A 922746-nucleotide genomic window follows, 5' to 3' on the forward strand; every position below is an offset into this window, starting at 1 on the left:
AGATAAGACTGGTAACCATATATCAACGGCAAGGTGAAGCTGACGTAGTTTGAGAGATTTTCGACGAGTATAAATTATACTTTTACAACTTGAACCTCGTCTTTACCGAGTAAAATCAAGTATTTTTCAATATTTTCAATCGAATAGGCTCGAGATAAAGCCTCTCCGTATAGGGATAATTGACCACGGTAGCGATCAATGAGTTGACTTGGTTCATCATAGCGGTCTGTCTTATAGTCGAACAGAACGATTTTATCCTCATAAAGTAAATAGCCGTCAAGGATACCACGGACAACAAAATCTTCCTGACTCTTTTGGTCTCGTTTGAGCATGGAGAAAGGTTGCTCACGATAAAGGTGGTCGGTATTGGCAAGAATTTCCTGACCGAGTGCTGTGTCAAAGAATGCAAGGATTTTAGCAAGATTGATCTTATCTCTGACACCTGGGCTGGTTTGAACTTGTTTGAGAGTTTTTGTCAGGCTAGCAAGCGTTGGTCGCTGGCTGAGGGCAATTCTCTGCATGAGTTCGTGGGTAGCACTACCAATCTCAGCTCCTGTTACCTTTTCTTTGCTTGAAAAATCTGGTAAATCAAAACTAATTTTCTTGTCTACTGACTGGCCTTGACCTGCAATCTCGACACCTTCCATATCCATAACAGGTTCGTAGAATTTCTTGATTTGGCTTGGGGTTTGAACACTAGGCAGTTCAATGGCTGCACGGTGAAGAGTATTATAAACTTCCACTTCTTTCAGCATTTCAAGAGCTTCTTTAATGGTTTCTGACTGGCGATTGTCTACTTGAGAGCTATCTTGTAGAGGACTCTTGGTTTCCAATTCTCCGATAGCTGCTCTAGTCAGCTGATCTTCACCAACAAAACGATAGCTAAAGTTGAGATGATCCTTGGCAAATACTTTACTGATAGCCCAAATCCAATCTTGGAAATTCTTGGCTTGAAGTCTAGTGTTGCTATTTAGTTTTCCATTTTTAGCTGCTGGGTATTCCTTGGCTTCTAGCTTTTCACGAGAACCCTTACCGACAAGATAGAGCTTTTTCTCAGCCCTCGTCATGGCAACATACAGCAGACGCATTTGCTCTGAATAGCTTGCCAGCTGTAATTCCTCTTCGTTCTGCCTATAGGTCAGGCTAGGAATAGAGAGCTTGATGATTTTAGGATAGTGGGCTTCCACTGCTCCTGTCTCTATTTTGGCAATATACTTAAGTCCTAGTCCATTTTTGCGGCTGAGAATGACTTCTGACATAGAGTCTTGCTTATTAAAGTCTTGATCCATATTGAGGATAAAGACATATGGAAACTCCAACCCTTTACTCTTGTGGATAGTCATGAGCTCTACTGCGTCCTTAGGTGGTGCAACTACAACGCTTGCCAAATCGTGCTGGGCTTCTAAAACTTGGTCAATCATACGTATAAAACGCGACAAGCCCTTGAAATTGCTCTTTTCAAATTGATCAGCTCGCAGTGCTAGGGCATAGAGATTAGCTTGTCTAGCAGGCCCATTTGGCAAAGCCCCCACATAATCATAATAAAAACGGTCGTTGTAAATCTTCCAAATCAAGTCATAGAGGGAGTGGGTTTTGGCATACAGACGCCAAGAAGCTAGGATATCCATGAATTGGTTCAGTTTCTCAGCTAAAGCTGAGTGAATCAATCCTTTTTGGCTGCTTGCCAGTTTTTGAGCATTTACTAGTTTCTCATAGAGATTTTCGTGTACTTTATCCTCTGCTTTCTGAAGGGACAAACGTGCTAACTCGTCCTCGTCAAAGCCAAACATAGGAGACTTCATAAGGGCAACCAAGGCATAATCTTGAAGAGGATTGTGAATGACACGAAGGGTGTCTAGCATGACTTGCACTTCTAGGGATTGGAGATAATTGTTTTGCTCTCCGTCAGTTTTGACAGGAATTCCGTAATCTGACAAAGCGAGAAGAATCTGGTCATTACGACTGCGACTGGAGGTCAGAAGGGCGATTTCTTTAAAGGCAACACCTTCTTCCTGATGAAGTTTAAGGATTTCCTTGATAACTAAGCGCATTTCGCCTGTTAGTTTCGTTTCTGCCTGACCCTCTTCTTCCTCATTTGTGTCGTCCTTATCGTAGAGGAGCAATTCTGCCTTGTTGTCTGGATTGGGAGTCAGTTTGGTATTGGCAAAAACCAGCTGGTGCATGTTATCATAGTTGATTTCGCCGACCTCTTGGTTCATGAGACGCTCAAATACATCGTTGGTTGCTGACAGCACTTCTGAATTACTACGGAAATTTTCCTTGAGGAGAATCAGCTTGCCCTCTTTTGGATTTTGCGCATAGCGTTGGAATTTCTCATTGAAAATCTGCGGGTCTGCCTGACGGAAACGATAGATAGACTGCTTGATATCTCCCACCATAAAGCGATTGTGGCCATTAGACAACAAGTCCAACATCCGTTCTTGAATGTGGTTGGTATCTTGATACTCGTCGACCATGACTTCATGGAAGCGATCCTGATAAGCCTGACGAACTTGCGGGAATTTCTCTAAAATCTCAATGGTGTAATGGCTAATATCAGCGAATTCAAAGGCATTTTCCTGGCGCTTACGCTGACGATAAGCCTCCACAAAATCGCTCATGAAAGATTGGAAGGTTTTAGCTAGTTTCCAAGTGTCTCCATGATAACGTTCTTGATAGTCGAGAATCACTATCTGGTCTGACAGTTGCCCTAGTTTAGCAAACTGGGTCTTTCTTTCTTTGTTGTAGGCATCCGCCAGTGGCTTCAAATCAGCCTTACGGCTGGCATTGGTCAGAGCTCGACCGTTTTTCTCTTTCGAAATGGCGATAACACGCGCAAGCACTGCTTGGTAAACCTGACTATCGGACTCCTGATTTAAGGAGCCAATTTCATCCAGAATCAGCTGGACATTTTCTAAATAGGCAGCCTTTGGAAACTCCTTGGCATCGTTATCCAGATGGTAACGGAAAAAGCTTTCCAAATCCCAAAGGGCTTGTTTGATTTGCTCAGTCAGTTTTTCTTTTTCACTCGTAAAATCAGCTTTTTCAAAGCCTTTGAGGAAAGATTCACTTAACCATTTCTGAGGATTGCTAGTGGATTGAAGGAAGTCATAGATTTTATAGACTTGCTGGCGCAGCCCCCGTTCATCTTTTCCACGTCCAGCAAAGTTTTTCAGCAAATGACTAAAGGTCTTTTTCTGTTTACCTTGGTAATTGGATTCAAAGACCTTATGAAAGACTTCATTTTTTAGAAGGAGTTGCTCGCTTTGGTTTTGTAAAATACGGAAATTAGGCGCAATATCAAGCAGATAACCATGTTTACCAAGGAATTTTTGTGTGAAGGAGTCCATGGTTCCGATGGCTGCGTTGGGTAGGTCTGCCAACTGGCGACCCAAGTGTTGTTTGAGGTCGACATCGCTGCTTTCTTGGATTTGTTGGCTGATTTTTTTCTCCAAACGTTCTTTAAGTTCAGTGGCAGCCTTAACGGTAAAGGTTGAGATAAAGAGTTGAGAAATTTCCACACCACGCGTCAATTGGTCCAGAATACGCTCGGCCATGACAAAGGTCTTACCAGAACCAGCCGACGCTGAGACGAGGATATTTTGACCAGAAGTGTAGATGGCTTCGATTTGTTCGGCAGTTTTCTTTTGTTCCTTGCTCGAATTTGCTTCTGCTTCTTGCAGTTTTTGAATTTCCTCCTCAGTTAAAAAGGGAATGGGCTTCATCGATTCAACTCCTCTCTTATTTTTTCAAACCAAGCTTGTTTTAGCTTTTCTCCGACCAGACGCTTGCCATCAGGTAAGTCTAACTTTTCTAGGAAACGGGCTTGCCCCAAATGGTAATTGGCTTCAAAGCCTGTGATGGCTTGGTGTTGCTGAACATATGGAGCAATACTTCTGCCATTTTCAGTATAAGGGTTAATGGCAAACTGGCCTGCTAAAATTTTCTCAGCTGCTTTCTTGTACAGATGGACATTGTAGTCCAGTAGGAGCTGGAATTCCTCATCCGTCAGCTGATTGGCCTTGTTTTTGTTATAAAATTCGCCCAAATGACTGCTTTCTTTTTCTAAAAAGAGGCCTTGGTATTTCATTGACTTGCTAGCTTCTACTACTGCACCTGCCAGACTTTTAACGGCCATCAGAGATTGGACAGGCTCAGCCATTTCCAAGTACATGGCTCCGAAAAAGTTCTGCTCCCCTTCTCTTTTTAAAGCAGCTAGATAAGTTGGCAACTGGGAATTGAGTCCATTAAAGAAGTGAGGAAACTGGAACTGGGTCAGACTAGATTTGTAGTCTACCACTCCTATCGCCCCATCAGCTTTCAATCGGTCAATGCGGTCAACCTTACCTCGTACAAAGACACTCCGTCCATTGTCCAATTGAATAAAGGCCTGCTCTTTTCCACCAAAATTCGCTTCCTCTTTGATGGTTTCGATGGCTGGATTGTGTCGGAGAATATGTCCAGTCGTGCGAGCTACATCAAGTAGAACTTCCTTGGTAAACTGGGCTTCCAAACTTTCCTGATAAATGGCTTCAAATTCACGTTCTTGACTGGTTTCTTGGATAGCTTGTTCTAGACGGTGGTCAAAGGAATCTTCATCAGGCAACTGCAAGGCGCGTTCAAAGATACGGTGCAAGAAATTCCCGTGACTGCGGGCATCAGGACGCAGGCGTAATTCTTCTTGCAAGCCTAAAACATAACGTAGGAAATAACTGTATTCATTGCGATAAAACTCCGTCAAACCAGAGGTAGACAGGTAAAATTCCTTGTCAGCTGGATAGAGAGCCTGCAAGGTGTCCTTAGCCAAGGGCTTACTGCTTGGACTGGTTGGGAGAGCCGGATTTTTCAGACCTTGCTGGTCTAGTTTTTTACCCATGACACGCGCCAGAACCTTAACAAAGGTCAAATCTTGCTCAGTCTCACTCATCTCGTCCTGCTGGTGATAGGCAACCAGACTAGACAAAAGACTGTGATAGGACCCCATATCTTCCTTAGACAGACCTTTGTGATTCATCCTTTTCTCTTTCCGCCTAAATCCAAAATGGACTAGCTCTTGAAGATAGGCTGACTCCTTGCTTTCACTTTCATTAAAAAGGCTTGGAGACGACAAGATTAACTCTTTACGAGCAGAATTAACCAAGGAAAGCATAGTATAGCGATTTTTCTTGAGATTTTCACTGCTAGCAATTAGTAATTGCGCCCCATCTTCGGTTGCTTGGTTTAAGCTTTGTCTTTCTTCATCAGTTAAAAGACTGGTATTTTGCGCGATTTTTGGTAAATTGTCCTGAGTTAGCCCAATGGCATAGACAAAGTCAGCTGTCAACGGTGCAATCAAATCATAACTCTGCACCAGAACGGTGTCCACTGTTGCTGGAATGGTGCGATACTGAGATAGTCTCATTCCAGAATGGAGCAAGGCTAGGAAGTCCTCTAGACTAACCTGTGAACCAGCAAAAACAGTCGCAAATTGTTCTAAAACGTGACAGAAAGTCTTCCAAACTTCAGCTTGTCTTTCCTGTTCAAGAGTTTCCATACTGGCTGTCAAATCTTGTAACTGCTTAGTTACTGCTCCTTCTTTTAGAAAAGAGTTCCACTTTTTCAAGAGATTTTCAGCCTTTTGTTTTCGACTGGCAAATAGGTTCTCAAGAGGTGTTAAAATACGCAGACGAAGGGCATTCAAATGCTCTAAATCAAATTTTCCATGGTGGGATTTTGTGAAGTCTTGTTGAAAGGCTGGCAAGCCATTGATACCAAGATAGCGGATATATTGTTCAAAAGCATCAATATCAGCCTGACTGAGGTCGGTATAGAGACCTGTTCTAAGAAGGTTTATCAAATCTTCCTGACGGAAACGATAGCGTTTTAAAGCTAAAATAGACTCGACAAACTGTGTCAAGGGATGATGAGCCATGGATTCGCTTCTACCAAGATAGAAAGGAATCTGATACTGGTCAAAAATGGTTTTCAGCGATAACTGATAAGAAGCTACATCCCCCAAGAGAATACGGAAATGCTTGTAACTCAGGTCTACATTTTCATGTAATTTCTGACGAATGCTACGCGCTACCAACTCCAACTCTTCTTTTTGCGTCAAACAAGACCAGATTTGCAGATTTTCACGGTCCTTCTCATCAATTTCCAAGGAAAGTTCTGAAAAGTCATAAGAAGACTCCAACAAACGAGATGCCTTGTCAAAACTATCTATCTGCTCATGAGTTTGAGAACGGTCTTGAGCAGGCGTTTGGTATTTAGCAGCTAAATGATGGAGAAACTCCACACTGGCTTGGTAGAGATTGCCTTCAGCGAAAGGGCTGGTATAGGCTTTCTTACTCGCATAAGCCCCGATAACAATCTCAACACCCTTGCCATGAAGTAGGTCCACAATCCGCCCTTCCTCAGCAGAAAAACGAGTAAAGCCATCAATAACCAAGGCGATTTGAGTAAAATCACTACTTACCTTGTCATTCTCAATAGCTTCAATCAAATGGGACAACTGACTTCCCTGAGCTAACGGTCCTTGATTGAGATAAGCCGTTACCTTCTCAAAAATCAAGAGTAAGTCTGCTCGCTTGTCCTCATCCGTCAAACTCTCCAAGTCCAAAAAACTCATCTGAGCAGTCATCATCTCGTGATAAAGATCAATCAACTGCTGGATAAATTGAGGGTCCTGCTTGATGGCACCGTATACTCGTAAGTCTTTGGGATCGAGTGCCGCAAGACACTTATAAAAGGCCATCCCAAGACCGATGTCATCTAGACTGGTCTTGGCAGGTAAGTCATTCAAGACCAGGTAACGCGCCATTTGAGCAAAGCGAGTAACAGTAATCGCAAAAGAAGCCTGCTGGGACAAGCATTCCAGCACGGCGCGTTCCTTTTCAAAAGAAAGAGAGTTGGGGGCGATGTAGAAGACCCGCTTGCCCGAAGCAACTAGCTCTTCCGCCTCTCTGGTTAGAATTTCAGTCAAAGAAGTCCGGATATCAGTATAAAGTAATTTCATCTCTGCCTCGTTGGAATTTTTCATTATCTTTTATTATACCATTTTTTGACTGCTAATCCTATAAATAGAGAGTTCTTAGAACTTCTGAAGAAAAGAATGAGGCTGGGACAAAAGTCCTAGCCTCTCAATTGTCTTTGGATTGTCGAGCAAGATGCAGTGGTTGAGTGGGCTGTGCGGAGGTAGGACGACGAAATCGAATTCTAACGAATTACCGATTTTTGTCCCACTCTCATTGATTGCTAAGCTCTAACTTGCTGAAAATAGATTGATCCATAATTCCCAAAATGCAGTAATGTTGATTATGATATGAAGTAAAGTAGGGTAATAGAGAGAATGAGTTTTTCGGTAGAGGAATGCTAAAAATGCTCCTCCGCTTGCATAGGTGAAAAAGGCAAGTGGTGTTATACCATCAGAAACATGCACATAGCCAAAGACACAGGCTGATAGTAAAACATCTCCATACCAAGGTGAATCTTTCAAAAATGTATTCATCAGAACTCCTCGATAAACCAATTCTTCTGTAATTGGTCCTAGCAGACAAGTAATAAGCAATAAATATAGTAACTCTTGTCGCCCTGTCATCTCAACTAATTCATTTAAAGCCATTTGATTGGACGTTGCTGGGGTTAAAAAGGAAAACACAATACCTGAAATATGATTGACTCCAAAAGCAAGAAGCAAATAAACTGGATATCTCCATTTCCACTTCAATTCAAGTATTTTCTTACCTTCGAATACTAGTAAATAAAGAATAGCTATAAAAGTAACAATGAGCTCTAAAAAAGCAAGAATCAAGAAATACTCTCGACTAGCAACTACAAATCTAGTTGAAAAGTGATTAAAAATCCACCAAAACCATGTCTTCCTATAAATGATTACCAATAAGGCTAGTAAAATCTGTACAGCTCTTTTTTTCATACTATGCCTCAGCTTTCTCCTCTTATTTCTTCATATTACTAATATATTTTACTTAAAATCTCGCAGGACTTCCTTTGCAAAGATGGTTGCCTCCTCCAATATATCCTAAATCATAGGTGCCGCTGGGACAAAATCCATGAACCGGCATAGTTAATACCGGCTCTATTTGCCAAGTGAAATAATTATTAGCCTCTTTACCATATGGATCTGCTCCACCTTGTATCATCTCTAATTCTTCTTTTGTTAAATTTACATTTTTTTCATTAAAACCATGATGTATTCCTCCGTTATGGTTCAGATTAGTTGAGTAAGCTACTACTCATACCTACTTAAAAAAAACTACTTTAAGTTAGTTTTTTTATATTTGTCTAGTTGCAACTTTGACAAGTTTAGTATAGCATATATTTGCCAATTATCTTCTTCAAATCTTAAATTGTCATCCAAACGTCCTAAATTGACATAGTAATCCTTATTTCCTCCAAAACATGCTATAATAATACCAAAAGATAAAGAAGGAAGACCTATGATTAAACTACTAGCCTTGGATATGGACGGAACCCTCCTCAATGAAGCCAAGGAAATCCCACAAGCTCACATCACTGCTATTCATCAAGCTATTGAAAAAGGCGTCAAACTGGTTCTCTGTACGGGTCGCCCGCTTTTCGGTGTCCTCCCTTACTATAAAAAATTAGGGCTTGACCTCCAGAATGAGTATGTGATTGTTAACAATGGTTGTTCAACTCACCAGACCAGTGACTGGAGTCTGGTTGATTGGCAAGAACTCAGTCCAGCAGACATTGAATACCTCTATGACCTTGCTGAAAAAAGTGATGTTCAGTTGACTCTTTTTGATGAGGAACATTATTTTGTCCTCGGTGGCAAGCCTACTGAAATCGTTCAAAATGATGCCAAACTAGTCTTTTCAGACCTGACTGAAATTTCTCTTGAGGAAGCGACTAGTGGCAAGTACCGCATGTTCCAAGGTATGTTTTTGGGCACGAAGGAGCAAACAGACGATTTTGAGAATCGTTTTGCTGAGGAGCTTTGCCAACGATTTAGTGGAGTTCGTTCGCAGCCTGTTATTTATGAAGCTATGCCACTTGGAATGACAAAAGCTACTGCTCTTTCAAGACTGGCAGAGATTTTGAAGATTGATTCCTCAGAAATCATGGCCATGGGCGATGCTAATAACGATATCGAAATGCTCCAGTTTGCAGGGCTTGGTGTTGCAATGGGAAATGCTAGCGACCATGTCAAATCCCTAGCTGATGCTGTTACAGTAAGTAACGAAGAAGACGGCGTTGCGCGTGCGATTGAGAAATATATTTTATAGTTAAGAAGCCCAGTTCATATCAACTGGGTTTTAATATTTAAGAATTCCTAAAACTTTAGAAACTCTTTAGAAATCCTTGAGCTTTCTTTGATTTCTATGCTTTATACTAAAGTTATCAAAATAAATCAAAAGGAGAGAATCATGAAAACAGTACTTGACATTCATGGATTGTCCAAAAACTTCGACAAACAAGCTATTCTTCAGGATCTTCATCTAACGATAAGAGAGGGAGATATTTATGGACTTATTGGGAAAAACGGAGCTGGGAAAACCACCTTAATAAAAATTATTACTCAACTACTGTTTGCGGATAAAGGGACCGTTTCCCTCTTCTCTAGCCAAACGGAAAATGAGTGGACCAAGGCTCTATCTCGAGTAGGTTCAGTGATAGAATCACCCGTAGCACATAATCACTTAACAGCCTATCAAAATCTGAAATATTATTGTATGATTCGCCATATTCCAAATGCTGATAGAGTCATTCGAGAAACCCTGGATTATGTAGGGTTGTCAGATACAGGTAAAAAAGTCTTTCGTGATTTCTCGCTAGGAATGAAACAAAGACTTGGTATCGCCATTGCCCTCCTGTCCAAACCAGACTTCCTGATTTTAGATGAACCTATCAATGGTCTCGACCCAATCGGTATCAAAGAATTTCGTCTGATGATTCAACGCCTCAATCAAGAGAAAGGGATCACCATTCTCATCTCTAGCCATATCTTGTCAGAACTCTATCTTCTTGCCAATCGCTTTGGTATTTTAGATCAAGGCAAGATTATCCGTGAAATCAGCAAAGCTGAATTTGAAACACTCAGTGAGGATTATATTGTCCTTAAGACAGCTGATAAAGAGAAAGCTTGTCAAGTATTGAAAGAACAAATCCAGCTCCAGTTCAAGGTTGTTAATCCGGAAAATGAAATCCATATCTTTGGTCAGGAACAAGATGTCAAACAGATTCTTAAAGAATTAACCTTGGCAGATGTTGCCATTGACGAGATTTACTATGCCCGTCAAAACCTAGAAGAATACTTCACTCAATTGGTCGAATAGGAGGAAAATCGTGATACATACCATTCAAGCAGACTTTTACCGTCTTTTCCGTTCCAAAGGATTCTGGATTACAGAGTTCATTCTCTTTGTACTCATGTTAATGGGGGCTATTTTTGGGGCTACGGGCCATCTAATGGCAATCCAGGCAGAAGAACCAGATATTCCAACCCAAGCTTGGAACGGTGTACAAGCCCTGATTAACGCATCTAGTCAAGGTTCAAATCTCGTTTTTCTCTGCATCGTCTTAGCCTGCCTCGTGCTTGGAGTTGATCTAATCGGCAAACTCTATAAAAATAATTTAACAGTGGGTGTTTCTCGTACCGAGTTTTTCCTTGCAAAAGCCTTTGTATTGACTTGTATTGCACTTTTGCAACTTATCATCAGTCTTGTGATTGCCTTTATTCCAGCAACTATCTTAAATGGATTTGGAACTATGCCTGATGGCTTTTTTGCCAATCTATTGATAACCATTTTCCTTCAATTTCTTTGCCTCCTTGCTTGGCTTTCCATTGTTTCCTTCATCCTCTATGTTAGTCATTCTTATCTTGCGGTATTTATTGGTTATTTGGTCAGCTCTATCATCCTTTCTATGCCGATGATCATTTTTCCAACTATCAAAATTTTGCCATATTTATCATTACAGTTTGCCTATGCTATGACTGCTAATAGTGAATCCATTTTCTACACACTTATAGTTACTTTAGCTGTTATTGTAATCTTTAATATAAGTGGACTGACAGTTTTCAGAAAGAAAAGTCTATAAAAAATGACCTCCTCTAGCCTACAGAGGAGGTTTCTTTTTGTTAAAAGTAAATGAAAACCGACAACCACTGCCCATCTGTGCTTAGTTTCATCTCTGCACCGAGAAGATGGCATAATTCCTCAGTGATATAAAGGCCTAAACCAGAGGATTCTTCCGTATCTGATAGATTTTCAGAATAAAAACGGTTGCTGAGATTTTCTATTTTGTTGATGGGCTGTTTGACAAGGTTTGCAATCTCTAAGACAAGCTGTTCCTTTTCCTTTCTCAAAGATAGACGTGCTTCTTCCTTGCCATGTTTGAGGACATTCCCAAGCAGATTTTGCAAAATTCGATCCAGCAAATCTTCATCAGTCCTCGTTGTTAAACCAGCTTCAACTTTAAAATCAAGAGTGATATTTGCCGCCTGAAAAACATCATAATAAGCCAGAGTCTTCTTGGTAATAAAAGCTGAAAGATCTACTTCTTCCAGTTTCGGTTTGACAGCTCCTTCCATCAAACGACGATATTCTAGGAGAGCCTCCAAACGTTTGGAAACTAAATCAAGATGCTGGGCTATTTTTTGTAGGGTTTCTGCTTTGTTTTCAGGAGTTTTTATCAATTGTTGGGTGTAGCCTGAAGCGATAGTCAAAGGTGTCCGAATATCATGGGCGATATTGCTGATGGCCATATCCAGAGTCTGCTTTTCCCTTTTCATCACTAACCGAGATTGTTCCACTTCTTGAAATAAATTTTCAATTTGCTGGTAGAGCTGTAAAAAATGTTTGGAAAAAACGCTGACTCCGACTCTTTTCATACTACCTGTGAGAATCTTGTCTTCAATCTGTTGACTCAAGTTTTTAAGTGCTAGATGGTAGCGAATTAATACAATCGATAAAATAATTAGGAGGACTAGTAGGATAAAGATTATCATGTAGGTCATTTCTTGTCTCCTTTTAATCTTACCCCAACGCCCCAGATGGTTTCAATATATTCTTGATTTGGGTCAAGCTGGCTTAATTTTTTACGAAGATTACTCAAATGCGTATTGAGAGTATTATCTCCAGGTAGGTAGCTATCCTCCCAGACCAATTCATAAAGTTCTTCCTTGGTGAAGATTTTCTTTGGATGTTTAAGGAGAGTTTGGAGAATCAAGCATTCTTTCTTAGCCAGGCGAATAGTTTCCTGACTATTTTTGATTTCAAAACTTTCTGCATCAAACTGGATATTTTTCAAGTTTTGTGGCAGATTTTCAGTTTTTTCTATTTCCATAGGCTGTTTTTCTACACTTTGGCGTAATTGAACAGTGACTCTGGCAAAGACTTCGTCCAAATCAAAAGGTTTGACTATGTAATCATTGGCACCTTCTAAGAGATATTGACTGATTAACTTCTTATCGCTCAAAGCCGTTAGCATAATGACTGGAGTTTGACTTTGTTCCCTGATGGCTTTTAAAACCTGATCCCCATTTTTCCCAGGAAGCATGATATCTAGCAAAACGAGGTCAATCCCACCTTGGTCAAAAAGCGTGATTCCTTCTGTACCAGAAAAGGCTTGAACCACCTTATGCTCCTCAGTAAGAAGTGTTCGCAAGATTTCTTGAATGTCACTATTGTCTTCAATAACCAATATCCTAGCCATAAATACCAACCTTTCTGCAACTATTATAGCATGTTTTATTGATAAAGCTTAAACAGAAAAGCTCCTCGCATAAAAGCGAGAGAAAGTCTTAGAGAGTTAAAATATAAAATCCACTTACTAGATGACCTAGCATCCCTATAATTGCTAGTGAAAACGAGTCTAGCAGAATAAATCTCTCATTTCTCTCCTACTAGTCCGTAATGCGTTGATACATTTCTGGTCTTCTATCTCGAAACAAGCCCCAGTTTAGGCGTTCGATTGCTCCCTTGTCTAGGTCATAAGTAGCTAACAGAACAGCTTCTTCTTGTCTTTCAGCTTGCTCTAGAATAGCACCTGTTTCATCCGTCATAAAGGAGGAACCGTAGAAGTCAAGACTGGAACTTTGTCCCCCATTTTCCTCACTTGGAATGACTTCCTCTAATCCATAACGATTGGCTGCAATAACTGGAACAATATTTGCTGCTGCGTGTCCTTGCATGGTACGTTGCCAATGACCACAACTATCCGTATCCAAAATTGGCTCTGAACCGATGGCTGTAGGATAAAAGAGCAATTCTGCCCCATTCAATGCAAGACAGCGCGCTGTTTCAGGGAACCACTGATCCCAACAGATGCCAATCCCAATCTTAGCGTAGCGAGTATCCCAGACCTTGAAACCAGTGTTGCCAGGTGTGAAATAAAATTTTTCTTGATAATAATGATCATCTGGTATGTGGGTCTTTCGATAAACACCCAACACCTCCCCATCTGCATCAATGACAGCAATAGAGTTATACAAGACATTGCCGTCTTTTTCATAGAAACTGATCGGTAAAACGACCTTTAGCTCCTTGGCAATGGTTTTAAAATGCTGAATAGCTGTATTGTCTGTTACCGACTGGGCCTGCTGGTAGTAGTCATACTGACGTTCCTGACAGAAATAGGGACGTTCAAATAATTCTGGCAAAAGAATGATCTGGGCTCCTTGCTCAGCAGCTTGTCGAACTAAACGTTCAGCTGTTTGGATATTGGTTGCCACATCCTTAGCGCATTGCATCTGAATGGCTGCAACTCTTACATTTCTCATCTTTTTCTCCTATTCTGGGATTTGTTGGGTGATACAGTGGATATTGCCACCACCTAAGAGAATATCTCTGGCTGGTATACCGACAACTTTACGGTCTGGGAAACACTTGCTGAGAATATCTAAAGCCACTTGGTCGTTTACATCCTCAAATTGTGGCACCAATACAGACTTATTAGCAATGTAAAAATTCACATAGGAAGCCGCAAGACGCTCTCCCTCATAACGCTCCTCTTCCCCTTCTTCATAGGTATAGCCTGGTAAATCCTCTTTAGTGACAACCTGACGAATAGCTGGGATAGGAAGCTTATGAACTGTGAAGGAACGGCCTTTTGCATCAGTTTCCTTCTCTAAAAGAGCTAGATCTGTTGCAGACAGGGCATACTGGGGATCATCTTGGTCTTCTGTCCAAGCTAAAACAAGCTCTGCAGGACCAACAAAGGCTGCAACATTGTCAACGTGTTCATTGGTTTCATCCTGATAAATACCATAAGGAAGCCAGATAATTTTTTCAGCTCCAAGGGATTCTAATAATATGTTTTCAATTTCCTCTTTAGTCAGGTGAGGATTGCGACCAGGACTAAGCAAGCAACTTTCAGTTACGAGAATCGTTCCTTGACCGTCACTATGAATAGCTCCACCTTCCAGTACAAATGGTTTGGCATCGTAAACAGGTATATTTAAGACTTCTGCAAAGCGACTGGCTACTTGATCATCTGCTGCATAGTCTTGGTAAAGACCGTCAACAGCACCACCCCAGGCATTGAAAGACCAATCTACCGCCAACTTTTCCCTTTGATCGTTGATGAGAATAGTTGGTCCTGTATCCCGAGCCCAAGCATCATTTGTTGGAATGTCTAAATAAATAACCTTATCTCCAAGGTAGTCTTGGGCTTCAGATAGATAATCTTGCTCCACCAAAAGATAGACTCTTTCCCCTTCTGCTATGGTCTTAATAATCTGGCTGAAAGCCTTTTTAGCTGCCTTACCTTGAAAGGGCCATGAACCTGGTCGAGTCGGCCATATCATGAGGGTACCATGATGGGGTTCGTACTCTGCTGGCATACGATAGCCTAATTTTTGTGGACTGTCCATCATGATAATCTCCCTTTAAAATCTTGATAGCCGAAGGCTTTGACTAAGCTACAGTCTCCCTGTTCGTCCATAAGATAGAGACTTGGCAATCCAATACCATTAAAGGTATTATTTTTGACAAAAGAATAAATGGCCATGTCTTCAAAATAGAGGCGATCACCGATTTCAATCGGTTTTTCAAAGCTGTAATCCCCAATGATATCCCCTGTCAGGCAAGTATTTGAAGAGAGTCTATAAGTATAAGGTTTTTCTTGCGCTTCAAATCCATCTCTCAATGGGGGGCGATAAGGCATCTCAAGGACATCTGGCATATGACAACTTGCTGAAGCATCTAACACCAAGGTCTCAATTCCGTTTTCAACAATATCCAAGACTTCTGTCGCTAGATAACCCGCATTAAGGGCAATCGCTTCTCCTGGCTCGATATAGACGTCAAGGTTATAAGTTTCTTGAATGCGTTTAATCTCAGAAATTAGTAAGTCCACATCATAGTCATCTCTCGTAATATGATGACCTCCACCCATATTGAGCCATTTAACTTGGTGCAAATAGGCACCAAACTGGTCTTCCACTGCTTTCAAAGTAGTTTGTAAATCATCTGCCCCTTGCTCACAGAGGGTATGAAAATGAAGTCCGTCAACCAACTCCAATAAATCACTTGGTATCTTGTCTGAAGTCACTCCAAAACGAGAGCCAGGAGCACAAGGATCATAAAGCGCGTGGTCACCCTGCGTTGAACATTGAGGATTGAGGCGCAAACCAACACTGATACCAGCCTCCCGACAACGAGAACCGTGCTCACGCAACTGTCTCTCGGAATTAAAAACGATATGGTCTGTTATCTCAAGCAATTCCTCCATGTCCTCATCCTTGAAAGCTGGTGCAAAAACATGGACTTCCCCTTGAAACTCCTCTCTAGCTAACTTCGCTTCATAGAGTCCACTAGCCGTTGTACCAGAGAGATACTGGCTAATTAGGGGATAGGTTTTATAGAGGGAATAAGCTTTTTGAGCTAGCAAAACCTTACAACCAGCCTTTTCTTGAACCTCTTGTAGAATGCTACAATTCTCTTCTAATTTTCCTAAGTCAATAATATAAGAAGGCGTTGGTACTTGTTCTAATTTCATTAGTCCACCATTTGTGGATTTTCAACCACAACCCAAGGCAATCCGTACTCATTCAAAGCTTCCATGAATGGATCTGGATCCAACTCTTCAAGGTTATAAACTCCTGGTTGTTTCCAAGTGCCATCAATCACTAATTTTGTCCCAATCATGGCAGGAACACCTGTTGTGTAAGAAATGGCTTGTGAACCAACTTCTGCGTAACATTCTTGATGGTCACAAACATTGTAGATGTAGATGGTCTTTTCAACGCCATCTTTGACACCTGTAAAGATACATCCGATATTTGTTTTACCAACAGTGCGTGGGCCAAGGCTGGCAGGATCTGGAAGCAAGGCTTTCAAGAATTGGATTGGTACGATTTCTTGTCCGTTAAAATTAATAGTATCCGTACGAAGGAGCCCAACGTTTTCCATGCATTTCATGTGCGTCAAGTAAGATTGACCAAAGGTCATAAAGAAGCGAATCCGTTTGACACCTGGAATGTTCTTAGCCAATGATTCGATTTCTTCATGGTGGAGGAGATACATATCTTTTTGACCAACTTGAGGAAAATCGTACTCGCGCTTGATAGACATGGCTTCCACTTCGACCCATTTTCCATCTTCCCAGTAAGAACCTGGCGCAGAAACCTCGCGTAGATTGATTTCTGGGTTGAAGTTTGTCGCAAATGGATAACCGTGGTCACCACCATTACAGTCTAAAATGTCGATATAGTGTATTTCATCAAAATAATGTTTAAGGGCGTAAGCAGAAAAGACGCTGGTCACACCTGGGTCAAACCCAGAACCAAGAAGAGCAGTCAAGCCTGCTTCTTTGAATTTATCTTGGTAAGCCCATTGCCATGAGTAGTCAAAGTAGGCTGTAAAACCAAGTTCCTTACAACGTTTCTCATAGATGGCACGCCATTCAGGGTCTTCTGTATCCTCAGCCTCGTAGTTGGCTGTATCGATATAGTGGACACCCGTTGCCAAACAAGCGTCCATAATGGTTAAATCTTGATATGGTAAAGCTACATTCAAAACAGCTTCTGGTTTGTAGTTTTCAATCAGGGCAATCACTTCTTCAACTTTGTCAGCATCAAGAGCAGCTGTCTCAATCTTAGTATTTGTTTTGCCTTCTAATTTAGCCTTCAAGTCATCACATTTTGACTTTGTACGGCTAGCAATCATAATTTCTTCAAAAGTTTCGCTATCTTGGCAAATCTTTGAAATAGCAACTTGGGCAACACCCCCACATCCAATAACTAATAAACGACTCATTTTTTTCCTTCCTCTTCTTCTAAAATGTCTTCAACATACTTGGGCAACATAAAGGCTCCCACGTGTAAGTTTGCAGTGTAGTATTCTGTGAAAAGCTGGCGTTTTTTCCAGCCTTCCTTGTCGAAATCTTTGACAGGGTGGTATTTTTTCGATGCAAATCCAAACAACCAATAACCAGCAGGGCTAGTTGGAATATGGGCCTGATAGACCCGACTGATTGGAAAGGCTTGATTGACCTTGCGGTGCATGCTTCGGCAAGCTGACTCATCCTCGTCAAAGAAAGGACTACCATGCTGGTAAATCATGATGCCGTCTTCTTTCAGAGCCCGATAACTATTACCGTAAAATTCCTTGGTAAAGAGCCCTTCCGTATGTCCAAATGGATCTGTCGCATCGTTGATGATAATATCGTAGTCATCCTCGCAGTTTCGCAAAAATCTCAGTCCATTTTGGTAGTAAATGGTGACACGAGGATCATCAAGACCCGCAGCAAAGTCGGGGAAATACTCTCGACAAACTTCTACCAGCATTTCATCAGGTTCCACGATATCGATTTGTTCCAGTTCTGGATAGAGTGTCAAAATCTGGGCAACACCACCGTCACCACCCCCAATAACCAAGACTTTCTTTGGATTGGGATGGACAGCCATAGGAACGTGGACGGTCATTTCGTTGTAGACAAAGTCATCTGCATCTGAAAACAAGACATGCCCATTTAAAATCAAAATCTTTCCAAAAGCTGGAGTATCTAATACTTCAATATCCTGCCATTCACTTTTTCCAGCGTAGAGCTGCTTGGCAGTTCTCAAGGATAATTTCACATCTGGAGTATGAACTTCAGAAAACCATAAATCCATTTAGTTCTCCTTTCTCTCAATGACGTTGATATGATTGACCTCTGGATCTTCCGTTCCTTGGAGGGAACAACCACGTTCTTTGGCGAATTTTATATAATCAACAATTTCTCGTGTAATGCGTTCACCTGGCGCTAGGATTGGAATTCCTGGAGGATAGCACATGACAAATTCTCCACAGACCTGGCCAATGGACTCGTCTAATGTTAAGCTTCTTCTATCTGCATAGAAGGCTTCCTGAGGAGATAGCACTAATTCGGGCTGGATATATTCTCCAGCAATCAAGTCCTTTCCATCTCTTGAGTAGAGTCTCTTGATATCAGCCAAAGCGCCAACTAAACGTTCAATGTCTTGGATGCGGTCACCGATTGAAATATAGGCCAAGATATTGCCAATATCACCAAATTCAATCTGAATGTCATATTCATCCCGTAAGAGGTCATAAACTTCAATCCCTGTTAGACCAATCCCCTGAGTGTAGACTGACAGCTTGGTTACATCAAAATCACAGACCGACACACCATCTATTAACTCTTTTGAGTAGGCATAGTAGCCACCGATGGCATTGATTTCACGACGAGCATACTCAGATAGCTCAATGACCTTCTCAAATGAGTCTTTACCACGAAGGGCAAGATTGCGGCGTGAAATATCCAAACTAGACATTAACAAATAGGATGCTGATGTTGATTGGGTCAGGTTAATGATTTGACGCACATACTCAGGATTCATCTGATCCCCAACTAAAAGAAGTGAACTTTGTGTCAAGCTACCACCAGACTTATGCATAGATACGGCTGACATATCTGCTCCTGCGTCCATAGCAGAGAGAGGAAGTTTATCTGTAAAATGCAGATGAGCACCGTGAGCTTCGTCTACTAAGACTTTCATTCCTGCAGCGTGAGCCATCTCTGTTAAACCCTTAAGATCTGAACAAATCCCATAATAGGTTGGATTGTTAATTAGGATAGCCTTGGCATCCGGATGGTCCTTAATAGCTTGCGCCACACGATTATTTTCAAGACCTAAAGCAATACCGATTTTGGGATCCACACTCATCTCGATATAGATGGGAATAGCACCACACAAAACAAGGGCGTTGATAGCTGATTTATGTACGTTACGAGGGAGGATGATTTTATCTCCAGCTTTACAAGTGGAGAGAATCATGGTCTGCACGGATGAGGTTGTCCCGCCAATCATTAGAAAAGCATGGCTAGCTCCAAAAGCATCCGCCGCCAGCTCTTCTGCATCTCGAATAATCGAAATAGGATGCCCTAAATTATCCAAAGGTTTCATCGAATTGACATCAATCCCAACGCATTTTTCCCCTAAAAGTTCCACTAATTCCGGATTCCCACGGCCACGTTTGTGACCAGGTACATCAAATGGTACAATTCTTTTCTTTCGTAATTTGACCAGCCCCTCATAGATGGGGGCTTGGTTTTGATTTAACATTATAAAGACATACTCCTTTATCATAGCTTTTTTCACCTTGTGTAAGGCTCTAAAGGATACTCATGAAAAAAGAGCAGGTTTTCACCTGCTCTGCAATCTTCTGACGCGTTTATTTTGGTTTCTGTTGAGTATGTCTGTTCCTGATGTTTCCTAACTCTCTAGTAGCAAATATTACGTACTTTATTGATCGTTTCACAAGATGACGTGTGCTTTCACCACACTAAAAATTTATGAATTAGGACAAGTGTCCTAACATCAACTTATAAAAGTAGGCTTTTAACCCTATCAATAATGTGGTTTTTCAACCACGCTTCGGCATTCAACCCTGCCTGTCCGTAGGCATTTTTTACTCGGGTTTATATTTGCTAGAAAACATCATCTCATTTTCTAAGCTTCATTACTATATCATGTTTTTAAGAACTTGTAAAGCCTTTTTTGATAAAAAACAAAAAGATGTTCGTAAATTCTTTAGTTTATGTAAAAAATGTCAAGAAATATTTTCTTGTAAACGATTATAAAATGAACAAAATACTTATTCTATGTTACTAAAAGTAATCGAAAACCATTCTATATTCCTTACCTTCTGTGTTTGTTCTACTAGAGACAATAACGATGATTTTACATTATTAAAATCGTGCAACTTTTTTCAGAAGCTTATTAATGTTTGCTTTCCCTATGTGTTTCATTTATACTAAATAAAAAGGAGATTAGTATGTCAGAAACAAATCACGAAATTGATTCAAATTTTGCAGGTCGTTTAAATATTCTACGTGCGGGTGTTCTTGGTGCCAATGATGGAATTATTTCCATTGCAGGTGTGGTTATCGGGGTTGCTAGTGCTACGAGCAATATTTGGATTATCTTTTTATCAGGATTTGCAGCTATTTTGGCCGGTGCCTTTTCAATGGCAGGTGGAGAATATGTATCCGTTTCAACTCAAAAAGATACCGAGGAAGCAGCCGTTGCGCGTGAGCAAGTCTTGCTAGAGCAAGATATGGAACTAGCCAAAAAGTCCCTCTATGCTGCCTATATTCGAAATGGCGAGTGTGAAACATCAGCCCAACTTCTCACCAACAAAGCCTTTTTAAATAATCCGCTCAAGGCTTTGGTAGAGGAAAAATATGGGATAGAGTATGAAGAGTTTACCAATCCTTGGCATGCTGCTATCTCTAGCTTTATTTCTTTTTTCCTTGGTAGCTTACCACCAATGCTGTCAGTAACTATTTTCCCGAGTGAATACCGCATCCCTGCTACTGTCCTTATCGTCGGTGTGGCCCTTCTTCTCACTGGTTACACTAGTGCCAAACTTGGAAAAGCCCCAACCAAAACAGCTATGATTCGGAACCTAGTTATTGGTCTCTTGACCATGGGAGTTACCTTCTTACTTGGACAACTTTTCAGCATTTAATACTCTTCGAAAATCTCCTCAAACCACGTCAGCTTCGCCTTGCCGTAGATATATGTTATTGACTTCGTCAGTTCTATCTACAACCTCAAAACAGTGTTTTGAGCTGACTTCGTCAGTTCTATCTACAACCTCAAAGCAGTGCTTTGAGCAACCTGCGGCTAGCTTCCTAGTTTGCTTTTTGATTTTTATTGAGTATAAAATACAAGAAATACCTCGATTTTGAAGTCGAGGTATTTTTTTTACATTTGCACAATCTTGCGATAGCTTCTTGAAGTAATCATAAAAATCAAGACATAGGCGATGAGGAAGATAGCGCAGATAGACAAGGTCACAGTCAACATCATAGTCGTATCTATTACACCAATCACTTTTAAAATCAGACTAAGCATATTGTAGGCAAAGGCTAGATGTATGAAGGCAAAAAGCAAAGGAAGGAAGAATACAGTTAAAACCTGTTTGTTGATGGTTTGCTTGATTTGCTTTTGATCTAAACCGACTTTCTGCAAGATAATAAAGCGTTCACGGTCTTCATAGCCTTCAGAAATTTGTTTGTAGTAGATGACCAGAACGGTTCCGACCATAAAGATAATGGATAGGAAAATACCGATAAAGAAGACACCACCAAAGAGGGCACTCATCTGAGCACTAGCATCTGCTAGATTGCTACCATACACATAGCTACCTTCAGTGTTTAATTGAGCATTAAACTTTTGTAAGTATTTTTCATATTCTTCAGCGACTTTGAGTTGTTCTTCTTCACTGATATTTACATTTATACCACCGTAAAGCTGATTATAGATAGCCGAATCTGGAAATTGGTCTAAAAATGCTTGTAAATCAGGTACAACAAGGTAATTGTAATCAGTAGTAAAAATATTAAACTGATTTGGGACATGGTTCACAATAAAATCTGTATTAAATTCTTCTTTTACAGAAAATTGATGGTTATTTAGAGTTAGAGCTTTCTGTCCTTTCAGTCCATCATTCTTAGCGAAGAGGCCGACCTCATTGCCTGATAGAGAAAGCTTCTGACCAGTCATATTTTCATAGTCTTTTTGGTCAAATACCATGAAGACTGTTTTAGGTTGGACACGATTTTGTCCCCTTTCAAAAATGGTTAACTTGGTTCCTTCTTGATTTGCAATACCAAAGTTACTGTAACGAAGCACTTCTTTCTCTTTGACACTATAACCTTTGTCACTTGCAAACTGGCTCAAGAGTTTGTCCAAGTCTTCTTTTTCAACATTTTGTCCAGTAATTCCAAAGTCATGCGGATTCATCACTTTTTTAAAGGATTCTGCGGAATTGAAAATGCTTGTCGCTGCTGACATGGTTACCAAAACCATTGTTGACAAGATAGCGATAGTTGCTAGTCCAACTGCATTTTTCTTCATACGAAAAATCAAATTAGACACTGAGATAAGGTTATTTGGTTGGTAATAGTATTTCTTGTTTTTCTTCAAGATTTGAAGGAAAACGGTAATCCCTGCATTGAACAAAAGATAAGTACCAAGGATAACCAGTAAAACAGCTAGGAAGAAAGTTGTTAAGGCTGTAAGAGGATCTTTTACCGTAAGGGCAAGATAGTAGCCAATCCCTAAACTTATGGAACCAAGAATAGTTTGGAGAGGAAGGAAGCGACCTTTTTTCTCTCCGCTAGCTTTCTCACGTGAGAGCTGGAGGGCATTCATACGAGCGATTCGAAGGGCATTCAGGAACATGAGGCCTAGGAAAATCAAACCAAAGACAACAAGTACTGCAATGACAACATTCATCTGGAAGGTAGCGACCAGTTCAACCTTCAATTTCATCAGTTTGAGCAAGAAAGCGAAAATCAACTTGTCAAACAAGGCTCCAATACCGATACCTGCTCCAACAGTTAGAATCCCAAATACCACTAACTCCTTAAAGGTCATACTGATCAGATGGCGTTTCTCCAAACCCAACATGCCATAAATCCCTAGTTCCTTGGAACGGTTCTTCATGACAAAACTATTGGCATAAAGGACGATAATGGCTGACGCAAGTGTGACGACAAACATACCAAATCCAAGTGTTGTTTGGATGGTTTCTCCTCCACGAATTTCTGCAATCTTGGGATTGAAGGTCAGGGAGTAAAAGAGATAGGTGACGGTGACTGCCAAGAGAACAGCCAGCGCAAAAGGATAGTAGAGTTTGCGGTTTTTAATCAAGTTCGATACCGCTAACTTATTGGTTAATCGAAACATACTAATTCACCTCGCTTGCCATAACAGTCAAGGTATCAGAGATTTCTTGGAACATCTGACGTTCTGTCTTCTCTCCACGGTAGATTTGGTTGTAAAGAATGCCGTCTTTGATAAAGAGTACACGTTTAGCTCTGCTAGCTGCTGCCGTTGAGTGGGTTACCATGAGAATGGTTTGGCCGCGCTCATTGATTTCATCAAAGACATCAAGAAGAGCTGCAGAGGACTTGGAGTCAAGAGCTCCTGTTGGCTCATCCGCAAGGAGAATTTCAGGTTCTGTGATGATGGCGCGGGCTACTGCTACACGCTGTTTCTGACCTCCTGAAATCTCGTAAGGGTACTTCTCTTGTAATTGGTTGATGCCTAGATTCTCAGCTGTCACCACCAATTTCTTCATCATTTCCGTAATAGGTCTTCTTGACAAGACAAGCGGAAGCAGGATATTGTCCTTTACAGATAGAGTATCTAGCAAGTTAAAATCTTGGAAGACAAAGCCTAATTTTTCACGACGGAAGCTAGAAGCCTGTGAATTTTTAATGGTTGCTGTGTCTGTTCCATTCAGGTAAACCTGACCACGAGTTGGTTTGTCCAGCATAGCTAGGATATTGAGAAGAGTTGATTTACCAGAACCAGACTCACCCATGATGGCAACGTAGTCACCTTTTTCCACGGTAAAGTGAATATCCTTAAGGGCCTCTACTTGGTTGCCCTGAAAACGAGTTTTATAAATTTTTTGAACGTGTTTTACATCTAAAAGTGTCATGAGAATCTCCTTTCTTAATATCCCATCAAATGAAATGTCGCTTGCATCATAGCGCATCCCAGTTGAACACGCTCGATATCTTTATGGCTTGGTTTTCTTGTTTTCTTCTGTAAGATTTGTTTCATGATGTTACTCCTTTGTTCTTTATGAGTCTAGTTTACATCAAAAAAAGACCGCTTGCCATAACCTAACCTTACAAAAGAGACTTTAATCTTACATTTTTGTAAGATTGGGAGAAATGTAGAAATTTTATCAAAAATATTTTACCATAAAAAGAAGGCAAGAATAAAACCCTTGCAGATACAAGGGTTCAAAAATTTTAAAATAGATTAGTAGAATTCATAGACTAACAGTAAAATAACTGTTTCTACCTCACCAAAACCAGCCTTCATTATCGTCAATGGCTTGGGCTTCTTTGCGTTTGCGTGGTCCTGTTCCATACATTTCAGCTTCGATATCTTCCTTTGTTGGTAGGATAGAAGCTAGGATGATATAGATAATCACGCCAAGGCCAAAGTTTGCGACTGTAAAAATAGCAAACAGAAAACGAACAAGGGTCACATCAAAGTTCCACTTGTCTGACAGACCTGCCAGCACTCCTGAAATCATACGATTTCGTCTCATTTTATAAAATTTATTGTTCATGGTATTTCCTCTTTCTGCTAGGTTAGACTTATACTCTTCGAAAATCTCTTCAAACCGCGTCAGCTTCACCTTGCCGTACTCAAGTACAGCCTGCGGCTAGCTTCCTAGTTTGCTCTTTGATTTTCATTGAGTAATAGTATATCACGGATAGGCTAGGCTTTCATCAGTCCTCAGGCTGATTTACTAGTAGCAACTTGCCTCGACAAAGTCCACATCGATAGCGTTTGGTATCAATCCTACGCTTGCGCTGATACCTTTGCTGGCAGGATTGGCAACGATAGAGCTTAATTGGTTTGGAGTTGCTATTGGGCAAGGTTGGTACAAAGCGTAATCCATCCACTGCTTTCAACAGTTCCTTAAAATCCCGATCCTTGTGTTGATAGCCCTTCCCTTGAAAATAGAGGTGATAATGACAGAGTTCATGACGGACAATTTTCCTAAAAACATCCAAACCCAGTTCCTGATAAAGTTTGGGATTAAAATCCAAATGCCCATCTTTGGGGAAAAATCGCCCACCTGTCGAACGTAGACGCCTATTCCACTGGACATGATGGATAAAAGGTCTCCCGAAGTCTTCTAGCGAAACTTGCTTGACGTAATCAGTCAGTTTCATTTGGAGCGAGGAGCGACAGATTAACTTTTTCACGTTCAGTATCAATTTTCTTGACCCAAACGGTCACCAAATCTCCAACTGACACCACTTGGCTAGGGTGTTTGATAAATTTGCGACTCATGTGGGAAATATGAATCAATCCGTCCTCGTGAATCCCGATATCAACGAAGGCACCGAAGTCAACGACGTTACGCACCACACCTTCTAGCTTCTGACCTACCACTAGGTCTTTGATATCTAGGACATCTTGGCGAAGCACAGGTGCGTCAAAGGAATCACGGAAATCTCGACCTGGTTTGAGAAGATCTGCAATGGTATCTTTAAGAGTTTCTGGACCAAGGTCTAGCTCTTGCGCCATTTCCTTGACAGAAAGCGACTTGAGTTTGCTTTGGGCCTCTTCATTCAGGTCCTTGATATCCAGGCGTTTGAAGAGCTCCTTAACAGCAGCATAGTTTTCTGGGTGAACTCCTGTATTATCGAGGATATTGCTACTTTCAGGGATACGAAGGAAACCAGCTGCCTGTTCAAAGGCCTTAGCCCCCAGACGAGGAACTTTCTTGATTTGGGCACGTGAAGTGATTTTTCCTTCTTCCTCACGGTATTTGACGATATTTTCAGAAATGGTTTTATTGAGTCCAGCCACATGAGAAAGAAGAGCTGGGCTGGCCGTATTGACATTGACACCGACTTGGTTTACCACTGTATCGACAACAAAGTCCAGACTTTCAGACAATTTCTTCTGGCTGACATCGTGCTGGTATTGGCCGACACCGATTGACTTAGGATCGATTTTGACCAATTCTGCAAGGGGATCTTGCAAACGACGGGCGATAGAAATAGCAGAGCGTTTTTCAACGGTCAAATCTGGAAATTCCTGACGAGCAAGTTTGCTGGCAGAATAGACCGAAGCACCACTTTCATTGACGATAACATAGCTGACTTCAGGGAAATCTTTCAGAACTTCCGCTACAAAAGCTTCACTTTCCCGACTGGCCGTTCCATTTCCGATGGCAATAATTTCCACGCTATATTGACCAATCAAATCTGCCAAATCTTTCTTGGCTTCTTCGATTTGACGAGCTGATGCTGGTTTGACAGGATAAATGACCTGAGTTGTCAGCATTTTTCCTGTTGCATCCACGACAGCTAACTTAGCACCTGTACGAAAGGCAGGGTCAAATCCAAGAACCACGCGCCCTTTCAGCGGAGCAACCAAGAGAAGATTGCGCAGATTATCAGAAAAGAGTTGGATAGCCCCTTCTTCTGCCTTCTCAGTCAATTCTGTCCGAATACGGCGCTCGATAGCAGACAAGACTTTTTTCTTAACAGATTGCTGAACTACTTCGTCTATATAGGCATTTTTCACTTTGAAACGAGCAGCAAAGAAGGCAAGAATGCGGTCTGTCTCATGTTCAAATCCGACCTTCAAGACACCTAGCTTCTCCCCACGATTGAGGGCCAAGGTACGATATCCTTGCATATTTCCAACCGTCTCTGAAAAATCGTAATAAATCTGAAAAACTTGCTTTTCATCAAGATTTTCATCCTTGACTTGAGAAGTGATTTTAGAGTGTCTCAGCACTTCCTGATAAGTCATAGCACGCAAGGTAACATCTTCCGATAAGGCTTCTACTAGGATATCAACTGCACCAGCCAAGGCTTCCTTTCCACTCGCAAATCCTTCACAGACGAACTTTTCAGCCTCTTTTTCTAAGTCAGATACATTCTGCAAAATCAAGCGAGCAAGTGGAAAGAGTCCTGCTTCACGGGCAATGGTTGCCTTGGTCCGACGCTTTTCCTTGTAAGGAAGGTAGAGTTCTTCTACGTCTGCTAGTTTTTCGGCTGCTAAAATAGCTTCTTCCAACTCCTTGGTTAGCTTGCCTTGTTCTTGAATCTTAGCCAAGACAGCCTCCTTACGGTCATTGAGATTGGTCAGGCTTTTATCCAAGTCGATAATGGCCTTAATCGCCACCTCATCTAAACTACCAGTCATGTCCTTGCGATAACGCGCAATAAAGGGAATAGTCGCCCCTTCAGCTGTCAAACTTAGAACGATATCAATTTGCTTTAAAGTCACTCCCAAATCCTGAGAGATTTTTTCATATTTTTTATCCATGAATCTATTATACCACAAGCAGGAAGGCTTGCTCCAATCCTTTTCATACTCAATGAAAATCAAAAAGCAAACTAGGAAGCTAGCCACAGGTTGCTCAAAACACCGTTTTGAGGTAGTAGATAAGACTGACGAAGTCAGCTCAAAACACTGTTTTGAGGTTGCAGATAGAACTGACGAAGTCAGCTCAAAGCACTGCTTTGAGGTTGTAGATAAGACTGACAAAGTCAGTTACATATATCTACGACAAGGCGAAGCAGACGTGGTTTGAAGAGATTTTCGAAGAGTATCAACTATCCAAAACAAATTAAAAAACTCCCTTTTCTTCAAAATAATAGTATAATAGAGGTAGCATTTAGAATCGAGGTACACCTATGGCTGTAAAATTTACAAAAACAGACGATTTGGACAAAATGTTTGAAGAGTTTGCTAAACTCCCTGATTTAAAACAAGTCACTTTCCCTGATGACAAAGAGAAAAATGCCAAAGCAGAAAAGAAAAACTAGATGACTACTTTTCAACAACTCCCATCTAGCGTGCTTCAGACTGGGGCTATTTTCCTCTCCATTATCATTGAAGCCCTCCCCTTCGTTCTGATAGGAAGTATTTTCTCAGGGCTGATTGAGGTTTATATCACACCTGACAAGGTTTATCATTTTCTTCCTCGAAATCGTTGGGGGAGAATCTTTTTTGGTACCTTCGTAGGGATACTTTTCCCTTCTTGTGAATGTGGAATCGTCCCCATTATCAATCGTTTTCTGGAAAAGAAGGTTCCTAGTTACACGGCTGTTCCCTTTCTCGTAACAGCGCCTGTTATCAATCCTATTGTTCTCTTTGCGACCTATTCTGCCTTTGGCAACTCCTTCCATATCGCCCTGTTACGAGCTCTGGGTTCCATTCTTGTAGCTGTGATACTTGGGATTTTTCTAGGATTTTTCTGGCAAGAACCGATTCAAAAAGAAAATCGTTTGGTCTGTCATGAGCACAATTTTTCTCACTTAAGCCCTGCAAAAAAAGTTTTTCAGGTCTTTGTGCAAGCAATTGATGAATTTTTTGATACAGGGCGTTATTTGGTATTTGGCTGTCTCTTCGCCTCAATAATACAGGTCTACGTTCCGACACGGATTCTGACCTCCATCAGTGCGACCCCTCTTTTTGCCATCCTGCTCTTGATGCTTTTGGCCTTTCTTCTTTCTCTCTGTAGTGAGGCGGATGCCTTTATCGGAGCTTCTCTTCTCTCGAGTTTCGGCTTAGCACCAGTTTTAGCTTTTCTCGTCATTGGCCCAATGCTGGATATCAAAAATATTCTTATGATGAAAAATTACTTGAAAGCACGATTTATCAGTCACTTCATTACGATTGTGACTCTTGTCGTCTTAGTGTATTCTCTCTTGATTGGAGTCATCCTATGATTCGATTTTTAATTTTAGCTGGCTATTTTGAACTGACAATCTACCTCCATCTGTCGGGCAAATTAAACCAGTACATCAACCTGCACTATTCTTATCTGGCCTATATTTCCATGATACTTTCCTTTATTTTGGCAATTGTTCAACTGTATATCTGGATGAAGCAAGTCAAAACCCACAGTCATCTGAACAGTCGATTAGCCAAGGTGACGAGTACTGCTCTTCTGGCCATTCCAATTGTTGTTGGCTTAACTTTCCCAACTGTTAGCTTGGATTCCCAAACCGTTTCAGCTAAAGGCTATCACTTTCCCCTATCGGAAGGCACGAATCTAGCCATTCAGACAAGTGAAGGAACTACAAGCCAATATTTGAAACCAGATACCAGTTCTTATTTTTCAAAATCAGCCTATGAGAAGGAAATGAGAACTGCGGCGGATAAATACTTGTCTCAGGATAACATTCAGATCACTAATGAAAACTATATAGAGGTCATGGAAGCCATCTACGACTATCCAGATGAATTTGAGGGTAAGACAGTCCAGTTCACAGGTTTTGTCTACAATGACCCCAGTCATGCCAATAGTCAATTTTTGTTCCGCTTTGGCATTCTTCACTGCATCGCAGATTCAGGTGTCTATGGTTTGCTGACCAAGGGAAATACCCGTCAGTACGAGAACAATACCTGGATAACAGCCAAAGGAAAACTGGTCAATCACTACCATAAAGAGCTCAAACAAAACCTCCCAACCTTGGAGATCGACAGCTTTACAAAAGTCGATAAACCAGAAAACTCTTATGTGTATCGAGCTTTTTAAGAAAATCAAGATAAAAACGAACAAGGTCTCTTCTGAATGACAGAAAAAGAGCCTGTTCGTTTTTTGTTATCTGAGATATAGGAAGATGCCGAAAATTCTCCCCTATCAATAAAAAAAGACAATATTCGTTTCTGCATTACAGATTTTTAATATAGTCTCTTTATTTATACTTACAAGAATTGAATAGTTGAGCTTAATTTTTTCCATTAATTCTAAACGAATGTTCAGAAACCCATTTGGCGTAAGTGCTTAAGCTTTCATCTGTTAAGGATTCTACTGCGATAGTTACACATATATTTATCGCTTCTTCAACTGTTACAGAAAAATGATAACAATTTAACTGTAGAAATTTCACCAAAACGAAGAAAGCAGTTCGTTTATTAGCATCGGCAAAAACATGCTTCTTTATCAATTGGACAAATAGTATCGTTGCTTTATCAAAAATTGTTGGATAAAGAGGCTTCCCAAAGACAAATTGTTCTGGTAAATTAACAATCATATTTAGAGCCGAAGGACTAACTGTTTGAATTTTCTCATTTGGAGAATACCGTTGAATTGCTAAAGCATTTATTTTTCTGGGTATTCGGATTTTATGGTGGAAAAGGGCTTATAAATCACCCTTCTCCAAATTCTTAATAAGTGTGGAAAAATCGACACCTAAGTTGTCTGTAATGTCGTGATCATTCACTTCATACCAATTGAAAGTATCGTATAACATAGCTTTATTGAAAGCACTTGAATTAAATCGTGGCTTACGCTTTTTATGGAGCTTCTCATTGAAAAGGATTTTGGCTCGCAAGGCATCAAACGAGTAACCTCTACCCATTCGCTCTACCTGCCTAATAATGCTGTTAATTGACTCCGTATAAGCATTAGTGAGCCTTTTATCAAAGTAGTTGAATATTTCAACATGCCAGTTGTCTACGGCTCTCACGAGGTCTTTATATGCGTCTTTAGAGTTGCTGGACATACAACGGTGTCTCCATTGACTATAACGAAGATGACCTTCATCTGGATCAGGAGTATCCCATATCCAGTAAAACTCTTCTTTGAGTTCATAGGCTTCTTTTAAAGCAGGAAGATTACCTAACCAAGTATCTAAGAGGAATGATTCACCTTCATTTAGATCGTGTTTACGCTTTAGAAGGATAAACCTTTCACGCATAAGGTACGTCTTTCTTTTTGGCTCATATGGGCTTTCAAAGACTTTCTGACGTTATCTAAGGCTTGATTAGCCATTCTAACTACATGAAACTTATCTACGACAACTTTAGCGTGTGGAAGGATAGTGTTCACTGCGTCTTTGTAGGGCTTCCACATATCCATTGTGACGTACTCAATGTAAGTCCTGTCACTGATTTCTGAAAGACGTTGGATGACTGTTTCCTTGTTACGGTTAGGCTTGATGTCATAAATAGTCCTGCGTTCAATATTAGTCAATACAAGCCGAGGTCTACGGATAATATGTATCTCGTCTATCCCAAGCCACTTAGGAGTTTCAAACTGGTATTCACGTTCTTTGAGTGCCACATAGTCCTTAAAAACGTTCCTAATGGTTTTTTCGTCAACACCAACGCTTTCTGCGACTTCTACAAAGGTCTTAGACATGGATTGCTCTTGAATGGACTTTAAAAGCCTTTTGGTCATACTACGCTTTTCATCTACAGATATTAGGCGTTCCCAGAAGGTAGATCCGCATTCACGACACTTGTATCGTCTACGGTTCATTGTAAGCCCACTCGCTTTAAACGAATGGGCAAATCCATAATTAGTTGATTTCTTGAACTGTGTTTGTACAACTTGTCAAAACCACATTCAGGACAACATTCAGGTGGTCCGACTGCTTCAACTTTAAACATCATATCGGTTTCATTTTCTTGTGGCGGTTCTATTATTTTAATGTCTGGTAAGGATAATAAGTCTGACATATTATTCATCCTTTATTACTCTGCGGTGTTAAGGTATCAATTATAGATTTGATGTCGAAATCATCAGTGTTAAATTATTTTTGTGACCACAAATGCACTTAGAAAATCCCTTAAAGCATTAGCTGGTTCACTTGAATAGGGAGTTGTAAAAAAGTTCCCTTAGCCTGCACAGCAAGATAATTTCGAAACATCTTTATCAAAAGTTAGGACAGCCAGCTTCAATCCTTCTGCCATTGTTAGATATGGAGCCATCGTTTCTCTCAGATCTCCAACAGTTAAACCGAATTTCACAGCTAATGTTGCTGCATAAATTACGTCTCCTGCGTTTTCTGCCACTACATGCGCCCCTAACACTTTCAATGTTTTCGCGTCTGCCACTAATTTGAAAACACCTGTTGTTTCCCGATTAACGAGCGCTCTTGGAACAGCATCCAACGGCAATACCGATGTTTTCACTTCATATCCTTTTTCTTTTGCCTGTTGCTCCGTTAAACCAACCGTTGCAATCGATGGAGAAGTAAACGTAACGCCTGGAACCACTTCTAAATTGACCTTTTGATTTAGTCCTCCGATTGCATTACGAGCAGCAAGTCCACCTTCATAAGCAGCTACATAAACAAATTGGGGACCGAGAGTGACATCTCCAGCTGAATAAATTCGGGAATTGGTCGTTTTAAGATAATCATCAATGACAATTTCACCACGGGAACCAACTTCAACACCTGCTGCATGTAAGTTTAATGATTCTGTATTTGGTTTTCTTCCAGTGGCAATTAGCAATTGTTCTGCTTCAATAATTCGCTTTTTACCATTTATCTCAACATGAACTTTTTTAATGTCTCCATCTTGCTCAACTCGTTCATAGGTTGCACCTGTTACTAAATTAATTCCCTGTTCTGTTAAGGCCTTAGTAATGGCTTCTGAAATTTCAGGATCGTATTCTTTTAATAGACGCTCGCTTCTTTGAATCAAAGTGACTTCTGACCCGAGGTTATGAAATAGTTGTCCTAATTCCATGCCGATATATCCTGAACCAATTACGGTAAGACGATTTGGAACCTTCTTTAATTCCAATAAGCTAGTGCTTGTTAAATAATCTACTTCATCTAATCCGGGAATATTAGGTGCAGTTGAAGAAGCACCTGTAGCTATTAAAAATCTTTTGGCTGTGATTTGATTGCCATTTACTTCAACTGTATTTTCATTTACGAATTTTGCTTCACTTTTTATTAATTCAAAACCATAATCATCAATTAAATTCACATATTTTTCATTTCGCATCTCGGTTACTAAATCATTCTTTTGTTTTACTAATGGCGCTAAATCAACATTTGAAGCCGAAGTGTGTAATCCCACAAATGGATTATTTTTTGCTAGATGATTGATTTCCCCTGCTCTTAATAAGGTCTTAGAAGGAACGCATCCGACATTAACGCAAGTTCCACCCACCGTTCCACGCTCAATCATAGCCACTTTTGCGTTCAAAGTAACGGCTTCAATGGCAGATGAAAAGGCAGCTCCACCAGAACCGATGATGATATAATCATAATCATAGTTACCTTCATCATTTAAACTTACATCTGTCCTTTTTTCCGATTGCACTTGTATTTCTTCTGCTTCGCCCGGTTGATATTGTGCGTCAGTAATCGCTGTTTTCGCGATATCAATGTCTACATCATACGGTAGTTCAAACAGTGCTTCTCCGCGACGAAAGTCTACTTCAATCCCTTTTGCACCTGCATTTTCAAGAGCAACCGCAATATGTTCTTCACAACCAGTGCAGGTCATTCCTTCAACGTTTAGCCGATATTTTTTCAATAAATTCGTCTTTTGTTCCGATTGAAATTCTTCTGCTTCGCCCGGGTGATAATTTGCGTCAGCAATCGCCTTTATTGCACTTTCAACCTCAATATCATCGGACAGTTCAAATACTGCTTCACCACGACGATAACTAGACTCAATATTTTTAGCACCTATCTTTTCAAGTGCTGATTCTACGTGTTTTTCACAACCCGTACAAGTCATTCCTGAAATGTTTACCTTAAATTTATTCATAAAAAAGCTCCTTTCGTTAATTAATCTCTCATGTTAATGTGTCTATTATTGGACACGAATGTAATTGCTTTTCATCTGGACATCGTTGTTTTAAGTCGTCTAACATAGTTTCAATTCGTTTTAAATCCTCTATTTGTTTTTGCACTTCCTTTTGTTTTTTAGAAACAAATTCGAACATATCTTGACAACGAACTTCATCTTTATCTACAACACCAAGTAATTTATAAATCTCGCTTAAAGAGAAACCAAGTTCCTGTATTCGTTTAATAAGCCCAACACGCTTAACGTCATCATATGAATATATCTGATAACCAGCTTCCGTTCGGTGAGGTTCTTGTAATAAATTTTTTCGCTCGTAATATCTGATCGTTTCTTTATTAACTCCACATTTATCTGCAAACTCACTAATGCGATAAATCATCTTATTTCACCCCCTGAATATTATAAACCATGTACCATAGTACACGGTCAAGTAAATTGGACTATTTTATTTTTTTTCCCAAAGTATCACTCGTATGTGATTGATACTTTTATATAATACTATTGATTATCCTAACATCCCACCAGAAAATCCAATTTAAACACCAGTTGTTTTTAAACTATTAAGAAAGTAATTCCACTATATATTCCGAAGACCCATTTTTCCAATTTGCTTTTCTGTTAGATAGATTGTTATTTTCCCACCAAAGCTTTGAAAACATCGTCGTATCTATCAAAGATTTTATCTACATTTAAGTCAAAGGCATCATCAGATACATAAGAAACCTGCTGACCCAATTCTTCCGATTTTACACCACTTGGAATAGTGATTGAATTTCCTTTTTTTCTTATTTTCACGACCATCTTATTTTTTCCTTTTCTGTATTAAAATAAATAATTGCGGTAATTACAATGGCAGGATAATTCGCTCTCGTAACAATCTCTATCAGAGCAAATAAATATTATGGTTCTGAAACGTTATGAATGCCACTATTTTAACAGGTTTTGGAACAAGGCTAAATTATAGCATACAAATTAATAATCTTAGTCATAGTTTCCATATAATTTACCAAAATTTCAAATAAAAAGAGAACAAATTTGCTCTCCTTTACTTTATACATTTTTCAACTATTAGGATTGATTAATTTTTACGCTGCTCAGTTGATACATTATGATTTAATTGATGTAAGTCTTACTTAATACTATGCTTATTCATCTTTTGTTCAAAGATATTCGTGATAATCTGACGTAATTCTTCGCGTTCTTTTTCTGGTATTTCACCACTTGTTTGAGCTGCAGCGTAGAGCTCAGGGTGTTCAATTGAAATGCGTTTAATCGTACGTGTCGTAGCATGCTTTCTGACAAAAAACGGGATTCGCTTAATCAAGTCTTGTGGTACTAGTGCAAGAATCTTCTCAGCAGTTTCCTTGTCACTAATCTTAGACGTAGTCAGTCCCTTCTTAATCATTTCCTGTTCTTTTTCTGTAAAATCTTTTAATTCCATTCGATTTGTCCTCCTGTTTTCTCTACCTTAAATTATATACCAAACTAGATAAAACTACAAATGGACTGTCTGGAAATAGGAGCAATATTGCAAAGAAGACTCTGATTTTTAATGATGAATCTTCCTCCTCAGTCACTTCCCATACTTCTGATTGATAGCCTTCCCCATCAATATCGTGTCTTTAGATATAACCAATAAATGTTTCTTTTTTTCGTAGTTTCTGGCTATTAACGATTGAAATAACCCACCAACTCATCAAAAATATAAATAAAAGTCCTAAGATTACTGTTAAAGTATACAAAAAGCCTTAAAAAAGGCTTTGTCTATATACTAATCCTCTTTCGGTTTTGAAAATACTTCTACTCGTTGAGCTAGGACTTTGATTTCTACAGGTAAGTTATCCGATTTATCGCCATCAACATCTGACTCCAATTCACTATCTGAAGAGATCTTAATAGTACGCGCTCTGATATACTCGATATTATCATTTGCGACAACATCCCCTTTTAGTAAATCAGGAATGACAGATAATTTGGAGAAGATAGAGGCATCTTTCAGAATCAAAATGTTGGCATAGCCATCTTTGTTTTCTTCAAAGATTTTCTTATCAGCGAAGTAATTTGTCAAGAGAATCAAAACATGACTAGCTTCACCAACATAATTTCCATTTTCTGTCTCTACCTTAATGTTAAAGACTTGATCCGTCATGACAGACTTCATGGTATTTACAGCATAGGCTAGAATACCGAATTTTGTCTTATCTTCAATTTCAACATTGTGAATCGCGTCAGGTAGAGAACCGATACTAAAGATATAACCGAAATAATTGTCATTCGCTTTACCGATATCGATCTTATTGGTTAAGTCAAAGTCGAGTTCATCTATCGCACTATCGATGTCTTGATTGATTTCCAACAGTTTTGTAATGAGGTTACCCGTACCGCCTGGGATAATTCCTAACTTAGGAATGTAGTCTCTCTCAGCAATACCAGAAATGACTTCATTAACTGTCCCGTCTCCACCAAACACAACCACTGCATCGTACTGCTCATGAGAAGCCTCTTGAGCAAAATGGGTTGCATCCAGTGCTTTTTCGGTAATTTTGGTTTCCACGTGCTCAAAGTATTCTTTGGCTTTATTCTCCAGCTTTTCTTTGTAATCCAAAGCCTTTTCCCCACCAGAAGTAGGATTAATAATAACCATTGCTTTTTTCATTAATTTCTCCTTAATTTTCATTAGAAATATTTATATTTCGTCAATTGCAACTAAATGTACTCCCATTATACAATGAAAATACAGAAAAGAAAAATCTCACGTATTGGAGATTAATCTGATTTTATTCTATTTTCCCATCATTTAACTACAGCCTTTAAGGGTTCATCCAAGTAAGAATAAGTCTTATTCTTTATCCAATCAGGAATTCCGTAAGCTGCCTCTACTATGCTACCAGTTATTGCAGCGAGAGTATCACTTTCGCCACCAAGTGAAATGGCATTTCTTATTGCATCTTCGAAATCTCTACTTTCAAGAAAAGCAATAATGGCTTGGGGGACAGTTTCTTGACATGTTTCGTTAAAACGATAGTTAGGGCGGATTTCATCTAAAGTTTGAGATAGATTGTAGCTGTGTTCTTCTCTATATAATCCTTAATCTGTCTTTTACACTCTGTATGATTGTCATTGATTGGTTGCTCATAATCTCCACAATAACCTCCAAAGTAATAACGACACAGAAAAATAGCATCAGCTGTAGCCATAGCACCTTTAATACTTTCTGGATGATTATGAGTTACCTCTGCAGAAAGACTCGCAAGTTATCTAGATGATGGCCACGTACCGGTTCTCTCATAGACATCACAGTCCATGACTCAAGCACATGGAGAAACACGCATAGCTGAACCATTCCCAAAGCTAGTAAAAGGCTCACGGTTATCGCTGTTTAGCCATGCATTAAACCGAACACCATAATCAGCATCTGGATACAGTCTGCCATATTTCTTCATCGTGCCAATGAAGTCGTCTTTTTGTCCCCCATTCATAATCGTTTCTGCAATAGCACAGGTCATCACCGTATCATCCGTAAAAAAGCAGTCCTTCCGAAATAAAGGAAAGTCCTTCGTTTTAATATTGTTTCATTCGTAAATAGAACCGACAATATCTCCAATAATTGCTTCTATCATGAGATTTCTCTTTTTATAGTATTCTTCAATTCCCTACATCAATCCTTCAAGTTCTTCCTTCACATATTCCTCTACATCTTCCATCTCTACAAACATTGAGTCTAAATGACATAAGAAGTGCCAATCTTCGCTCCCTTTTTTTCTGTAAAGAATCGCTTCGCCGTCTTCACTTCCGAAAAAGCTTCTGTCGATTTCATATCCGCGGCTTTCTAAGAAGTCTTTTACTTTACGATAGTTCGCTTCTCTTGTTTCAACATAAGCTTTAACCTCATGGTTGTTGACGACATATGCATCGATTTTTGAATGTCCTTCGATCACTCTATCGTTTTTGAGGGATAAATTTGAAATCTCTTTCCAAATAATGTCTACATTTTCCTCAGGATCGAACATAAATTTAGATAAAGGAACAATATTTCCGTTAAAAATAATTTCCATATAATCCGGTATGTTTTTAGGATTAAAATACTCCATTTCAAAACCATCTTCTGTTTCCAGAGCGTACCCCGGGATTTGAGCTACAAAGTCTTTCCCCTCTTCTAAAGAATCAAAAGCGACTAAATCTGTTGAATAACTATTTTGATATAACTCTAATATAACCATCTATAACCTCTTCTAAATTGTCCATAGATTAATTTTTCAAAACATAAAACCGATTAGTTAGTAACCGTTAGAATATAGAAAATTCTTTTTTCCATCTTCTTAAAACAGATTATTTTATTATTGACAGACTAAGCTTGCACCAGCAACACTACACACTAGACGATTCGGACTTACCGTATCATTTCGATGGTTTCCTTCCTCATTCTACGGGTCCTATCCCATGGGCGGCGCTTCTATTTCTACTTCGCTGATGCCTCAGCTCGCATAAGCAGTGAAACTGCCTCAACATGATACGTCTGCGGAACTCAAAAGGTTTGGGGAACCTTTTGAGGATTAACTACGTTTCTCCAACAAGCTTACACACTCAGCGGTTCGCTGTTACCGTATCGTTTCGTCGAAAACTCCTTACTCTACGACAGCTATCCCATGGGCGGAGCATCTACTTCTACTTCGCCGATGTCTCAGCTCGTACAAGCAGTGATACCGCCTCAACATGTGGAGTTAGTCAACATCTATATTATATAACGAAAGTGATAGAGTTGTTGTTTAAAATTAAACTTTAGAATGAAAATATTTAAAAAAAGTAGATCACTTTTAGAAGTGTCCTACTTGTATTATTTTTATTTAAAAAGGGATAAATCCTTAACAAAAGGGGTGTACTCCCGCGCCTTCGGGAAGGAAAAAAAGAAATGGCGCAAAATCAAGGTTTTATTTTTGAAATTTACCAGAAAATACCCTTAATGAAAGTAACGTAGTTCTTGTTGATGGTCATAGTGTGTTCTATTGATGCACGTTCAACGGTTACTAGATTTAGGTTAAAATCGTTAAAGCCCATATCATAGTTTAAAAAAGCGATTATACAAAAACTTGTATATCGCTCTGTTTGTTCACTTACTTTGACAAAGTGGAGGTATCTATCCTCAAGGTCCTCAATGCATTCCATACTGCCAGTAGCGTTACACCAACATCTGCAAAGATTGCCTCCCACATATTAGAAATTCCCAATCCACTTAGAACCAAGAAAATTAGTTTAACTACAATAGCCAAGGTCATGTTTTGCCGAGCTATTCTGACTGTCTTTTTAGCCAGTCGAATGACTTGAGGAAGTTTTCCAAGGTCATCATCCATCAGTACAACATCTGCTGATTCAATGGCTGCGTCCGAACCTAGCCCTCCCATAGCAATACCAACATCTGCCCTAGCAAGAACCGGTGCATCATTCACTCCATCTCCAACAAAGGCAACAGCCTGCTGAGACTGAGTCAGAATTTCCTCAAATGTACTCACCTTATCCTGAGGCAAGCAATCTCCAAATGCATCATTGAAGGCAAATTGCTGTGCAAATTCATCAACCACTGCCTGACGATCACCTGAAAGGAGAACCGTTTTTTTAATTCCGACCGCCTGTAAATCCTTCAAGGCCTCGATGCTCGTCTCCTTCACTTGGTCTGTGATAAGGAAATAGCCTAAAAAGTGACTGTCCTCTGCCAAATAGAGAACTGTTCCTGTGCTGTCAATAGCTGGATAAGCAATCCCTTGAACTTCCATTAATCTAGCATTCCCAAGATAGAGCTGTCTGCCATCTATCCTACCGGACATGCCCTGCCCTGGTAGCTCGGTAATCTGACTCACCCTATTCTCGTCCACTTCCTGTCCATAGGCTGTTCGAATCGAGTTTGCGATTGGATGATTGGAATAGCTTTCCAAATGGGCAGCGAGGTACAGAATATTATCCTCGATACCTTCTGCGTTGACAACGGTATCTACCGCAAAGATACCTTTTGTAATTGTCCCCGTCTTATCAAATACGACCGTATCCAACTTGGCAAGAGCCTCTAAATAATTTCCACCTTTCACTAAGACACCTAATTTAGATGCTCCCCCTAGCCCGCCAAAGAAACTCATTGGTACCGAAACCGCAAGAGCACAAGGGCAAGAAATGACTAAAAAGGTAAGTGCCCGATAAAGCCAAGTCGACCACTCCCCTAAACCAAGCAAGGGAGGCAGGCTTGCAAGCAGAAAAGCGATTCCGACAACCACTGGTGTATACACACGCGAAAAACGTGTGATCATCCGTTCCGTCTCCGCTTTTTTATTGCTTGCATTTTCAACTAATTCCAAAATTTTGTTGACCGTTGATTGCGAAAAAGTCTTTCTCACTTCAATTACCAATGGACTAGTCAAATTGATCACACCACTTGTAATGTCCTCACCAACGCCAATTTCCCTAGGCAGTGATTCTCCTGTCAAGGCTGACGTATCCAGAATAGAACGACCTTTTCTGACCAGACCATCTAGGGGCACCTTCTCCCCAGGCTTAACTAAAATATGGTCCGCAACCCTTACTGTTTCAGGGTCTACTTGAACGGCTTCTCCCCCCTCTAGTCTCCAAGCCTTATCCGACCGAATATCCATCAATTGTGCAATGGACTGACGAGATTGAGAGGTGGCCTTGTCTTGGAAATACTCCCCAATCTGATAAAAAAGCATGACGGCTACTGCCTCTGGAAATTCTCCCAAGAGAAAGGCTCCTAAGGTCGCGATACTCATCAAAAAGTTTTCATCAAAAATATTGCCACGTTGAATATTTTGAACCATCTTGATAAGAACCTTATGACCGATAATGATATATAGGGTCAGATAATAGACCAGACGAATCCAGAAATACTCCTCTGGCAGGAAAAAGCCGAAGGCAAATAGAATCGTAACAGCAAGTAGCAGCTCTTTCGCCCAATCTCGTTTTTCTGGAAGTGCCTCTTCCTTTTTATCACTGATCACTTCGATTCCAGGTTCAATAGCATCTACTAAGTCAATAATTTCCTTATCTATCCCATCTTCGCTTTTTGTTTCCAAAGTCAGCTTTTGAGCTATCAGATTGACAGTGGCAGATTCTACCTGCTCCAATTGATTGACAGCACGTTCAATCTTAGCAGCACAATTGCCACAGTCAATTCCCCGAAGTACATACTCTTTCTTCATGTTTTTCCTCCTTCAAATGCTTCAGTGTCAAAGACAAGACTGATGCGACATGATTATCCGCAAGTTCATAATAGGTCATCTTTCCTTTTTTCTCCCCCTTGACCAATTGGCAGTCCCGCAGATAGCGTAGTTGGTGAGAAATAGCAGACTTGGTCATCTGTAACGCAATCGCTAAGTCTCCGACACAAATTGGATTTTGCCGTACTGCTTGTAAAATCCGCAAACGAGTTGGATCAGAAATCGCCTTAAAAAAATTGGACATATTTAGCAATGTAACGGTATCAAACTCCGTCTCATGGACCCCTTGAATTAAATCTGGATTACAAGCTGTTAAACACTGTGACATATTTTGTATTCCTCCTATCCTAAAGTTGTATCAAGTAACATCATAATTAGAAATCCGTCCATAAACTCACCTGTTGCAATATCGGTATTCTTGTGTTCTTGAGCACCTGGCACAAGTTTTTCCACTACAACATAAATCATGGCTCCTGCCGCAAATGAGAGAGCATAAGGTAGTAGCTGGGGCATAGACATAACAGCATAGGCCCCTAAAACAACTGCAATCGGCTCAACAATCGCTGACATGGCGCCATAGTAGAAAGCTGATTTCCTACTTCGCCCTTCTGCCCGTAGCGGCAAGGACAAGGCAGAGCCTTCTGGAATATTTTGGATACCAATTCACAAGGCTAATCCAAGGGCACTCATCCACGTAAAGGAAAGTCCAGTTGTGGCATTTGCCACACCAACTGCTAAGCCCTCTGGTATATTATGAATCACTACCGCCAGATAAAGCAGCATGGTCTTTGATAAGGGTCTTTGGGGATTCAAAATCCCTTCCTTATCACTCATCTGTTGATTCAAATGCAGGTGGGGAACCAAATAATCAATAAAGCGGATAATTAAGCCCCCGACAATAAAAACCAACAGCCGTCGGCAACCAGTAAAATCTGTTTGCAGCCATTGACTGGCTATAGCCAAATGAAAGGACAAGCAAAGACCAGACTGCAGCTGCCGTCATAATACCCGCTGCCAAGCCCATCATCATATCCATGAATTTTTGATGAATGGTTTTGACAAAAAAGACCAAACTAGCACCGATAATGGTACAAAACAGGTGAATAAGCCAGCTAATAAAGCTTGCATTACTGGTGATAGAGATGAAAAAAATGACATCTTATACCTCAATAATCGATAATAGTTGAGCAACTGTTCAACTATTACCATTACCTCCTAGTCTATGGAAACAAACACATACCTATAGGGTATTCTACTCACTCTGATACCTATCCTACCATATAAGAAAAATAGTTCCCCAAACCATCATAGTGATATCTGAAAATAAAAAAGGGGGGCCAAAACTATTCCCACAGACACCTCACATGCAGGAACATTTTGAACCTCCACTGAGTATGTGGAAATAAATTTCAGACATTACTGCTATCAATAATACTATCTCAACTCAGACTGTTAGATTTATACTTCACTCAAAATTCAAAAAAGGCTTAATATCAAGCCTTTTGTAAACCCTGAAACGGTAGACTATATCTTTTTCTCTCCAGTAGTCCCAAAACCTCAACATGTTCTTATATCTAACTTTTCCTTCTATAAATTGACTCAAGTTAAATTTCGTGTATTAGAGAAATTGAAATATTCTCTTTCTAATCTATAACTATACCTATTCCGTTCGAGTTTCAGCTAAATATATTCCCCATTCAGCTAATTCTTCAGGCGAATCATAAACAGTTTTTTCATTACTTTCATAGATTTCAGAGATTCCTGGCGAGGTCTTAGAAAAAGTTTTCCAAGCAGTCACTAGTTCTTCTACAAATTGAATATTATGAGGTTCAAAAAAGTCATTAAATTTCGATAGTTCTTCACTATAAATTGTCACAACATTATAGCTATCAAGCATAATCTCATCATGACTTTTATGCCCACCAAATCCAAACTTACTTAATCCATCATTAATAAGCAAATCACCGTATCTAATCAACAGTACTAGGCATTCCTCTCTTGAACAACCATCAATATAATAAACATCCTTATGGGATTCCTTGATAATATTCTTTGCTATCACTTTTTCTCTATCAATACTAACAGGCAATTCCAAAATAAAAAACAAGGGCTCGTCATGAATCGCAATAAAGTGTTGAAAAACCTCTAATATTTTTTCTGCGTGTACATTCGCCATCAAATGATGTTCAGTTAACTTTGTAAATGATTCAAATAGGCTTTCTACCAAGCTAACTTGATGAACTTTTACTAAATTCAACATTACACATCCTACAGAAAATTAAAACGGTAACTTCTCAAAGTAACTTCCACTTTCCTGACCAAAGTGGAAATTAGTTTGGGAATTTACCTAAAAATTAAAACTCAAGCTTTGCTAAGAAATTCATCACAACAATTACAAATTTCCTCAAGACCAAATCTTGGCTAAGTTTCATATATAAGAGGTGATGCATTAATTCCCAGAAAGCCATGCTCATAGGTAATAAATGTACCTCCTACGTGTAACTGGAAATATAAACTCAATAACACCACCTATCGGACCAAAACACTCAACTTCTGCTCTCAGTCTGATACTTCCTCATATATCAAAAAAATCTTACAATCAAGGCTTTTGATTACCCCTTTCGTTACAAGGGTTCTAGGCTTTTACCAGCAAAGCTACACACTCGACGTGATGCGTTTGCGGAAATAAGTCCACCGGCTGGACTTTCTTCAATTCATAGCCCAATTCTTGGTAGAGTTTGATATCACGCGCCATGGTTGCGACATTACAAGAGATATAGGCAATGCGGTCTGCTCCTGTTTGGGCGCTTGCTTTGATAAAGCTTTCGGTCAAGCCTTTGCGTGGAGGATCAACCAAGATAACAGTTGGTTGAATACCTTCCTTGAGCCAGTTCTTCATGGCGTTTTCAGCTGTGTCACAGACGTAGTTGGCGTTTGAAATATTGTTCAGTTGAGCATTCTTCTTGCTATTCTCAACCGCTTCTGGAATCACTTCAACACCATAGACTTCTTTGACATGTTTCGAAACAGAAAGACCAATCGTCCCAATACCAGAATAAGCATCAATAACCACGTCATCTTCTTTTAAATCCGCAAAATCAATGGCTGTTTGATAAAGTTTTTCAGCCATTTCAGTATTAACTTGGTAAAATGCTGGTCCAGCGATTTGGTAGTCATTTCCCAGCATCTGGTCGGTAATATAGTCTTGTCCATAAAGGGTGCGCCATTCCTTACCAAAAATCGCATTGGTATTTTGGTCATTGATATTTTGCATAACAGACACAATATCTGGGAACTGCTTGATTAGTTTTTCAATCAATTGCTCCACACGGAAAACTTTGGGACGAGTTGTTACCAAAATAACCATGATTTGTCCAGAATAGTGACCACGACGCACCACAAGATTTCGAATCAAGCCAGCTTGTTCCTTTTCATCATAAGGTTTCAAATCATAGCGACGCAGCAAGTCGCGTAGGGCTACTACTACCTCATCAATCACAGGATCTTGGATAAAGAAATCTTCCAATGGCATGAGGTCATGAGAATTCTTACGGAAAAATCCAGTTTCCAAGACACCATTAACACGACGAACAGGGACCTGTGCCTTGTTACGGTACTTGACTGGATTTTCCATGCCAAGTGTTTCAACAACTTTTACATCTGTAATTCCAGCAATCTTGTAAAGACTGTCCTTGACCTGCTTGGTTTTAAACTTGAGCTGTTCTGAATAAGAAAGGTGTCCTAAATCAGCGATTCCTGAACGCAGGTAAGCCAGATCGAGATCTTGATTACGGTGTGGCGACTGGACAAGGTATTCTTCAACTTTCCCAAAACCAATCTTTTTGTTTACTTTGAGGACACGCATAAGGATTTTTTCATTCGGTAAAGTATTTTCTACAAAAAAGACCAAACCATCCACCTTGGCAACTCCTGCCCCTTCATGGGTCAAGTCAACAATTTCAACTTCTACAATATCATTTTTCTTTAACATTCTATTCTCTTTCTATTGGCCGACAAAAAAGACGGCAACGTTACGGTTACCATCTATTATACCATGAAATTTCTTAAGAACCAAAACTCTTGAAGAAGTTGACAATGGCTTGCCAGAGGGAGCTTAAGAAGTTCCCGCCGTCCTCTATCGCCTTATCCGCATCAAAGTTAAGGTTGATATTTTTAAAACTGTCGCCAGCTTGTGATACGATACTTTGTTTAAGGTCATTTAGGGTTTTAGTGAAATCTGCATTGCTGAGGATATCACTCTTTGAGAGATTTAAAGCAAAATTGATGATGATATTGATCTGGTTTCCTGTTATAACCTGATCAAGTTTGTAATTTTTTAAGGTATCTTCAACGATTTTACGGACGTCTTCCTCCGTCAGATTTTCCTTGTTTTCTTTAGCTTTGGCAAGTCCTGACTTGATATCGGCTAGGGCAACATTTAATTTGTTAGCATCATAGCCTGACTTGTCCTTGTTTTCAGCATTGATATCGGACAAAGCCTTCAACTCTTCTTGAGCCAAATCTTTGTTGGCTTGTGGCACCTTGGCTCCATTAGCTTCTAGCGAATAGTAAATCCCAGCTAAGGCACTTTCACCTGTAACTGGAATAGGTGCTGCTACAGTGATTTTGGCGTGTTCCACACCCAAAGTTACGGCCGCATTGCGGTACATATCCTGAGTTACCTTAGTGATATTCTCTGGTGTTTCAATCTTGACCTCAAGTGGCGATTTGTCACCTAGCTTTTGAATCTTGGCTGATGAATACAATTGTAAGCTGGAGTCATTGGCCACATTCATAATCTTAGAATAGACATCAGGTGTCATGGTCTTGAGTTCTTTGGTGTCTGATGAGGCATTGTAGCCTAGTTTTTTTAGGGTTTGATTTTTTTGGTCTTCAGACAATGAAGAACCTAGGACATATTCAGGTTGAACATAGGTTTCATCGATAACTTTTTGCACATCTGTTGCTGCATGGACGCTACTCATAGCTGTTACTGCCCATAAGACCGCAGCACTAGTCAGAAAGAGTTTCTTTCTCATTGGGAATTTCCTCCTTTACCTTTCTAGAGTAATATATCTATCTTAAAGAAAACTTATAACAAAAACACCTGGACTAGCCAGATGTCGAAAAGAGAGTGAAACATTTGATGATGTAAAGGTTGAGTTGAACCTGTCTAGAATAGTAATAGTTTCCTCCATTTACATAGAGTTCTGCTCCATGAAAAATGGAAATGGGATGAATATAACTGTAAGTCTTTCCAGTAGTATTGCCAAGCAAGGGAGCAACAGTCTCACGAGAGTACTGTTTGGCCAGTGCTAGGGTGTTTTCCTTACCATTTTGGACGATATAATCGATATAGGCAGGTCCAAAATTATAGGCTTGAACAGCCGTCCAGACATCTACATCCTTCTTCTGGGCCAGATAGAGATTATCTGTCAGAGTTTGAACGCCTTGCCGAATGCTAGAGGCATTATCATTGATGGTATTGGTTAAACCACTTGCAGACTCACTAGACTGCATAACATCGCCTTCTTTTCCTTTTGTTTCGGTATAAATCATAGCGAGCACAAGCTCTTCGTTTGCTGGGGTGTCTTTTTCACTCAAGATTTCTCGCACCATGGGTTGATAGGTCATGACTTGCTTGACATCTTGGTGAACGCGGTAGGCTTTATATCCAGCAAAAAGGAAGACTGCTAGTACAAGCACTCTTCGAATTCGTTTAAACATTATTTACTTTGGATATCCTCGATATTTTTGATTAAGATAGAGTAGGTTCCATTGTCATTTTGGATAAACTCAACAGACTCAGCGTCTTGATAGACGTTGTTAGGAACAATGAGCTCTATTCCATTTGACAAGGAGAGTTTTTGGTTTTCAAATTTCTTTAATTGGCGACTGGCATCAATTTCATCAAATTGAACTGGTTCTGGTACTGCATCTTTAACTTGGTCAATAAAGCTCAAACGAGCTGTCAAATTGTTGTCAAAAAGGTCGTTGGCCAATTTCTCGGGTGACAATTCATTACTTTCTTCCAGATTGTTAAAAATCGCTGATTTAACTTTAGATTGAAATTGAAAATCATCTGTGTTAAAAGTCTCAGCAATTCGCTGTGCCGTTTTTTCTAGTTCCTTGATCGATTTCTTAGGTGAAATCTTAGGGGCGACGGCAAGGAGATTGTCTGAAAAATAGTTCAAAAAAGTCCCGTTGTACTTGATTCGTTTCTCGATTAGGTGGTACTTGCGACTCTGAAGATTGACCACCAAGGCTTCATCAGCCCCCGTTCCAAATCCAGGCAGGTTATTCTGAGTCAGCTTGATTGGATTATCAACTTCTCCTCCGAGGTGGGTCAAGGTCTCCCTTAAGGCAATTCGCAAGAAAGCGAAATGTTCAATACCTTCTTTAGAAAATTGCACAAAAATCAAGTCATTGGTCTTGAGATTTTCGGAAATGCTGAACTCCTCTTTCCAGAGATTAGCCAGTGTTACTGAAGTCTCCAACAAATCGTCAGTGATATGATTGAAGAAGGGATTTTCTTCCTCGAAAATCCCAGTCTTAGCCTCATCTGAATACACACGTTCAATTTTTTTGCGTAGGTATTCTTCGATTTTTGGAGTAATATTGAGAAACTTATCCGCTAGGAACAGCTCGGTATCATCCGGACTGAACTGATGAATAATAGCTTTCTTAATATAAATGTCCATAAAAGTTTTAGTCCTCGTATAATGGGAAGGCATCTGTTAATTCTTTAACTGCACTTCTCACTTCTTCTAAGACAGCTTTATTTTCTGCACTCTTAAGGGTTTTAATAATCAATTCAGCCACTTTGCGACTTTCTTCTTCACCAAATCCACGTGCAGTAATGGCTGCTGCTCCGATACGAATACCACTTGTCTTGAATGGTGACAAAGTTTCGTAAGGGATTGAGTTTTTATTTAGGGTAATATTGACTTCATCTAGCAAGTTTTGAGCAACTTTGCCGTTTTCTACAACTTTAGTCACATCCACTAGGAAGAGGTGGTTTTCAGTCCCGCCAGAAATGATACGAAAATCAGGGTCTTGCAAGAAGACATCTGCCATAGCCTTGCTGTTCTTGATAACATTAGTAGCATATTCCTTGAAGGCTGGATCTAAAACTTCTTTGAAAGAAACGGCTTTAGCAGCAATAACATGCTCCAAAGGGCCACCCTGAATACCTGGGAAAATAGCTGAATTGATTTTCTTAGCAAGTTCTTCGTCATTGGTCAAAATCAAACCACCACGTGGTCCACGAAGGGTTTTGTGGGTCGTTGTTGTAGTGATATGAGCGTATGGTACTGGGCTAGGATGTAGACCAGCAGCAACCAAACCAGCAATATGTGCCATATCTACCATGAGTTTAGCTCCAACAGCATCAGCAATTTCACGGAATTTTGAAAAGTCAATAATTTGAGAATAGGCTGAAGCACCAGCTACGATGAGTTTTGGTTTTACTTCTTGGGCTTGTTTCAAGATAGCGTCAAAGTCCAAGAGCTCTGTTTCCGGGTCTACGCTATAAGAAACAAAGTTGTAGGTTTGACCAGAGAAGCTAACAGGAGCCCCATGAGTCAAGTGTCCACCAGCTGCCAAATCCATCCCCATAACCGTATCGCCAGGCTCAATCAAGGCCATGTAAGCCGCACAGTTGGCTTGGCTTCCTGAGTGTGGTTGGACATTGGCAAATTTTGCGCCAAAAATTTCCTTTGCACGTTCAATAGCTAGAGTTTCTATCACATCTATAACATCAGTCCCACCATAATAACGGCGTCCTGGGTAGCCTTCGGCGTATTTATTCGTCAAGATAGACCCTTGAGCTGCCATAACAGCCTTAGAAACCACGTTTTCCGAAGCGATCAACTCAATGTTGTTTTGTTGGCGTTCTTCTTCTTTGGCAATAGCATTCCAGAGATCAGCATCGTATGCTTTAAAATCGTCTTTGTCAAAAATCATAGGTCTTCTCCTTTATAGCGTGACTGGTCCTTTAGTTTGTTTTTCCAATAAGAAAATAAACTAAAGGATGCGAATAAACCGTTTCTGCACTTTATCACAAGTATAACCAACTTTTTCATAAAATGCATGAGCTCCCAGACGATGATCGGCAGAGTTTAAGCGAATAAACCCATAACCACGTCTTTTTGCTTCTTGCTCCAACCCTTGCAGTAAGCTTTTACCAATACCTTGCCCTTGTACTTGAGGTGAAACCGCTAAGCCTAAGATATTAAATCCTGCCTTGGAATAGAGAGATTCATAAACTTCAGCGTGGACATATCCAAGTAGGACATGACTAGCTGCATCCTCATAGCCAAGAAGGAAATGATGGGAATCCTGAGATAATCTAGCTAGTTGACTAGCTGTGTCTACTAGACTAAAAGAATAGCCCAAAGCCTCTTGGTTGATCTCACATATTGCTTTCACATCAGTTTCTCTTAAATTCCTTAGCATTTCATGCCTCCTCAAAAGAAATCTCTGGCAACCGAGCAAGAATATCTTCTCGCTTAATCGCACCTTGGCGTAAGATTTTCACCTTGTCTCCAGACAAATCCAAAATAGTTGAATCCTGTCCAGTTAGAAAAGCATCGTCTTCCAAACCCAAAACCTCTTGGTCAAAATCCTCTAGAATTTGCTTAAAGGTCACTCCACTTGCCCGACCTGAGATATTAGCAGACGGCCCAATCAAGGGACCTGTCTCTCGAATCAAATCAAGAGTAATGGGGTGACTAGGTATTCGAAATCCAACAGTTGCAAGACCAGAATTGACCCAATAGGGAACTCGGTCATTGGCTTCGAGGATAATGGTCAAGGGCCCTGGTAAAAAGGTCTCTACAAGTTTTTGCAGATAAGATGATTGATTCTTAGAAAAGTGCAAGATATCCTCTAGAGAGGCGATATTGAGATTGAGAGCCTTATCTCTAGGACGATGTTTGAGCTGGTAAACATGGTCAACAGCCTTTTCATCCAATGCTTTTGCAAAAAGTCCGTAAACTGTCTCTGTAGGAAGAACGACAGCTCCACCATTTTCCAACTCTTGTCTAATCCTGTCCATCATCAACCACGACCATCCTATCTTGACCAAATTGGTCCTTAAGTGTTCTTACACGTTTTTCAGGAAGATATTTCCTAAAAAGTTCAGGAACACTTTGACCTTGCTTGTACCCAATTTCAAGGTAAATCTTACCACTATCTTTGAGATAGTCTTTAGCTTCCTCCGCGATTCTACGGTAAATAGCTAGACCATCCTCGTCTGCAAAGAGAGCGAGATGAGGTTCCGAATGCAAAACATTCAAGCCGACCTCTGACGCATCTTCACGAGAGATATAGGGTGGATTGGAAACAATTATATCATATTTTTCAGAAATTTCTGTAAAACAGTCAGATTTTTTTAAAAATAGTTGAAGATTTTGATTTTTAGCATTTTCGCTGGTTACATCTAAAGCATCTTGGGAAATATCTGCTGCTGTTACTGACCAATCTGGTCTGTTTTTTGCTAAGGCAATAGCAATAGCTCCACTACCTGTTCCAATATCCAGAACTGAAAGATTCGTCTCAGGATTTTCTGTGAGGATGAGTTCCACCAACTCCTCTGTCTCTGGACGAGGAATCAAAACCCGCTCATCCACTTTTAGCTGCATTCCAAAGAAATCTGCATGACCGATGATGTACTGGGCAGGTTTGTGAGCTGCTAACTGCTGGTAAATCTCTTCTACAAATAATTCTTCCTCTTTTGTCACTTCCTGCTGAAGAGCAAAGACAAAGTCCGTAAAAGAAATATTTTTCAAGCTACGATAGACAAAAGAGAGGCTTTCTGCTTCCTCTCCTTGTCTTATCAACTCTTCTTCAAAATCTGAAAATAATTGAGCTAATTTCATTATTTGTTTAATTCTTCTAATTTTTGTGTTTGGTCATAGAGCACCAAGGCATCTACCACTTCGTCCAATTTACCTGACAAAATCGTATCTAGTTTTTGGAGAGTTAAGCCGATACGGTGGTCTGTGACACGGTTTTGTGGGAAATTGTAAGTACGGATCCGTTCTGAACGGTCACCAGTACCAATTGTCGACTTACGTTCAGCATCTTGTTCATCTTGTGCAATTTGCGCAAAGTGGTCTGCCACACGCGCACGGATAATCTTCATGGCCTTCTCACGGTTTTTCTGCTGGGTGCGTTCTTCCTGCATTTCTACCTTGATATTGGTTGGCAAGTGAACGATACGAACGGCAGTCGCAACCTTGTTGACGTTCTGTCCACCAGCACCAGATGCGTGGTAGATGTCAATACGAAGATCTTTTGGATCAATATCGTATTCAACTTCTTCCACTTCAGGCATGACAAGGACTGTCGCAGTCGAAGTATGTACACGACCTTGGCTTTCTGTCACAGGGACACGTTGCACACGATGGGCACCTGACTCATACTTGAGTTTAGAATAAACAGATTGACCCGAAACCATGGCAACCACTTCTTTGAAACCACCGACACCGTTCATAGAAGCTTCCATGACTTCAAAGCGCCAGCCTTGGGCTTCAGCGTACTTTTGGTACATGGTTAGCAAATCGCCAGCAAAGAGGGCAGCTTCATCACCACCAGCTGCTCCACGAATTTCAAGGATGATGTTCTTATCATCGTTTGGATCCTTTGGAAGGAGCAAGATTTTCAGCTTTTCTTCGTATTCTTCTTTTTCAGCCTTGGCATCTTTGAGCTCTTGCTTGGCCATTTCTTCCAAGTCCGCATCTCCACCTGATTCCTTAATCATTTCTTCAGCATCAACGATGTTTTGAAGAACTTGCTTATATTCACGGTAGGCCGTTACCGTGTCACGAGTTGAAGCTTCTTCTTTGGACAATTCCATGAAGCGATTGGTGTCTGAAACGACATCCGGGTCACTCAGCAATTCTCCCAACTCTTCATAACGGTCTTCTACAGCTTGTAGTTGATCATAGATGTTCATTTTTCTTCATTCTCCTTATTGATTTCAGGCGCAAAATAATGTTTACGGCAAACCGAGATATAGGTTTCATTACCACCTATCTGGATTTGCTCACCATCATAAACGGGCAGTCCATCTTGTGTACGCAAGACCATAGTCGCCTTTTTCTTGCAATACTGGCAAATAGTCTTGATTTCGTCAATCTTATCCGCTAAGAGCAGAAGATATTTTGAACCTTCGAACAATTCATTACGAAAATCATTTTTTAAACCAAATGCCATAACAGGTATGTCTAACTCATCCACAACACGAGCTAGGTCGTAAACATGATGACGCTTTAAAAACTGGGCTTCATCGACAAGTACACAGTAAGGCATTTCAGGTAAATCTCGAATAAATCCAAAGATATCCGTTGTTTCCTTAATAGCAACTGCTGGTCTTCTCATCCCAATTCGACTTGAAACATAGCCAACACCGTCACGCGTATCTAGAGCAGAGGTCATGATGACAACACCTTTTCCTTGCTCTTCATAGTTATAGGCTACCTTGAGAATCTCAATCGTTTTACCTGAGTTCATAGTCCCATAACGATAATACAACTGTGCCATGCTTCTATTTCACGTCCATTTCTAAATTTTTGCTACATTCTAGTATACCATATTTTCTCGAAGCTTTAAACGGCAAAATGTGGTAAAATAGAGGAAATCAAATAACTAGTGGAGGACGCAATTATGCCATTTGTACGCATCGATTTATTTGAAGGACGCACGCTCGAGCAAAAGAAAGCCCTAGCTAAGGAAGTTACGGAAGCTGTTGTTCGCAACACTGGTGCACCTCAATCAGCCGTTCATGTCATCATCAACGACATGCTAGAAGGAACTTACTTCCCACAAGGAGAAATGCGCACCAAATAAGCTAGCTTAAGCAATCTGCTTAGGCTTTTCTTTATAAGTAAGATTCATTGAAGAAAATACTAAAATTTGTTACAATTTGAAGAGATATTAGTCTATACAAACAAATAAACTATAAAGGAATTGAAATGATTACACGAGAATTTGATACCATCGCTGCTATCTCTACTCCACTAGGTGAAGGAGCAATTGGTATTGTCCGCTTGAGCGGAACAGACAGTTTTGCCATTGCGCAGAAAATCTTTAAAGGCAAGGACTTGAGCAAGGTTGATAGCCACACTCTCAACTACGGTCACATTGTTGATCCTCTGACTGGTAAAGTCATGGACGAAGTTATGATTGGGGCTATGAAATCTCCAAAAACCTTCACTCGTGAAGATATTATCGAGATTAACACCCATGGCGGAATCGCCATAACCAATGAAATCCTGCAATTAGCTATCCGTGAAGGTGCACGTATGGCAGAACCTGGAGAATTTACCAAGCGTGCCTTCCTCAACGGTCGAGTAGATTTGACACAGGCCGAGGCAGTGATGGATATCATCCGCGCCAAGACAGACAAGGCCATGAACATTGCGGTCAAACAACTTGATGGTTCCCTTTCTGATCTTATCAATAATACCCGTCAGGAAATTCTCAATACCTTGGCTCAGGTTGAGGTTAATATCGACTATCCTGAGTATGACGATGTTGAGGAAGCGACTACTGCTGTGGTCCGTGAGAAGACTATGGAGTTTGAACAATTGCTAACCAATCTCTTAAAAACGGCGCGTCGTGGGAAGATTCTCCGTGAAGGAATTTCAACAGCTATCATTGGTCGTCCAAACGTTGGGAAGTCTAGCCTTCTTAATAACCTCCTGCGCGAAGATAAAGCCATTGTAACTGATATTGCAGGAACTACTCGAGACGTCATCGAAGAATACGTCAACATCAATGGTGTACCACTTAAGTTGATTGATACTGCGGGTATCCGTGAAACAGATGATATTGTTGAACAAATCGGTGTCGAACGTTCGAGAAAAGCCCTCAAGGAAGCTGATCTGGTTTTACTTGTCTTAAACGCCAGTGAACCTCTAACTGCTCAAGACCGACAACTTCTTGAAATTAGTCAGGATACTAACCGTATCATCCTACTTAACAAAACTGACCTACCTGAGGCTATTGAAACTCAGGAACTTCCTGAAGATGTCATCCGTATCTCAGTTCTTAAAAACCAAAATATCGATAAGATTGAAGAGAGAATCAACAATCTCTTCTTTGAAAATGCTGGCTTAGTTGAGCAAGACGCTACTTACTTGTCTAATGCCCGTCACATTTCCCTGATTGAAAAGGCTGTTGAAAGCCTTCAAGCTGTTAACCAAGGTCTTGAACTGGGTATGCCAGTTGACTTGCTTCAAGTTGATTTGACTCGTACATGGGAAATCCTTGGAGAAATCACTGGGGATGCTGCTCCTGATGAACTCATCACCCAACTCTTTAGCCAATTCTGTTTAGGAAAATAAGAAAAATCCATGCTCGTTATTACGGTCATGGATTTTATTGTCATTATTAGTAATCTGGTCTTAAAACCCCTGTTACAGTTGCCTTGGTCGCTTCGTAGTCCCCATCTACAACAACCTTGATAATGCGTTTGGCATCTTCTTCTGGTGCTGGAACAAGAGGTAGACGAGTTGGGCCAGCTTCAAATCCCATATAGTTCAGAACGGCCTTAACAGGAGCAGGACTTGGATATGAGAAGAGGGCATTAACTTTAGGAATGAATTTACGCTGAATAGCTGCAGCTTTCTTCATATCGCTTTCTTCAATGGCAGTGAACATCTCGTGCATCTCATCCCCATTTGTATGAGAGGCAACAGAAATAACCCCATCTGCACCAAGATTCATGGCATGGAATGCATCTCCATCCTCACCAGTATAGACCAAGAACTTTTCAGGCTTGTGCTCAATCAAATAAGCCATATTGGCCAAGCTGGTACATTCTTTAACACCGATGATATTTGGATGGTCAGCCAAGCGAAGCATAGTTTCTGGAGTTAATTCTACCACAACACGCCCAGGAATGTTATAGATAATAATTGGTAGGTCAGAAGCATCTGCAATGGCTTTAAAGTGCTGATACATTCCTTCTTGAGAAGGTTTGTTGTAGTAAGGTACAATAGCAAGCCCAGCTGCGAAACCACCAAAGTCTGCGACTTCTTTGACAAACTCAATAGAGTCACGCGTATCATTTGTACCTACACCCGCAATCAGAGGAACACGTCCATTGACAACCTTCTGTACAGCTGCAAAGAGTTGCAACTCTTCATCGTGAGTCAAGGTCGGACTCTCAGCAGTCGTCCCTGCAAGAAGAATGCCGTCTGTATGATGGGCCAACAAATGCTCAATCAAGGCTGGGATAGCATCAAAGTTGATGGAACCATCCTCATGGAAGGGAGTAATAAAGGCTGTGATGATTTTACACTCTTTTAAATCTTGATAAGACATAAGAAACACCTCTCAATTTCAAAGAAGGAGTTCATCTGAACTCCTAAACAATATGACTATTTTAATTCAAATTTCAATTCGGCAATTGGACGAACCAAACCACGTTCGTGCAAAGTTTCTGCAATCTGAACTGAGTTCCAAGCAGCGCCTTTGAGCAGGTTATCAGAAACAACCCACATGTGGATTCCTTTTTCAGCATCCAAGTCTTTACGGATACGACCTACAAAGGTATCGCGTGAACCCACTGCATTGATGGCTTGAGGATAGATTTGATGAGCTACATCATCTTCAAGAACAGCACCTGGGAAGGCTGAGATAGCTGCTTTAACTTCTTCAATTGGAGCCACTTCTTTTGTTTCGATGTAAACAGACTCAGAGTGAGCTGACAAGACTGGAATACGCACACATGTTGCAGATACTGCAATGCTATCGTCATCCATGATTTTCTTAGTTTCCTTAGTCATCTTCATCTCTTCGTAAGTGTAATCATTGTCAGTGAAGACATCGATTTGTGGAAGAGCATTGAAGGCGATAGGATAGTGTTTCTTATCACCACCTGAAGGCAAGATTTCGGCATGCAAATCACGTGGATTCACACCGTCATTTAATACTTCACGAAGTTCACGTTGCGTTTCAAGGATAGCACCCATGCCCGCACCTGAAACAGCTTGATAAGTTGAAACGATGATACGGTCCAAGCCCCATTTTTGGCGGACCGGCTCAAGAGCTACCATCATTTGGATTGTTGAACAGTTAGGGCAGGCAATAATCCCGTTGTGAGCATCAAGTGCATGAGCATTGACCTCTGGAACAACCAAAGGAACATCTGGATTTTGACGGAAGTAAGATGTATTATCTACTACTACCGCGCCAGCTTTTACTGCGTATGGTGCATACTTAGCTGATGTAGAACCGCCTGCTGAAAAGAGAGCGATATCAACTCCTTCAAAAGCTGTCTCAGTCGTTTCTTCAATCGTAATATCTTGATCTTTAAATTTCAAAGTCTTGCCTGCTGAACGTGCAGAAGCAAGATAACGAATTTTATCGATTGGAAGTGTTGATTCTTCCAACATTTTTATCATCTGAGCTCCGACAGCACCTGTCGCGCCGACTACAGCAACTGTATATCCCATAAATAACCTCTTTCGGAATTTTCTAAAAATTTCTATAATAGATGTATTATACTACTTTTTCCATGAATTGCAAAGCTTTTTCATCAATTTTTGGAAAATAAAAATCCCCAGTCGCTAGACTAGGGACTGAGAGGCATCTTCATGTGATGAGCAGGTTCACACAACTCATCAAGGTCCGCTCCTGCGTTATGACCTCCTTATGCTCAATAGTAGTCCGAAGACTACCTATCGACTCATCGCATCTTCTATTCTACTAAAGAGAATGATTTTTGTCAACAGACAAAACACTTTAGCTTCATTTACACAGATGCATAAAAAATAACTTTGAAAAATTTGGGGCAGAGATAACAAAAACCCTTGTAAATCAAGGGCTTTTCTGTCTATTTAATGCTAATTGCCGGGATTGAACCGGCGACCTCATCCTTACCATGGATGCGCTCTGCCAACTGAGCTAAATCAGCTTACTTAAAAAGTATACTATAGTTAGAAAAACTTGTCAAGGTTCCTTAGATATTTTCCATAAGAAAAAGCCAGGTAAGAGCTACCTAGCTTGACTGGTTCTATTTAGTTAAATCAATTCGACGACCAATTTTACCAATAATAATCGCACCAATTATCAATGAGGCAAATTCACCAATCCCTGTTGTAAACCAAGTAAGGAAAAATGGTAATTGTGCTACGATATTCAACTCGGCAGCAATGGTAAACATGGAAAGTGAAAAGAGGATTGAAAAGAAGAAATGATCTTTTCGAATCAATCCGTTAAAGAGGTAGTCTTTGCTGTATTTTGCAAAAAGCCAAACACCTAGACTAAGGAATACTAGAGTTGATCCACCACCAACAAAGACATCTAGCAGTCCGAAGCTAAAGAAATTAGCAATCATACAACCGATAGTAACTCCGATGATGTACTTAGGATTGTAAAAAGCCATAAAGTTCATCATTTCTGAAATACGGAACTGATAAGCACCGTAGCTGATGGCATTTAGGGGTGGTGTGACAGTTAAAACGACATAGATAGCAGCAACGATTGCAATATCTGCTACATCACGAATAGTTAATTGTTTCATCTTTTCTCCTTTGGCGGTTGCCCGCGTATAATATGCTTGGTGAAAGAAGCTAAGCACCAAGGGTTGCTTGAATCAACCTTACTAGTATAGCACAATAGCCTGCTTTATGCTATACTGAAAGGATGAAAAAATGTATTCAAAGCTTCTTTAAGAACGAACTCTTGTCCTATCTCTTTTTTGGGATAGCGACGACTCTTGTTTCCATCCTATCCAGATTAATCATTTATCAGCTAACTCATCAGGAACTCCTTGCTACTGCCCTAGCAAATAGTATCGGTATCCTCTTTGCCTTTATCACAAATGATACAATTGTGTTTAAGCAAACAAGGAAGAATCGACTTATCCGTTTAGTGAAATTTTCTCTTGCTCGCCTTTTTACTTTTCTGTTAGATTTGCTCTTTACTTTTCTGTTTGTGACTCAATTTCCTCATATCATAGGGCAATTTGTAAATGATAATATTGACAAGATAAATGCAATTGAAACAATCATTGCACAATTTTTGATAATTATTCTGAATTATATTTTTAGTAAGGTATTTATTTTTAAAAAATAAGAAAAAATTTAATCATATAGCTTGCAAGCATTTCTTAATTAATATATAATAAAGAGAAAAATTTTGGAAAGGAAATTATGAAAATGTTAAAAGATCTTAAAGCCTTTTTGCTTCGTGGTAATGTTGTTGACCTTGCTGTCGGTGTGATTATTGCCTCTGCATTTGGTGCAATTGTTACATCACTTGTTAACGATATCATCACTCCACTTATTTTGAACCCAGCTTTGAAAGCTGCTAAAGTTGAGCGTATCGCTGAACTTTCATGGAATGGTGTTGGTTATGGTAGCTTCTTGAGCGCTGTTATCAACTTCTTAGTTATCGGTACTGTTCTCTTCTTCGTTATCAAAGGTATTGAAAAAGCTCAAAGCCTTACTAAGAAAGAAGAAGCTCCTACTGGTCCAACTGAGTTGGAAGTACTTCAAGAAATCAAAGCTCTTCTTGAGAAAAAATAATCAATTAAAAGGATCTAGCACAAAGCTAAATCCTTTTTTCTTTACTCTTTTGGTAATTTACCTGCTTTTCAAGCCTTTTCTTAATAAGATAAGGCATCTTATACTCAATGAAAATCAAAGAGCAAACTAGCTGCAGGCTGCTCAAAGCACCGCTTTGAGGTTGTAGATAGAACTGACGAAGTCAGTAACATATATACGGTAAGGCGACGTTAACGTGGTTGAAGAGATTTTCGAAGAGTTTTAACATTTTCACGACCTTTTTCTCAATCAATTTTTTAACAAATTCCGGCATTTGTAAATCTTGAGATTTGATCAAGATGTTTTTAGTCTCACCTGAAGGAACTAACTCATCAAAAGTCTCTTCTTCTTGGAGAAATTCCTTAAATTCTTGATGTTCATTAGCTCTGACTATACTAATCTAAGCACCAATCAAACGAGAATCCATATTTGGCATTGGTGGACGATGATAGTTCACCCTCAATTCCCGACACAATTCATAACATTCCATATCGTTAGCAAACAGGACTTCAATATGTTCACTGATAAAGCGAATAGCTACAAAAATATAGTGGTCTGGATGGTCTTCAAAATACTCCAAGACATCTGGCTTAACCCGTGGAATCCCGATATTACTTTCACTTTGCCAAGTGTTGGTATATTACTCGGATCTCAAACCTAGTTTTTCAACGACTAACTTGCTGTTTTCAAAAATTTGATCAATATAAGGATTACTAAAAATATAAGGTGAAAATGAGCACACTATGGACAGAAAAGATGACTTTTAAGCTATCCTACTTTATTTCTTCTTTTAAAATCTTAGCAATTTCATCTGTCCAATTGTTTAAGAGCGTTTCTTCTTGACAACTAAAAATTGAAATTGTTTGCTTTCTAAAAATTTCTCGTACCCCATGACAGAGTAAAAAGAATAATGAGGCTCCAAGATCAAGCAAATACACTGTTCAATGCCGTCTGCTTCCATCTGACCGATCACATCTGGGATAAAGAGGCTAGAAAACTTATTAACAAAATAAACACTGTATTCATTCTCCAGCCTAGCTTCTACCAAGGTAAGCTCTTCTGGCGGACCGAAGGTCATCATTAAAATTATTTTTTCACAACTGCTTTCTTGTGATATTTTTATCAAGTTTGTTTTATCATGAATCCACTAATAAGTAAACGCTAACATAATGAATTTCCTTAACTTCTGTCTTTTGTTTTTCTCTCCTTTCTATGATACAATGGAAAAAATGAATTCAAAAGGAGTTTTTTATGACTTACCCCAATCTCTTGGACCGCTTCTTGACCTATGTTAAGGTTAACACGCGCTCTGATGAACACTCTACTACTACTCCAAGTACGCAGAGTCAGGTTGACTTCGCAACCAATGTCCTAATTCCTGAAATGAAACGTGTTGGATTACAAAATGTTTATTATCTACAAAATGGTTTTGCCATTGGGACCTTGCCAGCCAATGATTCAGCCTTAACACGTAAGATTGGCTTTATCTCCCACATGGATACTGCTGACTTTAATGCTGAAAGAGTCAATCCACAGGTAATTGAACACTACGATGGTGGTGTGATTGAACTTGGAAATTCTGGTTTCAAACTCGATCCAGCTGACTTTAAGAGTCTAGAGAAATATCTAGGGCAAACGCTCATCACAACCGATGGAACAACCTTGCTAGGTGCTGATGACAAGTCAGGGATTGCTGAAATTATGACTTCTATTGAATATCTAACTGCTCACCCTGAAATCAAACACTGTGAGATTCGTGTTGGCTTTGGTCCAGATGAAGAAATCGGTGTTGGTGCTAATAAATTTGATGCAGAAGATTTTGATGTTGATTTTGCCTACACAGTTGATGGTGGGCCACTAGGTGAGCTTCAGTACGAGACCTTTTCAGCAGCTGGTGCTGAACTCCATTTCCAAGGACGCAATGTCCACCCTGGTACTGCCAAAGGTCAGATGGTTAATGCCCTTCAGTTAGCAATTGATTTTCATAATCAACTTCCAGAGAATGACCGACCTGAGTTAACAGAAGGTTACCAAGGCTTCTACCATCTAATGGATGTGACAGGTAGTGTCGAAGAGGCGCGTGCAAGCTACATCATTCGTGATTTTGAAAAAGATGCCTTTGAAGCGCGTAAAGCAGCTATGCAGTCAATCGCTGATAAGATGAATCAAGAACTTGGTAGCGACCGTGTCACCCTAAACTTGACAGACCAGTACTACAATATGAAAGAAGTCATTGAAAAAGATATGACTCCAATTACCATTGCTAAAGCCGTTATGGAAGATCTGGATATCACTCCTATTATCGAACCAATCCGTGGAGGGACAGACGGCTCTAAGATTTCCTTTATGGGAATCCCAACACCTAATATCTTTGCTGGTGGCGAGAATATGCACGGACGTTTTGAATACGTTAGCCTTCAGACCATGGAACGTGCAGTTGATACCATCATTGGTATCGTAGCTTATAAAGACTAAAAAGACGAGGTAGCTCAGCTACTTCGCCTTTCTTTTTATTCTACTGGGTTTTCTTGATTTCCAGTACTTGTTGTAGATTCTGTTATTTCCTTTTCTGAAGCTGGTTCAGCAGGTTTAGAATCGGTTGTGTTGCTTGGTTTATTTTCGTCGCTTGCAGTTTCACTGTTAGATTCTGCAGCTACTGATGTTTCCATTTCGGTACTGGTCGTATCACCATTTGCTTCAGCATTTGTTGCTGGAGTTGCTTCTTCACTTGCGCTAGCTTTTGACTTGATTTCTTGATTCAAGACTAGAATAGCTTTTGTCAATTCAAGTAAAGCAGCCTTATCCTTACTCTTGGCAGAAAGTTGGTCTAATAATGCATCCACCTTATCAAAGTCCTCATCAGAACCCTTATTATTTTCTAAATAAGTATGAAGCGACATGAGGATATCGTAGAGTTTTTGATAGAGTATAAGTGTCTCAGGATCTTGCTCAACATTTTCTTTTTCTTGTTGAAGGGCGCTAGCGATACGAGTCAAGACATCTTTTACCTGACTGTTTACTTCATCCAAGTCTGCATCAGCCTTGTTTGTGGCAGCTTTTAGATTTTCTACTTCTTCTGCCAAGGATTGTCTAATTCCTTCTTCTTGGATTTGTTCCATGAGTTGATTTGCCTTGCTCAAAAGACTTTCTACTTCTTCCTTGCTGACATGATTGACATGTTCTTCTGGCATAAAGTCTCCGTACAATTCTTTCAAGAAGCCATAAATAGCTGTCTTGGCAGTTTGGTTATCAACTTTCTCAGTATCTAGAACTGTTTGAGTCGATTTAGCAGTAGTTGGTTGAGCTTTCAAAGCTTCTTCCACTTCTTGTTTTGCTTGATAGATACTTGGGAATAATTTGTTCAATTCCGCTGCCTTTAGGAAGGATTGAGATTGATACAAGGTCCAAGTCAACTGAGCTACTTTGTTTCGAAGTTCATCATTTAAACGACCGTCATTTACGTGTTCGTAGAAATACTTGATGTACTCTACAGTTGTAACACCTGTTCGATCATTGAAGTCTTGAAGAGCTTGAAGTTGTGATTCAACTGCTTCTAAACCAGCCTCATCTTTTGCCAACTTAGCCTCTTGGAGTCGAACGAGAAGATCTTTCTTAGGAAGCCCATAAGAGTCTGTATCCAGTGTATTGATTTTATCAATCAAGGCTTGGTATTTCTTATCTAAAGCACTTGTTTCAACAGGTTTGACACTTTCATCAATATGGATATATTGCTTATCAAAGAGATCAAGGGTTGCAAGATAACCTGCTGTAGAGTTAGTTGCCAGTTTCTTCATGTTCTCAGTAAACTGACCTAAGGCTAACTCAATCTGTCTTTGTTCGATAGGCTTGTCTTTGTAGATACTTCTGCTATCAGCTAGAAGTTGATCTACTTTTTCCAAGACTGCCTTCTCATCAAAAGCTCCAGGTTGATAATTAGATTGTAGGGCTGGAATCTTGTTTTTCAAAGCTACTTCATAGCCCTTGGTTTGAACCTTGATGTAGTGATTGTGGTCGCCATGAGGAATCACAAAACTACCATTTTCTACCTGTAAGCTATACGGAGACACGCCATCTCTCAAAGCAGTGGTATAGAGTTCATTTAGGAAATCAAGTTCTGGATTTCCAGTTTGAAGAGGAATCCGAACATGTTCCTTACGAACAGCGTAGGGATGAATATGAGTTGGATCGTAGGCTTGGTCTGGATTTCCAAAGACAAAGAATCCGTTTGAAATTCTAATCGCTTCAAGTGGAACACCGTAGGTCTTAGAAATATAAGCAATCTTTTCTTCATCACTAGCGTCTCTTGAGAAAGACTCTACCGTTTTAGCAAGAGGTTTTACAGGCTCTGCATCAAGATGTGTTTTCAGATGATCCTGTGCTGCCTTAATTTGCTCTGCTGTCAAGTCCTTCTTGAAAAAGTAATGATTATGGTCTCCGTGACTCATGACAAAACCTTGATCATCCTCACTGATGACACGGTCGGCATCAAAACCGTGATCATGGTCTTCATCATGATGGTGTCCATGATGATCTTCATCGTGATCGTCATCATGAGCTGGATTTGGTGTTGCTGAACTTGCACCTTTCAAGTGGTCTTGCGCAGCCTTAATTTGCTCTGCCGTCAAGTCTTTCTTGAAGAAATAATGATTATGGTCACCGTGTGACATGATAAATCCTGCTTCATCTTCCGCAATAATCCTGTTGGCATCAAAGCCATGACCACCTTCTTCATGTTTCTCATGTGAAATTCCTGGATTGATTGGAAGAGATGGCGAAGGTGTTGTTAGACCATTATTTGGAAGAGTCGGTTGACCGATTTGATTCGACTTAGGAATGTAATGGAAATGATCACCATGTCTTACAATATAAGCTGTAGCAGTTTCTTCGACAATATCTTTAGGATTAAAGATATAACCATCAGATGTGGAAGGAAGTTCCTTACTTGTCGTTGAAGAAGAAGGATTGCTTGAAAGATTTCCAAGACTAGGCGCTACTTTATGAGGTTTTTCATTTGTAGAATCTGTAGAAGCAGTTCCACCGATAGGCACCATTCTAGCAATCTTTTCTTCTAAAGCAGAGAGCTTGCTGTAAGGAATAAAATGATAATGATCGCCATGCGGAATCGCAACTCCATTTGGTGTACGACTGACAATCTTAGCAGGGTCAAAGACCAGACCATCTGATTCACTGTAACGTTGGTCACTAGGTGAATCATAGAGTTCCTTCAATAGACTTTGGAGATTTTCAACTTTGCTTTCTGGCTTGCTAGTTGATTCTTTCTCTATAGCTTGATTAGTATGATCACTAACTGTTGAAGAATAACTTAGCTGACTTGGTTGCGTATTTTTGCCAGCCAGATGAGCTTTAGCTGCTGCTAATTCACTGGCAGATAAATCACTTTTTGGAATGTAGTGATAGTGACCTCCATGAGGAACGATATAAGCATCACCAGTATCTTCGATAATATCAGCTGGATTAAAGACATAACCATCATCTGTCGTATAGCGTCCCTGAGACCTTGCTACAGCAACATCTGAACTGACCTTCTCATTATCTTTGACATGCTCTTGTTTTTGACGATTGATTTCATCCTTGGTTCGAACATTATCAGCATGAGCTGCATCTTTCAGATAGACATAATATTTTCCATCGACCTTGATGATATAACCACCTTTGACCTCATTGACAATATCAGCGTCTTTAAGTTGATAGTTTGGATCCTTCATCAAGAGTTCTTCACTAAAGAGGGCATCATAAGGAACTTTCCCATTATAGTAATGATAGTGGTCACCATGTGACGTTACATATCCTTGATCTGTAATTTTGATGACAATTTGCTCAGCCTGAATTCCTTCTTTTTGACTGACCTGATCTGGTGTCAGGTTTTCAGTTTTCTGACTAGACTGGCTACCATCCACATAAGAGACACGATTATTGTCCTTATTTTCCTGCGAGCGATGCTGATTTAGCACATAAGCACAAAGACTCAAAGATACGATAACAGCTGATCCAGCTGCTATATATTTTTTACTGAATTTCATAAATCCCTCATTTCAATAAATGATGAAGCTTTTCTTAACTTCTTTTTCTCGGTTAAACAGTTTTTCTAAACTGGTTATTTAACCAATTAATTAACTAGTAAATAGTTTACCTTTTTTAAGTTTATCTGTCAAGATTTTTATTTCATTTTAAAAAATAAAAGCCAGTATTGCTACTGACTCTTACATCATTTTGATTTAATGGGATAAACTTATGCTTCTGGTTTTGTCGTAACTGACTCACTACCTTTTAACAAAGCAAGTAGTTTCTCTGCTTCTGCCATGATATCATTATTATCCATGGTTTGGAGACTTAAATTATTTCGTAAACCAGCTAGGGTTTCTGTCGCATTGGCTTTCAGACTAGCATCCGCTACTTTAGAACGTAAAGTTTCTACTTCTTTGATCTTAGCTTCTACTTTTTCAGTCTCAACTTGAGGGACTTCAGCTTCGTCTGTTTTATCTTTAGATACTTCTTCTGTCTCGTCTTCATCAGTGCTCGGTTTATAAAGATTATCTACTGAAGGGGTTAAACCTGTATGATTTTCTTTATCCTCATCAGCTTTACTGTCTTGGTCTTCCTTATTTTTACGAACATGGTCGCTGGCATTTCCCCAACCATTATCTGAGTGAGGACGTTCTTCAGGATGTTCAACATAATATTTTACAGTCGCAAAGAGATCCTCAAGACTATAACCCTTAGGTGCTTCATAGAGTCCTTCGTCAAACCAACCAAATTTAATGTTATGGTAATGGTCGTAATGAGGTATAATTAAGCTACCATTTTTAACTTCAACAGTATGTTGTAGATTGTAAGGAATATGATCAAGTGGGACCTTCTTAGCTGCTTTCACTTTATTATAGATTGATTCTACTCCTTTAACCTCAGTATTTTCTGAACTCTGATTCTCAGTTGAAGGAGGTGTCAAACCTTTCTCTTTAGCATAAGCCTGGGCTGCCACTCTTTCAGCTTCAGACAAGCTCTCTTTCTTAATCCAATGACTATGGGTCATATGTGGAGTTACATAAGCATCTCCCTCATCACTAGTAATATCACGAGTGTCAAAGATATAGCCATCTTCTGTTGTGTACTTTCCTGCTAATTTCGCTAATTTAATTTCCTCTTCCGTATACTCAATCTGAGAATTTGGTTTACCAAGTCGCTCTGGATGGGTAATTGGTGCTAGGAATGCCAATAAATCATCTACCAATTTTCCTTTATTAGTCGATTCATCATTCAAGCGTTCTGCTAATTTGTCCAAGGCTTGGAAATCAGAAGTACGCCCCTTATTTTCAGACAAGGCTTTATGAGCCTCGGCCAATAAATTATATGCTTTATCATAAAATTCTTGATCACGAGGAGCGACATTGTCTTTCTTCGCAACTAGATCGTGTGTTTCTTGGGTTTTCTTAGACAAGAGATTTTCAATAGCATCAATCTTATCCTTAGCCAAATCTTTAGCAAGAACATAACGACTAACGCCCTTATCCTCTATAATATATCCGTCGCCAACTTTTCTAACAACCTGGTTGACATCAAATTCAGTCGGTTTATTTTCTGCTGGTACTTGAGGTTTGGTAGTAGGGCCTGGTTTCAGTGGTGTAACGCTTGGTAAAACACTGCAATTTTGTCCCTTGACAGCTATCATACGAGCCAATTTTTCTTCCAAAGGTGACATCAGTGAATAAGGGATAAAGTGATAGTGGTCTCCGTGAGGCACTGCGACACCATTTGCAGTACGTTTGATAATTTGTGCCGGATCAAAGACTAGACCATCCGATTCCACATGGCGTTCTGACAAAGGTTTGGCATACAATTCACGTAAAAGTGTTGGAATATCTTCCCCTTGGTCTTGATGATAAGTTGGGGGGACAGTCAGGTTTGGAGTCTCTGTCAAACTTGGGCGGGTTGGATTAGCATTGTCACTACTTGGTTTACTTGAATTTGTAGCAGAATGAGAAGCCTGTTTACTATTCCAATAAGCTTGGGCTGCGGCTAATTCTCCTGCAGACAAATCACTCTTAGGTATATAGTGGAAATGATTGCCGTGCGGTACAACAAAAGCATCACCTGTATCTTCAATTACATCTGTCGGACTAAAGACATACCCATCATCCGTTGTATAGGCTCCTCCAGTTCCTCTATTCTGTGCCGGCGTATTGAGATTAAAGTTTGGTTTAATGGTTGAACTTGGTGTTGAACTTGTTTTCTCAGAACTGCTTGGTTTCGGATTATCAGCATGGCTTTGAATTGGCTGACCTCCAATTGGTAGATTTCGAGCCAATTTTTCTTCCAAAGCGGACATTTGTGAATAAGGAATGAAATGGAAATGATCCCCGTGAGGTACTGCCACACCATTTGCAGTACGTTTTGTAATCTGTGCTGGATCAAACACCAATCCATCAGACTCCACATGACGTTGGCTAAGTGGCAAAGCGTACAATTCTTCAAGAAGACTAGCTAAATCCTCATTTGGGCTCTCCGGAGCTGTTGCAGGATTTTGAGGTGTCTCAGATTGACTCGTTCTCACACTAGATCTTGTTTCAGCTCTGCTAGAACGATATTCAACCGTACTTAATTGACTACCTTTTCCAGATAAGAAGGCTTGGGCTGCAGCTAATTCACTGGCAGATAAATCACTCTTAGGAATATAGTGGAAGTGATTGCCATGAGGAACGATATAGGCATCACCTGTGTCCTCAATGATATCAGATGCATTAAAGATATAACCATCATCCGTTGTATAACGTCCTTGGGCCCTGGCTGCAACTACTGCCTGATCATTTGAACCGCCACCGTGATTACTACTGTGTTCCTGCTTCTGACGTTTAATCTCTTCTTTTGTCCGAATATTATCCGCGTGGGCAGCATCCTTGAGGTAAACATAGTATTTCCCGTCTACCTTAATGACATAGCCACCCTTGATTTCATTGACAATGTCTGAATCCTTCAACTGATAATTCGGATCTTTCATCAGCAGTTCTTCACTGATGATAGCATCATAAGGAACCTTACCATTATAGTAATGATAATGATCTCCATGAGAGGTCACATAACCTTGATCCGTAATCTTGATAACAATTTGTTCAGCGTTGATTCCCTCTCTCTTACTAACTTCATCTGGTGTCAAGTTCTCTGCCTTTTGACCAGCCTGATCACCGTCTATATAAGCAACTCGATTCGAATCTTTCTTAACTTGACCAGCTTGGTAACGACCAAGTTCATAGGAACAAACGCTTAGGGCAAGAACTGCCACGGAACCCGCTACATATTTTTTATTGATTTTCATTCTTTCCTCACTTTAATTCTTCTGCTAGAACACTCATATTTTCTTCAAGATTTTCTAAATAAGTCTTGTCATTTTGTGGGTCTGCCTCTAAAGGATTCAGAGTTTTAAGATCTACACCTGTTGATTTGACAAGAGTTTCAGCTACTTTTGAAGAAGCATTACTTTCTGTAAAAATCGTTTTAACCTTATAGGTCTTAACAAATTCCTGAATTTCTGTTAGTTGTCTTGGACTTGGTTCTTGTTCTGGAGAGATACCTGCAATTCCAAGTTGATTGAGTCCAAATCGCTTAGCTAGATAAGAAAAGGCTGTATGTTGTGTTACAAAAGTCTTCTGACTCACTTTTTCAAATTTAGGTTGGAATTTCTTAGTTAATTCTTGAGCTTTTTTGATAAAGGCTTGCGCATTTTTTTGATAAGTTTCTTTGTGCTCACTATCAACCTCTGAAAGTTTATCAGCGATAATTTGGGCTTCTTCTCCAGCTTTTTCAGGATCTAGCCATGTGTGAGGATCATAAAGCGTTTTTTCATCAACTCCATCACCTGCTTCCACATCTTCTAGCCCAGGAACACGATCTAAAGTCATTCCCTCAGAAGCCTCTAAAACCTTAACTTTAGATTTTTTAAGATTGGGATCCAGACTTCCTGCCCAAGATTCGAGCGTATGAGAATGGTAGACAAAGACATCTGCATCATAGATGGCTGCAATATCATTTGCTGAAGGTTCAAAGGAGTGAATTCCGCTACTTGACTGAATCATTCGAACATCATTCAAGTCACCAGATACTTCCTTGACCATAGCATAGATAGGGTAAAAACTGGTTACTATTTTCATCCCTTTCCCTGTTTGACTTTCCTTCTGTCCACAAGCAGCTAAACACAAAAGAAAGACACTTAACAATACCAAAAATAAATTTTGTTTCTTCATAGACAACTCCTTAACTATTTAATTAACTGGTAAATATTCTACTCCTAATCATTTAATCTGTCAAGATATTTTTAGAAAAAATTTGAAATTTCTTTCACATATAAAAATCTGCTGAGTTTCAATAACTCAACAGATTCTCACTTTATATACTCAATGAAAATCAAAGAGCAAATTAGGAAGCTAGCCGTAGGTTGCTCAAAACACTGTTTTGAGGTTGTAGATAGAACTGACGAAGTCAGTCACATATATACGGCAAGGCGAAGCTGACGTGGTTTGTAGAGATTTTCGAAGAGTATTATTCTTCTATAGTGGAATGTTTATAACCATAAGTAAAGTAAATAAGACTTCCTATTAACAAAGCAACTAGGAAAGCTATCCAAGTTTCCATATTATACTGCAACATAAAGGATAGACAAATGATGATTGATAGAATTGGTAATAAGGGTACCAATGGTGTTTTAAATTCTCCAGCTTTGGGCATTCCTTTTTCTTTCCGTAAGCGAATCAGACCATAAGCAAGCATAATCAAGTAGGCCAAGGTACAAATATTTAAGAAGGCTGCGATACTAGCAAGAGGGAACATTCCTGCTGCTACTGCAGAAGCTAGACCTGTCAAGATAGTAGCATTTTTTGGTACCTTACTTGTTTTGGTCAGTTCTTTAAGGGCAGCAGGCATCAATCCGTCACGCGCTAAACTGTAAATCATACGCGATAGGGCATAGGTCATCGAGATACAAACCGTAATCAAGGTCAAGATAGCCACTAATGACACATAATTAGCTGCCCAACTGATCCCAACGCTGCGAAGAGCAAAGGCAACGGCATCATCGACATTTAGATGACTATAGTGAACCACACCAGTCAAGACAAGCGTCACCAAGGCATAAAGAATGGTTACTATAGAAAGCGATAAGACAATCCCTCTCGGAATATTTTTTTGAGGAGTTTTGACTTCATCTACAGCCATAGAGATGGATTCAAAGCCCAAAAAACCAAAGAACATCAAGGACGCACCAGCCATAATACCCGTACTGGCGCCATAGATTTGGCCAAAACCATAAGGAGCAAAATTACTCCAATTATCAAGCTTGATATGCCAAATTCCTACTAAAACAAAGAGAGCTAAAGCAGAAAATTTCAAAATAACTAAAATAGAGTTAAAGCGTAAGGCTGCCTTAGCATTAAGTAAAACAAGTGAGGTAACTAGAACCAAGACAAGAATAGGCAATAAATCAACAAATGTCCCTGCTTGAGGATTAAAAGTACCATTTAAAGCCTGAGGAAGGGCTATCTCGTATTGAGAGAGCAACCCTTTAAAATAAGCTGCCCAGCCCGAAGCCACACCAGATATGGCTGTCATGAATTCCATCATGGTTAACCAACCAGCCAACCAGGCTGGGAATTCTCCTAAAATAGCATAAAGATAACTGTAGGCACCACCTGTAGCAGGTACTCGTGAAGCAAATTCTGCAAAAAAGAGAGCTGATAATCCCACACACAAGGCAGAAATGACAATTGAAATCACTAGGGCTGGACCCGCTAGAGTTGCGGCTGCAGTACCTGTTATTGTAAAGACACCTGTCCCTACCATGGCTCCAATACCTAACAAAATCAAATCCCATAACTTCAAATGCCTATGCATCTCTGTTTTATCTAAGCTAACATTCTTTGTTCTAAATATATTCATTTTTAACTCCAAAATAAAATGATGATTCTATTTTACCATAAATATAGGGTTTTTGTGAATATTTATAAAATATTTTTCTAAAAAAATCTGACTACTTTTATTGTAATCAGATTTTCTTTATCAATTCTAGTTCATTTCTTTAAAGGCTGCTTCTGCATCCGCATTACTGATAACACCAATTTGTATCTTTCCAATCTTTCCTTGACTATCAATCAGGTATTCTGTAGGAATGCTTCGAATTTGATAAGCTTGGAATGTAGTTGCTTTTGTGTCATAAAGAACTGGGATATCCTTATAACCTTGATCTTGGAACCATTGTGGGAATTGCTCAGCAGTTTTTTCACCTTGAATTCCTGGTGCAATGACACTAAGAATTTCGAAATCACGATCTTCTTTTGCAGCTAATTCCATCAATTCAGGCATACTTTTTTTACATGGACCACACCATGAAGCCCAAAACTTCAAGTAGACTTTTTTACCCTTATAATCAGATAACTTAACTTCTTTACCATCCATAGATTGCAAGGTGAAATCTGGAGCCTCTTTCCCAACAGCAATTTGTTGTACAGTCGTTTGTTGCTGTTGGTTTGGGGATTGTTCTGGTGCTTGAGTCTTTTTAGTCTCTTCCTCACCACAGGCCATCAATACAACTACTGACAAAAGGCTTAATCCAGCAAACATTACTTTTTTCATCTTTTTCTCCTTTATTCAAAAATTCCAGCTAGAACATTTACTTGTCCTAATAGTAACAAAATTCCCATTAAAATAATGAGGAAACCACCAATTTTCTTCAGTAGCATCATATGACGCTTCATTTTGCCAAAATAAGGCATTACTACACCTGAAGCTAGAGCCAAAACTAAGAAAGGAATGGCCATTCCTAGAGTGTAAATCAAGGTATAGATAGCTCCTTGCCAAGCGCCATTGCCTCCAGAAGCCGCAAGTGCTAAAACAGAACTTAAAACTGGACCGATACAAGGCGTCCAACCAAAGCTAAAAGTAATACCGAGTAAAAAGGCTGACCAATAACGATTGGCTTCTGATTTCTTAAAAGTAAAGCTTTTTTGAACCTCTAATTTCTTAAAATGAAAAATTTCCATCTGGTGTAAACCTAAAATGATAATAATTGTTCCCATGGTATAGCGAAACCAATTGGCATAGAAGATATTACCAAAGTAACCAGCACCAAATCCTAAGATAAAGAAAATGAGAGAGATACCTGCAATAAAGCACAATGTTCGAATCAAGCCCGACCAAAGAACCTTTCTCCCAAATAAAGAAAAGCTTTTTGCACTTTCCTGATCATCCAATAAAATTCCAGTATAAACAGGTATCAGAGGAAATATACAAGGTGAAAAGAAGGACAAGATCCCTGCTAAAAAAACGGAGATTGAAAATACTATCGTTTCCAATAAAGAACCAACTTTCTTAATAATTCTAATCCTATTTTACTATAATCAATTTCATTTGTATGATTTCTGCTACGCAATTTAAATCAGACTGTATTTGAAAGGTTTTCCGGTGCTAGTTCATTCAGATTCTGGCCTCAAAACCAAAAGAAAAGCCTGTCACACAAGCTCAAATGCTTGATATGATAGGCTTTTTAAAGGCTAATTATTTAACAGCGTCTTTAAGTGCAAATGATTTTAGATAAGAATCTGTAAGTAAAAACTATTGTAAAATAAGGGTTTATACGTCATAAACTACATATATTTTTTACCGTAAAAATACAAAAGTTTACACCTTATGCCCCTTTTTTGCCCCTTGTTTTTATTTTTAACAAAATACCGTTTTTGACAATAATCAAAAAATAAAAAGGATCTATTATTGACAAAATGGCATTTTTGACAATAATACACCACGATTTTCTCTTTCTATTCTTCAAGAAACCGCTTTTTTGAACAATAGGATTGTGATTTGGGTTTTTAAAGTTAAAAAATAAGCATTTTTGCAAAATAGAAAACCGTGATGTTTGTCACGGTTCCTGCTCGTACCCAAATTTTATTTCGGCTTCACGTCACATTTTTAAATGGTATTCAAGCGAAAAAGAACGCTCCTAACCTTCTATCTATAAAGGTTTTTCAAGACTTTCAAGCGATTATCAAGCGTATTTCAGACAAACAAAAAAACCGCAAGCCTGAGCCTGCGAAAAGTTTTTTATAACCATTTAATTTCTTTCACATCTGTTTTACGAACTTTAGCATATTTCTTAGCGCTTGTAAAATGTAGAGTAACCGGTTTAAACACTCCACTTTTATCTTTTCGTAAACCTAAAATTGCGGATCTTTTATTTCTATCTTCAAAAAATATGACATCCAATTTCATGGTGTTTTTAGATAAATCCTTGGCTACAATACAACAACTTGTTATCTTAGAATAGAAGATAACACCGATAAAACTATACAAAGATATCCTTTCTATAACATCGTTATACATGGGATTATCTTTATATTCTTCCAAAACAAAAACACCAGCTTGAATAGCAGGTATTGTTTGACTAGCATAATCTCGTGTGATTTTGTGCAAGCCAAATAAGTGATGTAAATCAGTCAAGCAAAAATCTACTTTGAAAGTTTCTAAATGCTTATAATTCGTTGATACTTGACATGTTTTTCCATCGAACTTTTCTTGATAATCTATAACACAATCAAGTAATTTCAACGACAAACTCCATATTTTCTCAAAATAAAAAGCACGGGGCAGTTCTCACTACTGCCCAAAGTGGATGATTAGAGTCGGCTTCTCTAACTCCCTATGTTGTGCTTATTAGGCTTATCGCAAGGGAACAGTTTTTAGCTCTGCCAAGCCACATAGCGTGCTTACTACTATGTGTCCATGTCACCATGGATTGCCGAGCGGTTTAACGACATTTTGGAAGTCGGGATAACGAGAAAAGCGGTACTTTTACGTTTTTTCCATCTCAATTATGACATCTTTTTTTAAAAAAGTCAATGTTTATTACTCTTTTTAACAAAAAAATCCCCACAAGAACGAGTCCTGTGGGGTAGATAAACATTTTAGAAAAGTTTTCCTTTCATTTTATTTTTAAGATTATTTAACTGTAATCAAGCCTTCTGGCTCTACTGTGAACTCTGGCTTATCTGCCATAGTTCCGTCTGGTTTGATGTAGTACCAACCTTGACCTGCTCTGACGAATTCATTAGATACCATGTTTCCACCTTTACTATCAAAGTAGTACCATGTATCCTTGTACTTGACCCATCCTGTCTTCATGACACCTTCTACGTCGAAATAGTACCACTTCTCAGCGATTTTCTTCCAACCTGTCGCCATTTCTCCTGAGTTATCAAACCAGTACCAGTTGCCGTCTGAGTGCTTCTTCCAACGGTCTGCAAGCATGTAGCCTGAACCGTCGAAGTAATACCAGGTTCCGTTGATTTTCTCAAACTTGTCTTTTGGATAAGAGCCGTCTGAGTGTACATACCAATAGCCTGTATCGTTCTTCTGCCAGCCTGTTTCGGTGCCTAAGCCGTTCTCAATATCTCGCCTAAACTGTTCACGGCTAACACCCCATTTAGCAAGATAAGGATACGGGTCAACGTGGTCGCTACTGTTATCCGGTTGGTTATTGGTACAGTATTCATGAGTTTTGATACCTGCCAAATCGTCTGTATCAAGAGTTTTCGGTAAACCTGCTTCATCTGCTAGATTGCGTAACAATTCGATATAAAGGCGATAGTCTGTCATGAACTCTTCTTTAGTTGAATGGCTTTCTATCAATTCAACTGCTGCATAAGTCTCAGCATTCCAACCGCCCCCAACATCCCACATTCCCTTGTTTACAGGACCTACCTGCATAACACGGCCATTTCCAACGACATGAGAAAAGAACCCAAGTCCAGGGTCCTTTCTATAGTGGTAGTCCGCCTCATTTTGAGCAGTTGAATTGCGGTTGCCTGTTGAGTGGGCATGTACTTGACGGAAAGGCTCAAACCCAACAATCGGCAAGTCTGTACGTAGTCTGCTTGTATCGATTTCCATACTTACTCCTCACTTGGTTTCTTGTATTCTAGCGCTCGTGTGCTGTCTGTGATTCCGCTTGTCGTCGGGTCGTTCACGACACCCATTAAAACAAGAATATAGACAAATGTATTCACACCGTCCTGGATATTTTTCGGAATCTCCAATCCAAGTTGTTGAAGCATTAAGAAGAATGCTCCAATAAGAGCAACGAGTGTTACTTTGTTCTTAAAACGTAATTTCCAATTAATCATTTGTTTTTTCCTTTCTATTATGGCAACGTTGCCGGCCATGATTCTTCTGTGAAGTAGCTGATTGTGCTAACGCGGATATCATCGATATCCTTATCGACTGGAATATCTTCGTTAAATGTGAAATGCATATAATTTGAATCCGATCTACCGCCAAGATACCAAATACCGTAAGCTAATCCTACATCATTAAAGATATTTCCTATTAACGAATTTCTGCTTCGAAACCCCTCAGGAATGCCTTTAGGCATGATAATCCTAACACCTTTATTTTCATTTTGACCGATGAAACCATCACCATTTCGTCTAATAATCCCAAAGCGGTCTCTCTCTAAGCCACCGAACGCAAAACTAACTAAATTGTTAACACGTCTGATTCTTACAGTCGAAGCTTTACGACCAACGTTCAAAGTAGATACCGTAGCTAAATTCCTCCAACCTGTATCTCCCCAGAACACCTGCCAGCCGGTACTTCCATTACCTTGCTTTTTTATCCAAACAAGAGCACCGTTAGTGGCATTGACATCTACATAAGTTGTTCCTACTTCAGCAGTTATTCGCCCTTCTGGCGAGCCTATACCACTAATTTCATGACTTACGTTTTCAGGTAGTGGAAGCGTGACATTATTCCCCCCGACAATACCAAGGGTATTGCCTGTCAAGGTCAGCCTTGGTTCAGGCCTTTGGTTCAGCACCTTCACATCACGGCCAACCGCCTGAGCAAATTCCTCTAAATTGCTCATAGCCATCACGCTTTCGCAGCGTTATAGGTTGCGACCAAGTCAAGGTTTGCAAACTCGTCAATACGATTGCCGAGATCAGCAATCTTCTGAACCACTGCTCCACCAGTGTCACCACTCAGATTAGCGATATAATCAGCGATTTCTTTGAGGGTATCAAATTGTTCAGATACACCTTCGCCCAAAATATCGTTCTTGACCGCTGTCTTAGCTTGCTCAATTAGTTGGTTGACAGTGGTATTGTCAACCTTGCCATTGAGCAGTTGTTTCAGTTCTTTGATATCAACTCCGACTGCGTGAGCGAATGCTGTTAATTTTGTTGTGTCCATGTTTTACACCTTTCCTAGATTGTAATGAAAAAGCAGGTCTGGAAATTCCGGACATGCTCCACCTTCACTAAGTTGTTTTTTTACTTCTTTTTCAATGTCTAACTCCTTCAAAGTGTAGACATCTTCCGTAACCAGCTCTTTATCTGAGTCTTCAATTTCAATATAAGTATCTCTGTCGCTTGGGAAGATATACCCTCCAACCGAGATTTCCACTCGGTATTTTCCGCTTGGTAGAATACTATCTAAATTAAAATTGACAGAATGGCTAGTGACGAGAGCAGTTGTCTTCCACCTACGTTGTCCCTTCGTTAGAGTAACAACCGCATCTTGACCCTCAAACGAGGTCATGACTTGGTAATTTTCATCTAACAATTCAAATCCAAAAGTAGAAGACAAATCCCCTTGTTTAATAAGGTCGCCACCATCAATTCGAGCCAAATTGGTTGTGTTAACTCTACGTTTGTTACAACCCATTCTGCGCTCCTTTCTCATCTTCAATTAAGATGTCATCTCTAATCTGCAACGCTTCAAAATTGTTGTACAAGTGGTCTATGTAGCCATTACCACCCAAAGCCTTGTAGCTATTGTGCATGTTCTCGACTACGTAGAACTCATCCTTGGTTGTAAAACCACGACGGATTGCCCTGCGAATATCACGATCGAGGCGCATCCTCATCGTGACAAGGTGCGCATCGTCGTGAAGTTTTAGCTTTGCTTGTACTTCATCAATTTTGAGATTGTTCTCGTCAGCGGTAATCTGGACATCTTTGATTTGTTTCTTGACATCATTCAATTCAGAAATGATTTGGTCTGTCAGTTCCTTTGATTTCTTCGGCATTTTATAGCCTAACCAAGCCACGACGATTGGTGTCGCTACTGGTAGCACGTTCATGAAGAAATGTTCTGTTGATTGTAAGACGTCCATAAACACCTCTATTATTGGTTAGGTGTAGCTGCTGTAGCAGAAGGTTCTGGAACTGCAGGGGTTACGGTAGTTGTCGTAGAAACTGCAGCTGCTGGTGCAACAGTCGTTTCTTGAGGTTCGTACTTCCATGCTGCCCCTGTTCCGTCCATTTCAAGACGTCCGTTACGATCAAAGTCACTGACAGGTTCGCCGTTATAAGTAAATTCCTTGTTCAACTGAACCAAGATGCGCTTGCCTTCGCCGTCCACTTCAACGTGCGTAGGATCTTCAAGAGTAATCAAATCATGTGCCATGTAGCGTTTCCCAACTTCGGCAAGTGGAATGAGTTCAACCAATTCCTTGTAGTTGGTTCCATAGGCGATTGTCTTGCCTGCTACGGCATTTAAAACGACCGCATGGATAATCTTTCCATAACGGTCTGTTTCTGCTTGATTGTACTTAACAGCTTGGTCTGTAGCCGTCTGTTTAGCTTCTGTCTCAGCCAGTTTATACTCTGCTTGCTCCAATTTAGCTTGAGTTTCTTGCAATTTAGCTTGCGCTTGTACAATTGCACTTGTTGGGTCTAGCTCAGTACGTAGAATCTCTTTGACTGCTTCGATGAGCGTTTCATCCGTGTCACCTAAATGATCACCCTCTAACTCACGAGTGAAAAAAGTAAACGGCTTGTCACATTGAATAGAGACTTCCGTCTTGCCAACTCTAAAAAATTTATTTACTAATACGAATTCCATATTTAATTACCTCTTTTTTCTATAAAATGACGTGCCCCCTGATTTTGAGAGAAAACTACCCGCGTCTGATGCTGTTTTGAAGATTATTTTAAAATAACCATCTTTTTCACCAAAAGTACCAACTCGCTCACTTATTTGAATTGAATTTATTATATAAGTAGCACCACCTCTTTTGACAGCATAACTTGGTCTGAATCTTTCTAAATCTCCTGTACTGTAGATTCCGTTTGCATTGCTAAGATTAAATACTACGGAATTTCCTCCTTCTGAAACAAATGGATAGGAAGCACTCCCAATCAATATAAGTCTATTTTTCTCCCAAACCAGCCTACTACCCACGTATCTTTGGACAATTTCATGTCCTCCAACATAAATTCCTTCTCTTGTAGCCATAGCATCACCTACTCATACACATCATAGATTGTGTTGGGGTCTCTGGTTGAGAGTGCATCGTATTGATATTTAGACCCATACCAATACTTCATATGCTGATTCCCGTTTTGGTTAATCAGCTTATTAGCGACTACTTCGGACGGTGTACTTGGAATCCCAAGCGCTGACCTGTTTACTCGCAAAACACCCGAACTATCGACTGTAATCGTTGAGTTATCCGGTCGCACCACACCAGCCTGTCCACTAGTTGCAGTCTTTGCTTTCATCACACCATTTGAAACCTCGGTCGTTTGATTATCCGGCCTGACAATCCCGTTTGAGTTTGATGTAGCCACTGATATAGCCGATTGCGGTGTTGTAAATGTTCGTTTTAAAGTGGATACAGGTACTTTTTTCAATCCTGCCCCACTGTGAACTAGCACCACATCTCCGTCTGAGACGTTGGATAACGTGGGCAAATCAGTAGCTTTCCTAACTTGGTTGCTCATAATTACCATTCATCTATTCCTCCCTTTCTACTATTTGGTATTTCCAATCAGCTACGACTAGATTGTTGTTTTCGTCACCTAGCAATACATTAGCATTATCTTCGGCCTTGATTGGTATATAGAATGCATTCTGCAATACCATTTCTTCTAGTAATGACAATCGTTGTTCTTGCTCATTAACTTCTCTTTTAGTCGCTTCATGGTCTGTATAACTGGCTTGCCTTACGTTGTCTACATTCCCTAGTCCCACTTGTTGCTTAGTGACACCGTGTGGGTTGTTGCGGTTGTTGATGTGACCAGTTAGGTCAACTTTCTCAGCCTTACTTCTGGTGAACTCGTCAATCTTTTCAGGCAGACCGTCGATGTCTGCAACCTTGTGCCTGTGACTTGCGTCGGCTTTGTTTTCCCAACGTTGCGCATCTTCAGCGCCAATGATATCTCTTGACCGCCAAATTTTAACCATCTGTTAGCACCTCCAGTCTATATTTGAATCGTGTTGTTGTTTCAATCGGAACGTATACATCAATGACAGACTGAGGCACATCTGAACTGTCTAACAATTCAATCTTATTGATTTCTTTGATTGAGTCTGGTATCAAGAATTCAATCAAGACAAAACGTTGTTCTCGTTGTTTCTGTATCGTAACGATTTGATTATTGTTCAACCTTGCTTTGTTGATTTTAGCTAGTACGGTTTCTGTAACTGTATTTAGTAACGTTTCTTTAATCATTGAATAAAACCTCCTCTTGTGGCCCTTCATACTCAAAAGGTGTCACTCCTACAACCGCATAGCCTGCTCTAGCAAAATCTACTGAAGTCTTGAATAACCGTTCTTTCAGTTTGACACGCTCTGTTACTGTTGGGATATGCGTATACCCCATATTTGCTGGTTTGATTGCATTGACAAAAATAACCGACTCTCTGAAAAGTCCGCTCGTCTCTGCACCAGACTCAATCAGCAAGACCTGATTAGCGAAATCTACTGAAGCCTTGTACTTTCCTTTGCCAAAAAGGTCGTCCAATTTGCGAATTAAAAACCACCATGAAAATGGTGGTCTCATATTGATACGCAACAAAACACGCTCTCTTCTCCAGTCCAACGTATCGTCGGCGTGAGCAACAATACCGTAGACTTCTTCAAATTTTGTTAACGTAGGAACATCGCAGAGCATAATAAACTGATTCTTGATGAACTGCTCTAACGAGACAGTCCCGTCTTTAAACAGAGTGTTTTCCACCCGAACCAGTTCTTTCATATCCTTGACGCCCTCGTAGTAGTCTGGAACGTATTCAGATAAGTTTACTTCTTTTACCATTAAACCATCCTCACTGTTCCTTTATACGGCAATTGTTGTAATTGTCCTGTGAAAACAAGCGACAAATCAGCTTCACGGTTGTTCAGTTTCATCTTATCAACGTTTGCAATACCAGTAATGGTCAGCAACTTGGCCATTAACTGCGAGCGATAGATTTTCATGCTATAAGTGTTGACATCTGAGTATTGCGCCCAGTTCTTTCTCAAGTCTAAAAAATACTGGTCTAGAGCCTTGTCTACCAGTTCTTTTACTTGATTTAGCTGATATCCTGTCATCAACTCAAGTTTAAACTCAATATCAATCGGGAAGCGTGTCGCGGTCGTAACCGTCACACGATGATTGATAGGAGCTAGTCCAACTCCTTTTCCAGTATATTCTAGTGGATCCAGAACATTTTGCACCTTCTTGATTGTCTCGGTAGATGCCAAGTTTAAGTCGTTGTCTAAAACAACCACTTTAACCGTTCCTGAGCCATTCCAAACTGGATAAACCTGAACTGCGCCAACACCGTCAATTTCACGAACACGCTGAACGTACTCAATGAAGTTACCGCCAAACGGTTTCTCATTGACGTAAATCAAGAAACGCTTCCGCAATTCATCGTCAGTTTCTTCATCTTGCCCAGATGTAACGATTTCCCCTAAGACTGCAGTGGCGAGGTTCCTGTAGTTCTCTAAGGGTAAGATATTGCCGTAGTAGCGATTTCCGACAACACCAGTTGTCTCACACTCTACTTCGTACTTGCCGGCTACATTAGTTGCACGAACTACCTTGAAGATGAGTGCAGCATCGTCAATCGTCGCAAAACGAGAACCCAAAGCGATTTGCACACCTTCTTTTTTCTCGTTTTTAAACTCCGCAAAGCGTACCGCTTTTTTTGACGGATAACGATGTAGACCGAACTCTTCCACCTTGTAGTCTAGGTATTGGCCAATAGCAGTCTGTGGAAATGTATCTAGCAGTAGATTTTTCAACTGTAAATAAAAACCAGCTAACTCATAACAAGCAGGCGCCAATGCGTCATAGATGATAGAACCTTCCCGTGTATCAATATTTTCATTGACACGAGAAAGAGCGTCATTCATCAGATAATCAAATGTGTATTTTTCTAAGAAATCACCTATCATTAATCAGCGTCACCTCCTTTTCAACTTTAAATAAACCAGATATGGTATGGACTTCAAAGACACAAAGCAAGCTGTCCTTGGTTTGTTGCTCGATGAAGAAATTTTGGACACTTTTAATTCTTGTATCAACTAACAAGGCTTGAGAAATTGTTCTCTCAAGGTCGGCTTTTACAAAATCATAAGGCTTTCCAATCAATCGCTCCAATTCCACTCCGTAGTTCGAAGAGTAAATAACCCACTCAAACCGTTCTGTGAGCAGAATCTTTTCAACTGCTTGCCTCATGGCTTCTAAGCCGTCAATATATCCGTGTATTCTGCCATTTTTCACTTGATAAGTGTAGGATGGCAAAACAACTTCTTCAATGTTTCGTATATCTACCATCTTCACTCCATCCTTTGTAAAACGTAGTATAATTGCCCGTTCTGGGCTTTAATCATTAAGACTTTGTCTCCTGCTTCAAGATCACGAAAAACAATCCACCTCTTGTTGTCCCCTTCAGTATCTCCAGTACGTAGTTCTTTAACCATCGGACTTAGAACTAAAAAGGACTCAGGGATTTCAAGTTTATTATTAACCTTGATTGTTAAAGGAGAAACAGATGTGACAGAACCAAAAACAATATCTGTTCTGTCTGTCCCATCATCTACTCCTTGCGCCAAAAGGCGTGCTAACAACTCTCCTGCCATTATTCCAACGTCCTCAATTCTAAATCCATTGTATGCACCTTGTCCCACTTGTGGGTACATTTAGAGATGATGCCAAGACTGTTCTTCTTAATCCCTTCAGACTCTAAATCAGCAAAATCCAGCACAACACTGTGGCCTGCACTGATCCCAAGATGTCCTAAACAAGGAACTTTAAAAGTCTTTTTAGGATGATTCTTAGCTTTTAATAAGAGCTCAGCCTTTTGTTGAATCTGACTCTCATTCATCTTTTCATCCACTTTTTCGTGGTACTGCAACTTGCCCCAAAGAGCAACATTTTTAGAGTCTTTCACGACGTAAACTTCACGCTTCTTACTCTCTTTGTTGTCTTTAGTCAGCTTTACATAGTTGAAACTATCATCGATAGAGCCTTCATAGTCAAAGTCTGTAGCTACACTATCATCACCAATCACTAAGTCAGTAATCAGCGAATTCAAGGCTATATGCTCGACTGTACCAAAGTTATCTCTGATAATGTACCACATGCCACCATGAATCAACGTTAAGTCTAAAGCGTTTTGGATCATAGCAAAATAGGTTTTCTTATCTTCGATTTTCTCAGGACACGTCCAGTTTCCTTCATCAACAACCTTGTACTCAAGTTCTGATATTTCGCAAATCTTACTAAAGATTTCATGACTCTTAGAGGCCTCAAACACGATTGTGTCAGTGTTTTTCAGATATCTCATTCTGTCATAAGCAGTAACTGACCATTTCTTGGCTGATTTCCGTTTTTTCTTGAAAACCTTGCCGTAAAAGATGCCCTTATCATCTACCTTGAAGCGAATAACATCCCCAAAGTTACAAGCAACCTGCGAGTCTATGATCATATCAAACTCAAGTTTTCCCGGCTGAAAATCAATACTGGTTTCCCATTTGACGCCACCTACCAACTCCGTGATATCAAAGACTTTACCGTCATTCACATCTTGAATTAGAAATTCCATCATAGGACTTGCACCGAATCAGCAGTAACCCAACCACGCCAACCGCCATCAAGCATAGTAACGTGATAAGGATGCGACCCTTTCATATTGATATAATTGACAAGCCTAGTTGCGTTTGACTCAGTTTGACCTGGCCCTTCTCCGTAACTATCCCTATGCAGTTGCCCATTAACAAGCACCTTTGCACCGATAGTCACTTCTTTTTTAGTTGAGGGAGCTTGTTCTTTCTGAGGCTGACTAGCTTTCTTCTCCTCTGATACCTTCTTTTCGATTTTTACAAACCGAGCCTTGGCCATCTTGTACTCTTTGAAAGTGATGTCGTAGTAAACATCCTCATGAATACCAGCTTTTCTTTGTTGCTCAAAACTCTCAACTGTCGCAAGCATATTGATACCCACGCCAGATATAATCAAGCGACAAGGTTCTTTCCCATCCATGATTTTCTTTAAGAGTCGAACATAGGTTTCAGGCGTTCCTGATTTATTCAGGACATAAGAGCGGAAAGTGTCTCTAGGGAAGAATGAAGTGAAAGTAACCTCAGAGAGTTTGGGGAAACTCATCTGGGTTATTTCTCCTAGCGCAATACTCGTTGTTGACTCATTATTGGCGCTATTCTTCGTTTTTAGTTCTTCTGGATTGACAGGAAGTTGTGTGACCTGACCTTTGTACTCTACGAAAATACCAATCGCCATTTCTTTCTACCTCCTACGCAATTCCTAAGTCACTATCGACCAAACCGACAATCTTTTCTTCAATTCTGTCAACCAAATCGTCGATATCCTGTTCAGTAGCGCTATTTTTAGACTCATATTTAACACTAACTTGAGGTGTTAAAACTTGGTAATCAATGATGTACTTACGTTCTGCAACATCACGCATCATCTTGATATCTTCGTCTTTCAGCTTGACTTCATCTTCAATCTTACCGACGTTACCAATGTTTTTGCCTTTGCCTAGCTTGTCACCAAGACCTTTGCCACCTCCACCACCACCTTCCGGAGCACCTGCTCCAGCTGGTGTTTGGTTCATTTGGTCAAATTTAGAAGCAAGTTCGTCTTGAGCTTTCATCTTATCAGCGAAACCTTGCATAGCATCACCAATACCTTGGCCAAAAGCCTTAGTACCACTAAAAGCATTGCCAGCAGTTGAGAAAGGATTTTTCATACCATCCCACAAATCACCTGGAGTTATCATGTTAGCACGCATGCCATCAAAAGATTCATAATCATCAGGAGCCTCTCCCGGATTAAACATCTCTCCCATAGCACGAATACCATTGGCAAAACTACCGTCATTGGACATGTAACCCATTTCGCCAACATTGCCTAACCCTAAACCTAGTGTATTCAAAGCGTCAATGATCCAGTTGATAGCTTTAATAGCTATATTGGCGCCTGCTATAAAAGCATTACCGATAGATTGCGCCACATTGACTACCCCATCAACAAACGTAGCAAAATAATCTAATACAGTTCGAACAAGATTATAAAATAACTTTCTGATGGAATATACCGGGTGCTTAAAGACATTTCTCAAAAATTCTGCAACTGCTAAACCAATGTTGTAAATACCTATGAAGAGATTCACAATCGGTGCAATCATATACACGACAAGATTAATAACAAACATAATGATGTCATAAACTACCGTTCCGACAAAGACAAATGCAGCTACTATAATCGCTGCTACTTCGATAAATGAAACACCAAGAGCATCCAATATAGAGGCTATTGCCAAGATAATGCTAATCATTAAAACTAATGGCCAATTGGCAACCATCCAAGCTATTGCCATTGCTATAGCTACTGCAGTTACAACTGCTGCTAACATTTCTAGCGCAGTAATTACAAAGTTAATGTTCTCAGTCACCCAGTTCCAGCCTGCAACAAAGAGATTAAAGAGCCATAAAGCTATCTGGCCAATCGCAAACATAGCAGTTTCTAAACCTGCCATGAAGTTTTGTCCAGCGGTACTATTAATAAACTCTTGCCATGCTTGAATTAAAGGCTGAAATGCGTATGAAGCTACGTTACCAATCTGAGTCATCATATCAGCAAAGGTCATCGGCATTTTCGCAAATTCAGCGTTTGTTTCAACTGCTGAACCGAGCAAGGCATTCTTAAGAGTATCTCCTGTTAGTTGGCCATCTTTAGCCATTGCCCTCAATTGACCAACGCTAACGCCAAGGTGCCTAGCTAGTTTTTGGGCAACAAGTGGAGCGTTCTCCATCATAGAGTTAAACTCATCGCCACGAAGAACCCCTGAAGCAAGCGCCTGTGTGATTTGAAGCGTCCCTGCTTTTTGTTGTTCTAAACTTGCACCACCGATTTTATACAGCTTGTTCAACTGTTCAGCGAATGCAATAGCTTCATCATTGCTTTTAAAGGCTTCTCCAGCTTGCGAGCGTAGTTTAGCCACTGAGTCTGCCATGATACCGAAGCCAGTCCTTGAGCGTTGTGCTGCTGCCATGATACTATCTTGAAGTTCTTGGCCTGTCTTTGATCCATCTTCTATCGTCTTAAGCCTTGCCATGGTCTGAATATAATCATCGCCTGACTTAATCAGACCACTCATTAAATTAGCCATTTGCCTCAAGGCTTGAATAGCAACCATGAAATTCAAAGCACGAGAAATAGAAGTCATACGTCCAAGCATGGATGTAGCAACACCTAAGCCACCAACAAGTGGCCCAGTTGAAGGAAGTTTAGGAGCGATAGGTGTCGCCATTTTAGACGCTACAGGGCTAGCAGCTTTAGGTGCAGTAAAATTCTTAGGCATATCTGCTTTGACTTTAATCGTCGCAGTTTGCGTCATCTTCTTGACACGTCTGTCCAACTCTCCGAACTTAGCAATAGTCCTGTTGATTGTGCTATTAATTCGATTTAAAGGGCTTGAAAAATTATCTCTAAGCGCCAGTGTTTGCATTAATGTAGTCATCTTCTACCGTCTCCTCCTTCCTCTGCTTTTTCTTTCCATTTCTTTGTGTTCCTTTTCTTCTGCTTCTACTCGGATATCGATAAAGGCAAAAATTAAGGCTTTTTCACGCTTGGATAAGCTATCCAAAAAGGACGGAGTCCAGTTGAATTGATGCAAACAGTAGTAAGCATAACTCAACTCTGCATCCCCGTCCTCTAGTCGTTTTTTGCTTCTTCGACAAGATCATTGATATCTTCATCAAATCCGTTCAGCGACTGGATTTCTTGCATCAGGGTAGCATATTCCCCAATCTTCAACATAGCTTTCAAGGTTGCTGCTTCATCCCCAACAGTACGATAAGACTCTTGTAGTTGAGCGTCTTTCAAGTCTGGCGTAATAACGCAGGCAGACATCAAAGAGTCAATGTACTTATCGTTGTTGAACTCAGGAATAGCAACACCTTGACGATTTTTCTTCTTGATTGTCGCACGTTTCTTCAACGTATCGTTTAGACTTTCGTCAATACTTCGAATGACAAAAGGAGATTTGAAACGTTTAAGGTGTACTTCCTTCGTTTCTTCCTGCTGAACGTTTTCTAGTAAAAAGTCTGAAATTGCCATTTATTTATCCTCTTTCTAACCTAATTTAGGCGCACCGAATTTTTCTAAAATATCCACATCTTCAAAAGTAAAGTTAACTTCTTCTTCCAAGAAATCTTCCTCAACTTTTAGTTGACCCATCACAACTTCATCAAGGTTACATTCACGCAAGATGGTTGTTTGACGACCGATTGAACTTGTCGCATCGTCATTGGTCACTTGGATATCAAAGAATGTATCACGACCATTCTTCATGTAGTCCAACATCATTTCCTTGAATGTTGAAGTGACACCGTAGATGGTCATCTTACCTTCACCTTTGAAACCAGTCGCTTTTACCTGCGTACCACGTTTGTTAAGGGTGCGGACTTCTTCTTTGTTTTTCTTAACTGTCGCTTCAAGTTCCTTGATATAGAACATGAACTCATTTCTTCCGTCGATGTGAATAAAAGCGGTACCTTCCTGACCGCTGATTACGTCACGACCTTTTAAAAAAGCCATACTATCTCCTTTCCTACTCTACTGTAACTGTCATGTACAGTTTTTCCATGCTGTCCACTGGTTTCACTTTGACATTAACCACTACAGACTCTTTCAACTCACCACGTAGTACCTCAATGTCTTCCACTTTGAAGTCTTCAATAGCACCACGAGCTTCAAGGTCTTTGAAGTAGCGAATACGGTTCGCTTTGAACGCTTGACGTCCATCTTCGTTGTTGCTCACCTTTCCAAGGAAATACTCAGAGAAAGCATAACGAGTATCATTCACGATATCGTCCAAGGTGCGCAAGATACGGTTCTTACGGAAGTCTTGGTTCTTCTCAATCGTGAAGCTGACGTGTGAGTTGATATCTTGTTCAACTACCGCACGGCCACGACGAGCAGTAAAGACAAACTGCCCTTTAAAAAGCGCATCTTCTGTCTCTGTATGGCTCAAGCGACCTACAACATCAACAGAGTCTTCGTATTTCTCATAAGTTAATGATTTCTCAACGCCAGCATTTGCACTTGCTGCTGCAACCCATACAGTCGCTTTCGTCTTATCAATAACTGTCTTGTCAGACAAGATAACACCGTTTTTAACATTGATTACCGCTTCACTGTCAGCGTCAGAGTCCGCAACAACCAATTGAGCACCAAGTCCTTCGTCTTCACGCATACGTTTGATGAAGTTGATAGCCGCCTTCTTGATAGAAGCATCTTCTACTGGCAAAGCCATATAGTTAAACTCAACTGTTTCAAGCGCCTTGAAGTATTCTGAGTAGTCTTGAGTTGATACTGTTCCGTCAGTACCGCCAGTCAATTTAGCACCAGCCACTGCCTGCAGTTCGCCTGTTCCTGAAAACTCAACTAGATCATTGTTTTTCAAATCAGCCAAGACTTTTACAGTTTGCGAGTCCATAACAACAGTATCAAGGAATGTGACAACATCAAATGAACTTGGGTCGTCTACGTTTGTTTTGACCGTTACTGTAATGTCATTCCCACGGACACCGCTATATTTAGCTTGAGCCGTTACGTTGTCTGAAAGGCTTACGTTTGCCTTTTCTCCCGTATTCAGACGATAAAGCAAGACTTCACTCACACGTTTGAATGCCTCGTTCAGCAACAAAAGCTGTGGGCTTTCTTGCTCATAACCTAGCTTCTTAAATAGGTCTTCACCACGTCGAATTTTCATCAATTTCTTTGATTGACCGAAACTGAGTGCCAATGGTACTGTTACGACTCCGTCACCGCCAAGGCGAGTCATTGCGATGTCTTTTGATTTGACGTTGATGTAAGCACCTGGTCTTACTTTATTTTGGCGTTTCCAAATTCCACCTGCCATTAGTTAATCTTCCTTCCTAGTTCGTATTCTAGTTTTGCTCGAGCTTCTTCCAAACTATAAGACTCTTCTGGATCTAAAATAGCTCCCAAGATGTCTTTTTCTCCGTTGGTAAAAGCGCTACTTTCCAAAATGTCCGCAGTAGGGAACACAATTCCGTCTACATTATCCATCTTTTACCTCTTCTTTCACTTTCAATTCACGTTGTTTGATATCTTCCTCTTCTAACTTCAAGCGTGTGCTTGCGTTAAAAATACAATGCAGAACGTTGTCAACCACTTGATACTGACGGTCAAATAAATGAATCGTCGGCAAGTGTAAGAGTTTATAACTCAATTCTTCCTGCATTGCTAAACACTCGCTACGCTTTTTCTTAGGAGGAAAATAAGACAAATCCACTTTAGAACGTACTTTCACATACTTATTGACCTCTGTAGTGTACTTAGTATCAACCACATGGATAAAAAAACAAGGCTCTTTAAAACCTTGCTCTACTTCATCCAGATAAATCCTGATGTCAGGATATAAACCCTTGATATGACTAACCAACTCCTCAACCAACCGAAAGCCTTTATTTGCCATTTCCTAATACTACCTTTCTCATAAAGCCATCATACTTATCACGGACACGCTTCTCCATATCGCTTTTAGTATCTTCAACCGTTTTATGAAGGAAAAATTGCCCTGGAACAAAGCCGCCATTGACTGTCTTATGTCCGTACTCAACGTGTGGGCCATAGTAGACCTTGTTATAAACTTTCTGCTTATAAGTCCGTCCAGATACTTTAATATGGCTTTTAGACCAGCCTTTTTGCAAGGTTCCGCCTTGTTTTCCATGAGCACTTGCCCAAAATTTGACATGTTTGCCATCTTTGGTAGTGAACTCAACCCAATGATCCGTATAAACACCGACAGGCGTTCTCTCCTTCACATTAGATTTTAGTTCTGTACCTTCGTAATTCAAGGTTTGTCTCATAAATCGGTCTACTTTCGCATGATTCGCATTCCTGTTGAAGTTGTCAGCAAACTTAGCGAAACTACGATAATCAAAACTGCCACTCATGACTTGCCCTCTAGCTTTATAGCAATTTCTTGATGTGACCAATACTGATCAATAGGCACATTAGACCGTGTAAACACTTTAACGTGCCCATTTCTATCAGTCACCTCAATCTTGCAACCTGCAGGGATATCATAGACAACAGAGCAAAAGAGTTTCATATCATAGCCGTTAGCTTGATAGTCGCTCCCGTTCGTTGAACTATTGCTCATTTGTGAAATCCTACAGGGAATGTCCTCTAATAGCACGCTTTCTGACATACTGGTCAAACCGTCTATCTCTTGCTCTGTATAACCTTTAACCGTCATTTTACAGTCATACAAGCAATCAAAGACTGTCTTAGCATATTCGGTCATAGTAACTTCCTAAAACGATTCAACTGACGCTTGTAGCGCTCAAGTGATGACGGCACTTGTTTCATTCGTTGAATCATTTCGTAAGGACTAACCTTTCCGATTGTCGTATCACCCATTTTGATACTCTTGACCGAAAAGTCGTCTGCGTCAGCTTTTTTAGCAAGAACGCTTTGCTCCTTGACCTTGTCCAGTAAGTCGTTGGTCATGTCTATCCATACGTTCTCTAAACGTCCAGGCACACTGTCTTGGTGAATATAATTCAAAATCTCGTTTTCTGCTTGGGTCAAAGCGTAGTGGAGAACTTCCATGTCATTGAAATAATTATCCTGACGCATTTTACGAACGCATGAGATCAAGTACATTGTGTTGTCTTGTTTCAATTCTTGAATCATATTCTGTCACCCAATCTATTTGCCAATTTTGTGTTTCAAAGCGATAATACCGATGTTCTTAGGCTCGTAAACACGTTGCCAGTTCTTGAATTTAGCCAAGTCAGCGTTTGATGGAGTGATGTTTCCAGCTTCCACTTCTGCGCCAGTCCATTTCACGCCGTACGGGTGCATCACAAGGGCACGACGAGTGTAAATCATGTCGTTACCTTTAGCAGCTTCACGAGAAGTCTCAAATGTAGTCAATCCTGATGGATTTCCTGTATTAAGACCGATTGAACCTGTGCGGAAAAGATATGAAGTATAGATATCTCCTGTTGGTGCAATACCATCATCGATAATGACACGGTAACCAAGGTAGGTTGGAATGTTGATGGTCGCAGTTGTTGGCTGGATGTATTGAATCAAGTTGTCTTTTTGTAGTTTAGTGTAAACCGCTGAGTGCATAGCAATCGCAGTAACTTGATCAGCAGAATCCCCAAGCAATTGTTTAGCGTCCAGTACCATAGCTGCATCGATACCAGTAGATGCTTTGGATTGGTCTGATACGTGAGTTTCTTCAAGAGCACCTTTCTCACCACCTGTTCCAGAAGCAAAGATACCATTCAAGGTAGCAATCAAGGCTTTTTGGTCTTCACGCAACCAATAAGCGCCAATACGATTCAAGATAGCACGGACTGGGTCAGAACCAGCTACAATACCAGTCAATTCGTTTGCAGCCCAACCACGTCCACGATAAAGAACGCAGGCAATGTCTGCTCCAGCAGTAATTTTACCAGTTTCTAGGGCTTTGTCGCCATTTCCGAGAACTTCAGAATCGCCAGTAAGGTCGTTCCAGAAAGGCATGTTGACCAACAGACCACCAGATGTAATATTTTCAGAGACACGTTCGTCTGATACTGCGATACCACTTTGAACGAAAGCAGATTTAGCAGCTGTGTACTGTTGCATGTAGGCATTGTACTGTTGAGGTGTAATTGTGTCTATAATTTTTGTAAGTTCATTAGCCATTAGTTATTTTCTCCTTGTTGTTGTAAAAATTGAGTTAGATTGAAGTCAGGATTGCTCATAGCAGTTTCCCAATTCCCTAAATTAGCACCTTGCCCATCGCCTTGATTTGGCGTGTATTGGGCTTGTTTCTCCCCGTTAAAGAGATATGGACTCTTAGCACGCTGAGCCTCGATTTGCTCAGTCAAGCCAATCAATTTGCCATCTTTTACAGAGATTTCGTCTTTGTTTAAGATTTTTCCAAAAATTTCTGCGTCTCGAACGCCAGCTTTTGTCAATTCAGCATCGATTAAGCGAGATTTGTTCTCATCTGCTAGTTTCGTCTCAAGCGCTTCTGTATCTTGTTTGTACTTAGCCTGTAAGTCCTCTAGCTTTTGCTGAATATCTTCAACATCTGCGCCTTTTTTCTTTAGATCATTCAAATCTTTGTCACGTTGTGTCAGCTGTCCACGCACGCTCTCCAATTCGCTTTCTTTACTTGCCACATCATCCTTAAATTTTTGGACAGAAGCACCATACAAAGCGAAGACTTGAGAAATTTGGTCTTCAGTTAAGCCGATGTTTGCCAGTTGTTCTTTTTTCATTTTGAAAATCCTTTCCTCTACGCTAGGCTTTTTAGGTGTTCTCCATCACCAGTCGCTCCGCTTTTGTTAGGACTACGGACTTGTCCAATAGTTGAACCTTTTAACGCCATGTTCAGGGCATAAGAAAACCGTACGGGATTCCATACGGTTAGAGCATAATTAGATAAATAGTAGTCTAAAGGTTTCACGGCCTTTAGGTGTGATGAGAGTCTGTGTGCCAGACCATTGTGTTTTTTCGTTGAGTGTTTCCTTGACCTCAAACAAACCATCGTTTTTATTGGCTGTTGGTTGGAGCTTACCTTTCTTATCTCGGTAGATGTATTTTTTCTCCATCAAGAAGTCAATAAACTTACGTTCTTTGATTTTTAATTGTTTTGCTGTTTCTCTGAAGCTGGTCAGTAAGTTTCTATCTACTAGTTCATCGAAATAGTCTGCTTTCGGTTTCATTATGGTATTTTCAACGGAAAGTACAGCTTTTTCAGCTTCCAAGTGTTTAATGACTGCTTCTTTTTCTTTCAGTTGATTACCAGCCATAAGGAGCAAGTCTGCTAAGGCTTGTTTGTTGTGCGTGATATTATAGGCCACTTGGTCGGTCATATAAGCGCCATGCTTACGAATAGAAGGCAACACTTCGCTAGTGACCCAATCAGCAAATTTCTCTGCTTCTGGTTTGCGAGATTGAAAAACAAGTTTATAGAAATTCGCTTCGTTGATGAAGTTGGCTTGTTGGACTCCTCCATTTGTAAGGATGTCACTACTAGTTACACCCTTTGGATTGAGTCTTTCTAGTGTTTTTCGTGGATTGCTTAAATCCAGAATTTGACAACAATCATTCAAATTAAAGAATGGCTCGCCTTTAACTTCTGCCGTTCTTACTTCTCCGAATTGTTCATTTTTAAAAATTTGTAGTTCCATTTTTTATGCTCCTAGTTAAAAATTTTACTTCCTAAGATTTCTGTTTTATCTGTTGAGTTCATCAAAATAAAAGCAATTTCATCTAGTGTTGAATGAAGTAAACCGAATTGTTCATTAAAAGTATCAAAAAATTTTTTAGACATCTCTTTAAAAGCTGTCTCATCCTTAAGTTGAACCCAAGCCAAGGTTTCTGTCATATTTGTTGCCATTTCAACCGTTCTTCGAATATCTGCAAGCTCGTAGCCTAGATGAGTCAATTGTTCTTCTGTTAATTCAATTTTTGCCATAATAAAAACACTCCTTCGTGTACCTTGAAAAGAGCGTCTCAGCATGATATAATATTTCATGCAGAAACACTTCTGTGGTGATAGCTTAGAACCGACTGTTTGGCGATAGGGGTTCTAGGCTATTTTTGTTTATTTAATTCTTGATATAACTTGTCAATACCCTTTCGGATAACACTAGATTTCGTGCTATCCGTTTTTTTTGCAATTTCTTCAAGTTTATCAACCGTTTCGTCGTCAACTCGAACTCGCAACATGGTATTTTTAGGCTTATCTTTGAATTGTTCTTTTCGTGCAAGCAACTTGCTCACCTCCTTTTTTGTTGCTACAATGTCATTATATAACTTCGTAGCAACAAAGTCAAGAGGTTTTTTGAAAAAAATTAAAAATAAGAAAAGCACCCTTACGAGTGCTACATTAATTCTATTGACTTGATTTCAGATTCATTAAATCCAACATATGGATGTTTATCTGTTCTTATTGTAATTTCATCATAGAGTTCATCTTCCGTATCTTGCTTTCCAGTAAAAGTATTACAATGACCTTCAAGAATTTGACCATCAACAAAAGTAACTCTAATATCTTTTCCTAAATATTGCTCTAAATTCATTACTGATCTCCTTTCTTAGGTACAATGTGAGTTCTCTTTTCAGAATGATGGATTTTAATAGATGTCACTTCTGAGCCATCTGAACCATTGATTCCGATTGGGTAGCCTAACTCTATTATTTCTTTGTTCGTTCTTCTTCCGTGTCTGTCAAGCTCAATACGACCAGTTCCGTGATGTTTATTAAACAATTCCTGAACATCAACTGAATCATAGATATAAGATTTCCCTGCTTTATGTGTTGATTCCATATGTGGCGACTGCTTATCAGGGTTTATTTTTTTACCCCATTCTCCAGTTTGGATTTTCTGATAAATAAATACTTTATCTTTTAGTCGCTCATATTCTTCACCTCCATTATACTTCAAATCATAGAAGCCTGCAAATGTTTTGGGCATATTTTGAGGGCCTAAAAGCTGCCTATAAGCTATGAACTGTTCCTTGGTTCTGCGGACTCTGTCCTTTTCCAAACGTTCAGCTTGTAGCTTGTCTTTGATAGCAGTCTGGCCATATTTATCAAGTTGCTGCTTTCGCCAATCCTTGAAGGTCTGACTGCTCTCTACCTCATAGCCTTTTCCTGTTTCGATATCTCTTGCATAGCGTTTCCCACCTTTTTCTAAGGCAGGAACCGTTGTGCATCGACAGTGAGGGTGCATAGTAGGGTAATTTACGCCTTTCTCTGCATCCTTAACAAGAAATACCTTCCCGTCCAACTCGCCACAAATAGGGCATGTGTGAACCTCTAAGGTCGCTAGATACCTATACTTCTTGATGTTGTCGTCTTGGTATTCATCTAACGTTGCCTGAGCCTGAATACCGTTCGTTTCCGTCTGCAAAACAGTCACTGCACGATTACGAGCACGGTCGAACTCAATTGCTAGAAGTTTACTGGACTGGTCTATCGGATAACCTCGGTTTAAATCATTGGTTACAAGCGATTCTACTCTACTAACCAATTCATCCATATTGCTGCCCCAAACACGCTCAGAGAACCGCTTACCTTTGAAGTTTTCGTTGATTGCCTTTTGAAGATACTCTTCTTCTAGACGCTCAGGCTTGAAATTCGGTTCTCTTTTGGTCTGTTTATGGTAGTTGTAAGCACGATTTAAGTAGGTTTCTTGGTAAGTTTGTTTGAGATGTGTTTCTATTCGCTTGTTGATTTTACCAGTCATTTCAGCGATATCCATCTCAACACCAGCAAACAAGGCATCTGCATTTGTTTTGACCTTTATTGACCTTGACCACTCTGTTAAATCAGGATGTTTCTTAACAAAACCAGCAATCTCTTGCTTGGTTTTTAATTGGTCAGCCTTAGTCAGGGATAACAAATAAAATGGTAATGAGTCACTACGATTTTTAGATACCCTCTCGAACGACTCTAAACGACCTGCAATGCGTTTTAGTGTTCTGCGGTATAAATTATCGATGTAGTCTATTATCTCGCTAAGGTCGTCAACCTGAGCCAGCTCATATAGTAATCTGTCTTTCTCTTCTCGGCTGAGGTCGTCAAGAGATTCGATAAAGGCTATTTTCTCTTCTTTATTCAGTTTCCGACTCATGCTCTAACTCTTCCATATCGTAGGCTTTTTCAGGGCGTTCCTCTTGTTCAGCTTTCTGCAAGCGTAGTTCATCCTGCCAATCTTCTACAATTGGATTTGATTTAGCTACGTTCTCTCTTGATGTGATAGTTGCAAGAGTAGAAACTACTTGAGCCATTTCTGTGTCGTTATTGATTGAGTTCCGTGTCCATGTTTGCTTGATTTTGAGTTTGTCGGACAGTCCTAGATGTCTCAAAATCATCTTAACAAGTGTGGCATATCCACTTCTAAACTGAGTTTCCATGTTGCCAGCTTTTAACTCTAAAAGAGAGTAAAGGAACTTCAAAGCAACGCCTGAACTGTTCCCTAGTTTATCTGTTTCAGGGTTGACACCTTGGCCACTGATAAAGATTTGTTTCTTAGTTCGCTCTAAAATCAGATTTCTAGCTTCGGTTGGGATGTCAATCGCAATAGTTGTAACTCCTGACTGGTCTCCCATACCGTCGTTGTCCATCTTAATCATCTTGTAGCGTTTCAAATCTTCAAGAAACTCTTGCTTGTCCTGCCCGCCGTAGTTTGTAAGAACAAAGATAACCTCTTGGACATCGTCTGTATCATTGACAAATCCACTAAAGACCTTGTCGTAAACATCAACTAGGTCTTTGATTGGTTTCAAGTCATTGGTCTCAATTTCATTGTTTTTAAACGGAATAAAAGGCACAAGACCAAAATCATGTTTGAAACTATTGTCGCTTGAGTGGTCGCCATTCATGGTATCAACCAAAGAGATTGCTTGGAATGTCTCCAATCCTTCCAGTGACTTTTCTTTTTCATGACGATAGAAAGAGCACTCTTTATCGTTCCAATATTCGTAAACAGTGTAATTTTTACCATCTGTTTCATCTATGCTAGAGTAAACTCGCAGTACCCCAATCAACTTTTTATCCAAGGACTTTGAGTAAATTGGAATCACTTCTTTTGAGTCCACGCAAGCATATCTAAACGAATTATCACTAGCATCTTTCCAAACATGAAGCCAAGCGATGCCAGCGTTTCCTGCATTCACACAAAGCTGCTTGCTGATACGTTCATAATCGTCTCCTAAGACATCCACGATCATATCATTTACCTTTTTATCGTCCACATCGAATGTAGGTGGATAGGTCAACGCATAAGCCTTTTTCTGGTCAAGTAATAACTGGTGCCAGTTATGACTAATACGGTTGTCAGCATTACGAAACGCATTATCTTCTGCTTTCGCTTCATTCTCTACGCCTTTCTTGTCTGCAGGCTTACGCTTCCGTTTAATATCATTCTCGTTGCGATAATATTTTTCAGCATCAGCTGCTTGTGAGACAAACTCTCTGTGCTTAACCATCTGCGACGAGATTATTTTTTTAATTACTTCTATTTCCAAACAGTCATACCTCCTGACTTGAATAATACTGTATAGCAGAAATAACGCAAAGCGTCCATTGCGTGGTCAAATTGCTTGATAGGTTTGTCCTCGCCGTTTGCTGAAGCTTTCTCGTCCCAAACATAAGCATGGAACTCTTTCAGCGTATTCACACAACTCTCATGTACTGCTATTTTCTCTTGGCCCAGCATAGAACCAACAAAACGAATGCCTTCAAGGACATTATTTCTAGCTTTTTTGATTTTATATCCTCGTTTCTTCAATTCAGCAATGAATGAAGCAGCAGACGGGTCAATAATAATACGTTCGATGTTCGTATCTCCTAACCAAGCAGTTAAATCATCAGCGTACTCGGCATTGGTCTTCTGTACGTTCTCGTCACGACCTGAGTAATAATATTCTCTTGTCAAGTAATACTTGCCATTGATATCTTTTTCCCACAAAAGAAAAACGGTCGCATTTTGCGTACCGTAGTCAACCGAAACATATTTGCCCAGCTTACTCATCTCTGGCAAAGTTGATACAACATGCTTATTCTTACTGAACATATCGTAGACAATACCTTCTGCAACCGTCCAAAGACCTTGGATATATCGCTGATAGAAAACACCTTGATATTGACTTCTATAACGCTTTTTGATGTTCTCTGAAAGAGAAAGGTTATCGTCCATGTCAAAATGCAGATAAAGCATGTTCTTTGTTTCTGCTTTGTCTATCCAGTTAACTTTAAACCAATGATAAGGCCCGTCTGGGTTGCAGTTGAACCACCACTTCGAACCTGTCACAGAGCAACGCCCTGTGCCCTGATTAACAAAGGACTCGGGCATAAGCGCTACTTCATCGAAAAAGATACCTGCCAACGTTAAACCTTGAATAAGATCCTGTGAACTTTCGTCCTTACCACCAAAGATATAAAAATCATTTGACACGTCGCCTTTTGTGATTTCTATCAAGTTATCCGTCCGGTGATAGACATAGCTAAAACCTCTTGACTGTATCATGACCAATAACAGTTTCAGGACGTTACGATTAAAAGAGCCGATTGTCTTTCCGCACATCGCAAAGTTCTGATGGTTGAATGATGTCATCGCCCAGATGACAAACGCTAGGCTCATAGAAACAGTCTTACCAGAACGGATAGCGCCATCAGCAATAATGCCTTCTGACTCATGAACTGGAGAGTTCCAAAGCCACCAAGTCAGCACTTTCTTCTGCTTTTTGCTAAAAGGTTGAAATTTGAATGTATTGGTCTTTATTTTTCTTCTCGCCACGTTTCTTCGACTATCCCTTCTAATGCTTTGATAAAACCATCATCATGAACGTTCTCAGGTTCATTGTCAGGTAGTTTAGATTTCAGAATTTCAATTCTCAATCTCTGCTCCTCTGTAGCAAGGCTTGAGCGAGTCAATTCATCATATGTTTTAATCATATTTCTAAGTTCTGACTGTATTCTTGCAATTGCAGCTAACGCCTTACCCTGCTTATCCCAAGCAGTGTGAACTTCATAGCTTTCTCCGCCTTTTGCTGTGCTTGCAATAAGCATAGTGGTTGTATCATCAACGTCCTGAACGTACAGAATGCGCTGGGCGTGCAAAAGATTAGCATAGGTCAACGTGATGTTTTCCCAAAGAATGTCGATAGGCTGTTTTCCTGAAAGCTCTTGCGCTATCTCATGCACTCCTTGAGGTAGATACTTAGCAAACAGGCCGTGTTTAAGGGCGTTTTGCGAGCCTTTAGGCGCTCCATGACCAACTGCGTTCTTATTCCCTTTGGGTGCACCTCTTGGATTTTTGGGCGCACCCTTTTTTATACGAGTCCAATTATGCCTACGTTGCCATGATTTGACTGTGTTGATTGAGACATCATGTTTAGTAGCAATGTCTTTGTACTTCATTCCTGCCTCATAGTCTTTGCGTGCTAGTTCGCTTTTTTCCATGCCCTCCTCCCTGATTTGTTTATTTTGTAAATCAAAAAAAGCCACTCAAAGAGTGACTGTATGCGGTAAGTGGGTGCCTCCCCCACCAGAGCCTTATATAGCGCTACTTTATCTCTGTCCTACAGGTTAATCAGCCTAAATCTAATTACCGCCCTGTACCCCTATTGTGATAGCTACTCACAGAGATACAATTGGAACGACAGGACTCGAACCTGCCTACGTTTCAGACCCTTTATAGTCATATCGCTCCACCAACTGAGCTACGTTCCAACTGCAAGTAGACTACAGACTTGCATGTTAATTAGTAATCAATTTGAAAGTTTTCCTTTTTTTATTTTTTTGTAGTCATTAACGGTGATGTCCGGAATCGAACCGAAGGAAACATAGGAGAGAAACCACTTACCTGTCACCGCCATGTGAAGCCGAAGCCTCGAAAATAAAATGAAAAAATAAAGGAGATGTCAATTGACCTATCACTTGACAATACTATTTTACCATGTGAAATAAGCCATTTCCTAGCAATTTACTTGCAAATATCTCCCAAAATTTTACGATAGACAATCAATTTACCTTTTCGATAGGCTTCCGCAAATTCCAACGCACCTCTACTAAGCATGCGGTAGAACTCACTCTCAGAATATCCTAAATCCATATAAATAGCCTTGTCTGATAATTGGATTTTCATATCCATGTACTTCTTTGCAATAACCTGCCGAACGTATGGATCCATGATACAATTGACTGCTCTCTCAATCTCCAAAACTTCTGCTTCTGCATCCACATGTTCCATAACCATATTCTCTGTTGCTGTGTTCTTACCAGTAAACGTCTTTGGTTCAAATGAGTAGGTCGTTGTGATTTTAGGCAAATACTCAGCACCTGCCATTCGGACATACGAGCGATAACTCTCTAGAACGTCATAGACATTTTTCTTGGTGAATTGCACGTCAACTTTTTTTAATAACCTCACAACATAGCTCCTTTATGATATAATATTTTTATCGGGTATATCACAAAGGAGTCAGCTGTGCTGGCTTTTTTCTTGCCTTACTCAGGTTTTAGGTGTATACTATATGTATACAAAATAAAGGAGAAACAAATGAACACTGTTAAAACTCGTAAGGTTGGGAACTCTGTCACTGTGACCATTCCCAAAACACTCAACGTTCCAGAAGGGCAGGAGATGTTTGTCTACAAGGGTGTAGATAATGTCATTGTCCTGGCTCCAAAAATTCCAGACCCATTTAGTGGTGACGCGGACCTACGCATGGAAGATGACTTCGAGGGGGTAAAATTCCTTGACAGCGAAATATGATTACATCCCAGAAAAACAGGACATCATCTGGATTGACTTTGACCCGTCTGTTGGACGTGAGATTCAGAAGCGCCGTCCTGCTATTGTCGTCTCTCGTAGAGAGTATTCGGAGCGGACAGGATTTGTTGCTGTATGCCCTATTACACACGGTCAAAGCAGACTTGAAGAACAAGGTCTGCTCGTCCCAGTGCGTTCCAATAAGATAGATGGCTCTGTCAATCCACTCCAACTCTATACTTTTGACTTTAGAGAGCGCAAGGCTCAAAAAATCACAACCATGGATACAACCAGCTTTCAGAAGGTTGTCCAACTCTACAACTTCATCTTCGAAGCCTAGTTCTTATGGATTGGGTTTTTTTATTTTATTCTTTATTCGTGATCACACTACCTGCACCGTTAACAGTGACCCAGCCATGCTTCTCTCTGGCTTCATTCCTTATCCTCCAAAAGCTCCGGATTTTCGTAGATATTACCGATGATTTCTTCATGCTCAGTCCACGCATATCCTTCTCCCAAGTCTTTTAGATATATAGCTGGCATTCCTCCAAAATACGTACCGCCATATTCTTTTTCTATATAGACTTCGTGCAGGCATCCTCTTGTGCATTTGATAATATCTCCGACAAAGACCTCCTTGCCGTTCTTATCTTTGAGTCCTGTTGATTGCATGAGGATAACGTCTTCCCCGTTTCGCTCATCTTCAAATTTTAACGGAACAGATGTAGAACCATTTCTGAACTTTCCTATGATTTCCTTTCTGACAAATGAAATCATCAGTATCTCGTCAATCATTTCTTCTGCTAACACATCCCACGCTCTATATTTCGGTATCATCCCAAATCCTCCTCTTTGACGAAAGTACCATCAATCCAACGACCTTTGCGGTCTTTGATTTCTTGGTAAGCCATTTCAAAACATTCATCGAAGTTATGACCGAGAGCATTGCTGATTGATTTTAGATAGCCGATTGAATGCGTTAAATTATATCGACACATTTTCTTGTTGGTTAAATCCTTATTCAATTGAAAATTACTAATGTTAGCACTTAACCATTTAAAGGGAAGCATCACATCTTTATTTTCGATGAAACTTACTTCCTCAAAAATCTCCTGCACATCCTCTTTTATCAGCAACGCCAGACCGACAATCACAACTGCACAGTCTCCGATGCTGTCCTTGGTTAGCTTCTCATTCTTCTTAAGATAGCCTGCGCATAACTCACCGAACTCTTCGCTTAGTTTCAAAGACTGCTTGTCTAGTCGTCCACCATTTTCTAAATCACGGTCTATAAACCATCGTTTTACATTTTCTAGTGTGTTCATAGTAAATCCTACAATCCTTCCAACTCAAAATAATCTGTTAGCTCATTTTTCAATTCTTCCAGAGTTTCACATCGTCCAATCAAATCCGACACATCTAGCATTGTGTCCTCTTTATTCAGCGTGTTCTCTGCTACTGCATCAGCTACCCATTTTGGATGTGTGCCAACGTAAGAGAATTGATCTTGAGGTAATAGCTCAAGCAATGCTTTATATCGCTCCTCAAGAGCAATTAGAGCGCCAAATACATCAATGTAGTCAGTATCTGCTTTCTTACTTTCAAAGACTTCTGGCTGATTTTGTTTCACGATTTCCGCATAAATAGCAGACCACTCTTTTTCTGAAAAACGTGATTTTTCAACCAATGCTCCGTATTCGATTTCCTTACCATCGACTGTTACTTTATAGTTCATATTTTTACCTCATCTCCAACTTTTACCTTGTCCCACTGCTCTTTCGTAACTACAAACACCCCGTAATCACGAATTGTGACAGTATACAACTTCCCATGTCGTCCTTTTTCAATTACTTTGCCATGGATTTCAGCGCCTGCGTTATCCGCCTTATAGACAACCATAGGGCGCTTTTCTTCTAGTTTTTTAATGTGGATGCTCTGCCAGATATTCAATCCAGCTGACAATAAAATCCAGATAGCTATGAATCGTTTCAATCTGTTACCTCCTTCTCAACTGTGATAGTAAAATCCCGACCATTTATATTTAAAGGCAAAACTGCCCCTGCTTTTGAGTCACTTTTTTAGCAGATCAAATACAATTTCTAAAACTTGCTTGCCTAAAATCAATTGTGTCTCTAAAATATTTTGCTCATCTATCATCACTCAATCTCCTTTGTTTTAAATGTAAGATTATTTAATAAGTACGGTTCTCTCTGACGGGTTTCATGGTTAAATTTATAAAGAACTCGCCACTGACTTCGTGTGTAAGGGTATCTGTTTGGTCGTTTCATGTTACCACCTCATATATAAATATTTCGTATCAATATCTTGTTCTAAAATACACTCTTTCAATGACTTTAAAACTTCTAAGGCATTGCTGACTGTTCCCCATTTATTTGCAGGTTCATATTGTACATATTTTTCAGGTTGCCTTTCCAATTCAGTTATGCCACGTTGAATATTTTCAAAAATATCAGCAACATTATAAATTATGCCTTGGTCAAAATCCCAATCCATAGCCACCCTAAACATCTTCCCTAGATTGTAGGTCGGAGAACTGTATTTAGGTTCATCAATACAGATATATTGTCCGTTTTCTATTTTCGCTAAGATTTCCAAATCATAACTCATCACTCCACCTCCTCAATCTCAATCCCTTCACAATTGAAAACCCATCCGAAACCAGCCTCTTCTAGTTGTTTGCGGGTGTGGTGCAAGCGAAATTCTTCGCACTCTTCGAAATTGCTTAGCATCCACGTATGGCCAAATCTAAATGTCAGATATGTATTCTCTTCGGACATACCTTTCATCTTCACCAAATACCGCTTCTCTTCCTCGACCTCGTAGCCGTCAAGCCAAGCTCGGGCGAAGAGGTCTCTGTTGGATTTCTTTTGATACCATTCTGTAAATTCCTGGCTTCCATTGCTACAAGCATAATGCAACGCATCCTCTAGTTCTGGGCTTTGTTCTCTTGCTCCTTCAATCACATCCGCCACACACTGCGGGACTTTGACTGGTTGCGGTTCGTCTAGTTGTTGCAAGTTTTCAATATATAGTTTAGGAAACTCAGTTTCACATCCGTTTGGTAAAGTTACTAAATAGTATGGAAATCCGTATTCCCCATAAGTTACACCTTTTATAGTTCCGCGTAAAACAACACTGTTACCTATTTTCATCTTCCAACTCCTTTTTTCTCTTCTTCCATCCTTTCACTTTCTTTTTAAGCAAGTCGCGTTCCTCAGACCTGCTAAAAGCAAGCGATTTGACACACGGCTCAGATAGTTCAACTATCCTTGCCTCCGTCTGATCGATTGTCCGTTGATAACCTTTTATCAATTCTTATTTGTCAAATCCCATCCACTATCCTTTGCAATATCTCGTGATACTCGTAAATCTCCAGTTCAATTCTATAATTCTTATTCCCAGACTTGCCACCGTGCATAAACTCAGTCGATATTATCACATTGTAGTTATCATCTGTCCAAATCTCAGCGTCTGTCAAACCATCAAACAAAGCCTTGCTTGTGGGTGACCAGTTCGGAGGATCATACTTCCGATTTGTCGGAGGATATATCCGAACCTTAGCCTTGCAAGGCTTATCCTCGCTGTAAGGCAAACCAAAGTAATCTCTCAGTACATTCTTGCCCTCATATTCGGCCAACTGCCGTAAAAACTTAGTGATTTTAGCCTTTTGATGAAAATGTGGTCTGTCATTTGCGTTAATCATCTGCTTCCTGCTCAACTCAAACTTCAAAATCAATCGTTCTTTCATCAATACCCCTCAAGCGTCGCTTCGATTAGTTCCATACATACTTCACGGATTGCCACACGGTCATCGTGATTAGGATTTTCAGATTTCACTCTAAGTAATGCTGAATGAACTTCTTCATAGATTGACCTCTTCAGCATACCTTTTGGTTCATATCCCAGTAGATAACCTACGTTTACTCCAAAATATTCAGCCAATTGTTGGGCTTTATCCGGTTTGATTTGGCTTTCTCCGTTTTCCCAACGTTGAATAGTTCTTAAATTTATATCAAGTTCTTGTGAGAATTTATCTCGAGTTAGCTTTTTTTCTCGTCTTAGCTCTTTCAATCTATTCATCTAAACACCTCATTCAGTTCCATAATCTCCTCGTTGTGAATAAATGGTTCATACGCCAATCGACCAAAACCACGCTCGTCAATTGCTTCTGGATCATCATCAATGTATTTTAGAAACAAAACCATATCACACACATAACACTTCAACCGACTTTGTGTAGGAAACACATATCTAGTAGCGCATTCTCCACAAAACGGGCATTGCATATCTGTTTTTATTTTGTTCATACTTTCCACCAAAATCCCACGCCTGCCAATTTGTGAGCGAGGCAAGCGTGAGTGAAATTCTTTGCGTCGTTCGTCCAAAAGTCACATGACCTTTACTGACGTTTTCTAGTTCGCAGTTTTACAAGAATGCCCGGCTTGTTTCTTTTTGAGTTGTTTCCAAAATGGAAATAGTTGTTTTTGGTTATTTTGATTCTTCAATAGCAAACATATCCTCGAATTCATCTGTCTGCTCTTTAAATTTCATCGGGCTGTCCCCTCTGAAATAAAATCCATTTTCATCCAATTCCCCTTTAACTCCTGTCGCCCAAGACAATAAAATTGAGCCTTGGCAGTCAGGACAGTTCATGAATTTAAAGTAAGGCGGGACTTTCCACCGCTTCGCACATCCGCAAAATGGGCATTGTAAATCGACATCTACCTTCTCACTTGGTTTCTGCGAAACCGCTGGACTTCCGCTAAATTTTGCTGAAAACCTGTCTGTGACTTCTTTGATATTGACATGATCGATTTCAGCATCATTTTTTAAAACGGTCTTTGTATTCCCAGGCTCTTTCTGACTTAAATCCTCAAGAATTTCATCAGACCCTGTAACCATTTGATAGGCTTTGAATAAGGTTTGATAGTCAAGTTCTTGTGCTCTCTCAAAACTCAATTTTACGTCATCTTGTTCAATATAGATTTTCATTCTTTCCTCGCTTTTTCAAATTTAACAATCACTTTCAATCACCTAGAACGGCAAATCATCATCACTGATATCCAATGGATTTGTGGGTCTGCCAAATGGATTATTGTCTCGGGTGAAATCAGGAACTGGATTTGTTGTGTTCCCCTCAAAGAAACTACCTTGTTGCCCGTAACTATTTCCATTTTGGAAATTGTTCCCTGTGTTATTTCCGTTTTGGAAAGAACTGCCCTGGTTGCTGTAACCTTGTTGCTGATAACCGCCATGATGATCTTGATGGCCTTGATTATTTTGCTGACTGTTACGGCTTTCCAACAGTTGAAAATTACTAGCAACAACCTCTGTAACATAAACACGTTGGCCTTGTTGATTATCATAGCTACGTGTTTGAATTACTCCTGTAATACCAATCAATGAGCCTTTTTTAGCCCAATTAGCAAGATTTTCAGCTGACTGTCTCCAGATAACGCAATTGATAAAATCAGCATCACGCTCTCCAGCCTCGTTCTTAAACGGACGATTTACAGCAAGAGTAAATGTAGCAACCGCAATATTAGATTGCGTGTATCTCAGTTCGGCATCTCTTGTAAGTCGCCCTACTAAAACAACGTTATTTATCATTGATTGTACCTCTCTTAGTTTTTAAGTCGGTTGATGCAATCAAAACAAGAAGCATCCACCATCCAGAATTAAAATGAATAGTAAGGTATAAGGAGGTAGCAAGTACCGATAGATTATAGATTAGCCATGCTAAAACTGTCATGCTGAAACCTCCTCTACTTCTGATACCTTAATTTCATTTGAACCAAACTTTAATAAGCCGGTGTATCGTTTCACAAACTCAATAGCGGCCATAAAAGAATTTTCTGCATTGATTTCTGACCCCAAATCAAGATCTGCAATTTTACCACTGACATAAAAACATCTCATGGATCTGACTCCTTGCTGTTGACCAACCTTTTACATTTTCAATCAGTTCATTAAATTTCATCGAGCATACCTCTCACTGAAATATTCACGTTCTAAGCTATCTAGCCCCGCTTTTAAATACTCGATAGAGTAAATAGCAAGGCTTTTCTTTTCAATTTGTGTGAGAGGCCTATTAGCCTCCTCAAACTCTAAAATAAGTTGATACTTTCTAAATTCCACCTAACCCTCCAAAGTTTCAAAGCTGATAAAGTTATCCTCAAGCCATTCTTTCAACTGATCAAACTGAGATTTCCCACCATGCAATGTCAAACGCAAGTCAATTGTTAAAGGCTCGCTAGGTTCAAATTTTGCCACCTCTCGCGCATTGTTTTGAGGTTCTGATGTAATTGTACCCTGCCCCAAAATCTCGCCTGTTTCAGCATCGTAAGCCTTGATATGCGCATTTGCATTTTCTTTGGCCAATTGTTCAATCTCTGCAAGTCGTTCAGCTTCTGCTTTTTCTTGAGCCTCTTTCTGCTCTTTGCGTGCAATCTCAGCATCACGATCAGTTTTCATCATCTTGAAAATATCAACAAGACTCTTACCATCTTCAAGATGTCTGATATAGCTATCAGCTGGCAAATTGTACTCTTGAGCTTGCTCTTGGATAGCATGCTTGTTAGCCTTATGTTCTTCCAGGGCATCAAATTCTGAAAGCACTAAAGCATCCATTTCATCAAGTGTTGTCTTTTTCAGCTCATACTTGCCTGTTTTAAAATGTTTCTTAAGGCTGTACTCATCGTATTTGTCAGCAAATGTGGATTTTTCAATCCCTGCGACCATACACTTATCCTCAAATGTGGCACGCACGACATCCACGCGCATCAATCGTTCATGCTCATCAATCGCATTAAGTCCTGCTGTGATGTTTGAGATAACATTATCCAATGGCTCAACTGTTTTCTTGTACCACTTCTCAAATTCCTTGTATGGATTATTGATGTTATTTTTGATTTCCTTACGCCGAGTTTCCAACGCCTCTTTTAATTTATTAAGGCGTGTACGCTCATCATAATCAATCTTATAAGTGGATGCTGTCACCTCATAATCTGTGTACTGTGCAACGATTGCTGCAAGTTGTTTCTCCACACTATCATAATCAACATTGATTACTGCAGGTTGGAAATCTACCTTAATTTCTGTCAAGCTATTAGTTACATCTTTTACCACGTCTTTGTTCTCCTAGTCTGTGAAAATTTTGATTTTACTACCTGATGATGAATGCCCAAAACATAAATTGCCATTATCACAAATTAAGGCAAGTTCTGTTTTTGATAAATTAGGGGTATTCTTATAAATTTCATAAAGTGAATTCCCGTAACTGCCACCAACCCGACCATATACAACATCAACAATTCCTTGTTCTTGTTCATTCATTTTGTCGTAATTCCACTTGTCCTTGATGATATATTTCTCTTTTAACTCTTTTAAAGCTGAAAGATTAGATTTCTGTTTTTGGCTTTCGTTTTCTGTGAAAGCCCATGGCGAATAAATTTTATTTTCTGTCATGTCTTATACTCCTTGTTTTTCGTATGCTTTTTGAATTTGTTTAGTGAGATAGTCCATCACTATGTTATAGCCATCAACTGGCACTTTGTGGAAATCGTCTATTTGATACTTGCTCAATACAAAATTTGCAACTGTATCAAATGGCGCTCCCTTAATCGTCGCAATTTCTTCAACGTTCTTGATGATTTCTTGATACTGAATATTGTCAATGTACCTTACTTGATTTTGTTCTTGAGCTTGCTGGTTGTTTGGTTTCTGTCGCTGATTATTCTGCCCTTGTTCTTGGCTTTCTTCTACTGGATACTCATCAATATCTTTTTCACCAATCGCAAACAACCCCTGTAAGGCATATTTTCGAGCGTATGAGCTGACTGCACCTGTCCATTGTGGTTCTTGCATTTGTTTAATCTGGCCTTTTTGAGTATTAAATACTTGAACTGGACTCATTTCAGCGTACGCTGTTGATTGGTACCTCTCGTCTCTCTTGTCATTAAAAGCTACGGCTGTTGCTTTTACAAAGATTTTTCCAACAAGCTCAACGAGTTCATCAGTTACGATTACAGACCAATCGCTTTTTAGCTCTTTGAAAGTTGTATAGATGTCCTCGGCATTTCTAAATGCGTACTTTACATCTTTTGATTTCTTTTTTTCTAATTGCATTTTTTGTTGCAACTCTGGGAAAGTTAAACTTGCCATTTTCCTCCTCCTTTAAAAATTCTGTAATTCCCTTGTTTTTTATAAGGATGATTTTGTTGTTTATTTAGTAGTTATTATTCTGCTATCGTGTCATCTTAACGGTTTTTGTCATTTCTTTCTACCTTTCGTCTTCTTCAAATTCCAATTTTCACGCTTTAAGCGTCTATTTTCGTTTTGCAATTTCAAAATAATATCCTGTTGGTCGTTGATGATTTCTCCGAGTTCTCTGCCAAGATGCATATACTCAGCTTGCCAGTTTTCGATTTCTTCGTGTAGCTCCTGAATCATACTTCATCACCCACGTATCGATACTGCCCACATCCAACATAGATGTACTGGATTGGGTCAAGTTCTTCTCGTTCCTCAGGCGGTTGCATTATATCTCTGTCGTAATCAAACATGCGCATACACCTTTCCAAGTTCAAGCACTCGTTTCACATATCTGGCCTTGGATGTTAGCCCAAGATCAAGCAATTCGTTTTTTTCTTCATGATTGGCCAAAAGCCATACACGGTTTTCAAGTTCAATTCTAGTCATTATCTGATCCTCAGCGTAGCACTTTCATAATCTTCTTCTTAGGTTCTGGCAAAGCCAACGGCTCAGGACGCAATCCTTCAGGCGGTTCGTTATCAAATGTGAAACCCGGAAACTCTCTGCGGACATTCTTGCGTATTTGCTCTCTCTCAATCTCTCGACCGATTTCAACTGCTTCATTTAAGGCTTGATTAATCTTCGTGTCAAGCTCTTCTAACTTGCGTTGTTTTTCAAGTTCGTGCAGTTCCATTTGTCGTGCTAAAATTCCTGCTCCAATAAATCCCAAAACCAAAAAAACTGTTCCTAGCAATTGGCTTATTAATGGTGGTTCGTACATTTCTTTTCTCTCCTATACTCCAAATTGTTTTTCTTTCTTGATATTCTCAAGCATTTCTGATAAAGTTTCTTTCTTCGTACGATAGCGATTACGACTTTTCCATTTGACGAACATGCGAAATCCTTCGTAATCGATAAATACAATCTTATGAGTTGGGTTATCGATGAACTGCTTAAAGTCTGGATGTTCTCGCATTTCACCTGCCCAGACTTTTGCAGTCCCTGGAGTCAACCCTTCCCACCTCTGACAAAGATGTTTGTAATCACCATGCGTAGCTTTTTCGTCCACATCAACTGGCTTATAAGTAATTTCTGTTTTCGGCATGCAATTTCCCCTCTTTCGTGTTATAATTCAATTAGTAATTTTTGATTAGCGCCTGATTGCCGTCAGGTGCTTTTTGTTTTATCTTAGTTCATCTGTGCTGATTTCTAATGCATCAGCGATTTTCTTAACTGTGTCAAAATATAAATCTTTTACCACTCCATCCCTTAAACGATAGATCCCAGCTGTACCAACACCAGCTTTTAAACAAAGTTTATAAACTGTCCAATTTTTCTCTGAAAGTTTTTCAGATATTTTTTCCCAGAGCATGGTTGTTTCCTCCTTATCTGAATTTATTTTTATAGTTTTTATTTCTTTGCATGTCTTTTTACAACATATTGTGCCTTTTGCGACCTTATCTTTCCAAAAAACACCATATATTGACAAACATTGTTTTTTATCATACAATGAAAGTGTGACTAGGACCTCTCACCGTTTTAGTCAAAATTCCAATAGAAAGGAGAATTAATCATGGGTAAAAATCAACATGTTGTCCCTGCCAAAAATGGTGGTTGGAACGTGAAAGGTGCTGGCAATTCAAGAGCAACTGTTCATACTACTACAAAGAGTGAAGCTACAAATATTGCTAGACAGATTTCACGAAATCAAGGTTCCGAACTAATCATTCATGGCAAAGATGGGAAAATTCAAAGCCGTGACAGCCACGGTAAAGACCCATTCCCTCCTAAAGGCTAGTCAGAATTTGGTCTTAGCCTTACAACATATCCTGTAGCAGAAGTTACATCATCTAGTGTGACTTCTGCTATTTTTTTCGCTCCATCCTCTGTTTCAACAATTAGCCGTGTATAGAAGCGACTATCTAAAATGTTCATCAGATTTGGTTTGAAACTATACGGATATCGTCTTGGTCTCATTTCTTTCTCCTTTGTATTTATTTTTTCTACCCTCTCTTTTATTTATTTAGAGAAGTAGGATTTGTTGTCTTTTAATATTTATTGTTAGTTAATACTTGTTGTTAGTTAATACTTATTAGTGCCTTATTTTACTGATTTGTAAAATACAGATTTGTAAAATACAGATTTGTAAAATACAGATTTGTAAAAGTCGGAAATGTAAATATCAAACTGTGGATAACTTTTGTAAGGAATCCTCCAATCCCTGCAACATAATCTCAAATTGAAAATCAGTTATCTTTGTATCTGAGAAAAATCTGAAAGTCTGAACTCCTCGACCTCTACCTAGAGATTTTTTTACAACCCTCATATAACCAGCCTTTTCTAGTTTCTTGAGGTGTCTATCAATCATATCCCGGCTCACGTTCATCCGCCGTGCTATCTCCTCTGGATAGACTAGCCAATCTTCTTTGTTTGAAAGTATAACCATTAAAATTCCGATTGTAGCCGGCTCAAGCTCTGGATCTCTCAGAAAATCATTTTTAACTGCCGTATAATCTTCAGTTGCATTTCTGAAAGATAAATTGACAATCTAAATTTTTAAAGTCTGTCATAACTCCTCCTTTTTAAATCTGTTATAATCGACTTATCCACAACGAAAGGAGGATAAGTGTATGGCTTTAATGACCACCGCTGAGTTGAAGTGCCTTCACTGTGGGAATACTTTCCCAATCAGTATGTACGACAAACCAAAGAGCATTAGTTGCATCTTCTGTCTCGCTAAAGTTGAAGATGATATGATTGACAAAATCTATAATGCTGCTTTAACGGTAGCTGACTTAAACTCTCATTTCATCAAGTATCATGATGAAAGAAATGAAGATTTGTTTCAGCTACACCTTACAACTCAGGAAGTAGCCTTACGGCACTGTGATACTCTGTAATACTAACTAGTAAACTAGGTAACAATTTCTGAGTATCTACAATCTCATCTAAGGCTTTCATTGTTTCAGATAAGCGCTCCTCGCCTATTTGAGAAATAATGAAAGCTCTTTTTTTGTTCAAAGAGTTCAGTTTTTCCTCCATGTTTCTCCTTCTCTAAATTGCTTAGCATTTACCCATTCATGGTCTTGATTTCCATCTTGGTATTATGTGATGGTTCCCATGACTTCCAGTAATCAAAAGCCCTCTCTTCGTCTTTTTTCTTCAGCAGGTCATACCGTGGAATCCTAAAGTATTCTTTAAAGTCTTTAGCAGCCTGACGAAAGACTTTGCTGGCAAAAGAGCGGTCTTTATAAGCTTGACTATCCTTACCGCCAAGAGCCTTTATGACTTTCACTTTTCTTAAATTTTCAAGTTCTAAACAAATTGATGGATTGACAGGTTGCTCATTTTTTAGATAATCAACATCCCCTGCTAAAACTTCCTGATTTTGCTTTAATTCTTTTTGAGTTTGTAGAACTTGAATCAAGATATCTTCTTGAGTCAGTTCGTTTGGTTGACTTTTAACTACTTCATGCGTCATAAAATTTCTCCTTCCAAAATTTGATTGTCTTTATTTCTGATTTTTTGTAAATCCGTAAAAAATCGGATACCTCGATTGACGAAACTATCGAACTCCTGACCAGCGACACCGTCCGTATGCAGGACTTTTTCTTCATCTGCGTAGATGAGACCGCCCATATTGGCAAGAAAATCATTCCCTTTCTGGATAAGGCTAAGGATATTCTTGTAGGAAGCAATTCTTTTCTGGTAGTCGTTCAACTGCCCTTGGGATTGCTGGATGGCTTTTGTCAATTCATCGTACTTGTTCGATTTTTCATCCACTTCTGCGCGTTGAGCGTAGAGGTCTTTTAATTGCGCTTCAAGAAAAGCATTCCTTTCCTCTGCCGACTTGGCACGCTCTTCTAGTTTTTGACGATTCTGGAGAGCTTCTTGGTAGTCTGCTGGCATAACAGGGACTTCTTTCACGATTTCCTTAGTCGATTCTTGCCCCTTTTGCAGTTCCATTATTTTTCTTTTAGCTGCAGAAAATTTTAACTTCAAATCTTGCAATTCTCTGACCGTTGGGTTATCTCCTTGCTCAATCCTGTTTAGTTGAGCTTGCTTCTCCTCTGCTGGAAGGGTTGCGATGAGATAAAGGGCTGTACTACCTAAATTACTCAACGTTGGGTAATTTGGTAATTCTTTAGCAACCTTCATCATGCGATTTGCTTCCGACCAACTCAAATCAACTTTTTTCAGCCACGCCATAAACTGCCCATGAGTCAAATTATGCTCCTTAACATGATTTAGTCGTCTTCCGATTTCCCAAATTGACTGACCTGCAATTTGTTTGTGATGATTGATTTCTAGTTCAATCTGATTGAGATTGTTTGATAAAGATATTTCATTCATTCGTTCTCCTCTCTTAATTCATCTGTGCTGATTCCTAATGCATCAGCGATTTTACATATATTAGGCCAAGAAAGGTACTTCACCTTTCCACTTTTCAAGTCAGAAAAGAAACTTCGATTAACTCCAGCCATCTTTGATAATTGATTACCGTTCAAATTTCTTTCCTGCATTATTCTGTTTAATTGTTCCCACATTTTACACCTCTAACCACTATATGTTGTTTAGCATATATATTCGAACAACAATATGTTGTGTTTTTCTGCTAACTATGTTATAATCATTATTGACTAAGACCTCTCACGTTTTAGTCAATAATTCAATAGAAAGGAGGTAATGTTATGACTCATTATTGGTATAACGATTGCGTTGATACTAACAATAATCACGAAGTACATAAACTTTCTTGTAAGTATCTACCTGATACAATTCATTCCACGTATCTAGGAAAATTCGACTACAATTTTCAAGCCATGGAATATGCTAGGCAAACCGAACCCTACAAGCAGTTTGACGGTTGCTACTTTTGCATGCCTAGCGAACATAACGGCTAATTTGACTGAATTGCTTTCTGCAATTCTTTTTTATGCTCTCGATTGCTAGCAATTGTTGAACGATACTCTTGAATAAAATGGTACTTCATTGTCTCAATAAAGAACTCCCGTTCATCAATCAACATTTTCCTCAAAAATTCGCATTCTTTTCTTAGTGCAATCAGTTCTTGCATTCCTTCTGCTGCTGTTTGAGTTACTTCTGCTAATTTTTCCATACCAGAAGTATCAACATTAACATGTGGCTGTTCCATTATCGTTCATTCTTCCTCCTTTCTATTTCTAATCTCATTATCTTAATTCATCTGCGCTGATTCCTAATGCTTCGTACTACTTCCTCCATGGCTATCTCCTTAATCCTAAGATGGTAATTTCAGAAAATCCGAAACGTTGTCTAAAAAAATATCGTCTACTGAAACATCTAGCGCACTAGCTAGTTTTTTTATATTTTCATAACTAGCTCTACGCAATTTTTTGACATCATTTTCATAACTCATTATAGTACGCGATGTTATGCCAGTTTCCTTCGCTAATTCTTCTTGAGTCATCCCACGAAAGCGTCGCAAAGTTTTTAATGTGTTTGCCATCGATTGCTCCTTTCTTGATTATGTCTTAATTATACACTTCGGTTTTTCCGAAGTCAAGCATTTTACTTCATTTTTTTCGAAATTTTTTTCTCTTTTTGTTTGTAACGTTTCGGATAAAGTGATATTATATAGTAAAAGAAAAATACGAAAGGTATTTCACGTCATGGAGAACCAAAACAATTATTTTGCTTCTAATCTTAAATTTCTACGTCAAAAATACCAAATGGAACAAATTGACTTAGCTAATAAATTAGGAAGAAAAAGTTCCTCTTCAGTAAGCGAATGGGAGAGAGGGAAGTATACTCCCAAAGCGGGCGTTTTAAATGATATTTCTAGAATATTCAATGTTTCGTTATCGGAACTGATGACCAAAGACTTATCTGACACTTCCTCTCCACGGACAGATAACCCAGCAGATGATATAGATAAAATCATAGACCATGCTATGTTCTTCGATGGAAAACCTCTAACAGATGATGATCGTCGAGCTCTCCGTGGAATAATCTCAGGGTATATGAATAGCAAAGGAGATTGAAATGTCTCACAAAAATCAAATTGAAATCTATCAATTTAACAGTCGTGCAAAATACTGGCTAGTTCGAGCAGAGGGCGGAAAGTATTACGATGATTTCAAATACAACCACTTCATCTCTATTCATCACAACCAGGTCACGCTTGCAGATTTGCAAACAACCGACTTACTCCTCACAACAGAAAAAACTATAGAGCACTACAAGCAACAAATAGCAAGAGTGTATCAAGACAAAAGTCTATCAAAACACCAAATTACATTTACTGCTAAACGACTCTATAGCTTTGTAGAAGATATGAGTGTAGGAGATTACGTCGTAGTTCCATCGTTTAAGTCGAACTATTTCTTGATTGGACAAATTACAAGTGAAGTCTATGAAAAAGATATACCAGACGGACAAGTCACCCTAAATCATGGTTATGAACAATCTGATGATATCAAACGTCGAAACGTCAAATGGATTAATGAAGTTCCACGTAGGAAAGTAAACCCAAAATTTCTGTATAGCACACTGACTGTCCATCACACTATCTTTAATATCACAGATTTATCTAAATATATCGATGGTTTAGTCTCGCCACTTTACTTTAAAGACGGAAAATTAAACCTTTGGTTGAGAGTTAATACTACACAATCCATTACCTCTAGTATGTGGAAATCTCTTTATTCTATTATCGATGAATATAAGAACCCAGAAATTGATGAAGAGATTACCGCGAGATCAAACGTAGAAAGCCCTGGCGGAATCAGCCTACAATCAATCGGTCAGTTCATATCAGAAAACCATTGGATGTTAGACTCGGGCTTGATTGGATTAGGTCTCTTGTTTGGAGATATTGATATAAAAGGTATCAAAGTTAAAGGAGTTTTTCCTTACTTGCAACAAAGAAAAACAGCCAGCTTGGAAGAACGCAAACTGACCGTCGAAGTTGAGACTATGGAAAAAGATGCCGAGCTGAAAGATGTACAGCGAGATGTTGAAATAGAAAAAGCTCGCCAAGAATTAGAATTACTAAGAGATGTAAGGGCTTTTGAAATAACCATTGACTCTCCTAATGTCTCTTACGAAAACGTAGCCCAAACGCAAATGGATTCCGATGAGAATTAGGGTGAGGGATGATTTTTACAACTAGAATAAAAATCACAAAAGTTATTAAAACAATACCCCTATCTAAAAAGAAAAGAGTGAGAGAAAAAATAGAATACAACAATAAATATCCCCAAAGGATTTGAATGTTTTTCATACCAACTCCTCCTCTTTGGTTTTTAACTTGATTTTAGCAAAAACAAACTGTTTAGTAAAGGAATTTTGCGAGAAAAAATGACAGAAAAAGAATTATTAGATCTCCATAAGGTTACTTTGCGCGAGTTTACCAGCCAACAATGGTCAAGAAATGGATTCTATGACGATATAAATAGAATCATCTACATCAATGCCGATTTAAGCTCAGACGAAAGGCGAAAAGTTCTTTTTCATGAACTCGGTCATCTAGACCACTTCCGCAGCCTATATCAAAACGCTCCTTTACTATGTGAGAATGAAGCGAATCGTTACATGATTCAAAATCTGGTAGCAGAAGAGATAGCTGAATATGGAGTCGAAAGTTTTAATAGCGTCCGATTTATGGAGCGCTATCAATTAAAAACAGTTACTGATGAAGTTATGATTCAAGACGAATTCTATAAACAAGTTAGTAACATGTAAAAAAATCCCCACACTCAAATTTTGATCGATGAGAGTGTGAGGTAATCTGTAGCTGACGAAACAATGGTCAAGGAAGAATACTTGGCAATAGTAAATTAAAAAAAGGAGAATATCCATGAAAAAAACACTTATAACATCAACTCTTTTGCTTGCTGCTACTTTTACTCTAGCGGCTTGCTCTAGTAACCAATCTGCTACAAAAGGTAGTTCTGAAGAACCAAAAACGGAGCAAACCAAAGCAACCGAAAAACCAGCCTCTAAAAAGGCTACTAGCTTAGATGATTTTAAAAAAGCACTAGAAAGCAACGGCTTCACAATCAAAGAAGAAATAAAAAAATCAGCTAGTCTCATTCAAGCTGAATCAGGAAAAGGATTTATCTTAGAGGATGATACTGCCGTAGAGGTTTACGAATATTACGATAAAAACCCAATGTTTGAAGAAGCTAAGAAAGAAAAAGAGTTAATCGGACACCCTGCTTATATCTACGGGAATTATGTTGTTTTAGTGCTTAATGCTACAGACTCAAAAGATAAGATTTTAGAAAGCTTCAAAGGTTTTGAATAATTTAAAAATCCCCACGCTCTCAAACTTTGGCGAGTCTGAGCGTGAGGATATCCTGAATAGTAAAAGGCATTAAAAAGCCCTCTTTACTATACCTATTTTATCAAGAAATGAGGTGAAAATCAATGTGGATGGAAGAACTTCCTAACGGAAAATACAAATTTTTTGAGCGATACAAAGATCCTTATACCGAGAAATGGAAAAGGGTGTCTGTAACCCTTGACTCTGGATCAAGCAGGGCAAAAAAAGAAGCTCAGAAGCTTCTGGACGAGCGATTGGAAGAAACACTAAAGAAGCTACAAACGACTGATATCGTCTATGAGCACGTTTTAAATGAGTGGTGGGCGTTTTATCAAAAGGAACTCAAGGGGAGCTCTATCAGCTCTCTTACCAGCAACGTGAATGATTTTAAAGAGACTTTTGATTTATCTGTGAAAGTGAGCAACATCGATACAAAATACATTCAGCGTTTTCTAAACAACCTTGACCTATCCCGTTCAAAAATGGAACGATATAAGTTAATCTTAAACCTGTCTCTTGATTACGCAGTCAATCTTGAGTACATTGAAGACAATCCTGCAAGACGTGCGAAACTTCCCAAACTCGTAAAGACTATCGAAGATTTAGAAAAGACAGAAAAGAAATTCCTTGAAGAAGATGAGTTAAAAAGATTGCTTTCTGAGCTATATAGAACAGATAAAACGTATAGACTAGGATTGCTTGCTGAATTTATGGCTTACAATGGTTGTCGTATAGGTGAAGCTATAGCGCTTAGAGAAGAGAACGTTGATTTTGATAGCAAGACTGTCAAAATACATGGAACGCTAGATAAGACTGTAGGCTATTCTAAAGGATTAAAAACAACAACAAAAACAGCTGCAAGCTTCAGGACAGTTTCCTTGTCAAAGAGAGAACTTGAAATATTAAAAGAATTCATCTCAATAAATGAACTTTCGAAAAATACAAGAGAAACCTTTAATGATCTCGGATTTATTTTTGTTACCAAGAACGGAATACCTATCCAAAATAACTCGTTTAATTTAGCGATTCAAAAAGCAAACAACCGACTTAAAAACCCCATTGATAAGCATCTGACTTCTCATATCTTTAGACATACCCTAGTAAGCCGACTATCAGAAAACAACGTGCCTCTAAAAGCAATTATGGCTAGAGTAGGGCATTCTGACTCTCGTACGACAAATAAAATCTATACACACGTTACAAAGAAGATGGATGACAATATCCTCGACCTACTAGATAATTTATAGTTTTGCCCCTTTTTTGCCCCCTATACACAAAAAAAGCCTACTGACCAAGCTAGGAAGCTTGATACAATAGGCTTTTTAAAGGCTAATTATTTAACAGCGTCTTTAAGTGCTTTACCAGCTTTGAATGCTGGAACTTTAGAAGCTGCAATTTTGATTTCTTTACCAGTTTGTGGGTTACGACCTTTACGTTCAGCACGCTCACGAACTTCAAAGTTACCAAAACCGATCAATTGAACTTTTTCACCAGCTGCAAGGTACTCAGTTACTGCTGCGAATACAGCTTCAACTGCTGCCGCTGAGTCTTTCTTAGTCAATTCTGTAGCTTCTGCTACTTTAGCGATCAAATCTTGTTTGTTTGCCATGTTAATGATTCCTCCAATTAATTTCTAATTAACAAATATAATCATATCCTAAAATCCCTTTTAGGTCAAGTTAAAAACGCTATTTCTTCCCATTTTATTTATTTTTTAAGAGTTGTAACGAACTAAAATAGCCCAAGCATTTTCACCCGTATGAGTTTGAATAATAGAACCCGTTTCCAAAACTGAAATTGGTTTTTCAACATATCCTTGTAAGGTCTCTTTCATCTCTTTTGCCCAATCAGCGCTACCAGAATATGAAATTCCAATCTCTGCTACAGAACGTTCAGAGAGCGATGTTATTAAGTCATCCAACCATTTTTTAAAGGTTTTAGCTCCACGACCTTTAACGATTGGCTGCAATTCATGGTCTTTCATTTGCATAACAACACGGATATTGAGAAGTGAGCTCAACAATCCAGTTACACGACCAATTCGTCCACCTTTAACAAGATTTTCCAAAGTCGAAACGCCAATATAGAGTTCTGTGTGGTTTTTAACATCTTCTACATGAGATAAAATTTCCTCCAACTCTTTGCCTTCTTGTGCCAACTTCGCAGCCTCAACAACTTGGAATTTCAGAGCTTGGTCAGTGAAGGAACTATCAAGAACCGTCACATCTGCAGTAGATAAACTAGCACCTTGACGTGCGGCTTCTACAGTACCTGAAAGGGCATGGGACATATGAATAGCAAGGATTTGGCTACCGTCTTTGCTTAGGTCTTCAAAGGTTTCAGCAAAGACACCTACAGGCGGCTGACTGGTTTTCGGAAGATTCTTACTTTCTTGCATCAACTGAAGAAATTTACCTTCTTCTTTTAAATCCGCATCAGAATAAACAACGTTATCAATCATTACAGATAATGGAACAACAGTGATATCTAATTGTTTTACTAGTTCTGGTTCAATAGTAACAGATGAGTCGGTTACAATCTTAATTTTTGTCATGGTATCAATCTTTCTATTTTAGGATTCAGATTGGCTTTCTTACTTTTAATTATATCAAAAAAAAATTAAAAATCCTAATGGAGTCAATCAAATTTTCCTTAAAAATTTGATATAATCTACTTATAAGAAAAGAGGTCCCTATGATAAAAAAAATTTATCCCATTTTAACCATTTTACTAGGTGCTGCTATTTATGCTTTTGGTCTTACTTATTTTGTAGTTCCCAATCATCTATTTGAAGGAGGGGCGACAGGTGTTACCCTTATCACCTTTTATCTTTTTAAAATCCCTATTTCTCTCATGAACCTGCTGATTAATATTCCCCTTTTCATACTAGCTTGGAAAATATTTGGAGCAAAGTCCCTCTATTCTAGTTTACTAGGAACCTTAGCTTTATCCGCCTGGTTGGCTTTTTTTGAGCGAATTCCTCTTCATATTAATCTGGAAGGTGATTTACTAATCACTGCTCTTATAGCTGGGATTCTATTGGGAATTGGGCTCGGAATTATCTTCAATGCTGGTGGAACAACTGGAGGTACGGATATTCTAGCTCGTATTCTCAATAAATACACTCATATATCCATGGGTAAGTTGCTCTTTATCTTAGATTTTTGTATTCTCATGCTTATTCTCGTAATCTTCAAGGATCTGAGATTGGTTACCTACACGCTCTTGTTTGATTTTATCGTTTCGCGTGTTATTGATGTGATTGGTGAAGGAGGCTATGCTGGCAAAGGCTTTATGATTATCACAAAATGTCCTGATCAACTTGCTAAGGCGATTAATGATGACCTAGGAAGAGGTGTTACTTTCATCTCAGGTCAAGGTTATTATAGTCGAGAAGATTTGAAAATCATCTACTGTATTGTCGGAAGAAATGAAATTGTTAAAATGAAGGAAATGATTCACCGAATCGATCCTCAAGCCTTTATCACTATTACAGAAGCTCACGAAATCCTTGGAGAAGGATTTACCTTTGAAAAAGAATAAAAAGAGGTCTTGTAGTGACCTCAAAAGTTAGAATAAATCATCTATCTTTTGGGGTACAGACAACCTCTTTTTTGTTTACCCAAGCTCTTAAGACCAATTTCGAGCTATTTCTTCATCAGTCTTTAACTGATCCACTAATTGGTCGACTGAGTCAAATTTGGTCATATCTCGAATACGATCAAGCCAATAAACCATGACGGTTTCCCCATAAATATCTTGATTAAAATCAAAAATATTGACTTCAAAACGTGCTTCTTCTCCATCAAAGGTCACATTTTTTCCAACACTAGCCATGGCACGATACTTCTGTCTTTGAATCTCAACCTCAACGACATAAACGCCATCTGCAGGCATATAAGTACGGTCTAAAAGCACCAAATTTGCAGTTGGATAACCAATTGTACGACCACGAGCATTACCATGAACCACCATCCCTCTTGATGGAAGCGGTGCCCCCAAAAGTTCTCCTGCTTCTTTCACATTTCCATCTAAGATAGCTTGACGGATACGTGTTGAACTAATCTTTCCTTTCTCATCCTCTACAGGTGGGACAATAATGACTTCTCCATCAAAGTAATCCTTTAAATCTTCTGCTGTTTTTTTGTCAGAACCAAATGTATAATCAAAACCTGCAACAATAATTTTGGCATTCATAGCCTTGATATACGTCGCAAAAAATTCTTCTGCAGTGAGACTAGCGAATTGACTACTAAAATCAAGGAGATATAATTCTTCTACACCTTCTCGTTTTAATTTTCTTTCACGTTCAGCAGGGTTTAAAATATGTAGAAACAAATCCGGATGATAAGGCTCTAAAGCGATTTTTGGTGATTCATTAAACGTCATAACGACGATAGGCAATAAATCCTTTCTCGCAGCCTTATTGGCAACACGAAACAATTCTTGATGCCCCTTATGTATACCATCAAAATAGCCAAGAACAACGACTGAATCAGATGGTGTGCCAATATCTTTATGGTTTTTTATAGGAATAGTAATAATCATAAAATAATTATATCATAGTGATAGTTATTTCTGAACCAGAAAATCTGAAATGCCATTTTTTTAACCTGAAGTGTACCATTTTAGAAGAATTTTGTTTTTGATACTCTTCGAAAATCTCTTCAAACCATGTCAGCGTAGCCTTACCGTAGATATAGGTAACTGACTTCGTCAGTCTTATCCACAACCTCAAAGCAGTGCTTTGAGCAACCTGCGGCTAGCTTCCTAGTTTGCTCATTGATTTTCATTGAGTATGAAATCATAATAAAGACCAAGAGATTGAATTAAGAATCTTAAAATCAAAAAAACGCATCATATCAGCTACCTAAAACTTGATACAATACGTTTATTTAATATTAAAAAGATCTACTGAATTTTTTATCAAAATAAACTTTCAGTAGCCTTTTCACTTTTTATTAATAAGTTCCTTCTTCACCTTGGCTAGTCAAGATAACAGGCCCATCTTTCGTAATCACGAATTGGTGTTCATATTGACAAGATAAGCCACCGTCAATAGTCTTATGAGCCCAGCCAGTTTTCATATCTGTATCGATTTCCCAGTCACCTGTGTTAATCATTGGTTCAATGGTCAACACCATTCCTTCACGGAGACGAAGTCCACGACCAGCAATACCATAGTTAGGAACCATTGGTTCTTCGTGCATAGTTGGGCCAACACCATGACCAACCAAATCACGCACTACACCGTAACCACGACTTTCAGCGTATTCTTGAATCGCCGCACCGATATCACCGATACGATTTCCAACAACAGCTTGCTCGATCCCCTTGTACATAGCTTCTTTGGTGACATCCATCAAGTTTTTTACTTCTTCAGACGGTGTACCAACAGCATAAGCCCAACATGAGTCTGCTAGACCACCAGAGTAGCTCTGAGTGTATTTTTTCATTTGCTCCACATTATTGAAGTTTAATTTTGAGACATTCAGGTCAGATTTAGCAATAGGACCTCCCAAAACCATATCAACTTTGAGCAAATCTCCATCTTTCAAGATATAGTGACGGGGGAAAGCATGAGCTACTTCATCATTAAGAGAGCAACAGGTAGCATAAGGATAGTCCATCATAGCACCGTCAACTCCAATCTGAAGCGGAAGGAAATTTTCTTCCTTACAACGACGGCGAACATATTCTTCAACTTCCCACATATCTACGCCAGGCTTAATCAAATCACGCAAGCCGATATGAATACTTGCTAGAAAATCACCTGCCTTATCCATAGCTTCAATTTCACGAGCTGATTTTAATGTTATCATTTTTTCTCCTAGTTTCTAATTAATTTTAACGGTCACATTTGCCTTTGAAACAATCTGATGACCATGATAAATATCGTAGTCAATAATAGCTGATCGTCTAGTATGGTGGATAATGCGTGCCTGAATGCGCAATATATCATCAATCTGAACAGCCTGCAAAAAGTAGATTAGCATCTGCTCGATAATGAGATTGCGACCACTATTAAGAACTAAATCTTGAGTCATATGGGTCAAGATTTCTGCCAATACACCATTAGCCAAAACACCGTTCTTCTCAAGCATAAAGGGTTCCACTGTAATGACTACTTCATCATGGTGATAAGAAAGTTTCTGACCAATTTGCTCAGAAAAAGTTGGTAGAGCCGAAACTTGAGAACGACTCATTTTCTCCATAACATCTCGTCTGGTTACAACCCCAAGCAAGGTTTGATTACTTCTAACAACCGGTACCATTTCAAAGTCTTCAGCAATCATTCGTTGACTCACATTGGCAATATTTGTCGATAATCCAACTAAAAATAGACTGCGAGACATGACCTTATCAATTGTCGTGCTTGGTGACTTATCACCAGCGTCTCTCATGGTTACAACACCTACAACAACTTGATGTTGATTGATAACAGGGAAACGGCTACTACGATTCTTACGTACCAAGTCCAAATAATCTTTGACTGTGTCAGTCTCTCTCAAAAAACCATATTCATGACTCGGACGGTAAAGTTTCTCAACTGTCAAAATATCTGTTTTTATTTGAACATTTGACAAGGCTTTATTGATCATGGTTGCAACGGTAAAGGTATCATGCTTACTTCTTAGAACAGGAATTCCTTTTTGATTGGCCAGTTTTAGTACATCATCATGGACATGAAATCCACCTGTAACCAGGACGGCATTTTCATTTTCCAAGGCTAACAACTGAATACGGGTTCGGTCTCCGACAATCAAGAGTCCCCCATCATGAAGATAAGATAAGATATTTTGCTCAGTCATAGCACCGATTGAGAACTTACTAAATTCTCTCTCTAAACCTTCTTGCCCAGCCAGAACCTCAGAAGAAGTCACTTCTGCAATTTCTGCAAATGTTAATCTTTCGATAGCAACTTTCTGAGATTTAACACGGATAGTACCACTTCTTGGACGAGTCTCTACAATTCCACGATTTTCAGCTTCCTTGATAGCGCGATAGGCCGTTCCATCACTGACTCCCAGATGGTTGGAAATACTACGAACACTAACCCTCTTTCCGACAGGCAATTCTTCCAAATAGCTTAGAATTTCCTGATGCTTACTCATTGAATTCTCCTTTTACATACCGAAATTCAAGATAATCCCGCATTTTTCTTGTGTAGCGATCACTTCCCTTAAACTGACGAATCAAACGGAATCCAGACTTAAGGGCAACCTTTTGACTTGCTTCATTTTCGAGGTGGGTAATAATGGTTAATTGTTTTAAAGCAAATTCCTCAAAAGAAAGCTGACAAATTTTTTTAACAACTTCTGTCATGAAACCTTGACACCATGCATCTTTTCTCAAAAAATAACCAAGTTCTGCTTCTTTTTTAATTTCATCTAGCTTCTCAAATTTAATTGAACCAATCATTTTTTCAGTTTTCTTGTCACAAATAGCCCATACACCTAAAGGAGCCTTCATAAAATAATTGGCCAATGCATATTGACTCTCTTCCGGACTAGCTTGACTTGGAAAAATGAATTGCAAATTTTCTGGATTTGAAGCTATCTCATGGAAATTCTGACTATCACTAAAAAAGAAAGGACGCAAATACAAGCGATCCGTTTCAAAAAAAGAAAACATTGCTAATTTGGTCCAAACATTCATAAACACCTCTACGGTTTATTCTTCAACAAGTGTAATATCCGCTCCTAGATTACGTAATTTTTCAATAATATCTGAATAACCACGTAAGATAAACTCAATATTTGTAATTTCAGTTTTACCTTCAGCCATCAAACCAGCAATGACAAGTGCAGCCCCGGCTCTAAGATCAGTAGCTTTTACATTTGCACCACGTAAACTACGTCCACCGGTATATAAGATATGGTCGTTTGTAGTCGTAATATCCGCATCCATCTTTGCTAGTTCAAAAACATGATTTATACGTTTTTCATAAATGGTATCAATAATGGTACCACGCCCTTCCGCTGTTAACAAGAGAGGAGTAATTGGTTGTTGCAAGTCAGTAGCAAAACCCGGATAAGGAGCTGTTTTGATATTGATTGCTTTTAAATTAGACTGTTCCTCGACAAAAATGCTGTCTTCAGATACAGTCATTCGAACTCCCATTTCTTCCAACTTGGCAATGAAACCTTCTAAGTGTTCGTAAAGTACATTATTGATACGAATTCCTTTACCAACTGCAGCAGCTAAGGAAATATATGTTCCCGCTTCAATACGGTCTGGAATCACCTGATGACGCGTTCCATGTAGTCTCTCAACACCATCAATAATGATAATATTAGTTCCTGCCCCACGGATATGGGCACCCATATTATTCAAGAGAGTAGCTACATCAATAATCTCAGGTTCACGGGCTGCATTTTCAATAATGGTACGCCCCTTTGCTTTAACCGCAGCAATCATCGTATTAATCGTCGCACCCACACTAACCGTATCCATGTAGATACTTGCACCGTGAAGTCCTGTATCTTTAGCAGATAACTTCATGTTATCACCCTCGTAGCTAACAGTGGCTCCCATAGCTTCAAAAGCCTTTAGATGTAAGTCGATAGGACGTGGTCCCAAATCACATCCACCAGGCAAACCAACAGTGGCTTCACCAAAGCGACCTAAAAGACTTCCGTAAAAATAATAAGATGCACGAAGACTATTGATTATCCCATAGGGCATTGGAATATTTTGAACACCTCGTGGATCAATCTCTAATACATCATCATAACGCTTAACGGTAGCCCCCATTAACTCTATGATTTCGACAAGACTAGAAACATCAGAAATATCTGGTACACAATCCAAAGTTACAATATCATCTGCTAAAATAATAGCCGGAATCAAAGCTACTACACTATTTTTTGCGCCACTAATGGTAATCTCACCTCGCAGAGGTAAGCCACCATTGATAACAATTTTTCTCATTTTAAATTTTTTATACTCTTTCAAAATTTCTAAAAAGGTCCTACGTTAAAGTATATCATAAATTCACCCTTTTTTCCATCATTTTCAATTATATTAGCTGAGTCGTATTTGTATTAACTGACATTTTTAAAAAGTTTTGTCCCCTTTTTGCCCCCTAAATACAAAAATAGCCCATCGGATAAAACCCGAGGGGCTAGAAACGTTGTTAAATCAACGGCCGAACTTTTGAGTTTCAAGGTTCGGGATAAAATAGTTCACTGAACTATTTTATTTCTTAAGGTTGTAGAATGATTTCAATCCACGGTATTCAGCTACTTCACCAAGTTGGTCTTCGATGCGAAGCAATTGGTTGTATTTAGCGATACGGTCTGTACGTGAAAGTGAACCAGTCTTGATTTGTCCTGCGTTAGTTGCAACTGCGATGTCAGCGATTGTTGAATCTTCAGTTTCACCTGAACGGTGTGATACAACGGCAGTATAACCAGCTTCTTTAGCCATTTCGATAGCTTCAAAAGTTTCAGTAAGAGTACCGATTTGGTTAACTTTGATAAGGATTGAGTTAGCAGCACCTTCTTTGATACCACGTGCAAGGTAGTCAGTGTTTGTTACGAAGAAGTCATCACCAACAAGTTGTACTTTCTTACCAAGACGTTCAGTAAGAGCTTTCCAACCATCCCAGTCGTTTTCATCCATACCATCTTCGATAGTGATGATTGGGTATTTGTTAACCAATTCTTCAAGATAGTCGATTTGTTCTGCAGATGTACGAATAGCAGCGCCTTGACCTTCAAATTTAGTGTAGTCGTAAACTTTACGTTCTTTATCGTAGAATTCTGATGAGGCACAGTCAAATCCGATAAATACGTCTTTACCTGGAACGTAACCAGCAGCTTCAATCGCAGCAAGGATAGTTTCAACACCGTCTTCAGTTCCTTCAAAACGAGGAGCAAATCCACCTTCGTCACCTACAGCTGTTTCAAGACCACGGCCTTTAAGGATTTTCTTAAGTGCGTGGAAGATTTCAGCACCCCAACGAAGAGCTTCTTTGAATGTTGGTGCACCAGCAGGTACGATCATGAATTCTTGGAAAGCGATTGGAGCGTCTGAGTGAGAACCACCGTTGATGATGTTCATCATTGGAGTTGGAAGAACTTTAGTGTTGAATCCACCAAGGTAGCTGTAAAGTGGGATTTCAAGATAGTCAGCAGCAGCACGAGCTACAGCGATAGACACACCAAGAATTGCGTTCGCACCCAATTTACCTTTGTTAGGAGTACCGTCAAGTGCGATCATAGCACGGTCGATAGCTTGTTGATCACGTACATCGTAGCCGATGATTGCTTCAGCAATGATGTTGTTTACGTTGTCAACAGCTTTTTGTGTACCAAGACCACCGTAACGAGATTTGTCACCGTCGCGAAGTTCAACTGCTTCGTGTTCACCAGTAGAAGCTCCTGATGGAACCATACCACGTCCGAAAGCACCTGATTCAGTGTAAACTTCTACTTCAAGTGTTGGGTTACCGCGTGAGTCTAGGACTTCGCGAGCGTAAACATCAGTAATAATTGACATTTTTTACTCTCCTTTGAGTTAAATTATTTTACACCTCTATGATACATCAAAAACCCTTCTTTTTCAAGAAAAAACGTTATCTTTGTGCAAATTTTCCTTAACTTTATAAAGTAATCGCTTTCTTTTACCTGTTTTATTCTAACTTTTATGATATACTGTTTTCATGACAGATTTATCAAAACAATTACTTGAAAAAGCTCATGGTGGGCCAAAATTAAATCCGGATGAGCAAAGACGCTATCTTGGTACCTTTGAGGAAAGAGTTCTTGGATATGCAGATATCGACACAGCAAATAGCCCTCAACTAGAAAAAGGATTTTTATCTATTTTAGAAAACCTTCAGGAAAAAGCAGAGCCACTATTTGTGAAGATTTCACCAACTATCGAATTCGATAAGCAAGTTTTCTACTTAAAAGAAGCTAAAGAAACTGATAGTCAAGCTACCATTGTATCTGAAGAGCATACTTCTTCTCCTTTTGGCCTGATTATCCACACTAATACACCAGTTCAAGTAGAAGAAAAGGATCTTCGACTTGCTTTTGCAAAACTTTGGGAAGGTAAAAAGGAAGAACCAGCCAAAACATCCTTGTGGAAGAAATGGTTTGGCTAAATCTTGCGCATATTTAATAAATGTCCAATATTGGCGGCTATGTGTTCCAAATAAAGACCGGCATTTTTTAAACTATCTTCTAAAGGTTCACTTTTCTCTAAAATAGAAAAGGCGGCTTGGATATTTTCAAATGGTAGGGGAGGTAAATCTTCAGCAAGACTACCACAGATAGCAATGACAGGAACTCCGACAGGGGTTCTTTTTGCAACACCGATAGGCGCTTTACCTGCTAAACTTTGACGATCTAGCCTTCCTTCTCCTACAACAACCAAGTCAGCATGTAAAACTTTCTTATCAAAGTTGATTAGGTCCAAGCAGGTATCTATTCCAGACACAATCTCAGCCGAAGCAAAGGCACACAAACCACCAGCAAGGCCTCCACCAGCTCCTGCTCCTTTAATTTTCAATGTTGCAGGTGAGATTTTTTCATAAAAGTCTTGGATTGCTTGATCGACATCTGCAAACATAGTCGGATCTAGGCCTTTTTGTTTGCCAAAAATATAAGTCGAACCTTGAGGACCGCATAAGAGACTATCGACATCTGCTAAAATATGAATTTGAACACCTTCAGGAATTTCATAACGATTTTCTGTTGAAACAGAAGCTAAATTTAGTAAGGACTGACCGCAAGCGGGCAAGACATTTCCATTCCTATCATGAAATTGATAACCTAAACCAGCAGCAATCCCCAGTCCTCCATCATTACTAGCCGTACCACCAACGCCAATATAGATTTCTTTAATCTCTTGACTAATGAGGTGGCGAATCAATTCTCCAATACCACAAGTTTGGATTTGAAGTAGCACTCGTTTCTCTAGCGGTATTTTTCCAAGGCCGACCAAATCAGCAACTTCAAATAGTGCCAGTTCCCTTTTTTGAAAATAGCGCATGGCTTCTTTTTGACCAAAAGGTCCTGTCACTTGAATCCATTTTTCTTCAAGATCAAGAGAGTGTCGGATAGCATCTACAGTGCCTTCTCCACCATCACCAACAGGGCAGAGGAGACATTCTACATCCGCTATCGATTGTTGGAAGCCTCTTTTAATAGCTTCAGCAACCTGCTCTGCGGTCAAGCTTTCTTTAAACGAATCTGGCGCAATTACAATCTTCATATTTTCCCTCGTTCTAAACAGTCAATCAAAGAAAGAACTTCAAAAAAATCCCTCTTGTCAACATGATGTGGTATTTCTTTTTTCAGCACTTCTTTGGCACAAAAAGCAATTCCTAGTCCTGCTGATTTTAACATTAATAGATCATTGGCTCCATCACCGATTGCAAGTGTTCTTTCTTTAGGGACTTTGAGTTCCTTTCTCCATTGTTCTAAAATATCTTTTTTGACCTCAGGATTTATAATTTGTCCAATCAATTTCCCTGTTATAAAGCCATCTTTGACTTCAAGTTGGTTAGCAGAAAAATAGGCAATGCCAAGAGATTTTGCTAATCTTTCAACTATTGGTGTAAAACCACCGGACACCAGACCAACTAGAATGCCATTCTTTTGGAGAATAGAGATAAATTTCTGTGCATTTGGCGTTAGATGAATAGACTTAAAAACTTTATCAAAGACCGAAACAGGAAGACCTTCCAACAAGGACACTCTTTTTCTTAAACTACTTTCAAAGTTCAACTCTCCTCTCATTGCCCGACTTGTAATCTGCGAAATTTCCTCCTCACGACCTACTTCTCTTCCCAACAAATCAATCACTTCTTCTAGGATTAAGGTCCCATCGACATCCATAACACACAAGCCTTTTACTTGAGACATCAGTTCTCCTCTCTAAACAGCCCAAAAATCGTATGAAGTCATCATACGATTTTATCTATTAATTAACCAAACTATAGTACAAGTCAAGGTATGACTTGCAGGCTGTATCCCATGAGAAATCACACTCCATAGCTTGTTTTTGTAGATTTCTCCAAACATCAGGATGGTTTCTATACAAGTCCAATGCTGTTTGGAAAGTCCAATTTAACCAGTAAGGAGATAGGTTGTCAAAGCTAAAGCCAGTACCGCTTCCTTCAATTGGATTGAAAGCGCGAACGGTATCTCGTAAGCCACCAACTTCATGAACCAATGGCAAAGTACCGTAACGCATAGCCATCATTTGAGACAAGCCACACGGTTCAAAACGACTTGGCATGAGGAAGAGATCACAAGCAGCGTAGATTTCTTGAGCTAGTTTGACATCAAAAGTGATATTTGCTGATAGCTTGTCTGGGTAAATCTGAGCAAACCATGAGAAAGTTCCTTCAAAGGCTGGATCGCCAGTTCCCAAAAGAACAATCTGAACATCTTCTTGCAAGATATGGTGGAGACTTTCGACCACCACATCAAAACCTTTTTGACGTGTCAAACGAGAAACAATTCCCACCAGAGGAACATCAGCTCGAATTGGCAAACCAACTCTCTCTTGTAATTTTGCCTTATTTTGGGCTTTGCCAGACAAATCTTCCTGATTAAAATGATAGTCTAGAAGAGCATCCGTCTGAGGATTATAAAGGTCAGCATCAATCCCATTCACGATACCAGAAACTTTACCAGACTCCATTCGAAGAATCTGATCTAAGTTACATCCGAACTGACTAGTCATAATTTCATGAGCATAGCTAGGCGAAACGGTTGACACACGGTCTGCGTAAAGAATTCCAGCCTTCATCCAGTTCAGACAGTTGTTCCAGCGAAGGGTCCCATCTGCATAACGTTCAAAGCCGACTCCAAACAAATCACCCAACATTCCTTCTGAGAATTGTCCTTGGAATTCCAAATTGTGAATGGTTAAAACTGTTTTAATGCCCTCATAGGCTTGAATCCAACGATATTTTTCCTTTAACAAGAAAGGAATCATTGCTGTATGATAGTCATGAACATGAAGAAGATCAGGAATAAAGTCAATCCTTTCCATAGCCTCAATGGCAGCCAGTTGGAAAAAGGCAAAGCGTTCTCCGTCATCAAAATCACCGTAAACATGCCCACGGAAGAAATAATATTGGTTGTCAATAAAGTAGAAGGTTACACCATTTAACACTGTTTTCTTAATTCCACAATACTGTCTGCGCCAACCAACACTCACCTCAAAATGAAGAACATCTTCAATCTGATTTCCAAATTTAGCCTCTACCATGTCATAGTAGGGTAAAATTACTGCAACTTCGTGCCCCGCTTTTACCAGTGATTTGGGAAGAGCGCCAATAACGTCTCCCAAACCACCTGTTTTTGAAAAGGGTGCACCCTCAGCTGCTACAAATAAAATTTTCATGAATGAATATCCTCTGTTACTTTAGCACCTTTCTTAACGACGACTGGTTGTTCTGCAGTTCCACGGATCACAACTCCATCCGCAACTTCAACACCCTTGTCCAAGATCGCATACTCTACCTGAGCACCTTCTCCAATAGCAACACGAGGGAACAAGATGCTATCTTTAACCAAGCTATCCTTATGGATATGAATATTACGAGATAGAACAGAATTAGCCACTTGACCTTCAATAATACTACCAGAGGCAAACTGAGAAGTGCTTACCTTAGATGTATTGGCATAATAAGTTGGCTCTTCGTTTTTGACCTTTGTATAAATCTTTTGATTTGGTGAGAAGAGAGAGTAGAATTTTTGTGATTCAAGCATATCAATATTCGCTTGATAATATGACTCTACAGAATGAATGTTGGCTAGGTATCCTGTGTACTCGTAGGCAAAAGCGCCTTCTTTTGCAGCCAAATCTCGTAAAACATAGCGCAATTTCTCTGGATGTTCTTTCTTAGCTTCTTCTTCTAAGCGTTCAATCAACCATGGCGTATCAACAACAAAAATATCTGTGGACATATTGTAAACTTCATCTGCAGATTTGCTATCAAAGAGTTTATGTGAACGGACATGGTCTGTTTCATCCACTTCTAAGATTGCATTTACTTCTGAAATATATTTTTTAGGTAGTTTTTTATAAACGACAGTGATAGGCCCTTTTGTTGTACTATGTAGATGGAAAACTTGGTTCAAATCAATATTAATCAAAACATCACAGTTGAGTGAAACTGTTTGGTTTGAGCCAGAACGTTTCAAATATGTAAGAAGCTGTTGGTAGTATTCTTTTCCAACTGTACTACTTTCCACACGGGTATTGTAAATACCTAGATAGTAGTGGCTAAGAAGAGTTGACAATCCCCACTCACGTCCAGAACGGATATGGTCAAAGACTGAACTGATATTGTCTTGTTGGAAAATACCAAAGATACTACGGACACCTGCATTAGCAAGACTTGAAAGTGGGAAGTCAATCAAGCGATATTTGCCACCAAATGGCAAACTAGCTACTGGACGGTGGTCTGTCAGTGTTGACATATCATGAAAACCAACTGTGTTTCCTAAAATGGCAGAATATTTATCAATCTTCATCTGTTGCTACCCCCACTACTTCATCATATCCTACAACTTGTACTTCTTCTGTTCCATCAATTTCGACACCATCTGCAATAATAGCACCTTCTCCGATAATCGCACGTTTAATTTTAGCTCCGTGTCCAATAATAGCACCACTCATGATAACTGAATCAACAACTTCTGCCCCTTCACGAACTTGCGCACCTGTTGAAAGGATTGAATGTTTAACAGTTCCATCAACGAAACATCCGTCTACAACTAATGAATCTTCCACATCAGCATTTGCCCCAAGGAAGTTTGGTGGTGAAATTAAGTTTCTTGAGTAAATCTTCCATTGACGGTTACGGCTATCCAAGGCATTTTCTGGTGAAATATATTCCATGTTAGCTTCCCAAAGCGATTCAATCGTACCGACGTCCTTCCAATAACCATTAAATTCGTATGCATAGACACTTTCACCTGACTCAAGGTAATTTGGAATGACATTTTTACCGAAGTCTGACATATCGACATTGCTCTTTTCAGCAGCAACCAACATATTGCGGAGACGTTGCCAATCAAAGATGTAAATCCCCATAGATGCTTTAGTAGATTTAGGTTGAGCTGGTTTCTCTTCAAATTCTACAATACGATTGTTTGCATCTGTATTCATGATCCCAAAACGACTAGCTTCTTTCAAAGGAACATCAAGAACTGCTACTGTCAAGCTGGCATTATTATCCTTGTGAGACTGGAGCATATCATCATAGTCCATTTTGTAGATATGGTCCCCAGACAGAATCAAGACATACTCAGGATTAACACTGTCGATATAGTCGATATTTTGGTAAATAGCGTGACTAGTCCCTTCAAACCAACGATTCCCTTCACTTGCAGAATAAGGTTGAAGAATAGAGACACCAGAATTGATACCGTCTAGTCCCCAGCTTGAACCATTCCCAATATGGTTGTTGAGAGCAAGTGGTTGGTACTGTGTAATGACTCCAACATTGCTGATGCCTGAGTTGGCACAGTTTGAAAGAGCAAAGTCAATGATACGATAGCGCCCACCAAATTGCACAGCTGGTTTTGCAATGCTTTGAGTGAGTTTACCGAGACGAGTTCCTTGCCCACCAGCAAGAATCAAAGCTAACATTTCATTCTTCATTTTCTACTCCTTTTTGGTTTTTACTTGTGACAGTTTTTGCAGATTTCAAGCGGCGTTTGATTTTCCATATACTTGCTCCCATAGCTGGTAGGGTAAAGGTTAAGGTCTGCCCATAATCTTTCCATAGTCCTTCTTGCGTTTGAACAGTTTGATTGTGTTCTTTCCAGACACCACCCCACTCTTCTAACTCAGTATTCCAGATTTCTTCGTAAATCCCTGCAACAGGAAGTCCGATTGTAAAATCTTTTCGTTCAACAGGTGCCATATTAAAAACACAGACTAACATATCGCCCTTTTTTCCCTTACGGATGAAGGACAGAACACTCTGGTCTCGATTATCCGCATCGATGATTTCAATACCATCATAGCTGTTATCAATTTCCCACAGACAGCGGTGATCTTTGTAAAACTGGTTTAGCTGAGAAGTGAAATACTTCATCTTAGCATTCATTGGATCTTCTAGGTTAGACCATTCCAACTGTTCTTCAGATTTCCATTCTAAAAATTGACCATATTCACTACCCATAAAGAGCAATTTTTTACCTGGGTGACAAATTTGATAGGTGTAGAGGTTTCTCAAACCAGCGAATTGATTATAACGGTCCCCCCACATCTTGTGCATCATACTCTTCTTGCCGTGAACTACTTCATCGTGTGAGAATGGTAAGAGATAATTCTCCTTGAAGACATACATAAAGCTGAAAGTTACTAGGTTAAAGTCGTGTTTACGATAAATCGGATCTTCTTCGTAGAATCGGAGGATATCATTCATCCAGCCCATATTCCATTTGTAGTCAAATCCTAGACCATCTGAATCCTTAGTGTCAGTAATCTGAGTAGCGGATGAACTTTCCTCAGCTATCATCATAACGTCTGGATGAGCTTGTTTAATGACATCATTCAAGCGTTGAAGGAAATGATATCCCTCGTAGTTGAGATTTCCGCCATCTTTATTAGGTGTCCATGGAGCATCATCGTAGTCAAGATAGAGCATGTTGCTCACTGCATCCACGCGAATACCATCAAGATGATAAAAGTCAATCCAAAACTTAATACTAGAAATCAAGAAGGACTGGACTTCATTCTTTCCAAGGTCAAAATTGAGTGCTCCCCAACCGTAGTTATGAGCTTTATTATGGTCTTGGTACTCAAAAGTCGGAGTTCCATCATAATAGGCCAAGGCATCATCATTAATGGTGAAATGACCAGGTACCCAGTCTACAATAACGCCGATATTGTTTAAGTGACATTCCTCAACAAAATCTTGAAACTCTTCAGGGCGACCATAGGCATGCTCTAGAGCAAAGTAACCCATAAGCTGATAACCCCAACTCAAACCTAGTGGGTGTGACATCAAAGGCATAAACTCAATGTGAGTATAGTTCATTTCAACCAAGTAAGGAATGAGTTCGTCTTTCAATTGAGAAAAACTAAAAGGGCTGCCATCAGGATTTCTCTTCCATGACCCAGCATGGACTTCATAAATATTGACAGGACGCTCTTCAAAGCTCAAGCGCTTTCTACGGGCTAGCCAGAGGCCATCCTTCCATTTTTTCTCTGGAATTTCTGTTAAAATAGCACCAGTCCCAGGTCTTGCCTCATACCGTAAAGCCAAAGGATCAATCTTCATCAGCTGATGACCATTTGCACGTGTGATATGGTATTTATAAATTTGGCCTTCTTGAGCAAGACTGGTAAAGACTTTCCAGACTCCAAATTCATTCCGTTCCATCGGAATTTGATTTTCAACCCAATTGGTGAAATCCCCTACTAAGTGAACAGCCTGAGCATTGGGTGCCCACACACGAAAAGTGTAGCCGTACTCACCATTTTTTTCATCCTTATGAGCCCCCAGATAGTGCTGGAGGTGAAAATTTTCACCTGTCATAAAGGTTTCCAAAGCTCTTTTCTTATCCATACACCCTCCTATTTCTGTAAGCGTTTTCTATAGATTTATTATACTACCTTTTTAGGGAAGATTCAAGTAAATTACAGAATTTGCAAAAAATTCTTTTGAAAGTCTTCAACAAATTCACTGACGTGTTCACTTGTAAATCAAGAAATTTTCAAACAGATTACGAAAACAAAATGTTTTTTTACAATACTACCATAAAGTTCGTCATTTTGCTAATAAAAATATAATTTAGAGCAAAAAATAAACCAGGAAATAAATTTCCTGATTTTATTGTTTTAAGAGATACAGTACTGCAAATGAATTTAAATTGTAAATCTTTTCTACAAAACTTTGAAGACGCTGGCACTAACACCACTAACCATGTCTGTATCAGCTAAATGGCTATTGGTCACCAACAGTTCTAGATTTCCAGCATTTTCAAACTGGAAGTCCTGCTCTTTTGCATTAAAAACAACCAATAGATGTTCTTCTCCATGAATTTCATAGACAAGCCAACCACTATGCTCGTGAGCTGAATGAACAAAGATATGATGGTAAATATCATCATAAGTAGTATAAGAAAAAGCACTGGTTTCGGTCTTCAATCGAATCATCTGACGGATAAAGTCAATACTGTCTTGCCGCTCATTCAGCAAGTCCCAGTTGACTTGATTCACACTATCTGGAGCATTATAGCTATTCATAGCACGTTCTCTATCATCATGGGTCAGCTCACCATTTTCACCAGTCGCAACCAGTTTGGTACGACCAAATTCTTGACCAATTTCCATAAAGGCCATCCCTTGCATGAGCAAATTCATGGCTGTGGCGGTTTCGACCTTGCGCATGATTTGCTCAGAACTTTGGTCTGGATGTAGGGTTGCCAACAAATCGTGAAGATTGTAATTGTCATGGGCCTCTACATAGTTTAGCACTTGATTTGGATGTGTATAGGTACCTAATTCACTACTTCCTAGGATTGCTTTGGCAAGAATTGGCTCTGTCGCAGCACCACTAACAAAACCTGACTTGATCGCACCGTAAACTTCTCCGCCTTTGACAGCATCACGCTGATTATCATTAAAGAAACCAATATTTGGCATCTGGTAGGCATTGTCCTTGTTAGCCTTATCATAAGGCGCAAGACCTGTTCCCATATCCCATCCTTCTCCATAAAGGATAATGTTGGCGTCAATTTCATCCAAACTTTGACGAATCATCTGCATGGTCTTGACATCATGAATCCCCATCAAGTCAAAACGGAAGCCGTCAATATTGTATTCCTGCACCCAGTATAGTAGGGAATCAATCATATACTTGCGGAACATTTCGTGTTCGCTGGCTGTTTCATTTCCAACACCCGTTCCATTTTGGAAGGTACCGTCTAGATTCATACGATAATAGTAATCAGGGACTGTTGTTTGGAAAGGTGCATCAACAACTGAGAAAGTATGATTATAAACCACATCCACAATGACACCAATACCTGCATCGTGATAAGCTTGAACCATGGTCTTCAAATCTCGAATGACCTGAGCTGGATCATCTGGATTTGTTGAGAGGCTCGTTTCTGGTGCATTATAGTTTTGTGGATCATAACCCCAATTGTAGGTTACATTGCCGTCCGCATCATATTCTTTATGACGATCTGCAATTGGTTGCAACTGAACATAATTGTAGCCCAGCTTCTTGATGTAATCGAAAGCAGTTGACTGACCGTACTGGTTAACTGTTCCAGTCTGAGCAGCACCTAAGAAAGTTCCTCTAAGATGTTCATCTACACCTGAGGTTGGTGATTTGGTCAAATCACGAATATGCATTTCACAAATAACTGCCTTACATGGATTTGCCAAACGCCAAGTAGCATCTGAACCGTGCTTGACCTCAAAGTTTTCAACTTGCTTTTCTTCAAAGCTCAGAATGGCAGAACGTTTGCCGTCAGGGCTGGTCGCAATTGTGTATGGGTCGCGTGTCAGTGTTTGGTGATGAGGGAATTGGACTTGATACTGATAAGCTTTGCCAGTCAAATCTTCCTCAACATCCAAACTCCAGACACCGATTGTATTGTCTTTATGATTATAAGAGTAGCTATTACCTCTCTCCATCTCAAAAGTCTTCCAAATAGGAGCATCGTTAGCAGCAGATTCATAAACGACAACCTGAACTTCTGTCGCTGTAGGAGCCCAAAGGGCAAAATGGGCCTCATTGTCCTCTACACGGCAACCTAGTTCCCCTTGGTAACCCCAATGATGGTCAAAACTAGCACTGTTAATGGCCTTATCAAAGGCAAAAGGATTTTGATTTTTGTAGAAAGGACTTGCAATAGCAGGATTTTCAGAGTAATAAATTCTGTCATCTCCTTCCAAAATCCAGACCTCCGTTAAAAGAGGATAGTGATTAAAACGAATAGTGTATTCTTTACTGGTTTGGCCTGTGTGAACCACAAAATTCAAGCTTTCTAAGGCATGAGAACTTGGGTGTTCAAAGCTAAATAAGGCGCCAAAATAATCTTCTTTATAAGTCAGAAAATCAATTCGCTGGTCCTGACTTTTTACAAAAGAGCAAGTGTCGTATTCTCCATTCTTACGATGGTAATGAACGCGCATGGGATAGTTATACATTTTTTTCCTTCTTACTTCTTGATTTGTTTCTATTTCATTAATAATTTTTGTCAATCTCGTCTCAATTAACAAACATAGTCATATTATCTAAACTCTATTTTTAAACGATGATTACAAACCTTCTAACCAAGCTTCATCTCGAACCTCGATACCAAGTTCTTGTGCTTTTTGAAGTTTACTTCCAGCATCTGCTCCTGCAACGACGAGGTCAGTCTTTTTAGAAACACTGCCTGTCACTTTAGCACCCAGACTTTCGAGTTTACTTTTAGCTTCTGAGCGTTTGAGCCGTTCCAATTTGCCAGTCAATACAACGGTCAAACCAGACAAGGCTGCATCTGCTACTACAGTCTGACCTTTATAGTCCAGATTGACCCTAGCTTCTTTCAATTCTCTGAGGAGAATTTCAGAGCCTTCTGTAGCAAAATAAGTCTGAAGACTCTTGGCAATCACACCACCCAGATTTTCAATACTAGCCACTTCCTCTGGATCTGCCTGAGCCAGATTTTCAATCGAGTGGAAATGTTGAAGTAAGAGCTGACTGGCCTTGCTTCCGACATGGCGAATGCCCAAACCAAACAAGAGTTTCTCGGCAGAATTTTCCTTTGATGCTTGGATGGCCTGATACAGTTTAGAAGCAGACTTTTCCTTAACACCTTCTAAAAGGAGGAAATCGTCTTCTTTCAAACGGTAAATATCTGCCACATCCTCGACTAGATTGGCAGCAAAAAGCTTCTCAACAATAGATGGACCAAGGCCTGTAATATTCATAGCATCACGAGAAGCAAAGTGAATCAAGCCTTCCATGATTTGGGCAGGACAACGCGGATTGATACAACGCAGAGCCACTTCATCTTCAAAGTGCAATAGGTCGGAATCACAACTTGGACAGTTTGTCGGGATATCTAGTTTCTCTTCAGAAATCCGTTTGGATTCTACCACTCGTAAAACAGCTGGTATGATGTCCCCAGCCTTATAGACGATAACCGTGTCGTCTTTGCGGATATCTTTTTCAGCAATATAATCCACATTGTGTAGGGTCGCACGGCTAACGGTTGTCCCAGCTAGCTGAACAGGGGTTAGATTTGCTGTTGGGGTTACAACACCCGTACGGCCAACTGTCCAATCAACTGATAAGAGTTGAGCTTCTTTTTCTTCAGCTGGGAACTTGTAAGCCACTGCCCACTTTGGTGCCTTAACGGTAAAACCAAGTGCTTCTTGGCTTGCTAGGTCATTGACCTTGATGACAACTCCATCAATATCGTAAGACAGATTTTCCCGTTCCTGTCCTACTTCTTGAATAAAATCCCAGATTTCATCAATGTTTTCGGCCAAGATTCGCTTTGGATTAACCACAAATCCTAGTTGTTCAAGGTGCGTCAAAACTTTTTCTTGACTATCTCGAGTTGAAGGGCTGGCTTCCTGATAGAGAAAGGTTGCAAGATTGCGCTTGGAAACTACTGCTGTATCCAACTGTCGCAGGGTGCCTGCCGCCGCATTACGAGGATTGGCAAATTCAGGCTCTCCATTTTCTTGGCGAGCTTGGTTAATCTGGTCAAAAGAAGCGCGTGGCATATAACATTCCCCACGAACTGTGATATCTAGTTCTTCTGGTAAAGTTAAAGGAATGTCCTTAACACGCTTGAGGTTTTCCGTGATATTCTCCCCAACAGAACCGTCTCCACGTGTTGCACCTGCAACTAGAATCCCCTTTTCATAAGTCAGCGAGATAGATAAGCCATCGATTTTCAGCTCACAAATATAGGTTGGATGAGCTACTTCCTTACGAACACGCGCATCAAAAGCTTCAAGCTCCTCACGTGAAAAAGCATCCTGCAAACTATAAAGAGGATACTGATGACTGTATTTTTCAAAACCATCTAAGACCTTGCCACCGACACGATGGGTCGGACTATCTGCTAGCACTTGATCTGGGTAGGCAGTTTCTAGCTCAACCAACTCTCGGTAAAGGCGATCGTACTCACTGTCTGAAACCGAGGGATTATCGCTGGTATAGTACTCAGTCGCATAGCGATTGAGTAAGGCGACCAACTCATTCATTCTTTTATTCATAAAACTATTTTACCATAAACTAAGCCCTCCTCACAAACGAGAAGGGCTGAAAAAACACTTTGCTTGGAATTATTTTTGAAGTCCAAGCAGACTCATGTCTCTTTTTCGAAATGAGTTCGAACATAGCCTAGAGCTAAGAAAGATAAGGCGACAACTCCAAGTCCTATAATCAAGAAAGAATAAAGATGAACACTTGGTAGAAAGGTCATCAAACCTTTTGCAATCGGCATAAAAAGAATTGCCAGTGTAAAAATAGTACTCAATACCCTTCCCAGATAGTCTCCATCAACCTTGGTTTGTACCTGAGTAAAGAAGTGAATATTAAAAATTGTCATAAATAATTCACAAACTAGGTTTCCTGAAAAAGTAAGAAAATTAGGCAGTGGTAAGCCCATCATGAAAACTCCTACTCCTGTGAGGATCAATAAGAACAAGAGTGTATTCATACTCGATTTAAATTTATTTGCAATCAATGCTCCTATGATTGAGCCAATTGCACCCATGGTTAAGACAGTCGCATAAGCTCCGTCTACCTCATAGAGTTTATTTGAAAAAGGGAGTAGAAATTCAAAGGCCGCAAAAAAGAAATTCACACTGGAAGCCACTAACAAGAGAAAGAAAATTTCTTTTTGATGCCTGATATAGTGCAAGCCATCTTTGATATCCGCAAAAATATCTTTCCCGGTGAAACTCTTCTGCTCTTGAATCTTTGGTTCTTCTTTTGGAAGTAAAGCAACTAGTGCAAAAGCAATGAAAAAAGTCAGAGCATCTAGTAAGAGCGTCATATGAAGACTTGCAAATTGTAAAACAAGGAAAGAAAGCACAGGAGAACTAACACCAACAACCTGCAAAACTAGCGCCAAACGAGAGTTATAGATCACTATCTCATCTTTCTCAACAACCTCAGTTATAATAGCTTTATTGGTAGTTCGAGAAAATGCAAAGGCAACTGCCTGAACAATATTGGCAAAAATCAAAGCGCCAATCATCCAGCTGTCATTCCTTATGAAAGAAATAGCCAGACAAAGAATCCCACAAACAAGGTCCGTCGTCATTAAAATCTTACGACGAGAAAAACGGTCTGAAATAACTCCACCAAAGGGATTGATCAGAATGGATGTGACGAGTTCAGAAATCTGATACATTCCTAAAACTGTCTGTCCGATAGTCCCCATGGAAGCCAACCAGACACTATTTCCATAATCATAGAGCATATTTCCTATCTTGTTTATAGCTCCACGACTAATTAACTGTACTGCGTATCGATTCATAAAAACTCCTCTCAAATTTTGAAACTATTGTATCAAAACTTGGAGGAGTTTCTCATTTTTCCCATATTTGGGAAAATTAATCTTTGACAAATTTCTCGTAGTGTTCCTGATAGTAGGCTACTTGCTCTGGAAGACCTAGTAGGTCAAAAATATGCATGGCCTCTTTCATCTGCTTACAGCCTTCTTTACACTGTCCTTTTTGGTACAAGGAAAAGCCTTTTAGATAATGGAAAATATTACGCTCATATAGTTTGATCCCTTTACCAATAATCTTCTCTGTATAAGTCTCAAAATAGCTTGCATTTTCAAAAGAAAGATGCTCTAAACAATGCTGGTAACAATTAAGGGCTAAAATCAAGACCAGTTTTCTATGGCGACCAATTTCTTGATAAAATTCTTCCCTCTCCATCACTTCTCTACCAAGTCGAGCAACATAGTCCACATCATAAAAGCTATAGAGATTGCCAAAGAGGATCAACTCATACATGGTCCATTCATCTGTTTGGAAAAGATAATCTGCCACCTTATCCAACGCACTTTGCTTCATACTAAAGCTAGCATCTCTTTGACAAATCAGACCTTGTAGCAAAATCCAGTTCAGCTCAAAATAGAGGGGATTAGTTGAACTCTTAGCCTTTTCAAGTTGTTCTATTTGAAGCTTTTGAAAACCTGCAATATCATTTGAGTAGTAAAGTGGAATAATCTGAGCCATCAAGCTGACATGCTCATGATGTTGAAAATTTCTGGCCTTATCCATAAAATTTTCAATCGTCACGTGAATATTATCTAATATTTCAAAGAAACGTGAAGCAGCCAGATCAGACTCTCCCAATTCAAAGCGAGATAATTGGGAGGTCGAACAGGCCTCTCCTGCAGCTTCTTTTAGAGAGTAATTTTTACTGATTCGAAATTCACGAAAAACTTTTCCAAGATGTTCCATCTTACACCTGCTCCGATAATTCTTCCCACTCTAGCATAGCTTCTTCTTGACGATGGCTGATTTTGTCCAGCTCAGCCTGTAATTCCATCAGTTCGACGGCATCGTTTGTTTCCAACATTTGTTCAGAAATGGCTTGACTTTGACTTTCTAGCTCTTCAATTTCAGCTTCTAGACTTTCGATTTGTCGCATGAGCTTACGAACTTCTTTTTGACTTTCTTTCTGAGCTTGATAGTCATTAACTAGAGAAGTTTCTTTTTCTTGGCTAACAGCTGCTGCTTCTTCCGCTTGACTAGCTACTAGCTCTGCTTTTTTATCAACATAATAGTCATAATCACCTAGATAAAGGGTTGACCCATTCTCAGATAATTCCAATACATGGGTGGCTACACGGTTGATGAAATAACGGTCGTGACTGACAAAAAGAAGAGTTCCATCAAAGTCAATCAGGGCATTTTCCAGAACTTCCTTACTATCGATGTCTAAGTGGTTGGTCGGTTCATCGAGGATCAAGATGTTGTTGTTTTCCATGGACAATTTAGCCAGAAGCAAACGAGCTTTTTCGCCCCCTGAAAGCATGCCAACTGACTTCTTAACATCATCACCAGAGAAAAGGAAGGCACCTAGACGATTACGGATTTCCAGTTCAGGAGTCAGCTTGAAATCATTCCAGAGTTCGTCTAAGACTGTATTACTTGGTGTCAGTTTGCTCTGAGTCTGTTCATAGTAACCAACCTCAACATTAGCGCCAAAGCGCTTCTCACCCTTGATAAAAGGAATCTGGTCCATAATAGACTTGATAAAGGTTGACTTGCCAATACCATTTGGACCAACAATAGCGACAGCATTCATCTTACGAAGGTCAAGGTTGATAGGTTCTGATAAGATTTCCCCATCATAGCCAATAGCAGCATTCTCCACTGTCAAAACAACATTACCAGATACCCTATCAGAATGGAAGGTCATATTAGCTGACTTTTTCCCAGCTTCAGGCTTGTCCAAACGTTCCATTTTTTCCAGTTGTTTTCGGCGAGATTGAGCACGTTTAGTTGTTGAAGCTCGGACTAGATTGCGGTTGACAAAGTCTTCCAGAGCTGCGATTTCCTTCTGCTGCTTTTCGTAGTTTTTGGCTTCAGTTGCGAGCTTCTGCTCCTTCTGCTCCACAAAACTTGAGTAATTTCCTACATATCTATCTAAAGAATGTTTGGTTAAGTCAAGTGTTATGGTCGCAACCTTATCGAGGAAATAACGGTCGTGGCTGACGATAATCAAGGCACCACTGTAGTTGACCAAGTAATTCTCTAGCCAGGCAATGGTTTCAATATCCAAGTGGTTGGTTGGCTCGTCCAAGACCAAGAGATTGGGCTTTTCAAGGAGCATTTTGGCTAGAGCTAAACGAGTATTTTGACCACCGGAAAGCTCAGCGATTCGCATCTGCCACATGGACTCGTCAAACTTGAATCCATTTAAGATAGAGCGAATATCGGCTTCATAGGTAAATCCTCCAGCCTGACGGAAATTTTCTGATAGGCGATCATAGTCAGACATCACTTTATCCAAATCCTCACCAGTTTTTTCCCCCATTTTCAACTCCATCTGTCGAAGTTGTCTCTCGATACGACGCAAGTCATCAAATACATGTAGCATTTCATCGTAAATAGTATTTTCAGACTCAAAACGGCTATCCTGTGCGAGATAAGAGAGGGAAATATCTTTTTTCTTATTGATTTCACCAGTGGTTGGCTCCTCTTCTCCAACCAATATCTTGAGCAAAGTAGACTTTCCTGCACCATTTTTTCCAACGAGGGCAATGCGGTCTCTTTCATCCACTTGTAGGTTGATATTATCAAAAAGAACCTCTCCAGCAAAAGAACGTTCAATTTTATTAGCTTGTAAAATAATCATACAAACAGTATAGCATGTTTCCCTAAGGCATTCAAGACTTGATAAACCAGCATATGACACCACTTTTCTGAAAATTATGCTACCGTTTTACTAAAAGGCTAAAAAGTGCTATAATGTGAACGGTTAAAACAATTTACAAAAAGGAGAATTTCAATGTCTTACCAAGAAAATTACCAGAAATGGGTTGATTTTGCGGAGCTTCCTGACTACCTTCGTCAAGATTTGGAAAATATGGACGAAAAAACAAAGGAAGATGCCTTCTATACAAATCTTGAATTTGGTACTGCAGGTATGCGTGGCTTGATTGGTGCTGGTACAAACCGTATTAACATCTACGTTGTTCGCCAAGCTACTGAAGGATTGGCTCGTTTGATTGAATCAAAAGGTGAAAACGAAAAAGAACGTGGTGTCGCAATCGCCTACGATAGCCGTCACTTCTCACCTGAGTTTGCCTTTGAATCTGCTGCAGTTCTTGCTAAACATGGTATCAAATCTTATGTATTTGAAAGCCTTCGTCCAACTCCAGAACTCTCATTTGCAGTTCGTCACCTCAACTGCTTCGCAGGTATCATGATTACTGCTAGCCACAACCCTGCTCCATTTAACGGATACAAAGTTTACGGTGAAGACGGTGGACAAATGCCTCCACACGACGCGGACGCTTTGACTACTTATATCCGTGCAATCGAAAACCCTTTTGCGGTGGAAGTTGCTGATGTCGAAGCTGAAAAAGCTTCTGGCTTGATTGAAGTTATCGGCGAAGCTGTCGATGTAGAATACCTCAAAGAAGTCAAAGATGTGAACATCAACCCAGCCTTGATTGAAGAATTCGGTAAAGACATGAAAATTGTCTATACACCACTTCATGGTACTGGTGAAATGTTAGCTCGTCGTGCTCTTGCCCAAGCAGGATTTGACTCTGTTCAAGTCGTTGAAGCGCAAGCTACTGCTGACCCAGACTTCTCAACTGTAAAATCTCCAAATCCAGAAAGCCAAGCAGCCTTTGCCCTTGCCGAAGAACTTGGTCGTCAAGTAGGCGCTGATGTGCTTGTCGCAACTGACCCTGATGCTGACCGTGTTGGTGTTGAAGTTCTTCAAAAAGATGGTAGCTACCTCAACCTTTCAGGTAACCAAATCGGTGCTATCATGGCTAAATACATCTTGGAAGCCCACAAAAACGCTGGAACTCTTCCAGAAAACGCAGCTCTTTGCAAATCTATCGTATCAACTGACTTGGTAACGAAGATTGCTGAAAGCTACGGCGCAACTATGTTCAACGTCTTGACTGGTTTCAAATTTATCGCTGAAAAAATCCAAGAATTCGAAGAAAAACACAATCACACTTACATGATGGGGTTTGAAGAAAGCTTTGGTTACTTGATTAAACCATTCGTACGTGATAAAGACGCTATCCAAGCCGTCCTTGTCGTTGCTGAACTTGCTGCCTACTACCGTTCACGTGGTTTAACACTTGCAGACGGTATCGAAGAAATCTACAAAGAGTACGGCTACTACGCTGAAAAGACTATCTCTGTCACCCTTTCTGGTGTGGATGGTGCTGAACAAATCAAATCGATTATGGCTAAATTCCGCAACGATGCTCCAAAAGAATGGAACACAACAGCTATCACTGTCGTAGAAGACTTCAAGGCTCAAACTGCTACTGCTGCTGACGGTACTGTTACAAACTTGACAACTCCTCCAAGTGATGTGTTGAAATATACACTTGCTGACGGTTCATGGATTGCTGTTCGCCCTTCAGGTACAGAACCAAAAATCAAGTTCTACATTGCAGTTGTAGGTAAAACTAACGAAGAATCACAAGCTAAGATTGCTAATATCGAAGCAGAAATCAATGCTTTTGTAAAATAAAGTCCTATAAAAGATGAGACCAACAAATCTCATCTTTTTTTCGTATCAAATCTAAGCAATTTTAGAAACTTTATGGCATACTAGACTTATCAATGAAAGCGAGGTAATCTCATGGAACAATTTTTAGATAATATCAAAGACCTTGAAGTCACTACAGTTGCGCGTGCGCAAGAAGCTCTTGATAATAAAGAAACTGCAACCTTCTTTATCGGTCGTAAAACTTGCCCTTACTGCCGTAAATTTGCTGGTACCTTGGCAGGTGTCGTAGCTGAAACTAAAGCTCACATCTACTTCATCAACAGTGAAGAACCAAGCCAACTCAATGAGTTGCAAGAATTCCGCTCACGCTACGGAATCCCAACTGTACCAGGCTTTGTTCATATTGCAGATGGACAAATCAATGTTCGTTGCGACTCTTCAATGTCAGCACAAGAAATCAAAGATTTCGCTGGATTGTAAAAGATATAAAAAAGAAGGCTCTCGCCTTCTTTTTTATATATCTGTCAATGGTGTTGCGGTATCTGGTGAGGTATCGTAAATCTTAAAGTCTACTCCGACTCCTAGATCAGCCTGAGCTAGCTGATTGACCATGGTCATATGAGCCAGTTCCTTGATATTGTTCTCCTTAGACAAGTGACCAAGATAGATTTTCTTAGTGCGATTTCCTAGCGTCCGAATCATTGCTTCAGCACCATCCTCGTTAGAAAGGTGACCAAGATCTGATAGGATTCGTTGTTTGAGTCGCCAAGCGTAAGAACCTGCTCGCAAAATCTCTACATCATGATTGGACTCGATAAGATAGCCATCTGCATTCTCGACAATCCCTGCCATACGGTCACTAACATAACCTGTATCAGTCAGCATAACAAAACTCTTATCATCCTTCATAAAGCGATAGAACTGCGGTGCAATCGCATCATGACTAACACCAAAACTCTCGATGTCGATATCTCCAAAGGTTTTGGTTTTACCCATTTCAAAGATATACTTTTGCGAAGAATCCACCTTGCCAAGATACTTGCTATTTTCCATAGCCTGCCAGGTCTTTTCATTGGCATACAAATCCATACCATACTTGCGAGCTAAAACACCTACTCCATGAATATGGTCAGAATGCTCATGGGTAATCAAGATGGCATCCAACTCTTCTGGCTTGCGATTTATTTCAGCAAGTAGGCTGGTAATTTTCTTACCAGACAAGCCCGCATCCACTAAAAGCTTCTTTTTTGGGGTTTCCAAATAAAAGGAATTTCCACTGGAACCCGACGCTAAAATACTGTATTTAAAACCTGTTTCACACATTCTACTCTTCTATTTCGTCCTCCCAAACTTCTTCTTTCACGGCATCCTTATCATAAGGGAGCACAATGGTAAAGGTAGATCCCTTACCATATTCACTCTTGGCCCAAATAAAACCATTGTGTTGTTTGATAATTTCTTTGGCTATAGCTAGACCTAGCCCAGTTCCACCTTGGGCACGACTTCTAGCACGATCGACTCGGTAGAAACGGTCAAAAATCTTCGGCAAATCTTGCTTTGGAATCCCTAGACCTTGGTCGGAGATAGACAAAATCATCTGATCATCAGTCGTCTTCATCCTCACTTTGATTTTCCCACCATCTGGTGAATACTTAATGGCATTATTAAGAATATTATCAATCACCTGTGTCATCTTGTCTGTATCAATTTCAATCCAGACGGAGGTAATCGGATAATCTCTAACCAATTCGTATTTCTTCTCTTCATCTGATCCCCTCATCTTATCAAAACGGTTGAGGATAAAGGTTATAAAGGCAGTAAAATTGATTAATTCCACATCTAGGTGACTGGTTGCATTATCAATACGTGAAAGATGAAGAAGGTCTGTCACCATTCTCATCATACGGTTGGTTTCGTTTAGAGACACCTTGATAAAATCTGGCGCGACAGGTTCTGACAAGGCACCCTCATCCAAGGCTTCAAGATAGGATTTTACGCTAGTTAGAGGAGTCCGTAATTCATGACTAACGTTGGATACAAAGAGTCTCCGTTCGCGCTCTTCCTTCTCCTGCTCCGTCGTATCATGCAAAACAGCTACCAAACCTGAGATAAATCCAGACTCACGACGAACCAAGGCAAAACGTACACGAAGGCTCAGATATTCACCATTAGCATCCTGAGAATCAATCATAAGCTCAGGAACTTGGGTAATCAAATCACGAAGTTCATACTCATCCTCAATCTTAAGTAATTCTAGAATACTTTTATTGAGAACCTCTTCTTTCTGAACGCCTAGCTGCTTCTTTGCCATGTCATTAATCATGGTAATCTTACCACGACGATTGGTCGCAAGGACTCCGTCTGTCATGTATGAGAGGATACTATGCAATCGTTTACTCTCTTGCTCCAGATTTTCTTGAGTCAAGCGAATTACTTCTGATAAATCATTGAGATTATTGGTAATATTAGTGATCTCAGAACTTCCCTGCATATCCAATACCTGAGAATAATCTCCTGCAATCAGGTCTTTAACCTTCTGATTTAATTGTCTAAGGCGAATATTATCGCGACGGCTCTCAAGTAGAAGAAAAGTCACTAGCAAAATAAAGCCAATTAGGATGAGGATAAAGATAAAGTCACTCGTCAAAATTGTTTGTCTAATTACTTCAATCATTATTTCTCATATAATATCCTACTCCACGACGAGTTAGGATGTATTCAGGTCTACTTGGTGTGTCTTCAATCTTCTCACGCAAACGTCTAATAGTTACGTCAACAGTCCGAACATCTCCAAAATAATCATAACCCCAGACAGTTTCAAGCAAGTGTTCACGCGTAATCACTTGACCAATATGAGAAGCCAAGTGGTACAAGAGCTCAAATTCACGGTGGGTTAAGTCTAGTTCTTTACCGTATTTTTTAGCTACATAGGCATCTGGCACAATCTCCAAGTCCCCAATTTTCAAGGGTTGGATTTTCTTTTCATCAGATTCTTGGTTATCTACAGAAACCAAGTCCGTGCGACGAAGAAGAGCTTTAACACGCGCCTGCAGTTCACGATTTGAGAAAGGTTTTGTCACATAGTCATCTGCTCCAAGTTCCAAACCGATAACCTTGTCAAATTCGCTATCTTTAGCCGACAGCATGATAATAGGCACACTACTTGACTTGCGAATAGTCTTAGCAACTTCTAAACCATCAATTTCTGGAAGCATCAAATCCAGAATAATAATATCTGGTTGCTCTGCTTCATATTTCTCTAACGCTTCACGACCATTAAAAGCAGTTACAACTTCGTAACCTTCCTTGGTCATATTAAACTTGATAATATCCGAGATTGGTTTTTCATCATCTACAATTAATATTTTTTTCATTTGTTCACCTTTTTCTCTACTATTATACCAAAAAAATAATAAGAAAACATAATAGCTAGTCTTTGCTACTATCTAAGTTGGCTTGTGCATAGGCCTGCCAGATTTTTTGTTGGGGTTTAGCAAGTGGGTAATTTTTAAACTCTTCTGGTGAAAGCCAGCGAACTTCCCTATCTGAAAAATCATGGAAGTCACTCACCTGGCCTGCTACAATTTGAATATGCCACATGCGATGACTAAAGACATGCTTGACAGTGTCAAAATGCAGATTAAGCCAATCAACTTCTAAATCATAGTCCTGCTGAAAACTCTCTTCTGGACTGGGTCCAAAGTTCACACTTTCTTCTGCAACCTGATGAAAGAGATCAAACTGCTCTTCTTGCGAAAAGTTATCAACTTCTATCAAGGGAAAATGCCAAAAGCCTGCCAACAACTTTTCACTTTCATTTTTTTCAAGTAAAAATTGTCCCTGAGTATTTTTGACTACCAAGGCTTTAAGATAAATTGAAACAGGCTTTTTCTTGGGAGCCTTGATTGGATAACGGTCCATTGTACCATTCAGATATGCCGCACTGAAGTCCCTAACTGGGCTTTCTTTTGGCCTAGGACTTACAGGAGCCTCAATATCAGACCCTAAGTCCATCAAGGCTTGATTAAAGTCACCTGGCCGTTCTGGGTCAATCAAGATTTCCATCATGGCTTGGAAAATCTTTCGATTGCTAGGAATCCCAATATCGTGGTTGACTTCAAACAGACGCGCCAAAACCCGCATAACATTACCATCTACAGCTGGCTCGGGCAAGTTAAAAGCAATACTGGAAATCGCTCCTGCTGTGTAAGGACCAATCCCTTTCAAGCTGGAAATTCCTTCATAGGTATTTGGAAATTGACCACCAAAGTCTGTCATAATCTGCTGGGCTGCAGCCTGCATATTGCGTACTCGAGAATAATAACCCAAACCTTCCCAAGCCTTCAACAAACGCTCTTCAGGCGCAGTAGCCAAACTTTCTACAGTTGGAAACCAGTCCAAGAATCGTTCGTAATAAGGAATAACCGTATCCACCCTAGTCTGCTGGAGCATGATTTCTGAGACCCAGATATGATAAGGATTTTTACTTCTCCTCCAAGGTAAATCTCTTTTATTTTCATCATACCAAGCGAGAAGTTTCTCACGGAAAGAAACAATCTTCTCCTCCGGCCACATGACGATACCGTATTCTTTCAAATCTAACATATCTCTAGTATAACACAGAAGATTCTAACTGTCCTTTTCCTAGTATTAATACTCTTCGAAAATCTCTTCAAACCACGTCAACGTCGCCTTGCCGTATATATGTTACTGACTTCGTCAGTTCTATCCACAACCTCAAAACAGTGTTTTGAGCTGACTTCGTCAGTCTTATCTGCAACCTCAAAGCAGTGCTTTGAGCAACCTGCGGCCAGTTTCCTAGTTTGCTCTTTGATTTTCATTGAGTATAAAAAGCCTCTTCCCAAGGGAAAGAGGACTAAATCTTATTGATGAACTGCTTGGGCTGCTGTGATGAGGGTCAACTTGTACACATCATCCGCATTACATCCACGAGAAAGGTCGTTAACTGGCTTATTCAAACCTTGTAGAACAGGTCCAACAGCCGCAAAACCACCAAGACGTTCTGCCATCTTGTAACCAATATTTCCTGCCTCGATACCTGGGAAGATGAAGACATTTGCTTGACCAGCAACTGTACTTCCAGGAGCTTTCAAAGCTGCAGTTTCTGGAACAAAAGCCGCATCAAATTGCAACTCACCATCGATTTCGAGGTCAGGACGCAAGTCGTGAGCAATTTTAGTTGCTTCAACTACTTTATCAACACTTTCACCAAAGCCTGAACCTTTAGTAGAATAGCTTAGCATGGCAATTTTAGGCTCGATGCCAAACATCTTAGCTGTGATTGCTGAGTTGATGGCAATTTCAGCCAAGGCTTCTGCATCTGGGTTGATGTTGATGGCACAATCTCCAAATAAGTAACGTTCCGTACCACGAACCATGAGGAAGGCACCTGAAGTACGAGTAACATTTGGACGAGTTTTGATGATTTGAAGAGCTGGACGTACTGTCGAAGCTGTTGAGTGAATCGCTCCTGACACCATACCATCAACCAAGCCCAAATAAACCAACATAACACCAAAGTAGTTGACATCTTCAACCAAAACCTTGCGTGCATCTTCTTCAGACATTTTTCCCTTGCGACGCTCCACTAAGGCAGCAACCATTTCTTCAAATTGATCGTAGTGTTGAGGGTCGATGACTTCATAACCATCCTCGATGCCTTCGATTTCAAGATAAATTTTAATTTTTTCAGGATTTCCAAGCAAAACAGGAATCACTTCTGTTTCTTTTACCAGGCGTTTAGTCGCTTGAAGAATACGAGGTTCTTCCCCTTCAGGGAGAACGATACGAGCATTTTTACCAACCAAGTTGGCTTTGAGACTTTCAAAAACTTCCATGAGTTTTTCTCCTTTTAGATAATAATTATACTCTGAAACAATTTTTATAGAGTATTAGTTGATAACTGGGTAATAAGGTTGCTAAAATCATCCGGCAAGGGACTTTCTAACTGCAAGTCTTGCTCTAGAAAAGGATGATAAAAAGATAGGTAATGGCAATGCAAAGCCTGACGTTGGATGCCGTCGTCCAGACTACCACCGTACAAGTCATCTCCCAACAAAGGAAAACCAATATGAGAAAAGTGGACTCGGATTTGGTGGGTTCGCCCAGTGTGCAGGCGAATATCGACCAAGTGAATATTCCCATAAGAAGCTACAATCTTGTATGAAGTATGAGCATACTTTCCACCTTTAGCTACACGTCTGGTAATAATGGAGTCTTCATCACGCGCAATCGGAGCAATAATTTCACCCTCTGACTCCAAGTGTCCATGACCTTTAACCAAAGCAAAGTAGCGTTTCTCAATGGACTTCTTCTGCAACTGCTTGTCTAATCGTGCATGAGCATAGCCGTGCTTGGCAAAGAGCATCAAGCCAGAAGTATCTCTATCAAGTCTGGTTACAATATGAACCTGCTGATTTTCGTAATTTTGCTTAACATAGTAACCCTTGATAAAATTGGCAATGGTATTGGAGTGATTGACACTAGGAATAGAAGCCACTCCATAGGGTTTGTTTAAGACTAGAAAATGATCATCCTCATAGAGAATGTCTAGTGGTCTCTCGATAGCTTCGAGAGTTTCAAAACCTTCCTCAGCAGGAATATCAATGGTAACACGGTCTCCAATATCCAAAAGATACGTTGCATTTTGCGGTTGGTCATTGACCAGAATAGCTCCGCCTCGAAACTTAATCTTGGCCAGCAGCCCCTTCGAAACCTCGTGCTTTTTTAAGAAGGTCTTAACCTTGACATGCTCATCTGCGATAAATTCAAACCTCATTCATCCACCTCGCCGATGAAAGCATCCTTAACACGATTCCAAAAACTGGTGTGGCTAGGTGAGGCGACAAAGTGAATCTTATGATGGTCGATTTGATACTCGATTCGCTCAATATTGCGGAAAGAATAAACACTATTGTCAACTGAAATGGTATGGTAATCGTTTCTCGTTGGGATCAGTTCAATCTTGTCCTTCTTTGGAACAATAATGGACGAACCCAGCGTTCGATAGACCCGATTATTAAGGCTGGCAATTTCTGTTAATTGAAGAGCTTCAATGGTAGGGTGTAAAACAGCTCCCCCAAGCGACTTGTTATAGGCTGTACTGCCAGTTGGAGTCGAAACTGTTAGCCCGTCTCCACGAAAACGTTCAAAGGGGACACCATTGATTACAATATCCGCCACCATGGTTCGATCGGACCTGCGGATGCTAGCTTCATTTAATGCTCTAAAAATCTTTACTTCACCATTTTCAAGGAAGACCTTCGCATTTAGAACAGGATAAGAGATTCTTGCACCAGTATCTAGCTGCAAATTAGTCACTAGCTTGTCCAACTCAAAATCACGATAATCTGTATAGAAGCCCAAATGTCCAGTATGAACACCGATAAAACGGACCTTATCAAGTTGGTTTTCGTACTTATGAAAGGCCGACAGGAGCATGCCATCTCCACCAATGGAAATGACAATGTCCGGGTTAGTATCATTGAGTATAAACTGATTTCTCTTCAAACGATCTCGCAATTCATACAAAACCCTTTGACTCTGCGGTTTTCTATTCGCTATCAGATTAATTCGTTTACCTGTATTCTTCATCTGTATCGTCACTGTTTCCTACACCATCATTTAATTTTCTACTCAAAGGATCAAAAAGCGCCTGGGCTTCCTGAATATCATCTCGAATTTTACCCATTTCTTCATCCAACTGATGAGCAATTTTTGCAGTAATTTCCAGTCGATTCTTAATTTCCTCTGGGAAATCCCCTTGGTACTTGTAGTTGAGAGAATGTTCTATCGTTGCCCAGAAATTCATGGCCAAGGTACGAATTTGAATTTCCGCCAAAATGGTTTTAGCACCATTAATAGTATCAACCGTATATTCTACTACCACATGGTAGGAACGGTAACCTGATGCTTTTCGATGAGTAATGTAATCGCGCTCCTGTATGATCCGCATATCCTGACGCTTGCGCAAAATCTCCACCACTTCTTGGACGTCATCTACAAACTGGACCATCACACGCAAACCGGCAATATCCTGCAAATCATGTTCCAAGGTCGCATAAGTGATACCACGACGGGCCATTTTTTCCTTAATACTCTCAATCGGCTTCACCCTACCCGTCACAAACTCAATCGGAGAATGCTTATTTTGCTTGCGGTATTGCTTACGAATACCACGTAGTTTAATCTTTAACTCACCAACAGCTTGAATGTAAGGATCTATAAATTCTTCCCATTCTATGGTCATATATTCTCCCTTATTCTCATATTATCCTTCAAAAATATCTTTGATTTTTTCTCCAGATTTATATACAATAAATACAAAGCTATTATATCATAAATCCGCTTTCAACGATAAAGAAAAGGTAAGAAAAATGAAACATTTAGAAATTGAATTGAAAACACTACTGAAAAAAGATGAATATGAACATCTAAAAGAGCAATTCACAGGTGTCACTCCTGTTCTTCAAAAAAATTACTACATTGACACGCCTAATTTTGAACTGCGAGAAAAGAAAGTTGCTATGCGCATTCGCACTTTTGAAGACTGGGCAGAATTGACACTCAAAGTTCCACAAAGTGTTGGAAACATGGAATACAACCAAAAATTGCAACTAAAAGATGCTGAAAACTATCTAAGTAAGGAAGAACTTCCTCAAGGGGCGGTACTGGATGAATTGGCGAAACATGGTATTCAAAGCAAGAAATGGCAGGTACTTGGTTGTCTAACAACGCTGCGCTATGAGATGCAAACAGCTATTGGTCTCATGGCGCTAGATGAAAGTCAGTACTTTGATATTACAGATTACGAATTGGAGCTAGAAGTTGAGAATCACGAACAAGGGAAACAAGATTTCCAGCAATTTTTAGAGGAAAATCAGATTGATTATCAAAAAGCTCCTTCAAAATTGGTTCGATTTGTCAAAAGCATGAAAAATAGCTGAAATAATCTCTATTTTTTGGTAAAATAGAAAAGATAAAAATACAAAAATCCCAGTTCGTATAGGCTAGGATTTAAAAAGTTTACAGAGGACGGTCTATAATGTCAGATAGAAAAAACATGAAACTTTTCGCACTCAACTCAAACCAAGAGATTGCACAGAAAATTGCACAGGCTGTTGGTGTCCCACTTGGAAAACTATCATCACGTCAATTTTCAGACGGAGAAATCCAAGTGAATATTGAAGAAAGTGTCCGTGGTTATGATGTTTACATCATCCAATCAACAAGTTTCCCTGTTAACAACCACCTAATGGAATTGCTTATCATGGTCGACGCTTGTGTTCGTGCAAGTGCCCACAGTATCAACGTAGTCCTTCCTTATTTTGGCTATGCACGCCAAGACCGTATCGCTTCGCCTCGTGAGCCACTTACAGCTAAACTAGTTGCCAATATGCTTGTTAAGGCCGGTGTTGACCGTGTCCTTACACTTGATTTGCATGCCGTTCAGGTTCAAGGATTCTTTGATATTCCTGTTGATAACCTCTTCACAGTGCCCCTATTTGCAAAACATTACTGCGATAAGGGCCTACTCGGTTCAGATGTTGTTGTCGTCAGCCCTAAAAATTCAGGTGTGAAACGTGCTCGTAGTCTGGCTGAATATCTTGATGCTCCTATTGCCATTATCGACTACCCTCAAGACGATGCAAGTCGCAACGAAGGCTATATCATCGGGGATGTTGAAGGTAAAAAAGCTATCTTGATTGATGACATTTTAAATACAGGACGTACCTTCTCTGAAGCTGCTAAAATTGTTGAACGTGAAGGGGCTACAGAAATTTATGCTGTTTCTAGCCACGGTCTCTTCGTCGAAGGAGCTGCTGAACTTCTTGACAATACGAATATTAAAGAAATTCTTGTGACTGATTCAGTAGCAACAAAAGAAAAAACTCCTAAAAACGTATGCTACATCACTGCTAGTGAGTTAATTGGTGATGCCATCGTCCGTATCCACGAAAGAAAACCAGTCAGCCCACTCTTTGCCTACAACAAAAAGAAATAAGGTGATTCTTTGATTTATTTGGACAATGCTGCAACGACTCCCATGTCAGCAGTTGCTATTTTAGCTATGACCGAGGTTATGCAAGAAACCTATGGCAATCCTTCTAGTATTCATAGTCATGGCCGTCAAGCTGGAAAACTCTTGCGAGAAGCTCGTCAGGAGCTAGCTCAGTTACTGGGGACAAAACCTCAACATATTTTCTTCACTTCTGGTGGAACTGAAGGCAACAATACTGCTATCATTGGTTACTGTCTTCGTCATCAAGAACAAGGAAAACATATTATCACAACTGCCATTGAGCACCATGCCGTCCTTGAAACCATTGATTACTTGGTTCAACACTTTGGTTTTGAAGCAACCATTATCCAACCAGAAAATCAAGAAATCACAGCCCAACAAATTCAAGAGGCTTTACGTGACGATACGATTTTGGTTTCTACCATGTTTGCCAATAATGAGACAGGAAACCTACTGCCCATTGCTGAAATTGGCCAAATACTCAAGCAACACCCTGCTGCCTATCATGTCGATGCAGTTCAAGCTATTGGTAAAATCCCTATTCATCCAGAAGAATTGGGCATTGATTTTCTCACTGCTTCAGCCCATAAATTTCATGGTCCTAAGGGAATCGGATTTCTCTACGCATCTAGCATGGACTTTGATTCCTATCTCCATGGTGGAGACCAAGAACAGAAAAAACGTGCAGGAACCGAAAATTTAGCTGCCATCGTAGGCATGGTTGCAGCCCTAAAAGAGGACCTAGAACAACAAGAAGAACATTTCAACCATGTACAAAATCTAGAAACTGCCTTTCTGGCAGAGCTAGAGGGAGTTCAGTATTACTTGAATAGAGGCGACCACCATCTCCCTTATGTTCTCAATATTGGATTTCCTGGTCAGAAAAACGACCTCTTACTCCTTCGTCTAGATTTGGCTGGAATTTCAATCTCCACTGGCTCAGCCTGCACTGCAGGCATTGTCCAGTCTAGCCATGTTCTTGAAGCTATGTACGGAGCAAATTCAGAACGCTTGAAGGAATCCGTTCGGATCAGTTTGTCGCCACAAAATACTGTTGAAGACCTACAAACTCTCGCAAAAACCTTAAAAGAAATTATCGGAGGTTAGCCATATGGCATTTGAAAAAACCATTCAGTTAAAAAATTGTCCTTACGACTACACTCTTAGCCCATCTGTTAAAAAATTCACCCTTAAGGACAACACCTTTTTTGAGACTAAGATTGGTAACTATGAATTGACTCGCCTTTTGGAAAAAGTTCCGAACAGCGGTGAGGGATTCCAACTCAAAATCATTATTAACAAGGAACTTACAGGTGCTAAAATTAATATAACCGACAAGTTTGGACTACGTCTAGTTGATATTTTCAAATCAGAAGACCACCACATTCATCAGGAAAAATTCTACTTCCTCATGGATAGCTTGGTAGAACGTGGTATCTTTATAAAATCTGAAAGATAGGGCCCATATGTTTGAACTGACCTATAAAGACAGCTATCATATAGAGCGCACTCTCAAGTATGAAGACTATGAAGCTCTCATGCTGGCTCTGTCAGGATGTGTGACTCTGCCAGATACACTTTATGTAACTTCTCTGACTTTTAAGGGGCAGGAAGTTTACCAAGGACTGGTCGGAGACCTCTACCGTTTTCTATCACATGCAGATTTTTTACATTAAAACTAAGATTTTTCTTAGTTTTTTCTTGTTTTTGTTGATTTTTTCACAATGTTTCTATAAAATAGAAGAATAGAAAGGTTGTGATTTTGTGAAAGATAAACAGTCTGCTATTCCAAAAGCTACAGCGAAAAGACTCTCTCTCTACTATCGAATATTTAAGAGATTCCATGCAGAAAAGATTGAACGTGCCAACTCTAAGCAAATTGCAGAAGCTATCGGTATTGATTCAGCGACCGTACGTCGTGATTTTTCCTATTTTGGTGAACTAGGTCGGCGTGGTTTCGGCTACGATGTCAAAAAACTGATGACATTTTTTGCCGATTTGCTCAATGATAACTCCATTACCAATGTCATGCTAGTGGGGATTGGTAATATAGGCCATGCCCTTCTCCACTACCGCTTCCACGAGCGTAACAAGATGAAGATTATTATGGCATTTGATCTAGATGACCACCCTGAAGTCGGTACCCAAACTCCTGATGGTATTCCCATTTACGGGATTTCTCAAATCAAGGAAAAAATCAAGAATGCCGATGTCAAGACTGCGATCTTAACGGTTCCCAGCGTCAAGTCACAAGAGGTTGCTAATCTCTTGGTGGATGCTGGCGTGAAAGGAATTCTCAGTTTTTCACCAGTCCATCTGCATTTACCAAAAGACGTGGTCGTTCAATATGTCGATTTGACAAGTGAACTCCAAACCCTCCTCTACTTCATGCGAAAAAAGGATTAGAAAGCGAACATCATTTTATGAAAAAACCAGTTATTGGGATTACAGGAAACGAAAAAACTCATCCAGTTGATGATATCATGTTGAGCTACGCAGCAAAAGGCTTTGTTGAAGGTGTGAAAGACGCTGGAGGGATTCCCATCATCCTACCGATTGGTGATCAAGAAATGGCTAGCCACTATATCAGTATAATTGACAAGCTCATCTTGACAGGTGGGCAAAATGTTGATCCAAAATTCTATGGTGAACCGAAAGCCATTGATAGTGATGACTACCACCTTCAAAGAGATATCTTCGAACTGGCCCTCATCAAAGAAGCTATTAACCAGAAAAAGCCTATTTTCTCCGTCTGCCGTGGCACACAACTCTTTAACGTTGCCATGGGTGGAACTTTGTACCAAGATATCGAAGACCACTGGCAGGATTGTTCGGCTGAGTACACAAGCCAGCGCTTGGTAACAGAACCTGATACAGTTCTTCGAGAAATCTATGGAGAAATTTCCCATATTAACTCTTTCCACCATCAGAGTATCAAGGACTTAGCACCAAATTTAAAAATTGCGGCTCATGATCCTCAAGATGGTATCATTGAAGCTGTCATGAGTACAGATGATACTGCCTTTCTCGGTGTCCAATGGCACCCAGAATTACTATTTGAAAATCGCCCCAAAGATAAAAACCTCTTTGACTATGTCGTTAATGAACTTTAGATTAAATCTGTCTTTTCACGATAACTAAAGTAACTGGAGTGAGAGACAATCAAATGGTCCAAGAGGACAATACCCATCAGTTCGCAGGCTTCTTTTACAAGTTTAGTCACATGATCATCATTTCGGCTAGGGGCTACTGCTCCTGAAGGGTGATTGTGGACCAAGATGAGTGAAGTCGCCATATGCTTGACGGCATAGTGAAGAATCTCTCGCGGTTCAGCAATACTGCGAGTGGCTGAACCGATAAAAATAGTCTGTTGATGAATGATTTGATTTTGAGTATTGAGATAGAGCGCCACTAGGTGCTCTTGTTTTTTATGGCCCAATTCCTGCTGCATCTTCTTGGCCAACTTTTGACTGCTGAGAATACTTTCCATCTCAAGAGTCTCGTGTTTATGAATACGATGCCCCAATTCAATCATGGCTTGTAACTCTATGGCCTTAACACGACCGATACCAGACAGACTCTGCAATTCCTGCAGGGTCATTTTTTTCAAATCCGTTAGGCTTGAAAGATTGCTTAAGACTTTCTGGGCAATTTCAAAAACGCTGGCTTGACGTGTTCCTGTCCTGAGTAAAATAGCTAGCAACTCTTGATTACTGAGCGCTTCTACTCCTTCTTTGGCCAGTCTTTCTCTTGGTAATAGTGAATCTTCTTGAAATGAAATACTGTACATAAAAATCCTCCTCACTTTATTATTCGTGAGAAGGATGGAAAATTAGATTTTTTTCTCAATTGGGGCTACACTAGCTAAAAGTTTTTTCAAACCTACTTCTGGGAAATTGATTTTTAATTCCTGAGTAGCTCCGTTACCTGAAACTTCCAGAACAGTTCCCTCTCCCCATTTCTTATGGAGAGCAATGTCACCAATGGACCAATTTGCTTCACTAGACGCTGATTTTGCGCCAGCTGTAAATTGTCCAAATGGGAGACCGCTTGACTGGATAGATTTTGGGGCAGCACCACGTTTACGGTCTTGGATAGCCTGTGCCAAACTCATACCTTGACCAAATGCAAGGCCACCACTGCTATAAGATGCTTTAAAGCTTGTATTTGCAGGACGAGCCAGACCTTGATACTCAAGTAGGTCTGAACTGATTTCATTAATAAAACGAGTCGGACGGTTATAATTGGTACGACCAAAAAGCAAGCGTGAGTTAGCATTGGTCAGATAGAGAATTTTCTCAGCACGTGTAATTCCTACATAGGCCAGACGGCGTTCTTCTTCTAATTCATCTGGATCTTCAGCTGTACGGCTAAGCGGAAAGACATTTTCTTCCATCCCAATCAAAAAGACAACTGGAAACTCGAGACCTTTGGCAGCATGCAGGGTCATCAGGGTCACTTCTGATGTCTCCTGACTACCTGAATCTGTGTCGGCAATCAAAGCCAGGTCATTTAAGAAGCGACTCAGTTTGTCTAGACCAGTTTCCTCTTCTGGCACATCAGAGGCGTCATCAAAATTTTTCGTCACAGAAAGGAACTCTTCAATATTTTCAACCCGAGCCTTGCTTTCTAAAGTCGCTTGGGCATTAAGAATATCGATGTAACCTGTTTTTTCTAGAACAGCCTCAACCAACTCAGTAATGCTTAACTGGTCCAGTTGCTCCCGTAAATCTAATATCATATTGGCAAAATCCCAGATCGACTGGGCTGCTTTACCTTTAATTCCTGATAGCATGATATTTGCTGAAGCATCTAGCATAGACATGTCTTGCATATTCGCAAAGTCTCGGATTTTCTCAACTGTACCTGGCCCAATTCCACGTTTAGGCTCGTTGATAATACGCTCAAAACTAATATTGTCACTCAAGTTAGCAATGAGGTTGAGGTAAGCAATAATATCGCGAATTTCCTTACGGCTGTAGAACTTGGTTCCACCAACCATGGTATAAGGAATGTTTGACTTGAGCAGAGCTTCCTCAATAGTACGGGACTGCGCATTAGTACGATAAAGAACTGCAAAATCCTTATGAAGGAAATTTTGACTGCGACCAAGTTCATCAATAGTTTTAGCTACAAATACAGCCTCATCCTGCTCATCATTGGCACGATAGTAAACGATTTGCTCCCCATCAGCGTTTTGAGTCCAGAGATTCTTAGGATGGCGATTTTTATTGTTTTTAATGACCTCGTTAGCCGCTTGGAGAATGGTTTTGGTTGAACGGTAATTCTCCTCCAACAAAACAACCTTGGCTTGGGGATAATCTTTCTCGAAATCCAAAATATTCTGCATATCAGCACCACGCCAACCGTAGATAGACTGGTCCGCATCCCCAACCACACAGATATTTTTAAAACGGGACGCCAAGAGTTTGACCAATTGGTACTGAGCGTGGTTGGTATCTTGGTACTCATCAACATGGATGTACTGAAACTTCTGCTGGTAGTAGGTCAAGACATCAGGATTTTGATCAAAGAGACGCAAGGTCAGCATGATTAAATCATCAAAGTCAACCGACTCCGACTGACGCAGTTCTTTTTGGTAGGCAGTGTAGCACTGAGCCACTATTTGCGTGTACATATCGCCAGCTTGGGCAGCATAAGCCACATCATCAATCAAATCATTCTTGGCATTGGAAATGGTCCCCAAAATAGTTCGTTCATTCCATTTTTTAGGATCCAGGTTCAACTGTTTGAGAATGCGTTTCATGAGCGTTCGCTGTTCACCAGGATCTACAATAGTGAAGTTGCGGTTGTAGCCAATATGGTCTGCATCGCGACGCAAAATACGAACACACATGGAGTGGAAGGTCGCAATCAGACAGTCCTGGGTGGCTGGATTGAGGCTATAAGCACGCTCCTTCATTTCACGCGCAGCCTGATTTGTAAAGGTAATGGCCAAGATATTCCACGGATTAACCAGCTTTTCATCAATCAAATAAGCGATACGGTGGGTCAAAACTCGGGTCTTTCCAGAACCAGCCCCTGCCATGATTAACAAGGGACCTTCTGTCGTTTGTACCGCCTCAGCCTGACGGTCATTCATTCCATTCAATAATGCGTTCATCTTCTCTTCCTTACTCTTGAAGTCAATATTTCTATTATATCAGAATTCAGGAAAAATATCTTTACCTAGACTGGTTACATGTAGAAGACGACTTCTTATATCTAGATAAAAAATGAGCTTGGATTACAATTTCCAAACTCATTTAAAGTCAATTTCAATATACTAGAACAAACCTAGGACTGTTCCGTCACTTTCAACATCCATGTTGAGGGCTGCTGGTCGTTTTGGAAGTCCTGGCATGGTCATGACATCGCCAGTTAGGGCAACGATGAAGCCTGCACCTAATTTTGGTACCAATTCACGAATGGTAATTTCAAAGTTTTCAGGTGCTCCAAGTGCATTCGGATTGTCTGAGAAACTATATTGAGTTTTAGCCATACAGATTGGCAATTTGTCCCAACCGTTTTGAACGATTTGAGCGATTTGTGTTTGAGCTTTCTTCTCAAAGTTTACTTTGCTACCACGGTAGATTTCAGTAACGATTTTTTCAATCTTTTCTTGGACAGAAAGGTCATTGTCATACAAACGTTTGTAGTTAGCTGGATTTTCAGAAATAGTCTTAACAACCGTTTCAGCAAGAGCTACTCCACCTTCCGCGCCATCAGCCCAGACACTAGCCAACTCAACTGGAACATCGATTGAGGCACAAAGTTCTTTCAAGGCTGCGATTTCAGCTTCTGTATCAGATACAAATTCGTTAATTGCTATAACTGCAGGTACTCCAAATTTACGGATATTTTCAACATGGCGTTTCAAGTTGGCAAAACCGGCACGAACCGCTTCTACATTTTCCTCTGTAAGAGCATCCTTAGCCACGCCACCATTCATCTTAAGGGCACGAAGGGTTGCGACAATGACAACTGCATCTGGGGAAGTTGGCAAGTTTGGTGTCTTGATATCAAGGAATTTCTCGGCACCAAGGTCTGCACCAAAACCAGCTTCTGTAACTGTGTAATCAGCCAAGTGAAGGGCTGTACTTGTTGCCAAGACTGAATTACATCCATGAGCGATATTGGCAAATGGACCACCGTGTACAAAGGCAGGTGTTCCATAGATTGTTTGAACCAAGTTCGGCTTAATCGCATCCTTCAAGATCAAAGCTAAGGCACCTTCAACCTGCAAATCACCTACAGAAACAGGGGTACGATCATAGCGATAACCGATAACGATATTAGCCAAACGGCGTTTCAAGTCCTCGATGTCCGTTGCCAAGCAAAGAATGGCCATGATTTCAGAAGCGACGGTAATGTCAAAACCATCCTCACGTGGAATACCGTTTAGAGGGCCACCAAGTCCAACAGTTACATGACGAAGGGCGCGATCATTCAAGTCCACTACACGTTTCCAGAGGATACGACGTTGGTCAATTCCCAACTCATTTCCTTGGTGTAAGTGGTTGTCAATCAAGGCAGAAAGCGCATTGTTGGCGGTTGTAATGGCATGCATGTCTCCAGTAAAGTGGAGATTGATGTCTTCCATTGGCAGAACTTGGGCATAACCACCACCAGCAGCACCACCCTTGATGCCCATAACTGGACCAAGAGATGGTTCGCGAATAGCAATCATGGTTTTCTTACCAATCTTGTTCAAGGCATCCGCAAGACCAATGGTAATAGTTGATTTTCCTTCACCTGCAGGTGTTGGGTTGATGGCAGTAACCAGGATCAATTTTCCAACTGGATTACTCTCAACTGCACGAATTTTATCAAAGCTAAGCTTAGCCTTGTACTTTCCATACAACTCCAAATCGTCGTAAGAAATACCCAGTTTTTCAACAACATCAACGATTGGCTTCAACTCAATACTCTGTGCAATTTCAATATCTGTTTTCATTCAAAACTCCTCTAACCTCTAATGTGATAATTCATTATAACACAAAACAAGATTTTTAACATCCTAAAACTCTCTAAACGTTCGTAAATACCCCTATTTTTAGGTTTTTTAGAGCCCTTTCTTAAATTTTATATGGCTTTATAGTTTGAAACTATAGTAAATCTTCGTTTTACCAAAAATTTATCGCTTTCATTTTACTTACCGTTTATTTTTGTGTACAATAGTGCTATGAAAATTTTAGTTACATCGGGCGGTACCAGTGAAGCTATCGATAGCGTCCGCTCTATCACTAACCATTCCACAGGTCGCTTGGGGAAAATCATCACAGAAACTTTGCTTGCTGCAGGGCATGAAGTTTGTTTGATAACAACAAAACGAGCTCTAAAGCCAGAAGAACATCCCAACCTAAGTATTATAGAAATTACTAATACCAAGGACCTTTTACTAGAAATGCAAGAACGTGTTCAGGATTATCAGGTCTTGATCCACTCAATGGCTGTTTCTGACTACACTCCTGTCTATATGACAGGGTTTGAGGAGGTTCAGGCTAGCTCCAATCTAGAAGTATTTTTAAGCAAGCAGAATCATCAAGCTAAGATTTCTTCAACTGACGAGATTCAGGTTTTATTCCTAAAAAAGACACCCAAAATCATATCCCTAGTCAAGGAATGGAATCCTGCTATTCATCTGATTGGTTTCAAACTGCTGGTTGATGTCTCTGAAAATCATCTAATCGACACTGCTAGAAACAGTCTTCTCAAGAATCAAGCGGACTTAATCATTGCAAATGACCTGACTCAAATCTCAGCAAATCAGCACCAAGCTATCTTTGTTGAGAAAGATCAGCTTCAAACAGTTCAGACTAAAGAAGAAATTGCAGAACTCCTCCTTGAAAAAATTCAAGCCTATCATTCTTAGAAAGGAAAGCTATGGCACATATTCTCTTGGCTGTAACGGGCTCAATCGCCTCTTACAAGTCGGCAGATTTAGTCAGTTCTCTAAAAAAACAAGGCCATCAAGTCACTGTCTTAATGACTCAGGCTGCTACAGAGTTTATCCAACCTTTGACACTACAAGTCTTATCACAGAATCCTGTCCACTTGGATGTCATGAAGGAACCTTATCCTGATCAAGTAAATCATATCGAGCTTGGAAAAAAAGTAGATTTATTTATCGTAGCCCCTGCAACTGCTAACACAATTGCAAAACTAGCCCACGGATTTGCAGACAATATGGTGACCAGTACAGCTCTAGCTCTACCAAGTCATATTCCCAAACTCATCGCACCAGCTATGAATACAAAAATGTATGACCATCCAGCAACTCAGGCTAATCTGAAAACATTAGAAACCTACGGCTATCAGCTGATTGCTCCTAGGGAATCCCTACTAGCTTGTGGTGACCACGGAAGAGGAGCTCTAGCCGACCTCACAATTATTTTAGAAAAAATAAAGGAAACTCTCGATGAAAAAACGCTCTAATATTGCACCCATTGCTATCTTTTTTGCAACCATGCTTGTGATTCATTTTCTAAGCTCACTTATCTTCAACCTTTTCCCATTCCCTATCAAACCGACCATTGTTCATATTCCTGTCATTATTGCCAGCATTATCTACGGTCCACGCGTTGGGATTACACTTGGATTTTTGATGGGGCTACTTAGCTTGACGGTTAACACGATTACCATTCTACCGACAAGCTACCTTTTCTCCCCATTTGTACCAAACGGTAACATTTACTCAGTTATCATTGCCATTGTCCCACGAATTTTGATTGGTTTAACTCCGTATCTAGTTTATAAACTGATGAAAAATAAAACTGGTCTTATTTTAGCTGGTGCCCTTGGTTCACTTACCAACACAGTCTTTGTACTTGGTGGAATTTTCTACCTTTTTGGAAATGTCTTTGATGGTAATATCCAAAAACTCCTAGCAACCGTTATCTCAACAAATTCGATTGCCGAATTAGTCATTTCCGCAATTCTTACTCTAGCTATTGTTCCAAGACTACAGACTTTGAAAAAATAAAAACATCTCCACTTTCAAGCTTGAAGGTGGAGATGTTGCTCTATACAGTTTTTTTTAGTGAAATCTTTACCAATATTTAATTTAAAATGGCCTATAAACTTAAGTAAATCCTTGCTTTATTGTCTTGTTTATTGTACTATACTAGTGTATATACAGAAAAAAGGAGATTCTTATGAATACACGGAAAAAGACACAATTTATGACAATGACTGCCCTCTTAACGGCTATTGCGATTTTGATTCCAATTGTTATGCCTTTTAAGATTGTCATTCCACCTGCTTCTTACACTTTGGGGAGCCACATAGCTATTTTTATCGCCATGTTCTTATCGCCCTTAATGGCTGTTTTTGTCATCCTAGCCTCTAGTTTTGGATTTTTGATGGCTGGCTATCCCATGGTTATCGTTTTTCGGGCTCTTTCCCATATCTTTTTTGGGACTTTGGGAGCTCTTTACCTGCAAAAATTCCCCGATACCCTAGATAAACCAAAAGCTTCCTGGATTTTCAACTTTGTATTAGCGCTTATCCATGCTCTTGCTGAAGTATTAGCTTGTGTCGTTTTTTATGCAACTTCTGGTACCAATGTAGAAAATATGTTTTATGTTCTCTTTGTGCTAGTTGGATTTGGTACAATTATCCATAGTATGGTAGACTATACATTAGCACTAGCTGTCTATAAAGTGCTTCGAAAACGTCGCTAAAAGGAAAAACTATGACAAAAGATCGCAAACAAGCCTTGCTTCAACTCTTAAAAGAAGCTCCTAAAGCCCTTAATGGCCAAAGTTTGGCGGAACATTTTCATGTCACACGTCAGGTCATTGTGCAGGACATTGCAATTTTGAGAGCCGATGGCGCTCCTATCCTATCCACTAATCGTGGCTACGTCTATAAGCAAATTGAAACCAATCCTTATGTTCACAAACTTTTCAAAGTGAAACATGAAGTTGAAGAAATCGGTCAAGAACTCCTTGCTATCGTTGATAATGGTGGACGTGTTCAAAATACCTTGATTGACCATCCCGTTTATGGAGAAATCGAAACCTTGCTGAAACTGTCTTGCCGCAGAGATGTGCAACATTTTCTAGAACAAGTCGAGCATTCTGATTTTAAACCTTTATCTGAATTGACAGATGGTATCCATTACCACCTAGTCGAAGCTGAAACACAACAAGACCTCCACTATATCGAGGAGGCCTTGGATCAACTAGGTTATTTAGTTAAAGATTAGAAGATTTTCTTTTCCCAGCCATCTTCTATACGATGGCGGTAGAAAAATTCAGATTTGTCCGGAGCTTCCATCATCTCCATCAAAGGTAGCATATCATAGGCCAGATCCAAGTTTGGAATCTGGTCTTTTTGCACCCAAGAGACCCAATAGTAACAATGATATTTAAAAACTACATTGAATGAAGATGAATAAGTACCTACTTATTAAAAATATATCACCAGTTATATTGATCAACATTATCCTTAGTCACAAGATAAATTGGAGAAACTGTTTCTGTTTCCAGTTTTTTCCCTTGATAATGATCGATTGCTGATTGAATAGCAATTTCACCCATCTTAGCTGGTTGCTGAGCAATAGTGGCAGTAATATCACCTCTTGAAATAGCATCATGTGCATCTGGTTGACCATCAATACCAACAATTAATACATTACTAAGACCAGCTGCTTTTACTGCTTGTGCAGCTCCTAACGCCATCTCATCATTCTGTGCAAAGATTGCTTGTACTTCTTTGTTTCCTTGAATCATATTTTGCGTTGTATTCAAAGCTTTTGCGCGATCAAAATTAGCGGATTGACTAGAAAGAACATCTAAATTTGTCTTTGAAATTTGTTCAAATCCTTTACCTCTATCTACTGTTGCAGAAGCGCCAGGGACTCCTGACAATTCAAAAGTTTTTGCTTTTTCTCCCAATTGCTTGGTAATGAATTCGGCAGCCATTTTACCCGCTTCTACGTTATCAGAAGCAACAGTTGTCAAGACTTCTCCACCATTACTACCGCGGTCAATTAAGATTACTGGAATATTTGCATTATTAGCAGCTTTAATAGATGTAACAATTGCATCAGAATCAACTGGATTAATCAATAAAGCATCTACATTTTGACTAATAAAATTTTGGATATCATCTGCTTGTCTTGCGGCATCATCTTGTGCATCTGCTATCTTCAAAGTCACTTCTTTTTCTCCTGCGGCTTTTTCAAGGCCATCTTTCATAGCCACAAAATAGGGATTGTTAGTAGTCGAAATAGAAACTCCCAACTTTAATTCTTTTGCTGACTTTTGAATCGTAGATTTATTATCATTTGATGAATTTCCTAAACCAGTTTTTCCACAAGCTACTAAAGCAAAAATAAATGTTACAAACAAAGCAAAAATGCTAATTTTTTTAATAATTTTCATGTTATTACTCCTCGTAATATATCTATAGGGATAGTTTCAATCCCAATTATTGTACGTCAGCTAATAAATTGTTACTATTTCCAAAAAATTGAAAATTATTCTACTGTTTTACAACTTTAAAACGATCAATCAGAACAGCAATTAAGATTACAACTCCTTTTACTACTTGTTGCCAAAATGCTGAAACACCGATAATATTAAGTCCATTATTCAAAACCCCAATAATTAAAGCACCTATTAAGGTCCCCAGTATACGACCTTTACCTCCTGATAATGAGGTTCCCCCAAGAACAACAGCTGCAATAGCATCCATTTCATAACTAGCACCTGCTGTTGGTTGAGCAGAACTTAAGCGTGATGTTATAATCAATCCAGAAATTGAAGCCATAATACCTGAAATTGAATAAATGATAATTTTCACTTTATTTAGTTTCACACCTGATATATATGCTGCTTTTTCATTCCCTCCTATAGCATACACAGATTTACCAAATGCTGTTTTATGAAGTAAAACATATAAAACAATAAATACAATAAACATAATAATTACAGGAAATGGAATTCCGACGATGTAACCTTGCCCCAAAAATTGAAATAAGAATGTATCACTTAATCCTTTTGTAATAGGATTCCCATTTGTATAAACAAGTGTTGCGCCTCTAAAAATAGTCATAGTTGCTAAAGTAACGATAAATGGAGCTAATTTCCCGTAGGAAATCAATAAACCATTCATCATTCCCAGAATGCAACCCAAAATTAAAGAGATGAGAATTGCTAATGTAACAGGCATTCCAGATCCTAATAGGCCAGCTGTTAGCGCACTGGATAAGGCTAAAATTGATCCAACTGATAAATCAATTCCACCTGTTAGAATAACAAAGGTCATTCCAAAAGCGATCAGTGCATTTGATGTTACTTGCAATAGTAAATTTAACAGATTATTTGCAGTTAAAAAATTTGAATTGATAATAGTGATGACAGCCATTAAAATTATCAATGCTATTACTGTTGTCAACTCTGACATATACTTCATAGTATTTTTCACACTATTGTCCTCCTGTAGCTAGTTGCATAACTTTTTCTTGTGTAGCTTCTTGACGTGTTAATTCTCCACTAATTCTTCCTTCATGCATGACCATAATGCGATCACTGACCCCAATAACTTCTGGTAAATCTGAAGAAACCATAATAATCGGCACACCTCGTTCAGCCAATTCATTCATTAATTGGTAAATTTCACGCTTAGCACCAACATCTACCCCACGAGTTGGCTCATCTAGAATCAGTACTTTTGGAGCAATACCTATCCATTTTGCTAAAACTACTTTCTGTTGATTACCACCAGAAAGTGTCCCAACTTCCTTATCTGGATAACCTGATTTAATTCGTAGCCTATCAATTAAACGTTGTACAAATACATCACTTGTTTTATTATCAAAAATGCCATTTTTAACAAAATCACGAGTACTAGGTAAAGTCATATTATCTTTAATAGAAAAATCTAAAATCAATCCCTCATCTTTACGATCTTCTGTTAAGAAACCAATTCCATGCTTAATTGCTTCAAAAGGATTTTTAATTGTTAGTTGTTCTTCGTTTATTATAATTTGACCAGATTTTAAAGAATCAATTCCAAAAATTGCTCGCATTATTTCAGTACGACCAGCACCCATTAAACCAGAAAAACCAAGAATTTCCCCTTGACGTACATAGAAAGAAATATCCGTAAAAGCATCACCAGAAAGATTCTTAGCTTGAAAGACAATATTCCCAATCTCAGCCTTTTTTTCTGGATAATAATCTTCTAATTCACGACCTACCATCTTCTGAACTAATTCATCCGCATTAGTCAACTTCGTTTTCTTAGTATCAATTACAAACCCATCCCTCATAACAGTTATAAGATCTGTAATCTTAAAAATTTCTTCCATCCGATGTGAAATATAGACAATACCTACACCATCAGATTTTAATCCTTCTATCACTTTGAAAAGTGTTTCAGTTTCACGATCGGTTAAGGCTGCTGTGGGTTCATCCATAATTAACAAGGAAACTTCTGATAATAAACATTTTGCTATTTCTATCATTTGTTGTTGTCCGACTGATAATTGACCAATGATTGCATCTAGAGGAATAGAGATATTAAGACGTTTAAATGCTTCTTTAGCTTTCCTTTCCATACTAACTTTATCTAGAAACCCAATCGAATTTTTAATTTCTCTTCCTAAAAAAAGATTATCAAGTACAGTCATATCTGGCCAAGTATTCATTTCTTGATGAATAAAACTCAGTCCAAACCGTTCTGCCTCTTGAGGATTAGAAAATATTTTTTCTTTTCCATCAATAAAAATAGTTCCTGAAGTAGCTGGAAAAAGTCCAGTTAAAATATTCATTAAGGTTGATTTACCTGCACCATTCTCTCCCATTAAAGCATGAACTTCTCCTGAATTAAGAACCAAATCAATACTTTCTAAAACACGATTATTCCCAAAAGATTTTGAAATGTTCTTCATTTCAATTTTCATAGGCAACTCCCTTCTATATAATAACTCCTGATTGCAAGATTATATTCGAATATGGTGTATCTTCCCCAGTGCGAATAACTGCCTTAACTTTAGTATTCATAGCTTTCAATTCTTCATGACTAATATATTCAATAATTATATTCGATCCTAAAAGATCTAGAACTGCTTGCCACTGTTCTTTGTTTTTTTCCTTAATTTCTTCTGCTAAGAAAATTTTTTCAATAAGTACATGATCTGAATATTCTTTTAAAACTTCTAAAAAACTTGGACTACCTTTTCTTAATGCTAAATCAATTTTATCAACACCTTTTGGAACTGGCAATCCTAAATCTCCGATACAAACCAAATCCATATGACCTAAATCATCAGCTAGTTTTGCTATATTACTATTTAAAATCCCATATTTCTTCATATCCTGAATGCTCCTTTATTTCTTTCAAACTCGGCATGCCTCCTTGCGCTCCAAATCTTTGAACAGAAAGATGTGAAGCAATCGTTGCAAAGGACAATGCAACATTCATCTCTTTTCCTTTTGAGATAGCATAAGCAAAAGCACCATTAAATGTATCCCCTGCTCCTGTAGTATCAACTACTTCTGCTTTTATAGCAGGAATCTTCTGAACTGCTGTCCCATCATAATAAATAGAACCTTCAACTCCTAATGTTACAATCATTTTATTAGGATAAATTTTAATAATTTCTTCTAATTTCTTATCTGGAAAAAGCTCTGAACATTCATGCTCATTAGGAGTAATAAAATCACAAAAAGGAATCATCTCTATATCTGTTTCTCTAACTGGTGCAGGATTGTAAAGCACCTTAACTTTATTTTCTTGACAAAATTTAGCTATAGATAGGTTGGCTTCATGTGGTATTTCATTCTGTAAAACAACAATACTTGCATCACTAATCAATTCCCACTCATTTTTCCAATCATTTGTTTTGACTAAATTATTCGCTCCAGGATAATAAACAATCCTATTATCACCTCCATATAAAGTAATTTGTGCAACTCCTGTAGATTGTGGTACCGTTCCCACATATTCTATAGAAATATTATTATTTTGCAGATTACTTAGTAAATCTGCTGAAAAAATATCTTCTCCGACGTTTCCAAATATGTAAATATTATCTTCTACATTGGATAATCTACCAATGGCTACAGCTTGATTTGCACCTTTACCACCTGGAACTATATTAAATGAATCCCCAAAAATCGTTTCACCTCCTTCTGGAATCCTTTTTGTTCTCATAACTAAGTCCATTGAAATACTTCCAATAACAACAATTTTACTCATTACTTTCTCCTCAATGTATTTCTTTCTACGTATCTAACCGGTAGTTTAACTTTAGCTTCATCTATAGAGAACTTATTTGCCATATTATAGATGAGCTTTGCAGCCTGTTCTCCCATTTTATATGATGATTGGTGGATAGTTGATAAAGAAGGATAAATAAATTGACTAAGTACAATATCATCATAACCAATGATTTGAATATCATCTGGAATTTTTTTCCCAATTGCTAAAATTTCATGAATATAAGCTATCGCATGAATATCAGAAGGTGCTATAATACTATCAATATCTGGATTTTTTTTGAGATTCTCTTTAGCTTCTTTTTGAATTTTTTCAAAGTCAAACGTTTCACTTTCTTCAATACGAATCTCTAAAGATTTATTCCTCAAATAGTTTAAACTTGCTTCAAACCGTTCCGCAATGTTTTCAGCTTTATCATCTAAAACTTTAATAATCATAACTTGCTTAGCACCAGCATTCCAAATTGCTTTAGCAGCCAAACGTCCACCCAACTGATTATCAGAAAAAACACCGTAACCTGTATCTTTACTAATCCGGTCAACCACAACAATAGGCAATGATAAATCTGGATATTCTTTTGTGAAATCATGTGTAGTAATAATTCCAGCAGCATTTGTTTTCAACAGCAAATTAACGTATTCATTTAAAGATTCTTGGTCTGAAATCGTGCCAACCATGATCCTATAACCTTTATCTTTCAAATATGATTCAGCTCCTCGAACCAATCTTGGGAAGAAAGGATTAGAAATATCTGGCAATAAGAGTCCTACCATTTGATTTTTTTTAGTTTTCAAAGATTGTGCTAGTACATTCGGCGTGTAATTTAATTTCTTGATAGCATTTTTTATTTTTTCTCTCGCATCATCTCCGACATAGCCTTTTTTCGAAATATATCTTGAAACTGTTGATTTTGATACTCCTGCTTCTTCAGCAACCTGTTTTATTGTAGTCATCACTCCTCCTTTTTATAGTATGGAACCGTTCCCTTATTTATATAGTAAGCGTTTTCTTTGTTTTTGTCAATACTTTTTTAGAAATATTTTAAATTTATTTTAGAGTTTATATGTTTTTTCCTAATCTTCTATTACTATTAGACTGGAAACACAATAAGACCTCCACTATATCGAGGAGGCCTTGGATCAACTGGGTTATTTAGTTAAAGACTAGAAGATTTTCTTTTCCCAGCCATCTTCTGTACGGTGACGGTAGAAAAATTCAGACTTGTCTGGAGCTTCCATCATCTCCATCAGAGGTAGCATATCATAGGCCAGATCCAAGTTTGGAATCTGGTCTTTTTGCACCCAAGAAACTTCTCCTTCATCTGAAGAGCGAAGGGTACCAGAGAACTCAGTTGCCTTATAACAAATGACAATATAGCGCCCACCTGTATCTAGTGGCCAATTTTTAATGCCGACAATTTGAGGATTTTGGATAGTCAACCCTGTTTCTTCGTAGATTTCACGAATGACAGACTCCGCAAAAGATTCGCCATTTTCTACATGGCCTCCTGGAAAGGCGTAACCAGACCAGCGATTCTCTTCAGAAGAGCGATATTGCATGACTACTCGCTTATTTTCTAGATCTTCGATTAGACAGATGTTGGTTAAAATGGTTGCTTGGGCACGGGACATAGATTTGCTCGCTTTCTAAGTTATTAAATTTTCAGACTTGCTACCAGAGATTCTAGCTTCTACTTTTTAAAATTATTTAGAATAAAATACCATTCGTTTTTCCTTTATAGGCTTTCCAAGTTCAAGTATCTTTTCTTGTCCATCAAAATTAAAACCCATTTTTTATAGAAAGCAATGGCTCGCTTATTATCTTTCAATACCCATAAGAAAATTTCAGAAAATTGATCAAGAGCAATCAAAGCTGCTTTCATTAACTTTTGTGCGATACCTTTTCCATAATAGTCTTTTAAAACATATAAGGCAATAATTTCACCAGCTTGAATCGTCTCATAACGAAAGTTGCCATAACTTATAAAACCAACTACCTTCATACCATCCATCGCAATCAATGTATTTTCTGGATACTTTTGACTAAAGAATCGACACCTTTCTAATGTCATCGTCTCCTGATATTCTGCAGGCAAAAGGTCGTCATAAGCTTCTCTCCACGTTTGCCAGTGAATGAAGGATTTACCTTCTATCTCTTCAGGAATTTCCATTGATTTGATAATAACCGCCATTTGTTTTCTTCCCCCTAATTCAACGCCTTGACTTCCAGCATCATATCGCGGATCTGAGCTGCTAGTTCAAAGTCAAGCACTTCGACGGCTTCTTGCATTTGTTTTTCTAGTTTCTTGACTAGTTCTTTGCGCTCTTGTTTATTAAGACTATTGATATCGACTTCTTTGTCTTCTTCCTTAGCAACTGCCTTGGTCACGGCAATCAGGTCACGGATTTCTTTCTTGATTGTCTGAGGTACGATACCATGTTCTTCATTATAGGCCATCTGGATTTTGCGACGGCGGGCCGTTTCATCGATGGCACGTTGCATAGATTGAGTCATCGTGTCCGCATACATGATAACATGACCTTCACTGTTACGAGCAGCACGTCCAATGGTCTGGATTAAACCACGTTCGTTACGAAGGAAACCTTCCTTGTCAGCATCGAGAATCGCTACGAGACTCACTTCGGGAACGTCAATCCCTTCACGGAGCAGGTTGATTCCGACCAAAACATCAAAGACACCCAAGCGCAGGTCACGAATAATCTCCGTCCGCTCCAAGGTCTTGATATCCGAGTGCATGTATTTGACCTTGATACCCATTTCTTTGAAGTAGTCAGTCAAGTCTTCAGCCATTTTCTTGGTCAAGGTGGTGATAAAGGTCCGTTCGTTCTTTTCTACACGGGCATTGATTTCACCTAGGAGGTCATCAATCTGTCCCATAGTCGGACGAACTTCCACCTCAGGATCCAAAAGACCTGTTGGTCGAATGATTTGCTCAATTACTGTTTCAGTCTGTTCATTTTCGTAATCGCCTGGTGTCGCTGAAACGTAAACAATCTGATGCACATGGCTTTCAAACTCCTCACGACGAAGAGGTCGATTGTCCAAAGCTGATGGCAAACGGAAACCATAATTTACCAGCATTTCCTTACGCGAACGGTCTCCATTGTACATGCCCTTGATTTGTCCCATAGTCATGTGACTCTCGTCAATCATAATTAAGAAATCATCTGGGAAGAAATCTAAGAGCGTATAAGGAGGCTCGCCCTCACTCCGTCCATCCATGTGACGTGAATAGTTCTCAACCCCGTTGGTATAACCCATCTCACGCAGCATTTCGATATCGTACTCTGTCCGCTGTTTCAAACGCTGGGCTTCAAGTAGTTTGCCATCCTTCTCAAAGATAGCTAGTTGCTCTTCCAACTCGGCCTGAATCTTGGCAATCGCAAATTCCATATGGTCGTCATTAGTCACAAAGTGAGTCGCTGGGAAAATCGCTAAATGATCCACTTCTCCCAATACCTGACCTGTCAATGCTTCAACCTCACGAATACGGTCAATTTCATCTCCAAAAAACTCCACGCGAAAAGCATGCTCATCACGGGAAGCTGGGAAAATTTCCACCACATCTCCCCGAACACGGAATCTTCCACGCTGAAAATCAATGTCATTGCGTTCGAACTGAATGTCCACCAAATCATTGAGCAGTTTATCTCGAGAAATCTCCAGACCTGGACGAAGACTAACAACACTATCAGAATATTCCTTTGGCGAACCCAAGCCATAGATACAAGAGACTGAAGCCACGACGATGACATCGTTACGCTCTAAAAGGGCTGAAGTCGCTGAGTGGCGGAGCTTGTCGATCTCATCATTGACAGAACTATCCTTCTCAATATAGGTATCACTAGAAGGGACATAGGCTTCTGGCTGGTAATAATCATAGTAGGAAACAAAATACTCAACAGCATTTTCAGGGAAAAATTCCTTAAACTCCCCATAGAGCTGACCAGCTAGAGTTTTGTTATGGGCAATGACCAAAGTTGGTTTATTGACTTTGGAAATGACCTGACTCATGGTATAGGTCTTCCCTGTCCCCGTCGCCCCCATCAGAATCTGAGCTTTTTCTCCACCCTCAATGTTATCTACCAACTGTTCGATAGCTTGGGGTTGGTCGCCTGATGGTTGGTATTTTGATACTAGTTTAAATTGATTGTCTGTGATGCGATTAATCATAAGGTTCCTCCCTCGATGTGCTATTCCTATTTTAGCATACTTGTAGCATTTTCACGAAGAAAAGGACGGACCGAAGTCACATCCTTTCATTTTCTTTCTTTAATTGATGATTGAGATAGACAATCAAAAGTAGTAAGACTAGACTTGTCATGATAGAACCTTCAATCCCAAACGACCCACCTGATAGCCAATCTTGATTGCCTTGTGGTAAAAAGGTCATCAGAGACGTTCCTGAATGCTGACCACTAACTAAAATCCCAAAGAGATTTCCCTGAGCAAAATTCCAGGCTCCATGAATACCTGCAACACCCCAAACTGTATCGGTTTTGAGAAGGTAAAGAGCCATGGCAACTCCGAATAAAAAGAGATTCACTAGAGATAGAGGAGTGAGGCCCGAATTCCCCATATGAAGTAGGGTAAAGAATAGGCTAGATATAAGAACAGCAAGTTTTAGATTGGTTCTTGAGGCCAATTGAGGAAGGAGCCAAGCACGGGCCACCACTTCTTCTGTTGTCCCCTGTAATATCCAAAATGGGATAGTAAAGACAACAAAGGTAAGAGAATAAGGATTCAAGTGAATAGACTCCAAACGATATTGCCCTAAAGCTACTAAACCTAACAAGGTCAGAAGAAAAAGTGTCAGACCTAGCCCAAAGCCCTTCAGAAGACTGCTGAGGAAATTCTCTCTATAGAATCCCAAGGTTCGAATAGGTCTTTTTTCTACTTTTTTTGTCCATCTGAACACAGTGGTGAGTATAAAACCAAAGGCCAGCAATTCTAAAATTAAATGAAAGTCACTTGATTTATCCGTCAAGCTCGCATACAAAGTTTGCAAGTAGGTTGCAAGATTTTGACCAGTCTCTCCAAAATTCCTAGCAAGTCCGATAAGAGCTAGCAAACTAATACCATACAGAGTAAAAGCCACAAACTCTCCTATGAAGACAAAAACAAGGGCTATCAAGGGGCTTGTGTAAATGTTTAAACTCATTTTTGAAGCTTGGAAGTCTTTAAATATTCTTTTGTTCTTCAAATCCCTGTCCTCTTTTCTTCTATTATATACTATTATTATAGCACTTTGTGGAAGCAGTTCAAGAAAGAAATAAAGAGCTTTAATGTTATATCTTCTAACATAAAAGTTCCTAGATTTGCATTTTTTAGTTTTTTCTGATATAATGGGAAAATATTCGGAAAAGGAGACTAAAAATGAAGAAAAAAATTCTAGCATTTTTGCTAATTTTATTCCCAATTTTCTCATTAGGTATTGCGAAAGCTGAGACGATTAAGATTGTTTCTGATACCGCCTATGCACCTTTTGAGTTTAAAGATTCAGATCAAACTTATAAAGGAATTGATGTTGACATTATCAACAAAGTCGCTGAGATTAAAGGATGGAACATTCAGATGTCCTATCCTGGATTTGACGCAGCGGTAAATGCAGTTCAAGCTGGTCAAGCAGACGCCATCATGGCAGGAATGACAAAAACTGCAGAACGTGAAAAAGTTTTCACCATGTCCGATACTTACTATGATACAAAAGTTGTCATTGCAACTACAAAGTCACACAAGATTAGTCAGTATGATCAATTAAAAGGTAAAACTGTTGGTGTTAAAAATGGAACAGCCGCTCAACGTTTTCTTGAAACAATCAAAGATAAATACGGCTTTAGCATTAAAACATTTGACACTGGTGATTTGATGAACAACAGCTTGAGTGCCGGTGCCATTGATGCCATGATGGATGACAAACCTGTTATCGAATATGCCATCAACCAAGGTCAAGACCTCCATATTGAAATGGATGGAGAATCTGTAGGGAGTTTTGCTTTCGGTGTGAAAAAAGGAAGCAAATACGAGCACCTGGTTACTGAGTTTAACCAAGCCTTGGCTGAAATGAAAAAAGATGGTAGTCTTGATAAAATCATCAAGAAATGGACCGCTTCATCATCTTCGGCAGTACCAACCACAACGACTACAGCTGGTCTAAAAGCAACTCCTGTTAAAGCAAAATACATCATTGCCAGTGATTCTTCTTTTGCACCTTTTGTTTTCCAAAATTCAAGTAATCAATTTACTGGTATTGATATGGACTTGATTAAGGCCATCGCTAAAGACCAAGGTTTTGAAATTGAAATTACCAATCCTGGTTTCGATGCCGCTATCAGTGCTGTCCAAGCTGGGCAAGCTGATGGTATCATTGCTGGTATGTCTGTCACAGATGCTCGTAAGGCAACTTTTGACTTCTCAGAATCCTACTACACTGCTAATACTATCCTTGGTGTCAAAGAATCAAGCACCATTGCTTCTTATGAAGATCTGAAAGGGAAGACAGTTGGTGTTAAAAACGGAACTGCTTCTCAAACCTTCCTAACAGAAAATCAAAGCAAATACGGTTACAAAATCAAAACCTTTGCTGATGGTTCTTCAATGTATGACAGTTTAAACACTGGAGCCATTGATGCCGTTATGGATGATGAGCCTGTTCTCAAATATTCTATCAGCCAAGGCCAAAAATTGAAAACTCCAATCGCTGGAACTCCAATCGGTGAAACAGCCTTTGCCGTTAAAAAAGGAGCAAATCCAGAATTGATTGAAATGTTCAACAACGGACTTGCAAACCTTAAAGCAAACGGAGAATTCCAAAAGATTCTTGATAAATACCTAGCTAGTGAATCATCATCTGCTTCAACAAGCACTGTTGATGAAACAACTATCTGGGGCTTGCTTCAAAACAACTACAAGCAACTCCTTAGCGGGCTTGGTATCACTCTTGCTCTAGCGCTTATCTCATTTGCTATTGCCACTGTTATCGGGATTATCTTTGGTATGTTTAGCGTTAGCCCCTACAAATCTCTTCGTGTGATCTCTGAGATTTTCGTTGACGTTATCCGTGGTATTCCTTTGATGATTCTTGCAGCCTTCATCTTCTGGGGAATTCCAAACTTCATCGAGTCTATCACAGGCCAACAAAGTCCAATTAACGACTTCGTAGCTGGTACTATTGCCCTCTCACTCAATGCAGCGGCTTATATCGCTGAAATCGTGCGTGGTGGTATTCAGGCCGTTCCAGTTGGTCAAATGGAAGCCAGCCGCAGTCTTGGTATCTCTTATGGAAAAACCATGCGTAAGATTATCTTGCCACAAGCGACTAAATTGATGTTGCCAAACTTTGTTAACCAATTCGTTATCGCACTTAAAGATACAACCATCGTATCTGCTATTGGTTTGGTTGAACTCTTCCAAACTGGTAAGATTATCATCGCGCGTAACTACCAAAGTTTCAAGATGTATGCAATCCTTGCAATCTTCTATCTTGTAATTATCACACTTTTGACTAGACTAGCGAAACGCTTAGAAAAGAGGATTCGTTAATGGCAAAATTAAAAATTGATGTAAATGATTTACATAAGTATTATGGAAAAAATGAGGTTTTAAAGGGAATTACAACTAAGTTCTATGAAGGAGATGTTGTTTGTATCATCGGTCCTTCAGGTTCTGGTAAGTCAACCTTCCTTCGTAGCCTCAATCTTCTCGAAGAAGTTACTAGCGGTCACATCACCGTGAACGGCTATGATTTAACTGAAAAAACAACCAACGTTGACCACGTCCGTGAAAATATCGGAATGGTGTTCCAACACTTCAACCTCTTCCCTCATATGTCTGTATTGGAAAATATTACCTTTGCTCCCATTGAGCACAAGTTAATGACTAAGGAAGAAGCTGAGAAATTGGGAATGGAGCTGCTTGACAAGGTTGGACTAGCAGATAAAGCTAATGCTAACCCAGATAGCCTATCAGGGGGACAAAAACAACGTGTGGCTATCGCACGTGGACTAGCAATGAATCCAGATATCATGCTCTTTGATGAACCAACTTCTGCCCTTGACCCTGAGATGGTCGGAGACGTACTAAATGTTATGAAGGAATTGGCCAAGCAAGGTATGACCATGATTATCGTAACCCATGAGATGGGATTTGCCCGTCAGGTTGCTAACCGGGTTATCTTTACTGCAGATGGTGAATTCCTTGAAGACGGAACACCTGACCAAATCTTTGACAACCCACAACACCCACGACTGAAAGAGTTCTTGGACAAGGTCCTAAACGTCTAATACTCTTCAAAAATCTCTTCAAACTGCGTCAACGTCGACTTGCCGTAGGTAGGTTACTGACTTCGTCAGTTCTATCCACAACCTCAAAGCAGTGCTTTGAGCAGCCTGCGGCTAGTTTCCTAGTTTGCTCTTGGATTTTCATTGAGTATAAACTCAAACTGTAAGGATTTCCTTGCAGTTTTTTCTATCTCGTATTGGATTTTTTGATTTTTCGGAAAATTATGTTAGAATTAAGTTTATGAAATGAGGTTTCCTCATACCTAGCAAGACTAGGAATAAAATAGAAATTAGGTAGCTAGATGTCATCTAAGGTTATTGTTACAATTTTCGGTGCGAGTGGAGACCTGGCTAAACGCAAGCTCTACCCTTCCCTTTTTAGACTATATAAATCCGGCAATCTTTCCAAGCACTTTGCAGTCATTGGAACTGCCCGTCGTCCTTGGAGCAAGGAATATTTTGAATCTGTTGTAGTCGAATCTATCCTTGATTTGGCAGATAGTACCGAACAGGCTCAAGAGTTCGCTAGCCACTTCTATTATCAAAGTCATGATGTCAATGATACAGAGCATTACATTGCTTTACATCAATTACAGGCTGAGCTGAATGACAAGTACCAAGCTGAACACAACAAGCTCTTCTTCTTGTCTATGGCACCCCAGTTCTTTGGAACTATTGCTAAACACCTTAAGTCTGAAAACATTGTGGACGGTAAAGGTTTTGAACGTTTAATCGTTGAGAAACCATTTGGTACAGATTACGAAAGCGCAAGCAAGTTGAATGACGATCTTCTAGCAACATTTGACGAAAAACAAATTTTCCGTATTGACCATTATCTTGGTAAGGAAATGATTCAAAGTATCTTTGCAGTACGCTTTGCAAACTTGATTTTTGAAAATGTTTGGAACAAGGACTTTATTGACAATATTCAAATTACCTTTGCAGAGAGCTTGGGTGTAGAAGAACGTGGTGGCTACTATGACCAATCTGGTGCCCTTCGCGATATGGTACAAAACCATACACTACAACTTCTTTCTCTCCTTGCTATGAACAAGCCAGCCAGCTTCACAAAAGACGAGATTCGTGCCGAGAAGATTAAGGTCTTTAAGAACCTCCATCATCCAACTGATGAAGAGCTTAAAGAACACTTTATCCGTGGTCAATACCGTTCTGGTAAGATTGATGGCATGAAATATATCTCTTATCGTAGCGAACCAAATGTGAATCCAGAATCTACAACTGAAACCTTTGCATCTGGTGCTTTCTTTGTAGATAGCGATCGATTCCGTGGTGTTCCTTTCTTCTTCCGTACTGGTAAACGTCTGACTAAAAAAGGGACTCATGTCAATATCGTCTTTAAACAAATGGACTCTATCTTTGGAGAACCTCTTGCTCCAAACATTTTGACCATCTATATCCAACCAACAGAAGGTTTCTCTCTCAGCCTAAATGGGAAGCAAGTAGGAGAAGAATTTAACTTAGCTCATAACTCACTGGATTACCGTACAGATGCGACCGCAACTGGTGCTTCTCCAGAACCATACGAGAAATTGATTTATGATGTCTTAAATAATAACTCAACTAACTTTAGCCACTGGGATGAAGTTAGTGCGTCATGGAAGTTGATTGATCGTATCGAAGAGATTTGGGCTGAAAATGGTTCCCCACTTCATGACTATAAAGCTGGAAGTATGGGACCTCAAGCTAGCTTTGATTTACTTGAAAAATTCGGTGCCAAATGGACCTGGCAACCAGATATAGCCTATCGTCAAGACGGTCGTTTAGAATAAAAAAAATCCTGCAAGGTTATGCCTTGCAGGATTTTTGTTTCTGATTAGATTAAGCCTTCTAAGAGACCTTTCATAAAGTTTTCTGAGTTAAACTCTCCAATATCATCGATTTTTTCACCAAATCCAATTAATTTTACAGGAATATTGAGTTCTTCACGGATGGCTAGAACCACACCACCTCGAGCTGTTCCATCAATCTTAGTCAAGACAATTCCTGTCAATGGGGTAATTTTTGAAAATTCTTTGGCCTGTACCAGGGCATTTTGACCTGTTGATGCATCAAGCGCCAAGAAGGTTTCATGAGGTGCTTCTGGTACGACACGTTTGATAATACGACCAATCTTTTCCAACTCGGCCATGAGGTTGTCCTTGTTTTGCAGACGACCAGCGGTATCAATCATGAGAATATCGATACCTTCAGCTACGGCACGTTCCATGCCATCAAAGACCACACTGGCTGGGTCAGCTTTCTCAGGTCCAGTCACTACTGGAACATCTACTCGTCGACCCCATTCAACTAGCTGGGCTACCGCCCCTGCACGGAAGGTATCTGCCGCAACCAACATGACCTTCTTACCAGCTTGTTTGTAGCGATGGGCTAATTTCCCGATAGAAGTTGTTTTCCCAACACCATTAACTCCAACAAAGAGCATAACTGTCAAGCCATCTTGGAAGTGGATGCTCTCATCGTAGTTGCCACCTTTTTCATAAAGCTCAACTAATTTCTCAATGATGACACGGCGAAGTGCATCAGGTTTCTTGGCGTTTTCAAGCTTGGCTTCGTAGCGTAACTCCTCTGTTAAGTTAGAAGCGACCTGCACTCCAACGTCACTCATGATCAGTAATTCTTCCAGTTCCTCGAAGAATTCTTCATCGATAGAGCGGAAATTGGCAAAGAAGGCATTCAAACGAGCACCAAATCCTGTGCGAGTTTTCTTGAGACTGCGGTCATATTTTTCCTGAACAGTTTCTTCTACTTGAGGTGTTTCTGCTTCAAGCACTTCAGAACTATTTTCTTCTTCAGTCTCTAGGAGCTCAGGATTCTCTTCTTCTGAGACTTCTTCTGAGTTTGGTAATTCTTCTATTTCTTCTTGAGGAACCTCTACAGCTGGATCTGAATCCTGACTTTCTTCAACTGTGCCTTGGATTTCCTCTTCTTGGAGCAAAGCTTCTTCAACAATTTCAACTTCTGCCTCTTCTTGAGAAACTTCCTCAGCTTCTGTAAGGGAAGGCTCCGTATCTTCAGACAAATCAAGATTTTCCAGAGCTTCTTTTATAACTTCTTCGATTTTAGGTTCTTCTTTTTTTCCGAATAGACGGTCAAATAATCCCATATCTTAGTTCTCCTTTAGCACATATTCTTCGATAGCCCAGGCTACAGCTTCTTCATCATTGGTCATTGGCGTCACTACATTTGCGACAGCCTTGACTTCAGGAACAGCATTTTGCATGGCAACACCGAGCCCTGCCCACTCAATCATAGACAAATCATTGGCCTCATCTCCACAGGCCATGACTTGGCTTTGGTCGATTCCTAGATGGCTGGTTAGTTTTGCCAAGCCTGTTGCTTTATGAACATTCTTTGGTGACCACTCTAGCAACATCTCACGTGATTTAAAGATTTCATATTGGTCAAACAATTCTGGAGAAATCTTCTGAATGGCTGCATCCAAGGGTTCTTGATCAAAGGCAGTCACACATTTATTATAGGTCATTTGACGAGACAAGTCTTCAAAGTCCACTGGAACAAAAGTCAAAGCTGGATTGAATTTGGCATAAAGACTTTCTTGGTCAGATTGAATTTGATAAACAGTTCCTTCTGAGATGGCATCAAGAGGCAGTGATAATTTCTCTGTTTCTTCATACAAGCGTGCCACATCATCATATGAAAAGACTGTCTTATCAAGGATTTCTCCTGTATTTTTCTGAACCAAACCACCATTAAATGTAATCGTATACTCATCTTCATGGCCGTCAGTCCCTAGCTCATGGAGAAAGAAATCCATAGCTTTTAAGGGACGACCAGTTGTCAATACAACCTTAATACCACGATCACGCGCAGCTTTCAAAGTTGCCTTGGTACGATCCGTCAACCTTTTATCAGTAGTCAGCAAGGTCCCGTCCAAGTCCAATGCAATCAATTTTATATCTGCCATTATAAGCCCTCCATATAAGCTATAACCGACTGGTCCTTATGGTGACCAATCACAGTCTCTGCTAATTCTAAAATTTCTGGTCGTGCATTTTCAGGAGCTACAGGATGTCCCACAACCTGCATCATATGCAAGTCATTTAGATTGTCTCCAAAAGCCAGAACCTGATCCATCGTGATACCAAGTTTTTTAGCTAATTCAACAATGGCCACTCCCTTATCGACATAGTCCAGCACGATATCAATGGATTCAAAGCCAGTTGTCATAGCTTTGACACCAGGGACATTTTCGTTTACCCAAGCTTCTCCAGCTTCTAGCGTTTCTTCTGTGAAGTTGGTCGTAAATTTAAAAATGTCATCTGTGATATCTTCCAAACTCGCTACTTTTTGGATATTTTCATTATAGTGCTGACTCACTTTCAAATAGGTCTCATCAACCGTGTCTAGCACATAAGAACCCTTCTTACCAGTCAAAAGAAGCTTATTTATATCTACATAAGGTGACGTTTTCAGCTTTTCAAAAGTTGATAGATAAAAGTCACGAGACATAGTCGCTTCATACAAGTCCTGATCTTGATATTCGACCAAACTGCCATTTTCCGCAATGAAAATAATATCATCACGAACATCTGCAAATAATTTTTCTAAGGATAGAAATCCGCGCCCCGAAGCCACCGCAAAGTAAATCCCTTTTTCCTTGTAAGAAGCTAAAAGAGACTTGAGGCGGTCCATATCAAAGCGTCCATTCTCATCTAGGAAGGTTCCATCCATATCTGTTGCTACTAGTTTAATTGTCATCCTTCAATACTTTCTAAATCTTTTAACTTAACTGAAACAATTTTTGAGACACCTGATTCTTGCATGGTCACTCCATAGATGGAATCAGCCGCTGCCATGGTTCCCTTACGGTGGGTTACGACGATAAACTGGCTGTCCTTGTCAAAGCGGTTGAGATAATCGCCAAAGCGTTTAACATTTGCTTCGTCTAGCGCAGCCTCTACCTCATCCAAGATAACAAAGGGAATAGTCTTGACACGGATAATGGAGAAGAGCAAGGCAAGAGCCGATAGGGCTTTTTCCCCACCACTCATGAGGTTAAGAGACTGGATTTTTTTACCTGGAGGTTGAACAGAAATCTCAACCCCAGCTGTCAATAAATCACCTTCTGTCAGAATTAGGTCTGCTTGGCCACCACCAAACATCTGCTTGAAAGTCACTTTAAAGGACTCACGAATAGCTTCAAAAGTGGATTTAAAGCGGTCCTTGACCTCATCATTCATCTCTGTAATGGTTTCAAGGAGCAAATTTTTCGCTGACAAAATGTCATCTCGCTGGCTATTTAGGAAATCAAGACGGTTGTGGACTTCTTCATACTGGTCAATAGCTTCTATATTGACAGGACCCAGTGAGCGAATAGCCTTCTCTAAGTCCTGCACCTCTTGCTCTGCCAGATTGAGATTTTCCAATTCATGTGCCTTTTCTAGTGCTTCAGTATAGCTAATCTGATACTGGTCTGTTAATTGACTTTGTAAATGACGCAAACGCTCACTGACCTTTTCTTTCTTGGCTTCAGCACGTGTTTGCTTGCGAATCCACTCCTCATTCTGTTGGCGCGCCTGATCCAAATGACTAGCAATATCATCCAGTTGCCCTTCCATATCATCCATCTCAAACTGCTTGCGAATCAAACCTTGTTGGAGGTTTGATTTCTGAGTTTTGGCTTCTTCTACCTGTTGACTGAGCAAATCTGTATCAACTTTCTCAAGATTGTCAACCTTTTCTTGAAGAAGGCGCTGAATTTCTTCTTGTTCAATATCAAGATTATCTAGTTCCTTACCTAAGCGCTCAATATCAGTCACTTCATAACGTTTTTGCCCTTGCAGTTCTGTCTTAAGCAGACGAGCTTGCGCTACCTCTTCCTGCAAGTTTTGATAACGTTCTTGGATGGCGTTTTTATTAGATTTAATCTCTTCAATCTCAGCTTCCAGATTATGCTTTTCACTGGTGATTGTAGTAAGACGCTCTTGGTATTTTTCCTTGTCTACTTGCCAATCTCCGTCAGAAAGACGATCTAATTCCTCTTCTTGAAGTTTCCAAAGAGTTTCTAGCTCTTCAACTTGCTGACTGGTCTGCTGATAAGCGAGCGACAAGCCTTGCTCCTGAATACGAGCCTGCTCTCCTTGAGATTTGATGGATTCTAATCTTTCTGTCAATGAAGCCATCTCATCTTGCAAGGTCTTCAAAGACGTTTCATCTGTATGCAAGCTAGCTTTTTCTTCAGCAATTTCTTTTTGCAATTGCTCCAGTTCTGGCTTAATGAAGATACTGTTGTTCTGGCGATTGGCACCACCCGCATAGGAACCACCTGTGCGTAACTCTGTCCCGTCCAATGTCACCATACGAACCTGATAACGAACTTTGCGCGCTGCTGCACGCGCATGTTCAACGGTATCAAAAATCGCTGTCGTAGCTAGCAAGTTCTTGAAAATAGCTTCCAGTCTCGTATCGAATGTCACCAACTCATCTGCCATGCCTAGAAATCCCGCACTTGCAGCGATAGCATCTTGGTTCTGACTAGAAATCGTACGCGCCTTGATAGTCGTCAACGGAAGAAAGGTTGCACGACCAGCTCTGTTGCGCTTTAGGAAATCAATCGCCTTGGTTGCCGACTCTTCATCTTCTACGATGATATGCTGACTGCTGGCTCCAAGCGCAATTTCTAGGGCAGTTTGATAATGCACATCAAAGGTCAGGTGCTCACTAACAGCACCAATAATTCCACCAAGGCGGGCTTTTTCTTGGAGAACACTCTTAACACCTGCATAAAAGTTACTGTGATTTCTCAGGATATTTTCCAAACTTTGGGCTCTCGCCTGCTTGTTTTTGAGATTATCCAGACGGTCAAAGAGTTGACTTTGTTGAGTTTGATAGGAAGCTTTCTGCTTCTCTTGCTCCTTGGAAATAGCTTGATAGTCGGCCAATAATTTCTGAACATGATCCTTGGCAGTTTCAAGCTCATTCCTTTGCTGACTTGCCTTTTCTTTAGCTGTAGCTAATTGCTCCTTCAGCTTTTCTAGTTGATCTGCTTGTTTTTGAGAAAGCTGACGACTATTTTCCAACTCATTCTCGATACGGGTCAGTTGGTTTGAGACATCCGCTTCTTCTTGTAAAAGCGCCACAAAGCGTTCACGCAAAAGCTCAATCATCTGATCAGGATCATCTGAAAAAGCTAGCAATTCAGCTTCTAAACGGTTGAGTTTTTGATTATTTTGAACTAGATTTTCCTCTAAAAGGGCTAAAGAGTTTTCTTTATCAGATTTTTCTTTGATAAGTGAATTTCTCTTATCCTCCAAAGTAGCCAAACGGGCTTGTGCTTCCTGTTGATTGAGGGCTACTTGCTCAGATTCCAGTTTCGATAGGGCTAATTTTCTCTCTAAATCACTGATCAGACTGGTCAAATCCATCAAACTACCCTGATCTTTGGCCATTTCAGCTTGTAAATCTTGGCGTTGCTTTTTAAGAGCTTGATTTTCTTCTTCTAATTTTTCACGCTTTTGGTAGTAGCTCGTCAAGAGTTCCTGAACCTGTGCCAACTCTTCTTCTGTCGAGTCTAGTTCAGCTTTATTTTCCTTGATTTGAGCAACAAGGACATCTAAATAAACAGCCTTGCGTTGACCTTCCAAGTCTAAAAACTTTCGGGCATTCTCAGCTTGCTTCTCAAGAGGCTTGATTTGATTATCCAACTCGTAGATAATGTCCTCTAAGCGATCTAAATTATCCTGAGTTTGTTGCAGTTTACTTTCAGTTTCTTTTCTGCGAGTCTTGTATTTCAAAACTCCTGCAGCTTCTTCAAAAATGGCACGGCGTTCTTCAGGCTTGGAATTAAAAATCTCCTCAACCTTCCCTTGGGAAATGATAGAAAAGGAATCTCGTCCCAAACCTGTATCCAAGAAGAGATCATGAACATCACGCAGACGGACTTTCTTGCCGTCAATCTTGTATTCGCTATCACCACTACGATAGATATGACGTTCTACTCTGATTTCTTGACCTGCGTCCTTGATAAATCCATCATTATTATTCAGAGTTACAACTACAGAAGCATAATTGAGCGGTTTACGACTTTCTGTTCCAGCAAAGATGACATCCGGCATCTTGCCACCACGGAGACTCCTAACACTTGACTCCCCCAAGGCCCAACGCAGACTTTCTATAATATTGGATTTCCCAGATCCATTGGGACCAACAACTGCCGTCACACCTTGATCAAAGACGACCTTGGTCTTGTCAGCAAAAGACTTGAATCCCTGAATTTCGATTTCCTTTAAATACATGAATCCAGCCCTTTCTCAACGGCATTTTTGGCAGCTTCTTGCTCTGCTAATTTCTTAGAACGCCCTTGACCTTGACCAATGCTCTTACCTTCGACAAGAACTTCTACATCAAAGATCTTATCGTGGGCAGGACCCGTTTCAGAAATCACCTGATACCGAATAGCCACATCGCCATTGACCTGTAGTAACTCTTGGAGATGGGTTTTGTAGTCTGTAATCATTTCAAACTCGCCTGCTTCCACCTTGGGAATCATGACTTGATAGATGAATTCCTTGACCTTGGCCACATCCTTGTCCAAAAGGAGGGCACCAAGAAAGGCTTCAAAGGCATCACCAAGAATGGTATCACGATTGCGACCACCAGATTTTTCTTCCCCCTTACCCAGCTTGATAAACTGATCAAACTGGCAATCACGTGCAAAACCAGCCAAACTCTCCTCGCGGACAATCATGGCACGGAGTTTAGACAAGTCACCCTCAGGCTTTTTAGGATATTTTTTATACAGATATTCTGAAATCAATAACTGTAGAACAGCGTCTCCTAAAAATTCCAAGCGCTCATTGTGTGAAATTTTTAAGAGGCGGTGCTCATTGGCATAACTCGTATGAGTAAAGGCAGTTTCCAGTAAATTTTTGTCTGCAAATTCGATTGCAAAATGGTTCTTTAGTACAGTTTGTAATTCTTTCATACCAACCTCTTTCTAACTGATAACAGTCCTTTTTATTATATCAAAAAAAGCCCCCTGAGTCACTCTAAAACGGGACTGGAAGGAATTTGGGCATTCTATAGAATGAGATTTCAGTTTTATACTCAATGAAAATCAAAGAGCAAACTAGGAAGCTAGACGCAGGCTGTACTTGAGTACGGTAAGACGACGCTGACGTGGTTTGAATTTGATTTTCGAAGAGTATTAGGGAAAAATTTGGGTCAGGATAAAGAAAAAAGCCCTATTAAAGGCTTTTTAAGATGTTTACATCCACCCTGAGGGAATCGAACCCCCATCTCAAGAACCGGAATCTTACGTGATATCCATTACACTAAGGGTGGAAACTTGTTTTATTATAACAAAAATTTGCCCTAATAACAAGTTTTTTCTAGTGAGATAGCCCGTCTTAGTGAGAAGCATCCCCATTCCAGATAGAGTTTTTCACGATCACATAATCAACGTGTTTAAGGTCAGCAACCTGACGTCCACCTGCATAAGAAATAGCACTTTGAAGGTCTTGTTCCATCTCAGTCAAAGTATCTTGCAAATGACCTTTGGCAGGAAGTAAGATGCGTTTGCCCTCCACATTTTTGTAAGCACCTTTTTGATATTGTGAAGCTGAACCATAGTACTCTTTGAACTTTTCGCCATCAACTTCAATCGTTTTCCCTGGACTTTCAATATGTCCTGCAAAGAGGGAACCAATCATGACCATGCTGGCACCAAAACGGATAGACTTGGCAATATCACCATGAGTACGAATTCCTCCATCAGCGATAATCGGTTTACGTGCAGCCTTGGCACACCAGCGTAGAGCAGCCAACTGCCAACCACCTGTACCAAAACCAGTCTTAACCTTGGTGATACAAACCTTACCTGGACCAATTCCGACCTTCGTAGCATCCGCACCAGCGTTTTCCAATTCACGCACAGCTTCTGGTGTTCCCACATTTCCAGCAATAACAAAAGTATCTGGCAATTCTTTTTTGATGTGCTGAATCATAGAAATCACGCTATCCGCATGACCATGTGCAATATCAATCGTGATATACTCAGGAGCATCATTCTTGAGCTGTCTTACGAAATCATACTCATAGTCCTTAACACCGACAGAGATAGAAGCAATAAGCCCTTGATCGTGCATGCGTTTAATAAAAGGAATGCGTCCTGCCTCATCAAAACGGTGCATAATGTAGAAGTAACCACCTTTAGCTAGTTGCTCTGCTACATTTTCATCCAAAATCGTCTGCATATTAGCTGGCACAACAGGTAGTTTAAAGGTGTGATTTCCTAAAGTGACACTTGTATCCGCTTCTGCACGGCTTTTAATCACACATTTATTTGGAATCAATTGAATATCTTCGTAATCAAAAATTGGAAATTCATTTAACATCTCGATGTCTCGTTTCTTTTGTAATGACCTACCTATGCTCTCGCATCACTACGCCTTTTCCGACGTTTCCTTAATTTATTATAAACTAAAGTACAGTTTTTGTCAAATAATTTTATAAATTAAATTATATCGTTCGGATTTTTCTCGAAAACAAAAAAGAGGAGAGATTATTTTCTCCCCACTTCCTACATTCTAATAATACTCTCCCTGACGGTAGTCCCATGAGTTAAAGATATCTGACAGGTGCATCATGATTTTATCAATGTCCAGTCCTTTGCGGATTACAACTGGTGCTGGTGAGATTGAACGTTCTCCTTCTTGTTCTGGGATTAGCTTGCCATCTTTATCAACCATAGATACCATCACTCCTTGCTCGTAGCGAGTTTCAATCGTTTTGTCAGGCTGGATAGATGCCACGTAGTCGTCTGCCTCTATAACAAGGTCCACTGCCCCTTCGATACGCTCCCCAATTCCTTCCACTTTACCACGGTTTCCTTTTCCAGATGGGTTTGCAGATGAGGCATAAACCATTTTACCTTCTTCCCAAAGCTTGGCAGCCAATTGTTCACCAGCTTTCCCAAACTTGATAACGAAACAGCTCGTTCCACGAACATCAGTCATCAGCTCTTCACGGCCATCACCGTAGGCTTTGAGTTTTTCAAAAGCTTCTGGTTTCCAAGGAAGGATACAACCAAGAAGAATGTCTTCATCCCAATGTTTTTGGTAGAAGGCTTCAATTTCTGGGTTGAGTTGCGCTAAAGCGCGAAGCTCATCCATACTACCACAAAGTACAACACCTGGTTTATTACGGTTACGTTCTTTGGCTTCAAACTTACGCTCAAGTCCTGCCTTGTCACTAGTCATGATAATGTAACCAACTTTTGTAGGACAAACGATACATCCGCCCTCACCTTTTAAAATGTCGTAGCCTTCTTGTGAAAGTGTTCCGTCCCATTGAATGTGTTTTGTCATAGTTCTGTTTCCTTTTCTATTTTTCTAATCCTGCCAATAGGCTGGTCGTTGTTTTTCGTAGGCAGCAATCAAATCTTCATACTGCAAGGTAATCCCGATATCATCCAAACCATTTAAGAGCTTGTGTTTCCACTCGCTATCGATTTCAAAAGTGAATTCTCCAACTGGAGAGATGATTTTTTGTTGTTCCAAGTCCACGGTTATCTGGTCGCTTGGTTGTAGCTGGGCTAGTTTGTCTCTAACGGCCTTAGGTTGAACAATGGGCAACATGCCATTATTGAGTTCATTATTGTAATGAATATCACCGAAAGACCCCGCAATCACGACTTTAAAACCATAGTCAGCTAGAGCCCAAGCTGCGTGTTCCCTCGAAGAACCTGCCCCAAAGTTATCCCCTGAAATGAGAATACTAGCTTTCCGATATTCAGGTCGGTTAAAGACAAAGTCTGGATCCTCAGTATAGAGATCATCCAGATAACGCCAAGCATACATGAGGTACTTACCAAAGCCTTTTTTATCAATCAACTTGAGAAACTGCTTGGGTAGGATTTGGTCGGTGTCGATGTTATCATTCATGAGAGGAACGGTCGTTCCCGTATAAACTGTGAATTTTTCCATATCCTCTCCTTACTGGGCTTCTGGCATTTGCCGAACATCTACGAAACGCCCTGCAATAGCTGCCGCAGCTGCCATGGCTGGACTGCAGAGGTGGGTCTTAGCACCAAATCCCTGCCTATCTTCAAAGTTTCGATTGCTGGTTGAGGCACAGTGAACACCATCAGGTACCTTGTCAGGATTCATCCCTAGGCACATAGAGCAACCTGGGTCTCTCCACTCAAAGCCAGCATCTAGGAATACCTTGTCCAAACCTAACTTCTCAGCAGCTCGCTTGACTGGTCGAGAACCAGGTACCACGATAGCTGTTAAGTTAGGGGCAATCTTCTTCCCTTCTACAAATCGAGCCGCCAGTTGCAAATCGCTAAGTCTAGCGTTGGTACAAGAACCAATAAAGACATAGCCTAGTTGGATATCTGCTGGTTTCTGACCTGGTTGTAAATCCATGTAATGATAGGCTCGTTCATCATTCATATCCTTTATTTCTGGGAAGCTAGAATCAAAGTCAACACCCATAGCAGGATTGGTTCCCCAGGTCACCATGGGAGCCAATCCTGAGACATCCATCTGGATAACCTTATCGTAAACAGCATCATCATCACTGATAATTGTTTTCCAATCAGCCACAGCCTCTTCGAAGTCCTCTGGAACACATTCTCGTCCCTTGAGATAATCATAGGTGGTTTGATCCGGATTCATGATTCCCATCTTGGATCCAAACTCGATGGACATATTGCAGATGGTCATTCGCTCTTCCATGCTCAGTGCATCAATAGCTTGTCCACGATATTCCACCACGTAGCCAACGCCGCAAGCAACGCCGTACTTAGCAATCAGGGCGAGAATGTAATCCTTGGAATAAACTCCTTTTTGAGGAACACCAGTGAATTCTACCAGCATTTTCTTGGGTTTAACCTGCCAGAGTGTCTGGGTAGCGAAGACATGCTCGACTTCACTGGTCCCAATTCCAAAGGCGATGGCTCCAAAAGCTCCGTGCGTTGCTGTGTGACTGTCTCCACAGACGATGAATTTTCCTGGTTGGGTCCGTCCTGTCTCTGGACCAACCATATGAACGATTCCTTGCTTTTCTGAACCGTGGGCAGCATGTTCAATCCCGAATTCCTCAACATTTTCTGCTAACTTATCAATTTGCGCCTTGGAAATAACATCTCGAATATCGTAGATATTGACCGTCGGGACATTATGGTCAAAGGTTCCAAATGTCAAGTCTGGTCGTCTCAATCTACGTCCTGCATCTCGCAATCCTTGAAAAGCTTGAGGACTGGTCACCTCGTGTATATAGTGCTGGTCTACATACATGAGTTGAGGCTGCCCTTCTTCTCCTGTGATGACATGGCGGTCCCATAATTTATCAAAAATCGATTTTCCTGCCATCCATTACCTCCAAATAAAATATAAGGCTACTAGCGTAGTCACCATCCCAAGAAACCAAACTGTTTTAAAATACCATTTTCGAGTCTTGTGGTGAAAGATGATTCCTGCTAGCCAGGCACCAAAACCACCACATAAGATTGCAAATGATAATAAATATTTTTCAGGTATTCGCCAAGCACCTCTTTTTGCTTTAGATTTATCAATACCATAAATCATAAATACCAATAGATTCCAAATCAAAATAGCAAACGTAATTCCTTGATTTATCTTCATAACCTTTCAATAATGGCTTCTGTCATTTCCTTGGTCGAAGCCTGTCCTCCTATATCTCTCGTTAATATACCAGCCGCCAAACTTGCCTCGACAGCACGTTCGATACGCTCCGCTTCCTCATAACGTCCAAAACTATCTCTCAACATCATGGCCACTGATAAAATCATGGAAATAGGATTGGCAATTCCTTGACCAGCAATATCAGGTGCTGAACCGTGAATAGGTTCATAGAGACTTGGTCCATTTTCAGAATGACTGGCTGATGGCATAACCCCAAGTGTGCCAGATAGAACGCTTGATTCATCAGAGAGAATATCTCCAAAAAGATTCTCCGTTACAATAACATCAAACTTAGCAGGATTGGTAATCATGAGCATGGCAGCTGAGTCCACTAACTGGTGTTCCAAGGTCACATCTGGGAAATCATGCGCGACCTTCTCAGCTACTTTCCGCCAGAGTTTTGATGTTGCCAACACATTTTGCTTATCGATACTAGTAACGATTTTTCTCCGACTTCTTGCAATTTCAAAGGCCTTGCGTATAATCCGCTCTACTTCCTCATAACTATAATCATTGATATCACGCGCTTTTCTTTCTTCAAGAATATGATCCCCAAAGTAAATCCCGCCTGTCAACTCCCGCACAACGACAAAGTCCACCCCAGCAATTCGTTCCGGTTTTAGAGGTGACAAATGCTTAAGACTATCAAAGATTTTTACAGGGCGAATATTAGCGTAAAGATTGAGTTCCTTACGGAGAGCCAACAAACCTTGTTCAGGCCGAACCACCGCCCCATCATACTGGGGACTACCGATCGCTGCTAGTAGGATAGCATCTGCCTCCCTACTTGCCTTGAGCGTTTTGTCCGGCAAGGGATGTCCTGCAGCATCAATACCTGCACCTCCAAAAGGTCGTCTGTCTATTTCATAGACAAAGCCTATTTTTTTAGCTAGAGCCTCCAGAACTTCTAAACCAGCCTCCATGATTTCTGGGCCGATCCCATCCCCTGCTAGAGCTACTATTTTTTTTGTCATAGCCTTCTCCTTTACACACTAGGCATGTCGCGATAGGAAACGCTACGTCCCATCTCACCAGCATTCTCTTTTTGAACAAAGGTATTAGCATTGATGTAAGCAATAGCAGATGCTTTCAGTACATCGAAATCAAGCCCTGCTGCATTAAAGATGGTTTCTGTATCTCTGTTTTCAACAGTGACCAAAACCCGAGCTTGGGCATCAATTCCATCTGTCACAGCATCAATGGTATAGGACACCAAACGGACAGATTGATTAAAGAACTTGTCGATAGCGTTAAAGATTGCTTCAACAGAACCTTGCCCTGTCGCATTAAATTCGACTTTCTCACCATCCATATTAGCCAGGATAACAGTTGCTTCAATTTCATTTTCCGCATGAGTTTGCAGTTGTAAATCATCAAAGTGGAAGCCTTCTGGATTTTCAACCATAGTTCCGGCTACCAGAGCACGAATATCTGCATCTGTGATTTCTTGTTTCTTGTCGGCCAGTGCCTTGAACTTAGCGAAGAGTGGTTTGATGTCCTCTTCTGTAAAGTCTAGGGCCAATTCTCTTAGTTTTTCAACAAAGGCATGGCGACCAGACAATTTTCCAAGTGGGAGGCTATTACTCTTGACACCGACCAATTCAGGGGTGATAATCTCATAAGTAAGAGGATTTTTAAGGACTCCGTCTTGGTGAATACCAGATTCGTGAGAGAAGGCATTGCCACCGACCACAGCCTTGTTTTTAGGAACTGGAATTCCAGAGAAGCGAGAAACCATTTCCGACGTATTGATGGTTTCATTTAAAACAATACTAGTTTCTGCTTGGTAGTAATCTTGACGAATATTGAGGGCTACTGCAATTTCTTCCAAAGCAGCATTTCCAGCTCGCTCACCAATACCGTTGATAGTCCCTTCAACACGGCCTGCTCCATTCTTGATAGCAGCAAGGCTATTAGCTACTGCCATTCCGAGATCATCATGACAGTGAGGCGAATAGATGATCTGACGGTCTGTCTTGACATTCTCAATCAAGTGTTTGAAGATAGCACCATACTCCTCTGGTGTAGTAAATCCTACCGTATCAGGGATATTGATATAAGTCGCACCTGCATCAACCGCTGTTTGAACAACTTGCAAGAGGAAATCCAACTCTGTTCTGGTCGCATCCTCTGGAGAGAATTCGACAACCTCAAACTTAGAACGGGCATAGGAAACATGCTCCTTAATAACTTCCAAAATCTCTTCCTTGCTCTTATTGAGCTTATACTTACGATGAATAGGACTGGTAGCGATAAAGACATGAACCTGTGGATATTTGGCATCCTTGAGGGCTTCATAACAAGCATCAATATCAGACTTGACCGAGCGTGCCAAACCAGTCACCGCTGTTTTCTTCAAGGCTTTAGCAATCTCCTGAACTGCCGTAAATGAGTCTGGACTAGCCGCTGGAAAACCAGCTTCAATTGCTGAAATGCCCCATTTCTCAAGCTGTCTTGCAATGGCAAGTTTTTCCTTGATTGAAAAATTAACGCCCGGTGTCTGCTCTCCATCCCGAAGGCTAGTATCTAGAAATTCAACTGTTCTCATAAGATTTCCCCTTTTCCAACTATGGTTTTAAAAAAACATCTCGCTCGGAGTTCCAAGCGAGATGTTGATTTACTCCCGCTTGGTAAGCCAAACAGGACTAATGCATTTTGCACTAGCCCGAGTACCTCAACAACAAAGCGAATTGATTAAACTTAGCTGTTTTCATGTTTGACTTTCTCCTTCGTTTGATATCTTGTTAAGTATTTTAGCATAGGCAAAAGTAGTTGTCAAGAAAAAATCCAATATTTTCTGAAAATTTCTTTAGTAGAGAATATTTTGCTAATTGAAAGTTATTGAAAACCCTTGAAATGTTTCATTTTTTAGAGGTTAAGTTCCAGCTTTTTTCGATCAATTCTAGTACTTCTTCATCTACCAAAGTATCATCAAGCGCCACACTAATCCAGTAGCGCTTATTCATATGAAAAGCTGGATAAATCCCTTTTTTTACCAACAAATCAGCTACTTGGTCATGTTTGAGATTGACTGCTTCCACTAATCCTTCTCTGCCCTTTTCAAGCTTATTCCAAGAAATTTTCATCAAGACGGCATACCACTTTTGATTTCCTTCATGCCGTAATACTGCCGTATCAGGCGATTTCTCCCATAGATATTCCAACTGATTGCCATATTTTTTCTGAATCTGAGTCATGATTCGCTTAGTCTGAGGGCAGATAAAATCCTGTACCTCAAAACAAGCTTTCCGAATCTGATAAAGAATCTCCAAACAAGCCTCACGGACACTTGCAACAAAACTTCCTTTAAAACTTTCCATATGGACTTGAGGATAGAGATCACCAGTCTCCTGGTCAAATACTTGAAAGCTCACATTATCAGCAGTAATGGACACAGTCATGACAAAGTCACCTTGCAAAATCTGGCAACTATAGGTCCACACTCCCGCATTTTCTACAAAACCATAATCATGAGCCTTTTCTTGATTTAATTGATAGGATTTAAAAATTTCAAACATAAGTGAAAACTGCTATCCAAAGCTAGCAGTTCCTTTCTATTTTTTAAAAGACAACCTTGGTTCCGTGCAATTGTGTCACGCCTAGCTGATCGATAAAGGTTTGACGGTTGTCAAGGTCAATCCCCCCACCTGGTAGAATTTCAATCTTACCTTTAGCGTGCTCCAAAATTCTGTGATAGTGAGCAAAACGTTTGTCTAGTGAATCGCCAGACACACCAGCACGAGTTAAGATACGAGTCACTCCAGCTTGGCTGAGCCAATCAATAGCTTCCAACTGATCCTGTTCGCTCAATTCATCAAATGCCATATGGAAAACAATTTCCATACCTTTAGATGCAGCAATCAATTTTTCAAGATTGGCCTTGTCCAACTTCTTATCAGCAGTCAATGCACCAAAGACAACGCCTTGGCTTCCTGCTTGAGCAGTTAGAGCAATATCCTCAAGCATAATAGAAATCTCGAGGTCATTATAGACAAAATCACCACCACGCGGGCGAATCATAGTCATAATGGTCGTATCGTAGTCGTCCGCCAGTTCCACAGCTGCCTTTGTTACTCCGTAGCTTGGTGTCGTTCCACCAACTGCTAGATTATCACAAAGCTCGATGCGGCGAGCTCCTGCCTGCATAGCCTTTTCAAGCAAGGTAACATTTTCAGCACAAAATTCGTAAATCATTTGATTCTCCTTGAGTATTACTTTAAATTTATTATATCATATTGTTGTGAATATGCTTTCAATTTTATCAAGGCAAATAACTACTATTTTAACTATTCTTTGTCTGGAATAACCTTAAAGAGATAATAGGTTATAAAGATGTTCAAAGCTCCCAGACCGATTTTGACTGGTAAGAGAGGAGCAAAAAAAATGGAAATTCCCATCAAGATGTAGATAGAAACGATGATTTTTTTCTTACGTTCACGCGCAATAGACTTGGTTTCACGAAAGTCCGCTACGTAAGTCTGATAGAGTTTGGTATGATAAAGCCAATCTTCAAAACGCTTGGAACTTCTGGAGAAACAAGCAATAGACAACAACAGAAAAGGAGTTGTAGGCAACAAGGGCAAAACAACCCCAACAATAGCCAAGGCAAGTGATAAAAAACCAATTATCAGATAAATAAGACGCATAACTTCTCCTAATTAATACTCTTCGAAAATCTCTTCAAACCGCATCAACGTCACCTTGACGTAGGTAGGGTTATTGACTTCGTCAGTTCTATCCACAACCTCAAAGCAGTGCTTTGAGCAACCTACGGCTAGTTTCCTAGTTTGCTCTTTGATTCTCATTGAGTATAAAATAATCTTCTTCTAGTTTCGCATACAAGGGGGAAATTTGTCAAGCATCAACAAAAAAGAGCCTGAAATTTATTTTCAGGACTCTGCATTTTATTTAATTTTTTCCTCTTCGTAGTCGCCATTACTACATACAACCTGTTTACCACCACCACGGACCTTTTTCTCCACAAGGAAATGTCCGCATTTTGGACAATCACGTCCAATTGGTTTGTCCCAGGAAGTAAATTCACATTCTGGATAGCGATTGCAACCATAGAAGAGGCGATTACGTTTGGTTTTACGCTCAATGATTTGTCCCTGATGACAACTTGGACACTCAACACCAATCTCTTTCACGATTGCTTGGGTATGACGGCAATCTGGGAAATTGCTACAAGCATAGAACTTACCAAATCGACCAAGTTTAATAACCATTGGACTGCCACACACTTCACAGTCAAATCCAGCTGGTTCATCCTTGATCTGGATTTTTTCCATTTCTTCTTCAGCCTTGGCGACTTCTTTAGAGAATGGTTTGTAAAAGTCATCAATGACACGTTGCCACTGCTCTTTTCCGACTTCGACGTCATCCAGCTTGCCTTCCATTTCAGCTGTAAAGGTCACGTTTACGATATCTGGGAAATATTCAACGATGAGCTTGTTAACAATTTCTCCCAACTCTGTTGGTTCAAAACGTTTGGCTGCAAGGCGAACATAATAACGTTTCTGAATAGTTTCAATGGTCGGTGCGTAGGTTGACGGACGTCCAACCCCATTTTCCTCCAAGGCCTTGATCAGTGTCGCTTCAGAATAGCGAGCAGGCGGTTGAGTGAAATGTTGCTCTGGTTTACTATTGACCTGTTTGACAACATCTCCAACAGCCATATCCGGTAACATCTTATTCTTGTCAGAATCATTATAAATAGCAAGATAACCATCAAACTTAACCTGACTACCATTAGCAGCAAATTGAACTCCATTTTGAGACAATTTAACAGCCATGGTATCAAAGACAGCAGCTGTCATCTGACTAGCCACAAAACGATTCCAAATAAGAGTATAAAGCTTGAGCTGATCCTTATCCAGATACTTAGCGATGCTTTCCGGTGTATTAAAGACACTTGACGGACGAATAGCCTCGTGGGCATCCTGAGCTCCTGATGCATTTTTGACCTTGCTACCATGCTTAGAATACTTGCTACCAAAACGATCCGTAATGAAACTTGCTGCTTCGTTCTGTGCCACTGGACTGATACGAGTAGAGTCAGTACGCATATAGGTAATCAAACCTTGAACACCAGAACCGATATTAATTCCTTCATAGAGCTGTTGGGCAACCATCATGGTCTTTCGAGTACGGAAATTGATTTTATTAGCCGCATCCATCTGCATAGATGAAGTGGTATATGGTAAAGGAGCATTGCGTTTGCGCTCTTTCTTATCTACCTGATCCACTGAAAAATCTTTGCTAGTCAGACGAGACAGAACTTCCTTGACCTCATCATTACTAGTCAGTTTTATCTTTTTACCATCTACTCCATAGAAAGCAGCCTGAAATTGCTTGGTTCCCTTTTTAAAGACAGCATCAATTGTCCAGTATTCTTCTGGTTGGAAGGCATTGATTTCATTCTCACGATCAATGATTAACTTAAGCGCAATAGACTGTACGCGACCTGCTGACAAGCCCTTCTTGACCTTCTTCCACAAAATAGGCGAAATCGAATAGCCTACCAAGCGGTCTAGGACACGACGAGCCTGTTGGGCGTCGACCAAGTCCATATCAATCTTGCGAGGTTCTTTAAAAGCATTTTTGACCGCATCCTTGGTGATTTCATTGAAGACCACACGGTTGGCATCATTTTCATCTAAATTGAGAATATGGGCCAAATGCCAAGAAATTGCTTCTCCTTCACGGTCCGGGTCACTCGCCAGAAAGACTTTATTAGCTTTTTTGGCTTCTTTTTTCAAGTCATTGATGAGAGGTCCTTTTCCTCGGATATTGATATATTGCGGTTCATAATTATTTTCAATATCGACTGACATACTGGATTTCTTCAAATCACGTATATGCCCGACACTGGCTAGAACCTTGTAGTTTCTGCCTAGATATTTTTCAATCGTCTTGGCCTTAGCAGGCGATTCCACGATTACTAGATTTTTTTTAACTGTTGATTTTTTCTTTTTTGTTGCCGTAGCCACACTATCACACCTTTTCAAAGTAATAAACTTTATAAAGTGTAAACCATTTTGCCATAACTGTCAAGACTTAGCTACTATATATAGAAGAAAAATTTGTCTAGTAAGCGTACTTTCTTCTTATACTCAATGAAAATCAAAGAGCAAACTAGGGAGCTAGCCGCAGGTTGCTCAAAGCACTGCTTTGAGGTTGCAGATGAAACTGACGAAGTCAGTAACCCTACCTACGGCAAGGTGAAGCTGACGTGGTTTGAAGAGATTTTCGAAGAGTCTTAAAATTCAAATTCCGCAAGCACATCTTGCCCACTGGTGACTAATTTTGCCCCTTCTTGAATCAAATAATGGCAACCGTCTGATAGTCCATCTAAAATACTTCCAGGAATAGCAAAAACATCGCGTCCTTCTTCCATTGCTCTCTCACAGGTAATGAGACTCCCCGAGCGCATCTTGGCCTCTGCTACAATCACACCACGACAAAGTCCAGCGATGATGCGATTACGGGCAGGAAAATGAAATTTCAGAGGTTGTTCGCCTGGTCCGTACTCACTGAGAATCAGATGATCATTGCCAATGTAGTCTTGCAAGCGTTTATTGGCTTTAGGATAAAACACGTCCAGACCTGTTCCAATCACTGCAATGGTTTTTCCGCCATTCTGAAGAGCTGCCATATGAGCTGATGTGTCAATCCCCTTGGCTAAGCCACTGACGATAACCAGTTCATTTTCCAAGCCTTGAATGACTTTTTCAACTGACTTAGCTCCCTGTTTACTACAAGCACGACTTCCCACTACCGCTACCTTAGGAAATTTCAAGAGATCCAAATTCCCCTTGTAAAATAACAGCACAGGTGCATCATATATTTCACTCAAATCCCAAGGGTAACAGTCGTCTAAAATAGAGAATGATGGAAATTTTTGAAACTCCTTCTCCAAATGCGCATCGTCTATCTGAAAATAACGTTCCATAAAAACAGCTGGATTTCGGCAACCTGATATATCTGCAATATCACCCAACAAAAGCTCCTGATCAACATTTTCACCGTATTCTAAAACTTTCAAAATTTGTTGATTGGTCAAACCTGATTTTTTTAACTTATAGATTTCATAGTTTGTGATTTTCATAAATATCTCCATTTCTTTTTCTGCTCATCTATTTATTCGTAAAAAATCAAAAAAACATCCGACTATTTTAGTCAGATGTTGGAATCTTTAATTTTCGTTTTTAAGAATTTCTTCTAATTTATGATAATCTTGGACACTATCGATTTCATAGATGCTATTGCCTTCTAATTCTTCAACATAGACATCCAGTTCTTTGATATTATCTTTGACCATATTGTCCCAATAGAGATCAACAAATTCACCACTTGCATAAGCCTTATCGATAAAGCTAACAATCTTTTCTGCAGTTGGAGCATCCCAGAATGATACACCACTAAGGATACGACCAGCCTTGCTATCAACAGTAATATCTTGAACCTTGTAGTCATCTCCATAGACCAAGAACCATTCATTGGTACAATCTTCACGATAAACACTAAAATAAGTCGAACGAGTCAAATCATTGCGGAACATATTTTTAAAGAGATAATTATCGGCATCAATAACATAGCTGTCAGCTAATTCTTCTTTTACAAGATAGAGAGAGTAAAAGTTATTGTAGTCAGCGTATTTATCATTGAAGACAAGGCGAACACCATATTTTTCTTTCAAATAATCGAATTGTTCTTTAAGGTAACCAACGATGATGATGATGTCATTGATCCCTTTTTCTTTTAAAAACTCAATTTGGTATTCAATCAAAGGTTTTTGATTAACCTGAACCAAGGCTTTAGGGGTATTTTCAGTCATAGGACGCAAGCGAGTTCCCAATCCCGCTGCTAAGATGATGGCTTTCACACGAATCTCCTTTATTCTTTAATAATAATATAAACTCCAGCAATGACAATAAGTGACGTAATAATGGTCAGCATATCTAGCGGTGCACCCAAGAAAATAACTGCAAATAAGACAGTCCATACTACATAACTCACGTTCAAGCCTGTAGCCTTGGCTGGTTGCAAGCGATTAATAGCGATATAATAAGCCAAGTAGGAAATCATATCAAAGGCTGCAAAGACAATCATAAGACCTAACAATTGTCCATTAGCCACTTCTGCAAATGACTGATGAGAGAAGAGCACAATCACAAGATAGGACAAGAATGAAGTCACTTGACGGATTAAGAGGGCTTCGATTTCACTCAAATCACTTTCCATGGCAAAGGAGCTAAGAACACTCTCGCTTCCCCATGCAATAGCACAAATCAAAGCACAGAGAATCCCAATGTAGAAGGAATTAACCTGTTCAACCTTATAGGTCTGAGCAATTATCCCTGCAATAATCAAGACAATCCCAAACACAGTATTTTTCGAAATCTTGTGCTTCAAAAAGAAGAAAGCCAATAAAACTGAAATCGCAGGGTAAATTGCCGATACAGATGAAGCTAAGGAACTTCCGATATACTTAACCGCATAAAGATTGGCCTGCATACCGATAGGGCCTGCTAGCAAGGCTCCGATGATGACACTCACATTGCGAATATTTAAGAAAATTGAGAGACGAACTTTTCCTTCTTTTACCAAGATAAAAGCTAGTAAGATAAAGATACTCAAGAAATCGTGAGCAGCTGCCACCACAAAGGGCGACAAATCTGTAAAAATCGAAAAGATATAAGCACTAATCGTTAGACCTAAACCCCAGAAAATACCTGAGAGTAGACCAAAAGAAACTCCATTTTTATTTTTCATCTGAACCTCCATAATATGACAAACCTTTAACAGCTCTTTGGTAACGATTCACACCATAGTCACCAAAATCTGCACCTTGCTCTTCCTTATAGACAGTCCATAGACTCCAAATCGTATCTTGTAAAATTTTATAAATGGCAATTTTTTCCCGAGAGACAGGTGTTTGCTCACTCTCATAGTGAGATAAGAAATCTTCTTCCTCTTGGGGAGTGAATTCGGACTCTAAAAAGAGGGAAGCCAAATCCCACATTGGATCATTCATTGATGAATATTCCCAGTCAATCAGATAAAGTCGTCCTTGTGGTGATTCGATAAAGTTTTCGGGCACCAAATCAATATGACAAGATTTTCTGTCAACACCTAAGTCAGCCAGTCTGTTCTCTAAGGAGAAAACTTCTTCTCGAACAGCTTCATAATTGGCATAAGGGATTTTCTCTTCAATCAAGGATTCATATTTCTTGATTTCTTCAAAAGGAGCAAACTCTCCTCTTAATTCCTTGCCAGAAGCATGAACCGTTTGTAATATGGGAGCAATTTTATCAAATTTGGTCTTGATTGACGTTGAATCAAGCGTAATCGCAGATTCAATATACTCATTTACTTTGATACCAGCTTCAATATCAAAAAGATAATTTTTTACATCTAGGTCTAAATCTTTGAGTAGTTCAAGATTGTACTTTTCATCTTGACGATTGATCAGTTTTTCTGTCCCTTTACCAAAGAACTTAACGATGTATTGCTTATTTGTTGTTTTGACCAAATAGTTTTGATTGGTCATTCCCCCCAGTTGTTCAACACTGAGGACTTCCTCTTCTTGACGAAGTAAGGAAGAAATGTTTTCTTTTATGATTTTTTCCACAATTAACCTCCAGCACCTATACTTCCCACTTAAACACGGTTTTAAAGGCTGTGTTTAAATCGGTAGCAAAGACACGGTGAATATCTTTAATTTCTCTTACAGGTTCTTCTAGATAAAGGATATTTTTAAGACGATTGGCAAATTTCTTGACTTCCATCATTTGGATGGCATTTTCAAAATCAATGCGACCAGAACGAGAGGACCCAACCAAGAGCAAGCCCTTTTCTAAGGCATCGCGAGTATTGAGATTGACTTTATATTCGCTAACGCCCATCATGAGAATCGTTCCCTGAGGACAAATGTAGCGAATCAGATCATTAATGGCTGGTCCAGTACCATCACCACCACAACACTCAAAAGCATGGTCAAAGGCCAAATCTTCAGGAATATTGTCAGTAATATAGCATTCTTTGGCGAATGAGAAAAGTTCCAATTTTTCCCAATGACGACCAATAACCACAATCTCTGCTTCTGGCAAAGTATAGTTGATAATATTAGCAACTACAAAAGCTAAACTTCCATCTCCGATAACGGCGATTCGATCCCGCTTGCTATGAGCAAGGGTCAATAGGCGATTCATAGCATGCATACCAACACTGACAAACTCTGTAATGGCTGCAACCGTATCTTCGATAGCATCGTAAGCCACCACACGGTCTTTAGGGAGAGAAACAAACTCTCTCATAAAGCCATCAAATCCACTAGACAAGAAATGGGTGCCTGTCATGTAGTTCTCATAGAATTCTTCATCGCTCTGCATAGGAGGCTGATTCGGAATCATAACAACCTTTTGACCAACCTCATAAGTTCCTGTCGGATCAGAAATAACAGTTCCACATGACTCGTGAATCATTGCCATTGGAAGCTTTTTATTCAAAATCTTTGGATCACGTTTTCCTTGATAATAACGCTGATCCGCATGACAGACAGCCATATAATTAGGACGGATGAGGATATGATTCTCTTGGTCAATAGCCTCTTCTTGATATTTGACATTGATAAACTTAGGCTTAGTTAGCTGATAAATTTGATTAATCATTTTACTAGTCTTTCTCAATCATACTTTTTGCAATCTTCAAATCTGTTACGGTTGTAATCTTCAGATTTGAGTATTCACCCTTGGCCAAGGCTACATCTTTTCCTTTAATCACAAAGATTTTACATGCATCTGTCAAGATTTCCTTCTCCTCAGCAGAGAGAGAACCGTAAAGATCCATGAAGTCCTTGCAACGGAATGTTTGAGGCGTTTGCCCTTGATAGAGGTGAGCACGATTTGGAATATCTGTAATAAATTGACCATTGGTACTTTCAACGATAGTATCAACCGCTTCTACCACTGTATCCACTGCGTCATGATTTTGGGCAAGTTGGATATTGTCCTGAATCATGCGAAGCGTAATAAATGGACGAACAGAATCGTGGGTAACAACGATATCCTCTGGAGTAAGCGGACGATAAGCATCAATGGCTTCAATGATTTTCTCAATACTTGTGTTGCGGTCAGCACCACCCTTTGTAATGATGATACGTTCCTTATGAAGAGGAAGATATTTATCTACAAGATCCTCTGCATGGGAAACCCAGTCTCCATGAACACCAACTACAATTTTTTCAATGCTTGGTTCCAAGACAAATTTTTCAATTGTATGAATCAAGATAGGTCGATCACCTAGCTCTAAAAATTGTTTTGGCAAGTTACTGATTCCCATGCGTGTGCCAGTTCCCCCAGCAAGAATTCCTGCATAAATCATCTATTTTCTCCTTTGTCTTACTAAAAAAACTTATTCTCTCTATTATACCACAATCTAGTCCTATCATAAAAGAAATACCGGTCCTCCCCTTCTAGAATAGGAGGATTAAGGAGGTCTATTATTTAAAGAAACTAGTCCATTTCTAGTAATGACTAGGAATTCTGTAGTCATTACTAATAAATGGCTGTGAAATTTTAGAGTTCTTCAGAATAATATACTTTCCTTAAAGAAAACTTAAAATTAAACTTTGAAACTTCAAAGTGATTGTTTGACTTACTGCCCCTCATTTCTTATTAGCCGACTTTATGATATAATGAAAAACGAGGTAAATTGAATGAAAAGTATAAAATTAAATGCTCTATCTTATATGGGAATTCGTGTCTTAAATATTATTTTTCCCATCCTAACCGGAACCTATGTCGCACGTGTCTTGGACCGAACTGACTATGGTTACTTCAACTCAGTTGACACTATTTTGTCTTTTTTCTTGCCCTTCGCAACTTATGGAGTCTATAACTACGGTTTAAGAGCCATCAGTAATGTCAAGGATAGTAAAAAAGATCTTAATAGAACCTTCTCTATTCTTTTTTATTTGTGCATAGCTTGTACAATTTTGACCACTGCTGTCTATATCCTAGCCTATCCTCTCTTCTTTACAGATAATCCAATCGTCAAAAAAGTCTACCTTGTTATGGGGATTCAACTCATTGCCCAGATTTTTTCAATCGAATGGGTCAATGAAGCTCTGGAAAATTACAGTTTTCTTTTTTACAAGACTGCCTTCATACGTATCCTGATGCTGGTCTCTATTTTCCTGTTTGTCAAAAATGAACACGATATTGTTGTCTATACACTTGTGATGAGTTTATCGACACTGATTAACTATCTGATTAGTTATTTTTGGATTAAAAGAGACATTAAGCTTGTGAAGATTCACATAAGTGATTTTAAACCGCTCTTTCTCCCGCTAACAGCTATGTTGGTCTTTGCCAATGCCAATATGCTCTTCACTTTTTTGGATCGTCTCTTCCTCGTTAAAACAGGGATTGATGTCAACGTTAGTTACTATACTATGGCTCAACGAATTGTGACCGTTATAGCTGGTGTTGTAACAGGAGCTATCGGAGTGAGTGTACCTCGTCTCAGCTATTATCTAGGAAAAGGCGATAAGGAAGCCTATGTCGCACTTGTTAACAGAGGAAGTCGAATCTTTAACTTCTTTATCATTCCACTGAGCTTTGGACTCATGGTTTTAGGACCAAATGCCATCCTACTTTACGGTAGTGAAAAATATATCGGAGGCGGTATCTTAACCTCTCTCTTCGCTTTTCGTACGATTATCCTGGCACTAGATACCATTCTTGGTTCCCAAATTCTCTTTACAAATGGCTATGAAAAACGTATCACAGTCTATACAGTCTTTGCAGGATTACTCAATTTAGGCTTAAATAGTCTCCTCTTTTTCAACCATATCGTGGCTCCTGAATACTACTTACTGACAACTATGCTATCAGAAGCCTCTCTACTCGTCTTCTATATCATTTTCATCCATAGAAAACAACTCATTCACTTGGGACATCTCTTTAGCTACACTGTCCGATACTCGCTCTTTTCACTTTCCTTTGTAGGAATCTATTTCCTGATTAATTTCTTGTATCCTGTGGATATGGTCATTAATTTGCCATTTTTGATTAATACTGGTTTGATTGTCTTGCTTTCAGCCATCTCTTATATTGGTCTACTTGTCTTCACCAAAGATAGCATTTTCTATGAATTTTTAAACCATGTCCTAGCCTTAAAAAATAAATTTAAAAGATCATAGGAGTTTAGAATGAAACAACTAACCATTGAAGATGCCAAACAAATTGAATTAGAAATTTTGGATTATATTGATACTCTCTGTAAAAAACACAATATCAACTATATGATTAACTACGGAACTCTGATTGGGGCAGTTCGACATCAGGGCTTTATCCCTTGGGACGACGATATTGATCTTTCCATGCCTCGAGAAGACTACCAACGATTTATTACCATTTTTCAAAATGAAAAAAGTAAATATAAACTTTTATCCTTAGAAACGGATAAGAGCTACTTTAACAACTTTATCAAAATAACAGACAGTACGACTAAAATTATTGATACTCGGAATACAAAAACCTATGAGTCAGGTGTTTTTATTGATATTTTCCCTATGGATCGCTTCGATGACCCTAAGGTCATTGATATTTGTTATAAGCTGGAAAGCTTCAAACTTCTGTCTTTCAGTAAACACAAAAATATTGTCTATAAAGATAGCCTTTTAAAAGATTGGATACGAACAGCCTTCTGGTTGCTCCTTCGACCTGTTTCTCCTCGTTATTTCGCACATAAAATCGAGAAAGAAATTCAAAAATATAGTCGTGAAAATGGGCAGTATATGGCTTTTATCCCTTCTAAATTTAAGGAAAAGGAAGTCTTCCCAAGTGGTACCTTCGATAAAACAATCGATTTACCCTTTGAGAATTTGACCCTTCCAGCACCTGAAAAATTTGATACTATTTTGACACAATTTTATGAAGATTATATGACCCTACCACCAGAAGAAAAACGCTTCTACAGTCATGAATTTCACGCTTACAAATTGGAGGATTAGGATGCAGTATTTAGAAAGAGAAGAAATTAAAGAAATTCAACTAGCTCTGCTAGACTATATTGATGAGACTTGTAAGAAACATGATATTCCTTATTTTCTCAGTTATGGAACCATGCTTGGAGCTATCCGCCACAAAGGTATGATTCCCTGGGACGATGATATTGATATTTCTCTCTATCGTGAAGATTATGAGCGTTTACTGAAGATTATTGAAAAAGAAAATCACCCTCGCTATAAGGTTCTTTCCTACGACACTTCTTCTTGGTACTTCCATAATTTCGCATCGATTTTGGACACTTCTACTGTTATCGAAGACCATGTTAAGTACAAGCGTCATGACACTAGTCTCTTTATCGATGTCTTCCCAATTGATCGCTTTACAGACTTGAGTATTGTCGATAAAAGTTATAAGTATGTAGCCCTTCGTCAACTAGCTTATATCAAAAAATCACGTGCAGTTCACGGTGATAGCAAGTTAAAAGATTTTCTAAGATTATGTAGCTGGTACGCCCTCCGATTGGTCAATCCCCGTTACTTTTACAAGAAAATTGATCAGCTAGTCAAAAATGCTGCAACCAACACTCCTCAATATGAAGGAGGAATTGGGATTGGTAAAGAAGGAATGAAAGAAGTCTTCCCAGTTGATACTTTTAAAGAACTGATTTTAACCGATTTTGAAGGCCGTATGTTACCCGTCCCTAAAAAATATGATCAATTTTTAACTCAGATGTATGGGGATTATATGACACCACCATCAAAGGAAATGCAAGAGTGGTATAGTCACAGTATTAAAGCTTATCGCAAGAACTGATTGATGGCAACAATATAAAGGCTCTTTGTCAACTGTAGTGGGTTGAAGTCAGCTAAGCTCGAGAAAGGACAAAATTCGTCCTTTCTTTTTTGATGTTCAGAGCTATAAAAATTCTTTTTTTGAAGTTTTCAAAGTTCCGAAATCCAAAGGCGTTTCGTTTGATAAGTTTGATGAGATTATTGGTCGCTTCCAATTTTGCGTTGGAATAAGGTAATTGAAGAGCGTTGATGATTTTCTCTTTGTTCTTTAGAAAGGTTTTAAAGACAGTCTGAAAAATAGGATGAACCTGCTTCAGATTGTCCTCAATGAGTCCGAAAAATTTCTCAGGGTCTTTGTTCTGAAAGTGAAAAAGCAAGAGCTGATAGATCTGATAGTGGTGTTTCAAGTCTTCTGAATAGCTCAAAAGCTTGTCTAGAATCTCTTTATTGGTCAAGTGAATACGAAAAGTAGGACGATAAAAACGTTTATCGCTGAGTTTTCGACTATCCTGTTGGATGAGCTTCCAGTAACGCTTGATAGCCTTGTATTCATGGGATTTTCGCTCAAACTGATTCATGATTTGGACACGCACACGACTCATAGCACGGCTGAGATGTTGGATAATATGGAAACGATCCAACACGATTTTAGCGTTTGGAAAAAGCTGTTTAGCCAAGTCATAGTAAGGACTAAACATATCCATCGTAATGATTTTCACTCGACATCGAACGACTCTATCATATTTAAGAAAGTGATTTCGAATGATAGCTTGTGTTCTGCCTTCAAGAACAGTGATGATATTGAGCTTATCAAAATCTTGAGCAATGAAACTCATCTTTCCCTTTGTAAAGGAGTACTCGTCCCATGACATAATTTCAGGAAGACGAGAAAAATCATGCTTAAAACGGAAGTCATTGAGCTTGCGAATGACAGTTGAAGTTGAAATGGACAGCTGATGAGCAATATCGGTCATAGAAGTTTTTTCAATCAGCTTCTGAGCAATTTTTTGGTTGATGATACGAGGGATTTGATGATTCTTCTTGACGAGAGAAGTCTCAGCAACCATCATTTTAGAGCACTGATAGCACTTAAAACGGCGTTTTCTAAGGAGAATTCTAGAAGGCATACCAGTTGTTTCGAGGTAAGGGATCTTAGACGGTTTTTGAAAGTCATATTTCTTCATTAGACTTCCACAATCAGGACAAGAAGGGGCCTCATAATCCAGCTTAGCGATAATTTCTTTGTGGGTATCCATATTGATGATATCTAGAATCTTGATGTTTGGGTCTTTAATATCGAGAAGTTTTGTGATAAAATGTAATTGTTCCATATGATTCTTTCTAATGATGGTTTGATCGCTTTTCATTATAGATGATATGGAACTTTTTTTCTACAACAAAATAGGCTCCATAATATCTATAGGGGATTTACCCACTACAAATATTATAGAGCCAATATAAACGACAAAAAAGAACAGTTTTGACTGTTCTTTTTACTTCTTTCCATGAATCAACCAATACTACTTTCTCTTTGTCGATCTTCGAACCGATACAAAATTGATTTTAACGAGTTTAAAAAATATCAAAAAGAAGCTTAATATTGAGAATGGTTAAGATGATTGAAACTACGTAGCCTAGGATTGTGTTCCACTTGGCATTGGTAAATTCTCCCATCAGTGACTTCTTAGAAGTCAGATAAATTAAGGGAAAAATCGAGAATGGAAGAGCGATTGACAGAAAGACCTGCGAATAGACCAATAACTGATCCAAGGTCTTTTCTTGATGCCCAAACAAGACAGCGACTATGATTACAGGAAGCAAGGCAAAAATCCTTGTACCAACACGGATAATCCACTGAGGTAATTTCATATGCAAGAAACCTTCCATGACAATCTGTCCTGTTAAAGTACCTGTAATAGTAGAATTTTGGCCACTTGCTAAAAGGGCTAAAGCAAATAAAGTTGACAGAGTTGAGCTAGCTATCGCTCCTGCTATTGTAGAATCCTGCAAAGCATTGTACATTTGGGAGAATGCTGAAATTTCAGATGCATGACCAAAAAAGAGCGATGCTCCTAAAATGAGAAGTAAGGAATTGACAATAAAAGCTAGGGACAACTGAAGATTTGAATCCCAGGTCATAAAACGCACGGCTTTTCGAACATCCTTCTTATCTTTGTGATTGATTTTCCTTGTTTGAGATAGCGATGAATGGAGATAGAGATTATGAGGCATGACTGTTGCTCCCACAATCCCTAAAGCCAAAGTCAGTTGACTCTCATGTCCTGGCAAAGGACTTTCAAATAAAGTCGAAGTCGGTAAATAGCCACCAAAAATCCCCTGCATACTTGGATTGGATAAAGCCACCAGATAAGAAAAGATTCCTAATATAGTTAAGATAAGGGTTGTAACAATGGCTTCAATCTTCTTGAACCCAAATTTCATCAACAAAAGCAAAAGAAATACATCTAAAACAGTTAGCAGTATAGCGACCATTATCGGTATTTTAAATAAAAGATTTAAGGCAATCGCTGAACCTAAAACCTCAGCCAAGTCTGTCGCCATTAAAGCTAATTCTAACATCACCCATAGACTATAACGGAGCCACTTGGGGGCATGCTGAGCTGTTGCCTGTGCTAGGTCCATCTTAGTCACGATACCGAGCTTTCCAGCCATCTGTTGTAGCTGCATAGCAATGATGGATGACATCAAAATAACGAATAAGAGACTATATTTGTAGGAAGCCCCACCAACCACACTAGTAATCCAGTTTCCAGGATCCATATATCCAACAGCCACAAGAGCGCCAGGCCCTAAAAATGCTTTTAGATTTTGCCAAAAATGATTGTTATTCGGAGTTTCAATGGATTGGTTGATCTCAGAAAGAGAGATCTTTTTGTAAGAAGACATAGGCATATTTCACTTTCTAATCTTGTCTTTACTTAGTTTATTCATGGAGTTTTGAAAATACAATAAAAATAGTTTCCTATTTACAATTTATTCATATTATATCACATTTTGAAATGATTCTTAAGGAAAGCATGATAGTTAAAGCAAGCAAGACCTGTATTGCAAAAGCCAGCGTTAGAAAAAGCTGGCTTTAAAAATGTGAAAATTTTTTCTCAACTAGATTGCTTCTGTAACAAAACTACGGCTTTCAAGTACTTTAAGCATAGCATTAGCTGTATCCAAGGCTGTGAAGAGAGGCACTCCGTGTTCAATGGCTGAACGGCGAATCTGCTCACCATCTTCATCAGCAGTTCGTTTTGTTCCAACTGTGTTAATGATAGCTTGAATTCTTCCTTGGCGAACAAAACTTGGGATATCTTTATCGTCATCACCAATCTTACCAACAGGTTGGGCTTGCAATCCATGACTAGCAAAGAAGGCTGCTGTTCCTTCTGTCGCGAGGATTCCATAGCCAATATCTTGGAAACGACGAGCCAAGTCCAAGGCCTCTTCTTTAGCATCATCAGCGATAGTAAAGACAACATTCCCAAAGGTTGGCAAATGAAGATAAGAAGCTTCAAAAGCCTTGTAGAGAGCTTTTTCCAAAGTCGTGTCAGAACCCATAACTTCACCTGTTGACTTCATTTCCGGACCCAGCAAGCTGTCTACTTTCGCTAGCTTGGTAAAAGAGAAGACAGGTGCCTTAATATGAACGCGAGTACTTTCTGGGTAAAGTCCATCTTGGTAACCAAGTTCTTCAAGACTTTGACCAAGAATGAGCTTGGTCGCCACCTGAGCCATCGGGATATTGGTTACTTTTGATAGGAACGGTACAGTACGACTGGCACGTGGATTGACCTCAATAACGTAGACTTTTTCATCCTTAATGACAAACTGAATGTTCATCATACCAAGGCAGTTAAGGCCGATTGCAAGGCGTTTTGTGTAGTCTGCGATGGTTTCTTGAACCTTTTGAGACAAGGTTTGTGGAGGGTAAACAGCCATGGAATCACCTGAGTGGACACCAGCACGTTCGATATGTTCCATGATACCTGGGATGAGGACACTTTGTCCATCTGAGATAGCATCTACTTCACACTCTTGACCGACGATATAAGAGTCAACAAGAACAGGGTGATCTGGACTTGCTTTAACGGCTGTACGCATGTAAGAACGAAGATCATCTTCATTCTCAACGATTTCCATGGCGCGTCCACCCAAGACATAAGAAGGACGAACAAGAACTGGGAAGCCAATCTTACGAGCTGCAAGTACAGCTTCTTCTTCATTGGTGGCTGTTTGTCCAGGTGGCTGTGGAATATCCAAGTCTTTAAGAGCTTGTTCGAAGAGGTCACGGTCTTCGGCACGGTCTAGGTCAGCAACCTGCGTACCAAGGATAGTCACACCTGCTTTTGCTAATGGCTCAGCAAGGTTGATAGCTGTTTGACCACCAAACTGAACGATAACACCTTTTGGTTGCTCCAAATTGATGACATTCATGACATCTTCGAATGTTAATGGTTCAAAGTAAAGTTTATCTGATACAGAGAAGTCGGTTGAAACGGTCTCTGGGTTCGAGTTCATGATAATAGCTTCGTAGCCAGCAGCTTGAATTGCCTTAACAGAGTGAACAGTTGCGTAGTCAAACTCAACCCCTTGACCGATACGGATTGGACCTGAACCTAGAACAAGTACAGATTCCTTATCAGACTTGATTGATTCATTTTCCCAACCATAAGTAGAATAGAAGTATGGAGTTTCTGATTCAAATTCTGCCGCACAAGTATCAACCATCTTGTAAACTGGAACAATCTTATTTTCCAAGCGAAGTTGACGAACTTGGTTAGCTGTAGTATTCCAGAGCTCAGCAATCTTACGATCTGAGAAGCCATTGAGTTTGGCTGTTTTCAAAACTTCTAGATCTTGTGGATGGGCACCTAATTCTTGCTCAATTTCAAAGATGTGCAAGAGTTTATCCAGATAGAAGATATCAATTTTTGTAAGCTCAGCAATTTCCTCTGGTGTGTAACCACGACGAATGGCTTCTGATACATAGAAGAGACGGTCATCTTGGGCTTTGACAACCTTTTCAATCAAGGCATCATCAGAAACATCTGCAAGCTCAGGCATTTCATTGTGATGAACCCCAATTTCAAGGGAGCGACAAGCTTTAAGAAGTGACTCCTCGATGTTACGACCGATAGCCATGACTTCACCAGTGGCCTTCATCTGTGTCCCAAGACGGCGCTCACCTTTTTCAAACTTGTCAAAAGGAAAACGTGGAATCTTAGCAACGACGTAGTCAAGGGCTGGTTCAAACATAGCGTAGGTTGAACCTGTAACTGGGTTGATAACCTCATCTAGAGTCAATCCGACGGCAATCTTAGCTGCCAATTTGGCAATTGGGTAACCAGTTGCCTTAGAAGCAAGCGCTGACGAACGCGATACACGAGGGTTTACTTCGATGACATAGTACTTAAAACTATGTGGGTCAAGGGCAAGCTGAACATTACATCCACCTTCAATCCTAAGGGCACGAATGATGCTCAAGCTAGCGTCGCGTAGCATTTGGTTTTCATAATCTGACATAGTTTGCGCTGGGGCAAATACGATGGAATCCCCTGTATGAATCCCGACTGGGTCAAAGTTTTCCATGTTACATACAACAAGGGCATTGTCAGCCGAGTCACGCATCACTTCGTATTCGATTTCCTTAAAACCAGCAATCGAACGTTCAATCAAACATTGAGTAACAGGTGACAGCTTCAACCCATTTTCAGCGATTTCACGCAATTCTTCCTCGTTGGCACACATACCACCACCAGTACCACCTAGGGTAAAGGCTGGACGGACAATCACTGGGTAGCCAATTGTCGCTGCAAAGGCAACGGCTTCTTCCACAGTGTTAACAATTTCAGATTCTGGAATCGGTTGGTTGAGCTCTTCCATCAATTGTTTAAAGAGGTCACGATCCTCTGCTTGGTCAATAGCAGATAATTTAGTTCCCAGAAGCTCAACTCCAAGCTCATCTAGGATACCATTTTTAGACAATTCCATGGCCATGTTGAGCCCTGTCTGACCACCAAGTGTTGGAAGCAAGGCATCTGGACGTTCTTTACGGAGAATACGCGTCACAAACTCAAGTGTAATCGGTTCGATATAGACCTCGTCAGCAATCTCCTTATCCGTCATGATGGTGGCAGGGTTTGAGTTAACCAAAACAACCTCATAGCCCTCCTCTTTCAAGGACAAGCAAGCCTGGGTGCCAGCATAGTCAAACTCAGCAGCCTGACCAATAATAATCGGACCAGAACCAATCACCATAATTTTTTGAATATCAGTACGTTTAGGCATAGTTTATGATACAAAGCCTGTAAAGAACACAGTGAAAATAGAAAACTCGGTGCAGACGCCTTTAGCATCAAGACGATGTTTATCTTTTTCACACAGTTCTTAGAGCGTGTTCACTTCCGCGAACAATGTATCTTCTCCTTTCTACTCGGCAACTCTCGGGTTGCCATTAAATAAATTCTCCGACGATTTTTTAGAGAAACGATATTTTCGATAAAAAATCTAGTGCAGGGAGTTTTTAGTTCGCCCAGTAGCGACTAAAAGAAACGACCTGCCTTTCTATTCGGCAACTCTCGGGTTGCCATTAAATAAGATACAAAGGACGAATAGAAAGTGATTGAATTTTAGGAAACCAAGGAAGAATTGACAATCCAAGTTGGTTTCTCTAAATTCCGAGCTTTCCGTCCGTGTTCAGTTACATAAATTCTCTGACGAGCTTTTACTCGTTCTTAGTTTGATTGTTTAAAAGCTTCCATCATCTCGATAAACTCGTCAAATAAGTAGCTTGCATCGTGTGGACCAGGGGCTGCATCTGGATGGTATTGAACAGAGAAACCTGGTTGATATCTGTGGCGCACACCTTCCACTGACTTGTCATTGATTTCTTCGTGAGTGATAATCAAGTGTTCTGGCAAATCCTCACGGCTAACTGCATAACCATGGTTCTGACTGGTGAAGTCTACACGTCCTGTAGCAATTTCGCGTACCGCATGGTTGAATCCACGGTGTCCAAATTTCATCTTATAGGTCTTAGCACCATTTGCCATTGCAAAGAGTTGATGCCCCATACAAATACCAAAGATTGGAATTTTCCCTTGCACACCACGAATCATATCCAGTGCCTGTGGAACATCTTCTGGGTTACCTGGACCGTTTGACAACATAACTCCGTCAGGATTGAGATGGAGAATTTCTTCAGCCGTTGTCGAATAAGGAACAACTGTAACGTTACAGTTACGCTTAGAAAGTTCACGTAGAATTGAGTGCTTGAGACCAAAGTCCACTAGCACCACGCTTAAACCAACTCCTGGAGCTGGATATGAAGTTTTAGTAGAAACCTGCTTGATATTGTCTGTCGGCAAGACTGTCGCTTGGAGCTGGTCCGTCACATGGTCCATGCTGTCCCCAACATGGGTCAAGGTTGCACGCATGGTACCATGCTTACGGATAATCTTGGTGAGTGCACGCGTATCAATCCCTGAAATACCAGGAATTTTCTTGGCTTTCAAAAATTCATCCAGCGTCATTTGATTTCGCCAGTTGCTAGCTCGACGCGCTTCTTCAAAAACAACGACTCCCTTACAAGTTGGAATAATGGATTCGTAATCATCACGGTTAATTCCATAATTTCCTACCAAAGGATAAGTAAAGGTCAAGATTTGTCCATTATAAGACTGGTCTGTAATGGATTCTTGGTAGCCAGACATCCCTGTATTAAAAACGATTTCGCCTGTTACATCAATATCTGCTCCGAAGGCCTTTCCTTCAAAAACTGTGCCATCTTCTAATACTAGAAGTCTTTTTGTCATATTTTAACCTCTCGTGGACGCTCACTGGCGTCTTTTAACGTCTTGTGTTTTAGTTGGCGTTTCTACTCGCCAGTACGGATTCTAAGATTGCCATTCGAACAAAGACACCATTGGTCATTTGTTGGACAATCCGTGATTTTGGTGCTTCAACTAAATGATCTGCGATTTCTACATCACGGTTCACTGGAGCCGGATGCATGAGGATTGCTGTTTCTTTTAAACGGTCATAACGTTCTTGAGTTAAACCATGTTGAGTGTGATAGCCTTCTTTTGAAAAGCCTGTTCCACTATTATGACGTTCATGTTGTACACGAAGAAACATCATGACATCTACCTGGTCAATGATTTCATCAATGGTTACAAACTGTCCATAGTCCGCAAACTCTTGACTTCTCCATTCTTCTGGACCAGCAAAGTAGAGTTCTGCTCCCAAACGTTTTAAGATTTGCATATTGGATTTAGCCACACGTGAATGGTCAAGGTCTCCAGCAATGGCCACTTTAAGTCCTTCAAAGTGTCCAAATTCTTCATAAATCGTCATTAAATCAAGCAAACTTTGGCTTGGGTGTTGACCCGAACCATCCCCACCATTGATAATGGAAGTCGTAATAGTAGGACTTGCGATCAACTCTCTATAGTAGTCTACCTCTGGATGTCGGATGACACAGGCATCCACTCCCAAGGCTGACAAGGTCAAAATTGTATCATAGAGTGTTTCACCCTTATTGACTGAACTTGTTTTCACGTCAAAGTCCAATAGGTGAAGTCCTAGTTTAATCTCTGCTACTTCAAAAGATTTGTGAGTACGAGTCGAACTCTCAAAGAAGAGATTAGAGACAATGTGTTGGTCTTCGTAAGAAGCTTTTGCTCCATTTTTAAATTCGATCCCGCGTTTGATCAATTTCATTACTTGTTCTACAGTAAGGTCTTCCATAGAAACTACGTGTTGAATGGCTTGTTGATTTTCTGACATGGCTAACTCCTTTTTGCTATCTAGGCTTCTTCAGTAATAAGAACACGATCTTGTCCATCAAGTTCAGTCATCTCTACGATGATTTCTTCTGAACGACTGGTTGGGATGTTTTTACCAACGTAGTCTGGACGAATTGGTAATTCTCTATGTCCTCGGTCTACTAGAACTGCTAAACTCACGCGCGCAGGACGACCATGGCCAACAATATTATCAATAGCAGCACGGATGGTACGGCCTGTATAGAGCACATCGTCCACCAAGATAACTTCACGGTCTGTCACATCAACAGAAACCAAAGAAGTATCTTCTCCACTTTTAACATCATCACGGAAAGGTTTTGTATCCAATTCCACAACAGGAACTGAAAGATTTTCTAGCTGTTCCAAACGTTCTTGGATTCGGTGGGCGATAAAGACTCCGCGAGTTTTAATACCAGCCAAGACGATTTTGTTCAAATCTTTGTTGCGTTCGATAATCTCATAAGTAATACGCGTAATCGCTCGTTTGACAGTCAATTCATCTACAACTTCTTTTGTCTTCATGACAAACCTCCAAAAAGAAAAGTCTCCTTAAACAAGGAGACTTGAAATGTATAGCTAAGCGAGCCCTACTACAAATAGTATAGACTTCACCCTTCTACTTTATCGCGCTCCTTGCCTGCCTCACGGGACAGGTTTAAAGGAATATTTAGTTATCAATTACTATAGCACAAAGCGAGCCTAAAATCAAGCAAAAACTTTCGATGTTTCATCTTACAAATTGCTAAAATCATATAACTGTGGGTACTGGTCACACTCTGGATTTTTAGGATGACAAATGGCTCTTCCAAAATAAATCATGGCCTGATGGGCAGCTAACCACTGCTCTGGTGGCAAGATATCCATGACACGTTTTTCCACCTCAAGTGGTGTCGCTGATTTTTTAACGATATCGTGGTGTTTGCAAATACGCTCCACATGAGTATCTACTGCAAAGGCTGGAATTCCAAAGCCCACACTCATGACAACATTGGCTGTCTTGCGACCAACACCTGCGAGACTCTCTAATTCCTCACGTGTCTGAGGAACTTGACCATTAAAATCGTTCAGTAACTGTTGGGCACATTTTTTAAGAAATTTAGCCTTATTGCGATACAGTCCCAGGCGAGAAATGTGTGAAGCAATCTCACTCTCTGTCGCCACAGACATGGCTTGTGGCGTTGGAAAGGCGGCAAAGAGACCTGGTGTGGCCTTATTTACCGCTGCATCCGTTGTCTGAGCTGATAACATGACCGCAACCAAGAGTTCAAAATGATTGGTAAAATCAAGACTGGGCTTGGCATCTGGAAACAGAGCAATGATTTCTTCTAGCACCTTTCGTGCGCGTTTTTTTGACAAGACCATTATTCGTCTCCGTCAAATAGTCCTTGTAAGCCAGCAAAAGGACTGTTTTCTTCTTTCTTAACTGCTTGTTGGGCTTGGTATTCTTCCTCAGTCATGATTTGCCAATCATTTCCTGACACAAATCCTTGACCAGCCTCTTCTTCAGCCGTCAAGACCTTGATAGGAATGTTTAGCAGGATATTGTCTGACACGCTCTCAGCAAGGTCCAGTTCTCCATTTTCGATAGGCAGGACCAAATCATCATCTAGAACTTCTTGATCTAACTGGTTGGTTGCCCCTTCCATGAAAACTTCTGTGACTGGATAAGATTCAACTAACTCAACTGGCTCCATACTACGACTTGAAGCAAGGATAATGGTGTAAGACAACTGGTAATCTAGGAAATACATACGGTCTTCGTACTGTACTTTCCCAACTGCAAGGATATCTTTTACATCTAAAATTTCTTGATTGCGTGCACGCAGGTCTGCGGCTAGGTCTAACGTTTGTTCAAAACGCAAGCCTTCAGACTGATTACGAATTTCTTGAATATTGAATTTCATACTTCCTCCATAAAGATTTACTCTTTTCATTATACCATGAAAAGTTTACAAATCAGCACACCAAGCTTTGTAATTAAAATTCGATTTTTGATTTTTAATATTTAGTATGATTCTTTTTGTTTTTTGATGCTATTCTATAAAAAATAATACATTAGAGTAAGTAGGAGGCTCATATGGAAGACAAAGAACTCATTACTAATGCAACCCAACTCCTATCCAAGTTAAATAAAAATTTCCAAAGTTGTAAACAAGGAACACTCGATGATCTTCAACTGCAAGAGCTGCTAAACACTACTATCAAGAGCTCACAAAAGCTGCAAAATTGAACAACAGTATCTTAATTGACCTTGAGAAATTTTACCAACGGACCAGCCTCTTGATTGGACTTGGCACACTTAAACTGAATGAGCAAACTCGTACTGCTTAGCGAAACTATGATGAATTCCATTACGAACATATTAAACACGTATTGACCTTCTATGGACCTATTTTTGGATTTTAGAGCTTGGAATTTCCAGTTTTCTATTGACAAAATATCCTGAAAGGTATAGGATAGAGGTACTAATACTCGGAGGTAAGGGAGACATGAACAACTAAGTCTATCAAATAAATAACCTTTATTTAGTAGATCTTGTTTTTGTCTCTTTTTGTGTACTCTTTTATGCTCTTTTTCTGGCATTTTATACTTAATGAAAATCAAAGAGCAAACTAGGAAGCTAGCCACAGGTTGCTCAAAGTACTGCTTTGAGGTTGTAGATAAGACTGACGAAGTCAGTTACATATATCTACGGTAAGGCGACGCTGACGTGGTTTGAAGAGATTTTCGAAGAGTATTAATAGAGTTTTTATGACATAGACTTTGGCTCTACTAGGTAAAGTAGAGTTTTTTGTTATGCACTATCGACATTCTAGAAAGGGCAATTATATGATAAAAATCAATCACCTGACCATCACACAAAACAAAGATTTGCGAGACCTTGTCTCTGACTTAAACATAACCATCCAGGATGGGGAAAAGGTAGCTATTATTGGAGAGGAAGGAAATGGCAAATCGACCTTGATTAAAACTTTAATGGGGGAAGCTTTGCCTGATTTCACTATAAAGGGAGACATCCAGTCTGACTATCAGTCACTGGCCTATATTCCTCAAAAACTCCCCGAGGACCTGAAAAAGAGAAGTCTACACGACTACTTCTTTTTAGATTCTCTTGATTTAGACTACAGTATCCTCTATCGTTTGGCTGAGGAATTGCATTTTGATAGCGATCGCTTCGCTAGCGACCAAAATATTGGCAGTCTATCAGGGGGCGAAGCTTTGAAAATTCAGCTCATCCATGAGTTAGCTAAACCCTTTGAGATTCTATTTTTAGATGAACCTTCAAATGACCTAGACCTTGAGACGGTTGATTGGCTAAAAGGTCAAATTCACAAGACTCGGCAAACTGTTCTTTTCATCTCCCATGATGAGGACTTTCTGTCTCAAACGGCCGATACTATTGTCCACTTGCGACTAGTCAAGCACCGTAAAGAAGCAGAAACGTTAGTAGAGCATTTAGACTATGATCGCTATAGTGAGCAGAGAAAGGCTAATTTTGCCAGACAAAGCCAGCAAGCTGCTAACGACCAGAGATCCTATGACAAAACCATGGAAAAACATCGGCGAGTCAAGCAAAATGTAGAAACTGCGCTTCGAGCTACCAAAGACAGTACTGCCGGTCGCCTATTGGCCAAAAAAATGAAAACTGTTCTCTCTCAAGAAAAACGCTTTGAAAAGGAAGCTCAGTCCATGACCCAAAAGCCACTTGAAGAGGAAGAAATTAGACTTTTTTTCTCAGATATACAACCATTACCAGCATCTAAAGTCTTAATCCAACTGGAAAAGGAAAGTTTGTCCATTGACGACCGTGTTTTGGCTCAAGAACTACAACTAACGGTCCGTGGGCAAGAAAAAATCGGTATCGTCGGCCCAAATGGTGTTGGAAAATCAACTCTATTAGCCAAGTTACAACAACTTCTGAATGATAAAAAAGAGATTTCCCTTGGTTATATGCCACAAGATTACCACAAAAAACTGCAATTGGATCTATCACCAATAGCCTACCTCAGCAAAACTGGAGAAAAAGAGGAACTTCAGAAAATCCAATCTCATCTAGCTAGTCTCAATTTCAGTTATCCAGAAATGCAGCATCAAATTCGCTCCTTATCTGGCGGACAACAAGGCAAACTCCTGCTTTTGGATTTAGTCTTGCGCAAACCAAACTTTCTCCTGCTGGATGAACCTACACGAAACTTTTCTCCCACTTCTCAACCCCAAATCAGAAAACTCTTTGCCACTTATCCAGGTGGTCTCATCACTGTTTCGCATGACCGTCGTTTCTTAAAAGAGGTCTGTTCAATCATCTATCGCTTAACAGAACATGGTTTGGAGCTAGTTAATTTAGAAGATGTATAAATTTGTGACATAGTAAAAATCCAGAGACAATCTCTGGATCTTTTTTACATCTGTTTTAATCGTTCAATCCGTTCTGAGATAGGTGGGTGGGTATAAAAGAGTTTTTGGAGCCCTCCCCCTTTCTTAGGATCATTGATATAAAGTGCACTGCTGGCATCATCGACAGGACGACTCATCGGTTTACTATTATCCAACTTACGTAGAGCATTAATCATCCCTTGAGGATTACGGGTCAACTCGACACTAGAAGCATCAGCTAGGAATTCCCTCTGACGAGAAATAGCTAGTTGCACCAAGGTTGCAGCGAGAGGTGCTAGCACAATAGCTAGTAGGGAAACCACTAGCATAATGATTTCTAAGCCATTTCCATCTCGGTCATCGTCACTTCGTCTACGACCTGCACCACCCCACCACATCATACGACCTGCCATACTAGAAAGCATGGTAATAGCACTAGCAAGGGCAACAGCAATAGTCGAAATACGGATATCGTAATTACGAATATGACTGACTTCATGTCCCATAACAGCTTCTAGCTCCTCGCGATTCATGATAGCTAATAGACCTGACGTCGCAGCAACTGCAGCATTTTGAGGGTTAGAACCTGTCGCAAAGGCATTTAAGGCTGGATCATCAATGATGAAAACACGAGGCATAGGAATCTGAGCGACCGTAGCCATATCTTCCACTACATGATAGAGGTCTGGTGCCATTTGTTCATCAACCTCACGTGCCCCATTCATGGACATGACAATCTCTGTCGATTGAAAAATCATGGACAAGGCATAGATAAAGCCGATAATCAGCGCGATAACCAAACCACCCAACCCAGACCGCATAAAGAGGTAACCAACCGCATAGCCAACAAGAGCTAAGAGTAGGAAAAATACCAGCAACAAAATCCAGGTTCTTCGCTTATTGCTTGCAATTTGATCAAACAACATCTTAGTCACCTAAACCGCTAAAATCAACTTTAGGAACTACCTTTTCCTCTTCTGGTGTTTGAAGGAAATCTGCTGCTTTAAATCCAAACATTCCAGCGATAATATTGCTTGGGAAAGTTTCTAATTTTACATTGTAGTTGCTGACAACACTGTTGTAGAGTTGACGAGAGTAAGAAATTTTATTTTCTGTGTTTGTCAACTCTTCTTGTAATTTGATAAAGTTAGCGCTAGCTTTCAAATCTGGATAATTTTCTGCCACTGCAAAGATACCAGAAATCTGGCGGGTAAGGGCATCACTGGCCTTCATAGCTTCAGCTGGTGACGTTGCTGCGGCTACTTGTCTACGAAGTTCTGTCACTTTTTCCAAGGTAGAACCTTCATATTTGGCGTAACCTTTTACAGTCTCAATCAAGTTTGGCAAGAGGTCATTTCGACGTTTCAACTGAACATCAATTTGACTCCAAGCCTCCTTTGTTTGCATACGATTCTTAACCAAACCGTTGTAGCTAGCAATCACAAAAATAACAATAAGAGCGATAACTCCAAGAATAATCCAAGTCATTATATAAGTCCTTTCTACTTTTAGATTAGTACCAGTATATCAAATTTTTAATGATTGTGGTAAAATAAGATGATACTAAAGAAGGAAAAAATTATGAAACCAGAAACATTTTACAACTTGCTTGCCGAGCAAAATCTTCCACTTTCGGACCAGCAAAAAGAACAATTTGAACGTTATTTTGAACTCTTGGTCGAGTGGAATGAAAGGATTAATTTAACAGCCATTACGGACAAGGAAGAAGTTTATCTCAAACATTTTTACGATTCGATTGCACCCATTCTGCAAGGCTTGATTCCCAATGAAACTATCAAACTTCTTGATATCGGGGCTGGAGCTGGATTTCCTAGTCTACCGATGAAAATTCTCTATCCTCAGTTAGAGGTGACCATCATTGATTCGCTCAATAAGCGCATCAACTTCCTTCAACTATTGGCTCAAGAACTGGATTTGGACGGTGTTCATTTCTACCATGGGCGTGCTGAAGATTTTGCCCAAGACAAGAACTTCCGTGCTCACTATGATTTTGTAACGGCTCGTGCTGTTGCCCGTATGCAGGTCTTATCTGAATTAACTATTCCCTACCTTAAAGTTGGCGGGAAACTATTGGCACTCAAGGCCAGCAATGCGCCTGAGGAATTATTGGAAGCTAAGAATGCCCTCAATCTTCTCTTTAGTAAGGTTGAAGATAATCTCAGTTACACACTTCCTAATGGAGACCCTCGCTACATTACTATTGTTGAGAAGAAAAAGGAAACTCCAAACAAATATCCACGTAAGGCTGGCATGCCTAACAAACGCCCACTATAGAAAGATTAAATAATCTGCAAATTCACACCTCGCTCTCGCATTTCTGGGCTCGGGAAAAAATGATTTACAAAATCATACCTCGCTCTCCTATTTCAAGGCTCGGGAAAAAATGATTTACAAAATCATACCTCGCTCTCCTATTTCAAGGCTCGGGAAAAAATGATTTACAAAATCATACCTCGCTCTCCTATTTCAAGGCTCGGGAAAAAATGATTTACAAAATCATTTTTTTCTGCTATACTATCACAAGCAAAGGTTTTTAATGTCATCCCGTGAGGTGACGAAGGCGCAGAAATATTTGAAACTCTTTAAAGTCTAGATTTTAGAGAAGTCTTACTCTGAGAGCCTATTGCTGTAAAATAATGGGCTCTTTTTTGATGCCCAAAAGTGAGGTTTATATGAAACAAGAATCAACTGTTGATTTGCTTTTAGACGTTGACCAACGTCCTTCAGCTGGAAAAGGGATCCTTCTCAGCTTCCAACACGTGTTCGCCATGTTTGGTGCTACTATCTTGGTACCTTTGATCTTGGGAATGCCTGTATCTGTTGCCCTTTTTGCATCAGGTGTAGGAACACTCATTTATATGGTTTGTACTGGCTTTAAAGTTCCAGTTTATCTGGGTTCTTCTTTTGCCTTTATCACAGCTATGTCACTTGCCATGAAAGAAATAGGTGGCGATGTATCTGCCGCTCAAACTGGGGTTATTCTTACAGGTTTAATCTACGTTCTTGTTTCAACTAGCATCCGCTTTGCTGGTACAAAATGGATTGACAAACTTTTACCACCAATCGTTATCGGTCCTATGATTATCGTAATTGGTCTTGGACTTGCAGGTTCAGCTGTTACCAATGCTGGTCTTGTAGCTGATGGAAATTGGAAAAATGCTCTTGTAGCAGTTGTTACTTTCTTAATTGCTGCCTTTATCAACACAAAAGGAAAAGGATTCCTACGAATCATTCCATTCCTCTTTGCCATTATCGGTGGTTACCTCTTTGCCCTAGCACTTGGATTGGTTGATTTCACTCCTGTTCTTGAAGCAAACTGGTTTGAAATCCCTGGTTTCTACCTGCCATTCAACACAGGTGGTGCCTTCAAACAATACGACCTTTACTTCGGTCCAGAAACGATTGCTATCTTGCCAATCGCTATCGTAACCATTTCAGAACACATCGGAGACCATACTGTTTTGGGCCAAATCTGTGGTCGTCAATTCTTGAAAGAACCAGGTCTTCACCGTACTCTTCTTGGTGACGGTATAGCAACTTCTGTTTCTGCCTTCCTTGGTGGACCAGCCAATACAACTTACGGAGAAAATACAGGAGTTATCGGTATGACTCGTATCGCTTCTGTCTCAGTTATCCGTAATGCTGCCTTTATTGCAATTGCCCTTAGCTTCCTTGGTAAATTCACTGCCTTGATTTCAACTATTCCAAACGCTGTACTTGGTGGTATGTCAATCCTTCTCTATGGAGTTATCGCCAGCAACGGTTTGAAAGTCTTGATCAAAGAACGTGTTGACTTCGGTCAAATGCGTAACCTAATCATCGCAAGTGCTATGTTGGTCCTTGGACTTGGAGGAGCTATCCTTAAACTTGGTCCAGTTACACTTTCAGGTACTGCCCTATCAGCCATGACAGGTATCGTCTTGAACTTGATCTTACCATACGAAAATAAAGATTAAAAGTCTAAACACATCAAAAAACGAGCATTTCCAATCACGGAAGTGCTCATTTTTCTTCTTTCTAAAAAAGGAAAGCCCTGCGGCCTTCCTTTGTCTTACTTACGTTTCTTCTTTGCTTTTTTCATTTTGTTTGCCATGCGTTTCATGGACTGTTTCATGGCAAATTCACCGATTTTACCTTTTAGTCCACCACCAAACATCTGGTTCATATCTGGCATTCCTGCTCCTCCAAGAGCTGACAAGTCAGGCATACCACCTTGTCCCATCATTCCTTCAAGGGCAGACATATCCATTCCTCCCATATTTGGCATATTTTTAGGAAGGTTGTTTGGATTAATTCCCATCTGCTTCATCATCTTGTTCATATCTCCAGACATAACACCCTGCATGAGTTGTTTAGCCTGGTTAAAGTCCTTGATAAATTTATTAACTTCGACAAAGGTATTTCCAGAACCAGCAGCGATACGACGGCGACGGCTCGGATTTAACAAATCTGGATTTTCACGTTCTTCAGGTGTCATGGAAGACACAATGGCACGTTTGCGAGCAATCTGTCGCTCATCCACCTTCATGTTTTGAAGGGCTGGGTTGTTGGCCATACCTGGAATCATTTTGAGCAAGTCTTCCATTGGCCCCATGTTTTGCACCTGATCCAGCTGATCAATGAAATCATTGAAATCAAAGGTGTTTTCACGCATCTTCTCAGCCATTTCAAGGGCTTTTTGCTCATCGTATTCCTGAGAAGCTTTCTCAATCAAAGTGAGCATATCCCCCATGCCAAGGATACGGCTAGACATACGGTCTGGGTGGAAGGTCTCAATGTCCGTAATCTTTTCACCTGTACCAGTGAACTTGATTGGTTTTCCAGTAATGTGACGAACAGATAGAGCAGCACCACCACGAGTGTCCCCATCAATCTTGGTAAGGATAACCCCAGTTACTTCTAACTGAGCATTAAACTCACGCGCAACATTGGCCGCTTCTTGACCAATCATGGCATCAACGACGAGCAGAATTTCGTTTGGTTGAGCGAGTGCTTTCACGTCACGAAGCTCATTCATCAGAAGCTCATCAATCTGCAAACGACCTGCCGTATCAATCAAGACATAGTCATTATGATTAGCTTGGGCTTGTTCCAAACCTTGACGAACAATCTCCACAGCTGGAACCTCTGTCCCAAGAGCGAAAACCGGCACATCAATCTGTTGCCCCAAGGTTTTAAGCTGATCAATGGCAGCAGGACGGTAAATATCCGCCGCAATCATCAAAGGACGGGCATTTTCTTCTTTCTTTAGTTTATTGGCCAATTTACCAGCAAAGGTTGTTTTACCAGCCCCTTGCAAACCGACCATCATGATGATTGTAGGAATCTTAGGTGACTTGATAATCTCTGCCGTATCAGAACCCAAAACAGCTGTCAATTCCTCATCAACGATTTTAATAATCTGTTGCGCAGGATTAAGGGTATCAATAACTTCATGTCCGACTGCACGTTCACGAACCTTCTTGATAAAGTCCTTTACAACAGGCAAAGCAACGTCGGCTTCAAGCAAGGCCAAGCGAATTTCTTTGGTTGCCTCTTGGACATCAGATTCAGAGATTTTTCCTTTTTTACGTAGATTTTTAAAGACGTTCTGTAAACGTTCTGTTAAACTTTCAAATGCCATTTTTCTTCCTCTTATTCTCTATTATCAATGCTTGTCAAAATTTCTATCTGCTCCTGCAGAAAAGTATCCTCTGGATAGCGCTCCAAAATCTGGTCAAAAATCTGACTGCGGACAATGTAGTCCGAGTACATGTGCAATTTCATCTCATAATCTTCCAGAATCTTTTCTGTCCGCTTGATATTATCATAGACAGCCTGACGACTGACACCAAACTCCTCGGCAATCTCAGCGAGGCTGTAATCATCAGCGTAGTAGAGCTCTATATAATTCATTTGCTTATCTGTCAAAAGCGCCGCATAAAATTCAAAGAGCGCATTCATACGATTGGTTTTTTCGATTTCCATAACTTTTATTATACCAAAAAATAGCCTAATCTACCACACTAGGGAGCCAATCCAAGAAGATAGCTAGCTAAATTTGAAAAAGACAAGAGACTAGCCCCAAGTAATTTCCAATTGATAGCTGGCAAAGGGATGTCCTTCTTGATTTTGTAGTTGATAATCTAGTTCAATCTTTTGCCCATCAACTTGATAATGAGTCGTTTGGATGATAAACTCCTGCATGCCCATAGGTGTGGGAATATAGGCTAAACTATCACTATCCTTTAAAAAGCGCATAATGGTCTTGGGATTGGAAAATCGGCTCATCACCAGTTCTTTTCCATGAAATTTTATAACCACTTTTTCCTTTTCCTCATTAAAGAAAAGCAGGTAGCTATAATCTCCTTTTTCATGCACTTCTACATCATAAAGCTGGTCAATCACTTCCAACTGCTCATCAAACTGAATCGTATTTCTCATCCGAATCTTCACATCAAGTCCTCTTTCTTGTCTCTTGTCCTACTATTTTACCAAAAAGAGCAGGATTTTGCTATAATGGTCATATGAACGAAAAAGTATTCCGTGACCCAGTTCACAACTACATCCATGTTAATAATCAAATCATCTATGACTTGATCAATACAAAAGAATTTCAGCGTTTGCGTCGAATCAAGCAACTTGGGACTTCCAGTTATACCTTCCACGGTGGCGAGCACAGCCGCTTCTCTCACTGCTTGGGGGTCTATGAGATTGCTCGTCGTATCACGGAGATTTTTGAAGAAAAATATCCTGAAGAATGGGATCCTGCCGAGTCTCTCTTGACCATGACTGCTGCACTCCTTCATGACCTTGGACATGGTGCCTACTCCCATACTTTTGAACATCTCTTTGATACAGATCATGAAGCCATCACTCAGGAGATTATCCAAAGTCCTGAAACGGAGATTCACCAAGTCCTGCTACAAGTGGCGCCAGACTTTCCAAAAAAGGTTGCCAGTGTCATAGAACATACCTACCCTAACAAGCAGGTCGTGCAACTCATTTCTAGTCAGATTGATGCAGACCGCATGGACTATCTCTTGCGTGACTCCTATTTTACAGGAGCATCCTATGGAGAATTTGACCTGACTCGCATCCTCCGAGTCATTCGTCCTGTCGCAAATGGTATCTCCTTTCAGCGCAATGGCATGCATGCTATCGAAGACTACGTCCTCAGTCGCTACCAGATGTACATGCAGGTTTATTTCCACCCAGCAACACGCGCCATGGAAGTTCTCCTACAGAATCTCCTCAAGCGCGCTAAGGAACTCTATCCTGAAGACAAGGACTTCTTTGCACGAACTTCTCCACATCTCCTGCCTTTCTTTGGAAAAAATGTAACCTTATCTGACTATCTGGCTCTGGATGATGGTGTGATGAATACCTACTTCCAGCTCTGGATGACCAGTCCTGACAAGATTCTCGCAGACTTGTCGCAACGCTTTGTCAACCGCAAGGTCTTTAAATCCATTACCTTTTCACAAGAGGACCAAGATCAACTTGCTAGCATGAGAAAATTGGTTGAGGACATCGGCTTTGATCCCGACTACTATACTGCCATTCATAAGAACTTTGACCTCCCTTATGATATCTATCGTCCCGAATCTGAAAATCCACGGACACAGATTGAGATTTTACAAAAAAATGGTCAACTAGCCGAACTCTCTAGCCTGTCTCCTATCGTCCAATCCCTTGCTGGCAGCCGCCACGGAGATAATCGCTTTTATTTTCCGAAAGAAATGTTGGATCAAAACAGCATCTTTGCTAGCATTACCCAGCAATTTTTACACTTGATTGAGAATGATCATTTTACCCCAAATAAGAAATAATAGAGGAAATTTATGAGTATTAAACTAATCGCCGTCGATATTGACGGAACCCTAGTCAACAGCCAAAAGGAAATCACTTCTGAAGTCTTTTCTGCTATCCAAGATGCCAAAGAAGCTGGTGTCAAAGTCGTGATTGCAACAGGCCGCCCTATCGCAGGTGTTGCCAAACTTCTGGACGACTTGCAGTTGAGAGACGAGGGTGACTATGTTGTGACCTTTAATGGTGCCCTTGTCCAAGAAACTGCTACAGGCCATGAGATTATCAGCGAATCCTTGACCTATGAGGATTATCTGGATATGGAATTCCTCAGCCGCAAGCTCGGTGTCCACATGCACGCTATTACAAAGGACGGCATCTACACAGCTAATCGCAATATCGGAAAATACACAGTGCACGAATCAACCCTCGTCAGCATGCCTATCTTCTACCGCACACCTGAAGAAATGGCGGGCAAGGAAATTGTCAAGTGTATGTTCATCGATGAACCAGAAATTCTCGATGCTGCCATTGAAAAGATACCAGCCGAATTTTACGAGCGCTACTCTATCAACAAATCCGCTCCTTTCTACCTCGAACTCCTTAAAAAGAATGTAGATAAGGGTTCAGCTATTACCCACCTAGCTGAAAAACTCGGATTGACCAAAGATGAAACCATGGCTATCGGTGACGAAGAAAATGACCGTGCCATGCTGGAAGTCGTTGGCAACCCAGTCGTCATGGAAAATGGAAATCCAGAAATCAAAAAAATCGCCAAATACATCACTAAATCTAATGATAAATCTGGCGTTGCCCATGCCATCCGTACATGGGTACTGTAAAATAATTTGAATATAGAAAAAGCACTCCATAAGTTAGAGATAATGTACTGCCCCCAAAAGTTAGACAGAAAAAATCTTACTTTTGGGGGCAGTTTAATATTCAGTATTTTTGGTTTCTAGTTCTATCCCCTCAATAATTATTAAATCTGAATTAGGTAGTACATTATGTAAAACCTTTTTCAATTTTTTATTTTACTACGAATTAATATTATTTTTCAAGTGATAATTGATCCACTAATCTTCCTTTATAAATGTTGCAGTTCTTTTCTTAGTTAGCTTTTTTTCATAACTCTTTATAAGAATAACCAATAAACTACTTAGTAATCCCAAAATAACTAGACTTAATCTCGGGTTTAAAAGCCAATTAAAATAAGCGGCCAATATCCCTCCAAAAGGAGCAAAAATGGTAGCTATTACAAAAGAACTCGAAAGTATCTTTCCGATATTATACACAGTACTTTCTTGCTGCTGTATTGTTGTAATCGAAACAGAAGCTATTGTAATTAATCCGCTCAAAATTGAATAACAAATTCCAAAAAATATCCAATTTTCTACTATTCCACTCGCCATAATGACAAGTGGGATGGTTGCCATTGATATATTCATCAATATAAAAGCATCCTTCTTATTCAAAAAAGTAGAAAGAAAGGTTACTGCTATCAAACTTCCAAATCCAGCAATTGAGTAAACAATCCCAACAAGACTATTTGATAATTTTAATTGATCCTGTAAATAATAAATAATCGTTGCATTGAATCCTAGCATAGCGATATTCACAACAATAGTAAAGAGTAAAGAAATCCTCAACTTAATATTTGTAAAGTTCTCTTTAAAACCTACAAAAATTTCTTTTATATCATCATTACCATTCTCCTTGTGTTCTTGATCTGGAATATATGAAATTAGTATTGAAAGAAATAATAACAAGAAAGAAGCACTATTAATAAAAAAAATGCTATTAATATTAAACTTTAACATTAGTACCCCTGCTATAGCTGGAGAAATTAATTTTGAAATAGTTCGGACACCTTGAAACTGAGAATTATATTTTTGCAATTCTTCCTTCTCAAATAAGGCAGGAGTAATGACTGAGAATCCTGTTTGAAAAAGTGTCGAAAATAAAGGTATCAAAAATGCAATAACATAGTAAAAAAATATAGAAACTGAATATTTAGATAATATCGGTATTACACTACATAATAATGCCGGTATTAATGTAGACCATAATAGTATTTTTTTCTTATTGAAATTATCTAATAAGTAACCCATAACAAATCCCAAGAAGAATTGAGGTAGCAATTCAATAATCACCATTCCTCCCATTGCAAAAGACGAATGAAATTCTTGGTAAATTAAGATTGGAAAAGCAATTTTCTGAAATCTATCTCCAATATTTGATATAAATTCACCAAAAGTTATTGTATAAAACGTTTTCTTGTTAATATCCAAAATGTCCCTTCTTTCTAGTTAAACCACGATGAATATCACTTTTTATTAAATCGGTAAGACTTATTCCAAACCTCTTTGCAAGAGTTGGTACCGCACTATTTTCACTTAAACCATACATAGTTACTAACTCAATGAAATATACATCCTCGCCAGATACTCTAAAATCAAGATAACAAGTACCATCTATTTCATAATAATCCAAAATAAGTGTTTAGTTATAACTAAACACTTACCTGTACAGGTAAGATTCAACCTCCGACTATAATGATAATATCCATAATCAATAACAATATTCATGTAAATTTTAAAAGTTTTTTCATACTGAACCTCCCTTTATTTTTTATTTATTGTATAATAAATAAAAAACCTTTGAAATTTTGTTGGGAAAATGGGAAATATGAAATCAAAACTTGGTATAACACTCAGAAAAATTCGAAAAGGAAAGCAAATCAGTTTATGTTCAATTGCTGATAGTAATTTATCTAAATCTCAAATCTCTAGATTTGAACGGGGAGAATCAGAAATATCTTGTATTCGACTAATCAATATTTTAGATAAATTACATATAACTTTGGATGAATTTATTATTCTTCATGACAATAATTCTACTAGAACTGGATCATTCGCTATCTTGGTGCAATATATTCGAAAACACTACTCCACAAAAAATTTTGATAGTATTATTGAATTACTATCAAACTCTTCAAGTTATAACTTGGGTCCTTATGAAAAGACAATGGTAAAATCGATTCTCTATACAACAAATAAAAATTTTCTCCCCTCGGACAAGGAGTTATTACAGCTAACAGATTATCTTTTTAAAGTTGAAAACTGGGGTTACTATGAAATTATCCTATTAGGTAACTGTGTAAGAACAATTAAATATAACTCCTACTTCCTATTAACTATAGAAATGTTAAAAAATTATATCTATTCAACATTAAATAAGACAAATAAACGGCTTGTTACACAATTGGCAATCAATTGCCTAATTGTTAGTATTGATAAAGAAGAATTTCAAAATTGTAGTTTTCTAATCAAAGAAATAAAAAAATTACTAAATAATGAATTAAACTATTATGAACAAACCGTCTTCTTATATACATGTGGATACTTTGAATTTAAGTGCAATCCTGCGAACGGAATCGAAAAGATGAAACAAGCACTTCAGGTATTTGAAATTCTAGGAGAACATAATATAAAAGCACAGTACCAAGAGCACTATGACAAATATATTAATCAATAGCATAAAGATAGTTAATCTTTAACCACCATAGGATTAGTTCTTGTTATTCCAATAGTATTTCTATACTAAATTTTTTATCAAAATCCTTATCATTCAGTACTTTTACAAACATTTCTAAATTTTTTATTAAGCTCTCATACTCATAAAGATAATGATCTAGCTCCTCTTGAAACGCTCTTATTTCTTCGCTTACTTGTTCTACTGTAATTGATTCTGGCAAATTTAATTTTGAAAAGTCATATCTTGCAAGCTTTCGACTGCTCACATCCTCACTTTTTAAATTGATAAGCACTTCCGCCATCTTATTGATATATTCATTAAAATTAAGGCATCCTTCTTATTCAAAAAGTAGAAAGAAAGGTTACTGCTATCAAACTTCCAAATCCAGTAATTGAGTAAACAATCCCAACAAGACTATTTGATAATTTCAATTACGTCCATTTTTTTCTCTCATTAATTGGACATAGCCCTTTGTTTCGATTTTTGAATTTAAAAACGAGAACTCTCTGCACATTTTCTCATAGAAATTATTATAATCTTCTTTTGAAAAATCTCCTAAAATCTCTATTTCAAGATAAAATCCAAGACCATCAATCTTATCTAGATTAATCGTTTTATTTTCTAATGCGTCATGATAAGTCTTTCTATATTTACTTATTGTGAAAATATTTGAAAAACCATCTTGCAAGATATTTCTTACAAATTCTAATTTTTCAGATTCTAACTCTATTTCACTTTCACTCCACATTCCTTGTTTTATCGTATCTTTTCTTGTGAAAATACTTGCTCTATTATCATCTTCTTGACGAATTCTGTAGATAAAGCTACCTACCTCATCATTTTCAAATTCTCTTCCTTTTATTTTAAAATATTCATCAACTTGCTTATTTTCACTCTTAAATTTATAAGATTTTTCTAAATATGAAATAGCATTATTATAATCTCTCTCATCGTTGAGTTCAAATCTAACTTCTAATTCATTCATTAAGTTTACCTCTCAATTCTTCAAAGGCTGAAGTCTTTTTACATTAACTCAGTCTATAGTAAGTTTCTGTAGATGTTTTATGGACAAAAAGCCTAATATTTTCTTGCACTCATTTTAGCACTTCAATATAATACTGTCAAGGATTTTGATAATATTTTTTTATTTATTTTCATTAAATACATATTTGTATTATTTTGGATTGAAAAAACGATGCTTACTTGAACATCGTCTTTACTATTTTGTCATATCTGCAATGTAATGCTCGATTTTAAGAGCCATTGACATATTTCCCTCAAGCTTATATAGGAAATAAGCCGTTTCAAAGTACTCTTTTACTGCAACTTTAGAAGAAAAATTCTTACTGACATTTCCCATCAATACATACAAATCAGCCAAAAGATATGTTGTTCTATACGTCTTACATTGCTTTATCGTATCTGTGATTTTAGTAATAGCCTCTTCAGTATTATTCTGCAACCATAGATAGCGACAAACATTATAATTAAATTTAATAGAAAGGTTTAATTCTTCGATTGTGTTTAACTTGAGTTGATTTACTTGATACTCTAACTTTTCTCTAATTTCATTAAAACTCTCTAAATCTTCAATATCATAATAAAAATTGAATAGAGTATTTGCAACTTGAAGGTAGGTCAAGTCAGTTACACTTAACTGAGACAGTACCTTCTCCAATCTTGCCACAGCCTCCTCTTTTTGCCCATAGAAATAAAAATCTATAAGAGATTTTATCCACTCCATATAAAACTTATCTACTAGAGACAAGCGATGTACTTTTACACTCTCTAGTTCATATATATATTTCAAAGACTCATAATTTCGATTTGTGATAAATGTCTGAGCTAACTTCTTAAACTCTGATAGCTCGTCAATCTCCTCTTCAATTTGCTCATTAAAAAAATAATCCATACTAACTTTTAACTTCTTAGACAGAGCATATAAAAAGTCTGCTCCTGGAGTAAATTCTCCATTCTCTAATCGACTAATCTGTCCCTGTTTACATATCCCCTCAGCCAATTCTCGCTGAGACATTTTTAATTCTTTTCGTCTATTTTTTAATCTTGTTGCTAATAGTGTGCCCACGTTTGCATTTTCCTTTTCTATTTGATTTCAATTTCAATTGTAACACGATTAAATTTTAAATACAAATTAACAAAACAAAAGATGCAAATTATATATAAGAAATGACTAGATAGGTTATTTTTGAAAACCTATCCCTTCTTCTTTTGAGATTTTCTTACTCAAACGATTGATAAACTTATTCACTTTAAATGGATTAGATATTAGACTATCATGTTTAAATTTTGTTATTAATATATTTAACAGACCACAAATAGTCTTTTACAACATATCAAATTCAGGGGAATAATAACGATTTTCCCCATTTTTTAGGCTCTCTATTTCATAACAATCAATTCATTTTATCACATACCTTAGCCCGAAAAATCCACACCCAATCTTTTTGAAAGCTGTTTAAAGCTTTGTACTTGCTTTCTAAGTTCATAGAGCTGAACCTTAACCTCATTTGTCCAATTCCATAATAAAAATAAGGACATTCTAACAAAGGAAGTCCTTATTTTTTAACTAATAGATGTCAAAGTTACTTTGCTGATCCACTTTATCTGTACTCATTGATCAAAATATAACTTTTGCTCAAAATTTGGTCAAAAAAGACAAAAAATACTAAATTATTTTTAAAAATGAACTTGTGATAATTGCCTTCAAATAAACATTTTGAATTTTCTTTGTCTTTCTTTACATTTCTAAAAATGCCCCCTGCCGGAATCGAACCAGCAACTACTCCTTAGGAGGGAGTTGTTATATCCATTGAACTAAGGGAGCTAGATAAAAACTCTGCTGAAAAAGCAGAGTTTTTGAGTCGAATTAACGACGGATTTCTTTGATACGAGCTGCTTTACCTTGAAGAGCACGCAAGTAGTACAATTTCGCACGACGTACTTTACCGTAACGAACAACTTCGATTTTTTCAACACGTGGAGTGTGGATAGGGAAGATACGCTCAACACCTACACCGTTAGAGATTTTACGAACTGTGTAGTTTTCAGAGATGCCAGCACCTTTACGTGCGATAACAACACCTTCAAAAATCTGGATACGTTCACGGTTACCTTCGACAACTTTCGCGTGTACACGAACAGTGTCACCAGGACGGAATGATGGGATATCAGTACGAAGTTGACCTTCAGTCAAGCTTTGGATTAATGGATTCATTTTATTCTCCTATCTTTGTCAATCTTGAGGAATCTTCCTCAGCGGATAAACTGTATTTTTGTGCGTCCATTACACACAAGATACAGTTTACCAAATTTCCACAAAAAAGTAAAGAAATTTACAACAGAATACCTAAAAAAATCGCAACTAAACCACCTAGGTAGGTCAAAGCTAAATAAGAATAAAATACCTTCTTATCACTTAGCAGTCTTTGGAGTTCGTCATTCAAGGTCGAGAAGGTTGTTAACCCTCCACAAAAGCCCGTCGCTAAAATAGTATAAACTTCCTTGGATTCCACATGATTGTAGAATAATCCAATCAAAAAACAACCCAAAAGATTGGCTATGAGTGTTCCGAGTGGCAATTTAGAAGCTTGATTATAGCGGGAAAAGAAATACCGTACAAGAGCTCCGAAGCCACAAGCAATTGCAAGATAGACCATTATCATTTTTTCCTCCCTAAATAGTAAGCCAAGAGCAGGCCTCCACCAATACTCAAAAGCAAATACAGGACCAAACTTAGATAGCGCCCTGTATCCAGCAATTTTATGGCATCTAACATGAGACTAGAAAAAGTAGTCAAACCGCCACAAAAGCCCGTACCAAGTGCTAAAATCAGACCCTTACTGCTCCCCTTATAAGCCAAATAACCCTTGACAAGATAGACTAAACAGAAAATTCCTAGATAGTTGACGACTAGTGTCCCCCATGGAAAATCTGGACTGGCTGGTAACCAAGTGGAAACTAGATAGCGGATAAGTCCTCCCAACATAGCAGCTAGAAAAATCCCTAGGGGAAAAAATTGTTCTTTTTTCATTTGATGTTTTTATCCTGATAATCGCGCGAACGTTTGAGAATGTCTGAAAAAGTCTTAACGATTGTCACTTCGTATTTTTTATTGCTGACACGACTTCTAACCTTCTCAAAGATAGCTTCTTCTCTTTTAGTATCTAGAATAGGTTTTCCTGAAGCCTTTTTATAAGCAACTACACCCTCAACTAGATGCATTCTTTCTTCTAAGAGTTTTACAATTTGGTCATCAATTTGATCGATTTCTTGTCTAATCCTATCTAAATCCATAGAGTCTCCTTCATTTTTTGAATGACTGTATTAAAAAGCTTCTAAATGGGCTAGTTCATTCCTAGGGACAACTAACAAAAACTGCACTGACAACTTTCATCAGTGCAACTTCATGCTTATCCTACTTTAGCAGCCAATTCTTCTGCGAATTGTTCCAAGCGTTCGATATCTTCTTCTTCTGCAGAGAGATCCACTTTTACGCACTCTGATCCCTTTTCAGCGCCAGTTGCTACAAATACACGATTAAAGTCATCAACAGCCTTACAGAACTCATCGTAGAAAGTATCGCCTGATCCTACCACACCGTAGATCTTGCCACTCAAATTAAGATCTGCTAGGTCTTCGTAGAAGTCCATCATCTCATCTGGTAACTCTCCATCACCATAAGTGTAGGTTGCAACGATTGCGATATCTGCTTCAAGAAAGTCAGATGCGTCAACAGTTGTACACTCATCAACATCTACCTCTAAGCCCAAGTCACGTAATTTGTCTGCTACAATATCTGCAATTTCTTCGGTATTACCGGTCATACTGGCAAATACAATTTTTGCTAATGCCATATCGTCCTCCTCAATTTATCTTTCTCCATTATATCACATCTTTTTCATTTTAAAAATAAAAATTCTTGTGCTACAATGAAATAAGAAAGAATTGAGGTCACTTATGGAAATTTGCCATCAAATTTTAGAAAAAATCAAAGAATACGACACGATTATCATTCACCGTCATATGAAACCAGACCCTGATGCCTTGGGAAGTCAGGTGGGATTGAAAGCTCTTCTCAAACATCATTTCCCTGAAAAAACCATCAAAGCCGTTGGTTTTGATGAACCGACTCTTACTTGGATGGCTGAGATGGATCTTGTTGAAGATAGTGCCTACCGAGGCGCCCTTGTCATCGTCTGTGATACGGCCAATACTGCTCGTATCGATGATAAGCGCTATCGTCAAGGTGATTTTCTCATTAAGATTGACCACCATCCAAATGATGATGTATATGGTGACCTATCTTGGGTGGATACTAGTTCAAGCAGCGCTAGCGAGATGATTACCTTATTTGCAGAAATAACTCAACTGGCCTTGTCAGATCGCGCTGCTGAGTTGCTCTTTGCAGGAATTGTTGGTGATACAGGTCGCTTCCTCTACCCTTCTACGACTGCACGCACATTCCGCCTGGCTGCGTCTCTGAGAGAACAGAACTTTGACTTTGCAGCTCTCACTCGCAAAATGGACACTATGAGCTACAAAATTGCTAAACTTCAAGGCTACATCTACGACCATCTGGAAGTGGATGAAAATGGTGCAGCTCGCGTTATCCTGAGTCAAGAAATCTTGAAACAATTCAATGTTACCGATGCTGAAACTGCAGCCATCGTCGGTGCACCCGGACGCATTGACAGTGTAAATCTCTGGGGAATTTTTGTGGAACAGGCTGATGGTCACTACCGCGTTCGACTTCGCAGTAAAACCCATCCTATCAATGAAATTGCCAAAGAACATGATGGTGGAGGCCACCCTCTAGCAAGTGGTGCCAATTCCTATAGCCTAGAAGAAAACGAAATCATCTACCAAAAGTTAAAAAACTTGCTTAAAAACTGATAAAATACTTGCCAAACTTTTCAGAATCTGATAGACTAGTATGGTAACAATCTATGGCTCGCAGAGAGACCATGGCAGAAAGGAAATATTGCAAAATGAAAAAAGATATCCATCCAGAATATCGCCCAGTTGTCTTCATGGACACAACTACTGGTTACCAATTCCTTAGCGGTTCAACAAAACGCTCTAACGAAACAGTTGAGTTCGAAGGCGAAACTTACCCATTGATCCGTGTGGAAATTTCATCAGACTCACATCCATTCTACACTGGACGTCAAAAGTTCACTCAAGCAGATGGACGCGTGGATCGTTTCAACAAAAAATACGGTCTCAAATAATAATAAAAAGACAGCTTCGGCTGTTTTTTTTATTTCTTGAAATTAAGGCTCTTTGCCAACTATAGTGGATTGAAATAAAAATAAGACAATGAAATTTCCAATATTTTTATTGTAAATAATCAATCTTCCTGCAAACTAAGGTGTACTATTTTTATTTCAATCAACTATAAATCAATTCACTCTGAAAAAGATTAGACTTTTAACGTTAAAATTGATAAAATAAAAAAGAAAATAAGATAAAAGGAAACTATAAAACACTATGATGAACATGCAAAAATTGAACATACTGTTTTTAATTTTTGTAAACATCAAAAAGGTTGGTTTAAAAGGATTTTAAGCCCTTAAGATTTTTTATCCAACACTACTATACACTCATCCAAGACAAAATCTTGGCAAAAAAATACAGTAGCAAAGAGTACACCAAACTACCACTCATTATGGGCGGTAGTTTTCTTTTCGTCTAAAATAGAGATAAAAAGATAGGTGGTAGCCTTATGCGTTACGGTTATGTTCGAGTATCTACAAAAGAACAAAATATTGATAGGCAATTTTCAGCCTTAGTAGAAAATAAATTATCAAAAGAAAATATTTTTATTGATTACGTTTCAGGAAAAGATTTTGACAGAATGGAATATCAAAAATTATTAGCTACCTTGAAAGAGAATGATGAATTGGTTATTAAATCAATTGATAGGTTGGGAAGAAACTATGATGAAATTTTAGAACAATGGCAATCAATTACTAAGAAAAAGAAAGTGAATATAACTGTTTTAGATTTCCCCTTATTAAACACAAAGAATAGCGATGACAATATCACAGGAAAACTAATATCCGATATCGTTTTGCAAGTTCTATCTTATGTGGCACAGTTTGAAAGAGAACAAATCAAACAAAGACAAATGGAAGGAATACGAGAAGCAAAGAAAAAAGGGAAAAAATTCGGTAGACCAAAATTGATTGCCCCGGATAATCTCCCTGATGTAATAGCTCAATATACCAAAAAAGAAATAACCTTACGAGAAGGTGCAGACATCTTAGGAGTATCAAAAAGCACCTTTCATAATTGGATAAAAAATTCATAGTTCCTGTCAAAAAACCTAGGATTTTTTGGACAGGAAATACACTTTATTTTAGAACTATTTTCGTTAGAAAAAAGGTTCTAAAATCCAGCATTTTGACCGATTATTAATACACTACCATTCTATCAAGTTTGTCCAAAAAAGTCTAGGTTTTTGGACAAACTGATTACTTTACAACAAATAAAAATAGGGAGTATTAAATGAATGCACAAACAAACTAAAAAATTCACACTTGCAACTATCTCAGCTCTATCACTTCTTGGCACTGGAGTCATCACAGCTAATCAAGTATCAGCTAGCGAGAAGACGAGTACTGAAAAACAAATAGAGGCAACAATTACAAAAGTTGAAATTGATTATTTTGGACTTAGCTTCGAAGGCAGACTTTCAGAGCCACTACAACACGGAGGTGATAAGGCTGCTAAGGGAAATGTTACTTTGATTGATAAAGCGACCGGAAAAATTGTGTACCAAAGTCACGATGCTGTCATTTTTAGTGACTTAACTAAAGATGTCAGTGATCAATTTTTACAACCTTTATTTTATAGCAATCAATTTAAAGGTGATATTTTTGTTTCAGAACAATTTCCAGATGGAACATATATTTTGGAGATGTCTGGAGAAGCTGGTTCGCCTTACGATGACTTAACTGATACAAGAAAACGTGTCTTTAAAGTTAGAAAAGATGTGACTATCGGAAATCCTTCTACAAATTCAAATACTAACACAACAACTCAATCAGGTTCGAATTCTAATATCTCAGGTAGTTGGCTACAATCTGGTTCTCGTTGGTGGTACAAACACGCCGACGGTTCCTATACAACTAATGGCTGGGAAAAAATCAATGGTGTTTGGTATCGTTTTGACAACTCTGGCTGGATGCAAACTGGCTGGGTAAAAGACGGTAGCTGGTACTATCTCGACGGTTCAGGTGCGATGAAGACAGGTTGGGTCAAAGATAACGGTAGCTGGTACTATCTTCAAGACTCAGGCGCTATGAAAACTGGCTGGATGAAGGTATCTGGTAAATGGTACTATGCTTATAGCTCTGGTGCACTAGCAATCAATACGACAACACCTGATGGCTACCGTGTCAATTACAACGGTGAGTGGGTCTAACATACAATAGAAATAGATTAAGGAGACAATTATATGAACAAAGTTATAAAAATTGAAGATGAAACAGTTTATGTTGGAAAAGGTGATAATGGCCAATTTACTGCAATTTCAAGAAAAAGTTTTGGTTTTGAACCACAAGTAGGTGATTACGTAGAATTTTATCAAAACGGTGATGAGTATATTGTTTCAAAAATAGATAACACATCTCCAGCTAGCTCTAGCCAACATTCAAATGGAGTGAGTGATAAATCTAAACTGGCCGCAGCCTTATTTGCCCTATTTTTAGGAGCACTTGGTGGATACGATTTTTACATCGGAAATTCCAAACAAGGATACAAGCGTATCGGTATAACTCTGCTAGCTTTCATTCCTATTTTATTGCCATTTGTTTTACTAGCAAATGCAATTTGGAATATTATAATTACTATTCAAGTTTTAACGTCCAAAACTGGTAGCAAATGGCACCAAGATGCTCAAGGTTTAGAATTGCAAGATTAAACATATGAAAAAATTATTTCTATTCAGTATTAGTATTTTAGCTATCTCTATTTTAACGGCTTGCCAACATCAGAGTGAAAATACTTCTGCAACAAGTTCTGAAGCGATTGCCTCAAGTACTAGTTCCACTTCTTCCACATCGGAAGAAAAGCAAACTGACTACACCCTGTACAATCCTATCCTTAAAGAATATGCCAAAGTATTAGATGGTTCACCAGCTTCACATACAGAGGTCAATTCAAAAGCAAACTTAAAAAATACTTATCCTAAAGAATATTCTGGATTACAGTATAGCTTGTATGATTTAGACCAAGACGGTACGGACGAACTTTTGATTGCCCTAAAAATGGATTCTAACTATTACGATTTATTAGATATTCGAACTCTTAAAAATGACGAAGTTATTCGACTGACCAATGCAGAAAACAATCTGGACTTTATTGGAGAGCGAGTACATTTTAATCCTTTAGAAAATGGCTATTTCCAATTATCTACCCGTGTATCTACTAATCAAATCCAAGTTAAACTATACAAGTTAAATCAGGATGGAACACGGTTAGAGTTAATTAGCGAATCAGATACAGAAGAGGGACTGGGGACAAAACCACCTTCCCTTGATATAAGATCTTTCTCTTGGAAGTCTGTCACAAGTCTCATAAATGGAGAAACTAGCCTTCCGTCAGAAAGCAAAGGGATGGATATTTCTGCAATTCAAAATGGGGATTTTTCTAGTGTCTCAGGAACTTGGAGGAATCGTTCAGGTATTGAATTTACTTTCGACAAAAATGGTTTAGTAAGTGATAAGTCCAAAATTTCAATTGAAGATGCTAAAGAAATTGACCACTATCTTAAGGCAAATTCTGTTTCTAAAGATGGAGGTGCTGGTGCAGCTATTGCCTTTTTACCAGCAGGAATCCCTATAACTATGTCTGTCACCTCTTCTACAGATAATGGCTATACCGACTCATCTGATATCACACAAGACCGCTTATGGTTTGGACAACAACTTATCAATGGTAGTACTGAGGGATTTTTCTACAAAGTAAAATAATTAACCTAACCACAGAATCGAATATTTTCGGTTCTTTTTGATAAGGAGAAAATCATGGATTTTACAGAATATTTATATAAAAATATTGGAGAACGTATTAGACTAGATAGAGAAAAGAAAAATCTTAATTTTACAAATTATTCTACTCATATCTCTCAACGCACATATGATAAGATTTTAAAAGAAACAGGTAATACAAGAACTGATCCAATAACTGGAATAACAAGAGGGAATATTAGTCAAATAGAAAAAGGTAATACGTGTGATTGTACTAGAAGTTTTTTAACATACAATCAGATCAATGCATTAACTGCTACCCTTGATTGTAATCAAGATGAATTACTTTTAGGAAATAAAGAACAGAAACAAGAAATCATAAAAATTTTACTCTTAGGATGTCTGCTAAATAAAAAAGAGGTTAAGATTAACTCTGTTTCATCTGAAAAATGGCGAGATTTATATCACAAATCTCAATCTCTCGATATCAAACCTAATAAAGAAACTGAACGCTTAGGGAATATAATATTAAAATTTCTACTAACCTATCCTGATTTCCAAAAGCACTTCATAAATTCCGTCTTTTATTATTCAGATAACCATCCTGATGAACAATACAGTTATTCTTCTAACCATAAATTACAAACTGAATATGCCAGATACTTAGAAAAAGTCAGTTCCCAACTTCAAACGTGGTACACTACTGATTTAGGGAATATTACTTCTGTTCTACTTCGTAAACCTGAAAATATCATTTATATATTCGAAGCATTCGAACAGACTATATATAAAATAATTGATTTAATTTTTGATAAATTTTTAGAAACATTTAACAATAGCTTGAATACCAGAGGTAAAAATAATACTCCTAGCAAAATAATAGACTATTTAAGTTCGGATTCTCTTCTAAATATTCTATTGGAAGATGATATATACTATCTTTTAGTAAATGAGCTAAAAAAAGAACAAATCGATAAAACTAATAGTCTCTTTCATATTCAATTTTTACAGTTACTCCAGTATCAAAATTTATTCTTGGAAAAAATATATAATAAATATGAGGATACTAGTGAGAACTATGATGCATTTAAACTCTATTCTGACTTAACTAAAATTATCAAATTTTATGAAAAAACAAAAGATAAACATCTAACTCTCTACATAAATGATTTTATAGATAATCAAGACTATTAGTCAAAATTACAGGCCTTGCTACTAAAATAGTGAGGCTTTTTTGTGTCATACCATATATGTTTTCTTCTAATGTATACAAATTTATCTCTAAATTTCATTCTAGTGTATACAAAGTCGTTGGTAAATCAAAATATAATAGATAATGTGAGGGAGAAAAAGGTACCTAGTTCACTCCACAAAAATTTTTTACTAGAAGTCAGCAAATCCTAGGTATGCTGATTATGGAGGATTAGCACATGAGTGCTTTTAAATACAAAAATCCAGTTTATGGATATAACGTAGCCCTTTTCCATGAAATATTTGGAGAAAACCCTATCTTTAGTTCATTGTCCGCTGAAGAAGAAATTAAGTGGGTCTATAAGGACAATAAGAGGACTGACGAAGTAGATGGATTTAGCCGATATTTCATTATTCCTGGTCAGAATCCTTTTCTTGTCAAATTCCCAACTTCTCAAGAAATTGAACAATTCGCAGAAGTTGAGTTAGTCAATCCTGTTGCTTGCAAAGTGAGAAACAATGTTTATTTTAAAGCCGAATCGGTAAAAATTATCAAAGAAGGAGGTAAGTAACCAATGGCATTTCCGTTTATTCAACCAGAAAATAAACGGGAGTTTGTAGTGGACGCCGACTATCTTGTCCAGTCAGTGGAGATAGGGTTGGGGAACAGCTCTATCTCTTCAACTACAAATTCCTTCCAATTCACATATGGTGACAATTATCTAGACTTTATCCCAAGGTTTCCTTGTCCGTACATTTTGGATAACAATCTATACCAACAGATTTTTCAAATTTTGTCTACAAGTGCCTACCCTATGTTGACATTTCTTAAACAGCCATCGGCTTATATTGTCAAACGTGATGGTGATGGTGTAAGCATTAACACTAGTCGTGCTTTTCGGTTTCCATTCTTTAGGGGAATACCTGAAAGGTTGACGTATCAAAAGCTATCTGATATCAGCGTTCAAAACGAAAGTTTTGAACTCATGAAAAACTATCGTATCGATTTCAATCGAATTGTTCATTGTTTAATTGCTGGTTCTTCTGGTTCTGGGAAGAGCTACGCTTTGACCTATCTAATCTCTGTTATTAATCAATTTGCTCATGTAACAGTTGTGGATCCAAAATGCGATTCTATCTCTCGCTACTGCTTAAAACAGAACATACCTGTTCTTTATCAAGAGAAAGACTTCTCATCTGATGAATTTGTTTCCAAGGTAAACAGCTTGCTAAAAGTGGAACTAGATACTATCTATCAAAGACAATCGGAGCTTCTTGAAAATCCTTCTAAAAAATTTCAACATCGTTGTCTGGTGATTGATGAATTGCTTGCTTTAACATCTTTGACTTCTAAAAATGTTAAAGATACCTTTTTTGCACTATTATCCAATATTGCACTACTTGGACGAGCAACATCTGTCCACCTAATCCTAGTGAGCCAGCGGATGGATACAAACGCTTTACCAATTGCCGTTAGAGAGCAGTGCAATTTCTTAATACAACTGGGGTTAATCAACAGAAAAACGACAACGTTTTTATTCCCAGACTTAGATTCAGAGACAGGAATTGTCATTCCTAACGGAAAAGGAACTGGTATTGTTCAAGTCATTGATGGTATAACACCACCTAATGTCATGCCGTTGCTCGTACCAACTTTTAAAGGAGAAAATTTATGAAAAATTTTTATAAAAAAATAATAAGACAAACCACTGTAATTACCGATAAACTCTACTACTTACTGCCTTTAGAATTATTTTTAGGCTTTCTATGGGGGTTATTTCTAGCAGGTATATGGTTTATTAACCAAGTTAGTACTATTATCTCTTGGGACGCTTGGGGACAAATTCGGAATAATTTTCAAATAGGGCAATCTTTGCTATTTCAAACAATCACTATCGTCACGATTATCTATCTTTTAGCTCATACCATTCTTTGTATCGTATGGATAAAAGAAGATAAGTTTCTGAACTTTATCCGTACAATAAATCTATTAAGGATAATTCGAAAACAGATGAAAACGAAAGCCAGTGAAAGCGATAGTGAGATTGTAAAAGAGTACAAATCTATTGTTAAATCTATCAGATGTATCATAACTAGTGACTATATCCTTGTTATAATACTACAGGCAAAAAATTCAGATGTTGATACAATTTTACAAAAAAAATTACCTTTTTTGTACGACTATCTGATAAGAGTCTATCGTAAAATATATATATTCTCTCCCACAGATAGTACTTCACTTAATCATATAATACAAGGGACGAGAAAGCATAATTGATTTGTATACCAGCGGAGCTTGCCGTAAGGCAAGAGCTCCGAGCTGGTTTTATGTTCCAATTTAGTCAGGACATAACTATACTACTTCTGGGCTTGTTATTGAAGTAGTATAATGTTGTTCCATTGTTCCAAAAAAGAAAGGAGTTTTAAATGGTAAAAGCCAGAAATATTATGTTTGTTCAACAGATTGAGTATTTCCAATCTTCAAATTTACAAGATATCATCGAGTATATGACGAACATTCTAAAACCGCTTCGTTTTGCGGGAATATTGCATGATAAGGATATTGGGCAAGATGGAAACCTTGTCGCACCACATATACACCTTGTTTTACAATTTGAAAGTGCTAGAAGTTTAAACAATCTTGCTAAGTTGACTAAACAACCAATACAGTGTTTTGAGCAGTGGAGGGGTTCAGTTAACAATGCTTATTCATATCTCGTTCATCACACGGAGTCTAATCAAGATAAATACCAATATTCTCCCAAAGAAGTTATTGCGAATTTTGACTATTTACTCCTATTAGACACTATCGAAAGAAATGTAACCAAACGATATGAAATAAATGACACTATGATTATAGATAATCTACTGGATCTACTTTATACTGGTAATATTACAAAATCAGAAATTGAACAACGACTTACTGGTTCACAATATGCCAAAGCAAGGCAAAAAATAGAAACCGTCTATTTAAAACGACTAGAAACACAAGCCGAACTATGGCGACAAGAAATGATTGCCAAGAATGAAATTGTTACGATTATTTGGCTTTTTGGAAAAGCGGGAACAGGGAAGACTCGTCTAGCACGTCAATACGCAGAACAGTATGACCTTAACTATTTTATTACGGGCTCAATCCGTGACCCTTTTCAACAATACAATTTAGAACACGTGATTATCTTAGACGAATTACGCCCCCATCAATTTGACTACTCAGACTTACTCAAAATGTTTGACCCTTACAATGTTAAAGCGATGGCAAGTAGTCGTTATTTTGACAAACCTCTTTTAGCTAACATATACATCATTACAAGCCCATACTCCCCATATAATTTTTTCTTAGAATTAACAAAGAAGAAACAAACAAGCCACATTGATTCTTGGGGCCAGCTAATGAGAAGATTATCCTTAGTAGTCGAAGTCAAAAAAGAGCATCTGCAATTTTACAAGTACGAACCAATGGACCAGATGTTTTATATAGACCATGGCAATAAATTACCAAACCCCTTTAAAAATCAGACTGATAGAGAAGAAACTATTCAAGACAAATCGTACCAGTTATTTTTAGAATTGAATAAGAAAAAGGAAAGGAATGAATAAATGCAAGAAATTCAAACAGTTACCTACATAGATATCGCAAATCAAGGATATCCAGAAGGCACAGCTAGACGTGTTATACGAGAGGGTAAAAAATTACTTGTCGAAAGAGGTTTTCAACTTTATAAAAACAAAAGGATTGGAAGAATACCAAAGACTATTGCCGAAGAAATTCTTGGATTCAAAATCATCTCAAAAAATGATATAATAGATACTGTACTCTTCGCTACTGACATAGAAAGAGGAAAATAATATGTCAGTTATCAAAGGATACAAGGGAAAATGGAAAGTAGATATTACCGATGGCATAGACCCATTGACTGGTGAAATCAAACGGCATAGAAAGTCAGGATTTACCACTCGTAAAGAAGCTGTTCAATATGAAGCAGATTATCGATTAAACAAACTTCACCAAGTTCATATTAAAGATAAAATATCTGTTTCTCACCTTTACTCTTTAGTTCAACAAGAAGATGAACTCCGTGGGAATAAACGTGGTACCATTGATACACAGATATCCTATTATAACCAATATGTCTCTAAGTTTTTTGAGCATGCAGATATGTCTGCCATTACTATCCATGAAGTAAAAAAATTTAGAGATTGGTTGGTCAAACAACCAAGTGTCAAAGGAGGAACACTATCAAGCACGACCGTTAATCAGCTAATGATTTTTCTACATAAAATGTTTGATGTTGCTGTCGCTAATCGTCTTAGACAAGATAATCCATGCAATGGACTAAGAAAACTGCCTGATAAACACAAGGAGATGTCTTATTTCACTCCTGAAGAATTCAAGCTATTTGATTCTCTGTTCACAGAAGATGAATATATGTTTCAGCTATTTTATCGAGTGCTGATGTTTACAGGCGTTCGTGTTGGCGAAGCATTGGCCTTAACTTGGAAACAGATTAATTTATCAGAGGGTTATATCGATATTAAGTATTCTGCTTACTTTCGTAATAACAAGGTCCATATCGGAACGGTAAAAACTACTCAATCCAATCGTCGAATTTATATTCATAAAGCATTCGTTCAAGAACTAACGGAATGGAAAGAAAAACAAGCTCACCTATTAGTAGAGTTTACGGACAATACAGAAGACTTACAAATCTTTCAAGACAGTCCTTTACAACTAACTGCTCCAATGGTTTCTAATCAAAAGATTAAATTGAAAAAAAGAATGCCTGCATCATTAAAAATGATTCGTAATCACGATTTCCGACACTCACATGCAGCATTTCTAGTTTCAAAAGGACTCAGAAATGGTGAAGGAAAAGATTATATATTTTTTACACTTATGAAACGGCTTGGACACAGTAGTATTAATACAACAATCAACATCTACTCTCACCTATTCCCAACTCAACAAAAAGAAGTCGCCAATGCTTTTGACAACTTTTAGGGCAAAAAATGGCAAAAAATTTATTAAAAAAGGCTCAAAGCCTTGATACGAAAGGAATCTTAAAAATCTTATGATGAACATGCAAAACATGATGCGCCAAGCACAAAAACTTCAAAAACAAATGGAACAAAGCCAAGCTGAGCTTGCTGCTATGCAATTTGTTGGCAAATCTGCTCAAGACCTTGTTCAAGCGACCTTGACTGGGGATAAGAAAGTTGTCAGCATTGACTTCAATCCAGCTGTCGTTGATCCTGAAGACCTTGAAACTCTCTCAGATATGACTGTTCAAGCCATCAACTCTGCTCTTGAACAAATCGATGAAACTACCAAGAAAAAATTGGGTGCTTTCGCTGGAAAATTGCCATTCTAAGCATAAGAAAAACAAGCATTCAAGAGAATACTTGCCTATCATGGGAGGAACAACTGTTCCTCTTTTTGCTTACTAAAAATTAAAGAATTCCATGGCTTGTTTGAAAAGCAACTCAGTATACTCTGGATCTTCTTGCGCAATGGTAAGCTGGTCTTGAATCATTTCCAAGTCATCTGTTATCATGCCATCTGCCCCCAAATGAACAGATTTATCAAAGGACTCTGAACTATTAATAGTCCAAACATACAATTTCTGATCGGTATTCCAAAGCTTGTTGACAAAATTTTCATCTAATGTTGAATACTCCATAGTGTAACCTGTAGCCTTGGTTCTTGGGAAAATACTATTATAAGGTAGGATGAAATAAACGGGAATTTGCGAATCGTAGGCTAAAACCTGATCAATCACATGGTAATCTAAAGATTGCATTTGATGACCATCCTGCTTAAGAACCGGTCCATATTTTTCCATAAAACGTTTCATCATATCTGGACTATCTTTTCGACTGGTTTTAATTTCAATGAGGAGTTTTTGATGCAATTCATTGGCTTTGTTGAGATAATCATCAAAGCTAGACACCTTGCTATGATAACCATTTTCAGAAATATCGAGTTTGGTTAATTCTTCTAAAGTGAGATCCTGAGGATTGGCATTAACTCCTGTCAGATTCTTGATATTGGCATCATGCATCATGACAAACTGGCCATCTTTTGTTTCCTGAATATCTGTCTCAACGAAATCTGGAGATAACTGAGCAGTTTTTTCTAATGATTGGACGGTATTTTGGACACCATTTTTATTAGACACTCCCCTGTGGGAGATAATTAAAGGTTTATTGGCAACTGGAGCTTCTAAATAAACATAACCCTCAAGAGCGAAAAAGATAGCAGCACAGCCCATCACTCCCCATCTCATCCAGTGGTCTTTTTTTCTCCTTGGTGTGATTTCTAGTGCTTCTCCTGTTAAGAAAGAAACAAATTTAATGAGAAAGTAAGTCAAGGCCATATAGTGGAAATTCTTAATCAAGACAAAGTTGATAATTCCCAGCACAAGAGATTCCTTATGGGTCAAACCATCCATCAGCGCCTGACTTGCTAATATTGGAATCAATAAAAGAATGAAAAATAGGTAGGTTTTGACGACAATCCAAAGCAAGTTCCAAATATAAAACCAGGAGTACTTTCTTGTCTTCTCTATACTGTATCTGACTGCTTCTTTGACTGTTTTCGTCTCAAAAAAAAGCTGAGGTAGGGCAAACATGAGACGCACTGAAATGTAAAACAAAAGCAAAGCCAGAATAGTAACCACTATACCTACAAGCCAATACTTGTCTTCCAAATAATCAACGATAAAGTCCGGAATGACAATTTTATTGAGATAATAAATCTTTAAAATCTTTCGAATCAATGGAAAGAGCATCATGACATAAAAGAAGATAAAGGTTAACTTGGCAAGCGTCACTTGCTTCATAAATAAGAAACTTTGGTGAAAGACCTTGCGACTGTACTCCAGCAAGGTCCTTTTTTCATGGCATAATAAATGCCGAGCACCGATAAAGAGAAGTCCTATCTGGTAATAGGCGACCAGTAAATTAACAATTACCAGAACAAATAAAGCAAGACTAACAAAGGGAGAACCCTTTATAATGGCAAAAATATTATTGTAGGAAAGAAAGAGATAGCCTGTCTGACGGAGCAGAAGTCCAGCAATCCAAGAATTTGATGGTAACCATACAAACTCAATCATCATGAAAGTCAAGAAAAATAGAAAGAGTATTTTATCTAGATTAAAGTATATCTGCTTAAAACCTAGATTTTTAGGTTTTTCAGGTTTCATAAGCACTCCTAGTCAAATAATTGAGACAAATCCAAGCCTCCAAAAGGATTGTTTGATAGACTACTTTCTGTCCCTAACAATTCTCTAGCTTGGTCCGATTCTAAAAAGGACTCATAAACACGCGCCGTCATACGAGCATCCTCTAAGCTATTATGAGACTGACCTTTAAATCCAAGAAACGAGGCAACGGTTTGCAATTTGAGATTGGCAATACCGTGTAAATCCGAACTCCGACGTTCAAAAGCTTCATCATACAAATCCACCTTGTACTGCTGGCTGTAGTCTAAGCCATGCTCTACTAGAATAGGTAAATCACTTTTAGCAGCATTGTATCCAACCATGGGTAAAGAACCCACAAACTCTTGGAAATCTTTTATAACTTTCTCCACTGGAGGAGCATCTTTTAAGGTCTCAGCCGTAATACCTGTCAATCCATTGATAAAACTTTTTAAGGGTACACTAGTATGAACATAAGAGTCATAGGTATCGACTTCCTGACCATCTCTAAAACGCACTGCCGATACTTGAATCAAGTGTGTTTGTCCTTCGTGCTGATTAAATTCTAAATCAAAAGCAATGTAATCTTCTAATCGTTCCATTTTCTACCTCTCCTATACTGTTATATTACTTGAGCAACTATACTATTTAGAAACAAAAGAAGCCATCAGGTTAGCAACTAACCTAAACAGCTCCTTGATTATCCTCCAAATAAACGAGCAAAAAAGCCTTTCTTAGTGGATTGGACTTCTTCTTTTGCTTGGTCCAGCTCTAGCTTAAGATTTTCTTGATCCTTCATGGCTTGAAGAGTCAATTGTTGCTGCTGATCAAGTTGTTTGTCTTTTTCAGCAATCTGACGGTCTTTGATACGCATCTGCTCGTCTTTTTCTGATAACTGACGATCCTTAGCTTTTAATTGTTCATAGAGACGGAGAATTTCTGCATTCTTCTCATCAACCAGAATCTCCATCAGTTCACGTTGCTTGACATCTTCACTGACAGGCTCATCTTCAAAAATCGTTTTTTTATAGATTTCTTCTAGCTTAATCAAGCCACTTCTGGTAACAACTGTTACCCCTTTGTCATTTTTATCTGTGTCTTCTTCTGGTAATTCTTTGACACGGTTATTGATTGCTTGGCGAGATAATCCTAAGACCTCTGCAATCTCACTGACGGTCATTTCAATACTCATAATATCCTCTGAAACGTTTTCTAGCTTTTCTTTACTTAAATCTTATCATAAGCTAGAAAAACTGTCAAATTTTCGCTTAATTTAAGGCCTTCAAAAAAGCTAATAAGACTTGGGCAGAGCGACGTCCAGCTTCGATAATAAACTCATCAAAAGAGATGTTTGCTTCATGGTTGGCATTGTCACTCATAGCTCGGATGACTAAGACTGGAAGCTTAAGGGCCTGCGCTGCCTGAGCAATAGCTGCCCCCTCCATCTCAACAGCCAAAACTTCCGGGAAATGGAACTTAATCGCTTCTATCTTGTCATTTCCGGCAACAAAACTATCTCCTGTAGCAATTAAACCAAGATGCCAGTTTTGATCCAATTGAGATAAACTCTCTTGGATTTTAGCAACAAAGGTTTTATCTGATTCGAAATAAAGTGGTTGTTGCGCCATTTGTCCATAAGCATAGCCAAAAGCTGTGACATCCACATCATGATAAGCTAATTTGTCAGCAATCACAACATCCCCAACAGCAATACCTTCTACTACTGCCCCAGCTGATCCCGTGTTAATCAAAGCATCCACCTGGAAATGATCAGCCAAAATCGCCACACTCATAGCAGACATGACCTTACCAATTCCACTTTCTACAAGAACGACTTCATGCGAGGCAATGGTTCCAGTATGATAGGTATTCCCTAAAACAACTTGCTCTTGGGCATTTTCTAGATGCTGGACCAGATAAGCCAGTTCTTCTGGCATAGCTGCAATAATCCCTATTTTCATTTCAATTCCTTTTCTATTACAACAGTTTCATTGCTAAGATAAGCAAAATCAAGAGAAAGATGACTACGAATAAAATTTTATTCAATTTAGAATTGAAGACATTTCTCTTTGTATTTTCAATGCGACGGCTTTTATGAATAGACGGTTCGACCTGAATCTTCAAGGTTTCCTGGCTAAATCCATGATCCTTAGGATTGGCATAACCAAAACGAGAAGAAGAGGTTGGTAAAATCTTAGTCTCCTCATCATCTAGCAAAGGGGGACCTGAAATTTTTTCGCCTCTATTAGCTCTTTCAATCATTTCATCCGTTAATAAAGGTTTACCCATACTGACCTCCTCTATCTTTTCTGCAATTCCCAATACTGAACAGCCATAATTGTCTTGGCATCACAGATATGACCTGATTGGATTAAATCTTTGGCTTCTTCTAAGCTCACTTCAAGGACTTCCAAGGTTTCATCTTCATCCTGCGGACGCGGATTTTCCACTTTCGTCAAATCGCTGGCTAGGTATAGTTTTAACTTTTCATTACAAAAGCCAATGGCTGAGTAAAAATCATACAAGAGTTCTAATGTCCCTGTATAGGCTGTTTCTTCCTCTAATTCACGAAGGGCTGCTGCGACAGGATCTGTATTTTCTCCTACTTCCAATTTTCCAGCTGGAATTTCGTAAGAGACTGCCTCGATAGCTTTGCGGTACTGCTTGACCAAGATGAGTTTTTGTTCATCCGTTACTGCTAAAACACAGACAGCTCCATTGTGGAAAATCAAATCCCGTTGGGCAGTTCCCTTACCTTCCGGTAATTCAACCTGATCTTGGACCAGTTTAAAAATGGACCCTTGATAGATTTCTTTTCGGCTAAGCGTTTTTTCTTCAAATTCCATGATAGACTCCTACTGATTTTTAGGATGATGAGGAAGGCGAGTTGCATATTCATCTTTGTTAACCTGACGTCCACGACCAATCGCAATCGCATCCGCTGGAACATCTTTGGTAATCGTTGAACCCGCACCAACGAGGGAATTGTCACCAAGTTCTACTGGCGCAATAATGGTTGAATTTGAACCAACAAAGACATTGTTGCCGATGACTGTCTTGTATTTGTTTTTACCGTCATAGTTGACTGTAATGGTTCCTGCACCGAAATTAACCTCGCTACCCACTTCACAGTTTCCAATATAAGTCAAATGACCAGCCTTGGTATTCTCGCCGATAGAAGACCCTTTCACCTCTACAAAGTTACCAATATGAACTTGGGCACCCAGACTTGAACCTGGACGGATGTGGGCATAAGGTCCGACTGTCACACCGTCTGCAACACTACTTTCTTCAATCATAGAATTAGTAATGACAGCTCTTGCTCCAATAGTGCTGTCCACTACATAAGTACCATTTGTCAAAACAGTCTCAGCTCCAATTGTCGTTTGCCCTTTCAAGGTAACATTGGCTTCGATTTGAACTTCCGGAGCAATCTCAACATCAATATCGATATAAGTTGCTTCTGGGTTGACAAAGCTAACACCGTTGACCATGTGTTGTTGATTGATACGGCGACGCATAACTGACTCAGCAGTCGCAAGAGCCACACGGTCGTTTACCCCAAGACTTTCATCAAAATCTTTCAAAGTATAAGCGCCAACTTTTTCACCAGCCTCACGGAAAATCCCAATGACATCTGTGATATAGTATTCACCTTGAGCGTTATTGGTATTGATATTTTTCAAAGCCTCAAACAAACGCTCGTTATCAAAAACATATGTTCCAGTGTTGATTTCCTTGATTTGCTTTTCAAAATCTGTAGCATCCTTCTGCTCAACAATACGAAGAACCTCAGCATTGTCATTACGAACAATTCGTCCATAGCCAAAAGGATTATCTGTTTCAGCAGTCAAGATAGTGGCCACATTTTTGTGATTGATATGGAAATCAATCAAGTTTTTCAAGCTTTCACCTGTGATTAAAGGAGTATCTCCTGCAATGACCAAGGTGTGACCTGACAAACCTTCTAGGATAGGTTTTGTCATCATAACTGCATGGCCAGTCCCTAACTGTTCAGATTGAGTCACAAATTCTGTCTGTCCAGCCAAGACCTCTTCAACCAATTCCGCCTTGTGTCCGACAACTGTTACTGTCTTTTCAGGTTGGATAGCTCCCACACTACGGAATACATGTTCCAGCATAGAAATACCCGCAACCTTGTGCAACACTTTTGGCAAATCAGACTTCATGCGAGTCCCTTTACCCGCTGCTAAAATAATGGCATAATTTGACATAATCTTCTCTTTTCTCTAGAAATTCCCTTTTATTATACCATATTTCAAACCATTCCGCGCTCTTGAATAAAAAAATGCTCTAAAGTCCTTTCTTAACCCATTTTTTGAGTATTTTTTTTGATTTTTTCTCATTTTTAAGGTAAAATTATGAGGTATGAGAAAGAAAATGAATCCACTTATTTTATTTGGTTTTTTTGGGATTTTGATTTTCATTTTAATCCTGAATCGCCCTCGTTTTGAGGACCATCCTGTAAAAACAAAGTCAAATATCGCGCAAGTAGAATCACAAGCGCTACATAATATAGATAAACCGGTGATTGATGTTTCTGGTTGGCAACGTCCTGAGGAAATTAATTACGATACTCTGTCCCAAAATATTTCTGGAGCTATCGTTCGCGTCCATAGTGGCGCTCAGTCTTCAAAAGAAAACGATGCTTCCTTTGTTAATGGGGTAGATAAGGCCTTTAAAACCCATATTACCGAATTTCAAAAACGAAATGTCCCAGTTGGGGTCTATGCCTTTGTAGCTGGAAAAAGTGTCCAAGAAATGGAAAAGGCTGCCGAAGTATTTTATAACGCCTCTTCACCATACACTCCTAGTTACTATTGGCTAGACGTGGAAGACAAAACCATGTCCAATATGAACGAAGGGGTTGAAGCCTTCCGAGCAAAACTAGAATCACTTGGAGCTAAAAATATCGGAATCTACGTTGGGGTCTACTTCATGGAAGAACATAGTATTGATACAGGCAAATTTACGTCTGTTTGGATTCCTTCCTATGGTTCAAATACCGGATTTTTCGAAAGCAAACCTGATACGGACTTAGATTATGATATCCACCAATACACATCTAAAGGAAAAATTGCTGGCTTTGACCACGATTTGGACATCAATGTTATTTCTTCTTTCAAAAACAAAGAAGAAACCTTTAGAAAACTCTTTTTAAAACCTTAAAAGCATTTGTTTCTCATTTGCTTTTTCTTTTTGTGTTAGATTGTGATACAATATAGTAAGGATTTTTTGAAATAGAAATAGTTGGAGGAAATATATGCTCTCATGGTTAGCGCGCATTATTAAAGGGATTGTGATTGCTCTTGGATTTATCTTACCAGGAATTTCCGGAGGGGTTCTAGCAGCAATCTTAGGAATTTATGAACGAATGATTGGTTTTCTGGCTCATCCCTTTAAGGACTTTAAAGAAAATGTTTTGTATTTTATACCAGTTGCCATCGGTATGCTTCTGGGAATCGGCTTATTTTCCTACCCTATTGAATACCTGCTTGAAAATTATCAGGTCTTTGTCTTATGGAGCTTTGCAGGTGCCATCATTGGTACAGTTCCTAGCCTCCTCAAGGAATCAACTAGAGAATCTGACCGAGACAAGATTGATTTAGCTTGGTTCTGGACAACCTTTATCATTTCTGGATTAGGACTCTATGCCTTAAATTTTGTCGTTGGAACCTTAAGTGCCAGCTTTCTTAATTTCGTCCTAGCTGGTGCACTGCTGGCTCTTGGCGTATTAGTTCCTGGCCTCAGTCCATCAAATCTCCTTTTGATTTTGGGTCTCTATGCTCCTATGTTGACTGGTTTTAAAACCTTTGACCTCTTGGGAACCTTCTTCCCGATTGGAATCGGAGCAGGCGCAACTCTCATTATTTTTTCAAAATTGATGGATTATGCCTTAAACAACTACCACTCACGCGTCTATCATTTCATCATCGGTATCGTCCTTTCAAGTACCCTTTTGATCTTAATTCCAAATGCAGGAAACGCTGAAAGTATCCAGTACGCAGGACTCTCACTTGTTGGGTATGTTATCATCGCCTTCTTTTTTGCACTGGGAATCTGGCTTGGTATTTGGATGAGTCAATTGGAGGATAAATATAAATAATGGCAAAAAAAGTTAAAATCAAAAAAACATTAGTGGAACAAATTCTATCTAAAGCAGCTATCCAACATCAGGGGATTCAAATCAATGCCCTGGAAGGAGAACTTCCTCAAGATTATGAACGAAACCAGATCTTCAAAACCTTGGCGCTTTTGGGAGACAAGACAGGACCCATTATCGGAATAGTCCCTATCACTCAGCACTTATCTGAAAAGAAACTAGCCAAAATTTCTGGCAATAAAAAAGTGAGCATGATTCCACAAAAGGACTTAGAAAAAACAACTGGTTACATTCATGGAGCCAATAATCCTGTCGGTATTCGTCAGAAACACAATTATCCCATTTTTATCGATAAGATTGCTCTAGACTTGGATCAAATGATTGTTTCTGCTGGGGAAGTTGGCCACAGCATTATCGTTGCTCCCAAAGACTTAGCCAGCTTTGTAAAGGCTGACTTTGCAGATATCTTGGAGGACAGCAAATAATGAAACTCTACTTTGTCCGCCACGGTCGTACCGTCTGGAATCAAGAAGGACGCTTTCAAGGTGCTAGTGGAGACTCTCCCCTTCTTCCCGAATCCATTGAAACCCTCAAACGACTAGGTCAGTATCTCAAGGATGTTCCTTTTGATCAGATTTATTCAAGTGATTTACCTCGAGCGGTCAAATCTGCTGAGATCATCCAAAGTCAACTCCAGGCGCCCTGTCCTTTAGAAAGTGTCCCTAATCTCCGTGAATGGCAACTTGGGAAGTTGGAAGGTTTGAAAATCGCAACCTTGGAAGCTATTTACCCGCAACAAATCAAAGCTTTTCGATTTAATCTTGCTCAATTTGACACTCAAATGTTTGGAGCTGAATCCCTCTATAGCACCACACAACGGACCATCCAATTTATCAAATCATTAAAAGATAGTCCTGCTGAGCGTATTCTAATTGTCGGTCACGGTGCCAATCTTACTGCCAGTATTCGTACTCTTCTAGGCTATAAAGAACCACTTCTTCGTAAAAATGGTGGCCTAGCAAATGCCAGCTTAACCATTCTAGAAACCCATGACTTTGAAACATTCACTCTCGATACTTGGAATGATACGTCCTATCAATAACAGAACTTGATTTTAGCGTCAAGTTCTTTTTAGTTTTGAAAGATTATCCGTGAATTTCTTGGTTATTTATGATAAAATGGGAGTATCGCAAAAAATGATTCATCGTATTCAATTTTGAGTAAAACTAGGAGGATCCCATGTCAACAGAACATATGGAAGAACTAAACGACCAGCAGATCGTTCGCCGTGAAAAAATGGCTGCGCTCCGTGAACAAGGAATCGATCCTTTCGGAAAACGCTTTGAACGTACTGCAAGTTCACAAGAATTAAAAGATAAATTTGCTGACCTCGATAAAGAACAATTACATGATAAAAACGAAACAGCTACTATCGCAGGACGCTTGGTAACCAAACGTGGTAAAGGTAAGGTTGGATTTGCCCACCTTCAAGATCGCGAAGGTCAAATCCAAATCTACGTTCGTAAAGATGCTGTCGGTGAAGAAAACTACGAAATCTTCAAAAAAGCAGACCTTGGTGACTTCCTTGGTGTCGAAGGTGAAGTAATGCGTACAGATATGGGAGAACTCTCTATCAAGGGGACTCACATTACACACTTGTCTAAGGCCCTTCGTCCGCTTCCAGAGAAATTCCATGGTTTGACAGACGTTGAAACCATTTACCGTAAACGTTACCTTGACTTGATTTCTAACCGTGAAAGCTTTGAACGCTTTGTCACTCGTTCAAAAATCATCTCTGAAATCCGTCGTTACCTTGACCAAAAAGGATTCCTTGAAGTGGAAACACCTGTTCTTCACAACGAAGCTGGTGGTGCTGCTGCTCGTCCGTTTATCACTCATCACAACGCTCAAAACATTGACATGGTGCTTCGTATTGCGACCGAGCTTCACTTGAAACGCCTTATCGTCGGTGGTATGGAACGCGTCTATGAAATTGGTCGTATCTTCCGTAACGAAGGAATGGATGCTACTCATAACCCTGAATTTACTTCTATCGAAGTGTACCAAGCTTATGCTGATTTCCAAGACATCATGGACTTGACTGAAGGTATTATCCAACACGCTGCTAAAGCTGTTAAAGGCGATGGCCCAGTTAACTATCAAGGTACTGAAATCAAAATCAACGAACCATTTAAACGTGTTCACATGGTTGATGCTATCAAAGAAATTACTGGTGTCGATTTCTGGCAAGACATGACTTTTGAAGAAGCCAAAGCTATTGCTGCTGAGAAGAAAGTTCCAGTTGAGAAACACTACACTGAAGTTGGACACATCATCAACGCCTTCTTTGAAGAATTTGTTGAAGAAACTTTGATTCAACCTACCTTTGTCTATGGACATCCAGTAGCTGTATCTCCACTTGCTAAGAAAAATCCTGAAGACGAACGCTTTACTGACCGTTTTGAGCTCTTCATCATGACTAAAGAGTACGGTAATGCCTTCACTGAGCTCAACGACCCAATCGACCAGCTTAGCCGTTTTGAAGCCCAAGCTAAAGCCAAAGAACTTGGTGACGATGAGGCAACAGGCATCGACTACGACTACATCGAAGCCCTTGAATATGGTATGCCACCAACAGGTGGTTTGGGAATCGGTATCGACCGTCTCTGCATGCTCCTCACTGATACAACTACTATCCGTGATGTATTGCTCTTCCCAACAATGAAATAATACTCTTCGAAAATCTCTTCAAACCACGTCAGCGTTGCCTTGCCGTACTCAAGTACAGCCTGCGGCTAGCTTTCTAGTTTGCTCTTTGATTTTCATTGAGTATAAGCACTTATCCTCTGGTACTTGCCAGAGGATTTTTTGATGCAAAAAGAGACTGAGTAAAAACTCAATCTCTACTTTTCACTTCTTTGGTTACTACATCCTCTCCAAACCATTTTTGGCTGATTTCTTGGAACTTCCCTTCTTGGTATAGTGCGATAAAGGCCTGGTTTAAAGCTTGCAGCAATCTTTTGTCTGCTGGTCTAACTCCGACCGCAAAGGACTCACTTTCAAATCCTGCTGAAAAGACATTGTAATCATTTAATATACCCTCAGACTGGAGATAGTAATTAGCATACACTCGGTCAATCAACAAAGCATCAATCCGGTCATTTTTCAAATCAATCAAGGCCTCATTAAAACTCTGGTACTGATTAGCCTTCTGGTCTTTGACACGATTTTTCAGTGAATCTGGCTGGGCTTCAAAGTCTAAATAACCAGAGGAACCTGCTTGGGCTCCCAAGATCTTATCCTTCATATCCTCTACTGAATGGATCTGCTGGCTTTTTTTCGTCACCAGAACTTGCTGATTTTCCATATATGGAATACTAAAGGCAACTTTCTCTCGGCGTTCATCAGTGGCAGAATAGCCATTCCAGATGGCATCAATGGTTCCATTTTGCAGTTCCGTCTCCTTCATATCCCAGTCAATTGGTTGAAATTGAACCTTAAAACCTAATTTTTCAGAGACAGCTTGTGCTAAGTCGATATCAAACCCTGTATACTGTCCATTCTTTTCTTCAAATCCCATGGGTACGAAGGTATTATCAAAACCAATAGCAATGGTCCCCTGCTCTTGATATTTATTCCAGTTATCCTGCTTTGGATCACTAGCCTTCTGAGTACAAGCTGTTAAAAAGAGAGTCAGGAGAGCAACCAATACTAAAGTAATTTTCTTATTAGTCATTGGAACCTCCTACTTGGGCTCAATCTTGAGAATCTGATCTGCGATATTTTCAGCGAACTGTAAATCGTGGGTAACCACAATCTGCGTCATACCAAGTTCTCTATTTTGCAAGATCAGTTTTTCCACTTCCAAGCGCAATTCTGGATCCAAGGCAGAAGTTGGTTCATCGTAACCAATGATTTCTGGGTCAATCATCATAGCACGCGCCAAGGCCACCCGCTGCTTTTGCCCACCAGATAGTGAGAAAGGATAGGCATCTGCATGACCAGCCAGTCCTAATTGTTCCAAGAGATCACGCGCCTTCTTCTCAGCTTCTTCCTGCTTCATTCCCATGGTTTTCACAGGAGATAAGATCAAATTCTTTAGAACTGATAAATGAGGGAAAAGTTGAAAATCTTGGAATACAAATCCCAGTAAATTCCGCTTCTCCAGTTCATCCAGTTCTAAAGATTCTCCATTATAAAAGATTTGCCCTGAATCAATGGTTTCAAGACCCGCAAGCATACGTAAGAGAGTTGTCTTACCTCCACCAGAAGGTCCAACGATAGCCAAGATTTGCTTTTCAGGAATTTTTAGACTGAAATTAGATAAAATTTGCTTTTGACCAAAGCCCTTATTGATGTTTCGTAATTCTAACATGGCAACCTCCTATCTATAGTAACTGTATTTCTTCTCAACTTTTTTGGCAAGAATGGTTACAACCCCAATCAAAATCAAGTAAATAGCTCCTGCCAAGAACATGGGAACCAGGCTAGCGTCACGGTTGGCAGCTGTTCGGCTTGCTAAGATGAGGTCTGAAATGCCTAGAGCATAGACCAGAGACGTATCCTTGACCAAACTCATGACTTCGTTAAAGACACTAGGAAGAACAATCTTGGTCACTTGGGGCAAAATAATATAGCGTACTGTGGCAAAAGGACTGAACTTTAAGACCTTAGCAGCCTCATATTGACCTTTAGGAATGGTATCAATTCCCCCACGGAAGATTTCAGCAAAGTAAGCTGCATAATTGAGAACAAAGGCAATGATGGCTGCAGGAAGGCGATCCAAACGAATTCCAATACTTGGGAGCACATAATAAATAAAAATCAATTGCAAGAGCAAGGGTGTACCCCGCATGATCCAGATATAAATATTAATTAGATGATGGAGGGGCTTCCAATGGACTTGCAAGGCAAAGGCAATCAAAACGCCCAAGGGAATAGAAAAAATCAAGACCAGTGCAAAAACCTGCAAAGTCATGCTTGCACCGCTCAATAAACTCGGTAATATCTCAAACAAATAAGACATACTGCACCTCCTAAAAATAATTATTCCTTTTATAGCATAAATAAACAAAATAACCAAGAATATTTGCAAAAAGAATTCTCTTTCAAAAAGAAAAACTATATCTATCAAAAATGATCAGATACAGTTTTAAAAATATATTCTTACAATCTCTCAATTAGTTCTTGCATTTGCACATCATCTGGAACCAGTTTTAAGTAAGCCTGAGCATTAGCTTTGGCTTCTTCAACGTAGCCCAATTCACGCAGAAGATAGATATAGTGTTCCAGAAACTCTGGATTGTCCTTCAAATCTCCTACCAAGTCTTGGTAATACTCGTAAGCAGCATCCAAATCGTCCATCTCTTGATAAGAACGAGCAATCATCCACTTGGTCAAAGGATTTTCTGGCTCCTCGCTCTGCAAGTCTAGAATATCCTCATAACGCTCCTGTTCCAGATAAATAGTAGCTAGACGGAGTGAAATTTCTTCTGTATCCTCAGCATCTTCTTTAGCAGTAAGGAGGTAATTTTCTGCACCACTGGCATCATGCAATTCATAAGAAAATTGTGAAGCAGCTAGCAAGAGTCGAGTTTCAAAGGGATTTTTCTCTAAGCCTTGCTTAGCGATACGCAGGGCTTCTTGAACCTGATGTTCCTTATGCAAGGCCTGACTATAACCATACTCATAGCCTTCAAAGTCAGGTGAAATGGTATCAAGTTGCTTAAAGTAGAGGACAGCTTTTTGGTATTCTTCTCTATCAAAGTAAAGACTGGCTAACTCAAAAGCTGTTAGGTCATCGTATTCTAACTCCAGGGCTTTTTCTAAAAACTCTGTAGCCGTTTCAAATTTCCCTAACTGAGCATAGGCAAAGCCAATCCGTTGGTAGGTAGAAATGCCTGTTTGCTCATAAATAGTACGATTATCTAACTGGGCATAGCCTTGAATAGCTTCTTGATAATTTTCCAACTCACTATCCAACTCTGCTAAGCCCAATATCAAGAGAGGATCTTCTGAGTAAGTCAAGGCCTCCAATAATTTCTCACGCGCCACATCTGTCAAACCTTCCAACTGGTAAAGGTCTGCCTTCAGAGCTAAAGCAGAAACATACCAGTCACTGTCAGCTTGGATTTCCTCAAGATAGGTAAAGGCTTCTTCAATTTGACCATCTTCGCTAGCAATAGCTGCTAGATTAAGATTAACCTCTGGAAAATCCTCCACAATTTTCAGATAAATTTCCTTGGCCTGAGGATAAAAACCAATCCCTTCAAGATAAGTAGCTAACTCATACAGAAGGTCGCTTGGATCATTTTCTAAAGCTTTGACGAAATAATGCTCAGCCTTGGTTAAATCTTGCTCTTCCAAAGCTTGTAACATCTGCTGACTATTGTTCACTCTTGACTTCCTCTCCTTCTAGTTCATATAGACCACTAACTACCTTATACCATTCAAAAATCGCTGAAATGACAACCTTTGCAGAGGCATAAACTGGAATACCGAGCAAGACTCCCCAGATACCAAACATGGATCCTGAAGTTAACAAGACAAAGAGAATATTAATAGGATGGATATTCAATTGACTTCCCAAAATCAATGGAGAGACAAAACGGCCTTCAATAGTTTGTTCTACGATAAAGACAATCACTACTTTCAAAAGCATGACTGGCCCGGCAATCAAGCCTAATACTAGGGCAGGAATCATGGCTAAGAAGCTACCTAAATAAGGAACCAGATTTAAAATACCAGCAGTAACTCCCAACGTAACCGCATAGCGTAGACCAATGATCTTGAAGAAAATCATAAACATTACCGCTACAATAATAGCCACTGTTACTTGCCCTCGAACATAGTTGGACAACTGCTGATTCACATCTGTTAAAACTTGTCCAACAGGTTCTTTCAATTTCGTTGGCATAAATTGGGTCAAATAGTGACGCAGGTCTTTCCCATCACGTAAGAGATAAAAGAGCATGAAAGGAACGATAATCAAGGCAACAATCACTTGAGAAGTGCCGCTAATAAAGGAGCTCACCCAGTTGACTGCCTGAGAAGAAACCTTACTTGCCCAAACTGTAGCCTGACTGGAGAAGTTTTTCAAAACTTGTTCTAACTGAGGTCTGAAATCATCTGGTAAACGCTTGGTGACCAAATCATCAATAACTCTATCAGCATCTTCAAGGTAGACTGGGACATTCCTTGCAAAACTTAAAACCTGACGTTGCAGATTTGGAATGGCTACTGCCAAGCCCCAAATGATAAAGAGAGCGATGATGACAAAGACAATACTAATCGCTATAACACGTTTGATTTTATGTTTCTCCATCCAATCAACAATGGGATTCAATAAATAGTATAGTAAACCAGATAAAATGACTGGCAACATGACGACTGTCAAAAAATCTAAAACAGGTGAGAATAGAAAACTAATCTTACTTAAAATAAAAAGATTCAGTCCCAATAATAAGGTTACCAACAATACCGTAATTGCCTTGTTATCCAAAAACCACTTGAAAAACCAAGATAGGTTAAAATGTTTCTCTTTTTGCTCCATAAATACTTCCTTTCTATGTTCTCTCATTATACCATTTTTGAATCAAAATAACTCTTTTTTAAAGTGTTTACACGGAGACAGCGACATAAAAAATCCCCTCAAAAGAGGAGATTCGATTAGTCTTGAATATGACGGTCTAAGTTCTTCTGATAATCAGCATTTGATTTGGCTTTTTCATCAGCAAATTTCTTACGGAACTCATCCATTTCTTTAGTAGTGACTATCTTATCTTGAATTTTCAGATACTTGTAGCTATTTTCACTGGTCTTATCACCTACCCAACCACCGGCACCAGTACCTAGAACTTTCTTCGTTACTAGCATTTGGGCACCGTCTGAGTGTACAGGAATAACCAAGGCACTGTCTGTTAACCAAGCTTGAGCTTTTGCATATTTAGAATAACGTTTTTGCAGATCTGTTTTTTCACTATTTGCATCATCAATCAATTCTTTGTATTTATCTAATCCAACTGTTTTAATGGCTGGATTGTCTGTTCCTGGTGCTACACCAAGAGTGCCGAGGAGACTTGGACCTGAAGTTGGATCAAATACATCTAGATAAGTCGATGGATCAGCAAAGTCTGGACTCCAACCACTAACTGCATTAATATCCCAGTCAGTATTTGCATTGGAAGTAGCTAGAGTAGTCATACTTGCCAATTCATCGTCAGAAACTTGTTGAATATCAACAACTACATTGTCAGAGCCTAACGCTTCCTCAATAGATTGTTTATAAGACTGAACCTGACGAATAAAATCTGGATTTGATGAAGAAATTGGCAAATCTAAATGAATTGGGAACTGTACTCCATCAGCTTGAAGAGTTTTCTTAGCAGCTTCAAACTTAGCCTTAGCCTTGTCTACATTATGAAGTGAATCTTGGGCATCATCAAGACTGACATCTTTCCAGACATTATCCAATTTATCCAATTCTGTCTTAGTAACTTGACCAAATGTTTGATCTCCTACTTGTACAAATGTTGGAGGAGTAAAACTTGTACGTAACTTACGAGGTCCTACTTCATCACCAAATACTTGAGAGATCCCTGCTTTACGATCTACCGCAAAAGCCAAGGCTTGACGGAAATCTTTGTTTAAAAGTGCTTTCTTAGTAGAGGATTTTTCTACATCACTTGTTTTAGCAGTATGATTGTATGACACACGATCAATATTAGTAGACATATAGAATACGCCACCTCTTTGTTGACCATATACAATATTATCCTTATATTTTTCTTTTAAACGTTCATAGTTGGCAGAGTTTTTAAAGAGTGGAGCAGCTGGATAATGTCCCTCATCAAAACCGCGTCCTAGAGAGTCTGCATCTTGACCATCAAAGAAGGATAACTTGATATCATCAATAAAGACATTTTGTTTATCCCAATAGTTTTGGTTTTTGGTCATTTCTATAGAAGACTTAGATGTAAGACCTTTGAGGAGAAAAGGCCCATTGTATAGAATGCTCGTTACATCCGTTGGCTTACCAAAATCATCTCCTTTAGAAGCTAAAAAGTCTTCATTGACTGGTGCAAGGACTCCCATTGTCGTTTTTGAATTCCAGAAAGATTCTGGATGATTCAAAGTATAAACAACAGTATAATCATCTGTTGCTTTCACGCCTACGGTTGAGAAATCTGTTGTTTTCCCATTTACATAGTCATCCAATCCTTTGATAGAATCCTGTACCAAATAGAGAGCCTGTGATTTTTTATCAGCCGCGTGCTTAAGACCAGTTACAAAATCCTGAGCCTTAACTTCACCATACTCCTCTCCCTCATTGGTATACCACTTGACACCCTGACGGATTTTATAGGTATAGGTCGAACCATCTTTGGAAACAGTCCAATCTTCTGCAACTGATGGTACTAGATTCCCATATTGGTCATTTTCAAGCAAACCGTCAATAACGTTACCTGTGACCTGTTTAGTGCTGACATTTCCAGAAACTGTATAATCCAGAGTCGAAGGATCTGATGAAAATACATAGGCATAAGTAACTGGTTTATTTGCTTCTTTATTAGCATTAACAGATGAACACGCTGCTAGAACAGCTGTTGAGAGTACAGCAACTCCTGTTGCTAAGAAAATACGTTTTTTCATAAACAAACTCCTTTGCAATTTGTATAGGATTATTATAGCACTTTTCAAAAGGAAATCAACACAAAATCAAGTCAAATTTACTCTTTTGTTATACTTATCTATGTGTTATAGAGTTCCTCCAACTACAATTTTTGTGATATAATAGTCTTATCTTTATTATAGAGGTAAAGTTATGAAAGAAACTGTTTATTTTGGAACTTATACACGACGTACTTCTCAGGGGATTTACAAGGCTGACTTTGATACAGAAACTGGTCAGCTTGCAAATCTAGAACTTTTTGCTCCTGAACCAAGTCCAACCTATCTTGCTTTTGACCAGAAGCAACATCTATACACCGTTGGTAGTCAAGATGATAAGGGAGGAATTGCAGCTTATCAAACTAACGGGACTTTATTAAATCATGTCGTTGAAGAAGGAGCTCCCCACTGTTATGTTGCTGTTGATGAAAAGCGTGATTTGGTCTATGCAGCCAACTACCATAAAGGACAGGTCCTTGTTTATAAACGGCAGAAAGATGGTAGTCTTCTACTTAGTGATGTTGATCAACATAGTGGCCAAGGTCCACATGAAAATCAAGCTTCCCCCCATGTTCACTATACAGACTTAACACCTGACCACTATCTAGTGACTTGTGACTTAGGAACTGACCAAGTTGTCACTTATGACCTTGATCAAGAAGGCAAATTATCTAAACTCTATACTTACAATAGTATTCCTGGTGCTGGTTCTCGTCATATCGTTTTCCATAACCACTATAAAATCGCTTATCTGATTTGTGAACTCAATAGCACTATCGAGGTTCTAATCTACGATGGTGTTGGCGAATTTGAACGCATGCAAGTCATTTCAACTCTACCTGACGGTTATGAAGGCTTTAATGGTACTGCTGCTATTCGTCTCTCTAAAGATGGTAAATACCTCTACGCCTCTAACCGTGGTCATGATTCTATCGCAGTATATACAATTCTTGCGGACGGTAGCTTAGAGTTATTAGAAATCGTTCCAACACATGGTCAGACTCCACGTGATTTTGATTTGACACCAGACCAAGAATTCCTCATCTCTGTTCACCAAGACTCTGACAATGCAACCGTCTTTAAACGCAATCCTGAAACTGGTCGTCTAGCCGAACTTTCTAACGACTTTCATGTTCCTGAAGCTGTCTGCATCAGTTTTGCTCCTTAAGAATACATAAAAAATGAACTTGATAACTCAAGTTCATTTTTTCTTATAGTCTATTTCCGACATTAATACGGTTAATGGCACGTTGCAAAGCAATCTTAGCACGACGTTCTTGGTCAATCAAGTGTTTGTCTTGTGCTTCTTCAATTTCACGCTCTGCTCGAAGTTTGGCACGTTCTGCGCGACTGATATCGATATCACGAGCACGTTCCGCAGAATCAGCAACGATTGTAATGGTATCATTGGCAATTTCAACAACGCCTCCGTTTACTGCAATCCAGTTCACGTTATCTTCATTATCAATACGTTTTACCTTTACTTCATCAACTGCTAAAACCGCAATCATATTTTCATGTCGTGGCAAGATCCCCATCTCACCATCCAGAGTTCGAACTGATACATAGCTGGCATGGTGATCATAGACGAGACCATCTGGTGTCACGATCTGGACAGTTAACTGAGCCATAGATCACCTCTTAAAATCCCATTTTTTCAGCTTTTGCAATCACATCTTCGATAGAACCCACACCACGGAAGGCATCTTCTGGCAAGTTGTCATATTTACCATCAAGGATTTCCTTAAAGCCACGTACAGTTTCAGTAACTGGAACATAAGAACCAGGCTGGCCAGTAAATTGTTCCGCAACGTTAAAGTTTTGTGACAAGAAGAACTGGATACGACGGGCACGAGCAACTAAGGTCTTTTCTTCATCAGAAAGCTCATCCATACCAAGGATAGCAATGATATCTTGCAATTCATGGTAACGTTGAAGGACACGTTTTACTTCAGCAGCAACTGCATAGTGCTCTTCTCCAACGATTTCAGGTGCCAAGGCACGTGAACTTGAAGCAAGTGGGTCAACGGCTGGATAAATACCCAATTGTACCAACTTACGTTCCAAGTTTGTTGTTGAATCCAAGTGAGCGAAGGCTGTTGCTGGCGCAGGGTCAGTATAGTCATCCGCTGGCACATAGATAGCTTGGATAGAGGTTACAGAACCCTTCTTAGTTGATGTGATACGTTCTTGCAATTGACCCATTTCTGTAGCCAGTGTTGGTTGGTAACCAACGGCTGATGGCATACGACCCAAAAGGGCAGATACTTCTGAACCAGCCTGAGTGAAACGGAAGATGTTGTCAATGAAGAGAAGAACGTCTTGACCTTCTACATCACGGAAGTATTCAGCGATTGTCAAACCAGTAAGGGCAACACGCATACGTGCTCCTGGTGGCTCATTCATCTGACCAAATACCATGGCTGTTTTCTCAATAACGCCTGATTCTTTCATTTCCCAGTAAAGGTCATTCCCCTCACGAGTACGTTCCCCAACACCAGTAAATACTGAGATACCACCGTGTTCTTGGGCAATGTTGTGAATCAATTCTTGGATTAAGACGGTTTTACCAACCCCGGCACCACCGAAAAGTCCAACCTTACCACCTTTTAGGTAAGGGGCAAGAAGGTCGATAACTTTAATCCCTGTTTCAAGGATTTCAGAAGAGGTAGACAACTCATCAAAAGTCGGGGCTTTTTTATGAATTGGCTGACGCTCTGCATCTTCTGCAAAAGGAGCTTCCAAGTCAATGGTATCTCCCAAAACGTTGAAGACACGACCCAAAGTTTCTTTACCTACTGGTACAGAGATTGGACGACCTGTGTCCAATACTTCCATGCCACGAGTCAAACCATCTGTTGATTCCATGGCGATAGTACGGATCATACCATCTCCCAACTCTAAGGCTACTTCAAGGACGATCTTTGTTTTTCTTTCGTCATTTTTGTAGACGACAAGTGCATTGTTAATCTCAGGAAGTGTTTCCCCAGCTGCAAACAAGACGTCTACAACGGGACCGATAACCTGAGCAATTTTACCTGAACTCATCTCCTTCTCCTATTCTATATAAGATACTGTCGGTTCCTAGTAAACTAGGTCCTAATACTCTTCGAAAATCTCTTCAAACCACGTCAGCTCTATCTGCAACCTCAAAACAGTGTTTTGAGCAGCCTGCGGCTAGTTTCCTAGTTTGCTCTTTGATTTTCATTGAGTATAAGTTCATTTTCATACGAGCTGGACTAGAGCTTATTCTAAGGCACTAGCTCCTGCTACGATTTCTGTAATTTCTTGTGTAATCGCCGCCTGTCTGGCACGGTTATACTGAATTGTCAAATCATTAATGACTTTCTTAGCATTATCTGTTGCTGTTTGCATGGCTGTCATACCAGCAGCATTTTCAGCTGTCTTGGCATCAATAATAGCGCCGTAAATCATACTTTCTGCAAACTGGGGCAATAACTGTTCCAAAATTTCTTCTCGGCTTGTCTCCAATTCAAAAGTCAAGCTGTAGTCTTCATCTGCTTCATTGGGATCCAAGTCAACAATCGGAAGCATTTGTTCCACACGCATTTGACTGGTGAGCGTATTGACATGGTGGTTGTAGCAGACATAGAGTTCATCAAAAAGTTCATTTTGGTACATTTCAACAGTTTTTGAAATAATCTTACGAACTTCATCAAAGCTTGGTTGGTCTGCCAAGCCACGTAGTTCATAGAGTGGTTGAATACCGCGAGCTTTAAAGAAATCAGCTCCCATTCCACCAATACAGATCATTTCAAAACCTTTACCGTCTGGATGGTATTCTTCCTTCAACTCCATAACGGCTTTCAGAATAGAGGAATTATAACCTCCAACCAAACCACGGTCTGAAGTAATGACGATATAGCCTGTCTTCTTAACTGGACGACTAATCAACATCGGATTAGTTGAACTACCAGCTCCATTGCCATGAAGGATATCCGTCAAGAGTTTACGAACTTTCTGAGCATAAACTTGGAAGTTGCGAGCAGCTTCTTCAGAGCGACCTAGCTTAGCAGCTGATACCATTTGCATGGCATTAGTGATTTGACTCGTATTTTTTGTAGAGGCGATTTTTGTTTTAATATCATTTAGAGATACTGCCATTTGACACCTCTATTCTTATTGGAAGCTGCTCTGATTGAGAAACTCTGTAATCGCAGCATCCAAGACTGCTTCTTCTGGCAAGTCTTTTGTATCACGAATGGTTTCTAAAATCTCTGGATGTCGAGCGTCAAAGAAGGCATGGAACTCTTCCTCGAAACGAACAATATCATCTACTGGAACAGTATCCAAGAAACCATGTGTCAAAGCATAGAGAATAGTTACTTGTTTCTCAACAGGTAGCGGTTTGTGAACAGGTTGTTTCAAAACTTCAACTGTACGACGGCCACGGTTCAACTTAGCCTGTGTTGCCGCATCCAAGTCAGAACCAAACTTAGTGAAGGCTTCCAACTCACGGTATGAAGCAAGGTCGATACGAAGTGTACCAGCAACCTTTTTCATGGCTTTGATTTGTGCAGAACCACCTACACGAGATACAGATGAACCCGCATCAATGGCTGGACGAATACCTGCATTGAAAAGACCATCACCAAGGAAGATTTGTCCATCAGTGATTGAAATCACGTTGGTTGCGATATAGGCAGAGATATCTCCTGCTTGTGTCTCGATAAATGGTAGGGCTGTAATAGATCCACCACCAAGTTCGTCAGAAACCTTAGCTGAGCGCTCAAGCAAACGGCTGTGAAGGTAGAAAACATCCCCTGGGAAGGCTTCACGGCCTGGAGGACGACGAAGCAAGAGTGACAGTTCACGATAAGCTACCGCTTGTTTTGAAAGATCATCATAAACAATCAAAACATGCTTCCCTTGGTACATAAATTCTTCCCCCATGGCAACCCCAGCATAAGGAGCTAGGAAAAGCAATGGAGATGGTTGTGAAGCAGAAGCTGTCACAACGATTGTGTAGTCCAAGGCGCCGTACTGACGTAGTGTTTCTACTTGCGTACGAACTGTTGATTCTTTTTGTCCAATCGCAACATAGATACAAATCATATCTTGATCTTTTTGGTTCAAGATTGTATCAATCGCAATGGTTGTTTTCCCTGTCTGACGGTCACCAATAATCAACTCACGTTGACCACGACCAATCGGTACAAGAGCGTCAATAGCTTTCAAACCAGTTTGCAATGGTTCTGATACAGACTTACGTTGCATAACACCAGGAGCTGGCGCTTCTACTGGACGAGTTTTATCTGTGTGGATTTCTCCAAGACCGTCAACTGGACGACCAAGCGGGTCCACAACACGACCAATGAGACTTTCACCTACTGGGACTTCCATGATTTTACCTGTACGGCGGATTGTATCGCCTTCACGGATATCTGTAAAGTCACCTAGGATGATAATACCAACGTCTGTTGACTCCAAGTTTTGAGCCATACCATAAGAGCCGTTTTCAAAAATCAATAGCTCTCCACTCATGGCATTTTCAAGGCCATGAGCACGCGCGATACCATCCCCGATATAGGTTACAACACCTGTTTCAGTCACATCAAAATTGGGTTTGAAATTTTCAATTTGTTGCTTAATTAAAGCGCTGATTTCTTGTGCGTTAATTGCCAAAAGAACACCACTTTCTATTTCAAATTTTCTTTAACAACTTTAAGTTGTTGTTTAATACTCGCATCAATTGTCTTGTGATTGGCAAAAATGGCAAAACCACCAATGAGACTTTCATCGATTCGTTCTTGTACATTCCTTACTTTAAGAGACATTTTTTTCTCAATCAAGGGGAGTAAGCGACTCTTTTGTTCATCTGTTAAAGGATGAGCAGAAGTAATCGTCACTTCAAATCGATTTGTTTCTTTCTCAAGTCGGTTCAAACAATCCACAAGAATATCATAAAAAAGATTTGCTCTGTGGTTGTAGATAAGAACCTGAATGAAGTTTTGCAATAAAAGCGACACAGAGTCTTGAAAGAAAGAGATTGTTTTTTCCTTATCATACTCGTCTACTGCCACTTTTTTTAAAAAAGAAGGTAAACCTGTTTCTTCAGCAACTTGCTTGATTTGAGTCAAGTCTGAAAAAACACGGTCTTCTTCTCCCTTTTCAAGTACCAATTGGACAAAAGGCATGCTGTATTTTTCAATTACCTTTACTGTCTTTTTATCCATTAAGCTTCCCCTAACTGATCGATATACTGATCAATGAGTTCTTTATGGGCATAGCCATCAAGGTTTTGAGAGATGATTTTACTAGCCAAACTAACTGTCAAATCTGCTACCTCATCCTTAACGCTTTGTAAAGCTTCAACTTTGTTTTGCGCAATTTCTTGGTTTGCTTTTTCTTTTAAGCGTCCTGCTTCTAGTTTAGCATCTGCTAAGATATTTGCCTTACTTTGTTCAGCTGTTTCCTTTGCATTTTCAATGATTGTCTTGGCTTCTTTACGACTACCTGACAATTCATCTTCACGTTTCTGAGCCAACGCTTCTGCTTTTTGGCGTGCCTGTTCAGCACTGTCAATATCAGTAGCGATTTTCTCTGCTCTTTCCTCGAAAATACTTGTTATATTTGACCATGCAAATTTTTTAATCAAGACTAGCAAAAGAATAAAAGAGCCAGCAATTAAAATAAAGTTACCAATCAATTCACCTACTGTAACGTGCATCAGTTACTCCTTTCTACTCTTCTTCATCATTTATCTTATTTCCTAGGTACATAGAAGACAACATAGTAAACACATAGGCTTGGATGCAGGAAATAAATACAGAAAAGGCTGTCCAAGCCAAGTTAGCACCAAAAGCAACTGGATACCAATATAAAGCTTGATGAGACAGAGTGATTAGCAAACTAGCCATCACCTCTCCTGCAAAAATATTCCCAAACACCCGCAAGGCAAGTGATAAAAAGTTGGTAAACTCTTCTAAGATGTTCATGGGGGTCATGAAGCCAGGTGTGACATAGGCTTTTAGATATTTTTTTACCCCACGACGACGAATACCCTCGATGTGTGTCAATAAAATAACACCAAAGGATAAGGCTAAGTCATACTGTATATTTGCAGTTGGAGATGTCCAAAGGTTGGTTCCATCTGTAGACTGTATCTTAGCCATCAAACCGAGGTTATTTGCCAGTACCATAAATAGAAAAAGAGCAAAGAAAAAGAGCGAGTAGTCTTTCATGTAGTGCTTACCAATGTTAGGTTCTGTAAATCCAATAACGAAGTCATAGAAATACTCAAGTACATTTTGCTTTCCTTTGGGTTTCAAGGTCATATTGCGACTCGCCCAATAAATAAAGCCAAAAATAACTCCCACAATCAACAAGGTCATGGCTAACATGGTCAAATCAAAGGTAACAGGACCAATAGAGATGGTTGGATTAATACTTTCTTCCATCTAAAATCCTCCCTTTTCTTCTCGTTCCGTTTGTCTATTTGATGATAAATGAGAAGACGAGGGTAATCAAGAACGTTCCTTCAATAAAGGCAATCCCCATAATCATCAAGCTACGCAATTCAGAAATAATGTCTGGTTGGCGAGCTGCAGATTTAAGCAAACCGTTCATCAAAAATCCTTCCGCAAGGGACACACCCATACAGGCAAGACATAGACCAAAATATGTTAAATTCATGATAAATTCTCCTTTTGAATTAAAACTTACTTACTTAGTGTAGTCCTAAAATTTCGATTTGTCAACTTTTTACTAACATTGAAAGCGTTTAATAGAAATTATTTACAATTTTGATATTTTTTGATCTTACTATATAGAAAATTTTGGAAAAAGCTTGTAATAAATCCAATTTTTATCTAGACTTTTCTGAAAAATCCGAGATAAAATCTCGGATAAAAATGTGTATATTTTTCTTTAAACTTTATTTTATTTAGTCAGTAGAATCAAAGACAAGGCAAGTAGAGAGATTTCTTTACCAACCTTGCTACTCTCATTAAGCACGAACTGTGACGCTCGTTCCATCTTCTTTGTAAAGATTAATCAAACCTTCTTTCAATGCACGGACCATGTCACCTGCTTGTACTGGTTGTGGAACCTTGATGGTTAAAAGTTCCATTGGATTTGGAGCACGATCGATTTTATTGCCTTTAGCATCGTGCAAATCTTCGACATAAGTTTCAAAATGGCGGAAACCTGGACCATAAAATTCAACTTGGTCCCCTTCGTTGATAACGTTCCGTTGGCGAATGGTTGCTGTTTGCGTCGCTTCATCATAAGAAACAACTTCAGCTACAAACTTGTACTCTGGGATTTTACGACGAGCACCAAACAACTGCTCATTTTCAGATGGTGTACCATAGTAGAAACCTGTTGCTAATTCACGTTGGGCAACCTTCCACATCTCATCAATCAAGTCTTGCTTAATAGCTTCAAACTTCTCTGGACTTTCTAGGTAAGCATCAACAGCTGCCTTGTAGCAGTTGGTTACTGTTGAAACATAGTGAATAGACTTCATGCGTCCTTCGATTTTTAGACTGTCCACACCATTTTCAATCATATCTGGAATATGGTCAATCATAGACATGTCAACAGCTGACATTGAAAATTCTTCTGGAATCTCACCTTTCAAGCTCTTGCGTTCTTTCCCAAATGGCATATCGTAAAGATCGTACTTCCAACGGCAAGATTGAGAGCAACCACCACGGTTAGCATCACGCATACTCATGTGATTTGAAAGCGTACAGCGACCTGAGTAGGAAATACACATGGCACCATGTACAAAGGCTTCAATCTCAACGTCTGTACGTTTGCGAATTTCTGCCAATTCTTCCATAGAAACCTCACGCGCCAAAACAACGCGAGTCAATCCAAGTTCTTTCCAGAATTCAAGAGTTTCATAGTTAGTGGCACTGGCTTGGGTAGAGAGGTGGATTTCAAGTCCTGGTGCTTCTGTTGCTGCAATCATGATTAAAGCTGGGTCAGACACGATAACCGCTGCAATCCCAATATCACGCAACTTACGGAACCATTCTCCGGCACCCTCTTCGTTTCCTTCGTGCATGACCATATTAGCAGCTACATAAACCTTAGCACCGTACTTAGCAGCGAACTGGACGCCTTCTTCCATCTGTTCAAAGGTAAAGTTTCCGGCACGGCTGCGTAGACCATAGGCCTGACCACCGATAAAGACAGCGTCTGCTCCATACTGAACAGCCACTTTTAGTTTTTCTAGTGTTCCTGCAGGTGATAGAACCTCAGGACGTTTCAAAGTTTTTGTCATTTTTTCTCCTATTTGCAATATAAAAGTTTGACGTTTTTCCTTCTCATTTTATAGTAAATAAGCCATAAAATCAAGCCTAGACAGATTGTTTTGACAATTCTAATCTTTTAAGTTATGCATAATAACTGCTAAACTGTAGAAAATTAACCTAGTCCTAACAAGTAGTCAAAAAGCTTGATAAAATAAAAAACCAGTATCCAAAGATACTGGCTCATTAAACTACTTAAATTAGTCCTTAGATGACTACTCCCACTCAACGGTTGCAGGTGGTTTACTTGTAATATCATAGACGATACGGTTAACGTGGTCAACTTCGTTTACGATACGAACAGAGATTTTTTGGAGAACTTCCCAAGGGATCTTAGCGAAGTCAGCTGTCATACCATCGATAGAAGTGATAGCACGGATAGCGATGGTGTAGTCGTAAGTACGACCGTCGCCCATAACACCAACTGAACGAACGCCAGTGTTAACAGTGAAATATTGCCAGATGTCGCGGTCAAGGCCAGCTTTAGCGATTTCTTCACGAAGGATAGCATCTGATTCACGAACAGTTTCAAGTTTTTCTTCAGTAATTTCCCCCATGACACGGATAGCAAGTCCAGGTCCTGGGAATGGTTGGCGCCATACGATGTGGTCTGGCATGCCAAGTTCAGTACCTAGTGCACGAACTTCATCTTTGTAAAGAGTGTTAAGTGGCTCGATCAGTTCAAACTGCATGTCTTCTGGAAGTCCACCTACGTTGTGGTGAGACTTGATGGTTTGAGCAGTATCGGTACCAGACTCAATCACGTCTGTATAGAGTGTTCCTTGAGCAAGGAATTTCACATCTGTTAGTTTGCTTGCTTCGTCATCAAAGACATAAACAAACTCGTTACCGATAATCTTACGTTTTTGTTCAGGATCAGATACACCAGCCAATTTATCAAGGAAACGTTTTGCAGCATCTGCTTTGACGATGTTCAACCCAAACTTACCACCAAGCATATCCATAACTTGGTCCGCTTCTCCTTTACGAAGAAGACCGTGGTCTACAAAGATACAGATCAATTGATCTCCGATGGCTTTTTGGAGAAGAACCCCAACAACAGAAGAGTCAACACCACCAGAAAGTCCGAGAAGAACACGTTTGTCTCCAACTTTTTCACGGATTTGTTTGATTTGCATCTCGATGAAGTTATCCATAGTCCAGTCACCTTTGGCACCACAGATGTTTAAAGCAAAGTTACGCAAAATATCATAACCGTGAACTGAGTGGCGAACTTCTGGGTGGAATTGGATACCGTAAATTTTCTTATCAGGGTTTTCAATAGATGCATAAGGACAGTCTGCAGAAGTTCCAGTACGAACAAAGTCAGCAGGAATTTCCGTTACAGCATCACCGTGGCTCATCAAGACAAGTTGCTCTTCTGGAGTACCCGCAAAAAGAGCTGATTCTGTGTGAGTCAATGTTGATTGGCCGTATTCACGGTTACCAGCGTCACCTGCAGGAACAACTTTTCCTCCAAGTTTGTGAGTCAATAGCTGCATACCATAGCAGATTCCCAAAATCGGAATTCCAAGTTCGAAGATTTCTGGGTCAATATCGAATGAACCATCTTCGTATACAGAGTTTGGACCACCTGAAAGGATAATTCCCACAGGATTGATTTCACGAACTTCAGCAGCTGAAATTTTATGGCTCTTTAGTTCTGAAAAAACACCAATCTCACGGATTCGGCGTGAAATCAGCTGGTTGTACTGGCTACCATAGTCCAATACGATGATTTTTTCGACATCTTTCAAATCAGTTGAAATGTTACTCATCTTTTTCCTTTCTCAAAAGAAATATCTTTTTCCAATATTCTATCACAAATAAGGCCGAATTACCAACTAAACAAGGCGAAGTTTGACTTTTTCTTGTTTATTGGGGTACAATAGAGAAAAGATAGAAATGAAGTGAAAACATGCTACCAGCTTATATGAAAATCCATGATCAGATTAAAAAGGATATTGACGAACATCGTTGGGCTATTGGAGAGAGGCTTCCCAGTGAACGAGATTTAGCAGAGCAGTTCGATGTCAGTCGTATGACCCTCCGCCAAGCAATTTCCCTCTTGGTCGAAGAAGGTGTTCTTGAGCGCAGAGTTGGAAGTGGTACCTTTGTATCCAGTACACGTGTACAAGAAAAGATGCGAGGGACAACCAGTTTTACTGAAATTGTCAAATCCCAAGGTAAAGTTCCCTCTAGTCAACTCATTTCCTACAGAAAAACTATTCCAAATGAGCAAGAAGTTGCCAAGTTAGGAATTACTCCAACGGAAAATATTATCAGAATGGAACGTGTTCGCTATGCCGACCAAGTTCCTCTGGTTTATGAAGTTGCATCCATTCCTGAGAAATTCATCAAGAACTTTAAAAAGGAAGAAATCACCAGTCATTTCTTCCAAACCCTGCAAAAACATGGCTATCGTATTGGCAAATCACAACAGACTATTTATGCTCGCCTTGCTAAGGAAAAAATCGCCCACTATTTGGAAGTTGAAAAAGGACATGCTATTCTTGGTTTGACCCAGGTTTCCTACCTAGAAGATGGTACTGCTTTTGAATACGTAAAAAGTCAGTATGTAGGCGAACGCTTTGAATTTTATCTTGAAAATAATTAGATTACTATGCAAAAACTCTCTGTCACGGACAAAGAGTCTTTTTTATTTCTCTAAGAGTAAATCTTTCAAAGAAATCAGAGTTACAGCAAACAATATCATTGCCATGCCAAGAAAATCAATAGGATAAAATTGTTCATTCATAATCAGAAAGGCAAAGAAAACTGCCGAGATTGGCTCAATTGAAGCCAACAAACTTGACTTAACTGGTCCAATCAGACTGGCTCCTTTTAAGAACGCTGTATAGGCAAAGACAGTCCCGATAAGGATAATGCCCGCAAAAGCAAGGAGAAAATCAAGACTAGTCGGTATATTGGCCTGTAGAACCCCTGTAAAAGGAAGGGCGACCAAACCAGCTATGACCATTCCCACACCAATGACCAAACTGCTACCCCACTTCTTAATCAAGGCTATGGGCAAAATGATATAAAGTGCGTAAGTTAGGGCAGAAAAGAGTCCCCAGAACAGGCCAGCAGGTGTCATAGATAACTGGTCCAACTGCCCATGAGTGGCGATCAGAAAGGTCCCTCCGATGGCTAATATGATAGAAACAATCTCTCCCAGTGTCGGTGCTACCTTATCCTTGATACAGCTATAAATCAAAATCCCGACAGGGCAAACATACTGAAGCACCGTCGCGGTCCCTGCATTGGTTTCCTGAATAGCAGTTAGATAGGCAAATTGATTGAGGAAGAGGCCAATTAGAGCAAAAATGAGAAGAGACAGCAAACTTTTTCTATCCTTTAAAAAGGCCAGCATTCTATCCTTTGCAGTAGCATAAGCCAAGACCATGAGAATCCCACCGGCGATTAAAAGTCGTAAGTTAGTTAAAACCAGAGCCGAAATTCCGTGTGCCATCAGGTATTGGCAACTCGTTCCTGACAAGCCCCAAGCAATCCCAACCACAACTGTTAATAGAGTCCCTTTTAAACTGTCTGACATGTCTCTCCTTACTCTTCTTTACGAATCAAGTCCATCACTTGATTGCGGTCTACAATCCATTGAGCACGTTCATCCTTTTCATAGGTACGATTCGATAGGAAAATGGCTGCTTCTTGCTTCTGACGATTCCACATGATAAAGGTGCCTGTATAGCCCGTATGGTCTAACCAATCTCCTTCCAAATTCCATGCCAAAGAACGTTCCTTGTCATCCAAAGGAGAAAAATTTTTACTCAAAGCTCTTGCAAAGTCATCTACTAAATAGTGTTCTAAAAAGATTTGTAAATCCTTTACAGTCGAAAACAAACCAGCACTACCTGCATGTCTGCCCAGGAGGCGAGCCTTGGGATCATGTACCAGACCTACCTCGACACCTCTGACGGTTGGAACAGCTAGCTCAACAGGGCCAAACTGGGTTTCCGTCATTCCCCAGGGTTGCCAGACTCGTTCTTGTAAAATCACATCCAAGTCTTGATTAAAGATTCTTTCCAAAATAAAGCCCAGAAGTAAAAAATGGACATCCGAATAAAGAAAGGCTGGCTGACTTCGTCTCTTGAGATGAAACATCGCTTCCTTTAATTCTGAAGCTGTTAAAAGGTCTCGATTGGGAATAAAAGGATCAAGATTTGTTGCGTGAGTCAAGAGCTGGCGGATAGTGATGTCTGAATAATCACTTTCAGCTAAAAAATCTGTTACCGGTCTGTCAATATCTAATTGACCTTTTTCCCACAAAAAGGTACAAACTGTGCCAACCCCTACAACCTTGCTGACACTGGCTAGGTCATAAACGAGTCCTTCCTCAGTCTGCAAGCCATGCTCTGGGTCACTTTGGCCTAAATAAAACTCCGTCCATTGATTGTCCTTAAAATACGCAAAAGAGGCTCCGGGATAAATCCCTGCCTCGATTTGTTCTTCTATTTTTTTTATAATCTTGGACCACTTCATACTGCTTCAAACCACAATTCAACATTATTTCTATCTTTACAACGGAAGAATTTGTCAGACTTAGGAATAAAATATTCGGTAGACTCAAATTTCTTGCGAAGACTGGCTATGTCTAATTCATTGACCAAGAACTTGAGCATAGATAAGTCCCAAGTAACCGTATTGTCCACAGTCAAATCTTGTCCCTGAGCTGGGATAAAATCAATGAATGCCCCAATTTCAGATGATCCCATGAAACTTTCGATATCAGTTGGGAAATGTAATTCCATAGAAATCTCAAATTTACTCAAAGAAATTGATTCCAAATCTGTTTGAAATACAGGTTTTTCCTCTACTTCTACTAAACTTTCTCTGTCATCTTCCGCATGAATCAAAATTAAATCATCTTCTGGTGAGAAAACTTCAAAAGCGTAGCCTTTTTGACCTTTATATAATCGATGAATCGAATCTGTTTTAGATAAGAGTCCTTCAATTTCTATGGGATTTTCCACCTTGATAATCAGTTTAGCCAGCTTTTTTCTTCCCTCTACCTTACGAGTACGCATGCTGGGAGCTTCTTCTAAAACCAGCTTTTCGAGACCAGTTTGGTCCCCTAGTGATAAATAGGCCGATTCTTCTAACAAGGCCTTCATGCCAAGGGTTTCAATATAAAATGTTTCATTTAATTTTCTATTATTAACTTTTAAAGTAGGAATAATCCGTACAATTTGATTTACATTCATAAATTCCTCCAACTCTTTTATTTTAATGGATTTTAGATTTTTTTACAAGATATTATACTCAAATTTACCGATTTTTTGTAAAAATATCACCTAAAAAACCGGGGATTTCCCCGGTTTTAATTTCTTATAGGTAAAGGAATTTGAAGATAGCTACTGCCGTAATTGCTGCTGCAATCGGTGCTACTACTGGTACCCAAGAATACCACCATTTTGAATCGCCTTTGTGCTCACCAAGAACTGATTTTGGAAGGAAAGCATGAAGGAGACGTGGTCCAAAGTCACGGGCCGGGTTCAAGGCAGGTCCTGTAGGTCCGCCAAGTGATGTTACCAAAGCCATAACAAGGAATCCAAGTGCCAAGTGAGCAATTCCAAGACCAGATGTCATAAACGGTGCTACTTGTTCTTTAGCTTGATCAAGTGCGGCTGTTACTTGTTCTTGAGGAATTGTTTGACCTTGAGTAGTTGCTTGAGCAACTTGAGCATTGATAGCTGCTTGTGCTTTTGATACTAGTTCAGCACCAAAGAAGTTTTTAGTCATTCCAAGAGCTGCAAAGAAAAGAACAAATGAACCAATAAACTCGTTTACAAAACCGTTAACAGTTGCTACAAAGCGTGATTCTTTTGTACCTTGATCCAAACTTGAGATTGTTGAGAAAGTACCCAAGATATTATTTGGATTTTCAGTTTTCAAGTAGTATGGGCGGTGTGTTGCAACAACCAAGGCTTGACCAAAGATTGCTCCCAAAACTTGCATAATGATGTAAGGTGCAACCTGAGCCCAAGGGAAAAGTCCGCTAACTGCTAGACCAAGAGTGAAGGCTGGGTTGATGTGGTTACCTGATACGTTACCAAACATCAAAGCTGGAATCATAACCCCCATACCGTAACCAACAGCAATAACGAGCCAGCCACTTTGGTGACCTTTCGTACCTTTAAGTTCAACGTTAGCAACTGCACCATTTCCAAGAATGATCAAAATAGCAGTTCCCAAGAATTCTGTGGCATATTTAATAGCCCATGTAAAATCCATTTGATAGATTCTCCTTAAAATTTTTTAGACAATCCTTATTCTATCAATTTTTAAGCCTTTTAGCAACAGGTTTTCTAAAAGAATATATAAGAAAGCGGTTTTATTATGCTACTATTAGTCCGTCTCGCTCCGCTAGGTGCGAGACAAAAGAAACACCCGCTATGTGGGTGCGAGTCGAAGGTTATACAAAAAAACTCCAAACGCGATACAATAAAGGTGTTAAAGCCAGTTGTATAGCGAAAGGAGAAAAATATGGCACAAAAGGTTCTTTTGTCCTGTTCTTGTTTCAATTGACTATATTTCTATACTTTTTTCCTTTCTCTGTGAAAATCGCAAGTTTTTCCCACCTTTTCTCAATACTGAAACAACATCTTTCCAGAACTTCAATAATTTCTTTTTGTGTTAAATCATTATTTAACTAAATCTTTGGAGATAATACCTTTTCAAAGCTACTTTTTTACCCTAGGTTTTGAGCCTTCAATACAGATTACTAAGCCAAAAATGCTCTAAATTTTTGAAACTCTAACAAATTCCACTCAACTTCATCATCATCTTTGACTTTCACAATATCTTCCTCAAAATAACATGGAATAAAGATAGTTTTCTTTTGAAACGGTTGTAGGAGGAAAATCTCTCCTACACTATTATTGAGTCTGAGAGAAAATTGCAAAATATCATCTACCAAACTTTCAATTATTAAGATTTTTTGCAGTCTATCTGAATTAGAATCGCAAGGCTTCTCAATAATATAATTGTCGAATTCTTTCATTCTAACTTCCTCTCCACTATTTCTTCCTTTATCAAGAAAAAGTTTCCTAAATATTAATAAAGTACAATTCTAAATTAACTCCAATTATTGATTCATGATAATATTTCAGTAACTCATCGTGCAATTAAAAACAAGGATTTTTATTTCAGACGATCCATCTTGAACACTTCATCAGCCATTTCCCAAATTGCCGGATTATGTGTTGCGATAATGATTAGCCTATTATCATCTCGAAGAGATAGCAAAATCTCCATAATCAACTGAGAGGTTGCTGGGTCTATTGAAGCTGTTGGCTCATCTGCCAGAATAAAGGGTGGATTCTTTAAGATAACTTTTGCCAAGGCAACCCGTTGCGATTCTCCGCCCGATAACTCAAAGATGCGCTTATCTAGGTCAAGATAAGCCAGGCCGACCTGTTCTAAAGCCTGCTTCTGCCTCAACCGCTGTTCCGACCGACTCAACTTTTGACCAATGAGACCTAGCTTAAGGTTTTCTTCAATACTTTGGTTTTCAATTAAGCCAAAGTTCTGGAAGAGGTAGCCCAATTCGTGACGGAAAAAATCACTCGATTTATAATTGGCCAAGTCTTTACCTCGGTAAAAAATCGTCCCATCATAAGATTCTAATTTCCCAAGCATGTTCATCAAGGTTGTTTTTCCGCTACCACTTGAACCAATTAAGGCATAGACTTTTCCAGCCTCAAATGTCATTGAAAGATTCGAAAATAACTCTCGTTCTCCAAAAGATTTACTCACCTGTTTAAGTTCAATCATATTAACCTCCCTTCAAAACAAGCATGGACATCTTGTTTTCTTTCTGCATTTGGACATGTAACTGTAAAAGAGATAGACCAGTAAAGAGTAACGAGAATAAGAAAGCAACTACTATCTCTACCATAAGAAATACACTCGCAACAAATCCCAGTAAAAACACACCCAGTTGAGCAAAGAGATAAGTGCGATGGATTTCTAAGAACCTGAGACCTGCAATGCGTTTGATAAAAATGGCACGTCTAAATTCTTCAAAGTAGAGCCTATTCATAGTGTTAAACAACAAGATTGAAGTTGCAATCCCAAGCACAGCTCCTGCTAGCATTACCCAACGTTCCCTCTGGATATTATCCAATAATGTGATGTAGTTGTGGTAACCTGTTTGCATTTCTGAGACCCAATTTTCAACGCCTTGTCTCTGGATAAGCTCCTGGGCATCAGACAATTGATTAAAGAGAACGTAGTTCTGTACTGCGTCTACCCAAAACAAAATGGACTGTGGACCAGTTGATTGGGGTGTTATAACAATGATGATTGGATCTTTCAAAAACTGCTGGTAAGAAATAGGGGTCGTATTATACACAAAACGATCCTGACCTGATTCCAAATAACCTACCGTAGCAGTCATTTGCTGTTGTTCATCTTGACTAGACATACGACTGGTTAAGTCGTCTTCAAAAACAGATTTATAATGTTCTTCCTCTGAACGGAGGTGTTCAGGCAGCAATAAGACAAACTCCCCTACATCAAGGTGATTCATCTTTTGCTCAATAGTTGTATCTACAGGAATGTTTTGACGCTCCAAGTATTGCGGTGTGACGATAAGGACATTGCCATTCGGGTTGTAATCGTGCCATTCTGTAGAGGTTATAAAGTTTTTGGAGGAAGCCATGCCATTTTGCAAAGTACGGTCAATTAACTGGTGTCTAGATAAGAAAGCCTTTTGTTCTGAAACAGCCAGATCCATCAATTGATACCAAGTTCTGAATTTCCTTTGAGCTTGTTCATCAAAACCAGGACTCGTTCCTTCACGGCTGATTGATAGGGTAATCAGTTGCCTTTCCTGGCTCCAAGCCTCTTGTCCAATCCGATGCTGTTGCCAGGCTTGGGAATACTTTAAGCTACTCCCTATTCCCAGCGTTACAATAATAATCGCTAATAGTTGACCGATTAAAATCAAACTAATGATTCCTCTGACAGGCACTTGCCCTTTTATAATCTGCATCAGGTGTATCTTTTTTATCCCAACTGCGAAGAGTTGAGCGAAAAACAGGGAGATCGACAACAAGATGAGATTATAACTGAGCAAGCCTTCTCCTATGGTCATTAGGGATTGCGTTGGAAGCGACAGAATTTTTTGCATAAGAATGGCGAGCACGCCAGCTAAACTGAAACCAACAGCTATCCCTTTCAAATCCTCACCAACTGGTCTAAGGAAAATGGACCACCGTTTCTCTCCTGAAATGAGGCGAATGCCCGACGACCGTAATTGGCAAATTTGACTAATTAAAGTCAGTGCTCCAAAGGTTAAGATGAAAATCAATAAACTGATTAACTGAAATCCGTTACTAAAGATAGCCATTAACGTAGATAGTTTAGATGGAGTTGTCAGGTGCATGTTAGTCAAGCCAAGTTGACTTAGCTCCTCCCTTAGCAAGTGAATATCTAGGTTTCCATCGAATACAAAATAGTTTGTTTCAACACTACTACTTTGAGCATCTTCTAGATTTTTTTCCTGTAGCCCATCAGGCAACTTTCCGTTCCCAAAGGCCGTATAAGAAAATACTGGAGTACCTTCTGAGTTAGGATCCTGGTGTTGAATCGCAATAAAGCTATCTGTTTCTTCTGCTAGTTTTTCCAAGCGTGTAGCAACATGCTGAAAAGTTGTTTCAGGGGAAGAATCACGTACAACAACGTTGGGGTAATAATAGGAGACATATGTATCAGTCCAAATGGTAAATACCCAAACAAAGAACAAACTAGCAAGCAGGTTGGATATGAGTATAAATAATTTTTTCATAGTGCATTCCTTATTCTAAAATAGAGGACAGAAATACCCCTGCCCTCTATAAACTAACAAGCTTACTAAACTATTGATAAAAGAATCTTCTTCAATTATTCTTTACCATCCCGCATCAAATGTAACTTGCTCCCCAATTATTTGGATCATGATAGCCTCCATAGGTCCACTCGCCACCACGGTGAGAAGCTACCAAAACAGGAAGAGCCAAACTAAATGCCAAAACGGCAAGGGATGATGCAACTACATATTTTAATTAGAAATCTCAGTCTGAATTATAGTATCCTATTTTTTCCTCCTTTCTAACTGCACGTTCCTTTCTACAGGCAGAGACCTAATTTTATAAACTAATCTTAAATACTTTAGATTTTGTAACTCATAATTTTCAACAGTTGGTTAGCTATGAAAGCATTTTATCAAACATCTCCATTCTTATATCTATCTGGTATTGTTACAAGCTCTCATCAGAATACCTTTCTCTAAATAGTTGAATTTTAAAGTAATACGAAATCAATCAGCCTTCCCAACATCAAGACCATTGGACTTCTTTTGTGATTGCACTCGAATCTCCAATTATTTATTCTTCTGAATGAATTGTTGGTAAGGAATTGTATTACTAAACATAAAAACACCTAGTAATGAAAATGAAACCGCTTTCTATTTCCTTGTTTTTATTTTAACATATATATAGTATTCAATCAAGTGTTTTTATTATATTTTGAACTTTTTTTATTAGGCTAACTTCTCAAAGTAACTTCCACTTGCCTAACTGAAGTGGAAATTAGTCTAAAACGGATTTTTATGGTGGAATTAAGTGTGAGACATTTGAGTTAGAAATGAGGCTCACTATGACAAAACATAAACACCTTACCCTTTCAGACCGTAATGATATCCAATTAGGTTTAGAGCGCGGTGAAACCTTCAAAGCTATCGGACAATCCATTCTAAAAGACCCAACTACTGTTTCCAAAGAAGTCAAACGAAACAGACAAGTCCGAGAGTCTACATGCCATAACTTTCCTTGCCCTCTACTCGACAAGGCTCCCTTTGTCTGTAATGGATGTCCTAAAAGAAGACAGAATTGTGGCTATAAGAAGATCTTCTACCTCGCTAAGCAAGCTCAAAAACAGTACGAACAAACTCTTGTAGAAGGAATTTGTGAACAAAGTCAGATTAGTAAAATTGAAAGAGGTCATTTTATTCCCTCCGCAGACTTGTTATTCAAACTCTCTCAACGACTTGAAGTACCATTAGATTATTTTTTTAATGAACAAATTGAAATTAAATCTAACCTCTCTAATTTCAAACAATTATCTGCTCGACTATTAGATGACAGAAATTATGACGATTTAGAATATCTTTATAAAATAGAGGTTGAGCGAAGCACCTTTCTAACACTAGAAGACCGAACTTACCTTGAATGGATTAAAGCTATTATTGACTTCTATCAATATGACAGTAAGTCTGAGGCTATTTCTTCATTGGAAAATATATTATTAAAAGTCTCCTCAAATACTCTGATTTATTTAAAGGCATTGAATACTCTATCTAATTTCTATTCCTTAGTAGGTCGTGAACAAGAATATGAGGCAAACTACTTTCATTTAATAGAATTATATCAGACAAAAAATTTTGAGCATCAGGAGTTTTTATTTGGCTACATCAGAGTTCGTTACAACTACGCTCACTACCTAGTGTCAAAGGAAAAATATAATGAAGCCATCCAAGAAGCTCTTGAGACGATTGAACTCTGTAAACAAAGACAGACAAGCTACCAACTGGCTCCTCTACTTATTCTTGTAGGAAATGCTGGAGCAAAATTTCTAGACAAAGAACAAGTCAAGAATTATTATATAGAAGCAAGAGAGTTATGTAAGATTTATAACAATCCTTTAATGTTGATGAAGATAGAAAATCATTTGAAGGAATTAGATACTGTTTAGTTAATCTTGACATTATAGTTTTTCTGAAACATTAAATAACCTGTAAGGCTGATAGTGAAATAAATACTATCAGCCTTATTTCAAATTTATATTCTTCGAAAATCTCTTTAAACCACGTCAGCTCTAGCTGTAACCTCAAAACAGTATTTTGAGCGACCTGTAGCTATCTTCCTAGTTTGCTCTTTGATTTTGATTGAGTATAAGTTTAAGACTTTTCAGATTATAGCATAGCCTTGTCACAATTGAAAGAAAAAGAAAAAATTTAAACTACGGATTGAGTTTATTTGCATCATCAACTATAAGTTTAAATATAGAGAAATGTAATAAAAAACTAAACAAATTGATTAGGAAACTCAAACTAAGTTACAACAATTCTTTAGGAACTACAGTCTACGACTTTATATCCAGGTCACTATAATTTCCAAACAAATTCTTATGATAGCTACCTTGTTAGGATGCTCTTATTTTTTATCAGACAAAAAAAGGATTAAGGGAGTCGATTTCCTTAATCCGAGAGTTCTTATTCTTGACGTTGTCCGAAATCAGCAATCATCTGCTCCATTTCTTGTCGACTCGGAGTGGTCAGCATATACAGGTAATCTCCTTGAAGTTCCGCAAAGGCCGCTGGCATGATTTTTTTAACCTTGAACTGATGGCTGTATTTGGCAAGCAAGTCCTCCTCAGAATAGACATAATGAGCATTTGCACGACGGGATGTAGCCAAACAATACTGAGGTTCAAAGTCTGACGCTGGGAACTCTTCTCCTGCGACAATGGATGCATATCCACGATAGAGGTCCAAGGAATGAGCAAAATTATAAACATCAATGGTGAAACCACCTGCAGGGCGGTTATTGTACTCGATGGCAATATAATCATCCCCTTCACGGAAGAACTCGATATGGAAGAAACGTTCTCTCATTCCAAATTCTTTGACAATTGCCTCACCATATTTACGTAATTTGGAATCCATATCCTTGAGCACATAGTAGGAATTGTCCATCTTATAAATCATGAGATCCAGCGGTGTATAGGCGTAGTCAAAAGTTGTTGAGAAGACAATCTTTCCATCCTTGTCCACAAGCCCGTCAAAGGTACAAATTTCGCTAGAGGTGACAAATTTCTCAAAGAAATAAATAGTTGAATGATCCCACTCAGTCTTGAAGTGATTGATATCGTCCTCTGTCTCAAGCTTAAAGGTTGCGGCTGCTCCCACTCCATTATCAGGTTTGGCAATCATAGGAAGGCCAATTTCTTTCACAGCTTGATCCACATCTGCTTCTGTCTTGATAACAGCTCCAGGTACCACAGGGACACCTGCTTTTTTGAAGAGTTTCTTCATTTCAGACTTAAATTTTGTCTTTTTGAGATCCTCTGGTTTGGCACCAAAGACATTGAATTGTTCTCTGAGTGTTGCATCCAGCTCAAGCCAGTATTCATTGTGGGATTCAATACGGTCAATCGGGCCATGTTTATAAAAGAGAAAAGCAACTGCACGTTTGACTTCATCTATGTTCTCAAGGTTATCTACACGGAAATACTCGGTCAGGCTATTGCGTAAAGGTTCATCCAATTGCTCGTAAGGTTCCTGACCAATTCCCAAAACGGTAATGCCTTTATTGGCTAGCTCAATGGTAAACTGTTGAAAGTTTTGTGGATAGTAGGGAGAAATAACAAGGTAATTCATAGGTAACTCCTTTTATAAATAGAAATTGCCGAGGAAATAAGGCATTTGTTTGCGCCACCATTCCCAGTCGTGGGCGACATCGTGCCCCCATTCAGCAAACCAGGCTGGAATTTGTTTCTGATCAAAGGCTTCTTTGAGCTTGTAGAAAGATGGTAAACCGTCTTGTTCCCAGGCTCCAAGACCCGTACACAGCACAATCTCTGCCTGACGGTAACGGTCAATAAACCAGCCGTCGTTTTGGTTCCAGATATAATCTACTGGCGAATTTTGGTAAATAGCATCGTCATTGTAGTAATCGCCGACAAAGAAACGTGCGTCGTAAACACCACTAAGAGCAATCACTTTGGTAAAGACATCTGGATGCTGGAGGAAGAAATTGACCGCATGGTAGGCGCCCATTGAGCAACCTGTCGTCATCATACCATCAAACCAACCTGTCTTATGCTTGATAAAAGGAATAGCTTCCTCAATCACGTAGCGTTCGTAGGCACGGTGCATCTCTGCTTGGTCGTGGCTATTTTTCCATGTTGCTAGCCAACTCTCACTATCGACACTTGAAAGGGTAAAGAACTGGACACGGCCTTCCTCGATAAAAGAAGCACAGGCATCAATCATGCCAAAATCGTAGTATTCATTGTGACTACCACCTGATGAAGCAAAGACCACAACTGGGATCCCTGCATGTCCATAACGATTAAGGTACATTTCACGGTTAAGGTTTCCACTCCAGTGGCTAAGGTTTTCAATATGCATTGGCTTTCTCCTTTTCTAACTTACCATTTCTCTGCAAAAAAACGGAGACAATCTGGTAAATTTTCTGACCAAGGGATTTCACTATGGATGGCACCAGACTGAACTTTCAAAACAAGATTATCTAAGTGTACCCCACCTGCTATCAAATCATGGTAATAGCGAAGCGACGAGTCAATATAGGCTTGTTTGATATTACCAGCCATCAGGGTCTTGTCCGTATCATCTGCTTCTTCAGTTCCAACATAGATAAAGATACGCTGGTCAAGCGATAGTTTCTGGCGCTCGATGTAGCGATTAAAGGCTTCTTGATGGAGCCAGTTAGCAGATGAAAAGACTCCTAGACAACCAATTCGATCTTGGTATTCCAAACCGATAAACTGGGTAATATTCCCTCCTAATGAGGAACCAATCATGGCTGTATGCTGGCGGTCTGCTTTTGTACGATAAGTTTCATCGATAAAAGGCTTGACCACCTCCATGACAAACTCGGCATACTCCACACCCTTACCGCCAAACTGCTGCCCTGGGATAGGAGATTCTTGGAACTTCCAGGCCGCATACTCATTCATCCGCCCCATACCATCATTATCAATGGCTACGACAATCATGCGACTGATATCAGGATTACGCTTAATAGCTGGGATAATCTTCCATGAATGACCAATGAAAGACTCCTTGCTATAAAAGACATTTTGCCCATCATGAAAGTAAATGACAGGATAGGAACAATCTGTGTCTTTCTCGTAATTTTTAGGCAGAAGAACACGTACACGTCGTTCCTTACCTGTATAAGGAACCTTGAGTTTGTGTTCTTTCATTTTTAAATAAAAGTAGGATTGATTCATTGTCAGAAAACTCTCTATATTCAAAATTTTATTTTATTATATCACAATTATAGAAAAAAAGTTAGTTTTTCTTCCATTTTTGGATTAAAAACTAACTTTTTTTACTTATTTTCTCAATTCTTATGGATTTTCTAATCAGAGAATATCTTCAATCAAGTCATCCACAGCATCTTTTTCGGCTTGGGGTGTGATTTCTGTGATCATGATTCCAGCCACAGCTCGCTCAACTAAACCTTCAACATCCATGCGAGCTTCATACTGCTCTGCATTCTTAATCTTAGGATTTGTTTTTGGACGATCTGGTGCAAAAATCGTGCAACAATCTTCAAAAGGCTGGATAGAAATGTCAAAGGTGTCAATTTCCTGAGCAATATCAATGATTTCCAACTTATCCATAGTAACCACGGGACGAATGATTGGAGTGTTGGTAACGGCATTGATAGCCTGCATGCTTTCAAGAGTCTGGCTGGCTACTTGACCAAGACTTTCACCGTTGATGATAATCAAACCCTTTCGTGCCTCACGAATACGGTCAGTAATCCGCATCATAAAACGACGAGTTAGAGTCATCAAGTAAGCTTCTGGCGCTATAGCCTTGATTTCCTCTTGAATCTCTGTAAAAGGAACTTCGATAAACTGGATATTGCCACCAAACTTGGTTAATTTACGAGTCAAATCTTGGGCTTTTTTAAGGGCTCCAGGACTCGTGTAAGGTGGACTGGCAAAGTGAACGGCTTCGATATCCACTCCACGTTTCAAAGCTAGATAACCTGCTACAGGTGAGTCAATCCCTCCTGACAACATAAGCATCCCTTTACCTGAAGTTCCAACTGGCAAGCCACCTGCTCCACGAATGGTTTCATAGGAAAGATAAGCAGCTTCTTCACGAATCTCCACTTGAAGAGTGATATCAGGATTTTTCATCTGGGCTTGAATAGTAGGAATTACGTCGAAAACAGCACCACCAAGGGTTTGGTTAAGTTCACGACTGTCCAATTCAAAGCTATGGTCGCTTCGTCTACTAGAGATTTTAAAGGTCATGCCTTCCTTGTAAATGTCCTGCATAATCTCTTGGACAGCAGACTTAAGCGTCGCAACAGATTTTTCAACCTTATAAGCAGGGGAAAAGGTTTGAATTCCAAAAACTTGTTTGAGCGATTCTGCTACTGCTGTGTAATCAGCTCCATTGAGGTAAGCATGGGCACGGTCGCGATCTGCCGTTACCTTAACTTGGGGATAGATAGACAAAACGTCTGAAATATTATTTCGAAGTTTATTGATGAAACGCATACGGTTTTTACCCTTGGTTGACAGCTCACCGTAACGAATCATAATTTCTGAATACTGCATGAATGCTCCTATCTTACTTTCCTAGTTTGATTGTAAATTAATTTTAACTTGGTCAAAAATTGCTCAACTTGACTCATATCATTTTCAAGGTCTAGGCTGAGGCGTACTACTGACTGGGCCTTATCCTTTTCAATCCCCATGGCAATCAGGGTTCCTGCAGGTTTCCCAGCCTTGGACGAACAAGCAGAGGTCGTTGAAATGAAAATATCATAGTCTTCAAAAGCGTGAACGATGACTTCCCCACGAACACCCTTGATTCCAAAAGTCAGGATATGAGGAGCAAAGTCTTCCTCACCTGAAAAGACAAAAATATCTGGATAATCAAGAAGAGCCTGACGGATGACTTCCTTCATCTGACTCGTTTTGTTAGAAAACAATTCCAATCTTTCCATAGCTAGACGCAGTGCCTTGGCTGTTGCTGCAATTCCTGCCACATTTTCAGTTGTCGAACGGTAATCACGTTCCTGACCACCACCAGTTAAAAGCGGTGTAATCTTCTTGCCAGACTTGATATAGACAAATCCAACACCTCTAACTCCGTGGAATTTATGACTAGAGAAGGTCGCAAAATCTACTCGGTCAGTCAAATACTTTTCAGTCGGAATCTTAGCAAGTGCCTGAACCGCATCAACATGGAAGGAAATAGTCGGCTTGTCTGCCAAGAGTTCTGAAATAGCCTCAATGGGCTGAACAGAACCAATTTCATTGTTAACTGCCATGACGGAAACGAGGGTCGTATCAGGTCGTATCAAATCAGCTAGCGCCTCAACATCCACAAATCCATTCTCATTAACTGGAGCAAAATCCACTTCAAAACCTTGAGATTTCAACCAGAGGGCTGATTCCTTAACTGCCGGATGTTCAATGGCTGATACAATGATGTGCTTGCCAAACTGGGCTTTTTCAAAGGCCACACCCTTGATAACCCAGTTATCTCCTTCTGTCCCACCAGAAGTAAAGAAGATTTCATCGCTTTTCTTACCGATTAAATCTGCAATCTGTTGCCGAGAAGCATCTAATATTCGTGTTGCCTGGTCTCCCAAACGATGGAGACTAGATGGATTTCCTAAAATTTTTGAAGCGACCTGCATATAAGTTTCAAGTACTTCAGGATAAGGCTTGGTCGTCGCCGAATTATCAAAGTAAATCATGTTTTCTCACGCTTTCTAAAATCACTCCTTCTATTGTATCATGAAACAGAGCTTGCGACAAGAAAGGGCAATGTTTGCATTAATCTGAATAACATAAAATACTCTTGATACCATCATCAAGAGCATTCTTATTCATTCTACCTAACTTTGATTATTTCTGTTAAAAATCTAAAGAAAAGTAATTTTGTCCGCCCCAGAGATTAACCGCTCCCCAAGGCGAATTTACTCCTACACCAATATGGACTGTACCATTTGCGCGTTGACCATATGGAATCGAACTTTTCCAAGTGGAACGATTACTTATCGTATTAGGAAACCAAGCCCAGTCAGTGAAATACATATTTGACACACTGCCACTATAAGTATCAGAATAGCCAGAAGCATTAAAGGTCACATTAAGAACATTCAAGCCTACCAAGCTATAACCGTCTAAAGAACTGTACTTACTTACATAATCTGCATGTACTTGACTTAAAAATGTTAACCATGGGATAGCAAACACTACCACTATTATTTTCTTCATTATCTTATGTTTCATGATATCACCTCATCCATTCTTTCGGATAGTATCGACAACTGTTTGCCTACAAGTTGTGTATATAGGTAGTAAGCCACTTATTATCAGTACTGAGACTGATAATCCAATTAAGGTGAAAACGGAAGTTAGATAGAATTTAAAAACATCTGAAATTTCCAATTTAAGCACTTGCATTGCTAAAATGGAAAGAATGACGAGTAAACAACTTGCTAATATCGAAATCGTTTTACCATAACCAATTAATTCTTTTAAGAAAAGCCAAACAATATTTTGAGTACTGTATCCCAAAGATTTTAAAATCCCTACTTCAAAGCGTCGAGGACGATTGAGCAAAAAGAAAACAAAGGACAATACTGCGATGACAAGGATGAGTAAGACTAGGGATAGCAACATTAAAAATTGCCTGATATAGGTGAGTCCTTTATTAAATTCTTCGTAGTTTTCATATGATGATAAAATAGTAATTTGTGAAGAGATTGCTCTTATTCTACTCAATTCTTCAGGAATAGCACCGCTATCCTTTAGTAACACATGAATCGCACTCGGCATCCATGATTTCAAAGGAAAACCATCTAAAGCCATCTTCGTCATGGGATGCTGTTGAATTGCTTCATTTTGCAATTCTTCCATTTCAACAATATTCATAAATAGGGTGTTCCCATAAGGGGAATATTCAAATGGATAACTTTTTTTAACAATCCCTAAAACAGGATATGTTTTATCCACTTTGACAAATAAATCACCATCTCCTTTCAATATATTCCCCTCTTTCTCTATACTTGATTCATATAAAGAAATTGGAATATAAAAAGTCAGTGTCACGGTAGTTCCCGAAACTATATTCGGTAATTTTTCATCTGAAATGAATTGCTCAGATAGATAAATCCCTTTTTCATTGCTCCTATCAAAATACTCTATCTGCCTCTGTGTTGTATTTGTCTGATACAAGGGTTGAATTGAAAAATTTTTTGTCAAGCTTCTGGTCTGACCATCAATAATCAAAGTTGGCTGAAAGTTCTTTTGAAGTTGTGAATAGTCTTTTGAATTATCAAACGTCATACCAAAAGAGAGAAACTCCATATAAGGCTTGACAGTTTGAATATTCTGACTTGTGCTAATTAAGGTGATTTCCTCCTTATCAAAACTGAGAAAATCATCCAACACTTTTGTAGTTTGTAAATGAAGCGAATCATTAATCACCAAGAAGCCATTTTCGAGTGAGTTGTTCACCAGTTGGTGATACTTATCTGCAAATAAGGACTGAAAGTTAATAGAGCTTACTGCTATAGCAACTACAAGAGCGATAAAAAACGCTAATAATCTAGGTAAAAAAGGCCTTCTATGTTTCAAAACGGATAGCTTCGTATGAGAAGACGACAAACAGGAGGACCACTTCTTAGAATCCTTTATCCCTTCATCAGAATTCAAAATAAGACAATTCCCAACTAATTTATGGTCTTTAAAATGAAGCTGAACATCTCCTATTGCAATCATCGCCTCATCATGCGAAACAATCAATACAATTTTATGATATTTGTGAGCTAAATCAATTAACAAGGCGGAGACTTTTTCTCTATTTTCTTTATCCAAAGAACTTGTTGGTTCATCAGCTAAGATTAGAGTCTTTCCTGTAACTAAGGCTCTTGCGATTGCCACTCGTTGTTCTTCACCACCGGATAAATCTTCTGGATAAGCATGCTTTAAAGAAGAAATCTGTAAATCCGCCAATACTGTATCAATTTTGCTTTCTATTTCATTTGGACTCAAGTCATAAAAGTTTAAAGCTAGTCTTAAATTTTCAAATACGGTCAAATCATTTATTAGATTTCGCCCCTGAAATACAAAGGCCACTTCTTCAGCTATAAAGACAGAGACTGATTTCTTATTTTCGATATCAATCTCTTTTCCATCGAAGAAATAAGAAACACTAGGATCCGTAGCAGAGAGCAAACCAATTTTATTCAGTAAAGAAGACTTTCCTACGCCTGACTTCCCATATATTGTATATACTTTTCCCCTTTCAAATATCAAATCTGTTGGCTCTAGCAACCGCCTGCCTGCAAAAGAGAGACTCAAATTTCTAATTTCGAACATATAACGCCCTCCTTTTTTGAAACCGCTTTCTTTATTTTATTCTATCATAAGTCATATTTTATTTCAACTAATTACTGAAGTTCGTGTAGAAAAATCTCCTCTTTTTTTAAGATTTTTTTAAAGAAATGCGGTATAATAAATTTTAATTAAAGGAGAGAATGTATGTCTAATTATCGTAGAACTTCAAAACCAAAAACAGAACACATCAAAAAGGGATTTACTGTCTTTCAAAAAACGATTGCTACCATCGGTAGTATCCTTGGCCTAATAACCGCTAGTATTACCATCATGAACGCCATGGATAATAACAAAAACAACAAAAAAGAACCGGCTACGAGTCAAACGACAACCATTGTCAAAGAAATTCAAAAGGAATCCCCTCAGGATAATACTAGTCCCAATAAGGAAAACAATACTACCCAAGAAAAAACACAGCAAGAGGAAACACCAAAATCTAGCGTCAAGGAAGAGACAAAAGAAGAGCAGAAAGCATCAACTCAGGAATCTACTACTCCTACTCCAAGTAAATCTACTACTGAAAATGAAAAACAGTCCAATAGTCCAACTTCGGAAAATAATACTCAATGAAAATCAAAGAGCAAACTAGGAAGCTAGCCTTGGGCTGCTCAAAGTAAAGCTTTGAGGTTGTAGATAGAACTGATGAAGTCAGCTCAAAACACCGTTTTGAGGTTGTGGATAGAACTGACGAAGTCAGCTCAAAACACCGTTTTGAAGTTGTGGATGGAACTGACGAAGTCAGCTCAAAACACTGTTTTGAGGTTGTGGATAGAACTGACGAAGTCAGTAACCTTACCCACGGCAAGATGAAGCTGACTTGGTTTGAAGAGATTTTCGAAGAGTATAAAAGTAATCAATAACCAGTAAAATAGCCTCCTTCCAAACTTGGAAAGAAGCTATTTTTTTATTGTTGCAATACTTTTCTTGGCTTAGTACCTTCAGCTGGACCAATGACACCTGCCATCTCAAGCTCTTCCATGAGACGGGTCGCACGGTTAAAGCCAACTGATAAACGACGCTGAATCATGGATGCGCTGGCTTTCTGGGTTTCAATGACTAGGGCCTTGGCTTCCTCAAAAAGCGGATCACCACCAGATTCACCATTTGAAAATTCTCCGTCATTTTCAGCAACCTCACCTGGATCAAAACTCTCATCGTAGTCTGCATCTGCCTGAGCCTTGATGAAGTTTACAATGCGCTCGACATCATCATCCGAGATAAAGGAGCCTTGGAGACGAACTGGATGATTTTCATCAATCGGTTTAAAGAGCATGTCTCCTCGACCAAGTAGTTTTTCTGCTCCATTTTCATCCAAAATCGTACGGGAGTCTGTCCCTGATGAAACCGCGAAAGCGACACGAGAAGGAACATTGGCCTTGATCAGACCAGAAATGACATCAACGGATGGACGCTGAGTTGCAAGAATCATGTGGATACCTGCAGCACGCGCCTTCTGCCCTAGACGGATGATGGCATCTTCTACTTCTTTGCTGGCCACCATCATGAGGTCAGCCAACTCATCCACAATCACGACAATGAGCGGTAACTGAACCTGCTTGTACTCAGACTGGGCATTAAACTCTTCTACCTTGGCATTAAAACCTGCAATATTCCGAACTCCCACCTTGGCAAAGAGTTCATAACGATTTTCCATTTCATCCACAACCTTTTGTAGGGCCTTGCTGGCCTTACGTGGATTGGTTACAACTGGAATCAAGAGGTGAGGAATATCATTGTAAACAGATAACTCAACCATCTTGGGATCGACCATCATAAATTTAACTTGGTCAGGTCTTGCCTTCATGAGGATGCTAGCGATAATGCCGTTAACAGCTACCGACTTCCCTGAACCCGTTGAACCTGCAACTAGCAAGTGGGGCATTTTGGAAAGGTCAAATGTTCTTGCGGTGCCATTAACCGCCTTTCCTAAAGGAATTTCCAAGAGATTTTCTGCTTTCGTTTGAGATTGTTCCCATAGTTCGCGGAAAGAAACTGTCGCAATCTCAGAGTTGGGTACTTCGATACCGACCAGGGATTTCCCAGGGATTGGTGCTTCAATCCGGACATCCTTAGCAGCCAAGGCTAGAGCGAGGTCATCTGCTAGATTGGAAATGCGGTTGACCCTTACACCTACTGCTGGTTTGACTTCATACTTGGTCACTGATGGCCCAATTTCGGCCCGTTCAACCGTTACCTTGATACCAAAGCTAGCAAAGGTTTCTTCTAGAATTTTGATATTTTCTCGAACGATTTTCTTCTCTTTAGACTGATCTTTTGGCTTATCTGGGGCAAAGAGTTGTAAACTTGGAAGTTTATATTCAAGGGCTTCCTTGGCTGAAAAATCGACCTGAACATCTTCGTCATCAAAGCTATCTTCCTGCTCAGGGAATTCAAGTTCAGCTTGAGGCAGGATGATTTCTGGTTCCACCCACTCTTCTTCTGGAACGGGAGGAACGTCAAGAACAACATCATCAGTCAGAATTTCACCCGTTTCCATATCGACAGGAGGCAAATCGAGTAAGGCTTTTTCAGCCTCTTCTTTTTCTAATCTAGCCTCTTGCTCAGCCTTTTGACGAGCTTTTTCTTCTTGTTTGACAAAGCGTTCCTCTTTTCGACGCTCATGCCCTTCTCGCCATTTGGCAAAGCCTCTACTGAAGAATTCAGCAATATCGTAAACAGACCAAGGACTGACTAGGAGAGCACCCACTAAAATCAAGATAGAACCAATAAAGTAAGTACCGATATTGGAAAAGAGAAAGGCGATTGGCATATAAAGAGCGACCCCAATCAAGCCCCCTCCAGCAAAACTGGTCGTTCGAAAACCAGTCAAATCCGTCACAACCTGAGCCATGGTTCCTTTTAGAACGGACTTGTCCAAACCATATTTCCAAACCAAGTAGGCTTCAAAAATCAGGAGCAAGCCAGCAAATATGGTGAAAAAACCTGATAAGAGGCCTTCCTGTTTTCGGATCCACTTAAAAAAGAAAAGATAGACCAAGAGGGCAAATATTGCCAGATAGGCTAGGCTCCCCACCAACAAACGAATTAAATTGTAAAGGGTTATACCTGCAGCCCCTAATTTGAAAGCTGCGAAAATCAATAAAATCGCGATTCCTAGCGAAATCAACATTCGTTGAATCGCTTCTTTTCTTTCGAGTTCTGCTTTAGACGGTCTTCGTCTTGTTTTACTTGTATTCTTGTTTGCCATTCTTCTATTATACCATATTTCACAGGCATTTCGGAAAGAGAAAAAGACTGCACCAAACGGTACAATCTTTTCATTTTTCTATTTTTTATGCTTGGGGTTTACGTAGGTAACCATAGACCACACCACTTACGATTGCTCCTACCAAGACAGAAACGAGGTAAAGGAGAGCATTTGAAGTAAGGGCGATAACGAAGATTCCTCCGTGCGGCGCCATCAGTTTGATACCAGTAAGACCAACGAGGCCACCTGCTACTGCTGAACCAAGGATGAAGCTTGGGATCGCACGAGCTGGGTCAGCAGCACCAAATGGAATCGCTCCCTCAGTGATAAATGACAAGCCCATGATAATGTTTGTCAAACCAGAGTTGCGCTCTTCTTTAGTAAATTTATCTTTGAAAAGAAGAGTTGCGACAAAGATTGCAAGTGGTGGCACCATTCCTCCAGCCATAACTGCTGCCATGGCTACAGAACCACCTGAAGAAACAGTTGCTGCAAGCGTACCTGTACCAAAGACATAAGCAGCTTTGTTAACTGGTCCACCCATGTCAACAGCCATCATTCCACCAAGGACGATACCAAGAAGGACAGCTGAACCTCCTCCAAGACCGCCTAGGAAGTCATTCATAGAAGTGTTGATTGCTGCCATTGGGATGTTCACAGCTAGCATAACAAATCCAGTCAAGATTGTTCCAAGAAGTGGCAAGAGAAGGATTGATTTAGCACCTTCAAGTGAGCGTGGAACTTTTACATATTTCTTAATCAAGAGAACCAAAGCACCTGCGATAAATCCACCAACAAGGGCACCTAGGAAACCAGATGAGACACCTGCAAGAGTTGAAGTTGCTTCACCACCTGCGGCATAAGGGATTTTACCAAAGGCAAAACCTTCTTTGGCAATAGCCCCAGCTACAAAACCTGCTACCAAACCTGGTTTTTCAGCGATTGAGTAGGCAACATAACCTGCAAAAACTGGAAGCATCAAACCAAAGGCTGCGCCACCGATTTTCATGAACATAGAAGCGAGTTCATGGTAGGAACCAAGATTTCCCAGGCTATCATTTGGCACACCCATAGCACCGTCAATCAAGAAAGCAAGGGCAATCATAATACCACCACCGATAACGAATGGCAACATTTGTGATACACCACTCATCAAGTGTTTGTAGAAGGCACCACCAAGACTTTGTTTTTCGTTAGAGACAGTTGCAGCTTTTGCACCATTAGCGGCACGGTAGACTTCAGCATCTCCTGAAAGAGCCAAGTTAATCAATTCTTCTGTTTTACGGATACCGTCAGCAACTGGACGATTGATCAATGGTTTGCCATCGAAACGATCCATTTCTACAGCCTTGTCTGCTGCAATGATAACAGCTTTAGCCTTACGAATGTCTTCGGCAGTTAGTTGGTTACCAACACCGCTAGCACCGTTGGTTTCGACCTTGATACCAACACCCATTTCAGCAGCTACTTTTTGAAGGGCTTCTTGGGCCATGTAAGTGTGGGCGATACCTGTCGTACAAGCAGTTACAGCAACGATAAAGTCACCAGATTCATTCGCAGAAACTTGTACTGGTTCTTGATATTTTTCTGAAGCTTGGTTAAAGAGTTCAATAACTTGGTCAGCTGATGTTGCTTGACGAAGTTTGTCAGCAAAGCCGTCTTTCATCAAGTATTGAGACAATTCTGCCAAGGCTGCCAAGTGAGTGTCATTGGCACCTTCTGGAGCTGCAATCATAAAGAAGAGGTCAGTTGCTTGTCCATCCAAGCTCTCATAATCAACACCCTTGTTTGACTTAGCAAAAAGAACAGTCGCTTCTTTGACAGCAGCGTTTTTGCTGTGTGGCATTGCAATACCATCACCTAAACCAGTAGAAGTCAAAGCTTCACGCGCTAAAATTCCTTCTTTGAAGGTTTCAAAATCTGACACATATCCGTGCTCTACCAAGCTATGAATCATTTCTTCGATAGCTGCTGTTTTTTCAGTTGCTTGCAAATCAAGCAACATGACATCTTTTCTCAATAGGTCTTGAATTTTCATCGTTTTTCTACCTCAACTTTTTCATATGTATCTTTAATAAATTCAACCGTTGCCAAGTCATCCGAGAATGTCGTTGCTGTTCCGCAAGCCACTCCCCATTTGAAGGCTTCTACTGCGTCTTTTGATTTAACAAACTCACCAGTAAATCCAGCAACCATAGAGTCACCAGCCCCAACTGAGTTTTTGACTGTTCCCTTGATTGGTTTAGCAAAGTAAGCTCCCTCTGATGTGACAAGAAGGGCACCATCACCAGCCATAGAGATAATAACATTTTGAGCACCTTTAGCCAGCAACTCACGAGCATATTTTTCAATCTCATCTAAGCTTTCAAGTTTAACTCCAAAGATAGCTCCAAGTTCGTGATTATTTGGTTTAACCAAAAGTGGCTGGTAGTCCAAACTATCAATCAAGGTCTGACCTTCAAAGTCACAGACTACTTGCGCACCAGTTTGGCGCGTCAAGGCAATCAAATCCTTATAGATGACATTGCCTAAGTTTTTAGCGCTTGAACCTGCAAAGACAACTGTATCTTCTGCAGTCAGACTAGATAAAATAGCTTTCAATTCTTCTAGCTGAGCTGGTTCAACAGTTGGACCCGTTCCGTTGATTTCTGTTTCTTGGTCTGCTTTAATCTTGACATTGATGCGAGTATCTTCTGCTACTTGGACAAAACGTGTCTCGATTTCTTCCTCTCCCAGAGTATCTGTGATAAATTTACCAGTAAAGCCTCCGATAAATCCAGTCGCTGTATTTGGAATATCTAAGCGCTTCAAGACACGACTGACATTGATTCCTTTCCCACCAGCAAACTTATCATCACTGTCCATACGATTGACACTACCGACTTGGACTTGGTCCAAGCGCACGATATAGTCAATGGATGGATTGAGTGTGACTGTATAAATCATACTTCTATTACCTCCGTTTTCTCCTTAATAACCTGCAAGAGCTCATGCCCTTGACTTGTGATAACGATAGCACGTTTGAGTGGTGCTACCTTGGCAAAGCAAGTTTGTCCAATTTTAGACGAATCGACCAAGACATAGGTCTGTTTGGCATTTTCTAAAATAGCACGCTTCACAGCTCCCTCCTCCATATCAGGAGTCGTATAATAGCCATCGTCCACACCATTCATCCCGATAAAGGCACGGTCAAAGTGTAATTGGTTAATCTGGTTAAGAGCAACGCCCCCGATACTAGCATCTGTCGCCATCTTGACACTTCCTCCAACCATGACAGTTGGAATCTGCTTTTCAACCAACTGAGCAGCATGGTGAATCGAATTGGTCACGACTGTAACATTCTTATTGACCAATTCATGAATCAAAAAAGCAGTTGTTGTTCCAGCATCGATAAAGATGACATCTTGTTCCCTAATAAGAGAGGCTGCTTTCTGAGCCAGTAGTTTCTTCTCTTGAAGGTTTTTGACAGATTTTTCTTGAATGGTTTCTTCTTCCTGCAAGGAATGGGGCAATTCTGCTCCACCATGCACGCGACGAAGCTTGTTTTCCGCTTCCAACTCATCCAAGTCTCTTCGAACCGTTGATTCTGAGGTCTCTAGCAAACTAACTAATTTTTCTAGAGATACTACATGATGTTGATGTAACTCCTCTAAAATCAGTTGCTTCCGCTCTGTTTTTAACACTGTATCACCTCCTGTTATCGTTTACACTATTCATTCTATCACACTTTCTTTCAAAGTCAATCGCTTTTTATCATTTTCTTTCAAATTCTATCATTTTCCTTATTTCTAGAATTTTTATTGCAAGATAAGAGTCTTTATGGTAGACTATTTGAGTAAGTATTGGAAGATTACTCAAGAGGCTTAAGAGGCCGTGTTGGAAACGCGGTAGGCGTGTAACAGCGTGCGTGGGTTCGAATCCCATGTCTTCCGTAGAAGAGAAAAATTATTTCTAGGATACGACAAAAATGTTGTATCCTTTTTTATCGCTTTTTTAAAAATAGGGTCTGTTTGTGACTCCTTTTGTGACTCCCTTTTTTGCAAAAGAATACCAAGGAATACTAAAGATAAAAATAAAAAAACGTTGATTTAACAACGTTTTACCAAGGAATGCAAAAGAATGCAAAGGAATAATGGAGCCGGTGGGAGTCGAACCCACGTCCAAACACCTGCCAACATATTTGTCTACAACCATAGGTTATGTATTAGTTTAACAGCCCCTCGACACATAACTCAAGCCTAGAAACTGCGAGTCTATTAATCTCTTATCAAGCCGCTAGACAAGACTTGATCGTATCTCGCTAATAATAAGACCTGTCATTGAACACGAGCAATCCAAATCGGGTCACGTCTGCTGGTTTTTAGGCAGCTAGAGCGTAAGAAGTGTTATTTTTTGCAGTTATATTTAACTGAGCGTTTACGTCGCCACACGAGTCGCAAAATATGCCTCATAATGCCTGTCGAATCCGTAACGACCCCAAAAGACAATAAAACCATTATACCTTATCTAACTCAAAAATGCAAAAAGGAAATCAACTAACTACACAAGATAGTCTTTCAAGTCTTTTGTCAAAACCTGATAACCAGTAACACTAAGGTGCAACCCATCAGTTGTATAATCTTTTTTGAGTTGGCCTACCTGGTCTGTCAAACTATCAAAAACTGGTACAAATTCTACCTGCATATAGGCAGAAGCAAGCTCTTGATAGGCGTGATTCCATTTCTGAATTTTTTCATTCGTGCGGATATAGACTGTCTGCTTGTACTCCTCTCCCTCATTGACTGGCAAAATCGAAAGCAATTTAATCTCTGTCAATGGATAATCATGAGCAATGGATTGAATGATCGATTCGAGATTATTGAGAGCCTCATTCAAAGGCACATCTTTTCCGATATCATTTGTCCCAATCATAAGGACAATTTTATCTACTGCTCCACCGTACAGATGCGCATCTAGATTTTCTACTAACAGCCCTGTCTGATAACCTCGAATGCCTCGATTGACAATCGTCTTCGAAGTTCCAAATAGCTCCTGTATAGGATAATACTCGACAATGGAATCCCCAATAAAAAGAATGTCGGGCTCTACAACAGAAACTTGATTTAAGTGACGATACTTGGTTTGGATTTTTTCTTGTTCCTTTAGTAACCAATTTTCTAATAACTGTACTGCCACTTCATTCTCCTTTTTCTAACCAGTTTTCCAAGACTTGATAAACTCCTCCTTGGCTGTTGGCTGGCGCCAGAGCAGTCGCCACAGCTTTGGCTTTATCATCAGCATTTTCCATCGCATAGGCAATTCCAGCCATTTCAAGCATTTCAACATCATTTTCACTGTCACCAAAAGCCATGATTTGTTGGGGGGTCAAGTTCCAACGTTTGAGTAATTCTTCCAAGCCCCATGCTTTATGAATCCCAGCTTGAAGGATATCAATGCAACCATAGCCACTTGATACAGCCCGAACACGACCATCAAAGAGGTCATTGATTTCTTCCAAAACCGAGCTCAAACGTTCCTCACCAACAACCATACTCATCTTGAGCACACCACCAAAGAGGTCAGAGGTTAATTCGTCCACAAATTGCATCCGTTGGTAGAATTTTTCAATCATCTCTGGAGTCATAAAATTTTCAAGGTCTGTAAAAATCGTACCTTCTTTGACGAAACCACCCTTCATCCCCGTTACAACAAACTGGTCCTGACACGCTCGACTCTTGAAATGAGCCAAAGCCTTATCGACAATGGCTTCATCCCAAGTCTGAGCCTGAATCAGTTCATTGTTTTCAAACATACGAGCACCATTAGCAACCACCAGAACCACCCGATCGACCAAGTGCTCCAGTAGTTGCCTCATGCGGTGAATTTCATTTCCAGTCGCGATGACAAAACGAATACCCCTTTGATCCAACTGATCTAAAATCTTTTCCAAGCGTGGGAGATCAAGCTGGCCTCTAGCATCCAGCAAGGTCCCATCCATATCTGTCGCAATTACCTTAATCGTCATTTACTTTCCTCTGAATTCAAGCTAATCCCACTTCAATCCTACATGTTCGTTCATTTCTTTATAAGCTGTATCAATTCGTTCCTTAGTCGCTTCATCTAACTGGTCACGATGACTACCACCCCCTATAAAATCTTCCAAGATATAGGTTTGATAATGATATAAAGGATAGCCTTCTGGTGAAAAAGTTCCCTTTGGTGTTCGATTGACCCAAGTAGGATGAGCCTTAGCTGTTCCGATAGTTGTTTTTCCATCCTTCTTCTTAATGGTCACGTCCATAAGCACGCCACGTTCAGTCCACTTAGCATTTTCTTCATCTCCCATAGATTCAATCCGTTGATTGGAAATGAAGTTCCCCATTGAATAGATAATGAGTTTCTTATCCCCATCTTTTTCAACCGTTTCAGATGGTTCAACAACGTGAGGATGCCCTCCAAAGATGATATCCGCCCCCCAATCAATCATCTTGTGATAAAGAGCTTTTTGTTCTTCAGTTGGTTCCAAGCGATACTCAACACCCATCTGAGGCATGATAATGGTGATATCCGCTTCCTTTTCCGCCCGTTCAATTTCAGCCTTCATCTTATCTTCGTTTAAATCCGAAAGATAACGATTATAGTCTTCTTGAGAAATATACTGCTCAATTCCATTGAATCCATAGGAATAGGCCAAAAGAGCAACCTTGATACCATTCACTTCCTTAATGACCAGCGGAGCCTGATCACGTGGTTCATGCGTATAAACTCCAATTGGAGTGATTCCAGCTTTCTCAATAATATCGGCCGTTGAAATAACTCCCTCAATTTGCGAATCCAAAATATGATTATGAGCTAAATCTAGCACATGATAACCTGCATCCTTAATGGCGTCCATGACTTCAGCAGGAGCATTAAAGAGAGGATAACCCGCTAAATAATGATCCTTATTAATGGTTCCTTCAAAGTCACCAATAGCTAAATCTGCTTGCTTAAGCCAAGGTGTCACATACTCAAAATTCTCATGAAAGTCATAGGTGCCGTCTTCTTTTTTAGCTGAAAAGAAAAGTCCATCGTGGTAGAGCAAATCCCCGTGGGCCATAATTCTGGCAGTTTTTTCCTCTTCCTGCTCCTGAGACTTTTGCTTAGTCCCTTCTTGAGAAATGGTATCCTTTTTTTGACTGGTTAAGGGGATTCCTTGGAAACTTTCAAACAACAAGACCAAGCCCATTGATAAAGCAACTGCTAGCAAGAGTATCGCCACAAATCCCTTATTGCTCCACTTGCGATAACTCCTAAAAAAGTTTACAAAGCCCCTCATAAAGCGAAAAACTGGTCCACGTTTATGTCTATCTTGTCTTCTTTGCATCTTCATTCTCCCTACTTTCTAATGCAAGCCTTTTCTTTTTATTATAACACAGATAAGGATTTCTTTCACAATTGAATTGAACTTCCTATCTATTTTCTATAAATCCTAAAGGCTGTAATGCTTTCAATCCTTGTCATTTTGTGATATCATGTAGAGGTAATGAAAGGAGAGAAAATGTCTGCAATAGAACGTATTACAAAAGCTGCTCACTTAATTGATATGAACGATATTATCCGCGAGGGAAACCCAACTCTACGCGCGGTTGCCGAGGAAGTCCCTTTCCCCCTATCTGACCAGGAAATCATCCTAGGTGAAAAGATGATGCAATTCCTCAAACATTCCCAAGATCCTGTCATGGCTGAAAAAATGGGACTCCGAGGTGGTGTTGGACTTGCTGCTCCTCAATTGGATATCTCAAAACGCATTATCGCTGTTTTGGTGCCTAATATTGTTGAAGAAGGCGAAACTCCAGAGGAAGCTTACGACTTGCAAGCTATTATGTACAATCCAAAAATCGTCTCTCACTCGGTTCAAGACGCTGCGCTTGGCGAAGGAGAAGGCTGCCTGTCTGTTGACCGCAATGTTCCTGGCTATGTAGTTCGCCATGCTCGCGTTACTGTTGACTACTTTGACAAAGATGGAGAAAAGCACCGTATCAAGCTCAAAGGCTACAACTCCATCGTTGTTCAGCATGAAATTGACCACATTAACGGAATCATGTTTTACGATCGTATCAATGAAAAAGACCCATTTGCAGTTAAAGATGGTTTACTAATTCTAGAATAAAGAAAATCCCGTTGCAAGACGGGGTTTTGTGTTATAATAGAGGCATGAAAACAAATGATATTGTCTATGGCGTCCACGCTGTTACCGAAGCCCTCCTTGCCAACACAGGAAACAAACTCTACCTCCAAGAAGATCTCCGAGGTAAGAATCTTGAGAAAGTCAAGGAATTGGCTACAGAAAAGAAGGTGTCCATTTCTTGGACTTCAAAAAAATCCCTCTCTGAGATGACTGAAGGTGCTGTTCACCAAGGTTTTGTTCTACGAGTGTCTGAATTTGCCTATAGCGAGCTAGAGCACATCCTGGCAAAAACACGCCAAGAAGAAAATCCACTTCTATTAATTCTGGACGGGTTAACCGACCCTCATAACCTTGGCTCCATCCTGAGAACAGCCGATGCGACCAACGTTTCAGGTGTCATCATTCCCAAGCACCGTGCTGTCGGAGTTACTCCTGTCGTTGCTAAAACGGCCACAGGTGCTATTGAACACGTTCCGATTGCTCGAGTGACCAATCTGAGCCAAACTCTGGACAAACTCAAGGATGAAGGATTCTGGACCTTTGGAACAGATATGAATGGGACTCCTTGCCACAAGTGGAATACAAAAGGAAAAATTGCCCTCATCATCGGAAATGAAGGAAAAGGCATCTCTAGCAACATCAAAAAACAGGTTGATGAGATGATTACCATTCCGATGAATGGACATGTTCAAAGCCTCAATGCCAGTGTTGCTGCAGCCATTCTCATGTACGAAGTTTTTCGAAATAGACTATAAAAAAGTTTCCAGTCATCTGATTGGAAACTTTTTATGATTATACCCAATGAAAATCAAAGAGCAAACTAGGAAGCTAGCTGTAGGCTGCTCAATGCACTGTTTAGAGGTTGTGGATAGAACTGACGAAGTCAGCTCAAAGCACTGCTTTGAGGTTGTAGATAGAACTGACGAAGTTAGTAACATATATACGACAAAGCGAAGCTGACGTAGTTTGAAGAGATTTTCGGAGTTTATTAACTATGTTCAGTGATAAACTTGTAGGCTTCTTGACCAGCGATCGCTCCATCTCCAACTGCTGTTGTTACTTGGCGAAGGTCTTTCAAGCGAACATCTCCCACCGCAAAGATACCATCAACTGCAGTTTTCATGTGATTATCTGTCACAATCCAGCCTGCCTGATCTTGGATATTCAATTCTTTAACAAAGTCACTAAGAGGGTCCAAGCCAACATAGATAAAGACACCACCGAAGGCTTGTTCTATCACTTGACCTGTTTTCACATTTTCAAGTACGACAGATTCTACTCGGTTTTCACCCTTGATTTCCTTCACTACAGAATCCCAGATAAAGCTGATTTTCTCATTCGCAAAGGCGCGGTCTTGTAAAACCTTTTGGGCACGAAGTTGGTCACGACGGTGAACAATGGTAACAGTCTTAGCAAAACGAGTCAAGAAGATGGCTTCTTCGACAGCTGAATCTCCACCACCGACTACCAACAAATCTTGGTCACGGAAGAAAGCACCATCACACACGGCACAGTAAGAAACACCACGACTATTTAGTTCTTCTTCTCCAGGTACTCCCAAAGGACGGTGTTTAGAGCCAGTCGCTACGATAACTGTACGTGTTTCATATGTTTGGTCATCGGTCATCACTATTTTAAAATCACCATGGTCTTCTACATTTTTAACATAGCCATAAATGTGCTCAACACCAAGATTTTCAAGTGGTTCAAACATCTTTTCAGCCAATTCTGGCCCACTAATATTAGCGTATCCAGGGTAATTTTCGATATCAGATGTATTATTCATCTGACCACCTGGCAGACCACCTTCAATCAGGGCTACTTTCAGATTGCTTCGAGCAGCATACAAGGCTGCAGTCATCCCTGCAGGTCCAGCTCCGATAATAATAGTATCGTACATATAGTTTCCTTCTTTCTTGTTGTAACTATCTTTATTCTAACTCTTTCTTGTCAATCAAGCAAGGATTATGCCTTGAAAACAAGAATTAAACTCATAACCGCAAAGGATAATACTGGAATAACCAAGACCCCAATCATAATCATATCATAGAGATGGGCTTGGCGAGCTTTTGCTGTCTTATCAACTCTCGACACAGCTCTCAATCCAATCCAAATCCCTAAAAAAATCAGGACGAGGATGGTGGTCAATATCAAACTCTCGAAATATAAAGAAAATAGTTGCAGTAGCATGATTTCTCTCATTTCTATCTTTTTTAAAGAGTAAACTCAGCTAGTCCAGCTAACTGAGTTTTCCTTTATCTATTATATCAAATATAAGCCCGTTTGTAACTAGCGAAGAATTCTTTTGTCCGCTCTTCTTTAGGATGGTTGATAATCTCATCCGGTGTTCCAGACTCAATGATTTTTCCCTTATCTAAAAAAAGAATCTTATCAGCCACTTGGGCTACAAAGGATATGTCATGACTGACCAAAATCATGGTTTGACCTGACTTAGCAGCATCTGCAATAGACTTCTCTACTTCACCGACCAATTCAGGGTCAAGGGCCGAAGTTGGTTCGTCTAAAAGCAAGACATCTGGTTTCATAGCAAGCGCACGCGCTAGGGCAACCCGTTGCTTTTGTCCACCCGATAAATGGCGAGGATAATGGTTTTCACGGTCAGAAAGCCCAACCTTAGCCAACTCTTCCTTGGCAATCTTAGTCGCTTCTTGGTCAGATAATTTCTTGACAACAACTAAGCCTTCTTTCACATTATCAAGTGCTGTACGGCGCTCAAACAAATTAAACTGTTGAAAAACCATAGAAAGCTTACGGCGTAGAGCAAGGATTTCTTCTTGAGTGATTTTAGAAAAATCAACTGAAAAATCATCAATCTGAATAGAGCCACTGTCAGGTGTTTCAAGATAATTGAGACTGCGAAGGAAGGTTGATTTTCCAGCTCCTGAAGAACCAATCAAGGCTACAACTTCACCTTTTTGAATATCCAAATTCAGATGATCCAAGACAGTCTGTCCTGAAAAGGATTTGCTTAAATTTGAAATCTTAATCATTAACGAAGGTCTCCTTTCACATCTGTTTGCACTGTATCGGGGGCAGAAATAGCCATTTTTCTCTCGATGAAACGACCGAGGCTTTCAATTCCAATATTGACTACCCAATAAACAAGAGCAACGGAGATAAAGCGTTCAAAGTAACGATAATCGGCACCACCTAAAATCTGAGCTTGGGCAAAGACTTCCACAACACCCGCACTAAAGGCTAAAGAAGTTCCTTTTGTCAAGCCAATTAGGGAATTGATTAAGGTTGGAATCGCCACAACTGCCGCATTTGGAATAATCACTCGACGATAAACTTGTGCTCGGGTCATACCCAGACTGCGTGCCGCTTCAATCTCACCAGGATTGACTGAGAGAATGGCTGCACGAATGGTTTCACTAGCATAAGCTGCCTCATTAAAAGCAAAGGCGACAATCGCAAAAGCAGCGGCTGGAATCGCATTAATATTGAGACCAGTACCCCATTGCTGATTGAGGGCTTTTAAAGCCAAAGGAATTCCGTAGTAGGTCAACATGAGTTGCACCAAAATCGGTGTCCCTTTTAAGAAACTAACAAAGAAGGCCTGCAAGGGATATAAAATCTTGACACGATTGATTTTTACAATGGCAAAAAGAAGTGCTAAAACCAAGCCAAAAAAGGCACCACCAATGGTCAACATAATCGTTGTTGGAAGTTTTTCGACAATTCTTGGAATTCCATCAAAGACCGAACGCAGGCTAAAAAGCTTGCCATCCGGAATCAATTGCATCAAGTTTTGGTACCAATCTGATGCTAAAATCGTTGTAACATTCATAAAAACATCCTCTCCTGATAATGATTCATTCTACCATACTTCTGCCGTCAATGAAATTATTTGCTACGGTTAGGTAAAGACTTTGTCTACCTACTAGTTTATCATACTTTGAAACAGGGAAGCTATATATTTTATCTATCAAAGAGATAGATAAAAACTATTTCAATCCCAAATCTTCATAAGCTTTGCGATAACCGATTTGCTTAACAGTTCCATTTTCTACTAAAATCGGCCGTTTTAATAACATACCATCACTTGCTAGCAACTCAGCTGCCTCTTGGTTTGACAGACTTCCTACCTTATCTTTTAGCCCTAATTCACGGTATTTGATTCCACTGGTGTTGAAAAATTGCTTTAGTTCGAACCCTGAGGTTTCTAACCAGTTTAAAATGACTTCTTGGCTGGGTGTTTCTTCGACGATATGAACGGCTTTGTAGTCCACACCGAGTTGGTTTAATTCTTGTTTTGCTTTTTTACAAGTTGAACATTTTGGGTATTCGATAAATTCTAACATATCTTTCACTTTCTATTGTTTATCTCTTTAAAATTTGCACCTTCATGCTCCAAGAGCCAAGCTTTCTTTTCCACTCCTGCAGCATAACCTGTCAGACGCTTGCCAGCTCCTAGCACCCGATGACAAGGTACTAGGATAGACCAAGGATTGCGTCCTACCGCTCCGCCAATTGCTTGAGCAGAAGCCACTTGTAGCTCTTGGGCTATTTGTCCATAGGTCACTGTCTGACCATAAGGAATTTTCTGTAAAAAGGACCAAACTCGCTTTTCAAAATCCGTTCCGATTGGAGCCAAGGGCAAGTCGGATAAATCTTGAGGCTTGCCTTTAAAGTAAGCATCTAAGCAAGTAGTAACTGGGTCTAAAATGGGATGACTAACAACTGCTTCTATCGTTTCATCTCCTAGTCCCCTCTCAAAATGTTTCTGGTCCTGCACCCAAATGCCATACAAATGATGGTCATCAGTTACGAGAGAAAGAGAGCCAATTGGCGAAGAGTAGAGCATTTTTGCATACTTCTTTTGCATTATCTCTTCAATTTTTGATAGGCCAAGCGTTCGCCATCAACTGGAACTTTTCCGACCTGTTTAAATCCAAGCTTTTCAAAAATATGTTGCATAACCTTATTTGCAGCATGGGTATCTGAACGAAAATCTAGATAGTCAAATCCTTCAATCAAGCCCTCTAGGAAAGTCTGAGCAACCCCCTGTCCCTGGACATCTGCAGCCACAGCGATACGGTGAAAGACTAGATAGTCTGACTCTCCAGCTTGCCATTTTCCCTCATAAATGGCTTCATAGGCTGCCTCTGGACTCTTGGTCACAGCTGCATAAGCTAGTAGTTCTCCATCTTCCAAGGCTACATAGGCTTGACCTGAGATAATATCCTCAATAATAATATCAGCATTTGGATAACCATTTTGCCACTGGTCACTACCAGCATCTGCTAAACATTTTTTAGCATCCTCCATCACCTGCATGATAGCATCTACTTCATTTGGAAAAGCTAAACGAATCTCCATCTTTTCTCCTCATTTCTGACTAGTTTCTCCCATCATAGCATAATTTAAGTCTTTCTACAAGCAGTTAAAACTTGATTTTCTATTTTTATTATTTTATAATATAGTTATTAAAACTAGATAAAAAGGAGTTAAAAATGAAAGCTACCTTTTCTTACCCAAAATGGGCAGAAATTCCAAACATTGACCTCTATCTGGACCAAGTTTTGCTCTATGTCAATCAAGTCTGTGCCCCTATCTCTCCCGATAAAGACAAGGGCCTAACAGCATCTATGGTCAACAATTATGTCAAACATGGTTACCTGCCAAAGCCCGACAAGAAAAAATACCAACGCCAACAGATTGCCCGTCTGATTGCTATCACAACACTCAAGTCAGTATTTTCTATTCAAGAAATAGCTCAGACACTCAATACTCTCCAAACTCAAGCAAGTTCAGACCAACTCTACGATTCTTTTGTGGACTACATGAATCAAGGAATTGACCCGGCTAACCCCATTATCAAAACCAGCTGCCAAACCGTTAAACTCTATCATCAAACTCTAGCCTTAATCCATCCTACTCAAGAAGAGGTAATCCAATGAACACTAGTCTTAAACTCAGCAAACAACTCAGTTTTGGAGAGGAGATTGCTAATAGCGTGACCCATGCCGTAGGTGCAGTCATCATGCTCATCTTACTCCCCATTTCATCCACCTATAGTTATGAGGCATACGGATTTTTATCATCTATCGGAGTTTCGATTTTCATTATTAGTCTCTTTCTCATGTTTCTATCATCGACCATTTACCACTCTATGGCCTATGGTTCGACCCATAAATATGTCTTGAGAATCATTGATCATTCTATGATTTATGTTGCCATTGCTGGCTCTTATACTCCAGTCGTATTGACCTTGATGAATAACTGGTTTGGCTATCTGATTATTGCTATCCAGTGGGGAGCGACTATCTTTGGTATTCTCTATAAAATCTTTGCTAAAAAGGTCAATGAGAAATTTAGCCTTGCTCTTTACCTGATTATGGGCTGGTTGGTTTTGGTCATCATTCCTTCCATTATCAGTCAAACCACACCAATTTTCTGGAGTCTCATGGTAACTGGTGGACTCTGTTATACAGTTGGAGCTGGATTTTACGCCAAGAAAAAACCTTATTTCCACATGATTTGGCATCTCTTTATCCTAGCAGCATCTGCCCTCCAATACATTGCTATTGTTTATTTCATGTAAAAAAGTTGAGAAAATATATTCTCAACTTTTTTATTTGCACATATTAATAAAGTACTGGTGCAAGCGCACATCATCAGTCAATTCTGGATGAAAAGAAGTTACCAACATATTTTTTTCTTGGGCTGCAACGATTTGATCATCAACAGTTGCTAGAATTTCTACACCCGCTCCAACACTGCTGATAATTGGACCACGGATAAAGGTCATTGGAATCTGACCGACTCCCTGACATTCTGCTTCCGTGTAGAAACTTCCTAGTTGGCGCCCATAGGCATTTCGCTCGACTACCATATCCATAGTTCCTAGATGATTCTCTTCCTGAGAAGTGATTTTCTTAGCCAGCAAAATTAATCCCGCACAGGTTCCAAACATTGGTAAGCCAGATAGAATGGCTTCTCGAATAGGAATCAGCATACTCTGGTCACGTAAGAGCTTGCCCATGGTTGTAGATTCCCCACCAGGTAATATCAAACCCGACAAATCACTCTGATGTTGCTGAAAATCATCTAAATTTCTGATTTCAACACTCTCGACACCTAATTGATCTAACACTTTTGCATGTTCTGCAAAGGCACCTTGCAAGGCCAATATTCCGATTTTCATCTATTTTCCTCGCTCAGCCATGAGGATTTGGATCTCATTTTCATTAATACCAACCATGGCTTCTCCTAAATCTTCAGAGATTTGAGCTAGGATTTGAGGATTACGGAAGTTAGTCACCGCTTTGACAATAGCACTCGCTCGTTTAACTGGATCTCCTGACTTGAAAATACCTGACCCAACAAAGACACCCTCTGCCCCTAATTGCATCATCAGCGCAGCATCTGCTGGCGTAGCAACGCCTCCAGCCGCAAAGTTGACGACTGGCAATTTCCCATGTTCATGGACATATTCAACCAATTCTACAGGGACTTGTAAGTCCTTAGCTGCAACATAAAGCTCGTCCTCACGTAGATTTTGAATGCGGCGAATTTCCTGATTCATCATACGCATATGACGAACAGCTTGGACGATATCTCCTGTCCCTGGTTCTCCTTTGGTACGAATCATAGAAGCTCCTTCAGCAATACGACGCAAGGCTTCTCCCAAGTCCTTGGCCCCACAGACAAAAGGAACTTGGAATTCTTTCTTATCCACATGGAAACGGTCGTCTGCTGGGGATAACACTTCACTCTCATCGATATAGTCAATCTCAATAGCCTCTAAAATCTGAACTTCAACAAAATGCCCGATTCTGACCTTGGCCATCACTGGAATACTAACTGCTTCTTGGATTTCCTTGATCATCTTTGGATCACTCATACGAGAAACCCCACCAGCTGCACGAATATCAGCCGGAATCCGCTCCAAGGCCATAACAGCAGCCGCACCAGCAGCCTCTGCAATACGAGCCTGTTCAGGGTTCTGAACGTCCATGATAACTCCACCTTTGAGCATCTGTGCTAAGTTTTTATTTAGTTCATAACGATTTTCAGTCATTTTTTATCCTCATCATTTGTATTGGTAGCTACCATTTCATTTTAAGTTAGATTAGAAGGAATGACAAGATAAAAAAAGGATAATTGTATGGGTACAGAATGATACTCAATGAAAATCAAAGAGCAAACTAGGAAGCTAGCCGCAGGCTGCTCAAAACACTGTTTTGAGGTTGCAGATAGAGCTGACGAAGTCAGTAACATCTATACGGTAAGGCGAAGCTGACGTGGTTTGAAGAGATTTTCGAAGAGTATAACTAAAAAACTATCTGACCTTCAATTAAGGCCAGATAGCTCATTCATTTTTATTTTTCAGCTGTAAGCGCAGCCATTGTGATGTAGTTGTATGGTTTGTTGAAGTGTGGCAAGAAGAAGAGGTCTGTCAAGGCCAATTTATCAATTGTCACATGCTCTTGGATAGCAAGTGAGAACATGTGGATTCCCATGCTGATTGCAGAATCACGAGATACCATTTGAGCACCAAGGATTTCACGGCTGTCTTTATCAAAGACAATCTTGATAGCTACTTCATAGTTGTCATGCTTCATAAATTCTGGTTTTTGAAGATCGTTAAAGCCTGTTTCAGTTGCGTTGTAACCAGCAGCTTTTGCTTTTTCAAGTGTCAAACCAGTTGAAACCATGTGAAGACCGTAGATTGAGATACCGTTTGATCCTTGAACACCGATTCCTTCCAATTCATGTCCACAAGCGTTGTAAGCGCCAACGATACCAGTACGAACAGCATTTGAAGCAAGCGCGATGTAGCTAGTGTCTTTACGTGCATTATCATAGACAGTCGCACAGTCACCTACTGCGTAAACACCAGGAATAGATGTTTCTTGTTTCTTATCTACAAGGAAGGCACCGTTGCGGAAGAGTTCAATTTTACCATCAGCAAGAGCAGTATTTGGACGGAAACCAACTGCAAGAACAACCATATCCACGTCGAAAGTTTCTTTATCAGTGATCAAGCGTTCAACTTTACCGTCACCCTCGATTGCTTTAACAGTTTGACCAAGTGCCAAGCGGATATTGTGGTCTTCCAAGTTCTTCGCCATCATTTGTGTAAAGTCTTTGTCATAGTAACCGTTCAAGACAGTATCAACGATATCAACAAGGACAACTTCTTTTCCAAGACGTTCAAAGGCTTCAGCAAGCTCTACACCGATGTAACCACCACCAACAACGGCAATGCGCTCAAGGTGTTTGCTCTTGTCTTCAAGTTTTTCAATAACTTCTTCAGCGTTTTGGTACAATTTAACGAATTGTACATTTTCAAGAGTTGCTTTGAATTCGCGGTTACCCTTAACGATTTCAACACCTTCGATTGGAGGCAAGATTGGAGTTGAACCAGTTGCAAAGATCAATTTATCATAAGATTCTTTGTGCTCTTTTCCTTCAACTTCTGCAGTCACAACTTTGTTATCATAGTCGATTGAAAGAACTGGTGAGTTCATGTAAACTTTAGCACCTTTTGCTTCCAATTTTTCTTTGTCAGAGTAGAAGAGACCTTCTGGGCCATCAATTTGTTCACCGATCCAAAGGGCCATTCCACATCCTAGGAAAGAGATGTTAGAGTTTTGGTCGAATACAACGATTTCGTTCTCATTTCCAAAATTATCCAACATAGTATTAATACATGCTGTACCAGCGTGGTTAGCACCAACTACAACGATTTTACTCATAGAAAAATTCCTACCTTCAATTTTAAATTTACTCTTCTAGTATAACATTTACTGTTAGCGTTTACAAGAGTTTAGCTAATTTTCCCGATTTTTTTGTAAAAAAATGTAAATAATCTGTATTTTATCAGTCTTTCTTACAATTACTCTTTATTTTCTGAGCATATTTCTTGACAACTTTATAAATTTCATTTGTGAAAACGCTGACTTTATGGTATGCTAGTATCATGGAAAGAAAATGTAAGGGGTTAAATTTACTATAAATTTACAATATTTCAACCTTCTTTTCATAAGAGAAAGGAGTTGGTAGCGTGCCTCTTAGCACACATTCTGAACGGCTAATGGGAACTACTATTACTATTTCATTAGTGGATGAGAGAGCCGATAGCTTGCTCCAAAAATCCTTTGAATTGCTCAAAGAGCTCGAATACCGCTTCAATGCCAATAGTCAAGAATCGGAGTTGATGGAAATCAATTATCAAGCTGGAAGAGCTCCAGTCAAAGTTCATCCTGATTTGTTTGAATTGATTTCACTTGGATTAGAGCATAGCTTAGCGCCCTCTAGTCATCTCAATATCAGTATTGGTCCCTTGATTCAAACCTGGCGTATCGGTTTTTCAGATGCCAAAGTTGCCCAACCTCAAGAAATTGAATCGGTGCTACCTTTGATCAATCCTCATTATATTGAGTTAGATTCTTCTACTTCTACTGTGTTTCTAAAACAGAAAGGAATGAAGATAGACTTAGGTTGTTTAGCCAAGGGTTATAGTGCGGATAAGGTTGCCCAATTTCTGAGAGAAGAGGGAGTGACATCTGCCTTGATTAATCTAGGAGGGAATATTCTAACCATTGGAAAAAATCAGGCAAGAGGTGATCAACCTTGGCAAATCGGGATTCAAGATCCAGCTAATCCGAGGGGAAATCACTTAATGACTATCCCCGTTGTCAATAAATCTGTCGTGACTTCAGGCATTTATGAACGTCACCTGACAGTCGATGGAAAAGATTACCATCACATTTTTGACAGCCAAACAGGATATCCTCTTGAAACGGAACTTGCTAGTCTCACCATCATCTCTGATAAGTCTGTTGATGGTGAAATCTGGACAACTCGTTTATTTGGAGAAAGACCTGCTTCTATCCTCTGGCAAGTCGAAAGTTTGGAGGGCATCGAAGCTATCCTCATCGATAAAGAAGGTCACCTCAGCTGTTCTTCAGGAATTCCAACTCTATAGAAATAGATCTTTCAATGGAGTTTTAAAATCGTATTATGTAAAAAGAGAAAGGAAATCTCATGTTAAAACTTATTGCTATTGTTGGAACAAATTCAAAACGTTCTACAAACCGCCAATTGCTTCAATACATGCAAAAACACTTTGCTGAAAAAGCTGAAATTGAACTTGTTGAAATTAAAGACATACCTGTCTTTAACAAACCAGCTAACAAGCAAGTACCTGTTGAAATTTTAGAAATTGCTGTTAAAATTGAAGAGGCAGATGGCGTTATTATCGGTACTCCTGAGTATGACCACTCTATCCCAGCTGTTTTGATGAGCGCTCTTGCTTGGTTATCATACGGTATTTACCCACTTTTGAACAAACCAATCATGATTACTGGTGCTTCCTATGGTACGCTTGGTTCATCTCGTGCCCAATTGCAACTTCGTCAAATCTTGAACGCTCCTGAAATCAAGGCAAATGTTCTACCAGATGAATTCTTGCTCTCATACTCTCTTCAAGCATTTAACCCAAGTGGCGACTTGGTTGATCTTGATGTCATCAAGAAATTGGATGCCACTTTTGACGACTTTCGTATCTTTGTAAAAATTACAGAAAAATTGCGCAATGCACAAGAATTACTTCGCAAAGATGCAGAAGATTTTGACTGGGAAAATTTGTAAGATAGGAGACCGAAAGAATGAAATTTGTTGGACTTGTTGGATCAAACTACGATCAATCATATAACCGCAAACTCTTGGAATTTATCCGTCGCAATTTCAAATTCAAATTTGAATTAGAAGTACTTGAAATCGACGAAGTTCCAATGTTTAACCAAGACGAAAAATGGGACGAAAGCTTCCAATTGCGTTTCTTGTATAACAAGATTACACGTGCTGATGGTGTTATCATCGCTACTCCTGAGCACAATCACACGATTTCAGCTTCCCTAAAATCTGTTCTTGAATGGCTCTCATACGAAGTTCATCCATTTGAAAACAAACCTGTCATGATTGTGGGAGCATCATACTACGACCAAGGAACTTCACGTGCCCAAGTTCACCTTCGTAAAATCCTTGATGCTCCAGGTGTTAATGCCTACACGCTTCCGGGTAACGAATTCCTTCTTGGTAAAGCTAAGGAAGCTTTTGATAACGACGGAAATATCACAAACGAAGGCACTGTTAAATTCCTTGAAACTTGCTTAGATAACTTTGTTAAATACGTAGGAGTCGTTTCGAAATTGAAAAAACCAAAACCAATCGAACCAGAAGACTTGGATTGTGGAAAACCAATTGCTACAACCATTACAGAAGTTGATCCTGACGATCCAGAATGGGTAGAAAAAGTTGCAGAAATTACTGGAGCTGTTTCTGGTGATACCTATGTCAAGTTGGACCACGGTATCTTGACAGTTAACCAACTTGATATGTTCTTGAAAGCTATGCCATTTGAATTGACATATGCTGACGACAACAACCAATTCCTCTACTACAACAACGTTCACCAAGATCCAAACACCATGTTTGCTAAACGTGTACCACCTCAATCAGGTAACCGTATGTCGACTGTTCATGGTTCTCTTCCACCAGCACGTATGAAGAACGTAGAGTGGGTTATCGGAACACTTCGTAACGGAAACCAAGAATACGTCCGTACTATCGTTCCAGGTTCTCCTGCAGGTGTCATCAACACTCACAACTACCAAGCAATGTACTATCCTGATGGATCATACGCTGGTATCAATGAAATTGTCTTTAACTTCCAACCATGGCTTGATTGGTACTTAGAAACAACTGGTCAACGTCTAGTTGGTGGAAATGCTGCAGCTCCTGCTGGTGGACATGGTCACGGCGATGCAGATGCTACATCTGGAGCTTCTGATTCAGGTGATGCTGGAAGCCACGGTAGTGCCGCTGACGCTACATCTGGCGCAAGTAACTAATAATAGTTTTGGGAACCATATTGGTTCCTTTTTTAGCGAAAAAAGACTAGCAGACAAAAACAGCTAGTCTTTTGGTTATTCTTTCATCTATCCTTCTTAAAATAAAGAATGCTTATTAGGAATTGGGGTCATCGAGACTACGGCCATGTAATCCTTTTTCACGTTGGACTTGACGTAGCTTGTCTGGTGTAACATCGTTTCCTTCTTCGTCTACAATTTTGATTCCTTCGATGTGATGACGAACAGAGCGACGATAACCTTCGATGTACTCCTCACGTAGTTTAGCTTGTTCCACTTTTTCTTCTGGGGTCAAGCCTTCTGTTTTTTTCTTTTTGGCAAGCTCGTTAATACGATCAATTTTCTTCGGATCCATGTTTCTCTCCTTTATGATAAGATTTAATCCGTTTAACAGATTTTATTTGGTATTGATTTGGTTAAAACGTGCAAACTTGGCTGCTTTTTGAGTTAAATGAGACAAGATTGCCAAACGATTTTGACGGACAGCCTGATCTTCGGCCATAACCATAGTATTTTCAAAGAAAGCATCAATAACTGGACTAAGCGCAAAGAGCTGTTTCAATTGCTGACTGGCAGTCCCTGACAAAACGAGTGATTCTACTGCTTCTGCCAAGGCTTTCTCTTCTTCATTCTCAAAGAGTGCTGAATCAACTGCTACAACTCCCTCTGCCTTCTCAGCTAAGTTAAAGGCACGAGAAAGTGATTCGACTGATTGTTTAAAGTCTTCTTTCTTGCTTGCTTCTACGAGAGCACTGGCTGCTTCTAACATATCTGCCACAACAAAGTTTGATCCTGCAAGAACAGCTTCTTTTATGTCTTTTGGAGTAGAACCCATCATCTTATCAACACGAGCCTTGATGAAGTCCATAACTTCAGCTTTATTTTCATAAGTCAAGCTGTCAAAATTCAATGCATAAAAGCTATCAATCAGCTCGTCCATAGCAATGTGCCAACCAAAGGCGTCCAAGATACGAACCACACCTTGAGTCGCACGACGAAGTGCATAAGGGTCATTAGACCCTGATGGAATCAAACCTACTGAGAAGAAACTCAAAATCGTATCCAATTTATCTGCAATGGCAAGCACTGCACCGACCTTGCTCTCTGGAAGTTCTCCTTCAGCTGATGTAGGCATGTAGTGTTCACGAATAGCAGCTGCCACTGCTGGACTTTCACCAGCAAGAAGGGCATATTTCTCCCCCATAATTCCTTGGAGCTCGTCAAATTCACCAACCATACCTGTCAACAAGTCAAACTTATAAATGGCTGCTGCACGAGCAAGGTCAACTGTTTCATCCACTGACAAGCCAGCTTTTTCTGCCAAAAGAATAGCAATCTGACCCGTACGAATCATGTGCTCACGAAGAGAACCAATTTTCTCATGGAAGGTGACATGGTTTAATTTTTCAACAAGTTCAGAAATAACCAATTTTTGGTCTTCACGCCAGAAGAATTCTCCGTCTTCCAAGCGGGCTACCAAGACTTTTTCATTTCCTTTGATGACATTTTCCAAATACTCTGCATTTCCGTTACGAACCGAAATGAAGTTTGGCAAGAGTTTTCCATCTTGATCACGGACAACAAAGTAACGTTGGTGTTCCTTCATTGAAGTCACCAAGACTTCTTCCGGAACTTCAAGGTATTTGGCATCAAAACTTCCCATAAGGGCAGTTGGGTATTCAACCAAGTTCAAGACTTCATTCAGCAAATCAGCGTCAATTTCGATACTTACACCATGTTTTGTCTCAATTTCCTTGATTTGGTCAACAATCATTTGCTCACGTTCACGTGGATCTGCGATTACAAACTGCTTACGAAGGTCTTCTTCATAACTCAAGGCTGACTGAATCTTGGTTTCTTGTCCTAAGAAACGATGACCACGACTCACACGCCCTCCCTTAATATCAAGGAAATCCAAATCAAACTCTTGCTCATCCAAGAGAACAGTTAAAGTGTGAACAGGGCGGATGTATTCAAAACTATTTCCAGCCCAGTGCATGCTGACAGGGAAAGTCAATGACTTCAAGACATCTACAACACCAGGAACAATTGCTTCAACTGCTTGACCAACTTCTTCCTTAGTGACATAGACATATTCTTCACCCTTGATTTCACGGAATTCGATATCTTCAACAGTCAATCCTTTTCCACGGACAAATCCTTGAGCTGCTTTGGTAAAATTTCCATCACTATCCAAGGCAATTTTCTTTGCTGGACCCTTGAAATCTTCTGTCAAATCAGCCTGTTTGTCTGCAAGACCAGTCACACGAACAGCCAAACGACGTGGTGTTGAGAAGGTCTGAATAGCTTCAAAAGACAGGCGGTTCTCCTTGAGGAAGGCTGCCATTTTTTCGCCTAGTTGTTTTTCACTTGGTGTGACAACATAGGCTGGTAATTCTTCAAGACCGAGTTCTACTAATAAGTTTTTTGTCATGTTTTTTCCTTTACATTTTCTTCAATCTTTTTTGATATGTACCTTAGGTACTGGGGGCGTCGCTAACTAACTTTTGTGAGTCTGTAAGGAAATCTTATACCAAATAAACTAAGATTTCCAACAGTCTCATCAAAGTGGATTTAGCTGACTGACTTTTGAACCCAAGGTTTCAAAAATCCCCACATAACAGTACGGCGGTGCATATCACTCTAGCAAGTCTTCGACTTGTCTTTAACGATTTTAGAGCACAGTATTACTTACTATTCTGCGTCTTCTGCTAAGAGTTTAGCTCGTGTTGCTTCATCCAATAGTGGGTAGCCGAGGCGTTTTCGTTCTGCGACAAAGGTTTTGGCTACGACACGGGCCAAGTTACGGATACGAGCGATATAGCCTGCACGCTCGGTTACCGATACGGCACCACGCGCATCAAGTAGGTTAAAGGTATGTGAACATTTGAGAACATAGTCATAGGCAGGGTGCACCAATCCTTCTTCCAAGGCGCGACCAGCTTCTTTTTCAAACTTATCAAAGTTTTCAAGCAACATTTCTTGGTCAGAAATTTCAAATGAATATTTTGAATGCTCGTACTCAGGCTGGATAAAGATTTCTCCGTATTTTACACCATCAGCCCACTCAATATCGTAAACAGAGTCTACTTCTTGGATGTAAGAAGCCAAACGCTCCAGACCATAGGTAACTTCCGCAGTCACAGGGCCAGTTGCCAATCCACCTACTTGTTGGAAGTAAGTGAACTGAGTGATTTCCATCCCATCAAGCCAAACTTCCCAACCGAGACCAGCTGAACCAGTAGATGGATTTTCCCAGTTGTCCTCAACGAAACGAATATCGTGTTCTAATGGATTGATACCTAATTTTTCCAAAGACTCAAGGTAAAGCTCTTGGATATTTGATGGAGAGGGCTTCATAACCACTTGGAATTGGTGGTGTTGGTAGAGACGATTTGGGTTTTCTCCGTAACGACCGTCAGCAGGACGACGTGATGGCTCTACATAAGCTGCATTCCACGGCTCAGGTCCGATAGCACGAAGGAAAGTGTAAGGACTCATGGTTCCCGCACCTTTTTCATTGTCATAAGCCTGCATAAGCATACAACCTTGGTCATTCCAAAATTGTTGCAAAGTAAGGATGATTTCCTGGAAAGTCAATTTTTTAGACATGTTTTACTCCTTTTTCTATAAATTACTTGCGACACGAGTCTGCCTCGTCAATCGTACGAGGCAAGACGAGTTAGTACTGCATCTAGCTTAAACAGACCTAAAGCAGTAGGAATGTATAGAAAATCAAAGACTGATTTTCTTGAAAGAAGACTCAGGTTCAAAATCAAAAAGAACCGAATTTCAACACCCAAGCCTTGCGACTAGGGGCGTCAGAAACGCGGTTCCACCCTAATTTATTACTTCATTGTTTTTGAAAATAATACAGAAAGTGCCAGTTCTTTATTTTGCCCTGCTTGGCTCCCACTATCCCAAGCTCGCTTGCAGAACGCCATAAGACTTTCTTTCCTGCTGACTATTATATCAAAAATTGGAACAATGTACAATTCTTTTTACAATTTTCTAGAAATCCATGTCATCAACTCGTGGAGCACCAGACTGAACAGCAATTGTTTTTAAGGTTTCACGTTCCTCATGACTCAGTTCAATTCCAAAGCAATCAAGATTAGCCTGAATACGAGATGCTGTGACAGATTTCGGAAGCGGTAAAAATCCTTCTGCCAAGCTCCAGGCCAAGGCTACTTGAGCAACCGATTTTCCGTGATTTTCAGCTATTTCTTGCACTTGCTTGCTATCAAACAGTTCTCCCTGACCAAAAGGGCCCCAAGCTTCCAATAAAATACCTTCTTCTCGACAGTAATCTACGACTTCCTCTTGAAACACACCTGGAGCCAGACGAACTTGATTGACCGCTGGAAGAATTTTTGCTGTTTCAAGCAAGGCATCCAAATGATGGGGAAGGAAATTACTAACTCCGATGGCACGGATCTTACCTTCTTGGTAAAGATCCTCCATAGCTCTCCATACTTCCGAATTTCGGATTTTCCATTGGTTATTTTCTCTTAGTGGTTTTGGATTTGGCCAATGAATCAAATACAGATCCAAATAGTCCAACCCCATCTTCTCTAAAGACTCTTCAAAAGCCTGACGAGCTTGCTCATAGTTGTGATTTGTATTCCACAATTTACTGGTTACAAAAATTTCCTCTCGCGGAATTCCACTATCTTGAATAGCACGACCAACGCTTTCTTCGTTTTTATAGATGGCTGCCGTATCGATATGGCGATAGCCTGCCTTTAAAGCCTCTAAAACTGCTTGGTAGGCAATCTCTCCATTTTCTGCTTTCCAGGTTCCAAATCCCAGAACTGGAATCGTAACGCCATTATTCAAAGTATAAGATTTCATAATTTTTCCTTTCCAAATTAGAAGAAAATCCAAAGAGCCAAATTTTCAAGGAAAACTTATCTCTTTAGATTTTGTGTATTATTGGTCACGGTCGTAATAGAGCTGATGAGGGTTAAGACGAGTATTTAACAAATCTGGAATTGTTACAAAGTCATAACCTTGCCCTTTCAAGTAGTCAATAACCTTCGGTAGAGCATTTACCGTCTCAGCATGGATATCATGCATAAGAATAATAGAACCATTCTTGACTTCACGCTGAATTTCTGTTAAAATCGCTGCTTCATTCCTACTCTTCCAATCCAAACTATCCACATCCCACAGAATAAAGCTCAAATCGAGGCTATTGCGAATGTCATCTGTAATGGCTCCATAAGGAGGACGCATAAGTTTGGAACTAGAACCCAGCACCTTAGTTAGCACATCCTCAGTATCAGTAATTTGTTTTTTGGCTTCGTCAAGCGAAAGTTTTGAAAGAACGGGATGGCTCCAACTATGATTTCCAACGACATGGCCATCTGCTTTCATTCGCTTCAAAATCTCTTCATTTCCAGAAACATTCTTACCTAAAACAAAGAAAGTTGCCTTGATACCATACTTAGAAAGAGTGTCTAATGCTTGATTTGTCGTTGCAGGATTTGGTCCATCATCAAAAGTCAAGGCTACTACTTTACGATTTTTCTTTTGATAATAAGCCTTATAAAGTTCCGCATCCTTATCTAGCAAATATGAGGACTGAATGATCTCAAAGAAATTAGATACTGGAATGGCAATCTCATCTAGATTTTCAACTGCCTGATTTGGATAAAGGATCATTTGGCTATCCTTATAATCAAAGTTCCATGCAGACAAGTCTTGATCAGAAAAGCTTTTAACTAGCTGATCAATCTTTTCTTGCTCTACCTTCTTGTCTTGTAAGAAAGTGGTGATTTCTTTTAACAACTGCTCTTTGGCTTTACTAGCATCTGAAAATAATTGATCAAGTGTAAAAGGTTTACCATCTTCTGTCAAATGGACTTTTGCTAGACTAGTTTTTTCAGTCTCTTCAACTTTTGACGAAGTTAAATCATAGACTTGTTTCATCACATTTCGGTTGACAATTCCATTTAAAGTCGAATCTTGTTTCTCCGTATAATAAAAAACCAGATTTTCCTTGTCTTCCAGATTTTCCTTAATATCCTGTGTCATGATTTCTTTTACAGATGAAATCACTTGCTCCCCTTGGAGAGGATAATAGGCAATCACTTCGGCTTTCCCCTTACGAAAATGATCTTTCTGATTTCCCTCACTCAATTGATTATCTTTATCATTTTTTAAAGACTCAATTTTTTGTTCGAAACTATGCTTTGTATATACTTTGTATCCAATAATTGAACCAAGGACACAAATACTTACTGAAAAGATAGCTACTAGGGCTATTAAACCGATTCTCTTTTTATCGTGCTCAACACGTTTTGCTCTACTTTTATCCATAAGACTATCATATCAAATTTAAGCTACAATTTCAAGGATTTTATAGGAGATAGTATATTAAAAAGAGGGGCGATCCCCCTCTTAAGATTTTATTTGACTGCTTCTTTCAAAGCATCTACCTTGTCCAGACGTTCCCATGGAAGATCAATATCTGTACGTCCCATATGTCCATAGGCTGCTGTTTGACGGTAAATTGGACGTTTGAGATCCAGCATTTGGATAATTCCTGCTGGACGAAGGTCAAAGATTTGACGGGCTGCTTTTTCAAGCTTGCTTTCAGCTACCGTTCCAGTACCAAAAGTATCGATACGAACAGAAACAGGCTGGGCAACACCGATAGCATAAGCCAGTTGCACTTCTGCCTTCTTAGCAAGACCCGCTGCAACGATATTCTTAGCAATATAGCGAGCCGCATATGACGCAGAACGGTCCACCTTAGTCGCATCTTTACCAGAGAAGGCACCACCACCGTGACGAGAGTAGCCACCATAAGTATCTACGATAATCTTACGACCAGTCAAACCTGAGTCCCCTTGAGGTCCACCAATTACAAAACGACCAGTAGGATTGATGAAGCATTTTGTTTGCTCATCCAAGTAAGAGGCTGGAATGACCTCTTTGATAACCTTGTTAATGACATCATTACGAATTTGTTCGTTGCTGACTTCTGGATCGTGCTGGGTTGAAATCACGACTGTATCCACACGTATTGGACGGTCATTTTCATCGTACTCAACTGTAACTTGAGATTTAGCATCTGGGCGAAGATAGCTAATTTCCCCTGACTTACGAAGTTCTGCTAAACGACGAACCAATTTATGACTGAGTGAAATTGGCAAAGGCATGAGCTCTTCTGTTTCATCCACTGCAAATCCAAACATGAGACCTTGGTCTCCAGCACCAATCAAGTCAAGCGGGTCTTGATCTGCATTCCCACGAACCTCCAAGGCTTCGTTAACACCTTGGGCAATGTCAGGAGATTGTTCCACTAAAGATGGATGGACTCCTACAGTTTCAGCAGAAAAGCCATATTCAGTATTGGTATAACCAATCTCTGCAATGGTATCACGAACCACACGGTTAATATCCACATAGGCATTTGTAGAAATTTCACCAAAAACGTGAACAGAACCAGTATATACAGCTGTCTCAGCAGCAACGTGCGCCTCTGGATCTTCTGCTAAAATAGCATCCAAAATCGCATCTGAAATTTGGTCTGCAATCTTATCTGGGTGCCCCTCAGATACAGATTCAGACGTGAATAATTTACGTTCTGACATAAAAATGTCCCCCCTTAAAAATAGTGTTATAGAGTTACAAAGTACTGATAAAAATTTCTACCATCTACGAGTTGCGACTCGAAAGAAATAAAAACGATACTTTTTATTTCTGAAGCTAGTGAGGCGCATAGGGTGACCGCATTATAGCGGCAACCGTAGAATGACGAGTGACTTCTTTGGAGCCGTCATTCTTTGCGAGTTGCGACTCGAAAGAAAAAATAGAAATTTTTACCATCTTATCGGGACTATATAACTCTACCATTATATCATTTTTAAGCGCAATTTGCAGTCTTTATACTCTTTAAACCACGTCTTCGCCTTGCTCTATAGATGTTACTGACTTCGTCAGTTCTATCTGCAACCTCAAAACAGTGTTTTGAGCTGACTTCGTCAGCTCTATCTGCAACCTCAAAGCAGTGTTTTGAGCAGCCTGCGGCTAGCTTCCTAGTTTGCTCATTAATTTTCATTGAGTATTAATGTGATGTTTCAATGTAGATATTTCGTTCTCATAAAGCAAAAAGTTGGAGCTCAGTACTCCAACAATTACTATTAAAATGTTTGGCGTTTTGCTTTACGCTCTGCACGACCACGAGCGCGATTTTCAGAGCGCTTAGTCTTGCGGCGTTTTTCATCAACCGCCCATTTAATTTTCTTCTTATAACCCGGTTTGACTTTTTTCTTTTTCTTTTTGACCAAACCAATCATTTCGATGTCAAGCTTGTCTTGTTTTTTCTCACGGTTGGCACGACGATCACGGTCATAAGTATCTTGAAATTCCCCGTCTTTGACCATCTTAGGAGTAAACTTGATTCCCAATTTCTCCAACTCACGAATATCTGAGTCATCACTTGGCTGGTAAAGGGTAATAGCTGTACCTGGTAGGCCATTTCGTCCAGTACGACCAACACGGTGAACAAAGAAAGATAAGTCTTGCGGAATAGCATCATTGATAACATGGCTGACACCTTCAATGTCAATTCCACGCGCGGCCAAATCCGTTGCGACAATGTACTCAAAATCCAAATTTTTCACCTGGTTCATGATACGTTTGCGCTCACGAGGGGCAATATCTCCATGAATCTTTGCCACCTTCAAACCTTGAGCAGTCAGGTAAGAATGCAATTCATCAGCACGCGTTTTAGTGTTCACAAAAATCATTGCCAAATACGGTTGCATCAACTGAGTCAACTGGTAAATTTGAGCATTCTTGTCACGTCCTTTAGTAGAAATCAACCAATTATCAATGGTATCAGAAATGACCGTTTTGGTCTTGATTTTCTCCATAACAGGATTTGATAAGTATTTTTTCAAGAATGGTTGTAGTTTTTGTGGGATAGTCGCTGAGAAGACCATGAATTGCAAGTCTTTTGGAAGACTTCCAGCAATCTTATCAACAGTTTCTAAGAATCCCATATCCAAGGTCATATCTGCCTCATCGACCACAAAGGTCTTAGCCTTGTGAATAGCTAGGTCACCAGACTTAACCAAGTCATAAATACGGCCTGGTGTTCCAATAACAATATGAGGCTGGTTGTTTGCCAATTTTTCAATTTGGCGAGCCTTATCAGTACCACCCACGTAATTAACCACACGAACTTCCGTTTCTGAGTGGGCTGCAATCTGACGAGCTGCTTGATAAATCTGAGTAGCCAACTCACGGCTCGGTGCAGTAATCACTGCCTGTACACTATCACTAGCTTCATCTAATTGCTGGAAAATCGGCAACAAGAAAGTATGAGTCTTACCTGAACCTGTTTTTGATTCACCGACTAGGTCACGACCTGCCAAAACAATAGGAATCAACTTATCTTGAACCTCTGTAGGAGTTGTAAATTTCAACTCCTCCAAGGCTTCTTCTATATATTTTTTAAACTTAAATTTCGTAAATGACATAATATCCTCGATTCTATCTATCTTATCAATTATACCACATTTTATTCCATTTCAGTAGTCTCACTCATAGAGCTTACTTTCAGTAGCTTATCTAATCAGAAAAAGGCTGGAACTTCGTGATTCCAACCTCTTTTCAGTCCTTATTTCCAGTTTAAAATAGCATTCAAGCCAAAGTGGTCACTGACTTGCGGACTCTTATTACCATTAAATACGACATGTAAATTTTCCACCGCTAATTCTTTTGTAGTAAAAACATAGTCGATTCGAAGGGGTTCTGTGTTCCCTTTCCAGCCATCAATTTCTGGTGGAACAGTGTAGCTACCACTTTTCTCTTGAGCAACTTCAAATGCGTCTTGTAAGCCTAATGGACTAGCTAAAATAGCTTGGTAGCCTTCCTGACCAGCTGGATTGTTGAAATCTCCAGCCAGCAAAAGTGGCTTGTTCAATTCTTTCAATACAGCCTCAAATCGTGCCCATTCTTCTTGGAAACCTTTATCCCACCAAGAAAGGTGGACACTGGCAACTGCAAGATCCTTGCCGTCAACTACAGTTTCAGCCAAGGCAACGCGGCGAGTATGATAGTCAGTTGGATCATCCACATCTGAAACCAAAATTTCTCTTGCTTCAATAGGTGTTTTAGACAAGATCGCCACACCTTCATGGTAGCGGTCATAACCGATATGGTTATAGGCCCAAGTCCAGTAGTAATCTTTCCCTTGCTCTGACAACTTTTCAACCAAGAGTCTAACATAGTGGTCTTGATGAATAGGTTCAGCTGCTGGCAAAGCTTGATAGAAATCATTAACTTCTACCTTAGGCGAGGTAATCTCCTGATTGATTTCTTGGAAACAAATCAAATCATAGTCTTTATCAAGAATATCTTCAAGCAAGAGCTGGAATTTTTCTTCAGCTTCTTTTTCCATCCAGCTATGAGTATTGAGTGTTAAAAATTTCATGCTTTTCTCCTAAAACAAGAGGTTGGAAAACAGCTTCCAACCTCAAGTATATTACAATTCTACTTTAGCAACTGCTGTTTTAGCTGCCAGAGAACCTGTTTGTTCTAATTTAACAGATTTGATAGCATCAGCATTTGTGAAGACAACCACTGTTGAAGTTTCACGACCTGCTGCACGAATCGCATCCAAGTCAGCTGTGACAAGCTGATCACCTGCCGCGACTTTTTGTCCTTCAGTTACATGAACTGTAAATGGTTTTCCTTCAAGACTGACTGTGTCTAAACCAATGTGAACCAATACTTCAAGACCTGCTTCAGTCACAAGACCAAGAGCGTGTTTTGTAGGGAAGATACTTGATACAGTACCTGAAACTGGAGATACGATATTTCCATTTGCTGGTTCTACCGCAAATCCATCACCCATCATTTTTTGAGAAAATACTGGATCTTTTACTTGTTCCAAAGCAACAACTTGACCGTCTGCTACTGAGTAAACTACCTCAGTAAGACCTTTAAAGTGAACAGTGTTTTGTTGCGCTTCAGTCATTTGACTTGGAAGAGTTTCAGGAATGATTTCACCTGAGTCAAGGATATCTTGGATATCAGATTTCAATACATCAGCTTTTGGACCGTAGATAGCTTGAACCCCTTGTCCTTTCATGACAAGGCCCATAGCTCCTTCAGCTTTCCATTGTTCTGCATCACCAACTCTATCAGCATCTTTTACAGTTACACGAAGACGAGTCATACATGCATCAACATCAACGATGTTTGCACGTCCACCAAGAAGGTTAATAATGTTTACAGCTTGAGAGCCTGCTGCAACTTTCACTTCGCTACTAGCTTCTTCTGAACCTTCAGCAGTTTCGTAGTTTCCGTTACGTCCTGGAGTTGCATAGTTGAATTTTTGAATCATGAAGTTTGCGATAAAGTACATGATCACAGCAAAGAGAACAGTTACCCAAACGAAGTTAATGATATCCATACCAAGACCAGCATTGAAAGCTAGTGGAGTACGAGTCAAGAATTCGATTGAACCGAATGAGTGCACACGAAGGTTCACAATATCAGCCATAGCGAAGGCAGCACCTTGAACAAGTGAGTAAACAAGATAAAGAGGTGTTGCGACGAACATGAACATGTATTCGATTGGTTCAGTTACCCCTGTCAAGAATGTTGCAAGAGCTGTTGCAATCATCATACCTTTGTATTTATGTTTCTTGTCAGCATCAACATTACGGTAGATTGCCACGATCACACCCATCAAGATACCAAATGAACCAATCATTTGTCCAACTTTGAAACGAGCTGGGTGAACAGTATCTAACAACGTTTGGTAGTGACTTGCATCTGTACTTTTAAGGTTAACAAGGTCTGTTACCCATGCAAGCCAAAGTGGATCTTGACCAAATACCTGAGTTCCTTTTGCTGCACCAGTTAACACATCATAAGTACCACCAAGAGCTGTATAGTTCATTGGGATAGTCAACATGTGGTGAAGTCCAAATGGCAAGAGCAAACGTTCCAAAGTACCATACAAGAATGGTGCGAGAACAGGTGCTGTTTCTTGTGAATTCGCAATCCAGATACCGAAATTATTGATACCTGTTTGAACTACTGGCCAGAAAGCAGCAAGTACGATTGCAGCGATTGCTGAACGAAGAATAACGACAAACGGTACAAAACGTTTTCCGTTAAAGAATGAAAGTGCATCAGGAAGTTTACGGAAGTTGTAGTATTTGTTGTAGGCAGTTGCCCCTACGAAACCTGAGATAATCCCTACAAATACCCCCATGTTAAGGGCTGGTGCCTCAAGTACGCTAATGAAGTAATCAGAAACCTTGATAGAGTTACCAAAAAGTGTTGATACCATTGCGTTAGGATCTTTCAACATATCACTGCTTACACTAAAGATTGTACCAGTGATACGGTTAATTAAGATGAAGGCAAGACCAGCGGCGAAAGCACCACCAGCGCGTTCTTTAGCCCAGCTTCCTCCAATTGCTAGGGCAAACAAAATGTGAAGGTTACCGATAACCCCCCAACCAATTTGCTCAAGGATTCCTCCTGTAATTACTAGAGGGGCAAGATTTGGGTCAATCAATGCAAGCGACTTACCGATTGAAATCATCAATCCAGCCGCTGGCATAACAGCGATAACCACCATCAAAGCCTTACCGAATTTTTGCCAAAACTCGAAAGACAAGACATTTTTGAATGTATCTTTCATCATTCAAATCTCCTTTATTTTTATTTAGGCAAACGTTTTACGAAAACGTTTGCACTTTTTATATTTCAATTATACCACTTTAATTTTTTTTGTAAAGGCTTTTATAAAAAAAAGTAGACTTTTTTCTAAAATTTTTGTAGTAAAAAAGGAGATAGTAAAATCTCCTCAAATGTACTTCTATTTTATTTTAGATTTTCAAGAATCGGCGCATAGAAATTCCTGATCCAATTGAACCGATAAAAATGCCAAGCACAAATAATAAAGCAATCATCAGTGGGCTGAATACCTCTGGTGATATCATTGAAAGGTTCTGACCGACTAATGACTTATTAACCGATTGGTAAACCATTTGATATACAATGAACACCAGAGCTGATGGAAGTGTTGCTCCAAATAAACCAATGAAGGCACCTTCAAGTAAGAAAGGTCCGCGAATATAGCCATTCTTAGCACCTACTAAACGCATGATTTGAATTTCACGGCTACGTGAAATAATGGTGATACGAATAGTATTAGAAATCAAGAAGACTGCAATAAAAATCAATAATCCCGCTATAAATAGACCCCAGACACGAATAAAGGCAGCTAACTTAAACAAGCGTTCTGTATTGGCACCACCATCTTGAACTTCTGATACCCCTTCAATTTTCTTAGCCTCTTCTGCTACTGTCTTGACATCACTTGGTGTATTTGTATCTACTATATAAGCATCATAGAGAGGATTGGCATCACCTTCAAAGATTTTCCAGTTTTCCCCCATTGTTTCTGTCAACTTTTCATATTGTTCTTCTTTACTTGAAAAAGTGACATTCTTAACGGTTGGCATACCTTTCAAAGCATCATATACCTTATGGTAGTCGTTATTTGTAACTGTTTGGCCTTCTTTTTCAATCGTCTCACTATTATCAGCTACGTCTTTACGAATATATACCACTACTCTGACATTATTTTCAATATCTGAAGCTAATTTAGCCGTATTAAAGATGACAGATGCAAATATTGCAACCAAGGTCAAAGTAATCATAACCGAACTGACAGCAGCTACTGTCATCCAGCCATTTCGTTTCAAACTTTTTAATGATTCAAATAAATGACGAAAAAATCTATTAATCATCGTATCCATATTCTCCTTTAGCTTCGTCACGAACGACACGGCCATTTTCAATGGCAATGACACGGTGGCGTAAGGTATTTACAATCTGACTATTATGGGTAGCCATCAAGACAGTTGTACCTTGGAGATTGATGCGTTCCAACAAATTCATAATTTCCCATGAATTATCTGGGTCCAAGTTTCCTGTTGGCTCATCCGCAATCAATACTTTGGGATTGTTTACAATGGCACGAGCAATCGCAATCCGTTGTTGTTCTCCACCTGAAAGTTCATTTGGGAAAGAACGAACCTTATGCTTCAATCCAACCAAGTCTAAAACTTCCATAACACGTTTTTTGATATTACGGCGACTTTCACCAATAACTTCCATTGCATAGGCAATGTTTTCATAAACCGTTTTCTTTGGCAACAGTTTATAGTCTTGGAATACTACCCCAACGCTACGACGTAGAAGTGGAATATCTTTCTTCTTGATTTTTACTAGATTAAAATTTGCTACAGTTAAGTTTCCTTTTTCGATTTTTACTTCGCGATACAAGGCACGAATAAAGGTTGATTTTCCGGCTCCTGAAGGACCTACAATATAGACAAATTCTCCGGGTTCAACAGTGACTGAGACACCTCGCAAAGCTGTCGTTCCGTTATCATACTTTTTGACGACATCTCTCATTTCAATGATTGACATATGAGTTCCTTTCTATCTTAGCTGATTCGCCACTTGAGATAGGCATCGATAAAACCATCTAGGTCTCCGTCCATAACCTTATCTACTTGCGCAACTTCAAAGCTAGTTCGATGGTCTTTTACCATGGTATATGGCGTGAAAACATAAGAACGAATTTGGCTTCCCCATGTGATTTCCTTTTTCTCACCTTTGAGGGAATCAACTTCCGCTGCTTTCTTTTCTTGCTCCATTTGGTATAGCTTTGCCTGCAACATTTTCATGGCACGATCTCTATTTCCATACTGGGTACGATCAACCGTTGATTGGACGACAGTTCCAGTTGGAATGTGGGTTAAACGTACACCTGTTGAAACCTTGTTGACGTTTTGTCCACCAGCACCACCTGAACGGAAGGTATCCATCTTGATGTCATCTTCCCGGATTTCCACTTCAATGGTATCGTCCAACTCAGGCATCACTTCTACGGATGTGAAAGAGGTATGGCGACGTTTAGCAGAGTCAAATGGTGAGATTCGCACCAAGCGGTGAACACCCATTTCTGACTTGAGAAGACCATAGGCATTAGGCCCTTCAAATGATAGGGTTACTGACTTGATACCAGCTTCATCTCCTGCTTGGTAATCCAAAACTTCTACTTTAAAGCCTTTGGCATTTCCATAGCGAGTGTACATACGAAGGAGCATATCACCCCAATCCTGTGCCTCAGTCCCACCCGATCCTGGATGGATTTCTAAGATGGCATTATTATGGTCATAAGGTTCTGATAAGAGAAGGGTCATCTCGTAACTGGCCATCATCTTATCAAGTTCGGCTAACTGCGTTACCAATTCTTCATGCACCGACTCATCTTCAGCTAAAAAGTCTAATAAAATTTCGACTTCATCCTGCAACTCTTCCATTTTGTGGAAGGTGTTGTAGGTGTTTTTTAATTCATTTAATTCTTGCGACGTTTTTTGGGCCGCGATATTATCGTTCCAAAAATCAGGTTCTGTCATCTTGTTTTCCAAGATAGCAATCTCTTCTTCTAAACCTTCGAGGTCAAAGAGACCCCCTAAAAGAAGCTAATTTTTCACGATTTGAGTCAATTTTCTGACGAATTTCTGAAATATCCATAAGTACTCCTTTTTGATATCATTTCATTATACCATAATCTCTTATTTCTTTCCATCATTTTCTCTACTCTCCTTTGAACTTGACCAATAAAGAGATTCTAGACAAGCTTTTGAGCTATTCAGAAGACTTAAAACACCACTATCAGATCTATCAGCTCTTGCTTTTTCACTTTCAGAACAAAGACCCTGAGAAATTTTTCGGACTCATTGAGGACAATCAAAAGCAGGTTCATCCTATTTTTCAGACTGTCTTTAAAACCTTTCTAAAGAACAAAGAGAAAATCATCAACGCCCTTCAACTACACTATTCTAACGCCAAATTAGAAGCAACCAATAATCTCATCAAACTTATCAAACACAATGCCTTTGGATTTCGGAACTTTGAAAACTTCAAAAAGAGGATTTTTCGCTCTGAACATCAAAAAAGAAAGGACGAATTTCGTCCTTTCTTTAGCTTAGCTTTTTTCAATCATTTACAGTTGATAGATAGCCAAGACTTTCAGTTTTTAGTCTTCTTTTTTCTTGCGAGAAAGAAGTCCAAATCCGCTAAGGGCTCCAAGAAGTCCAAGCGCTGCTAGGCCTGCATGGGCTTCTGTACCTGTATTAGGCAATTCCTTCGCTTCTTCTTTCTTAGCTGGAGTGCTATCAGATGCTTGTACTGAATTGTCCGCAACAGTTACTTTAACTGGAACTTCATCCATAGATCCATCTGGGTAAGTTACCACAACTGTTGCGTCTTTGACACCTGGTGTTGTTGTATCAACTGGTGTCTTGTATTCAAACTTAGTTCCATCTGGTAGGTCTCCTACGTTTCCGATTGAATCTTTAGCGTTTGGAGTTTCACCTTTGTTCACTGTTTGATCTTTAGCTACTGGTGTGTTCTTGTCCGCATCTGTGCTTGGATCTTTAACAGTTACTTTAACTGGAACTTCATCTTTAGAACCATCTGGGTAAGTTACCACAACTGTAGCATCTTTGTCACCTGGTGTTGTTGTATCAACTGGTGTCTTGTACTCAAACTTAGTTCCATTTGGTAGGTCTCCTACGTTTCCGATTGAATCTTTAGCGTTTGGAGTTTCACCTTTGTTCACTGTTTGATCTTTAGCTACTGGTGTGTTCTTATCCGCATCTGTGCTTGGTGTTGAAGGCGCTGGCATGTTTGGTGTTGAAGGCGCTGGCATATTTGGAGTTACTACCTTAACGGTTACTGGAACTTCATCTTTAGAACCGTCTGGGTAAGTTACTACAACTGTTGCGTCTTTGTCACCTGGTGTTGTTGTATCAACTGGTATCTTGTATTCGAACTTAGTTCCGTCTGGAAGGTCTCCTACGTTTCCGATTGATTTCTTAGGATCTGGAGTTTCACCAACATTAACAGTTTGTTCTTTAGGTGTTGGTGTGTTCTTATCTGCATCAGTACGTGGATCTGTAACAGTTACTTTAACTGGAACTTCATCTTTAGATCCATCTGGGTAAGTTACTACAACTGTTGCGTCTTTGTCACCTGGTGTTGTTGTATCAACTGGTGTCTTGTATTCGAACTTAGTTCCGTCTGGAAGGTCTCCTACGTTTCCGATTGATTTCTTAGGATCTGGAGTTTCACCAACATTAACAGTTTGTTCTTTAGGTGTTGGTGTGTTCTTATCTGCATCAGTACGTGGATCTGTAACAGTTACCTTAACCGGAACTTCATCTTTAGATCCATCTGGGTAAGTTACTACAACTGTTGCGTCTTTGTCACCTGGTGTTGTTGTATCAACTGGTGTCTTGAATTCGAACTTAGTTCCTTCTGGAAGATCTCCAACGTTTCCGATTGATTTCTTAGGATCTGGAGTTTCACCAACATTAACAGTTTGTTCTTTAGGTGTTGGTGTGTTCTTATCTGCATCAGTACGTGGATCTGTAACAGTTACTTTAACTGGAACTTCATCTTTAGATCCATCTGGGTAAGTTACTACAACTGTTGCGTCTTTGTCACCTGGTGTTTTTGTATCAACTGGTGTCTTGTATTCGAACTTAGTTCCGTCTGGAAGATCACCTACGTTACCAATTGATTTCTTAGGATCTGGAGTTTCACCAACGTTAACCGTTTGATCTTTAGGAGTTGGCTCGTTCTTATCTGCTTGAGTTGGGTTTTCTACTACCTTAACAGTTACTGGAACTTCATCCTTAGAACCATCTGGGTAAGTTACAACAACTGTTGTTTTCTTATCGCCTGGTGTTTTAGTGTCTACTGGAGTCTTGTATTCGAACTTAGTTCCGTCTGGAAGATCACCTACGTTACCAATTGATTTCTTAGGATCTGGAGTTTCACCAACGTTAACCGTTTGATCTTTAGGAGTTGGCTCGTTCTTATCTGCTTGAGTTGGGTTTTCTACTACCTTAACAGTTACTGGAACTTCATCCTTAGAACCATCTGGGTAAGTTACAACAACTGTTGTTTTCTTATCGCCTGGTGTTTTAGTGTCTACTGGAGTCTTGTATTCGAACTTAGTTCCGTCTGGAAGATCACCTACGTTACCAATTGATTTCTTAGGATCTGGAGTTTCACCAACGTTAACCGTTTGATCTTTAGGTGTTGGCTCGTTCTTATCTGCTTGAGTTGGGTTTTCTACTACCTTAACAGTTACTGGAACTTCATCCTTAGAACCATCTGGGTAAGTTACAACAACTGTTGTTTTCTTATCGCCTGGTGTTTTAGTGTCTACTGGAGTCTTGTATTCGAACTTAGTTCCGTCTGGAAGATCACCTACGTTTCCGATTGATTTCTTAGGATCTGGAGTTTCACCAACATTAACAGTTTGTTCTTTAGGTGTTGGTGTGTTCTTATCTGCATCAGTACGTGGATCTGTAACAGTTACTTTAACTGGAACTTCATCTTTAGATCCATCTGGGTAAGTTACTACAACTGTTGCGTCTTTGTCACCTGGTGTTGTTGTATCAACTGGTGTCTTGTATTCGAACTTAGTTCCGTCTGGAAGATCTCCTACGTTTCCGATTGATTTCTTAGGATCTGGAGTTTCACCAACATTAACAGTTTGTTCTTTAGGTGTTGGTGTGTTCTTATCTGCATCAGTACGTGGATCTGTAACAGTTACTTTAACTGGAACTTCATCTTTAGATCCATCTGGGTAAGTTACTACAACTGTTGCGTCTTTGTCACCTGGTGTTTTTGTATCAACTGGTGTCTTGTATTCGAACTTAGTTCCGTCTGGAAGATCTCCTACGTTTCCGATTGATTTCTTAGGATCTGGAGTTTCACCAACATTAACAGTTTGTTCTTTAGGTGTTGGTGTGTTCTTATCTGCATCAGTACGTGGATCTGTAACAGTTACTTTAACTGGAACTTCATCTTTAGATCCATCTGGGTAAGTTACTACAACTGTTGCGTCTTTGTCACCTGGTGTTTTTGTATCAACTGGTGTCTTGTATTCGAACTTAGTTCCGTCTGGAAGATCTCCTACGTTTCCGATTGATTTCTTAGGATCTGGAGTTTCACCAACATTAACAGTTTGTTCTTTAGGTGTTGGTGTGTTCTTATCTGCATCAGTACGTGGATCTGTAACAGTTACCTTAACTGGAACTTCATCTTTAGAACCGTCTGGGTAAGTTACTACAACTGTTGCATCTTTGTCACCTGGTGTTTTTGTATCAACTGGTGTCTTGTATTCGAACTTAGTTCCGTCTGGAAGGTCTCCTACGTTTCCGATTGATTTCTTAGGATCTGGAGTTTCACCAACATTAACAGTTTGTTCTTTAGGTGTTGGTGTGTTCTTATCTGCATCAGTACGTGGATCTGTAACAGTTACCTTAACTGGAACTTCATCTTTAGATCCATCTGGGTAAGTTACTACAACTGTTGCGTCTTTGTCACCTGGTGTTTTTGTATCAACTGGTGTCTTGTATTCGAACTTAGTTCCGTCTGGAAGATCTCCTACGTTTCCGATTGATTTCTTAGGATCTGGAGTTTCACCAACATTAACAGATTGTTCCTTAGGTGTTGGTGTGTACTTGTCCTTATCTTCTTTTGTAACTGTAAATGTAAATGTTTCAGTTACAGGATTTCCGTCAGCACCTTTAACAGGATTTCCATCCTTACCTAGAACTGTAACAGTTACTTCTGATACACCTTCAGTTGTTGGTGTTCCAGTAATTTGTTTTGTTGCTGGGTCGTAAGAAACACCATCAGGAAGTCCTTCAACCTTGACAGAACCATCTGTAGGAACTTTCTCTACTGTGACAGTAACTGGTGTGATTTCTTTTCCAACTACGCCTGTTTGATCATCAATTGGAGTGATTTTTGAAGCGATTGAGTTTGGATCTTTAGTGTTTGTACCATCTGTTGTTTCGTCAGTATCGTTCACACCGTCGTTATCATCATCTTCGTCAGTCACGTCTGGGATCTTATCACCATCAGTATCCAACTTAAATTTAGCTGTCACTGAATCAGTTGATTTATCACTGTATGTTACTGTGACAGGCACGTCAACTTCTTCAATTGTTGTTCCTGGTTTAGCTGCAGTAGTGATTGCACCTGTACTTGGATCAATTGTTACAGTATAGCCTTCTGGAGCCATAAAGTCAGATGGGATACTATATGTAGCACCTTCTGGAGCTTTAGTTGCTGCATTATCTTTACCTTTGAATGTAGGCGTTACTGTTGCAGGTGTTCCTGGTGTTACAAGTGTATCTGCATATTCTGGAGTGTATTTGTCTGTTTCTTCCGCAGGAACAGCTGTAAATGAATCAAGCGCCAAAGCTGACTGAAGGTTATCTGTCTTCTCACCTTGAAGGAATACAGCTGATGTATAAATAGCATCCTTATCAAGATCTGCTGGTACTGTTAACGGTACTGAGCCAGCAGTTCCTTCTCCTGTTGACGTTACAGTTGTCGCTTCACCGATTGGTTTACCATCTTTGAACCAACGGATTTGGTATTCGCGATTTGGCAAAAGTCCACCAGTCGTACTTTCAGCAGTGTTTCCTGGTTTTGCAAAGTTATTAGCGTTATCGTAAACCAAAACATCGTGCATTGGTTGAGGTGCGATGAGGGCAAAGTTGGTATTTGAAATATTTGCTGCCGCAAGTGATGAAGGTCCTACTGGAAGAAGACCATCTGACGTACCTTCAAACATATTTGATTGGTAGTTGTTGCTCCAAATAGCATAGTTATCGACAAGAACAGTGGTATAAACATAATCCGTATTGATGTGACGGTGTTTTTGCCCAATAGTACCGTTCCACTTCATCAAATGGCTATTGTCTACATCTTCGTCTTTTACGAGCGTTCCGAATTCTTCATCAGAAACTTTGTGTGAAATTTTAAGACCGCTATTAGCCTGAGTAGCGCTTACACCGTAAAGACCACGGAATGGAATACGGTAGTTGCCGTCTTTATCCACAGTCGTCACAACAGTTTCAGCAATATGTGAGCCTTTACCATGTTCGGCTTCATATTCTCTGATGATTTTAGCTTGAGCAGCTTTAAAATCATCTAGTCCATATTTTTCGTTTTTGTGTTCTTTTTTCCATTGATCTAAACGACGTGTCACTTCATCGTTAAGGTATGAAGCTGCTACTTTTACGTTAGTCGCATTGATATCGTAGCTATCTTTTTTGTACATACGTGCATCAGAACCGCTAGGGTCGCGAACGTCATACCAAACGCTTCCTCGGATTGTACCATAGTCACCCTTACGTGAGAATTGACCGTCTGCTAAATCACCAATTTCACGTTCTGCTTCTGGTTTCAAAAGGTAATCTTCTGCATTTGGTTTTTCTTGAAGAACTACTTGACCATTCACAATACGGTTGATACCAGCTGTGAAATCCCAAGATTCATTTGTACGACTAAGACGTCCGTGGAAACCTGTACGTTGGTCACCTGATTTGATGACATTGTATTTTTTTGGATCTGGATTTTCAACCCAAGTACGGATTGCAAAGTTAGGATCACCTGCAAGTTGAAACTCACCTGTAGCTCCTAAACGGTTTGCTACTGGTTTAGATAAGTCAAATACATAAGTTCCATCTTCTTCACTTGTTGTTTTGTAAACTGGAGAAACAAAACCTTTACCAGTAACATACTGAAGGTACACATTCACTCCACCAAGACGTTTTGCATCTTCTTGGTCATCGTTACTGATTGTACCATTACGGTAGAGCCAAGCTGTTCCTTGATAAGTTTGCTTTTCACCCTTCACACCCGGGCTGTAGATTGCATTCTTTTGAGCAGCATCTTGAAGTTCAGAATCAAAAGCACGTGTGCTGACGGCATTTTCTGGATCAAGAGCAGCGGCACGGGCACGACGTGGACGTGCAGGAGTTTCAGATGCAGAAGCTGCTTTTGCCTTTACTTTAACTGTTTGAGAAGCTGCAAATGTTGCGCTTGACCCATCTTTAAATGTGACAACTGCTGATCCGTCTTTGCTGACTTTAACATCAGTCGCTGTCGGATTTACACCTTTAATTGCTTCTGTAACATTTGAAATTTCTTCAGCAGTTAAGGCTGATGCATCCGCTACTGTTGTCAAGCTTGGTGCTACAACAGAATCTGATTCTTTTGTAGTCGCTGCCACTGGTGTAGCATCAGGCTCTGTAGCTTTCTCTTCAGCTTTAGCTTCTTCTGTAGCTGGTGCAGCTGGCGCAGGGGCTGGTTTCGCATTAGCTTCTGTAGGTGTTTGAGCTTCTGCAGCAGGTGCTGCATAGGTTACCTTTTCTTCACCTGCAGTCGCCTTAGTGGTTTCCGCAGTAGGACCTGCATCTTGCTTAGTGGGTTCCGTAGTAGAACCTGCTTCTGGCTCAGTTTCTACCTTTGCGTCTGCTTTAACTGATGGAGCGACTAGTGCTGCCCCAACCGCAAAAACAAGCGAACAACCGAAAAGGAAATGTTTCCCTTTTTTAATCATACGCCAATTTTTTTGCTCTGCATTTTTACGATTAAAATACATGTTATGATCTCCTTTTAGTATTTATTAGCATTTTATATGCTACATACGCCTTCAGTATAAAATATTTATTTGAAAATGTCAAGAATAAGGAATTAAAACATATGGAAAAATCGGAAATATCTTCTCAAAGTAACTTCCACTGGGCTGGTCAAAGTAGAAATTAGTCTAAAACAGATTTTTATGATGGAACTAAGTGTGAAACGTTTGAGTTAGAAATGAGGTCCACTATGGAAAAACATAAATATCCTTAGCTTTTATCTACCCACTACAGTTGACACAGAACCAAAAAAGAAGCCTTTCGGCTTCTCTTCTTACAAAACTTTCGCTGACGTACGAGTAATGTCTTCGACTTGAATATTTTCTGCCTCAAATTTTTCTTTCAAGGCTGGTAAATCAATTGATCCATCGATTTGCACTTCGATGATTACCTTACCATCTTTACGCGGAATATTGACTGTATGGGAGATATTCAGATTTTCTTTTACTATTAAAGATACAATCTTTCCGAGTACACCCACTTCATCTTCTGTCACAAAGCGCACACGAATTCCTTCTTCCCCATAACCAGCAATTTCAAGAAAGGCTTGGAAAACATCACGGTCAGTAATAACTCCGTATACTTGATGATTATCTACTACAGGAAGAATACCAATCTTGTTTTTTAACATCAGATAAGTTGCATCCTCTAGACTCGCATAGCCTGAGACAGTGATAACATCGCGAATCATCACATCTTTTACTTTGGTCTTATTCAGAAGATAATTCATCTCATAGATAGAAAGACTGGTTGCTTTGGATGGACTTGCTTGGGCAATGGTTCCCTCAGTTACCAAACCAACTAACTGATCATTTTCGATAACAGGCAAGCGATGCAATCCTTGCTCTCTCATCAAATCTGCTGCATGTGATACTGTTGTATCCGGACTAATATACACTACCTTGCGGGTCATAAAATCTTTAACTGCCATGAGACTTCTCCTTTTCTATTCTTGTCCCTATTATACAATCTTTTTGCAAATCTATCAAACGCTTACATTTCTTTTTCAAAATTCAGAAAAGTATGAATAAGCTAGCAAAAAGAGCTCTAAAGCCGAGCTCCCTGAATGAAGGCTAGATACGCTTCATTCGATTTTATTTCAATTATCAGAATCTAACCTTCCAGTGCAGATGATAATTGCTTCGCAATCTCTATCCACCGATTAAAAAGGTCCCCCGGACTATAATGAAGATTACTTCGTAATCTTCATTTGCAACCTAAACTAGTCTCCCAGACTATGCGAAGATTGCTTACGCAATCTCTATCCACCGACTAAAAAAGTACCCCGGATTCTTAATGATGATTACTTCGCAATCTTCATTTGCAACCTAAACTAGTCTCCCAGACTAGTTTAGCCACCTAGATATGCTTTTCTGACTTCTTCTGATGAGGCGAGTTCTTTTCCTGTTCCTGATAGGACTATTTTTCCTGTTTCCAGTACATATCCTCGGTCAGAGATTGCGAGTGCTTTATTGGCATTTTGTTCAATCAAGAGGACTGTCGTTCCTTGTTTCTGAATATCTTGAATGATATCAAAGATCTCTTGAATAAAGATTGGGGCAAGTCCCATTGATGGTTCATCTAAGAGAAGAAGTTTTGGTGTTGACATAAGAGCGCGTCCCATGGCAAGCATTTGTTGTTCCCCCCCTGAAAGAGTGGCTGCATCTTGGTTCTTCCGTTCTTCAAGACGAGGAAAGCGTGAGAAAACTTTTTTCAAGTTAGCTTGATTTTCTTCACGATTTTTCTTTAAGAAAGCTCCCATTTCTAGATTTTCCAAGACGGTCAAGCCAGGGAAGACGTGGCGTCCTTCTGGTACTTGTGAAAGGCCACCTGCTACAATTTTCTGAGCCGGCATTTTTTGGATTTCTTGACCTAAAAATTCAATCTTTCCTGAACTCGGTCTAACCAAACCAGACAAGGTACGGAGAATGGTTGTCTTACCTGCACCATTGGCACCGATAAGGGAAACTACTTCTCCTTCATTCACTTCAAAGCTTACATCACGAACTGCTTGGATCATACCGTAATGCACAGAAAGATTATCAACTTTTAACATAGACATTAGGCTTCACCTCCTAGATAAGCTTCGATAACGCGTTTATTGGTCTTAATTTCGTCTGGAGTTCCCTGAGCAATCAAACGACCATATTCAAGTACGTAGATACGTTCTGTTACTTCCATGACCAGATTCATATCGTGTTCAATCAGCATGATCGTAATCTTAAATTCATCTTTGATACGACGAATTAACTCAGTCAATTCAGCTGTTTCCTGTGGGTTCATACCTGCTGCTGGTTCATCTAAGAAGAGAATTTTAGGTTCCGTAGCGAGGGCACGAACAATTTCCAAACGACGTTGTTGTCCGTAGGCAAGATTTTTAGCAAGCGTTTCTGCCTCACCATCTAAATCAAAGATTTTAAGCAATTCCAAAGCCTTAGCCTTTAATTCTTTTTCACTCTTGTAAAAAGCTGGTAAGCGCAAAAAACTAGCAAAAACATGTTGTTTGTGATGGTTGCCAAAAGCAATCAAAACATTGTCCAAAACTGTTAAATCTTTAAAGAGACGGATATTTTGGAATGTACGTCCAAGTCCCAAAGAAGCAATCTTATAAGGTGACTTCCCATTCAAAAGGTGACCATCTAGGGTTACTGTTCCCTCGCTTGGTTCATAAACACCGGTCAAAAGGTTGAAAAGAGTGGTTTTCCCAGCTCCGTTTGGACCAATTAGTCCAACCAGTTCCCCTTCGTTCAATTCAAGAGTCACATCTCCAACAGCTGTTAGACCGCCAAAATGTTTGGTTAACTGTTTTACTTCAAGTAATGCCATTAGTTTTGTTCCTCCTTCTTAGATTTTTTAAAGAAACGTGATAGGTTCAATTCCCATGTTCCAAGGAGTCCACCTGGTCTGAAAATCATTACCAATACCAAGGCCAAAGCGTAGATAATCATACGCACGCTAGCAACATCTTGGAGAAGCATATTCAAAATTCCAAGGACAATAGCTGAAACAATGGCACCTGTAATGGAACCAAGTCCACCAAATACAACAATGATCAAAACGTTGATTGAGTTGATGAAAGTGTAATCTTTCGGTACAACTGAACCGATAAATCCTGCCTGAAGTGACCCTGCAATACTTGCAGTAATGGCACCAAAGACAAAGGCGATGATTTTAATTTTAGTCGTATTAACCCCAACTGACTCAGCAGCGATTTCATCCTCACGAACAGATAGGGTTGAACGTCCAATTGGACTACGCAAGAAGTTCAAGGTTGCAATCGTTGTAATCACGACAAAGAAGTATACCATTTGCCAAGTTGTAAAGTTTGGAATTCCCAAGATACCTGCCGCACCATTTGTAATGCTTCCACCATTGATGATAAAGATACGGATAATTTCAGATACACCGAGAGTTGCTACTGCAAGATAGTCCCCCTTCAAACGTAAGGTTGGAATTCCGACAAGTAAGGCAACTGCTCCTGAAAGCAAAGCACCTATAAGCATGGCTCCAAAGAAAGCACCGTAGGTTGGTGATTTAGAACCAATAATAGCTGCTGCATAGGCACCAATCGCCATAAAACCAGCATGTCCAAGTGAAAATTGTCCTGAAAAACCAACGATTAAGTTAAGGCCAACAGCCAGAATAATATTAATTCCAATTTGTTGTAAAATTTGTACATAGAATAGATTGAGTACTCCAACTGAAACCAGTACACTAATCAAGCCATAGCCAGCTAACAAAAGGAGTAACCATAGAATATTAACTTTTAAATTTTCCTTCATCGTTTACACCTTCTCTTTCACATTTTTACCAAGGATACCAGCTGGGCGGACAATCAAGATCAACAACAAGATTCCATAAACAATGGCATCTCGGAAGTCTGACATCCCAAAGGCTGTCGCAAAGGTTTCTAATAGACCAATCACAAAGCCACCGAGAGCCGCACCAGGAATAATCCCGATACCACCAAGTACTGCGGCAACGAAAGACTTAAGACCTGGAGTAACCCCCATCAAAGGCTCAAGAGAGTTATAATAGAGGGCAATCAGAACACCTGCCGCACCCGCAAGAGCTGAACCCAAAGCAAAGGTAAAGCTGATAGTACGATTTACATTGATCCCCATCAATTGTGCCGCATCGCTATCTACAGATACTGCACGCATGGCTTTCCCCATCTTAGTCTTTTGGACAATGACTTGTAACAAAATCATCAAAATCAAGGAAATGGCCAAGATCATTAACTGAACGTTTGTTAGGCTAACTGGTCCCAAATCATAGCGAACTGTTTGAATCGCTTGAGGGAAGGCACGGGTATTGGCACCAACCAGATAGACCATCCCATATTCCAATAGGAAAGAAACCCCAATAGCTGTAATCAAAACAGCAATACGAGTAGAGTGACGCAAAGGTCGGTAAGCAAGAAACTCAATCACGACACCAAGAATGGCTGTCGCTAGCATAGCTACAATAAGCGCTACAAAGAAATTCATTTGGAAAGAATTAATCAAGAAATAACCGATAAAGGCTCCCATCATATAAATATCACCGTGGGCGAAGTTGATGAGCTTGATAATTCCGTAAACCATGGTATATCCTAGGGCTAACAGCGCATAAACACTACCTAGAATCAAACCATTTACTAGTTGTTGGAGCATAAGATTCACTCTTTCTATTTATAATTTTGAGGGTTTCCCCTCACTTTTTGATAGGTTCTTAAACACCGAAACAGGGAGTGAGTCAGAGGCTCATTCCCTATTTCAACATTTTTCTATTATGGTTTTACAACTTCTGCTGCTTCAACCTTACCATTGTTCATGGTCATCATGTAAGCAGTTTTGACTGTGTTGTGGTCTGCATCAAAGCTTGTTTGACCAGTTACACCTTCAAAATCTTTTGTTTTAGCAAGGTTATCCTTGATTTCACCAGAGTTTTTAGCACCTTTTGCTGCGTTTGCTACAAGGTGAACTGAGTCATAAGCCAAGGCTGCAAATGTCGAAGGCTCTTCGTTGTACTTAGCACGGTAAGCATCAAGGAAGGCTTTTGCTTTAGCTGAAACTTCTACAGTAGTTGAGAAGCCTGAGATAAAGTAAATGTTTGATGCTTTTTCAGCAGTTGCTTGTTGTACAAATTCTTCACCGTTGAATCCATCACCACCAACGATTGGTTTGTCAATTCCCATACCACGCGCTTGGTTTACAATTTTACCAGCTTCAGTGTAGTAACCAGGGACGATGATAGCATCAAAGTCTTTCCCTTTCATTTTTGTAAGGGCTGCTTGGAAGTCTGTGTCACCTGCTACGAAAGTTTCATCTGCAACGATTTCACCTTTATAAGCTTCACGGAAGGCTTTGGCAATACCTTTAGCATAGTCGCTGGCATTGTCAGTGTAAAGAACAACTTTCTTAGCTTGCAATTTTTCAGAAACATAATTTGAGATGATTTTTCCTTGGAAGCTATCTTGGAAAGTTCCGATAAAGAGGTAATCTTGACCTTTAGTCAACCCATCTTGCGTCGCACTTGGGGAAATCAATGGAACACCTGCTTTTGTAGCGTTCGCTACCGCAGCTGCAGTCGCACCAGATGTCGCAGGTCCTACGATTGCTGATACTTTAGATTGGGTTACAAGGTTAGTTGTTACTGAAGCCGCCTCAGCTGTTTCAGACTTATTATCTTTATCGACTACTTCGATTTGTTTTCCATCGATACCACCTGCTGCATTGATTTCATCAACGGCAAGTTGGGCACCTTTTTGTTCAGATGTACCGTAGGCTGCTACAGCACCAGTTTCCTCAAAGTTAAATCCGATTTTGATTGTCTTTTCATCTACTGAATTACCAGCAGCATTTGACGCTCCAGACTTCACTTCTCCACAGGCTGCAAGAAGTGCTACACTTGCAAGCGCCACAAACGATAGGGCAAATTTTTTCTTCATCTTTTTTGTCTCCTTATTTCTTAAATAAATAGCATGTTAAGAATATACCGAATTATCAGAAAATTGTCAACACTTTTCTTGAACTTTTTCGATGATAACGTTTTCCTCTCGATAAAGATTGCCCACAAAGGGTGTTTCCAGCTCTTGGATATGACAAACTCTAACTTTTTTAATAAATTTTTCCTTGCTCAAGCGCCCAACCAATTGCTCCACTTCTTGAGTTGAAACATAGAGTTGTAAGTACCGATGTTTTTTGGAATGATAGGTAATATCTCCATAATCCTGCAGTTTTTTTGCATCACGATTATAGTAAAGATAGATAATCAAGCCAGATCGATTGACTTTTTCAAACATGATAAATCCTCTTTCTAAGAAATGTATCCCTATTATACCAAAAAAAGCAAACCCAGTCGAGTTTACCTTCTTTGATCATTAGTTCAATGAATTGTTGGCCATAATTTCATCAATAAAGCCATATTCAAGTGTTTCTTGAGCGCTCATCCAGTAATCACGTTCAGCATCTGCATGGATCTGCTCAACTGTTTTACCAGAATTATCTGCAAGAATTTGCTCCAAAGTCTTACGAGTTTTAAGCAAGTGTTCAGCAGCAATCGCCATATCTGTCTGCTGTGTACCACCACCTGTACCACCCATTGGTTGGTGGATCATGTATTCAGCATTTGGAAGCATGAACCGTTTGCCTTTTGCTCCACTTGATGCGATGACTGTCCCCATAGATGCAGCCATTCCCATAACAATAGTTTGGACATCTGCCTTAATAAAGTTCATGGTATCAACGATTGCCAAACCAGCTGAAACGGAACCACCAGGTGTATTGACATAAAGATAAATATCTTTTGTACTATCTTGGGCATCTAAGAAAAGCAATTGGGCAATAACAGAGTTAGCCATATTGTCTTCAACTTGACCTGTCAGCATAATGATGCGGTCTTTGAGAAGACGTGAGTAAATATCGTATGAACGTTCTCCACGGCTTGTTTGTTCAATAACTACTGGAATCATTTATTTCTCCTTTTGAGTTTTAATTTTGTTAGTCAAATGACTGAAGATAAGACTATTATAATATCTTGGTCAAAAAAGGTCAAATTTTTGCTCTGCTTTCATTAAACAGAAACAAAAATTCAACCTCCTTTCGTGACTGGAAATTCTTTTCCAAGTCGTTCTTCTTTGCGACCTTATTTCGTACCGAACAAGCGGTCTCCAGCATCTCCAAGGCCTGGAACGATATAACCGTGTTCGTTCAAGCGTTCATCCAAGGCTGCTGTAAAGATTTCTACATCTGGATGAGCTTCTTGAAGGGCTTTTACACCTTCTGGAGCAGATACAAGGCAGACAAATTTGATATTTGATGCGCCACGTTTTTTAAGCGAGTCAACAGCCAAGATTGCTGAACCACCTGTTGCCAACATTGGGTCTACTACAAAAATTTGACGTTGGTCAATATCTTCAGGCAATTTTACCAAGTACTCAACTGGTTGAAGTGTTTCTTCATCACGGTACATACCGATGTGACCAACTTTAGCAGCTGGAACCAAGCTCAAGAGGCCATCAACCATCCCGATACCTGCACGCAAGATGGGAACAATAGCCAATTTCTTACCTGCCAATTGTTTTTGAACTGTTTTTGTGATTGGTGTTTCGATTTCCACATCTTCTAGTGGAAGATCACGAAGTACTTCATACCCCATCAACATTGCAATCTCATCTACTAGCTCACGAAAAGCTTTTGTAGAAGTATCTGTACGACGCAAGATTGACAATTTGTGTTGAATCAGTGGGTGATTAATAACTTCAATTTTTCCCATTTTTGGAGTTCCTTCTTTCAATTTATTCTTCTTATTATACCAAAAAATGGTTTAAAAATCTTTCTAAACCATTTATTTTTAATAATTTTTACATTAAATCTGCCTCTTTAAGAGCGGTCTGTACGGTCTCAAGTGGTAGATGAGTCAATTCTGTTCCCTTTTCTTGATAAAGGTATTTGGCATAGTCATCCATTCGGTACTGGTTGATATAAACCACGCGCTTGCAGCCGACCTGAAGCAATTGTTTCGTGCAATTCAGACAAGGAAAATGCGTCACATAGGCTGTAAAGCCTTTGGGAACACCACGTTCTGCACCTTGAAGGATAGCATTAACCTCAGCGTGAAGGGTGCGCACACAGTGGCCTTCGATGACCAGACATTCGTGATCAATACAATGCTCGGTTCCTGACACCGAACCATTGTAACCAGTGGAAATAACTTTATTATCCTTTACCAGAATTGCACCCACCTTGGCACGTTTACAAGTGGAACGATTGGCAATTAGTAGGGCTTGGGCCGCAAAATACTCATCCCAGGCCAGTCTTTTTTCAGTCATCTCTTTTCTCCTTTTTCTCTATTTTTTAAAAAATGGTAAACCTAAATCCGCAATCTTTTCAGCAGGTACCTTCATGCCATCCTTGATCCATTTTAGAAGGACAGAGACGATGGCCGAGCTCCAGAAGGAATGAAGATAAGAGCTGACACCTTTTGATTTTCCATGGTATTTTTCCAGAAATTCCTGCATGGCTTGGACAAAGATTTTTTCCAGATGGTAATCCAAGGCCAGTTGAATCACTCTGGCTTCCTTTCTGGCCTCCCGGAAAAGGTGAACCCAGACCAGATAAAGATCTGTCTTTAAGTCATAATGATGCAACTGTTTCATCATATTGTGGACAGTTCGTTTAAAGACGCTCTCTAAAATTTCCTCTTTGGAACCATAATTGCGATAAAAGGCCGCACGCGAAACGCCTGCACGTTTGACCAATTCAGAAATACTAATCTTGGTCAAGTCCTTTTTTTCCAAAAGCTGCAAGAGGGCTGTTTCGATGGCTTCTCTAGTTAATAAATTGGATTCTTGGTTTGATTTTCTTAGGTTTTCAAGTGATTTTTCAGAGATTTTACGTTCAGACATAACATTTTCTTTCTACTTGTCACAACAGACGGATAAGGCTTTTGTTTCAAGGGCTTTCATGATATAATTGTAAAAAAAGACAGAACCTTTGTCAATGTATAAATGGCAAAGATGGAGAATTTCTATGACTTGGAAGATTATTGCTGACTCTGGTTGTGATTATCGTCAGCTGGAAACACCAGCTATTGACACGACCTTTGTCAGTGTTCCTTTAACCATTCAAGTAGCTGATCAGGTCTTTGTGGATGATGCCATTCTCGATATTGACCAAATGATGGAAACCATGTATGCAACTGCAGAAGCTTCAAAATCAGCTTGTCCAAGCCCAGATGATTATTTGCGAGCTTTTGAAGGTGCCGAAAACATTTTCCTAGTAACCATCACAGGGACTCTTTCTGGCAGTCACAATAGTGCTCAACTAGCTAAGAATATTTATCTAGAAGACCATCCTGATACTAAGATTCATGTGATTGATAGTTTGTCTGCTGGCGGGGAAGTTGACTTGCTCGTAGAAAAATTGAATGACTTGATTGACCAGGGCTTATCTTTTGAAGAAGTGGTTGAAGCTATCACTGCCTATCAAGAAAAAACCAAATTGCTCTTTGTCCTTGCCAAAGTCGATAACTTGGTGAAGAACGGCCGTTTGGGTAAACTTATCGGTACGGTAGTTGGTCTACTCAACATCCGTATGGTCGGAGAAGCTAGTGAAACTGGAACTCTCGAATTGCTACAAAAAGCAAGAGGACCAAAGAAATCGATTCAGGCAGCCTATGAAGAGTTGATAAAAGCTGGCTATGCTGGTGGACGTATCGTCATTGCTCACCGCAATAATGATAAATTCTGCCAACAGTTCTCAGAGCTCTTACGTGAAACATTCCCACAAGCTGAAATCAAGATTATCCCAACCTCTGGACTCTGCAGTTTTTATGCAGAAGAGGGGGGACTCCTCATGGGATATGAAATTGATTAATTTATATAAGACAGGGGTCGGGATTCAATGTCCCAACCTCAATTTTTATCAGCAGTTTTTTCTACTGTAGCTGAGTAGACTTTTGTGGCTCTTTTCGGATTCACAAAACTTTTGTCCTAACAATTTCATCTTGTCAATACATAAGTTTGAAGAAGCCAACGGTTTGATAAAGATTCACGGGACTAGGTACTATGATGCAAAACTTGATCTACCAATTCCTGTTTCTCCGTCTTTTTTATGGTACAATACTTTTATGAAACATTTTGACACTATTGTAATCGGGGGAGGTCCGGCTGGTATGATGGCTACGATTTCAAGTAGCTTTTATGGGCAGAAAACCCTTCTCATTGAAAAAAATCGGAAACTTGGAAAAAAATTAGCTGGAACTGGCGGAGGTCGCTGCAACGTGACCAACAATGGAACTCTAGATGACCTATTAGCTGGCATCCCTGGAAATGGCCGCTTTCTCTACAGTGTCTTTTCCCAGTTTGATAACCATGATATCATTAACTTTTTTACGGAGAATGGGGTTAAACTTAAAGTCGAGGACCATGGCCGCGTCTTTCCAGCCAGTGACAAATCTCGTACCATTATCGAGGCTTTGGAAAAGAAAATCACTGAACTAGGTGGTCAAGTTGCTACTCAAACAGAAATTGTTTCGGTTAAAAAGATTGACGACCAGTTTGTCCTTAAGTCTACAGATCAAACCTTCACTTGTGAGAAACTCATTGTCACAACTGGTGGAAAATCCTATCCTTCTACTGGCTCTACTGGTTTTGGCCATGAGATTGCTCGCCATTTCAAACACACCATTACCGAGCTTGAGGCTGCTGAAAGTCCATTATTGACTGATTTCCCGCATAAGGCCTTGCAGGGGATTTCCCTAGACGATGTGACCCTAAGCTATGGCAAGCATGTCATCACTCATGACCTACTCTTTACCCACTTTGGTTTGTCAGGTCCTGCTGCCTTACGTATGTCTAGCTTTGTAAAGGGTGGGGAGATTCTCTCACTGGATGTTTTGCCTCAACTTTCCGAGAAGGATTTGGCTGCATTTCTAGAAGAAAATCGGGAAAAATCCTTGAAAAATGCCTTAAAAGCTATACTCCCTGAACGCTTGGCAGAATTTTTTGTCCAAGGATATCCTGAAAAAGTCAAACAACTAACTGAAGGAGAACGCGACCAACTTCTCCAGTCTATCAAGGCACTCAAAATCCCTGTGACAGGAAAAATGTCCTTGTCTAAATCCTTTGTTACAAAGGGTGGCGTCAGTCTCAAGGAAATCAATCCTAAAACTCTGGAAAGTAAGCTGGTACCTGGACTCCACTTTGCAGGCGAGGTCCTAGATATTAACGCCCACACGGGTGGCTTTAACATCACTTCTGCCCTCTGCACTGGTTGGGTGGCGGGATCAAATCCAATCTAAATCTAAATTATTCAATGGCTAAAACAGCCCCAAAAGAAAGGAAGTCCTTTGGAACATATTATCTTGTTAAGGGGAGTTACTCCTAATGGAAAAAATGCTATCCCTAAAATGTCTTATCTAGTAGACGTTTTAACAGAAGCTGGTTTTCAACAAGTTCGGACCTATATTCAAAGTGGGAATATCATTCTTGAAAGTGACTTAGATTTAGAAACAATACGAGAACGTGTTCATACTCTAATAAAGGAAAAAATTGGTGCTGATTTAAAAATGGTAATCAAGAACAAAAATGATTTTGCAAAAATTGTCCAAGAAAACCCATTTGGAAAACACTATCTTTTTGACCGAATACATGTGATCCTTTTTCAAAATGATATCCAAAGTCTACCATTAGAAAAATTGGATAGTGACTATGGTGAAGAAGAAATTTGTATCGGCAACCATTGTCTTTACCTCTATCTCCCTAGAACTGCAAAACGAAAAAAACTTAATACCAACTATCTTGAAAAGCTGTTCGGCGTTGATCTGACCATGCGAAAATTAAATGTAGTAGAAAAATTATTAAGCAAGTAGTGCTTGAATTTAGTAAAAATCGGAAGATTACTCCTCCGATTTTATTTTGTCTGATACTCTTTGAAAATCAAATTCAAACTGCGTCAACGTCGTCTTGCCGTACTCAAGTACAGCCTGCGGCTAGTTTCCTAGTTTGCTTTTTGATTTTCATTGAGTATGAGTTTGGACATAGTGGGCAATAACATCTGATGTGTATTGGGCAGTGCCAGTTCCAAATTTGTCAATATTTTCCTTAAACTCTGGGTTATAGACATATCCTTTACCGATATAACCGAATACTTCAATAGTACAGTCGAATCCATAAGTACGGATGGCTTGCAAGAGTTTGGCTGCTTGCTCTTGGTTTTCAGCTGCTGTTATCGGTAGACCATCTTTGAGATTTTGAGCTAAGCTTTGAAAGACTTGATTAAAGACGGCCGTAGCCTCGTCTTCGTGATCTTTTTGGCGCTCCAGCGCTTGGTCCATCACCTCTTGACCATATTTTTCTACCGCCTCTTGGTGGTATTTTTGATTGTCCTGGTAGCTAAATCCAGTGAATTTTTCCTCAATTGTCATTTTTCTTTCTCCTTTTTGTTCTTGAATAGTTTTTTGCAAGGTTGAAATTAAAGTATCCAGATGTTGCCTTTCTTGGATCAAATAGTCCAACTGCCTAGTCAAATGAGGTAATAAATCTGTCCTTTCTTCCTTTAATAGCTCTGCTATTTTTTCTAAAGAAAAACCTAGATATTTATAATACAGTATGACCTGAAGGCTTTCCAAATCCTCCTGACTGTAGGTTCGATAGCCGTTTTCCGACTTTAACGGAACCAAAAGCCCTATCTTATCGTAATGGTGCAGGGTCTTGACAGAGACACCCGAAAGCTGGGCAGCTTCTTTTATATGGTACATGATTTCCTCCTTATACTCAATGAAAATCAAAGAGCAAACTAGGAAGCTAGCCGCAAGCTGCTCAAAGTACAGCTTTGAGGTTGCAGATAAAGCTGACGTAGTTTGAAGAGATTTTCGAAGAGTATTACATTGATAGTATAACCCCTCCCCCTAGGTCAGAGTCAAGCGTTTTTGCGAAATTTTTTACTTTATCATAACATGAAAATGGTTTTCTTGACAGACCTTAGAAAACATGATAGGATAGTCAAGTCTATGCATCAAAAGGAAACTCGATCTGAGTTTAAATAAGGCTATTTGCCAAGGGCAGTAGCTTTTTCTTTTGTAACACTAATTTTAGGAGTTTAACTATGTCTGAAAAATCGCAATGGGGCTCAAAACTTGGCTTTATTCTTGCCTCTGCTGGTTCTGCTATTGGTCTTGGGGCCGTTTGGAAGTTCCCTTACATGACTGCCGCCAACGGTGGGGGAGGCTTTTTACTGGTCTTTCTCATCTCAACAATTTTAATTGGTTTTCCACTTTTACTTGCTGAGTTTGCTCTTGGTCGAAGTGCGGGCGTGTCAGCAATTAAAACCTTTGGAAAACTAGGCGATAACAAGAACTACAACTTTATCGGTTGGATTGGTGCCTTTGCCCTTTTCATCCTCTTATCTTTCTACAGTGTTATCGGGGGATGGGTTTTAGTTTATCTAGGTATCGCTATTGCTAAAGCCTTCCAAATTGGGATTAGCAGTGATTATGCCCAGCTCTTCACAGATATTATTTCTAATCCTTGGATTGCCCTTGGGTCTCAAGCTCTTTTTATTTTCCTCAACATCTTTATTGTATCTAAGGGAGTCCAAAAAGGAATTGAAAGAGCATCGAAAGTTATGATGCCCCTCCTCTTTATCATCTTTGTCATTATTATCGGGCGCTCTCTAAGCTTGCCAAATGCTATGGAAGGGGTCGTATACTTCCTCAAACCTGACTTTTCTAAGCTAACCAGTGCTGGTCTCCTCTATGCTCTAGGGCAATCTTTCTTTGCATTATCGCTCGGTGTTACGGCCATGTTGACCTATGCTTCTTACTTGGACAAGAAAACCAATCTGGTTCAATCAGGTATGTCTATCGTTGCCATGAATATTTCTGTATCGATCATGGCAGGACTCGCTATTTTCCCAGCTATGTCATCCTTTAACATCCAGTCTGAAGGTGGTCCGAGTCTCCTCTTTATCGTCTTGCCCCAACTCTTTGACAAGATGCCTTTTGGTGCTATTTTCTACATCCTCTTTCTCTTGCTTTTCCTCTTTGCGACGATTACTTCTTCTGTCGTTATGCTGGAAATTAATGTTGGAAATATCACTGACCAAGATAACGAAAAACGTAATAAATGGAGTCTTATTTTAGGTATCTTGACCTTTATCTTTGGTATCCCTTCGGCCCTATCTTACGGTGTCATGGCGGATGTTCAAATCTTTGGGAAAACCTTCTTTGATGCTATGGATTTCTTGGTTTCCAACCTCCTCATGCCTTTTGGTGCTCTCTGCTTGTCTCTTTTTACAGGCTATATTTTCAAAAAGGCTCTTGCTATGGAGGAACTCCATCTTGATGAAACACCGTGGAAACAAGGACTGTTCCAAGTCTGGCTCTTCCTTCTTCGTTTCATCATTCCAATCATCATCATCGTGGTCTTTATCGCCCAATTTATGTAATTAAAAAGGACTTGAGTAATGAACTCAGGCCCTTTCTTTTTATGGATGGCTAACAATCAATTCTAGACCTTGACCTTCCAAAGTCCATGCTTCAACATCGCTTGGCAAGATAAAGTGGCTACCTTTTTGGATTGGATATTCCTTACCGTCTACAATGAGCTGACCTTGACCAGTCAAGACACTCAATAAGCTGTAGTCAGCTGTCTTTTCGAAGTCAACTTTTCCAGTAATTTCCCACTTGTAAACTGCGAAGAATTCATTGGATACAAGGAGAGTTGAACGCAAATCATCTGCTTTAACAGTCACAGGACGGCTATTTGCAGGCTCACCGATATTTAAAACATCGATGGATTTTTCAAGATGAAGCTCACGCAAGTTGCCATTATCATCCTTGCGGTCAAAGTCATAGACACGGTAGGTTGTATCACTAGACTGTTGGGTTTCAAGAATCAAGATTCCCGCCCCGATAGCGTGCATGGTTCCACTTGGTACATAGAAGAAATCCCCAGCCTTAACAGGAACCTTTGTCAGCAAGTCATCCCAGTTCTTGTCTTCAATTTGCTGGCGGAGTTCTTCTTTTGACTTGGCATTGTGACCGTAGATAATCTCTGAACCTTCATCTGCGGCGATGATGTACCAGCACTCTGTTTTTCCAAGCTCGCCTTCATGCTCTAGTCCATAAGCATCGTCTGGGTGAACTTGAACACTGAGCCAGTCATTGGCATCAAGGATTTTGGTCAACAGCGGAAATACTGGCTCTGGACGATTACCAAACAACTCACGGTGTTCCGCATACAAAGTAGCAAGGTTTGTTCCCTCGTAGCGGCCATTGGCTACCTTAGAAACTCCATTTGGGTGAGCTGAGATGGCCCAATATTCTCCGATTTTTTCGCTTGGAATGTCGTAACCAAACTCATCACGTAGTTTAGTCCCACCCCAGATTTTTTCTTGCATAACTGATTGTAAAAATAATGGTTCTGACATCTTGATCTCCTGTCTGATTTTTCTCCTATCATTATAGCAAAAAGCTAGGTCTAATTGAACTCTTTTTCACATCTTATAAAGTAGGGAGAAGATTTTGTAAAAATAGTGAACAAATGTGCTTTACTCAATACTTGCACCATTGCTGGCAATGACATCCTTGTACCAGTAGAAGGACTTCTTCTTGCTACGTTTGAGAGTTCCATGACCAGCATTATCACGATCCACATAGATAAAGCCATAGCGCTTGTTCATTTCGCCCGTTCCAGCTGAAACCAGATCGATACAGCCCCAAGTTGTATAACCAAGCAAGTCTACCCCATCTTGATAAATGGCATCTCGCATAGCCTTGATGTGAGCCTCTAAGTAAGCAATCCGATAGTCATCTGCTACATAACCATTCTCATCAGGGGTATCCATGGCACCGAGACCATTTTCTACGATGAACATAGGTTTTTGGTAACGATCCCAGATGGCATTGAGGGTGATACGAAGGCCAAGTGGGTCAATCTGCCATCCCCATTCTGAGGATTCAAGATAAGGATTTTTGAGAGAGGCAAAAACATTTCCAGCTGTTAATTCTTTAACTTTTGGATCCCCTGAGGCCACTCGACTTGCATAGTAAGAGAAGGAAACAAAGTCAACAGTGTAATTCTTCAACAAGTCTAGATCCTCTGCCGTCATTTCAATTTCAATCTCTTCATGCTCCCACTGCTTCTTGGCGTAGCTTGGGTATTCTCCACGCGCTTGAACATCGATGAAGAAGTAACTCTTGCGATCTTCCTCCATAGCTGCCCAGTAGTCTCTAGGATGGGCTGTGTTGGGATAGTATTGCCCTGCTGCCAACATACATCCCACCTTGTTTTCGGGGTCGATTTCGTGGGCAATCTTAGTCGCCAGAGCTGAAGCTACCAACTCATGGTGAGCCGCTTGGTATTTAACCTGTTCTTGATTTTCTCCTTCTTCAAAACAGAGCCCAGCTCCCATAAAGGGGGCATGGAGAATCATGTTGATTTCGTTGAAGGTAAGCCAGTATTTGACCAAACCCTTGTATCGGGTAAAAAGTGTGCGACAGAGATTCTCATAGAAGTCCAACATACGACGATTGCGCCAACCACCATACTCAGTAATTAAGTGCATGGGGCAGTCAAAATGCGTGATGGTTACCAGAGGTTGGATTCCATACTTGTGGCATTCCTTAAACAAATCCTCATAAAAGGCTAGACCAGCTTCATTTGGCTCTGCTTCATCTCCTTTGGGGAATATTCTTGTCCAAGCAATGGAAAGCCGATATGTTTTAAAGCCCATTTCCGCAAAAAGGGCAATATCTTCCTTGTAATGATGGTACATATCAATAGCTTGCTTGGCTGGGTAAAAATAGCCCTCCTCAAACGAAAACATCTTTTTCTGACCTGTGATAATGGCTTCACGGTCAGGACCGATGGGGACAACATCAACGTTGGCCAATCCACGCCCATCGAGATTATAAGCACCCTCACATTGATTAGCTGCCGTAGCACCGCCCCAGAGGAAACCTTTTGGAAATTGTAGTCTTTCTGTCATCACTTTACCTCGCTTATTTTGATAGTTCTATTATACTAAAAAGGGAACAAAAAGTTTGGAACTATCTGGGTAATGACGGGGCTGAGCTTGCTTTTATATATACGAAAAAAGACTGAAATCAGTCTTCTTTTTAAATCAAAGCTGTGATAGCCGTTACTAGACCAAAGACAATACCTGGTGCATTGGCAGCAACAAGGGGAATATCTCTTTCCTTCTTGAAAAGACCGTAGTAAACCCAGAGACTACAGTTGATGGCTGCAACCAAGGGCTGGATAAAATTCCCTTTTTGACCAGCCAGGTTGTTCATAATTTGTGGGAAGTAAGACACGTACATCATAACAGACATGAAGGTTGCTACCCAACCCAAAACTTTCATTTGTTTTTCAGACATTTTCAAACCTCTTTCATTCTTTTATACTTCCTATTTTATAATTTAATGCAAAAACAAGCAAGAGTTTGATAATTTTATTATGAAGATGTAAACTATCACAATCTTGTGAGAAGAAAGAAGATTGAAGTTAGAAAAAGTATATATAATCACAATAATGCATATTAATATATATTGAAAAATCTTGATACTGGGTGTTTTATTGCTGAAATATTTACTTTATTTTCTGATAAAACTGACTTTTCAGCCAGAATTAATATTTTCCTAAATCTACAACTTGTTGATATCTACTTTCATCATCAATATGATGGGCAATTTCTAACATCATAACAGGAAGAGAAAATAGTAGTTCATGTACCATGAGGGCGTTTTCTTTATCTAGGGTTGCGGTCACTTCATCAGCCAATAACAGATTTTTTCTACGAAGAAGAAAGCGTGCCAATTCAATCCTTACTCTTTGTCCCCCAGAAATATTCTCCCCGTTATTTTTGATAATAAAATCCATCCCACCCGTCAATTCAAAATCTAGTTTGACTTGTTTCAAAACAGCAAGCACCTCTTCATCAGAAAATTCTTGTCCTAATGTCAAATTATAACGCACTGTATCGTTAAAGAGAAATGGATGTTGGCTAATAATTCCTATACTGGATACAAAACTTGATGTACATTCATTAACAGTTGTCACACCGATAATTTCTCCCTCATCTGCTATTTCTTCTCCAGTAATGAGTCGAAACAAGGTTGACTTACCACAACCACTCGGTCCTTTGATTAAAACTTTCTGACCTGCTTGAACATCCAAATTTAGATGAGTAAAAAGTTGTCTGTCACCATAGGTTTTACTTAAATTTTTAATGTGCAGAGCATTCAATTCTTGCGCATCTTTTTTATCTATCTGTTTTACATCTCCAATTTCTAATACTCCAAAAATCTTATCTGCTGTCGTTTTTGCCCCTTGTATATCTACAGCATCATACATAATAGTCTGAATAGGGCTCACTAGCTGACCTGCTGCGATGTACATGGCAACAAGACTTGCCACTGACACTTTCTGCCCAGCCATAGCAAAGTAAAAACCTAAAACAAGTGGTAAAACTTGACTTAAAAAAACCATGAAACCGTTGCAAAAGAAAATAATATTATGGGTAAAGCAAAATTTTTGAATGGCTAGTTGATAATTTCGATTAATCTTCCAAAATCTGTTCTGATTTTCAGAAATTGCTTGGTTCATGAGTAGAGTGTGTGCTCCTCGGATACTATCAGATACTTGATTATGAACTTCTACTCTACCTTGCGCCATGTCATCACCAGTATATTTGAGTCTTTTATTCATCAAGAACTGAGGAATAGGACGTAAAATAGTGAAAAAGACAAAAATACTACCTAACAACAAATTTTGCGAAATAATATAAATCGCTGTTAGTAATGCTACAAAGCTCCAGCAAATGATATTGATGTATTTTTCTAAGTAATTATCCCCCAAATACTCCATATCTTGTGTGAGCATAGTGATTTTTTCATCTTCGCTAAAATCTTTTTTTGTCATCAGCTTGTCAAATAAATCTGCCCTCATATTCATCTGAATTTCACGCCGAAAAACATTATGTGTATGATTACAAAAGAGCATTAAGCTATACAAGACAAAGTATACTGTAAAGCCAAAAACAGCAAACTGTATGATTTTAGAATAAGTCAGTTCCCCTTGATTTAAGGACAAGGCTTGGGATACAACTAGGGGTTGAGCAAGAGCCAAACCTCCATTTGCCAGTGCACCGATGATAGTATAAAACTTCGTTTTCTTATCCAGATAGTGAAATATTTTATTCATAATGCCCTCCTAGAAAAAGAGAGAGGCTAGCACTCCTCTCCGTTTTTATTATATAAACTTAACAAATATTACAATTATTGCTTGCAACTTCAGGTTTTTTTACAACCTTTTTGTTTTTCTTGATAGACATTTTTGCTTACCCCTCTCTAGTCCACATCTAAAATATCTTCATAGCATCCGGAAATAGCATAAAGTGCTAGATTTTTACGAATTTTCTCTTGCATATTCTTACAAATCACAGAAGAGCTTAATTCCGTAATATGCTTGGCCATTGGACAAAAGCCTGATTTACAAATCAAAACAAAGGGACATGTTTTACAATCTTCTCTAACAGATAAAAACCATCCTTTCATTTTATCTTTGTTAATCAATCCAGTATTGATATTTCCAAAAACATTTTGATTATCGTACAAAGCAACTGTACATGCTTGTACAATACCTCTAACATTAAACATATAGTGATTTAAACGATTGGCATAACAAGAAAAGGAATTGTGAACCACAATGCTTGGCAAAGATAGATGGTACCCCAAATCAACTGCTTTCTTAGAAATACCAAAACTCATATCATTTTTAAATACTGTAACACAGTCGTCTTTAGAACGATCTCCTTGTCCCCAGTTACCAATATTATGATATAGAAGAAAAAATCTATCATCATTTTTAAAGTAACGACCATCATTTAATAGAAATGACTCCATATGGTCATAATTTTCCTTCGATATATTGAATCTTAACGTACAAATAAAATCTAAATCACTATCCTTCATTTTATGAAGATTGTCTAAAATTCGCGCATAGGAACCTTTTTGATTTTTTAACACACGTTGAGAATCATGACTCTCTCCATCACCATCAATAGTAATCTGAAAATTAGTAACATCATACTCTCTTACTAATTTTTCAAATTTGGAAGATGTTAACAAAAATCCATTAGTAGTAATACTTGCTGAATACGTTATTCCAAATCGCTCACAAATTTTCAAAAATTCTAGTGAAAGCCGTTGAATTGTTTTATAGCCTAACAGAGGTTCTCCACCAAACCATGCTATCCTTAGGAAATGATATTGAGAATTACTCAATTTTTCTTCAGCAAATTTCAAAATAGCATTTTCTGTTTCAATAGACATTCCAATATTTTTAAAGTGTTCATAACAATACTTACATCGAAAATTACAATCTCCATGAGTAAGAATTGTAAACTCTAGTATCTCATTATTCCTATCTTCTATCTGTTTTAAATATTTGTTTACCTCATTGTCTTCACGTAAATATCTATTCTCTTCCAAATAGGCAATATATTCACTTCCCGTTGTTTTATTTTCTTGTATATTCTTCTTCAATTCATTCGTAATTAAAAATGAATGATTATTTTTGGTATTAAAATATACACTACCATCTTCAGTATCATACCTTAAGACATATCGTGATAATTTCATATTACCACCTCTTTATTCTTTGATTTCTTTAAATATATTATATACCTATTAAAATGATAATTCAATAAAAAGTCAGAAAATTAGAAAAGTTCTACATTTTAATAATTTTCAATCTAGTATAAACTAATTTCAAATACCCTTATCTACTATACATGCCGTACTGTCACATTTCTATTCGTAGAGACACAATCTCGCTATTCCTTCCTCTGATGATTCTTATGTCCAGCGTCATACTTAAAACGGTCTATCACGAGACTGTTTTAATTCGTTACCTCACGATAGTCAAGCTCAGAAGTTACTATTAGGTTTACCTAAAAAAGACCGGATTGCTCCGATCTTTCAATAGTTCATATTCTCACATTCTGGTTTAGAATAATTAAAGTTATCTTCAAATGACTACGCATCCTATTTCATACGATAAAAATCAATGACTAGACCAGCAGGGCCTTTAACTAACAGGGATTCTGTTCCCCAATCCGTTTCACAAGGACCGTGTAAAATCTCGATACCAATCTCTTTTAACCGCTTCTGGTTCTGGTCGACATCCTCAACCTCAATGTGTAGAATGATTCCTGACTGAAAATTTTCCAAAGGAATCAAATGATTTTGGGATAACATGAGACAGTGACTGCCAATCGTGAACTGAGCAAAACTGTTATCAACATAGTCCGCCTTTTTATCCAAGATACTCTCTAATTCAGCACAGACTTGGGGAACATCTGACACGATAATATCTAATTGATTTAAATTCATTTACTGTCCTCCACAAAAAGACCGGATTGCTCCGATCTTTTTAAGTTCCACGAGAGGAATTATTTAATTGCTCGTGATTGCAATCCTTCTTCTTCTAAGAAGAGGCGGAATGGTACAAGCTCTTCAGCTTCGTATTTTTCCTTGAAGGCTTTGATTGCTTCTTCTGAGTGTTGTTTTGGATCCAACTCAAGTACTTCTACTGGAAGTGGACGATGTGGAGTGATGTGAGCATCGATAACAACAGTTTTACCTTCTTTGTTCAATTTAACAGCTTCTGCAACAACTGCATCGATGTCTTCGATACGGTCAACTGTAAATCCTACAGCACCTTGCGCTTCAGCGATTTTCGCATAGTCAGCATTAGGGAAGTCACAACCAAACAAGTGTTTGTTTGTGTCTTCGTATTTGTCCTTGATGAAGGCATATTTACCATTTGAGAAGACAACGTTGATAACTGGAAGGTCGTATTGAACGTTTGTGATAACGTCTGGGTAGCACATGTTGAATGCACCGTCACCCATGATGTTCCATATTTGGCGATCTGGATTGTCTTTCTTAGCAGCGATACCACCAGGAAGGGCAATACCCATTGTCGCAAAGAGTGGAGATGTACGCCACATGTTCTTAGGTGTCATGTGAAGGTGACGAGTAGATGTTTGAGTAGTGTCACCTACGTCGATTGAGTAGATAGCGTCTTGATCAGCATGTTTGTTGATTGCATTGTAAACTTGATACAATTGCAATTCACCCTCAGTTTTACCTTCGAGTTTGTTCATGTAATCACGCCAGTTTTGGTTATTCTTCACGTTTGCACGCCACCATGGAGTAGATTCAACTGGATTCACTTTGTCAAGGATTGCTTTCGCTGCTTGACCTGCATCACCAAGGATTGAAGCGTCTAGGGCATGACGTTTACCAAGTTTGTAAGGGTCGATATCCACTTGGATGAATTTTTCAGTATTCTTGAATGCTTCGTAAACTTCAGCAAATGGGAAGTTTGAACCAAGGAAAAGAACTGTGTCTGCTTCAAAGACCACTTCGTTAGCTGGTTTCCAACCAACACGGTAAGCAGAACCTGTCAAACCTTCGTAGTTCCATTCGAAGGCTTCGAAGTTTTTACCAGTTGTGATGATTGGTGCTTTGATTTTACGTGACAATTCAGTGATTACTTCACCAGCTTTAACACCACCGTAACCAGCGTAGATAACTGGACGTTCAGCGTTGTTCAAAATTTCAACTGCTTTGTTGATTTCAACTTCGTTCAAAGCAGGAGCGATGAATGAACGCTCGTAAGAACCTGAACCGTAGTATGAGTTTTCGTCGATTTCTTGGAAACCAAAGTTTACTGGAATTTCAACGACAGCTGGACCTTTTTTAGAAACGGCAGCACGGCAAGCTTCGTCAATCACTTTTGGCAATTGCTCTGCGTAAGCTACACGTTTGTTGTAAACAGCGATACCGTTGTACATTGGGTTTTGGTTCAATTCTTGGAAAGCATCCATGTTCAATTCGTTAACTGGACGTGATCCAAGGATAGCAAGGAATGGAGTGTTATCCATAGCTGCATCGTATACACCGTTGATCAAGTGAGTTGCACCAGGTCCACCTGAACCAACTGCAACACCGATAGAACCGCCGAATTTAGCTTGCATAACCGCTGCAAGAGCACCTGTTTCTTCGTGGCGAACTTGCAAGAAGCGGATATCTTTTTCTTCAGCCAAAGCATCCATCAATGAGCTGAGTGTTCCTGATGGGATACCGTAGATAGTGTCTACGCCCCATGTTTTCAATACGTTAAGCATTGCTGCAGATGCAGTAATTTTTCCTTGAGTCATAATGATAACTCTCCTTCAAATATTTTTAAATCTACTGAAAAAGGTTTCATATAGTTTTTGAAAACGTTTCAGTAAATTTTTACTCTACTAATTTATCACATTTCGTTCGACTTTACTAAGAATCTGCTCAGAAGTTTTTATTCTCTATTACAGTACAGTTTGAAAACGTTTTTAAATTCTGTTTTATAATACTCAATGAAAATCAAAGAACAAACTAGGAAGCTAGCCACAAGTTTCTCAGAGCACAGCTTTGAGATTGCAGGTAAAGCTGACCTGGTTTGAAGAGATTTTAAAAGTGTATTAAAAGCGAGCAAGCCCGCTTTTAATCTATTTTACTAAAGTTTAAGAGAAGGGAACTAGTCAGAACCGATACAGAACTAAAGGCCATGGCTAGACCTGCCAGTTCTGGGTTGAGAGCTAGTCCAACACCTGAAAAGAGTCCTGCTGCAATCGGAATTCCGACGACATTGTAGATAAAGGCCCAGAAAAGATTAAGCAGAATACGATTAAAGGTCTTCTTACTCATGTCAAAGGCACGTACCACTCCTAGGAGGTTATTGGTTGTCAACACCAAATCTGCTGACTCGATGGCGATATCTGTTCCAGCTCCCATAGCAATCCCCACATCTGCTACACTGAGGGCAGGAGCATCGTTGATGCCATCACCAACAAAGGCTACCTTGCCAGCTGATTGTAGTTTATGGATTTCATGGGCTTTTTCTTCTGGCAAGACGCCTGCAATAACCTCTTCGATTCCGATTTGATTTGCAATAGCACGCGCTACACCTGCATTATCTCCTGTCAGCATGACTGTTTTAAGACCACGTTTTTTTAGCTGAGCGATGGCAAGCTTAGCATTTTCCTTAGGAATATCTTGCAAAGCAAGCAAGCCTTTGATTTCATTGTCAACAGCCAAGAAAACAACTGTCTTAGCTTCTTTTTCTAGTTCTTCTAGTTTTTCTTGATAAGTGCTAGAAATGTTCATGCCATCCAGCATTTTAGCATTTCCAAGCAGAACTTGTTTTCCATTGATTTGCCCTGAAACACCTTTTCCGTGCAAGGCTTGGAAATTTTCAACAGTGTGAAGCTCAAGTCCAGTTTCAGTCGCTCTCTTGACAATGGCTTCAGCCAGTGGGTGTTGAGAAGCTTCTTCCAAGGAAGCTGCCAATCCAAGCACTTCTACTTCGTCACCGATGATATCTGTGACCACTGGTTTTCCTTCCGTCAAAGTCCCTGTCTTATCAAAGACAATCGTTTGGACTTTCTGGATTTCTTGTAGAACCGTTCCATTTTTGAGGAGAACTCCCATCTTGGCACTGCGTCCTGTCCCTACCATAAGGGCTGTCGGTGTTGCAAGTCCCAAGGCACAAGGACAGGCGATAATCAAAACCGCCACCGCATAGAGAAGAGAGGACACAAAGCTAGCTCCAAGCACGACTACACTATCTCTGAGCAAGACAAACCAAACCCAAAAGGTCACAATTCCTAAAATGACAACTGCTGGGACAAAAATCCCTGAAATCTTATCCGTCAAGTCCTGAATCGGCGCACGACTGGTTTGAGCTTTCTTCACAAAATCCACAATCTGAGCCAAAACAGTCTCTGAACCAACTTTTTCTGCTCTAAAAACAAGTGTTCCACTATTATTGATGGTTGAGCCAATCACAGTATCTCCAACTGTCTTGTCCACAGGCAAACTCTCACCTGTCACCATAGACTCATCAATACTAGAAATACCTTCCACTACGACACCATCAACCGCAATCTTCTCACCTGGACGCACTCGAATCTGGTCGCCTACCTTGACTTGTTCCAAAGGAACTTGAATATAGCGGTCATCACGCAAGACTTCTGCTGTTTTAGCCTGCAAGTCAAGTAATTTCTCCACAGCTTGAGAAGTATTTTTCCGCATTTTCTCCTCAAAAACGGCTCCTAAAAGAACGAAGAAGAGGATAAATCCAGCACTTTCGAAGTAAACAGGAAGACCGGTAAAGAGGGCAACTAGGCTATAGAAATAGGCCACTAGAGTGCCTAGCGCAACCAAGGTATCCATATTGGCATTGTGCTTTTTAAAGCTGGCCCAAGCGCTCTGGGCATAAGGACCACCTGCCACCAACATAATCGGCGTTGTGGCTAAAAAGGTACCCCAACGCATGACTTGGTGACTAATGTTTCCTGTCAACATCCCAATCATGAGAATCACAAGAGGCACAGTAAAGATACTAGTAATCCAAAAACGCTGTAAAAGTGATAGGGATTTTCTAGTCTTCTCAACGACTGTATAGCTTCCTTTTTGCATCTTCATGCCACAAGAAAATTCATGTTGACCTAATTCTTGAGGTGTAAAACGAATTGTTTTCTCTTCGTCTACGTCGATTGGTTCCAAGATGCCTTCTTCTTCAAACAGAATTTCCTTATAACAGTTTGAAGGTGTCACACGGTGAAAGGTGATCTCAGCAGGAACTCCTTTTTGGAGTTGAATGTGGGCTGGATGGTAGCCTTTGTCTGCCGTGATACGGATTTTTTGAATGCCATTTTCTAGGCTTGCTTTTTCAATTTCAGTCATACTATTCTCCTATTCTACAATCATCTTACCGTGCATCATATTCATGCCACAAGAGAAACCATACTCTCCAGCCTGCTCAGGTGTGATTTCCACTACATACTCTTCCCCCATTGGCAGATCCGCATGGACACCAAAATCTGGAAAAACAATTTGGTCCAGACAGGGTGAAGGGTCCTTGCGGTCGAAGACAATGCGGGCCGGCACTGATTTCTTGAGGATAATCAACTCAGGCGTATAGCCCCCCATGACCTCCACTCGAATCTCTTGGTAGCCGTTTTTTTGCTGGGCCTTTTGTCCAGATTTTTCAGGCTTTTTGAAAAACCAAAACAAGATAAACGCGATAAGAGCAATACAAACAATGGTTACAATACTATTTAACATGACATCTCCTTTACATACAATTACATTTTACTTCTGTTACAGCGCTTGATTTCTTCTCAGAAATCACAGCTTCCAAGTCTTCCAAGTCAGCCTGAGTAAAATCACATTCGGCAATCAAGTCAGCCAACAAATTCTTAATCCTACGAGAACAAACCTTGTCCTTGATATCTCGGACAAGCAAGTCTTGACTTTGATCCAAAGTTAAAAGGGCTGAATAAACAAAGGACTTACCTTCTTTTTTCCGAGTCAAACACTCTTTCTCAACCAAACGAGCCAAAAGAGTCTGAATGGTCGACTTGGACCAGTCGAACCGCTCCGCCAGAACCCTGATCAAATCCGTACTGGTCTGCTCCCCTTGCATCCAAATAATCTTCATGACCTGCCATTCTGCATCTGAAATCTGCATCATCACACCTCCTAAATCTACATTTGTCGATTACAGTTATTAGTATACTACCAAAATTTACATTTGTCAACCATGAAATTAATCTTTTCTTTAAAAATTTGAATTTTAATCATTTGAAAAACTATTTGCAGTCAATTTTTACTATATAAACTATAAAAATATGCTATACTAAAGAAAAAAGAAAACAACCACTAGGGGTGCGTAAAGCTGAGATTAACAACTGTTAGACCCTTTGACTCAATCTAGGTAATGCTAGCTGATGGAAGTGGAAATGATAATGGGGACTAGTAGTCTTCTATTACCTTTCTAAAACAGGCCAGCTTATTCTTAAGAATACAAACTTCAGTTGGTTGGGAGGTTTTAGATGACTTATTTACCCGTTGCTTTGACCATTGCCGGGACTGACCCTAGTGGTGGTGCTGGCATTATGGCTGATTTAAAGTCGTTCCAAGCGAGAGATGTCTATGGAATGGCCGTTGTGACCAGTCTTGTCGCTCAAAATACCAGAGGTGTTCAGCTAATCGAGCACGTTTCTCCTCAAATGTTGAAAGCTCAATTGGACAGTGTCTTTTCAGATATCAAGCCTCAGGCTGTAAAAACTGGGATGTTGGCAACTACCGAAATCATGGAAATCATCCTACCCTATCTTAAAAATCTGAATTGTCCCTACGTCCTTGACCCTGTTATGGTCGCAACGAGTGGAGACACCCTGATTGATACCAGTGCCAGAACTTACCTAAAAACAAACCTGCTTCCACTTGCAACTATTATTACACCCAATCTTCCTGAGGCAGAAGAGATTGTCGGTTTTTCAATCCACTATCCTGAAGACATGCAGCGTGCCGGTCGCCTGATTTTAAAAGAATTTGGTCCTCAGTCTGTGGTCATCAAAGGTGGGCATCTCGAAGGCGGTGCCAAGGATTTCCTCTTTACCAAGGAGGAACAATTTGTCTGGGAAAGTCCAAGAATTCAAACTTGTCACACCCATGGTACTGGATGTACCTTTGCTGCTGTGATTACGGCTGAACTAGCCAAGGGGAAAACCCTCTATCAAGCAGTCGATAAAGCCAAGGCCTTTATCACGAAAGCCATCCAAGACGCTCCTCAACTCGGACATGGTTCTGGACCAGTCAACCATACAACTTTTAAAGATTAAGAAAAAACTCTCTAGTTCCCACTTTAAGGGAATTAGAGAGTTTTTATAGTCTTCGAAAATCTCTTCAAACGACGTCAGCTTTACCTGCAACCTCAAGGCTGTACTTTGAGCAACCTGCGCCCAACTTCTTAGTTCGCTCTTTGATTTTCAGTGACTATTAATTAGAAAATAATGTCATCCAACTTTGTTAAAAAAGCTTGTGTTTTTGCCTCTATATCTTCTGCTTGCATCAAATCACGCACTACAGCTACACCAGCTATACCCGTGTCGATAAGTTGGTTAATATTCTCTGATGTCAAGCCGCCAATAGCAACTACTGGAATGGCGACCTTTTGGCAAATTGTCTTCAAGGTTGAAATCAGGGTGATTGGCGCATTTTCCTTGGTCGTAGTCGGGAAAATGGCTCCTGTCCCTAGGTAATTCGCCCCTCCTTCTTCTGCTTCGAGAGCTCTTTTAACCGTTTTAGCAGTGACACCGAGGATTTTGTCAGGGCCCAAGACTTGTCGGGCAACCGAAACGGGTAGTTCATCGTCTCCAATATGCAGACCAGCAGCGTCAACTGCAAGACAGACATCCAAACGATCATCGATGATCAGGGGTACCTGATAGGCATCTGTTATTTCCTTGACTTGTTTTGCCAGTTGATAATATTGATTGGTTGTGAGATTTTTTTCTCGCAATTGGACTATGGTAACCCCTGAACGGCAAGCTGTTTCAACTTTTTCAAGAAAACTTTCCAAGGAATCTTGGTAGCGGTTGGTTACCAGATACAGTCTAAGCGCCTCTCTATTCATAAACCTCTCCTTTGATAGCATCTAACCAGTTTTCATCTCTTTTGAGGAGTGAAAGCTGATTGAGTACTTGGTATCGAAAATCTTCCAATCCCATTCCTTGAACAAGAATTCTCTCAGCGGAGATATTAAGATAAGAAACCGCTAGGCAAGAAGCTTCAAAACCAGTCATTCCTTGACTGAGAAAAACGGCGGTCAAGGCTCCAACCAAGTCTCCTGTCCCTGTTATCCAGTCTAATTCTGCACAACCATTTCCCAATACAGCAACCTGATTCTTTGAAACGATGAGGTCCTTGGGACCTGTGACTAAGAATGACATACCTGGATAGGTCTGACACCAGTCTTTCAAGACTTGAAGTAAATCCTCAGTTTCTTGGTCTTTAGCACTCGCATCTACCCCAACGCCGTGGTGCTTTAAGCCAACAAGACTTCGAATTTCTGACATATTTCCTTTAAGGACCGTAGGTCTATAGTCTAAAAGGTCTTTAACTAAGCTCTTACGAATGGATGAAGCTGTTACGCCAACCGCATCTACTACCATGGGGAGACAAACTTGAGCTGCATAAGAAGCTGCCATACGGATTGCTTTCTCCTTCTCAGCTGATAAATGTCCCAAATTGATGAAGAGTGCCTGGCTCTGCTTAGTAAAATCAAGAACCTCACGGGGATCATCTGCCATAACTGGTTTACATCCCAAAGCCAAAATCCCATTTGCTAGCATCTCACAAGAAATCTCATTGGTAATACAGTGAATGAGGGAAGTCGTTTCCAGAGGAAAAGGATTTGTAAATGCCTGCATCAGTCTATCCTTTCACCAAAGAAATATCCCTGCACTTTTTTAAAGAATTCCTGCTTGATTAAAAATCGAAAGGCAATAAAGGAAATCGCTGTACCAATCAAGGTTGCTCCGAAAAATCGAGGAGTATAGATAAACCAGCTAAGCTTTGCAGCTGATCCTGTAAAGAGTACCATAACAGGATAGGAAACAATAGAACCAATAATACCTGTTCCCAAAATTTCTCCCAAGGCAGAAAAGTAAAATTTTCGACCATACTTATAAAAGAGACCTGCTAGAAGGGCTCCAAAAGTTGCTCCTGTGAGAGCTAAAGGCGGAATCCCTTGAGTCGTCATACGGATAAAGGCTGTCACTGTAGCCATAGCCAAGGCATAAACAGGTCCCATCATGATTCCTGCTAGAATATTGACTACACTGGACATCGGTGCCATTCCCTCAATCCGAAAGATAGGCGTAAGGACTACGTCAAGGGCAATCATCATGGATAAAATGGTTAATTTGTGAACTTGAAGTTGATGGTTTCTCATTTTCTATTTCTTCTCTTTTTCTAAGGACTGCAAATCGCTCGTCCATGTTTGGTGTTGGTAAGCCATCTCCCAAAACTTGGCTTCCATGTGAACACTGATGTGGAAGGCATCTAGCATTTTTTTCTTGTCTGTCTCATCACTTTCTCGATAGAGTTGATTAACCAGAGCCTCTTCCTCTCTGATCTGCTGCTCTAACTCATCGGTAATATAAGTTTCAATCCATTGTTGGTAGAGAGGATTTGGTGATGGTTTGCGATTAAGTGATTTACCTATATCATGGTATAGCCAAGGACAAGGCAGCAAACTTGCAAAGGCAATGGCTAGATTTGCTTCTTCAAATTGACGATAAATGTGAGAGATATAATGATAGCAGGTTGGAGCGATTTGATGTTGCTCCATTTCCTGGTCGCTGATTTCCAATTCCTTGAAAAATTGTTGGCGGATTAATAACTCACCCTCCACTAGACTCTGAGCATTTTGTTTCAAGAGTCTTTTCATCTCTTGGTTTGAAGTCTTATCAGCCAAAAGGTGATAGGCTTCTGAGAAGGCCTTCAGATAGTAGGCATCTTGAATCAGGTAATAGCGGAAAATGGACGGGTCTAAATTTCCCTCTTGTAACTGTAATACAAAGGGATGATGAAAGGAGGCCTGCCAAGCTTCCTTGGATAATTCCATCGCAATATCTGTAAATTCCATAATAACTCCTTTATAAAAATAGACTGGTTTGAAGCAATAAAAAGAAAAACAAGTAGATTAATTTTGTTTTTTTAGCAATATAAAAAGTCCGATAGCTATTCTTCAACTGTGCATGTTCGTCATATCCATGCGCCGATAGGGCTCTCAGGTAAAGATGGCGCCACCTAAAGACTGTCATCAGAACCTTGCTGTAAATCAAGGGAGACCAAACATGCAGTTCTTGACCGCGTAATAAGCACGCTTCCTTGAGGGACTTGATTTCTTGCTGAATAAGGGGAAAGGAATTGAATACCACAATTAAGGCATAAGCCCAAGAGCGTGATAACCCCTTTTGAGCCAAGTACAAGAGAAGCTCTTTTAGGGAAATAGAGGAAACAAAGACAAGACCGATACAAACGGTCACAAAGGCCCTCGTTCCAAGCATGACTGCCTGCGAAGCATCTCCATGTAACTGAACTGCCCAGTAGTTGGCCAAAGATGGCAAAATGGCGAGCAGAATCATCCAAGCCAATACTTTAAATCGACGGTAATAGAGCATAAAGAGAATACAAAATGCAACTACCGAGAGATTAAGAGTAATCGAAGGAATGAAAGATGTTTCCAAGGATAAAATCAGCAAGAAGAGACTGATAATCGGTGTCTGAGTTGCTACTTTGACCATACTATTTCACCTCCCCTTGGGTATTGCTACTCTGAGATGTGAGTGGTTTGGTAATTGTCACTTCTTTCACATGACTGAGCCCCTGACTAGTCATCTCAATCCAATAATCAACCACAGAGATCAAGGGATCTAAACGATGGCTAATGATCAGAAAACTTCTTTCCTGATTTCTGTCCTCCACAATCCACTTGCAAAAATAATGGCAGGCTCTATCATCCAAACCTGCAAAAGGTTCATCTAGTAAAATCACAGAAGCCTTACTAGTCAAGATGGTCAAGAGCTGAAGAATCTTTTGCTGGCCACCACTTAGTTGATAGGGACTCTTATCAAGCTCCTTCTCCAGATCAAAATATCGTAAAGCTTGGAAAATCCTCTGATTTCTCTCAGAATCAGGTCCGTCTAATTGAAGTTCCTCTCGCAAACTGGCACGGATAAACTGTTTTTCAGCTTCCTGAACAGCACCCGTCAGGTCACGATACAAACTCTTTTTCTTTTTCAGGACTGTCCCCTTCCAGGTAATGCGCCCCTTATACTTTTTAAATTGAAGAATAGACCGAAAGAGGGTTGATTTCCCGACACCATTGTCACCCAATATACAGGAAATTCCTTGGTAAAATGTAAAATTCACAATCGAAAAGAGGAGGCGATTATCCAGCTCACAAGTCGTTCGATCCATATGGAATAGTTCTGGGCTAGAAGCAACCTCCTTTGAAACAGCCTGTATCATCTCAGAGGTAGGGATTTGAAACACTTCCCTTAGTTGTCCGTCTCTTAGCTCCACCATATGGTCGATATAGGCTTCATAATCAGATAAATCATGGTCGCACAAAATAACTGTCTTCCCATCAGAGACCAACTCTTTTAGAATCTCCAATATCTCTATCCTACTCTTGCGATCAATAGAAGCGAAGGGCTCATCTAATAGATAGACCCTAGGATTCATAGCAAATAGAACAGCCAAAGCAGCCTTTTGCTTTTCCCCACCTGATAAGTGATGAATGGGACGGTGCAAAATCGCCTTGCAGCGACATTGCTGGACAACCTCTGCTATTTTAGAATCAATTTCCTGAACGGGATGGCCAATATTCTCCAAGGTAAAAATCAGCTCCTCAAACAAGTTCTCCATGGTAAATTGATGATTGGGATTTTGAAAGAGAATACCAACCGTCTGGACACGTTCGATGATAGAAAGCTGACTGACCTCGCTCCCATTTATCAGGACTTGACCGCTATAGGAAAGAGAACTGACTTGGGCAATCATTTGAAAGAGGCTCGATTTTCCTGAACCGCTGCTTCCAACTAACAAGGTAAAGGCTTGCGCATGAAAAGTAAAATCAAGCGCCTCAGAGAAGATTGGGGACTGAATCGCTCGTAGTTCCAGCCCCATCTATGCTTTCCCTCCAGTTGTAAACTGATGATAGAGTTTGACAATGGCACGAACCAAGATGGTACAGAAGAAATAAACAGAAATAAAACGTACCACAAACAAGGAAAGGACAAAAGGAAGGGAGAAGGCATAGTAACCTAACTTAATGTATTCATAGACAAAGCTAACAAGCGTAATCCCAATACTATTGGCAGTTAGAGAGAGCCAACTTTCATAGCGATTCTTGGTTACGATAAAACCAAGTTCACTTCCCAGACCTTGAACCAAGCCAGACAAAAGGGCACCTAGACCGAATTGGCTACCATAAAGGACTTCAGCAAGCGCAGCTAGTACTTCTCCAATCGTTGCGCTTCCGACTCTTGGAACAAAGATGGCCGCAATGGGTGCAGCCATACACCAGAGACCAAAGAGGATTTCATTGGCAAAGGCCTGTAAACCAAGAGGGGCTAAAATCAGGGTGAGGATATCAAACAGATAACCTGAACCCACAAAAACGCCACCAAAAAAGATAGACAAGAAAGCAAGTAAAATAACATCTTTTAACTGCCATTTTTTCAACATAAAAAACTCCTTTTTTAAAGAAAAGTGGGGTATACAAGGTGAGCTACAGAAAGGCTTAACGTCAAGCCTATCCTCTTTTAATAAACAAAAAAACTCCAATTACAAACGAGAATTAGAGTTTAGCTTACAAGATTAGATAGTTCTTTTCGACATACGAAAAAAACTTTTCACATTTCCCTTCGCCAGTCTTAACTGTATCAGGTTCAATGGGTATCATCTCAGCCTAAAGCACCCCAAATGTCTTTATTATTTTATTACTGGACCAGTATAACAGAATTTGAAAGCCCTAGCAAGATATTTGACCGGAAAATATATTTATATAGTTTGTTTGTTAATTTTTTTAATCTACATAAAAGTATTGAATCTGTCCTATAATTCATAACCAATATCAAAAAATGCTAATTCTAAAGCGACCGCTTGATTCCAGCGTTGCTGAAGTTCTGTCAAATCTTCTCGACCTTTTCCGACACGATTAAGTTCATCAACCAGAAATTGAACCCACTCTGTAAAGAAAGGACCTCTGTGGAGATTGATCCATTCCGAATGAATATAGGCTTCAGGTAGAGCCAAATCTTTAGAACCCCAGTCTAAATAGAGACCTTCTGCAATGACCAGCATGACCAAAAGATGGGCATAGTCTGATGATGACACAGCAGAATACATAAGCTCCTGAAAGGCTTTTGTTACAGGATGCAAGGTCACTTCCAGATAGTCATTCTCAGATACTTTTAACTCTTTGAAAGCCTTCTGGAAATAACCGTCTTCATCTGCTTCAAGAAAGCCTAATTGCTTGGCAAAACGAAGCTTGGATTCAAGCTGGTCTGCGTGGGCTACGCAGGCACCCAGCATGGATAAGAAGGCATCAAAGAAGTGATAATCTTGAATTAGGTAGTCTTTTAAGACCTTATTCTCAATTGTCCCCGCAAAAAGTTCCTTAACAAAACGATGATTGATTGCAGCCTGCCAATCCTTCTGACTGCTTTTTAATAATTCTCCAACAGTCAAACCTGGCTCAAATGCATAGTCTTGTGTTTCCATATTTACTTTTCCTCTCGTTACTTGTTCGTAATCAACAAAACACCAAGAAAATCCTAGTTTTACTTGACCTTTTTAAAGAAAATCAAGGGCGTTCAAGAAGAGCTAGCTAAATGCTTTGTATCACCTTCATCCAGCTTCTATAAACAAAAAAACTCCAATTACAATCAAGAATTAGAGTTGACTTATAAGATTAGATCGTTCATTTCGCCATACGAAAAAAACTGTTCACATTTTCCTTCGCCAGTCTTAACTGTATCAGGTTCAATGGGTATCATCTCAGCCTAAAGCACCCCAAATGTCTTTATTATTTCATTACTGCACCAGTATAGCAAAAAATGAAAGCCCTAGCAAGATATTTGATTAGAAAATATATTTATATTGTTTTTAATGGTGATTTATTCTTCCTATAGACGAAAAAACCTCCACATTCTGTGGAGGCAAGCTGTTTTATCAATACAATTTTAAGTCACGAGGATCAACTGGGAAGGTTGGGTTATATGGGTTGTGACGGAGTTTGAAGTGTTTGACATCTTCAATGGTCTGAGTTCCAGACAACTGCATGACTGTCTTCAATTCTGCATTCAAGTGTTCAAAGACTTGACGCACACCAACACTACCACCGAGAGCCAGTCCATAAATGACAGGGCGACCAATAGCTACCAAGTCTGCTCCTGAAGCCAAGGCTTTAAAGACGTGTTGACCACGACGAACACCTGAGTCAAAGACAATTGGCACACGTTTATCAACTGTCTCTGCTACTTCTTGAAGTGAGTCAAAGGCAGCTGGTCCACCGTCGATTTGGCGGCCACCGTGGTTGGTTACCCAGATACCAGAAGCTCCTGCAGCAAGCGAACGTTCAACGTCCTCACGGCATTGTGGTCCCTTGACATAAACAGGAAGTCCTGAGTATTCAGCGATAAATTCTACATCACGTGGGGACAAGCGTTGTTTAGCTGATTTGTAAACAAAGTCCATTGATTTACCAGCACCTTCTGGCAGGTATTCTTCAACAATCGGCATGCCAACTGGGAAGACAAAACCATTACGCTTATCAACCTCACGATTGCCCCCTACAGTTGCATCTGCCGTCAAGACAATCGCTTTATAGCCTTCAGCCTTCACACGGTCCATGATGTGGCGGTTAATCCCGTCATCTTTACTAAAGTAAAATTGGAACCAGTGAGGTGTCCCTTGAAGGGCTTCTGTAATTTCTGGAAGGTCTACAGTAGAGTAAGAGCTAGTTGTGTAAAGAGAACCAAACTCATGCACACCACGCGCAGTAGCCACTTCACCCTGTTCATTTGCTAATTTATGAGCCGCAACAGGCGCCAAAATGATTGGTGAAGACAATTTTTCAGCTGCAAATTCAATCTCTGTACTTGGATTTTCTACATTACAAAGCGTATGTGGAACGATGAGTTTGTGGTTAAAGGCACGAATATTCTCACGTAAAGTGAAAGTATCCTCTGCTCCACTAGCGATATAACCAAAGGCAGCTTTAGGAATGACTTGTTGCGCCATTGGCTCCAAATCATAAGTGTTAATAAAATCTACAGGTCCTTCTGCATTGCTTGTTTTGTATGACATAAAATGTCCTCCTTAAAAAGTAAGCGTTTACTTTGTATATTACAAAAATATTTTAACTCTTTTTTCAAAATTTTTCAAATATTTTGTTTGGAAATTTCATACTTTCAATCATTTTACAGAGATAATTAAAAATGATAAACTTTCTTAGTTATGGAAATTCAAATAATCTTTTGATTTTCTAGTATTATAGTAGATTGAAATAAGGTGCAAACAAATCGATCAGGAAAGTCAAATTAATTTCTAGAAATATTTCAGCAGACACATGGTACTAGTCTAGATTCAATACACTATAAAAACAAAATCAGGTCATCCTAGTGACTACCTGATTTTCTATGTTTTAAGCATTTTGCCAATTCTCTTGATCTTCTTTAAATCGTTTTAGAAGATCAAGGCCTTCTGGCGTAATGTAGCCCTCTTCTTGAGCTAGATGAATCAATTCACTGTAGTTAGAAAGCGTCACAAGTTTGACACCTGCATCTGCAAAGTTTTTGTCTGCTTTTGGCAATTGGTAACTGAAAATCGCTACAACTCCAAGCACATCTGCTCCTTCGCGTTTAGCGGCTGCTACGGCCTCGAGAACAGAACCACCAGTTGAAATCAAATCTTCAACAACGACCATCTTTTGTCCTTGGGCTACGCGGCCTTCTATTTGGTTACCAGCTCCGTGGTCTTTTGGTTTGCTACGGATATAGGCAAATGGCAGATTCATCTTGTCAGCAATGATGGCTCCGTGAGGAATCCCTGCTGTTGCAGTCCCTGCAATCACTTCTACATCTGGAAAGGCTTCTTTGATAGCTTCCACAAAGCCATTTTCAATTAGGGTACGAGTTTCTGGATAGGCTAGTGTCACACGATTATCAGTGTAAATGGGCGACTTGATACCAGATGCCCAAGTGAAAGGCTCCTCTGGTTTGAGGTAAACGGCTTGAATTTTCAAGAGGTGGCTAGCGATATCTTTAGCAAGTGTCATGATATTCTCCTTTTATTTTTCTAATCTATTTCTTTAATTCCAGTCCTGTGTCCATTCATACTTGATGGCATGATAAGCTGCAACAGGATCCTCAGCTTGGGTAATGGGACGTCCCACTACGATATAGTCACTACCAATCTGGTAAGCTTCTCCTGGGGTTACGACCCGTTTTTGATCTCCTGCTTCTGTCCCTCTTGGGCGAATCCCTGGTGTTAGACAGATAAAGTCTTCATGAGTTGCTTGTTTGATGAGCTTGGCTTCCTGAGCCGAGCAAACGACTCCATCTAGACCAGCTTCAGCTGTTTTCTGGGCATAGTGGATAACCGACTCTTGGAGGCTAGTTTGGATATTTTGACACTCCTGCATTTGTTCTTCCGAGGTTGAGGTTAATTGGGTAACTGCTATGAGAATCCCCTTGTCTCCCAATCCTTCACGCGCAGCCTGCATCATCTCAACTCCACCTGCTGCCTGCACATTGGTCATATCAACTCCTAGGCTGGATAAGATTTTCATGGTTGATTTGACTGTATTGGGAATGTCATGCAACTTGAGATCCAAAAAGACACTGTGACCTAATGATTTCAAATAGCGGACAACTTCAGGTCCTACAGCATAGTAGATTTCCATTCCTACTTTGACATAGAGCTTTTCATCTGCTGGAAATAGGGCTAAAAACTCCTTGGCTTCTTCAAAACTTGGAAAATCCAGAGCTATGACCGGGCGACTTTCACGCATGTGTTTCTCCTCTTATCTTTCTTATCAGTCCAGCTTCCTTCAAAATAACTACAAAAAAGGAACCTGCCAACAGCAAGGTTCCACGAAAAATGGGTAGTCTCCACCCTTTCACCGTCTAACCTTAGCTGCCTCTCTGGACTGCTTTAAAGGTTTTTTACTATTCTATTATTTCTACTAGCACTTGTCAAGTAAAAACATGGTCACTAAAGAACTATGAGAGAAAAGATAAACTTAGCGACGCGATGAACGTCGGGTCGTTTGGTTTTGATTGCTCTCTTCCTCGAGCTTTTTCCTTTCCTCTTCCAGTTTATTCTGCTGTTCTTCCAGTCTTTTCTTCTCTTCCTCTTTTTGTTTCTTCTCAGCTTCCTTAGCCTCTTGTTTGGCTTTTTCCTCAGCCTCCAAAATTAACTTATCCGCCACTGTGTAACTATAAATTCCAGCTTCCATGTCAATTACACTCGGCTCTGACAATTGAGGCTTAATCTTACTATAATAAGGCAATTTCTTGCTCATTTCAGACAGGGGAACCAAGACTTCGTCCGAATCATTCATGGTCAATCGAATTAAATCTGGAGTCACATTGCTTGGGGCTAATTCCACCTTTTGGATAGCCGCCTTGAGTTCTGGACTAATTTGAGAAAGTTCTGAGGTAAAGGTCTTGATTTGTTCACTGTCATTAAAGAGAACGGATATATAAGTTTCTGGCAGACTCACCAAACTCACCGCACTGGTCTCAAGCTGACCACTGGAAAGAATAGGATAATGATTTTCTCCAGAAACATAGTAGGCGACTATATCGTATTCCTTGACCTTGATAGTAAACTTGGTTGGAAAATGATAGACAAGCTGAGCTGATTCAACCCAATAGTTAGACTTGATCTGCTCTTCATATTTTGCCTTATCTAGCAGAAGGCTAATCGTATAATCCGAATCCTGAATACCTGAAGCCTGTCGAATATCATCAGCTGTAGTTTGCACTGCTCCCTCAACTTGAATATCCTTCATGGTCGCATAAGGACTGAGCAAGTAAGCAGAGACAATCAATAAAATCAGACTGATAAACAAAATCGAGATAGCCCTCCAGATATGAACTCCTGGAATTTTTGGTTTAGCCTGTTTCTTCTTTGCAGGCTTTTTCTCAATTTTTTTATCCTGTTTCTTTGGTTCTTTGGACTTTGGCTCTTCTTTTGCTACTTCTTTTTTGGCGTCTTCTGACTCTTCTACTTTTTCTTCAGAGTATTCCTTAGCTGATTCTGGGTCTTTTGGATTAGAGTCACTCTCTTGCTCCTCAGTTGCATCTGACTTTTCAGATTTTGAAGCCATTCGAGCTTGTCTTTCCTTTTCCTTCTCCTCAGCTAGGGCCGCCTCTTCTTCAGCCTTCTTTTTTAGATATTCTTGGTTTCGTTTCTGCCATTCTGATAACTCTTTAAATTCTTCGAGGATTTCTTTGTCCTCATTTTTCTTATCTTTTGACATTTACTTTCCTTATGATAAATCTTTTTTCAACAATTGATAAAAATCTGCTAGAGATTTCAATTCCTTAGAAGCCTTCATGTTAGTCTGGTAGTCTTCCTTGTGACTTAGTAAGTGAGAAAGCTTCTCTTCCAAACTATCCAAGGTCAAATCGCTTTCTTGAAGCTCTTCTGCATAGCCTTTTTTTACAAAGTAAGCCGCATTTTCAATCTGGTCACCACGACTAGCTTCACGCCCAAGCGGTACAATGACATGTAATTTTGCCATGGCCAAGAGCTCAAAAATCGTATTGGCGCCACCTCGAGTTACAACAATATCAGCCAATTCCATCAAGGGTTGATAGAGATTGGTCACATAGTCAACACGAAAAAGATTTTGGCTCAACTCGTTCAGGCTAGAATCTCCAGTTAGATTGATAATATTGTAGCGTTCTGTCAGCTCTTTCTTATGGTCTGTCACCAATTGGTTAAAGACACGAGCGCCCGCAGAACCACCGACAAACAATATAGTTGGCAATTGGGGATTAAAGTGGGTTTGAATATCTACCAATTCATCGGGTTCTAGATTTTTTTGATCTGAAACCTTGGTCACTGCTCCCACATGCTCGACCTTAGTCAAACTTGAAGGTTGCTCAAAGGTTGAATACATCTTGGTCGCAAATTTATAAGCGATTTTATTGGCCAAGCCCATAGACAGGTCAGATTCGTGAATAAAGACAGGCACTCTAGAAACACGTGCTGCGATAACAGGCGGCACAGAGACAAAGCCTCCCTTTGAAAAAAGTGCTTGTGGACGAAGTCGCAACATGATAAAGAGCGATTGGACAATTCCCCAACCAACTTTAAAGACGTCCAGCATATTTTGCCAAGAGAAATAACGACGCAATTTTCCAGTCGCAATAGAGTGGAAGGTGATATCTAGACCTGACTTGAGGATTTCTTGGTGTTCGATACCACGCTTGTCTCCGATATAGTGGACTTCCCAGCCATCTTCGATAAACTTAGGCATCAACAAAAGGTTGAGGGTGACATGTCCAACCGTCCCCCCACCTGTAAAGACAATTTTTTTCATATTATTCCTTTAACTCCGCTACTGTGTCGATAAAGAGGTCGCCACGTACTTCAAAGTTAGCATACATATCCCAGCTGGCATTAGCAGGACTGAGAAGAACCACATCTCCTTGAGTCGCAAGCTCGTAAGCCTTGCGGGTCGCATCAGCAATATCAGTCGCATCCACATATGCCACACCAGCCTTCTCTGCTGCTCGTTTGACACGTTCTGCTGACTGACCCAGGATGACCATTTTCTTGAGTCCAGTAATATCTGGAACCAGTTCGTCAAACTCATTACCACGGTCTAAACCACCTGCAATCAAAATGACCTTGCTGTTGTCAAATCCTGACAAGGCTTTTTGAGTAGCCAAGATATTGGTTGACTTGCTATCATTATAGAATTTGACACCCTTGATTTCATCCACAAATTGGAGACGGTGTTTGACACCTCCAAAGGCTGAAAGAGTTTCTTTGATGGTTTGGTTATTCACACCACGAAGCTTGGCTACAGCGATCGTTGCAAGGGCATTTTCCACATTGTGGCTACCTGGAACTCCGATTTCATTCGCTGCCATGACAACTTCCCCACGGAAGTATAGCTGACCATCTTCCAGATAAGCTCCATCAACCTTTTCCTGCGTTGAGAATGGTACAACAGTAGCTTTTGTTTTACTAGCCAATTCTTTTGCCAAGTCTTGGTTAAAGTTCAAGACAAGGAAATCAGCCGCTGTCATCTTGTTCTGGATATTCCACTTGGCTGCTACATACTCTTCAAACGAGCCATGGTAGTCGATATGAGTTGGCATGAGGTTGGTAATAACTGCAATCTCTGGATGGAATTCTTGAACGCCCATCAATTGGAAAGAAGAAAGTTCCATGACAAGCGTGTGCTTGTCTGTCGCAGTTTGGGCCACTTGACTGGCAGGATAGCCAATATTTCCTGATAGGAGACCATGTTGGCCAGCAGCAGTCAAAACTTCCCCAATCATGGTCGTTGTGGTAGTTTTACCGTTCGAACCAGTAATCCCAACAATCGGTGCTTCTGAAATCAAGTAAGCCAATTCCACCTCAGTCAAGACAGGGATACCTTTGGCCAAAGCCTTTTCAATCATGGGATTGCTGTAGGGAATGCCTGGATTTTTCACCATAAGGGCAAACTCTTCATCCAAGAGTTCCAAAGGATGGCCACCTGTGATGACCTTGATCCCTTCTTCCAGCAAACTTTGCGCAGCTGGATTGTCCTCAAATGGTTTCCCGTCATTTACCGTCACAATAGCACCTAGCTTGTCCAACAAACGAGCTGCAGATTCACCAGACTTGGCCAAACCTAAAACAAGGACTTTCTTATTTTTAAATTGATCTATTACTTTCATGTCTCGAACTCCATTTCTACTCTTACTATTTTACCATTTTTATGGAAATAAAAAAGCCACAAAGTGTGTTTGTGACTCTTTCTTCTAACTGATACTCTTCGAAAATCTCTTCAAACCACGTCAGCTTCGCCTTGCCGTAGATATATGTAACTGACTTCGTCAGTCTTATCTACAACCTCAAAGCAGTGCTTTGAGCAACCTGCGGCTAGCTTCCTAGTTTGCTTTTTGATTTTCATTGAGTATGAATCTTACCTTATCATCTATGTGATAAATCGGTAACTCGAATAACTTGGTCCACTTGCTCCCAAATAAGAGGATTGTGGGTCGCAATAATAATGGTCCGATTCGGATTTTTTAAAGATTCTAGGATAGAAAGTAATTCCTCAGAGTTTTTTGGGTCTAAGGAAGCGGTTGGTTCATCTGCGAGGATCAAAGGTGGATCCTTTAAAATTATCTTCGCTAGTGCAACACGTTGTGCTTCTCCTCCTGATAATTCAAAGATAGGTTGCTTTAAATCTAAATAAGAGAGGTTAACACGGTTTAGAGCTTGTTTCATCAAAGAGATTTTCTCTTTTTCTTTCAACTTTTTACCAACTAAACCCAGATTGAGATTCTCTTTGACGGTTTGACTTTCAATTAAGCCAAAATCTTGAAATAAGTATCCTAAGTAATCTCTAAAGAAAACAGAAGGCTTGATGTCCTTAAGAGAAGTACCATCATAGATGATTTGCCCTTTGTCATATGGCTCTAATCGTCCAATCATATTCAAGAGTGTTGTCTTACCACAGCCACTTGTACCGATTAAGGCATAAATTTTCCCACCTTCAAAATGAAGATTCGTATCTGAAAATAGCTGACGGCTTCCAAATTTTTTAGATATATTCTTTAGTTCAATCATCCTATTTTCCTTTCATAATTGTCATAGAAACACGAGATTCTTTCTGCGCTTGACGGTAAAGCGTCAGAACTGCACTAACTAGAAAGACTAATAAAGTGAGTAAGCCAATTACCCAGTCTCTACTGCGTAAAATAAAGAGACTAGCACCAAATACAAAACTGGCAAATTGACTAACCATATACTGAGCATGCGTTTCAAAAAATCGTAAACCTGAAATTCGTTTAATCAAGATATCTCGACGGAATTGCTCGAAATATAGAAGATTGACAGAATAAAAGAGTAATAAGGAACTGGCTATCCCAACAATAGCTCCTAAGATTAAAGTTGCTGTTTCAGTTTGCACTTCATTATAACGAGTTAGATAAACACTTCTTCCTTCTTTAAGATAAGATACTTGCTCATAAATTCCAGCTTCCTTCAAGAGAGATAGACCACTCTCATATCCCTTGATAAAGAGTTGCTTTCCAGCATTGATAGACCAACTAGATTTGGAAATGATACTATCACCTGTAGATGTTGGAGTAAATACAACTAAAATCGGATCGGTTAAGTACTGAATAGATACTGGATTTTCACCGTTATTATAAACAAATCGTTTTTCTCCTGTTGGAAGATAGCTAACAATCGCTCTCATTTCATACTCTAAAGGAGCGTCTTTATCCTCGCTTGATTTTCCGTAATAGTTCAAACGTTCTTCAAAAACTTTCTTAAGTTCTGCTTCCTGTGAACGAAGAGATTCTGGTAATAAGAGTCCAAATTCACCTTTTTGAAGATGGGCTAGTTTCTGTCTAGTCTCACCATTTACAGCCACATTTTCCTTGTCTAAATAACTTGGACTGACATAGAGAATATTAGCATCTGGACTATAGGTATCCAGTGTCTCTCCCTGTTCATTTTTTCCTTGAGGATTTGCAAAATGAATGAGATTATCTTTTACAAATAGAGCCTGTTCTTTTTCAACTGCTTCTTTGGAAAATTCATACCACTTATTCAGATTTTCTGTATCTTTTCCTCTGTCACCTAAGCCAAAAGAAATTTGATAATAGTCTACTCTGTCATGCCATGCTTGTTTTGAAATTTCAAGTTCTTTCAATCGTTGGTAAGACGTCAAACCCGTCTTAACAGCGTAGCCTACTGTAAAAACAGCTACTAACTGACACAATAGGGTTAAAGCCATCAAGCGTTTAAGGGGTAATCTTCCCTTAATAACGGGAACCAATGCTTTGTAACTCAAACTCATTAGGTAAAGGAGCATTAGTAAAATTGAAATCCCCAATAAAAACAAAAGGTAAAAACTAATCCCAAAACCATAGGTAGCTAACAAGATAGGATAAAACAAACCTTGACTAAAAAGAACGACTCCCCCACCTAGGAAGGAAAGGAGGGCTGATAGAAGGAGCCACTTGATATCAGTCGATAAAGAATGCCCCATGATTGATAAGAGTGTCTGACCAGAAAAGAGTTTTATACCTGCTACTCTCATTTCCTTAATCCGAGTGATAATCACTAAAGCAAAGAAAGATAAGCCAAATATTGCTAAACTAATTAAAATAAGTGGATTTAGTAAAATTCGAAAAGCAAGAGAATAAGGAGGTGTCTTTCGGTCAGCAATTGCTTTATAACCCAAATCTCCTAATTTATCGGCTAGCTTTTCTTTCGTCAAGGAGCCTGATAAAAGGAGATAACTATTTAGCGGATCACTACGTTCACGACTTTCTTGGCTAGCTTCTTGGAATTCTTTTGGTAATGCTCCCTGACCATAAGTTGCATAAGTAAAGTGAGTCGTCCCATCCTTACTCGGCTCTACAATTCTTCTAGCTATTAAACTCTGTTCTGAGTTTACAAACTTCTCTAATTCCTTTTCAAATACCTCACGCGTCGGTTCCTGAGTATCTTTTTTGACACGAAGTAGAGAAACGGAATCATAGCTTGCATATAAATATTGTGGCGCACGTAAGACTATAATCCAAGCAAAGAAGAAGCTGAGAAAAAAAGTTGATAATAATATGAATAGTTTCTTCATAGTAGACTCCTTGTATAAGAGAATAATCCTATAGAAAAATATTTTATCTTTTATAAATTCTTAGAATTATTATCCTAGTTTAATCCATTACACCCTGAGCAACAAGACAACCAATTGAATTCTTTTTTGAAAACGGTTTCTTATAACTTAAGTATATCACTTTCTATATAATTTATCAACATATTTTAGCAAAATATTATTAGTAATAGAATTTTACAGTTACCTTAGAAATAGATGTCGGAAAAGAATTTTATTCAAGCTTTACCCATTCATACTTTATAAGCAAAAGAGATGATGTTATAGTAAAAGGCAATTGGAACTATTGTAAAATTTCTAGCAAAAAAAGAGAGCCGAAACTCTCTTTTTATCTTCTTTTACTTTTATGGACCGACATGAGGGTGATATCTCGCAAGCTAAAGTATGCTAGGAAGAGCATGGCGATTGCGATAAAGAATTCTGTCGGTAGCTGAAGGATTTGCAGGACAGATAACATAATCAAAATCAAAAGTGCTACAAAAGCAAGGACGACAAGGACGATATTAACTGTCCCTTTAATGCTTTCTGGTGTCGCAAATACATAGAGTAGCAATAAGAGGAGTCCTATGATTAAATAAACCATCTTTATCTCTTTCTAGCTCTTATTCAGCTGATTTTTTCTTCTTGTTAGCTTTCTCACGCTCTGCCTTGTTAAGGATTTGTTTACGCAAACGGATAGACTCAGGCGTTACTTCCATGTACTCGTCGTCGTTCAAGAACTCAAGAGACTCTTCAAGTGTCAAGATACGAGGGGTCTTGATAACAGCTGTTTGGTCCTTAGTAGCTGAACGAACGTTAGTCATTTGTTTCGCCTTAGTGATATTAACTGTCAAGTCATTTTCACGAGAGTTTTCACCGATAATCATTCCTTCGTAAACCTCAGTACCTGGGTTGACAAAGATCGTACCACGTTCTTCGATAGACATGATTGAGTAAGTTGTAGCCTTACCAGCATCGATAGAAACAAGGGCACCACGGTGACGTCCACCAATTTCACCTGGAATCAATGGCAAGTATTGATCGAAAGTATGGTTCATGATACCGTAACCACGAGTCATTGACAAGAACTCAGTTGAGTATCCGATCAAACCACGCGCTGGCACAAGGAAGACCAAACGAGTTTGACCATTACCAGTTGAAATCATATCCAACATTTCACCTTTACGTTCAGAAAGGCTTTGGATAACAGAACCTTGGTATTCTTCTGGAGTGTCGATTTGAACACGTTCAAATGGCTCACATTTCACACCGTCAATTTCTTTTACGATAACTTCTGGACGAGATACTTGAAGTTCATAACCCTCACGACGCATTGTTTCGATAAGGATTGACAAGTGCAATTCTCCACGTCCTGAAACAGTCCATTTATCTGGTGAATCAGTTGGGTCAACACGAAGGGAAACGTCTGTTTGCAATTCTGCCTGCAAGCGTTCTTCTACCTTACGAGAAGTTACCCATTTACCTTCTTTACCAGCAAATGGTGAGTTGTTGACCAAGAAAGTCATTTGAAGAGTTGGCTCATCGATGTGTAGGATTGGAAGAGCTTCAACTGCGTCTGTCGGAGTAATGGTTTCACCGACAAAGATGTCTTCCATACCAGAAACGGCAATCAAGTCACCTGCTTTGGCTTCTTGAATTTCACGACGTTCCAAACCAAAGAAACCAAAGAGTTTTGTAACACGGAAGTTCTTCGTTGTGCCGTCAAGTTTCGAAAGGGTAACTTGGTCCCCAACCTTCACAGTACCACGGAAGACACGACCGATACCGATACGTCCAACGAAGTCATTGTAGTCCAAAAGTGATACTTGGAACTGCAAAGGCTCAGCTGAGTTATCTACTGGAGCTGGGATATGGTCGATAATCGTATCAAAGATTGGTGCCATAGTCGCTTCTTGGTCAGCTGGATCATCTGACAATGAAGAAGTTCCGTTGATCGCTGAAGCATACACTACTGGGAAATCAAGTTGGTCGTCATCTGCACCAAGCTCGATGAAAAGTTCCAAGACTTCGTCCACTACTTCTGCTGGACGAGCTGATGGCTTATCGATTTTGTTAACCACAACGATAGGCACAAGGTCTTGTTCCAAAGCTTTTTTCAATACGAAACGAGTTTGTGGCATTGTTCCTTCGTAGGCATCTACGACCAAGACAACACCGTCAACCATTTTCATGATACGCTCAACTTCTCCACCAAAGTCCGCGTGTCCCGGTGTATCCATGATGTTGATACGAGTTCCGTTGTAGGCAACAGCTGTATTTTTAGCAAGGATGGTAATTCCACGTTCTTTTTCGATATCGTTTGAGTCCATAGCACGCTCAGCTAATTCAGTACGTGCATCAAGCGTTTCTGATTGTTTCAATAATTCGTCAACGAGGGTTGTTTTACCGTGGTCAACGTGGGCGATAATCGCAATGTTACGGATATCTTCTCTTAATTTTGTCATGATTTCCTCTATAATATTCAAAATTTATTTTCTAACTGAACGATTATACCATAATTTCAGGTAAATAACATAACTCAAGCAAGTGTAAATGTTTTCACTCTGCTTTTCTTTTCACGTCAAGCCTTTTCAAAGCAAGCGACTTATGATAAGATAGGCACAGTATGCGTTTAGATAATTTATTAGCCCAAGAAAAAATCAGCCGAAAGGCCATGAAGCAAGCTCTTCTCAAAGGGGACATTCTCGTCGATGGTCGCCCAGCCCGCTCCCTAGCCCAAAATATCGATACAGGACTACAGGAACTCCTTTTTCAGGACCAAATCATTCAAGGCTATGAGCACACCTACCTTATGCTTCATAAACCTGCCGGTGTCGTGACAGCCAACAAAGACAAGAAACTTCCAACCGTCATGGATCTCCTTCCGCCTGGCATCCAGTCTGACAAGCTCTATGCCGTCGGCCGACTGGACCGAGATACGACAGGACTCCTCCTCTTGACCGATAATGGCCCCTTAGGCTTTCAGCTCCTCCATCCCCAATATCATGTCGATAAAACTTATCAAGTTGAGGTCAATGGACTTCTGACACCTGACCATATCCAAGCCTTTCAAAAGGGAATTGTCTTTTTAGATGGTACTGTCTGTAAACCTGCAAGACTAGAGATTCTATCTGCAAGTCCTTCCCTTAGTCAAGCCTCTATCACCATTTCAGAAGGAAAATTTCATCAAGTCAAGAAAATGTTCCTCTCGGTTGGTGTTAAGGTGACCTCCCTTAAACGTACTCATTTTGGGCCTTGGAGCTTGGATGACAATCTTCAAGAAGGAGACTATCGCCCCCTAAACTCCCAAGAATTAGCAAACATTCGTGAATTTCTCAGAAAAAGTGGTTAAAAAATGAGCTCGGAAACATCCAAGCTCGTTTTCTTATTTCTCAACTTTGACTTTCCCTTTCCAAGAATCCAAACCATAAGAAAGGATATAAATCTCAGAAAAACCTTGTTTTTTCAAGTAAAGGGCTACATTGGTCACTCTTTGTCCGCGTTGGTTTTCGTAGAGAAGGACAGGTTTATCCTTACGAAGGGCTGCAAGGCTTGACTTCAACTGATTTGAAGGAATATTGCGAGCTCCGAGTATATGTTTTCTGTGGAATTCTGCTGGTTCACGGACATCAATCAATTGACCCGTACGAATCAAGGCTTCAAACTCCTCATTATCTACAATTTTAGCCGCACGGCGAATACGAAGATAGTTAAAGCCCATCCACGCCAACATTGCTAATATAAGTGCCAACAAAATCCAAGTAACCATTAGTTCTTTTCTCCATTTTTCTCAATATAATCCAATTCTATCTTGTGCTCTCTGCGAAGAACTGCTTCTGCCTCTAGATAGTCTAATTTGTCCATCAACCCTGCATCGTAAATCCGAGTGAGTTCCAACTTCATCAGTTCAATATCATATAAGCGTTTTCCCATGTAAACAATAATACCAAATCGTTTGAGGAATTGCTGCACATCATAGAATGTTTTCATAAGACTCATTCTAGCAAATTTTTGTGTTTTTTTCAAGAAGGGACTCACACAATGCTCCTGATTTTCCTATCATCTTTGGCGATTCTGACGCAAGTATGGTACAATAAAAATATGAGAATTCAACAATTACACTATATTATCAAAATCGTCGAAACTGGCTCCATGAATGAAGCCGCCAAGCAACTCTTTATCACTCAGCCAAGTCTTTCCAATGCTGTGAGAGATTTAGAAAATGAAATGGGTATTGAGATTTTTATCCGCAATCCCAAGGGGATCACCTTGACCCGTGATGGGATGGAGTTTCTCTCTTATGCCCGTCAGGTTGTCGAGCAAACCCAGCTTCTGGAGGAACGTTATAAAAATCCTGTCGCCCACCGCGAACTCTTTAGCGTTTCCTCCCAGCACTATGCCTTTGTGGTCAATGCCTTTGTATCATTACTTAAAAAGAGTGATATGGAAAAATACGAGCTCTTCCTTCGTGAAACTCGTACTTGGGAGATTATCGACGACGTCAAAAATTTCCGTAGTGAGGTCGGTGTCCTCTTTTTAAACAGTTATAACCGAGATGTTTTGACTAAGATGCTAGATGACAACCACCTGCTTGCCCACCATCTCTTTACCGCCCAACCCCATATCTTTGTCAGCAAGACCAATCCTCTAGCAAAAAAAGACAAGGTCAAACTATCTGATTTGGAAAACTTCCCTTATCTCAGCTATGACCAAGGAACTCACAACTCCTTCTACTTTTCAGAGGAGATTCTTTCTCAAGAGCATCACAAGAAATCTATCGTAGTCAGTGACCGTGCCACCCTCTTTAATCTCTTGATTGGTTTGGACGGTTATACCATTGCAACAGGAATTTTAAACAGCAACCTCAACGGAGACAATATCGTTTCTATCCCACTGGACATTGACGACTCCATTGAGCTGGTCTATATCCAGCATGAGAAAACCAGTCTATCTAAGATGGGCGAACGCTTTATCGACTATCTACTAGAAGAAGTCCAGTTTGATAGTTGAGAAATAATAAGAACCAATATGTAGGCTAGCAACAACCTGCATATTGGTTCTTTTTACTTATAATTAAAAGTTTCTCCTGCCAACTTATCAGCTAACTTAGGGAAGAGGGTATAAAATCTGTGAGCTACATTGAGCAAAAAAGGAAGATTGAGTTCGCGTTTGTTTTTTCCTATAATTTTGACAATCTTTTTAGCCACTGTATCTGGTTCTAGTAGGAAACGGTCAACCGATTTGAGATAAGTTCCATCTGGATCGGCCTGGTCGAAAAATCCTGTACGGATTGGACCTGGATTGACTGTTGTCACATAGACTCCATAGGGCATGAGTTCGAGGCGAAGAGCATTTGAAAAACCAATCGCTGCAAACTTAGTCGCTGAGTAGAGACTAGACTTGCCAGTAGCGATTAAACCTGCCATGCTAACAATATTGATGATATGGCCTTTTCGGCTTTCTTTCATTCGAGCCGCAAGGCGACGAGATAGGTTCATCAGGGCAAAGGTATTGACCTCGAACATCTGATGAATATCTTGGTCAGAAATCTGGTCAAATTCCTCAAAAATTCCGTAACCAGCGTTGTTTATCAAGACATCAATCTTGCCATAGCGAAGATAGAGGTCTGCTACCAGAGTTTCTAGGGCTGAGTCATCGGTAATATCGATTTCAATCAATTCTGCATGGGGATGGTTTCCGTAGAGTTGGACTAATTTTTCCTTATTTCTACCAAGCAAGATGAGTTGGTCATTTGGCAGAAGTTTGACCATTTCTTGGGCTAGGCCACCACTAGCTCCGGTAATGAGAATAGTAGACATACTTATCCTTTCTCAAGCTTTTAGATTTCCACTTCTTCTAGATCTTTGACTACATGGACATTTTCAAAAATGCTAGCAGCATCTTTTTTGAGCTTGCTGATATCTTTTGAGAGGAAACGGGCACTGATATGGTTAAGCAAGAGGCGTTTGGCTCCTGCTTCTACTGCCACCTGCGCTGCCTGTATGTTAGTAGAGTGACCATGATTGCGAGCAATTTTTTCATCACCCTTGCCATAAGTCGATTCATGGACAAGGACATCGGCATTGACAGCCAGACGCACACTAGCACTGGTTTTGCGGGTATCACCAAGAATAGTGATAATCTTACCTGGACGTGAGGCTGAGATATAGTCTGCTGCCTTGATTTCAGTACCGTCTTCCAAAACAACATCCTGACCGTTTTTAATTTTACCAAAAAGCGGGCCAAATGGGACGCCAGCAGCCTTGAGTTTTTCAGCATCCAGAGTGCCTTCTAGGTCCTTTTGCATGACACGGTAGCCCACACAGAAAATAGTGTGATCCAGCTCTTCTGCATATACCGTGAATTTATCGGTTTCAAGGATTTTGCCTAGAGAATCTTGGTCAAACTCATGAAAATGAATACGGTAAGGCAGGCGCGAACCTGACACACGAAGGCTGGTTAAGACAAATGACTTGATCCCTTGGGGTCCATAAATTTCCAAATCTGTCTGCTCCTCATTGGCTTGAAAGGCACGACTCGAAAGAAAACCTGGCAAGCCAAAAATATGGTCTCCGTGCAAGTGGGTGATAAAGATTTTGCTGACCTTACGTGGTCGAATCGTGGTTTCCAGAATGCGATTTTGCGTTCCTTCTCCACAGTCAAAGAGCCAGACTTCGTTAATTTCGTCCAAGAGTTTTAGGGCAAGACTTGAAACGTTGCGGGCTTTAGAGGGCTGACCTGCCCCCGTTCCTAAAAATTGAATATCCATTCGATACTTTCTAATTAATCAATATATAACATAGCAGTTCTATTTTCCGAGCGGTAATAAAATTTGCCAGAGAACGCTCTAGCTTCTTGTAGTAAATCCTCTTGGCTATAACCTTTGAGACGCATACGACCATCTGCCAAGCTTTCCAAATCTGTCAAAGCTGTGAGACTTTCAACATTAACAACTTCCTCTTCTCCGATTACTTTCATGTAAATTTTCCCAGACTCCTCAAAAACCAGCTGATGATGAAAAATTTGCGCAATCTCAAAGAGTAATTCATCTGTAATGGCTTCCTCGTGTTCAGAGAAAATCCGACCAAGACCTTCTTTCTCGTAGCAAAAACCAAAGGATTTACCAGACAGATTAAGACGAATAAAGGGCTTGCTTTCTTCCATGAAATTTGGCTCAGCATTGTAGAGGTTTAATTCTTTACTGACTTCCGCAAAATAATCGGTCGCAGCCTCGGGACTCTTTTTCTGGTAGAGTTCTGCAAAGTAGGCATTCACTACGCTAGGCGGAGGAGTGATAAGGGCTAGCTGTTCCTCTTCAGACCTACCAGCTAAAAGCTGATCCAGATAGACCTTGTCCAGACTTGTATAGCCCCCATATTTTAGAGCCAACGTTTTAATATCGGTCATAAAATTCCTCTAATCTCCATTTATTTTTCTCAGAAATGAAGCCTATGATGACTTCGCCGTCATCTTGGTAGTCACGTTCTTCTAGGATAGCAACACTCTCCAAATCATGAATCTTGTAAGACTTAGAAAAAGGCACGTGTAGGGTAAAGGCTTCAAAAATATCCTTGATTTTCTCTAGCAATAAAGTCTGCAACTGTTCTCGACTATCCTTAGATTTAGCAGAAATGAGGGCATAAGGCGTTTGAGTAGGTGTGAAATCCTCCACCAAATCCGCTTTATTATAAAGGGTCAAGCGAGGAATATCCTCCATGTCCAAGTCTTTCATGATGGAAAGAACTGTTTTTTCATGCTCCTCGTGATAAGGATTGCTAGCATCGATAACATGAACCAGAAGATCAACATGCTTGCTTTCTTCCAAGGTTGACTTAAAACTGGACACCAATTCGGTTGGTAGGTCTTGAATAAATCCAACGGTATCTGTCAAGGTTACCTGTAGATTGCCACCAAGATGGATGCTCTTAGTTGTCGCATCCAGAGTTGCAAAAAGCTCATCTGCTTCATACTGGGTCTTGCTAGTCAAGGTGTTCATGATAGTTGATTTACCAGCATTAGTATAACCAATCAAACCAATCTTAAAGGTGCTGGACTCCAGACGTTTTTCTCTGACTGTCGCCCGATTTTTCTCAACCACCTTGAGCTGGCGCTCGATATCTGTAATCTGGTTGCGAACACTCCGACGGTTTAGCTCCAGCTGACTTTCACCTGGACCACGGGAACCAATTCCCCCTGCCTGACGGCTGAGCATAATCCCTTGACCAACCAAACGAGGCAAGAGGTATTTTAGCTGGGCTAGGTGGACTTGAAGCTTCCCTTCATGGCTTCGAGCTCGCATGGCAAAGATATCCAAAATCAACTGCATCCGGTCAATGACCTTAACACCGAGAACTTCCTCTAAATTAACATTTTGCCTTGGCGTCAGACGGTTGTTGACGATGACTGTCGTGATTTCTTCTGCGTCCACCATTTGAGCTATTTCTTCCAACTTACCTGAGCCGACGAAGGTCTTGGAATCATATTTTTCACGTTTTTGTCTGTAACTATCGACTACAACTGCACCAGCCGTCTTAGCCAGACTAGCCAGCTCTTCCATGGAGAGGTCAAAATTGTCCATGCCCTGCAATTCCACACCAATCAGCAGGACTCGCTCTTCTTTTTTCTCCGTTTCAATCATTTAAAAACTCCTCTATCTGGCTTAAAATGCGGTCCTGCACACCAGCTTCTCCAATCTGATAAAAGGTCACCTGCATGCGATTACGGAACCAGGTCAACTGACGCTTGGCAAATCGGCGAGTCGCCTGTTTGAGGCTGTCACTAGCTTCTTCCAAAGACTGCTCTCCACGAAAATAAGGAAAGAGTTCCTTGTAACCAATCCCTTTAGCAGCCTGAACATCTGGATAATGGTCAAAGAGCCACTTGGCTTCGTCTAAAAGTCCAGCTTCAAACATCAGGTCCACTCGGTGATTGATACGTTCATAGAGTTGACTACGTTCATCATCCAAACAAATAATCAGTGGTTCATATAAACTTTCTTGATTTTCTAAGTCTTGACCAAAATGGGCAATTTCCAAGGCACGCATGGCACGACGACGATTAAACTGGGGAATTTCAAGGCCTGCTTGCTCCACCAGATGAGCTAGTTCCTCATCTGTGTAAGGTTCCAAGCTAGCTCGATAGGCCAAAATCTCTTCATGGGGAGTCTCCCCACCCAGGTGATAACCTTCTAGTAAGCTCTGGATATAAAGTCCAGTCCCACCAGCGATAATAGCTAGCTTGCCACGACTGTGAATATCCTCAATAGCCAGCTTGGATTCTGAAACAAAATCAAAAGCCGAGTAAGACTCGGTTACCTCTCTAACATCGATTAAATGATGAGGAACAGTTGCCTGCTCTTCTGGACTAGCCTTGGCCGTTCCTATATCTAGCCCTCGATAGACTTGTTGGCTATCGCCACTAACCACTTCACCATTAAAACGTTTTGCAACTTCAATGGCTAGGGCTGTTTTTCCAACTGCAGTCGGTCCAACAATCACAATTATTTTTATTTTCATCTTTTTTCCTTGAAAAATTTCCATTTTTTCGTTACTATTATTATAACACAAAAAGGTCAGTCAGAAAAATGTGACCTCTTGAAGAGGCTGGCTGATTGAAAATATAAAGGAGGAAGATTCATGGCTAAAGGATTCGGTAAAGGTCTTGTAACAGGTGTCGCAGGAACTGTTGCTGCCGTTGCAGGTGCAGTATACACTTTCAAAAAGAAAGTGATTGAACCAGAAGAGCAAAAAACAGCTTTCATCGAAGAAAACCGTAAGAAAGCAGCTCGTCGCCGCGTATCACGTTAAGAAATAAAAGAAGTTGGGATTCATTGTCTCAACTTCTTTTTTCTATTCTTTTATACTCAATGAAAATCAAAGAGCAAACTAGGAATCTAGCCTGGTTTGAAGAGATTTTCGAAGAATATTAAATAGCTAGGTCAAACTTCAATTGTGGTTTCACAGGATCATAATCAACCAGCTCAAAATCCTCTGCTTTAATATCAAAGAAATTAGTCTTATCCGGTACATTCAAGACCAAACGTGGTTGGCAGTTTGACGGCTCACGACGAAGCAATTCCTGAGCTTGTTCAAATTGATTGTCATAGATATGAAGGTTATTGATAAAGTAGAAGAACTTTCCAACTTTCCAGCCAAAATGCTTGGCAATCATCATTTGAAGAGCTACGTACTGCATAGCGTTGATGTGGTGGGCTACTAACATGTCATTCGAACGCTGAGTCAAGGTCGCATCCAGATAGATTTCTCCATCAACACGGCGAACATCAAACATGGTCTGAAAGGCGCATGGGAGCAGCCCTTCTGTTTCTTCGAAAGCTTGATAATCCCAGAGCGATATGATATTGCGGCGATTCCAAGGGTTGGCTTCCAACTGTTTGAGAATCTTGTTAATGATGTCGTGTTTCTTTACAACAGCCCCATAACGCTCACCGATTGTCCCTGTATCTCCCACTTCCCAGTCATTCCAATAATGAACATTGTATTTATCATTTAGAACTTCCAGGCTATTTGATTGATCTTGGTAAATCCAAAGCACTTCTTTAATAGCTGATTTAATAGCGATAGGACGCAAAGTTGTGATGGGAAATTCACCCTTAGACAAATCATACTCTGCAAAGGCCCCTGTGATGTACTTGGAGTTAGCTACCGTTCCATCCTTGTACTTGGGACGCGCCTGCTCAGAAAAAACACCTTCATTCAAGATTCGTTCAATATTTTCTTTAAAAATCGTATCTGCTTTTGTCATTCTCTCTCACCTCATTTATTGTTCTAACTAGTATAGCATAAAAAAAGAAAGGAAGAAAATCACTCGCTTACAGAAAGCAATTTTCTCCTTTTTTATTTTACTGCAATACAAGTGATGCTGCTCCGATAACTCCAGCGTCATTTCCTAGTGTTGCAAGAGCCAATTTTGTGGATGTGCGTACTTGTGGGAAGGTATTTTCATCGTAGACTTTTTGAACACCTTGTAGAAGGAATTCTCCTGCAGCTGATACACCACCACCAATAACGATTGTTGATGGGTTTAGGATTGAGCCGATGTTGGCACAAGCGATTCCCAAGTAACGTGAGAAGTTACGGTAAACAATCAAAGCAAGGTCGTCTCCTTCTTTTGCCAAATCAAAGACAGTTTTAGCTGTTACTTCTGCTCCGTCATCAATCAAGCGTTTCAACTCTGCGTCGCCTTCGTATTCATCTGCGTAACGACGAGTCAAATTAACGATACCTGTCGCTGAAGCTACTGTCTCAAGACAGCCTTTTTTACCACAAGTACATGCGATTGGTTGATCAAAGTCAACTGTGATGTGTCCAAGTTCACCAGCAGCACCTGCAACACCGTGAAGCAATTTACCTTCTGCTACGATACCGCCACCAACACCTGTACCAAGTGTCATAAAGACAACATCTGGTTGGTTGTCACCAGCACCCATCCAACGCTCACCAAGAGCTGCCACGTTGGCATCATTGTCTATAAAGAATGGAATCCCCAAAGCTTTTTCCATTTTTTCTTTGATTGGTTGAAGAGTTTTCCAGTTCAAGTTATAGGCACCAATAACAGTCCCTTTTTCACGGTCAACCACACCAGGTGATCCCATACCAATTCCACGGAAATCTTCAGCAGACAATCCAAGCAAGCCCAATCGGTGTTGAATCGTTTCAATCATTTCGTCTACGATATGGCTTCCTTCATCCAAAATGTTTGTCTTAATAGACCATTTTTCTTGGATTTCTCCTTCTTGCGTTAAAATAGCGAACTTGATAGAAGTTCCACCAAGGTCAATCCCAATAATCTTTTGACTCATCGTCTTCTCCTTATTCTTAATTGAAAATGCTTACAGTACTAGTATAACAAAATCCGCCAATCAGTGCAAAGGTTTGCATTAACTTTCTAGATTTTATCCTTACTTATGGTTTCCATAGACCGGAAGCATCTACATAGTAACGGCCTCCATCAACTCGTTCATTTTTAGCCATTTTACCATCTGATTTCAGGTAATAGTTTCCTTGCCATGCATTGCGAGCGTACGAACCATCTGATTTCAAGTAATACCAGGCTTGGTAAGAAGAGTCATAAACCCACTCACCTTGTGCCATTTTACCGTTTGATTTAAGATAGTAAGCTCCTTGCCATGCATTTTTTGCATAAGAACCATCTGATCTCAAGTAATACCAAGCTTGATAAGAAGAGTCATAAATCCATTCACTCTGTGCCATTTTACCGTCAGCTTTCAGGTAATAACTTCCCTGCCAAGCATTTTTCACTGGATTTCCATTTCCATCAAAGTAGTACCAAGCACCGTCCTGCTGAACCCAACCACTTGTTGTTGCTGAACTTGTATTAGTTTGAGCCACAGTTGATTGTTTTGCTTTGAAAGCACCCTCAGGAGCATTTTTCAATTCGCAAGCCACACCATCATGATCGCGGTCTAACTTGGCAGAATAACCAGGTTCTCCCTCGTGAATATCTGCGTATCCATTCGCCCAGGCTTCTTTACAACTAGAAAAATGAATGTTTTCTTCTGCTAACACTGGTTGTGAAAACAAGGCTAAGACTGGCAAGGTAGCCAGACCCATTTTTAAAAATAGACGTTTGTTCATTTCTTTCTCCTATAAGGATGTTATCGATTTCACTATTATTTTATCAAACTTATTTCAGCAATTCAAGGAAAGATTTAATCTGTTTAGCAAACTCTTTTGGTTTAGCCTCATTCAAGACATGAGGACCATCTGGTATAATCTGAAATTGAGATTCTGATATTAGTTTATGAAGACTTCTCATAGAACTAAGATTCGGTTTATCTTTGCTGCCACAAATTAGTAAGGTTGGATAAGGACAAGTTCTTGATATATCCGTTAAATCAAGTGTCTTCAATTCCTCAGAAACTCCGACCATAAGAGCTTTGTCTGCTCCCTGTTTTTCAAATACTCTTTTGGGAAGTAATTTAAATATCAGCAATTGAATGCAAAAAGGAATGTTACCCGCTAGTTTCAGTGGGCAACCTGACAAAACCAAGGCTTGAAGATTTGGTAAATCGTAACTAGATAGTTCTAATGCCAGGGCAGCACCTAAGGACAATCCAACCAAAATAAAAGGTTCTGTCTCTTGAGCTAGATGATGATAAACTCGCTCTCTTGCTTGTTGATAGTTGCTAACTCCAAAAGGAAATAACTCAATAGCCTCCGAAGGATAATCTGTCAGTCGATTTCGAACTTCTTTCCAAGACTCTGCTGACTGCCCTAGCCCGTGCAAAAATATCAGTTTCATCTAGTTCTCCTGTATGATTAGCTCATATAAACCTCTCACTGCATTACAGCCGTAAATAACTTCTGCTTGGGCTAAATCTGCCAAGGTCAAGACTTGCTCTTCTACCTGGCCTGTTTCCAGCAAATACTGACGGTAAATTCCTGGCAAAATTCCAAGTCGGATAGGCGGTGTGTAGAGTTTCCCAGAAATTTTCAGAACCAAATTTCCGATAGATGTTTCAAGTAGTTCTCCTGACTTATTGTGGTAAATTTTCTCTTGTTCCCCTAGGCTCAAATGCGGTCGGTGAGTCGTTTTGAAGTAGGTAAAGGCTTGTTGCAAATTCGCTTCCTGAAGACAAAGTTTGGCCTGACAAAAACTTAGACTGAGAGGTTCCAATACTTGGCGACTGAGTTCTATCTTTCCAGATTTGCTAAGAGAAATACGCAAGCGGTAATCTTGATTAGCATCACAAGCCTGACACTCCTCCTCTATCTTTTGTTTCAAGTCTTCTAAATCAAATGGAAAGGCAAAATACCGACTGGCTTTTCTCAGTCTTTCTATATGTTGATTCTCAAACAGCAAGCACTTCTGGCTGATTTTTCCAGTAGTAATCAGCTGAAAACGAGCTTGTTTACGATAGAGAACAGCTGCCTTTTGATGGATCTCGCGGTATTCAGATTCCCATGTGCTATCCCATGTAATCCCTCCGCCAACTCCATAGATAGCTTGACCCTTGTAGAGTTGAATGGTCCGAATGGCCACATTAAAAATCCGTCGCCCATATGGAAGCAAGAGACCAATCGTTCCACAGTAGACTCCACGTGGTTGTGGCTCCAAGTCCTTGATGATTTCCATAGTTGCAATTTTCGGAGCTCCCGTTATGGATCCACAAGGAAAGAGAGAGCGAAAAATGGTAACCAAGTTCACATCCTCTCGCAACTGACTCTTGATGGTCGAAGTCATCTGCCAGACAGTCGAATACTGCTCTACCTGACACAGACGCTCCACGTGCTCGCTGCCCACTTCGGAAATACGGTTCATATCATTGCGCAAGAGGTCCACAATCATCATATTTTCAGACCGATTTTTAGGATCCTGCTCTAACCAGCTAGCTTGGGCAAGATCTTCTTGGTCAGTCACGCCACGCTGAGTCGTTCCCTTCATTGGTCGCGTTGTCAACTCGCGGCCATTTTGCTCAAAAAAGAGCTCTGGGCTCATGGAAATCACTGCCATCTCGTCATGTTCAACATAGGCATTGTAGCCTGCCTCCTGCTCTACCACCATGCGATTGTAGATGGCAAAAGGATTAGCACTTAAGTCTTGCTGGAGTTGGACGGTGTAGTTGACCTGATAGGTGTCCCCCTGGCGTAAATGATGGTGAATCTGAGCAATCGCCTTTTCATAGTCCTTTTCAGACGTTACTTCCTGCCAATTTGAAGGCAAATCAACCCCATCATAAGTCAGAGGAATAGGGGAGGTCTCCACCCTATCGTGAACAGTAAAGTAAAGCAAATACTCTTGCAATAAAGGTGCCTTGTGAACTGCTAATTTCTCCTCAAAAGCAGGTGCAGCCTCATAGCTGACATAGCCCACCACGTAGTAGCCTTGCTCTTGGTAGCTTTCCACTTGTGCCAGCAAGTTTGCCACTTCTGCTAAATCTCTCGTTTTTAACTCTTTAATCGGCTGGGTAAAGGTGTATCTCTCCCCCAAAGATCTAAAATCAATCACTGTTTTTCTATGCATACCTTAAGTATAGCATAAAATAAGAAAACCCTCATCCGCAAAGCAGATGAGAGATTTCAATTATTTAAAGATTGAAGATTTAAAGCTGTTTGTTTGTTGAAGAAGTTTTTTGAATAATTTCTCTTTAAGTGATACAGTGTTATCAAATTTAACTGATCCATTTTTAAGAGTAGCTTTATCTTTATCAACGGCAGCAGAGAATGCATTCTTCAAGTCATCGTAACTACTATATGTAGTACCGTCAATTGTAACTGGGGTAAATCCTGCTTTCGCTTGATCAACAACTTCTTTGAAGTATGCTTTCTTCCAATCTTCTAGAGTATTAAATTTACCATCAGAAACTTTCTTAATGATAAAGTCATCTCCTAGACTAGCATGACCTGCTTGTTTAGACTCATTTTTCAGCATGTTAGAAGCATAATTTAGGAAGCCTTTTTCATATCCATAATAACCCCACATACGGAAGGTGTTATGTTTAAATGACATTGCTCCTGGCGCTCCTTCACTTGTGTTACCACCATAGATACCAGACATCATTGGAACGTTCACATAAGCAGAATCAAAGTCAGTAGGATTATAAACTCTGTTACCTGGACCACGGTTAGTCATAAAGTTATTGGTTACTAAGTCATCTACTGTACGTAAAGGAATAGCTTTTTCCTCATCACTTAAAGGTCTAACCTTATCGAATTGGTTCTTGGTGTTATTTCCTCGGTATTGCTTATCAACCTTCTTGAACCAAGCATTGTTCAAATCTTGATTTGCCTTATCGAGAACAGCCTCTCCTTCCAGGTAATCCAGAAGCATGAGGGTGTCATTGTAGCCCTTCATGTAACGATCAATTTCGTCACGTGATTTCAGATCATTTGGATTTGTGTTATACCATTGATTTCCATCATTTGGACGTTCATAAGCCATATTGAGACCTAGGGCTTTATATTCACCGTTTGGATTTGACACTGATGGAGTTTGCAACATTCCTTGTGCAAATGCTTCAAGATCTGTTCCTTCACGGTGTCTTGAGCCACCTAAGTAAACCATACGGTCATTTACGTGAGTTGTTTCGTGAGTGAAGGCTGAGATACCGAAGTCACTAATCATATCAGTAACCATGAAGAAGACTGAATCATCCTTATAAGGATTACCGTAAATACGAGCTACAGCTCCCATACGCCAGTCAGTTGCATGATAACGACCTGTTGGTCCGTATAATTCACGGATAGGCGCCACATCCTTACCACTATTCGTATGTCCGTATTTATCTGTGCTGATTCCCTTATAGTTTTGGTTATCTAACACAGGAGTTGGTACCATGTTGTTGCTCTTAAGCAGTTGATTACGAACTTTATCTAATGATAAACGAGACCAGAAGTCTAGGTAATTTTGTTGACCTTTAGCGACTTTATTGATTTCAGCATTGAATGCTTCGCGTTCTTCTGCTGTATTCTTACCGTATTTTTCAAATGAACTGTAAGCCATCGTATTATATGTTGAGATTAAGAACATATGTGCATCTTTTAAATTCAGAAGTGGCAGAATCATCTTACCATGCATGTCGTTGTTTAATCCCTCGTAGGCTCTGTGTTTCTTATCAGCAAATTCAGGAGTTGTTGTCTTCGGTTCAACGATATAGACATTATCTTTAGTAGCTTTTATGAACCAATCGTTTAAATCTGTGTCACTTGTGAATAGACGCATATTATAGTCTAAGAAACTATTTAACTCACTGATACCGATAACGCCACCGATCGTTTCGCGATAAGCTTCTAAAGTTCGATCACCTTTAATGTTACTTTCTTTCGAACCAACCTTAATTAAGAAGTCTAACACACCAACATTCTTACCATAGAAGTCCGGTTTGAATAGCATTAATTCTTTAATATTAAAGTCATCGAATTTAACACCATAGTAACGATTGAGGTAAGATAATCCAAGAAGAACTGCAGCCTTGTTGTCATCGATTTTCTTAATCAAGGCACGTTTTGCAGCTTCATCTGTGTTAAGCTGGTGATCTTCATTTTCTACTAACTTCGTAACGAATTGAGTAAGATTATCTTTAACATACTTGAAGCTTTCTTCTAAGTACAAATCCTTAATTGCATTGACTTTATTGCCACCAGTTCTACCCAAGTGTTGGTAAATCGGGTCAGATTGCAATTCAACTGGACTTAACTTGCTTTCGATAGCGCTGATTAAATCTGCACGATCTTTAACCACCATATTTGGTGTGTAAACAACTTCACCCAATTCAGCCACGCTGTACTCTTTTACTTGCTTCACTCGAGAATCCTTTGGTGAAATTGTAAAGATATCTTTTGTCTTATCTGCGTAATGAACCATAATATGGTCAGCATCTGTAAGGTTTGTGACAAAGTCATTGCCTTTCATTGCAGTTACAGACAATACTTCTTTAGTCATTAATGGACTATCAGTGGCTAATTTATTTCCTTGATTTACAATCCATTCTTTGTTGTAGAACGGTTGAAGTTTTTCAACATTACGGTAAGCAAGTTCACGAGATGCGTCGTAATCCTGAGTATCTTTGTAAGTGTCAGATTTTGGTTTTACATTATTTAGTGTATCTGAAACAAGAGGATTGATAACATAATCAGTGGCTGTAATTCCTAATGTTGCAATTTTCTTGTCTGCTTCTTCTTGAGAAACCTCTTTAATTCTATCAGAAGTAGAGAATCTGAATGAACGCTTACCTGTACTTACATCTTTCACTATAAAGTTACGTTCTAAGGCATTGTTTGAGAAGTAACCACCATCTTCAGCAATATCTTTAGATCCATAGAATACTTCACCATTTTCAACTTTCATCATAGACACAGAGTCAGCAACTTTACCCCATGCCCAGTTTTTACTGATGAATCCACCTGTTTCAACAGGATCTTTTACTTTAATAGTTCCTTTTGTAACAGCATTACGGACAGCCCCGTATTTACCGATTCCATTAGGGTCACCACTGTTGTCCGTTCTAGCAACAAGACCACCGATACGAGCTTTATTAGCTACCATATTAGCATCTACATAAGCTTTATCGATATTACCTTTCCAAAGCTCTCCGGCAATACCACCGAAATCCCAACCTCTGTTACCAACACCCGTAAGATTACCGATAAATGCAACATTTGTTAATTGAGCTCCCGTATCTCCTTTATTAATAATACCAGCAATTCCATCTCTACCGAGAATACTACCAGTTACTTTAATGTTTTCAACCGTAGCATTTTTAACAGTTCTAGCAAGTGCAGAAATATTGTCAATCCAAGGCATGTTGATAGCAACATTAGCTAAATTAACATCTTTTACAGAACCACCTTCAATACCACCAAATAGTTGACGAGACATATTGTGGATTGAATAACGTTGTCCGTCAACACTCGATAACTTACCCTTAAATGTACCTGGAACATACTCTTTATTTGGAGTTGGTACATTAGCTGCATTTAGATCTGCGCCAAGTTTAAACTCACCACTAGGGTTAGCTTTCATATCTTTTACAAGTTCGTTGAAGTTGTAGTAAACATTACCTTCTTTTAATTTTTGTTTTTCAAAATAATGAACATACTCTTCGCTAAGTGTGTTATCAGCATTTCGTTGAATCAAATCAGGTGCTTTGGCAGTAACTTTGTATAAAGTTTTTCCGTCTTTTTCTACTTCTTCAATCTTATCAACAGCCAGTCTTGTTATTTTATTGTCATGAGTGGTCACTCGTAAATAAAGCGGAGCAGGATCAGCTGGTTTTTCTGTCAGTAGACTAGTGTCTGTTTCGTTACCATCAGCGTCCACACTCATCAAACTTGTTTCCTTGATGTTTTTTATTTCAACTTTTTTGAGATCAATTCTTAGCGGTTCTTCCTTCAGAACTTCTTCCTCATCACCCTCACCACGGTTATAAACCATCTTCGTTTCAAGTTTATAATCCTTGTAGTACTGTAAATCTGTCAGGGTAGTTGTCAAGTCGTCTGGTGAAACATTCAAGGTTTTGACAATCTCATCACCTTTTTTCAGAGTTAGAGTAATAGATTTAATGGCCGCCTTACTTGGATTTTCTAGACTATACTTAACATCTGAAGTACGCTTCAAATCCTTAGATTCAACTGCTGTGATGGTCAATACTGGTTTTTCAAAACTCTTGGTACCACGTTTCAAAATTTTGTCTTGCGGTGCCTCAAGGATTTCCTCTGTAACTTTTGGAGCGTCTTCTGTTTTAACTCCCTTAATGGTATTAAAAGTCTTGGTGATTTTTTTCTGACCTTCTTTACCTTCTTGAGCTACAACTTCTAGACCTTTTTTCAGTTGGTCATCTTCTTTAACAATTTCCTTAAATGGAATCTTTTCAAGACTTTCTTCTACAAGAGTTCCCTCAATTGGTTTTGTCCCACGACTTACCTGTTGGTTTACAGGTTCCTTGGTAACTTCTGTGCTAGTTGAAAGAACTTGGTCAGTTTTAACACCTTCTACTGTTTTATAAGTTGTTTTAGTAACTTGACTACCTTTTTCACCATTTCTTACAACAGTTTCTTCGTCCGTATACTTGGTTGGATCCTCAGTCGTTTCAGTTTTGTAGTCTAGGTCTGTAGTCGATGTTTCAACAAGGGTTCCCTCAGTTACTTTGTACTCAGGTAACTGATCTTGTACAAGGGCCTGGCCTTCTTTGCCTTCCTCTTGTGTACCTTTCGCTTCGATTGGAGCTTCTGGTAATTCTGGCTGTGTTAAGGCTTGACCTACTTTACCCTCCTCTTGGGTACCTTTTGCTTCTACTGGAGCCTCTGGTAATTCTGGCTGTGTTAAAGCCTGGCCTTCTTTGCCTTTCTCTTGAGTCCCTTTCGCTTCAACTGAAGCCTCTGGTAATTCTGGCTGTGTTAGTGCTTGACCTTCTTTACCTTCCTCTTGGGTGCCTTTTGCTTCTACTGGAGCCTCTGGTAATTCTGGTTGTGTTAAAGCTTGGCCTGTCTTACCTTCCTCTTGTGTACCTTTTGCTACTTGATGCGTTGGTTCAGCTTGTGGTACTGGAGCTGGAGCAGGTTGCTCAACTTTCTTCGTTCCCACTACAATGACTTGCGACACAGGATTTTGAACCACTTGGTCTTCGATAACTTCTCTAACTTCTTGACCGTTAACCATCGATACTTTAGTTATAAGACGACGCTGACCCTTTACTCCAGCTGAGACGATACGAGTCTCTCCTTCTGCTAGATTCGCATCTGGCTTTGTGACTGTTTCAAACGGAATCTCCACCAAGCTCTCTTCCTGTCTAGTCTGAGGTTTCTCAGAAACTGGTTTTTCTTCAATAGCAGGGGCAACTGGAGTTTGGACTAGAGGTTTTTCGACAGCAGGTTCCGGAGCAACAGCAGATGTTTCTTGAACGACTTCTGTTTTCTCAATTTCTTTTGAACTTTGCTTTTCTACTGGCAACTGAGGCTGTTCAGTTGAAACTGGTCTTGATGGATGGAGTTCTGCTTCCTTGAAGTAACCAATGTATTCATAGCCATCAATGTGGATAATCCCTTCAGCCAATCCTTCATGTGTAGAGGCCGAAATAGTTTGGTTATAAGAAAGTAATTCTTTATTTTCAAACGCAAATGCCCCATAAGGTACAAAAGTGCTAGCTCCTAAAGAACCAATCAAGAGAACACCTAAAACCTCTTTACGACCTTTTTTGGACACCAAAAAGACTGCTAGCGAGGCCGTTGCCAAGCCGAGTCCTGCCAAGGCTAGTTCCTTACTTCCTGTATAGGGAAGTTGTTGACTGTTAGTTGCCTTTTTGCGATAAACTACATAAAGAATATCATCATCTTGAAATTCTGATGGAACCTCATGGTGAATCAGGGCTTTTTCAGACTCGGTCAATTCCTGCTCCGCCAAATAACGGTAATGAATACTATGAGAACCGCTGACTTCATTGGCTTGAACCTTATCTACTGAAAGGGTACTAGCACCAAAAAGGAAGGCCCCGATGGCTACAGGACCTACCCCAACAGTTAGCTTGCGAATCGAATATTTGGTGATTTTTTCTAGTTGTTGTTTTGTTTTTTTCATTCTCACGACTTTCTGATAGAATCTTGTGGATAGTGCGCACGCGCACCTCCGATTAATTTTGGACGGCTAGCAAGCGCCGTTACATGGGCATGCCCAATCTCTCTCAAAAGAGGGCGAATTGGAACCTGAACATGCTTGACATGCATACCAATTGCAGTATCTCCGATATCCAATCCAGCATGAGCCTTGATAAATTCTACCTCAACGGGATCTTGCATAAATTTGAAGGCTGCCAACTGACCTGAACCTCCTGCATGGAGAGTGGGAAGGACACTGACCATTTCCAGACCAAACTGCTCTGCCACCTGACGTTCAACAACGAGGGCCCGATTGATATGTTCACAACCTTGGACAGCTAGATGAATTCCTTTTTCCTCCAGGATATCTAGGATGGTCTTCACAATGATTTCCCCCATTTCTTGGCTGGATTCCTTGCCAATCTGACCGCCTATCACCTCACTAGAAGAAAGGCCCAAAACAAAGATAGATCCCTGCTTCAAATTGGCCTTTTCTAATACATCTTTTACAATCTGGCTTGTGTCTCTTTGAATGTCTTTTTCCTTCATACTTGATACCTCTTTTGTCATTATCTATCATATCGTTTTTTCTACGTTTTAGCAAGATAGACAATCTAGAAAGCTTGCCCAATTACGCATAAAACTCCCAGAATAAACTGGGAGTTAACTAGTTTCTATTCTATTTATGTATATTTCAACCGTCGTCCCTTTTGCGGGGGCAGAATCGATCTTCATCTGGTAGTCTTCTCCAAAATGAAGTTTGAGCCGTTGGTCAACGTTTTGAAGACCAACTCCTCCACGTTTGAGGTTACTCTGACTATTATCGCTAGCATCTTGGAAGCCAACTCCATCATCCTCAATACGTATGACTAGTCCCTTATTTTGTTTCTGGACAGAAATTTTAATATGTCCCTGACCTTCCTTCTCCTTGATGCCATGGTACAGGGCATTCTCTACTAAGGGTTGTAGGACCAACTTGGGCAAGACTAGCTTATCAAAGGCAGGATTCTCCTCAATCTCATATTCCAGCTTATCTCCATAGCGTTGTTTTTGGATAAAGAGATACTGGCGGACATGATTGATTTCGTCAGACAGGCAAATCAAGTCCTTGCCTTGATTGAGCGCCAGGCGGAAATAGGTCGCCAAGGACTTGGTCACTTGCACCACTCTCTGACTATCCTGAAATTCAGCCATCCAGATGATAGTGTCCAAGGTGTTATAGAGGAAATGGGGGTTAATCTGGCTCGATAGGGCTTGAAGTTCGTACTGGCGGGTCGTTTCTTCCTGTCTACGAATATCTGACATCAACTGATCAATCTGATCCAACATGGCATTGAACTGACGAGACACTTCTCTCAGTTCATAGGCACCCGCTTCCTTGGCACGAAGATTCTGATTACCAGAAGCAATCTCCAGCATGGTTTCTCTCAAGTCATTCAGAGGAGCAATCCAGCGTTTAAGACTAAGCCACACCAAGCAGAGACAGGCAAGAAGAGATAAGGTACTAGCCCCAAGCAAGGTCCACAATAGTTGACTCCGAACCTGGTCTAACTTCTCCAGTGAAGACACACCAAGCACCGTCCAATCAGTTCCAGCAATCTTTTCTTGACTGACATAGGATTGGTGGTCTGGCGTATAACCCTGCCCTGTCTCAATGTAGGGTTTCATGGCCTCCATTTCGCTAGACGAACTATAAACTGTGTGTTGAGGATGGTAAACAAATTCATGGTTTTCATTGATGATAAAGGCAAAGCCCTGCTGACCCAACTGAAGTTGGTTGAGAAAAGCTTCCAGAGTTTCATAGGAAATATCCAAACGAAGCACACCCAGATTGGCACCCTTTGCATCAACAAGTTCTTGGGTGACGGAAATAACCCACTGACTATCTGATTTACGAGCTGGAGTCAAAACGGGCATGGCTCCCTGATGAATAGCCTTTTGGTACCAATCCTCAGCCATCATATCAGAGGAAGTTTTCATCTGCACACTGTCATCTGTAGAAATGACCTGACCAGATTTGGTGACCAGTACAACAGCTTTCAAATCTTGGTCTGCCTTCAAGATAGTCAAAAATAGATTTCGGATTCCCTTGACCTTGTCTTGACTGGGATTCTCAGCATAGGCTAGGACATCCGTCTGACGGGTCAAACTGGTCGAGGTGGTTTCTAATTTTTTGATATAAGACTGGATAAAGTGGCTAGTTTGGCTGATAGTCGTCTGGCTATTGCCTTCAATGGTAGCCTCAATGGCTGATGAACTAGATTGATAGTAGAAAGTCCCAACCACGGCTAGGAGAATGAGAAAGACCAGAAAAATGGAAATAACCATTTTGACTAGGAGAGAGGAACGTTTCATCGGCCTTCTCCCTTCTTAAACTGACGAGGTGTCACACCTGCGATCTGTTTAAAGCGTTGGGTAAAATAGTTCATATCTTCAAAACCAACCTTCTCTGCGATCTCATAAATCTTCAGATCGGTAGTTAAAAGCAAAAGCTTGGCTTGTTTGACACGTTCTCGCACCAAATAATCCTGAAAAGGTAGGCCCAACTCTTTCTTGATCAAAGAACTCAGATAAGTCGGACTAAAGCCCAATTCACTGGCTAAACTCCTTAAACTAAACTGGTTATCAGCCAGATGGGAGTGGATTTTCTGGGCCATGTTTCCTTCAAACTGATCGGTCAGTAAATCTTGTAACTGCTCTTCTTTCTCTTCTTTGTCCAACTTTTGCTTGATTTTCCCCAACATTTCCTCAATGTCCTGACGAGAAAAGGGTTTGAGCAGATAGTCGTCCACTCCGAGTTTGACAGCAGAAAGAGCATAATCAAAATCATCGTAGCCTGTTAAAAAGACCAAATGTACCTGAGGATAGGTTTCTCGGACCAGACTGGCCAACTGGATGCCATTAAGCTGCGGCATGTTGATATCGGTTAAAATGATATCTGGCACCTGCTTTTGTATCAATTCCCAAGCCTGCCTTCCATTTTCAGCTTGACCGATGATTTCCATATCATAGGCTGCTACATTAACCAGCTTGGTCAAACCTTGTCTTACCAGATATTCATCTTCTACGATTAAAATTGAATAGGTCATGCTTCTCTCCTTTGCCACTTACTAGTATCAGTATAGCAAAATTCTCCTCTAACTGCTTAGGAAAGACTTCTTAATCTACATAATCTAGTAAATAAGCGTAGCCTTTTTCTGCCATTTGGTCTTTGGGAATAAAGCGGATAGAGAGACTATTGATACAGTAGCGCAAGCCCCCCTTGTCCTCTGGTCCATCCGTAAAGACATGGCCAAGGTGAGAATCTCCAACTCGACTTCTTACTTCCATGCGTGTCATATTGTAAGACTTATCTTCCTTGTAGGTAGCAACATCTGGACTGATTGGTTGGGTGAAACTAGGCCAACCACAACCAGACTCAAACTTGTCCTTTGATGAAAAGAGGGGTTCGCCAGTAGCCACATCCACATAGATACCGGGTTCAAATTTATCCCAGTAGCGGTTTGAAAAAGCTCGTTCTGTTTGATTTTTCTGGGTAACTGCATACTCCTCAGATGACAAGGTCTTTTTCAACTCTTCATCGCTTGGTTTAGGATATTTGCTGGCATCGATGACGGGGTAGGCCGCCTGATTAACATTAATATGGCAGTAGCCATTTGGATTTTTCTTGAGATAGTCTTGGTGGTAATCCTCCGCCACCACAAAATTCTTCAAGGGCTCCTTTTCAACCGCTAGAAGTTGATCGTATTTCTTAGCCACCTCATCAAAGACCTGGTTAATCACCTCTAAATCCTTGTCATCTGTGTAATAAACACCAGTACGGTACTGGGTTCCCACATCATTTCCTTGTTTATTTTTGCTGGTTGGATTGATAATGCGGAAGTAATGAAGCAGGATTTCCTTGAGGGAAATTTGATTAGCATCATAGGTGACATGAACAGTCTCCGCATGACCTGTTTGGTTAATCAATTCGTACTTGGTTGTTTCCCCTCTACCATTTGCATAGCCTGATACGGCATCTGTCACACCGGGAACGCGAGAAAAGTACTCCTCAACTCCCCAGAAACAACCACCAGCCAGATAAATTTCGTGCAAATCTGCGTCTTTACTAACTTCTGTTTTTTTCACTGTTTTTCCTCCTTGGCTAACTGCTGCTTTCTCAATTTGCGAGCTATCTGTCTGCCCTGCATTTCGCATCAATAAAAAATAGAAACCGCTTATAACTAGGAAAAAGATTCCTGCCAAGACAAACCATTTTACTTTATCATTCATGACCTTTCTCTACCCCATTTCCTTCAATGTCTTTAAAATCATATCCTTATCCATAAAACCTGGTTGCGTTTTGACCAGCTTTCCTTCCTTGTCTATAAAGGCTTGAGTTGGGTAAGAACGGACACCATAACTTTCCAAAAGTTTGCCTGATGGATCAATTAGAACTGGAATATTTTTATAATCCAAGCCCTTGTACCAGTTTTTAAAGTCTGCTTCTGCTTGTTCACCTTTGTGTCCAGGAGAGACCACTGTCAAGACCATATAATCATCACCAGCATCCTTAGCGATTTCATCCGTATCTGGAAGGCTGGCTAGACAGATGGAACACCAAGAAGCCCAGAATTTGAGATAGACTTTCTTGCCTTTGAAGTCTGATAAACGATAAGTCTTACCATCTACTCCTGTTAATTCAAAATCAGCAACCGCCTGACCCTTAGTGGCAGTTTGCGCACTGACTTGTTCTGTTTTGGTTTGCTCCTTCATAGTAGCTTCGTCTGACATATTTTTAGCCGAACAGGCTGCCAAGCAACAGATTGAGCCTACTCCAAGGAGACATGTTTGCCATTTTTTCATTTCTTCTTCCTCTCTATTCAAATAATGTAGTCAAAATAGAAGCATTCCCCAAAAGTACCAAGATTCCCATCACGATAATGAGGAAACCACCCACTTTTTTGAGGGTTCCGAGGTAAGGATGGAGTTTTCGGAAATGTTTCAAAACATAGCTGGAGGCGAGAGCTAGAACCAAAAATGGTAGCGCCAAACCCAGCGTATAGATCAACATGAGACCAGCTCCCTGCCAAGCTCCTGAACCACCTGAAGCTGCTAAGGCTAAAACAGAACCCAGAACTGGCCCCACACATGGCGTCCAAGCAAAACTAAAGGTTAACCCCAGTAAAAATGCCTGACTATAGCCCTTACCCTTCTGCTCCTGTCTCTTTAATTGTAGCCTTCTTTCCTTGTAGAGACCCTGCAAATGTAAGACTTCCATCTGGTGTAAGCCCAAGAGAATGATAACGGCACCTGTCACATACTGAAACCAGGAAGCATACAGCAAATTGCCTAAAAAACCAGCTCCATAGCCCAATAAGATAAAGATAAAAGAAATCCCCGCTATAAAGGCCAGAGTTCGCAATAAACTGACAAATGAGATTGAAAATTTGCCACTAGAAGCCTGAAAATCATCTTTGTCATCCAACAAGACCCCTGCATAGACCGGTAATAGGGGTAAAATACAAGGAGAAAAGAAGGAAAGAATCCCAGCAAGAAAAACACTAATAAAAAAGATTACATTATCCATTGCCTTCCTCCATTCTTTGATTTGATAGGACTATTATAACTCCAAAACTCCAGAAAAAACAGGGACAATGATAGGGAAAAATAGGAATTTAATCAGTTTATTCAGAAATTTGGCACAAAAAAAGCCAGACAAGGTCTGACTTTGATAGAAACAGAAAAGAAAATTCACTAGTCTTCCCTACTTATCTGGTAATAAATAAGGTCCGTAACGTAGTCTTTTCTCTCCACACCATTGGTAATAGTCTTTAGATAGGACATCCCCGCTTTTTCCATGACACGGCCTGAAGCTGGATTGAGACTGGCATAACGTGCCTTGACTTTTTGAAAGCCTACTTGAGTAAAGGAGAAGTCCAAGACAGCTTTCAAGGCCTCTGTCATCATCCCACGACCCCAGTAAACCTTGCCTAACACATAGCCAATTTCACAAGAAGAATCGTTCTCATCTATTGCAACGATGCTAATATCTCCAATCACTTGTTCTGGATTTTCTTTGAGACAAATGGCCCATTTGTAATAGTTGGGATTGGCATAGGAGGCAACCCAATTGCGAATCGAGTTTCGAGTCACCTCGACATCAGGATGAGGATTCCAAGTAACATAGGTCAGATTCTCAGTGGATGAAGCCCAATTCTGAAACATGGCTTCTGCATCACTTTCCACAAATCTTCGCAAGATTAAACGTTCTGTCTGTAATATTTGCGTACCGATTGCTTTCATGACGCTACCTCACTTTCTGATAGATGATTCTCCGCCCAACTTCCATTTAAATTTACTTTGCTTTTGAATTTCTAAGCTCAGGGTAAAAACCTCCACTGGACCTTCTTAGCTTACTTGTTTCTATGCTCGGGGTAAAAAGGCTAAACTCAGTAACAGCTAGAAAAACAAGTTTTTCATCAAAATCTTTGACGTGGTCGCTGTCTGGTTTGAAATGCGCTCTAGTAAACTTTTTCAAACCTAGTCAGCCTTGCGGGGGTGAGACGACGAAATCGAACTCTCTGAGTTACCGGACCTTCCTCGCTTACTTATTTCTATGCTCGGGGTAAAACCTTCCACTGGAGGTTCCTCGTTTTCTTATTTCTAGACTCGAGCTAAAAAGGTCCCCCGGACCTTCTCTCACTTTCTTATTTCAAGGTGAGGGGCTAAAAACCTCCACTGGAGGTTCCTCGTTTTCTTATTTCTAAACTCGGGGTAAAAAGGTCCCCCGGACCTTTTTACTCCCAAAAGTCATCGAATACGGTGATGGGTAGGTGGCGTTTGTGTTGGCCTTTGTACCACCAGTTTTCGATAGTCTCTTGGGCTTCTGGGTTAATTGTTTTTCCTTCTAGGTAGTCGTCAATCTCTTCATAAGTGACTCCGAGGGCTACTTCGTCAGCTAGGCCTGGTTTATCTTCTTCAAGGTCTGCTGTTGGGATTTTTTCATAAAGGGCTGGGTCTGCACCAAGTTCCTGTAAGAGTTGTTTTCCTTGACGCTTATTAAGGCGGTAAAGAGGGAGAATGTCCGCGCCACCATCACCAAACTTGGTAAAAAAGCCTGTGATATTTTCCGCAGCATGGTCTGTCCCAATGACCGCTCCGCTATGAGCACCTGCCAGGGCATATTGGGCAATCATACGGCTACGAGCCTTGATATTTCCCTTATTAAAGTCTGAAACAGGACTACCTGTCGCTTCAACTGCAGCTGTCATGGCGTCTGCAGACTCTTTGATATTAACGACTAAACTGACATCAGGCTGGATAAAGGCTAGGGCTTTTTGAGCATCTGCTTCATCAGCTTGTACTCCATAAGGCAGGCGGACAGCGATAAATTTGTAGCTGTCATCACCCGTCTCTTCTCGCAGTTCTTCCATAGCTAGTTGAGCCAAACGACCTGCTAAAGTCGAGTCTTGTCCCCCAGAAATGCCTAGTACAAAGGTTTTAAGGAAGGAATGTTTTTTCAGGTATCTTTTTAAGAAATCAATAGAACGACGAATTTCTTCCTGAGGATCAATCACTGGTTTCACGCCCAGTTCTTGGATAATCGTTTCTTGCAAACTCATTCTTCTTCTCCTTCACCGAGGGCTTTCTTGCGCATTTTGTCTATCAAGTCCATCTTATCCTGCCATACATCACGCGCCAAATCCACTGGATAATGCTGCGGATTGAGCACACGCTTGTACTCATCCCAAAGCTTGTCAAATTCCTTACGAGCATAATCCTGAATCTCAGTCAAGCTAGGCAAGTTGTAAATCAATTTTCCGTCTTTGAAGATATCCACCAAGAGAGGAACGGCATCAAAATTACGAACAGTCTTCTTGATGTAGGTATAGGTCGGATGGAACATCTTGATTTCTGTCATGTCACTCACATCCACACCATCATAAGTGATATAATCGCCTTCTGACTTGCCTTTTTCACGACTGGTAATCCGCCACACCTGCTTCTTACCTGGCGTAGACACTTTTTCAGCATTATTAGACAGCTTGATGGTATTGCGCATGTTCCCGTTTTCATCTTCGATTGCAACGATCTTGTAAACTGCACCAAGAGCTGGCTGGTCATAAGCTGTAATCAGCTTGGTTCCCACACCCCAGACATCAATCTTAGCCTTTTGCATCTTGAGGTTGAGGATAGTATTTTCGTCCAAATCATTAGAAGCATAAATCTTAGCCTCTGTAAATCCAGCCTCGTCCAATTGCTGACGGACTTTCTTAGAAATGTAGGCAATATCCCCAGAGTCAATCCGCACACCCATAAAGTTAATCTGATCATCCAGCTCACGCGCCACCTGAATAGCAGCTGGCACTCCGATACGAAGGGTATCATAGGTATCCACAAGAAAGACACAATTTTTGTGGGTTGCAGCATAAGCCTTGAAAGCCTCATAGTCATTGCCATAAACCTGCACCAAGGAATGGGCATGGGTCCCCAAGACAGGAATGTCAAAGAGTTTACCAGCACGCACGTTGCTGGTTCCATTGGCACCACCAATCACCGCTGCGCGTGTTCCCCAGATAGCCGCATCCATTTCTTGCGCCCGACGTGTCCCAAACTCCATCAAAGGTTCATCTTCGATGACCGAACGAATACGAGCTGCCTTGGTCGCCACCAAGGTCTGGTAGTTGACGATGTTCAAAAGAGCCGTTTCGACCAATTGACATTGGGCTAGAGGGCCTTCCACCTGTACAATCGGTTCATTAGCAAAAACCAAGTCCCCTTCTTGAGCAGAACGAACGGTCAACTCCAGCTTGAAATTGCGGAGGTAGTCCAAGAATGCACCATGATAACCAAGCGACTCCAAATAGGCAATATCACTATCTGAAAAACGCAAGTTTTCAAGATAGTTCACAATTCTTTCCAAACCTGCAAAAACCGCATAGCCATTCTTAAAAGGCTGTTGGCGAAAATAAACCTCAAAGACCGCCTTTTTATTGTGAATCCCTTGGTCAAAGTAAACCTGCATCATGTTAATCTGGTACAAGTCCGTGTGCAATGTCAAACTATCATCTGGATACATACTTTTCCTACTTCCTTAGCTAGAAACACATGAAAATTTTCAAGAACTTTCATGTATTCCAATAAATTAGTACTATTATATCACATTTTATCTGGATTGAGAAAAGAGTAACAAGCTATTCTCCACTCTCCAGTTCATCCATGTCTTGCTCAAATTTTTTCTGAGCCCATTCTCCATAACTTAATGCAATATATAAATTGCATTTTGTAAGATTTTATTAACAAAAAACTCTCTACTACAAAAAAGATAGAAAGTTTTCTGCTTATTCAATTTTTTCAAAATTTCTACGACATCGTAGGCCTTTAAATCTAATGTCTCAGCTGCGATTGTATTGTCCTCCATATCGTCTAGAAAGACACAATTTCTAGGTTCTAACTGGTACTTATCGAGAATCCCCTTAAACATTACCCATATCCAGTATTATATTCATCAGTCTGCCTCCATACTTATGTGTAAGTCTCTCTTTGTATCATACCTTCATATTCTCCTTACAAATCCTTTTGGTAATAAAATCTTTTTCCTGTGTAGGGATAGTCTTGCAAAGCAAAAACTTCCTTGTAGCCATGTTTCTGATAAAAGTCCGGTGCCTGGAACTGGTAGGTATTGACAAAGGCAAAACGACAGTTTCGATTCTTAGCTTCAGTTTCTGCTTGTTGCAATAGTTTTGAACCGATTCCTTGCCCTCTCAGTTCCTCTTTTACAAATAAATACTCGATTTCTAGCCAATTTCCAAAAGTCTCTGCTATCAAACCTGCCAGGAGATTGCCCTTTTCATCTTCGACATAAAGATTAAGTGGCTCACTTTCAGCCTCTTCTCTTTTTGACCGGTTATAAACACGAATCAGATTCCCTATTTCTTGCGCTTTCTGGGATTCCTTATTTTCCAATCTAAAGTACATCTAAACCTCCTCGAAAACTGATACAGCTTGATTATAGTCTTATTTCAATAGACTGTCAAACTAGCAAAAACCCACCAACTTGAGTTGATGAGTTTCAAATCTATTTTCTAAATTTCCACTGGCTGTAAATCCCGAAACCTATAATCCAGATAGCTGAACCGATTGCTCCTACAAATGTAGACTCTTGTAAAAAGAGGGTTACAAAGACAAAAGCAAAGAAGAGCATGGTTAGAGGATTTAGGAAACGATAGTGGAGCATGAGGTAGCCATCTGCCATAAAGTCTGGTGACTTGCGGTATTTAAGGTGAGCCACCATAATCAAGATATAAATGGCGATATAGACACCTGATGATGATGCCGTAATCAAGGCAAAGGCATCCGAAACACCTGGCAGGATATTGATAAAGGCTGCTAGGGCAATCAAGATTGTTGAAGCGATGATAGCATTTTGTGGCACGTTATGACGAGAAAGAGTATCTGCTTTAATAGCCTTTAGGAAGCGATTTGGTGAATCATGAGCAATCTGGTACAAATGACGTCCTGTTGAATAAAGGGTTGAGTTGAGAGCAGATGCTGCTGAGGTCAAAACGACGAAGTTAATCAAAGCTGCCGCCCACTTGATACCGGCCAATTCAAACACCGTAACAAAGGGAGAATCAGCTGAAGCAAGTTCACGCCATGGGATAATGGACATAATGGCCAAGAGAGCTCCACCATAGAAAAAGACGATTCGAAGAGGAATTTCCTTAACAGCTTTTGGCAAAACTTGACGTGGATTTTTTGTTTCTGAAGTTGTTACCCCGATAAACTCAATCATGAGATAGGCAAAGAAGACCATCTGGAAGGCCATGACAAAGTTAACTCTACCATTTGGGAAGAGGGAGAAATTATCAGTAATATTGGCCAAACTTGCTACTCCATGGGGTGTCTTAAAGCCTGTCAAGACCATAAAGACTCCTGTGGCAATCATGGCTAAAATGGCCACAATCTTGACCATCGCAAACCAAAATTCAACTTCTCCAAAGAGCTTAACCGCAATCAGATTGACCAAGGCTAGAATGGTCAAAAATCCAATCTCAATCATCCAACTTGGCCAGCTAGGAAACCAGAACTGAACATAGTGAGAGATAGCAGTGATTTCCGCCATACCGATAAAGACAACGGATAGCCAGTAGGACCAAACCGAGAAATAACCCCAACCCTTACCCAAATGACGCGTGATAAAGTTGATAAAGGTATGTTGCTCAGGGTCTTGGTAGAGCATTTCCCCAACCGCACGCATCATGAGGAACATAAAAGCCCCAGTAATCATATAAATCAGTACAATGGAAGGACCTGTTAGGCTGATAGAGCGACCTGCTCCTAAAAAGAGTCCTGTTCCGATTGTCCCTGCAATGGCCATAACCTGTACATGACGATTGGTCAGACCACGCTCCATCTTATTTTTCTTCTTTGAACTCATATCGTCTCCAATTCAATTTAATTTATACTCAATGAAAATCAAAGAGCAAACTAGGAAGCTAGCCGCAGGCTGTACTTGAGTACGGCAAGGCTACGCTGACGTGGTTTGAATTTGATTTTCGAAGAGTAGCAAAATGGAAAAAGGAGTGAGTGAAGCGCATCGCCTCCCCACTCCTTTTTTCTGTTTTTAGGCTGTTTTTTCAACCTTCAAGATTTTTACATCATAGCTACCAACAGGTGTTTCAATAGTTGCTGTGTCACCTGTTTTCTTGCCAATCAAGGCTTGTCCAATTGGGCTTTCATTTGAAACTTTACCTGCAAAGGCATCCGCACCAGCTGAACCTACGATAATATAAACTTCTTCTTCGTCCTCACCAATTTCTTGGATAGTGACTGTTTTCCCAATCGCTACTTCGTCCTGGGCAACTGAGTCGCTATTGACGATTTCAGCATAACGGATTTTTGTTTCCAAGCTAGAGATTTGTCCTTCGACAAAGGCTTGTTCATCCTTAGCTGCTTCGTATTCACTGTTTTCAGAAAGGTCTCCGTATGAACGGGCAATCTTAATGCGTTCTACCACTTCTGGTCGGCGGACCAATTTCAATTCTTCTAATTCTTTTTCAAGTTTTTCCTTTTCCTCAAGGGTCATAGGATATGTTTTTTCTGCCATTTTTTTCAACTTTCTTCTAATGATATTCTCTAAAGAAAATTATGTGAAGCTTCACATAATTTTAGTTTGTTTGGTTTAATTTGCTGTTGACATGTTCAGCTACATTACGATCATGTTCTTCCTGTGTCACTGCGTAATAGACTTTACCATCTGTAACATTGGCTACAAAGTAGAGGTTCTCACTCTTAGTTTGATTGATACTTGCTTCAATCGCGTCCTGACTTGGACTATCTACTGGACCAGGCATCAAACCAGGTTTTGTATAAACATTGTATGGTGAATTAATCGATGTATCAATTCCAGCATCTTCTGCTAGGCTAATATTTTGGCCTAGCTTCCCTTGGGCATACAAGATTGCAATATTGCTTTGAAGTGGCATACCAAGGTTCAAACGATTATAGAAGACACCTGCAATCAACTTACGATCTTCAGTCTTAGCACCTTCTTTTTCAACAAGTGAAGCAATTGTTAGCAATTCATTGACTGTCAAGTTTTTAGACTTGATTGCACTATAGTGCGGAGTCAAGGTCTTATCCATGGCTGCCAACATCTCATCAATCAAGCTTTCAATAGTCGTGCTTTCCTTGATAGAGTAGGTCGCTGGGAAAAGATAACCTTCCAAACGGTAACGAACTCCACTTTCTTTCGTTGGCAAGCTTTCGAGTAGGTTTGGATATTTAGCAACTGCTTGACTGATAAAGTTGTCATCTTGAACTTTAGCCAAGAAAGCATCTGCAGTCAAAGGCTCTTTAAATTCCCCTTGTAATTGGCCTACAGCTTGGGCGATTTGATCAATAGTATATCCTTCTGGAATGGTCAAATCTGCAAGGGAAGGTTCTTGAGGTTCAGGAGTACCACCTTTTTGGAGTTCCTTTATGATATCCTCTGTACTCATGCTCTTTTGCAAATTGTAATATCCAGCCTTCAAATCTGAATAATTCTTATATCTCGCATAAAAAGCAAAAATCACTCCGTGTTTAATCACACCAGAATTTTCAAGTGCTGAGCCAATCTCTTGGACATTGGCTCCTTCTGGGATTTGAACGGTTACATATTCCTTAGAATTTGCATCAACTGGTAATAAAGATGACTGGACATACTGATAACCGAAGTAACCGCCTGCCGAAACCAAGGCTAGGAAAATCAGTAGAGAAATGAAGAAAGCCTTCAGATGTGATTTTTTCTTCTTGACTGGTTTAACTGTCTCACGGCGACTACGACGTGGAATTTCAGAAGTGGCTTCAAAAGCTTCCGTTTCCATAACTGGTTCTGGTTTTGTTACTTCTTTTTGAGGATCTTTTTTAGCTTCAGTCTTATAAGAGACAGGCACTCTTGTTGGAGTCGCATTCGATTCTATTTCGACTTTTTGTAGACGACTAGTCTCTGTTCCTGGAACAGGTATTGATGGACTTGCTTCAGCTGGTGAAGTTGGAACATCTTGACTAGGGTGGGTTGGGACAACAGGAGTTTTTCTTTGAAGCTCTTCTGATGGAGAAGCTGGAACATCTTGACTAGGGTGACTAGGAGTAATCGGAGCTTCTTCTCTTGATTCAACTGCCGGTGATGCAGGCTCATCTTCACTAGGATGCTGTGGAACACGTGGAGCATTATCCATAATTTTTTCAACAGCTGATAGGGATGCATTCATCACATCTTCATCAGAAATTTTTGTGTTAGGGACAGACAAAGTTGGTTTTTTTTCAGCAAGCTCAGCGGCCTCTTGGCGAATCCCTTCATAATGTTTTACTTTTTCTAAATCACGTAAAATCTGCTCTTTAAAGCTTAATTTTTCGTCTTCTCTTGACTTTTCACTCAAAAGTTTTTCCTCCTCGTTGACAATCCATAATATTATATCTTAAAAACGAAAGAAAAGCAACCTAGCATGCTTTTCTAGCTTATTTTTTAGCTTCCGGTAACTTCTCAAAGTAACTTCCACTTGCCTAACCGAAGTGGAAATTAGTCTAAAACGGATTTTTATGGTGGAATTAAGTGTGAGACGTTTGAGTTAGAAATGAGGTCTACTATGACAAAACATAAACACCTTACCCTTTCAGACCGTAATGATATCCAATTAGGCTTAGAACGCGGTGAAACCTTCAAAGCTATTGGACAATCCATTCTAAAAGACCCAACTACTGTTTCCAAAGAAGTCAAACGAAACAGACAAGTCCGAGAGTCTACATGCGATAATCTTCCCTGCCCTCTACTCGACAAGGCTCCCTTTGTCTGTAATGGATGCCCTAAAAGAAGACAAAATTGTGGCTATAAGAAGATCTTCTACCTCGCTAAACAAGCTCAAAAACAGTACGAAAAAATTCTTGTAGAAGCTCGTGAAGGAACTCCTCTCAATTCCAAGACCTTCTGGGAAATGGATAAAATCATTTCTGATGGGGTTAAAAAGGGACAACACATCTACCATATTCTGAAAACTCATAACCTTGATGTCAGCTCCTCAACTGTCTATCGACACATCCGGAAAGGATACCTATCTATCGCTCCGATTGACCTAACCAGAGCCGTTAAATTCAAAGAAAGACGGAAAAGTAAGCTACCTTCCATCCCTAAAGAAGCTAAAAAAGGTCGTTCCTATGAGGATTTCCAAAACTATTTAACCCTTAATCAACTAGACTCTTGGCTGGAAATGGACACCGTTATGGGCCGAACCGGAGGAAAAGTCCTACTCACCTTCAATCTCTCTTTCTGTAACTTTATCTTCGCTAGACTTCTGGATAATAAAACTGCCCTTGAGGTTACCAAACACTTCTATGACATCAAAAACACTTTTCACCAAGCGGACAAAGATTTCTTCCAATTTTTCCCTGTCATTCTAACAGATAATGGTGGAGAGTTTGCCAGGGTTGATGATATCGAAATGGATGTGCGAGGAGAGAGTAAGCTTTTCTTTTGTGACCCTAATCGCTCTGACCAGAAAGGGAGAATTGAGAAAAATCACACGCTGATTCGCGACATTCTACCTAAAGGAACTTCCTTTGACAATTTAACGCAAGAGGATATTAATCTCGTCTGTTCGCATGTCAACAGTGTCAAACGTGCTGCTTTGAATGGAAAGTCAGCCTATGAGCTCTTTTCCTTTACTTACGGAGAAGAGATCCCTAAGCTTCTCGGCATTTCTAACATACCTGCAGAAGACGTCTGCCAGTCGTCTACATTACTCCAACATAAATTCTAAAAACTAACCTTTAACCCCATTCAAACGTCTCACACTAACTTCCACCATAGCGGAACTTACCCTGAAACGGATTTCCACTGGTTTTTACAATTTTTTTCAGACTAACTTCCACTTGGATTAGCAGTGGAACTTAGTTTGGGAATTTACCTTTTTTAGCTTCCCAGACCATATCATACCATGTTTCCCCTGCAAAGGTTGACTGGGACTGGCCTTCATTGACAAATCCATGCTTTCCGTAGTAGGCAATGAGATAGTCATGACAGGTTAGGTTAATACCTTCTCTTTCGTGTTTAAGAGCCAGTTCTTTCAAGGCTGTTAGTAATTTCTGACCAAGGCCAAGGCCCTGTGCTTCTTTGGCAATTGAAAGACAGGTCACAGAGATATAACCACCAGGCTCATGGCTATTGTCTTTTATCTCCTCTGTAAAAGACTGGTCCTGCAGATGGCGGTGTGGTCCAACTGGCCCTTCGATGTAACCTATGATGCTGCCTTCTTTTTCTGCAACCAGAAACGAGGTCTGAATTTCTCGCAAATGCGCCTCAAAAACAGAGCGAGGAATAGCTTCTTCAGCAGAAAAATTTTCTAGTTCGATCTCAAGAATACGATCTAAATCTTCTAATCTTGCTTTTCTGATTTTCATTGTGCCTCCAGATAAAAGGGATTAAACCAAATCATGCTAAACCCTTGACTAGCTTCATAAAGCGAAGTTACTTCTTCTTCATCAACAAAACCGTTCATTTCAAAGTAAGAAAGCAGCTCATCAGGACTCTTCAAACGAATAGCTTTGTAATCCTGCTCAACCGCCACCTCTTTCAAAGCTGCAAGAAGAAGCGTTCCCAAGCCCTGTCTCTGATGGTCAGCCTCGATGACCAAAGAATGCACTTCTAGACATTGCGGATTGTGGGGCTGTGGGCCTCCTAAAACATAGCCCAAAAGCTGCTTTTCATCCCTAGCTAGAAGAAAGGTATCCGCATACTTACGGATACTTTCTTCTAAAATATGGGAAGGTTGCTGCTTTTCAGCTGGAAAAGATGAAGCCTGAAGTACCTCTATCTCAGCCAAATCAGACTTACATGCCTGAATGATCTTAATTGGAATTTCCATGGGGATAGCTTATTGAACATTACTTGTCAGGTTAGACAAGAGACGCTCGAATGAGTATTCATAGGTTTGGATGTCTCCGGCTCCCATAAAGACATAGACAGCATTATCATGGTCTAGAAGTGGGGAAACATTTTCAACAGTGATAACTTGGTGTTTCTTATTGATTTTATTGGCTAGGTCTTCTACCTTAACATCACCATGGTCTACTTCACGAGCAGATCCATAAATTTGCGCTAGATAAACAGCATCCGCTTGGTTCAAAGCGTGGGCAAATTCGTCCAACAAAGCAATGGTTCTAGTAAAGGTATGAGGTTGGAAGACTGCTACGATTTCCTTGCTTGGGTATTTCTGACGAGCCGCATCCAAGGTTGCAATGATTTCTGTTGGATGGTGGGCAAAGTCATCGATAATCACCGTGTCATTGACAATTTTCTCAGTGAAACGACGCTTAACTCCGGCAAATGTTTTCAAGTGTTCACGCACCAAGTTCAAATCAAATCCTGCTGTGTAAAGAAGACCAATAACGGCTGTCGCATTCATGATATTGTGACGACCAAAGGTTGGAATGTGGAATTGACCCAATTCTTGACCACGGAAATGAACTGTGAAGGTTGAACCAGTTGTTGAACGAAGAAGATCGCTAGCTACAAAGTCATTGCCTTCTGCTTCAAAACCATAATAATAAATCGGTGCATCAGACGTAATCTTACGCAATTCAGCATCTTCACCGTAAATAAACAAACCTTTAGTAATTTGTTTAGCATAGTCGTTAAAGGCATTGAAAACATCCTCTAGACTTGTGAAATAGTCTGGATGGTCAAAGTCAATGTTGGTAATAATAGAGTATTCTGGGTGATAAGGCATGAAGTGACGCTCATATTCGTCAGATTCAAAGACAAAATATTTGGCATTGGCTGAACCACGACCTGTCCCATCTCCAATCAAGAAGCTAGTATCTGTAATGTGAGACAAGACATGAGACAACATACCTGTAGTGGAAGTTTTTCCATGCGCTCCAGCTACTCCCATGCTGACAAAGTCACGCATAAAGCTACCTAGGAATTCATGATAACGTTTGTAGCTGATGCCATTTTGGTCCGCATAGGCAATTTCAACATTGTTATCTGGACGAAAGGCATTCCCAGCGATAATTTCCATATCAGGGTCCAGATTCTTTTCATCAAAAGGAAGAATGGTAATTCCTGCCTGCTCTAGGCCACGTTGAGTAAAGTAGTACTTTTCAACATCTGAACCCTGTACCTTATGCCCCATTTGGTGCAACATCAAGGCCAAGGCACTCATCCCTGATCCCTTAATTCCGATAAAATGATATGTCTTTGACATGTTCCCTCCCTATTCCGTAATTCTTGTCAGATTCAACTCTTGGGCAACCTGACGTTCTTGTTCTTTTTGCTTATTCTTTTTATTGTAGATTTGGCTCTTCCGCAGAAAATCATAGTTGTTTTTCTTTGGGTTTGAAGTTGCTTTTGACTCTGCTTGAGTCGAAATATTGCCAACCTCTTCCGCCAAGATGTAATGAGACTGGGTCAATTTTTGACTATATTTGACAAATTCACCAGGATTTTCCTTTTGGAAAGGCGCGGTAGGTTGATTGCCCTGTCTAACTAGACTTGGCTGAGAATGGCGTTTTGTAGGAGTAATATCCTTAGTCAGATAACTTGCTGATCGCTTCTTTTTTAAGTCGGCACGCGCTTCTTCACGCGCCACCTCCGCATAGCTCTTTCCTTCTTTCTTAGCACCTAAACGACCCTTCTTAGGTTTCTCTACTGGCTTTTCAATCGGTTTGACCGGCTCTTCTTCAGTAATAGGGGCCCACTCCAGATAATTCTTATCACGGTATTCTCCCTTGATATTACTGATAAAGTCAGATTCATCATAGAGGTCCATAACCGGCATCTCAGTCAGCATGACCTCATCATCTGACACCAATGGAAATCGTTCTTCTCTCATTTTCTATTTCCTTTCAACACTTCATTATAGCGTATTGTCTTGATTTTTCAAGTGCTGGCTTCAGAAATTCCCAAAATTTCTCTAATTTCTGCTAGGGTCAGACTGCCACGTGACTCTGTGCCGTCCAATACTTGTGATACCAGATGTTTCTTCTGTTCTTGGAGTTCCTGAATTTTTTCTTCAATGGTTCCCTTGGTCACCAAGCGATAAACCTCAACCGTTTTTTCCTGACCCATCCGATGGGCACGGCCAATAGCTTGCGCTTCCACGGCCGGATTCCACCAAAGGTCAACCAAGATCACTGTATCAGCACCTGTCAGGTTCAGACCGACACCACCAGCCTTAAGAGAAATCAGAAAGGCATCTCTTTCTCCCTGGTTAAAGGCCTTGGTCATGTCTTGTCTTTCCTTGGCTGGGGTTGAACCTGTAATTTTAAAGGAAGTCAAGCCCAAGTCAGGCAGTTCTTGTTCAATTTTCTCCAACATTCCCTTAAACTGCGAGAAAATCAATACACGGCGTCCGCCATCTGCCACCTGTACCAGCAGGTCTCGGAGACTATCTAGTTTACCACTGGCACCCTGATAATCTTCCATAAAGAGGGCAGGGGTGTCACAGATTTGACGCAAGCGCATCAAACCAGACAAGATTTCCACCCGACTTCGTTGGAATTCCTGATCTGACACTTGAGCTAGATGGTCCCGCATCTGTTGCAACTGAGCTAGATAAATAGCCTTTTGCTGATCTTCCAGTTCATTCTTATAAACTACTTCAATCAAGTCTGGCAATTCAGTCAGAACTTCTTCTTTCTTGCGTCGCATCACGAAAGGCTTGATAAACTGAGCCACTCGCTCAGCTGGCAATTTCATAAATTCTTTCTTGCTTGGCAAAAGTCCTGGCATGACGATTTGGAAAATAGACCACAACTCACCCAGATGGTTTTCAATCGGAGTTCCTGACAAGGCAAAAACCGACGGCACCACAAATTGTCTCAAGGTCTGGGCGATCTTGGTCTGGGCATTTTTCATGACCTGGGCCTCATCTAAGAAAAGGAAGTCAAAGGCTATCCCCTGATAAAGATCACTGTCCTGACGGAAAGTAGCATAGCTCGTCACATAGATTTGATGGCTCTCAGCAAGAATCTCTTCACGACTAGCTTTCAAACCATGAACAACAGCCACATCAAACTGTGGAGCAAATTTCTTAAACTCATCTACCCAGTTGTAAATCAAACCTGACGGAGCGATAATCAAAACCCGACTTTCTTTTGTCACTTGACTGGTCAAAAAAGCAATGGTCTGCAGGGTTTTACCAAGTCCCATATCATCAGCCAAAATCCCACCAAAACCATAATGATGAAGCATCTGCATCCAGCCGATTCCCTTTTCCTGATAATCTCGCAAGTCAGCCTTGACCTGCGTTGCTTGTCGAGGAAAGTCCTCTGGATGTGTCAAATCATGGGCCAGATTCTGGAATTCTTGTGAAAAAGAAACACGATCTCGTCCTTCAAAGAGATGAGCTAAACTATAAGCCAAAGATTTTCGAGCCTGCAAGGCCCTATCTTTTAATTCAAACTGCCCCAGTTCCTGTAGATTTTGGCGAATGTTCTTGGTTTCTTCATCAAAAAAGTAGACTTGATTGGACGAATCAATATAAAAATCTCGATTATCAACCAAGGCCTGCATGGCTTGATCAATTTCCTCTTGAGCAATATCTTGAAAATCAAACTGGATTTCCAAGAGACCTCCCTTGGAAGCAATCTGCACTTGAGGACTCGCTAGGCTATAAAGCTCTTCTAACTTGTCTGATAAATCAACATTCCCGAGTTTTTCAAAGACTGGAATGATTTCATGGAAAAAATGATAAACAGACTCCGCTTTTAAGGCTTGACGCCAAGATTGAAAATCTGCTTCAAAACCAGCTGCCAAACAGACTTGGAAAACTCTTTCTTCTAAGTCAGCATCACTGGAAAATGGTAATTCTTCTAGCTCTTGTCGGCTAGATACCTGCTTATCTCCATAATCAAACTGAATTTCTAAACGAATTCGATTATCCTCTTCCCTGTCAAAGTAAAAAGAGGGGACAAAAGATTTGATTTGTAAGCGTTCTGGAGCTGAAACGGTGCCCATCTGACTAAAGAGAGTTAAACAAGAAGCCAATTTATCTCGATCACTGCTATCAAATTGCAGGTATTTCTTTCCATGTCGATCCAAAGGCAGCGCTTTGATTTCCTTGAGAAGACGCATCTGCTGGTCTGTTAGAAAATAAACCTGTCCTTTATGGAAAAGCACAGCTCCTTGATAAAAGACATTGACCCTTGGACTCTCACTGATTTCCATTTCAAAATAATCCGAATATTCTGTAACTGTAAAGGCATATAGATTGGCATCAGCATTCATATCCTGAAACAGCAGAATTTGGTAACTATCCACTTGATGGTCAAACTGAAAATGGGGCAAGGTCATCAATAAATTCACACCCTGCTCAAAAAAAGTCAGAGGGAAAAAGAGATGCCGACCTTGATTTTGGAAAAAGAGGTCTGGAGCCTGTCCTTCCTCCATTAGTCCACGCAAGAAAGTCAGAAGTTCTTGACTGGCTTCATCAAAGGCTTCCCAAGATAGAGACTCCTCATAAGTTTTTCCAATCATATAAGATTTTCTCTTCTCAACAACCTTTAAAAAGAGTGGAATATCCCGAATGACATAGTATCTTTGACTATTGAGTTGCCCGATTCTCAGCGTCCACAAGATATGATTGCTTCCTGCTTCCACCTGACCGACAGCCGACAACTCATAGGCTCGGTCTGATTTTGGAGACAAAATTCGGTCCAAAAATTTTCCACCCAAGGTCACCTTGGTTTCAACGGCCTCTTTTTCCTCATGACCTTCTTCCAGACTTTGCAAGATTTCCTGACCACGCTCATCATTTTTCAGAAAATGCTCCAACGCTGCCAAATGCACACAGTAGCCCCTCTTTTGGAAAAAATTGCAAGCACAAAAAACTAAGTCATCCTCTAAACTATAGCGCAGTTCTTCTTCTGCAACGCGAGCGTAGAGCCGATTATTCTTTTCCTTGATGATGTCAACTTTACCAGTTTCACAAAGGGCAACTCCTTCGATACGGACTTTCCCCGGAATCAATTTAGCCATATTTCTACCTTTACCTTATCTTTTTATTATACCATATTTTCCCCTATGAAAATAGCCTCCTAGGGATACTTTTCTCCTAGAAGGCTGGATTTTAAAGTTTAGCAAAAGTTGTCACAATCCGCTGACAAACTTCTTGCAGTAGAGATTTAGGCATAGCTACATTGAGGCGGGCATGGAGACTACCTTCCTCTCCAAAATCCAAACCACGGTTGAGGATAACCTTAGCTTCATTTCTCAACAGCTCTTGCAATGTTTCATCAGTCAGGTCATAGGCTGAAAAATCAAGCCAAATCAAGTAGGTTCCTTGCGGTTTCATGACCTTGATTTTAGTCTCTCTTCCAAATAAATCGACCACATAATTAATATGGTCTTCAAAGACTTGCTTGAGCTCCTCTAACCAATCTTTACCATAGCGATAGGCAGCTTCTGTCGCCAAATAACCCAAGCCTGAAATTTCATGCTGATTATTAGCAAGCTGGCGCTTTTGGAAAGCCAGTCTTAACTTAGGATTTTCGATAATGGCATAAGAATTTTTCGTTCCAGCAATATTAAAGGTCTTGGTAGCACTGCTTAAAATCAGTGAAAATTCTTTAAAATCTTCATTTACTGTGTTAAATGACTGGTGCTTGTTTCCAAACAAGGCCAAATCTTGGTGAATCTCATCAGATACTAGCAAAACTCCATGTTTTTGGCAGAGTTGGCCAATCTTCTCCAAGACTTCCTTTTCCCAAACACGTCCACCAGGATTGTGAGGGTTGCAGAGGATATAGAGCTTGACCTCCTCTTCTACTAAATCCTTCTCCAGTTTGTCAAAGTCAATCTCAAACAAACCATCCTTTTCCACCAAAGAATTGGTAATCAATCTACGGTTGTTCAACTTGACACTGCGTGCAAAGGGTGGATAAACAGGTGTGTTAATCAAAACCGCCTCGCCTTCTTTTGTAAAGGCTTGAATAGCTGTTGAGATGGCTGGTACCACACCCTCGATAAAGACAAGAGCCTCTTTGTCAAAGTGGTAACCGTGTTGTGTGGCTTCCCACTTTTGAACTTCCTTAATTAATTCTTCACTGGCATAGGTATAGCCATAAACCAGTTGATCAGCGTAAGTTTGCACAGCTTGGCGGATTTCAGGCAAGACGACAAAGTCCATATCCGCTATCCAAGCTGGTAGGACTTCACTATCCGTTTCTGCTTCTTTCCATTTATAAGTATGGTGCCCTAAACGATTGGGCAGGCTTGTAAAATCATATTTTCCCATCTTTGTCTTATCCTTCCAAGGCTTGGCGCAAATCTGCAATCAAATCTCTAGCATCCTCAATCCCAATTGACAAACGCAAGAGGTCATCTGTCAAACCATAAGAATGGCGCACTTCTGCTGGAATATCAGCGTGAGTTTGAGTCGTTGGATAAGTAATGAGACTTTCTACCCCACCCAAACTTTCCGCAAAAGAGAAGACCTTGAGGCTGTTTAAAATGTGAGGAATGCGTGTTTCATCTGCTACTTTAAAGGAAATCATGCCCCCACGACCAGTGTAGAGAACTTCCTTAACTGCTGGAGAATCCTTCAAAAAGGCAACCACTTCTTGGGCGTTAGCTGTTGAGCGCTCCATACGAAGAGACAAGGTCTTGAGACCACGAATCAATTGATAGCTGTCAAACGGAGACAAGACTGCCCCTGTCGTATTGAGATTGTAAAAGAGCTTCTCGTATAGTTCTAAACTATTGGTCACAACCACTCCAGCCAAGACATCATTGTGCCCTGCTAGATACTTGGTTGCTGAATGAAGAACGATATCTGCTCCATCTTCAATCGGACGTTGGTAGATAGGGCTATAGAAAGTATTGTCCACCACCACTTTGGCACCCTTAGCATGAGCCAATTTTGCTAGTTTTTCGATATCAAATTCCAACATCAAAGGGTTGGTTGGAGTTTCGATATAGAGAACATCCACGTCCTTCTCCAACTCGGCAATCAACTCTTCTTCTGTATTGGCATAGGTGAAATGGAAACGGCCTTCCTGCTCCACTTGGTTGAACCAGCGGAAAGATCCACCGTAAAGGTCACGAACAGCCAAAACCTTACTTCCTACTGTAAAGACACTAAAAGCCAGTACAATAGCTGACATCCCTGAGCTAGTCGCTAGGGCATAGTCTGCGGACTCAATAGCTGCCAATACTTCTTCTGCCTTACTGCGAGTTGGGTTTTTTGTACGCGTATAGTCAAATCCAGTAGATTGACCAAACTCTGGATGCTGATAGGTCGTTGAAAAATGAAGCGGTGTCACCAAAGCTCCTGTCGCTTCATCTGATTTAATACCCGCCTGGGCCAAAATTGTGTTGATGTGTAATTCCTTGCTCATACAATACCTCCAAATCTATAGTAACTATTGTACCACTTATTTTCATCAACTCATTTTCTTCTTTTCAAGAGCTAGTTATAGTTTCAAACTATAGACTTATCGAGTAAAGCTAAAAAGAATCCAGAAAAGCTTCCAGATTCTTTTGTGACGATGATTGCTAGAGTTTACTTTGACTGAAAGAAATCCTGTTGGGCTAAATAGTCATAATGATCTTTGTTAAATTGATATTGGCCAACATGCTGACTAACCTGACCGACATCCACGGAGAAAATATAGTCTTCATTTTGATGATGCCAATTAAGTCTAACTGTATTCAAAACTGTCTTATAAATAAAATCTTGAACTTGATTCCAAGGCATCTCTACGACTTGATTAGAACGATTTTCTATTACATCACTGATGTCCATCAAGTAGATTCCCTTAGGTGTGAATGCCAGAATCTTAGGCTTCACACTCGACTGAACATAGTAGGAACCACCTATAATGAAAAAATCAATAAAGGATTTCAACCATGTCTTTTTCTTGAAAGCCATCAGAAAATTCCTTTGTCCCTCGATATGACAAGTTGAAAGAAATGATTCAATCTGTTTTTCTGTTGCAAACTCCATAATAGCGCCCATGATGTTACCTCCATAAAAATCACTAAATAGCCCGTTAAGAATTCTTCACTTAAAGAAGAACTTATCATTTGTTGCGTTTTATCTTATTTTTTTAGTAGACAGCATCCCTCCTATAACATTACCCTAGCATGTGCATACTTCCATTAACGCTGGAAGAGACTTTCGAAAATAGTTTCTCACGTTTTTGTTATATTCATTATAACATAAATTTAATAAACCAATTAAAAAATGTAAGCACTTTTCTTCCAAATTCGCCATCATTCTATAAAAAAAAACGACAGCTTCTTTCGAAACCATCGTTTTTCTTGAAAAATCCTTATTTGACATGTTTTGCCAATTCTTCTTGGGCTTTTTTATTGGATTCTTCTTTTTCTTTCAGCCATTTTTCTTTGGCTTTTTCATATTCATCTTTTGTGACTGTCTTATCTTGTACTTTGAGGTATTTATATGATTCAACCCCTTTATTACCAGCCAATGAATACGGTGAAGAGAATGGAACTGTTTTTCTCAATGTTGGTGTTCCGCCTAGTGAAACATTTGGAATTGCTAGAGAGCTATCTACCAACCAAGCTTGGGCATCCGCATATTTTTCATAACGTTTAGCCGGATCTTGCTCCTTATTAGCTTCTTCCAACATTTGAGTGTAGACATCTAGTCCAACAGCCTTGGCTTTGTCATTGGCTTCACCCGGCTCTAAACCTAGATTTTGCAACACTCCACCAGAATTAATATTAAAAATATCAAGGTAGCTTGATGGATCTTGATAGTCTGCGCTCCAGCCACCGTTGTATAGATCGTAATCCTTCTGAGCTGCAGTCTGAGCCAAATAGCTTGTATTATCAAAGTCTTCAGTAGAAAGTTGTTGAATATCAATTACAACATTTTCTGCACCTAAGGCTGCTTCAATAGATTGCTTCATAGAATTTGCCTCTTGGACACCCTTTTTAGCAGCTTGGTCAACTGTCATGTCCAAGTGGATAGGGAATTGGACTCCTTTAGCTTGGAGTTCTTTCTTAGCTTCAGCAAATTTAGCCTTGGCTTTTTCAGCATTGTAGTATGGATCTTGAGCATCTGCAAAGTTGATTCCTTGCCATTCCTTACCATAATTGACCATCTTAGAGGCTACTACTTCACCAAAGTCTTTTCCGTTGATACTTACAAAGTTTGGAGGAACAACCAAGTTACGCAAAATCTTAGTTGCACCATCTTCTCCCTGAGATTGAGCCCCGTAAGCTGTACGGTCATAGGCAAAGTTGATGGCTTGACGAAAGTTTTTGTTAAGAACCGCTTCCTGAGTCGATTTCTTTTCAGCATCACTTGTTTTTGAAGTGAATTTATAAGATTTTCTATCTAAATTGAAGTTTAAGAAGTAAGAAGTTGCATTTTGCAAGCTATAGATGATATTGTCCTTATTCTTTTCTTTAATCCCTTCAAAGCTTGAACTATTTGGATAAAGACGAGCGTAGCTATAAGCCCCCTCGACAAAGTTACGAGCCAGTGCATCTTGGTCACTACCATCATAATAGGCCAATTTGACATCATCTACAAAGACATTTTTAGCATCCCAGTAGTTAGGATTTTTCTTGAATTCGATGACAGATTTTGAAACAAAGGATTTCATCAAGAAAGGTCCATTATACAAAATGCTAGATGGGTCTACCTTCCCAAAATCATCCCCTTTTGATTTCAAGAAATCTGCATTGACTGGGAAGAGAATGGTTGAAGTTGTTTTTGAGTTCCAATAAGATTCTGGTCGTGTCAAGGTATATTGAACAGTTTGGTCATCAAGAGCCTTAACTCCGACAGTTGAAAAGTCGCTTGTTTTACCAGTGATATAGTCATCTAAACCAGCAACGGATTCTTGCACTAAGTACAAGGCTTCTGATTTTTTATCAGCCGCATATTTCAAACCAGTGACAAAATCTTGGGCAGTTACAGGAGCATATTCTTCCTCTTCTGAAGTATACCACTTCATATCCTTACGAAGTTTGTAGGTATAGGTCAAACCATCCTGAGAAACAGTCCAATCCTCTGCTAAGGATGGAACGTAGTTACCGTATTGGTCATTTTCCATGAGACCATCTACCAGATTAGTCACAATATCATTGGTCGTTGCACGGTTTTCTGCTAGATAGTTCAAACTAGATGGATCGCTAGAATAAACATAGTTGTATGTTTTAGATGAACTAGCTGAATTCCCACATGCACTCAACATAATACCTGCGCCTAACACGACACCTGCCAGAGTTGCATACTTTGCCTTAGACATTTTCATTTCCAGAACCTCCTGATTTAAATATTTGTCTTATTATACAACTCATGTTTTATTTAGTCAATAGGTTTTTTAAAAAAATTAATTATTACATCTATAAACTATAGAAATTATTCTACAAAATAATAAAAAAGAGAATAATCTAATCATTTCTTGATAGAAATGTTCAAATTATCCCTTTTATTTATAAATATTTTTTTAAGTTAACTTTAATTTGATTCGTAAGCGATCTGCTTGAGCTTTTCCGATCACCTTATCCAACAAACGGGTACGGAGACTCATAACTCCATAAACACCCCCACCCATGGCACCAACAAGGGCTACATATAGAAAACTCCACAAACGTCCACTTGGTTGGAAGACAAATCCTAAAATCCACTGGAATGTCCCAACTACTAGAAACATGAAAAGAGTTAACAAACTGATTAAAATGGTTCGTTTCAAAATCACCTTGCGCTTGACACCAGTTACCTTGCAAATATCCCGATACATCAAAACATTAGGAATGATGAGACCGATGGTTGTAGAAATCAAAGGTCCATAACTGTGGAAGAGAGCGATGGTTGGCAGTTGCAAGACCAGTTTGGCAATGGAACCATAGATAAAATAGAGAACTGCCTTGCGATTTCGAAACATAGCTTGAAGCATTGGTGACAAGACCATGTACAAGCCTAGAATTGTTGATTGCAAGACCGCAAAGATAAATAAGCCCATAGCCAATCCATCTGGCTTACCGTAAAAGACTGTATAAAGAGGCTCCCCTACCATGACCACTCCAATTGTTGCCGGCAGTAAAAATAAGAAGAGCATGGTGAGGCTATCTTGGACTAGGCGAGCCGCTGCTGACAAATCCCCCTTGACATAGTTCTCTGTCAAGAGAGGTAATCCTACACTACCAATCGAAACTCCAACAGAAATGAGAATCATGGTGATTTTATTAGGATTGGCAGAGAAATAAGAAAACATGACAACTAAATCTTCATTACTGTAGTTGGTAAACCACTTCATACTATTGATAAAGGTCATCTGGTCCAAAATCTGGAAAAGCTGGATAGCAGACCCTGTCAGGATAAATGGAATTGCTTCCTTAATCGTATCCATTAACAGGTGTTTGCTATCAATCTTATCTCGTGTTTCAAAGACCTTTTGAAGCATTCCTTCTTTATATAGGAAATAAAGTAAGACTGCGAAACTAGCTACCATTCCCACAAAGGCTGCAAAGGTAGACTGGGTGACTGCTGCTAGATAGTCTCCCGAACCAAGCTTCATGATGATAAAGGTTGCTAAGAGCATCCAAATAACTCGGATAACCTGCTCAGCGATTTGGCTCATAGCGTAAGGCTTGAGATTATTCATCCCTTGGAAAAATCCACGGATAACACTCATAGAAGGGAATATCAAGACAGCCCAAGCTAGACTTTGCATAATGGGGATGAGTTCCTTACCGACACCAGAAAGATCTGCCAACCAAGGCGCAAAGAGATATAAGACCAAAGCAAAGACAAGACCTAGTCCAGTCATAAAGCCCAGGAAACTTCGAATCAGAGCAAAACTATGCTCTTCTTCTTGCATGGTGTTATACTTGGCAACCTGCTTTGCGACTGCAACAGGAATACCTGCTGTCGAAACCAACAAGAACCAAGCATAGATATTGTAACCCATGGTAAAGAGACCATTTGCCTTAGCCGCATAAGACCCCATCCAGATATACCAAGGGATGATATAAATGGCCCCGAGCAGGCGACTGATAAAGTTACTAGCCGTTAGCCAAGCAGTCCCCCGTAACATCTGAGCCTGCTGGTGATTGTTTTCGTTAGACATAGATTCCTCATTTGATTTTAGTAACTAGGAAAAATTCCTCATCTTCCATTATAAACTTTTCCTTGTCACTTGTAAATTTACGACTTTCGGTTTACAATAGAAAGTATGATAAAGATTGAAAACGTATTAGATATTTTAAAGAAAGATGATCTCTTCCGTGAGATTATCGACCAAGGACATTACCACTACAACTACAGCGATGTTATTTTTGACAGTATCAGTTACGATAGCCGAAAAACACAAGAAAATAGCCTCTTTTTTGCAAAAGGAGCTACCTTTAAAAAAGAATTTATCCTTTCGGCAATCGCACAAGGACTTGGTTGGTATGTAGCGGAACAGGACTATGAAGTAGGTATTCCCGTTATTATCGTTAGCGATATTAAGAAAGCCATGAGTTTGATCGCCATGGAGTTTTATGGCAACCCTCAGAAGAAACTAAAACTCCTTGCTTTCACTGGAACTAAAGGAAAAACTACGGCAGCTTACTTTGCTTACAACATCTTAAATCAAAAACACCGTCCAGCTATGTTGTCAACAATGAACACTACCTTGGACGGTAAAACTTTCTTCAAATCTGCTCTGACAACTCCTGAAAGTATTGACCTTTTTGACATGATGGCCCAGGCTGTTGATAATGGAAGAACCCACCTCATCATGGAAGTATCCAGTCAAGCCTACTTGGTCAAGCGAGTCTACGGTCTAACCTTTGATGTAGGAGTTTTTCTCAATATCAGTCCTGACCATATTGGTCCTATTGAGCATCCAACCTTTGAAGACTACTTCTACCACAAGCGTCTCTTGATGAAAAATAGCCGAGCAGTTGTCATTAATAGCGATATGGACCACTTCTCTGTTCTAAAAGAACAAGTTGAGAATCAAGAGCATGACTTCTACGGTAGCCAGTCAAGTAACCAAATCGAGAACTCCAAAGCCTTTAGCTTCTCAGCAACGGGTAAACTCGCTGGAGATTATGATATTCAACTCATTGGACACTTCAACCAAGAAAATGCAGTCGCTGCTGGACTTGCCTGCCTTCGTTTAGGTGCTAGTCTTGAAGATATCAAAAAAGGGATTGCTACTACTCGTGTTCCGGGACGTATGGAAGTTCTCACTCAGAAAAATGGCGCAAAAGTTTTCATTGACTACGCCCACAATGGTGACAGTCTGAAAAAACTAATCTCTGTGGTTGAAACACATCAGACAGGAAAAATTGCTCTAGTACTTGGTTCAACTGGAAATAAGGGAGAAAGCCGTCGTAAGGACTTTGGCCTCCTCCTCAATCAGCACCCTGAAATTCAAGTCTTTCTAACGGCTGATGATCCAAACCACGAAGATCCAATGGCTATTGCAGATGAAATCAGTAGCTACATCAACCATCCTGTTGAGAAGATTGCCGACCGTGAGCAAGCTATCAAGGCTGCAATGTCTGTTACAGATCAAGAACTGGATGCTGTGATAATTGCTGGTAAGGGAGCCGACTGCTACCAAATCGTTCAAGGCAAGAAAGAAGCCTATCCAGGAGATGCAGCTGTCGCAGAAAATTATTTATAAGATAAAAAAATCAAGGGAAATGAAACCCTTGATTTTTTTATCTTATTTAAAAGCGTTTTTCAAACCTTCAACGGCACCTTCTACAGCACCTTTAGCATCTTCAGCTACTTCTTTTGCCTTAGCAACTGTCTTTTCTACAGCGCCTTCTGCTTCAGTATTGTTATCTCCAGTAACCTTACCAACTCCTTCTTTGACAGTTCCTGTTGCTTGTTCCAATTTGTTTTCAAGTGACATATAATTATCCCCTTTAATTTTATTCCGATATGTGTTACCGATTACATATAGTTTATACCAAATACTAAGGAAAGTCAAACAATGTGCTCAGAAACAAGAAATCAGGCCAAGTAGAAAGTTAATCTGTCCTTATCAAAATCAATAGCCAACTCATACTTTCCATCTTCATTTTGGACAATATAACCTAGAACAACTAAACTGTCCACAAAGATATCACGGCGTTTCTGCATAAGCTGGTCTTTTTTGAGAAATTTCAACAAAAAAGTCGTCATATATTTGAGAGCATACTCAGGATTGACATCTCCCAAAATAGCATAAAGTTCCTGTTGTTTTTCTGTCAAAGGATACTGATGTTTGACCTTGTAGAAATAATTGGATAGGGTCATTTTGGTTCGCGCAAAGTCTGTCTGTTCAAGTAAAATAGCTGCATTGGTTTGATTGCGCAATTCCGTCTCAAAACTCTGCTCCAACAAAGCTTGATAGACTGGACTATTTTCTTTAACAAAAATCTCTTGATCCAGTTCAAGACTATCAAGTGATTCAAGCATAGGAAGATTAAGGTAATAACGCTTATTTTCTCGTAGAATCAAGCCTGCCTTTATATACTCTTCCATGAGTTTGTCAACTGCTACATCTGGAAAATTAGCCTTAATTTCCCGCAAAATCACATCCTCATGCTGGTCCAGATAGCGGATTAATTCTCCAAAAAATGGCTGTCTCGTCAAACGAGATGGATTAAAAATCTGAATCATGAAGATTCCTTTCTTTACATTCTAACAGAGGCGATGCAGCCAACTGACTGGGATTGGTCCCAGCTTGGTTTAGAGGAACAGGCAAACCTAGTTCTCTATAATACTCCCTCCAAAAATCACTAATCTCCTGTTTTCCATTTCCAAATTTCATGGGAATGGTTTCAAAAATAGGTAGGATTTCTGCTATATACTGGGAACAGTAGAAAGCAGCTCCATCTGGATAGAAAGAAGCATTGTAGGGAGCTCCTAGATGTTTGCAAGCCTTTCCCTTCACAGACTGGATATCCATTTCTGGGTAGACATAAATGTCGTACAAGTAATTGGACTCAAAGAAGTCATCCGGTTCTTGACAGACAACACCAGCCTGTCCACTAGCATGGTAAATCATCCCATCCAAATAAATCGCAACATGGTTATAGTTACCTGTGGAAGTCTGGATGGCCTGTCCCATATCTGACTCATCTCTCACAAAAATCAAATCGCCATTTTCTAACATGCTTCACTCCTAGAAAAAAAGGAGCCGAAACTCCTTTCGATATATGGTAAACTAGCCTCTCCTAATTTGAATTAGCACTCAAAATCTTAAGCATTAAAGATTTCAGTCAATTGAGGGACCACTTGTTTCTTACGTGAAACGGCACCAGCAAGGAAAGCATGGTTGTTTTCAAGTTTGAAGTTGAAAGCCGCTTCGACCTTGCCCATATTAGCACCAAGCGCCAAGATTTCCGAGTTTGAGTTGACGATATCTGTAATCATCAAGACAAAGTCAGAGTAGCCGTTTGCTGCGTTAGCAGCTTGCATTGCAGCTTCAATTTCTGCTTGGCGTTCCAATACTTCAGCGATGTCAACTGTGTTTACTTGAGCAACACGGACATTATTTCCGTTCAATTCAAAAGTCTTAGCATCAATGTCAATCAATTCTTCAGCAGATTTGCTAGCTAAGTTTGTACCAGCCTTGAGCATTGCAAGACCGTACTCTTCCAAGTTTACACCAGCCAATTCAGCCAATTCAGGAGCAATGATTGTATCTGTTGGGTGTGTTGTTGGTGATTTCAAAAGAAGAGTATCTGAAATCAAACCTGAAAGCATCAAACCAGCAATCTCTTTAGGCACAGTCACACCATGTTCTTTGAACATACGATAAACGATTGAAGACGCTGAACCAACTGGCTCCAAACGCATATAGAGTGGGCTTGCAGTTTCAAAGTTAGCCACACGGTGGTGGTCCACAACACCATAAACTTCTACTTCAGCGATATCTGATACAGATTGTTGGAATTCATTGTGGTCAGTCAGGATAACTTGCTCTGCACCTTCTGCTTTAGCAGAAGTGATAACACGCGGTGCTTCTACACCAAAATAGTTCAAGACGAAAGCTGTTTCTTCATTTGGAGTTCCAAGGGCAACAGCTTCTGTATCCAAACCATAAGCTTCTTTTGCAAGGTAGGCAAAGGCTACAGATGACCCAATGGCATCTGAGTCTGGATTTTGGTGACCAAATACTAGAATCTTAGACATGATAATACCTCATTTTGTTTATTCTCTTTATTGTAGCATTTTTTTCACTTTTTGACAAAAGTAAGAGGAGTCAAAGGACTCCCCGCTACTCTTCAAAATAACTGAGTAAATTTCTATCTTGATTTTCAGATAAAAATTGCTCCTTCTGTGGTCTCTTTTTACGTTTCAGAAGGGCTTCGGCTGACAGGGCTTCTTCTTTACTATCGAAACCTTCTACATAGATAAGTTTTACTGGCAAGCGTGCTCGTGTGTACTTGGCTCCCTTCCCACTATTGTGAACGGCGATTCTTTTTTTGACATCCGTTGTATAGCCGGTATAGTAGGTCCCATCACAACACTCTACCACATACATGTAAGCCTTATGATCCATAGTAAATCTCTTGAATTTCTGGAGTATAGGAACCATCGTCATTATGAACAATGAGTGGTGGCAGAACCTTAAAACCGCTTGTTGAGCCATCCTTGATAGCCTCAATCAAAAGCATATTAGCTTCCTTTTCTCTTTTTGGATAAACAAACTGCAGGCGCTTAGGGGCTAGATTATGCCGTTGCAAGCTGTCCAAGATATCTAAAAGTCGATCAGGACGATGAACCATGGCCAAACGCCCATTAGACTTGAGAATACTCTGGGCACTACGACAGATTTCCTGCAAGTTGGTCGTGATTTCATGGCGCGCCAAGAGATAATGTTCGCTCTCGTTCAAATTGGAATGAGGATCCACCTTGAAATAGGGTGGATTACACAAAATCATATCTACCTTACTTCCCTGTATACGAGAAGGCATATTTTTCAAATCATCACAGATGACCTCCATCTGCTCTTCCAAACCATTCAAACGGACAGAGCGTTCAGCCATATCTGCCAAACGCTCCTGAATCTCAACAGCCAAAATCTGTGCCTGAGTCCGAGTGCTAGCAAATAGCCCCACTGCTCCATTCCCGGCACAGAAATCCACAATCAAGCCCTTCTTAGGGAAACGTGGAAAACGTGACAAGAGAACACTATCCACCGAATAGCTAAAAACCTCTCTATTTTGAATGATTTTGATATCTGTCGAAAAGAGCTGGTTAATGCGCTCCCCCGATTTTAATAATTGTTCTTCTTCCATGGTCTTATTATAGCAAATTTATATTAACATTACAAAGAATACAGATTTCTAACTAGTGCTTCTGATTCTTCAAATGTTGAAGGGCTTCCTTAGTCCAAATTGGCATCATTCGTTTGAGAGGAGCAAAACCATAGTTAAAGCGGTCGCTTGAAAAGCGTCTCCGTCTCGGAAACTGGTGCTTTTCTTCCTCCAAAGTGCGGATAGAAAGACTAGCTTTCCCTGTAAATTCATCTAAATCCACTACTTGAACTTGAACCTCCTCATCGATTTTCAAGGTTTCTTGGATATTTTCAATAAAGCCAGTCCGAATCTCTGAAATGTGAATCAGCCCCGTATCACCCGTCTCTAGTTCAACAAAGGCCCCGTAGGGCTGAATCCCAGTAATACGGCCCTTTAGTTTATCACCGATTTTCATCTTAGTCCTCGATTTCAATTGTTTTAATCACAACATCTTCAACTGGCTTGTCCATAGCTCCTGTCTCAACAGCAGCAATGGCATCCAAAACAGCGTAAGAAGCTTCATCAGCTAACTGACCAAATACAGTGTGACGGCGGTCTAGATGAGGAGTTCCTCCTTGGTTGGCATAGATTTCCGCAATCGGTTCTGGCCAACCACCACGAGCAATCTCTTTCTTAGAATATGGCAAATGTTGATTTTGCACGATAAAGAACTGGCTGCCGTTGGTATTTGGACCAGCATTGGCCATGGAAAGGGCACCACGAATATTGTAAAGTTCTTCTGAGAATTCATCCTCAAATGATTCGCCGTAGATTGACTCGCCACCCATACCAGTTCCAGTTGGGTCTCCACCTTGGATCATAAAGTCCTTGATAATACGATGGAAAATGACACCATCATAGTAACCATCTTTTGAAAGAGCTACAAAGTTAGCTACTGTTTTAGGAGCATGTTCAGGGAAGAGCTTAATACGCAAGTCTCCGTGATTGGTCTTAATAGTCGCGATAGGACCTTCTGCTGTTTCAATGTCTACTTGTGGGAAATGCAATTCTTTTTCTACCATACCAAATCCTTCTAAGGCATCAAAAATGCCATCTTCTTCTAATGTTTTTGTAATATAATCTGCTTTTTCTTTGATTTTTTCATGGGAAACACCCATAGTGATACTAATGCCTGCATAATCAAAGAGTTCCAAGTCGTTGAGCCCATCTCCAAAAACCATGACGTTCTCTGGTTTCAAGCCAAGGTGTTCCACAACCTTTTCCACACCCGTCGCTTTAGAGCCTGAAATCGGTACAATATCAGACGAATGTTGATGCCAACGAACCATGCGAAGTTTATCTGAGAGACTGTCAGGTAAGTGTAAGTCATCTCCCTTATCTTCAAAAGTCCACATCTGATAGATATCTACTTTTTCATGGAAGTCAGGATCCACATCCAAATCAGGGTAAATTGGATTGATAGCCTCACTGATCATCTCAGTTCGAGCGGAGAGTTTGGCATCATGACTCCCAACCAAGCCATACTCAATTCCTTCTTGCTTAGCCCAAGAGATATACTCCTCAACATCTGACTTCTCAATCTGATGCTGATAAATGACCTGACCTTTTTTATCTTCGATATAAGCCCCATTCAAAGTTACAAAAAAGTCAGGCTTGAGATCACGAATCTCCGGAACGACACCAAAAATCCCACGTCCAGAAGCAATTCCTGTTAAAATTCCTTTCTCACGTAATTGCTTAAAAACAGTTGGGATTGAAGCTGGAATAAAACCTGTCTTTGAATTCCGCAATGTATCATCAATATCAAAAAAGACAATCTTGATTTTCTTTGCCTTATATCTTAATTTGGCATCCATCTCACTACCTCCTTCAATTCACTCTTTCCATTATACCATAAAGTAGGCAAATCCCCTACCCCCAATAAAATCCTTGTCTTTTATCCGAATTCCTTTACTAGATACAAAACCAAATCATCATTATTTTGGCTAGTTGCATTCATTTCCAAGGGTCGATTTCGATACCAGACACCTGTCCCATCTGGAATGTAGCCCCGTCTGATATACAATCTCTGGGCAGGACCATAGCCTAAGTGCAAACCTACACCAAGAGTGACTTTACTCGAAACAAACTTGACTCGTTTTTCTGCTTCTTCTAGCAGTTGATTCCCAATCCCTTGATTTCGAAAAGGCTCAAACACATTAAAATCTGATAATTCTGGATAGACTTCTGCAAAAGGACCATGGTTAGCAGAGGGCAAAATGGTAATGTAGCCCGCTACAGCACCACCAATCTCTGCAACTAAGACTTCTCTCTCCCCACTTTTCTGTTCCAGAAAATATCTAGCCAAAATTTCCTCTCTACCAGGCCAACCTTGATTCATAAATCCATGAGATAAGGATTCAATATCAGACTTAATCATATTTCTAATCGTACAATTCATCTTTGACTTACCCACCTTTACTCTTTCTATTACCATTATAGCACGCCAAGGTCAGAAAAAAACCCACCCGGGTTTTAATTCGCTTTCTTGTTTTCAAACTCATGAAAAAGAGGGCTACCCGGACCTGAAAAAAGACTCAACCGGGTCTGAAAAAGAGGTCCACTCGGACCAAAACTCGCTCTGTCATTTCAAAGCTCATGAAAAAGAGGGCCCCCGGACCTGAAAAAAAGACCCACCCGGGTCTTTTTTTTTAATCTTCGTTTACGAAAGGCATCAAAGCCATTACGCGAGCGCGTTTGATAGCTGTTGTTACTTTACGTTGGTTTTTAGCTGAAGTTCCTGTTACACGACGAGGAAGGATTTTCCCACGTTCTGAAACGAAACGGCTAAGAAGCTCAGTATCTTTGTAATCAACATATTCAATTTTGTTTGCTGCGATGTAATCAACTTTTTTACGGCGTTTGAATCCGCCACGACGTTGTTGAGCCATGTTTTTTTCTCCTTTATAGTATTAATTGTCCATTAGAATGGTAAATCATCATCTGAAATATCCAAAGGATTTGTTGTTCCAAATGGATTTTCATCACGTGAAAAGTCAGGCACTGATTGAGTAGGGGCTGAATAGTTTGAACTTGGTGCAGAATAAGCTCCACCTGTATGTCCTTCACGCACACTACGGCTTTCCAACATTTGGAAATTCTCAGCCACGACTTCCGTCACGTAGACACGTTGTCCTTGCTGGTTATCGTAACTACGAGTCTGAATACGGCCTGTTACCCCGATAAGTGAGCCTTTTTTAGCCCAATTAGCAAGATTTTCAGCCTGTTGGCGCCACATAACGACATTGATAAAATCAGCCTCACGTTCGCCATTTTGACTCTTAAATGTACGGTTTACTGCAAGAGTAAAAGTCGCAACTGCTACATTTGATGGGGTATAACGTAATTCAGCATCACGTGTCATACGCCCTACAAGTACAACATTGTTAATCATAATTTACCTTCTTACGCGTCAGTTTTGACGATCATGTGACGAAGAATGTCAGCGTTGATTTTTGAAAGACGGTCAAACTCTTTAAGAGCTGCATCGTCGTTTGCTTCAACGTTAACGATGTGGTAAAGTCCTTCACGGAAATCTTTGATTTCGTATGCAAGACGACGTTTTTCCCAAGTTTTTGATTCAACAACAGTTGCACCGTTGTCAGTCAAAATAGAGTCAAAACGTGCTACCAAAGCGTTTTTAGCTTCTTCTTCAATGTTTGGACGAATGATATAAAGAATTTCGTATTTAGCCATTGATATGTTCCTCCTTTTGGTCTAATGACCCCAAGACTCTGCAAGGGGTAAGTGAGGTTCGCTCACAATAAACTATTATACTAGAAAACAGTTTTTTACGCAAGTAAAAACTCTGAAATGCGAAAAAACGCCACATGGGCGTTTTCCTATTCTTACGGTTTAATACGGTGCAACATACGTGGGAATGGAATAGCTTCACGAATGTGTTTTGTTCCTGCTGCGAAGGTCACCATACGTTCAATACCGATACCAAATCCACCGTGTGGTACAGTACCGTATTTACGAAGGTCAAGGTAGAATTCGTACTCTGTACGATCCATGCCAAGTTCATCCATCTTAGCAACAAGGGCATCGTAGTCTTCTTCACGCATAGAGCCACCGATGATTTCTCCGTAACCTTCTGGGGCAAGCAAGTCTGCACAAAGCACTCGCTCTGGATTCCCAGGAACTGGTTTCATGTAGAAGGCCTTGATGGCTGCTGGATAGTTCATGACAAATGTTGGGACACCAAAGTGATTTGAGATCCACGTTTCGTGTGGTGAACCAAAGTCATCTCCATGCTCAAGATGTTCATAGTCAACGTCTTCATCATTTTCATGCTCTTGCAAGAGGTCAATAGCTTGATCGTAAGTGATGCGTTTGAAAGGCTCTGCAATGTAGCGTTTCAAGAGTTCTGTATCACGTTCCAAGATTTCCAAGGCTTGAGGCGCACGGTCAAGCACACCTTGAAGAAGAGCTTTTACATAAGCTTCTTGCAAGTCAAGTGACTCATCGTGTGTCAAGTATGAGTACTCTGCATCCATCATCCAGAACTCAGTCAAGTGACGGCGTGTTTTTGATTTTTCAGCACGGAATACGGGACCAAAGTCAAAGACACGACCAAGAGCCATAGCCCCTGCTTCTAGGTAAAGCTGGCCTGATTGGCTCAAGTAGGCTGGCGTTCCAAAGTAGTCTGTTTCAAAGAGTTCTGTTGAATCTTCAGCCGCATTTCCTGAAAGAATTGGGCTATCAAACTTCATAAAGCCGTTCTTGTCGAAGAACTCATAAGTCGCATAGATAATAGCGTTACGGATTTGCATGACAGCCACTTGCTTACGAGAGCGAAGCCACAAGTGACGGTTATCCATCAGGAAGTCTGTTCCGTGTTCTTTTGGTGTGATTGGGTAGTCTTGAGATTCACCGATCACTTCGATGTCTGTGATATCCAACTCATAGCCAAACTTAGAACGTTCGTCTTCTTTGACAATACCTGTCACATAAACAGACGTTTCTTGGCTCAAGCGTTTGATAACATCAAACTTCTCAAGTCCCACTTCTTCACCAAATTTTTCTACAAAGTTTGGTTTAAAGGCTACACCTTGGAAGAAGGCTGTTCCATCTCGCAATTGCAAGAAGGCGATTTTCCCTTTTCCTGATTTGTTGGCAACCCAAGCGCCAATCGTCACTTCTTGGCCAACATAGTCTTTTACATCAATAATCGTTACACGTTTTGTCATTATGTTTCCTTTTCTCTTTCGTTTATTTTTCCATAAATGCTTTCAAGCGTTTAACTGCTTCTTTAAGCGTGTCTAGGTCTGTCGCATAGCTGAGGCGGACATTTTCTGGCGCTCCAAAGCCAGCTCCTGTTACCAAGGCCACTTCAGCTTCTTCTAGGATAGCGGTTGTAAATTCTGTCACATCCGTATAACCTTTCATCTCCATTGCCTTTTTGACATTTGGAAAGAGATAGAAGGCTCCTTGCGGTTTGACCACTTCAAATCCAGGCACCTCAGCAAGAAGAGGATAGATAGTGTTTAGTCGTTCCTCAAAAGCCTGACGCATACTTTCTACCGTATCTTGCTCACCTGATAAAGCCTCAACTGCTGCATACTGGGCTACTGCTGACGGATTCGAAGTTGTTTGACCTGCAATCTTAGACATGGCAGCGATAATGTCTGCTTCTCCAACGGCATAGCCAATCCGCCAACCAGTCATAGCGTAGGTTTTAGACACACCATTGATGACTACTGTTTGCTTGCGAATCGCTTCCGATAAGCTAGAAATCGGTGTGAATTCATGGCCATTATAGACCAAGCGGCCATAGATATCATCTGCTAGAATGAGAATATCCTTTTCTACAGCCCAGTTTCCGATTGCCAAGAGTTCCTCACGGGTGTAAATCATACCTGTCGGATTGGATGGTGAATTCAGCACCAAAACCTTGGTCTTGTCTGTGCGAGCTGCTTCCAACTGCTCTACGGTCACCTTAAAGTGATTGTCTTCCTTAGCAGGAACAAAGACTGGCACACCCTCTGCCATCTTAACCTGGTCTCCATAGCTGACCCAGTATGGGGTTGGGATGATCACTTCATCACCTGGATTGACCACAGCCATAAAGAAGGTGTAGAGAGAATATTTGGCTCCAGCAGCAACTGTCACTTGATTTGGCGCTACAGAATAGCCGTAAAAGCGCTCAAAGTAGGTATTAACCGCTTCCTTGAGCTCTGGCAGACCTGAGGTTACTGTATAAAAAGAAGCACGCCCATCTTGAATCGATGCAATGGCGGCATCTTGGATATTTTTTGGAGTAGTGAAATCTGGCTCACCCAAGGTTAGAGACAAAATATCTCTTCCCTCAGCCTTTAGTGCTTTGGCACGGGCTCCAGCAGCCAAGGTCACACTTTCTTCCATTTCTAAAACACGGTTGGATAGTTTCATAGGCCCTCCTTATTGACCAATGCTCCTGTTTCAAAATCTACTAGATAATAATCAGAGCCTGACTTGACTTCCCAGATTGGCTTGTCTTGATAACGACCAAAGGTAACCTTGTCAATCTCGCCAGCTCCTTTTTCCTTAGAAAGAGCTTCTGCTTTCTCTTGTGAAACACCCTGATTTAACTGATAAACATAAATCTTATGGTCTTCTTTTCCGATCAGGACAGCAAGTGCTTCTGCTTTTTTATTACGACCAAGAATGCTGTAATAGGATTCCAAGCCATTGTATAAATCAACCTGATCCGCCTTCTCTAAGCCTACATACTGCTGAGCTAATTTTTCTCCTTCACTTTTAGCTGTTTGATAGGGTTTCATGCTAAGAGAAACCAGATACAGAAAGGAAGCACTGATAACCGCAAACAAAATCGCCATCCCTAGACCATACTGCCGCAGTAGATTATTTTTTGCTTTGTTTTGTTTTTTTTTCACTCGTCTATTTTACCATCTATTGGGCTTTATTACAAGTGAATATAAGAACCATCGCATTTTATTTCTTCCTTCAAAGTAAACCAAAATCCAAAAAACAGTTCTTACTTTTCCAGTGGCAACTGACTAGAGTTTCAGCAATTTTATAATTTTCAAATAAACTCTGAGCAAATTTCTTGCAAGTTATTTTGTTTTGTTGTAATATATTTTATAACAACGAGAGCATTCTCGAAATTTTAAGAAAATGGAGACACATCATGTCTAAAAAAGTATTATTTATCGTCGGATCCCTACGCCAAGGTTCTTTCAACCATCAAATGGCCCTCGAAGCTGAGAAAGCCCTTGCTGGTGAAGCTGAAGTTAGCTATCTTGATTATTCAGTCCTTCCTCTCTTCAGCCAAGATTTAGAAGTTCCAACTCATCCAGCTGTAGCGGCTGCTCGTAAAGCGGTTCTTGCTGCCGATGCCATCTGGATCTTCTCTCCAGTTTACAACTTCTCCATCCCTGGAACAGTGAAAAACTTGCTTGACTGGCTATCTCGTGCCCTTGACTTGTCTGATACACGTAGCGCTTCTGCTCTACAAGATAAGTTGGTCACAGTATCATCTGTAGCCAATGCAGGTCACGAACAACTCTTCGCTATCTACAAAGACCTCTTGCCATTTATCCGTACACAAGTCGTTGGTGATTTCACCGCTGCTCGTGTCAATGACTCTGCATGGGTAGACGGAAAATTGGTTCTTGAAGAAACAGTCCTAAACTCACTTGAAAAACAAGCTCAAGACTTGGTTAATGCTATCAAATAAAGATATTTTCTGACTCTTTGCCACCTATTTGGGTGGTTTTTTCATACCTAATACTTCTTCAAACCACGTCAGTGTCGCCTTACCCTACTCAAGTAAAGCTTGCGTCTAGCTTCCTAGTTGACTTTGTGATTTTCATTGAGAATAATATAATAAAAGCGAACAAGACTACTTTTCTGGTACTCAGAAGACTAGTTTGTTCGCTTTCTCTAATTTATAAACTAAAATAGCTGATAATACATATTGTCAAATATAAAATATCTTTTATACTTCCTTAACAAAAACTAATTCCTGTGGCTCTGACAAATCTTCTCGATAGACAAATCCTGCAAAGCTTAAGCGACGAGCTTCCTCCACCGTCTGTACTTGATTTTCTATCAAGGCTGTCAGGAAAGCACCACGCGCTTTCTTGGAAATAGTTGAGTGAATCTTCAGCTGACCACCTCTATCCTCCATGAATTTGAAGGTCACCATCTTTTCTCTGATTTCCTTAGAAAATACAGTCTCAAACTCGGATGACAAGAGAGAGAAAATCACTTCTTCCTGCTTCACAGCTTCATCGTAGGCTGCCTTCCAATGGCTCTTCAAAGTCTTACCAGCGACCTTTAATTTCATCAAAAAGTCCAAACGGTGAGGGGGCATAGGTGCCAAGGCTGGAACGACTCCGTACAAAGCTGACGTAATGAAGACATAATTTTCAACATAGGATTGTTCTGCCTCGGTCAATTTATCTCGCTTGATATGGCGATACATGAGTCCGTCAAAAAGTTTCAGAGCTGGGTAGTGTTGAGCAGTTTGCCTTTTCAAAGCTTGGATATGTTGAAATTCTTCCGCAGCCTTTTCAGCTGATACCTTGTAAAAGCTCTCCAATTGACTAGCAGAATAGAGGGACAAAGCATCCAGCACAGCCTGACTTTCTGGTTTTAAAGGAGTTGCCTCGATACTTGGCAAGTCTGTGTTCATTTCTTTTGCTGTTGGGATTAAAATTTTCATATTGATAGTGTAGCATATTTTTTAGTCACAACCAAGAAATTCATCTGAGAAACCTCGGTTTGACCGAGGTTTCTCTGTTTATTTGGGCCATCCTAACCAGACAGCCACGAGAACAAGGGCTAGGCCAGCTAAACTTGTTAAGATAGATAAGAATTTATCTTTTTTCTCCTTGAACTGAGAAAAGCCTACCTTCAAAGCGAGCAGTCCGAGTAGCATTGAAGCAAGCATCACATAAAAACCCATTTCTTTGTCCTCCATTAATCTTAATTTACCTTATTATAACATGTATTTCTTAAATAAACCTTTTTTATACTCAATGAAAATCAAAGAGCAAACTAGGAAACTAGCCGCAGGTTGCTCAAAGCACAGCTTTGAGGTTGCAGATAAAGTTGACGTGGTTTGAAGAGATTTTCGCAGAGTATTACTGCACTTTAAAGGTCTTGAGATAGTTGTCTTTTCCTACTTGACCTTCAAAGGTCTTACCATTTTCAAGGTAAGGAAGATCATCTGATACTGAGGCCTTAACCTTGTAAATCTTGCCATCAACTTTAAAGAAGTAGACAGTATCGCCCTTGATAACAGCTGATTTGAGGTCTGCTACCACTCCCTTGATACTTTCAGTTGTTGCATTGTCAATCTCAAGATCGTTTTTATTGGCATACTTGCTGAGCAGTTCTTCCACTGTAGTAGCTACGATAACATTTTGGTACTCGACTGCGTCAACCAAGGCGTACTCTTTGACCAAGCCAGCATTGTCCTTCAAGCCCATGATGTAGAGTGGCTTGTCGTTAAGGTTGATGAGGATCGGGAAGGTTGCCTTGTAGGATTTCTCCTGAACAGCACCTTCGGCTGATTCACGGGCCGATTCTTCGGTCGCAGAAGCCAAGCTGTACTTAGTGATTTCTCCTGTTCGCATATTTTCTAGGATGAAACCAAGATTACTTTCATCTGCATTGGCCGATGTCACACCTGTGTAGAGGTAGATGTCATTGCCGATAGACAAATAATTATAGCCCTTCGTAGTCTGGGTCACGTTTTTCTTGGAAATCATGGCATTCCAGAAACCGTCCTTGTACTTGCCGTTATAGTTGATTTGCTCAATAGTTTCCTCAGCTGGATAGATCCTGTCCACCCATTCTGGAACATCTGCCAAACTGTATTCCTTGGTCTCTCCATTTGTGGCATCCAAGATAATGACTGAAACAGGACGAGGAACCGCAAGTCCAAATTGCTTTTGGTAAACCGTCGCCACATAGAAAGGATTGCCCTCATCGTCCACCTCGAAGGATGGAGTCTTGAAGATTTTAGTTGGGTACTTAAAACGCAAGTGACGCTTGACATCACGGTTAAAATACTCCGAGTCAGAATACTTGATTGGTGTCTTCAAGTCCACCAAGTCCGCATTTCCGGTCACCATGTCTACCTTGATATATTCGCCGATTCCCTTGGCTTGATTATTAAACCACTTGATAGGATCTGCGTATTCTAGTGGCGTAACCCGATAAGGTTTCCCATCAATCGTCAATTGGGTATAGGTATCTGCCGCTACGTACTGCGATACCTTATCCGTTAGGGAACCCAAGTAACGGTCGCCAATTTTTTCAGCCGTACTTCTATCTAAGATAGGAACCTTACTGGTATCACTCTTAGGAAATTCAGCAAAGTCTTTTTCCGTAACTGTGACTACACTGGCATAATTTTTAGCCTGAAAAATGCTAGAAGTCACCAAGGAAACAAAGGCCGCCAAGAGCAGAATTCCTCCAATAGAAGCAAAAAGGATTTTCCCTAACCGATTGATTTTGAAACCCTCTAGATTTAAGGCAGCTTCCGCCTTGCCGTGACGCACATGAACTGTTTTGACCAAATTGATTCCCCTACCAAAACCAAATAAGATTGCTACAAGCAGCAAATGCCCACAGAGGAAAAAGAGAAATTCCCAGCTGGTCAGGTTAAGGGGTGGTAAAAAGATATACCAGGTCGTTGCGATAAAAATAAGTTCAAAGACTATTCGTTTCATTTGCACTCCTCCTAAATGATTCGTCCTTCCAAATGATCCAGTTCATGCTGGCAGATCTGGGCTGGGAGACCTGTCAAAGTAATAGTCTGTTTCTGCCACTTGCTGTCACGATAGGCAACCCTTATAGTTTCATAACGCCTAGTAGATCGCACACCTGTCAAAGACAAACAGCCTTCCTCTGTCTCATAAGGTCCTTCAGAGGATAGGAGCACTGGATTAAACATGACCACGGGAACCAAGCCAAGATTAAAAATAATCACGCGCTTCTGCACCCCAATCATATTGGCAGCCAGGCCGACACAAGTCTCACGATTTGCTAAAAGCGTATCCTGTAAATCTCTGGCAAGATACAGGTCTTCCTGACTTGCCGGCTGAGACACTTGAGACAAAAATAAGATATCCTTCACAATTTCTTTTTCCACTCCCTCACACTCCTCTTGCTTTTTACTATATTATAGCAATTATAGCATAAAAGCCGATAACTGCAAGCCCTTTCCCTCAACTGTAGCAAAAAGCCATCCGAAGATGACTTTTTTTGCTATTTAATTTCTTTATAAGTTACTTCCATACCACGCTTAACAGCTGGACGGTTGGCAATTTTTTCTGACCAGTTTACTAGATTTTGATAACTTGAGGCATCTAAAAATTTTGCAGAACCTTGGTAAAGCTTTCCTTGAACTAACTGGCCATACCAAGACCAGATAGCAATATCTGCAATCGTATAGTCATTGCCTGCAATATAAGGTTTCTGAGCCAATTCCTTATCCAATAAATCTAACTGGCGTTTCACTTCCATCGTAAAACGATTAATTGGATATTCCAATTTTTCAGGGGCATAATTAAAGAAATGTCCAAATCCCCCACCTAGAAAAGGTGCTGTACCTGCTTGCCAGAATAACCAATTCAAAACTTCTACCTTCTCCACAGGATTACTTGGTAGAAAGGCTCCAAATTTCTCAGCAAGGTATAAAAGAATATGCGCAGACTCAAAGACTCTCACTTCTTCAGTTCCTGACTGGTCCAACAAGGCTGGAATCTTTGAATTTGGATTAAGCTTTACAAAGTCTGAACCAAACTGATCCCCATCCATAATCGCAATCTTATACAAATCGTAAGTCGCTTGTTCAAAACCAGCTTCTTGCAATTCTTCCAATAAGATAGTGACCTTCACACCATTTGGTGTTCCCAGTGAATAAAGCTGAAAAGGTTGCTCTCCTTTTGGCAAGTTTTGTTCGAAACGGGCACCTGCTGTTGGTTTATTTAATCCCGTAAAGGCTCCTTGATTACTAGCTTCATCCTGCCATACGGTCGGTAATTGATAGGCTGACATCCGAAACCTCCCTTAAATCGCATTCTTATCAAAGCCAAGTTTACGTTGAACAAACTTAACAATTTCGACGATGATAATCATTGAGAAGCTACCAGCCATGACGATTCCCCATTGTGACAAGTCTAGTTTCGTTACATGGAAGATTCCTTCAAGCGGTTCTACAACGATTGTTGCCATGAGAAGGATGAAGGATACCAAGATGGACCAGTTGAAGGTCTTAGACTTGAATGGGCCAACTGTCAAGATGGATTGGTAGACAGATTTGACATTGTAGGCATGGAAGAGCTGAATCAAACCAAGGGTTGCAAAGGCCATAGTTAGAGCATCTGCATGAATGGCATGATTGTCACCCACATGAACTGGGTAAGCAATCGCAAGACCATAAACACTCATAACAATAGCTGCTTGGAGTACACCTTGATAGATGATAGAACTCAAAACACCACCTGAGAAGAAGCTTGCCTTGCGTCCACGTGGTTTATGGTTCATGACACCAGGCTCAGCAGGTTCAACACCAAGAGCGATAGCTGGGAAGGTATCTGTTACCAAGTTGATCCACAAAAGATGAACTGGCTGCAAGACGTCCCAACCAAACAAGGTTGATAAGAAGATGGTTAATACTTCAGCAGTATTGGCAGAAAGTAGGTACTGAATGGTCTTTTGAATGTTTGAGAAGACCTTACGTCCTTCTTCAACTGCGACGATAATAGTCGCAAAGTTATCATCCGCAAGAATCATGTCAGAAGCTCCCTTAGAAACCTCTGTACCAGTGATTCCCATACCGATACCGATATCGGCTGTTTTCAGAGCTGGCGCATCATTGACACCGTCACCTGTCATAGCAACGACCTTACCTTGTTTTTGCCAAGCCTTGACGATACGAACCTTGTGCTCTGGAGACACACGCGCATAAACAGAGTATTGACCAACTACTTTTTCAAAGTCTTCATCTGACAGTTCGTTGAGCTCAGCACCAGTTAAAACGTGGCCTTCGGTATCATTTGCAGCGATGATTCCCAAACGTTTAGCAATAGCTTCTGCAGTGTCTTGATGGTCACCTGTGATCATGATTGGACGAATTCCCGCTTCCTTAGCCACACGAACAGCCTCAGCAGCTTCAGGACGTTCAGGGTCAATCATCCCGATTAAACCAGTGAAGATTAAATCATTTTCAAGCTCTTCAGAAGTAAGATTTTCTGGAATACTGTCAATAATCTTATAAGCACCTGCAAGGACACGCAAGGCTTGATGAGCCATTTCAGAGTTATTTGTGTGAATGAGGTTTGTAACCTTCTCATCAATCGGAGCAATATCCCCAGCCTTATCACGAAGAACACAACGTTTCAAAAGTTGATCTGGCGCACCCTTGACTGCTACAAGGAAACGACCATCTGGCAACGGGTGAACCGTTGACATGAGCTTACGGTCAGAGTCAAATGGCAACTCAGCCACACGAGGGTATTTGTCTAAAAATCCTTTGACATCGTAGCCCTTGTCCAAGGCATACTGAATGAAGGCTGTTTCGGTTGGGTCACCAATCAGGTTGCCTTCCACATCGATTTTAGTATCATTGGCCAATACAACTGAACGAAGTAGGGGCATTTCAAGACCCAGTTCAATATCATCAGCTGAGTCATGTAGGACTGCATCGTAGAAGACTTTTTCAACGGTCATCTTGTTCATGGTCAGCGTACCAGTCTTATCAGAAGCGATAATTTCAGTTGAACCAAGTGTTTCTACTGCTGGCAACTTACGAACGATAGAGTTTCGTTTGGCCAAAACTTGAGTACCAAGGGCAAGAACGATCGTTACGATAGCTGGGAGCCCTTCTGGGATAGCCGCAACGGCAAGGGCAACAGAGGTCATCAACTCACCTAGTGGATCTTTTCCTTGAATAAAGACACCTACAACAAAAGTAACTAGGGCAATGACCAAAATTGCATAAGTCAAGACCTTAGAAAGGTTGTTCAAGTTTTGTTTAAGTGGTGTATCTGTCTCATCTGCATCTTGAAGCATACCTGCGATGTGACCAACTTCAGTATACATACCAGTATTGACAACAACACCCATCCCACGACCATAGGTTACGTTAGAGTTTTGGAAGGCCATGTTGACACGGTCACCAATACCAGCGTCTGCAGTAAGCTCGACTGACAAGTCTTTTTCTACTGGCACAGACTCACCTGTCAGGGCAGCTTCTTCGATTTTAAGAGAGTTGGCTTCAAGCAAACGTAGGTCTGCAGGTACTACATCACCAGCTTCGAGAGCTACGATATCACCTGGTACCAATTCTTTAGAATCAATCTCAGCCATGTGCCCATCACGAAGAACGCGGGCAGCTGGACTAGACATGGATTTTAGTGCTTCGATGGCTTCTTCAGCTTTTCCTTCTTGGTAAACACCAAAGGCAGCGTTGATGATAACTACGGCTAGGATGATGATAGCATCTGCGATATCTTCCCCACCAGAAGTCACGACTGATAAAATAGCCGCTGCAACTAGGATGATAATCATCAAATCCTTAAACTGCTCTATGAATTTGACCAGGATTGATCGTTTCTCACCTTCTTCGAGTTCATTGTGGCCAAATTCAGCAAGGCGCTTTTCCGCCTCACTTGATGACAAACCTTGCTCGGTCGCATCCACAGCCTGCAAGACCTCTTCAGGACTCTGAGTGTAAAACGCTTGGCGTTTTTGTTTTTTTGACATGTGTCTCCTCCTTGACATTGTGTGCAAAACAGACTCTCTTTTCCCTCATCGCATCTTTTCACGACAAACAAAAAGAGACCTGTTAATCATAACAAGTCTCGCTGTTTAAGATAGGGCCGGAAAGCATACTTTTCAGTATAAAATTCGGAATGACGACACTATCACAGGTTTCTGCCAGCTACTCCCTTGAGTAGTTCTATTATACCAAATTTTAAACAACTTTCAAAGAGTAAAAACTGCCTTATTTGAATTTTCCCTTGAAAATCAGTATAATAGTAGAATGCTATGTGACTAGAAAGGAAGTTGAATGAAGCAATCTATCTCAAACCTCAAGTTAGCTGAGCGTGGGGCCATTATCAGTATTTCGACCTATTTAATCTTGTCTGCAGCAAAATTAGCAACTGGTCATCTTCTTCATTCATCCAGTTTAGTGGCCGATGGTTTCAACAACGTATCGGATATCATTGGAAATGTGGCTCTCTTGATCGGCATTCGAATGGCCCGCCAACCTGCTGACCGAGACCACCGTTTTGGCCACTGGAAGATTGAAGATTTGGCTAGCTTAATCACTTCCATCATCATGTTCTATGTTGGCTTTGATGTACTAAGGGATACCATTCAGAAGATTCTCAGCCGGGAAGAAACGGTCATTGATCCTCTTGGTGCAACTCTAGGAATCATTTCTGCAGTGATTATGTTTCTAGTTTATCTCTACAATACTGACCTCAGTAAAAAATCCAACTCCAAGGCACTAAAGGCTGCCGCCAAGGACAATCTTTCTGATGCTGTTACCTCACTGGGTACTACCATTGCCATTCTGGCCAGCAGTTTCAATTATCCAATTGTGGATAAACTGGTCGCTATCATCATCACTTTCTTTATCTTGAAAACTGCCTATGATATCTTCATCGAGTCTTCCTTTAGCCTTTCAGATGGCTTTGACGACCGTCTGCTCGAGGACTATCAAAAAGCCATTATGGAAATTCCCAAAATCAACAAGGTTAAATCTCAAAGAGGTCGAACCTACGGTAGCAACATCTACCTGGATATTACGCTAGAAATGAATCCTGACCTGTCTGTTTTTGAGAGTCATGAAATCGCGGATCAGGTCGAGTCTATGCTAGAAGAACGATTTGGAGTCTTTGATACCGATGTCCACATCGAACCTGCGCCTATCCCTGAGGATGAAATTTTAGACAATGTCTATAAAAAATTGCTCATGCGAGAGCAATTGATTGACCAAGGAAATCAATTGGAAGAACTCTTGGCTGATGATTTTGTCTATATTCGCCAAGATGGAGAGCAGATTAATAAAGAAGCCTATAAAGCCGAAAAAGACTTGAATTCCGCTATCAAGGATATTCAAATCACTTCCATCAGTCAAAAGACCAAACTCATCAGCTATGAGTTAGATGGTATCATCCACACAAGTATCTGGCGTCGCCACGAAACTTGGCAAAATATCTTTCATCAAGAAACCAAAAAAGAATAGAGAAATCCTGTCCATGAGACGGGATTTTTCTATTCTTCTAGCTATCAAAGTCACTGAGATACTCATAGCGTTCGTATTTTTCAAGAAGTGCTTCGTTTTTCTCATCTAGTTCTTTTTGAAGAGTAGCCAGTTTGCCAAAGTCAGAACCATTGGCCTGCATCTCCTCTTCAATCGCAGCGATACGGTTTTCCAAGGCTTCAATATCACCTTCAATACTTGCCCACTCCTGCTTTTCTTGGTAGGTCATGCGTTTCTTGTCTTCACGGACCTTAACCACTTTCTCCTTTTCGGCCTTTTGAACTTGGCTTTTCGTTTCTGCTTCAAAGGCCTTTTCATCAAGATAGTCAGTGTAATGTCCGAAGAAAGGACGAATCTTGCCATCTTCAAAGGCCAGAATCTTGGTCGCTACCTTATCAAGGAAATAGCGATCGTGACTAACGGTCAAAACTGGACCAGCAAAGCCTTGCAAGAAATTTTCTAGAACTGTTAAGGTTGCAATGTCTAGGTCATTTGTCGGTTCGTCCAAGAGAAGAACATTTGGTTTATCCAAAAGCAGTTTGAGGAGATAGAGGCGTTTTTTCTCTCCACCAGACAATTTCTCAATCAAGGTTCCATGAGTCGAACGTGGGAAGAGGAACTGCTCTAGCAACTCTGCAATGGAAGTCGTAGAACCACCGCTGGTCTTGACCTCTTCTGCCACTTCCTGCAAGTAATTGATCACTCGCTTACTTTCATCCAAGCTCTCAATTTGCTGAGAGAAATAAGCGATGCGAACCGTTTCACCAATTACAACTTGACCTGCTGTCGGCTCAAGACTTCCTGCAATCAGGTTAAGCAGGGTTGATTTTCCAACACCGTTATCCCCAACGATTCCAATACGGTCTTTGGCTTGTACCAAAAGATTAAAATGTTTCAGAATCGGTTTATCGTCATAGGCAAAGGAAACATCCTTAAACTCGATAACTTTCTTCCCAATTCGACTGGTTTCAAAGTTCATGGTCAAGTCTGTTTCAGCAATGCCACCTGAAACTTCTTTTTTCAGGTCATGGAAACGATTGATACGAGCCTGCTGCTTGGTCGCACGCGCCTGAGGTTGTCTGCGCATCCAGGCCAATTCTTGCTTATAAAGTTGTTCCTTCTTGTGGAGAAGAGCTGCATCCCGCTCGTCCTGATCCGCCTTAAGGCGAATATAGTCCTGGTAATTACCCTGATACTCGGTTAATCCACCTCTATCCAATTCAAAAATCCGAGTTGACAAAGCGTCTAGGAAATAACGGTCATGGGTGATAAAAAGGACGGTCATCTTAGAATTTTTCAAAAAGAGGGTCAGCCACTCAATAGTTGCAATATCCAGATGGTTAGTTGGCTCATCCAAAAGCAAAAGGTCGTGATTTCCTAGCAGCACTTGTGCCAACTGAACCCGTCTTCGCAAACCACCTGAAAGAGCTCCAACTGGAGTCGACAAATCCTGGATTCCCAACTTGCTGAGAACGGTCTTGACCTGACTCTCAATTTCCCAAGCTTGGAGAGAATCCATCTCCGCCATAACCCGTTCCAAATGCGCTTGCTTATCCTCACTGTAGTTGAGCATGAGCAATTCATACTCACGGATCAGCTGGATTTCTTTCAAATCACTTGATAGAACAGTATCCAAGACAGTCTTGCTATCATCAAAATCTGGGTCCTGGGTCAAGTAGCCAATTTTGTAATCATTTTTTGCCGAAAAAGGGCTTACGTCACCATCAAAACCAGAAACGCCTGAAAGAACATCTAATAAGGTCGTCTTTCCTGTTCCATTGACACCGATAAGACCGATTCTATCCAAGTCATGGATGATAAAGGAAATATCCTTAAAGACAGTCTTGTCTCCAACGGATTTACTTAGTTTTTCAACGATAAAATCACTCATTTTTTCTCCCTCAGGTATTCATGGATGGCTTGACTGTCATTTTCCAATTCTCCATCGACAATGGCATACTCAATCTCTGTTAAAATTTCTCCCATTTCTGGTCCTGGCTGATAGCCATATTCTTTGATCAAAATCCCACCATTGATTTGAATCTCTTTCTTATCATGGATGGTTAAGCTGTGGTATGTCTCTTCGATAGCCTGTGGATTGACTTCTTTTCCTTGAGCCTGACGAAGATTTTCAGCCTGTAAAAGCAAATCTAAATCAAAACGGTAACAATCGCGCTTGCTTAGTTCCCCTTCTTCACGAAGTTCTAAGATCGTAAGTAAATCTTGAATTTGCCTAGCGAATTGACGCGAAGTTTTCCAATGTTTCAAAAATTGTTGAGCATCTTCCACTTCTAAAACCCATAAAAGTGCAGCCCAGGCTTGTTCAGAAGATTCAAAGGTAAAATCAGCATCTAAATCAAATAAAGATTGGAGGTTCTTATGACTACCAGCCATATCAGGAAGATAATCATAAGCTTGACTCTCAATCATGGAAGCCAAGCCCCTTCTCCAAAAGGGAGCCAGCAAAAGTTTATCAAACTCGACAAAGGTACGCTCCACAGAAATTTTTTCCAAAAGTGGCGTCAGGGTCTTCATAGCTTCAAAGGTTTCTTGTTCAAGCTCAAAGCCAAGACTGGCCTGAAAACGGAAACCACGCATAATCCGCAAAGCATCTTCGTTGAAACGCTCACTAGCTACACCAACTGCTCGTAAAACTTGATTTTCTAGATCTCTCAAACCATTGAACAAATCAATGATTTTTCCCATCTCATCCAAGGCAAAGGCATTGACTGTGAAATCACGTCGTTTGAGGTCCTCTTCTAACGAACGAACAAAGGAAACTGCACTAGGTCTACGATAGTCAACATAGACATCCTCAGTTCTAAAAGTGGTTACTTCGTACTCTTCATCTCCATCTAAAACCAAAACTGTTCCGTGCTCAATGCCAATGTCAGCTGTCCGTGGAAAAATCTGCTTGGTCTCTTCTGGATAAGATGAAGTCGCAATATCCACATCATGGATGGGACGATGGAGTAAGGCATCCCTAACAGAGCCTCCAACAAAATAAGCTTCAAAGCCTGCTTCTTTAATTTTTTCTAATACTGGTAAAGCCTTCTGAAATTCAGAAGGCATTTGTGTTAATCTCATAATAAGTGTTCTAATCCATAGACAAGCTCATGACGCTTGACAACTTCTTTGATTCCCAAATTCACCCCTGTCATGAAGGAGCTGCGATCATAGGAGTCATGACGTAGGGTCAATCCTTCTCCCTGATTTCCAAAAATAACTTCCTGATGAGCCACAAGACCTGGCAAACGAACTGAGTGGATACGCATACCATCAAAGTCGGCACCACGAGCTCCAGTAATGAGTTCTTCCTCATCACTAGCACCTTGTTGGATAGGCTCACGGACTTGAGCCATCAATTCAGCTGTTTTAATAGCTGTTCCGCTCGGCGCATCTTTTTTCTTGTCATGGTGAAGTTCAATAATCTCCACATTTGGGAAGTACTTTGCAGCTTGTGCCGCAAATTGCATGAGCAAGACAGCACCCAAGGCAAAATTTGGAGCAATCAAACCACCCAAGTTTTTAGAACGAGAAAATTCTTTTAGTTTTTCAATCTCTTGACTAGTGAAACCTGTCGTTCCAACTACTGGAGCAAATCCATTTTCAAGAGCAAAGCGTGTATTCTCATAGGCAACAGCTGGAGTTGTAAAATCCACCCAAACATCCGCTTTAAAGCCTGCTAAATCAGCCTTATCATTAAAGACAGGAATTCCCTGCCATTCTGACTCAGACTCAAAAGGATCCAAAACTGCTACCAGTTCAAGTTCTGGATCAGCCAAGACCATCTGGCAAGCAGCTTGACCCATCTTTCCCTTAAAACCAGCAATAATTACTCGAATACTCATCTCAATCTCTACTCCTATTTAAGATACAAAGGACGTTAGCTGCCCATGAAAAATAGGGAATGGCGCTGACTTTCCACGAAAGGCAAGACAGGCATCTTTTTTCAAGAGGCAGGTAGTCCGTGTTCAATTTCTAAGATACAAAGCCTGTAAGAACAATCTAGACGATTGGTGTATAACCTAAAGCAATACTTCCTTCTCCCAGGTGAGTCCCAATAACACTACCGAAGGTTGCAATTGAAACATCTGTAGCCACTCCACTATCGATTAAAAGCTGGCGCAAATCTGCTGCTTTTTGAGGAGCATTCCCGTGAATGACAGTAATTTGGTAATTCCCATTAGCTATTGCTTCTTTACCAATTTCAACTAAGTGTTTTGTAGCCTTTTTCTCTGTACGAACCTTTTCATATACTTCTATCACACCTTGGTCATTGAAGTATAGGATTGGCTTGATACTAAGGAGATTCCCCAAAATAGCCGCACCATTAGAGAGTCGTCCCCCCTTAACTAGATGGTCAAGATCATCCACCATGATAAAGGCTGCGGTATTTTCAATCTGTTCAGTTACTCTATCTAAGATAGACTCAAAGCCATCTCCTTGCTCGGCCCATTTTAAGACACTCTCAACCATATAGCCTAGGGGAGCGCTTGTAATACGAGTATCAGGAAAGGCAATGGTTAAACCCTCATAATCATCGACCATATACTGGATATTTTGGTAAAAACCTGAAATTCCAGAAGATAGGAAAAGTCCCAAAGCGTGTGTATAACCTTGTTCTTTGAGAGAAGTTAGAATCTCATCTAACTTGGCAATACTTGGTTGGCTCGTTTTTGGCAATTCGCTTGCTGAAGCCATTTTTTCATAAAATTCTTGAGCAGTTAGATTTACACCTTCGACATACTCCTCACCATCAATATTGACAGGAATATCCAAGACAAATAAATCTTCTCTTTGCAAGGTCTCTACACTGAGATAGGCAGAGGAATCTGTGATAACAGCTAATTTCATATTAGAACTCCAAATTGATTCCTGGTAAGTCTAATGCAATTTCAGTTACTTCGTAAGTCAAACGGTTGAGCATGTTCAAACACGGACGAGCCAAGGTTTCAACTTCTTCTTGGTTCAATTCACTGGGTTCATTGACAATACGACCATCGATATGGTTCACTTGTGAAATGGTTCCACTGATGACAAATTTATCAAATACAATCATAAAACTCAAGACAACAATCAAGGAAGTCACTTGATTCTCTTGATCATGTTGAATCAATTGGAAGTTCACATCTACCTTAGTTTCAGGAGCTCCATTTTTATTTTCCCATTCAAAATTACGCGCATCAAAATGATACTGACTAACAAATTCTTGTTCACGTTTAAGATTCATATCTTTCTCCCTCGGCTACAATATTATATGCTATTGTACCATAATTTTTTATTTTCATCTAGTTTTCTAGGATTTAGTCAATCCCGATTTCAGCTCGAACTACGTCAGCGATGGTATCAACATAATAGTCTACTTCTTCTGTTGTAGGCGCTTCTGCCATAACACGCAAGAGGGGCTCTGTTCCACTTGGGCGAACAAGGATACGACCATTCCCTGCCATTTCTTCTTCCATCTTCTCGATGATAACCTTGATAGCTGGTACTTCCATAGCCTTTTCCTTCATGGCATTTTCCACTCGGATATTGACCAATTTTTGTGGATAGATGGTTACTTCTGCTGCTAACTCTGATAAGCTCTTACCTGTTTCTTGCATGATCTTAGTCAATTGAACTGCTGAAAGTTGACCATCACCTGTTGTATTGTAATCCATCAAGATGACATGACCAGACTGTTCACCACCAAGATTGTAGCCTGATTTTCTCATTTCTTCAACAACATAGCGGTCACCAACTGCAGTGACTGCCTTGTTAATGCCTTCGCGGTCCAAGGCCTTGTGGAAACCAAGGTTAGACATCACAGTTGTCACAATTGTATTTTGAGCCAATTGTCCTTTTTCAGAAAGGTATTTCCCGATGATGTACATAATCTTGTCACCATCAACGATATCTCCATTTTCATCAACAGCAATCAAACGGTCACTGTCTCCGTCAAAGGCCAAACCAATAGCTGAGCCGCTTTCTCTGACTACTTCTTGAAGGGCTTCTGGGTGAGTTGAGCCAACGTTCAAGTTGATGTTAAGGCCATCCGGTGTTTCACCAATAACTGTTAATTGAGCACCTAGGTCTGCAAAGATTTGACGGGCACTTGTAGAAGCTGCACCATTGGCAGTATCCAAGGCCACCTTCATCCCTTCAAGAGGGGTTCCAGTTGAAACAAGATAGGCTTCATACTTACGTAAACCTTCTGGGTAGTCAACAACCGTACCCAAGCCTTCTGCACTTGGACGTGGGAGAGTATCGTCACTGGCATCTAGCAAGGCTTCGATTTCTGCTTCTTTGTCATCGTCTAGTTTAAAGCCATCACCACCAAAGAATTTGATTCCATTATCAAGAGCTGGGTTGTGACTAGCTGAAATCATGACACCTGCGCTTGCACCTCCTGTTTTAACAAGATAAGCTACTGCTGGTGTTGCAAGAACTCCAAGCTTATAAACGTGAATGCCAACTGAAAGGAGGCCAGCAATCAAAGCTGCTTCAAGCATTTGACCTGAGATGCGAGTGTCACGTCCTACAAAAACTTTTGGTGCTTCAGTTGTATGTTGACTGAGAACATAACCTCCAAAACGTCCCAATTTAAAAGCTAATTCTGGCGTTAATTCTACGTTAGCTTCTCCACGGACTCCATCAGTCCCAAAATATTTACCCATTTTATAAAATCCTTTTTCTATTTTTAATTCGTTTTTGAACTAGTTGCTTTCGTTGACGAAGATGTCTCCGATGAACTGCTTGTAGTTGAATTTGATGTGCTTGAACTTGGTGCTACTGGTTTTGTAGTCACCTTCATTGTTGTATCGAACGGAGTGATCACTGCTGGTAAAACAACACCATTGCGGTCGATTGCTTGCAAAGGTACTGAACCACTGTAATTACCTGTTATGTGTTCGCTGGTTGGTAAAAGTGCAATAACTTTGTCAATCTTAACTAATGTTTCTTGGTCAGTTGTGACAGAAACCTGTTCATTTGATACAGTTATACTATCAATTTGTATCTTGGGATCAATCTGGCTTTGGTCAACTTGTGGCACAACAATCATTCCATCACGCTTAACCTTCTTCCCAACTTTCACTGTAATCTTTTGAGGCGTTGCCACAGCAGTCATTCCATTTGGAAGATTTTCAATATTCAAGGGAACTTCAATCGTTCCAACACTAGCATCTGTCAAATCCGCTGTGACCTTAAACTTACGAGTGCTTTCCTGCATTTCACTGGCCAAGGTTACACGATTGGCACCTGTCAGCACAACTGAAACCTCTGATGCAAATCCACTTATGAAATACTGGTCATTATCATAGTGAATATCGATAGGAACGTTCGTTATCGTATTGGTGTAGGTTTCTGATTTGACCTGCCTTGCGGTATTGCTATTTTGAAAGTTAGTCGACGTTGCATAGATGAATAAGACACAAGCAAAAAAGAGAGATGAAATGATATATAAACTATTTTTTCTCATATTTCCAACCTCCTAGCAAACGATCCTTGAAACTATCTTTTTCCTCAACAGCTGGCAAAAGAATTGTTCGTAACTCTGCTTCAAATTCTTCAATCGTTAAATCATGCTTGAAGACCCCATTGTAAGTAATCGAAATACCACCTGTTTCCTCTGAGACGATGAAGGTCAAGGCATCGGACACTTCAGATAAACCAATCGCCGCCCGGTGTCTGGTCCCAAATTTCTTGGAAATCCCTGTGCTTTCTGTTAAGGGCAGATAAGCAGAGGTGACTGCAATTCGATTTCCTCTGATAATCACAGCACCATCGTGTAGGGGAGTGTTGGGGATAAAGATATTAATAAGGAGTTCAGCTGAAATATTGGCATCCAAGGGAATTCCTGTAGCAATATATTCTTGCAAGGTCCGAACTCGTTGGATAGCAACCAAAGCACCAATCTTACGAGGACTCATATATTCAACCGACTTGACAAAGGCACGAATCATTTGCTCCTCTGCACTAATTTGAGTAGTAGAAAAGAAATCTGTCGCCCTTCCCAAACGTTCCAAACCAGTCCGAATCTCTGGAGAGAAGATAACAACTGCAGCGATGACTCCATAAGTGATAATCTGATTAATCAACCAAGAAATCGTTGTTAAACCAAGGATATTGGCCACAACCTGGGCTAATACAAAGATCACGACCCCCCGCACCAAAATCATAATCTTGGTACCAGCTATCGCTTTTGTAAAACGATATAAAATATAGGTCACAATCAAAATATCAAACACATTGATAGCAATACTCCAAGGGCTAGAAAACAAGCTAGTCCAATATTGTAGATTGGATAATTGTTGAAAGTTCATCTGCTGTCTCCTCTCTGTTCAAACACGTTCCTCTCTATTATACCATTTTTCTGGCATTTTTTTCCCTATCCTACTTCATTTTAAATTAAGTAAAAATATGATAAAATAAACTGAATAGAATAAAACAAAGGAGAAACCATGTCTCAACTCTATGATATCACTATTGTAGGTGGCGGTCCTGTCGGGCTTTTTGCAGCCTTTTATGCCCACCTACGCCAAGCCAAGGTCAAAATCATCGATTCTCTTCCCCAACTAGGTGGACAACCTGCTATTCTCTACCCTGAAAAGGAAATTTTAGACGTACCGGGATTCCCAAACTTGACTGGAGAAGAGTTGACCAACCGCTTAATTGAACAGCTAAAAGGCTTTGACACCCCTATTCATCTCAATGAAACGGTTCTTGAGATTGAAAAACAAGAAGAAGGCTTTGGCATTACAACTTCTAAAGGAAGTCACCTGACTAAAACAGTTATCATCGCAATGGGTGGCGGTGCCTTTAAACCACGTCCGCTGGAGCTAGAAGACGTTGAGAGCTATGAAAATATCCATTACCACGTTTCCAACATTCAGCAATACGCTGGTAAGAAAGTGACGATTCTTGGTGGGGGAGACTCAGCTGTGGATTGGGCTTTGGCTTTTGAAAAAATCGCACCAACTACCCTTGTTCACCGCAGAGATAATTTCCGTGCCTTGGAACACAGTGTTCAAGCCTTACAGGAATCATCTGTAACCATCAAAACACCTTTTATCCCAAGTCAACTCCTTGGAGATGGAAGAACACTCGATAAACTAGAAATCACAAAAGTAAAATCTGATAAAACCGAAACGATCGAAGTAGACCATCTCTTTGTCAACTATGGTTTCAAATCTTCTGTTGGTAACCTTAAAAACTGGGGTCTGGACCTTAACCGCCACAAGATTATCGTCAATAGCAAGCAAGAATCTAGCCAAGCAGGTATCTATGCTATCGGTGATTGCTGCTACTATGACGGAAAAATTGATCTGATTGCGACAGGGCTTGGAGAAGCACCAACCGCTGTTAACAACGCCATCAACTACATCGACCCTGAGCAAAAAGTGCAACCAAAACACTCTACTAGTTTATAAAAAAAGAACCACGAGTCACATAGGATTCGTGGTTTTATAATTCATCGGCTAATTTGTTTATCTTTCTTAGTCTGTGGTTGACACCACTTTTTGTAAGGGGAGTGCTGAGACTATCTGCCAACTGCTGGATAGAGTAGTCTGGGTGCTGAATCCGCAAGCGAGCCACTTCCTGCAAATCCACTGGCAAATTCTCTAGTCCCATGATATCTTTAATTTTGCTGATATTGTTGATGGTCTTCATGCTGGCAGAAACTGTCCGAGCAATATTCGCCGTTTCAGCATTATTGGCCCGATTGAGGTCGTTACGAGTCTCTCGTAAAATCTTAACTCGCTCAAAATCATCACGCGCCTGCATAGCTCCGATTACTATCAGAAAATCCATAATGTCTTCGGCTCGCTGGAGATAGGTCACAGCTCCCTTCTTGCGCTCAAGCACCTTAGCATCTAGTAAAAACTGCTGGAGAAGTGAGGCAAGCCCTTGCGCGTGGTCAAGATATACAGAACTGATTTCCAACTGATACTTGCCTGACTCAGGGTCACGAATGCTCCCATTTGCCAAGAAAGCACCACAGAGATAGGCACGGCCTGCTTCCTCGTCTGATAAAATCGCCTCATCAATACCCGTTTCAAGGCCAAAGAAGGAGTCCGCTAAGTGCAAATCACTTAACAAGTCCTGCACCTTTTCATCTGTAAAAACGGTATAGACCCGATTCTTGCGAAGATTATTTCTTTGGTGGTGTCGGATTTCCGATTTGATTTCATAGAAATGGAGAAAGGACTCATAGAGGTGACGAGCTAATTTGGCATTTTCTGTCACGACAGACAAGGTCAGGCCCGAAGTCGAGAGACCGATACTACCAGACATCTTGATAATGGCAGATAATTCATGCCGGCTTAGATGGTGCTGACCTAGAATTTCTTCTTTTACTGCTACTGTGAAACTCATTTTCTCACCTGTATGATGCGCATCAATTCGTCCACGATCAAATTCCCATCGTGGAAGGCACCTCCATTTTCCAAACGAAGGAAGTTGGATGAAATCACGCGCGGAACTTGCTTACTAAGACCAGCAAAATCATGTTCCACCTGCACCAAGTATTCATCAAATCGATTGGAATCCATGTATTCCTGAGGCACTTTTTCGATATTCACCAAGACAGTGTTGATAAAAGGTCTGCCAAGGTGACGATGCAAGACCTCCACGTGGTCACTATCTGTAAAGTGTTCCGTCTCTCCACGTTGAGTCATGATATTGCAGACATAGGCGATTTCTGCTTTGGTTTCCAAAAGCGCCTGCCCAATTTCCTTGATCACGATATTGGGTAAAATCGAGGTAAAGAGGGAACCGGGTCCAAGGACAATCATGTCACTTTCAAGAATGGTCTGCACTACTCGACGGCTGGCCAGAGGCGTATCGTCGTTGAAGGTATTGGTCACATAGACATGGTCGATCATTCCTGAATGGTCTGCAATATGACTCTCTCCAACCACTTCTGTCCCATCCTGAAAGACTGCATGCAGGGTCAAAGGATGGTCACTAGAAGGATAAATCTTCCCAGTTGTATGGAAAAATTTGCTCAGTAACTGCATGGCATTATAGGTTGAACGCTGCATTTCTGACAGACCAGCGATAATGAGATTTCCCAATGGATGACCAGCAAAGGCTCCCGCATCCTCAGAAAAGCGATACTGAAAGACTTTCTCATAGAACTTTGGCATATCTGACATGGCCACAAGGACATTACGAAGATCGCCAGGTGGCGTCAACTGCTGCATATTTTTACGCAGTTCACCTGATGAACCACCATCATCTGCCACCGTTACGATAGCAGCGATTTCCACATCTTTTTCACGCAGACTTTTAAGAATGACGGGGATCCCAGTACCTCCACCAATCACCGTTATCTTTGGTTTTCTCATGAACGGTTTACCGTTTCCTTTCTTCGGTCTTTATCGCGATGCCCTTCATTGACAGGCCAAGTCTTGGATAAGTCTTGCGCCAAGCGTTTAGCAAAGGCTACACTACGGTGTTGTCCACCCGTACAACCCATGGCAATGGTCAAAACGGACTTACCCTCCTTTTGGTAACTTGGCAGAATTGGCTCAATCAAGGCCAATAAATGCTGATAAAAATCTTCTGACTCAGGATGATTCATGACATAGTCATAAACTGGTTCATCCACACCCGTTTTATTACGTAGTTCTGGTAGGTAGTAGGGATTTGGCAAGAATCGGACATCAAAGACCAAATCCGCATCAATCGGAATGCCGTATTTAAACCCGAAAGACATGACTTCGATACGGAAAGTCTGGGCTTGTTCTTGATCTGAAAATTGCTCTGCAATCGTCTTACGAAGTTCACGGGGAGTTAACTCTGTTGTGTCTACTACGTTTTGACTCATATTTTTCAAGGGTGCCAAGAGTTCGCGTTCCAACTTGATCCCGTCCAAAATACGACCATCAGCAGCTAGAGGGTGACTTCTTCTAGTTTCCTTATAGCGTGCCACCAATTCCTTATCTGCTGCATCCAAAAAGAGAATCTTGAAGTCCAAATCATCTTGGTCTTCCAATTCATCCAAGACAGCCTGAATCTCTGAGAAGAAAGAACGGCTACGCATATCAATAACTAGGGCTAACTTGTGGTCGTCATCCTTGGTCTCAACCAACTGCAAAAATTTTGGTAAGAGGGCAGGCGGCATATTATCAATGGTAAAATATCCTAAATCCTCAAAGGATTGAATGGCTACAGTTTTTCCTGCACCACTCATTCCTGTCACAATCACCAGGTGAAGTTGTTTCTTTGTCATCATTTTCTCCTTATATCAAAAGAAGTTTGGAAAAACCAAACTTCAACTCGCTTATCTAATCTCTGCGATAACTTCAATTTCGACTTTTACATCGCGAGGAAGACGAGCTACTTCTACAGCTGAACGAGCTGGAAATTCCTTATTAAAGGCTGTTTCGTATACCTCATTGAAAGGTACAAAGTCGTTCATATCACTCAAAAAGCAAGTTGTTTTTACAACATGGTCAAAATCTGTTCCCGCTTCTGCTAAAATAGCTCCAATGTTTTTCATGACTTGTTCTGTCTGTTCTTGGATCGTTTCTCCTACGATTTCCCCAGTTTCAGGGGAGAGGGGAACTTGACCGCTAGCAAACAAAAGATCGCCAACGATTTTTCCTTGAACATATGGTCCGATAGCCTTTGGGGCCTTATCTGTATGAATTGTTTTTGCCATTTGTATTCCTCACAATTTTTCTAAGATTGCATCCCAAGCTTGATTCATCCCTGCCTTGCTGACAGATGAAAAAAGGATGAAGTCATCACTTGGATCAAAGTTTAATTTCTTTTTAATTGCTGATTCGTGCTTGTTCCATTTACCACGCGGAATCTTGTCTGCTTTAGTCGCAACGATGATAACCGGAATCTCATAGTACTTGAGAAATTCGTACATCTGCACATCATCTGCTGATGGGTCATGACGGAGGTCCACCAGACTGACCACCGCACGGAGATTTTCCCGAGTCGTTAAGTACTCCTCAATCATGCGTCCCCACTTTTCTCGTTCCTTTTTGGAAACACGGGCATAACCGTAGCCAGGCACATCTACAAAACGCATCTTATCATCAATATTAAAGAAATTTAGTAGTTGTGTTTTTCCTGGTTTTCCAGAGGTACGAGCTAGATTTTTTCGATTGAGCATGGTATTGATAAAGCTCGATTTACCAACATTTGAACGCCCTGCTAGGGCAATCTCTGGTAGTTCATCCTGTGGATAATGAGACTTATTAGCCGCACTGAGCAAGATTTCTGCATTGTGTGTATTAAGTTCCATAGTCACCTCTAGGCTGTTTCTAGGATTGGTTTATCCGTTCCATCGACAGCTTCTTTTGTGATGCGGACCAATTTCACATTTTCCTGACTCGGTACTTCAAACATAATGTCCAGCATGGTTTCTTCGATAATGGAGCGAAGACCACGCGCTCCTGTCTTACGTTCGATGGCCTTATTAGCAATCTCTTGAAGGGCTTCGTCGTCAAATTCCAACTCGACATCATCATAAGAAAGCAAGGCCTGGTATTGTTTGACCAAAGCATTTCGTGGCTCTTTCAAGATACGAACCAAGTCATCAACAGTCAATTGCTCCAGAGCTGCAAAGACAGGCAAGCGTCCAATCAACTCAGGGATAATCCCAAATTTTTGAATATCTTCTGCGATGATTTCTTGCATGTAAGAACTGTTTTCGTCAATGGTCTTGCTGTTTTGCCCGAAACCAATGACTTTTTTACCCAAACGCTGCTTGACAATTTCTTCGATTCCATCAAAGGCACCACCCACGATAAAAAGGATATTCTTAGTGTCCACTTGAATCATTTCTTGTTGTGGATGTTTACGTCCGCCTTGAGGAGGTACGCTAGCTACAGTTCCTTCAATAATCTTGAGGAGGGCTTGTTGCACCCCTTCACCAGAAACATCACGTGTAATAGACACATTCTCGCTCTTCTTGGCAATCTTATCAATTTCATCCACGTAGATAATACCACGCTCTGCACGCTCGATGTTAAAGTCAGCAGCTTGCAAGAGTTTGAGGAGGATATTTTCCACGTCCTCACCCACATAACCAGCTTCCGTCAAGGCTGTCGCATCTGCAATCGCAAATGGAACATTCAAACTTCTAGCAAGGGTTTGAGCAAGGAATGTTTTCCCTGAACCAGTTGGGCCAATCATCAAGATGTTTGACTTCTGCAAATCCACATCTTCTGACTCTTCGCGTGTATCATGGAAATTGATGCGTTTGTAGTGGTTATAAACTGCAACTGCCAAGGCACGTTTGGCACGATCTTGACCGATTACATAGTGGTTCAAGATATTGAGAAGTTCGATTGGTTTTGGAACTTCAGACAAGTCTGCCAAGACTTCCTCAGCCAACTCCTCCCGAATAATTTCCTGAGCCAACTCCACACATTCATTACAGATAAAGGCGTTGTTGCCTGCGATTATTTTTTGTACTTCTTCTTGGCTTTTGCCACAAAATGAGCAATAAACCATCATATCATTATTCCTATTTGTAGGCATGATTTCCTTCCGTTCTATTCTATACTGTCATTCTATCTAAAATAAGGTCATGTAAAAAGCATGGATACTATTAACCAAATTGGTAAATGCATTTAACCAGAGCAGGACAGAAAGTCCATAACGCTTTTTACGAAATGCCTGTGCTCCTGCAAGTAAGCAGACCAAACACAGCATGGCTGTGAAAAAACCAAATATACTACGTTCCATTAGACTTCCTTTCTCTTGCGGTATTGGATGGTAAAATCATAAGGATTTTTCTCATCTTTGGCGTAAAATTTGCTTGAAACTGTCTCAAAAAGGGACAAGTCAAACTCTTCAGGGAAATAAGTATCTCCTTCCACCCGAGCATGGATTTGAGTGACAATTACTTCATCCAAATAGGGTTCAAAAGCCTGAAAAATCTGCTTCCCACCAATAATATAGAGATTCTTTTCTTGAGCCTGATACCAGTCGAGAACAGCCTGGACATCCTGAAAAGTAGCAACCCCATCTATCTTTTCTTCTGGATTACGAGTCAAAATCAAGGTCTCGCGTTTTGGAAGCAAGCGACGCCCCATCCCATCAAAGGTCACGCGCCCCATCAAGATAGCATGATTCAGAGTTGTTTCTTTGAAGTGTTGCAGTTCTGCTGGTAAATGCCAAGGCAGACGATTGTCCTTACCAATCACACCTTCTTCATCCTGTGCCCAAATAGCTACAATTTTCTTAGTCATGCTTCCATCCTTTTCACTGATAGTACTATTTTATCAAAAAACTCGAAAAAAGGCTGGTTTGGAATAGCCTACAGAATAGAAAAAATCTGTAAGAAACTTCTTACAGATTTATCTATATTGCTATTATTTCTTACAAACCAGGTGCTTGTCCTAATTCTGCCGCAAGCATCCAGACTGTTTTTTCAAGGTCATCCTTAGCTCCAACAAAGATATCATTGGTTACATCATCGCCTTCTTCATCTGTCACATCCAAAGCTTTTTGGAAAAGAGTGATGAGATAACGATAAATTTCAAGGACACGTTCCAAACTTTCTTCAACATTGCGAAACTCTCCAACTTCTTCTTCGATTTCGCTGTGTTGAAGGAATTCTGTCAAAGTAGAGTATGGTTTACCACCGAGTGTAATCAAGCGTTCGCTGATTTCATCTAAATGACCATCAAGAGCATCCATGTACTCATCCATTTTTGGATGCCATACCATAAAACCACGTCCACGCATGTACCAGTGTACTTGATGAAGAGCAATATGAGCTACATACAAATCTGCTACTGCTTGATTCAAAATTTTCTTTGTATTTACAAGCACTTCAGCTGCTGGTTTAGATAATGTTGCTACGTCTTTTACTGCTTCTTTTTTCAATTCTACCATTCTTCTTACCTCATTCATTATTATTTGTAACCACTTCTTACTGATTACTACCTTAGTATACTACTAAGGAGAACCAATAGCAAGTAAAATGACTCACATGAGAAAAGTTGCAATAGACTGATAATTTAAGAATTTTTTAGAAGTAAACACAGTTGCTTTCAAACTCTTAACAGACAAAAAATAAAGAAGAGCATACAATTTTGTACACTCCTTTATTAGTTTACGGCCTAATACCAGACGCTGACATCCACACGTCCTCGAATCCCTTTAAGAGAGCCTGATGAAGTATATTGCCATCCTTTTTCTCCTGAATAGTGAGGATTATTCCAATCAAGCGCATCTGTATAGGCTGCAACCCAGTTTACATGTTGTAAAATATTTGGATGATTTAAACGGGTTTGCAGAAGCTGACGATAGCTATAAACTTTTACATTTTGGTAATCTGCTTTTTTCATGGTTTCCATATACTTATCGATGATTTTAACCCAAGTATCTGTATCTGTTGGAGCTTTCTTAGATTTATTTCCATATTCCCAGTTTTCAACATCATAATAGATTGGATAAGATAAGTTCATCTTGTATTTCTTTAAGAGTTCAATAGTCTGCTCAGCATCATCCTCAGCATCTGTTTCATTTTCTGCATAGGTATAAAGATATACACCGTAAGGAATGCCGAGTCGATTAAATTCCTGAATATTATAGGCCAATTCCTTATCTTCTACACCACTGTATCCTAAGCGAACAATAACACCATCAACCCCATTTTCCTGGATAACCTTTTTCCAATCGCTAATGTGGCCATTATGCTCACTGACATCAATCACCTTCTTAGCACGGTCAGTTCCGACTTGTTCTTCACGATGGTTAAAGAAATAGCGATGTCCGTTTCGAGAAACCCAACCAACATTCAAGGCTTTCTTTTCTTTCAATTCCCCCGAATCGGCAAAAATATAGCGAGTATCGTCCATAATTAACTCACCTGTTGCCATAGCACCACTTTCAGTAAGATAGTAGTTTCCATGCCACTCATCTTGAGCCATGTAACCCCACTTCTTGAAATAATACCAGTTGCCATCAATCTTTTGCCATTGTTCATTAGCATAAGAACCATCTGCCTTAAGGTAGAACCGACTATTATAATGATCGTCGTAAAGCCATTCATTATGCATCATTGCACCTTGATCATTCAAGTAATAATTTCCTTGCCACTGACTTTTAGCCATGTAGCCCCACTGCTTAAAATAGTACCATTTGCCATTGATTTTTTGCCATTCCTGATTTGAATAAGATCCGTCTGACTTAAGGTAGAACCAGCTTTTATAATTGCTATCATAAACCCATTCATTTTTAGCCATGTAACCACCCGCTTTGAGGTAATAATTTCCATGCCATTCTTTTTGGGCATACCGACCATCTGCTTTTATGTAGAACCAGCTATTATAACTAGTATCGTAAACCCACTCACTCTTAGCTTTTGAACTATCTGCTTTTACATAGAAGTCACCTTCCCAGTGTGCCAATGTTAAATTTTGCTTACTTTCTTCTTTCTGACTACTAGCTTGTGTCTCTTTGACTTCTTTCTTTTTCTCTAGACGCTGACTAGAAGAAGTCTCAATCTTTTTCTCTTCTTTTTGACTTGCAGTCGTTTCTAGTTTCTTTTCTACTACCTTACTAGCAGAAGTTTGAACACTGCTTTCTTCCGAAGATGCTTTCGCTTCAGCTTCATTTGCAGCCACCTGATTAACGATCAATCCAAGCAAAAAGGCACTTGCTAATCCAATTTTTCCAATCTTTATTTTCAATCTTTTCTCTCCTAAAAAAATGGAACAGACATTTGACTGCTGTTCCACCTAGCTTTTGCTACTTACTAATTATTTTACAAAGTCAAGCAAAGCCAAGAAGCTTTCTGCTTCAAGTGACGCACCACCTACAAGCGCACCGTCAACGTCTGGGCAAGCCATGTATGAAGCAACGTTTTCAGGTTTAACAGAACCACCGTATTGAACACGAACTTTGTCTGCAACTTCTTGACCGAAGTCGGCAGCTACAACGTCACGAACCACTTTACACATTTTTTGTGCATCGTCTTGTGAAGCTGATTTACCAGTACCGATAGCCCAGATTGGCTCATAAGCGATAACTGAGGCAGCAACTTGTTCAGCAGTCAATCCAGCCAATGCAGCAGAGACTTGAGCACCTACAAACTCAGCAGCTTTACCAGCTTCGTAAGTTTCAAGGCTTTCACCACAACAGATGATTGGAAGCATTCCGTTTGCAAAGATTGCTTTTGCTTTTTTGTTGATATCTTCGTCTTTTTCGTGGAAGTAGTCACGGCGTTCTGAGTGACCGATCACAACGTAGTCAGTACCGATTTCTTTCAAAACTTGTGGGCTAGTCTCACCAGTGAAAGCACCAGCATTTTCAAAGTAGCAGTTTTGAGCAGCCACTTTAAGGTTTGAACCTTTAGCAGCAGCAAGAACAGTTGTCAAATCAACTGCAGGAGCTGCGATACCTGCTTCAACAAGATCTGATGAAGGAAGTTTTGATGCTACAGCTTCAACGAATGCTTTTGCTTCTTCTGGGTTTTTGTTCATTTTCCAGTTACCAGCGATAAATGGTTTACGTGACATTTCACATACCTCTTTTTTCATTTTATTTTCTATTTATTTTATCACAATTAGACACAGCTTGCAAATCTTACTCGGAATTCAAGCCTGCTTACATGGATTAATCCTTCCAGAGATCCATGGCATTTCTGAAATCTGTAGATACCTGTGTCAACTGAGGATTGTTTGCTTCTCTCTCTGCCCGCTTAGCCTCGATTTGAGCCACACTTTTGATACCTTCATGGCGCCAATTTCTCAAAATCGCCTGAATGTACTTCCAGTTTGGTTTGCCATTCAAAACAGCTTCACGAAGAGCTTCCTTAATCAAGTCAGCACTGGTCCCATCTTCCTTTAGTGTCTTGGTCAAATCCTCAATCTCAAAAGGAGTCAATAAACGCCCCAATTCCTGCTGGAAGGTTTCCACCAAATCCTTGAGCTGATTTTGAGGTGTTAACTGGTCTGAACTCGAATGAGCTGCTCCAAGCAGGTCATCCAAACGTTCCAATGCCAAACTAGCATCAAAAAGCAATTCAATTTCACCATTTAATTCGATGGTTCGATACTGAAGTAGTCCCCTCTCCGTCAGATTGGAAATGGCCTGATTGACATCCGAAATTTCCTTGCCAATCCTTTCAGCAATCTGGCTTGGGGACATTTCTTCCAAGCCTGTCGTATTCTGCAAATAGAAAAATTGCCAGACCAAAAAATCGTCGCTAGAAGGAAAGAGTTCCTTAAAATGCAAGAGCAGGGCACTCGGTAAAACCAAGTTCCCTGATTTAAAAGCGTCTAAATATGTCATAATTCCTCTTATAAATACCCAAATGCAGATTCATCATCTTCTATTTTTCTCCAGTCAAAAGGCGTCTCCTGATAGACCGCATAATTCACCCAGTTACTGAAAAAGAGAGCTGCTGATGAAGACCAACAAAGACAAGGAGTCTGATTGACATCATCATCCTTAAAGTAATTTTCTGGAATATGTGGATCTAAACCTGCATCACGATCCCTAAAATACTCTTTTGCCAGGGTATCACGATCATATTCCAAATGCCCAAAACTATAAATTTCTCGTAAATCCCGACTGGCCAAAATCGAAACCCCAACCTGAGGACCCTCTGATAAAATCTCGAGATTGGTTTTATTTAAGATTTCTTCCTTAGAAATCTCCGTATGTCGAGAATGAGGGGAAACATAACCATCGTCAAAACCTCTAAAGAGAAGATGCCCTTCTTTTAAAGTATCCTGAGGATAGATACCTGATAACTTACTGTCCATCTGGTATTTTTCCACCCCATAACGCAGATAGAGACCAGCCTGTGCCCCCCAGCAGATATGAAGGGTCGAATAGACATGGGTTTTGGACCACTCAAGAACCTGACTGAATTCCTCCCAATAATCCACTTCTTCAAATGGTAAATGCTCAACTGGAGCCCCTGTGATAATCATTCCATCAAAATACTCATCCTTGACTTCAGAAAAGGTTTTATAAAAAGTCTCCATGTGCTCTGAACGAGTTGTTTTAGAACGGTGGCTCTCCATATAGAGAAAATCAATATTCAGTTGCAAGGGCGTATTCGCCAAATGGCGTAACAACTGAGTTTCTGTGACCATTTTCTGTGGCATAAGATTTAAAATTAAAATCTTCAAAGGACGGATATCTTGATGGGCCGCACGTTGATCATCCATGACAAAGATATTCTCTGTCCGCAAAATCTCAACAGCTGGTAATTTTTTATCAATTCGAATCGGCATAACCCTCTCCTAACTGTACTCTTTCAGGAATCATTGCATATGTTTGAAACTCTTCGAAAATCTCTTCAAACCGCGTCAACGTTGCCTTGCCGTACGTATAGTGACTGACTTCGTCAGTTCTATCCACAACCTCAAAGCTGTACTTTGAGCAGCCTGCGGTTAGTTTCCTAGTTTGCTCTTTGATTTTCATTGAGTATGAAACTAAATCTCAAACACTTAGTCCTTTTATTATACTGCAAGAAGATATAGTTTTCAATTATACTTTTTCTCTAACTAGCTATAGTCTATTTTTATATCCTAATGTAGAGAAAACAGCCCTGGGGACTGTTTTTCATTAATAATGCATAAGAACTTTGTAATCGTAGTCACCAATTTTTTCACGGCCGTTCAACTCATCCAATTCAACAAGGAAGGCACAACCTGCCACAACACCGCCAAGTTTCTCAATCATCTCGATGGTTGCTTTAACAGTTCCACCTGTTGCCAAGAGGTCATCTACGATAAGAACACGTTGACCTGGCTTGATAGCATCCGCGTGCATAGTCAAGGTATCAACACCATACTCTTTTTCATAGTCAGCAGAAATGACTTCACGTGGCAATTTTCCTGGCTTACGAACAGGCGCAAAACCAATTCCCAACTCAAAAGCGACTGGACAACCCACGATAAATCCACGAGCCTCAGGCCCTACAATCATGTCAATTTTCTTGTCAGTAGCATACTGAACAATTTCACGAACAGCGTAGCTATAAGCATTTCCATCAGCCATCAAAGGACTGATATCCCGGAAGGTAATACCCTCCTTTGGATAATTTTCAATTGTTGCAATGTAATCTTTTAAATTCATCTTTTTCTTTCTTTCAAAGTTTTTACTCCCTATTATAGCATATTTTCTTCAAAAGAAGAAAGCAAAACTCCATTTCCTTTTTCAAGTCAAGAGCAAAATAGCTCAGTTCTTCCTTCTTTGGGTGAAAAACCAAGCAAAAAACGAGCACTTTCGCACTCGTTCTCTGATATAAACTACTGATTAAAGTGAGTTTACGTCAACTTTGATACCAACACCTTGAGTCGTTGTGATAGTCAAGTTTGTTACGTAAGTTCCTTTAGCTGTAGCTGGTTTTACTTTTTGAATTGTTTCGTTAAAAGCTTTGAAGTTTTCAACCAATTTTTCAGCTTCAAATGATACTTTACCAATGATTGCTTGAACGTTACCTGCACGGTCAGCACGGTAAGTGATTTTACCACCTTTAGACTCTTCAACTGCTTTAGCAACATCCATTGTTACAGTACCAGTTTTAGGGTTTGGCATCAAGTTACGTGGTCCAAGGACACGTCCAAGACGTCCAACAAGAGCCATCATGTCAGGTGTAGCGATAACTACATCGAAGTCCAACCAACCGTCGTTGATTTTAGCAACAAGGTCATCTTCACCAACAAAGTCTGCACCAGCAGCTTTTGCTTCTTCAGCTTTTGCACCACGTGCGAAAACAAGAACGCGTGAAGTTTTACCAGTACCGTTTGGCAATACCATTGCTCCACGGATTTGTTGGTCAGCTTTTTTAACGTCGATGTTCAAGTTGTAAGCAACTTCTACAGTTGCATCAAATTTTGCAAAGTTAGTTTCTTTTGCAAGTGCTACAGCTTCTTCTACGCTGTATGCTTTTGTGCTGTCGATTTTCTCAAGAGCAGCACGAAGTTGTTTGCTTTTTTTAGCCATTTTCTATTCTCCTTGTAAGTGGTTCAATCGATTTTCATCTCCCACGTCACTTCTCGAAATGATGAAGTCTTGCGGGTTTTCAGTCTATTAGATTCTTTTCCTACTTTGTTAAGCTCCCTTGCTGTACCCAAGTACAAGCATCAGTCACTTGCCTAGTATGAAAAGCAACTAATAAACTGCTGTGAGATTTTCTACTGTGTTATTGATTAGTCAACAACAGTGAATCCCATAGAACGAGCAGTACCTTCGATCATACGCATTGCAGACTCTACGTTTGCTGCGTTCAAATCTGGCATCTTAGTTTCTGCAATTTCTTGTACTTGTGCACGAGTAACTGTAGCAACTTTAGTTTTGTTAGGTGTACCTGATCCTTTTTCAACACCTGCAGCTTTTTTCAAAAGAACAGCAGCTGGTGGTGTTTTCGTAACGAAAGTAAATGATTTGTCTTCGTATACTGAGATAACAACTGGAATGATCATACCAGCTTGGTCAGCAGTACGAGCGTTGAACTCTTTTGTGAATCCCATAATGTTGATACCAGCTTGACCAAGAGCAGGTCCAACCGGTGGAGCTGGTGTAGCTTTACCAGCAGGGATTTGCAATTTTACAAGTTTTTCGACTTTTTTAGCCATTTTTAAATCCTCCTTTGTGGTTTTGGCGGTAATGTAAGATTTTTACCTCCCACAAGCATGCTTTACGCATACTCATCTATTATACACTATTTATCTAGAATTGCAAGAGAAAAGTTTATTTTTTATACTCAATGAAAATCAAAGAGCAAACTAGGAAGCTAGCCGTAGGTTGCTCAAAGCACAGCTTTGAGGTTGCAGATAAAACTGACGTGGTTTGAAGAGATTTTCGAAGAGTATTAATCGACGTAATCTCCGCCTTCAAATCCATAGTATTCTTCCAAACTGAGACCACTCTCTGCAATTTCTTTGGCTTCTTTTCCGACATAACGAAGGTGCCATTCTTCAGCCATATAGCCGGTTTCTTTTTCCTTACCTTTGAGATAACGGACAACAAAGCCATAATCAGCCGCATGGTCCAAAAGCCATTGAGCCGCTTTTTCTTCTGTCACCAATTCTCCATTTGTGCTAATCACATCAAAGGCCAAACCTGTTTGGTGTTCGCTATAGCCAGGACGGGCAGAGTAACGGTCAGCTGCTGCCTTCCCATCTTGGTTGACATAATCTTGATAGAGCTTGGTCTGAGTTTCATAACTTCTAAAACCACTGTACTGATCGCTAATCGGGAAACCTGCCTCTTGCATTGCTTTGATAAGTTTGACCAACTCTGCCTTGGCTGTTGGATTTTCCCCTGGATTATAGTCTTTAGACAAGGGATAATGTTTATTTGCTACGATGATTTCATCGTATTTCCCTTGGATGCTGTAGTAGTCTCCTTTGTTAACCACTTCTGCTTTTTTCTGGGCAGCTCCTTGAGACTTACTTCCAACTGTTCCATCAGCTTTAGCAGTTTGCTCTGTCTTAGCTGAGCCATCTTCATTTTTTGCTTTTTCTTGTGAACAAGCTGCTAGACTCAAGGCTAGCAAGGCTGTCAAGATAAGGTATCTTTTTTTCATTTCTACTCCTTTATTTCTAATAGTTTATCTACTTCTGACGATAAACGTTTGACTAATTGTTTAATCTCATCCGTTTTTGCTTGGTAGGTCTCTGCTGTCATTTCTTCAAATGGAACCCACCATACTGGACCACGTCCATTGAGACCGTGACCATTCATGTCACCTCTTCGTCTAGGAAACAGATGCCAATGAAGATGGGCATCGCCATTTCCTAGCAGTTCGATATTCATTTTCTCAGCAGCAAAGGCCTTAGCAACCGCCTCTTGGACCACACTCATTTCCTCTAGAAAACGGAGTCTTGTCTCCTTTTTCAAATGGTGCAATTCGGTGACATGTTCCTTGGCTAGAAAGAGACTATAGCCTGCAAAATACTGGTGGTCACCGATCACAAGATAGCCTGTTTCCAACTCTTTGACAAAATAGGGATTTTCTCCCTTCTTGATGAGCTCAATTCTCTGGCAAATAAGGCACATATTAGTCTACCAACGCGCTCTTAAGATAAGCATCAACCATACGCTCCGTCGCGACAACTGAATCAATATGAGTACGCTCATAAGAATGACTAGACTCGATACCCGCGCCAAGGAGGGCGTGTTTGACCTCTGCCCCTGCGGACATGGCCGCTGAAGCGTCCGATCCATAAAATGGATAGATATCCAACTTAAATGGAATATCTTGCTCTTTCGCCAAAGCCACCAAATGTTGACGGAAGTCATAGTGATAAGGTCCAGAAGCATCCTTGACACAGATAGACACTGTATATTCGTCTGTTTGCTGGTCATCTCCCATTGCTCCCATATCCACAGCCAGATATTCTACTACCTGAGCAGGAATATTAGAATTAGCCCCATGCCCCACTTCTTCAAAGACTGAAAAAGCAAAATGGGTTGTTACAGGTAACTCAATCTTCTCTTCCATATAAATACGAAGCAGATTAAGCAAAATCGCTGCACTGACCTTATCGTCCAAATGACGAGACTTGATAAAACCTGTCTCTGTCACGACAGTTCGTGGATCAAAACTGATAAAATCGCCGACCTCAATCCCCAAGGCACGAGTTTCTTTTTCATTTGTTACTTTTGCATCCAAACGCACTTCCATATTGTCCTGCGTGCGTTCTGCAGTTCCTGCATCCTTATAGACATGGCAAGATGTTTGGTGGATAAGGATGGTTCCTGATACTGTTTCACCTGTGCTAGCCACATGAACGGTACAGTTTTCACCTTCAATCATGTTCCAAGGAAAGCCACCGATACGATCCAGTTTGAGACGGCCGTCTGGTTTGACAGCACGGACAATGGCCCCCAGCGTATCCACATGGGCAGTCACATAGCGATGCTCTTCATCATTTTGACCTTTGATGGTCACATTGACACCACCCTTGGCTGTGCGAACCGGCTGGTAACCAAAAGCTTCTAAAGTCTTGACTAAATAGTCTGAAATCTCACGAGTGAAGCCCGTTGGCGATGCAATAGCTGTCAGTTCTTTGATATATTCTACTGTTTGATTCATTTCTTCACCTCTTTTGCTACCTATTATAACACATTTATCATCGGATAAAAAAAGAAAATCACTCCTGTAGACTTGGCTACAAAAGTGATTTTAATGATTATTCCATTTCAAAAACATCGCTTTCTTGCTTGTTTGGTAGAACCAATGAGAGTAAGATTCCGACAATGGCTGGTACTAACCATGGGAGTGATGCCTTGGCAAAAGGAAGAGCGTTGACAAGGTTTGCAAGAAACTCAACCTTAAACGAGCTTCCTAATACGCTTGCAATGGCAATAGCTGTAACCACAGCAATTGTCAACTGCATACCTGGTTTTGAAAGGGCAACAAATTTGTTGACAATGACAATCATAACGATAGCAATCGTGATTGGATACAAGATAACTAGTACTGGAATTGAGTACTTGATAATCGCATCAAGACCTAAATTAGCAATAGCAAATCCAATCAAGGTAAAGGCTGTCGCATAAACCTTGTAGCTGATTTGTGGGAAGCGCTCATTAAAGAACTCAGCTGTAGACACAATCAAACCAACTGTTGTTGTGAAGCAGGTTACGGTAACCATAGCTGCAAGGAAGAGTTGGGCTGTTGAGCCAAAGATTTCTTGAGTCGCTTGTGACAAGATGTAAACACCAGGTGTTCCACCTTTCATCGCTTCAGCTGGTACTGGGAAATGATTTCCAAGGAAACCTAAACCGATATAAAGAGCGCTGAAGGCAAGAGCAACAACGATACCAACCACCCAAATAGTCGAAATGTATTCTTTCTTACTTGAGAAGCCAAGTTGTTTCACGGTTTGAACTGCGATTACGCTAAAGGCAACTGAAGCAAGGGCGTCCAAGGTATTGTAACCTTCTAGGAAACCTGTACCAAAGGCAGAAGCTTGATAAGCAGCTGAAGCAGCTTGAGGACTTGTTCCACCGTATTTGAAAGCTCCCAGAACAACCAAGATAACAATCAAAATCGCAAAGACTGGTGTTAAAATACGGCCGATACGGTCCAAGATTTTTGATGGATTAAGCGAAATCAAATAGGCTGCCACAAAATAAAGAACCGTAAAGACAATCAAACCAAGACCTTTATTTGCATCCGATAAAAGGGGGCTAATCCCTACTTCGTAAGCTGTTGTAGCTGTACGTGGGATAGCAAAGAATGGACCGATTGACAAGTAAAGAACTGAGAGGTAAAGAGTCGCAAACCAAGGCGCTATCTTTGTTGAAATCTCGTAGATATATCCTTTAGGATTTAACGTTCCAATAATCAGAGTCAAGACGGCGATACCGACGCCTGAAAAGACAAAACCTGCGATGGCAGGAAGAAAATGTTCTCCAGATAGAGCACCTAGAGAAGGCGGAAAAATCAAGTTCCCCGCACCAAAAAATATTCCAAACAGGAGCAAACCTGTTAGGGCACCTTTTTTAGCCATGAAAATCTCCTTCATATTTATAAAATACTGACCTAGTATATCATGAATAGGAGCATGAAAAAAGCTTCACGAAGTAAATATTGAATGTTTTCAAGATTCTTAAAAATGAGAATTGTCTAAAAATAAAATTCTCCTACCTAGTCCACACCAAGTAGGAGAAAATTCTAATGTTTATACTCTTCGAAAATCTCTTCAAACCACGTCAGCTTCACCTTGCCGTACTCAAGTACAGCCTGCGGCTAGCTTCCTAGTTTGCTCTTTGATTTTCATTGAGTATTAAAGTTCTTCAAAGGCCATCATGCCACCTTGGACATTGATAACCTCATAACCTTGTTCTGATAAGAATTGGCAAGCGCGCGCCGATCTCATTCCAGATTTACAAATAACATAATGTAACTGATCCTTGTCCAATTGATCATAAGTGTCAGCTAATTGACTCAGAGGAAGATTCTGAGCACCTTCTAAATGAAGAGCTTCAAACTCATCCACTTCTCTCACGTCCACTAGAGAAAGTTGGTCGTTTTGGTAAAGCTGGTAAAATGCGTCAAAGGCTATTTCTTTCATTCTTTTTCTCCTAATACTCTTCGAAAATCTCTTCAAACCACGTCAGCGTCGCCTTACTGTACTCAAGTACAGCCTGCGGCTAGCTTCCTAGTTTGCTCTTTGATTTTCATTGACTATAAAATAGTTTTAATTCTTTTTTTCAAATCCGGCACTACTTCTGATTCAAACCAAGGATTTTTAGCCATCCAGATTTGATTTCGCGGTGAGGGATGAACTAGTGGAAAATAGGTTGGCAAGTAGTTCTGGTAGTGTTTTACCCGTTCTGTCACCTTGCCACTGACTTTCTCCTGTAAATAGTAGGCCTGGGCATATTGCCCAATCAAGAGGGTCAATTGAATATCTGGTAATTCTTGCAAGAGCTGTGGATGCCATTTTTCTGCAAAGCCAGTTCTCGGTGGCAGATCACCTGACTTGCCATGCCCTGGAAAGTAGAAATCCATAGGCAAAACAGCAAAATATCCTGAATTGTAAAAGGTATCTTCATCCACACCTAGCCAGTCCCGCAAACGATCACCACTCTTATCTTTCCAGTAAAGGCCTGCTTCTTGGGTTTTAAGTCCAGGTGCCTGACCGATGATATTGATGCGAGCAGTCTTTGGCGCTGCAAAGAGAGGCTCAATGCCACGCTCTGTATAGCTGACATTTTGTGGATCTGACATAATAGCCTGCTTGATTCTTTCAATTTGAGACATCTACTTTCCCTCCAAAAAGAAGTCTAAGCATACAATCTCAGACTTCTATCGTTTTATTTGATCAATTCATAAATAGCTTCGGCATAGATTGCTGCTGCTCGGAAGAGATCATCCAAGGCGATAAATTCATTAGCTTGGTGCATGGTGTCAATTGAGTCTGGGAACATAGCACCGTAGGCAACACCGCGTTCTAGCAAACGACCAAAGGTTCCACCACCGATAACTTGCTCGTGACCTTTAAGACCAGTTTGTTTTTCATAAACATTCAACAAGGTTTGCACAAGTGGATCTTCCATTGGCACATAGTGAGGCGTGTGACCGTGCTCAGAAAGGCTAACAGAAGCAACTGGCAAGTTTTCAAGGATTGACTTGATTTGTTCTGGACTTGTTCCTTTTGGATAGCGGATATTAAGGGCAATGGTATTATCAGCGCTTGTTTCATCAAAGCGGAAGACGCCTGCATTCATAGAAAGGGCCCCCATCTTTTCATCCACATGAGCAATCTTGAGATTTTCACCCTCATGGTCGTTCAAGAGAATTTTACCAGCGATGTCAAGGTAGTCTTTGGCTGGACCAGCAAAGTCAAACTGGCTAAGGAAGAGGGCTAGGTAAGTCGCACCATTAACACCTGAAGCAGGCATAGCACCGTGGGCTGATTTACCAATGATCGTCACCTTGTATTGGCCAGCTTCTTCTTGAATTTCTCCTCTGAGTTTGTGTTCTGCAACAAAGGCGTCTAGTTTAGCTTGCAAGTCAGCCAAATCACCTGAAACGACTGCTGTTGCTGATTCAGGTACCATATTTTCACGCAAACCACCTGTAAAGCTGTGAAGACGGGCTGCACCTGTATTTTCTCCTGCAAAGTGGAGGTATTCCGTGATATTTCCTTTTTCACCATTGATGATAGGGAACTCAGCATCAGGAGAGAAACCGAAATCTGGTTTGGCAAGACCTACATGCTCAAAGTAGTAGTCCATGTCTGCCCAGCCTGATTCTTCATCAGTTCCGACGATGAAACGAACTTTCTTAGAAGTTGGAAGACCCAATTCTTTGATGATTTTCAAACCATAGTAACAAGCTGTTGTAGGACCCTTATCGTCAGAAGCCCCACGCGCATAAAGGCGACCATCTTTGATAGTTGGTGTGTAAGGGTCTGTGTCCCAACCGCTACCAGCAGGCACTACGTCCATGTGGGCAAAGATTCCGAGAACTTCTTCTCCATCACCAAACTCAAAATGTCCTGCGTAGTTATCAACATTCTTAGTTGGATATCCATCGCGGTCTGCGATTTCAAGGAATTTCTCCAAGGCTTTTACCGGCCCAGGTCCAAATGGATGCTGGGCATCAACCTTGCTGTCATCACGTTCAGAGTTGATTTCCAAAAGGCTAAACAAGTCAGCCAAGAGGTCTTCTTTGCGTTTTTCTACTTCTGCTGTAAAATCAATTGCTGTCATATTATCTTCTTTCTATCTTTTCTCGATGATTTCATCTACTGGCAAGCGGTAGCTTGGTTCCAATTTCTCGTCTGTATAACCCACTGTAATCAAGAGTTCTGGGCGGAAACGGTCTTCAATTTCCAAAACCTCATTGACTTTTGATTTGTCAAATCCAAGGATCAAATTTGATCCGATTCCTTGGTCTGTAAGAGCCAGAACCAAGTTCATAGCAACCAAACCTGCATTGAGGGCTAAGTAGTCGCTGACTTGTTGTTCATTGTAACGGGCAAATTCCGCAGGTAAATTCTTCATAAAATATTGAAGTTGCTCTTCAGAAAAGTTATTAGCACCACCAACTCGGGCAATCTTACGAGCACGTTTAGCCAAATCTGTGTCTGTAAACAAGGCAATGGTTACAGGCGCTGATGATACCTGTTCATAGTTTGAACCGTAAGCCAATTTTGCTAGTTCGGCATTTTTCTCACGTACCACCACAAATTTCCAAGGCTGGCTGTTGTGGGCACTTGGTGCCAAGGTTGCAATTTCGATAGCCGTACGCACATCTTTTGGATCAACTGGCTTATCAGTAAAATGCTTAGTCGCATGACGTTTTTTGTTTAATTCAAGAAATTTCATAATCGATTTCCTTTTCTAATTCTACTGCTTCCATTCTACCATATTTTGAAAGAGCTTGCAGAGATTTTTCGTAGAATCATGCCGAACCAACTTTCTTCTTTTTAATCTTTCAAATAGCTCTATGTTACTAACGTTAATCTAAACGTATCCATTCTCATATGTTACAAATTAATATAAAGAGCATAATTAGTAGTTATTCATTCTTTTTAAAGAAAGGTAAAATAAAGTTTTTATAAAATCCCAATGTAGCTACAGATAAAAACAAACAAGCAAACACAATAATTGCAACAGATAACCACGGTGATAATGGAGTTTTTTGTCCTGCTGTATCAGTAATTCTCTCTATATGAAAATTTCTTAGAACCAAGTAAAGACAATAGCTGTTCAATAAACTTGCCACATAACCAATCAAAACCAGGGATTTCAAGTTTGTAAATATCCATATACCTAATAAGGGAAGGATTATTATCAACAAGGGAATACCCCAGAAAATAAATATCAAAAGAAGAAACGCTAGACCATTCCACAACCAGAGACCATAAAGAAGACATAGATAAGAGACGATATAGATTGTTCCTAATATTTCATTGCTTATTTTCATCACGATCATTCCATTCTATCATAAATGGTTCCGCCACTTGAGCTAATTCCTCTTCTTCCTGCGGGTTCAACTTTCTTTGCACAGCTTCTGCTACTGCTCTAGGCACTCCAACTTCGACAATCTCATCCACACTGGCTTCCTTGATTTTGGTTAGAGACTTGAAATGCTTCATGAGATTCTGCTTGCGTTTAGGTCCCAGACCGTCAATTCCATCCAGTTGTGATGAAAAAGAATTTTTGGAGCGCAGTTGGCGGTGGAAAGTAATGGCAAAGCGGTGCACCTCATCCTGAATGCGTTGGAGGAGGAAAAATTCCTGAGAATTGCGAGACAACTCCACCACCTCAAGCGGATCTCCAAAAAGCAATTCATGGGTTTGGTGCTTATCATTCTTTTGCAAACCTGCAATGGGAATATCCAAGCCCAGCTCCTCTTGGATGACTTGCTTGGCAATATTGACTTGACCTTGTCCCCCATCAATCACAATCAAATCTGGAGGAGTCAAACCCTCACGCTGTACTCGACCATAGCGTCTGCGAATGACCTCTCGCATACTAGCATAGTCGTCTGGCCCGACTACGGTCTTGATTTTATACTTACGGTAATCCTTCTTACTAGGTTTCCCATTGACAAAAACTACCATGGCAGAAACAGGACTGGTCCCCATGATATTAGAGTTATCGAAGGACTCGATGCGAACTGGAGTCGGAATTTGTAGAAGTCGTCCTAGATTTTCAATAGCTCCTTGGGTCTTCTCGACAGATTTCTCTAGCAGGTTGAATTTCTGCTCTAGGCTGACTCGAGCATTCTTTATAGCTAAATTGACCAGTTGTTTCTTCTCACCGCGTTTGGGTTTGAGAATTTTGGTATCCACCAAGGCCTTAACGGCTTCTTCATCAATATCCTGAGGAATCAAAATTTCATTGGGAACTAGATGAGATTTTTCTTGATAAAACTGTCCCACATAGGTCAAGAAATCCTCATCTGGATCATTGTAGTAAGGAAAGAGATTGACATCGCGTTCAATGAGCTTGCCCTGACGGACAAAGAAGACCTGGACGCACATCCAGCCCTTGTCCACATAGTAGCCAAAGACATCCCGATTTTGGAGATCCTTAGCCATAACCCGTTGCTTGGTTCGAAGCGTTCCAATGGCCTGAATCAGATCACGGTATTCCGCCGCACGTTCAAATTCCATCGTCTGAGCTGCCGCTGCCATTTTGCCCTTTAGGTCATCAATGATTTTGTCATCTTGCCCTTTCAGAAAATCAGAAACCTCCTGAGCCATAGACTTGAAGTAGGCCTCATCCTTCTTACAGATGGTATGGGCCATACATTGACCGATATGGTAGTAAAAACAGACCTTAGAGGGCGGATTGGTGCACTTACGAAAAGGGAAAATCCGATCCAGCAGTCGCTTGATTTCATTGGCTGCCCCCACATCTGGATAGGGTCCAAAGTAGAGACCTCCGTCTTTTTTGACCTGACGGGTGATAATCAAACGAGGATAGCGTTCATTGGTGATTTTGATGAAAGGATAAGACTTATCATCCTTGAGCATGATATTGTACTTGGGCTTGTTTTCCTTGATCAAGTTGATCTCTAGGAGAAGTGCCTCAATATTAGACTCCGTAACAATAAATTCAAAATCCACAATTTCAGACACTAAGGCCTCTGTCTTGGTATCATGACTCCCACGGAAATAAGACCTCACACGGTTGCGCAGATTTTTGGCCTTTCCTACATAGATAATGGTGCCGTTTTTATCCTTGTGAATGTAGCAACCAGGGCTGGTCGGCAAGAGCTCTAGTTTTGATTTAATCAAGTTATTCATAGTTCCATTATAGCAAAAAAGTAGGGAAAGATTGTTCCCTACTCACTAGTCTCATATATTTTTCGGAGATTTGCAACATCCTCTGCCTGAATACCATAATAAGAACCTGCTGGCTGCATGACTGACACTTCATTCGTATGCTCCAAACCAATGGCATGTCCTAACTCATGCTCTGCCGTATGCAGGATGCGATCATAGGTATAACCATAGTTTGGATTGGATAAATAATAATGATTCAAGCGAACTGTTACAGACAAGAATTGCCCCGTTAAGAGATTGGTCTGACTTTCCGCCTCTCCTGCCACAGGAGTGCCTCCATCATTCATCTCCGTAGCCATGATATCTGCCCTGCTGGACTCAGTCACGATTTCAAAGTTAAAAGCACCCGTTTGATTCCAATTCTGAATCGCTTCTAAATAGGCCTCTTGAAAACGTGAATCCATCTGGGGATCCAGGTAAATACGAGCAGAAGCCTGCGGCCACCTTCCTTCAGAGTGTTGGTGACTATCTGTCTGGTTCAACTTAGGCAGTTGCCCTGTTTTTTCCCATTGGTCGATACTTTGTTGACCAATCTTGACTGACCACTCTGCTTGCTTTAGCGCTCCTTGCAAATCCCCGTTTAGATACCAGAGAAGTCCAAAAGCAAGAGCACATAAAAGTACAACTATCCAAACCAGGCGCCAAAACAAACGCCACACAAAAGAAAAGAAAGCCCCTATCAAACGAAAAATCCAGCGCATGTCTCTCCACCTTTCTAGCAAATAAAGACTATTTTACTAAAACAAGCTGAAAGAAAGCTAAACACTGACTTTTTCATCTTAACGTCCTAATATTTTTTTGAATAACTGGATAGCTTTGTATTTTAAAGGCGATGGATGATAACGGAAAGTACCTGCTTTGCGTACAATATAGCCATTAAAATTTTGTTTAAAACGCAAAACACCATCACTTCCATCAAAAATCCCTTGAATACCTAGGAAGTTGTATTTAGGTATTCCACGTTTTATGCTTTCCAACATAATATATTTTTGAAGCAGTGCAGGGGCATAGAATTTATTAAACTCAGTGTAGGAACCACTAAAGAGGTAAGTCGTTTCCTGAGGCATATAGACAAATAAACTCCCGGCTAAAACTATATCTTCTTCTCCATATTTTTCAATCAAGTCTCTCGCTTCTGCTTTTCGAACTTCAAACGTTTCAAATTGACTAGAATATTCTCTCAGTTGATTTTGTTTTTTCTCAGAATGAGGATTTTTACTCAAATCAAGTCGTAACTTGTCCACTATTTCTTCTAGTTTACTTTGCTCACCTTGTAATTTACTCATATAGTCCGAAAAATTCAAGGTTGCTACGAGAAACTCAGCTTGTTCTCCAAAAGCATCATAAAAATACTCATAGTATTCTAAACTTTTATCACTATATTCTCTACGTTCAGAGGTTTCTTTTGTTATATTCTTAAAAATCGATAGCTCTTCACGTTTTAACTTTTTCAAACGAATACCAAAGGTTTCAGCCTTTTTCACCAAAGGTTTTCCTTTTTTACTAAAACTTTTAAGCAAATTCTTTTCAGTTAATTCAGTCAAATCCTTATAATATAACCAATCTGGTTCTCCACCTGGATACCCTGTCATCAAACCATCAAATTGAAAACCTAAATCAGTCAAATCTTGAATAATAGTTTTTTTCTCAGCATCTATTGGATTACCTTGGCTATCAAAAGTTTGATAAGTTTCATAAGGTTTTACAAGCAACTCTAATACACCATTTTGCTTGGCATATTCTTTTAACTCCGCATAAAAAACTGGAAGAGCATCTTGTTGGGTATAAATCGGCCCCGAATTGAGCTCCATATGCAGACCACCCAGCATGGGCAAGCTATAAACCAGGGCTGCAACTTGAATTTCTCCTTCTTGTTTCAAAGCAAGATAAACAATTCGAGCCCCTCTTTTTTCTAACAAGTCCCCCATCTGGACAGATTGCATAAAGGAACGAGAAGAAACCTGATCAGAATAAGCCTGAAACTCTTCTTTTGTGAGTGTAATTAGTGCCATATACTTACTTTCTATGTTTTTTTCTTAATGTTTTACGGAAATCAAGAGCAAGTCTTAACAGAGGATAGAGAAAATGGGTAGGCAGTGTAAATTCACCCAAGTATTCTTCAATTGTTGGATTAAATTTTTCCTTAAAATGATAAAGTCCACCATTGAGAGAGTTTTCAACACCACCTAAATTTTGCCACACCATACCTCGCTCAAATGCATAGCGAGCCGTTTCATACCAAGTTAAAATTGGTGCATTGTAACGTTTAAAATCATCATCCATACCAGCATATAGATTGACAGAGGTATTACCAAATTCCAAACTCAAAGTAGCCGCTAAAGGAATGTTTGATTTTCCCATATTCATATATCCCTGCAAGAAATCTATTTCCTCTTCTAAACGTTCTTTTTCTTTTATATTTTCCTGAACTTTTGAAGGTTTGGTTGCATCATTAAATTTTTCTGCAACTACTCTATTTTTTTCTAACTGTTCTTCTAACTCTCTCAAACGCTTAGAAACATCCAAACTCGTTAGCGTGATATAGGAATCTTCTTTGAAGTTATCTAATAATTTTTTATAATAGGCTTCGTTTCTTAAATGGATCTCTTTTCGCTTCTCAGTTTTTTTCATCAGCTCCGAAAATGAATTTAATAGTTCCAGTCCACCATATTGAGTCTCAAGCCCTTTGTTTCGTGCTGTTCGGATAGCTTGCCTCGTTGATTTAGAAAGTTTATCTTCTTCAAAATTTTCCTTGTATATTTTTGCCTGAATACGAGGTTGAATGGTGTCTCCCATTTCCTCCGTTTTTCCTGACCACCTTGCCCCCATTTGGTGCAAACTATCAATAATAGCCAGATTTTCAGGAAATTCTGTTTTTTCCTGATTGATTAAACTTTGAGATAGACAAACGCTTGGATCGAAAGTCACAAAAACCGCTCTCTTACTGCGAGCATAAGACTTAATAGACTGAACGACAAAACTCAAGAGTTCTGTATCTCTGTAATCCAATATAGGTCCTCTTGGAATGTAAAACATTTTATAGCCTAGCGGAAGAGTTCTAATCAAAATACTAGCTGTCGCCAGTAACTTTTCTCCCCTGTAGACACCAAACTTCTCATGTTGCCAATCAGACTTAACTGCTTCCCAAGCACTACTTTGTAATACATTGGCTAATTCATGTTCTTTGACAAACTGATCATATTCTAACGTGGGAATGCCAATTTGATAACGGTACATTTCCTATTTTCTCCAGTATTTTATTACTATTCTACTACTTTCGTTTGAAAAGTCTAGTGAAAACATATTTTATTTTAGTTCTACTACCCTGCGCCAAAGTTCAAACTAAATCAATCTCTCTTCTAATTTGAAATCAATTGGTAGGGTTGCTAAGAACCGTTCCAATTGTTTTTCCCAATAATACCACTCGTGAGTTCCAGCGCTATGGCTATAGGTCACATCAAAGCCCAGTTTTTTGAGGTTTTTCACTGCTAGATTATTGGCTGCGTACAAGAAATCCTGCTCGCCACACCAAGCCCACAGCTTAGTCTTTTTGTCCGATTTTTTAGCCAGACTTTCTAGAGAATAAGGACTAGTTGTCCAGTCTTTAATCTCTCCAAAAATACCTCTCCAGTAAGCTGGAGTTCCCAAATCTTGACGCTCAGGAGAAAAATCTTGAAAGCTGAGGGCACCTGAAAAACTAGCTGCATGAGAAAAACGATTTGTAGCAAGAGCCAGTTTAAAGCAGCCGTAGCCTCCCATAGAGAGGCCAGCGATAAAGGTCTTTTCACGCTTACTGGTCATGTTAGGGAAGAAGCGTTTCAGAACCTGTGGTAATTCCTCTGCTAGAGCTGTGTAATAGTCAAAACCATATTGGGTATCGGTGTACCAACCATTGCTGGTATTGGGCATGACGACGATAAGATTAGTCCCCCGAAGCAAGCGTTCTACATTGGTCCGCTTGAGCCAACTATTATGATTGCCAGACATCCCGTGCAAGAGGTACAAGACGGGAATATCTGTGCAATCTGGTTCTTCCACTCGATTAGCATCAGGATAGAGGACATTAACCCCCCACTCCATATCCAAGACTTGTGAGTAATACTCGATTTTCATTACTGCCATAATTTTTTCCTCTATGTTTCTATAAGAAAAAGCCAAAACTCGGCTTTCTCTCTACTTATTTCAACATTTATTTCGCTTCCATGACTACTGGTAAAATAGCTGGTCGACGCTTGGTTTGATCAAAAAGGTACTTGGTCAGATTATCACGAACCTTCCCTTTAAGATCCGCCCAATCAAAGTCATCTCCTTGAAGATAGTCTTCTACCGTTTGGTTGATCAATTCTGAACTTTCACGGAGAATATCGCGACTCTTCTTGAGATAAACAAATCCACGCGTGTGAACACGAGCCTTGGCCACAATTTTCTTCTCACGACGGTTAACGGTAATTGCTACGATGAAAATACCGTCCTCTGACAAGACCTTACGGTCACGAAGGACCACATTCCCAATATCACCAATGGCATTTCCGTCAATCAAGACATCGCCTGCCGAAACTGCACCAGCTGGGATAAAGTCCCCATGCTCATAAGCCATGCTAGTTCCCTTTTTAGGAATAAAAATGCGTTCCGGCAACATCCCAACTGCCATAGCAGCCTTAGCATGGGCATCCAATTCACGGTATTCACCTTGAATTGGAAAGAGATACTTGGGTTGCAAGAGATTGATCATCAACTGCAAATCACGCGCATTCCCGTGACCTGACACTCTCAAGCTTTGATTGATCAGTTTGACAACCCCACCAGCTTGGTAAATCATGTTTTCCACACGCGCCATGACTGCTTCTTTGGCGATAGACGGAGTCGTTACGATATAAACTAGGTCACCGTCCTTGATTTCCACATAACGGTGGCGACCAATCGACATCTTACGCAGACCGTTGATGGGCTCACCCATACGACCTGTCTCAAGGATAATCAACTCATGGTCTTCAAAGCGAGACATATCTTTTGGCTTAATCAAAAGACTCTCGTTAGCTAGAGATAATTTCTTGAGACGAATAGCAGTGCGGACGATATTTTCAATATCAAATCCTGTCAAGACCACACGACGACCTGTTACATCCGCAGCGTCAAACACCTGCTGAATACGAGAGAGGTTGCTGGCTACTGCTGCAACAATGATACGGCCCTCCCAGTCCGCTATAGTTTGGGTAATTTCATCCCCAACTTCACTTTCGCTAGCCACTTGGATATTACTGTCTGCGTTGGCTGAATCGCTAAGAAGGGCTAGAACTCCATCACGACCGATTTCTGCCAAGCGAGCGAAGTCTGTCGCATAGGATTCACTAGCTGTCTGGTCAAATTTGAAGTCACCTGTATAAACGATACTACCTTCAGCTGTCTTCAAGACAACACCCAGACTTTCTGGGATAGAGTGGGTCGTACGGAAGAAGGACACCACAGTCCCTCCAAAATCAATCTCCGTATTCTCATCAATAACATGGAAATCATTGAATTTCTTAACTGTGTCATTTCCTTTGACAAAAAGTTTTGCCAACTCAATGGTTAACTCAGAGCCAAATACAGGTACCTTGGCTTCAGCCAAGAGATAAGGCAGAGCACCAATGGCATCCGCATGCCCGTGAGTCAAGAATACCCCTGCGATACGGTCGCTATTTTCAAAAAGGTAGTCCATATTGGGAATGACCACATCCACCCCTAGTTGTTCATTTTCAGGGTATTTTAGACCTGCATCCAAAACGAAAATAGACCCATCGATTTCAGCGATATACATATTTTTCCCATTTTCACGCACACCACCAAGTGTTGTTAAACTGATATTACTCATTTTTCCTCCGAAAGCTTAATTTATCTTGATTATAGGGTTGCTGCCCTCTTATTCTAAAAGCACTATAACTTTTAGCCGAATCTTTTCCTACCATTATACCATTTTTTTGATGATTTTCAAAATGAAGATTTGTTTTCAAAAAAGAGCTGGTTACCCAACTCTTTCCTATCTGCTATTCTTTTTCCATTAAAAAGTCATAAATTTCTTGCACGGTACCCAGCGCCATCATTTCTTGGTCTTTGACGGTTTGTTTAAGATTTTGGTAAATCTGACTTTCTCCGATTTCCCGCTTTGGTGCCTCTTTATTGACGGTCATGACCCCATCTTTGATGCTCACAAAGCCTAGTTCTTCAAATATTTGAATCATTTTGACCAGCAAGATTTGCTGAATATTAAGATAAGCTGCCAAATCTTTCAGCTTGTAGCGAATATCAAACTCTGGAAACTGGTAGATGGTCTTGTACAATTTGGCAAACTGCTCTCTAGTCCCATAGCCTGTCAGATAGTAGGCCTTGTCAATATCATTTTTGAAATAGACAGCAGAGAAATTCTGTTCCTGAAAAATGGTCTTCAACAGAGTAATATCCTCAGGTATGGTTTTCACGACAACCGCGTCACTAGTCGCTAAATCAGGCACTCCTCCAGCAAAATCCAAGACTGGAACTCCTTCTGGTAAGACTGCATTTTTCCCACGGATGTTAAAGAGTTGAACACCCTCCACACGCGCATCCACCATCATCAATTGGAGGGCAGTTTGACCATTCCATTGGTTGACAGACAATTTGACTGCCAGCTCTAGATTCTTGGTTTGAGAAAACTCTGTCGCCCATCTGCCTTGGCCAAAGGCTACCACTTCAAAACTCGCCTCACCTTTGGATATTTTCAACTTGAGATGGGCATTGCCCGCCCCCATAGTACGGGCACTTTCGACTTGAAAATCCTTGATATAAAAGACAGGTTTCTGATTGTCCATGCCAAAAGGTGCCAAACGTTCAAAGTTCTTGACTGTTTCAAGACTCAAAGTCTCCAAATCCAACTCTTCATCTAGATTTAACTTATTCTTGCCAGTAGCATCTGCACCTTTTTCACGGACATAATCTTCCAAGACATGAGATAAATCTGAGAGTTTCTCAACTTCCATCGTCATTCCTGCTGCGCCAGCATGACCGCCAAATGCGATAAAGAGGTCGCGATGAGGATCCAAGGCTTCAAAAATATCGACCGCTTCCACACTACGAGCACTACCCTTGGCACGACCTTCCTCTATATTGAGAACGATGACTGTCTGCCCTAGTTCTTCCAACAAACGACCAGCCACGATACCCAGAACCCCAGGATTCCAGCCTTCCTTGGCCAAGACTTGGACCTTCTTCTCGGGGTCCACCATGGTCTTAGCTTCTTCATAGATAGACTGGACGATTTCCTTGCGCTCTTCGTTTTTCTGATGAATCATAAGGGCGATCTCGTGCGCTTCCTCATCATCAAATCCAGTCAGCAAATCAATAGCAGGATTGGGATCATCCAAACGGCCCAAGGCATTCAAACGAGGAGCAATCTGGAATCCAACCGTTTCTTCTGTCACTTCATTCGCAGCAATACCAGCCATGTCCAGCATTTCTTGTAAACCAATGCGCTGAGTATGTCCCAGCATTTCCAGACCATACTGAACCAAGATACGGTTCTCATCTGTCAAACTAACCATATCAGCAATGGTACCGATAGCAACCAAATCAAGCAATTCCACTTGTACTTCTTCTAAAAGGGCACAAGCCAGCTTGAAAGCCACTCCACAACCAGCCAAGTATTTGAAAGGATAGTCCGCATCTGGATGCTCAGGATGGACAATAGCATAGGCATCTGGTAAGGTTTCAGGCATGGAATGGTGGTCAGTCACAATGACATCTACCCCCATAGACTGGGCCAGTTCAATAGCTTCGTGACCTGCAACCCCATTGTCGACTGTCACAATCAAGGAAATTCCTTCTTGCTCGATAAAGTATTTATAGACACTGGCATTAGGGCCATAGCCATCGGTAAAACGATTTGGCAGATAAACACGGCACTCGGCGCCAAGTTGTTCCAAACTTTCCTTCACAATCGAAGCCGAAGTCATACCATCCGCATCATAATCTCCATAGATGAGAATATTTTCCCCTTCTTCAATGGCCTGACGAATTCGTTCCACTGCCTTGTCCATATCATGGAGCAGATAAGGATCGTGCAAGTCCTCTAAGGAAGGCTCTAAAAACTTATTCAGACTTTCTTGGTCCTGAATCCCTCTCTCAAACAATAACCGAGCCACCTCAGGACCCAGTCCAGCCTTCTTGGCTATCTTTGTAAAATCCGCATCTTCAACCTGTGGGGCAAACTGCCATTCATAAGTAGGTGTTATCAAAAAGACATCCACTCTTTCTAAGAATTCTATTGCTTCATTATAACATGATTTAGGCTTTTTCTCTATCCGGATTGCTTTCTACAAAAATTTTACTAACTTTTTCTGATATGATTTGACAAGAAAAATCTTTTGGTGTAGAATCGTGTAATAAAATCTAACACAAAGGGGATTCCTTACCAGCAGGAATGTCGCAAGGATTTACCTCAGCCCAAATCCTCTACCACATCATTCTCCCACAAGCCATTCGTAAAATGCTGCCAGCCATCATTTCTCAGTTTGTGACCGTGATTAAGGATACCAGCCTCCTCTACTCTGTTATCGCCCTACAAGAACTCTTTGGAGCTAGCCAAATTCTCATGGGCCGTTATTTCGAACCAGAGCAGGTCTTCAGTCTGTATATCCTGATTGCCCTCATCTACTTCAGCTTTAACCTAGCCATTTCTAGCCTTTCTCATATGCTAGCCAAACGTTGGCAACAAGCTGCAGAATAATACTCTTCGAAAATCAAATTCAAACCACGTCAGCTTCACCTTGCCGTACTCAAGTACAGCCTGCGTCTAGCTTCCTAGTTTGCTCTTTGATTTTCATTGAGTATAAACAGCCACTCTCCAGTTCATTGGAGAGTTTTTCTACGCCATCTCAAAAAACACTGCCAGATTTCTAGCAGTGTTTTGAGTTTTATTTATCTTAGTAAACTGTTTTTTCAGTTTCTACATCAAAGAAGTGTGCTTTGTTCAAGTCAAATCCAAGTTCAACTGTTGCACCTGTTTGCAAGTAGTCACGAGCATCAACTTTGGCAACAAATTCATCTTTACCAACTTGGCAGTAAAGGTGAGATTCTGAACCAAGTAATTCTGATACAGAGATAGTAGCTTTGACAACTGATTCTGGGAATGTTTCAAGGAAAGCAGGTTCTGCATTCACATCTTCTGGACGGATACCGAAGATCAATTCTTTACCTTCGTAACCTTTTTCACGAAGAACTTTCAATGCTCCTTCTGGAACTTTCAAGCGGAAACCGTCAGATACAATTTCGCTACCAACCAATTTCACGTTGATAAAGTTCATAGCCGGGCTTCCGATGAATCCTGCTACGAATTTGTTCACTGGGTTTTTGTAAACTTCTTGAGGAGTACCGATTTGTTCTACACGTCCGATAGTACCTGTACCAGCAGGGTTCTTAGTTGCTGACATGATAACGATACGGTCTGCAAGTGTCATCGCTTCTGTTTGGTCGTGCGTTACGTAGATAGTTGTAGCTCCGATACGGCGGTGGATTTTCGCAATTTCAGCACGCATTGATACACGAAGTTTTGCATCCAAGTTTGACAAAGGTTCGTCCATCAAGAATACTTTGGCATCACGGACGATTGCACGACCCATGGCAACACGTTGACGTTGACCACCTGAAAGGTCAGCTGGTTTACGATCCAAGAATTCTTTCAAACCAAGAATTTCTGCTGCTTCTTGTACACGTTTGTCGATGTCTTCTTTGCTGTATTTACGCAATTTCAAACCGAAAGCCATGTTGTCATAAACAGTCATGTGTGGGTAAAGAGCGTAGTTTTGGAATACCATGGCGATGTCACGGTCTTTTGGAGCTACGTCGTTGACAACCACGCCATCGATAGATGCAGTACCTTCTGTAATATCTTCAAGACCAGCGATCATACGAAGAGTTGTTGATTTACCACATCCTGAAGGACCTACGAAAACGATAAATTCTTTGTCTTTGATATCCAAGTTGAAGTCTTCAACTGAGTAGTGTTCGCTGTTTGGATATTTTTTGTAAATATTTTTAAGATTCAATTCTACCATGAGGTGAACTCCTTTTGTCTTTTGATAGTTTTATTATAAATGAAAACGCTTTACATTTCTATGGCAAGGTGACCAAAAAAATAAAAAAGTTCTGTGCAACTTGCACAAAACTTTAGAGAATATCTGGTAAAATCAATTGATAACACAGGGTCAGATCCGTCAATTCCTTCAACTGAAGCCCTGTCAACTCTTCCCATTTATCAATCTTGTATTGGAGAGAATTGCGGTGCAGATAGAGTTGCTGGGCTGTTTTAGTAAGAACAGCACTATTTTCCCAAAGAGAGAGAATGATTTCCTGAATCTGATCTTGATCCAAGATTGTCTGGTGCAGGCATTCCTTGGTTACCTTCAAGTCCACTAGTCTTTCTCCCATACTCCACAGATAAAGTTGAGAAAATGTATGAACACCTTGGTGACCCTGACGCCACCAAGTCTTAAATAAATCCCGCTCCGCTTTGATTAAGTCGGATAGGGCTTGATGACCTGTCTGAGACCAAACCTGGCCTAACATGATGGATAAACGTACTCCAAAATCATATTCTACGGCTTCCAAGGTATCCATCAAGATAGAGCGAACGGATGTGTATTTATCTTGTTGAAGTACGAAAACATAATCCTGAGCACCAACCTGAATCACTGTTTGACAATTCGGAAAAAGAGTCCGCATCATGTCTAGCCAAGAGGATAGATTTTCCTGTTGAAAATAGGATAGGTGACAATAGACAAGTTGCAACTTTTTAAAGTTTTGCGGTGCCTGTCCCTTGCCCTCAATCAGAAAAGAATACCAAGGATTGAGCGAACGAGCCTGCTCCTGCTGGGTTAAGAGAGCTACCAGTTGTTTTTCACGCTCACTGAGCCCAGCTTCCTCCAGCAAAATCCACTGCCGAGAAGCCAAAGGGAGTGTGAGATAGCCCTCTTTCTCTACTGGTTGGTCTGAAATCTGAGCCTCAGGAAACCAGTCTTGTAGTTCTTTTGCCATCATGTCCTAGCCCTCCACTTTTTGGATACACCACGAAATCAAGCTCTCAAGACGTTCTAGATTTTCTGTCATATGAAGATAGCCCATGACGGCTTCAAAACCAGTGGACATACGGTAGGTCACCACATCAGCATTTTTAGCCTTTGTGTGGCTATTGGTGTTGCGACCACGTTTGTAGATTTCTTCTTCTTTTTCCGTCAGGACTTGCTCCTCCAACATAAGGGCAATCAGGCGGGCCTGAGCCTTGGCTGAGACATACTTGGTCGCTTCTTGATGGAGTTTATTGGGTTTGGTCATGCCTTTAAGGATGAGATGGCGGCGAATATACATGGAGTAAACGGCGTCACCCTCAAAAGCTAACGCAATCCCGTTAATGAGATTGACATCAATCACGAGTCCACCTCACTCCATCCTTGGTGTCAAGGAGCTTAATTCCCTGAGTAGCCAATTGGTCACGGATTTGGTCCGCTGTTGCAAAGTCACGATTGGCACGCGCCTCTTGGCGTTTTTGGATCAAGGCTTCAATCTCTTCATCCAAAACTTCCTCAACAAAGACAACTCCAAAGACTTCCAACATGGCAGTAAGAGCTTCCTTGACAGCTGCATCATAGTTTCCTGAGTTGATCCACTTGGCCATTTCAAAGACAACTGTGATTCCATTTGCAGTGTTAAAATCTTCATCCATAGCCGCTACAAACTTATCTTTAAAGTCTTGTAACTCCCCCGCATCCACAGTTCCAGTAAATGGTTGCTCGTAAGTGTTCTTCAGATACTTGAGATTTGTCTCGGCATCACGAACTGCTTTTTCTGTGAAGTTGATAGGCTTGCGGTAATGCTGAGTAGCGAAGAAGAAACGAAGCACTTGGCCATCAATGGTCTTGAGGGCATCATGTACTGTGATGAAATTCCCCAAGGACTTAGACATCTTGACATTGTCGATATTGACAAAACCATTGTGCATCCAGTAGTTGGCAAAGGTCTTGCCTGTTTTAGCTTCAGACTGGGCAATTTCGTTAGTATGGTGAGGAAATTCTAGATCAGCTCCACCACCGTGGATATCAATAGTATCGCCCAAAATTTCTGTTGACATAACCGAACACTCGATATGCCAGCCCGGTCGACCAGGTCCCCAAGGACTATCCCAAGAAATCTCTCCCGGTTTGGCAGATTTCCATAGGGCAAAGTCTACAGGATTTTCCTTACGAACCGTTTCTTCATCGGTACGACCTGAAGCACCTAGCTCCAAGTCTTCCAAGGTTTTATTGGCCAACTTGGCATAGTTGTGAGATTTTTCCACACGAAAATAGACATCTCCTTGACTCTCGTAGGCAAAGCCTTTTTCAATCAAGTCTCCCACAAAGCGGATAATGTCAGCCATAAACTCCACTACACGCGGATGGCGAGTCGCAGGTTTAACGCCCAAGGCCGTCACATCCTCACGAAAGGCAGCGATGTACTTGTCCGCTACCTCCTGAGGCGTGATTCCTTCTTCCTTGGCACGGTTGATAATCTTATCATCCACATCTGTAAAATTGGAAATATAGGCAACCTCGTAGCCACGGTATTCGAAGTATCGGCGAATCGTATCAAAAGCTACCGTCGAACGGGCATTCCCCACATGGATATAGTTGTACACCGTTGGCCCACAAACATACATCTTGACTTTTTCGTCCTCAATCGGGACAAACTCTCGCAAATCACGAGACATGGTGTCGTAGATTTTAATCATAAATCATAATCAGGAAAGCTAAAATCCAAGATTAGTTCATTACATCACTAAAATTTCAATTGAATTTCAGTCCGAATATCTCTACACTTCGGAATCCCTTGCTCCTTTCTCATTCAGATAAACTACCTGAGTCTGTTTGACAAAGCCAATTTTTTCATACAAACGCTTGGCACCTACATTGCTATCTTCCACTGCAATCTGAAATTCCTTATCATTTTGCTCAATCAATTGGTTGACAAGGGATTTTGCTAAGTAGCTTCCATAGCCTTTCCCACGTTCAAGTTCTGATATTGCTAAACCGTAGAAGTAATTCGTATTAGTCGATAAATCTACCGTGCAAGTTCCAATAACCTGACCGTCTTTTAATAAAACATATAGGCGACTTTCTGGATCTTTCAGAGCTTCAGCGACATATCTATCCTCAACTTCTCTAGATTCATGTTCCCCTAAAAATGCCTGAAATTTCAACTGACTAATTTGATCCTGATACGAGCTATCTGCTAACAAAACTTCAAGATTGGAAACATTTGCTAACGGATAAGGTTTTCTATCCTTACCTAACCAAGTTTCTGTCTCTTCATCCTCGACCAATCCCCAGTTGCTGACAAAATCAGGATGGCGGTCTAGAAAAACACGCTCTGTCCGAAAAGTAACTGAATGAATCGGAAAAGAAGCTGTTTCTCTCTCAAATCTAGTAAACAATGCCCGCGCAACCCCTTGACGGCGATGATCTGGATGAACCAGTATCGTCACTTCCACATCTTGGTCATCTGCATAGACAGTTAATAAACCAACAAGTTCGCCTTTTTCATAATAAAGGAAAAAGGCGGGCATGTTTGGGTCAAAATTAAGCATGTTAGAGAGATAGGGATCTCGATAGGTACCGTCATAGTTTTGGCAATAGTTAATTAGTTTTTTCGCCTCAGATAACTCCTCTTGGCTCAACTTGTTTCTTGCTTGAATCATATAGATATCCTCTACAAACCAGACGATCTGTGACTGGCTTCTTTAGCCTGCTCGAGTTTATTGACGTAGTACTCTCTTTTTTCTTCGACTTCGTGAATGACGGGCTCATCTTTCTTACCATGTACACGGACAATCTTGGCAGGAATACCGACAACTGTCACATCACTAGGAACATCTGCTACGACAACTGCTGCAGCACCAATCTTGGCATTTTCACCGATTTCTACTGGTCCAATAACTTGGGCGTGGGCTGATATGAGAGCTCCTTTACGAACGGTCGGATGGCGTTTGCCAACATCCTTCCCAGTCCCACCAAGAGTTACCCCGTGGTAGAGAAGAACCCCTTTTTCAACGATAGCCGTCTCCCCAATTACAAGACCTGAACCATGGTCGATAAAGACACCTGAATCAATCTGGGCACCTGGATGAATCTCAATCTGAGTCCAAAAGCGCCAAAACTGACTATGCATACGAGCCAGGAGTTTGAAGCCGTGCTTCCAGAGAAAATGGGAGAGACGGTGGGCCGCCAAGGCCTTAACACCTGGATAAGTCAGCAAAACCTCCAAAGTGGTGCGGGCCGCTGGATCATTTTCTTTTACGATATCAATGGTTTCGCGCCACCATCCCATACATTTCTCCTTTTCTTATTCTGAGTCTTTTGGTGTTTCTGCAGTTTCTTTCTTAGGTTTGTGGTCCTTGTGATGACGTGGGCGGTGAGGACGCTCTGATTTTTCATCTTTTTCATCACGTTCAGGTTTTGGCGGACGAGGAAGAAGAGCTTTCATAGAAGCATCTACACGTCCTTTTTCGTCAATTTTGATAACCTTAACATCGACTTCATCTCCGATTTCTACCAAGTCTTCAACACGATTAGTACGAGTCCAAGCCATTTCAGAGATATGAACAAGGGCATCTGTCTTGTCAAATAGGTTGACAAAGGCACCGAATTTCTCAATGCGAACAACCTTAGCATGGTAAACTTCATCCACTTTGGCTTCACGAACCAAACTAGCAATGATTTCTTTGGCGCGGTCGATAGCATCTTGGTCGCTAGAGTAGATAGATACGTTTCCTTCTTCGTCGATATCAATCTTAACGCCTGTTTCAGCGATGATCTTATCGATTGTTTCTCCACCTTTACCGATGACAACCTTGATCTTATCAACATCAATCTTGATGGTATCAATTTTCGGAGCTGTTGGAGCCAATTCTGGACGAACTTCTGGAATAGTCGCTTCGATCACATCAAGAATTTCAAAACGCGCTTTCTTAGCTTGGGCAAGAGCTTCCGTTAAGATTTCTGCAGTAATCCCTTGGATCTTGATATCCATTTGAAGGGCTGTAATCCCGTCACGCGTACCTGCAACCTTAAAGTCCATATCTCCAAAGTGGTCTTCCAAACCTTGGATATCTGTCAAGACTGTGTAGTTGTTTCCATCTGAAATGAGACCCATCGCAATACCTGCTACTGGCGCCTTGATTGGCACACCACCAGCCATAAGGGCAAGCGTTCCCGCACAGATAGAAGCCTGAGAGGAAGAACCGTTTGATTCCAAGACCTCAGCTACCAAACGGATAGCATATGGGAATTCTTCCAAGCTTGGCAAGACTTGAGCAAGGGCACGCTCACCAAGAGCACCGTGACCAATTTCACGACGACCAGGTGCACCGTAACGACCTGTTTCCCCTACAGAGTATTGTGGGAAGTTATAGTGGTGCATAAAGCGTTTCTTGTACTCTAGATCCAAACCATCGATGATTTGAGTTTCTCCCATTGGCGCCAAGGTCAAGACTGAAAGAGCCTGAGTTTGCCCACGAGTGAAGAGACCTGAACCGTGCACACGAGGAAGAAAGTCAACAGCTGCATCCAAAGGACGAATTTCATCAACCTTACGACCATCTGGGCGAACCTTGTCTTCTGTAATCAAACGGCGTACTTCTGCGTGTTCCATTTGTTCCAAGATTTCAGCCACATCACGCATGATACGATCAAATTCTTCGTGGTCCGCATATTTTTCTTCGTAAACAGCAGTCACTTGGTCTTTAACTGCTTGAGTTGCAGCTTCACGAGCCAATTTTTCTTCTACTTGAACTGCTTTTTGGAGGTCACTGTTGTAGGCTGCGATGATTTCAGCCTGTAATTCAGCATCCACATGAAGCAATTCCACTTCTGCTTTTTCTTTACCAACTGCCGCAACGATTTCTTCTTGGAAGGCAATCAATTCTTTAACAGCTTCGTGACCTTTAAGAAGGGCTTCCAACATGATTTCTTCTGACAATTCTTTGGCACCAGACTCTACCATGTTGATGGCGTGTTTAGTTCCTGCTACTGTCAATTCAAGGAGAGATTGCTCTGCCTGTTCTTGAGTAGGGTTGATAATGATTTGACCATCCACATAACCCACTTGGACACCAGCGATTGGACCGTCAAATGGAATATCTGAAATGGAAAGTGCCAAGGATGAACCAAACATAGCAGCCATTGGTGCAGAAGCATTTTCATCATAAGAAAGTACTGTGTTGATGACTTGCACTTCGTTACGGAAACCTTCCGCAAACATAGGACGGATTGGACGGTCAATCAAACGCGCTGTCAAAGTCGCATCCGTTGAAGGACGTCCTTCACGTTTCATAAAGCCACCAGGAAATTTCCCAGCCGCATACATTTTTTCTTCGTAGTTGACTTGGAGAGGGAAGAAATCCCCAGTTGCCATCTTCTTAGACATAACGGCAGCAGTCAAGACAGTTGACTCACCGTATCGCACGACAACAGAGCCATTTGCTTGCTTAGCAACCTGACCAGTCTCTACAATTAACTCACGACCCGCAAAAGTCGTTTGAAATACTTGTTTTGTCATGTTAATCCCCTTTGGATTGATGAAATTATACGCCTTGCCTACAAAGATCAAGATACTAAGGGCTCAAAAGCAAAGTAAAAATAGGAAACTGACGAAGTCTTCGATGAAGATAAGACAGTTTATCTTTTTTACACAGCTTTTCGGCCGGGTTCAATTACTCAAGATACAAATCATTAGAAAGGTTTGATACTAAAGTATCTAAACCTTTCACGCTAATCGCTATCAGGCGATTAGCTAAATGCTTTACTAACTCTCTCGTCAAATAATATCGATTTGACTCGATCGTGTCGCTCTTTCCTACCGTTAATCATCAGAAAAGTTTGATGCTAAAGTATCTAAACCTTTCACGCTAATCGCTATCAGGCGATTAGCTAAATGCTTTACTAACTCTCTCGTCAAATAATATCGATTTGACTCGATCGTGTCGCTCTTTCCCAAAATCAGTAAGAGTCGTTTAGGAAAAATTGCTATCAAAAAATCGAGAATTAGAAGATCCTAAAAACCTAAATACCCTCATCTTTGTATCAAGTACGTACAGAGTCTATTTTATCATATTTTTCTTAAAAAGTGCGGTCTTTATCATTAAAAAGGAACCATTCCCCTCACCTGAGAAGAATGGTTTGCTTTTTATTATCCTAGAGACTGATGATTAAACAAGGCATGGGTTGCTTGGTGGATGTATTTGGCTGTTTCAGCACTATTCATAGTGTAGAGATGCACACCGGCAACATCCTGAGTTACCAAGTCCACTATTTGGTCCACTGCATAGGCAAGTCCTGCTGCTCTGAGCGACTCAGGGTCATGCTCATACTTGTCTAAGATGGCTTTAAATTTACGTGGAAGATGGATATTCTCACAAGTCTTCAAGAGACGAAGAGCTTGGTTACGGTTAAGGATTGGCATAATTCCGGCGTGAATGGGAACATCAATCCCAGCCAATATGCACTTGTCTTGGAAATCATAGAAGCGCTCATTGTCAAAGAAAAGTTGGGTTACAAGGCTTGAGCAGCCTGCATCCACTTTCTTCTTAAGATTTTGAATATCTGAAATCTGATTTGGCGAATCTGGATGCCCTTCTGGATAGCAAGCTCCAATAATATCAAAGTGAGGAGCTTGCTCCCTGATGAACTCAATCAAGTCAGTTGCGTAGCGAAAATCCTTTTGCGGTTCCACATCTGGAATAATATCCCCACGAAGAGCCAAGATTTTCTGCACCCCAACCTTGTCCAAGTCAGCAATCGTTTCAGCAACCTTGTCCTTAGTCAAATAGATAGCTGGCAAGTGAGCAATGGTTGGAATCTCCAAGTCATTTTGGATAAAATCAGCCAAACGAACCGTTGTTTCCTTGATATTAAATTTATTATTGCTGGCGGTCACACTGATAAAGTGTGGCGCCAAGTCCTGCATATCTTTCAGGGCTGCAATAATTTTGTCATTGCCTACTGCTGGGTTTGGAGGGAAAACTTCAAATGAGAGGGACGGTGTTTGACGTGACATAGTCATTATCCTTTTCTAGTTGATTTTTTTGTTAGCTTGACTTTTAGAGCCCAAGTAGAACAGGTAGATTAACCAAATAGCGCTTCTTGAGAAATCCTTATCTTACAATTTCTCACGCGCAGCTTTAGCTGCTTCAACAAGGCGAATCAAGCTTTCTTTTGTTTCTGGAATACCACGTGTTTTCAAACCACAGTCTGGGTTGATCCAAACTTTCTTGCTTGGCACTTTAGCAAGGATGGCTTCGATTGTGTGGTCAATTTCGCCTTCATTAGGCACACGAGGTGAGTGGATATCGTAAACCCCAGGTCCCACTTCTGTTTGGAAGTTTTTAGCTTTGAGTTCGTCCAAGATTTCAAGGTTTGAACGGCTAGCTTCAAAGGAAATAACATCTGCATCCATGTTGTCGATAGCTGGGATGATATCTGTAAATTCTGAGTAACACATGTGAGTGTGGATTTGAGTATCTGGCGCTACTGTTGAGTGTACCAAGCGGAAGGCAGGAATTGCCCAGTCAAGATAGTCTTCGTACCAGTCGCTACGACGGAGTGGCAATTTCTCACGAAGAGCAGCTTCGTCGATTTGGATGATTTTCACACCAGCAGCTTCAAGGTCAAGCACTTCATCCTTGATAGCAAGGGCAATTTGAAGAGTAGAATCCTTGATAGAAATGTCTTCACGTGGGAATGACCAGTTGAGGATGGTAACAGGTCCAGTCAACATACCTTTAACAGGTTTGTTTGTACGGCTTTGTGCATAGCTAGACCATTTAACAGTGATAGGGTTAAGACGAGTCACATCACCCCAGATGATTGGTGGTTTCACCCCACGCATACCGTATGATTGTACCCAACCATTTTTAGAGAAGAGGTAACCTGACAAGTTTTGACCGAAGTACTCAACCATGTCATTACGCTCAAATTCACCGTGAACAAGGACATCAAAGTCGATATCTTCTTGCCATTTGATCCATTCATCGATGGTTTCAGCAAGGAAAGCATCATATTCTTCTTGTGACAATTCACCCTTACGGAAGGCCAAACGTTTCGCACGAACTTCCTTAGTTTGAGGGAATGAACCGATGGTTGTTGTTGGAAGAGCTGGAAGTTTGAAGGCTTCTTCTTGGATAGCTTCACGTTCAGCAAAGGCTGGCAAACGAGTGTAGTCTGCATCTGTCAATCCTGCGATACGAGCACGAAGTTCCGCATTTTCACCAACACGTTCAGTCGCAAAGAGTTCTTTGTTTGCTGCAAGAGCTTGTTCACCTTGACCGTTGCGGATAGCATCCAAATCACGGATCTCATCCAATTTTTCAACTGCAAATGCAAAGTGGTTCAAGATAGCTGGTTCAAATTCTTCATTAGCAGTTGTAAATGGCACATGAAGAAGTGAGCATGAGCTTGTCAAGACGATGTTCTCAGCTGGGATTTGCTCAAGAACCGCCAAGCTCTTTTCGTAGTTGTTGCGCCAGATATTCTTACCATTGACAATACCTGCATAAAGAGTTTTGTCGGCTGGGAAGCCACCTTTGACCAATTCAAGCGTTTTCTTACCTTCAACGAAGTCAAGAGCGATAGCATCTACTGGCAATTTGATAAGGTCAGCGTAAACGTCACGAACGTCACCGAAGTATGTTTGAAGCAAAACTTCAAGACCTTTTTTGTCCGCCAACAATTTGTTGTAAATGTTCAAGAAGAGTGCTTTTTCTTCTTCTGTCAAGTCTTTGACAAGAGCAGCTTCGTCGAGTTGGATACGAGTTGCACCAAGTTCAGACAATTTTGCAAAAACGTCTTGGTAAGCAGCTACTAAGCTATCTACGAAGTCTTCTGCTTTCACGCCTTCTTCATAGTCTGATAATTGAAGGAAAGTGAATGGACCTACAAGGACAGGACGAGTGTTTAAACCAAGTTCTTTTGCTTCTTGGAACTCATCAAAAATCTTGTGACCAGCCAATTTTACTTGAGTGTCTTTTTCAAATTTTGGAACGATATAGTGGTAGTTGGTGTTGAACCATTTCTTCATTGGAAGGGCACGAACATCCCCTTTTTCTCCTTGGTAACCACGTCCCAAAGCAAAATAACGTTCAAGATCAGATAATTCTAAGTTTTGTACTGATGCAGGAACTACGTTGAAAAGGAAAGCAGCATCTAGGAAATTGTCATAGTGAGAAAAGTCATTTGATGGGATTTCAGTGATGCCTTTTTCTTTGACGATGTTCCAGTGTTTAGCGCGCAATTCTTTAGCTGCTGCAAGCAGTTCTTCTTCTGAGATTTCTTTTCTAAAGTATTTTTCAGTTGTAAATTTTAATTCGCGGAATTCACCCAAACGAGGGAAACCGATAATTGTAGTTGACATGATGTGTCCTCCAAAATTTGTTGTTGAAACTATCTTAACAGAAAAGAAATCATCTGTATAATTGTAAAAAATTAGGCTTTGATATAGTTTGAAACTATATCTCCGTTTTAGACAAAAGAAAAAGACCTGAGAAAAATGCCTCAAATCCTTTGTATAGCTTGTTTTTTAACTATATTTCAGTTAGACTAACTAAACACGTTATTAGTAATTCTTATAAGTGACTATGGCTTGTTATTAGAAAAGACTATAGCTCAATCCCCTTCTCTCGGAGATTAGCCAGACACTCCTCAAAGTAGGCAGCATCATGCTCCTTGTAAATAGGGCTCGTCAAAGTCTCCTCAGGTAAATCCTCATAAGAAGGACAAATCTTACCACGGTAGTTTTTGTCCAGCCACTCTGGACTGACATTGTAGCCACGGTCAGCCATCTCCTCCATGATCAAGCGATGATAGGCGTAGAGACGATAGGGCGAGTGGGTAAAGACATAGTCCACCGTCGCATGCTTTCTGCCCCAGCCATTCCCACGCAGAGCGCAGCACTCTCGATGTTGCCCCAAGAGCTGGGGACGCGGAAGTTGTGAAATCAAAGCTTCATGCCAAAGTCTCATGGGAGTCTCCTTTCAGTAAAGTCGAATGTTGCAAATAGCTATTTGGGTAACGTTCAAGCAACTCTCTCGTCTTAACAATCAAGTCTTCCTTGGAAGCTTGACCAAAGCGATAGCGATCCAGCAAGAGCATATAATCTTTGCGCTCATCAAGGCTGGCTTGCTTTTTAAAATAGCCCCAAATATGCTGAAAGGCATTGCAAACCTGACCTCTATGCTCAGGAATTTGGCAGGCACGGTCAATCAGTTCCTGAACATGACTTACCTCTACCACTTCTTGCTTGAGATACTGACGAATATCCTTGTAAATATTGCTGGAATGGCTCAAAACAAGGTATTTATTTTCCGCCCAGAGTTGCTGACAAAGGGCACGTTGGTTGTTATTTTCCATATTTCTCCTAACTTTCTACTAGTTTCTAGGAAATCATGAAAAGCAGGCGTTCTTTTTGATACAAAGAAGATAGAAAAGTATTACAGGGAGTTTCGGGCTGTAAGTTTGTTGTAAATTCTGGTTGAGATTTGAGAGCAAAACGCTTCACATCCTCAAGAACGAAATCAATTTGTTCCTCTCTTAAATGTACAATTGAATGCAGAAAATCTACTTCTCTTTCTTCCTTGAAAGCATTAAATTTAGTTTTTGAATAAGCATTTGAACCATAGTAAGAATCCTGTTTTTGTTGACCTTGGCCACTGATATAAGGTAAATTATCTGATAAAGCTATCAATTGAGTAATATTGTTGAAACGACGAAACTTACGGTTTTCAAAACGGTATCTGGTTCTGTCCTGCTCTGACTGAATTCCAGTTTTGCCATCACGAATCGCATTGGGCTGTTTCACTTCGATATAAAAAAGAGGCAGACCATTGACAAAAATAACGATATCCGGACGAAATTCATCTTGTCCATTTTGACAAGTGACTTCAAGCGCCAGATGGAAGGTATTGGCTTCAGGATTTTCCCAATCGATATAAACAGCACCTTCTTGTCCCTGTATCCTTTTAAAAAAGGAACGCCCCAAATCATTTTGATCCAGTTCCAGCTTGATATCGACCAATTCTCCCTCAAAATCTTTATCTGTTAAATAGTTATTAAATGTTAAAAATTTCTCCTTAAAAACAGATACGAGTATATTGGTACCTGGATCTCTTTCTGCAATTTCTTTACTATTACGAGAAAGATAGGTATAGCCCATACGCATGAGACGCAGAGCTCCTGGAATCTGAACCCTGATTAGCTCAGAAAAATCTTTTCTCTTTGCCATAAAAACTTCCTTTTGCTAGTCAGAACTGTCTATTTTTACTAACAATATCTTTCAGACTATCTCTCCAATTTATCGAATTCTTAATTTTCTATTATTATATCACATTCCAAGTGGAAATAACTTCTTCTCTCTCCCTACTTCAACGCACTTTTAACCTTTTTCTTGGTGATGATGCGGTCGTTTTTGTTGGCTAGGGATTTGAGTCTGGCTTCGAGCAGGATTTTTCGACCTGCTTCGTTGCGGGTGTAGACGAGTTGGTAGTTGCCTATGTGTGGTGCGACGGCATTTTGGAAGAGCTGGGCATCTTCCTTGCGTTTTTCAAAGAGGCTAGGGACTACGAAATACTTGGACTGACCTGCTGGTGCTTTTTGAGCGACTAAGAGGTAGCGTTGATTGTCCACTGGGGCAAAGAATTCTCCTAAGGCCTTGGAAAAAAGTTCCTTGTCTCGCATACTGCCACCTTTTAGATAGGCAAAGACATTAAAGCTGTCCTTGTCCTCATCGACCTGCACGCGCGACTGGTCATCAGACAAATGCCCAGCAGTCACCATGGCTTTACGAATAGCTTCACCAATCTGGCGCAAGCGTTTATAAGGACTCTTGTAGCTATAGTAGCGAAAGGCTGTAATAGCTAGGAAGAGGACACAAAGAGCTGTCAGCCATGGTAAGGTAAAGAAGGTTAGTCTAAAGACATAGGTCAGGAGACTAATGGCAAATACCATCAGAGCGTAGCGAAGCCACTTTTCAGCATCCGCTAGGGCGAGCAGAGGGATTCGTTTGCTGTCGGTTGCTACTTCATTGACAATCTCAATCTTGTCAGCAACTATGAGAGATTCCTGCCATTTTTTTCGAAGGGAGGCACGATCCTTGGATAGTTTCATGATCTTCTGGTTATAGTCTTCGAGTTTCTTTTTCTTAAATGGGAACTCAGGAAAGTTTAAGCGATCTAGACCTGTTTCAATGGTATCTTCCTTATAGGACAAGCCAAGGAAATGGTCCATACGGCGGGCAAGGGTTTGTAGGTCCTGATAAGGATTGAGGTCTTGTTCTTCTTGATTCTCCTTAGAAAAGACTGGATTTTTGTAAGGTTTGATGGCTACTAGGTGCCAGATATTGCTAGTCTTATCTTGATGTCCTGGCCAGATACGGATGGCACGGCCCCGCATTTGATTGCTGAGCATAAAGCTTCCGACAAAACTCCCGAGGATGAGAGAGTTGACGCAAGGCGCATCCCATCCTTCTCCCAAGAGAGACTTGGTTCCGACCAAGACCTGGATAGAACCACGTTGGAAGAGTTCGGTCACAGCTGCGACCATCCCCTTAAAGCTGGATGGAAAGCCTACCTGGAGATAAGCACCTTGATCGAGTTTTCCGATGGCAGAGAAGGTCAAGCTAGTGTTTGGAATGAGTGCTTGAAGTTCTGCCTTGACACTAGCCGGTATGATTACGACACTACCTGAAAGGACTGCTATAGGGACAGACAAACCTTGCTTTTGTGCACTTCTGCGAATAGTTTCAAAGTAAGGGAGGACACCTAATTGCGTGATTGGTGCTTGGTCATCTCCCAGATAGCTGGCAAAATCCTGACGGATATAGTCCGCCAAAACCAACTGTCTCAAGTCCTTTCCTAGACTGGCATACTCAGTTTCAAAGATAGATGCAATCCCAGCTAGTTTTCCTAGAGATTGGTTGAGGATTTGGTCATTGGCCTTGGATTTGACCAAGAAAACCTGACGTTTTTCAATCAACCCTCTTGATTTCAGTTCTGCTTCTATCTTTTTCTTTGTCTCCTGCGGATCCTCATACCAGTCAGGTGTCTGATAGAGAAGGCCTTGCAAGAGAACTTCGAGCCAGTAGTAATTAAGAGCAGGCAAACCTTCAGCACCTAGTAAATCTTGTAGATGCTTGGGGATTTCCTGTTTTTGAGCCTGTAGATAAATGAGGAGCGCTAAGAGATACTTGGGATCCTCAAGGAGCATATCCGCAGAAATTTCCCCTTTGAGAACCTTGGAACTCCGAATCAACTCTTGGAAGTCAGGATCAACGACTAGTTGGCTAACATACTGCCACTTGGTGTCTTCAAACTCTTCCAAGCGCTTGTCCTCTTCCTTAGTCGGAAAACAGATATAAACAAAATCCTGATGAGGGCAAAGAGTGTCTTCCTTGACTAGTTCAGGTACCGTGATTTCTTGATCGATCTCCCCGCACATTCGGATATAGCGTTCCCAGAGTTCAGGCTCGCTGTCATATGGTGGTGTCGCTGTCAGGGAGATGACTTGCAGCGGTCCATACTGCTTGCGAAAGGCTTCCAGACTTTTCCACCATTCATTGCGCAGGTGGTGGCATTCGTCCAAGCAAAGAGTCGCAACTTTCTGAGCTCTTAGGCTTGCAAGCAAGTCAAACCCCACAAAGTCCTCAACCTCGCCGTTATCTTCTTGAGATTGCATCTGTTGCATGGCACTGTGAAAGGCTTGGTAGGTGGCAATGGTGATTTGCTTCATGTCCTTGAGATTTTGAGACACGAGACTTGTGACCTGGTTCTCATCCTCTAAAAAGGCCTGGCGAATCCTATCCACCCATTGTTCCCGGATGATCACTGTCGGTACCAAAACGAGGGCAGGCTTATCAAAGCGGGCAATCAACTCGATTCCTATGGTTGTTTTCCCTGAACCTGGTGCTGCCACCAAGTGAACATGCCCATCTGCTTGGTATTCTTGGAAGTTGTCCAAGACCTGTTTTTGGTAGTTGCGCCAAGTGCCATTAAACTTCAATCCTAACATGATTTTCCTCATTCTAAGCTGTCATTTTCTTATTCCCATTTTACCATACTTGAGTCAAAGTCACACGAAGTATCCCATCTAGTCTTTCTCCTCAAAATATGGTATAGTAGAGTTATACTATCTATGAGGAGTTTACATGTCACAGGTTAAACAAATGAAAGCTGTTTCTCCCCTTTTACAGCAAGTTATCAACATCTCATCGATTGCCGGTGGGGTTGGGAGTTTGATTTTCTGTATTTGGGCTTATCAGGCTGGGATTTTACAGTCTAAGGAAACCCTCTCTGCCTTTATCCAGCAGGCAGGTATCTGGGGGCCACCTCTCTTTATCTTTTTACAGATTTTACAGACGGTCGTCCCTATCATTCCTGGGGCCTTGACCTCAGTAGCTGGCGTCTTTATCTATGGTCACATCATCGGGACAATCTACAACTATATCGGGATTGTGATTGGCTGTGCCATTATCTTTTATCTAGTGCGCCTCTATGGAGCTGCCTTTGTCCAGTCCGTCGTCAGCAAGCGTACCTATGACAAGTATATCGGCTGGTTGGATAAGGGCAATCGTTTTGACCGTTTCTTTATCTTTATGATGATTTGGCCCATTAGTCCAGCTGACTTTCTCTGTATGCTGGCTGCCCTGACCAAGATGAGCTTCAAGCGCTATATGACCATCATCATTCTGACCAAGCCCTTTACCCTCGTGGTTTATACCTACGGTTTGACCTATATTATCGACTTTTTCTGGCAAATGCTTTGACATGTAAAAAATCCGTTTGGCTTCCCAAGCGGATTTTTAGAACGTAGATTGACTATAGCTTGATACTAAATATACTTTGGTATGAAAATCATATTTATTTTTCGATAGTGAGGCGAGGACTTACCTAGCCTTTCCGCCGTGATAGAAACACCTGAAATCATTAGATTTCAGGTGTTCGGAAACTTTGAGACATTAGGCTCAAAGTTTAGGTATGGAATTTCGAAGAAAGTCGCTACCGTCCGTAATCACTTAAGGAAAGGCTCAAAAATATTGTTTTCAACTACAAAATCCGTTTTGTTTCCCAAGCGGATTTTGTGCTTTATTTTGAAACTTCTTTTGCAAGAACAAAATTCCCAAGTGTGGCAGAACCATTTCCTGCGACTGCTGGCGTTACAATGTAATCACGCACATCTGGTACTGGTAGGTAACCGTTGAGAAGAGCTGTAAATTTCTCACGGACACGGTCCAGCATGTGTTGTTGAGCCATGACTCCTCCACCAAAGACAATCACGTCTGGGCGAAAAGTCACTGTCGCATTAACCGCAGCTTGAGCGATATAGTAGGCTTGAACATCCCAAACAGGGTTGTTGAGTTCAATATTTTCCCCACGAACACCTGTACGAGCTTCCAAACTTGGACCAGCTGCATAGCCTTCCAAACAGCCTTTGTGGAATGGACAAACACCGTTGAATTCTTTTTCAATATCCATTGGGTGTCTAGCCACATAATAATGACCCATCTCAGGGTGACCAACACCGCCAATAAACTCGCCACGTTGGATAACGCCTGCACCGATACCTGTACCGATTGTATAGTAAACCAAGTTTTCGATACGGCCACCAGCATTATTACGGGCAACCACTTCACCATAAGCAGAGCTGTTTACGTCTGTAGTGAAGTACATTGGCACGTTTAGGGCGCGACGAAGGGCACCAAGCAAATCCACATTTGCCCAGTTTGGTTTTGGAGTTGTCGTGATAAAGCCATAGGTTTTTGAGTTTTTATCAATATCAATGGGACCAAATGAACCAACTGCAAGACCAGCAAGGTTGTCGAATTTTGAGAAGAACTCAATGGTTTTATCGATTGTTTCGATTGGAGTTGTTGTTGGAAATTGTGTTTTTTCTACAACGTTAAAGTTTTCATCACCGACAGCACAGACAAACTTTGTACCGCCCGCTTCCAAGCTTCCATATAATTTTGTCATGATAAACCTCTTGTTTTTATTTTCTTTATTATAGCATATTTCGAAAGTCTAAATTTCTCTATTTTTAAGATTTTCCTCTGTAAATCTTACCATTCAAGCAAAAACGAACAAACATGTCATTTGTTCGTTTTCATTTTGAGAGAGAGTATTAAGCTTTCACTTCGATCACAGCATCCCCCTTCGCAACAGAACCTGTTGCGACTGGAGCTACTGAAGCGTAGTCAGCTGTATTTGTAACGATAACCATTGTTGTATCATCAAGTCCAGCTGCAGCGATTTTGTTTGAGTCAAATGTTCCAAGAACATCGCCCGCTTTCACCTTGTCACCTTGGGAAACTTTTTTGTCAAATCCTTCACCGTTCATTGAAACAGTGTCGATACCAACGTGAATCAAGATTTCAGCTCCGTTTGCTGTTTTCAAACCATAAGCATGCCCTGTTGGGAAGACGATTGTCACTTCAGCATCAGCTGGTGCATAGACAACATCTTGACTAGGTTTCACAGCGATTCCTTGTCCCATAGCTCCACTTGAGAAAACTGGGTCGTTCACATCAGCAAGAGCTACAACGTCACCAACGATTGGAGTTTGGATGACACCTTCGCTAGGAGCAACAACAGTACCAGTTACCGCTTCGTCAACCAAACGTTCAGTTGTAGTTTCTGAAGCTACTTCTGCTTCATCTTCATAACCAAACATGTAAGTAAGAGCAAAACCAAGAGCAAATGATACAGCTACCATAAGAAGGTATTGTGGAAGTTGTCCGTTACCAATGTAGAGCATTGTACCTGGGATGATAGTGATACCATTACCAGTACCAGCAAGACCAAGGATAGATGCCAATCCACCACCGATAGCACCAGCGATCAATGAAAGGAAGAATGGTTTACGGAAACGCAAGTTAACCCCGAAGATAGCAGGCTCTGTAATACCAAGGAAGGCAGAAAGAGCAGCAGGGAAAGCAAGTGTTTTAAGTTTAGGATTTTTAGTTTTCACACCAACGGCTACTGTCGCAGCACCTTGAGCAGTCATGGCAGCTGTGATGATAGCGTTGAATGGGTTAGCATGGTCAGCAGCAAGCAATTGAACTTCAAGCAAGTTGAAGATGTGGTGAACACCTGATACGACGATTAATTGGTGAACTCCACCAATCAAGAAACCACCTAGTCCGAATGGCAAGTTAAGAATTGCTTTAGTTCCAATGAGAATGTAGTTTTCAACAACGTGGAAGACTGGTCCGATAATAAACAAACCAAGAATTGACATAACCAAAAGTGTTACGAATGGTGTCACCAAGAGGTCAAGAACGTCTGGAACAACTTTACGAACAGCTTTTTCAAATTTAGCTCCGACAACCCCGATGATGAAGGCTGGAAGAACTGAACCTTGCAAACCTACAACTGGGATAAATCCGAAGAACTGCATTGCAGTTACTTCACCACCAGAAGCAACAGCCCAGGCATTTGGAAGTGAGCCAGATACGAGCATCATACCAAGGACGATACCAACGGCTGGGTTACCACCGAATACACGGAAGGTTGACCAAACAACCAATCCTGGCAAGATGATAAAGGCTGTGTCAGTCAAGATTTGAGTGTAAGTTGTCACATCTTGTGGAAGTGTCATTCCGAGAGCAGTCAAGAGACCACGAACACCCATGAAGAGACCAGTCGCTACGATAACTGGAATGATTGGTACGAAAACGTCACCGAAAGTACGGATCGCACGTTGGAACCAGTTTCCTTGTTTCGCAGCTTCTGCTTTCATGTCATCTTTAGATGATGTTGGCAAGCCAAGCGCAACAACTTCATCGTACATTTTGTTAACTGTACCTGTACCAAAGATGATTTGGTATTGACCTGAGTTAAAGAAAGCACCTTGAACTTTTTCCAAGTTCTCAATCACTTCTTTATTGATTTTTCCTTCATCTTTGACCATGACACGTAGACGAGTCGCACAGTGGGCAACACTGTTGACATTTTCACGTCCGCCCAAGGCATCGATGACTTTTTTTGCAATTTCCTGATTGTTCATTTGCAAAAATCTCCTTATATAAAATTTTGTAAAGTGTTTGAAAGCGATTTTATCCGCCCTACGACTATTATTTTATCATGTTTTAAAAATATGTCAAGCGTTTTGCAGAAAAAATATTTGTTTCTTGGTGCAATGTCTTTTATTTTGATAGATTTTGATAGTTTATTAAGAAATTCTTTAAAAAATTAGTTTAAAATCTGAGTTAAAAAGAATTTTCTTTCACTTTCTTTTAATTTTTTGTAGCTAGATGATTGATTTTTTAGTTTCAGTTTATGACTAACGTTTGACAGTTTTTTCTCTTTTTTAACATAAAAGACTTGCTTTTTTAACCGAAAACGGTTACTATTAAAAGTGATAAGATTTTTGGAGGAATAAAATAAATGGAATGGACAACTGAGCGTCGTTATAGACTTTATCAAGATTGGACGCAAGAAGAAATTCAACATATAAAGAAAAATATGGCACAATCTCCATGGCATACTCATTACCATGTTGAGCCAAAAACAGGACTTCTCAACGACCCAAATGGCTTTTCTTACTTTGATGGGAAGTGGATCCTCTTTTATCAGAACTTTCCTTTTGGTGCAGCCCACGGTTTGAAATCTTGGGTGCAATTGGAAAGCGAAGACTTGGTTCACTTCACAGAAACTGGTGTCAAAGTTTTGCCTGATACTCCATTAGATAGCCACGGTGCCTACTCTGGTTCTGCCATGCAGTTTGGCGATAACTTGTTCCTATTTTATACGGGAAATGTCCGTGATGAAAACTGGATTCGTCACCCTTACCAGATTGGTGCTTTGATGGATAAGGATGGTAAGATTACAAAGATTGACAAGATCTTGATTGACCAGCCAGCAGACTCTACTGATCACTTCCGTGATCCGCAAATTTTTAACTTCAAGGGCCAATACTATGCGATCGTCGGTGGACAGGACTTGGAGAAAAAAGGATTCGTCCGTCTCTACAAGGCTGTAGACAACGACTATACAAACTGGCAAGCAGTTGGCAACCTTGACTTTGCTAACGACCGTACTGCCTACATGATGGAATGCCCAAATCTGGTCTTTGTAGGGGAGCAACCTGTCCTCCTCTACTGCCCACAAGGATTGGATAAGAACGTTCTAGACTACGATAATATCTTTCCAAATATGTATAAGATTGGGGCTTCCTTTGACCCTGAAAATGCCAAAATGGTAGATGTGTCTCAACTTCAAAACATGGATTATGGTTTCGAAGCCTATGCAACTCAAGCCTTCAACGCTCCTGATGGGCGTGCTCTAGCTGTTAGCTGGCTTGGTTTGCCTGATATTTCATATCCATCTGACCGTTTTGACCACCAAGGAACCTTCTCTTTGGTCAAGGAACTCACTATCAAAGATGGCAAACTCTACCAATACCCAGTCGCAGCTATCAAGGACCTTCGTGCTACTGAAGAAGCCTTCTCAAACCGTGCTCAAACCAAGAACACTTACGAACTCGAACTCAACTTAGAAGCCAATAGTCAGAGCGAGATTGTTTTACTTGCTGACAAAGAAGGCAAGGGACTTTCCATCAACTTTGACCTTGCAAATGGTCAAGTGACAGTGGATCGTAGCCATGCTGGTGAACAGTATGCACAAGAATTTGGGACTACTCGTTCTTGCCCAATCGACAATCAGGCCACTACTGCTACGATTTTCATCGATAACTCTGTCTTTGAAATTTTCATCAACAAAGGAGAAAAAGTATTTTCTGGTCGTGTCTTCCCACATGCGGACCAAAATGGTATTCTCATCAAATCTGGAAACCTAACTGGAACTTACTATGAATTAGATTATGGTCGCAAAACTAACTGATGTCGCCAAACTTGCAGGCGTCAGCCCTACTACAGTTTCTCGGGTTATCAATAAAAAAGGTTATCTATCTGAGAAAACCATCCAAAAAGTCAATGAAGCCATGCGGGAATTGGGCTATAAACCCAACAACCTAGCTCGTAGCTTGCAAGGAAAATCAGCTAAGTTAATCGGCTTGATTTTCCCCAATATTTCCAACGTTTTCTATGCAGAATTGATTGATAAATTGGAACACCAACTCTTCAAAAATGGGTACAAGACCATCATCTGTAACAGCGAGCATGATTCTGAGAAGGAACGTGAATACATCGAAATGTTGGAAGCCAATCAGGTGGACGGCATCATTTCTGGTAGTCACAACTTGGGAATCGAAGACTACAATCGCGTGACGGCACCAATTATTTCCTTTGACCGAAACTTGTCACCAGACATTCCTGTCGTTTCCTCTGACAACTATGCTGGTGGGGTTCTTGCTGCCCAGACCTTGGTTAAGACAGGTGCCCATTCTATCATTATGATTACAGGGAATGACAATTCCAATTCGCCAACTGGACTACGCCACGCTGGTTTTGCATCCGTACTCCCTAAAGCACCTATTATCAATGTTTCCAGTGACTTTTCTCCTGTCAGAAAAGAGATGGAAATCAAGAATATCTTGACCCGACAAAAGCCTGATGCCATCTTTGCTTCGGATGATTTGACAGCTATTCTGGTCATTAAAATTGCTCAAGAACTGGGAATTTCTGTTCCTGAAGAGCTCAAGGTTATCGGATACGATGGTACTTACTTTATCGAGAATTACTATCCTCATTTGACAACGATTAAACAACCTATGCAAGAGATTGCCCAACTCACTGTTGATCTCCTCTTGCAAAAGATTGAAGGCAAGGAAGTCGCGACAACCGGTTACTTCTTACCAGTCACCCTATTACCAGGAAAAAGTATTTAAGCACAAGAAAACTCAGACCAATTCGTCTGAGTTTTTTTATGATCTTAAGTTTTCTAGATAACGCTGGGCAGTTTCTAAGTTAAAGGTTTTATCTGCGATGAGGCGCTCAACTAGGGGAGCTACCTCGGATTCACTAGCACCTGCTAGGAGAGCTAAGGATTTGGCCTGCAATTTCATGTGGCCTTGCTGGATGCCTGTACTGACCAAGGCTTTCAGGGCCGCAAAGTTTTGTGCCAGCCCAACAGAAACGATAAGCTGGGCCAATTCTTTGGCAGAAGGATTTCCCAGTAATTCATGACTGAGGGCTACACGCGGGTTGAGACCGATAGAACCACCCTTGGTTGCTACAGGCATAGGAAGAGTCATTTGACCAACTAATTCTTCTGTCTCCAAGTCTAGACGCCAAGAGCTAAGACCTTGATAATGTCCATCTCGACTGGCAAAGGCATGGGCCCCAGCTTCGATAGCACGCCAGTCATTACCTGTGGCAATTAAAATAGCATCAATGCCGTTAAAAATCCCTTTATTATGAGTAGCTGCTCGGTAGGGATCAGCCTGAGCAAACTGACTAGCCAAAGCAATTTTCTCCGCAATTTCTCTTCCTTGATCCTTTTGACGGCTCAAGTAGCGAAAGGCGATGCGACAGCTTGCCGTCACCAGAGAATCGGTTGCGTAATTAGATAGGATTCCCATGAGACTCTGTCCCTGGCTGAGTTCTTCTAAGACTGGTTTCAAGGCTTCCAGCATGGTGTTGAGCATATTGGCTCCCATGGCTTCCTGGGTATCGACATGGAGATAAACAGCGAGAAAGTCTGTTTCACCTTTGATCTGCTTGACATGCAAATCATGCGCCCCGCCCCCGCGTTTAACAATGGAAGGATAGGCTTGATTGGCAAGTTCCAAGAGCTCAGCCTTTTTGTTTGCAATCTTCTCTTGTGCTTTTTCAGGATTAGCAACTTGATAAAGAGCTACCTGACCAATCATCTGGCGCTGATGGACTTGTGCAGTAAAACCGCCTGCACGCTTAATGATTTTACTGGCATAGCTGGCCGCAGCAACCACAGAGGGTTCTTCTGTCACATAGGGAACTGTGTATTCTTGACCGTTAACGAGAACCTCTGGGACTAGCGAATAAGGCAGAGAAAAAGTTCCCACTACATTCTCACTCAGCTGGTCTGCCACCGTCACACTCATCTGTTCATCCTGCTCCAAACTCGCTTGTCTCACAGGATTAAGGAGCGCCTGAGCTTTTAACAACTCGAGGCGCTCTTGGTATGATTTTTTAGAAAATCCATTCCAACTTATCTTCATTATTTTTCAACCTTGCTATAACGGCGTTGGTGATTGAGAATTTCAACCAAGGCAAAATCTTGATTTTCATAGCCAGTAAACTGGGCAGAGTTTGTTTCATCCAAGTCTACTTCCTCAAAGAAGACTTTTTCATAGTCTGCAACAGATAGGGCAGTTCGTTGGTTGAGCTTCTTCAAACGGTCTTTATCCAGATAAGCTTCATATCCTTCAACCAATTCACCACTAAAGAACTCAGCCACAGCCCCACTTCCGTAACTATAAAGGGCAATTTTATCCCCAGCCTTCAAGCTATCTGTATTTTCCAAGAGAGACAAAAGTCCAAGGAAGAGGGAACCTGTATAGATATTCCCCACCTTTTGGCTGTAGAGAATAGACTGGTCAAAATGCTTTTGCAAGAGGTCTTTTTTCTCTTGAGGCAGGCTCTTATCCATGATTTTTTTCAAGCCTTTTAGCGCTAATTTAGGATAAGGCAAGTGGAAGCAAACAGCTGTAAAATCATCCAAAGTAAGCTGGTAGCGTTTTTGATATTCAAGCCAGGTCGTTTTCAAACTATCCAAATATTGTTGGGTAGAATAAACACCATTTACATAAGGAGTTGTAGAATAATTTGGACGCCAGAAATCCATGATATCACGTGTCTGAGCCACATTATCATTATTAAAAGCCATAATGCGTGGATTTTGTGTGATCAACATAGCTACACTTCCAGCACCTTGAGTTGGTTCTCCTGGAGTTTCAATACCATATTTGGCAATATCGCTAGCGATGACCAAGACCTTGGACTCTGGAGAATTTTCCACATGCAGTTTTGCATAATGAAGGGCAGCTGTCGCTCCATAGCAGGCTTCTTTAATTTCGAAACTACGAGCAAAGGGCTGGATGCCCAACAAACCATGCACAAAGACTGCCGCAGCCTTACTCTGGTCAATTCCTGACTCAGTAGCCACAATGACCATGTCAATTTCTGCTCTTTCTTGCTCAGTTAAAATAGAGTCACTTGCACTAGCCGCCAAGGTCACAATGTCCTCAGTTAGGGGCGCAATGCTCAATTCCTTGAGTAAGAGTCCTTTACTTAATTTTTCAGGGTCAATTCCCCTTGCTTCTGCTAAGTCTTGTAATTTCAAGACATATTGACTAGTCGCAAAACCAATCTTATCAATACCGATTGTCATATTTACCTCTGTTTTATCATTCATTGTAAAAAATCGTTCTATACTATTTTATCACAAATGGCAGTAAAAGAGAGAAAAAAGACTTGATTCACCAAATCAAGTCTCTTATTATTCTAACTTTTATGCTGGTTTCTTAAGTAGGTATAAAGTCTGAGAATCACTGTTCCGCTAGCCATTCCAATAGAGATTACCAGAGCCAACATGACAACTAAGGTAGCATTAGCAATGGCATGATTGTAATCCCCTGTCACAAAAAAGGCAGTTGTCCGATAAGAAAGATAACCCGGAACCAGAGGTGCCAAGATGGCCAAGATAAAGACCACAGCAGGCGTCTTATAAAAAATACTCAAAATCTGGCTGACACATGAACCAATAACGGCCGCAATGAAGGTTGCTACGATGACATTGGTTGGTTCCTTGAGCAAGAGATAAATCAGCCAGACAGACATGCCTAAAATCCCACTAGGTAAGAGCATGGACCGTTGAACATTGAGTACAATTAAAAAAGTGATAATAGCAAGAAGACTTGCTACGGCTTGTAATAAAAAGGTTGTTAGTGTCATATTAGTTCATCAATATTAAGGCGACAGAAGTTCCCGCCCCTAAAGCTAGGGTAATGAGCAAGGATTCAAACATCTTGCTCATACCAGAGTTTATATGGTTAGTCATAATATCACGAACCGCATTGGTCAAGGCAATCCCTGGTACAAACGGCATGACCGCACCAGCTATAATCAAATCTGCTGTTGAAGGAAAGCCTGTGTAGCGAGCCCAAAACTGGGCAATTATCCCAAAGACAAAGGCTCCAGCAAAGGCCGTCACAAAAGGAATTCGGATAAACTTCTCCACATAAAGAGAAAAGGTAAAACCAAATAAGGTAGCCACTCCTGCCCCAAGTGCATCGTAGATATTTCCACTAAACATAATCGAAAAGAAAGGAGCACTAAAGGTTGCAGCCAGAGTTACCTGCAACTTAGTATAAGGAAGGGGTTGAGCTTGCAAGGCCGTCAATTGCTTGAAGGCTGTCTCTAAATCAATCTGCCCCCCCACTAGCTGACGAGAAATCTGGTTCACATCGCAGACTTTTTCAATATTATAAGACGAGGAAGTCACGCGCTTCATACGCGAAATATTCGTATTTTCAATTGAAAAAAAGATAGCGGCAGGCATGGCAAGAACATTGCAATCCACAATCCCCTGTGAATGCGCAATACGAATCATGGTATCTTCTACACGATGAATCTCTGAACCACTTTTGAGGAGAATAGTTCCTGCTAGCATAATCACATCGATAACGGTATTTAGTTCTCTTAATTCTTCCATGCTTTCCTCCTTTTATCAACTCCCTCTATTCTATCACAAATCTGGAGTCAAAAAAAATCTTTGCCATGAAATCATGACAAAGATTCTAATATCACTGTGGATTTTCTCGGGAAGTATCTCCTCGTTGTGAATTGCCTTGCGAGCTTCCCTGTGTGGGAGTGGATTCTGCATCCTCTTGTTCATTAGTTTTCCGAGAAGAGCTAGAGGACGACGAAGAGGAGGAGGATGAAGTTGAAGAAGAATGAGTTTGCTTCGCTTTATATATAGAAAGTTTAACACGAGTTGCGCTCAAATCTACTTTTTCACCTGCTTTTGGACTTTGCTCTATGACAGTCCCCTCAGCTGTTCCTTCAGGAGCTGTAGACACTTCTACAACTTCGATATTAGCTTTTTTAACTTCATATATCTGTGTAAGATTATTGACTGTAAATTCTCGGCTAGAACCAATATAACTTGGCATTGAAATAGAATTTCCTTTTTTAGCAACAGTCAGAACTATTTGAGTTGCCTTGCTAAGATCGTAGGTTGTTCCCTCCGGTAAACTTTGTTTCATGATTGTACCGGCTTCGATTTCGTTGGATTCTTCTTCTTCAATCTTAATCAGATTTTCTGGAACCTTCTTGCCTTTCAATTCTGCCACTACATCACTGGATTTTCTTCCAATATAATTTCCAAGTTGGAAAGATTGCGGACCAGAAGACACAATCAAATTAATTTTTGTTCCTTCTTTGCGTGTCGTACCTGCGTCAGGATCGGTACGAATAACCCGACCTTCTTCAACCTTATCACTAGCCTCTGATTTTTCTTCACCAACCTCAAAATTGGCTTTTTTAAGAGCTTCTTTGGCCTCTGCAACCGTCTGACCTGCCACCTTTGGAATGGCAATGGTAGCGGGCGTTCTATATAAAATCCATACCAAAGATGCCACAACCAACAAGAAGGTCGCAAATAAAATTGGATAACGTGCTTTTATACGACGCCGCTTGATTGGCTTTACACTAGGTACCGGTTTTTCTGTCTGAGGAGGCTGAGGTTGAGGCTTGTCCTCTTTTACCGGAGTTTTAGGAATAGAAGTCAAGGTACTTTGTGGAACTTTTGGAAGAGTCTTAGTGTCCGCCTTAGTCGTTTCGTCAAAGACTAGCTTTGGTTCATTACGACGATTATAAGACAAACAACTAGACAAATCCACATACATTTCCGCGACTGATTTGTAGCGGTCTGTCAATTTCTTGGCAGTTGCCTTGATAACAACATTTTCTAAAGCCTGAGGCACAGATGGATTTTCAGCAATAACCGATGGCAATGGCTTCTGAAAATGTTGGAGGGCGATGGTCACCGCACTATCCCCATCGTAAGGAATATGACCTGTCAGCATCTCATAGAAAATAATCCCCATGGCATAGATATCACTCTGTACAGTCGCTTTAGAACCACGCGCCTGCTCTGGTGACAAATAATGAACTGAACCTAGCATTGAGTTGGTCTGAGTCAGACTCGTCTCTGCAAAGGCTACCGCGATCCCAAAGTCTGTGACCTTGGCCGTCCCATCTGATGTCAAGAGAATATTTTGAGGTTTCAAATCCCTGTGAACAATCCCTCGAGTATGAGCTAAGCGCATTGCCAAGAGGATTTGTCCCATGATTCGAATCGCTTCTTCATTCGAAAGAGGATGATGTTCCTTGATATAGCGTTTGAGGTCTAATCCAGCAACATACTCCATTGCAAGATACTGTTGTCCCTCTTCTTCACCGATATCTGTAATCCGAACGATATGAGGATGGTCCAGATCTGCCATGGCTCTTGCTTCCCGCTGGAAACGCGCCACTGCAATAGGATCTGTCTGGTAGTTGGTTCGCAGAACCTTGACTGCCACTTCTTCACCGTCTAAAATCAAATCCTTGGCTAAATAGACATCTGCCATGCCTCCTCGACCAATTTGTTTGATAATCCGATACCGCCCGGCAAAAATTTTGCCGATTTGGATCATTCTATTGCCTCCTCATTAACAGCAATAAGGGCAACTGTGATATTGTCCAAACCACCCGCATTGTTGGCAAAACGAATCAAGGTTGCTGCCTTATCTTCCAAAGAAATATCGCTGGTTACAATATCATAAATTTCACTTCCTGAAATCATATTTGTCAAGCCATCACTATTAAGTAGGAGATAGTCTCCCGGCTCAAGGGTAATGATCCCAAAATCAGGTTGAATTTCATCTTTTTGACCGATAGATTGAGTAATAATATTTTTCTGTGGGTGGCTGGCTGCTTCTTCCGGCGTCAATTGACCCGCCTTGAGCAATTCATTGACCAAAGAATGGTCACTCGTTAACTGGTGATATTCTTCTCCACGAATCAAACTGATACGAGAATCTCCAATGTGAGCATAAATAGCCTGATTATCAATAATCGCTACAGCCTCAAGGGTTGTCCCCATTCCTTTATAGGCTTCAGCCTGCCCAAGTTGGTTAATCTTTTGATTTTCAATCTCAAGGTTGTTAGCAAACCATTCACGCACTTCATTAACTGTATCAATTTGAGTATCTACCCAAGCTACACCAAGATCTGTTACCGCCATCTCACTAGCGATATTCCCCGCACGATGACCTCCCATACCATCAGCTAGAATAATCATGGTACGCCCAACTCTATTGACATAGTGGTTGACATAGTCTTGGTTATTTGTTCGTTTCTGACCAACATCTGTTAATAATGAAATTTCCATGTGTTAGTTCCTTCCTAATCCGATATCTTGCGAAATTGACTGATGAAGAATCCATCACTTCCATACAATTCAGGTGTAATGAGGATACAGCCGTCTTTCATGATATCCTTACATTCATGTTCTAGTTTTACCTGCTCGAACTCAGGATGACTTTCTAAAAACGCCTCAACGACTTGAAAATTCTCCTCTGAGACAATAGTACAGGTACTATAAGTTATTATACCACCTTTGCGTAGTGTTTGACAAACACTACCTAATATTTCTAGCTGAATTTCCTGTAAGGACGCGAAATCTGCCGTTTCTTTATTATATTTGATATCTGGTTTTCGGCGCAAAAGACCGATTCCTGAACAGGGAGCATCCACCAAAATCTTATCAAATGAATTCTGACCAAAAAACTCATGCACCTTTCTGGCATCCAATTTTTGCGTTTGAACCCGATCTGCAACTCCTAGACGTTGAGCGTTTTCTTGGATTAAGTCCAACTTGTGGTCGTACAAGTCCAGCGCAGTAACCTGGCCTGTCGTCAGATAAGATGCCATATGGGCGGTCTTTCCGCCAGGAGCTGCACAAGCATCTAAAACCTGCTCGTCGCCTTGTAGCTCTAGTGTCGGTGCAACCAGTTGACTTGACTCATCTTGGATAGTAATAAGTCCTTCTGAAAACAAGTCATGACTAGCAAAATGCCCCTGTTCCTTAACCAGACCAGCAGGAGATAACTGAGAATCACTTGCACCAAGCAAAGCTTTAATCTGCGCTTTTCGGCTCAAATCTCTTACACGAATACTGGCCTTGTTGCGCAACAAAAGACTTTCAAAAATTGCTTGTGCTCGCTCTTCTCCGTATTCTTCCTTGAGTTTAGAAACTAACCACACTGGCAAAGAGTAGGCGATAGAATCACGCTTGTTCTTACGTTTGATACTGGCAATATCTGGCAAACTTTCTCGCAAGATACGACGAAGGACTGCATTGACCAGTTTTTCGCTACCTTTTTTACGAAGTTTAGCCAGTTCCACCGCTTCATTGACCACTGCATGATCTGGAATCTTATCCAGATATTGGAGTTGGTAGATACTCATGAGAAGCAAAACATAGAGCCAACTGTCTAGCTTGTCTCTATCCTCAATAAAGTGAGACAAATGCCATTCTAAAGTTAGTTTACGGGCTACGGTTCCGTAAACAAGCTCTGTCACCAAGCCCTTGTCTGCTGCTGACAGTTGACTTCCCTTAAGATGTTTATTTAAGGCGATATTGGAGAAAGCTTGTTGGATAAAGACATCCTCCAATACCTCTAGGGCTAAACTTCTAGCCGTTTCTACTTTAGTCACCAAATCGTTCTCCTACTGCTAAAGTCCGTCCCACACCGTTGAGGAAGGAAGCAATGTCCATCCTAGGTTTTCCTGCTGGTTGAACCTGTTTGAGAGACAGGGCACCTTCTGCTGTTGCGACAATCAATTCCTTCTTACCGATGGAAAGAATCTCACCTGGAGTTCCATGACCTTCTACAGGGAGTGCTTCATAAATCTTAAAGCGGTCGCCTTTGAGAAAAGTATGGGCAACAGGCCAAGGATTCATCCCACGGATTTGGTTGAAAAGTTGACGGTTGGTCTTGTTCCAGTCCAGTTTTTCCTCCTCTGGCTTGATGTTTGGCGAGAAAGTAACCTGACTTGGATCCTGCGGTTGAGGCTGAATCTCACCAGTAATGTATGCAGGCAAAGTGTCCAAAAGCAAATCACGACCAACAAGAGCTAATTTCTCAAACAAGGTTCCTACATTGTCCTCATCTGTAATTGGAATACTACGACGGGAAATCATATCTCCTGCATCCATTTCCTTAACCATTTCCATAATGGTTACTCCTGCCTCCTCATCACCCTGAATCAAGGCATAATGGATCGGAGCACCACCACGGTATTTAGGAAGGAGCGAAGCATGAACATTGACTGCAAAATCCATGCTATCAAGGAGTTTACTTGGGAGGAATTGTCCAAAAGCTGCTGTTACAATCCCATCAGCACCCAAATTCATGATGGCTTCCATTTCTGGACTACCCGATAATTTTTCAGGTTGGTAAATAGGTAGGCCTGCCTCTTTGGCAGCTTGTTTCACTGGAGTTTCTTGGATGACTTTTTTACGTCCAACCGCACGGTCTGGCTGAGTTACAACTGCAACAATCTCGTAGCGGTCATCTGTCAAAAGTCCCCTTAAAACAGTCGCTGAAAATTCAGGCGTTCCCATAAATATTAGTTTTGTCATATCTACTCCTTCTTATAAAAATTGTTGCGGTTCGTGGTCAATACTGAGACGAAGTTCGCTATTTTCCCGTTCTTGTGTCAAGGCCAAGACCTGGTTGAGGGTCGGCCCCAGCTCATCTTCTAAACGGTATTTAATTAAAATCTGATAATGATAGAGGTTATGAGTACGAGCGATAGGTTTTGGCGTTGGCCCAAGAATGTTACTGGTCTCTGATAATCCTGACCGCAAAATGTTCATGACTTCATAGGCCCGTTTGACCACCTCTTCTTCTTTCTTATGAGAAAGAGTAATGCCAATCGTGAAATAGTAAGGTGGATAGCCAAGTTGTCGTCTGATACCCATTTCATAGGCATAAAAGCCTTCGTAATCTTGATCCTTGGCAAATCGAATAGCATAATGCTGAGGATTGTAAGACTGAATCAAGACCTGCCCAGCTTTTTCAGCCCGGCCTGCACGGCCCGCAACCTGAGTCAAAAGCTGGAAGGTTCTTTCAGAAGATCGGAAATCAGGCAGATTCAAAGCTGTATCCGCATTTAGAACTCCGACCAAGGTTACATTGGGAAAGTCCAAGCCCTTGGCAATCATCTGGGTTCCCAGAAGAATATCCGCTTCACCCTTGCCAAACTGCTCAAGAAGTGCTTGGTGACTACCTTTTTTGCGAGTTGTATCCACATCCATCCGTAAAATCCGGGCCTGGGGAAAGAGTTCTGCCAGCTCGTCATAAGCCTTCTGTGTCCCCGTACCGTAGTAACGAATACTGCGGCTCTTACAGTTAGGACAGGCCTGAGGAATGTCCTTAGAAAAGCCACAGTAATGGCAGTTCATAGTCTTGGTATCCATGTGCAATGTCAGGGAAATATCACAGTTGGGACAAGTATCTACTGTCCCACATTCCCGACACATGACAAAGCTAGAATAACCACGGCGATTGAGCATAAGAACCACCTGCTCTTTTTTAGCCAGACGGTCCTGAATAGCTTCTAGCAAAGGAGGCGTAAAATTTGACGTCTCATTGTGCCCGATATAGTCCCGAAAATCAATCACTTGAACCTCAGGAATGCTTGCTAAAGGATTGGCCCGTTGGGTCAGACGTAAGTGTTGATAAACGCCTTTGCCAGCCCGAGCACGACTTTCTAGACTTGGAGTTGCTGAACCAAGGACCAGAGCTGCTTGATTATACTGGGCTCGTAAAATAGCTACATCTCTAGCATGGTAACGGGGATTGCTGTCCTGCTTATAAGTCGCTTCATGCTCTTCATCGATAATGATAACACCCAGATTTTTCAGCGGGGCAAAGATAGCCGATCTAGCACCAACAACAACTTGGGCATCCCCACGCTCCACCTTGCGCCACTCATCATACTTTTCACCATTAGACAGGCCTGAGTGGAGGATGGCGACTTGTTCACCAAAACGAGCAATAAATCGCTCGGTCATTTGAGGTGTCAGAGAAATCTCAGGCACCAGCAAAATAGCTGTCTTGCCCTTGTCCAAGGCCCCATGTATAATCTGCAAGTAAACCTCGGTTTTCCCACTTCCTGTAATCCCTTGAAGGAGAAAGGGAGGCTGATGACTGCCAATCGCACTGACAACTGCATCTCGAGCCTGTCTTTGTTCTGGATTCAATTCCAAAGACTGACTTGCCTCAATGCCTTCAAAATAAGCAGCCGAGCGTTGAACTTCCTTTTGGACTATGGTAACAGCACCTTGCTCCACAAAGAAGTTAACTTGCTCCCGCGAGTAGGACTCTAACAAACTAGCCAAAGAAGCACTCTCAGGATGAGACAGCAAATAGTTTCTCAATCCCAACTTTTTCTTGGCACGCGTAGAAATCTCAATCTTCTCTAGTTTGGTAACATCAACTTCATACCAAGACTGAGTCTTGACCTTCTTTTGATCGACTGCCTGATACTCCAGACCAAGCAGGCCTTTTCTAGTCAAATGCATCATTTCGGCTTGTTTGGCAAGGTCTAGTGAAGAAAAGGCAAGCGAATCTTCTGAACCAAACAAACGCTCTCTGTCTTCCTGACTCAGACCTGCCAGAGGATAGAGAATCTTGTCATAGCTGGAGTTCAGAAATCCCGGCAACATAGCCTTAAGGATGGAGATCTTATAGGAAAAGACAGATTTCCTTAGCTCTTCAGCCAACCAGAGTTGTTCTTGCGTGAGCACAGGAGAAAAATCCAGTACTTCGGCAATATCTTTTAAATCTTGCTCCCTCTCGTCCTCATCTGATTGGGACTCCAAACCAAGAACAATTCCTTGAATCAGGCGATTTCCCTTACCAAAAGGTACATGGACCCGCATCCCAACCTCTAGCATTCCCAGAAATTCCTCCGGAATCCTATAAGTATAAGGCTGGTCCGTCTGCATCAAGGGCACATCTACGATAATGTTGGCTACGGCCATCTTCTCACCTCCTCCTTGTTAGTACGTTCTTGCAATAGAAAAAATAAGATTGAGTCCCCCCAACCTTAAATTTTTTCACCATCTTCTTTTTCTTTAGCGATTTGCTCTTTGATTTTCTTTTCTTCTTCTTCTTTGCGGCGTTTTTCTTCTTCGATACGGCGACGCACCGCTTCACGTTTTCCTTCTGGATCTGGGTGAATTGTGACGTTTCCTGCTTCGATTTCTTCTAAAGCGCAAAGAGTTGATTTTTCAGATTTGAAACCTTGAGTTGCTGGCGCACCTGCTGTCAATTCGTGGGCACGTTTTGCTTCCAAAATAACGAGTGAATATTTTGATGGAACCTTGTCGAGCAAGGTATCAATAGAGGGTTTTAACATCATTTGTTTGTTCCTATTTTCTAAATTTTATCGGGTAGTTGGAGATTTTGGTAACATCTCCTGATAGTGACCAATGACACGATCCACACGGAAGTGTTCTGCTTCGATGACACGTTTAACACGCTCAGCAGCTAGGGGCACCTGATCGTTGACAATCGCATAATCATACTCACGCATGAGGGCAATTTCTTCCTTGGCTTTTTCGATTCGTTGGGCAATCACTTCTGCACTGTCTGTTCCACGTCCTACCAAACGATCTTGCAATTCATCCAAATCTGGTGGCGTTAGGAAGATAAAGACAGCATCTGGGACCTTTTTCTTGACCTGAAGAGCACCCTGAACTTCAATTTCAAGGAAAACATCGATTCCCTTGTCCAAGGTTTCATTGACATAGGTCAGAGGAGTTCCATAGTAGTTGCCGACATATTCTGCGTATTCCAACATCTGCCCTTGACGAATCAACTCTTCAAACTCTTCGCGAGTCCGAAAGAAATAGTCAATACTATCCACTTCTCCAGGACGTTGTGCGCGTGTCGTCATCGATACAGAGTATTGAAATCGGTTTTCAGAACTCTCAAAAATCTCTCTTCTAACCGTTCCTTTTCCAACCCCTGAGGGACCAGAAAAAACGATTAGTAAGCCTCGGTCTGCCATTGTGTCTCCTTTAGTTAGTCTGTGAAATAACATTTCTCTAGAATAATGGCAAAAGCCAGATTATCCTTTACAGTCTTTCTATCTAGTGTAACAAAAAAGCAGTAATTTTTCAACTGCTCTTTCTTATTTATTTAGCATAATCTACTGCACGAAGCTCGCGAATCACCGTTACCTTGATATTTCCTGGGTAATCGAGATTGTTTTCAATTTTCTCACGAACTTTGTGAGCCAAGATTGTGACTTTGTCGTCCTTGATTTTTCCTGGATTGACCATGATACGGATTTCACGTCCTGCTTGCAGGGCAAAGCTATTTTGTACTCCTTCAAAGCCGTTAGCAATTTCTTCCAAATCATGAAGACGCTTGATGTAGTTTTCAAGAGACTCACTACGAGCACCTGGACGGGCTGCGCTCAAGGCATCTGCCGCAGCAACGATCACTGCAATGACACTTTCAGCTTCAACATCACCGTGGTGGCTAGCAATCGTATTCACCACAACTGGGTGTTCCTTGTATTTACGAGCCAATTCCATACCGATTTCAACGTGGCTACCTTCAACCTCGCGGTCAATGGCTTTCCCAATATCGTGAAGGAAACCAGCACGACGGGCAAGAGCCGCATTTTCACCAAGTTCGCTCGCCATGATACCAGCCAACTTAGCAACCTCAATTGAATGACGCAAGACATTTTGTCCATATGAAGTACGAAACTGCAAACGGCCCATAATCTTCATCAAATCTGGATGAAGGTTAGGCGCACCAATTTCATAAGCAGCAGCCTCACCGTATTCACGAATCTTATTGTCAATCTCTTGACGGTTTTTTTCAACCAACTCTTCGATGCGAGCTGGGTGGATACGTCCATCCTTAAGCAACATTTCCATAGTCATACGGGCAATCTCACGACGGATCGGATCAAATCCTGACAAGATCACCACTTCTGGTGTATCGTCGATAATCACATCGACCCCTGTCAAACTTTCAAAGGTACGAATGTTACGGCCTTCTCGACCAATAATGCGGCCCTTCATAGTATCGTCTGACAGATGAACTGTTGAGTTTGTTGACTCCGCTACATATTCACCAGCGATACGTTGCATAGCTTGAACCAGGATATCCTTGGCCATTTTGTCAGAACGTTCCTTGACCTCTTGCTCAGCTTCGCGAATACGGCTGGCAATCTCCTTGGTCAAGTTTTCCTCTGTCTGTGCCAAGATAATATCTCGTGCTTCTGTCTGAGACAGGGCACCAATACGCTCTAACTCTGCTTCTTTTTGTCTTTCGACTTCCTCTAATTGCTCTTCACGCGCATCAAGGTTTTTCGCTCTATCAGAAATACTTTGTTCTTTTTGTTCAAGTGTTTGTTCTTTACTCGTCAAATTGTCGTCCTTACGGTCGAGGCTAGTAGCTCTCTCTGTCAAACGACTTTCGATTTGTTTGAGTTCTTGACGTTCTGATTTGAATTCAGCGTCCACTTCTTCACGGTATTTTCTGGCTTCTTCTTTGGCCTCCAATAGTGCTTCTTTTTTAAGAGACTTGCTTTCACGTTTAGCTTCATTAACAAGTAAATCTACTTCACGCTCAGCTTGTCCTCGTAAATTAGTTGCTTCTTGTTCAGCATTTAAAAGCATCAACTCTGCAGCTTCCTGAGATGATTTCATCTTAGCTGAGATGCTGACATATCCAATAACTAAACCAATGATGACGGCAAAAACAGCAATCGCAATCGACATGATTTCCATGTTTTTACCTCATTTTATTGTTATTCCGAATGACATACATTCTTTTACATTCTACCATAAAAAAGTGATTTTCACAAACCTTAAATAGAATATGTTTTGGGGAATTTAGTACATAATCACTAAAATAAAATTGTTAAATCCTTGTTGATTGGAAACAGTTGTTTGGCAGAGATTTTAAAAAAAGCCTACCTTTCAGTAGATTTAGTAATGATCTTTGAAGGACAAAAAAGCCACGCTATCTCCATCCATCATATAAAGCAATCGATTTTCTGCATCAATACGACGTGACCAAGCTCCTTGGTAGTCATACTTGAGTGGTTCTGGCTTACCTATTCCTGTAAAGGGATCACGTTGAATATCCTTGATTAGTTTATTGATTCTTTTTATCGTTTTCTTATCCTGATTTTGCCAGTAGCAATAATCTGCCCAGGCATCTTCTGTAAACTTGAGCAGCATTCATCACTCCTCAATAGCATGGACTTGAGTGCTTCCAGCACGAACTTGAGCCATTCCTCGCAAAACCTTGTCTGATAACTCCTTATTTTGAGCGATTCTCAGGGTTTCTTGAATACTATCCCACTCACTCTTTGAAAGAACTACAATGTCCTCATCTGGATTTTTATTAACCACCGTCAAAGGCTCAAATTCATCATTTACCTTTTTCATGTAGTCCTTTAAATGATTTCGGAATGTTGAGTAAAGAACTGCTTCCATAACCATACCTCGTTTTACCACTTTTCCACTATTATACATGAAAAGAAAGAAATTGTCAGGAACTTGTACAAGATTTTCTTTTCTATCTATTTATACTCAATGAAAATCAAAGAGCAAACTAGGAAACTAGCCGCAGGCTGTACTTGAGTACGGCAAGGCGACGTTGACGTGGTTTGAATTTGATTTTCGAAGAGTATTATTCGTAAAAAATCTCAAAAAGCCTACCTTTCAGTAGACTTACTTTGATTCTATTCTAATGGGTACTCTGCCGAAATTCTGCTCTGCTATACTTGGATTACCCAGTCGGTAAATCTGGTCTGCCTTTTGGGTCATAGTGTCCCAGGGTTCTTTGCCAATTCGGCTGACTAGATTGACCTGCCCTTTCAAAGACTTGAGATGCTGTCTGCCTTTTTCAGTAAATCCAAGGACATGGATGGCTTCTGGTAAGGCACTTTCTCCAGCTTGTACCAAGATATAAGTCAAAAGGCGTCTGACACGCGCTTTGGTATAACGCTTGGTCGCAACTAGCTCGACCAATTCGTCAACAGACTGGGCTGTCTTGATAGCCTCCTTGATACGCACTGCCATTTCTTGATTGAGCTGATAAATGATGGTCAGGTCTGGATTTGATAAGATTTGATAGCGAAGCAAAGAAAAATAATTTTCCCAGTTCACCTTACACGCCTGATCAAAGAGTTCAACAGAAGGCATAAAGCGTTCTAAGAATTTTTGGTCACTTTGGTGCTGACGGAGAGCTGTCGCCGAGGCAAAGTCTACATCCTTGTTTACAGAATGGTAACCCGCCCCTTGACGCTGAATCGGATGGAGTTTGATGTTGCGTCCCGCAACTGCCTTGGCATAGGCAAGAGCAAGAACATGATTGGGAGTATTGCCTGAAAAATCAAGACCAGCAAATTCCTTCCACATGGCTTGAGTTTTCTGTGGATAGGAGAGAGAATCTGGTAGATTATCCACAAATTTCTCCATCTCAGCCCCCTGCTCTGTGTATAAGTCAGCGATTTTCTGGTAATCTAGAACTTCCTCCGTCCCAAAAGCGAGGCTATCAATGCCCAACCTAGCCAAGATATCCACAGCTCCTTGGCCGAAGAAATCCGCCGCCTGAACACTGACTAAAAAGGGCAATTCCACTACCAAGTCTGCGCCATTTTCCAGCGCCATCTGGGCCCGTGTCCACTTGTCAACGATAGCAGGCTCTCCTCGCTGCATGAAATTCCCAGACATGGCAACGATTTTCAGTCCCTCAGCCTGCTCCAGCAGATATTTGTGTCCGTTATGAAAAGGATTAAACTCCGCAATAATACCTGTGATGGTCATGATAATCTCCTACTTCTTTAGTATCAAATTGAGTCAATTATATTCTGTAAGCTCCGTTTTTGAGTGGTTGTTTCCTCAATGAATTTAATTGACCATTCTTTTAAGTAATTATGTCTACTAAAATACCAGCCATTTACCCACTTATTTATTAAAGTTTTTTCATCACAGCTTAACATGTTATAATATTTTCTTTCGTTTCTCTTCCAATTTGATACTATATCAGCCTCTAATTTTTCTATATTTTCATAATCACTTATTGACAATATATCAATACCTAGATTAGTAAATATTAAAAATTGCAAGCTAAAATAAAAGTGAACTTCCTTTGTTAGTAAAAAGTGCAGTTCTAATTTATTTTCTCTACTATCCTTTCTACAGATAAAGTAATTGAAACACGTAACAATTTTCTCTGTGATATCCCCCATTCTGCTATACTTTTCATCCATTCTTTCTATGATTGGAATACATAAATTTTTGTAAGTCCTTTCTTTCTGTATTTTAAAAAGTGCATTCATAAAAGTTTTATGTGCTGCAATATTATTCCTATCTGCTTCAGACCACTTAATTAGTATCTGTTTTTGGAGTCTATCATCTAGCTGATTAACACCTACTGCAGCAAAGTATTCCTGGAATGAACGGTGAGAGAACTTTAAACTAACACCTTCTTGAAGCATCATGCAAGCACTATGAGTCGCATCATAAACTATATCATTCGTCTTTAATTCAAGGTTATTTTTAAAACAATATTTAGTAATTATTTCATCAATTGTAGTTCTATCGAAATCTACTTTTCCTTCAAAGAATGTTTTTAAACCAATGTAGGCTAATATATTTCGAAATTCCTCAGGAGTTAATTTTGCTTTTAGTTCTCTTTTGTATCCTGATTTAGATGCATCATGTCTTTGGTACAATGTATAAAAGGCCTGATTATAAAAATCAGTTAAATTATTTGGAATAGAAGCACCAGCTTCGTAAGTCATTAACATAATTGTTAATAGGAGTGGGATAGAAGCAAAAGATTCATGAGTATCATATAAATGAGCTTTTAATTCTCTGTAAAAACGCCTTTTTACTTTCTCATCATAATTCAACTTATCAATTAAGGCTAACGCTTGCTCTTTATTTAATTTTTTTATCTCATACTCATCAAACTGATTCCAACCAATAAATTCCTCAGACGGTCTTGACGACAAAACATATCTATTACTATTGTATAACGTTACAAATTCTTTAATTTCTTTATCCAACCAAGAACGTTTTGAAGGATTAACCTCATCTAAACCATCAAAAATTATTGTATATCTTCCAGCCTCTAATGTTGCTTTAAAATATTTCTTTTCTAAATTTAAATGATGATTTTGAACCTCTTGGTAAATAAAATCAACTAATTCATTTTCTGAGAAATCAGATTCATTAAGTGATTTTAATTCAATAAAAATTGGAATTGATGTAGCTTGTTGTACTTGATTGATAAAAATATGCTTTACAAGCATTGATTTACCAATCCCACCCGTTCCTGTCAAAATAACATTAGATGTTTTTTCAAAAATCAATTCTGTGTTAGAGGTTTCTATTAAATCTGAATTATTATCATCTAGATAAACATGCTCATAGAAATCATATAAAAATTTTCCTTCATTTTTATATAACAATGTTTTTACAGTGGAATATTTTTTATAAGTAAATTGTAAATATTCTTGATAAACAACACCTAACTCTTCTTCTGTTTTAAACTGTAAGTCGTTATAAATTTGCTTTAACTTTTGATAAATTTTGGGTATATTGGTAATTACTTCTTTTTCAAGAATATCACCAAATGGTACCGGTATATTCATTTTCCCTTACCTCCTAAGCATAAGATTAACAATATTTGATTTACTTCTCACACACAAAAAACCAACGGGTGCTGGTTTCTGTCGGCTCCTTGTCCTCAAAGTCCGCATAGAGTTTAAAGGACTTGAAACCGGCTTGTTCCAGCAAAATATCATAGGTCAAAACCTCATAAGTCCTCTCCTCATGTACTTCATCGTGGCGACTAAAGGAACCATCCGCCTCCTTAATAAAGAAGGTCAGTTCATGCACAATAGAGTGAGGTGCTTCATCCTCATAAGTGTCCCAGAGCATAGAGAAATCTTCCGCATTTTCATGGTAAGAATAACCTGGAAAAACCTCGTCTGTCTGGTAGGTAGAATGCACATCAAAAATAAAGACACCATCTTCGTTGAGGGCATTATACACTTTCTTAAAGGCATCTCCCACTTCCACCTCATCTTGCATATAACAGATCGAGTCCGAATAACAGGTGACAAAATCATATTTACCCGCCTTAGACAAATCCAGCATATTGCCTTCAATAAAATCAATCTTTTGCTTGGCTGAAGAAGCTCTCTTCTCAGCAATCTTCAACATATCCCCACTCAAGTCCAGTCCAGTCACATCAAAACCAGCCTGAGAGAAGCGAACAGACTGAATCCCTGTCCCACAAGCCAATTCCAAGAGTTTCTTTCTCTCCTTGGTCTTAGGCAAGTGACGCAGAGAAAAATCCGTCCATTTGTCGTATAAACTATCGTCCATGACTGCATCATAGACCGCCGCAAAGCTTTCATAAGTTGCCATAATCTTAAGATACAAAGAGCTCTATGGTAACACCACTAGCCCTCACCTTTCTATCCATTTTCTTCTAAAATAAGCAAAGAAACCCAGTTGACTACAACTGAGTTTATCTCCTATGCTAAGGCTTCTGAAATATCTACAGAATCCGCCTCATGCCACAGTTTTTCTAGGTTATAGTGGGCACGCATTTCTTCTGAGAAGATATGCACAACGACACCACCGAGGTCTAGTAGGACCCAGCCTCCAGCTGCATCACCTTCGATATGGCTACCTTTAAAACCTGCTTGAGCTACTTTTTCACGGATGTTTTCAGCGATAGCGTCCAACTGACGGCTATTCATTGAACTAGTAATAACAAAGTAATCCGTCACGCTAGTCAAATCTTGTACATCAAGTGCGAGGATATCCTCTGCACGTTTCTCATCAGCCGCTTTCACGACTAGTTCTAGTAATTCTTTTTCCTTCATTTAGTCCTCTTTCTAGAAAATATGTTTGTAATCTAGGACATCTGCAAAGCGCCCCTCCCAAATGCCCTCATAAAATTCATTTATCGTTTCTGCTGGAATGTCTTTCCCATCAAACGTTGTGCAAGTTCCTTCTGGAATAATAAGCTGATAGCCATATTCAAAGGCAACCTTGACAGAGGTATCCACACAATATTCTGTCTGCATACCGCATAAAACTAATTTTTCAATCCCCTGTTTATCCAAGTATTCTTTTAAACCAGTTTCTTTGAAAATACTATTATACTTCTTTTGGAAGACCTTTTCATTAGGTTTTCGATTTAAAAGCGCAGATAACTGCCAATCTTCTGATGTTTGGGCTTCAGGGTTCTCAATATGTTGAACATAGATAATTTCGATATTCTTACTTCTAGCTTGGTTTTGTAAATAAGAAATTTTTTCCAATAGACCTTTTGTCTGAAACCCCGTTTCCACTAAAATATTTTGTACATCAATAATGATAAAAGCCGTCTTCATTTAGTCCTCTTTCAAATAGTGCACAAAGGCGTTATAGGTTTCAAGGGTTTGGGGATAGATGGGAAAACTCTGGTGAGCTAAATGCTCCACTGTACGAGCTGTTTCGTAGGCCACAGCCTTATTGAGCGATTGCTCAGCAATTTCACGAGCCACATCAACACCTGGAAAGGCACGATTGTGCTCGATATAGTCTGCGACGTAGATAACCTTATCAAGGTCTGTCATCTGACTTGCTCCGACTGTATGGATTTCAATAGCTCGTAGGATTTCAGAATCTTGTAAATCCAAATCTTCCTGAATCTTGTAGATACCGACCATGCCATGCCAGACATTATTGCCCCAGTTTTTAAGGTCAGGTTCTATCTGATATCGATCAATCAAGTCTAGAAACTCTTGATCTGATAGTTTTTTAGCATAATCATGAAGTAGCCCTGCTAAACCAGCTTTCTCAACATCCACACCAAAGCGCTGAGCCAATTCTATGGCTGCACGCTCTACACCTAAGCAATGGGTTAAACGTTTCTCGGGTAGAAGCTCTGCCATTTTTTCCAACAAAGCCTCACGGGTGCAGTTAATATAGTCTTGATAGCCCATCAGTAAAGCCCCTCCTTCTCGATGTAGTCTAGCACAGGCTGAGGTAGGAGAAAGTTAGGTTTCCGACCTTGGACAATGAAATCACGCACCATGCTGGACGAGATATCCATGAGAGGCACATCCACCCAGATAACGGGATAGGAAGTCCCTGCCTTGTAGCGTGGGCGTTGAACTCCTACAAACTGAACCAAGTCGACTAGCTCGTCAATTCGATACCACTTAGGCAGATAGTCCACCATGTCGGCTCCGATAATGAAATAATAATCGGTATCTGGATTCTTCTCTGTTAAAATCTTCATGGTGTCGTAGGTGTAGGAAACACCCTTGCGCTCTAGCTCAATGGTTTCAATAGCTAGACCATCAATTCCATCAATCGCCAATTCAAGCATCTTGAGACGATAGTTTTCAGGAATGGTTTCTTTTTTATCTACGTGAGGAGGTTGGTACTCAGGCATGAGCAGAACCTGGTCCAGTCCCAACTGCTGGCGTACTTGGTCTGCTACGATCAGGTGGGCATTGTGAACAGGGTTAAAATTTCCACCCAAGATTCCAACTTGCTTGCGTTTTTTCTCCTTGATTTCTGGCTCCAACTCTACCTTGGTAAAGGGAGTCAATAATTCGATTGCCATAGGCTAGTCTCCTTTATTTCTCTGTAAAAACAGTTGTTTGGAGTAGGGTTTTTAGATTTCTTTAACTTTTTTAGAAATCTTGCGATTTTCTTTCTTACTTGATTGTTTATACAAAATTAAGATACGACCGATTTTTTGGACGGTATCCACACCGATTTCTTCTTCCAAGATTTCAGCCACTTCGTGGATGTTTTCATCGGTGTTTTGCAAAAGAGTAACCTTGATCAATTCACGGGCGTCAAGTGCCTGACGAACGCTGGTTTTGATTTGGTTGTTGAGTCCATTTTTCCCGATTTGAATGATGGGCTTGAGGGTGTGTGCCTGGCTGTTGAGGAAGGCACGTTGTTTCGATGTTAATGACATATTTTTTCTTCCTTTTTTGATAGTTATTTTAGGTGGTGAGGGACGGTCGGAACTAATTTTCCAAAGATCTCATCTTTGAAAAATGGATTTCCTGACCTCACAATTGAGCCTTGGTCTCAATTGCGCCCCTTGCCAATCTAACGATTGGCAATCACACCACAGCAATAACTATCTTTTTATGAGCTCACTTTGTTCGCTCAGTGATTTTATTTTAAATAATTGCTTTTCGTGTGACGACGGCGACGCCTTCTGGGGCCCAGACGGCGACTTTGGCTGTGCCTGTTACACGGATCCACCCTAGGCCTGAGATGACTAGGTCTGTCTTGTCCTTGATAGTAAAGACATGTTGGACTAGTTTTGGAAAATCTTCTTTTTCTTTGCTATTTGGTGGTGTTAGAAGGGTTCCCAGGTGCTTGTCGTAAAAGGCACTCGCTCCTTCAAGCTTGGTACGATGAAGTTTGAGTTCATTGTCAAAGAAAGCTGTGAATCCTTGCTTTTCACCCGCAATGAAATCAAATCGTCCCAAACCGCCTAAAAACAGCGTTTGTTCAGGATTGAGCTGATAGGTTTTAGGCTTGATTTCCTTTTTGGGGCTGACATACTTGAGGTTTTTAGCCGTCAAGTAGTGAGCCATCTGATGACGATGGATAATCCCCGGTGTATCATAGATATAAGAACCGTCGTCAAGCGGAATCTCAATCTTATCTAAGGTTGTCCCTGGGAAACGCGAAGTCGTGATGACGTTCTGATCACCTGTGATTTCTTGGATAATGGCATTGATAAGGGTTGATTTTCCAACGTTGGTCACACCGACCACGTAGACATCACGGCCCTTACGATACTGCTCGATTTTGTCAATGACTTCCTTAATGGCATGCTTGTTTTGAGCCGAAGTCAGGACGACATCCACAGGACGAAGACCTTCTTCGTGGGCACGTTCCATCAGCCACTGGCTAATCTTGCCTGGCTTAACTGACTTGGGCAAGATATCTTTTTTATTTCCCACCAAGAGAACATCATTGCCCGAGACGAAACGTGGCAAGCCTGGGATGACAGACCCATTAAAATCAAAGATATCAATGACATTAACCACTAAAGCATCACTGTCTCCCACCTCGTGCAAGAGCTTGAGGAAATCATCGTCTGTCAACTGGACATCTGTGATTTCATTGTAGTGGCGCAGACGGAAACAGCGTTGACAATAGACTTCACCTGTCTCCAAACCTTTTTCGAGTGCTGACTGGGGGGTGAAACCAAGCCCAGTCTTATCTGTAGTCTGAATAGTTGCTCCACAACCAATACAGAGAATTTCTTCCATAATTAGATTCCTTTTTTATAAGTAATAGGGCCGTACTTTTCAGTGATTTTTCTCATGACACGACGCTCACGCGCTCGATTGATCTGCGTTTTGATAGAGTCATGTTGGACCAAGGGTTTGACCAAAATTGAGCGAATTCCTGCACGATGGGCTGCCCGAATATCCGTCATGAGCTGGTCACCAACCATGACCACTTCATTTTTCTCATAGTGAAATTCCTTCATGGCACGGTCAATCCCAAATGTGAAGGGTTTCAAGGCCCAATAAACGTAATCAATTCCAAATTTCTCAACTGCGCGTTGGACCCGTTTTTTAGTATTATTTGAGACCACGATGATGCGAATGCCCGCATCACGGAGATCATGTAGCCATTGCTTCATCTCTGCTGTTCCATCTGGATTATTCCAAGCAATGAGGGTATTGTCCAAATCGACCAAAACAGCCTTGATTCCCTGCGCCTGCAGGCTTGGGACTGTCAGATCATAGACTGCTTCCACAGCAAAGTCTGGCATGTAGTTTTCAATCACCATTTTGGCTCCTTTTCTTTTATTTTCTAGTAATTTTCTTCAGCCATTGAGATAAGGCCACCCATAAAATCAAGCTAGTCATTAAGATATAAATCCAAGCATTTGGCTCTTCTGTAAATGGTAGAGGAACATTCATTCCGAAGAAACCTGTAATAACCGCAAGTACTGCTAGTAAGACGGAGATAATAGTCAAAATTGACAAACTATCATTCAAGTTATTGTTTAGGATGTTGTTGTAAGAAGCTGAGAGTTGTTGCAAGACTTGAGAAATCAAGTCTGTCATAGATACCAACTGATGGGCTTCAATCATGGCATCATCAAACTGCTCTCGTTCGACATCATTAAATCTCCGATAAAGAGTATGGCCCTGGATATGTTCCAAGAGGAGTCGATTTTGTTTTGCTGCTGCTGTCAAGTAAACCATACCAGTCTCCAAGTCAGAGAGGGCGAAGAGATTTTTCTTTGTTGTAGTTTGACGTAGCAAGGCACTAATTTCGTCCTTACTTTTATCCATCTCTTCAATGACAGGATAATAAGCGTTACTGATAATCTCTAAACCAGCAAAGAGAAACTTGTAAATAGAAAGCGACTCATGGCTATCCAGATAAGCTGACATCTGATCAATGACATAAGCATTCTTGTGATTGCTGATGGTAATCATTCGTTGTTTTTCCACGATAAAGGTCATGGGAATGGCTTCATAATATTCTTTGTCTTTTTCTAAATCAAGAACATTATAAATAAAGGTTACCGTCTCCGTTTCACGGTTATAATCCATATGAGCTCGTTCATTTCTATCCAGAGCATACTCAATGGTTTCCTTGTCCAATCCATAGATGTCAGAAAGATCTTCCATATTTTTAATCTTATCCACATCAAGGTCTATCCAGGTACAACCATTGCCCAACTGCTTTTCTAAAACCATCTTTTCTCCTTTACAAAACTCTTTCTATTGTACCACAAATTACTTAAAATAACAGGTCTAGTCTGTACGTGAGAAATTGCTGACGACGGTGATATTCCGATTGGGAACGAAGTGCAGAACCTGGTCTTCTCCTCTGAGTTGAGTAGTTCGAATACCGACGCTGACAACCTTGCCCGATACAGTAATAGGACCATTTGTCAGAACAACCTCATCTCCCACATCCAGTTGACGTTCGAAAAGGATGAAAAAGCCATTGATGACATCAGACAGAAAACCTTGAGCTCCCATTCCAATAGCTACCCCAGCAATCCCGGCCCCAGCAAGTAAACTAGAGACTGGCAAACCTAAAATCGACAAAATGCAATAGAGTAAAAAGAAATAGAGAGTATAATTAAACACATTCTCTAATAAACGTGAAATGGTTTTCTGACGTCCAACATCATGACGAGACATTTTTAGAGAAGGTTTGACAATTCTCTGCACCATGGTATGGAGCAATTTCTTAGCTATATAAAAAAGTAAAACTAGGAATAACAGAGAAATTAGCTTGGTTAAGATATTTTCAATAATCGTTGTAACATCAAGCTTATTGAGGTAGGTTTGAATAAATTCTTTCATAGAAAACTCCTTTTATCTATTATACCATACTTTTACAAGTGATGAATCTCCATAAATATTCAAAAATAACAGTAAAAATAGACAGAAAATTCTTGATTTTAGTTCATCTTTATACTATAATCATAAACATTACACAACAAAGGAGATTGTTATGAAAAAATGCATCCATGCTTGGAATAAGGCAAGCCTGATCAAACGGATTTTGATTGGTATGCTTATTGGAGGAAGCCTAGGACTGACACTTCCTAATATTTCAGGAATTGGTTTACTCGGAGATCTCTTTGTTGGCGGTCTAAAAGCCATCGCACCTATTCTCGTCTTTGCCCTCGTTGCTAACGCCCTTTCCCAACATCAAAAAGGGCAAGATAGCAACATGAAAACGGTTATCTTCCTTTACTTGCTAGGAACTTTTGCTGCCGCTCTTGTTGCTGTCTTAGCAAGTTTCATCGTCCCTGTTGAGATTACCTTAAATAGTGCCAATACAGAAATCGCACCACCAGATGGAATTGGCCAGGTCCTCAGCAACCTCTTGCTCAAACTGGTTGACAATCCAGTCAATGCCCTCGTTACTGCTAACTACATCGGTATCCTATCTTGGGCAGTTGTTTTAGGGATTGCTATGAGAGAGGCCAGCAAAAATAGTAAAGAATTGCTGAAAACCATGGCTGATGTGACTTCTAAGATTGTCGAATGGATCATTAACCTAGCTCCATTTGGAATCCTTGGCCTTGTCTTTAAAACTATCTCTGATAAGGGAATCGGAAGTCTAGCGAACTATGGAATTTTACTTGCACTCTTGGTGACAACCATGCTCTTTGTAGCGCTGGTAGTCAATCCACTAATTGCCTTCCTCTTTATAAAGAGAAATCCTTATCCCCTCGTTTGGAAATGTTTGCGTGTCAGCGGTGTGACAGCCTTCTTCACTCGTAGTTCTGCAGCTAACATCCCTGTCAACATGAAACTTTGTCACGACCTCGGCCTAAATCCAGACACCTATTCTGTTTCTATCCCACTTGGTTCTACTATCAACATGGCTGGAGCAGCAATTACCATTAACGTTTTGACCCTTGCTGCAGTAAATACTCTTGGAATCCCTGTTGACTTTGCGACAGCCTTTATCCTCAGTTTGATAGCAGCTATCTCAGCCTGTGGTGCTTCTGGTATTGCCGGAGGATCCCTCCTTCTTATCCCGGTTGCTTGTAGCCTTTTCGGTATTTCTAACGATATTGCCATGCAAGTTGTTGGGGTTGGATTTGTGATTGGGGTCATCCAGGACTCATGTGAAACAGCCCTCAACTCTTCTACAGATGTCCTCTTTACTGCCGTTGCCGAATACGCGGCAGCCGGTAAAAATTAACTCATAAAGACAAGCCTACTCAGGTCTTGTCTTTTCCGCTTTTATTCGAACTTACTAGGAAATTCTTATGTCTATTAGCCAACGTACGACAAAACTCATCTTAGCTACCTGTCTTGCCTATCTTCTTGCTTATTTTTTCAATCTCTCCTCAGCTATCTCGGCTGGAATCATCGCCCTCTTGAGCCTATCCGATACTCGTAGAAGTACCTTAAAAATGGCCCGCAATCGACTCTTTTCCATGCTCCTAGCTCTAGCTATCGGTGTTCTGGTTTTTCACTTGAGCGGATTTCATATCTGGAGCCTTGGCCTCTACCTAGCCCTTTATGTGCCTCTAGCCTATAAGATGGGATGGGAAATTGGCATCACACCAAGTAGCGTTTTGGTTAGCCATCTCTTGGTGCAAGAGTCAACCTCTCCAGACCTTCTAGTCAATGAATTCCTTCTCTTTGCTATTGGTACAGGATTTGCCTTGCTTGTCAATCTCTACATGCCTTCACGAGAAGAGGAAATTCATCACTACCACACATTGGTAGAAGAAAAGTTAAAAGATATTCTCCAGCGCTTCAAATACTATTTATCAAGAGGTGACGGACGCAACCGAGCACAGCTAGTAGAAGAATTAGACACCCTTTTGGAAGAAGCCCTCAGACTGGTCTATTTGGATCACTCAGACCACCTCTTTCACCAGACCGACTACCATATCCATTATTTTGAGATGAGACAGCGACAAAGTCGCATCCTGCGAAACATGGCCCAGCAAATCAACACCTGTCACCTAGCTGCCAGTGAAAGCCTAATTTTGGCCCAACTCTTTTCAAAAATTGCCGGTCAACTGAGCCAGACCAATCCTGCTTCAGATTTGCTCGATGAAATTGAACGTTATCTGGAAGTCTTCCGGAACCGCAGTCTGCCTAAGACCAGAGAAGAATTTGAAACCCGTGCCACCCTTCTTCAACTCCTACGTGAAGCAAAAACCTTCATCCAAGTAAAAGTTGACTTTTACCAAAAATATGGACAGTAAAAAAGAAAACTAGCCCTATAATATTTGTAATAGAGTGACAATGGGCCAAAAAGGCCGCAAACTGAATTTATGGCCTTTTTATGGCCTTTTATAGTAAACTGAACCAAAAATAGTACACAATATAGTATAATCTTCTCATGGCATATTCAATAGATTTTCGTAAAAAAGTTCTCGACTATTGTGAGCGAACAGGTAGTATAACAGAAGCAGCTCACGTTTTCCAAATCTCACGTAATACTGTCTATGGCTGGTTAAGGCTAAAAGAGAAAATCGGAGAGCTAAACCATCAAGTAAAAGGAACAAAACCAAGAAAGGTTGATAGAGATAGACTTAAAAACTATCTTACTGACAATCCAAACGCTTATTTGACTGAAATAGCTTCTGAATTTGGTTGTCATCCAACTACTATCCACTATGCTCTCAAAGCTATAGGCTACACTCGAAAAAAGAATCACACCTACTATGAACAAAACCCAGAAAAAGTAGCTCTATTTCTTAAGAATTTTAATAGTTTAAAGCATTTAGCACCTGTTTATATTGATGAAACAGGACTCGATACCTATTTTATCGCGAATATGGTCGCTCATTAAAAGGCCAGTTAATAAGTGGTAAAGTATCTGAAAGAAGATATCAGAGAGTTTCTTTGGTTGCAGGGCTAACAAATAGTGAGTTAATCGTTCCAATGACTTACGAAGAGACGAGGACTAGCGACTTTTTGAAGTATGGTTTCAGAAGTTTCTCTTACCAACGTTAAACACACCATCAGTTATTATTATAGATAATGCAAGATTCCCTAGAACGGGTAAGCTAAAACTCTTGTGTGAAGAGTTTTAGCTTAAACTTTTGCCTCTTCCTCCCTACTCACCTGAGTACAATCCTATTGAGAAAGCATGGGCTCATATCAAAAAGGTATTACTAAGTTGCAATACCTTTTACGAGGCTCTTTTGTCCTACTCTTGTTTCAATTGACTATACTAGCAAAGTGTTTTGGCAAGCATCTATAGCAATTACTAATTTTTACATTACAACATGAAAAAATCAAAAACGATTATTGAAACTGCTGAGTTAGTGAAACAGGTAGCTCGAGTAATTTCTAACTCTTACAACACAGAGTTTGGCAAAGCGATTGCACTTACAAAATGCAGTTAGTAAATCAGCTACCTCTTCCTTCCCATTACGACAGAAAAATCCACGAATCGATATCATTCGTGGATTTTTACTAGTAAAGCGTTTAGGTAAACCGATTTTTCACACTACGACACTGAGTTTGGCAAAGCGATTGCACTTACAAAACGTAGTTAGTAAGGTAGTTAGCTAGACCACTCACTACTAGTTACGACGGAAAGTTTACGAATCGATACTATTCGTAAAACTTTACTAATGGAGAGCCTAGCCGAGTTCCATAGAAACTTGGCGTTAGTTACTTAGATTGTTACACAAACAAATAAATTTCCTGAACTACGACACTTAGTTTTACAAATCGATTTCATTTGTAAAACTAAGTTAGTGAGGTAGTTAGAAAAATTGAACACGCCCTAAAAGCGTCGAGAAAAAGATAAAATCTTCTAGAAACTACGGTTCTTCAGCTATTTTCCTATTTTCTTCTCGCTTTTTTAACGGGCTTTGTATCTTCATCACATCTTCTCTTCCAACTCTACATCTGGATACTTATCCGCAAACCAGCGGAGAGCAAAGTCATTTTCAAAGAGGAAGACTGGTTGGTCAAAACGGTCTTTAGCCAAGATATTGCGGCTTGATGACGTCCGTTCATCTAGGTCCTCAGGCTTGATCCAACGAACAGTCTTTTTACCCATTGGGCTCATGACCACTTCCGCATTGTACTCGCCTTCCATACGGTGCTTAAAGACTTCAAACTGAAGTTGACCAACAGCTCCCAGCATGTACTCGCCTGTTTGGTAATTCTTATAAAGCTGAATGGCACCTTCTTGCACCAATTGCTCAATACCCTTGTGGAAGGATTTTTGCTTCATGACATTCTTAGCTGAGACTTTCATGAAAATCTCAGGTGTAAAGGTTGGAAGGGGTTCAAATTCAAACTTGTTTTTTCCAACTGTTAAGGTATCCCCAACCTGATAGGTACCTGTATCGTAAACCCCGATAATATCACCTGCTACAGCATTGGTCACATTCTCACGACTTTCCGCCATAAACTGGGTAACATTCGACAGCTTAGCACCCTTACCAGTACGAGGCAAGTTGACACTCATGCCACGTTCAAATTCACCTGATACGATACGGACAAAGGCAATACGGTCACGGTGTCGAGGGTCCATATTGGCTTGGATTTTAAAGACAAATCCTGAGAAATCCTTGTCGTAAGGATCTACGATTTCACCATCTGTTTTCTTGTGCCCATGTGGTTCTGGAGCAAACTTGAGAAAAGTCTCAAGGAAGGTCTGCACACCAAAGTTTGTCAAAGCTGAACCGAAGAAGACAGGCGTCAATTCTCCAGCCAGAATAGCTTCCTCTGAAAACTCATTCCCAGCTTCTTGCAAAAGCTCGATGTCGTCCTTAACCTGAGCGTAGAAAGGATTGTTTCCAAAGAGCTTGTCCCCATCTTCTAGGCTAGCAAAACGCTCATCACCCTTGTAGAGTTCCAAGCGTTGGTTATAGAGGTCATACAAGCCTTCGAAGGCTTTCCCCATCCCGATTGGCCAGTTCATTGGATAACTTGCAATACCCAAGACTTCTTCCAATTCTTGCAAGAGATCTAGTGGTTCACGTCCGTCACGGTCCAGTTTGTTCATAAAGGTAAAGACGGGAATGCCACGGTGTTTGACAACCTCAAACAATTTTTTGGTTTGGGCCTCGATACCCTTGGCAGAGTCCACAACCATGACCGCAGCATCTACCGCCATCAAGGTACGATAGGTATCTTCTGAGAAATCCTCGTGTCCTGGGGTATCTAGGATGTTCACGCGCTTACCATCGTAGTCAAATTGCATCACAGATGAAGTGACCGAAATTCCACGTTGCTTCTCGATATCCATCCAGTCGGACTTGGCAAAAGTTCCTGTTTTCTTCCCTTTTACGGTACCAGCTTCACGAATCTCGCCCCCAAAGTAGAGCAACTGCTCAGTAATGGTAGTTTTCCCCGCGTCCGGGTGGGAGATAATGGCAAAGGTACGACGTTTCTTAATTTCTTCTTGAATATTCATAAGTTCTCTTTCTTTGATTCTCTATTTTTCTTGTTTCAATAGCTAAGAATGATTTTTACATTGGATTTTACCATTCCTTTCAACATTTCATTATATCGGATTTTGGGGAGTTTTTCAATTGCTCATTTGATGAAAAGGCAGCTAGAGTATAGATTTTACCTGATTTCCCTTTTTCCACCGTTTCTTGAACAAGATATCAAAGAGAACAAGAGCCAGTGAGAGGATGATCGACACAAGGAGGTACTTTAGCCATAGAGGAGCATTCGAGATAAACGGTGTATCTCTTAAGAGACCATAATCTCCACCAGTCACCTGATTAACCCCAACTAGAAAGAGGTTGAGGATAAAAGTATAGGCTACAATCATATATTTCTTGAGCAAGGTCTTGTCATAGTGATTCATCAAGTAAACCAAGGAATTCACTAGAAGGGCATAGTGCCCAATCAAAAATGAAAAACTAGTAATATGGGGGAAATCATAGGGATCAAAAACAGGGTAAACCAAGGCAAAGACCGCTCCACTTGCTCCTAAGAGGGCAAAATATTGCTTGCTCCGCCATTTATCTGGCAAGAAAACCACCGCAAACATAGCTAAACGACAATGATAAAAAGGGAGGCTATTAGAAAAGGGAATACCGAAACCAACATACCAACTATATAAGGCTAGTAACTGGAGGATCTGAATCCCCTTAAACAAGAGAACAAATTTTGGATTTTTGTGATAAGCAAGTGCCCCATAAATACAAAGCGCTAAGACAAGCATCATAACCCCATACCAAAAAAGCGAAATGGGAGGAGGGACCGTCTGAGTTCTGGTGATAAATTGATGGAACATGTTTCTATCCTAACTCTTATTTTTTCTTTTTTCTAGTTTAACCATTATAGCGAATTAAAAACGATTTTTCAATTTCTATTTCTTTTTAGTTTCCCTCCCTTATTTATAGGAAAATATGGTAAAATAGAACAGACTAAAAATCATCATTTCACGAAAGGATGCAAGATGAAAATTACGCAAGAAGAGGTAACACACGTTGCCAATCTTTCAAAATTAAGATTCTCTGAAGAAGAAACTGCTGCCTTTGCGACCACCTTGTCTAAGATTGTTGACATGGTTGAGTTGCTGGGCGAAGTTGACACAACTGGTGTCGCACCTACTACAACTATGGCTGACCGTAAGACCGTACTCCGCCCTGATGTGGCTGAAGAAGGAACAGACCGTGATCGCTTGTTTAAAAACGTACCTGAAAAAGACAACTACTATATCAAGGTGCCAGCTATCCTAGACGATGGAGGAGATGCCTAATGACTTTTAACAATAAAACCATTGAAGACTTGCACAATCTCCTTGTTTCTAAGGAAATTTCTGCAACTGAATTGACCCAAGCAACGCTTGAAGATATCCAATCGCGCGAGACAGCTATCAACGCTTTCGTTACCATCGCTGAGGATCAAGCCCTTGCGCAAGCTAAGGCTATTGATGAAGCTGGAATTGACGCTGATAATGTCCTTTCAGGAATTCCACTAGCTGTCAAGGATAATATCTCTACTGACGGTATTCTCACAACTGCTGCCTCAAAAATGCTCTACAACTACGAGCCTATCTTTGATGCCACTGCTGTTGCCAATGCAAAATCTAAGGGCATGATCATTGTTGGGAAAACCAACATGGACGAATTTGCCATGGGTGGATCAGGTGAGACTTCTTACTACGGCGCAACCAAAAATGCTTGGGACCACAGCAAGGTTCCTGGTGGATCATCAAGTGGTTCAGCTGCAGCTGTAGCTTCTGGACAAGTCCGTTTATCACTTGGTTCTGATACTGGTGGTTCTATCCGCCAACCTGCTGCCTTTAACGGGATTGTTGGTCTCAAACCAACCTACGGAACAGTTTCACGTTTCGGTCTCATTGCTTTTGGTAGCTCGCTAGACCAAATCGGACCTTTCGCCCCTACGGTTAAAGAAAATGCTCTCTTGCTCAATGCTATTGCTAGCGAAGATGCCAAAGACTCAACTTCTGCTCCAGTCCGCATTGCCGACTTTACTTCAAAAATCGGCCAAGACATCAAAGGCATGAAGATTGCCCTTCCTAAGGAATACCTTGGTGAAGGAATTGACCCAGAAGTCAAAGAAACCATTCTGAATGCCGCTAAACACTTTGAAAAACTTGGTGCCATCGTCGAAGAAGTTAGCCTTCCCCACTCAAAATACGGAGTTGCCGTTTACTACATCATCGCTTCTTCAGAAGCTTCATCAAACTTGCAACGTTTTGATGGTATTCGTTACGGCTACCGCGCAGAGGATGTGACTAATCTTGATGAAATCTATGTAAACAGCCGCAGCCAAGGTTTCGGTGAAGAGGTGAAACGCCGTATCATGCTAGGTACTTTCAGCCTTTCATCAGGTTACTACGATGCCTACTATAAGAAGGCTGGACAAGTTCGCACCCTTATCATCCAAGATTTCGAAAACGTCTTTGCGGATTACGACTTGATTTTGGGACCAACTGCTCCTAGCGTTGCCTACGACTTGGATTCACTCAACCATGATCCAGTTGCTATGTACTTGGCTGACCTTTTAACAATTCCTGTCAACTTGGCTGGTCTACCAGGGATTTCTATTCCTGCTGGATTTGTTCAAGGTCTACCAGTAGGACTCCAATTGATTGGTCCTAAGTATTCAGAAGAAACTATCTACCAAGCTGCTGCTGCGTTTGAAGCAACAACAGACTACCACAAACAACAACCCGTGATTTTTGGAGGTGATAACTAATGAACTTTGAAACAGTCATTGGACTTGAAGTCCACGTAGAGCTCAACACCAATTCAAAAATCTTCTCACCTACTTCTGCCCACTTTGGAAATGACCAAAATGCCAATACAAACGTGATTGACTGGTCTTTCCCTGGAGTACTACCAGTTCTCAATAAAGGCGTTGTCGATGCTGGTATCAAGGCTGCACTCGCTCTTAACATGGACATCCATAAGAAGATGCACTTTGACCGCAAGAACTACTTCTATCCAGATAATCCTAAAGCCTACCAAATTTCTCAGTTTGATGAGCCAATCGGTTACAACGGCTGGATTGAAGTGGAGCTAGAAGACGGTACAACTAAGAAAATTGGGATTGAACGCGCCCACCTAGAAGAAGACGCTGGTAAAAACACCCACGGTACAGACGGCTACTCTTACATTGACCTCAACCGCCAAGGGGTGCCATTGATTGAGATTGTATCTGAAGCCGACATGCGCTCGCCAGAAGAAGCCTATGCTTATCTAACTGCCCTCAAGGAAGTTATCCAGTACGCTGGCATTTCTGACGTTAAGATGGAAGAAGGTTCTATGCGTGTGGATGCCAATATCTCTCTTCGTCCGTATGGTCAAGAAAAATTCGGTACCAAGACTGAATTGAAGAACCTCAATTCCTTCTCAAACGTTCGCAAGGGTCTTGAATACGAAGTCCAACGTCAAGCTGAAATCCTTCGCTCAGGTGGTCAAATCCGCCAAGAAACACGACGTTACGATGAAGCTAACAAAGCAACCATCCTCATGCGTGTCAAAGAAGGTGCTGCAGACTACCGCTACTTCCCAGAACCAGACCTACCACTCTTTGAAATTTCAGATGAGTGGATTGAGGAAATGCGTACTGAATTGCCAGAGTTTCCAAAGGAACGCCGTGCACGCTACGTCTCTGACCTTGGCTTGTCAGACTACGATGCTAGCCAGTTGACTGCAAACAAAGTTACTTCTGACTTCTTTGAGAATGCTGTTGCCCTCGGTGGCGATGCCAAACAAGTCTCTAACTGGCTCCAAGGGGAAGTCGCTCAGTTCTTGAACGCCGAAGGCAAGACACTAGAACAAATCGAATTGACACCAGAAAACTTGGTTGAAATGATTGCCATCATCGAAGACGGCACTATCTCTTCTAAGATTGCTAAGAAAGTCTTTGTCCACCTGGCTAAAAACGGTGGTGGAGCGCGTGAATACGTTGAAAAAGCAGGTATGGTTCAAATCTCAGATCCAGCTGTTTTGATTCCAATTATCCACCAAGTCTTTGCCGATAACGAAGCCGCAGTTGCCGACTTCAAGTCAGGAAAACGTAACGCTGACAAAGCCTTCACAGGATTCCTCATGAAAGCAACCAAAGGCCAAGCCAACCCACAAGTCGCCCTTAAACTCCTTGCCCAAGAATTGGCCAAGTTGAAAGAAGATTAATATGTAAAAGAAACCAGCCCTGAGGTTGGTTTTTTCTCCCCTACCATCTCCCAATAACTATTTTGGCTTTATTTCCAGAAGATTTTATGGTAAAATGAAGAGTAATAATATTTATTAAAGAGGTAAAAACATGATTGAAGCAAGCAAATTGAAAGCTGGTATGACATTTGAAACTGCAGACGGAAAATTGATCCGTGTTTTGGAAGCTAGCCACCACAAACCAGGTAAAGGGAACACGATCATGCGTATGAAACTGCGTGATGTCCGCACTGGTTCTACTTTTGATACAAGCTACCGTCCAGAAGAAAAATTCGAACAAGCCATTATCGAAACTGTTCCTGCTCAATACTTGTATAAAATGGATGAAACTGCCTACTTCATGAACACAGAAACTTACGACCAATACGAAATTCCAGTTGTAAACGTTGAAAATGAATTGCTTTACATCCTTGAAAACTCTGATGTGAAAATCCAATTCTACGGAACTGAAGTAATCGGTGTAACAGTACCTACTACTGTAGAATTGACAGTGGCTGAAACACAACCATCTATCAAAGGTGCTACGGTTACAGGTTCTGGTAAACCAGCAACTATGGAAACTGGACTAGTTGTCAACGTTCCAGACTTCATCGAAGCTGGACAAAAATTGATCATCAACACTGCAGAAGGAACTTATGTTTCTCGTGCCTAATCTCTAGAAAGAGGTCATTCTATGGGAATTGAAGAACAATTTGGCGAAATCGTTATCGCTCCACGTGTACTTGAAAAAATCATTGCCATCGCAACTGCTAAAGTTGAAGGTATCCACTCATTTTCAAATAAATCCGTATCTGATACCCTATCAAAACTCTCTCTTGGTCGTGGCGTCTACTTAAAAGAAAGCAACGAAGAGCTAACTGCTGACATCTATCTCTATCTTGAGTACGGTGTAAAAGTACCAAAAGTGGCTCTGGCTATTCAAAAAGCAGTCAAAGATGCTGTCCGTGATATGGCTGATGTAGAACTTGCTGCTGTTAACATCCATGTTACAGGAATCGTTCCAGATAAAACTCCAAAACCTGAGTTGAAGGATCTATTTGACGAGGACTTTCTCAATGACTAGTCCACTATTAGAATCTAGACGCGAACTTCGAAAATGCGCTTTTCAAGCTCTTATGAGCCTTGAATTCGGCACAGATATGGAAACGGCTTGTCGCTTTGCCTACACACACGACCGTGAAGATGCAGATGTACAAATCCCTGCCTTTCTTATGAACTTGGTTTCTGGCGTTCAAGCTCAAAAAGACGAGTTGGATAAACAAATCAACCAGCACCTAAAGTCAGGATGGACAGTTGAACGCTTGACTTTAGTCGAAAAAAACTTACTACGCTTGGGGATCTTTGAAATTACATCATTTGATACACCTCAGTTGGTAGCAGTCAATGAAGCTATTGAACTTGCTAAGAGTTTTTCAGATCAAAAATCAGCCCGCTTTATCAACGGACTGCTTAGTCAATTTGTAACTGAAGAAAATGAATAATTGAAAAGGTGTTTGATCTTCCAAGCACCTTTTGAACCTCCCCTCTGCGCAGAGTAAGAACCACACAAAAACTAGAACTGGTACTCAGTTCTAGTTTTTGTGGCTCTTTGTCAACTGTAGTGGGTTGAAGTCAGCTAAGCTCGAGAAAGGACAAAATTCGTCCTTTCTTTTTTGATGTTCAGAGCGATAAAAATTCTTTTTTTGAAGTTTTCAAAGTTCCGAAATCCAAAGGCGTTACGTTTGATAAGTTTGATGAGATTATTGGTCGCTTCCAATTTTGCGTTGGAATAAGGTAATTGAAGAGCGTTGATGATTTTCTCTTTGTTCTTTAGAAAGGTTTTAAAGACAGTCTGAAAAATAGGATGAACCTGCTTTTGATTGTCCTCAATGAGTCCGAAAAATTTCTCAGGATCTTTGTTCTGAAAGTGAAAAAGCAAGAGCTGATAGAGCTGATAGTGGTGTTTTAAGTCTTCTGAATAGCTCAAAAGCTTGTCTAGAATCTCTTTATTGGTCAAGTGCATACGAAAAGTAGGGCGATAAAAGCGTTTATCACTCAATTTACGACTATCCTGTTGGATGAGTTTCCAGTAGCGCTTGATAGCCTTGTATTCATGAGATTTTCGCTCAAACTGATTCATGATTTGGACACGCACACGACTCATAGCACGACTAAGATGTTGCACAATGTGAAAGCGATCAAGTACAATTTTAGCACACGGAAAAAGCTGTTTAGCCAAGTCATAGTAGGGACTAAACATATCCATCGTAATGATCTTCACTCGACATCGGACGGTTCGATCATATTTAAGAAAGTGATTTCGAATGATAGCTTGTGTTCTACCTTCAAGAACAGTGATGATATTGAGCTTATCAAAATCTTGCGCAATGAAACTCATCTTTCCCTTAGTGAAGGCATACTCGTCCCAGGACATAATTTCAGGAAGACGAGAAAGATCATGCTTAAAACGGAAGTCATTGAGCTTGCGAATAACAGTTGAAGTTGAAATGGACAGCTGATGAGCAATATCGGTCATAGAAGTTTTTTCAATCAATTTTTGCGCAATCTTTTGGTTGATGATACGAGGGATTTGATGATTTTTCTTTACTAGAGGAGTCTCAGCCACCATCATTTTTGAGCACTGATAGCACTTGAATCGACGCTTTTTCAAGAGAATTCTAGTAGGCATACCGGTCGTTTCGAGGTAAGGAATCTTAGACGGTTTTTGAAAGTCATATTTCTTCATTTGACTTCCACAATTAGGACAAGATGGAGCCTTATAATCCAATTTAGCGATGATTTCCTTGTGTGTATCCCTATTGGTGATATCTAGAATCTTGATGTTTGGGTCTTTAATATCGAGCAGTTTTGTGATAAAATGTAATTGTTCCATATGAATCTTTCTAATGAGTTGTTTTGTCGCTTTTCATTATAGGTCATATGGGACTTTTTTTCTACAACAAAATAGCTCCATAATATCTATAGGGGATTTACCCACTACAAATATTATAGAGCCGTTTTTGTGTATTCTGAAGAATGATACTCAATAAAAATCAAAGTGCAAACTAGAAATCGAGCCGTAGGCTACTCAAAATACGGTTTTGAGATTGTGAATAGAACTGACGTAGTTTGAAGAGATTTTCGAAAGTATTAGTATTTTCTAAATCGTTGATAACGTTCTTCCAACAACGCTTCTAACGGTTTTTGTGAAAGTAGAGCTAGCTCAGCTTGAAGTTCTTTTTTGACACTCTTAATCAGTTCTTTACTAGAAAGTCCTGCTTCAGAAATCACCTTATCCACCACGTCCATTTCTAGCAGCTCATGCGAAGTGATTTTCATCAACTCAGCTGCTTCCATGGCACGCGTGCCATCTTTCCATAAGATAGAAGCAAAGCCTTCCGGACTGAGAATGGCATAGATAGAGTTTTCTAGCATCCAAACACGGTCAGCCACTGCTAGAGCCAGAGCCCCACCTGAACCACCTTCTCCGATAATAATGGCGATAATGGGCACTTTGAGGTCGCTCATCTCCATGAGGTTACGAGCAATGGCTTCACCTTGACCACGTTCTTCTGCGCCTACACCAGGATAGGCACCCGCAGTATTAATAAAGGTTACAACTGGACGACCAAACTTTTCTGCTTGCTTCATCAAACGAAGGGCTTTTCGGTAACCTTCAGGATGAGGTTGACCAAAGTTACGGTTAAGATTATCTTGTAAACTTTTACCTTTTTGGATTCCAACAACAGTCACTGCTTGGTCTCCCAACCAACCGATACCACCAATAATAGCACCATCATCACGGAAGGAGCGGTCTCCATGCAGCTCAATAAAATCATCAAAAATTCCTGTTGCGAAGTCCAAGGCTGTTAGGCGAGTTTGTTCACGAGCTTCTCTAACGATTTTCGCAATATTCATCAACTCTCCCTCCTGTGTAGTCTTACTAATCGAGCAATCGTATCTGGCAATTCTCGCCGTTTAATAATTGCATCTACAAAACCATGTTCCAGTAAAAACTCTGCTTTCTGGAAGTCTTCTGGTAGGTCTTCTCTTACTGTATTTTCAATCACACGGCGTCCAGCAAAACCTACCAAACTTTGGGGTTCTGCCAAGATGATATCCCCTTCCATAGCGAAGGAAGCTGTTACTCCTCCAGTCGTCGGGTCTGTAAGGATTGTCAGATAAAAGAGACCTGCATTGGAATGACGTTTGACTGCTGCAGAGATTTTGGCCATCTGCATCAAGCTCATGATTCCTTCCTGCATGCGTGCTCCACCAGAAGCTGTAAACAATACGACAGGTAATTTTTCAGCGGTCGCATATTCGAACAAGCGAGTGATCTTCTCACCAACTACTGTCCCCATTGACGCCATAATAAAGTTAGAATCCATGATGCCAAGGGCAACCTTCTCTCCCTTAATCAAAGCTGTTCCTGTTACAACAGCCTCATCAAGACCTGTCTTTTCACGCATCAAAGTCAATTTTTTACGATAGCCTGGAAAATTCAAAGGATCCTGAGTCTCAATTCCTTTAAACATTTCCAAAAACGTACCCATATCAATGGTTAAAGCTAAACGCTCTTGAGCTGAAATACGGAAAGTATAGCCACAGTGAGGGCATATACGCTCACTCCCCAAGTCCTTTTGATAAATCGTATATTTGCAACCTGGACACTGAGAGAATAATTCATCCGGAACCTCTGGCTTGTTCTGAGGTTGATTTACAGTCGAACGATTGGGATTGATTCGAATATATTTATCTTTTTTACTAAATAGAGCCATACATCCCCCTTTTCAGTCTTATACTATTTTTATACTCAATGAAAATCAAAGTGCAAACTAGGAAGCTAGACGCAGTTTGCTCAAAGCACTGCTTTGAGGTTATAGATAAGACTGACTTCGTCAGTCTTATCTATAATCCAAGGCGAAGCTGACACGGTTTGAAGAGATTTTCGAAGAGTATTACATTATTCTTTTTCTTGATATTTAGGTAAGAAGGTATCCATCAAGAAGGAAGTATCATAATCTCCAGCAATGACATTACGATCTGAAATGAGGTCAAGCTGGAAATCTGCATTGGTCTGCACCCCTTCAATCTCTAATTCATAGAGCGCACGTTGCATTTTCATCAAGGCATCAAAACGATTTTCACCATGAACGATGATTTTAGCAATCATACTATCATAGTATGGCGGAATGGTATAACCTGGATAAACTGCAGAGTCAACACGCAAGCCGACACCACCACTTGGCAGATAGAGATTGGTGATCTTACCTGGACTTGGTGCAAAGTTAAAGGCTGGATTTTCTGCATTGATACGACACTCAATGGCATGGCCTCTTAGAATAATATCTTCTTGCTTAACAGACAGAGGCTGACCTGCCGCAATACGGATCTGTTCCTTGACTATGTCCACACCCGAAACAAACTCTGTAACGGGATGTTCTACCTGAACACGTGTATTCATTTCCATGAAATAGAATTTACCACTGGCTTCATCTAGTAGAAACTCAATGGTCCCTGCATTCTCATAACCAACAGACTCCGCAGCGCGAACTGCCGCAGCACCAATTTCATTACGAAGTGTTTTCCCAATAGCAATTGAAGGACTTTCTTCTAAAACCTTTTGGTTATTTCGCTGAAGCGAACAATCCCGTTCACCTAAATGAATCACATGTCCATGCTCATCTCCTAGAATTTGAACCTCAATATGGCGAGCTGGATAAATCACCCGTTCAATGTACATGGCACCATTGCCATAATTGGCCTTGGCTTCACTTGAAGCAGTATCAAAGGCGGAAACGAGGTCTTCTGGTTTTTCAACCTTACGAATCCCTTTACCACCTCCACCTGCTGAAGCCTTGAGCATAACAGGATAGCCAATTTTTTCAGCGACAGTCAAAGCTTCCTTAGAGTTATGTACTTCTCCATCTGAACCTGGAATGACAGGCACACCTGCTTTAATCATCTGAGCGCGCGCATTGATCTTGTCTCCCATCATATCCATAACATGGCCAGATGGACCGATAAACTTAATCCCCACCTCTTCACACATAGTTGCAAATTTGGAATTTTCACTGAGAAATCCGAAACCTGGGTGAATGGCTTCTGCCTCAGTCAAGACTGCAGCTGATAGAACTGCATTGATATTGAGATAAGACTCTGTTGCCTTGCCAGGTCCGATACAAACTGCCTCATCTGCCAAAAGCGTGTGGAGAGCTTCCTTATCAGCAGTTGAATAAACCGCCACCGTCGCAATCCCCAGTTCACGCGCCGCACGGATAATCCGAACCGCAATTTCACCACGATTAGCAATTAAAATTTTTCGAAACATGGAGAACCTCCTTAGTTCCCTATTGCAAAGGTAAGAGTACCACTAGCTGCAAGCTTGCCATCCACTTCAGCCTTTGCTTCAACCACAGCAATCGTGCCACGACGTTTGACAAAAGTCGCTGTCATAAGCAATTGGTCACCAGGTACAACTTGCTTCTTAAACTTGACCTTGTCCATACCAGCATAAAAGACCAGTTTTCCCTTATTTTCAGGTTTTGATAACTCCAAGACACCAGCAGTTTGCGCCAAGGCTTCCATGATCAGAACACCTGGCATAACTGGATACTGAGGAAAATGACCGGTAAAGAAGGGCTCATTGATGGTTACATTTTTGATAGCAACAATGGTATCCTCGCCCACTTCCAACACACGGTCCACTAGGAGCATAGGATAACGGTGGGGAAGAGCTTCTTTGATTCCTTGAATATCGATCATTTGATACGTACCAATCCTTTACCAAACTCAACCATTTCTTCGTTAGAAACGAGAATTTCCGTTACCACACCATCCTTAGGAGCTGGGATTTCATTCATGACTTTCATAGCTTCGATAATCACCAATGTTTGACCTTTTTTGACACTATCACCAACTGTAACAAAGGCAGGTTTATCAGGACCAGCAGCCAAGTAAGCCACTCCGACAAGTGGACTCTCTACAACATCTCCCTCAGCAACTAGACTTGTTTCTGCTGGAACTGGAACCTCTTCCACTACAGTTTCTGTTGAAGCAGATGACGGAGCTACTGGACTTGGTGTTGCTAGAACGGGCCCTGGAGCAACTTGAGCTGCAACTTCAGACACCAGTCTCGCTTCATTCTTGCTAAACTGCAACTCATCCGTCCCATTTTTATAAGAAAATTCTCTCAAACTTGACTGGTCAAATTGGGCCATCAAGTCTTTAATATCGTTTAAATTCATACTTATTTATTCTCCCAACGTTTGAAAGCAAGAACTGCATTGTGGCCACCAAAACCAAATGTATTTGAAATAGCGTATGGAATTTCTTGCTCCAAGCCTTGTCCATAAACGACATTGGCTTCGATATAATCTGATACTTCGCTTGTCCCAGCTGTCATTGGTACAAAGTTGTGACGCATAGCCTCGATTGTTATGATAGCTTCTACTGCACCTGCAGCACCCAGCAAATGTCCTGTGAATGATTTGGTTGATGATACAGGTACTTCCTTACCAAGAACAGCTACGATGGCACCACTTTCTCCTTTTTCATTAGCAGGAGTTGATGTACCATGAGCATTGACATAGGCTACTTGCTCTGGGGAAATCTCAGCTTCTTCCAAGGCTAATTTGATGGCCTTGATAGCTCCCTGACCTTCTGGATGCGGTGAAGTCATGTGGTAGGCATCACAAGTATTTCCGTAACCAACTACTTCAGCAAGGATAGTAGCCCCACGTTTTTCAGCATGCTCTAAACTTTCAAGAAGCAACATCCCTGAACCTTCTCCCATGACAAAACCATTGCGATCCTTATCAAATGGGATAGAAGCACGAGTTGGATCCGCTGTAGTAGAGAGAGCTGTTAGGGCTTGGAAACCAGCAATAGCAAAAGGTGTAATAGAGGCTTCTGAACCACCTACCAACATAACGTCTTGGAAACCAAATTTAATTGAGCGGAAGGCATCCCCAATCGCGTCATTTGATGAAGCACAGGCAGTATTGATGGATTTACAAACACCGTTTGCTCCAAAACGCATAGCAACATTTCCTGAAGCCATATTTGGCAAGGCTTTTGGAAGGGTCAATGGTTTCACACGTTTTGGTCCTTTGTCATTTAGGCGAAGAACTTGATCTTCAATTTCTTTAATTCCACCAATACCAGAGGCAACAATAACACCAAAACGATCCCTGTCAAGAGCTTCTACATCAAGACCTGCATGATTGACAGCTTCTTGGGCTGCGTACAAGGCATATAAAGAATAGTTATCGAAACGATTGGTATCTTTCTTAACAAAGTATTTATCAAAAGGAAAATCTTGAATTTCTGCCGCATTATGCACATCAAAATCACTATGATCAAATTTTGTAATTGGTCCAATTCCGATTTTTCCACTTGTCAAACTATTCCAAAATTCTTCTGGTGTATTTCCGATTGGAGATGTTACTCCATAACCTGTTACTACTACGCGATTTAGTTTCATCTTTTTCACCTCTAGCTTCTGCTACATACTGAGGCCACCATCAATGGCAACCACTTGACCAGTTAGATAATCTTGGCCTGCTAAAAATACTGTCAAATCTGCAACCTGCTCTGCCTGCCCAAATTCTTTCATGGGAATTTGCGCCAGCATGGCATCTTTTACCTTGTCTGATAGAACGGCTGTCATATCGGACTCAATCATCCCAGGTGCAATGGCATTAACCCTGATATTGCGATTGGCTACTTCACGCGCTACAGACTTGGTAAAACCAATCAAACCAGCCTTAGAAGCTGCATAGTTAGATTGACCGATATTTCCCATCAAACCAACAACACTAGACATATTAATGATAGCACCTTCTCTGGCTTTCATCATCGGTTTCAAGACTGATTGTGTCATGTTAAAGGCACCAGTCAGGTTCACTTTAAGCACTTTTTCAAAATCTGCTTCTGTCATCTTGAGCATCAGGGTGTCTTGGGTAATTCCTGCATTGTTGACCAAAACATCTACTGAACCCAACTCTGCAATAGCTTGCTCAACCATACGCTTAGCGTCTGCAAAATCTGACACGTCTCCTGATATAGGAACCACCTTGACACCATAGTTTGAAAACTCAGCGAGCAATTCTTCTGAGATTGCCCCACGACTGTTTAAAACAATATTGGCTCCTGCTTGAGCAAACTTGTGGGCGATGGCAAGACCAATCCCACGACTCGAACCTGTAATAAAGATATTTTTATTTTTTAGTTGCATTCTTTTCTCCTGTTTCCTCTTGTATGTATGGGAGAAGGGATTACTTGTTTTCTAGCAAGGCTTCCAAGCTAGCCTGATCTTCAACATTGGCTAGTTTAGCGGTCTTATCAATTTTTTTGACAAAGCCTGACAAGACTTTCCCCGGTCCAATCTCGATAAAGTTGGTTACGCCTGCTCCTTGCATAACCGCAATACTTTCATAGAAACGAACTGGCTCCTTGACCTGACGCGTCAAGAGTTGAGCAATGGCTTCTTTTTGCATAACTGCAGCTTCTGTATTGCCGACTAGGGGACAAGTAAAATCTGAAAAACTTACCTGCGCTAGAGTTTCAGCTAGTTTCTGACTAGCAGACTCAAGGAGAGCGGTGTGAAAAGGCCCTGACACCTTGAGAGGAATCAAGCGTTTGGCACCTGCTTCCTGCAAGAGTTCAACAGCTCGATCAACTGCAGCCACTTCTCCACCAATCACGATTTGTGCAGGTGTATTATAGTTGGCTGGTACAACCACTCCAAGTTCAGAAGCTTTTTGACAGGCTTCTTCGATGACCTCTACTGGCGTATTGAGAACTGCTACCATCTTACCAGAGCCAGCAGGAGCTGCTTCTTCCATATAGGCGCCACGCTTAGCAACCAAGGCAACCGCATCTTCAAAATCCAAGGTACCGCTGGCTACCAAGGCAGAGTACTCTCCAAGAGACAAACCAGCAACCATATCAGGCTGATAGCCTTTTTCTTGCAATAAACGGTAGATAGCAACCGAAGTTGCTAAAATAGCTGGTTGCGTATAGCGGGTCTGATTGAGTTTTTCTGCTTCCCTATCAATGAGATAACGCAAATCGTAACCAAGCACCTGACTTGCTTGATCAATCGTTTCTTTGACAATAGGGTAGTGATCATAGAGATCCCTGCCCATACCTAGATGCTGGGCACCTTGACCAGCAAATAAAAAGGCTGTTTTAGTCATTTCTTACAACTCCTGCCCAACGAGAGGCTTCTTCTTGAATTTTCTTAGCTGCTCCGTAATACAAATCTTTTAGGATTTCTTCAGCGGTTTCTTCTTTGGAAACAAGCCCTGCAATCTGGCCTGCCATGACAGATCCGCCATCCACATCACCGTGAACAACTGCTTTGGCTAGGGCACCTGCTCCCATTTGTTCAAAAATTTCCAAATCAGGATTTTCTTGTTTAAAGGCGTCTTTCTCAGCTTTTTCAAAATCACGAGTCAATTTGTTTTTAATGGCACGAACTGCGTGTCCAAAATGTTGTGCTGAGATAGTTGTGTCAATATCACGAGCTTTTAAAATTTTAGCTTTATAGTTTGGATGAGCATTTGATTCTTTAGCAACTACAAAACGAGTTCCAACCTGAACCGCCTCTGCCCCTAGCATAAAGCCAGCCGCAGCACCTTCACCATCTGCAATCCCTCCTGCAGCAATAACAGGAATAGATACAGCAGCAGCAACCTGGCGCACCAAGGTCATGGTTGTTAGTTTACCAATATGTCCTCCTGCTTCCATTCCTTCTGCAATGACAGCGTCCGCACCGATTTTTTCCATGCGATTAGCTAGGGCAACACTTGGTACAACAGGAATAACCGTAATACCAGCCTCATGGAAACGTTCCATGTATTTGCTTGGATTTCCTGCACCTGTTGTCACTACCTTAACCCCTTCTTCAATGACGAGGTCAACAATATCATCAACAAATGGAGACAGAAGCATAATGTTGACACCAAAGGGTTTGTCTGTTACAGATTTAATCTTATCGATATTAGCCTTAACCACTTCTTTAGGGGCATTCCCCCCACCGATAATCCCTAGTCCTCCAGCCTTGGAAACAGCCCCTGCCAAATCACCATCAGCAACCCAGGCCATACCACCTTGAAAGATAGGATAATCAATGTTCAATAATTCAGTAATACGTGTTTTCATAGTGCCTCCATGGTTTCTTGCTTACGTAATAGTTCGATACCGTCATAATTTGACAATCAAACTATTGCCTAAACAAGAGGGAGCGGGTTTCCCTACTCCTTCTATTTATATTCTGCTTATTTTGCTTGCTCTTCAACATAGGCAACCAAGTCACCAACTGTTTTCAAATCATCTTCTGCTTCGATTTGGATATCAAAAGCATCTTCGATTTCTGAGATTACTTGGAATAAGTCCAATGAATCTGCATCCAAGTCATCAAAAGTTGATTCAAGTGTTACTTCTGATGCGTCTTTTCCAAGTTCTTCAACGATAATTTCTTGTACTTTTTCAAATACTGCCATGATAGGACTCCTTTAAAATAAATAGTTTTTTATAACAATGTGTTCACCACATGATTACCTAAATTGTAAGAATGAGCGTGCCCCAAGTCAAGCCTCCACCGAAGCCTGATAGAAGAACCGTCTGGCTACCATCTAAACGGATAAGGTCTTTTGCTACACACTCTGAAAGTAAAATCGGGATACTGGCTGCACTAGTATTGCCATATTCCATCATATTGGCTGGAAGTTTGTATCGGTCAACACCAATTTTTCTAGCCATCTTATCCAAAATACGGTCATTAGCCTGATGAAGTAGCAGGTAATCCAAGTCTGTCGCCTCTACAGGAGATTCTTCAATGGTCTGCTTGATAGACTTGGCTACATCTCGAATGGCAAAATCAAAAACTGCACGTCCATCCATCTTCAAAAATGAATCTGCATTGTCTTGATCTGAAAATGGAGAATGCAAGCCTGAATGTCCATAAGTTAGACAGTAGCTGCGACTCCCATCGCTATTGAGATTCTCAGCTAAGAAATGCTCTTTCTCGCTAGCTTCTAGCAAGACACCACCAGCACCATCTCCAAACAAAACAGCTGTTGAACGATCTGTCCAGTCCAAGGTTTTGGACATGGTTTCACTACCGATGACCAAGCCTTTTTGAAAGCGACCAGAAGCGATAAACTTTTCAGCAGTTGAAAGAGCAAATACAAATCCACTGCAAGCTGCTGTTAAGTCAAAAGCAAAGGCCTTATTTGCACTAATATTAGCTTGGACACGAGCAGCTGTAGAGGGCATCAGCGAATCTGGAGTAATAGTAGCTAGAATGATAAAATCCAGCTCTTCCCCTGTGATTCCAGCTTTTGCCATCAGTTTCTTGGCAACCTCTGTAGCCAAATCACTGGTAGATTCTGTTCTTGAAATATGCCTTTGTCGTATCCCCGTCCGACTTGAAATCCACTCATCACTGGTATTCATAATCTGTGCCAAATCATGATTTGTAACCACTTGCTCTGGCACATAATGAGCAACTTGGCTTATTTTTGCAAAAGCCATTATTTCAAGTCCTCCAAAAATTGATAAAGATTGGTCAAACCTTTGCTCATAACCTCCATTTCTTGCTTACTCATACCATCAATGATTTTTTCAACCATGGCCTTGTGAAAGCGTTTATGTAGCCTATGAACCAAGCGACCCTTCTTTGTCAAATGCAGATGTACCACACGACGATCCTGATCTGAGCGAATGCGTTCAATGTAACCCTTGCGTTCGAGATTGTTCAAACTAGTCGTAACTGTCCCAAGAGTCACCATCAACTCTTTTGACACGTGACTTGGTGTCACATCTGGAACTTTCCCAATCACATCAATCGTATGCATTTCTTTGATGGAGATATCCTTGAAACGACTACCTCTCAAGCTAACTTCCTCAATAACGAGGACATTGTTAAATATAGACGTTAAATATTCATTAATTCGTTGGTAGTCCAATCTTTCCTTCCCTCCTTTTCAAAAAAACTTTTAGAATCAAAACATTTGACAAAAGAATTATATCAAAGTTCAAAGAATGGTGCAAGTATTTTTTTATTTTCCTGTAAATTTAGGTCTCCTTCTCTCCGAGTGAGCCCGAACTCCCTCTTTGAAATCTTCCGTTTGAGCTAAGGATTCCTGCAGGTTCAGTTCTAAAGTAGCATAATCTTGCCAATCTTTAAATTGACTCTCCCATACCAACTTCTTAATGGCAGCATAGGAATTGCTTGACCCACGTCTCAATTTTTTAAGAAGCTGTTCTCTGGTTTTTTCAAGTTTATCAGCTTCAGAAATACGGTAAACTAGGCCCCACTCTAGGGCTTTTTCTGCCGTCAAAGCCTCCCCTGTCATAGCCAATTGAGCAGCACGCGTCACACCGATGCTTCGACTCAAGAGATGAATTCCTCCTGCATCTGGAGCCAAGCCAACTCCAACAAAAGCTTGGATAAACTTTGCCTTATCCGTTGCAAGACAGAAATCTGCCGCAACAGCCATATTTGCTGCTGCACCTGCAACAGCCCCGTCAACTTCCATTAAAACAAGTTTTGTAATTTGTTTGATTTTATAAGAAATTGTATTGACCAATTCTGCGATTTTCGTCAATGATGGAATATCATCCTCATCCACTGCCCGCTTCATCTCTACTAAATCTCCCCCAACTGAAAAGACTTTGCCATTCGCGTTGATCAAAACAAAACGCACAGCTGGATTCTCTTCTGCCAAAGTTAGGGCTTCTAAAATCTCTTCACACATAGAAATATGAAAACCATTTGCGACCTCAGGACGGTTCAAGGTAATGATTGCCACGTCCTCCTCAAGCTGATAAATAATGTGTTCCATCAGGACTCCTTTTTTCTTTTATATGCAGTTTAAATTATTTTATTGTCAAAGTATATCTTTTTTAAAATCAGAAAGCAAGGAAAAATCGACTGAAAGTGTCTCAGCCGATTAGAAAGGCTCGCTTTATCCTAGAAAGCATCTTCTTTTCTTCATTGAAAAAAGGCTTTCTTTCTGCTATAATCGTATAAAACACTTACTTTAGGAGTTCTTATGAAGGTTGTTAAATTTGGAGGTAGCTCTCTTGCCTCTGCTAGTCAATTAGAAAAAGTTTTAAACATCGTAAAAAGCGATTCAGAGCGTTGTTTTGTAGTTGTTTCTGCGCCTGGTAAACGCAATGCTGAAGACACTAAGGTTACAGATGCCTTGATTAAATACTACCGCGATTATGTTGCTGGTAACGATATTAGCAAGAGCCAAAACTGGATTATCGACCGCTATGCTGCCATGGTTAGCGAATTGGGTTTGAAACCAGCTGTTTTAGATAAAATTTCAAAAAGCATTCGCGCCTTGGCCACTCTTCCTATTGATGAAAATGAATTTCTCTACGATACTTTCCTAGCAGCCGGTGAAAACAACAATGCTAAATTGATTGCTGCCTATTTTAACCAAAATGGTATTGATGCACGCTATGTGCACCCTAGAGAAGCTGGTATTGTGGTCACAAGTGAACCTGGGAATGCTCGCATCATTCCCTCTAGTTATGACAAGATTGAAGAATTGACAAATACAAATGAAGTCCTTGTCATTCCTGGTTTCTTTGGGGTTACCAAGGAAAATCAAATCTGCACCTTCTCACGTGGAGGATCAGATATTACAGGTTCTATCATTGCTGCTGGTGTCAAAGCCGACCTCTATGAAAACTTTACGGATGTTGATGGTATCTTTGCAGCCCATCCTGGTATTATCCACCAACCACACTCGATTCCAGAGTTGACTTACCGTGAAATGCGTGAATTGGCCTATGCAGGATTCTCAGTTCTTCACGATGAAGCTCTTCTACCTGCCTATCGAGGAAAAATTCCTCTCGTTATCAAGAATACCAACAATCCTGACCATCCAGGTACTCGTATCGTTCTAAAACATAGTAGTGATGAATTTCCAGTTGTGGGAATTGCTGGTGACTCAGGCTTTGTCAGCATTAACATGTCGAAATACCTCATGAACCGCGAGGTTGGATTTGGTCGCAAGGTTCTGCAAATCCTTGAAGATCTTAACATCGGTTGGGAACATATGCCAACAGGTATCGATGATCTTTCAATCATTCTCCGTTCTCGCGAACTAACTCCTATCAAGGAAGAAGAAATCCTACGTCAATTGGTTCAAAAAGCTGAAGTAGACCATGCAGAAATCGAACACGACCTTTCTATCATTATGATTGTTGGAGAAAAGATGAAGAGTCATATCGGTGTAACAGCTACTGCAACACGTGCTCTGTCTGAAAACAAGATCAATATCCAGATGATGTCTCAAGGCTCTAGTGAAGTATCTATCATGTTCGTTGTCAATAAAGACCAAGAAAAAGCAGCAATCAAAGCCCTCTACAATGCCTTTTTCGACGAAAGTAAGGAAGACTAATCATGGCTCAATCGCTTAATAAAACAGTGCTTCTCAGCACGACAGGCACTTCCTATCTCTCTGTAGCTGGGAAAGTTGGGAAATTCCTTGTCGGAGATCAGGCTCTGGAATTTTACCCAGATGTCAATGTCGAACAATATATCCAGATTCCTTGGAGCCATATCAACCAAATTGGAGCCAATGTCACTGGTCGCAAAATCAGTCGCCACTTCGAAGTCTTTACAGACAGAGGAAAATTCCTCTTTGCTTCAAAAGACTCAGGTGCCATTCTCAAAATTGCTCGTGAAAAACTGGGCAATGACAAGGTCGTGAAACTTCCGACTCTACTCCAGACCATTGGTCAAAAATTTAAAAATCTATTTGCAAAAAAGTAAAAACTTTAGTATAATCATAGCAACGGATAAGTAGGTTATCTTCTTCTTTCAGAAAGTCTGCGGGTGCTGCGAGCAGATAGGAGGGATAGGTGAAATTCTACCGTTGTTTTAAATCAAATACAGAATCAAGTGCACACCTGTGAAGTTGGATGGAACCGTGGCCCTGCCACTCCAACGCTTTGTCAGGTGTGCTTTTTTCATAAAGGAGTTCTTATGTTAGATATCAAACGTATTCGTACAGACTTTGATGCTGTCGCAGAAAAATTGGCTACACGTGGCGTAGATGCTGCTGTCTTAAACGAGATGAAAGAAATCGATGCTAAACGTCGTGACATCTTGGTCAAGGTTGAAACTCTCAAGGCTGAACGTAACACAGTTTCAGCTGAGATTGCCCAAGCTAAGCGCAACAAGGAAAATGCTGATGATAAGATTGCTGCCATGCAAACTCTATCTGCTGAGGTCAAAGCCTTGGATGCTGAATTGGCAGACATCGATGCTAAATTGACAGAATTTACCACTACTCTTCCAAATATCCCAGCTGACAGTGTTCCTGTTGGGGCTGACGAGGAGGACAATGTGGAAGTTCGCCGTTGGGGGACTCCGCGCGAGTTTGACTTCGAACCAAAAGCCCACTGGGATCTTGGTGAAGACCTTGGTATTCTTGACTGGGAACGCGGTGGTAAGGTAACTGGCGCTCGCTTTCTCTTCTATAAAGGTCTCGGTGCTCGTTTAGAACGTGCTATCTACAACTTTATGTTGGATGAACATGGCAAAGAAGGCTACACTGAAGTCATCACACCTTACATGGTTAACCACGACTCTATGTTTGGTACTGGTCAATATCCAAAATTCAAGGAAGATACTTTTGAATTGAAAGACACTAATTATGTCCTCATCCCTACAGCTGAAGTGCCTCTTACAAACTACTACCGTGATGAAATTATTGATGGTAAGGAACTGCCAATCTACTTTACTGCTATGAGTCCATCATTCCGTTCTGAGGCAGGTTCTGCTGGTCGCGATACCCGTGGTTTGATTCGTTTGCACCAATTCCACAAGGTTGAAATGGTGAAATTTGCCAAACCTGAAGAATCATACGAAGAATTAGAAAAAATGACAGCCAACGCTGAAAACATTCTTCAAAAACTTAACCTCCCATACCGTGTCGTTGCTCTCTCTACAGGAGATATGGGCTTCTCAGCTGCCAAGACTTACGACTTGGAAGTTTGGATTCCAGCACAAAACAATTACCGTGAAATCTCAAGCTGTTCAAACACAGAAGATTTCCAAGCCCGTCGTGCCCAAATCCGTTACCGTGATGAAGCAGATGGCAAGGTTAAATTGCTCCACACCTTAAACGGTTCTGGACTGGCAGTTGGACGTACAGTAGCCGCTATTCTTGAAAACTATCAAAATGAAGATGGTTCTGTGACCATCCCAGAAGTTCTTCGTCCATATATGGGTGGAGCTGAAGTTATCAAACCATAAAAAATAAGGTTTAGCTATTTCTAGCTAGACCTTTTTTCGTAACCAAATCAGATAAGCACCTAATACAAAGAATAAAATAGTGAGGCATATAATGATTTCAGCCAATACCAGGTAATCCAGAAATGGAAGTTTCAAGATTCCCTGAGCCATCTTGAGCGAAGTAGCTGTGATAATGGTTGGGAAGGTGAGGGCTGAGAAGGCTGGTTGAAAACCTTGTTTTAAAATATTGGGTAGGCGAGTCAAAACAAAGAAAAAGAAAGATTGGGAAGACACAATCATAGCGATTAAGACCCAAGTCGGTAGGCTGTCTCCTCCAACTCGAACTAGGGAAGCCAAGAGTAGAGAGAAAGGAGCACAGTAGATCCCTTCTTGTCCAAGCAAGGCTACGGGGAGTGGTTGTTTCTTTAAATCGCTATAAATAAGGGGATAGAGATAGAAGGTAAGAAGAAATCCAAAACTCAAGGTCACATAGGCAATTTCGATGATGCCTACCAGAGGATAGGTCAAGGCAGCTACTGCTATCCCCACATAGAGCACTGTCCAGCTAGGAGTCGCACTGACTCTCTTACCTGGATAGGCAAACTTGATGGTGAAACCAGCAATCAAGGCCACATCCAAGAGAAATGAAAACCACCAGATTCCTTGCGCAACCAAAGGAAGGTGAGGGAATACGCGAAAGACATAAGTTGATAAAATCATCCCAGCCATGGGAAAAGTGGCCATTCCTGATAAAAGAGGAGGCTTAGTCAACTCTTGTTTGGTTTCTTTCCAATTAAAGAGATGCAGAAGTAGAAAGTAAATCCACAAAATCAAACCAGTAAGACTCAATAGATGGGACAGGATCGGCAACGTATCTACAATAAGATTTCCAGCTCCTGCCAAACCTAGCAAACAACCAGAAAATACCAAGGGGAGTTTTTTCATCCTAACCTCCAATAATCATGTTAGTTTCAGTATAGCATAAAATCGTTTAAATGAGGACTTAAAAAACGAAGTTGAAAATTCAAACTTCGTTTTTATTCTACTTTTTAACTAGTTGCTAAGATATGGCGCAACTGAACCGCACTTGGAGAAACAATTGGAAGAAAGGCACCTTCATTCCAACGACGAATAAATCCAGATGTTGATTTACTAAAGTAGCCTCTACCACCACCGGCTTGTAACTCTAATAGAAGACTCTGAGCAACAACATCCACAATGTCTATCCTTAACTGAAAGAGTTCACGCGGATTGGTAACAAAATAGGAACGATCAGACAATCCCTGATAAAGAGCTTGCCGAATAGCATCTAACTGCTCTACCTGGTATTGCCATTCATCTGTTAGCACACTGCGTTGCCCCAATTCTTTTTCTACTTCTGATAGAGAACGTTCAGCTAAACCAAAAGCTAGACCAAATTGGTAACCTAAGAAAGCCGGACGATTTTGTGCCAAAAATTGATGAGCATCTTTGGATAAAATCCATTCCTCTTTTAAAAGGACCTTATTAAAAGTCAGGGCAGCTGTATTTCCTCCTTGAAGAGAAACGAATTCTAAGTCTTCAGAACGACTAAAATTCTCTGCGTCTGATGGTACAGCCACCACATAACTTATACTTGGATCATCTGTAAAACCTGCCACAAAAATAGTTAAAAATCGATTTCTTCGAGCATTCGTTACCCATGGCAGTCTTCCTTTTAGATACAATTGTCCATTTTCTTCAAGAACGCGAACATTCAGTTCCTCTAGGTCAGATAGATATTTGACAGCATTGGACAAGGCAGTCGCACCTGCATATTCTCCAGACAAGAGTTTTTCCAGATAGGTTTCCTTAAAATAGGAGTTATCCGTATGAAGAATATTGTCAATTAGAGTGCGTTGCCCCCATGAAATAAAAGAGGCTGTTAAAGAATGTTGTGCGAGCTCTGCAAGGATATTAATAACATCCTGGTCACTTCCTCCTGAACCCCCAAGAGATGCAGGAACCCCCACACGAAAAGCTCCCTCTGCTGCAATTTTCTCAATCAACTGCTCTCCAGCTTGACAAGACTGCTTGTCGATTTCATCAGCATGCTGGTCTAACCAGCTCAAAAATTCTTCTGAAAAAAATCCCATACTCTTTCCTCCTTCTAGGCATAAGGTTGCAATTCTGGGTTAATTGGGGTATTAGCTAGATTATTCGCATAGTTACAGAGGCTTGCTAGGCTGACACCAAGAACCACATCCAAGGCATTTTGTTGAGTGTAGCCAGCTTCTAAAAACTCAGCCAAGGCTTCATCTCCTACACGACCCTTGGTATTGATTATCGCTAAGGTAAACTTAGCTAGGGTGTCCAATTTAGGATCTGTTTCAATTGGAGTACGATTGCGAAGGGCTTGAAGAAGGTCATCGTTCATCTGGATTTGTTTGATTGAAAAAGCTGTGTGACCTGCGACGCAGAAGGCACAACCATTGGTTACAGCTGCCGTGATTTGCACCACTTCACGCTCTACTGGTGTTAAGCTGTTGCGACGGTTGATAGCTCCGACAGTTCTGTAGGCTTCTAAGGCAGTCGGTGCATTAGCCAAGAGACCGATTAGGTTGGGAATATAGCCATTATTATCTTTTTCTACTGTTTCAAGAACTTCTTTCACTTCTCCTGGTGCTGATTCGACTGTATGGATGGTAAATGTTGTCATCATAAGACCTCTTTTCATTTTGTTGAAACCTAGTCTATCACAGATTCTATACCGTGTATAATATATATTTTAAATTACATTGATAGAAATTTTTTATGAAAGCAAAAAATCACACGCAATGTGTGATTTCATTATTTATTAAAATACTTTTTAGTTTCAGCAATAACGACCGGCGACAAGACTAAGAGAGCAATCAAGTTTGGCAGAGCCATCATGGCATTGACAATATCTGCGATAATCCAAACCATATCCAACTCGATAAATCCTCCCAACAAGACCATGAGCACAAAGACCAAACGGTAGAGCCAGATAAAACGAACCCCAAAGAGGAACTCGAAACAGCGTTCTCCATAATAGTTCCAACCTAGAATTGTCGTGAAGGCAAAAAGCACAAGGAAGATGGTTAAGAGGGCAGATCCAAAGTGTGAAAAGACTGTTGAGAAAGCAGACTGAGTCAAGGCAACCCCATTTAAGTCACCACTCCAAACACCAGTTACTAAGATGGTCAAACCTGTCAAAGTACAGATAATGAGAGTATCAATAAAGGTTCCTGACATGGAAATCAAACCTTGCTCCACTGGTTCATTTGTCTTAGCTGCAGCAGCTGCAATGGGAGCAGAACCCAGACCAGATTCGTTTGAGAAGACACCACGTGCCACACCATTTTGGATAGCCATCCGAATGCTAGCACCAGCAAAGCCTCCTACTGCAGCAACCGGACTAAAAGCGGATGTCAAGATTAAAGCGATTGTAGCAGGGATTTTCTCGATATTAAAGAAAATAACTGTAAGAGTTCCCAAAATATAAATGATAGCCATAAAAGGAACAACAGTAGTTGAAACCTTTGAAATGGACTTGAGGCCACCAAAGACTGCAATCGCTACAAATACAGACAAGACAAGAGCGGTGATAGCTGGCGAAATAGCGGTTGTATTTTGGATAGATTCTGTAATCGAGTTGACTTGGGTAAAGGTCCCGATTCCCAACAAAGCTACTAATACACCTGCCAGGGCAAAGAAGATAGCAAGTGGGCGCCACTTTTCTCCCATCCCCAGAAGGATATAATGCATCGGCCCCCCCGCCACTGCACCATGGTCGTCCTTGGTGCGGTATTTAATAGCCAAGAGGCCTTCCGCATACTTGGTTGCCATCCCAAAGAAAGCAGCCATCCACATCCAAAAGAGGGCTCCTGGGCCACCGACCTTGATAGCTGTCGCCACCCCGATAATGTTTCCCGTACCAACTGTTGCTGCAAGTGCTGTACACAAGGCAGCAAAACTGGATACATCGCCATGCCCCGTGTCCTTAGTAAAAATAAGCTGGAAGGCCTTGGGCAGACGCAAAACCTGCAAGAGTCCTAGACGAATAGTCAGGTAAATCCCTGTCCCGACCAAGAGAATCAAGAGGGGTGGGCCCCAAACAAAAGCATCAATTGATTTAAGCAATTCTAACATTTCCTTCTCCTATCTTTTCAACCCCAAAAGAAAGAGCACATGCATAATACATGTACTCTGGAATGCTTAGATAAATGCTAAAAAGCGGTCTATCCTAGCTCTGTCCTTTTACCTGAGAGTTTGAGCAGTTACCTGCCTTGCCCCTTCGGTGCCTTTACGGTCTCTCCAGAGTTCCGTCCATTTACAGTCATGGAAAATCAAACGATTCCCCACTTCTATTAAACTTCATTCGGTGTTGGTATTTAATTGATTCTTATTTTACAAAAAATGTTGGCTTTTGTCAATGTGTTTATTCGTAAAAATTAGTTCAACAGTTTTTACTTTGTAAAATCCAGAATACTGCTATCCTTTAAAGGTCACAATAGTTGCGCCACTGCCTCCAGCATTTTGTGGGGCATAGCCGAAACTCTTGACATGCTTGTTTCTTTGTAGGTATTTGGTAACTCCTTCACGGATGACACCTGTTCCAATACCATGGATGATGTCAACTTGAGCCATATTATTAAGCAAGGCTTGGTCGATAAAGGCATCTAGCTCATTCATGGCCTCTTCATAACGTTTGCCTCGAAGGTCCAGTCTGGCTTGTGGGCCACGACCAGAAGTTCGTTTCACGACATTGACCTGTTTCTTCTTGACTTGCTTTTCTTGCTGAGCTTGAACGAGGTCAAACTCTTTCTCTTCCAAGGTCATTTTGATCAAGCCAACTTGGGCTTCCCAGCGGCCGTCCTTGAGTTGACTGGTCAAGGTACCACGCTGGCCATAACTGAGCACCACGATATCATCGCCCACCTTTGGAGCTCGTTTTTTCTTAGCCTTTTGAAGAACCTTGTTTTTGGACAAGTCCACTTTTTCAGGGGCTAATTTTTTGAGTTTGGCCTTGGCTTCGATAATCTCGTGCGGTTTCAGTTGAGATTTACTGTGAAGATTTTTTAAAATATCGTCACTCTCACTTAGGGCCATGTCCACAATCTCAGCAGCTTGCTCACGCGCCTTATTGAGCTCCGTTTCCTTTTCACGATTGAGCTCGTTATAAAGTTTTTTGAGAGCACGGTTCATCTTGAGATTTTCTTGCTCCACCTCACGGATATTGTCCAAACGTTTGCGACTTTCCAGCGTCTGCTCTTCCAGTTGTTCAATGATACGATTGACATCATTGTCCTGATCGACCTGCTGACTGGCATCGCCTACGATAACCTCAGACAGGCCTAGACGTTTAGCGATTTCAAAGGCATTGCTTCGACCAGGCACGCCCTGCATAAAGCGATAGGTCGGGCGTAGAGTTGCAGTATCAAACTCCATGCTGGCATTCTGCACAAAGGCTGTCTCAATACCGTAGGCCTTGAGTTCTGGATAGTGGGTCGTCGCCATGGTCTTGACTTGACGTAGGCGAAGGTCTTCCAGAATAGCCATGGCAAGAGCAGCTCCTTCTTGAGGGTCTGTACCAGCTCCCAACTCATCCAAGAGTAAAAGCGAATGTTGGTTAACCTTGCCAAGAATATCCACAATATTGGTCATATGGCTAGAGAAGGTAGACAAACTCTGCTCAATAGATTGCTCATCACCAATATCGGCAAAGATTTCTTCAAAAATACCAACACGACTTCCCTTGTCTGCTAAAATCGGCAAACCAGATTGGGCCATGACCTGCGTCAAGCCCAGAGTTTTAAGCATGATGGTCTTCCCACCTGTATTGGGACCTGTAATGACAATCGCTGTTAAATCTTGACCAAAATGGACATCATTTGCGACGGCATTTTTGACCAAAGGATGGCAGACATGGAGCAGTTGAATTTCTTGATTTTCAGATAGCTGAGGAACGACTGCTTGCCTTTCTTGGATAAAGCGGACCTTGGCACGAATCAAGTCCAAATGGCCGATAATCCAAGCATCATTAGCAATCTCAGCCGCATGAGGGCGAACACGCTCCGAGATTTCTTGGAGAATGCGAAGCATTTCATAACGCTCATCTGCTCGTAAACTGGCAATTTCTTCGCTCAGTTTGACCACCTCACGAGGTTCGATATAGACGGTGTTTCCGCTGGCAGAAATATCATGAACGACACCAGCAATCTTATTGCGGTAGGTATTTTTGACAGGTAAAACCTGACGGCCATTTCTGCTAGCAATGATTCCTTCTGTCAACATCTGCGTTTTTTGCTTAAGTAGGTCCTGTAAAACATCGCGTACCTGACGCTCGCTGTCATGAATTTTTCTGCGGATGCGCGCTAATTCTTCACTGGCAAAATTTTCAATGAAACCTGCATCATTAAAGGCTTGGAGATTTCCTTGTAATTGCGGAAAATCATGTAATTTCTCAAACCAAAGGGCTAATTCTTCCAAACTGACATTTTCCAGATTGGCATAAAAACTTTGCAGTTCTCGGCTAGCAAGAAGCACGCGCTTCAAGAGGAGGAACTCCTCGATATTGAGGTCCGCTCCCATCTCCAATCGTTTGCAAACTCCTGTAATTTCCTTAGTTGAGAGAATAGTAAAATGCGGTTGCTCGACAAAGAGAGCCTGCATTTCCTTCATCTCAGCAAAAGCCTGTTTGATTTTATCTGCTTTGGCAGTCGGAGCTAGCTGTCTCAATTGCTCCAAGCCCTGCTCGGTCAACAAATGAGGTTCAAACAAGGCCTTGACCTTATTGAACTCTAATGTTTCTAATATTTTCTTGTTCATCTTTATTTCCTTGTCCTTGAATGTCTAGGTGTATGATACTCAATGAAAATCAAAGAGCAAACGAGGAAGCTAGCCGCAGGTTGCTCAAAACAGTGTTTTGAGGTTGCAGATGGAAGCTGACGTGGTTTGAAGAGATTTTCGAAGAGTAGTAGCTTTTTACATTCTGATCGATTCGAGTCAATCTGTAAACAAAGGGCTAGGAAAATTCCTGCCCTTTTTATCCGATTAAATTTGTTACCCAGATTTGTTTGAGCCAACTGGTTGTCACTGGTATGCTCTGGATGATGTGTTTTGCGACGATACTCTTTTCAAGAGGATTTTGTATAACTGCCATGGGGATGGTCGCCAAAATTGTCAAGGCCATTTGCAAGACAAATAAGGTCACCAACATGGACAAAATACCTGCTGAAACTTGGAAAAACTTGCCACCTAGTTTTTTACTAGGAATCAAGTGTAAGAGGAGACCAAGCAAACGACCGATGCTATAGACTATCCCAAATACAAGCAAGTAGCCGATCCCTGCGTAAAAGACCTTATCCAACTGAAAGAGTTGATCCGATGGGAAAAAGAAAGTCCCCTGACCTTCCTGCGGATTTGCATAAGGGAGGAGCAAATGAAATTGCTCTCCAAGCCCCTTATAAAACTGGCCAGCCACAAAAGCCGATGCCATGGCTGCAATCAGGTAATAAACCTGTAAGAGCAGGCCTCTGCGATAGCCGATATAAAATCCCCAAGCCAAGACCAATAGAAGAAGGAGTGAAATCATAAAGAATCCTCAATCTTACTCTGTTCTTGCTTGCAAGTCACAAGCTTGTGACGCAATTCTTCTAATTCTTGCTCCTTATCATCAAATTCAATCTCACGGCTGAGCTGAGTTGACAAACAGTTGACTGCCAACAAAAGAGCGATTGTTTCATCATCTGCGCTAGGCATTTGTTCTTTAATTGCTTGGTATTTTTCTGTCGCAACCTTGGCAATTTCCTCCATAAAAAGGTTATCATGCTCGCTTGTCAAGGTTAATGTTTTTTTCCCGAATGTAAATTTGAATCGATTTAGATTTGCCATAAAATTCACCTCACGATATTATACCAAAATTCGCTAATTTTGTCAGTTTTTACAAATTTGCCTGCTTTTATGGTACAATATAAACTATGGCAAGTATAACACTCACACCAAGCGAAAAGGAGATTCAGGCTTTTCTTGAACACTATCAAACCAGTCTGGCTCCCAGCAAGAATCGCTATATTCGCTACTTTTTACGACTACCTCAAGCAACGGTTTCTATCTATACTTCTGGAAAGGTCTTGCTTCAGGGTGAAGGAGCTGAGAAATATGCTCGTTTCTTTGGCTATCAAGTTGTAGAGCAAACCAGCGGACAAAATTTTCCTTTGATTGGGACAGATGAGGTGGGAAATGGTTCCTACTTTGGTGGACTTGCAGTTGTGGCTTCTTTTGTCACACCTAACCAGCATGACTTCTTGCGAAAACTCGGTGTGGGAGATTCTAAAACTCTGACTGACCAAAAGATTCGTCAGATCGCCCCTATCCTCAAGGAAAAAATTCAGCACCAGGCACTGCTTCTCTCACCAAGCAAGTACAACGAAGTCATTGGAGACCGCTACAATGCTGTTTCAGTTAAGGTAGCCCTCCATAACCAGGCTATCTACCTTCTCCTTCAAAAAGGCATTCAGCCTGAGAAAATTGTGATTGATGCCTTTACCAGTGCTAAAAATTATGACAAGTATTTGGCACAAGAGGCCAATCGCTTCAGCAATCCGATTAGCCTGGAAGAAAAGGCTGAGGGCAAATATTTGGCTGTAGCTGTTTCTTCCATCATTGCGCGTGATCTCTTTCTGGAAAATCTTGAAAATCTGGGACGAGAACTGGGTTATCAACTTCCAAGTGGAGCTGGAACGGCTTCTGATAAGGTGGCTAGCCAAATTTTGCAAGCCTATGGTATGCAGGGACTCAATTTCTGCGCCAAACTGCACTTTAAAAATACTGAAAAAGCGAAAAAACGCTTAGAAAGGTAAGTTATGAATTCATTTAAACATTTCCTAAAAGAGTGGGGATTGTTCCTCCTAATTCTGTCATTACTAGCTTTAAGCCGTCTCTTTCTCTGGAGGAATGTCAGTGTAGAAGGACATTCTATGGATCCTACCCTGGCAGATGGAGAAGTCCTCTTTGTGGTCAAACACCTTCCTATTGACCGATTTGATATCGTGGTGGCGCATGAAGATGATGGAAATAAAGACATCGTCAAGCGCGTGATCGGTATGCCAGGAGATACTATCCGTTACGAAAATGATAAACTTTACATCAATGACAAAGAGACGGACGAACCTTATCTAGCTGACTATATCAAACGCTTCAAGGATGACAAACTCCAAAGCACCTACTCAGGCAAGGGATTTGAAGGAAATAAAGGCACTTTCTTTAGAAGTATTGCTGAAAAAGCTCAAGCCTTCACCGTTGATGTCAACTACAATACCAACTTTAGCTTTACTGTCCCAGAAGGAGAATACCTTCTCCTTGGAGACGACCGCTTAGTTTCGAGCGACAGCCGCCACGTAGGTACCTTCAAAGCAAAAGATATCACAGGAGAAGCTAAATTCCGCTTCTGGCCAATCACCCGTATCGGAACATTTTAAGAAATCGAAGAGGCCGAGAATCAGCAATCTCAGCCTCTTCTTCTATCGTGAGAATATGATTATTCACTATCCAGTTTGATTAAGATAGAAACAAAGTTATACTCAATGAAAATCAAAGAGCAAACTAGAAAGCTAGCCGTAGGTTGCTCAAAGCACTGCTTTGAGGTTGTAGATAGAACTGACAAAGTCAGTAACATATATACGGCAAGGCGAAGCTGACGTGGTTTGAAGAGATTTTCGAAGAGTATTAACTCTCACCTATTTATGCAAAGGAATCTTATGGAAGTTTATTTTTCAGGAACCATTGAACGGATTATTTTTGAAAATCCCAGCAATTTTTATCGCATCCTCCTCCTAGAAATCGACGACACGGACGCAAAGGATTTTGATGATTTTGAAATCATTGTCACGGGAACAATGGCTGACGTGATTGAGGGAGAAGACTATACTTTTTGGGGACAAATTGTCCAGCACTCCAAATATGGGGAACAACTGCAAATCAGCCGGTATGAACGCGCAAAACCAACTAGCAAGGGCTTGGTTAAGTACTTTTCAAGTAGCCATTTCAAGGGAATTGGTCTCAAGACAGCTCAGAAAATTGTGGATACCTATGGCGATAATACCATTGACGAAATTCTGCAACATCCAGAAAAGTTAGAAGGCATCGCAGGACTATCTGCCAAAAATCGTGAGGCCTTCGTCTCCACCCTCCGTCTCAACTACGGAACCGAGATGGTTTTGGCCAAACTAGCCAACTACGGCATTCCCAATAAATTAGCCTTTCAGATTCAAGACTTTTACAAGGAGGAAACCCTTGATGTGGTTGAAAATTATCCCTACCAACTGGTCGAAGATATCAAGGGCTTGGGATTTACCATTGCTGACCAATTAGCGGAAGAACTAGGCATCGAAAGTCAGGCTCCTGAACGCTTCCGCGCCGGTCTAGTACATAGTCTTTTTCAGACCTGTATGGAAACAGGGGACACCTATGTTGAAGCACGGGATTTGCTGGAACAAACCCTTACTCTCCTTGAATCTTCTCGCCCCGTGGAACTGGATCCCTGCCAAGTGGCCCAAGAACTCTCCTACTTGATCGAAGAAGACAAGGTTCAGCAGATTGATACCAAGATTTTTGACAACAGCCTCTTTTTTGCAGAAGAAGGGATTCGTAGCCACTTGGTTCGTATCCTCGAAAAAGGAAAACAGAAGAGCCAAGATCTAGAAACCATTCACAAGCATATTACTACTGTTGAGGAAGAACTGGGGATTGAGTATGACAGCATTCAAAAACAGGCTATTTGTGACGCTATCCAAAATAAGGTCTTTATCCTGACAGGTGGCCCTGGTACTGGGAAGACAACGGTTATCAATGGGATCATCGCTGTTTATGCCCTCTTAGAAGGACTGGACCTCAGGAAAAAAAGCAACCTACCGATTCTTCTTGCCGCTCCAACTGGACGAGCCGCTCGCCGCATGAATGAATTGACAGGCTTGCCTAGCGCGACCATACACCGTCATTTAGGAATGACAGGTGACGATGACACCAGTCATCTGGAAGATTATCTGGATGCCGACTTTATTATCGTGGATGAATTTTCCATGGTGGATACTTGGCTGGCCAACCAACTCTTCTCCAACATCTCGTCTGATAGTAAAGTCCTCATCGTGGGAGATAGCGATCAGCTCCCGTCTGTCAGCCCTGGACAAGTTCTATCGGATCTGCTTCATATTCCTTTGATACCTCAGACTCGCTTGGAAAAAATTTACCGGCAAAGCGAAGAATCAACTATCGTCACCTTAGCTAGTCAAATTCGACAGGGTATCTTACCTGCTGATTTCACCCAGAAAAAAGCTGATCGTTCCTACTTTGAAATCGCTAGTGGCCATATTCCTGCTACCATTGAAAAGATTTTAGGCGCAGCCCTCAGAAGTGGAATCCCTACTCGTGATATTCAGGTTCTGGCTCCCATGTACCGAGGGACAGCAGGGATTGATGCTATCAATCAGCTCATGCAAAACCTGCTCAATCCACCACAAAAAGATCAACTCAGTTTTGAAGCTCCCCAGTGTCACTATCGTAAGGGCGACAAGGTCATTCATTTGGTCAACGATGCTGAAATCAATGTCTTTAATGGAGATTTAGGAGCTATCACAGACCTGATTCCTGGTAAATACACCGAGTCGAAACAAGACGAAATTGTCATTGATTTTGATGGCAATGAGGTCTCTTACCCACGTAACGAATGGTACAAGATTCGCCTGGCCTATGCCATGAGTATCCATAAGTCCCAGGGAAGTGAGTTCCCTGTTGTTATCCTACCCATCACCAGTGCTAGCAGGCGTATGCTGGAGCGCAATCTCATCTATACAGCCATTACACGCGCCAAAAGCAAGCTTATCTTACTAGGCGAATTACAGGCCTTCGACTATGCTACCCAGCATATCGGAACTGCCCGAAAAACCTATCTGATTGAACGCTTCAGTGATTTATTGGAGAATGTTGAAGAAAAGCAACAAGCGGTCTCTGAAACAGCCACATCAAGCGTCTCTGAACAATCCTACATCCTAACCGAAGAAAACTGGGACAGCATCCCCGCCATGATTGGGATTACTGACGCAGACCTCAAAGAGATTTTTGAAAAATAGTGCATCAGAAAACCCACCTAATCAGGTGGGATTTTTGGCTATTAAGATTATTTAACTGTTGCTGTGCTTGTAATCAATTCAACAGCTTTTTTGATTGTGATGTCGTGTTTCAACATATCAGCTGAAAGCAAGTTTTGAACTTGAGCCACTTCCATGTTGTAATCTGCAGCCAATTGCTCGATTTCTTTTTGGATTTCTTCTTCTGAAGCATCAAATCCTTCAGCTTTGGCAACTGCTTCGATAACAAGGTTAGTCTTAGTACGTGATTCAGCTTCTCCTTCGTATTGTTTGTGAAGGTCTTCTTGAGTAGTTCCAGTGATTTGGAAGTACATGTCAGGATTGATACCTTGACGTTGCAAGTTTCCAAGGAATTCGTTTACTGAGCGGTGAACTTCTTCGTGGATCATTTCTTCTGGAAGTTCTACGATTTCAGCGTTTTCTACAGCTTTATCAATTGCTGCACCTTCTACGGCATCTTTGTAAGCTTCTTCTTTAGCTTCAGCTAACTCTTTGCGGTATTTTTCTTTCAATTCAGCAAGTGTTTCAACTTCTTCATCGATGTCTTTTGCAAGCTCATCGTCAAGAGCTGGAACTTCTTTAGCTTTTACTTCGTGGATAGTTGTCACGAATTTAGCTTCTTTACCTGCAAGATCTTCAGCTTGGTAGTCTTCTGGGAATGTTACGATAACGTCAACAGTTTCACCAGCTGAATGTCCAACTAATTGGTCTTCGAAACCAGGGATGAATTGACCTGAACCAAGTCCAAGTGAGAAGTTTTCACCTTTTCCGCCGTCAAATTCAACACCGTCGATAGAACCAACAAAGTCGATAACAACAGTGTCGCCGTTTTCAGCAGCAGCTTCTTTGATCACCAATTCAGCCAAATTGTTGCGTTCGCGTTCGATACGCTCTTCAACGTCAGCGTCAGTTACTTCTTTTTCTACATCAACTGATACTTCAAGGTTTTTGTAGTCACCCAATTTTACTTCAGGTTTTGTAACAACTTCAGCAGTGATAACCCAGTCTTGACCTTTTTCCATTGAAGTTACATCAATTTTTGGTTGAGCAACGACTTCAAGACCAGCTTCTTTTACAGCTGCTTCATAAGCGTTTGGCAAAAGAGCGTTCATAACGTCTTGGTAAAGTGACTCTTCACCAAATTTTTTGTCGAAGATAGGGCGTGGAAGGTGACCTTTACGGAAACCTGGAACATTAAGAGATTTCTTCACTGAGTTGAAGACACGGTCCAATTCTGGTTTGATTTGGTCTTGAGAGATAGTGAAAGTCAAGACACCACGGTTTGTTTCTTTGTTTTCAAATGATACAGACATTCTGTCATTTCTCCTTAAAATTTTTTAAATACAGTCTATTATAACATAAATGAGCGACTTTTTTCAAGTAATGACTGCGCTTTTCAATGATGGGAGAGGTACGGTTTCTTCTTGGTTTTCTTTAGGTTTCGAATATAATTTTATAAAAGATGTTTAATGATGGCTGATTACAGTAAAAAAACGAATCGCCCACACATCCCTCATTGGGCGATTCGTTTTGTATTATTTAACCACAAGAACCTTGTAATATTCATTCTTATTTGGCTGTGTAATCTTAATTTTTTGACCATAGAAACCATCGATTTCTTTGTCAAAATAATCTGAAAATCCTGATGGCAAGCGTTTCATCTTAAGAACTTCTCCAGATTGGTCTGCATATACAAGGAAGTGATGGTGGGTTGTAGCCATACCATCATCGATCAATACAAAGTAACCTGTTTTGAGCTTACCTTGTCCATTGTCTAAATAGTATAGTTTATTGTTATTGATTGTGAAGTTAGCAAATCGAAGTCGTACACCTGGGTCTTCTAGATAAAGATCATTGCCAACTTTTTTGATTTCTGATCTAGTTGTCATCTCTGGAAGTGGTAATACTCTACGACCATCTGCTCCAAAGTAATATCGACCTGGTAGATTTTGGAAATTACGAATAACAGCTTTAGGATCAATTTCTTGTCCTTCTTCTTTATTATCCACTAAAGCTAAGGTAGTATTTGCAACCTCATCCCCATATTTGTCGGAAAACTTCTTGAACTCAGGTTTGATATACCAAGTATTTTTAGCCACGATAACATCAGTATAGTTATGTCCATCAAATTTTGATGTAATCAGATACTCATATCCATCACCTAAACGGACAATATCATCATCTTTATAAGGGCTATTTTTTAAAGTCAACATATAGCCATCCTTGCTGAGAATATAGCCTGTCCCATCACTAGAATTTACAACTCTATCAGAGGCCATTGCACCTGATTGTTCAAAATAATACCAATTACCATCTATGAACACCCAACCTGTCATCATAGAACCACTAAAATGAAGATAGTACCAAGTAGACCCTTCTTTGTACCAACCTGTACGCATAGCGCCACTATCTGCTAGAGAGTACCAGGTGCTACCTTCCTTGTACCAGCCAGTTCGCATAGCCCCACTGTCTGCTAGTGAGTACCAGGTATTGCCTTCCTTGTACCATCCAGTGCGCATAGCGCCACTATCTGCTAGCGAATACCAGGTATTGCCTTCTTTGAGCCAGCCTGTCTGCAAGTTACCAGTGCTGTCGAAGTGATACCATGAGCCAGCATTTTGCACCCATTTATTTTTAGCGAAACTGCCATCTTGAGAAAGATTCCAGTCAGCGCCATTTTTAACCCAAGTATCTGCAGCCTGTGCTTGGTTGATAGATAAAAGTAGACCAGCACCTACAAGCAAACCAAGTGTGAGTAGTTTAGATTTTTTCATAGCCATTTCCTCCTATTCTATAGTGAAATGAACATGACTTCCTAGTAAACAAAGCTGTTCGCTTTTTCGTTTTACTCTGTCAGACGTCTTATTTCACAACAGAAACATTTCCTGTCTTACTATCGATTTTAACAGTTTGACCGTAGAAACCGTCAATTTCTTTATTAAGATAATCTGAAATTCCTGTTGGCAATCGTTTCATTTTAAGAATTTCACCAGATTGGTCTGCATAAACAAGAATATGATAGTGATGATAGCTTGGTCTATCATCAATCAATGCAAAATAACCTGTTTTGAGTTTCCAATTATCACCATCTAAATAGTATAGTTTATTATTATTGATTGTGAAGCTGGTAGCTCCAAGAAGAAGTCGTGCACCCGGATTTTCTAGATAGACATCATTTCCAACTTTTTTAATCTCTGAATAGGTGGTCATTTCTGGTAAATTTGTTACGCGACGACCATCTGCCCCAAAGTAATACCTGTTTGGTAAGTTTTGGAAATTTTTGACGACAGCTTTAGGATTAATTTCTTGTCCTTCTTCTGCATTATCTACTAAAGCCAACATCGTATTGGAAACTTTATCTCCATATTTATCAGAAAACTTCTTAAATTCAGGTTTTATGTACCAAGCATTTTTTTCAACAATGACTCCATCTTTTCTATGAATAAGATGATAATCATATCCATCAGACAAAGTAACAATATTTGTGATAATTGTATCATCCGCTTGAGATTGTTCAACCTGACTTGGGAGTTTGGTCAACATATAACCATCCTTACCAATGACATAACTTTCTCCATCGCTGGCTGGAACAGCTCTATCTGCTACCATAGCTCCTGAGTTTTCAAAGTAAGACCATTGACCATTTGTAGTCGCCCATCCTGTTGCCATAGCGCCACTATTTGCTAGTGAGTACCAGGTGTTACCTTCCTTGTACCAGCCAGTGCGCATAGCACCACTATCTGCTAGCGAATACCATGTATTGCCTTCTTTGAGCCAGCCTGTCTGCATGTTACCAGTGCTGTCGAAGTGATACCATGAGCCAGCATTTTGCACCCATTTATTTTTAGCGAGACTGCCATCTTGCGAAAGATTCCAGTCAGCACCCTTTTTAACCCAAGTGTCTGCTGCCTGTGCTTGATTGATAGATAAAAGTAGACCAGCACCTACAAGCAAACCAAGAGTGAGAAATTTAGATTTTTTCATAGCCATTTCCTCCTGTTATAAAATTATACAGATATAGAAAGAATAATTTTATTCCCAGTATCTTCTACTTACAGAATATGATAAGTAGTTGATAACAAAGCTCCTGAAGTAAGTAATAAAGCTGCATAAGTAATATATTTTTTCATGACAAAAATCCTTTCTTCAAAATTCCTTAACACTCTAGTGACCTTATTTTGATGATTTACGGAGACATACCTGTAACCTCCTTTTGGATTTTTTATATTTTATAAAATATATGTTAATCTAAATATTTCTAACTCTATTGTACTCTCCTATAAAATGAATGTCAACAAATAACATGAAACATTGTGAAAAAAATATTTTGTTGTGCTAGCACTACTTGCTCGCTTCTTTGATGCTAAGTTTAGCCATTTCTCCAACATTATTTTATATAACTACTAAAACTCCTCCTGCCCGACCAAATGGTGCTGAAAAGCATAAACTGCTGCCTGGGTGCGATCACTGACCTCCAGCTTGGCTAGGATATTGGACACATGGGTCTTGACCGTCTTGAGAGAGATAAAAAGTTCGTCTGCGATGCGCTGATTTTCGTAGCCCTTGGCGATGAGTTGAAGCACGTCACGTTCACGCGCAGTCAAATCCTCATGTAGTTCTATGTGATTGCGCTGGTATTCGACCTTCTTGCTGACTTCTTGCTCAATAGCCAACTCTCCAGCAGCCACCTTACGAACAGCATGGAGTAGTTCGTCTGCACTAGAAGTCTTGAGCATATAGCCTTTAGCACCAGCATTTAAGACAGGCATGATTTTTTCATTGTCCAAATAAGAAGTCACAATCAAAATCTTGGCTTCAGGCCATTCTTTGAGGATGGCCAGGGTCGCATCAATCCCATTCATCTCAGGCATGACAATATCCATGACAATGACATCTGGACGCAATTCCAAGGCTAACTCAATGCCTTGAGACCCATTGGCTGCCTCCCCTACAACTTCTACATCATCTTGGAGATCAAAGTAGCTTTTCAAGCCCAATCGAACCATTTCGTGGTCATCTACTAGTAAAATTTTCATCTTTACTCCTTTATCATTCCTTATCAAGCAGGGGAATACGGATATCAACTGCCAGCCCTTGCTTGGGAGCTGTTAATAACTGAACCGTCCCTGCCATATCTTCAACACGTTCCTTGATATTGCGGAGTCCATAACTCAAGTCGTCTAAGTTCCCTAACTGGAAACCAATCCCATTGTCCACCACCTTCAGCTGCAATTCAAAATCTGTCTGATAGAGGTAGACATCTAGGCAAGAGGCTTGGGCATGGCGGAGGGTATTGCTGATCAATTCTTGCAGGATACGGAAGATATGCTCCTCGATTTTCTTAGGCAATTTCGTCACATTTTGCTTAAAACCAACCTTGAGATCACTCTTGTCTTCAAGCTCTTTTAAGAGAATTTTTATTCCCTCAACTAGGCTCTTTTGCTCCAGTTCAACTGGCCGCAAATGCAAGAGTAAAACCCGCAAATCCTTCTGGGCAGTTTCTAAAATAGCTGTGACACTCTGCAACTGGATCTGCATCTTTTCTCTATCCAATTTCAAAGCCTGCTGGCTGACACCTGACAAAATCATGTGGGCCGCAAACAACTCCTGACTGACTGTATCGTGCAAATCCCGCGCAATCCGCTTCCGTTCTTTCTCGATGATTGTTTCTTCCTGAGCAAGACTGTGATTTTCAGCCTTTTGAAGAGCTTCTGTCAAGAGGTTAAGTTTACCTGACAAGGACTTGAAACTGGCATCCAAATCTGGATCTGCAACCTGAACCACTTCTTTCCCTGCCAATAAACGCTTGAGATTAGCCTGCATTTTTCTTAGAGAAAGCTCTTCGATACCTCGCCAAAACAAGGCTAAGAGAAAGGTCATGGATATGCTGAATACCAACAACAAAAAGATAAATTTTTCTGTTTTTTCGACATCATGCAAGAAAATAGACCAATCAAAGTCAAGGATTTCCAGCAAGCTGTGGGAGAAAAATAAGACAAACAGGATGGAGGTGAGAGCAATCATTACATAAGCTTGTTTTTTCATCCTCTAACTACCTCCACATCTCCAATCATAGTAGTCAAGAAAATCTTGACACTCTTGTTACTCTTGAGATAGTCTCTTGTTTCTTGATGATAGTGTTCATTGCGGAGGGCTCGCTTGGGCTGGTTAAAGAAAGTCAAATCACCATAGAGACAGTTAACGCTGAGACTGACTTCCACATCTACAGGTACAATGATTTTGGTCGTTCCTACCATCTTTCTGAGGATAATGACATTGTCATGATTGGTTAAGATGACCCTCTCCAGATGAATAGTGTCCTTCCCCATGAGGCGAAAGAGATTAATATCATCAAACTGGCAAGTCTGGTAGCTTGAAAAATGATGGAGATTTCCAAACCAACGATTTTTCTCCTTCTTAACCGTTACCACCTCTTCAAAAACCAAATTGGTCTGCTCTTTTTCCTGGTTCATCATCGGATAAAGAAGAAAGAGACTATAGATGACCGCAACAAAAATAGCTAAAATTACAAAAGGATTGAGCATGACGATGAAAAAAAAGAGAATGCTTGCCACTACTAAAAGAAGATTATTGCCCTCTTTACCAGTGTAATAGCGAATCAAAAGCAAAAAGAGGAATAAAATCAGCAGAACACGCGAAAAATGCTCTGATACCATCAAAATCAGAGCTCCTGTCAGAAGACAGGCTTCGATAAATAAAAAGATTTTAAATTTTCTCATAGGTTTATCCTCTCCCTTCTATTTTATCACAATTCAAAAAAGTCACCTCGGTCTGAAGATGGAAAAAAGGCGGTGGTTACGCCTTTTTCATCTGATCCTTTGCTTCTTTTAATTTTCCATAAAGAAGATAGTCTACTTTTTGCAAATCTGCTATGGTGGCACAATTAAGAGCACACATAATTAAACGCAGATCGTCTTTCCAGCCTTGGACAATACCGATCACTTCTTCAACTGTGTAGGTTTCAATCAATTCCAGAACTGTTCGAGACAGTCCTACAGCCTTGGCACCAAAGACCAAACACTTAATCATATCCAGCGGATTGCGAACACCTCCACTGACCAAGAGTTCGACCTTGTCTTTCCATTCTTGAGCATTGAGAAGGGCTTGCATGGTAGACTGCCCCCATTGATTGAGGTAATCACGCTGACCACTGCGACGGTTTTCAATATAGGCAAAGCTGGTACCACCACGACCTGATAGATCCACTGTACGAACACCCAGTTCATAGGCTCTTTCGATGGTCTTCACATCCATTCCAAAGCCCACTTCCTTTAGGACAATCGGAACGGGGATTTGCTTGCTATAGCCTGCCAGATGCGATTGCCAGCTTCGAAACTTCCTTTCTCCCTCAGGCATGAGCAATTCCTGCATGACATTGACATGCACTTGCAGGAGAACAGGATTCATCTCTTCTACAGTCTGCAAACCAAGTTCAACCGGCTTATCCAATCCAATATTGGTTCCAAGAAGGAGATTTGGATGATCAAACTTGACAGAAAAAGAGTCATCTGCTGGACCTTTGAGGGCTACGCTATAAGAGCCCGTTACAAACAAAATACCACAGGCTTCTGCCACTTGAGCCAGCTTTTGATTGATTTCTCTCCCCTTATCGCTCCCACCTGTCATGGCATTGATATAAAAAGGAAAGTCCCACTTTCGACCAGCAAACTCTGTTGACAGATCGATTTCATCCAGGTCGTAAAGAGGCAAGGAAGAATGAATCAACTCCACCTCATCAAAACTATTATAGGAACTTTTCTGCTCAAGGGCATAGCGGATATGCTCGTCCTTACGATTTGTCGTCATTTCCTATCCTTTCTTGGTATAAGAGTTCAATCCCCAGATCGTCCCAGCGAGTTTTTAAGGTTTCAGTTGATTGCACATCAAAACTCAAGGCAATACCACAATCGCCACCACCAGCGCCGCTACTCTTAGCAACAGCTTGCAAATCTTGACTAGCTTCTTTCAACTGTCTGAGCGAAGGCGTGTAAATATCTGCGCTCAAGTTTTCTAAGAGCTTGCTGGCTACTTCCACTTGCTCGATAATTTTTTCAACGTTCCCCTGATCCAAGGCTTCTACCAAAGAAACCACCGTTTCTTTTGAGGAAGTTAAAAAACTCTGATTGATATTTTGCTTGATTTGCTGGACCATGTGACTCGATACAGCCACTTCCTTAGTCCATCCCACTAGGAAATCACATTCTAGAGTTGGTTTTACTTGTGAAATAGAAAAGCCCCAATCACGCTCTAAAACAGTCGCCAAGTTTTCTTCTTCCAACCACGCAGCCACCTGCTGGCGATCAAAAGACTGGTAGAGAACTAAATCCTCTGCCACAATACAGGCAAGGTCCCCCATAGAACCATTGTCACCTCGCTTGAGTAAGACAGCACTAGCCAGCTTGAACAAGAGGTTCTGATCAATCGAAAGATCATATAGAGCTAGTAAAGCCTTGACAACCAAGACAACGACGCTACCGCTAGAACCCAGACCAAACTTTTTCCCTTCTCGTTCCATTTTTCCTCGAATTTCCAAAGAAAAAGGTCGCAAGGTCTCTCCACGATAAACGAGGAAATCTTGCACTAAAGCAATCGTTTCTTGAATTAAGCTATAGTCAGGATTTGGCGTCAAATCAACTGCGAAATCAAACATATCCGAATAGATACGGTAACTATCAGAAAAAGTAATCTCGCCCTTCATATAGATGGGAATGGCCTTTATCAAGGCCAACTGCCCTGGCTCTAAAATAGCATATTCACCTGCCCAATAGAGTTTTCCACAAGTTTTAACAGCAATCATCTTGGCTCAAATCCTTTGTTTTTGACACAATCAAGCGATAACGTTGACCGAAGATTTCCGATAAATGCTCCAAGTCTTTCTTTTGACAGAGAACCTTGACATTGGGACCAGCATCCATGGTAAAGTAGCAGGCTTCCCCTTGCTCACGGAGCTGGCGAACAAAGTCCATGGCTTCATAGCTTGCATTGGTCAGATAAGAAAAAGCTGGTGATGCTGCTTTGGTCGTAGCGTGCATAGCCAGGGCATTTTCCTCCGTTAACTCCCCAACCTTGGCAAAATCATTTTCCTTGAGATAAACCAGCATATCCTGATAATCCTTCTCTGACTGACGTACCCAGTCGTCAAAGGTCGTCGAGGTTTCCACACAAAGTTTCATCCCGTCACGGCTAGAGATTTGTTTTTTCTTGTCCTCTAGTACCAACATAATCATAGCTAGTTTCAAGTCTGTCTCTACCGGGTAAATCTCTCCGCTATCCTTGTCCCAGGCACCTAGCGGTCCATAAAAACTCCGAGAAGAAGAGCCTGAGGCAAACTTAGCCTCCTGTGCCAATTGGCTCCGAGTCAAACCAAACTTGAAATAAGCATTACAAGCCTTGACCAGGGCGGATAAACCACTAGAACTTGACGACAAGCCCGCTGCGGTTGGCATATTATTTTGAGTATCGATACGGACAAAGCCCCCACCTTCTGGACGGTAGCGGTCAATAATCTTGCTCATCTTGGCATGCTCCGCCTCATTTTGTAGCTGACCATTGATATAAAAGGCATCAGCTGTCGCAGGGGATGGTAAAGGTGACAAGGTCGTCTCCGTGTACATATTTTCTAAAGTCAGAGAGATGCTGCTAGTAGCAGGCACCATCTCTTTTTCTTTTTTCTTTCCCCAATATTTGATAATGGCAATATTCGCGTAAGAACGTACTGTTACAGGCTCTCGATCCATGTCTGTACAGCTCCTTTCTCTTCTAATCTTTCTGCTAGTTCTTGAGCTTGTGTCAAATCGACTGCCAAGGCTATGATACAGCCTCCTAGCCCACCACCACTCATCTTGGCCCCCAGAGCACCATGGCTAAGAGCCGTTTCAACTAGAGAATCCGCTTCAGGGCTACTGACACCAATTTCTTTTAAATGTAAGTGTGCTTGACTGAAGATTTGTCCCAGTCCTTCAGCATCTTTTCGTCTAATCGCATCTTCTGCTTGCTGGGTCAATTCTCCCAAGGCATGCAAAAACGGCAGGGCATCCTTGCCCTTGCTTTGAACCACTTGGATGGCTTCACGGGTGTGACCATAAACGCCCGTATCGGCAATCACCAAATAGGCGGATAGGTCCATCTTAAGCTCTGTAAATCCAACGTTTTTAATAAATCGAATAGGTTGGTCACTGAGACAGGTCTTGGCATCCAAACCACTCGGATTCATATGGGCAATCATCTCCGCCCGATTGACCAAGATTTCCAATACATGATGAGGCAAGTCGGCTTGATAGTAGTCAAAAACCGCACGAATGGCCGCTATGCTGATAGCCGCAGACGAACCCATCCCTCGTTTTTCAGGAATAGCTGAGTCAATCTGACAACGAATGCAAGCATTCTTGATATTTAGATGCTCAAGCGAAGCATACACCGCCATAGACAAGGTATCCTCCTCATAAAGACGCCATGGACTTTCAGCTGGGACCACCTTACAAGTCACCTCCACCTCTAAGAGAGGCAGGGAAATGGCTGGATAACCGTAAACGACCGCATGCTCCCCTATTAAAATAATCTTACTATGTGCCTGACCGACACCAACTTTTTTTGTCATATTTTCCTTTTACTAGACGAAAAAGCCGTCTCATTGTTCATACAAGTATTTATTCTCTCCTATCTATTTTATTATATTTTCACAAAAAAAGCGATTGTTTCCTTCACAATCGCTTGTTTTCATTATTGAACCCATTCGCCATTATAATTGACGTAGTAGCCATCTACAGTGGTATTCACTGCTAAGGCACCTGAGCTATAGGCATAGTACCATTTACCATTAACTTGGAACCAGCCTGTCACCATGGCTCCTGATGAACGGAGGTAGTACCACTTGTTACCGAGGTATTGCCAGCCAGTTTTCATATCACCATTTGACTGGTCTAAATAGTACCAAGTTGAACCATCTTGATACCAGCCAGTTGCCATGGCACCTGATGAACGGAGGTAGTACCACTTATTGCCAAGTTGTTTCCAACCCGTTTGCATTGTAGCAGTTGTTGGATCTAGATAGTACCAAGCTGAACCATCATTTATCCAACCTGCACGTCTTTCACCACCAATATAGTTTTCTCCATTAATTTCCGTTTTAGCTAGATAATACCAATTAGACTGGTCATAAAGCCAACCTGTCTCTAAAGAATGATTTTGATTAAAGTAATAGTTCGTGTAAAAACTCTTCTCTTCTTTATCTTCCGGATTTGTACGTTTTTCCCCATACTTTCTTCCAATACTTTCTTTAGTTTTAACCTCTAATGCTTTCCAACCAACAAACTCTTGTAGCACTCCATTTTTGTCAAAGTAGTACCATTCTGGCATTGGGGAACCTTCTAATCTTATACCATTAGGGTAAGGACCAATTGTATATCCTTTAACTGGCATTGGAATGTATTGCCAACCGACAACCATCTCTCCTGATACATGATCAAAATAATAGGTCTTCCCATCAATCACTCGCCAGGCCGTTTCTTTGATGTCACCCTTCTTGTAGTAGGTTCTACCATTTTCTTGGACAAATTGCCAACCATCTGAATCAGCATCATCCGCAAATACTGTACTTGTTGCTAGCAAACCAAAGAAAAAGACTGCTAATGCGATTTGCATCAATTTTTTTATTGTTTTCATTAGACCTATCCTCCATAACTGATTATAGCAAAGACCAAACTGCATGTCAATATATAGAAAACCCCTCAAAAAAGCAGTTACAAAACTGCAACTGCTTTTCTATCCTTGCATGGTGTAACCAACACCACGAACGGTTTTAATGTAGCTTTTTTGACCTTTTACATCAAGCTTGCTACGTAGATAACGGATATAGACATCCACGATATTCGTTTCGGTCGCACTTTCATACTTCCATACACTTTCCAGCAACTGCTCACGAGTCAGGACTTTCTTGCTTCCCATGAGAGTAGCCAAGAGGTCATACTCACGACGCGTCAGAGCAATCATTTCCTCGCCACGATAAACGGTATGATGTTCTACATCCATACGCAGATTGCGGTAAGACGTTGGAACCTTCATCTGACTACAGTGTTGGTCGATAAAATCCCGACCTCGGAAAATTGCTGCAATACGAGCCACCAAATCATCAATAATGACTGGCTTATAGATATATGAAACGGCAAAGCGTTGGATTGTCTCAATCTGATCTTGCAAATCTTCACGATGGTCCAAGACCATAATGACTGAGGCTGGCTTAGTCCGACTTAGCTCGTCTGCAAAATCCTGGGCTGTCATATCCTCCAGATGAGCATTCAATAAAATCAAGTCATAGTCTGTCTGAAGAGCCATGGAAAGGGCTTTTTGCCCCTCCTCAACCTGATCAACTCGGTATTGTTCTTTTTGGAGTTCCAAACTTAAAAAATGAGCTAGATTTCGTTCTTTCTCAAGTAATAAAATCCGTTTCCCCATGGCAGACCTACTTATTTTTCGTCATACCAAGAGTAGTGGAAGGTTCCTTCTTTGTCTTTACGTTGGTAAGTATGGGCACCAAAGTAGTCACGTTGCGCTTGGATTAAGTTAGCTGGAAGGTCAGCTGAACGGTAGCTATCAAAGTAAGTAATAGCTGCTGAGAAGGTTGGTACTGGTACACCAGCTTGAACCGCAAGAGCTACGATATCACGCACTGCTTGTTGGTACTTAGCAGTAACATCCAAGAAGTACTCATCCAAAAGAAGGTTAGCAAGGTCTGCATCACGGTTGTAAGCATCTGTAATCTTTTGCAAGAAACGAGAACGGATGATACAGCCATCGCGCCAGATAGATGAGATATCTGCAAATGGCAAGTTCCAGTTGTTTTCTTTAGAAGCTACACGCAATTGCGCAAAACCTTGTGCGTATGAGATGATTTTTGAGAAGTAAAGGGCTTGGCGGATTTTTTCAATCAACTCAGCCTTGTCTCCTTCAAATTTGAAAGCAGCTGGTTTTGGAAGAACCTTGCTAGCATGTACACGTTCTTCTTTGTAGGTTGAAATGTAACGTGCAAATACTGACTCAGTGATGAGTGACAATGGCACACCAAGGTCAAGAGCTGATTGACTAGTCCATTTACCAGTTCCCTTGTTACCTGCAGCATCAAGGATGTAGTCTACGATTGGTCCATCTTGACCTTCATCGTCTTTACGGCTCAAGATATCCGCTGTGATTTCGATCAAGTAGCTGTCCAATTCACCCTTGTTCCACTCAGTAAAGATTTCAGCCATGTCTTCTGCAGAAAGACCAAGCAAGTGTTGCATAAGATCGTAGCTTTCTGCGATCAATTGCATGTCACCATACTCGATACCGTTGTGGACCATCTTCACGTAGTGACCAGCTCCATCAGGACCGATGTATGTCACACATGGTTTTCCATCTTCTGGTGCTTTTGCTGAGATTTCTTCGAGAACATCCGCAACCAAGTCGTAGGCTTCTTTTTGTCCACCAGGCATGATAGAAGGACCTTCAAGGGCACCTTTTTCACCACCAGATACACCAGTACCGATAAAGTTGATACCTGAGTTTGCCAATTCTTCATTACGACGGATTGTATCTTTGTAGAAAGTATTTCCTCCATCGATCAAGATATCACCTTTATCCAAGTGTGGAAGAAGGGCTTGAATTGTAGCATCTGTACCAGGTCCTGCTTGAACCATAAGCATGATACGACGTGGTTTTTCAATTGAATTTACGAAGCTTTCGATATCATAGCTTGGCACGAAGTGTTTATCAGGGTGGCAAGCAATCACATCTTCCGTTTTTTCTTTACTACGGTTGTAAATAGCAACTGTGTAACCACGAGATTCAATATTAAGGGCAAGGTTACGACCCATTACGGCCATACCAACAACACCAAAGTTAGCTTTTGTCATTTGATACTCCTCTTGTTTAATTTGTTTTATTTTATCATTTTTACTTTTGAAAAGAAAGAATTTTGTAACGACTGCTTAGTAGTCCAAGTCATCTGCATGACCAGAAGCATTTCCAACAAAGTATCCTGTCTTACAGTTAAGGGTAAAGAGATAGGTCCCATCTGGCTTGTAGAGGTTGTAATAACCATTGCCATTAACGATATTAACACGTTCAAGGATGTATTGGTTACCAGTAATATAACCACGTGAACGTGAAGTCGCTAGAATTTGTTCCAAGACACCATCCGCAAAATCCCAGGCAGGGTTATCGCTATCATCAATAGCAGACTGATTGTAGGCAACACGACTGGCACTTCTTTGAACTGCAACTCCTGCACTTGATATACCCATATTGACTTCACTGCGGGTACTTCTAGTTTCATTTGATGCAGTATTTGAACTGCTTGGGCTTGTTTCACTAGCAGTATTTTCACTTGCTTGACTAGAACTTGAGCTGCTAGTTTCACTTGAACTTGAGCTTGAAGCACTTGTTTGCTGGCTCTTACCAAGACTGATAGCCTTATCTAGAACTTTATCAAGTTCCGTATTTCCAGTTTTAATATCTGTAAATTTAGCATCCGGTTTAGCTTTAGCGTTAGTGTCCAAAACACCATCCACAATAGCTGGCTTCTCAAATTGAGCATTAACATCTTGAATGGCCTTGATTTGAGTTGCTAGGCTATCATACTTAGATTTTGCAAGCGTATATTCACGACTACCTTCTAGCTTATCAAGTAAGGTTTTTAGTTGACTTAGTTTATCAAACTGGCTATTTTTCAAAGCTGTTTTGTTGCTATCTGTATAGAAGGCATCATATAAATTATTGAATTCTTCCACATCTGACTGCGTATTTGTAGTTGATTGAGAAGTTTGGATTTCCTTGGTCGAACGAGCCACTTGACGATAAACATAATAACCAGTTCCAAGGATAAGAACCACTAAAGCTGCTAGAATACCGTAAAGCACCCATTTTTTCTTACTGTTTCCATCTTCACTATCTGTCACTCGAGAACGTGTGAGAGCCTCTTCCGCTCCATCTAATTGGACCTCTTCCGTCTCAAATTCTTCGACAAGAGGAGCTTCTGAAACTCGTGTTAATTCTAAATCATCAAACTGACTCAATTCATCTTCTGGATCTGGAGGAGTTACTCCTGTATCCTCACGAAGCTCTTGAAGCAAATTATCAAGAGTCTGAGTCTCCTCTACCTCTTCTTTTTCAACTAAATCATCCTTGCTAAACTGACGCGTTTCAAACTTATCTGCATCAATTGCATCTTTATGTTTCTTCACATACTTGTCCAAGATAGAATCTCCAGGCAATACACCTGCTTCCACCTCTTCATTTTTTCGCATAGCTTCTCCAACTGTTAGCTCTTTAGCATCATCAAAATCAAATTGAGCTTCTTGATGTTCTGCTTTATGATGATTACGTCCTTTCTCACTCATGAGTTTTCCTTCCTACTTTACTTCCTGACGTTTAACACGCTGACCAAAATATTGATATAAATCAACTTTTAAGGTCCCATTGTACAACTTACGTTTCTTATCCGCCTGACTACCATACTTGGTCTCAAAGGCTTCATCACTAGTTAAGATAAATTTGCTCCACGTTTTCAGCGGTGCAAATACTTGACCCATTTCAGCATAAAGCTTGGTAACTCCTGCATCGTCTGACAAGCGTTCACCATAAGGCGGGTTAGAGATGATCACTCCATTGATTTTGTCAGAACGCAAATCCTGCACGCGCATCTGCTTAAAGGTAATATCTCCAGCAACCCCTGCTGCCCGAGCATTGGCCTTAGCAATCTCCACCATACGAGCATCGATATCACAGCCCATGATATCCAGTTCCAGTTCACGATCCACTTTCCTAGCTGCCTCTGTGCGCACTTCTTGGATCAAGCGATCGCTAATCCAGTTCCATTCCTCAAAAGCAAAAGAGCGACGAAGACCAGGAGCCATCTTTCTAGCAATCATAACTGCTTCGATACAGAAAGTTCCTGAACCACAGGTTGGATCAATCAAGGGCTTGTCTGGATACCAGTTAGAAAGTTGCAAAATGGCTGCCGCCATATTTTCCTTGATAGGAGCACCACCTTTTTCCGTACGATAGCCACGTTTAAAGAGACTGGATCCGGTCGTATCAATCATGACAGTTGCAATGTCTTTCAGAATAGAGACCTCAATCTTAAACTCAGGACCATTCTCCATCAGAGGAACACCTTCTGGACGGGCATAGTATTTTTGTAACTTCTTAACAACAGCCTTTTTTGAAATAGCCTGAACACTGGGTTCGTTGTGTAGTTTAGACTTAACACATTTGGCTTTCGAAATCGGAAAACGAGCCCCAAGCGGTAAATAATGTTCCCAATCTAGAGCGAAAACTCCCTGAAAGAGCTCCTCAAAAGTCTTAGCTGAGAAACTTCCTACAATGATTTTGATACGATCTGCTGCCCGAAGCCAGAGGTTGGTTTCAATAATAGCTCTTGCGTCTCCTTGAAAGCGAACACGCCCATTTTCAACCTGACAATCGTAGCCCAACTCTCGCACTTCACGTCCCACAACAGCCTCAAGACCCGCTGCAGCAGTAGCAATTAAATTAAATTCTTTTTTCATTTTCAGTCTTATAAGACCTTTCTATATGTCCACTTTAAAAAATGAGGTTGAGAAAGTTTTCTCAGCCCCAACCTATATGCAATTTTCTATAAGCCATGTTTTGTTCCAGAAGTGACTAGGACCACTCCCTTCGATAATCATCTGTCTACCACTAACAGCCTAGAGCTGATAGCAGTCAGAGTACTACGTTCGTTTCCGTGTACTCCATGCCCCGACCGAAATTTGGGTTGCTAGCTTGAGGGGTTTACCGCGTTCCACTCTCTCTGTTTCCAGAAAGACTCCGTCACTGTGGCACTTTCAAGCCTACTCTGGCCTATCCAAGGACTTAGCCATTTCAACTGCCGTAACGATTTCTCGTCCCTAGGCTTATGGTTTCGCCTAGCACAAACACTACAGGCATCACAGCCTGTGCTAGCATGGACTTTCCTCATGAAAAGAAATTCTCCTCACGCGATTATCCAAAAATTGCACTTTTCAAATAAGCTCTTATAAATCAGAGTTATCCAAAATTTGTTTACCAAACACTTCTTTCTCAAGACGATTTAGTCGTTTCAAAATATCAAAATTCGTCATAGAAGTGGTAGCTGTCATTTCAAGAGGTTCTGCTTGAACCGGTGCAGATTCAGGTTTGCGAGACAACTCTTCCTTTAACTCTGCAATTTCTTGACGGAGAGACTTGACTAAGGCAGCATAAGTTTCATAGTCCTTGATGACATCGTCCAAAAATTCATCAACTTCAACCTTACTATATCCACGGACTTCACGTCCAAACTCTTGCTCAAAAATATCTTTTGCTGAAAAAATAATACTTGCCATCACTCTCTCCATTCTCGGTTTCTAATAGTATTATTATATAAAAAAAGGCAAGCAAAAATCAAGGTCAAAGGCTTACTTTTCAGAAAAATTTTCTGCTAGCTCATTTAAGTCTTCAAAGGTTAACCTTTTGATACGATAACCTTCCTGATTTATCATCAAATTGTCTATAAATTTTAATTTTGTCTCATTTTCTGGATCATAGAAAAAATAAGCTAAATCAGTGTTTTTCAGTAAAAATCGTTGGTAGTCTCGTAGTTGCCCCACATGTTCATATTTAGGATAGGCATATTTGACAAAATCTACCTGCTTAAATTGGCTAAGTTTAAGCTGATTGGCTTCATTCCAATTTTCCCCATGCGTTTCAAAATCAAAAATGGTCGCTAGACTAAAATCATACTCGTATTTCATTTCATTTGCGACATCCAGAACCCATGATTCAAATCCCAAATTCCCTGTAAAGACCAGCCATTTAATCCCTTCTTCTGCTAAACTTTCTAAATCACGGCGAATGGCATTCTTTATAATTTTTAACCTAATATCTTTCTCGTCAAAGACACCCAAGTCAAAGTTAGAATATCCCATAATTAAAGCTGTAGTCATTTTTACACCTTTCTTTCTATTTTTATGGTATAATAGAGTGATGTTATTGTACCAATAAGGAGAAATATGGTCAACTATCCTCATAAAATTTCATCAAAAAAAAGCCAAACATCCATTTCTCAACCAAAAAACTTCGCAAATCGAGGAATGACTTTTGAAAAGATGATCAATGCGACAAACGACTACTATCTGACGCATGGCATGGCGGTTATCCATAAAAAACCAACACCTGTTCAGATCGTTCGAGTAGACTATCCTCAACGTAGTCGAGCCAAAATTGTAGAAGCCTACTTTAGACAAGCTTCCACAACAGATTACTCTGGCGTGTATAGAGGACATTACATTGACTTTGAAGCCAAGGAAACGCGGCAAAAAAATGCTATTCCACTAAAAAACTTCCATCTTCACCAGATTCAACATATGGAACAAGTTTTAGAACAGCAGGGCATTTGCTTCGTACTGCTTCACTTTTCTTCTCGACAAGAAACTTATTTGTTGCCGGCACTTGATTTGATTCGCTTTTATCACCAAGATAAGGGGCAAAAATCAATGCCACTTGGATATATTCAAGAATACGGACATTTAGTAAAGCAGAGTGCTTTCCCTCAGATTCCCTATCTCGATATTATCAAAGAACATTTACTAGGTGGTAAAACAAGATGAACAAACAAACTATTCTGCGAATCTTAAAGTATATTGGGATTACATTCCTTACCTTATTTATCGCATTATTTCTATTAGGTGGAGGTGTCTTCCTCTACTTTGTTAGCAAGGCTCCGGCCTTATCTGAAAGTAAATTAGTTGCGACAACTTCTAGCAAGATTTATGACAATAAGAACGAACTGATTGCTGACCTTGGTTCTGAACGTCGCGTAAATACTCAAGCAAATGAAATCCCTACTGATTTGGTCAAGGCCATCGTGTCTATCGAAGACCATCGTTTCTTTGATCATAGAGGTGTTGATACTATTCGTATCATGGGTGCGGCATTGAGAAACCTCCAAGGGAAAGGAGGGCTCCAAGGAGCTTCAACCTTGACTCAGCAATTGATCAAATTGACTTATTTCTCTACCTCAACTGCCGATCAAACCTTGTCACGTAAAGCTCAGGAAGCTTGGCTAGCTGTTCAACTCGAACAAAAAGCAACCAAGCAAGAAATCCTGACCTACTACATAAACAAAGTCTACATGTCTAACGGTAATTATGGAATGCAAACCGCAGCTCAAAATTACTATGGAAAAGACTTGAAGGATTTAAGCTTGCCTCAGTTAGCACTCCTAGCTGGAATGCCTCAAGCACCAAACCAATATGATCCTTATTCCCATCCAGAAGCAGCTCTCGAACGTCGGAACTTGGTACTTTCAGAAATGAAGGGACAGAAATATATCAGTGCGGAAGATTACGAAAAAGCTATTAATACTCCTATCACTGATGGTCTCCAAAGCTTGAAGTCAGCCAATAGTTATCCTGCTTATATGGACAATTACCTCAAAGAAGTAATTGATCAAGTTGAACAAGAAACAGGTTACAACCTTCTTACTACAGGTATGGATGTCTACACAAATGTGGACAAAGATGTTCAACAGCGACTTTGGGATGTTTACAATACAGATGAATATGTTGCCTACCCAGATGATGAACTCCAAGTAGCTTCAACCATCGTCGATGTAACAAATGGTAAAGTCATTGCTCAGTTAGGGGCACGTCACCAATCAAGTAATGTATCTTTCGGTGTTAACCAAGCCGTTGAAACCAACCGTGACTGGGGTTCTACGATGAAACCAATCACTGACTATGCTCCCGCTTTAGAATATGGAGTCTATGACTCTACTGCTTCTATTGTACATGATGTTCCTTATAACTATCCTGGCACTGATACTCCAGTCTACAACTGGGATCATGGCTACTTTGGAAACATTACAGTCCAGTATGCTCTTCAACAATCACGAAATGTCACAGCCGTTGAGACTTTGAATAAGGTCGGTCTAGATAGAGCTAAAACCTTCCTCAATGGACTTGGTATCGATTATCCAAGCATGCTTTATGCAAACGCCATTTCAAGTAACACAACTGAATCCAACAAAAAGTACGGAGCAAGTAGTGAAAAAATGGCCGCTGCCTACGCAGCTTTTGCTAATGGTGGTACTTACCACAAACCAATGTATATCAATAAAATCGTCTTTAGTGATGGTAGTGAAAAAGAATTTTCTGATGCCGGTACTCGGGCTATGAAAGAAACTACTGCCTATATGATGACCGAAATGATGAAAACTGTCTTATTATACGGAACCGGACGTGGAGCCTACCTACCTTGGCTTCCACAAGCAGGTAAGACAGGTACTTCTAACTATACTGACGAAGAAATTGAAAAGTATATCAAGAATGCTGGTTACGTAGCTCCAGATGAAATGTTTGTTGGTTATACCCGCAAATATGCAATGGCCGTTTGGACAGGATACTCAAATCGTCTAACTCCAATCATCGGAGATGGTTTCCTTGTTGCTGGTAAGGTTTATCGCTCAATGATAACTTACCTTTCTGAAGATGACAATCCTGGAGACTGGACAATGCCAGATGGCTTGTACAGAAATGGAGAATTCGTCTTCCAGAACAACGCAAAGAATACAGGGAATCATTCAGTAACACAACAAACACAAACAGTAGAAACTCCAAGCACAACAGCTGAAAGTTCAACTACACAGGCAAGTACGACGGTTGGTCAACAATCCAATAATGCTCCAGCAACCGATCCTAATCAAGGACAAGCTGGTCAAGCTGGTCAGGCTGGTCAACCGACACAACCAGTACAACCAACGCCACAAAATCCACAAGTTCAACAGCAACCACAACAGTGAGATAAAAGAAAATCCTGAGAAGCAAAACTCAGGATTTTTTCTACAAAAACTTAACGTCATAATCTTTGAAAGAGAGGATAGGTTTCAATTCATTTTCGATAAACCAAAAGAAGTTAGCGAACAACTAACTTCTTTTTTATTTTATTTCACATGATTTGCGAGTTCTTCTTGTGCTTTTTTATTGGATTCTTCTTTTTCTTTCATCCATTTATCTTGCGCTTTTTGATATTCATCTGCTGTGACTGCCTTATCTTGAAGTTCAAGATATTTGTATCGGAGCGGATCGCTTGTCCCCTTGTTCCCTGAGAAAGAGAAAGGTAAAGTAAATGGTACCATCTTAGACAAGATTGGACGACCTGTACGAGATGTCGTTGGAATGACTAGGGCACTATCTGTCAACCATGCTTGAGCTTCGGCATACTTGTTATACCGTTTCGTCACATCTGTAGTTTCTTCCCCTGCTTCATTGACCATTTTATCATAATCATTGAGACCAACCTTCTTAGCCGCCTCATTGTCTTTTCCTGAATCAAATCCTAGGTAAGTTCTCGTATTTTCCCCTACAGAAGGCTTGATGATATCAAGATAAGTTGATGGATCTGAGAAGTCTGGTCCCCATCCAACGTTATCAGAAATATCCCAATCCTCACCAGCAGCAGTTTGTGCAAATAAAGTAACATTAAGCACTTCATCTTTTTGCAATTGTTGAATATCAATAATGACATTATCAGTTCCTAAAGTCGCTTCCAAGGATTGTTTCATAGATTGGACACGTTGAACTTTTGTAGTTGCTGTTTGGTCAACAGGCATGTCTAGGTGAATTGGGAATTGCACTCCCTCAGCTTGTAGAGCTGATTTAGCTTTAGCAAATTCTGCCTTGGCTTTCTCTGGGTTATAGAGACCATCTTGGGCATCAGCAAGGTTCACATCCTTCCATTCATCCCCATAAGTCACCAATTTTTCTTTGACCATGTCCCCAAAGTTTTTTCCATCTGCTTGTACAAATGTTGGTGGAACAAAGATATTACGTAAGATTTTACTTGCTCCTGTTTGTCCATTCAACTGAGAAGCATAGGCTGTACGGTCAAATCCAAAGGCAATAGCCTGACGGAAATCCTTGTTTAAGAGAGCCTTTTTAGTTGAAGTCTTTTGTTCTTCACTAGTCTTAGAAGTATATTTATAGGACTGACGGTCGATGTTTGTTCCTACTACATAAGTCGTAGAGTCCTGTTGCGTATAGACAATATTGTCCTTCATCTCTTTTTCAAGCTCTGCGAAACTTGCACTTGTTGGATAGAGACGAGCTGCTGAAAGGCTACCGTCTTTAAAGTTTTCTGCAGGTTTACTAGTATCTTGACCATCCCAGAATGACAATTTAACTTTGTCAATATGGACATTGTCTTTATCCCAGTAATTAGGATTCTTCGCAAATTCAACAGTAGATTTGGTTACAATGGATTTCAATAAATAAGGACCATTATATAAGATACTGCTTGGATCTGTTGCTTTGGCAAAATCATCCCCTTTTGAGTTCAAAAACTCTTCATTGACTGGCGCTAAAACACCCATAGTTGTTTTAGAATTCCAAAAACTTTCAGGTTTGTTTAAAGTGTATTGGACCGTTTGATCGTCAAGGGCTTTAATTCCGACTTGAGAGAAATCTTTAATTTCCCCTTTAGCGTAGGCGTCCAAACCTTTAATTGAATCCTGTACCAAGTATAGGCCTTCTGATTTCTTGTCTGTTGCATATTTAAGACCTGTTACAAAGTCTTGAGCCTTGACAGGAGCATACTCTTCTCCTTCTGATGTGTACCACTTGGCATCCTGACGAATCTTATAAGTATAAGTCAAGCCATCCTTAGAAACCGACCAGTCCTCTGCCATTGAGGGAACCAAATTCCCAAAGCGATCACTCTCCAATAATCCATCAATCACATTACTAGTAATGTCAGCAGTCGCTGCCTTACCAGTCGTTAAGTAGTTGAGATTATCTGGGTCTGTCTCGTAGGTAAAGGCAAAGGTCTGTTCACCTTTAGCGCCTGATCCTCCAGAACAAGCCGCTAAGACACCAGCTGCTAATAAAGTTACTCCCGCAAGAGCCAATACTTTCCTTGTTTTCATCGTATTCTCCTTTGTTTTTCTATCCATTATAGCCCCTTTATAGCCCCTTTTTCAAACCTTGTCAACAGAATTTTCAGAATTTTTGAAAATTATTTTTTAAACAATTTAATTAGGAAAATATGAATAATATCAAAAATACCTCAACTACATTAGGTAGTCAAGGAATTATCGATCATATTTGTAAATAGCATTTGGGAAACAGTTTTAATTCTTTAATCTAACTCATTTCGTACACACTGCAAAGCTGTTGTCATAAGAATATTATACCTATTATTTTCCTGGGGGTTCATTAACGACCAGGCTTCAAATTAGTTCATATCACTTTTTACTTCTTGTTTATAAAATTCTTGTAAGGCATCTTGCCAAGTTGGGATGACAAATCCAGTAGCTTTGGCTTTTGCAAGGCTCATTGTAGAGTTTAGTGGACGTTTAGCTTTGGCAGGAAATTGGCTTGAGTCCACTGGCTTGACTTCGACGTCTGTATTCTTCAAAATTTCAACTGCAAAGTCATACCAAGTTGTGTCTTCCGTTGCATCATTTGACAAATGATAATAACCAAATTCCTTGCGATTTTCAGCTAGGAAAGTCATGAACTCGGCCAAGGTACGTGTCCAGGTTGGTCGACCATGTTGATCATTTACAACTGTCAATGTCTTATGAGTTTTAGCAAGATTTTGCATCGTGAAGACGAAGTTTTTACCGTAATTTCCAAAAACCCAGGCAGTACGAATAATATAGAAGTTTGAAACGTGTTTTTCTACAAGTTTCTCTCCCATACGCTTCGTACGACCATATTCAGTTTGAGGATCTGGTCTGTCATCCACTTCCCACTCTTGTCCAACTGGTTTCTTACCGTCAAATACATAATCGGTAGAAATGTAGACTAGTGTTGCACCATGCTTTTCGGATGCTTTTGCGACATTCTCTGTCCCCGTAACATTTATGGAAAAGTCCAATTCTTTCCCTTCAACCTCTGCCGCATCAACAGCGGTATAGGCTGCACAGTGGTAGACTAAAGTTGGTTTCACCTCTTCAAAAACTTTCTCAACGATCTCTGCATCGGTAATATCCATCTCAGCCACATCAACTGCAACGTATTCTTCATTACGCTCATCCAATAAATGACGAAGTTCCGTTCCTAATTGGCCATTTGCTCCTGTAATTAAAATCATTTTTCTTCCTTTCAACTGATTCACAATTCTTCGGTATAGCAATAGAGGTTGGGACAAAAAATCCCTACCTCACTTTTTATTAACAATCAAACTTTGACGCGGTAGCTGATTAGACTTTTTGTTTGACTTTTAGACTTCAAAAACTCCTAGTCATCTGCGTGGGGCTGGGATTAGGAAATCGAGACTTTGTCTATCGGTTTCTGTTCCACTGCCTTTTATTTTTCAAGAACCTCTTGTGTCTTAGCGTAGTTGGCTTCAACAGCTTCTTTTTCTCCCTGCCACCAGTCTTGGTTATCTTTGTACCATTGAATGGTTTCTTTGAGACCTTGTTCAAAGTTAGTAAATTCTGGTTTCCAGCCCAACTCATCACGGAGCTTGCTTGCATCAATTGCATAGCGAAGGTCATGTCCTGCACGGTCAGTCACATGGTCATAGGCATCGGCAGGTTGTCCCATTTCCTTAAGGATTAGTTCCAAAACTTCCTTGTTGTTCTTTTCACCATCAGCCCCAATCAAGTAGGTTTCTCCGATTTGACCTTTTGTCAAGATTGTCCAAACACCTGAAGAATGGTCATTGGTATGAATCCAGTCACGAACGTTCTTACCTTCTCCATAAAGTTTTGGCTTAATGCCACTTAGGATGTTGGTAATTTGACGTGGGATAAATTTTTCAATGTGTTGATAAGGACCGTAGTTATTTGAACAGTTAGAAATCGTTGCCTTGACTCCAAAAGAACGTACCCAAGCTTTGACAATCAAGTCTGAAGCTGCCTTAGTTGATGAGTACGGAGAGCTTGGGTTGTATTTAGTTTCAGCAGTAAATTTCTCACCTGGACCTTCACCATGACCTGGCAAATCTTCGCGTAGAGGTAGATCCCCATAAACCTCGTCAGTAGACACATGGTGGAAACGAATATCATATTTGCGAGCCGCTTCCAAAAGAGTATAGGTTCCGATGAAGTTGGTATGGATAAATGGTGATGGATCATTGAGTGAATTGTCATTATGACTTTCCGCCGCATAGTGAACGATAGCATCAGCTTGTGCTGCCAACTTGTCTACCAACTCTGCATCAGCAATGTCACCAACAACCAACTCAACACGATCACCTAAAATTTCCTCAATATTAGCGCGATTTCCAGCATAAGTCAACTTGTCCAAGACTGTCACGTGAACATCTGGAAAATTCTTGTAAACATAATGGACAAAGTTGGATCCGATAAAACCAGCTCCTCCTGTCACGATGATTTTTTTGTATTCAGTCATATTCTTTCCTTTTTACAAATCTTCTTTTTTCAAAGGTTTTACATCCTTAAGTAGTGGATGATTTTTATCTGCTTCTGAAACCTCTGCATCTGCAAGATTTTCCCATTCAATACCAAGGCTCGGATCAGCGTAGTTCACAAAGGCATACTTGGGTTTGAGTTCAAGAGCCCAGTAATCATTGACCAGATAACTATAAGAAACTGTATCTGTTAGAACTTGAAAGCCATTGGCCACTCCTCGAGGTACAAAAATTCCCTTGCTAGCATCAATAACCGTCTGATAAGTATTCCCAAATGTTTCGCCCTCGCGTAGATCAACCCAAGAACCCAGAACTTTCCCACCATCTGCTACCGAGATGTACTTATCCCATGGTTCTGCGTGGAGACCACGGAGGACATTTTTGCGTGAGAAAGATACATTGTTTTGCAATTTTCCTTCTGAAAAGAAAGACTCTGGAAAACCAAGTGGAATCATTTTTTCCTTTTGGAAATTTTCTTTAAACCAGCCACGATTGTCTCCATGAACGGGGATATCAAACTCCAACATACCTGGAATTGCATCAACCTTGCGTGCTGCAAGCGTCTTACCAAAAAAATTGTCTGTCATCTATGCTTCTCCTATCAAACGGAGCAAATACTGTCCGTATTCATTTTTCTTAAGCGGTTGGGCTAAGACCAACACATCTTCTCGACTGATATAGCCCATGCGATAGGCAATTTCTTCCAAGTTTGCTACCTGAACATTTTGCATCCGTTGGACTGTTTCGATGTACTGTGAAGCCTCTAGTAAACTTTCATGTGTTCCAGTATCCAACCAAGCAAATCCGCGTCCCATAACCTCAACGGATAAATCTCCACGATCTAGATAAGCCTTGTTTACATCTGTAATTTCCAATTCCCCACGAGGACTTGGTTTAATATTTTTAGCAATTTCTACTACATCATTATCGTAGAAATAGAGGCCTGTAACTGCATAATTTGAACGAGGGCTTTCTGGCTTTTCCTCTATAGAAATAGCGTTCATATCCTTGTCAAACTCAACCACACCAAAGCGCTCTGGATCCTTCACATGGTAGCCAAAGATAGTTGCTCCCGACTCCTTTTTAGCCGCCTTTTGTAGCATTTTCGAAAGGCCAGGTCCGTGATAGATATTGTCGCCTAAGATTAGAGCAACGCTATCATCGCCAATGAATTCTTCCCCAATGATGAAGGCTTGCGCCAAACCGTCTGGGCTTGGTTGCTCTGCATAAGAAAGTTTAATCCCAAACTCAGATCCATCTTGAAGAAGCTCTTTAAAACGAGGTAGATCTTGAGGAGTTGAGATAATCAGAATATCCCTAATTCCAGCCAACATCAATGTTGAAAGTGGATAGTAAATCATCGGTTTATCATAAACCGGCATCAGTTGTTTTGATGCAGCTCGAGTCAAAGGATATAAACGTGTCCCCGAACCACCTGCGAGAATAATACCTTTCATAATAGGGTACCTTTCTTTGTTGTTAAACAATCATTAAATTGTTAAAAATGCATGTCTTAGTAACCAAACTCATCCGTTACTACACTAAGTGCACGTTCAATGACCACATGCATGTCGTAGTATTTATAGTCAGCTAAACGACCACAGAAGATGACCTTATCATTTTTGGCTGCTTCTTCTTGATATTTAGCAAACATAGCATTGTTTCTTTCATCATTGATTGGATAATAAGGTTCATCTCCACGTTTCCAATCAGCTGGGTATTCACGAGTAATGACCGTTTTATCTTGCGTACCATACTCGAAGTGCTTATGCTCAATGATACGAGTATAAGGAATCTCACGCTCTGTGTAGTTGATCACAGCATTACCTTGATGGTTTTCCTCATCCAAGATTTCGTGCTCGAAACGCAGACTACGGTATTCTAACTCCCCATGTTTGTAATCAAAGTACTGGTCAATCATTCCTGTAAAGACAACTTTTTCAGCTGAAGCTTCTAATTCTTGACGATTGGCAAAAAAGTCAACTCCAAGTTCTACTTCTACGTTGCCTAGCATATTTTCAATGATGACGTTGTAACCACCGATTGGAATCCCCTGGTAACAGTCATTAAAGTAGTTATTATCAAAGGTCAAACGTACTGGGAGGCGCTTGATGATAAATGGTGGAAGTTCTGTTGCGGAACGTCCCCATTGTTTTTCTGTGTAGCCCTTGATCAACTTTTCGTAGATATCTGGACCAATCAACTTGATTGCTTGCTCTTCCAGGTTTTTAGGTTCAACATCCTTCATATCAGCTGTTTGCTCAGCAATCTTATCTTTGACTTCTTGCGGAGTTTTTGTCCCCCACACAGCGTAGAAAGTATTCATGTTGAAAGGAAGATTGTAAAGGCTCCCTTTGTAGTTAGCCACTGGTGAGTTGATATAGTTATTGAACTCAGCGAATCGGTTAACATAGTCCCACACTTTTTTATTAGAAGTATGGAAGATATGGGCACCATATTTATGAACATTAACACCTTCTACATTCTCACAGTAGATATTCCCACCGATGTGATCACGTTTGTCAATCACTTTCACTTTTTTACCACGTTTTGTTGCTTCGTGTGCAAATATTGCCCCTGACAAACCTGCACCAACGATAAGATAATCATACATAGTCGCTTCCTTATCATTTATCTTTACATCTCCTTAACTATAGTAAAAGAGAGAATCTTGTACTCTTTGAAAATCTTTTCAAACCACGTCAGCGTCCATCTGCAACCTTTAAACAGTATTTTGAGCTGACTTCGTCAGTTCTATCTACCACCACCTCAAAGCTGTACTTTGAGCTAACTTCCCAGTTACTCATTGATTTTTATTAAGTATTAGTTTCAATCTATTTTAGCACAAAATAAATCATTTCTCAGTTTTCAATAGCCGAGTGATTTAAAAAGACAAGCACCAAAACTGATGTTTGTCTTATGATTCTCCGTAAAAAGCTATTTCTCATTATTTAACATGCTTTTCTACTTCTTTTTGAGCTTTTTCGATTGCTTTTTTGCTTTCTTGCTCCCATTTAGTTTTCGCTTCCTCAAACTGTTTGGTCGTGACAGTATCTTCTTGTAGTTTCATGTACTTGTAGTTATTGCCATCACCCTTGATGCCGACCAGTGAATACCCTCTTGTAAATGGCGTTACTTTAGTTACAGATGCTGTTCCACCACTTGACATAGCTGACATGATCAGAGAATTGTCAATCATCCAAGCCTGTGCTTCAGCATACTTTTCATAACGCTTCGCTACATCTTTATTTTCAGTATCTGCATCTTTAAGCATTTTAGTGTAGGTATCCAGCCCCAAGCTAGCAATTTTATCTTTATCTTCCTTAGCATCTAAACCAAAGATTTTAAGGTAGAATCCATCCTCTGCATTGAAAGGATTGAGATAAGTTGATGGATCTTGGTAGTCACCCACCCAACCATCAAAGTTTAAATCGTAGTCTCGATCAGCTGGTGTCGGCGCCAAAAAGCCTACATTATTAAAATCATCTGTTGACAATTGCTGAACATCAATGACAATATTATCATCACCTAAAACTGACTCAATGGTCTGTTTAACTGAGTTCATGCCTGCCACAGAATTTTTACTTGTCTGATCAACTGCCACATCCAAGTGAATTGGGAAAGTCACACCTTGACTTGCCAATTCTTTTTTAGCTTCCGCAAATTTTGCTTGGGCTTTTTCCTTGTTGAAATAGGCATCCTGTGCATCAGCTAGGTTTACTCCTGACCATTCTGTGCCATAGTTGACTAATTTAGAAGCGACTACTTCTCCAAAGGTCTTGTCTCCAACTTGGACAAATGTAGGAGGCACTAGGGTATTACGAAGGGTCTTACTAGCCGCTTCTTCTCCATTTGACTGGGCAGAATAGGCTGTACGATCCAAGGCGAAGTTCACCGCTTGGCGGAAGTTCTTGTTCAAAACAGCTGTCTCAGTTGACTGCTTCTGCTCATCTGTCATTTTAGATGTATGGTTGTAGACCTTACGATTGACATTGAAATTGAAGTACCAAGATGTCTTATCCTGCAAACTATAGACGATATTATCCTTGTATTTCTCCTTGGTTTTGGCAAAGTTAGAACTATTTGGATAAACCCCCGCAATAGAATAAGCTCCATTTTCAAAGTTACGGATAGTCAATTCTTGGTCTAAGCCATCAAAATAAGCCAATTTCACATGTTCAATCGATACTTTACCATGATCATAGTAATGCGGATTCTTCACATACTCGATCGATGATTTCGATGTGAAATCTTTTAACAAATAAGGTCCGCTATAGAGAATGCTGTCTGGAGATAAGGTACCGAAATCTTTTCCTTTTGAATTTAAAAACTCCTCGTTTACTGGGAAAAGAATACTATTCGTTGTTTTTGAGTTCCAGTAAGGTTCTGGACGTGCCAAAGTATACTCAATAGTCTGGTCGTCAATCGCCTTCACTCCAACCTTAGAAAAGTCAGAATCTACTCCTGTAATATAATCATTCAAGCCCTTGATCGAGTTTTGAATTAGGTCAATGGCCTGTGATTTATTATCCACTGCGTACTTGATACCTGTCACAAAATCTTGTGCCTTGACTGGAGCGTACTCTTCACCATCAGCTGTGAACCATTTGGCATCTTTTCTCAATTTGTAGGTATAGGTCAGACCGTCTCTTGAAACAGACCAATCTTCTGCCAGAGACGGAACTAGATTTCCGTGATTGTCATTTTCGAGCAAACCGTCAACTAGGTTAGTAATAATAGCTGTATTGTCAGCGTAGTAGTCTAATAAATAGTTAAATGTAGTTGGATTTCCACTAAAGGTTGATGAGTAAGTTTTTGTATCTGAACCTGATTGTCCGCAAGCAGCTAATAGCAAAGTAGCCGCAAAAGTCAGACCTGCACTAAGGACACGCTTTTTTGTATTCATCTTCTTTCTCCTTTATGTTAGTTTTTATAACATACGTTTATTTTACCAAAATAACTAGGATTTGTAAAGTCAATTTAATTTTGAGAATCAAAGTTTCTAAATGTAGGTCATAAAAAACAAAGGATTTCTGTCTTTCATACAGTCCTCCCTTGTTTTTATACGATTTATTAACTAAAAAACTATTTGTGGAAACGAGCCTAGACTCATTTTACGTGTTTTTCTAAATCCTTTTGATATTGAGCATTCGATTCTAGTTTTTCCTTTTGCCACTTCTTGAGAGCTGCCTCATACTCTTTCGTTGTGACAATATCATTTTGAAGTTCCATTCCTTTAAAAATAAATGGATCCCCTTTGATGCCAACTTGTGAATAAGCTTTAGTAAATGGTACAGCACGACTTACCATAGGAGAACCTCCTGAAGACGCCACTGGAATAAGGAGAGAACTATCTGTTACCCAAGCTTGAGCCTTAGCATATTTCTCATAACGTTTATCAAGATTGGTCGTCTCAGAAGCAGCATCGTCCAAGAGCTTCTTGTATTCATCCAAGCCAACTTTCGCCATGACTTCAGGATCCTTGCCCTTTGTTATACCTAGGTGTTTCAAAGCAGAACCCTTCTTAGCATCTAGAATATTGAGATAGGTTGCTGGATCTTGGTAATCTGGTCCCCAACCTGTTCCGTTCAAATCATAATCTTTTTGAGTTGGCACTTTTGCTTGGGAAGTAATACTTTCCTTCTCATTATCTGTCATTTGAAGAACATCTACAATGACATTTTCCGTTCCAAGCGTTTCTTCAATCGATTGTTTTAATGAATTTGTCTGTTGAACTGCAACTACGTCTGTCTGTTCTACTGGTACATCCAAATGAATCGGGAAACTTACTCCCTTAGCTTGCAATTCTGACTTCGCTTTTTCAAACGCAGATTTAGCCTTTGTAGGATTGTAAATTGTATCCTTGCCATCTGTGAGAGTTACATCTTTCCATTGTTCTCCATATCTTAGCAGTTCATCCTGAGCCAGCTGTCCGAAAGTCTTCCCTGCTACCTGAACATAATTATCTGGCACTAGACTATTACGAATAATCTTATCCGCACCTTCTTCGCCGTTTAATTGAGCTGTATAGGCATGACGATTAAAGGCAAAATTAATCGCTTGACGGAAATTTTTATTCAGCATAGCTTCTTTTGTAGAAACCTTTTGTCCTTCATCTGTCTTGGCTGTTTTATTATATGATTGACGATTTACATTAAAAGTAAAATAGTAACTAGTTGCTTCCTGAGGGCTATAAATAATCTGATCGCCATATTTCTCTTTGGTTGAAGCAAAACTTGAACTATTTGGGAAAAGTCTCGCTGTATTATATGCTCCTGTAGCGAAACTACGGATAAGGGATTCTTGATCTGATCCGTCATAGAATGTTAATTTTACATTATCAATCTTGACATTTTCCTTATCCCAATAGTTAGGATTTTTTTCATATTCAATCACAGATTTAGAAATCAAAGATTTCAAAAAATATGGGCCGTTGTAAAGAATACTTGATGGAGTTGGTGCTCCGTAATCCTTTCCTGTTGCATTCAAAAATTCTTCATTTACAGGAAGCATGGTTGCTGTTGTTACTTTAGAGTTCCAAAAACTTTCTGGTTTATTAAGGGTATATTCTACCGTATAATCATCAAGAGCTTTAACACCTACAGTTGAAAAATCATTGGTCTCACCACTAACATAAGCCTCCAAACCTTTAATTGATTTTTCAATCAAAGAAAGACCATCTGACTTAGCATCTGCTGCATGTTTCAAACCTGTAACAAAGTCCTGAGCCTTAACTTCTGCATACTCCTCTCCTTCAGAAGTATACCACTTCACACCCTTACGAAGTTTGTAAGTGTAAGTCAAGCCATCAGCTGAAACAGTCCAATCCTCTGCTAAAGACGGAACAAGATTCCCATATTTATCATTCTCTAAAAGACCATCAACAACATTACCAATCACATCAGAGGTCGAACTTTTACTCGTAATGCTATAATCCAAGGAAGAAGGATCTACCGCATAGACATAAGAAAAGCTCATCGGGGCATCTGCTTTCTTATCACTTTTCCCACAAGCCGTTAAAAGAAGGGCTGCACTCATCGTTAATCCTGCTCCTAAAATCCACTTTTTCGATTTCATAACCAAACTCCTTTAGTAATATGTTATTTCCACCATTATACTCTATTTTATTCTAAATGCAAGAGCTTTTGACAGATTTTTTAGAAAATTCTAACAAATATTATTCAAAAACATTTCAGTTGTAGATAAAACACTCAAATCACATTCTTGAGGTTGGATAAATAACTGACCGAGCTAAACCATATCTACAGCATCCCAAGATGACCTTGTCTAAGAAGTTTTTTTGAAGAGTACTATAGTAGATTGAAATAAAATATGAACAAATTGCTTAGAAAAGTTAAATTAATTTCTAGAAATGTTTTAGCAACTATAGTGTACTATGCTAGTTTCAATCCACTGTATAAAAAAGAACCTCAGCCCCAAAAGCTGAAGATTCTCTAGCTTTAATCAATCAATTCCACACTAAAAGCATCCCATGGAGCCAAGGTCTGTGTAGCTAAAGCTGCTTCTACTGAGGTATTTTCAATCAAGACAGATGTGATTGATTCTTCAACTGCAAACTCTTGCTTTTGGTTGGACAAGTTAGCCACAACTAGGAATCGACGGTCCCCATCTTTACGGATGTAAGCAAAAACTTTTTCAGCCGTTTCAAGGAGTTCAAAATCAGCTCTCACCAACCAACTATTTTCCTTACGAATGTTTACCAATTTTTGATAAGTATAGAAAATAGAGTCTGGGTTTGCCAGTGCTTCCTGAACGTTGATTGCTTGGTAGTTTGGATTCACTGCCAACCAAGGTTGTCCGTCTGAGAAACCAGCATTTTTGCCCTCATCCCACTGCATTGGGGTACGGGCATTGTCACGTCCAATGACACGGATACTGTCCATGATTTCTTCCAGCGGAACGCCTTTTTCAAGAGCCTCACGCGCATAGTTGAGGGATTCAATATCTTCTACTTGATCCAGCGTTTCAAACGGATAATTTGTCATCCCAATTTCCTCACCTTGGTAGATATAAGGAGTCCCTCTCATGAGATGAAGCAAGATTGCAAAAGCTTTGGCAGATTTTTCGCGGTATTCTTGGTCATTTCCCCAGATTGAGACGATACGAGGGAGGTCATGATTGTTCCAGAAGAGCGAATTCCAGCCATCCTCAACTCCTAACTCTGTCTGCCATTTGTTGAAAATCTCTTTTAATTTCCCAACATTCAGCTCTTTTTGATAATGCCACTTAGGTTGACCTTCCTGATACTGAAGACAGATATGCTCAAACTGGAAGACCATAGACAATTCTTGCCCCTTTGGATCCGAATAGAGCTTGGCAATCTCTGGCGTTGCTCCCCAGGTCTCTCCTACTGTCAAGAGCTCTTTGTCGCCGAAAGTTGCCTGATTCATTTCCTTGAGATAGGGATGAAGCATAGGACCATTGTTGACAATCTTCTGATCAGGAATTTTCCCAATCATGTCAATGACGTCCATACGAAATCCACCAATCCCTTTATCAATCCAGAAATTCATCATTTCATAGATTTTTTGGCGTAGTTCTTCATTTTCCCAGTTAAGGTCTGGTTGTTTCTTACTGAAAAAGTGCAGGTAATATTGACCAGCCTTTTCGTCATATTGCCAAGCAGATCCACTGAAAATTGACTCCAATTCGTTAGGTTCATCACGCCAGATATAGTAGTCTCGCTCAGGACTATCAGGATTTTCACAAGCTTCGACAAACCAAGCATGCTCATCTGATGTATGATTGACCACCAAATCCATAATGATTCGGATATCTCGTTTTTTAGCCTCAGCAATCAGCTCATCCATATCTTCCATGGTTCCAAAGATAGCCGCTATATCTTGATAATTGGCAATATCATAACCATTATCATCCATGGGGCTATCATAGACTGGAGAAAGCCAGATCGCTGTAATTCCTAACTTAGCTAGATAGTCTAGCTTACTGGTAACCCCAGGTAAATCACCAATTCCATCTCCGTTGCTATCCATAAAGCTCTTAGGATAGACTTGATAGACTACGGCATTGTGCCACCATTTTTCTTGCATCTATTTACCTCATTATTTTAATAATCTATAGTCTATGATAGCGCTTTTCAGAACTTTGTGCAAGCGTTTGCCTAATCTTTTTGATTTCTTTTTTAACTCCATAGTTTCCTAACTTCCAATTTTTTATTATAATAGAGGTCAGAGGTAAAAAAATGAAAAAACAAGCTTTTAGTTCTGAACAATATTTGAATCTACAGCGCGACCACATTTTGGAGCGCATTAACCAATTTGACGGCAAACTCTACTTGGAGTTTGGTGGCAAAATGTTAGAAGATTTCCACGCTGCTCGTGTCCTTCCGGGTTATGAGCCTGACAACAAAATCAAACTCTTGCAGGAGTTGAAAGAGCAGGTTGAGGTTGTGATTGCTATTAATGCAAGTAACATCGAACATTCCAAAGCACGTGGTGACTTGGGCATTTCCTATGACCAAGAAGTGCTTCGCTTGATTGACAAATTCAATGAATTAGGAATTTTTGTTGGCTCCGTTGTCATCACACAGTACGCTGGTCAACCAGCCGCAGATGCCTTCCGCAATCAACTCGATAAAAACGGAATTGATTCTTATCTTCATTATCCAATCAAAGGATATCCGACGGATATGGATCACATCATTTCTCCAGAAGGCATGGGAAAAAATGACTACATCAAAACCAGTCGCAACTTGATCGTCGTAACAGCTCCTGGACCTGGTTCTGGAAAATTGGCAACCTGTATGTCCAATATGTACCACGACCAAATCAATGGTATCAAGTCTGGCTACGCTAAGTTTGAAACCTTCCCAGTTTGGAATCTTCCCCTTCATCACCCAGTCAATTTGGCCTACGAGGCTGCCACAGCTGACCTTGATGATGTCAACATGATTGACCCCTTCCATCTCCAAACCTACGAAGAAACCACTGTCAACTACAACCGTGATATTGAAATTTTCCCAGTTCTCAAACGCATGTTGGAACGCATCCTAGGAGAATCTCCATACGCTTCTCCAACAGATATGGGTGTCAACATGGTTGGCTTTGCTATTACTGATAATGAAGCTGCTATCGAAGCTTCTAAACAAGAAATCATCCGCCGTTACTATCAAACTGTTCTTGACTTCAAAGCCGAAAAAGTGGGCGAAGCTGCTGTCAAGAAAATCGAGTTACTTATGAACGACCTCGGTATCACACCTACAGACCGCAAGGTTGCTGTTGTTGCGCGTCAAAAGGCAGAAGAAACTGGCGGACCAGCCCTAGCCCTTGAATTGCCAAGCGGAGAAATTGTCACTGGTAAGAATTCAGAACTTTTTGGTCCAACAGCCGCTGCTTTGATCAACGCCATCAAGAAATCAGCTAACATTGCGAAAGAAGTAAAACTAATCGAACCAGAAGTGGTGAAACCCATCCAAGGTCTTAAAATCAATCATCTAGGTAGCCGCAATCCACGCCTGCATTCAAATGAAATCCTGATTGCACTTGCTATCACAGCTACAGAAAATCCTGACGCTGCCCGCGCTATGGAAGAGCTTGGTAACCTCAAAGGAAGCGAAGCCCACTCAACCATCATCTTGACAGATGAAGACAAGAATGTCCTTCGTAAACTAGGAATCAACGTAACCTTTGACCCTTACTACCAATACGACCGCTTGTATCGTAAATAACAATTCAAACCTCTCCACCCTCGGAGAGGTTTTCTCTCTGTCTCAGGAGCCAGCTTTATGTTATAATGAAAAGAGAAAACTGAAAGGATTTACCATGTCAAAAGAAGTTATTGTTGAAAGTTTTGAACTTGACCACACTATTGTTAAAGCACCCTATGTTCGCTTGATTGGGGAAGAAACAGGACCAAAAGGTGATATCATTTCCAATTATGATATTCGTTTAGTGCAACCAAACGAAGACTCTATCCCTACTGCTGGCCTTCACACTATCGAGCACCTCTTGGCCAAACTCATCCGTACCCGCATCGACGGTATGATTGACTGTTCACCATTTGGTTGTCGCACAGGCTTCCACATGATTATGTGGGGGCGCCACACCAGCGCTGAAATTGCGGCTGTTATCAAGGATTCGCTCAAAGAAATCGCCGAAACTACTACTTGGGAAGATGTCCCTGGAACAACCATCGAATCTTGTGGAAACTACAAGGACCATAGTCTCTTTTCTGCTAAAGAATGGGCGAAGCTCATCTTGGAACAAGGGATTTCAGATGATGCCTTTGAACGTCATGTGATCTAAATACAAAAAAAGGAACCAGTTTTTTCTGCTGGTTCCTTCTTTTTTATTCTCAAAATTTTGGGTTAGGCTTTTTCACGAATGACCAAAACGCCATCTTCCATATCGGCTTCAAGATGCTTAGCATCAAGATTATCCAAGTGGAAGTCTGTGACTTTGTCACGGATTTGTTGTTCAACCACACGACGGAGTGGACGAACACCCATGACTTCATCGTAACCTTCTTCGGTCATATATTCTTTGGCGGCGTCACTCACTGCCAAGTCGATCTCTTTCTTAGCCAAAGTTTGGTTAACTTCAACCAGCATTAAATCTACAATCTTAGAAAGATCTTCTTTGCTTAAGTGTGAGAACTCAATGACTGCGTTAAAGCGGTTGAGGAACTCTGGACGGAAGAATGGTTTCAAACGGTCCATCAATTCTGGTTTGTCCGCATCTTCTGTCAAGTTAGCTTCGTAACCAAAGCCTGCGTTTGAAGTTGCGATAATCACCGTATTCTTGAAGTTGACAGTGTTACCTTGACCATCTGTCAAACGACCATCGTCTAAAACTTGAAGGAGAAGGGTGATGACTTGAGGGTCAGCCTTTTCAATTTCGTCGAGAAGGACGATTGAGTATGGATTGCGACGGACGCGTTCTGTCAAGGTATTGCTATTGTCATCATAACCCACATAGCCTGCTGTTGTACCAATCAATTTAGATACGGCTGTACGGTCACTGTATTCTGACATGTCCAAACGGATGATTGCATCCTTGGTTCCAAACATATCGAGTGCTAATTGTTTGGCCAACTCAGTCTTACCGACACCGGTAGGTCCGACGAAGAGGAAGCTGCCAATTGGGCGATTGCCTTCATCAAAACCAGCACGGTTACGACGGATAGCACGAGACACAGCTTCAACTGCCTTATCTTGACCGATTACCTTGTCTTGCAAGCGATGAGCCATATCTTTCAAACGTTCGATGTCTGATGCTCCCATTTGTGACACTGGAATACCGGTCATTCGTTCTACAGATTCAGCCACATCGTTGACACTTGCAGTCACTTTCATATCTTCTGTGTGGTTTTCGATTTTCTTTTCCAATTCTGCAATGCGTGTTTTATAGTTTAGAGCTGCTTCAAAATCTTCTGCTTCAACTGCTTTTTCTTGCTTGTCTTTTTCTGCTTCGATTTCTCGTTCAACAGCATGCACATCTGTTACAGGATGTTGTGCTGCCAAGTGAGCGGCTGTCACATCCACAAGATCAATAGCCTTATCCGGCAAGCTACGTTGTGGAATATATTGAACAGAGTAATCAACGGCAGCTTTCAAGACTTCATCTGGCAAAATAACATTGTGGTGTTGTTGATAGAGGTCACGAATTCCTTGAAGAATTTTATATGTATCCTCTGCTGAAGGAGCATTGACCTTGACTTCGTTGAAACGACGAGCAAGGGCAGCATTTTTCAAAATAGTGTTGCGGTATTCGTCTTGAGTTGTTGCACCAATCACTGTCAATTCACCACGTGAAAGAGCTGGTTTCAAGATATCAGCAAGACCTTTAGATCCTTGACCATCACCTGTACTACCTGCACCCAGGATTTGATGGATTTCGTCGAAGAAGAGGATAATGTTTCCAGCTTCTTTAACTTCATTTACCAAGTTTTGAATATTTTCTTCAAAGCTACCACGATACTGAGTACCAGCTTCAAGACCTGAAATATCAATAGAGATAATTTCTTTATTCTTGATGGCTGCTGGAACATCACCATTCACAATAGCTTGCGCTAAACCTTCGACAACGGCTGTCTTACCAACACCTGCGTCTCCGACTAAAACAGGATTGTTCTTGGTACGGCGTGAAAGAATTTCAGATGTTTCTTGAATTTCCTTGTTTCGTCCGATAACAGGATCCAGCTTGCCCTCACGAGCTTCAGCTGTCAAGTTTCGACCCAGTTTTGCAAGAACACCGTCTTGTTTGATACCTGAAGCCTGTTGTGGCATTTGGCTATCAGTTTCTGCATTTCCTGCTAATTGACCAGTGGCACGATAGTGAGCAAATTCCTCAGGTGTTACTTCACGTCCATTAATCAAGTAACGGCGATTTTCAGAACTGTATCCTCGCATACCGCCCATCAATTGGTTAAATAAATCATCCATGTTGTTAAAATTATTAAAGTTGTTGTTCATATTCATTACCTCTTTTTGTTTTTCTTCGTTATGATTACTGACATTGACTATCTTTGACCTTTGTTTTAAAAAATTTAGACTAGCTAAATCGCTACTCTACGTACTATTTCTGGTTTTTCTTTTTCAAGCAGGAGTAGACTATCTTTACTTCTGAAAACTTCTAGATTAAACATAGACCCACCTCTTTCTATTTTACTTTAAATAAGTGTTCTAGTAAGGCTTTGATTTACCCTACGTTTATAATATACTACATTAGTCAGAAAAGGTCAAGAGATTTGACTTTAATTGACCAATAATTTTTATACTCTTCGAAACTATCTTCAAAACACGTCAGATTCGCCTGAACCTAAGTATTATAGGTATATGTGACTGACTTTCACCAGTTTTATCTACGACCTCTCAGTTATGCTTTGAGTAGCCTGCGACTAGCTTCCTAGTTCGATCTTTGATTTTCCTTGAGTATAAGTGTTCTAGTAAGGCTTTCATTTACCTCACGTTTATAATATACTACATTAGTCAGAAAAGGTCAATAAATTTGACTTTGATTGACCAATAATTTTTATACTCTTCGAAACTATCTTCAAAATACGTCAGATTCGGCTGAACCTAAGTATTATAGGTATATGTGACTAACTTTCATCAGTTTTATCTACGACCTCTCAGCTGTGCTTTGAGTAGCCTGCGATTAGCTTCCTAGTTTGATCTTTGATTTTCATTGAGTATTTAAACGCAAAAACACCCTGAAACATCAGGGTGTCATTCTTACATCAAATATAAAATTGCTAGCGTCAAAAGACTTGCTAGAAGCCCCACTCCCCAAAAGAAGAAGTCAACCTTCCACTCACTCCAAGGATTTCCTTTACCAGACAATCCTCCAAGCTCAAAATGGTGATGCACAGGCGTCATACGGAAAATACGTTTACCACCTGTCAGTTTGAAATAACTGACTTGCATCATAACTGAAGTCGTTTCAAAGACATAAACAATTCCAATAATCAAGAGAGTCCATTCTTGGTGGAGGGCCATAGAAATAGCTGCCAGCATTCCACCTAAGGCTAAACTTCCAACATCTCCCATAAAGACCTTAGCTGGCTTATGGTTAAAGACGAAGAAACCAAGTAAGCCACCAATCATGGCAAGAATCACTAGAAGAATATCCATCTGACCTTGCACATAGGCAATAACTCCATAAGCAGATAGACTAATCACAACAGAAATACTAGCTAGACCATCAATTCCGTCTGTCAAGTTGACTGCGTTTGAAAAACCGACTAGCCAGAAAAGAGCAAAGAAAATATAGAAAATCCCTAGATGCACTTGGTAACCAAAGACAGAAAGCATATCGCCACCGCGCTCATAGAAAAGGTAGAAGATAACTCCACCTAGAAGCTGGAGAGCAAATTTCTGCTTAGGATTAAGCCCCTCATTGATCTTGCGGAAGACCTTGAGGAAGTCATCCAAAAATCCGATTAAACCATAAAGAACCAAGATAAATAAAATCATACCGACATTATTGCTGAGTTGGTTGCTAAATAGGGCGAAAAAGAAAGCGACTAAAACAGAAGCAATTAAGAAAACCAAACCTCCCATTGTAGGAGTCCCAGCTTTTGCCTGGTGCTGTTTGACATCCTCATGCATCTGCTGGCCTGTAATTTGCGCCTTTCTATAAAATTGGATAAAGGCCGGAATTCCTACTAAAGTTAGTAAAAATGTCACAATTCCAGCACTGATGGAAATAAACATATTAGTCTCCTAAAGTTAATTTAATTTTTTTAATGTTTTTGATAGCTGTATTGGTCCGAACGTCTTGCTTCTGAACAACAGAACCTGAACCTTCAAATTCCAGCTCAATATCCAACCATTTAGCAAAGGCCTCAGCAGTCTCTTTTTTCCAGCCATACATGTCTGGAATTTCTTCTACCTTATCAGATAAAAGAAGAACTTGCTGGTTAGGTACAAGATTTTTCCCTTCTTCTACAGAAGTCTCTTTAATTTTTGTTCCCGTACCAATAACAATTGGTTGCACAATATTGCGACGTAAGGCTTCCGCCAAATCACCAGGTGAAATATCCTTGATGCTAGGCATTGCATACGAAGATTCTGCCGTTACTTGCTCTAAATTCTTAGCAGGAGATTGAAGATTCAGAGACTCTTTCATAGCTGAAGCTCGTTCCAAGATAGGATTGGCAAACTCTCCCAAATGGACAGCTGAATAATGCTCAGGCTGTTGAATAGTCACATATAAAATGAAATCAGGATTTTCCGCGGGATTCATTGATACAACTGAAAATATGTAATTGGTTGCACCAACTAAGTATCCCCCATTTTTTTCATCTGCAATTTGAGCAGTACCAGATTTAACTGCTACATTTTGTCCAGGAACTGTTATGATTGGCTTGCCTGTGTAATGATTATACATAGTCCCATATAGAGGATCTGTCCCAACTAATACCATATGAGTTCGAGTCAAGCTCGCTGCATCTTCAGATACAGGTTTTCCTACAATCTCTTTTTGAGACTTTCGTACAGACTGATTGTTAGTATCATAAATAGCACTTATAAATTTTGGCTCCAGCATAACTCCATCATTAGCAATAGCTGTAAAGGCACGAAGCATTTGTGTTTGTGTTACTGAAATCCCTTGCCCAAATGAGCTTTGAGCAATATTGACAATATTATCAGCTGGAAGTTGACCAGCGTATTCATCTGTCAAGCCAAAGCGAGTTGGGACCCCAAATTTAAAGCGGTTTAGATAATCCAACCAAGTAGCATCTCCCATTTTTTGTTCAAGTAGACTCATTCCAACATTACTGGAGAGAGCGAAACCTTGTGAGAAAGTCATCATCCTACCAGTCGTCAAACCATCATTAACATCCCAATCTCGAATCGTCACATCCGCTATTTTTAATTCACTGCTATTGAAGTATTCTCCACTTGGGAAGGTATTATTATCAATGGAAGAGGCTAGAGTCATAACTTTCATTGTTGAACCAGGTTCATAATTGCTTTGATAGAGAATGTCACGCCAAACAAAGTCTTTGGTAAGTCCTTCCTTAGTATCTGCATCAAAGGTTGGGCGCTGTGTTGTTGCAAGAATTTCACCTGTCTTAGCACTTACAAGTGTTGCATTCACATATTTGCCTTTAACTTTTTCTTGAAGAGCATCCATCTGAGTTTCCATGAAAGATTGGAGCGGGCTAGACAATGTTGTATAAACATCCTTGCCATCTACAGTCTGCTGCGCAACCTGTTCTGTACCTGGTACGATATTTCCTACACGGTCTTTTTCATAGGTAATAATACCGTCTGTCCCAGCAAGAATGGTATTTAAAGAACTCTCTAAACCAGAAGTCCCCAACAAACTCTTACTACCATCCTCATTTTCATGAAGTTGGGCTAAGCCAATAAAGCTAGAAGCAAATTGTCCATTTGGATAGCTTCTGTTAGGGCTAGTTGTAAAGTCAATCCCTTCCACACTAGCATCTTTCAAATCTTTTTTAATAGCCATCATATTGGCATAGGTAATCCCATTTCCTTTTGCACCAAAGGAAACTTGGGTCAGATTTGGTTGAGCTAATTGCTCTTTCACATAAGCTTCATCCATGTCTAAATACTTATGGAAGACTTCAGCTACCTTATTAAACTGCGAATCCTCTACATAAAGAATTTTTCCAGTTGCTGACTTGTATTTTTTATCAATAACAGCATAGACGTTATAGGAAGTCGCATCTTCAGCAATAGGCACTCCATTTCGGTCATAGATAGTCCCACGTTTGGCAGGAACTGTTCGGGTTGTTTGGTGAACCTTTTTAGCCTCTTTTACCAAGTCAGTACCAAATATATTACCTTTTGCGATAATATAAGCAAAATTGGCCAAAAAGAGGCCGAAAAGGGCAACAGCTACAAAGCTGAGGTACTTGCCAACTATCCTACGGTTTTTTGCTGGAGATTTACGATTTTTTATCGCAAATCGGGTTATTTTTTCTGTCCATTTCATATCTTACTCCGCTGTTCGGATATTTTCATTATTCAATTTCAAATCTTTTTTATCCGCAATCTCTTTCAAGCGCTCTGAACGAATCAATTCATTCACTTCCTGCTTAGCATCATCAAGCTCTGTCTTCTTTTCCTCTATCTGCGCATTGATTTTTGTCAAATCACTTTGCACTTGCAAAAGGCGTGTCTGCATAAAGATGATACTCACTGCTAAAACGAGAGCCGTAAAAGCGATGGAAAGATAAAAAGCCTTCTCCACACGTGAGAATTTTTTTATACGATTTTGCAAGAATTGACTGGTTGTTTCTTTCTTATCTACCATTTTTTCCTCTTACTTGTGAATTTTTCTGGCCACGCGCAACTTGGCTGAATGCGAGCGGTTGTTGGCTTCTAATTCTTCTGCACTTGGCAAGATTGGCTTACGAGACACCAATTCCATCTTGGGCTTGAGATCATCTGGGATGAAGGGCAAGCCTTTTGGAACTTCCACTGTTGAAGCTTCCTTGAACAATTGCTTGGTCAAGCGGTCTTCCAAGGAATGGAAGGTAATCACTGATATTCTGCCATCTAGAGCCAGCATATCCATAGCCTGCTGGATGGACTCATCTGCTGCTCCCAGTTCATCATTGACTTCAATCCGAATAGCCTGGAAGATCTGCTTGGCAGGATGCCCCTTCTTCTTAAGTTCCTTGGCAGGCTTAGCAGACTTGATAATCTCTGCCAACTCAGTCGTTGTCTCGATTGGTTTGATTTTACGTGCTTGTTCAATCTTACGCGCAATCTGTTTAGAAAACTTATCCTCACCATACTTGAAGAAAATACGAACCAAGTCATGATAGTCATAGTGGTTCACCAGTTCATAAGCTGTCAGACTAGCTTCCTGATTCATCCGCATGTCCAGTGGCGCATCCTTTTTATAAGAAAAACCACGCTCACGCTGGTCCAATTGAGGACTAGACACTCCCAAGTCGTAACAAATTCCATCAATTTCCTGAACACCAGCTTCGCGCAAACGTGCCTGTAAATGACGGAAGTTATCCTTGATAAAGGTTACCATCCCCTTTTCAATATAGGGCGCCAAACGTTTTTGCGCATTGTCAATGGCATTCTGGTCCTGGTCAAAGGCATAGAGATGGCCTTTTTCACTTAATTTACTTAATAAATATTCGCTATGGCCTGCTCCACCCAAGGTCGCATCAACGTAAACACCGTCAGGTTTCACATCAAGCATATCAATCGTTTCGTGGAGTAAGACCGTTACATGATGAAATTCTTTTGTCATATCTTATCTATTTTACCACAAATCTGACTAGCTTGCACTAGTCAGACAAATAGACCAAAAACAAGTAAGATTTCTTTAAGAAGTATGTCAAATATGCTTGACATTCACTCCATAGAAGAATATAATATAGTCAAATATATGCGACACAAATTAGAAAGGAGTCCAGATGAATCGTGTGAAAGAATTTCGCAAGGAACTGGGCATTTCCCAGCTCGAACTCGCCAAGGATATCGGTGTCTCGAGACAAACCATCAATATGATTGAGAACGACAAGTACAATCCAACCCTGGAACTCTGTCTCAATCTCGCCCGCAGCCTCCAAACTGACCTCAACAGTCTCTTTTGGGAGGATAATTTTTAAAAAAGGAGCCAACTCATGAAAAAAGAAACCTTCACTGAAAAACTAATCAAACGCATTTATGGCATTTCAGGACCACTTGATGAACACAAACGACGTGAAGCTGACCGCATCGGAAATAAAATCTTTGTGATTCTCTTTTACCTCATGACTTTAGGTAATCTTATTCCCTTTTTCCTCGCTTATAAATATCCGCAAATTATCGCTATCGGCTATCCTCTTGTAGTACTCGGCATTTCGATAATTTCTTCTCTTTATGTGCTCTCCCAAACCAGGAAAACAGGTATCACAGCCATTGATCTAGATATGCTGAATGAGAAAGAAAGCAAGCAACTACACTACCCAGGTCTTAAAGCAGGTTTGTTCTTTGGTCTATGGATATTTTTTATAAATCCTCTTCTCGATATACTCATAGGTGAAGGTCAGGACTATTTTCATTCTCTTCTCACTATAAGAAATGGTGTGTCAAGCATTCTCGGTTCTATTTTCTTTGGAGCGATCATACAGTTCCTCATCTCCCGTCGCATTGCAAAAGCTAAGAAAGATCAAGATGAGAATTAGGAGGTGCCCTATGAAATCACTAATAACTTTACTTACCTATCATCTTTTGTTCAGTTCTCTGCTCATCTTCATCATCGTTTCAGGGAACTTGCCAATCAGAGAGATATTCCTCGTGCTAGTCTTTATTCCAGCCCTCAACAAAGGATTGACTTATCTAAAGATTGACTCCCAAAAAACGCGCATACTCAACTTAACACTATGCTTTATGATTCTATCCTTACCACAACTGACGCTCATTTCAAGCAATTGGAAGTATTATTTACTGCTCACTATCGCTATCCTTTCTTCTATCACTTATCTTTATTATCTCTATCAATTCGTAAAAGAAACAAAATAACATCGTTCATTTAGGAGAAATCACCCATGAAAAAAGAAGACTTAACAACTCGCCTACTTCGAAATTTCTTTCATATACAAGGGCCTTTTGATGAATGCCGTCAAGAGGTTATCTACAAGGCTTGCGCCCGTTCCATGATCCAAATCTTTTACTCTTCCTTCATTCTCTTCCTATTCTATATTTTGTTCGGAAGCTTTATAGAAATTGTTCGAAATGTTATGCCCTACATCTATTTTGGACTCATTTTGTTCATGAGTATAAAAACTCAAAAAGTCGTCCAAGAACTCCATCTGGAAAAAGATGACAAGTCAGAAATCATCCTCAAGACCTACAGCAAAGCCCAAATCAAATTCCGAAGCTGGCTTGTGTTTATCGGTATTCAGATTGGCCTCTTTACCTTACTCATCTTTCACAAAGTCTTCGTTCAGCAGATGTCCCTTTCAGATTTTGGGAAGTTGCTGGTGCAATTCGATAAAAGTGTTCCTCTCCTGATGTATGGCCTGATTATCGGTAGCATTTTTGGAACTCTGACCTACGGCTTTCTATCCCTACAGGAGGAAAAAACTCCTAAAAATACCAAACAGAAGGAGAAAAGCAAGTAATGACTTCACTATACGATTTTTCAGTTTTTAACCAAGACAATCAAGAAACTCCACTAGAGACCTATCGTGGTAAGATTCTCTTGGTTGTAAACACTGCTACTGGATGTGGTTTAACGCCCCAGTACCAAGGACTTCAAGAACTCTATGATCGCTATCAAGAACAAGGTTTTGAGATTCTAGACTTCCCTTGCAATCAGTTTATGGGACAAGCACCAGGCAGCGCAGAGGAAATCAACACCTTCTGTAGTCTACATTTCCAGACTACCTTCCCACGTTTTGCCAAAATCAAGGTCAACGGTAGGGAAGCAGATCCTCTCTATGTTTGGTTGAAAGAACAAAAATCTGGCCCACTGGGAAAACGAGTCGAATGGAATTTCGCTAAGTTTCTCATCGGTCGTGATGGTCAGGTCTTTGAACGCTTCTCCTCCAAAACAGACCCTAAACAAATTGAAGAGGCAATACAAAAACTACTCTGATTTTTTTGAATACATTCTTTCATTTAGTTTAATTCTTGAAAGGATGTATTTTTTCTTTAAAAAGTGAAAGAATTTCTTTAAATTAGGTCTACTTTCTCTATTGCATTTTTCCTGATAATCTAGTATATTTACCATGTGTTTATAATATAGAATTATTTATGTTGTATTCGGAACAGAAGAATTAAATTTTTTCTTCAAAAATGTAAGCGTTTTATATTTAAGAGATGAGGTGAAAAGAAACTAGAAGTTTTTTGTTGAATAAGATCGATACCAAGTAAGGCTTGGGCTCAAACAGTAGCTGACTGTCTTTTATAAAAACTAGGAGTACATTATGAATCGATACCTTTTTGAAAAAGGACAAACTTTTAGCATTAGAAAATTAACCGTTGGAGTTGCTTCAATCATGGTTGGTCTTGCTTTCTTTGCTTCTGGAACCGCACTCGCTGACGAAACAAAAATTGAAACTCCAACTTCTCAACCAAACGTGGAAAAACTCGCAGAGGTTGAGACTCCAAAACCTGAAACCAAGAATGAAAGTCCTCTAATCTCTACACCTCAAGAATTGAACGAGGAGAAGGAAGAAAATACGGCGAAATCAGTAGAAGAAACATCTGTACCAAATACTCCCACTTCTGACTTACTTCCTGAGGAAATCAATGATCAGGCTTATCCCGATACACCTGTAAAACAATTAAATACATCCGCAATTGTTGAAACGAAAGACAGTCCTCAAGTTGCAACCAAGAGCATTTTGAAAAAAAAGGAAGAAACTAAAAAAGAAGTTGGAAATGAAAATCGTGCCATCATTAATGGCGGTGAAGATCTTAAACACATCAACTATGATGGTCAACCCGCTACTGCTGCTAGTATGATTTACACTACATATAACGGGGACTCTCAACGCTATATCGTTTCAGGCTCTGGTATTTTTGTTGCACCTAATCTAATTCTTACAGTTGCTCATAATTTCTTAGAAGAAAACAAGGAAACTAGAGAAGGGCAGATTCGTGGTGGAAATTCCGCACAATTCTACTATAATGTTGGATCAAATAGCGAGAAGAAAAACTCTCTCCCATCTTCTGGAACAACTGTTTTATTCGAAGAAAAAAATATCCATTTCTGGAATAAAAAAGACTTCGGACAAGGATACAAGAATGATCTTGCTTTAGTAACAACTCCTGTCCCTCTTCCAATCGCCAGTCCAAATAAATCTGCAACCTTTGCACCTTTAGCTGATCATAAAACCTATCAGCCCGGAGAAGCTATTAGTACGATTGGGTATCCGACAGATTCTAGCTCAAAAGAACTCAAACAACCAATAGTAGCTGGTCAACTTTATAAAGCGGATGGTACTATTCGCTCTGTTGAAGCCTATAATGAGCAAGGAGCTACTGGAATCACCTACCAAACTACTTCTGTATCTGGTTTATCTGGAGGGGGTATTTTGGATAGCCAAGGAAAAGTTATCGGTATTCACCAACACGGAACAGTTGACAATGGAGTCCCTGAAAAAGACCGATTTGGTGGTGGACTCGTTCTTTCACCTGAGCAACTTAAATGGGTTAAAGATATGATTGCCCAATATGGGGTCAAGGGCTGGTACCAAGGAGATAATGGAAATCGTTATTATTTCACTAATGAAGGTCATATGCTTCGTAATGAAAAAGCTGTAATTGGTAACAATGAATATTCTTTCAATGAAAATGGAGTTGCTACTTTAACTAAAGGGGTAGAGTACGGTAGCGTTCTTGTCCAACACAAAGATGAGGAAGGTAATCTTGTCAAAGAAAACGACAAATTTATTGAATCAACAACGATTGACTCCCCATTTACTTACGATTTCAAAAAAGAAATTGAAAAAACTGATTTCTATGAGAAAAATAAAGAAAAATACGAAATCGTATCAATTGATGGTGTCAAAGTCAACAAACAACTAAAAGATACCTGGACTGAAGACCACAGTGTTGTAAGCAAAGTTCCTGCTGGTACACGTGTCATCAAGGTGGTTTATAAAGTGAATAAAGGTTCTTTCGAAATTCACTATCGTTTGAAAGGATCCGAAAAAGATCTAACAGAAGTAACTGCGGACAACAATAATGGAATGGAATACGATGTTTCTTTTGTCAACACTTTCCATGCAAAAGAAATCGCTGGCTACCGTCCAGTTAAGACAACATTGGAATCAAGTATTCAGCACAAAGGAGTAAATTCGGTCGTATTTGAATATGAATCAATCTCTGATAACTCCAATCCAACTACAAATGATTCGCCCGTCACCCATCCAGAAGATAAAGAAACCGAAATCGGTAACTACGGCCCTCTCCCAAGTAAAGCACAATTAGACTATCATAAAGAAGAATTAGCTGCTTTCATCCACTACGGCATGAATACCTACACTGACTCTGAGTGGGGACACGGGAATGAAGATCCAGGATACTTTGATCCAACGAACTTAGACACCGATCAATGGATTCGTACTCTTAAAGAAACTGGCTTCAAACGCACCATTATGGTAGTGAAACACCACGACGGTTTCGTTATTTACCCATCTAAATATACAAATCATACCGTAGCTGCTAGCCCTTGGAAAGATGGTAAGGGAGACCTTTTAGAAGAAGTTTCAAAATCAGCTACTAAATACGATATGAATATGGGGGTTTATCTATCTCCATGGGATGTTAATAGTCCTAAATACAAGGTTGATACAGAAAAAGAATACAACGAATATTATCTCAACCAACTAAAAGAAATTCTTGGAAATCCAAAATACGGAAACAAAGGTAAATTCATTGAAGTTTGGATGGATGGTGCGCGTGGTAGCGGTGCCCAGAAAGTAACCTACACCTTTGACGAATGGTTCAAATACATTAAGGAAGCTGAAGGAGATATCGCTATCTTCTCTGCACAACCAACAAGTATTCGTTGGATCGGAAATGAACGTGGTATCGCAGGTGATCCTGTATGGCACAAAGTAAAAAAAGCAAACATCACAGAAGATGTAAAAAATGAATACCTCAACCATGGAGACCCTGATGGCGATATGTACTCTGTAGGTGAAGCTGATGTTTCGATCCGTTCTGGTTGGTTCTATCATGATAACCAACAACCAAAATCACTCAAAGACTTGATGGATATCTACTTCAAATCTGTGGGTCGTGGAACCCCGCTTCTACTCAATATTCCACCAAATAGAGAGGGTAAATTTGCAGATGCTGACGTAGCTCGCTTGAAAGAATTCAAGGCGACCCTAGACCAAATGTATGCAACTGATTTCGCCAAAGGAGCGACTGTCACAGCAAGTTCTACTCGTCAAAACCACCTATATAAAGCAAGTAACCTTACAGACGGCAAAGACGATACCAGCTGGGCTCTCTCAAACGATGCTACAACTGGTAGTTTCACAGTAGATTTAGGTCAAAAGAGACGCTTTGATGTCGTTGAATTTAAAGAGGATATCGCTAAGGGACAACGTATTTCTGGATTTAAGATTGAAGTTGAAATCAACGGTCGCTGGGTCACTTATGGAGAAGGTGCAACAGTTGGCTACCGGCGCTTAATCCAAGGAAAACCTATCGAAGCACAAAAAATCCGTGTTACTATCACAGGAGCACAGGCTACCCCTATCTTAAACAACTTCTCAGTCTATAAGACACCAAGTAATATCGAAAAGACTGACGGTTATCCTCTTGGTCTAGAATATCACTCAAACACAACAGCAGATACAGCTGAAACAACTTGGAATAATGAATCTGAAGGTATTCGTGGCACTTCTATGTGGACCAATCAGAAAGATGCTAAAGCAACCTATCATTTCACAGGAACTAAAGCATATGTAGTCTCGACAGTGGACCCAGGACACGGAGAAATGTCCGTGTATGTTGACGGACAAAAGGTTGCTGATGTACAGACTAAAAACAGTACTCGCAAACGTAGCCAAAAAGTCTTTGAAACAGGTGATTTGGAACCAGGAGAACATACTATTACTCTCGTTAATAAAACAGGTGAACCAATAGCTACAGAAGGAATCTATTCCTTAAATAATGATAGTAGAGGTATGTTTGAACTAGAGTCTGCTAGCTACGACATCGAAAAAGGAAAACCAGTCACTGTTAAGATTAAACGTGTAGGTGGAAGCAAAGGGTTAGCCACTGTTCGCTTTATCACTGAACCTGGAACAGGGGTTCACGGGAAAGTCTACCAAGACACTACAAAGGATGTCACATTTAATGATGGGGAAACAGAAAAAATAGTTACTGTCCCAACTATCGACTTCAAAGAACAAGAAGATGCAATCTTTGATTTCAAAGCTAAACTCACTTCTGTATCTGATGGAGCCTTACTCGGCTTCACTACTGACTCTACTATTCAAGTAATGAATGCTGAGTTACTCAAGAAAGACCAGACTAGTTATGATGACCAAGTTAGCCAATTGGATTATAGCCCTGGATGGAAGCATGAAACAAATTCCCCAGATAAGTACAAACAAACTGAGTCTTGGGCTTCATTTAATCATTTAACAGATGATCAAAAGACTACGACAGCTGTAACAGCTTACTTTTACGGTACAGGACTAGAAATCAAAGGTTTTGTCGACCCAGGTCATGGTATCTATAAAGTATTGCTTGATGGTAAGGAAGTCCAATACCAAGATGGAATGGGTCATTCGTCAATTGTGAATGATAAAAAATACTTTAGTGGACATGCTACTGAACGCCAAGGCGATCAAACTTTGGTCAGCTTAAAAGGACTTGATGAAAATTTACATGCAGTAACCTTACAGCTTGATTCTGACCATAACGACATAACACAAAATATTGGTATCCAAGTTGACCGATTCATCACTTTTGGAGACGGTAGAGAACTATACAGCAAAGAAGATATTATTCGCTCTCTCTCTAAATGGAAAGACGACTTATCTAACTTCGATCCAAGTGGTTTGAAAAATACAGCAACTGCACGCCAAGCATTTAAGTCTAACCTTAATAAACTTACTAGACAGCTAAATTCTGATGTTGTAAATGTACAAGATGTGATGTTAACAGTCACTACTTTACAAGATATTCTTAGCAAGGATGAAAATTACCAAAAACCTGGTGATGATCCAACTCCAGATCAACCTGAACAACCTGAACAACCTGTAGAACCTAAACAACCTGAAAAACCAATTTCTACCTCAACTCCTGAAGAAGGAGTCAAGGATCTTGTCTTCCAACTCCCAAGTTTAGAAATGATTAAAAAGGTAGTACCATTCAAGACTATCCATCGTGAAAATCCACAATTAGAGAAAGGGAAAGAACAAGTCCTATCCGAAGGTAAAGAGGGAGCTATAATCGAGTATGTTGAAGTAGATGGAAATAATCGCAAAGTTCTCCAAACAGAAAATACACCGGCTCATGATCGCATCATCGAAGTTGGGTCTAAACAAAGCTCTGTAGGAACAGATACTCCACCAGTTGTAACTCTTCCTGAGTACCTTCTACCAAAAGAACCTGAAAAACCAATTACTTCTTCAAGTCCTGAAGAAGGAGTCAAGGACCTTATCTTCCAACTTCCAAGTTTAGAAATTGTTAAAAGAACAATTCCATTTAATACTATCCGTCGTGAAAATCCACAATTAGATCACGGGAAAGAACAAATTCTATCCGAAGGGAAAGATGGTCTACTTGTCGAGTACGTCGAAGTAGATGGTAGTAATCGCAGAGTGGTCCAAACTGAATCAACTCCAGCTCTAGACCGAGTGATTGAAGTTGGGACTCAACAAAGATCTGTAGGAACAGATACATCTCCAACAGTAACTCTTCCTGAGACTGAGCTACCAAGAAAAGCAGAAAAATCTTCTCCTGCTATTGTGACAAAAGATTCACCAACAAAAACTGAAAAAGTAGTTCCTACTGTTGTAACAGAGGATTCACCAGCAAAAGATGAAAAAGCCCCTATTACCACTACAGTTAAACAAAACAAGGAAAAACAACTCCCAGAAACTGGAGAGCAAGAAGCAAATGCCTTCTTATTCTTAGCTGCTATTACTTCAGTCTTGTCTCTACTCATCTTCCAAAAGAATTTCAAAGACTAATTAAAATCTTTACTTCATTCTTTTCAATGATTCTAGTTCCCCCAAAGAGAAGACCAGCCGGTCTTCTCTTTTTCTATATATAAATCAAAAAACATCCATAAATTTCTATGGATGTCTTAGTATATATAAAACAGAATGATTCTGGCCGCCCCGTTACTAGTTTATTATTTCTTTAGAATAACTCTGCTGAATAATAAACTTTAATCCGCTTTAAAAATTCTTGCGCCACAAGAGAAAGATAGCGACTTTCCTTCCAGACTAATATCGTCTCAAAGTTGAGAGAAGGCTCCATAGGGACAAAAGTTCCCTCAGCATCGATTCTGTTTTTGACAGCCCCCTCAATACAGACTAGAGCCCCAAGTTCCTGCTCCAAATCCTATAACTGACGACTGAGTGTCGGCTGAGTAATCATCAGCTTCTCAGCTGCCTTGGAGATACTCCCCTCCTCAGCAATAGTAATAAAATAACGAAGCACTCTTAACTCTATGCCATCCTCCTAATTTTCCTCATAAGATTTAAACGGTTGATTCTTCTCAGGATATCGATCTGGTGTAATGGCGAGTCCCATTTGCTCTTTTTCGTGATATAACTCTTTCATAAGCGACCACATCATCAACACTAGTACTATGGAAAATGGCAAAGCGACAATAATGAGCGTGTTTTGTAAAGCTGTCAATCCACCAGAAAACATGAGTGCAATAGCAATCAAGGCCAGCATGACACCCCAAATCACCTTTTTACGATTACTTGGTTTTAGATTGCCATCTTCAGACAACATGGCCAAAACATAGGTGGCAGAATCCGCTGAGGTCACAAAGAAGGTTAAAACTAAAATAATTGCCAGGAGTGAAAGGACACTTCCCAGAGGATATTCATTAAAAGATGCAAAAAGAATTTCTTCTGTGGCAAAATGTATCAAATCAACCCCCGAATCTTGTAGTGAAGTAGATAAGGTACCAAAAGCAGAAAACCAGATAAAACTAAGGACTGTTGGTGTCAAAAGCACTACTGTCAAAAATTCGCGAATAGTCCGACCTTTTGAGATACGGGCAATAAAGACGCCCACAAAAGGTGACCAGGAAATCCACCATGCCCAGTAAAAAATGGTCCATTGGTTAATCCAATCCCGCTTGGTCTCATCAAAAGCCGCCGCCCGAAAACTCATACGGAAGAAGTTTTGAAAATAAAGGCCGATAGAGTCTGTCATGGTGTCAAATATCTTAACCGTTGGCCCCAAAACTATGACTCCAGCAAGCAAGACAACAGCTAAAATCAAGTTTGTATTAGATAGGATTTTAACACCCTTTCCTAAACCTGATAAGGCTGAAATAAGAAAAAGAATTGTCGCAATGATGATAATGATGACTTGCACAAGACTATTATTAGGAATACCAAAGACATAGGAGAGACCACCATTGATTTGTGAGGCACCAAAGCCGAGCGTTGTCGCTACCCCAATCACTGTTGCAATAATGGTGATGGTATCGATAATGGTTGCTATTGGTCCGTCCGCATATTTTCCAAAAAGAGGCTTAAAGACGACTGAGAGCTGATATTTCTCCCGTTTACGAAAGCCAAAATAAGCCAAAGACAATCCCACCAGAGCATAGACCGCCCAAGCATGAAATCCCCAATGAAAAAAAGTAAAGCGAAAAGCATCTGCGAGAGCATCCGCACTGCCTATTTCTGCATTGGGCGTCGAGATAGCAAAGTGACTCAAAGGCTCTGCTGCCCCATAGAAGACCAGACCAATCCCCATTCCAGCAGAAAACATCATGGCAATCCATGACGTCGTCGAATGCTCTGGCCGACTCGTGGGATTACCCAAACGAATCTGCCCTATCGGACTTACAATTAAAAAGACACAAAAAACTAAAATCCCCGTAACCAATAACAAGTAAAACCAGCCAACACTAGTTGTTAAGAGATTTTTTAAATAAGAACTAATATTTTGAAACTGCTGGGGAACAAAGAGCCCTAACAAGACTAAAATAAATATGATGACGAGTGAAAGCTGAAAAACTTTTGTTATTTTAGAACGCTTCACCATTTTACCTCCTTATGTGTTCTTAGTTATAGAAAGTTTTTGAGAAAACTTAAAATTCTATATAATTTTATTATAACACAAAACCTTTTAGATATAGTTTGTATAAGCAGATGACAATTTCTTTTTTGTTCTCTCGGTACAAATAGCAATAATTTTGTAATATCAAAGCTCATCTAGTATTTTTTCTATTTTACTCAAGTACCTTTTATTTAATATCTTCACTAATTCCTCCAATTTCCTCACCGCATTTTCGTATTCTTCGATTTTATTGTCTAGCTGATTCTGTAACCATTTAATCTCAGATTCAATCTGTCCAATCGTTATGTCCTGCGATAAATTCATTTTAGAACATTCATACTTAGCTAGTCTCTTGATATCTTGATTCTCACTTTGTAAGCTTACAACGATTTCTGCCATCTTGTTTAAAGTGGCAGTATTTTCTTGCAGATTTGTAAAATTGCCAGCTGCCCAGAACTTTCCAGTTTTAACAGCTAACGATAAGATAACTTGGTGGCTTCGCCCCCAAAACCCCAATATAAATCTAAATTACAAAAAGTATAACAAATACTTTTTGATAAAATTATCACAGAAAAAAGAGCCCTATTGGACTCTTACAAACTAAAACAATGTCTCTGATATTCATACTGTCTAATGCCACTACTGTCTTTGTTCATCTTGATAGAAAAAACAAAATAGTGGTCACGACCGTCTAAAGATTTGTTTTTGTTAAGTTTAAAATAATGTTTTTGAGACATAGCCATTGTGCGTAAAATATCATCAGTGATAAATGTTAATGGTATATCTAGAGCGGAATACTTGTAAAAATCTGATTCAAACCGTAAATAAGAATCAGAAAAATAATCTAGCTGCAATTTATCATCATATAATTCTTTACGATTCATGTAATTCCTCACCTTCTATCTGGATATCGAGTATATCTTCCCTTCTTAAACGAAGAAAACTAGTTTCTGACTTAATAGATATAAACTCTTTCCCAATCTCTTTAATAGTACCCGAGACTACTTTTCTTTGATTAGAAAACTTAAAAACAAACGTTGCAGGAAATGCATTCGTATAAAGCTGCCGAACAAGTAAAACTTTCTCTTCCATTGAGAGAGAAATGGAGATATCTTCTCTATTTTTTTCTTCCCTAAGCGAACTGCTATGTTCTGAAAGGTAAAATCCCATCCATTTCTGCATACCTGGATCTTGATAATCTCGCGCAGATTGAAAAGGTAAATAAGAACGATCAATCATTGTAATCCGTCTAATCCTCCAGCAGAATGTCCCCCAATCAGCTTGCTTCTGGCAAGGCTCCTAGAGGCTTCTTCCAGTGCATTGGCCTTTAAGAGAGAAGTGAAACCAAATTGTTCCCGAATGGAGTCAATAGCCGTCTGGAGCCTTTCTTCTTTTTCTAACTTGTCAACATCATCAAAGAGGGAGATCAAACCAAAGGACTCGTCCACAAATCCTGAATAGTTGACTCCGACCCTTCTGACCGCTCCAGAAGTGTATTTACTATGAAATAGCTTCAAAACATAATCCGTTAAGACAGCAGTATTATTGGTCGGTTCGACCTTCATTTGTGTGTGAATAGACGGTCTGACCTCCTGTTTAGAGAATCCGACATAGATAGAGACAAGGCTTGTTTTCTTACCCGCCCTTCTCAGTCTAATAGCTACCTGCTCCGCCATTTCCCGGAGAATAATTTCAATATCCCTTAGCTTCACGTAGTCTCTCGGCAAGATTTGAGAATTCCCCAATCCCTTGGATTTGGCTTTATAGGGCTTATGAACATTGCTCTCATCAATCCCGTTAGCATGAAACCACAAACGCAGACCAGCCTGACCCAGAACTTTCTTTAGCTGGTCGGGATTGCTGGTTGCCAATTCCTTGATGGAAAAAATCCCCAGAGCATACAAGCGTTTCTCCATTCGCCTGCCAATCCCCCAAAAATCCGTCATCTTAGGGATGGCCCAGACCTTCTCTTCCACATCCTGGTAAGACCAGTTGGCCCTCATGGTCGGAGTGTGCTTGGCTTCATTATCCAGAGCCAACTTAGCCAGTAAGGGATTGGCATTGGACATACCTACTGTAGAGTAGATTCCTGTCTTCCTCCAAATATCCCTCTGAATACGAGCAGATAGCAAATCCAGCTTGTCTTTACGAGAGAGACTCTTGTCTGGGATAAAATAGTTGAGCGAACTAGTCAGGTCAATAAAGCCCTCATCGATAGAGTAAGGATAAATATCATCTGGACTGCCATAATTCTGAAAGATTCGCTGGATTTCCATATTGATTGCAATGTACTCGCCCATCTGAGGTGGCACAATCAAGGTGACTTGAGCCCAATTTTCGATGTAGCGAACATAGTCTGAGTCGGTAGGTAGCCCTTGCTTTCTAGCATTATAGTAGGAAAATTTGCGGGTCTTGACATCAAAGGGCAGATCATAGGCCCGACCAACATTTGACTTGCCAAAAATCTTCTTAAACAGGGGAGAGGAGGCTAGGATAAGACCAGTTGAATTATCCGCGCGACTCATGACACAAAGCGAGGTTTTTAGCGGATGCAAGCCCCTTTTCACGCACTCAACACTGGCATAAAAGGATTTCATATCGACAAAGGCAATGTCACTTTTAGGCTCTCTGGAATAATCAAAGTAGCCCATTGGCTAGCCCTCCATCGGCACGAAGTTCCCAACGATAATCCCCACAATCCGAGGTTCTTCCTCATAGGAGATGAAAATATCCTTGTATTTAGGATTGATAGAGACCAGACGCAATCCTTTCTCCTCTCTATAAACCCGTTTAATATAGGTCTGGTTGTTACAAACCACTGCATAAACCGCCCCGTCATAGTCAAATCCTGTCTCTCGAATCAGAGCCACGGAGCCATTTTGGTATTTAGGTTCCATGGAGTCCCCAGACACCCATGACGCAAAATCATGGGCCAACTCCTCATTAAAGTAAACCGTATCAAAATTCCGATCATCGTAGACCGAAGCCCCAATCCCCGCTGACATGCGTTCATAAACACGGTACTCGTAGAGGCGCTCTGGCATATCTGTCACTTTCTGGACTTGCTCCTCTTGAGATAGGTTGCGAGCATAGAGAACAACCTTCTCCTGCCCTTGCTTAGAGAGACTATTGTAGAGACGGACAATCTCGATCTGAGTAAAATATCCTTTTGGTACTTTTAAAATGTTCTCTAGCTGAGCTACCTTCTCCTTAGACGGTTCTTTGACTCCACGTTCCCAAGCTGAGTAAGCCTGGAAACTAATCCCAAGTTGCTCTGCGATCTCCTTCTGTGTCAGTTTTAACTCTTTCCTTCGAGCCTTTAATTTTTCTGGCTGATACATACTTCACCTCCTATTATGATGCTTTAATGGATATTATCTCTCTTAGAAAGACTAATTTTTAGTTGCGTCACTTCATAAAAATCAACCAATTTGGTTTAATTTTATTATATAAAAAATGTAGACAAATGTCTACTAGGAAAATCAGAAACATCGTGAGTTTTATACTCAATGAAAATCAAAGAGCAAACTAGAAAACTAGCCGCAGATTGCTCAAAACACTGTTTTGAGGTAGTAGATAAGACTGACGAAGTTAGCTCAAAACACCGTTTTGAGGTTGCAGATAGAACTGACGAAGTCAGCTCAAAGCACTGCTTTGAGGTTGTAGATAAGACTGACAAAGTCAGTCACATATCTACGGCAAGGCGACGTTGACGCGGTTTGAAGAGATTTTCGAAGAGTATTAATCAAACTAAAAGGATCTAGCCCTATACAATACAGAACTAAATCCTTTGAATAAATAATTGATCTAAGTTTTAGAATTCCTACAGAAATTCCAGTTTTTCTCTATTTGATACCAGACATTAGTTTTTCAATACGTGGAACGTAGAAGAGTAAGATAATACCGAATACAATTGTAATCCCTCCAACAATTCCATAGTAAGCAACTTCAGTTTCGCTCGTATAAAATTTTACAATTTGAGCATTGATAGCTTGGGCAGCAGCATTACTCAAGAACCAGATAGACATCATTTGTGCTTGGAAGGATTTTGGTGCTAGCTTATTAGTGACTGATAGACCAATCGGAGAAATCAACATTTCCCCCACAATCACAATAGCCCAACTCATAATCAACCAGAAAGGACTGACCTTAGCATCTGTCCCAAAGAGCATCCCTGGTAACGTCATCCACAAGAAGGATAAACCTGCCGCAAATAAACCATAAGCAAATTTCTTAGAAGAGGACGGTTGCTTTTTACCCATTTTCCCCCATAACCATGCAAAAATCGGCACATAAATCATAATGAAAAGTGGATTGATACTTTGGAAAAAGCTAGATGGGAAATGAATCTGATTCCCAAATACATCAAAGTAAAGTCGAGTTTGATCATCCGCAAATAGAGCGAGAACAACAGACCCCTGCTCCTCAATAGACCAGAAGAGTACTCCAGCGATAAATAAAGGAATGTAGGCAAATACTCGGGATCTCTCAGTGGCAGTTATTTTCTGACTAGATAAAATCTTGAAGAAATAGTAGATTGGAATGATTACCGCAATCACTGTAAAGATATTAACAATCATATCCACGTTAAACTGGTGAGTAAAGACTAGACCTATAACCACGAGAATAACCACGACAAGTGTAATCAGCAAGCGTTTAATCAAGGTCTGCTGCTCCTTCTGTGAAAGGGGATCAGTGGGGTAAAGGCTTGATTCAGGCAGATACTTCTTCCCATCTAAAACATACTTCACCAGACCAAAGAACATCCCAATGGCAGCTAGTGAGAAACCTAGGTGGAAATTGACTTCCTGACCTAGATAACCCACTAGATAAGGGGCAACGAAGGCACCTAAGTTAATACCAAAGACAAAGATACTAAAACCTGCATCCCGTCTATCATCCTCTTTCTCATAAATTCCCCCAACCATATCTGAGATATTGGGTTTTAAAAATCCAGTTCCAAAGATAATCAAGGCAATAGAAAAATAGAGAGCCATTTGTCCAAAAGGTGTTGCCAAAGCAATATGCCCTAGCATAATCAGAATCCCACCGTAAAAGACAGTCTTACGGCTTCCTAAAATACGGTCACTGACAAAACCACCGACAACCGAGGACAAAAATACCAGCGAGCCATAAATCGCCATAACCGATGCAGCCGTGGTCTTATCCATCCCCAACCCACCATCTTGCACACTATAGTACATATAGTAAAGTAGGATAGCTCGCATCCCATAGTAAGAAAAGCGTTCCCACATCTCTGTAAAGAAGAGCGTGGACAAGCCCATAGGATGTCCAAAAAATGTTTTCTGTTTTTCCATACATATTCTCCTTTAACGATATAACAATTCATTTTACAGAATTTTCAAATAAATGTCAAACAAATCATGTTTTTTTAGAAAATTTTCTGACAAGCCCACACGTCTCATACTTAATTCCATCATAAAAATCCATTTCAGACTAACTTCCACTTCGGTCAGGCAAGAGAAAGTTACTTTGAGAAATCACCTTTAAAAATTTGCTCTTGTTTAGTTTAAAACATATTTCAAAACTTGAAACTTACTCATCTTAGCCTCTCCTCTTCAATAAACAAAAAAATCCCTATGCCAAACTTGTCATTACTAAAATACAAGCCAATAAGCATAGAGATGTAAAACTGTTACACATTAAAAAATAAATAATTAGTAATTAAAGAATAGAAATTGTGTACGAAATTTCTCAATTAGTTTTTGCTAGTAAATATTATTTCTAACAAACGCCCTCTCAATTCCTTATCCTGATGATGCAAGATATTCATTAAGTCATGAGAATTTTGGGCATTGATGAATTGATTTAACAATCTATCTTTTAATTCATATGGAAGAGAAGCTGTCTTTAGTAGTCTAAAAACTTCATCATTTAGGGATGTCCTTTTATTATCTTTACATTCAAATCTAGCTGTATCATTCTTATTTGGCAATTCAATTATAGACACATTCGTTCCTTTAAAATGAATTCTATGTTTTCTATTGCTTGGAATGATACTAGAATCTCCTTGTAATGTTAACTCTACCATTCCCATTTCCCAATCGATTGATAATCTTGTTTTATATCTTTGACCTTTTTGATCTTCAATCATTTCAAAAGAATGTTGTTTGCCTGGGAATACATACCAATCTACAACTTCAGGTAAATCAACACCCATACCTATCTCAGAACCAACCAAGGGAATGATTGCACCACTTTTTGCAAACACAGGTATAGTCGAAATGTCTCTATAGACACTCAACTTCACACCACCTGTATATTTTTTCTCTGAAAAGAAGTCATACCATTCACCTTCAGGGAACCATACATCCACTTTTGCAGATTGGAATGCCAAATCCATCTTTTCTACAATGGGAGCCACCATCAGTTCTGTTCCAAAAAAGTATTGATTTGGAACATTATAGCTCTCATTATTCTCTGGGTAGAAATAATACATTGGGCTGATTAATGGAGCACCTTCCTCGTGTGTCTTTACATTCATAGTGTATAGATAGGGAATCATCTGATGTCTCAAACGAAGGTATTTCTTCATAATCTTAGATGTTGTTTCTGAAAAAAACCAAGGTTCTTTACTATTGAAGGGACTTCTAGAACTATGTAAGCGAGTAATCGGACTAAAAACGCCAAACTGTAGCCATCTAGTTTGTAGCTCTTCGTCATAATCCCCCAGCATGTGCCCACCGATATCATGACTCCACCAACTATAACCGATATTAGATGCTGTCGCTGTAAAATAAGGTTGAAATCTTAAGGAATTCCAACTAATAATAGTGTCCCCTGAAAAACCAACAGGGTAGCGGTGACTACCAGGACCTGCATACCTTGATAAAATTAAGCCACCTTCTGCATTTTTACAACTATCCTGATAGTGATAATGGTTTAAAAGCCACAGTGGATCCAACATACCTTGAGTCCCTTGTTGCCAGTCAATCCACCAAAAATCTACTCCCTGCTTTTCTAGCTCATAATGAACATCTTTAAAGTAGGATTCCCTAAAAGAGGGATTAAAAAAATCAAAAATAGCATGTTCCTCTAATTCTACATTTAACCCTAATCGTTTGGCGACTCGAGGATAAGCTTCTTCATAAGCCCGTATACCATCAGCAGGATGTACATTTAAGGAGAGTTTTAACTTTCTATCATGAAGTTGTTGCAATAACTGTTCTGGATTAGGTATTAAGTTTCTATTCCAACTATATCCTGTCCAGCCACTTCCAAAACGAGCTGGAATGTCAGTTATATGCCAATCCATATCTAACACACCGATAGATAATGGAATTTTCTCTGTTTCAAATCTGTCTATTAAATTCAAATATTCATCTGACGTATATGGCCAATACCTACTCCACCAATTGCCTAAAGCATATCGTGGCAACAAGGGTGTTGAGCCAGTCAAATGGTAAAAGTCTCTGATTGCTCCTCTATAATCATGCCCATAAGCAAAGAAATACAAGTCAATTTGATTTTCTCTCTCAATATAACCAGACTGTTCATCCCAAATAAATCCTTTAGAATCATCCAATAAGGCTATACCATTTCTGCTAATAATTCCATCTTCTAACGAGATTGCTCCATCTGCCTCATCCAGAGTCCGAGCTGTTCCTTTTAACGTTTCAATAGATTCACCAAAATACCAGCGACTACCATATACGGCAAAATTTCCTTTTAATTCTATAAATAAATTTTCGGCGTTAAATTCTCCTTTATTAAAGTGCAGATGAAAATAGTCCGTCATAATATCTAGTACGTTTGATGTCTCGATATAATCTAACGAAACTTGACCAAAATCTCTATTATAGATAAGTTGTGTCGTTCTATCCTCAAAACTTCCAGTTTGAGAGTATTCTAGCCTTACTAACTTATCTGTTAATACAGAGATTCGATAAAACTCTCCCTTAAAAATTTTCAATTTGTTTCCCTCCTTTTATTAAATTGCTTTACTTTATCAAACATTTTATTTGTTATCGTTACATTCATCAATCCGCAAAAAGCAAATCCCCCAAATGTAAATACGTAAATAGCTGTTAAAACTCGTTCTGGACTACTAAAACTCATATACAGTACAGAAATATTAAATAAAACCAACATGATAGCTTGTATTGGATTTAAAATACAAATTAATACGCTATTTACAATACTATTTTTTAGATTATCTTTAAATAGACCAATATAGGGAAAAATAACACTCATAAAAAGTATTATAACAAATAAAAAGGGCAACACTAACAATAAACTATACTCTGAAAATAAACTTGAATAGCCCCAAAGACAATAGTTCACATATAAAAGTAATTCTATTAGGAGGATAAACAACCAAATAAAAGTTGATTGTTTTAAATTTTGTCTAAAGATCCGAAAATAATGATAAGCAATATCGGTATCTTTACCTTTTAAAATACGATACCACATTGTCGTAAGAGAAGTTAGTGATGCCCCAATTGTAACTATTGGAATACAACTAACAATAAATAGAGTATTTAAAATAATTAAATCTGTCAAAAAAGTTAAAATTCTAACCACTTTTCCATCTAATGAAAATAATTTTTGCATAATATATTCTCCATAAAATCAATCGTCTTAACTCTATATTTTAGAATGTCAGTTGCACAAAAATATTACCTAAATTATTTAAAAAACATTTCCAAATTTCTTTAAAAATTAGAATAAAGGAAGCGAGATAATTTGATGTTATCAGTCTCGCTTCCTGTAATTAGCTAGTCCCTTGTTTATACAACCAAGAGTTCATATAAAGTATTACTCTTTTACTTCTTTTTGGTAACGATTATATGCTTCCTGTTGAATCTTCATAAATTCGTCCAATCCCATATTCTTAAGAGTTTCTTTGTATGAGTCCCATTCTTTTTCTATGCCACCTTCAACCACCCATTTAGATGCTTGTTGTTTGACATAAGATTCAATACTCACATAGATTGATGACAATTTGTTAAGCTCTTCTTGTGAATAAATCACATTAGGATAAGCTGGCAACGCAAACTGTTTCAAATCTTGGTCCATCTTCAATTTCAATCCATCACCTTGTGTTTGATCGATTTCTACGCGACTATTGATATCATCGCTTACGTATTTAGGTCCAAAATCTCGAAGTGAATGAATCCATGCATACTCATCGGCTGATTTACCATCTTTAGGAGGTAATACTTTAAACTTATCACCATTCTTTTCAGTAGCTATTCCAAATGATCCATAGAAATTCTGAATACTTGCTTCATCTGTATATAATTTATCCAACCATTTCAATAATTTAGCGGGATTTTTGCTCTTATTTGTAATCAAAATTTCATTGCGACCATAGTTGTAATGATCTGGGTCAGAAAAGACATATTGTTTTCCATCCATACCTTTTAAAGCAGGTAGAGCAATATATTCACTTGAATGTAAGCCAAACGTTGCATCTGCTGTCCAACCACTAGAAACACCTACTCTAGCTACTCCCTTATCCATACGTTTCGCTACACTCATAGAGGTATCTTCTGTAAAGATTTCCGGATCAATCAAACCTTTTTTATAAGATTCGTGCATTGCTGCAATCCCTTGTTTGTAACTTTCTTCTGTACGAAGGTAGACTGGTTTTCCATCTTTTACAGACATTTCATACGTATTATCTGCACCTAAACGATTATTGAATGGAAGAATATATGAGAATGTTGGATCAAAGTTTCCTGCTCCGAATGGAATTTCATCAGAAGCGTCTCCATTTCCGTTCGCATCTTTATCCTTAAATTCTTGTAGTACTTTTACTAAATCATCATAAGTTTCTGGAACCTTTAACCCTAAATTATCTAGCCACTTTTTATTAATAAATAGCTGATTAGCTACTGTAGGACGCATTGGTAATTTTTTAGGCAGGCTGTAGATATGACCATCTGGTGAAGTAATCATAGCTTTAATCTTAGGTTCTTTCTCCATAGCCTTAGTTAAATTAGGCATGTTTTCCTTGATTAAATCTTCCAATGGAATAAATAGAGATTGGTTCTGAGCAATTTCTGAATCTGTAAAAGCATTTGAACCTAAAAATGCATCTGGTAAATCTCCGCTAGCAACCAAAACAGATTTCTTATCTGCCCAATCTGCAGCTACAAGTGTGTCCCATTTAACATCAATACCTGCTTCCTTGGCAGAATCTGTTAGAAAACCTTTATGATAATCTTCTCCCCAGTCAGACCAACGAACAGTCGTAATTTTATAAGAATCTTCTCCAGATTTATCATCCGTATTCGCATTATTGGAATTTGCGCAGGCTGTCAAGCCAGCAAGTGTAACTGTTCCTAAGAACAAATATGTAAATGATTTACTTTTCATGTTTTTCTCCTATTCTTTCAACGCGCCAATCATTACGCCTTGATTAAAATATTTTTGAACAAAGGGATACAACAACATAATCGGAGCGGTTGAAATAACAATTGCTGCATATTTCATCATATCGGCCTTGATACGAAGATCTGATGCCACTTCTCCTGTTGCTTGCGATTGTAACATTTGGTTACTAATTAGTAAACGTCGTAAAATTAATTGCAATGGTTGCAAATTTTCATTCGTTAAATAAATTAAAGCATTAAACCACGAATTCCAAATACCAACTGCAGTCCAAAGTCCAATAACTGCTATAATAGCTTTTGATAAAGGAACGACTATCTTAATAAAATAACGAATTGTACCACATCCATCAATTTGCGCAGCCTCCCACATCCCGTCTGGAATACTATTATTAAAGAAAGTTCTAGCAACAATAATATTGTATGATGAAACTGCAAAAGGTATTACCATTACCCAAAATGTATCAATCAAGCCAACATTCTTTACTGTTAAGTAGGTAGGAATCAAGCCACCTGATACAAACATAGGGATTATGTATAGAATACTCATCCATTTTCTACCAACTAATTCTTTTCTAGATAAAGCATAACCAGCTGGAATATTGACTACTAAAGCAACTAAGGTACCAACAACAGTATATAAAATGGTATTTAGATAGCTACGTAAGAATAAAGGTTGTTGAATAAGACGTAAATATCCATCTAATTTCCATTCTCTAGGAATAAACCATACCTTTCCATTTGCAACATCTGAAGGATTACTAAAAGATGCAATCACTACAAACCATAACGGATAAACAATTAACAGGATAAGGAAAATTGCTAAACCATAGGTAACTATATCAAATAATAATTCAGAGTTTGTTTTTCTTGATTTATGAAACCATTTCACCTTGAGCACTCCTTCCTTTAAAAAAGACCCGTTCTAGTATATCTTTTCGAGAACCAGTTAACAGATAACAAAATTATTAGATTGACTACGGTGTTAAATAACCCTATAGCTGTCGAATAACTATACTGAAAGTTCACCATACCAACTTTATAAACATAGGTCGAAATTATCTCACTTCCTGCTAAATTAAGTGGATTCTGTAGTAGTAACACTTTCTCAAAACCTACACTTAATAAACTACCTGCTCTTAATATTAGTAAAATCATAGCAGTTGGCAAAAGTAATGGTAATTCTATATGCCTAATTTTTTGTAATCTAGAGGCACCATCCATAGTTGCAGCCTCATAATATGTAGGATCAATTGCAGAAAGCGCTGCTAGATAAATAATACTATCCCAACCAATATGTTGCCATACATCACTCCAAACATAAACACCTGCAAAATTAGTAGGTTTTGATAAAAAATCTGGAATAGTAATTCCAACAGACTTAAATACATTCGCTAACAAACCGCTAGTAGGAGATAAAAATAATATAATCATCCCACACATAACCATTGTAGAGATAAAATGGGGTAAGTAAGTTGTTACTTGAAATATTTTTCTAAATTTCCCAACTCTTAACTGATTACTAATGATAGCTAGTATAATAGGCAAGGGGAATCCTACTACAATACTATAAAGTGAAATTTTTAATGTATTGAACATAGTTGTCCCGAATTGGAATGATGAGAAAAATTGAGTAAAGTACTTAAATCCTACCCACTGACTAGCAAAAATACCATTGGCTGGTGAGTAGTCTTTAAATGCAATAATTAATCCCAACATGGGAATATAGGAAAATAAAATTAATAGCAATATTGAAGGAAAAAGTAATATGTATAACGGAATACTATGCTTTAATTTTATTTTATGAAGTTGAGATGCTACTTTCATTTTTTTCCTCCTATCTGACTTTCTACGATTATTTTACACCATAAAGAATTCCCTTAATATAACTTTTTGGACTAGGTTTATCAATTTTTCAGTTTTTTAATTTTAAGAACTATTACTTTTCCGACATCTTCATAAAACATATCTGTTTTGTTACATGATATCATATTTTCAAAGTGCTATAATTTTAATAGGAGACTAGTATATGAAATTAAATCACGACTTATCAAAAAAACATTCTATTCATTTTTTCTTTAAACTCCTACTTGTACTACTATTGATAAATATTTTAATCAATATTGCTATGAGTAACATAACCAGAAATTTTATTAAAAACCAAAATATAGTACACCTACGTAGTTCAATTGAAATTTATGCTGACTCTGTTAATGAGAAATTGCATTCTGTAGAACGCTTTATGTACTCAACAATAACGCATAATGAATCTTTAGAGAAATTAAATCATGTACAAACGTTTCTTGACTATCAAGAAGATCTCAAAAAAGTTCAAACTAGCTTTGCAGAGTTTGAATATCAAAATGAAACTCATATGACATTCTTATTAGAAACCGATAGTACTGATCATTTTATAAATGTCTCCAATCTTTATATTCCATATGAAGATTATCTACTGTTAAAATCAAATCTAAAATCATTGCGTAGTGATATAAGTGACCGTAAATGGAAAAATGTAACTACTAAAAACAGCGAATACTTAGTTAAATCTGTTCATTACGAAGGAAAAATCATTTATGCCGTCATATCCTCAGAAGATATCCTAAAACCTCTCAATAAACTTAATATTGGTAATAATGGTAAACTCTCCCTAAAAGAGCCTAACAATATACCGTCCTCTAATTACCTAATTCATGCTCAAAATGAAAAAACGCATTTACCTTTCGATATTTATGTTTTAGTCGATTATGCCGAAGTCTTTAGAAATATCACACTCTTAGAAGTATTTTTGTCAGCCGTTCCTATTATTATCACCATTTTATCAATCATCATTATCCTGTATATTCGTCAGTGGATGATTAAACCGATAACAAGACTCACTGAACGCCTCTCTCAACTTGGGGACTCCATCCCCCCTTCTGAATTTTTTATATCTGAAGGTATACTAGAAATTGATAAGGCAAATGATAAACTTAATAAAGTGATATTTGACATGCAAGAATTAAAAATACGGGAATACCATTCACAACTAGAACTTAAAAAGATCGAACTTAATTATCTTAAGAACCAAATCCGTCCGCATTTCTACTTAAACATGTTATCAATGATTCATAGTATGCTTCAAACAAAAAACTATAAGGAAATTGAAGAGTTAACTATCCTAACTTCAAATTATCTCCGTCATTTATTTATGGCTAATCAAGATTTTTCAGAACTTAAAGATGAAGTTCAGCATATTAAAGATTATTTAGAAATACAACGAATTCGATATGGAAATAGTATCTACTTTTCACTAAACTACAATGATGACCTACAAAATACTCTTGTCCCATCATTACTTTTACAAACATTTATTGAAAACACAATCAAACACGGGTTTTCATTTCAGGATTTATTTACAATTTTGCTATCGATAAAAAAAGTAAAAACTGAGAACTCAGATTATATTCGGATTTGTATCGAAGATAATGGTCCAGGTTTCTCTGAAGAAATTTTATCAAAACTAAATCAGAAACAGTCTCTAATAACAGAAGATGGACATCATATTGGGATCACGAACACCATCGAACGTTTAAATCTTCTCTATCCCAACGACTATACTATTACATTTGAAAATAATGAAGAAGGTGGGGCTAAAATTCTTTTACTTATTCCATACAAGATTATAGACGGAGGTTATAATGAACATCTTATTAGTTGATGACGATCGTTTTATCATTGAAGCTTTACGAGAGAAAATAAATTGGGCTAAACTACACATTGACATTGTTTATGTTGCCTATAGCCTCACTCAAGCTCAAAATATTATTAGAGAGCATCCTATTGATCTCATGATAAGTGATATAGAAATGCCTCAAGGTAGCGGTCTCGAACTCTTATCGTGGATTAGAAATGAAAAATATGATATAAAAACAATTTTTTTAACCAATTACGCCGACTTCAACTATGCTCAAAAAGCAATTGAATTGCAAAGTTTCGAATACTATCTAAAACCTATTAATTTTGAAAAATTAGAATTTATTATTCAAAAAGCCATTAGTAAAATTGAGAATCATAACTCAAACGGGAAAAATGATGCACTTTTACAAATAGAAGATAATTTCTGGTATGATTACCTTAGAAAACCTCAAATTTCTCGCATTGATGAGCTAGAAAACATAGCAAGTAAACAAGCTTTTATTCTTCAAAAACACCAATATTTTTTCCTTGCAGTTTTAACAATCAATCTTAATGAAGAAGATTATTCTGCAGAAACTCCATCATGGACTTCTCAACTAAAAAGAGAACTTCAAAGGATTTCACAACCTTCTCATAAGCTGATAAGTTTGTTCAAGATGGAAAGCCAGGTTGATCAATATGTTTGTCTCTTTAGAGTAGACTCATCCAAACGTAGTGACAAATTGGCATATGAAATTCATTCTCAAATTTCTAATAATTTTAGTAAATACTCAAATATTATATATAAGAGTTGCCATAAAATATCAGATATTTTATTTCATACCAAAGAACTCTACACTTATAATGAACAGTATGTTTCTTATTGGAATACTATTACATGTGTTCCACATAGTTTCCCAACTTCTTTCAAAACAGAAACTCTTTCAATTACGTTTTTAGATAGCTTAAGCGAATATGAATTAAGAGAAAAAATTAATTCACTCGTCTATAATTCTCAAATCCCTACTTTCACGCTACAACAAATTTTACTGGATTGGACTCAACAAATAGGAATATATCTAGATCAAAATGGAATTTCGGCACATAAACTGTTCCAAAATAGCACTCATGATTTCCTATTCCAACGACGCTTTCATTCAATTGAATCTTTTCAGGATTACTTTGATTATTACTGGTCACATGCTAAGAAATTTGCAACAAACATTGAAAACCAGAAAAATAGTATTCAACGTATCGTCGAATACATAGATCATCACTACTATGAAGATATAAATCGTTCTATATTAGCAGATATGGTTTATCTCAGTGCAGATCATTTAGCTAGAATTTTTAAAAAAGAAACTGGAGAAACTCTTGTTAAATATATAACGGATAAGCGCATTAATGCTGCTAAATCTCTCCTATCCCAAACAAATATCTCGATATCACAGGTATCTTGTCAAGTAGGGTATGATAATTATTCTTACTTTACTAAAATTTTTAAACAAAGGACTGGACTTTCTCCTGGAGATTACCGTAAAACTTATCAAAATAAAATGTAAGCAATCTGAATTATTGAAATACTACGGACTGTGGTAAGCTTTGACAGTCTACATTTTTTCCAAAGATAGCTCCATAAACTTATTTGAAATTGCTGATAAGGTAACTTTTAAAAAGTCAGCTTGAGAAGAACATCTAGTAAATATTTATAGGATAAAACGCATACTATGAACTGCACCCCAAAAGTTAGACAGAAAAAATCTAACTTTTGGGGTGTTTTTATTATGGAAACATTTCCTTCATTTTCTCCTAAATTGAGTTTTGCTAAACTATTTTATCTATTTCTAATGACTTACTTCAGCTCCTTACTTCTTGGAAAGAACAACAAAAATATGAACTAGCAAAGTTTGGCATCATCAGTAATCCAGGACAATTTGTTTTTACATATGTCGACACAAGAGGAAACATCAACAAACCTTTACATGCTGACTATCTAAACAATAAAATGAAAAGTATCAGAAAGCGACATAAAGAGCTGGAACATGCTACACCTCATAAATTGCGACATACAGGTGCAACGCTTGCTAAAGAAGCAGGAATGAGCTTAGAAGCTATTTCTGAGGCTCTAACACACAGTGACACAGGAACAACACAGATTTATGTAAATACCTCTAATGTAATTCCTATGACAGTAGGTGAATTTGCTTTAAAGTCTCTAAAACAATAAGGTGAAAATAAGGTGAACTTTGAGGTAAACTTTTTAAAAAAACACGAAAAAAGCACCCATAGGGTAAACCCTTGAGTGCTTTGAAACGTTGATATAATCGTATTGATTAACGTTTTGAGAATTGTGAAGCTTTACGAGCTTTCTTAAGACCTGGTTTCTTACGTTCAACTTTACGTGAGTCACGTGTAAGAAGTCCTGCGCGTTTCAATGAATCGCGGAAGTCTGGGTCTACTTGAAGAAGGGCACGAGCGATACCGTGACGGATAGCTCCTGATTGACCAGCGTATCCACCACCTACAACGTTAACGAAAACGTCGTATGAACCTGCAGTTGAAGTAACTGCGAATGGTTGGTTGATTACAAGACGAAGGTCAGCGTGTGGAATGTACTCTTCAACATCTTTTTTGTTAACAGTGATTTTACCAGTTCCTGGAACAAGGCGAACGCGTGCAACAGCGTTTTTACGACGTCCAGTACCTGCATATTGTGCTTGTGACATACTTTATTGTTCCTTTCCTTAGATAAGTCCTGAAATATCAAGAACTTCTGGTTGTTGTGCAGCGTGAGTGTGCTCAGCTCCAACAAATACTTTCAACTTCATACCTTGAGCGCGTCCAAGAGTATTGTGTGGAAGCATACCTTTAACTGATTTCTCGATCAAACGTACTGCATTTTTAGAACGAAGTTCACCTGCAGAGATTTGTTTCAATCCACCTGGGTGGTTTGAGTGAGTGTAATAGATTTTATCAGTTGCTTTTTTACCAGTCAATTTAACTTTTTCAGCATTGATAACAATCACAAAGTCACCTGTATCAGTGTGTGGTGTAAATGTTGGTTTGTTTTTTCCGCGAAGTACGCTAGCAACTACTGCAGAAAGACGTCCAAGTGGTACATCAGTTGCGTCAACTACGTACCATTTACGTTCAACTTGGCCTGGTTTAGCCATAAATGTTGTTTTGTTCATGATTTCTCCTATATATAGTTCGATTTTTGTTTACGGTGATGGGTGTTCCTTCCCATCGAAAAGTATTTGGAAGGTTCCGGGGCCTTTCAAATGGGGTAAACAATACCGCCTACTATCATACCAAATTTTACCCCAAAAAGTCAATAGATATGAAAAATATTTTTCTAAATTCCACTCTTTTTGTCTCTAGAAAACCTCGCTTTCGCGAGGTTCTTCTATTTATAAGATAAGGCACGTTTAAAGGTTTTCCAAGGACCTAAATCATCTGTCTGCAGAACGAGACTAGCATACATACGCCCGATGAAGATTGTTGCTGTTACTGCAAAAACAATCGTAATCGCAAGCGAAATCCATGCTTCTAACCCATTTGCATAGCCATTAATGGCTCTAAATGGCATAAAGAAGGTCGAAATGAAAGGAATGTAGGAACCAATTTTCAGAACTAGATTGTCACCAGCAGCACCTAAAGAAGTCACACCGACAAACCCTGCTATAATCAAGATCATCAATGGCGACAAAGCCTTTCCTGCATCCTCAGGACGAGAAACCATGGAACCTAGGAAGGCAGCTAAGACGACGTACATAAAGAGACTGACCAAAATAAAGAGTAAGGTATTCAGTGAGAATGCATCTCCCAAGTGATCCAAAATACCAGACTGAGCCAAGAATGGCAAATCTTTAAAGAGGAGAATGGCAGCAAGTCCACCCACAACGTAAATGCCAATATGGGTCAAAATCACCAGAAGCAGAGCCAGCATGCGAGCGTAGAAATAATGACTAGCTCGGATACTAGAGAAGACCACCTCCATAATTTTGGTTCCTTTCTCACTGGCTACTTCCTGAGCTGTTACACCCGCATAGGTAATCAAGATCATATAAAGAAAGAATCCTAAGGCTCCTGCTGCCATGGTTTGAATAAACTTTTTATTTTCCTTAGCTTCATCAATCTTTTCTGTGAATTGAACCGTTTGAGCCAAGCGTTTTTCCTGTTCCTGAGACAAATTTGCTTCTGAACGATTGAGTTGGGATTGGAGTTCATTCAACTTAGAGGTCACTGCTAACTTAATTCCACTCTCTAGTGAGGTTTCACCATGATAGACGGCCTTGATGACGCTGTCCTCTTGGTCGACGGTTAGGTAACCCTTGATTTTCTCATCCTTGATAGCAGTTTGGGCACTGGCTTCATCCTTATAATCAAAGTTGATACCATTAGTACCCTTGAGCCCTTCTTCCACAGATGGCACTGTTGTTACTACTGCTATCTTGCTATTCTTGGCCATAGAAGACCCTTGGAGGTAGCCAATTCCTACAGATAAGGCTAAAAAGAGGAACGGCGAAATCACCATAAAGAAGAAACTCCACGATTTGACATGTCGAAGATAGGTTTCCTTGATTACAACCCACATATTTCTCATACTTCCACCCCTGATTCTAGTTTAAAGATTTCATCGATTGTTGGCGCTTGCTGGTCAAAGGTTGCGATATATTGCCCCTGAGTCAAGATTGGGAAGAGTTCCCTTCCAGCGCTCTCGTCCTCCAAGATCAATTTCCAACTGCCTTGCTTGGTCAAGCTCACCTGTTTGACATGAGGAAGGTTTTCCAATTCTTCCTTGCTGCATTCACTTGAAACAAAGAGACGCGTTTTGCCGTATTGATTGCGGACATCCTGGACCGGCCCATGCAAGACTACATGACCATCTCGAATCATCAGAATATCATCACAAAGTTCCTCAACATTGGTCATGACATGGTCAGAAAAGATAATGGTTGCTCCGCGCTCTTTTTCCTGAAAAATGACTTGCTTGAGCAATTCTGTATTGACCGGATCCAATCCACTGAAAGGCTCATCCAAGATAATCAAGTCTGGCTCATGAATCAGAGTAATGATGAGCTGAATCTTCTGCTGATTTCCTTTTGACAGACTCTTAATTTTATCTGTCAGCTTTCCTTTCACTTCCAACCTCTTCATCCATTGAGGGAGTTTTTCCTTAATTTCCTTGGCATCCATGCCTTTTAGCGTCGCCAAATAGCGAACTTGTTCAAGGACTGTCAATTTAGGCATGAGACTGCGTTCTTCAGGCAGATAGCCAATCCGAGCGTAGGTCTCTTGACGAATCTCCTGACCATCTAGACTGATTTCTCCTTGGTATTCTAAAAACTTCAAAATACTGTGGAAAATCGTTGTCTTCCCAGCACCGTTTTTCCCGACTAATCCCAAAATACGACCTGATCGCGCTTGAAAGTCAATGCCAAACAAAACTTGCTTGGGTCCAAAACTTTTCTCTAGACTTCTTACTTCTAGCATCTTTCACCTCCGAAATTTCTTTCACTTATTATACTCCTTTTTGATAGCCTTTACAATATTTTTTGTCCATTTTTATAAAACTATCGCTGTGTAAAATATGACCTGGAGCGTTTTTAGTGATAAATCCATTATACAGTAGTAAACTCCAATTTATCACCTCCGATCCTCAACTGTCGATTTTTGATCCTGAATTGTTACTACTAATCTTTATCATCCTGCCTAGCTTATCATGCTATTTTATGGTATAGTTTTGATAGACTATAGATTAGCATCGGCAAGGAATCTGATATGAAAAAAAGACTTAAACTCGAACCAAACAACAATAACTTAATCATTTGGGAAGCTGAACAGCCAAAAGCCATTCTTCAGCTTGTACATGGAATGGTAGAGTACGTGGAACGATATGAAGAATTTGCTCTAGCCATGAATAAAGAAGGCTTTACGGTTATCGGTCATGATCATCTTGGCCATGGCTATACTGCTCAAAATTCAAGTCAACTCGGAGTCTTTCCTGAATCTTCCGAGGAACTCATCGATGATATTGAAAGAGTGACTTCTTTTATTCAAGAAAGCTATCCAGAATGTCCAATCGTCCTTCTAGGGCATTCTATGGGTTCTCTTATGTGTCGCTATTATGTAGCTAAGCGAAAACCACCTATCAATGCCTTGATTATCATGGCGACTGGTCAACAACCTCAATTTCTAACTCGATTTGCTCTCATCCTAACAGAGTGCATCCGACTTATAAGAGGGAATAAACACCGTAGTAAACTTCTAACCTACCTGTCCACTGACAGTTTTAACCGTAGCATAAAAAATCCTAAAACATCCGTAGATTGGCTCTCAAAAAATGAAGAATCTAACCAAGCTTATCTGAAGGATCCATTCTGTCAATTCATCCCTACTATTCCTATGTACAGTTCCATTTTTTACTTTTCTAATCAAGTAGCTAGTAAGCAAGTAATCGATGAGATTCCGGCTCAACTCCCCATTCTCGTTATTTCAGGACAAGAAGACCCTCTGGGAGAAAATGGTAAAGGTATAGAAAGATTTGTAAAACTCCTAAAGGCTTCACATTCGAAAGTAAACCTTCGATTAGTTGAAGATGCTCGTCACGAAATTCTGAACGAAATCAATCGACAAGATACTTACCACTTCTTAGCTGATTGGATGACAAAAAATATCGATGTCTGATTTTCTTGCAACAGTATTAAAAAGGAGTATTTCCCCGTCAATTTGATTCAATCATCAGGCTAAAGCTTGATGATTTTTTGTACTAAAAAATCCACCCCTAGGGATGGATTATAGACTGTTAACGCACTTCTGCATTAACTTTTTCTTCGAGAGATGCTTGGATTTTTTCCATATAGCGTGCGACTTCTTCGTCCGTTAAGCTATCTTCCGGATTTTGGAAGGTCAAGCTATAAGCCATTGACTTCATACCTAGTCCCAATTTCTCGCCTGAGAAGACGTCAAAAAGTTTAATATCTGTCAAACGTTTCACACCGGCAGCTTGGATAGCATCAACTACATCTTGGTGAGTCACTTCTGCTTTCAAGAGAAGAGCAATATCACGGCTGACTGCTGGGAATTTCGTGATTTCCACAAATGGAGCGGCTGGCTGAAGCGCTGCTTCGATAGCTGAAAGGTTGATTTCAGCTACATACGTTTCTGGAATATCGTAAGCCTTAGCAGTGACTGGATGCACTTGCCCAAGGAAACCAAGAACTTGGTCACCGAGTGAAATCACGGCTGTACGTCCTGGGTGAAGGCTAGCGATTTCAGAGGTTGCTGTATAGCTCACTTCTAGTCCCAAGCGAGCAAAGAGAGCTTCAAGGATTCCCTTGGCATAAAAGAAATCAACCGGAACTGCTGCTGTTTGGAAATCTTTTTCAGCGACTAAACCTGTCAATGCAAAGGCAAAGCTGTTAATTTCATTTGGCAAGTCCTCTTTTGGATTGCCAGTTTGTTCAAAGACTTTTCCAATCTCATAAAGAGCCAAGTCTTTGTTCTTACGCGCTACGTTATAAGCTACGGTATCCAAAATACCTGAAACCATATTTTGACGGAGGACTGAACGGTCCACAGTCATTGGCCACATGAGCTCCGTTAAGTTGCTTGGCTGAATCGTAAACTCAACTGCTTTTTCAGGAGTTGTCAGAGCATAAGTAATGATTTCAGTTAATCCTGCTCCTTCGGCAATGGTACGAACTTGACGGCGCAATTTTTGTGTCGCTGTTAATTCACCGGCCGTCCCATCATCTTTTGGAAGACTAGTTGGCAAGCGGTCATAACCATAGATACGAGCGATTTCTTCAAAGAGGTCTGCTTCGATAGTGATATCCCAACGGCGACGTGGTACGCTGACTGTGAAGGCTTCTGCATTTCCAGAAAGGCCAAAGCCAAGACGACGGAAGACGTCTTCTACATCAGCGTAGGAAAGCTCCGTACCAAGGACACGGTTAACGTCCGCAAGAGTTGAAGAAACTTCCACATCAGAGGTATCAAGCTCACCCGCTGAAACGATTCCCTTACGCACTGTCGCACCAGCCAATTCAGCAATCATACTTGCTGCTGCATCAAGGGCTTCATTAACGGTTGCCACGTTGATTCCTTTTTCAAAGCGAGAAGATGATTCTGAACGAAGGTTGAGGCGACCGCTAGTCTTACGGATTGACTTTCCGTTGAAGACTGCAGCTTCAAGGACGACACGACTAGATTTCTCAGAGATTTCTGTTGCTTGCCCACCCATAACACCTGCAAGGGCTACTGGCTTGTCAGCCACAGTAATGACTAAGTCATTTGTTTCCAAGTCACGTTCTTCACCATCTAAAGTCACCAATTTTTCACCAGCACGCGCTTCACGTACACGGATGTCACTCCCTTCAAAGGTATCCAAGTCAAAGGCGTGCATTGGTTGACCAAAGTAGAGCAGGATGTAGTTGGTCACGTCCACTACGTTGTTAATAGGACGGATACCTTCATTCATAAGAAGATTTTGCAACCATTGTGGACTTGGTGCGATGGTCACATTATCCAAGATACGAGCAGCATAGTAAGGCGCCTTGTCTGTCTCAATGCCCACAGAAAGAGCATCTGCTGCAGCTTGGTCTGTTTCTGTTAAAGTAAATTCTTTAAAGTTAACTGCCTTGTCATAGATGGCTGCTACTTCATGCGCTACCCCACGCATAGAAAGAGCATCCGCACGGTTGGGTGTGATAGAAAGTTCGATGATTTCATCATCCAAGTCTAGATAGGAGAAAACTTCCTCACCTGGAACGGCATTTTCTGGCAAGATTTGGATGCCATCTGCAAATTCTTTCGGTACAACTGAGTCAGAAATTCCCAATTCACCAAGTGAACAGATCATTCCAAGTGACTCAAGACCGCGGATTTTCCCTTTTTTGATCTTGTAATTGTCAGCGATGCGAGCTCCTGGAAGAGCCACCATAACCTTGATACCAGAACGCACATTCGGTGCACCACAGACGATTTGACGGGCTTCTTCTTCGCCAACGTTAACCTGACAAACATGAAGGTGAGTTTCTGGCACATCTTCGCAGGACAAGACCTCACCGACGACAATTTTTGAGAGACCAGCTGCCGGTGATTCGACACCTTCTACCTCAATCCCTGTAGTTGACATTTTTTCAGCCAACTCTTGTGATGGCACATCAATGTCCACCAATTCTTTTAACCATTTATAAGATACAAGCATAATTTAGTTCTCCAGAATGACAGTTGTCACTCTAGTTCTTTTCCTTTCCTATCATTTCAATAGAAGAATCCTCTTCTTACCTTAATTTCTTTCTCAGTAACCAATCCGTATCTACTTTTTGACCAACCATAAAATGATGTTGGCTAAATTTTTCAAAACCATATCGATTATAAAATGCTTGAGCTTTTGTATTATGCTCCCAAACACCTAGCCAAGCCCAGGAAAAACTATTTTTTCTAGCAAGTTCAAGAGCGAATTCAAACAGTTGCTTACCTAGTCCAAATCCTTGGAATTTTTGTAGCACATAGAGGCGTTGAATTTCAAAAGCATTCTCTAATTCTCTCTCAGTTTGAGCATTTCCCCAGTTGACTTTGAGAAAACCAGCTATCTCCTCTTCATGTATAATGAAAAAGGTTTCGGAGTCAGGATTTTCCAACTCAGTTGCCAAAACTCTCAGACTATAAGCCTCTTCAAAGTATTCCTGTAACTGCTCTTCTGTATTATCATGAGCAAATGTTTCACGAAAGGTTTGTTTGGCTATTTTAGCCAACACCTCAACATCTGCCATTTCTACTTTTCTAATCATTATTTAAACTGTTCTGAGAAGCGGACATCCCCTTGGTAGAATCCACGAATATCGTTGATTCCGTAACGGAGCATAGCTACACGTTCTTGACCTAGACCAAAGGCAAAGCCAGAGTAAACAGTCGCATCGATGCCACTCATTTCAAGGACACGTGGATGAACCATACCGGCACCCATAATTTCGATCCAACCAGTTTTCTTACATACGTTACAGCCTTCTCCGCCACACTTGAAGCAGGAAACATCCACTTCAACAGATGGCTCTGTGAATGGGAAATAAGATGGACGCAGACGGATCTGACGCTCTTCACCGAACATCTTTTGGACAATCAACTGAAGGGTTCCTTGAAGGTCTGCCATGGAAATATTCTTCCCAACAACCAAGCCTTCAATTTGATGGAACTGGTGACTGTGGGTTGCATCGTCCGTGTCACGACGGAAGACACGCCCTGGCGAGATCATCTTCAAAGGACCTTTTGAAAAATCATGGGCATCCATAGCACGCGCCTGCACAGGAGATGTATGAGTACGGAGCAAGATCTCTTCTGTGATATAGAAAGTATCCTGCATATCACGGGCAGGGTGGTCTTTTGGAAGATTCATGCGTTCAAAGTTGTAGTAGTCTTGCTCTACTTCAAAACCATCCACGACTTGGTAACCCATCCCGATAAAGATATCTTCGATTTCTTCACTCGTTTGTGTCAAAACGTGACGGTGACCCGTCGCAACTGGACGACCTGGAAGTGTCACATCGATGCTCTCGCTAGCCAGTTGAGCAGCGACTTTCTTTTCTTCCAAGAGTTTAGCTGCTTCTTCAAAAGCAGCTGTCAAGACATCACGAGCTTCATTGACGTGCTTCCCAATGATTGGACGCATCTCAGCAGAAACATCTTTCATCCCTTTAAGAATCTCCGTAAGCGAACCCTTTTTACCAAGGACTGAGACACGCAAATCTTGCAGCTCTTTTTCTTTTTCAGCAGAAATCTGCTTCAAGCTAGCTAGCGTTTCTTCACGAAGCGCTTTTAATTGTTCTTCAATAGTTGACATAATTCCTCCATCAGTCGCTCGTAGATAAAAAGAAAACCACATGCCAAAAACTCCACTCGGAGCGTTGACACGCGGTACCATCCGTTTTTATCTGACAAGTCAGACCTTTATTTCTGAATCCATAGGCAAGTGAATTCACCCAACTTTCATATAGAGAGCTTGCAGTCACGGCTCTCCTCCCTGATATACTTCCCTTGAGTTACTAGTCTTGCAGATTCCTATTCAATTACTACTTAGTTTATCAGATTTTTACCATTCTTGCAAGACCTATCTCACTTCTGCTTGCCTTTAAATCGCCATTGGAAGCGGAGCTTATCATAGAAGGGAAATTCGATAAACAGGACTCCCAAACCCACACAGAGACTGGCAAGGACATCTGATGGATAATGAACTCCCAGATAGACCCTTGATACCAGTACACTGACTAGGTAGAGACCGAGGACGATTTGCACGATTTTTCTCCAGACCGGATCTTTCATCCGCTGACTAAGAATCACAATCAGAGAACCGACCATCAAGGTTACAGCCAGAGAATGGCCACTTGGAAAAGAAAATCCCTTCTCCTCAACCAAGTGTAAAATAGCTGGTCGTGGACGCTGGTAGATATTTTTAAAGGTCACGATTAAAAGACCTGCCAAAGCCAGATTTCCCAGCATGAAGAAACTTTCTATCTTCCATCGCTTACGATAAAAAAGAAAGGCTGCGATGACAACCCAAGTGATAATCACTGGGATATCAATCAGGCGTGTGATGGCTCGGAAAAGAATAGTCAAGTAATCTGGCAAGTCTCCTCGCACAGCCGTCTGAATCGGTTGGTCAAAACCGACCAGCGTTTCAGGATAAAATTTGACCATGTAGCCAAGAATAACGAAAAGTAAAAGGGCAAAAGAGCCCTTCATTAAAAATGTTTGTTTATCTTTCATAGTGTTTTAAGGTTGGTTTCAAAAGGACGTACAACAACCAGAATGAAACGGAAAAGATTACACCCTCAATCAAGTTAAAAGGTAATACCATGGTCATTAGGTAGTTGGAAAGTCCCAAAATTTTTCCAATATCAAAGTTAGCAAACTTAGCGTACAAAGGAACAGCGTAAACATAGTTGAGAACCAACATTGCTACAGTTAAACCAATAGTCCCAGCTAGAGAGCCTAGTAGGAAGCGAAGGGTTGTGCGTTCCTTTTTCCAAATCAAAGCAAATACGATGACAAAAATTCCCAAAGCTACGATATTCATCGGCAAACCAATGTAAGTATTCACTCCCTGGCTGTTAAGAAGCAATTTCAAGAGTGAGCGAAGCAAGAGAACTCCTAGAGCAGCAGGCAAATCCATGACCACCAGACCCACAAGGACTGGCAAGATACTAAATTCGATCTTGAGGAAGGACGCCGCTGGTAAAAGCGGAAAGTCAAAGTACATCAGCACAAATGAGATGGCTGATAAGATCGCAATGGTCGAAAGTCGACGTGTGTTTGTCATAACAGGTTCCTCCAATTTTCTATAAAATCAGAAGAAGTTAGAAAGGATTCCTCTATCTATTCTCACTTTTTTATATCCCAAAAGTTCCCTCTCACTCTATTAAAGAAAACAAAAGCAAGCGGTTACAATTTAGCTATAAATCTATCAGAACAGACAAAGCTATTCTTTCGTCTTCTCCCATCCAGACTATACTGTCGGTTGTGGAATCTCACCACATCAGCTTGCGCTCGCGGACTTATTTGGCTAAGATATTTTAGATTTATCTAGGCGTCGCAGTCGAAGATAATACTTAAAGTATATCGAGACAAGACAACGACGAGAAAGCTAAAATAGATAGTCAAATTTACCGCCGGTCGGGAATTTCACCCTGCCCTGAAGACTCTTTTATCATAACAAAAAACGCTTGCAAGCGCAAGCATTTTGTTCATTTTCATTTTCATTTTCATTTTTTATTTCAATTTATCTGCTTCATAGGTATGAACGAGCTCAAGACCTGCAAAGTTCTGCTGGCGGAGGGCTTCGTAGACAATCATGCAGACGGTATTAGACACATTGAGACTGCGGACATGTTCATCATTCATGGGAATACGAAGAGCCTTTTCAGGATGTTCGCGCATAAAGTCCTCCGGCAAACCCTTGTCTTCACGTCCAAAGAGAAAATAATGGTCTTCGTCAGTCGATAAATCCACCTCAGAATACACTTTCTCAGCAAATTTCGAAATCAGATAGAGTCTTCCCTTCATCTGAGACATGAAATCATCCAAACTCTCGTAAAAATAAATCTCTAGTTTATCCCAATAATCCAATCCAGCCCGCTTCATCTTACGGTCATCAATAGGAAAGCCCATTGGCTTGATGATGTGGAGGGGAGAATTGGTCGCAGCGCAAGTACGCGCGATATTGCCTGTATTTTGTGGAATTTGAGGTTCAAATAATACAATGTGATTTGTCATGACTTGCTTCCTTTCACCATTGCAAAAAAATAGCCACACTGCCCGGAGTCAAGCTCAGCAAACAGCGTGGTTAAGGCATCGTTAACTTACCTCACAACAGGTTTGAAGTAAATCAGCGAAGCTACTTTCTTAGTATAACACTTTCAGAATCATTGTCAATAGAAACGACTTGATTTTTTCAATTTTTTCAAGCTATTTCCAAGGGTTGTAAAATCGTCCCTGATTCTGCAAGATAAGTAGTAAACTAGCTACTAAAAACAAGGCTGCCAAGAGCAAGGTAAGATAGTCTCCTTTTTTCAAGGCCTGATAACTATACCAAGTGCGTTTTTTCTCTTTCCCAAAGCGTCGAAGCTCCATGGCGGTCGCGATGGTATCAATGCGTTCTAGCGAACTAAAAATCAAGGGAGTGATAATGCGCAGATTGCCTTTGATTCGTTGCATAAGAGAAGCTTTCTTGGATAATTCCATCCCACGCGCTTCCTGAGACATCTTGATGGTAAAGAATTCTTCCTGCAAATCTGGAATATAGCGCAAGGTCAGGCTGACAGAATAGGCAATCTTATAAGGCACACCAATTTGATTTAAACTGGAAGCAAACTGACTAGGATGAGTTGTCATCAAAAAGATAATAGCCAGAGGAATGGTGCAAAGGTACTTAATGGCCAGATTTAACAGATAAAAGAGCTCTTGACTGGTCAGAGTGTAGGCACCGATTCCCTGCCAAATCACACTTCTCTCTCCGTAAAGTCCAACCCCATACTCGGGAGAAAAGAGATAGACCATCAAGACGTTTAAAACGGCAAATACCGTCGCAAAAACGGCTACAAAGGAAACATCTTTAAAACGGATTTCTGACAAATAGAGGAGAAAGACCGAAAAGATGGCAATCAGAACAAGTAGTCTGGTATCATAGCTAATCATGGCCGCCAGTGACACGAGGATGAAAAAGAGGAGTTTTCCAGCTCCTGACAAGCGATGAATCACAGTATCTCTATGCTGGTAACCGATTAATTTTGCCTGCATCCTTCTCTCCTTTCTTTGTAAAATGCAGTTAAAGCAAGTGGTTCCACGTCTAGTTTCTTGGCCAAGTTAAAGATAGAGGTTTCTTTTAGATTGGCTTTTACTAACAACTCTGGATTGCTCAACAGACTAGCTGGATCAGTATCGGCAATCAATTCCCCATCCACCATGACAAGAGCACGATCAGAATAATCCAGCATCAATTGCATATCATGGGTAATCATGACAATGGTATGACCTTTTTGATGCAACTCTTCGAGAAATTCCATAATCTCAGTATAATTCTTCTGGTCTTGACCTGCTGTCGGTTCATCTAGGAGGATAATTTCAGCTCCTAAAACCAAAATCGATGCAATAGTAACACGTTTTTTCTGACCAAATGACAGGGCAGAAATGGGCCAATTACGGAATTCATAAAGACCACAGATTTTCAAAGTTTCATAGACTCTCGTTTCAATTTCCTGCTCGTCCACACCTCGCAAACGAAGTCCCAGAGCTACCTCATCAAAAATCATATTGGTTGAAATCATTTGATTGGGATTTTGTAGCACATAGCCTACTCGTTCCGCCCGCTCTGCAACAGAATCTCCTTTGATATCCTGCCCTTCCCAAAGATAGCGACCTTCCGTCTGGATAAAGCTACTTATAGCCTTGGCTAGGGTTGACTTCCCTGCTCCATTTTTTCCGACAATGGCAATCTTTTCGCCCTTTTTGATATCCAAATGTAGGGACTTTAAAATCGGTCTATCATCATAAGAAAACGACACGTCCTCTAGTCTAAAGAGTGACTGCAATTCTGGGCTTTCTTTTATCAGTTCCGTCCGCAACTGAACCTGGCCTTTTGAGATAGACAAGTTGTCCAAATTTGCTAATTGTTCTTCTTTAGCTAAATCCACACCTAATTGACGGAGAGTCGTTAGATAAAGGGGTTCTCGAATTCCATTTTGGGTCAATAAATCAGTCGCCAGTAACTGGTCAGGACTCCCATTAAAGAGGATACGACCATCGTTTATCAAGACAATCCGATCGACAGGGCGATGCAGAACGTCCTCCAAACGGTGCTCTATAATAAGGGTCGTCGTCCCCTCCTCCTTATGGATCTGATCAATCAATTCGATAATATCTTGACCTGACTTGGGATCCAGATTGGCGAGTGGTTCATCAAACAAGAGAATCGGACTCTCATCAATCAAGACACCAGCTAGACTGACTCGCTGCTTTTGTCCACCTGATAAATCCTGGGGACGCTGAGCTAGTAAAGCGATAAGGTCTAACTTTTCAGCCCATTTATGAACACGATTTTTCATCTCTTCTAGGGCTGTCACATCATTTTCCAGAGCAAAAGCCAAATCCTCTGCTACGGACAAGCCGATAAACTGCCCATCTGTATCCTGCAAAACCGTGCTGACCAGATGAGATTTATCGTAGATGCTCATATCAAAGGCGGCTTGCCCCTTGATCAAAAATTCTCCAGACATCTGGCCCTTGTAAATATTGGGAATAATTCCATTCAAACACTGACCCAAGGTAGATTTACCTGACCCAGATGGCCCAACAATTAAGACTTTCTCTCCCTTGTAAATGGTCAAGTCTACCCCTTGTAAGGTCGGTTCTTGTTGTGTTTCATACCGGAAAGAGAAATCCTTCCACTCAATTATAACTTCTTTCATCTTACTCTCTTTATTCGCTTCTTCTAGTCAATGAAAATCAAAGAGCAAACCAGGAAGCTAGCCGTAGGTTGCTCAAAACACTGTTTTGAGGTTGCAGATAGAGCTGACGCGGTTTGAATTAGATTTTCGCAGAGTATTAGACTTCTATTTTATCATAAATCGAGCCCTTCTTGCAGACTCTTCTCGTAAAATCTTAGCGTCAAAAAGAGTCCTAGCCTAGCTTGCTTGCCTAACTAGTCTATAAACATCGAAAAAGACTGGTTGCCCAGCCTTTTCTCTTATGTTAATCCTTTTTCAAACTTCCTGAACGAGTCTGCGTACGTGAATAAGCTAGCAAGAGAAGGGTACCTGCGATAGCTACAGTTACAGCATTAGCAATTCCCGCAACAATCCCTTGGGCAAATACTTTTTCTGCCGCTTCTTGATAAACCACAACATCTCCAAGTGGTGCCAAGACACCCCAAACAAGAGCGTTTGCGATAATCTGAATGAGGTTAAAGAGGACAATATCCTTCAACTCAAAAACACCCTGTGTTACTCGAATATATTTTCTAAAGAGTCCCACAGCTAGACCAAAGAGACCACTAGCAATAATCCAAGTCCACCAAAGGCCGTAGCCAGCAAGAGAGTCCTTCACTGCATGACCAATTAAACCAACAAGCAATCCCACTAGAGGGCCAAAAATGATAGACAAGAGGCTCTGTACCGCATACTGAAGCTGGATGCTTGTATTTGGAACAGGTGTCGGAATGCTGATCATCCCGATGACAACAAAGAGCGCAGCTCCAACACCGATAGCAACAACTTGTTTAATTGATTGATTTTTCATCTATATTCTCCTATTTTATGATTCTATTTTCTTTATTTCAATGGTCCAAGATGAACCAACACCCACATTATAGGCCTTGGCAAAGGAACCTTGGTTGATAGCCAGACCTAAGCGATAGAGGGAGTTGATGTAAAGGATGGGTTGCCCAATTCTCACATCTGCAAATGATTTGCCATAGACAACCTGATTTTGATAAACCAGCATATCTGCATGATAGATGGTCACTTCAAAACGATCACCGAATTCTGGTTCCAGCTTGTAAAACTCTTCTCGCGTGATAGAGGTCCAAAGCGAACCAAAACGCACATCCAGAATATCAATGGCTCCCTTCACCAGATGATCCTCTATGATAGTCTCTACGACTGGAAGCTCTACAATATGGTCTACACTGAGCTCTGGCCCCACTTCCTCAAAACTAATATGGCCACTGGCCAGTTTAGCACCAGTATAGGCATAAACATCACGACCGTGAAAGGTATAAGAATGCTCTGTATTTTGCCGTCTATTGGCCACTTCAGAAATCTCACGAATAGCTACAATGCCAACGTGTTTCTTGATAAAAGAAAGCGTCCCATTGTCTGGCGTGACAATGTATTGATTTTTTGCAGTCTTGGCAACCACACTCTTACGTTTCGAGCCGACACCTGGATCGACAACCGATACAAATGTCGTTCCCTCAGGCCAGTAATCCACCGTCTGAAAGAGACGGTAACTCCCCCTCAAAAATATTATAAGGCGTAATATCGTGCGTCAAGTGATGGATTTTTAAGGTTGGAGATTCTTCTAAAGCCACTCCAATCATAGCCGATACCGCGCCATCTACCAGACCAAAGTCTGATTGTAATACCAGTAAATTATTATTCATTTTGTCTCCCCGTATGTCCTTTATCATACCATATTTTCTAAAAAGTCGCTAATAGCTATTTCAATTGGTTAGGGTATAGTTTTACCTTATAGCAAATTTCCTACTAAAAACTCTGGTTATTAGCTGGTAGGTGCATTTTTTTTTGAAAAAAGGTATGATAGTTACATAATGAAGAAGTAGGTTTTATTATGAAAATTATCCTTGTCGGAGGGGGAAAAGTTGGTTCTGCCCTCTGTCGCTCTTTGGTTGCAGAAAAGCATGATGTTTTGCTGATTGAGCAAGACGAAGCCGTCCTCAATCATATTGTCAGTCGCTTTGATATCATGGGTATCCTTGGTAACGGAGCTGATTTTGCCATTCTTGAACAAGCCAGCGTCCAAGAATGTGATATCTTTATTGCCCTGACTGAGTACGATGAAGTGAACATGATTGCAGCAGTTCTAGCCAAGAAAATGGGGGCTAAAGAGACCATCGTTCGGGTACGAAATCCTGAATACTCTAACTCTTATTTCAAAGAAAAGAATATTCTCGGTTTTTCTCTTATCGTTAACCCTGAGCTCTTGGCTGCCCGCGCTATCGCGAATATCATTGACTTTCCCAACGCCCTGTCTGTCGAACGCTTTGCCGGTGGACGCGTTAGCCTCATGGAATTTGTCGTCAAATCTACCAGTTGTCTTTGCCAAATGCCCATCTCTGATTTCCGGAAAAAATTTGGCAATGTTATTGTCTGTGCGATAGAGAGAGATCATCAAATTATCATTCCAAGCGGTGACATGACTGTACAGGATAAAGATAGAATCTTTGTCACTGGTAACCGTGTTGACATGATGCTCTTCCATAATTATTTCAAGTCTCGTGCCGTGAAAAGCCTTCTTATTGTTGGAGCTGGTAGAATTGCCTATTATCTACTAGGTATCCTCAAAGACAGTCGTATCGATACCAAGGTTATTGAAATCAATCCTGAAATCGCCAGCTTCTTTAGCGAGAAATTCCCAAACCTCTACATCGTTCAAGGAGATGGTACCGCAAAAGATATCCTGCTGGAAGAAAGTGCTCAAAACTATGATGCCGTTGCGACTCTAACAGGGGTCGATGAGGAGAATCTGATTACCTCTATGTTCCTTGACAGTGTAGGTGTACAGAAAAACATCACTAAGGTCAATCGTACCAGTCTCCTCGAGATTATCAATGCGCCTGATTTTTCAAGTATCATCACACCTAAAAGCATCGCTGTAGATACAATTATGCACTTTATTCGTGGTCGGGTTAATGCCCAGTATTCAGACCTTCAGGCTATGCATCATCTAGCCAATGGCCAAATCGAAACCCTGCAATTCCATATCAAGGAAGCCAATAAAATGACTGCCAAACCTCTTTCTCAACTGAAATTGAAAAAAGGGGTTCTTATTGCGGCTATCATTCGAAAGGGCAAGACTATTTTCCCTACTGGGGAGGATATGTTGGAAGTTGGAGACAAGCTCCTAGTAACAACTTTGTTGCCAAACATCACCAAGATTTATGACTTGATCGCGAGGTAAGAAATGAATAAAAGTATGATTCGTTACCTCCTTTCAAAATTACTTTTGATTGAAGCTGTTCTTCTCTTGGTTCCTGTGTCTGTCGCTGTCTATTACCGTGAATCGAGCCAAGTCTTTACAGCCCTCTTTACAACGATTGGGATTCTCGTATTACTAGGCGGTTCAGGAATTTTACAAAAGCCAAAAAATCAACGGATTTATACCAAGGAAGGAATCTTGATTGTGGCCCTCTGTTGGATCCTTTGGTCTTTCTTTGGCGGTCTCCCCTTTGTTTTTGCTGGGCAAATTCCCAGCGTTATCGATGCCTTTTTTGAGATCAGTTCTGGCTTTACAACTACTGGAGCAACTATCCTGAACGACGTCTCGGTTCTCAGTCGTTCCCTCCTCTTCTGGCGAAGTTTTACCCACTTGATTGGAGGGATGGGAGTGCTTGTTTTTGCACTGGCTATTATGGATAATGCCAAAAATAGCCACCTAGAAGTAATGAAGGCTGAGGTTCCTGGCCCTGTTTTTGGCAAGGTTGTATCCAAACTAAAAAATACCGCCCAGATTCTCTATCTCCTTTATCTAGCTCTCTTCTCCCTCTTTGTCATCATCTATTACCTAGCCGGTATGCCCCTATTTGATAGTTTTGTGATCGCTATGGGGACAGCAGGTACAGGAGGTTTTACAGTCTATAACGATGGAATTGCCCACTATGGTAGCTCACTGATTACCTATCTGGTTAGTATCGGAGTTCTGGTTTTTGGGATAAATTTCAACCTTTACTACTACCTCATGCTCCGTCGTGTCAAGGCCTTCTTTGGTGACGAAGAACTTCGAGCTTACTTGGTCATCGTGCTGGTTTCTACAGGCTTGATTAGCCTTAATACCCTCTATCTCTACCCAGGATTTTCCAAGAGCTTTGAAATGGCCTTCTTCCAGGTTTCCAATATCATTACAACGACTGGTTTTGGTTACGGAGATATTACCAATTGGCCCCTCTTCTCCCAGTTTATCCTTCTCTTCCTCATGATAATCGGTGGTTCTGCTGGTTCAACCGCAGGTGGACTCAAGGTTATTCGAGGCCTCATCCTTTCAAAAATTGCCAAAAACCAAATTTTGTCAATCCTATCGCCCCACCGTGTTTTGACCCTCCATGTTAATAAAACGGTGATTGACAAAGATACCCAGCATAAGATTCTCAAGTACTTTGTCATCTATTCTATGATTTTGCTAGCGCTTATCTTTATTGTCAGCCTAGATAGCAATGATTTCCTGGTTGTGACCAGTGCTGTCTTTAGCTGTTTCAATAATATCGGACCTATTCTAGGAACTACTTCTAGCTTCTCCATCTTTAGTCCTATCTCAAAAATTCTCCTCTCCTTTGCAATGATTGCAGGGCGCTTGGAGATTTATCCAATCCTACTTCTCTTTATGAAGAGAACCTGGTCTAAGAGATAAAATACAACCACACCTTGTTCCATACAAAGTGTGGTGTTTTTATTTTCATACTCTTCGAAAATCAAATACCTCCCGCAACTCAACAAGTATCTTTGAATCTCGGTCAGACATTTCCGTGCCTGACTTAAGGAATTGAAGAGCCAAAAAAACAACCCTCAGTCGACTGACCGAGGGTTATTTATTTTTATTATTCAAGAACTTGATTAGTTCAATGTATCCAAAGCATCATCCATTGAAAGAACTTCGTGGAAGACACGTTGTGTCAATTCAGTTTTTTGTTCTGGAGTGAGGTATTTAGTGTTTACACAGTATCCAGAGATACGTACGATAACATCTTCACCTGACATGATCTTTTCGTAAACATCGTTCAAGTCCATAACGTTCAAGTTGACGTGTTGTCCACCGTTTTCGAAGTAACCATCAAGAATTGTTACTAAGTTATCAACTTGTTCGTCACGAGTTTTACCAAGAGCACGTGGTGATACTTGAGTTGTCAATGAGATACCATCAGCTGCGTAACCAAAGTCAAGGCTAGCAAGTGAGTTCAAGTTTTGCAACCAGCCACCTTTAGCTTTGTTAGATGGGTTAGCACCTGGTGAGAAGAATTCAAGTTTAGACAAGTTCACAGAACCATCTTCGTTGAGGTATACACCTTTGTGGACTGGTGAGTTACCAGTTTGTTTAGAGTAAGCAACGTTAGATGTGATTGTCAAAAGTGATACAGTAGCTTCTGCGTCTTTGTAAAGTTTGTGGCTACGTAGACGAGTTGTGTAAGCTTCAATCAACCATTCTGCCAATTCGTTTGAACGTGGGTCATCTTCACCCCAACGTGGGTATTCACCGATTGTTTCGTAATCGTAGATGTAGCCATTTTCGTCACGGATTGGTTTAACTGTAGCGTATTTGATAGCCGCTAATGTATCAACAGTGTTGGCAAATCCACAGATACCGAATCCCATGTTGGCACGTTGTTTAGTTGGCAAGAAGGCCATTTGAACAGCCTCGTAGTTGTACTTGTCAGTCATGTAGTGGATGATGTTCAAAGCATCTACGTAAGTGTCAGTCAACCAGTCAAGAGATTTTTCAAAGTTAGCTTTAACTGATTCAAATTCAAGAACTTCGTCACGGATTGGTTCGATGTCAAATACTTTGTAGTCTTTGTGAACATCGTCGTAACCACCGTTCAAACCAGTAAGAAGAGCTTTAAGAACGTTTACACGCGCACCGAAGTACTGGATGTTGTGGCGTTGATCTTCATTTTCTGGGTCAAGTGGAGACACACAGCATGAAATACAGCTCATTTCACCATATCCGTCTTTAGCCATTGTTGTTACACCTTCGTATTGGATAGAAGAGTGTTTATGGCTCATATGCATACAGTAGCGACGGAAGTTGTATGGCAATTTGTCAGTCCAAAGAACTGTCAAGTTTGGTTCTGGAGAGTTACCGATATTGTCAAGAGTGTTCAAGAAACGGTAGTCCATCTTAGTAACACGGTGGCGACCGTCGTTACCCATACCAGCCATAGAAGTTGTGATGAAGGTTGGGTCACCTGAGTACAATTGGTCATAAGCTTTTGTACGAGCAAATTTAACTGTACGAAGTTTCATAACGAAATCATCAACAAATTCTTGGATTTCTGATTCAGTAAATGTACCACGAGCAAGGTCACGTTCTGCAAAGATATCGAGTACGATTGGCACACGTCCTAGAGATGTAGCCGCACCGTTGATCACACGGCAAACAGCCATGAAGGCAATGTTTACCCATTGAATCGCTTCTTTTACGTTCATCGCTGGTTTGCGAACGTCAACTCCGTAAAGGTCACCCAAGCGAACAACTTGTTGCAATGCTTGGTATTGAAGGTTTACTTCTTCACGAAGACGGATTGTTTCTTCGTCAATTTCTTTGATCGCATTCCAGTCGTTTACTTTTTCTTGCATCAAGTAGTCTGCACCGTAAAGAGCAAGACGTGCGTAAACACCGATGATACGTCCACGTGAGTAGGCATCTGGAAGACCAGTTACAGTGTGTGCGTGACGTGCGCGACGAATGTTTGAAGTGTAGGCACGGAAAATACCATCGTTAACTGTTGTTACGTATTTAGTGAAAATTTCATGAACAGCTGGATCTGGTTCGTATCCATTTTCTTTCAAAGTAGTTTCAGCCATACGGATACCACCTTTTGGCATGAAGTTCAATTTGAAGAGTTCATCATTTTGGATACCGAAAATCACTTCGTTTTCTTTGTCGATAAATCCAGCAGGAATATCAGCAATAGATGTTGGACGAGTGTCCATTGGGAAACGAGTTTCTTCGTAGTGAGCCTTCGTTTCTTCTACAATTTTTTTGATGTGAAGTGAACGTTCTGTTGGTCCTGCAAGGAAGCTTTCGTCTCCATCGTAAGGTGTGTAGTTAGCTTGTACAAAGCGTGATACACTTGCTTTTTCTTTCCAATCTACGCCTTTGAAACCTTCCCAAGCTTTGTCAAAAATATCTTGTGCTTCAACAACTGTCTTAACAACCATGTTAATTCCTCTTTTTTCTTTCTAGTAACAGCCATCTGTTACATTCATGTATTCAGTATAACACACAGTAACCGATTTCAACAAGCAAAAACCGGCTTTTTTGTCACTTTCTTTTCTAATACAGTCTGTTTTTTGATACAATCTGTATTATATTTTTGAAAAAAATAAAGCATTTTTTCTTTTTTTCAGAAAAAAGGGTATAATAAAAGAAAATAAGCAGTAATGCTCAATAAAAATCAAAAAACAAACTAGGAAGCTAGCCACAGACTGCTCAAAGCACTGCTTTGAGGTTGTGGATAGAACTGACGAAGTCAGTAACCATATATCTGCTCCAAGATGAAGCTGACGGGGGTTGAAGAGATTTTCGAAGAGTATAGAAAGGAGCTATGCATGTTGATTTTTCCCTTGTTAAATGATTTGTCAAGAAAAATCATCCATATTGACATGGATGCCTTTTTTGCTGCCGTGGAAATCAGGGATAATCCTAAACTCAGAGGAAAACCTGTCATTATCGGAAGCGACCCTCGGCAAACAGGTGGGCGGGGAGTCGTTTCTACCTGTAGCTATGAGGCACGAGCTTTTGGCATCCATTCTGCCATGAGTTCCAAGGAAGCTTATGAGCGCTGTCCCCAAGCTATCTTTATCTCAGGAAATTATGAGAAATACAAATCTGTGGGCCTCCAGATTCGAGCTATTTTTAAGCGCTATACAGATTTGATTGAACCTATGAGTATTGACGAGGCTTATTTGGATGTAACAGAAAATAAACTCGGTATCAAGTCGGCAGTCAAAATCGCTCGCCTCATTCAAGAGGATATTTGGCAAGAACTCCATTTAACTGCTTCTGCCGGTGTTTCCTACAACAAGTTCTTAGCAAAGATGGCTAGTGATTATCAAAAACCACATGGTCTGACAGTGATTTTACCTGACCAAGCTGAAGATTTTCTCAAACAAATGGATGTTTCCAAGTTTCATGGAGTAGGAAAAAAGACGGTGGAACGTCTTCACCAAATGGGCGTTTTTACTGGTGCTGATCTACTTGAAGTTCCTGAAGTGACCCTAATAGACCGCTTTGGCAGACTGGGCTATGACCTGTATCGAAAGGCTCGAGGTATTCATAATTCCCCCGTCAAATCCAATCGCGTCCGTAAATCAATCGGAAAGGAGAAAACCTACGGGAAGATTCTCCGTGCCGAGGAAGATATCAAAAAAGAGCTGACTCTCCTATCAGAAAGAGTCGCTCTCAATCTACATCAACAAGAAAAAGCTGGAAAAATTGTCATTTTGAAAATCCGCTATGCTGACTTTTCTACAATGACTAAGCGGAAAAGCTTAGCTCAAAAGATTCAAGATGCTGAAACTATTTCACAAATGGCTATCCAACTTTACGAATCTCTGACAGATAAAGATAAAGACGTTCGCTTATTGGGTGTCACTGTGACTGGATTTTAAAGCCTTGAAGGAAGCAACTTCCCACAAGGCTTTTTTCTTATACAAATAAACGGACAAAGCTATAAAATAGCAAGACACTACCAAGCACGATACGGTATTTACCAAAAAGGGTAAAGTCGTGTTTTTTCACATAGCTTGTCAAGAAACGAATAGCCACCATGCTGACTGCAAAAGCGACGCCCATCGCAACCAAGAGCAAGAATAATTGTCCAAAGCTCAAGAGCTGTCCTGCTTTTACAAATTTGAAAATCTTTAAGGCACTAGCTCCAAACATAACTGGAATTCCAAGATAGAAGGTAAATTCTGTCACAACAGAACGACTGGTTCCATTTAACAAACCACCGACAATCGTTGCCCCAGAACGACTCGTTCCCGGTAAAAGGGCAAGAACTTGGAAGAGGCCGATATAGAAGGCTGTCGTATAAGGAAGCTTATCCAACTCTGTTACACTTGGCTCGATAGCACGCGCCTTATTGCGCTTTTCCAAATAGATAAAGGCAATCCCATAGATAATCAACATGAGAGCAACAGAAACCATATTATGAAAATGGGTATCAAACCAATCATCAAACTTAAATACAGCAAGCAAAGGTAAAGTAGCTACAAGAACTTTAGACCACAATTGCCAAGTTTGACGAACTTCCTGCTTGTCTTTACTTGGTTTAAAGGGATTTAGTTTATTAAAGTAAATCACCATAACCGCTAAAATAGCACCAAGCTGAATTACAACATTAAACATGGACATAAAGGCTTCATTCTGATTTTGGTATTGGATAAATTCCTCTGCTAGAATCAAGTGACCTGTACTAGAGATCGGCAGCCATTCCGTAATTCCTTCAACAATCCCGAAGAAGATAGATTTTAAAATTTCAATAAGATACATAGATTACTCCTTTTTTCTATCTTCCATTATAGCATACTTTTCAGTCTATGGCAGTTCTCTTTAAAAGGCGCCGATACTACCGCCTCCTCCGCCTCCAGAGAAGCCACCGCCAGAACTTCCACTTCCAGAAGATACGGAGTAGGTACTTGCTGTATTTGCGACACTAGCATAATGGCTCATTTGCGCGCTTGAATGATAAAACATACTATGCCAGCCATAAGCTACATAGAGATTGATATCTGGATTTTCTACTTGAATCTGATGCACCTTCATCAAATGACTGACCTTGTCTGCATAGCCAAATAAGGTCGCATAGACCAAAAGGCGATTCCAAAGTACAATACTTTCCAGTTCAGCCTGATCCAATCGTGCAATCTCACGTAACATATTTTCAAAACTGGTCCAGAGATAGTAGACTTCTGCTCCTGCTTCATTTAGGACACCATCACGGTTATCTAATCGAAGCTTCCAATAATAGAAAACAGCCAAAACCAAACCTAGAAAACCAAGTATTGCCAAGGGGATGTAAAGATAGCCATGAACGTCTAAACTGTACAAGAACAAACCAAATCCAATAAAAAGAGGTAGAATCGTAGAGAGTCCCATACCCACTTGCAAGGCCTTTTCCCCACCAGTTAAAGGACGATAATAATCTGGGAGCCCCCAGAAGGAAACTCGCTCTCGCACTCCTTCTTGCATCTCTTTTAATACTGCTTCGAAAGAAGATTTGAGCTGAATCCCTCTTGCTTGAATCCGTTTCTCATCAGCAGCTTTAGCTCCGCGATAAAGGCTGTCAGATACCTTGTAATCCGCAAACAAATTGGAAAGAGTGGCTTCTTTTTTGCCTGAAAAGGCTAGATTTAGACAGTCTCTCTCAAAGCTTGACAAACCATCTTCTTTTACCAGCCTCAAGCCAACTGCATCTCCTTCTGAAATGATAGAGACATTCCCACGGTCTATCACATCTAACAAGGTAGCTTGAACAAGTTGGTCAAAGGTGAATTTACCAGCTCCTTTGGTTAGAGGACTCACTTCATCCAAAGAGGTCGAGTAGACAGCCTCCGATAAAACCATAGGCTCCAATTCCATTGGCGGTTCATAGAGACGATGATTTTTGGCATATTTAACTGAAGGGGTGGTCTTTTTTCTATAGATAAGATAGAAACAGGCACTCAATAACAAAGAGATGGAAAGTGTAGAAGGGAAGACCCAAGTAAGGAGTTGTTTACTTTGCTCCTTTTCTTTAACAATCGAGTCTTCTATCTTATTAAACTCTTCTAAACGATTCCCTTTTAAACCCTGATCTCTAGCACTAGCAAAATCGGTCCGAGGCCAATAGGCATGCAATTCAACTCCACGCTTAGGCGGAAGATTGTCCAAACGAATAATATAATCAAGATTACTCTTTTCAACCGTTCCCTCTCTAAAAAGTTTGCCTGTATGGAAAAAGAGTTTTTCAGCCCCCTTGTCTCCCCTTACATGAAATTCAAACTTTCCAATAGTTCCTGAACTATCTGTTAAAGGTTGCCAATTTAATTCAGCGATGTCATCATATAGGAAAAGCAAATTTTTTAAATTCCATGTGAGGACAACTTCAACTGTATCGCCTTCCTGACCGGGGTTATAGACTTTCACAGTATAACCATCCGCTTCTTCTGCCACTTCGCTAGTAACATCTGTCAGTTCAGCACCATTTTTCGCAGCCTGAACCTTTGGATGAGAATCTATCTCAAACCCGCTAGGCATCTTGCCAGCACGTCCAAGTCCCACGATTTGGCCCTTAAAGTCCTCCTCAAACTGGTAAACTATCTTCTGTCTAAATTCTGCTGTATTGTCTGCATGAATATACAAATCCCCTTGATAAGAGTTTATCTTGAAATCAATGGCAAAAACAGAGAATGGCAGAAGGCAAAACAAGCCTAACACTAGTAAGAAAAAAGTTTTTTTCATCAACTAAGCCCCCCTTTTTATCTTTGCTATCATTATATCATTTTTTCATAAGTAAAGGCTTACCTATATTGAAAAATAGAGTTTTTTTCGATAAAATAGGAGACAGTTATTTTTTAATAGATTAGAAATAGGAGAAATCATGAGAAAAATATACTTATCTATTTTCACAAGTCTCTTGCTGATGCTGGGACTTGTCAATGTTGCTCATGCTGATGAATATTTACGCATCGGGATGGAAGCAGCATATGCTCCCTTTAACTGGACTCAAGACGATGATAGCAATGGAGCTGTCAAAATCGATGGAACTAACCAGTATGCTAACGGATACGATGTTCAAATCGCCAAGAAAATCGCTAAGGACTTAGGTAAAGAACCTTTGGTTGTTAAAACCAAGTGGGAAGGCCTAGTCCCTGCCCTTACTTCTGGTAAGATTGACATGATTATCGCAGGTATGAGTCCTACTGCCGAGCGTAAACAAGAAATTGCCTTTTCAAGCAGTTACTACACTAGCGAACCAGTTCTACTAGTTAAAAAAGATTCTGCCTACGCAAATGCCAAATCTTTGGATGACTTTAACGGTGCGAAAATTACTTCTCAACAAGGGGTCTACCTCTACGACTTGATTACACAAATCCCGGGTGCTAAAAAAGAAACTGCCATGGGAGACTTCGCTCAAATGCGTCAAGCTCTTGAGGCCGGTGTTATCGATGCCTATGTTTCTGAACGCCCAGAAGCTCTGACTGCTGAAACTGCTAACTCTAAGTTTAAAATGGTTCAAGTAGAACCAGGTTTTAAAACAGGAGAAGAAGATACAGCTATCGCTATCGGACTTCGTAAAGATGATCATCGCATTAGCCAAATCAATGCTAGCATTGAAACTATTTCAAAAGACGACCAAGTTGCCTTGATGGATCGTATGATCAAAGAGCAACCTGCCGAAGCTACAACAACTGAAGAGACTAGCAGTAGTTTCTTTAGCCAAGTCGCTAAAATTCTTTCTGAAAACTGGCAACAACTCTTGCGTGGTGCTGGTGTCACTCTCTTAATCTCTATCGTCGGAACCATCACAGGTCTCATTATTGGACTTGCCATTGGTGTCTTCCGTACTGCTCCACTATCTGAAAACAAAGCCATTTACGGCCTACAAAAACTAATCGGCTGGATCCTCAATGTCTACATTGAAATTTTCCGTGGTACACCAATGATTGTTCAATCGATGGTTATCTACTATGGAACTGCCCAAGCTTTCGGTATCAACCTTGACCGTACACTAGCTGCTATCTTCATCGTTTCAATCAATACCGGTGCCTACATGACTGAAATCGTCCGTGGTGGTATCCTAGCAGTTGACAAGGGACAATTTGAAGCTGCGACTGCTCTTGGTATGACTCATAACCAAACCATGCGTAAGATTGTCCTACCTCAGGTCGTCCGCAACATCCTACCAGCAACTGGTAATGAATTTGTCATCAATATCAAAGATACATCTGTATTGAACGTTATCTCTGTTGTCGAACTTTATTTCTCAGGAAATACCGTGGCAACACAAACCTATCAATACTTCCAGACATTTACAATCATCGCCGTGATTTACTTTGTCCTCACCTTCACCGTAACACGTATCCTACGCTTCATCGAACGCCGCATGGACATGGATACCTATACTACAGGTGCTAACCAAATGCAAACGGAGGATTTGAAATAATGACACAAGCAATCCTTGAAATTAAACACCTCAAAAAATCCTATGGACAAAACGAAGTGCTAAAAGACATTTCACTCACTGTCCACAAGGGCGAGGTCATCTCTATCATCGGAAGCTCTGGAAGCGGAAAATCAACCTTCCTACGCTCCATTAACCTTCTTGAAACACCAACTGATGGACAAATCCTTTATCATGGACAAAACGTCCTTGAAAAAGGCTATGACCTCACGCAATACCGTGAAAAATTGGGGATGGTGTTCCAATCCTTTAACCTCTTTGAAAATCTCAACGTGCTTGAAAACACAATTGTCGCTCAGACAACTGTCCTTAAACGCGAACGTACAGAAGCTGAAAAGATGGCCAAAGAAAACCTAGAAAAGGTCGGTATGGGAGAACGCTACTGGCAAGCCAAACCAAAACAACTCTCAGGTGGCCAAAAACAACGTGTAGCCATCGCACGTGCCCTCTCCATGAATCCAGATGCTATTCTCTTTGATGAACCAACATCAGCTCTCGATCCAGAAATGGTTGGAGAAGTCCTCAAAATCATGCAGGAACTTGCCAAAGAAGGCTTGACTATGATTGTAGTGACTCACGAGATGGAATTTGCTCGTGATGTCTCTCACCGTGTTATCTTTATGGATAAGGGTGTGATTGCTGAAGAAGGTAAACCAGAAGACCTCTTCACCAATCCTAAAGAAGAGCGAACAAAAGAATTTCTTCAACGCTATCTCAAATAAAAAGAAAAGGCTGCAGCAATTGTGCAGTCTTTTTGCTGTCCTGAAAATAAAAAGGCAGATCCAATTCAAGAATCCGCCATTATCCAAAGATTAATCTTCAAATTTTTCATGATTTTTATCATAGAAATCAATTAAACCTAGAGCCGTTTCAAACGAAATATTTTTTACTTTTGCACGCCCCTGCGCTAGAGCAATGATAGACATTTCACGTGCATTCGTTTCTTTAGAGATACGGTAGCCTGTGATTTTCTTATCACGAACCCAGCCAACAACTGATTCTACTTTTTCAAAGTTTGACTTAGTCATGTCCTTCTCCTATTTTCTTCTTTACGGTATTTAATTGTATACGTTTTTATGACTTTTGTCAATAAAAAAACATATATTCAATAAAATTAATGATTTATTTTTCTATTACTATCTTATTAAAGCCGATAATATATAGGTTTTGACTTACTATAAACCATTAGTAAATACTTTTAAAACAATTGTATTATTAACTCTTTTGTTTGTAAAAATATTCATAATTTACAAATACCAGTTCGGGATAGGTTAGACAGGTTTTATCTTCAACTTTATTCTATTTATCCAACTTTTAAACGATATTTCTAATAGCGGAAGACTTTCTCTCCACACTATTACTAACTATTATTTCTCTCCTCCTTCTTTGATTTTCTTCCTGCCTTTATAAATGCTTTTCACTTTCTCAACTGGTACTATTTATTTCCTTTATCAAGATTCCTTTTTGTTTCTTCAAACTCAAAAAGATTAGTATTTAAGAAACAATAGTATCCTATCTTTCAACATTTTCTACTGTTTTTACCTTCTTAGTATCTCATCACTTTTTTCAATTACCTCATTATAAGGTTTTCTATTCGTGTTGATTATTTTTCTAATTCCTATTAGATTTAGACAAGTCTCAGACTAGCCATATATAAAATATTGAATTTCAAAAAAACCTTATATATAACAAGTAATGTTACTACCTTACTATAAACTGAATCAAAAAACATAGGTACTATAATGAATTATGATAGAAATAGCGTAATCGATTTCCTAAGTTCATAGGAATCGCCCCCTTCCTTCATCTTCATTATAGCACCTATACATCAATTGTGCAAATAATATGATATTTTTATTAGTGCTCAGACAAGCATATTATAGAGTGTTTCATTACCATTTAAGTTAATATAGGCTGGGTCAAAACCTTCCATTCGACGGATCATTTCTGCATAATCATGCTTATCTGCCAAAGCAATCCCAATCAATACTGGTCCTGTCCCCTTACTAGCTCGTTTGATATACTCAAAACGAGTGATATCGTCATTTGGCCCCAAGATATCATTTACAAACTCACGCAGAGCACCTGGACGCTGCGGAAAATTGACCACAAAATAATGCTTGATCCCATCATAAATCAAGGCACGCTCTTCCATTTCAGGCATACGGTTGATATCATTATTTCCTCCAGAAATGATACAACAAATAGTTTTCCCCTTGATATATTCAGCTAAAACCTCTAAAGAGGCGATACTAGCTGCTCCAGCAGGTTCTGCGACAATCCCTTGCTTAGAGTAGAGATCAATCAAGGTTTCAGAAATCAATCCCTCATCTACACCTACTAAGGTTTGAACATGTTGACGAGTTGCTTCATAGGTCAACTGACCTACCTTTTGTACAGCAATCCCATCAGCAAATTTGTCAATTTCTTTGAGTTTGACAGGACCGCCAGCTTCAAAAGCAGCCTTCATAGAACGTGCTCCATTAGCCTCTACCCCAATGACTTCAATTTCTGGACTTGTTTCCTTGATATAGGTGGAAACCCCAGCAATAAGACCACCACCTCCAACTGGGACCAAGACAGCATCAAAATCAATTGATTCTTTTCGAGCTTCTTCTAAAATCTCATAAGCAACTGTCCCTTGACCTGCTTGAACATGGGCATCATCAAAGGGATCAATAAAGGTACGATTTTCAGAGACTGTAAATTCTTGAGCTGCTTTTGCTGAGGCATCAAAGGTATCTCCAACTAATTTAATGGTCACGAAGTCCCCTCCAAAAAAGCGAACCTGACCAATCTTTTGTTGTGGGGTAGTAATGGGCATAAAGATAGTAGCAGAAATTTTCATTTCTTTACAAGTATAAGCAACTCCCTGCGCATGATTTCCTGCAGAAGCGCAGACTACTCCACGTTCACGTTCTTCCTTGCTAAGCTGAGAAATGGCATAATAGGCACCACGAATTTTAAAAGAGCGAACACGTTGAGCATTTTCCTTTTTCAAATAAATCTTAGCACCATACTTCTCCGATAAATAATGATCGTAATCCAGTGGAGTATTCACAACCACACCGCTCAAGACCTTATGAGCCTTGATTATATCTTTTGAACTTAACATCTTTTTCTCCTAGACTATTTCAAACTTATCGTAGTCCATCCTCTTAAAAAGGATGAATTGATTATAAAAGCGAGTTAGTCCCCCAACTCGCCTTCACCTTAATTTCTATCAATTAGTTATAGATTTTAAATGCATCATCGTCGTTTTTACCAACGAATGGCATTGCTTTACGCAATTCTGCACCAACTTTTTCAATTTCAAGGTTAGCTGCTTGTTCACGGTAGGCAGTCAATTTTGGACGTCCAGCTTTATAGTCATTTACAAAGTCGTTTGCAAATTTACCATTTTGGATATCCGCAAGAACTGCTTTCATGTTTTCTTTAACTTGTTCAGTGATTACACGTGGTCCTGAAACATAGTCACCATATTCAGCAGTGTTTGAAATTGATTGACGCATTTTCTTAAATCCACCTTCATAGATCAAGTCAACGATCAATTTCATTTCGTGAAGAACTTCAAAGTATGCCAATTCTGGAGCGTAGCCTGCTTCTGTCAATACTTCAAAACCAGCTTCGATAAGGGCAGTCAAACCACCGCAAAGTACAGCTTGTTCACCAAACAAATCTTCTTCAGTTTCTTCTTTGTAAGTTGTTTCAAGAAGACCTACACGCGCTGCTCCAACACCTTTACACCAGTCCATAGCGATGTTTTTAGCATTTCCTGTTGCATCTTGGTATACTGCGTAAAGAGCTGGTACACCAAATCCTTCTTCGTAAGTACGGCGTACCAAGTGTCCTGGTCCTTTAGGAGCACACATAAAGACATCTACATCTGCAGGTACTTTGATGAATTCGAAGTGGATGTTGAAACCGTGAGCAAATCCAACTGCGTTTCCAGCTTCCAAGTTTGGAGCGATTTCTGTTTCGTACAATTCTTGTTGGATTTCGTCTGGTGCCAAAATCATGATAACGTCAGCCAATTTAGTAGCTTCTGCTACTGTGTAAGTGTCAAATCCATCTTCTTTTGCTTTGTCAAAAGATTTACCTGGACGTACACCAATGATGACATCGCGACCTGAATCACGCAAGTTTTGAGCATGCGCATGTCCTTGTGATCCATAACCGATAACGGCGATTTTTTTACCGTCAAGTGCTGCTACTTTAACATCTTTTTCATATTCCATTTGAACTGCCATAGTTTTTTCTCTCTTTTCTATTATTTATTGCCTTTTAGGCTGGATTAACAAATTTAAGTTGAATTTTAATCGCGGGTAAATCCAGTTGCACCCGTTCGAGCAATATTGCGAATACCGTATGGTCGAATGACTCGCAACAGGGCTTCGCTCTTTTCTGCATTTCCTGTCATCTGAATGGTAATCGAGCTTGGCGCTACGTCTACTACCGTTGCACGGAAAGGTTGAATAATGGCTAGAATCTCAGCTCGCTTCTCAGCTGGCGCTGACATCTTAACCAAAATCACCTCGCGCTCCAAATGAGGCTTGTCTGTAATATCACGAATGCGAATCACATCAATCTGACGATTGAGTTGCTTAATGATTTGCTCCACTTCATCATGTGAAGCAACATCAATAATAATAGTGATACGCGATACATTCGGATCTTCTGTTGCTCCAACAGAGATACTTTCGATATTAACCTGACGACGAGATAGGACACCTGTAAAGCGATTGAGGACTCCTGAACGATTTTGTAGTTTTGCTGTTAACATTCTACGCATGGAACTTCACCCCCAACATCTCATGATTACTCTTACCAGCTGGTACCATTGGTAACACCTGTTCCTTACGAGAAATATCTACCTCGATTAGCATAGGAACATCCTCAGTGATGACTTCAAGGTCTTGAGCCAAGGTCTCAGGATTGTCAAACTTATAGTTTTTAATGCCATAAGCTTGTGCCATCAATTGGAAATCAGGAAGGGTGTCAAAGACTGACTCTGATGTTCTACCTTCATAGAAGGATTCCTGCCACTGGCGAACCATTCCAAGTGAGTGATTGTTCAGCATAACCACCTTGATTGGCACCTTGTAAATGTTCAAAATAGCCAATTCCTGGTTAGTCATTTGGAAACCACCATCCCCAACAAATAAGACTACTTCCTTATCTGAGTTAGCAATTTTAGCACCGATTGCTGCTGGAATTCCAAATCCCATGGTTCCCAAACCACCTGAAGTCACTAACTGACGTTCATTTTGGTAGGGATAATACTGAGCTGTCCACATTTGATGTTGTCCTACGTCAGTGACAACAATAGCATCACCATTCGTCAACTCACCGATGCGTTCAATAACAGCTTGCGGCTGAACCACACGTTCTTTCTTATCATAAGAACGAACACGGTTCTTGTCTTTAGTAACCTTTTCAATCCATTTCTCAGTATTGTTGTGAACTGTCGGTTCTGCTAGTAACATTTGTAAGGCTTTTTTCGCATCTCCGACTACAGGAATATCTGCACTGATAATCTTGCCAATCTCAGCTGGATCAATATCAATGTGGGCAACCTTGGCATTTTTAGCAAAGGTCTTAGGATTTCCAGTCAAGCGGTCGTCGAACCGGCAACCAATACTAATCATAAAGTCCGCCTCGGTCATTGCAATGTTGGCTGCAAATGACCCGTGCATTCCTCCCATTCCTAGGAAGAGCGGATGACTCGTTGCAATCGTTCCTTGCCCCAAAAGGCTGGTTACCACTGGAATTTGATAGCGCTCTGCAAATTCATTTAATTCTGCAGCTGCTTCAGCATAACTAACCCCACCACCAACAAGCAAGACTGGTTTTTTAGCCTTGGATAATTGCTTCAAGATTTTCTTGATTTGCATTTCATTTGGTTCAAGAGTCGGCTGATAGCTTGGTAGGTTCACTTCTGGAGAATAAATAAAGTCTGTTTCCAAAGCAGATACGTCTTTAGGTAGGTCAATGACAACTGGGCCTGGACGGCCTGTAGTTGCGATATGGACAGCTTCCATTATGATACGAGGAATATCTGCTGTCTCACGAACTTGGTAATTGTACTTAGTGATTGGCATGGTAATTCCCACGATGTCAGCCTCCTGAAAGGCATCCTTCCCAATCCCTGCTCGCGCCACCTGGCCTGTAAAGACCAAAAGGGGAACACTGTCGCTCATGGCATCCGCAATCCCTGTAATGGCATTTGTTGCTCCCGGTCCGCTAGTGACGACGGCAACACCCAACTTTCCAGTTGATTTGGCATAACCTTCAGCTTCATGCAAACAACCTTGCTCATGGCGACCTAGAATGTGGCGAATGCCTTTAAAATTATATATCGCATCATAAAAAGGCAAGACAGCACCACCAGGATAACCAAAAATGGTATCAATTCCTAAATCATGAAGTGTTTCCAAAACTAGGTCCGACCCCGTCTTAGGAGATTCTAAACTGATTTTCTCCATTATTCCCCTTTCTCTTCACTAAAAAATAACTTGTTACTATCATACCATTTTTTCAAAATTTTTCAAGAGAAAAGAAGAAATTTTCTGAATTTTCTATTTTAACGTTTATTTATGAATGTTATTTTTGTTTTTATAAGTTTTAAAAGGTAATTCACATTTTTTAGCAATTAATTTCATTTATATTGTAAATTTCTTTCGCAAATCACTTTAGCTCCCTTTTGTATGATTTTTTTGTGTGTCCTGCACGTTTGCAGAGTTTATGAAATTTATCGTCACTATACAAAAAAGGAAGCCACTAAGTGACTTCCTTCTAGAGCGAGGACTGATTAGTCTTCACCTTTGTTTTTCTTAATGATTTCTTCTTGTACTGACTTAGGTACATCTTCGTAGTGGTCAAATACCATCATGAATGTACCGCGTCCTTGAGATGCAGAACGAAGAACTGTTGCGTAACCGAACATTTCAGCAAGTGGAACGTAAGCACGAACGATTTGGCTGTTACCGTGTGCTTCCATACCATCTACACGTCCACGACGAGCAGTTACGTGACCCATAACATCACCAAGGTTTTCTTCTGGAACAGTGATAGTTACAAGCATCATTGGCTCAAGGATAGCTGGTTGTGCTGATTTAGCAGCTTCTTTAAGGGCAAGTGAAGCTGCAATCTTGAAGGCAGTTTCAGATGAGTCGACATCGTGGTATGAACCATCGTAAAGCTTAGCTTTAACGTCAACCATTGGGTAACCTGCAAGAACACCGTTAGCCATAGATTCTACCAAACCTTTTTCAACCGCTGGGATAAATTCACGAGGAACCACACCACCGACGATTGCGTTTTCGAATTCGAATCCTTTTCCTTCTTCGTTTGGAGTAAATTCAATCCATACATCACCGAATTGACCTTTACCACCAGATTGACGTTTGAAGAATCCACGTGCTTGAGTAGAAGCGCGGAATGTTTCACGGTAAGATACTTGAGGTGCACCTACGTTCGCTTCAACTTTGAACTCACGACGCATACGGTCAACAAGGACGTCAAGGTGAAGCTCACCCATACCAGAGATAACTGTTTCACCAGTTTCAACGTTTGTTTCAACGCGGAATGTTGGATCTTCTTCAGCCAATTTTTGAAGGGCGATACCCATCTTATCTTGGTCCGCTTTAGATTTTGGCTCAACCATCAATTGGATAACTGGTTCTGGAACGTTGATTGACTCAAGGATGATTTTAGCTTTTTCATCTGTCAATGAGTCACCAGTTGTAGTATCTTTCAAACCAACGGCAGCAGCGATATCACCTGAGTAAACAGTGTCGATTTCTTGACGGCTGTTAGCGTGCATTTGAAGGATACGTCCGATACGTTCACGTTTACCTTTAGAAGTGTTCAATACGTAAGAACCTGATTGAAGAACACCTGAGTAAACACGGAAGAATGTCAAACGACCTACGAATGGATCAGTCATAATCTTGAAGGCAAGAGCTGCAAATGGCTCTTCATCAGATGCTGGACGAGTTTCTTCTTCTTCAGTATCTGGGTTGATACCTTTGATCGCTGGGATATCAAGTGGGCTTGGAAGGTAGTCGATAACCGCATCAAGCATCAATTGAACACCTTTATTCTTGAAGGCAGAACCACACAATACTGGGTAGAATTCAACGTTGATAGTCGCTTTACGGATACCAGCTTTCAATTCTTCGTTAGTGATTTCTTCACCTTCGAGGTATTTCATCATCAATTCTTCGTCAGTTTCAGCAACTGCTTCGATCAATTTTTCACGGTATTCTTGTGCTTGGTCAAGGTAGTCAGCTGGAATGTCTTCTTCAAGGATATCTGTACCAAGGTCGTTAGTATAGATTTCAGCTTTCATCTTGATCAAGTCGATGATTCCACGGAAGTCATCTTCAGCACCGATTGGCAATTGAATTGGGTGTGCGTTTGCTTGAAGACGATCATGAAGTGTGCTTACAGAGTAAAGGAAGTCAGCACCGATTTTATCCATTTTGTTAGCAAATACGATACGTGGAACTCCATACTCAGTTGCTTGACGCCAAACTGTTTCAGTTTGAGGCTCAACACCTGATTGTGAGTCAAGAACGGTAACCGCACCGTCCAATACACGAAGAGAACGTTGTACTTCAATTGTGAAGTCCACGTGTCCTGGTGTGTCGATGATGTTTACGCGGTGGTTGTTCCATTGAGCTGTTGTCGCAGCAGATGTGATAGTGATACCACGCTCTTGCTCTTGCTCCATCCAGTCCATTTGTGACGCACCTTCGTGAGTTTCACCGATTTTGTGGATTTTACCAGTGTAGTAAAGAATACGCTCAGTAGTTGTTGTTTTACCAGCATCGACGTGAGCCATGATACCGATATTACGAGTTTTTTCAAGTGAAAATTCGCGTGCCATGAGGTTTGTTTCTCCTATATTTTTTTATTTCTATTCTATTATAACACGATTTTAATAAAAACGGATAGGCAGGACCTACCCGTTCTCAATGTTTTCATGCTATTGTTGGTTTCAACTTACGAGATGGTAAGTTGAGTTGAACTCGAGCTAAAAGCTCAAGTTAGCTGATTTGAACCCGAGCGAGGCCCGGTGCAAAAAAGATAAACTGCTTTGTGTTCACGGAACACTGCATCAGTTTCCTATTTTTGCCTTGGGCCTTTACCGCTCTTGGTATCATTTTATTACCAACGGAAGTGTGCGAATGCACGGTTAGCTTCAGCCATACGGTGAGTGTCTTCACGTTTCTTAACTGCTGCACCAGTGTTGTTCGCAGCATCCAAGATTTCTTTTGCAAGACGGTCTTGCATTGTGTGTTCACCACGAAGGCGAGCGATTGTTACCAACCAACGAAGTCCAAGTGTTGTACGACGTTCTGGACGAACTTCAACTGGGACTTGGTAGTTAGAACCACCAACACGACGTGCACGTACTTCAAGTACAGGCATGATGTTTTCCATAGCTGTTTCAAATACTTCAAGTGCATCGTTACCAGTAGCTTCTTTGATTTGCTCAAAAGCACCGTAAACGATTGAAGCAGCTGTACCACGTTTACCGTCAAGCATAACGCGGTTGATAAGACGAGTAACTAATTGTGAATTGTAAAGCGGATCTGGCAATACTTCACGTTTTGGAGCTCTATTTTTACGACTCATTTCTCTTTATCCCCTTTCCTTATGCTTTTTTCGGACGTTTAGTACCGTATTTAGAACGACCTTGTTTACGATCGTTAACACCTGCAGTATCAAGTGCACCACGGACGATATGGTAACGTACCCCTGGAAGGTCTTTTACACGTCCACCGCGAAGAAGCACCACGCTGTGCTCTTGCAAGTTGTGTCCGATACCTGGGATGTAGGCAGTAACTTCGATAAGGTTGCTCAAACGTACACGAGCAAATTTACGAAGGGCAGAGTTAGGTTTTTTAGGTGTCATTGTTCCAACACGAGTTGCAACACCACGTTTTTGTGGTGAAGAAACGTTTGTTTGAACTTTTTTATGACTGTTGTAACCAACGTTCAAAGCTGGTGATTTAGATTTTTCTACTTTTGATTTACGCGGTTTGCGAACCAATTGGTTAATTGTAGGCATCTACATTCTCCTGTGTTTTTTTATTTTTGGTGATGATACACTTGGTGACAGCTATCATCTGTGTGTACTTTTGCAACATTTGTCAGCACGTCCCTGTACACTCTTGAGAGACCAAAAGTAAAAAGTACCGTTTATTATTGTAACAAATTTTTCCCTTGCTTGTCAAGATATTTTTCTTTTTTATTCTTAATTTTAGCTCTTTGCTAGTATCTTATACTCAATGAAAATCAAAGACCAAAATAGTAAACTAGCCGCAGGCTACTCAAAGCACTGCTTTGAGGTTGTATATAAGGCTGACAAAGTCAGTCACATATATAATCCAAGGGGAAGCTGACGTGGTTTGAAGAGATTTTCAAAGAGTATTGTACGAAACAAAAATGAGGAAACTAAGCCCCCTCAAATTACAACATTGTTTGATTGAATAATTTCAATTTTAGCACATAATGGTTTTCGAGATATAATAGTATCACAACCAACCAGATTCTTTCGCGATATTAGCTGCCTCTGTTCGATTACCTGCATCTAGTTTCGAAAGAATATTGGTGACATAGTTTCGGACGGTGCCGTTTGAGAGGTAGAGCTTGTCCGCAATTTCTTGGTTAGACAGGCCTTGGGCAACTCCTTGTAAAACAGTGACTTCTTGGTCAGTCAAGGGATTGGGATGGGTCATCATGACTTCCATCAGCTCTGGAGAATACTCCTTGCGTCCCTCTAGTACTGTATGCAGGGTTTGCATGAGCTCAGATATGCTCCGCTCCTTCAAGACATAAGCATCGACTCCTGCTTTGACCGCTCGTTCAAAATAGCCTGGGCGTTTAAAGGTCGTAACGATAACCACCTTGGTTTCAGGCACTTCTTGTTTGATCCACTCGAGCGCTTCTAGTCCTGTCTTGACTGGCATTTCGACGTCAAGGATGGCAATATCTACTGCTTCCTTCTCCAAAACCTCGATAGCCTCGACTCCATTTTTTGCCTGCAAGACAGTCTCCACATCTGGCTGAAAGTTTAAGAGCTGACACATGGCATCTCTAAGCATACTTTGATCTTCTGCGACTAATACTTTCATCTACTTTCTCTCCTTATAAGGCAGATGCACGCGCACCTCTGTTGGTTGTTTCAAACTGACCAGCTCTACTTGACCTGAGAAGGCCGCTGCACGGTCACGGACTGTATGAAGTTCATTTCCTTTTACAGTTGTAAATCCTTTCCCGTCATCTCTAACTGTCAGGACCAACTCCTGATCTGTGCGTTCCAGTTTTAGATAGGCTTTTTCGGCTCTGGCATGCTTGATGATATTGGTCGCTAGTTCTAACAAAATCATAGCGGCTGTCGACTCTACATCTTGGGTCAAACTAGCCTTGTCCAATTGATTCTCAACCTCGACCTCAATCCCAGCAATTTCCAGCATCTTTTTAACAGTCTCGAGCTCTGAAGCTAGGGTCCGTGATTTCAGATTTTCCACAATGGTTCGCACTTCATTCATGGAATCCTTGCTGATCTGGTGAATGTCTTTTAATTCCTTCTCCACCTGTGGATAGGCCTCCATCTGAAATAACTGCAAGGCCAAATCTGTCTTGACACTGAGCATAGCAAAAGTATGTCCCAGACTATCATGCAAATCCTGACCGATACGACTACGTTCATTTTCAGCAAGCAATAGATTTATCTGGGCATTTTGCTTAGCCTGCGCTTCTTTCAAATCCTCCACAATGCGAATCCGAACCAAGCCCAATGTCATCAAATCAACAAAGGTAAGAATCCCAAGCTCAAAGGCTACGAACTCAGCTTCGACTGACTGAAACATCATGAGTTGCCCCACAACAAGAACTTGAGCAAGAAGAAAAGTCCAGACATGAAGTGAACGTAGGCTACGCACTCTAAAATGATAAATCAAGAGATTGGCAAGGAAAAAGAAGAACCAGACATAGTTGCCATTAATGAAGACGGTATTCCCAGCCACATAAGCTAACATGATGAACCAAAAGAGCCAGGATAAGCGCTGACTCTTGGTGGTTAAAACGCCTAAATAAGCCACCACAAATAGAATATCAACTAGTAAATGCCAGCTAGGAATCTCCCCAATCACTGCAGAGAGGATAGGGAAAACCATAAAAATCAAACTGGCCAAAAACATATAGTGTATGCTTTTTAGTCTTTCAAGCATTAAGCATTCTCCTTATGACCTTGAAGGTAGATGGTCAAACCAAACAAAACTGCTGAAAAAACAAGTAGGTAAACTGTGGCTGATAAATTGATGCCCCCCTCATTTAAGAAGGTCTTGATCAATTCCATCAACTGATAGCTTGGTAGGCGCTTCCCGATTGCTTGCATCCAGTCTGGAAATAAAGAGACGGGCATCCAGAGTCCGCCTAAAACAGCCAAGCCAAAGTAAAGAAGATTGCCCACGACAGACATCAGCTGACTGGACGGTAAGAGAGTAAGGGTTAAGCCAAGTGCTACAAAGGCAACACTTCCTACTATCAGCAAGAACGCAGCCCCAATCCAGTTTCCAAGAGACATATCCACACCTCTTACAAAATGCCCAACTGAGAAAACAACCAGAATTGAGACCAAATAATCAACCATCATACTTGTTATCTTTGATAGATAATATTCTACCATATTTACAGGGCTATGACGTAATATTTTCTGCCAGTTGTTGATCTTATCGGTATGTAAAACAACTGGGAATGAAAAGATAGCTGTCGACATCATGGAAAAGGCTGTCATGGAGATGAGGTAATCACGCATAAAATTAGCCGGTCCACCTGGTGTTTCCTGGTACATGCCTGAAAAGAATAAATAGAAGGCTGTCGGCATCCCTATGGATAATAGATAATAGACTAATTGTCGTTTGGTCAATAGAAATTCTATCTTGTTTAGTGCGGTCCATCGTTTCATCTTAGTCATCTCCCTTTTGTGTTTCTTCAAAGATTGTATCTAGCAAGCTACGATTATTGACTTCAATTTCTTGAATCCTACATCCTGCTTGCACTAACAGTTGCCAAAAAGCATCCGCTTCACGTGTAACTACTTGCAAAGCATCTTGTTTTTGTGACCAGTTTTCAACCAAGTTAGACTGCTCAATGACTTCCTTGTATGCTAGAGGAAGGATAAAGTGCTTTTCAATCTCCTCACTGCGCATGGCTAGAGGTGTTGTATCGCGAATCAACTCTCCCTTATTCAAGACCAAGATTCGGTCCGCTGTATGCTCTACCTCTTCGATATAATGGGACGAATAGAGAATGGTGACTCCCTGCGCTTTTAGATCCTGGACAATTTCCCAAAAACGTTGACGAGTTGAGGTATCCATGGCCGCAGTTGGCTCATCCAAAAAGACAAGCTTTGGTCGGCCAATCAAGGTCAAGACAAAAGAGAAGAGACGCTTTTGCCCACCTGACAATTTTTCTGCCAACTGTTCTTTTTGTTGCTTGTCAAACTGCAATAGTTGATCGATCTCCTGGTTGCTCAAGGGATTTGGGTAAATGCTTTGAAAGAAAGCAATCAACTCTTTGACCTTTAATTTCTGAACGATAACATTTTCTTGAGGCAGGTAGCCTCTAATATAGTCTAACTGAGAACTCGTCACTGGCAAGCCTTGGATGGATACTTGACCGCTGGTGACCAGTTTATCTCCAAGCAAACAGTCCAAGAGTGTGGTCTTCCCAGCACCATTGGGACCAATCAAGGCGACGCATTCACCTTCAGCTACCTCAAAGGAAATATCCTTCAAAATAGCTTTACCCTTTATGTCTTTATTTAGGCTTTCTACCTTAATCATGTTCATAATACTCTCCTTTCAGCCATTCTATCCCCATCGGAAAGGCGATAAAAATCATAAATCCTAGTCCCCAGACACCACGGATGAATTGGTGAAGGAAGGCTTGATCAAACCAACCTGTAAACATTTCTACCAACCATACCACTAGTGATAGTCCAATAAAAAGATAAAGAAACGCTTTTTTCATTTTTCAAACTCCTTTTTCACATCTGAGACTAATTTCAAACCTTCTCGGATAAGCCAGGACATCATTCCAAATCCTGCAAATAGCTCCCAAGGAAAATGATAGAAATCTTCATCCAATCCTGAGAACATGAGATAAGTCATGACTCCTGCTGCTACTAAACTCATCGCGACAATTACTTTATGTTTCATTTTTTCTTCCTCCACTTGATACATCTAGTATAATTCTTTGAAGCTAGAATCACTAGAAGCTTCTGTCATGAGGAGATATGACAAATGTCATAAAAAGTTCAGTCAGCTACCAACTCAAAAACTCATTGCAAACCAAAAAGATCGGGAATCTTTTCCCGACCTCTTTTGTTTTCTATTTCATTCTTATTCCACACTAAAAAGATATGGATACACTGGTTGTTGACCTTGGTGGATTTCTACTTCAACATCTTCGAATTCTTCTGCGATTTCTTGGGCAATTTGGTTAGCCAATTCTTCACTTCCATCTTCACCGATATAGAAGGTTACGATTTCACTGTCTTCGTCCAACATATGTTTCAAGGTTTCAGTCAGAGTTTGGTGCATATCAGGGTTTGATACGAGGATCTTCCCATCTACCATACCCAGATTATCGTTTTCATGGATTTCTAAACCATCAATAGTCGTGTCACGCACAGCTGTTGTGACGCTTCCGCTAACAACATCGCCAAGGGCTGCAGTCATGCGTTCTTGGTTTTCTTCGATAGACTTGCTTGGGTCAAATGCTAGAAGGCTAGTCAATCCTTGAGGAATTGTACGAGCTTCTACTACAACAGCTGGTTGTTCCAATACTTCAGCTGCAGATTGAGCTGCCATGAAGATGTTTTTGTTGTTTGGCAAGAAGATGATGTTACGAGCATTCACTTTCTCAACAGCTTTGACAAAGTCTTCTGTCGAAGGGTTCATGGTTTGTCCACCCTCGATAACATAATCCACGCCTTGAGAACGGAAGATATCTGCTAGACCTTTACCAGCAACGACAGCAATCAAAGCATATTCTTTTTCTTCAGCTGGCTCGCTAACTTGAGCGGCTTCTTTTTCAACCTGTGCTTCGTGTTGGTTCCGCATATTGTCAACTTTTACCTTGACCAAGCTACCATATTTGAGACCTTCTTGCATAACAAGTCCTGGATCTTCTGTATGGACGTGGACTTTGACGATTTCATCATCATTGACAACAAGGAGAGAGTCCCCGAGTTCATTCAAATAGTTACGAAATTCTTCGTAGTCAAAATCTTTGGCATAGGTTGGGCCTTGTTTAAGAGCAACCATGATCTCCGTACAGTAACCAAAGGTGATGTCTTCTGTTGCCACATGTCCTGCTACAGACTTATGATGTTCTGCATTGATCATTTCACTCATATTGGCTGGAGTCGCTACAAAGTCCTCAGATGCAATATATTCGCCAGTAAGGGCTGAAAGGAAACCTTCGTAGATGAAGACCAGTCCTTGACCACCTGAGTCCACAACGCCAACTTCTTTCAATACTGGAAGCATGTCTGGCGTTTTAGCTAGAGCTGTTTTAGCACCTTCCAAGGCTGCGCGCATGACTTCAACAGCGTCATCTGTTTGCTCAGCTTTTTTCTTAGCACCGATAGCAGCTCCACGAGAAACTGTCAAAATCGTTCCTTCAACAGGTTTCATTACAGCCTTATAGGCAACTTCCACACCTGATTGGAAGGCAAGAGCCAAGTCTTGACCTGTTAACTCATCTTTATCATTGATAGCTTGTGAAAATCCACGGAAAAGCTGAGACGTAATAACTCCTGAGTTCCCGCGCGCACCCATCAAAAGACCTTTGGCAAGAATACTCGCTACCTCTCCAACTGTAGAAGCTGGCTTGTCTGCAACTTCTTTAGCACCATTTTCAATCGTCATTCCCATATTTGTCCCAGTATCTCCATCTGGAACTGGAAAGACGTTTAATGAATTGACATATTCAGCTTGCTTATTCAAGCGAGTTGATGCAGCCTGCACCATTTCTTGAAATAAGCTAGTAGTAATTTTTGACACGGTTATTCTCCTACAACTTTGATATTTTGAATGTAGACATTTACAGTCTGAGCAGTAATTCCAAGCTGGTTTTCCAAGCTAAAACGAACACGCTCTTGAATGTTTTTTGACACTTCGCTAATCTTTGTTCCGTAGCTCAACACGGTATATACATCAACTGCAATGTTGCCATCTTCGGCCGCTTTTACGACGACACCTTTAGAATAATTTTCTTTACCTAGAAGAGCTTGGAAATTATCTTTGAGGGCATTTTTACTAGCCATACCGACTACTCCAAAAATCTCAGTTGCTGCTCCACCTACGACGGTTGCAATCACTTCATCTGTTAGTTCGACTTGACCATCTTTTGTATTAATTTTTACAGTCATCCTTTTTACCTCAACTAGTTGATACTCTATTTTATCATATTTCAGCCCAAGTGTAAAAGCAGAATACTGTATCAGCGGATATTTACTCCATTTTTCAAATGATTTTATACCTACAACAAAAGAAAAAAGACCCTAAGGTCTCCTTACTTTTATTATTAAACGCGTTCAACTTTACCTGATTTCAAAGCACGAGCTGAAGCCCAAACTTTTTTAGGTTTACCATCGATAAGAACAGTAACTTTTTGAAGGTTTGGTTTTACGGCACGTTTTGTTTGGTTCATCGCGTGTGAACGGTTGTTTCCTGATACAGTCTTACGACCTGTAAAGTAACATACTTTAGCCATTTGTGTTTTCCTCCTATTAGATCTAATATAGCGGATGTGCTAGCACCACATACCGTACTATGTTATCACACTTTCTCTTTTTTTGCAAGGGGATTGGAAGATTTTTTTATTTGACGTAAACGACTTCTAATTTCCCAAAAACAACGTCTCCACGGATAATCAAGGTTTTGCTGGTTGGAGCTGTCGCCACTTCGACCTGCGGATTGCTAAACACTGATTCTACCCTAAGATCCACTTTCCAATGTTGAGGGATATAAATTGTTGCGCTTCCAAAAACTACATCCACACTTAAGATTGCTACATCACCTAGAATATTTGCATTATCATAGTAAATCTTAGCATCTCCAAAAACTGCTTCCACTTGGTCTTCTACCAAGTCTTGGTCTTGATTATAAAAAGTCCCACTACCAAAAATGATTTCCTTATCAGTAGAAACTTTTTTCTCTCTATTGCTCCACAATGTCTTTCCACTCCAAGTCTTATTCGAGTGAGTCAGCATGTTTACTCCGAGAACAATTAGAACTCCTGCCCAGAACAATGACTGATTAGGAATCGGTAAAATGTCATAAAAATGGTTAGCAATCATGAGGGCCACTAGAGCTGTAAAAGAGGCTGATGTCAGATGACGACGCAACAAAGCTCCAACTGATTGGTAGGCAAAAAATCCAATACCAATCAAAGGCCAAATGTACCCTCCCAGAGAAGGGATTCCAAAATTCCCCTGCAACAATACTAAAGCTGCCAATACTAGCAACACAATACCAAATGCTTTCTTTTTCATGTTCTTACCTCATGTTTCTTAGATTTTCTTTTAGGAGGGATTGATAGTGCCGTGACACGTGAACCTCCTTGTGGGTCTGATAAAAGGAAATAGTTCCTGTACCTGAAAAGGACTTGTCAACCGAGTAAACTTGCCGAATATTAGCAATGGTCGACTTGGATACTCGACTGAAATAGCGGGGCAGGATAGACTCTAGTTCATAGAGCTTGAGTCTCACCTCGTAGGCCTCTTTCTGGGTATGGGCGTAAATCTTGCTACCTTCCGTCTCAAAGAAGAGGATTTCTGCCAAGTCTAAGTAATACTCACCCGTCCCCTTATAAAAGATCAACCTAGGAGCCTTGGTTTCTTGCAAGAGTCGTTGCAAGTCAGCTATCTCATCTGTCAGGGCTGCAGCCTTGATGACAATCTCTGTCTCAGTTAATTCACTATCAATCTCGATTCGTAACTTCATCCTATCTCCTTTCTGCATCTACTATACCAAAGGCCAGAAGACTTTACAAGGGCAAAAAAGCAAGTGGTTACTTTTGACCCGTAAGTGGTTACCAGGCCAAGCCCACTTGCTTTGCTTTTTAGAAAATAAAGAAAAGAATTCCCAAGAGGAGACCACAGACGTAGCCGACTAAAACATCCTTGGGATAATGAACACCCCCTAAAACTCGAACAAGACCGAGAATAGCTGATAAGACCAACAAAACCAACCCCACAGGAAGATTTGCATGCAGGCAAGCCATGGAAATAATGGTTGCCGAAAAGACATGGCGGCTGGGCATTGAATTCCCAGAGCTGTCTTTATCTAGTAGCGGGACAATTTCCCAAGTTTCATAGGGACGCGGTTGATTGATCCACTTACGAACAAGCGTCAATAGGACAAAGCCAAAAGCTGGCACTAAAATATAAGAAGAAAGTTCTTTCCCAACCCCTTTACTTACAAAGTTTGTTCCCAACAGGGTCAAGTAAGCTAAGGGCATCAGAACTGTCATCATACGATTAAAGACTCGCATCAAGTGTAATAGTTGTGGATGTCGAAGAAGACTTGATTTCCTCTTCTCGTACCACTCTTGATAGTTTTTCATTTCTATTTCTCATACTTTTCTAGGACCTGCTGGGCTGTTTTCCCCTTGGCAAGCCAGTCTACTAATTTGTCCAGACGACGGATTTCCCGCATCAGAGGATCCTCAATTTCCTCAATACGAACCCCACAAATCGTTCCTGTAATCGCTATCCGTTCAGAAGCATAAGACGGCGCCTGTCGAAAAAAGTCTCCATAAGTAAGGTCTTTACTCAGACAAGCAAGGATGTCACTCATTTCATAACCTGTAAGCCAACTGGTCACTTGGTGAACGGATTCTGCCCTTCCCCCCTTTCGCTCAACCTTTGTAATTAAGGCTGGATAGACCGCAGAAAATTTCATATTGTATAATTTTTGACTCATACTCTCCTCTTTCTATTATACCAGTATAAAGAAGAAAAAGAAGGCCGTCAAGCCTTCTTTTGATTTATTCTTCTGCTTGGTCTTCTGTAAATTGACTATTGTAGAGGTCTGCATAGAAACCACCCTGAGCCATCAGCTCTTCATGATTGCCTTGCTCGATGATATTTCCATCTTTCATAACCAGAATCAAATCAGCATTGCGGATCGTTGACAAGCGGTGGGCGATAACAAAGGATGTGCGTCCCTCCATCAAACGGTCCATAGCCTTTTGAATCAACTCCTCCGTACGAGTATCAACTGAGGATGTTGCTTCGTCCAGAATCAAGAGCGGAGCATCTTTGAGCAGAGCACGAGCAATGGTCAAGAGTTGTTTCTGTCCGACTGACAAGGTCACTGTATCATCTAAAACTGTATCGTATCCATCAGGTAAGGTTGTGATGAAGTGATGGATTCCTACTGCTTTGGCAGCTTCAATCACTTCATCACTGATACCTGTTTGATTGTAGACGAGATTGTCACGAATGGTTCCTTCAAAGAGCCAGGTATCCTGCAAGACCATTGAAAAGGCATCGTGTACTTCTGAGCGCTTCATAGCCTTGGTATCCACACCATCAATGCGAATACTTCCCTTATCAATCTCATAGAATTTCATCAAGAGGTTAACAATGGTCGTCTTCCCAGCACCAGTCGGTCCAACAATCGCGACCTTTTGGCCTGCATGAGCTGTCGCAGAAAAGTCATGAATGATTGTTCGCTCCGGTGTGTAGCCAAATGAAACTCTGTCAAAGACTACTTCACCCTTCGTGTTGGTCAATTGTCTTTCCTTATGAGATTCATCTTCCATTTCCTCTTCACCTAGAAATTCGAAGACACGAGTCATGGCTGCGCTAGCTTGTTGTAAGCTGGTAATTCCTTGGGCAATCTGTGATAAGGGTTGCGAGAAGGTTCGAACATAAACCATGAAGGCTACAATAATCCCGATACTGATATGCCCTTCAAGAGCCAAGGCAGCACCGACGATAATGACTAGAACATAACTAAAGTTGCCTACAAATATCATGGCTGGCATCATAATTCCAGAGACAAACTGAGATTTCCAGATGCTATCATGTAGATTCTGATTCAAGCCTGCAAATGTTTCTTTTGCTGGTTCCACAGCATTATAGCTGGTCACCACATTGTGGCCAGAGTACATTTCTTCCACATAGCCATTTACAGCTGCTAGGTTGTTTTGTTGAGCTTTAAAGTAGCCTTGAGATTTAGCCATAATCACTGAGACCGCTGCAAATCCAACAAGAGTTGAAACAACGGTTACCAGTGCCAAAATCCAGTTCATACCAAACATGGTAATCAAAACAGCAATCAGCAAGAAGCTAGCTGAAATCACTGTTCCCAAACTTTGGTTGAGAGATTGAGCGGCTGTATCAACATCATTCGTTACACGAGAAAGGGTGTCCCCTTGAGAATGACGGTCAAAATAAGCAAGTGGCAAGCGATTGATTTTCTCAGCAATAGCTGTCCGCAAACGTTTTGAGAAATGTTGGATACTGGTTGAAAAAATGTAGGCTTGCGTATAGTTCAGGATAATCCCAAGCACATAGAGAATAACCAAAAAACTAGCAATACTTGAGACAGCTTCTAGGTCAATCTCTGTCATTAACCCATCTGAAATCAAATTGGTAATTTCTTTGATCTTAGTTGGTCCATAAACCGTGATAATACTTGAACAGATAGCCGCCACAACTGCGACTAGTAGAGGAAGTTGGAGACCTGCTAGAAAAGGTCTACACTGTTTCCATAAGGACATTTTCTTATTTTCCATGTTCCAATTCCTCCTTCGATAGTTGTGAATAAGCAATTTCTTGGTAAACTTCATTGTTTGCAAGAAGTTCCTTGTGGGTGCCTTGTCCCACGACTTTACCTTGATCCAAGACTAAGATCAGGTCTGCATCCATAATGGTTGAAATGCGTTGGGCAACGATCAACTTGGTCATGGATTGTGTTTTTTCAGCTAATACTTGACGCAAGATACGATCGGTCTTGTAGTCCAAGGCTGAGAATGAATCATCAAAAATGAGAATCTCTGGTTTACGAGCCAAGGCGCGTGCAATGGCCAGACGTTGTCTTTGTCCACCTGAGAAATTGGTCCCACCTTGAGCTACTTCTGAAGCTATACCCGCTTCCTTATCTTCGATAAAGTTTTTAGATTGAGCCAATTCCAGAGCTTGCCACATGGCCGTCTCACTTAGTGGCGTTTCTTGACTCTTACCAAAGTCGAGATTGCCCTTAACATCTCCAGAAAAGAGCACAGCTTTTTGAGGGATATAACCAACTTTATTACGCAAATCTTCTAAGTCATAATTCTGAACATTGACGCCGTCTACTAGAATTTCTCCCTCTGACACATCATAAAAACGGGGTAAGAGGTTCACAAGCGTCGATTTACCAGAACCAGTTGATCCGATAAAGGCAATGGTTTGACCTGCTTCTGCCTTGAAGCTGACATGTTCCACAACTGCTTCTGAGTGTTTAGAGTAGCGGAAGGTTACGTCGCGGTATTCCACTTGACCTTTTACAGAAGAGTTTGCTGTCTGTGGGTGACTAGGATTTTCAATAGAGGAATGAAGGTCTAGCACTTGATTGATACGCCCTGCAGAAACCAAGGTACGAGGAAGAACGATAAAGAGAGCACCCATGAGCAAGAAGCCCATTACGACTTGCATAGCATAGGACATAAAGACTACCATATCACTAAATAGTGGTAGACGCTCTGTCAAACTAGCATCGTTGATGAGATAGGCCCCAATCCAATAAATAGCCAAGATCAACCCACTGGAAATTGCCATCATAATAGGATTCATAATGGCCATCAAACGGTTGACAAAGAGATTAAGTCGCGTCACCTCATCATTAGCTTCTTCAAATTTCTTATCTTGGTAATCCTCAGCATTGTATGCACGAACTACTCGAATCCCAGTCAAACTTTCACGGGTGATGCTATTGAGTTTATCTGTCAATTTTTGGATGACAGATTGTTTAGGAAAGGCCAGAGTCATGAGAACAGTTGTCATCAAAACATTGACGATAACGGCCACCACTACTGCCCAGATCCAGTATTCTGACTTGCCAAGGATTTTTCCAATAGCCCAAAGCGCCATGATTGGTCCGCGAGTGACTACCTGAAGTCCCATCGTAAAGAGCATCTGAATCTGTGTGATATCATTAGTCGTCCGAGTCAATAGACTGGGAATTGAAAAACGTTTAATTTCTTTCTGGGAGTAATCCAAAACACGATTAAAAATATCGCTTCGTAGATGAGCCGTATAGGATGCTGCAACTCGAGCAGCAAAAAATCCAACTGTTACAGATGATAGGAAGGCTAAGAATGACAAACCCATCATCTTAGTTGCTGGCGACCAAAGGTCTCCTAACTCCGTACCTGGCGTTACGAGTAATTCTGTTATTTTTGAAACGTAAGTCGGTACTTCTAACTCTAGATAGACCGAGCAACAGGTAAAGAGAACAGTTATTAGAATCATGCCCCACTCTTTTCCTGTGATACGCTTAGCAAGTTTCTTCATTCTTACCTCCTATTTTTTCTACATTTGCTTGTAGTTGACCCATGACTTCTTCAAAAATAGCGAGATTCTCTTCGGAAATGCCATCAAGCAAACTACGGTTCATTCGATCAAAGAATGATTTGATTTGTTTCATCTGAGAACGTGATTTTTCGGTCAAATGAACAAATTTCGCCCGTTTATCACTTGGACTCACTTCCAACTCTACCAAACCATTTTGCACCATACGCTTGACCAAATTACTAGCAACTGACTTGGTAATATTGAATTCTTGTTCAATATCCTTGATGAGTGTTAATTCTTGTTCATGCTCACGACGTTCTAAAAAACGAATGACCTGCCCTTGCGGTCCCCCCATAAATTCAATACCACAACGCTTGGCTTCCTTTTGTACCATCAGATGTAACTGGTGACCAAAACGTTTAAAGACCAACATCGGTTTATCCATGCTTTCTCCCTTCTAAGTGAAAATAGTTCTCTTGAGAACAATTAAGTTTCCATGAGAACTATTTTATCATTTTCAGAAAAGATGTCAAGAAAAAAGTTTCTATGAGAACTATCTTGGTATAAATTGACATCAGCTCTTATTATATCTACAATAAACACTATCTCACACGAACACAAATCCAGTTTACTAGAAATGAGTCATTCACAAACGAAGCAAGAAGAACAGAAAAACTTAGGAATCCTTGCCATCATCTTTGGAACTCTGGCACTTCTTGGTTCTTGGATACCTATTGTAAACATCCTATCATTTTTCCTTGCCATTGCCTCTTTGTTTTTAGGAATTTTTGGCATTGTCCTCAATCTCAGAAACCGTAAAACATTGGCTATTATTGGAGCAACCTTAGGTGTTATTTCCATTGTCATTGTTTTGATAATCTACTAATATCTTTACTGACCTTGCCAGAACCTTTATTCACCCCTATAGAAAGATCACTTTTTCAACTAATGCTGGGGACTATGAACTGCCTGATAGCAGTACAGCTGAGGAAGATGACGAAGAGGATACCGGATTCTTCACTTGGGGTCAGGAACAGTTGAATACCTTGGTAAAAGAGGACACTTCTGATGGCGGGAAGGGAGGCAGCAACTACAAAGATAGTATCAGGAAACACGGAATCCCAGATTCAGAAACAGATTCGATTATGGGAGACTATGAAATAAAAAGAATCGCCTACCTCTCCCTAGGTTTTGAAAGCAAGGCTGTAATTCTAACCTTTGTAAAGCAGGAGAATAGACAATTTCTTCTAATTCATAAATTTTCGATCGGCCTGGAATCTCAAAAAGGACATGATAGCGGGATACGAATCCAACATAAAATAAAAGCGAACAGCTGAATAACTGTTCGCTTTTGAATTAGAACCCGTCTACGTTAGTATAGATTTTTTGTACATCTTCGTCGTCTTCAAGGACGCTATAAAGTTTTTCAAAAGTTTCAAGGTCATCGCCTGACAATTCCACTTCTGACTGAGGAATCATTTCCAATTCTGTCACTTGGAATTCTTCGACACCTGACTCACGAAGGGCAACGATGGCCTTATGAAGGTCAGTTGGAGCTGTGTAAACAGTGATTGTTCCTTCTTCTGCTTCTACATCGTCTACATCGACATCTGCTTCAAGCAAGAGCTCAAAGATAGCATCAGCGTCGTCACCAGCAAATACGATGACACCCTTGTTGTCAAAGAGGTAAGATACTGAACCTGAAGCTCCCATGTTACCACCGTTTTTACCAAAGGCGGCACGGACATTGGCAGCTGTACGGTTAACGTTTGAAGTCAAGGTATCAACGATCAACATTGAACCATTTGGCCCAAAGCCTTCGTAACGTCCTTCTGTAAAGGTTTCGTCTGTATTTCCTTTTGCTTTATCGATTGCCTTATCAATAACGTGTTTTGGCACTTGCGCTTGTTTAGCACGGTCGATAACAAATTTCAAAGCTGAGTTTGATTCTGGATCTGGATCACCTTTTTTAGCTGCTACATAGATTTCTACACCAAATTTTGCATATACTTTAGAGTTAGCTCCATCTTTAGCCGTTTTCTTGGCTACGATATTGGCCCATTTACGTCCCATTAGGAATCTCCTTTTTTCACATTTTAATCTTTCTTATTATAACACAAGTTTTTTCGATTTTCACTAGAGGAAATGGATTTTATTCAGTAAATCCAACTAGGATGGCATTTGGGTTGTCAAGATTTCCTTTCCTTCCTGTATCAAAGGATGACGAAAAAGCGAAAAGTACAGTTGGATGGTCATGGCAACCCAGATAAGGGGTTCGCAGAGGATAACCCCCCTATAGCCCGCCCAAGGGATAACCAAGACCACAAAAACGATTTTCCCGATTAGTTCGATAAAGCTAGAAACCAGAGGGAGGACTTTCTGTCCCAAGCCCTGCAAACAATTTCGATAAATCAGCAAAAGACTCAAGATAGGATAAAAGGCTGAGCTGATTTGGAGATAGAGACTGCCATTTTCTACCAAGTAGCTATCCGTCGAACTAGCCAAGAAGGAAACCAAGGCAGGACTGGCAAAAAAGAGGAAGACACAAACAAAAACTGCCCATGACATACTTAAACGACTGCCGATTCGAAGACCTTGGACAATGCGGTCTGGGCGCTTAGCACCTAAATTCTGAGAAGCAAAGGTCGTCATCGAGGCAGATATAGCAGTCATAGGAAGAAGGGCGAAGGCCATAATGCGTCGAGCTGCTGTCTGGGCACTAATAATCACTGCACCAAAGGTATTAACAGAGGACTGTAAAATCACACTGCCGATAGATACAATCGAACTCATCAAGCCCATAGCCAAACCTTGCTCCAAGAGGTCCGCATACAAGGCCTTGTCCCATTTGAAATGCTTAAACTGAGGCAAAAGTTCTGGCACACTCTTACGAATATAGTAAAAGCAGAGAACGGCTGATAAACCTTGAGAAATGATGGTAGCAAGCCCCGCAGATTGAACTCCCAGATGCAATTGCGTAATAAAATAGAGATCTAGAACCACATTAACCAGAGCAGAAAAAATCAGAAAACCGAGCGCAGCTAGACTGTCCCCAATGGACCGCAACAAACCTGCAAAGAGATTATAGGCAAAGCTGACACCGACACAGGTCACAATCATAGAAATATATTGATAGGATTGGGGAAGGATTTCTACGGGAGTGTCTAGGTATTGCAAGAGAGGATACAAACCAAGAAAGCCCAGCAGCATCACTACAACACTCAAAAGCGCACCTAAAATCCAGGTGGCTGCTACTGCTTCCTTTATTTTTGTAAAATTCCGAGCTCCATAATAGCGGGCAATAACAATCCCCATACCATTGCCAACACCAAGAGTAAAACCTACAATCAGGTCAAAAATGGCAGTCGACGCTCCTACTGCAGCCAAGGATTCTTGACCAAGAAAACGCCCAACAATCAAGACGTCAGCTGTATTATAGAGCTGTTGAAAAATATTTGATAGCAAGATTGGAAAGGCAAAGTTTAACAGCACAGGAAGAATAGGACCATGTATCAAGTCCACTGTTCGTTTTTTATTCATAAGGCTATTATATCAGCTTTCTAGAGGAGCGACAAGGTCAGACTTAGCTTCCATCTCCGGAGAAATCGGTTGCCTAGAAACTAACAATTTGGTATAATCGTGACAGAAAAGGAGTTTATGTATGAGCTTAACAAGCCAATTAATTACAGATATATTTCCAGACCTTGAGAAAGTTGAAAAGTTAAATATCGAAGCCTTTCCTGAAGAAGAGCGAGTGTCCCTGTCTGAATTTTTACGATATCAGGATCGAGACGACGCCCACTTTTTCGCCTTTTACAACGAAGAGGAATTTGTAGGATTCGCCTTCGCTATTTCCAATCAAAAAGCTTTCTATATCAGCTTTTTTGCTATTATGCCCCATTTGCGTAGCCAAGGCTATGGAAAAGAAATCATTGAAAAGCTGATTGATTTTTACCAGCGTACTATGATTCTTGAAGTGGAGCGATTGGACGAAGACTGTGACAATCTTGAACAACGAAAAGCCCGCATGGACTTTTACTTACAAAATGGCTTCAAAACAGCCAATGCCTTTTTGGAGTACGAAGGTCTTAGTTTTGAAATTCTATATCGTGGCGACCGCTTTGATGAAGAGGCTTATCAGAACATCTTTCAAAAATTGCAAAAAGAAAATTATTTCGACTTCCACATCGAGTATCGTCGTTTCAGCGACCACTAACCTATACTGTAGTCTTGAACTTCCCAGCAAGAAACTGCAAATTTTTCTACAATGAATACCCAATCACCTGTGCTACAGGTGATTTTTTTGTGATTCCAAAATCAAATAGCAGAAAGTTTTTCTAAATCCATCAAAATAAATAAGACTGAGACAACCTTGTCCCAGCCCTATCAGGACTTATCTTATAAAGAGGTCACTAAGTTTACGCTTCTGTCCCAGCTTCTGGTATGGCGAGCCAGAGAATGAGATAAGCAAGAATTCCTGAACCACCTAGTAGAGTGAAGAGGATTCAAAGTGCACGAACTAGAGTAGGATCAATATCTAAATAGTCAGCAAGATCTGCACAAACACCTGCAATTTTTTATCTTGAACATTGCGAACTACACGTTTTTCCATACCAACAATCTCCTTAGCATTACTTTTATTTTCTCATCCAATTATCTGTTTTGCAGTCATCTTCCTCATTCTTACTGTGAAAATCTGTCAATCATACTCTCATAAACTTGTTTCTTTATTCTCATATAGCAAAAAGCAGTGGATTTCTCCACTACTTTGACAGCTTATTCTTCAATTTCGATTTCAAGCTCATTGCCTAAGTCAAGTGTCACTTCTTCATTCACAGAATCTGCTTGAACTGCCTCATCTTTTTTGCTTTCCATACCTTGTTCTGAAACTTCTTCTCCATCAATCAAACCAAATTGAACACGGACTTGATGGTCAATCTCATCAAAGATTTCTGGGTGATCTGACAAGTATTTCTTAGCATTCTCTGAACCTTGTCCAATTTTCTCATCCTTGTAAGAGTACCAAGCTCCTGCTTTTTTGATGATATCCAAATCACTTGCGATTTTCAAAAGTTCACCAGTCTTAGAAATCCCTTCTCCATACATAATTTCAACTATAGCTTCCTTAAACGGTGGAGCCACCTTGTTTTTTACAACCTTAATCTTGGTTTCCTTACCGACATTGGTATCTTTTTGATCACCAGTTCCCTTAATTTGTGTATTACCACGAACATCTAAGCGGACTGAAGCATAGAATTTTAGAGCACGTCCACCAGGAGTTGTTTCTGGATTTCCAAACATGACCCCAACTTTTTCACGCAACTGGTTGATAAAGATGGCAATTGTTTTGGTTTTATTGATAGATGCACCAAGTTTACGCATAGCCTGGCTCATCATACGAGCTTGCAAACCAACGTGGCTATCTCCGATATCTCCATCAATTTCAGCACGAGGTACAAGGGCCGCAACTGAGTCGACTACGACAAGATCTACAGCACCTGAGTCAATCAATTTTCCTGCAATTTCAAGACCTTGCTCCCCTGAGTCTGGTTGTGACAAGAGCAACTCGTCAATGTTGACACCAAGAGCCGCAGCGTAAGCTGGATCGAGAGCATGTTCCGCATCGATAAAGGCAGCAATCCCACCTTCTTTCTGTGCTTGTGCAACTGCATGAAGGGCAACCGTCGTCTTACCAGATGACTCTGGCCCATAGATTTCGACGATACGCCCCTTAGGATAACCACCTGAACCAAGGGCAATGTCAAGAGCCAATGAACCTGAACTCATCACTTGCACCTTTTGCTCTGCACGTTCACCCAAACGCATGATTGATCCTTTACCAAAGTCTTTCTCAATCAATTTAAGAGCGTCATTCAAGGCTTTTTCACGTTCTGCCCCGAATTTTTTTGAAATTTCATCTAATTTTTTTGGTTTTTTCGCCATTCTATTCTCCTACATTCTAATGGTCCTTAGACCTAACTACTATTATATCAAAAGTCAGTCACTTAATAAAGCCTTGCGAACTAGGTTAAAGGCATGCATAACCGCAATGTGACGTACATCTGCTCGACTCCTACCTCCAATATTAACCTTGATGACCTCAGTTCCTTGCTCTTGAGCCAAGCCTATAAAGACTGTTCCAGCTGGGTGTCCTTCTAAGTTATCTGGTCCTGCCACTCCAGTCAAACTAAGGCCAAAATCAGACTGGGTCTTGATTCGTGCCTGCTCAGCCATCTTCTGAGCTGTATATTCAGACACCACACCCTGTTCTTCCAAATCCTTGGCAGGAATATCCAACATCTTTGATTTTTCCTCCAAGCTATAGGTCACAAAACCACCCTTAAATATACTGGAAGCACCCGGAAAATCCGCTACGGTTGCTTGAAAAAGGCCTGCCGTCAAGCTCTCTGCAGCCGTGATGGTTTTCCCCTGTTTTTTCAGTTCTTCTACCACAATGCTGGCTATACTAGTTTCTTCACCATAACCATAGCAAAGGTCTTGTAAAGAAAGTCCTTCAAAAGTTTGGCGACCTAAGATTTGATTTTCCAAGATATCCAGCCCTTTATTCGCCTCTTCTTGATTGCTAGCTTTTGTTGACAGACGTAGAGTCACCTCTCCTGTCTTGGCATAAGGTGCCAAGGTCGGATCTGTTTGATGATCAATCAAATCAGCCAAAATCGTCACCAGCTGGCTCTCGCCAATTCCAAAAAAACGAAGAACTCGGGAATATAGCTTACTCCCTGTCATCAACTTGGGTAGAAGCTGGTTTAAGACCATCGGTTTCAATTCACTTGGTGGACCAGGAAGGACGACATAAGTCACTCCTTTGACTTCTAACATTCCTCCCACAGCCAGTCCCGTTTCGTTGGGCAGTGGAGTCGCCCCTTCTACAATTTGAGCTTGTCTTTCATTATTCGGTGTTCGGGCATAGTCTGGTCTCTGGGCAAAAAAGACATCCAACTTCTCCTGCGCCTGAAGATCGAAGACTAATTCTTTCCCTAAAAATTGAGCCAGGGTTTGTTTGGTCAAATCGTCCTCAGTTGGTCCCAAACCACCTGTCAAAATCACCAGACTGCTACGTTGACTGGCAATCTCAAGCAAAGACAAGAGACGAGCTTCATTGTCTCCTACAGCCGTCTGGAAATAAACATCTACTCCAATCTCAGCTAGTTTTTCCGATAAAAATTGAGCATTAGTGTTGACAATCTGTCCTGTCAAAATCTCTGTTCCAACAGCAATGATTTCTGCTTTCATGTTTCCTCCTACCTATCTATTCGTATTTTTTTGAAAAAATCGCAGGAAATTTCCCACGATTGATTTTTTATTTTTATCAACAAATGAACTACTCTACTTCATTTGTTACAAAGACACCTTGTTCTTGATTATCCTCATTAGCAACAGGCACCCGTCCAAACAAATCTTCAAATAAAACAACATTTGTTTCAAGCTGAGTGACTTCTTCTTGTCCTAAAGAACGTCGCAATATATTCTGCATTTCCAACATATGCTCTCTAGAAACAATCTGGTAAGAAATGCCCTGCAACATCTCTCCCTCACCCTTCAGCTGTTGTGATTCAATGGTTTTAAAGGAATCTTTATAGCCCAACAAGTTCGGAATACTTTTTGCAGATAAATCAATATTAGTCTGCATATTGGTACTTAGGGCTTTTAAGATAGACTGATAGTGACTGACACTATTCAAGCTAAGAGCTTTTTCAACAACTTTTTGAATGACTTCACGCTGACGCTTCTGACGTCCGTAATCTCCTTCTGGGTCTTGATAACGCATGCGTGAATAAACAAGCGCTTCTTCTCCATTTATTGTCTGTTCTCCAACACCAATAGAAATAGTGTTGAACTCTTCTTGGTCACTGATAGAAATCGGGAAACCTAGTGTATTGTTGACAGTTATACCACCTACCGCATCGACTAATTGTTGCAAGCCGTGCATATTGACCATAATATAGCGATCAATATGGATGTTCATCATCTTTTGAATAGTTGAAATAGCTAACTCTGCACCACCACCAGCATAGGCAGCGTTTAACTTCGCTTCTTCAATACTACCATCTTTATGCTGAATTTTAGTCAAGATATCACGTTCTAAACTCAACATCATGGTCTTCTTCGTATGAGGATTAACCGTCACGAGAATCATGGAATCACTATTCCCCTCCCAAGGGTCCGTTCGTTCCACATTTCCAGTATCAACTCCCATCAAAAGAATCGTTAAGGGTTCAGTCGCCTCAATAACATTGGTTTCTTCCCCAATTTTTTTATAGGTTCTTGATAAGGTTTCTGTACCTTGCTGATAAATGGTATAAGCAAAAACGCCCACACCTAAAACTGTCACAGCTAGAAAAGCTAGTACCATTCCAATAATTTTTTTAATCATATTTCTACTAATCTATCAGTCTACCCATCAGGTAAACATCGACAAATTCCCCTTCTTCTATGTATGCACCGCGCTCTTGTCTACCTTCAATTACAAAGCCATGTTTTTGATATAGATAAACTGCAGCTTGATTACGAGTTTGGACAGTGAGTTGAAGCCTACGAAGAATGCCACTAGCTTGTACCCATTCTATGACTTCTTCAAGTAACAAATTTCCCAGTCCATTATTCCAATATTTCTTACCAACCACAATAAAAAGATCTCCAATATGACGAACTCTCTTACGTTGATCGGCTGTGATATTTACAAGACCAGCAATTTCATCATTCAGCAAGGCAAGTAAAGTGATTTGATTTTCTGAACGGGCCTGTTTATCCAAAAACAACTCCATCTCCGTATCTGTCAACAGAATACCTTCCCTGTCCAGACTGGTAAAATCTGTTTCTAAACTGACACGATTTAAAAATGTCACTAACTCAGCAGCATCACCAGGTTCTGCTTCTCTAATGAGCAATTCATACTCCATGTTGAAGCTCCTCCAAGAGTTTTTCTGCACGCAAACCCTTTGCTTGGAAATGTAATCTGCGACCGTCTCCTTCTTTTAGAATTTCCAATTCTAAATAAGTATCTGGCAAAGCATCTCCTAAAAGATGGCCCCACTCAATAACAGTCACTCCACCACCAAAGAGAAACTCATCCAAGTCGATAGAATCAGCATCCCCCTCAATGCGGTAAACATCTAGGTGGTAAAGAGGAAGACGACCTTCATACTCTCTCACAATAGTATAGGTTGGACTCTTAATCATCTGGGAAATCTGTAATCCTTTAGCAAGACCTTTTGTGAAGGTCGTTTTGCCTGCTCCAAGTTCCCCAGTTAGAATTAAAACATCATTCTTTTCTAATAAATAGCCCAAACGTTCACCTGAGGACTGTAACTCTTCTTCATTTTTAGTGTACATACTTCTATTATACCAAAAAGTTGTTCTTTGTCGAGATATTATCTGTGAATTCCATATTATAAATTGTAAGGTAACTTCTCAAAGTAACTTCCACCATAGCGGAACTTAATCTGAAACCCTTTCAGATGAGGGGATTTTGTGCTCTCTTTTTTTCATTCTTTTCAGCTACAAAAGCGATGAAATCAAGCATTAGAAAAACCAGTGGAACTTAGTTTGGGAATTTACCTATAAATTGTAAAACTTGAACGATCTCTTCTTTTGTTCTCAGAATAGAAACAGTAAGAAGACAACTAATAAGATATCTCTCATCAAATGGCTATAAAACGAAACTTCCCAGCGAATGACTTTTGGTACCAACAGTCCTAGAAATAGCATTCCCAAGGTGATATAAAAGGTCATGGATAATAGCATCCAAGGATTTCTGAGAAAGATTAGAATAGCTAGTCCACTAATAAAACACATCTCTTTCTTACCTAAAAACTTTTTCACTCCATTTACATACTTCTGAATCGGCAGAAAAACTAACAAATCAATACCAAATAAGAAAAAGAAGCTCGGTAGAAAGACTTCCACACCTCCTTCTACGGATGTATTTCCTGCAAGGATATGTTCTATAACAATTAAAGCTAAACCCAAAATATTTACTAGGAGCAACAGACTATACAAGAATTGTTGCTTTTCTTCCTTAAAAACTGAATAAGATTGATTTCGCTGTCCACTATAGTAGTTTAGTCCTGCACCAATACTGGCAAGGAGCAACATGCCAACTAAATAATAGAAGCAGTTTTGATTTAACATCAAGGCCCAAGTCGATAAACTTAAACAAGAACAGCTACTAAGACCAAAAACTGTCAGTAATAACAAAACACGAATTTGCTTTTTCATTTTTTCCATCATTCTTCCTCCCTTACTTACCCTTATTATAGGCTAGAAATTCTCACCATTGCTAGAATATTTCTCAACTGTCAGTTTTCTACTCTAAAATGCAAAAAAATTTGATGCAAGTAATCCTTACATCAAACTTTCACTATTTTCCGTCAAACCAAAGAGCAATTTCTCGCTTAGCTGACTCTTCTGAATCTGAACCATGTACAACATTTTGAATAGCTTGGTTTTCTCCAGCAGCTTTTGCAAAATCACCTCGAATCGTTCCTGGTAAAGCTTCTTCTGGACGAGTTGCACCCATCATGGTTCGCCAAGTTTCGATTACTTTAGGACCAGAAATGATACCCACAAGAACCGGTCCCGAAGTCATAAATTCACGAATCGGTGGGTAAAAACTTTGACCAACCAAGTCCTGATAGTGCTGATCAATTAACTCTTCTGAAACCTTTGTGCGCAACTCCAATTTTTCGATTGTAAATCCACGTTGTTCAATGCGTTTCAATACTTCACCCACTAGCCCTCTTTTTACACCGTCTGGTTTAATGATAAAAAATGTCTGTTCCATACCTGTCTCCTTTGTCAGCTTCTTTCTTTTATTTTACCACATTCCATGGAAAAATGGAGAAAATTTTCAGAAAAGAGAATGAGAGAACCCTAAGGCTCTCTCATTCTCTTTTTTTCAACCCACTACAGTTGACAAAGAGACTAAAAAACTGATGAATCATTTCGATTCATCAGTTTTAAGCTGATATGTCATTGCAAACAAATCATATTAATTAGAAAGATTAGTCTTCTTTCTTCTTGCGAGCTACAAGACCAAATCCACTCAATACACCAAGAAGTCCAAGCGCTGCTAGGCTAGCGTTGTCTTCTGTACCAGTATTTGGCAATTCGCGTTTAGCTTCAGTTTCTTTAGATACTGCGGCTTGTGCTTCTCTTACTGGTTGTGCTGGAGTTGTTGGTACTTCTGGTTTAGCTGGCTGTTCAGGCATTGCTGGAGTTGCTGGCTCTACCGGCTGTGTTGGTTGAGTCGGTTCAACCGGTGTTGGAGTTGGCATCTCAACTTTACGGAAGATATGTCTGATATTTCCATTTGGATCTGTCACAGTCTTCACATATTCGTAACCTGGAATTGTTCCTGGCTCTTTAGAACCTGGTTCAGATGGTTTCAATGGATTTCCATTCTCATCAGTCCAAGTAGTTGTATTTTGCTTACCTGGATTTGGTTGAGGAATAGGTGAAGGTGTTGGAGCTGGTGTTGTTACTTTTTCGTAGACATGTTCTACATCGCCATTCGGAAGTTTCTTAGTCTCTACGAAGCGGTAGCCTGGGATATCTTTCTTAGGATTTTCGCCAACTTCTGTTGGATATCCTGGGATTTCCTTACCTTCTTTGTCCACAAATTTAGTGATTGGACGAACAGTTGGTGTGTAAGTAGCTTGTGCTTTGGTTCCATTCACATCCTCACGAACCACTGTCACTGCTGGTGCAGTTCCTGTGAATTCTGGATCGGGTGTGAAGGTTACAGTACCGTCTGCTGCTACTGTGTAAGTACCAACACCTGGGATAGTCTTAGTTGTTGATCCATCTTCAAAGGTTGCTGGAACCTTGTCGTTCATTGGAACACGGTTATCACCTTCTGTGAAGACTGGTTTACCTGTTTGGGTTTGACCCTTATTTCCAATTGAAGTTACTGGTTCTGCCGTAGGAGAAACTGGCGTTACTGTTGGGGTGTATTTAGCTGTTACCGGTGTTCCATTCTTATCTACACGTTTAACAGTTACACCTGTTCCTGTTCCTGTGAATGTTTTCTCTGGTGTGAAGGTTACTGTTCCATCTGGAGTTACTGTGTATGTTCCTTCACCTGGGATTACCTTAGTTGTTGATCCATCTTCAAAGGTTGCTGGAACATCGTCATCCATTGGTACACTTGGGTTACCTTCTGTAAACTTAGGTTTACCTGTTTGTGTTTGACCTTGTTTGTCAGTTGATTTAACATCTTCAGCTGTTGGTGTTACCGGTGTTACAGTCGGTGTGTACTTAGCTGTAACTGGTGTACCATTCTTATCTACACGTTTAACAGTTACACCTGTTCCTGTTCCTGTGAATGTTTTCTCTGGTGTGAAGGTTACTGTTCCATCTGGAGTTACTGTGTATGTTCCTTCACCTGGAATGGTCTTCGTAGTTGATCCATCTTCGAAGGTTGCTGGTACTTCATCATCCATTGGAACTTCTGGGTTTCCTGATTTGAATTCAGGTTTACCATTTTGTTCTTTACCTTGGATATCTGTTGTTTCAGCTGGTGTTCCTTCTGGTGTTACCGGTGTTACAGTCGGTGTGTACTTAGCTGTAACTGGTGTACCATTCTTATCTACACGTTTAACAGTTACACCTGTTCCTGTTCCTGTGAATGTTTTCTCTGGTGTGAAGGTTACTGTTCCATCTGGAGTTACTGTGTATGTTCCTTCACCTGGAATGGTCTTCGTAGTTGATCCATCTTCGAAGGTTGCTGGTACTTCATCATCCATTGGAACTTCTGGGTTTCCTGATTTGAATTCAGGTTTACCATTTTGTTCTTTACCTTGGATATCTGTTGTTTCAGCTGGTGTTCCTTCTGGTGTTACTGGTGTCACTGTTGGAGTGTATTTAGCCGTTACTGGTGTTCCATTCTTATCTACACGTTTAACTGTTACGCCTGTTCCTGTTCCTGTGAATGATTTTTCTGGTACGAATGTAACAGTTCCGTCTGGAGAAACCGTGTATGTTCCTTCGCCTGTAATGGTCTTCGTAGTTGATCCATCTTCAAAGGTTGCTGGTACTTCATCATCCATTGGAACTTCTGGGTTTCCTGATTTGAATTCAGGTTTACCATTTTGTTCTTTACCTTGGATATCTGTTGTTTCAGCTGGTGTTCCTTCTGGTGTTACTGGTGTCACTGTTAGAGTGTATTTAGCCGTTACTGGTGTTCCATTCTTATCTACACGTTTAACTGTTACGCCTGTTCCTGTTCCTGTGAATGATTTTTCTGGTACGAATGTAACAGTTCCGTCTGGAGAAACCGTGTATGTTCCTTCGCCTGTAATGGTCTTCGTAGTTGATCCATCTTCAAAGGTTGCTGGCACTTCATCATCCATTGGAACTTCTGGGTTTCCTGGTTTGAATTCAGGTTTACCATTTTGTTCTTTACCTTGGATATCTGTTGTTTCAGCTGGTGTTCCTTCTGGTGTTACTGGTGTCACTGTTGGAGTGTATTTAGCCGTTACTGGTGTTCCATTCTTATCTACACGTTTAACTGTTACGCCTGTTCCTGTTCCTGTGAATGATTTTTCTGGTACGAATGTAACAGTTCCGTCTGGAGAAACCGTGTATGTTCCTTCGCCTGTAATGGTCTTCGTAGTTGATCCATCTTCAAAGGTTGCAGGTGTATCATCATCCATTGGAACTTCTGGGTTACCTGGTGTAAATGATGGTTTACCTTTCTGTTCTTTACCTTGGATATCTGTAGACGTTGCTGGTTCAGCAGTTGGTACGACTGGTGTAATCTTAGGTGTGTAAGTTGTTTCTACAGCTGTTCCATTCGAATCTTTAGCTTTAACCTTAACTGGAACCACTTCACCTGAGTAAGACTTATCAGTTGGAGTGAAGGTGACAACACCTGTAGTCTGATCAACTGTGTAAGTACCAATTTCCTTACCTTCTGGTGATTTAGCTACTACAGATGCAGCTGGTTGGCCATTTTCATCAAGAAGAGTAATGGTATCCTTGTCAATTGGTGCAACTGGGTCACCTTCTGTAAAGGTTACTGTACCAGTTTGAACCACACCTTGAGGACCAGTAGATTCAGCTGGTGTTGCTGTTGGGGTAACTGGTGTTACAGTTGGTGTGTACTTAGCTGTAACTGGTGTACCATTCTTATCTACACGTTTAACAGTCACGCCTGTTCCTGTTCCTGTGAATGATTTTTCTGGTACGAATGTAACTGTTCCATCTGGTGCTACTTTGTATGTTCCTTCACCTGGAATTACCTTAGTTGTTGATCCATCTTCAAAGGTTGCAGGTGTATCATCATCCATTGGGACGTTTTCATTACCTGGTGTGAAGGTTGGTTTGCCAGATTGTGTTTGACCTTGTTTGTCAGTTGAAGTAACATCTTCAGCTGTTGGCTTAACTGGCGTAACTTTTGGAGTGTACGTCGCTGATGCCTTGGTTCCGTTCTTATCTTCGCGGACAACTGTCACGGCAGGTGCAGTTCCGACGAATGATTTTTCTGGAACAAAGGTTACTGTACCGTCTGCTGCTACTGTGTAGGTACCAACGCCTTCAACTGTTTTAGTTACTGAACCATCGTCAAATGTTGCTGGAACATCTTCATTGATGTCTACTGTTTTCTCAACGCCATCTACTGTTACTGTTCCACCCTTGAATTCAGGTTTACCAGTTTGTGTAGCACCTTGAATATCAGTGGTTTCAGCTGGTGTCGCTGTTGGGGTTACTGGAACAATTTCAGGTGTGTAGGTTGTATCAACTTTGATTCCGTTTGAGCTTTCAGCTTGAACTTTAACTGGTGTTACTTTACCTGTATAAGATTTATCAGTTGGTGTGAAAGTAACTTGGCCAGTTGCTGGGTCGATTGAGAAGTTACCGATAACAGTTGTACCATCTCCCGCATAGGCTGGTGTTGTCCCGTTCACTTCGTTGCCATCTTTATCCAAGAGTTTATAGCTATTGTCTTTTATGGTAATAGCCTTATCTTGATCGTTGACTTGAACAGTTGTGCCTGCAAAGGTTGGGGTACCTGTTTGCGTAGCGCCTTGAATATCCTTAGATGTAGCTGGTTGTGCTGTTGGTACAGCTGCTACAACAGTTGGAGTGTAGCTTGCTTCAGAAGTAATAGTTGAAGTTGCACCTTTAGCATTTGTCACAGTTGCAGTTGCTTGAACCTTAACACCCTTAGCAGTTCCGACAAAGTCTTTTTCAGGAGTGAAGGTTACAGCTCCTGTAGTTGGATCAATGGTGTAAGAGCCTTCTCCTGCTACTGTTACAGTTGTTGAGTCTGTCAGTTGACCTGTTGCAGGGTCAATCAACTTCTTACTTGTAATTTGAGCAGTCTCATCATCACTCAAAGCAAATGTAGGGGTTTCTGTTTGAGGTACATTTTGAATGTCTTCAGAAACTTTATTTGTTGGAGTAAGAGTGACTGGATTTACAATTGGTGTGTAAGTTGCTGAAGCTTTTATTCCGTTCTTATCTTCACGAACAACGGTTACGGCTGGTGCAGTTCCAGTAAAGCTTGGGTCTGGAACAAAAGTTACAGTTCCATCAGCTGCTACTGTGTAAGTACCAACACCTTCTACTGTCTTCGTTGTTGAATCATCGTCAAAGGTTGCTGGAACAGCATCGTTCATTGGAACACGGCTGTCTCCTGCAGTGAATTCAGGTTTACCTGTTTGAGTAGCACCTTGAACGCCTGATGTTTCAGCTGGTGTTGCTGTTGGCTTAACTGGCGTAACTTTTGGAGTGTACGTCGCTGATGCCTTGGTTCCGTTCTTATCCTCGCGGACAACTGTCACGGCTGGTGCAGTTCCGACGAATGATTTTTCTGGTACAAAGGTTACTGTACCGTCTGCTGCTACTGTGTAGGTACCAACGCCTTCAACTGTTTTAGTTACTGAACCATCGTCAAATGTTGCTGGAACATCTTCGTTAATTTCAACAGTTTTCTCAACGCCATCTACTGTTACTGTTCCACCCTTGAATTCAGGTTTACCAGTTTGTGTAGCACCCTGAATATCAGTGGTTTCAGCTGGTGTTGCTGTTGGGGTTACTGGAACAATTTCAGGTGTGTAGGTTGTATCAACTTTGATTCCGTTTGAGCTTTCAGCTTGAACTTTAACTGGTGTTACTTTACCTGTATAAGATTTATCAGTTGGTGTGAAAGTAACTTGGCCAGTTGCTGGGTCGATTGAGAAGTTACCGATAACAGTTGTACCATCTCCCGCATAGGCTGGTGTTGTCCCGTTCACTTCGTTGCCATCTTTATCCAAGAGTTTATAGCTATTGTCTTTTATGGTAATAGCCTTATCTTGATCGTTGACTTGAACAGTTGTGCCTGCAAAGGTTGGGGTACCTGTTTGCGTAGCGCCTTGAATATCCTTAGATGTAGCTGGTTGTGCTGTTGGTACAGCTGCTACAACAGTTGGAGTGTAGCTTGCTTCAGAAGTAATAGTTGAAGTTGCACCTTTAGCATTTGTCACAGTTGCAGTTGCTTGAACCTTAACACCCTTAGCAGTTCCGACAAAGTCTTTTTCAGGAGTGAAGGTTACAGCTCCTGTAGTTGGATCAATGGTGTAAGAGCCTTCTCCTGCTACTGTTACAATTGCATCATCAGTCGGTTGACCTGTCGTTGGATCCACTAATTTCTTGCTTGTGATTTGAGTGGTCTTGTCATTACTCAAATCGAAAGTTGGTGTTTGTGTTTGCGGAACATTTTGAACATCTGCAGAAACTTTATCTGTAGGAGTAACTGTAATCGGTGTGACAGTTGGTGTATACTTAGCTGTCGCTGTCTTAACGTACTCATCACGAACTAGGCCATCCTTATCACGACCAACAGGAGCAGACAATGTCACTGTCACGCCATTCGCAGTGCCTGTAAAACCAGGTTCTGGAACGAAGGTCACTTGACCAGTCGTATCTTTGATAGTGTAAGTTCCTTCTCCTGCTACCGTAATAGAAAGCGCATTTGTTGGTTGACCAGTTGCTGGGTCTACCAACTTAGCAGGATATATCGCACTTGGAGTAACGGTAATCTTGCTTTCGTCCGCCTTTGTTCCAACTACAGTAAATGTTGGTGTCCCGGTTTGTGTAGCTCCTTGAACATCTGTTGAAGTTTTACTTTCACCTTCCATATCCTTTGGAGTAACGGTTGGGATGTAAAGTCCATCCATTGTGTTTAATAAAGTATCAACATTGGCTTCTTTGTCTGGGAATTTTGTCGACCAACCAGTGTCATAGCCATTGTTATCTGAACGACGGATTGAGATACCATCCGCAGTTCCAAGGAAATGGTCTTCAGGAATGAACTCAACATCTACTGAAGTTCCGTTAGGAGTAATTTTGTATTTCCCTTGGCCTGGTACAACGTAGTAGCCCTCTGCATTCAAAGTAGCCTTGTTGCCGTTTGCATCTACGATGTATGGTGCTACAGTTTCGTCGATAATAGCAGTTGAGTTGCGTTCATACTTGTGCTCTCCACGTGCTGTAAAGGCTACTGTTGCTGTTTGTTTGGCACCTTGAGCACCAGTTGTCTCCTTGAGTTCCCCTTTTGGTGGGTGGGTGATTTGAGTCTTGAAGTCTTCTACTTCCCCTGAAAAGGCCATACCAGTTGGGTTCTCAATCTCGGTAGCTTTCTTGGCAATACGGACACGAGCACCTAATTCCTTGATGCTAGGGTCGACATAAGTCTTGCTTTTTGCGAAGGTCAACTCAACTGTACCATCTTGGGTCACTTTTGCAAGCTCAGAGCGCTCATCTTCGTCAAAGGTACCATTTTGGTTAAAATCGATCCAACCGTAGATATAAGCTTCTGAAGCTCCATCTGTATGGGCTTGAACTGATAGCTTGTAGTTTCCTGGTTTTGTCCGGTCCATTTTGATCATCTCATTGGTTGTCCCTTTGAGTTCATCTGGAAGCAATTGGTTAATTCCTTCATCGGCCGTAGTTGCCTTATCATCACCAAACCAGTCAAGAGTAGTATTTTCATCCATATCTGGACTAACGCTACCAAGATACGGTTGATTTACCTTAGCTCCCGTAACGCCGTTTACAGTTGCAATGGTATGGACTGCCTTACCATAAGATGCTGGTGCATCCCCTTCATCAAGCGGGAAGAATCCTAGCATGGCTGATTGTTTACCACCTGAAGCGATGTAAAGTCCCACTTCAGATGCCCCACGCGTCATCACAAGGGGAACAGCAACAGGACCTGAAGAAATATTTGGTCCGAACACTCCTGTTCCGAGACCCCCAGTTGTTAAATCAGCACTTCCAAAGTACTTCCAAGCAACTGCTTTTTTATCTGGTCCCACTTGATTTGAATGTCTAAGTTGGTCAAGGTTCCTACCAGTGAAACTCGTACCATCTATATTAGTGGAAGGCTTTGGACCAAATAAATTGTCTGTATCTTGTGGAATATAAGTTTTACTCTTGCCATTGGACCATTCCCCAATGTGCTGCCAACCTTCTCCGTTGGTAGTGAACATAACCAATTCACCAGGGTTAGCAGACTCGCCATCAGCCATGACAATAGCTGGCTTAACTTTCTTGCCACGGAAGGTTGCGGAGACTTCAAACTGGACCCCAATATTTCCGCCGTCAAACTCGGAACTGATGGTTGTTTTTTTAGTGCCAGTATCAACACCTTCTTTTTTAATTTCTGTCCAACCATTTTGAGCTTCTGCTATAATTTTAGCTTCTTCACCATTTTTAAATGCTTTGTCAGTTGCAGAATTACCAGTTGTTCCCATATATCCGTTCTTAGCATTTGGATCATAGGTTGCTTTTTCTGCTTCTGTTGCTCCTCTATCTTCTAAACGCTTTTTGTAGATTTCAGTCGCTTGGAAGGGTTTCAAAGACTTGACTTTGATAGTCACCACATAGCCAGGCATGATTTCTTTAGTGTAGGTCGCGCCGACTTGGAGAGCAAGGTTACCTTTTGATGTAATCGTTGCACCTGTCCAGTTGGCTGTGTCGCCAAAGTCTAACCAAGAAATTTGGCTAGTCATAGATTTAACATCAACATCTTTTGTAAAGCCAGGTTTTTCAACTTTTGGAGTTGAAGTGGCGTCTACAACATCTGCCCCAACTCCAGTAGTAGTTGCTGTATCTGCGCGGAAGGCCGTATTTTTGTCAATCTCTTTACCATTACGAGGGTCGTTTTCCCCTGTATTTGCGATTGCGTTTGTGCCTTCAGCTGGTTTTGTGTTTTCTGCAGGTTTTGCTGTAGTTGCTTCTGTTGTTGCAGGAGTTTCAGCTACAGTTTTTTCTACTTTAGCTGCTTCCTTGTTTTTTAGTTTCGCATTAACAGTTGTAACAAGTGATTGGTAAGCTGCATCCAATTCAGTTTGGCTTGTAGCAGAAGTAAGTGCGTTTTTAGCATTAGTAAGACTTGCTTTGAGAATTTCTACACTCTCATCTGTCTTGTTGTTGTATTTGTTGTTTGCTAAGTTTGCCTCAATTTCAGCAACGTAAGCTACCAATTTTTCACTATTTAGCTCAGGTTTTACTTCAGTAGAAACTGCAGGTGCTGCTTCTGCTTGGTAAGTTACTTCTTTAGCAGGTGCTTCTTTCACTTCTTTTGCAGGTGTTGCTTCAGTCGTAGCAGGTGTTTTAGCTTTTTCATCTTCCGTTTTAGCTGCGACACTATCAGCTTGTTTTGTTTCAGTTACTTCATCAGCTCCGACACCTGTGGTCGTTCCGAACATTACTAACGTTCCGAGTAAAACCGAGCAAACCCCTACATGAAGTTTACGAATCGAAAATCGACTAATTCGGTCGTTAAATAGATCATTTTTCATGATTTCCTCCATCCTTCTTTGGGAATATAGTTTAATTTATAATTTATGCAATGCCTTGTTATCTAGACATAGACACACATCATATTATTTTAACACTTCAAAGCATAAATGAAAAGTTATTTGATTATTTTTTAATGAGACTAGTTGACCTAATTCCAGTTTTTCTATTTTAAAGAAAATGATCATTATGATTTTCATATCTATAACACGCCAAAAGAGGAGAAGTCCCCTCCTTTAGAGTTAATAGATTTATTCGCTTGTTTCAACAGTTTCAACGACTTCTTCCACAGCTTCAACGGCAGTATCCACAACCACTTCTGTTGTTTCTTCATTTCCTTCTTCCTCTACTGGAGGATTAAGGTATTCTTCTTCGTTGATGGCTTGTGGTTCAAGGTTACGGTAACGTAACATACCTGTACCAGCTGGGATGATCTTACCGATGATAACATTTTCCTTAAGTCCAAGGAGATGGTCTTTCTTACCACGGATAGCTGCGTCTGTAAGGACACGAGTTGTTTCCTGGAAGGAAGCCGCTGACAAGAAACTATTTGTTTCAAGTGAGGCCTTGGTAATTCCCATAAGGACTGGACGACCTGTCGCTGGTACTCCACCTGCAATAAGAACATCCTTGTTAGCATCTGTAAAGTCATTGATATCCATAAGAGTTCCCATGAGAAGCTCTGTGTCTCCTGGATCCATGACACGAACCTTACGAATCATTTGACGAACCATTACCTCGATGTGTTTGTCACCGATTTCTACCCCTTGGCTACGGTAAACTTTTTGTACTTCACCGAGGAGGTAAGTTTCAACTGACAAGACATCACGTACAGCAAGGAGACGTTTTGGTTGGATTGAACCTTCTGTCAAAGCTGCACCACGAGAGATTTGGTCCCCAACTTCAACACGCATACGTGCTGTAAATGGTACCACGTATTCGCCTTCTCCAGTTTCACCTTTAACGAAGACTTTCTTAGTACGAGTTGAAGCATCTTCTTCGATAGCAGTAACTTGTCCTTTGACTTCTGTGATGACCGCTTCCCCTTTAGGATTGCGGGCTTCAAAGATTTCTTGGACACGAGGAAGACCCTGAGTGATATCGGTATTTGAGGCAACCCCACCCGTGTGGAAGGTACGCATTGTAAGCTGTGTACCAGGTTCCCCGATAGATTGGGCAGCGATGGTTCCAACTGCTTCACCAACTTCAACCGCATCACCCGTCGCCAAGTTGATACCATAACAGTGACGGCAGACACCATGACGAGTGTTACATGTAAATACAGAGCGGATAGTCACTTCTTCCACACCAGCATTGACGATTTCACGCGCCTTGTCTTCTGTGATCAATTCATTTGGACCAATGATAACTGCACCAGTTTCTGGATGTTTAACAGTTTTCTTAGTGTAACGACCACTGAGACGCTCTTCAAGAGTCTCGATCATCTCTTTTCCTTCTGCGATAGAGCGGATCAAGAGTCCACGATCTGTTCCACAGTCGTCCTCACGGATGATAACATCTTGGGCAACGTCAACCAAACGACGAGTCAAGTAACCTGAGTCGGCTGTCTTAAGGGCCGTATCGGTCATACCTTTACGAGCACCGTGAGTTGAGAAGAACATTTCGAGTACTGACAAACCTTCGCGGAAGTTTGAAAGGATTGGCAATTCCATGATACGTCCGTTCGGAGCAGCCATCAGACCACGCATACCGGCAAGCTGTGAGAAGTTTGAGATGTTACCACGGGCTCCAGAGTCCATCATCATAACGATTGGATTCTTTGGATCTTGGTTGGCAATCAAACGTTTCTCCAATTTTTCACGGGCAGCACGCCATTCAGCCGTAACGGCATTGTAACGCTCGTCGTCTGTGATCATACCACGACGGAATTGTTTAGTAATTTGTTCTACACGTTTATGTGATTCTTCGATGATTTCAGCCTTGTCTTCAACGACTGGAATATCGGCAATACCCACTGTCAATCCTGCAAGAGTTGAATGGTGGTAACCGAGGTTCTTCATACGGTCAAGTAGGGCAGATGTTTCTGTCGTACGGAAACGTTTGAAGATTTCAGCGATGATATTTCCAAGGTTTTTCTTCTTGAATGGTGGGTTGATTTCAAGTCCTTCAATAGCTTCCTTGATATTTCCACCTAATGGCAAGAAGTACTTAGCCGGAACACCTTCTGTCAAGTTAGCGTTTGTTGGCTCTTGCAAGTAAGGTAGTCCTTCTGGCATGATATCGTTGAAGAGGATTTTACCAACAGTTGTAAGCAAGATTTTGTGTTTTTGCTCTTCTGTCCATGGTTTGTTAAGGCTATCTGTTGCGATACCAACACGTGAGTGGAGGTGAACATAGCCATTGCGGTAAGCCATAACAGCTTCGTCACGGTCTTTGAAGACCATTCCTTCACCTTCACGACCAGCTTCTTCCATGGTCAAGTAGTAGTTACCCAAAACCATGTCCTGAGATGGAGTAACAACTGGTTTACCATCTTTCGGGTTCAAGATGTGCTCAGCAGCCAACATCAAGATACGAGCTTCTGCTTGGGCTTCTTCTGAAAGCGGTACGTGGATGGCCATTTGGTCACCGTCAAAGTCGGCATTGTAGGCTTCACAGACAAGCGGGTGCAAGCGAAGGGCTTTACCGTCAATCAAAACAGGTTCAAAGGCTTGAATACCCAAACGGTGAAGGGTCGGTGCGCGGTTCAAAAGCACTGGGTGTTCTTTGATCACTTCTTCGAGAATATCCCAGATACGCTCATCTCCACGTTCCACCAAGCGTTTAGCGGCTTTAACGTTTTGCACGATATCACGCGCTACGATTTCACGCATCACAAATGGTTTAAAGAGCTCGATCGCCATTTCACGTGGCACACCACATTGGTACATCTTAAGAGTTGGACCAACGGCGATAACGGAACGTCCTGAGAAGTCAACACGTTTACCGAGCAAGTTTTGACGGAAGCGTCCTTGTTTACCTTTGAGCATGTGGCTCAATGATTTAAGAGGACGGCTACCTGGTCCTGTGATTGGACGACCACGACGACCATTGTCAATCAAAGCGTCAACCGCTTCTTGAAGCATACGCTTCTCATTTTGAACGATGATACCTGGTGCATTCAACTCAAGCAAACGAGCCAAACGGTTGTTACGGTTGATAACACGACGGTATAGGTCATTCAAGTCAGATGAGGCAAAACGGCCACCATCCAACTGCAACATTGGACGAAGATCTGGTGGAATGACCGGAAGGATGTTAAGAATCATCCATTCAGGTTTGTTCCCAGACTTGTAAAAGGCATCCAAAACATCCAAACGACGGATAGCTTTGATACGTTTTTGTCCAGTTGCTGTTTTCAACTCTTCTTTGAGTTCAGCAATTTCTTTTTCAAGATCTACTTGTTTCAAGAGATCTTGGATAGCTTCGGCACCCATTTTAGCAACGAATGATCCGTAGCCATATTCACGCAAGCGCTCACGGTATTCGCGCTCTGTCATGATTGATTTGTGCTCAAGTGGTGTATCCTTCGGATCAATCACCACATAAGCGGCAAAGTAGATAACTTCCTCAAGTGCACGAGGACTCATATCAAGGGTCAAGCCCATACGGCTTGGAATCCCCTTGAAATACCAGATATGAGATACAGGAGCTTTCAACTCAATGTGTCCCATACGTTCACGACGAACTTTTGTACGCGTTACTTCAACACCACAACGGTCACAAACAATCCCTCTGTAACGAATGCGTTTGTACTTACCACAAGCACATTCCCAATCTTTTGTAGGACCAAAGATGACTTCGTCAAATAGTCCTTCACGTTCTGGTTTCAACGTACGGTAATTGATTGTTTCAGGTTTTTTGACTTCTCCATAAGACCATGAACGGACTTTGCTTGGAGAAGCTAGTGTGATTTGCATACTTTTAAAACGATTTACGTCAACCACTATTTCTTCCCTTTCTATTCTAAGTGAGCTACTTGTTCTTATTCAGTAGCTTCTTCTGTTGCTTCTGCTTTTGTTGCTTTTTCAGCTTCTTCAGCTTCAAAAGCAGCTTTTGCTTCTTCAGCAGCTTTTTTACGTGCTTTTTCAAGGTCATCTACGTGGATGACATCTTCGTCCATTCCTTCATCCATGTCGCGAAGTTCCACTTCTTGGTCATCTTCGTCAAGGACACGCATGTCAAGACCAAGTGATTGCAATTCTTTAACAAGAACTCGGAAGGATTCTGGAACACCTGGTTTTGGAATTGGTTTTCCTTTTGTAATAGCTTCATAGGCTTTCAAACGTCCGTTGATATCGTCAGACTTGTAAGTCAAGATTTCTTGAAGGACATTTGATGCACCGTAAGCTTCAAGAGCCCAAACCTCCATCTCACCGAAACGTTGTCCACCAAACTGAGCTTTACCTCCGAGCGGTTGTTGCGTAACGGTTGAGTATGGTCCGACTGAACGCGCGTGCAATTTATCATCAACCATGTGGTGGAGTTTGATCATGTACATGACTCCGACAGAAACACGGTTATCAAATGCTTCACCTGTACGTCCATCGTAAAGGATCGTCTTAGCATCGCTATCCATACCTGCTTCTTTGACAGTGTCCCAAAGGTCTTCAGAACTTGCTCCGTCAAAGACTGGTGTTGCGATGTGGATACCAAGAGTACGAGCTGCCATACCAAGGTGAAGCTCCATAACTTGACCGATATTCATACGTGATGGCACCCCAAGTGGGTTCAACATGATATCGACTGGAGTTCCATCTGGAAGGTAAGGCATGTCTTCTACAGGAACGATACGAGAGACAACCCCTTTGTTTCCGTGACGCCCGGCCATCTTGTCTCCGACCTTGATCTTGCGTTTTTGAGCGATGTAGACGCGAACCAGCATATTAACACCTGATTGCAATTCATCTCCATTTGCACGTGTAAAGATCTTAACATCACGAACGACACCATCGGCACCGTGGGGTACACGAAGAGAAGTATCACGCACCTCACGAGATTTGTCTCCGAAGATAGCGTGCAAGAGACGTTCTTCAGCTGAAAGGTCTTTCTCACCCTTAGGTGTTACTTTACCTACAAGGATATCGCCTTCTTTAACCTCAGCACCGATACGGATAATACCCATTTCGTCAAGGTCTTTAAGAGCGTCTTCCCCAACGTTTGGAATTTCACGAGTGATTTCTTCAGGCCCAAGCTTTGTATCGCGTGTTTCTGATTCGTATTCTTCAAGGTGGACAGATGTGTAGACATCATCCTTCACCAAGCGTTCGCTCATGATAACGGCATCCTCGAAGTTGTAACCTTCCCATGTCATGTAGGCAACGATTGGGTTTTGTCCAAGCGCCATTTCTCCATTTTCCATAGAAGGTCCATCAGCGATGAAATCGCCTTTTTCAACGACATCGCCAACTTTTACAAGCGTACGTTGGTTGTAAGCAGTACCTGAGTTTGAACGACGGAATTTTTGGATGTGGTAAACATCAAGGGAACCATCTTCACGGCGAACTTCCACCTTATCAGCATCGGCATAAGTAACCTTACCACCATGTTGTGCAATCACTGCAGCTCCTGAGTCATGGGCTGCCTGGTATTCCATACCAGTACCAACGTAAGGTGCTTTAGGATTAATCAATGGTACAGCCTGACGTTGCATGTTGGCTCCCATGAGGGCACGGTTGGAGTCATCGTTTTCCAAGAAAGGAATACATGCTGTCGCAACGGCAACTACCTGTTTTGGTGATACGTCCATGTAGTCAACAACATTAGCTGGATACTCTTGGTTGACCCCTTGGTGACGTCCCATGACAACTTTCTCAGCAAATGTTCCATCTTCATTCAGACGAGAATTAGCCTGTGCTACAGTAAATTCATCTTCTTCATCGGCTGTCAACCAAACGATTTCGTTCGTGACAACACCTGTTTCACGGTCAACCTTACGGTATGGTGTTTGAACAAAACCATATTTGTTCAAGTGTCCGTAAGATGACAAGTTATTGATCAAACCGATGTTAGGTCCTTCGGGTGTCTCGATTGGACACATACGACCATAGTGAGTGTAGTGCACGTCACGCACTTCATATCCAGCACGGTCACGAGTCAAACCACCAGGCCCTAAGGCTGACAAACGGCGTTTGTGTGACAACTCAGAAAGCGGGTTGTGTTGGTCCATGAACTGTGACAACTGTGATGAACCAAAGAATTCCTTAACCGCAGCTGTTACAGGACGGATGTTGATGATTTGTTGTGGTGTCAAGACTTCGTTGTCCTGAACAGACATACGTTCACGGACATTACGTTCCATACGAGAAAGTCCAAGACGTACTTGGTTGGCAAGTAATTCACCAACAGCACGGATACGACGGTTTCCAAGATGGTCGATATCATCCACACGGCCAAGTCCTTCAGCCAAGTTGAGGAAGTAGCTCATTTCAGCAAGGATGTCTGCAGGAGTGACGATACGAACTTTGTCATCTGGATTGGCATTACCGATAATAGTTACAACACGGTCTGGATCAGTTGGTGCAACAACCTTGAATTTTTGAAGAACAACTGGCTCAGTCACAACCGCTGCATCATTTGGAATGTAGACAATCTTGTTCAAATCGCCATCCAAATGACTTTCAATACTTTCAATAACGCTGCGAGTCATAACTGTCCCAGCTTCCACCAAGATTTCACCTGTTTCAGGGTCTACCAATGGCTCCGCAATGGTTTGGTTGAGCAAACGTGTTTTAACATTGAGTTTTTTATTGATTTTGTAACGACCAACTGCAGCCAAGTCATAACGACGTGGGTCAAAGAAACGAGCCACTAGCAAGCTACGTGAGCTTTCAGCAGTCTTAGGCTCACCTGGACGAAGGCGTTCATAGATTTCCTTCAATGCTTCGTCTGTACGAGAGTCCATTGGGTTCTTGTGAATATCTTTTTCAACAGTGTTACGAACAAGATCGCTGTCACCAAAGATATCAAAGATTTCATCATCGCCTGAGAAACCAAGCGCACGAACCAAGGTCGTAAATGGAATCTTACGAGTACGGTCGATACGAGTATAGGCGATATCTTTTGAGTCGCTTTCAAGTTCCAACCAAGCTCCACGGTTAGGAATAACAGTTGAACCGTAGCCCACTTTACCATTTTTGTCTACCTTGTCATTAAAGTAAACACCTGGTGAACGTACCAACTGTGATACGATAATACGTTCACCACCGTTGATGATGAAAGTACCCATCTCAGTCATGATTGGGAAATCACCAAAGAAAACTTCTTGAGTCTTGATTTCGCCAGTTTCTTTGTTAATCAAGCGGAAGGTTACAAAGATAGGTGCTGAATAGCTGGCATCGTGGATACGAGCTTCTTCAAGCGTATATTTTGGTTCTTTGATTTCATAGCCTACAAACTCCAACTCCATTGTGTCTGTGAAGTTTGAAATTGGCAATACATCTTCAAATACTTCCTTGAGACCATAGTCTAGGAAATCTTTGAATGAATCAGTTTGAATTTCAATCAAATTTGGTAAGTCAAGAACTTCTTTGATTCTTGAAAAACTACGACGGGTACGATGTTTCCCGTATTGAACGTCATGTCCTGCCAAGATGATTCTCCTTTAAAATAAAGTTTCAAGCCTAGTCATCTAGGCCTTTGATTATCGTCAAAAGGTTGTAAACCTTCTATCACTTTATCCCCTTTAACTAATTTTCAGAATCTTTAAGTCTTTGTTACAAACACTAGAAAACCTGAAAAAAAGCACAAAAAGAGCAGCTAAATCCTACTTTTTCAGGAGATTTAACTGCTGTGAGCCTTGTCTGGACAATATTTCAGACAAAACCTACGACAAATGATTACTCATATTATACCCTATTTGGCTAGACTTTTCAAGGGGATTGACTAATTTTTTTAAAAATCTTTTCCTATAAAAAAACTGACTAAATCGTAGCAAAATCTGTTGCGATTTTTCTTTTATTTCAATTTCAAGAAAACGCTTGCATATTGTTTTGCTACATGCTATACTGATAAAGAAATTCATTTATAGGAGAATGATTGATTATGAAAAAAACACCATCTCACACTGAGAAAAAAATGGTTTACAGCATCCGTTCCCTCAAAAATGGAACTGGTTCTGTCCTTATTGGAGCAAGTCTTGTCCTGCTTGCCATGGCTACACCAACTGTCTCAGCCAACGAAAATACTACAAGCGATAAGGGAACTAGTAATGAAACTACTACTGCCCTTGTTCAACCTCTTACAGATCCAGCAGTTCACTCTACCAAGAACGAAAATGATATTTCTTCGTCTGAAAATGCAAACGTTTCCCTAGAGAAAAAAGAAGAAGAAAAACCTGCAACAGAGACAACCACTCCTGCTGCAAGCCCAGCCGATTCAGCACTACAAACTGGACAAGATCGTTCAAGTGAGACAACTACTGCTACGAGTCCAGTAACGACTGAAACTAAAGCAGAAGAGCCAATCGAAGACAACCACTTCCGTATCCATGTCAAAAAACTTCCTGAAGAAAACAAGGAAACTCAAGGGCTATGGACTTGGGACGATGTTGAAAAACCATCTGAAAACTGGCCTAACGGAGCCTTGTCCTTCAAGGATGCCAAAAAAGATGACTATGGCTACTACCTAGATGTCAAATTAAAGGGAGAACAAGCCAAGAAAATTAGCTTCCTCATCAATAATACAGCTGGAAAAAATCTAACCGGCGATAAATCGGTCGAAAAACTAGTTCCAAAAATGAACGAGGCTTGGTTAGACCAAGATTACAAGGTTTTCTCTTACGAGCCACAACCTGCAGGAACTATTCGTGTCAACTACTACCGCACAGATGGCAACTATGACAAGAAGTCTCTCTGGTACTGGGGAGATGTGAAGGAGCCAAGTAGTGGTGAATGGCCTAATGGAACAGACTTTACTGCCACAGGCAAATATGGTCGCTATATCGATATTCCACTCAAAGATGCAGCTAAAGACCTTGGATTTTTATTACTAGACAAAAGCAAACAAGGAGACGATGTGAAAATCCGTAAAGAAGATTATAAGTTCACAGATTTAAAAAATCATAGCCAAATCTTCCTAAAAGATGATGACGAAACCATCTACACCAACCCCTACTATGTCCATGATATCCGTATGACTGGAGCCCAACACGTAGGCACTTCTAGCATTGAAAGTAGTTTTTCAACACTTGTCGGTGCTAAAAAAGAGGATATCCTCAAGCACTCCAACATCACTAATCACCTAGGAAATAAAGTAGCTATCACCGATGTTGCAATCGATGAAGCTGGCAAGAAAGTGACCTACAGTGGAGATTTCTCTGACACAAAACATCCTTATACCGTTAGCTACAACTCTGACCAATTCACTACCAAAACAAGCTGGCGTCTGAAAGATGAGACTTACAGTTATGATGGCAAACTTGGAGCTGACCTAAAAGAAGAAGGAAAACAAGTTGATTTAACCCTTTGGTCACCAAGTGCTGATAAGGTTTCTGTCGTCGTTTACGACAAGAATGACCCTGAAAAAGTGGTTGGAACTGTCGCTCTTGAAAAAGGGGAAAGAGGAACTTGGAAACAAACTCTAGATAGCACAAACAAACTAGGCATCACCGATTTCACTGGCTACTATTATCAATACCAAATCGAACGTCAAGGTAAAACTGTTCTTGCACTCGATCCTTACGCTAAGTCTCTCGCTGCTTGGAATAGTGACGATGCCAAGATTGACGATGCGCATAAAGTGGCTAAAGCTGCCTTTGTAGATCCAGCTAAACTAGGACCTCAAGACTTGACTTATGGTAAGATTCGCAACTTCAAATCGCGCGAAGATGCTGTCATCTATGAAGCTCATGTGCGTGACTTCACTTCAGATCCTGCCATCGCAAAAGATTTGACTAAGCCATTTGGGACTTTTGAAGCCTTCATTGAAAAACTAGACTATCTCAAAGACTTAGGTGTGACCCACATCCAGCTCCTTCCAGTCTTGTCTTACTACTTTGTCAATGAATTGAAGAACCATGAACGCTTGTCTGACTATGCTTCAAGCAACAGCAACTACAACTGGGGATATGACCCTCAAAACTACTTCTCATTGACTGGTATGTATTCAAGTGATCCTAAGAATCCAGAAAAACGAATCGCAGAATTCAAAAACCTCATCAACGAAATCCACAAACGTGGTATGGGAGCTATCCTGGATGTAGTATATAACCATACAGCTAAAGTCGATATCTTTGAAGATTTAGAACCAAACTACTACCACTTTATGGATGCTGATGGTACACCTCGCACTAGTTTTGGTGGTGGACGCTTAGGGACAACCCACCATATGACCAAACGGCTCCTAGTTGACTCTATCAAATATCTAGTTGATACCTACAAAGTGGATGGATTCCGCTTCGATATGATGGGAGACCATGATGCCGCTTCTATTGAAGAAGCCTACAAAGCTGCACGCGCCCTCAATCCTAATCTCATCATGCTGGGTGAAGGTTGGAGAACTTATACCGGTGATGAAAATATGCCTACTAAAGCTGCTGACCAAGATTGGATGAAACATACCGATACTGTCGCAGTCTTCTCAGACGACATCCGTAACAACCTCAAGTCTGGTTATCCAAACGAAGGTCAACCTGCCTTTATCACAGGCGGCAAGCGTGATATCAACACCATCTTCAAAAATCTCATTGCTCAACCAACCAACTTTGAAGCTGACAGCCCTGGAGATGTCATCCAATACATCGCAGCCCATGATAACTTGACCCTCTTTGACATTATCGCTCAATCTATCAAAAAAGATCCAAGCAAGGCTGAGAACTATGCTGAAATCCATCGTCGCTTACGACTTGGAAACCTCATGATCTTGACAGCTCAAGGAACTTCGTTTATCCACTCCGGTCAGGAATATGGACGTACCAAACAATTCCTTGATCCAGCCTATAAGACTCCCGTTCCTGAAGATAAGGTACCAAACAAGTCTCACTTGTTGCGTGATAAAGACGGCAATCCATTTGTCTATCCTTACTTCATCCACGACTCTTATGACTCTAGCGATGCTGTCAACAAGTTTGACTGGAGAAAGGCTACGGATGGAAAAGCCTATCCTGAAAATGTCAAGAGCCGTGACTACATGAAAGGTCTGATTGCCCTTCGTCAATCTACAGATGCCTTCCGACTTAAGAGTCTCCAAGATATCAAAGACCGTGTCCATCTCATCACTGTCCCAGGTCAAAATGGTGTAGAAAAAGAGGATGTAGTGATTGGCTACCAAATCACCGCTCCAAACGGTGATATCTACGCAGTCTTTGTCAATGCGGACGAAAAAGCTCGTGAATTTAATTTGGGAACTGCCTTTGCCCACCTCAGAAATGCTGAAGTTTTGGCAGATGAAAACCAAGCAGGGCCAGTCGGAATTGCCAACCCGAAAGGTCTTGAATGGACTGAAAAAGGCTTGAAATTAAACGCCCTTACAGCTACTGTTCTTCGAATCGCTCAAGGCGGTGCCATTGTTGCCCCAGCTGTGGAAGAAAAACCAGAATTTGACCTTTCTAGCTTAAAACAAGAACACGGTCAAAATAACGGCCAAGACAATACTCCAAACCGAATCGTCAAACCGGAACAGCAAACTCCAGCTCCACAAACTAAACCTGATTCTGCAAAACCAGATGCAAAAGTAGCTGATGTGGAAAATAAACCTAGCCAAGCTCCAACTGATTCACAAACTACACAAGTTTCACAACCAGTACAAGAAGCACAACCATCATCTGTAAAAGAAGCGGTTCAAAACGAATCGGTAGAAAACTCTAGCAAAGAAAATACACCTGCACCCCTAGCTAAACAAGCTGAACTTCCAAATACAGGAACCAAAAACGATCACAAACTCCTGTTTGCAGGAATTAGTCTTCTTGCCCTTCTAGGTCTCGGCTTCTTGCTAAAAAATAAAAAAGAGAACTAAACTAGCCCTCCTATAGAACAATCCCCCAAGCCTTAACGCTCGGGGGATTGATTTTTGTACAATATTTGTCGTTCTAATAAGCCTGATTAGGATTTTTTATGAAGCCTCTTTCATGGCGAAGTATGCCCGTACTTGGGGTGCAACTTGCGTTCCAAAAAGTTCAATAGCTCTTAGGACTTGGTCATGAGGCATGGAGCCAAGCGGTAGATGGAGCATGAAGCGGTCCAATCCTAAATCCTCTATCATGCGAATCAATTTTTCGGCTACCTGATCTGGATTGCCCACAAACATAGCACCATTTGGCCCTACCTGTTCCAAATATTGCTCATAACGTAATTCCTGCCAGTGCGGACGGTCTTTGGAAATAGCATCCACCACTTGCTTGGTCGGATGGAAATAATCTTTCACCGCCTGTTCGCCATCCTCAGCAATCCAACCCCAAGAATGGGCTCCAACCTTTAGTTCATGACTGGCATGGCCCGCTTCACTCCCAATCTCACGATAAGCCTGAATCAACTTTTTAAAATAACGAGGGTTACCACCAATAATGGCATAGACAATCGGTAAGCCTGCTTGAGCAATCTTCACTGTTGATTCGACATGACCACCTGTCGCTATCCACAAGGGTAATTTGTCCTGAACTGGACGTGGATAAACTTCTTTGCCAGAGATTGCTTGGGTCAATCGACCTTGCCAGTCTAGCTTGGTCTTTTCATTGACTAACTGGAGCAAGTCTAATTTCTCATCAAAAAGGGCTTCGTAGTCTTTCAAATCATATCCAAACAAGGGAAAAGATTCCGTGAAAGAACCCCTTCCAGCCATAATCTCCGCACGTCCATTTGACAAAGCATCAATAGTGGCATATTGTTGGAACAACCGAATGGGGTCCATACTTGAGAGAATGCTGACTGCGCTGGTCAAACGGATTTTTTTGGTATTGACTGCCCCAGCTGCCAGGACAATCTCTGGAGCTGATACTGCAAAATCCGCTCGATGGTGCTCGCCAATCCCATACACATTCAAACCAACCTTATCAGCCAGCTCAATCTCTGCCACCAACTGACGAATGCGTTCGGCATGACTGTAAGTTTGCCCAGTCCCTTCAAGCTCCGTTGTTTCCCCAAATGTTGAAATTCCCAATTCTACCACAATCATTCTCCCTGTCTATTTCTGTCCTTCATTTTGAAAAATTATTCTAACACTCAATGAAAATCAAAGAGCAAACTAGGAAGCTAGCCGCAGGCTGTACTTAAGTACGGCAAGGTGAAGCTGACATGGTTTGAATTTGATTTTCGAAGAGTATAACACGAATCTTGAGTACAAGCAACCAATTTGCTCACAAGAAAAAGCCTAGATGACTAGACTTTTTAGCTTATTCTACCGTTACTGATTTAGCAAGGTTACGCGGTTTGTCCACATCGAGGCCACGGTGGAGGGTTGCAAAGTAAGCGACCAATTGCGTTGGTACGACCATTGAAATTGGTGAAAGGTAAGGGTGTACAGTCGTAAGGACGATATCGTCTGTCTCTTTGGCAACATTTTCTTCTGCGATAGTGAGGACCTTGGCTCCACGGGCTGCGACCTCTTGGATATTTCCACGAGTGTGGTTGGCAAGGACTGGATCTGACAAGAGGGCCAAGACAGGCGTTCCCTCTTCAATCAAGGCAATGGTTCCGTGCTTGAGCTCTCCAGCCGCAAAACCTTCACACTGGATGTAAGAAATCTCTTTGAGCTTGAGACTTGCTTCCATGGCTACATAGTAATCCTGACCACGTCCGATGTAAAAGGCGTTGCGAGTTGTTTCAAGAAGATCACGCACCTTGTTATCAATCAATTCTTTCTCTGAAAGGGTTGATTCGATAGACTGAGCTACGATTGACAATTCATGAACCAGGTCAAAGGATTGCGCTTTGGCATTGCCATTTGTTTCTCCAACTGCTTTTGCAAGGAAGGCAAGGGCTGCGATTTGTGCTGTATAGGCTTTAGTTGATGCCACGGCAATTTCAGGACCTGCGTGAAGAAGCATGGTATGGTTAGCTTCACGAGAAAGAGTTGAGCCTGGGACGTTTGTCACGGTTAAGCTTGGAATTCCCATTTCATTAGCCTTAACCAAAACCTGACGGCTATCCGCTGTTTCACCAGACTGACTGATAAAGATGAAGAGTGGTTTCTTGCTGAGAAGTGGCATACCGTAGCCCCACTCAGATGAGATTCCAAGTTCTACTGGTGTATCTGTCAATTCTTCCAACATTTTTTTAGAAGCAAACCCTGCATGGTAAGATGTTCCAGCTGCAAGGATGTAGATACGGTCTGCGTCTTGAACAGCCCGGATGATAGCAGGATCAACGACTACTTGACCAGCCTCATCTGTGTAGGCTTGGATGAGTTTACGCATAACTGTTGGTTGCTCATCGATTTCCTTGAGCATGTAGTAAGGATAAGTTCCCTTACCGATATCTGACAAGTCAAGTTCAGCAGTGTAACTAGCACGCTCACGACTGTTGCCATCATAGTCTTGAACTTCAACGCTATCAGCTTTCACAATTACCAACTCTTGGTCATGAATTTCCATGTATTGGTTGGTTTCACGAATCATAGCCATAGCATCTGAGCAGACCATGTTATAGCCTTCCCCAAGACCAATCAAAAGTGGTGATTTATTTTTAGCCACGTAGATGACTTCAGGATTTTGTGAGTCAACCAAGGCAAAGGCATAAGAACCACGGATGATATGAAGGGCTTTTTTGAAGGCTTCAAGAACAGAGAGACCTTCTTCTTCCGCAAATTTTCCAATCAAGTGAACGGCGATTTCAGTATCTGTTTGCCCCTTAAAGTGGTGACCTGCAAGGTATTCTTCCTTGATTTCAAGGTAGTTTTCAATCACCCCGTTGTGCACCAAGACAAAACGTTCTGTCTCAGAGCGGTGTGGGTGAGCATTGTCTTCCGTTGGTTTTCCGTGAGTTGCCCAGCGAGTATGTCCGATACCAGTTGTTCCCTCAACACCAGCTGTCTTAGCAGACAATTCTGCAATACGACCGACAGCCTTGACTAGATGATTTTCAGCACCACCTAGGACAAAAATTCCCGCAGAATCATAACCACGGTATTCGAGCTTTTCAAGCCCTTGAATCAAAATATCAGTTGCATTTGTGTTTCCAACAACACCAACAATTCCACACATAGTATATACGACACAGGCAAGCTGTGCTTTCTCCTTAAAATTGGTATAGTCTAATTCCTCTTTTATAGAATTAGCAAAAACAGTATATACTTGTTTCTTTCACTTGTCAAGAGTAAAAATTGGTATAGTTCAAATCACGCTCCTGTAAGCAAAAAACTCTGACCAATTAGGATAATCAGTCAGAGTCCTTTTTTAAAATCCATTATTATCGCTTAAACCCTTGAACCAGTGCCCTGATTTTTTCAGACGACGTTCTTGCGTTTCCAAGTCTAATTCAACCAAACCATAGCGATTTTTATAACTATTGAGCCATGACCAACAATCGATAAAGGTCCAAATCAAGTAGCCCTTACAATTGGCTCCATCTTCAATGGCACGGTGCAGTTCACGAAGATGGCCTTTTACAAAGTCAATACGGTAATCATCTTGAATCATTCCATTCTCACGGAATTTTTCCTCTCCTTCAACACCCATACCATTCTCTGTCAACATCCACTCAATATTGCCATAATTTTTCTTGATATTTTGGGCAATGTCATAAATCCCTTGCTCATAAATTTCCCAGCCACGGTGAGGATTGATTTTACGTCCAGGCATCACATAAGGCTCATAAAAATGTTCTGGTAAGAGTGGACTCTCTGGATGCTTAGCAAATCGAGGCGCCATAACACGCAAAGGTTGATAGTAGTTGACACCAAGAAAGTCTACCGTATTGTCACGAATGAGTTCCAACTCCTCCTCCGTAGCATCAGGTAAGATCCCGTGTTCATGCAAGATTTCTACCAACTCCTGTGGATAAGTCCCCAAAACAGACGGATCTAAGAAAGATTGGGCTTGAAAAAGGTCCGCAATACGAGCAGCCTTGACATCAGCAGGATGCTGACTACGTGGATAAGCCGGCGTCAAGTTGAGGACAATACCAATCTTGGAATCAGGCAAGAGTTCATGGCAGGCCTTGACCGCCCGACTGCTAGCCAATTGTGTATGATAGGCTACTTTAACTGCTGCCTCCGCGTCCACCTTATGTGGATAATGGGCATCGTAAAAATAGCCAAATTCTACCGGAACGATTGGCTCGTTAAAGGTAATCCATTGATCCACTAAATCTCCATAAGTCTCAAAACAAAAACGAGCATAGTCTTCAAAGGCTGAGACAGTCGCCTTATTTTCCCAACCATCACCATCCTCTTGAAGAGCAAAAGGCAAATCAAAGTGGTAGAGATTGACTAAAAGACGAATCCCCTTAGCCTTAATAGCCTCAAAAACCTTACGATAGAAATCCACACCTTGAGCATTGACTTTTCCACAGCCTTGTGGAAAAATCCGTGACCACTGAATAGAAGTCCGAAAGGCCGTATGACCAGTCTCTAACAAAAGCTCGATATCCTGTTCCCAATTTTCATAAAAGGTCGATGTCTTATCTGGACCAATTCCATTATAGTAACGATTTGGCTCCACTTGGTACCAATAATCCCAGAGATTATCTCCTTTACCATCACCAGCTACACGTCCTTCAGTCTGTGGTCCAGAAGTAGAGGATCCCCAGACAAAATCCTTTGGAAATCTTAGCATACTTTTACCTCTTTATCTACTCATTTTTCCCATTATACAGAAAAAACAAGGTAAAAACTAGTTACATTTTTTCCTTGTTCTTCTTCTGATTATAGTTTTTATTTCTCGCTGAGTATTTCAAGCGTTTCAAGCAAGTTATCTGCTTGAACTACGATGGTATCACCAGTCGCTTTAATCTTAACTTCTACGATGCCATCGGCCGCTTTCTTCCCAACAGTGATACGGATTGGCAATCCAATCAAGTCGCTATCGCTGAATTTGACCCCGACACGTTCATTACGGTCATCTGTCAAGACTTCGTAACCAGCTCCCATCAAGCTTGCTTCAAGCTTTTCTGTCAAGGCTTGCGCTTCATCATCCTTGACATTGACAGTAATCAAGTGCACATCAAATGGGGCCAATTCTTTAGGGAAATTGATTCCCCAAGTGTAACGGTATTCACCTTTTGGCGTTTTATTAACAAAGAGGCGAGCATGTTGTTCCATCACTGCTGAAAGGAGACGGCTGACACCGATACCATAGCATCCCATAATAATTGGCACAGCACGGCCATTTTCATCCAAAACATCTGCTCCCATGCTCGCTGAATAGCGAGTGCCAAGTTTGAAGATGTGACCAATTTCGATACCACGCGCAAAGTTAAGGACACCTTGTCCGTCTGGAGAAATTTCACCCTCACGAACTTCACGGATATCTACATATTCTGCAGTAAAATCACGGCCTGGGTTCACACCAGTCAAGTGGTAGCCATCTTCGTTAGCACCGACAACAGCATTGCGGCTATCTTGCACCTTGCGGTCAGCGATGATTTTCACATTTTCAGGCAAACCAACTGGTCCAAGTGAACCAAAGTCCGCTCCCAACAATTCTTTCACTTCCGCCTCGGTTGCAGGTTCTAAGAAGTCTGCACCAAGGTAGTTTTTCAACTTGACTTCATTGAGTTGGTCGTTGCCAACCAGTAAAGCTACAACTGGCTCCTCGTCTGCGATATAAACCAAGGTCTTGATTGTTTGCTCTTCAGAGACATTCAAGAAAGCAGCAACTTCATCAATCGATTTGACACCTGGTGTTTCCACACGAGCTACTTGGTCTTCAGTCACAACACGGTTGCTTGGTTTGTACTCGTTTGTCGCCATTTCCAAGTTAGCAGCATAGCTAGACTCACTTGAGTAAGCAATGGTATCTTCACCAGAGACCATCCATTTTAGCAATTCTCCCTTGATTTCTTCTTGCACTTGATCAGGAATTTCGTCAAATGAGGCAACTGACTTGTCCAAGACAACCCAGCGGTCAAGGTCTGTACGGGCAGGTGTGATGGCCATAAATTCTTGGCTATCCTTACCACCCATAGCTCCACCGTCACCAATAATAGCCTTGAAATCTAAGCCACTACGAGTGAAAACACGCTCGTAAGCTGCCTTGTACTCATCATAAACACTGTCCAAGCTATCATAGTTAGCGTGGAAGCTGTAAGCATCCTTCATGATAAACTCACGTGTACGAAGAAGTCCATTACGTGGGCGTTTTTCATCACGATACTTAGGCTGGATTTGATAGAGATTGAGTGGCAATTGCTTGTAAGATTTAACAGAATCACGGACAATCGCTGTAAAAGTTTCTTCGTGAGTTGGCCCCAAGATGAAGTCTGACTTCTCACGGTTTTTCAATTTATACAAGTCTTCCCCGTAGGTTTCATAACGGCCAGATTCACGCCAAAGGTCAGCACTGAGAAGGGCTGGAGCCAACATCTCAACGGCACCAATATTGTCGAATTCTTGGCGCATGATATTTTTGGCTTTTTCAATCACACGGTTGGCAAGTGGTAGGTAGGAATAAACACCTGCTGAGACTTGACGAACATAACCAGCTCGTAACATAAGAGCATGACTGATAACTTGAGCATCGCTTGGCATTTCGCGAAGCGTTGGGATAGGTATTTTACTTTGTTTCATAATATTCCTCAATTATCTAAAAAAGAGTCGCATGATGTCATTCCAGGTCACAGCAATCATCAAGATAACCATGATGACCACTCCGGCCAAGGTGACATAGGTTTCAATTTCTTGTTTTAATGGTTTGCGGCGGATAGCTTCTAGGATATTGAGCACAATCTTACCACCATCCAGAGCTGGAATCGGAATCAGATTAAAAATCCCAATATTGATGGAAATCAGAGCCAAGAAGTACAAGACATTCTCAATTCCATTTTTTGCAGCATCACTACTTGCCTTAAAGATAGCAACAGGTCCACCCAGCTTGTTCAAATCCGGTTGGAAAATCAGATTTTTCAGTGCTGAGAGAATTCGGAGGGCCGAGTCAGCAGCAGTTGTAAAACCACCTACAAACATGGATACAAAATCTGACTTAATCCCCGGTTGAACACCTAGGAGATAACGGCCTTGACTTTCTTCCGGAGTAACAGTGACTTGTTTGTCACTACCATTTTCAGAAATAGTCACATCCAAGGTCGGGGCCGTCTGATCTTTGGTTTCTGCTTCCACAGCCTGAGTCAAACTTTCCCAGTTGCTAATCTCATGTGAGCCAATCTTGGTAATCTGAGCCGTTTCTGGTACTCCCACCTTGGCCAAGGCACCTTGAGGCATAACATGGAACTGGTTGGTATCAACATCTCTGACACCACCCTGCATAAAGATTAAAATCCAGAAAACAACAACACCTAAGATAAAGTTGTTCATAGGACCTGCAAAGTTAGTAATGAGTTTCCCCCAGATAGTTGCATTTTGATATTGAACATCCAAGGGAGCAATCCGAACCTCAGTTCCATCTGCTTCCACAACCGTTGCATCATGATCCACTGCAAATGTTTTTTCTTCTTCCAGAACCAAGCCCCTGATGAAAAGCTTGTCTTCAAAATCAAACTGGGTCACCTGCATCGGGAGAGCCGTTTGATCCAATTTTTTGCCTGAGAGATTGATCCGTTTTACCTTACCATCATCAGTAAGGGTCAAACTGACAGGAGTTCCAGTCTTGATTTCAGTTGTATCATCACCCCAACCGGCCATGCGAACATAGCCACCCAGAGGCAAGATCCGAATGGTATAGGCTGTCCCATCCTTGCCAATATGAGCAAAGATTTTTGGTCCCATACCAATGGCAAATTCACGCACTAGAATTCCTGATTTCTTAGCAAAGTAGAAGTGACCGAACTCGTGCACCACTACAATAATCCCAAAAACCAGAATAAAGGTTAAAATTCCGAGCATTCTATCTTCCTTTCTCTAAAAGAGTCCAAATAAGTGCATAATTGGAAATACAAGCAACATACTATCAAATCGATCCAAAACACCACCATGTCCAGGGATAAATTTCCCAGAATCCTTGATACCAAAGTGACGCTTGATCGAACTTTCTAGTAAGTCACCAAATTGTCCAGCAATGCTAAAGAAAATAGCAAAGACAGACATCTTGTAAATTCCATACGGAAGAGCAACTGTACTGTCAAACAACACAAAGATGATAGTTACTAAAATAGCACCTAAAATACCACCTAAAGCACCCTCAATGGTTTTATTTGGAGAAACTGTCGGAGCTAATTTTCGTTTCCCATAGTTCATTCCAACAAGATAGGCACCACTATCGGTTGCCCAAACGATACACAAGGCCAAGAGAGCCTTATCTAAACCTGCAACGCGAGCATCTAGTAAAGCATTAAATCCAAAGCCTACATAGAAACTCATAGCAAGAGGGAAAACAGCGTCCTCAATCGTATAAGACTTGCTAAAAACAGTCGTTCCTAACATGATTGAAATTAAAACACTATAGGCAACCACATTCCCATCAACTGGCAAAAAAGTCAGATAATTCTCCAAGGGAATGGTTAAGGCAAAGGTTGCAAAGAGGGTCAAGAGGCCCTCCATCGTCATGGTCTCTAGACCCCTCATCTTCAAAAGTTCATGCATGGCTAACATGGCTATGATTCCAATTACTATCTGAAGCAAGAGTCCCCCAATCATTAAAATTGGTAGGAAAATAGCCAGGGCAATCCCTGCAAATAAGGTTCTTTTCTGTAAATCCTGTGTCATATTTCCTCCTAAACTCCTCCAAAGCGGCGATGACGACGATTGTAGGCAAGAATGGCTTCCTGCAAGGCCACCTCGTCAAAATCAGGCCACAAGGTATCCGTAAAATAGAGCTCACTATAGGCGCCCTGCCATGGAAGGAAATTGCTCAAACGCAATTCTCCACTAGTACGGATAATCAAGTCCGGGTCTCGTAACTCCTTAGGCAAATGCTGGGTAAAGAGATAGTTATCAATCAATTCCTCTGTGATGTCACCTGGATTGATTTTGGCATCTAACACATCCTGGGAAATCAACTTAAGAGCCTGTGTAATCTCAGCACGTCCACCATAGTTAAGGGCAAAATTAAGAATCAAACCTGTGTTATTCTTAGTCAATTCCTCAGCTTTGGTTAAAGCTTCAAAAGTCTGCTTAGGCAGGCGGTCTGTCTCCCCTATCATTTGAATTTTAATATTATTCGCATGCAGTTCCGGGACATAATTATCATAAAACTCTACTGGCAAGTTCATGATAAACTTGACTTCCTGATCTGGACGGGTCCAATTTTCCGTAGAAAAAGCATAGACCGTAATCACCTTGACGCCCAATTTATTGGCCGCCTTGGTCACAGTTTGCAATGCTTCCATCCCTGCCTTGTGTCCAAGGACTCGCGGTTGCATACGTTTTTTAGCCCAACGGCCATTTCCATCCATGATGATGCCGATATGAGCAGGAACCTGTGTCGGAACCTCTACTTCCACAGCCGTATCTTTCTTAAAAAATCCAAACATGATCTTATTCCTATTCAAAAATCTATCATTTCATTATACCATATTTCCCTATTTTCTTCTATCACTAAGCTATTTATTCTCAGGCACCAAGCCCATTTTTCAAAAAAATAAGTCGCCTGATTGGGCGACTCTATTTTTTATAGGGAGATTATTATGAAAAAGTTTTAGGATTTAAAGTTAAGATCTTCTTAACTTATGGGATAAGTATACAACTGGGATAAGTATACAACTCCTAACTTAAAGTTTCCTTAAGTTATTTTAAATGTAAGATTTTTCCATTTTTCTTGCCAATTTTTCTTAGATAAACGCTTTTGATAGAGCTTCATTCGGTCTTCATTTTCTAAGAAATGGGGAGTTGGAGAAACCTGAAAGTTCAAAATATCCTCCAAACCATAAGGTGCATAGAGTTCAAAATCTAATTCTTCATTCAAGCGTAGTCCAACAGCCGTACAACGTTCTGGATACTTACTCATGGCATCACGAGAACTGGTATAGGGAGAAGTGTGAGGACTATGCTGGTGCATATAGACCTGATTTTTCAATTTCCACTGGTACTGAGGAAAGCCCTCTCTCAACTTTTTCTCTAGAGACAAGGTTTCCGCATAAGAAATATCTGGATCAAAGAAAATCACATCTACATCTGTTTCAAGATCAAATGCTGGTCTGTCTGACAAGAGATTCCAGATGAAATTTCTGACAGAGCCTGCTGCCAACCAGGAGTCTTTTAAGCCAAAATCTCGGATGATAGTCAGAATAGCCATCATATCTGGATTTTTTCTAAAAGCCTCTAGAATTTCTTGCTCATTTTTCACTATATTCATAACCTAAATGCTCATATGCCTTAGCAGTCGCCACTCGTCCAGACCGCGTCCGCATAATAAAACCTTTTTGAATCAAGTAAGGCTCATACATATCTTCAACTGTCTCACGCTCTTCTGCGATATTCACAGAAAGAGTTCCTAAACCAACAGGACCACCACCGTACATCTCAATCATGGTCCGAAGGATTTTCTGGTCCACATAGTCCAAACCTTCATGGTCAACATCCAGCATAGTCAAGGCCTTGTCCGTAATCACATCATCAATCAGGCCATCGCCCATAATCTGAGCAAAGTCGCGCACGCGCTTGAGGAGACGATTGGCGATACGAGGAGTTCCACGACTACGTAGAGCCAACTCAGATGCTGCCTCATGGGTGATTTCCATCTCAAAAATATCTGCCGTCCGCTCGACAATTTCCGTCAAGTCAGCATGGGCGTAATACTCCATATGACCTGTAATCCCAAAACGTGCCCGCAGCGGATTTGAAAGCATACCAGCCCGAGTCGTTGCACCAATCAAGGTAAAAGGTGGCAACTCCAAATGAACACTGCGACTGCCTTCACCAACCCCAATCATGATATCAATGTAGAAGTCCTCCATGGCACTATAAAGCACCTCTTCCACTGACATGGGCAAACGATGAATCTCATCAATAAAAAGGACATCCCCAGGCTCTAAGTCATTCAAAATCGCTACCAAATCACCAGCTTTTTCAATAACAGGCCCAGACGTCTGCTTTAGATTTACACCTAGTTCGTTGGCAATAACAAAAGCCATGGTCGTTTTTCCCAAGCCTGGAGGTCCAAATAAGAGGACATGATCCAGCGCTTCATCTCGCATTTTGGCAGCCTCGATAAAGATTTGGAGCTGGTCCTTGACCTTATCCTGTCCAATATATTCACGTAAGTACTGAGGACGGAGTGTGCGTTCTACTAGCTCCTCGTCCCCCATTATCTCATTATCTAAAATTCTACTCATGGCTCTATTATATCAAAAAACCAAGCCACAAACAAAAAGCCACCTGTTTGGGTGACTCTCGAGTTGAACATTTATGTGGTTATAATATTCTACGGTATAATCAATCGAAGAGACAATCTTACATGTCACTCCTCATTTAGTACGCCACTACTGGACAAATAAAATCATGATTACAGTAGTGCCAGTCCTTCAATTAACAGTCACTTACATTCAAAGTGAGTTTGAGGTAGCTAAAGTATCAACAAACCTATTTCTTAGTCATATTCGCTAAAAAAGTCCCCGCCAATTCCCCGACTAAAACCCAAAAATCACCGAAAAGTATCGGAAAACCATGTTTATGAAAATCCCAAAAAGCCTGTTATAAAGCAAAAAACTCCACCTGATTGGGTGGAGTTAAGGGAGATTATTATGAAAAAGAAAAGTTTAGGATTTTATTAAATAAAGTTAGGAGGTCTTTATTTAATAACTATATAATACAAGACAAAGCTTAAAAATAGCTTAACTTTTCTCAAATTTTACTATTTGGCAAAAAATTTCTATCACCAGCACCTCACCACGCAAAAAAGCCACCTGATTGGGTGGCTTCATTAGGAGATTATGATGAAAAAAAGTTTTAGGATTTCATTAAATAAAGTTAGGAGGTCTTTATTTAATGACTATATGATACTAGACCATCCTTAAACTTTGCTTAAGAACAAACAAGTTTTATTATTTTTCTCTGTTTATCCAAATCATTCCTGTACAATCATAGGTGGATAAAGTTTCAAAACCCATAGAACGATAGAATCCCAAGGTTCTTTCTGTCTGAACTGTCACCAGCTGGACTTGATAGGCATCTTTATAATCTTCTAAAGCCTCTTTCATCAAGTCACTACCAATCCCTTGACGCTGATAGATTGGTAAAACAATTAAATCCTGAACCAATACTGATGAGAATCCATCTCCAACCAAACGAATCAAGCCCACCGCAGCATCGCCATCAAGTGCCAGATAAATCGCTAATGAATGAGATAAGGCCTGCTCCAGCATCTCTGGTTGATGGGTATAATTTGTCCAACCGACAGCCTGATAGAGATGCAAAACATCCTCTAGCTTGACAATTTCTTGCTTTTTAATAGTAATCATCTCAACACCTCTTAGAGCTCTCTCAAGCTCTTATACTGCCGTCCATCTTTATCAAAGTTTTCAGGAGCCAACCATGTTTCCAAACGAGATTTGACTTGGAGCCAGTCCTTATCAATCATAGACAACCAATCCGTATCCCTCGTACGCCCCTTATAAATCACTGCCTGACGGAAGGTTCCTTCATAAATAAAGCCCAAACGTTCCGCTGCTCGTCTTGATGGCAGGTTAAGAGCATCGCATTTCCATTCATAGCGACGATAGTTAAGCTCTTCAAAGACATAGCGAGCCAGTAAATATTGGGCTTCTGTCCCTATCCGTGTCCCCCTGAGTTCTGGAGAAAAAGTAACAGCTCCCACTTCTATCACTCGGTTATTCTGGTCAATGCGCATGAGAGAAAAAGTCCCCAAGGCCTTACCAGTCGCCTTGTCTATAATCGCATAATAAAAACGGTCCTTACGAGCCAACATCTGATTTAAGAGAGTAACCAGCTCCTTCATATCTGCTACTTGCGCCTGAAAAAGGTAGGTCCACATCTCACGAGGACTATCTGGGCCATAGACAGCTAATAAATCCTCTGCATGCTTTTCCACCGATAGAGCTTCTATAATCGTATATCGCCCTTCTATCCGTATAAGTGAAGGCAAAACTCCAGGTGTATCATCTACAGGTTCACCAATCATCTGACCGTATTCATTTACTGGCATAACTTTCTCCTTGTCTCCCACTTATAAGTTTAAAGATGTGAATAGTATATCACATCTCACAGGTAATCTACAAAAAATCCTCCAGATTCTACTCTGAAGGACTTTTAAATTTATTTCGTTACGATATTTACAAGCTTATTAGGTACACTAATTACTTTCACAATTTCTTTGCCGTCAATCTCTGCCTTGACTTTTTCGTCAGCTAGAGCCATTTCTTGCAATTCTTCGCGTGATAAGTCTTTTGCGACCATGAGCTTAGCACGGACTTTTCCTTTGATTTGAACAACGATTTCGATTTCATCTTCAACCAATTTGCTTTCGTCCCATGTTGGCCAAGCTACATAAGAGATAGACTCGCCTGTTGCTGCCACTGTTTGCCAGAGTTCTTCTGCCAAGTGAGGGGCAAATGGAGCAATCAATTGGATAAAGCCTTTGGCGTAATCCACATAGAGTTTGTCTTCCTTGTTCGCTGCGTTGACAAAGACCATGAGTTGGGCAATGGCTGTGTTGAATTTCATGGACTCGATTTGCTCTGTGACAGATTTAACGGTTTCGTTATAAACCTTGTCGAGAGCGCCATTGTTTTCCGCAACGATTTCTTTACTTGTGATCAAACGGTACACACGGTCAAGGAACTTACGGCTTCCTTCCAGACCTTCTTCTGACCAAGCGATCGAAGCGTCAAGTGGTCCCATGAACATTTCATAGACACGAAGAGTATCAGCACCGTATTGTTCCACCACATCGTCTGGGTTGACCACGTTCTTGAGGGATTTAGACATCTTGGCTGGTGCTTGCTCCAATTCTTCCCCTGTTTCCACATGGAAGAAGGAACCGTCACGTTTTTCAACCTTGTCAGTCGCTACAAGAGCACCACGGTGGTCACGGTAGCTTGTTCCTAAGATCATTCCTTGGTTAAAGAGTTTTTGGAATGGTTCTTTAGTCGGTACAACACCGATATCATAGAGGAATTTATGCCAGAAACGAGCGTAGAGTAAGTGAAGAACAGCGTGTTCTGCACCACCCACGTAGATATCGACTGGCAACCATTGCTTGAGGAGGTCCTCATCAGCCAATTTCTCTGTGTTGTGTGGGTCGATATAGCGAAGGTAGTACCAGCTTGAACCTGCCCATTGTGGCATAGTGTTGGTTTCACGACGACCTTTGACACCATCTTCACGAGTCACTTCCAGCCAGTCGGTCAAGTTAGCCAATGGACTTTCCCCAGTACCTGAAGGGCGGATGTCCTTGGTGACTGGCAAGACAAGTGGCAATTCACTTTCTGGAACTGCTGTTGAAGTCCCATCTTCCCAATGAATGATTGGGATTGGTTCACCCCAGTAACGTTGACGGCTAAAGAGCCAGTCACGGAGACGGTAGGTCACTTTTTCTTGACCACAGCCTTTTTCTTCCAACCAAGCCACAATCTTGGCAATAGCATCTTCTTTGTTCAATCCATCTAGGAAGTCTGAATTAACGTGAAGGCCATCTTCTGTGTAGGCAGCTTCTTCAATGTTTCCACCTTCAAGTACTTCGACGATTGGAAGGTCAAATTGTTTGGCAAATTCCCAGTCACGTTGATCGTGGGCAGGCACAGCCATAACAGCACCTGTTCCGTAACTAGCAAGAACATAGTCGGCAATCCAGATTGGAATTTCTTTACCATTGACAGGGTTGATGGCATAAGCACCAGTCCAAACACCAGTTTTTTCCTTGGCAAGGTCTGTACGAGCCAAGTCAGACTTAAGGCTAGCTTGGTGTTTGTAGTCTGCTACAGCCTCTGCTTGCTCTGTGCTTGTGATGGCATCTACTAGTTCATGCTCAGGAGCCAAAACAGTGAAAGTTGCACCGAAAAGAGTATCAGGACGAGTGGTAAAGACTGTGAACTCCTTGTCTGTTCCCTTAACTTTAAAAGTTACATTAGCACCAGTTGATTTACCAATCCAGTTGCGTTGCATGTCCTTGATAGACTCTGGCCAGTCAAGGTCATCCAAGTCATTGAGCAAGCGCTCTGCGTAGGCCGTGATTTTGAGCATCCATTGGCGCATTGGTTTGCGGACAACTGGATAGCCTCCACGCTCCGATGTTCCGTCAGGAAGAACCTCTTCATTAGCAATAGCTGTTCCCAATTCTTCTACCCAGTTTACTGGCACTTCAGCTTCATAGGCCAAGCCTTTTTCGTAAAGCTTAGTGAAAATCCATTGCGTCCACTTGTAGTAGTTTGGATCTGTTGTATTGACTTCACGATCCCAGTCATAAGAAAATCCAAGTGCATTGATTTGACGTTTGAAGTTGGCAATATTTTCCGCTGTAAATTCTGCTGGGTCATTACCAGTATCCATAGCATATTGCTCTGCAGGCAAACCAAAAGCATCCCAACCCATTGGGTGAAGGACATTGTAGCCTTGGGCACGTTTGTAACGACTGAGGATATCCGTTGCTGTGTAACCTTCCGGGTGTCCTACGTGCAGACCCGCTCCAGATGGATAAGGGAACATATCGAGAGCATAAAACTTAGGTTTTGATGCATCTGTTCCTGTCTTAAATGTATGATGTTCTGCCCAATAGCCCTGCCACTTAGGCTCAATTTCTTTATGATTGTAAAAACTCATGGTCTCTCTCCAATTTTGTGATGTTACTATTATACCATTTTTGGAGGAATTTGGTCTCGTTCTATTCTATACTTTTCTACTTTACCTTGCTCTAGAATTTTTAAACTGCTATACTTATAACAGAAAACCCTTCTAAGGAGGTAGCAGATGTCTCATTCCTTTAAAAAATCTCTCCAAAAAGAAATTCTCCATAGAAGCTCTATCGCAGCCTTTATGACCTCTCTTTTATTACTCATTTTACTTTTTGGTTTTTCCTATTTTTTACAAAAGCAACAACTCTCCAAAGACACGAGACAGATTGTCAAACAAGTTCAAGAGATGAAAGAAGCAAATAATGAGCTCCTGACCACTATGAACTATAAAATGATTCCTGGATTTTTGGACGGCAAACACACAGAGAGAGAAGTCTTTAGCTTATTTTACGAGACAAAAGCTAAATTAAAACTTAGTTCTGACCTCATTATCCTAAGTGATACAGGTGAATTACTATTTAGTACTAATCGAAATCATCAAGAAAGTATTTTATCACCCTACTATCTAAAACTGCTCATTCAAAATCCTTCTCAAGATAAAGTTACAGAAAAAATAGCACTCTCTTCAGACAAGCAACACTACACACTCTTTATCAAACCACTACTTCAAAACCAACGAGTTAAGGCCTACACTATTGCTTTCGTAAATGAGAATGATTTCATCTCAAGTTTCCCAATGATCAATTCCAAATACATCATTACCGATAGCTTTGGAAATATGTTTTCCAACAATACAAATCAGTTTACTCGTTCCACTCTTGAAAAATTTGATGAAAAACTCCTACACTCTCGCACCCACTGGTATGTGAATGAACCGCTTATTGTTCAAAAAGAACAAGTCGGTGCTATTTTTTCAATCTATACTTTTCAATCCTTCTTTCCCATTCCTAGCTTACTCGGCTTAGCCTCCGTCCTCACCTTATGTATATTCGTCCTCTACTTCTGGCAAGCAAGACGAATTGCTCATAAAATTGCCACACACAACGCTGTTCCTATTGAAAGTTTGGTTTACCAACTTCAAGAAATTCCCAAACAAGCAGAAAAAAGGCTTTCTCTACAAACAGGTGATGAGTTTGAATTTATGGCCGAAAAAATTAATAATATGTTGTACGAATTAGATCAACTTCATCAAAAAATGTTGACCATCGAAAAAGAAAAGTGGATTTTTGAAAGAAAAATGCTGGAAGCTCAGTTCAATCCTCATTTTCTCTACAATACACTTGAAACGATTAAAATCACTTCTTTAATGGATGCAGCTCTCACACAAGACCTGATTCAAAATCTCACGCGCATTCTTCGCTACAGTATCACGGATTTAGAAAAAGAAACAACCATTTGTCAGGATTTGAAGATTTTAGAGGATTACCTTATGATTCATAAGATTCGTTTTGAGCACTTTTCTTATGATATTGTCTGTCCAGAAACTGTTGATAATCAGCCTATTCCTAAACTTTTCTTGCTTCCTCTAGTAGAAAATGCTATAAAATATGGGATGCAATACCGTATTGATCTTCATATTGATATCCAAATTACCTTGGAAGCAGATTCTCTAACTTTTTTAGTCAAGGATAATGCTGGAGGACTCACAAAACAAGAGCGACTCGCTATTTTAGACTCTTTAGAAAGCCCTCATACCCAGCATGGCATCGTTAACAGCTACAAACGATTGAGCAATTTCTTTTCTGATGTCCAGCTAGATTTAGGAGTCAATCGCCAAGGAGAAACTTGGGTCAAATTTATAACGAAAGGACTAACTCATGTTTAAGCTCATTATCGTAGAAGACGAACACCTCATTCGAAAATGGCTAGAGATTGCCGTAGACTACTCTGCCTTAGGTATCCAAGTCGTAGGAACTGCCAGTCACGGTCAAGAGGGAATGAAACTCATCCAAGAAAAAGAACCTCATATTGTCTTAACAGACATCACAATGCCAATTATGGATGCTTTTATGATGTTTGAAGCTACTCGTACTCACTCCTATGAAAAAGTTATCTTATCAGGTTATAACGATTTTCAAAATGCCAAAAAAGCCATGCAATATGGGGCAGTTGATTTTCTATCCAAACCAATTGATACCAAGGAATTGACGGAATGTCTTCAAAAAATTGTTTTGCGATTACGAGTTAGCACTTATCAAGAAACTCCTTTTTTAGAAGAGTATCAAACTTTACTCACCTCTATCCAACAAATTGATACACAAAACCAAATCATTCAGCAAATTCTTGAATTTGTTCATCAACACTACTGTATGCACTTTACCATTTCTAGCATTGCAGAGAATCTAGGGTATAGTGAAAGTTATCTATATAAGGTTATCAAAGAAGACTTCCCAATGACACTAAATGAATATATTTTACGCTACCGCCTCAAGCAAGCTATAGATAAAATGGCTGAATCTCCTAACTCTCCCTTAAGCGATATCTCTGAACAAGTTGGATTTTCAGACTATAAATATTTTGCAAAAGTTTTTAAAAAGTATCTCCATATTTCTCCAAAAGAATTAAAACTCATGGATAAAAACCATTGATGTAAAAGGATTGCTCAGCTCAGGCAATCTTTTTATTTTGTACTTTTAACCAATGAAAATCAAAGTGCTACTACTCAAATCATGTCTTTGAGATTGCAGATAAAGGGACGTGTTTTGAAGAGTATTACCATCAAAATCTCAGCTAAAATTCACCCATCCTTGCTCTAGGAACTCATTTCCTATTTTTCGTTTTAGATTTCTTTAAGGTTTTTATTATATCCTGTAGGACTCTACAATTTAAAAACATTAATAATCTAGGTAGAGAAAATGTTCGTAAAAAAAGGAGATACTTATGAAAAAAATACTATTCTTTCTCTCTTGTGGATGGATATTCCTTTCTTTATCAGGATGTTCTTCTCCTATAGAAGCGGAAACTAGCTCTGAAAAAGATTCAGATAACACTTTGGTTGTCTACTCGCCTAACCCTGAAGATCTTATCGAAGAAACAATCCCAGCCTTCGAAGAAAAATATGGTATTAAGGTCGACTTAGTACAAGCCAGCACTGGTGAATTGTTCAAAAAAGCTGAGGCCGAAAAAGAATCCCCTGTAGCTGATGTCATTTTCGGAGGCTCCTACGCCCTCTTCTCTTCTAACGAAAATCTTTTTGAACCTTATATTTCTCAAGAGAACGACCAGATAATCCCTGAATATCAAAATAAAACAGGATTCTACACACCTTACACACTGGATGTCAGTGTTATCATTGCCAATTCAGCCCTTACAAAAGATATTAAAATTGAAGGTTACAATGATCTACTCAATCCTAAATTAAAAGGAAAAATCGCTACTGCTGATCCAAGTAATGCTTCTAGCGCCTTTGCTCAATTAACAAACATGCTTGTCGATCAAGGCGGATACGAAAATGAACAAGCTTGGACCTATGTGAAAAATCTATTTACCCTAGTAGATGGAAAGATTGCATCTAGTTCTTCAAATGTTTACAAAGCTGTCGCCGATGGAGAAATGGCTGTAGGACTAACCTATGAAGATCCTGCCTTAAAACTCTTAAATGATGGAGTTGATGTAAAAGTCATTTATCCAAAAGAAGGAACCGTCTTTTTACCTGGTAACGCGGCTATCGTCAAAAATGCCAAACACATGGAAAATGCCAAGAAATTTATTGATTTCCTCCTTTCTCAAGAAATCCAAGATAAGCTAGGAACTGAAACTACAATTAGACCTATTCGTAAAAACGCTAAAACCAATAAAAATATGAAAGCTATGACAGAAATCAATATTGCCACCGAAGATTCAGATTATGTCATTAAAAACAAATCCGCTATTCTTAAAAAGTACAATGATATTTTTACAGATATCCAATCTAAAAAATAAAATTTGACTTTCCAATGATTAACTGTCAAACCCTACTATAAAATCAAAAAGATTACTTCCGTTTTGTAGAGAATTTTACTCTAATAGAATAGAATTATCAGTTTTAAAAACGCTTACATTGTTTTAAAATAAACTTAAATAACACAACGGAGGTATCCATCATGAAAAAGAAATGGATGTATTATGCTGCTTGCGGACTAGCTCTTTTTGGTCTTGCTGCTTGTTCTTCTAATGATTCTGCCGATGGCGGTTCATCTGATAAAGGAGACGGCGGTTCGCTAGTCGTTTATTCACCAAACTCAGAAGGCTTAATCGGAGCAACTATTCCTGCCTTTGAAGAAAAATATGGTATCAAAGTAGAACTGATTCAAGCTGGTACTGGAGAACTTTTCAAAAAACTAGAGTCAGAAAAAGAAGCTCCTGTAGCTGATGTCATCTTTGGTGGTTCTTATACACAATATGCTACCCACGGAGAACTCTTTGAAAACTATACTTCAAAAGAAAATGATAATGTTATCAAAGAATATCAAAACACAACTGGCTACTCTACACCTTATACACTAGATGGTAGTGTTTTAATCGTCAACCCTGATTTAACGAAAGGGATGAATATCGAAGGATATAGCGACCTTCTCAAACCTGAACTAAAAGGAAAAATCGCAACTGCTGACCCAGCAAACTCTTCTAGCGCCTTTGCTCAATTAACAAATATGCTACAAGCTCAAGGTGGTTACAAAGACGATAAAGCTTGGTCTTATGTAAAAGATCTCTTCACACTTATTGATGGTAAAATCGGTTCAAGCTCATCTGGTGTCTATAAAGCAGTCGCTGATGGAGAAATGGCTGTTGGTCTCTCTTACGAAGATCCAGCTGTTAAACTTTTAAATGATGGAGCTAATATCAAGGTAGTCTATCCAAAAGAAGGAACAGTCTTCCTACCTGCTAGTGCTGCTATCGTTAAAAAAGCGAAAAATATGGAAAATGCCAAGAAATTTATCGATTTTATTATCTCTCAAGAAGTACAAGATACACTTGGTACAACCACTACTAACCGTCCGGTTCGTAAAAATGCCAAAACAAGTGAAAACATGAAACCAATTGACAAAATCAAAATACTCACTGAAGATTATGATTATGTCATCAATAATAAATCAGATATCGTTAAGAAATACAACGAAGTCTTTACAGATATCCAATCTAAACAGTAAAAGAGGTTCACTATGAGTGAGATCAAAATTATTAACGCAAAAAAAATCTATCACGATGTCCCTGTTATTGAGAATTTGAACATTACAATTCCAAAAGGAAGTCTCTTTACCCTTCTTGGGCCTTCAGGGTGTGGGAAAACGACCCTTCTTCGTATGATTGCAGGTTTCAACAGTATCGAAGGTGGAGAATTTTACTTCGATGATACAAAAATCAATAATATGGAACCCAGCAAACGCAATATTGGCATGGTTTTTCAAAACTACGCTATTTTCCCACATTTGACTGTTCGAGATAATGTCGCTTTTGGTCTCAAGCAAAAGAAGGTTCCAAAAGAAGAATTGATTCAACAGACCAACAAGTATCTTGAACTCATGCAAATTGCTCAATATGCGGATCGAAAGCCCGATAAACTCAGTGGGGGACAACAACAACGTGTCGCCTTGGCACGTGCCTTAGCGGTTAATCCAAGTGTTCTCCTCATGGACGAGCCCCTTAGTAATCTGGATGCCAAACTTCGCTTGGATATGCGTCAAGCTATTCGAGAAATCCAACACGAAGTGGGAATTACAACTGTTTATGTGACCCACGACCAAGAAGAAGCTATGGCTATTTCAGACCAAATTGCTGTTATGAAAGACGGGGTGATCCAACAAATCGGCCGACCAAAAGAACTCTATCATAAACCAGCTAATGAGTTTGTCGCAACCTTTATTGGACGCACAAATATTATCCCTGCCAATCTCGAAAAACGGAGTGACGGCGCTTATATCGTCTTTTCAGATGGCTATGCTCTTCGAATGCCAGCTCTTGATCAAGCTGAGGAACAAGCTATTCATGTAAGTATTCGTCCTGAAGAGTTTATCAAAGATGAATTTGGAGATATTGAAGGAACTATTAGCGATAGCGTCTATCTTGGACTGAATACTGAATACTTCATCGAGACAGGCTTTGCCTCAAAAATTCAAGTTAGCGAAGAATCAACTTTTGAAGAAGACCTACAAAAAGGCGATCGTATTCGTCTACGAATCAATACTCAAAAATTAAACGTCTTTTCTGCAGATGGTTCTCAAAACCTGATAAAAGGAGTCAACCATGGAACGTAAAAAACTAAATATTTGGACAGCCTCCTCTTTCTTCATCTTTCTTACCTATCTTGTCTTTCTTGTTTATCCTATCGCTACCGTGCTCAAGCAAGCACTCATACATGAAGGACAATTCTCACTAGCTAATTTTGTCACTTTCTTTAGTAAAGCCTACTACTCTGAGACACTTGTCAACAGTTTCAAGGTTTCCATTACCGCTACTGTCACTTCCTTAGTTGTAGGAACCCTATTAGCTTATCTCTTCTCTATGTATGACTTCAAGGGAAAGAAATTTCTACAAATATTGATTATCATTGCTTCCATGTCAGCTCCTTTCGTAGGAGCCTACTCCTGGATTCTCTTGCTAGGACGAAATGGGGTCATTACTAAATTTCTGACAAATGCCCTTCATCTTCCCGCTATTGATATTTATGGATTCAAAGGAATTGTACTTGTCTTTACACTACAATTATTCCCACTAGTATTTCTATACGTTGCTGGGACAATGAAAAGTATTGACAATTCTCTACTTGAAGCCGCTGAAAGCATGGGGTCCTTCGGATTTAAGCGTATCGTAACAGTTATTTTACCTCTCCTAGTTCCAACCTTACTAGCAGCTGCCCTGCTTGTATTTATGAGAGCATTCTCAGACTTTGGAACACCGATGTTAATTGGTGAAGGATATCGGACTTTCCCCGTCTTGATTTATACTCAATTTATTAGCGAGGTTGGAGGAAATTCTGCTTTTGCATCTGCTTTAGCAATTATGGCGATTATCATTGCCTTGGCAATCTTCCTTATCCAAAAATACATTTCAAATCGCTACAGTTTCAGTATGAATTCGCTCCATCCAATTGAGCCTAAAAAAACTACAAAAGGAAAAATGGTTGCCATTTATGCAACAGTCTACGGAATTATCTTGTTCTCTGTTCTACCTCAAGTCTACTTGATTTATACTTCTTTTCTAAAAACATCAGGTATGGTATTTGTCAAAGGCTATTCTCTAAACAGTTACAAGGTAGCTTTCAATCGTATGGGATCTGCTATTTTCAATACTATTCGTATCCCTTTGATTGCCTTAGTCCTAGTTGTTCTTTTCGCAACATTTATCTCCTACCTAGCTGTTAGAAAACGGAATTTGTTTACAAACCTAATTGACAGCCTCAGTATGGTCCCTTATATTGTACCAGGAACCGTTTTAGGGATTGCCTTCATTTCTTCCTTCAATACTGGCCTATTTGGAAGTGGATTTCTTATGATTACAGGGACAGCTTTCATCTTGATTATGTCCCTATCTGTTAGAAGATTGCCTTATACTATTCGCTCATCTGTTGCTAGCTTGCAACAAATAGCACCAAGTATTGAAGAAGCCGCCGAGAGCTTAGGAAGTAGTCGTCTCAATACCTTTGCCAAGATTACAACTCCAATGATGCTATCTGGTATTATTTCTGGAGCCATCCTATCTTGGGTTACAATGATTTCAGAACTTTCTACTTCTATCCTCCTCTACAATGTCAAAACAAGAACAATGACTGTAGCTATTTATACAGAGGTTCTCAGAGGGAATTACGGTGTAGCCGCAGCCTTGTCAACTATCCTCACTGTTCTAACAGTAGGTTCCTTGCTCTTGTTTATGAAAATTTCTAAAAGCAATAGCATTACACTTTAGTTTTTCCCATCAAAAACAGCCGAAAGGATTACCCTCGGCTGTTTTTCTTATCTTGATATTCCTATCAAATCACTAGTTCATAGCAAGCAAGTCTAAACTGATTAAATAGAAGCTTCCTCCATCTTCTCACGTCCAAGTTGTCGGTAACTGCAGTCACCGACAACTTCTACGCTAAACTGGCCGTCCTCATATTCAAGGATCGTCACGCTACCATTATCGAGACCATGCGGATGCATGCCATTAATCAGATACACAATGGTTCCAATGGTCATTCCATGGCTGACAACGAGAGCGTTGCCACCGCCTTGTTTTTCCATTTCTTTGGCAATCGCTTCAAAACCTTCTTTGATGCGGCCACTGAGTTTTTCCCAACCTTCAGCCCAACCAGCTGTATCGACCTCTACCAAGCCCTCAGCCAGTTCAGCATAAGACAATTGATGAACATGGTCCACATTAAAGATACGAGGGATAATACCCATGAAAAGATCGCCATCATAAGCTCCATCAAAGCTACCAAAACACCATTCTCTGATACGCTTGTCCATGCGATAAGGGATTTTCCCCTGCAAGCCAAGTTCATCAAGGATGATTCCCATTGTCTGGATGGTGCGCCCCGAATCACTGGAATAAGCGCGCTCAAACTGTAGACCAGATTCTCGCAAACCGATTCCTAATTCTTGAATCCCTCGTTCACCTTCAGCTGTTAAGGGAGTATCGCTCCAACCTTGCGCGCGACCAATCGTGTTAAACATGGTCTTGCCATGACGTATCAAATACAATCGTACTTTTACCATTTTCCGTCCTCCGTTTACTTCTATTATATCATGGATGATAAAACAAAAGCCACCAAGACAGGCGACTTTTGCAGGAGATTATTATGAAAAAGTTTAGGAGTTCTATTAAATAAAGATATTAGATGAAAATCAAATTCAAACTAAATCAGTATTATCTGTTTCAAATAATATTAGGAGGTCTTTATTTAATGATTATAGTATACACATCTAACCTTAAATAGAACTTAAAATTTCTCCTATTTTCTTAATTTTTAAAACTATGAATGGGTGCTGGAATTTGTCCTCCACGAGAGATGAAATCGACAGACGAAGCTCCATTGACCTTCATAACAGGTGCAGTACCTAATAGGCCACCAAACTCAATCATATCGCCTTCTTTTCCTTTGGGAATGATACGAACAGCCGTTGTTTTCATGTTAATGACACCAATTGCAGCTTCATCTGCAATCATGGCCGCAATGGTTTCAGCAGGTGTATCTTCTGGGATGGCAATCATATCCAAACCAACGGAACAGATAGCCGTCATGGCTTCTAGTTTTTCCAGATTAAGAGAGCCATTTTGAACAGCAGCAATCATTCCTTCATCCTCTGAAACAGGGATAAAAGCACCAGACAAACCACCAACTTGGTTGCAAGCCATCACTCCGCCCTTCTTAACTTGGTCATTCAAGAGAGCCAAGGCAGCCGTCGTCCCGTGTGTTCCAACTGTTTCTAGCCCCATTTCTTCAAGGACACGTGCAACAGAATCTCCAACCGCAGGAGTTGGCGCCAAACTCAAGTCCACAATACCAAACTCCACACCCAGTCTCTCACTAGCCATCTGACCAACCAATTGACCGATACGAGTGATTTTAAAGGCAGTTTTCTTAACTGTTTCGGCTACTACATCAAAGCTCTGTCCACGAACTTTTTCCAAGGCACGCTTGACCACACCAGGACCAGAAACACCGACATTGATAATAACATCTGCCTCCCCAACGCCATGAAAGGCACCTGCCATAAATGGATTATCCTCAACAGCATTAGCAAATACAACCAACTTGGCTGCTCCCATATCTGATAGATTAGCCGTTTCCTTGATAATGCGTCCCATATCTGCCACAGCGGTCATATTGATACCAGACTTGGTCGAGCCGATATTAACTGACGAGCAGACCTTGTCGGTTTCAGCCAAAGCGCGAGGAATAGAATTGATGAGAATCTCATCGCCCTTTTGGTACCCCTTTTGTACCAAGGCAGAGAAGCCGCCAATGAAATCCACACCGATTTCTTTCGCAGCCCTATCAAGCGCTTTTGCCAGAACCACGTAGTCCGTCGCATCTGTCGCTGCCCCTATCAGAGAGATAGGAGTCACCGATACACGCTTATTAACGATAGGAATTCCCAACTCAGCCGCAATTTCATCACCAACAGCCACTAAATTAGCCGCCTTGGTCGTAATCTTTTGATAAATTTTCTCCGCAGCACGATTGATATCTGGATCGATACAGTCTAATAGAGAAATCCCCATGGTAATAGTTCTGATATCGAAGTTTTGCTCCTCAATCATGGCAATTGTTTCCGTAACTTGTCTAATATCCATGTGCACCTCCTAGATATTATACATAGCTTCGAAAATCGCTGCACTCTGAATATTGATTTTCACATTCAAAGTTTGTCCAAAAGTTTCAAACTCATTACGAAGATAAGTAAAATCTTGCTTTTCATCGCTAGAGACGACAGCCATCATCGTGAAATATTCATCCAAGACAGTTTGAGAGATATCGTCAATATTCAATCCTAATTCTGCAATTTTGCCAGAAACACCTGCAACAATTCCAGATTTATCTTTACCAACAACAGTTATAATCGCTTTCATAAGCAAACTCCAATTCTTCTTTTAATAGGCAACCTGAACATTAAACAGAATTCTTTTCAAATAGTATAGCATAATTCTAACCAAAATACTCAAAAACGCCTGCTTACGAAGTTGTTCTTAAGAAAAAAACAATTTCGTAAACAAGCGTCTACTATCCCAAATTATGATGAGTGTTCCCGCTAGGACCGAAATCCTAGCGGTAGACCAGAGCTAGACTAAGAGCACAAGACTCCATCATCATAACACTCAACAAAATTGATGATTTTATACTAATTCGATGATCGCCATTGGCGCTGCATCACCACGACGTGGTTCAGTTTTAAGGATACGAGTGTATCCACCGTTACGTTCAGCATAACGAGGTGCGATTTCTGAGAACAATTTTTGAAGTGCTGTAGTAGAAGTGTACTTATCAGTTGCTTCATCATAGTTTTCAGATGCGATTTCATTACGTACAAAAGCAGCTGCTTGACGACGTGCATGCAAATCACCACGTTTACCTAGAGTAATCATTTTTTCAACAGTTTTACGGATTTCTTTAGCACGAGCTTCAGTTGTCACGATTGATTCGTTGATCAAAAGGTCAGTTGTCAAATCGCGAAGCATTGCTTTACGTTGAGAGCTAGTGCGTCCTAGTTTACGGTAAGCCATGTATTCCTCCTTTATTTATCTTTTAATCCAAGACCCAAATCAATGAGTTTGAGTTTCACTTCTTCCAAACTCTTGCGTCCAAGATTTCGTACTTTCATCATCTCTGCTTCAGACTTTTCTGTCAAATCATGCACAGTATTGATACCGGCACGTTTCAAACAGTTGTATGAACGCACAGACAAGTCCAGTTCCTCAATCGTACGATCCAAAATACGGTCGTCAGATTCAGTGTCAGCTTCTTTCATCACTTCAGTTGACTTAGCAATCTCAGTAAGATTTGTAAACAAATCAAGATGTTCTGTCAAAATACGTGCTGAAAGCCCTAAAGCATCTTCTGGAATAATTGTTCCATTTGTCAAGATTTCAAGGGTTAATTTGTCAAATCCATCATTGCTACCTACACGAGCAGGTTCCACTTGATAGTTGACTTTTGTAACTGGTGTATAAATAGAATCTACAGCAAGTGTTCCAACTGGTGCATTATCTTTTTTATTTTCATCAGCAGGTACATATCCACGACCACTATTAACAGTCATAGTCGCTTTTAGCGAAGAGCCTTCACCGATTGTAAAGAGATAATGATCTGGATTTACAATTTCAATATCGCTATCTGTCAAAATGTCACCAGCTGTTACTTCAGCAGGACCTTCAACATCCAGTTCGATGATTTTTTCGTCTTCAACGTACGATTTCACTGCAATTCCTTTAATGTTCAGAATGATTTGCATCACGTCTTCACGAACACCTGGAACTGTGTCAAACTCATGTAACACACCATCAATATTGATAGATGTCACAGCTGCTCCTGGTAGAGAAGCTAGAAGTACACGACGAAGAGAGTTACCAAGAGTTGTACCGTAGCCACGTTCAAGTGGTTCGATTACAAACTTGCCATAATCTTTATTTTCATCAATTTTTGTTATATTTGGTTTTTCAAACTCGATCATTTAGTTACTCCCTCTTAAACGAAAAGCAGTGTAATGCGATGATTATACACGGCGACGTTTTGGAGGACGAGCACCATTGTGTGGCACTGGAGTCACATCACGAATTGCTGTTACTTCAAGACCAGCGGCAGCAAGCGCACGAATAGCTGACTCACGACCAGAACCTGGACCTTTTACAGTAACTTCAACTGATTTAAGACCGTGTTCTTGTGCAGATTTAGCAGCAGCTTCAGAAGCCATTTGAGCAGCGAATGGTGTAGATTTACGAGAACCTTTGAAACCAAGAGCACCAGCTGATGACCAAGCAATTGCATTACCATGCACATCAGTAATCATAACAATAGTGTTATTAAATGTAGCGTGAATATGAGCAATACCAGATTCGATATTCTTTTTCACACGACGTTTACGTGTTGGTTTAGCCAAGACTTTTACCTCCTATATTATTTTTTCTTACCAGCAATCGCAACAGCTTTACCTTTACGAGTGCGAGCGTTGTTTTTAGTGTTTTGTCCACGGACAGGAAGTCCACGACGGTGACGGATACCACGGTATGAACCGATTTCCATCAAACGTTTGATGTTCAAGTTTACTTCACGACGAAGGTCACCTTCAACTTTGATTGCATCCACTTCACGACGGATAGCATCTTCTTGATCTGATGTAAGATCACGTACACGAACATCTTCTGAAATTCCAGCAGCAGCCAAAATTTTCTTAGATGTTGCAAGTCCGATACCATAAACATAAGTCAATGAGATTACTACGCGTTTGTCATTTGGAATGTCAACTCCAGCAATACGAGCCATGTTTTCTCCTTTCTATCTTATCCTTGACGTTGTTTGTGTTTTGGATTTGCTGGGCAAATTACCATAACACGACCATTACGACGAATAACTTTACAGTATTCGCAAATTGGTTTGACCGATGGTCTTACTTTCATTTCTTATCCCTCCAAGTTTTTCGATTATTTAAAGCGGTAAGTGATACGTCCACGTGTCAAGTCATATGGACTCATTTCGACAGTAACACGATCTCCCGCTAAAATACGAATATAGTTTTTACGAATTTTACCAGAAACTGTTGCTAAAATCTGATGTCCATTTTCAAGTTCAACCGTAAACATTGCATTCGGCATTGTATCAACTACTTTGCCTTCAACTTCAATCACATCGTCTTTTGCCACGCAAAAGCACCTCCATAAATTTCGATTCGATGCCTCTAGACACAGAGACAACAATTATAAGTCAGACTATCTCAGTATAACATTTGTAGCGGATTTTTGCAAGTGTGAAAAACGCTTTATTTCAAATTTGTCAATACTTTTTCGATATCTGAGAAAACATCATTGATATCTTGATTACCTTCGATGTCATGAACCAAACCTTTGGCACGGTAGTGAGCAATGATTGGTTCTCCTTGAGCAATATTGACATCCAAACGACGTTTGACTGTCTCAGGCTTATCATCTTCACGTTGGTAGTAATCTTCTTCTTTATAGTCAACTGGTGGGTTAAAGACCTTGTGGAAAGTTTCTCCAGTTACGCGGTGGATGATACGGCCACTCAAACGTTCCAATAAGCTGTCTGGATTCACTTCAATGTTGATGACACCTTCTAGTTCAATGCCAAGTTCAGCCAATGTTTTGTCCAAGGCATGAGCTTGTTCGATTGTACGTGGGTAACCATCCAACAAGAATCCTTTTTCTTTAATATCATCTTGTGAAAGACGTTCTTTTACGATTCCATTTGTAACTTCATCAGGAACCAATTCCCCCTTGTCAATGTATGACTTAGCAAGAACACCCATTTCAGTTTGATTTGCCATAGCAGCGCGGAACATATCACCTGTTGAGATATGTGCAACATGGAATTGTTCTACGATTTTTGCTGCTTGAGTTCCCTTACCTGCACCAGGTAAGCCCATAATCAAAAGATTCATGATTTGATCTCCTTATTTTATTTTTAAATAGAAGCAAAAAATCTTTTCACTCCTGTTTAAAAACAAAATAGAAGAGGGGAGACCGAACTCTCACAAATGTTAGAGTTAAACCTCCACTCCCTCAGTATTTACTGATTCAGTAAATACTTTTATTCTGTTCTGTCCATGAAACCAACATACTTACGTTTTAATAGGTAACCTTCCAATTGTTTGATCCCTTCAATACCTGTAGAGATAATGATCAAAAGACTAGTTCCTCCAAAAGCAACTGCCTCTGAAAGTCCGAAAACATCTTTTGCTACGATCGGTAAAATTGAAATCACCCCAAGGAAGAGAGAACCAACAGTTGCAAGACGACGAAGAAGTTTAGACATATATTCTTCTGTACCTTTACCGGGACGAACCCCGTGGATATAGGCACCGCTCTTTTGTAGGTTTTCTGCCGCTTTTTCAGGATTAATCTGTACAAACGTATAGAAGAATGTAAAGAGAATAATCAACAAAGCATACATAGCAATACCAGTTGGTGAAGTTGTTGCCAGCATTTCTTGTGCTGTTCTTACCCAAGCCCAATCATGACCTGTAGCGCTCAAAAACTGAAGAATAGCCGCAGGCGCTGCCGTAATCGAACTGGCAAAGATAACAGGGATAACTCCAGCAGGGTTTACCTTCAAAGGAAGGTAAGAGCTAGATGGAGCACCTTGTGCAACCTTAGTATATTGGATTGGAATTTTGTATTCTGCTTGTTGAACATAAGTTGTAAAATAAATGATCAACAACACAGTAATAATCAAAATAATTACGAAAATGATAGATGAGTTGATACGGCTACTTGGGACATTCACAAAGTAGTCCACATAGATGCCCTGAATCATCTCTGGAATTGAGGCAACAATCCCGGCAAAGATAATCATAGAAACACCATTTCCGTATCCCTTATCTGTAATTTGCTCTCCCAACCACGTCACAATCATACTACCAGCTGTTAAGATGATACCAATCATGATAAAGACTTGTGGAGTAAGAGCCGTTTTCAACAATTGAGCTCCAGCCAAAGTATTAAAACCAGCTGTAATCCCGATAGATTGCACAAAAGCAAGAACTAGAGCAATATAACGAGTAGCTTGATTTAATTTTCTTCGACCTACTTCCCCTTGTTTACCCCACTCTACAAACTTAGGTAAAATATCCATTTGCAAGAGTTGGACAACGATAGAGGCCGTAATGTAGGGACTAACACCAAGAGCAAAAACTGAGAAGTTTTTCATGGCATTCCCTGACACCAAGCTCAACATGTTTAAGAAGGATAATCCACTTAAAGCATTCAAGCTATTGGCATTCACACCAGGAACTGTAATGCTAGTTCCGATACGAAAGACCAAAATGATAAAAATTGTGAATAAAATTTTTGATCGAACCTGCTTAACTTTAAGAGCTTCTATTAATAATTTAAAAAACATAGGTCACCTCTCTTAGATGACTTCTACTGAACCACCTTTAGCAGTGATAGCTTCTTCAGCTGATTTAGAGAATTTAGTTGCTTTCACAGTCAATTTCTTAGTCAACTCACCGTTACCAAGAATTTTAATACCTGATTTTTCAGCTTTAACAATTCCTGCTTCGATAAGAACAACTGGAGTAACTTCAGCACCATCTTCAAAGACGTTCAATTGGTCAAGGTTCACAATTGCGTATTCTTTAGCGTTGATGTTAGTGAATCCACGTTTTGGAAGACGACGGAACAATGGAGTTTGTCCACCTTCAAAACCAAGGCGAACTCCGCCACCGCTACGAGCTTTTTGACCTTTTTGTCCACGACCAGATGTTTTACCGTTACCTGATGAAGTACCACGACCAACGCGATTACGTACTTTACGAGAACCTTCTGCAGGTTTCAATTCATGAAGTTTCATTTTAATTTTCTCCTCTTTTGTAAAATGCTAGCGCCGATAAGGGAGAAAAGGTTGTCTCCCCCATCAACTCGCCTATACGACGTCATCATAGATGACTATATCTAGTTTTAGGGGATGGTATAGTGCACATCCCCTAAAAATTTATTAGTTTACTTCTTCAACTGTTACCAAGTGAGATACTGCAGTGATCATACCACGAATTGCAGCGTTATCTTCTTTAATAACAGAGCTGTTCAATTTGCCAAGTCCAAGTGCTACAACAGTTTTACGTTGTGATGGAATGCGTCCGATTGGAGACTTAGTCAAAGTAATTTTAATTTGAGCCATTTTATCCCCTTTCTTATGCCAAATCAGAAACTGAAATACCACGAAGGGCAGCAACTTCTTCAGCGCGTTTCAATTGTTTCAAACCTTCAACAGTTGCACGAACAATGTTGATTGGAGTGTTAGAACCAAGTGATTTAGATGTAATATCTGCCACACCTGCCAATTCCACAACGGCACGAACTGCACCACCAGCGGCAACCCCAGAACCTTCTACAGCAGGTTTCAACAACACTTTAGCTCCACCGAATTCTGAAAGAACTTCGTGTGGGATAGTTGTTCCAACCATAGGAACTTCGATCAAGTTTTTCTTAGCATCATCTACTGCTTTACGGATTGCTTCTGGAACTTCTTGAGCTTTACCAGTACCAAATCCTACGCGACCATTGTGGTCACCAACAACAACAAGAGCTGCGAAACGAAGACGACGTCCACCTTTAACAACTTTTGTAACACGGTTGACAGCAACTACGCGTTCTTCAAATTCAACTGCATTGTCTTTAAATGCCATTTTCTAGTGTCCTCCTATTAGAATTTCAATCCGTTCTCACGAGCTGCATCAGCCAAAGCTTTCACACGTCCGTGATATAGATATCCACCGCGGTCGAACACCACTTCTGAAATACCTTTAGCATTTGCACGTTCTGCAACGAGTTTACCGACAGTAACGGCTTGTTCAGTTTTAGTTCCTTTTGAAACTTCTTTATCAAGAGTTGAAGCACTTGCGAGCGTTACACCCGCTACGTCATCAATCACTTGAGCGTAGATGCCTGTATTAGAACGGAATATGTTCAAACGTGGGCGATCAGCAGTTCCAGAGAGTTTTCCGCGAACGCGACGGTGGCGTTTTTGGCGGAGTTTGTTTTTATCTGGTTTTGAAATCACAGTTTTCACCTCTTTAGTTTTAAATCGTGTGCTATGCACAAAGTTGGAAAATAGGTTGGTGGTTGAAAATCAACCACTCAACATTATTTACCTGTTTTACCTTCTTTACGGCGAACGAATTCACCAACGTAACGGATACCTTTACCTTTATATGGTTCTGGTGAACGAAGGCTACGTACGTAAGCAGCTGTTTGACCAACTACTTCTTTTGAAATTCCACTAACAATGATTGTTGTTGGGTTTGGAAGTTCAAAAGTAATTCCTTCTGGAGCTTCAACTTCGTCTGGATGTGATTTACCAACAGCCAAAACAAGTTTTGATCCTTGAAGCTGTGCACGGTAACCAACCCCGCGCATTTCAAGTTCTTTCTTGAATCCTTCTGATACACCAATAACCATGTTGTTCAAAAGGGCACGAGTAGTCCCATGGATAGTTTTCATTTCTTTTGAATCGTTTGGACGGTGAAGAGTTACTTCAGTACCTTCCACACGGATTTCAATATTTTTTGAGAACTCACGAGTAAGTTCTCCTTTAGGTCCTTTTACAGTTACAACGTTGTCATTGTTAGTGAGTTCAACACCAGCAGGCAACACGATAACTTTATTACCAATACGTGACATGTTTATTTTCTCCTGTTAAATTGTCAGGCCAGAACGGCCAGTTTTCACGGGGGTAAGATACTTTTTTAGTTCATGAGCTGAACTGAACACGCTCTAAGAACTGTGAAAAATTGATAAGTTGGCTTGTTTGTAAACAAACTGCTCCAACTTTCCAATTTTGCTTTCTCTTTACGTGCTTTGTATCTTGATTTGAGTTCGAGCTAAGAATTTGGTGAAAAAGATAAGTTTGTCTTGGAGCATCGCTCCTACTACAAACTTCCTCTTTTCACTGCATTCTTTTAACGCTCTCACATCATCAATTACCAAACGTAAGCGATAACTTCCCCACCAACATTCTTTTGGCGAGCTTCTTTATCAGTAAGCAAACCTTCAGATGTTGAAAGGATAGCAATTCCAAGACCGTTAAGTACTTTTGGAAGATCTTCACGTTTTTTGTAAACACGAAGTCCTGGTTTAGAAACGCGTTTCAAGTTAGTGATAACTCGTTCACCGTTTGCTCCGTATTTAAGGAATACACGGATGATGCCTTGTTTGTCATCTTCGATGATTTCTACGTTCTTAACAAAACCTTCGCGTTTAAGGATTTCAGCAATCCCTTTTTTGATGTTTGATGCAGGTACTTCAAGTACTTCGTGTTTTGCTTGGTTAGCGTTACGAATACGAGTTAGGAAGTCTGCGATTGGGTCAGTCATAACCATTTTATTTTTCTCCTCTTACTAGTAGTTTGCAAGTTGCACTTGCTAGTTAACACATGATACAAAGAGCGTAACAGCAATAGCAAAAATAGGCAATTTGATGCAGGAGCGATGCTCCAAAGCAAATTGGTCTTTTTTGCCAAAGCTGTAGCTCATGTTCAAATTGGCAAGCCCAACTGAACCCGGGCTAAACTCTGCGTGAAAAAGATAAACTTTCCTAGAAACTTCAGTTTCTTCGTCAAGTTTCCTATTTTTACCTGGAGTTTTGACGCCCTTGATATCTTAAATTACCAAGATGCTTTTGTTACACCAGGGATTTTTCCTTTGTAAGCTAATTCACGGAAGCAAATACGGCAAAGTTTGAATTTGCGGTAAACTGAATGCGGACGACCACATCTTTCACAACGAGTATAAGCTTGAGTAGAGAACTTCGCTGGACGTTTGTTCTTAGCAATCATTGATTTTTTAGCCATTAAATTTACCTCCTATATTATTTTGCAAAAGGCATTCCAAGCCCTGTAAGCAATGCACGTGACTCTTCGTCAGTGTTAGCAGTTGTTACGATAACGATGTCAAGACCACGTGTTTTGTCAACGTCATCGAAGTTGATTTCTGGGAAAATCAATTGTTCTTTCACACCAAGTGTGTAATTTCCGCGTCCATCAAATGATTTTGTTGGAACACCATGGAAGTCACGTACACGTGGAAGTGAAACTGAAACCAATTTATCCAAGAATTCGTACATACGTTCACCACGAAGGGTAACTTTTGCACCGATCGCAACACCTTCACGAAGACGGAAGCCGGCGATTGATTTTTTAGCTTTAGTGATAAGTGGTTTTTGACCTGAGATAAGTGCCAATTCTTCAGCAGCTTTTTCAAGACTTTTAGCGTTTGATACAGCTTCACCAACACCCATGTTCAAAACGATCTTATCTACTTTAGGCACAGCCATCACTGATGAGTAGTTGAATTGTTCTGTCAAAGCAGGAACTACTTCATTAAGATATTTTTCTTTTAAACGATTTGCCATTATACTTCTCCTTTCCTTCGTGATTAATCAAGCACTTCGCCTGATTTTTTGTTGTAGCGAACTTTTTTACCGTCTACAAATTTGTAACCAACACGACCAGCTACACCATTTTTGTCCAAAACTTGAACGTTTGATACGTGGATAGCTGCTTCTTTCTCGATGATACCACCTTGAGGAAGCTCGTTAGTTGGACGTTGGTGTTTCTTAACGATGTTAACACCTTCAACGATAACTTTGTTTACTTTTGGAAGGGCAGTAAGGACAACAGCTTCTGTTCCCTTATCTTTACCAGCGATTACGCGAACTTTGTCGCCTTTTTTTACAAACATTAGGTTTCTCCTTGATTTTTTCTTACGCCCATAAGGGCACCCTAGCTCAAAGCTAGGGGACTAGTTTGTTTGTTTTTACTCTGCGAAAATCAAAGCAATTCTTCGTCAGTTTCAACTCACCTAACTTAAGTTATGCTTTCGTTTCACTTTCTAGACTTGTTTTAATTTTCATTGAGCAATCAATTAAAGTACTTCTGGAGCAAGTGACACGATCTTCATGAAGCCACCTTCACGCAATTCACGTGCAACTGGTCCAAAGATACGTGTTCCGCGAGGAGTTTTGTCGTCACGGATGATAACTGCTGCGTTTTCGTCAAATTTGATGTATGAACCATCAGCACGACGAGCACCTGATTTAGTACGAACGATAACTGCTTTAACAACGTCACCTTTTTTTACCGCACCACCAGGAGTAGCTTGTTTTACAGATGCCACGATAACATCACCGATGTTTGCAAATTTACGTCCTGAACCACCAAGAACTTTGATAGTCAAGATTTCGCGAGCACCGCTGTTGTCTGCGACTTTCAAACGAGTTTCTGTTTGAATCATTTCAGTTTTCTCCTTTCAGGTTTGATTAGATGATGACCGCTTCTTCAACAACTTCTACAAGACGGAAACGTTTTGTAGCTGAAAGCGGGCGAGTTTCCATGATACGTACGATATCGCCTTCTTTGGCAACATTATTTTCATCATGAGCTTTATATTTTTTAGAGTAGTTAATACGTTTACCATAGACTGGGTGGTTACGTTTTGTTTCAACTACAACTGTGATTGTCTTGTCCATTTTGTCAGATACAACACGTCCAACAAGAACTTTACGATTATTGCGTTCCATTGAAATTTCTCCTTCCCTAGTCTATTATTTCGCTTCAGATTGAACTGTTTTGATACGAGCGATTTGTTTTTTAACTTCTTTCAAGCGAGCTGTTTGTTCCAATTGACCAGTAGCAGCTTGGAAACGAAGTTCAAACAATTCTTTTTTCAATTCGTTTTCGCGCTTCGCGAGTTCTTCTTGAGAAAGACCACGAAGTTCTTTAACAAATTCTTTTACTTCATTAAGTTTCATGCCTTCTCCTTATTCTGCTTCACGTTTTACGAATTTACATTTAACTGGCAATTTGTGACTAGCAAGACGAAGCGCTTCGCGTGCAACCTCTTCAGATACACCAGCGATTTCGAACATCACTTTACCACGTTTAACTGGTGCTACCCAACCTTCAGGTGCCCCTTTACCAGATCCCATACGCACACCGATAGCTTTAGCAGTGTATGATTTGTGTGGGAAGATTTTAATCCAAACTTTACCACCACGTTTCATGTAACGAGTCATGGCGATACGAGCAGCCTCGATTTGGCGGTTAGTGATCCAGTGGCTAGTTGTAGCTTGAAGACCGTATTCACCGAATGCTACTTCTTTCCCACCTTTAGCTTCACCGCGCATTTTACCACGGAATTCACGACGGTGTTTAACACGTTTAGGTACTAACATTGGTTATTTACCTCCTTTAGTGTTTTTACGAGCTGGAAGAACTTCACCACGGTAGATCCATACTTTAACACCAAGTTTACCGTATGTAGTATCTGCTTCTTCCCAAGCGTAATCGATATCTGCACGAAGTGTGTGAAGCGGAACTGTTCCTTCAGAGTATCCTTCAGCACGGGCAATATCTGCACCGTTCAAACGACCTGATACTTGAGTTTTAATTCCTTTAGCTCCAGCACGCATAGCACGTTGGATTGCTTGTTTTTGTGCACGACGGAAAGCAACACGTTGCTCCAATTGACGAGCAATTCCTTCACCAACAAGGTGAGCATCCAAATCAGGTTGTTTGATTTCGATGATGTTGATGTGTACTTGTTTTCCAGTCAATTTGTTAAGTTTTGCACGGAGTGCATCAACGTTAGCACCACCTTTACCGATAACCATACCTGGTTTAGCAGTGTGAAGTGAAACGTTAACTTTGTTTACTGCGCGTTCGATTTCAATAGTTGAAACTGCTGCGTCAGCAAGTTCTTTTTGAACGAATTTACGGATTGCAAGATCTTCATGAAGGTAATCCGCGTATTCTTTTTCAGCATACCATTTGGCATCCCAATCACGGATGATGCCGACACGCATACCAATTGGATGTACTTTTTGACCCACGATTTTACCTCCTTATTTTTCTGCAACAGCTACAGTGATATGAGCTGTACGTTTGTTGATTGGTGAAGCTGAACCTTTCGCACGTGGACGGAAACGTTTCATAGTTGGTCCTTCGTTTGCGAATGCTTCAGATACTACCAAGTTAGCTTTATCCAAACCAAAGTTGTTTTCAGCGTTAGCTACAGCTGAGTTCAAAACTTTCAAGATGATTTCAGCAGCTTTGTTTGGAGTGAATGTCAAAATTGCGATTGCATCGGCTACGCTTTTACCACGGATGTTGTCAAGAACAAGACGTGATTTACGAGGTGAAACACGTACTGTGCGAGCCATTGCTTTAGCTGAAGTAATTTCTGCCATTTATGTTCTCCTTATTTTCTACGTGTTTTCTTGTCGTCTGCGGCGTGACCTTTGTAAGTACGAGTTGGTGCAAATTCACCAAGCTTGTGACCTACCATGTCTTCTTGGATGTAAACAGGTACGTGTTTACGTCCATCATAAACTGCGATAGTGTAACCAATGAAACTTGGGAAGATCGTTGAACGACGTGACCAAGTTTTGATAACTTTTTTCTTTTCGTCGTTAGCTTGAGCTTCAACTTTTTTCATCAAATGCTCATCGACGAAAGGTCCTTTTTTAAGACTGCGTCCCATTTTTATATTTTCTCCTTTAAATATAGTACCACAGCGGCTTGCGCTCTCAACGAGCGCTACCGAGCTGGCGGATTATCTAGCGCTTAAGCGACTAGTTTTAAATTATTTCTCGTTGCGACGACGAACGATAAGTTTGTCAGATTTCGCTTTCTTGTTACGAGTTTTAAGACCAAGAGCAGGTTTGCCCCATGGAGTTGATGGTGCTTTACGACCAACTGGTGCTTTACCTTCACCACCACCGTGTGGGTGATCGTTAGGGTTCATTACAGAACCACGAACTGTTGGGCGGATACCTTTCCAACGGCTACGTCCTGCTTTACCAAGGTTTACAAGTCCATGTTGTTCGTTTCCGACAACACCAACTGTAGCACGACAAGTTCCAAGAATCATACGAACTTCACCTGATTGAAGACGAACAAGAACGTATTTACCTTCTTGACCCAATACTTGAGCAGAAGCTCCAGCAGCACGTACCAATTCACCACCACGACCTGGTTTCAACTCGATGTTGTGGATCAAAGTACCAACTGGGATGTTAGCAAGTGGAAGAGCGTTTCCGACTTTGATATCTGCTTCTGGACCTGAAACGATTCGTTGACCTACTTCAAGACCTTTTGGAGCGATGATGTATGCTTTCACACCGTCAGTGTAGTGTACAAGAGCGATGTTTGCAGAACGGTTTGGATCGTACTCGATTGTTTTAACAACTGCTTCAACGTTGTCTTTGTTACGTTTGAAGTCAACCAAACGGTAGAAACGTTTGTGTCCACCACCTTGGTGACGAACAGTGATACGACCGTTGTTGTTACGACCAGCCTTGCTCTTCAATGCAACAAGCAATGATTTTTCAGGAGTGCTTGTTGTGATTTCAGCGAAATCCAAAGAAGTCATATTACGGCGACCGTTTGTTGTTGGTTTATAAACACGAATTCCCACGACATTTCCTCCTTAGATTATTCAGCTTCAGCAGCGAACAACTCGATTGCTTTTGAATCAGCTGTAAGTGTGATGATAGCTTTTTTAGTTTTGTTAGTAAAACCAGTGTAACGTCCAACACGTTTAGCTTTAGGTTTTACGTTGATTGTGTTAACATTTGCAACTTTAACACCTTCGAAAGCAGCTTCAACAGCTTGCTTGATCAAAAGTTTGTGTGCACGAGTGTCAACTTCAAATACATATTTTCCTGCTTCAAGTTGAGCCATTGAGCTTTCAGTGATGACAGGTTTTTTGATAACATCATACAAATTCATTATGCAAGAACCTCCTCGATTTTAGAGATAGCTGCTTGAGTAACAAGAAGTTTGTCACTATTTGCGATGTCAAGAACACTTGCAGTTGTAGCAGTCGCAACTTTCACGTTTGGAAGGTTACGAGCTGAAAGAGCTGCGAATTCGTTTCCTTCTTCAAGAATAACAAGGACTTTAGAATCGATGCTCAAAGCTGCAAGAACTTTTGCAAATTCAGCAGTTTTTGGAGCTGTAAATTCAAGAGAATCAACGGCTACAAATTTGTTTTCAGCAACTTTTTCAGAGTAGACTGATTTAAGAGCTAGGCGACGAACTTTTTGTGGAAGTTTGTAGCCGTATGAACGTGGAGTTGGTCCGAAGACAACACCACCACCACGCCATTGTGGTGAGCGGATAGAACCTTGACGAGCACGTCCAGTTCCTTTTTGACGCCATGGTTTGCGTCCGCCACCTGAAACGGCTGAACGGTTTTTAACAGCGTGAGTTCCTTGACGAAGGCTAGCACGTTGGCTGATGATGACATCAAACACAACAGATTGATTTGGTTCGATACCAAAGATTGCATCGTTAAGAACAACTTCGCCCGCTTGTTTACCAGTTTGGTCGAATAATGTTACATTTGCCATTTTGACTGTATTCCCCTTTCCTTATTATTTACCAGCTTTAACTGCTGATTTGATAGTGATAAGAGATTTCTTAGCACCTGGTACGTTGCCTTTGATAAGGATAACGTTCTTTTCTGGAACAACTTGTACAACTTCAAGGTTTTGAATTGTTACGCGGTCGCCACCCATACGTCCTGCAAGGTTTTTACCTTTGAATACGCGGTTAGGTGCAACAGGTCCCATAGAACCTGGACGACGGTGGTAACGAGAACCGTGAGCCATAGGTCCACGTGATTGTCCGTGGCGTTTGATAACACCTTGGAAACCTTTACCTTTAGAAGTACCAGTTACGTCAACAACATCTCCAGCTGCGAAAGTTTCAACTGTGATTTCAGCACCAACTTCCAAGCCTTCAACGTTTTTGAATTCACGAATGAAGCGCTTAGGAGCCGTGTTAGCTTTTGCTACATGTCCTTTAGCAGGTTTGTTGCTCAATACTTCGCGTTTGTCATCGAAACCAACTTGGATAGCGTTGTATCCGTCTGTTTCAACAGTTTTAACTTGAAGAACAACGTTTGGAGTTGCTTCAATAACTGTTACAGGGATCAATTCGCCAGCTTCAGTGAAGATTTGAGTCATTCCCACTTTTTTCCCTAAGATTCCTTTTGTCATGAGAAAATAGTTCCTTTTCTATAGTTTTTATTCAAAAAGTTTTTAACGAGCGTTTTTTATGCTCAAGTCTAAGATACAAAAGTCGTCAAACTCAAAGTGAAAATAGGAAACAGACACAAAGAAGTTCATCTTTTTCACATCGAGTTTGGCTCGTGTTCAATTAAATTGAAACACCAGCCTCTGCTCTTTTATATTTTAGATTAAAGTTTGATTTCTACGTTTACACCACTTGGAAGATCCAATTTCATCAAAGCATCAACTGTTTTTTGAGTCGGGTTAACGATATCAATCAAACGTTTGTGTGTACGCATTTCAAATTGTTCGCGAGAGTCTTTGTATTTGTGAGTCGCACGAATGATTGTGTAGAGGCTACGTTCAGTTGGAAGTGGGATTGGACCCGCAACTTGTGCACCTGTACGAGTAGCTGATTCTACGATTTTTGCAGCCGCTGTGTCAAGCGTACGGTGTTCGTAAGCTTTCAAACGGATACGGATTTTTTTGTTTGCCATCTTTTTTCTCCTTTTCGTCTATTTAAGATAATAGGCTAGCTCCACAAGAAAACCGACGCGGTGTTGCGTGGCAATGCAACCGAGCGTGTCGCAACCTCTTGCATCAAAGCTAAGGCTGTAATTTACAGCACCATAATAGAATAACACAAAGCCCCTGCGATTGCAAGGGATTTGACAGGATTTTTTTAATTTTTCGAATGAAACTGTTTTCTTTTTTGATAGGGCATTTATTTAACTATTTTTTTATAGAAGAAAGTTGTTCTCTCTTCATCTGTTCATAGCTTTCTTTCCCGTCATTGAGCTTGTCCCAAATCACTACTTGCCCACTGCGGAGCGATTTTTGCACATCGATGATGCGTTGATTGGACGAACCTCGAAACTGGAGCATGAGATTGCGCTTAGTTCGATCATACCGTCCATCGACAAGAATGTCAATAAGTGACAAGAGTTCCAGTTTATCTGGAGTTTCCAGCATCATTTCTTCCCAAGTATAGCCCGTCCAGGACCAGATGTCCTTGTCGGGCAATTCCTTCCGGATACGTTTCACGAGCGGCAAGAGAATGCCCGTATTGAGAAAGGGCTCCCCTCCCAGTAAGGTTAATCCCTGAACATAGGGCTGGGCAAGATCTGCCATGATCTGCTCTTCTAACTCTGCTGTATAAGGAATTCCTGCATTAAAAGACCAAGTGGCAACATTATAGCAACCCTCGCAGTGAAACATGCAGCCTGATACATAGAGAGAGTTACGCACACCTTCTCCATCTACAAAATTAAAAGCCTTGTAGTCAATGATACGACCTTGACTGAGTTTCTCGCTTTTCCATTCTTGTGCTTTTGGATTATTCATTCGCTACCTCTATCCAATAACGCTCGACTCCATTACGAACATCCTCAAGGAGCCCACCATTTGCTAAAATGACTGCTCTTATAGCAGGATTATTCACGCTACAGGTCACAAGAGTTCTCTTGATATTCTTTTCACTAGCAATTTGTAGACCTTGTCGGAGGGACTCTTTGGCGTAGCCCTTGCTTCTTTTAGAGGGACGGATGGAATAGCCAATGTGGCCTCCTACCTCCAACAAATAGTCACTAAGACGCAATCGCAAATTGAAAAATCCAACCGCTTGGCCGTCTCTTGCAAAAGCGACTAACTGAATAGCAGGGACCCATCCTTCAGGCAGATTAATCCTCATTTCCTGACCCTGATTACTTTCCAACCACTCTTCATACACAAAGTTCTCTGTATCCCAAAATCATCCATCATGGACTGATTGGCTTTTTTCAGATTCTGCCATCATCTCTAAAACGGTTTCTTTATCTGCTAATCCTGGTCTGCGTAATTCCATCCTTACCTCCCACTTTGAGAAAAGCGAGAGCTGACTCTCATACTCTTCAAACCATGTCAGCTTCCATCTGCAACCTCAAAACAGTGTTTTGAGCAACATGCGGCTAGCTTCCTAGTTGGCTCTTTGATTTTCATTGAGTATCACTTTTATTTTTTCTTGTTCTTGTTTAAAAATTGTTCTCTGAGGTTAAGCAAACGTTCTTTTTTACCAGCTCCACCTTTAGAGTGTTTCTCGTGATAACGCGCCACTTGTGCGCGACCCTTATCGTCTAATTGATATTTTCCCATTTCATTTCTTTCTAATTTGTTACTTGATGGCCAGCTATTTTAATCGTTGAGCCATTCATGTGTTTGACACGTGCTGCGATTTCCTTGTGGCGACCATTTACCATCGGTCTCGCTTGCGGATTGCCTAGATAGCCACAAGTCCGTTTCACAACATCTACTGTTTTAGGGTCGCTATTGCCACAGTTTGGACAAGCAAATCCTCTCTCAGTTGGTTCAAAATCCCCTTCAAAGTCACACTTGTAGCAACGGTCTATTGGTGTATTGGTCCCAAGATAGCCCACACGGTCATAAGCATAATCCCAGACAGCTTCCAAGGCCTTTGGATTTTGCTGAAGGACTGGATACTCACAATAATGGATAAAACCACCTGATGCACCTGCTTCTGGATAGACTTTCTCAAAGTCTAATTTTTCAAACGGTGTTGGATTTTTACGAACATCGTAATGGAAAGAGTTGGTATAGTATTCCTTATCTGTAATATCAGGAATAGATCCAAACTTCTCTGTATCTAGTCGACAGAAACGGTCTGTCAAACTTTCAGATGGTGTTGAGTAGATAGAGAAGTGGTAGCCATATTGGTCAGACCACTCTTCTACACGGCGTTTCATATCGCGAATAATGTCTAGCGTGAATTCCTTAGCATCTGAATTGCTTTCCCAGCTGTTACCAAAGAAAACAGTAGCTACTTCATACAAACCGATATAGCCTAGTGAAACTGTCGCACGGCGATTCTTAAAGAGCTGGTCAACACTTTCTTCTTTACCTAGACGATGGCCAAAAGCACCGTATTGATAAAGGATAGGGGCATTTGCTGGTGTTGCTTCCTTGGTTCGTTCGACACGGTAAACCAGAGCATCTTCTGCGATATTCATCCGCTCGTTGAAGATTTCCCAGAACTTATTCATGTCGCCCTCAGACTCAAGAGCAATTCGAGGCAAGTTAACCGTCACAACACCCAGGTTCATGCGACCTGAATTGACTTCTACACCATTTTCATCCTTCCATACTTGGAGAAACGAGCGGCAGCCCATAGGAACCTTGAAGGAGCCTGTCAGCTCGATAATCTTATCATAGGACAAGACATCTGGGTACATCCGCTTGGTTGCACACTCAAGAGCCAACTGTTTGATGTCGTAGTTGGGAGTCCCTTCTTCCAAGTTAAGACCTCTTTTCAGAGTAAAAATCAGTTTAGGGAAGATAGCCGTACGATGTTCTGAACCAAGGCCCTTAATACGAATGTTTAAAATAGCTTTTTGAATTTTCCGCTCAAAACGATTGGTTCCTAGACCAAAACCTAGCGAAGTAAAAGGTGTTTGTCCATTTGAAGTGAAGAGAGTATTGATTTCATACTCGAGAGATTGCATAGCATCATAGATGTCTTTTTGCGTTTTCTTCCAAGCGTAATCTTCCCGTTTGTCAGGTAAGACCCATTCTTCTGCATCCTTAAGGTGTTTTTGGTAATTCTTCTCTGCATAAGGCGCCAAGACTTCATCGATACGGTCAGCTGAACAGCCCCCGTACTGGCTAGAAGCAACGTTGGCAATGATTTGCGAAATCTGAGCTGTCGCAGTCTGGATAGACTTAGGACTCTCCATCTCTGCATTTCCAATCTTAAAACCATTTTCCAACATGCCTTTAAAATCAATCAAACAGCAGTTGGTCATAGGGGTATAGGGACTGTAGTCCAAATCGTGATAGTGGATATCCCCTTTTTGATGGGCATTGGCTACGTGCTTAGGAAGCATTTGCAGTCCGATTGACTTTCCAACAATTCCTGCTGTCAAATCACGCTGGGTGTTAAAAACATCGCTGTCTTTATTAGCATTTTCATTGACAACTGCCTGGTCTTTGTTGAGAAGTTTATGGATACTAAAGTTGATATCTGTCGCTTTTGAGCGCTCAAAATCCCTCTGCGTCCGATAAGTGATATACTCTTCAGCCAGCGCATATTCTTTAGCGTCAAGGAGTTCATGTTCTACGATATTTTGAATTTCGTAAATCTTAACTCCCTGCGGAAAGCGACTATGAATTTCTGTGACAATTCGCTCAGTCAGAGCATGGAGGCGTTTTTCAACCAAGGGTGTCACATCCATAACCTTTTCAGCGGCCTTATGGAGAGCCCTGTCAATCTTGTCCACATCAAATACAACACGTCTTCCATCTCGTTTTTCAACGAAGAGGGTTGGTAGGGTTGTAATTTTTTCTTCTAGTGCAATCATATGCATGCTCGTTTCTAAAATGTAATATCTAAAAAACATTATACCACTCTAAAAAGAAAAATCAATATCTTGTGGTAAAAATCGTAAAAATTTTAAAAATGCACAAGATATTGATTTTGTTATTTAATTTTATAGACTTTAAACTCTGAATAATCAGTCTTTACTTGTTGATAATGTTCTTTCAAGAGTGTCTCTGCCTCAGACCAAAGAGCCACCTTGTCATTTACCACAATCACCTTAGGTTGGTTTTCATTCAAGTCATGAATCAAGCTAGTTTTATTCTCTTCTGTATTCGTGTAAAGAAGAGGTGATGGGAAGATGGATCCAGCCAAACGCTGGTTTTCTTTATACATCTGAACTCGAGAATCCCAGATATAGATTTGGTCTCCCTCACTCGTCTCTTGTTTGACTCTGTCTACTACTTGATGTTGTTCTCTATAAGAAGCAGGATGCAAGACAAAACGAGCTACAAAAGGAATTGCAATCAGATAAGCTACCACTAGGATAGGTAAGTAGAGATTCCCCTTCATAAATTTTTTCCATAAAGTTGGAACTTCCTCTCTTCTTCGACGACGAGCTCCTCTGGCTGAATGTTTCCCACGAATACTGGTCATCAAAAGAAGGAGTAAAAATGGAAGGATTAGAATCAAACGCGAACCGTGAAGAGGTTCTTGAGAAAAAAGTAACAAGGCTAATACAAATATGAAAGCAAAACTAGCTGGCACTGAAATAACATATAATTTTGATGCCTTTGATTGGAACAAGCCTAGAAAAACAAGGAAGAGAGCTCCTAACCCAAAGGTCAACAAACCATAGAATACAACATTATCCACTAGTTGAGGATTCGCAAAGACCTGAAGGGAATCAATCGGATACAAAAGACTCCCTAGAGCTTCTCCAAATCCACCTGAAGCAAGGACATAGTAGCCTACTGGGTAAAAGATGAGAGAAAAGCCAAGTGCTGCTGCAAAAAACTGATAAACTCCATGGGCAAAGCGACCATGCCCAACATTAAAGACAAATAAACCGATCGTTACTACTGCAGTAAAGATAAGACTTGTAAGAGGCTCTATGAAAAATGACAGACCCAAAAAGATCCCCAGACGTAGAAATCCCTTGTCATGGTTAGGATTTGAAAGATAAGTTGCTATGAATGAAAATCCTGCAAACAGGAATGGCAGAGCTAAGATCGTAGCATAGCCTCCTCCAAAACCGAGACCAGATACCAAAATATAAAATATGGTTAGGAGTTGCTTAGCTTGCTCTCTTTGTCCCGTCAAATACTCTGTCGAAGCAAAGAGGAAGTAACCTCCTCCTAAGAGGGCTAGCCATTCTACCAAGGCAAAAAGGATGCCTCCTTGAGTAATATAAAGCAGCAAGTAATAAAGAAGACCCTGACTAGCATAATAGCTACTGTAAAGCTGTCCTCCCTGATGCAAAGCCCACCCTACATACAAATCCTGAGCCTGAGAAGGACTTACCATATCTAAAAGTAAAGGTAGCACCACAGAAAAAACCGTTGCAATCGTACTTCCGATGATAAGTCTGAAAAACGGGAAAGCTACCTGTTCTTCTTTTTCCACATGAGATTCAAGATTTCTATCCAGTCTATTTTCAATTTCATTACTCTGTATCGTTTCGGATACTTCTTCGATTCTGCCATATACAGCCATGTTGTTTCTCCTATTCAATTTATCTGTCTTAGTATATCAAAAAGACCTAAAATTGTCAGCTTGCGATGGGTGTTTGAGTAATTTTTTGCATAGTTTCACAAATGTTTCAATATCCCGAAATCGGTGTAAATGCGTCTGTTTAAATGTCGTGATATAATCTAATTCTTTCTGAGTCAGCATCGTTCCTCCTCTATCTTCTTATTCGTAAAAGACAAGAAAAATAGGACTGGCTTGTCTCCTGAGTCCTAGTTTTCTTATAAGATTGGGGCAAATAACTGGGCAATTTCCTTAATCAATTTTTGATACCAGCTATTTTTTATCGTATTTTGGAAAATTTCTTGCGATACTGAAAAAATCTCCTGAAAATCTTTTTGAATCTCTTTGATTGATTCCGTTTTATATAGCAAAACTGCATCTTCATAGTGGTGAAGTAAACTTCTATAATCAAAATTAATCGTTCCAACTGCAGCAAAATCTTTATCCACTAAGATTTGTTTACTGTGGATGAAGCCTGGACTATACTCAAAAATCCTTACTCCTGCTGATAACAAATCCGGATAGGCCCCTCTTGTGATTAGTTGGATTAATTTTTTATCCGGAATGAAAGGAGTCACGATACGGACATCAACACCCCTCATGGCCGCGTTTTTAATACTCTCAGTTAAATCATAGTCAATAATCAAATAGGGTGTTGTGATATAGACTGAATCAGTAGCCTGATTAATCAAACTTTGATAAACTTTTTTCCCTACCTGAGTATGGAAAATGGGCTTGGGTCCACTACCGTAAGGAATGCAGAGCCCTTGGCTAGAACAAAGCTGGTTTTCCAAGTGATACTGGTCAAAATCACTGATTTCCCCACGATTGATGTACCAAGTCATCAAAAAGAGACGGGTTAGAGCCTTAACACCAGGACCATCTAAGCGAATCCCACTGTCCTTCCAGTAGCCAAAGCGTTCTACATGATTGATGTACTCATCGGCTAAGTTAATGCCTCCTGTATAAGCTACCTGACCATCTATAACAAGGATTTTACGATGGTCCCGATTATTATAAGCTACCGTCAAACGAGGGATCACCTTATTAAACTTATGGGCTTCAATTCCTCGACTACGAAGCTGAATAGTATAGTCGCCAGGTAAAGTCGCCATACAGCCGATATCATCATAGAGCATCTTGACTTCTACACCCTGAGCTGCCTTTTGCTCTAGTATATCTAGTATGCTATTCCACATCAGGCCTTCTTCGACAATATAGTACTCTAAAAAAATAAATTTTTCAGCTTTCTTGAGGTCGTCCAGCATATGTATCCACATGCTTTCACCTGAGGGAAAGAATTGTGAATCGGTTCGATCATACACATCGGCATTGCCATCCATACTCAATAAAGATTTGATAACTCCGTAAGCCGCCTTATTCTCTTCCTTCAATTTCTGGCGGAGAGCTTTACTGTTATCCTCCCGAAAATGCATAGAACCAAGTTTGTCCAACTGCTTGATTTCTTTTTTTGACAATCGCCTTTCACCAAACATCAGATAGAGCAAGGGGCCAATGACAGGAACAAAAGTTACCACTAACCACATCACTTTACTATCAGGTGTCATTGAACGATTGACAATTGCGACAATAGTCGCCATACTCATAAAGATCAAGACAATCACCCATAGAATAGGGGCCATACGCCCTAAATAGAAAAAGAGACCAAAAACAAGAGAAAGTTCAAGTAGCATAATCGAAAGACTAAAACCATACTTGGACATCAGTAATTGAAATTTTCTATATTTCATATCCCCTCCTTGATATTTTTATACTCAATGAAAAGCAAAGGACAAACTAGGAAGCTAGCCGCATGTTGCTCAAAAACGCTGTTTTGAGGTTGCAAATGGAAGCTGACGTGGTTTGAAGAGATTTTCGAAGAGTATGAGCACTAAAAACAGGTAATTAATACCAGTATAACGCAGGTATTCGGTAGAAGGCAAGTATTTATGATTATTTTTTCTGACTAATCATAAAAGAGACCGAAAAATCCGGTCTCCTCCTAGTCTATTTTGATAAAACGATTTGATCCGATGGGTCTCTATCGATATCATCTACAACGATTTGATTACCGTTTACAGTGTAAATTTTGGCATCATCGCCAATAGTCATGCGTTGATTTGTTGCATCAAATGTAACCTGTTTGACTTTCTGATCCCCGTCAGATTCGAGCTCAGTCCATGTACCAGTAGTTCCAGTTACCACTAAAGTGATACGGTCTCCGTCATCCTGACCGGTATAAGTCCCATCAATATCGGTCGGTTGAGCAACAGGTTGGTTTTGTGCTGGAGCTGCTTGATTTTGGTTACTTCCTGCATTTGCAGTATTAGTATTCTGTTGAGCAGGTTGTTGAGCCTGCTGCTGAGCCACAGGCTGTTGAACTGGTTGTGTTCTTTGGGAACAAGCAACTAGCAAAGATACACTCGCTAAAGATACAATAGAAAGTGCTGCTGTTTTGAATGTCATAATAAATGTCCTTTCTCTTGCTATGCTAGAGAAATAGAATCCTCTTAGCCAGCATTTTATCTAGTATAACAAAGACAAATGAAGAGGTCAATTTATCTGCTCATGGTCTAGCAGGTAGCCCCGCACTTCTGAGATAAAATAGAGAGAGCCTGTAATGAATAACAAATCTTGAGCGTCTACCCTTGCTTCAAAATTGCTAATAAATTCTCTGTAAGAGGGAACTTTATCGTAACCTATTATATCTGTCTCATCCAAAGAACCCTGATAATCAAAGCCAGTTACCTTGAGTTCCACCTGAGGCAAATTTTCAGTCAGATAAGCCAACATCCCTTGATAATCCTTTCGTTTCAAGGCTCCAAATAGGATTTGAGGACGATATCCTTCTTGCTCTTTTTCTTTGATAAATTCAACCAAGCGAGTCAGGGCAGGGAGGTTATGGGCACCGTCCAAGTAAATCTGAGGACGAATACGCTCCAAACGCCCAGCCCAATGGGTCTTCTCCAAAGCCTGTCTTACAACCTGTTCATCAACAGCTTCCTTTCCTTCTCTCATAAAAAGAAGAAACGTTTGCAACGCCAAGGCCGCATTTTCCTGCTGATAAGCTCCTTCTAAGCCTATTTTCAGCTGCGAAATATTTAACAAAGAACTTGAAAAATCACCATTCAGCATTGAAAAATCCTGACCTGCCTGATAAAGGTCAACAGCTAAAGATTCTGCTTTTTTCTGACAAACAAGCCTAGCTTCTGGAGTCAACTTGGCAATCACTGCCTTTTTACCAGCCTTAAAAATACCAGCTTTCTGCTCTGCAATTGCTTCTAGACTGTTACCCAAGGTCTCCTGATGATCAAGTCCGATGGAGGTGATGACAGCAATCTTTCCAGTTACCACATTGGTCGTATCAAGTAAACCACCAATTCCCACTTCTAGTAGAGCCAAATCCACCTCTTGCTCCCTAAAATAAAGAAAAGCAATCAAAGTCAGCAATTCAAAAAAAGACAACTGATCATGGGTTTGCAGAAGCGTTTTCTCCATCTCCTTGACCTGATTAGCCAAACGGATGAAGTCTGCATCAGCTATTGATTGCCCATTAATGCAGATTCGATCATTGATAGAGACGATATGAGGGGAAGTAAAGGTCGCAACTTTTTTGCCATGCCCCATAAATAACTCCCTCATAAAAGCAATGGTAGAACCCTTTCCATTAGTTCCTGTTACGTGGATAATAGGATAAGCCTTCTCGGGATTCCCCAACAAATCCACCGCTTGTTGCATTCGGCCCAAACCTGATCGAAAATTCAAACCAATCCGACTATGGAGCCATTCTTCTACTTCAAACATATACTTCTCCTTAATTACAGGTTCAATCAACTGCTTCAATAAAGTCTCATAACTAACAAAAAACGAGGTCAGGATTTTCATCCCAACCTCTTACCTGGTTAGCTAATAACTAGCTACTATGAATATTAACCTGGGCTAAAAACATCCCCCGGATATGCCTGCGTTTCTATTTTCTAGCGCAGGGCTAAAAACGTCCCCCGGACGTTTTTACTCCTCCATAAAACTGTTGAAGACTTCTTCAATCATGTTCCATTCGTCTTCTGAGTCTTCTGGGATTGGTTGCAATTCACCTTCTGTTCCATCTTCGTTTTCGATGAATGAGTAAGCTTGGATTTCAACTTGTCCGTCTTCGTCCTCTTCTGCGTTAACTGGTACTAGGAGAACATAGTTTTTACCAAATTCTTCTTTTCCGTCAATCGTCAAAAGGATTTCAAACAAGGTTTCATTTCCTTGCTCATCTACTAGTGTGATTAGTTCACGTTCTTCGTGGTCGTGGTTATGATCGTGTGACATAGCCTCTCCTTTGTATTAAAATTTTCTATCTAAATAATTTTGTAAAATCAGCTGAGCTGCTAACTTATCAATGACTTTCTTGCGCTTGTTACGGCTGATATCTGCTTGTTCAATCAACATACGCTCCGCAGCGACCGTCGTCAAACGCTCATCCTGATAGTCTACTGGCAAACCAAAAAGCTCTTCTAGCTTTGCTCCGTAGGCTTGACTAGCTTCCACGCGCGGACCGCTGGTATTGTTCATGTTTTTGGGCAGGCCCACTACAAAGCGCTCCACCTTATAGCTGTCAACCAATTCCTTGATACGGTCAAAACCAAACTGGCCCTGATCCTCATTAATCTGGATGATTTCAAGTCCTTGAGCGGTGAAGCCTAGTGGGTCACTAATGGCCACTCCTACCGTTTTTGAACCGACGTCCAATCCCATAATTCTCATAGATTATAGATCGACTCCTTGTCCTTTAAGGTAGTAGCGTACCAATTCCTCAACGATTTCATCACGCTCATACTTACGGATTTGATTTCGTGCATTATTATAACGAGGAACGTAGGCAGGGTCTCCACTCAATACGTAACCAACGATTTGGTTAATTGGGTTGTAGCCCTTATCATTCAACGAAGCATAGACATCAGCCAACGTTTCGCTAATTTCTTTTTTATTGGAATCGTCTAATTTAAAACGTACTGTTTCTTCAGTAAATCCCATTCTAACACCCTCTTTCTTTAGAATAGTACTATTATAGCATAATTCCTTACGTTCTACAATTCAGGCAGTCTATATATTTGGATTTTCTACTGTTCTGTCGCACCATTTGCTAATCTGTCTGAAATATACTTGCTTGGTTCATTCTTCAAGAGATTTTCTAAACCAATATTCTTCAGATATTCAGTTTGAGAAGCCTTCTTGACATCCAGAACTTGAAAATCAAAACTAGTCGTTGTTTGAAGTTCTGTCGCACTTAACAGTTTGGTTTCAAGCTTAAATCCTGATAATTTACGAGCTTCTATGATGGACTCATCCTTCTCCTCCGCCTCGAGAAGAGCTTTTTGGGTTTCTTCCACTCCATGTTGGTCAATATAGGTCTTTAACTCATCAGATACTGGACGTTTTTGTTGAATCGTTAAGTTCAAAAAAGTCTTGTCCTTGTATGTAATGGTTTGAATTTGCTGGCTACCATCATCTGACTTTGGCAAGACCAAAGTCTTAGTCACAACTGTATTCTTCTCAGCATTCTCAATAATTGGCAATGCCGACTGAAGTGTATCCTTTTCTGTTTTTGTAGCTGTTCCAGTTTCTTTTTTCTGTCCACAACCAACCAGGACAAAAAGGAAAGCTAGACTAATAAGGACTATTTTTTTCATTTCCTTCTTCTTTCTTTTCGAGATTAATACTCAATGAAAATCAAAGAGCAAACTAGCCACAGGTTGCTCAAAGCAAAGCTTTGAGGTTGTGGATAGAACTGACGAAGTCAGTGACCATGCATACGGCAAAGCAACGTTGACGCGGTTTGAAGAGATTTTTGAAGAGTATAAAACAGAATAAGACTGGGAATTGCTCCCAGCCTTGATGTTTATAGAGCTGCACGCAAACGTGCTTCTGCATTTTCTACATTACGGACAGAGCGTGGTAGGAAGGCACGAATATCGTCTTCCTTATAGCCAACTTGCAGACGTTTTTCATCTACAAGGATTGGGCTCTTTAAAATTCTCGGTGTTTCCATAATCAAATTGAGGACTTCGTTGACACTCAAATCTTCAATATCCACTCCAAGGGCTTTGGCATAGCGATTTTTAGATGAAACGATGCTGGCTATTCCGTTATCTGTTTTGGTTAGAATATCCAGTAATTCTTCTCTAGTAATTCCTTCTTTACCAAGATTTTGTTCTTTATAACTTAACTGGTGGGCATTGAGCCAGGTTTTTGCTTTTTTACAGCTAGTACAACTTGAGACTGTATAAATTTTAATCATGTACCTACCCCTTTCGCTACATGTTACTATCAGTTTATTCTATTATACCATAAAAAACATCCGACTTGCGACCTATTTTAAAATTTTTTTGATTTTTTTCGTCATTTTCATACTTTTTTCTTGACAAATAACTAAATGACTATCAACTCTTTTGGAGCAAGGGTTAATAACTCACAACCTATATCTGTAATCAGGATGTCGTCTTCAATTCGAACACCATATTTTCCTTCAATATAAATACCCGGTTCATCTGTCAAGACCATACCCGATTTAATAACCTCTGTCGAAGTTTGACTGAAGTAAGGTTCTTCGTGGATATCAAGCCCGATACCGTGTCCGATACCGTGTGTAAAGTATTCTCCATGGCCCGCTTCTACGATAATATCACGAGGGATTTTGTCAAAGTCACGGAAGCCTAAGCCTGCCTTGGCTTGGTCAATTAAGGCTTGGTTGGCTTTTAGAACTGTATTGTAAATCTCTGCCTGCTCGTCACTGACATGACCGAGGTAGATGGTCCGAGTCATATCGCTGACATAGTGGTCATAAAGGCAGCCAAAGTCCATGGTAATAGCTTCTCCCTGCTCCACTGGTTTGTGCATAGGGTGGGCATGAGGTTTAGAAGAATTGATACCACTAGCTAGGATAGTGTCAAAAGACAAGCCAGACGCTCCCAACTCGCGCATGCGGAAGTCAAGGAAGTTTGCAATTTCAATTTCAGTTTTTCCTGGTTTGATAAAGTCAAGCGCATCGCGAAAAGCTTGGTCTGAGATAGAACAAGCCTTGCGAATCGCTGCAATCTCAGCTTCATCCTTAATCATTCTAAGACCCTCAACAAACTGAGTTTGTGGAAGCAAGTCAATTCCTGCAAAGGCTGCCTGCATACGGTGATAATAAGAGACTGAAATCTCATCTTCGAAACCGATTCGTGAAAGGCCCATGTCTTTCGCAATCTTTGCAATAACAGCCAATTCATCACGGTCTGCTACAATCTCAAACCCACTGGTTTCTTGCTTTGCAGCAATGATATAGCGAGAATCCGTCACCAAGACCTGACGGTCACGACTGATAAAGACTGTTCCATTTGAACCCCAAAAACCTGTCAAATAGTAGACATTTTTAAGGTTGTTGATAATGATTCCATCTAGTTCTTTTTCTTGCATTTTATCGAGAAATGCTTGTACACGTTTATTCATGATGTAACTTTCCTTTCAAATACTGTCCTGTGTAGCTGGCTTCATTGGCCGCTACTTCTTCTGGAGTTCCTGTTGCAATGATGGTTCCACCACCGACACCGCCCTCAGGACCCAAGTCGATGATATGGTCTGCCGTCTTGATAACGTCTAAATTGTGCTCAATTACGAGGACTGTATTGCCATCATCGACAAAGCGAGCTAAAACCTTAAGCAAGCGAGCGATATCCTCGGTATGAAGTCCTGTCGTCGGCTCATCTAGAATGTAGAAAGATTTTCCTGTCGATCGTTTGTGGAGTTCACTAGCCAACTTCATACGCTGGGCTTCTCCTCCAGAAAGGGTGGTAGCTGGCTGTCCTAGCGTGACATAGCCTAATCCCACATCCTTGATGGTCTGAAGTTTGCGTTGAATTTTCGGAATGTGTTGGAAGAACTCTACCGCATCGTTGACGGTCATATCCAAGACCTGCGAGATATTTTTTTCCTTATAGTGAACTTCAAGGGTTTCACTGTTGTAGCGGGTTCCGTGGCAGACCTCACAAGCCACGTAAACATCTGGCAAGAAGTGCATCTCAATCTTGATAATTCCGTCACCTGAGCAGGCTTCACAGCGACCACCCTTGACATTAAAACTGAAACGTCCCTTCTTGTAGCCTCGAATCTTGGCTTCATTTGTCTGGGCAAATAGGTCACGGATGTCGTCAAAAACTCCCGTATAGGTAGCAGGGTTGGACCTTGGCGTCCGTCCGATCGGGCTCTGGTCAATATCAATCAAGCGGTCTACATGCTCAATCCCTGTAATCGTCTTAAACTTACCAGGTTTGTCTGAATTGCGGTTGAGCTTCTGAGCAATGGCTTTTTTGAGGATGCTGTTGACCAAGGTTGATTTCCCTGAACCCGATACACCTGTCACGGCGATGAATTTTCCTAGTGGGAAGCGAGCAGTGACATTTTGCAAGTTATGCTCACGCGCACCTGTCACTTCGATAAAACGGCCATTACCGACACGGCGCTCTGTTGGCACTGGAATGGCACGTTTGCCTGACAAGTACTGGCCTGTGATAGACTTTCTGTTACGAGCTACCTGTTTAGGGGTTCCTGCCGCAACAATCTCCCCACCAAAAACACCGGCACCAGGACCAACGTCAATCAGATAATCCGCCTCGCGCATGGTATCTTCGTCATGTTCCACTACTATGAGAGTATTACCCAAATCACGCATCTTTTTGAGACTGGCAATCAGACGGTCATTATCCCTCTGGTGAAGACCGATTGACGGCTCATCCAAAATATAGAGGACACCTGATAGGTTGGATCCAATCTGGGTCGCCAAGCGAATACGCTGACTTTCCCCGCCTGAAAGGGTTCCTGCTGAACGAGACAGGGTCAGATAGTTAAGGCCGACATTATTAAGGAAGGTCAAGCGGTCCTTGATTTCCTTGAGAATGGGACGAGCAATGATGGCTTCATTTTCAGATAGAGTCAACTTGCTTACCAAGTCCAAGTGGTCTGCGATAGACAGATCTGAGATTTCTCCGATATGTGGTCCTTGCTCGCCACCCACACGGACAGACAAGGCCTGGTCATTGAGGCGATAACCATGACAAGTTCCGCAGGTCAGCTCATTCATGTAGAGACGCATCTGGGTGCGGGTGTAGTCACTATTGGTTTCATGGTAGCGACGTTTGATATTATTAACAACTCCCTCAAAAGGAATATCGATATCGCGCACACCACCAAATTCATTCTCATAGTGGAAATGGAATTCCTTGCCATCTGAGCCGTAGAGAATCAAGTTCTTGTCTTCTTCTGACAAGTCCTCAAAAGGCTTATCCATATCCACTCCAAAGGCTGTCATGGCCTGCTCTAGCATGTTTGGATAGTAGTTGGATGAGATAGGATTCCAAGGTGCTAGCGCTCCCTCACGTAAGGTTTTGCTGGCATCTGGTACTACCAAATCAGTATCCACCTCCAGCTTGATGCCCAAGCCATCACACTCACTACAAGAGCCAAAAGGAGCATTGAAAGAGAAGAGACGTGGCTCTAACTCTGGAACAGTAAAGCCACAAACTGGACAGGCATAATGCTCAGAGAACAACAACTCAGAGTCGTCCATAGTGTCGATAATGACATAACCTTCTGCGATACGAAGGGCAGCCTCAATAGAATCAAAGAGACGACTACGGATACCCTCCTTGATGACAATGCGGTCAACTACAACATCAATATTGTGTTGCTTGCTCTTGGACAACTCTGGCACTTCGGTCACATCATAGACTTCCCCATCCACACGGACACGAACATAACCGTCTTTCTGAATCTTTTCAATAACGCTCTTGTGCTGTCCTTTTTTCTTACGAATAACTGGGGCTAAAATCTGCAAGCGTTGGCGTTCTGGCAACTCCAAAACCTTATCAACGATCTGCTCCACCGAAGAGGCCTTGATAGCTCCATGCCCGTTGATACAGTAAGGCGTCCCCACACGTGCGTAGAGGAGACGCAGATAATCGTTAATTTCAGTCGTAGTTCCCACCGTCGAGCGAGGGTTTTTATTAGTCGTTTTCTGGTCGATAGAAATAGCTGGGCTGAGGCCATCAATAGCATCTACATCAGGCTTCTCCATATTTCCCAAGAATTGACGAGCGTAGGCTGACAAACTCTCCACATAGCGACGTTGTCCCTCCGCATAGAGAGTATCAAAGGCCAGACTGGATTTCCCCGAACCTGACAAACCGGTCACGACAACCAACTTGTCTCGCGGAATCTCCACATCAATATTTTTTAAATTATGGGCACGCGCCCCATGAATGACAATTTTATCTTGCATCTTTGTTCTTTCTAGTCCATTATTACTTACCATTATACCAAAAAAAGTGAGATTCTATTACCCAAAAGGCCGATTTTGTAGTATAATAGTACGGTGTGAAAAAATCTGAAAATGAGAAAGGATAAGGGATATGAAACAAGTTTTTCTCTCTACAACAACTGAATTTAAAGAGATCGATACGCTTGAACCGGGTACTTGGATCAATCTCGTCAATCCGACTCAAAATGAATCACTGGAAATCGCTAATGCCTTCGATATTGATATTGCCGACCTTCGAGCACCGCTCGATGCGGAAGAAATGTCTCGTATTACGATTGAAGACGAGTACACCCTGATCATTGTAGACGTGCCGGTCACAGAGGAAAGAAATAACCGCACCTACTACGTAACCATCCCGCTTGGTATTATCATCACCGAGGAAACCATTATCACTACGTGTTTGGAACCATTACCAGTCCTTGATGTCTTTATCAACCGTCGATTACGTAATTTTTATACGTTCATGCGTTCGCGTTTTATCTTCCAGATTCTCTATCGCAATGCAGAGCTTTACCTAACAGCCCTTCGTTCAATTGACCGCAAGAGTGAACAAATCGAAAGTCAACTGCATCAATCAACTCGAAATGCAGAATTGATTGAGCTTATGGAATTAGAAAAAACCATCGTCTATTTCAAGGCTTCCCTCAAAACAAATGAGCGTGTGATTAAGAAATTGACCAGCTCAACCAGCAATATCAAGAAATACCTTGAGGACGAAGACCTGCTTGAAGATACCCTGATTGAAACCCAACAGGCCATCGAAATGGCAGACATTTATGGGAACGTCTTGCACTCTATGACAGAGACCTTTGCCTCTATCATTTCCAACAACCAGAACAACATCATGAAAACCTTGGCCCTTGTGACCATCGTTATGTCCATCCCAACCATGGTCTTTTCTGCCTACGGGATGAACTTTAAGGATAATGAAATCCCCCTAAATGGCGAGCCAAATGCCTTCTGGTTAATCGTCTTTATCGCCTTTGCTATGAGTGTCTCGCTCACTCTCTATCTCATCCATAAAAAATGGTTCTAAGAGGAGTTCCTATGTCTCAGATTGATCTACAAAAATTAACAAAGAAAAACCAAGAGTTTGTCCACATCGCTACCCAACAATTCATCAAAGATGGAAAAACAGACGCTGAAATCAAAACTATTTTTGAGGAAGTTATTCCTCAAATCCTTGAAGAGCAAGCCAAGGGTACGACTGCTCGTTCCCTCTATGGGGCACCCACTCATTGGGCTCATAGCTTCACTGTCAAGGAGCAATATGAAAAAGAGCATCCGAAAGAAAATGATGATCCAAAACTCATGATTATGGACTCAGCTCTTTTCATCACTAGCCTCTTTGCCCTCATCAGCGCCCTCACAACTTTCTTTGCGGCAGATCAAGCTTTCGGCTATGGTTTGATTACTCTCCTATTAGTTGGACTGGTTGGTGGATTTGCCTTCTACTTGATGTACTACTTTGTTTACCAATACTATGGACCAGATATGGACCGCAGTCAACGCCCACCTTTCTGGAAATCTGTACTAGTTATCCTAGCTTCTATGTTCCTTTGGTTGCTTGTCTTCTTTGCGACAAGCTTCCTACCAGCTAGCCTTAACCCAGTACTTGCTCCATTGCCACTGGCTATTATTGGAGCAGCCCTCTTAGCCCTTCGCTTCTATCTCAAGAAACGCTTGAATATTCGCAGCGCAAGTGCAGGACCAACACGCTATTAAGAAGAACGGAAACATATCATGGTTCAACATCATAAGAACCATGATTTTTTAATCTTTAAACAATCATGTAAAAAATATTTAACTCTATCTAAAATTCAGTACATTTATACTTTATAAAACATAAATGTAAACATTTTATTCTATTTTTTACAGAGAATAACAACAAATGAGCATATTCCTTGCCTATATACAATCATTTTGATACTCTATAATTGGAGGGAAATATGACAAAACAAAAAATTAATCGAATCGTAGGCTCCATTGGTGCCTTTATTGGAATTATAGTATTTATTGCCTACATACCTCAAATTATCGCTAATTTACAGGGAAATAAAGCTCAACCATTTCAACCTTTATCAGCTGCTATATCTTGCTTAATCTGGGTTATTTATGGATGGACAAAGGAACCTAAGAAGGATTGGATACTAATCATTCCAAATTCAGCCGGTGTTATTTTAGGTGGAATCACTTTTTTGACTTCACTCTAACAAATCTAATAGTATGTATAAAAAGCAACTGCAGGTGTGTACTGACCCCCAAAAGTTAGACAATTAATTTATTCAAAGGATTTAGTTCTGTATTGCACAGGACTGAGTCCTTTTAGTTTTACCTTAATTCGCTTATTGTTGTAGTAATCAATATAGTCTACAATGGCTTGTTCCAATTGGTTAAGCGACTTAAATGACTTCTCATAACCATAAAACATCTCCGATTTCAGAATGCCAAAGAAAGATTCCATCATACCGTTGTCTGGGCTGTTGCCCTTGCGTGACATAGATGGCTGAATTCCCTTGCTCTCTAGGAACCGATGATAAGAATCGTGTTGGTATTGCCATCCTTGGTCACTATGGAGAATTGTATTTTCGTAGTTTTTCTCTGTGAATGCCTGCTCCAACATCGTTTTTACTTGTTCTAAATTAGGCGAACAAGAAAGATTATAAGCGATGATTTCGCTGTTAAAACCATCTAAAACTGGAGATAAGTAAAGCTTTTGAGCGCTTGCTGGAATGGCAAATTCTGTCACATCCGTATAACACTTTTCCATTGGTCTCGATGCTTCAAACTGGCGTTGAATGAGATTCTCTGCCTTCTTGCCAACATCTCCTTTATGAGAAGAATACTTGCGTTTCTTGCGAATTCTGGCTTGTAAATTGAGCACTTTCATCAAGCGCTGAACTCTTTTATGATTTACCAGATAACCACGATTTCTTAGTTCTAAATGAATCCGACGATAACCATAATTTCCCTTGTGTTCGATAAAGATGGATTGAATTTCAGCTTTAAGCTCTTGGTCCTTATCTGATTTATCTAGCTGTTTCAAGTGATAATAGTAGGTCGAACGTGCTAGTTTAATGGCTTTTAGAAGAATATTTAACGAAAACTCAGTCATTAATTCTTGAATAATTTCTGTCTTTCTTCTTTCTCTTTTTCCTCCTTCAAGCGGAGTTCTCTCAACTTTTTTAGGATAGCATTCTCCGCTCTCAGATACTCGTTTTCTGCTTGAAGACGTTCTAATTCTGTCATATCTTCAAATCTCTTCTTTGGCTTACGTCCCATTTTAGATGGTCTCCCTTTTGTTTTCTCAACAATAGTATACCCGTTTTTCTTGTATTGTGCCACCCAATTTGGAAGCATACCACGATTTGGGAGAGCATATTCGAGAGAAACTCTATCTTGAGGCCAGTTTTCATGTAGGACTTTATGAATCATTTCTTGTTTTAATTCAGGAGAATAGTAACGATTTTTCCTTTTTTGACGAACTCCATTCCGTAACGATCAATCAATTTAATCATGTACCTAAGATTAGAATTGTTTATCCCAAATTGATTTGAAAGCTTCTCCAAGCTATATCCTTGTTTTCTAAGTTCATAGATCTGAACTTTATCATCATAAGTTAATTTCATAATAAAAACACCCCAAAAGTTAGATTTTTCTGTCTAACTTTTGGGGTGCGGTTCAGTGCGGTTGCTTTTTACTACTTTCTTAATTTAAAAGCATTCTTCTGAAATCCCACATAGTTTTCTCTTATCTTTTGTGATAAAATAGGCTCAATCTATTTCTAGGAGGATGAGATATGGTTTCTACTATTGGTATTGTTAGTTTGTCTAGTGGCATTATCGGAGAGGATTTTGTCAAACACGAAGTGGACTTGGGTGTCCAACGTCTCAAGAACTTGGGACTCAATCCTATCTTTTTGCCCCATTCGTTAAAAGGATTAGACTTTATCAAGAACCATCCTGAAGCTCGTGCAGAGGATTTGATGCAGGCCTTTTCTGATGATAGCATCGACATGATCCTATGTGCCATCGGTGGAGACGACACCTATCGCTTACTACCTTATCTTTTTGAAAATGACCAACTCCAAAAGGTTATCAAACAAAAAATTTTTCTTGGCTTTTCGGATACAACCATGAACCATCTCATGTTGCATAAACTAGGAATCAAGACTTTTTATGGTCAATCCTTCTTAGCAGACATTTGTGAATTAGACAAAGAAATGCTAGCCTATAGCCTTCACTACTTCAAAGAATTGATTGAGACGGAAAGAATCTCAGAAATCCGCCCTAGCAATGTTTGGTATGAGGAACGAACTGATTTTACTCCCAAGGCTCTGGGGACACCTCGTATCAGTCATGCAAATATCGGCTTTGAATTATTGCAAGGAAATACCCAGTTTGAGGGAAAAGTCCTCGGCGGTTGCCTCGAATCCCTCTATGATATCTTTGACAACTCTCGATACGCAGATAGCACTGAGCTCTGCCAAAAATACAAACTTTTCCCTGACTTGTCAGACTGGGAAGGAAAAATCCTCTTGCTAGAAACAAGCGAAGAAAAGCCTGAGCCGGAATACTTCAAAAAGATGTTGCGGACTTTAAAGGACACTGGTATATTCGAGGCCATCAGTGGAGTCCTGGTCGGAAAACCTATGGATGAAACTTTTTATGACGACTATAAAGAGGCACTATTGGATATTATTGACAGCAACATCCCGATTGTTTATAATCTGAATGTCGGCCACGCAACTCCAAGAGCCATTGTTCCCTTTGGAGTCCATGCTCATGTAGATGCACAGGAGCAAATCATTCGTTTTGACTATAACAAATAAAGCTGGGAAGAATCTCTCAGCTTTTTTCTATATTCTCAGATATTCTAGTTACCTATACTTACTAATTGCCGCTTTTCCACGCACAATCGTTCTCGTGGTCATCGACTAACCCTGCAGCCTATAGAAAAGACAAGACGGCAACTGGGCCTGTGAACTTGAAGCCTCGTTTTTTGAGATCTTTTGCTAATTTCTCAGACAGAGGTGTTTTAGCAGGCGCTTGGCGGTAATCGGGAACATCGTTAACGATCGTTTTCCCCTCAACAAAAGACCAAAGATAGGCATCAAAAGAGCCATATTCTTCCTGTAGTCGTAAAAATGCTTGGGCGTTAGCGCGTGTAGCAAAAATCTTGGCTTTATTTCGGATGATAGCTGGATTCTCCAGCAAGGCTTCCAGTTCGGCGTCGATCATCTCTGCGACTGCTTGAATGTGATAGCCATGAAAGGCTTCTCGGAAAGCTTGTCGTTTGTTTAGTACCGTTTCCCAAGACAGGCCTGCCTGATAGGTTTCCATACACAACAACTCAAACAATGCTCGGTCGTCATGTAGGGGCTGCCCCCACTCCTCATCATGATAGGCGATGTAGAGCGGATTGGTCATCTTGACCCACGAACAACGTTTTGTCATGCTCTGCTCCTATTTGACCAACATTTTAAGGGCCGACTTGATATAGTTCTCAGCTGTATCTGTCGTTCCTTCAAAGAATTTCTTGATTTTCTTGAGCTCAGTTGCCTTGTAACCCAGAGCTAGCATGGCTTCCATAGCTGCTTCCAATTCTTGGTTTTCAGCGCTTGCTTGCACTGCCACCTTGGCAGGAAGGTCATCTCCTGCAACTACTACCTTGCCTTCCAAGTCCAGCACCATCTGCTGGGCTGTTTTCTTGCCAATTTTAGGGAATTTGGTCAAGTAGGTGATGTTCTTGGTTTCAATGGCTTGAACCAAGCCAGCATTGTCATCAGCAGCGATAATAGCAAGAGCTGATACAGGCCCAATCCCAGAGACCGAAATCAGACTGAGAAAGAGCTTTTTCTCATCTTCTGAGCGAAATCCATAAAGCAGATGGGCATCCTCACGCACAACCTGATGCACATAGACTTGCGCTTCTTGGTTAACCTGTCCTGAGTAGGCATAGGGATTGGCCACATGCAAAATATAACCGATACCGTTGATTTCAAGAACAATATATTTGGCAGTGATTTTGGTAATGATTCCTTTTAAATATTCGTACATAGTTTTCCTTTTAGTTTAATATTTCCCCAATTCACGAAGACTGGTGTGATTTTCCTGAATGCGTCGGAACATCTTTTCCATATCTGACTTGGTAAAATGCACCAAAACCGGACGTCCGTGGGGACAGTTGTAGGGATTGTCACATTGAGAAAGTTGATAAAGGAGCTGTCTGGCTGAGTTGTCATCGATACGATGGTTGGCCTTGATAGACCGCTTGCAGGACATCATAATAGCCAGCTCTGCTCGGTATTTCTTGATCGAAACTTCCTTGGTCAAGAGCAGCATGTCGCACATTTCATAGATACCTGACTCGATTTCCTCCTCTGCCATCCAAATAGGATGTTCACGCAGGATAAATTGATTTTCTCCGTACTCTGCTAGAAAGACACCCACTTCCTCCAAAAGTGCCATTCTTTCCTTGAGACGAAGAGCATCATCCGCTGGAAATTCAAAGATGTAGGGCACTAGGAGTTGCTGCTGGCTCTGGTCAACATTGCCAATACTTTCACGGTACTCCTCATACTTGACCCGTTCCTGAGCTGCATGTTGATCTATGATGTAGAGCCCATCTCTCCCTTGGGCAAAGAGATAAGTCCCGTGCATTTGCCCGAAAAATTCCAACTCTGGGAAGCTTGATGATTCTTCGTGCTCCAGCTTATCATAAGCCTTATCAAGACTGGCTAAATCTAACTCTGGATGGTCTAGTTGGTCATAGCTAGCTAGCTTTCTCTCTGCAAAATGGAGTTTAGCTGGTTTGGTTATCTGCTCTAGGGTTTCCTTGGCAAATAGGGTCAAATTCTGTCCTTCATCAGTTAATTCTACCTGATGATCTGCCACCTCAGCTTGTGTTGGTCTGGTCGGTTCATTTTTTTCATAATAGAGCGTATTTTCTCTCAGTGGCAAAGTCGTTTGTTCCACCTTTTCACGATTGCGAACCGCAGATTTGGCTAGATTTTCCAAGGCATCTGGAATCAAGGTTTGCTCCTTAAGACTATTAGAAATAGCTTCTGAAACCAGGGTCATCAGTTCTTTTTCCTTGGAAATTCGCACCTCTTGCTTGGTTGGATGCACATTGACATCCGCTAGATAAGGATCAATATGGATATGAATGACAGCCAGTGGAAAACGGCCCACCATAAGCTTACTACCATAACCATCCAAAATAGCACGATTGAGCAGGAAGTTCTTTATATAACGACCATTGATGAAGAGGCTGATATAGTTGCGGTTGGCTCTAGTTAACTCAGGCAAGGACACAAAGCCAGAAATTTCGAAATCAAGATCCGAATTCTCAATTTCAATCATCTTCTTGGCACTGACCAAACCGTAAATCCCTGCAATGGCTTGACGCAGTTGACCCGTACCAGCTGTTCGTGTCATTTCCTTGCCATCACTAATCAAGCTGAAAGAAATCTCAGGATGGGCCAAGCCCAGACGATTGACAATATCAATGATATGAGACAACTCAGCTTGCTGACTCTTCATATACTTGAGGCGGGCAGGCGTGTTGAAAAAGAGGTCCTCCACACAAACCTTGGTTCCCACAGGACTAGTCGCTGGGACGACTTCTTCGACTTCTCCCCCACGCGCAACTAGCTTGGTTCCGTGACTCGCACCATCCATCGCCGTTAACAGGGTCAAAACACTGACAGAAGCGATAGAAGGAAGGGCTTCACCACGAAAACCAAGCGTCCGAATCCGAAAGAGGTCTGCCTGATTTTTTATCTTACTGGTCGCATGGCGGCGCAGGGCCAATTCCACCTCATCGTGGGCAATTCCATGACCATTATCTGTGATTTGAATCTTCTTGAGACCAGCTTCCTCAATCTCAATGATAATCTGGCTAGAACCCGCGTCAATGGCATTTTCAACCAACTCTTTGACCACACTTGCAGGACGTTCGATAACCTCTCCTGCCGCGATCTGGTTTGCCAGCACCTCTGGCAATTCAATAATATGAGACATCTTCCAGCCCCTTTCTGTATCTATTTTCCTAGAAATTGATTAGTGCTATTATACCATATTTCAGATAGGACAGAAAAGCTCCACCACATAGGATACAAATCCCTCCACATAGACAAAGTCCCTTGCAAGAGGGCATAAAATAGTGTTTAATAAAGGTGTACAAGAAGTGATCACAATTTTGTATGAAAAACAAGGAGAGAAATTTATGAAAGTAGAACTACAGATTAGCGAAATTTACGAGGAGGAAAAACTGATTGTCCAAGCACCTCAGCCGACCGATAAAATCCAGAAAGTCATCGAGTTCGCAGAAAACCTAGACCAAAAAGAAACGATCAAAGGAAAGATTAAAGATCAGGTCTATCTAGTTAAGATTGGTACGATACAACGCTTCTATATCGAGAATCGGAAGGTTCTAGCAGAAACGGCCAGTCAGACCTACACCATTGATTTGCGACTCTATCAAGTCCTTGAACTCCTGCCAAGCAATTTTATCCAAATCTCCCAATCAGAAATCATCAATATCAACTCCATCTCCCATCTCAAGCTTACGCCCAACGGTCTGGTTAAAATTTTCTTGAAAAACGAAAGCTTCACCTACTCTTCACGCCGTTATCTAAAAACCATCAAGGAGAAATTAGAACTATGAAAAAACAAATCTTTCACGATGCAGCCGCTGGCGTTCTTATCGGCCTCATCCTCTCTATCATCTTTTCACTCATGTATGCACCAAATACCTATGCACCACTAAATCCCTACTCTTTCATCGGCCAAGTGATGGCTCAACATCAGGTTCACGGTGCTCTAGTCTTGCTCTACTGCACACTTATCTGGGCAGCCATCGGTATGCTCTTCAACTTTGGAAAGCGATTATTCAGCCGTGACTGGAGCTTGCTCCGTGCAACTCTGACCCATTTCTTCCTCATGCTGACTGGCTTTGTCCCACTAGCAACCCTAGCAGGTTGGTTCCCCTTCCACTGGAATTTCTACCTCCAGCTCATTATCGAATTTGCGATTGTCTACCTCATCATTTGGACTATTTCCTATAAAAGAGCATCAAAAAAAGTGGACCATATCAATCAACTCTTGGAGCATAGAAAGTAAGAGTTCTGATAAAACTGCCTAGGATAAAAAAGTCAAGCCTAAGCTCAACTTTCCAACTCATACAAATCTGCGATAATAGCTGCGACACGTTTGATATCTCCCAGCATACCTCGCATTTCAAAGTCAGCCAAGACAGGGAAACCAAAACGTTGACTGTATTGCTTGGCTGTCAGGCAGTATTGGTTATTAAAGTTACGATTTCCTGAACCAACCACACCAAAACACTTACTAGCATTGTCACCATAGGCGATAAAATCTCCCACTGGTGTCGTCAAAATCTCGACATCGCCGTTATCCACACCATTCCCACCTTCTAGGTAGGTCGGCAAAAAAGCAACATAAGGATGGTCCATTTCATAGAAATCGTGACCGTCCTTAACCAAATCCTTGATATGAATCTTTTGAACCTCAATTCCCTCGTACTGGGACAAGAGATAGTCTTTCAAGCGTGTTACAAAACTCTCAGTGTTGCCGCTCAGACTAATATAAACTAAAGCAATTGTCTTCATATGTACCTCCATCATTTTATAGAATCGAAAAAGAACTACCAAGATTGTAACTTGATAGTTCTTTTTTGTCAATACTTAGGCAAACTCTCCTGTTTCCTCTTCTTCAGCCAAGGCTTTTTGCTGACGCCACATCTTATAGAAGACGATTGCTAGGAAAATAACATTGATGACGATATAGAAAATGCTAACAGCTTTTGAACCAATACTTATTCCCAAACGCATAGTCTCATCTTGAACCAACTGCACAGCGTCTTGTAAAGTCACATAGCTATAAATCGAACCAATAATCGCTAGCAAAACATAGCCAACATAAGTATAATTTGCATATTGCAAATTTTTACGAATAAGGAAGACAATCGCTACTACAACTAAAATAGCAGATAGCACAATCAAGGCAACATTAAAAATAGAATGAGATGCTTCTGCTACTCTATAGCTATAATTAATGCTATCTTCTACCTGCTGAGCACTGACCCCTTCAACTTGTTTTTGAGCAGCACGAAGGGCTTCTTTGCTAGGCAAGGGACTCAATATTCCAAACAGAGACGTAGCTGAAATAAGGGCAGACAAGATTAGCAAGACCCATAGATAAATCGGTTTCTTTTTCATAATAGAACCTCCTGATATTATTATTGATATTATAGCACTTTTTGTAAAGGAATACAAATATTATAGTGTGGTTTCTACCTGTTTTCGGTAGGCTTTTGGCGATTTTCCGCACAATTTCCGGAACACTTTATAGAAATATCCAACATTACTGTAACCAACAGCATAACAAATATCTTCGATACTGTCACTAGTTGAAAGCAAAAGTTGTTGGGCAGCCTTAATGCGTTGTTTGTTTAAAAGCTCTGCGAAGGTCGAATTGGTTTCTCGCTTAATCAACTGTCCCAGATAGACAGGATTGATAAAAAGATCCTTACTGATATCCTTAAGGGAAAGTTCTTTCTGATAATCACGCCCAATGACTTCTAGCACACTAACCACATTTTCATTCATACGATATTGCCCAAAGAATCGAGTCAGAGTTTCCTTGATATAAGAAACCAATTCATCGAAGGATTGAATAGCATGAATCGTTTTGACAATGTCCGTCATATCATCAGCTTTGAGGTGTTCAAACAAGTGGAAGACATCCATGACAAACTGGATAAAAAGCTGTTTGGTAATCGGCACACGCGGCGTATTTTCAAGAACCACCTTCTCCAAGAGATTTAACTCTTCTACGATTTGATTGAGATTTCCCTGAATGATAACCCTATAAATCGGTTCATAATAGGCAAAGAGACTCTCAGACTGTTTTAGATTTACAGAACCGTAAAAGAGGGCTTTCTCAGCATTCAGCTTCCAGCGTTCGAAGCATTCTTGATAAGGAGCTTCAAAGGGAGTAACGACTAGCCCATCTAGGGGTTGATCAGAAATAAAAATCTGCCAGTCTTGCCCCAAGACATAGTAGGGAATGGTGAAGGAGCCTTGTTTTTCCTTGGATAGGCCTATCCACCAATTCTCCTTATCCCTTAAATAACTCACAAATCCAGCCTCGTCTAAATCTTGACTGAGGGTCTGACTTTTCCTTCCTCTCTCGCCGAGCTGACCTGCAATCTTCTCCAGCAGATTTCCCAACTCTACCTTATCAACAGGCTTGACCAAATAATCTACAACCTTGAGATTCATGGCCTTTTTGACATAATCAAACTCCTGATAACCTGAGAGCAAGATATAGGCAGCATCTGGTAAGATTTCTTTCATCTCCCGAATCATATCAAGCCCTGTTTTGTCGGGCATATTGACATCGGAAATGACCACATCGACAGGATTTTCCTGAACATATTCTAGGGCTTCATCGGCATGACTGGCTGTTGCAACGACCTCCATATCCCACTTATCAAAGGGGATCAAACGTTTCAGACCTTCTGTCACCATGTACTCATCATCTACTAATAATACTTTATACATTTTCTCCCTTTCTACTCATCTTGAATTGTAATACGATACTGAACACCTGCTTGCTCCGCAGACTCTATCGTAATGGCATAGCGGTCCCCAAAATAGAGCACAAAACGCTCGTGTACATTGATAATCCCGATAGACTGCCTTTTTGCACTATAGCTTGCTTGGTGTTCAAACTGTCTCTGACTTAATTTTTCTCGAATACTTGCCAGTTTTTCAACCGACATTCCACGGCCATTATCGACCACTAAAATTTCCACAAACCCATCCTGTTTAAGCGCCTTGATGCTAATCACATTATCTGTCCGTCTGTGGTCAACACCATGCGCGAAATAATTTTCTACCAGCGGTTGCAAGGTAAACTTGGGAATCTTCATATTCTCTAACTCTGGATCTATCTTGAAACCATAGGCAATGGACTTGGGATAGCGAACCATGCAGAGATAGCTGTATTTACGGCAAAATTCTAATTCCTGTTTGAGAAGGGTCTCTCTTTCGTCGGAAATATTGTTACGCAAGAGACTACTGAACTCATAAATGATATCTGCTAACTCATCTTGACTCTGCATAACTGCATACATGCGCAAGAACTCCAGCGTATTGTACATGAAGTGAGGGTTGATTTGCGCCTGCAAGGCTCGCATATTGGCATCTTTTTGACTAAGCTCTAGCTGATAAATATCATGGATATTCTTTTCCAAACGATCCAGCATATCATTGGTCGTCTCTGCGATTAGGAGCAATTCCTGATCCTTTTCAAGCGTATCAATGCGAAGACCTTCCTCTCCTTGAGCAATAGCTTGAATAGAATCCACCAAATCTACTACCTGCTTTTGATAATTCGCAAATGTCTGTCTCAAAGTCAGATAGAGAATAACAATAAAGAGAAGGCTCAAGCCCACAATCAAAGCAGAGCTAGCCACTGTTCCTTGTAAAACAAAGTTTTTAGGAACTGCCACCTGAACCTGATAGCCATGAGAGGTCATACCAACAAACCAGTTCTCATGCTCCCTATCGACCCTCTCACCAATATGAAACATCTCTGTATCAAAAGGAGAGGTTACAAATACAGCCATCGGAATATGACCTCGGGTATTGTCAATGGCATGGTATAAAACTTCTGGATTCAAGGAGATGTAAATCACCCCTATAGATTGATCCGTTGCTGGGTCCAGAACTGGAATGGCAAAACTATTGGCCTCCGGTTTAAAGGCCTCAGCAGGCAAGATATAACCACTTCTTTTATCCCTTGTTGATACATAAACTTCTTTAAAATCCTGCAAGACGATTGCAACACCCGTTATAGAGTCATTTTGGACATAAAGATCATCAATATTTTCATACAAAGAAATAGCAGTTGACGAAGCTGCTTGATGTTCCAACAGCCAATAAAAATACTCAGAAGTTGACAAGCTAAAGTACTTATAAACCCCTTGTATCCGGTCTTGATTGGCTACTAAATCTTGCGCTAGCTGGGCTGACTCGCGATAATAATATTCCACCTCTTCGACTGTTCGAGTGGTTACACGCTGGGCTACTCTTTGAGCTTCCTTTTCCCGTAAATTCCAGTCAGCGTAAGAGAGTAAGATTGCAAAACTCGCAATAATAATCATCATAACTGAACTGTAGGTTCTTAGAAGCGTATGTAGCCAAAACTGCTTCATTCTATTTTTTCGCCAATTTTTCATGGATGCTTTCATAGACCGGTTCCAACATATCACTGATAAAGAAATGCCACATCCCAATTCCTACAAAGAAGAGAAGAGCAGGCATATAATAACCAATTGCTACAAGTAGCACTGTCCCAAGAAGAACCTTAGCCACAGCCGATAAGTTCATAAAGATGCCAATCAAGGATAGTTTGAGACTATTTCGATAGGACAAATCAAAATAAACTTGTAATTTCAAAGATACTGTATAAGCCAAAAACAGCAGGGCAACTACTAGAACATTCAAAAAGGTCGCAATCAAATGAATAATGGTCTGATGAGGCAACTGCACCAAGAGATATAGGCCATAGATCAAAACTAGATCCACCCCTAAAAAGCTATAGAAAATCAGGTTGCTTGAGACAAAATTTTGCTTATAAAGAGACCAGGCCTCCTTCAAGCTGTATTCCCGAAAGCTATAACCATGTTCTGCATATAAGCTCATCAAGGTGGCACTAGCCGGCGCTAGACCAAGGATAATCCCTCCTGCTAATGTTAATAGCCAAAAGAAGGCTGTCGCAATCATTCCTAAAAAGAAACGATTAAAGACAAAGTCTAAAAATCTCCCCATGATATCCCCCTAAAAATAACTATGAAACTATTATATCATATTTCAAGCGTTTTCAAAAACATAGACTATTCATTTACAATCCCACCAAACCGTGGTACAATGAGAATTGTGAAAAAATTATCAGGAGACAATTCATGAAAAAATCTATCTTAACGACACTGCTTTTTGCAGTTCTTTACTTCTTCTGCATGGGGATTGGTGTCCTTTTGGGCAATCTCTTTGACCAAGCTGGAAACATGTTTTATGCGCCTGCCTTTACTGCCCTTGTCGGCGGTAGCGTCTATATGATTCTGATCGCAAAAGTTCCGCGATTTGGAGCCATTACCACTATCGGCCTTGTCATGGCCCTCTTTTTCTTGGGAACTAAACACGGTGCTGGTGCCTTCCTTCCTGGAATCATCTGTGGCCTCCTAGCAGATGCAGTAGCTAATCTCGGAAAATACAAGGACCAAACAAAGAACCTCCTTTCTTTCCTTATTTTTGCCTTTAGCACATCAGGACCAATCTTGCTTATGTGGATTACTCCCAAAGCCTATATGGCAGCCCTTCTAGCAAGAGGAAAATCGCAAGAATATATCGACCGTATCATGGTCGCACCAAACCCTGGAACCGTCCTTCTATTTATCGCAAGTATTGTCATCGGAGCCCTAGTTGGTGCCTTGATTGGACAAGCCTTGAGTAAAAAATTGGCGCAAAAAATCTGATTACTAAAAAAGAGCCAGACGGCTCTTTTTTATTTATGGCTCAAGACTTGGTCAAGAAGTCTCCCAAGAATTGGATTGTAAAGATAATCAAAATGATAATGATGGTTGCCAAGATGGTCACATCGTGATTATAGCGGTTAAATCCATAAGCGATGGCTACGTTACCGATACCACCTGCCCCAACCGCTCCCGCCATAGCTGTTTCCCCGACTAGTGAAATCAAGGTTACAGTCGTCACACGGATTAAATCTGGAAGACCTTCTAGTAAGCCTGAGCCTTCATGGCATGATATTTCTTTTTACCAGAATAAGTCTCTAATTGTTTTTTTAGGACGATTGATTTTGACCTCTGTTGCATCCACAATCACCGTATCCTCAGCACTAAGATGAGTTTTTGAAATCGTAAAAGCATTTTGAATAAGAGTTGCTTCAACCCATTGACTCCGACGGATTAAGTTGCTTTCGTGAATGCCAAAATCAGCCGCAATTTGTTCATAAGTGCGGTATTCTCGCATGTATTGAAGAGTGGCCATGAGGAGGTCTTCTAGGCTTAATTTGGGTTTTCGTCCACCTTTTGCGTGTTTACGTTGATAAGCTGTTTCTAACACAGCTAACACCTCTTCAAAAGTAGTGCGCTGAACACCAACAAGGCGCTTAAAGCGTGCATCAGTTAATTGTTTACTTGCTTCATAATTCATAGTTCTATTGTATCATATTTTTATTTCGCAGGAAGTCTAATTAAAGATTGAACGAATCTTAAATTTTATGCCAATTTGGCATAACAGATAATCTTACTCTGGAGAGAAATATCCTAAAAGTTCTGCTTTATGGATTGCCTCCTGCCTATTATTAACACCTAGCTCTGAAAATACATTTGCCAAATGATTCGAAACAGTCCGCTTACTTAAAAATAAGGTTTCACAAACCTCATCAATTGTTAAACCATTTCTGATTGATTCTAACACTTCTATCTCTCGTTCAGACAAGATATCCACGATTTCTTCTACCGAAAAATACTTTTTTCCACTATATATACCTTTTAATTGAGTAAGAAGCTTATCTGGATCGATACTTTTATCAATAAAAGCATAAACTCCCATCTTCTGAGCTCGATACTCATAAATTTTTTTGCTATACCCTGTTAAAATAACGATTTTAATACCTCGTTCTTTTTTTATCATTTCTTCTGCCAAGGCTAATCCATCTGTTTCATAAATACTAGTCAAATTAATATCTACCAAAATGATATCGTATTGACTATAATCAATATCATCTACTGATTGAAAATTTTCAACTAAATCAACATATTCAATTGTTTCTGATAACTCTAAAATCATTTTTATGCTCTGACTAAACAACTTGTGATCATCAATTAATAAAATTTTCATAGCATAGCTCCTTATCTATTGGTAATTGAATTTCTACTTGAAACATAGCATCCATTGTCTGAATTTCTATTGTTCCACCTAAAACACTAACCCGATTTTCTAAATTCTTTAACCCATAACCAAGATGGTTACTAGAAATATCATAATTATTTTTACAAGATAAATAAATAATATCGTCAGATACAGAGAGAGAGAACCAAATAGTATGTCCTGATGAATATTTAACAGCATTAGTCACTAATTCTTCAATAAAGCGATAAAGAATCTTATCATACGGTTCCATTAGAAAAAAATCAGACTGAAAATCTGTTTTAACTTCTTTCATGGTCTCATATCTCCTCAATATTCTATCAATTAATGATGTATATTTTTTAGTTAACTCCTCATTGCCACTACTCATTGGTTGATAATAATCCATTCTCTCTCGGATACGTTGAACTAGTTCATCTGAGACATATCCAATCTGAGTTCTAAACTTCTCATCTTCTCCATATTTATTAAAATTTTTAATAGCCATCACACTTTGTAATACTTCGTTATGAAGAAATTCTGCGAATTGTTGCTCCATATCTTCATTAGCTAACAAATTCTTCACCATCTTATTTCTTTTCAAAAATAAAACTTCTAAATAATCTTTTGCACCCGTTAGCCGCTTACCTCTAAATAATCTAATAAATTCTTCCGTTAGAAATCCAACGATCAGCACAAGTAAATTAAAACAAATAAAACTTTGTTTTAAATCTAGTCTTGCAATAATAAATGTAGCAATTAAAAGGATACTTACCCCCAGTAGTACTTTTAAACTTGCCTCAATATATAATAGTTTCAACTCATCTATCTTTTTTTGAAAACTCATATAAATTGTTTTCAAGTGGAACGAAACAAGTACCAAAAAAATTTCTACATACCATAAAAAATTTAAAATACCAATATCAGCCGTATTAATATATAAAATGACATAAGTAACGGGTAGAAAAAATGAAAGGAAGATTAAATTTTCCCTCTGGTAATTTAAAAAAGATTTCAACTCTTTTTTATACATCATTAACAGAACAATAGGTAAGCAAGAAATGAAAAATGATGTAAATATAGATAAGAATAAAAAGAGAGGCTCACTAAAAAAATAAGATATCTCTGTAATAATCGTAACGATAAAAGTTACAAAAAATAGTTCCTCACCTATTTTTTTACCTAACAGAATAATAGATACTGAACTATAAACTAATAGAAAAGAATTAATGGGATGAAGTAGATCTAAAAAATGGAATAATGTGTGTTCAACATTCAAACTCAGAGCCAATTGCCAACTAATTAAAAATAGAGATAGTAATAGCCACAACTTTAATTCACTATATTTAAACTTTAAGAAATTACAAATATAAGTAGAAATAATCAACAAAATAATAAAAACAACTGCAAATTTTTGAGTAAAAGTTGATGAAAAGTCAAATGGAATTTTAAGGTATATATAAACCATTAATATAAAATGATTTATTAAAGTGCTCCACCATAACAATAATGAGTTATCAGAAATATTCTTTAACCACGTCTTCATATTTAAAATTTCCTACTATGATTTTTTGTTATCATTATATCACAAAACCAGAATAAGGATAGTTAATATCCCATTCTGGTTTTCACTCATTAGATCTGATTACTGGCCCTCACACAAATTTTATAGGTAAAATAGATATAAATTGTAAATAAACCAATCATAAACAATAAATATTTTACATCAATTACAACTGTTGTATTTGCAAAATTTTCAAAGTAGCCTAATAAGCTATTACTAAGTGAACAACTCAATGGAATAGCTATTAGCAACGGTATTAGAAAATAGGCGAGAATCTGTTGAAAAATAATTTTTTTATTTTGCATTCTTTGATTTCCTAATAAATAAAGTATATTGTAATCATTAACACTTTCTAATGCATTTGTGGAAGCCTGCAACGACAAAATACTCAATGTGATAACTGTAAAAATAACTCCAACAAAAATTAGAACTAATACAATGACCCCCATAACTCCTAGATATAGTTCTGCTGATCGAACTTTTGTTTGATATACAAAATCAGCTTGATTTCCTTCTTGATCCGTAAAATAATAGTTTTCAATCCAGTTCTCTAAAAATGATTCAACATTTCGTTTATCAATCCCTTTTTTATATAAGGCTACATAATGTAAACTGTTAATAGTCAATTTTTTCGCTACTTTATCAGGAACTATCAATGTCCCTCGATCATTATTTTCTACTGTAGTAACAAAATAAACATTTTCCAAAGGACTTTTAGAACTAGACCTTAACTTTACATCGGAAACAGTCAATTCGTTAGTTTTAGAGAGAAATTCCCTAATCTGCTTCCTAGTGCCTTTATAGTTTGCATTTATTAAAAATTCATTGTCTGACAAACTGACTTCTTTTTTCCCTTGAAGTCTTAATAAAAAATTATAATCAGTAAGCGAAACAATATTAACGAACGAACCTCCTAATTCTTTATCTAAATCCCATAAATTGCTTGTATCAATAATATCTTTATAAGTCAATTCACTTATATAAGTTGGATACTCAAACTCTTTATCAATAATCGAAAAGTCAAAACCATCTTCTTTTAACTTATTCTTTACATCTATATTGTTATGATGGTATTTTTCTCCCTTAAACATCTGCACATCAATATCATAAGGAATAAATTTATTTAAATCATTACTCAATGAACTGTAGGCACTACCACTAAAAATCAATAAGCTAGTTGCTAATGCCAAGGAAAGCGATAATACCGATATGGTCACCGAATTACGATCTGCTTGCTTAGATAGTTGTCTGAGTTTAAATGAATTATATTTCTTGAAATACCAATTTGGCAATGAATAAGTTAAGCGGATCAAAGAATGGCTTAATGTACTGTAAAAAATAAATATAACTAGTACAAACAGTGTTATAAGTAACATTCCCCAATTTCTAAGAATTGAAATATGTGTATAGTCTGATAGATAGACACATCCAAAGCAAATAACTAGTGCCGACAAGATAAATAGTACCACTTGCCATTTTGTTTCTCCTTTCGAAAAAATAGAACTTTTAACACCATTTTCTTGAATAAGAGCAATAATAGCTTGCTTTCTAAAAGTAAATATGTCCATCACACCAATGATTACACTTGTTGCTAAATATGATATTCCTAATAAATTAACTGATTTCATGTCTAGAAAAAACATATTACCAAAATAATTCCCCATAAAAAAATTAGATGCAATATGTGCTAGGACAATCAATACTCCTAACCCTAAGATAAATCCTGCAAGCAAAGCAAACAGATTAACAACCATTGTCTCACAGAAAAGCGTTCCTACAATATGACGTTTTTTCATCCCCAATGTTGCGTATAGACCTAGCTCTTGTTTTCTTCGACCTAATACGAAACCAGTGGAGTAAACAACTAAAAAAGCAATTGTACTCAATACAACATAAGATAATAGTCCCATATATTGTGTCATAATGGTTGTCATCATCTCCTTAGCACCTGATAGACTTTGCATGACAGGATGACTTGGCAAAGCATTAAATGCATAGAGTAGACTATAAATTAACGTTAAACTAAGAAAGTAAACTGTGTATGTCTGTAAATTTCTTTGAACATTTCTGAGAATTAATTTTGGATACATCCTACTTCTCCTTATCGTGTATGTTTATAAATTTCTTGTAAATATTCTTCATTTGATAAAGAATGGCGGTACATATCTGCTGTAACTTGTCCATCCTTTAATAGAATAATCCGTGATGAATACTTAGCTGCTGCCGGATCATGTGTCACCATTAAAATGGTAATGCCAAAAACTTGATTAATCTCTTGCAGAAGAGCCATTAAATTTTCTGAGTTAGCCGAATCTAAAGCACCTGTTGGTTCATCTGCAATAAGCAGTTTAGATTCATCAATTAGAGCACGTGCGGTGGCAACACGCTGTCTTTGTCCTCCTGATAATTGATTGGGAAATTTATTTCGTAATTGACCGATTGATAATTTTTCTAGGATATTTTCTATTATTAAATGACAATCAGAAACTTTTTTCCCTTGAATTTGTAATGGTAAGACAATATTCTCATAAACTGTTAAAGTTTCAACTAAATTATAAGATTGAAAGATATAGGAAATATTTTGTGAGCGATAGTTTGCCAATTGATTATCTGTTGCATTGATGATATCAAATCCCTCAAAGGAAATATCACCTGACGTCGGCTTATCAATTGTTGAAATACAGTTTAACAAAGTTGTTTTTCCACTGCCGCTTGCTCCCATAATAGCAAGAAATTCTCCTGTCTTTACAGAGAGATTAACATCCGATAAAGCATGAACTAGGCTATCTCCCTCCCCAAACTCTTTATTTAAATTTTTTACAACTAATTGTGACATAAATATTCCTCCATTTCTATTTTACAAGACTATTATAATCAATCTGAGCTTTAATATCATGAGTAATTCGTGCATAATCTCTCTAAAGACAAGTAAAAAAGCCATAAACTAGTATGGCTTTTTAAATATACATCATTTTCGTTCTTTTCGTTTTTTCATAACGTAGACGATACCAATAATAGATGCTCCTAGAATCAATACGGGAGCATAAAACTCAAGTGTTCCAATAATTCCTTCCATCTTACTCTCCAATCTTGTTCATTCTATCTACAGCGGACATTCTGAATCCAGCTGCAGAATTACCTGATAGTTCTTGATTGTCAATTTCATGACGCAAGCTATCAACTTCTACATAATTTTCTTTCATTTTGTTCCTCCTATAATTTATCATTTAACTCTATATCAGTCAACTATAACAAGGAAAATTTACACATCTCAAGAAACATATATACTTCCTAAATTAACAATTAACATTATTACTTGTACATTCATAAGAACATGTGAAACATCGACCACAACTATCTGCTAGACTTATTTGAACTGCCGTGAACCAACCTGAACCTGATTTGCCCGAAAGCTCTTGCTCGTTTACTTCAAAATCAAGACTATCAATTTCTTCACATTTATGAATATGTTTAGTCATAATCAACTCTCCTTTCTTTTTTTAGATAATCATCTTTACACTACTAAGTATACATCGCTAAATAGCTTTAGTAATGAGTAAATCGTGCAATAATATTGATCGATTTAAAACTAAAAATGGTAATACAGATTGATTAGCTAGATATTCTAATATAGCAATAGACTCCGTGTGAAATATCATTCAAATCAGAGTGAATGTTATCTAGGGCCGTAATCAATTTCATAGATGATAAGTCTGCTTCTCCACGCTCAAATTCGCTCAGCATGGAATAAGTAAACTCTCCTCCCGTCGCCTCCTATAGAGATAGATTCCGACTCTTTCTCAATTCTTTAAAACTTCTCCCAGATTTTGCATATTGACTCCCCACAATTCTTAACTCTCTAACTCATAAAAGTAACGGTTGATAGCAGCTAGTACAGAGAATTTTAAGTCTTTACTATACGACAACTCCTAAGAATGATGTACAAATTGCCTAGTTCTTTTTATTTATGGCTCAAGACTTGGTCAAGAAATCTCCCAAGAATTGGATTGTAAAGATAATCAAAATGATAATGATGGTTGCCAAGATGGTCACATCGTGATTGTAGCGGTTAATACTCAATGAAAATCAGGGTCACAGTCGTCACACGGATCAAATCTGACAGTTCTTCTAGTAATTCTGAGCTTCTAGGTTAAAATCTTTTACCTAAAAAACTTCTTTTTTCTAGTGATAAAATGAACCCTATCATACTCACTACCAAAAACACCCACCAACAAAGCCTGATATCTTGTAAAGCTAAGAAGGAAAATACAGACATCCCCAAGGGTAATGTTAAGGAAAAAATCATACTCAAGAGATTATTACTTCTAGCCAATATATCCGCGCTCAAATTAGACAATAACAGAGTATCTAATTTAGGCATTGATTTCGACATCAAATACATGACAAAGGCTAAGCAAGCAACACCTACTAGAGGAGAAAAATTTAACATATTAGCAGTAGCAAGTAAGACAAACAGACTTGCATTGAGCGATAGCAAACTTGAAAACGACCATTTCCCAAAATAATCATGAGGAGTTAGGCTACCGAGAATAGCTCCTCCCAAGCTAACACATTCAATTAAAAATAGGGCCTGAGCATAGCTGAGATGATAGATAGTATGGTCTAATAAGTAAAAGTGATAAATACCTCCAACAGCTCCTCCCAAAGTATTCATGACTAAAATGACAAGGATTATTTTAAACAAAGATTTACTTTCTCTCTGCCTAAAGATATCATCCATGTCCGCATAGATTTCCTTAACTTGTTGAAGTAAAGGAATAGGCTCATTCTCTACCGTTATAGACAAATGCGTCAATTCTCTTCTATTTTTGAACAAAATGAGAGAAGATAGTAAAAAGAAACCAGCATTCACAATCGCAACAAAAGAAAAATTTTGATGACTGGTTGTAAGTAACCACACTCCTAAGGCTTGACCTCCTAGATTTGATAAATAGGAAACAAACTGAGTAAAGGAATAAGCTTCATAGAGCTTATCTTCCGAAATATTATGCTGGATAATCGGCATACGAAGGCCTGCTGTATAATCCGATAAAATATCTGAACAAATATTAACCATACAGATAAAAGCAAACGTTGCGAAGTTCTGGTCATGAATCACACTAGCAATCAAAAGAAATAGTAGACTTTGCACACAACCAACCCAGATAATTGTCCTTGCTTTATTCCGAGTATGATCAGCCTTAATCCCAACATAAAAAGTAAATAGGAAAGGTAAAATCGTAATCATATTCGCCATAAATACAGCTATATTTTTAAAGGGTAGACTCGCAGCATAAACGATAAATACCAGATTATAAATATAAGCTCCACTTGAGCTCAAAAACCTTGATAAGGTAAGTATTCTAAATAAATGATGTTTTAAAAATAGGTTCATAACAGACCTCTCTCATATTTCATACTCTTCGAAAATCTCTTCAAACCACGTCAGCTTCGCCTTGCCGTACTCCAGTACTGTCTGTGGCTAGCTTCCTAGTTTGCTTTTTGATTTTCATTGAGTGTCAAATAGTATTCTATTGAAGCCAGTATAACAAAAAAAGCGGGAGGCCCCACTTTTTTGTAATATATTTTTTTGAAAATAGAAACTATATATCTTAGATACTAACAATTATCAATCCAGCTACAAGGCAATTTATTTTTCGTCAATCGATGTAACGAGAATATATTACAAATCTTTATCTGAAAGCTGATTTGCAAAATAGTTTTCATAGTATCTTGCACCATCTACATACTCTAAATCTTGTAAGATTGTAATGCCCCTCCGGATTTTTTCAAGTCCCTTATTTTTTACATTAAAAATAGTATCATAATACCCTTTAGCAATCATATAAATGATTTTAAGATAAGCTTGAGATTCTGGCAATTCTCGTTTTTCAATCTGAAAGATAAAATAATCTGCTTTTAATTTATCCTTTTCCTCTATCGCTTTAAAGAGTCCATTAATCAAAATGGTATCAATACCAACTTTGTTACTAGGTAAAGAGCCTAATAAATCCGTCTTTTGTAACATCTCCCTAGAATATTTAAAATAGAGGGGCAGAGGAAACAAAGTAGAAATCGTTGAAAATAGTTCCAATTCATAATTTCCCCAGATGTCAATAGTAAAAAAATAGTCATAGAGAAAAGTCAGTTCTTCATCCGTTGCTCTTATTTCTGAATCAAAAAATACGAGAAAGCTCTTGATACGAATCATTTGTAAGAGGTAGCTTTTTTCATCACTTGATCTGTACTTTTGAGTCGTCTCTTCATACAAGGATTGGAGAGAATCAATCCCTTCTCTGTCATATAAATCCCAAAGATTTTCTTGAAAAGCCAAAGCCTTTTTCTGAGAAAAACCACGTACCAAGTACATAAATTCATTCAAATCAGAGTGGATGTTATCTAAGGCAGTAATCAATTTCATAGAGGATAAGTCTGCTTCTCCGCGCTCAAATTTGCTCAGCATGGAATAAGTAAACTCTCCTCCCGTCGCCTCCTGTAGAGATACATTCCGACTCTTTCTCAATTCTTTAAAAACTTCTCCCAGATTTTGCATATTGACTCCCCACAATGCTTAACTCTCTAACTCATAAAAGTAACGGTTGATAGCAACCAGTACAGAAAATTTCAAGTCTTGACTATAACGACAACTCCTATGAATGATGTACAGATGGCCTAATTCTCTTTATTTATGGCTCAATTTCTTGGTCAAGAAATCTCCCAAGAACTGGATTGTAAAGATAATCAAAATGATAATGATGGTTGCCAAGATGGTCACATCGTGATTGTAGCGGTTAAATCCATAGGCGATGGCTACGTTACCGATACCACCTGCTCCAACCGCTCCCGCCATGGCTGTTTCACCGACTAGTGAAATCAAGGTTACAGTCGTTACACGGATCAAATCTGGAAGACCTTCGGATAGGTAAACTCCCACGATGTCCCAGAAGGTCGCTCCGCTCGCTTGAGCTGCCTCAATGACACCACCATCTAGCTCAGCCAATACCACTTGTACTTGACGGGCAAAGAAGGCAAAGACTGCAAAAGATAGCGGTACGATAGCCGCATTTGGACCAATGCTTGTTCCTACGATTAGATGGGAGAAGGGTGACAAGACTGCCAAGAGAATGATAAATGGTACCGCACGGAAAATAGAGGTAATCTTATCCAAAATCCAGAAAACTACTTTATTTTCCAAGACACCACCTGGAGCTGTCAAGACAAGGAAGAGACCTGCCACTAGCCCCAAGAAACCTCCGATGATAAAGGAAAGAACCGTCATATAAAGAGTCAAGTAGATAGCTGTCCCCCAGCCGGCTTGACCAGACCAACCCATTTTATAGACATTTGGTAGATAAGTTTGAATCAACTCTGTCATTTTACTGTCCTCCCTTCAATACTTTTAGTTGCACACCAGCCTGACGGATGGCCTCTTGAGCGCTTGCCAAGGCTACTTTTTCACCGGACAAGACCACAACTAATTCTCCAACAGGAGTTCCATCGAGGATTTCGATATTCCCATAGAGGATATTAGCTGTTACTTGGTAGTGCTTATACAATTCATTTAAAAGCGGCTCATCTGTAGAAGCTCCTGCATACTTGAGTTGTACCAGAATACTATTGTCAGATAAGTGCTCTACGATTTCTTGTTTCTCGATCTTGACCATGGCTTCGTCAATACCTGTCGCAGTCGAGATAAAGTCTTGAGTCAAAGGTTGCTTAGGATCTGAGAAGATTTCAAGTACGCTACCTTCTTCAATCAAGCGACCGTCTTGCATAACGGCTACACGGTTGGCAATGTCTTTGACAATCTGCATTTCATGCGTAATCAAGACAACGGTCAAACCTAATTTTTGGTTCAAATCTTGCAACAAGGCTAAGATTTGCTTGGTTGTCTTAGGGTCAAGGGCAGAAGTTGATTCATCTGAAATCAAGATTTTTGGATCATTTGCCAAGGCACGCGCAATAGCCACACGTTGTTTTTGACCTCCAGAAAGCTGTGAAGGGTAGTTTTCAGCACGGTCTGCCAAGCCAACCAAGTTCAGCAGTTTAGCTACTTTAGCCTCCTTTTCTTCCTTGCTGAGTCCAGAGTGTTTGAGAGCAAAGGCTACATTCTCCTCTGCCGTCTTCTGACTCATCAGGTTAAAATGCTGGAAAATCATTCCAATATCTTGACGTTTACGACGCAACTGCTCGGCCGTCAAAGTCACCTTGCTATCAAAAATCACATCGTCATCAATGGTAATTTTCCCTGCAGATGGTTTTTGCAAGAGGTTAATTACCCGTACAAGGGTTGATTTCCCTGCTCCAGAATATCCAACGATTCCATAGATATCCCCTTCTTGAATGTGAATGGTCACATCCTTGACCGCTGTGATGGTTCTTTTCTTTTGGTGAAAAGTCACATCGATCTGATCTAACTTAATAATATCTCTACTCATAGCTTCTAATCAGCTCCTCTACTAATTCAATATGGGTGTAATAATCGGCGATGCGCACATTTTCATCTCCACCGTGATCTCGGCTGTTGGCATTTCCTAGACCGAAGGCCACCATTGGCACCTCTAGGGCAGCAAAGACCGTATGCATAGGCCCTGTCCCAGCTGTAGTTGGCAAGACCGATACGCCCTGTGGATAGAATTTCTTGGCCAACTCGATCACATTGAGAATGGCTGGTGCACTCATATCGCTTCGATAGCTCATCTCTCCCAAGGTATAGTATAATTCTACCTTATCAAAGCCGTTTTTGTCTAGTTGTTTTCGGATTTTCTCCAAAACATCATGCGGTTCTAAGCCAGGAACCAAACGAACCTCTAGCTTGGCACTAGCCTCAGCCGGCAAAATTGTTTTGACTCCTTGCCCTTGATAACCTGACTGAATCCCTTCGATATTGAGAGCAGGTTCAAAAAAGAAACGTTTTAGAAAGGCTGCGCGGTCCTCTTGTAAGAGAGGCAATTCCAAACCATAAATTTGGCTGATTTCCCCTGGATTACGTTGGGCGTAAGTGTCCACCAAGGCCAATTCTCGTTCATTTGGTTCTTGAACTTCTTCGTACAAACCTTCAACCAAGATACGGCCATCTGCGGCACGAAGAGACTGTAAGGCTTGAAGGAGATACCATGGAGCTGACTCCACAACCCCACCATAGCTGGAGTGGATATCTACGTCAGCACTTTTGACCTTGGCATCAAAGGTCACAATCCCCTTATTTCCACCAGAAATTTCCAGCTGTTCCAAGGCATTTTTGGTCCCTTGTTCCCAGACCAACAAATCCGCTCCACGGAGTGTATCCGCATGTTTTTCCAAATACTTATCTAGGTCTGTCGAAGCCGATTCCTCCGCTCCCTCCATGATAAAGCTGATATTGACAGGCAGGTCATCATGGTGCTGCATATATTTTCTCAACGCACTCAAGCGAGCTGTGATATGACCCTTGTCGTCATCAACCCCACGCCCATACATGAAGCCATTGCGGACCGAAAGCGTAAAGGGATCTTCTGTCCAGACCTGGTCGCCATCCGCTGGCACGGTGTCATAGTGGTTATAGAAAATCAGGGTCTTGGCATCTGGACGCGAACTCTTGAAATGCGCCATGACAAAGGGCGCTGTATAAGTCTCATCAATCTCCACTTCAGCCCCCACACGCTTGAAAATCTCACCCAGATAGTTGGCAACTTCCTTAAGTCCAACCTGCTGGGCAAAGACTGATTTCTTAGAAATCAAGGTACGCAAAACCTCAAAATAATGTTGGGCAACATGATCCTTTTCAAATTTTTCAATCTGTTCTTGTTCGCTAGGAAAAACCATATTCTCTCTACCTTTCTATGAACCTATAGTCTTCTTTACAATTCATGCTCTATACAAAAGCAAGAGGTGGAAAAATCTCTCCCACCTCCCTGTGTTTATTACCAAACTGGTTGATCCAAACCGTCTGATGTTTCTTCGATAACTTTTTTCACGTCATCTGTGTGGTAAGCTGCGATCACTTTCTTGATAGCATCAGCTTTTGGTGATGTTTCCCAATCTTTTTTCGCAACGATGATGTTGTACCATTGTTTTGAATTTTCATCAGCTTGTTCTTTGAAAAGTGCTTTCTTGTAGTCCAATTTTGCTTCTGTAACGAAGGTATTGTTTACAACAGCAGCGTCAACTGATGACAATGAACGAGCTGTTTGGCTAGCGTCCAATTCAGTGATTTTCAAGTTCTTTGGATTTTCTGTGATGTTTGCGATTGTCGCAAGCGCAGTTCCTGAAACGTCCAATTTAATCAAGCCAGCTGATTGCAGCAAGTAAAGCGCACGGCTTTCGTTTGTAGCGTCGTTCGGTACAGCGATTTCTCCGTTAGCTGGGATATCTTCTACTTTAGTGTACTTGTTGTCGCTGCCATTTAATCCTGAATAAAGACGGATTGGTGAGATGTACGTATCTGCAATCGCTACAAGGTCTTTCCCGTTTTCTTTGTTCCAGTTGTTCAAGAAGTTATAGTGTTGGAAAGCGTTCAAGTCTACTTCGCCATCAGCAGTTGCCTTGTTTGGTTGTGAGTAGTCTGTGAACTCTGTAAATTCCAAAGTGATACCATCTTTTTTAACCAATTCTTGGATTTTGTCCCAACGTTTTTCTTCAGAACCGCTACGGTTAACCGTTGCGATTTTGATAGTTGTTGCATTGTCTGCTTTCTTTTCTGAGTTTCCGCAAGCTGCAAGAGCCAAACCTGCGACTGTAGCAAGGGCTGCTACACCAAGCCATTTTTTGATTTTCATGATTCTTTCTCCTTAAAAATAATACCGTACTAGTATCTCACAATTTGTTTGATTCCACAAATTGTTATTAGATAGGCAGATGTATAGTTTAAAACTATATCCCTAAAAACTGAGAAATCACCCATCTTCATCAGAATGGATGATTTCAAGAAATTATTTAATATCTGCTTCTGCTGGTAGATAAGTGTCACCGAAGAATTGTTTAGACAATTTTTCAAGCGTTCCATCTTTGTAGAGTTCTTGAATACGTTTGTCTACAAATGTTTTCAACTCATCTTGACCTTTAGCAAGAAGTGGGTAAACGTAAGGTTGTTGGTCGCTTGGAAGCTCAATGACTTTCAAGTTATCCAACCCTTGGTTTTTGATAACTGTTTCAACACCGATTTTATCAAAAATCTTGTAGTCGAATTGACCATCACTCAAACGTACCATGATTTGTTGGAAGTCCGCTTTAGTGTAGTTAAGGATAGTTGGATTATCTGCATGTTGTTTGTTATATTCTTCCAACTGTTTAGCTGATGTAGTAGCTTGAACAACTTCCGTCGATTTTCCACCGATATCATCGAGAGACTTGATGCTGTTGTCATCTTTCTTCACTACAAGGACATTAGGGTTTTGGGCAATTGGTGCGGCATAGAGGTATTTCTCCGCACGTTCTTTAGTGTAACTAAGATTGTTTACAGCCATATTGTAGCGGTCAGCATCAAGACCTGCAAAGACACCTGACCATTCTGTCTTTTCAAACTTGACATCATACTTGTCAGAGTCTTTAAAGATAGCACGAACCACTTCAATCTCGTAACCAGTCAATTCGCCATTTTCTTCATAGATAAATGGTTTTGGTGATCCGTTAGTTGCAACAATAATTTCTTTCTTGCTAGCTGCTTCTCCTTCTTTTTTCGCACCACCTGAGCAAGCTGCTAACACACCTGCAGCAACAAGTCCTAAGGCAGCAAGAGATGAGTATTTAACGATTTTTTTCATGTCATTTCCTCCAAAATAAAATACCTTCTAATTTTAACAAAAAAAGACTATTTACGCCATTATATGATATCTATCTCTGTGATAAGTTTTCTTTATAGTTGATTTAAAAGGCCAAACGCAAGACGGCAATCAAGACTACTCCAAAGAGAACTGTTCCGACTAGATTGCGGTAGCGAAAGGCTACCCAAGCTGTTGGAAAGACAGCTAAGAAGTCTAGCCATTTGATTTGAGGAAGACTCCCAACCTTGCCTGTCACTACACTTGAAAGAATCAAGGCAAAGATAATAGAAACGGGCAAGAACTTCAAAAAACGCTCAACGATCGCAGGCAAGCCCTTATACTTGACCAAGATGAAGGGAATCATACGGGGAATCCAAGTCACCAAGCCAGAGAAAATAACTGCTAATAAAAGATACTTACTGACCATCTAAAACCACCCCCATTGTACAACCTAGCAAGGTCGCAAACAGAACAGCTAGCGACTGAGACACCACTGTTAAGAGTAAAAAGAAGGACACCGCAACAACTGCTAGGATAATGAGCAGATTGCGGACAGGAATCCGTCTTTGCATAATCTGGAATTGCGAAGCAAAAATTCCAATGAACATCCCAACCAGGGCAAAATCCAAGCCAAAGATTTCTGGATTTGGCAGCAGACCACCCAGAGCCGTTCCGACAACTGTTCCCACAAACCAAGCCACATAGCTGTTGAGATTGTTTCCGTGCATCCACATAGGATTGACCTTGTCTGTATGGGCTAACTCGCCCATCAAAACGCCATAAGTCTCATCCGTCAAGAGACTAGACATACCGATATTTTGCCAGAGACTGGTATGACGGAAATAGGTTGACGCATGCAAACTCAACAAAAAGAGACGCAAATTAATCAAAAAGACCGTCATAGCAATAGCTGCCACAGGTGCTTGAACCGCAATCAGTGCCAACATGGCAAACTGGGCACTCCCAGCATAAACAAAGAGGCTCATCAAGCCCATCTCAACAGGTGTCACATAGGGCGCACCGATAATCCCACAGGCCAAGCCAATACTGACATAACCAAGGGCCGTTGGCATGGCCGCCTGCGCCCCCTCCCAAAATCCTTTTTCTTTCATCTTTCTCCTCATATTGTCTTAATAATACTCAATGAAAATCAAAGAGCAAACTAGAAAGCTGGCCACAGGTTGCTCAAAACATTGTTTTGAGGTTGCAGATAGAAGCTGACGCAGTTTGAAGAGATTTTCGAAGAGTATAAGTAGGCTGAAAAGGCTCCAGCCATAGCATGGACTATTATAACACATTCAGGAAAGAGAAAAAAGTCTGCTGATTGTAATCAGACAGACTCCATTTTATTCTTATTTAATCTTGAAGAATTGAACAATTGCCACAATACCTTGATAAATAAAGACAAAGGCAATGGTGTAACTAATATAGAGACCGGTCATCAATGGGTGTCCCATCATGATTAAACCTGCTACGATTCCTAAAATCCCCATCCAAACTAGAGGGGTACCTACCGATTTATCCGTCTTACGAACCTTGAAACCAACGATAGTTTTTGTAATACCATTTGTCAAGGCCCATAAAGAAATGATAAATGGTACAAATGTTACCATTTCAATAAAGCTACCTGAGAACAAGGTAAGAGCGAGGATGAGGGTAACAATTCCTCCAAATAAATTCCAGCCATGCTTTTCTTCTGATTTGAAGTATTGTACAATCTCAGAAATCCCTTGAACTGCAAATACAAGTGCAAACCAGAAAGTCATGGAAGCCAAGCTAATAAGAGGATGTGCAAACATATTAAAACCTACAAAAACTGCAAAAATACCCGCAATTAGTAACAACCATTTCCAAATTTTCGACATTATTTTTCTCCTTTTTTAGAGGAATCTTCCTCTAGTATTCCATAAATCATCATATCCAAAACCTGTGATAATTGATGTTCATATCCTGAAACCAAGTCAGGCAAACTGCTATCTGACGAAACAGTTAAATAATAGGAACGAAACATATCCTGAATCAATCGCAGATAGTCCATAGCTCGTTTCTCATCAATATGCTCTTTCAGTTTGGATTCTGATATAAGTTTTTGACAAACTTGTTCATTCAAGTCCAAAAAGATAGCTTTCTGTGGTGCAATGTCTGCTTCCAATTCTTCTGGTGTCGCAATCATTGCCTCAAAGAAAATGTGGCTATGTTCTGGGTATTGCTGATAAAATTGGTGACGTCTTTCCATATAATCAGCTAAGGAGGGCACTTGACCTTCCACCCCCAGAAACACTGCCAAAGCTTTCTCAAAACTCTCCTGAAAACAAGTTAGATAGAGGTCTGATTTCCCTGAAAAATTATGATACAAAACTCCTTTGGAAATACCATCCACTTTACAAAGTTCATTGATGACAAAACCTTGATAGCCTTTTGTAGCAAATTCAAACAAAGCAGCGGTAATGATTTTCTCTCTTCGTAGTCTTGTTTTTTCTTCTTTTCTCATGTATTTATCTCTACATTTTTTAATTATAAACCGATTGGTCTGAAATGTCAAGCAACTTTCTCAAAAATTTAACAGTCTGCTGATTGTAGCCATCATAAACAGACTGGAATCCAGTCTCAAACATATAATATACACATTCTTCGCTAAATGTTTTCACGGATATTCAAGAGTATGATAAAGGCAGCTAGAAGAAATAGCAATAAAACAAAGCTAACTGCCAGAGTTCCAAAGCTAGTAGCAATGGTTACCAAAGCTATTGTAAATAAGCTAGGTAAAACAACTGTAATGGCACCGATAGAGGATTGAACTGCTCCCATTGACTCCTCAGGTATTTGTTTAAAAATGAGTTCCTGTAATCGAGGAGAGAGGATACCTGCGAAAAAGGCATCCAAGGCACTAAAGATAAGAATCCAGTCAAAACGAACTGCCACAAAGCCAACTAAAAGGAGTAATTGGATAATAAGCGAGGCATATAGGGCTAGTTTTATGGAGATTGTATTCTTCAGATAGCCACTCACAAGGCTTCCGACAATAAGGGCTGACAATTCAAGGGTGGATAACAAGGCAAGAGATTGACCTGTTTGTAAATTCAAAAAGGGCTGATTCCTCAAAAACAGAGTAGAAACAGGAACTGTAACATTTATCACTGCTTGACTAATAGAGATAATAAACAAAACCAAGAGCACCTTATTCATATTCCATATCAATTTTGATGATTGGAGCAGATGCTGGCAAAAGGATTTTACAGAGAGTCCTTCTTGATAGCTAATCGTTTTTTCTACTTTCAAGAGGTCTGTTTTTATGAAAAGAATACCTAAAAATGCGATTAAAAAGGTCAGAGCATTCAGTAAGGAAATAGACTGGATAGATAGAATACCTAGTAAGACTCCTCCTAGAATATTACTGATTGTTTTCACTAAACTAACAGTTGACTGTTTAAATCCAATAGCTTCTGCCAGATGGTCTTGCCCAATAATTCTAATGAAAATCGGAGTGAGCATGGCGCCTGAAAAATAACTCAATGTGTCAGATAAGAGGTTAATCAGACAAATAAATGCTACTAATAACAAGGAAAAGGACTGCCCTGAAAGTGATAAAGAAACGATAGAGTAAAGCAAAAATTTTGCAAAACTAATCATTGTATATTTTAGGACACGATGATGTTGAAAATCCGCCAAAACTCCCAGAAAGATTTGCAGAACTTGAGGAAGGGTTTCTGAAATCGTGATCAGTAAAATCGCCAAAGGGGCAAAAGATGCATCTGCCACATAATTCAAAAAGGCCAGATAAAAAATCGTATCCCCAACCGTTGAAATCCACTGGTTGATGGTTAATTGCCTAAAATTTCTATTTTGAAGAAATACTTTCATCACAACTCCTTTTTAAATTCAAATGGGAATCTTTCCCCAAGGATAGACCGCGATACTACTAACAACCAAAATTACAGTAACATCAAAATCTGACCAATACCATTGTATACTATATGCAGTCCAATAGGCCAATAAATTGACTTTGTCATTCTAAATAAGACTGCAAATATAAGACCTCCACCCATATAGAAGACAAAGTCTGTCAAGACCCAACCGTGATTACTAATGTGCGAGACCCCAAATAAAACAGCGGAACCAAGTACATCTAGCCCCCATTTCTTTCCTTTTTCCAGAGCAGTCATCACTAATCCACGATAAATCATGTCTTCAAAAATGGGACCTGCAATCACAGGATAAAAAAATACATCAAAAATGCCGTAGCTCCTGTAAAAGTAGGAGCAGCATGTTGATAAGAAATTTCATTTCGAGTAGGTGGGAAAAGAAAAAAGGTGACAAAATTCCAAGCAACAAAAGCAAGCAGAGCTAGGAAGGAATAGAAAAGATAGGATCTTTTAAACTTTCTATTGTTGATTTTCTGCCATTTCCCCGACCAAATCATAACAATAAGAGCAAATAAAACCACAAGAAAATTCAACATCATATCCGACAGATAATAGGTAAAGTCAGATAGACCAAGAGCAAAGTCGCTAGATAAAACCAGACCACTGAACTTCTGGTCAGCAATAACTAGTAGAGCAGCTATAATAAAGTAGTAGCGTGAGATTATCTTTTTCATCCTATTTTCTCCTATATTACGAAATAAAGAAAGCCCTAACCCAAACAAAGGCAAGGGCTTTAAATATCAATGACGACGATTAACAGTGGAAGAATCATGGTTAAAATATTTCTTCCAGAAATTAGTGATTGACCAAGGTGCTCCTAAGCCTACTCCAATTCCACCGCCTGGGTTAACCACAGTGTTGCCTCCTCTAACATCTTGCAACTCAGCTTCTGTCAATTCCATCGTTTCTGCAAATTGTAAATTTAACATCTTCTACACTCCTTCAATTATTTTTTATAAACCACTTCTGCGACCTAGGATTTGCTTCAAATGTTTTACAAGGACAGTATAACACGGAAATTGGCTTATTTTAGAAAATCGCATATTTGATATTTTTTCTTATAGAAATTTCAGATTTGCGATTTTGGTAGATTTGATTATTTCCCTGGTATAATAAAGTTATTACTAATGAAGAGGGAAGTAATATGAAGAAACAAGTTTTAACATTATTGACGATCGTTGCTGATATTATTATCTTTTTCCCATTTCTAACTAATCGATAAGCTCTTTGTATTGCTGCAAACGCAATTCAAAAAGGGCTGTCAATTGTGGATTTTCTAATACTTGCAGAGATTGGATAAAGTGTTCAATCTCTTTTTGATTGCTTCCTTTGGTTTGAAGAAAAATACTCATTTTCTTTAAAAATTGCCATGATACTTTCTCAAAAACATCGTACGGGCGGATCATACTCTCCAACTCGGCTTCAAAGATTGGGATGTAGGAGAAAAGTTTTCGCTCCATGAGCTCTGATAAGATATTTAAGAGTCCTTGCTTCATATACAATCGATTGTGTACTAACTCTTTAAATTCTTTAGATTTCTCAATTAAAGCGGTTGATAAAAAGATTAGGTCTTGATTGCTCAGAAAGGGCATGGTATTACAAAAGAGATAGAGTTCAAACCAGGTCCAAGACTCAATAGCATAGAGGTAGTTAGTCAAAAACTCACTATCCTCCTCTGCTAGCGGATAGTTTTTATCTAAGGAATGGAGTGCGTTTTTAATCACAATAGCATTCAAACGACGATAGGTCTGCGCCATCTGTTCTTGCTCGACTTCCTCCAACAGTTGCTCTAAACCAGCAATATCTTGATGGGCAAAGCGATCCACAACCCTTCTACCAATTCGCATATGTGGAGATTCTTGATAGTTGTTGAGCTTGTGCCCAAACTCATCAAAATTCATATTGATTCCTTGGATGGCTAATATGAGCTTATCCGCAGACAGCATAGACTGTCCTAGTTCAAACTTGGACAACTGAGAGGCTGTTAATCCAGCACATGCTACATCTGACTGCTTGAGCTTTCTAGCCAAGCGCAATTCCTTGTAAAATTCTCCCAATTCCATTCTCTCAATCATCTCACCACCTCCTATTTTTTATATAGTATATCATCATTTTTATAGCTTTGTCAAAATATTCTGACATTTAAGCGAGCAAAAAAGCCAGCCTTAAGCCGACTCCATTTTATTCCATCGTATCAAAAGCAAGACTTGGTTTGGCATTGAGATCCAAGTTTGCAAAGTTTTCTTTATTCCACTCGCTGACGCTGGCATAGGCAATCATACCTGCATTGTCTCCGCAAAGACGCAGAGGTGGAATGATAACCTTGACGTCAGTGATTTCGGCTGCTAGGCGTTCTCTGAGACCTTTATTGGCTGCCACACCACCTGCCACAACTAGGGTTTTAACAGGATATTTCTCCAAAGCCTTCTTAGTTTTTGCCATAAGAATATCCAAGACAGCTGCTTGGAAGGAAGCACACAAATCTTCTGTAGACAGGCTTTCTCCCTTTTGCTCGGCATTGTGATGAAGATTGATAAAGGCTGACTTCAAACCAGAGAATGAAAACTCCAGATTATCTTCCTTAATCATGGCACGGGGGAAATCATAAATATCCTGCCCCTGATGAGCCAGCTCGTCAATCTCACGACCTGCAGGATAGGTCAAGCCCATGACACGACCGACCTTGTCATAAGCCTCACCAACCGCGTCATCTCGCGTTTCCCCAACAATCTTGTAATCACCAGCCTCCGAAACATAAACCAACTCTGTGTGTCCACCGCTGACCAAGAGGGCTAGCAAGGGAAACTCCAAAGGCTCCACACTCTGAGCTGCCATGAGGTGACCAGCCATGTGGTTAACAGGAATCAGCGGAAGTCCATGAGCCCAAGCAAAGGTCTTGGCAGCTGACAAGCCAACTAGCAAGGCTCCGACTAAGCCCGGTCCATAGGTAACCGCAACAGCTGTCACGTCCTCTTCCGTAATCCCTGCTTCTGCCAATGCCTCCTCGATACAGGCTGTAATGACCTCGACATGGTGACGACTAGCTACTTCAGGCACTACGCCCCCAAAACGTTTATGGCTCTCAATTTGACTAGCAATGACATTGGACAAGAGCTCATCGTCGTTTTTCAAGACGGCGACACTAGTCTCATCACAGGATGTCTCGAATGCTAAAATATATCTATCCTTCATCTATTTCTCTCTTCATAATAATGGCGTCCTCAACTGGGTCATGGTAGTAGGCCTTTCGCTCAGCGATGACTGCCATTTTTTCTTTCTTGTAAAATGCTTGCGCTCGTTGATTTGACTGTCTGACTTCGAGAAAAATTTCCTTGTCTATCGGTAATTGAGCAAACAAGGCTGACGCAATTCCCTGACCCTGATAGGCTTCTTTGACAGCAATTTGCAGGACTTCTGCCTCAAAAAGATTCTCCTGAACAGCTAGAAAGCCAATCACTTCTGCCCCCTCATAAGCCAGAACATACCAAGTCTGGTCTTGGGACAGGTCTGCTTGGATTTGTTCCAGCGTCCAAGGACTGACTGGGTAAGCAGCTATCATAACAGCGTAGATGGCTTGAGCCAGATCAGGTTGCTGTTTGATTCGTTTGATTTCTATCATAAGCGTTTAATGTAAGATTCGCCAGATTCGGTGTGATTCTTGAGCCAGTTTTCCTCAGCTTCGACACGTTTGAGGTAATTTGGCACAAAATCATGCAAGGAGTCTGCTTCCTTGTCCCAAGCCCAAAGAGCTAGATTAGCTGCATTTGGCAAGGTTTCTTTATAATTAGTCCTTGGCAAGTGTTCTTGAATCTGCTCCACAAAGGGGGCAACTTCTCCGACAAAGGTTACCTGACTAGCACCTTTGACTTTTTCTAGCACCTCTTCAAAAGATAGGTGCGCTTCTGGCATGACAGGTTTAGCATTTTCATAAAATCCTGCATAAACATTGTTGCGACGCGCATCCATCAAAGGAACGAACAAGCCTTCTTGTTGATATGGCACCAGAGCCAAGAGGCTAGACATACCAACTAACTCAATGTTCAGAGTATGAGTCAAGGTCTTGGCAGTGGCTACCGCGATTCGCAAGCCTGTGTAGCTACCTGGCCCTTCCGCCACCACGATTCGGTCCAAATCCTTGGGCGTCCAGTCCAAACTCTCCATCAAAAAATCAATGGCTGGCATGAGGGTAATACTGTGATTTTTCTTAATATTAATCGTCGTCTCGGCAAGAACCTGCTTGTCCTCTAAAATAGCGAGAGAAAGAGCCTTGCTGGACGTATCAAAAGCTAATACTTTCATAACACATTCCTATCTTTTTGTCTGCTTACTATTATACTACAAAAGCTGGCGCATGGGAATTTTCTTTATCCTTAAACAAAAATGCCTATACTTAAACAAAAAATAATTCGCAAATAAAATTCAAAAAAATACTCACTCTTCCTTTTCTTTTCCGAATATAAAAGTGAACAAGAAAATTGAAAGGATCTCCGTAAAAAGTTTGGATAAGTCATGCTAGATAAAAGACACATTTTTAGAAAGATAAATTTTATTATCTTGATCTCTTACAGTTTGCTCAGCATTCTCAATGATTTAAATATTACTACTATCCCTTTACCAATTGATTTATCTGTTTGTATTGTTTTATTTTTATGCTTCAACTCTATTTTTGAACAGAAGAATGATTACCATAAAACTAATAAGCTCTGAAAATACCATTATCATGTCATTTCTAAAAAATACAAAAACCACCTCATCTGGATAAATGGGGTGGACTTTTCGTGTCGTAAATCTATTATCTTCTTATCTCCAAACAAAAAAGCCCTAGCATGAGCAGGGCATCTAAGCATTTAATCCAAAGTAAAATACAAACCAAACGACATAGGTTACAAGGAGGAGAAAAAGCGAGTAGAGAGTCACAAAGGTCATTTTCCACAAGAACTTGGTTTGTCGTCGTTCCAGTTTGGCAAATAGAAGATTCCCTCCATAAACGCAAGCAACAAAAACAATAAAAGCTACCAAGCGAGCTCCAATAGCAAAAGCAAATAAGTTATACATAGGGCAACCTCCTTGACTTAAAATCTATATGGAATGATGACAAATAATAAATTTCACTTCCATTATCAATATAACACATTTTCTTTATTTTTGCAAGCGCTTACCAAAATAATCGTCCCCTGACTTTCTCGTTTCCGTCTTTTACTAATCTTTCATTTTGTGGTATAATTGAAATAATTGTAACGAATCAAGGTCAATCTAGACACAAAATGGAATGAAATCAAGCAAATCTCTGCTAAAAGTTTGGAATAAGCTGACCTGTAAATAGAAAGGAACTATATGATTTACAAAGTTTTTTATCAAGAAACAAAAGAACGTAGCCCACGTCGTGAAACAACACGCGCGCTTTACTTAGAAATCGATGCCAGCTCAGAACTTGAGGGTCGTATCGCTGCTCGCCAACTTGTCGAAGAAAATCGCCCAGAGTACAATATCGAGTATATCGAACTCTTGTCTGACAAATTGCTAGATTACGAAAAAGAAACTGGCGCCTTCGAAATCACGGAGTTCTAATATGGCCTATACTCTTAAACCTGAAGAAGTTGGCGTTTTTGCCATCGGTGGTCTGGGAGAAATCGGGAAAAACACATACGGAATTGAATACCAAGACGAGATTATTATCGTCGATGCTGGGATTAAATTCCCAGAAGATGACTTGCTTGGTATCGACTATGTCATTCCTGATTACTCTTACATCGTGGACAATATCGACCGCGTCAAGGCTGTTTTGATTACGCACGGACACGAGGACCACATCGGTGGGATTCCATTCCTGCTCAAGCAAGCAAATGTCCCGATCTACGCCGGACCGCTTGCCCTGGCTTTGATCCGTGGGAAACTCGAAGAACACGGCCTCTTGCGCAACGCAAAACTTTACGAAATCAACCACAATACTGAGTTGACCTTTAAAAACCTCAAGGCAACTTTCTTTAGAACGACTCACTCTATTCCAGAACCTTTGGGAATTGTCATCCATACTCCTCAAGGGAAAATCGTTTGTACGGGTGACTTTAAGTTCGACTTTACACCAGTGGGTGAACCAGCAGACTTGCACCGTATGGCAGCCCTAGGCGAAGAAGGCGTGCTCTGCCTTCTGTCTGACTCAACAAATGCAGAAGTGCCAACCTTTACCAACTCTGAAAAGGTTGTCGGCCAGTCCATCATGAAGATTATCCAAGGTATCGAGGGACGTATCATCTTTGCATCCTTCGCCTCAAATATCTTCCGTCTCCAACAAGCAACAGAAGCTGCTGTTAAGACTGGACGTAAGATTGCGGTCTTTGGTCGTTCTATGGAAAAGGCCATTGTCAACGGAATCGATCTTGGCTACATCAAAGCTCCTAAGGGAACCTTTATCGAGCCAAATGAAATCAAAGACTACCCTGCTGGTGAGATTCTGATCCTCTGTACAGGTAGTCAGGGCGAGCCCATGGCAGCCCTCTCTCGTATCGCCAACGGAACCCACCGTCAGGTGCAACTCCAACCAGGTGATACCGTTATCTTCTCTTCAAGTCCAATCCCTGGAAATACGACTAGCGTCAATAAGCTGATTAACATCATTTCAGAAGCTGGTGTCGAAGTTATTCACGGTAAGGTTAACAATATCCATACATCTGGACACGGTGGCCAGCAAGAGCAAAAACTCATGCTCCGCTTGATCAAGCCAAAATACTTCATGCCTGTCCACGGTGAATACCGTATGCAAAAAGTCCACGCTGGACTAGCTGTGGATACTGGTGTTGAAAAGGACAATATCTTTATCATGAGTAATGGTGATGTGCTTGCCCTCACTGCTGACTCAGCTCGTATAGCAGGTCATTTCAACGCCCAAGATATCTATGTCGACGGAAATCGTATCGGTGAAATCGGCGCTGCTGTCCTCAAAGATCGTCGCGATCTATCTGAAGACGGTGTCGTTCTGGCAGTCGCAACTGTTGACTTCAAGTCTCAGATGATTCTGTCTGGCCCAGACATCCTCAGCCGAGGCTTTGTCTACATGAGAGAGTCTGGCGACTTGATTCGCCAAAGCCAGCGCATCCTCTTCAATGCCATTCGTATCGCACTGAAAAACAAGGATGCTAGCATCCAATCTGTCAATGGTGCCATTGTCAACGCTATTCGCCCCTTCCTTTATGAAAATACAGAACGTGAACCGATCATCATCCCGATGATCCTCACACCAGATGAAGAATAATACTCTTCGAAAATCAAATTCAAACCACGTCAGCTTCGCCTTGCCGTATATATGTTACTGACTTCGTCAGTTCTATCTACAACCTCAAAGCAGTGCTTTGAGCAACCTACGGCTAGCTTCCTAGTTTGCTCTTTGATTTTCATTGAGTACAAGTCAACAAAACAGCCCCGTTTTCGGAGCTGTTTTTTCTATGCTTTCTTTTCTTGATTTTTTGAAATGCTTCGATTTTTACCTTCCAGATACACCATAAGAATGGAGATATCTGCTGGGTTTACTCCCGAAATACGGCTGGCTTGGCCAATGGTTTCTGGATTGATGAGTTTGAACTTCTGGCGAGCTTCTGTCGCAATGGAATCAATGTCATCCCAGTCGATGTTGGCTGGAATCCGTTTTTCTTCCATGCGTTTCATCTTGGCAACCTGATCCATGGCTTTAGAAATATAGCCTTCGTACTTGATTTCTGTTTCAATCAGTTCGATAATCTTGTCATCCAAGTCCTCTGCTGCTGGTCCGATGAAGGCTACCACATCTTGGTAAGAAACTTCTGGACGGCGAAGGAATTCCTTGGCTGTCACTGCATCGGTCAAGGGTTTGAAGCCCATCTCCTCAACCTTGGCATTGGTTTCCTTGACTGGCTTAAGTTTGATACTATCTAGGCGCTTCATCTCATTTTCAAATTGATTTTTCTTGATTTCAAAACGAGCCCAGCGTTCATCGTCCACAAGCCCAATCTCACGCCCCATCTCTGTCAAACGCATATCGGCATTGTCATGACGGAGAATGAGACGGTATTCAGCACGACTGGTCAAGAGACGGTAGGGTTCAATGGTTCCCTTGGTCACCAAGTCATCAATCATGACCCCGATATAACCATCACTGCGCTTCAAAATCAATTCAGGCTTATCTTGGATTTTCAGAGCCGCATTGATACCCGCGATAATCCCTTGCCCAGCAGCCTCTTCGTAACCTGATGTTCCATTTGTTTGACCAGCAGTGAAAAGACCTGAGATTTTCTTGGTTTCCAGAGTCGCACGCAATTGGTGAGGCAAGACCATGTCATATTCAATAGCATAACCTGTCCGCATCATTTCAGCATTTTCCAAACCTTTAATGGAATGAACCAGCTCACGCTGGACATCCTCAGGTAGACTGGTTGAAAGTCCTTGAACATAAACTTCCTCAGTATTGCGCCCTTCTGGCTCGAGGAAAAGTTGGTGACGTTCCTTGTCCGCAAAGCGCACAATCTTGTCCTCAATCGATGGACAGTAACGAGGTCCCACTCCCTTAACCACACCTGTAAACATTGGCGCACGGTGGAGGTTGTTTTGGATAATCTCATGGCTGGTACCATTGGTATAGGTCAACCAGCACGGTACTTGGTCTTTAACATAGTCCTCATCACGTGAAGTGTATGAGAAGTGATTTGGCGCTTCGTCTCCTGGCTGAATCTCTGTCACATCGTAGTTGATAGAGGAAGCCTTGACACGTGGAGGCGTCCCTGTCTTGAAACGACCGATTTCGAGGCCCAATTCCTTGAGATTATCAGCTAGGTTAATAGAAGCCAGGCTGTGGTTAGGACCTGACGAGTACTTGAGGTCTCCGATGATAATTTCTCCACGGAGGGCTGTCCCTGTCGTCACGATAACGGCCTTGGCAGCATACTCTTGATGAGTCGCAGTACGCACACCAACTACCTTGCCATCTTCTACTAAAATCTCATCAATCATGGTCTGGCGAAGGATGAGATTTTCTTGATTTTCAACCGTTTTGCGCATTTCCTTAGAGTAAAGCTCCTTATCAGCCTGCGCACGAAGGGCACGGACAGCTGGCCCCTTCCCTGTGTTAAGCATCTTCATCTGGATGTAAGTCTTGTCAATGGTTTTGGCCATCTCGCCACCGAGGGCATCAACTTCACGCACAACAATCCCTTTGGCAGAACCACCGATAGAGGGGTTACAAGGCATGAAAGCCAGCATTTCAATGTTGATAGTCGCAAGTAAGACCTTACAACCCATACGGCTAGCGGCTAGGGATGCTTCTACCCCAGCGTGTCCCGCACCAATTACAATAATATCGTATTCTTCAGTAAAATGATAAGTCATATTTCTCTCCTATTCCTCAAGATGAATGTGTTTTAGTCGGCCGTCCCATTCTGATAGGGCTGTTTTTAAAAAGGTTGGAACTAGCTGGATACCCTCAAGCTTGTCTATGTCAATCCATTCACAGGGCTGCCTTTTCTCATCTTCCTGCATGATCAATGGGGCATCTTCAAGCAAATCTACCAGATAATGAAACTCGATATTGTGATAGGAAACACCGTCCTGTTCAAAACGATTTTCAACCACAAAAGCTAGTTGCAAAGCCTCAGCTTTGACACCCAGTTCTTCCTTCACTTCACGGACTACTGCGTCTTCCGTTCTTTCATTGACTTGAATCGCACCGCCAATGGTGTAATACATACCCTTATCTTTGGTAACTAGAAGCTTGCGGTTTTGAAGAACCAAAGCTGTCGCCCGAACACCAAAAACCGTATTTCCTACTTTTGTCCGAAAGTCTTGCTGAGTCATTCTTGTCCTTTCCCTTAAACGACACAAAAACAGTCAAAACTCCAAAGAAGTGCAGGACAAAAAAGCCTGCAACATCCATGAGCTTTGACCATCATTTCTATTGCTTTTATTATTGTAGCAAATTGAGAAAATTTGTCAATCTAAATGTACTGACAAACTTGTCCATCGCGGTAGGCATTGTCAATCAAACCACCACCTAGACACTCTTCCCCGTCGTAAAAGACAACTGCCTGACCTGGTGTGATGGCGCGTTGCGGTTCTGCAAAGATAACCTCTGCCTTGTCTCCTTTGACATGGACGGTCACCTTAGAGTCAGGTTGACGATAGCGGAATTTAGCCGTGCATTCTAGCGTAAACTCCTCTGGCATGTCACGAGTAAAGTGGACTTGACTAGCTTCTAGGCTGGTTGACATGAGCGAGTCATGGTAGAATCCTTGTCCGACATAGAGGATATTTTGGCTCAAATCTTTTCCGACAACGAACCACGGTGCATTGTCACCACCGTGTTGCCCACCGATACCGAGTCCGCCACGCTGACCGATTGTATAGTACATAAGACCTGCATGCTCTCCCATATCGCGACCATCCACTGTCATCATGCGACCAAGCTGAGCTGGCAGGTAATTGCTGAGGAAGTTTTTAAAGTTCTTTTCTCCGATAAAGCAAATCCCTGTCGAGTCTTTCTTCTTAGCAGTCGCAAGGCCTGCTTCTTCTGCTAGTTTTCGAACTTCAGGCTTTTCCAAATGTCCTAGTGGGAACATGGTTTTTTGAAGTTGTTCTTGCGAAAGTTGGCTGAGGAAATAGGTTTGGTCCTTGCCATTGTCCACGCCACGAAGCATGTGAACAATGCCATCCTCATCACGCGCCACTCGGGCATAATGCCCAGTCGCTACATAGTCTGCCCCCAAGGTCATGGCATAGTCCAAAAAGGCCTTGAACTTGATTTCCTTGTTGCACATAACATCTGGATTTGGCGTGCGTCCTGCACGGTATTCTGCTAGGAAATACTCGAAAACGCGGTCCCAGTACTCTTTTTCAAAGTTGACAGAGTAGTAGGGAATGCCGATCTGGTCTGCCACCGCAGCCACATCCTTGTAATCTTCGGTCGCCGTACAGACGCCGTTTTCATCTGTGTCATCCCAGTTCTTCATGAAGATACCGATCACATCATAGCCCTGCTCCTTGAGAAGAAGAGCCGTCACCGACGAATCAACACCACCACTCATTCCCACAACAACACGTGTTTTAGAGTTATCACTCATGATAGTTCTCCCATCTATTCGTTTATTTATACCCCTCAAAATTCTATTTACTATGACTTTCAACAGAATTTCTTTGAGTATAGTCATTTCGTTTGCTTTTAGTACTAGGCAACGAGTCGCAGGCATAACTTGAGTTAGGCAAGACGAGTTAACGACGTAATAAAAGATAAACGAAATGACTAGTTCACGATTGAAGGTCGTGTGTGCTTACGATTGAAGGTCGCTTGAGCAGTATTCATTATAACACGCTTGGTTAGAGAAGACAAGAAAGAGGCTGTCAATCGACCAACCTCTGTTTTTAGACACAGTTCAAATCCAAACTATTCTTTATAGAAAAAAGTCCTATAAATTCGAGCAATAGTTAAAATACAAACAAATATAATTCCCAAAATAGATAATACTATTTTTACAAAACTCATTTCCGAACCTATGACATATATATGAAAAAGAGGGGCTAGTCCTACACATATATACAATAGATAATTTATAAAGTTTATTTCACCTAATCCTGCAAAAAAATGTTTCATTGAACTATTTTCCTTTTACTCCATTAAATCAGTTTTATTTTAGAGTATCACAAATCAATCAATCCTTCAACAAAATCCATTGTTGAAATGCTGTTCTAAACCATTGATAGCTCAGATTTCCCAGAATAGAGCTGTCCTAACTATCGAACAGATTAAATCCATAAATATCCATGAAATTCTACGTTTAGGATTACCATAAAATAAATATTTTCGGGCTATTCTAAGTCTTTACTGCTTAAAATTTTACGTTCTGAAGGTTTCTAAAGCTAGAATAGCATAAAAATCACGAAAACTGAACTATTCGAAGCTTCAGAGTCATACGATTTCCATAGAAAATATCTTTTTAGTACGTGTGGTTAGTAGGTGATTTTAGGGAATCTCCCAAAAACAACCGATTTCCTATTTTTATCAATCCAAAAATGTTGATAAATGAGTGTTTTAAAATTAAATTTTAAAGGTGTCCTTAAATTTAAAGATTTTTGATAAGATTTCTATATTTTTTACAATTCAATGATACGATGACATTGTTGGGCTACATAAGCATCGTGGGTCACGATAATGACTGTTTTCCCCTCGCTGTTCATCTCTAAGAGAAACTTCAATACCAAATCTCTATTTTCAGGATCCAGCGAACCTGTCGGCTCATCGGCTAAAATCAGCTGGCTGGGTTTTAAGATGGCTCTAGCAACTGCAATTCGTTGTTGTTCGCCCCCAGACAACTCGGAGACCTTTTGATGCAAAGTAGCTGACAAACCTACTCTCTCTAAAATCTCTTCCACCTTTTTGAGCTTGTCTTTCTTGGACAATTTCACATATTTCAGCGCCAGCATGAGATTGTACTCGACCGTTTCATCATCAATCAAGGCAAAATTTTGAAATAGATAAGAGATATGTTCACGGATTATTGTTTGCGACTTGGCAGAATTGACAGGTACATTTTCCTGACCAAAAATCTCATACCGTCCGCTATATTCACCATCTATCAAACCTAATAAATTTAACAAGGTCGACTTACCACTACCACTCTTGCCAACAATGGCTACCAAATCCCCCTGATCAATCCTGAGAGACAAGTTATCCAAAATCACTTTTCCCCCAATGGTTTTCGTAATATTTTTCAACTTTATCATAAGATGCCCCCTTTCAATAACTCTACTAGACTTCTTTTCTCCATCCTAGAAGCCAAGCCTAGCACAAATAGTATATCCAAACATGTAAAACCTGCAAAAAGTAGGAGTGGCAAGAGCGCATGGGCAAAGAAAATCAAGACTAGAAGAGGCAGACTATAGCCCAGCAAGAGCAGAACGAGGAGAGGACGGTAGCGATCGACCAGTTTCCACCCCATAAACTTCTTGGTAATGATATCCCTGCGCTTCAATAAGAAAGTTGTTACTAGTAAGAAGTAGGAAATCATCATGCTAAGGAGACCAAACAAAGCAAAGAGTAGGTTAAAATTCCGAACAGCATCTCGATAAGAATCCACTTTCTCTTGTTGAATGGCTTGAATAGATGAAAATTTTAAATAATTTCCATCTGACAATTTCTCAACTAACTCTGTAATCTCTTTTTGATGTTGAACCGTATTTTCAATTTTAATCGGATTATTTAAGCCAGTTGTTGACAGGGAGGCTTTCTCATCCCACATCATATCAGAATCATTGACCAAGCTAATAATTGGATTGGAGAGATTTTTCTTTCGCTTATCACTATATGGGAAAAATGACCAATCTCCTTCATAATAGGCAATCTCGACATCCATCTCCTCTATCGTTCGTTTTTGCTGCTCTTCATACTTCATCGAATGAAAGGCAATTAACTTCCCCAAGAGCTGATTTTTATCTTCTTCACCTTTCGTACTTGCTGGCATCAAAATAACTTTTTTAATACCGGTATCTGGTAGCTTGAATCCCTTGCTCTTTAGAAAATTGCGATTGGCATAGTAAACATCTACCTCATCAGGCAGTTGGTAGTGCTGCACTTGTTCTGCTTTGATGACTGGTTTGATAGGAAGACTCGCACTTCGCACATAATTTACTTGTATTTTTGCTAGCAAATCTTGATAAATTTGGTAAAAATAATCTGTAGATTTTCCTGAACCGGCTAGCTCTTCTTGCCACAGGTTATCATTAAGTTGGAAGGTTTCTAAGGTCAGGTAATTTCCTTGGCTTACCCACTGTTGCTGATAAGCAAGTTCCTTGTTTTCTTGTTCTAGACTTCTGCCCACCCCAATCAATAAGGCCATCAGTAAAATAGTGGTTCCAATTTTCATCACATAATTGAAGATTAGACCAAATTTGAAAGATGAAAAACCTTTCAGCAGAGAGCTGATTGTCATTTTTTGGATTAAGAGGTAAGTCAACCAACTGATAAAGAGATAAAGCTGCAACAGCAAAAAATGAGACAACCACAGCATAGGAAACAAATCTTTTGGCTTATAATCAAGCAAGAAAAACACGCCTAGATTGATCACAAGAGCCCCACCTAGGAGGAGGTAGAGGTTGCCTTTAACAACATCAGCTAAAACAGCCCTATCTTGAAAACCAAGTAATTTTTGTACCCCAACTCTTTTCATCTCCATCATTGGCTGATAAACTGTTACTAACACAAGAAGTAAAATAGCCAAGACAAAGACAATGGCAGACAAAAGCAAATCTCGATTTATGACTTCCACTGCACTTTTGTAGGTCGGCTCTAGCAAGGTCGTCTGGTCTATCTTGAAAAAATCGCTCCATTTCTGTACAATCCTATCCTTGTCCATCTCTTGTGTAGAAGTTATCGTATAGCGACCATCTAAACTACGAGATGTATCCTTGATATAAGTTTGAAAAGTCATAAGCTGAATAGGCTTGGCTTTTAGAAAAGTCGGAATCGTACCAAGTTTATTGGAAATTTCTTTATTACTGTAGACTCCTTCACCATCTGTGGTAAAATCAAGAGAAGAAATCCCAAACTCTTGGTAGGGGAAGGTATCTTTATCAAAAACACCAGACTTGATCACCTCATCACCACTGTCTGTTTTGATGATGGAGACCTTGTACTCCTTTGATACATCCTCAAAAAATCGAAGAACAGACGCTGCAGGTTCGTTAATATCTTTCAAATACAAATCCAAAGAATCTACAGTCTTTCCCATTTCCCGAATCCGAACCGTTTCACGTGTGAAGTTTACATTAAAAACAAAAAAAGTGGTACACAGCAACAGCAGAAACATACAAAGATGACTGATTTTTTTCATAGAGATACCTCCCGTGAAGAGACGAAAGTGAGCTAGGTACAATTGCTTTTTATTTTTTACTAGATTTTAAGTAGGTGTAAATAAATCCTGCACTTATAGCCAGAGTTATCCACCATTTAAAATCAATATGCAAAAATGAAAAGATTACAAAACTGGTGATTAGCGAGGCTAAAATATAAACAATGATTAAAATTTTATTTTTCATAGAAATTTCCTTTCTGAATGGATTCTAGTATATACAGCTTATTTGCAAAGTTTACAATAAGCTGTTAGGGCAATTGGCTATCAGAATGTTCTTTTATCTGTCAATAATCCTAAAAAATCTTGTCGTTTCAAGTCTGAGAAATGTTTGATGGAAAGACTTCCTTTTTGAAGTCCATCATCTCTAACCTGTAAATAATAGCTATGTTGGTTTGTTTTGATTGTCAAAAAATCGCCAAATACAAAAGCTCTTTTCCAGTTGCGAATCTCAAATTCTTTCATCTCTGATTTTGGAATGCGGATAAGTCCTTGCCGCAAATCGCGATGATGCTCATTTGTGAAAGTCATCCCATTTCCAAGATCTCTTATCAGTAGTTCATCTGGAGTTATCATCACTAGTGCTATTTTAGTTAAGAGAATTTCAACTGTTGGTGGTAAAATCGCTAGATTAAACCAAGGGTGTAAGTAGCGATAAGCTAAGAAATAGTGAGGCCCCTCACCCAATCCTAGTTGTTTATATAAGGTCTTGACCTCACTGTCTAATCTCGATTCAAAAGACACATCCGAATGCGCTTCTTCCTTCTTCTGATTAAAATAACGCATCCAGACTAGGAAAGCTATAAAGACTATGCTAAATATTCCTGATAAGATATATTTTAAATTGTAGTCCATTACTTAACCTCCTGATTCACGCCTCTGCCTAAAACAGAGGCCTATTTATTTTGAAAATAGTTCCATCATAACTTTAAATAAGACTGGTAAGATTGTATCAAGCTAGAATTCTTTCTTATCTAGCTACATCATAATTCTCGACTAAATACAAAGTTAAGGGCACTGAATTTGTCAACGCTTACATGCCCCCGTTTCACCTCTATTATAAATCAACATATATAAACTGTCAAGCGATTTAAGCAATGATATAAATATTTTTAAAAAGAAGAATTATAGTTATATTTTACACATAAAAAAGATAGCTTCTGCTATCCTTATATATTCTCTGACTACTTATCGATCAGATATTGTTCTACCTTGAGTGCCATGACTTCATTATTTTCAATTAGATAAAGCACCTTAGCTTTCATATAATAGTCCTTAGCAACAGAGAGATCAAGATCTTCTGTTACATTTCCCAACAAACAATATAAATCTGCTAACCTAAAGCTACTATGATATTTGTTACAAAATTCAATTATCTCCAATAATAGGGCTCTGGACTTATCCATCTCCTCCTGTTTCCAAAGGTGGTAACAATAATTGTATTTTATTTTGATATACAACTCAATTTGTTCACGCACATTGGTATCGATTTTTGAAAGAGCTACGGAAACCTGATCATATAGTTGTTCAAATTTCTCCTTATCCTCATCATAGCCTAAGAAAATCAGCAGGGTATTCAAAATATACAAATAATCCACTTTATCAATACTAATCCTACTGAGGATGTCCTCTATTTTTGAAATAGCTAGTTTTAATTGATGTTCACATTGATAGGTTAGAATGGCATCTATCCAGTCCAGATAAATCTTTTCATCAAAAGATAAAGAAGTCTGTTGCTTTCTTTCTCCCTCAAAAGCATATTTCAAAGAGGCATAATCTTGATTTTCCAACAATGTTTCAGACAATCTCTTGAAAGCAGACAAGCTTAGAAACTCTTTCGAAATTTCTCCTGAAAAGAAATAGTCCATATTTAATCCCATTTTTTCAGATAATTTATATAACAAATCTGCTCCTGGCATATATTTGCCTTGTTCCATGCGACTATCTGAGTTTGTTGGCAAATTCCTTCTGCCAACTCTTTTTGCGACCATCCCAGCTCTTTTCGCTTATTTTTTAATCTCGTTGCTAATAATGCATGCATGCTAACCACCACTATTTATATTCTATAAAAACATTATACTACTTTTTTGAGAAGATTATGTCATATAGTCTACAAAGAGTGAACAGGATTCTAAAAAGGAAAGAAAAAAGAGCTATTCAAAGCTCTTTCCCCTATTTCTTAATACCAGCCGTTGTTAAGCCAGAAGTTTTTAGCGGCTGACCATGAACCGTAACGTCCTGCAACGTAGGCATCTGCTACACGTTCTTGGTTTTCAGCTGAGTAGTCACCATTCAAGTATGAATCTGTCAATTGGTAACGTCCGATGTAACGGCCATTTGTAGCTGTATAGCTACCACCTGATTCTTTTTGTGCAATCCATTCTTTAGCTTCTGCTTCAGATCCGCTTACAGTTGCAGCTGGTGCTGAAGTTTCTGCTGCAGCAACAGTTGCTTCTTCTACAGGAGCGCTTGCAACTGGTGTTGCTTCTTCCACTACTTCTGTAGTTTCTGCTACTGGAGCTGAAACAGTTTCATCTTGAGCAGCTGGTGCTGCATAAGTAGATGGAGCTGGTGTTGCAACAGGCGCTACAGGACCATCAATAGCCAACTCTTGACCAACATAAATCAAATGAATGTTGTCGATGTGATTGTTTTCTGCTAATTTCTCAACAGTTGTGTTGTGAGTTTCAGCGATTTCTGAAAGTGTATCACCTTCTTTAACAGTGTAAGTTGATGATTCTTGAGCAGATACAAATGATGGAGCAAATACTGCAAACAAGGCAGCTACTCCTGCAAGAGTTGTTTTAATCTTTTTAGTTGTTGTTTTCATATTTGAAAATTCTCCTTCTTTCTATAGTTCTATCATACTCTTTGAATATTACCGTTTCTTAACGCCTTTATGTAGAAATATTACAAAATTATTTTTTATTTCCCTAAATAAGGTATTTTTTGTCATAAAAGATACTATTTTTATGCTACTTGAGGTATTAGAAAGGTTTTCATCCACAATTAAAGTCAAGACCTTTATTCTTTGATATAATAGAGATAAGAATTTTTGTAAGGGGAAACTGATGAAATCACTTCGTTTTCAATCTGTCTTTGATATCATCGGACCAGTTATGATTGGCCCATCTAGTAGTCATACCGCTGGCGCTGTTCGTATTGGGAAGATTGTCTCTTCCATTTTTGATGATACTCCGACAGAAGTCGAATTCCAACTATTTAACTCATTTGCCAAGACCTATCGTGGTCACGGGACAGACCTAGCCCTTGTTGCAGGTATTTTGGGCATGGATACAGATGATCCTGAAATCCCAAACAGCCTGGAAATTGCCCACAAGCGTGGTATCAAGATTGTCTGGACCATTCAAAAAGACAGCAATGCTCCTCATCCAAACACCACTAAAATTACCGTCAAAAATGCCCACAAGACCATCAGTGTAACTGGTATTTCTATCGGTGGAGGAAATATTCAGGTCACCGAACTCAATGGCTTTGCCGTCTCTCTCAGTATGAATACACCGACTATCATCATTGTTCATCAAGATATTCCAGGCATGATTGCCCTCGTAACAGAGGCCCTTTCCCGCTATGGTATCAATATCGCTCAGATGAATGTTACTCGTGAAAAAGCTGGTGAAAAAGCTATTATGATTATCGAAGTTGACAGTCGCAACTGTGATGAGGCTATCGAAGAAATTCGAAAAATCCCTCATCTCCACAATGTCAATTTCTTTAAATAGGAGGAAGCATGTTTTATTCTATCAAAGAATTGGTCGAGCAAGCAGATCTAGACTTTCAAGGAAATGTCGCAGAACTCATGATTACAACAGAGTTTGAATTGACCGGTCGCGAACGTGAAGAAGTCTTCCTTCTCATGGAACGTAATCTGGAAGTCATGAAAGCCTCTGTCCAACTTGGCCTCAATGAAAATAAATCTCGTAGTGGCCTGACAGGTGGAGATGCTGCCAAATTGGATCACTACATTAAAAACGGAAAAACTCTGTCAGATTACACGATTCTCTCTGCTGCCCGAAATGCCATTGCAGTCAATGAACACAATGCCAAAATGGGCTTGGTTTGTGCCACTCCGACCGCAGGAAGTGCTGGCTGTCTGCCTTCCGTTCTCACTGCTGCTATTGAAAAATTAGACCTCAGTCACGAGCAACAGCTGGATTTCCTCTTTGCTGCTGGTGCCTTTGGACTAGTCATCGCAAACAATGCCTCTATCTCAGGTGCTGAGGGTGGTTGCCAGGCTGAGGTTGGTTCGGCCTCTGCTATGAGTGCTGCCGCCTTGACTCTAGCTGCAGGTGGAACACCTTATCAAGCCAGTCAAGCTATTGCCTTTGTCATTAAAAATATGCTAGGCCTCATCTGTGACCCTGTGGCAGGATTGGTCGAAGTTCCCTGCGTCAAGCGCAATGCCATGGGAGCTAGCTTTGCTTTCATCGCAGCAGACATGGCCTTGGCAGGTATCGAATCTAAAATCCCTGTGGATGAAGTTATCGATGCCATGTACCAAGTAGGAGCAAGCATGCCAACTGCCTTTCGTGAAACAGCTGAAGGTGGACTAGCTGCTACTCCTACTGGTCGTCGCCTCCAAAAAGAAATTTTCGGAGAATAACTTATCAAAATAGGAGAAACCATGACCTCTATCACAGCGATTTTTTTCGATCTGGATGGAACCCTCGTTGACAGTTCTATCGGGATTCACAATGCCTTTACCCATACCTTTAAGGAGTTGGGGGTACCTAGCCCTGATGCCAAAACGATTCGTGGTTTTATGGGACCGCCTCTTGAAAGTAGTTTTGCGACCTGCCTTCCCAAAGACCTAATGTCTGAAGCCGTGCAGATATACCGTTCTTACTACAAGGCAAAAGGCATCCATGAAGCTCAACTCTTTCCTCAGATTGTAGACTTGCTTCAAGAACTATCTAAGAATTACCCTCTTTATATCACCACTACAAAGAATACCTCTACCGCTCAAGATATGACTAAAAACTTGGGAATCCATCATTTCTTTGATGGCATTTATGGTTCCAGCCCTGAAGCACCTCATAAGGCAGATGTCATTCGCCAAGCCTTACAAACACATCAACTAGCCCCAGAACAAGCCATCATCATCGGAGATACCAAGTTTGATATGCTAGGTGCTCAAGAAACAGGCATTCAGAAATTGGCTGTCACTTGGGGATTTGGAGAGCAAGCAGATCTACTAAACTATCAACCTGATTATATCGCCCACAAACCCTTAGAAGTTTTGGAGTATTTTTAATAACATAGACTGGGCAACAACCCCATTTCAGAAAAAAATGAGGCAAGCTTCTACATAATAAACCGCATATTACCAAGGTTCTCACAAACACCTTGATAATATGCGGTTTTCTTTTTTAGTCAACGTGGGTGGTTTGATTGGCAAAGGCGATAATGGCTTGCTTCAACTCATCTCCACTAAGAGTACGGAACTCTTCAATCTTTTGATCGATGGCTTCTAGAGGCATGACATTAACCTTACCAACGAAAATCTTATCCATAACTTGGTTATCAATAAGTTCTGTTGATACCAAAAGTTCTTCGTAAAGTTTTTCGCCTGGGCGGATTCCCACTTCAACGATTGGAATTTCGCTTTCAGTATGACCACTTAGTAGCACCATTTTCTTAGCCAAGTCATAAATCTTGACTGGTTTGCCCATATCAAGGATAAAGACTTCTCCATCTTTAGCATAAGCACCAGCATGGATAACCAGACGGCTAGCTTCTGGAATAGTCATAAAGTAACGGGTCATACGGAAGTCTGTCACCGTTACAGGCCCACCTTCAGCAATCTGGCGTTCAAAGACTGGAATCACACTACCACGGCTACCAAGAACATTCCCAAAACGAACTGCACAGTAGGTCGATTGGCTACTTTGGTTAAAGCCAGTGACAATCAACTCAGCCACGCGCTTGGTTGCTCCCATAACATTTGGTGGATTAACCGCCTTATCTGTCGAAATCATAACCATCTTAGGTACTTTGGCTTCATCAACAGCCTTAGCAACGTTGTAGGTTCCGCGAATATTGTTTTTGAAGGCTTCTTTTGGATTGCGCTCCATCATAGGAACGTGCTTGTGGGCTGCCGCATGATAAACAATAGCTGGCTTGTACTGCTCAAAGACTTGCAAGAGACGGTCGTAGTCTTGAATATCCGCAATCACAGGTACATAATCAATCCCTTGGAACTTACGAATCAATTCATGATAAACAAGGTAGATTGAATTTTCCCCATGTCCGAGTAAAACGATGCGTTCAGGATTGAAACGACTAACTTGGCGACAGATTTCAGAACCGATTGAACCACCAGCACCTGTAACTAAGATTGTCTTACCTGTCAGTTCTGCTCCTAGACGTGATTCGTCAAGACGAATTTCCTGACGGCCTAAAAGGTCTGTGATATCAATCTTCTGGAATCCTCCACCTGCTTGGTGAAGTCCTTGAACAACAGTTTCAACCTTAGGCATCTTGTAACATTTGACACCCAGCTTATTGCACATCTGCAAGATACGTTCATATTCTGACGGGTCAAGCGACGGAATCGCAACGATAACTCGCTCGATTTGATGGCGTTTGGCTAATTCAGGCAGATTATCATAAGAACCTAAAACAGGGATTCCACCAAGTTTTTGACCCTTTTTCTTTTCATCCTTATCTAAAATACCGACAAGCTCCAAATCACTGGTTGGATGTTGGTAGCTGTTCATAAAGAGGGCTCCACCATCGCCAGCTCCAATCAAGAAGGTCCGACGGTGTTCTCCATCACCACTGCCTTGTTTGCGTTTAGAGTAGATTAACTGCCAAGTAATCCGTGGCAATAAAATCAAGAAGGTACTCAACAAGATAAAGAGCACGATAAAACGGATAGAAAAGAGTGGCAAGAAAGCATAGCAGATACTATATGACAAGATACTGCTCACAGTCACACCAAAAAAGATTTTCATGAAATCCGTAATCTTGCTGTAACGACTAATACTAGCGTTTAACCCCCAAAATCCAATCATCAATTGATAGAACAGGAAGGCCAAACTCGTATAGATGATGTAGTCAACAGGTGCTGGATTAATCAAGCCGTAGAATAAGATATAAGATACAATGATGGAAACCACCATACTCAAAATGTCAAATATTCCCCAGAAAACCTGTTTTTGTTGTTTATTTAAAATTTCCACCAGATCAATCACATAATCTGTGAGTTTTTTATTCATAGAAATTTACTCCTCCTTAAAAGAGCTGGATAGTTATGTTGTTATTATAACACTTTTTATCCAGTTTACGATTGGCTACAATCTTTTACTTGCTTTTTCGTAACAGTTTCATAAAAATAAACTGTCGGATAAATCCTGGACAAAGGGCGACCACCATCTGAATGGCAACACTCTTGGCATACTCCATGTAAGAAATTTGCCCTCGCTCTAGCATGCGCTGACGAGCTTGACGATAGAGTTTGAGGTAACGCAGTCCCCCACGACGCTCAAACATCCCTGCTCCGACACGAACCTTACACAAGATTTGATCCAGATTCCCAGTCTTAGCTCCTGCAGCAATCATATTGAGCCAGAGGAGGTCATCCTCCATATAAAGGCCATCTTCATAATTGCCTGCCTTGAGAACCATGTCCTTCTTGAACATGACAGTCATGTGGTTAAAGGCACTTCTCATCCTTTGATAAGCTACAATATCTGCATGTTGAGTCGGAACACGACGGTAAGAAACAATCTCATCAGGATTGTCAATAAACTCTGCAATATGTCCACCTAATAGGTCGAGCTTGTCTTTCTCCATTAGCTGAACCTGTTGCTCAAAACGGTCTGGAACAGCTATATCATCTGTATCCATACGAGCGATGATAGCGTACTGACACTGCAAAACACCGTATCGAAGAGCCAGACCCAGGCCTTGATTCTGCTCAAGAGGATAGCGTTTCACTGGAATATCAGACTCAGCTTCAAGCTGGTCTAAGACCTGATAGAGTTCAGGCGTCAAAGGTCCATCCTCGACCAGAACCAATTCGCTCGGTTTCAGGGTCTGATTTTGAACACTCTCAATAGCATCCTTTAAAAATATCGGATTTTCCTTGATATAGACCGACATCAATACGCTGATTTTTTGCTTTTCAGACACAGTTTTTCTCCAATGTATAGATTTCCTTCCACTATTTTATCATAATTTTCAAGACTTTCCCATTTTTATCTTGAAAGCCCAAAACCTTACTTGACATTATAAGGAAAAAACCTTAAAATAAGCTGTTATTAAAATCAGCTAGAAGAGGTATTATATGAAAAAGCAATCACTCTTTTTTATTCCAGGTATTATCCTGATCGGTGTTTCCTTGCGGACTCCTTTTACTGTTTTGCCCATTATTTTGGGAGATATTTCGCAAGGGCTGGGGGTAGAAGTTAGTTCACTCGGTGTTCTGACCAGCCTTCCTCTCCTCATGTTTACCCTCTTCTCACTCTTTTCTACCCGACTGGCTCAGAAAATCGGCTTGGAGCATCTCTTTACCTATAGCCTCTTCTTCTTGACTATCGGTTCTTTCATTCGACTAATCAATCTGCCCCTGCTCTATCTAGGAACCTTGATGGTTGGGGCAAGTATCGCAGTCATCAATGTTCTGCTTCCTAGTCTCATCCAAGCCAATCAACCAAAGAAGATTGGTTTTCTGACCACCTTATATGTAACGTCTATGGGGATTGCGACGGCTCTGGCCTCCTATCTAGCCGTGCCTATTACACAAGCCAGTTCTTGGAAAGGACTTATCATCCTCCTCACCCTGCTCTGTCTAGCAACTTTTTTGGTCTGGCTCCCAAATCACCGCTATAATCACAGACTGGCTCCGCAAACCAAACAAAAAAGCAAAGCAAAGGTCATGCGTAATAAACAGGTCTGGGCAGTGATTGTCTTTGCAGGTTTTCAATCCTTGCTCTTTTACACTGCTATGACTTGGTTACCTACCATGGCCATTCACGCAGGTCTATCCAATCACGAAGCTGGCTTGCTGACTTCTATCTTCTCTCTGATTAGCATTCCTTTTTCAATGACCATCCCAAGCCTGACAACCAGCTTATCTACTCGTAACCGTCAGCTCATGCTCACTCTGGTCTCACTGGCTGGTGTGATCGGTATTTCCATGCTCTTTTTCCCAATCGGTAATTTCTTTTACTGGCTTGCCATCCATCTCCTCATCGGAACCGCAACCAGCGCCCTCTTCCCTTATCTCATGGTCAATTTTTCACTCAAAACAAGCGCACCTGAAAAGACTGCCCAATTGTCTGGCTTATCTCAAACAGGAGGCTATATTCTAGCAGCCTTTGGACCGACTCTCTTTGGTTACAGTTTTGACCTTTTCCACTCTTGGGCACCAGCTGTAGCTGCTCTCTTACTCGTCGATATCCTGATGACTGTGGCCCTCTTTACAGTGGACAAAGCTGATAAAATCCTCTAAACTTCTAGTTTTTACTAGGAGTTTTTTTATATATAAAATTTTTACACATTTCCCTTGACAGGGCTTTCTTTTAGATGTACAATGTATATGTAGAAAAAATATATATAAAAATCTTATACATTAGAAAAGGAGGTTTCCCATGTACTTTCCAACATCCTCTGCCTTGATTGAATTTCTCATCTTGGCTGTACTGGAGCAGGGTGATTCTTATGGTTATGAGATTAGCCAGACCATTAAGCTGATCGCTAATATCAAAGAATCTACGCTCTATCCTATCTTAAAAAAATTGGAAGGCAATAGCTTTCTGACAACCTATTCTAGAGAGTTCCAAGGTCGCATGCGCAAATACTACTCCTTGACAGATCGTGGTGTGGAGCAGCTCTTGACCCTAAAAGATGAATGGACACTCTATACAGACACTATCAATGGCATCATAGAAGGGAGTATCCGCCATGACAAGAACTGAATACCTGACTCAGCTAGAACTCTATCTCAAAAAACTGCCTCAGGCTGACCAAATTGAAGCCATGGACTATTTCAGAGAACTCTTTGACGATGCCGGAGTCGAAGGAGAAGAAGAACTCATCGCTAGCTTGGGAACTCCCAAAGAAGCGGCCCACGAAGTTCTCTCCAATCTTCTCGATAAAAAAATAAATGAGGCACCCGCTCAAAAAAATAATCGACAAATTTTGCATATCGCCTTGTTAGCCCTCCTTGCTGCACCCATCGGTATTCCTCTGGGAATCGCCATCCTCACGGCCCTGTTCGCAATCCTTGTGGCTGCTTTGACTGTCATTCTGGCTTTCTTTGCAGTTTCCATATTGGGTATCATCGGCGGATTCCTATTTTTAGTTGAAAGTTTCACTGTCTTAGCCCAAGCTAAATCAGCCTTTATCTTGATTTTTGGTTCTGGTTTACTGGCTATCGGTGCTTCTTCACTAGTCTTACTAGGTATTTCCTATGTAGCCCGCTTCTTCGGCCTACTCATTGTTCGCCTGGTGCAATTTGTTCTCAAAAAAGGAAAGAGAGGTGATCATCATGCATAAATGGACAAGAGGATTTCTCATTTTTGGTGTGGTGACTACTGTTGTCGGCTTTATCCTGCTCTTTGTAGGTATCCAATCTGACGGAATTAAGAGTCTACTTGCCATGTCTAAGGAACCTGTCTATGATAGTCGGATGGAAGAGCTGACCTTTGGCAAGGAAGTCGAAAACCTAGAGATTACTCTCCATCAACACGCACTGACCATCACAGACTCTTTCGATGATCAAATCCACATTTCTTACCATCCATCTATTTCTGCTAACCATGATGTTATCACAAATCAGAACGATAAAACGCTGAGCCTAACGGATAAGAAACTGTCTGAAACTCCATTTCTTTCTTCTGGAATTGGCGGGATTCTCCATATCGCAAGCAGCTACTCTCGTCGTTTTGAAGAAGTTATTCTACAAGTTCCAAAAGGAAGAACTCTAAAAGGAATCAACGTGTCAGCCAATCGTGGACAAACCAGTATCACTAATGCTAGTCTTGAAAATGCGACCATCAATACCAATAATGGCTATCTCCTCCGAATTGAAGGAAGTCGTATCAAAAATAGTAAACTCACAACCCCTAATATCATTAATATCTTTGATACAGACCTTACAGATAGTCAGCTAGAGTCAACAGAGAATCACTTCCACGCTGAAAATATCCAAGTACATGGTAAGGTTGAACTAACTTCTAAAAATGAACTCAGCATCACATTAACTCAAAAAGAAAGCCAAGAAATCAACTTAGACCTATCAAGTCACTATGGTCCTATTTATCAGTTATCAAGAGATGAGAGTCAACATCACCCAAACGAATTAAGCAACCCTTACAAAACTGAAAAAACCGATGTAAAAGGTCAACTCATAGCTAGGGCTGAAGATTATATTAGTCTTGAAACTACAGCCAACAGACCTTAACAAATCTACTTATATCTACCAAAATGATGTATATACAACTAAAAAGGAGGTTCTACCATGAAACAAGAATGGTTTGAAAGTAATGATTTTGTAAAAACAACAAGCAAGAACAAGCCTGAAGAGCAAGCTCAAGAGGTTGCAGACAAGGCTGAAGAAACGATAGCCGATCTCGATACACCAATTGAAAAAAATACTCAAGTAGAGGAGGACGTCTCTCAAGCTGAAGTCGAACTGGAAAGCCAGCAAGAGGAGAAAGAGGAGAAAATTGAAGCTCCTGAAGACAGTGAAGCGAGAACAGAAATAGAAGAAAAGAAAGCATTAGATTCTACTGAAGAAGAGCAAGATCTTTCTGGGGAAACAGAAAAAGTCACTATAGCTGAAGAAAGCCAAGAAGCTCTTCCTCAGCAAAAAACAACCACGAAAGAGCTCCTTCTTATCAGCAAATCCTTAGAAAGTCCTTATATACCCGACCAAGCTCCAAAATCTACGGACAGATGGAAAGAGCAAGTGCTTGATTTTTGGTCTTGGCTAGTGGAAGCGATCAAATCTCCTACAAGCAAGCTTGAAACAAGTAGCAAACATAGTTACACGGCCTTTATCTTGCTCATTCTATTTTCTTCATCCTCCTTTTTCTTTAGTATCTACCACATCAAACAAGCCTACTATGGGCATATAGCGACTATGCATAATCACTTCCCTGAACAATTTGCTTCATTAAATCTCTTTTCGATTATCTCTATCCTAGTAGCAACAACACTCTTCCTCTTTTCATTCCTACTTGGTAGCTTTGTTGTGAGACGATTTATCCACCAAGAAACTGACTGGACGCTAGAAAAGGTTCTCCAACAATATAGTCAACTCTTGGCAATTCCAATCTTCCTCACTGCTATTGCTAGTTTCTTTGCCTTCTTTGACAGCCTACGATTTACAGCCCTCTTGTGTGTGATAAGCATTGGAATCATTCTACTTGCTAGCCTCCATATCATTACAAGACCTAGTCAAGCAAGTGAAACCGACTCCTTCTATCAATTATTCTTATCTGTCCTTGTGAACGGAGTTATTATCCTCCTCTTCTTTGTAGCCGAAGTCGCACTGATTGGAGATTATCTTCGTATCTTGGCCTTTCTTTAAGATTCAATCCTGTCTTTCATGGCAGGATTTTTTCTATACCAAAAAAGCAAGTCGATTGACCTGCTTCTGTTTTACTTTTCTTGTGCTAATGATTTAAAATCTTTGTCTAAGATAGGTTGTACTTCTAATTGATTGGCGTCTAGTTGGTGGTAAGATGCTGATGGTAGTGACTCTAGGAATTTTGCATAGTCCAAGCGGGCAATGGCTTCATAGTCTTCTGGTTTAGAGCCGTCTCCTGTGATTTGAACCAAGTCAATCTCCCACTGGACTTCCTTATCCAGCAATTGCTCCATATAGGCTGCAGGAACAAATGGTTCTCTCGGTAAAACAGTCTTGACTCCTTGAGCCAGATGGTAAACACCGTGCACTTTGTCTTCTCCATCCTGATAGAAGGAAACTCTTGCAAAGTAGGCGTCTGTCTCTTGAACCGCACGTACACGCGCTTCAAACTGTACCAAACCATCTTCCCCTAAAAAGCTTTTCAAATCCTCATGACTAAAGAAAACAGGATTAAAAATTCCTTGGCAAATCGTAAAACGGGCTGCAGTGTCTGCTAGATGGGCTTGAATACTTGCTCGGAAATAAGCTTTAAAATCAAAACCATCTAGTCCCTCAATCTCAGTTCCTGTATAAGCAAGTAGGGCATCTAAAAATGACTTGATGATTTCCCAGTCTGTCTTCGTTAGTAGATCAGGAAGATCGACACGATATGCCTTTTGATCATCAGCATAACTGACTTTAAAAAGAAATTGTGATTGCCCCACTATCGCACACTCGATATACTCAAGACGATTAAGAGGCTGACGGAGATAGACTGCATCATAACTATGCGACTCCAAACCATCTAGCAAGGCCAAGATAGACTTGGCAGTCAAAATTTCCTGTTCTCCTAAAATGCTCTGTTTATTTGGAATAAAAAATGTTTTCGTCATAACTGGACTCCTTTGAAATCGTTTACATATAGTATACCCTATTTTCCTGAAAGATACAGAAACAAACTTTAGATTTTTGAGTAAAAAGCATAGAAAAACAGCCCCTGAGGACTGTTTATACTCTTCGAAAATCTCTTCAAACCACGTCAGCTTTATCCCCAACCTCAAAACACTGTTTTGAGCAACCTGCGGCTAGCTTCCTAGTTTGCTCTTTGATTTTCATTGAGTATTAATCTTATACAGTAGCTGCTTGATCCAAGCTTTCACCGATAGCGGCTAGGCGCTCGATCACTTCAGCTTGTGTCAATTCATTTTCTGAAACATAGCGGTTACGTGGGTGAACACGGCACTCGTGTGAGCATCCACGAAGGTACTTGTCTTCATTTTCTTCTGATGACAAGATACGACGGTTACAGAATGGATTTCCACAGTTGACATAACGTTCACATGGTGTTCCATCAAACCAGTCTTTCCCTACGATAGTTGGATTGACATGGTTGACATCTACGGCGATACGCTCGTCAAATACGTACATTTTCCCATCCCAAAGTTCACCTTGAACTTCTGGGTCTTTACCGTAAGTTGCGATTCCTCCGTGCAATTGACCAACATCTTTGTAGCCTTCACGGACCATCCAGCCTGAGAATTTCTCACAGCGAACACCACCTGTACAGTAAACTACGACACGCTTGTCCATGAATTTTTCTTTGTTGTCACGAACCCATTGTGGCAACTCACGGAAGTTGCGGATATCTGGGCGGATAGCCCCACGGAAGTGTCCGAGGTCGTACTCATAATCGTTACGTGTGTCAAGGACAACGGTATCTTCGTCAAGAAGGGCTTCTTTGAACTCTTTTGGAGACAAGTAAGCACCTGTTGTTTCAAGTGGGTTGATGTCGTTATCAAAGTCGTTGTCTTCCAAACCAAGGTGGACAATTTCTTTCTTGTAGCGAACAAACATCTTCTTGAAGGCTTGTTCACTTTCTTCGTCAATCTTGAACCAGAGGTCTTCCATGCCTGGGAGGCTGTGAACGTAGTCCATGTATTTTTGAGTTGTTTCGTAGTCACCTGAAACGGTTCCGTTAATTCCCTCGTCAGCGACTAGGATACGGCCTTTAAGGCCGATTGATTTACAAAAAGCCAAGTGGTCTGCAGCAAATTGCTCTGCATTTTCAATTGGAGTATAAAGGTAGTAAAGTAAGACACGAATATCTTTTGCCATAAGATTTGTTCTCTTTTCTATTCTTAAATTTTCAGAATTTTTCATCTAACTATACTAGTATACCTGCTTGAGAAAACGAATGCAATTTATTTGACTGGAAATTGTAGAGGGTTCTCGAAATTTCCTGAATGGTTAAAATAAGGATAAGAGAAAACATGGATATCTATATCCTTGTGCCAAAAAATCACTGCCTCCCCCAGATAAGTCTGAGGAAAACAGTGATTCAGTTTTTAGGAGTTAGGAATGAATACACGAAATCAATTGATCTTATGATTTTTTGTTTTTCAAGAATTCATCGTATTGTTTTTGCATTTCATCCAATACTTTTTGGTAAGCACCTTCAGATTTCAATTTTTCCATCAATTCTGGAATAGCTTTGTCTGGGTCTACAGTACCAGTGTTGATAGCTGTATCGAATTGTTGCATTGTGTTAGAGATAGCTGAGATTTCAGATTTCACACTGTCAGTGTTAAAGATGAATCCAAGCGCTGGAGATTCTTTAGCTTCTGCCAATTGTTTCTTAGAATCTTCGATTTGTTGGTCTGTAACGTTTTCGTTGATGTAAAGGATCCAGTTGTTACCAGTGTTCCATCCACCCATGTGAGTGTTTCCTTTGTATCCTTCAAGGACGCGAACACGGTTTTCTTTACCTTCAATTTTCTCCCAGTTCTTGCCTTCTGGACCATAAACAAGACCGTTCAAGAGTTCTGCGTTCGTGTTCAAGAGGTTCAACACTTCCATTGATTTTTCTTTGTTCTTAGAGTTGTTTGAGATAACAAAGTTAGCAACTTGTGTTGTTTGGTTTTTCTTGATGAAGTTAGTGATTGGTTTGATTTGGATATCTTTATTAGCAACACGTGAGAGCAAGCTGTTACCGTAGTCAGCTGGTCCTACTGTTTCTTCACGAACGAACCAAGTATCTTGTTGAAGGTCAAATGAAGTATCGCTGGTTGCTACGTCTTTTGGAATGTATCCTTCTTCATAGAATTTGTGAAGAGTCTTCAAGTGTTCTTTGAAACGAGGTACTTCGTAACGGTTTACGATCTTAGTAGTGTCCCCTTCAAGGTCGATAACGAATGGAAGTCCATTTGGAACTGGATAGTCAAAGTTATCAGATGGGATGAAGTTCTTAGTAACCGCAAATGGCACTACATCTGGAGCTTTTTCTTTGATTTGTTTCAAGACTGGTTCAAGTGTTTCGTATGAAGTGACACCTGAAATATCGATACCGTATTTAGCAAGAAGAGTTCCGTTGAAGGCAAAGTTTTGAGATGATGCAACGTTGGCTGCAACTGGAACTGCGTAAATTTTACCATTAATGCTGTTACCTTTGATGTAAGCTGGGTCAAGTGCTTTGTAAAGCTCTGCCCCTTCTTTCTTATACAAATCAGTCAAGTCAGCATAGGCACCTTTTTGAGCATTTACAACATAGTTATCTGCAAATGCGATATCATAGTTTTCACCTGATGATGTGATAACTGACATTTTCTTACCGTAGTCACCCCATCCAAGATATTGGATATCCAATTTAGCACCAACTTTTTCACCGATGATTTTGTTAGCAGTTTCTAGCAATTCATCCAAGTTATCTGGTTTGTCACCGATTTGGTACATTTTGATAACAGTTTGTTCACCTGAAGCTGAGTCAGCAGCTTTCTTGTTACCTGAAAGGTTTCCACAAGCAGCGAGACCAGCAGCCAAAGCGACTACACTAGCAGATGCAAAAGCATATTTTTTCCAGTTTTTCATGACAAAAACTCCTTTTTTTATTTTTAAACTTATAAACAATGTAATGATCTTAACTTCACACAAGGGAAGTTTGGAAATGAGAAATGTTCTTCTCAATAAGCACTATTCTTTCACACCACCGATAGTCAAACCTTTTACAAAGTAGCGTTGGAAGAATGGATACAAAATCGCGATTGGAAGGGTTGCGACCACAACCATGGCCATACGTCCTGTTTCTTTTGGTAGAGCAACTCCCAGTTGACCAGATAGGCCGACTGCTTTAGCGATGTAGTCCATATTTTGCTGGATTTGCATGAGCAAATATTGCAATGGATACAAGTTGTCACTCTTGATGTAAAGAAGGGCGTTGAACCAGTCGTTCCAGAAACCAAGAGCTGTCAAGAGCGTGATGGTTGCGATACCTGGTAGTGACAATGGCAAACAGATTTGGAAGAAGATCCGGGCCTCACTAGCACCATCGATACGAGCGGATTCTAGAATGGCTTCTGGAATGGTCTTCTTGAAGAAGGAACGCATCAAGATGATATTAAATGGTGAGAGAAGCATTGGAACAATCAAGGCCCAAACTGTATCACCAAGTTGAAGCAAACGAGTGACCACGATATAGCCTGGTACCAAACCAGCGTTGAACAACATACTAAGAAGGGCAAAGATTGTAAAGAATCTGCGATATTTAAAGGTTGTCCGTGAGATGGCGTAGGCATAGGTTGTTGTGATAAAAACGTTTGTGATCGTTCCCACCACTGTTACAAAGACTGAGATGAAGAGGGCTTGGAGGATTTTATCCTTAAACTGTGCCAAAAATTCAAAACCGTCTAAGCCAAATTGGGATGGGAAGAAGCTATATCCATTTTGGAGAATACTCTTTTCATCTGTCACCGAAATAATGATAACGAAGATAAAGGGCAAGATACAAGAAAGAGCAATCAAACCTGAGATGATACTAAAGAAGATATCCGCCTTCTTACTAAAGGAGTGAATGCCGACATTATCGATTTTTTCTTTTTTAATTTTCTTTTCTGCCATATTCTCCTCCTTTCTAGAATAAAGCTGAGTTTGGATCGACTCGTCTTGCAAGCAAGTTTGATAGAATAACCAGTATCAAACCGACAACGGATTGGTAAAGACCGGCCGCTGAAGCCATCCCGATATCCGCTGTTTGAGTCAAACCGTTAAAGACATAGACGTCCAAGACGTTAGTTACATTATAAAGCTGACCAGCGTTGTGTGGGATTTGGTAGAAGAGACCGAAGTCTGCACGGAAGATGTTTCCGACTGCAAGGATGGTCAATACGGTTACCAATGGTGTCAACTGCGGAATGGTTACATTGCGGATACGTTGCCATTTGCTAGCTCCGTCCACTGTCGCTGCTTCGTAGTAGGTTGGATCAATCCCCATGATTGTTGCATAGTACATGACACTGCTATATCCAAAGCCTTTCCAAATACCTAGGAAAAGTAGGAGATATGGCCAGATGCCCAAGTCAGCGTAGAAATTGATTTCCTTCATTCCAATAGATTCTAGGAAATGGTTGAACACCCCTTTGTCAATGTTTAGGAAGGCATCTGTAAAGAAACTGATGATAACCCAAGACAAGAAGTAAGGGAACAACATAGAAGTTTGGAAGATCTTAACCATTTGCTTAGAACGGAGTTCACTGAGGATGATGGCAATCCCTACAGATACAATCAAACCGATAAAGATAAAGCCGAGATTGTAGAGGACAGTATTTCGTGTGATAATAAAAGCGTCTTTTGAACTAAACAAGAATCTGAAATTATCGAGTCCGACCCATTTACTATTCACGATACTATCTATGAATCCATTACTGGTCATGTGGTAGTCTTTAAAGGCAACCACGTTTCCAAATACTGGAATGTAGAAGAATAGAATCAACCAGAGTGCCCCTGGCAAAACCATCAAGAGAAAGATCCAGTTGTCTCTCAAGGTTTTTGAAAACTTATTCATAATTTCCTCCCTTTTTTATTTTGATATCAACCTAAAAATTCCTTTTTAGACTTTTGATAACGATTACATTATTAGTATACTCCTATTTGAAGATTAGGTTAAACTACTAATTATAGAAAAAACTCCACAAATTATTTTATGTGGAGTACTTTTTAAGAAAGGGATGTTTCACGAGAAACACTCTGCCCAAGGTAAGGTGTTCTTGTTTTTAGGTCGTGTAGATGGTTGAAGCTGTCGCAATAGTATGCCACTGGTTGGCTGTTGTGGCTGCGAAGTCCTTATCTGTGTAAAAGTCAGTAAATGGCAGGATTTCCACTTCTAGCTCGTCGATGCGGTCAAGCTGACCAGCCAGATAAGCTTCGATACGGCTTTCTGCTCGCTTGATCCGTTGCAAGAGTCCGCCCATGCGGATATCGACCGTATCCAAGCCAAAGACCTTGTTTTCTTTCAGCCATTGATGGCTAAAGAGGGCATGGAAGTGCTCGATTTGGCTTCTAAGTTTTGGCAGTTCTTCTCTAGCGATTTGTTTCAAGCTTTCTTTATCATCCGCTTGGTAGGCCTGACGAAGGCGTCGTCCCACATCCACTTTACTGCTTAAAATCTGGTTCAACTGGGCCTGAGTTTCAAAGAGGTAGGCATAGTTGCCAGCTTTTTCTTTAATGTTAGCAAGCGTCTCAGCAGCCTGAGCGAAGTGCGGTTTGTCCTGTTCAGGTGTCATGTGTCGGTCAAGGAGCGGACAGAGAATATCCTGATAAAAGACATAGCGGTTGGGATTGATGCCGCTGAGATTGCCTGGTAGATCTGACAAGAGGTTAGCAAGGTCAATCTGCATAAAATCTTCAACCGATAAACCTGTATTGGTCTGGAAGTGTGCAGACAAACGGTCTAGATCATTGCGATAGCTGAGTTCTGCCCAGATTTGTAGACTTGGTAGGACAGAGAATTGGGCTGTTTCTCCACCATTATCTCCCCAACCTGTCACGATAACTTCTTTGATATCATTGGCACGGCAGGCTTTATTGGCTTCAATAGCGATAAGACGGCTGAAATGGTTGTTGGGTGTGAAACCAATCCACTTCCAAGCACCACCTGCAAAGGCAAGGTCATGGCTAATCTTGTGATGGTTGCGGAAATTGCGGTTGTATTTTTCCTCGCTATCCTGGTAATAATCCCAATAAACCAAAGTCACTCGGTCTTTGAGACGGTCTAGGTAGACACGAGTTTCCTCTGGAATTTCGACATCACGGTCGTACTGGCCATCTGCTGACATGAGTTTGAAGAACATATCGCTCCACATCTGGCAGTGGAAACCATACTTATCGGCAATATCCAGCACGCGCTCCAAATGTTGACACATGAGGAGGCTACGGTCCACAACACCGTTTAAGATAAGATAGCGACCCAAACCAACCAAGTGGGCTTCGTCCATGCCGATATTGACCTTGCGTGTCTGCAGTTTAGATAGAGTAGCAAACATGCCATCAATCAGATCATAAACCTTTTCTTCGCCAATGAGGAGGATGTCCTCTACATCACGGAGTTCTTGCACTTCTTTGACACCCCATTTGACAAAGGCTGACAAGTGGGCCAGGGTCTGGATGCAAGGCACAAAGGTCATGTCAAACTGCTGGGCATAGGCTTCGATTTCCTGTAATTCTTCGGCTGAATAAGCTCCACGGAAATAACCAAAATAAGGTTGTCCCTCGATTTGATAAGTGTCTTCCATGTAGAGCTCAAAGGTTGAGTAGCCCATGAGAGCCAAGACTTCAATCATCTGCTTGGCAGAAGCCACATTCAGCACCGCATTTCGCGAACAGTCAGCCATGTAGGCTAAATCTTCATAAGCCGCTTGCTCCTCAATCTCCACCTTGTCACCTTCTACTAGAGCTGTTGCCAATAAGGACAAGGCACGATAAAGTTGGTGGGGTTTGCGATAGGTTAGTTGATAGTGGCCACCCTCACCCTTGGTAGAGATAGAGGCTTGGTCAGACTGAGCAACTGCTACCTCTACATCTGGTAAAGAGATGTGACTTTTTAAAACCTCAATAGCTTGCTCTTGTTTGGAACTAAGTCCTGTAAATCTTACCATTGATTTTCCTCCTGTAGCCAGTTGACAAGGGCACCGTAGAGATTAGCATCTGCATGATAAGTGCAGGCTTGAATGAAAGGTGCGACCGTGTATTCTTCGTAGGTAGCAACAAAGTCGTCAACAGCTTCCTTGACACCTTGGATAAAGTCTGGATTTTGACTGATAGAGCCTCCCAGATTGATGACATCTGGGTCGATGAGATACTGGATATTGAGCAAGCCTTGCGCCAGATTACGGTTCATACGCTCAATAGCTTCTTGACAAAGGGCATTACCTGCTGCAGCCTCTTGGTAAACCTTTCGGCCATCCCAATCGGTTTGACCAGATTTTTCAATCACGTATCGCACCATATTTCCAGTTGATGCTAGTTGCGACCAGTTGTTGAGCTTTTCAGCAGGGGCAAGGGTGGTCATGTAGCCAAATTCCCCACCCAGGCCGTGACGACCTCGATGAAGTCTACCATTGATAATCATGGCTCCGCCAATCCCTGTCCCAATCACGACACAGGCTGCATTTTCAAGTTCTGGATGAGCCAGTAGTTCACTGAGTCCAACGCAGTTTGCATCATTTTCTAGATGGACAGGTAGCTGATAAGAGCTAAGCGCCTCATACCAAGAAAATCCGTGAATGTAGGGCACCGCACTGAAGCCATCAATCACACCTGTCTCTTGATTGACCGCACCTGGAACACTCATAGCAATCCCACTGTAATCCTGCTCTGACAAGCGCTGGTCTAACCAAGCTAGTAAATCCTCCAAACTTTCAGGCGTTGGAATGCTTGTCTTATTCAGTATTTTCCCATCAGGAGTTAGACTGGCAAACTTAATCCCAGTCCCTCCGATATCAATCGTTGCAATAGTCATTGTTTTTACCATAAATATGTTTACTTTTTGAAATTAAATTTCTTCTTTTTTGATGAATTCTGTACGAATCTCTTGTGGTGCCAATAGTCCTGAATGGACTGGGTATGGGCGTTCCAACAAGTCAAGAATAGTTTGTTGTTTTTCAGACACACGGATATTTTCTTGACTCATGTTGTAGTAACGAAGGACATAACCTTCTTCATTCTCAGCCACCTTAAAGGCTGTTGGGCAGACTTGTGGCAAGTTCAGTGCCGGATGGTTAAAGAGGCTACCCGTTGCTGCAACGCTACCCTCTTGTTTTGCAACTTGAAGAGCTGTAAATGGCACCTGGAAGGCTTTGGCACGACGGAAAGCTGAGAAGCGTTCCCCTGCTTGGTGACATTCGAGAGCATACTCGACTTCAAACTCACGCAAACATTGTGCTTCTGGTGTTGGGAAGTAGCCCCAGTCACCTAGCTCACCGGATGCACGCAGAATAGTCACTGCAATAGTGTCGTCTCCAAGGATTTCGTATTCATTCAATCCCTTGTTGGATACAGTCACACCTTTTTCATCGTCATACAGGCTGACAAAGGCTTGTTGGTGTTGAGGATTTTCAGGATTTTCCCATGAAGCTGCTGGTTTGTTTGGTCGTGTCACCACCTCATAGATGCTTTCAGAATCATTGCTTGGACGCGAGTTATGAGTCTTGACCAAGAGACGGATACGGTGGTCTTGGGCAGTATTGGTAAAGCGAGTTTTAAAGCGAATTTGTGGATTATCAATGAAGATAGTCATCTCAGTTTCAAGAGGAATGCTTGTCAATTCTTCTGAACGTCCAGCTTCACGCTTCATAAACTCGATTATGCCTTTTTGCTCTTCTTCTAGCTTTTCATCGGCACTGACAGGTACGGTCAATTCATGTTTGAGCAAAATCTTAGCGTAGCGAGCTGTGTTTTCCAAGACCTCATAACCCTTAAGCTCTGCATAGATTGGCTCTGTTCCTTTTGGTTGGAAATAGATATACTCGTTTCCGATGTCCCCACGGTCTTCGAAGCGGATAAAATCTTCATAGGCTTCGTGAGTTGTCTTGTCATAGACTGTGATGTTGTCGTCCACACTCACCGTTACAAATGGCGTATCAATCACCCCGTTTTGGTAAATACCGTCGCGGTGTTCTTGCTCTCCTTCCAGTAATTGGAAGGTTGTCCAAGAAAGTGGCGCTAGGTGAACTGGAATGGTCACGCGCACTTGTCGAGCAATACGAGCTTGGCGGAACTTGTCTTTTGGTAAATCGTACTCAAAATTAGCTCCCAAATCTTCGATTTTAGCCTCTACAGGACGCCCATCCAAGTCCTCCACACGATAACTTGGCAAGGTTAAGGCAGCCATCTTCTTGTAACCTTCTGTTGGGTGCAATTCCTTGAAATCACAAGTCGCCACATCAATCACTGTGCTGACAGTATCGACCTTATCATGCAGGCCTGTGTTAATGACAGTAAAGAGATAATCACTTTGAGCCTTAGCTGTAGCGATTTTACCCTTCCATTCGTTAAGAAGATTACTCTTAACAAAGTTTCCAACTTGGTTGACCTTGGCAAAACGCGTTTCCATCTCGCGGTGAACTTCGTCCACGCTACAGCCACAGATACTATCGTGTGGCGCATTCTGCAAAAGTGTTTTCCAAGCATAGGTCAACTGGTCCTTGTGGTTATGACCCCCAGTGATAATCGTCAAGGGTTCTACAACTTGCTCGAGGAGATTGCTATTTTCTTGGAAGGCTTGTTTGAGGTAAATACGAGATGAAGAAGTGTTGGCAAGTGTGTACCAGCCGTCTGTTTCCTGACTGGTCAACTCACCTGTAACCGTTGATAATTGCTCTGGTAGGGCACTTTCCACAGCTTGGACATATTCATCAAAAGAACTATGAACAAAGGTCACATCTGGGAAGAGTTCATTTGCCACACGAATGGCTTCACTCAGATTTTTCTGCACAGGCTGGTGGTCACAGCCGTTCATCATCAACCATTGGTTGGTCGAAGCGTAGTCACTCACGTCTGCCAGTTTTTGTTTCCAGAAGGTCAAGGCCTCGTCTTTATCAACTGGAATTTCATTTCCATTACTATACCAGTTGGCAAAGAGGATACCGAGGACACGACTTCCGTCTGCACCCTGCCAGTACATTTCGGAAAACTGGGAAGTAAACTGCTCATCTTCGAGGACTTGGTTATCAAATCCAATCGGTTTGACACCGCGACCAAAGGCTGCTACGTGAATGCCTGATTTTTGAAGGATTTGAGGAGCCTGCCCCATATTTCCAAAGGTATCTGGGAAGTAACCAATCTGAGTAGATTTGCCCCATTTTGCAGCCTCCTGCTGACCGATAAGAGTATTACGGACATTGGCTTCACTTGAAATCAAGTAGTCATCTTGCAAGATGTAGAAAGGCCCAATCTTCAATTTGCCTTCGTCGATGTATCGTTGGACTTTGTCGCGATTTTCAGGGCGAATCTCCAAGTAGTCATCAAGGACAATGGTTTGTCCATCCAAGTGGAAACTCTTGAACTCAGGGTCATTTTCAAAAAGATCAAAAAGATTGTCAAAAAGTTCCACCAATTGCATACGGTGACTTTCAAAAGGTAGATACCACTCACGATCCCAGTGACTGTGAGAGATGATATGTACAACAACATTTTCCATGAGTAAAACCTCATTCTAACTTAAATTTAAAAATAGATTTGTGATTCTGTACGAGAACCTATTGAGCTAAGGCTCATTAGCGAATATCTAGGTAATCCAAGACCAATTCGCAGAACATCATGTTGGCCCATGAGAACCATTCGCGTGAGTAGAGTGTCGGATCGTCTACGTGGAAGCTTTCGTGCATCACACCTGTTCCGCCATCGCAGGCAACCAACTGATCTAGCAAGAATTTTTTCTCAGCTTTATCTGTAGCTGTTAAACCTTGGATCGATAGGGCAATCGGCCATATATAACGATAGAAGGTATGAGAACTTCCGAGACCGCTAGCGTACTCCCCTTGGTAGAAGTAGGGATTTTCAGGACTGAGAATAGTGCGACGAGTTGCTTGATACACTTCATCGTTGACATCACAGTAACCAAGATAGGGAGCAGCTAACAAGCTTGGCACGTTAGGATCGTCCATGATGCTAGCATTTCCTAGACCATCCACTTCAAAGGCATAGATTTTCTCGCCTTTGCTGTTAGTCGTGTAGGCATAGTTTTCGATTCCTTCTTGGATCTCAGCCTGCAGGCGTTTAGCATCAGCAATGATGCTTTCACTATCAGCTAGATTCAATGTAGCAAAGATTTCTTGGACATAACCTAAGACAACGACTGCAAACATATTGGACGGAATCAAGTAACTATACTGACAGCAGTCATCACTTGGACGGAAGGCTGACCAGGTCATCCCTGTCACCGCAAAATCAGGGCCAAAGCCATCATTTACCAGCGTATCCTCCTTACGATCGGTATCACGGACGAAACGGTATGGTGAGTTCTTGTGGTCTTGCTCCACCGTCCAGAGATGGAGAATCTCCTTGGTCGCTGCGACAAAAGTCTCATCAAATTGGCTCGTCTCACCAGTTTCTTTCCAAAGGAGATAAGCCAATTGCAAGGGATAGCAAAGAGAATCCACTTCATACTTGCGCTCCCAAATCCAGCCATTCAATTCTGTATGGTCTGTTTCGTGGTGACCCTTCCAGTTTTCCTCAATATTAAAAGAGTTGGCATAGGGATCTTTGAGAATCAAAGTCATCTGATGTTTGACCAGACCTGCAATGGTCTGACGCAGGAGGGCATCTCTTTTAGCCACATGAAGGTAGGGTCTGAGTTGGGCTGTTGAATCTCGAAGCCACATAGCAGGAATATCACCAGTGAGTACAAAGGTTGAACCATCTTCTAGGATTTCAACCGTATTGTCCAAGGTGTCTGTGTAGCAACGCTCAAAGACATCCACCCACTCTGGATAGTCCTTAGCCCGCTCTGCCACTTCATCTAGCCACTCGCTAACAATTTCTTTTGAATAAATCATCGTGCAGTATCCTCTTTCAAACAAGTTTCATTTTCAGTATATAGCTTTTGAGACAGAAAATACATACACAAATGATAGTCATTTTTCTACAAAATTGTTATCTTTAAAACTTCTTTTCTAAAGGCCCTCTTTTTCTGATATAATGTAGAAAAACAGCTAAAGGAAAGGCTATGAAACCACTACTTGAAACCATTGATACGCGTTTTGGAACAGCCAGTAAACACGCCTTTTCACGAGGAAACACCCTCCCCTACACAGGTGTTCCTTTTGGCATGAATTACTTTGTGCCTCAGACCAGTGACCAGAAGGGCTCTTGGTTTTTCGATCCGCATCTACCTATCTTTCAGGGGATTCGACTAACCCACCAGCCCAGTCCTTGGATTGGGGACTACTCTTGGCTCTTATTGACACCTGTCACAGGCCTGCTAGGTGGAGACAGCCTCTTCCATCGTCAGTCTTCTTATGATATGGACAATACCTCTTTCCAACCCCATTATCTGAAGCTTTTTTCTGAGCGCTATCAGATCGAAACGCAGTTAAGTCCTACTTGCTATGGTGCTTCTATTCGTTTGGAGCAAAAGCAAGGCAAAGCCCTCTTCCTCTATCTTCACGCAGCAGATGAACTGACCGTAGAGCAAATCGATAAGCGAACTCTGGCCCTACGACAAGAAGGTGAAACCAAAACCAACAAAAGTCCTCTCGTCATGTTCACTGCCCTCGCATTCTCTACGGATATTTTATCTATCAATCAAGTGAAGCAAGATTGGCGTATCGACTTGGCTGGAGCAGAAGCTCTAGTTCAACTAGCTACTTCTTTTATTTCTAAAGAACAGGCCCTCTTTAATCTGCCTAGAAAAGACTTTGAAGAAACGAAATCAGAGGCTAAAACAAGTTGGGAAAACCTTCTAGGCCGTTTTGATGTCGTGGAAACTGGCTCTGTAGACCGAACATTTTTTGATCATTGTCTATACAGACTCTTTCTTTTTCCACAAACCTTTTATGAGGTTAGTGAACAGGGAGAAGAGATTCATATAGACCTCGCTTCAGGAACAATTAAACCAGGTCCTCTCTTTACCAATAATGGTTTCTGGGATACCTTCCGCACTTCATTCCCACTCTTTGCCCTGATTATTCCAGAGCACTATCGTCAGTTCCTTGAAGGCTTCCTCAATAGCTACCGCGACACTGGATATCTTCCTAAGTGGCTTGCCCCTGATGAAAGAGGAATGATGCCTGGCACTTTGATTGATGGTCTTATTGCAGATAGCGCCTGCAAAAACATGGCACCTGAGTTTGAAGAAGAATTTCTCAAAGCCATGATCAAAACTGCGACCAAGGCAGATCCAAAAGCTATCAATGGACGACACGGCCTGGTCCAATACCAAAAGCTAGGATACCTATCTACGGACTTCCATGAAAGTGTCAGTCATACACTGGACTATGCTTACAGTGATTTTTGCATCTCTACCTGCGCAGCAAAATTAGGTCAAGAAGAGCTGGCACAAGCCTATGCTCAATATGCTAAGAATTATCAAAACTTATTTGACCCTGAAACAGGCTATATGAGGGCGCGTGATGTAGATGACAACTTTCGTCCTGACTTTTCTCCCTATAGTTGGGGGCGAGATTACGCCGAATGTTCAGCTATTCAAGCCAGTCTAGGTGTCTTACATGACATCCCAGGCTTAATCCAGCTTATGGGTGGAAAAGAAGCCTTTAGCAACTATCTTTTGAAAACCTGTCAAGATGCTCCCCTCTTTGAGACAACAGGCTATGGTTACGAGATTCACGAAATGAGCGAAATGGCTACTGCTCCTTTTGGGCAACTTGCCATTTCCAATCAGCCGAGCTTCCACATTCCTTATCTCTTCCGTTACAGTGACTACCCTGACTACACTGCCCTTCTTATCAAGACACTCCGTCAGAAGGCCTTTCACCCAAGTTGGGAAGCCTATCCTGGCGATGAAGACAATGGCAGTCTCTCAGCCTGGTACATCTGGTCTGCTCTTGGATTTTATCCGACCTGTCCAGGCAAACCAAACTATGCCCTCGGAATCCCTCTCTTTGACCATCTTCGTATCTACCTGGCTAGAGAAGATAAATGGCTGGATATCTATGCTAAGCAAAACCATAGCCACTTCAACTTTGTCAAAGAATGCCGACTGGACAAAATACTCGTATCAACTATTCAACACCAAGACTTCTTAAAAGCTGAGCAACTAACCTTTACACTTAGCTGGTTGCCAAGTCACTAGCTAGTAGACAAAAGAACCTTTGTATCCTGCAAAGGTTCTTTTATTTTATGAAACTTGTACTTGAGCTTGATCAATCAGTTGTCCATCCACAGTCAGATTTAGATAGAAATCCAAGGTCTTATCAGCAGCAAAATACAAGGTTGGTATAGTCAAATCTTTTTTGCTTTCCCCAGCTTGAAACGCAAGGACTTGAATCTCGTCCTGATAGGCGACACCATGGACACCCGTCCCCGGTTGAATCGAAATCTTAGCCTTCAAAGGAGTATTACTTTCGCTACGTTCAACCCTAAAATGAAGAGCCTCTCCCTTTGTCACAACTAGACCTTTTTCTACAAATGTTAGGCCCTGAACAACTTCTTTTTTTGATAAACTAGGAGTTTTATAAAGTGAAATCTTGGTTAATACAGGCATAGCTTGTGCCTTGGTAATGATCACGCGCACCTTCTGTGCCTCTACTAGCGGCCCTCGCAGAAGGCGCTTATGACCAACTGTAAAGCCTGTACCAAATTCTTGCCAGAGACCATCCACCTCTACTTGCACATGAAAAGCAGTGATTCGTTGCCCTAGCTTCAAATCTTCTCGTAACTCAATTACATCAAAAGTTTTAGGTGACCCTAAGTCGAGTTCTAACTGGATTGGCAGGCCTACGTCGCTTGCCCAAGAGCTAGTCTTAAGGCTATCTGTCAAATGGTGACAGGCAAAGTCTGCGGAAAGAGCAGGACCAAATACCTCAGCTCCCAGAGCCAAATCTTCTTTATAGAGCTCATTGCGATAATCCGCAAATTCATAAAGGCGTTCAATATCCTTTGCATCAAATAGCCCAGCTTGATTCGGCGGAATATTGAGCAAGAGTGGAGTTCCTCTCCCCACCGAGTGAAAATAGATTTCGACCAACTCCTCAAGAGACTTAGGATCCTGGTCCTCATGGTAAAACCAGCCCGGTCGGATGGAAACATCTGCCTCACCGATTGAAAAAATCGTGCCTGAGGGATCTCCGTGTTGAAGATAGTCCAGCGCTGCTTCTGTCCCTAGCTGGTCTGGTTTCACCTTTTGCCATAGGGGATCACCTGCATACCCTCGTTCATTGCCAATCCAGCGGATACTGGTGCCTTCTGTTGAAAAAATCAAGCAATCTCCCTGCAGGTCACGAGTGGTTTCAAACCATTTTTCAAATTCATAATTGACCTTTTGAGCGCCCTCTCCTCTGGCACCATCCATCCAGACCTCAGCAAATTTCCCTCCATTTCCATAGTCAGGATTTGATAAAATCTCCTTCAGCTGAGCCAGATAATAGGCATTATAGTCCACTTCTCGGTCCACATGATAGAGAGGACTATGGGCATCCCACGGCGATAAATAAACCCCCATATCCATATCAAACTCTGTGGCAGCTTGAGATACTTCAAGGAGCAAATCCCCCTCTCCATTCCTCCAAGGACTAGCCTTGACCGAATAATCTGTGTGAACTGTCGGATAAAGGACAAAGCCATCGTGGTGCTTGACCACCAAAATCAACTTCTTGAAGCCCGTTTCCTTGAGCACGCGAACCCACTCACGCGCATCTAACCTTGTCGGGTTAAATCGCCTAGGATCCTCCTGACCTGTCCCCCATTCCTGATCATAAAAGGTATTGGGCCCAAAATGGATAAAGGCTGCTAGTTCATTCTCTAAATAAGCTAGCTGGGCCTGACTAGGCAAGGGGCCATGCGATTTTACTTCTCTTACCATACTACTTCCTATCTACATTTTTCTTCACTTTTTTAGCATGTACTTGCAATTCTGTTAACGCTAGAGGGCTTGCCAAGCCTTCAAATCGAAGACGAAGAGCATAAGTTTCCACCTTGTCAAATTCGAAACGAAGCTCTTCATCCTTGCCGCTTGAAACTTTTCGGATAGCTGATACAGATCGCCAATTCTCCTCTTGCATGAGCAGGGAATCCTTGTCTAAATGGTTTGGAGTCCGAGGCAAGGCAGGCTCATTCCCTATGTAATAATCAATAAAAGTAGGCTCCATCGCCACGTATTCTTGATTCTCAACATAATACAAGGTCACGTTATCCACAAATCGCGGTTTTAAAATCCCTGCATCTCCAAAAAGAATACCGACGCTTGCTTTCTCTGATTTGGCAATCCAGGTATTGGCTGTCGATTTCTTCCGAGCAATGACCTTGTCATTGAGGTAAGAGGCTGGGTGATTTGGCTCTGAGTGGGAAGCAAAGACCAGAGGCAGATTGGACCCTGTCCACTGATTGGAAATAACTTCCCCAGCTACACTGGCAGCTGTCACATGAATGGTGACTGTTGCTGGTAACTCACAGCCCGCTACTTGTCCTGTGAGCACACATTCTCCTACCTGAGCAGAGACTTGAGGATCGAGTTCATTCCAAGTCACCTTGGCCCTATCTCGTCTGCCATCTGATAAGACTAGCTTGACTCGGTCTGGTAAGTGTGGGACTTCCTTGACAAGCGTCCAAACCCTTTCAGGTTCAATAGCGCAAATCCCTTGAACACAAACCTGAGCAGAAGCCTTTAAATCCAGACCCTCTAACTGGCCAGATACCGTAAATTCATGAAATTTTGTCAAATCATCTTCAGGGATTCCTTCCCAAACAACCTTGACTCGTTTTGCATCCCCGGACTCATAGTCCACCAAAACTGAAGATGGCAGCTGTGGATAAGTTCCCTTAGCTGTATGCAAGCGAAGTGGTCGTACAGAAACTGCCTGCCCTAGTGAGCTATTTTCTGCGACCTGCAAATGAGTTTGATAGGTTTTCCCTTGATAAATAGCACTGATAACCAAGTCGCCTGCAGACAAGCAATGAAGCACTCCTTGCTTGATAATGGCGTGGGCACTACCACTCGTCTCCCAAATCACTTCACTATTCCCCACCTTGTTCACAGGATTATCCACAGTTTGTGGATAAAGTCCAATAGCTGGGGAATCCCCTTCTTGTAATTCTCCCTGCTTGTCCACTCGAATCTCAAACAAGCGCTTATTTTTCACTGGTTGGGAAGCCAAAATCTCTCCCACTAAGAGATTAAAACTTGCTGGCTCTAGCCCTCTAGCACTAGCTTTTACTCTGACTAGACCTGCCTGCTCCAAGCTCTGAACTAAGAGGACACCTCTGCCATGAAAGGCTTTCCTCTTAAAACGACCATTTTTCTGAGCCTTGTAACGTTCACGACTAGCCTGCCTGCCATTATCCACACCCACAATGCGAGCAGGGCCCTCAATTTTAAAATGAATCTGATTGGAAGCACTCGGCACCCAATTTCCATCCTTATTCAATACATCAAAATAGAGATAGAGGAGGTCTTGCCCATCTGGCTCCAGTTGTATTTTCTCGGCATGTAACCCGATTTTGGCTGCCTTACCTGCAGTCACCACCCTATCTTCTGCCACAATCTGACCTTGACGATCATAGGCCACAGCACGCAATTCTCCTGGTTGATAAGCCAAACGCCATTCGAGATAGAGTTGATCAGAACCTGCTCCCTCTTGGTATTTTCTGCCATCTGAAGTCCATTTCTCCTGAAAAGTCTTCCTGCCTTGAGATTTTCCATTGAGAAATAGCTCTACAGAACCAGCATTTGAATACACTCGAACAGGGATATCCCCATACTTATCCACAACTTGTTGATAACTCTTGTGGATTTCCCAATTCCAGTGGGGCAGGATATGAACCATGGGATGCTGATTTAGGTCCAACCACTGACTTTGATAGAGATAATAGTCATTTTTCGGAATCCCTGCTGTGTCTACAAGCCCAAAATAAGAACTCTTGACAGGCGTATCATTTTGATTGTGCCAAGGAGTCGGCTCACCGATATAGTCCACTCCTGTCCAGATAAATTGACCTGCATAGTCTAGCCGATTTCTATCTGCTATCCAAGCAGCCGTCGCTGTCTTCCCCCAAGGAACTCGATCATTACCATAGTCTGACTGTTCAAAATTCCGCACGCGACGATTATCTCCAACCCATTCCTTATCTGGGCGAAAATAGCTATCACGCGTCCTTGTAGCCGATGAAGTTTCAGACCCATAAAGTCGCCACTTGGGATGTCTTTTGCGAATCCCATCAATATTGTCTTCTGAGTAATTCAAGCCCACCACATCCAGCAAATCAGCTATCTTTTCATGACCTCCAGACCCATCTCCAAAGCGGAACTGATCCATTCCCATGGTCACAAAACGGCTATCATCAACTTCCTTGACCCTTTCTAGCAAGCGTTTGATAGTCTTCAATGAATGAGCATCTCCATTTGCTTCGCTAACTTCATTTCCCAAGGACCACATAAAAATCGCTGGATTGTTCTTGCCACGCTCAATCATGGTGCGCAAATCATAGTCTGACCAGAAATCGCCTGTTTTCGCTTCTGGATGAGTCGCTTCTTCCTCAAAAAAGCGACCATAGTCATATTCTTTCTTGCCTCCATACCAAGTGTCAAAGGCTTCTTCTTGGATAAGTAAGCCCATTTTAGCAGCCACATCCAGCAAAATACTACTAGCTGGATTATGGGTGATCCGAATCGCATTGACGCCCATGTCCTTCATCTGGCGCAAGCGTCTCTCAGCAGCTGACCTGTTTTCCACAGCTCCCAGCGCTCCATAGTCATGGTGCAAACAAACCCCATGAATCTTCAACCAGCGACCATTTAGAAAGAAGCCCTTATCCGCTTGCCAATCCATATAACGGTAACCAAAGGTCTCCTCTTCTTCATCAACCAAAATGCCATTTTTGTAAAGGCGAGTCTTCAATTGGTAAAGGTGAGGATAATCAATATCCCAAAGCAAAGGTTGGAACATTGATATGGCGTGTTTGAAATGATGTTTTTCCCCAGACTCAATCACTAAAGAGTCTGTCGCCTGCCAGTCTGACAGCTGCTGTCCATCATACCAGATACTCTGCTCCAAATTCACCGACACGGACTGAGGCCCATCATTTGAAACCTTACTTTCAAGCTGAGTTTCCACCCATCCATCTCTTTGTTCCTTGAGCTTGGGACTTTCTATCTTAATCCCATATAAATCCAGATGCACCGAATCTGTCATCAACAATCTCACTTCTCGGTAAATACCGCTACCAGAGTACCAACGACTGCTCGGTTGCTGATTTTCCACAAAAACCGCAAGCTGGTTGGCCGTCCCATCATTTCTTAGATAAGGCGTGATATCATAAGAAAAAGGTGTATAGCCACTGGGATAATAGCCCAGCGCTTGCCCGTTGATATAGACTTGGGCATTCATGTAAACCCCATCAAACAACAAACGTACAGAAACAAGACTGGCATCTTCTTCCAAGTAAAATTGCGTCCGGTACCAGGCTTGACCTCCGTTTAACTGACCACCCTCATTTTGCGCTGGCGAATACTGGTCAAAATCATTGTAAATACTCCAGTCATGTGGCACTTGAATAGCCTGCCAATTTTCCATATGAAAATCCGGTGCCAAGGCCTCTTCTTTTCCTACCTCTTGGCTAAAAAACCAGTGATTTCGTAAAACTTCTTCTCTTCTCATACAAGCATTCCTCTTTAAACGACACGATTTACTTGACTATAGCACAAAACAAAAGCGCTTTCAAGGCTTCCTCCATCACTCCCTAAATACTCAGAAAAGATTCTATAATTTGTACAATATACATTTAAATTAGACTAGAAGAAAAACTTTTCTGATATGTTTCATATAATTTTCTAAGTAATTTTCAATCACAACTTCTCTCAATCCCTCGTCATAACTGAATTAAAATCTGGACATTTCTTCTTAAAATATGAAATTTAGCATAATTTTTTTAAAAAAATTATATTCTTTTTGGTAGAAATTTATACATTTATTTCCTGTAATTTCTTTTGCTATCGTATAATAACATAAAATATTACTAAAACCTTGTTTTGTCCAAATTTTTAATTATTTTTTACTATTGACATGCCTCTGAGAATATGATATAACATAAATGTAAGCGGTGCCAAAAAGGTAGCGCCGTAAAGATTTTTAAGGAGGAAAACATATGTCTTCACATCCAATTCAGGTATTCTCAGAAATTGGGAAACTGAAAAAAGTTATGTTGCACCGTCCAGGCAAAGAGTTGGAAAACTTGTTGCCGGACTATCTCGAAAGGCTTCTTTTTGATGACATTCCATTCTTGGAAGATGCTCAAAAAGAACATGACGCATTTGCTCAAGCTCTTCGTGATGAAGGAATTGAGGTCCTTTATCTAGAGCAATTGGCTGCTGAATCATTGACTTCCCCAGAAATCCGCGATCAATTTATCGAGGAATATTTAGACGAAGCCAACATCCGTGGCCATCAAACCAAGGCGGCTATTCGTAAATTGCTTCACGGTATCAAGGACAACCAAGAATTGGTTGAAAAAACTATGGCTGGTGTTCAGAAAGTTGAATTGCCAGAAATTCCTGAAGAAGCAAAAGGCTTAACTGACTTGGTTGAGTCAGACTATCCATTTGCTATCGACCCAATGCCAAACCTCTACTTCACTCGCGATCCATTTGCAACCATTGGTAATGCCGTATCGCTTAACCATATGTATGCAGATACTCGTAACCGTGAAACTCTTTATAGTAAATACATTTTCAAACACCATCCAATCTATGGTGGAAAAGTGGAGTTGGTTTACAACCGTGAAGAAGATACACGTATTGAAGGTGGAGATGAGCTCGTTCTTTCTAAAGACGTTCTCGCAGTGGGTATTTCTCAACGTACAGACGCAGCTTCGATTGAAAAACTCTTGGTAAATATCTTCAAGAAAAATGTTGGGTTCAAGAAAGTATTGGCATTTGAATTTGCTAACAACCGTAAATTCATGCACTTGGATACTGTCTTTACCATGGTTGACTATGACAAATTCACAATTCACCCAGAAATCGAAGGCGATCTTCGTGTGTACTCTGTCACTTATGAAGATGAAAAACTCAAGATTGTTGAAGAAAAAGGTGACTTAGCTGAACTTCTTGCGAAGAACCTCGGCATAGAAAAAGTTCATTTGATCCGTTGCGGTGGTGGCAATATCGTAGCAGCTGCGCGTGAACAATGGAATGATGGCTCCAACACTTTGACCATCGCACCTGGTGTAGTAATCGTTTATGCCCGCAATACCATTACCAACAAGATCCTAGAAGAATACGGACTTCGATTGATTAAGATCCGCGGAAGTGAATTGGTTCGGGGCCGTGGTGGACCTCGTTGTATGTCTATGCCATTTGAACGCGAAGAAGTATAATCGCTGTTTAGTATTTGTCAATAAAAAATGTAAAAAATAGAAAGAGGAAATAACAGAATGACACATTCAGTATTCCAAGGACGCAGCTTCTTAGCAGAAAAAGACTTTACTCGCGCAGAGTTAGAATATCTTATCGGTCTTTCTGCTCACTTAAAGGATTTGAAAAAACGCAATATCCAACACCACTACCTTGCTGGTAAAAATATCGCCCTCTTGTTTGAAAAAACGTCTACTCGTACGCGTGCAGCCTTTACAACTGCAGCTATTGACCTTGGTGCTCATCCAGAATACCTCGGAGCAAATGACATTCAGTTAGGTAAAAAAGAATCTACTGAAGATACTGCAAAAGTTTTGGGTCGTATGTTTGACGGGATTGAATTCCGTGGTTTCAGCCAACGTATGGTTGAAGAACTAGCAGAATTCTCAGGTGTTCCAGTATGGAACGGTCTAACTGACGAATGGCACCCAACTCAAATGCTCGCTGACTACTTGACTGTTCAAGAAAACTTCGGACGCTTGGAAGGCTTGACATTGGTATACTGTGGTGATGGACGTAATAACGTTGCCAATAGCTTGCTTGTAACAGGTGCTATCCTTGGTGTCAATGTTCACATCTTCTCACCAAAAGAACTTTTCCCAGAAAAAGAAATCGTTGAATTAGCAGAAGGATTTGCTAAAGAAAGTGGCGCACATATTCTCATCACTGAAGATGCTGACGAAGCAGTTAAGGGCGCAGACGTTCTTTACACAGACGTTTGGGTATCAATGGGTGAAGAAGACAAATTCGCAGAACGCGTTGCACTTTTGAAACCTTACCAAGTCAATATGGACTTGGTAAAAAAAGCAGATAACGAAAACTTGATTTTCTTGCACTGCTTACCAGCATTCCACGATACTCACACTGTTTATGGTAAAGACGTTGCTGAGAAATTTGGCGTAGAAGAAATGGAAGTAACAGATGAAGTCTTCCGAAGCAAGTATGCTCGTCACTTTGACCAAGCAGAAAACCGTATGCACACTATCAAAGCTGTTATGGCTGCTACTCTTGGTAACCTTTATATTCCTAAAGTATAATTTTAGATAATAAACCGTCTACCAACAGCTATGAGGGCTGCGACTAATAGCTTTAGTCCGGCCCTCTTTTATATAATAGTAATATATTATTTCTTGTAAAATATGTGAAAATTCATTAAATTTAAATCTAAACGCATTCTATTGAGTGTGATAAAGGAGAATTTATGGCAAATCGTAAAATTGTAGTAGCTTTGGGAGGAAATGCGATTCTTTCTTCTGATCCATCAGCAAAGGCTCAACAAGAAGCTTTAGTTGAAACAGCTAAGCATCTTGTAAAATTGATTAAAAATGGAGATGATTTGATTATCACTCATGGTAATGGACCTCAAGTTGGGAATCTCTTGCTCCAACATTTGGCATCAGACTCTGAAAAGAACCCTGCCTTCCCACTCGACTCACTTGTCGCTATGACAGAAGGTAGCATAGGTTTCTGGTTGCAAAATGCTTTGCAAAATGCTCTCTTGGATGAAGGCATCGAAAAAAATGTTGCCTCTGTTGTAACGCAAGTTGTCGTAGATAAAAATGATCCAGCTTTTGTTAACTTGAGTAAACCAATCGGTCCTTTCTATTCAGAAGAAGAAGCAAAAGCAGAAGCCGAAAAGAGCGGAGCGACTTTCAAGGAAGATGCTGGTCGTGGCTGGCGTAAGGTAGTTGCTTCACCAAAACCTGTTGACATCAAAGAAATTGAAACCATCCGTACTCTTTTAAATAATGGTCAAGTCGTCGTAGCTGCAGGTGGTGGTGGTATTCCCGTCGTCAAAGAAAACAATGGGCATTTGACTGGTGTCGAAGCGGTTATTGATAAAGACTTCGCTTCCCAGCGTTTGGCAGAATTGGTTGATGCAGACCTCTTCATCGTTTTGACAGGTGTAGATTATGTATTTGTTAACTACAACAAACCAAACCAGGAAAAATTGGAACATGTGAATGTTGCCCAGCTGGAAGAATATATCAAACAAGATCAGTTTGCACCAGGCAGCATGCTTCCAAAAGTAGAAGCAGCTATCGCTTTTGTCAATGGTCGTCCAGAAGGAAAAGCAGTTATTACTTCCCTTGAAAATCTAGGCGCCTTGATTGAATCTGAAAGCGGAACAATTATTGAAAAAGGGTAAGTTGTTTTACTAATAAGATGTATTTTTTTTCTAGCGTTTCTATATTAAATTAAGAATAATTCTTGAAAATAAGTAGGATATTTTCACAAAATACTAATTTTTTAGACTTTAATATGGTAAAATAAATATATATAGAAAACGCTTTCTTGGCTATTTATTTAAGAAAGTAGTTGATTTTTTACATTTTGTTAGACATTAGGAGGAAAAACAAATGAGTGAAAAAGCTAAAAAAGGGTTTAAGATGCCTTCATCTTACACCATTTTATTGATAATCATTGCTATTATGGCAGTGCTAACTTGGATTATCCCTGCGGGGGCCTTTATAGAGGGTGTTTACAATGCTCAACCTCAAAATCCACAAGGAATTTGGGACGTCCTCATGGCACCGATTCGGGCTATGTTAGGTACTCATCCAGAGGAAGGCTCACTGATTAAAGAAACCAGCGCAGCGATTGATGTAGCCTTCTTCATCCTCATGGTTGGTGCTTTTCTTGGTGTTGTCAATGAAACTGGTGCTCTTAACGTAGGGATTGCCTCTACCGTGAAGAAGTATAAAGGCCGCGAAAAAATGTTGATTTTGGTACTGATGCCTTTGTTTGCCCTCGGTGGTACAACTTATGGTATGGGTGAAGAAACAATGGCCTTCTATCCACTCCTTGTGCCAGTTATGATGGCCGTTGGTTTTGATAGCCTGACTGGTGTTGCAATTATTTTGCTCGGTTCTCAAATCGGCACTTTGGCATCTACTCTGAATCCATTTGCGACAGGTATTGCTTCAGCGACTGCGGGAGTTGGTACAGGGGACGGTATCGTACTTCGTCTGATCTTCTGGGTTACCTTGACTGCTCTTAGTACTTGGTTTGTTTACCGTTATGCGGATAAGATTCAAAAAGATCCGAGTAAGTCACTGGTTTATAGTACTCGCGAAGAAGACTTGAAACACTTTAACGTAGAAGAAACTTCATCTGTAGAATCTACACTTAGTAGCAAACAAAAATCAGTTCTCTTCTTATTTGTATTGACATTCATCTTGATGGTATTGAGCTTCATTCCATGGACAGACCTTGGCATTACTATTTTTAATGACTTTAATACTTGGTTGACTGGTCTTCCAGTTATTGGTAATATTGTCGGGTCATCTACTTCTGCGCTAGGTACTTGGTACTTCCCAGAAGGTGCAATGCTCTTTGCCTTTATGGGTATCCTGATTGGTATTGTTTATGGTCTTAAAGAAGATAAGATTATCTCTTCCTTCATGAATGGTGCTGCTGACTTGCTCAGTGTTGCCTTGATCGTAGCGATTGCCCGTGGTATTCAAGTTATTATGAACAACGGTATGATTACCGACACCATTCTCAACTGGGGTAAAGAAGGCTTGAGCGGTCTATCTTCACAAGTCTTTATCGTTTTAACTTATATCTTCTATCTACCTATGTCATTCTTGATCCCATCTTCATCTGGTCTTGCCAGCGCAACTATGGGTATCATGGCTCCGCTTGGAGAATTTGTAAACGTTCGTCCTAGTTTGATTATCACTGCTTATCAATCTGCTTCAGGTGTCTTGAACTTGATTGCGCCAACATCTGGTATTGTGATGGGAGCTCTTGCACTTGGACGTATCAACATTGGTACTTGGTGGAAATTCATGGGCAAATTAGTGGTTGTTATTATTGTAGTGACAATCGCCCTTCTCCTCCTTGGAACCTTCCTTCCATTCCTATAAAATAGTGAGCGAGGTGATTCCATGAAAATAAATATAACAAATCAAGTTAAAGATGAATTTCTTACATCATTAAAAACCTTGATTTCCTATCCTTCGGTACTCAATGAAGGAGAAAATGGAACACCTTTTGGGCAAGCAATCCAAGATGTCCTAGAAAAAACTTTAGAAATTTGTCACGGCTTAGGTTTCACTACCTATCTCGACCCTAAAGGTTATTACGGATACGCAGAAACCGGTCAGGGAGCAGAGCTCCTGGCCGTTCTCTGTCATTTGGACGTTGTTCCATCAGGTGATAAAGCAGATTGGCAAACGCCACCATTTGAAGCAAGCATTAAAGAAGGAATCCTCTACGGAAGAGGGGCACAGGACGATAAAGGTCCTTCACTTGCAGTTCTCTACGCAGTGAAAAGCTTGCTTGACCAAGGCATCCAATTTAAGAAACGCGTGCGTTTTATCTTTGGCACAGATGAAGAAACCCTTTGGAGATGTATGGCACGCTACAATACCTTCGAAGAAACAGCCAGTATGGGATTTGCACCGGACTCGTCATTTCCTTTGACATACGCTGAAAAGGGGCTCCTTCAAGTCAAACTTCATGGCCCGGGATCTGATCATATCAAGCTCGATATCGGAGGTGCCTTTAATGTCGTACCAGACAAGGCAAGTTACCAAGGTCCTCTTCATGAAGCGGTTTGTAGAGGTTTAACAGAAGCTGGTTATGATTATCAAACTGCAGGCCAAACTGTAATCGTACTCGGGGTACCTAAGCACGCCAAAGATGCTAGTCAAGGTGTCAATGCAGCCACTCGGCTTGCTAGTGTACTCGCACCTCTCCAACCACACCCTACCCTCCATTTTCTAGCCGATAAAGCAGGGCAAGATGGTAGAGGGCTTGGAATCTTTGGAGAGGTTACTGATGAACCGTCTGGTTCCCTTTCCTTTAACGTTGCAGGGTTGACTATCAATCCCGATTGCTCCGAGATTCGAATTGATATACGCATACCTGTGCTAGCAGATAAGGAGAAACTGGTAGCACAGCTCACTCGGTGCGCCAAAGACTATCAACTTAACTACCAAGAATTCGACTATCTAGCACCCCTCTATGTCGCAAGAGATAGCCAACTTGTTACTACCCTTATGCAAGTCTACCAAGAAAAAACCGGAGATAAAACTCCTCCTCTCTCATCAGGTGGTGCTACCTTTGCCCGAACCATGCCAAACTGTGTAGCCTTTGGCGCTCTTTTTCCAGGGGCACAACAAACCGAACATCAAGCAAATGAGGCAGCTGTACTAGACGATCTTTATCGCGCTATGGACATATACGCAGAGGCTGTTTATCGTCTCGCAACCTAACCAGATAAAGGGTTCTACCAAAAAAAATCGGCTCTTTGTCAACTGTAGTGGGTTGAAAAAAGCTAACACCTTGAGAGGACGATCGTCGTCCTCTCCATTTTTATATTCAGAGAGATGAAAATCCGTTTTTTGAAGTTTTCAAAGTTCAGAAAACCAAAGGCATTGCGCTTGATTAGTTTAATGAGATTATTAGTGGCTTCTAATTTTGCATCAGAATAGTGTAACTGAAGGGCATTGATAATCTTGTCTTTATCCTTGAAAAAAGTTTTAAAGACAGTCTAGAAAAGAGGATGAACCTTTTTTAGATTGTCCTCAATGAGTCCAAAGAACTTCTCTAGTTCCTTATTCTGAAAGTGGAAAAGCAAGAGCTGATAGAGATTATAGTGGTGTTTCAAGTCTTCTGAATAGCTTAATTGTTTATTAAGAATCTCTTTATTGGTTAAATGCATACGAAAAGTAGGGCGATAAAATCTCTTATCGCTGAGTTTATGACTATCCTGTTGGATGAGCTTCCAGTAGCGCTTGATAGCCCTGTATTCATGAGATTTTCACTCAAGTTGATTCATGATTTGAACACGCACACGATTCATGGCACGGCTGAGATGTTGGAGTAAAACAGTCCAGTGGACTGTTTTAGCCTGAGTTTAGAAATAGAATAACGAAGGGTGAAAGCAACCAAGTACAATTTTTGCATTCGGGAATGAAACAGTCTGGGAGACTGTTTCAGCCTGAGCCTAGAAATTCTAAAGCGAAGTTATCTAGCCAAGTCATAGTAAGGACTAAACATATCCATAGTAATGATTTTCACCTGACAACGAACGGCTCTATCGTAGCGCAGAAAGTGATTTCGGATGATAGCTTGTGTTCTGCCCTCAAGAATAGTGGTGATATTGAGCTTATCAAAATCTTGAGCAATGAAACTCATCTTCCCCTTTGTAAAGGTATACTCGTCCCATGACATAATCTTAGGCAGACGAGAAAAATCATGCTTAAACCGGAAGTCATTGAGCTTGCGAATAACAGTTGAAGTTGAAATGCCACGCTGATGGGCAATATCGGGCATAGAAGTTTTTTCAATCAGCTTTTGAGCAATTTTTTGTTTGATGATACGAGGGATTTGGTGATTCTTCTTTACTAGAGGAGTCTCAGCGACCATCATTTTTGAACAGTGATAGCACTTGAATCGACTATTTCTAAGGAGAATTCTAGTAAGCATACCAGTTGTTTCGAGGTAAGAAATCTTAGACGGTTTTGGAAAGTCGTATTTCTTCATTTGACTTTCACAATCAGAGCAAGATGGAGCTTCATAGTCCAATTTAGCGATGATTTCTTTGTGGGTATCCACATTGATGATATCTATAATTTGGATATTAGAGTCTTTAATGTCAAGAAGTTTTGTGATAAAATGTAATTGGTCCATATGAATCTTTCTAATGAGTTGGTTTTCGCTTTTCATTATAGATTTTATGGGACTTTTTTTCTACAACAAAATAGGCTCCATAATATCCATAGGGGATTTACCCACTACAAATATTATAGAGTCTGAAAATCAAAGAGCAAACTAAGAAACTAGCCGCAGGTTGCTCAAAACACTGTTTTGAGGTTGTGGATAGAACTGACGAAGTCAGTAACTATATCTACGACAAGGCGACGCTAACGTGGTTTGAAGAGATTTTCGAAGAGGATTAGTCTATTATTTCTTCTCAGCACGGAGGGCTGACAAGATTTGTGTACGGATATCATCCACACCATTTGGCGTATTTGGTAAAAAGATGGTTTGATTTCCTTTAGAAGCAAAGGTATTCAAGGTGTCCAAATACTGGTTGGTCAAGAGGATGGACATGATTTGCTCTTCTGTCATGCCAACATTGGCTTCCTTGAGTTCTGTGATAGACTCTGCCAATCCATCCACAATCGCCTTACGCTGTTGGGCAATCCCCACACCATGGAGGCGGTCTTTTTCTGCTTCGGCTTCAGCTGCAGTGACAATTTTAATCTTGTCGGCTTCCGCCAATTCTTGCGCTGCGACCCGTTTGCGTTGCGCCGCATTGATTTCATTCATGGATTGCTTAACTTCTGCATCTGGTTCGACCTTGGTAATCAAGGTTTTTACGATAATATAACCGTAAGTAGTCATTTCTTCTGCTACTTGGTGTTGAACTTCAAGGGCAATCTCATCTTTTTTCTCAAACAATTCATCCAAGGTTAATTTGGGAACAGAAGAGCGAAGAGCATCTTCGATATAAGATTTAATCTGAGATTCGGGACGCATGAGTTTATAGTAGGCATCTGTCACGCTCTGCTCATTGACACGGTACTGAGTCGCTACATTCATCATAACGAACACATTGTCCTTGGTCTTGGTCTCAACCACAATATCACTTTGCAACAAGCGCAACTGAATCCGCGCTGCAATCGAGTCAATCCCAAAAGGCAAGCGAATATGAATACCACTATTGGCAACCTTTTGGTATTTCCCAAAGCGTTCAATAATCGCCACCGACTGCTGACGAACCACATAAACTGTACTCAGTGTGACTATCACCAATAGGAGCACACAAACCACCACAAAAATCATCAAAAATGTTGCCATTATTGCGACCTCCATTATTATTTTTCCTGTATTATAGCACATTTAAAGAAGGTTGTGCAGTTTTTACTGCGATTTTTCCTGAAATGTCACTAATTAGAGGTGAATTGTCACATTGTCGTCAAATCTCTTGCTAAAACAACTCTTTATAAAAGGCAATCGCTTTTTTTCATTACATTATCTTCTATAGAATCTTCATCCATATCCAGAGAATGACTTGCCTTAACTTTTCTCTCGTGCTATACTAGTGATTGAAATGAATAAATAGGAGATATTTCATGAAAACAGCAAAAACTACTGTTACAATCCTTTCTACACTTGCTTCTGTCGTCTTATTGGCTAGTTGTGCAACAAAGTCTACAGAAACACAGACAAGCAATAATAACTCATCTGATAATCAAATTACAATGACATATGACCAACTACGGTCAAGAGAAAACACTATGTCAACTCTTTGGTACCAAAAATCAGCTGAAACTAAAGCTTTATATATACAGGGTTATAACGTTGCAACAAATCACCTAAAGGAATTGCTCAAAACAGAATCAGACAAACCTTACTCTATCGTTTTAGACTTGGATGAGACTGTCCTAGATAATAGCCCTTATCAAGTACAAAATGTCAAAGATGGGACAGCATTCACGCCCGAAAATTGGGATGTTTGGGTTCAAAAAGCTTCAGCAAAAGCCGTTCCAGGTGCCAAGGATTTTCTTCAATTTGCTGATCAAAACGGTGTCCAAATCTACTATATTTCCGACCGCGCAGCTAATCAAGTAGATGCTACCATTAAAAATCTTGAAAGTGAAGGAATTCCTGTTCAAGGACGTGATCATCTCATGTTCTTAGAAAGTGGTGTAAAATCCAAAGAAGGTCGCCGCCAAAAAGTTCAAGAAAAAACAAACCTTATCTTATTATTTGGTGATAACCTCGTAGACTTTGCAGATTTTTCTAAGACTTCTGAATCTGACCGTGATAAACAACTTGAAGAATTGCAAAAAGAATTCGGTGAGAAATTCATCATCTTCCCAAATCCAATGTACGGATCATGGGAATCAGCTGTATACGCTGGTAATAAACTAGATGCTAAAGGTCAAGTAGAAGAACGCCAAAAAGCCTTGCAAGGTTTTGATAAATAAAACAAATAAGCTGATTCTATATAAAATAAAGCTAACTTACAATCTTCAAAAAGTGGATAGGAAGGAATTCTGATAATCAGAAAACTTTCCTATCCACTTTTATAATTGATATAACATCAAGATTTTATATATCTGATACTATACGTTCTCTGATTTTAAAGACTTTTTGCCTATCCCCGATATTTCAAGAATTAAGCACTGTTGATGATCTAAATTTGATGTGTATACTATTTTGGTCATCGGTTACCGATTACGTTCCTTACGGTTCGTGAGAGGAGGTAAAACTAATGAGCCTTATCCCAGAGCTCGCTCTTACTATTATAGCGGATGTAATAGCAGGAATGATCTTGTATTTCGTCTGCAGATGGCTAGATAGTAAAGAGTAGACCGAGTGACTAGCCTATCAACACCCGTTAAATCGCTAAGATACGTCAAAAAAGCCCTTAACTACTGCAATAGTTAGGGGCTTTGGTGTTCTAATGAACCTTATACACTAACTATAGTTTAGCATATACGCTCCATGTTTTCAAGAATTAAACAATGTTGATGATAGGAATCTAATGTGATATACTATTTTTGTCATCGGTTACCGATTACGTTCCTTACGGTTCGTGAGAGGAGGTGAAACTAATGAACCTTGTCCCAGAGCTCGTTCTTACTATTGTAGCGGACGTCATCGCAGGAATTATCTTGTATTTCGTCTGCAAATGGCTAGATGGTAAGAAGTAGACCGAATGACTAGCCTGTCTGTAAACACCCGTTAAATCGCTAAGATACGTCAAAAAATCCCTTAACTAGTGGCATAGTTAAGGGATTTGGTGTTCTAATGAACCTTACCCATTAAATTCATTCTAACACACAAGCGCTAAGATTTCAAGAGTTTTATTTATTGTTTAAAGTTCTGAAAGATCTATAATGCAGTTAGCTAACTAGTACCCAAAAACCGACTAGCTCTTATGAACTAGTCGGTTTCTCATCAATGCGCCAACATTTCTTGGGCGATTTCTTGGCCAGATAGATTATCTGGATAGTAGGTTGGCCAGTTATCCATTTCTTCAAAGAGGGCTTCTTGGCTTGTGCCTCCAAAGAAGATATGGAAATGTTCTGCCTTAACTGGGGCGATATTGTGGTCACTAAACTGAACATACTTGAATTGTCCAGCATCAGCATCTGTGGCTTCAAAGAGGAAGCGCACACCACGATTGCCTTTCTTGTAAGTCAAGATTTTCTTACCAACATACTTGTAAGTATATTTCTTGCTTTGTCCACCTTGAACAAATTCCATAGTGTTATCAGTAATGTTAATCTTAGTCACATCTGTCTGATAGCCTTTTGTATAGTAAGCCTTGTACTCAGACTGAGTCATCTTACCAGTCAACTTAGCCTTGTAGTCAAAGACTTGATCAAACGTACCATCTTCAAGGAAAGGATAAACTGATTGCCAGTTACCTGCATAGTCACTCAAGGTGCGGTCCTTGACGTCTGCATCCTCAAAGTAACCATTTTGGACTGTCTTGGTATCCTCTGCCTTTTCAGGCTCAATTGCTGGGCCTTCTTGGTCTGTTGTTTGTTTCAGAGCCTTGAGGTTTTTCTCCATCACGGAGATGTAGTTTTCGCCAGCCTTGGTATCTTCTTCTGTCAGACTTTCTAAAGGATTAAGGACATCTGTTTTGACACCTGCTTCTTTTGAAAGTGTGTTAGCAAGGGCTTGTGAAGCATTTTCTTCAAAGTAGATATAGGCAATTTTATTTTTCTTAACGTACTCTGTCAATTCTGCCAGACGAGCAGCTGATGGTTCTGCATCTGGAGAGAGACCTGAGATTGCGACTTGTTTGAGTCCATAGTCCAAGGCGAGATAGTTAAAGGCTGCGTGTTGAGTCACAAAGCTCTTTTGTTTAGCTTGAGAGAGACCATCTGTGTAGGCCTTATCCAAGGCTTGCAATTTTTCGATATAGGCAGCAGCATTCTTCTCAAAAGTCTCTTTTTTATCAGGATAATCTGCTGACAAGCTATCACGGATGTGCTCTACTAGTTTAATGGCACGAACTGGTGATAACCAAACATGGGGATCGTACTCATGGTGATGGCCTTCCTCTCCATGGTCATGATCTCCCTCTTCTTCCTCACCACCTGGCAAGAGCAACATATCGCCTGTCGCCTTGATGGTTTTGACCTTTTTCTTATCCAAGGTATCTAGCAATTTAGGAACCCATGTTTCCATGTTTTCATTTTCATAAACGAAGGTATCTGCGTCTTGGATTTTGGCAACTGCCTTGGCAGACGGTTCATATTCATGGGGTTCTGTACCAGCACCGATGAGGAGTTCTACATTAGCCGTATCTCCTGCGACTTGCTTGGTAAATTCATAGACAGGGTAAAAGGTTGTCACAATATTTAGTTTGCCATCTGCCTGCTTTTGATTGGAACAAGCCACTAAAAACAAGGCACATAGACTGGCTAGCAATAAGCTAATTTTTTTCACGTTAGTCTCCTATTTGATAAAACGTCTTACTAAACTGATTAGCAAGAAAACAGTTACAAAAATAATAGTAATACTTGCACTTGCAGGTGTTTCTGCATAGTAGGAAATGTAAAGTCCTGCCACCATTCCCAAAAATCCAATCGCACTGGCAAGCAGCATAACCGATTTAAAGTTTTTCCCCAGACGCAGGGCAATACTAGCTGGCAAGACCATAATGGTCGATACCAGAAGAGCTCCTGCTGCAGGAATCATAAGGGCAATGGCCACCCCCGTCACCATGTTAAAAAGAATGGACATGGTACGAACTGGCAAGCCATCCACAAAGGCCGTATCCTCATCAAAGGTCAGGATATACATCGGACGAAGGAAGAGGAAGGTCAAAATCAAAACAACCGCCGCAATGACAAAGAGGGAAATAACTTGCTCTTCACTGATCGTCACGATTGAACCAAAAAGATACTGGTCCAAACTCATAGAACTCGAGCTTTTACCCTTGCTCATGACAATCAGAGAAACAGCCAGTCCTGTCGACATGAGGATAGCTGTCCCGATTTCCATAAAGCTCTTGTAAACCGTACGGAGATACTCCAGGAAGACCGCCGCAATCAAGACAATGACAATAGTAGAGACAGTCGGAGAAATCCCTAGTACCAACCCAAAAGCTACACCTGAAAGCGAGACGTGGCTGAGGGTATCACTCATCAAACTCTGACGGCGCAAAATAAGGAAGGTTCCCAATACTGGCGAGAAAAGACTCATAGCAATAACGGCCAGAAAGGCACGTTGCATAAAGTCATAAGATAATAAACTAAGCATGACCCACCTCCTGATCACTCTCATGAACATTGAAACAACGCCATGGTGAATCTTGATTACGAACTAGATGAATATTGCGGTCCGCATAGTCCTTCACTTCTTCAGGGTCATGGGTAATCATCAAAACAGCCTTGCCGTGATGATGGGCGCTGTGGTGCATGAGTTCGTAAAATTCATTTTTACTTCCTGCATCCATCCCAGTTGTCGGCTCATCCAGAATAAATACATCTGGGTCCGAAGCAAACATACGTGCGATCACCGCTCGCTGCTTTTGTCCCCCAGATAGAGACCCCAAGCGTTTGTCTCTGTGTTCCCACATACCAACTGAGTCCAGACTAGCCTTGATATGCTCCTCATCATGAGCATTCAAACGACGGAACCAACCTTTTCGCGGATAGCGACCTGACTTGACAAATTCATAAACCGTACTTGGAAAACCAGCATTAAAACTGGCAATCTGTTGAGGAAGGTAAGCTATTCTCAATTTCTTACCCTGCGTATTTGTTTTTGAAATGGTCACCTTTCCAATGCGTGGCTGGAGGATTCCAAGACTGGCCTTGATCAGTGTCGTCTTAGCCGCTCCATTTTCCCCTGTCAAGGTAACAAATTCCCCACTATCAACACTATAATTGATATGTTCAAGAACGGGCTCCTTATCATAATAGAAGGATAAATCCTCTACCGTAATATATCTCATTATTTGATTTCTCCTACTAAAGCAGTCAAAAACCGCTGAATCACTTTTTGTTCATTTGGAGTAAACTGAGTCGCCACTTGTTCATAGGTTAAAAGTGTATGCTCATGATGATGATGGTGCTCCTCAGCGATTGGACGAGCCAAATCAGTCAATTGATAAAAAATCACACGCGCATCCTTAGGATCTTTAGATGTTTCTAACATCCCTTCCTTGACCAAGGACTTAATGGCCTTGGTAACCGCCGCCTGACTGACATTGAGGCGACGAGCCAACTCTGAATTTGTTAAAGATTCCTCCGACAAAAGCATGAGGATATGCTCCTGAGTATTGGTCAGAGCCACCTCACTAGTGCAATGACCTATTAGGATTTCATGCTGATTTTCTGCTTGTAAAATCACCTCATTCAAAAAGGCATCGATATCCTTCGCTAGCTGTCTCATATCTGACTCCATTCCTTTTGGACTTCTCTTTTTAAGAGAAAAATACTATTCTTTGAAAAATTATTTACTGGTTAATTATATCACAACCAAAAAAAGAGTCAAGAAAAAACGTGAAAACTAGTTTCATCCTTTAACTCTTCTATACTATTATCTATTGAAATTCCTTGACATCTCCATCATAAGTTGCCCAATCTTTGCTGAAAAAGCGCTCATTCAGATGGTACGTCGGAGCTGGGGTGGGATTGGATAGGAAAGGATCAACAGCCTTATCAAATGCCAACCAACCCAACCAACCAAGGTGAATGGTATCCTTCATAAAGAAAGCTTCCCCACCGTCCTTAGAAAAATCTGCTATATTGGTAAAACCTTGACTTTCTAACTGGTAGCGAATCTTCTGCACCGTTTGTTGGTACATATCCTCCCGCAAACCAGCGTAGTCCATCCATTTTTTATTAACAGGCGGAATGACAAAAATCGGATTTACCTTGGATTTGGAAAATTGGGTTAAAACTAACTGTAAATCATTATACTCTGGCGATTTGAGATAAGTATGAGTTTTCTGAGAATCCTTTAATTTCGTCAAATCTTTCTTAATCTGCGTATTATAGAAATAATTCTCCATTCCCAGATCATTATTAGAAGTATTCTTTTCTGCATCTGCTTTGACAACATCTTCTATCACTTGATAAGAAAACTGGTCTGGCAAGGTCTTTAAATACTTAGCTACATGCTTATCGTATTTGAAATAGCCTCTAACCGAAAACTGACCAAAAAAGGAAGCTTGACGTTCATTAAAACGAGCCAATAATTCAATCATTTCATTGTCTGCCGTCGACAATTCTTCTTTACTTGCCAACTTCTGAACCAGATCCTTCATATCTACATTTGGAAACTGCTCTAGTAAGCGAGTCGCTGCATATTGACTAGCCTGATCTCCAGATTGATGTTCCAGAAAACTCGTCAACTGATCCCCATTAAAATACTGCTGGAAGGCTGCTGGCTCATAGCCATTTTTACTAAACCACTGGGGCGAGATAACATATACAACTTGTTTATTCTCCAATTGTGGCAACATCTGTTGCATCCCAAAATACTGATTGAGCGAGGCAGCTCCCCTCTGTCCTAAAAGATAGGGGCGATAAGAGCGGTTGTATTTCTCAGCCAATACCGCAGGATGGGCGCCGTCAAAACGAAGCCATTCACTGGAGCCAAAGAAGGGAACAAAACGCATATTTGGATCAGATAAGGCTCTGACCTTTTGACTCCGCTCCTTAAAACTTTCAATGGTAGTAGCCACCGCCGAACGCTTTTCAGCTCCCAGATCATGGTGCATCTCAGCAGGATAGAAAAAGATAAGCAGACAAACCAACAAACCAGCTATCAAGACCGGTCCGAAGATCATCCATAAGCGTTTAAGCATTTTGTAGCTCCACAATACCGGCTATGATTTTATTGGCTGTATTCCAGTCGTCGCGACCGAACTCTGTTACAGGCACACGAATGTCAAAACGGTTTTCAATCTCCACAATTAATTCAACCGTGCCCATGCTATCCAAGACACCTGCATCAAAAAGATCTTCATCCATCATGTCAGAAACATCTTCCATAAACAACTCATCAATGATTTCAATAACTTCTGATTTGATATCCATTTTTTAATTCCTTTTATTTTTTAAACCATAAATCATTCAAGAATCCAGAAAAGATCAAGAATGAAAACATGACGACATGGAAGGTGACAACCATGCCAAGCAACTGAATCCAGCGATTATCAGGTAAGGTAGCCTTCCCTGCTTTTTTGCGTTCTTTATTGAGTGCTTTTTTCTTGCGAACCCAAGCGTCATTGATGACCAGTCCAATCCCATGAAAGAGTCCATAGGCGATGTAGTACCAGGTCACACCGTGCCAAAATCCCATAATCAGCATATTGACAATATAGGCTACACTTGAGGTCACATTGCGATTTTTAAAGACCTTCTTTCTGGTCAACAACATCACCATTCGCATAAAGACAAAGTCACGAAACCAAAAAGACAGGCTCATATGCCAACGATTCCAAAACTCCTTTAAATCCCTTGATAAAAAAGGCTTGTTGAAGTTGATCGGGCTACGAATCCCCATCAAGTTTGAAATGGCTAAGGCAAACATAGAGTAGCCAGCAAAATCAAAGAACAATTCCAAACCAAAGGTATACATGACTGCTAGGGCATAATGGTTAAAGAAGCCACCTGACTGTAGGGCTAGATTCTTCAGAGGAGGTAATAAAATCTCTCCTAAAATATGGGCTAGGATAAACTTGTATAGAAAGCCAAGCATGATGTACTTGACAGCTTCTTCCAGCATATCCATCAACTCATCTCGCTCAGGAATGGTCCGATAATTTTCATTAAAACGCTTAAAGCGATCGATTGGACCACTTGAAAAAGTCGGCATGAAGAGAAGGAAACGGAGGAATTCCCAGAGAGTAAAATCCTTAATCACTCCATCTCTCAGCTCGATGATAATCCCAACCGAACGAAAAGTTAGATAAGAAATTCCCAAGAACCCAAGCAAAGACTGCGTTCCATTGATAGCCGGTTGCACCTTGACAAAGATAATCGGAAGTAGGGATAGAAAGCTAACTAAATAGAAGACCCACTTGCCATCCTTGCTTTTTCGATAATGCTTGTAGAAAAGCAGGAGCAATATTTCCCAGCAAAGGTAAATACCCAAGGCAGCCAATTGATTGGTCTTCCCACCTACCAACATAGTGACGATAAAGAAGATACTAACCAACACCTCGTACCAGGCAAAGCGTTTCTTGAAAAAGAGACCGATAAAGATGGGCAAGGTTGCAGCAATCACATAGACAAAATACTGAGGATTGCCGTATGGCTCTAAATGAGGAAGCTGTTTGAAAAATTCCATCATCGACTGTTTACCTCATTGATCAAGCCTTTGATGTCAATCTTACCATTAGGAGTCAGTGGTAAACTGTCTCGATAAAGGAATTTAGATGGCATCATATAAGACATCATGATATCTGCTAAGTCTTCTTTGATAGCCTTGGTAATATCGATATCACGTTCAAACTGCTCGCGAACACCATCTTTTAAGATGATATAGGCCAGTAGATTTTGTACCTTGTGATCCTTGTTATAGCGTGGGACAGCTACAGCTGACTCTATAAAACGAGACTTATTAAGATTTTGAGAGACATCTTCAAGCTCAATGCGATAGCCATTAAACTTAATCTGGAAATCCATGCGCCCACCATAGAGAAGCAAGCCCCCATCTGTCATAGTCCCCACATCGCCTGTGTGATAGGCTGGCAGCCCTTCAAACTCAAAGAAGGCTTCTGCTGTTTTTTCAGGATTGTTCATATATCCTTTTGAAACAGCTGGCCCAGAAACAATGATTTCTCCCTGTTCGCCATTTGGCAATTTATTGCCGTCTTCGTCAATGATAAAGGTTGGAGAATCAGCCTTGGTATAGCCGATTGGTAGGCGTTTGAGAGTCGCTAGCATCTCGTCTGTCACAGCAACAGCTGACAAGGCTACTGTTGCTTCTGTTGGGCCGTAGGCATTGATAATACGGGCATTCGGGAAACGCTCACGTAGTTTTTGAGCCGTTTTGACCGTCAATTCTTCGCCATCAAAGTAGAAATGCGTAATTCCAGGCATTTTCTCGCTATTGAAGTCTTCAGACAACATAGCCATATCCACAAAAGAAGGCGTTGATGTCCAGATAGCGATTGGTAATGAAAAGAGGGTCGCAAAGAGTTGCTTAAAGTCCTGAGTAATAGCTGAAGGAAGGGCAAAAAGTGTACCACCCAGTGCCAAGGTCGGCGCCCAGTACATGACGGATAGGTCAAATGAATAAGGTGGCTGAGCCAGCATTTGTGGACGACTTGGCGTTGAAAATTCCTTGTCCGTAATCATCCAGTTGGTAAAGCTGAGGAGATTATCATGTGAAATCTGCACTCCCTTTGGCTTACCAGTCGTACCAGAAGTAAAGATAATGTAGTAGTTATCATCTCCCTTGACTGGATGCGTGATTTCATAGCTAGTCCCTTGAGCAAAGGCTTCTTGAACCTGATTTAGGTTCATCATCGGTGTCGAAACCTGCTCCAATGGAAAGTCTGAGATGGCAATAATCAAGCTTGGTTCTGCTACTTCTATAATAGCTGAGATTCTTTCCAAGGCTGAATGACTGTCAATGGGAATGTAGGCATGACCTGACTTAGTCAGCGCTACAAAAGTTGCCAACATTTCATATTCTTGGCCACCAAAAACAACCACAGGAGACTTCTCTGGTAAATCCAGTCGATCGATCGCTGCAGCCAAACTATCCGAATCAGCCTTTAAATCTCCATAAGTGTGTTCCTGACCTAAAACATTGTAAACAGGATAGTTAGGCTGGGTCTGAGCAAAATACTCAATGGTTTCAATCATATCTACTATTGGTTTATTTGACACAATAGGAATTCTCCTTCAAGTTAAAATTCATTATAGATAAAGCTTCCTTGACCCTGACCAAGATAGCTAAAGAAGTAAATCAGCCCTAGAAAGATAAGAAAATACAAGGCTGTCCGACCAAGAAAAAGGTACAATTCTTTTCTCTGTTTCATCAAGAAAAACCATTCATTTCTGTAATTTTTGCTAAATAAGATAGATTCTTACTATAGTATTTTTCTACCATTGTACCACTTTATAGACTAGTTTTTCAATTGTTTACCGTACATTTTCACTAGATTTCAGATTATTTTAAGGATTATGCGGTTTTTCTATGTATATTTTAAAAAAAGCCTGAGATTTTCATCTCAAGCTTTATCAACATAATTGTTTTCTAGATTAGAAAAGTGAGAATACAAGCACGGCCAAGGCTGCACCGAGGATAGGTCCCACAACAGGAATCCATGCATAAGACCAGTCTCCATCTCCCTTGTTTGAAATTGGAAGGATACTGTGCATGATACGAGGTCCAAGGTCACGAGCTGGGTTTAGGCGGGCTGTGCAAAAACTCAATTGCAGGAGAAAATGAAGTAAATCTTCCTCTAATAAAACGCACAATATAAAGTTTTTTTCAACACCTGATACTATGCGCTTTTCTGATTCTGAAAGACTTTTTGCCCAGGTTCTCATTTAAAATAGTCTCGTCTAATATAAATTAAAATAGCTTCTATCATCAGACAAATGGCTGATAGCCCAAAACTTATGCTAATGCCAAAACTCTCAGTAATATAGCTCATTAGCAAAACAAATACTGAAAATGCTAATGTCGAAATCACTTCAAGAACGGAATAAACATTAACCAAGTTATTTTCCTCTACTGTTTCCTGAAGAAATACACTTTCAGGAACTTCTTTTAGTTGCGATAACATACCAACTAAAGCTGAAAATAATAAAAACATCTGTGCGTTTGGAAAATATAGAATAGTCAGTGTCACTATTGCCATGGCTACAAGAGGAAAAAGAATACTTTCCCATTTAGCAGCGAGTAACTTTTCAGATAGCCTAAAAGCAATTAAGCCACTAATTATAATACCAATAGAGTATGCTGTATTAGAATATCCCCAGTAACTTTCCGTTTCATTTAATAACTCAGTTACAAAGACAAGTATGATAGACGAAACCCAAATCGTATTTGAGAAAATTTCAAATAAATTTGCTGATACAAAAAGTCTTAATCTAGGATCTCTAGCAACTAACTTCCAACCTTTGAGCAAAATTTCAAGATTTGTCTCTGACTCTAGCACCTCCACTTCAGCCTTAGGAAGAAATAACATCAGAAAGCTAGAAATGATATACAAGATTAAAATGATAAACGTGGTAGGTAACAGACCAATTGTTGCAAACAAGAGTCCACCTAACCCCCACCCCACCAATTGAACGGCTTCACCAGTCATTGACAAAGCTGAGTTAGCCTTACCCAAATCGGTCGCATAGCGTGGCACAATAGCATAGGAAACAGGTGCTGCAAAACCATCTAATATGGAAATTGCAACAACAAATAGATAAATTACCAAAGGCGCTACTGATTGCATTACGGTAAACATTCCTACCAATATCGTCAATAATATAGTCTTTCCAAATTGGGATAAAGATAAAACCCTATTTAGCGCTAACCTTTTAGTAACCAAAGGAACTAAAAGACTCGCAACAAAAGAGGATATTCCTATTAAAATGGGAACTAGTGATGTGGCAATTACTGATTTTGAAATAATGTATATGTTAGCAATGATGGTTACTCTAAAGAAAATATCTGCTAAATTTGCAAACAATTGAGAGACTAACAATTTGATAAATGAATTAGACATATAGCTCTCCCATCTTTGTTTCCAACTTTGGAATTAAAATTTGATTTTTAATATTTTAGCATAAAATAGCAGAAAACAAAAGTGATGGTTTTCACATGAAAAAGCCTGAGATTTTCATCTCAAGCTTTATCAACATAATTGTTTTCTAAATTAGAAAAGTGAGAATACAAGCACGGCCAAGGCTGCACCGAGGATAGGTCCCACAACAGGAATCCAGGCATAAGACCAGTCTCCATCTCCCTTGTTTGAAATTGGAAGGATACTGTGCATGATACGAGGTCCAAGGTCACGAGCTGGGTTCAAGGCATAACCTGTTGTCCCACCTAGTGATAGACCAATACCGACAATCAAAGTTCCCACTGCAAAGGTTCCGATTCCTGCTTGAAGGTCATAAAGCCCCAAAGCAAAGATTGTCAACACCAAAACAAAGGTTCCAAGGATTTCGCTGATCAAGTTTGATACAGTATCTTTGATGGCCGGTCCTGTGCTGAAGGTAGCCAAAATATTTCCTGCATTTTCTTCTGCCTCATAATGCGGTTTGAATTGCAACCAAACCAAAATCTGACCCAGCATAGCCCCTGCGAACTGGGCTAAGATATAAGGCAATACGGAAGCCCAAGGCAAGTCACCTTTTAAAGCTACACCAATTGTCACAGCTGGGTTTAAATGAGCTGGACTGAGCTTGCCAGATACAAATACTGCAACCGCAACTGCAATCCCCCAACCCATAGTAATCACAATCCAACCTGAGTTGTTGCTCTTGGTTTTAGGAAGAACCACACCTGCAACAACACCATTTCCTAGAAGAATCAGGATTAAAGTTCCCAAAAATTCTCCAAATAATTCATTCATCATCTCTCTGTCTCCATTAAAAAGGAGGAGAGGGTGGACTAGGAGTCCTGCCCTCCACCTCTTTTATTTTTTCTTAATTTTTTAATTCTGCTAAATCATTGTTAGCAAGAGCTGCTTCGACATCAGCACGGTAAGCTGCTTTTTCTTCTTCTGTCCAGTCATAGAATCGTCCCATTTCATCCAAAACTGGCTCAACGATGCTATCCAAACTATCACGCATAAAGAGCATGTGATTGGTACGACGAAGGAGGAAGTCAACTGGGCTCAGAGCCAACTCATTGCGCATTGCATAGTGAAGTGACAAAGTATCTGCCAAGCTGAGTCCTGGCGCTTGTTCTAAGCTGTGAGCAAGAGCAAAGACTTTCGGTGCATTTGAACCGTAAAGATTTGCTAGGTAATGAGCTTCCTTGCTATCCAAACCACGTGACACTCCAAGTTGCGCAAAGGCTTCGATTTCTGAGTCCACATTTGCTGGGTTCAATTCCCCACCTGAAACAGGGTATGTCTTAGAGTTGATCAGTTTAAAGCTGCGGTCAAATTCTGCTTTGAGGATATCAACCACGCGCTCCATAGCTCCTTCAGCCATCTTACGGTAGTCTGTGATTTTACCACCAGCAAGGGTCAAGAGACCATTGTCATCACGGTCCAAGCTCGAACCACGTGAAACTGCAGATGGGTCCAAATGTTTCTCAGAGGTACTGCTTTCAAGCTTGCTAACAGCAGACTCAACATCTTCACGCGTTTTTTCTTTAGAAAGATAAGATTCAACAGTCGCAATCAAGTTGTTAAAGCTTTCATCACTAATAGTTCCGTTATTCCCTCCATTGTAGTCAGAAGCGCTGTTGCCTGCGATCAATGGACGAAGACCTGCCCAGCTACTCTCAATATCTTGAACAGTAATGTTTGCTTCTGGGAAGCGGTTGTTGACAATGCCAAGTAGGTAATCTACATCTTCTTGAGTTACTTTTGGATGTTCCAAATCCCCTGTGTAGTCTGTATCAGTTGTACCGAAGTAAGTCTTGTTTTCACGTGGGAGAACAAAGACCATCCGGCCATCACCCAAACCTGTGTCAAAGTAAACTGGCTGTGAAACCTTGATCTTGCTTGAATCCACTACCAAGTGAACTCCCTTAGTTGGACGCATTTGTGAGAATTGGGTTCCCTTATTAGACAAATTGCGTACCTTATCGCTCCAAGGACCTGTTGTGTTAATCACCAGACGGGCCTTGATTTCAAATACTTGGTCTGTCAACAAATCACGAGCTACAACACCTGTAATCTTGCCACTTTCGTCAAAGAGGAAGCCTTCTGCCTTCACGTGGTTGGCAATGAGGGCCCCGTCTTGGTTGGCACGTTTGATGTTTTCGATTACGAGACGCGCATCGTTGTTACGGAAGTCAAGGTAAACTCCACCTCCTACCAAACCTTCTTTCTTCAAGTTTGGCTGGCGTTCCAAGACTTCTTCCTTGCTCAAGACCTTGTTTGCCGCTGGCGTGTTATTAACCCCTGCCAAAAGGTCGTACAAGTCCATAGCTACCTTAAGACGGAAGAGGCTAAAGGTTGCTCCATCTTCTTCATAAACTGGCAAGAGCATTGGATCTGGTTTTGGAATATGAGGTGCAATTTGTTGTACCACTGCACGTTCAGAAACCGTATCTGATACTACTTCTACGTCGAATTGTTTGAGGTAGCGAAGACCTCCGTGAACCAATTTAGTTGAGCGGCTAGATGTTCCTTCTGCAAAGTCTTGCATTTCAATCAAACCAGTTTCAAGACCACTAGCTGCTGCCTGCAAGGCTACACCAGCCCCTGTGATTCCTCCACCGATAATCAAGAGGTCCAAGGTACGTTCCTGCATTTTTTTAATTGATAATTCACGTGTTTTCTTTGAAAATTCCATTTTTACACACTTTCTAACTAAGTCGCTTTATTCTTCCAGTATTAGTCGTCTACTTCCGCAAAGACTTGGGTTGCTTTTACAGCCTTCTTCCAGCCCTTGTAGAGTTGTTCCTTGCGCGATTCGTTCATAGATGGCTCAAAGAGTTCTCCTGTCTCGTTCAAGAGTTTCAACTCATCCAAGTCTTTCCAGTAACCTACTGACAAACCTGCTAGGAAGGCTGCCCCTAGAGCTGTTGTTTCCAAGTTTTTGGCGCGTGCGATATCGATTCCCAAAATGTCAGCTTGGAACTGCATGAGGAAATTGTTCATAGCTGCACCACCGTCCACTTTCAAGACTTGGATAGCTGTCTGCGCATCCACTTGCATGGTATCGATGATATCACGCACTTGATAAGCAATAGATTGAAGAGTTGCCTTGATAAAGTCTTCTTTGCTTGTTCCACGAGTCAAGCCAAAGACAGAACCGCGAGCATTTTGATTCCAGTATGGAGCACCTAGACCTGTAAAGGCTGGAACGACATAAACTTCATCGTTGTTGTGAGAATCACGAGCGTATTTTTCAGATTCTGGTGAATTTTCGACCATGCGAAGTCCATCACGAAGCCACTGAATGGCACTTCCTGCGATGAAGATAGACCCTTCCAAGGCATAGTAAACCTTGCCGTTAATTCCGTAACCAATGGTTGTCAAAAGATTGTTCTCAGACAACTGCATCTCTTCCCCAGTGTTCATGATGATGAAAGAACCTGTTCCATAAGTATTTTTAACCATACCAGGTTCAAAGGCCAACTGTCCAAAGAGGGCTGCTTGTTGGTCCCCAGCCATACCTGAGATTGGCACTTCTCCACCATAGAAGTGGAATGGCGCTGTTTTACCGTAGATTTCAGAGTTAGAACGAACTTCTGGGAGCATAGCCTTAGGAATGTTGAGGATTTCCAAAATCTCATCATCCCATTTGAGTTCTTTAATATTGTAGAGCATGGTACGAGCTGCATTTGAGTAGTCTGTCACGTGAGCCGCACCGTCAGTCAATTTCCAAACCAACCAAGTATCGATGGTACCAAAGAGCAATTCACCCTTTTCTGCTCGCTCTTGAGCGCCTTCGACATGGTCCAAAATCCAACGAACCTTGGTCGCAGAGAAGTAAGCATCGATGATCAAACCAGTCTTTTCATGGAATTTTTCCACATAACCTTGGCTTTTTAGTTGCTCAGCCAAAGGGGCTGTCTGGCGTGACTGCCAAACGATTGCGTTGTAGATAGGAAGCCCTGTTTTCTTATCCCAGACAACAGTTGTTTCACGTTGGTTGGTAATTCCGATTGCTTCGATTTGATTTGGCTTGACACCACTTTCGATGAAAGCACCCGCAATAACTGACTGAACAGAGTTCCAAATTTCATTGGCATTGTGCTCTACCCAACCTGCCTGAGGGAAAATCTGGGTAAACTCTTTTTGACTCGAGCTAACTTTTTCTCCTTTTTTGTTAAAAATAATGGCACGAGAGCTTGTAGTCCCCTGGTCAATCGCCATGATGTATTTTTCTTGTGACATGTGCTGTCCTCCTGATAAAGATCTTGAGGATATTTCCTCTTTACACTTACTAGTATACAAAATAAAGCGCTTTCTTGTTTATCAACTTTTTTTAATTTTTTAAAAAATGTGAGGAGATTGTGTGAATTTCACAAAAAAGACCTGGAATGACCAAGCCTTTTAAGTGAATAATAAGTGGCGAATAGCCGCCAAATCTTCCATATCCAAGTCATTTTTTAAATAATAGACTGGTGTTTGTTCCTTCTTATGAATCGGGTTATTGGTAACCAGCAAATCATAATGTCGAGTTCGGTCATAGGCTTCAATGGTAATAAAACGATTGTATTCCAAATACCGTTTCAAAATGGCTGCCATCCTTGAAAAGACAAGAAAACCAGATGTCAAATCCAGACCAATCCGCATATGTTGACCACCATTTTCAGCCATATATTCGATTAACTGGAGCCATTCCCAGAGAATTTTCTTATCCAAATCCGTACCTTGCTGAAAAGCAGGTAGAGCATGAAAAATCTCCTCTGCTGTCTCTTTAAAATCATGTTCCATCAGGAAATATGGATGACGATTCTCCAACTGGTACTTGTAGCGATCCTGTAAGATATAGCCCTTATAGAGATAGACTTGAGCACAAAGCTGACTGAGTTCATAAGTGACATGGTCCTCTGTATAGTCCCCCAATAGTTCCTCCTTTTTCATTTCTTGAATCAATTGCGTCAGCAAATCTGCCAACTGCCCTCCAAAACCAAGGATATACTCCATAGTATGAAGAGGAAGAATGCGATGAGATAGGAGGAAAGAGAAGAAAATCATCATCTCACCATCCTCAGTTCCCAGAGGAAGGTGTTGCCCAGCAAAAAAGGACGGAGCCTTTCGATGCAAACGAAGGTAGAAAATATTGTCAAAATACCCTCGCATTTTCTCTTCTATCACTTGAAACTGGCAGGCATTGACCCGGAGACGCTGTTGACTGATGTGGGACCAGAGAACCAAGTCCAGTTTTTGCCCCGAAGACAAACTTGCACCGCAGATTTCTTCTAAACTGGCAATTTCCTGCTTTCTCTCTGGTTTCTGCATGTGACCTTCCCACTCCTGACTGGACCAAACCTTGCGGAAAAGACAGAAATAGAAATAACGAATCTGATGCTCTGGACCTCGCCAACGGCCATTTTGGATAGATAAATCAAACTCTGACAAAATCTGATTTAGACTAGCCAAATGACGGCCAAGCGTGGCCTCACTAATCATTAATTCTTGAGCCAACTGATGGGCTAAAAACTGTTGGTGGTAAAGAAGATAAACGAGAATCTGATATTTAACAGCATTCTCCAAAAACAAGCTCCGAATGTCTCTCCCCTTAGTAGTTGCACCGATTGACAGGCGCAGATTTTCATCTTCTAAGGAGATGGTCAACTCTAAGCCACTGTCCAAAGCCTTGTCATTAAGCAGGGTGACATATTTGGTTAGGGTTGCTTTTGAAAATCCTGTTTCCTCCATTACAGCCTTGACAGTCGTCTGAGACTCTTGTAATAGAAAGGAAAGGATTGAAAATTGGCCAGATTCGACCTTTTCCATCAAATCTCCTAAATACATTTGTTACCCCTTTCATTTTCTACCTTAAGCATAGCATAAATCTTAGAAATGCTGAAATAATCTGTTTCTCTTTTTATTTTCATGCTGATTTCCTAGTCCATTATCCTGAAAATCGACAAACACACGGCTCCCCCTTTGGGCATTTTTATGCTAAAATAGTAGCTATGGATAAAATTATTAAAAGTATATCAGAAAGCGGAGCCTTTCGTGCTTTTGTTCTTGATAGCACAGAAACCGTCCGCACTGCTCAAGAAAAACACCAAACCCAAGCTAGCTCAACTGTAGCACTTGGTCGAACTCTTATCGCCAGCCAGATTCTCGCAGCCAATGAAAAAGGAAATACCAAACTAACAGTGAAGGTACTGGGATCTAGCTCTCTAGGGGCCATTATCACGGTCGCTGATACCAAGGGTAACGTCAAAGGCTATGTTCAGAATTCTGGTGTTGACATCAAAAAGACTGCAACTGGTGAAGTTCTAGTTGGACCTTTTGTTGGAAATGGTCAATTCCTCGTTATCACAGACTACGGTACTGGAAATCCTTACAACTCTATGACTCCCCTCATCTCTGGGGAAATCGGTGAAGATCTTGCCTTTTACCTGACTGAAAGCCAACAGATCCCTTCAGCAGTAGGTCTCAATGTCCTTTTGGACGAGGAAGACAAGGTCAAGGTTGCAGGTGGTTTCTTAGTCCAAGTCTTGCCAGGAGCCAAGGAAGAAGAGATTGCTCGCTTTGAGAAACGCATCCAAGAAATGCCAGCTATCTCAACGCTTCTGGAAAGTGAAGACCATATCGAAGCCCTCCTCAAAGCAATCTACGGTGACGAGCCATACAAACGCTTGTCTGAAGAAGAAATCCGTTTCCAATGTGACTGTAGCCATGAGCGCTTTATGAACGCTCTTGCCAGCCTTCCAAGTTCAGACTTACAGGAAATGAAAGAGGAAGACCACGGGGCAGAAATCACTTGTCAATTCTGTCAAACTACCTATAACTTTGATGAAAACGACCTGGAGGAACTCATTCGTGACAAATCTTAATACACCCTTTATGATTGGCAATGTTGAGATTCCCAATCGTACCGTTTTAGCGCCCATGGCTGGCGTGACCAACTCAGCCTTTCGTACCATCGCAAAAGAGCTCGGAGCTGGACTCGTTGTCATGGAAATGGTCTCTGACAAGGGAATCCAATACAACAACGAAAAAACTCTTCACATGCTTCATATCGATGAAGGCGAAAACCCTGTCTCTATCCAGCTTTTTGGTAGCGATGAAGACAGCCTAGCACGCGCAGCCGAATTCATCCAAGAAAACACCAAAACCGATATCGTGGATATCAACATGGGCTGCCCAGTTAACAAAATCGTGAAGAACGAAGCTGGCGCTATGTGGCTCAAGGACCCAGACAAGATCTACTCTATCATCAACAAGGTCCAGTCTGTCCTTGATATCCCACTTACTGTCAAAATGCGTACCGGCTGGGCTGATCCATCTCTTGCAGTAGAAAATGCCCTCGCTGCTGAAGCAGCAGGTGTTTCTGCCCTCGCCATGCATGGCCGTACCCGTGAGCAAATGTATACAGGTCATGCAGACCTTGAGACCCTGCACAAGGTTGCCCAAGCTCTGACCAAGATTCCCTTCATCGCCAATGGTGATATCCGTACGGTCCAAGAAGCCAAACAACGCATCGAAGAAGTCGGTGCTGATGCAGTCATGATTGGCCGCGCTGCCATGGGAAATCCCTACCTCTTCAACCAGATCAATCATTACTTTGAAACAGGAGAAATCCTACCTGATTTGACCTTTGAAGACAAGATGAAAATCGCCTACGAACACTTAAAACGATTGATTAACCTCAAAGGGGAAAACGTCGCAGTTCGTGAATTCCGTGGCCTCGCTCCTCATTACCTCCGTGGAACATCTGGCGCTGCCAAACTCCGTGGAGCCATTTCCCAAGCCAGCACCCTAGCAGAGATTGAAGCCCTCTTGCAATTGGATAAGGCTTAAAATGGTTCATACTGCTCTACTAGTTATCGATATGCAAAAAGCATTTGATAACCCTATCTGGGGAGAACGGAACAACCCTCAAGCTGAACAACAAGCATTGAGGGTACTGGCATACTTTCGTAAACATGCTCTTCCAGTCTTACATGTTCAACACATATCTGACAATCCCCAGTCGCAATTTCATCACAAACAAAACCAGGAGTTTAAAAGTGGATTTGAAGCAATTACTTCAGAACCTGTCTTTCAAAAAACGGTTAATAGCGCCTTTATTGGAACAAACCTTGAATCCTATTTACGAACAAATCAGATTTGTCGTTTAGTCGTTGTTGGTTTGACCCTGCCTCATTGTGTATCTACTACTACACGAATGGCAGCAAATCTTGGCTTTGAAGTCACTTTACTAGCAGATGCTACTGCCAGTTTTACCCTATCTAACAAAAACGGTCAGGCCATCTCGCCTGAGACTATCCATGAGATTAATCTCCTTTCTCTACAAGATGAGTTTGCGCAAATTCTTACTACAGAAGAATTTTTAACCCAAGTAAAAGTATAAAATAATCCGTCAACTCTTATTGAGCTGACGGATTTTCTTTGATTGTAAAAATTCAAATACTGATAGCTATTATTGATTCAGAGCAACACTGGAAACCTTACCATCCGCTCCTGTTGTAATTTGGATGACTTTTCCTCCACCAATTTTGGCATTATATTTACCATCATCAAGAGTATAAGAATAACCTTTGATAGAGTAATTTTCTTTCTTTCCATCAGCAGATTCTACTGTAAATTGACCACCTGATGAAACTGTGATAGTTTCGCCATTTGCTCCCTTCCAATTGCCTGCTGCAGCTGAGAAATCACCATCTACCATGGTTAAAACACCCTTGTAGCGTTTATTTTGCTCTGCTTGCTTGTCTTGAAGTTTGCGGTCAGTTGTAGGATCATAGCTTGATTGGTTAGACTGGGCTTGAGGAGACTGTTGAGTTGATGGAGTCTGAGCAGGAGTTTGTTGACTAGCCGCCTGTTGACTAGCTACCTGTTGATTAGACACTTCTTGACCCTGTCTTTGCTCTGGTACAGGTGCCGCTTGTGATGGTGTTGCACTTGCTGAAGACTGGTCGGTAGATGCCTTGGCCTTTTCAGATGAAGCTGAACTTGAGGATTTCTGAGTCTTGCTTTCTTTGCTCGCAGAAGCTGCTTTAGAGCTTGATGATTGGCTTGTCTTAGCAGAACTGCTTGCTTGAGTTGTTTCCTTTTTATTTCCACAAGCTCCTAATAATAGGGTAGAAGCCAATACAGTCGCTGCCATCAATTTGATATAGGTTTTCTTTTTCATTTTTCTACTCCTTTGTAATATTTTAGAAATATAAAGAAATATTTTTGTAATATAATTGTAACATTGAGATTTAAATATGTCAAGAATTTATCTAAACTATTTTAAAAATATCACATAATTTAGATACATTTACTCCTCCTACTCTTTTATTCGTAATAAAACAGAAAAATAGGAGATTTTCCTGTTAAAAATTTGAATTTGTTTTTATGTAATCGCTTATATCTTTAACTGCAAAGGAATATAATAACATTGAAATAGAATATAGGAGGTGCATTCTTATGCTAAATAAGTATTACAAGTATCTTCCTTGGTTGATTTTGGGAGCTATTGGCTCTTATCAATCAGCCACTCACTATGGCAAAACTGCATTTAATGTCTACTATCTGACTACAATCTTTGGATTGTTTATATAGCTTTGTTATTTCTACACAAGAACTATCTCAAGTATCGATACAAAGACTTTTTTTACTCACCTGTTGAGCAATTCTAGGAGAGATAGCCATCCCTAAAAGCAGGCACAACACAAAACCATCTCATGATGGTACATAAAGAGGTCGGGAACTTTGTCCCGACCTCACTTTTTATTTCAATCGATAGGTTTTTCTTGGTTTCTTTTTAGGCACTCGTTTGAGTCCAACTTCTTCTACATATTCTCCGTATTTTACGAGAAAGTTATTGCTTACGATTGGGCGACCGGGGTTGATAAGATTGACCAGTTCAGTTCCTTCGTAGACAGTGAACTCCTCCTCCAGCAGATAGAGGAAGGTCGGATTCCAGTCGAGACGCCCTTGGATTCGTTTGATGGATTCTTGGATAATGGCATAATGGTCAAAAGCGAAGGCTTGCTCCTCCAACTCTACTCCCTCTAAGAAGCACTTGCCTGTCTGAAAATCGACATCTACGAAAACGACATCCTTGGCATCGTCTCCTGCTTGAACAAGTTCTAATGCACGACTAGGCAGATAAACCAAGTGGGCAATGGTCACTGTCCAGCCCCGGGGGTCACGGCCGGGGGTCGATACGGTCATCAATTGCTCAATTTTTTCCAAAGGAAGATCGAGATTGACTTCTTCTCTCACCTCACGCTGACAGGCATGCGCAGCATCTTCGTCCTTGTCCATAAATCCTCCAACTAAGGCCAAACAGTTTTGATAAGGGTGAGCCTTGCGGCGAATTAATAAGAGCTTGATTTTTCCGTCGACAAAGCAATAAGCTACCATATCCACCGTCACGCTCGGTTTTTCATACTGAGGAAGATCCTGTTTGCAGTACCAGTCTAAAAATTCCTTCTCAGTCGCATGAATTTCAAAATATTCTTTTTCCGTCATCCCTACTGGAATCATCGTGTCCTCCATTTTATGCCTCCTTACGAACTGCCTTGGTCCATTGGTACCAACCGACTAGACTATTGATGGTGTAGACCCAGTACATTCCTTGGATATGGATGTTTTCACCCCACCAGAGATAAATACTAAAGAGATTGGTTGCAATCCAGAAAATCCACTGCTCACGGTAAAGACGTGTCATCAAGAGCTGACCAACACCATTGGTCGCATCGGTAACACTATCACGGAAAGGGCGAGCACTATGGATACTTTGGTAAGCTAATCCCATGCCAATCCAGATGATAGCAGTCAAGGCTAAGTACTTGAGCCAATCAAAAACAGATAATTTCTTGGCTTCAAAGTGAGATTCTTCTACTTTTCCTTGGTCATTAATACGGTTGGACAGCCAAGCATAGAGACCAATCGGCTGCATGACAAAGAAGTAAACGGTCGTCAAGACTTCGCCATAAAAAGTCGCATTCATGGCCAAAACCAAATAGATAGCTGAGTTAATAGCCCCGAAGAGATAATTGCTTGCACGTCCTTCTGCTACTAAGATAACACAGACAATCCCAGTCCAAGATGCAAACAAGCTTAACCAATCGTGACTATCTATATTTTGAGTGAATTCCAAGATCAAGGGAACACTTGACAAGGCGATGAGATACAACCACTGGAAAAGGCTACGGCCGACAAAGAGATCTTTCCAGAGCAGGCTCATGATTCCTGCAAACCCGATCTTACGAGCTTCTGCATGAACATTTTTAAAGTTTTCGATAAATTGTGTGATTTTTTCAGTTAATTTTTTCATATTTTTCTCCTAATCTGCTTGGTAGATGGCATCAATAGCCACTTTTGCTGCTTCATAATTTCCTAGATAGTCATCAGCTAGATAAACATGAGGAATATTGCCTAGATATTGCTCCCTCATCTGGTCCAAATGCTGGGAAAAACTATGACGAATATGGTCTTCTGCCATGGTCATATCTCTAAATCCATCATTGACATAGGAGCCGACAGGTTGCACAAAGAGAATCAAGTCCCATTTTTCCTTAGCCAAAATCGAGACAAAGAGATTATCAAAAGTCTCTCCCGATAAGTCCTCTTGATCCTCAGTCTCCATGTAATAATCATAGTAGCCCTTGGTTACTAAGGAGTTGGTGTCTGCTATTACCAGTCCCCTATTGGCATTGCTATCGATTAACTTAGAGGTCTGGTCATACTGCCCTAAAAGGAGATAATAGTAATCCTTTGGAGTCAATTCATCATCGCGGACATTGTTTTTGATCTGGTACTCACGCGCATATTCCAGACTAACGGGCGCATCGTAATACCTTGCCAAATCCTTAGCCAGAGTGGTCTTCCCATTGCTGGCACTTCCCATAATCAACACTTTCTTTGTAAACTGACGTCGGAAAGGTTGAGCAATATATTTCCAATATTTGCTTGGATTTTCACGAATCATAGTCGCTGAGATACCAAATTTTCTTTCTTGCAAGACAGTCTCAAAACCACGATTAGACAATTCTTGCTGGTAGTCTGCTTCTCCCACAAAGAAGATTAGTTCTTGCTGGGTTTCATTATAAGAAATCTCCGCTAACATCTGATTCAACCACTCCTGCCAACCCATAGGGTAACGGGGAAGATTGGTTTCATCTAATTTGCAGACAGAGGTCAACTCGTCATCACGAAAAGCCTCTCGGATATAGCGAAATCTTTTTTGAAGCGTTAACCCTACCTGCTCCCCTCGGTCTCCCTCATAGCCTGAAACGACAACCCAGACCCGGTCACACTGCCGCTTGGCTCGCTGGATCAAATCGATATGTCCTTGATGAAGTGGAGCAAAGGTTCCAAATACCACTGCTGTTTTCTTTTTCATAAACGTATAGCCTTTTTATATTTTTTGATATTTTCATTATCTATGTTTTTATTATAAACTATATTTTTGCTTTGTCAATAGTTTTTTATTATTTTTTATAAAAAAGTAGCAAAAAAGAGAATCAAGATTGCTCCTGATTCTCCATTTTTATACAATATCAAATTTTAACTGGCCTGCTTTAACACCAATCTTAAGTGTGTTGCCTGCCTCTAATTCTCCCTTGAGAAGAAGTTCTGCCAACTTGTCTTCCACTTCTGTTTGTAGGGTTCTGCGAAGCGGACGAGCTCCCATCTCTGGGTCATATCCTTGATTGGCCAACAATTTCAGTGCGGAAGCTTGTAATTTCAAGTCAATGCCTTTTTCAGCCAAACTTGCCACTAAAGGTTTGACCATAATCTTCACCACTTCCTGCATATGATCGCTAGAAAGGCTATGGAAGACCACCTTTTCATCAATACGGTTGATAAACTCAGGTCTATAAGCTTTTTTCAGCTCTTCAAACATGCGTTTTTCCATATTTTCCTGGTCAAAACGAATATCCTTTGCCCCAAATCCAACTGTCTTGTCATCCCGAAGGGCTGTCGCACCAAGGTTTGACGTCATGATGATAATGGTATTTGAAAAGTCAACCTTGCGGCCCTTGCTATCGGTCAAGACACCGTCATCCAAGACCTGCAAGAGCACATTAAAGATGTCTGGGTGGGCCTTTTCTACCTCGTCAAAGAGGAGAACAGAGTATGGTTTATTGCGAACCTTCTCGGTCAACTCCCCACCTTCTTCGTAACCAACATAACCCGGAGGAGCTCCATTGAGACGGCTGGCTGCGAATTTCTCCATATACTCACTCATATCAAAGCGGATAAGAGCTGATTCGTCGTCAAAAAGAACTTCTGCCAGAGCCTTGGCCAATTCAGTCTTCCCGACACCTGTAGGCCCTAAGAACATAAAGGAACCAATAGGACGCTTATGACTGCGAATCCCTGACTGGTTGCGGCGAATGGCACGGCTAATACTTGAAACAGCTTGATCTTGACCGATGACACGTTTGTGCAGTTCAGCTTCCAAGTTTAAGTATTTCTTAGCATCAGTCTGAGTCAGTTTTTGGACTGGAATACCTGACAAGCGACTTAAGGTGGTCAAAATATCAGACTCTGTTACCAAGTCTTGATAGACAGGCAATTCCTCTTCTTTTACGATTAGCTGAGCTGCTTGTTTCCACTTGCCATCCATCAAGGCCTTGTCAGCTGAACTCAAGCCAGAATCGTCTGCTGTTACATGCTTAGCCTTATTTTGCACTGTTGCTGCTGCCTCATCCAAAAGATCAATAGCGGAGTCTGGCAAGTGACGACTAGTCAAGTAACGATGAGCCATCTTGACAGCTGTTTCAACCGCATCATCTGTGATTTGCACACGATGATGCTTCTCATAGGTCGCTTTCAAACCTTGCAAAATGGCCATGCTGTCTGCCACACTTGGCTCTTCAATCGTCACTTTGGCGAATCGACGAGAAAGGGCCGCATCTTTTTCAATGTGTTTTTGGTACTCTTCTTGAGTGGTGGCACCAACTGTTCTCAAAGTTCCACGCGCCAAGGCTGGCTTCAAGATATTGGCCGCATCTAGAGTTGAGTCAATTCCACTACCAGAACCCATGATGGTATGAAGTTCATCGATAAAGAGGATGACTTGGCCATCTTCTTCAATATCCTTTATGATATTGTTCATGCGTTCTTCAAAGTCACCACGGAAGCGTGTCCCTGCAACAACATTCATCAAATCAAGCTCTAACACGCGCATCTTAGCCATTTCCGCAGGCACATCCCCTCTAGCAATACGCTGAGCAAGACCAAGCGCCAGAGCAGTTTTCCCGACACCTGCATCCCCAACCAAGACAGGATTATTCTTGGTCTTCCGACTCAAGATTTGAATCATACGTGAGATTTCCTTGTCCCGACCGATGACTGGCTCTAACTTGCCAGAACGCGCTTGCTCTGTCAAATCATGCGTATAGTCCTCGAGACCACCACTTGAAGTCTGGGGCATGCCCATCATATTCGCCATAGAATTTTGCTTGTCAGCTACTGTACGATGGCGTTGGCGTAAAGCCTTGAGGTCTTCACGAGTCCAGCCTGCCCGTTCTTCTAAATTTCGACGAAGAGCAGCAATCTTGACCTGATCTTTCTTGTCTTCATAAGAAAAACCAGCCCTCTCCAAGATACGAGTCGCCAAGGCATTGCCATCATGCAAAATCGCATAAAGGACATGCTCTGTCCCTAGCATCTTAGCATGGACCACTGATGCTACATACTCTGCTTCGTCAAAAAGAACCTGCAAACGATGAGAAAACGGCAATTCCGTAAAGGTTTCATCCTGGCTATAGTCCGTTTCAGTCAGTTCCAAAGCCACCTCTTCTAAACGGTCCATCTCATATGGATAATCATTTAAAGTCGCCCCGGCCACACTATAACTGTGATTGGACATGGCAATCAACAAGTGCCAAGACTCTAGATAACGAGCTCCAAAATGGCTAGCCACCATGTAGGCACTTTCGATACATTCATTCAATGCTTTTGAATAGTTCATCTTACTTCCCTTTTCTATCTACCTCTTGTATGACCTGTCGTAGCATATTAGCACGAAGGATTGGAGCTTCTTCTCCTAGAACGCGATCCAAAGCTACTGCTACCAGCAAATTCATCTCTTGCTTGGTCATCAATTCCTGCTCAACCAAAAGCTGTAGAATATCTTCATAAATCTCTTGACTGAGTCGCTCACCAATTGAGTAAAGCAGCTCCCTGAGCATTTCATGATGACTAGAAAACTCAATCCGTCCTATACGAATATAACCTCCGCCACCACGCTTACTTTCAACCAAGTAGCCTCTACTTTCCGTAAAGCGTGTCTTGATCACATAGTTAATCTGACTAGGAACAACCTGAAAAGTATCTGCCAACTGACTCCGTTGCAACTCCACGATACCAGATTGATCTAAAATCGCCTTGATGTAGGCCTCAATATGATCCGATGTATTTTTAAATCTCATTACAAACCCACCTTTCTCTTTGAACCTTGACCTTATCTGACTATTATACCGAAATTTTCTCATTTTTAAAAGAAAAAGGGCGTCGGTAAAGGATAATCTTCACCAACTCCCTCTTTTTCTACTTATCTAAGCCTAATTCTGCCAAGATTTGACGTTTGTAGGCAATCTTTTGGACTTCCTTGTCCTCATCTTCAGACCAATCTAGTTTAATTTCTGAAACAATCTGCCCAGGGCGATTTTTCAAGATATAGATGCGGTCACTGAGATTGAGGGCCTCCTCGATACTATGCGTGATGATCAAGGTTGTTAGCTGCAACTGCTTGTGAATCTCAAGATACCAAGCGTGGAGTTCCATCTTGGTCATCTCATCCAAGGCGCTAAAGGCCTCATCTAAAAGAAAGAGCTTGTGCCCGAAAAGATAGGTACGAAGCAAGGCCACACGCTGGCGCATCCCACCACTGAGTTCATGAGGGTATTTATCTCTGACAGCTGTCAACTGGAAGGTCGCAAGAATTTCATCTGCACGAGCAATAGCTTCTGCCTTATCCACCTTTTGAATCAAGAGGGGAAGAATGATATTACCAAGCACCGTCTTGTGCTCCAAGAGCAGATCCTTTTGCAACATATAACTCACGCGCCCTTTGGGATTTTCCTCCCCATCAAGGACAATTCTCCCTGACTGAACTTCTAAAATCCCAGCGATTAGATTAAAGAGGGTGGTCTTTCCTACACCACTTGGGCCTAAGATAGAAACCACTTCACCTGAAGTCACTTGTAGGTTAATATCCTCTAAAATCTTTTCATCATCGTAGGCGTAGCTTACGTGTTCTAGTCTAATTTCTGTCATTATTTTACAAATTCGTTGGTAAATCCTTTATCTGTCAAGTCTTCCTTGAGGATTCCATTTTCTTTATCCCATTTGTAGAAGGCATTCCAGCGAGCTGCATCAAATTGTCCCCATTTTTCCTTGTCGCTAGCATATTCTTTTGACAAGTATTTTTGAGATTCGATGACAAAGTCACGTTTTTCCTTGAGTTCAGGTGCATTTTTGATGAGGATATCAGCTGCTTCCTCTGGATGCTCCATGGCATATTGGTAGCCTTTTTTGATAGCTTGGATGACTTTACGAGCTTCTTCTTTGTTGTCTTTCAGATAGTCATTGTTAGCAATGATAACTGGTGAATAGTAGTCAAATTCTTTAACGTAGTCTTTCAAATACATGAAGTTAGCATCTACACCTTGCGATTTAGCAAGGATACCATCCCAACCGTAGTAGATCCAAGCAGTATCAAAGACCCCATTGGCAATCGGTGTGATCGAGTTTGAATCATTATTTGGTACTTTTTCAACTTTTTCAAAGTCTCCACCTTGAGATTCTACCAAGGTTTTCAACATAGCAAGTTCAGTTGGGTCATTCCAAGTTCCGTATTTCTTACCAACTAAGTCTTTTGGACTGGTTACATTGTCAGACTTACGAGAGATGATTCCTGATGTATTGTGCTCAACGATTGCTGCAACGGCTGTAATTCCTGCCCCTTTTTCCAATTTCTTAGCCATGTAGTCTTGGAAATAGATAGCAAACGGTGCCTTACCATTGATAACTAGGTCTGATGAGCTTTCTTCTGGTGGCAATTTCAAATCAACATCCACTCCAGCTTCTTTGAAATAACCTTTTTCTTTGGCTACATAAAGTCCGGTGTGGTTGGTATTTGGTGTCCAGTCTAGGATAAAGTCAATCTTCTTAAGTTCTGCTTCCTTATTATCCTTAGAAGCAGTTCCTTGACCACAGGCCACAAGCACAACAGCTAGAAGAGCTGTTAAAACAGTTAAAAACACTTTCCATGTTTTTTTCATTTTGATTTCCTCTTTTCTTTTTACAAAACGCTCTATTTTAAGTACGTTTCCATTTAATCACATATTTTTCACTGACATCAACCAGCTTCATACCGAGAAGGCTGATAATCGATACCAGAATAATAATAGCAAACATGGTATCATACTGAAACAGTTTCTTTGACTGAATCATATAGACACCTAGTCCTTCAAAGCCTCCCAACCACTCAGATACCACTGTTGTGATAAAGGCGTAGGAGACACTGACCCTCAGACCTGCATAAAAGTAAGGCAGGCTGACTGGAATTTTAAAATGCCACAGGATTTGCCAAGGCTTGGCTCGCATCAGACTAAACAAGGTCAGCATATCCTTGTCACAATGCCTAAAACCGTCCAAAATGCTGACGATGATAGGAAAGGTTGTCGTTAAAATAATCAAGACAATCTTGGGTAAAATCCCATAACCTAGCCACAAGACCAGGATAGGGGCTATGGCAATAGTCGGGATCGTCTGAACAACCACCATCATTGGGTAAATCAGGTCATTAAGCCAAGTCAAACTATCCATGAGCACAGCCATGAGACAGGCTATCAAGACTCCCAAAACCAACCCCAGTAAAGCCACTCTCAAGGTCGCCCAGCTATGGTGCCAGAGAAATTCTCTATCACGAACAAAGGCCTGGAGAATTTCAAGAGGGGTCGGCAGGATAAACTTAGGAAGAAGTTTAAGCAACCCTGCTAGCTGCCAGATTGACAAGACTCCCAAAAAACCCAATAGACTAATGTGTCGCCTCAGTATACTTTTCAAGTTTCTCATCAATACTTAAAATCTCTCCTACATTTATTTTGACATTGGCAAAGACATTGTCTGCCTCCTGCCCTGCCACTTCTAGCGCTTCTTTGAGAATGCGCATAAGCTCATCAAACTCCCCTTCCAAGACTGTTTCAAATGGTGTCACCACCATCGTCACTTCTTGAGCTTGCAGATAAGCGATGATCTGATCGATAACAGCAATCCGATCAATCCCCTGTGATAGGGGTAAAACTTGCAAGGCAATGCTTGCTTTCATAACAACCTCCTCTTCTCGTTTTCCTTTGACAAAAAGAAAAACCTTTGCCATATATGGAAAAGGTCAAGAGTAGACTAAGTATCGTTCCCTACGCTGGCATTACCCAGATCAGGTGCGGTCGAAGCTTAACGCTTCCTCTCAGACTGTACACAGACTCCCATATATTATATGGATATATGATAGCGCAAAATAAAAAAAATGTCAAGGAAACTGCTTACAGAAAAGAGTAGGAAAAATTTCCTACTCCCATTTTCTATACTCGCTCGCCATCACTATTTACTCTGTAGCCATCCACCGTCGTATTAACAGCTAAGGCACCTGAAGAGTAAGAATAATACCACTTACCAGAGACTTGATACCAGCCTGTTTTCATTGCACCTGAACTATCCAGATAATACCAAACTCCATTTTCCTTTAACCAGCCTGTCTGCATTTCACCAGATGATTTCAGATAATACCAGCTAGAACCATCTTTCAGCCAGCCTGTTGATTTAGACCCATTTGATTTAAAATGATACCAACTACCATTTATTTTCTTCCAACCGACAGTTGAACTGTTATTGGATCCATAGTTAGAGCTATTTCCTGATTGATTCTGATAATTCTGTGAAGAAGTCACACTCTCTAGCTGGATATAGCGACGACTTCCGTTATAAGCCGTATAACTCAACCACTTGTATCCATCTTTTTCGAGAATTTGATCATAATGAACATTCTCCCCAGGATAATAGTAATCAATCGCAGTTGCGCTAGTTAGAGGCTGATTTTTGATAGCAGCCTTAGCCTTAAAATAATGTGTTCCCCCTGTTGAAGTTGAGGATTGACTATTTCCAACACTGCCACCAGCCAAATCTTTAAAATGAATAAAACCGGTCATAGTATTGGCCTTCACGACGCGCTTGTTATAAGATTCCCTCATTCCATAATTGTATTCTTCAATCTCAATCTCATCTCCCACTACATTTGATACCCAGGCAACATGACCATAAGTTCCTGCAGTAGACCAAGCAATGGAGCCAATAGCTGGCGTATTATCTACACGATACCCTTCACGACGAGCACGATAGCCCCATTCATTCGCATTTCCATAAGCAGCCGGAATCTCAAAACCATTGACATTACTCAAACGAAAGGCTGCAAAAGAAGTACATTGACGAGAATACATGCGCCACTTATCAATCTCCTGGCTCCCATTTTTATAATGAGCAGGATAATCATCCCCACGCGCAATTGATCCATTTCCTCCCGAATAAGCATATACACTATTACCCGCTGCTAGCATCATTCCTACTACTAGAAAAGGAACAACCTTTTTAACTGATTTTCTAAAAGAAAATCTTGTCTCTGTTACTGTAAATGGTGAAATTTTCATTCTTCCTCCTTGAAAAATAATATAAATCGAAGTTTGCCTTCACTTAAACTATTCGGAGAAAAAAGAAAAAGTGAGAAAATTTTCTCACTTTAGTCAAGATAATGGATTAGATTTTTTTCGGTAAGGATATCTGAGTAAGTAAAGGATTCAACGTAAACATTAGCTTGTTTATCTCCTTCAACATTTCCAAATTCCACGATAAATAGGGATGGATAAACCTCAATTAACTTACCCAATCTATTTTTTTGACGCTTACGACCATTCTCCAAAGTCATTTCTACGACTTGTCCCTCATGTGCCTTGATTTCTTCTTTGATTTTTTTCATCTTGGCTACATCTGTAAATGCATCTGACATCTTATGCCTCCCTCTTTGAGATACTTGAAAATTTATTGTATTCTTTTTGGAAAATTAATTCCACCGTTCCACGAGCTCCACTACGGTTTTTCTCGATAATAACCTCTATCTTATTATTTGGTATGCCTTCCTCTTCTTCACCACCACGCTCATAGTAGTCGTCGCGATAAAGAAAGGCTACGATATCAGCGTCCTGCTCAATAGACCCAGATTCACGAATATCAGACAAGACCGGTCTCTTATCCTGACGTTGTTCTACACCACGAGAAAGCTGACTTAGAGCGATTACTGGAACTTTCAGTTCCTTAGCTAAAATTTTCAATTGCCGTGAAATTTCAGAAACCTCTTGTTGACGATTTTCCCGACCAGTTCCCGTGATAAGCTGCAAATAGTCTATTAAAATCAAACCAAGATTTCCAGTTTCTTGAGCCAGCTTACGAGAACGAGAACGAATCTCTGTAATCCGAATCCCTGGCGTATCATCGATATAGATACTGGCATTAGCTAGATTCCCTTGAGCAATGGTATATTTTTGCCACTCCTCATCAGTCAATTGACCCGTACGGATAGAATGCGATTCCACCAAACCTTCTGCCGCCAACATACGATCCACTAGACTTTCCGCACCCATTTCCAGTGAAAAAATAGCAACCGTTTTGTCCAACTTAGTCCCAATGTTCTGAGCGATATTCAGGGCAAAGGCTGTCTTACCAACCGCCGGACGAGCTGCTAGAATAATCAACTCCTCCTCATGAAGACCAGTCGTCATATGGTCCAAGTCACGATAGCCTGTCGCAATACCTGTAATATCGGTCGTTTGCTGCGAGCGAGCCTCCAGATTTCCAAAGTTGATATTCAACACATCTCGAATGTTCTTAAATCCACTTCGATTAGCATTTTCGCTGACATCAATCAGGCCTTTTTCTGCCTGAGCAATGATTTCATCAGCTGGTTGCGAAGCCTCGTAAGCTTGATTGACAGACTCTGTCAACTTAGAGATTAAACGACGTAGCATTGCTTTTTCTGCAACAATCTTAGCATAATACTCCGCATTAGCAGAAGTTGGCACAGAATTGACAATCTCAACCAGGTAAGACAGGCCACCAATATTCTGTAAATCACCTTGATTATCAAGAATGGTACGAACCGTTGTTGCATCGATAGCATCGCCACGGTCGGATAAATCAACCATAGCTTGGAAAATCAATCGATGGGCATACTTAAAAAAGTCCCGAGACTCAATATATTCTCGCACAAAAACAAGCTTACTCTCATCAATAAAGATAGCCCCTAAAACGGATTGCTCAGCTAAGATATCTTGAGGTTGTACTCGTAACTCCTCTACTTCTGCCATCAGACTTCCCCTCCTGTTACAATCTTGTCAAGAAGGTGTAAACTTATCCTTCTTTCACACGAAGATTGATTACACTTGTGATATCTTGATAGATTTTCACTGGTACATCAATCAAACCAACTGCTCGAATCGGAGCTTGTACTTGGATATGACGTTTATCAATCTTGATTCCAAATTGCTTTTGCAATTCTTCTGCAATCTTCTTATTGGTAATAGAACCAAAAGTACGGCCATCTGGACCAACCTTTTCAATAAATTCTACAACTGTGTCTTCTGCTTCAAGTTGAGCTTTAATTGCTTTTGCTTCTGCAATCATCTCAGCGTGAGCTTTTTCTTCTGATTTTTGTTTACCCCGAAGTTCACCTACAGCTTGAGCAGTTGCTTCTTTGGCTAGGTTCTTCTTGATAAGAAAATTTTGTGCATACCCCGTTGGTACTTCCTTAATTTCGCCTTTTTTACCTTTTCCTTTAACATCTGCCAAAAAGATTACTTTCATTCTTCTTTCTCCTTTTCCCTTATTTCATTTAATACAATTTCTGTCAGTTTTTCATCTACTTCTGGCAAGGTTAAATCCTTAATTTGAGCTGCTGCCAAATTAAAGTGACCTCCGCCTCCCAGCTCTTCCATGATCCGTTGTACATTCAGTTTACTACGACTTCGAGCTGAGATAGAGATAAATCCTTGTGTATTCTTCGCAAGAACAAAACTCGCTTCAATACCTGACATAGCTAACATGGCATCTGCTGCCTTACTAATAACAACTGTGTCGTAGCATTTCGAGTCCTTAGCCTCTGCTATTAGTACATCTGAAACTAATTTACGCCCCTGTAAAATAAGTTCATTGACCTCACGATATTCTTCAAAATCTGTCGCAGCGATTTCCTGGATAGCAATACTATCGCTTCCTTTAGTTCTGAGATAGCTAGCAACATCAAATGTTCGACTGGTAACTCGCGAGGTGAAATTTTTAGTATCCAACATCATACCAGCCATCAAGACACTTGCTTGCATACGAGTCAGACGATTTTTCTTAGAATTTTGGAACTGAATCAATTCCGTTACCAACTCACTGGCACTGCTTGCACCACTTTCTATATAAGTGATAACTGCATTGTCTGGGAAATCCTGATCCCTGCGGTGATGGTCAATAACAATGGTTTGGGTAAACAAATCATAAAAATCTTTTGATAGAGTTAAAGCTGTCTTTGAATGGTCTACAAGAATCAACAAAGAACGATTGGTCACCATTCCCATTGCATCTTTAACAGACAACAACTTCGTAACGCCCTCTTTTTCTAAGAATGAAACAGCTCGTTCAATATCTGGAGACATTTGTTCTTCGTCATAAAGAGCATAGCTATTTTCAGTCACATTGCTGGCAAATAATTGCATACCTACAGCAGAGCCCAAAGCATCCATATCTAGATTTTTGTGACCAACAACAAAAACCTGATCCACACTTCGAATCTTATCTGAAATAGCTGTCATCATAGCGCGCGTACGGGTCCGTGTACGTTTGGTTGAGGCAGCAGACCCACCACCAAAATAAACTGGATTTTTTGTTTCTTCGTTCTCCTTGACAACCACCTGGTCGCCACCACGTACTTCAGCCAAGTTCAAGTTGAGCAAAGCAACTTTCCCTATTTCATCATGATTTCCATCACCATAAGAAAATCCCATACTTAGGGTCAATGGCAACTGTCTCTGTTTCGACTCTTCTCTGAAAGCGTCAATAACAGAAAATTTATCACTCATCAATTCCTCAAGTACCGTATAGTCCGTAAATAGATAAAAACGGTCCATACTCACTCGACGGGAGAACATGGCATGTTTTCCAGCAAATTCTGAAATAAAATTGGCTACAAAACTATTAATATGACTGATATCAGACTCCGATGTTTCATCTTCTAAATCATCATAGTTATCAACAGAGACAATCCCAATCACAGGTCTACTCGTAACTAACTCAACAGTCGCTTCGTAT

General features: G+C 40.5%; 864 protein-coding genes, 5 tRNA genes, 2 other RNA genes, 29 pseudogenes and 6 riboswitches (1 of these 906 cut by a window edge). Of the genes and pseudogenes, 172 read left to right on the forward strand and 728 right to left on the reverse strand.

Annotated features, from left to right (window positions below; genetic code table 11):
• Positions 1-74 precede the first annotated feature (74 nt).
• The 4 genes from addA to UKS_RS09855 form a co-directional block, all read right to left on the reverse strand.
• Positions 75-3725: a helicase-exonuclease AddAB subunit AddA gene (gene addA / locus UKS_RS04980; RefSeq protein ID WP_156012032.1), complete on the reverse strand. Its 3651-nt coding sequence runs from the start codon at positions 3723-3725 to the stop codon at positions 75-77.
• Positions 3722-6997 (reverse strand): ATP-dependent nuclease subunit B, encoded by a 3276-nt coding sequence (rexB, locus tag UKS_RS04985; RefSeq protein WP_156013055.1) that lies wholly within the window; start codon positions 6995-6997, stop codon positions 3722-3724. The genes addA and rexB overlap by 4 nt, the downstream gene beginning before the upstream one ends.
• A 246-nt stretch (positions 6998-7243) precedes the next feature.
• Complete coding sequence (locus UKS_RS04990) at positions 7244-7915, reverse strand: CPBP family intramembrane glutamic endopeptidase (protein ID WP_156012033.1); 672 nt, start codon at positions 7913-7915, stop codon at positions 7244-7246.
• 52 nt (positions 7916-7967) lie between these two features.
• Complete coding sequence (locus UKS_RS09855; protein ID WP_156012034.1) at positions 7968-8141, reverse strand: hypothetical protein; 174 nt, start codon at positions 8139-8141, stop codon at positions 7968-7970.
• Positions 8142-8438: 297 nt separating this feature from the next.
• Here UKS_RS09855 and UKS_RS05000 point away from each other — a divergent pair, with 297 nt between their 5' ends.
• The 3 genes from UKS_RS05000 (at position 8439) to UKS_RS05010 (ending at position 11061) form a co-directional block, all read left to right on the forward strand.
• Positions 8439-9248, forward strand: a complete 810-nt coding sequence (locus UKS_RS05000) for a Cof-type HAD-IIB family hydrolase (RefSeq protein ID WP_156012035.1) — start codon at positions 8439-8441, stop codon at positions 9246-9248.
• Between the two features lie 141 nt (positions 9249-9389).
• Positions 9390-10298: an ATP-binding cassette domain-containing protein gene (locus tag UKS_RS05005; RefSeq protein WP_156012036.1), complete on the forward strand. Its 909-nt coding sequence runs from the start codon at positions 9390-9392 to the stop codon at positions 10296-10298.
• A 10-nt stretch (positions 10299-10308) separates the two neighbouring features.
• A complete protein-coding gene (locus UKS_RS05010) occupies positions 10309-11061 on the forward strand; it encodes an ABC transporter permease (protein ID WP_156012037.1) in 753 nt (250 codons plus the stop codon).
• 40 nt (positions 11062-11101) lie between these two features.
• Here UKS_RS05010 and UKS_RS05015 read toward each other — a convergent pair whose 3' ends face one another.
• The 8 genes from UKS_RS05015 to UKS_RS05050 all read right to left on the reverse strand — a co-directional run bounded on the left by UKS_RS05015 (position 11102) and on the right by UKS_RS05050 (position 19534).
• Entirely contained in the window at positions 11102-11980 is an 879-nt protein-coding gene (locus UKS_RS05015) for a sensor histidine kinase (RefSeq protein ID WP_156012038.1), read from the reverse strand.
• A complete protein-coding gene (locus UKS_RS05020) occupies positions 11977-12678 on the reverse strand; it encodes a response regulator transcription factor (protein WP_156012039.1) in 702 nt (233 codons plus the stop codon). The genes UKS_RS05015 and UKS_RS05020 overlap by 4 nt, the downstream gene beginning before the upstream one ends.
• A gap of 190 nt (positions 12679-12868) precedes the next feature.
• Entirely contained in the window at positions 12869-13744 is an 876-nt protein-coding gene (aguB, locus tag UKS_RS05025) for an N-carbamoylputrescine amidase (RefSeq protein ID WP_156012040.1), read from the reverse strand.
• 9 nt (positions 13745-13753) lie between these two features.
• Positions 13754-14839, reverse strand: coding sequence for an agmatine deiminase (gene aguA / locus UKS_RS05030; protein WP_156012041.1), 1086 nt, complete (start codon positions 14837-14839; stop codon positions 13754-13756).
• Complete coding sequence (nspC, locus tag UKS_RS05035; protein ID WP_156012042.1) at positions 14836-15963, reverse strand: carboxynorspermidine decarboxylase; 1128 nt, start codon at positions 15961-15963, stop codon at positions 14836-14838. The genes aguA and nspC overlap by 4 nt, the downstream gene beginning before the upstream one ends.
• Positions 15963-17222 carry a saccharopine dehydrogenase family protein gene (locus tag UKS_RS05040; protein WP_156012043.1) on the reverse strand — a complete coding sequence of 420 codons (1260 nt, stop codon included), beginning with the start codon at positions 17220-17222 and terminating at the stop codon, positions 15963-15965. Before UKS_RS05040 ends, nspC begins: the two co-directional genes overlap by 1 nt.
• Complete coding sequence (gene speE / locus UKS_RS05045; protein WP_156012044.1) at positions 17219-18079, reverse strand: polyamine aminopropyltransferase; 861 nt, start codon at positions 18077-18079, stop codon at positions 17219-17221. Before speE ends, UKS_RS05040 begins: the two co-directional genes overlap by 4 nt.
• On the reverse strand, positions 18080-19534 hold the full coding sequence (locus tag UKS_RS05050) for an aminotransferase class I/II-fold pyridoxal phosphate-dependent enzyme (protein WP_156012045.1): 1455 nt from the start codon (positions 19532-19534) through the stop codon (positions 18080-18082).
• A gap of 712 nt (positions 19535-20246) precedes the next feature.
• On the opposite strand from UKS_RS05050, the gene UKS_RS05060 reads away from it, so the two are divergent.
• Entirely contained in the window at positions 20247-20942 is a 696-nt protein-coding gene (locus tag UKS_RS05060) for a VIT1/CCC1 transporter family protein (protein WP_049495830.1), read from the forward strand.
• 239 nt (positions 20943-21181) lie between these two features.
• Here the strand turns inward: UKS_RS05060 and UKS_RS05065 are convergent, their stop codons facing one another.
• From UKS_RS05065 to UKS_RS05085, 5 genes are all read right to left on the reverse strand, one after another.
• The gene (locus tag UKS_RS05065) at positions 21182-23170 is read right to left on the reverse strand and encodes an ABC transporter permease (protein WP_156012047.1); all 1989 of its coding nucleotides are present in this window, start codon (positions 23168-23170) and stop codon (positions 21182-21184) included.
• Between the two features lies 1 nt (position 23171).
• The gene (locus UKS_RS05070) at positions 23172-23930 is read right to left on the reverse strand and encodes an ABC transporter ATP-binding protein (RefSeq protein WP_000173372.1); all 759 of its coding nucleotides are present in this window, start codon (positions 23928-23930) and stop codon (positions 23172-23174) included.
• Between the two features lie 372 nt (positions 23931-24302).
• On the reverse strand, positions 24303-24575 hold the full coding sequence (locus UKS_RS05075; protein ID WP_156012048.1) for a PspC domain-containing protein: 273 nt from the start codon (positions 24573-24575) through the stop codon (positions 24303-24305).
• A gap of 163 nt (positions 24576-24738) precedes the next feature.
• A complete protein-coding gene (locus UKS_RS05080) occupies positions 24739-25188 on the reverse strand; it encodes a SprT family protein (protein WP_156013057.1) in 450 nt (149 codons plus the stop codon).
• The gene (locus tag UKS_RS05085; protein WP_156012049.1) at positions 25175-27304 is read right to left on the reverse strand and encodes a Tex family protein; all 2130 of its coding nucleotides are present in this window, start codon (positions 27302-27304) and stop codon (positions 25175-25177) included. Before UKS_RS05085 ends, UKS_RS05080 begins: the two co-directional genes overlap by 14 nt.
• A 371-nt stretch (positions 27305-27675) precedes the next feature.
• On the opposite strand from UKS_RS05085, the gene UKS_RS09925 reads away from it, so the two are divergent.
• From UKS_RS09925 to UKS_RS05100, 3 genes are read left to right on the forward strand one after another with little or no spacing between them, the layout of a single operon-like run.
• A complete protein-coding gene (locus UKS_RS09925) occupies positions 27676-27807 on the forward strand; it encodes an SPJ_0845 family protein (protein ID WP_156012050.1) in 132 nt (43 codons plus the stop codon).
• Complete coding sequence (locus UKS_RS05095; protein ID WP_156012051.1) at positions 27808-28713, forward strand: permease; 906 nt, start codon at positions 27808-27810, stop codon at positions 28711-28713.
• Complete coding sequence (locus UKS_RS05100; RefSeq protein WP_156012052.1) at positions 28710-29525, forward strand: TIGR03943 family putative permease subunit; 816 nt, start codon at positions 28710-28712, stop codon at positions 29523-29525. Before UKS_RS05095 ends, UKS_RS05100 begins: the two co-directional genes overlap by 4 nt.
• A 193-nt stretch (positions 29526-29718) precedes the next feature.
• Here UKS_RS05100 and UKS_RS05105 read toward each other — a convergent pair whose 3' ends face one another.
• From UKS_RS05105 to UKS_RS05225, 23 genes and pseudogenes are all read right to left on the reverse strand, one after another.
• Complete coding sequence (locus UKS_RS05105) at positions 29719-30114, reverse strand: type II toxin-antitoxin system death-on-curing family toxin (protein WP_156012053.1); 396 nt, start codon at positions 30112-30114, stop codon at positions 29719-29721.
• An 18-nt stretch (positions 30115-30132) separates the two neighbouring features.
• Positions 30133-31453 (reverse strand): annotated as a pseudogene (locus tag UKS_RS05110) (ISL3 family transposase).
• A 159-nt stretch (positions 31454-31612) separates the two neighbouring features.
• A complete protein-coding gene (gene merA / locus UKS_RS05115; RefSeq protein WP_156012054.1) occupies positions 31613-33508 on the reverse strand; it encodes a mercury(II) reductase in 1896 nt (631 codons plus the stop codon).
• Between the two features lie 28 nt (positions 33509-33536).
• Positions 33537-33929, reverse strand: coding sequence for an Hg(II)-responsive transcriptional regulator (gene merR / locus UKS_RS05120; protein WP_156012055.1), 393 nt, complete (start codon positions 33927-33929; stop codon positions 33537-33539).
• A 251-nt stretch (positions 33930-34180) separates the two neighbouring features.
• The gene (locus UKS_RS05125) at positions 34181-34351 is read right to left on the reverse strand and encodes a hypothetical protein (RefSeq protein ID WP_049495797.1); all 171 of its coding nucleotides are present in this window, start codon (positions 34349-34351) and stop codon (positions 34181-34183) included.
• Between the two features lie 328 nt (positions 34352-34679).
• On the reverse strand, positions 34680-34991 hold the full coding sequence (locus UKS_RS05130; protein ID WP_049495795.1) for a hypothetical protein: 312 nt from the start codon (positions 34989-34991) through the stop codon (positions 34680-34682).
• A 330-nt stretch (positions 34992-35321) separates the two neighbouring features.
• On the reverse strand, positions 35322-36206 hold the full coding sequence (locus UKS_RS05135; protein WP_049495792.1) for a diacylglycerol/lipid kinase family protein: 885 nt from the start codon (positions 36204-36206) through the stop codon (positions 35322-35324).
• Positions 36207-36343: 137 nt separating this feature from the next.
• Positions 36344-37116 (reverse strand): annotated as a pseudogene (locus tag UKS_RS05140) (ADP-ribosylglycohydrolase family protein).
• An 87-nt stretch (positions 37117-37203) separates the two neighbouring features.
• Positions 37204-37770 (reverse strand): hypothetical protein, encoded by a 567-nt coding sequence (locus UKS_RS05145; protein WP_156012056.1) that lies wholly within the window; start codon positions 37768-37770, stop codon positions 37204-37206.
• 891 nt (positions 37771-38661) lie between these two features.
• Positions 38662-40749, reverse strand: coding sequence for a heavy metal translocating P-type ATPase (locus UKS_RS05150; RefSeq protein ID WP_049495788.1), 2088 nt, complete (start codon positions 40747-40749; stop codon positions 38662-38664).
• The gene (locus UKS_RS05155) at positions 40718-41095 is read right to left on the reverse strand and encodes an ArsR/SmtB family transcription factor (RefSeq protein ID WP_049495785.1); all 378 of its coding nucleotides are present in this window, start codon (positions 41093-41095) and stop codon (positions 40718-40720) included. Before UKS_RS05155 ends, UKS_RS05150 begins: the two co-directional genes overlap by 32 nt.
• Positions 41096-41109: 14 nt before the next feature.
• Positions 41110-41925, reverse strand: a pseudogene (locus UKS_RS09860) (ZIP family metal transporter).
• 502 nt (positions 41926-42427) lie between these two features.
• Complete coding sequence (locus tag UKS_RS05175) at positions 42428-43027, reverse strand: hypothetical protein (RefSeq protein ID WP_049495783.1); 600 nt, start codon at positions 43025-43027, stop codon at positions 42428-42430.
• 375 nt (positions 43028-43402) lie between these two features.
• Complete coding sequence (rlmD, locus tag UKS_RS05180) at positions 43403-44758, reverse strand: 23S rRNA (uracil(1939)-C(5))-methyltransferase RlmD (RefSeq protein WP_156012057.1); 1356 nt, start codon at positions 44756-44758, stop codon at positions 43403-43405.
• Between the two features lie 73 nt (positions 44759-44831).
• On the reverse strand, positions 44832-45806 hold the full coding sequence (locus UKS_RS05185) for a DUF1002 domain-containing protein (protein ID WP_156012058.1): 975 nt from the start codon (positions 45804-45806) through the stop codon (positions 44832-44834).
• Positions 45807-45879: 73 nt separating this feature from the next.
• Positions 45880-46494, reverse strand: coding sequence for a cell wall hydrolase Pmp23 (gene pmp23 / locus UKS_RS05190; RefSeq protein WP_156012059.1), 615 nt, complete (start codon positions 46492-46494; stop codon positions 45880-45882).
• The gene (locus UKS_RS05195; RefSeq protein WP_173020464.1) at positions 46494-47468 is read right to left on the reverse strand and encodes a nucleoid-associated protein; all 975 of its coding nucleotides are present in this window, start codon (positions 47466-47468) and stop codon (positions 46494-46496) included. Before UKS_RS05195 ends, pmp23 begins: the two co-directional genes overlap by 1 nt.
• A 7-nt stretch (positions 47469-47475) precedes the next feature.
• Positions 47476-48732 (reverse strand): serine hydroxymethyltransferase, encoded by a 1257-nt coding sequence (gene glyA, locus UKS_RS05200; RefSeq protein ID WP_156012061.1) that lies wholly within the window; start codon positions 48730-48732, stop codon positions 47476-47478.
• Positions 48733-48792: 60 nt separating this feature from the next.
• Entirely contained in the window at positions 48793-49224 is a 432-nt protein-coding gene (locus tag UKS_RS05205; protein WP_049495767.1) for a GNAT family N-acetyltransferase, read from the reverse strand.
• A gap of 1 nt (position 49225) precedes the next feature.
• On the reverse strand, positions 49226-49828 hold the full coding sequence (locus UKS_RS05210) for an L-threonylcarbamoyladenylate synthase (RefSeq protein ID WP_173020465.1): 603 nt from the start codon (positions 49826-49828) through the stop codon (positions 49226-49228).
• Entirely contained in the window at positions 49812-50648 is an 837-nt protein-coding gene (gene prmC / locus UKS_RS05215; protein ID WP_049495762.1) for a peptide chain release factor N(5)-glutamine methyltransferase, read from the reverse strand. The genes UKS_RS05210 and prmC overlap by 17 nt, the downstream gene beginning before the upstream one ends.
• On the reverse strand, positions 50648-51727 hold the full coding sequence (gene prfA / locus UKS_RS05220; protein WP_156012063.1) for a peptide chain release factor 1: 1080 nt from the start codon (positions 51725-51727) through the stop codon (positions 50648-50650). Before prfA ends, prmC begins: the two co-directional genes overlap by 1 nt.
• The gene (locus UKS_RS05225; RefSeq protein WP_049495758.1) at positions 51724-52314 is read right to left on the reverse strand and encodes a thymidine kinase; all 591 of its coding nucleotides are present in this window, start codon (positions 52312-52314) and stop codon (positions 51724-51726) included. The genes prfA and UKS_RS05225 overlap by 4 nt, the downstream gene beginning before the upstream one ends.
• 123 nt (positions 52315-52437) lie before the next feature.
• Here UKS_RS05225 and UKS_RS05230 point away from each other — a divergent pair, with 123 nt between their 5' ends.
• Both UKS_RS05230 and mnmE read left to right on the forward strand, forming a co-directional pair.
• Positions 52438-52620, forward strand: a complete 183-nt coding sequence (locus UKS_RS05230) for a 4-oxalocrotonate tautomerase (RefSeq protein ID WP_156012064.1) — start codon at positions 52438-52440, stop codon at positions 52618-52620.
• Positions 52621-52745: 125 nt separating this feature from the next.
• Positions 52746-54119 carry a tRNA uridine-5-carboxymethylaminomethyl(34) synthesis GTPase MnmE gene (mnmE, locus tag UKS_RS05235; protein WP_156012065.1) on the forward strand — a complete coding sequence of 458 codons (1374 nt, stop codon included), beginning with the start codon at positions 52746-52748 and terminating at the stop codon, positions 54117-54119.
• 46 nt (positions 54120-54165) lie between these two features.
• On the opposite strand, the gene dapA is transcribed toward mnmE, so the two are convergent.
• The 4 genes from dapA to UKS_RS05255 form a co-directional block, all read right to left on the reverse strand.
• Positions 54166-55101 (reverse strand): 4-hydroxy-tetrahydrodipicolinate synthase, encoded by a 936-nt coding sequence (gene dapA, locus UKS_RS05240; protein ID WP_156012066.1) that lies wholly within the window; start codon positions 55099-55101, stop codon positions 54166-54168.
• Between the two features lie 56 nt (positions 55102-55157).
• Positions 55158-56234 carry an aspartate-semialdehyde dehydrogenase gene (locus tag UKS_RS05245; protein WP_156012067.1) on the reverse strand — a complete coding sequence of 359 codons (1077 nt, stop codon included), beginning with the start codon at positions 56232-56234 and terminating at the stop codon, positions 55158-55160.
• Positions 56235-56622: 388 nt separating this feature from the next.
• Positions 56623-56695, reverse strand: a tRNA-Thr gene (locus UKS_RS05250).
• Between the two features lie 99 nt (positions 56696-56794).
• Positions 56795-57304 (reverse strand): QueT transporter family protein, encoded by a 510-nt coding sequence (locus tag UKS_RS05255; protein WP_156012068.1) that lies wholly within the window; start codon positions 57302-57304, stop codon positions 56795-56797.
• Positions 57302-57398, reverse strand: a riboswitch (PreQ1 riboswitch). It overlaps the preceding gene by 3 nt.
• Positions 57399-57426: 28 nt before the next feature.
• On the opposite strand from UKS_RS05255, the gene UKS_RS05260 reads away from it, so the two are divergent.
• Positions 57427-57858, forward strand: coding sequence for a GtrA family protein (locus tag UKS_RS05260; RefSeq protein ID WP_156012069.1), 432 nt, complete (start codon positions 57427-57429; stop codon positions 57856-57858).
• Between the two features lie 83 nt (positions 57859-57941).
• Positions 57942-58310, forward strand: a complete 369-nt coding sequence (gene mscL, locus UKS_RS05265; protein WP_156012070.1) for a large conductance mechanosensitive channel protein MscL — start codon at positions 57942-57944, stop codon at positions 58308-58310.
• Between the two features lie 209 nt (positions 58311-58519).
• On the opposite strand, the pseudogene UKS_RS05270 reads toward mscL, so the two are convergent.
• A pseudogene (locus tag UKS_RS05270) lies at positions 58520-59388 on the reverse strand (ferrochelatase); the annotation flags it as partial.
• A gap of 191 nt (positions 59389-59579) precedes the next feature.
• Between UKS_RS05270 and pepT the strand changes: the two are divergent.
• Positions 59580-60803, forward strand: a complete 1224-nt coding sequence (gene pepT / locus UKS_RS05275; RefSeq protein WP_156012071.1) for a peptidase T — start codon at positions 59580-59582, stop codon at positions 60801-60803.
• Positions 60804-60838: 35 nt separating this feature from the next.
• Here the strand turns inward: pepT and UKS_RS05280 are convergent, their stop codons facing one another.
• The 6 genes from UKS_RS05280 to ccdA2 (UKS_RS05305) form a co-directional block, all read right to left on the reverse strand.
• Positions 60839-64369, reverse strand: coding sequence for a pneumococcal-type histidine triad protein (locus UKS_RS05280; RefSeq protein ID WP_156012072.1), 3531 nt, complete (start codon positions 64367-64369; stop codon positions 60839-60841).
• Between the two features lie 209 nt (positions 64370-64578).
• Positions 64579-67656: a pneumococcal-type histidine triad protein gene (locus UKS_RS05285; RefSeq protein ID WP_156012073.1), complete on the reverse strand. Its 3078-nt coding sequence runs from the start codon at positions 67654-67656 to the stop codon at positions 64579-64581.
• Between the two features lie 7 nt (positions 67657-67663).
• Positions 67664-68581, reverse strand: coding sequence for a zinc-binding lipoprotein AdcAII (gene adcAII / locus UKS_RS05290; RefSeq protein ID WP_049495734.1), 918 nt, complete (start codon positions 68579-68581; stop codon positions 67664-67666).
• Positions 68582-68876: 295 nt separating this feature from the next.
• Complete coding sequence (locus UKS_RS05295; protein WP_156012074.1) at positions 68877-70268, reverse strand: APC family permease; 1392 nt, start codon at positions 70266-70268, stop codon at positions 68877-68879.
• Positions 70269-70394: 126 nt separating this feature from the next.
• Positions 70395-70961, reverse strand: a complete 567-nt coding sequence (gene sdbB / locus UKS_RS05300; RefSeq protein ID WP_049495728.1) for a thiol-disulfide oxidoreductase-associated lipoprotein SdbB — start codon at positions 70959-70961, stop codon at positions 70395-70397.
• An 11-nt stretch (positions 70962-70972) separates the two neighbouring features.
• Positions 70973-71680: a thiol-disulfide oxidoreductase-associated membrane protein CcdA2 gene (gene ccdA2, locus UKS_RS05305; RefSeq protein ID WP_156012075.1), complete on the reverse strand. Its 708-nt coding sequence runs from the start codon at positions 71678-71680 to the stop codon at positions 70973-70975.
• Positions 71681-72236: 556 nt separating this feature from the next.
• Here ccdA2 (UKS_RS05305) and UKS_RS05310 point away from each other — a divergent pair.
• A complete protein-coding gene (locus UKS_RS05310; RefSeq protein ID WP_156012076.1) occupies positions 72237-72431 on the forward strand; it encodes a hypothetical protein in 195 nt (64 codons plus the stop codon).
• Here the strand turns inward: UKS_RS05310 and UKS_RS05315 are convergent.
• From UKS_RS05315 to UKS_RS05500, 39 genes are all read right to left on the reverse strand, one after another.
• A complete protein-coding gene (locus UKS_RS05315; protein WP_332066837.1) occupies positions 72426-72935 on the reverse strand; it encodes a PBECR4 domain-containing protein in 510 nt (169 codons plus the stop codon). The genes UKS_RS05310 and UKS_RS05315 overlap by 6 nt on opposite strands.
• A 384-nt stretch (positions 72936-73319) precedes the next feature.
• A complete protein-coding gene (locus UKS_RS05320; RefSeq protein WP_156012078.1) occupies positions 73320-74270 on the reverse strand; it encodes an N-acetylmuramoyl-L-alanine amidase in 951 nt (316 codons plus the stop codon).
• Between the two features lie 2 nt (positions 74271-74272).
• A complete protein-coding gene (locus UKS_RS05325; protein WP_156012079.1) occupies positions 74273-74503 on the reverse strand; it encodes a phage holin in 231 nt (76 codons plus the stop codon).
• Between the two features lie 17 nt (positions 74504-74520).
• The gene (locus tag UKS_RS05330) at positions 74521-75243 is read right to left on the reverse strand and encodes a hypothetical protein (RefSeq protein ID WP_156012080.1); all 723 of its coding nucleotides are present in this window, start codon (positions 75241-75243) and stop codon (positions 74521-74523) included.
• Between the two features lie 5 nt (positions 75244-75248).
• Positions 75249-75569: a hypothetical protein gene (locus UKS_RS05335; protein WP_156012081.1), complete on the reverse strand. Its 321-nt coding sequence runs from the start codon at positions 75567-75569 to the stop codon at positions 75249-75251.
• Between the two features lie 3 nt (positions 75570-75572).
• Entirely contained in the window at positions 75573-76043 is a 471-nt protein-coding gene (locus UKS_RS05340; protein WP_156012082.1) for a hypothetical protein, read from the reverse strand.
• Complete coding sequence (locus tag UKS_RS05345; protein ID WP_156012083.1) at positions 76033-76494, reverse strand: hypothetical protein; 462 nt, start codon at positions 76492-76494, stop codon at positions 76033-76035. The genes UKS_RS05340 and UKS_RS05345 overlap by 11 nt, the downstream gene beginning before the upstream one ends.
• 11 nt (positions 76495-76505) lie before the next feature.
• A complete protein-coding gene (locus UKS_RS05350) occupies positions 76506-77225 on the reverse strand; it encodes a hypothetical protein (RefSeq protein ID WP_156012084.1) in 720 nt (239 codons plus the stop codon).
• 6 nt (positions 77226-77231) lie between these two features.
• Positions 77232-77618: a hypothetical protein gene (locus UKS_RS05355; protein WP_156012085.1), complete on the reverse strand. Its 387-nt coding sequence runs from the start codon at positions 77616-77618 to the stop codon at positions 77232-77234.
• Between the two features lie 8 nt (positions 77619-77626).
• Positions 77627-78040 (reverse strand): phage upper tail fiber protein, encoded by a 414-nt coding sequence (locus tag UKS_RS05360; protein WP_232049738.1) that lies wholly within the window; start codon positions 78038-78040, stop codon positions 77627-77629.
• Between the two features lie 79 nt (positions 78041-78119).
• On the reverse strand, positions 78120-78569 hold the full coding sequence (locus UKS_RS05365) for a hypothetical protein (RefSeq protein WP_156012087.1): 450 nt from the start codon (positions 78567-78569) through the stop codon (positions 78120-78122).
• On the reverse strand, positions 78562-78837 hold the full coding sequence (locus UKS_RS05370; protein ID WP_156012088.1) for a hypothetical protein: 276 nt from the start codon (positions 78835-78837) through the stop codon (positions 78562-78564). The genes UKS_RS05365 and UKS_RS05370 overlap by 8 nt, the downstream gene beginning before the upstream one ends.
• Positions 78830-79423 (reverse strand): putative phage tail protein, encoded by a 594-nt coding sequence (locus UKS_RS05375; RefSeq protein ID WP_156012089.1) that lies wholly within the window; start codon positions 79421-79423, stop codon positions 78830-78832. Before UKS_RS05375 ends, UKS_RS05370 begins: the two co-directional genes overlap by 8 nt.
• On the reverse strand, positions 79423-80550 hold the full coding sequence (locus UKS_RS05380; protein WP_156012090.1) for a baseplate J/gp47 family protein: 1128 nt from the start codon (positions 80548-80550) through the stop codon (positions 79423-79425). Before UKS_RS05380 ends, UKS_RS05375 begins: the two co-directional genes overlap by 1 nt.
• Positions 80540-80932 carry a DUF2634 domain-containing protein gene (locus UKS_RS05385; protein ID WP_023948079.1) on the reverse strand — a complete coding sequence of 131 codons (393 nt, stop codon included), beginning with the start codon at positions 80930-80932 and terminating at the stop codon, positions 80540-80542. Before UKS_RS05385 ends, UKS_RS05380 begins: the two co-directional genes overlap by 11 nt.
• Before the next feature lie 2 nt (positions 80933-80934).
• Positions 80935-81237, reverse strand: coding sequence for a DUF2577 domain-containing protein (locus UKS_RS05390; protein WP_015973671.1), 303 nt, complete (start codon positions 81235-81237; stop codon positions 80935-80937).
• Positions 81237-82205, reverse strand: a complete 969-nt coding sequence (locus tag UKS_RS05395) for an XkdQ/YqbQ family protein (protein ID WP_156012092.1) — start codon at positions 82203-82205, stop codon at positions 81237-81239. Before UKS_RS05395 ends, UKS_RS05390 begins: the two co-directional genes overlap by 1 nt.
• Complete coding sequence (locus UKS_RS05400) at positions 82202-82894, reverse strand: phage baseplate protein (protein WP_061759919.1); 693 nt, start codon at positions 82892-82894, stop codon at positions 82202-82204. The genes UKS_RS05395 and UKS_RS05400 overlap by 4 nt, the downstream gene beginning before the upstream one ends.
• Before the next feature lie 13 nt (positions 82895-82907).
• Positions 82908-85139, reverse strand: a complete 2232-nt coding sequence (locus UKS_RS05405; RefSeq protein WP_156012093.1) for a tape measure protein — start codon at positions 85137-85139, stop codon at positions 82908-82910.
• A gap of 194 nt (positions 85140-85333) precedes the next feature.
• Positions 85334-85738: a phage tail assembly chaperone gene (locus UKS_RS05410; RefSeq protein ID WP_156012094.1), complete on the reverse strand. Its 405-nt coding sequence runs from the start codon at positions 85736-85738 to the stop codon at positions 85334-85336.
• Positions 85739-85753: 15 nt separating this feature from the next.
• Positions 85754-86218, reverse strand: a complete 465-nt coding sequence (locus tag UKS_RS05415) for a phage tail tube protein (RefSeq protein WP_156012095.1) — start codon at positions 86216-86218, stop codon at positions 85754-85756.
• Between the two features lie 13 nt (positions 86219-86231).
• Complete coding sequence (locus tag UKS_RS05420; RefSeq protein WP_156012096.1) at positions 86232-87545, reverse strand: phage tail sheath family protein; 1314 nt, start codon at positions 87543-87545, stop codon at positions 86232-86234.
• Positions 87545-87715, reverse strand: a complete 171-nt coding sequence (locus UKS_RS09710; RefSeq protein ID WP_023948067.1) for a hypothetical protein — start codon at positions 87713-87715, stop codon at positions 87545-87547. Before UKS_RS09710 ends, UKS_RS05420 begins: the two co-directional genes overlap by 1 nt.
• A complete protein-coding gene (locus UKS_RS05425; protein ID WP_156012097.1) occupies positions 87708-88124 on the reverse strand; it encodes a phage tail terminator family protein in 417 nt (138 codons plus the stop codon). The genes UKS_RS09710 and UKS_RS05425 overlap by 8 nt, the downstream gene beginning before the upstream one ends.
• Positions 88114-88605 carry an HK97 gp10 family phage protein gene (locus UKS_RS05430; protein ID WP_156012098.1) on the reverse strand — a complete coding sequence of 164 codons (492 nt, stop codon included), beginning with the start codon at positions 88603-88605 and terminating at the stop codon, positions 88114-88116. Before UKS_RS05430 ends, UKS_RS05425 begins: the two co-directional genes overlap by 11 nt.
• Entirely contained in the window at positions 88602-88958 is a 357-nt protein-coding gene (locus tag UKS_RS05435) for a hypothetical protein (RefSeq protein ID WP_156012099.1), read from the reverse strand. The genes UKS_RS05430 and UKS_RS05435 overlap by 4 nt, the downstream gene beginning before the upstream one ends.
• Positions 88955-89350, reverse strand: coding sequence for a hypothetical protein (locus UKS_RS05440; RefSeq protein WP_156012100.1), 396 nt, complete (start codon positions 89348-89350; stop codon positions 88955-88957). The genes UKS_RS05435 and UKS_RS05440 overlap by 4 nt, the downstream gene beginning before the upstream one ends.
• Positions 89351-89365: 15 nt before the next feature.
• Positions 89366-90358: a major capsid protein gene (locus UKS_RS05445; protein WP_156012101.1), complete on the reverse strand. Its 993-nt coding sequence runs from the start codon at positions 90356-90358 to the stop codon at positions 89366-89368.
• On the reverse strand, positions 90358-90939 hold the full coding sequence (locus tag UKS_RS05450) for a phage scaffolding protein (protein WP_156012102.1): 582 nt from the start codon (positions 90937-90939) through the stop codon (positions 90358-90360). Before UKS_RS05450 ends, UKS_RS05445 begins: the two co-directional genes overlap by 1 nt.
• A gap of 159 nt (positions 90940-91098) precedes the next feature.
• Positions 91099-91854 carry a phage antirepressor KilAC domain-containing protein gene (locus UKS_RS05455; protein WP_156012103.1) on the reverse strand — a complete coding sequence of 252 codons (756 nt, stop codon included), beginning with the start codon at positions 91852-91854 and terminating at the stop codon, positions 91099-91101.
• Positions 91855-91865: 11 nt separating this feature from the next.
• The gene (locus UKS_RS05460) at positions 91866-92141 is read right to left on the reverse strand and encodes a hypothetical protein (protein WP_156012104.1); all 276 of its coding nucleotides are present in this window, start codon (positions 92139-92141) and stop codon (positions 91866-91868) included.
• A gap of 119 nt (positions 92142-92260) precedes the next feature.
• On the reverse strand, positions 92261-92440 hold the full coding sequence (locus tag UKS_RS05465; RefSeq protein ID WP_033675919.1) for a ribbon-helix-helix protein, CopG family: 180 nt from the start codon (positions 92438-92440) through the stop codon (positions 92261-92263).
• A gap of 110 nt (positions 92441-92550) precedes the next feature.
• Positions 92551-92748, reverse strand: coding sequence for a hypothetical protein (locus UKS_RS05470; RefSeq protein ID WP_156012105.1), 198 nt, complete (start codon positions 92746-92748; stop codon positions 92551-92553).
• On the reverse strand, positions 92748-94304 hold the full coding sequence (locus tag UKS_RS05475; RefSeq protein WP_197736953.1) for a minor capsid protein: 1557 nt from the start codon (positions 94302-94304) through the stop codon (positions 92748-92750). The genes UKS_RS05470 and UKS_RS05475 overlap by 1 nt, the downstream gene beginning before the upstream one ends.
• Positions 94285-95700, reverse strand: a complete 1416-nt coding sequence (locus tag UKS_RS05480) for a phage portal protein (protein WP_156012106.1) — start codon at positions 95698-95700, stop codon at positions 94285-94287. Before UKS_RS05480 ends, UKS_RS05475 begins: the two co-directional genes overlap by 20 nt.
• The gene (locus UKS_RS05485) at positions 95691-96905 is read right to left on the reverse strand and encodes a PBSX family phage terminase large subunit (RefSeq protein WP_443031387.1); all 1215 of its coding nucleotides are present in this window, start codon (positions 96903-96905) and stop codon (positions 95691-95693) included. The genes UKS_RS05480 and UKS_RS05485 overlap by 10 nt, the downstream gene beginning before the upstream one ends.
• Before the next feature lie 47 nt (positions 96906-96952).
• Positions 96953-97636 (reverse strand): phage terminase small subunit, encoded by a 684-nt coding sequence (terS, locus tag UKS_RS05490; RefSeq protein ID WP_197736954.1) that lies wholly within the window; start codon positions 97634-97636, stop codon positions 96953-96955.
• Between the two features lie 191 nt (positions 97637-97827).
• Positions 97828-97906: transfer RNA gene (locus UKS_RS05495), tRNA-OTHER, on the reverse strand.
• Positions 97907-98159: 253 nt separating this feature from the next.
• Positions 98160-98606, reverse strand: coding sequence for an ArpU family phage packaging/lysis transcriptional regulator (locus tag UKS_RS05500; protein ID WP_156012108.1), 447 nt, complete (start codon positions 98604-98606; stop codon positions 98160-98162).
• A 129-nt stretch (positions 98607-98735) separates the two neighbouring features.
• Between UKS_RS05500 and mazE the strand changes: the two genes are divergently transcribed.
• Both mazE and UKS_RS05510 read left to right on the forward strand, forming a co-directional pair.
• The gene (gene mazE, locus UKS_RS05505) at positions 98736-98951 is read left to right on the forward strand and encodes a type II toxin-antitoxin system PemI/MazE family antitoxin (protein WP_001098945.1); all 216 of its coding nucleotides are present in this window, start codon (positions 98736-98738) and stop codon (positions 98949-98951) included.
• Positions 98935-99288: a type II toxin-antitoxin system PemK/MazF family toxin gene (locus UKS_RS05510; RefSeq protein ID WP_156012109.1), complete on the forward strand. Its 354-nt coding sequence runs from the start codon at positions 98935-98937 to the stop codon at positions 99286-99288. The genes mazE and UKS_RS05510 overlap by 17 nt, the downstream gene beginning before the upstream one ends.
• A gap of 92 nt (positions 99289-99380) precedes the next feature.
• On the opposite strand, the gene UKS_RS05515 is transcribed toward UKS_RS05510, so the two are convergent.
• From UKS_RS05515 to UKS_RS09870, 21 genes are all read right to left on the reverse strand, one after another.
• The gene (locus UKS_RS05515) at positions 99381-99785 is read right to left on the reverse strand and encodes a YopX family protein (RefSeq protein WP_156012110.1); all 405 of its coding nucleotides are present in this window, start codon (positions 99783-99785) and stop codon (positions 99381-99383) included.
• Positions 99782-100273, reverse strand: a complete 492-nt coding sequence (locus tag UKS_RS05520; RefSeq protein ID WP_156012111.1) for a MazG-like family protein — start codon at positions 100271-100273, stop codon at positions 99782-99784. Before UKS_RS05520 ends, UKS_RS05515 begins: the two co-directional genes overlap by 4 nt.
• A gap of 8 nt (positions 100274-100281) precedes the next feature.
• Positions 100282-100683, reverse strand: a complete 402-nt coding sequence (locus tag UKS_RS05525; RefSeq protein ID WP_156012112.1) for a hypothetical protein — start codon at positions 100681-100683, stop codon at positions 100282-100284.
• The gene (locus tag UKS_RS05530; RefSeq protein WP_156012113.1) at positions 100680-100940 is read right to left on the reverse strand and encodes a DUF1372 family protein; all 261 of its coding nucleotides are present in this window, start codon (positions 100938-100940) and stop codon (positions 100680-100682) included. Before UKS_RS05530 ends, UKS_RS05525 begins: the two co-directional genes overlap by 4 nt.
• A gap of 297 nt (positions 100941-101237) precedes the next feature.
• Positions 101238-101576: a hypothetical protein gene (locus tag UKS_RS05535; RefSeq protein ID WP_156012114.1), complete on the reverse strand. Its 339-nt coding sequence runs from the start codon at positions 101574-101576 to the stop codon at positions 101238-101240.
• Positions 101576-102121 (reverse strand): DUF1642 domain-containing protein, encoded by a 546-nt coding sequence (locus UKS_RS05540; RefSeq protein WP_156012115.1) that lies wholly within the window; start codon positions 102119-102121, stop codon positions 101576-101578. The genes UKS_RS05535 and UKS_RS05540 overlap by 1 nt, the downstream gene beginning before the upstream one ends.
• Positions 102122-102291: 170 nt before the next feature.
• Positions 102292-102717, reverse strand: coding sequence for a hypothetical protein (locus tag UKS_RS05545; RefSeq protein ID WP_156012116.1), 426 nt, complete (start codon positions 102715-102717; stop codon positions 102292-102294).
• Entirely contained in the window at positions 102717-103049 is a 333-nt protein-coding gene (locus tag UKS_RS10020) for a helix-turn-helix domain-containing protein (protein WP_156012117.1), read from the reverse strand. The genes UKS_RS05545 and UKS_RS10020 overlap by 1 nt, the downstream gene beginning before the upstream one ends.
• Positions 103046-103276 carry a hypothetical protein gene (locus UKS_RS05555; RefSeq protein WP_156012118.1) on the reverse strand — a complete coding sequence of 77 codons (231 nt, stop codon included), beginning with the start codon at positions 103274-103276 and terminating at the stop codon, positions 103046-103048. Before UKS_RS05555 ends, UKS_RS10020 begins: the two co-directional genes overlap by 4 nt.
• A 181-nt stretch (positions 103277-103457) precedes the next feature.
• The gene (locus UKS_RS05560) at positions 103458-103961 is read right to left on the reverse strand and encodes a hypothetical protein (RefSeq protein ID WP_156012119.1); all 504 of its coding nucleotides are present in this window, start codon (positions 103959-103961) and stop codon (positions 103458-103460) included.
• 42 nt (positions 103962-104003) lie between these two features.
• Positions 104004-104579 (reverse strand): single-stranded DNA-binding protein, encoded by a 576-nt coding sequence (gene ssb, locus UKS_RS05565; protein WP_156012120.1) that lies wholly within the window; start codon positions 104577-104579, stop codon positions 104004-104006.
• Complete coding sequence (locus UKS_RS05570) at positions 104569-104721, reverse strand: hypothetical protein (protein ID WP_156012121.1); 153 nt, start codon at positions 104719-104721, stop codon at positions 104569-104571. The genes ssb and UKS_RS05570 overlap by 11 nt, the downstream gene beginning before the upstream one ends.
• Positions 104718-104888: a hypothetical protein gene (locus UKS_RS09715; RefSeq protein ID WP_173020466.1), complete on the reverse strand. Its 171-nt coding sequence runs from the start codon at positions 104886-104888 to the stop codon at positions 104718-104720. Before UKS_RS09715 ends, UKS_RS05570 begins: the two co-directional genes overlap by 4 nt.
• A 57-nt stretch (positions 104889-104945) precedes the next feature.
• Complete coding sequence (locus UKS_RS05575) at positions 104946-105107, reverse strand: hypothetical protein (protein WP_156012122.1); 162 nt, start codon at positions 105105-105107, stop codon at positions 104946-104948.
• Positions 105108-106097, reverse strand: coding sequence for a DUF1351 domain-containing protein (locus tag UKS_RS05580; RefSeq protein WP_156012123.1), 990 nt, complete (start codon positions 106095-106097; stop codon positions 105108-105110).
• 12 nt (positions 106098-106109) lie between these two features.
• On the reverse strand, positions 106110-106436 hold the full coding sequence (locus UKS_RS05585; RefSeq protein WP_156012124.1) for a hypothetical protein: 327 nt from the start codon (positions 106434-106436) through the stop codon (positions 106110-106112).
• 3 nt (positions 106437-106439) lie between these two features.
• Complete coding sequence (locus tag UKS_RS05590; protein WP_156012125.1) at positions 106440-107132, reverse strand: ERF family protein; 693 nt, start codon at positions 107130-107132, stop codon at positions 106440-106442.
• A 108-nt stretch (positions 107133-107240) separates the two neighbouring features.
• Positions 107241-107420 carry a hypothetical protein gene (locus tag UKS_RS05595; RefSeq protein WP_156012126.1) on the reverse strand — a complete coding sequence of 60 codons (180 nt, stop codon included), beginning with the start codon at positions 107418-107420 and terminating at the stop codon, positions 107241-107243.
• 259 nt (positions 107421-107679) lie between these two features.
• Positions 107680-108003 carry a hypothetical protein gene (locus tag UKS_RS05600; RefSeq protein ID WP_156012127.1) on the reverse strand — a complete coding sequence of 108 codons (324 nt, stop codon included), beginning with the start codon at positions 108001-108003 and terminating at the stop codon, positions 107680-107682.
• Between the two features lie 12 nt (positions 108004-108015).
• Positions 108016-108327, reverse strand: a complete 312-nt coding sequence (locus UKS_RS05605; protein WP_156012128.1) for an excisionase — start codon at positions 108325-108327, stop codon at positions 108016-108018.
• 78 nt (positions 108328-108405) lie between these two features.
• Positions 108406-108711: a helix-turn-helix domain-containing protein gene (locus UKS_RS09870; RefSeq protein ID WP_232049739.1), complete on the reverse strand. Its 306-nt coding sequence runs from the start codon at positions 108709-108711 to the stop codon at positions 108406-108408.
• An 84-nt stretch (positions 108712-108795) separates the two neighbouring features.
• Between UKS_RS09870 and UKS_RS05615 the strand changes: the two genes are divergently transcribed.
• The gene (locus UKS_RS05615) at positions 108796-109020 is read left to right on the forward strand and encodes a DUF2188 domain-containing protein (RefSeq protein WP_061438993.1); all 225 of its coding nucleotides are present in this window, start codon (positions 108796-108798) and stop codon (positions 109018-109020) included.
• Here UKS_RS05615 and UKS_RS05620 read toward each other — a convergent pair.
• A complete protein-coding gene (locus tag UKS_RS05620) occupies positions 109017-109199 on the reverse strand; it encodes a hypothetical protein (RefSeq protein WP_156012129.1) in 183 nt (60 codons plus the stop codon). The two genes, UKS_RS05615 and UKS_RS05620, sit on opposite strands and share 4 nt — an antisense overlap.
• Positions 109200-109404: 205 nt before the next feature.
• Positions 109405-109668: a winged helix-turn-helix domain-containing protein gene (locus UKS_RS05625; RefSeq protein ID WP_156012130.1), complete on the reverse strand. Its 264-nt coding sequence runs from the start codon at positions 109666-109668 to the stop codon at positions 109405-109407.
• A gap of 184 nt (positions 109669-109852) precedes the next feature.
• Between UKS_RS05625 and UKS_RS05630 the strand changes: the two genes are divergently transcribed.
• Positions 109853-110122, forward strand: a complete 270-nt coding sequence (locus UKS_RS05630; RefSeq protein WP_156012131.1) for a hypothetical protein — start codon at positions 109853-109855, stop codon at positions 110120-110122.
• 170 nt (positions 110123-110292) lie between these two features.
• On the opposite strand, the gene UKS_RS05635 is transcribed toward UKS_RS05630, so the two are convergent.
• From UKS_RS05635 to UKS_RS05655, 5 genes are all read right to left on the reverse strand, one after another.
• Positions 110293-110703 carry an ORF6C domain-containing protein gene (locus UKS_RS05635; RefSeq protein ID WP_156012132.1) on the reverse strand — a complete coding sequence of 137 codons (411 nt, stop codon included), beginning with the start codon at positions 110701-110703 and terminating at the stop codon, positions 110293-110295.
• Positions 110700-111575 (reverse strand): DUF3102 domain-containing protein, encoded by an 876-nt coding sequence (locus tag UKS_RS05640; RefSeq protein ID WP_156012133.1) that lies wholly within the window; start codon positions 111573-111575, stop codon positions 110700-110702. Before UKS_RS05640 ends, UKS_RS05635 begins: the two co-directional genes overlap by 4 nt.
• The gene (locus UKS_RS05645; RefSeq protein WP_156012134.1) at positions 111572-111769 is read right to left on the reverse strand and encodes a helix-turn-helix domain-containing protein; all 198 of its coding nucleotides are present in this window, start codon (positions 111767-111769) and stop codon (positions 111572-111574) included. The genes UKS_RS05640 and UKS_RS05645 overlap by 4 nt, the downstream gene beginning before the upstream one ends.
• 353 nt (positions 111770-112122) lie before the next feature.
• Positions 112123-112377 carry a hypothetical protein gene (locus UKS_RS05650; RefSeq protein WP_156012135.1) on the reverse strand — a complete coding sequence of 85 codons (255 nt, stop codon included), beginning with the start codon at positions 112375-112377 and terminating at the stop codon, positions 112123-112125.
• 105 nt (positions 112378-112482) lie between these two features.
• Positions 112483-112710 carry a helix-turn-helix transcriptional regulator gene (locus UKS_RS05655; protein ID WP_049542772.1) on the reverse strand — a complete coding sequence of 76 codons (228 nt, stop codon included), beginning with the start codon at positions 112708-112710 and terminating at the stop codon, positions 112483-112485.
• A 163-nt stretch (positions 112711-112873) separates the two neighbouring features.
• Here UKS_RS05655 and UKS_RS05660 point away from each other — a divergent pair, with 163 nt between their 5' ends.
• The 5 genes from UKS_RS05660 to UKS_RS05680 all read left to right on the forward strand — a co-directional run bounded on the left by UKS_RS05660 (position 112874) and on the right by UKS_RS05680 (position 116777).
• Positions 112874-113245, forward strand: a complete 372-nt coding sequence (locus UKS_RS05660) for a helix-turn-helix domain-containing protein (RefSeq protein ID WP_156012136.1) — start codon at positions 112874-112876, stop codon at positions 113243-113245.
• Between the two features lies 1 nt (position 113246).
• Positions 113247-114350: a hypothetical protein gene (locus UKS_RS05665; RefSeq protein ID WP_156012137.1), complete on the forward strand. Its 1104-nt coding sequence runs from the start codon at positions 113247-113249 to the stop codon at positions 114348-114350.
• A gap of 213 nt (positions 114351-114563) precedes the next feature.
• A complete protein-coding gene (locus UKS_RS05670; protein WP_156012138.1) occupies positions 114564-114947 on the forward strand; it encodes an ImmA/IrrE family metallo-endopeptidase in 384 nt (127 codons plus the stop codon).
• A gap of 115 nt (positions 114948-115062) precedes the next feature.
• The gene (locus UKS_RS05675; protein WP_156012139.1) at positions 115063-115512 is read left to right on the forward strand and encodes a hypothetical protein; all 450 of its coding nucleotides are present in this window, start codon (positions 115063-115065) and stop codon (positions 115510-115512) included.
• Positions 115513-115634: 122 nt separating this feature from the next.
• On the forward strand, positions 115635-116777 hold the full coding sequence (locus UKS_RS05680) for a tyrosine-type recombinase/integrase (protein WP_156012140.1): 1143 nt from the start codon (positions 115635-115637) through the stop codon (positions 116775-116777).
• Positions 116778-116863: 86 nt separating this feature from the next.
• Here the strand turns inward: UKS_RS05680 and UKS_RS05685 are convergent, their stop codons facing one another.
• Both UKS_RS05685 and UKS_RS05690 read right to left on the reverse strand, forming a co-directional pair.
• Positions 116864-117139 carry an HU family DNA-binding protein gene (locus UKS_RS05685; protein ID WP_049497398.1) on the reverse strand — a complete coding sequence of 92 codons (276 nt, stop codon included), beginning with the start codon at positions 117137-117139 and terminating at the stop codon, positions 116864-116866.
• 105 nt (positions 117140-117244) lie between these two features.
• The gene (locus UKS_RS05690) at positions 117245-118084 is read right to left on the reverse strand and encodes a DegV family protein (RefSeq protein ID WP_049497396.1); all 840 of its coding nucleotides are present in this window, start codon (positions 118082-118084) and stop codon (positions 117245-117247) included.
• A gap of 140 nt (positions 118085-118224) precedes the next feature.
• On the opposite strand from UKS_RS05690, the gene UKS_RS05695 reads away from it, so the two are divergent.
• Positions 118225-119073, forward strand: a complete 849-nt coding sequence (locus tag UKS_RS05695) for a YitT family protein (RefSeq protein ID WP_156012141.1) — start codon at positions 118225-118227, stop codon at positions 119071-119073.
• 87 nt (positions 119074-119160) lie between these two features.
• Here UKS_RS05695 and UKS_RS05700 read toward each other — a convergent pair whose 3' ends face one another.
• From UKS_RS05700 to eno, 6 genes are all read right to left on the reverse strand, one after another.
• Positions 119161-120078, reverse strand: coding sequence for a bifunctional riboflavin kinase/FAD synthetase (locus UKS_RS05700; protein ID WP_156012142.1), 918 nt, complete (start codon positions 120076-120078; stop codon positions 119161-119163).
• Between the two features lie 413 nt (positions 120079-120491).
• Positions 120492-121352 carry a methionyl aminopeptidase gene (locus UKS_RS05705; RefSeq protein WP_000631543.1) on the reverse strand — a complete coding sequence of 287 codons (861 nt, stop codon included), beginning with the start codon at positions 121350-121352 and terminating at the stop codon, positions 120492-120494.
• A 15-nt stretch (positions 121353-121367) separates the two neighbouring features.
• Positions 121368-122645, reverse strand: coding sequence for a CBS-HotDog domain-containing transcription factor SpxR (gene spxR, locus UKS_RS05710; protein WP_156012143.1), 1278 nt, complete (start codon positions 122643-122645; stop codon positions 121368-121370).
• Positions 122638-123189 carry a GNAT family N-acetyltransferase gene (locus UKS_RS05715; protein ID WP_156012144.1) on the reverse strand — a complete coding sequence of 184 codons (552 nt, stop codon included), beginning with the start codon at positions 123187-123189 and terminating at the stop codon, positions 122638-122640. The genes spxR and UKS_RS05715 overlap by 8 nt, the downstream gene beginning before the upstream one ends.
• A gap of 15 nt (positions 123190-123204) precedes the next feature.
• Complete coding sequence (locus UKS_RS05720; protein ID WP_156012145.1) at positions 123205-124464, reverse strand: UDP-N-acetylglucosamine 1-carboxyvinyltransferase; 1260 nt, start codon at positions 124462-124464, stop codon at positions 123205-123207.
• Between the two features lie 267 nt (positions 124465-124731).
• Positions 124732-126036, reverse strand: a complete 1305-nt coding sequence (eno, locus tag UKS_RS05725; protein ID WP_156012146.1) for a surface-displayed alpha-enolase — start codon at positions 126034-126036, stop codon at positions 124732-124734.
• Positions 126037-126199: 163 nt separating this feature from the next.
• Between eno and UKS_RS05730 the strand changes: the two genes are divergently transcribed.
• Positions 126200-126646 carry a DUF1694 domain-containing protein gene (locus tag UKS_RS05730; protein WP_156012147.1) on the forward strand — a complete coding sequence of 149 codons (447 nt, stop codon included), beginning with the start codon at positions 126200-126202 and terminating at the stop codon, positions 126644-126646.
• Here UKS_RS05730 and UKS_RS05735 read toward each other — a convergent pair.
• The 11 genes from UKS_RS05735 to UKS_RS05785 all read right to left on the reverse strand — a co-directional run bounded on the left by UKS_RS05735 (position 126643) and on the right by UKS_RS05785 (position 142870).
• On the reverse strand, positions 126643-127758 hold the full coding sequence (locus UKS_RS05735) for a glycerate kinase (protein ID WP_156012148.1): 1116 nt from the start codon (positions 127756-127758) through the stop codon (positions 126643-126645). The genes UKS_RS05730 and UKS_RS05735 overlap by 4 nt on opposite strands.
• Positions 127755-128411, reverse strand: coding sequence for a phosphoserine phosphatase SerB (gene serB, locus UKS_RS05740; protein ID WP_156012149.1), 657 nt, complete (start codon positions 128409-128411; stop codon positions 127755-127757). Before serB ends, UKS_RS05735 begins: the two co-directional genes overlap by 4 nt.
• Before the next feature lie 58 nt (positions 128412-128469).
• Positions 128470-129903: a glycogen synthase GlgA gene (gene glgA / locus UKS_RS05745; RefSeq protein WP_156012150.1), complete on the reverse strand. Its 1434-nt coding sequence runs from the start codon at positions 129901-129903 to the stop codon at positions 128470-128472.
• Positions 129900-131039, reverse strand: coding sequence for a glucose-1-phosphate adenylyltransferase subunit GlgD (glgD, locus tag UKS_RS05750; RefSeq protein ID WP_156012151.1), 1140 nt, complete (start codon positions 131037-131039; stop codon positions 129900-129902). Before glgD ends, glgA begins: the two co-directional genes overlap by 4 nt.
• Positions 131029-132171, reverse strand: a complete 1143-nt coding sequence (locus UKS_RS05755) for a glucose-1-phosphate adenylyltransferase (protein ID WP_156012152.1) — start codon at positions 132169-132171, stop codon at positions 131029-131031. The genes glgD and UKS_RS05755 overlap by 11 nt, the downstream gene beginning before the upstream one ends.
• The gene (gene glgB / locus UKS_RS05760) at positions 132161-134089 is read right to left on the reverse strand and encodes a 1,4-alpha-glucan branching protein GlgB (RefSeq protein ID WP_156012153.1); all 1929 of its coding nucleotides are present in this window, start codon (positions 134087-134089) and stop codon (positions 132161-132163) included. Before glgB ends, UKS_RS05755 begins: the two co-directional genes overlap by 11 nt.
• 317 nt (positions 134090-134406) lie before the next feature.
• Positions 134407-136686: a type I pullulanase gene (gene pulA / locus UKS_RS05765; RefSeq protein WP_156012154.1), complete on the reverse strand. Its 2280-nt coding sequence runs from the start codon at positions 136684-136686 to the stop codon at positions 134407-134409.
• A 111-nt stretch (positions 136687-136797) separates the two neighbouring features.
• The gene (gene ligA / locus UKS_RS05770) at positions 136798-138756 is read right to left on the reverse strand and encodes an NAD-dependent DNA ligase LigA (protein WP_156012155.1); all 1959 of its coding nucleotides are present in this window, start codon (positions 138754-138756) and stop codon (positions 136798-136800) included.
• Positions 138757-138848: 92 nt separating this feature from the next.
• Entirely contained in the window at positions 138849-140027 is a 1179-nt protein-coding gene (locus UKS_RS05775) for an MFS transporter (protein WP_049497347.1), read from the reverse strand.
• Positions 140028-140103: 76 nt separating this feature from the next.
• A complete protein-coding gene (locus UKS_RS05780; protein ID WP_156012156.1) occupies positions 140104-140967 on the reverse strand; it encodes an XRE/MutR family transcriptional regulator in 864 nt (287 codons plus the stop codon).
• Between the two features lies 1 nt (position 140968).
• Entirely contained in the window at positions 140969-142870 is a 1902-nt protein-coding gene (locus UKS_RS05785; protein WP_156012157.1) for an ABC-F family ATP-binding cassette domain-containing protein, read from the reverse strand.
• A gap of 153 nt (positions 142871-143023) precedes the next feature.
• Here UKS_RS05785 and UKS_RS05790 point away from each other — a divergent pair, with 153 nt between their 5' ends.
• Positions 143024-144742, forward strand: a complete 1719-nt coding sequence (locus tag UKS_RS05790) for a phospho-sugar mutase (RefSeq protein ID WP_156012158.1) — start codon at positions 143024-143026, stop codon at positions 144740-144742.
• A gap of 111 nt (positions 144743-144853) precedes the next feature.
• Positions 144854-145201 (forward strand): thioredoxin, encoded by a 348-nt coding sequence (locus UKS_RS05795; RefSeq protein ID WP_156012159.1) that lies wholly within the window; start codon positions 144854-144856, stop codon positions 145199-145201.
• Between the two features lie 33 nt (positions 145202-145234).
• Here the strand turns inward: UKS_RS05795 and UKS_RS05800 are convergent, their stop codons facing one another.
• From UKS_RS05800 to UKS_RS05835, 8 genes are all read right to left on the reverse strand, one after another.
• Positions 145235-146044: an MBL fold metallo-hydrolase gene (locus UKS_RS05800; protein ID WP_156012160.1), complete on the reverse strand. Its 810-nt coding sequence runs from the start codon at positions 146042-146044 to the stop codon at positions 145235-145237.
• A gap of 1 nt (position 146045) precedes the next feature.
• On the reverse strand, positions 146046-147395 hold the full coding sequence (gene vicK, locus UKS_RS05805; protein WP_156012161.1) for a cell wall metabolism sensor histidine kinase VicK: 1350 nt from the start codon (positions 147393-147395) through the stop codon (positions 146046-146048).
• Positions 147388-148095 (reverse strand): response regulator YycF, encoded by a 708-nt coding sequence (gene yycF / locus UKS_RS05810; RefSeq protein WP_049497334.1) that lies wholly within the window; start codon positions 148093-148095, stop codon positions 147388-147390. Before yycF ends, vicK begins: the two co-directional genes overlap by 8 nt.
• 55 nt (positions 148096-148150) lie before the next feature.
• On the reverse strand, positions 148151-149326 hold the full coding sequence (gene mutY / locus UKS_RS05815; protein WP_156012162.1) for an A/G-specific adenine glycosylase: 1176 nt from the start codon (positions 149324-149326) through the stop codon (positions 148151-148153).
• A gap of 278 nt (positions 149327-149604) precedes the next feature.
• Entirely contained in the window at positions 149605-150579 is a 975-nt protein-coding gene (gene pta, locus UKS_RS05820; protein ID WP_049497328.1) for a phosphate acetyltransferase, read from the reverse strand.
• 44 nt (positions 150580-150623) lie between these two features.
• A complete protein-coding gene (locus UKS_RS05825; RefSeq protein WP_156012163.1) occupies positions 150624-151520 on the reverse strand; it encodes an RluA family pseudouridine synthase in 897 nt (298 codons plus the stop codon).
• The gene (locus UKS_RS05830) at positions 151517-152335 is read right to left on the reverse strand and encodes an NAD kinase (protein WP_156012164.1); all 819 of its coding nucleotides are present in this window, start codon (positions 152333-152335) and stop codon (positions 151517-151519) included. Before UKS_RS05830 ends, UKS_RS05825 begins: the two co-directional genes overlap by 4 nt.
• Positions 152319-152990, reverse strand: coding sequence for a GTP pyrophosphokinase (locus UKS_RS05835; protein WP_156012165.1), 672 nt, complete (start codon positions 152988-152990; stop codon positions 152319-152321). The genes UKS_RS05830 and UKS_RS05835 overlap by 17 nt, the downstream gene beginning before the upstream one ends.
• Before the next feature lie 127 nt (positions 152991-153117).
• Between UKS_RS05835 and UKS_RS05840 the strand changes: the two genes are divergently transcribed.
• From UKS_RS05840 to UKS_RS05870, 7 genes are all read left to right on the forward strand, one after another.
• A complete protein-coding gene (locus UKS_RS05840; protein WP_156012166.1) occupies positions 153118-153687 on the forward strand; it encodes a CYTH domain-containing protein in 570 nt (189 codons plus the stop codon).
• Positions 153688-153785: 98 nt separating this feature from the next.
• A complete protein-coding gene (locus tag UKS_RS05845; protein WP_156012167.1) occupies positions 153786-154745 on the forward strand; it encodes a ribose-phosphate diphosphokinase in 960 nt (319 codons plus the stop codon).
• A 9-nt stretch (positions 154746-154754) separates the two neighbouring features.
• On the forward strand, positions 154755-155870 hold the full coding sequence (locus UKS_RS05850; protein ID WP_156012168.1) for a cysteine desulfurase family protein: 1116 nt from the start codon (positions 154755-154757) through the stop codon (positions 155868-155870).
• 4 nt (positions 155871-155874) lie between these two features.
• A complete protein-coding gene (locus tag UKS_RS05855) occupies positions 155875-156222 on the forward strand; it encodes a DUF1831 domain-containing protein (protein ID WP_156012169.1) in 348 nt (115 codons plus the stop codon).
• Between the two features lie 7 nt (positions 156223-156229).
• Positions 156230-156439, forward strand: a complete 210-nt coding sequence (locus UKS_RS05860; protein WP_156012170.1) for a DUF4649 family protein — start codon at positions 156230-156232, stop codon at positions 156437-156439.
• 88 nt (positions 156440-156527) lie between these two features.
• On the forward strand, positions 156528-157169 hold the full coding sequence (locus UKS_RS05865; RefSeq protein WP_156012171.1) for a redox-sensing transcriptional repressor Rex: 642 nt from the start codon (positions 156528-156530) through the stop codon (positions 157167-157169).
• Between the two features lie 17 nt (positions 157170-157186).
• The gene (locus UKS_RS05870; RefSeq protein WP_156012172.1) at positions 157187-157876 is read left to right on the forward strand and encodes a gamma-glutamyl-gamma-aminobutyrate hydrolase family protein; all 690 of its coding nucleotides are present in this window, start codon (positions 157187-157189) and stop codon (positions 157874-157876) included.
• Here UKS_RS05870 and radC read toward each other — a convergent pair.
• From radC to UKS_RS05885, 3 genes are all read right to left on the reverse strand, one after another.
• Positions 157873-158553 (reverse strand): RadC family protein, encoded by a 681-nt coding sequence (gene radC, locus UKS_RS05875; protein WP_156012173.1) that lies wholly within the window; start codon positions 158551-158553, stop codon positions 157873-157875. The genes UKS_RS05870 and radC overlap by 4 nt on opposite strands.
• A gap of 42 nt (positions 158554-158595) precedes the next feature.
• Positions 158596-160887 carry a DNA helicase PcrA gene (gene pcrA / locus UKS_RS05880; protein WP_156012174.1) on the reverse strand — a complete coding sequence of 764 codons (2292 nt, stop codon included), beginning with the start codon at positions 160885-160887 and terminating at the stop codon, positions 158596-158598.
• A 162-nt stretch (positions 160888-161049) separates the two neighbouring features.
• The gene (locus tag UKS_RS05885; RefSeq protein WP_156012175.1) at positions 161050-162720 is read right to left on the reverse strand and encodes a formate--tetrahydrofolate ligase; all 1671 of its coding nucleotides are present in this window, start codon (positions 162718-162720) and stop codon (positions 161050-161052) included.
• Between the two features lie 228 nt (positions 162721-162948).
• On the opposite strand from UKS_RS05885, the gene coaB reads away from it, so the two are divergent.
• The 5 genes from coaB (at position 162949) to UKS_RS05910 (ending at position 165975) form a co-directional block, all read left to right on the forward strand.
• Positions 162949-163638, forward strand: coding sequence for a phosphopantothenate--cysteine ligase (gene coaB / locus UKS_RS05890; protein WP_156012176.1), 690 nt, complete (start codon positions 162949-162951; stop codon positions 163636-163638).
• An 11-nt stretch (positions 163639-163649) separates the two neighbouring features.
• On the forward strand, positions 163650-164201 hold the full coding sequence (gene coaC, locus UKS_RS05895; protein ID WP_156012177.1) for a phosphopantothenoylcysteine decarboxylase: 552 nt from the start codon (positions 163650-163652) through the stop codon (positions 164199-164201).
• Positions 164185-164748, forward strand: a complete 564-nt coding sequence (locus UKS_RS05900) for an ECF transporter S component (protein ID WP_156012178.1) — start codon at positions 164185-164187, stop codon at positions 164746-164748. Before coaC ends, UKS_RS05900 begins: the two co-directional genes overlap by 17 nt.
• 172 nt (positions 164749-164920) lie before the next feature.
• On the forward strand, positions 164921-165448 hold the full coding sequence (locus tag UKS_RS05905) for an ECF transporter S component (protein WP_156012179.1): 528 nt from the start codon (positions 164921-164923) through the stop codon (positions 165446-165448).
• Positions 165449-165459: 11 nt separating this feature from the next.
• Entirely contained in the window at positions 165460-165975 is a 516-nt protein-coding gene (locus UKS_RS05910; protein ID WP_033685158.1) for a transcription repressor NadR, read from the forward strand.
• On the opposite strand, the pseudogene UKS_RS05915 reads toward UKS_RS05910, so the two are convergent.
• From UKS_RS05915 to UKS_RS05970, 11 genes and pseudogenes are all read right to left on the reverse strand, one after another.
• Positions 165972-166118: pseudogene (locus UKS_RS05915) on the reverse strand (8-oxo-dGTP diphosphatase); the annotation flags it as partial. The gene UKS_RS05910 and the pseudogene UKS_RS05915 overlap by 4 nt on opposite strands.
• A 71-nt stretch (positions 166119-166189) precedes the next feature.
• On the reverse strand, positions 166190-167155 hold the full coding sequence (locus UKS_RS05920; RefSeq protein WP_156012181.1) for a substrate-binding domain-containing protein: 966 nt from the start codon (positions 167153-167155) through the stop codon (positions 166190-166192).
• A 100-nt stretch (positions 167156-167255) separates the two neighbouring features.
• Positions 167256-168200 (reverse strand): ABC transporter permease subunit, encoded by a 945-nt coding sequence (locus UKS_RS05925; RefSeq protein WP_004248623.1) that lies wholly within the window; start codon positions 168198-168200, stop codon positions 167256-167258.
• Between the two features lies 1 nt (position 168201).
• The gene (locus tag UKS_RS05930; RefSeq protein ID WP_156012182.1) at positions 168202-169680 is read right to left on the reverse strand and encodes a sugar ABC transporter ATP-binding protein; all 1479 of its coding nucleotides are present in this window, start codon (positions 169678-169680) and stop codon (positions 168202-168204) included.
• A gap of 13 nt (positions 169681-169693) precedes the next feature.
• Complete coding sequence (gene rbsD / locus UKS_RS05935) at positions 169694-170092, reverse strand: D-ribose pyranase (protein ID WP_000759835.1); 399 nt, start codon at positions 170090-170092, stop codon at positions 169694-169696.
• Positions 170067-170978 (reverse strand): ribokinase, encoded by a 912-nt coding sequence (gene rbsK, locus UKS_RS05940; RefSeq protein ID WP_156012183.1) that lies wholly within the window; start codon positions 170976-170978, stop codon positions 170067-170069. The genes rbsD and rbsK overlap by 26 nt, the downstream gene beginning before the upstream one ends.
• Entirely contained in the window at positions 170978-171952 is a 975-nt protein-coding gene (locus tag UKS_RS05945; protein WP_156012184.1) for a LacI family DNA-binding transcriptional regulator, read from the reverse strand. Before UKS_RS05945 ends, rbsK begins: the two co-directional genes overlap by 1 nt.
• Positions 171953-172162: 210 nt before the next feature.
• Complete coding sequence (locus tag UKS_RS05955) at positions 172163-172630, reverse strand: 8-oxo-dGTP diphosphatase (protein WP_156012185.1); 468 nt, start codon at positions 172628-172630, stop codon at positions 172163-172165.
• 72 nt (positions 172631-172702) lie between these two features.
• Positions 172703-173190, reverse strand: a pseudogene (locus tag UKS_RS05960) (GNAT family N-acetyltransferase).
• A 14-nt stretch (positions 173191-173204) separates the two neighbouring features.
• A complete protein-coding gene (gene uvrB, locus UKS_RS05965; RefSeq protein ID WP_156012187.1) occupies positions 173205-175193 on the reverse strand; it encodes an excinuclease ABC subunit UvrB in 1989 nt (662 codons plus the stop codon).
• A gap of 76 nt (positions 175194-175269) precedes the next feature.
• Complete coding sequence (locus tag UKS_RS05970) at positions 175270-176223, reverse strand: CPBP family intramembrane glutamic endopeptidase (protein WP_156012188.1); 954 nt, start codon at positions 176221-176223, stop codon at positions 175270-175272.
• A gap of 173 nt (positions 176224-176396) precedes the next feature.
• On the opposite strand from UKS_RS05970, the gene UKS_RS05975 reads away from it, so the two are divergent.
• The 3 genes from UKS_RS05975 to zwf all read left to right on the forward strand — a co-directional run bounded on the left by UKS_RS05975 (position 176397) and on the right by zwf (position 181089).
• Positions 176397-178562 carry an ABC transporter substrate-binding protein/permease gene (locus UKS_RS05975; RefSeq protein WP_156012189.1) on the forward strand — a complete coding sequence of 722 codons (2166 nt, stop codon included), beginning with the start codon at positions 176397-176399 and terminating at the stop codon, positions 178560-178562.
• Positions 178562-179302 carry an amino acid ABC transporter ATP-binding protein gene (locus UKS_RS05980; protein ID WP_156012190.1) on the forward strand — a complete coding sequence of 247 codons (741 nt, stop codon included), beginning with the start codon at positions 178562-178564 and terminating at the stop codon, positions 179300-179302. Before UKS_RS05975 ends, UKS_RS05980 begins: the two co-directional genes overlap by 1 nt.
• 299 nt (positions 179303-179601) lie before the next feature.
• Positions 179602-181089 carry a glucose-6-phosphate dehydrogenase gene (gene zwf / locus UKS_RS05985; RefSeq protein ID WP_049497269.1) on the forward strand — a complete coding sequence of 496 codons (1488 nt, stop codon included), beginning with the start codon at positions 179602-179604 and terminating at the stop codon, positions 181087-181089.
• A gap of 44 nt (positions 181090-181133) precedes the next feature.
• Here the strand turns inward: zwf and ftsY are convergent, their stop codons facing one another.
• The 23 genes from ftsY to UKS_RS06100 form a co-directional block, all read right to left on the reverse strand.
• The gene (gene ftsY, locus UKS_RS05990) at positions 181134-182423 is read right to left on the reverse strand and encodes a signal recognition particle-docking protein FtsY (RefSeq protein WP_156012191.1); all 1290 of its coding nucleotides are present in this window, start codon (positions 182421-182423) and stop codon (positions 181134-181136) included.
• A gap of 3 nt (positions 182424-182426) precedes the next feature.
• The gene (locus UKS_RS05995; protein ID WP_156012192.1) at positions 182427-183245 is read right to left on the reverse strand and encodes a Cof-type HAD-IIB family hydrolase; all 819 of its coding nucleotides are present in this window, start codon (positions 183243-183245) and stop codon (positions 182427-182429) included.
• A complete protein-coding gene (locus tag UKS_RS06000; RefSeq protein ID WP_156012193.1) occupies positions 183245-184039 on the reverse strand; it encodes a Cof-type HAD-IIB family hydrolase in 795 nt (264 codons plus the stop codon). Before UKS_RS06000 ends, UKS_RS05995 begins: the two co-directional genes overlap by 1 nt.
• Positions 184036-187575, reverse strand: a complete 3540-nt coding sequence (gene smc, locus UKS_RS06005; RefSeq protein ID WP_156012194.1) for a chromosome segregation protein SMC — start codon at positions 187573-187575, stop codon at positions 184036-184038. Before smc ends, UKS_RS06000 begins: the two co-directional genes overlap by 4 nt.
• Positions 187566-188264: a ribonuclease III gene (rnc, locus tag UKS_RS06010; protein ID WP_115904401.1), complete on the reverse strand. Its 699-nt coding sequence runs from the start codon at positions 188262-188264 to the stop codon at positions 187566-187568. Before rnc ends, smc begins: the two co-directional genes overlap by 10 nt.
• A gap of 287 nt (positions 188265-188551) precedes the next feature.
• Positions 188552-188623, reverse strand: a tRNA-Arg gene (locus UKS_RS06015).
• Positions 188624-188688: 65 nt separating this feature from the next.
• Positions 188689-189675: a GMP reductase gene (locus tag UKS_RS06020; RefSeq protein ID WP_156012195.1), complete on the reverse strand. Its 987-nt coding sequence runs from the start codon at positions 189673-189675 to the stop codon at positions 188689-188691.
• A gap of 192 nt (positions 189676-189867) precedes the next feature.
• Positions 189868-190647, reverse strand: a complete 780-nt coding sequence (locus tag UKS_RS06025) for an L-threonylcarbamoyladenylate synthase (protein ID WP_049494800.1) — start codon at positions 190645-190647, stop codon at positions 189868-189870.
• 24 nt (positions 190648-190671) lie between these two features.
• A complete protein-coding gene (gene leuD / locus UKS_RS06030) occupies positions 190672-191265 on the reverse strand; it encodes a 3-isopropylmalate dehydratase small subunit (protein ID WP_156012196.1) in 594 nt (197 codons plus the stop codon).
• Between the two features lie 9 nt (positions 191266-191274).
• Positions 191275-192657: a 3-isopropylmalate dehydratase large subunit gene (gene leuC / locus UKS_RS06035; RefSeq protein WP_156012197.1), complete on the reverse strand. Its 1383-nt coding sequence runs from the start codon at positions 192655-192657 to the stop codon at positions 191275-191277.
• A gap of 3 nt (positions 192658-192660) precedes the next feature.
• Positions 192661-192930, reverse strand: coding sequence for a DUF1294 domain-containing protein (locus UKS_RS06040; RefSeq protein WP_156012198.1), 270 nt, complete (start codon positions 192928-192930; stop codon positions 192661-192663).
• Complete coding sequence (leuB, locus tag UKS_RS06045; protein WP_156012199.1) at positions 192927-193964, reverse strand: 3-isopropylmalate dehydrogenase; 1038 nt, start codon at positions 193962-193964, stop codon at positions 192927-192929. The genes UKS_RS06040 and leuB overlap by 4 nt, the downstream gene beginning before the upstream one ends.
• An 11-nt stretch (positions 193965-193975) precedes the next feature.
• On the reverse strand, positions 193976-195538 hold the full coding sequence (locus tag UKS_RS06050; protein WP_156012200.1) for a 2-isopropylmalate synthase: 1563 nt from the start codon (positions 195536-195538) through the stop codon (positions 193976-193978).
• Between the two features lie 313 nt (positions 195539-195851).
• A complete protein-coding gene (locus UKS_RS06055) occupies positions 195852-196508 on the reverse strand; it encodes an MmcQ/YjbR family DNA-binding protein (protein ID WP_156012201.1) in 657 nt (218 codons plus the stop codon).
• A 43-nt stretch (positions 196509-196551) separates the two neighbouring features.
• Positions 196552-197184, reverse strand: coding sequence for a copper homeostasis protein CutC (locus UKS_RS06060; RefSeq protein WP_049494811.1), 633 nt, complete (start codon positions 197182-197184; stop codon positions 196552-196554).
• 92 nt (positions 197185-197276) lie between these two features.
• Positions 197277-197636, reverse strand: coding sequence for a YbaN family protein (locus tag UKS_RS06065; RefSeq protein WP_156012202.1), 360 nt, complete (start codon positions 197634-197636; stop codon positions 197277-197279).
• Between the two features lie 258 nt (positions 197637-197894).
• Positions 197895-199982 (reverse strand): type I DNA topoisomerase, encoded by a 2088-nt coding sequence (gene topA / locus UKS_RS06070; protein ID WP_156012203.1) that lies wholly within the window; start codon positions 199980-199982, stop codon positions 197895-197897.
• Positions 199983-200251: 269 nt separating this feature from the next.
• Positions 200252-201100 carry a DNA-processing protein DprA gene (gene dprA, locus UKS_RS06075; RefSeq protein WP_156012204.1) on the reverse strand — a complete coding sequence of 283 codons (849 nt, stop codon included), beginning with the start codon at positions 201098-201100 and terminating at the stop codon, positions 200252-200254.
• A gap of 87 nt (positions 201101-201187) precedes the next feature.
• Positions 201188-201877: a sugar phosphate nucleotidyltransferase gene (locus tag UKS_RS06080; RefSeq protein WP_156012205.1), complete on the reverse strand. Its 690-nt coding sequence runs from the start codon at positions 201875-201877 to the stop codon at positions 201188-201190.
• Between the two features lie 11 nt (positions 201878-201888).
• Positions 201889-202767 (reverse strand): DMT family transporter, encoded by an 879-nt coding sequence (locus tag UKS_RS06085; protein WP_049494818.1) that lies wholly within the window; start codon positions 202765-202767, stop codon positions 201889-201891.
• Positions 202757-203626 carry a phosphotransferase family protein gene (locus UKS_RS06090; RefSeq protein WP_156012206.1) on the reverse strand — a complete coding sequence of 290 codons (870 nt, stop codon included), beginning with the start codon at positions 203624-203626 and terminating at the stop codon, positions 202757-202759. Before UKS_RS06090 ends, UKS_RS06085 begins: the two co-directional genes overlap by 11 nt.
• A 16-nt stretch (positions 203627-203642) precedes the next feature.
• The gene (locus tag UKS_RS06095; protein WP_156012207.1) at positions 203643-204665 is read right to left on the reverse strand and encodes a ribitol-5-phosphate dehydrogenase; all 1023 of its coding nucleotides are present in this window, start codon (positions 204663-204665) and stop codon (positions 203643-203645) included.
• Between the two features lie 4 nt (positions 204666-204669).
• Entirely contained in the window at positions 204670-205377 is a 708-nt protein-coding gene (locus UKS_RS06100) for an IspD/TarI family cytidylyltransferase (RefSeq protein ID WP_000638495.1), read from the reverse strand.
• A 334-nt stretch (positions 205378-205711) separates the two neighbouring features.
• Here UKS_RS06100 and tacF point away from each other — a divergent pair, with 334 nt between their 5' ends.
• The 3 genes from tacF to UKS_RS06115 are packed head-to-tail and all read left to right on the forward strand — an operon-like array spanning position 205712 to position 208823.
• A complete protein-coding gene (gene tacF, locus UKS_RS06105) occupies positions 205712-207199 on the forward strand; it encodes a type IV teichoic acid flippase TacF (RefSeq protein WP_156012208.1) in 1488 nt (495 codons plus the stop codon).
• 9 nt (positions 207200-207208) lie between these two features.
• The gene (locus tag UKS_RS06110) at positions 207209-208012 is read left to right on the forward strand and encodes a LicD family protein (protein WP_156012209.1); all 804 of its coding nucleotides are present in this window, start codon (positions 207209-207211) and stop codon (positions 208010-208012) included.
• Position 208013: 1 nt separating this feature from the next.
• A complete protein-coding gene (locus UKS_RS06115) occupies positions 208014-208823 on the forward strand; it encodes a LicD family protein (RefSeq protein WP_156012210.1) in 810 nt (269 codons plus the stop codon).
• A 52-nt stretch (positions 208824-208875) separates the two neighbouring features.
• Here UKS_RS06115 and UKS_RS06120 read toward each other — a convergent pair whose 3' ends face one another.
• From UKS_RS06120 to UKS_RS06155, 8 genes are all read right to left on the reverse strand, one after another.
• Positions 208876-210132: an ISL3 family transposase gene (locus UKS_RS06120; RefSeq protein WP_173020491.1), complete on the reverse strand. Its 1257-nt coding sequence runs from the start codon at positions 210130-210132 to the stop codon at positions 208876-208878.
• Between the two features lie 241 nt (positions 210133-210373).
• Positions 210374-211708, reverse strand: coding sequence for an Nramp family divalent metal transporter (locus UKS_RS06125; protein ID WP_156012211.1), 1335 nt, complete (start codon positions 211706-211708; stop codon positions 210374-210376).
• A gap of 216 nt (positions 211709-211924) precedes the next feature.
• Positions 211925-215101, reverse strand: a complete 3177-nt coding sequence (gene carB, locus UKS_RS06130; protein WP_156012212.1) for a carbamoyl-phosphate synthase large subunit — start codon at positions 215099-215101, stop codon at positions 211925-211927.
• A 446-nt stretch (positions 215102-215547) separates the two neighbouring features.
• Positions 215548-216627, reverse strand: a complete 1080-nt coding sequence (locus tag UKS_RS06135; RefSeq protein ID WP_156012213.1) for a carbamoyl phosphate synthase small subunit — start codon at positions 216625-216627, stop codon at positions 215548-215550.
• A 49-nt stretch (positions 216628-216676) separates the two neighbouring features.
• Positions 216677-217600, reverse strand: coding sequence for an aspartate carbamoyltransferase catalytic subunit (locus UKS_RS06140; protein ID WP_156012214.1), 924 nt, complete (start codon positions 217598-217600; stop codon positions 216677-216679).
• Between the two features lie 20 nt (positions 217601-217620).
• Positions 217621-218142 (reverse strand): bifunctional pyr operon transcriptional regulator/uracil phosphoribosyltransferase PyrR, encoded by a 522-nt coding sequence (gene pyrR / locus UKS_RS06145; protein ID WP_033676960.1) that lies wholly within the window; start codon positions 218140-218142, stop codon positions 217621-217623.
• Between the two features lie 210 nt (positions 218143-218352).
• The gene (gene nth / locus UKS_RS06150; RefSeq protein ID WP_156012215.1) at positions 218353-218982 is read right to left on the reverse strand and encodes an endonuclease III; all 630 of its coding nucleotides are present in this window, start codon (positions 218980-218982) and stop codon (positions 218353-218355) included.
• Positions 218982-219524 (reverse strand): YceD family protein, encoded by a 543-nt coding sequence (locus UKS_RS06155; protein ID WP_156012216.1) that lies wholly within the window; start codon positions 219522-219524, stop codon positions 218982-218984. Before UKS_RS06155 ends, nth begins: the two co-directional genes overlap by 1 nt.
• 173 nt (positions 219525-219697) lie before the next feature.
• On the opposite strand from UKS_RS06155, the pseudogene UKS_RS06160 reads away from it, so the two are divergent.
• Both UKS_RS06160 and UKS_RS06165 read left to right on the forward strand, forming a co-directional pair.
• Positions 219698-220026: pseudogene (locus UKS_RS06160) on the forward strand (helicase BlpT).
• 390 nt (positions 220027-220416) lie between these two features.
• Positions 220417-221976: an ATP-binding cassette domain-containing protein gene (locus UKS_RS06165; protein WP_156012217.1), complete on the forward strand. Its 1560-nt coding sequence runs from the start codon at positions 220417-220419 to the stop codon at positions 221974-221976.
• Between the two features lie 44 nt (positions 221977-222020).
• Here UKS_RS06165 and htpX read toward each other — a convergent pair whose 3' ends face one another.
• A complete protein-coding gene (gene htpX / locus UKS_RS06170) occupies positions 222021-222920 on the reverse strand; it encodes a zinc metalloprotease HtpX (RefSeq protein ID WP_156012218.1) in 900 nt (299 codons plus the stop codon).
• A gap of 1 nt (position 222921) precedes the next feature.
• Positions 222922-223482, reverse strand: a complete 561-nt coding sequence (locus tag UKS_RS06175; RefSeq protein ID WP_156012219.1) for a LemA family protein — start codon at positions 223480-223482, stop codon at positions 222922-222924.
• 93 nt (positions 223483-223575) lie between these two features.
• Between UKS_RS06175 and rsmG the strand changes: the two genes are divergently transcribed.
• Both rsmG and UKS_RS06185 read left to right on the forward strand, forming a co-directional pair.
• Positions 223576-224289, forward strand: a complete 714-nt coding sequence (gene rsmG / locus UKS_RS06180) for a 16S rRNA (guanine(527)-N(7))-methyltransferase RsmG (RefSeq protein WP_156012220.1) — start codon at positions 223576-223578, stop codon at positions 224287-224289.
• Between the two features lie 398 nt (positions 224290-224687).
• Positions 224688-225971: a uracil-xanthine permease family protein gene (locus UKS_RS06185; protein WP_173020467.1), complete on the forward strand. Its 1284-nt coding sequence runs from the start codon at positions 224688-224690 to the stop codon at positions 225969-225971.
• Between the two features lie 95 nt (positions 225972-226066).
• Here UKS_RS06185 and ffh read toward each other — a convergent pair whose 3' ends face one another.
• The 3 genes from ffh to UKS_RS06200 form a co-directional block, all read right to left on the reverse strand.
• Positions 226067-227638, reverse strand: a complete 1572-nt coding sequence (ffh, locus tag UKS_RS06190; RefSeq protein ID WP_117305267.1) for a signal recognition particle protein — start codon at positions 227636-227638, stop codon at positions 226067-226069.
• Positions 227639-227649: 11 nt separating this feature from the next.
• Positions 227650-227982 (reverse strand): putative DNA-binding protein, encoded by a 333-nt coding sequence (locus UKS_RS06195; RefSeq protein WP_000402065.1) that lies wholly within the window; start codon positions 227980-227982, stop codon positions 227650-227652.
• 90 nt (positions 227983-228072) lie between these two features.
• Positions 228073-228450, reverse strand: a complete 378-nt coding sequence (locus UKS_RS06200) for a DUF1934 domain-containing protein (protein WP_156012222.1) — start codon at positions 228448-228450, stop codon at positions 228073-228075.
• Positions 228451-228521: 71 nt separating this feature from the next.
• Between UKS_RS06200 and UKS_RS06205 the strand changes: the two genes are divergently transcribed.
• Together UKS_RS06205 and yidA are read left to right on the forward strand one after the other, a co-directional pair.
• The gene (locus tag UKS_RS06205; RefSeq protein ID WP_156012223.1) at positions 228522-229826 is read left to right on the forward strand and encodes an HD domain-containing protein; all 1305 of its coding nucleotides are present in this window, start codon (positions 228522-228524) and stop codon (positions 229824-229826) included.
• Positions 229827-229838: 12 nt separating this feature from the next.
• Positions 229839-230645 (forward strand): sugar-phosphatase, encoded by an 807-nt coding sequence (gene yidA, locus UKS_RS06210; protein WP_156012224.1) that lies wholly within the window; start codon positions 229839-229841, stop codon positions 230643-230645.
• Between the two features lie 234 nt (positions 230646-230879).
• On the opposite strand, the gene UKS_RS06215 is transcribed toward yidA, so the two are convergent.
• Together UKS_RS06215 and UKS_RS06220 are read right to left on the reverse strand one after the other, a co-directional pair.
• Complete coding sequence (locus UKS_RS06215) at positions 230880-232094, reverse strand: MFS transporter (protein ID WP_125452218.1); 1215 nt, start codon at positions 232092-232094, stop codon at positions 230880-230882.
• Positions 232084-232296, reverse strand: a complete 213-nt coding sequence (locus tag UKS_RS06220) for a hypothetical protein (protein WP_000386863.1) — start codon at positions 232294-232296, stop codon at positions 232084-232086. The genes UKS_RS06215 and UKS_RS06220 overlap by 11 nt, the downstream gene beginning before the upstream one ends.
• A 195-nt stretch (positions 232297-232491) precedes the next feature.
• On the opposite strand from UKS_RS06220, the gene UKS_RS06225 reads away from it, so the two are divergent.
• Positions 232492-233340 (forward strand): helix-turn-helix domain-containing protein, encoded by an 849-nt coding sequence (locus UKS_RS06225; RefSeq protein ID WP_156012225.1) that lies wholly within the window; start codon positions 232492-232494, stop codon positions 233338-233340.
• Positions 233341-233383: 43 nt separating this feature from the next.
• On the opposite strand, the pseudogene UKS_RS06230 reads toward UKS_RS06225, so the two are convergent.
• The 9 genes and pseudogenes from UKS_RS06230 to UKS_RS06275 all read right to left on the reverse strand — a co-directional run.
• A pseudogene (locus UKS_RS06230) lies at positions 233384-233650 on the reverse strand (helical hairpin domain-containing protein); the annotation flags it as partial.
• A gap of 117 nt (positions 233651-233767) precedes the next feature.
• Positions 233768-234325, reverse strand: a complete 558-nt coding sequence (locus UKS_RS06240) for a CYTH domain-containing protein (RefSeq protein ID WP_156012226.1) — start codon at positions 234323-234325, stop codon at positions 233768-233770.
• Positions 234326-234559: 234 nt separating this feature from the next.
• Positions 234560-235426, reverse strand: a complete 867-nt coding sequence (locus UKS_RS06245) for a helix-turn-helix domain-containing protein (RefSeq protein WP_156012227.1) — start codon at positions 235424-235426, stop codon at positions 234560-234562.
• Positions 235427-236113: 687 nt separating this feature from the next.
• Positions 236114-236185 (reverse strand) — tRNA-Arg (locus UKS_RS06250).
• 42 nt (positions 236186-236227) lie between these two features.
• Entirely contained in the window at positions 236228-236575 is a 348-nt protein-coding gene (rplS, locus tag UKS_RS06255; protein ID WP_001068669.1) for a 50S ribosomal protein L19, read from the reverse strand.
• Positions 236576-236693: 118 nt separating this feature from the next.
• A complete protein-coding gene (gene crcB / locus UKS_RS06260) occupies positions 236694-237023 on the reverse strand; it encodes a fluoride efflux transporter CrcB (protein ID WP_156012228.1) in 330 nt (109 codons plus the stop codon).
• Positions 237020-237391, reverse strand: a complete 372-nt coding sequence (gene crcB / locus UKS_RS06265; protein WP_156012229.1) for a fluoride efflux transporter CrcB — start codon at positions 237389-237391, stop codon at positions 237020-237022. Before crcB (UKS_RS06265) ends, crcB (UKS_RS06260) begins: the two co-directional genes overlap by 4 nt.
• Complete coding sequence (locus tag UKS_RS06270; RefSeq protein WP_156012230.1) at positions 237388-237654, reverse strand: chorismate mutase; 267 nt, start codon at positions 237652-237654, stop codon at positions 237388-237390. Before UKS_RS06270 ends, crcB (UKS_RS06265) begins: the two co-directional genes overlap by 4 nt.
• A 116-nt stretch (positions 237655-237770) precedes the next feature.
• The gene (locus tag UKS_RS06275) at positions 237771-238214 is read right to left on the reverse strand and encodes a flavodoxin (RefSeq protein WP_156012231.1); all 444 of its coding nucleotides are present in this window, start codon (positions 238212-238214) and stop codon (positions 237771-237773) included.
• A gap of 103 nt (positions 238215-238317) precedes the next feature.
• Between UKS_RS06275 and UKS_RS06280 the strand changes: the two genes are divergently transcribed.
• From UKS_RS06280 to UKS_RS06345, 14 genes are all read left to right on the forward strand, one after another.
• Complete coding sequence (locus tag UKS_RS06280; RefSeq protein WP_156012232.1) at positions 238318-239253, forward strand: DHH family phosphoesterase; 936 nt, start codon at positions 238318-238320, stop codon at positions 239251-239253.
• Positions 239254-239348: 95 nt separating this feature from the next.
• Positions 239349-239591: a type B 50S ribosomal protein L31 gene (locus UKS_RS06285; protein WP_000710764.1), complete on the forward strand. Its 243-nt coding sequence runs from the start codon at positions 239349-239351 to the stop codon at positions 239589-239591.
• A gap of 494 nt (positions 239592-240085) precedes the next feature.
• Positions 240086-240673: a recombinase family protein gene (locus UKS_RS06290; RefSeq protein WP_156012233.1), complete on the forward strand. Its 588-nt coding sequence runs from the start codon at positions 240086-240088 to the stop codon at positions 240671-240673.
• Between the two features lie 237 nt (positions 240674-240910).
• A complete protein-coding gene (locus UKS_RS06295) occupies positions 240911-241789 on the forward strand; it encodes an N-acetylmuramoyl-L-alanine amidase family protein (RefSeq protein WP_443031392.1) in 879 nt (292 codons plus the stop codon).
• Between the two features lie 33 nt (positions 241790-241822).
• Positions 241823-242287, forward strand: a complete 465-nt coding sequence (locus UKS_RS06300) for a hypothetical protein (protein ID WP_020902768.1) — start codon at positions 241823-241825, stop codon at positions 242285-242287.
• Positions 242288-242291: 4 nt separating this feature from the next.
• The gene (locus UKS_RS06305) at positions 242292-243338 is read left to right on the forward strand and encodes a DUF6287 domain-containing protein (RefSeq protein WP_020902767.1); all 1047 of its coding nucleotides are present in this window, start codon (positions 242292-242294) and stop codon (positions 243336-243338) included.
• 54 nt (positions 243339-243392) lie between these two features.
• A complete protein-coding gene (locus UKS_RS06310) occupies positions 243393-244529 on the forward strand; it encodes a helix-turn-helix domain-containing protein (RefSeq protein ID WP_020902766.1) in 1137 nt (378 codons plus the stop codon).
• Between the two features lie 236 nt (positions 244530-244765).
• Positions 244766-245098: a hypothetical protein gene (locus UKS_RS06315; RefSeq protein WP_020902765.1), complete on the forward strand. Its 333-nt coding sequence runs from the start codon at positions 244766-244768 to the stop codon at positions 245096-245098.
• Positions 245099-245101: 3 nt separating this feature from the next.
• A complete protein-coding gene (locus tag UKS_RS06320; RefSeq protein WP_023946933.1) occupies positions 245102-246202 on the forward strand; it encodes a cell division protein FtsK in 1101 nt (366 codons plus the stop codon).
• Complete coding sequence (locus UKS_RS06325) at positions 246199-246804, forward strand: hypothetical protein (RefSeq protein WP_023946935.1); 606 nt, start codon at positions 246199-246201, stop codon at positions 246802-246804. The genes UKS_RS06320 and UKS_RS06325 overlap by 4 nt, the downstream gene beginning before the upstream one ends.
• A gap of 149 nt (positions 246805-246953) precedes the next feature.
• Complete coding sequence (locus UKS_RS06330; RefSeq protein ID WP_156012235.1) at positions 246954-248126, forward strand: Rep family protein; 1173 nt, start codon at positions 246954-246956, stop codon at positions 248124-248126.
• On the forward strand, positions 248127-248375 hold the full coding sequence (locus UKS_RS06335; protein ID WP_001156231.1) for a DUF3173 family protein: 249 nt from the start codon (positions 248127-248129) through the stop codon (positions 248373-248375).
• A gap of 1 nt (position 248376) precedes the next feature.
• Entirely contained in the window at positions 248377-249528 is a 1152-nt protein-coding gene (locus UKS_RS06340; protein ID WP_000111250.1) for a site-specific integrase, read from the forward strand.
• Between the two features lie 70 nt (positions 249529-249598).
• Positions 249599-249898: a YbaB/EbfC family nucleoid-associated protein gene (locus UKS_RS06345; RefSeq protein WP_000981526.1), complete on the forward strand. Its 300-nt coding sequence runs from the start codon at positions 249599-249601 to the stop codon at positions 249896-249898.
• 72 nt (positions 249899-249970) lie between these two features.
• Here UKS_RS06345 and UKS_RS06350 read toward each other — a convergent pair whose 3' ends face one another.
• From UKS_RS06350 to glmU, 7 genes are all read right to left on the reverse strand, one after another.
• On the reverse strand, positions 249971-251734 hold the full coding sequence (locus UKS_RS06350) for a glycerophosphoryl diester phosphodiesterase membrane domain-containing protein (protein WP_156012236.1): 1764 nt from the start codon (positions 251732-251734) through the stop codon (positions 249971-249973).
• Positions 251735-251742: 8 nt separating this feature from the next.
• Positions 251743-252333: a 3'-5' exonuclease gene (locus UKS_RS06355; RefSeq protein ID WP_156012237.1), complete on the reverse strand. Its 591-nt coding sequence runs from the start codon at positions 252331-252333 to the stop codon at positions 251743-251745.
• A 98-nt stretch (positions 252334-252431) separates the two neighbouring features.
• The gene (gene rocS / locus UKS_RS06360; RefSeq protein ID WP_000021242.1) at positions 252432-252923 is read right to left on the reverse strand and encodes a chromosome segregation protein RocS; all 492 of its coding nucleotides are present in this window, start codon (positions 252921-252923) and stop codon (positions 252432-252434) included.
• A gap of 76 nt (positions 252924-252999) precedes the next feature.
• Entirely contained in the window at positions 253000-253692 is a 693-nt protein-coding gene (locus tag UKS_RS06365) for a 5'-methylthioadenosine/adenosylhomocysteine nucleosidase (protein ID WP_156012238.1), read from the reverse strand.
• 16 nt (positions 253693-253708) lie between these two features.
• Positions 253709-254020, reverse strand: a complete 312-nt coding sequence (macP, locus tag UKS_RS06370; RefSeq protein ID WP_049494853.1) for a cell wall synthase accessory phosphoprotein MacP — start codon at positions 254018-254020, stop codon at positions 253709-253711.
• 11 nt (positions 254021-254031) lie between these two features.
• Positions 254032-254577 (reverse strand): NUDIX hydrolase, encoded by a 546-nt coding sequence (locus tag UKS_RS06375; RefSeq protein WP_156012239.1) that lies wholly within the window; start codon positions 254575-254577, stop codon positions 254032-254034.
• Between the two features lie 9 nt (positions 254578-254586).
• Positions 254587-255966, reverse strand: coding sequence for a bifunctional UDP-N-acetylglucosamine diphosphorylase/glucosamine-1-phosphate N-acetyltransferase GlmU (gene glmU / locus UKS_RS06380; protein WP_156012240.1), 1380 nt, complete (start codon positions 255964-255966; stop codon positions 254587-254589).
• A 154-nt stretch (positions 255967-256120) separates the two neighbouring features.
• On the opposite strand from glmU, the gene UKS_RS06385 reads away from it, so the two are divergent.
• The 5 genes from UKS_RS06385 (at position 256121) to lysS (ending at position 260585) form a co-directional block, all read left to right on the forward strand.
• Entirely contained in the window at positions 256121-256921 is an 801-nt protein-coding gene (locus tag UKS_RS06385) for a GH25 family lysozyme (protein ID WP_156012241.1), read from the forward strand.
• Positions 256922-257015: 94 nt separating this feature from the next.
• Positions 257016-257858: a DUF368 domain-containing protein gene (locus UKS_RS06390; protein ID WP_049494860.1), complete on the forward strand. Its 843-nt coding sequence runs from the start codon at positions 257016-257018 to the stop codon at positions 257856-257858.
• The gene (locus UKS_RS06395; protein ID WP_049494862.1) at positions 257858-258340 is read left to right on the forward strand and encodes an aminoacyl-tRNA deacylase; all 483 of its coding nucleotides are present in this window, start codon (positions 257858-257860) and stop codon (positions 258338-258340) included. The genes UKS_RS06390 and UKS_RS06395 overlap by 1 nt, the downstream gene beginning before the upstream one ends.
• Complete coding sequence (locus UKS_RS06400; protein ID WP_156012242.1) at positions 258340-258957, forward strand: histidine phosphatase family protein; 618 nt, start codon at positions 258340-258342, stop codon at positions 258955-258957. Before UKS_RS06395 ends, UKS_RS06400 begins: the two co-directional genes overlap by 1 nt.
• 137 nt (positions 258958-259094) lie before the next feature.
• Positions 259095-260585 (forward strand): lysine--tRNA ligase, encoded by a 1491-nt coding sequence (lysS, locus tag UKS_RS06405; protein ID WP_156012243.1) that lies wholly within the window; start codon positions 259095-259097, stop codon positions 260583-260585.
• A 166-nt stretch (positions 260586-260751) separates the two neighbouring features.
• On the opposite strand, the gene UKS_RS06410 is transcribed toward lysS, so the two are convergent.
• From UKS_RS06410 to UKS_RS06435, 6 genes are all read right to left on the reverse strand, one after another.
• Positions 260752-261591 carry an amino acid ABC transporter substrate-binding protein gene (locus tag UKS_RS06410; RefSeq protein WP_156012244.1) on the reverse strand — a complete coding sequence of 280 codons (840 nt, stop codon included), beginning with the start codon at positions 261589-261591 and terminating at the stop codon, positions 260752-260754.
• A 9-nt stretch (positions 261592-261600) separates the two neighbouring features.
• On the reverse strand, positions 261601-262230 hold the full coding sequence (locus UKS_RS06415) for an amino acid ABC transporter ATP-binding protein (RefSeq protein WP_156012245.1): 630 nt from the start codon (positions 262228-262230) through the stop codon (positions 261601-261603).
• Between the two features lie 9 nt (positions 262231-262239).
• Positions 262240-262881 carry an amino acid ABC transporter permease gene (locus UKS_RS06420; protein WP_156012246.1) on the reverse strand — a complete coding sequence of 214 codons (642 nt, stop codon included), beginning with the start codon at positions 262879-262881 and terminating at the stop codon, positions 262240-262242.
• 140 nt (positions 262882-263021) lie between these two features.
• Positions 263022-264251 (reverse strand): tetratricopeptide repeat protein, encoded by a 1230-nt coding sequence (locus tag UKS_RS06425; RefSeq protein WP_173020469.1) that lies wholly within the window; start codon positions 264249-264251, stop codon positions 263022-263024.
• A complete protein-coding gene (locus UKS_RS06430; protein ID WP_156013063.1) occupies positions 264241-265407 on the reverse strand; it encodes an AI-2E family transporter in 1167 nt (388 codons plus the stop codon). The genes UKS_RS06425 and UKS_RS06430 overlap by 11 nt, the downstream gene beginning before the upstream one ends.
• Before the next feature lie 116 nt (positions 265408-265523).
• Positions 265524-267506, reverse strand: a complete 1983-nt coding sequence (locus UKS_RS06435; RefSeq protein ID WP_156012247.1) for a peptide ABC transporter substrate-binding protein — start codon at positions 267504-267506, stop codon at positions 265524-265526.
• 172 nt (positions 267507-267678) lie between these two features.
• Here UKS_RS06435 and UKS_RS06440 point away from each other — a divergent pair, with 172 nt between their 5' ends.
• The gene (locus UKS_RS06440; protein ID WP_156012248.1) at positions 267679-268692 is read left to right on the forward strand and encodes a lactonase family protein; all 1014 of its coding nucleotides are present in this window, start codon (positions 267679-267681) and stop codon (positions 268690-268692) included.
• Between the two features lie 43 nt (positions 268693-268735).
• Here UKS_RS06440 and UKS_RS06445 read toward each other — a convergent pair whose 3' ends face one another.
• The 10 genes from UKS_RS06445 to guaA form a co-directional block, all read right to left on the reverse strand.
• Positions 268736-269155 (reverse strand): F0F1 ATP synthase subunit epsilon, encoded by a 420-nt coding sequence (locus tag UKS_RS06445; RefSeq protein WP_156012249.1) that lies wholly within the window; start codon positions 269153-269155, stop codon positions 268736-268738.
• A 10-nt stretch (positions 269156-269165) separates the two neighbouring features.
• Positions 269166-270572: a F0F1 ATP synthase subunit beta gene (gene atpD / locus UKS_RS06450; RefSeq protein WP_156012250.1), complete on the reverse strand. Its 1407-nt coding sequence runs from the start codon at positions 270570-270572 to the stop codon at positions 269166-269168.
• A 198-nt stretch (positions 270573-270770) separates the two neighbouring features.
• Entirely contained in the window at positions 270771-271649 is an 879-nt protein-coding gene (locus UKS_RS06455; RefSeq protein ID WP_125393933.1) for a F0F1 ATP synthase subunit gamma, read from the reverse strand.
• 15 nt (positions 271650-271664) lie between these two features.
• On the reverse strand, positions 271665-273170 hold the full coding sequence (gene atpA / locus UKS_RS06460) for a F0F1 ATP synthase subunit alpha (RefSeq protein WP_156012251.1): 1506 nt from the start codon (positions 273168-273170) through the stop codon (positions 271665-271667).
• Between the two features lie 14 nt (positions 273171-273184).
• Positions 273185-273721, reverse strand: coding sequence for a F0F1 ATP synthase subunit delta (locus UKS_RS06465; protein ID WP_117305203.1), 537 nt, complete (start codon positions 273719-273721; stop codon positions 273185-273187).
• The gene (gene atpF / locus UKS_RS06470; protein WP_156012252.1) at positions 273721-274215 is read right to left on the reverse strand and encodes a F0F1 ATP synthase subunit B; all 495 of its coding nucleotides are present in this window, start codon (positions 274213-274215) and stop codon (positions 273721-273723) included. The genes UKS_RS06465 and atpF overlap by 1 nt, the downstream gene beginning before the upstream one ends.
• Positions 274216-274228: 13 nt before the next feature.
• Positions 274229-274945 carry a F0F1 ATP synthase subunit A gene (gene atpB, locus UKS_RS06475; RefSeq protein WP_156012253.1) on the reverse strand — a complete coding sequence of 239 codons (717 nt, stop codon included), beginning with the start codon at positions 274943-274945 and terminating at the stop codon, positions 274229-274231.
• Between the two features lie 34 nt (positions 274946-274979).
• The gene (locus tag UKS_RS06480) at positions 274980-275180 is read right to left on the reverse strand and encodes a F0F1 ATP synthase subunit C (RefSeq protein ID WP_049497680.1); all 201 of its coding nucleotides are present in this window, start codon (positions 275178-275180) and stop codon (positions 274980-274982) included.
• Between the two features lie 313 nt (positions 275181-275493).
• Complete coding sequence (locus tag UKS_RS06485; protein WP_156012254.1) at positions 275494-276780, reverse strand: peptidase U32 family protein; 1287 nt, start codon at positions 276778-276780, stop codon at positions 275494-275496.
• A gap of 243 nt (positions 276781-277023) precedes the next feature.
• Positions 277024-278586: a glutamine-hydrolyzing GMP synthase gene (gene guaA / locus UKS_RS06490; protein WP_156012255.1), complete on the reverse strand. Its 1563-nt coding sequence runs from the start codon at positions 278584-278586 to the stop codon at positions 277024-277026.
• 140 nt (positions 278587-278726) lie between these two features.
• On the opposite strand from guaA, the gene UKS_RS06495 reads away from it, so the two are divergent.
• Complete coding sequence (locus UKS_RS06495; protein ID WP_156012256.1) at positions 278727-279425, forward strand: GntR family transcriptional regulator; 699 nt, start codon at positions 278727-278729, stop codon at positions 279423-279425.
• A 42-nt stretch (positions 279426-279467) separates the two neighbouring features.
• On the opposite strand, the gene UKS_RS06500 is transcribed toward UKS_RS06495, so the two are convergent.
• The 8 genes and pseudogenes from UKS_RS06500 to UKS_RS09930 all read right to left on the reverse strand — a co-directional run.
• Positions 279468-280364 (reverse strand): DMT family transporter, encoded by an 897-nt coding sequence (locus UKS_RS06500; RefSeq protein ID WP_156012257.1) that lies wholly within the window; start codon positions 280362-280364, stop codon positions 279468-279470.
• Positions 280365-280372: 8 nt separating this feature from the next.
• Complete coding sequence (locus UKS_RS06505; protein WP_156012258.1) at positions 280373-281308, reverse strand: serine hydrolase domain-containing protein; 936 nt, start codon at positions 281306-281308, stop codon at positions 280373-280375.
• Entirely contained in the window at positions 281305-282030 is a 726-nt protein-coding gene (locus tag UKS_RS06510; RefSeq protein WP_156012259.1) for a CppA N-terminal domain-containing protein, read from the reverse strand. Before UKS_RS06510 ends, UKS_RS06505 begins: the two co-directional genes overlap by 4 nt.
• Positions 282031-282154: 124 nt before the next feature.
• Positions 282155-283060 (reverse strand): aquaglyceroporin Gla, encoded by a 906-nt coding sequence (gla, locus tag UKS_RS06515; RefSeq protein ID WP_156012260.1) that lies wholly within the window; start codon positions 283058-283060, stop codon positions 282155-282157.
• Positions 283061-283550: 490 nt separating this feature from the next.
• Entirely contained in the window at positions 283551-283829 is a 279-nt protein-coding gene (locus tag UKS_RS09965) for a competence protein ComA (RefSeq protein ID WP_156012261.1), read from the reverse strand.
• A gap of 140 nt (positions 283830-283969) precedes the next feature.
• On the reverse strand, positions 283970-284602 hold the full coding sequence (locus tag UKS_RS06525; RefSeq protein WP_156012262.1) for an ABC transporter ATP-binding protein: 633 nt from the start codon (positions 284600-284602) through the stop codon (positions 283970-283972).
• A gap of 1 nt (position 284603) precedes the next feature.
• Positions 284604-286619, reverse strand: a complete 2016-nt coding sequence (locus UKS_RS06530; protein ID WP_156012263.1) for a DUF1430 domain-containing protein — start codon at positions 286617-286619, stop codon at positions 284604-284606.
• 510 nt (positions 286620-287129) lie between these two features.
• Positions 287130-287276 (reverse strand): annotated as a pseudogene (locus UKS_RS09930) (PhrA family quorum-sensing system peptide); the annotation flags it as partial.
• Between the two features lie 191 nt (positions 287277-287467).
• On the opposite strand from UKS_RS09930, the pseudogene UKS_RS06540 reads away from it, so the two are divergent.
• Positions 287468-288511, forward strand: a pseudogene (locus tag UKS_RS06540) (helix-turn-helix domain-containing protein); the annotation flags it as partial.
• Between the two features lie 571 nt (positions 288512-289082).
• Here the strand turns inward: UKS_RS06540 and UKS_RS06545 are convergent.
• From UKS_RS06545 to UKS_RS06575, 7 genes are all read right to left on the reverse strand, one after another.
• Positions 289083-290249 carry an ATP-grasp domain-containing protein gene (locus tag UKS_RS06545; protein ID WP_049497700.1) on the reverse strand — a complete coding sequence of 389 codons (1167 nt, stop codon included), beginning with the start codon at positions 290247-290249 and terminating at the stop codon, positions 289083-289085.
• 12 nt (positions 290250-290261) lie between these two features.
• A complete protein-coding gene (locus tag UKS_RS06550; RefSeq protein WP_049497701.1) occupies positions 290262-291002 on the reverse strand; it encodes an esterase family protein in 741 nt (246 codons plus the stop codon).
• A gap of 20 nt (positions 291003-291022) precedes the next feature.
• Positions 291023-291847 carry an alpha/beta hydrolase gene (locus UKS_RS06555; RefSeq protein WP_156012265.1) on the reverse strand — a complete coding sequence of 275 codons (825 nt, stop codon included), beginning with the start codon at positions 291845-291847 and terminating at the stop codon, positions 291023-291025.
• A 135-nt stretch (positions 291848-291982) separates the two neighbouring features.
• On the reverse strand, positions 291983-293197 hold the full coding sequence (gene thiI, locus UKS_RS06560) for a tRNA uracil 4-sulfurtransferase ThiI (RefSeq protein ID WP_156012266.1): 1215 nt from the start codon (positions 293195-293197) through the stop codon (positions 291983-291985).
• Between the two features lie 8 nt (positions 293198-293205).
• The gene (locus UKS_RS06565; RefSeq protein ID WP_156012267.1) at positions 293206-294348 is read right to left on the reverse strand and encodes a cysteine desulfurase family protein; all 1143 of its coding nucleotides are present in this window, start codon (positions 294346-294348) and stop codon (positions 293206-293208) included.
• Between the two features lie 160 nt (positions 294349-294508).
• On the reverse strand, positions 294509-294886 hold the full coding sequence (locus UKS_RS06570; RefSeq protein ID WP_117305172.1) for a hypothetical protein: 378 nt from the start codon (positions 294884-294886) through the stop codon (positions 294509-294511).
• A gap of 9 nt (positions 294887-294895) precedes the next feature.
• Complete coding sequence (locus UKS_RS06575; RefSeq protein ID WP_156012268.1) at positions 294896-296980, reverse strand: ABC transporter ATP-binding protein/permease; 2085 nt, start codon at positions 296978-296980, stop codon at positions 294896-294898.
• A gap of 162 nt (positions 296981-297142) precedes the next feature.
• Here UKS_RS06575 and UKS_RS06580 point away from each other — a divergent pair, with 162 nt between their 5' ends.
• The gene (locus UKS_RS06580) at positions 297143-297568 is read left to right on the forward strand and encodes a DUF6556 family protein (protein ID WP_156012269.1); all 426 of its coding nucleotides are present in this window, start codon (positions 297143-297145) and stop codon (positions 297566-297568) included.
• A gap of 104 nt (positions 297569-297672) precedes the next feature.
• Positions 297673-297858, forward strand: a complete 186-nt coding sequence (locus tag UKS_RS09720; RefSeq protein WP_173020423.1) for a hypothetical protein — start codon at positions 297673-297675, stop codon at positions 297856-297858.
• 44 nt (positions 297859-297902) lie between these two features.
• Here the strand turns inward: UKS_RS09720 and UKS_RS06585 are convergent, their stop codons facing one another.
• The 4 genes from UKS_RS06585 to UKS_RS06600 all read right to left on the reverse strand — a co-directional run bounded on the left by UKS_RS06585 (position 297903) and on the right by UKS_RS06600 (position 303889).
• Positions 297903-300206 carry a DNA translocase FtsK gene (locus tag UKS_RS06585; protein WP_156012270.1) on the reverse strand — a complete coding sequence of 768 codons (2304 nt, stop codon included), beginning with the start codon at positions 300204-300206 and terminating at the stop codon, positions 297903-297905.
• A gap of 85 nt (positions 300207-300291) precedes the next feature.
• On the reverse strand, positions 300292-302244 hold the full coding sequence (locus UKS_RS06590; protein WP_156012271.1) for a PTS fructose transporter subunit IIABC: 1953 nt from the start codon (positions 302242-302244) through the stop codon (positions 300292-300294).
• Complete coding sequence (pfkB, locus tag UKS_RS06595; protein ID WP_156012272.1) at positions 302241-303152, reverse strand: 1-phosphofructokinase; 912 nt, start codon at positions 303150-303152, stop codon at positions 302241-302243. The genes UKS_RS06590 and pfkB overlap by 4 nt, the downstream gene beginning before the upstream one ends.
• A complete protein-coding gene (locus UKS_RS06600; RefSeq protein WP_156012273.1) occupies positions 303149-303889 on the reverse strand; it encodes a DeoR/GlpR family DNA-binding transcription regulator in 741 nt (246 codons plus the stop codon). The genes pfkB and UKS_RS06600 overlap by 4 nt, the downstream gene beginning before the upstream one ends.
• 161 nt (positions 303890-304050) lie before the next feature.
• Between UKS_RS06600 and UKS_RS06605 the strand changes: the two genes are divergently transcribed.
• Positions 304051-304138, forward strand: a tRNA-Ser gene (locus UKS_RS06605).
• A gap of 198 nt (positions 304139-304336) precedes the next feature.
• Here UKS_RS06605 and ssrA read toward each other — a convergent pair.
• The 4 genes from ssrA to UKS_RS06625 form a co-directional block, all read right to left on the reverse strand.
• Positions 304337-304684: a transfer-messenger RNA gene (gene ssrA / locus UKS_RS06610) on the reverse strand.
• 61 nt (positions 304685-304745) lie between these two features.
• Positions 304746-305381 (reverse strand): SGNH/GDSL hydrolase family protein, encoded by a 636-nt coding sequence (locus UKS_RS06615; protein ID WP_156012274.1) that lies wholly within the window; start codon positions 305379-305381, stop codon positions 304746-304748.
• A gap of 1 nt (position 305382) precedes the next feature.
• Complete coding sequence (locus UKS_RS06620) at positions 305383-306210, reverse strand: HAD family hydrolase (RefSeq protein ID WP_156012275.1); 828 nt, start codon at positions 306208-306210, stop codon at positions 305383-305385.
• Positions 306211-306231: 21 nt separating this feature from the next.
• A complete protein-coding gene (locus UKS_RS06625) occupies positions 306232-307551 on the reverse strand; it encodes a CapA family protein (protein ID WP_156012276.1) in 1320 nt (439 codons plus the stop codon).
• Between the two features lie 174 nt (positions 307552-307725).
• On the opposite strand from UKS_RS06625, the gene def reads away from it, so the two are divergent.
• Together def and rlmB are read left to right on the forward strand one after the other, a co-directional pair.
• A complete protein-coding gene (def, locus tag UKS_RS06630; RefSeq protein WP_049497718.1) occupies positions 307726-308337 on the forward strand; it encodes a peptide deformylase in 612 nt (203 codons plus the stop codon).
• Positions 308338-308381: 44 nt separating this feature from the next.
• Entirely contained in the window at positions 308382-309110 is a 729-nt protein-coding gene (rlmB, locus tag UKS_RS06635; protein WP_156012277.1) for a 23S rRNA (guanosine(2251)-2'-O)-methyltransferase RlmB, read from the forward strand.
• Between the two features lie 233 nt (positions 309111-309343).
• On the opposite strand, the gene trxB is transcribed toward rlmB, so the two are convergent.
• From trxB to UKS_RS06670, 7 genes are all read right to left on the reverse strand, one after another.
• Complete coding sequence (gene trxB, locus UKS_RS06640; RefSeq protein WP_049497721.1) at positions 309344-310255, reverse strand: thioredoxin-disulfide reductase; 912 nt, start codon at positions 310253-310255, stop codon at positions 309344-309346.
• Positions 310256-310320: 65 nt separating this feature from the next.
• The gene (locus UKS_RS06645; protein WP_049497722.1) at positions 310321-310545 is read right to left on the reverse strand and encodes a DUF4059 family protein; all 225 of its coding nucleotides are present in this window, start codon (positions 310543-310545) and stop codon (positions 310321-310323) included.
• A gap of 77 nt (positions 310546-310622) precedes the next feature.
• Positions 310623-311366, reverse strand: a complete 744-nt coding sequence (locus UKS_RS06650; RefSeq protein WP_049497723.1) for an amino acid ABC transporter ATP-binding protein — start codon at positions 311364-311366, stop codon at positions 310623-310625.
• Entirely contained in the window at positions 311366-312166 is an 801-nt protein-coding gene (locus tag UKS_RS06655) for an amino acid ABC transporter permease (protein WP_049497724.1), read from the reverse strand. Before UKS_RS06655 ends, UKS_RS06650 begins: the two co-directional genes overlap by 1 nt.
• A 157-nt stretch (positions 312167-312323) precedes the next feature.
• Complete coding sequence (locus UKS_RS06660) at positions 312324-312680, reverse strand: arsenate reductase family protein (protein ID WP_049497729.1); 357 nt, start codon at positions 312678-312680, stop codon at positions 312324-312326.
• Between the two features lie 5 nt (positions 312681-312685).
• The gene (locus UKS_RS06665; RefSeq protein WP_156012278.1) at positions 312686-313204 is read right to left on the reverse strand and encodes a methylated-DNA--[protein]-cysteine S-methyltransferase; all 519 of its coding nucleotides are present in this window, start codon (positions 313202-313204) and stop codon (positions 312686-312688) included.
• Entirely contained in the window at positions 313204-313698 is a 495-nt protein-coding gene (locus UKS_RS06670; protein ID WP_156012279.1) for a GNAT family N-acetyltransferase, read from the reverse strand. The genes UKS_RS06665 and UKS_RS06670 overlap by 1 nt, the downstream gene beginning before the upstream one ends.
• 134 nt (positions 313699-313832) lie before the next feature.
• Between UKS_RS06670 and UKS_RS06675 the strand changes: the two genes are divergently transcribed.
• Both UKS_RS06675 and trhA read left to right on the forward strand, forming a co-directional pair.
• Positions 313833-314279, forward strand: a complete 447-nt coding sequence (locus tag UKS_RS06675; RefSeq protein ID WP_156012280.1) for a DUF1836 domain-containing protein — start codon at positions 313833-313835, stop codon at positions 314277-314279.
• The gene (gene trhA, locus UKS_RS06680; RefSeq protein WP_156012281.1) at positions 314276-314923 is read left to right on the forward strand and encodes a PAQR family membrane homeostasis protein TrhA; all 648 of its coding nucleotides are present in this window, start codon (positions 314276-314278) and stop codon (positions 314921-314923) included. The genes UKS_RS06675 and trhA overlap by 4 nt, the downstream gene beginning before the upstream one ends.
• Positions 314924-314953: 30 nt before the next feature.
• Here trhA and pdxT read toward each other — a convergent pair whose 3' ends face one another.
• The 3 genes from pdxT to nox all read right to left on the reverse strand — a co-directional run bounded on the left by pdxT (position 314954) and on the right by nox (position 318083).
• The gene (gene pdxT / locus UKS_RS06685; protein WP_156012282.1) at positions 314954-315526 is read right to left on the reverse strand and encodes a pyridoxal 5'-phosphate synthase glutaminase subunit PdxT; all 573 of its coding nucleotides are present in this window, start codon (positions 315524-315526) and stop codon (positions 314954-314956) included.
• Positions 315527-316402, reverse strand: a complete 876-nt coding sequence (pdxS, locus tag UKS_RS06690) for a pyridoxal 5'-phosphate synthase lyase subunit PdxS (RefSeq protein ID WP_156012283.1) — start codon at positions 316400-316402, stop codon at positions 315527-315529.
• A gap of 301 nt (positions 316403-316703) precedes the next feature.
• The gene (gene nox, locus UKS_RS06695; RefSeq protein WP_156012284.1) at positions 316704-318083 is read right to left on the reverse strand and encodes a H2O-forming NADH oxidase; all 1380 of its coding nucleotides are present in this window, start codon (positions 318081-318083) and stop codon (positions 316704-316706) included.
• A gap of 308 nt (positions 318084-318391) precedes the next feature.
• On the opposite strand from nox, the gene UKS_RS06700 reads away from it, so the two are divergent.
• From UKS_RS06700 to UKS_RS06710, 3 genes are read left to right on the forward strand one after another with little or no spacing between them, the layout of a single operon-like run.
• On the forward strand, positions 318392-319315 hold the full coding sequence (locus tag UKS_RS06700) for an FAD:protein FMN transferase (protein ID WP_156012285.1): 924 nt from the start codon (positions 318392-318394) through the stop codon (positions 319313-319315).
• 59 nt (positions 319316-319374) lie between these two features.
• Positions 319375-319980: an NADPH-dependent FMN reductase gene (locus UKS_RS06705; protein WP_049497742.1), complete on the forward strand. Its 606-nt coding sequence runs from the start codon at positions 319375-319377 to the stop codon at positions 319978-319980.
• Between the two features lie 17 nt (positions 319981-319997).
• On the forward strand, positions 319998-321242 hold the full coding sequence (locus UKS_RS06710; protein ID WP_156012286.1) for an NAD(P)H-dependent oxidoreductase: 1245 nt from the start codon (positions 319998-320000) through the stop codon (positions 321240-321242).
• A 115-nt stretch (positions 321243-321357) separates the two neighbouring features.
• On the opposite strand, the gene UKS_RS06715 is transcribed toward UKS_RS06710, so the two are convergent.
• The 12 genes from UKS_RS06715 to prfB all read right to left on the reverse strand — a co-directional run bounded on the left by UKS_RS06715 (position 321358) and on the right by prfB (position 336854).
• Positions 321358-321615 carry a DUF896 family protein gene (locus UKS_RS06715; protein WP_049497744.1) on the reverse strand — a complete coding sequence of 86 codons (258 nt, stop codon included), beginning with the start codon at positions 321613-321615 and terminating at the stop codon, positions 321358-321360.
• A 42-nt stretch (positions 321616-321657) separates the two neighbouring features.
• Positions 321658-323694, reverse strand: coding sequence for a glycine--tRNA ligase subunit beta (gene glyS, locus UKS_RS06720; RefSeq protein WP_156012287.1), 2037 nt, complete (start codon positions 323692-323694; stop codon positions 321658-321660).
• Between the two features lie 260 nt (positions 323695-323954).
• Positions 323955-324872, reverse strand: coding sequence for a glycine--tRNA ligase subunit alpha (glyQ, locus tag UKS_RS06725; protein WP_000038733.1), 918 nt, complete (start codon positions 324870-324872; stop codon positions 323955-323957).
• Between the two features lie 399 nt (positions 324873-325271).
• A complete protein-coding gene (locus tag UKS_RS06730) occupies positions 325272-326114 on the reverse strand; it encodes an aldo/keto reductase (RefSeq protein ID WP_049497748.1) in 843 nt (280 codons plus the stop codon).
• A 78-nt stretch (positions 326115-326192) separates the two neighbouring features.
• Entirely contained in the window at positions 326193-327584 is a 1392-nt protein-coding gene (pgdA, locus tag UKS_RS06735) for a peptidoglycan-N-acetylglucosamine deacetylase PgdA (protein ID WP_156012288.1), read from the reverse strand.
• A gap of 89 nt (positions 327585-327673) precedes the next feature.
• On the reverse strand, positions 327674-328864 hold the full coding sequence (gene metK / locus UKS_RS06740; RefSeq protein ID WP_156012289.1) for a methionine adenosyltransferase: 1191 nt from the start codon (positions 328862-328864) through the stop codon (positions 327674-327676).
• A 549-nt stretch (positions 328865-329413) separates the two neighbouring features.
• Positions 329414-330757 carry a DEAD/DEAH box helicase gene (locus UKS_RS06750; protein ID WP_049494893.1) on the reverse strand — a complete coding sequence of 448 codons (1344 nt, stop codon included), beginning with the start codon at positions 330755-330757 and terminating at the stop codon, positions 329414-329416.
• Positions 330758-330897: 140 nt separating this feature from the next.
• Positions 330898-331713 carry an endonuclease/exonuclease/phosphatase family protein gene (locus UKS_RS06755; RefSeq protein ID WP_156012290.1) on the reverse strand — a complete coding sequence of 272 codons (816 nt, stop codon included), beginning with the start codon at positions 331711-331713 and terminating at the stop codon, positions 330898-330900.
• 51 nt (positions 331714-331764) lie between these two features.
• On the reverse strand, positions 331765-333945 hold the full coding sequence (locus tag UKS_RS06760) for a PTS transporter subunit IIBC (protein WP_156012291.1): 2181 nt from the start codon (positions 333943-333945) through the stop codon (positions 331765-331767).
• A gap of 184 nt (positions 333946-334129) precedes the next feature.
• The gene (gene ftsX, locus UKS_RS06765; RefSeq protein ID WP_156012292.1) at positions 334130-335056 is read right to left on the reverse strand and encodes a permease-like cell division protein FtsX; all 927 of its coding nucleotides are present in this window, start codon (positions 335054-335056) and stop codon (positions 334130-334132) included.
• Complete coding sequence (gene ftsE / locus UKS_RS06770; RefSeq protein WP_049494898.1) at positions 335049-335741, reverse strand: cell division ATP-binding protein FtsE; 693 nt, start codon at positions 335739-335741, stop codon at positions 335049-335051. The genes ftsX and ftsE overlap by 8 nt, the downstream gene beginning before the upstream one ends.
• A gap of 17 nt (positions 335742-335758) precedes the next feature.
• Positions 335759-336854, reverse strand: a protein-coding gene (prfB, locus tag UKS_RS06775; RefSeq protein ID WP_150532676.1) for a peptide chain release factor 2 whose coding sequence is annotated in 2 segments (ribosomal slippage) — positions 335759-336781 and positions 336783-336854 — 1095 coding nt in all. Because the reading frame shifts where the segments join, the coding sequence is not laid out codon by codon here.
• Positions 336855-336927: 73 nt separating this feature from the next.
• Here prfB and UKS_RS06780 point away from each other — a divergent pair.
• Positions 336928-337312, forward strand: a pseudogene (locus UKS_RS06780) (transposase); the annotation flags it as partial.
• A gap of 47 nt (positions 337313-337359) precedes the next feature.
• Here the strand turns inward: UKS_RS06780 and UKS_RS09935 are convergent.
• The 12 genes from UKS_RS09935 to UKS_RS06840 all read right to left on the reverse strand — a co-directional run bounded on the left by UKS_RS09935 (position 337360) and on the right by UKS_RS06840 (position 352730).
• Positions 337360-343803 carry a Rib/alpha-like domain-containing protein gene (locus tag UKS_RS09935; RefSeq protein ID WP_156012293.1) on the reverse strand — a complete coding sequence of 2148 codons (6444 nt, stop codon included), beginning with the start codon at positions 343801-343803 and terminating at the stop codon, positions 337360-337362.
• 311 nt (positions 343804-344114) lie between these two features.
• The gene (locus UKS_RS06790; protein ID WP_156012294.1) at positions 344115-344771 is read right to left on the reverse strand and encodes a CBS domain-containing protein; all 657 of its coding nucleotides are present in this window, start codon (positions 344769-344771) and stop codon (positions 344115-344117) included.
• Positions 344772-345191: 420 nt separating this feature from the next.
• Positions 345192-345902 carry an ABC transporter ATP-binding protein gene (locus UKS_RS06795; protein ID WP_049497486.1) on the reverse strand — a complete coding sequence of 237 codons (711 nt, stop codon included), beginning with the start codon at positions 345900-345902 and terminating at the stop codon, positions 345192-345194.
• On the reverse strand, positions 345902-346666 hold the full coding sequence (locus UKS_RS06800; protein WP_049497484.1) for an ABC transporter ATP-binding protein: 765 nt from the start codon (positions 346664-346666) through the stop codon (positions 345902-345904). The genes UKS_RS06795 and UKS_RS06800 overlap by 1 nt, the downstream gene beginning before the upstream one ends.
• Complete coding sequence (locus UKS_RS06805) at positions 346666-347622, reverse strand: branched-chain amino acid ABC transporter permease (protein ID WP_049497482.1); 957 nt, start codon at positions 347620-347622, stop codon at positions 346666-346668. Before UKS_RS06805 ends, UKS_RS06800 begins: the two co-directional genes overlap by 1 nt.
• Before the next feature lie 3 nt (positions 347623-347625).
• Positions 347626-348495 carry a branched-chain amino acid ABC transporter permease gene (locus UKS_RS06810; RefSeq protein WP_000941427.1) on the reverse strand — a complete coding sequence of 290 codons (870 nt, stop codon included), beginning with the start codon at positions 348493-348495 and terminating at the stop codon, positions 347626-347628.
• Between the two features lie 116 nt (positions 348496-348611).
• The gene (locus UKS_RS06815) at positions 348612-349772 is read right to left on the reverse strand and encodes an ABC transporter substrate-binding protein (RefSeq protein WP_000726116.1); all 1161 of its coding nucleotides are present in this window, start codon (positions 349770-349772) and stop codon (positions 348612-348614) included.
• 66 nt (positions 349773-349838) lie between these two features.
• Positions 349839-350126, reverse strand: a complete 288-nt coding sequence (locus UKS_RS06820; protein ID WP_049497480.1) for a YlbG family protein — start codon at positions 350124-350126, stop codon at positions 349839-349841.
• Positions 350127-350204: 78 nt separating this feature from the next.
• Entirely contained in the window at positions 350205-350795 is a 591-nt protein-coding gene (clpP, locus tag UKS_RS06825) for an ATP-dependent Clp protease proteolytic subunit ClpP (RefSeq protein WP_156012295.1), read from the reverse strand.
• Positions 350796-350968: 173 nt separating this feature from the next.
• Complete coding sequence (upp, locus tag UKS_RS06830; protein WP_000515974.1) at positions 350969-351598, reverse strand: uracil phosphoribosyltransferase; 630 nt, start codon at positions 351596-351598, stop codon at positions 350969-350971.
• An 88-nt stretch (positions 351599-351686) separates the two neighbouring features.
• Positions 351687-352154, reverse strand: a complete 468-nt coding sequence (locus UKS_RS06835) for a deoxycytidylate deaminase (protein ID WP_156012296.1) — start codon at positions 352152-352154, stop codon at positions 351687-351689.
• Positions 352155-352172: 18 nt separating this feature from the next.
• Positions 352173-352730, reverse strand: a complete 558-nt coding sequence (locus UKS_RS06840; protein ID WP_156012297.1) for a TetR/AcrR family transcriptional regulator — start codon at positions 352728-352730, stop codon at positions 352173-352175.
• A gap of 124 nt (positions 352731-352854) precedes the next feature.
• Here UKS_RS06840 and UKS_RS06845 point away from each other — a divergent pair, with 124 nt between their 5' ends.
• From UKS_RS06845 to UKS_RS06855, 3 genes are all read left to right on the forward strand, one after another.
• Entirely contained in the window at positions 352855-353700 is an 846-nt protein-coding gene (locus UKS_RS06845) for a DegV family protein (protein WP_156012298.1), read from the forward strand.
• 253 nt (positions 353701-353953) lie between these two features.
• Positions 353954-355126 (forward strand): NAD(P)/FAD-dependent oxidoreductase, encoded by a 1173-nt coding sequence (locus UKS_RS06850; RefSeq protein ID WP_156012299.1) that lies wholly within the window; start codon positions 353954-353956, stop codon positions 355124-355126.
• 48 nt (positions 355127-355174) lie between these two features.
• A complete protein-coding gene (locus UKS_RS06855) occupies positions 355175-355696 on the forward strand; it encodes a DUF1697 domain-containing protein (RefSeq protein ID WP_156012300.1) in 522 nt (173 codons plus the stop codon).
• 147 nt (positions 355697-355843) lie between these two features.
• On the opposite strand, the gene UKS_RS06860 is transcribed toward UKS_RS06855, so the two are convergent.
• Positions 355844-356584 (reverse strand): MerR family transcriptional regulator, encoded by a 741-nt coding sequence (locus UKS_RS06860; protein WP_156012301.1) that lies wholly within the window; start codon positions 356582-356584, stop codon positions 355844-355846.
• Between the two features lie 347 nt (positions 356585-356931).
• On the opposite strand from UKS_RS06860, the gene UKS_RS06865 reads away from it, so the two are divergent.
• Entirely contained in the window at positions 356932-358272 is a 1341-nt protein-coding gene (locus UKS_RS06865; RefSeq protein ID WP_049497472.1) for a sodium-dependent transporter, read from the forward strand.
• A gap of 39 nt (positions 358273-358311) precedes the next feature.
• Here UKS_RS06865 and manA read toward each other — a convergent pair whose 3' ends face one another.
• The 10 genes from manA to UKS_RS06915 form a co-directional block, all read right to left on the reverse strand.
• A complete protein-coding gene (manA, locus tag UKS_RS06870; protein ID WP_156012302.1) occupies positions 358312-359256 on the reverse strand; it encodes a mannose-6-phosphate isomerase, class I in 945 nt (314 codons plus the stop codon).
• A 120-nt stretch (positions 359257-359376) separates the two neighbouring features.
• Positions 359377-360816 carry a 6-phospho-beta-glucosidase gene (locus UKS_RS06875; RefSeq protein ID WP_156012303.1) on the reverse strand — a complete coding sequence of 480 codons (1440 nt, stop codon included), beginning with the start codon at positions 360814-360816 and terminating at the stop codon, positions 359377-359379.
• 130 nt (positions 360817-360946) lie between these two features.
• Positions 360947-361207, reverse strand: coding sequence for a SemiSWEET family transporter (locus UKS_RS06880; RefSeq protein ID WP_049497465.1), 261 nt, complete (start codon positions 361205-361207; stop codon positions 360947-360949).
• Between the two features lie 250 nt (positions 361208-361457).
• Positions 361458-363032 (reverse strand): ATP-binding cassette domain-containing protein, encoded by a 1575-nt coding sequence (locus UKS_RS06885; protein ID WP_049497463.1) that lies wholly within the window; start codon positions 363030-363032, stop codon positions 361458-361460.
• 146 nt (positions 363033-363178) lie between these two features.
• Positions 363179-364471 (reverse strand): radical SAM protein, encoded by a 1293-nt coding sequence (locus UKS_RS06890; protein WP_049497462.1) that lies wholly within the window; start codon positions 364469-364471, stop codon positions 363179-363181.
• A gap of 405 nt (positions 364472-364876) precedes the next feature.
• A complete protein-coding gene (locus UKS_RS06895; protein ID WP_004252348.1) occupies positions 364877-365224 on the reverse strand; it encodes a VOC family protein in 348 nt (115 codons plus the stop codon).
• Between the two features lie 59 nt (positions 365225-365283).
• A complete protein-coding gene (gene spxB / locus UKS_RS06900; RefSeq protein ID WP_156012304.1) occupies positions 365284-367059 on the reverse strand; it encodes a pyruvate oxidase in 1776 nt (591 codons plus the stop codon).
• 322 nt (positions 367060-367381) lie between these two features.
• Entirely contained in the window at positions 367382-369625 is a 2244-nt protein-coding gene (locus UKS_RS06905) for a heavy metal translocating P-type ATPase (protein WP_156012305.1), read from the reverse strand.
• Positions 369626-369634: 9 nt separating this feature from the next.
• The gene (locus UKS_RS06910; protein ID WP_000935077.1) at positions 369635-370006 is read right to left on the reverse strand and encodes a cupredoxin domain-containing protein; all 372 of its coding nucleotides are present in this window, start codon (positions 370004-370006) and stop codon (positions 369635-369637) included.
• A gap of 10 nt (positions 370007-370016) precedes the next feature.
• Complete coding sequence (locus tag UKS_RS06915) at positions 370017-370412, reverse strand: CopY/TcrY family copper transport repressor (RefSeq protein WP_156013065.1); 396 nt, start codon at positions 370410-370412, stop codon at positions 370017-370019.
• 183 nt (positions 370413-370595) lie between these two features.
• Positions 370596-370693: riboswitch (TPP riboswitch) on the forward strand.
• Between the two features lie 83 nt (positions 370694-370776).
• Between UKS_RS06915 and thiD the strand changes: the two genes are divergently transcribed.
• A complete protein-coding gene (thiD, locus tag UKS_RS06920; RefSeq protein ID WP_156012306.1) occupies positions 370777-371568 on the forward strand; it encodes a bifunctional hydroxymethylpyrimidine kinase/phosphomethylpyrimidine kinase in 792 nt (263 codons plus the stop codon).
• A 161-nt stretch (positions 371569-371729) separates the two neighbouring features.
• Here thiD and thiE read toward each other — a convergent pair whose 3' ends face one another.
• The 18 genes from thiE to typA form a co-directional block, all read right to left on the reverse strand.
• Complete coding sequence (thiE, locus tag UKS_RS06925; RefSeq protein WP_156012307.1) at positions 371730-372362, reverse strand: thiamine phosphate synthase; 633 nt, start codon at positions 372360-372362, stop codon at positions 371730-371732.
• Positions 372355-373158, reverse strand: a complete 804-nt coding sequence (locus UKS_RS06930) for a hydroxyethylthiazole kinase (RefSeq protein ID WP_156012308.1) — start codon at positions 373156-373158, stop codon at positions 372355-372357. The genes thiE and UKS_RS06930 overlap by 8 nt, the downstream gene beginning before the upstream one ends.
• Positions 373158-373682 carry an energy coupling factor transporter S component ThiW gene (gene thiW / locus UKS_RS06935; RefSeq protein ID WP_156012309.1) on the reverse strand — a complete coding sequence of 175 codons (525 nt, stop codon included), beginning with the start codon at positions 373680-373682 and terminating at the stop codon, positions 373158-373160. Before thiW ends, UKS_RS06930 begins: the two co-directional genes overlap by 1 nt.
• 3 nt (positions 373683-373685) lie before the next feature.
• Entirely contained in the window at positions 373686-374378 is a 693-nt protein-coding gene (tenA, locus tag UKS_RS06940) for a thiaminase II (protein ID WP_156012310.1), read from the reverse strand.
• A gap of 10 nt (positions 374379-374388) precedes the next feature.
• Positions 374389-375039: an energy-coupling factor transporter transmembrane component T gene (locus UKS_RS06945; RefSeq protein ID WP_156012311.1), complete on the reverse strand. Its 651-nt coding sequence runs from the start codon at positions 375037-375039 to the stop codon at positions 374389-374391.
• Between the two features lies 1 nt (position 375040).
• Positions 375041-376426, reverse strand: coding sequence for an ATP-binding cassette domain-containing protein (locus UKS_RS06950; RefSeq protein WP_156012312.1), 1386 nt, complete (start codon positions 376424-376426; stop codon positions 375041-375043).
• Positions 376427-376987: an ECF transporter S component gene (locus UKS_RS06955; protein ID WP_173020470.1), complete on the reverse strand. Its 561-nt coding sequence runs from the start codon at positions 376985-376987 to the stop codon at positions 376427-376429. It lies immediately after the preceding gene.
• Positions 376988-377144: 157 nt separating this feature from the next.
• Positions 377145-377233, reverse strand: a riboswitch (TPP riboswitch).
• Between the two features lie 123 nt (positions 377234-377356).
• The gene (locus UKS_RS06960; RefSeq protein ID WP_156012313.1) at positions 377357-378025 is read right to left on the reverse strand and encodes a TenA family protein; all 669 of its coding nucleotides are present in this window, start codon (positions 378023-378025) and stop codon (positions 377357-377359) included.
• A 215-nt stretch (positions 378026-378240) separates the two neighbouring features.
• Positions 378241-378329, reverse strand: a riboswitch (TPP riboswitch).
• 146 nt (positions 378330-378475) lie between these two features.
• Complete coding sequence (gene lctO, locus UKS_RS06965) at positions 378476-379612, reverse strand: L-lactate oxidase (protein ID WP_156012314.1); 1137 nt, start codon at positions 379610-379612, stop codon at positions 378476-378478.
• Positions 379613-379949: 337 nt separating this feature from the next.
• Complete coding sequence (pyrE, locus tag UKS_RS06970; RefSeq protein WP_156012315.1) at positions 379950-380582, reverse strand: orotate phosphoribosyltransferase; 633 nt, start codon at positions 380580-380582, stop codon at positions 379950-379952.
• 33 nt (positions 380583-380615) lie between these two features.
• On the reverse strand, positions 380616-381317 hold the full coding sequence (pyrF, locus tag UKS_RS06975; protein WP_156012316.1) for an orotidine-5'-phosphate decarboxylase: 702 nt from the start codon (positions 381315-381317) through the stop codon (positions 380616-380618).
• 231 nt (positions 381318-381548) lie between these two features.
• Complete coding sequence (locus UKS_RS06980) at positions 381549-382793, reverse strand: cell division protein FtsQ/DivIB (RefSeq protein WP_156012317.1); 1245 nt, start codon at positions 382791-382793, stop codon at positions 381549-381551.
• Between the two features lie 9 nt (positions 382794-382802).
• Positions 382803-383861, reverse strand: a complete 1059-nt coding sequence (locus tag UKS_RS06985) for a UDP-N-acetylglucosamine--N-acetylmuramyl-(pentapeptide) pyrophosphoryl-undecaprenol N-acetylglucosamine transferase (protein WP_156012318.1) — start codon at positions 383859-383861, stop codon at positions 382803-382805.
• A gap of 1 nt (position 383862) precedes the next feature.
• The gene (murD, locus tag UKS_RS06990; protein WP_156012319.1) at positions 383863-385215 is read right to left on the reverse strand and encodes a UDP-N-acetylmuramoyl-L-alanine--D-glutamate ligase; all 1353 of its coding nucleotides are present in this window, start codon (positions 385213-385215) and stop codon (positions 383863-383865) included.
• Positions 385216-385471: 256 nt separating this feature from the next.
• Complete coding sequence (locus tag UKS_RS06995) at positions 385472-386113, reverse strand: ABC transporter ATP-binding protein (protein ID WP_000571283.1); 642 nt, start codon at positions 386111-386113, stop codon at positions 385472-385474.
• A 1-nt stretch (position 386114) separates the two neighbouring features.
• Positions 386115-388136, reverse strand: coding sequence for a bacteriocin-associated integral membrane family protein (locus UKS_RS07000; protein ID WP_156012320.1), 2022 nt, complete (start codon positions 388134-388136; stop codon positions 386115-386117).
• Between the two features lie 364 nt (positions 388137-388500).
• Positions 388501-388755 carry a DUF3165 family protein gene (locus tag UKS_RS07005; protein ID WP_117306344.1) on the reverse strand — a complete coding sequence of 85 codons (255 nt, stop codon included), beginning with the start codon at positions 388753-388755 and terminating at the stop codon, positions 388501-388503.
• Positions 388756-388774: 19 nt separating this feature from the next.
• Entirely contained in the window at positions 388775-390616 is a 1842-nt protein-coding gene (typA, locus tag UKS_RS07010) for a translational GTPase TypA (protein WP_050234201.1), read from the reverse strand.
• Positions 390617-390777: 161 nt separating this feature from the next.
• Here typA and UKS_RS07015 point away from each other — a divergent pair, with 161 nt between their 5' ends.
• Complete coding sequence (locus tag UKS_RS07015; RefSeq protein WP_156012321.1) at positions 390778-391503, forward strand: 16S rRNA pseudouridine(516) synthase; 726 nt, start codon at positions 390778-390780, stop codon at positions 391501-391503.
• A gap of 33 nt (positions 391504-391536) precedes the next feature.
• Here UKS_RS07015 and UKS_RS07020 read toward each other — a convergent pair whose 3' ends face one another.
• Together UKS_RS07020 and UKS_RS07025 are read right to left on the reverse strand one after the other, a co-directional pair.
• On the reverse strand, positions 391537-391920 hold the full coding sequence (locus tag UKS_RS07020; protein WP_156012322.1) for a rhodanese-like domain-containing protein: 384 nt from the start codon (positions 391918-391920) through the stop codon (positions 391537-391539).
• Positions 391920-392189: a YqgQ family protein gene (locus UKS_RS07025; RefSeq protein WP_173020471.1), complete on the reverse strand. Its 270-nt coding sequence runs from the start codon at positions 392187-392189 to the stop codon at positions 391920-391922. Before UKS_RS07025 ends, UKS_RS07020 begins: the two co-directional genes overlap by 1 nt.
• Before the next feature lie 63 nt (positions 392190-392252).
• Between UKS_RS07025 and UKS_RS07030 the strand changes: the two genes are divergently transcribed.
• Positions 392253-393161: a LysR family transcriptional regulator gene (locus UKS_RS07030; protein ID WP_001222593.1), complete on the forward strand. Its 909-nt coding sequence runs from the start codon at positions 392253-392255 to the stop codon at positions 393159-393161.
• A gap of 53 nt (positions 393162-393214) precedes the next feature.
• Here the strand turns inward: UKS_RS07030 and UKS_RS07035 are convergent, their stop codons facing one another.
• The 5 genes from UKS_RS07035 to miaA are packed head-to-tail and all read right to left on the reverse strand — an operon-like array spanning position 393215 to position 397666.
• Positions 393215-393970 carry an SDR family NAD(P)-dependent oxidoreductase gene (locus UKS_RS07035; RefSeq protein ID WP_156012324.1) on the reverse strand — a complete coding sequence of 252 codons (756 nt, stop codon included), beginning with the start codon at positions 393968-393970 and terminating at the stop codon, positions 393215-393217.
• Between the two features lie 20 nt (positions 393971-393990).
• A complete protein-coding gene (gene rnz, locus UKS_RS07040; protein ID WP_156012325.1) occupies positions 393991-394920 on the reverse strand; it encodes a ribonuclease Z in 930 nt (309 codons plus the stop codon).
• A 14-nt stretch (positions 394921-394934) separates the two neighbouring features.
• On the reverse strand, positions 394935-395558 hold the full coding sequence (locus UKS_RS07045; protein ID WP_156012326.1) for a cystathionine beta-lyase: 624 nt from the start codon (positions 395556-395558) through the stop codon (positions 394935-394937).
• On the reverse strand, positions 395545-396789 hold the full coding sequence (gene hflX, locus UKS_RS07050; RefSeq protein WP_156012327.1) for a GTPase HflX: 1245 nt from the start codon (positions 396787-396789) through the stop codon (positions 395545-395547). The genes UKS_RS07045 and hflX overlap by 14 nt, the downstream gene beginning before the upstream one ends.
• Positions 396782-397666 carry a tRNA (adenosine(37)-N6)-dimethylallyltransferase MiaA gene (miaA, locus tag UKS_RS07055; RefSeq protein WP_156012328.1) on the reverse strand — a complete coding sequence of 295 codons (885 nt, stop codon included), beginning with the start codon at positions 397664-397666 and terminating at the stop codon, positions 396782-396784. The genes hflX and miaA overlap by 8 nt, the downstream gene beginning before the upstream one ends.
• A 120-nt stretch (positions 397667-397786) precedes the next feature.
• Between miaA and UKS_RS07060 the strand changes: the two genes are divergently transcribed.
• A complete protein-coding gene (locus UKS_RS07060) occupies positions 397787-397957 on the forward strand; it encodes a DUF3042 family protein (RefSeq protein WP_049496579.1) in 171 nt (56 codons plus the stop codon).
• Positions 397958-398075: 118 nt separating this feature from the next.
• Here UKS_RS07060 and UKS_RS07065 read toward each other — a convergent pair whose 3' ends face one another.
• The 20 genes and pseudogenes from UKS_RS07065 to mltG all read right to left on the reverse strand — a co-directional run bounded on the left by UKS_RS07065 (position 398076) and on the right by mltG (position 423129).
• Positions 398076-398915, reverse strand: a complete 840-nt coding sequence (locus tag UKS_RS07065; RefSeq protein WP_156012329.1) for a thymidylate synthase — start codon at positions 398913-398915, stop codon at positions 398076-398078.
• A 97-nt stretch (positions 398916-399012) separates the two neighbouring features.
• Positions 399013-399972, reverse strand: coding sequence for an ROK family glucokinase (locus UKS_RS07070; RefSeq protein ID WP_156012330.1), 960 nt, complete (start codon positions 399970-399972; stop codon positions 399013-399015).
• A 109-nt stretch (positions 399973-400081) separates the two neighbouring features.
• A pseudogene (locus UKS_RS07075) lies at positions 400082-400768 on the reverse strand (excalibur calcium-binding domain-containing protein); the annotation flags it as partial.
• A gap of 49 nt (positions 400769-400817) precedes the next feature.
• Positions 400818-401435, reverse strand: coding sequence for an alpha/beta fold hydrolase (locus UKS_RS07080; RefSeq protein ID WP_156012332.1), 618 nt, complete (start codon positions 401433-401435; stop codon positions 400818-400820).
• Positions 401436-403157, reverse strand: a complete 1722-nt coding sequence (gene pabB / locus UKS_RS07085) for an aminodeoxychorismate synthase component I (RefSeq protein ID WP_156012333.1) — start codon at positions 403155-403157, stop codon at positions 401436-401438.
• 60 nt (positions 403158-403217) lie between these two features.
• A complete protein-coding gene (locus UKS_RS07090; RefSeq protein ID WP_156012334.1) occupies positions 403218-409205 on the reverse strand; it encodes a ZmpA/ZmpB/ZmpC family metallo-endopeptidase in 5988 nt (1995 codons plus the stop codon).
• Positions 409206-409207: 2 nt separating this feature from the next.
• Entirely contained in the window at positions 409208-409771 is a 564-nt protein-coding gene (locus UKS_RS07095) for a TIGR01440 family protein (RefSeq protein ID WP_173020472.1), read from the reverse strand.
• 114 nt (positions 409772-409885) lie between these two features.
• On the reverse strand, positions 409886-411577 hold the full coding sequence (locus UKS_RS07100; RefSeq protein ID WP_156012336.1) for a cache domain-containing sensor histidine kinase: 1692 nt from the start codon (positions 411575-411577) through the stop codon (positions 409886-409888).
• On the reverse strand, positions 411574-412311 hold the full coding sequence (locus UKS_RS07105) for a response regulator transcription factor (protein ID WP_156012337.1): 738 nt from the start codon (positions 412309-412311) through the stop codon (positions 411574-411576). Before UKS_RS07105 ends, UKS_RS07100 begins: the two co-directional genes overlap by 4 nt.
• A 70-nt stretch (positions 412312-412381) precedes the next feature.
• A complete protein-coding gene (gene msrB, locus UKS_RS07110; RefSeq protein ID WP_156012338.1) occupies positions 412382-413494 on the reverse strand; it encodes a peptide-methionine (R)-S-oxide reductase MsrB in 1113 nt (370 codons plus the stop codon).
• 9 nt (positions 413495-413503) lie between these two features.
• Complete coding sequence (locus tag UKS_RS07115) at positions 413504-414067, reverse strand: redoxin family protein (protein WP_156012339.1); 564 nt, start codon at positions 414065-414067, stop codon at positions 413504-413506.
• 13 nt (positions 414068-414080) lie between these two features.
• The gene (ccdA2, locus tag UKS_RS07120) at positions 414081-414791 is read right to left on the reverse strand and encodes a thiol-disulfide oxidoreductase-associated membrane protein CcdA2 (RefSeq protein ID WP_156012340.1); all 711 of its coding nucleotides are present in this window, start codon (positions 414789-414791) and stop codon (positions 414081-414083) included.
• Between the two features lie 167 nt (positions 414792-414958).
• Positions 414959-415507: a GNAT family N-acetyltransferase gene (locus UKS_RS07125; RefSeq protein WP_049496606.1), complete on the reverse strand. Its 549-nt coding sequence runs from the start codon at positions 415505-415507 to the stop codon at positions 414959-414961.
• Positions 415508-416001: 494 nt separating this feature from the next.
• Positions 416002-416826: an ammonia-dependent NAD(+) synthetase gene (gene nadE / locus UKS_RS07130; RefSeq protein WP_156012341.1), complete on the reverse strand. Its 825-nt coding sequence runs from the start codon at positions 416824-416826 to the stop codon at positions 416002-416004.
• Positions 416823-418283, reverse strand: coding sequence for a nicotinate phosphoribosyltransferase (locus UKS_RS07135; protein ID WP_156012342.1), 1461 nt, complete (start codon positions 418281-418283; stop codon positions 416823-416825). Before UKS_RS07135 ends, nadE begins: the two co-directional genes overlap by 4 nt.
• A gap of 115 nt (positions 418284-418398) precedes the next feature.
• Positions 418399-418464 (reverse strand): annotated as a pseudogene (locus tag UKS_RS10025) (DUF6773 family protein); the annotation flags it as partial.
• A gap of 307 nt (positions 418465-418771) precedes the next feature.
• Entirely contained in the window at positions 418772-419182 is a 411-nt protein-coding gene (locus tag UKS_RS07140; protein ID WP_156012343.1) for a GNAT family N-acetyltransferase, read from the reverse strand.
• A 100-nt stretch (positions 419183-419282) separates the two neighbouring features.
• Positions 419283-420644 (reverse strand): amino acid permease, encoded by a 1362-nt coding sequence (locus UKS_RS07145; protein WP_173020473.1) that lies wholly within the window; start codon positions 420642-420644, stop codon positions 419283-419285.
• Positions 420645-420830: 186 nt separating this feature from the next.
• Positions 420831-421313: a transcription elongation factor GreA gene (greA, locus tag UKS_RS07150; RefSeq protein WP_000818768.1), complete on the reverse strand. Its 483-nt coding sequence runs from the start codon at positions 421311-421313 to the stop codon at positions 420831-420833.
• A 61-nt stretch (positions 421314-421374) separates the two neighbouring features.
• Positions 421375-423129: an endolytic transglycosylase MltG gene (gene mltG / locus UKS_RS07155; protein WP_156012344.1), complete on the reverse strand. Its 1755-nt coding sequence runs from the start codon at positions 423127-423129 to the stop codon at positions 421375-421377.
• Positions 423130-423336: 207 nt separating this feature from the next.
• Between mltG and UKS_RS07160 the strand changes: the two genes are divergently transcribed.
• Positions 423337-424503 (forward strand): IS30 family transposase, encoded by a 1167-nt coding sequence (locus UKS_RS07160; RefSeq protein WP_156012345.1) that lies wholly within the window; start codon positions 423337-423339, stop codon positions 424501-424503.
• Positions 424504-424633: 130 nt separating this feature from the next.
• Here the strand turns inward: UKS_RS07160 and UKS_RS07165 are convergent, their stop codons facing one another.
• From UKS_RS07165 to UKS_RS07210, 10 genes are all read right to left on the reverse strand, one after another.
• On the reverse strand, positions 424634-425143 hold the full coding sequence (locus UKS_RS07165; RefSeq protein ID WP_156012346.1) for a GNAT family N-acetyltransferase: 510 nt from the start codon (positions 425141-425143) through the stop codon (positions 424634-424636).
• Positions 425140-425607, reverse strand: coding sequence for a GNAT family N-acetyltransferase (locus tag UKS_RS07170; protein WP_156012348.1), 468 nt, complete (start codon positions 425605-425607; stop codon positions 425140-425142). The genes UKS_RS07165 and UKS_RS07170 overlap by 4 nt, the downstream gene beginning before the upstream one ends.
• A gap of 9 nt (positions 425608-425616) precedes the next feature.
• A complete protein-coding gene (gene murC / locus UKS_RS07175; RefSeq protein WP_156012350.1) occupies positions 425617-426951 on the reverse strand; it encodes a UDP-N-acetylmuramate--L-alanine ligase in 1335 nt (444 codons plus the stop codon).
• A 9-nt stretch (positions 426952-426960) separates the two neighbouring features.
• The gene (locus UKS_RS07180) at positions 426961-427578 is read right to left on the reverse strand and encodes a cystathionine gamma-synthase (RefSeq protein WP_156012352.1); all 618 of its coding nucleotides are present in this window, start codon (positions 427576-427578) and stop codon (positions 426961-426963) included.
• Between the two features lie 47 nt (positions 427579-427625).
• Positions 427626-430724: a DEAD/DEAH box helicase gene (locus tag UKS_RS07185; RefSeq protein WP_156012354.1), complete on the reverse strand. Its 3099-nt coding sequence runs from the start codon at positions 430722-430724 to the stop codon at positions 427626-427628.
• Between the two features lie 91 nt (positions 430725-430815).
• Complete coding sequence (locus UKS_RS07190; protein WP_156012356.1) at positions 430816-431982, reverse strand: MalY/PatB family protein; 1167 nt, start codon at positions 431980-431982, stop codon at positions 430816-430818.
• Between the two features lie 7 nt (positions 431983-431989).
• On the reverse strand, positions 431990-433084 hold the full coding sequence (locus UKS_RS07195) for a cystathionine gamma-synthase (RefSeq protein ID WP_156012358.1): 1095 nt from the start codon (positions 433082-433084) through the stop codon (positions 431990-431992).
• Positions 433085-433248: 164 nt separating this feature from the next.
• On the reverse strand, positions 433249-433704 hold the full coding sequence (locus tag UKS_RS07200; protein ID WP_156012360.1) for a hypothetical protein: 456 nt from the start codon (positions 433702-433704) through the stop codon (positions 433249-433251).
• Between the two features lie 316 nt (positions 433705-434020).
• Positions 434021-435979, reverse strand: a complete 1959-nt coding sequence (locus UKS_RS07205) for a peptide ABC transporter substrate-binding protein (protein ID WP_156012361.1) — start codon at positions 435977-435979, stop codon at positions 434021-434023.
• Between the two features lie 195 nt (positions 435980-436174).
• Positions 436175-437797, reverse strand: coding sequence for a putative polysaccharide biosynthesis protein (locus UKS_RS07210; RefSeq protein ID WP_156012363.1), 1623 nt, complete (start codon positions 437795-437797; stop codon positions 436175-436177).
• Positions 437798-437902: 105 nt separating this feature from the next.
• Here UKS_RS07210 and UKS_RS07215 point away from each other — a divergent pair, with 105 nt between their 5' ends.
• Complete coding sequence (locus tag UKS_RS07215) at positions 437903-439348, forward strand: UDP-N-acetylmuramoyl-L-alanyl-D-glutamate--L-lysine ligase (RefSeq protein WP_156012365.1); 1446 nt, start codon at positions 437903-437905, stop codon at positions 439346-439348.
• 42 nt (positions 439349-439390) lie between these two features.
• Here the strand turns inward: UKS_RS07215 and UKS_RS07220 are convergent, their stop codons facing one another.
• The 15 genes from UKS_RS07220 to UKS_RS07290 form a co-directional block, all read right to left on the reverse strand.
• A complete protein-coding gene (locus tag UKS_RS07220; protein ID WP_049496650.1) occupies positions 439391-439582 on the reverse strand; it encodes a CsbD family protein in 192 nt (63 codons plus the stop codon).
• 101 nt (positions 439583-439683) lie between these two features.
• Complete coding sequence (locus UKS_RS07225; protein WP_156012367.1) at positions 439684-440334, reverse strand: DUF1803 domain-containing protein; 651 nt, start codon at positions 440332-440334, stop codon at positions 439684-439686.
• The gene (locus UKS_RS07230; protein ID WP_156012369.1) at positions 440318-440830 is read right to left on the reverse strand and encodes a YiiX/YebB-like N1pC/P60 family cysteine hydrolase; all 513 of its coding nucleotides are present in this window, start codon (positions 440828-440830) and stop codon (positions 440318-440320) included. The genes UKS_RS07225 and UKS_RS07230 overlap by 17 nt, the downstream gene beginning before the upstream one ends.
• A gap of 86 nt (positions 440831-440916) precedes the next feature.
• Positions 440917-441852 carry a manganese-dependent inorganic pyrophosphatase gene (locus tag UKS_RS07235; RefSeq protein ID WP_049496653.1) on the reverse strand — a complete coding sequence of 312 codons (936 nt, stop codon included), beginning with the start codon at positions 441850-441852 and terminating at the stop codon, positions 440917-440919.
• A gap of 85 nt (positions 441853-441937) precedes the next feature.
• Entirely contained in the window at positions 441938-442222 is a 285-nt protein-coding gene (locus UKS_RS07240; RefSeq protein WP_049496654.1) for a GIY-YIG nuclease family protein, read from the reverse strand.
• Positions 442212-442961, reverse strand: coding sequence for a tRNA1(Val) (adenine(37)-N6)-methyltransferase (locus UKS_RS07245; protein ID WP_049496655.1), 750 nt, complete (start codon positions 442959-442961; stop codon positions 442212-442214). The genes UKS_RS07240 and UKS_RS07245 overlap by 11 nt, the downstream gene beginning before the upstream one ends.
• Positions 442962-443013: 52 nt before the next feature.
• Positions 443014-443376 (reverse strand): S1 RNA-binding domain-containing protein, encoded by a 363-nt coding sequence (locus UKS_RS07250; RefSeq protein ID WP_156012370.1) that lies wholly within the window; start codon positions 443374-443376, stop codon positions 443014-443016.
• Between the two features lies 1 nt (position 443377).
• Positions 443378-444778, reverse strand: a complete 1401-nt coding sequence (locus tag UKS_RS07255; RefSeq protein ID WP_156012372.1) for a bifunctional Cof-type HAD-IIB family hydrolase/peptidylprolyl isomerase — start codon at positions 444776-444778, stop codon at positions 443378-443380.
• An 80-nt stretch (positions 444779-444858) separates the two neighbouring features.
• Positions 444859-445362 (reverse strand): GNAT family N-acetyltransferase, encoded by a 504-nt coding sequence (locus tag UKS_RS07260; RefSeq protein ID WP_049496662.1) that lies wholly within the window; start codon positions 445360-445362, stop codon positions 444859-444861.
• Between the two features lie 250 nt (positions 445363-445612).
• On the reverse strand, positions 445613-445852 hold the full coding sequence (gene rpsR, locus UKS_RS07265; protein ID WP_000068664.1) for a 30S ribosomal protein S18: 240 nt from the start codon (positions 445850-445852) through the stop codon (positions 445613-445615).
• Positions 445853-445884: 32 nt separating this feature from the next.
• A complete protein-coding gene (gene ssbA / locus UKS_RS07270; RefSeq protein ID WP_000609604.1) occupies positions 445885-446355 on the reverse strand; it encodes a single-stranded DNA-binding protein SsbA in 471 nt (156 codons plus the stop codon).
• Positions 446356-446366: 11 nt separating this feature from the next.
• Positions 446367-446657, reverse strand: a complete 291-nt coding sequence (rpsF, locus tag UKS_RS07275) for a 30S ribosomal protein S6 (protein WP_001151784.1) — start codon at positions 446655-446657, stop codon at positions 446367-446369.
• Positions 446658-446809: 152 nt separating this feature from the next.
• Complete coding sequence (gene asnS, locus UKS_RS07280; RefSeq protein ID WP_156012374.1) at positions 446810-448153, reverse strand: asparagine--tRNA ligase; 1344 nt, start codon at positions 448151-448153, stop codon at positions 446810-446812.
• Between the two features lie 22 nt (positions 448154-448175).
• The gene (locus UKS_RS07285; protein ID WP_156012376.1) at positions 448176-449354 is read right to left on the reverse strand and encodes a pyridoxal phosphate-dependent aminotransferase; all 1179 of its coding nucleotides are present in this window, start codon (positions 449352-449354) and stop codon (positions 448176-448178) included.
• Positions 449351-449839 (reverse strand): cell wall elongation regulator TseB-like domain-containing protein, encoded by a 489-nt coding sequence (locus tag UKS_RS07290; protein ID WP_173020474.1) that lies wholly within the window; start codon positions 449837-449839, stop codon positions 449351-449353. Before UKS_RS07290 ends, UKS_RS07285 begins: the two co-directional genes overlap by 4 nt.
• A gap of 254 nt (positions 449840-450093) precedes the next feature.
• On the opposite strand from UKS_RS07290, the gene UKS_RS07295 reads away from it, so the two are divergent.
• Complete coding sequence (locus UKS_RS07295; protein WP_156012378.1) at positions 450094-450642, forward strand: NAD(P)H-dependent oxidoreductase; 549 nt, start codon at positions 450094-450096, stop codon at positions 450640-450642.
• Positions 450643-450903: 261 nt separating this feature from the next.
• Here UKS_RS07295 and yaaA read toward each other — a convergent pair whose 3' ends face one another.
• The 6 genes from yaaA to UKS_RS07325 form a co-directional block, all read right to left on the reverse strand.
• Positions 450904-451632 carry a peroxide stress protein YaaA gene (yaaA, locus tag UKS_RS07300; RefSeq protein ID WP_156012380.1) on the reverse strand — a complete coding sequence of 243 codons (729 nt, stop codon included), beginning with the start codon at positions 451630-451632 and terminating at the stop codon, positions 450904-450906.
• Between the two features lie 78 nt (positions 451633-451710).
• The gene (locus UKS_RS07305; RefSeq protein WP_173020498.1) at positions 451711-451875 is read right to left on the reverse strand and encodes a YczI family protein; all 165 of its coding nucleotides are present in this window, start codon (positions 451873-451875) and stop codon (positions 451711-451713) included.
• 178 nt (positions 451876-452053) lie between these two features.
• The gene (locus tag UKS_RS07310; protein WP_156012384.1) at positions 452054-453649 is read right to left on the reverse strand and encodes a hypothetical protein; all 1596 of its coding nucleotides are present in this window, start codon (positions 453647-453649) and stop codon (positions 452054-452056) included.
• Between the two features lie 11 nt (positions 453650-453660).
• The gene (locus tag UKS_RS07315; protein WP_156012385.1) at positions 453661-454071 is read right to left on the reverse strand and encodes a peptide deformylase; all 411 of its coding nucleotides are present in this window, start codon (positions 454069-454071) and stop codon (positions 453661-453663) included.
• 116 nt (positions 454072-454187) lie between these two features.
• A complete protein-coding gene (gene yghU / locus UKS_RS07320) occupies positions 454188-454979 on the reverse strand; it encodes a glutathione-dependent disulfide-bond oxidoreductase (protein ID WP_156012386.1) in 792 nt (263 codons plus the stop codon).
• Between the two features lie 12 nt (positions 454980-454991).
• The gene (locus UKS_RS07325; RefSeq protein ID WP_156012388.1) at positions 454992-457688 is read right to left on the reverse strand and encodes a cation-translocating P-type ATPase; all 2697 of its coding nucleotides are present in this window, start codon (positions 457686-457688) and stop codon (positions 454992-454994) included.
• 307 nt (positions 457689-457995) lie between these two features.
• Between UKS_RS07325 and mntE the strand changes: the two genes are divergently transcribed.
• The gene (gene mntE, locus UKS_RS07330; protein WP_156012390.1) at positions 457996-459180 is read left to right on the forward strand and encodes a CDF family manganese efflux transporter MntE; all 1185 of its coding nucleotides are present in this window, start codon (positions 457996-457998) and stop codon (positions 459178-459180) included.
• 37 nt (positions 459181-459217) lie between these two features.
• Here the strand turns inward: mntE and UKS_RS07335 are convergent, their stop codons facing one another.
• From UKS_RS07335 to cdaA, 8 genes are all read right to left on the reverse strand, one after another.
• Positions 459218-461089 carry an ABC-F family ATP-binding cassette domain-containing protein gene (locus tag UKS_RS07335; RefSeq protein WP_156012391.1) on the reverse strand — a complete coding sequence of 624 codons (1872 nt, stop codon included), beginning with the start codon at positions 461087-461089 and terminating at the stop codon, positions 459218-459220.
• A complete protein-coding gene (locus tag UKS_RS07340) occupies positions 461086-462285 on the reverse strand; it encodes a CCA tRNA nucleotidyltransferase (protein ID WP_156012393.1) in 1200 nt (399 codons plus the stop codon). The genes UKS_RS07335 and UKS_RS07340 overlap by 4 nt, the downstream gene beginning before the upstream one ends.
• Positions 462282-463049, reverse strand: coding sequence for a 4-hydroxy-tetrahydrodipicolinate reductase (gene dapB / locus UKS_RS07345; RefSeq protein WP_156012395.1), 768 nt, complete (start codon positions 463047-463049; stop codon positions 462282-462284). Before dapB ends, UKS_RS07340 begins: the two co-directional genes overlap by 4 nt.
• A 157-nt stretch (positions 463050-463206) precedes the next feature.
• Positions 463207-464055 carry a DegV family protein gene (locus tag UKS_RS07350; protein ID WP_156012397.1) on the reverse strand — a complete coding sequence of 283 codons (849 nt, stop codon included), beginning with the start codon at positions 464053-464055 and terminating at the stop codon, positions 463207-463209.
• A 1-nt stretch (position 464056) separates the two neighbouring features.
• Positions 464057-464431: a DUF1149 family protein gene (locus UKS_RS07355; RefSeq protein WP_156012399.1), complete on the reverse strand. Its 375-nt coding sequence runs from the start codon at positions 464429-464431 to the stop codon at positions 464057-464059.
• A gap of 73 nt (positions 464432-464504) precedes the next feature.
• Positions 464505-465857, reverse strand: a complete 1353-nt coding sequence (gene glmM, locus UKS_RS07360; RefSeq protein WP_049496708.1) for a phosphoglucosamine mutase — start codon at positions 465855-465857, stop codon at positions 464505-464507.
• Between the two features lie 23 nt (positions 465858-465880).
• Complete coding sequence (locus UKS_RS07365; RefSeq protein WP_156012401.1) at positions 465881-466660, reverse strand: CdaR family protein; 780 nt, start codon at positions 466658-466660, stop codon at positions 465881-465883.
• The gene (cdaA, locus tag UKS_RS07370) at positions 466647-467504 is read right to left on the reverse strand and encodes a diadenylate cyclase CdaA (protein ID WP_117306695.1); all 858 of its coding nucleotides are present in this window, start codon (positions 467502-467504) and stop codon (positions 466647-466649) included. The genes UKS_RS07365 and cdaA overlap by 14 nt, the downstream gene beginning before the upstream one ends.
• A 138-nt stretch (positions 467505-467642) precedes the next feature.
• Here cdaA and UKS_RS07375 point away from each other — a divergent pair, with 138 nt between their 5' ends.
• Positions 467643-468611 (forward strand): NAD(P)/FAD-dependent oxidoreductase, encoded by a 969-nt coding sequence (locus UKS_RS07375; RefSeq protein WP_156012403.1) that lies wholly within the window; start codon positions 467643-467645, stop codon positions 468609-468611.
• 34 nt (positions 468612-468645) lie between these two features.
• Here UKS_RS07375 and whiA read toward each other — a convergent pair whose 3' ends face one another.
• The 32 genes from whiA to recJ form a co-directional block, all read right to left on the reverse strand.
• Positions 468646-469557: a DNA-binding protein WhiA gene (whiA, locus tag UKS_RS07380; protein WP_156012405.1), complete on the reverse strand. Its 912-nt coding sequence runs from the start codon at positions 469555-469557 to the stop codon at positions 468646-468648.
• Positions 469554-470531 carry a YvcK family protein gene (locus UKS_RS07385; protein ID WP_156012407.1) on the reverse strand — a complete coding sequence of 326 codons (978 nt, stop codon included), beginning with the start codon at positions 470529-470531 and terminating at the stop codon, positions 469554-469556. The genes whiA and UKS_RS07385 overlap by 4 nt, the downstream gene beginning before the upstream one ends.
• Positions 470528-471418, reverse strand: a complete 891-nt coding sequence (gene rapZ, locus UKS_RS07390) for an RNase adapter RapZ (RefSeq protein ID WP_156012409.1) — start codon at positions 471416-471418, stop codon at positions 470528-470530. The genes UKS_RS07385 and rapZ overlap by 4 nt, the downstream gene beginning before the upstream one ends.
• 51 nt (positions 471419-471469) lie before the next feature.
• On the reverse strand, positions 471470-471850 hold the full coding sequence (locus UKS_RS07395) for a RidA family protein (RefSeq protein ID WP_156012411.1): 381 nt from the start codon (positions 471848-471850) through the stop codon (positions 471470-471472).
• A 9-nt stretch (positions 471851-471859) separates the two neighbouring features.
• Entirely contained in the window at positions 471860-472447 is a 588-nt protein-coding gene (gene yihA / locus UKS_RS07400) for a ribosome biogenesis GTP-binding protein YihA/YsxC (RefSeq protein WP_156012413.1), read from the reverse strand.
• An 8-nt stretch (positions 472448-472455) separates the two neighbouring features.
• Positions 472456-473688 carry an ATP-dependent Clp protease ATP-binding subunit ClpX gene (gene clpX / locus UKS_RS07405; RefSeq protein ID WP_156012415.1) on the reverse strand — a complete coding sequence of 411 codons (1233 nt, stop codon included), beginning with the start codon at positions 473686-473688 and terminating at the stop codon, positions 472456-472458.
• 36 nt (positions 473689-473724) lie between these two features.
• Positions 473725-473895, reverse strand: a complete 171-nt coding sequence (locus tag UKS_RS07410; RefSeq protein ID WP_000442260.1) for a hypothetical protein — start codon at positions 473893-473895, stop codon at positions 473725-473727.
• Positions 473895-474401, reverse strand: a complete 507-nt coding sequence (locus tag UKS_RS07415; RefSeq protein WP_156012417.1) for a dihydrofolate reductase — start codon at positions 474399-474401, stop codon at positions 473895-473897. Before UKS_RS07415 ends, UKS_RS07410 begins: the two co-directional genes overlap by 1 nt.
• Before the next feature lie 130 nt (positions 474402-474531).
• Entirely contained in the window at positions 474532-475050 is a 519-nt protein-coding gene (locus tag UKS_RS07420; protein WP_173020475.1) for a Dps family protein, read from the reverse strand.
• A gap of 227 nt (positions 475051-475277) precedes the next feature.
• Positions 475278-476852 (reverse strand): choline binding-anchored murein hydrolase LytC, encoded by a 1575-nt coding sequence (gene lytC / locus UKS_RS07425; RefSeq protein WP_443031388.1) that lies wholly within the window; start codon positions 476850-476852, stop codon positions 475278-475280.
• 69 nt (positions 476853-476921) lie between these two features.
• Entirely contained in the window at positions 476922-477680 is a 759-nt protein-coding gene (tpiA, locus tag UKS_RS07430; RefSeq protein WP_156012421.1) for a triose-phosphate isomerase, read from the reverse strand.
• Positions 477681-477777: 97 nt separating this feature from the next.
• Positions 477778-478455: a DnaD domain-containing protein gene (locus UKS_RS07435; RefSeq protein WP_156012422.1), complete on the reverse strand. Its 678-nt coding sequence runs from the start codon at positions 478453-478455 to the stop codon at positions 477778-477780.
• Between the two features lie 8 nt (positions 478456-478463).
• Positions 478464-479408 carry a homoserine O-acetyltransferase MetA gene (gene metA / locus UKS_RS07440; protein ID WP_156012425.1) on the reverse strand — a complete coding sequence of 315 codons (945 nt, stop codon included), beginning with the start codon at positions 479406-479408 and terminating at the stop codon, positions 478464-478466.
• 334 nt (positions 479409-479742) lie between these two features.
• Positions 479743-480255 (reverse strand): adenine phosphoribosyltransferase, encoded by a 513-nt coding sequence (locus UKS_RS07445; RefSeq protein ID WP_001049318.1) that lies wholly within the window; start codon positions 480253-480255, stop codon positions 479743-479745.
• A 180-nt stretch (positions 480256-480435) separates the two neighbouring features.
• Complete coding sequence (rplA, locus tag UKS_RS07450) at positions 480436-481125, reverse strand: 50S ribosomal protein L1 (protein WP_001085677.1); 690 nt, start codon at positions 481123-481125, stop codon at positions 480436-480438.
• A 206-nt stretch (positions 481126-481331) separates the two neighbouring features.
• Positions 481332-481757, reverse strand: a complete 426-nt coding sequence (rplK, locus tag UKS_RS07455; RefSeq protein WP_001085809.1) for a 50S ribosomal protein L11 — start codon at positions 481755-481757, stop codon at positions 481332-481334.
• Positions 481758-481993: 236 nt separating this feature from the next.
• Positions 481994-482710, reverse strand: a complete 717-nt coding sequence (ldcB, locus tag UKS_RS07460) for an LD-carboxypeptidase LdcB/DacB (RefSeq protein ID WP_156012427.1) — start codon at positions 482708-482710, stop codon at positions 481994-481996.
• Positions 482711-482712: 2 nt separating this feature from the next.
• Positions 482713-483183 (reverse strand): HIT family protein, encoded by a 471-nt coding sequence (locus UKS_RS07465; RefSeq protein ID WP_156012429.1) that lies wholly within the window; start codon positions 483181-483183, stop codon positions 482713-482715.
• A gap of 1 nt (position 483184) precedes the next feature.
• Entirely contained in the window at positions 483185-484222 is a 1038-nt protein-coding gene (locus UKS_RS07470; RefSeq protein WP_156012431.1) for a M42 family metallopeptidase, read from the reverse strand.
• Between the two features lie 97 nt (positions 484223-484319).
• Positions 484320-485645 (reverse strand): branched-chain amino acid transport system II carrier protein, encoded by a 1326-nt coding sequence (gene brnQ, locus UKS_RS07475; RefSeq protein ID WP_173020476.1) that lies wholly within the window; start codon positions 485643-485645, stop codon positions 484320-484322.
• A 276-nt stretch (positions 485646-485921) separates the two neighbouring features.
• Positions 485922-486209 carry a rhodanese-like domain-containing protein gene (locus UKS_RS07480; RefSeq protein ID WP_000658234.1) on the reverse strand — a complete coding sequence of 96 codons (288 nt, stop codon included), beginning with the start codon at positions 486207-486209 and terminating at the stop codon, positions 485922-485924.
• Positions 486210-486322: 113 nt separating this feature from the next.
• On the reverse strand, positions 486323-486901 hold the full coding sequence (locus tag UKS_RS07485) for a uracil-DNA glycosylase family protein (RefSeq protein ID WP_156012435.1): 579 nt from the start codon (positions 486899-486901) through the stop codon (positions 486323-486325).
• A gap of 53 nt (positions 486902-486954) precedes the next feature.
• Positions 486955-488355 carry a dipeptidase PepV gene (gene pepV / locus UKS_RS07490; RefSeq protein ID WP_156012437.1) on the reverse strand — a complete coding sequence of 467 codons (1401 nt, stop codon included), beginning with the start codon at positions 488353-488355 and terminating at the stop codon, positions 486955-486957.
• Positions 488356-488367: 12 nt separating this feature from the next.
• Positions 488368-488973: a nitroreductase family protein gene (locus UKS_RS07495; RefSeq protein WP_000670177.1), complete on the reverse strand. Its 606-nt coding sequence runs from the start codon at positions 488971-488973 to the stop codon at positions 488368-488370.
• Between the two features lie 193 nt (positions 488974-489166).
• Positions 489167-489574, reverse strand: coding sequence for a hypothetical protein (locus UKS_RS07500; protein ID WP_232049740.1), 408 nt, complete (start codon positions 489572-489574; stop codon positions 489167-489169).
• On the reverse strand, positions 489558-491405 hold the full coding sequence (uvrC, locus tag UKS_RS07505) for an excinuclease ABC subunit UvrC (RefSeq protein WP_156012439.1): 1848 nt from the start codon (positions 491403-491405) through the stop codon (positions 489558-489560). Before uvrC ends, UKS_RS07500 begins: the two co-directional genes overlap by 17 nt.
• Positions 491406-491443: 38 nt before the next feature.
• Complete coding sequence (locus UKS_RS07510) at positions 491444-492145, reverse strand: M57 family metalloprotease (protein ID WP_156012441.1); 702 nt, start codon at positions 492143-492145, stop codon at positions 491444-491446.
• A 78-nt stretch (positions 492146-492223) separates the two neighbouring features.
• The gene (gene murN / locus UKS_RS07515; protein ID WP_156012443.1) at positions 492224-493456 is read right to left on the reverse strand and encodes a peptidoglycan bridge formation alanyltransferase MurN; all 1233 of its coding nucleotides are present in this window, start codon (positions 493454-493456) and stop codon (positions 492224-492226) included.
• 4 nt (positions 493457-493460) lie between these two features.
• Positions 493461-494681 carry an aminoacyltransferase gene (locus tag UKS_RS07520; protein ID WP_156012445.1) on the reverse strand — a complete coding sequence of 407 codons (1221 nt, stop codon included), beginning with the start codon at positions 494679-494681 and terminating at the stop codon, positions 493461-493463.
• A 105-nt stretch (positions 494682-494786) separates the two neighbouring features.
• Positions 494787-495566 carry an alpha/beta hydrolase gene (locus UKS_RS07525; RefSeq protein ID WP_156012447.1) on the reverse strand — a complete coding sequence of 260 codons (780 nt, stop codon included), beginning with the start codon at positions 495564-495566 and terminating at the stop codon, positions 494787-494789.
• 67 nt (positions 495567-495633) lie between these two features.
• Positions 495634-497295, reverse strand: coding sequence for a ribonuclease J (locus UKS_RS07530; RefSeq protein WP_156012449.1), 1662 nt, complete (start codon positions 497293-497295; stop codon positions 495634-495636).
• A 172-nt stretch (positions 497296-497467) separates the two neighbouring features.
• Positions 497468-499690 carry a single-stranded-DNA-specific exonuclease RecJ gene (recJ, locus tag UKS_RS07535; protein ID WP_173020477.1) on the reverse strand — a complete coding sequence of 741 codons (2223 nt, stop codon included), beginning with the start codon at positions 499688-499690 and terminating at the stop codon, positions 497468-497470.
• A 179-nt stretch (positions 499691-499869) separates the two neighbouring features.
• Between recJ and UKS_RS07540 the strand changes: the two are divergent.
• Positions 499870-500181: pseudogene (locus UKS_RS07540) on the forward strand (ABC transporter permease subunit); the annotation flags it as partial.
• 196 nt (positions 500182-500377) lie between these two features.
• On the opposite strand, the gene UKS_RS07545 reads toward UKS_RS07540, so the two are convergent.
• The 13 genes and pseudogenes from UKS_RS07545 to UKS_RS07605 form a co-directional block, all read right to left on the reverse strand.
• A complete protein-coding gene (locus UKS_RS07545) occupies positions 500378-501508 on the reverse strand; it encodes an ABC transporter ATP-binding protein (protein ID WP_156012453.1) in 1131 nt (376 codons plus the stop codon).
• A gap of 112 nt (positions 501509-501620) precedes the next feature.
• Positions 501621-502490: a helix-turn-helix domain-containing protein gene (locus UKS_RS07550; protein ID WP_156012455.1), complete on the reverse strand. Its 870-nt coding sequence runs from the start codon at positions 502488-502490 to the stop codon at positions 501621-501623.
• A gap of 3 nt (positions 502491-502493) precedes the next feature.
• A complete protein-coding gene (locus UKS_RS07555; protein ID WP_000567913.1) occupies positions 502494-502880 on the reverse strand; it encodes a Mini-ribonuclease 3 in 387 nt (128 codons plus the stop codon).
• Positions 502873-504216 carry a cysteine--tRNA ligase gene (cysS, locus tag UKS_RS07560; RefSeq protein ID WP_156012457.1) on the reverse strand — a complete coding sequence of 448 codons (1344 nt, stop codon included), beginning with the start codon at positions 504214-504216 and terminating at the stop codon, positions 502873-502875. The genes UKS_RS07555 and cysS overlap by 8 nt, the downstream gene beginning before the upstream one ends.
• An 81-nt stretch (positions 504217-504297) precedes the next feature.
• Positions 504298-505182 carry a GNAT family N-acetyltransferase gene (locus tag UKS_RS07565; RefSeq protein WP_156012459.1) on the reverse strand — a complete coding sequence of 295 codons (885 nt, stop codon included), beginning with the start codon at positions 505180-505182 and terminating at the stop codon, positions 504298-504300.
• Positions 505183-505193: 11 nt separating this feature from the next.
• Entirely contained in the window at positions 505194-505811 is a 618-nt protein-coding gene (cysE, locus tag UKS_RS07570; protein ID WP_156012461.1) for a serine O-acetyltransferase, read from the reverse strand.
• Between the two features lie 15 nt (positions 505812-505826).
• A complete protein-coding gene (gene pnp / locus UKS_RS07575; RefSeq protein WP_156012464.1) occupies positions 505827-508040 on the reverse strand; it encodes a polyribonucleotide nucleotidyltransferase in 2214 nt (737 codons plus the stop codon).
• A 630-nt stretch (positions 508041-508670) separates the two neighbouring features.
• A complete protein-coding gene (metF, locus tag UKS_RS07580; protein WP_156013077.1) occupies positions 508671-509537 on the reverse strand; it encodes a methylenetetrahydrofolate reductase [NAD(P)H] in 867 nt (288 codons plus the stop codon).
• A 102-nt stretch (positions 509538-509639) separates the two neighbouring features.
• Complete coding sequence (gene metE / locus UKS_RS07585; RefSeq protein ID WP_156012466.1) at positions 509640-511889, reverse strand: 5-methyltetrahydropteroyltriglutamate--homocysteine S-methyltransferase; 2250 nt, start codon at positions 511887-511889, stop codon at positions 509640-509642.
• Positions 511890-512133: 244 nt separating this feature from the next.
• Complete coding sequence (locus tag UKS_RS07590; protein WP_156012470.1) at positions 512134-512496, reverse strand: TIGR02328 family protein; 363 nt, start codon at positions 512494-512496, stop codon at positions 512134-512136.
• On the reverse strand, positions 512480-512884 hold the full coding sequence (locus UKS_RS07595) for a YbgA family protein (RefSeq protein ID WP_156012472.1): 405 nt from the start codon (positions 512882-512884) through the stop codon (positions 512480-512482). The genes UKS_RS07590 and UKS_RS07595 overlap by 17 nt, the downstream gene beginning before the upstream one ends.
• Positions 512885-512915: 31 nt before the next feature.
• Positions 512916-513755: pseudogene (locus tag UKS_RS07600) on the reverse strand (type I restriction endonuclease); the annotation flags it as partial.
• 134 nt (positions 513756-513889) lie between these two features.
• Complete coding sequence (locus UKS_RS07605; RefSeq protein ID WP_156012474.1) at positions 513890-516535, reverse strand: DEAD/DEAH box helicase family protein; 2646 nt, start codon at positions 516533-516535, stop codon at positions 513890-513892.
• 136 nt (positions 516536-516671) lie between these two features.
• Between UKS_RS07605 and UKS_RS07610 the strand changes: the two genes are divergently transcribed.
• The gene (locus UKS_RS07610; RefSeq protein WP_049495278.1) at positions 516672-517289 is read left to right on the forward strand and encodes a TVP38/TMEM64 family protein; all 618 of its coding nucleotides are present in this window, start codon (positions 516672-516674) and stop codon (positions 517287-517289) included.
• A 319-nt stretch (positions 517290-517608) separates the two neighbouring features.
• On the opposite strand, the gene scrK is transcribed toward UKS_RS07610, so the two are convergent.
• Both scrK and UKS_RS07620 read right to left on the reverse strand, forming a co-directional pair.
• On the reverse strand, positions 517609-518496 hold the full coding sequence (scrK, locus tag UKS_RS07615) for a fructokinase ScrK (protein WP_049524643.1): 888 nt from the start codon (positions 518494-518496) through the stop codon (positions 517609-517611).
• A gap of 148 nt (positions 518497-518644) precedes the next feature.
• Positions 518645-520528 carry a sucrose-specific PTS transporter subunit IIBC gene (locus UKS_RS07620; RefSeq protein ID WP_156012476.1) on the reverse strand — a complete coding sequence of 628 codons (1884 nt, stop codon included), beginning with the start codon at positions 520526-520528 and terminating at the stop codon, positions 518645-518647.
• Between the two features lie 380 nt (positions 520529-520908).
• Between UKS_RS07620 and UKS_RS07625 the strand changes: the two genes are divergently transcribed.
• Together UKS_RS07625 and UKS_RS07630 are read left to right on the forward strand one after the other, a co-directional pair.
• On the forward strand, positions 520909-522363 hold the full coding sequence (locus UKS_RS07625; protein WP_156012478.1) for a sucrose-6-phosphate hydrolase: 1455 nt from the start codon (positions 520909-520911) through the stop codon (positions 522361-522363).
• Entirely contained in the window at positions 522344-523309 is a 966-nt protein-coding gene (locus UKS_RS07630) for a LacI family DNA-binding transcriptional regulator (RefSeq protein WP_156012480.1), read from the forward strand. Before UKS_RS07625 ends, UKS_RS07630 begins: the two co-directional genes overlap by 20 nt.
• 36 nt (positions 523310-523345) lie before the next feature.
• On the opposite strand, the gene UKS_RS07635 is transcribed toward UKS_RS07630, so the two are convergent.
• The 26 genes from UKS_RS07635 to UKS_RS07760 all read right to left on the reverse strand — a co-directional run bounded on the left by UKS_RS07635 (position 523346) and on the right by UKS_RS07760 (position 547892).
• Positions 523346-524620, reverse strand: a complete 1275-nt coding sequence (locus UKS_RS07635) for a hydroxymethylglutaryl-CoA reductase, degradative (RefSeq protein ID WP_156012482.1) — start codon at positions 524618-524620, stop codon at positions 523346-523348.
• Complete coding sequence (locus UKS_RS07640; RefSeq protein ID WP_173020478.1) at positions 524620-525792, reverse strand: hydroxymethylglutaryl-CoA synthase; 1173 nt, start codon at positions 525790-525792, stop codon at positions 524620-524622. Before UKS_RS07640 ends, UKS_RS07635 begins: the two co-directional genes overlap by 1 nt.
• Before the next feature lie 113 nt (positions 525793-525905).
• Positions 525906-526355, reverse strand: coding sequence for a threonine/serine exporter family protein (locus UKS_RS07645; RefSeq protein WP_049495291.1), 450 nt, complete (start codon positions 526353-526355; stop codon positions 525906-525908).
• A gap of 1 nt (position 526356) precedes the next feature.
• Positions 526357-527115 carry a threonine/serine exporter family protein gene (locus UKS_RS07650; RefSeq protein ID WP_156012486.1) on the reverse strand — a complete coding sequence of 253 codons (759 nt, stop codon included), beginning with the start codon at positions 527113-527115 and terminating at the stop codon, positions 526357-526359.
• 91 nt (positions 527116-527206) lie between these two features.
• A complete protein-coding gene (pknB, locus tag UKS_RS07655) occupies positions 527207-529102 on the reverse strand; it encodes a Stk1 family PASTA domain-containing Ser/Thr kinase (protein ID WP_156012488.1) in 1896 nt (631 codons plus the stop codon).
• Positions 529099-529839 (reverse strand): Stp1/IreP family PP2C-type Ser/Thr phosphatase, encoded by a 741-nt coding sequence (locus tag UKS_RS07660; RefSeq protein WP_156012490.1) that lies wholly within the window; start codon positions 529837-529839, stop codon positions 529099-529101. Before UKS_RS07660 ends, pknB begins: the two co-directional genes overlap by 4 nt.
• A 14-nt stretch (positions 529840-529853) precedes the next feature.
• On the reverse strand, positions 529854-531167 hold the full coding sequence (rsmB, locus tag UKS_RS07665) for a 16S rRNA (cytosine(967)-C(5))-methyltransferase RsmB (protein ID WP_173020479.1): 1314 nt from the start codon (positions 531165-531167) through the stop codon (positions 529854-529856).
• Entirely contained in the window at positions 531160-532095 is a 936-nt protein-coding gene (gene fmt / locus UKS_RS07670; RefSeq protein ID WP_156012492.1) for a methionyl-tRNA formyltransferase, read from the reverse strand. The genes rsmB and fmt overlap by 8 nt, the downstream gene beginning before the upstream one ends.
• A 12-nt stretch (positions 532096-532107) precedes the next feature.
• Entirely contained in the window at positions 532108-534504 is a 2397-nt protein-coding gene (locus tag UKS_RS07675; RefSeq protein WP_156012493.1) for a primosomal protein N', read from the reverse strand.
• Positions 534505-534569: 65 nt separating this feature from the next.
• Complete coding sequence (gene rpoZ / locus UKS_RS07680) at positions 534570-534884, reverse strand: DNA-directed RNA polymerase subunit omega (RefSeq protein ID WP_049495305.1); 315 nt, start codon at positions 534882-534884, stop codon at positions 534570-534572.
• 24 nt (positions 534885-534908) lie between these two features.
• Positions 534909-535535 (reverse strand): guanylate kinase, encoded by a 627-nt coding sequence (gmk, locus tag UKS_RS07685; protein WP_156012494.1) that lies wholly within the window; start codon positions 535533-535535, stop codon positions 534909-534911.
• A 127-nt stretch (positions 535536-535662) separates the two neighbouring features.
• Positions 535663-537276 carry a ribonuclease Y gene (locus tag UKS_RS07690; RefSeq protein WP_156012495.1) on the reverse strand — a complete coding sequence of 538 codons (1614 nt, stop codon included), beginning with the start codon at positions 537274-537276 and terminating at the stop codon, positions 535663-535665.
• 201 nt (positions 537277-537477) lie between these two features.
• Positions 537478-537732, reverse strand: coding sequence for a Txe/YoeB family addiction module toxin (locus UKS_RS07695; RefSeq protein ID WP_156012496.1), 255 nt, complete (start codon positions 537730-537732; stop codon positions 537478-537480).
• A 3-nt stretch (positions 537733-537735) separates the two neighbouring features.
• Complete coding sequence (locus UKS_RS07700; protein ID WP_173020499.1) at positions 537736-537990, reverse strand: type II toxin-antitoxin system Phd/YefM family antitoxin; 255 nt, start codon at positions 537988-537990, stop codon at positions 537736-537738.
• Positions 537991-538227: 237 nt separating this feature from the next.
• Complete coding sequence (locus UKS_RS07705) at positions 538228-539325, reverse strand: nucleotidyltransferase (RefSeq protein ID WP_156012499.1); 1098 nt, start codon at positions 539323-539325, stop codon at positions 538228-538230.
• 23 nt (positions 539326-539348) lie between these two features.
• A complete protein-coding gene (locus tag UKS_RS07710) occupies positions 539349-541160 on the reverse strand; it encodes an NACHT domain-containing protein (RefSeq protein WP_156012501.1) in 1812 nt (603 codons plus the stop codon).
• Positions 541161-541200: 40 nt separating this feature from the next.
• On the reverse strand, positions 541201-541941 hold the full coding sequence (locus UKS_RS07715) for a class I SAM-dependent DNA methyltransferase (RefSeq protein ID WP_156013079.1): 741 nt from the start codon (positions 541939-541941) through the stop codon (positions 541201-541203).
• 110 nt (positions 541942-542051) lie between these two features.
• Positions 542052-542405, reverse strand: a complete 354-nt coding sequence (gene rsfS, locus UKS_RS07720; protein WP_156012503.1) for a ribosome silencing factor — start codon at positions 542403-542405, stop codon at positions 542052-542054.
• Positions 542406-542417: 12 nt separating this feature from the next.
• Positions 542418-542918: a cysteine hydrolase family protein gene (locus tag UKS_RS07725; RefSeq protein ID WP_156012505.1), complete on the reverse strand. Its 501-nt coding sequence runs from the start codon at positions 542916-542918 to the stop codon at positions 542418-542420.
• Positions 542919-543512, reverse strand: coding sequence for a bis(5'-nucleosyl)-tetraphosphatase (symmetrical) YqeK (gene yqeK, locus UKS_RS07730; protein ID WP_156012507.1), 594 nt, complete (start codon positions 543510-543512; stop codon positions 542919-542921).
• On the reverse strand, positions 543512-544141 hold the full coding sequence (locus UKS_RS07735; protein WP_156012509.1) for a nicotinate-nucleotide adenylyltransferase: 630 nt from the start codon (positions 544139-544141) through the stop codon (positions 543512-543514). Before UKS_RS07735 ends, yqeK begins: the two co-directional genes overlap by 1 nt.
• A 51-nt stretch (positions 544142-544192) precedes the next feature.
• Entirely contained in the window at positions 544193-544504 is a 312-nt protein-coding gene (gene yhbY, locus UKS_RS07740; RefSeq protein ID WP_156012510.1) for a ribosome assembly RNA-binding protein YhbY, read from the reverse strand.
• A 211-nt stretch (positions 544505-544715) separates the two neighbouring features.
• Positions 544716-545822, reverse strand: a complete 1107-nt coding sequence (yqeH, locus tag UKS_RS07745; RefSeq protein ID WP_156012513.1) for a ribosome biogenesis GTPase YqeH — start codon at positions 545820-545822, stop codon at positions 544716-544718.
• A 2-nt stretch (positions 545823-545824) separates the two neighbouring features.
• Complete coding sequence (locus UKS_RS07750; protein WP_156012515.1) at positions 545825-546352, reverse strand: YqeG family HAD IIIA-type phosphatase; 528 nt, start codon at positions 546350-546352, stop codon at positions 545825-545827.
• 16 nt (positions 546353-546368) lie between these two features.
• Positions 546369-547274 carry a magnesium transporter CorA family protein gene (locus UKS_RS07755; RefSeq protein ID WP_156012516.1) on the reverse strand — a complete coding sequence of 302 codons (906 nt, stop codon included), beginning with the start codon at positions 547272-547274 and terminating at the stop codon, positions 546369-546371.
• 57 nt (positions 547275-547331) lie between these two features.
• Entirely contained in the window at positions 547332-547892 is a 561-nt protein-coding gene (locus UKS_RS07760; RefSeq protein ID WP_156012518.1) for a mechanosensitive ion channel family protein, read from the reverse strand.
• A gap of 151 nt (positions 547893-548043) precedes the next feature.
• Here UKS_RS07760 and sstT point away from each other — a divergent pair, with 151 nt between their 5' ends.
• The 3 genes and pseudogenes from sstT (at position 548044) to UKS_RS07775 (ending at position 551239) form a co-directional block, all read left to right on the forward strand.
• Positions 548044-549249: a serine/threonine transporter SstT gene (gene sstT / locus UKS_RS07765; RefSeq protein ID WP_156012520.1), complete on the forward strand. Its 1206-nt coding sequence runs from the start codon at positions 548044-548046 to the stop codon at positions 549247-549249.
• 67 nt (positions 549250-549316) lie between these two features.
• Positions 549317-550270 carry an aromatic acid exporter family protein gene (locus UKS_RS07770; RefSeq protein WP_156012522.1) on the forward strand — a complete coding sequence of 318 codons (954 nt, stop codon included), beginning with the start codon at positions 549317-549319 and terminating at the stop codon, positions 550268-550270.
• Positions 550271-550407: 137 nt separating this feature from the next.
• Positions 550408-551239, forward strand: a pseudogene (locus UKS_RS07775) (IS630 family transposase).
• 665 nt (positions 551240-551904) lie between these two features.
• Here UKS_RS07775 and UKS_RS07780 read toward each other — a convergent pair.
• The gene (locus tag UKS_RS07780) at positions 551905-553449 is read right to left on the reverse strand and encodes a peptide chain release factor 3 (protein ID WP_156012524.1); all 1545 of its coding nucleotides are present in this window, start codon (positions 553447-553449) and stop codon (positions 551905-551907) included.
• A gap of 141 nt (positions 553450-553590) precedes the next feature.
• The gene (locus UKS_RS07785) at positions 553591-554283 is read right to left on the reverse strand and encodes a YwaF family protein (RefSeq protein WP_156012526.1); all 693 of its coding nucleotides are present in this window, start codon (positions 554281-554283) and stop codon (positions 553591-553593) included.
• 165 nt (positions 554284-554448) lie between these two features.
• On the opposite strand from UKS_RS07785, the gene gatC reads away from it, so the two are divergent.
• The 6 genes from gatC to nusB all read left to right on the forward strand — a co-directional run bounded on the left by gatC (position 554449) and on the right by nusB (position 559179).
• A complete protein-coding gene (gene gatC, locus UKS_RS07790; RefSeq protein ID WP_000705419.1) occupies positions 554449-554751 on the forward strand; it encodes an Asp-tRNA(Asn)/Glu-tRNA(Gln) amidotransferase subunit GatC in 303 nt (100 codons plus the stop codon).
• Positions 554751-556217 (forward strand): Asp-tRNA(Asn)/Glu-tRNA(Gln) amidotransferase subunit GatA, encoded by a 1467-nt coding sequence (gatA, locus tag UKS_RS07795; protein ID WP_156012528.1) that lies wholly within the window; start codon positions 554751-554753, stop codon positions 556215-556217. The genes gatC and gatA overlap by 1 nt, the downstream gene beginning before the upstream one ends.
• Positions 556217-557659 carry an Asp-tRNA(Asn)/Glu-tRNA(Gln) amidotransferase subunit GatB gene (gatB, locus tag UKS_RS07800; protein WP_156012530.1) on the forward strand — a complete coding sequence of 481 codons (1443 nt, stop codon included), beginning with the start codon at positions 556217-556219 and terminating at the stop codon, positions 557657-557659. The genes gatA and gatB overlap by 1 nt, the downstream gene beginning before the upstream one ends.
• 130 nt (positions 557660-557789) lie before the next feature.
• A complete protein-coding gene (efp, locus tag UKS_RS07805) occupies positions 557790-558350 on the forward strand; it encodes an elongation factor P (RefSeq protein ID WP_000568643.1) in 561 nt (186 codons plus the stop codon).
• A gap of 21 nt (positions 558351-558371) precedes the next feature.
• Entirely contained in the window at positions 558372-558761 is a 390-nt protein-coding gene (locus tag UKS_RS07810; RefSeq protein ID WP_049497064.1) for an Asp23/Gls24 family envelope stress response protein, read from the forward strand.
• Entirely contained in the window at positions 558754-559179 is a 426-nt protein-coding gene (gene nusB, locus UKS_RS07815; RefSeq protein WP_156012532.1) for a transcription antitermination factor NusB, read from the forward strand. The genes UKS_RS07810 and nusB overlap by 8 nt, the downstream gene beginning before the upstream one ends.
• 134 nt (positions 559180-559313) lie before the next feature.
• On the opposite strand, the gene UKS_RS07820 is transcribed toward nusB, so the two are convergent.
• From UKS_RS07820 to UKS_RS07885, 14 genes are all read right to left on the reverse strand, one after another.
• Complete coding sequence (locus tag UKS_RS07820) at positions 559314-560570, reverse strand: ISL3 family transposase (RefSeq protein WP_156012535.1); 1257 nt, start codon at positions 560568-560570, stop codon at positions 559314-559316.
• Between the two features lie 257 nt (positions 560571-560827).
• Positions 560828-561595, reverse strand: coding sequence for an acetyl-CoA carboxylase carboxyl transferase subunit alpha (locus tag UKS_RS07825; RefSeq protein ID WP_156012537.1), 768 nt, complete (start codon positions 561593-561595; stop codon positions 560828-560830).
• Positions 561595-562458: an acetyl-CoA carboxylase, carboxyltransferase subunit beta gene (gene accD, locus UKS_RS07830; protein WP_117305441.1), complete on the reverse strand. Its 864-nt coding sequence runs from the start codon at positions 562456-562458 to the stop codon at positions 561595-561597. The genes UKS_RS07825 and accD overlap by 1 nt, the downstream gene beginning before the upstream one ends.
• Positions 562459-562643: 185 nt before the next feature.
• Positions 562644-564011 carry an acetyl-CoA carboxylase biotin carboxylase subunit gene (accC, locus tag UKS_RS07835; protein ID WP_156012539.1) on the reverse strand — a complete coding sequence of 456 codons (1368 nt, stop codon included), beginning with the start codon at positions 564009-564011 and terminating at the stop codon, positions 562644-562646.
• An 11-nt stretch (positions 564012-564022) separates the two neighbouring features.
• The gene (fabZ, locus tag UKS_RS07840; RefSeq protein WP_156012541.1) at positions 564023-564445 is read right to left on the reverse strand and encodes a 3-hydroxyacyl-ACP dehydratase FabZ; all 423 of its coding nucleotides are present in this window, start codon (positions 564443-564445) and stop codon (positions 564023-564025) included.
• The gene (accB, locus tag UKS_RS07845; RefSeq protein ID WP_156012543.1) at positions 564442-564927 is read right to left on the reverse strand and encodes an acetyl-CoA carboxylase biotin carboxyl carrier protein; all 486 of its coding nucleotides are present in this window, start codon (positions 564925-564927) and stop codon (positions 564442-564444) included. Before accB ends, fabZ begins: the two co-directional genes overlap by 4 nt.
• 2 nt (positions 564928-564929) lie before the next feature.
• Positions 564930-566165: a beta-ketoacyl-ACP synthase II gene (gene fabF / locus UKS_RS07850; protein WP_156012545.1), complete on the reverse strand. Its 1236-nt coding sequence runs from the start codon at positions 566163-566165 to the stop codon at positions 564930-564932.
• Between the two features lie 21 nt (positions 566166-566186).
• Positions 566187-566918, reverse strand: coding sequence for a 3-oxoacyl-[acyl-carrier-protein] reductase (gene fabG / locus UKS_RS07855; protein WP_156012547.1), 732 nt, complete (start codon positions 566916-566918; stop codon positions 566187-566189).
• 40 nt (positions 566919-566958) lie between these two features.
• A complete protein-coding gene (fabD, locus tag UKS_RS07860; RefSeq protein ID WP_156012549.1) occupies positions 566959-567882 on the reverse strand; it encodes an ACP S-malonyltransferase in 924 nt (307 codons plus the stop codon).
• Entirely contained in the window at positions 567875-568849 is a 975-nt protein-coding gene (fabK, locus tag UKS_RS07865) for an enoyl-[acyl-carrier-protein] reductase FabK (protein WP_156012551.1), read from the reverse strand. The genes fabD and fabK overlap by 8 nt, the downstream gene beginning before the upstream one ends.
• 116 nt (positions 568850-568965) lie before the next feature.
• Positions 568966-569190: an acyl carrier protein gene (locus UKS_RS07870; RefSeq protein WP_084947999.1), complete on the reverse strand. Its 225-nt coding sequence runs from the start codon at positions 569188-569190 to the stop codon at positions 568966-568968.
• A gap of 58 nt (positions 569191-569248) precedes the next feature.
• Entirely contained in the window at positions 569249-570223 is a 975-nt protein-coding gene (locus UKS_RS07875) for a beta-ketoacyl-ACP synthase III (protein WP_156012554.1), read from the reverse strand.
• Entirely contained in the window at positions 570223-570657 is a 435-nt protein-coding gene (gene fabT, locus UKS_RS07880) for a fatty acid biosynthesis transcriptional regulator FabT (protein ID WP_049497085.1), read from the reverse strand. Before fabT ends, UKS_RS07875 begins: the two co-directional genes overlap by 1 nt.
• A gap of 93 nt (positions 570658-570750) precedes the next feature.
• Positions 570751-571536 carry an enoyl-CoA hydratase gene (locus tag UKS_RS07885; protein WP_156012556.1) on the reverse strand — a complete coding sequence of 262 codons (786 nt, stop codon included), beginning with the start codon at positions 571534-571536 and terminating at the stop codon, positions 570751-570753.
• 210 nt (positions 571537-571746) lie between these two features.
• Between UKS_RS07885 and UKS_RS07890 the strand changes: the two genes are divergently transcribed.
• The 3 genes from UKS_RS07890 to serS all read left to right on the forward strand — a co-directional run bounded on the left by UKS_RS07890 (position 571747) and on the right by serS (position 574973).
• Complete coding sequence (locus UKS_RS07890; RefSeq protein ID WP_156012558.1) at positions 571747-573111, forward strand: aspartate kinase; 1365 nt, start codon at positions 571747-571749, stop codon at positions 573109-573111.
• Between the two features lie 2 nt (positions 573112-573113).
• Positions 573114-573485, forward strand: coding sequence for a DUF956 family protein (locus UKS_RS07895; RefSeq protein ID WP_049497089.1), 372 nt, complete (start codon positions 573114-573116; stop codon positions 573483-573485).
• Positions 573486-573698: 213 nt separating this feature from the next.
• Positions 573699-574973, forward strand: coding sequence for a serine--tRNA ligase (gene serS, locus UKS_RS07900; RefSeq protein WP_156012560.1), 1275 nt, complete (start codon positions 573699-573701; stop codon positions 574971-574973).
• Between the two features lie 24 nt (positions 574974-574997).
• On the opposite strand, the gene UKS_RS07905 is transcribed toward serS, so the two are convergent.
• The 7 genes from UKS_RS07905 to zapA all read right to left on the reverse strand — a co-directional run bounded on the left by UKS_RS07905 (position 574998) and on the right by zapA (position 582827).
• A complete protein-coding gene (locus tag UKS_RS07905) occupies positions 574998-575897 on the reverse strand; it encodes a TDT family transporter (protein WP_156012562.1) in 900 nt (299 codons plus the stop codon).
• A gap of 104 nt (positions 575898-576001) precedes the next feature.
• Positions 576002-577066 carry an acyl-CoA dehydrogenase family protein gene (locus tag UKS_RS07910; protein ID WP_049497096.1) on the reverse strand — a complete coding sequence of 355 codons (1065 nt, stop codon included), beginning with the start codon at positions 577064-577066 and terminating at the stop codon, positions 576002-576004.
• A 14-nt stretch (positions 577067-577080) separates the two neighbouring features.
• A complete protein-coding gene (locus tag UKS_RS07915; RefSeq protein WP_156013080.1) occupies positions 577081-577629 on the reverse strand; it encodes a carboxymuconolactone decarboxylase family protein in 549 nt (182 codons plus the stop codon).
• A 131-nt stretch (positions 577630-577760) separates the two neighbouring features.
• Positions 577761-579083 (reverse strand): alanine/glycine:cation symporter family protein, encoded by a 1323-nt coding sequence (locus UKS_RS07920; protein WP_156012564.1) that lies wholly within the window; start codon positions 579081-579083, stop codon positions 577761-577763.
• A gap of 90 nt (positions 579084-579173) precedes the next feature.
• Positions 579174-579262, reverse strand: a riboswitch (glycine riboswitch).
• 163 nt (positions 579263-579425) lie between these two features.
• On the reverse strand, positions 579426-581762 hold the full coding sequence (locus UKS_RS07925; protein WP_156012566.1) for an endonuclease MutS2: 2337 nt from the start codon (positions 581760-581762) through the stop codon (positions 579426-579428).
• A 217-nt stretch (positions 581763-581979) separates the two neighbouring features.
• Positions 581980-582528, reverse strand: a complete 549-nt coding sequence (locus UKS_RS07930; RefSeq protein ID WP_156012568.1) for a CvpA family protein — start codon at positions 582526-582528, stop codon at positions 581980-581982.
• Positions 582525-582827 (reverse strand): cell division protein ZapA, encoded by a 303-nt coding sequence (gene zapA / locus UKS_RS07935; RefSeq protein WP_000002023.1) that lies wholly within the window; start codon positions 582825-582827, stop codon positions 582525-582527. Before zapA ends, UKS_RS07930 begins: the two co-directional genes overlap by 4 nt.
• An 86-nt stretch (positions 582828-582913) precedes the next feature.
• Between zapA and rnhC the strand changes: the two genes are divergently transcribed.
• The 3 genes from rnhC (at position 582914) to recD2 (ending at position 587059) form a co-directional block, all read left to right on the forward strand.
• Positions 582914-583795, forward strand: a complete 882-nt coding sequence (gene rnhC / locus UKS_RS07940) for a ribonuclease HIII (RefSeq protein ID WP_156012570.1) — start codon at positions 582914-582916, stop codon at positions 583793-583795.
• A gap of 3 nt (positions 583796-583798) precedes the next feature.
• Positions 583799-584413: a signal peptidase I gene (lepB, locus tag UKS_RS07945; protein ID WP_156012572.1), complete on the forward strand. Its 615-nt coding sequence runs from the start codon at positions 583799-583801 to the stop codon at positions 584411-584413.
• 279 nt (positions 584414-584692) lie between these two features.
• Positions 584693-587059: an SF1B family DNA helicase RecD2 gene (gene recD2 / locus UKS_RS07950; protein WP_156012574.1), complete on the forward strand. Its 2367-nt coding sequence runs from the start codon at positions 584693-584695 to the stop codon at positions 587057-587059.
• A gap of 47 nt (positions 587060-587106) precedes the next feature.
• Here recD2 and tig read toward each other — a convergent pair whose 3' ends face one another.
• The 18 genes from tig to UKS_RS08040 all read right to left on the reverse strand — a co-directional run bounded on the left by tig (position 587107) and on the right by UKS_RS08040 (position 605055).
• Positions 587107-588390: a trigger factor gene (tig, locus tag UKS_RS07955; protein WP_049497108.1), complete on the reverse strand. Its 1284-nt coding sequence runs from the start codon at positions 588388-588390 to the stop codon at positions 587107-587109.
• A gap of 222 nt (positions 588391-588612) precedes the next feature.
• Entirely contained in the window at positions 588613-589851 is a 1239-nt protein-coding gene (locus UKS_RS07960; RefSeq protein WP_156012576.1) for an N-acetylmuramoyl-L-alanine amidase family protein, read from the reverse strand.
• Positions 589852-589939: 88 nt separating this feature from the next.
• Positions 589940-591061 (reverse strand): N-acetylmuramoyl-L-alanine amidase family protein, encoded by a 1122-nt coding sequence (locus UKS_RS07965; RefSeq protein WP_156012578.1) that lies wholly within the window; start codon positions 591059-591061, stop codon positions 589940-589942.
• A gap of 419 nt (positions 591062-591480) precedes the next feature.
• Complete coding sequence (locus tag UKS_RS07970) at positions 591481-592113, reverse strand: response regulator transcription factor (protein ID WP_156012580.1); 633 nt, start codon at positions 592111-592113, stop codon at positions 591481-591483.
• A 13-nt stretch (positions 592114-592126) separates the two neighbouring features.
• Positions 592127-593122 (reverse strand): sensor histidine kinase, encoded by a 996-nt coding sequence (locus UKS_RS07975; RefSeq protein WP_156012582.1) that lies wholly within the window; start codon positions 593120-593122, stop codon positions 592127-592129.
• A complete protein-coding gene (gene liaF, locus UKS_RS07980; RefSeq protein WP_156012583.1) occupies positions 593119-593817 on the reverse strand; it encodes a cell wall-active antibiotics response protein LiaF in 699 nt (232 codons plus the stop codon). Before liaF ends, UKS_RS07975 begins: the two co-directional genes overlap by 4 nt.
• A 76-nt stretch (positions 593818-593893) precedes the next feature.
• Positions 593894-594904, reverse strand: a complete 1011-nt coding sequence (fni, locus tag UKS_RS07985) for a type 2 isopentenyl-diphosphate Delta-isomerase (RefSeq protein WP_156012585.1) — start codon at positions 594902-594904, stop codon at positions 593894-593896.
• Complete coding sequence (locus UKS_RS07990; protein ID WP_156012587.1) at positions 594888-595895, reverse strand: phosphomevalonate kinase; 1008 nt, start codon at positions 595893-595895, stop codon at positions 594888-594890. Before UKS_RS07990 ends, fni begins: the two co-directional genes overlap by 17 nt.
• Positions 595882-596835 carry a diphosphomevalonate decarboxylase gene (mvaD, locus tag UKS_RS07995; RefSeq protein ID WP_156012589.1) on the reverse strand — a complete coding sequence of 318 codons (954 nt, stop codon included), beginning with the start codon at positions 596833-596835 and terminating at the stop codon, positions 595882-595884. Before mvaD ends, UKS_RS07990 begins: the two co-directional genes overlap by 14 nt.
• Positions 596817-597695: a mevalonate kinase gene (mvk, locus tag UKS_RS08000; protein ID WP_156012591.1), complete on the reverse strand. Its 879-nt coding sequence runs from the start codon at positions 597693-597695 to the stop codon at positions 596817-596819. The genes mvaD and mvk overlap by 19 nt, the downstream gene beginning before the upstream one ends.
• A gap of 122 nt (positions 597696-597817) precedes the next feature.
• Positions 597818-598759, reverse strand: coding sequence for a choline-binding protein CbpJ (cbpJ, locus tag UKS_RS08005; protein ID WP_156012593.1), 942 nt, complete (start codon positions 598757-598759; stop codon positions 597818-597820).
• Positions 598760-598858: 99 nt separating this feature from the next.
• Entirely contained in the window at positions 598859-599548 is a 690-nt protein-coding gene (locus tag UKS_RS08010) for a response regulator transcription factor (RefSeq protein WP_156012595.1), read from the reverse strand.
• Positions 599549-599559: 11 nt separating this feature from the next.
• Entirely contained in the window at positions 599560-600984 is a 1425-nt protein-coding gene (gene gndA, locus UKS_RS08015; RefSeq protein WP_156012597.1) for an NADP-dependent phosphogluconate dehydrogenase, read from the reverse strand.
• Between the two features lie 75 nt (positions 600985-601059).
• On the reverse strand, positions 601060-602469 hold the full coding sequence (mapZ, locus tag UKS_RS08020; RefSeq protein ID WP_156012598.1) for a cell division site-positioning protein MapZ: 1410 nt from the start codon (positions 602467-602469) through the stop codon (positions 601060-601062).
• A gap of 12 nt (positions 602470-602481) precedes the next feature.
• Positions 602482-603639, reverse strand: coding sequence for a THUMP domain-containing class I SAM-dependent RNA methyltransferase (locus UKS_RS08025; RefSeq protein WP_156012600.1), 1158 nt, complete (start codon positions 603637-603639; stop codon positions 602482-602484).
• An 84-nt stretch (positions 603640-603723) separates the two neighbouring features.
• Positions 603724-604105: RNase P RNA component class B (gene rnpB / locus UKS_RS08030), an RNA gene on the reverse strand.
• A 20-nt stretch (positions 604106-604125) separates the two neighbouring features.
• Complete coding sequence (gene gpsB, locus UKS_RS08035; protein ID WP_000146534.1) at positions 604126-604455, reverse strand: cell division regulator GpsB; 330 nt, start codon at positions 604453-604455, stop codon at positions 604126-604128.
• 72 nt (positions 604456-604527) lie between these two features.
• Positions 604528-605055: an SLOG family protein gene (locus tag UKS_RS08040; protein WP_156012602.1), complete on the reverse strand. Its 528-nt coding sequence runs from the start codon at positions 605053-605055 to the stop codon at positions 604528-604530.
• 66 nt (positions 605056-605121) lie between these two features.
• Here UKS_RS08040 and recU point away from each other — a divergent pair, with 66 nt between their 5' ends.
• Together recU and pbp1a are read left to right on the forward strand one after the other, a co-directional pair.
• Positions 605122-605718, forward strand: a complete 597-nt coding sequence (recU, locus tag UKS_RS08045) for a Holliday junction resolvase RecU (RefSeq protein ID WP_156012604.1) — start codon at positions 605122-605124, stop codon at positions 605716-605718.
• On the forward strand, positions 605715-607910 hold the full coding sequence (pbp1a, locus tag UKS_RS08050) for a penicillin-binding protein PBP1A (RefSeq protein WP_156012606.1): 2196 nt from the start codon (positions 605715-605717) through the stop codon (positions 607908-607910). Before recU ends, pbp1a begins: the two co-directional genes overlap by 4 nt.
• 141 nt (positions 607911-608051) lie before the next feature.
• Here the strand turns inward: pbp1a and UKS_RS08055 are convergent, their stop codons facing one another.
• From UKS_RS08055 to UKS_RS08095, 9 genes are all read right to left on the reverse strand, one after another.
• The gene (locus tag UKS_RS08055; protein WP_156012608.1) at positions 608052-610031 is read right to left on the reverse strand and encodes a peptide ABC transporter substrate-binding protein; all 1980 of its coding nucleotides are present in this window, start codon (positions 610029-610031) and stop codon (positions 608052-608054) included.
• A 308-nt stretch (positions 610032-610339) separates the two neighbouring features.
• Positions 610340-611203, reverse strand: coding sequence for a dTDP-4-dehydrorhamnose reductase (gene rfbD / locus UKS_RS08060; RefSeq protein ID WP_156012610.1), 864 nt, complete (start codon positions 611201-611203; stop codon positions 610340-610342).
• Positions 611204-611418: 215 nt separating this feature from the next.
• Complete coding sequence (gene rfbB / locus UKS_RS08065) at positions 611419-612468, reverse strand: dTDP-glucose 4,6-dehydratase (RefSeq protein ID WP_049528903.1); 1050 nt, start codon at positions 612466-612468, stop codon at positions 611419-611421.
• A gap of 12 nt (positions 612469-612480) precedes the next feature.
• Positions 612481-613074 carry a dTDP-4-dehydrorhamnose 3,5-epimerase family protein gene (locus UKS_RS08070; RefSeq protein WP_156012612.1) on the reverse strand — a complete coding sequence of 198 codons (594 nt, stop codon included), beginning with the start codon at positions 613072-613074 and terminating at the stop codon, positions 612481-612483.
• Positions 613075-613944, reverse strand: a complete 870-nt coding sequence (gene rfbA / locus UKS_RS08075; RefSeq protein WP_156012614.1) for a glucose-1-phosphate thymidylyltransferase RfbA — start codon at positions 613942-613944, stop codon at positions 613075-613077.
• 56 nt (positions 613945-614000) lie between these two features.
• Positions 614001-615101, reverse strand: a complete 1101-nt coding sequence (glf, locus tag UKS_RS08080) for a UDP-galactopyranose mutase (RefSeq protein WP_156012616.1) — start codon at positions 615099-615101, stop codon at positions 614001-614003.
• Positions 615102-615434: 333 nt separating this feature from the next.
• Positions 615435-617393, reverse strand: a complete 1959-nt coding sequence (locus UKS_RS08085; protein ID WP_156012618.1) for a peptide ABC transporter substrate-binding protein — start codon at positions 617391-617393, stop codon at positions 615435-615437.
• A 203-nt stretch (positions 617394-617596) separates the two neighbouring features.
• Positions 617597-619564, reverse strand: coding sequence for a peptide ABC transporter substrate-binding protein (locus UKS_RS08090; protein ID WP_049497154.1), 1968 nt, complete (start codon positions 619562-619564; stop codon positions 617597-617599).
• A 383-nt stretch (positions 619565-619947) separates the two neighbouring features.
• Entirely contained in the window at positions 619948-621558 is a 1611-nt protein-coding gene (locus tag UKS_RS08095; protein WP_156012620.1) for a glycoside hydrolase family 13 protein, read from the reverse strand.
• Between the two features lie 152 nt (positions 621559-621710).
• Here UKS_RS08095 and UKS_RS08100 point away from each other — a divergent pair, with 152 nt between their 5' ends.
• Together UKS_RS08100 and UKS_RS08105 are read left to right on the forward strand one after the other, a co-directional pair.
• Complete coding sequence (locus UKS_RS08100; RefSeq protein ID WP_156012622.1) at positions 621711-623195, forward strand: DUF1846 domain-containing protein; 1485 nt, start codon at positions 621711-621713, stop codon at positions 623193-623195.
• A gap of 94 nt (positions 623196-623289) precedes the next feature.
• A complete protein-coding gene (locus UKS_RS08105) occupies positions 623290-623772 on the forward strand; it encodes an S-ribosylhomocysteine lyase (RefSeq protein WP_000032547.1) in 483 nt (160 codons plus the stop codon).
• A gap of 62 nt (positions 623773-623834) precedes the next feature.
• Here UKS_RS08105 and UKS_RS08110 read toward each other — a convergent pair whose 3' ends face one another.
• From UKS_RS08110 to rsmH, 5 genes are all read right to left on the reverse strand, one after another.
• Complete coding sequence (locus UKS_RS08110) at positions 623835-625940, reverse strand: ATP-dependent Clp protease ATP-binding subunit (RefSeq protein ID WP_156012624.1); 2106 nt, start codon at positions 625938-625940, stop codon at positions 623835-623837.
• 762 nt (positions 625941-626702) lie between these two features.
• On the reverse strand, positions 626703-627683 hold the full coding sequence (gene mraY, locus UKS_RS08115) for a phospho-N-acetylmuramoyl-pentapeptide-transferase (protein ID WP_156012626.1): 981 nt from the start codon (positions 627681-627683) through the stop codon (positions 626703-626705).
• 1 nt (position 627684) lies between these two features.
• Entirely contained in the window at positions 627685-629937 is a 2253-nt protein-coding gene (gene pbp2x / locus UKS_RS08120) for a penicillin-binding protein PBP2X (protein ID WP_156012628.1), read from the reverse strand.
• Positions 629938-629940: 3 nt separating this feature from the next.
• The gene (gene ftsL, locus UKS_RS08125; protein WP_000227824.1) at positions 629941-630258 is read right to left on the reverse strand and encodes a cell division protein FtsL; all 318 of its coding nucleotides are present in this window, start codon (positions 630256-630258) and stop codon (positions 629941-629943) included.
• Between the two features lie 9 nt (positions 630259-630267).
• Entirely contained in the window at positions 630268-631218 is a 951-nt protein-coding gene (gene rsmH, locus UKS_RS08130) for a 16S rRNA (cytosine(1402)-N(4))-methyltransferase RsmH (protein WP_156012630.1), read from the reverse strand.
• Positions 631219-631384: 166 nt separating this feature from the next.
• Between rsmH and UKS_RS08135 the strand changes: the two genes are divergently transcribed.
• The 6 genes from UKS_RS08135 (at position 631385) to UKS_RS08160 (ending at position 639625) form a co-directional block, all read left to right on the forward strand.
• Positions 631385-631579 carry a helix-turn-helix transcriptional regulator gene (locus tag UKS_RS08135; protein ID WP_001082471.1) on the forward strand — a complete coding sequence of 65 codons (195 nt, stop codon included), beginning with the start codon at positions 631385-631387 and terminating at the stop codon, positions 631577-631579.
• 15 nt (positions 631580-631594) lie between these two features.
• Positions 631595-632137 (forward strand): DUF3278 domain-containing protein, encoded by a 543-nt coding sequence (locus UKS_RS08140; RefSeq protein ID WP_156012632.1) that lies wholly within the window; start codon positions 631595-631597, stop codon positions 632135-632137.
• 10 nt (positions 632138-632147) lie between these two features.
• Positions 632148-632474 carry a hypothetical protein gene (locus UKS_RS08145; protein WP_156012634.1) on the forward strand — a complete coding sequence of 109 codons (327 nt, stop codon included), beginning with the start codon at positions 632148-632150 and terminating at the stop codon, positions 632472-632474.
• Positions 632475-632500: 26 nt separating this feature from the next.
• Positions 632501-633076 (forward strand): DUF3278 domain-containing protein, encoded by a 576-nt coding sequence (locus UKS_RS08150; protein WP_156012636.1) that lies wholly within the window; start codon positions 632501-632503, stop codon positions 633074-633076.
• On the forward strand, positions 633076-633552 hold the full coding sequence (locus UKS_RS08155) for a glutathione peroxidase (RefSeq protein WP_156012638.1): 477 nt from the start codon (positions 633076-633078) through the stop codon (positions 633550-633552). Before UKS_RS08150 ends, UKS_RS08155 begins: the two co-directional genes overlap by 1 nt.
• A 331-nt stretch (positions 633553-633883) precedes the next feature.
• The gene (locus UKS_RS08160; protein ID WP_156012639.1) at positions 633884-639625 is read left to right on the forward strand and encodes an alpha-L-fucosidase; all 5742 of its coding nucleotides are present in this window, start codon (positions 633884-633886) and stop codon (positions 639623-639625) included.
• A gap of 379 nt (positions 639626-640004) precedes the next feature.
• Here UKS_RS08160 and UKS_RS08165 read toward each other — a convergent pair.
• The 13 genes and pseudogenes from UKS_RS08165 to UKS_RS08225 all read right to left on the reverse strand — a co-directional run.
• Positions 640005-640112, reverse strand: a pseudogene (locus tag UKS_RS08165) (LysR family transcriptional regulator); the annotation flags it as partial.
• Positions 640113-640121: 9 nt separating this feature from the next.
• Positions 640122-641675: a BCCT family transporter gene (locus tag UKS_RS08170; protein ID WP_080977097.1), complete on the reverse strand. Its 1554-nt coding sequence runs from the start codon at positions 641673-641675 to the stop codon at positions 640122-640124.
• A gap of 159 nt (positions 641676-641834) precedes the next feature.
• Positions 641835-642125 (reverse strand): annotated as a pseudogene (locus tag UKS_RS08175) (helical hairpin domain-containing protein); the annotation flags it as partial.
• Positions 642126-642283: 158 nt separating this feature from the next.
• The gene (locus UKS_RS08180; RefSeq protein WP_049497177.1) at positions 642284-642574 is read right to left on the reverse strand and encodes a DUF5960 family protein; all 291 of its coding nucleotides are present in this window, start codon (positions 642572-642574) and stop codon (positions 642284-642286) included.
• Positions 642564-642929 carry a hypothetical protein gene (locus tag UKS_RS08185; protein WP_156012642.1) on the reverse strand — a complete coding sequence of 122 codons (366 nt, stop codon included), beginning with the start codon at positions 642927-642929 and terminating at the stop codon, positions 642564-642566. Before UKS_RS08185 ends, UKS_RS08180 begins: the two co-directional genes overlap by 11 nt.
• A complete protein-coding gene (locus tag UKS_RS08190; protein ID WP_156012644.1) occupies positions 642926-644341 on the reverse strand; it encodes a Y-family DNA polymerase in 1416 nt (471 codons plus the stop codon). The genes UKS_RS08185 and UKS_RS08190 overlap by 4 nt, the downstream gene beginning before the upstream one ends.
• A 3-nt stretch (positions 644342-644344) precedes the next feature.
• On the reverse strand, positions 644345-645031 hold the full coding sequence (locus UKS_RS08195) for a helix-turn-helix domain-containing protein (protein ID WP_156012646.1): 687 nt from the start codon (positions 645029-645031) through the stop codon (positions 644345-644347).
• A 504-nt stretch (positions 645032-645535) separates the two neighbouring features.
• Positions 645536-647008, reverse strand: coding sequence for a peptide MFS transporter (locus UKS_RS08200; RefSeq protein WP_173020480.1), 1473 nt, complete (start codon positions 647006-647008; stop codon positions 645536-645538).
• Positions 647009-647409: 401 nt separating this feature from the next.
• Entirely contained in the window at positions 647410-649623 is a 2214-nt protein-coding gene (locus tag UKS_RS08205; RefSeq protein WP_156012648.1) for a glycoside hydrolase family 31 protein, read from the reverse strand.
• Positions 649620-650264, reverse strand: coding sequence for a YesL family protein (locus UKS_RS08210; RefSeq protein WP_156012650.1), 645 nt, complete (start codon positions 650262-650264; stop codon positions 649620-649622). Before UKS_RS08210 ends, UKS_RS08205 begins: the two co-directional genes overlap by 4 nt.
• Before the next feature lie 204 nt (positions 650265-650468).
• Entirely contained in the window at positions 650469-652034 is a 1566-nt protein-coding gene (locus UKS_RS08215; protein ID WP_156012652.1) for an extracellular solute-binding protein, read from the reverse strand.
• A 9-nt stretch (positions 652035-652043) separates the two neighbouring features.
• Positions 652044-652940, reverse strand: coding sequence for a carbohydrate ABC transporter permease (locus tag UKS_RS08220; protein ID WP_000870790.1), 897 nt, complete (start codon positions 652938-652940; stop codon positions 652044-652046).
• 17 nt (positions 652941-652957) lie between these two features.
• Positions 652958-653875 (reverse strand): ABC transporter permease, encoded by a 918-nt coding sequence (locus tag UKS_RS08225; RefSeq protein WP_000861541.1) that lies wholly within the window; start codon positions 653873-653875, stop codon positions 652958-652960.
• 202 nt (positions 653876-654077) lie between these two features.
• Here UKS_RS08225 and UKS_RS08230 point away from each other — a divergent pair, with 202 nt between their 5' ends.
• From UKS_RS08230 to UKS_RS08240, 3 genes are all read left to right on the forward strand, one after another.
• Positions 654078-655748: a sensor histidine kinase gene (locus UKS_RS08230; RefSeq protein WP_156012654.1), complete on the forward strand. Its 1671-nt coding sequence runs from the start codon at positions 654078-654080 to the stop codon at positions 655746-655748.
• Positions 655729-657267 carry a response regulator transcription factor gene (locus UKS_RS08235; protein ID WP_156012656.1) on the forward strand — a complete coding sequence of 513 codons (1539 nt, stop codon included), beginning with the start codon at positions 655729-655731 and terminating at the stop codon, positions 657265-657267. The genes UKS_RS08230 and UKS_RS08235 overlap by 20 nt, the downstream gene beginning before the upstream one ends.
• Positions 657268-657536: 269 nt before the next feature.
• On the forward strand, positions 657537-657932 hold the full coding sequence (locus UKS_RS08240) for a tyrosine-type recombinase/integrase (RefSeq protein WP_156012658.1): 396 nt from the start codon (positions 657537-657539) through the stop codon (positions 657930-657932).
• 106 nt (positions 657933-658038) lie between these two features.
• On the opposite strand, the gene rpsI is transcribed toward UKS_RS08240, so the two are convergent.
• The 4 genes from rpsI to UKS_RS08260 all read right to left on the reverse strand — a co-directional run bounded on the left by rpsI (position 658039) and on the right by UKS_RS08260 (position 661201).
• Entirely contained in the window at positions 658039-658431 is a 393-nt protein-coding gene (rpsI, locus tag UKS_RS08245) for a 30S ribosomal protein S9 (RefSeq protein ID WP_000075964.1), read from the reverse strand.
• 18 nt (positions 658432-658449) lie between these two features.
• Entirely contained in the window at positions 658450-658896 is a 447-nt protein-coding gene (gene rplM / locus UKS_RS08250; RefSeq protein WP_001044624.1) for a 50S ribosomal protein L13, read from the reverse strand.
• Between the two features lie 215 nt (positions 658897-659111).
• Positions 659112-660311: an ABC transporter permease gene (locus UKS_RS08255; RefSeq protein WP_156012660.1), complete on the reverse strand. Its 1200-nt coding sequence runs from the start codon at positions 660309-660311 to the stop codon at positions 659112-659114.
• A complete protein-coding gene (locus UKS_RS08260; RefSeq protein WP_156012662.1) occupies positions 660308-661201 on the reverse strand; it encodes an ABC transporter ATP-binding protein in 894 nt (297 codons plus the stop codon). Before UKS_RS08260 ends, UKS_RS08255 begins: the two co-directional genes overlap by 4 nt.
• Before the next feature lie 288 nt (positions 661202-661489).
• Here UKS_RS08260 and UKS_RS08265 point away from each other — a divergent pair, with 288 nt between their 5' ends.
• Positions 661490-662395 (forward strand): alpha/beta fold hydrolase, encoded by a 906-nt coding sequence (locus UKS_RS08265; RefSeq protein WP_156012664.1) that lies wholly within the window; start codon positions 661490-661492, stop codon positions 662393-662395.
• Positions 662396-662513: 118 nt separating this feature from the next.
• On the opposite strand, the gene pheT is transcribed toward UKS_RS08265, so the two are convergent.
• The 10 genes and pseudogenes from pheT to UKS_RS08315 form a co-directional block, all read right to left on the reverse strand.
• Complete coding sequence (pheT, locus tag UKS_RS08270) at positions 662514-664919, reverse strand: phenylalanine--tRNA ligase subunit beta (RefSeq protein ID WP_156012666.1); 2406 nt, start codon at positions 664917-664919, stop codon at positions 662514-662516.
• Positions 664920-664995: 76 nt separating this feature from the next.
• Positions 664996-665505, reverse strand: coding sequence for a GNAT family N-acetyltransferase (locus tag UKS_RS08275; protein ID WP_156012668.1), 510 nt, complete (start codon positions 665503-665505; stop codon positions 664996-664998).
• The gene (gene pheS, locus UKS_RS08280; RefSeq protein WP_156012671.1) at positions 665505-666551 is read right to left on the reverse strand and encodes a phenylalanine--tRNA ligase subunit alpha; all 1047 of its coding nucleotides are present in this window, start codon (positions 666549-666551) and stop codon (positions 665505-665507) included. Before pheS ends, UKS_RS08275 begins: the two co-directional genes overlap by 1 nt.
• A 272-nt stretch (positions 666552-666823) precedes the next feature.
• Positions 666824-667474: a phosphatase PAP2 family protein gene (locus tag UKS_RS08285; protein WP_156012673.1), complete on the reverse strand. Its 651-nt coding sequence runs from the start codon at positions 667472-667474 to the stop codon at positions 666824-666826.
• On the reverse strand, positions 667464-668027 hold the full coding sequence (locus tag UKS_RS08290) for an ECF transporter S component (protein WP_156012675.1): 564 nt from the start codon (positions 668025-668027) through the stop codon (positions 667464-667466). Before UKS_RS08290 ends, UKS_RS08285 begins: the two co-directional genes overlap by 11 nt.
• A gap of 165 nt (positions 668028-668192) precedes the next feature.
• Positions 668193-668411: riboswitch (FMN riboswitch) on the reverse strand.
• A 65-nt stretch (positions 668412-668476) separates the two neighbouring features.
• Entirely contained in the window at positions 668477-668980 is a 504-nt protein-coding gene (locus UKS_RS08295; protein WP_156012676.1) for a tRNA (cytidine(34)-2'-O)-methyltransferase, read from the reverse strand.
• Between the two features lie 192 nt (positions 668981-669172).
• Positions 669173-670003 carry an energy-coupling factor transporter transmembrane component T family protein gene (locus UKS_RS08300; protein ID WP_001148089.1) on the reverse strand — a complete coding sequence of 277 codons (831 nt, stop codon included), beginning with the start codon at positions 670001-670003 and terminating at the stop codon, positions 669173-669175.
• A complete protein-coding gene (locus UKS_RS08305; RefSeq protein WP_156012678.1) occupies positions 669988-671670 on the reverse strand; it encodes an ABC transporter ATP-binding protein in 1683 nt (560 codons plus the stop codon). Before UKS_RS08305 ends, UKS_RS08300 begins: the two co-directional genes overlap by 16 nt.
• A 283-nt stretch (positions 671671-671953) precedes the next feature.
• The gene (locus tag UKS_RS08310) at positions 671954-672499 is read right to left on the reverse strand and encodes an ECF-type riboflavin transporter substrate-binding protein (RefSeq protein ID WP_156012680.1); all 546 of its coding nucleotides are present in this window, start codon (positions 672497-672499) and stop codon (positions 671954-671956) included.
• 15 nt (positions 672500-672514) lie between these two features.
• Positions 672515-673364 (reverse strand): annotated as a pseudogene (locus UKS_RS08315) (SAM hydrolase/SAM-dependent halogenase family protein).
• A 188-nt stretch (positions 673365-673552) separates the two neighbouring features.
• Between UKS_RS08315 and trkA the strand changes: the two are divergent.
• Both trkA and UKS_RS08325 read left to right on the forward strand, forming a co-directional pair.
• On the forward strand, positions 673553-674902 hold the full coding sequence (gene trkA / locus UKS_RS08320; protein ID WP_156012682.1) for a Trk system potassium transporter TrkA: 1350 nt from the start codon (positions 673553-673555) through the stop codon (positions 674900-674902).
• Positions 674903-674905: 3 nt separating this feature from the next.
• Positions 674906-676345 (forward strand): TrkH family potassium uptake protein, encoded by a 1440-nt coding sequence (locus UKS_RS08325; RefSeq protein ID WP_156012684.1) that lies wholly within the window; start codon positions 674906-674908, stop codon positions 676343-676345.
• Between the two features lie 203 nt (positions 676346-676548).
• Here the strand turns inward: UKS_RS08325 and pflB are convergent, their stop codons facing one another.
• The gene (gene pflB, locus UKS_RS08330; RefSeq protein ID WP_156012686.1) at positions 676549-678873 is read right to left on the reverse strand and encodes a formate C-acetyltransferase; all 2325 of its coding nucleotides are present in this window, start codon (positions 678871-678873) and stop codon (positions 676549-676551) included.
• A 390-nt stretch (positions 678874-679263) separates the two neighbouring features.
• On the opposite strand from pflB, the gene dinB reads away from it, so the two are divergent.
• Entirely contained in the window at positions 679264-680325 is a 1062-nt protein-coding gene (dinB, locus tag UKS_RS08335; RefSeq protein ID WP_156012688.1) for a DNA polymerase IV, read from the forward strand.
• Between the two features lie 37 nt (positions 680326-680362).
• On the opposite strand, the gene UKS_RS08340 is transcribed toward dinB, so the two are convergent.
• Positions 680363-681208 (reverse strand): undecaprenyl-diphosphate phosphatase, encoded by an 846-nt coding sequence (locus UKS_RS08340; protein WP_049497230.1) that lies wholly within the window; start codon positions 681206-681208, stop codon positions 680363-680365.
• A gap of 60 nt (positions 681209-681268) precedes the next feature.
• Positions 681269-683158: a DUF2207 domain-containing protein gene (locus UKS_RS08345; RefSeq protein ID WP_156012690.1), complete on the reverse strand. Its 1890-nt coding sequence runs from the start codon at positions 683156-683158 to the stop codon at positions 681269-681271.
• 139 nt (positions 683159-683297) lie between these two features.
• On the opposite strand from UKS_RS08345, the gene UKS_RS08350 reads away from it, so the two are divergent.
• Together UKS_RS08350 and UKS_RS08355 are read left to right on the forward strand one after the other, a co-directional pair.
• On the forward strand, positions 683298-684863 hold the full coding sequence (locus UKS_RS08350) for an ABC transporter substrate-binding protein/permease (RefSeq protein ID WP_049497234.1): 1566 nt from the start codon (positions 683298-683300) through the stop codon (positions 684861-684863).
• Complete coding sequence (locus UKS_RS08355) at positions 684863-685603, forward strand: amino acid ABC transporter ATP-binding protein (RefSeq protein ID WP_049497236.1); 741 nt, start codon at positions 684863-684865, stop codon at positions 685601-685603. Before UKS_RS08350 ends, UKS_RS08355 begins: the two co-directional genes overlap by 1 nt.
• Positions 685604-685693: 90 nt before the next feature.
• On the opposite strand, the gene UKS_RS08360 is transcribed toward UKS_RS08355, so the two are convergent.
• The 24 genes from UKS_RS08360 to UKS_RS08480 form a co-directional block, all read right to left on the reverse strand.
• Complete coding sequence (locus UKS_RS08360; protein ID WP_049497238.1) at positions 685694-685909, reverse strand: capsule biosynthesis transcriptional regulator; 216 nt, start codon at positions 685907-685909, stop codon at positions 685694-685696.
• A gap of 836 nt (positions 685910-686745) precedes the next feature.
• On the reverse strand, positions 686746-687996 hold the full coding sequence (gene ilvA, locus UKS_RS08365) for a threonine ammonia-lyase IlvA (RefSeq protein ID WP_156012692.1): 1251 nt from the start codon (positions 687994-687996) through the stop codon (positions 686746-686748).
• A gap of 112 nt (positions 687997-688108) precedes the next feature.
• The gene (gene ilvC / locus UKS_RS08370) at positions 688109-689131 is read right to left on the reverse strand and encodes a ketol-acid reductoisomerase (RefSeq protein WP_049497243.1); all 1023 of its coding nucleotides are present in this window, start codon (positions 689129-689131) and stop codon (positions 688109-688111) included.
• Between the two features lie 65 nt (positions 689132-689196).
• A complete protein-coding gene (gene ilvN, locus UKS_RS08375) occupies positions 689197-689673 on the reverse strand; it encodes an acetolactate synthase small subunit (protein WP_001253803.1) in 477 nt (158 codons plus the stop codon).
• On the reverse strand, positions 689666-691366 hold the full coding sequence (locus tag UKS_RS08380; RefSeq protein ID WP_156012694.1) for an acetolactate synthase large subunit: 1701 nt from the start codon (positions 691364-691366) through the stop codon (positions 689666-689668). Before UKS_RS08380 ends, ilvN begins: the two co-directional genes overlap by 8 nt.
• A 326-nt stretch (positions 691367-691692) precedes the next feature.
• Positions 691693-693774, reverse strand: coding sequence for an elongation factor G (fusA, locus tag UKS_RS08385; protein ID WP_049497248.1), 2082 nt, complete (start codon positions 693772-693774; stop codon positions 691693-691695).
• A gap of 281 nt (positions 693775-694055) precedes the next feature.
• Positions 694056-694526 carry a 30S ribosomal protein S7 gene (rpsG, locus tag UKS_RS08390; protein WP_004250722.1) on the reverse strand — a complete coding sequence of 157 codons (471 nt, stop codon included), beginning with the start codon at positions 694524-694526 and terminating at the stop codon, positions 694056-694058.
• Between the two features lie 19 nt (positions 694527-694545).
• Positions 694546-694962 carry a 30S ribosomal protein S12 gene (gene rpsL, locus UKS_RS08395; protein ID WP_001142333.1) on the reverse strand — a complete coding sequence of 139 codons (417 nt, stop codon included), beginning with the start codon at positions 694960-694962 and terminating at the stop codon, positions 694546-694548.
• 466 nt (positions 694963-695428) lie between these two features.
• Positions 695429-696028 carry a response regulator transcription factor gene (locus tag UKS_RS08405; RefSeq protein ID WP_156012696.1) on the reverse strand — a complete coding sequence of 200 codons (600 nt, stop codon included), beginning with the start codon at positions 696026-696028 and terminating at the stop codon, positions 695429-695431.
• Positions 696029-697126, reverse strand: coding sequence for a sensor histidine kinase (locus UKS_RS08410; protein ID WP_156012698.1), 1098 nt, complete (start codon positions 697124-697126; stop codon positions 696029-696031). It lies immediately after the preceding gene.
• Positions 697126-697863 (reverse strand): ABC transporter permease, encoded by a 738-nt coding sequence (locus UKS_RS08415; protein ID WP_156012700.1) that lies wholly within the window; start codon positions 697861-697863, stop codon positions 697126-697128. Before UKS_RS08415 ends, UKS_RS08410 begins: the two co-directional genes overlap by 1 nt.
• 1 nt (position 697864) lies before the next feature.
• Positions 697865-698749, reverse strand: coding sequence for an ABC transporter ATP-binding protein (locus UKS_RS08420; protein ID WP_156012701.1), 885 nt, complete (start codon positions 698747-698749; stop codon positions 697865-697867).
• Positions 698736-698930, reverse strand: coding sequence for a hypothetical protein (locus UKS_RS08425; RefSeq protein ID WP_156012703.1), 195 nt, complete (start codon positions 698928-698930; stop codon positions 698736-698738). Before UKS_RS08425 ends, UKS_RS08420 begins: the two co-directional genes overlap by 14 nt.
• Complete coding sequence (locus tag UKS_RS08430; RefSeq protein ID WP_012972435.1) at positions 698927-699118, reverse strand: hypothetical protein; 192 nt, start codon at positions 699116-699118, stop codon at positions 698927-698929. The genes UKS_RS08425 and UKS_RS08430 overlap by 4 nt, the downstream gene beginning before the upstream one ends.
• Positions 699119-699301: 183 nt before the next feature.
• Positions 699302-700969, reverse strand: a complete 1668-nt coding sequence (locus UKS_RS08435) for a DAK2 domain-containing protein (RefSeq protein ID WP_156012705.1) — start codon at positions 700967-700969, stop codon at positions 699302-699304.
• Between the two features lie 2 nt (positions 700970-700971).
• Complete coding sequence (locus UKS_RS08440; protein ID WP_156012707.1) at positions 700972-701337, reverse strand: Asp23/Gls24 family envelope stress response protein; 366 nt, start codon at positions 701335-701337, stop codon at positions 700972-700974.
• Positions 701338-701492: 155 nt separating this feature from the next.
• Positions 701493-701681 (reverse strand): 50S ribosomal protein L28, encoded by a 189-nt coding sequence (gene rpmB, locus UKS_RS08445; protein WP_001140948.1) that lies wholly within the window; start codon positions 701679-701681, stop codon positions 701493-701495.
• Positions 701682-701787: 106 nt separating this feature from the next.
• Positions 701788-702462 carry a LiaF transmembrane domain-containing protein gene (locus UKS_RS08450; protein WP_156012709.1) on the reverse strand — a complete coding sequence of 225 codons (675 nt, stop codon included), beginning with the start codon at positions 702460-702462 and terminating at the stop codon, positions 701788-701790.
• Between the two features lie 4 nt (positions 702463-702466).
• Positions 702467-702913, reverse strand: coding sequence for a LytTR family DNA-binding domain-containing protein (locus tag UKS_RS08455; RefSeq protein ID WP_004250544.1), 447 nt, complete (start codon positions 702911-702913; stop codon positions 702467-702469).
• Positions 702914-703031: 118 nt separating this feature from the next.
• Positions 703032-703535 carry a phosphatase PAP2 family protein gene (locus tag UKS_RS08460; RefSeq protein WP_156012711.1) on the reverse strand — a complete coding sequence of 168 codons (504 nt, stop codon included), beginning with the start codon at positions 703533-703535 and terminating at the stop codon, positions 703032-703034.
• A 2-nt stretch (positions 703536-703537) separates the two neighbouring features.
• Entirely contained in the window at positions 703538-703894 is a 357-nt protein-coding gene (locus UKS_RS08465) for a DUF2200 domain-containing protein (RefSeq protein ID WP_156012713.1), read from the reverse strand.
• A gap of 64 nt (positions 703895-703958) precedes the next feature.
• On the reverse strand, positions 703959-705716 hold the full coding sequence (locus UKS_RS08470; protein ID WP_156012715.1) for an ABC transporter ATP-binding protein: 1758 nt from the start codon (positions 705714-705716) through the stop codon (positions 703959-703961).
• Complete coding sequence (locus UKS_RS08475) at positions 705706-707475, reverse strand: ABC transporter ATP-binding protein (protein ID WP_156012717.1); 1770 nt, start codon at positions 707473-707475, stop codon at positions 705706-705708. Before UKS_RS08475 ends, UKS_RS08470 begins: the two co-directional genes overlap by 11 nt.
• Positions 707459-707920, reverse strand: a complete 462-nt coding sequence (locus UKS_RS08480) for a MarR family winged helix-turn-helix transcriptional regulator (protein WP_156012719.1) — start codon at positions 707918-707920, stop codon at positions 707459-707461. The genes UKS_RS08475 and UKS_RS08480 overlap by 17 nt, the downstream gene beginning before the upstream one ends.
• 192 nt (positions 707921-708112) lie before the next feature.
• On the opposite strand from UKS_RS08480, the gene UKS_RS09970 reads away from it, so the two are divergent.
• Positions 708113-708361: a hypothetical protein gene (locus tag UKS_RS09970; protein WP_332066846.1), complete on the forward strand. Its 249-nt coding sequence runs from the start codon at positions 708113-708115 to the stop codon at positions 708359-708361.
• A 470-nt stretch (positions 708362-708831) separates the two neighbouring features.
• Here UKS_RS09970 and UKS_RS08490 read toward each other — a convergent pair whose 3' ends face one another.
• On the reverse strand, positions 708832-709548 hold the full coding sequence (locus UKS_RS08490; RefSeq protein ID WP_156012721.1) for a YebC/PmpR family DNA-binding transcriptional regulator: 717 nt from the start codon (positions 709546-709548) through the stop codon (positions 708832-708834).
• 96 nt (positions 709549-709644) lie between these two features.
• Complete coding sequence (locus UKS_RS08495; protein ID WP_156012723.1) at positions 709645-711015, reverse strand: MATE family efflux transporter; 1371 nt, start codon at positions 711013-711015, stop codon at positions 709645-709647.
• A 121-nt stretch (positions 711016-711136) separates the two neighbouring features.
• On the opposite strand from UKS_RS08495, the gene UKS_RS08500 reads away from it, so the two are divergent.
• A complete protein-coding gene (locus UKS_RS08500) occupies positions 711137-711691 on the forward strand; it encodes a GNAT family N-acetyltransferase (protein WP_156012725.1) in 555 nt (184 codons plus the stop codon).
• 202 nt (positions 711692-711893) lie between these two features.
• Here UKS_RS08500 and UKS_RS09975 read toward each other — a convergent pair.
• The 11 genes and pseudogenes from UKS_RS09975 to rpoB form a co-directional block, all read right to left on the reverse strand.
• Positions 711894-712049, reverse strand: a pseudogene (locus UKS_RS09975) (PspC domain-containing protein).
• A 202-nt stretch (positions 712050-712251) separates the two neighbouring features.
• Entirely contained in the window at positions 712252-713418 is a 1167-nt protein-coding gene (gene recA / locus UKS_RS08510; protein ID WP_156012726.1) for a recombinase RecA, read from the reverse strand.
• Positions 713419-713472: 54 nt separating this feature from the next.
• The gene (locus UKS_RS08515) at positions 713473-714729 is read right to left on the reverse strand and encodes a competence/damage-inducible protein A (protein WP_156012728.1); all 1257 of its coding nucleotides are present in this window, start codon (positions 714727-714729) and stop codon (positions 713473-713475) included.
• A gap of 88 nt (positions 714730-714817) precedes the next feature.
• Positions 714818-715870 carry a glycopolymer--peptidoglycan transferase LytR gene (gene lytR, locus UKS_RS08520; protein ID WP_156012730.1) on the reverse strand — a complete coding sequence of 351 codons (1053 nt, stop codon included), beginning with the start codon at positions 715868-715870 and terminating at the stop codon, positions 714818-714820.
• 7 nt (positions 715871-715877) lie between these two features.
• Positions 715878-716396 carry a GNAT family N-acetyltransferase gene (locus tag UKS_RS08525; protein WP_049496202.1) on the reverse strand — a complete coding sequence of 173 codons (519 nt, stop codon included), beginning with the start codon at positions 716394-716396 and terminating at the stop codon, positions 715878-715880.
• Positions 716386-716829 (reverse strand): tRNA (adenosine(37)-N6)-threonylcarbamoyltransferase complex ATPase subunit type 1 TsaE, encoded by a 444-nt coding sequence (gene tsaE, locus UKS_RS08530; protein WP_156012732.1) that lies wholly within the window; start codon positions 716827-716829, stop codon positions 716386-716388. The genes UKS_RS08525 and tsaE overlap by 11 nt, the downstream gene beginning before the upstream one ends.
• A gap of 264 nt (positions 716830-717093) precedes the next feature.
• A complete protein-coding gene (locus UKS_RS08535; protein ID WP_232049741.1) occupies positions 717094-717726 on the reverse strand; it encodes a competence protein in 633 nt (210 codons plus the stop codon).
• 130 nt (positions 717727-717856) lie between these two features.
• Positions 717857-718279, reverse strand: coding sequence for a nucleoside-diphosphate kinase (gene ndk / locus UKS_RS08540; RefSeq protein ID WP_049496208.1), 423 nt, complete (start codon positions 718277-718279; stop codon positions 717857-717859).
• Between the two features lie 220 nt (positions 718280-718499).
• Positions 718500-727289, reverse strand: a complete 8790-nt coding sequence (locus UKS_RS08545) for a CshA/CshB family fibrillar adhesin-related protein (protein ID WP_156012734.1) — start codon at positions 727287-727289, stop codon at positions 718500-718502.
• A 249-nt stretch (positions 727290-727538) separates the two neighbouring features.
• A complete protein-coding gene (gene rpoC, locus UKS_RS08550; protein ID WP_173020481.1) occupies positions 727539-731234 on the reverse strand; it encodes a DNA-directed RNA polymerase subunit beta' in 3696 nt (1231 codons plus the stop codon).
• A gap of 38 nt (positions 731235-731272) precedes the next feature.
• Entirely contained in the window at positions 731273-734878 is a 3606-nt protein-coding gene (gene rpoB / locus UKS_RS08555) for a DNA-directed RNA polymerase subunit beta (RefSeq protein ID WP_049495579.1), read from the reverse strand.
• 452 nt (positions 734879-735330) lie between these two features.
• Between rpoB and UKS_RS08560 the strand changes: the two genes are divergently transcribed.
• A complete protein-coding gene (locus UKS_RS08560) occupies positions 735331-739239 on the forward strand; it encodes a pullulanase (RefSeq protein ID WP_156012736.1) in 3909 nt (1302 codons plus the stop codon).
• 96 nt (positions 739240-739335) lie between these two features.
• Here the strand turns inward: UKS_RS08560 and UKS_RS08565 are convergent, their stop codons facing one another.
• The 12 genes from UKS_RS08565 to leuS form a co-directional block, all read right to left on the reverse strand.
• Positions 739336-740388, reverse strand: a complete 1053-nt coding sequence (locus UKS_RS08565) for an LLM class flavin-dependent oxidoreductase (RefSeq protein WP_156013084.1) — start codon at positions 740386-740388, stop codon at positions 739336-739338.
• A 223-nt stretch (positions 740389-740611) separates the two neighbouring features.
• Positions 740612-742420: a glutamine--fructose-6-phosphate transaminase (isomerizing) gene (gene glmS / locus UKS_RS08570; protein ID WP_156012738.1), complete on the reverse strand. Its 1809-nt coding sequence runs from the start codon at positions 742418-742420 to the stop codon at positions 740612-740614.
• A 192-nt stretch (positions 742421-742612) separates the two neighbouring features.
• Positions 742613-743992, reverse strand: coding sequence for a 6-phospho-beta-glucosidase (gene bglA / locus UKS_RS08575; protein WP_156012740.1), 1380 nt, complete (start codon positions 743990-743992; stop codon positions 742613-742615).
• A gap of 98 nt (positions 743993-744090) precedes the next feature.
• The gene (locus UKS_RS08580) at positions 744091-745944 is read right to left on the reverse strand and encodes a proline--tRNA ligase (RefSeq protein WP_156012741.1); all 1854 of its coding nucleotides are present in this window, start codon (positions 745942-745944) and stop codon (positions 744091-744093) included.
• A gap of 12 nt (positions 745945-745956) precedes the next feature.
• Complete coding sequence (rseP, locus tag UKS_RS08585; RefSeq protein ID WP_156012743.1) at positions 745957-747216, reverse strand: RIP metalloprotease RseP; 1260 nt, start codon at positions 747214-747216, stop codon at positions 745957-745959.
• A gap of 15 nt (positions 747217-747231) precedes the next feature.
• Complete coding sequence (locus UKS_RS08590; RefSeq protein WP_156012745.1) at positions 747232-748035, reverse strand: phosphatidate cytidylyltransferase; 804 nt, start codon at positions 748033-748035, stop codon at positions 747232-747234.
• Positions 748036-748043: 8 nt separating this feature from the next.
• The gene (locus UKS_RS08595) at positions 748044-748802 is read right to left on the reverse strand and encodes an isoprenyl transferase (RefSeq protein WP_156012748.1); all 759 of its coding nucleotides are present in this window, start codon (positions 748800-748802) and stop codon (positions 748044-748046) included.
• A gap of 248 nt (positions 748803-749050) precedes the next feature.
• On the reverse strand, positions 749051-749623 hold the full coding sequence (locus UKS_RS08600; RefSeq protein ID WP_156012750.1) for a nucleotidyltransferase family protein: 573 nt from the start codon (positions 749621-749623) through the stop codon (positions 749051-749053).
• Positions 749604-750602: a Holliday junction branch migration DNA helicase RuvB gene (gene ruvB / locus UKS_RS08605; protein ID WP_117304378.1), complete on the reverse strand. Its 999-nt coding sequence runs from the start codon at positions 750600-750602 to the stop codon at positions 749604-749606. The genes UKS_RS08600 and ruvB overlap by 20 nt, the downstream gene beginning before the upstream one ends.
• Positions 750603-751310: 708 nt before the next feature.
• The gene (locus UKS_RS08610; RefSeq protein WP_156012752.1) at positions 751311-751727 is read right to left on the reverse strand and encodes a GNAT family N-acetyltransferase; all 417 of its coding nucleotides are present in this window, start codon (positions 751725-751727) and stop codon (positions 751311-751313) included.
• Between the two features lie 11 nt (positions 751728-751738).
• Positions 751739-752431, reverse strand: coding sequence for a GNAT family N-acetyltransferase (locus UKS_RS08615; protein WP_156012754.1), 693 nt, complete (start codon positions 752429-752431; stop codon positions 751739-751741).
• A gap of 110 nt (positions 752432-752541) precedes the next feature.
• A complete protein-coding gene (leuS, locus tag UKS_RS08620) occupies positions 752542-755043 on the reverse strand; it encodes a leucine--tRNA ligase (RefSeq protein WP_156012756.1) in 2502 nt (833 codons plus the stop codon).
• Positions 755044-755190: 147 nt separating this feature from the next.
• Between leuS and UKS_RS08625 the strand changes: the two genes are divergently transcribed.
• From UKS_RS08625 to UKS_RS08650, 6 genes are all read left to right on the forward strand, one after another.
• On the forward strand, positions 755191-756840 hold the full coding sequence (locus UKS_RS08625) for a sensor histidine kinase (RefSeq protein WP_156012758.1): 1650 nt from the start codon (positions 755191-755193) through the stop codon (positions 756838-756840).
• Positions 756833-757603: a response regulator transcription factor gene (locus UKS_RS08630; protein ID WP_156012761.1), complete on the forward strand. Its 771-nt coding sequence runs from the start codon at positions 756833-756835 to the stop codon at positions 757601-757603. Before UKS_RS08625 ends, UKS_RS08630 begins: the two co-directional genes overlap by 8 nt.
• Before the next feature lie 292 nt (positions 757604-757895).
• Entirely contained in the window at positions 757896-758936 is a 1041-nt protein-coding gene (locus tag UKS_RS08635) for an ABC transporter substrate-binding protein (protein ID WP_156012763.1), read from the forward strand.
• Positions 758937-759097: 161 nt separating this feature from the next.
• The gene (locus tag UKS_RS08640) at positions 759098-760144 is read left to right on the forward strand and encodes an ABC transporter substrate-binding protein (RefSeq protein ID WP_156012765.1); all 1047 of its coding nucleotides are present in this window, start codon (positions 759098-759100) and stop codon (positions 760142-760144) included.
• 12 nt (positions 760145-760156) lie between these two features.
• Positions 760157-761248, forward strand: a complete 1092-nt coding sequence (locus UKS_RS08645) for an ABC transporter ATP-binding protein (protein WP_156012767.1) — start codon at positions 760157-760159, stop codon at positions 761246-761248.
• Complete coding sequence (locus tag UKS_RS08650; RefSeq protein WP_156012769.1) at positions 761238-762896, forward strand: ABC transporter permease; 1659 nt, start codon at positions 761238-761240, stop codon at positions 762894-762896. The genes UKS_RS08645 and UKS_RS08650 overlap by 11 nt, the downstream gene beginning before the upstream one ends.
• A 101-nt stretch (positions 762897-762997) precedes the next feature.
• On the opposite strand, the gene UKS_RS08655 is transcribed toward UKS_RS08650, so the two are convergent.
• The 47 genes and pseudogenes from UKS_RS08655 to uvrA form a co-directional block, all read right to left on the reverse strand.
• Positions 762998-763690 carry a histidine phosphatase family protein gene (locus UKS_RS08655; RefSeq protein WP_156012771.1) on the reverse strand — a complete coding sequence of 231 codons (693 nt, stop codon included), beginning with the start codon at positions 763688-763690 and terminating at the stop codon, positions 762998-763000.
• Positions 763691-763934: 244 nt separating this feature from the next.
• Positions 763935-765272: a PFL family protein gene (locus UKS_RS08660; RefSeq protein WP_156012772.1), complete on the reverse strand. Its 1338-nt coding sequence runs from the start codon at positions 765270-765272 to the stop codon at positions 763935-763937.
• 9 nt (positions 765273-765281) lie between these two features.
• Positions 765282-765548 (reverse strand): ACT domain-containing protein, encoded by a 267-nt coding sequence (locus UKS_RS08665; RefSeq protein ID WP_000644126.1) that lies wholly within the window; start codon positions 765546-765548, stop codon positions 765282-765284.
• 264 nt (positions 765549-765812) lie between these two features.
• On the reverse strand, positions 765813-766199 hold the full coding sequence (gene rplQ / locus UKS_RS08670) for a 50S ribosomal protein L17 (RefSeq protein ID WP_000331493.1): 387 nt from the start codon (positions 766197-766199) through the stop codon (positions 765813-765815).
• Positions 766200-766210: 11 nt separating this feature from the next.
• Positions 766211-767146, reverse strand: coding sequence for a DNA-directed RNA polymerase subunit alpha (locus UKS_RS08675; protein WP_000568988.1), 936 nt, complete (start codon positions 767144-767146; stop codon positions 766211-766213).
• 42 nt (positions 767147-767188) lie between these two features.
• A complete protein-coding gene (gene rpsK / locus UKS_RS08680; protein WP_001118385.1) occupies positions 767189-767572 on the reverse strand; it encodes a 30S ribosomal protein S11 in 384 nt (127 codons plus the stop codon).
• A gap of 17 nt (positions 767573-767589) precedes the next feature.
• On the reverse strand, positions 767590-767955 hold the full coding sequence (rpsM, locus tag UKS_RS08685) for a 30S ribosomal protein S13 (RefSeq protein ID WP_000090781.1): 366 nt from the start codon (positions 767953-767955) through the stop codon (positions 767590-767592).
• A gap of 17 nt (positions 767956-767972) precedes the next feature.
• On the reverse strand, positions 767973-768089 hold the full coding sequence (gene rpmJ, locus UKS_RS08690) for a 50S ribosomal protein L36 (RefSeq protein ID WP_001808836.1): 117 nt from the start codon (positions 768087-768089) through the stop codon (positions 767973-767975).
• A 24-nt stretch (positions 768090-768113) separates the two neighbouring features.
• A complete protein-coding gene (infA, locus tag UKS_RS08695) occupies positions 768114-768332 on the reverse strand; it encodes a translation initiation factor IF-1 (RefSeq protein ID WP_001029883.1) in 219 nt (72 codons plus the stop codon).
• Between the two features lie 116 nt (positions 768333-768448).
• Positions 768449-769087: an adenylate kinase gene (locus UKS_RS08700; RefSeq protein WP_049495536.1), complete on the reverse strand. Its 639-nt coding sequence runs from the start codon at positions 769085-769087 to the stop codon at positions 768449-768451.
• 149 nt (positions 769088-769236) lie between these two features.
• Entirely contained in the window at positions 769237-770547 is a 1311-nt protein-coding gene (gene secY, locus UKS_RS08705; RefSeq protein WP_156012774.1) for a preprotein translocase subunit SecY, read from the reverse strand.
• 12 nt (positions 770548-770559) lie between these two features.
• Positions 770560-771000: a 50S ribosomal protein L15 gene (gene rplO / locus UKS_RS08710; protein WP_156012777.1), complete on the reverse strand. Its 441-nt coding sequence runs from the start codon at positions 770998-771000 to the stop codon at positions 770560-770562.
• Between the two features lie 144 nt (positions 771001-771144).
• Entirely contained in the window at positions 771145-771327 is a 183-nt protein-coding gene (gene rpmD, locus UKS_RS08715) for a 50S ribosomal protein L30 (protein WP_000057241.1), read from the reverse strand.
• 13 nt (positions 771328-771340) lie between these two features.
• Complete coding sequence (gene rpsE / locus UKS_RS08720) at positions 771341-771835, reverse strand: 30S ribosomal protein S5 (protein WP_000874196.1); 495 nt, start codon at positions 771833-771835, stop codon at positions 771341-771343.
• A gap of 17 nt (positions 771836-771852) precedes the next feature.
• Complete coding sequence (gene rplR / locus UKS_RS08725; protein WP_049495533.1) at positions 771853-772209, reverse strand: 50S ribosomal protein L18; 357 nt, start codon at positions 772207-772209, stop codon at positions 771853-771855.
• Positions 772210-772292: 83 nt separating this feature from the next.
• Positions 772293-772829 (reverse strand): 50S ribosomal protein L6, encoded by a 537-nt coding sequence (rplF, locus tag UKS_RS08730; RefSeq protein WP_049495530.1) that lies wholly within the window; start codon positions 772827-772829, stop codon positions 772293-772295.
• 299 nt (positions 772830-773128) lie between these two features.
• Positions 773129-773527 (reverse strand): 30S ribosomal protein S8, encoded by a 399-nt coding sequence (gene rpsH / locus UKS_RS08735; RefSeq protein ID WP_004251095.1) that lies wholly within the window; start codon positions 773525-773527, stop codon positions 773129-773131.
• A gap of 284 nt (positions 773528-773811) precedes the next feature.
• Complete coding sequence (locus UKS_RS08740; RefSeq protein WP_049495528.1) at positions 773812-773997, reverse strand: type Z 30S ribosomal protein S14; 186 nt, start codon at positions 773995-773997, stop codon at positions 773812-773814.
• 17 nt (positions 773998-774014) lie between these two features.
• The gene (rplE, locus tag UKS_RS08745) at positions 774015-774557 is read right to left on the reverse strand and encodes a 50S ribosomal protein L5 (protein WP_000013542.1); all 543 of its coding nucleotides are present in this window, start codon (positions 774555-774557) and stop codon (positions 774015-774017) included.
• Between the two features lie 23 nt (positions 774558-774580).
• Positions 774581-774886, reverse strand: a complete 306-nt coding sequence (gene rplX / locus UKS_RS08750; protein WP_000497691.1) for a 50S ribosomal protein L24 — start codon at positions 774884-774886, stop codon at positions 774581-774583.
• Positions 774887-775069: 183 nt separating this feature from the next.
• On the reverse strand, positions 775070-775438 hold the full coding sequence (gene rplN, locus UKS_RS08755) for a 50S ribosomal protein L14 (RefSeq protein ID WP_002928796.1): 369 nt from the start codon (positions 775436-775438) through the stop codon (positions 775070-775072).
• 25 nt (positions 775439-775463) lie between these two features.
• Complete coding sequence (rpsQ, locus tag UKS_RS08760) at positions 775464-775724, reverse strand: 30S ribosomal protein S17 (RefSeq protein WP_000440801.1); 261 nt, start codon at positions 775722-775724, stop codon at positions 775464-775466.
• A gap of 24 nt (positions 775725-775748) precedes the next feature.
• A complete protein-coding gene (rpmC, locus tag UKS_RS08765) occupies positions 775749-775955 on the reverse strand; it encodes a 50S ribosomal protein L29 (RefSeq protein ID WP_000772918.1) in 207 nt (68 codons plus the stop codon).
• A gap of 9 nt (positions 775956-775964) precedes the next feature.
• Positions 775965-776378 (reverse strand): 50S ribosomal protein L16, encoded by a 414-nt coding sequence (gene rplP / locus UKS_RS08770; RefSeq protein ID WP_018376775.1) that lies wholly within the window; start codon positions 776376-776378, stop codon positions 775965-775967.
• A 3-nt stretch (positions 776379-776381) separates the two neighbouring features.
• Positions 776382-777035 carry a 30S ribosomal protein S3 gene (gene rpsC / locus UKS_RS08775; protein WP_000529936.1) on the reverse strand — a complete coding sequence of 218 codons (654 nt, stop codon included), beginning with the start codon at positions 777033-777035 and terminating at the stop codon, positions 776382-776384.
• Between the two features lie 12 nt (positions 777036-777047).
• A complete protein-coding gene (gene rplV, locus UKS_RS08780) occupies positions 777048-777392 on the reverse strand; it encodes a 50S ribosomal protein L22 (RefSeq protein WP_000818137.1) in 345 nt (114 codons plus the stop codon).
• A gap of 11 nt (positions 777393-777403) precedes the next feature.
• Positions 777404-777685, reverse strand: coding sequence for a 30S ribosomal protein S19 (rpsS, locus tag UKS_RS08785; protein ID WP_000533766.1), 282 nt, complete (start codon positions 777683-777685; stop codon positions 777404-777406).
• Positions 777686-777787: 102 nt separating this feature from the next.
• Positions 777788-778621, reverse strand: a complete 834-nt coding sequence (rplB, locus tag UKS_RS08790) for a 50S ribosomal protein L2 (RefSeq protein WP_000512910.1) — start codon at positions 778619-778621, stop codon at positions 777788-777790.
• A 17-nt stretch (positions 778622-778638) separates the two neighbouring features.
• Entirely contained in the window at positions 778639-778935 is a 297-nt protein-coding gene (locus UKS_RS08795) for a 50S ribosomal protein L23 (protein ID WP_001055347.1), read from the reverse strand.
• A complete protein-coding gene (gene rplD / locus UKS_RS08800; protein WP_049495518.1) occupies positions 778935-779558 on the reverse strand; it encodes a 50S ribosomal protein L4 in 624 nt (207 codons plus the stop codon). Before rplD ends, UKS_RS08795 begins: the two co-directional genes overlap by 1 nt.
• A 24-nt stretch (positions 779559-779582) precedes the next feature.
• Positions 779583-780209, reverse strand: a complete 627-nt coding sequence (rplC, locus tag UKS_RS08805; RefSeq protein WP_000160197.1) for a 50S ribosomal protein L3 — start codon at positions 780207-780209, stop codon at positions 779583-779585.
• Positions 780210-780409: 200 nt separating this feature from the next.
• A complete protein-coding gene (gene rpsJ, locus UKS_RS08810) occupies positions 780410-780718 on the reverse strand; it encodes a 30S ribosomal protein S10 (RefSeq protein WP_001284513.1) in 309 nt (102 codons plus the stop codon).
• Positions 780719-780953: 235 nt separating this feature from the next.
• Entirely contained in the window at positions 780954-781565 is a 612-nt protein-coding gene (gene nrdG / locus UKS_RS08815; RefSeq protein WP_156012779.1) for an anaerobic ribonucleoside-triphosphate reductase activating protein, read from the reverse strand.
• Positions 781558-782064 (reverse strand): annotated as a pseudogene (locus UKS_RS08820) (GNAT family N-acetyltransferase). The gene nrdG and the pseudogene UKS_RS08820 overlap by 8 nt, the downstream one beginning before the upstream one ends.
• 146 nt (positions 782065-782210) lie before the next feature.
• A complete protein-coding gene (locus UKS_RS08825) occupies positions 782211-782351 on the reverse strand; it encodes a hypothetical protein (RefSeq protein WP_049495512.1) in 141 nt (46 codons plus the stop codon).
• An 11-nt stretch (positions 782352-782362) separates the two neighbouring features.
• Complete coding sequence (nrdD, locus tag UKS_RS08830; RefSeq protein WP_173020482.1) at positions 782363-784570, reverse strand: anaerobic ribonucleoside-triphosphate reductase; 2208 nt, start codon at positions 784568-784570, stop codon at positions 782363-782365.
• 119 nt (positions 784571-784689) lie between these two features.
• The gene (locus tag UKS_RS08835) at positions 784690-786243 is read right to left on the reverse strand and encodes a damage-inducible protein CinA (protein WP_156012783.1); all 1554 of its coding nucleotides are present in this window, start codon (positions 786241-786243) and stop codon (positions 784690-784692) included.
• A 254-nt stretch (positions 786244-786497) separates the two neighbouring features.
• Positions 786498-788030 (reverse strand): cardiolipin synthase, encoded by a 1533-nt coding sequence (gene cls / locus UKS_RS08845; protein WP_156012787.1) that lies wholly within the window; start codon positions 788028-788030, stop codon positions 786498-786500.
• Positions 788031-788286: 256 nt separating this feature from the next.
• On the reverse strand, positions 788287-788745 hold the full coding sequence (locus UKS_RS08850) for an SP_0198 family lipoprotein (protein WP_049495504.1): 459 nt from the start codon (positions 788743-788745) through the stop codon (positions 788287-788289).
• A gap of 87 nt (positions 788746-788832) precedes the next feature.
• Entirely contained in the window at positions 788833-790083 is a 1251-nt protein-coding gene (locus tag UKS_RS08855; RefSeq protein WP_156012789.1) for a folylpolyglutamate synthase/dihydrofolate synthase family protein, read from the reverse strand.
• Positions 790084-790290: 207 nt separating this feature from the next.
• Entirely contained in the window at positions 790291-790596 is a 306-nt protein-coding gene (locus UKS_RS08860) for a DUF1292 domain-containing protein (RefSeq protein ID WP_000017620.1), read from the reverse strand.
• Between the two features lie 15 nt (positions 790597-790611).
• On the reverse strand, positions 790612-791031 hold the full coding sequence (gene ruvX / locus UKS_RS08865) for a Holliday junction resolvase RuvX (RefSeq protein WP_002876031.1): 420 nt from the start codon (positions 791029-791031) through the stop codon (positions 790612-790614).
• Between the two features lie 3 nt (positions 791032-791034).
• Positions 791035-791301: an IreB family regulatory phosphoprotein gene (locus UKS_RS08870; protein ID WP_049495502.1), complete on the reverse strand. Its 267-nt coding sequence runs from the start codon at positions 791299-791301 to the stop codon at positions 791035-791037.
• 86 nt (positions 791302-791387) lie between these two features.
• Entirely contained in the window at positions 791388-791957 is a 570-nt protein-coding gene (locus tag UKS_RS08875; RefSeq protein ID WP_156012791.1) for an SP0191 family lipoprotein, read from the reverse strand.
• 209 nt (positions 791958-792166) lie between these two features.
• On the reverse strand, positions 792167-792565 hold the full coding sequence (gene spx, locus UKS_RS08880; protein WP_000591165.1) for a transcriptional regulator Spx: 399 nt from the start codon (positions 792563-792565) through the stop codon (positions 792167-792169).
• Between the two features lie 131 nt (positions 792566-792696).
• Entirely contained in the window at positions 792697-793758 is a 1062-nt protein-coding gene (locus UKS_RS08885) for a M24 family metallopeptidase (protein ID WP_156012793.1), read from the reverse strand.
• Positions 793751-796582 carry an excinuclease ABC subunit UvrA gene (uvrA, locus tag UKS_RS08890; RefSeq protein WP_156012795.1) on the reverse strand — a complete coding sequence of 944 codons (2832 nt, stop codon included), beginning with the start codon at positions 796580-796582 and terminating at the stop codon, positions 793751-793753. The genes UKS_RS08885 and uvrA overlap by 8 nt, the downstream gene beginning before the upstream one ends.
• 130 nt (positions 796583-796712) lie before the next feature.
• On the opposite strand from uvrA, the gene UKS_RS08895 reads away from it, so the two are divergent.
• The 3 genes from UKS_RS08895 to UKS_RS08905 all read left to right on the forward strand — a co-directional run bounded on the left by UKS_RS08895 (position 796713) and on the right by UKS_RS08905 (position 798834).
• A complete protein-coding gene (locus tag UKS_RS08895; RefSeq protein ID WP_049495495.1) occupies positions 796713-797657 on the forward strand; it encodes a magnesium transporter CorA family protein in 945 nt (314 codons plus the stop codon).
• A gap of 11 nt (positions 797658-797668) precedes the next feature.
• A complete protein-coding gene (locus UKS_RS08900; protein ID WP_049495494.1) occupies positions 797669-798346 on the forward strand; it encodes a DUF1129 domain-containing protein in 678 nt (225 codons plus the stop codon).
• Between the two features lie 224 nt (positions 798347-798570).
• Positions 798571-798834, forward strand: coding sequence for a SemiSWEET family transporter (locus tag UKS_RS08905; RefSeq protein WP_000166114.1), 264 nt, complete (start codon positions 798571-798573; stop codon positions 798832-798834).
• Between the two features lie 68 nt (positions 798835-798902).
• On the opposite strand, the pseudogene UKS_RS08910 reads toward UKS_RS08905, so the two are convergent.
• Positions 798903-800250, reverse strand: a pseudogene (locus UKS_RS08910) (IS3 family transposase).
• Between the two features lie 170 nt (positions 800251-800420).
• On the opposite strand from UKS_RS08910, the gene UKS_RS08915 reads away from it, so the two are divergent.
• On the forward strand, positions 800421-801452 hold the full coding sequence (locus tag UKS_RS08915) for a S66 family peptidase (RefSeq protein WP_156012797.1): 1032 nt from the start codon (positions 800421-800423) through the stop codon (positions 801450-801452).
• A gap of 118 nt (positions 801453-801570) precedes the next feature.
• Here the strand turns inward: UKS_RS08915 and UKS_RS08920 are convergent, their stop codons facing one another.
• The 3 genes from UKS_RS08920 to mutL are packed head-to-tail and all read right to left on the reverse strand — an operon-like array spanning position 801571 to position 804645.
• On the reverse strand, positions 801571-802077 hold the full coding sequence (locus tag UKS_RS08920; RefSeq protein WP_156012799.1) for a DNA-3-methyladenine glycosylase I: 507 nt from the start codon (positions 802075-802077) through the stop codon (positions 801571-801573).
• Positions 802078-802086: 9 nt separating this feature from the next.
• Complete coding sequence (gene ruvA / locus UKS_RS08925; protein ID WP_156012801.1) at positions 802087-802680, reverse strand: Holliday junction branch migration protein RuvA; 594 nt, start codon at positions 802678-802680, stop codon at positions 802087-802089.
• A 15-nt stretch (positions 802681-802695) separates the two neighbouring features.
• A complete protein-coding gene (gene mutL, locus UKS_RS08930) occupies positions 802696-804645 on the reverse strand; it encodes a DNA mismatch repair endonuclease MutL (protein WP_156012803.1) in 1950 nt (649 codons plus the stop codon).
• Positions 804646-804850: 205 nt separating this feature from the next.
• On the opposite strand from mutL, the gene UKS_RS08940 reads away from it, so the two are divergent.
• Both UKS_RS08940 and UKS_RS08945 read left to right on the forward strand, forming a co-directional pair.
• A complete protein-coding gene (locus tag UKS_RS08940) occupies positions 804851-805291 on the forward strand; it encodes a LytTR family DNA-binding domain-containing protein (protein WP_156012805.1) in 441 nt (146 codons plus the stop codon).
• The gene (locus tag UKS_RS08945; RefSeq protein ID WP_156012807.1) at positions 805288-805746 is read left to right on the forward strand and encodes a DUF3021 domain-containing protein; all 459 of its coding nucleotides are present in this window, start codon (positions 805288-805290) and stop codon (positions 805744-805746) included. The genes UKS_RS08940 and UKS_RS08945 overlap by 4 nt, the downstream gene beginning before the upstream one ends.
• Positions 805747-805790: 44 nt before the next feature.
• Here UKS_RS08945 and nrdI read toward each other — a convergent pair whose 3' ends face one another.
• From nrdI to UKS_RS08970, 5 genes are all read right to left on the reverse strand, one after another.
• Positions 805791-806255, reverse strand: coding sequence for a class Ib ribonucleoside-diphosphate reductase assembly flavoprotein NrdI (nrdI, locus tag UKS_RS08950; RefSeq protein WP_156012809.1), 465 nt, complete (start codon positions 806253-806255; stop codon positions 805791-805793).
• A gap of 75 nt (positions 806256-806330) precedes the next feature.
• Entirely contained in the window at positions 806331-806864 is a 534-nt protein-coding gene (locus tag UKS_RS08955) for an ABC transporter permease (RefSeq protein WP_156012811.1), read from the reverse strand.
• A 60-nt stretch (positions 806865-806924) separates the two neighbouring features.
• Entirely contained in the window at positions 806925-808211 is a 1287-nt protein-coding gene (locus UKS_RS08960; RefSeq protein WP_156012813.1) for a response regulator transcription factor, read from the reverse strand.
• An 11-nt stretch (positions 808212-808222) separates the two neighbouring features.
• On the reverse strand, positions 808223-809893 hold the full coding sequence (locus tag UKS_RS08965) for a sensor histidine kinase (RefSeq protein ID WP_332066848.1): 1671 nt from the start codon (positions 809891-809893) through the stop codon (positions 808223-808225).
• The gene (locus tag UKS_RS08970; protein ID WP_156012817.1) at positions 809871-810485 is read right to left on the reverse strand and encodes a YesL family protein; all 615 of its coding nucleotides are present in this window, start codon (positions 810483-810485) and stop codon (positions 809871-809873) included. The genes UKS_RS08965 and UKS_RS08970 overlap by 23 nt, the downstream gene beginning before the upstream one ends.
• A 134-nt stretch (positions 810486-810619) precedes the next feature.
• Here UKS_RS08970 and UKS_RS08975 point away from each other — a divergent pair, with 134 nt between their 5' ends.
• The gene (locus UKS_RS08975) at positions 810620-811189 is read left to right on the forward strand and encodes an MptD family putative ECF transporter S component (RefSeq protein WP_156012818.1); all 570 of its coding nucleotides are present in this window, start codon (positions 810620-810622) and stop codon (positions 811187-811189) included.
• 29 nt (positions 811190-811218) lie between these two features.
• Here the strand turns inward: UKS_RS08975 and UKS_RS08980 are convergent.
• From UKS_RS08980 to UKS_RS09120, 29 genes and pseudogenes are all read right to left on the reverse strand, one after another.
• Positions 811219-811466: pseudogene (locus tag UKS_RS08980) on the reverse strand (ABC transporter permease); the annotation flags it as partial.
• Positions 811457-811886, reverse strand: a pseudogene (locus UKS_RS08985) (transposase family protein); the annotation flags it as partial. The pseudogenes UKS_RS08985 and UKS_RS08980, both read right to left, overlap by 10 nt.
• A 93-nt stretch (positions 811887-811979) precedes the next feature.
• Entirely contained in the window at positions 811980-812576 is a 597-nt protein-coding gene (locus UKS_RS08990; RefSeq protein ID WP_156012820.1) for a response regulator transcription factor, read from the reverse strand.
• The gene (locus UKS_RS08995; protein ID WP_156012822.1) at positions 812557-814131 is read right to left on the reverse strand and encodes a sensor histidine kinase; all 1575 of its coding nucleotides are present in this window, start codon (positions 814129-814131) and stop codon (positions 812557-812559) included. The genes UKS_RS08990 and UKS_RS08995 overlap by 20 nt, the downstream gene beginning before the upstream one ends.
• An 89-nt stretch (positions 814132-814220) precedes the next feature.
• Positions 814221-816239 carry an FtsX-like permease family protein gene (locus UKS_RS09000; protein WP_156012824.1) on the reverse strand — a complete coding sequence of 673 codons (2019 nt, stop codon included), beginning with the start codon at positions 816237-816239 and terminating at the stop codon, positions 814221-814223.
• An 11-nt stretch (positions 816240-816250) separates the two neighbouring features.
• Positions 816251-816985, reverse strand: coding sequence for an ABC transporter ATP-binding protein (locus UKS_RS09005; protein ID WP_156012826.1), 735 nt, complete (start codon positions 816983-816985; stop codon positions 816251-816253).
• Positions 816986-817226: 241 nt separating this feature from the next.
• A complete protein-coding gene (locus UKS_RS09940) occupies positions 817227-817352 on the reverse strand; it encodes a hypothetical protein (RefSeq protein WP_269472448.1) in 126 nt (41 codons plus the stop codon).
• Between the two features lie 93 nt (positions 817353-817445).
• Positions 817446-817628, reverse strand: a complete 183-nt coding sequence (gene slmA, locus UKS_RS09010) for a salivaricin M family lantibiotic (RefSeq protein ID WP_117304476.1) — start codon at positions 817626-817628, stop codon at positions 817446-817448.
• Between the two features lie 133 nt (positions 817629-817761).
• Positions 817762-817893 (reverse strand): hypothetical protein, encoded by a 132-nt coding sequence (locus UKS_RS09945; RefSeq protein ID WP_269472449.1) that lies wholly within the window; start codon positions 817891-817893, stop codon positions 817762-817764.
• A gap of 217 nt (positions 817894-818110) precedes the next feature.
• A pseudogene (locus tag UKS_RS10030) lies at positions 818111-818223 on the reverse strand (ABC transporter permease); the annotation flags it as partial.
• Positions 818224-818299: 76 nt separating this feature from the next.
• A complete protein-coding gene (locus UKS_RS09025) occupies positions 818300-819544 on the reverse strand; it encodes a transporter (protein WP_156012828.1) in 1245 nt (414 codons plus the stop codon).
• A 288-nt stretch (positions 819545-819832) separates the two neighbouring features.
• Positions 819833-820483, reverse strand: a complete 651-nt coding sequence (locus UKS_RS09030; protein ID WP_232049742.1) for an Rgg family transcriptional regulator — start codon at positions 820481-820483, stop codon at positions 819833-819835.
• Positions 820484-820831: 348 nt separating this feature from the next.
• A complete protein-coding gene (locus UKS_RS09035) occupies positions 820832-821524 on the reverse strand; it encodes a methionine ABC transporter permease (RefSeq protein ID WP_156012832.1) in 693 nt (230 codons plus the stop codon).
• 1 nt (position 821525) lies between these two features.
• Positions 821526-822587, reverse strand: coding sequence for a methionine ABC transporter ATP-binding protein (locus UKS_RS09040; protein WP_156012834.1), 1062 nt, complete (start codon positions 822585-822587; stop codon positions 821526-821528).
• A complete protein-coding gene (locus UKS_RS09045) occupies positions 822580-823953 on the reverse strand; it encodes a M20 family metallopeptidase (RefSeq protein WP_156012836.1) in 1374 nt (457 codons plus the stop codon). Before UKS_RS09045 ends, UKS_RS09040 begins: the two co-directional genes overlap by 8 nt.
• A 98-nt stretch (positions 823954-824051) precedes the next feature.
• Positions 824052-824906 (reverse strand): MetQ/NlpA family ABC transporter substrate-binding protein, encoded by an 855-nt coding sequence (locus UKS_RS09050; RefSeq protein ID WP_049495461.1) that lies wholly within the window; start codon positions 824904-824906, stop codon positions 824052-824054.
• 153 nt (positions 824907-825059) lie between these two features.
• Entirely contained in the window at positions 825060-825890 is an 831-nt protein-coding gene (locus UKS_RS09055; RefSeq protein ID WP_049495460.1) for an amino acid ABC transporter substrate-binding protein, read from the reverse strand.
• A gap of 103 nt (positions 825891-825993) precedes the next feature.
• Complete coding sequence (locus UKS_RS09060; RefSeq protein ID WP_049495458.1) at positions 825994-826317, reverse strand: AzlD domain-containing protein; 324 nt, start codon at positions 826315-826317, stop codon at positions 825994-825996.
• Positions 826307-827002: an AzlC family ABC transporter permease gene (locus tag UKS_RS09065; RefSeq protein WP_000659743.1), complete on the reverse strand. Its 696-nt coding sequence runs from the start codon at positions 827000-827002 to the stop codon at positions 826307-826309. Before UKS_RS09065 ends, UKS_RS09060 begins: the two co-directional genes overlap by 11 nt.
• Positions 827003-827242: 240 nt before the next feature.
• Entirely contained in the window at positions 827243-827755 is a 513-nt protein-coding gene (locus UKS_RS09070; protein ID WP_000036821.1) for an HdeD family acid-resistance protein, read from the reverse strand.
• The gene (locus tag UKS_RS09075; RefSeq protein ID WP_001224323.1) at positions 827755-828381 is read right to left on the reverse strand and encodes a TetR/AcrR family transcriptional regulator; all 627 of its coding nucleotides are present in this window, start codon (positions 828379-828381) and stop codon (positions 827755-827757) included. The genes UKS_RS09070 and UKS_RS09075 overlap by 1 nt, the downstream gene beginning before the upstream one ends.
• Before the next feature lie 143 nt (positions 828382-828524).
• A complete protein-coding gene (locus UKS_RS09080) occupies positions 828525-829751 on the reverse strand; it encodes an MFS transporter (RefSeq protein ID WP_004254988.1) in 1227 nt (408 codons plus the stop codon).
• A gap of 71 nt (positions 829752-829822) precedes the next feature.
• Positions 829823-830487 (reverse strand): annotated as a pseudogene (locus tag UKS_RS09085) (CPBP family intramembrane glutamic endopeptidase).
• A gap of 66 nt (positions 830488-830553) precedes the next feature.
• A complete protein-coding gene (locus tag UKS_RS09090) occupies positions 830554-830742 on the reverse strand; it encodes a peptide pheromone VP1 (protein WP_049495454.1) in 189 nt (62 codons plus the stop codon).
• Between the two features lie 282 nt (positions 830743-831024).
• Positions 831025-831888 carry an XRE/MutR family transcriptional regulator gene (locus tag UKS_RS09095; protein WP_156012838.1) on the reverse strand — a complete coding sequence of 288 codons (864 nt, stop codon included), beginning with the start codon at positions 831886-831888 and terminating at the stop codon, positions 831025-831027.
• 106 nt (positions 831889-831994) lie between these two features.
• Positions 831995-833005 (reverse strand): tRNA (adenosine(37)-N6)-threonylcarbamoyltransferase complex transferase subunit TsaD, encoded by a 1011-nt coding sequence (gene tsaD / locus UKS_RS09100; protein WP_156012840.1) that lies wholly within the window; start codon positions 833003-833005, stop codon positions 831995-831997.
• Entirely contained in the window at positions 832995-833432 is a 438-nt protein-coding gene (rimI, locus tag UKS_RS09105; RefSeq protein WP_156012842.1) for a ribosomal protein S18-alanine N-acetyltransferase, read from the reverse strand. The genes tsaD and rimI overlap by 11 nt, the downstream gene beginning before the upstream one ends.
• The gene (tsaB, locus tag UKS_RS09110) at positions 833429-834112 is read right to left on the reverse strand and encodes a tRNA (adenosine(37)-N6)-threonylcarbamoyltransferase complex dimerization subunit type 1 TsaB (protein ID WP_156012845.1); all 684 of its coding nucleotides are present in this window, start codon (positions 834110-834112) and stop codon (positions 833429-833431) included. The genes rimI and tsaB overlap by 4 nt, the downstream gene beginning before the upstream one ends.
• A 540-nt stretch (positions 834113-834652) precedes the next feature.
• Positions 834653-834868: a hypothetical protein gene (locus UKS_RS09120; RefSeq protein ID WP_049495446.1), complete on the reverse strand. Its 216-nt coding sequence runs from the start codon at positions 834866-834868 to the stop codon at positions 834653-834655.
• A 279-nt stretch (positions 834869-835147) separates the two neighbouring features.
• On the opposite strand from UKS_RS09120, the gene UKS_RS09125 reads away from it, so the two are divergent.
• Positions 835148-835381, forward strand: coding sequence for a DNA-dependent RNA polymerase subunit epsilon (locus tag UKS_RS09125; protein ID WP_050111935.1), 234 nt, complete (start codon positions 835148-835150; stop codon positions 835379-835381).
• A 1-nt stretch (position 835382) separates the two neighbouring features.
• The gene (gene rnjA / locus UKS_RS09130; protein ID WP_156012849.1) at positions 835383-837062 is read left to right on the forward strand and encodes a ribonuclease J1; all 1680 of its coding nucleotides are present in this window, start codon (positions 835383-835385) and stop codon (positions 837060-837062) included.
• Between the two features lie 188 nt (positions 837063-837250).
• Here the strand turns inward: rnjA and mnmG are convergent, their stop codons facing one another.
• The 10 genes from mnmG to UKS_RS09175 all read right to left on the reverse strand — a co-directional run bounded on the left by mnmG (position 837251) and on the right by UKS_RS09175 (position 847501).
• Positions 837251-839164 (reverse strand): tRNA uridine-5-carboxymethylaminomethyl(34) synthesis enzyme MnmG, encoded by a 1914-nt coding sequence (mnmG, locus tag UKS_RS09135; protein ID WP_156012850.1) that lies wholly within the window; start codon positions 839162-839164, stop codon positions 837251-837253.
• 9 nt (positions 839165-839173) lie between these two features.
• Positions 839174-839629 (reverse strand): NUDIX hydrolase, encoded by a 456-nt coding sequence (locus UKS_RS09140; RefSeq protein ID WP_173020484.1) that lies wholly within the window; start codon positions 839627-839629, stop codon positions 839174-839176.
• A gap of 140 nt (positions 839630-839769) precedes the next feature.
• Positions 839770-840891 (reverse strand): tRNA 2-thiouridine(34) synthase MnmA, encoded by a 1122-nt coding sequence (gene mnmA, locus UKS_RS09145; RefSeq protein ID WP_156012855.1) that lies wholly within the window; start codon positions 840889-840891, stop codon positions 839770-839772.
• Between the two features lie 320 nt (positions 840892-841211).
• Positions 841212-841418, reverse strand: a complete 207-nt coding sequence (locus tag UKS_RS09900; RefSeq protein WP_156012857.1) for a hypothetical protein — start codon at positions 841416-841418, stop codon at positions 841212-841214.
• Positions 841419-841918: 500 nt separating this feature from the next.
• Positions 841919-842548 carry an ABC transporter ATP-binding protein gene (locus tag UKS_RS09155; protein ID WP_156012859.1) on the reverse strand — a complete coding sequence of 210 codons (630 nt, stop codon included), beginning with the start codon at positions 842546-842548 and terminating at the stop codon, positions 841919-841921.
• On the reverse strand, positions 842545-844653 hold the full coding sequence (locus UKS_RS09160) for a bacteriocin-associated integral membrane family protein (RefSeq protein WP_156012861.1): 2109 nt from the start codon (positions 844651-844653) through the stop codon (positions 842545-842547). Before UKS_RS09160 ends, UKS_RS09155 begins: the two co-directional genes overlap by 4 nt.
• 49 nt (positions 844654-844702) lie before the next feature.
• Entirely contained in the window at positions 844703-844858 is a 156-nt protein-coding gene (locus UKS_RS09735; RefSeq protein WP_173020485.1) for a hypothetical protein, read from the reverse strand.
• An 80-nt stretch (positions 844859-844938) separates the two neighbouring features.
• On the reverse strand, positions 844939-845526 hold the full coding sequence (locus UKS_RS09165) for a hypothetical protein (protein ID WP_156012863.1): 588 nt from the start codon (positions 845524-845526) through the stop codon (positions 844939-844941).
• Between the two features lie 329 nt (positions 845527-845855).
• Complete coding sequence (locus UKS_RS09170; protein WP_232049743.1) at positions 845856-846662, reverse strand: XRE family transcriptional regulator; 807 nt, start codon at positions 846660-846662, stop codon at positions 845856-845858.
• 188 nt (positions 846663-846850) lie between these two features.
• On the reverse strand, positions 846851-847501 hold the full coding sequence (locus UKS_RS09175; protein ID WP_156012865.1) for a LysM peptidoglycan-binding domain-containing protein: 651 nt from the start codon (positions 847499-847501) through the stop codon (positions 846851-846853).
• 241 nt (positions 847502-847742) lie between these two features.
• On the opposite strand from UKS_RS09175, the gene sdaAB reads away from it, so the two are divergent.
• Genes sdaAB through UKS_RS09190 form a run of 3 tightly spaced genes read left to right on the forward strand, consistent with a single transcriptional unit; the run spans position 847743 to position 849946 of the window.
• Positions 847743-848414, forward strand: coding sequence for an L-serine ammonia-lyase, iron-sulfur-dependent subunit beta (gene sdaAB / locus UKS_RS09180; RefSeq protein WP_117304543.1), 672 nt, complete (start codon positions 847743-847745; stop codon positions 848412-848414).
• A gap of 8 nt (positions 848415-848422) precedes the next feature.
• Complete coding sequence (sdaAA, locus tag UKS_RS09185) at positions 848423-849295, forward strand: L-serine ammonia-lyase, iron-sulfur-dependent, subunit alpha (RefSeq protein ID WP_000500041.1); 873 nt, start codon at positions 848423-848425, stop codon at positions 849293-849295.
• A 21-nt stretch (positions 849296-849316) separates the two neighbouring features.
• Entirely contained in the window at positions 849317-849946 is a 630-nt protein-coding gene (locus UKS_RS09190; RefSeq protein WP_156012868.1) for an HAD family hydrolase, read from the forward strand.
• Between the two features lie 115 nt (positions 849947-850061).
• Here UKS_RS09190 and UKS_RS09195 read toward each other — a convergent pair whose 3' ends face one another.
• Entirely contained in the window at positions 850062-851912 is a 1851-nt protein-coding gene (locus UKS_RS09195; protein WP_156012870.1) for a polysaccharide biosynthesis protein, read from the reverse strand.
• A gap of 85 nt (positions 851913-851997) precedes the next feature.
• Entirely contained in the window at positions 851998-852828 is an 831-nt protein-coding gene (locus tag UKS_RS09200; RefSeq protein ID WP_156012872.1) for a glycosyltransferase, read from the reverse strand.
• A 154-nt stretch (positions 852829-852982) separates the two neighbouring features.
• Here UKS_RS09200 and UKS_RS09205 point away from each other — a divergent pair, with 154 nt between their 5' ends.
• The 5 genes from UKS_RS09205 (at position 852983) to UKS_RS09225 (ending at position 857233) form a co-directional block, all read left to right on the forward strand.
• Positions 852983-854149 carry a CynX/NimT family MFS transporter gene (locus UKS_RS09205; protein WP_156012874.1) on the forward strand — a complete coding sequence of 389 codons (1167 nt, stop codon included), beginning with the start codon at positions 852983-852985 and terminating at the stop codon, positions 854147-854149.
• Positions 854150-854288: 139 nt separating this feature from the next.
• Positions 854289-854615: a PadR family transcriptional regulator gene (locus UKS_RS09210; protein ID WP_153219768.1), complete on the forward strand. Its 327-nt coding sequence runs from the start codon at positions 854289-854291 to the stop codon at positions 854613-854615.
• Positions 854602-855195 (forward strand): DUF1700 domain-containing protein, encoded by a 594-nt coding sequence (locus UKS_RS09215; RefSeq protein WP_156012876.1) that lies wholly within the window; start codon positions 854602-854604, stop codon positions 855193-855195. The genes UKS_RS09210 and UKS_RS09215 overlap by 14 nt, the downstream gene beginning before the upstream one ends.
• Positions 855188-856102, forward strand: coding sequence for a DUF4097 family beta strand repeat-containing protein (locus UKS_RS09220; protein ID WP_156012878.1), 915 nt, complete (start codon positions 855188-855190; stop codon positions 856100-856102). The genes UKS_RS09215 and UKS_RS09220 overlap by 8 nt, the downstream gene beginning before the upstream one ends.
• Before the next feature lie 57 nt (positions 856103-856159).
• A complete protein-coding gene (locus UKS_RS09225; RefSeq protein WP_156012880.1) occupies positions 856160-857233 on the forward strand; it encodes a DUF6574 domain-containing protein in 1074 nt (357 codons plus the stop codon).
• Positions 857234-857304: 71 nt separating this feature from the next.
• Here UKS_RS09225 and UKS_RS09230 read toward each other — a convergent pair whose 3' ends face one another.
• From UKS_RS09230 to UKS_RS09270, 9 genes are all read right to left on the reverse strand, one after another.
• Positions 857305-858165 carry a DUF4299 family protein gene (locus tag UKS_RS09230; protein ID WP_156012882.1) on the reverse strand — a complete coding sequence of 287 codons (861 nt, stop codon included), beginning with the start codon at positions 858163-858165 and terminating at the stop codon, positions 857305-857307.
• A 235-nt stretch (positions 858166-858400) separates the two neighbouring features.
• Positions 858401-859387: an oxygen-dependent tRNA uridine(34) hydroxylase TrhO gene (gene trhO / locus UKS_RS09235; protein WP_156012884.1), complete on the reverse strand. Its 987-nt coding sequence runs from the start codon at positions 859385-859387 to the stop codon at positions 858401-858403.
• A gap of 267 nt (positions 859388-859654) precedes the next feature.
• The gene (locus UKS_RS09240) at positions 859655-861136 is read right to left on the reverse strand and encodes an ABC transporter substrate-binding protein (protein ID WP_156012886.1); all 1482 of its coding nucleotides are present in this window, start codon (positions 861134-861136) and stop codon (positions 859655-859657) included.
• 102 nt (positions 861137-861238) lie between these two features.
• Positions 861239-862162, reverse strand: coding sequence for a carbohydrate ABC transporter permease (locus tag UKS_RS09245; protein ID WP_156012888.1), 924 nt, complete (start codon positions 862160-862162; stop codon positions 861239-861241).
• A gap of 13 nt (positions 862163-862175) precedes the next feature.
• A complete protein-coding gene (locus UKS_RS09250) occupies positions 862176-863105 on the reverse strand; it encodes an ABC transporter permease (protein WP_049495409.1) in 930 nt (309 codons plus the stop codon).
• Between the two features lie 208 nt (positions 863106-863313).
• Positions 863314-865194, reverse strand: coding sequence for a beta-N-acetylhexosaminidase (locus UKS_RS09255; protein WP_156012890.1), 1881 nt, complete (start codon positions 865192-865194; stop codon positions 863314-863316).
• Entirely contained in the window at positions 865188-866057 is an 870-nt protein-coding gene (locus tag UKS_RS09260; RefSeq protein WP_173020500.1) for an ROK family protein, read from the reverse strand. The genes UKS_RS09255 and UKS_RS09260 overlap by 7 nt, the downstream gene beginning before the upstream one ends.
• Before the next feature lie 33 nt (positions 866058-866090).
• Positions 866091-868736, reverse strand: a complete 2646-nt coding sequence (locus UKS_RS09265) for an alpha-mannosidase (RefSeq protein ID WP_156012894.1) — start codon at positions 868734-868736, stop codon at positions 866091-866093.
• Positions 868737-868812: 76 nt separating this feature from the next.
• Positions 868813-870093 carry a glycoside hydrolase family 125 protein gene (locus tag UKS_RS09270; RefSeq protein ID WP_156012896.1) on the reverse strand — a complete coding sequence of 427 codons (1281 nt, stop codon included), beginning with the start codon at positions 870091-870093 and terminating at the stop codon, positions 868813-868815.
• Between the two features lie 170 nt (positions 870094-870263).
• On the opposite strand from UKS_RS09270, the gene UKS_RS09275 reads away from it, so the two are divergent.
• Entirely contained in the window at positions 870264-872348 is a 2085-nt protein-coding gene (locus tag UKS_RS09275) for a GH92 family glycosyl hydrolase (protein ID WP_156012898.1), read from the forward strand.
• Positions 872349-872393: 45 nt separating this feature from the next.
• On the opposite strand, the gene UKS_RS09280 is transcribed toward UKS_RS09275, so the two are convergent.
• Together UKS_RS09280 and UKS_RS09740 are read right to left on the reverse strand one after the other, a co-directional pair.
• Positions 872394-874076, reverse strand: a complete 1683-nt coding sequence (locus UKS_RS09280) for an alpha-L-fucosidase (protein ID WP_156012900.1) — start codon at positions 874074-874076, stop codon at positions 872394-872396.
• A 1-nt stretch (position 874077) separates the two neighbouring features.
• A complete protein-coding gene (locus UKS_RS09740) occupies positions 874078-877866 on the reverse strand; it encodes a sugar-binding domain-containing protein (protein ID WP_173020486.1) in 3789 nt (1262 codons plus the stop codon).
• Between the two features lie 487 nt (positions 877867-878353).
• Between UKS_RS09740 and arcA the strand changes: the two genes are divergently transcribed.
• The 5 genes from arcA to UKS_RS09315 all read left to right on the forward strand — a co-directional run bounded on the left by arcA (position 878354) and on the right by UKS_RS09315 (position 884845).
• The gene (gene arcA, locus UKS_RS09295) at positions 878354-879583 is read left to right on the forward strand and encodes an arginine deiminase (RefSeq protein WP_156012902.1); all 1230 of its coding nucleotides are present in this window, start codon (positions 878354-878356) and stop codon (positions 879581-879583) included.
• Positions 879584-879640: 57 nt separating this feature from the next.
• On the forward strand, positions 879641-880657 hold the full coding sequence (gene argF, locus UKS_RS09300; RefSeq protein WP_084974640.1) for an ornithine carbamoyltransferase: 1017 nt from the start codon (positions 879641-879643) through the stop codon (positions 880655-880657).
• A gap of 164 nt (positions 880658-880821) precedes the next feature.
• Complete coding sequence (gene arcC / locus UKS_RS09305; RefSeq protein ID WP_156012904.1) at positions 880822-881769, forward strand: carbamate kinase; 948 nt, start codon at positions 880822-880824, stop codon at positions 881767-881769.
• Positions 881770-881980: 211 nt separating this feature from the next.
• A complete protein-coding gene (locus UKS_RS09310; RefSeq protein WP_156012906.1) occupies positions 881981-883492 on the forward strand; it encodes a YfcC family protein in 1512 nt (503 codons plus the stop codon).
• A gap of 21 nt (positions 883493-883513) precedes the next feature.
• Positions 883514-884845, forward strand: a complete 1332-nt coding sequence (locus UKS_RS09315) for a dipeptidase (RefSeq protein ID WP_156012908.1) — start codon at positions 883514-883516, stop codon at positions 884843-884845.
• Between the two features lie 62 nt (positions 884846-884907).
• On the opposite strand, the pseudogene UKS_RS09320 reads toward UKS_RS09315, so the two are convergent.
• Positions 884908-886265: pseudogene (locus UKS_RS09320) on the reverse strand (transposase).
• 273 nt (positions 886266-886538) lie between these two features.
• On the reverse strand, positions 886539-887423 hold the full coding sequence (locus UKS_RS09325; protein WP_004235732.1) for an SPFH domain-containing protein: 885 nt from the start codon (positions 887421-887423) through the stop codon (positions 886539-886541).
• A 290-nt stretch (positions 887424-887713) separates the two neighbouring features.
• Here UKS_RS09325 and UKS_RS09330 point away from each other — a divergent pair, with 290 nt between their 5' ends.
• Positions 887714-888571, forward strand: a complete 858-nt coding sequence (locus UKS_RS09330) for a 5'-nucleotidase, lipoprotein e(P4) family (protein ID WP_156012909.1) — start codon at positions 887714-887716, stop codon at positions 888569-888571.
• Positions 888572-889547: 976 nt separating this feature from the next.
• Here the strand turns inward: UKS_RS09330 and adcA are convergent.
• The 15 genes and pseudogenes from adcA to UKS_RS09405 form a co-directional block, all read right to left on the reverse strand.
• Complete coding sequence (gene adcA, locus UKS_RS09335; RefSeq protein WP_156012911.1) at positions 889548-891053, reverse strand: zinc ABC transporter substrate-binding lipoprotein AdcA; 1506 nt, start codon at positions 891051-891053, stop codon at positions 889548-889550.
• A gap of 9 nt (positions 891054-891062) precedes the next feature.
• Positions 891063-891869, reverse strand: a complete 807-nt coding sequence (locus UKS_RS09340; protein ID WP_156012913.1) for a metal ABC transporter permease — start codon at positions 891867-891869, stop codon at positions 891063-891065.
• A complete protein-coding gene (locus UKS_RS09345) occupies positions 891862-892566 on the reverse strand; it encodes a metal ABC transporter ATP-binding protein (protein ID WP_156012915.1) in 705 nt (234 codons plus the stop codon). The genes UKS_RS09340 and UKS_RS09345 overlap by 8 nt, the downstream gene beginning before the upstream one ends.
• Positions 892566-893006: a zinc-dependent transcriptional regulator AdcR gene (gene adcR, locus UKS_RS09350; protein WP_001249308.1), complete on the reverse strand. Its 441-nt coding sequence runs from the start codon at positions 893004-893006 to the stop codon at positions 892566-892568. Before adcR ends, UKS_RS09345 begins: the two co-directional genes overlap by 1 nt.
• Before the next feature lie 151 nt (positions 893007-893157).
• The gene (dltD, locus tag UKS_RS09355) at positions 893158-894426 is read right to left on the reverse strand and encodes a D-alanyl-lipoteichoic acid biosynthesis protein DltD (protein WP_156012917.1); all 1269 of its coding nucleotides are present in this window, start codon (positions 894424-894426) and stop codon (positions 893158-893160) included.
• A complete protein-coding gene (dltC, locus tag UKS_RS09360) occupies positions 894419-894658 on the reverse strand; it encodes a D-alanine--poly(phosphoribitol) ligase subunit DltC (RefSeq protein ID WP_000351967.1) in 240 nt (79 codons plus the stop codon). Before dltC ends, dltD begins: the two co-directional genes overlap by 8 nt.
• Positions 894659-894671: 13 nt before the next feature.
• Positions 894672-895916 (reverse strand): D-alanyl-lipoteichoic acid biosynthesis protein DltB, encoded by a 1245-nt coding sequence (gene dltB, locus UKS_RS09365; RefSeq protein ID WP_156012919.1) that lies wholly within the window; start codon positions 895914-895916, stop codon positions 894672-894674.
• Positions 895913-897463: a D-alanine--poly(phosphoribitol) ligase subunit DltA gene (gene dltA, locus UKS_RS09370; protein ID WP_156012921.1), complete on the reverse strand. Its 1551-nt coding sequence runs from the start codon at positions 897461-897463 to the stop codon at positions 895913-895915. Before dltA ends, dltB begins: the two co-directional genes overlap by 4 nt.
• A gap of 20 nt (positions 897464-897483) precedes the next feature.
• Positions 897484-897615: a teichoic acid D-Ala incorporation-associated protein DltX gene (locus UKS_RS09375; RefSeq protein ID WP_049495393.1), complete on the reverse strand. Its 132-nt coding sequence runs from the start codon at positions 897613-897615 to the stop codon at positions 897484-897486.
• A 223-nt stretch (positions 897616-897838) separates the two neighbouring features.
• Positions 897839-897991: pseudogene (locus UKS_RS09380) on the reverse strand (aquaporin); the annotation flags it as partial.
• Between the two features lie 134 nt (positions 897992-898125).
• The gene (locus tag UKS_RS09385; protein WP_156012923.1) at positions 898126-899304 is read right to left on the reverse strand and encodes a ryptide export MFS transporter; all 1179 of its coding nucleotides are present in this window, start codon (positions 899302-899304) and stop codon (positions 898126-898128) included.
• Positions 899305-899454: 150 nt separating this feature from the next.
• On the reverse strand, positions 899455-900159 hold the full coding sequence (locus tag UKS_RS09390; protein WP_156012925.1) for an MIP/aquaporin family protein: 705 nt from the start codon (positions 900157-900159) through the stop codon (positions 899455-899457).
• A gap of 70 nt (positions 900160-900229) precedes the next feature.
• Positions 900230-902056: a type 1 glycerol-3-phosphate oxidase gene (gene glpO / locus UKS_RS09395; protein WP_156012927.1), complete on the reverse strand. Its 1827-nt coding sequence runs from the start codon at positions 902054-902056 to the stop codon at positions 900230-900232.
• A gap of 41 nt (positions 902057-902097) precedes the next feature.
• A complete protein-coding gene (gene glpK, locus UKS_RS09400) occupies positions 902098-903606 on the reverse strand; it encodes a glycerol kinase GlpK (protein ID WP_000076784.1) in 1509 nt (502 codons plus the stop codon).
• 159 nt (positions 903607-903765) lie between these two features.
• Positions 903766-905193 (reverse strand): helix-turn-helix domain-containing protein, encoded by a 1428-nt coding sequence (locus tag UKS_RS09405; RefSeq protein ID WP_156012929.1) that lies wholly within the window; start codon positions 905191-905193, stop codon positions 903766-903768.
• Between the two features lie 164 nt (positions 905194-905357).
• Here UKS_RS09405 and hslO point away from each other — a divergent pair, with 164 nt between their 5' ends.
• Genes hslO through UKS_RS09420 form a run of 3 tightly spaced genes read left to right on the forward strand, consistent with a single transcriptional unit; the run spans position 905358 to position 907750 of the window.
• Positions 905358-906230, forward strand: coding sequence for an Hsp33 family molecular chaperone HslO (gene hslO, locus UKS_RS09410; protein ID WP_156012931.1), 873 nt, complete (start codon positions 905358-905360; stop codon positions 906228-906230).
• Complete coding sequence (dusB, locus tag UKS_RS09415; protein WP_000183308.1) at positions 906217-907197, forward strand: tRNA dihydrouridine synthase DusB; 981 nt, start codon at positions 906217-906219, stop codon at positions 907195-907197. The genes hslO and dusB overlap by 14 nt, the downstream gene beginning before the upstream one ends.
• Position 907198: 1 nt before the next feature.
• Complete coding sequence (locus tag UKS_RS09420; protein WP_156012933.1) at positions 907199-907750, forward strand: cysteine hydrolase family protein; 552 nt, start codon at positions 907199-907201, stop codon at positions 907748-907750.
• Positions 907751-907819: 69 nt separating this feature from the next.
• Here UKS_RS09420 and UKS_RS09425 read toward each other — a convergent pair whose 3' ends face one another.
• Positions 907820-908533, reverse strand: a complete 714-nt coding sequence (locus UKS_RS09425) for a hypothetical protein (RefSeq protein ID WP_156012935.1) — start codon at positions 908531-908533, stop codon at positions 907820-907822.
• Positions 908534-908811: 278 nt separating this feature from the next.
• Between UKS_RS09425 and UKS_RS09430 the strand changes: the two are divergent.
• Positions 908812-909042: pseudogene (locus UKS_RS09430) on the forward strand (hypothetical protein).
• A 72-nt stretch (positions 909043-909114) separates the two neighbouring features.
• Here the strand turns inward: UKS_RS09430 and UKS_RS09435 are convergent.
• The 14 genes from UKS_RS09435 to UKS_RS09500 form a co-directional block, all read right to left on the reverse strand.
• Positions 909115-909888 carry an NUDIX domain-containing protein gene (locus tag UKS_RS09435; RefSeq protein ID WP_156012937.1) on the reverse strand — a complete coding sequence of 258 codons (774 nt, stop codon included), beginning with the start codon at positions 909886-909888 and terminating at the stop codon, positions 909115-909117.
• A 1-nt stretch (position 909889) separates the two neighbouring features.
• A complete protein-coding gene (gene pnuC / locus UKS_RS09440; protein WP_156012939.1) occupies positions 909890-910669 on the reverse strand; it encodes a nicotinamide riboside transporter PnuC in 780 nt (259 codons plus the stop codon).
• Positions 910670-910678: 9 nt separating this feature from the next.
• Positions 910679-911737 (reverse strand): AAA family ATPase, encoded by a 1059-nt coding sequence (locus tag UKS_RS09445; RefSeq protein WP_156012941.1) that lies wholly within the window; start codon positions 911735-911737, stop codon positions 910679-910681.
• Between the two features lie 147 nt (positions 911738-911884).
• Complete coding sequence (locus tag UKS_RS09450; RefSeq protein ID WP_156012943.1) at positions 911885-914317, reverse strand: ATP-dependent Clp protease ATP-binding subunit; 2433 nt, start codon at positions 914315-914317, stop codon at positions 911885-911887.
• A gap of 1 nt (position 914318) precedes the next feature.
• A complete protein-coding gene (locus UKS_RS09455; protein WP_156012945.1) occupies positions 914319-914777 on the reverse strand; it encodes a CtsR family transcriptional regulator in 459 nt (152 codons plus the stop codon).
• A 118-nt stretch (positions 914778-914895) separates the two neighbouring features.
• Positions 914896-915624 carry an ABC transporter ATP-binding protein gene (locus UKS_RS09460; RefSeq protein WP_117304646.1) on the reverse strand — a complete coding sequence of 243 codons (729 nt, stop codon included), beginning with the start codon at positions 915622-915624 and terminating at the stop codon, positions 914896-914898.
• Positions 915624-916631: an ABC transporter substrate-binding protein gene (locus UKS_RS09465; protein ID WP_156012947.1), complete on the reverse strand. Its 1008-nt coding sequence runs from the start codon at positions 916629-916631 to the stop codon at positions 915624-915626. Before UKS_RS09465 ends, UKS_RS09460 begins: the two co-directional genes overlap by 1 nt.
• A 37-nt stretch (positions 916632-916668) precedes the next feature.
• Complete coding sequence (locus tag UKS_RS09470) at positions 916669-917427, reverse strand: ABC transporter permease (protein ID WP_173020487.1); 759 nt, start codon at positions 917425-917427, stop codon at positions 916669-916671.
• Positions 917390-917680: a thiamine-binding protein gene (locus UKS_RS09475; protein WP_156012951.1), complete on the reverse strand. Its 291-nt coding sequence runs from the start codon at positions 917678-917680 to the stop codon at positions 917390-917392. The genes UKS_RS09470 and UKS_RS09475 overlap by 38 nt, the downstream gene beginning before the upstream one ends.
• Positions 917681-917933: 253 nt before the next feature.
• On the reverse strand, positions 917934-919052 hold the full coding sequence (gene cbpD / locus UKS_RS09480) for a choline binding-anchored murein hydrolase CbpD (protein WP_156012952.1): 1119 nt from the start codon (positions 919050-919052) through the stop codon (positions 917934-917936).
• Positions 919053-919141: 89 nt separating this feature from the next.
• A complete protein-coding gene (locus tag UKS_RS09485) occupies positions 919142-919408 on the reverse strand; it encodes a Veg family protein (protein WP_001278169.1) in 267 nt (88 codons plus the stop codon).
• A gap of 1 nt (position 919409) precedes the next feature.
• Positions 919410-920762 (reverse strand): replicative DNA helicase, encoded by a 1353-nt coding sequence (dnaB, locus tag UKS_RS09490; RefSeq protein WP_156012954.1) that lies wholly within the window; start codon positions 920760-920762, stop codon positions 919410-919412.
• Positions 920763-920805: 43 nt separating this feature from the next.
• Complete coding sequence (rplI, locus tag UKS_RS09495) at positions 920806-921258, reverse strand: 50S ribosomal protein L9 (RefSeq protein ID WP_156012956.1); 453 nt, start codon at positions 921256-921258, stop codon at positions 920806-920808.
• Positions 921255-922746, reverse strand: the 3' portion of a protein-coding gene (locus UKS_RS09500; protein ID WP_156012958.1) for a DHH family phosphoesterase. The gene runs 482 nt beyond the window's last position; only the last 1492 of its 1974 coding nucleotides appear in the window; the start codon falls outside the window, past its right edge; its stop codon occupies positions 921255-921257. The genes rplI and UKS_RS09500 overlap by 4 nt, the downstream gene beginning before the upstream one ends.

The sequence above is a fragment of the Streptococcus sp. 116-D4 genome (assembly GCF_009731465.1).
Taxonomy (GTDB): Bacteria; Bacillota; Bacilli; order Lactobacillales; family Streptococcaceae; genus Streptococcus; species Streptococcus pseudopneumoniae_E.

What these genes read in the sequence shown, in the direction of transcription:
- glmU (WP_156012240.1), bottom strand. Translation starts at nt 255,966, where the DNA reads ATGTCAAATTATGCCATTATTTTAGCAGCGGGTAAAGGGACTCGCATG.
- UKS_RS06590 (WP_156012271.1), bottom strand. Translation starts at nt 302,244, where the DNA reads ATGAAAATTCAAGACCTATTGAGAAAAGATGTCATGTTGCTTGATTTG.
- rpmD (WP_000057241.1), bottom strand. Translation starts at nt 771,327, where the DNA reads ATGGCTCAAATTAAAATTACTTTGACTAAGTCTCCAATCGGACGCATT.
- UKS_RS06320 (WP_023946933.1), top strand. Translation starts at nt 245,102, where the DNA reads ATGGCATTTCCGTTTATTCAACCAGAAAATAAACGGGAGTTTGTAGTG.
- UKS_RS07960 (WP_156012576.1), bottom strand. Translation starts at nt 589,851, where the DNA reads ATGAAAAAATCTAAACTACTCACACTTGGTTTGCTTGTAGGTGCTGGT.
- coaB (WP_156012176.1), top strand. Translation starts at nt 162,949, where the DNA reads ATGAAAATTTTAGTTACATCGGGCGGTACCAGTGAAGCTATCGATAGC.
- gpsB (WP_000146534.1), bottom strand. Translation starts at nt 604,455, where the DNA reads ATGGCAAGTATTATTTTTTCAGCAAAAGATATTTTTGAGCAAGAGTTT.
- UKS_RS05280 (WP_156012072.1), bottom strand. Translation starts at nt 64,369, where the DNA reads ATGAAATTCAGTAAAAAATATATAGCAGCTGGATCAGCTGTTATCGTA.
- UKS_RS05195 (WP_173020464.1), bottom strand. Translation starts at nt 47,468, where the DNA reads ATGGACATTTATATTAAGAAAGCTATTATTCATCAGTTCAGTCCGGAT.
- murC (WP_156012350.1), bottom strand. Translation starts at nt 426,951, where the DNA reads ATGTCAAAGACATATCATTTTATCGGAATTAAGGGATCAGGGATGAGT.
- pmp23 (WP_156012059.1), bottom strand. Translation starts at nt 46,494, where the DNA reads ATGTTTAAACGAATTCGAAGAGTGCTTGTACTAGCAGTCTTCCTTTTT.
- UKS_RS06225 (WP_156012225.1), top strand. Translation starts at nt 232,492, where the DNA reads ATGAAATCAAAACTTGGTATAACACTCAGAAAAATTCGAAAAGGAAAG.
- UKS_RS08265 (WP_156012664.1), top strand. Translation starts at nt 661,490, where the DNA reads ATGAAAAAAAGACTTAAACTCGAACCAAACAACAATAACTTAATCATT.
- UKS_RS05395 (WP_156012092.1), bottom strand. Translation starts at nt 82,205, where the DNA reads ATGATGGAATTTCTAATTCAAGATGTGAATGACGGTAAAGTCTTTGAT.
- rpoZ (WP_049495305.1), bottom strand. Translation starts at nt 534,884, where the DNA reads ATGATGTTAAAACCCTCTATTGATACCTTGCTCGACAAGGTTCCATCA.
- smc (WP_156012194.1), bottom strand. Translation starts at nt 187,575, where the DNA reads ATGTATTTAAAGGAAATCGAAATTCAGGGATTCAAGTCTTTTGCTGAC.
- UKS_RS07035 (WP_156012324.1), bottom strand. Translation starts at nt 393,970, where the DNA reads ATGTCTACTATTCTCATTACCGGAGCTAGTGGTGGCCTAGCCCAAGAA.
- rplA (WP_001085677.1), bottom strand. Translation starts at nt 481,125, where the DNA reads ATGGCTAAAAAAAGCAAACAACTTCGTGCTGCTCTTGAGAAAATCGAC.
- leuC (WP_156012197.1), bottom strand. Translation starts at nt 192,657, where the DNA reads ATGGCAGGAAAATCGATTTTTGATAAATTATGGGACCGCCATGTCATC.
- UKS_RS09195 (WP_156012870.1), bottom strand. Translation starts at nt 851,912, where the DNA reads ATGAATAAAAAACTCACAGATTATGTGATTGATCTGGTGGAAATTTTA.
- UKS_RS07030 (WP_001222593.1), top strand. Translation starts at nt 392,253, where the DNA reads ATGAGAATTCAACAATTACACTATATTATCAAAATCGTCGAAACTGGC.
- UKS_RS09855 (WP_156012034.1), bottom strand. Translation starts at nt 8,141, where the DNA reads ATGATACAAGGTGGAGCAGATCCATATGGTAAAGAGGCTAATAATTAT.
- UKS_RS08495 (WP_156012723.1), bottom strand. Translation starts at nt 711,015, where the DNA reads ATGAATAAAAAACGAACAGTGGACTTGATACATGGTCCTATTCTTCCT.
- UKS_RS09055 (WP_049495460.1), bottom strand. Translation starts at nt 825,890, where the DNA reads ATGAAAAAAATCGTTAAATACTCATCTCTTGCTGCCTTAGGACTTGTT.
- UKS_RS05955 (WP_156012185.1), bottom strand. Translation starts at nt 172,630, where the DNA reads ATGTCCCGTGCCCAAGCAACCATTTTAACCAACATCTGTCTAATCGAA.
- UKS_RS07500 (WP_232049740.1), bottom strand. Translation starts at nt 489,574, where the DNA reads ATGAAAATAAGCAATGAAATATTAGGAACAATCTATATCGTCTCTTAT.
- pheT (WP_156012666.1), bottom strand. Translation starts at nt 664,919, where the DNA reads ATGCTTGTATCTTATAAATGGTTAAAAGAATTGGTGGACATTGATGTG.
- UKS_RS06435 (WP_156012247.1), bottom strand. Translation starts at nt 267,506, where the DNA reads ATGAAAAAACGTATTTTCTTAGCAACAGGAGTTGCTGTACTCTCAACA.
- UKS_RS07750 (WP_156012515.1), bottom strand. Translation starts at nt 546,352, where the DNA reads ATGGTGATTGAAAACTACATGCCAGACTTTGCTGTGGAAGCAGTCTAT.
- UKS_RS05920 (WP_156012181.1), bottom strand. Translation starts at nt 167,155, where the DNA reads ATGAAAATTATTAAAAAAATTAGCATTTTTGCTTTGTTTGTAACATTT.
- thiI (WP_156012266.1), bottom strand. Translation starts at nt 293,197, where the DNA reads ATGCAGTATTCAGAAATTATGATTCGTTACGGTGAGCTGTCAACCAAG.
- UKS_RS05525 (WP_156012112.1), bottom strand. Translation starts at nt 100,683, where the DNA reads ATGAACTATAAAGTAACAGTCGATGGTAAGGAAATCGAATACGGAGCA.
- UKS_RS09210 (WP_153219768.1), top strand. Translation starts at nt 854,289, where the DNA reads ATGTACTTTCCAACATCCTCTGCCTTGATTGAATTTCTCATCTTGGCT.
- glpO (WP_156012927.1), bottom strand. Translation starts at nt 902,056, where the DNA reads ATGGAATTTTCAAAGAAAACACGTGAATTATCAATTAAAAAAATGCAG.
- UKS_RS06910 (WP_000935077.1), bottom strand. Translation starts at nt 370,006, where the DNA reads ATGTTAAATAGTATTGTAACCATTGTTTGTATTGCTCTTATCGCGTTT.
- ftsE (WP_049494898.1), bottom strand. Translation starts at nt 335,741, where the DNA reads ATGTCAATCATTGAAATGAGAGATGTCGTCAAAAAGTATGATAACGGA.
- UKS_RS06120 (WP_173020491.1), bottom strand. Translation starts at nt 210,132, where the DNA reads ATGGAACAATTACATTTTATCACAAAACTTCTCGATATTAAAGACCCA.
- ftsX (WP_156012292.1), bottom strand. Translation starts at nt 335,056, where the DNA reads ATGATTAATAGATTTTTTCGTCATTTATTTGAATCATTAAAAAGTTTG.
- speE (WP_156012044.1), bottom strand. Translation starts at nt 18,079, where the DNA reads ATGGATTTATGGTTTTCTGAAGTTCATACTCCAGATGTGAAATTATCC.
- UKS_RS08430 (WP_012972435.1), bottom strand. Translation starts at nt 699,118, where the DNA reads ATGAAACATAAAGTAATTGTCGCGATGAGTTTAGTAGCAGCAGGAGTC.
- leuS (WP_156012756.1), bottom strand. Translation starts at nt 755,043, where the DNA reads ATGAGTTTTTACAATCATAAAGAAATTGAGCCTAAGTGGCAGGGCTAT.
- UKS_RS07710 (WP_156012501.1), bottom strand. Translation starts at nt 541,160, where the DNA reads ATGAATATACCGGTACCATTTGGTGATATTCTTGAAAAAGAAGTAATT.
- UKS_RS07530 (WP_156012449.1), bottom strand. Translation starts at nt 497,295, where the DNA reads ATGAGTAATATCAGTTTAACAACACTTGGTGGTGTGCGTGAAAATGGG.
- rplS (WP_001068669.1), bottom strand. Translation starts at nt 236,575, where the DNA reads ATGAATCCATTAATCCAAAGCTTGACTGAAGGTCAACTTCGTACTGAT.
- UKS_RS05185 (WP_156012058.1), bottom strand. Translation starts at nt 45,806, where the DNA reads ATGAGAAAGAAACTCTTTCTGACTAGTGCTGCGGTCTTATGGGCAGTA.
- UKS_RS07090 (WP_156012334.1), bottom strand. Translation starts at nt 409,205, where the DNA reads ATGAAAAAAACAAAACAACAACTAGAAAAAATCACCAAATATTCGATT.
- pyrE (WP_156012315.1), bottom strand. Translation starts at nt 380,582, where the DNA reads ATGACACTTGCTAAAGATATCGCTAGCCACCTCTTGAAAATTCAAGCC.
- UKS_RS07620 (WP_156012476.1), bottom strand. Translation starts at nt 520,528, where the DNA reads ATGAACAATCAGGAAATTGCAAAAAAAGTCATCGATGCCTTGGGCGGA.
- UKS_RS06585 (WP_156012270.1), bottom strand. Translation starts at nt 300,206, where the DNA reads ATGGCAAACAAGAATACAAGTAAAACAAGACGAAGACCGTCTAAAGCA.
- UKS_RS05570 (WP_156012121.1), bottom strand. Translation starts at nt 104,721, where the DNA reads ATGACAGTTTTAGCATGGCTAATCTATAATCTATCGGTACTTGCTACC.
- rplK (WP_001085809.1), bottom strand. Translation starts at nt 481,757, where the DNA reads ATGGCTAAAAAAGTCGAAAAACTTGTAAAATTGCAAATCCCTGCTGGT.
- UKS_RS07060 (WP_049496579.1), top strand. Translation starts at nt 397,787, where the DNA reads ATGGCTAAAGGATTCGGTAAAGGTCTTGTAACAGGTGTCGCAGGAACT.
- UKS_RS08460 (WP_156012711.1), bottom strand. Translation starts at nt 703,535, where the DNA reads ATGAAAAACTATCAAGAGTGGTACGAGAAGAGGAAATCAAGTCTTCTT.
- UKS_RS06410 (WP_156012244.1), bottom strand. Translation starts at nt 261,591, where the DNA reads ATGACTAATAAGAAAATTACTTTAGTATTGGTTGCTCTCCTGACTCTC.
- UKS_RS06085 (WP_049494818.1), bottom strand. Translation starts at nt 202,767, where the DNA reads ATGAAAAATAAAAATGGAGTTTCTTTTGGTCTACTCTCAGGTATTTTC.
- UKS_RS05420 (WP_156012096.1), bottom strand. Translation starts at nt 87,545, where the DNA reads ATGGCAGGTGGAATTTGGAAACGCCAAAATAAAGTAAGACCAGGTGCT.
- rpsE (WP_000874196.1), bottom strand. Translation starts at nt 771,835, where the DNA reads ATGGCATTTAAAGACAATGCAGTTGAATTTGAAGAACGCGTAGTTGCT.
- UKS_RS08350 (WP_049497234.1), top strand. Translation starts at nt 683,298, where the DNA reads ATGAGAAAAATATACTTATCTATTTTCACAAGTCTCTTGCTGATGCTG.
- UKS_RS07140 (WP_156012343.1), bottom strand. Translation starts at nt 419,182, where the DNA reads ATGTACTTTAGATTGGAAAATAAGGAATCCCAGAAAGCGCAAGAAATA.
- UKS_RS07095 (WP_173020472.1), bottom strand. Translation starts at nt 409,771, where the DNA reads ATGAAGGAAAAAGACATTCAAAGAGACACAAGCCAGATTGTAAAAGAT.
- dnaB (WP_156012954.1), bottom strand. Translation starts at nt 920,762, where the DNA reads ATGGCAGAAGTAGAGGAGTTACGAGTACAACCTCAAGATATCTTAGCT.
- UKS_RS08160 (WP_156012639.1), top strand. Translation starts at nt 633,884, where the DNA reads ATGAATCGATACCTTTTTGAAAAAGGACAAACTTTTAGCATTAGAAAA.
- UKS_RS05375 (WP_156012089.1), bottom strand. Translation starts at nt 79,423, where the DNA reads ATGGTAAAAGAAGTAAACTTATCTGAATACGTTCCAGACTACTACGAG.
- UKS_RS06880 (WP_049497465.1), bottom strand. Translation starts at nt 361,207, where the DNA reads ATGTCTGAAAAACAAATGAAAGTTTTGGGTTGGGTAGCAACCTTCATG.
- UKS_RS09070 (WP_000036821.1), bottom strand. Translation starts at nt 827,755, where the DNA reads ATGTCGAAAATTTGGAAATGGTTGTTACTAATTGCGGGTATTTTTGCA.
- UKS_RS05615 (WP_061438993.1), top strand. Translation starts at nt 108,796, where the DNA reads ATGGGTAAAAATCAACATGTTGTCCCTGCCAAAAATGGTGGTTGGAAC.
- UKS_RS08110 (WP_156012624.1), bottom strand. Translation starts at nt 625,940, where the DNA reads ATGAACAACAACTTTAATAATTTTAACAACATGGATGATTTATTTAAC.
- UKS_RS09445 (WP_156012941.1), bottom strand. Translation starts at nt 911,737, where the DNA reads ATGAAAAAGAAAACAGCAGTGGTATTTGGAACCTTTGCTCCACTTCAT.
- ssbA (WP_000609604.1), bottom strand. Translation starts at nt 446,355, where the DNA reads ATGATTAACAATGTTGTACTTGTAGGGCGTATGACACGTGATGCTGAA.
- UKS_RS05605 (WP_156012128.1), bottom strand. Translation starts at nt 108,327, where the DNA reads ATGCCGAAAACAGAAATTACTTATAAGCCAGTTGATGTGGACGAAAAA.
- UKS_RS08475 (WP_156012717.1), bottom strand. Translation starts at nt 707,475, where the DNA reads ATGAAGAAACTTGCTAAGCGTATCACAGGAAAAGAGTGGGGCATGATT.
- terS (WP_197736954.1), bottom strand. Translation starts at nt 97,636, where the DNA reads ATGGAAAAAAGCGAACTAGCACGCAAAGACTATGAGGCAGGAATGAAG.
- pgdA (WP_156012288.1), bottom strand. Translation starts at nt 327,584, where the DNA reads ATGGATAAAAGTAGAGCAAAACGTGTTGAGCACGATAAAAAGAGAATC.
- UKS_RS08360 (WP_049497238.1), bottom strand. Translation starts at nt 685,909, where the DNA reads ATGACTAAGTCAAACTTTGAAAAAGTAGAATCAGTTGTTGGCTGGGTT.
- UKS_RS05295 (WP_156012074.1), bottom strand. Translation starts at nt 70,268, where the DNA reads ATGAATATATTTAGAACAAAGAATGTTAGCTTAGATAAAACAGAGATG.
- UKS_RS05735 (WP_156012148.1), bottom strand. Translation starts at nt 127,758, where the DNA reads ATGAAGATTGTAATTGCGCCAGATTCGTTTAAAGAAAGCTTGACCGCA.
- UKS_RS07260 (WP_049496662.1), bottom strand. Translation starts at nt 445,362, where the DNA reads ATGAATTGTACGATTAGAAATATGATTAAGTCTGATATTGAATCCTTA.
- UKS_RS05095 (WP_156012051.1), top strand. Translation starts at nt 27,808, where the DNA reads ATGACTACTTTTCAACAACTCCCATCTAGCGTGCTTCAGACTGGGGCT.
- rnjA (WP_156012849.1), top strand. Translation starts at nt 835,383, where the DNA reads ATGGCCTATACTCTTAAACCTGAAGAAGTTGGCGTTTTTGCCATCGGT.
- trkA (WP_156012682.1), top strand. Translation starts at nt 673,553, where the DNA reads ATGAAAATTATCCTTGTCGGAGGGGGAAAAGTTGGTTCTGCCCTCTGT.
- UKS_RS05405 (WP_156012093.1), bottom strand. Translation starts at nt 85,139, where the DNA reads ATGACTACATTAATGCAAACACTGGCGCTTAGAGATAATTTTTCAAGC.
- UKS_RS05100 (WP_156012052.1), top strand. Translation starts at nt 28,710, where the DNA reads ATGATTCGATTTTTAATTTTAGCTGGCTATTTTGAACTGACAATCTAC.
- UKS_RS06270 (WP_156012230.1), bottom strand. Translation starts at nt 237,654, where the DNA reads ATGGATTTAGATAGGATTAGACAAGAAATCGATCAAATTGATGACCAA.
- UKS_RS07105 (WP_156012337.1), bottom strand. Translation starts at nt 412,311, where the DNA reads ATGACCTATTCAATTTTAATCGTAGAAGATGAATATCTGGTAAGACAA.
- UKS_RS05720 (WP_156012145.1), bottom strand. Translation starts at nt 124,464, where the DNA reads ATGAGAAAAATTGTTATCAATGGTGGCTTACCTCTGCGAGGTGAGATT.
- UKS_RS07335 (WP_156012391.1), bottom strand. Translation starts at nt 461,089, where the DNA reads ATGAGTGATTTTATCGTTGAAAAACTAAGTAAATCCGTTGGAGACAAG.
- UKS_RS09265 (WP_156012894.1), bottom strand. Translation starts at nt 868,736, where the DNA reads ATGGAAAATGTTGTTGTACATATCATCTCTCACAGTCACTGGGATCGT.
- def (WP_049497718.1), top strand. Translation starts at nt 307,726, where the DNA reads ATGTCTGCAATAGAACGTATTACAAAAGCTGCTCACTTAATTGATATG.
- glyA (WP_156012061.1), bottom strand. Translation starts at nt 48,732, where the DNA reads ATGATTTTTGACAAAGACGATTTTAAAGCATACGATGCTGATCTCTGG.
- rpsI (WP_000075964.1), bottom strand. Translation starts at nt 658,431, where the DNA reads ATGTCACAAGCACAATATGCAGGTACTGGACGTCGTAAAAACGCTGTT.
- UKS_RS08590 (WP_156012745.1), bottom strand. Translation starts at nt 748,035, where the DNA reads ATGACACAGGATTTACAGAAAAGAACCTTATTTGCAGGGATTGCCCTG.
- UKS_RS06845 (WP_156012298.1), top strand. Translation starts at nt 352,855, where the DNA reads ATGACTTGGAAGATTATTGCTGACTCTGGTTGTGATTATCGTCAGCTG.
- UKS_RS08625 (WP_156012758.1), top strand. Translation starts at nt 755,191, where the DNA reads ATGTCTCATTCCTTTAAAAAATCTCTCCAAAAAGAAATTCTCCATAGA.
- UKS_RS08420 (WP_156012701.1), bottom strand. Translation starts at nt 698,749, where the DNA reads ATGAACATGATTAAGGTAGAAAGCCTAAATAAAGACATAAAGGGTAAA.
- UKS_RS06580 (WP_156012269.1), top strand. Translation starts at nt 297,143, where the DNA reads ATGTCTAATTATCGTAGAACTTCAAAACCAAAAACAGAACACATCAAA.
- fni (WP_156012585.1), bottom strand. Translation starts at nt 594,904, where the DNA reads ATGACGACAAATCGTAAGGACGAGCATATCCGCTATGCCCTTGAGCAG.
- UKS_RS06655 (WP_049497724.1), bottom strand. Translation starts at nt 312,166, where the DNA reads ATGAATGTTACAACGATTTTAGCATCAGATTGGTACCAAAACTTGATG.
- UKS_RS07250 (WP_156012370.1), bottom strand. Translation starts at nt 443,376, where the DNA reads ATGAAAATCGGTGATAAACTAAAGGGCCGTATTACTGGGATTCAGCCC.
- UKS_RS07255 (WP_156012372.1), bottom strand. Translation starts at nt 444,778, where the DNA reads ATGGATGCCAAATTAAGATATAAGGCAAAGAAAATCAAGATTGTCTTT.
- bglA (WP_156012740.1), bottom strand. Translation starts at nt 743,992, where the DNA reads ATGCTAAGATTTCCAAAGGATTTTGTCTGGGGATCCTCTACTTCTGGA.
- UKS_RS07240 (WP_049496654.1), bottom strand. Translation starts at nt 442,222, where the DNA reads ATGGATCATAAGGCTTACATGTATGTGGTAGAGTGTTGTGATGGGACC.
- rsmG (WP_156012220.1), top strand. Translation starts at nt 223,576, where the DNA reads ATGAAACCAGAAACATTTTACAACTTGCTTGCCGAGCAAAATCTTCCA.
- UKS_RS05435 (WP_156012099.1), bottom strand. Translation starts at nt 88,958, where the DNA reads ATGACCGAATATGCTAAGACAGTCTTTGATTGCTTGTATGACTGTAAA.
- pepV (WP_156012437.1), bottom strand. Translation starts at nt 488,355, where the DNA reads ATGACAGCAATTGATTTTACAGCAGAAGTAGAAAAACGCAAAGAAGAC.
- UKS_RS05660 (WP_156012136.1), top strand. Translation starts at nt 112,874, where the DNA reads ATGGAGAACCAAAACAATTATTTTGCTTCTAATCTTAAATTTCTACGT.
- UKS_RS08665 (WP_000644126.1), bottom strand. Translation starts at nt 765,548, where the DNA reads ATGAAAGCGATTATAACTGTTGTTGGTAAAGATAAATCTGGAATTGTT.
- UKS_RS05155 (WP_049495785.1), bottom strand. Translation starts at nt 41,095, where the DNA reads ATGTCACAGTGTTTAACAGCTTGTAATCCAGATTTAATTCAAGGGGTC.
- UKS_RS08090 (WP_049497154.1), bottom strand. Translation starts at nt 619,564, where the DNA reads ATGAAATCGAAAAAGTGGATTTTAGGAGCAGGATTAACGATGAGTGCA.
- UKS_RS07770 (WP_156012522.1), top strand. Translation starts at nt 549,317, where the DNA reads ATGTCTATTAGCCAACGTACGACAAAACTCATCTTAGCTACCTGTCTT.
- eno (WP_156012146.1), bottom strand. Translation starts at nt 126,036, where the DNA reads ATGTCAATTATTACTGATGTTTACGCTCGCGAAGTCCTAGACTCACGC.
- UKS_RS06445 (WP_156012249.1), bottom strand. Translation starts at nt 269,155, where the DNA reads ATGGCTCAGTTAACTGTCCAGATCGTGACACCAGATGGTCTCGTCTAT.
- UKS_RS05635 (WP_156012132.1), bottom strand. Translation starts at nt 110,703, where the DNA reads ATGACGCATGAAGTAGTTAAAAGTCAACCAAACGAACTGACTCAAGAA.
- gatB (WP_156012530.1), top strand. Translation starts at nt 556,217, where the DNA reads ATGAACTTTGAAACAGTCATTGGACTTGAAGTCCACGTAGAGCTCAAC.
- UKS_RS09065 (WP_000659743.1), bottom strand. Translation starts at nt 827,002, where the DNA reads ATGAAAGAAAAAGGATTTTGGGAGGGGGCGCAGGCGGCCATGCCAACG.
- lysS (WP_156012243.1), top strand. Translation starts at nt 259,095, where the DNA reads ATGTCAACAGAACATATGGAAGAACTAAACGACCAGCAGATCGTTCGC.
- UKS_RS06325 (WP_023946935.1), top strand. Translation starts at nt 246,199, where the DNA reads ATGAAAAATTTTTATAAAAAAATAATAAGACAAACCACTGTAATTACC.
- UKS_RS05040 (WP_156012043.1), bottom strand. Translation starts at nt 17,222, where the DNA reads ATGAGTCGTTTATTAGTTATTGGATGTGGGGGTGTTGCCCAAGTTGCT.
- UKS_RS07755 (WP_156012516.1), bottom strand. Translation starts at nt 547,274, where the DNA reads ATGGTTTTAGAAAAGCAGTTGGGCAATGGTTGTACCTGGATAGACCTT.
- rplI (WP_156012956.1), bottom strand. Translation starts at nt 921,258, where the DNA reads ATGAAAGTAATCTTTTTGGCAGATGTTAAAGGAAAAGGTAAAAAAGGC.
- UKS_RS05795 (WP_156012159.1), top strand. Translation starts at nt 144,854, where the DNA reads ATGGAACAATTTTTAGATAATATCAAAGACCTTGAAGTCACTACAGTT.
- UKS_RS09260 (WP_173020500.1), bottom strand. Translation starts at nt 866,057, where the DNA reads ATGACTATTGCAACGATTGATATCGGAGGGACTGGGATTAAGTTTGCC.
- UKS_RS05560 (WP_156012119.1), bottom strand. Translation starts at nt 103,961, where the DNA reads ATGAAAATCTATATTGAACAAGATGACGTAAAATTGAGTTTTGAGAGA.
- UKS_RS06665 (WP_156012278.1), bottom strand. Translation starts at nt 313,204, where the DNA reads ATGCAAAAGAAGTATGCAAAAATGCTCTACTCTTCGCCAATTGGCTCT.
- pbp1a (WP_156012606.1), top strand. Translation starts at nt 605,715, where the DNA reads ATGAACAAACAAACTATTCTGCGAATCTTAAAGTATATTGGGATTACA.
- UKS_RS08070 (WP_156012612.1), bottom strand. Translation starts at nt 613,074, where the DNA reads ATGACAGACAATTTTTTTGGTAAGACGCTTGCAGCACGCAAGGTTGAT.
- pcrA (WP_156012174.1), bottom strand. Translation starts at nt 160,887, where the DNA reads ATGAACGCATTATTGAATGGAATGAATGACCGTCAGGCTGAGGCGGTA.
- mazE (WP_001098945.1), top strand. Translation starts at nt 98,736, where the DNA reads ATGAACACTGTTAAAACTCGTAAGGTTGGGAACTCTGTCACTGTGACC.
- radC (WP_156012173.1), bottom strand. Translation starts at nt 158,553, where the DNA reads ATGTACAGTATTTCATTTCAAGAAGATTCACTATTACCAAGAGAAAGA.
- UKS_RS08855 (WP_156012789.1), bottom strand. Translation starts at nt 790,083, where the DNA reads ATGTTTGAAGTAGAAGAATGGCTCCATAGTCGGATTGGTTTGAATTTT.
- UKS_RS05425 (WP_156012097.1), bottom strand. Translation starts at nt 88,124, where the DNA reads ATGGCAAATAAAGGCTTTCGGTTGGTTGAGGAGTTGGTTAGTCATATC.
- UKS_RS05825 (WP_156012163.1), bottom strand. Translation starts at nt 151,520, where the DNA reads ATGAGGTTTGAATTTATCGCAGATGAGCATGTCAAGGTTAAGACCTTC.
- UKS_RS07180 (WP_156012352.1), bottom strand. Translation starts at nt 427,578, where the DNA reads ATGAGAGAAGAACGATTTCCATTGGTGTCAGATGATGAGGTCATGCTG.
- UKS_RS07625 (WP_156012478.1), top strand. Translation starts at nt 520,909, where the DNA reads ATGGAATGGACAACTGAGCGTCGTTATAGACTTTATCAAGATTGGACG.
- UKS_RS05640 (WP_156012133.1), bottom strand. Translation starts at nt 111,575, where the DNA reads ATGAATGAAATATCTTTATCAAACAATCTCAATCAGATTGAACTAGAA.
- UKS_RS08200 (WP_173020480.1), bottom strand. Translation starts at nt 647,008, where the DNA reads ATGGAAAAACAGAAAACATTTTTTGGACATCCTATGGGCTTGTCCACG.
- UKS_RS05210 (WP_173020465.1), bottom strand. Translation starts at nt 49,828, where the DNA reads ATGATGGACAGGATTAGACAAGAGTTGGAAAATGGTGGAGCTGTCGTT.
- UKS_RS05655 (WP_049542772.1), bottom strand. Translation starts at nt 112,710, where the DNA reads ATGGCAAACACATTAAAAACTTTGCGACGCTTTCGTGGGATGACTCAA.
- UKS_RS06865 (WP_049497472.1), top strand. Translation starts at nt 356,932, where the DNA reads ATGTCTGAAAAATCGCAATGGGGCTCAAAACTTGGCTTTATTCTTGCC.
- UKS_RS09435 (WP_156012937.1), bottom strand. Translation starts at nt 909,888, where the DNA reads ATGGAGGACACGATGATTCCAGTAGGGATGACGGAAAAAGAATATTTT.
- UKS_RS09465 (WP_156012947.1), bottom strand. Translation starts at nt 916,631, where the DNA reads ATGAAAAAAACATGGAAAGTGTTTTTAACTGTTTTAACAGCTCTTCTA.
- UKS_RS06820 (WP_049497480.1), bottom strand. Translation starts at nt 350,126, where the DNA reads ATGTTTGAAAAAGTCAATCGATCTGGCTTGATTATCTATCTTTACTAT.
- UKS_RS07565 (WP_156012459.1), bottom strand. Translation starts at nt 505,182, where the DNA reads ATGATTCAAGCAAGAAACAAGTTGAGCCAAGAGGAGTTATCTGAGGCG.
- UKS_RS05675 (WP_156012139.1), top strand. Translation starts at nt 115,063, where the DNA reads ATGAAAAAAACACTTATAACATCAACTCTTTTGCTTGCTGCTACTTTT.
- UKS_RS08275 (WP_156012668.1), bottom strand. Translation starts at nt 665,505, where the DNA reads ATGATTAGAAAAGTAGAAATGGCAGATGTTGAGGTGTTGGCTAAAATA.
- UKS_RS09735 (WP_173020485.1), bottom strand. Translation starts at nt 844,858, where the DNA reads ATGAAAAATAAAATTTTAATCATTGTTTATATTTTAGCCTCGCTAATC.
- UKS_RS05590 (WP_156012125.1), bottom strand. Translation starts at nt 107,132, where the DNA reads ATGGCAAGTTTAACTTTCCCAGAGTTGCAACAAAAAATGCAATTAGAA.
- UKS_RS08480 (WP_156012719.1), bottom strand. Translation starts at nt 707,920, where the DNA reads ATGGATAAACCGATGTTGGTCTTTAAACGTTTTGGTCACCAGTTACAT.
- uvrA (WP_156012795.1), bottom strand. Translation starts at nt 796,582, where the DNA reads ATGCAAGATAAAATTGTCATTCATGGGGCGCGTGCCCATAATTTAAAA.
- UKS_RS05415 (WP_156012095.1), bottom strand. Translation starts at nt 86,218, where the DNA reads ATGGCTTTTTTAAAAGGTCGTGACGTAATCAGCGGTCAGGAAGGTACC.
- UKS_RS06065 (WP_156012202.1), bottom strand. Translation starts at nt 197,636, where the DNA reads ATGCGTCTTATTTATCTGATAATTGGTTTTTTATCACTTGCCTTGGCT.
- UKS_RS07705 (WP_156012499.1), bottom strand. Translation starts at nt 539,325, where the DNA reads ATGACCATCACAGGTATTATTGCGGAGTTTAATCCTTTTCATAACGGA.
- cbpD (WP_156012952.1), bottom strand. Translation starts at nt 919,052, where the DNA reads ATGAAAATTTCACCATTTACAGTAACAGAGACAAGATTTTCTTTTAGA.
- UKS_RS08900 (WP_049495494.1), top strand. Translation starts at nt 797,669, where the DNA reads ATGTCTCAGATTGATCTACAAAAATTAACAAAGAAAAACCAAGAGTTT.
- UKS_RS05410 (WP_156012094.1), bottom strand. Translation starts at nt 85,738, where the DNA reads ATGGCAATTTCAGACTTTTTACTAGAAAACGTTCAGCAGGAAGAAACG.
- UKS_RS05625 (WP_156012130.1), bottom strand. Translation starts at nt 109,668, where the DNA reads ATGGTTATACTTTCAAACAAAGAAGATTGGCTAGTCTATCCAGAGGAG.
- UKS_RS09425 (WP_156012935.1), bottom strand. Translation starts at nt 908,533, where the DNA reads ATGAAAAAGAAAACCTATATCAAATTGATGGCAGCGACTGTATTGGCT.
- ilvC (WP_049497243.1), bottom strand. Translation starts at nt 689,131, where the DNA reads ATGGCAGTTCAAATGGAATATGAAAAAGATGTTAAAGTAGCAGCACTT.
- glyQ (WP_000038733.1), bottom strand. Translation starts at nt 324,872, where the DNA reads ATGTCTAAAAAATTGACTTTCCAGGAAATCATCCTTACTTTGCAACAA.
- UKS_RS09240 (WP_156012886.1), bottom strand. Translation starts at nt 861,136, where the DNA reads ATGAAAAACTGGAAAAAATATGCTTTTGCATCTGCTAGTGTAGTCGCT.
- UKS_RS05715 (WP_156012144.1), bottom strand. Translation starts at nt 123,189, where the DNA reads ATGAATGTTTGGACCAAATTAGCAATGTTTTCTTTTTTTGAAACGGAT.
- UKS_RS08100 (WP_156012622.1), top strand. Translation starts at nt 621,711, where the DNA reads ATGAAAAAACAAGCTTTTAGTTCTGAACAATATTTGAATCTACAGCGC.
- UKS_RS08500 (WP_156012725.1), top strand. Translation starts at nt 711,137, where the DNA reads ATGAGCTTAACAAGCCAATTAATTACAGATATATTTCCAGACCTTGAG.
- UKS_RS05345 (WP_156012083.1), bottom strand. Translation starts at nt 76,494, where the DNA reads ATGGACGTCTTACAATCAACAGAACATTTCTTCATGAACGTGCTACCA.
- UKS_RS08455 (WP_004250544.1), bottom strand. Translation starts at nt 702,913, where the DNA reads ATGAAGTTACGAATCGAGATTGATAGTGAATTAACTGAGACAGAGATT.
- UKS_RS09485 (WP_001278169.1), bottom strand. Translation starts at nt 919,408, where the DNA reads ATGTCAGATGCATTTACAGATGTAGCCAAGATGAAAAAAATCAAAGAA.
- UKS_RS07895 (WP_049497089.1), top strand. Translation starts at nt 573,114, where the DNA reads ATGGCTCAATCGCTTAATAAAACAGTGCTTCTCAGCACGACAGGCACT.
- rpsR (WP_000068664.1), bottom strand. Translation starts at nt 445,852, where the DNA reads ATGGCTCAACAACGTCGTGGCGGATTCAAACGCCGTAAAAAAGTTGAT.
- UKS_RS06165 (WP_156012217.1), top strand. Translation starts at nt 220,417, where the DNA reads ATGCACTATCGACATTCTAGAAAGGGCAATTATATGATAAAAATCAAT.
- UKS_RS05680 (WP_156012140.1), top strand. Translation starts at nt 115,635, where the DNA reads ATGTGGATGGAAGAACTTCCTAACGGAAAATACAAATTTTTTGAGCGA.
- UKS_RS06565 (WP_156012267.1), bottom strand. Translation starts at nt 294,348, where the DNA reads ATGATTTACTTTGATAATTCGGCGACGACCAAGCCTTATCCTGAAGTA.
- UKS_RS07135 (WP_156012342.1), bottom strand. Translation starts at nt 418,283, where the DNA reads ATGTATCCAGATGATAGTTTGACATTGCACACGGACTTGTACCAGATT.
- UKS_RS05545 (WP_156012116.1), bottom strand. Translation starts at nt 102,717, where the DNA reads ATGAAAGAACGATTGATTTTGAAGTTTGAGTTGAGCAGGAAGCAGATG.
- ndk (WP_049496208.1), bottom strand. Translation starts at nt 718,279, where the DNA reads ATGGAACAGACATTTTTTATCATTAAACCAGACGGTGTAAAAAGAGGG.
- rplO (WP_156012777.1), bottom strand. Translation starts at nt 771,000, where the DNA reads ATGAAACTTCATGAATTGAAACCTGCAGAAGGTTCTCGTAAAGTACGT.
- UKS_RS08535 (WP_232049741.1), bottom strand. Translation starts at nt 717,726, where the DNA reads ATGATGGAAAAAATGAAAAAGCAAATTCGTGTTTTGTTATTACTGACA.
- spxR (WP_156012143.1), bottom strand. Translation starts at nt 122,645, where the DNA reads ATGAGTAAGCATCAGGAAATTCTAAGCTATTTGGAAGAATTGCCTGTC.
- UKS_RS08970 (WP_156012817.1), bottom strand. Translation starts at nt 810,485, where the DNA reads ATGGGGAGATTTTTAGACTTTGTCTTTAATCGTTTCTTTTTAGGAATG.
- UKS_RS05840 (WP_156012166.1), top strand. Translation starts at nt 153,118, where the DNA reads ATGAAACATTTAGAAATTGAATTGAAAACACTACTGAAAAAAGATGAA.
- UKS_RS05380 (WP_156012090.1), bottom strand. Translation starts at nt 80,550, where the DNA reads ATGATAGGTGATTTCTTAGAAAAATACACATTTGATTATCTGATGAAT.
- rlmD (WP_156012057.1), bottom strand. Translation starts at nt 44,758, where the DNA reads ATGTTAAAGAAAAATGATATTGTAGAAGTTGAAATTGTTGACTTGACC.
- UKS_RS07590 (WP_156012470.1), bottom strand. Translation starts at nt 512,496, where the DNA reads ATGAGACTTTGGCATGAAGCTTTGATTTCACAACTTCCGCGTCCCCAG.
- macP (WP_049494853.1), bottom strand. Translation starts at nt 254,020, where the DNA reads ATGGGTAAACCTTTATTAACGGATGAAATGATTGAAAGAGCTAATAGA.
- UKS_RS08490 (WP_156012721.1), bottom strand. Translation starts at nt 709,548, where the DNA reads ATGGGACGTAAATGGGCCAATATCGTAGCCAAGAAAACGGCTAAAGAT.
- UKS_RS07245 (WP_049496655.1), bottom strand. Translation starts at nt 442,961, where the DNA reads ATGGAAGAAGAACAATTATTAAAATCGGGGGAGCGCATTAACCAGCTC.
- UKS_RS08405 (WP_156012696.1), bottom strand. Translation starts at nt 696,028, where the DNA reads ATGAAAGTATTAGTCGCAGAAGATCAAAGTATGCTTAGAGATGCCATG.
- rexB (WP_156013055.1), bottom strand. Translation starts at nt 6,997, where the DNA reads ATGAAATTACTTTATACTGATATCCGGACTTCTTTGACTGAAATTCTA.
- rnc (WP_115904401.1), bottom strand. Translation starts at nt 188,264, where the DNA reads ATGAAAGAATTACAAACTGTACTAAAGAACCATTTTGCAATCGAATTT.
- nox (WP_156012284.1), bottom strand. Translation starts at nt 318,083, where the DNA reads ATGAGTAAAATCGTTGTAGTTGGTGCTAACCACGCTGGTACAGCATGT.
- UKS_RS05000 (WP_156012035.1), top strand. Translation starts at nt 8,439, where the DNA reads ATGATTAAACTACTAGCCTTGGATATGGACGGAACCCTCCTCAATGAA.
- rplV (WP_000818137.1), bottom strand. Translation starts at nt 777,392, where the DNA reads ATGGCAGAAATTACTTCAGCTAAAGCAATGGCTCGCACAGTACGTGTT.
- UKS_RS05460 (WP_156012104.1), bottom strand. Translation starts at nt 92,141, where the DNA reads ATGGCAAAAATTGAATTAACAGAAGAACAATTGACTCATCTAGGCTAC.
- rpmB (WP_001140948.1), bottom strand. Translation starts at nt 701,681, where the DNA reads ATGGCTAAAGTATGTTACTTTACAGGTCGTAAGACTGTATCAGGAAAC.
- rbsK (WP_156012183.1), bottom strand. Translation starts at nt 170,978, where the DNA reads ATGAGTAAAATTGTTGTTATTGGAAGTATTTCAATGGACTTAGTTATG.
- crcB (WP_156012228.1), bottom strand. Translation starts at nt 237,023, where the DNA reads ATGATAATGGTCTATCTTGCAATTGCTTGTGGCTTCGGAGCTCTTGTA.
- UKS_RS07725 (WP_156012505.1), bottom strand. Translation starts at nt 542,918, where the DNA reads ATGAAGACGGCTTTTATCATTATTGATGTACAAAATATTTTAGTGGAA.
- UKS_RS09220 (WP_156012878.1), top strand. Translation starts at nt 855,188, where the DNA reads ATGCATAAATGGACAAGAGGATTTCTCATTTTTGGTGTGGTGACTACT.
- UKS_RS05060 (WP_049495830.1), top strand. Translation starts at nt 20,247, where the DNA reads ATGTCAGAAACAAATCACGAAATTGATTCAAATTTTGCAGGTCGTTTA.
- UKS_RS06125 (WP_156012211.1), bottom strand. Translation starts at nt 211,708, where the DNA reads ATGTCTTCTTACAAAAAGATCTCTCTTTCTGAGATCAACCAATCCATT.
- lytR (WP_156012730.1), bottom strand. Translation starts at nt 715,870, where the DNA reads ATGATTAAAAAAATTATTGGAATGGTACTAGCTTTTCTAGCTGTGACA.
- nspC (WP_156012042.1), bottom strand. Translation starts at nt 15,963, where the DNA reads ATGAAATTAGAACAAGTACCAACGCCTTCTTATATTATTGACTTAGGA.
- UKS_RS06420 (WP_156012246.1), bottom strand. Translation starts at nt 262,881, where the DNA reads ATGTCTTATTTGTTTGAGATATTACCGAGTTTATTGAGCGGTGCAAGC.
- UKS_RS05445 (WP_156012101.1), bottom strand. Translation starts at nt 90,358, where the DNA reads ATGGCTAATGAACTTACAAAAATTATAGACACAATTACACCTCAACAG.
- UKS_RS05730 (WP_156012147.1), top strand. Translation starts at nt 126,200, where the DNA reads ATGACAGATTTATCAAAACAATTACTTGAAAAAGCTCATGGTGGGCCA.
- prfA (WP_156012063.1), bottom strand. Translation starts at nt 51,727, where the DNA reads ATGAACATCTATGATCAACTACAAGCTGTAGAAGACCGTTATGAAGAG.
- UKS_RS05085 (WP_156012049.1), bottom strand. Translation starts at nt 27,304, where the DNA reads ATGGATAAAAAATATGAAAAAATCTCTCAGGATTTGGGAGTGACTTTA.
- UKS_RS06340 (WP_000111250.1), top strand. Translation starts at nt 248,377, where the DNA reads ATGTCAGTTATCAAAGGATACAAGGGAAAATGGAAAGTAGATATTACC.
- glgB (WP_156012153.1), bottom strand. Translation starts at nt 134,089, where the DNA reads ATGGATAAGAAAAGAGCTTTGGAAACCTTTATGACAGGTGAAAATTTT.
- nrdG (WP_156012779.1), bottom strand. Translation starts at nt 781,565, where the DNA reads ATGAATAATCCAAAAGCACAAGAATGGAAAAGCGAGAAACTCAGTCAA.
- UKS_RS08355 (WP_049497236.1), top strand. Translation starts at nt 684,863, where the DNA reads ATGACACAAGCAATCCTTGAAATTAAACACCTCAAAAAATCCTATGGA.
- hslO (WP_156012931.1), top strand. Translation starts at nt 905,358, where the DNA reads ATGGATAAAATTATTAAAAGTATATCAGAAAGCGGAGCCTTTCGTGCT.
- UKS_RS09345 (WP_156012915.1), bottom strand. Translation starts at nt 892,566, where the DNA reads ATGAGATATATTACGGTAGAGGATTTATCCTTCTATTATGATAAGGAG.
- UKS_RS05285 (WP_156012073.1), bottom strand. Translation starts at nt 67,656, where the DNA reads ATGAAAATCAATAAAAAATATGTAGCGGGTTCCGTGGCAGTTCTTGCC.
- UKS_RS06415 (WP_156012245.1), bottom strand. Translation starts at nt 262,230, where the DNA reads ATGTTAGAATTACGAAACATCAATAAGGGCTTTGGTCAAAAGCAAATT.
- UKS_RS06465 (WP_117305203.1), bottom strand. Translation starts at nt 273,721, where the DNA reads ATGGATAAAAAGACAGTAAAGGTAATTGAAAAATACAGCATGCCTTTT.
- UKS_RS05975 (WP_156012189.1), top strand. Translation starts at nt 176,397, where the DNA reads ATGAAGAAAAAAATTCTAGCATTTTTGCTAATTTTATTCCCAATTTTC.
- UKS_RS06390 (WP_049494860.1), top strand. Translation starts at nt 257,016, where the DNA reads ATGCTCTCATGGTTAGCGCGCATTATTAAAGGGATTGTGATTGCTCTT.
- UKS_RS06300 (WP_020902768.1), top strand. Translation starts at nt 241,823, where the DNA reads ATGAACAAAGTTATAAAAATTGAAGATGAAACAGTTTATGTTGGAAAA.
- UKS_RS06705 (WP_049497742.1), top strand. Translation starts at nt 319,375, where the DNA reads ATGTTAAAACTTATTGCTATTGTTGGAACAAATTCAAAACGTTCTACA.
- UKS_RS05440 (WP_156012100.1), bottom strand. Translation starts at nt 89,350, where the DNA reads ATGATTCAAGAATTGAAACAAGACAACACAATGTACTTGATCTCATGC.
- atpB (WP_156012253.1), bottom strand. Translation starts at nt 274,945, where the DNA reads ATGGAAGAAAGTATTAATCCAACCATCTCTATTGGTCCTGTTACCTTT.
- UKS_RS05755 (WP_156012152.1), bottom strand. Translation starts at nt 132,171, where the DNA reads ATGAAGAATGAAATGTTAGCTTTGATTCTTGCTGGTGGGCAAGGAACT.
- UKS_RS07930 (WP_156012568.1), bottom strand. Translation starts at nt 582,528, where the DNA reads ATGATTTCACTCCTTCTTCTATTGGTCTTGGCTTGGGGATTTTATATC.
- trxB (WP_049497721.1), bottom strand. Translation starts at nt 310,255, where the DNA reads ATGTACGATACTATTATTATCGGAGCTGGACCTGCAGGGATGACTGCA.
- rbsD (WP_000759835.1), bottom strand. Translation starts at nt 170,092, where the DNA reads ATGAAGAAATATGGGATTTTAAATAGTAATATAGCAAAACTAGCTGAT.
- cysE (WP_156012461.1), bottom strand. Translation starts at nt 505,811, where the DNA reads ATGGGATGGTGGCGCGAAACCATTGATATCGTAAAAGAAAATGATCCA.
- UKS_RS07435 (WP_156012422.1), bottom strand. Translation starts at nt 478,455, where the DNA reads ATGACATATTTAGACGCTTTTAAATCAGGGAACTTGGTTTTACCGAGT.
- UKS_RS07510 (WP_156012441.1), bottom strand. Translation starts at nt 492,145, where the DNA reads ATGCGCTGGATTTTTCGTTTGATAGGGGCTTTCTTTTCTTTTGTGTGG.
- UKS_RS07325 (WP_156012388.1), bottom strand. Translation starts at nt 457,688, where the DNA reads ATGTCAAAAAAACAAAAACGCCAAGCGTTTTACACTCAGAGTCCTGAA.
- UKS_RS07915 (WP_156013080.1), bottom strand. Translation starts at nt 577,629, where the DNA reads ATGACAACATTTACCATCCATACAGTCGAATCAGCACCAGGAGAAGTG.
- UKS_RS06995 (WP_000571283.1), bottom strand. Translation starts at nt 386,113, where the DNA reads ATGATTGAACTAAAGAATATATCTAAAAAATTTGGAAGCCGTCAGCTA.
- UKS_RS08470 (WP_156012715.1), bottom strand. Translation starts at nt 705,716, where the DNA reads ATGGAAAATAAGAAAATGTCCTTATGGAAACAGTGTAGACCTTTTCTA.
- UKS_RS06345 (WP_000981526.1), top strand. Translation starts at nt 249,599, where the DNA reads ATGATGAACATGCAAAACATGATGCGCCAAGCACAAAAACTTCAAAAA.
- UKS_RS06860 (WP_156012301.1), bottom strand. Translation starts at nt 356,584, where the DNA reads ATGTACCATATAAAAGAAGCTGCCCAGCTTTCGGGTGTCTCTGTCAAG.
- UKS_RS09470 (WP_173020487.1), bottom strand. Translation starts at nt 917,427, where the DNA reads ATGAGAAACTTGAAAAGTATACTGAGGCGACACATTAGTCTATTGGGT.
- yihA (WP_156012413.1), bottom strand. Translation starts at nt 472,447, where the DNA reads ATGGAACTTAATACACACAATGCAGAAATCTTGCTCAGTGCGGCTAAT.
- UKS_RS09125 (WP_050111935.1), top strand. Translation starts at nt 835,148, where the DNA reads ATGATTTACAAAGTTTTTTATCAAGAAACAAAAGAACGTAGCCCACGT.
- UKS_RS05365 (WP_156012087.1), bottom strand. Translation starts at nt 78,569, where the DNA reads ATGGTTAAAATTTGGCGGTCAAGAGATATCATTGGCGCTGAAGATGCG.
- UKS_RS05705 (WP_000631543.1), bottom strand. Translation starts at nt 121,352, where the DNA reads ATGATAACATTAAAATCAGCTCGTGAAATTGAAGCTATGGATAAGGCA.
- UKS_RS07875 (WP_156012554.1), bottom strand. Translation starts at nt 570,223, where the DNA reads ATGGCTTTTGCAAAAATAAGCCAAGTTGCTCATTATGTGCCAGAGCAA.
- ldcB (WP_156012427.1), bottom strand. Translation starts at nt 482,710, where the DNA reads ATGAAAAAAAGATACCTTATCTTGACAGCCTTGCTAGCCTTGAGTCTA.
- spx (WP_000591165.1), bottom strand. Translation starts at nt 792,565, where the DNA reads ATGATTAAAATTTATACAGTCTCAAGTTGTACTAGCTGTAAAAAAGCA.
- UKS_RS06840 (WP_156012297.1), bottom strand. Translation starts at nt 352,730, where the DNA reads ATGTCTGAACGTAAAATCTCTGAAAAATCACTTGAAAACCTAAGAAAA.
- UKS_RS05015 (WP_156012038.1), bottom strand. Translation starts at nt 11,980, where the DNA reads ATGACCTACATGATAATCTTTATCCTACTAGTCCTCCTAATTATTTTA.
- glf (WP_156012616.1), bottom strand. Translation starts at nt 615,101, where the DNA reads ATGTATGATTATCTTATCGTTGGTGCAGGTTTGTCAGGGGCAATATTT.
- UKS_RS09035 (WP_156012832.1), bottom strand. Translation starts at nt 821,524, where the DNA reads ATGACAGAGTTGATTCAAACTTATCTACCAAATGTCTATAAAATGGGT.
- UKS_RS05885 (WP_156012175.1), bottom strand. Translation starts at nt 162,720, where the DNA reads ATGAAAACAGATATTGAAATTGCACAGAGTATTGAGTTGAAGCCAATC.
- UKS_RS08180 (WP_049497177.1), bottom strand. Translation starts at nt 642,574, where the DNA reads ATGAATCGTAAAGAATTATATGATGATAAATTGCAGCTAGATTATTTT.
- UKS_RS05245 (WP_156012067.1), bottom strand. Translation starts at nt 56,234, where the DNA reads ATGGGATATACAGTTGCTGTAGTCGGCGCGACAGGTGCTGTCGGAGCT.
- UKS_RS05780 (WP_156012156.1), bottom strand. Translation starts at nt 140,967, where the DNA reads ATGGAACATCTTGGAAAAGTTTTTCGTGAATTTCGAATCAGTAAAAAT.
- UKS_RS05355 (WP_156012085.1), bottom strand. Translation starts at nt 77,618, where the DNA reads ATGGCTACAAGAGAAGGAATTTATGTTGGAGGACATGAAATTGTCCAA.
- UKS_RS07230 (WP_156012369.1), bottom strand. Translation starts at nt 440,830, where the DNA reads ATGTTAGAAAATGGCGATTTGATTTTTGTGAGAGATGAGTCAGATATG.
- greA (WP_000818768.1), bottom strand. Translation starts at nt 421,313, where the DNA reads ATGGCAGAAAAAACATATCCTATGACCCTTGAGGAAAAGGAAAAACTT.
- UKS_RS09310 (WP_156012906.1), top strand. Translation starts at nt 881,981, where the DNA reads ATGAGTGAAAAAGCTAAAAAAGGGTTTAAGATGCCTTCATCTTACACC.
- UKS_RS08655 (WP_156012771.1), bottom strand. Translation starts at nt 763,690, where the DNA reads ATGGTAAAAGTACGATTGTATTTGATACGTCATGGCAAGACCATGTTT.
- UKS_RS09225 (WP_156012880.1), top strand. Translation starts at nt 856,160, where the DNA reads ATGAAACAAGAATGGTTTGAAAGTAATGATTTTGTAAAAACAACAAGC.
- UKS_RS07610 (WP_049495278.1), top strand. Translation starts at nt 516,672, where the DNA reads ATGTCACAGGTTAAACAAATGAAAGCTGTTTCTCCCCTTTTACAGCAA.
- rpsQ (WP_000440801.1), bottom strand. Translation starts at nt 775,724, where the DNA reads ATGGAACGCAATAATCGTAAAGTTCTTGTTGGACGTGTTGTATCTGAC.
- UKS_RS09740 (WP_173020486.1), bottom strand. Translation starts at nt 877,866, where the DNA reads ATGAGAAGAGAAGAAGTTTTACGAAATCACTGGTTTTTTAGCCAAGAG.
- UKS_RS05800 (WP_156012160.1), bottom strand. Translation starts at nt 146,044, where the DNA reads ATGTGTGAAACAGGTTTTAAATACAGTATTTTAGCGTCGGGTTCCAGT.
- UKS_RS06510 (WP_156012259.1), bottom strand. Translation starts at nt 282,030, where the DNA reads ATGAATGTAAATCAAATTGTACGGATTATTCCTACTTTAAAAGTTAAT.
- mutY (WP_156012162.1), bottom strand. Translation starts at nt 149,326, where the DNA reads ATGTTAGATTTGAAAGAATACGGTATCGTCATGTGGCCGGAGGAGAAG.
- rplX (WP_000497691.1), bottom strand. Translation starts at nt 774,886, where the DNA reads ATGTTTGTAAAAAAAGGCGACAAAGTTCGCGTAATCGCTGGTAAAGAT.
- mscL (WP_156012070.1), top strand. Translation starts at nt 57,942, where the DNA reads ATGTTAAAAGATCTTAAAGCCTTTTTGCTTCGTGGTAATGTTGTTGAC.
- UKS_RS06850 (WP_156012299.1), top strand. Translation starts at nt 353,954, where the DNA reads ATGAAACATTTTGACACTATTGTAATCGGGGGAGGTCCGGCTGGTATG.
- rplC (WP_000160197.1), bottom strand. Translation starts at nt 780,209, where the DNA reads ATGACAAAAGGAATCTTAGGGAAAAAAGTGGGAATGACTCAAATCTTC.
- UKS_RS07145 (WP_173020473.1), bottom strand. Translation starts at nt 420,644, where the DNA reads ATGAGTTCAAAGAAGAAAAATAAGATGGAGCGTGGTCTGACCAATCGT.
- arcA (WP_156012902.1), top strand. Translation starts at nt 878,354, where the DNA reads ATGTCTTCACATCCAATTCAGGTATTCTCAGAAATTGGGAAACTGAAA.
- UKS_RS07785 (WP_156012526.1), bottom strand. Translation starts at nt 554,283, where the DNA reads ATGTTCCATCAATTTATCACCAGAACTCAGACGGTCCCTCCTCCCATT.
- UKS_RS08415 (WP_156012700.1), bottom strand. Translation starts at nt 697,863, where the DNA reads ATGAAACGATGGACCGCACTAAACAAGATAGAATTTCTATTGACCAAA.
- UKS_RS09420 (WP_156012933.1), top strand. Translation starts at nt 907,199, where the DNA reads ATGGTTCATACTGCTCTACTAGTTATCGATATGCAAAAAGCATTTGAT.
- UKS_RS05930 (WP_156012182.1), bottom strand. Translation starts at nt 169,680, where the DNA reads ATGAAAATTGAAATGAAGAACATTTCAAAATCTTTTGGGAATAATCGT.
- UKS_RS08450 (WP_156012709.1), bottom strand. Translation starts at nt 702,462, where the DNA reads ATGAAAAAGAAAGCATTTGGTATTGTGTTGCTAGTATTGGCAGCTTTA.
- UKS_RS08300 (WP_001148089.1), bottom strand. Translation starts at nt 670,003, where the DNA reads ATGCAGGCAAAATTAATCGGTTACCAGCATAGAGATACTGTGATTCAT.
- hflX (WP_156012327.1), bottom strand. Translation starts at nt 396,789, where the DNA reads ATGATTGAAACGGAGAAAAAAGAAGAGCGAGTCCTGCTGATTGGTGTG.
- UKS_RS06280 (WP_156012232.1), top strand. Translation starts at nt 238,318, where the DNA reads ATGGAAATTTGCCATCAAATTTTAGAAAAAATCAAAGAATACGACACG.
- UKS_RS05205 (WP_049495767.1), bottom strand. Translation starts at nt 49,224, where the DNA reads ATGCTAAGGAATTTAAGAGAAACTGATGTGAAAGCAATATGTGAGATC.
- UKS_RS06710 (WP_156012286.1), top strand. Translation starts at nt 319,998, where the DNA reads ATGAAATTTGTTGGACTTGTTGGATCAAACTACGATCAATCATATAAC.
- UKS_RS08285 (WP_156012673.1), bottom strand. Translation starts at nt 667,474, where the DNA reads ATGAAAGATAAACAAACATTTTTAATGAAGGGCTCTTTTGCCCTTTTA.
- UKS_RS08380 (WP_156012694.1), bottom strand. Translation starts at nt 691,366, where the DNA reads ATGGAGAAAATCAGTTTAGAATCTCCTAAGACGGGGTCGGACCTAGTT.
- UKS_RS08040 (WP_156012602.1), bottom strand. Translation starts at nt 605,055, where the DNA reads ATGACTACAGCTTTAATTATGGGATATTCTAACTTTGACTTGGGTGTC.
- dapB (WP_156012395.1), bottom strand. Translation starts at nt 463,049, where the DNA reads ATGAGTATTCGAGTAATTATTGCTGGTTTTAAGGGAAAGATGGGTCAA.
- UKS_RS05785 (WP_156012157.1), bottom strand. Translation starts at nt 142,870, where the DNA reads ATGATTATTTTACAAGCTAATAAAATTGAACGTTCTTTTGCTGGAGAG.
- UKS_RS09945 (WP_269472449.1), bottom strand. Translation starts at nt 817,893, where the DNA reads ATGCTGAGCGAATTTGAGCGTGGAGAAGCAGACTTATCATCTATGAAA.
- UKS_RS05020 (WP_156012039.1), bottom strand. Translation starts at nt 12,678, where the DNA reads ATGGCTAGGATATTGGTTATTGAAGACAATAGTGACATTCAAGAAATC.
- ftsL (WP_000227824.1), bottom strand. Translation starts at nt 630,258, where the DNA reads ATGGTAGATAAGAAAGAAACAACCAGTCAATTCTTGCAAAATCGTATA.
- UKS_RS09090 (WP_049495454.1), bottom strand. Translation starts at nt 830,742, where the DNA reads ATGTTAAATTTACAATTTGCAGAAACGATGGAATTGACAGAAGCTGAG.
- UKS_RS09390 (WP_156012925.1), bottom strand. Translation starts at nt 900,159, where the DNA reads ATGATGAATGAATTATTTGGAGAATTTTTGGGAACTTTAATCCTGATT.
- UKS_RS07550 (WP_156012455.1), bottom strand. Translation starts at nt 502,490, where the DNA reads ATGATGGCAAAAGAACTACAAGACTGGTTTCCTGAGGCTCAGATTTCA.
- ssb (WP_156012120.1), bottom strand. Translation starts at nt 104,579, where the DNA reads ATGATAAATAACGTTGTTTTAGTAGGGCGACTTACAAGAGATGCCGAA.
- UKS_RS06620 (WP_156012275.1), bottom strand. Translation starts at nt 306,210, where the DNA reads ATGACGATTAAGGTAATTGCGACAGATATGGATGGGACCTTGCTGGAT.
- UKS_RS06980 (WP_156012317.1), bottom strand. Translation starts at nt 382,793, where the DNA reads ATGTCAAAAGATAAGAAAAATGAGGACAAAGAAATCCTCGAAGAATTT.
- UKS_RS06115 (WP_156012210.1), top strand. Translation starts at nt 208,014, where the DNA reads ATGCAGTATTTAGAAAGAGAAGAAATTAAAGAAATTCAACTAGCTCTG.
- UKS_RS07185 (WP_156012354.1), bottom strand. Translation starts at nt 430,724, where the DNA reads ATGGCTAAATTGATTCCGGGGAAAGTCCGTATCGAAGGAGTTGCCCTT.
- UKS_RS07200 (WP_156012360.1), bottom strand. Translation starts at nt 433,704, where the DNA reads ATGGGCGCTATTATGGAGTTTGCAACAGAAAAACAGATTGAATCATTT.
- UKS_RS06060 (WP_049494811.1), bottom strand. Translation starts at nt 197,184, where the DNA reads ATGATTTACGAATTTTGTGCTGAAAATGTTACCTTGCTTGAAAAGGCT.
- UKS_RS05845 (WP_156012167.1), top strand. Translation starts at nt 153,786, where the DNA reads ATGTCAGATAGAAAAAACATGAAACTTTTCGCACTCAACTCAAACCAA.
- UKS_RS08580 (WP_156012741.1), bottom strand. Translation starts at nt 745,944, where the DNA reads ATGAAACAAAGTAAAATACCTATCCCAACGCTTCGCGAAATGCCAAGC.
- yycF (WP_049497334.1), bottom strand. Translation starts at nt 148,095, where the DNA reads ATGAAAAAAATATTAATTGTAGATGATGAAAAACCAATCTCGGATATT.
- UKS_RS08545 (WP_156012734.1), bottom strand. Translation starts at nt 727,289, where the DNA reads ATGAAAAATGATCTATTTAACGACCGAATTAGTCGATTTTCGATTCGT.
- UKS_RS07100 (WP_156012336.1), bottom strand. Translation starts at nt 411,577, where the DNA reads ATGAAACGTTCCTCTCTCCTAGTCAAAATGGTTATTTCCATTTTTCTG.
- UKS_RS08185 (WP_156012642.1), bottom strand. Translation starts at nt 642,929, where the DNA reads ATGATTGATCGTTCTTATTTACCTTTTCAATCTGCGCGAGATTATCAA.
- ilvN (WP_001253803.1), bottom strand. Translation starts at nt 689,673, where the DNA reads ATGCGTAGAATGTTAACAGCAAAACTACAAAATCGTTCAGGAGTCCTC.
- glyS (WP_156012287.1), bottom strand. Translation starts at nt 323,694, where the DNA reads ATGACAAAAAACTTATTAGTAGAACTCGGTCTTGAAGAATTACCAGCC.
- UKS_RS07780 (WP_156012524.1), bottom strand. Translation starts at nt 553,449, where the DNA reads ATGAATATTCAAGAAGAAATTAAGAAACGTCGTACCTTTGCCATTATC.
- UKS_RS05125 (WP_049495797.1), bottom strand. Translation starts at nt 34,351, where the DNA reads ATGGTCGTGAAAATAAGAAAAAAAGGAAATTCAATCACTATTCCAAGT.
- UKS_RS05670 (WP_156012138.1), top strand. Translation starts at nt 114,564, where the DNA reads ATGACAGAAAAAGAATTATTAGATCTCCATAAGGTTACTTTGCGCGAG.
- UKS_RS06155 (WP_156012216.1), bottom strand. Translation starts at nt 219,524, where the DNA reads ATGAAATTCAATATTCAAGAAATTCGTAATCAGTCTGAAGGCTTGCGT.
- trhA (WP_156012281.1), top strand. Translation starts at nt 314,276, where the DNA reads ATGAACACTAGTCTTAAACTCAGCAAACAACTCAGTTTTGGAGAGGAG.
- UKS_RS09025 (WP_156012828.1), bottom strand. Translation starts at nt 819,544, where the DNA reads ATGAACCTATTTTTAAAACATCATTTATTTAGAATACTTACCTTATCA.
- UKS_RS06310 (WP_020902766.1), top strand. Translation starts at nt 243,393, where the DNA reads ATGGATTTTACAGAATATTTATATAAAAATATTGGAGAACGTATTAGA.
- UKS_RS06240 (WP_156012226.1), bottom strand. Translation starts at nt 234,325, where the DNA reads ATGAATGAATTAGAAGTTAGATTTGAACTCAACGATGAGAGAGATTAT.
- UKS_RS06660 (WP_049497729.1), bottom strand. Translation starts at nt 312,680, where the DNA reads ATGTTAGAATTTATCGAATACCCAAAATGTTCAACTTGTAAAAAAGCA.
- UKS_RS08095 (WP_156012620.1), bottom strand. Translation starts at nt 621,558, where the DNA reads ATGCAAGAAAAATGGTGGCACAATGCCGTAGTCTATCAAGTCTATCCT.
- UKS_RS08425 (WP_156012703.1), bottom strand. Translation starts at nt 698,930, where the DNA reads ATGAAAAAAGCGTTTCTTTATCTTTTTATTGGACTATCACTAGTGGTA.
- UKS_RS09460 (WP_117304646.1), bottom strand. Translation starts at nt 915,624, where the DNA reads ATGACAGAAATTAGACTAGAACACGTAAGCTACGCCTACGATGATGAA.
- UKS_RS06290 (WP_156012233.1), top strand. Translation starts at nt 240,086, where the DNA reads ATGCGTTACGGTTATGTTCGAGTATCTACAAAAGAACAAAATATTGAT.
- UKS_RS06400 (WP_156012242.1), top strand. Translation starts at nt 258,340, where the DNA reads ATGAAACTCTACTTTGTCCGCCACGGTCGTACCGTCTGGAATCAAGAA.
- UKS_RS08740 (WP_049495528.1), bottom strand. Translation starts at nt 773,997, where the DNA reads ATGGCTAAAAAATCAATGATTGCTAAGAACAAACGTCCAGCGAAGTTC.
- UKS_RS07195 (WP_156012358.1), bottom strand. Translation starts at nt 433,084, where the DNA reads ATGAGCAAGGAATTACACATCAACACAATTTTGGCCCAGGCGGGTATT.
- guaA (WP_156012255.1), bottom strand. Translation starts at nt 278,586, where the DNA reads ATGAGTAACATTTCAACTGATTTGAAAGATGTCGAAAAAATCATCGTA.
- UKS_RS05225 (WP_049495758.1), bottom strand. Translation starts at nt 52,314, where the DNA reads ATGGCACAGTTGTATTATCGTTATGGGACTATGAACTCAGGTAAAACG.
- pflB (WP_156012686.1), bottom strand. Translation starts at nt 678,873, where the DNA reads ATGGTTGTTAAGACAGTTGTTGAAGCACAAGATATTTTTGACAAAGCT.
- UKS_RS05700 (WP_156012142.1), bottom strand. Translation starts at nt 120,078, where the DNA reads ATGATTATTACTATTCCTATAAAAAACCATAAAGATATTGGCACACCA.
- UKS_RS05340 (WP_156012082.1), bottom strand. Translation starts at nt 76,043, where the DNA reads ATGGGTTGTAACAAACGTAGAGTTAACACAACCAATTTGGCTCGAATT.
- UKS_RS05555 (WP_156012118.1), bottom strand. Translation starts at nt 103,276, where the DNA reads ATGAACAAAATAAAAACAGATATGCAATGCCCGTTTTGTGGAGAATGC.
- UKS_RS06375 (WP_156012239.1), bottom strand. Translation starts at nt 254,577, where the DNA reads ATGGAATTTGAAGAAAAAACGCTTAGCCGAAAAGAAATCTATCAAGGG.
- UKS_RS06185 (WP_173020467.1), top strand. Translation starts at nt 224,688, where the DNA reads ATGAAACAAGAATCAACTGTTGATTTGCTTTTAGACGTTGACCAACGT.
- UKS_RS05630 (WP_156012131.1), top strand. Translation starts at nt 109,853, where the DNA reads ATGGCTTTAATGACCACCGCTGAGTTGAAGTGCCTTCACTGTGGGAAT.
- rsfS (WP_156012503.1), bottom strand. Translation starts at nt 542,405, where the DNA reads ATGAAGGAAAAAGAATTACTAGAACTAGTCGTGAAAGCGGCTGATGAG.
- UKS_RS09925 (WP_156012050.1), top strand. Translation starts at nt 27,676, where the DNA reads ATGGCTGTAAAATTTACAAAAACAGACGATTTGGACAAAATGTTTGAA.
- UKS_RS06800 (WP_049497484.1), bottom strand. Translation starts at nt 346,666, where the DNA reads ATGGCATTACTTGAAGTAAAACAGTTAACCAAACATTTTGGCGGTCTA.
- UKS_RS06625 (WP_156012276.1), bottom strand. Translation starts at nt 307,551, where the DNA reads ATGCAAAGAAGACAAGATAGACATAAACGTGGACCAGTTTTTCGCTTT.
- dinB (WP_156012688.1), top strand. Translation starts at nt 679,264, where the DNA reads ATGTTGATTTTTCCCTTGTTAAATGATTTGTCAAGAAAAATCATCCAT.
- tsaD (WP_156012840.1), bottom strand. Translation starts at nt 833,005, where the DNA reads ATGAAGGATAGATATATTTTAGCATTCGAGACATCCTGTGATGAGACT.
- UKS_RS07760 (WP_156012518.1), bottom strand. Translation starts at nt 547,892, where the DNA reads ATGAAAGAATTTATTCAAACCTACCTCAATAAGCTTGATGTTACAACG.
- UKS_RS08440 (WP_156012707.1), bottom strand. Translation starts at nt 701,337, where the DNA reads ATGACTGTAAAAATTAATACAAAAGATGGTCAAGTCGAACTAACAGAT.
- UKS_RS05335 (WP_156012081.1), bottom strand. Translation starts at nt 75,569, where the DNA reads ATGGACACAACAAAATTAACAGCATTCGCTCACGCAGTCGGAGTTGAT.
- sdbB (WP_049495728.1), bottom strand. Translation starts at nt 70,961, where the DNA reads ATGAAAAAAGTAATGTTTGCTGGATTAAGCCTTTTGTCAGTAGTTGTA.
- UKS_RS08140 (WP_156012632.1), top strand. Translation starts at nt 631,595, where the DNA reads ATGAAAAAAGAAACCTTCACTGAAAAACTAATCAAACGCATTTATGGC.
- UKS_RS08650 (WP_156012769.1), top strand. Translation starts at nt 761,238, where the DNA reads ATGGAACGTAAAAAACTAAATATTTGGACAGCCTCCTCTTTCTTCATC.
- cbpJ (WP_156012593.1), bottom strand. Translation starts at nt 598,759, where the DNA reads ATGAAAACAATAAAAAAATTGATGCAAATCGCATTAGCAGTCTTTTTC.
- UKS_RS06350 (WP_156012236.1), bottom strand. Translation starts at nt 251,734, where the DNA reads ATGAAACCTGAAAAACCTAAAAATCTAGGTTTTAAGCAGATATACTTT.
- UKS_RS09375 (WP_049495393.1), bottom strand. Translation starts at nt 897,615, where the DNA reads ATGAAACAGAGAAAAGAATTGTACCTTTTTCTTGGTCGGACAGCCTTG.
- dprA (WP_156012204.1), bottom strand. Translation starts at nt 201,100, where the DNA reads ATGAAAATCACAAACTATGAAATCTATAAGTTAAAAAAATCAGGTTTG.
- UKS_RS06960 (WP_156012313.1), bottom strand. Translation starts at nt 378,025, where the DNA reads ATGGAAACACAAGACTATGCATTTGAGCCAGGTTTGACTGTTGGAGAA.
- recA (WP_156012726.1), bottom strand. Translation starts at nt 713,418, where the DNA reads ATGGCGAAAAAACCAAAAAAATTAGATGAAATTTCAAAAAAATTCGGG.
- cls (WP_156012787.1), bottom strand. Translation starts at nt 788,030, where the DNA reads ATGAAATATAGAAAATTTCAATTACTGATGTCCAAGTATGGTTTTAGT.
- accD (WP_117305441.1), bottom strand. Translation starts at nt 562,458, where the DNA reads ATGGCTCTATTTAGTAAAAAAGATAAATATATTCGAATCAATCCCAAT.
- UKS_RS07115 (WP_156012339.1), bottom strand. Translation starts at nt 414,067, where the DNA reads ATGAAAAAATGGCAAACATGTCTCCTTGGAGTAGGCTCAATCTGTTGC.
- sstT (WP_156012520.1), top strand. Translation starts at nt 548,044, where the DNA reads ATGAAAAAATGCATCCATGCTTGGAATAAGGCAAGCCTGATCAAACGG.
- UKS_RS07480 (WP_000658234.1), bottom strand. Translation starts at nt 486,209, where the DNA reads ATGAAAGAAATAGCCTTTGACGCATTTTACCAGCTTTACCAAAACGAC.
- UKS_RS08260 (WP_156012662.1), bottom strand. Translation starts at nt 661,201, where the DNA reads ATGCTAGAAGTAAGAAGTCTAGAGAAAAGTTTTGGACCCAAGCAAGTT.
- pnuC (WP_156012939.1), bottom strand. Translation starts at nt 910,669, where the DNA reads ATGAAAAAATTAACTGAAAAAATCACACAATTTATCGAAAACTTTAAA.
- UKS_RS08885 (WP_156012793.1), bottom strand. Translation starts at nt 793,758, where the DNA reads ATGAATAAACGTGTACAAGCATTTCTCGATAAAATGCAAGAAAAAGAA.
- UKS_RS09965 (WP_156012261.1), bottom strand. Translation starts at nt 283,829, where the DNA reads ATGAAAGAATTCGACAATTATATTATTGAGAAGCCTTGCGATTCTAAT.
- glmS (WP_156012738.1), bottom strand. Translation starts at nt 742,420, where the DNA reads ATGTGTGGAATTGTTGGTGTTGTTGGAAACACAAATGCAACTGATATT.
- UKS_RS09405 (WP_156012929.1), bottom strand. Translation starts at nt 905,193, where the DNA reads ATGTATTTAGGAGATTTGATGGAAAAGGTCGAATCTGGCCAATTTTCA.
- UKS_RS05390 (WP_015973671.1), bottom strand. Translation starts at nt 81,237, where the DNA reads ATGGCAGGAGAGTTGTTAGCACGCCTTTTGGCGCAAGGAGTAGATGAT.
- UKS_RS07045 (WP_156012326.1), bottom strand. Translation starts at nt 395,558, where the DNA reads ATGACCGATATTAAAACGTTGGCTCTAAAATATGGGGGCTATACAAGT.
- tsaB (WP_156012845.1), bottom strand. Translation starts at nt 834,112, where the DNA reads ATGAAAGTATTAGCTTTTGATACGTCCAGCAAGGCTCTTTCTCTCGCT.
- yaaA (WP_156012380.1), bottom strand. Translation starts at nt 451,632, where the DNA reads ATGAAAATTTTAATCCCAACAGCAAAAGAAATGAACACAGACTTGCCA.
- mntE (WP_156012390.1), top strand. Translation starts at nt 457,996, where the DNA reads ATGAAGCAATCTATCTCAAACCTCAAGTTAGCTGAGCGTGGGGCCATT.
- gndA (WP_156012597.1), bottom strand. Translation starts at nt 600,984, where the DNA reads ATGACAAAAGCTAACTTTGGTGTTGTTGGTATGGCCGTAATGGGTCGT.
- mraY (WP_156012626.1), bottom strand. Translation starts at nt 627,683, where the DNA reads ATGTTTATTTCCATCAGTGCTGGAATTGTGACATTTTTACTAACTTTA.
- UKS_RS07520 (WP_156012445.1), bottom strand. Translation starts at nt 494,681, where the DNA reads ATGTACCGTTATCAAATTGGCATTCCCACGTTAGAATATGATCAGTTT.
- asnS (WP_156012374.1), bottom strand. Translation starts at nt 448,153, where the DNA reads ATGACAAAACGTGTAACGATTATTGATGTAAAAGACTATGTTGGCCAA.
- UKS_RS07640 (WP_173020478.1), bottom strand. Translation starts at nt 525,792, where the DNA reads ATGACAATCGGTATTGATAAGATTGGTTTTGCGACTAGTCAATATGTC.
- ftsY (WP_156012191.1), bottom strand. Translation starts at nt 182,423, where the DNA reads ATGGGATTATTTGACCGTCTATTCGGAAAAAAAGAAGAACCTAAAATC.
- UKS_RS06905 (WP_156012305.1), bottom strand. Translation starts at nt 369,625, where the DNA reads ATGACTGAAATTGAAAAAGCAAGCCTAGAAAATGGCATTCAAAAAATC.
- UKS_RS06315 (WP_020902765.1), top strand. Translation starts at nt 244,766, where the DNA reads ATGAGTGCTTTTAAATACAAAAATCCAGTTTATGGATATAACGTAGCC.
- UKS_RS06895 (WP_004252348.1), bottom strand. Translation starts at nt 365,224, where the DNA reads ATGAATTTAAATCAATTAGATATTATCGTGTCAGATGTTCCCCAAGTC.
- rsmH (WP_156012630.1), bottom strand. Translation starts at nt 631,218, where the DNA reads ATGACAAAAGAATTTCATCATGTAACGGTCTTACTCCACGAAACGATT.
- rseP (WP_156012743.1), bottom strand. Translation starts at nt 747,216, where the DNA reads ATGCTCGGAATTTTAACCTTTATTCTGGTTTTTGGGATTATTGTAGTG.
- ccdA2 (WP_156012340.1), bottom strand. Translation starts at nt 414,791, where the DNA reads ATGGATAATGTAATCTTTTTTATTAGTGTTTTTCTTGCTGGGATTCTT.
- UKS_RS06055 (WP_156012201.1), bottom strand. Translation starts at nt 196,508, where the DNA reads ATGTTTGAAATTTTTAAATCCTATCAATTAAATCAAGAAAAGGCTCAT.
- UKS_RS07220 (WP_049496650.1), bottom strand. Translation starts at nt 439,582, where the DNA reads ATGTCACTTGAAAACAAATTGGAACAAGCAACAGGAACTGTCAAAGAA.
- rocS (WP_000021242.1), bottom strand. Translation starts at nt 252,923, where the DNA reads ATGAGTATTGAAATGACCGTCAGTGAGATTGCAGAGGTCTTAGGATTA.
- UKS_RS09080 (WP_004254988.1), bottom strand. Translation starts at nt 829,751, where the DNA reads ATGAAAGTATTTCTTCAAAATAGAAATTTTAGGCAATTAACCATCAAC.
- UKS_RS06110 (WP_156012209.1), top strand. Translation starts at nt 207,209, where the DNA reads ATGAAACAACTAACCATTGAAGATGCCAAACAAATTGAATTAGAAATT.
- UKS_RS08875 (WP_156012791.1), bottom strand. Translation starts at nt 791,957, where the DNA reads ATGAAAAAAATAGTCCTTATTAGTCTAGCTTTCCTTTTTGTCCTGGTT.
- UKS_RS08595 (WP_156012748.1), bottom strand. Translation starts at nt 748,802, where the DNA reads ATGTTTGGATTTTTTAAGAAAGATACGGCTGTGGAAGTAGAGGTTCCG.
- UKS_RS07125 (WP_049496606.1), bottom strand. Translation starts at nt 415,507, where the DNA reads ATGAAAGCAATCGGTACGCAAATATTACAGACAGAACGTTTAATCTTG.
- UKS_RS07310 (WP_156012384.1), bottom strand. Translation starts at nt 453,649, where the DNA reads ATGAAACGAATAGTCTTTGAACTTATTTTTATCGCAACGACCTGGTAT.
- adcR (WP_001249308.1), bottom strand. Translation starts at nt 893,006, where the DNA reads ATGAGACAGCTAGCGAAGGATATCGATGCCTTTTTGAATGAGGTGATT.
- UKS_RS07595 (WP_156012472.1), bottom strand. Translation starts at nt 512,884, where the DNA reads ATGGAAAATAACAACCAACGTGCCCTTTGTCAGCAACTCTGGGCGGAA.
- UKS_RS09190 (WP_156012868.1), top strand. Translation starts at nt 849,317, where the DNA reads ATGACCTCTATCACAGCGATTTTTTTCGATCTGGATGGAACCCTCGTT.
- UKS_RS05835 (WP_156012165.1), bottom strand. Translation starts at nt 152,990, where the DNA reads ATGACCATAGAATGGGAAGAATTTATAGATCCTTACATTCAAGCTGTT.
- aguB (WP_156012040.1), bottom strand. Translation starts at nt 13,744, where the DNA reads ATGAGAAATGTAAGAGTTGCAGCCATTCAGATGCAATGCGCTAAGGAT.
- pta (WP_049497328.1), bottom strand. Translation starts at nt 150,579, where the DNA reads ATGGAAGTTTTTGAAAGTCTCAAAGCCAACTTGGTTGGTAAAAATGCT.
- aguA (WP_156012041.1), bottom strand. Translation starts at nt 14,839, where the DNA reads ATGATGGACAGTCCACAAAAATTAGGCTATCGTATGCCAGCAGAGTAC.
- whiA (WP_156012405.1), bottom strand. Translation starts at nt 469,557, where the DNA reads ATGAGTTTCACAGTAGCAGTAAAAGAAGAAATTCTAGGTCAGCACCAT.
- rpsF (WP_001151784.1), bottom strand. Translation starts at nt 446,657, where the DNA reads ATGGCTAAATACGAAATTCTTTATATCATTCGTCCAAACATTGAAGAA.
- zwf (WP_049497269.1), top strand. Translation starts at nt 179,602, where the DNA reads ATGTCATCTAAGGTTATTGTTACAATTTTCGGTGCGAGTGGAGACCTG.
- UKS_RS06570 (WP_117305172.1), bottom strand. Translation starts at nt 294,886, where the DNA reads ATGAAACATAAGATAATGAAGAAAATAATAGTGGTAGTGTTTGCTATC.
- UKS_RS06505 (WP_156012258.1), bottom strand. Translation starts at nt 281,308, where the DNA reads ATGAAGTGGTCCAAGATTATAAAAAAAATAGAAGAACAAATCGAGGCA.
- UKS_RS09175 (WP_156012865.1), bottom strand. Translation starts at nt 847,501, where the DNA reads ATGAAAACAACAACTAAAAAGATTAAAACAACTCTTGCAGGAGTAGCT.
- UKS_RS05695 (WP_156012141.1), top strand. Translation starts at nt 118,225, where the DNA reads ATGATAAAAAAAATTTATCCCATTTTAACCATTTTACTAGGTGCTGCT.
- metK (WP_156012289.1), bottom strand. Translation starts at nt 328,864, where the DNA reads ATGTCAGAACGTAAATTATTCACGTCTGAATCTGTATCTGAGGGGCAC.
- UKS_RS07415 (WP_156012417.1), bottom strand. Translation starts at nt 474,401, where the DNA reads ATGACTAAGAAAATTGTAGCTATTTGGGCACAGGATGAAGAAGGTGTG.
- UKS_RS07495 (WP_000670177.1), bottom strand. Translation starts at nt 488,973, where the DNA reads ATGAAATTTCTTGAATTAAACAAAAAACGTCATGCGACTAAGCATTTT.
- UKS_RS08640 (WP_156012765.1), top strand. Translation starts at nt 759,098, where the DNA reads ATGAAAAAGAAATGGATGTATTATGCTGCTTGCGGACTAGCTCTTTTT.
- UKS_RS05535 (WP_156012114.1), bottom strand. Translation starts at nt 101,576, where the DNA reads ATGAGTTATGATTTGGAAATCTTAGCGAAAATAGAAAACGGACAATAT.
- rnz (WP_156012325.1), bottom strand. Translation starts at nt 394,920, where the DNA reads ATGGATATTCAATTTTTAGGAACGGGGGCAGGTCAGCCCTCTAAAGCC.
- metA (WP_156012425.1), bottom strand. Translation starts at nt 479,408, where the DNA reads ATGCCGATTCGAATTGATAAAAAATTACCAGCTGTTGAGATTTTGCGG.
- UKS_RS06890 (WP_049497462.1), bottom strand. Translation starts at nt 364,471, where the DNA reads ATGAAATTATCACGATATGTCTTAAGGTATGATACTGAAGATGGTAGT.
- UKS_RS07810 (WP_049497064.1), top strand. Translation starts at nt 558,372, where the DNA reads ATGGGAATTGAAGAACAATTTGGCGAAATCGTTATCGCTCCACGTGTA.
- UKS_RS05540 (WP_156012115.1), bottom strand. Translation starts at nt 102,121, where the DNA reads ATGAAAATAGGTAACAGTGTTGTTTTACGCGGAACTATAAAAGGTGTA.
- dltD (WP_156012917.1), bottom strand. Translation starts at nt 894,426, where the DNA reads ATGCTTAAACGCTTATGGATGATCTTCGGACCGGTCTTGATAGCTGGT.
- UKS_RS08055 (WP_156012608.1), bottom strand. Translation starts at nt 610,031, where the DNA reads ATGAAAACAAGGAAAGTATTGGCTCTTGCGGGAGTAACTTTATTAGCA.
- mvaD (WP_156012589.1), bottom strand. Translation starts at nt 596,835, where the DNA reads ATGGATCGAGAGCCTGTAACAGTACGTTCTTACGCGAATATTGCCATT.
- UKS_RS07235 (WP_049496653.1), bottom strand. Translation starts at nt 441,852, where the DNA reads ATGTCTAAGATTCTAGTATTTGGTCACCAAAATCCAGACTCAGATGCC.
- pbp2x (WP_156012628.1), bottom strand. Translation starts at nt 629,937, where the DNA reads ATGAAATGGACAGAAAAAATAACCCGATTTGCGATAAAAAATCGTAAA.
- UKS_RS05350 (WP_156012084.1), bottom strand. Translation starts at nt 77,225, where the DNA reads ATGGAATTCGTATTAGTAAATAAATTTTTTAGAGTTGGCAAGACGGAA.
- UKS_RS05600 (WP_156012127.1), bottom strand. Translation starts at nt 108,003, where the DNA reads ATGTACGAACCACCATTAATAAGCCAATTGCTAGGAACAGTTTTTTTG.
- UKS_RS05475 (WP_197736953.1), bottom strand. Translation starts at nt 94,304, where the DNA reads ATGAGTCGGAAACTGAATAAAGAAGAGAAAATAGCCTTTATCGAATCT.
- UKS_RS08635 (WP_156012763.1), top strand. Translation starts at nt 757,896, where the DNA reads ATGAAAAAAATACTATTCTTTCTCTCTTGTGGATGGATATTCCTTTCT.
- UKS_RS08010 (WP_156012595.1), bottom strand. Translation starts at nt 599,548, where the DNA reads ATGGGGAAACGGATTTTATTACTTGAGAAAGAACGAAATCTAGCTCAT.
- UKS_RS07170 (WP_156012348.1), bottom strand. Translation starts at nt 425,607, where the DNA reads ATGGAAATTCCAATTAAGATCATTCAGGCATGTAAGTCTGATTTGGCT.
- rfbB (WP_049528903.1), bottom strand. Translation starts at nt 612,468, where the DNA reads ATGACTGAATACAAAAAAATCATCGTGACAGGAGGAGCTGGTTTTATC.
- murD (WP_156012319.1), bottom strand. Translation starts at nt 385,215, where the DNA reads ATGAAAGTAATAGATCAATTTAAAAATAAGAAAGTCCTTGTTTTAGGT.
- yhbY (WP_156012510.1), bottom strand. Translation starts at nt 544,504, where the DNA reads ATGTCATTAACATCGAAACAACGTGCCTTCCTCAACAGCCAGGCACAC.
- UKS_RS05945 (WP_156012184.1), bottom strand. Translation starts at nt 171,952, where the DNA reads ATGACTACAATAAAACAGGTTGCTGAAGAAGCAGGAGTATCAAAATCA.
- atpF (WP_156012252.1), bottom strand. Translation starts at nt 274,215, where the DNA reads ATGCACGTTACAGTAGGTGAATTGATTGGTAACTTTATTTTAATTGCT.
- UKS_RS06020 (WP_156012195.1), bottom strand. Translation starts at nt 189,675, where the DNA reads ATGTTAAATGAATTTCCAATTTTTGATTACGAAGATATTCAATTGATT.
- UKS_RS06755 (WP_156012290.1), bottom strand. Translation starts at nt 331,713, where the DNA reads ATGAAATTTTTAACACTCAATACTCATAGCTGGATGGAAAAAGAAGCT.
- UKS_RS06885 (WP_049497463.1), bottom strand. Translation starts at nt 363,032, where the DNA reads ATGAATAAAATATTTCACTATCTGGATAAGAAAACGAAGTTTTATACT.
- UKS_RS06915 (WP_156013065.1), bottom strand. Translation starts at nt 370,412, where the DNA reads ATGCAGATTTCAGATGCAGAATGGCAGGTCATGAAGATTATTTGGATG.
- addA (WP_156012032.1), bottom strand. Translation starts at nt 3,725, where the DNA reads ATGAAGCCCATTCCCTTTTTAACTGAGGAGGAAATTCAAAAACTGCAA.
- pfkB (WP_156012272.1), bottom strand. Translation starts at nt 303,152, where the DNA reads ATGATTTATACAGTCACACTCAATCCATCCATTGACTATATCGTGCGC.
- rplE (WP_000013542.1), bottom strand. Translation starts at nt 774,557, where the DNA reads ATGGCAAATCGTTTAAAAGAAAAATATCTTAATGAAGTAGTTCCTGCT.
- UKS_RS09315 (WP_156012908.1), top strand. Translation starts at nt 883,514, where the DNA reads ATGAAAATAAATATAACAAATCAAGTTAAAGATGAATTTCTTACATCA.
- UKS_RS09155 (WP_156012859.1), bottom strand. Translation starts at nt 842,548, where the DNA reads ATGATAAAGTTGAAAAATATTACGAAAACCATTGGGGGAAAAGTGATT.
- UKS_RS06760 (WP_156012291.1), bottom strand. Translation starts at nt 333,945, where the DNA reads ATGATGAAAGATACATTCAAAAATGTCTTGTCTTTCGAGTTTTGGCAA.
- UKS_RS07215 (WP_156012365.1), top strand. Translation starts at nt 437,903, where the DNA reads ATGATAAAGATTGAAAACGTATTAGATATTTTAAAGAAAGATGATCTC.
- fmt (WP_156012492.1), bottom strand. Translation starts at nt 532,095, where the DNA reads ATGACAAAACTAATATTTATGGGAACGCCTGAATTTTCAGCGACTGTT.
- UKS_RS05135 (WP_049495792.1), bottom strand. Translation starts at nt 36,206, where the DNA reads ATGAAAAAAGCAATGGTTATTATTAATCCTACTTCTGGTGGGGAAAAG.
- UKS_RS09450 (WP_156012943.1), bottom strand. Translation starts at nt 914,317, where the DNA reads ATGAACTATTCAAAAGCATTGAATGAATGTATCGAAAGTGCCTACATG.
- UKS_RS08025 (WP_156012600.1), bottom strand. Translation starts at nt 603,639, where the DNA reads ATGAAAAAAGAATTTAATTTAATTGCTACTGCTGCAGCGGGTCTTGAG.
- murN (WP_156012443.1), bottom strand. Translation starts at nt 493,456, where the DNA reads ATGGCACTAATTACACTCACAAAAGAAGAGTTTCAGGCTTATTCTGAT.
- UKS_RS08675 (WP_000568988.1), bottom strand. Translation starts at nt 767,146, where the DNA reads ATGATCGAGTTTGAAAAACCAAATATAACAAAAATTGATGAAAATAAA.
- ruvA (WP_156012801.1), bottom strand. Translation starts at nt 802,680, where the DNA reads ATGTACGAATATTTAAAAGGAATCATTACCAAAATCACTGCCAAATAT.
- UKS_RS09970 (WP_332066846.1), top strand. Translation starts at nt 708,113, where the DNA reads ATGAGTCATTCACAAACGAAGCAAGAAGAACAGAAAAACTTAGGAATC.
- mutL (WP_156012803.1), bottom strand. Translation starts at nt 804,645, where the DNA reads ATGTCTCATATTATTGAATTGCCAGAGGTGCTGGCAAACCAGATCGCG.
- UKS_RS05145 (WP_156012056.1), bottom strand. Translation starts at nt 37,770, where the DNA reads ATGGTTATATTAGAGTTATATCAAAATAGTTATTCAACAGATTTAGTC.
- UKS_RS04990 (WP_156012033.1), bottom strand. Translation starts at nt 7,915, where the DNA reads ATGAAAAAAAGAGCTGTACAGATTTTACTAGCCTTATTGGTAATCATT.
- yqeK (WP_156012507.1), bottom strand. Translation starts at nt 543,512, where the DNA reads ATGGGCTATCAAGACTATATTAACTGCACCCGTGAGGCTTTGTTGGAA.
- ffh (WP_117305267.1), bottom strand. Translation starts at nt 227,638, where the DNA reads ATGGCATTTGAAAGTTTAACAGAACGTTTACAGAACGTCTTTAAAAAT.
- UKS_RS07285 (WP_156012376.1), bottom strand. Translation starts at nt 449,354, where the DNA reads ATGAAACTATCCAACCGTGTTTTAGAAATGGAAGAAAGTGTGACCTTG.
- manA (WP_156012302.1), bottom strand. Translation starts at nt 359,256, where the DNA reads ATGTCAGAACCATTATTTTTACAATCAGTTATGCAAGAAAAAATCTGG.
- UKS_RS09900 (WP_156012857.1), bottom strand. Translation starts at nt 841,418, where the DNA reads ATGAAACATTTTTTTGCAGGATTAGGTGAAATAAACTTTATAAATTAT.
- leuD (WP_156012196.1), bottom strand. Translation starts at nt 191,265, where the DNA reads ATGGAAAAATTCACAGTTTATACGGGAACGACCGTTCCTCTCATGAAT.
- htpX (WP_156012218.1), bottom strand. Translation starts at nt 222,920, where the DNA reads ATGTTGTTTGATCAAATTGCAAGCAATAAGCGAAGAACCTGGATTTTG.
- UKS_RS05870 (WP_156012172.1), top strand. Translation starts at nt 157,187, where the DNA reads ATGAAAAAACCAGTTATTGGGATTACAGGAAACGAAAAAACTCATCCA.
- UKS_RS05520 (WP_156012111.1), bottom strand. Translation starts at nt 100,273, where the DNA reads ATGAACACACTAGAAAATGTAAAACGATGGTTTATAGACCGTGATTTA.
- UKS_RS07695 (WP_156012496.1), bottom strand. Translation starts at nt 537,732, where the DNA reads ATGCTGCTCAAGTTTACAGAAGATGCCTGGGCAGATTATTGCTACTGG.
- UKS_RS05790 (WP_156012158.1), top strand. Translation starts at nt 143,024, where the DNA reads ATGTCTTACCAAGAAAATTACCAGAAATGGGTTGATTTTGCGGAGCTT.
- UKS_RS08905 (WP_000166114.1), top strand. Translation starts at nt 798,571, where the DNA reads ATGACAAAACAAAAAATTAATCGAATCGTAGGCTCCATTGGTGCCTTT.
- accC (WP_156012539.1), bottom strand. Translation starts at nt 564,011, where the DNA reads ATGTTTCGAAAAATTTTAATTGCTAATCGTGGTGAAATTGCGGTTCGG.
- UKS_RS05400 (WP_061759919.1), bottom strand. Translation starts at nt 82,894, where the DNA reads ATGGCGATTGGTATTTTCGTAGAGTACAAAGGTCAGGTCACACAACTT.
- UKS_RS07965 (WP_156012578.1), bottom strand. Translation starts at nt 591,061, where the DNA reads ATGAAAAAATCTAAATTTCTCACTCTTGGTTTGCTTGTAGGTGCTGGT.
- UKS_RS09215 (WP_156012876.1), top strand. Translation starts at nt 854,602, where the DNA reads ATGACAAGAACTGAATACCTGACTCAGCTAGAACTCTATCTCAAAAAA.
- UKS_RS06275 (WP_156012231.1), bottom strand. Translation starts at nt 238,214, where the DNA reads ATGGCATTAGCAAAAATTGTATTTGCCAGTATGACCGGTAATACCGAA.
- UKS_RS07690 (WP_156012495.1), bottom strand. Translation starts at nt 537,276, where the DNA reads ATGGAAATCATGTCGATTGCGATTGCTGTTTTTGCCGTCATCATTGGT.
- UKS_RS08290 (WP_156012675.1), bottom strand. Translation starts at nt 668,027, where the DNA reads ATGACAAACACACGTCGACTTTCGACCATTGCGATCTTATCAGCCATC.
- UKS_RS08660 (WP_156012772.1), bottom strand. Translation starts at nt 765,272, where the DNA reads ATGGATATTAGACAAGTTACGGAAACAATTGCCATGATTGAGGAGCAA.
- pknB (WP_156012488.1), bottom strand. Translation starts at nt 529,102, where the DNA reads ATGATCCAAATCGGCAAAATTTTTGCCGGGCGGTATCGGATTATCAAA.
- UKS_RS09160 (WP_156012861.1), bottom strand. Translation starts at nt 844,653, where the DNA reads ATGAAAAAAATCAGTCATCTTTGTATGTTTCTGCTGTTGCTGTGTACC.
- UKS_RS07005 (WP_117306344.1), bottom strand. Translation starts at nt 388,755, where the DNA reads ATGGTTTATTTAATCATAGGACTCCTCTTATTGCTACTCTATGTATTT.
- UKS_RS08895 (WP_049495495.1), top strand. Translation starts at nt 796,713, where the DNA reads ATGAAACAAGTTTTTCTCTCTACAACAACTGAATTTAAAGAGATCGAT.
- serB (WP_156012149.1), bottom strand. Translation starts at nt 128,411, where the DNA reads ATGTCTCAAGTAAAAGGCTTGTGTGTTATGGATGTCGATGGGACCTTA.
- spxB (WP_156012304.1), bottom strand. Translation starts at nt 367,059, where the DNA reads ATGACTCAAGGAAAAATTACTGCATCTGCAGCAATGCTTAACGTATTG.
- UKS_RS07410 (WP_000442260.1), bottom strand. Translation starts at nt 473,895, where the DNA reads ATGGAACGTAGTATATTTGGTTTTTTCACAGCCATGCTGTGTTTGGTC.
- tig (WP_049497108.1), bottom strand. Translation starts at nt 588,390, where the DNA reads ATGTCTGTATCATTTGAAAACAAAGAAACAAACCGTGGTGTCTTGACT.
- pnp (WP_156012464.1), bottom strand. Translation starts at nt 508,040, where the DNA reads ATGACAAAACAAGTATTTCAAACGACTTTTGCGGGTCGTGAGTTAATT.
- ruvX (WP_002876031.1), bottom strand. Translation starts at nt 791,031, where the DNA reads ATGAGAATTATGGGATTGGACGTCGGTTCAAAAACGGTAGGAGTGGCC.
- UKS_RS06795 (WP_049497486.1), bottom strand. Translation starts at nt 345,902, where the DNA reads ATGTCTATGTTAAAAGTTGATAATCTTTCTGTGCATTACGGTATGATC.
- UKS_RS05995 (WP_156012192.1), bottom strand. Translation starts at nt 183,245, where the DNA reads ATGGCAGATATAAAATTGATTGCATTGGACTTGGACGGGACCTTGCTG.
- nrdI (WP_156012809.1), bottom strand. Translation starts at nt 806,255, where the DNA reads ATGAAGACAATTGCTTTAGTTTATATTAGTCTGAGCGGCAACACTGAG.
- UKS_RS07735 (WP_156012509.1), bottom strand. Translation starts at nt 544,141, where the DNA reads ATGGCAATCGAATTATTGACTCCCTTTACCAAGGTAGAGTTGGAGCCA.
- UKS_RS06440 (WP_156012248.1), top strand. Translation starts at nt 267,679, where the DNA reads ATGAAAGAAACTGTTTATTTTGGAACTTATACACGACGTACTTCTCAG.
- fabK (WP_156012551.1), bottom strand. Translation starts at nt 568,849, where the DNA reads ATGAAAACACGTATTACTGAATTATTGAACATTGATTATCCTATCTTT.
- rpsJ (WP_001284513.1), bottom strand. Translation starts at nt 780,718, where the DNA reads ATGGCAAACAAAAAAATCCGTATCCGTTTGAAAGCTTACGAACACCGT.
- UKS_RS08560 (WP_156012736.1), top strand. Translation starts at nt 735,331, where the DNA reads ATGAAAAAAACACCATCTCACACTGAGAAAAAAATGGTTTACAGCATC.
- UKS_RS05650 (WP_156012135.1), bottom strand. Translation starts at nt 112,377, where the DNA reads ATGGAACAGCCACATGTTAATGTTGATACTTCTGGTATGGAAAAATTA.
- UKS_RS08515 (WP_156012728.1), bottom strand. Translation starts at nt 714,729, where the DNA reads ATGAAAGCAGAAATCATTGCTGTTGGAACAGAGATTTTGACAGGACAG.
- UKS_RS08235 (WP_156012656.1), top strand. Translation starts at nt 655,729, where the DNA reads ATGAACATCTTATTAGTTGATGACGATCGTTTTATCATTGAAGCTTTA.
- UKS_RS06500 (WP_156012257.1), bottom strand. Translation starts at nt 280,364, where the DNA reads ATGTCAGACAGTTTAAAAGGGACTCTATTAACAGTTGTGGTTGGGATT.
- UKS_RS09230 (WP_156012882.1), bottom strand. Translation starts at nt 858,165, where the DNA reads ATGACGAAAACATTTTTTATTCCAAATAAACAGAGCATTTTAGGAGAA.
- arcC (WP_156012904.1), top strand. Translation starts at nt 880,822, where the DNA reads ATGGCAAATCGTAAAATTGTAGTAGCTTTGGGAGGAAATGCGATTCTT.
- UKS_RS05230 (WP_156012064.1), top strand. Translation starts at nt 52,438, where the DNA reads ATGCCATTTGTACGCATCGATTTATTTGAAGGACGCACGCTCGAGCAA.
- UKS_RS09280 (WP_156012900.1), bottom strand. Translation starts at nt 874,076, where the DNA reads ATGGTAAGAGAAGTAAAATCGCATGGCCCCTTGCCTAGTCAGGCCCAG.
- UKS_RS05900 (WP_156012178.1), top strand. Translation starts at nt 164,185, where the DNA reads ATGAAAAAACGCTCTAATATTGCACCCATTGCTATCTTTTTTGCAACC.
- UKS_RS06805 (WP_049497482.1), bottom strand. Translation starts at nt 347,622, where the DNA reads ATGAAGGAAAATTTAAAAGTTAATATTCTATGGTTACTCCTTTTGTTA.
- upp (WP_000515974.1), bottom strand. Translation starts at nt 351,598, where the DNA reads ATGGGAAAAATTGAAGTTATTAATCACCCACTGATTCAACACAAATTG.
- tsaE (WP_156012732.1), bottom strand. Translation starts at nt 716,829, where the DNA reads ATGTACACTAAAAATGAAGAAGAGTTACAGTCCTCAGGTGAACGTTTG.
- UKS_RS05080 (WP_156013057.1), bottom strand. Translation starts at nt 25,188, where the DNA reads ATGAAACTGACTGATTACGTCAAGCAAGTTTCGCTAGAAGACTTCGGG.
- UKS_RS06330 (WP_156012235.1), top strand. Translation starts at nt 246,954, where the DNA reads ATGGTAAAAGCCAGAAATATTATGTTTGTTCAACAGATTGAGTATTTC.
- UKS_RS09245 (WP_156012888.1), bottom strand. Translation starts at nt 862,162, where the DNA reads ATGGCAGAAAAGAAAATTAAAAAAGAAAAAATCGATAATGTCGGCATT.
- UKS_RS06335 (WP_001156231.1), top strand. Translation starts at nt 248,127, where the DNA reads ATGCAAGAAATTCAAACAGTTACCTACATAGATATCGCAAATCAAGGA.
- lepB (WP_156012572.1), top strand. Translation starts at nt 583,799, where the DNA reads ATGAATTCATTTAAACATTTCCTAAAAGAGTGGGGATTGTTCCTCCTA.
- UKS_RS06835 (WP_156012296.1), bottom strand. Translation starts at nt 352,154, where the DNA reads ATGACTGAAAAAAGACTGGCCTGGGATGAGTATTTTGCGGCCCAAGCC.
- UKS_RS08465 (WP_156012713.1), bottom strand. Translation starts at nt 703,894, where the DNA reads ATGAGTCAAAAATTATACAATATGAAATTTTCTGCGGTCTATCCAGCC.
- UKS_RS07635 (WP_156012482.1), bottom strand. Translation starts at nt 524,620, where the DNA reads ATGAAGATAAGTTGGAATGGATTTTCTAAAAAATCATACCAAGAGCGC.
- liaF (WP_156012583.1), bottom strand. Translation starts at nt 593,817, where the DNA reads ATGAGAAAATTTAAAATCTTTTTATTTATCGAAGCCTGTCTTCTGACA.
- rpmC (WP_000772918.1), bottom strand. Translation starts at nt 775,955, where the DNA reads ATGAAACTTAATGAAGTAAAAGAATTTGTTAAAGAACTTCGTGGTCTT.
- UKS_RS07385 (WP_156012407.1), bottom strand. Translation starts at nt 470,531, where the DNA reads ATGAGAAAACCAAAGATAACGGTGATTGGTGGAGGTACTGGGATCCCC.
- UKS_RS06205 (WP_156012223.1), top strand. Translation starts at nt 228,522, where the DNA reads ATGAACGAAAAAGTATTCCGTGACCCAGTTCACAACTACATCCATGTT.
- sdaAB (WP_117304543.1), top strand. Translation starts at nt 847,743, where the DNA reads ATGAAATCACTTCGTTTTCAATCTGTCTTTGATATCATCGGACCAGTT.
- serS (WP_156012560.1), top strand. Translation starts at nt 573,699, where the DNA reads ATGTTAGATATCAAACGTATTCGTACAGACTTTGATGCTGTCGCAGAA.
- UKS_RS05385 (WP_023948079.1), bottom strand. Translation starts at nt 80,932, where the DNA reads ATGGTAGATATACGAAACATTGAAGAAGTTGTTTTGCCATCCTACACT.
- pheS (WP_156012671.1), bottom strand. Translation starts at nt 666,551, where the DNA reads ATGTCAACTATTGAAGAACAATTAAAAGCGCTTCGTGAAGAAACGCTA.
- UKS_RS08230 (WP_156012654.1), top strand. Translation starts at nt 654,078, where the DNA reads ATGAAATTAAATCACGACTTATCAAAAAAACATTCTATTCATTTTTTC.
- UKS_RS07920 (WP_156012564.1), bottom strand. Translation starts at nt 579,083, where the DNA reads ATGTTAGAATTGCTTAAATCAATTGATGCTTTTGTTTGGGGCCCACCC.
- dltC (WP_000351967.1), bottom strand. Translation starts at nt 894,658, where the DNA reads ATGGATATCAAATCAGAAGTTATTGAAATCATTGATGAGTTGTTTATG.
- ilvA (WP_156012692.1), bottom strand. Translation starts at nt 687,996, where the DNA reads ATGTTAAGTTCAAAAGATATAATCAAGGCTCATAAGGTCTTGAGCGGT.
- UKS_RS09095 (WP_156012838.1), bottom strand. Translation starts at nt 831,888, where the DNA reads ATGATTGAGAGAATGGAATTGGGAGAATTTTACAAGGAATTGCGCTTG.
- UKS_RS09060 (WP_049495458.1), bottom strand. Translation starts at nt 826,317, where the DNA reads ATGGTCAGTAAGTATCTTTTATTAGCAGTTATTTTCTCTGGCTTGGTG.
- UKS_RS07465 (WP_156012429.1), bottom strand. Translation starts at nt 483,183, where the DNA reads ATGTGCCTTATTTGCCAGAGAATTGAGCTCATCAAGAAGGGAGAAAAT.
- UKS_RS09270 (WP_156012896.1), bottom strand. Translation starts at nt 870,093, where the DNA reads ATGATTTATTCAAAAGAAATTGTTAGCGAGTGGCTAGATGAAGTGGCA.
- pdxT (WP_156012282.1), bottom strand. Translation starts at nt 315,526, where the DNA reads ATGAAAATCGGAATATTGGCCTTGCAAGGTGCCTTTGCAGAACATGCA.
- cysS (WP_156012457.1), bottom strand. Translation starts at nt 504,216, where the DNA reads ATGATTAAAATCTACGACACCATGTCTCGTGATTTGCGAGAGTTTGTC.
- UKS_RS06305 (WP_020902767.1), top strand. Translation starts at nt 242,292, where the DNA reads ATGAAAAAATTATTTCTATTCAGTATTAGTATTTTAGCTATCTCTATT.
- adcAII (WP_049495734.1), bottom strand. Translation starts at nt 68,581, where the DNA reads ATGAAGAAACAAAATTTATTTTTGGTATTGTTAAGTGTCTTTCTTTTG.
- UKS_RS08255 (WP_156012660.1), bottom strand. Translation starts at nt 660,311, where the DNA reads ATGAGAAATATGTGGGTTGTAATCAAGGAAACCTATCTTCGACATGTC.
- UKS_RS06485 (WP_156012254.1), bottom strand. Translation starts at nt 276,780, where the DNA reads ATGACAAAAACTTTGAAACGTCCTGAGGTTCTATCACCTGCAGGAACA.
- UKS_RS06675 (WP_156012280.1), top strand. Translation starts at nt 313,833, where the DNA reads ATGAAAGCTACCTTTTCTTACCCAAAATGGGCAGAAATTCCAAACATT.
- rpsS (WP_000533766.1), bottom strand. Translation starts at nt 777,685, where the DNA reads ATGGGACGCAGTCTTAAAAAAGGACCTTTCGTCGATGAGCATTTGATG.
- UKS_RS07605 (WP_156012474.1), bottom strand. Translation starts at nt 516,535, where the DNA reads ATGTTAGGATTGAAGTTTAATGGCACTTGGCGCAACTACCAAAAACAG.
- UKS_RS05330 (WP_156012080.1), bottom strand. Translation starts at nt 75,243, where the DNA reads ATGAGCAATTTAGAGGAATTTGCTCAGGCGGTTGGCCGTGATGTGAAG.
- rplP (WP_018376775.1), bottom strand. Translation starts at nt 776,378, where the DNA reads ATGTTAGTACCTAAACGTGTTAAACACCGTCGTGAATTCCGTGGTAAA.
- prmC (WP_049495762.1), bottom strand. Translation starts at nt 50,648, where the DNA reads ATGAAATTAGCTCAATTATTTTCAGATTTTGAAGAAGAGTTGATAAGA.
- UKS_RS06670 (WP_156012279.1), bottom strand. Translation starts at nt 313,698, where the DNA reads ATGGAGATTCGTTTAGCTTTTCCAAATGAAGTAGATGCTATCATGCAG.
- UKS_RS06875 (WP_156012303.1), bottom strand. Translation starts at nt 360,816, where the DNA reads ATGACAGAAAGACTACAATTTCCAAAAGGTTTCCTCTGGGGCGGTGCT.
- UKS_RS08870 (WP_049495502.1), bottom strand. Translation starts at nt 791,301, where the DNA reads ATGGGATTTACTGAAGAAACAGTACGTTTTAAATTAGACGATTCCAAT.
- UKS_RS08225 (WP_000861541.1), bottom strand. Translation starts at nt 653,875, where the DNA reads ATGAAAGTAGCATCTCAACTTCATAAAATAAAATTAAAGCATAGTATT.
- UKS_RS05595 (WP_156012126.1), bottom strand. Translation starts at nt 107,420, where the DNA reads ATGATTCAGGAGCTACACGAAGAAATCGAAAACTGGCAAGCTGAGTAT.
- UKS_RS07820 (WP_156012535.1), bottom strand. Translation starts at nt 560,570, where the DNA reads ATGGAACAATTACATTTTATCACAAAACTGCTCGATATTAAAGACCCA.
- pyrR (WP_033676960.1), bottom strand. Translation starts at nt 218,142, where the DNA reads ATGAAGACAAAAGAAGTTGTAGATGAATTGACTGTCAAACGAGCGATT.
- gatA (WP_156012528.1), top strand. Translation starts at nt 554,751, where the DNA reads ATGACTTTTAACAATAAAACCATTGAAGACTTGCACAATCTCCTTGTT.
- UKS_RS06480 (WP_049497680.1), bottom strand. Translation starts at nt 275,180, where the DNA reads ATGAATTTAACATATTTTGGTCTATGTCTTGCCTGTATGGGTGTGTCC.
- UKS_RS05830 (WP_156012164.1), bottom strand. Translation starts at nt 152,335, where the DNA reads ATGAAGAATACAGGTAAACGAATTAATCTGATAGCGAATAGAAAACCG.
- fabF (WP_156012545.1), bottom strand. Translation starts at nt 566,165, where the DNA reads ATGAAACTAAATCGCGTAGTAGTAACAGGTTATGGAGTAACATCTCCA.
- UKS_RS06650 (WP_049497723.1), bottom strand. Translation starts at nt 311,366, where the DNA reads ATGATTAAGATTTCAAATTTAAGCAAATCCTTTTCAGGACAGACTGTC.
- UKS_RS07885 (WP_156012556.1), bottom strand. Translation starts at nt 571,536, where the DNA reads ATGGAACACATTATTTATCAGCTTGAGGAGGACGTGGCAATCATTACC.
- UKS_RS05685 (WP_049497398.1), bottom strand. Translation starts at nt 117,139, where the DNA reads ATGGCAAACAAACAAGATTTGATCGCTAAAGTAGCAGAAGCTACAGAA.
- UKS_RS08965 (WP_332066848.1), bottom strand. Translation starts at nt 809,893, where the DNA reads ATGAAAAATTGGCGAAAAAATAGAATGAAGCAGTTTTGGCTACATACG.
- UKS_RS08325 (WP_156012684.1), top strand. Translation starts at nt 674,906, where the DNA reads ATGAATAAAAGTATGATTCGTTACCTCCTTTCAAAATTACTTTTGATT.
- fabG (WP_156012547.1), bottom strand. Translation starts at nt 566,918, where the DNA reads ATGCAACTAAAAAATAAAAATATCTTTATTACAGGTTCGAGTCGTGGG.
- UKS_RS05430 (WP_156012098.1), bottom strand. Translation starts at nt 88,605, where the DNA reads ATGAGTGGCAGTTTTGATTATCGTAGTTTCGCTAAGTTTGCTGACAAC.
- UKS_RS08190 (WP_156012644.1), bottom strand. Translation starts at nt 644,341, where the DNA reads ATGGGCTACTTTGATTATTCCAGAGAGCCTAAAAGTGACATTGCCTTT.
- UKS_RS09205 (WP_156012874.1), top strand. Translation starts at nt 852,983, where the DNA reads ATGAAAAAGCAATCACTCTTTTTTATTCCAGGTATTATCCTGATCGGT.
- pabB (WP_156012333.1), bottom strand. Translation starts at nt 403,157, where the DNA reads ATGCATAGAAAAACAGTGATTGATTTTAGATCTTTGGGGGAGAGATAC.
- UKS_RS06095 (WP_156012207.1), bottom strand. Translation starts at nt 204,665, where the DNA reads ATGATTAATCAAATTTATCAGCTAACTAAGCCTAAGTTTATCAATGTC.
- UKS_RS06715 (WP_049497744.1), bottom strand. Translation starts at nt 321,615, where the DNA reads ATGGATCCGAAGAAAATTGATCGTATTAACGAGCTTGCCAAAAAGAAA.
- trhO (WP_156012884.1), bottom strand. Translation starts at nt 859,387, where the DNA reads ATGGCAAAAGATATTCGTGTCTTACTTTACTACCTTTATACTCCAATT.
- UKS_RS09000 (WP_156012824.1), bottom strand. Translation starts at nt 816,239, where the DNA reads ATGTATCCAAAATTAATTCTCAGAAATGTTCAAAGAAATTTACAGACA.
- rplM (WP_001044624.1), bottom strand. Translation starts at nt 658,896, where the DNA reads ATGAACAAAACAACATTTATGGCTAAACCAGGCCAAGTTGAACGTAAA.
- UKS_RS08295 (WP_156012676.1), bottom strand. Translation starts at nt 668,980, where the DNA reads ATGACAAATCACATTGTATTATTTGAACCTCAAATTCCACAAAATACA.
- fabD (WP_156012549.1), bottom strand. Translation starts at nt 567,882, where the DNA reads ATGACTAAAACAGCCTTTTTATTTGCTGGTCAAGGTGCCCAGCATCTA.
- UKS_RS08610 (WP_156012752.1), bottom strand. Translation starts at nt 751,727, where the DNA reads ATGATTACTATTAAAAAGCAAGAAATTGTCAAGCTAGAGGATGTTTTG.
- UKS_RS07340 (WP_156012393.1), bottom strand. Translation starts at nt 462,285, where the DNA reads ATGAGATTAACACAAATGCCTTCTGAATTTCAGAAGGCTTTACCAGTA.
- UKS_RS07365 (WP_156012401.1), bottom strand. Translation starts at nt 466,660, where the DNA reads ATGAGAAAAAATAGTTTATATATCATTTCATCTCTCTTTTTTGCTTGT.
- scrK (WP_049524643.1), bottom strand. Translation starts at nt 518,496, where the DNA reads ATGACAAAATTATATGGAAGCTTGGAAGCGGGCGGTACAAAGTTTGTC.
- UKS_RS09140 (WP_173020484.1), bottom strand. Translation starts at nt 839,629, where the DNA reads ATGACTCAGCAAGACTTTCGGACAAAAGTAGGAAATACGGTTTTTGGT.
- mnmG (WP_156012850.1), bottom strand. Translation starts at nt 839,164, where the DNA reads ATGACTTATCATTTTACTGAAGAATACGATATTATTGTAATTGGTGCG.
- UKS_RS05130 (WP_049495795.1), bottom strand. Translation starts at nt 34,991, where the DNA reads ATGGAATTAAAAGATTTTACAGAAAAAGAACAGGAAATGATTAAGAAG.
- rplN (WP_002928796.1), bottom strand. Translation starts at nt 775,438, where the DNA reads ATGATTCAAACAGAAACTCGTTTGAAAGTCGCAGACAACAGCGGTGCT.
- UKS_RS06000 (WP_156012193.1), bottom strand. Translation starts at nt 184,039, where the DNA reads ATGACAATTAAACTAGTAGCAACAGATATGGATGGAACCTTCCTAGAT.
- recU (WP_156012604.1), top strand. Translation starts at nt 605,122, where the DNA reads ATGGTCAACTATCCTCATAAAATTTCATCAAAAAAAAGCCAAACATCC.
- UKS_RS09940 (WP_269472448.1), bottom strand. Translation starts at nt 817,352, where the DNA reads ATGAAAGAAAATTATGTAGAAGTTGATAGCTTGCGTCATGAAATTGAC.
- rlmB (WP_156012277.1), top strand. Translation starts at nt 308,382, where the DNA reads ATGAAAACAAATGATATTGTCTATGGCGTCCACGCTGTTACCGAAGCC.
- UKS_RS08105 (WP_000032547.1), top strand. Translation starts at nt 623,290, where the DNA reads ATGTCAAAAGAAGTTATTGTTGAAAGTTTTGAACTTGACCACACTATT.
- UKS_RS09170 (WP_232049743.1), bottom strand. Translation starts at nt 846,662, where the DNA reads ATGGTCGCAAAAAGAGTTGGCAGAAGGAATTTGCCAACAAACTCAGAT.
- uvrB (WP_156012187.1), bottom strand. Translation starts at nt 175,193, where the DNA reads ATGATTAATCGCATCACAGACAATCAATTTAAACTAGTATCAAAATAC.
- UKS_RS05050 (WP_156012045.1), bottom strand. Translation starts at nt 19,534, where the DNA reads ATGTTAAATCAAAACCAAGCCCCCATCTATGAGGGGCTGGTCAAATTA.
- UKS_RS07905 (WP_156012562.1), bottom strand. Translation starts at nt 575,897, where the DNA reads ATGAAAAAACTCCCCTTGGTATTTTCTGGTTGTTTGCTAGGTTTGGCA.
- UKS_RS07225 (WP_156012367.1), bottom strand. Translation starts at nt 440,334, where the DNA reads ATGATTCAGATTTTTAATCCATCTCGTTTGACGAGACAGCCATTTTTT.
- UKS_RS08150 (WP_156012636.1), top strand. Translation starts at nt 632,501, where the DNA reads ATGAAAAAAGAAGACTTAACAACTCGCCTACTTCGAAATTTCTTTCAT.
- UKS_RS08630 (WP_156012761.1), top strand. Translation starts at nt 756,833, where the DNA reads ATGTTTAAGCTCATTATCGTAGAAGACGAACACCTCATTCGAAAATGG.
- UKS_RS08975 (WP_156012818.1), top strand. Translation starts at nt 810,620, where the DNA reads ATGAAAAAATCTATCTTAACGACACTGCTTTTTGCAGTTCTTTACTTC.
- UKS_RS05645 (WP_156012134.1), bottom strand. Translation starts at nt 111,769, where the DNA reads ATGTGGGAACAATTAAACAGAATAATGCAGGAAAGAAATTTGAACGGT.
- UKS_RS07715 (WP_156013079.1), bottom strand. Translation starts at nt 541,941, where the DNA reads ATGGCAACTTATGAAAGCTTTGCGGCGGTCTATGATGCAGTCATGGAC.
- UKS_RS06945 (WP_156012311.1), bottom strand. Translation starts at nt 375,039, where the DNA reads ATGGTCAAAGTAGCAACTCAGACACCGATTATCAGTCTCTTCTTGCTG.
- slmA (WP_117304476.1), bottom strand. Translation starts at nt 817,628, where the DNA reads ATGACTAAACATATTCATAAATGTGAAGAAATTGATAGTCTTGATTTT.
- UKS_RS06100 (WP_000638495.1), bottom strand. Translation starts at nt 205,377, where the DNA reads ATGATTTATGCAGGAATTCTTGCTGGGGGAACTGGCACACGCATGGGA.
- UKS_RS07375 (WP_156012403.1), top strand. Translation starts at nt 467,643, where the DNA reads ATGTCTCAACTCTATGATATCACTATTGTAGGTGGCGGTCCTGTCGGG.
- pepT (WP_156012071.1), top strand. Translation starts at nt 59,580, where the DNA reads ATGACTTACCCCAATCTCTTGGACCGCTTCTTGACCTATGTTAAGGTT.
- UKS_RS05470 (WP_156012105.1), bottom strand. Translation starts at nt 92,748, where the DNA reads ATGAATTTAGAGCAATATTTAGGAAAAGATATTAGAGTTACTTTTGTT.
- UKS_RS07675 (WP_156012493.1), bottom strand. Translation starts at nt 534,504, where the DNA reads ATGGCCGTAGCCAACATTATCGTAGATGTGCCCTTGATGCAGACGGAC.
- UKS_RS05005 (WP_156012036.1), top strand. Translation starts at nt 9,390, where the DNA reads ATGAAAACAGTACTTGACATTCATGGATTGTCCAAAAACTTCGACAAA.
- UKS_RS08860 (WP_000017620.1), bottom strand. Translation starts at nt 790,596, where the DNA reads ATGTCACACGATCATAACCACGACCACGAAGAACGTGAACTAATCACA.
- UKS_RS08920 (WP_156012799.1), bottom strand. Translation starts at nt 802,077, where the DNA reads ATGACAAAACGTTGTTCGTGGGTCAAGATGACCAATCCGCTCTACATC.
- thiE (WP_156012307.1), bottom strand. Translation starts at nt 372,362, where the DNA reads ATGAATAGAGAGGCGCTTAGACTGTATCTGGTAACCAACCGCTACCAA.
- UKS_RS07080 (WP_156012332.1), bottom strand. Translation starts at nt 401,435, where the DNA reads ATGAAACTGATATTTTTGCACGGGCTAGGGCAGTCAGCAGAGTCTTGG.
- rplD (WP_049495518.1), bottom strand. Translation starts at nt 779,558, where the DNA reads ATGGCAAATGTAACATTATTCGACCAAACTGGTAAACAAGCGGGCGAA.
- clpX (WP_156012415.1), bottom strand. Translation starts at nt 473,688, where the DNA reads ATGCCTACAAATAGGAATAATGATATGATGGTTTATTGCTCATTTTGT.
- UKS_RS07525 (WP_156012447.1), bottom strand. Translation starts at nt 495,566, where the DNA reads ATGGCAGTAATGAAAATCGAGTATTACTCACAAGTCTTGGATATGGAG.
- UKS_RS06050 (WP_156012200.1), bottom strand. Translation starts at nt 195,538, where the DNA reads ATGAGAACAGTTGAATTTCTAGATACTAGCCTTCGGGATGGAGAGCAG.
- leuB (WP_156012199.1), bottom strand. Translation starts at nt 193,964, where the DNA reads ATGACAAAAAAAATAGTAGCTCTAGCAGGGGATGGGATCGGCCCAGAA.
- rpsM (WP_000090781.1), bottom strand. Translation starts at nt 767,955, where the DNA reads ATGGCTCGTATTGCTGGAGTTGACATTCCAAATGACAAACGCGTAGTA.
- UKS_RS06430 (WP_156013063.1), bottom strand. Translation starts at nt 265,407, where the DNA reads ATGGAGCAAAAAGAGAAACATTTTAACCTATCTTGGTTTTTCAAGTGG.
- UKS_RS07470 (WP_156012431.1), bottom strand. Translation starts at nt 484,222, where the DNA reads ATGAATCAAACAGTAGAATATATCAAAGAACTGACAGCTATTGCATCG.
- UKS_RS09045 (WP_156012836.1), bottom strand. Translation starts at nt 823,953, where the DNA reads ATGGTTTTTCCTAGCGAACAAGAACAGATTGAAAAATTTGAAAAGGAT.
- pulA (WP_156012154.1), bottom strand. Translation starts at nt 136,686, where the DNA reads ATGTATAACTATCCCATGCGCGTTCATTACCATCGTAAGAATGGAGAA.
- UKS_RS05075 (WP_156012048.1), bottom strand. Translation starts at nt 24,575, where the DNA reads ATGAACAATAAATTTTATAAAATGAGACGAAATCGTATGATTTCAGGA.
- mapZ (WP_156012598.1), bottom strand. Translation starts at nt 602,469, where the DNA reads ATGAGTGAGAAAGGACGTAATCATCATAAAGCAGAACATCAAGAAGCT.
- UKS_RS09330 (WP_156012909.1), top strand. Translation starts at nt 887,714, where the DNA reads ATGAAAACAGCAAAAACTACTGTTACAATCCTTTCTACACTTGCTTCT.
- UKS_RS06040 (WP_156012198.1), bottom strand. Translation starts at nt 192,930, where the DNA reads ATGAAGATAAATCAAGGAATTACGTTTGCTATTTTGATTTGGAATCTA.
- UKS_RS08615 (WP_156012754.1), bottom strand. Translation starts at nt 752,431, where the DNA reads ATGCCAGTAAATGAATACGGTCAGATGATTGGTGAACCTGTAGATGAT.
- UKS_RS07190 (WP_156012356.1), bottom strand. Translation starts at nt 431,982, where the DNA reads ATGGGAAAATATGATTTTACAAGCCTGCCCAATCGTTTAGGGCACCAT.
- UKS_RS08195 (WP_156012646.1), bottom strand. Translation starts at nt 645,031, where the DNA reads ATGTATCAGCCAGAAAAATTAAAGGCTCGAAGGAAAGAGTTAAAACTG.
- UKS_RS08850 (WP_049495504.1), bottom strand. Translation starts at nt 788,745, where the DNA reads ATGACATTCAAAACAGCAGCACTTTCTATTGTATCTTTAGCGAGTGTA.
- mnmE (WP_156012065.1), top strand. Translation starts at nt 52,746, where the DNA reads ATGATTACACGAGAATTTGATACCATCGCTGCTATCTCTACTCCACTA.
- nrdD (WP_173020482.1), bottom strand. Translation starts at nt 784,570, where the DNA reads ATGATTGCACTAGAAGAAAAAATTACAACCCTACCAACCCTCTTCGTT.
- UKS_RS08305 (WP_156012678.1), bottom strand. Translation starts at nt 671,670, where the DNA reads ATGAAAGAAGTTATAATTGAGTGGAAGGATTTCTCTTTCCGGTATGAA.
- UKS_RS06950 (WP_156012312.1), bottom strand. Translation starts at nt 376,426, where the DNA reads ATGGGGCTGGAACTACGAGCGATTCAGTCCCCAATCTTCTCTGAGGCG.
- yqeH (WP_156012513.1), bottom strand. Translation starts at nt 545,822, where the DNA reads ATGGAAGAAATTCTCTGTATTGGTTGTGGAGCAACTATTCAGACTACA.
- UKS_RS05665 (WP_156012137.1), top strand. Translation starts at nt 113,247, where the DNA reads ATGTCTCACAAAAATCAAATTGAAATCTATCAATTTAACAGTCGTGCA.
- secY (WP_156012774.1), bottom strand. Translation starts at nt 770,547, where the DNA reads ATGTTTTTTAAATTATTAATAGAAGCTCTTAAAGTTAAGCAGGTTCGA.
- UKS_RS06730 (WP_049497748.1), bottom strand. Translation starts at nt 326,114, where the DNA reads ATGAAATCTTATACTTTGAATAATGGCGTTACGATTCCAGTTCTGGGA.
- UKS_RS06750 (WP_049494893.1), bottom strand. Translation starts at nt 330,757, where the DNA reads ATGTCATTTACGAAATTTAAGTTTAAAAAATATATAGAAGAAGCCTTG.
- UKS_RS08940 (WP_156012805.1), top strand. Translation starts at nt 804,851, where the DNA reads ATGAAAGTAGAACTACAGATTAGCGAAATTTACGAGGAGGAAAAACTG.
- UKS_RS06555 (WP_156012265.1), bottom strand. Translation starts at nt 291,847, where the DNA reads ATGAATCAATCCTACTTTTATTTAAAAATGAAAGAACACAAACTCAAG.
- UKS_RS07065 (WP_156012329.1), bottom strand. Translation starts at nt 398,915, where the DNA reads ATGACAAAAGCAGATACGATTTTTAAAGAAAATATTGAACGAATCTTG.
- gla (WP_156012260.1), bottom strand. Translation starts at nt 283,060, where the DNA reads ATGGATTTTACATGGGCTATTAAATATGCCACAGAATTCTTGGGAACT.
- UKS_RS07205 (WP_156012361.1), bottom strand. Translation starts at nt 435,979, where the DNA reads ATGAAAATGTCTAAGGCAAAGTATGCAACTCTGGCAGGTGTCGTGTTA.
- argF (WP_084974640.1), top strand. Translation starts at nt 879,641, where the DNA reads ATGACACATTCAGTATTCCAAGGACGCAGCTTCTTAGCAGAAAAAGAC.
- UKS_RS05310 (WP_156012076.1), top strand. Translation starts at nt 72,237, where the DNA reads ATGTTTGTCACGGTTCCTGCTCGTACCCAAATTTTATTTCGGCTTCAC.
- metF (WP_156013077.1), bottom strand. Translation starts at nt 509,537, where the DNA reads ATGTCACGTCAAACACCGTCCCTCTCATTTGAAGTTTTCCCTCCAAAC.
- UKS_RS06285 (WP_000710764.1), top strand. Translation starts at nt 239,349, where the DNA reads ATGAAAAAAGATATCCATCCAGAATATCGCCCAGTTGTCTTCATGGAC.
- fusA (WP_049497248.1), bottom strand. Translation starts at nt 693,774, where the DNA reads ATGGCACGCGAATTTTCACTTGAAAAAACTCGTAATATCGGTATCATG.
- UKS_RS09715 (WP_173020466.1), bottom strand. Translation starts at nt 104,888, where the DNA reads ATGAGATGTTTTTATGTCAGTGGTAAAATTGCAGATCTTGATTTGGGG.
- ligA (WP_156012155.1), bottom strand. Translation starts at nt 138,756, where the DNA reads ATGAATAAAAGAATGAATGAGTTGGTCGCCTTACTCAATCGCTATGCG.
- UKS_RS07700 (WP_173020499.1), bottom strand. Translation starts at nt 537,990, where the DNA reads ATGGAAGCAGTTCTTTACTCAACATTCCGAAATCATTTAAAGGACTAC.
- UKS_RS07015 (WP_156012321.1), top strand. Translation starts at nt 390,778, where the DNA reads ATGCGTTTAGATAATTTATTAGCCCAAGAAAAAATCAGCCGAAAGGCC.
- pdxS (WP_156012283.1), bottom strand. Translation starts at nt 316,402, where the DNA reads ATGACTGAAAATCGTTATGAACTAAATAAAAACTTAGCACAGATGCTC.
- UKS_RS07165 (WP_156012346.1), bottom strand. Translation starts at nt 425,143, where the DNA reads ATGAAAATCAGAAAAGCAAGATTAGAAGATTTAGATCGTATTCTTGAG.
- UKS_RS06140 (WP_156012214.1), bottom strand. Translation starts at nt 217,600, where the DNA reads ATGTCAGAAAATCAACAAGCCATTCAACACGTAGTTTCTATGGAAGAC.
- UKS_RS08310 (WP_156012680.1), bottom strand. Translation starts at nt 672,499, where the DNA reads ATGAAAAATCAATCAATTAAACAAGTTGTTGCTATCGGTGTTGGAGCT.
- UKS_RS05585 (WP_156012124.1), bottom strand. Translation starts at nt 106,436, where the DNA reads ATGACAGAAAATAAAATTTATTCGCCATGGGCTTTCACAGAAAACGAA.
- tenA (WP_156012310.1), bottom strand. Translation starts at nt 374,378, where the DNA reads ATGGAATTTACAGATATTGCGATGGAATTATCCAAGGAAGCTTGGCAG.
- UKS_RS05860 (WP_156012170.1), top strand. Translation starts at nt 156,230, where the DNA reads ATGTTTGAACTGACCTATAAAGACAGCTATCATATAGAGCGCACTCTC.
- UKS_RS07975 (WP_156012582.1), bottom strand. Translation starts at nt 593,122, where the DNA reads ATGAAAAAACAAGCTTATGTAATGATTGCTCTCACCTCCATCCTGTTT.
- UKS_RS07650 (WP_156012486.1), bottom strand. Translation starts at nt 527,115, where the DNA reads ATGGAAGAATTAAGAGAACTAAATACCGTTATCGATGTGATTATGCTA.
- UKS_RS06525 (WP_156012262.1), bottom strand. Translation starts at nt 284,602, where the DNA reads ATGATTGAACTTAAACAGGTGAGTAAATCTTTTGGAGAACGAGAGTTA.
- UKS_RS08145 (WP_156012634.1), top strand. Translation starts at nt 632,148, where the DNA reads ATGAAATCACTAATAACTTTACTTACCTATCATCTTTTGTTCAGTTCT.
- UKS_RS06195 (WP_000402065.1), bottom strand. Translation starts at nt 227,982, where the DNA reads ATGGAAATCGAAAAAACCAATCGTATGAATGCGCTCTTTGAATTTTAT.
- rpsH (WP_004251095.1), bottom strand. Translation starts at nt 773,527, where the DNA reads ATGGTTATGACTGACCCAATCGCAGACTTCCTAACTCGTATTCGTAAC.
- UKS_RS06545 (WP_049497700.1), bottom strand. Translation starts at nt 290,249, where the DNA reads ATGAATTACCTTGTTATTTCTCCCTACTATCCACAAAACTTTCAACAG.
- coaC (WP_156012177.1), top strand. Translation starts at nt 163,650, where the DNA reads ATGGCACATATTCTCTTGGCTGTAACGGGCTCAATCGCCTCTTACAAG.
- thiW (WP_156012309.1), bottom strand. Translation starts at nt 373,682, where the DNA reads ATGAGAAACCATCAACTTCAAGTTCACAAATTAACCATTTTATCCATG.
- UKS_RS08990 (WP_156012820.1), bottom strand. Translation starts at nt 812,576, where the DNA reads ATGAAAATTTTATTAATTGATGATCACAAGTTGTTTAGTCAGAGCATA.
- typA (WP_050234201.1), bottom strand. Translation starts at nt 390,616, where the DNA reads ATGACAAAATTAAGAGAAGATATCCGTAACATTGCGATTATCGCCCAC.
- rnhC (WP_156012570.1), top strand. Translation starts at nt 582,914, where the DNA reads ATGGCAAGTATAACACTCACACCAAGCGAAAAGGAGATTCAGGCTTTT.
- tpiA (WP_156012421.1), bottom strand. Translation starts at nt 477,680, where the DNA reads ATGTCACGTAAACCATTTATCGCTGGTAACTGGAAAATGAACAAAAAC.
- UKS_RS10020 (WP_156012117.1), bottom strand. Translation starts at nt 103,049, where the DNA reads ATGAATAGATTGAAAGAGCTAAGACGAGAAAAAAAGCTAACTCGAGAT.
- accB (WP_156012543.1), bottom strand. Translation starts at nt 564,927, where the DNA reads ATGAATTTAAACGATATTAAAGACTTGATGGCCCAATTTGACCAGTCA.
- rpsL (WP_001142333.1), bottom strand. Translation starts at nt 694,962, where the DNA reads ATGCCTACAATTAACCAATTGGTTCGCAAACCGCGTAAATCAAAAGTA.
- UKS_RS06645 (WP_049497722.1), bottom strand. Translation starts at nt 310,545, where the DNA reads ATGCTACTGCAACTATTTTCTTTATATTTCGAGAGTTTGATATTGACC.
- UKS_RS05690 (WP_049497396.1), bottom strand. Translation starts at nt 118,084, where the DNA reads ATGACAAAAATTAAGATTGTAACCGACTCATCTGTTACTATTGAACCA.
- glmM (WP_049496708.1), bottom strand. Translation starts at nt 465,857, where the DNA reads ATGGGTAAATATTTTGGGACTGATGGAGTCCGTGGAGAAGCTAACGTA.
- UKS_RS06985 (WP_156012318.1), bottom strand. Translation starts at nt 383,861, where the DNA reads ATGAAAAAAATTGTCTTTACAGGTGGGGGGACGGTTGGACATGTCACC.
- UKS_RS05325 (WP_156012079.1), bottom strand. Translation starts at nt 74,503, where the DNA reads ATGATTAATTGGAAATTACGTTTTAAGAACAAAGTAACACTCGTTGCT.
- UKS_RS07890 (WP_156012558.1), top strand. Translation starts at nt 571,747, where the DNA reads ATGAAGGTTGTTAAATTTGGAGGTAGCTCTCTTGCCTCTGCTAGTCAA.
- UKS_RS09340 (WP_156012913.1), bottom strand. Translation starts at nt 891,869, where the DNA reads ATGCTTAGTTTATTATCTTATGACTTTATGCAACGTGCCTTTCTGGCC.
- crcB (WP_156012229.1), bottom strand. Translation starts at nt 237,391, where the DNA reads ATGAAAAAAGAACAATTTTTTCCCCTAGGGATTTTTCTAGCTGCTATG.
- UKS_RS09120 (WP_049495446.1), bottom strand. Translation starts at nt 834,868, where the DNA reads ATGTATAACTTATTTGCTTTTGCTATTGGAGCTCGCTTGGTAGCTTTT.
- UKS_RS05370 (WP_156012088.1), bottom strand. Translation starts at nt 78,837, where the DNA reads ATGATTAAAGAAACGTTACTAAATACAGTTACAGAAACCGTACTAGCT.
- UKS_RS08170 (WP_080977097.1), bottom strand. Translation starts at nt 641,675, where the DNA reads ATGGTGAAGCGTTCTAAAATAACAAAAGTTTTTCAGCTTTCACTCGTC.
- UKS_RS09075 (WP_001224323.1), bottom strand. Translation starts at nt 828,381, where the DNA reads ATGAGAAAAGAAGAAAAAACAAGACTACGAAGAGAGAAAATCATTACC.
- UKS_RS07925 (WP_156012566.1), bottom strand. Translation starts at nt 581,762, where the DNA reads ATGAACAAGAAAATATTAGAAACATTAGAGTTCAATAAGGTCAAGGCC.
- carB (WP_156012212.1), bottom strand. Translation starts at nt 215,101, where the DNA reads ATGCCTAAACGTACTGATATTCAAAAAATTATGGTGATTGGTTCTGGT.
- ruvB (WP_117304378.1), bottom strand. Translation starts at nt 750,602, where the DNA reads ATGAGTAGAATTTTAGATAATGAGATAATGGGGGACGAGGAGCTAGTA.
- UKS_RS07970 (WP_156012580.1), bottom strand. Translation starts at nt 592,113, where the DNA reads ATGAAAATTTTACTAGTAGATGACCACGAAATGGTTCGATTGGGCTTG.
- UKS_RS07660 (WP_156012490.1), bottom strand. Translation starts at nt 529,839, where the DNA reads ATGGAAATTTCATTATTAACAGATGTTGGTCAGAAACGAACAAATAAC.
- UKS_RS07210 (WP_156012363.1), bottom strand. Translation starts at nt 437,797, where the DNA reads ATGTCTAACGAAAACAATCACCAGCAGGCTCAGATGTTACGGGGGACT.
- UKS_RS09935 (WP_156012293.1), bottom strand. Translation starts at nt 343,803, where the DNA reads ATGTATTTTAATCGTAAAAATGCAGAGCAAAAAAATTGGCGTATGATT.
- rfbD (WP_156012610.1), bottom strand. Translation starts at nt 611,203, where the DNA reads ATGATTTTAATTACAGGAGCAAATGGCCAATTAGGAACGGAACTTCGT.
- clpP (WP_156012295.1), bottom strand. Translation starts at nt 350,795, where the DNA reads ATGATTCCAGTAGTTATTGAACAAACAAGCCGTGGAGAACGTTCATAC.
- UKS_RS05775 (WP_049497347.1), bottom strand. Translation starts at nt 140,027, where the DNA reads ATGAATCGATACGCAGTACAGTTAATTAGTCGTGGAGCTATAAACAAG.
- brnQ (WP_173020476.1), bottom strand. Translation starts at nt 485,645, where the DNA reads ATGGCTAAAAAAGGTGCCCTAACAGGTTTGCTCCTGTTTGGAATATTT.
- metE (WP_156012466.1), bottom strand. Translation starts at nt 511,889, where the DNA reads ATGTCAACTACAATTATCGGTTTCCCTCGTTTGGGTGAATTCCGCGAA.
- UKS_RS09005 (WP_156012826.1), bottom strand. Translation starts at nt 816,985, where the DNA reads ATGTCACAATTAGTTGTAAAAAATTTAAATAAAGAGTTTGGGGAGGGA.
- UKS_RS05620 (WP_156012129.1), bottom strand. Translation starts at nt 109,199, where the DNA reads ATGAGACCAAGACGATATCCGTATAGTTTCAAACCAAATCTGATGAAC.
- yghU (WP_156012386.1), bottom strand. Translation starts at nt 454,979, where the DNA reads ATGTCAGCCTATCAATTACCGACCGTATGGCAGGATGAAGCTAGTAAT.
- UKS_RS08155 (WP_156012638.1), top strand. Translation starts at nt 633,076, where the DNA reads ATGACTTCACTATACGATTTTTCAGTTTTTAACCAAGACAATCAAGAA.
- UKS_RS09275 (WP_156012898.1), top strand. Translation starts at nt 870,264, where the DNA reads ATGAAACCACTACTTGAAACCATTGATACGCGTTTTGGAACAGCCAGT.
- thiD (WP_156012306.1), top strand. Translation starts at nt 370,777, where the DNA reads ATGACTTATTTACCCGTTGCTTTGACCATTGCCGGGACTGACCCTAGT.
- UKS_RS06575 (WP_156012268.1), bottom strand. Translation starts at nt 296,980, where the DNA reads ATGTTCGAAATTAGAAATTTGAGTCTCTCTTTTGCAGGCAGGCGGTTG.
- UKS_RS08135 (WP_001082471.1), top strand. Translation starts at nt 631,385, where the DNA reads ATGAATCGTGTGAAAGAATTTCGCAAGGAACTGGGCATTTCCCAGCTC.
- rapZ (WP_156012409.1), bottom strand. Translation starts at nt 471,418, where the DNA reads ATGACAAAGAAACAACTTCACCTGGTGATTGTGACAGGAATGAGTGGT.
- UKS_RS06930 (WP_156012308.1), bottom strand. Translation starts at nt 373,158, where the DNA reads ATGCAGGCATTTACAAATCCTTTTCCTCTGGAAACGACTTCCCTCATT.
- UKS_RS06955 (WP_173020470.1), bottom strand. Translation starts at nt 376,987, where the DNA reads ATGTTGAAAAAATGGCAGTTAAAAGATGTTATTTTACTTGCTTTCTTG.
- miaA (WP_156012328.1), bottom strand. Translation starts at nt 397,666, where the DNA reads ATGAAAATAAAAATAATTGTGATTGTTGGACCGACTGCAGTTGGAAAA.
- rplQ (WP_000331493.1), bottom strand. Translation starts at nt 766,199, where the DNA reads ATGGCTTACCGTAAACTAGGACGCACTAGCTCTCAACGTAAAGCAATG.
- UKS_RS06550 (WP_049497701.1), bottom strand. Translation starts at nt 291,002, where the DNA reads ATGCATATTGAAAACCTTAGCCACTGGAGTGGAAACCTTAACCGTGAA.
- UKS_RS08835 (WP_156012783.1), bottom strand. Translation starts at nt 786,243, where the DNA reads ATGGCTGTATATGGCAGAATCGAAGAAGTATCCGAAACGATACAGAGT.
- UKS_RS07355 (WP_156012399.1), bottom strand. Translation starts at nt 464,431, where the DNA reads ATGAATCTTAAACGTGAACAAGAATTTGTTAGTCAGTATCATTTTGAT.
- UKS_RS08825 (WP_049495512.1), bottom strand. Translation starts at nt 782,351, where the DNA reads ATGGGAAAATATCAATTAGACGATAAGGGTCGCGCACAAGTGGCGCGT.
- rpsG (WP_004250722.1), bottom strand. Translation starts at nt 694,526, where the DNA reads ATGAGTCGTAAAAATAGAGCTCCAAAACGTGAAGTATTGCCAGATCCG.
- glgD (WP_156012151.1), bottom strand. Translation starts at nt 131,039, where the DNA reads ATGAAGATTGATAAATATTCTGCCATTTTAGGAAACACAGTTGGTTTT.
- UKS_RS06385 (WP_156012241.1), top strand. Translation starts at nt 256,121, where the DNA reads ATGAGAAAGAAAATGAATCCACTTATTTTATTTGGTTTTTTTGGGATT.
- UKS_RS05150 (WP_049495788.1), bottom strand. Translation starts at nt 40,749, where the DNA reads ATGAAGAAAGAGTATGTACTTCGGGGAATTGACTGTGGCAATTGTGCT.
- UKS_RS09250 (WP_049495409.1), bottom strand. Translation starts at nt 863,105, where the DNA reads ATGAATAAGTTTTCAAAAACCTTGAGAGACAACTGGATCTTTCTCTTG.
- UKS_RS05980 (WP_156012190.1), top strand. Translation starts at nt 178,562, where the DNA reads ATGGCAAAATTAAAAATTGATGTAAATGATTTACATAAGTATTATGGA.
- UKS_RS06815 (WP_000726116.1), bottom strand. Translation starts at nt 349,772, where the DNA reads ATGAAGAAAAAATTTGCCCTATCGTTTGTGGCGCTTGCAAGTGTAGCA.
- UKS_RS05905 (WP_156012179.1), top strand. Translation starts at nt 164,921, where the DNA reads ATGAATACACGGAAAAAGACACAATTTATGACAATGACTGCCCTCTTA.
- rpmJ (WP_001808836.1), bottom strand. Translation starts at nt 768,089, where the DNA reads ATGAAAGTAAGACCATCGGTCAAACCAATTTGCGAATACTGTAAAGTT.
- tacF (WP_156012208.1), top strand. Translation starts at nt 205,712, where the DNA reads ATGAAAAGTATAAAATTAAATGCTCTATCTTATATGGGAATTCGTGTC.
- UKS_RS06355 (WP_156012237.1), bottom strand. Translation starts at nt 252,333, where the DNA reads ATGGAACGATTAGAAGATTACATTGCTTTTGATTTAGAATTTAATCAG.
- rfbA (WP_156012614.1), bottom strand. Translation starts at nt 613,944, where the DNA reads ATGAAAGGTATTATTCTCGCAGGTGGTTCGGGGACACGTTTATATCCT.
- UKS_RS09325 (WP_004235732.1), bottom strand. Translation starts at nt 887,423, where the DNA reads ATGATTTTTGTGGTGGTTTGTGTGCTCCTATTGGTGATAGTCACACTG.
- UKS_RS08995 (WP_156012822.1), bottom strand. Translation starts at nt 814,131, where the DNA reads ATGAAGACGTGGTTAAAGAATATTTCTGATAACTCATTATTGTTATGG.
- uvrC (WP_156012439.1), bottom strand. Translation starts at nt 491,405, where the DNA reads ATGAATAACTTGATTAAATCAAAACTAGAGCTCTTGCCGACCAGCCCT.
- UKS_RS06395 (WP_049494862.1), top strand. Translation starts at nt 257,858, where the DNA reads ATGGCAAAAAAAGTTAAAATCAAAAAAACATTAGTGGAACAAATTCTA.
- UKS_RS06790 (WP_156012294.1), bottom strand. Translation starts at nt 344,771, where the DNA reads ATGGCAGTTAAAGATTTTATGACCCGCAAGGTAGTGTATATTAGTCCG.
- UKS_RS08915 (WP_156012797.1), top strand. Translation starts at nt 800,421, where the DNA reads ATGGTTTCTACTATTGGTATTGTTAGTTTGTCTAGTGGCATTATCGGA.
- UKS_RS05450 (WP_156012102.1), bottom strand. Translation starts at nt 90,939, where the DNA reads ATGAAAAAAGAACAACTGGCAAACATCGGCTTAACTGAAGACCAAATT.
- UKS_RS07350 (WP_156012397.1), bottom strand. Translation starts at nt 464,055, where the DNA reads ATGAAATTAGCTGTTATCACAGATTCCTCTGCCTATCTCAGTGTAGAG.
- UKS_RS09255 (WP_156012890.1), bottom strand. Translation starts at nt 865,194, where the DNA reads ATGGTAAGATTTACAGGACTTAGTTCCAAACAAGAGCAAGCTATTGAG.
- UKS_RS05455 (WP_156012103.1), bottom strand. Translation starts at nt 91,854, where the DNA reads ATGGAACTACAAATTTTTAAAAATGAACAATTCGGAGAAGTAAGAACG.
- dapA (WP_156012066.1), bottom strand. Translation starts at nt 55,101, where the DNA reads ATGTCTTATCAAGATTTAAAAGAGTGTAAAATCATCACAGCCTTTATT.
- sdaAA (WP_000500041.1), top strand. Translation starts at nt 848,423, where the DNA reads ATGTTTTATTCTATCAAAGAATTGGTCGAGCAAGCAGATCTAGACTTT.
- UKS_RS09040 (WP_156012834.1), bottom strand. Translation starts at nt 822,587, where the DNA reads ATGAGTAGAGATATTATTAAGTTAGATCAGATCGATGTGACTTTTCAC.
- UKS_RS05515 (WP_156012110.1), bottom strand. Translation starts at nt 99,785, where the DNA reads ATGATACCGAAATATAGAGCGTGGGATGTGTTAGCAGAAGAAATGATT.
- UKS_RS09710 (WP_023948067.1), bottom strand. Translation starts at nt 87,715, where the DNA reads ATGGATAATGTAGACGGAATTGTGTTCCCTACTGCGGACATTTTGGAA.
- UKS_RS05175 (WP_049495783.1), bottom strand. Translation starts at nt 43,027, where the DNA reads ATGTTGAATTTAGTAAAAGTTCATCAAGTTAGCTTGGTAGAAAGCCTA.
- UKS_RS09050 (WP_049495461.1), bottom strand. Translation starts at nt 824,906, where the DNA reads ATGAAAATCAAAAAATGGCTTGGTGTAGCAGCCCTTGCTACAGTCGCA.
- UKS_RS05070 (WP_000173372.1), bottom strand. Translation starts at nt 23,930, where the DNA reads ATGACACTTTTAGATGTAAAACACGTTCAAAAAATTTATAAAACTCGT.
- UKS_RS05320 (WP_156012078.1), bottom strand. Translation starts at nt 74,270, where the DNA reads ATGGAAATCGATACAAGCAGACTACGTACAGACTTGCCGATTGTTGGG.
- UKS_RS08600 (WP_156012750.1), bottom strand. Translation starts at nt 749,623, where the DNA reads ATGAATATAGTGAAAAATGAGCAAGAAATTCTAGAGGCTTTTAGAAAA.
- fabZ (WP_156012541.1), bottom strand. Translation starts at nt 564,445, where the DNA reads ATGATCGATATTCAAGGAATCAAAGAAGCTCTTCCCCACCGTTATCCT.
- UKS_RS07910 (WP_049497096.1), bottom strand. Translation starts at nt 577,066, where the DNA reads ATGGGATTTTTTTCAGAAGAATTTTTGAGCTGGTTAGACCAGCATGCT.
- atpD (WP_156012250.1), bottom strand. Translation starts at nt 270,572, where the DNA reads ATGAGTTCAGGTAAAATTGCTCAGGTTATCGGTCCCGTTGTAGACGTC.
- efp (WP_000568643.1), top strand. Translation starts at nt 557,790, where the DNA reads ATGATTGAAGCAAGCAAATTGAAAGCTGGTATGACATTTGAAACTGCA.
- zapA (WP_000002023.1), bottom strand. Translation starts at nt 582,827, where the DNA reads ATGGCAAATCTAAATCGATTCAAATTTACATTCGGGAAAAAAACATTA.
- UKS_RS07295 (WP_156012378.1), top strand. Translation starts at nt 450,094, where the DNA reads ATGTCTAAAAAAGTATTATTTATCGTCGGATCCCTACGCCAAGGTTCT.
- UKS_RS08410 (WP_156012698.1), bottom strand. Translation starts at nt 697,126, where the DNA reads ATGCTTGAAAGACTAAAAAGCATACACTATATGTTTTTGGCCAGTTTG.
- UKS_RS09455 (WP_156012945.1), bottom strand. Translation starts at nt 914,777, where the DNA reads ATGAGATTTAAAAATACATCGGATCATATTGAGGCCTACATCAAGGCG.
- UKS_RS07645 (WP_049495291.1), bottom strand. Translation starts at nt 526,355, where the DNA reads ATGACACTAACAACCTTTTTATTACAAGCCGTAGCAAGTCTTCTTGCT.
- UKS_RS09475 (WP_156012951.1), bottom strand. Translation starts at nt 917,680, where the DNA reads ATGAAAGCAAGCATTGCCTTGCAAGTTTTACCCCTATCACAGGGGATT.
- nadE (WP_156012341.1), bottom strand. Translation starts at nt 416,826, where the DNA reads ATGAGTTTGCAAGAAACGATTATCCAAGAACTGGGCGTGAAACCAGTG.
- UKS_RS05065 (WP_156012047.1), bottom strand. Translation starts at nt 23,170, where the DNA reads ATGTTTCGATTAACCAATAAGTTAGCGGTATCGAACTTGATTAAAAAC.
- UKS_RS06495 (WP_156012256.1), top strand. Translation starts at nt 278,727, where the DNA reads ATGCTACCAGCTTATATGAAAATCCATGATCAGATTAAAAAGGATATT.
- msrB (WP_156012338.1), bottom strand. Translation starts at nt 413,494, where the DNA reads ATGAATGATAAAGTAAAATGGTTTGTCTTGGCAGGAATCTTTTTCCTA.
- UKS_RS06025 (WP_049494800.1), bottom strand. Translation starts at nt 190,647, where the DNA reads ATGACAAAACACATTCAATGGGACGGAACACTTTCACAAGAAGGCTAC.
- mnmA (WP_156012855.1), bottom strand. Translation starts at nt 840,891, where the DNA reads ATGAGTGATAACTCTAAAACACGTGTTGTTGTGGGAATGAGTGGTGGT.
- UKS_RS08345 (WP_156012690.1), bottom strand. Translation starts at nt 683,158, where the DNA reads ATGAAAAAAACTTTTTTCTTACTAGTGTTAGGCTTGTTTTGCCTTCTG.
- UKS_RS08955 (WP_156012811.1), bottom strand. Translation starts at nt 806,864, where the DNA reads ATGAAAAAGAAACCGATTTATCTATGGGTCTTGCTAATCTTGTCTGCC.
- UKS_RS06135 (WP_156012213.1), bottom strand. Translation starts at nt 216,627, where the DNA reads ATGACAAAAAGACTTCTAGTATTAGAAGATGGCACAGTTTTTGAAGGA.
- UKS_RS06530 (WP_156012263.1), bottom strand. Translation starts at nt 286,619, where the DNA reads ATGAAAAAATTATTTATACTCATATCCAACCTGCTTGCTAGTTTGTTC.
- UKS_RS06365 (WP_156012238.1), bottom strand. Translation starts at nt 253,692, where the DNA reads ATGAAAATAGGGATTATTGCAGCTATGCCAGAAGAACTGGCTTATCTG.
- UKS_RS08210 (WP_156012650.1), bottom strand. Translation starts at nt 650,264, where the DNA reads ATGCAAAAATTATTTTCATTAGATGGAAAAGTGGTTAGAATTTTAACT.
- nusB (WP_156012532.1), top strand. Translation starts at nt 558,754, where the DNA reads ATGACTAGTCCACTATTAGAATCTAGACGCGAACTTCGAAAATGCGCT.
- UKS_RS08945 (WP_156012807.1), top strand. Translation starts at nt 805,288, where the DNA reads ATGAAAAAACAAATCTTTCACGATGCAGCCGCTGGCGTTCTTATCGGC.
- UKS_RS07160 (WP_156012345.1), top strand. Translation starts at nt 423,337, where the DNA reads ATGACAAAACATAAACACCTTACCCTTTCAGACCGTAATGATATCCAA.
- UKS_RS07020 (WP_156012322.1), bottom strand. Translation starts at nt 391,920, where the DNA reads ATGGTTACTTGGATTTTGTTGGCACTTATATTAGCAATGTTGGCGTGG.
- UKS_RS08795 (WP_001055347.1), bottom strand. Translation starts at nt 778,935, where the DNA reads ATGAATTTGTATGATGTTATCAAAAAACCTGTCATCACTGAAAGCTCA.
- UKS_RS07070 (WP_156012330.1), bottom strand. Translation starts at nt 399,972, where the DNA reads ATGAGTCAAAAGATTATTGGGATTGACCTTGGTGGAACTTCTATCAAG.
- merR (WP_156012055.1), bottom strand. Translation starts at nt 33,929, where the DNA reads ATGATTTATCGCATTAGTGAGTTTGCAGATAAATGTGGAGTTAATAAA.
- UKS_RS05260 (WP_156012069.1), top strand. Translation starts at nt 57,427, where the DNA reads ATGAAAAAATGTATTCAAAGCTTCTTTAAGAACGAACTCTTGTCCTAT.
- UKS_RS07420 (WP_173020475.1), bottom strand. Translation starts at nt 475,050, where the DNA reads ATGGTAGAATTGAAAAAAGAAGCAGTAAAAGACGTAGCAACATTATCT.
- merA (WP_156012054.1), bottom strand. Translation starts at nt 33,508, where the DNA reads ATGAATAAATTTAAGGTAAACATTTCAGGAATGACTTGTACGGGTTGT.
- UKS_RS07395 (WP_156012411.1), bottom strand. Translation starts at nt 471,850, where the DNA reads ATGGCAAAAACAATTCATACAGATAAGGCCCCAAAGGCTATCGGACCA.
- UKS_RS07990 (WP_156012587.1), bottom strand. Translation starts at nt 595,895, where the DNA reads ATGATTGCTGTTAAAACTTGTGGAAAACTCTATTGGGCAGGTGAATAT.
- UKS_RS08085 (WP_156012618.1), bottom strand. Translation starts at nt 617,393, where the DNA reads ATGAATACAAAAAAGCGTGTCCTTAGTGCAGGTCTGACTTTTGCGGCT.
- mvk (WP_156012591.1), bottom strand. Translation starts at nt 597,695, where the DNA reads ATGACAAAAAAAGTTGGTGTCGGTCAGGCACATAGTAAGATTATTTTA.
- nth (WP_156012215.1), bottom strand. Translation starts at nt 218,982, where the DNA reads ATGGTCTTGTCAAAAAAACGCGCACGAAAGGTGCTAGAAGAAATCATT.
- UKS_RS07000 (WP_156012320.1), bottom strand. Translation starts at nt 388,136, where the DNA reads ATGAAGAAACTATTCATATTATTATCAACTTTTTTTCTCAGCTTCTTC.
- UKS_RS07445 (WP_001049318.1), bottom strand. Translation starts at nt 480,255, where the DNA reads ATGAATTTAAAAGATTACATTGCAACAATTGAAAATTATCCAAAGGAG.
- pyrF (WP_156012316.1), bottom strand. Translation starts at nt 381,317, where the DNA reads ATGCGTGAAAGTCGCCCGGTCATAGCTCTGGATTTTCCAAGTTTTGAA.
- yidA (WP_156012224.1), top strand. Translation starts at nt 229,839, where the DNA reads ATGAGTATTAAACTAATCGCCGTCGATATTGACGGAACCCTAGTCAAC.
- gatC (WP_000705419.1), top strand. Translation starts at nt 554,449, where the DNA reads ATGAAAATTACGCAAGAAGAGGTAACACACGTTGCCAATCTTTCAAAA.
- UKS_RS06455 (WP_125393933.1), bottom strand. Translation starts at nt 271,649, where the DNA reads ATGGCAGTATCTCTAAATGATATTAAAACAAAAATCGCCTCTACAAAA.
- UKS_RS08645 (WP_156012767.1), top strand. Translation starts at nt 760,157, where the DNA reads ATGAGTGAGATCAAAATTATTAACGCAAAAAAAATCTATCACGATGTC.
- UKS_RS08700 (WP_049495536.1), bottom strand. Translation starts at nt 769,087, where the DNA reads ATGAATCTTTTGATTATGGGCTTACCTGGTGCAGGTAAGGGAACTCAA.
- UKS_RS05910 (WP_033685158.1), top strand. Translation starts at nt 165,460, where the DNA reads ATGACAAAAGATCGCAAACAAGCCTTGCTTCAACTCTTAAAAGAAGCT.
- UKS_RS06810 (WP_000941427.1), bottom strand. Translation starts at nt 348,495, where the DNA reads ATGCTCCAACAACTAGTAAATGGTTTGATTCTAGGTAGTGTTTATGCG.
- UKS_RS05255 (WP_156012068.1), bottom strand. Translation starts at nt 57,304, where the DNA reads ATGAAACAATTAACTATTCGTGATGTAGCAGATATTGCAATCGTTGCT.
- cdaA (WP_117306695.1), bottom strand. Translation starts at nt 467,504, where the DNA reads ATGAACTTTCAACAATTATCCAATCTACAATATTGGACTAGCTTGTTT.
- gmk (WP_156012494.1), bottom strand. Translation starts at nt 535,535, where the DNA reads ATGGCAGACCGAGGCTTACTAATCGTTTTTTCTGGTCCCTCAGGGGTT.
- UKS_RS06175 (WP_156012219.1), bottom strand. Translation starts at nt 223,482, where the DNA reads ATGACTTGGATTATTCTTGGAGTTATCGCTCTTATTGTTATTTTTGTG.
- vicK (WP_156012161.1), bottom strand. Translation starts at nt 147,395, where the DNA reads ATGATTGAAGTAATTAGACAAACAATTTTGACGAGTGACTTTATCTTT.
- glgA (WP_156012150.1), bottom strand. Translation starts at nt 129,903, where the DNA reads ATGAAAATTTTATTTGTAGCAGCTGAGGGTGCACCCTTTTCAAAAACA.
- recD2 (WP_156012574.1), top strand. Translation starts at nt 584,693, where the DNA reads ATGGAAGTTTATTTTTCAGGAACCATTGAACGGATTATTTTTGAAAAT.
- UKS_RS08340 (WP_049497230.1), bottom strand. Translation starts at nt 681,208, where the DNA reads ATGTATCTTATTGAAATTTTAAAATCTATCTTCTTCGGGATTGTTGAA.
- UKS_RS07545 (WP_156012453.1), bottom strand. Translation starts at nt 501,508, where the DNA reads ATGGTAGAATTGAATCTTAAAAATATTTACAAAAAATATCCAAACAGC.
- dltB (WP_156012919.1), bottom strand. Translation starts at nt 895,916, where the DNA reads ATGATGGAATTTTTCAAACAGCTTCCTCATTTAGAGCCATACGGCAAT.
- glpK (WP_000076784.1), bottom strand. Translation starts at nt 903,606, where the DNA reads ATGTCACAAGAAAAATACATCATGGCGATTGACCAGGGGACTACAAGC.
- rplF (WP_049495530.1), bottom strand. Translation starts at nt 772,829, where the DNA reads ATGTCACGTATTGGTAATAAAGTTATCGTGTTGCCTGCTGGTGTTGAA.
- UKS_RS05855 (WP_156012169.1), top strand. Translation starts at nt 155,875, where the DNA reads ATGGCATTTGAAAAAACCATTCAGTTAAAAAATTGTCCTTACGACTAC.
- rimI (WP_156012842.1), bottom strand. Translation starts at nt 833,432, where the DNA reads ATGATAGAAATCAAACGAATCAAACAGCAACCTGATCTGGCTCAAGCC.
- lctO (WP_156012314.1), bottom strand. Translation starts at nt 379,612, where the DNA reads ATGTCATACAAAACAAGCAATGCAGAAGGACCTGTAGATTTTATTAAC.
- UKS_RS07485 (WP_156012435.1), bottom strand. Translation starts at nt 486,901, where the DNA reads ATGTCTCAAATTGAAAGAATCAAGCAGGCTATTATGTCAGATCCACAA.
- UKS_RS07870 (WP_084947999.1), bottom strand. Translation starts at nt 569,190, where the DNA reads ATGGCAGTATTTGAAAAAGTACAAGAAATTATCGTTGAAGAACTTGGA.
- UKS_RS08525 (WP_049496202.1), bottom strand. Translation starts at nt 716,396, where the DNA reads ATGGAGTATGAATTGCTCATTAGAGAAGCAGAACCTGGTGATGCTGCT.
- UKS_RS09165 (WP_156012863.1), bottom strand. Translation starts at nt 845,526, where the DNA reads ATGGACTACAATTTAAAATATATCTTATCAGGAATATTTAGCATAGTC.
- UKS_RS07305 (WP_173020498.1), bottom strand. Translation starts at nt 451,875, where the DNA reads ATGGGTTTTTATGTGATGCTTGCTTCAATGCTACTCGGACTGCTCGCT.
- UKS_RS07630 (WP_156012480.1), top strand. Translation starts at nt 522,344, where the DNA reads ATGGTCGCAAAACTAACTGATGTCGCCAAACTTGCAGGCGTCAGCCCT.
- UKS_RS08215 (WP_156012652.1), bottom strand. Translation starts at nt 652,034, where the DNA reads ATGAAAAGTAAATCATTTACATATTTGTTCTTAGGAACAGTTACACTT.
- UKS_RS08960 (WP_156012813.1), bottom strand. Translation starts at nt 808,211, where the DNA reads ATGTATAAAGTATTATTAGTAGATGATGAGTACATGGTGACAGAAGGT.
- UKS_RS09385 (WP_156012923.1), bottom strand. Translation starts at nt 899,304, where the DNA reads ATGTCTAATTCATTTATCAAATTGTTAGTCTCTCAATTGTTTGCAAAT.
- UKS_RS07825 (WP_156012537.1), bottom strand. Translation starts at nt 561,595, where the DNA reads ATGAATATTGCGAAAATCGTTAGAGAAGCTCGTGAACAAACTCGCCTA.